The organism is Dyella jiangningensis, from assembly GCF_003264855.1.
GTDB classification, from domain to species: Bacteria; Pseudomonadota; Gammaproteobacteria; order Xanthomonadales; family Rhodanobacteraceae; genus Dyella; species Dyella jiangningensis_C.
In genome coordinates this window covers 342,264-1,265,009 of record NZ_NFZS01000001.1, presented here as the reverse complement: position 1 = coordinate 1,265,009, position 922,746 = coordinate 342,264, and the positions used below count along the sequence as shown (strand labels likewise).

At 65.6% G+C, this 922,746-nt stretch carries 800 protein-coding genes, 7 tRNA genes, 3 rRNA genes, 1 other RNA gene, 7 pseudogenes and 4 riboswitches (1 of these 822 cut by a window edge); of the genes and pseudogenes, 373 read left to right on the top strand and 445 right to left on the bottom strand.

All coding sequences use genetic code 11. From position 1 onward, the window contains the following. Both CA260_RS05545 and CA260_RS05540 read right to left on the bottom strand, forming a co-directional pair. Positions 1 to 88 carry the beginning of an acyl-CoA thioesterase gene (locus tag CA260_RS05545; protein WP_111981392.1) on the bottom strand. Its footprint begins 401 nt before the window's first position, so only the first 88 of its 489 coding nucleotides appear in the window; the start codon lies at positions 86 to 88; the stop codon falls past the left edge of the window. 77 nt (positions 89 to 165) lie between these two features. Next, entirely contained in the window at positions 166 to 744 is a 579-nt protein-coding gene (locus CA260_RS05540; RefSeq protein ID WP_238149615.1) for a GNAT family N-acetyltransferase, read from the bottom strand. Between the two features lie 71 nt (positions 745 to 815). Here CA260_RS05540 and CA260_RS05535 point away from each other — a divergent pair, with 71 nt between their 5' ends. Both CA260_RS05535 and CA260_RS05530 read left to right on the top strand, forming a co-directional pair. Continuing rightward, complete coding sequence (locus tag CA260_RS05535) at positions 816 to 3,134, top strand: SpoIIE family protein phosphatase (protein ID WP_111981390.1); 2,319 nt, start codon at positions 816 to 818, stop codon at positions 3,132 to 3,134. Then, positions 3,131 to 3,520 (top strand): STAS domain-containing protein, encoded by a 390-nt coding sequence (locus CA260_RS05530; protein ID WP_111981389.1) that lies wholly within the window; start codon positions 3,131 to 3,133, stop codon positions 3,518 to 3,520. Before CA260_RS05535 ends, CA260_RS05530 begins: the two co-directional genes overlap by 4 nt. A 61-nt stretch (positions 3,521 to 3,581) precedes the next feature. Here the strand turns inward: CA260_RS05530 and ychF are convergent, their stop codons facing one another. The 8 genes from ychF to CA260_RS05490 all read right to left on the bottom strand — a co-directional run bounded on the left by ychF (position 3,582) and on the right by CA260_RS05490 (position 11,069). Then, positions 3,582 to 4,673 (bottom strand): redox-regulated ATPase YchF, encoded by a 1,092-nt coding sequence (ychF, locus tag CA260_RS05525; protein WP_111981388.1) that lies wholly within the window; start codon positions 4,671 to 4,673, stop codon positions 3,582 to 3,584. A gap of 52 nt (positions 4,674 to 4,725) precedes the next feature. Then, positions 4,726 to 5,319, bottom strand: a complete 594-nt coding sequence (gene pth / locus CA260_RS05520; RefSeq protein ID WP_111981387.1) for an aminoacyl-tRNA hydrolase — start codon at positions 5,317 to 5,319, stop codon at positions 4,726 to 4,728. A 45-nt stretch (positions 5,320 to 5,364) separates the two neighbouring features. Beyond that, complete coding sequence (locus tag CA260_RS05515) at positions 5,365 to 6,012, bottom strand: 50S ribosomal protein L25/general stress protein Ctc (protein ID WP_111981386.1); 648 nt, start codon at positions 6,010 to 6,012, stop codon at positions 5,365 to 5,367. A 105-nt stretch (positions 6,013 to 6,117) separates the two neighbouring features. After that, positions 6,118 to 7,056, bottom strand: coding sequence for a ribose-phosphate diphosphokinase (locus CA260_RS05510; protein WP_111981385.1), 939 nt, complete (start codon positions 7,054 to 7,056; stop codon positions 6,118 to 6,120). Between the two features lie 55 nt (positions 7,057 to 7,111). Next, positions 7,112 to 7,188: transfer RNA gene (locus CA260_RS05505), tRNA-Gln, on the bottom strand. 17 nt (positions 7,189 to 7,205) lie between these two features. Beyond that, positions 7,206 to 8,600: a 4-(cytidine 5'-diphospho)-2-C-methyl-D-erythritol kinase gene (gene ispE, locus CA260_RS05500; RefSeq protein WP_111981384.1), complete on the bottom strand. Its 1,395-nt coding sequence runs from the start codon at positions 8,598 to 8,600 to the stop codon at positions 7,206 to 7,208. A 160-nt stretch (positions 8,601 to 8,760) separates the two neighbouring features. Beyond that, a complete protein-coding gene (lolB, locus tag CA260_RS05495) occupies positions 8,761 to 9,387 on the bottom strand; it encodes a lipoprotein insertase outer membrane protein LolB (RefSeq protein ID WP_111981383.1) in 627 nt (208 codons plus the stop codon). Then, a complete protein-coding gene (locus tag CA260_RS05490; protein WP_111983022.1) occupies positions 9,384 to 11,069 on the bottom strand; it encodes a tetratricopeptide repeat protein in 1,686 nt (561 codons plus the stop codon). Before CA260_RS05490 ends, lolB begins: the two co-directional genes overlap by 4 nt. 163 nt (positions 11,070 to 11,232) lie before the next feature. On the opposite strand from CA260_RS05490, the gene hemA reads away from it, so the two are divergent. The 5 genes from hemA (at position 11,233) to CA260_RS05465 (ending at position 19,696) form a co-directional block, all read left to right on the top strand. Further along, a complete protein-coding gene (hemA, locus tag CA260_RS05485) occupies positions 11,233 to 12,507 on the top strand; it encodes a glutamyl-tRNA reductase (protein ID WP_111981382.1) in 1,275 nt (424 codons plus the stop codon). 75 nt (positions 12,508 to 12,582) lie between these two features. Beyond that, positions 12,583 to 13,662, top strand: coding sequence for a peptide chain release factor 1 (prfA, locus tag CA260_RS05480; RefSeq protein ID WP_111981381.1), 1,080 nt, complete (start codon positions 12,583 to 12,585; stop codon positions 13,660 to 13,662). A gap of 60 nt (positions 13,663 to 13,722) precedes the next feature. Next, entirely contained in the window at positions 13,723 to 15,831 is a 2,109-nt protein-coding gene (locus CA260_RS05475) for a tetratricopeptide repeat protein (RefSeq protein WP_111981380.1), read from the top strand. 110 nt (positions 15,832 to 15,941) lie between these two features. After that, positions 15,942 to 16,718, top strand: coding sequence for a polyphosphate kinase 2 (gene ppk2, locus CA260_RS05470; protein ID WP_111981379.1), 777 nt, complete (start codon positions 15,942 to 15,944; stop codon positions 16,716 to 16,718). A 170-nt stretch (positions 16,719 to 16,888) separates the two neighbouring features. Beyond that, complete coding sequence (locus tag CA260_RS05465; RefSeq protein ID WP_111981378.1) at positions 16,889 to 19,696, top strand: EAL domain-containing protein; 2,808 nt, start codon at positions 16,889 to 16,891, stop codon at positions 19,694 to 19,696. Positions 19,697 to 19,703: 7 nt separating this feature from the next. Here CA260_RS05465 and CA260_RS05460 read toward each other — a convergent pair whose 3' ends face one another. From CA260_RS05460 to CA260_RS05450, 3 genes are read right to left on the bottom strand one after another with little or no spacing between them, the layout of a single operon-like run. Beyond that, entirely contained in the window at positions 19,704 to 19,970 is a 267-nt protein-coding gene (locus CA260_RS05460; RefSeq protein WP_111981377.1) for an acylphosphatase, read from the bottom strand. A 2-nt stretch (positions 19,971 to 19,972) separates the two neighbouring features. Next, positions 19,973 to 20,452, bottom strand: coding sequence for a TlpA family protein disulfide reductase (locus tag CA260_RS05455; RefSeq protein WP_111981376.1), 480 nt, complete (start codon positions 20,450 to 20,452; stop codon positions 19,973 to 19,975). Continuing rightward, a complete protein-coding gene (locus tag CA260_RS05450) occupies positions 20,449 to 21,726 on the bottom strand; it encodes a YihY family inner membrane protein (RefSeq protein ID WP_111981375.1) in 1,278 nt (425 codons plus the stop codon). The genes CA260_RS05455 and CA260_RS05450 overlap by 4 nt, the downstream gene beginning before the upstream one ends. 133 nt (positions 21,727 to 21,859) lie before the next feature. On the opposite strand from CA260_RS05450, the gene wrbA reads away from it, so the two are divergent. Together wrbA and CA260_RS05440 are read left to right on the top strand one after the other, a co-directional pair. Continuing rightward, positions 21,860 to 22,462: an NAD(P)H:quinone oxidoreductase gene (wrbA, locus tag CA260_RS05445; RefSeq protein ID WP_111981374.1), complete on the top strand. Its 603-nt coding sequence runs from the start codon at positions 21,860 to 21,862 to the stop codon at positions 22,460 to 22,462. After that, the gene (locus CA260_RS05440; protein WP_111981373.1) at positions 22,459 to 22,806 is read left to right on the top strand and encodes a DUF2069 domain-containing protein; all 348 of its coding nucleotides are present in this window, start codon (positions 22,459 to 22,461) and stop codon (positions 22,804 to 22,806) included. Before wrbA ends, CA260_RS05440 begins: the two co-directional genes overlap by 4 nt. Before the next feature lie 95 nt (positions 22,807 to 22,901). Here the strand turns inward: CA260_RS05440 and CA260_RS05435 are convergent, their stop codons facing one another. After that, on the bottom strand, positions 22,902 to 24,386 hold the full coding sequence (locus CA260_RS05435; RefSeq protein WP_111981372.1) for a PLP-dependent aminotransferase family protein: 1,485 nt from the start codon (positions 24,384 to 24,386) through the stop codon (positions 22,902 to 22,904). Between the two features lie 169 nt (positions 24,387 to 24,555). Between CA260_RS05435 and CA260_RS05430 the strand changes: the two genes are divergently transcribed. From CA260_RS05430 to CA260_RS05410, 5 genes are all read left to right on the top strand, one after another. Further along, positions 24,556 to 25,554 (top strand): transporter, encoded by a 999-nt coding sequence (locus CA260_RS05430; protein WP_238149614.1) that lies wholly within the window; start codon positions 24,556 to 24,558, stop codon positions 25,552 to 25,554. A 12-nt stretch (positions 25,555 to 25,566) separates the two neighbouring features. Next, positions 25,567 to 26,325, top strand: a complete 759-nt coding sequence (locus tag CA260_RS05425) for a class I SAM-dependent methyltransferase (protein ID WP_111981371.1) — start codon at positions 25,567 to 25,569, stop codon at positions 26,323 to 26,325. Positions 26,326 to 26,370: 45 nt separating this feature from the next. Further along, the gene (locus CA260_RS05420) at positions 26,371 to 26,838 is read left to right on the top strand and encodes a cupin domain-containing protein (protein ID WP_111981370.1); all 468 of its coding nucleotides are present in this window, start codon (positions 26,371 to 26,373) and stop codon (positions 26,836 to 26,838) included. Between the two features lie 62 nt (positions 26,839 to 26,900). Beyond that, the gene (locus CA260_RS05415) at positions 26,901 to 28,547 is read left to right on the top strand and encodes an acyl-CoA dehydrogenase family protein (protein WP_111981369.1); all 1,647 of its coding nucleotides are present in this window, start codon (positions 26,901 to 26,903) and stop codon (positions 28,545 to 28,547) included. A gap of 57 nt (positions 28,548 to 28,604) precedes the next feature. Then, positions 28,605 to 29,096, top strand: coding sequence for an asparaginase domain-containing protein (locus tag CA260_RS05410; RefSeq protein WP_038620531.1), 492 nt, complete (start codon positions 28,605 to 28,607; stop codon positions 29,094 to 29,096). A gap of 77 nt (positions 29,097 to 29,173) precedes the next feature. Here the strand turns inward: CA260_RS05410 and CA260_RS05405 are convergent, their stop codons facing one another. The 4 genes from CA260_RS05405 to sufT all read right to left on the bottom strand — a co-directional run bounded on the left by CA260_RS05405 (position 29,174) and on the right by sufT (position 34,787). Further along, complete coding sequence (locus tag CA260_RS05405) at positions 29,174 to 31,828, bottom strand: protease pro-enzyme activation domain-containing protein (RefSeq protein ID WP_172461730.1); 2,655 nt, start codon at positions 31,826 to 31,828, stop codon at positions 29,174 to 29,176. 760 nt (positions 31,829 to 32,588) lie between these two features. Continuing rightward, positions 32,589 to 33,710 carry a polyphosphate kinase 2 gene (gene ppk2, locus CA260_RS05400; RefSeq protein WP_111981368.1) on the bottom strand — a complete coding sequence of 374 codons (1,122 nt, stop codon included), beginning with the start codon at positions 33,708 to 33,710 and terminating at the stop codon, positions 32,589 to 32,591. Positions 33,711 to 33,794: 84 nt separating this feature from the next. Continuing rightward, entirely contained in the window at positions 33,795 to 34,013 is a 219-nt protein-coding gene (locus tag CA260_RS05395; protein WP_111981367.1) for a YdcH family protein, read from the bottom strand. A 216-nt stretch (positions 34,014 to 34,229) separates the two neighbouring features. Further along, a complete protein-coding gene (sufT, locus tag CA260_RS05390) occupies positions 34,230 to 34,787 on the bottom strand; it encodes a putative Fe-S cluster assembly protein SufT (protein WP_111981366.1) in 558 nt (185 codons plus the stop codon). 205 nt (positions 34,788 to 34,992) lie between these two features. Between sufT and CA260_RS05385 the strand changes: the two genes are divergently transcribed. Continuing rightward, entirely contained in the window at positions 34,993 to 35,430 is a 438-nt protein-coding gene (locus tag CA260_RS05385; RefSeq protein ID WP_111981365.1) for a hypothetical protein, read from the top strand. Between the two features lie 7 nt (positions 35,431 to 35,437). Here the strand turns inward: CA260_RS05385 and CA260_RS05380 are convergent, their stop codons facing one another. Together CA260_RS05380 and CA260_RS05375 are read right to left on the bottom strand one after the other, a co-directional pair. Next, entirely contained in the window at positions 35,438 to 36,868 is a 1,431-nt protein-coding gene (locus CA260_RS05380) for an NAD(P)(+) transhydrogenase (Re/Si-specific) subunit beta (RefSeq protein ID WP_111981364.1), read from the bottom strand. After that, the gene (locus CA260_RS05375; protein ID WP_111981363.1) at positions 36,868 to 37,173 is read right to left on the bottom strand and encodes an NAD(P) transhydrogenase subunit alpha; all 306 of its coding nucleotides are present in this window, start codon (positions 37,171 to 37,173) and stop codon (positions 36,868 to 36,870) included. Before CA260_RS05375 ends, CA260_RS05380 begins: the two co-directional genes overlap by 1 nt. A 138-nt stretch (positions 37,174 to 37,311) precedes the next feature. On the opposite strand from CA260_RS05375, the gene CA260_RS05370 reads away from it, so the two are divergent. Genes CA260_RS05370 through CA260_RS05360 form a run of 3 tightly spaced genes read left to right on the top strand, consistent with a single transcriptional unit; the run spans position 37,312 to position 38,827 of the window. Beyond that, complete coding sequence (locus CA260_RS05370) at positions 37,312 to 37,896, top strand: RNA polymerase sigma factor (RefSeq protein WP_111983019.1); 585 nt, start codon at positions 37,312 to 37,314, stop codon at positions 37,894 to 37,896. Then, positions 37,893 to 38,273, top strand: coding sequence for a hypothetical protein (locus tag CA260_RS05365; RefSeq protein ID WP_111981362.1), 381 nt, complete (start codon positions 37,893 to 37,895; stop codon positions 38,271 to 38,273). Before CA260_RS05370 ends, CA260_RS05365 begins: the two co-directional genes overlap by 4 nt. 2 nt (positions 38,274 to 38,275) lie before the next feature. Further along, positions 38,276 to 38,827, top strand: coding sequence for a DUF3106 domain-containing protein (locus tag CA260_RS05360; RefSeq protein WP_111981361.1), 552 nt, complete (start codon positions 38,276 to 38,278; stop codon positions 38,825 to 38,827). A 51-nt stretch (positions 38,828 to 38,878) separates the two neighbouring features. Here CA260_RS05360 and CA260_RS05355 read toward each other — a convergent pair whose 3' ends face one another. Continuing rightward, positions 38,879 to 39,979, bottom strand: a complete 1,101-nt coding sequence (locus tag CA260_RS05355) for an NAD(P) transhydrogenase subunit alpha (protein WP_111981360.1) — start codon at positions 39,977 to 39,979, stop codon at positions 38,879 to 38,881. A gap of 163 nt (positions 39,980 to 40,142) precedes the next feature. On the opposite strand from CA260_RS05355, the gene CA260_RS05350 reads away from it, so the two are divergent. The 10 genes from CA260_RS05350 to CA260_RS05305 all read left to right on the top strand — a co-directional run bounded on the left by CA260_RS05350 (position 40,143) and on the right by CA260_RS05305 (position 49,065). Next, a complete protein-coding gene (locus tag CA260_RS05350; protein ID WP_111981359.1) occupies positions 40,143 to 40,556 on the top strand; it encodes a cytidine deaminase in 414 nt (137 codons plus the stop codon). A gap of 71 nt (positions 40,557 to 40,627) precedes the next feature. Continuing rightward, entirely contained in the window at positions 40,628 to 41,197 is a 570-nt protein-coding gene (locus CA260_RS05345) for a nitroreductase family protein (RefSeq protein WP_111981358.1), read from the top strand. Continuing rightward, positions 41,185 to 42,087 (top strand): 5'-3' exonuclease, encoded by a 903-nt coding sequence (locus tag CA260_RS05340; RefSeq protein ID WP_111981357.1) that lies wholly within the window; start codon positions 41,185 to 41,187, stop codon positions 42,085 to 42,087. Before CA260_RS05345 ends, CA260_RS05340 begins: the two co-directional genes overlap by 13 nt. A 141-nt stretch (positions 42,088 to 42,228) precedes the next feature. After that, entirely contained in the window at positions 42,229 to 43,053 is an 825-nt protein-coding gene (locus CA260_RS05335; protein ID WP_111981356.1) for an AraC family transcriptional regulator, read from the top strand. Between the two features lie 160 nt (positions 43,054 to 43,213). Continuing rightward, the gene (locus CA260_RS05330; RefSeq protein ID WP_111981355.1) at positions 43,214 to 44,179 is read left to right on the top strand and encodes a DMT family transporter; all 966 of its coding nucleotides are present in this window, start codon (positions 43,214 to 43,216) and stop codon (positions 44,177 to 44,179) included. Between the two features lie 76 nt (positions 44,180 to 44,255). Next, complete coding sequence (locus CA260_RS05325; RefSeq protein WP_111983018.1) at positions 44,256 to 44,834, top strand: NUDIX hydrolase; 579 nt, start codon at positions 44,256 to 44,258, stop codon at positions 44,832 to 44,834. Positions 44,835 to 44,931: 97 nt separating this feature from the next. Next, positions 44,932 to 45,294 (top strand): hypothetical protein, encoded by a 363-nt coding sequence (locus CA260_RS05320; protein ID WP_111981354.1) that lies wholly within the window; start codon positions 44,932 to 44,934, stop codon positions 45,292 to 45,294. Positions 45,295 to 45,507: 213 nt separating this feature from the next. Beyond that, positions 45,508 to 46,704 carry a GGDEF domain-containing protein gene (locus tag CA260_RS05315; RefSeq protein WP_172461729.1) on the top strand — a complete coding sequence of 399 codons (1,197 nt, stop codon included), beginning with the start codon at positions 45,508 to 45,510 and terminating at the stop codon, positions 46,702 to 46,704. Positions 46,705 to 46,816: 112 nt separating this feature from the next. Further along, complete coding sequence (locus tag CA260_RS05310; protein ID WP_172461728.1) at positions 46,817 to 47,998, top strand: YjgN family protein; 1,182 nt, start codon at positions 46,817 to 46,819, stop codon at positions 47,996 to 47,998. 5 nt (positions 47,999 to 48,003) lie between these two features. Then, on the top strand, positions 48,004 to 49,065 hold the full coding sequence (locus tag CA260_RS05305; RefSeq protein ID WP_238149698.1) for a M48 family metallopeptidase: 1,062 nt from the start codon (positions 48,004 to 48,006) through the stop codon (positions 49,063 to 49,065). 65 nt (positions 49,066 to 49,130) lie between these two features. Here the strand turns inward: CA260_RS05305 and CA260_RS21090 are convergent, their stop codons facing one another. The 12 genes from CA260_RS21090 to CA260_RS05245 all read right to left on the bottom strand — a co-directional run bounded on the left by CA260_RS21090 (position 49,131) and on the right by CA260_RS05245 (position 61,781). Then, positions 49,131 to 49,508 carry a cupin domain-containing protein gene (locus CA260_RS21090; RefSeq protein WP_172461727.1) on the bottom strand — a complete coding sequence of 126 codons (378 nt, stop codon included), beginning with the start codon at positions 49,506 to 49,508 and terminating at the stop codon, positions 49,131 to 49,133. Between the two features lie 416 nt (positions 49,509 to 49,924). Continuing rightward, positions 49,925 to 50,227, bottom strand: coding sequence for an STAS domain-containing protein (locus CA260_RS05295; RefSeq protein WP_172461726.1), 303 nt, complete (start codon positions 50,225 to 50,227; stop codon positions 49,925 to 49,927). Positions 50,228 to 50,374: 147 nt separating this feature from the next. After that, positions 50,375 to 51,562 (bottom strand): methyl-accepting chemotaxis protein, encoded by a 1,188-nt coding sequence (locus CA260_RS05290; protein WP_111981349.1) that lies wholly within the window; start codon positions 51,560 to 51,562, stop codon positions 50,375 to 50,377. 15 nt (positions 51,563 to 51,577) lie between these two features. Then, positions 51,578 to 52,672: a protein-glutamate methylesterase/protein-glutamine glutaminase gene (locus tag CA260_RS05285; RefSeq protein WP_111981348.1), complete on the bottom strand. Its 1,095-nt coding sequence runs from the start codon at positions 52,670 to 52,672 to the stop codon at positions 51,578 to 51,580. A gap of 341 nt (positions 52,673 to 53,013) precedes the next feature. Continuing rightward, positions 53,014 to 53,673, bottom strand: coding sequence for a chemoreceptor glutamine deamidase CheD (gene cheD / locus CA260_RS05280; RefSeq protein WP_111981347.1), 660 nt, complete (start codon positions 53,671 to 53,673; stop codon positions 53,014 to 53,016). Further along, the gene (locus tag CA260_RS05275; protein ID WP_425479723.1) at positions 53,670 to 54,548 is read right to left on the bottom strand and encodes a CheR family methyltransferase; all 879 of its coding nucleotides are present in this window, start codon (positions 54,546 to 54,548) and stop codon (positions 53,670 to 53,672) included. Before CA260_RS05275 ends, cheD begins: the two co-directional genes overlap by 4 nt. Positions 54,549 to 54,556: 8 nt before the next feature. Then, positions 54,557 to 56,266 (bottom strand): methyl-accepting chemotaxis protein, encoded by a 1,710-nt coding sequence (locus CA260_RS05270; RefSeq protein ID WP_111981345.1) that lies wholly within the window; start codon positions 56,264 to 56,266, stop codon positions 54,557 to 54,559. A 28-nt stretch (positions 56,267 to 56,294) separates the two neighbouring features. Next, entirely contained in the window at positions 56,295 to 56,801 is a 507-nt protein-coding gene (locus tag CA260_RS05265; RefSeq protein WP_111981344.1) for a chemotaxis protein CheW, read from the bottom strand. A gap of 263 nt (positions 56,802 to 57,064) precedes the next feature. Beyond that, a complete protein-coding gene (locus CA260_RS05260) occupies positions 57,065 to 58,735 on the bottom strand; it encodes a methyl-accepting chemotaxis protein (RefSeq protein ID WP_111981343.1) in 1,671 nt (556 codons plus the stop codon). 177 nt (positions 58,736 to 58,912) lie between these two features. After that, a complete protein-coding gene (locus CA260_RS05255; protein WP_111981342.1) occupies positions 58,913 to 60,898 on the bottom strand; it encodes a chemotaxis protein CheA in 1,986 nt (661 codons plus the stop codon). Between the two features lie 185 nt (positions 60,899 to 61,083). Then, positions 61,084 to 61,446 (bottom strand): response regulator, encoded by a 363-nt coding sequence (locus CA260_RS05250; protein ID WP_111981341.1) that lies wholly within the window; start codon positions 61,444 to 61,446, stop codon positions 61,084 to 61,086. A gap of 14 nt (positions 61,447 to 61,460) precedes the next feature. Next, a complete protein-coding gene (locus CA260_RS05245; RefSeq protein ID WP_172461725.1) occupies positions 61,461 to 61,781 on the bottom strand; it encodes an STAS domain-containing protein in 321 nt (106 codons plus the stop codon). A gap of 193 nt (positions 61,782 to 61,974) precedes the next feature. Here CA260_RS05245 and CA260_RS05240 point away from each other — a divergent pair, with 193 nt between their 5' ends. From CA260_RS05240 to CA260_RS05230, 3 genes are all read left to right on the top strand, one after another. Beyond that, positions 61,975 to 63,117: a flagellar hook-length control protein FliK gene (locus CA260_RS05240; RefSeq protein WP_111981339.1), complete on the top strand. Its 1,143-nt coding sequence runs from the start codon at positions 61,975 to 61,977 to the stop codon at positions 63,115 to 63,117. After that, positions 63,114 to 63,386 carry an EscU/YscU/HrcU family type III secretion system export apparatus switch protein gene (locus CA260_RS05235; protein WP_111981338.1) on the top strand — a complete coding sequence of 91 codons (273 nt, stop codon included), beginning with the start codon at positions 63,114 to 63,116 and terminating at the stop codon, positions 63,384 to 63,386. The genes CA260_RS05240 and CA260_RS05235 overlap by 4 nt, the downstream gene beginning before the upstream one ends. 62 nt (positions 63,387 to 63,448) lie before the next feature. Then, on the top strand, positions 63,449 to 64,678 hold the full coding sequence (locus CA260_RS05230; protein WP_338065718.1) for a DUF2252 family protein: 1,230 nt from the start codon (positions 63,449 to 63,451) through the stop codon (positions 64,676 to 64,678). Positions 64,679 to 64,700: 22 nt separating this feature from the next. Here the strand turns inward: CA260_RS05230 and CA260_RS05225 are convergent, their stop codons facing one another. Beyond that, a complete protein-coding gene (locus CA260_RS05225; RefSeq protein WP_111981336.1) occupies positions 64,701 to 65,648 on the bottom strand; it encodes a SphA family protein in 948 nt (315 codons plus the stop codon). Positions 65,649 to 65,941: 293 nt separating this feature from the next. Between CA260_RS05225 and CA260_RS05220 the strand changes: the two genes are divergently transcribed. Continuing rightward, positions 65,942 to 66,763, top strand: a complete 822-nt coding sequence (locus tag CA260_RS05220; RefSeq protein WP_172461724.1) for a transporter — start codon at positions 65,942 to 65,944, stop codon at positions 66,761 to 66,763. 18 nt (positions 66,764 to 66,781) lie between these two features. Here the strand turns inward: CA260_RS05220 and CA260_RS05215 are convergent, their stop codons facing one another. Next, positions 66,782 to 70,951: a response regulator gene (locus CA260_RS05215; RefSeq protein WP_172461723.1), complete on the bottom strand. Its 4,170-nt coding sequence runs from the start codon at positions 70,949 to 70,951 to the stop codon at positions 66,782 to 66,784. A gap of 28 nt (positions 70,952 to 70,979) precedes the next feature. Beyond that, positions 70,980 to 72,116, bottom strand: coding sequence for an HD-GYP domain-containing protein (locus CA260_RS05210; RefSeq protein ID WP_111981334.1), 1,137 nt, complete (start codon positions 72,114 to 72,116; stop codon positions 70,980 to 70,982). A 272-nt stretch (positions 72,117 to 72,388) separates the two neighbouring features. Between CA260_RS05210 and CA260_RS05205 the strand changes: the two genes are divergently transcribed. Further along, positions 72,389 to 73,201 (top strand): hypothetical protein, encoded by an 813-nt coding sequence (locus CA260_RS05205; protein ID WP_111981333.1) that lies wholly within the window; start codon positions 72,389 to 72,391, stop codon positions 73,199 to 73,201. Positions 73,202 to 73,270: 69 nt separating this feature from the next. On the opposite strand, the gene CA260_RS05200 is transcribed toward CA260_RS05205, so the two are convergent. Next, entirely contained in the window at positions 73,271 to 74,446 is a 1,176-nt protein-coding gene (locus CA260_RS05200; RefSeq protein WP_238149613.1) for an alpha/beta fold hydrolase, read from the bottom strand. 323 nt (positions 74,447 to 74,769) lie between these two features. Here CA260_RS05200 and CA260_RS05195 point away from each other — a divergent pair, with 323 nt between their 5' ends. Beyond that, positions 74,770 to 75,906 (top strand): hypothetical protein, encoded by a 1,137-nt coding sequence (locus CA260_RS05195; RefSeq protein ID WP_111981332.1) that lies wholly within the window; start codon positions 74,770 to 74,772, stop codon positions 75,904 to 75,906. Between the two features lie 45 nt (positions 75,907 to 75,951). Here CA260_RS05195 and CA260_RS05190 read toward each other — a convergent pair whose 3' ends face one another. Continuing rightward, complete coding sequence (locus tag CA260_RS05190) at positions 75,952 to 77,550, bottom strand: S8 family serine peptidase (RefSeq protein ID WP_111981331.1); 1,599 nt, start codon at positions 77,548 to 77,550, stop codon at positions 75,952 to 75,954. Positions 77,551 to 78,051: 501 nt separating this feature from the next. Next, on the bottom strand, positions 78,052 to 79,647 hold the full coding sequence (locus CA260_RS05185; RefSeq protein ID WP_111981330.1) for a hypothetical protein: 1,596 nt from the start codon (positions 79,645 to 79,647) through the stop codon (positions 78,052 to 78,054). A gap of 337 nt (positions 79,648 to 79,984) precedes the next feature. Between CA260_RS05185 and CA260_RS05180 the strand changes: the two genes are divergently transcribed. Together CA260_RS05180 and CA260_RS05175 are read left to right on the top strand one after the other, a co-directional pair. Then, entirely contained in the window at positions 79,985 to 80,194 is a 210-nt protein-coding gene (locus CA260_RS05180) for a dodecin (RefSeq protein WP_111981329.1), read from the top strand. Between the two features lie 341 nt (positions 80,195 to 80,535). Continuing rightward, positions 80,536 to 82,137, top strand: a complete 1,602-nt coding sequence (locus tag CA260_RS05175; protein ID WP_111981328.1) for a S53 family peptidase — start codon at positions 80,536 to 80,538, stop codon at positions 82,135 to 82,137. Between the two features lie 179 nt (positions 82,138 to 82,316). Here CA260_RS05175 and CA260_RS05170 read toward each other — a convergent pair whose 3' ends face one another. Next, positions 82,317 to 82,697 carry an RcnB family protein gene (locus CA260_RS05170; protein ID WP_111981327.1) on the bottom strand — a complete coding sequence of 127 codons (381 nt, stop codon included), beginning with the start codon at positions 82,695 to 82,697 and terminating at the stop codon, positions 82,317 to 82,319. Between the two features lie 431 nt (positions 82,698 to 83,128). On the opposite strand from CA260_RS05170, the gene CA260_RS05165 reads away from it, so the two are divergent. Both CA260_RS05165 and CA260_RS05160 read left to right on the top strand, forming a co-directional pair. Next, positions 83,129 to 83,848, top strand: a complete 720-nt coding sequence (locus CA260_RS05165; protein WP_111981326.1) for a hypothetical protein — start codon at positions 83,129 to 83,131, stop codon at positions 83,846 to 83,848. 82 nt (positions 83,849 to 83,930) lie between these two features. Further along, a complete protein-coding gene (locus CA260_RS05160; protein ID WP_111981325.1) occupies positions 83,931 to 84,764 on the top strand; it encodes a transporter in 834 nt (277 codons plus the stop codon). Between the two features lie 75 nt (positions 84,765 to 84,839). Here the strand turns inward: CA260_RS05160 and CA260_RS05155 are convergent, their stop codons facing one another. Beyond that, positions 84,840 to 85,292, bottom strand: a complete 453-nt coding sequence (locus CA260_RS05155; RefSeq protein WP_111981324.1) for an SRPBCC family protein — start codon at positions 85,290 to 85,292, stop codon at positions 84,840 to 84,842. A 126-nt stretch (positions 85,293 to 85,418) separates the two neighbouring features. Beyond that, a complete protein-coding gene (locus CA260_RS05150; protein ID WP_111981323.1) occupies positions 85,419 to 86,282 on the bottom strand; it encodes an aldo/keto reductase family oxidoreductase in 864 nt (287 codons plus the stop codon). Between the two features lie 94 nt (positions 86,283 to 86,376). Between CA260_RS05150 and CA260_RS05145 the strand changes: the two genes are divergently transcribed. Both CA260_RS05145 and CA260_RS05140 read left to right on the top strand, forming a co-directional pair. Then, on the top strand, positions 86,377 to 87,321 hold the full coding sequence (locus CA260_RS05145; RefSeq protein WP_202864041.1) for a LysR substrate-binding domain-containing protein: 945 nt from the start codon (positions 86,377 to 86,379) through the stop codon (positions 87,319 to 87,321). 75 nt (positions 87,322 to 87,396) lie between these two features. Beyond that, complete coding sequence (locus CA260_RS05140; protein ID WP_111981322.1) at positions 87,397 to 87,693, top strand: hypothetical protein; 297 nt, start codon at positions 87,397 to 87,399, stop codon at positions 87,691 to 87,693. A gap of 61 nt (positions 87,694 to 87,754) precedes the next feature. Here CA260_RS05140 and CA260_RS05135 read toward each other — a convergent pair whose 3' ends face one another. Together CA260_RS05135 and CA260_RS05130 are read right to left on the bottom strand one after the other, a co-directional pair. Continuing rightward, on the bottom strand, positions 87,755 to 87,997 hold the full coding sequence (locus CA260_RS05135; protein WP_111981321.1) for a hypothetical protein: 243 nt from the start codon (positions 87,995 to 87,997) through the stop codon (positions 87,755 to 87,757). Positions 87,998 to 88,177: 180 nt separating this feature from the next. Further along, the gene (locus tag CA260_RS05130; RefSeq protein WP_111983014.1) at positions 88,178 to 89,905 is read right to left on the bottom strand and encodes a SulP family inorganic anion transporter; all 1,728 of its coding nucleotides are present in this window, start codon (positions 89,903 to 89,905) and stop codon (positions 88,178 to 88,180) included. 374 nt (positions 89,906 to 90,279) lie between these two features. On the opposite strand from CA260_RS05130, the gene CA260_RS21085 reads away from it, so the two are divergent. Beyond that, positions 90,280 to 90,651: a response regulator gene (locus tag CA260_RS21085; protein ID WP_172461722.1), complete on the top strand. Its 372-nt coding sequence runs from the start codon at positions 90,280 to 90,282 to the stop codon at positions 90,649 to 90,651. A 239-nt stretch (positions 90,652 to 90,890) separates the two neighbouring features. Continuing rightward, positions 90,891 to 91,622, top strand: coding sequence for a hypothetical protein (locus tag CA260_RS05120; RefSeq protein WP_146745283.1), 732 nt, complete (start codon positions 90,891 to 90,893; stop codon positions 91,620 to 91,622). A 32-nt stretch (positions 91,623 to 91,654) separates the two neighbouring features. Here the strand turns inward: CA260_RS05120 and CA260_RS05115 are convergent, their stop codons facing one another. Then, complete coding sequence (locus tag CA260_RS05115) at positions 91,655 to 93,559, bottom strand: sensor histidine kinase (RefSeq protein WP_202864040.1); 1,905 nt, start codon at positions 93,557 to 93,559, stop codon at positions 91,655 to 91,657. 175 nt (positions 93,560 to 93,734) lie between these two features. After that, the gene (gene zwf / locus CA260_RS05110; protein ID WP_111981318.1) at positions 93,735 to 95,126 is read right to left on the bottom strand and encodes a glucose-6-phosphate dehydrogenase; all 1,392 of its coding nucleotides are present in this window, start codon (positions 95,124 to 95,126) and stop codon (positions 93,735 to 93,737) included. A 173-nt stretch (positions 95,127 to 95,299) separates the two neighbouring features. On the opposite strand from zwf, the gene CA260_RS05105 reads away from it, so the two are divergent. Further along, positions 95,300 to 95,656 carry a hypothetical protein gene (locus tag CA260_RS05105; protein WP_146745282.1) on the top strand — a complete coding sequence of 119 codons (357 nt, stop codon included), beginning with the start codon at positions 95,300 to 95,302 and terminating at the stop codon, positions 95,654 to 95,656. Between the two features lie 5 nt (positions 95,657 to 95,661). Here CA260_RS05105 and CA260_RS05100 read toward each other — a convergent pair whose 3' ends face one another. Next, positions 95,662 to 95,898 carry a hypothetical protein gene (locus CA260_RS05100; RefSeq protein WP_111981316.1) on the bottom strand — a complete coding sequence of 79 codons (237 nt, stop codon included), beginning with the start codon at positions 95,896 to 95,898 and terminating at the stop codon, positions 95,662 to 95,664. 289 nt (positions 95,899 to 96,187) lie between these two features. On the opposite strand from CA260_RS05100, the gene CA260_RS05095 reads away from it, so the two are divergent. Then, entirely contained in the window at positions 96,188 to 96,634 is a 447-nt protein-coding gene (locus tag CA260_RS05095; protein ID WP_111981315.1) for a PA2169 family four-helix-bundle protein, read from the top strand. 63 nt (positions 96,635 to 96,697) lie between these two features. Here the strand turns inward: CA260_RS05095 and CA260_RS05090 are convergent, their stop codons facing one another. Further along, entirely contained in the window at positions 96,698 to 97,351 is a 654-nt protein-coding gene (locus CA260_RS05090) for a peroxiredoxin-like family protein (protein ID WP_111981314.1), read from the bottom strand. 244 nt (positions 97,352 to 97,595) lie between these two features. Here CA260_RS05090 and CA260_RS21080 point away from each other — a divergent pair, with 244 nt between their 5' ends. Next, on the top strand, positions 97,596 to 97,772 hold the full coding sequence (locus CA260_RS21080; protein WP_172461721.1) for a hypothetical protein: 177 nt from the start codon (positions 97,596 to 97,598) through the stop codon (positions 97,770 to 97,772). Positions 97,773 to 97,839: 67 nt separating this feature from the next. Further along, on the top strand, positions 97,840 to 98,037 hold the full coding sequence (locus CA260_RS05080; RefSeq protein ID WP_111981312.1) for a DUF3606 domain-containing protein: 198 nt from the start codon (positions 97,840 to 97,842) through the stop codon (positions 98,035 to 98,037). Between the two features lie 51 nt (positions 98,038 to 98,088). Here CA260_RS05080 and CA260_RS05075 read toward each other — a convergent pair whose 3' ends face one another. After that, positions 98,089 to 101,649, bottom strand: coding sequence for a CheR family methyltransferase (locus tag CA260_RS05075; RefSeq protein ID WP_111981311.1), 3,561 nt, complete (start codon positions 101,647 to 101,649; stop codon positions 98,089 to 98,091). Between the two features lie 79 nt (positions 101,650 to 101,728). Further along, on the bottom strand, positions 101,729 to 102,808 hold the full coding sequence (locus CA260_RS05070) for a chemotaxis protein CheB (RefSeq protein ID WP_238149612.1): 1,080 nt from the start codon (positions 102,806 to 102,808) through the stop codon (positions 101,729 to 101,731). A gap of 147 nt (positions 102,809 to 102,955) precedes the next feature. Between CA260_RS05070 and CA260_RS05065 the strand changes: the two genes are divergently transcribed. Then, positions 102,956 to 103,333, top strand: a complete 378-nt coding sequence (locus tag CA260_RS05065) for a response regulator (protein ID WP_111981310.1) — start codon at positions 102,956 to 102,958, stop codon at positions 103,331 to 103,333. A gap of 354 nt (positions 103,334 to 103,687) precedes the next feature. Continuing rightward, a complete protein-coding gene (locus CA260_RS05060) occupies positions 103,688 to 104,245 on the top strand; it encodes an OmpA/MotB family protein (RefSeq protein WP_111981309.1) in 558 nt (185 codons plus the stop codon). Between the two features lie 84 nt (positions 104,246 to 104,329). Here the strand turns inward: CA260_RS05060 and CA260_RS05055 are convergent, their stop codons facing one another. Together CA260_RS05055 and CA260_RS21075 are read right to left on the bottom strand one after the other, a co-directional pair. Next, positions 104,330 to 108,382, bottom strand: a complete 4,053-nt coding sequence (locus CA260_RS05055) for an autotransporter outer membrane beta-barrel domain-containing protein (protein ID WP_172461720.1) — start codon at positions 108,380 to 108,382, stop codon at positions 104,330 to 104,332. Between the two features lie 506 nt (positions 108,383 to 108,888). After that, the gene (locus CA260_RS21075; protein WP_172461719.1) at positions 108,889 to 109,329 is read right to left on the bottom strand and encodes a hypothetical protein; all 441 of its coding nucleotides are present in this window, start codon (positions 109,327 to 109,329) and stop codon (positions 108,889 to 108,891) included. Positions 109,330 to 109,786: 457 nt separating this feature from the next. On the opposite strand from CA260_RS21075, the gene CA260_RS05045 reads away from it, so the two are divergent. Next, positions 109,787 to 110,155, top strand: coding sequence for a hypothetical protein (locus tag CA260_RS05045; protein WP_111981306.1), 369 nt, complete (start codon positions 109,787 to 109,789; stop codon positions 110,153 to 110,155). A 165-nt stretch (positions 110,156 to 110,320) separates the two neighbouring features. Continuing rightward, on the top strand, positions 110,321 to 110,626 hold the full coding sequence (locus CA260_RS05040) for an antibiotic biosynthesis monooxygenase family protein (RefSeq protein ID WP_172461718.1): 306 nt from the start codon (positions 110,321 to 110,323) through the stop codon (positions 110,624 to 110,626). 35 nt (positions 110,627 to 110,661) lie between these two features. Here the strand turns inward: CA260_RS05040 and CA260_RS05035 are convergent, their stop codons facing one another. The 44 genes from CA260_RS05035 to CA260_RS04820 form a co-directional block, all read right to left on the bottom strand. Next, complete coding sequence (locus CA260_RS05035) at positions 110,662 to 112,566, bottom strand: AI-2E family transporter (RefSeq protein WP_111981304.1); 1,905 nt, start codon at positions 112,564 to 112,566, stop codon at positions 110,662 to 110,664. 94 nt (positions 112,567 to 112,660) lie between these two features. Next, positions 112,661 to 113,128, bottom strand: coding sequence for a chemotaxis protein CheW (locus tag CA260_RS05030; RefSeq protein WP_238149611.1), 468 nt, complete (start codon positions 113,126 to 113,128; stop codon positions 112,661 to 112,663). 34 nt (positions 113,129 to 113,162) lie between these two features. Next, a complete protein-coding gene (gene motD, locus CA260_RS05025) occupies positions 113,163 to 114,275 on the bottom strand; it encodes a flagellar motor protein MotD (RefSeq protein WP_111981302.1) in 1,113 nt (370 codons plus the stop codon). Between the two features lie 12 nt (positions 114,276 to 114,287). Beyond that, positions 114,288 to 115,028 carry a flagellar motor protein gene (locus CA260_RS05020; RefSeq protein WP_038620658.1) on the bottom strand — a complete coding sequence of 247 codons (741 nt, stop codon included), beginning with the start codon at positions 115,026 to 115,028 and terminating at the stop codon, positions 114,288 to 114,290. 1 nt (position 115,029) lies between these two features. After that, positions 115,030 to 116,997 (bottom strand): chemotaxis protein CheA, encoded by a 1,968-nt coding sequence (locus CA260_RS05015; RefSeq protein WP_111981301.1) that lies wholly within the window; start codon positions 116,995 to 116,997, stop codon positions 115,030 to 115,032. 24 nt (positions 116,998 to 117,021) lie between these two features. Continuing rightward, positions 117,022 to 117,663 (bottom strand): protein phosphatase CheZ, encoded by a 642-nt coding sequence (locus CA260_RS05010; protein WP_111981300.1) that lies wholly within the window; start codon positions 117,661 to 117,663, stop codon positions 117,022 to 117,024. Then, the gene (gene cheY, locus CA260_RS05005; RefSeq protein ID WP_038620666.1) at positions 117,660 to 118,067 is read right to left on the bottom strand and encodes a chemotaxis response regulator CheY; all 408 of its coding nucleotides are present in this window, start codon (positions 118,065 to 118,067) and stop codon (positions 117,660 to 117,662) included. Before cheY ends, CA260_RS05010 begins: the two co-directional genes overlap by 4 nt. A 123-nt stretch (positions 118,068 to 118,190) precedes the next feature. Further along, a complete protein-coding gene (locus CA260_RS05000; protein WP_111981299.1) occupies positions 118,191 to 118,955 on the bottom strand; it encodes an RNA polymerase sigma factor FliA in 765 nt (254 codons plus the stop codon). A gap of 3 nt (positions 118,956 to 118,958) precedes the next feature. Beyond that, positions 118,959 to 119,882 (bottom strand): MinD/ParA family ATP-binding protein, encoded by a 924-nt coding sequence (locus CA260_RS04995; protein ID WP_111981298.1) that lies wholly within the window; start codon positions 119,880 to 119,882, stop codon positions 118,959 to 118,961. A gap of 11 nt (positions 119,883 to 119,893) precedes the next feature. Then, complete coding sequence (flhF, locus tag CA260_RS04990; RefSeq protein WP_111981297.1) at positions 119,894 to 121,351, bottom strand: flagellar biosynthesis protein FlhF; 1,458 nt, start codon at positions 121,349 to 121,351, stop codon at positions 119,894 to 119,896. Positions 121,352 to 121,483: 132 nt separating this feature from the next. Continuing rightward, a complete protein-coding gene (gene flhA / locus CA260_RS04985; protein ID WP_111981296.1) occupies positions 121,484 to 123,574 on the bottom strand; it encodes a flagellar biosynthesis protein FlhA in 2,091 nt (696 codons plus the stop codon). Between the two features lie 12 nt (positions 123,575 to 123,586). Continuing rightward, positions 123,587 to 124,723, bottom strand: coding sequence for a flagellar biosynthesis protein FlhB (gene flhB / locus CA260_RS04980; RefSeq protein ID WP_111981295.1), 1,137 nt, complete (start codon positions 124,721 to 124,723; stop codon positions 123,587 to 123,589). Positions 124,724 to 124,735: 12 nt separating this feature from the next. After that, positions 124,736 to 125,506 carry a flagellar biosynthetic protein FliR gene (gene fliR, locus CA260_RS04975; RefSeq protein WP_111981294.1) on the bottom strand — a complete coding sequence of 257 codons (771 nt, stop codon included), beginning with the start codon at positions 125,504 to 125,506 and terminating at the stop codon, positions 124,736 to 124,738. After that, positions 125,503 to 125,772 (bottom strand): flagellar biosynthesis protein FliQ, encoded by a 270-nt coding sequence (gene fliQ, locus CA260_RS04970; RefSeq protein WP_111981293.1) that lies wholly within the window; start codon positions 125,770 to 125,772, stop codon positions 125,503 to 125,505. Before fliQ ends, fliR begins: the two co-directional genes overlap by 4 nt. A 226-nt stretch (positions 125,773 to 125,998) precedes the next feature. Continuing rightward, on the bottom strand, positions 125,999 to 126,790 hold the full coding sequence (gene fliP, locus CA260_RS04965) for a flagellar type III secretion system pore protein FliP (protein WP_272946560.1): 792 nt from the start codon (positions 126,788 to 126,790) through the stop codon (positions 125,999 to 126,001). After that, positions 126,787 to 127,155: a flagellar biosynthetic protein FliO gene (gene fliO, locus CA260_RS04960; RefSeq protein ID WP_238149610.1), complete on the bottom strand. Its 369-nt coding sequence runs from the start codon at positions 127,153 to 127,155 to the stop codon at positions 126,787 to 126,789. Before fliO ends, fliP begins: the two co-directional genes overlap by 4 nt. 5 nt (positions 127,156 to 127,160) lie before the next feature. Continuing rightward, positions 127,161 to 127,496, bottom strand: coding sequence for a flagellar motor switch protein FliN (gene fliN / locus CA260_RS04955; protein WP_111981292.1), 336 nt, complete (start codon positions 127,494 to 127,496; stop codon positions 127,161 to 127,163). Further along, positions 127,493 to 128,509, bottom strand: coding sequence for a flagellar motor switch protein FliM (gene fliM / locus CA260_RS04950; protein ID WP_111981291.1), 1,017 nt, complete (start codon positions 128,507 to 128,509; stop codon positions 127,493 to 127,495). The genes fliN and fliM overlap by 4 nt, the downstream gene beginning before the upstream one ends. 13 nt (positions 128,510 to 128,522) lie before the next feature. Beyond that, positions 128,523 to 129,020 (bottom strand): flagellar basal body-associated FliL family protein, encoded by a 498-nt coding sequence (locus CA260_RS04945; protein WP_111981290.1) that lies wholly within the window; start codon positions 129,018 to 129,020, stop codon positions 128,523 to 128,525. Positions 129,021 to 130,200: 1,180 nt separating this feature from the next. Beyond that, on the bottom strand, positions 130,201 to 131,373 hold the full coding sequence (locus CA260_RS04940; protein ID WP_111981289.1) for a flagellar hook-length control protein FliK: 1,173 nt from the start codon (positions 131,371 to 131,373) through the stop codon (positions 130,201 to 130,203). 28 nt (positions 131,374 to 131,401) lie between these two features. After that, the gene (fliJ, locus tag CA260_RS04935; RefSeq protein ID WP_111981288.1) at positions 131,402 to 131,839 is read right to left on the bottom strand and encodes a flagellar export protein FliJ; all 438 of its coding nucleotides are present in this window, start codon (positions 131,837 to 131,839) and stop codon (positions 131,402 to 131,404) included. Further along, positions 131,836 to 133,200 carry a flagellar protein export ATPase FliI gene (gene fliI, locus CA260_RS04930; protein ID WP_111981287.1) on the bottom strand — a complete coding sequence of 455 codons (1,365 nt, stop codon included), beginning with the start codon at positions 133,198 to 133,200 and terminating at the stop codon, positions 131,836 to 131,838. The genes fliJ and fliI overlap by 4 nt, the downstream gene beginning before the upstream one ends. Continuing rightward, positions 133,197 to 133,844, bottom strand: coding sequence for a flagellar assembly protein FliH (locus CA260_RS04925; RefSeq protein ID WP_111981286.1), 648 nt, complete (start codon positions 133,842 to 133,844; stop codon positions 133,197 to 133,199). The genes fliI and CA260_RS04925 overlap by 4 nt, the downstream gene beginning before the upstream one ends. Beyond that, positions 133,841 to 134,833: a flagellar motor switch protein FliG gene (gene fliG / locus CA260_RS04920; RefSeq protein WP_202864063.1), complete on the bottom strand. Its 993-nt coding sequence runs from the start codon at positions 134,831 to 134,833 to the stop codon at positions 133,841 to 133,843. Before fliG ends, CA260_RS04925 begins: the two co-directional genes overlap by 4 nt. Before the next feature lie 144 nt (positions 134,834 to 134,977). Then, positions 134,978 to 136,684, bottom strand: coding sequence for a flagellar basal-body MS-ring/collar protein FliF (fliF, locus tag CA260_RS04915; protein ID WP_111981284.1), 1,707 nt, complete (start codon positions 136,682 to 136,684; stop codon positions 134,978 to 134,980). A gap of 29 nt (positions 136,685 to 136,713) precedes the next feature. Further along, entirely contained in the window at positions 136,714 to 137,037 is a 324-nt protein-coding gene (fliE, locus tag CA260_RS04910; RefSeq protein WP_038620707.1) for a flagellar hook-basal body complex protein FliE, read from the bottom strand. A gap of 187 nt (positions 137,038 to 137,224) precedes the next feature. Then, positions 137,225 to 138,646: a sigma-54 dependent transcriptional regulator gene (locus CA260_RS04905; RefSeq protein ID WP_111983010.1), complete on the bottom strand. Its 1,422-nt coding sequence runs from the start codon at positions 138,644 to 138,646 to the stop codon at positions 137,225 to 137,227. A gap of 364 nt (positions 138,647 to 139,010) precedes the next feature. Beyond that, positions 139,011 to 139,457, bottom strand: coding sequence for a PilZ domain-containing protein (locus CA260_RS04900; RefSeq protein ID WP_172461717.1), 447 nt, complete (start codon positions 139,455 to 139,457; stop codon positions 139,011 to 139,013). A gap of 205 nt (positions 139,458 to 139,662) precedes the next feature. Then, positions 139,663 to 139,947 (bottom strand): flagellar protein FliT, encoded by a 285-nt coding sequence (locus tag CA260_RS04895; RefSeq protein WP_172461716.1) that lies wholly within the window; start codon positions 139,945 to 139,947, stop codon positions 139,663 to 139,665. Positions 139,948 to 139,954: 7 nt separating this feature from the next. After that, entirely contained in the window at positions 139,955 to 140,386 is a 432-nt protein-coding gene (gene fliS, locus CA260_RS04890) for a flagellar export chaperone FliS (protein ID WP_111981281.1), read from the bottom strand. Positions 140,387 to 140,400: 14 nt separating this feature from the next. Then, positions 140,401 to 141,939, bottom strand: a complete 1,539-nt coding sequence (fliD, locus tag CA260_RS04885; protein WP_111981280.1) for a flagellar filament capping protein FliD — start codon at positions 141,937 to 141,939, stop codon at positions 140,401 to 140,403. Between the two features lie 191 nt (positions 141,940 to 142,130). Then, positions 142,131 to 143,582 carry a flagellin gene (locus CA260_RS04880; protein WP_111981279.1) on the bottom strand — a complete coding sequence of 484 codons (1,452 nt, stop codon included), beginning with the start codon at positions 143,580 to 143,582 and terminating at the stop codon, positions 142,131 to 142,133. 253 nt (positions 143,583 to 143,835) lie between these two features. Then, positions 143,836 to 145,062, bottom strand: a complete 1,227-nt coding sequence (flgL, locus tag CA260_RS04875) for a flagellar hook-associated protein FlgL (protein ID WP_111981278.1) — start codon at positions 145,060 to 145,062, stop codon at positions 143,836 to 143,838. A 14-nt stretch (positions 145,063 to 145,076) separates the two neighbouring features. Next, on the bottom strand, positions 145,077 to 146,951 hold the full coding sequence (gene flgK, locus CA260_RS04870) for a flagellar hook-associated protein FlgK (protein WP_111981277.1): 1,875 nt from the start codon (positions 146,949 to 146,951) through the stop codon (positions 145,077 to 145,079). 18 nt (positions 146,952 to 146,969) lie between these two features. Further along, entirely contained in the window at positions 146,970 to 147,911 is a 942-nt protein-coding gene (gene flgJ, locus CA260_RS04865; protein WP_111981276.1) for a flagellar assembly peptidoglycan hydrolase FlgJ, read from the bottom strand. Position 147,912: 1 nt separating this feature from the next. Beyond that, a complete protein-coding gene (locus CA260_RS04860) occupies positions 147,913 to 149,079 on the bottom strand; it encodes a flagellar basal body P-ring protein FlgI (protein ID WP_111981275.1) in 1,167 nt (388 codons plus the stop codon). Then, positions 149,079 to 149,759: a flagellar basal body L-ring protein FlgH gene (gene flgH / locus CA260_RS04855; protein WP_111983009.1), complete on the bottom strand. Its 681-nt coding sequence runs from the start codon at positions 149,757 to 149,759 to the stop codon at positions 149,079 to 149,081. The genes CA260_RS04860 and flgH overlap by 1 nt, the downstream gene beginning before the upstream one ends. 8 nt (positions 149,760 to 149,767) lie before the next feature. Continuing rightward, the gene (gene flgG / locus CA260_RS04850; RefSeq protein ID WP_111981274.1) at positions 149,768 to 150,553 is read right to left on the bottom strand and encodes a flagellar basal-body rod protein FlgG; all 786 of its coding nucleotides are present in this window, start codon (positions 150,551 to 150,553) and stop codon (positions 149,768 to 149,770) included. Positions 150,554 to 150,773: 220 nt separating this feature from the next. After that, positions 150,774 to 151,514, bottom strand: a complete 741-nt coding sequence (flgF, locus tag CA260_RS04845; RefSeq protein ID WP_111981273.1) for a flagellar basal-body rod protein FlgF — start codon at positions 151,512 to 151,514, stop codon at positions 150,774 to 150,776. A gap of 12 nt (positions 151,515 to 151,526) precedes the next feature. Next, entirely contained in the window at positions 151,527 to 152,744 is a 1,218-nt protein-coding gene (flgE, locus tag CA260_RS04840) for a flagellar hook protein FlgE (protein ID WP_111981272.1), read from the bottom strand. 35 nt (positions 152,745 to 152,779) lie between these two features. After that, entirely contained in the window at positions 152,780 to 153,448 is a 669-nt protein-coding gene (locus CA260_RS04835) for a flagellar hook assembly protein FlgD (RefSeq protein ID WP_111981271.1), read from the bottom strand. A gap of 17 nt (positions 153,449 to 153,465) precedes the next feature. Continuing rightward, entirely contained in the window at positions 153,466 to 153,894 is a 429-nt protein-coding gene (gene flgC / locus CA260_RS04830; RefSeq protein ID WP_111981270.1) for a flagellar basal body rod protein FlgC, read from the bottom strand. After that, positions 153,894 to 154,292 (bottom strand): flagellar basal body rod protein FlgB, encoded by a 399-nt coding sequence (flgB, locus tag CA260_RS04825; protein WP_111981269.1) that lies wholly within the window; start codon positions 154,290 to 154,292, stop codon positions 153,894 to 153,896. Before flgB ends, flgC begins: the two co-directional genes overlap by 1 nt. A 1,017-nt stretch (positions 154,293 to 155,309) precedes the next feature. After that, entirely contained in the window at positions 155,310 to 156,239 is a 930-nt protein-coding gene (locus tag CA260_RS04820) for a chemotaxis protein (RefSeq protein ID WP_111981268.1), read from the bottom strand. A 167-nt stretch (positions 156,240 to 156,406) separates the two neighbouring features. Between CA260_RS04820 and CA260_RS04815 the strand changes: the two genes are divergently transcribed. From CA260_RS04815 to CA260_RS04795, 5 genes are all read left to right on the top strand, one after another. Continuing rightward, positions 156,407 to 157,714, top strand: coding sequence for a methyl-accepting chemotaxis protein (locus CA260_RS04815; RefSeq protein ID WP_111981267.1), 1,308 nt, complete (start codon positions 156,407 to 156,409; stop codon positions 157,712 to 157,714). Then, complete coding sequence (gene flgA / locus CA260_RS04810) at positions 157,711 to 158,400, top strand: flagellar basal body P-ring formation chaperone FlgA (RefSeq protein ID WP_111981266.1); 690 nt, start codon at positions 157,711 to 157,713, stop codon at positions 158,398 to 158,400. Before CA260_RS04815 ends, flgA begins: the two co-directional genes overlap by 4 nt. Positions 158,401 to 158,487: 87 nt before the next feature. Continuing rightward, positions 158,488 to 158,802 (top strand): flagellar biosynthesis anti-sigma factor FlgM, encoded by a 315-nt coding sequence (gene flgM, locus CA260_RS04805; protein WP_111981265.1) that lies wholly within the window; start codon positions 158,488 to 158,490, stop codon positions 158,800 to 158,802. Next, a complete protein-coding gene (locus tag CA260_RS04800) occupies positions 158,799 to 159,245 on the top strand; it encodes a flagella synthesis protein FlgN (protein WP_111981264.1) in 447 nt (148 codons plus the stop codon). Before flgM ends, CA260_RS04800 begins: the two co-directional genes overlap by 4 nt. A 91-nt stretch (positions 159,246 to 159,336) precedes the next feature. Further along, entirely contained in the window at positions 159,337 to 160,593 is a 1,257-nt protein-coding gene (locus CA260_RS04795) for an EAL and HDOD domain-containing protein (protein ID WP_111981263.1), read from the top strand. A 636-nt stretch (positions 160,594 to 161,229) separates the two neighbouring features. Here CA260_RS04795 and CA260_RS04790 read toward each other — a convergent pair. The 7 genes from CA260_RS04790 to rsmD all read right to left on the bottom strand — a co-directional run bounded on the left by CA260_RS04790 (position 161,230) and on the right by rsmD (position 167,459). Then, entirely contained in the window at positions 161,230 to 162,243 is a 1,014-nt protein-coding gene (locus CA260_RS04790) for a TMEM43 family protein (RefSeq protein WP_111981262.1), read from the bottom strand. Between the two features lie 32 nt (positions 162,244 to 162,275). After that, positions 162,276 to 163,121, bottom strand: a complete 846-nt coding sequence (locus CA260_RS04785) for an MBL fold metallo-hydrolase (RefSeq protein ID WP_111983008.1) — start codon at positions 163,119 to 163,121, stop codon at positions 162,276 to 162,278. A 159-nt stretch (positions 163,122 to 163,280) separates the two neighbouring features. Further along, positions 163,281 to 165,008, bottom strand: coding sequence for a gamma-glutamyltransferase (gene ggt / locus CA260_RS04780; RefSeq protein WP_111981261.1), 1,728 nt, complete (start codon positions 165,006 to 165,008; stop codon positions 163,281 to 163,283). Beyond that, positions 165,005 to 165,262: a YfhL family 4Fe-4S dicluster ferredoxin gene (locus CA260_RS04775; RefSeq protein WP_111981260.1), complete on the bottom strand. Its 258-nt coding sequence runs from the start codon at positions 165,260 to 165,262 to the stop codon at positions 165,005 to 165,007. The genes ggt and CA260_RS04775 overlap by 4 nt, the downstream gene beginning before the upstream one ends. A gap of 208 nt (positions 165,263 to 165,470) precedes the next feature. After that, a complete protein-coding gene (locus CA260_RS04770) occupies positions 165,471 to 165,962 on the bottom strand; it encodes a hypothetical protein (RefSeq protein WP_111983007.1) in 492 nt (163 codons plus the stop codon). A 329-nt stretch (positions 165,963 to 166,291) separates the two neighbouring features. Next, on the bottom strand, positions 166,292 to 166,795 hold the full coding sequence (gene coaD, locus CA260_RS04765; RefSeq protein ID WP_111983006.1) for a pantetheine-phosphate adenylyltransferase: 504 nt from the start codon (positions 166,793 to 166,795) through the stop codon (positions 166,292 to 166,294). Positions 166,796 to 166,889: 94 nt separating this feature from the next. Next, a complete protein-coding gene (rsmD, locus tag CA260_RS04760) occupies positions 166,890 to 167,459 on the bottom strand; it encodes a 16S rRNA (guanine(966)-N(2))-methyltransferase RsmD (RefSeq protein WP_111981259.1) in 570 nt (189 codons plus the stop codon). Between the two features lie 74 nt (positions 167,460 to 167,533). On the opposite strand from rsmD, the gene ftsY reads away from it, so the two are divergent. The 6 genes from ftsY to CA260_RS04730 all read left to right on the top strand — a co-directional run bounded on the left by ftsY (position 167,534) and on the right by CA260_RS04730 (position 171,893). Next, on the top strand, positions 167,534 to 168,682 hold the full coding sequence (ftsY, locus tag CA260_RS04755; protein ID WP_111981258.1) for a signal recognition particle-docking protein FtsY: 1,149 nt from the start codon (positions 167,534 to 167,536) through the stop codon (positions 168,680 to 168,682). 13 nt (positions 168,683 to 168,695) lie between these two features. Continuing rightward, entirely contained in the window at positions 168,696 to 169,790 is a 1,095-nt protein-coding gene (locus CA260_RS04750; RefSeq protein WP_111981257.1) for an AsmA family protein, read from the top strand. Next, positions 169,787 to 170,818: an A/G-specific adenine glycosylase gene (gene mutY, locus CA260_RS04745; RefSeq protein WP_111981256.1), complete on the top strand. Its 1,032-nt coding sequence runs from the start codon at positions 169,787 to 169,789 to the stop codon at positions 170,816 to 170,818. The genes CA260_RS04750 and mutY overlap by 4 nt, the downstream gene beginning before the upstream one ends. 20 nt (positions 170,819 to 170,838) lie before the next feature. Then, a complete protein-coding gene (locus CA260_RS04740) occupies positions 170,839 to 171,117 on the top strand; it encodes an oxidative damage protection protein (protein WP_111981255.1) in 279 nt (92 codons plus the stop codon). Positions 171,118 to 171,183: 66 nt separating this feature from the next. Next, a tRNA-Phe gene (locus CA260_RS04735) sits at positions 171,184 to 171,259 on the top strand. A gap of 304 nt (positions 171,260 to 171,563) precedes the next feature. After that, entirely contained in the window at positions 171,564 to 171,893 is a 330-nt protein-coding gene (locus CA260_RS04730; RefSeq protein WP_111981254.1) for a hypothetical protein, read from the top strand. A 3-nt stretch (positions 171,894 to 171,896) separates the two neighbouring features. On the opposite strand, the gene CA260_RS04725 is transcribed toward CA260_RS04730, so the two are convergent. The 3 genes from CA260_RS04725 to CA260_RS04715 all read right to left on the bottom strand — a co-directional run bounded on the left by CA260_RS04725 (position 171,897) and on the right by CA260_RS04715 (position 174,083). Beyond that, a complete protein-coding gene (locus CA260_RS04725; RefSeq protein WP_111981253.1) occupies positions 171,897 to 172,355 on the bottom strand; it encodes a host attachment protein in 459 nt (152 codons plus the stop codon). A 166-nt stretch (positions 172,356 to 172,521) separates the two neighbouring features. After that, positions 172,522 to 173,190 carry a DUF1045 domain-containing protein gene (locus CA260_RS04720; protein WP_111981252.1) on the bottom strand — a complete coding sequence of 223 codons (669 nt, stop codon included), beginning with the start codon at positions 173,188 to 173,190 and terminating at the stop codon, positions 172,522 to 172,524. Positions 173,191 to 173,618: 428 nt separating this feature from the next. After that, positions 173,619 to 174,083: a phasin family protein gene (locus CA260_RS04715; RefSeq protein WP_111981251.1), complete on the bottom strand. Its 465-nt coding sequence runs from the start codon at positions 174,081 to 174,083 to the stop codon at positions 173,619 to 173,621. 434 nt (positions 174,084 to 174,517) lie between these two features. On the opposite strand from CA260_RS04715, the gene CA260_RS04710 reads away from it, so the two are divergent. After that, positions 174,518 to 174,940, top strand: coding sequence for a PepSY domain-containing protein (locus tag CA260_RS04710; protein ID WP_111981250.1), 423 nt, complete (start codon positions 174,518 to 174,520; stop codon positions 174,938 to 174,940). A gap of 110 nt (positions 174,941 to 175,050) precedes the next feature. On the opposite strand, the gene CA260_RS04705 is transcribed toward CA260_RS04710, so the two are convergent. Next, a complete protein-coding gene (locus CA260_RS04705) occupies positions 175,051 to 175,446 on the bottom strand; it encodes an HU family DNA-binding protein (RefSeq protein ID WP_038620791.1) in 396 nt (131 codons plus the stop codon). A 289-nt stretch (positions 175,447 to 175,735) separates the two neighbouring features. Here CA260_RS04705 and CA260_RS04700 point away from each other — a divergent pair, with 289 nt between their 5' ends. Beyond that, on the top strand, positions 175,736 to 177,388 hold the full coding sequence (locus CA260_RS04700) for a M28 family metallopeptidase (protein ID WP_111981249.1): 1,653 nt from the start codon (positions 175,736 to 175,738) through the stop codon (positions 177,386 to 177,388). A gap of 179 nt (positions 177,389 to 177,567) precedes the next feature. Further along, the gene (locus tag CA260_RS04695; protein ID WP_238149609.1) at positions 177,568 to 177,876 is read left to right on the top strand and encodes a hypothetical protein; all 309 of its coding nucleotides are present in this window, start codon (positions 177,568 to 177,570) and stop codon (positions 177,874 to 177,876) included. Between the two features lie 120 nt (positions 177,877 to 177,996). On the opposite strand, the gene recQ is transcribed toward CA260_RS04695, so the two are convergent. Next, complete coding sequence (gene recQ, locus CA260_RS04690; protein WP_111981247.1) at positions 177,997 to 179,811, bottom strand: DNA helicase RecQ; 1,815 nt, start codon at positions 179,809 to 179,811, stop codon at positions 177,997 to 177,999. Positions 179,812 to 179,982: 171 nt separating this feature from the next. Then, entirely contained in the window at positions 179,983 to 180,333 is a 351-nt protein-coding gene (locus CA260_RS04685) for an MGMT family protein (protein WP_111981246.1), read from the bottom strand. A 76-nt stretch (positions 180,334 to 180,409) separates the two neighbouring features. Between CA260_RS04685 and CA260_RS04680 the strand changes: the two genes are divergently transcribed. Then, positions 180,410 to 180,814 carry a hypothetical protein gene (locus CA260_RS04680; RefSeq protein ID WP_111981245.1) on the top strand — a complete coding sequence of 135 codons (405 nt, stop codon included), beginning with the start codon at positions 180,410 to 180,412 and terminating at the stop codon, positions 180,812 to 180,814. A gap of 135 nt (positions 180,815 to 180,949) precedes the next feature. Here the strand turns inward: CA260_RS04680 and CA260_RS04675 are convergent, their stop codons facing one another. Both CA260_RS04675 and CA260_RS04670 read right to left on the bottom strand, forming a co-directional pair. Continuing rightward, entirely contained in the window at positions 180,950 to 182,071 is a 1,122-nt protein-coding gene (locus CA260_RS04675) for an inorganic phosphate transporter (RefSeq protein ID WP_172461715.1), read from the bottom strand. Between the two features lie 78 nt (positions 182,072 to 182,149). Further along, entirely contained in the window at positions 182,150 to 182,779 is a 630-nt protein-coding gene (locus tag CA260_RS04670) for a DUF47 domain-containing protein (RefSeq protein WP_111981244.1), read from the bottom strand. A gap of 167 nt (positions 182,780 to 182,946) precedes the next feature. On the opposite strand from CA260_RS04670, the gene CA260_RS04665 reads away from it, so the two are divergent. Then, positions 182,947 to 184,269 carry a hemolysin family protein gene (locus CA260_RS04665; protein ID WP_111981243.1) on the top strand — a complete coding sequence of 441 codons (1,323 nt, stop codon included), beginning with the start codon at positions 182,947 to 182,949 and terminating at the stop codon, positions 184,267 to 184,269. Positions 184,270 to 184,395: 126 nt separating this feature from the next. Here the strand turns inward: CA260_RS04665 and CA260_RS04660 are convergent, their stop codons facing one another. Continuing rightward, positions 184,396 to 185,163 carry an RNA methyltransferase gene (locus tag CA260_RS04660; protein WP_111981242.1) on the bottom strand — a complete coding sequence of 256 codons (768 nt, stop codon included), beginning with the start codon at positions 185,161 to 185,163 and terminating at the stop codon, positions 184,396 to 184,398. Between the two features lie 143 nt (positions 185,164 to 185,306). On the opposite strand from CA260_RS04660, the gene CA260_RS04655 reads away from it, so the two are divergent. Next, a complete protein-coding gene (locus CA260_RS04655; RefSeq protein ID WP_111981241.1) occupies positions 185,307 to 186,110 on the top strand; it encodes an inositol monophosphatase family protein in 804 nt (267 codons plus the stop codon). A 140-nt stretch (positions 186,111 to 186,250) separates the two neighbouring features. On the opposite strand, the gene hda is transcribed toward CA260_RS04655, so the two are convergent. The 3 genes from hda to CA260_RS04640 all read right to left on the bottom strand — a co-directional run bounded on the left by hda (position 186,251) and on the right by CA260_RS04640 (position 189,219). Continuing rightward, entirely contained in the window at positions 186,251 to 186,955 is a 705-nt protein-coding gene (hda, locus tag CA260_RS04650; protein WP_111981240.1) for a DnaA regulatory inactivator Hda, read from the bottom strand. After that, positions 186,952 to 188,133 carry an AI-2E family transporter gene (locus tag CA260_RS04645; RefSeq protein ID WP_111981239.1) on the bottom strand — a complete coding sequence of 394 codons (1,182 nt, stop codon included), beginning with the start codon at positions 188,131 to 188,133 and terminating at the stop codon, positions 186,952 to 186,954. Before CA260_RS04645 ends, hda begins: the two co-directional genes overlap by 4 nt. Before the next feature lie 105 nt (positions 188,134 to 188,238). Next, on the bottom strand, positions 188,239 to 189,219 hold the full coding sequence (locus tag CA260_RS04640) for a DUF2066 domain-containing protein (protein ID WP_111981238.1): 981 nt from the start codon (positions 189,217 to 189,219) through the stop codon (positions 188,239 to 188,241). A gap of 162 nt (positions 189,220 to 189,381) precedes the next feature. Here CA260_RS04640 and purM point away from each other — a divergent pair, with 162 nt between their 5' ends. Genes purM through CA260_RS04625 form a run of 3 tightly spaced genes read left to right on the top strand, consistent with a single transcriptional unit; the run spans position 189,382 to position 191,856 of the window. Further along, positions 189,382 to 190,410: a phosphoribosylformylglycinamidine cyclo-ligase gene (gene purM / locus CA260_RS04635; protein WP_111981237.1), complete on the top strand. Its 1,029-nt coding sequence runs from the start codon at positions 189,382 to 189,384 to the stop codon at positions 190,408 to 190,410. A gap of 4 nt (positions 190,411 to 190,414) precedes the next feature. Continuing rightward, positions 190,415 to 191,083: a phosphoribosylglycinamide formyltransferase gene (purN, locus tag CA260_RS04630; RefSeq protein WP_111981236.1), complete on the top strand. Its 669-nt coding sequence runs from the start codon at positions 190,415 to 190,417 to the stop codon at positions 191,081 to 191,083. Positions 191,084 to 191,139: 56 nt separating this feature from the next. Next, positions 191,140 to 191,856 carry a DUF3108 domain-containing protein gene (locus CA260_RS04625; protein WP_111981235.1) on the top strand — a complete coding sequence of 239 codons (717 nt, stop codon included), beginning with the start codon at positions 191,140 to 191,142 and terminating at the stop codon, positions 191,854 to 191,856. A gap of 166 nt (positions 191,857 to 192,022) precedes the next feature. Here the strand turns inward: CA260_RS04625 and murA are convergent, their stop codons facing one another. Together murA and CA260_RS04615 are read right to left on the bottom strand one after the other, a co-directional pair. Continuing rightward, positions 192,023 to 193,282 (bottom strand): UDP-N-acetylglucosamine 1-carboxyvinyltransferase, encoded by a 1,260-nt coding sequence (gene murA / locus CA260_RS04620; protein WP_038620841.1) that lies wholly within the window; start codon positions 193,280 to 193,282, stop codon positions 192,023 to 192,025. Between the two features lie 44 nt (positions 193,283 to 193,326). Continuing rightward, entirely contained in the window at positions 193,327 to 193,566 is a 240-nt protein-coding gene (locus tag CA260_RS04615; protein ID WP_111981234.1) for a BolA family protein, read from the bottom strand. A 253-nt stretch (positions 193,567 to 193,819) separates the two neighbouring features. Here CA260_RS04615 and CA260_RS04610 point away from each other — a divergent pair, with 253 nt between their 5' ends. The 12 genes from CA260_RS04610 (at position 193,820) to ptsP (ending at position 204,089) form a co-directional block, all read left to right on the top strand. Then, positions 193,820 to 194,827 (top strand): KpsF/GutQ family sugar-phosphate isomerase, encoded by a 1,008-nt coding sequence (locus CA260_RS04610; RefSeq protein ID WP_111981233.1) that lies wholly within the window; start codon positions 193,820 to 193,822, stop codon positions 194,825 to 194,827. Between the two features lie 95 nt (positions 194,828 to 194,922). Next, positions 194,923 to 195,462: a KdsC family phosphatase gene (locus tag CA260_RS04605; RefSeq protein ID WP_111981232.1), complete on the top strand. Its 540-nt coding sequence runs from the start codon at positions 194,923 to 194,925 to the stop codon at positions 195,460 to 195,462. After that, on the top strand, positions 195,459 to 196,064 hold the full coding sequence (gene lptC / locus CA260_RS04600; RefSeq protein ID WP_111981231.1) for an LPS export ABC transporter periplasmic protein LptC: 606 nt from the start codon (positions 195,459 to 195,461) through the stop codon (positions 196,062 to 196,064). Before CA260_RS04605 ends, lptC begins: the two co-directional genes overlap by 4 nt. Further along, a complete protein-coding gene (lptA, locus tag CA260_RS04595; RefSeq protein WP_111981230.1) occupies positions 196,018 to 196,587 on the top strand; it encodes a lipopolysaccharide transport periplasmic protein LptA in 570 nt (189 codons plus the stop codon). The genes lptC and lptA overlap by 47 nt, the downstream gene beginning before the upstream one ends. A 3-nt stretch (positions 196,588 to 196,590) precedes the next feature. After that, a complete protein-coding gene (gene lptB, locus CA260_RS04590; RefSeq protein ID WP_038620857.1) occupies positions 196,591 to 197,310 on the top strand; it encodes an LPS export ABC transporter ATP-binding protein in 720 nt (239 codons plus the stop codon). A gap of 125 nt (positions 197,311 to 197,435) precedes the next feature. Next, positions 197,436 to 198,896, top strand: a complete 1,461-nt coding sequence (locus CA260_RS04585; protein WP_111981229.1) for an RNA polymerase factor sigma-54 — start codon at positions 197,436 to 197,438, stop codon at positions 198,894 to 198,896. Between the two features lie 291 nt (positions 198,897 to 199,187). Next, positions 199,188 to 199,511 carry a ribosome hibernation-promoting factor, HPF/YfiA family gene (hpf, locus tag CA260_RS04580; protein WP_038624545.1) on the top strand — a complete coding sequence of 108 codons (324 nt, stop codon included), beginning with the start codon at positions 199,188 to 199,190 and terminating at the stop codon, positions 199,509 to 199,511. Between the two features lie 143 nt (positions 199,512 to 199,654). Further along, positions 199,655 to 200,605, top strand: coding sequence for an HPr(Ser) kinase/phosphatase (gene hprK / locus CA260_RS04575; RefSeq protein ID WP_111981228.1), 951 nt, complete (start codon positions 199,655 to 199,657; stop codon positions 200,603 to 200,605). Positions 200,606 to 200,608: 3 nt separating this feature from the next. Continuing rightward, positions 200,609 to 201,505: an RNase adapter RapZ gene (rapZ, locus tag CA260_RS04570; RefSeq protein ID WP_111981227.1), complete on the top strand. Its 897-nt coding sequence runs from the start codon at positions 200,609 to 200,611 to the stop codon at positions 201,503 to 201,505. Positions 201,506 to 201,548: 43 nt separating this feature from the next. Further along, positions 201,549 to 201,941, top strand: a complete 393-nt coding sequence (locus CA260_RS04565) for a PTS sugar transporter subunit IIA (protein WP_111981226.1) — start codon at positions 201,549 to 201,551, stop codon at positions 201,939 to 201,941. Continuing rightward, a complete protein-coding gene (locus tag CA260_RS04560) occupies positions 201,934 to 202,203 on the top strand; it encodes an HPr family phosphocarrier protein (protein ID WP_038620881.1) in 270 nt (89 codons plus the stop codon). Before CA260_RS04565 ends, CA260_RS04560 begins: the two co-directional genes overlap by 8 nt. 155 nt (positions 202,204 to 202,358) lie before the next feature. Further along, positions 202,359 to 204,089, top strand: coding sequence for a phosphoenolpyruvate--protein phosphotransferase (ptsP, locus tag CA260_RS04555; protein WP_111981225.1), 1,731 nt, complete (start codon positions 202,359 to 202,361; stop codon positions 204,087 to 204,089). A 115-nt stretch (positions 204,090 to 204,204) separates the two neighbouring features. Here ptsP and CA260_RS04550 read toward each other — a convergent pair whose 3' ends face one another. After that, entirely contained in the window at positions 204,205 to 205,083 is an 879-nt protein-coding gene (locus CA260_RS04550; RefSeq protein WP_111981224.1) for a LysR family transcriptional regulator, read from the bottom strand. Positions 205,084 to 205,169: 86 nt separating this feature from the next. On the opposite strand from CA260_RS04550, the gene CA260_RS04545 reads away from it, so the two are divergent. The 3 genes from CA260_RS04545 to CA260_RS04535 all read left to right on the top strand — a co-directional run bounded on the left by CA260_RS04545 (position 205,170) and on the right by CA260_RS04535 (position 207,545). Further along, positions 205,170 to 206,192, top strand: coding sequence for a YeiH family protein (locus CA260_RS04545; RefSeq protein ID WP_111981223.1), 1,023 nt, complete (start codon positions 205,170 to 205,172; stop codon positions 206,190 to 206,192). A 74-nt stretch (positions 206,193 to 206,266) separates the two neighbouring features. Further along, positions 206,267 to 207,103 (top strand): hypothetical protein, encoded by an 837-nt coding sequence (locus CA260_RS04540; RefSeq protein WP_111981222.1) that lies wholly within the window; start codon positions 206,267 to 206,269, stop codon positions 207,101 to 207,103. Between the two features lie 22 nt (positions 207,104 to 207,125). After that, positions 207,126 to 207,545 carry a GFA family protein gene (locus tag CA260_RS04535; RefSeq protein ID WP_111981221.1) on the top strand — a complete coding sequence of 140 codons (420 nt, stop codon included), beginning with the start codon at positions 207,126 to 207,128 and terminating at the stop codon, positions 207,543 to 207,545. 43 nt (positions 207,546 to 207,588) lie between these two features. Here the strand turns inward: CA260_RS04535 and CA260_RS04530 are convergent, their stop codons facing one another. Together CA260_RS04530 and CA260_RS04525 are read right to left on the bottom strand one after the other, a co-directional pair. Further along, the gene (locus tag CA260_RS04530; protein ID WP_111981220.1) at positions 207,589 to 208,005 is read right to left on the bottom strand and encodes a DUF302 domain-containing protein; all 417 of its coding nucleotides are present in this window, start codon (positions 208,003 to 208,005) and stop codon (positions 207,589 to 207,591) included. 112 nt (positions 208,006 to 208,117) lie between these two features. After that, a complete protein-coding gene (locus tag CA260_RS04525; protein ID WP_111981219.1) occupies positions 208,118 to 208,864 on the bottom strand; it encodes a glucose 1-dehydrogenase in 747 nt (248 codons plus the stop codon). A 109-nt stretch (positions 208,865 to 208,973) separates the two neighbouring features. Here CA260_RS04525 and CA260_RS04520 point away from each other — a divergent pair, with 109 nt between their 5' ends. Next, the gene (locus CA260_RS04520) at positions 208,974 to 209,357 is read left to right on the top strand and encodes an ArsR/SmtB family transcription factor (protein ID WP_111981218.1); all 384 of its coding nucleotides are present in this window, start codon (positions 208,974 to 208,976) and stop codon (positions 209,355 to 209,357) included. A gap of 5 nt (positions 209,358 to 209,362) precedes the next feature. Here CA260_RS04520 and CA260_RS04515 read toward each other — a convergent pair whose 3' ends face one another. Next, positions 209,363 to 210,352: a dipeptidase gene (locus tag CA260_RS04515; RefSeq protein WP_238149608.1), complete on the bottom strand. Its 990-nt coding sequence runs from the start codon at positions 210,350 to 210,352 to the stop codon at positions 209,363 to 209,365. Between the two features lie 315 nt (positions 210,353 to 210,667). Further along, a complete protein-coding gene (gene tsaB / locus CA260_RS04510) occupies positions 210,668 to 211,357 on the bottom strand; it encodes a tRNA (adenosine(37)-N6)-threonylcarbamoyltransferase complex dimerization subunit type 1 TsaB (protein ID WP_111981217.1) in 690 nt (229 codons plus the stop codon). 209 nt (positions 211,358 to 211,566) lie between these two features. On the opposite strand from tsaB, the gene CA260_RS04505 reads away from it, so the two are divergent. Together CA260_RS04505 and CA260_RS04500 are read left to right on the top strand one after the other, a co-directional pair. Next, positions 211,567 to 211,938 carry a nuclear transport factor 2 family protein gene (locus tag CA260_RS04505; protein WP_111981216.1) on the top strand — a complete coding sequence of 124 codons (372 nt, stop codon included), beginning with the start codon at positions 211,567 to 211,569 and terminating at the stop codon, positions 211,936 to 211,938. A gap of 98 nt (positions 211,939 to 212,036) precedes the next feature. Continuing rightward, positions 212,037 to 212,843 carry a helix-turn-helix domain-containing protein gene (locus tag CA260_RS04500; protein ID WP_111981215.1) on the top strand — a complete coding sequence of 269 codons (807 nt, stop codon included), beginning with the start codon at positions 212,037 to 212,039 and terminating at the stop codon, positions 212,841 to 212,843. Between the two features lie 3 nt (positions 212,844 to 212,846). Here CA260_RS04500 and CA260_RS04495 read toward each other — a convergent pair whose 3' ends face one another. Both CA260_RS04495 and CA260_RS04490 read right to left on the bottom strand, forming a co-directional pair. Continuing rightward, positions 212,847 to 213,215 (bottom strand): VOC family protein, encoded by a 369-nt coding sequence (locus CA260_RS04495; protein ID WP_111981214.1) that lies wholly within the window; start codon positions 213,213 to 213,215, stop codon positions 212,847 to 212,849. A gap of 79 nt (positions 213,216 to 213,294) precedes the next feature. Continuing rightward, the gene (locus tag CA260_RS04490; protein ID WP_111981213.1) at positions 213,295 to 215,229 is read right to left on the bottom strand and encodes an ATP-dependent DNA helicase; all 1,935 of its coding nucleotides are present in this window, start codon (positions 215,227 to 215,229) and stop codon (positions 213,295 to 213,297) included. A 74-nt stretch (positions 215,230 to 215,303) separates the two neighbouring features. Here CA260_RS04490 and CA260_RS04485 point away from each other — a divergent pair, with 74 nt between their 5' ends. Next, positions 215,304 to 215,681: a VOC family protein gene (locus CA260_RS04485; RefSeq protein ID WP_111981212.1), complete on the top strand. Its 378-nt coding sequence runs from the start codon at positions 215,304 to 215,306 to the stop codon at positions 215,679 to 215,681. A gap of 163 nt (positions 215,682 to 215,844) precedes the next feature. Here CA260_RS04485 and CA260_RS04480 read toward each other — a convergent pair whose 3' ends face one another. From CA260_RS04480 to CA260_RS04460, 5 genes are all read right to left on the bottom strand, one after another. Further along, complete coding sequence (locus CA260_RS04480) at positions 215,845 to 216,375, bottom strand: tetratricopeptide repeat protein (RefSeq protein WP_111981211.1); 531 nt, start codon at positions 216,373 to 216,375, stop codon at positions 215,845 to 215,847. A 2-nt stretch (positions 216,376 to 216,377) separates the two neighbouring features. After that, on the bottom strand, positions 216,378 to 218,708 hold the full coding sequence (mrcB, locus tag CA260_RS04475; protein ID WP_111981210.1) for a penicillin-binding protein 1B: 2,331 nt from the start codon (positions 218,706 to 218,708) through the stop codon (positions 216,378 to 216,380). A 240-nt stretch (positions 218,709 to 218,948) separates the two neighbouring features. Continuing rightward, a complete protein-coding gene (locus tag CA260_RS04470) occupies positions 218,949 to 219,788 on the bottom strand; it encodes an SDR family oxidoreductase (protein WP_111981209.1) in 840 nt (279 codons plus the stop codon). Positions 219,789 to 219,798: 10 nt separating this feature from the next. Then, on the bottom strand, positions 219,799 to 221,613 hold the full coding sequence (locus CA260_RS04465) for a hypothetical protein (RefSeq protein ID WP_111981208.1): 1,815 nt from the start codon (positions 221,611 to 221,613) through the stop codon (positions 219,799 to 219,801). Between the two features lie 77 nt (positions 221,614 to 221,690). Then, positions 221,691 to 223,826 carry a bifunctional (p)ppGpp synthetase/guanosine-3',5'-bis(diphosphate) 3'-pyrophosphohydrolase gene (locus tag CA260_RS04460; protein ID WP_111981207.1) on the bottom strand — a complete coding sequence of 712 codons (2,136 nt, stop codon included), beginning with the start codon at positions 223,824 to 223,826 and terminating at the stop codon, positions 221,691 to 221,693. 112 nt (positions 223,827 to 223,938) lie between these two features. Here CA260_RS04460 and CA260_RS04455 point away from each other — a divergent pair, with 112 nt between their 5' ends. Then, positions 223,939 to 224,415 (top strand): hypothetical protein, encoded by a 477-nt coding sequence (locus CA260_RS04455; RefSeq protein WP_172461714.1) that lies wholly within the window; start codon positions 223,939 to 223,941, stop codon positions 224,413 to 224,415. Between the two features lie 10 nt (positions 224,416 to 224,425). Here CA260_RS04455 and hrpA read toward each other — a convergent pair whose 3' ends face one another. Beyond that, entirely contained in the window at positions 224,426 to 228,481 is a 4,056-nt protein-coding gene (gene hrpA, locus CA260_RS04450; RefSeq protein WP_111983003.1) for an ATP-dependent RNA helicase HrpA, read from the bottom strand. 119 nt (positions 228,482 to 228,600) lie between these two features. Between hrpA and CA260_RS04445 the strand changes: the two genes are divergently transcribed. Continuing rightward, a complete protein-coding gene (locus CA260_RS04445; RefSeq protein WP_111981206.1) occupies positions 228,601 to 229,068 on the top strand; it encodes a Dps family protein in 468 nt (155 codons plus the stop codon). Positions 229,069 to 229,287: 219 nt separating this feature from the next. Here the strand turns inward: CA260_RS04445 and CA260_RS04440 are convergent, their stop codons facing one another. Further along, positions 229,288 to 230,340, bottom strand: a complete 1,053-nt coding sequence (locus CA260_RS04440; protein ID WP_111981205.1) for a class I SAM-dependent methyltransferase — start codon at positions 230,338 to 230,340, stop codon at positions 229,288 to 229,290. 173 nt (positions 230,341 to 230,513) lie between these two features. On the opposite strand from CA260_RS04440, the gene CA260_RS04435 reads away from it, so the two are divergent. The 5 genes from CA260_RS04435 (at position 230,514) to CA260_RS04415 (ending at position 242,052) form a co-directional block, all read left to right on the top strand. Continuing rightward, entirely contained in the window at positions 230,514 to 231,119 is a 606-nt protein-coding gene (locus CA260_RS04435; RefSeq protein WP_146745280.1) for a helix-turn-helix transcriptional regulator, read from the top strand. 129 nt (positions 231,120 to 231,248) lie between these two features. Next, positions 231,249 to 233,846, top strand: coding sequence for a glycosyltransferase family 2 protein (locus CA260_RS04430; RefSeq protein ID WP_111981203.1), 2,598 nt, complete (start codon positions 231,249 to 231,251; stop codon positions 233,844 to 233,846). Between the two features lie 381 nt (positions 233,847 to 234,227). Beyond that, entirely contained in the window at positions 234,228 to 235,988 is a 1,761-nt protein-coding gene (locus CA260_RS04425; RefSeq protein WP_111981202.1) for an autotransporter assembly complex protein TamA, read from the top strand. Between the two features lie 10 nt (positions 235,989 to 235,998). Continuing rightward, positions 235,999 to 239,784, top strand: coding sequence for a translocation/assembly module TamB domain-containing protein (locus CA260_RS04420; protein ID WP_111981201.1), 3,786 nt, complete (start codon positions 235,999 to 236,001; stop codon positions 239,782 to 239,784). A gap of 189 nt (positions 239,785 to 239,973) precedes the next feature. Then, positions 239,974 to 242,052: a M13 family metallopeptidase gene (locus CA260_RS04415; protein WP_111981200.1), complete on the top strand. Its 2,079-nt coding sequence runs from the start codon at positions 239,974 to 239,976 to the stop codon at positions 242,050 to 242,052. A gap of 145 nt (positions 242,053 to 242,197) precedes the next feature. On the opposite strand, the gene CA260_RS04410 is transcribed toward CA260_RS04415, so the two are convergent. Further along, positions 242,198 to 242,575 carry a DUF6632 domain-containing protein gene (locus CA260_RS04410; protein ID WP_111981199.1) on the bottom strand — a complete coding sequence of 126 codons (378 nt, stop codon included), beginning with the start codon at positions 242,573 to 242,575 and terminating at the stop codon, positions 242,198 to 242,200. Between the two features lie 62 nt (positions 242,576 to 242,637). Beyond that, positions 242,638 to 243,105 carry a GNAT family N-acetyltransferase gene (locus CA260_RS04405; protein WP_111981198.1) on the bottom strand — a complete coding sequence of 156 codons (468 nt, stop codon included), beginning with the start codon at positions 243,103 to 243,105 and terminating at the stop codon, positions 242,638 to 242,640. Between the two features lie 109 nt (positions 243,106 to 243,214). Between CA260_RS04405 and CA260_RS04400 the strand changes: the two genes are divergently transcribed. Beyond that, positions 243,215 to 243,931 (top strand): ThuA domain-containing protein, encoded by a 717-nt coding sequence (locus CA260_RS04400; RefSeq protein ID WP_111981197.1) that lies wholly within the window; start codon positions 243,215 to 243,217, stop codon positions 243,929 to 243,931. A 19-nt stretch (positions 243,932 to 243,950) separates the two neighbouring features. Here the strand turns inward: CA260_RS04400 and murD are convergent, their stop codons facing one another. The 5 genes from murD to CA260_RS04375 all read right to left on the bottom strand — a co-directional run bounded on the left by murD (position 243,951) and on the right by CA260_RS04375 (position 251,579). Continuing rightward, positions 243,951 to 245,303, bottom strand: coding sequence for a UDP-N-acetylmuramoyl-L-alanine--D-glutamate ligase (gene murD / locus CA260_RS04395; protein ID WP_111983002.1), 1,353 nt, complete (start codon positions 245,301 to 245,303; stop codon positions 243,951 to 243,953). A gap of 8 nt (positions 245,304 to 245,311) precedes the next feature. Next, on the bottom strand, positions 245,312 to 246,685 hold the full coding sequence (gene murL / locus CA260_RS04390) for a UDP-N-acetyl-alpha-D-muramoyl-L-alanyl-L-glutamate epimerase (protein ID WP_111981196.1): 1,374 nt from the start codon (positions 246,683 to 246,685) through the stop codon (positions 245,312 to 245,314). A 3-nt stretch (positions 246,686 to 246,688) separates the two neighbouring features. Then, complete coding sequence (locus CA260_RS04385) at positions 246,689 to 247,084, bottom strand: endonuclease domain-containing protein (RefSeq protein ID WP_111981195.1); 396 nt, start codon at positions 247,082 to 247,084, stop codon at positions 246,689 to 246,691. A gap of 88 nt (positions 247,085 to 247,172) precedes the next feature. After that, entirely contained in the window at positions 247,173 to 249,791 is a 2,619-nt protein-coding gene (locus tag CA260_RS04380; RefSeq protein WP_272946559.1) for a bifunctional aspartate kinase/diaminopimelate decarboxylase, read from the bottom strand. Positions 249,792 to 250,064: 273 nt separating this feature from the next. Continuing rightward, positions 250,065 to 251,579 (bottom strand): fumarate hydratase, encoded by a 1,515-nt coding sequence (locus tag CA260_RS04375; RefSeq protein ID WP_111981194.1) that lies wholly within the window; start codon positions 251,577 to 251,579, stop codon positions 250,065 to 250,067. A gap of 423 nt (positions 251,580 to 252,002) precedes the next feature. Here CA260_RS04375 and CA260_RS04370 point away from each other — a divergent pair, with 423 nt between their 5' ends. The 6 genes from CA260_RS04370 (at position 252,003) to CA260_RS04345 (ending at position 261,409) form a co-directional block, all read left to right on the top strand. Beyond that, the gene (locus CA260_RS04370) at positions 252,003 to 253,916 is read left to right on the top strand and encodes a S53 family peptidase (RefSeq protein WP_111981193.1); all 1,914 of its coding nucleotides are present in this window, start codon (positions 252,003 to 252,005) and stop codon (positions 253,914 to 253,916) included. 144 nt (positions 253,917 to 254,060) lie between these two features. Beyond that, positions 254,061 to 255,386, top strand: a complete 1,326-nt coding sequence (locus CA260_RS04365; protein WP_111981192.1) for an APC family permease — start codon at positions 254,061 to 254,063, stop codon at positions 255,384 to 255,386. A 51-nt stretch (positions 255,387 to 255,437) separates the two neighbouring features. Continuing rightward, positions 255,438 to 255,971 (top strand): (2Fe-2S)-binding protein, encoded by a 534-nt coding sequence (locus CA260_RS04360; RefSeq protein WP_111981191.1) that lies wholly within the window; start codon positions 255,438 to 255,440, stop codon positions 255,969 to 255,971. Then, positions 255,968 to 258,232: a xanthine dehydrogenase family protein molybdopterin-binding subunit gene (locus tag CA260_RS04355; protein ID WP_111981190.1), complete on the top strand. Its 2,265-nt coding sequence runs from the start codon at positions 255,968 to 255,970 to the stop codon at positions 258,230 to 258,232. Before CA260_RS04360 ends, CA260_RS04355 begins: the two co-directional genes overlap by 4 nt. A 179-nt stretch (positions 258,233 to 258,411) precedes the next feature. Next, positions 258,412 to 260,691: a patatin-like phospholipase family protein gene (locus CA260_RS04350; protein WP_172461713.1), complete on the top strand. Its 2,280-nt coding sequence runs from the start codon at positions 258,412 to 258,414 to the stop codon at positions 260,689 to 260,691. 136 nt (positions 260,692 to 260,827) lie between these two features. Further along, a complete protein-coding gene (locus CA260_RS04345) occupies positions 260,828 to 261,409 on the top strand; it encodes a DUF4136 domain-containing protein (protein WP_111981188.1) in 582 nt (193 codons plus the stop codon). Between the two features lie 171 nt (positions 261,410 to 261,580). Here CA260_RS04345 and CA260_RS04340 read toward each other — a convergent pair whose 3' ends face one another. The 3 genes from CA260_RS04340 to CA260_RS04320 all read right to left on the bottom strand — a co-directional run bounded on the left by CA260_RS04340 (position 261,581) and on the right by CA260_RS04320 (position 267,469). Beyond that, entirely contained in the window at positions 261,581 to 264,154 is a 2,574-nt protein-coding gene (locus tag CA260_RS04340; RefSeq protein ID WP_111981187.1) for a hypothetical protein, read from the bottom strand. Positions 264,155 to 264,548: 394 nt separating this feature from the next. Then, positions 264,549 to 266,453 carry a hypothetical protein gene (locus CA260_RS04335; protein ID WP_146745279.1) on the bottom strand — a complete coding sequence of 635 codons (1,905 nt, stop codon included), beginning with the start codon at positions 266,451 to 266,453 and terminating at the stop codon, positions 264,549 to 264,551. A gap of 98 nt (positions 266,454 to 266,551) precedes the next feature. Continuing rightward, complete coding sequence (locus tag CA260_RS04320) at positions 266,552 to 267,469, bottom strand: hypothetical protein (RefSeq protein ID WP_238149607.1); 918 nt, start codon at positions 267,467 to 267,469, stop codon at positions 266,552 to 266,554. Positions 267,470 to 268,092: 623 nt separating this feature from the next. Between CA260_RS04320 and fusA the strand changes: the two genes are divergently transcribed. Together fusA and CA260_RS04310 are read left to right on the top strand one after the other, a co-directional pair. After that, positions 268,093 to 270,144: an elongation factor G gene (fusA, locus tag CA260_RS04315; RefSeq protein ID WP_111981183.1), complete on the top strand. Its 2,052-nt coding sequence runs from the start codon at positions 268,093 to 268,095 to the stop codon at positions 270,142 to 270,144. 135 nt (positions 270,145 to 270,279) lie between these two features. Then, positions 270,280 to 270,792: a GreA/GreB family elongation factor gene (locus tag CA260_RS04310; RefSeq protein ID WP_111981182.1), complete on the top strand. Its 513-nt coding sequence runs from the start codon at positions 270,280 to 270,282 to the stop codon at positions 270,790 to 270,792. A 995-nt stretch (positions 270,793 to 271,787) separates the two neighbouring features. Here the strand turns inward: CA260_RS04310 and CA260_RS04305 are convergent. Continuing rightward, positions 271,788 to 272,255: an SET domain-containing protein gene (locus CA260_RS04305; RefSeq protein ID WP_111981181.1), complete on the bottom strand. Its 468-nt coding sequence runs from the start codon at positions 272,253 to 272,255 to the stop codon at positions 271,788 to 271,790. A 186-nt stretch (positions 272,256 to 272,441) separates the two neighbouring features. Here CA260_RS04305 and CA260_RS04300 point away from each other — a divergent pair, with 186 nt between their 5' ends. From CA260_RS04300 to CA260_RS04285, 4 genes are all read left to right on the top strand, one after another. Next, positions 272,442 to 272,924 carry a hypothetical protein gene (locus CA260_RS04300; RefSeq protein WP_111981180.1) on the top strand — a complete coding sequence of 161 codons (483 nt, stop codon included), beginning with the start codon at positions 272,442 to 272,444 and terminating at the stop codon, positions 272,922 to 272,924. Between the two features lie 36 nt (positions 272,925 to 272,960). Then, positions 272,961 to 274,736, top strand: coding sequence for an acyl-CoA dehydrogenase C-terminal domain-containing protein (locus CA260_RS04295; protein ID WP_111981179.1), 1,776 nt, complete (start codon positions 272,961 to 272,963; stop codon positions 274,734 to 274,736). A gap of 274 nt (positions 274,737 to 275,010) precedes the next feature. Then, positions 275,011 to 275,484, top strand: coding sequence for a GNAT family N-acetyltransferase (locus tag CA260_RS04290; protein ID WP_111981178.1), 474 nt, complete (start codon positions 275,011 to 275,013; stop codon positions 275,482 to 275,484). A 66-nt stretch (positions 275,485 to 275,550) separates the two neighbouring features. After that, entirely contained in the window at positions 275,551 to 276,276 is a 726-nt protein-coding gene (locus CA260_RS04285; RefSeq protein ID WP_111981177.1) for a DUF899 family protein, read from the top strand. On the opposite strand, the gene CA260_RS04280 is transcribed toward CA260_RS04285, so the two are convergent. Both CA260_RS04280 and CA260_RS04275 read right to left on the bottom strand, forming a co-directional pair. Continuing rightward, a complete protein-coding gene (locus CA260_RS04280) occupies positions 276,273 to 276,674 on the bottom strand; it encodes an ester cyclase (protein ID WP_111981176.1) in 402 nt (133 codons plus the stop codon). The two genes, CA260_RS04285 and CA260_RS04280, sit on opposite strands and share 4 nt — an antisense overlap. A 200-nt stretch (positions 276,675 to 276,874) precedes the next feature. Continuing rightward, positions 276,875 to 277,639 carry a SapC family protein gene (locus CA260_RS04275; RefSeq protein WP_111981175.1) on the bottom strand — a complete coding sequence of 255 codons (765 nt, stop codon included), beginning with the start codon at positions 277,637 to 277,639 and terminating at the stop codon, positions 276,875 to 276,877. Between the two features lie 286 nt (positions 277,640 to 277,925). Here CA260_RS04275 and CA260_RS04270 point away from each other — a divergent pair, with 286 nt between their 5' ends. Further along, positions 277,926 to 278,528, top strand: a complete 603-nt coding sequence (locus tag CA260_RS04270) for an HNH endonuclease (protein ID WP_111981174.1) — start codon at positions 277,926 to 277,928, stop codon at positions 278,526 to 278,528. Between the two features lie 13 nt (positions 278,529 to 278,541). Here the strand turns inward: CA260_RS04270 and CA260_RS04265 are convergent, their stop codons facing one another. Continuing rightward, complete coding sequence (locus CA260_RS04265) at positions 278,542 to 278,961, bottom strand: low affinity iron permease family protein (RefSeq protein WP_111981173.1); 420 nt, start codon at positions 278,959 to 278,961, stop codon at positions 278,542 to 278,544. 131 nt (positions 278,962 to 279,092) lie between these two features. Between CA260_RS04265 and dxs the strand changes: the two genes are divergently transcribed. Beyond that, entirely contained in the window at positions 279,093 to 280,985 is a 1,893-nt protein-coding gene (gene dxs, locus CA260_RS04260; protein ID WP_111982999.1) for a 1-deoxy-D-xylulose-5-phosphate synthase, read from the top strand. A 146-nt stretch (positions 280,986 to 281,131) separates the two neighbouring features. On the opposite strand, the gene prmC is transcribed toward dxs, so the two are convergent. From prmC to CA260_RS04245, 3 genes are all read right to left on the bottom strand, one after another. After that, positions 281,132 to 281,956: a peptide chain release factor N(5)-glutamine methyltransferase gene (prmC, locus tag CA260_RS04255; RefSeq protein WP_111981172.1), complete on the bottom strand. Its 825-nt coding sequence runs from the start codon at positions 281,954 to 281,956 to the stop codon at positions 281,132 to 281,134. 100 nt (positions 281,957 to 282,056) lie between these two features. Further along, positions 282,057 to 283,730: an FAD-dependent oxidoreductase gene (locus CA260_RS04250; RefSeq protein ID WP_111982998.1), complete on the bottom strand. Its 1,674-nt coding sequence runs from the start codon at positions 283,728 to 283,730 to the stop codon at positions 282,057 to 282,059. 128 nt (positions 283,731 to 283,858) lie between these two features. Next, positions 283,859 to 284,770 carry a LysR family transcriptional regulator gene (locus CA260_RS04245; protein ID WP_111981171.1) on the bottom strand — a complete coding sequence of 304 codons (912 nt, stop codon included), beginning with the start codon at positions 284,768 to 284,770 and terminating at the stop codon, positions 283,859 to 283,861. Between the two features lie 102 nt (positions 284,771 to 284,872). Here CA260_RS04245 and CA260_RS04240 point away from each other — a divergent pair, with 102 nt between their 5' ends. Genes CA260_RS04240 through CA260_RS04215 form a run of 6 tightly spaced genes read left to right on the top strand, consistent with a single transcriptional unit; the run spans position 284,873 to position 290,515 of the window. Next, positions 284,873 to 286,102, top strand: coding sequence for an acyl-CoA dehydrogenase family protein (locus tag CA260_RS04240; RefSeq protein WP_111981170.1), 1,230 nt, complete (start codon positions 284,873 to 284,875; stop codon positions 286,100 to 286,102). Continuing rightward, the gene (locus CA260_RS04235) at positions 286,099 to 287,166 is read left to right on the top strand and encodes a phosphotransferase family protein (RefSeq protein ID WP_111981169.1); all 1,068 of its coding nucleotides are present in this window, start codon (positions 286,099 to 286,101) and stop codon (positions 287,164 to 287,166) included. The genes CA260_RS04240 and CA260_RS04235 overlap by 4 nt, the downstream gene beginning before the upstream one ends. Before the next feature lie 3 nt (positions 287,167 to 287,169). Next, on the top strand, positions 287,170 to 287,859 hold the full coding sequence (locus CA260_RS04230; RefSeq protein WP_111981168.1) for a histidine phosphatase family protein: 690 nt from the start codon (positions 287,170 to 287,172) through the stop codon (positions 287,857 to 287,859). Between the two features lie 46 nt (positions 287,860 to 287,905). Then, positions 287,906 to 288,676: an SDR family oxidoreductase gene (locus tag CA260_RS04225; protein ID WP_111981167.1), complete on the top strand. Its 771-nt coding sequence runs from the start codon at positions 287,906 to 287,908 to the stop codon at positions 288,674 to 288,676. A 16-nt stretch (positions 288,677 to 288,692) separates the two neighbouring features. Further along, complete coding sequence (locus CA260_RS04220) at positions 288,693 to 289,481, top strand: SDR family oxidoreductase (RefSeq protein ID WP_111981166.1); 789 nt, start codon at positions 288,693 to 288,695, stop codon at positions 289,479 to 289,481. Positions 289,482 to 289,498: 17 nt separating this feature from the next. Then, positions 289,499 to 290,515, top strand: a complete 1,017-nt coding sequence (locus tag CA260_RS04215) for an NADP-dependent oxidoreductase (protein WP_111981165.1) — start codon at positions 289,499 to 289,501, stop codon at positions 290,513 to 290,515. Positions 290,516 to 291,020: 505 nt separating this feature from the next. Here the strand turns inward: CA260_RS04215 and CA260_RS04210 are convergent. From CA260_RS04210 to CA260_RS04200, 3 genes are all read right to left on the bottom strand, one after another. Further along, on the bottom strand, positions 291,021 to 295,130 hold the full coding sequence (locus CA260_RS04210) for a hypothetical protein (protein ID WP_111981164.1): 4,110 nt from the start codon (positions 295,128 to 295,130) through the stop codon (positions 291,021 to 291,023). 251 nt (positions 295,131 to 295,381) lie between these two features. Then, a complete protein-coding gene (locus tag CA260_RS04205; RefSeq protein WP_238149606.1) occupies positions 295,382 to 295,894 on the bottom strand; it encodes a lipocalin family protein in 513 nt (170 codons plus the stop codon). A gap of 151 nt (positions 295,895 to 296,045) precedes the next feature. Next, entirely contained in the window at positions 296,046 to 298,730 is a 2,685-nt protein-coding gene (locus CA260_RS04200) for a M1 family metallopeptidase (protein ID WP_111981162.1), read from the bottom strand. 194 nt (positions 298,731 to 298,924) lie between these two features. Here CA260_RS04200 and CA260_RS04195 point away from each other — a divergent pair, with 194 nt between their 5' ends. After that, positions 298,925 to 299,683, top strand: a complete 759-nt coding sequence (locus tag CA260_RS04195; protein ID WP_111981161.1) for a response regulator transcription factor — start codon at positions 298,925 to 298,927, stop codon at positions 299,681 to 299,683. A gap of 33 nt (positions 299,684 to 299,716) precedes the next feature. Here the strand turns inward: CA260_RS04195 and CA260_RS04190 are convergent, their stop codons facing one another. Beyond that, positions 299,717 to 301,027 carry a sensor histidine kinase gene (locus CA260_RS04190; RefSeq protein ID WP_111981160.1) on the bottom strand — a complete coding sequence of 437 codons (1,311 nt, stop codon included), beginning with the start codon at positions 301,025 to 301,027 and terminating at the stop codon, positions 299,717 to 299,719. Positions 301,028 to 301,419: 392 nt separating this feature from the next. On the opposite strand from CA260_RS04190, the pseudogene CA260_RS21070 reads away from it, so the two are divergent. The 4 genes and pseudogenes from CA260_RS21070 to CA260_RS04170 form a co-directional block, all read left to right on the top strand. Then, a pseudogene (locus tag CA260_RS21070) lies at positions 301,420 to 305,160 on the top strand (ESPR-type extended signal peptide-containing protein); the annotation flags it as partial. 77 nt (positions 305,161 to 305,237) lie between these two features. Beyond that, positions 305,238 to 307,160 (top strand): S8 family serine peptidase, encoded by a 1,923-nt coding sequence (locus CA260_RS04180; protein WP_111981158.1) that lies wholly within the window; start codon positions 305,238 to 305,240, stop codon positions 307,158 to 307,160. Between the two features lie 134 nt (positions 307,161 to 307,294). Next, positions 307,295 to 308,236 carry a DNA-binding transcriptional regulator OxyR gene (gene oxyR, locus CA260_RS04175; RefSeq protein ID WP_111982997.1) on the top strand — a complete coding sequence of 314 codons (942 nt, stop codon included), beginning with the start codon at positions 307,295 to 307,297 and terminating at the stop codon, positions 308,234 to 308,236. Between the two features lie 7 nt (positions 308,237 to 308,243). Then, positions 308,244 to 308,843 carry a hypothetical protein gene (locus CA260_RS04170; protein ID WP_111981157.1) on the top strand — a complete coding sequence of 200 codons (600 nt, stop codon included), beginning with the start codon at positions 308,244 to 308,246 and terminating at the stop codon, positions 308,841 to 308,843. A gap of 408 nt (positions 308,844 to 309,251) precedes the next feature. Here the strand turns inward: CA260_RS04170 and CA260_RS04165 are convergent, their stop codons facing one another. The 22 genes from CA260_RS04165 to CA260_RS04060 form a co-directional block, all read right to left on the bottom strand. Next, a complete protein-coding gene (locus tag CA260_RS04165; protein WP_425479685.1) occupies positions 309,252 to 309,785 on the bottom strand; it encodes an adenine phosphoribosyltransferase in 534 nt (177 codons plus the stop codon). 70 nt (positions 309,786 to 309,855) lie between these two features. Continuing rightward, on the bottom strand, positions 309,856 to 310,134 hold the full coding sequence (locus CA260_RS04160) for a DUF2007 domain-containing protein (RefSeq protein ID WP_111981156.1): 279 nt from the start codon (positions 310,132 to 310,134) through the stop codon (positions 309,856 to 309,858). Positions 310,135 to 310,318: 184 nt separating this feature from the next. Further along, complete coding sequence (locus tag CA260_RS04155) at positions 310,319 to 310,765, bottom strand: NfeD family protein (protein ID WP_111982995.1); 447 nt, start codon at positions 310,763 to 310,765, stop codon at positions 310,319 to 310,321. 13 nt (positions 310,766 to 310,778) lie between these two features. Then, the gene (locus CA260_RS04150; protein ID WP_111981155.1) at positions 310,779 to 311,726 is read right to left on the bottom strand and encodes an SPFH domain-containing protein; all 948 of its coding nucleotides are present in this window, start codon (positions 311,724 to 311,726) and stop codon (positions 310,779 to 310,781) included. 67 nt (positions 311,727 to 311,793) lie between these two features. Continuing rightward, positions 311,794 to 313,173 carry a sensor histidine kinase gene (locus CA260_RS04145; RefSeq protein ID WP_111981154.1) on the bottom strand — a complete coding sequence of 460 codons (1,380 nt, stop codon included), beginning with the start codon at positions 313,171 to 313,173 and terminating at the stop codon, positions 311,794 to 311,796. Positions 313,174 to 313,201: 28 nt separating this feature from the next. After that, positions 313,202 to 313,498 (bottom strand): hypothetical protein, encoded by a 297-nt coding sequence (locus CA260_RS04140; protein ID WP_146745278.1) that lies wholly within the window; start codon positions 313,496 to 313,498, stop codon positions 313,202 to 313,204. A gap of 231 nt (positions 313,499 to 313,729) precedes the next feature. Further along, positions 313,730 to 315,070: a sigma-54-dependent transcriptional regulator gene (locus CA260_RS04135; RefSeq protein WP_111981152.1), complete on the bottom strand. Its 1,341-nt coding sequence runs from the start codon at positions 315,068 to 315,070 to the stop codon at positions 313,730 to 313,732. A 246-nt stretch (positions 315,071 to 315,316) separates the two neighbouring features. Then, on the bottom strand, positions 315,317 to 317,119 hold the full coding sequence (locus tag CA260_RS04130) for a DUF885 domain-containing protein (RefSeq protein ID WP_111981151.1): 1,803 nt from the start codon (positions 317,117 to 317,119) through the stop codon (positions 315,317 to 315,319). An 86-nt stretch (positions 317,120 to 317,205) separates the two neighbouring features. Next, positions 317,206 to 318,417, bottom strand: coding sequence for an ABC transporter permease (locus CA260_RS04125; RefSeq protein WP_111981150.1), 1,212 nt, complete (start codon positions 318,415 to 318,417; stop codon positions 317,206 to 317,208). A gap of 10 nt (positions 318,418 to 318,427) precedes the next feature. Then, positions 318,428 to 319,750, bottom strand: a complete 1,323-nt coding sequence (locus tag CA260_RS04120) for an ABC transporter permease (protein ID WP_111981149.1) — start codon at positions 319,748 to 319,750, stop codon at positions 318,428 to 318,430. Positions 319,751 to 319,792: 42 nt separating this feature from the next. Continuing rightward, positions 319,793 to 321,016 (bottom strand): ABC transporter permease, encoded by a 1,224-nt coding sequence (locus CA260_RS04115; RefSeq protein WP_111981148.1) that lies wholly within the window; start codon positions 321,014 to 321,016, stop codon positions 319,793 to 319,795. 16 nt (positions 321,017 to 321,032) lie between these two features. Continuing rightward, the gene (locus CA260_RS04110) at positions 321,033 to 322,337 is read right to left on the bottom strand and encodes an ABC transporter permease (RefSeq protein ID WP_111981147.1); all 1,305 of its coding nucleotides are present in this window, start codon (positions 322,335 to 322,337) and stop codon (positions 321,033 to 321,035) included. 33 nt (positions 322,338 to 322,370) lie between these two features. After that, a complete protein-coding gene (locus CA260_RS04105; RefSeq protein WP_111981146.1) occupies positions 322,371 to 323,606 on the bottom strand; it encodes an ABC transporter permease in 1,236 nt (411 codons plus the stop codon). A gap of 9 nt (positions 323,607 to 323,615) precedes the next feature. Further along, entirely contained in the window at positions 323,616 to 324,929 is a 1,314-nt protein-coding gene (locus CA260_RS04100; RefSeq protein WP_111982994.1) for an ABC transporter permease, read from the bottom strand. Positions 324,930 to 325,004: 75 nt separating this feature from the next. Next, entirely contained in the window at positions 325,005 to 326,237 is a 1,233-nt protein-coding gene (locus CA260_RS04095) for an ABC transporter permease (protein ID WP_111982993.1), read from the bottom strand. A gap of 10 nt (positions 326,238 to 326,247) precedes the next feature. After that, positions 326,248 to 327,561, bottom strand: coding sequence for an ABC transporter permease (locus tag CA260_RS04090; RefSeq protein ID WP_111981145.1), 1,314 nt, complete (start codon positions 327,559 to 327,561; stop codon positions 326,248 to 326,250). A 55-nt stretch (positions 327,562 to 327,616) separates the two neighbouring features. Further along, positions 327,617 to 328,339 carry an ABC transporter ATP-binding protein gene (locus CA260_RS04085; protein ID WP_038615423.1) on the bottom strand — a complete coding sequence of 241 codons (723 nt, stop codon included), beginning with the start codon at positions 328,337 to 328,339 and terminating at the stop codon, positions 327,617 to 327,619. Between the two features lie 148 nt (positions 328,340 to 328,487). Next, positions 328,488 to 329,759: an efflux RND transporter periplasmic adaptor subunit gene (locus CA260_RS04080; protein ID WP_111981144.1), complete on the bottom strand. Its 1,272-nt coding sequence runs from the start codon at positions 329,757 to 329,759 to the stop codon at positions 328,488 to 328,490. A 188-nt stretch (positions 329,760 to 329,947) separates the two neighbouring features. Then, positions 329,948 to 330,532 (bottom strand): hypothetical protein, encoded by a 585-nt coding sequence (locus CA260_RS04075; protein WP_111981143.1) that lies wholly within the window; start codon positions 330,530 to 330,532, stop codon positions 329,948 to 329,950. Positions 330,533 to 330,669: 137 nt separating this feature from the next. Next, complete coding sequence (gene hemP, locus CA260_RS04070) at positions 330,670 to 330,894, bottom strand: hemin uptake protein HemP (protein WP_111981142.1); 225 nt, start codon at positions 330,892 to 330,894, stop codon at positions 330,670 to 330,672. 91 nt (positions 330,895 to 330,985) lie between these two features. Beyond that, on the bottom strand, positions 330,986 to 331,879 hold the full coding sequence (gene bla, locus CA260_RS04065) for a subclass B3 metallo-beta-lactamase (protein ID WP_111981141.1): 894 nt from the start codon (positions 331,877 to 331,879) through the stop codon (positions 330,986 to 330,988). A gap of 194 nt (positions 331,880 to 332,073) precedes the next feature. Further along, a complete protein-coding gene (locus tag CA260_RS04060; RefSeq protein ID WP_111981140.1) occupies positions 332,074 to 333,042 on the bottom strand; it encodes a potassium channel beta subunit family protein in 969 nt (322 codons plus the stop codon). A 143-nt stretch (positions 333,043 to 333,185) separates the two neighbouring features. Between CA260_RS04060 and ahr the strand changes: the two genes are divergently transcribed. Beyond that, the gene (gene ahr / locus CA260_RS04055; protein ID WP_111981139.1) at positions 333,186 to 334,205 is read left to right on the top strand and encodes an NADPH-dependent aldehyde reductase Ahr; all 1,020 of its coding nucleotides are present in this window, start codon (positions 333,186 to 333,188) and stop codon (positions 334,203 to 334,205) included. A gap of 32 nt (positions 334,206 to 334,237) precedes the next feature. Beyond that, entirely contained in the window at positions 334,238 to 334,480 is a 243-nt protein-coding gene (locus CA260_RS04050) for a DUF6868 family protein (protein ID WP_111981138.1), read from the top strand. Between the two features lie 49 nt (positions 334,481 to 334,529). Here the strand turns inward: CA260_RS04050 and CA260_RS04045 are convergent, their stop codons facing one another. From CA260_RS04045 to glyA, 15 genes are all read right to left on the bottom strand, one after another. After that, positions 334,530 to 335,099, bottom strand: a complete 570-nt coding sequence (locus tag CA260_RS04045; RefSeq protein ID WP_111981137.1) for a hypothetical protein — start codon at positions 335,097 to 335,099, stop codon at positions 334,530 to 334,532. A 65-nt stretch (positions 335,100 to 335,164) separates the two neighbouring features. After that, on the bottom strand, positions 335,165 to 336,313 hold the full coding sequence (locus CA260_RS04040) for an acyltransferase family protein (RefSeq protein WP_111981136.1): 1,149 nt from the start codon (positions 336,311 to 336,313) through the stop codon (positions 335,165 to 335,167). A 112-nt stretch (positions 336,314 to 336,425) separates the two neighbouring features. Then, positions 336,426 to 336,959: a phosphatidylglycerophosphatase A family protein gene (locus CA260_RS04035; RefSeq protein ID WP_111981135.1), complete on the bottom strand. Its 534-nt coding sequence runs from the start codon at positions 336,957 to 336,959 to the stop codon at positions 336,426 to 336,428. Beyond that, complete coding sequence (gene thiL / locus CA260_RS04030) at positions 336,956 to 337,933, bottom strand: thiamine-phosphate kinase (protein ID WP_111981134.1); 978 nt, start codon at positions 337,931 to 337,933, stop codon at positions 336,956 to 336,958. Before thiL ends, CA260_RS04035 begins: the two co-directional genes overlap by 4 nt. A gap of 37 nt (positions 337,934 to 337,970) precedes the next feature. Continuing rightward, on the bottom strand, positions 337,971 to 338,507 hold the full coding sequence (locus CA260_RS04025; protein WP_111981133.1) for a GNAT family N-acetyltransferase: 537 nt from the start codon (positions 338,505 to 338,507) through the stop codon (positions 337,971 to 337,973). Then, entirely contained in the window at positions 338,507 to 338,953 is a 447-nt protein-coding gene (nusB, locus tag CA260_RS04020) for a transcription antitermination factor NusB (protein WP_111981132.1), read from the bottom strand. Before nusB ends, CA260_RS04025 begins: the two co-directional genes overlap by 1 nt. Beyond that, complete coding sequence (gene ribH / locus CA260_RS04015) at positions 338,953 to 339,414, bottom strand: 6,7-dimethyl-8-ribityllumazine synthase (protein ID WP_111981131.1); 462 nt, start codon at positions 339,412 to 339,414, stop codon at positions 338,953 to 338,955. Before ribH ends, nusB begins: the two co-directional genes overlap by 1 nt. A gap of 47 nt (positions 339,415 to 339,461) precedes the next feature. Next, complete coding sequence (ldcA, locus tag CA260_RS04010) at positions 339,462 to 340,427, bottom strand: muramoyltetrapeptide carboxypeptidase (protein WP_111981130.1); 966 nt, start codon at positions 340,425 to 340,427, stop codon at positions 339,462 to 339,464. Positions 340,428 to 340,614: 187 nt separating this feature from the next. Beyond that, positions 340,615 to 341,706 (bottom strand): bifunctional 3,4-dihydroxy-2-butanone-4-phosphate synthase/GTP cyclohydrolase II, encoded by a 1,092-nt coding sequence (gene ribBA / locus CA260_RS04005; RefSeq protein ID WP_111981129.1) that lies wholly within the window; start codon positions 341,704 to 341,706, stop codon positions 340,615 to 340,617. A 143-nt stretch (positions 341,707 to 341,849) separates the two neighbouring features. After that, on the bottom strand, positions 341,850 to 342,491 hold the full coding sequence (locus CA260_RS04000) for a riboflavin synthase (protein ID WP_111981128.1): 642 nt from the start codon (positions 342,489 to 342,491) through the stop codon (positions 341,850 to 341,852). A 131-nt stretch (positions 342,492 to 342,622) separates the two neighbouring features. Beyond that, positions 342,623 to 342,790, bottom strand: a riboswitch (FMN riboswitch). Between the two features lie 176 nt (positions 342,791 to 342,966). Next, entirely contained in the window at positions 342,967 to 343,983 is a 1,017-nt protein-coding gene (locus CA260_RS03995; protein ID WP_111981127.1) for a Gfo/Idh/MocA family protein, read from the bottom strand. Next, positions 343,980 to 344,846 carry a phytanoyl-CoA dioxygenase family protein gene (locus CA260_RS03990; RefSeq protein WP_172461712.1) on the bottom strand — a complete coding sequence of 289 codons (867 nt, stop codon included), beginning with the start codon at positions 344,844 to 344,846 and terminating at the stop codon, positions 343,980 to 343,982. The genes CA260_RS03995 and CA260_RS03990 overlap by 4 nt, the downstream gene beginning before the upstream one ends. Before the next feature lie 16 nt (positions 344,847 to 344,862). Then, entirely contained in the window at positions 344,863 to 345,963 is a 1,101-nt protein-coding gene (ribD, locus tag CA260_RS03985) for a bifunctional diaminohydroxyphosphoribosylaminopyrimidine deaminase/5-amino-6-(5-phosphoribosylamino)uracil reductase RibD (RefSeq protein WP_238149605.1), read from the bottom strand. Between the two features lie 171 nt (positions 345,964 to 346,134). Next, positions 346,135 to 346,656: a transcriptional regulator NrdR gene (gene nrdR, locus CA260_RS03980; RefSeq protein WP_111981125.1), complete on the bottom strand. Its 522-nt coding sequence runs from the start codon at positions 346,654 to 346,656 to the stop codon at positions 346,135 to 346,137. Between the two features lie 108 nt (positions 346,657 to 346,764). Next, positions 346,765 to 348,018: a serine hydroxymethyltransferase gene (gene glyA, locus CA260_RS03975; RefSeq protein WP_111981124.1), complete on the bottom strand. Its 1,254-nt coding sequence runs from the start codon at positions 348,016 to 348,018 to the stop codon at positions 346,765 to 346,767. A gap of 143 nt (positions 348,019 to 348,161) precedes the next feature. Between glyA and CA260_RS03970 the strand changes: the two genes are divergently transcribed. The 3 genes from CA260_RS03970 to CA260_RS03960 all read left to right on the top strand — a co-directional run bounded on the left by CA260_RS03970 (position 348,162) and on the right by CA260_RS03960 (position 351,089). Continuing rightward, positions 348,162 to 349,241, top strand: coding sequence for an alpha/beta hydrolase family protein (locus CA260_RS03970; RefSeq protein WP_111981123.1), 1,080 nt, complete (start codon positions 348,162 to 348,164; stop codon positions 349,239 to 349,241). A 1-nt stretch (position 349,242) separates the two neighbouring features. Next, positions 349,243 to 349,842 carry a TetR/AcrR family transcriptional regulator gene (locus CA260_RS03965; protein ID WP_191983767.1) on the top strand — a complete coding sequence of 200 codons (600 nt, stop codon included), beginning with the start codon at positions 349,243 to 349,245 and terminating at the stop codon, positions 349,840 to 349,842. A 251-nt stretch (positions 349,843 to 350,093) separates the two neighbouring features. Beyond that, the gene (locus tag CA260_RS03960) at positions 350,094 to 351,089 is read left to right on the top strand and encodes an aldo/keto reductase (protein ID WP_111981121.1); all 996 of its coding nucleotides are present in this window, start codon (positions 350,094 to 350,096) and stop codon (positions 351,087 to 351,089) included. A 93-nt stretch (positions 351,090 to 351,182) separates the two neighbouring features. Here the strand turns inward: CA260_RS03960 and CA260_RS03955 are convergent, their stop codons facing one another. After that, complete coding sequence (locus CA260_RS03955; RefSeq protein ID WP_111981120.1) at positions 351,183 to 352,052, bottom strand: DUF817 domain-containing protein; 870 nt, start codon at positions 352,050 to 352,052, stop codon at positions 351,183 to 351,185. A gap of 209 nt (positions 352,053 to 352,261) precedes the next feature. Between CA260_RS03955 and ettA the strand changes: the two genes are divergently transcribed. From ettA to CA260_RS03940, 3 genes are all read left to right on the top strand, one after another. Next, positions 352,262 to 353,929: an energy-dependent translational throttle protein EttA gene (gene ettA, locus CA260_RS03950; protein WP_111981119.1), complete on the top strand. Its 1,668-nt coding sequence runs from the start codon at positions 352,262 to 352,264 to the stop codon at positions 353,927 to 353,929. 188 nt (positions 353,930 to 354,117) lie between these two features. Further along, positions 354,118 to 354,930 (top strand): orotidine-5'-phosphate decarboxylase, encoded by an 813-nt coding sequence (gene pyrF / locus CA260_RS03945; protein WP_111981118.1) that lies wholly within the window; start codon positions 354,118 to 354,120, stop codon positions 354,928 to 354,930. A gap of 282 nt (positions 354,931 to 355,212) precedes the next feature. Beyond that, a complete protein-coding gene (locus tag CA260_RS03940) occupies positions 355,213 to 356,172 on the top strand; it encodes an MBL fold metallo-hydrolase (protein WP_111982991.1) in 960 nt (319 codons plus the stop codon). A 4-nt stretch (positions 356,173 to 356,176) separates the two neighbouring features. On the opposite strand, the gene CA260_RS03935 is transcribed toward CA260_RS03940, so the two are convergent. The 5 genes from CA260_RS03935 to def all read right to left on the bottom strand — a co-directional run bounded on the left by CA260_RS03935 (position 356,177) and on the right by def (position 364,388). Continuing rightward, positions 356,177 to 357,334, bottom strand: coding sequence for an acyltransferase family protein (locus CA260_RS03935; protein WP_111981117.1), 1,158 nt, complete (start codon positions 357,332 to 357,334; stop codon positions 356,177 to 356,179). 258 nt (positions 357,335 to 357,592) lie between these two features. Continuing rightward, on the bottom strand, positions 357,593 to 358,369 hold the full coding sequence (locus tag CA260_RS03930) for a virulence factor family protein (RefSeq protein ID WP_111981116.1): 777 nt from the start codon (positions 358,367 to 358,369) through the stop codon (positions 357,593 to 357,595). Beyond that, positions 358,366 to 360,972 carry a bifunctional lysylphosphatidylglycerol flippase/synthetase MprF gene (mprF, locus tag CA260_RS03925; protein WP_238149604.1) on the bottom strand — a complete coding sequence of 869 codons (2,607 nt, stop codon included), beginning with the start codon at positions 360,970 to 360,972 and terminating at the stop codon, positions 358,366 to 358,368. The genes CA260_RS03930 and mprF overlap by 4 nt, the downstream gene beginning before the upstream one ends. A gap of 143 nt (positions 360,973 to 361,115) precedes the next feature. Next, positions 361,116 to 363,110: an OPT family oligopeptide transporter gene (locus CA260_RS03920; RefSeq protein ID WP_111981114.1), complete on the bottom strand. Its 1,995-nt coding sequence runs from the start codon at positions 363,108 to 363,110 to the stop codon at positions 361,116 to 361,118. Positions 363,111 to 363,848: 738 nt separating this feature from the next. After that, positions 363,849 to 364,388, bottom strand: coding sequence for a peptide deformylase (gene def / locus CA260_RS03915; protein ID WP_111981113.1), 540 nt, complete (start codon positions 364,386 to 364,388; stop codon positions 363,849 to 363,851). A 204-nt stretch (positions 364,389 to 364,592) separates the two neighbouring features. On the opposite strand from def, the gene CA260_RS03910 reads away from it, so the two are divergent. The 7 genes from CA260_RS03910 (at position 364,593) to CA260_RS03880 (ending at position 374,578) form a co-directional block, all read left to right on the top strand. Then, entirely contained in the window at positions 364,593 to 366,668 is a 2,076-nt protein-coding gene (locus tag CA260_RS03910; protein WP_111981112.1) for a carbon starvation CstA family protein, read from the top strand. A gap of 10 nt (positions 366,669 to 366,678) precedes the next feature. Beyond that, complete coding sequence (locus CA260_RS03905) at positions 366,679 to 366,876, top strand: YbdD/YjiX family protein (RefSeq protein WP_111981111.1); 198 nt, start codon at positions 366,679 to 366,681, stop codon at positions 366,874 to 366,876. Positions 366,877 to 367,021: 145 nt separating this feature from the next. After that, positions 367,022 to 367,525 (top strand): DUF2127 domain-containing protein, encoded by a 504-nt coding sequence (locus tag CA260_RS03900; RefSeq protein ID WP_111981110.1) that lies wholly within the window; start codon positions 367,022 to 367,024, stop codon positions 367,523 to 367,525. A gap of 522 nt (positions 367,526 to 368,047) precedes the next feature. Further along, the gene (gene purL, locus CA260_RS03895) at positions 368,048 to 371,908 is read left to right on the top strand and encodes a phosphoribosylformylglycinamidine synthase (protein WP_111981109.1); all 3,861 of its coding nucleotides are present in this window, start codon (positions 368,048 to 368,050) and stop codon (positions 371,906 to 371,908) included. Positions 371,909 to 371,947: 39 nt separating this feature from the next. Then, complete coding sequence (locus CA260_RS03890) at positions 371,948 to 372,700, top strand: hypothetical protein (RefSeq protein WP_111981108.1); 753 nt, start codon at positions 371,948 to 371,950, stop codon at positions 372,698 to 372,700. Positions 372,701 to 372,770: 70 nt separating this feature from the next. Continuing rightward, positions 372,771 to 373,679, top strand: coding sequence for a glycosyltransferase family 2 protein (locus tag CA260_RS03885; protein WP_238149603.1), 909 nt, complete (start codon positions 372,771 to 372,773; stop codon positions 373,677 to 373,679). Continuing rightward, positions 373,676 to 374,578: a DMT family transporter gene (locus CA260_RS03880; protein WP_111981107.1), complete on the top strand. Its 903-nt coding sequence runs from the start codon at positions 373,676 to 373,678 to the stop codon at positions 374,576 to 374,578. Before CA260_RS03885 ends, CA260_RS03880 begins: the two co-directional genes overlap by 4 nt. A 649-nt stretch (positions 374,579 to 375,227) precedes the next feature. Here the strand turns inward: CA260_RS03880 and CA260_RS03875 are convergent. Next, positions 375,228 to 375,971: a DsbC family protein gene (locus tag CA260_RS03875; RefSeq protein ID WP_111981106.1), complete on the bottom strand. Its 744-nt coding sequence runs from the start codon at positions 375,969 to 375,971 to the stop codon at positions 375,228 to 375,230. 110 nt (positions 375,972 to 376,081) lie between these two features. Continuing rightward, on the bottom strand, positions 376,082 to 376,993 hold the full coding sequence (gene xerD / locus CA260_RS03870; protein ID WP_111981105.1) for a site-specific tyrosine recombinase XerD: 912 nt from the start codon (positions 376,991 to 376,993) through the stop codon (positions 376,082 to 376,084). 64 nt (positions 376,994 to 377,057) lie between these two features. Here xerD and CA260_RS03865 point away from each other — a divergent pair, with 64 nt between their 5' ends. The 3 genes from CA260_RS03865 to CA260_RS03855 all read left to right on the top strand — a co-directional run bounded on the left by CA260_RS03865 (position 377,058) and on the right by CA260_RS03855 (position 379,698). Further along, the gene (locus CA260_RS03865) at positions 377,058 to 377,567 is read left to right on the top strand and encodes an RDD family protein (RefSeq protein ID WP_111982989.1); all 510 of its coding nucleotides are present in this window, start codon (positions 377,058 to 377,060) and stop codon (positions 377,565 to 377,567) included. A 10-nt stretch (positions 377,568 to 377,577) separates the two neighbouring features. Next, positions 377,578 to 378,339, top strand: coding sequence for a class I SAM-dependent methyltransferase (locus tag CA260_RS03860; protein WP_238149602.1), 762 nt, complete (start codon positions 377,578 to 377,580; stop codon positions 378,337 to 378,339). A 96-nt stretch (positions 378,340 to 378,435) separates the two neighbouring features. Then, entirely contained in the window at positions 378,436 to 379,698 is a 1,263-nt protein-coding gene (locus tag CA260_RS03855) for a polyhydroxyalkanoate depolymerase (protein ID WP_111981104.1), read from the top strand. Positions 379,699 to 379,810: 112 nt separating this feature from the next. On the opposite strand, the gene CA260_RS21030 is transcribed toward CA260_RS03855, so the two are convergent. Continuing rightward, a complete protein-coding gene (locus tag CA260_RS21030) occupies positions 379,811 to 380,395 on the bottom strand; it encodes a threonine aldolase family protein (protein ID WP_148667367.1) in 585 nt (194 codons plus the stop codon). Positions 380,396 to 380,468: 73 nt separating this feature from the next. Between CA260_RS21030 and CA260_RS21025 the strand changes: the two genes are divergently transcribed. The 3 genes from CA260_RS21025 to CA260_RS03840 all read left to right on the top strand — a co-directional run bounded on the left by CA260_RS21025 (position 380,469) and on the right by CA260_RS03840 (position 383,125). Beyond that, positions 380,469 to 380,552: transfer RNA gene (locus tag CA260_RS21025), tRNA-OTHER, on the top strand. A 20-nt stretch (positions 380,553 to 380,572) separates the two neighbouring features. Further along, positions 380,573 to 381,235 (top strand): hypothetical protein, encoded by a 663-nt coding sequence (locus tag CA260_RS21065; protein WP_172461711.1) that lies wholly within the window; start codon positions 380,573 to 380,575, stop codon positions 381,233 to 381,235. 141 nt (positions 381,236 to 381,376) lie between these two features. Next, a complete protein-coding gene (locus CA260_RS03840; protein WP_111981101.1) occupies positions 381,377 to 383,125 on the top strand; it encodes a glucan ABC transporter ATP-binding protein/ permease in 1,749 nt (582 codons plus the stop codon). Between the two features lie 326 nt (positions 383,126 to 383,451). Here the strand turns inward: CA260_RS03840 and lptG are convergent, their stop codons facing one another. Beyond that, a complete protein-coding gene (lptG, locus tag CA260_RS03835; RefSeq protein WP_111981100.1) occupies positions 383,452 to 384,552 on the bottom strand; it encodes an LPS export ABC transporter permease LptG in 1,101 nt (366 codons plus the stop codon). Next, positions 384,552 to 385,658 carry an LPS export ABC transporter permease LptF gene (gene lptF / locus CA260_RS03830; RefSeq protein WP_111981099.1) on the bottom strand — a complete coding sequence of 369 codons (1,107 nt, stop codon included), beginning with the start codon at positions 385,656 to 385,658 and terminating at the stop codon, positions 384,552 to 384,554. The genes lptG and lptF overlap by 1 nt, the downstream gene beginning before the upstream one ends. Positions 385,659 to 385,865: 207 nt before the next feature. Between lptF and CA260_RS03825 the strand changes: the two genes are divergently transcribed. Together CA260_RS03825 and CA260_RS03820 are read left to right on the top strand one after the other, a co-directional pair. Then, on the top strand, positions 385,866 to 387,353 hold the full coding sequence (locus CA260_RS03825; protein WP_111981098.1) for a leucyl aminopeptidase: 1,488 nt from the start codon (positions 385,866 to 385,868) through the stop codon (positions 387,351 to 387,353). Positions 387,354 to 387,510: 157 nt separating this feature from the next. Beyond that, a complete protein-coding gene (locus CA260_RS03820; RefSeq protein WP_111981097.1) occupies positions 387,511 to 387,933 on the top strand; it encodes a DNA polymerase III subunit chi in 423 nt (140 codons plus the stop codon). A 992-nt stretch (positions 387,934 to 388,925) separates the two neighbouring features. On the opposite strand, the gene CA260_RS03815 is transcribed toward CA260_RS03820, so the two are convergent. Beyond that, complete coding sequence (locus CA260_RS03815; protein ID WP_111981096.1) at positions 388,926 to 392,486, bottom strand: hybrid sensor histidine kinase/response regulator; 3,561 nt, start codon at positions 392,484 to 392,486, stop codon at positions 388,926 to 388,928. Positions 392,487 to 392,691: 205 nt separating this feature from the next. Between CA260_RS03815 and CA260_RS03810 the strand changes: the two genes are divergently transcribed. The 3 genes from CA260_RS03810 to CA260_RS03800 are packed head-to-tail and all read left to right on the top strand — an operon-like array spanning position 392,692 to position 394,414. Further along, complete coding sequence (locus CA260_RS03810; protein ID WP_338065714.1) at positions 392,692 to 393,282, top strand: YceI family protein; 591 nt, start codon at positions 392,692 to 392,694, stop codon at positions 393,280 to 393,282. Beyond that, positions 393,279 to 393,857, top strand: a complete 579-nt coding sequence (locus CA260_RS03805; RefSeq protein ID WP_111981094.1) for a cytochrome b — start codon at positions 393,279 to 393,281, stop codon at positions 393,855 to 393,857. Before CA260_RS03810 ends, CA260_RS03805 begins: the two co-directional genes overlap by 4 nt. Then, positions 393,857 to 394,414: a YceI family protein gene (locus CA260_RS03800; protein WP_111981093.1), complete on the top strand. Its 558-nt coding sequence runs from the start codon at positions 393,857 to 393,859 to the stop codon at positions 394,412 to 394,414. The genes CA260_RS03805 and CA260_RS03800 overlap by 1 nt, the downstream gene beginning before the upstream one ends. 130 nt (positions 394,415 to 394,544) lie before the next feature. On the opposite strand, the gene CA260_RS03795 is transcribed toward CA260_RS03800, so the two are convergent. Beyond that, positions 394,545 to 394,787, bottom strand: coding sequence for a glutaredoxin family protein (locus CA260_RS03795; protein ID WP_172461710.1), 243 nt, complete (start codon positions 394,785 to 394,787; stop codon positions 394,545 to 394,547). A 201-nt stretch (positions 394,788 to 394,988) separates the two neighbouring features. On the opposite strand from CA260_RS03795, the gene CA260_RS03790 reads away from it, so the two are divergent. Then, complete coding sequence (locus CA260_RS03790; protein WP_111981091.1) at positions 394,989 to 397,154, top strand: TonB-dependent siderophore receptor; 2,166 nt, start codon at positions 394,989 to 394,991, stop codon at positions 397,152 to 397,154. A gap of 48 nt (positions 397,155 to 397,202) precedes the next feature. On the opposite strand, the gene CA260_RS03785 is transcribed toward CA260_RS03790, so the two are convergent. The 5 genes from CA260_RS03785 to CA260_RS03765 are packed head-to-tail and all read right to left on the bottom strand — an operon-like array spanning position 397,203 to position 404,863. Then, positions 397,203 to 398,114 carry a MurR/RpiR family transcriptional regulator gene (locus CA260_RS03785; protein WP_111981090.1) on the bottom strand — a complete coding sequence of 304 codons (912 nt, stop codon included), beginning with the start codon at positions 398,112 to 398,114 and terminating at the stop codon, positions 397,203 to 397,205. Between the two features lie 10 nt (positions 398,115 to 398,124). After that, a complete protein-coding gene (locus CA260_RS03780; protein WP_111982987.1) occupies positions 398,125 to 399,447 on the bottom strand; it encodes a peptide MFS transporter in 1,323 nt (440 codons plus the stop codon). Between the two features lie 24 nt (positions 399,448 to 399,471). Then, positions 399,472 to 400,494, bottom strand: coding sequence for a dipeptide epimerase (locus CA260_RS03775; protein WP_111981089.1), 1,023 nt, complete (start codon positions 400,492 to 400,494; stop codon positions 399,472 to 399,474). 15 nt (positions 400,495 to 400,509) lie between these two features. Beyond that, positions 400,510 to 402,504, bottom strand: a complete 1,995-nt coding sequence (locus CA260_RS03770) for a serine hydrolase domain-containing protein (RefSeq protein WP_111981088.1) — start codon at positions 402,502 to 402,504, stop codon at positions 400,510 to 400,512. 31 nt (positions 402,505 to 402,535) lie between these two features. Further along, positions 402,536 to 404,863: a TonB-dependent receptor gene (locus tag CA260_RS03765; protein WP_111981087.1), complete on the bottom strand. Its 2,328-nt coding sequence runs from the start codon at positions 404,861 to 404,863 to the stop codon at positions 402,536 to 402,538. Positions 404,864 to 405,193: 330 nt separating this feature from the next. Between CA260_RS03765 and CA260_RS03760 the strand changes: the two are divergent. Continuing rightward, positions 405,194 to 406,575: pseudogene (locus CA260_RS03760) on the top strand (L-serine ammonia-lyase). Between the two features lie 111 nt (positions 406,576 to 406,686). Here CA260_RS03760 and CA260_RS03755 read toward each other — a convergent pair. Beyond that, a complete protein-coding gene (locus CA260_RS03755; protein WP_111981086.1) occupies positions 406,687 to 407,694 on the bottom strand; it encodes a tetratricopeptide repeat protein in 1,008 nt (335 codons plus the stop codon). 249 nt (positions 407,695 to 407,943) lie between these two features. On the opposite strand from CA260_RS03755, the gene CA260_RS03750 reads away from it, so the two are divergent. Continuing rightward, positions 407,944 to 409,551 (top strand): APC family permease, encoded by a 1,608-nt coding sequence (locus CA260_RS03750; RefSeq protein WP_111981085.1) that lies wholly within the window; start codon positions 407,944 to 407,946, stop codon positions 409,549 to 409,551. A gap of 154 nt (positions 409,552 to 409,705) precedes the next feature. On the opposite strand, the gene CA260_RS03745 is transcribed toward CA260_RS03750, so the two are convergent. The 4 genes from CA260_RS03745 to CA260_RS03730 form a co-directional block, all read right to left on the bottom strand. Then, entirely contained in the window at positions 409,706 to 410,791 is a 1,086-nt protein-coding gene (locus CA260_RS03745) for a homoserine dehydrogenase (RefSeq protein ID WP_111981084.1), read from the bottom strand. Next, positions 410,788 to 411,978: a cystathionine gamma-synthase gene (gene metB / locus CA260_RS03740; RefSeq protein ID WP_111981083.1), complete on the bottom strand. Its 1,191-nt coding sequence runs from the start codon at positions 411,976 to 411,978 to the stop codon at positions 410,788 to 410,790. The genes CA260_RS03745 and metB overlap by 4 nt, the downstream gene beginning before the upstream one ends. A gap of 37 nt (positions 411,979 to 412,015) precedes the next feature. Beyond that, complete coding sequence (gene metX, locus CA260_RS03735) at positions 412,016 to 413,044, bottom strand: homoserine O-succinyltransferase MetX (RefSeq protein WP_111981082.1); 1,029 nt, start codon at positions 413,042 to 413,044, stop codon at positions 412,016 to 412,018. Between the two features lie 88 nt (positions 413,045 to 413,132). After that, positions 413,133 to 413,247, bottom strand: a riboswitch (SAM riboswitch). Positions 413,248 to 413,397: 150 nt separating this feature from the next. Continuing rightward, positions 413,398 to 414,189 (bottom strand): hypothetical protein, encoded by a 792-nt coding sequence (locus tag CA260_RS03730; RefSeq protein WP_111981081.1) that lies wholly within the window; start codon positions 414,187 to 414,189, stop codon positions 413,398 to 413,400. A gap of 212 nt (positions 414,190 to 414,401) precedes the next feature. Here CA260_RS03730 and CA260_RS03725 point away from each other — a divergent pair, with 212 nt between their 5' ends. The 8 genes from CA260_RS03725 (at position 414,402) to CA260_RS03690 (ending at position 424,481) form a co-directional block, all read left to right on the top strand. After that, positions 414,402 to 414,758 (top strand): DUF1304 domain-containing protein, encoded by a 357-nt coding sequence (locus tag CA260_RS03725; protein ID WP_111981080.1) that lies wholly within the window; start codon positions 414,402 to 414,404, stop codon positions 414,756 to 414,758. A 37-nt stretch (positions 414,759 to 414,795) separates the two neighbouring features. Continuing rightward, positions 414,796 to 415,458: a M24 family metallopeptidase gene (locus tag CA260_RS03720; RefSeq protein ID WP_111981079.1), complete on the top strand. Its 663-nt coding sequence runs from the start codon at positions 414,796 to 414,798 to the stop codon at positions 415,456 to 415,458. 207 nt (positions 415,459 to 415,665) lie between these two features. Next, entirely contained in the window at positions 415,666 to 417,267 is a 1,602-nt protein-coding gene (locus CA260_RS03715) for a peptide chain release factor 3 (RefSeq protein ID WP_111981078.1), read from the top strand. Between the two features lie 126 nt (positions 417,268 to 417,393). Next, complete coding sequence (locus tag CA260_RS03710) at positions 417,394 to 418,311, top strand: CPBP family intramembrane glutamic endopeptidase (protein ID WP_111981077.1); 918 nt, start codon at positions 417,394 to 417,396, stop codon at positions 418,309 to 418,311. A gap of 72 nt (positions 418,312 to 418,383) precedes the next feature. Then, positions 418,384 to 422,052: a response regulator gene (locus CA260_RS03705; RefSeq protein WP_111981076.1), complete on the top strand. Its 3,669-nt coding sequence runs from the start codon at positions 418,384 to 418,386 to the stop codon at positions 422,050 to 422,052. After that, positions 422,049 to 422,918 carry a CheR family methyltransferase gene (locus tag CA260_RS03700; RefSeq protein WP_111981075.1) on the top strand — a complete coding sequence of 290 codons (870 nt, stop codon included), beginning with the start codon at positions 422,049 to 422,051 and terminating at the stop codon, positions 422,916 to 422,918. The genes CA260_RS03705 and CA260_RS03700 overlap by 4 nt, the downstream gene beginning before the upstream one ends. 1 nt (position 422,919) lies before the next feature. Beyond that, the gene (locus tag CA260_RS03695; protein WP_111981074.1) at positions 422,920 to 423,489 is read left to right on the top strand and encodes a chemotaxis protein CheB; all 570 of its coding nucleotides are present in this window, start codon (positions 422,920 to 422,922) and stop codon (positions 423,487 to 423,489) included. Next, entirely contained in the window at positions 423,486 to 424,481 is a 996-nt protein-coding gene (locus CA260_RS03690; protein WP_111982986.1) for a diguanylate cyclase domain-containing protein, read from the top strand. Before CA260_RS03695 ends, CA260_RS03690 begins: the two co-directional genes overlap by 4 nt. A 3-nt stretch (positions 424,482 to 424,484) precedes the next feature. On the opposite strand, the gene CA260_RS03685 is transcribed toward CA260_RS03690, so the two are convergent. The 3 genes from CA260_RS03685 to CA260_RS03675 are packed head-to-tail and all read right to left on the bottom strand — an operon-like array spanning position 424,485 to position 428,419. Continuing rightward, positions 424,485 to 424,955: a hotdog fold domain-containing protein gene (locus tag CA260_RS03685; RefSeq protein ID WP_111981073.1), complete on the bottom strand. Its 471-nt coding sequence runs from the start codon at positions 424,953 to 424,955 to the stop codon at positions 424,485 to 424,487. 58 nt (positions 424,956 to 425,013) lie between these two features. Next, the gene (locus CA260_RS03680) at positions 425,014 to 427,485 is read right to left on the bottom strand and encodes an acyl-CoA dehydrogenase (protein ID WP_111981072.1); all 2,472 of its coding nucleotides are present in this window, start codon (positions 427,483 to 427,485) and stop codon (positions 425,014 to 425,016) included. Between the two features lie 43 nt (positions 427,486 to 427,528). Next, positions 427,529 to 428,419, bottom strand: coding sequence for an alpha/beta fold hydrolase (locus CA260_RS03675; RefSeq protein ID WP_111981071.1), 891 nt, complete (start codon positions 428,417 to 428,419; stop codon positions 427,529 to 427,531). A gap of 122 nt (positions 428,420 to 428,541) precedes the next feature. Here CA260_RS03675 and CA260_RS03670 point away from each other — a divergent pair, with 122 nt between their 5' ends. The 5 genes from CA260_RS03670 to CA260_RS03650 all read left to right on the top strand — a co-directional run bounded on the left by CA260_RS03670 (position 428,542) and on the right by CA260_RS03650 (position 433,240). Beyond that, a complete protein-coding gene (locus CA260_RS03670) occupies positions 428,542 to 429,120 on the top strand; it encodes a TetR/AcrR family transcriptional regulator (RefSeq protein WP_038615280.1) in 579 nt (192 codons plus the stop codon). A 235-nt stretch (positions 429,121 to 429,355) separates the two neighbouring features. Then, positions 429,356 to 431,116 (top strand): phosphoenolpyruvate carboxykinase (GTP), encoded by a 1,761-nt coding sequence (locus tag CA260_RS03665; RefSeq protein WP_111981070.1) that lies wholly within the window; start codon positions 429,356 to 429,358, stop codon positions 431,114 to 431,116. A 210-nt stretch (positions 431,117 to 431,326) separates the two neighbouring features. Continuing rightward, on the top strand, positions 431,327 to 431,875 hold the full coding sequence (locus CA260_RS03660) for an RNA polymerase sigma factor (protein ID WP_111981069.1): 549 nt from the start codon (positions 431,327 to 431,329) through the stop codon (positions 431,873 to 431,875). Next, entirely contained in the window at positions 431,872 to 432,318 is a 447-nt protein-coding gene (locus CA260_RS03655; RefSeq protein ID WP_111981068.1) for a hypothetical protein, read from the top strand. Before CA260_RS03660 ends, CA260_RS03655 begins: the two co-directional genes overlap by 4 nt. 19 nt (positions 432,319 to 432,337) lie before the next feature. Continuing rightward, a complete protein-coding gene (locus tag CA260_RS03650; protein ID WP_111981067.1) occupies positions 432,338 to 433,240 on the top strand; it encodes a DUF4097 family beta strand repeat-containing protein in 903 nt (300 codons plus the stop codon). A gap of 72 nt (positions 433,241 to 433,312) precedes the next feature. Here CA260_RS03650 and CA260_RS03645 read toward each other — a convergent pair whose 3' ends face one another. Further along, positions 433,313 to 434,215, bottom strand: coding sequence for a hypothetical protein (locus tag CA260_RS03645; RefSeq protein WP_111981066.1), 903 nt, complete (start codon positions 434,213 to 434,215; stop codon positions 433,313 to 433,315). A 264-nt stretch (positions 434,216 to 434,479) separates the two neighbouring features. Between CA260_RS03645 and CA260_RS03640 the strand changes: the two genes are divergently transcribed. Then, positions 434,480 to 437,380: a bifunctional diguanylate cyclase/phosphodiesterase gene (locus tag CA260_RS03640; protein WP_111981065.1), complete on the top strand. Its 2,901-nt coding sequence runs from the start codon at positions 434,480 to 434,482 to the stop codon at positions 437,378 to 437,380. 105 nt (positions 437,381 to 437,485) lie between these two features. Here the strand turns inward: CA260_RS03640 and CA260_RS03635 are convergent, their stop codons facing one another. Next, the gene (locus tag CA260_RS03635; protein ID WP_111981064.1) at positions 437,486 to 438,385 is read right to left on the bottom strand and encodes an Hsp33 family molecular chaperone HslO; all 900 of its coding nucleotides are present in this window, start codon (positions 438,383 to 438,385) and stop codon (positions 437,486 to 437,488) included. 121 nt (positions 438,386 to 438,506) lie between these two features. On the opposite strand from CA260_RS03635, the gene mtgA reads away from it, so the two are divergent. The 3 genes from mtgA to CA260_RS03620 all read left to right on the top strand — a co-directional run bounded on the left by mtgA (position 438,507) and on the right by CA260_RS03620 (position 440,780). Continuing rightward, the gene (mtgA, locus tag CA260_RS03630; RefSeq protein WP_111981063.1) at positions 438,507 to 439,247 is read left to right on the top strand and encodes a monofunctional biosynthetic peptidoglycan transglycosylase; all 741 of its coding nucleotides are present in this window, start codon (positions 438,507 to 438,509) and stop codon (positions 439,245 to 439,247) included. A 62-nt stretch (positions 439,248 to 439,309) separates the two neighbouring features. Further along, a complete protein-coding gene (locus CA260_RS03625; protein ID WP_111981062.1) occupies positions 439,310 to 440,260 on the top strand; it encodes a glycosyltransferase family 2 protein in 951 nt (316 codons plus the stop codon). 91 nt (positions 440,261 to 440,351) lie between these two features. Next, positions 440,352 to 440,780, top strand: coding sequence for a CBS domain-containing protein (locus CA260_RS03620; protein ID WP_111981061.1), 429 nt, complete (start codon positions 440,352 to 440,354; stop codon positions 440,778 to 440,780). A gap of 6 nt (positions 440,781 to 440,786) precedes the next feature. Here CA260_RS03620 and CA260_RS03615 read toward each other — a convergent pair whose 3' ends face one another. After that, the gene (locus CA260_RS03615; RefSeq protein ID WP_111982985.1) at positions 440,787 to 442,058 is read right to left on the bottom strand and encodes an NTP/NDP exchange transporter; all 1,272 of its coding nucleotides are present in this window, start codon (positions 442,056 to 442,058) and stop codon (positions 440,787 to 440,789) included. Between the two features lie 112 nt (positions 442,059 to 442,170). On the opposite strand from CA260_RS03615, the gene CA260_RS03610 reads away from it, so the two are divergent. Further along, a complete protein-coding gene (locus tag CA260_RS03610; RefSeq protein WP_111981060.1) occupies positions 442,171 to 443,748 on the top strand; it encodes a GMC family oxidoreductase in 1,578 nt (525 codons plus the stop codon). Positions 443,749 to 443,934: 186 nt separating this feature from the next. Beyond that, positions 443,935 to 445,269, top strand: a complete 1,335-nt coding sequence (locus CA260_RS03605) for a serine hydrolase domain-containing protein (protein ID WP_111981059.1) — start codon at positions 443,935 to 443,937, stop codon at positions 445,267 to 445,269. 90 nt (positions 445,270 to 445,359) lie between these two features. On the opposite strand, the gene CA260_RS03600 is transcribed toward CA260_RS03605, so the two are convergent. From CA260_RS03600 to cysD, 6 genes are all read right to left on the bottom strand, one after another. Beyond that, on the bottom strand, positions 445,360 to 446,400 hold the full coding sequence (locus CA260_RS03600) for an energy transducer TonB (RefSeq protein ID WP_111981058.1): 1,041 nt from the start codon (positions 446,398 to 446,400) through the stop codon (positions 445,360 to 445,362). Between the two features lie 339 nt (positions 446,401 to 446,739). Next, positions 446,740 to 447,297, bottom strand: coding sequence for a met regulon transcriptional regulator MetJ (gene metJ / locus CA260_RS21480; RefSeq protein ID WP_111981057.1), 558 nt, complete (start codon positions 447,295 to 447,297; stop codon positions 446,740 to 446,742). Between the two features lie 621 nt (positions 447,298 to 447,918). Next, positions 447,919 to 448,314, bottom strand: a complete 396-nt coding sequence (gcvH, locus tag CA260_RS03590; RefSeq protein WP_111981056.1) for a glycine cleavage system protein GcvH — start codon at positions 448,312 to 448,314, stop codon at positions 447,919 to 447,921. Positions 448,315 to 448,417: 103 nt separating this feature from the next. After that, positions 448,418 to 449,518 (bottom strand): glycine cleavage system aminomethyltransferase GcvT, encoded by a 1,101-nt coding sequence (gene gcvT / locus CA260_RS03585; RefSeq protein ID WP_111981055.1) that lies wholly within the window; start codon positions 449,516 to 449,518, stop codon positions 448,418 to 448,420. A 188-nt stretch (positions 449,519 to 449,706) separates the two neighbouring features. Then, positions 449,707 to 451,596, bottom strand: a complete 1,890-nt coding sequence (gene cysN, locus CA260_RS03580) for a sulfate adenylyltransferase subunit CysN (protein ID WP_111981054.1) — start codon at positions 451,594 to 451,596, stop codon at positions 449,707 to 449,709. After that, positions 451,596 to 452,498, bottom strand: a complete 903-nt coding sequence (gene cysD / locus CA260_RS03575; protein ID WP_111981053.1) for a sulfate adenylyltransferase subunit CysD — start codon at positions 452,496 to 452,498, stop codon at positions 451,596 to 451,598. The genes cysN and cysD overlap by 1 nt, the downstream gene beginning before the upstream one ends. A 200-nt stretch (positions 452,499 to 452,698) precedes the next feature. On the opposite strand from cysD, the gene CA260_RS03570 reads away from it, so the two are divergent. The 4 genes from CA260_RS03570 to CA260_RS03555 are packed head-to-tail and all read left to right on the top strand — an operon-like array spanning position 452,699 to position 456,204. Then, on the top strand, positions 452,699 to 453,832 hold the full coding sequence (locus tag CA260_RS03570; protein ID WP_202864039.1) for an ABC transporter permease: 1,134 nt from the start codon (positions 452,699 to 452,701) through the stop codon (positions 453,830 to 453,832). A gap of 5 nt (positions 453,833 to 453,837) precedes the next feature. Continuing rightward, positions 453,838 to 454,644 carry an ABC transporter ATP-binding protein gene (locus CA260_RS03565; protein WP_111982984.1) on the top strand — a complete coding sequence of 269 codons (807 nt, stop codon included), beginning with the start codon at positions 453,838 to 453,840 and terminating at the stop codon, positions 454,642 to 454,644. A gap of 1 nt (position 454,645) precedes the next feature. Continuing rightward, on the top strand, positions 454,646 to 455,584 hold the full coding sequence (locus CA260_RS03560; RefSeq protein ID WP_111981051.1) for an MlaD family protein: 939 nt from the start codon (positions 454,646 to 454,648) through the stop codon (positions 455,582 to 455,584). Next, a complete protein-coding gene (locus CA260_RS03555) occupies positions 455,581 to 456,204 on the top strand; it encodes an ABC-type transport auxiliary lipoprotein family protein (RefSeq protein ID WP_111981050.1) in 624 nt (207 codons plus the stop codon). Before CA260_RS03560 ends, CA260_RS03555 begins: the two co-directional genes overlap by 4 nt. Positions 456,205 to 456,213: 9 nt before the next feature. On the opposite strand, the gene CA260_RS03550 is transcribed toward CA260_RS03555, so the two are convergent. After that, positions 456,214 to 456,843, bottom strand: coding sequence for an alpha-ketoglutarate-dependent dioxygenase AlkB family protein (locus tag CA260_RS03550; RefSeq protein ID WP_111981049.1), 630 nt, complete (start codon positions 456,841 to 456,843; stop codon positions 456,214 to 456,216). A 13-nt stretch (positions 456,844 to 456,856) separates the two neighbouring features. Continuing rightward, entirely contained in the window at positions 456,857 to 458,254 is a 1,398-nt protein-coding gene (locus CA260_RS03545; protein ID WP_111981048.1) for an amidase, read from the bottom strand. A 168-nt stretch (positions 458,255 to 458,422) separates the two neighbouring features. Between CA260_RS03545 and CA260_RS03540 the strand changes: the two genes are divergently transcribed. From CA260_RS03540 to CA260_RS03470, 15 genes are all read left to right on the top strand, one after another. Further along, positions 458,423 to 460,024, top strand: a complete 1,602-nt coding sequence (locus CA260_RS03540) for an electron transfer flavoprotein-ubiquinone oxidoreductase (protein ID WP_111981047.1) — start codon at positions 458,423 to 458,425, stop codon at positions 460,022 to 460,024. Positions 460,025 to 460,067: 43 nt separating this feature from the next. After that, entirely contained in the window at positions 460,068 to 462,116 is a 2,049-nt protein-coding gene (locus CA260_RS03535; protein ID WP_238149601.1) for a glycosyltransferase, read from the top strand. Between the two features lie 109 nt (positions 462,117 to 462,225). Further along, positions 462,226 to 462,972, top strand: a complete 747-nt coding sequence (locus CA260_RS03530; protein WP_111981046.1) for an electron transfer flavoprotein subunit beta/FixA family protein — start codon at positions 462,226 to 462,228, stop codon at positions 462,970 to 462,972. 21 nt (positions 462,973 to 462,993) lie between these two features. Then, on the top strand, positions 462,994 to 463,935 hold the full coding sequence (locus tag CA260_RS03525; RefSeq protein ID WP_111981045.1) for an electron transfer flavoprotein subunit alpha/FixB family protein: 942 nt from the start codon (positions 462,994 to 462,996) through the stop codon (positions 463,933 to 463,935). 15 nt (positions 463,936 to 463,950) lie between these two features. Next, positions 463,951 to 465,297 (top strand): phosphomannomutase, encoded by a 1,347-nt coding sequence (locus CA260_RS03520; RefSeq protein ID WP_111982982.1) that lies wholly within the window; start codon positions 463,951 to 463,953, stop codon positions 465,295 to 465,297. Between the two features lie 348 nt (positions 465,298 to 465,645). Next, a complete protein-coding gene (locus tag CA260_RS03515; RefSeq protein ID WP_172461707.1) occupies positions 465,646 to 466,596 on the top strand; it encodes a UDP-glucuronic acid decarboxylase family protein in 951 nt (316 codons plus the stop codon). A 6-nt stretch (positions 466,597 to 466,602) separates the two neighbouring features. Next, entirely contained in the window at positions 466,603 to 467,559 is a 957-nt protein-coding gene (locus CA260_RS03510) for a glycosyltransferase (protein ID WP_111981044.1), read from the top strand. Continuing rightward, positions 467,540 to 467,941 carry a GtrA family protein gene (locus CA260_RS03505; protein WP_111981043.1) on the top strand — a complete coding sequence of 134 codons (402 nt, stop codon included), beginning with the start codon at positions 467,540 to 467,542 and terminating at the stop codon, positions 467,939 to 467,941. The genes CA260_RS03510 and CA260_RS03505 overlap by 20 nt, the downstream gene beginning before the upstream one ends. Then, complete coding sequence (locus tag CA260_RS03500) at positions 467,923 to 468,534, top strand: hypothetical protein (RefSeq protein WP_238149600.1); 612 nt, start codon at positions 467,923 to 467,925, stop codon at positions 468,532 to 468,534. Before CA260_RS03505 ends, CA260_RS03500 begins: the two co-directional genes overlap by 19 nt. A 191-nt stretch (positions 468,535 to 468,725) precedes the next feature. Next, positions 468,726 to 470,045 (top strand): UDP-glucose dehydrogenase family protein, encoded by a 1,320-nt coding sequence (locus tag CA260_RS03495; protein ID WP_111981042.1) that lies wholly within the window; start codon positions 468,726 to 468,728, stop codon positions 470,043 to 470,045. Positions 470,046 to 470,106: 61 nt separating this feature from the next. Beyond that, the gene (locus CA260_RS03490; RefSeq protein WP_111981041.1) at positions 470,107 to 472,209 is read left to right on the top strand and encodes a hypothetical protein; all 2,103 of its coding nucleotides are present in this window, start codon (positions 470,107 to 470,109) and stop codon (positions 472,207 to 472,209) included. Positions 472,210 to 472,589: 380 nt separating this feature from the next. Beyond that, positions 472,590 to 473,000 carry a DDE-type integrase/transposase/recombinase gene (locus CA260_RS03485; protein ID WP_425479722.1) on the top strand — a complete coding sequence of 137 codons (411 nt, stop codon included), beginning with the start codon at positions 472,590 to 472,592 and terminating at the stop codon, positions 472,998 to 473,000. Positions 473,001 to 473,416: 416 nt separating this feature from the next. Beyond that, the gene (locus tag CA260_RS03480; protein WP_172461706.1) at positions 473,417 to 475,729 is read left to right on the top strand and encodes a glycoside hydrolase family 99-like domain-containing protein; all 2,313 of its coding nucleotides are present in this window, start codon (positions 473,417 to 473,419) and stop codon (positions 475,727 to 475,729) included. A 9-nt stretch (positions 475,730 to 475,738) separates the two neighbouring features. Next, positions 475,739 to 476,875, top strand: a complete 1,137-nt coding sequence (locus CA260_RS03475; RefSeq protein WP_111981038.1) for a glycosyltransferase family 4 protein — start codon at positions 475,739 to 475,741, stop codon at positions 476,873 to 476,875. 120 nt (positions 476,876 to 476,995) lie between these two features. After that, a complete protein-coding gene (locus CA260_RS03470; protein ID WP_111981037.1) occupies positions 476,996 to 477,937 on the top strand; it encodes an NAD-dependent epimerase/dehydratase family protein in 942 nt (313 codons plus the stop codon). 21 nt (positions 477,938 to 477,958) lie between these two features. Here the strand turns inward: CA260_RS03470 and CA260_RS03465 are convergent, their stop codons facing one another. Beyond that, positions 477,959 to 479,194, bottom strand: a complete 1,236-nt coding sequence (locus CA260_RS03465; protein ID WP_111981036.1) for an acyltransferase family protein — start codon at positions 479,192 to 479,194, stop codon at positions 477,959 to 477,961. A gap of 439 nt (positions 479,195 to 479,633) precedes the next feature. On the opposite strand from CA260_RS03465, the gene CA260_RS03460 reads away from it, so the two are divergent. Next, complete coding sequence (locus tag CA260_RS03460; RefSeq protein ID WP_146745276.1) at positions 479,634 to 480,467, top strand: class I SAM-dependent methyltransferase; 834 nt, start codon at positions 479,634 to 479,636, stop codon at positions 480,465 to 480,467. Positions 480,468 to 480,575: 108 nt separating this feature from the next. Here CA260_RS03460 and CA260_RS03455 read toward each other — a convergent pair whose 3' ends face one another. From CA260_RS03455 to CA260_RS03430, 6 genes are all read right to left on the bottom strand, one after another. Next, positions 480,576 to 482,117 carry a hypothetical protein gene (locus CA260_RS03455; protein ID WP_146745275.1) on the bottom strand — a complete coding sequence of 514 codons (1,542 nt, stop codon included), beginning with the start codon at positions 482,115 to 482,117 and terminating at the stop codon, positions 480,576 to 480,578. Positions 482,118 to 482,213: 96 nt separating this feature from the next. Then, on the bottom strand, positions 482,214 to 482,921 hold the full coding sequence (locus CA260_RS03450) for a glycosyltransferase family A protein (RefSeq protein ID WP_111981033.1): 708 nt from the start codon (positions 482,919 to 482,921) through the stop codon (positions 482,214 to 482,216). Continuing rightward, the gene (locus tag CA260_RS03445; RefSeq protein ID WP_172461705.1) at positions 482,921 to 485,353 is read right to left on the bottom strand and encodes a glycosyltransferase family 4 protein; all 2,433 of its coding nucleotides are present in this window, start codon (positions 485,351 to 485,353) and stop codon (positions 482,921 to 482,923) included. The genes CA260_RS03450 and CA260_RS03445 overlap by 1 nt, the downstream gene beginning before the upstream one ends. A gap of 328 nt (positions 485,354 to 485,681) precedes the next feature. Then, the gene (locus CA260_RS03440) at positions 485,682 to 487,049 is read right to left on the bottom strand and encodes an ABC transporter ATP-binding protein (protein WP_111981031.1); all 1,368 of its coding nucleotides are present in this window, start codon (positions 487,047 to 487,049) and stop codon (positions 485,682 to 485,684) included. After that, positions 487,039 to 487,869 (bottom strand): ABC transporter permease, encoded by an 831-nt coding sequence (locus CA260_RS03435; RefSeq protein WP_111981030.1) that lies wholly within the window; start codon positions 487,867 to 487,869, stop codon positions 487,039 to 487,041. Before CA260_RS03435 ends, CA260_RS03440 begins: the two co-directional genes overlap by 11 nt. Positions 487,870 to 487,918: 49 nt before the next feature. Beyond that, positions 487,919 to 489,085 carry a trans-sulfuration enzyme family protein gene (locus CA260_RS03430; RefSeq protein WP_111981029.1) on the bottom strand — a complete coding sequence of 389 codons (1,167 nt, stop codon included), beginning with the start codon at positions 489,083 to 489,085 and terminating at the stop codon, positions 487,919 to 487,921. Between the two features lie 219 nt (positions 489,086 to 489,304). On the opposite strand from CA260_RS03430, the gene rfbB reads away from it, so the two are divergent. The 5 genes from rfbB to CA260_RS03405 are packed head-to-tail and all read left to right on the top strand — an operon-like array spanning position 489,305 to position 494,140. Next, positions 489,305 to 490,354, top strand: a complete 1,050-nt coding sequence (gene rfbB / locus CA260_RS03425) for a dTDP-glucose 4,6-dehydratase (RefSeq protein ID WP_111981028.1) — start codon at positions 489,305 to 489,307, stop codon at positions 490,352 to 490,354. Continuing rightward, on the top strand, positions 490,351 to 491,238 hold the full coding sequence (gene rfbA, locus CA260_RS03420) for a glucose-1-phosphate thymidylyltransferase RfbA (RefSeq protein WP_111981027.1): 888 nt from the start codon (positions 490,351 to 490,353) through the stop codon (positions 491,236 to 491,238). Before rfbB ends, rfbA begins: the two co-directional genes overlap by 4 nt. Further along, entirely contained in the window at positions 491,235 to 491,792 is a 558-nt protein-coding gene (rfbC, locus tag CA260_RS03415) for a dTDP-4-dehydrorhamnose 3,5-epimerase (RefSeq protein WP_111981026.1), read from the top strand. The genes rfbA and rfbC overlap by 4 nt, the downstream gene beginning before the upstream one ends. Further along, positions 491,789 to 492,724 carry a dTDP-4-dehydrorhamnose reductase gene (gene rfbD / locus CA260_RS03410; protein ID WP_111981025.1) on the top strand — a complete coding sequence of 312 codons (936 nt, stop codon included), beginning with the start codon at positions 491,789 to 491,791 and terminating at the stop codon, positions 492,722 to 492,724. The genes rfbC and rfbD overlap by 4 nt, the downstream gene beginning before the upstream one ends. A gap of 3 nt (positions 492,725 to 492,727) precedes the next feature. Further along, positions 492,728 to 494,140, top strand: coding sequence for a mannose-1-phosphate guanylyltransferase/mannose-6-phosphate isomerase (locus CA260_RS03405; protein WP_111981024.1), 1,413 nt, complete (start codon positions 492,728 to 492,730; stop codon positions 494,138 to 494,140). Between the two features lie 61 nt (positions 494,141 to 494,201). Here the strand turns inward: CA260_RS03405 and glmS are convergent, their stop codons facing one another. From glmS to CA260_RS03380, 5 genes are all read right to left on the bottom strand, one after another. Beyond that, positions 494,202 to 496,031, bottom strand: coding sequence for a glutamine--fructose-6-phosphate transaminase (isomerizing) (glmS, locus tag CA260_RS03400; RefSeq protein ID WP_111981023.1), 1,830 nt, complete (start codon positions 496,029 to 496,031; stop codon positions 494,202 to 494,204). Between the two features lie 135 nt (positions 496,032 to 496,166). After that, the gene (locus tag CA260_RS03395) at positions 496,167 to 497,537 is read right to left on the bottom strand and encodes a pyridoxal-phosphate dependent enzyme (protein WP_111981022.1); all 1,371 of its coding nucleotides are present in this window, start codon (positions 497,535 to 497,537) and stop codon (positions 496,167 to 496,169) included. A gap of 165 nt (positions 497,538 to 497,702) precedes the next feature. Further along, on the bottom strand, positions 497,703 to 497,930 hold the full coding sequence (locus CA260_RS03390) for a YdcH family protein (RefSeq protein WP_038623482.1): 228 nt from the start codon (positions 497,928 to 497,930) through the stop codon (positions 497,703 to 497,705). A 415-nt stretch (positions 497,931 to 498,345) separates the two neighbouring features. Continuing rightward, complete coding sequence (locus tag CA260_RS03385; RefSeq protein ID WP_111981021.1) at positions 498,346 to 498,966, bottom strand: DUF4398 domain-containing protein; 621 nt, start codon at positions 498,964 to 498,966, stop codon at positions 498,346 to 498,348. After that, on the bottom strand, positions 498,963 to 499,427 hold the full coding sequence (locus CA260_RS03380) for a DUF4398 domain-containing protein (RefSeq protein ID WP_238149599.1): 465 nt from the start codon (positions 499,425 to 499,427) through the stop codon (positions 498,963 to 498,965). The genes CA260_RS03385 and CA260_RS03380 overlap by 4 nt, the downstream gene beginning before the upstream one ends. Positions 499,428 to 499,636: 209 nt before the next feature. Here CA260_RS03380 and CA260_RS03375 point away from each other — a divergent pair, with 209 nt between their 5' ends. Beyond that, positions 499,637 to 500,752 (top strand): PilT/PilU family type 4a pilus ATPase, encoded by a 1,116-nt coding sequence (locus CA260_RS03375; RefSeq protein WP_038615136.1) that lies wholly within the window; start codon positions 499,637 to 499,639, stop codon positions 500,750 to 500,752. Positions 500,753 to 500,758: 6 nt separating this feature from the next. Here the strand turns inward: CA260_RS03375 and CA260_RS03370 are convergent, their stop codons facing one another. After that, positions 500,759 to 501,142 (bottom strand): 2OG-Fe(II) oxygenase, encoded by a 384-nt coding sequence (locus CA260_RS03370; RefSeq protein ID WP_111981018.1) that lies wholly within the window; start codon positions 501,140 to 501,142, stop codon positions 500,759 to 500,761. A gap of 6 nt (positions 501,143 to 501,148) precedes the next feature. Continuing rightward, on the bottom strand, positions 501,149 to 501,811 hold the full coding sequence (gene maiA / locus CA260_RS03365; RefSeq protein WP_111981017.1) for a maleylacetoacetate isomerase: 663 nt from the start codon (positions 501,809 to 501,811) through the stop codon (positions 501,149 to 501,151). Between the two features lie 135 nt (positions 501,812 to 501,946). Here maiA and CA260_RS03360 point away from each other — a divergent pair, with 135 nt between their 5' ends. Both CA260_RS03360 and CA260_RS03355 read left to right on the top strand, forming a co-directional pair. Next, entirely contained in the window at positions 501,947 to 503,125 is a 1,179-nt protein-coding gene (locus CA260_RS03360) for a phosphoglycerate kinase (RefSeq protein WP_111981016.1), read from the top strand. After that, positions 503,125 to 503,757 carry an HAD hydrolase-like protein gene (locus CA260_RS03355; RefSeq protein ID WP_111981015.1) on the top strand — a complete coding sequence of 211 codons (633 nt, stop codon included), beginning with the start codon at positions 503,125 to 503,127 and terminating at the stop codon, positions 503,755 to 503,757. Before CA260_RS03360 ends, CA260_RS03355 begins: the two co-directional genes overlap by 1 nt. Before the next feature lie 207 nt (positions 503,758 to 503,964). Here the strand turns inward: CA260_RS03355 and tkt are convergent. Continuing rightward, positions 503,965 to 505,969: pseudogene (gene tkt / locus CA260_RS03350) on the bottom strand (transketolase). A 245-nt stretch (positions 505,970 to 506,214) separates the two neighbouring features. On the opposite strand from tkt, the gene CA260_RS03345 reads away from it, so the two are divergent. Together CA260_RS03345 and CA260_RS03340 are read left to right on the top strand one after the other, a co-directional pair. Further along, complete coding sequence (locus CA260_RS03345) at positions 506,215 to 506,853, top strand: outer membrane beta-barrel protein (RefSeq protein WP_111981014.1); 639 nt, start codon at positions 506,215 to 506,217, stop codon at positions 506,851 to 506,853. Between the two features lie 239 nt (positions 506,854 to 507,092). Then, positions 507,093 to 507,695 (top strand): outer membrane protein, encoded by a 603-nt coding sequence (locus CA260_RS03340; RefSeq protein WP_038615122.1) that lies wholly within the window; start codon positions 507,093 to 507,095, stop codon positions 507,693 to 507,695. A 178-nt stretch (positions 507,696 to 507,873) separates the two neighbouring features. Here the strand turns inward: CA260_RS03340 and CA260_RS03335 are convergent, their stop codons facing one another. The 5 genes from CA260_RS03335 to CA260_RS03315 all read right to left on the bottom strand — a co-directional run bounded on the left by CA260_RS03335 (position 507,874) and on the right by CA260_RS03315 (position 512,781). Beyond that, positions 507,874 to 508,881: a class I fructose-bisphosphate aldolase gene (locus CA260_RS03335; protein ID WP_111981013.1), complete on the bottom strand. Its 1,008-nt coding sequence runs from the start codon at positions 508,879 to 508,881 to the stop codon at positions 507,874 to 507,876. Between the two features lie 143 nt (positions 508,882 to 509,024). After that, entirely contained in the window at positions 509,025 to 509,474 is a 450-nt protein-coding gene (locus CA260_RS03330) for an energy transducer TonB (protein ID WP_111981012.1), read from the bottom strand. A gap of 81 nt (positions 509,475 to 509,555) precedes the next feature. Continuing rightward, entirely contained in the window at positions 509,556 to 511,028 is a 1,473-nt protein-coding gene (gene pyk, locus CA260_RS03325; protein WP_111981011.1) for a pyruvate kinase, read from the bottom strand. Positions 511,029 to 511,428: 400 nt separating this feature from the next. Then, the gene (locus CA260_RS03320) at positions 511,429 to 512,238 is read right to left on the bottom strand and encodes a S1/P1 nuclease (protein WP_111981010.1); all 810 of its coding nucleotides are present in this window, start codon (positions 512,236 to 512,238) and stop codon (positions 511,429 to 511,431) included. Between the two features lie 72 nt (positions 512,239 to 512,310). Beyond that, positions 512,311 to 512,781, bottom strand: a complete 471-nt coding sequence (locus CA260_RS03315; protein ID WP_111981009.1) for an OsmC family protein — start codon at positions 512,779 to 512,781, stop codon at positions 512,311 to 512,313. A gap of 189 nt (positions 512,782 to 512,970) precedes the next feature. On the opposite strand from CA260_RS03315, the gene gap reads away from it, so the two are divergent. Together gap and azu are read left to right on the top strand one after the other, a co-directional pair. After that, entirely contained in the window at positions 512,971 to 513,984 is a 1,014-nt protein-coding gene (gene gap, locus CA260_RS03310; protein WP_111981008.1) for a type I glyceraldehyde-3-phosphate dehydrogenase, read from the top strand. A 188-nt stretch (positions 513,985 to 514,172) separates the two neighbouring features. Continuing rightward, positions 514,173 to 514,622 carry an azurin gene (azu, locus tag CA260_RS03305; RefSeq protein WP_172461704.1) on the top strand — a complete coding sequence of 150 codons (450 nt, stop codon included), beginning with the start codon at positions 514,173 to 514,175 and terminating at the stop codon, positions 514,620 to 514,622. 125 nt (positions 514,623 to 514,747) lie between these two features. Here the strand turns inward: azu and tpx are convergent, their stop codons facing one another. Then, positions 514,748 to 515,248, bottom strand: a complete 501-nt coding sequence (gene tpx / locus CA260_RS03300; protein ID WP_111981007.1) for a thiol peroxidase — start codon at positions 515,246 to 515,248, stop codon at positions 514,748 to 514,750. Positions 515,249 to 515,271: 23 nt separating this feature from the next. Continuing rightward, entirely contained in the window at positions 515,272 to 515,697 is a 426-nt protein-coding gene (locus CA260_RS03295; protein ID WP_111981006.1) for a hypothetical protein, read from the bottom strand. Here CA260_RS03295 and CA260_RS03290 point away from each other — a divergent pair. Further along, positions 515,675 to 516,160 carry a hypothetical protein gene (locus tag CA260_RS03290; RefSeq protein WP_425479680.1) on the top strand — a complete coding sequence of 162 codons (486 nt, stop codon included), beginning with the start codon at positions 515,675 to 515,677 and terminating at the stop codon, positions 516,158 to 516,160. The two genes, CA260_RS03295 and CA260_RS03290, sit on opposite strands and share 23 nt — an antisense overlap. A gap of 9 nt (positions 516,161 to 516,169) precedes the next feature. Here CA260_RS03290 and CA260_RS03285 read toward each other — a convergent pair whose 3' ends face one another. Beyond that, positions 516,170 to 516,478, bottom strand: coding sequence for a hypothetical protein (locus tag CA260_RS03285; protein ID WP_111981005.1), 309 nt, complete (start codon positions 516,476 to 516,478; stop codon positions 516,170 to 516,172). Positions 516,479 to 516,701: 223 nt separating this feature from the next. Between CA260_RS03285 and CA260_RS03280 the strand changes: the two genes are divergently transcribed. Together CA260_RS03280 and CA260_RS03275 are read left to right on the top strand one after the other, a co-directional pair. Further along, positions 516,702 to 517,025, top strand: coding sequence for a DUF2946 family protein (locus CA260_RS03280; protein WP_111981004.1), 324 nt, complete (start codon positions 516,702 to 516,704; stop codon positions 517,023 to 517,025). A 70-nt stretch (positions 517,026 to 517,095) separates the two neighbouring features. Beyond that, positions 517,096 to 519,204, top strand: coding sequence for a TonB-dependent copper receptor (locus tag CA260_RS03275; RefSeq protein ID WP_111981003.1), 2,109 nt, complete (start codon positions 517,096 to 517,098; stop codon positions 519,202 to 519,204). A gap of 41 nt (positions 519,205 to 519,245) precedes the next feature. Here CA260_RS03275 and CA260_RS03270 read toward each other — a convergent pair whose 3' ends face one another. Further along, positions 519,246 to 519,734, bottom strand: coding sequence for a DnrO protein (locus tag CA260_RS03270; RefSeq protein WP_111981002.1), 489 nt, complete (start codon positions 519,732 to 519,734; stop codon positions 519,246 to 519,248). Between the two features lie 228 nt (positions 519,735 to 519,962). Here CA260_RS03270 and ubiU point away from each other — a divergent pair, with 228 nt between their 5' ends. Together ubiU and CA260_RS03260 are read left to right on the top strand one after the other, a co-directional pair. Next, entirely contained in the window at positions 519,963 to 520,865 is a 903-nt protein-coding gene (gene ubiU, locus CA260_RS03265) for a ubiquinone anaerobic biosynthesis protein UbiU (protein ID WP_343125781.1), read from the top strand. Positions 520,866 to 520,878: 13 nt separating this feature from the next. Next, a complete protein-coding gene (locus tag CA260_RS03260) occupies positions 520,879 to 521,757 on the top strand; it encodes a U32 family peptidase (RefSeq protein ID WP_111982978.1) in 879 nt (292 codons plus the stop codon). Positions 521,758 to 521,888: 131 nt separating this feature from the next. On the opposite strand, the gene CA260_RS03255 is transcribed toward CA260_RS03260, so the two are convergent. From CA260_RS03255 to hppD, 16 genes and pseudogenes are all read right to left on the bottom strand, one after another. Next, positions 521,889 to 523,097: a beta-ketoacyl synthase N-terminal-like domain-containing protein gene (locus CA260_RS03255; protein WP_111981001.1), complete on the bottom strand. Its 1,209-nt coding sequence runs from the start codon at positions 523,095 to 523,097 to the stop codon at positions 521,889 to 521,891. After that, positions 523,097 to 523,612, bottom strand: coding sequence for a 3-hydroxyacyl-[acyl-carrier-protein] dehydratase FabA (fabA, locus tag CA260_RS03250; protein WP_111981000.1), 516 nt, complete (start codon positions 523,610 to 523,612; stop codon positions 523,097 to 523,099). Before fabA ends, CA260_RS03255 begins: the two co-directional genes overlap by 1 nt. A gap of 97 nt (positions 523,613 to 523,709) precedes the next feature. Continuing rightward, complete coding sequence (gene ubiT, locus CA260_RS03245; RefSeq protein WP_111980999.1) at positions 523,710 to 524,591, bottom strand: ubiquinone anaerobic biosynthesis accessory factor UbiT; 882 nt, start codon at positions 524,589 to 524,591, stop codon at positions 523,710 to 523,712. Further along, positions 524,572 to 524,922: pseudogene (locus tag CA260_RS03240) on the bottom strand (putative zinc-binding protein); the annotation flags it as partial. The pseudogene CA260_RS03240 and the gene ubiT, both read right to left, overlap by 20 nt. A gap of 53 nt (positions 524,923 to 524,975) precedes the next feature. After that, positions 524,976 to 526,169: a hypothetical protein gene (locus CA260_RS03235; RefSeq protein ID WP_238149597.1), complete on the bottom strand. Its 1,194-nt coding sequence runs from the start codon at positions 526,167 to 526,169 to the stop codon at positions 524,976 to 524,978. 43 nt (positions 526,170 to 526,212) lie between these two features. After that, positions 526,213 to 526,518, bottom strand: coding sequence for a DUF2249 domain-containing protein (locus CA260_RS03230; protein ID WP_111980997.1), 306 nt, complete (start codon positions 526,516 to 526,518; stop codon positions 526,213 to 526,215). A 92-nt stretch (positions 526,519 to 526,610) separates the two neighbouring features. After that, positions 526,611 to 527,795: an alginate export family protein gene (locus tag CA260_RS03225; RefSeq protein WP_238149596.1), complete on the bottom strand. Its 1,185-nt coding sequence runs from the start codon at positions 527,793 to 527,795 to the stop codon at positions 526,611 to 526,613. Between the two features lie 392 nt (positions 527,796 to 528,187). Beyond that, positions 528,188 to 528,751 carry an SCO family protein gene (locus CA260_RS03220; protein WP_111980995.1) on the bottom strand — a complete coding sequence of 188 codons (564 nt, stop codon included), beginning with the start codon at positions 528,749 to 528,751 and terminating at the stop codon, positions 528,188 to 528,190. Positions 528,752 to 528,761: 10 nt separating this feature from the next. Further along, entirely contained in the window at positions 528,762 to 529,523 is a 762-nt protein-coding gene (locus CA260_RS03215; RefSeq protein WP_111980994.1) for a formylglycine-generating enzyme family protein, read from the bottom strand. Between the two features lies 1 nt (position 529,524). After that, the gene (gene nirK / locus CA260_RS03210) at positions 529,525 to 531,042 is read right to left on the bottom strand and encodes a copper-containing nitrite reductase (RefSeq protein ID WP_111980993.1); all 1,518 of its coding nucleotides are present in this window, start codon (positions 531,040 to 531,042) and stop codon (positions 529,525 to 529,527) included. Positions 531,043 to 531,158: 116 nt separating this feature from the next. Beyond that, on the bottom strand, positions 531,159 to 531,920 hold the full coding sequence (locus tag CA260_RS03205) for a helix-turn-helix domain-containing protein (protein WP_111980992.1): 762 nt from the start codon (positions 531,918 to 531,920) through the stop codon (positions 531,159 to 531,161). A gap of 27 nt (positions 531,921 to 531,947) precedes the next feature. Further along, the gene (hemN, locus tag CA260_RS03200) at positions 531,948 to 533,348 is read right to left on the bottom strand and encodes an oxygen-independent coproporphyrinogen III oxidase (protein WP_111980991.1); all 1,401 of its coding nucleotides are present in this window, start codon (positions 533,346 to 533,348) and stop codon (positions 531,948 to 531,950) included. 123 nt (positions 533,349 to 533,471) lie between these two features. Next, positions 533,472 to 534,458: a fumarylacetoacetate hydrolase family protein gene (locus tag CA260_RS03195; protein WP_111980990.1), complete on the bottom strand. Its 987-nt coding sequence runs from the start codon at positions 534,456 to 534,458 to the stop codon at positions 533,472 to 533,474. 63 nt (positions 534,459 to 534,521) lie between these two features. Further along, positions 534,522 to 535,823, bottom strand: a complete 1,302-nt coding sequence (hmgA, locus tag CA260_RS03190; protein ID WP_172461794.1) for a homogentisate 1,2-dioxygenase — start codon at positions 535,821 to 535,823, stop codon at positions 534,522 to 534,524. A 138-nt stretch (positions 535,824 to 535,961) separates the two neighbouring features. Beyond that, a pseudogene (locus CA260_RS21260) lies at positions 535,962 to 536,243 on the bottom strand (endonuclease domain-containing protein); the annotation flags it as partial. A gap of 58 nt (positions 536,244 to 536,301) precedes the next feature. Further along, on the bottom strand, positions 536,302 to 537,399 hold the full coding sequence (hppD, locus tag CA260_RS03185) for a 4-hydroxyphenylpyruvate dioxygenase (protein ID WP_111980988.1): 1,098 nt from the start codon (positions 537,397 to 537,399) through the stop codon (positions 536,302 to 536,304). Positions 537,400 to 537,481: 82 nt separating this feature from the next. On the opposite strand from hppD, the gene CA260_RS03180 reads away from it, so the two are divergent. Next, a complete protein-coding gene (locus CA260_RS03180) occupies positions 537,482 to 537,970 on the top strand; it encodes a MarR family winged helix-turn-helix transcriptional regulator (RefSeq protein ID WP_111980987.1) in 489 nt (162 codons plus the stop codon). A gap of 34 nt (positions 537,971 to 538,004) precedes the next feature. On the opposite strand, the gene CA260_RS03175 is transcribed toward CA260_RS03180, so the two are convergent. From CA260_RS03175 to CA260_RS03165, 3 genes are all read right to left on the bottom strand, one after another. Beyond that, on the bottom strand, positions 538,005 to 539,513 hold the full coding sequence (locus CA260_RS03175) for a peptide MFS transporter (RefSeq protein WP_111980986.1): 1,509 nt from the start codon (positions 539,511 to 539,513) through the stop codon (positions 538,005 to 538,007). Positions 539,514 to 539,669: 156 nt separating this feature from the next. Further along, positions 539,670 to 541,178 carry a peptide MFS transporter gene (locus CA260_RS03170; RefSeq protein WP_111980985.1) on the bottom strand — a complete coding sequence of 503 codons (1,509 nt, stop codon included), beginning with the start codon at positions 541,176 to 541,178 and terminating at the stop codon, positions 539,670 to 539,672. Between the two features lie 93 nt (positions 541,179 to 541,271). Beyond that, on the bottom strand, positions 541,272 to 542,120 hold the full coding sequence (locus CA260_RS03165; RefSeq protein WP_111980984.1) for a tryptophan 2,3-dioxygenase: 849 nt from the start codon (positions 542,118 to 542,120) through the stop codon (positions 541,272 to 541,274). Positions 542,121 to 542,381: 261 nt separating this feature from the next. Here CA260_RS03165 and pdhA point away from each other — a divergent pair, with 261 nt between their 5' ends. The 3 genes from pdhA (at position 542,382) to CA260_RS03150 (ending at position 546,011) form a co-directional block, all read left to right on the top strand. After that, positions 542,382 to 543,467, top strand: a complete 1,086-nt coding sequence (gene pdhA / locus CA260_RS03160; protein WP_111980983.1) for a pyruvate dehydrogenase (acetyl-transferring) E1 component subunit alpha — start codon at positions 542,382 to 542,384, stop codon at positions 543,465 to 543,467. A gap of 3 nt (positions 543,468 to 543,470) precedes the next feature. Next, positions 543,471 to 544,451 (top strand): alpha-ketoacid dehydrogenase subunit beta, encoded by a 981-nt coding sequence (locus tag CA260_RS03155; RefSeq protein ID WP_038615039.1) that lies wholly within the window; start codon positions 543,471 to 543,473, stop codon positions 544,449 to 544,451. 171 nt (positions 544,452 to 544,622) lie between these two features. Next, positions 544,623 to 546,011, top strand: coding sequence for a dihydrolipoamide acetyltransferase family protein (locus tag CA260_RS03150; protein ID WP_111980982.1), 1,389 nt, complete (start codon positions 544,623 to 544,625; stop codon positions 546,009 to 546,011). A gap of 209 nt (positions 546,012 to 546,220) precedes the next feature. Here CA260_RS03150 and CA260_RS03145 read toward each other — a convergent pair whose 3' ends face one another. Next, positions 546,221 to 546,628 carry a hypothetical protein gene (locus CA260_RS03145; protein WP_146745274.1) on the bottom strand — a complete coding sequence of 136 codons (408 nt, stop codon included), beginning with the start codon at positions 546,626 to 546,628 and terminating at the stop codon, positions 546,221 to 546,223. A gap of 89 nt (positions 546,629 to 546,717) precedes the next feature. On the opposite strand from CA260_RS03145, the gene CA260_RS03140 reads away from it, so the two are divergent. Next, positions 546,718 to 547,296, top strand: coding sequence for a TetR/AcrR family transcriptional regulator (locus CA260_RS03140; protein ID WP_111982977.1), 579 nt, complete (start codon positions 546,718 to 546,720; stop codon positions 547,294 to 547,296). Positions 547,297 to 547,402: 106 nt separating this feature from the next. Here the strand turns inward: CA260_RS03140 and CA260_RS03135 are convergent, their stop codons facing one another. Beyond that, the gene (locus tag CA260_RS03135; protein WP_111980980.1) at positions 547,403 to 547,807 is read right to left on the bottom strand and encodes a globin; all 405 of its coding nucleotides are present in this window, start codon (positions 547,805 to 547,807) and stop codon (positions 547,403 to 547,405) included. A gap of 160 nt (positions 547,808 to 547,967) precedes the next feature. On the opposite strand from CA260_RS03135, the gene CA260_RS03130 reads away from it, so the two are divergent. Next, positions 547,968 to 548,351, top strand: a complete 384-nt coding sequence (locus tag CA260_RS03130; RefSeq protein WP_111980979.1) for a VOC family protein — start codon at positions 547,968 to 547,970, stop codon at positions 548,349 to 548,351. A gap of 138 nt (positions 548,352 to 548,489) precedes the next feature. Here the strand turns inward: CA260_RS03130 and rhtC are convergent, their stop codons facing one another. Further along, a complete protein-coding gene (rhtC, locus tag CA260_RS03125) occupies positions 548,490 to 549,119 on the bottom strand; it encodes a threonine export protein RhtC (RefSeq protein WP_111980978.1) in 630 nt (209 codons plus the stop codon). A 221-nt stretch (positions 549,120 to 549,340) separates the two neighbouring features. On the opposite strand from rhtC, the gene CA260_RS03120 reads away from it, so the two are divergent. The 4 genes from CA260_RS03120 (at position 549,341) to CA260_RS03105 (ending at position 553,643) form a co-directional block, all read left to right on the top strand. After that, a complete protein-coding gene (locus CA260_RS03120; protein ID WP_111980977.1) occupies positions 549,341 to 550,609 on the top strand; it encodes a nucleoside permease in 1,269 nt (422 codons plus the stop codon). A 155-nt stretch (positions 550,610 to 550,764) separates the two neighbouring features. Then, on the top strand, positions 550,765 to 551,751 hold the full coding sequence (gene dusB / locus CA260_RS03115; RefSeq protein WP_111980976.1) for a tRNA dihydrouridine synthase DusB: 987 nt from the start codon (positions 550,765 to 550,767) through the stop codon (positions 551,749 to 551,751). A gap of 90 nt (positions 551,752 to 551,841) precedes the next feature. Further along, positions 551,842 to 552,738, top strand: coding sequence for an alpha/beta hydrolase (locus tag CA260_RS03110; protein WP_238149594.1), 897 nt, complete (start codon positions 551,842 to 551,844; stop codon positions 552,736 to 552,738). A gap of 83 nt (positions 552,739 to 552,821) precedes the next feature. Continuing rightward, positions 552,822 to 553,643: a class I SAM-dependent methyltransferase gene (locus CA260_RS03105; protein ID WP_111982976.1), complete on the top strand. Its 822-nt coding sequence runs from the start codon at positions 552,822 to 552,824 to the stop codon at positions 553,641 to 553,643. On the opposite strand, the gene CA260_RS03100 is transcribed toward CA260_RS03105, so the two are convergent. Next, positions 553,637 to 554,338 carry an SGNH/GDSL hydrolase family protein gene (locus CA260_RS03100; RefSeq protein WP_111980974.1) on the bottom strand — a complete coding sequence of 234 codons (702 nt, stop codon included), beginning with the start codon at positions 554,336 to 554,338 and terminating at the stop codon, positions 553,637 to 553,639. The two genes, CA260_RS03105 and CA260_RS03100, sit on opposite strands and share 7 nt — an antisense overlap. A 234-nt stretch (positions 554,339 to 554,572) precedes the next feature. On the opposite strand from CA260_RS03100, the gene CA260_RS03095 reads away from it, so the two are divergent. Both CA260_RS03095 and metK read left to right on the top strand, forming a co-directional pair. Next, complete coding sequence (locus CA260_RS03095) at positions 554,573 to 556,387, top strand: FAD-binding oxidoreductase (RefSeq protein WP_111980973.1); 1,815 nt, start codon at positions 554,573 to 554,575, stop codon at positions 556,385 to 556,387. Positions 556,388 to 556,641: 254 nt separating this feature from the next. Next, complete coding sequence (gene metK, locus CA260_RS03090) at positions 556,642 to 557,841, top strand: methionine adenosyltransferase (protein ID WP_111980972.1); 1,200 nt, start codon at positions 556,642 to 556,644, stop codon at positions 557,839 to 557,841. A gap of 310 nt (positions 557,842 to 558,151) precedes the next feature. Here metK and CA260_RS03085 read toward each other — a convergent pair whose 3' ends face one another. Continuing rightward, the gene (locus tag CA260_RS03085; protein ID WP_238149593.1) at positions 558,152 to 559,141 is read right to left on the bottom strand and encodes a D-alanyl-D-alanine carboxypeptidase family protein; all 990 of its coding nucleotides are present in this window, start codon (positions 559,139 to 559,141) and stop codon (positions 558,152 to 558,154) included. A 403-nt stretch (positions 559,142 to 559,544) separates the two neighbouring features. Between CA260_RS03085 and CA260_RS03080 the strand changes: the two genes are divergently transcribed. Next, the gene (locus CA260_RS03080) at positions 559,545 to 561,419 is read left to right on the top strand and encodes an ATP-binding cassette domain-containing protein (RefSeq protein ID WP_111980970.1); all 1,875 of its coding nucleotides are present in this window, start codon (positions 559,545 to 559,547) and stop codon (positions 561,417 to 561,419) included. Between the two features lie 238 nt (positions 561,420 to 561,657). Here CA260_RS03080 and ppc read toward each other — a convergent pair whose 3' ends face one another. Together ppc and CA260_RS03070 are read right to left on the bottom strand one after the other, a co-directional pair. Further along, positions 561,658 to 564,363 carry a phosphoenolpyruvate carboxylase gene (ppc, locus tag CA260_RS03075; RefSeq protein WP_111980969.1) on the bottom strand — a complete coding sequence of 902 codons (2,706 nt, stop codon included), beginning with the start codon at positions 564,361 to 564,363 and terminating at the stop codon, positions 561,658 to 561,660. Between the two features lie 137 nt (positions 564,364 to 564,500). Then, positions 564,501 to 566,999 carry a S9 family peptidase gene (locus CA260_RS03070; protein ID WP_111980968.1) on the bottom strand — a complete coding sequence of 833 codons (2,499 nt, stop codon included), beginning with the start codon at positions 566,997 to 566,999 and terminating at the stop codon, positions 564,501 to 564,503. Positions 567,000 to 567,134: 135 nt separating this feature from the next. Further along, a riboswitch (S-adenosyl-L-homocysteine riboswitch) is annotated at positions 567,135 to 567,243 on the top strand. Positions 567,244 to 567,280: 37 nt separating this feature from the next. On the opposite strand from CA260_RS03070, the gene ahcY reads away from it, so the two are divergent. Then, positions 567,281 to 568,714, top strand: coding sequence for an adenosylhomocysteinase (ahcY, locus tag CA260_RS03065; RefSeq protein WP_111980967.1), 1,434 nt, complete (start codon positions 567,281 to 567,283; stop codon positions 568,712 to 568,714). 118 nt (positions 568,715 to 568,832) lie between these two features. Here ahcY and CA260_RS03060 read toward each other — a convergent pair whose 3' ends face one another. The 10 genes from CA260_RS03060 to ccoN are packed head-to-tail and all read right to left on the bottom strand — an operon-like array spanning position 568,833 to position 577,638. After that, positions 568,833 to 569,555, bottom strand: a complete 723-nt coding sequence (locus tag CA260_RS03060; RefSeq protein WP_111980966.1) for a sulfite exporter TauE/SafE family protein — start codon at positions 569,553 to 569,555, stop codon at positions 568,833 to 568,835. After that, complete coding sequence (gene ccoS, locus CA260_RS03055) at positions 569,548 to 569,733, bottom strand: cbb3-type cytochrome oxidase assembly protein CcoS (protein WP_111980965.1); 186 nt, start codon at positions 569,731 to 569,733, stop codon at positions 569,548 to 569,550. The genes CA260_RS03060 and ccoS overlap by 8 nt, the downstream gene beginning before the upstream one ends. After that, on the bottom strand, positions 569,730 to 572,198 hold the full coding sequence (locus CA260_RS03050) for a heavy metal translocating P-type ATPase (protein WP_238149592.1): 2,469 nt from the start codon (positions 572,196 to 572,198) through the stop codon (positions 569,730 to 569,732). Before CA260_RS03050 ends, ccoS begins: the two co-directional genes overlap by 4 nt. Continuing rightward, positions 572,141 to 572,620, bottom strand: a complete 480-nt coding sequence (locus tag CA260_RS03045; RefSeq protein WP_146745273.1) for a hypothetical protein — start codon at positions 572,618 to 572,620, stop codon at positions 572,141 to 572,143. Before CA260_RS03045 ends, CA260_RS03050 begins: the two co-directional genes overlap by 58 nt. Next, complete coding sequence (locus CA260_RS03040; RefSeq protein WP_111980963.1) at positions 572,617 to 574,170, bottom strand: 4Fe-4S dicluster domain-containing protein; 1,554 nt, start codon at positions 574,168 to 574,170, stop codon at positions 572,617 to 572,619. The genes CA260_RS03045 and CA260_RS03040 overlap by 4 nt, the downstream gene beginning before the upstream one ends. Continuing rightward, positions 574,167 to 574,472 carry a hypothetical protein gene (locus CA260_RS03035; protein ID WP_111980962.1) on the bottom strand — a complete coding sequence of 102 codons (306 nt, stop codon included), beginning with the start codon at positions 574,470 to 574,472 and terminating at the stop codon, positions 574,167 to 574,169. The genes CA260_RS03040 and CA260_RS03035 overlap by 4 nt, the downstream gene beginning before the upstream one ends. Then, the gene (gene ccoP, locus CA260_RS03030; protein WP_111980961.1) at positions 574,472 to 575,404 is read right to left on the bottom strand and encodes a cytochrome-c oxidase, cbb3-type subunit III; all 933 of its coding nucleotides are present in this window, start codon (positions 575,402 to 575,404) and stop codon (positions 574,472 to 574,474) included. The genes CA260_RS03035 and ccoP overlap by 1 nt, the downstream gene beginning before the upstream one ends. Next, positions 575,401 to 575,541 carry a cbb3-type cytochrome oxidase subunit 3 gene (locus CA260_RS03025; protein WP_111980960.1) on the bottom strand — a complete coding sequence of 47 codons (141 nt, stop codon included), beginning with the start codon at positions 575,539 to 575,541 and terminating at the stop codon, positions 575,401 to 575,403. The genes ccoP and CA260_RS03025 overlap by 4 nt, the downstream gene beginning before the upstream one ends. Beyond that, positions 575,541 to 576,182, bottom strand: coding sequence for a cytochrome-c oxidase, cbb3-type subunit II (gene ccoO, locus CA260_RS03020; RefSeq protein ID WP_111980959.1), 642 nt, complete (start codon positions 576,180 to 576,182; stop codon positions 575,541 to 575,543). The genes CA260_RS03025 and ccoO overlap by 1 nt, the downstream gene beginning before the upstream one ends. Before the next feature lie 10 nt (positions 576,183 to 576,192). Beyond that, positions 576,193 to 577,638 carry a cytochrome-c oxidase, cbb3-type subunit I gene (gene ccoN / locus CA260_RS03015; RefSeq protein WP_111980958.1) on the bottom strand — a complete coding sequence of 482 codons (1,446 nt, stop codon included), beginning with the start codon at positions 577,636 to 577,638 and terminating at the stop codon, positions 576,193 to 576,195. A 192-nt stretch (positions 577,639 to 577,830) separates the two neighbouring features. On the opposite strand from ccoN, the gene metF reads away from it, so the two are divergent. From metF to CA260_RS03000, 3 genes are read left to right on the top strand one after another with little or no spacing between them, the layout of a single operon-like run. Further along, the gene (gene metF, locus CA260_RS03010) at positions 577,831 to 578,658 is read left to right on the top strand and encodes a methylenetetrahydrofolate reductase [NAD(P)H] (RefSeq protein WP_111980957.1); all 828 of its coding nucleotides are present in this window, start codon (positions 577,831 to 577,833) and stop codon (positions 578,656 to 578,658) included. Between the two features lie 28 nt (positions 578,659 to 578,686). After that, the gene (locus CA260_RS03005) at positions 578,687 to 579,265 is read left to right on the top strand and encodes a DUF4124 domain-containing protein (RefSeq protein ID WP_111980956.1); all 579 of its coding nucleotides are present in this window, start codon (positions 578,687 to 578,689) and stop codon (positions 579,263 to 579,265) included. A gap of 58 nt (positions 579,266 to 579,323) precedes the next feature. Continuing rightward, on the top strand, positions 579,324 to 580,241 hold the full coding sequence (locus CA260_RS03000) for a branched-chain amino acid transaminase (RefSeq protein ID WP_111980955.1): 918 nt from the start codon (positions 579,324 to 579,326) through the stop codon (positions 580,239 to 580,241). Between the two features lie 83 nt (positions 580,242 to 580,324). Here CA260_RS03000 and CA260_RS02995 read toward each other — a convergent pair whose 3' ends face one another. From CA260_RS02995 to CA260_RS02960, 8 genes are all read right to left on the bottom strand, one after another. Further along, positions 580,325 to 581,608, bottom strand: a complete 1,284-nt coding sequence (locus tag CA260_RS02995; protein ID WP_111980954.1) for a sensor histidine kinase — start codon at positions 581,606 to 581,608, stop codon at positions 580,325 to 580,327. Further along, entirely contained in the window at positions 581,592 to 582,278 is a 687-nt protein-coding gene (locus tag CA260_RS02990) for a response regulator transcription factor (RefSeq protein ID WP_019466282.1), read from the bottom strand. The genes CA260_RS02995 and CA260_RS02990 overlap by 17 nt, the downstream gene beginning before the upstream one ends. 350 nt (positions 582,279 to 582,628) lie before the next feature. Next, positions 582,629 to 584,323 carry a M56 family metallopeptidase gene (locus CA260_RS02985; RefSeq protein ID WP_111980953.1) on the bottom strand — a complete coding sequence of 565 codons (1,695 nt, stop codon included), beginning with the start codon at positions 584,321 to 584,323 and terminating at the stop codon, positions 582,629 to 582,631. After that, on the bottom strand, positions 584,320 to 584,709 hold the full coding sequence (locus tag CA260_RS02980; protein ID WP_111980952.1) for a BlaI/MecI/CopY family transcriptional regulator: 390 nt from the start codon (positions 584,707 to 584,709) through the stop codon (positions 584,320 to 584,322). Before CA260_RS02980 ends, CA260_RS02985 begins: the two co-directional genes overlap by 4 nt. Positions 584,710 to 584,772: 63 nt before the next feature. Continuing rightward, a complete protein-coding gene (locus CA260_RS02975) occupies positions 584,773 to 585,252 on the bottom strand; it encodes a hypothetical protein (protein WP_111980951.1) in 480 nt (159 codons plus the stop codon). Positions 585,253 to 585,388: 136 nt separating this feature from the next. Beyond that, positions 585,389 to 586,273 carry a 30S ribosomal protein S6--L-glutamate ligase gene (gene rimK / locus CA260_RS02970; RefSeq protein WP_111980950.1) on the bottom strand — a complete coding sequence of 295 codons (885 nt, stop codon included), beginning with the start codon at positions 586,271 to 586,273 and terminating at the stop codon, positions 585,389 to 585,391. Continuing rightward, positions 586,270 to 586,725 (bottom strand): ATP-dependent zinc protease family protein, encoded by a 456-nt coding sequence (locus CA260_RS02965; RefSeq protein WP_111980949.1) that lies wholly within the window; start codon positions 586,723 to 586,725, stop codon positions 586,270 to 586,272. Before CA260_RS02965 ends, rimK begins: the two co-directional genes overlap by 4 nt. Before the next feature lie 51 nt (positions 586,726 to 586,776). Continuing rightward, positions 586,777 to 586,849 (bottom strand) — tRNA-Gly (locus CA260_RS02960). 241 nt (positions 586,850 to 587,090) lie between these two features. Between CA260_RS02960 and CA260_RS02955 the strand changes: the two genes are divergently transcribed. From CA260_RS02955 to trmB, 4 genes are all read left to right on the top strand, one after another. Beyond that, complete coding sequence (locus CA260_RS02955; RefSeq protein ID WP_111980948.1) at positions 587,091 to 589,490, top strand: DUF6600 domain-containing protein; 2,400 nt, start codon at positions 587,091 to 587,093, stop codon at positions 589,488 to 589,490. Positions 589,491 to 589,587: 97 nt separating this feature from the next. Next, positions 589,588 to 589,788: a sulfur carrier protein ThiS gene (thiS, locus tag CA260_RS02950; protein WP_111980947.1), complete on the top strand. Its 201-nt coding sequence runs from the start codon at positions 589,588 to 589,590 to the stop codon at positions 589,786 to 589,788. A 59-nt stretch (positions 589,789 to 589,847) separates the two neighbouring features. Continuing rightward, positions 589,848 to 590,648, top strand: a complete 801-nt coding sequence (locus tag CA260_RS02945; RefSeq protein ID WP_111980946.1) for a thiazole synthase — start codon at positions 589,848 to 589,850, stop codon at positions 590,646 to 590,648. Between the two features lie 104 nt (positions 590,649 to 590,752). Beyond that, positions 590,753 to 591,457: a tRNA (guanosine(46)-N7)-methyltransferase TrmB gene (gene trmB / locus CA260_RS02940; RefSeq protein WP_111980945.1), complete on the top strand. Its 705-nt coding sequence runs from the start codon at positions 590,753 to 590,755 to the stop codon at positions 591,455 to 591,457. A gap of 94 nt (positions 591,458 to 591,551) precedes the next feature. Here the strand turns inward: trmB and CA260_RS02935 are convergent, their stop codons facing one another. The 4 genes from CA260_RS02935 to CA260_RS02920 form a co-directional block, all read right to left on the bottom strand. Continuing rightward, complete coding sequence (locus CA260_RS02935; protein WP_111980944.1) at positions 591,552 to 592,697, bottom strand: fimbrial protein; 1,146 nt, start codon at positions 592,695 to 592,697, stop codon at positions 591,552 to 591,554. Between the two features lie 45 nt (positions 592,698 to 592,742). Next, a complete protein-coding gene (locus CA260_RS02930) occupies positions 592,743 to 595,535 on the bottom strand; it encodes a fimbria/pilus outer membrane usher protein (RefSeq protein WP_238149591.1) in 2,793 nt (930 codons plus the stop codon). Between the two features lie 226 nt (positions 595,536 to 595,761). After that, positions 595,762 to 596,499 carry a fimbrial biogenesis chaperone gene (locus tag CA260_RS02925; protein WP_238149590.1) on the bottom strand — a complete coding sequence of 246 codons (738 nt, stop codon included), beginning with the start codon at positions 596,497 to 596,499 and terminating at the stop codon, positions 595,762 to 595,764. Positions 596,500 to 596,593: 94 nt separating this feature from the next. After that, positions 596,594 to 597,193 carry a fimbrial protein gene (locus CA260_RS02920; RefSeq protein WP_111980941.1) on the bottom strand — a complete coding sequence of 200 codons (600 nt, stop codon included), beginning with the start codon at positions 597,191 to 597,193 and terminating at the stop codon, positions 596,594 to 596,596. Positions 597,194 to 597,675: 482 nt separating this feature from the next. Here CA260_RS02920 and CA260_RS02915 point away from each other — a divergent pair, with 482 nt between their 5' ends. Beyond that, positions 597,676 to 599,493 carry an SLC13 family permease gene (locus tag CA260_RS02915; protein WP_111980940.1) on the top strand — a complete coding sequence of 606 codons (1,818 nt, stop codon included), beginning with the start codon at positions 597,676 to 597,678 and terminating at the stop codon, positions 599,491 to 599,493. Between the two features lie 208 nt (positions 599,494 to 599,701). On the opposite strand, the gene CA260_RS02910 is transcribed toward CA260_RS02915, so the two are convergent. After that, positions 599,702 to 600,046 carry a Rieske (2Fe-2S) protein gene (locus CA260_RS02910; protein WP_111980939.1) on the bottom strand — a complete coding sequence of 115 codons (345 nt, stop codon included), beginning with the start codon at positions 600,044 to 600,046 and terminating at the stop codon, positions 599,702 to 599,704. 78 nt (positions 600,047 to 600,124) lie between these two features. On the opposite strand from CA260_RS02910, the gene CA260_RS02905 reads away from it, so the two are divergent. From CA260_RS02905 to CA260_RS02890, 4 genes are all read left to right on the top strand, one after another. After that, on the top strand, positions 600,125 to 600,397 hold the full coding sequence (locus tag CA260_RS02905) for a hypothetical protein (protein ID WP_111980938.1): 273 nt from the start codon (positions 600,125 to 600,127) through the stop codon (positions 600,395 to 600,397). 203 nt (positions 600,398 to 600,600) lie between these two features. Then, entirely contained in the window at positions 600,601 to 601,479 is an 879-nt protein-coding gene (locus tag CA260_RS02900) for a methylated-DNA--[protein]-cysteine S-methyltransferase (protein WP_111980937.1), read from the top strand. 161 nt (positions 601,480 to 601,640) lie between these two features. Continuing rightward, the gene (yedA, locus tag CA260_RS02895; RefSeq protein WP_111980936.1) at positions 601,641 to 602,564 is read left to right on the top strand and encodes a drug/metabolite exporter YedA; all 924 of its coding nucleotides are present in this window, start codon (positions 601,641 to 601,643) and stop codon (positions 602,562 to 602,564) included. A 93-nt stretch (positions 602,565 to 602,657) separates the two neighbouring features. Continuing rightward, entirely contained in the window at positions 602,658 to 604,070 is a 1,413-nt protein-coding gene (locus CA260_RS02890) for a short-chain fatty acid transporter (protein WP_111980935.1), read from the top strand. Positions 604,071 to 604,184: 114 nt separating this feature from the next. Here the strand turns inward: CA260_RS02890 and CA260_RS02885 are convergent, their stop codons facing one another. From CA260_RS02885 to CA260_RS02870, 4 genes are all read right to left on the bottom strand, one after another. Further along, a complete protein-coding gene (locus CA260_RS02885) occupies positions 604,185 to 605,504 on the bottom strand; it encodes an ABC transporter permease (protein WP_111982974.1) in 1,320 nt (439 codons plus the stop codon). A gap of 7 nt (positions 605,505 to 605,511) precedes the next feature. Further along, a complete protein-coding gene (locus tag CA260_RS02880; RefSeq protein WP_111980934.1) occupies positions 605,512 to 606,678 on the bottom strand; it encodes an ABC transporter permease in 1,167 nt (388 codons plus the stop codon). Positions 606,679 to 606,688: 10 nt separating this feature from the next. Next, positions 606,689 to 607,375, bottom strand: a complete 687-nt coding sequence (locus CA260_RS02875) for an ABC transporter ATP-binding protein (RefSeq protein ID WP_111980933.1) — start codon at positions 607,373 to 607,375, stop codon at positions 606,689 to 606,691. 70 nt (positions 607,376 to 607,445) lie between these two features. Then, positions 607,446 to 608,690 (bottom strand): efflux RND transporter periplasmic adaptor subunit, encoded by a 1,245-nt coding sequence (locus CA260_RS02870; protein WP_111980932.1) that lies wholly within the window; start codon positions 608,688 to 608,690, stop codon positions 607,446 to 607,448. A 216-nt stretch (positions 608,691 to 608,906) separates the two neighbouring features. On the opposite strand from CA260_RS02870, the gene CA260_RS02865 reads away from it, so the two are divergent. From CA260_RS02865 to CA260_RS02855, 3 genes are all read left to right on the top strand, one after another. Beyond that, a complete protein-coding gene (locus tag CA260_RS02865) occupies positions 608,907 to 609,593 on the top strand; it encodes a fumarylacetoacetate hydrolase family protein (RefSeq protein ID WP_111980931.1) in 687 nt (228 codons plus the stop codon). Positions 609,594 to 609,739: 146 nt separating this feature from the next. Continuing rightward, entirely contained in the window at positions 609,740 to 610,156 is a 417-nt protein-coding gene (gene mscL, locus CA260_RS02860) for a large-conductance mechanosensitive channel protein MscL (protein ID WP_111980930.1), read from the top strand. Positions 610,157 to 610,307: 151 nt separating this feature from the next. Then, a complete protein-coding gene (locus CA260_RS02855) occupies positions 610,308 to 611,747 on the top strand; it encodes a M20/M25/M40 family metallo-hydrolase (protein ID WP_111980929.1) in 1,440 nt (479 codons plus the stop codon). A gap of 191 nt (positions 611,748 to 611,938) precedes the next feature. On the opposite strand, the gene CA260_RS02850 is transcribed toward CA260_RS02855, so the two are convergent. The 3 genes from CA260_RS02850 to CA260_RS02840 form a co-directional block, all read right to left on the bottom strand. Beyond that, positions 611,939 to 615,037, bottom strand: coding sequence for an efflux RND transporter permease subunit (locus tag CA260_RS02850; RefSeq protein WP_111980928.1), 3,099 nt, complete (start codon positions 615,035 to 615,037; stop codon positions 611,939 to 611,941). A gap of 13 nt (positions 615,038 to 615,050) precedes the next feature. Continuing rightward, on the bottom strand, positions 615,051 to 616,181 hold the full coding sequence (locus CA260_RS02845) for an efflux RND transporter periplasmic adaptor subunit (protein WP_338065712.1): 1,131 nt from the start codon (positions 616,179 to 616,181) through the stop codon (positions 615,051 to 615,053). Positions 616,182 to 616,494: 313 nt separating this feature from the next. Beyond that, a complete protein-coding gene (locus CA260_RS02840) occupies positions 616,495 to 616,959 on the bottom strand; it encodes a MarR family winged helix-turn-helix transcriptional regulator (RefSeq protein ID WP_111980927.1) in 465 nt (154 codons plus the stop codon). Positions 616,960 to 617,026: 67 nt separating this feature from the next. Here CA260_RS02840 and CA260_RS02835 point away from each other — a divergent pair, with 67 nt between their 5' ends. After that, positions 617,027 to 617,551, top strand: a complete 525-nt coding sequence (locus CA260_RS02835; RefSeq protein ID WP_111980926.1) for an O-acetyl-ADP-ribose deacetylase — start codon at positions 617,027 to 617,029, stop codon at positions 617,549 to 617,551. Here the strand turns inward: CA260_RS02835 and CA260_RS02830 are convergent. The 11 genes from CA260_RS02830 to CA260_RS02780 form a co-directional block, all read right to left on the bottom strand. Further along, a complete protein-coding gene (locus tag CA260_RS02830) occupies positions 617,535 to 619,229 on the bottom strand; it encodes a BatD family protein (RefSeq protein ID WP_338065711.1) in 1,695 nt (564 codons plus the stop codon). The genes CA260_RS02835 and CA260_RS02830 overlap by 17 nt on opposite strands. Continuing rightward, positions 619,226 to 621,127 (bottom strand): tetratricopeptide repeat protein, encoded by a 1,902-nt coding sequence (locus tag CA260_RS02825; RefSeq protein ID WP_111980925.1) that lies wholly within the window; start codon positions 621,125 to 621,127, stop codon positions 619,226 to 619,228. The genes CA260_RS02830 and CA260_RS02825 overlap by 4 nt, the downstream gene beginning before the upstream one ends. After that, a complete protein-coding gene (locus tag CA260_RS02820; RefSeq protein WP_111980924.1) occupies positions 621,124 to 622,104 on the bottom strand; it encodes a VWA domain-containing protein in 981 nt (326 codons plus the stop codon). Before CA260_RS02820 ends, CA260_RS02825 begins: the two co-directional genes overlap by 4 nt. Beyond that, positions 622,097 to 622,636, bottom strand: a complete 540-nt coding sequence (locus CA260_RS02815) for a DUF4381 domain-containing protein (RefSeq protein ID WP_111980923.1) — start codon at positions 622,634 to 622,636, stop codon at positions 622,097 to 622,099. The genes CA260_RS02820 and CA260_RS02815 overlap by 8 nt, the downstream gene beginning before the upstream one ends. Continuing rightward, positions 622,633 to 623,562 carry a DUF58 domain-containing protein gene (locus tag CA260_RS02810; protein WP_111980922.1) on the bottom strand — a complete coding sequence of 310 codons (930 nt, stop codon included), beginning with the start codon at positions 623,560 to 623,562 and terminating at the stop codon, positions 622,633 to 622,635. The genes CA260_RS02815 and CA260_RS02810 overlap by 4 nt, the downstream gene beginning before the upstream one ends. Beyond that, entirely contained in the window at positions 623,559 to 624,554 is a 996-nt protein-coding gene (locus CA260_RS02805) for an AAA family ATPase (protein ID WP_111980921.1), read from the bottom strand. Before CA260_RS02805 ends, CA260_RS02810 begins: the two co-directional genes overlap by 4 nt. Before the next feature lie 164 nt (positions 624,555 to 624,718). Continuing rightward, positions 624,719 to 626,845, bottom strand: coding sequence for a type IV pilus secretin PilQ (gene pilQ / locus CA260_RS02800; protein WP_111980920.1), 2,127 nt, complete (start codon positions 626,843 to 626,845; stop codon positions 624,719 to 624,721). Between the two features lie 54 nt (positions 626,846 to 626,899). Continuing rightward, positions 626,900 to 627,442, bottom strand: coding sequence for a pilus assembly protein PilP (locus CA260_RS02795; RefSeq protein ID WP_111980919.1), 543 nt, complete (start codon positions 627,440 to 627,442; stop codon positions 626,900 to 626,902). Then, positions 627,439 to 628,122 carry a type 4a pilus biogenesis protein PilO gene (locus CA260_RS02790; RefSeq protein ID WP_425479678.1) on the bottom strand — a complete coding sequence of 228 codons (684 nt, stop codon included), beginning with the start codon at positions 628,120 to 628,122 and terminating at the stop codon, positions 627,439 to 627,441. The genes CA260_RS02795 and CA260_RS02790 overlap by 4 nt, the downstream gene beginning before the upstream one ends. After that, a complete protein-coding gene (locus CA260_RS02785) occupies positions 628,119 to 628,847 on the bottom strand; it encodes a PilN domain-containing protein (protein WP_111980917.1) in 729 nt (242 codons plus the stop codon). Before CA260_RS02785 ends, CA260_RS02790 begins: the two co-directional genes overlap by 4 nt. Next, positions 628,847 to 629,905, bottom strand: a complete 1,059-nt coding sequence (locus CA260_RS02780; RefSeq protein ID WP_038614860.1) for a pilus assembly protein PilM — start codon at positions 629,903 to 629,905, stop codon at positions 628,847 to 628,849. The genes CA260_RS02785 and CA260_RS02780 overlap by 1 nt, the downstream gene beginning before the upstream one ends. 248 nt (positions 629,906 to 630,153) lie before the next feature. On the opposite strand from CA260_RS02780, the gene CA260_RS02775 reads away from it, so the two are divergent. Both CA260_RS02775 and CA260_RS02770 read left to right on the top strand, forming a co-directional pair. After that, positions 630,154 to 632,649 (top strand): penicillin-binding protein 1A, encoded by a 2,496-nt coding sequence (locus CA260_RS02775; protein WP_111980916.1) that lies wholly within the window; start codon positions 630,154 to 630,156, stop codon positions 632,647 to 632,649. Positions 632,650 to 632,713: 64 nt separating this feature from the next. After that, positions 632,714 to 633,388: a hypothetical protein gene (locus CA260_RS02770; RefSeq protein WP_111980915.1), complete on the top strand. Its 675-nt coding sequence runs from the start codon at positions 632,714 to 632,716 to the stop codon at positions 633,386 to 633,388. A gap of 234 nt (positions 633,389 to 633,622) precedes the next feature. On the opposite strand, the gene CA260_RS02765 is transcribed toward CA260_RS02770, so the two are convergent. From CA260_RS02765 to rpoZ, 7 genes are all read right to left on the bottom strand, one after another. Continuing rightward, entirely contained in the window at positions 633,623 to 634,918 is a 1,296-nt protein-coding gene (locus CA260_RS02765; protein ID WP_111980914.1) for a citrate synthase, read from the bottom strand. A 245-nt stretch (positions 634,919 to 635,163) separates the two neighbouring features. After that, on the bottom strand, positions 635,164 to 635,409 hold the full coding sequence (locus tag CA260_RS02760; RefSeq protein ID WP_038614848.1) for a type B 50S ribosomal protein L31: 246 nt from the start codon (positions 635,407 to 635,409) through the stop codon (positions 635,164 to 635,166). Positions 635,410 to 635,517: 108 nt separating this feature from the next. Then, the gene (locus CA260_RS02755) at positions 635,518 to 636,444 is read right to left on the bottom strand and encodes a nucleoside hydrolase (protein WP_111980913.1); all 927 of its coding nucleotides are present in this window, start codon (positions 636,442 to 636,444) and stop codon (positions 635,518 to 635,520) included. Between the two features lie 240 nt (positions 636,445 to 636,684). After that, a complete protein-coding gene (gene recG / locus CA260_RS02750) occupies positions 636,685 to 638,805 on the bottom strand; it encodes an ATP-dependent DNA helicase RecG (protein ID WP_111980912.1) in 2,121 nt (706 codons plus the stop codon). An 80-nt stretch (positions 638,806 to 638,885) separates the two neighbouring features. Further along, positions 638,886 to 639,269: a RidA family protein gene (locus tag CA260_RS02745; protein WP_038614840.1), complete on the bottom strand. Its 384-nt coding sequence runs from the start codon at positions 639,267 to 639,269 to the stop codon at positions 638,886 to 638,888. A gap of 82 nt (positions 639,270 to 639,351) precedes the next feature. Beyond that, positions 639,352 to 641,517, bottom strand: coding sequence for a RelA/SpoT family protein (locus CA260_RS02740; RefSeq protein ID WP_111980911.1), 2,166 nt, complete (start codon positions 641,515 to 641,517; stop codon positions 639,352 to 639,354). 130 nt (positions 641,518 to 641,647) lie between these two features. After that, on the bottom strand, positions 641,648 to 641,938 hold the full coding sequence (rpoZ, locus tag CA260_RS02735) for a DNA-directed RNA polymerase subunit omega (protein ID WP_038614834.1): 291 nt from the start codon (positions 641,936 to 641,938) through the stop codon (positions 641,648 to 641,650). A 194-nt stretch (positions 641,939 to 642,132) separates the two neighbouring features. Between rpoZ and CA260_RS02730 the strand changes: the two genes are divergently transcribed. Then, entirely contained in the window at positions 642,133 to 642,969 is an 837-nt protein-coding gene (locus CA260_RS02730) for an MlaA family lipoprotein (RefSeq protein WP_111980910.1), read from the top strand. 74 nt (positions 642,970 to 643,043) lie between these two features. Here the strand turns inward: CA260_RS02730 and CA260_RS02725 are convergent, their stop codons facing one another. From CA260_RS02725 to CA260_RS02695, 7 genes are all read right to left on the bottom strand, one after another. Then, the gene (locus tag CA260_RS02725) at positions 643,044 to 643,349 is read right to left on the bottom strand and encodes an STAS domain-containing protein (protein WP_111980909.1); all 306 of its coding nucleotides are present in this window, start codon (positions 643,347 to 643,349) and stop codon (positions 643,044 to 643,046) included. Then, positions 643,346 to 644,017: an MlaC/ttg2D family ABC transporter substrate-binding protein gene (locus tag CA260_RS02720; protein ID WP_111980908.1), complete on the bottom strand. Its 672-nt coding sequence runs from the start codon at positions 644,015 to 644,017 to the stop codon at positions 643,346 to 643,348. Before CA260_RS02720 ends, CA260_RS02725 begins: the two co-directional genes overlap by 4 nt. A gap of 52 nt (positions 644,018 to 644,069) precedes the next feature. Continuing rightward, complete coding sequence (mlaD, locus tag CA260_RS02715) at positions 644,070 to 644,921, bottom strand: outer membrane lipid asymmetry maintenance protein MlaD (protein WP_111980907.1); 852 nt, start codon at positions 644,919 to 644,921, stop codon at positions 644,070 to 644,072. Positions 644,922 to 644,970: 49 nt separating this feature from the next. Then, on the bottom strand, positions 644,971 to 645,744 hold the full coding sequence (gene mlaE / locus CA260_RS02710; protein WP_111980906.1) for a lipid asymmetry maintenance ABC transporter permease subunit MlaE: 774 nt from the start codon (positions 645,742 to 645,744) through the stop codon (positions 644,971 to 644,973). After that, positions 645,741 to 646,577 (bottom strand): ABC transporter ATP-binding protein, encoded by an 837-nt coding sequence (locus tag CA260_RS02705; RefSeq protein ID WP_111980905.1) that lies wholly within the window; start codon positions 646,575 to 646,577, stop codon positions 645,741 to 645,743. The genes mlaE and CA260_RS02705 overlap by 4 nt, the downstream gene beginning before the upstream one ends. Before the next feature lie 266 nt (positions 646,578 to 646,843). Further along, entirely contained in the window at positions 646,844 to 647,476 is a 633-nt protein-coding gene (gene gmk, locus CA260_RS02700) for a guanylate kinase (protein ID WP_111980904.1), read from the bottom strand. Beyond that, positions 647,473 to 648,333: a YicC/YloC family endoribonuclease gene (locus CA260_RS02695; protein ID WP_111980903.1), complete on the bottom strand. Its 861-nt coding sequence runs from the start codon at positions 648,331 to 648,333 to the stop codon at positions 647,473 to 647,475. The genes gmk and CA260_RS02695 overlap by 4 nt, the downstream gene beginning before the upstream one ends. A gap of 84 nt (positions 648,334 to 648,417) precedes the next feature. On the opposite strand from CA260_RS02695, the gene rph reads away from it, so the two are divergent. The 10 genes from rph to cydX all read left to right on the top strand — a co-directional run bounded on the left by rph (position 648,418) and on the right by cydX (position 659,595). Further along, positions 648,418 to 649,149 carry a ribonuclease PH gene (gene rph, locus CA260_RS02690; protein WP_111980902.1) on the top strand — a complete coding sequence of 244 codons (732 nt, stop codon included), beginning with the start codon at positions 648,418 to 648,420 and terminating at the stop codon, positions 649,147 to 649,149. Positions 649,150 to 649,153: 4 nt separating this feature from the next. After that, positions 649,154 to 649,753: an RdgB/HAM1 family non-canonical purine NTP pyrophosphatase gene (gene rdgB / locus CA260_RS02685; RefSeq protein WP_111980901.1), complete on the top strand. Its 600-nt coding sequence runs from the start codon at positions 649,154 to 649,156 to the stop codon at positions 649,751 to 649,753. A 5-nt stretch (positions 649,754 to 649,758) separates the two neighbouring features. Continuing rightward, positions 649,759 to 650,925 carry a radical SAM family heme chaperone HemW gene (gene hemW, locus CA260_RS02680; protein WP_111980900.1) on the top strand — a complete coding sequence of 389 codons (1,167 nt, stop codon included), beginning with the start codon at positions 649,759 to 649,761 and terminating at the stop codon, positions 650,923 to 650,925. Positions 650,926 to 651,351: 426 nt separating this feature from the next. Then, positions 651,352 to 653,676: a DUF1631 family protein gene (locus CA260_RS02675; protein ID WP_111980899.1), complete on the top strand. Its 2,325-nt coding sequence runs from the start codon at positions 651,352 to 651,354 to the stop codon at positions 653,674 to 653,676. Positions 653,677 to 653,681: 5 nt separating this feature from the next. Then, positions 653,682 to 654,041, top strand: coding sequence for a PilZ domain-containing protein (locus CA260_RS02670; RefSeq protein ID WP_172461702.1), 360 nt, complete (start codon positions 653,682 to 653,684; stop codon positions 654,039 to 654,041). 976 nt (positions 654,042 to 655,017) lie between these two features. Then, entirely contained in the window at positions 655,018 to 656,340 is a 1,323-nt protein-coding gene (pepQ, locus tag CA260_RS02660; protein ID WP_111980898.1) for a Xaa-Pro dipeptidase, read from the top strand. A 156-nt stretch (positions 656,341 to 656,496) separates the two neighbouring features. Next, complete coding sequence (gene cydP, locus CA260_RS02655) at positions 656,497 to 656,724, top strand: cytochrome oxidase putative small subunit CydP (protein ID WP_111982970.1); 228 nt, start codon at positions 656,497 to 656,499, stop codon at positions 656,722 to 656,724. Further along, entirely contained in the window at positions 656,724 to 658,307 is a 1,584-nt protein-coding gene (locus CA260_RS02650; protein ID WP_238149693.1) for a cytochrome ubiquinol oxidase subunit I, read from the top strand. The genes cydP and CA260_RS02650 overlap by 1 nt, the downstream gene beginning before the upstream one ends. Before the next feature lie 10 nt (positions 658,308 to 658,317). Continuing rightward, positions 658,318 to 659,448, top strand: a complete 1,131-nt coding sequence (gene cydB, locus CA260_RS02645; RefSeq protein WP_111980896.1) for a cytochrome d ubiquinol oxidase subunit II — start codon at positions 658,318 to 658,320, stop codon at positions 659,446 to 659,448. A gap of 15 nt (positions 659,449 to 659,463) precedes the next feature. Further along, entirely contained in the window at positions 659,464 to 659,595 is a 132-nt protein-coding gene (gene cydX / locus CA260_RS02640; RefSeq protein ID WP_111980895.1) for a cytochrome bd-I oxidase subunit CydX, read from the top strand. A 73-nt stretch (positions 659,596 to 659,668) separates the two neighbouring features. Here the strand turns inward: cydX and CA260_RS02635 are convergent, their stop codons facing one another. Next, the gene (locus CA260_RS02635) at positions 659,669 to 661,018 is read right to left on the bottom strand and encodes an aminopeptidase P N-terminal domain-containing protein (RefSeq protein ID WP_111980894.1); all 1,350 of its coding nucleotides are present in this window, start codon (positions 661,016 to 661,018) and stop codon (positions 659,669 to 659,671) included. Next, positions 660,976 to 661,536: a UPF0149 family protein gene (locus CA260_RS02630; protein ID WP_111980893.1), complete on the bottom strand. Its 561-nt coding sequence runs from the start codon at positions 661,534 to 661,536 to the stop codon at positions 660,976 to 660,978. The genes CA260_RS02635 and CA260_RS02630 overlap by 43 nt, the downstream gene beginning before the upstream one ends. A 102-nt stretch (positions 661,537 to 661,638) precedes the next feature. Here CA260_RS02630 and CA260_RS02625 point away from each other — a divergent pair, with 102 nt between their 5' ends. From CA260_RS02625 to rpiA, 6 genes are all read left to right on the top strand, one after another. Beyond that, positions 661,639 to 661,878 (top strand): TIGR02449 family protein, encoded by a 240-nt coding sequence (locus CA260_RS02625; RefSeq protein ID WP_111980892.1) that lies wholly within the window; start codon positions 661,639 to 661,641, stop codon positions 661,876 to 661,878. Positions 661,879 to 661,885: 7 nt separating this feature from the next. Beyond that, positions 661,886 to 662,194, top strand: a complete 309-nt coding sequence (locus CA260_RS02620) for a cell division protein ZapA (protein WP_425479676.1) — start codon at positions 661,886 to 661,888, stop codon at positions 662,192 to 662,194. A gap of 6 nt (positions 662,195 to 662,200) precedes the next feature. Further along, positions 662,201 to 662,387: non-coding RNA, 6S RNA (ssrS, locus tag CA260_RS02615), on the top strand. 83 nt (positions 662,388 to 662,470) lie between these two features. Next, positions 662,471 to 663,085, top strand: coding sequence for a 5-formyltetrahydrofolate cyclo-ligase (locus CA260_RS02610; protein ID WP_111980890.1), 615 nt, complete (start codon positions 662,471 to 662,473; stop codon positions 663,083 to 663,085). Then, the gene (locus CA260_RS02605; RefSeq protein ID WP_202864037.1) at positions 663,082 to 663,549 is read left to right on the top strand and encodes an EVE domain-containing protein; all 468 of its coding nucleotides are present in this window, start codon (positions 663,082 to 663,084) and stop codon (positions 663,547 to 663,549) included. The genes CA260_RS02610 and CA260_RS02605 overlap by 4 nt, the downstream gene beginning before the upstream one ends. Before the next feature lie 27 nt (positions 663,550 to 663,576). Beyond that, complete coding sequence (rpiA, locus tag CA260_RS02600; RefSeq protein ID WP_111980888.1) at positions 663,577 to 664,215, top strand: ribose-5-phosphate isomerase RpiA; 639 nt, start codon at positions 663,577 to 663,579, stop codon at positions 664,213 to 664,215. A 19-nt stretch (positions 664,216 to 664,234) separates the two neighbouring features. Here rpiA and CA260_RS02595 read toward each other — a convergent pair whose 3' ends face one another. Then, positions 664,235 to 665,920 (bottom strand): MFS transporter, encoded by a 1,686-nt coding sequence (locus tag CA260_RS02595; protein ID WP_202864036.1) that lies wholly within the window; start codon positions 665,918 to 665,920, stop codon positions 664,235 to 664,237. Positions 665,921 to 666,029: 109 nt separating this feature from the next. Between CA260_RS02595 and CA260_RS02590 the strand changes: the two genes are divergently transcribed. Then, positions 666,030 to 667,004 carry a GYF domain-containing protein gene (locus CA260_RS02590; protein ID WP_111980886.1) on the top strand — a complete coding sequence of 325 codons (975 nt, stop codon included), beginning with the start codon at positions 666,030 to 666,032 and terminating at the stop codon, positions 667,002 to 667,004. Between the two features lie 89 nt (positions 667,005 to 667,093). Here the strand turns inward: CA260_RS02590 and CA260_RS02585 are convergent, their stop codons facing one another. The 5 genes from CA260_RS02585 to rplM all read right to left on the bottom strand — a co-directional run bounded on the left by CA260_RS02585 (position 667,094) and on the right by rplM (position 670,133). Next, complete coding sequence (locus CA260_RS02585; protein WP_111980885.1) at positions 667,094 to 667,525, bottom strand: DUF6326 family protein; 432 nt, start codon at positions 667,523 to 667,525, stop codon at positions 667,094 to 667,096. Positions 667,526 to 667,544: 19 nt separating this feature from the next. After that, complete coding sequence (locus tag CA260_RS02580; RefSeq protein ID WP_111980884.1) at positions 667,545 to 668,255, bottom strand: DUF4386 domain-containing protein; 711 nt, start codon at positions 668,253 to 668,255, stop codon at positions 667,545 to 667,547. A 906-nt stretch (positions 668,256 to 669,161) separates the two neighbouring features. Further along, a tRNA-Gln gene (locus CA260_RS02575) sits at positions 669,162 to 669,235 on the bottom strand. A gap of 67 nt (positions 669,236 to 669,302) precedes the next feature. Then, positions 669,303 to 669,695 (bottom strand): 30S ribosomal protein S9, encoded by a 393-nt coding sequence (gene rpsI, locus CA260_RS02570; protein ID WP_111980883.1) that lies wholly within the window; start codon positions 669,693 to 669,695, stop codon positions 669,303 to 669,305. A gap of 9 nt (positions 669,696 to 669,704) precedes the next feature. Further along, positions 669,705 to 670,133 (bottom strand): 50S ribosomal protein L13, encoded by a 429-nt coding sequence (gene rplM / locus CA260_RS02565; RefSeq protein ID WP_019463923.1) that lies wholly within the window; start codon positions 670,131 to 670,133, stop codon positions 669,705 to 669,707. A gap of 140 nt (positions 670,134 to 670,273) precedes the next feature. Between rplM and CA260_RS02560 the strand changes: the two genes are divergently transcribed. Continuing rightward, the gene (locus CA260_RS02560) at positions 670,274 to 671,482 is read left to right on the top strand and encodes a (Fe-S)-binding protein (RefSeq protein WP_238149589.1); all 1,209 of its coding nucleotides are present in this window, start codon (positions 670,274 to 670,276) and stop codon (positions 671,480 to 671,482) included. Continuing rightward, positions 671,479 to 672,120, top strand: coding sequence for a 2-polyprenyl-3-methyl-6-methoxy-1,4-benzoquinone monooxygenase (coq7, locus tag CA260_RS02555; protein ID WP_111980881.1), 642 nt, complete (start codon positions 671,479 to 671,481; stop codon positions 672,118 to 672,120). Before CA260_RS02560 ends, coq7 begins: the two co-directional genes overlap by 4 nt. 354 nt (positions 672,121 to 672,474) lie before the next feature. Here the strand turns inward: coq7 and speD are convergent, their stop codons facing one another. Then, positions 672,475 to 673,260 (bottom strand): adenosylmethionine decarboxylase, encoded by a 786-nt coding sequence (gene speD, locus CA260_RS02550; protein ID WP_019465856.1) that lies wholly within the window; start codon positions 673,258 to 673,260, stop codon positions 672,475 to 672,477. Positions 673,261 to 673,539: 279 nt separating this feature from the next. Here speD and crp point away from each other — a divergent pair, with 279 nt between their 5' ends. Then, entirely contained in the window at positions 673,540 to 674,235 is a 696-nt protein-coding gene (crp, locus tag CA260_RS02545; RefSeq protein WP_111980880.1) for a cAMP-activated global transcriptional regulator CRP, read from the top strand. Positions 674,236 to 674,317: 82 nt separating this feature from the next. Here crp and CA260_RS02540 read toward each other — a convergent pair whose 3' ends face one another. From CA260_RS02540 to CA260_RS02520, 5 genes are all read right to left on the bottom strand, one after another. Further along, the gene (locus CA260_RS02540) at positions 674,318 to 675,304 is read right to left on the bottom strand and encodes a bifunctional helix-turn-helix transcriptional regulator/GNAT family N-acetyltransferase (protein ID WP_111980879.1); all 987 of its coding nucleotides are present in this window, start codon (positions 675,302 to 675,304) and stop codon (positions 674,318 to 674,320) included. Between the two features lie 164 nt (positions 675,305 to 675,468). Continuing rightward, positions 675,469 to 676,170 carry a haloacid dehalogenase-like hydrolase gene (locus tag CA260_RS02535; RefSeq protein ID WP_111980878.1) on the bottom strand — a complete coding sequence of 234 codons (702 nt, stop codon included), beginning with the start codon at positions 676,168 to 676,170 and terminating at the stop codon, positions 675,469 to 675,471. An 8-nt stretch (positions 676,171 to 676,178) separates the two neighbouring features. Continuing rightward, the gene (gene trpC / locus CA260_RS02530; RefSeq protein WP_111980877.1) at positions 676,179 to 676,973 is read right to left on the bottom strand and encodes an indole-3-glycerol phosphate synthase TrpC; all 795 of its coding nucleotides are present in this window, start codon (positions 676,971 to 676,973) and stop codon (positions 676,179 to 676,181) included. 42 nt (positions 676,974 to 677,015) lie between these two features. Then, a complete protein-coding gene (gene trpD, locus CA260_RS02525) occupies positions 677,016 to 678,083 on the bottom strand; it encodes an anthranilate phosphoribosyltransferase (RefSeq protein ID WP_111980876.1) in 1,068 nt (355 codons plus the stop codon). Beyond that, a complete protein-coding gene (locus CA260_RS02520; protein ID WP_111980875.1) occupies positions 678,080 to 678,676 on the bottom strand; it encodes an anthranilate synthase component II in 597 nt (198 codons plus the stop codon). Before CA260_RS02520 ends, trpD begins: the two co-directional genes overlap by 4 nt. 174 nt (positions 678,677 to 678,850) lie before the next feature. On the opposite strand from CA260_RS02520, the gene CA260_RS02515 reads away from it, so the two are divergent. Both CA260_RS02515 and CA260_RS02510 read left to right on the top strand, forming a co-directional pair. Further along, positions 678,851 to 679,438, top strand: coding sequence for a hypothetical protein (locus CA260_RS02515; protein WP_146745272.1), 588 nt, complete (start codon positions 678,851 to 678,853; stop codon positions 679,436 to 679,438). A 76-nt stretch (positions 679,439 to 679,514) separates the two neighbouring features. Next, positions 679,515 to 679,796: a hypothetical protein gene (locus CA260_RS02510; protein WP_111980873.1), complete on the top strand. Its 282-nt coding sequence runs from the start codon at positions 679,515 to 679,517 to the stop codon at positions 679,794 to 679,796. Positions 679,797 to 679,820: 24 nt separating this feature from the next. On the opposite strand, the gene CA260_RS02505 is transcribed toward CA260_RS02510, so the two are convergent. From CA260_RS02505 to CA260_RS02475, 7 genes are read right to left on the bottom strand one after another with little or no spacing between them, the layout of a single operon-like run. Continuing rightward, positions 679,821 to 680,957: an NAD(P)/FAD-dependent oxidoreductase gene (locus CA260_RS02505; protein ID WP_111980872.1), complete on the bottom strand. Its 1,137-nt coding sequence runs from the start codon at positions 680,955 to 680,957 to the stop codon at positions 679,821 to 679,823. Continuing rightward, positions 680,954 to 682,195: a dicarboxylate/amino acid:cation symporter gene (locus tag CA260_RS02500; protein WP_111982969.1), complete on the bottom strand. Its 1,242-nt coding sequence runs from the start codon at positions 682,193 to 682,195 to the stop codon at positions 680,954 to 680,956. The genes CA260_RS02505 and CA260_RS02500 overlap by 4 nt, the downstream gene beginning before the upstream one ends. Continuing rightward, positions 682,192 to 682,983 (bottom strand): L,D-transpeptidase family protein, encoded by a 792-nt coding sequence (locus CA260_RS02495; RefSeq protein WP_425479675.1) that lies wholly within the window; start codon positions 682,981 to 682,983, stop codon positions 682,192 to 682,194. Before CA260_RS02495 ends, CA260_RS02500 begins: the two co-directional genes overlap by 4 nt. Positions 682,984 to 683,008: 25 nt before the next feature. Continuing rightward, a complete protein-coding gene (locus CA260_RS02490; RefSeq protein ID WP_111980870.1) occupies positions 683,009 to 683,866 on the bottom strand; it encodes a MurR/RpiR family transcriptional regulator in 858 nt (285 codons plus the stop codon). A 1-nt stretch (position 683,867) separates the two neighbouring features. Beyond that, positions 683,868 to 684,965 (bottom strand): dipeptide epimerase, encoded by a 1,098-nt coding sequence (locus CA260_RS02485; protein ID WP_111980869.1) that lies wholly within the window; start codon positions 684,963 to 684,965, stop codon positions 683,868 to 683,870. A gap of 53 nt (positions 684,966 to 685,018) precedes the next feature. Then, positions 685,019 to 686,422 carry an SH3 domain-containing protein gene (locus CA260_RS02480; RefSeq protein ID WP_172461701.1) on the bottom strand — a complete coding sequence of 468 codons (1,404 nt, stop codon included), beginning with the start codon at positions 686,420 to 686,422 and terminating at the stop codon, positions 685,019 to 685,021. 9 nt (positions 686,423 to 686,431) lie between these two features. Then, on the bottom strand, positions 686,432 to 687,583 hold the full coding sequence (locus CA260_RS02475) for a DUF819 domain-containing protein (RefSeq protein WP_111980868.1): 1,152 nt from the start codon (positions 687,581 to 687,583) through the stop codon (positions 686,432 to 686,434). Positions 687,584 to 687,744: 161 nt separating this feature from the next. On the opposite strand from CA260_RS02475, the gene CA260_RS02470 reads away from it, so the two are divergent. The 7 genes from CA260_RS02470 (at position 687,745) to CA260_RS02440 (ending at position 698,188) form a co-directional block, all read left to right on the top strand. After that, the gene (locus CA260_RS02470; protein WP_111980867.1) at positions 687,745 to 689,238 is read left to right on the top strand and encodes a transglutaminase-like domain-containing protein; all 1,494 of its coding nucleotides are present in this window, start codon (positions 687,745 to 687,747) and stop codon (positions 689,236 to 689,238) included. Positions 689,239 to 689,319: 81 nt separating this feature from the next. Then, positions 689,320 to 692,283 carry a TonB-dependent receptor gene (locus tag CA260_RS02465; RefSeq protein ID WP_425479674.1) on the top strand — a complete coding sequence of 988 codons (2,964 nt, stop codon included), beginning with the start codon at positions 689,320 to 689,322 and terminating at the stop codon, positions 692,281 to 692,283. Between the two features lie 62 nt (positions 692,284 to 692,345). Beyond that, a complete protein-coding gene (gene lysA, locus CA260_RS02460; protein WP_111980865.1) occupies positions 692,346 to 693,623 on the top strand; it encodes a diaminopimelate decarboxylase in 1,278 nt (425 codons plus the stop codon). After that, a complete protein-coding gene (locus CA260_RS02455; RefSeq protein ID WP_111980864.1) occupies positions 693,620 to 694,840 on the top strand; it encodes a dipeptidase in 1,221 nt (406 codons plus the stop codon). Before lysA ends, CA260_RS02455 begins: the two co-directional genes overlap by 4 nt. After that, complete coding sequence (locus tag CA260_RS02450) at positions 694,827 to 696,395, top strand: serine hydrolase (RefSeq protein WP_111980863.1); 1,569 nt, start codon at positions 694,827 to 694,829, stop codon at positions 696,393 to 696,395. Before CA260_RS02455 ends, CA260_RS02450 begins: the two co-directional genes overlap by 14 nt. Continuing rightward, positions 696,388 to 697,107 carry a M15 family metallopeptidase gene (locus CA260_RS02445; RefSeq protein ID WP_111980862.1) on the top strand — a complete coding sequence of 240 codons (720 nt, stop codon included), beginning with the start codon at positions 696,388 to 696,390 and terminating at the stop codon, positions 697,105 to 697,107. The genes CA260_RS02450 and CA260_RS02445 overlap by 8 nt, the downstream gene beginning before the upstream one ends. Before the next feature lie 31 nt (positions 697,108 to 697,138). Further along, the gene (locus tag CA260_RS02440) at positions 697,139 to 698,188 is read left to right on the top strand and encodes a serine hydrolase domain-containing protein (RefSeq protein WP_111980861.1); all 1,050 of its coding nucleotides are present in this window, start codon (positions 697,139 to 697,141) and stop codon (positions 698,186 to 698,188) included. Positions 698,189 to 698,279: 91 nt separating this feature from the next. On the opposite strand, the gene CA260_RS02435 is transcribed toward CA260_RS02440, so the two are convergent. From CA260_RS02435 to trpE, 3 genes are all read right to left on the bottom strand, one after another. Then, the gene (locus tag CA260_RS02435) at positions 698,280 to 698,963 is read right to left on the bottom strand and encodes a hypothetical protein (protein WP_111980860.1); all 684 of its coding nucleotides are present in this window, start codon (positions 698,961 to 698,963) and stop codon (positions 698,280 to 698,282) included. A 223-nt stretch (positions 698,964 to 699,186) separates the two neighbouring features. Beyond that, the gene (locus tag CA260_RS02430) at positions 699,187 to 699,888 is read right to left on the bottom strand and encodes a hypothetical protein (RefSeq protein WP_111980859.1); all 702 of its coding nucleotides are present in this window, start codon (positions 699,886 to 699,888) and stop codon (positions 699,187 to 699,189) included. A 2-nt stretch (positions 699,889 to 699,890) separates the two neighbouring features. Beyond that, positions 699,891 to 701,366: an anthranilate synthase component I gene (gene trpE / locus CA260_RS02425; protein WP_111980858.1), complete on the bottom strand. Its 1,476-nt coding sequence runs from the start codon at positions 701,364 to 701,366 to the stop codon at positions 699,891 to 699,893. A 150-nt stretch (positions 701,367 to 701,516) separates the two neighbouring features. Here trpE and CA260_RS02420 point away from each other — a divergent pair, with 150 nt between their 5' ends. Next, complete coding sequence (locus CA260_RS02420) at positions 701,517 to 702,725, top strand: hypothetical protein (RefSeq protein ID WP_111980857.1); 1,209 nt, start codon at positions 701,517 to 701,519, stop codon at positions 702,723 to 702,725. A 114-nt stretch (positions 702,726 to 702,839) separates the two neighbouring features. Here the strand turns inward: CA260_RS02420 and CA260_RS02415 are convergent, their stop codons facing one another. From CA260_RS02415 to pdsR, 3 genes are read right to left on the bottom strand one after another with little or no spacing between them, the layout of a single operon-like run. Continuing rightward, the gene (locus CA260_RS02415) at positions 702,840 to 704,852 is read right to left on the bottom strand and encodes an ATP-binding protein (RefSeq protein WP_111980856.1); all 2,013 of its coding nucleotides are present in this window, start codon (positions 704,850 to 704,852) and stop codon (positions 702,840 to 702,842) included. Positions 704,853 to 704,876: 24 nt separating this feature from the next. Further along, a complete protein-coding gene (locus CA260_RS02410) occupies positions 704,877 to 705,470 on the bottom strand; it encodes a hypothetical protein (RefSeq protein WP_111980855.1) in 594 nt (197 codons plus the stop codon). After that, positions 705,470 to 706,159 (bottom strand): proteobacterial dedicated sortase system response regulator, encoded by a 690-nt coding sequence (gene pdsR, locus CA260_RS02405; RefSeq protein WP_111982967.1) that lies wholly within the window; start codon positions 706,157 to 706,159, stop codon positions 705,470 to 705,472. The genes CA260_RS02410 and pdsR overlap by 1 nt, the downstream gene beginning before the upstream one ends. 414 nt (positions 706,160 to 706,573) lie before the next feature. Between pdsR and CA260_RS21055 the strand changes: the two genes are divergently transcribed. Further along, positions 706,574 to 706,711 (top strand): hypothetical protein, encoded by a 138-nt coding sequence (locus tag CA260_RS21055; protein ID WP_172461700.1) that lies wholly within the window; start codon positions 706,574 to 706,576, stop codon positions 706,709 to 706,711. Positions 706,712 to 706,969: 258 nt separating this feature from the next. Here the strand turns inward: CA260_RS21055 and rpe are convergent, their stop codons facing one another. The 3 genes from rpe to CA260_RS02390 all read right to left on the bottom strand — a co-directional run bounded on the left by rpe (position 706,970) and on the right by CA260_RS02390 (position 708,836). Next, complete coding sequence (gene rpe / locus CA260_RS02400) at positions 706,970 to 707,650, bottom strand: ribulose-phosphate 3-epimerase (protein WP_111980854.1); 681 nt, start codon at positions 707,648 to 707,650, stop codon at positions 706,970 to 706,972. A gap of 98 nt (positions 707,651 to 707,748) precedes the next feature. Further along, a complete protein-coding gene (gene djlA, locus CA260_RS02395) occupies positions 707,749 to 708,558 on the bottom strand; it encodes a co-chaperone DjlA (RefSeq protein ID WP_111980853.1) in 810 nt (269 codons plus the stop codon). After that, positions 708,555 to 708,836, bottom strand: coding sequence for a c-type cytochrome (locus CA260_RS02390; protein WP_172461699.1), 282 nt, complete (start codon positions 708,834 to 708,836; stop codon positions 708,555 to 708,557). Before CA260_RS02390 ends, djlA begins: the two co-directional genes overlap by 4 nt. Before the next feature lie 277 nt (positions 708,837 to 709,113). Here CA260_RS02390 and CA260_RS02385 point away from each other — a divergent pair, with 277 nt between their 5' ends. From CA260_RS02385 to CA260_RS02370, 4 genes are all read left to right on the top strand, one after another. Next, positions 709,114 to 710,010 carry a phosphoribosylaminoimidazolesuccinocarboxamide synthase gene (locus tag CA260_RS02385; protein WP_111980851.1) on the top strand — a complete coding sequence of 299 codons (897 nt, stop codon included), beginning with the start codon at positions 709,114 to 709,116 and terminating at the stop codon, positions 710,008 to 710,010. Positions 710,011 to 710,281: 271 nt separating this feature from the next. Then, positions 710,282 to 710,758, top strand: coding sequence for a DUF962 domain-containing protein (locus CA260_RS02380; RefSeq protein WP_111980850.1), 477 nt, complete (start codon positions 710,282 to 710,284; stop codon positions 710,756 to 710,758). Positions 710,759 to 710,825: 67 nt separating this feature from the next. Further along, a complete protein-coding gene (locus CA260_RS02375; RefSeq protein WP_111980849.1) occupies positions 710,826 to 711,236 on the top strand; it encodes a hypothetical protein in 411 nt (136 codons plus the stop codon). 72 nt (positions 711,237 to 711,308) lie between these two features. Beyond that, positions 711,309 to 712,682: a Y-family DNA polymerase gene (locus tag CA260_RS02370; RefSeq protein ID WP_111980848.1), complete on the top strand. Its 1,374-nt coding sequence runs from the start codon at positions 711,309 to 711,311 to the stop codon at positions 712,680 to 712,682. 80 nt (positions 712,683 to 712,762) lie between these two features. Here CA260_RS02370 and CA260_RS02365 read toward each other — a convergent pair whose 3' ends face one another. The 12 genes from CA260_RS02365 to CA260_RS02310 form a co-directional block, all read right to left on the bottom strand. Beyond that, positions 712,763 to 715,006 (bottom strand): carboxy terminal-processing peptidase, encoded by a 2,244-nt coding sequence (locus CA260_RS02365; protein ID WP_111980847.1) that lies wholly within the window; start codon positions 715,004 to 715,006, stop codon positions 712,763 to 712,765. 31 nt (positions 715,007 to 715,037) lie between these two features. Continuing rightward, the gene (gene lipA, locus CA260_RS02360; protein WP_111980846.1) at positions 715,038 to 716,036 is read right to left on the bottom strand and encodes a lipoyl synthase; all 999 of its coding nucleotides are present in this window, start codon (positions 716,034 to 716,036) and stop codon (positions 715,038 to 715,040) included. A 10-nt stretch (positions 716,037 to 716,046) separates the two neighbouring features. Further along, on the bottom strand, positions 716,047 to 716,715 hold the full coding sequence (lipB, locus tag CA260_RS02355; RefSeq protein WP_081804534.1) for a lipoyl(octanoyl) transferase LipB: 669 nt from the start codon (positions 716,713 to 716,715) through the stop codon (positions 716,047 to 716,049). Positions 716,716 to 716,862: 147 nt separating this feature from the next. Continuing rightward, positions 716,863 to 717,153, bottom strand: coding sequence for a YbeD family protein (locus tag CA260_RS02350; RefSeq protein WP_111980845.1), 291 nt, complete (start codon positions 717,151 to 717,153; stop codon positions 716,863 to 716,865). A gap of 13 nt (positions 717,154 to 717,166) precedes the next feature. Beyond that, positions 717,167 to 718,396, bottom strand: coding sequence for a D-alanyl-D-alanine carboxypeptidase family protein (locus CA260_RS02345; RefSeq protein ID WP_111980844.1), 1,230 nt, complete (start codon positions 718,394 to 718,396; stop codon positions 717,167 to 717,169). A 59-nt stretch (positions 718,397 to 718,455) separates the two neighbouring features. After that, on the bottom strand, positions 718,456 to 719,388 hold the full coding sequence (locus CA260_RS02340) for a septal ring lytic transglycosylase RlpA family protein (protein WP_111980843.1): 933 nt from the start codon (positions 719,386 to 719,388) through the stop codon (positions 718,456 to 718,458). After that, positions 719,385 to 720,398: a lytic murein transglycosylase B gene (gene mltB / locus CA260_RS02335; protein WP_111980842.1), complete on the bottom strand. Its 1,014-nt coding sequence runs from the start codon at positions 720,396 to 720,398 to the stop codon at positions 719,385 to 719,387. Before mltB ends, CA260_RS02340 begins: the two co-directional genes overlap by 4 nt. A gap of 152 nt (positions 720,399 to 720,550) precedes the next feature. Then, positions 720,551 to 721,669: a rod shape-determining protein RodA gene (rodA, locus tag CA260_RS02330; RefSeq protein ID WP_111980841.1), complete on the bottom strand. Its 1,119-nt coding sequence runs from the start codon at positions 721,667 to 721,669 to the stop codon at positions 720,551 to 720,553. Further along, on the bottom strand, positions 721,666 to 723,669 hold the full coding sequence (gene mrdA / locus CA260_RS02325; protein WP_111980840.1) for a penicillin-binding protein 2: 2,004 nt from the start codon (positions 723,667 to 723,669) through the stop codon (positions 721,666 to 721,668). The genes rodA and mrdA overlap by 4 nt, the downstream gene beginning before the upstream one ends. Before the next feature lie 4 nt (positions 723,670 to 723,673). Next, the gene (mreD, locus tag CA260_RS02320) at positions 723,674 to 724,162 is read right to left on the bottom strand and encodes a rod shape-determining protein MreD (RefSeq protein WP_111980839.1); all 489 of its coding nucleotides are present in this window, start codon (positions 724,160 to 724,162) and stop codon (positions 723,674 to 723,676) included. Beyond that, complete coding sequence (gene mreC, locus CA260_RS02315; protein ID WP_111980838.1) at positions 724,159 to 725,145, bottom strand: rod shape-determining protein MreC; 987 nt, start codon at positions 725,143 to 725,145, stop codon at positions 724,159 to 724,161. The genes mreD and mreC overlap by 4 nt, the downstream gene beginning before the upstream one ends. 26 nt (positions 725,146 to 725,171) lie before the next feature. After that, positions 725,172 to 726,218, bottom strand: a complete 1,047-nt coding sequence (locus CA260_RS02310; protein WP_111980837.1) for a rod shape-determining protein — start codon at positions 726,216 to 726,218, stop codon at positions 725,172 to 725,174. Positions 726,219 to 726,480: 262 nt separating this feature from the next. On the opposite strand from CA260_RS02310, the gene CA260_RS02300 reads away from it, so the two are divergent. After that, positions 726,481 to 727,416 (top strand): carbohydrate kinase family protein, encoded by a 936-nt coding sequence (locus tag CA260_RS02300; RefSeq protein WP_111980835.1) that lies wholly within the window; start codon positions 726,481 to 726,483, stop codon positions 727,414 to 727,416. Between the two features lie 52 nt (positions 727,417 to 727,468). On the opposite strand, the gene glpK is transcribed toward CA260_RS02300, so the two are convergent. From glpK to CA260_RS02255, 9 genes are all read right to left on the bottom strand, one after another. After that, a complete protein-coding gene (gene glpK, locus CA260_RS02295) occupies positions 727,469 to 728,968 on the bottom strand; it encodes a glycerol kinase GlpK (RefSeq protein WP_111980834.1) in 1,500 nt (499 codons plus the stop codon). Between the two features lie 83 nt (positions 728,969 to 729,051). Then, positions 729,052 to 729,612, bottom strand: a complete 561-nt coding sequence (locus tag CA260_RS02290) for a TIGR00645 family protein (protein ID WP_111980833.1) — start codon at positions 729,610 to 729,612, stop codon at positions 729,052 to 729,054. Positions 729,613 to 730,423: 811 nt separating this feature from the next. Next, positions 730,424 to 730,536, bottom strand: a 5S ribosomal RNA gene (rrf, locus tag CA260_RS02285). A gap of 178 nt (positions 730,537 to 730,714) precedes the next feature. Further along, a 23S ribosomal RNA gene (locus tag CA260_RS02280) occupies positions 730,715 to 733,593 on the bottom strand. Between the two features lie 201 nt (positions 733,594 to 733,794). Next, positions 733,795 to 733,870: transfer RNA gene (locus CA260_RS02275), tRNA-Ala, on the bottom strand. Positions 733,871 to 733,934: 64 nt separating this feature from the next. Continuing rightward, positions 733,935 to 734,011: transfer RNA gene (locus CA260_RS02270), tRNA-Ile, on the bottom strand. A gap of 147 nt (positions 734,012 to 734,158) precedes the next feature. Beyond that, positions 734,159 to 735,703 (bottom strand): 16S ribosomal RNA (locus CA260_RS02265). The 16S, 23S and 5S rRNA genes sit together here with 2 tRNA genes alongside, the layout of an rRNA operon. A gap of 733 nt (positions 735,704 to 736,436) precedes the next feature. After that, complete coding sequence (locus CA260_RS02260; RefSeq protein ID WP_111980832.1) at positions 736,437 to 736,646, bottom strand: hypothetical protein; 210 nt, start codon at positions 736,644 to 736,646, stop codon at positions 736,437 to 736,439. A 119-nt stretch (positions 736,647 to 736,765) separates the two neighbouring features. Continuing rightward, positions 736,766 to 736,963, bottom strand: coding sequence for a rubredoxin (locus CA260_RS02255; protein WP_111980831.1), 198 nt, complete (start codon positions 736,961 to 736,963; stop codon positions 736,766 to 736,768). Positions 736,964 to 737,058: 95 nt separating this feature from the next. Between CA260_RS02255 and thiE the strand changes: the two genes are divergently transcribed. The 4 genes from thiE (at position 737,059) to CA260_RS02235 (ending at position 740,538) form a co-directional block, all read left to right on the top strand. Then, positions 737,059 to 737,682 (top strand): thiamine phosphate synthase, encoded by a 624-nt coding sequence (gene thiE, locus CA260_RS02250; RefSeq protein WP_111980830.1) that lies wholly within the window; start codon positions 737,059 to 737,061, stop codon positions 737,680 to 737,682. A gap of 8 nt (positions 737,683 to 737,690) precedes the next feature. Continuing rightward, positions 737,691 to 738,977, top strand: coding sequence for a glutamate-1-semialdehyde 2,1-aminomutase (gene hemL, locus CA260_RS02245; protein ID WP_111980829.1), 1,287 nt, complete (start codon positions 737,691 to 737,693; stop codon positions 738,975 to 738,977). A gap of 4 nt (positions 738,978 to 738,981) precedes the next feature. Further along, positions 738,982 to 739,587, top strand: a complete 606-nt coding sequence (locus CA260_RS02240; RefSeq protein ID WP_111980828.1) for an HAD family hydrolase — start codon at positions 738,982 to 738,984, stop codon at positions 739,585 to 739,587. A gap of 75 nt (positions 739,588 to 739,662) precedes the next feature. Continuing rightward, positions 739,663 to 740,538 carry an ion transporter gene (locus tag CA260_RS02235; RefSeq protein WP_111980827.1) on the top strand — a complete coding sequence of 292 codons (876 nt, stop codon included), beginning with the start codon at positions 739,663 to 739,665 and terminating at the stop codon, positions 740,536 to 740,538. Positions 740,539 to 740,731: 193 nt separating this feature from the next. Here the strand turns inward: CA260_RS02235 and CA260_RS02230 are convergent, their stop codons facing one another. The 8 genes from CA260_RS02230 to CA260_RS02195 form a co-directional block, all read right to left on the bottom strand. Further along, positions 740,732 to 741,967, bottom strand: coding sequence for an acetylornithine transaminase (locus tag CA260_RS02230; RefSeq protein WP_111980826.1), 1,236 nt, complete (start codon positions 741,965 to 741,967; stop codon positions 740,732 to 740,734). A gap of 782 nt (positions 741,968 to 742,749) precedes the next feature. Next, positions 742,750 to 744,090 (bottom strand): sigma-54 dependent transcriptional regulator, encoded by a 1,341-nt coding sequence (locus CA260_RS02225; RefSeq protein WP_111980825.1) that lies wholly within the window; start codon positions 744,088 to 744,090, stop codon positions 742,750 to 742,752. Positions 744,091 to 744,356: 266 nt separating this feature from the next. After that, on the bottom strand, positions 744,357 to 744,776 hold the full coding sequence (locus CA260_RS02220; protein WP_111980824.1) for a VOC family protein: 420 nt from the start codon (positions 744,774 to 744,776) through the stop codon (positions 744,357 to 744,359). A 29-nt stretch (positions 744,777 to 744,805) separates the two neighbouring features. Further along, entirely contained in the window at positions 744,806 to 745,231 is a 426-nt protein-coding gene (locus CA260_RS02215) for an HIT family protein (RefSeq protein WP_238149588.1), read from the bottom strand. A 2-nt stretch (positions 745,232 to 745,233) separates the two neighbouring features. Further along, positions 745,234 to 746,052 (bottom strand): SDR family oxidoreductase, encoded by an 819-nt coding sequence (locus CA260_RS02210; RefSeq protein WP_111982965.1) that lies wholly within the window; start codon positions 746,050 to 746,052, stop codon positions 745,234 to 745,236. Between the two features lie 173 nt (positions 746,053 to 746,225). Then, positions 746,226 to 746,828, bottom strand: coding sequence for an LON peptidase substrate-binding domain-containing protein (locus CA260_RS02205; RefSeq protein WP_111980823.1), 603 nt, complete (start codon positions 746,826 to 746,828; stop codon positions 746,226 to 746,228). A gap of 139 nt (positions 746,829 to 746,967) precedes the next feature. Beyond that, complete coding sequence (gene mpl / locus CA260_RS02200) at positions 746,968 to 748,323, bottom strand: UDP-N-acetylmuramate:L-alanyl-gamma-D-glutamyl-meso-diaminopimelate ligase (RefSeq protein ID WP_111980822.1); 1,356 nt, start codon at positions 748,321 to 748,323, stop codon at positions 746,968 to 746,970. 85 nt (positions 748,324 to 748,408) lie between these two features. After that, on the bottom strand, positions 748,409 to 748,993 hold the full coding sequence (locus CA260_RS02195) for an adenylate kinase (protein ID WP_111980821.1): 585 nt from the start codon (positions 748,991 to 748,993) through the stop codon (positions 748,409 to 748,411). A 226-nt stretch (positions 748,994 to 749,219) separates the two neighbouring features. On the opposite strand from CA260_RS02195, the gene CA260_RS02190 reads away from it, so the two are divergent. Both CA260_RS02190 and CA260_RS02185 read left to right on the top strand, forming a co-directional pair. Next, entirely contained in the window at positions 749,220 to 749,657 is a 438-nt protein-coding gene (locus tag CA260_RS02190) for a VOC family protein (RefSeq protein WP_111980820.1), read from the top strand. Further along, a complete protein-coding gene (locus CA260_RS02185; RefSeq protein ID WP_111980819.1) occupies positions 749,654 to 750,922 on the top strand; it encodes a 6-phosphofructokinase in 1,269 nt (422 codons plus the stop codon). The genes CA260_RS02190 and CA260_RS02185 overlap by 4 nt, the downstream gene beginning before the upstream one ends. Before the next feature lie 3 nt (positions 750,923 to 750,925). Here CA260_RS02185 and CA260_RS02180 read toward each other — a convergent pair whose 3' ends face one another. Beyond that, on the bottom strand, positions 750,926 to 751,693 hold the full coding sequence (locus CA260_RS02180) for an alpha/beta hydrolase (RefSeq protein ID WP_172461698.1): 768 nt from the start codon (positions 751,691 to 751,693) through the stop codon (positions 750,926 to 750,928). Between the two features lie 167 nt (positions 751,694 to 751,860). Here CA260_RS02180 and CA260_RS02175 point away from each other — a divergent pair, with 167 nt between their 5' ends. The 5 genes from CA260_RS02175 to ppa all read left to right on the top strand — a co-directional run bounded on the left by CA260_RS02175 (position 751,861) and on the right by ppa (position 758,422). Then, the gene (locus tag CA260_RS02175) at positions 751,861 to 752,250 is read left to right on the top strand and encodes an RcnB family protein (RefSeq protein WP_111980817.1); all 390 of its coding nucleotides are present in this window, start codon (positions 751,861 to 751,863) and stop codon (positions 752,248 to 752,250) included. Between the two features lie 204 nt (positions 752,251 to 752,454). Then, positions 752,455 to 754,503, top strand: coding sequence for a sodium-translocating pyrophosphatase (locus CA260_RS02170; protein WP_111980816.1), 2,049 nt, complete (start codon positions 752,455 to 752,457; stop codon positions 754,501 to 754,503). A 261-nt stretch (positions 754,504 to 754,764) separates the two neighbouring features. Further along, positions 754,765 to 756,873: a prolyl oligopeptidase family serine peptidase gene (locus CA260_RS02165; protein WP_111980815.1), complete on the top strand. Its 2,109-nt coding sequence runs from the start codon at positions 754,765 to 754,767 to the stop codon at positions 756,871 to 756,873. Between the two features lie 57 nt (positions 756,874 to 756,930). Further along, positions 756,931 to 757,767, top strand: a complete 837-nt coding sequence (locus CA260_RS02160; protein WP_111980814.1) for a 2OG-Fe(II) oxygenase — start codon at positions 756,931 to 756,933, stop codon at positions 757,765 to 757,767. 115 nt (positions 757,768 to 757,882) lie between these two features. Then, positions 757,883 to 758,422: an inorganic diphosphatase gene (gene ppa / locus CA260_RS02155; protein ID WP_038623236.1), complete on the top strand. Its 540-nt coding sequence runs from the start codon at positions 757,883 to 757,885 to the stop codon at positions 758,420 to 758,422. Between the two features lie 48 nt (positions 758,423 to 758,470). Here ppa and CA260_RS02150 read toward each other — a convergent pair whose 3' ends face one another. The 4 genes from CA260_RS02150 to CA260_RS02135 all read right to left on the bottom strand — a co-directional run bounded on the left by CA260_RS02150 (position 758,471) and on the right by CA260_RS02135 (position 762,382). After that, positions 758,471 to 758,668 (bottom strand): hypothetical protein, encoded by a 198-nt coding sequence (locus CA260_RS02150; RefSeq protein ID WP_111980813.1) that lies wholly within the window; start codon positions 758,666 to 758,668, stop codon positions 758,471 to 758,473. Positions 758,669 to 758,725: 57 nt separating this feature from the next. Further along, positions 758,726 to 759,310, bottom strand: a complete 585-nt coding sequence (locus CA260_RS02145; protein ID WP_111980812.1) for a ferritin-like domain-containing protein — start codon at positions 759,308 to 759,310, stop codon at positions 758,726 to 758,728. A gap of 228 nt (positions 759,311 to 759,538) precedes the next feature. Next, positions 759,539 to 761,416, bottom strand: a complete 1,878-nt coding sequence (gene thiC, locus CA260_RS02140) for a phosphomethylpyrimidine synthase ThiC (protein ID WP_111980811.1) — start codon at positions 761,414 to 761,416, stop codon at positions 759,539 to 759,541. 138 nt (positions 761,417 to 761,554) lie between these two features. Next, a riboswitch (TPP riboswitch) is annotated at positions 761,555 to 761,649 on the bottom strand. A gap of 82 nt (positions 761,650 to 761,731) precedes the next feature. Further along, positions 761,732 to 762,382, bottom strand: a complete 651-nt coding sequence (locus CA260_RS02135; protein WP_111980810.1) for a TetR/AcrR family transcriptional regulator — start codon at positions 762,380 to 762,382, stop codon at positions 761,732 to 761,734. Between the two features lie 98 nt (positions 762,383 to 762,480). Between CA260_RS02135 and CA260_RS02130 the strand changes: the two genes are divergently transcribed. The 3 genes from CA260_RS02130 to CA260_RS02120 all read left to right on the top strand — a co-directional run bounded on the left by CA260_RS02130 (position 762,481) and on the right by CA260_RS02120 (position 764,996). After that, the gene (locus tag CA260_RS02130) at positions 762,481 to 762,816 is read left to right on the top strand and encodes a hypothetical protein (RefSeq protein WP_146745271.1); all 336 of its coding nucleotides are present in this window, start codon (positions 762,481 to 762,483) and stop codon (positions 762,814 to 762,816) included. Between the two features lie 165 nt (positions 762,817 to 762,981). Then, a complete protein-coding gene (locus tag CA260_RS02125; protein WP_111980808.1) occupies positions 762,982 to 763,641 on the top strand; it encodes a protein-L-isoaspartate O-methyltransferase family protein in 660 nt (219 codons plus the stop codon). Positions 763,642 to 763,667: 26 nt separating this feature from the next. Then, positions 763,668 to 764,996: a TolC family outer membrane protein gene (locus CA260_RS02120; RefSeq protein WP_111980807.1), complete on the top strand. Its 1,329-nt coding sequence runs from the start codon at positions 763,668 to 763,670 to the stop codon at positions 764,994 to 764,996. A 67-nt stretch (positions 764,997 to 765,063) separates the two neighbouring features. On the opposite strand, the gene waaA is transcribed toward CA260_RS02120, so the two are convergent. Then, positions 765,064 to 766,329, bottom strand: a complete 1,266-nt coding sequence (gene waaA, locus CA260_RS02115) for a lipid IV(A) 3-deoxy-D-manno-octulosonic acid transferase (RefSeq protein WP_111980806.1) — start codon at positions 766,327 to 766,329, stop codon at positions 765,064 to 765,066. Positions 766,330 to 766,456: 127 nt separating this feature from the next. Here waaA and lpxL point away from each other — a divergent pair, with 127 nt between their 5' ends. Further along, the gene (gene lpxL, locus CA260_RS02110) at positions 766,457 to 767,383 is read left to right on the top strand and encodes an LpxL/LpxP family Kdo(2)-lipid IV(A) lauroyl/palmitoleoyl acyltransferase (RefSeq protein ID WP_425479671.1); all 927 of its coding nucleotides are present in this window, start codon (positions 766,457 to 766,459) and stop codon (positions 767,381 to 767,383) included. Positions 767,384 to 767,458: 75 nt separating this feature from the next. On the opposite strand, the gene CA260_RS02105 is transcribed toward lpxL, so the two are convergent. The 6 genes from CA260_RS02105 to CA260_RS02080 all read right to left on the bottom strand — a co-directional run bounded on the left by CA260_RS02105 (position 767,459) and on the right by CA260_RS02080 (position 772,530). Continuing rightward, complete coding sequence (locus tag CA260_RS02105) at positions 767,459 to 768,247, bottom strand: glycosyltransferase family 2 protein (protein ID WP_111980805.1); 789 nt, start codon at positions 768,245 to 768,247, stop codon at positions 767,459 to 767,461. Then, on the bottom strand, positions 768,244 to 769,515 hold the full coding sequence (locus tag CA260_RS02100) for an O-antigen ligase family protein (RefSeq protein ID WP_111980804.1): 1,272 nt from the start codon (positions 769,513 to 769,515) through the stop codon (positions 768,244 to 768,246). Before CA260_RS02100 ends, CA260_RS02105 begins: the two co-directional genes overlap by 4 nt. 60 nt (positions 769,516 to 769,575) lie before the next feature. Beyond that, on the bottom strand, positions 769,576 to 770,703 hold the full coding sequence (locus tag CA260_RS02095) for a glycosyltransferase (protein WP_111982963.1): 1,128 nt from the start codon (positions 770,701 to 770,703) through the stop codon (positions 769,576 to 769,578). 97 nt (positions 770,704 to 770,800) lie between these two features. Then, positions 770,801 to 771,007 (bottom strand): zinc-finger domain-containing protein, encoded by a 207-nt coding sequence (locus CA260_RS02090; RefSeq protein WP_038623211.1) that lies wholly within the window; start codon positions 771,005 to 771,007, stop codon positions 770,801 to 770,803. A 279-nt stretch (positions 771,008 to 771,286) separates the two neighbouring features. Next, on the bottom strand, positions 771,287 to 771,880 hold the full coding sequence (locus tag CA260_RS02085) for a YceI family protein (RefSeq protein ID WP_111980803.1): 594 nt from the start codon (positions 771,878 to 771,880) through the stop codon (positions 771,287 to 771,289). A gap of 56 nt (positions 771,881 to 771,936) precedes the next feature. Continuing rightward, positions 771,937 to 772,530 carry a malonic semialdehyde reductase gene (locus CA260_RS02080; RefSeq protein WP_111980802.1) on the bottom strand — a complete coding sequence of 198 codons (594 nt, stop codon included), beginning with the start codon at positions 772,528 to 772,530 and terminating at the stop codon, positions 771,937 to 771,939. 135 nt (positions 772,531 to 772,665) lie between these two features. Here CA260_RS02080 and CA260_RS02075 point away from each other — a divergent pair, with 135 nt between their 5' ends. Beyond that, the gene (locus CA260_RS02075; RefSeq protein ID WP_111980801.1) at positions 772,666 to 773,643 is read left to right on the top strand and encodes a mitochondrial fission ELM1 family protein; all 978 of its coding nucleotides are present in this window, start codon (positions 772,666 to 772,668) and stop codon (positions 773,641 to 773,643) included. A 16-nt stretch (positions 773,644 to 773,659) separates the two neighbouring features. On the opposite strand, the gene glnE is transcribed toward CA260_RS02075, so the two are convergent. Then, positions 773,660 to 776,509, bottom strand: a complete 2,850-nt coding sequence (gene glnE / locus CA260_RS02070) for a bifunctional [glutamate--ammonia ligase]-adenylyl-L-tyrosine phosphorylase/[glutamate--ammonia-ligase] adenylyltransferase (protein WP_111980800.1) — start codon at positions 776,507 to 776,509, stop codon at positions 773,660 to 773,662. Positions 776,510 to 776,732: 223 nt separating this feature from the next. Between glnE and CA260_RS02065 the strand changes: the two genes are divergently transcribed. Both CA260_RS02065 and CA260_RS02060 read left to right on the top strand, forming a co-directional pair. Further along, positions 776,733 to 778,631 (top strand): LTA synthase family protein, encoded by a 1,899-nt coding sequence (locus tag CA260_RS02065; RefSeq protein ID WP_338065709.1) that lies wholly within the window; start codon positions 776,733 to 776,735, stop codon positions 778,629 to 778,631. Between the two features lie 223 nt (positions 778,632 to 778,854). Then, positions 778,855 to 779,205 carry a hypothetical protein gene (locus CA260_RS02060; RefSeq protein WP_111980799.1) on the top strand — a complete coding sequence of 117 codons (351 nt, stop codon included), beginning with the start codon at positions 778,855 to 778,857 and terminating at the stop codon, positions 779,203 to 779,205. Between the two features lie 88 nt (positions 779,206 to 779,293). Here CA260_RS02060 and CA260_RS02055 read toward each other — a convergent pair whose 3' ends face one another. From CA260_RS02055 to CA260_RS02040, 4 genes are all read right to left on the bottom strand, one after another. Then, entirely contained in the window at positions 779,294 to 781,693 is a 2,400-nt protein-coding gene (locus tag CA260_RS02055) for a TonB-dependent siderophore receptor (protein ID WP_238149587.1), read from the bottom strand. A 117-nt stretch (positions 781,694 to 781,810) separates the two neighbouring features. Then, complete coding sequence (locus CA260_RS02050) at positions 781,811 to 782,800, bottom strand: FecR family protein (RefSeq protein WP_111980798.1); 990 nt, start codon at positions 782,798 to 782,800, stop codon at positions 781,811 to 781,813. Then, a complete protein-coding gene (locus CA260_RS02045) occupies positions 782,797 to 783,291 on the bottom strand; it encodes an RNA polymerase sigma factor (RefSeq protein ID WP_238149586.1) in 495 nt (164 codons plus the stop codon). Before CA260_RS02045 ends, CA260_RS02050 begins: the two co-directional genes overlap by 4 nt. Positions 783,292 to 783,344: 53 nt before the next feature. Continuing rightward, positions 783,345 to 784,478, bottom strand: a complete 1,134-nt coding sequence (locus tag CA260_RS02040; protein ID WP_172461697.1) for a VirK/YbjX family protein — start codon at positions 784,476 to 784,478, stop codon at positions 783,345 to 783,347. Positions 784,479 to 784,668: 190 nt separating this feature from the next. Between CA260_RS02040 and CA260_RS02035 the strand changes: the two genes are divergently transcribed. Beyond that, positions 784,669 to 785,712 carry a sensor domain-containing diguanylate cyclase gene (locus CA260_RS02035; protein ID WP_238149585.1) on the top strand — a complete coding sequence of 348 codons (1,044 nt, stop codon included), beginning with the start codon at positions 784,669 to 784,671 and terminating at the stop codon, positions 785,710 to 785,712. A 97-nt stretch (positions 785,713 to 785,809) separates the two neighbouring features. Here the strand turns inward: CA260_RS02035 and groL are convergent, their stop codons facing one another. Both groL and groES read right to left on the bottom strand, forming a co-directional pair. Next, positions 785,810 to 787,453, bottom strand: coding sequence for a chaperonin GroEL (gene groL, locus CA260_RS02030; protein WP_111980795.1), 1,644 nt, complete (start codon positions 787,451 to 787,453; stop codon positions 785,810 to 785,812). 55 nt (positions 787,454 to 787,508) lie between these two features. Further along, complete coding sequence (gene groES / locus CA260_RS02025) at positions 787,509 to 787,802, bottom strand: co-chaperone GroES (protein WP_038623202.1); 294 nt, start codon at positions 787,800 to 787,802, stop codon at positions 787,509 to 787,511. A 370-nt stretch (positions 787,803 to 788,172) separates the two neighbouring features. Between groES and cutA the strand changes: the two genes are divergently transcribed. Further along, a complete protein-coding gene (gene cutA, locus CA260_RS02020) occupies positions 788,173 to 788,490 on the top strand; it encodes a divalent-cation tolerance protein CutA (protein WP_111980794.1) in 318 nt (105 codons plus the stop codon). Positions 788,491 to 788,602: 112 nt separating this feature from the next. On the opposite strand, the gene CA260_RS02015 is transcribed toward cutA, so the two are convergent. Together CA260_RS02015 and CA260_RS02010 are read right to left on the bottom strand one after the other, a co-directional pair. After that, the gene (locus CA260_RS02015) at positions 788,603 to 789,592 is read right to left on the bottom strand and encodes a TlpA family protein disulfide reductase (protein ID WP_111980793.1); all 990 of its coding nucleotides are present in this window, start codon (positions 789,590 to 789,592) and stop codon (positions 788,603 to 788,605) included. Between the two features lie 91 nt (positions 789,593 to 789,683). Beyond that, positions 789,684 to 791,126 carry a PLP-dependent aminotransferase family protein gene (locus CA260_RS02010; RefSeq protein ID WP_111980792.1) on the bottom strand — a complete coding sequence of 481 codons (1,443 nt, stop codon included), beginning with the start codon at positions 791,124 to 791,126 and terminating at the stop codon, positions 789,684 to 789,686. A gap of 109 nt (positions 791,127 to 791,235) precedes the next feature. On the opposite strand from CA260_RS02010, the gene CA260_RS02005 reads away from it, so the two are divergent. The 12 genes and pseudogenes from CA260_RS02005 (at position 791,236) to purH (ending at position 803,275) form a co-directional block, all read left to right on the top strand. Further along, positions 791,236 to 791,925, top strand: coding sequence for a glutathione S-transferase N-terminal domain-containing protein (locus CA260_RS02005; protein ID WP_111980791.1), 690 nt, complete (start codon positions 791,236 to 791,238; stop codon positions 791,923 to 791,925). A 150-nt stretch (positions 791,926 to 792,075) separates the two neighbouring features. Beyond that, positions 792,076 to 792,993 carry a DMT family transporter gene (locus CA260_RS02000; protein WP_111980790.1) on the top strand — a complete coding sequence of 306 codons (918 nt, stop codon included), beginning with the start codon at positions 792,076 to 792,078 and terminating at the stop codon, positions 792,991 to 792,993. A gap of 100 nt (positions 792,994 to 793,093) precedes the next feature. After that, complete coding sequence (locus CA260_RS01995) at positions 793,094 to 795,295, top strand: protein-disulfide reductase DsbD family protein (protein WP_111980789.1); 2,202 nt, start codon at positions 793,094 to 793,096, stop codon at positions 795,293 to 795,295. Further along, positions 795,292 to 795,837, top strand: a complete 546-nt coding sequence (locus tag CA260_RS01990; RefSeq protein WP_338065708.1) for a TlpA disulfide reductase family protein — start codon at positions 795,292 to 795,294, stop codon at positions 795,835 to 795,837. The genes CA260_RS01995 and CA260_RS01990 overlap by 4 nt, the downstream gene beginning before the upstream one ends. Before the next feature lie 150 nt (positions 795,838 to 795,987). Next, on the top strand, positions 795,988 to 796,443 hold the full coding sequence (aroQ, locus tag CA260_RS01985) for a type II 3-dehydroquinate dehydratase (protein WP_111980788.1): 456 nt from the start codon (positions 795,988 to 795,990) through the stop codon (positions 796,441 to 796,443). 69 nt (positions 796,444 to 796,512) lie between these two features. Next, positions 796,513 to 796,968 (top strand): acetyl-CoA carboxylase biotin carboxyl carrier protein, encoded by a 456-nt coding sequence (gene accB / locus CA260_RS01980; RefSeq protein ID WP_111980787.1) that lies wholly within the window; start codon positions 796,513 to 796,515, stop codon positions 796,966 to 796,968. A 22-nt stretch (positions 796,969 to 796,990) separates the two neighbouring features. Then, on the top strand, positions 796,991 to 798,358 hold the full coding sequence (accC, locus tag CA260_RS01975; RefSeq protein ID WP_111982958.1) for an acetyl-CoA carboxylase biotin carboxylase subunit: 1,368 nt from the start codon (positions 796,991 to 796,993) through the stop codon (positions 798,356 to 798,358). A 46-nt stretch (positions 798,359 to 798,404) separates the two neighbouring features. Further along, the gene (locus tag CA260_RS01970) at positions 798,405 to 798,758 is read left to right on the top strand and encodes a DUF7716 domain-containing protein (protein ID WP_111980786.1); all 354 of its coding nucleotides are present in this window, start codon (positions 798,405 to 798,407) and stop codon (positions 798,756 to 798,758) included. A 357-nt stretch (positions 798,759 to 799,115) separates the two neighbouring features. Continuing rightward, positions 799,116 to 800,048 (top strand): 50S ribosomal protein L11 methyltransferase, encoded by a 933-nt coding sequence (gene prmA / locus CA260_RS01965; protein WP_111980785.1) that lies wholly within the window; start codon positions 799,116 to 799,118, stop codon positions 800,046 to 800,048. Between the two features lie 112 nt (positions 800,049 to 800,160). Next, a complete protein-coding gene (locus CA260_RS01960) occupies positions 800,161 to 800,949 on the top strand; it encodes a zinc-ribbon and DUF3426 domain-containing protein (RefSeq protein WP_111980784.1) in 789 nt (262 codons plus the stop codon). A gap of 276 nt (positions 800,950 to 801,225) precedes the next feature. Next, positions 801,226 to 801,513 (top strand): helix-turn-helix domain-containing protein, encoded by a 288-nt coding sequence (locus CA260_RS01955; protein ID WP_051595647.1) that lies wholly within the window; start codon positions 801,226 to 801,228, stop codon positions 801,511 to 801,513. Between the two features lie 150 nt (positions 801,514 to 801,663). Beyond that, a pseudogene (gene purH / locus CA260_RS01950) lies at positions 801,664 to 803,275 on the top strand (bifunctional phosphoribosylaminoimidazolecarboxamide formyltransferase/IMP cyclohydrolase). Positions 803,276 to 803,466: 191 nt separating this feature from the next. Here purH and CA260_RS01945 read toward each other — a convergent pair. Further along, positions 803,467 to 804,465: a bile acid:sodium symporter family protein gene (locus tag CA260_RS01945; protein WP_111980783.1), complete on the bottom strand. Its 999-nt coding sequence runs from the start codon at positions 804,463 to 804,465 to the stop codon at positions 803,467 to 803,469. Positions 804,466 to 804,560: 95 nt separating this feature from the next. On the opposite strand from CA260_RS01945, the gene CA260_RS01940 reads away from it, so the two are divergent. Together CA260_RS01940 and CA260_RS01935 are read left to right on the top strand one after the other, a co-directional pair. Further along, a complete protein-coding gene (locus tag CA260_RS01940) occupies positions 804,561 to 805,442 on the top strand; it encodes a LysR family transcriptional regulator (protein ID WP_111980782.1) in 882 nt (293 codons plus the stop codon). Positions 805,443 to 805,699: 257 nt separating this feature from the next. Continuing rightward, positions 805,700 to 806,410 (top strand): glutathione S-transferase, encoded by a 711-nt coding sequence (locus tag CA260_RS01935; protein ID WP_111980781.1) that lies wholly within the window; start codon positions 805,700 to 805,702, stop codon positions 806,408 to 806,410. An 11-nt stretch (positions 806,411 to 806,421) separates the two neighbouring features. On the opposite strand, the gene CA260_RS01930 is transcribed toward CA260_RS01935, so the two are convergent. Both CA260_RS01930 and CA260_RS01925 read right to left on the bottom strand, forming a co-directional pair. Beyond that, a complete protein-coding gene (locus tag CA260_RS01930; RefSeq protein ID WP_111980780.1) occupies positions 806,422 to 806,853 on the bottom strand; it encodes an EamA family transporter in 432 nt (143 codons plus the stop codon). Between the two features lie 37 nt (positions 806,854 to 806,890). Further along, positions 806,891 to 807,385: a DUF2782 domain-containing protein gene (locus CA260_RS01925; protein WP_111980779.1), complete on the bottom strand. Its 495-nt coding sequence runs from the start codon at positions 807,383 to 807,385 to the stop codon at positions 806,891 to 806,893. 185 nt (positions 807,386 to 807,570) lie between these two features. Between CA260_RS01925 and polA the strand changes: the two genes are divergently transcribed. Both polA and CA260_RS01915 read left to right on the top strand, forming a co-directional pair. Then, the gene (gene polA / locus CA260_RS01920; RefSeq protein ID WP_111980778.1) at positions 807,571 to 810,324 is read left to right on the top strand and encodes a DNA polymerase I; all 2,754 of its coding nucleotides are present in this window, start codon (positions 807,571 to 807,573) and stop codon (positions 810,322 to 810,324) included. Positions 810,325 to 811,791: 1,467 nt separating this feature from the next. Then, entirely contained in the window at positions 811,792 to 812,820 is a 1,029-nt protein-coding gene (locus CA260_RS01915) for a LacI family DNA-binding transcriptional regulator (RefSeq protein ID WP_111982957.1), read from the top strand. Between the two features lie 167 nt (positions 812,821 to 812,987). Here CA260_RS01915 and CA260_RS01910 read toward each other — a convergent pair whose 3' ends face one another. The 5 genes from CA260_RS01910 to CA260_RS01890 form a co-directional block, all read right to left on the bottom strand. After that, the gene (locus CA260_RS01910; protein WP_111980777.1) at positions 812,988 to 814,478 is read right to left on the bottom strand and encodes an MFS transporter; all 1,491 of its coding nucleotides are present in this window, start codon (positions 814,476 to 814,478) and stop codon (positions 812,988 to 812,990) included. Then, a complete protein-coding gene (locus tag CA260_RS01905) occupies positions 814,475 to 816,697 on the bottom strand; it encodes a Six-hairpin glycosidase-like protein (RefSeq protein ID WP_111980776.1) in 2,223 nt (740 codons plus the stop codon). Before CA260_RS01905 ends, CA260_RS01910 begins: the two co-directional genes overlap by 4 nt. Then, positions 816,694 to 819,027, bottom strand: a complete 2,334-nt coding sequence (locus CA260_RS01900; protein ID WP_111980775.1) for a TIM-barrel domain-containing protein — start codon at positions 819,025 to 819,027, stop codon at positions 816,694 to 816,696. Before CA260_RS01900 ends, CA260_RS01905 begins: the two co-directional genes overlap by 4 nt. Beyond that, positions 819,027 to 820,598 carry an alpha-amylase family glycosyl hydrolase gene (locus tag CA260_RS01895; RefSeq protein WP_111980774.1) on the bottom strand — a complete coding sequence of 524 codons (1,572 nt, stop codon included), beginning with the start codon at positions 820,596 to 820,598 and terminating at the stop codon, positions 819,027 to 819,029. The genes CA260_RS01900 and CA260_RS01895 overlap by 1 nt, the downstream gene beginning before the upstream one ends. A 178-nt stretch (positions 820,599 to 820,776) precedes the next feature. Then, a complete protein-coding gene (locus CA260_RS01890; RefSeq protein ID WP_146745270.1) occupies positions 820,777 to 823,647 on the bottom strand; it encodes a TonB-dependent receptor in 2,871 nt (956 codons plus the stop codon). A 500-nt stretch (positions 823,648 to 824,147) separates the two neighbouring features. Between CA260_RS01890 and CA260_RS01885 the strand changes: the two genes are divergently transcribed. The 6 genes from CA260_RS01885 to CA260_RS01860 all read left to right on the top strand — a co-directional run bounded on the left by CA260_RS01885 (position 824,148) and on the right by CA260_RS01860 (position 832,211). Continuing rightward, positions 824,148 to 825,764: an alpha-glucosidase family protein gene (locus CA260_RS01885; RefSeq protein ID WP_111980772.1), complete on the top strand. Its 1,617-nt coding sequence runs from the start codon at positions 824,148 to 824,150 to the stop codon at positions 825,762 to 825,764. Between the two features lie 112 nt (positions 825,765 to 825,876). Next, complete coding sequence (locus tag CA260_RS01880; protein ID WP_111980771.1) at positions 825,877 to 826,095, top strand: hypothetical protein; 219 nt, start codon at positions 825,877 to 825,879, stop codon at positions 826,093 to 826,095. A gap of 82 nt (positions 826,096 to 826,177) precedes the next feature. Then, positions 826,178 to 827,353, top strand: coding sequence for an FAD-dependent oxidoreductase (locus CA260_RS01875; protein ID WP_111980770.1), 1,176 nt, complete (start codon positions 826,178 to 826,180; stop codon positions 827,351 to 827,353). A 100-nt stretch (positions 827,354 to 827,453) separates the two neighbouring features. Next, positions 827,454 to 829,397 carry a serine hydrolase domain-containing protein gene (locus CA260_RS01870; RefSeq protein ID WP_172461696.1) on the top strand — a complete coding sequence of 648 codons (1,944 nt, stop codon included), beginning with the start codon at positions 827,454 to 827,456 and terminating at the stop codon, positions 829,395 to 829,397. A gap of 138 nt (positions 829,398 to 829,535) precedes the next feature. Next, on the top strand, positions 829,536 to 831,731 hold the full coding sequence (gene uvrD / locus CA260_RS01865; protein WP_111980768.1) for a DNA helicase II: 2,196 nt from the start codon (positions 829,536 to 829,538) through the stop codon (positions 831,729 to 831,731). Positions 831,732 to 831,854: 123 nt separating this feature from the next. After that, positions 831,855 to 832,211, top strand: coding sequence for a hypothetical protein (locus CA260_RS01860; protein ID WP_111980767.1), 357 nt, complete (start codon positions 831,855 to 831,857; stop codon positions 832,209 to 832,211). A gap of 120 nt (positions 832,212 to 832,331) precedes the next feature. On the opposite strand, the gene CA260_RS01855 is transcribed toward CA260_RS01860, so the two are convergent. The 3 genes from CA260_RS01855 to CA260_RS01845 form a co-directional block, all read right to left on the bottom strand. Continuing rightward, positions 832,332 to 833,588 carry a heme biosynthesis HemY N-terminal domain-containing protein gene (locus CA260_RS01855; protein ID WP_111980766.1) on the bottom strand — a complete coding sequence of 419 codons (1,257 nt, stop codon included), beginning with the start codon at positions 833,586 to 833,588 and terminating at the stop codon, positions 832,332 to 832,334. Then, entirely contained in the window at positions 833,585 to 834,679 is a 1,095-nt protein-coding gene (locus tag CA260_RS01850; protein ID WP_111980765.1) for a uroporphyrinogen-III C-methyltransferase, read from the bottom strand. The genes CA260_RS01855 and CA260_RS01850 overlap by 4 nt, the downstream gene beginning before the upstream one ends. A gap of 103 nt (positions 834,680 to 834,782) precedes the next feature. Next, the gene (locus CA260_RS01845; RefSeq protein WP_111980764.1) at positions 834,783 to 835,553 is read right to left on the bottom strand and encodes a uroporphyrinogen-III synthase; all 771 of its coding nucleotides are present in this window, start codon (positions 835,551 to 835,553) and stop codon (positions 834,783 to 834,785) included. A gap of 89 nt (positions 835,554 to 835,642) precedes the next feature. Between CA260_RS01845 and CA260_RS01840 the strand changes: the two genes are divergently transcribed. The 3 genes from CA260_RS01840 (at position 835,643) to CA260_RS01830 (ending at position 837,250) form a co-directional block, all read left to right on the top strand. Next, a complete protein-coding gene (locus CA260_RS01840) occupies positions 835,643 to 836,125 on the top strand; it encodes a YiiD C-terminal domain-containing protein (protein ID WP_111980763.1) in 483 nt (160 codons plus the stop codon). 50 nt (positions 836,126 to 836,175) lie between these two features. Beyond that, the gene (locus CA260_RS01835) at positions 836,176 to 836,589 is read left to right on the top strand and encodes a hypothetical protein (protein WP_111980762.1); all 414 of its coding nucleotides are present in this window, start codon (positions 836,176 to 836,178) and stop codon (positions 836,587 to 836,589) included. A gap of 217 nt (positions 836,590 to 836,806) precedes the next feature. Then, positions 836,807 to 837,250, top strand: a complete 444-nt coding sequence (locus CA260_RS01830) for a rhodanese-like domain-containing protein (protein WP_111980761.1) — start codon at positions 836,807 to 836,809, stop codon at positions 837,248 to 837,250. A gap of 114 nt (positions 837,251 to 837,364) precedes the next feature. Here the strand turns inward: CA260_RS01830 and CA260_RS01825 are convergent, their stop codons facing one another. Then, positions 837,365 to 838,435 (bottom strand): 2Fe-2S iron-sulfur cluster-binding protein, encoded by a 1,071-nt coding sequence (locus tag CA260_RS01825; RefSeq protein ID WP_111980760.1) that lies wholly within the window; start codon positions 838,433 to 838,435, stop codon positions 837,365 to 837,367. Between the two features lie 77 nt (positions 838,436 to 838,512). On the opposite strand from CA260_RS01825, the gene CA260_RS01820 reads away from it, so the two are divergent. The 8 genes from CA260_RS01820 to CA260_RS01785 all read left to right on the top strand — a co-directional run bounded on the left by CA260_RS01820 (position 838,513) and on the right by CA260_RS01785 (position 846,653). After that, positions 838,513 to 838,953, top strand: coding sequence for a hotdog fold thioesterase (locus tag CA260_RS01820; RefSeq protein WP_111980759.1), 441 nt, complete (start codon positions 838,513 to 838,515; stop codon positions 838,951 to 838,953). Then, a complete protein-coding gene (locus CA260_RS01815) occupies positions 838,950 to 839,894 on the top strand; it encodes a serine/threonine protein kinase (protein ID WP_238149688.1) in 945 nt (314 codons plus the stop codon). Before CA260_RS01820 ends, CA260_RS01815 begins: the two co-directional genes overlap by 4 nt. Before the next feature lie 307 nt (positions 839,895 to 840,201). After that, positions 840,202 to 840,636 carry a hypothetical protein gene (locus CA260_RS01810; protein ID WP_111980757.1) on the top strand — a complete coding sequence of 145 codons (435 nt, stop codon included), beginning with the start codon at positions 840,202 to 840,204 and terminating at the stop codon, positions 840,634 to 840,636. A gap of 212 nt (positions 840,637 to 840,848) precedes the next feature. Then, positions 840,849 to 842,021: a class I SAM-dependent rRNA methyltransferase gene (locus tag CA260_RS01805; protein WP_111980756.1), complete on the top strand. Its 1,173-nt coding sequence runs from the start codon at positions 840,849 to 840,851 to the stop codon at positions 842,019 to 842,021. A gap of 24 nt (positions 842,022 to 842,045) precedes the next feature. Then, positions 842,046 to 843,263 (top strand): DUF2252 domain-containing protein, encoded by a 1,218-nt coding sequence (locus CA260_RS01800; protein WP_111980755.1) that lies wholly within the window; start codon positions 842,046 to 842,048, stop codon positions 843,261 to 843,263. 68 nt (positions 843,264 to 843,331) lie between these two features. Then, a complete protein-coding gene (gene rmuC, locus CA260_RS01795) occupies positions 843,332 to 844,777 on the top strand; it encodes a DNA recombination protein RmuC (protein WP_111980754.1) in 1,446 nt (481 codons plus the stop codon). Between the two features lie 184 nt (positions 844,778 to 844,961). Beyond that, positions 844,962 to 845,741, top strand: a complete 780-nt coding sequence (locus CA260_RS01790) for a hypothetical protein (protein ID WP_111980753.1) — start codon at positions 844,962 to 844,964, stop codon at positions 845,739 to 845,741. 54 nt (positions 845,742 to 845,795) lie between these two features. Beyond that, positions 845,796 to 846,653: a hypothetical protein gene (locus CA260_RS01785; protein ID WP_111980752.1), complete on the top strand. Its 858-nt coding sequence runs from the start codon at positions 845,796 to 845,798 to the stop codon at positions 846,651 to 846,653. Positions 846,654 to 846,662: 9 nt separating this feature from the next. Here the strand turns inward: CA260_RS01785 and CA260_RS01780 are convergent, their stop codons facing one another. After that, positions 846,663 to 847,511 carry an energy transducer TonB gene (locus CA260_RS01780; protein ID WP_146745269.1) on the bottom strand — a complete coding sequence of 283 codons (849 nt, stop codon included), beginning with the start codon at positions 847,509 to 847,511 and terminating at the stop codon, positions 846,663 to 846,665. Between the two features lie 166 nt (positions 847,512 to 847,677). Between CA260_RS01780 and folE the strand changes: the two genes are divergently transcribed. The 17 genes and pseudogenes from folE (at position 847,678) to CA260_RS01695 (ending at position 866,245) form a co-directional block, all read left to right on the top strand. Next, a complete protein-coding gene (gene folE / locus CA260_RS01775) occupies positions 847,678 to 848,280 on the top strand; it encodes a GTP cyclohydrolase I FolE (protein WP_111980750.1) in 603 nt (200 codons plus the stop codon). A 13-nt stretch (positions 848,281 to 848,293) separates the two neighbouring features. Continuing rightward, positions 848,294 to 849,589 carry a hypothetical protein gene (locus CA260_RS01770; RefSeq protein WP_111980749.1) on the top strand — a complete coding sequence of 432 codons (1,296 nt, stop codon included), beginning with the start codon at positions 848,294 to 848,296 and terminating at the stop codon, positions 849,587 to 849,589. Beyond that, positions 849,582 to 850,298 carry a hypothetical protein gene (locus CA260_RS01765; RefSeq protein ID WP_111980748.1) on the top strand — a complete coding sequence of 239 codons (717 nt, stop codon included), beginning with the start codon at positions 849,582 to 849,584 and terminating at the stop codon, positions 850,296 to 850,298. Before CA260_RS01770 ends, CA260_RS01765 begins: the two co-directional genes overlap by 8 nt. Beyond that, positions 850,291 to 853,083 carry an AAA family ATPase gene (locus CA260_RS01760; protein WP_111980747.1) on the top strand — a complete coding sequence of 931 codons (2,793 nt, stop codon included), beginning with the start codon at positions 850,291 to 850,293 and terminating at the stop codon, positions 853,081 to 853,083. Before CA260_RS01765 ends, CA260_RS01760 begins: the two co-directional genes overlap by 8 nt. Before the next feature lie 2 nt (positions 853,084 to 853,085). Continuing rightward, positions 853,086 to 853,409: an EF-hand domain-containing protein gene (locus tag CA260_RS01755; RefSeq protein ID WP_111980746.1), complete on the top strand. Its 324-nt coding sequence runs from the start codon at positions 853,086 to 853,088 to the stop codon at positions 853,407 to 853,409. A 223-nt stretch (positions 853,410 to 853,632) separates the two neighbouring features. Beyond that, complete coding sequence (locus CA260_RS01750) at positions 853,633 to 854,982, top strand: TCR/Tet family MFS transporter (RefSeq protein ID WP_111980745.1); 1,350 nt, start codon at positions 853,633 to 853,635, stop codon at positions 854,980 to 854,982. Continuing rightward, positions 854,979 to 855,485, top strand: a complete 507-nt coding sequence (locus tag CA260_RS01745; RefSeq protein WP_111980744.1) for a DUF1993 domain-containing protein — start codon at positions 854,979 to 854,981, stop codon at positions 855,483 to 855,485. The genes CA260_RS01750 and CA260_RS01745 overlap by 4 nt, the downstream gene beginning before the upstream one ends. Positions 855,486 to 855,586: 101 nt before the next feature. Then, positions 855,587 to 856,240, top strand: coding sequence for a DsbA family oxidoreductase (locus CA260_RS01740; protein WP_111980743.1), 654 nt, complete (start codon positions 855,587 to 855,589; stop codon positions 856,238 to 856,240). Between the two features lie 124 nt (positions 856,241 to 856,364). Further along, positions 856,365 to 857,999, top strand: a complete 1,635-nt coding sequence (locus CA260_RS01735) for an NAD(P)/FAD-dependent oxidoreductase (protein WP_111980742.1) — start codon at positions 856,365 to 856,367, stop codon at positions 857,997 to 857,999. A 243-nt stretch (positions 858,000 to 858,242) separates the two neighbouring features. Then, positions 858,243 to 858,700: pseudogene (locus CA260_RS01730) on the top strand (TonB-dependent receptor plug domain-containing protein); the annotation flags it as partial. Continuing rightward, positions 858,701 to 861,190: a TonB-dependent receptor domain-containing protein gene (locus CA260_RS01725; protein WP_111980740.1), complete on the top strand. Its 2,490-nt coding sequence runs from the start codon at positions 858,701 to 858,703 to the stop codon at positions 861,188 to 861,190. A 164-nt stretch (positions 861,191 to 861,354) separates the two neighbouring features. Continuing rightward, entirely contained in the window at positions 861,355 to 863,457 is a 2,103-nt protein-coding gene (gene dinG / locus CA260_RS01720) for an ATP-dependent DNA helicase DinG (protein WP_111980739.1), read from the top strand. Continuing rightward, on the top strand, positions 863,454 to 864,008 hold the full coding sequence (locus tag CA260_RS01715; RefSeq protein ID WP_111980738.1) for a HutD/Ves family protein: 555 nt from the start codon (positions 863,454 to 863,456) through the stop codon (positions 864,006 to 864,008). The genes dinG and CA260_RS01715 overlap by 4 nt, the downstream gene beginning before the upstream one ends. A gap of 280 nt (positions 864,009 to 864,288) precedes the next feature. Beyond that, positions 864,289 to 864,867 carry an NnrU family protein gene (locus CA260_RS01710; RefSeq protein ID WP_111980737.1) on the top strand — a complete coding sequence of 193 codons (579 nt, stop codon included), beginning with the start codon at positions 864,289 to 864,291 and terminating at the stop codon, positions 864,865 to 864,867. Between the two features lie 69 nt (positions 864,868 to 864,936). Next, complete coding sequence (locus tag CA260_RS01705) at positions 864,937 to 865,134, top strand: hypothetical protein (RefSeq protein WP_111980736.1); 198 nt, start codon at positions 864,937 to 864,939, stop codon at positions 865,132 to 865,134. Next, the gene (locus CA260_RS01700) at positions 865,135 to 865,728 is read left to right on the top strand and encodes a DUF938 domain-containing protein (protein ID WP_111980735.1); all 594 of its coding nucleotides are present in this window, start codon (positions 865,135 to 865,137) and stop codon (positions 865,726 to 865,728) included. A 97-nt stretch (positions 865,729 to 865,825) separates the two neighbouring features. Then, on the top strand, positions 865,826 to 866,245 hold the full coding sequence (locus CA260_RS01695; RefSeq protein WP_202864035.1) for a YchJ family protein: 420 nt from the start codon (positions 865,826 to 865,828) through the stop codon (positions 866,243 to 866,245). A 29-nt stretch (positions 866,246 to 866,274) separates the two neighbouring features. Here CA260_RS01695 and CA260_RS01690 read toward each other — a convergent pair whose 3' ends face one another. The 5 genes from CA260_RS01690 to gltB all read right to left on the bottom strand — a co-directional run bounded on the left by CA260_RS01690 (position 866,275) and on the right by gltB (position 877,292). Continuing rightward, positions 866,275 to 867,036: an NRDE family protein gene (locus CA260_RS01690; RefSeq protein ID WP_111980734.1), complete on the bottom strand. Its 762-nt coding sequence runs from the start codon at positions 867,034 to 867,036 to the stop codon at positions 866,275 to 866,277. A 92-nt stretch (positions 867,037 to 867,128) separates the two neighbouring features. Beyond that, entirely contained in the window at positions 867,129 to 869,942 is a 2,814-nt protein-coding gene (locus CA260_RS01685) for a TonB-dependent receptor plug domain-containing protein (protein ID WP_172461695.1), read from the bottom strand. A gap of 425 nt (positions 869,943 to 870,367) precedes the next feature. Further along, positions 870,368 to 871,240, bottom strand: coding sequence for a methylglyoxal synthase (locus CA260_RS01680; RefSeq protein WP_111980732.1), 873 nt, complete (start codon positions 871,238 to 871,240; stop codon positions 870,368 to 870,370). Between the two features lie 170 nt (positions 871,241 to 871,410). Further along, the gene (locus CA260_RS01675; RefSeq protein WP_111980731.1) at positions 871,411 to 872,850 is read right to left on the bottom strand and encodes an FAD-dependent oxidoreductase; all 1,440 of its coding nucleotides are present in this window, start codon (positions 872,848 to 872,850) and stop codon (positions 871,411 to 871,413) included. Then, a complete protein-coding gene (gene gltB / locus CA260_RS01670; protein WP_111980730.1) occupies positions 872,847 to 877,292 on the bottom strand; it encodes a glutamate synthase large subunit in 4,446 nt (1,481 codons plus the stop codon). Before gltB ends, CA260_RS01675 begins: the two co-directional genes overlap by 4 nt. A 386-nt stretch (positions 877,293 to 877,678) precedes the next feature. Here gltB and CA260_RS01665 point away from each other — a divergent pair, with 386 nt between their 5' ends. Continuing rightward, positions 877,679 to 878,878, top strand: coding sequence for a murein hydrolase activator EnvC family protein (locus CA260_RS01665; RefSeq protein ID WP_111980729.1), 1,200 nt, complete (start codon positions 877,679 to 877,681; stop codon positions 878,876 to 878,878). 160 nt (positions 878,879 to 879,038) lie between these two features. After that, the gene (locus CA260_RS01660) at positions 879,039 to 880,406 is read left to right on the top strand and encodes a S41 family peptidase (protein ID WP_111980728.1); all 1,368 of its coding nucleotides are present in this window, start codon (positions 879,039 to 879,041) and stop codon (positions 880,404 to 880,406) included. Positions 880,407 to 880,815: 409 nt separating this feature from the next. Here the strand turns inward: CA260_RS01660 and CA260_RS01655 are convergent, their stop codons facing one another. The 5 genes from CA260_RS01655 to CA260_RS01635 all read right to left on the bottom strand — a co-directional run bounded on the left by CA260_RS01655 (position 880,816) and on the right by CA260_RS01635 (position 883,455). Then, complete coding sequence (locus tag CA260_RS01655; protein WP_111980727.1) at positions 880,816 to 881,295, bottom strand: cupin domain-containing protein; 480 nt, start codon at positions 881,293 to 881,295, stop codon at positions 880,816 to 880,818. Next, entirely contained in the window at positions 881,292 to 882,056 is a 765-nt protein-coding gene (gene tatC, locus CA260_RS01650) for a twin-arginine translocase subunit TatC (protein WP_111980726.1), read from the bottom strand. Before tatC ends, CA260_RS01655 begins: the two co-directional genes overlap by 4 nt. After that, the gene (gene tatB, locus CA260_RS01645) at positions 882,043 to 882,429 is read right to left on the bottom strand and encodes a Sec-independent protein translocase protein TatB (protein ID WP_111980725.1); all 387 of its coding nucleotides are present in this window, start codon (positions 882,427 to 882,429) and stop codon (positions 882,043 to 882,045) included. Before tatB ends, tatC begins: the two co-directional genes overlap by 14 nt. Positions 882,430 to 882,453: 24 nt before the next feature. After that, entirely contained in the window at positions 882,454 to 882,699 is a 246-nt protein-coding gene (gene tatA, locus CA260_RS01640) for a Sec-independent protein translocase subunit TatA (protein ID WP_111980724.1), read from the bottom strand. A 66-nt stretch (positions 882,700 to 882,765) separates the two neighbouring features. Continuing rightward, positions 882,766 to 883,455 carry a lipid-binding SYLF domain-containing protein gene (locus tag CA260_RS01635; protein WP_111980723.1) on the bottom strand — a complete coding sequence of 230 codons (690 nt, stop codon included), beginning with the start codon at positions 883,453 to 883,455 and terminating at the stop codon, positions 882,766 to 882,768. Between the two features lie 103 nt (positions 883,456 to 883,558). On the opposite strand from CA260_RS01635, the gene hemH reads away from it, so the two are divergent. Together hemH and CA260_RS01625 are read left to right on the top strand one after the other, a co-directional pair. Continuing rightward, the gene (gene hemH / locus CA260_RS01630; protein WP_111980722.1) at positions 883,559 to 884,617 is read left to right on the top strand and encodes a ferrochelatase; all 1,059 of its coding nucleotides are present in this window, start codon (positions 883,559 to 883,561) and stop codon (positions 884,615 to 884,617) included. Further along, the gene (locus CA260_RS01625; RefSeq protein WP_111980721.1) at positions 884,614 to 885,474 is read left to right on the top strand and encodes an alpha/beta fold hydrolase; all 861 of its coding nucleotides are present in this window, start codon (positions 884,614 to 884,616) and stop codon (positions 885,472 to 885,474) included. The genes hemH and CA260_RS01625 overlap by 4 nt, the downstream gene beginning before the upstream one ends. A gap of 11 nt (positions 885,475 to 885,485) precedes the next feature. Here the strand turns inward: CA260_RS01625 and CA260_RS01620 are convergent, their stop codons facing one another. Beyond that, positions 885,486 to 885,995 (bottom strand): hypothetical protein, encoded by a 510-nt coding sequence (locus tag CA260_RS01620; protein WP_111980720.1) that lies wholly within the window; start codon positions 885,993 to 885,995, stop codon positions 885,486 to 885,488. A 181-nt stretch (positions 885,996 to 886,176) separates the two neighbouring features. On the opposite strand from CA260_RS01620, the gene CA260_RS01615 reads away from it, so the two are divergent. Continuing rightward, entirely contained in the window at positions 886,177 to 886,971 is a 795-nt protein-coding gene (locus CA260_RS01615; RefSeq protein WP_111980719.1) for a helix-turn-helix domain-containing protein, read from the top strand. A gap of 73 nt (positions 886,972 to 887,044) precedes the next feature. Further along, positions 887,045 to 888,913 carry an aspartyl protease family protein gene (locus CA260_RS01610; RefSeq protein WP_111980718.1) on the top strand — a complete coding sequence of 623 codons (1,869 nt, stop codon included), beginning with the start codon at positions 887,045 to 887,047 and terminating at the stop codon, positions 888,911 to 888,913. An 88-nt stretch (positions 888,914 to 889,001) separates the two neighbouring features. On the opposite strand, the gene CA260_RS01605 is transcribed toward CA260_RS01610, so the two are convergent. From CA260_RS01605 to CA260_RS01575, 7 genes are all read right to left on the bottom strand, one after another. After that, positions 889,002 to 889,454, bottom strand: a complete 453-nt coding sequence (locus CA260_RS01605) for an REP-associated tyrosine transposase (protein WP_111980717.1) — start codon at positions 889,452 to 889,454, stop codon at positions 889,002 to 889,004. Positions 889,455 to 889,602: 148 nt separating this feature from the next. Continuing rightward, positions 889,603 to 891,303 carry a dipeptidyl-peptidase 3 family protein gene (locus CA260_RS01600; protein ID WP_111980716.1) on the bottom strand — a complete coding sequence of 567 codons (1,701 nt, stop codon included), beginning with the start codon at positions 891,301 to 891,303 and terminating at the stop codon, positions 889,603 to 889,605. A 187-nt stretch (positions 891,304 to 891,490) separates the two neighbouring features. Beyond that, positions 891,491 to 892,699, bottom strand: coding sequence for an ABC transporter permease (locus CA260_RS01595; protein WP_172461694.1), 1,209 nt, complete (start codon positions 892,697 to 892,699; stop codon positions 891,491 to 891,493). Further along, entirely contained in the window at positions 892,696 to 893,430 is a 735-nt protein-coding gene (locus tag CA260_RS01590) for an ATP-binding cassette domain-containing protein (RefSeq protein WP_111980714.1), read from the bottom strand. The genes CA260_RS01595 and CA260_RS01590 overlap by 4 nt, the downstream gene beginning before the upstream one ends. After that, the gene (locus CA260_RS01585; RefSeq protein ID WP_111980713.1) at positions 893,427 to 895,004 is read right to left on the bottom strand and encodes an alpha/beta hydrolase; all 1,578 of its coding nucleotides are present in this window, start codon (positions 895,002 to 895,004) and stop codon (positions 893,427 to 893,429) included. Before CA260_RS01585 ends, CA260_RS01590 begins: the two co-directional genes overlap by 4 nt. A 53-nt stretch (positions 895,005 to 895,057) precedes the next feature. Next, on the bottom strand, positions 895,058 to 895,252 hold the full coding sequence (locus CA260_RS01580; RefSeq protein WP_172461693.1) for a helix-turn-helix transcriptional regulator: 195 nt from the start codon (positions 895,250 to 895,252) through the stop codon (positions 895,058 to 895,060). Then, positions 895,249 to 895,857, bottom strand: a complete 609-nt coding sequence (locus tag CA260_RS01575; protein ID WP_146745268.1) for a hypothetical protein — start codon at positions 895,855 to 895,857, stop codon at positions 895,249 to 895,251. The genes CA260_RS01580 and CA260_RS01575 overlap by 4 nt, the downstream gene beginning before the upstream one ends. Positions 895,858 to 896,321: 464 nt before the next feature. Here CA260_RS01575 and CA260_RS01570 point away from each other — a divergent pair, with 464 nt between their 5' ends. The 4 genes from CA260_RS01570 to CA260_RS01555 all read left to right on the top strand — a co-directional run bounded on the left by CA260_RS01570 (position 896,322) and on the right by CA260_RS01555 (position 901,495). Beyond that, complete coding sequence (locus CA260_RS01570; RefSeq protein WP_111980711.1) at positions 896,322 to 896,855, top strand: fimbrial protein; 534 nt, start codon at positions 896,322 to 896,324, stop codon at positions 896,853 to 896,855. 67 nt (positions 896,856 to 896,922) lie between these two features. Then, on the top strand, positions 896,923 to 897,672 hold the full coding sequence (locus CA260_RS01565) for a fimbrial biogenesis chaperone (protein WP_111980710.1): 750 nt from the start codon (positions 896,923 to 896,925) through the stop codon (positions 897,670 to 897,672). A gap of 38 nt (positions 897,673 to 897,710) precedes the next feature. Further along, a complete protein-coding gene (locus CA260_RS01560; protein ID WP_111982954.1) occupies positions 897,711 to 900,443 on the top strand; it encodes a fimbria/pilus outer membrane usher protein in 2,733 nt (910 codons plus the stop codon). Continuing rightward, complete coding sequence (locus tag CA260_RS01555; RefSeq protein WP_146745267.1) at positions 900,440 to 901,495, top strand: fimbrial protein; 1,056 nt, start codon at positions 900,440 to 900,442, stop codon at positions 901,493 to 901,495. The genes CA260_RS01560 and CA260_RS01555 overlap by 4 nt, the downstream gene beginning before the upstream one ends. A gap of 22 nt (positions 901,496 to 901,517) precedes the next feature. On the opposite strand, the gene CA260_RS01550 is transcribed toward CA260_RS01555, so the two are convergent. Together CA260_RS01550 and CA260_RS01545 are read right to left on the bottom strand one after the other, a co-directional pair. After that, complete coding sequence (locus CA260_RS01550; protein ID WP_111980708.1) at positions 901,518 to 901,850, bottom strand: hypothetical protein; 333 nt, start codon at positions 901,848 to 901,850, stop codon at positions 901,518 to 901,520. Positions 901,851 to 902,115: 265 nt separating this feature from the next. Continuing rightward, positions 902,116 to 902,859 (bottom strand): FAD-binding oxidoreductase, encoded by a 744-nt coding sequence (locus tag CA260_RS01545; protein ID WP_111980707.1) that lies wholly within the window; start codon positions 902,857 to 902,859, stop codon positions 902,116 to 902,118. A gap of 94 nt (positions 902,860 to 902,953) precedes the next feature. Between CA260_RS01545 and CA260_RS01540 the strand changes: the two genes are divergently transcribed. The 9 genes from CA260_RS01540 to CA260_RS01500 all read left to right on the top strand — a co-directional run bounded on the left by CA260_RS01540 (position 902,954) and on the right by CA260_RS01500 (position 914,957). Beyond that, on the top strand, positions 902,954 to 903,913 hold the full coding sequence (locus CA260_RS01540; RefSeq protein WP_111982953.1) for an ABC transporter ATP-binding protein: 960 nt from the start codon (positions 902,954 to 902,956) through the stop codon (positions 903,911 to 903,913). Then, positions 903,910 to 904,683 carry an ABC transporter permease gene (locus CA260_RS01535; protein WP_111980706.1) on the top strand — a complete coding sequence of 258 codons (774 nt, stop codon included), beginning with the start codon at positions 903,910 to 903,912 and terminating at the stop codon, positions 904,681 to 904,683. The genes CA260_RS01540 and CA260_RS01535 overlap by 4 nt, the downstream gene beginning before the upstream one ends. Before the next feature lie 113 nt (positions 904,684 to 904,796). Then, positions 904,797 to 905,516 (top strand): 23S rRNA pseudouridine(2604) synthase RluF, encoded by a 720-nt coding sequence (gene rluF / locus CA260_RS01530; RefSeq protein WP_111980705.1) that lies wholly within the window; start codon positions 904,797 to 904,799, stop codon positions 905,514 to 905,516. A gap of 1,563 nt (positions 905,517 to 907,079) precedes the next feature. Next, positions 907,080 to 908,519, top strand: coding sequence for a sugar porter family MFS transporter (locus tag CA260_RS01525; RefSeq protein ID WP_111980704.1), 1,440 nt, complete (start codon positions 907,080 to 907,082; stop codon positions 908,517 to 908,519). Positions 908,520 to 908,560: 41 nt separating this feature from the next. After that, the gene (gene dbpA / locus CA260_RS01520) at positions 908,561 to 909,937 is read left to right on the top strand and encodes an ATP-dependent RNA helicase DbpA (protein WP_111982952.1); all 1,377 of its coding nucleotides are present in this window, start codon (positions 908,561 to 908,563) and stop codon (positions 909,935 to 909,937) included. A gap of 41 nt (positions 909,938 to 909,978) precedes the next feature. Further along, a complete protein-coding gene (locus tag CA260_RS01515; protein ID WP_111980703.1) occupies positions 909,979 to 910,752 on the top strand; it encodes a glutaminyl-peptide cyclotransferase in 774 nt (257 codons plus the stop codon). Between the two features lie 80 nt (positions 910,753 to 910,832). Continuing rightward, positions 910,833 to 912,215 (top strand): M20/M25/M40 family metallo-hydrolase, encoded by a 1,383-nt coding sequence (locus CA260_RS01510; protein ID WP_111980702.1) that lies wholly within the window; start codon positions 910,833 to 910,835, stop codon positions 912,213 to 912,215. A 127-nt stretch (positions 912,216 to 912,342) separates the two neighbouring features. After that, a complete protein-coding gene (locus CA260_RS01505; RefSeq protein ID WP_111980701.1) occupies positions 912,343 to 913,242 on the top strand; it encodes a DUF2167 domain-containing protein in 900 nt (299 codons plus the stop codon). 83 nt (positions 913,243 to 913,325) lie between these two features. Beyond that, positions 913,326 to 914,957: an ATP-dependent Clp protease proteolytic subunit gene (locus CA260_RS01500; protein ID WP_111980700.1), complete on the top strand. Its 1,632-nt coding sequence runs from the start codon at positions 913,326 to 913,328 to the stop codon at positions 914,955 to 914,957. Positions 914,958 to 914,962: 5 nt separating this feature from the next. Here CA260_RS01500 and CA260_RS01495 read toward each other — a convergent pair whose 3' ends face one another. Then, entirely contained in the window at positions 914,963 to 915,664 is a 702-nt protein-coding gene (locus CA260_RS01495; protein ID WP_111980699.1) for an ArsR/SmtB family transcription factor, read from the bottom strand. Between the two features lie 38 nt (positions 915,665 to 915,702). On the opposite strand from CA260_RS01495, the gene CA260_RS01490 reads away from it, so the two are divergent. The 8 genes from CA260_RS01490 (at position 915,703) to CA260_RS01455 (ending at position 922,648) form a co-directional block, all read left to right on the top strand. Beyond that, positions 915,703 to 916,386, top strand: a complete 684-nt coding sequence (locus tag CA260_RS01490) for a flavin reductase family protein (protein ID WP_338065707.1) — start codon at positions 915,703 to 915,705, stop codon at positions 916,384 to 916,386. Between the two features lie 67 nt (positions 916,387 to 916,453). Then, positions 916,454 to 917,437: an NAD-dependent epimerase/dehydratase family protein gene (locus CA260_RS01485; protein ID WP_111980698.1), complete on the top strand. Its 984-nt coding sequence runs from the start codon at positions 916,454 to 916,456 to the stop codon at positions 917,435 to 917,437. A 27-nt stretch (positions 917,438 to 917,464) separates the two neighbouring features. Beyond that, positions 917,465 to 917,797, top strand: a complete 333-nt coding sequence (locus CA260_RS01480; RefSeq protein ID WP_111980697.1) for a DHCW motif cupin fold protein — start codon at positions 917,465 to 917,467, stop codon at positions 917,795 to 917,797. Positions 917,798 to 917,935: 138 nt separating this feature from the next. Continuing rightward, positions 917,936 to 918,577: a YceI family protein gene (locus tag CA260_RS01475; protein ID WP_111980696.1), complete on the top strand. Its 642-nt coding sequence runs from the start codon at positions 917,936 to 917,938 to the stop codon at positions 918,575 to 918,577. 21 nt (positions 918,578 to 918,598) lie between these two features. Then, positions 918,599 to 919,261 carry a glutathione S-transferase family protein gene (locus CA260_RS01470; RefSeq protein ID WP_111980695.1) on the top strand — a complete coding sequence of 221 codons (663 nt, stop codon included), beginning with the start codon at positions 918,599 to 918,601 and terminating at the stop codon, positions 919,259 to 919,261. A 35-nt stretch (positions 919,262 to 919,296) separates the two neighbouring features. After that, a complete protein-coding gene (locus CA260_RS01465) occupies positions 919,297 to 919,833 on the top strand; it encodes an SRPBCC family protein (RefSeq protein WP_172461692.1) in 537 nt (178 codons plus the stop codon). Positions 919,834 to 920,081: 248 nt separating this feature from the next. Next, positions 920,082 to 920,441: a hypothetical protein gene (locus CA260_RS01460; RefSeq protein ID WP_111980694.1), complete on the top strand. Its 360-nt coding sequence runs from the start codon at positions 920,082 to 920,084 to the stop codon at positions 920,439 to 920,441. Positions 920,442 to 920,575: 134 nt separating this feature from the next. Next, complete coding sequence (locus CA260_RS01455) at positions 920,576 to 922,648, top strand: M13 family metallopeptidase (protein ID WP_111980693.1); 2,073 nt, start codon at positions 920,576 to 920,578, stop codon at positions 922,646 to 922,648. Positions 922,649 to 922,746 lie beyond the last annotated feature (98 nt).

The window sequence follows — 922,746 nt, the reverse complement described above, 5'->3', positions numbered from 1 at the left end:
CCATGCCGCCGTGCACCTTGCCACCGAAGTTGACGTCGGAAGGCTGGGCGAGAAAACGGAAGTTCACTTCGTGCTGCTTGCCAGGCATGGACCGGGTTCTCCAGGGGCGTGCGGGATGAGTGCGCGAATTATGCGCCCGGCTGCGACGGAAAAGGCCATGACGGCCTACCGCAAGGGGCCATGGCGATGCCTTGGCGCGCGTACCCGATAGATCATGGGCACGGTGACGAGCTTGCTGCGCGGCACTTTCGCCGAAGCATTGGGCTCGAAACCCAGACGCAGGTAGACCGGTACGGCACCGATGGCGGCATTGAGCGTGAAGTACCGCGTGCCGGCGCGGCGGACGCTGTCCGTCAGCACCCGCCGCCAGAGTTTCCTGGCGATGCCCCGCCCTTGATATCGCGTTCCGACGAACAGCTGGAACACATGACTGTCTTCACGTATGGCGACGACGCCGGCGAGCACATCGCCGACGAACGCGAGGTGGAAGCGTTGGCCATCGGCCATCTTCCGTCGAATCGCCCTGGCGCTCATGCCGGCCAGCAAAGGACCGGCCGCCTCGGCCGGTTGCTCTGGCAGGATCCATCGCCGGACCACGCGCCGCGCCAGCACGCCGATGGCTGGCGCATCCCCGGGGCCCGCCAGCCGCATGTGGAGGTTTTGCCTCATGCGCCCGATCTCATCATGCCGGGCCATGAAGCAACAAGACAAACGCAGCACCGCATGAACCGCGACGCGGCGCACAAACGGCCGTCCAAATGGCTTGCCGAAGCATGGCCGCGCGTGGCTATATGGGCGTGTCTGAGGGGGACCCCATGCTCTTGCGCAGCATCGCTTCGAGGCTGTCTCTGTGGGTGCTGGCCGGCTCCGTCTCGGTGCTGGCGGTGGCCGGCGGCGTGCTGTTCTATCGGGTCAGCCACCAGATCCTCGAACAAGCCCACGGCGAAGCCACGGCCATGGCTAGCGAAGCGGGCAACCGCATCGAGCAGCGGCTCGCCCGCGTGGCGGATACCGCGCAGACGCTCGCCGCCGTGATCGGTCCACGGCCGGACGACGCGGCGGTAATGCTTCGCGATGCACTTGCGCGCAACGCCGACCTGTCCGGCCTCGCGGCGGCTTTCGTGCCCATGGCAGACAATCCGCCGATCTCGCCATTCATCAGTCGCCAGGAGAATGGCTCGCTGGATGCACGCGATCTTCGCAAGGACGACAACCCCTACTGGGAAAAAAACTGGTTTTTGGCCGGCCTGAGCTGTTCGCAAGGCTGCTGGCAGCGACACTTCTATTCGCAGTCGCGCAAACGCGAGCTGATCAATTATTCCGTGGCGATCAGCCGTGCCGGCCACCCGGTCGGCCTGATCAATGCCGACGTTTCGCTGGACTGGTTGAGCCGCATCCTGCTGGACCTGAGCAAGCCCGCGGGCGCCTATGCCTTCGTGCTGGACGACAACGGCACCTACCTGGTCCACGACAACCCCGCCCTGATCGGCCAGCGCGGGCATGCCGAACTGCTGCAGGCGGCGGCGCAACACCAGGCTTCCCGCGTGCGCCTGGCCGTTGCCCAGAACCCGCAGGCCCGGGGCAAACCGGTGTGGATCTATTTCAGTCCCATCGAAGGCACCCGCTGGCGCTTTGGCCTGGTCATACCGGAGGCCACGATCTACGCCGGCGCACGGCAGGCGTTCACCCGCGTGCTGGCACTGGGCCTGCTGGCGCTGCTGGCGCTCGCGGTGGTCACCCTCGCGGTGACGCGGCGCATCCTTGCCCCGCTCGGCACCCTCGCCTCCCGCGCCGAGGAAGTGGCGCGCGGCGCGCTCTCCTTCGAACTGCCGCCTGCGCGTTTTCCCGATGAAGTCGGTCGCTTGACGCACGCTTTCGACCGCATGCGCACGGAACTGGCGCTGCATATCGCCGAGCTCACCCGCAATGCGCGCGAACAGCAGCGCCTCGCCAGCGAACTCGATATCGCGCACCAGATCCAGACCGCCCTGTTGCCGGGCGAGCACTACCTCGATGCGCATTGCGAGAATTTCGAGCTGCACGCCTTGTTGCGCCCCGCGCGGGCCGTCGGCGGCGATCTCTACAGCTACTTCATGCTCAACGAGCGGCGCTTCTGCGTGATGGTGGGCGATGTGTCGGACAAAGGCATTCCCGCCGCCTTGTTCATGGCCCGCACGATCACGCTCGCCAAGGCCCTGGCTCCCAGGGCGCGCACGCCACAGCATCTCCTGTCGATGCTCAACGTGGAGCTATGCCGCAACAATGACAGCTGCATGTTCGTGAGCCTGCTGTGCGGCATGCTCGATACGTTCACGGGCGAACTGGTCATGGCCAGCGCAGGGCACGAGCCGCCGGTGCTGTGCGATGGCGATGGCGCCCGCCTGATCGATCTGGATACCGGCGCCGCGCTTGGCCTCGACGACGAAGCCAGCTACCCGTCCCGCGCGTTGCGCCTGCAGCCCGAGCAGACCTTGCTGCTCTACACGGACGGCATTACCGAGGCGTCGGACACCCAGCAGGCGATGTTCGGCACCGAACGCATGCTTGCCTGCCTTGAGCGTTCGTCATCGCGCAGCGCGGCCGATCTGGCCGGCGGCCTGCTGGCGGAGGTGGATCGCTTTGCCGAGGGTGCGGGACAGGCGGACGACATCACCGTTCTCGCGCTGAGCTGGCATCATGCCCTCGACGACAGGAACTCGCCCATGCTGGACCTGACCATCAATGCGTCGATGGATGATGTGTTCGAGACGCTGGATCGTTGCGACGCGTCCCTGCAGGCCCAGGGAGTGACGCCGGACGTGCGCGATGACATCCGCCTGGTGCTGGAAGAATTGATGGTGAACATGGTGGAGCACGGCCGCATCCGCGAGACGGGCGAGACCATCGACCTGCACATGCGGCTGGGCGACGGCGCCGTATTCGTCGAGCTTCACCACGATGGACAACCTTTCGATCCGTTGCAGGCGCCCTTGCCCGCGCTGACCGGCGATATCGCCGACCAGGAAGAAGTAGGCGGCCTGGGCATTCATCTGGTCCGCGCCATGGCGAGCGAGCTCAGCTACAGCCATGACGAGCAAGGCAATCATCTGCAATTGCGTTTCCTCCATCCTGCACGTACGGAGCCACAACCATGACGCTCAGCCTGAGCACTGAAAGCGAGTCGCCCGACCGCACCACGCTGCACCTGCATGGCCGGCTCGACGCACAGACCTTTGGCGAGTTCGACCTCGCCGCCCTGGACCTGCTGCCGCGGGTGGCGGATGGCGGCACGGTGGTGCTCGATCTCTCCGCACTCGACTACATCAGCAGCGCCGGCCTGCGCAGCATCGCGAAGATCAGGAAAAGCATGCGTGCCCGCGGCGGCCATACCTTGCTGCTGAACCCGCAGCCGCAGGTGCAGAAAGTATTCGAGATCGTGAAGGCGGTACCGGTGAACGAGGTGTTCGCCAGCGCCAGGGAACTGGACGCCTACCTCGACCACATGCAACGCCAGATCACGGGCGACAGCATCGAAGACTGAAACGATAAAAAAAACGGGCCGCGATGCGGCCCGTCTGTCTGCTTGCCAGTGTGCGTCGCGCTCAGACGTTGAACAGGAAGTGCAACACGTCGCCATCCTTCACGACGTAATCCTTGCCTTCCTTGCGCAGGCGACCCGCCGCGGCGGCACCCGCCTCGCCCTTGTACTGGATGAAGTCGTCGTAGCTCATCGTCTCGGCGCGAATGAAGCCGCGCTCGAAATCGGTGTGGATCACGCCCGCCGCCTGCGGCGCGGTGAAGCCACGCTTGATGGTCCAGGCGCGCACTTCCTTCACGCCGGCGGTGAAGTAGGTCTGCAGGTTGAGCAGCTTGTAACCGGCGCGGATCACGCGGTTCAGGCCCGGCTCCTCCAGGCCCAGGTCCGTCAGGAATTCGTCGCGGTCGGCGTCGTCCAGCTGCGAGAGCTCTTCTTCGATGGCCGCACACACCGGCACCACTTCGGCGCCCTCGGTCACGGCGCGTGCGCGCACGGCGTCCAGGTGCGGGTTGTTCTCGAAGCCGTCCTCACGCACGTTGGCGATGTACATCAGCGGCTTGAGCGTAAGCAGGAACAGGTCGCGTACCAGCGCCTTTTCCTCGTCGTCCAGGCCCAGGCTACGCGCGGACTTGCCCTCGTTGAGACCGGCGGCGAGCTTCTGCAGCACCGGCTTCTTGGCGATCGCTTCCTTGTCGTTGGCCTTGGCGGAACGCTCGGCGCGGTTCAGCGCCTTTTCGACCGAATCGAGGTCGGCCAGCGCCAGCTCGGTATCGATGGTTTCGATATCGGCGATCGGGTCGACCTTGCCGGCCACGTGGATGATGTCGGTGTGCTCGAAGCAGCGCACCACGTGCGTGATGGCGTCCACTTCGCGGATGTGCGCGAGGAACTTGTTGCCCAGGCCTTCGCCCTTGGAGGCGCCAGCCACCAGGCCGGCGATGTCCACGAACTCGACGGCGGTCGGGATCACCTTCTGCGGATTGACGATATCCGACAGCGCCTTCAGGCGCGGGTCGGGCACCGGCACCACGCCCACGTTCGGCTCGATGGTGCAGAACGGGTAGTTCGCGGCGGCGATGCCGGCCTTGGTCAGTGCATTGAAGAGGGTGGACTTGCCGACGTTAGGCAGGCCGACGATGCCGCATTTGATGCCCATGGAAACTCCGCAAAGCTGTGTCAGGCAACGGACGATGGCTTAGGCGTGCGCCTTAGGCCTTCGTGCCCGCCGCCGGTGTGTGTAGTTGTTGCATGGCCTTGTCGAACTGGCCATCGACCGCCAGCGGCAGCACGTCGAGCGCGCGCGCGATGCCGTCGACGATGGCGTCCTCATCCTTGGCCGAGGGGCGACCGAGCACCCACGGCGTGACCTTGTCCTTGTGGCCGGGATGGCCAATGCCCACGCGCATGCGATGGAACTTGGCGTGCCCGAGGTGCGCGATGATGTCGCGCAGGCCGTTCTGGCCGCCGTGGCCACCGTCGAACTTCATCCGCACGGTGCCGGGATCCAGATCCAGCTCGTCGTGCGCGACGAGGCATTCGTCCGGCTCGATCTTGTAGTAGCGCAACGCCGACGCAACGGCGATGCCGCTCTTGTTCATGAAGGTGGAAGGCTTGAGCAGCCACACCGACTGGCCGCCGATGCGGACCTTGCAGGTCTCGCCATGCAGCTTGCCGTCGAAACCGAAGCGCTCGCCCTGCCCTGATGCCAGGGCGTCAACAAACCAGAACCCGGCGTTGTGCCGGGTTCGGAGATATTCGGCACCGGGATTGCCCAGTCCGACAATGAGTCGCAGACCCGCCATAGGATCGTGGCGGCCCGCGTTCGAAGGAACGCGGGCCGCTGCGACTTACTTCTTGGCTTCCGGCGCCGGAGCGGCGGCAGCGTCGCCCTCGGCCGGGGCTTCTTCGACTTCTTCCTTCACCGCGTTGGCGGTGACGACCGCGATGTCGTGGTCCGCACCCAGGTGCAGCGCGACGATTTCCACGCCCTTCGGCAGCTTCAGCTGCGACAGGTGGACGATGTCGCCCGGCTTCAGGTCGGTCAGGTCGAGTTCGATGAACTCCGGCAGGTCCTTCGGCAGGCAGGAGACTTCCACTTCCGTCAGGTTGTGCGAGATCACCACACCCGAGGTCTTGGCGGCGGCGGACTTTTCCTGGTTCAGGAAGTGCACCGGCACGTTGATGTGGATGGCCTTGTTCTGGTCGACGCGCTGGAAGTCCATGTGCAGCATCTGCAGCTTGTACGGATGCTTCTGCCAGTCACGCACCAGCACCTTCTCGACCTTGCCGTCGACGTTCAGGTCGAGCACCGAGGAGAAGAACCACTCGTGCTTGGCGGAAAGAAGGATGGTGTTGTGTTCGATCTGGATGCTCTGCGGGGCCTGGCCGGCACCGTAGACAACGGCAGGCACGAAGCCGGCATGACGCAGGCGGCGGCTCGCACCTTTCCCCTCGTCATTACGGGCCGTAGCCTTGATTTCGTGAGTCGTAGCCATGTTGGTATTGCCTATCAGTAGTGAACCGCCTCGCGGCGGTCGTGCGACTCCCCCGCGACCAGAGGAGCCGTGAAGCAGCGGCCGGCTGATGCCCGCCGCGGAAACTCAGTCGATGTACAACGAGCTCACCGACTCGCCGAAGGCGATGCGGCGGATCGTTTCCGCCAGCAGCTCGGCGACCGAGAGCTGACGGATCTTGCTGCACGAGGCGATGTCCGGCCGCAGCGGCAAGGTGTTGGTGACCACCAGCTGGTCGAGCTGGGAGCCTTCGATGTTCTTCAGCGCCGCGCCCGACAGCACCGGGTGCACGCAGTACGCCACCACCTTGCGGGCGCCGCGCTCCTTGAGCGCCGCGGCAGCCGCACACAGAGTGCCGGCGGTGTCGACGATGTCGTCGACCAGCACGCAGGTCTGGCCTTCGACTTCACCGATGATGTTCATCACTTCGGCGACGTTCGCCTTCGGACGGCGCTTGTCGATGATCGCCAGGTCCGCGTCGTCGAGGCGCTTGGCCATCGCACGGGCGCGCACCACGCCGCCGACGTCCGGGCTGACCACGATCAGGTCGTCCATGCTGTGGTTGCGCCAGATGTCCGCCAGCAGCACCGGCGAGGCATAGACGTTGTCCACCGGGATGTCGAAGAAGCCCTGGATCTGGTCCGCGTGCAGGTCGACCGTGAGCACGCGATCCACACCCACGGTGCCGATCATCTTGGCCACCATCTTCGCCGTGATCGGCACGCGCGCCGAGCGCGGGCGACGATCCTGGCGGGCATAGCCGAAGTACGGCATTACCGCGGTGACGCTGGCTGCCGAGGCGCGCTTGAGCGCGTCCACCAGGGTCAGCATCTCGAACAGGTTTTCCGCGCTCGGCGCGCCCGTGGGCTGCAGCACGAACACTTCCTGCCGGCGGACGTTCTCTTCGATCTCCACCTGGGTCTCGCCGTCGCTGAAGCGACCGACGAGCGCCTTGCCCAGGGGCACGCCAAGACGCTGGGCGACATCCTCGGCAAGCGCGCGATGGGCGTTGCCGGTGAAGAGCATCGGACCTGACGTATCGACAGTCATGTTTTAGGAACCTGATGAGCCACGTGTGAAATGGCTGGGGCGGAAGGATTCGAACCTTCGCATGCAGGAATCAAAATCCTGTGCCTTAACCAGCTTGGCGACGCCCCAGTAGAAACTGGATTTTCCTACCCTGCCGCTCCGTCGACGCCGCGATGGCGCGCCAGGGCGACAAGCAGCGGAGAGACGTCCTCGCCCTTGGCCACATGGGCCGTAAACCGGGCGGGACAGCGCTCCGCGATGGCCTCGGCACGTTCCGGGGAGTCCGTCTCCAGGAACACACACGCACCGCTGCCGGAAAGCCTTGCCCGGCCGAAGCCGTCGAGCCAGTCCAACGCCGCGGCTACGCGCGGGTGTCGCGCGCGAACCACGGGCGCGAACGCGTTCTCGACCGTTTCGCCCGAAGCAAAGGATGAAATTGTGGCGGGCGGAGCATTTCGTGTCAATTCAGACGCTTGAAAAAGCGCTCCGGTCGGCACGTGTTCGTGGGGGTCCAGTACCACGTACCAGCGCTCCGGCAGGGCCATGGGCGTGAGCTTTTCGCCAATGCCCTCCGCCCAGGCTGAACGGCCACGCACGAACACCGGAACGTCGGCTCCCAGCTGGCGACCCAGCTCGGCCAGGTCGTCCTCGTCCAGATCGGCGTCCCACAGGCGATTGAGGGCCACCAGCACCGTGGCCGCATCCGAACTGCCGCCGCCCAGGCCGCCGCCCATGGGGATGCGCTTCTCCACTTCGATGTCCACGCCGGAACCGGCCGGCGCATGGGGTTGCAGCAGGCGCGCGACGCGCACCACCAGGTCGGTCTCGGCCGGTACGCCGGGGACGTCGGTCAGGCGATGGATTTCACCGTCGCGCCGGGGGCGCAAACGGATCTCGTCGCCCCAGTCGAGCAGGCGGAACACGGTCTGCAGGTCGTGGTAGCCGTCAGGCCGACGACCGGTGATGCGCAGGAACAGGTTCACCTTGGCGGGCGCCGGCCAGACGGTCCAGTCGGCCGGATCGGGCGGCGGCAACGGCCGGCTCATGAAGACGCGCAAGTCGTCCGGAAAACCGTTCTCGCGGTCGCGTTCGCGGTAGAAGGCGAACTCGGGGAGGGTTTTGTCCATCACGGCGAAGCCGTGTTTCGCATAGAACGGCGCGTTCCAGGGCACGTCGGACAGCGTCCCGAGGTCGACCCGGTGATAGCCCGCCATGCGGGCCCAGCCGCAGGCGTATTCCAACAGGGCCGCGCCGATGCCGCGCTGGCCGTGCGAGGGGAGCACATCCATTTCGGCGACGCCGATGGCATGGCCGCCCTGCTCCGCGTCCAGCCAGATGAAGCCGACGGGTTCGCCCGAGCCGATCACGGCGACCCATACCAGGCCGCGCGCGATCGCTTCGCGCAGCACCTCGGGCGGCACCGAGACGTCGCGGTAAGAGCGCCAGGCGCGATGGCCGCGGAACAGCTCAACGGCGGCGCGTTCGATGGCGCAGAGGGCATCGACCTGATCGGGTTGGGCACGTTCGATGTGGAAGGTCATGCTATTTGCTCTTCCTCCTCTCCCCGCTGGGGAGAGGATCGAGGTGAGGGGTGGGTGCTCGCGGCAAGGGCGGCTACAAAGCGCTCGTCACTGGCGGGTTATCGCAAGATTGGCCCCTCACCCTGCCCTCTCCCCCGAGGGGAGAGGGAAAAAGATCGGATTACTGGAAGTTCCAGGATTCCACCGACAGCTTCACCTTGTTCGGCGGGTTTTCGGCGAACACCTTGCTCGGCACGGCCTGCGGGTGCGTGGTGTCCCAAGCGGGATAGCTCACGATCCAGCCATCCTGGGACAGCTGCGAAGGCAGGCCATCGGGGCCGAACTTCAGCTCGGCCGGTCCGCTGTCGGCACGCAGGCCCAGCGCCCAGGCGCGCAGGTCACGCAGCGGCACATGCCAGCCCAGTGCCTTTTCCACCAGCGATTCGGCGTCCGGGCTGCGTACCGGGCCGCCCTCCAGGCCATCAAGCACGGCGCCGTCAGGCGTCACGCTCAAGCGAAAGCTCTTGGCGCCCACCGGGCCCCGCACGACGAAGTCGTAGTTGTCGCCGTTCTGGGTCCAGGTCAGCGTGCCGCTACCGCCGTCGCTCTTGCCGTTGACCTGGCCGGACACGCCGATCTTGCCCTGCAGTACCCAGTGGTCGACCTTGGCCAGCTGATGTTCGCGGGCGCGTTGTTGATCGAGCAGCACGGCGTAGTCGGCCTGGACCGGACGCACGGCTTCCTTGTGGACGCACGCGGCCAGCAGCAGCGGCAACGCTGCCGCGAGTAGACGAACGGGGAGCTTCATGGATTGAGGCGCTTGAGAGTGTTGTGGAGGGTGGCGCTTTGCGGGTCGATCTTACGCACTTCGTCGAATACGCGCCGCGCATCTTCCTGGCGTCCCTGCTTCCACAGCACTTCACCCAGATGCACGCCGACATCGGCATCCTTGCGAGCGGTCCATGCCCCGCGCAGCGACTTTTCCGCCTGGTCCAGATGTCCGAGGCGGTATTGCAGCCAGCCCCAGGAATCCTCGATCGCCGGGTCGTTCGGACGTGCCGCGCGCGCCGATTCGATCAGGCGCTGCGCCTCCGGCAGGTCGCGATTGGCGTCGGCGAGCGTGAAGCCCAGCGCATTGCTGGCGTCGGTGTCGTCGGGCTTGAGTTGCAGCAGATGCCTGAAATCGCTCACGGCGTGATCGATGTCACCGGATTCGGCAAAGGCGAGGCCGCGACCGTAGAGCAGCGCAGGATCGTCCGGCGTCACCTGCAACGCGCGACTGAACGAGCGCTCGGCCTGGGCGTACTGCTGCTCGTTCATGTACAGCTCGGCGTCCACCTCGTAGGCGCGACGCAGCAGGGCCGGCTGGTCGAGATAGTCGGTCTGCATCTGCGCCAGCTGTTCGTGGGCTTCGGCGCTGCGGCCGAGGTCCTGCAGCAGCACGGCGCTGCGCACGTCCGCGTCGAAGGCATGGTCGTCGTCATCCGCGACCTGGTCGTACCACTTCAGCGCTTCTTCCTTCTTGTCGAGCATCTCGGCGAGCTGGCCGAGCAGGAAGGCATTGCTCTGGCGCACGTCCTCGGAGGAGCGCTGGATCTGGCCGTAGAGGCGCGTGATCGTCTTGGTGTCGTTGGCGCGCGCGGCCAGGGCGGCGCGCATGGCGTAGATGTCGGCATCCTGCGGGCCGTTGTCCAGCAGCTTCGCGGCCGCGGCGTAGTCGCCACCCTGCCCCAGCAGCGTGGCGTAGGCCAGGCGCAGGTGAGTGTTCTTCGGATCCTTGGCCATCGCCTTGTCGAACAACGCCTTGGCGCCAAGCTTGTCGCCATCGTGGTACTTCATCTGGCCCAGCCAGGCGTAGGTCTCGCCCGTGCCGAAACGCTTCACGGCGCCCTCAGCGATCTGCAGGGCATAGGCGTGGCGGCCGAGCTTGTCGCCCAGCTCGCTCATCGCCAGCCAGGCCTGCGGGTCGGCCGGCAATCGCTGGGGCGTCGCGACGGCTTCGAGCAGTTGCGCCGCCTGGGCCGGATCGCGGCTGCCGACCAGGACCCGCCCGAACTGGCGCCAGGCGTCCGGATCACCGGTGCCGACCAGCAGCTCGAGCTGACGGCGGGCTTCGTCGGTGTTGCCCTGGCTCAGCGCGAGCTGGGCGCGCGCCTGGGCCAAGCCGGCGGGCTTGGCTCCGAGCGCCTGCCAGCGGTTGATGGCCGCTTCGGCCGCCGGGGCGTCGCGTATGGCGACCGCCAGCGCGGCGGCCTGCTCGGCCACCTTGGGGTCGTTGGAGAGCATCATGGCCCGGCCGTAGGTCGCCGAGGCCGTCTTGAGATCGGTGCGGGTGAGCGCCATCTCGCCGGCAAGGAGCTGGGCGAGCAGGTCATGGTCTTCATCGGGGGTGACGACCACCAGCTTGTCCAGGGGCTGGCTGGACGCATTGGCCTGGTGCCTCGCTCCGCCCGGCACCGAAGCGCATCCGGCCAGCACCAGAGCCACCATGCCGCCGATCGCAAAATGCCGCACTTGCTTGAACTTGGACCACCTGCTCAGCACACTATTCTCCGCTCATCCGTCTGTGTTGGCCGCCACCACTGTAGAACGGCCGGTGCCAAAACCTAGTTTACGCTGCCGGATGCCCCCCCGCCTCGAATTGCCCTGAACCATGACGCTGATCGCCTTAGGGCTCAACCACCTCACTGCGCCGGTCAACCTGCGCGAGCAAGTGGCATTCGATGCGGATTCCACCGGGGCCGCCCTGGAGGCGCTTTCGCGCGAACCCGGGGTGGAGGAAGCCCTGATCCTCTCCACCTGCAACCGTACGGAGCTCTACGTGAGCGTCGCGGCCGGGGCGGAGGGCGTTCCACAGGCGTGGCTCAGCCGTCACCATCAACTGACTGCGGGCAGGCTGGACGAGTTCCTGTATCGCCACGATGAAGACGCCGCCGTGCGTCACATGTTCCGCGTGGCGACCGGGCTGGACTCCATGGTGCTGGGCGAGCCGCAGATCCTCGGGCAGGTGAAGGACGCCTACCAGCAGGCACGCGATGCCCGCGTGCTGCGCGCGCCGATGGAGCGCCTGCTGCAGCACACCTTCGCCGTCGCCAAGCGCGTGCGCACGGACACCCGCATCGGCGCGCACACCGTTTCCGTGGCGTTTACTGCCGTACGCCTGGCCGAGCAGGCCTTTACCGACCTGCGCCAGGCCTGCGTGCTGCTGATCGGCGCAGGCGACACCATCGAACTGGCCGCACGACACCTCGCCGACAAACAGGTGCGGCGCCTGATCGTCGCCAACCGCACGCTGGAAAATGCCCAGGAACTCGCCAGCCGCCATGGCGGCTATGCGGTCTCGCTGGCCGACCTGCCCCAGCATCTCGCCGAGGCGGACATCGTCATCAGCTCCACCGCGGCGCGGCAACCGGTCGTCACGCACGCGATGGTCGAGAAGGCCATCGCCACGCGTCGGCGCAAGCCGATGTTCATGGTGGACATCGCGGTGCCGCGCGACATCGAAGCCTCCGTGGGCGAGCTCGACGACGTGTTCCTCTACGGCATCGACGACCTGCGCCAGGTGATCGATGACAACCGTCGCCTGCGCGAAGCCGCGGCGCGTGAGGCCGACGCCATCATCGACCTGCAGGTCGAGCGTTACATGGCATGGCGCCGTGCGCTCACCGTGCGCAATCCGGCGGTGGACCTGCGCCTGCACGCCGAGGTCTATCGCGACGAAGTGCTGGAAAAGGCGCGCGCCATGATCGCCCGCGGCAAGTCGCCGGACGAGGCGCTGGCCTTCCTCGCCAACACGCTGACCAACAAGCTGCTGCATCACCCGAGCGCCCGCCTGCGCGAGGCGGCGCTGAGCGGCGACATGGACCTGCTGCATGCCGCCGGTCGTCTCTATGGCATCGTGGAAAAGCCGGAAGTGAGCGAAGAGTAGCGACGGCAGCGATAAGCCGGGCACGTCCACGACGCGCCGTTCTCTCGCTTCCCGTTTCCTCTGCACACTTTCGCCATGACGCCATCCATCCGCCGCAAGCTCGAAACCCTCGCCGAACGCCACGAAGAAATCGGCCTGCTGCTCGGCCAGCCCGACGTGCTCGCCGACAACAACCGCTTCCGCGAACTGTCGCGCGAATACGCGCAGTTGGAACCGGTCACCGCATCGCTGCGCGAGCGCGACCAGGCCGAGCGCGAGCTGGTCGAAACCCGCGCCATGCTGGACGACCCCGAACTGCGCGACATGGCGCAGGACGACGTGGTCCGGCTTGAACAACGCTTGATCGAGCTCGACGACGAGCTGCAGATCCTGCTGCTGCCCAAGGATCCGCGCGACGAGGCCAACCTGTTCCTCGAAGTGCGCGCCGGCACCGGCGGCGACGAGGCGGCGATCTTCGCCGGCGACCTGTTCCGCATGTACACGCGCTACGCCGAACGCCGCCGCTGGCACGTCGAAGTGCTCAGCGAGAACCCTGGCGAGCATGGCGGCTACAAGGAAATCGTGGCGCGCGTCGAGGGCAAGGGCGCGTATTCGCGGCTGAAGTTCGAGTCGGGCACGCATCGCGTGCAGCGCGTGCCGGAAACCGAATCGCAGGGCCGCATCCATACCTCGGCGGCCACCGTGGCGATCCTGCCCGAGATGGACGAGATCGACGACATCGAGATCAATCCGGCGGACCTCAAGACCGACACGTTCCGCGCCTCCGGCGCCGGCGGCCAGCACGTCAACAAGACCGACTCGGCCATCCGTATTACCCACCTGCCCACCGGCATCGTGGTGGAGTGCCAGGACGAGCGCAGCCAGCACAAGAACCGTGCCCGCGCATTGAGCCTGTTGAAGGCGCGCCTGCTCGACGAGCAGCGCAGCAAGCAGGCCGCCGCGCAAGCCGAATCGCGCCGCCTGCAGGTGGGCTCGGGCGACCGCAGTCAGCGCATCCGCACCTACAACTTCCCGCAGGGCCGCATCACCGACCACCGCGTCAACCTCACCCTGTATCGCCTGCCCGAAGTGCTGCAGGGCGACCTGGACGAACTGGTCGATACGCTGACGCGCGAGCACCAGGCCGACGAGCTCAAGGCTCTCACCGCCGGCTGAGCCAGCGCTGCGGGACACGGGCGGATTGGCAGCCACCACGCCCTGCGCTAGTTTGGGCGGATGACTGATCTCTTTACCCCTCCCGCGACCGTCTTTGCCCAGCAGATCGTCGCGCAGATCGAACGCGGCGACTTCGCCGGTGCCGAACAGGCCGCCATCGACGCCCGCGCCCACTATCCCGACCATGCCGAGCTGGCGCGCCTGCACGGTGTCGCCCTGTTGCAGCTGCATCGCCCGGCCGACGCCGTCGCGATGCTCGAAGAAGCCGCGCAGATGGACCCGCAGAGCGTCGAGGTGCAATGCAACCTCGGCAGCGCCCAGGTGGCCAATGGCGATGCCGACAACGCCATCGAGCGACTGCGTGCCGCGCTGCGCATGGCGCCCGGTCACCCGGCGGTGCTGCTGACGCTGGGCAACGCGCTGATGGCCGCCGCGCGCTTCCAGAATGCGCGCGACTCGTATGCCATGGCGACCCATGGTGCCCCGGCCCATCCGGGCATCCGCCTCAACCTGGCCGGCGCCGAACTCGAACTGGGCAACGTCGACCAGGCGAGACTGCATGCGGACGAAGCGCTGCAGCTGCATCCGCGCTTCGATGCCGCCCACGCGATGCGCGGACGCATCCTATTGAGCCAGGGCCAGGCCGACGAAGCCGGCGAATCGTGGCTGCTGGCCGAGCGTCTGTCGCCCCGCAATCACGAATATCCCTTCGCCGCCGGCCAGGCGATGGAAGACGCCGGCAAGCTGGAGGCGGCCACCAAGGCCTATGAGCGCGCGCTTGCGCTGCATCCGGACAATGGCCCGGTGCTCGGGCAACTGCTGTTCCTGCGCCGGCGGCTGTGCGACTGGCACGACCTGGACGACCTGAGCGCCCGGCTGCAGCAGGCCATCGCAGAAGGTGCTTCGCCGGTGAGTCCGTTCGTCATGCTGTCGGAGGATGTCGACGCCGAACTGCAACTGCGCTGCGCGAAGACTTATGCCGACGGCGTGGAGCAGCAGGCCGCGCCGTTGCGCAAGCAGCAGGCCTTCACGCACGCCAAGCCCGCACCGGATGCCGCGGCGCGTGTCGGCTTCGTCGCCGACGGCTTCAACGATCACGCGACCGGTCTGCTCGTGGTGGCGATGCTCGAAGCGCTGGCCGACGACGAGGACCTGGAACTGCACCTGTTCGCGACCACCGCGGATGACGGCGGCGCCATCCGCCGCCGCCTCGCGACGGCCACCACGCTGCACGACGTGTCCGCGCTCAATCACGCGCAGGTCGCGCAGCGCATCCACGACACCGGCGTCGAGATCCTGTTCGATCTCAATGGCTATTCCGGACGCGACAACGCCGAACTGTTCGCGCTGCGTCCCGCGCCGATCCAGGTGAACTGGCTGGCCTATCCCGGCAGCACCGGCGCGCCATGGATGGACTATCTGCTCGCCGACAAGACCGTGCTGCCCGACAGCCTGCGCGCCACGGTGAGCGAAAAACTGATCCGCCTGCCCCGTTGCTACCAGCCCAACGACAACACCCGCGTGGTGGCGCAGCCGCCTTCGCGCGCCGAGTGCGGGCTGCCCGACCAGGGCACCGTGTTCGCATGCTTCAACAGCAGCTACAAGCTGAACCCGGCGGCCTTCGCCCGCCTGATGCTGGTGCTGGAGCAAGTTCCCGACAGCGTGTTGTGGCTGCTCAGCGGCCCCGAAGGCGCCGACGACCGGCTGCGCGCCGCGGCGGGTGCCGCGGGCATCGCACCCGAGCGCCTGGTGTTCCTGCCGCGCCTGCCGCATGCGGAATATCTCTCGCGCTATGTGCATGCCGATCTTTTCCTCGACACGCTGCCATACAACGCCCACACCACCGCGTCCGACGCGCTATGGGCCGGCTGTCCGGTGCTGACCTGCACCGGCCGCACCTTCGCCGGCCGCGTCGCGACCAGCCTGTTGCTGCAGCTGGGCCTGCCGGAACTGGCATGCGAGGACGAGGAATCCTTCATCGCCATGGCCACGCAGCTGGGCAACGATCGCGAGGCGCTCGTCACACTGCGCCAGCACCTGTCGCAGCAGCGCACGCAAAGCCCGTTGTTCGACATGCAGGGCTATGCCAGCGACTTCAAGCGTGCGGTGCAGGCCATGAGTGCGCGGTACCGGATCGGCCGCAAGCCGGTGGATCTGGACCTGCCGTAAGCCGGAGGGCGCGCGCCGTTCGCCGGCGGGACAGGCGCGTGCGGCCTTCACCTGCCGCACGCGCGCTTCGCCCACAATGCAGGTTCCTTCCCTTCAAGGAGATTCCCGCCATGGCCAAGAAGGACAAGAGCTATCGCCGTGCGATGGAAGAACTGCAGCTGGAACTGGCGAGCCTCAACCGCTGGCTTCGGCACGGCGGGCAGCGCCTGGTGGTGGTGTTCGAAGGACGCGATGCGGCCGGCAAGGGCGGCACCATCAAGGCCATCACCGAATCGATGGACACGCGCGGCTATCGCATCGCGTCGCTGCCCAAGCCTAGCGAAACCGAAACCACGCAGTGGTATTTCCAGCGCTACGTGGAGCATCTGCCCAGCGCGGGCGAACTCGTGCTGTTCGATCGCAGCTGGTACAACCGCGCCGTGGTGGAACCGGCGATGGGCTTCTGCACCAAGGCGCAGTACAAGGCCTTCATGGCGGCGGTGCCGGCGTTCGAGAAGCTGCTCACCGACGATGGCATCATCCTGCTGAAGTACTGGCTGGCGGTGGACCAGGAGCAGCAGGAAGAACGTTTCTCCGAACGCGCCAAGGATCCGCTCAAGCGCTGGAAGCTGTCGCGCAACGACCTCGCCTCGCGCGAGAAGTACGAGGAAATCGGCCATCTGCGCGACGTGATGATCGAGCGCACGCATCGTCCGAACGCGCCGTGGTTCGTGGTCGACTACAACGACCAGAAACGCGGGCGCGTGAACCTGATCCGCCATCTGCTGGAACAGATACCGCGCCACGACGTCAACATTCCCGAACCCAAGCTGCCCAAGCTCAAGGGCAAGCCCAAGACCGAGCACGTCACCAGCAAGGCGCTGTGGGTGCCCGATACCGCCGGTTGAACCCGCCAGGTGGCGACCCGATGCAGTGCGCCGCGGCCGAGCTTCTTCATCTCGTGAAGGCGGCGGTCACCCGCGCGACCTTCGCCACGCCCGCCAGCCTCTAACTAAAGCCGACACGCCGGGCGCCGATAAGCCATGAGGGCCCGCATGGAGACCCGGGGGGAGGACGTATGCCGGCAAGGGGCCTGAGGGCCACGCTGGCCGGGCGGGAACGCGACGCGATCGTCGGTCCGTTCGTGCTGGTGATCGTGGTGATGATCCTGCTGTGCGTGGCCAGCCTGGACGTGATGTCCGCGGCGCGTGCCTTCGTGGGCGGCGAAAGCCACTGGTCGAAGGCCCAGAAGGTCGCCGTGTCGGAGCTTCAGCATTACCTCACCACGTTCTCCGAGCACGATTACCAGGCGTTCCTCAACGCCATCGCCATACCGCAGGGCGATCGTCGCGCGCGCCTCGAACTGAACCAGCCCTCGCCCGACATGTCGGTGGTCAGCCGCGAGTTCGTGCGTGGCGGCATCGACGAGGCCGATGTGCCGGGCATGACACGGCTGTATCGCCACGCGGGCGGCATGCGCGATGTCCACAAGGCGGTGGATGCATGGGTCGAGGGCGACGAAGTCATCGGCGAACTGGTACGGGCCGCCGACGACATCCATCGCCATGCATTGGCGGGCGAGCGCGACCGCCTGTGGATCGAGCAGTCTCGCGATCGCATCCGCGTGCTCGACGCGCGGCTGACGCCGCTGGAGTTCGCCTTTTCCGATGCGCTGGGCAAAGCGTCGCGCGAAACCGCCACGCTGCTGCGCATCTCGCTGTGCGCCATCGGCGCGCTGCTGGTGCTGGTGGCGACGCGTCGTGCCCGCCGACTGCTGGACGAGCGCGCACGCATGGTCGAGGAGCTGCGCGCGAGCGACGATCGATACCAGCTCGCCGTCGCCGGCAGCAACGACGGCCTGTGGGACTGGGACCGACGCAGCCGGCAGGTCTATCTGTCGCCGCGCCTGCGCCAGATGCTCGGCATGCCCGAGGAGCAGGGCCCGGCGCACGCCATCGACGTATTCAGCCGGCTGCATCCTGACGATCGGCTGGTCGCCAGGCGCGCGGTGGTGGCGCACGTGCGCCGCGGCCATCCGCTGGACCTGCAGTTCCGCGTCCCGCGTATCGATGGACGCATCCGCTGGTATCACGCACGCGGCGCGTCCACCCGCGCCGTCGACGGCATGGCCGTGCGCACGGCGGGCTCGGTCACCGACATCACCGAGCGCCGCGAAGCCGACGCCATGCTGTTCGCCGCGAAGGAACGGGCGGAGGTGACGCTGCAGTCGATCGGCGATGCCGTGATCACCACCGATGCGCGCGGCTTCATCGACTACCTCAACCCCAGCGCCGAACGCCTGACACGCTGGTCGATGGAACTGGCGCATGGGTTGCCCGTGGCCTCCGTCTGCCGCTTCGTGAGCGAAGCCAATCGGCAGCCGATGTCCGACCCGGTGGGCCAGGTACTGCAGCGACAGGCGGCATGGGGTTCGCCCGACAAGCTGCTGCTGATGCATGCCGATGGATGGTCGGTGGCGGTCGACCTCACCGTCACGCCGATCCGCGATCGCCTGGGTGCCACCAGCGGCGTGGTGCTGGTGATGCGCGACGTGAGCAGCGAGCGCGAGCACGCCGCGCAACTCAGCTATCAGGCCAGCCACGATCCGCTCACCGGTCTGATCAACCGCCGCGAATTCGAACGACGCCTGGCCCAGGCCATGCACGGCACACAGAGCGCAGGTTCCTCGTTCGCCGTGCTGTACGTGGATCTCGACCAGTTCAAGGTGATCAACGACACCTGCAGCCACGCCGCCGGCGACGAGCTGCTGCGCCAATTGGCGGCCCTGTTCGGCACGGTGGTCCGCTCGTCCGATGCCGTGGCGCGCCTGGGCGGCGACGAGTTCGTGTTCCTGCTGGAAAACTGCGAAGAAGAAGCCGCCTTGGCCGTCGCCGAAAGCCTTCGCACGGCGATTGGCGACCATCACTTCGCCTACCGCCAGCACAGCTTCGTGATCTCCGCCAGCATCGGCATGGTGAGCATCGATGCGACTCGCTCGATCACCGACGACATCCTTGGTGCCGCCGACGCCGCCTGCCATCTGGCCAAGGAGAAGGGCCGCAACCGCGTGCAGACCTATCACCTGGACAACGACGAAGTCGCCGTACGGCAGTCCGAGATGTGCTGGGTGGGCCGCCTGCAGCGCGCGCTGTCGACAGGCCAGCTGGTGCTGTACGCGCAGGACATCCTCGACCTGCGGCAGACGCGGAACCGGCGGCATTTCGAACTGCTGCTGCGCATGCGCGACGAGGATGGTTCGCTGATCCCGCCCCGCGCCTTCATCCCTGCCGCGGAACGCTACGGCCTGATGCCTTCGATCGACCGCTGGGTGGTGCACGCGGCCTTTACCGGCTTGCGCACCCTGGCCACGCGCGAGCCCACGAACACGCCGCCGCTTTGCTCCATCAACCTGTCCGGCACGTCGCTGTGCGACGTGGACTTCACGGCCTACCTGCGCGAGCAGTTCGCGCTGTTCGGCATCGCGCCTTCGACGATCTGTTTCGAGATCACCGAAACCGCCGCCATTTCCAGCCTCTCGCGCGCCATTGCCTTCATCGAGGACATGCGTGCACTGGGTTGCCGTTTCTCCCTCGACGACTTCGGCGCGGGCATGTCGTCTTTCACCTATCTCAAGCACCTGCCGGTGGACTTCGTGAAGATCGAAGGCAGCTTCGTGAAGGACATGCTGCACGACCCCATCGACTACGCGATGGTCGAGGCGATCAACAAGCTCGGGCACGCCACCGGCAAGCGCACCATCGCCGAATGCGTGAGCTCAGGCCCCTTGCTGGACGAAGTGCGGCGACTCGGCATCGATTTCGCACAGGGCTTTATCGTGGACGCTCCGCGCCCGTTCATGCCGATGGATCGCTCCACCACCGCGTAGGGCGGCTTCAGCGCGTGTGGAATGCATCGTCGACCGGCGCGTCGCAATGCTCGCGTCGCACGTCATCCACGCGTGCGCCCGACGGGCCACGCCACAACCACTGTTCCAGCGCATCGAGCGCGGCATCCGTGCCGCTCGCGATCACTTCGACGCGGCCGTCGGAGAGATTCTTCGCATGGCCGCGCAAGCCCAACGCCAACGCCTGTTCGCGGGTGCTGGCGCGGTAGAACACGCCCTGCACCCTACCACTGACGAGGAAGCGCGCGACCGGCATGACTATTTGCCGACACCGATGGCCTGGCCGAGCGAGGCTTCCGTCACCGGCCCGACGAAGCGCTTGGCCACCTTGCCGTCCGGACCGATCAGCCAGGTGGTGGGAAGACCACGCGGCTCGTCGAAATCCGTGAGCGGCTTGTCCAGCGTGACCTGCGCCACCGGATAGCTCACCGGATGCTTCGCCAGGAAGGCCTGGATATCGGCCTTCTCGCTGTCCTCGTAGGCAAGGCCGATCGCACTCACCTTGTCCTTGTGCGCGGCGGCGAAACGGGAAATGTCGGGCATCTCCTTGATGCACGGCACGCACCACGTGGCCCAGAAATTGACGATCACCCACTTGCCGCGCTGGCTGGCCAGGTCGTAGGGCTTGCCGTCGAGCGTGGTGACCTTGAGCGCGGGCTGCTCGGGCATCGCAGCCTGCACGCTGCCGGCGAACGCCAGCAGCAGCCCCAGCGTGGCAAGCGGTTTCAGCAATGTCATGGATGGAGATCCTCAGATGCATTCGTTGCCGGCGATGCCGGCGGATAAGCCGCGTCGAGCCGCGTGCGCAGGCTGTCGTGGAGCGACCGGGCGGCGCTGTCGAGCAGCGACACCAGCTCTACCGGCAGTTCCAGTCCGTATTCCTGCGTATCCTCGGAGGGACGCAGTGGCACGCGGTAATCGCAGTGAGCATACACGCGCAGCAAATCGGTGTTGTCGAGGCTGCGACACAGCACCCAGCCGCCGCCCTCCACGCGCCGGATCACGTCGGCGCGCTCCAGGTCGGCGAAATAATTCGCGATGACGCCGACACGCAGTTGCGGTACGCGGTCGCGCACGCGATCCGGGTCGAGCTGCGCACCCTCGCGATGCGCATCGATGAAATGCCCCAGCACCAGCAGCAGGCCGAGCAAGGCCGCGTCTTCGGGCAGGCAGGTCCTGGGCGGTTCGTAGTCGAACGCGGAAACCGACGCCGCCACCGAAGCGCACAGGATCACGATCACCCACGAGAGATAGATCCACAGCAGGAAGATCGGAATCGCCGCCAGCGCCGCACCGTAAACCTGCTGGTAGGTGTGCGCGTGATGGATGAAGCGCGCGAAACCCCAGCGTGCGATCTCGAACAGCACTGCGCCGAGCAGCGCGCCGGTCGCCGCGTTCTTCCAGCGCACCCGGCGGTTGGGCACCACCAGGTAGATCAGCATCAGGGTGAGGAAGGTGACGATGAACGGCAGCGTCGCCAACAGTCGCTGGCCCAACCCCAACGTGCCCGCCGCCTCGTTGAGGATCGGCAGCGCAGTCGCGTACGACGCCACCGCCAACCCGCCCACGACCAGCACCGGGCCGAGCGTGAGCGCCGCCCAGTACAGCAGCACGCGCGACACCCAGCTGCGCTGGCGCTGCACGCGCCAGATGCGGTTCATGCGGTCCTCGATGCTCACCATCATCGACAGCGCGCTGAAAAACATCACCAGCACGCTGAGGCCGGTGAGCTTGCTGGCGTTCTCCGCAAAGCCGTTGAGGTACTCCTGCACGCGCTCGCCGGCGGCGGGCACGAAATTGCTGAAGACGAACTCGATCAGCGTGCTCCGCGCGTCGGCGAACGCCGGGAATGCGGCGAAGATCGCCAGCGAAGCGACGATCAACGGTACCAGCGACACCAGCGTGGTGTAGGACAGCGCGCCGGCGGTCTCGAAGCACTTGTCGTCGATGAACCGCTGCCACAGGAAGTGGCTGAAACTGCGAGTGCGATCGCGATCGAAACGCAAGGCCATGGGGGTTCCTTCTAAGGCGCCAAGCAACGGTGCCCGCTCTGGCATCCCGCCGGGGTGGGCCGTGCGTGAACAGACGGGCTACACGAGCATCGTCGGCCGGTACACTAACTGATCACAAGCCATCGCCCAAACCATGAGCCACGACATCCTGGTCCTCTACTACAGCCGCACCGGCCATACCGCGCAGCTCGCGCGCCTCATCGCACGCGGCGTGGAAGAGGTCCCCGGCATGCGTGCGCGGCTGCGCCAGGTGCCGCCGGTGGCTCCCGTGACCGAGATCGCCCAGCCGCCCGAACCCGAAGAAGGCGCGCCCTACGTGACGCGCCAGGACCTGGCCGAGTGCGTCGGCCTGGCCATGGGCAGCCCCACGCGTTTCGGCAACATGGCGGCGCCGCTGAAGTACTTCATCGATTCCACCGGCGCGGAATGGGCCAGCGGCGTGCTGTCCGGCAAGCCGGCCGCCTTGTTCACCGCGACCAGCACCATGCATGGCGGCCAGGAATCGACCCTGCTGACCATGGCGCTGCCGCTGCTGCACCACGGCATGCTGATCGTCGGCCTGCCGTATACCGAGCCTGCGCTCACGGCGACGCTGAGCGGCGGCACCCCGTATGGCGCCAGCCACGTCGCGGGCCCCACGGGCGACAACACGATCACTGAGCATGAGCGCGAACTCGCCCGCGCGCTGGGCCGTCGCCTTGCCGACGTCGCGCGCCGCCTGGTCGCCAGCGCATGAGTACACCCATCACCCCGACCTATCGTCTGGGCCTCGTCGCGTGGGCCGCGCTGGTGGTATTGCAGCTCGCCTGGCACGGATGGCTGTTTCCCGCGCAGCACATGCCCATGGCGCTGGTTCTCGCCATCACCGTGGTCCCGCTGTTGCTGCCGCTGTTCGCGTTGCGCGACGTGCGCCGTGCCCTGCTGTGGGCCGGCATCCTCAGCCTGTTCTATTTCAGCCACGGCATCAGCGAAGCGTGGAGCGCGCCCGGCGAACGCTGGCTGGGCTGGATCGAAATCGTGCTCACCGTGACCTTGATTGGTGCGCTCGGTGCCGGTGTGAAGCGCAAGCGTACCGCCTGAAGCGCTCTTCGATCTTTTGTAGGAGCGCACCCAGTGCGCGAAAAGCCTACGAAGCGGTAACACCGCGACGCTGCGGTCGCGCACTGGGTGCGCTCCTACACTGAAAATGCGCGGCATTGGCTGAGTCGGCGCACACCCTCGTCGATCTGCGTCGGCGACACGCCGCCATAGCCGAGGATCAATCCGGCGCGTCCCGGCGACTCCAGATAGCACTGCGACAACGGACGCACCGAGACGCCATGCGTGGCTGCTTCGCGCGACAACGCGACATCATCCGTGCCTTCGGGCAACAGACCCACCAGTTGCATGCCGGCATCGGCGCCGATGATGCGCAACCTGTCGCCCGGCCATCGCTCGATGGCCTGGATCAAGGCCACCCGCCGCTCGCGGTAAAGGCCGCGCATCGCGCGGATGTGCCGCGCGAAATGCCCGTCGCGGATGAAATCGGTCATGGCGAGCTGGAACAGCGTGGAGGAGAACGTGTCGATGGCGTCGCGGCCCGCGTGGAAGGCAGGCACGAGATCCTTCGGCACCACCATGTAGCCGAGGCGCAAGGCCGGATACATCACCTTGCTGAAGGTGCCGAGGTAGATCACGCGACGCGCGGTATCCAGGCCCTGCAGCGACGCCACCGGCTTGCCGCCGTAGCGAAATTCGCTGTCGTAGTCGTCCTCGATGATCCACGCGTCGTCGCGCTCCGCCCACGCCAGCAGCTGCATGCGTCGCGCGGCGCTCATGGTGGTGCCCAGCGGAAACTGGTGCGAAGGCGAGATGTACGCGGCGCGCGCACCGCGTGCACGGCGCATGCCCGCTTCGACGTCGATGCCATCGCCGTCCACCGGCACGGGCACCATCTGCACGCCCGCCGTGCGGAACGCCTGGTGCGCGCCGGGATATCCCGGGTCTTCCATCCACACGCGATCGCCGGCATCCAGCAGCACGTGCGCGCAGATCTGCAGTGCCTGCTGCGAACCGGTGGTGATCAGCACCTGCGAGGCATCGCAGCGCACCGACCGCGACATGCCGAGGTAGTTCGCCACGGCCTCGCGGAGCGGCCAATGTCCTACGGGGTCGCCGTAGCACATGGTTTCCACGCTCGATGCCCGAGCGTGGCGGCTGACCAGGCGCGCCCACACCGAGGTGGGAAAACGATCCAGCGCGGGCAGGCCCACGCGAAACGCGCCGAGGCTGTCGAGCCAGGTCTGCTCGGGTGCTTCCAGCTGCACGCTGCGGTGGGAGATGCGTCGCGACGCGGGCGATGGCTTGCCTTCGTCGGCCGCCCGCTGGCGATGCACCACCGGCGTCATGCTGGGAATCGCCCTAGCCACCCGCGTGCCCGAACCGGCGAAGGTTTCGAGGTAGCCCTCCGCCAGCAACTGGTCGTACGCACTGAGCACCGGAATGCGCGAGATGCACAGTTCGCCGGCGAGATGGCGGGTGGACGGCACGGCCTGGCCCGGACGCAGATGCCCATCGAGGATGGCCCGGCGAAACCAGTCCGACAGCTGCTGGTACATCGGCGTGGCGGACGCCGGATCCACGGCGACCGGTGGCAGAAAGCTCGTGCTCGCGCGGGTCATCGCAATCTCCGGATAGCACCAGGGAGGCCCGGCCGTGTCTTCTACGGCCCCGCCTCCGAACGACATCGCCATGGACCTCAAGTGGTCATATCGAATCTTAGCAAAGTGGATATTTCAGGCGACCGCCCGGAGACATAGCGTGGCGCCCGTCCCGCCCATGGAAGCGCTTGTGAAGGTTCATCGCCCGGTCGTCCCCACCCTGTCCCGCCTGGCCGTCTTCGCGCTGGCCATGCTGCTGGAACTGCTTTCGTCGCCCGCGCGCTCCCTCCCCGCGGCGGAAGATGTCTACTGGCAGTCGCGCGAAGACGCGTGGTGGACAGGCCCCATGATGGCGAACTCACCGGAGACGGGGGCGCCCGGTCACTTCCTGGCCGAGCCCTACCTCTACGACGTGCGTACCTCGCACGCCAACAGCTACGGTTCGCGCACGTACCTGGTGTATGGCCTCGCCAACAACTTCAGCATCGGCGTCATCCCGGTGTTCGGCTATAACCGCGTCGATGGCGGACCCAACAGCAGCGGCGTCGGGCTGGGTGATTTCGTGCTGCAGGCGCAGTATCAGTTCACCCATTTCCATGACGACAGCTGGGTGCCGAGCACCGCCATCATGCTGCAGGAGACGCTGCCCACCGGTAAATACGACCGGCTGGGCAACCGCCCTGCCGATGGCATGGGTAGCGGCGTATACACCACGACGCTGGGCTTCAACGCGCAGACCTATCTGTGGATGCCGAACGGACGCATCCTGCGCCTGCGCCTGAACCTCACGGCGTCGTACTCCGGCGGCACCGACGTACACGGCACCAGTGTGTATGGCACCAGCAACAGCTTTCACGGCCACGCCCGGCCCGGCAACAGCTATGGCATCGACGTGGCGGCCGAATACAGCCTCACGCAGCGCTGGGTGCTCGCGCTGGATGGCCTCTACAACCACAACGGCAACACGCGCGTCACCGGCCAGGACCTCATCGATCCCTTCGGCGGCCCGCCGCTGCCACGCGATCTGCACATGAATTCCGGTACGAGTGACTATTGGGGCGTCGCGCCCGCCATCGAGTACAACTGGACGCCCAACATCGGCGTGCTGCTCGGCACCCGTGTGATCTTCGGCGGTCATCACACGCCGTCTTCGATCACGCCGGCGATCGCGCTCAACTATGTCCACTAAAGGAGTGTTGCCATGACTCGTCCATCGCGCGTGGTCCTGCTTGCTTCCTGTGCCTTCCTCGCCGCCACCGCGGCAATGGCGGTGGAACTGCCATCGCGCATCGGCCTGGCGATCGCCGACCCTGGGCGTCCCGCCGACGACCGCGCGCTCGACGACAGTCGCCACGTGGCGGAAGTGCTCGCCTTCGCCGATATCCGCCCGGGCGACAAGGTGGTGGACCTGATGCCGGGCAAGGGCTACTACACGCGCCTCTTCAGCAAGCTGGCCGGGCCCGACGGCAAGGTCTATGCGCTGCAACCAGCCGAGATGGACAAGGCAGCGCCCAAGGGCCTGCAGAGCCTGCGCAGCTTCGCGGGTACGCCCGCCTATGCGAACGTCGTAGTGCTGGTGCAGCCGGTATCCGCGATGAGCGTGCCTGAGAAGGTCGACGTGATCTGGACCTCGCAGAACTATCACGACCTGCACGATCCGTTCATGGGCTCGCCGGACATCGCCAAGGTCGACGCTGCGCTGTTCAACGCCCTCAAGCCCCACGGCACGCTGATCGTGCTGGACCATGCGGCCGCAGCCGGCAGTGGCGTCAGCCATACCGACGACCTGCACCGCATCGACCCCGCGACGGTCAAGGCGGAACTTACTGCCGCCGGCTTCCACTACGAGGGCGAAAGCGACGCGCTGCGCAATCCTGCCGACACGCACACGCTGGGCATCCGCGATCCGTCCATTCGCAGCCATACCGATCGCTTCATCCTCAAGTTCACCAAGCCCTGACATCGCCGCGATACGCTGGGGCTTCCCCAGCCCAGGACCGACGCGATGAGTGCACCCCGCGAGTTGCTCAAGGCCGACGACATTGAGGCCATGCCGGCCACGCGCAGCGTCCATCCACTCAACCCCAACGGCGTGCGGCACCGCAAGTCGCTGGACGATGCCACCGGACTCACGCAGATCGGCGTGCATCGCATCGAGCTGCAGCCGGGCCACGATTCCAGCGAGTACCACCGGCACCTGTACGAGGAAGAATGCGTGTACGTGCTGTCCGGCCGAGGCACGGCGGTCATCGACGACACGCCACACGCCATCGGCGCCGGCGATTTCCTGGGCTTCGCACGCAACGGGCCCGCGCACGTGGTGACCAACAGCGGCGACGAACCGCTGGTGCTGCTGGTGATGGGCCAGCGGCTGGCGCAGGACGTGTGCGATTACCCGCGCCGACAGCTGCGCCTGTACGTCAATGGCAAGCAGGAAGACCTGGTGGACTTCGGCGCGATCCGCCCGGGCTGAGCCCACGCCTCGCCAACACCTACGTGCCTATACTCGTGCGACCGATCCGCCGAGGGCCGACCATGGGATTCGTGCAAGATCCGCCGCAGCTCGCGAACCCGTACCGCGAAGACCGCCTGCTGCACGCCATGCTGGAGCGCGCCCTGCCACCCGTGCGGCGGGCGGCGCTGGAACCCGACCTGCAGGCACTCGGCGACTACGCGCAGATGGCCTGGCAGCGCGCCTGCCGCACCACGCGACGCAAGCCGGTGCTCACGCAGTGGGACGCCTGGGGCAACCGCGTCGATCGCATCGAACTCACCGAGGCGTGGCAGGAAGGTCCGCACATCACCACGCGGCACGCGGTACTTGCCGCCGGCCATGAAGCGAGCGAGCACGCGCGGCTGGAGGAATTCGCGCGCGTCTATCTCTATCACCTGGCCAGCGAGTTCTATACCTGCCCGCTGGCGATGACGGATGGCGCGGCCACCGCGTTGAAGGCGTCGGGCAACAAGGCACTGATGGATCGCGCGCTGCCGCATCTGTTGAGCCGCGATGCTTCCACCTTCTGGCTCAGCGGCCAGTGGATGACCGAAAACCATGGCGGCTCCGACGTCGGCAACACCGAAACGGTGGCGCGCCAGGATGCCTCCGGCCAGTGGCGCCTGTATGGACGCAAGTGGTTCAGTTCGGCCGTGGTGGGCGAAGTCGCGCTCGGCCTGGCGCGTCCGGAAGGGGCGGACCGCGGCGCGGGTGCGCTCGCGCTGTTCTACGTGGAAACGATGGACGGCGCGCGACGCAAGCCCGAGCTGATCATCGATCGCCTCAAGGACAAGCTCGGCACGCACGAGCTGCCCACCGCGGAGATCCATCTCGACGGTCTGCCGGCATGGCCTCTGGGCGAACTCGCCCATGGCGTGCGGCAGGTGGCGCCGATGCTCAACATCACACGCACCTGGAATGCGGTATGCGCGACGGCGAGCATGGCACGCGCACTGACCCTCGCACGCGACTACGCCACCCGTCGCGAGGCTTTCGGCAAGCCGCTGATCGCCCAACCGCTGCATGCCCAGACCCTGGCGGACATGCAGGCCGAATTCGAGGCCGCGTTCGCGCTGACCTTCGAAGTGGCCCACCTGCTCGGTCGCGTGGAACACGGCGCGGCGCAACCGCATGAAGCCGCCCTGCTGCGCCTGCTCACGCCGCTGGCCAAGCTGTGGACCGGCAAGATGGCGGTGAAGCTGTGTTCCGAAGCGCTGGAGTGTTTCGGTGGCGCAGGCTACATCGAGGACACCGGCCTGCCCCAGCTGTTGCGCGATGCACAGGTCTACGCGATCTGGGAAGGCACCACCAATGTGCTGTCGCTGGACAGCCTGCGTGCGCTCGCCGGCGATAACCTCGGCGCGCTGCGCACCGCGATCGAGGGCTGGCTGGCCGACAGCATCAACGCCCATGCGCGACAGGTCATCCACGCCGCGCTGGATGCCGCCACTGCCCACGTGAACCAACACGCCAACCAGCGCGATACGCTGGAAGCGAGCGCACGCGGCCTCGCCTTCACCCTGGCGCGCTGCGCCGCGGCGGCCTTGCTGGCCCGGCACGACACCTGGGCGGCGCCTCACGGCGGCGCACGCAACGGCGCGGCCCTGCGGCGCTTCGTGGCGCATGGGCTGCTACGCCTGGGCGCCACCGACGCCACCGATACCGCCCTGCTGCTCGGACCCCACTGAGCACGAAGGGCCGCCACCCGCTAAAATGCCCGCTTCCCCACCTTGCGGTTCCCGACCATGCAGCATCTGACCATCGTCACCACCGGCGGCACCATCGACAAGATCTACTTCGACGACAAGTCGGACTACAAGATCGGCGCGCCGCAGATCGGCGAGATCCTCGGTCAGCTCGGCGTGGCCTTCCAGTTCGACGTGATCCCGATCCTGCGCAAGGACAGCCTGCACATCACCGAAGAGGACCGCGCGCTGGTGCGTTCCACCATCGAGGCGCAGCCGCATCGCCATGTGCTGGTCACGCACGGCACCGACACCATGGTCGAGACTGCGCGCGAACTTTCCCAGATCAAGGGCAAGGTGATCGTGCTCACGGGCGCGCTGAATCCCGCGCGTTTCCAGGGCTCGGACGCGGTGTTCAACATCGGCTGCGCCGTCGCCGCCGTGCAGACGCTGCCCGACGGCGTCTACATCACCATGAACGGCCGCGTGTGGGATCCGCTCAAGGTGCGCAAGAACCGCGAAGCGAACCGCTTCGAGGAATCGGCCGGCTAAACTTCGTCGCCCCGTTTGCACGAGAAAGGCCCGGTCATCGCTGACCGGGCCTTTTTGTTGCCTCGAACGCTTGCGGCTTACTGCGCGATCAGGCTCGCGTCATCCAGCACGAACGAGGTCTGCAGCGACGAATCTTCCGTGCCGGTGAACTTGATCGTCACCGTCTGGCCGATATAGGCGCTGAGGTCGAACGTGCGCTGCGTATAGCCCGACGCCGCGTTGAGGTTCGAGTAGGTGGCCAGCGTCTTCAGCACCGTACCGCTGCTGTTGAGCACCTGAACCGTCAGCTTGTCGTACGCGGTGGTCGTGGTGGTTTCAGCCGTATCGACGTGCAGATAGAACGACAACGTCGCCGTGCTCTTGCCGCTCGGGATAGCGACCTGCTGCGACACCGTATCGGTATGCGACTGGCCGTAACCATCCAGCCACGCGAACCACGTACCGCCATGCGCCGTCTCGCCGCTGCACGTGCTGTTGCTGCACAGCACGCTCGCGCTCATCGACCATGGGCTCGCCGTGCCGCTTTCGAAGCCGGGATTGCCGAGCAACTGCGATGGCGAGCTGCCGGTCACCGTCACCGACGATGTCTTGCTCGACGTCTTGCCGCTCGCGCTGTCCGTCACTGTCTCGGTCACGTTGTAGGTGCCTGCCGCGGCGTAGGTGTGGCTGGGGCTGGTGGCCGTGGACGTGCCGCCATCGCCAAAGGTCCACGCGTGTGAGGAGATCGTCCCGCCGCTGTCGGTGGAGCTGTCGGTGAAGGTCGCGGTCAGGCCGTTGGTGACGACGCTGAAATTCGCCGTCGGCGTGCCGCCGGTCGAGCCGCCACCGCCCCAATACTGGGTCACGTAGCTCTTGAACTTGGCGATATCCAGGCTGCCCCAGCCGGTGGCGTTGTCGAAGCCGGCCTTGGCCGTGTAGCCGTAGCCGTTGTAGCCGTTGTTGCCCGAGGTGACGTCATGCAGCGGCGTCGCGTCGGAGGGGAAATGCGCATACATGTTCTGCGTCGGCAGGCCCAGCGTGTTGCCGTTGGCCGAGAGAATGCGCGCCCAGATGCCCACGAAGATCGGCGAAGCGAGGCTGGTGCCGCCGATCTGGTAGGTCTGGCCCTGGATGATGATGTTGGCGCCGGTGGACTGCGCGGCATCGAACGCGAGGTCGGGCACCTGGCGCTTGGTCACCGAGGAACCCAGCGCCGTGGTCTGCCACGCCGGCGCGGTCTCGAACAGGCTGACGCCACCCCCGGTGGCCCACAGGCGCTTGTTGTTGTCGCCGCCGGCCGCATCGATGGTCGCGAGGCCTTCGTTCCACACCGTCTCGCCGGTCCAGGTGGTGCCGCTGGTGCTGAGCGTGGTGCCGCCCACGGCGACGACGTTCGGCGAGGTCGCCGGCTCGCTCACCGAGTAATGGCTGAGCGAGATCTCCACGGTGCCCGCCGAGTTGGTGACATAGCCCGGCGCACCCTCGGTGGGATCGCTCGACCACTGATAGACGCCCGCGTCACCGGACGCGATCGAGAAGGTCTGGCCCTGCGCCACGGCCTGGGCAAAGATCTTGTCGTCGGCGGCCTGCGTGCCGGAGCTGTTGGCGGCGGACTCGTCCTCGCCCAGCGACACGTTGATCACCTTGGCCACGTTGTCGGTGACGGCGCGGTTGTAGGAAGCCGTGATGGCCGCGTCGGTAAGGCAGCTGTCGTTCGAGCAGTTCGGCGCGGAGTAGAAGATCAGCTTGCCCACGCCGCCGGACGTGCCGACGATGGTCTGGCTGTCCAGGTTCCACTCGCCATCGCCATTGGGATCGTCGGCATAGGTGTTGCTGCCCGTCTTCACCACCTGGGTGTTCACCGTGCCCATGCCGGCGTTGCTGGTGAACGTGCCGAGGTCGGTGATGGTCTGGGTCATGTCGCCCCAGGTGATGATGCCCACCGTAGTACCGGACGCTGTTGGCGTGCTGCCTGCGTCATAGATCGCCGGGAAATCGGTCGGACTGTGCGATACCTGGCTGCCGGTCGCCTGCACGCCCACGTGATTGGCGCCGGCATGCGGCTGCACCGGACCGAGGATGCGGTGCATGGTGTGCGGCACATTGACGTTCTGCAGGCCGAGCACCGAATCGACGATGCCACCGAGTGCCTGCGGCACCTGCACCGTGGAATCGTTGGCGATGCGCTGCTTGCCGCCAAACGCGAACGTGCGCATGGTGGTGCGGAACGCGGCATTCACCGTATTGGCATTGCCGTCGGCCGACACCAGCAGGTTGTTGGATGCCACCTGCACGTTGGTAAAGCCGGACTGACGCAGGTGCGCAGCAACCTTGGCCGCATCCGCATCCGTCGGCGCATAGCGCGCCTTGAACTGCGCGGGCGTCAGGAAATGGTGGTACTGCGGGCTCGCCGGGTCGTTGACGGCATGCAGGAACGCTTCCAGCTCATCCACGTTGCGCAGGTTCAAGCTCACTTCCACGTGCATGGGCTTGCTGGCTTCCAGCGGCGCCACCGTGGCGGCATCCACGGTAGGTGCACCGTGCAGGCTCAGCGTCCACGTCGGATGAGTGGTCGCCGTCGTCGCAGCCGTGGCAGGCGCCACGGTGCGTGTCATCGCAGCCTGCGTGCGCGTACCCACCCATGCATCGGTACCCGCCGCGTGCGCCACGCCTCCGACCATCGCGAACGACAGGGCCAGCGGCAGCAGCGCTTTTCGTACAGCCTTTCCCCGCAAATCGATACGAACAGTCATTCTTGTCTCCTTGACATTTTTTGAGGACAAAACCGTCCCGTGCAGCGCGTTTTTGCGCCACATGGACTCGGGTTGCCGCGATGGGCGCGGCCTCAGCTTTGGTGACTGTCTTGCGATCCGATAGGCGCCAGTACTCGCCTTCCCCCTGCCGTCCCTGGAACGTTGTGCGCTGGCGCAGACTCGCTAAACGACGCTCACGTGATCGAATGCCCGTGTTGGCATCGCTAATGGACCATCCGTCAACCCTCCCGTCGTCGGATCAATGGACGCTAATTAAGAAAATGCGGAGCGTCAATGTTGGCGAAAGGCTTTCGCAAAAAGCGAAAAAACAGGCAAATTGATGCGGTTTTTGCAGTTTGAAACGCCGGATTTTGCGTTTCTTGCGCGTAGCTTTCGATGCGCATCGAGGCACGCAAACGCTTCGATTCAAGGACTTACGCAAATAGGCAGAACAAGCCCATTCGTATCATCAAAAGCAGAGAATGTTGGCCTGCTTCATTTCCATCGATCTGAATTTTTTCGATCGTCGCGGCGCCGTGACGACGCATGCACGCCAATGAGCGCGAAAGAAATTGCGTGCATTTAGCGACTTCGATCACATCGTCATTTGACATAGATAAATCGAAATTAAATTCCGCCGTCATCGACTCGCAGGTTTCATCGTTCGCGAAGTGAGCGCTTCGGCGCTTCGGACATTCCATGCATGAAAAAAGGCGCGATGGTTTTCATCGCGCCTTTCTCGGTCAAGAAGGAAAACCGATCAGCCGAATAACGCCCGCCCCACGATCAGGGGATCGGCAAGGCCCACGACCTGGCCATCGCGATTGGCATACGACAGCCGATTGAGGACGTAGCGCATGGCATTGAGGCGCGCCCGCTTCTTGCAGTCGGAGCGGATCACGATCCACGGCGAATCCGCCGTGTCGGTATGCGCGAACATCGCTTCCTTGGCCCGCGTATAGGCGTCCCACTTGTCGAGCGAGGCAAGATCCACGGGGCTGAGCTTCCACTGTTTCAACGGATGCAGCCTTCGCTCGCCGAAGCGACGCCGTTGCTCTTCCCGGCTCACCGAGAACCAGAACTTGAACAGGTGAATGCCGCTGTTCACCAGATGCCGCTCGAACTCCGGTACCTGGCGCATGAAATCCTCGTACTCCTTCTTCGTGCAAAAACCCATCACGTGTTCGACGCCTGCCCGGTTGTACCAGCTGCGGTCGAACAGCACGATTTCACCGGACGTCGGCAGGTGTTGGATATAACGCTGGAAATACCATTGGCCGCGCTCGGCTTCAGTGGGCTTCTCCAACGCGACCACGCGCGCACCACGCGGATTGAGGTGCTCCATGAAACGCTTGATGGCGCCGCCCTTGCCTGCCGCATCGCGACCCTCGAACAGGATCACCACGCGCTGGCCCGTCTCGCGCACCCATGCCTGCAGCTTCAGCAGCTCCACCTGCAATCGGTATTTCTGCTTCTCGTAATTGCGGCGCGACATCTTCTGCCGATAGGGGTAGTCGCCCTTGCGCCAGCCCGGCGAGAGCTCCTCGTCCGGATGACGACTGCCGCCGTGCCGCAGGTTCGGGTCGCCTTCCAGCACCAGGGTGCGGAAACGCGAGGCATCGTCGGGCGACAGGCCATCGAGGATGGTCCTCACGCTGTCGAGCAAGGTATCCGCGTCGTGCGCGGCCGCCTGCATCAGCACGTCTTGCATGCTGTCGGCCATCTCGGCCTGCGCCGAGGCGATGGCGTCGTTGATGCTGCGGCGTTCGACGGCCTGGGCATTCCCTGCCGGCCACGTGGGGATACCGGTGGCCGCCGCATCGTTCGCTACGGCGTCGGCATCAATAATGGTGTGGTCTGTTTCGGACTCGTGCGGAAGCATGGTTGACGACATCTCGTCACCCCGAATGGTGGGTTGAAGGGAGGCACCGCGTGTGCGGCGCCATGCGCGCGACGGGAGTGCCGTTCAGGCGGCCGACGCGCGGCGGAGGATGACGTACAGCTGATCCTTGAGCAGCAGCTTTTCCTTCTTCAGCTGCTCGATGGCCAGCGCGCCGGCGGGCGAGATGCCCATTTCCATGTTCTTGATTTCCTGGTCCAGATCGTTGTGGCGATGGAACAGGCGAGAGAAGTGAGGATCACGGCCTTTAAGCTCGGTGATCAGATCGCGGAACTCAGGAAACATGTGCTCTCCATGACTTGGGTCAGACTGCGCTGCAGTCTGGCGTCGATGGGAGCGGGGGATGTTGATTTGTGGCAGGGATGTGCGGCGCTGTTTCCGTGCTCACGCACTCGTGCACCACTGTAGGAGCGCAGCCAGTGCACGATCGCGGCGCAACGAATTCAGCGCTCCATAGGCTTATCGCGCACTGGGTGCGCTCCTACAAAAGCAAGAGCTGACTTACAGCATCCCCGTTTCGAGCTTGGCGATATCCGACATCATGGAGTGGTTCCACGGCGGATCGAACACGAGGTCGACATCCGCCTCGGCGACCGTGGGAATGAGTTCCAGCTTCGTGCGCACGTCATCGACCAGGATGTCGCCCATGCCGCAGCCCGGCGCGGTCAGCGTCATCTTCACGTAGATCTTGCGCTTCTCCGGCTCGATCTGCTCGATGCTCACGTCGTAGACGAGGCCCAGCTCGACCACGTTGATGGGGATTTCCGGGTCGAACACCGTGCGCAGCTGTTGCCAGACGAGCTCTTCGACATCGGCGTCGCTGGCATCGCTGGCCAGCTCGATCGGCGGCGGCGGTTCCTTGCCCAGCGCGTCGGCGTCGTTGCCGGCGATGCGGAACAGGTTGCCCTCCACGTACACCGTGAAGCTGCCGCCCAGCGCCTGGGTGATGTAGCCGACCTGCCCGGCGGGCAGGCTTACGGTCTCGCCCTGCGGGACCATGACCGCCTGGCAGTCGCGCTCCAGGGTGAAGGGTTCGCTGCTAAGACTGAAACCGCTCATGCCAAATCTCATCGATGGGCGCGGTGAAAGGGGGGCGCGCCAAACCACATAGTATGCCGCCTCGCGGCCGCACATTCCCCACATCAGGCCAGATCGGCCCGAACTCAAGAGCCGCCGCGGCGCCGCGCTGCGGCGCCGCGCTATCATGGGGGTTTTACGCCAGAGAAGAACCCGTGCCTGCTGCCCTGCTTTTCCCTCGTATTTCATGAACGCTCGGGTCGCGTTCTCCTGGCTGTTCGCCGCTGTTAGCGCCGTCATGCTCGGCCTGGCTGCCGGCGCCGTGTGGATGGTGCCCACGCTTTACCTGCAGCGCCCGCTGCCCTGGCTGGCCATGGTGGCCGGCTGGCTACTGGGCAAGGCCGTCCGCCAGTGGGTACGCCCGCCGGGTGCTGGCGCAGCGCTGCTGGCGGCGATGGCGGCGCTGACCGCCGCGCTCTACGTGAACTTGTTAACCGCGGCCGCACGCATCGCCGGCCTGATGGGCCTGGGCCTCGTCGACACACTGCGCACGGCCGGTTTCGGCCTGCTGCTGCAACTGGCGGAACTCGGCAGCGCGCCCGCTGACGACATCTGGTACGCGATCGGCATGGGCCTGGCAGCCCTTGCCGCCGGGCGGGCGACAAGGGCCAAAGCGAGCGACTGATCGCCGGTCAGCTTTCCAGCGCCTTGAGCTCCGATACCAGCTGGCCCGCCGCGGCTTGGCCGTCGCCATAGAGCATGCGTGCGTTGTCCGCGTAGAACAGCGCATTCTCGATGCCCGCGAAGCCGGTGCCCTTGCCGCGTTTCACCACGATCACCTGCCTGGCGTCGGCCACGTCGAGGATGGGCATGCCGTAGATCGGCGATGAGGGATCGGTCTTGGCCAGCGGATTGACCACGTCGTTCGCGCCAATCACCAGCGCGACGTCGGTAGTGGGAAATTCCGGGTTGATGTCGTCCATGTCGGCGATGAGGTCATACGGCACGCCCGCCTCCGCCAGCAGCACGTTCATATGGCCGGGCATGCGTCCCGCCACCGGATGGATGGCGAATTTCACCTTCACCCCGCGCTCGATCAGCAGCTTGGCGAACTCCCACACCTTGTGCTGCGCCTGCGCCACGGCCATGCCGTAGCCGGGCACGATCACCACGCGTTCGGCGTACGCCATCATCACCGCCGCGTCGCTCGCCTCGATCGGCTTCTGCGCGCCGCCGATGGCCTGCGCCTCGCCGGTGGCCGCGCCGAAGCTGCCGAACAGCACGTTGCCGATCGAGCGGTTCATCGCCTTCGCCATCAGCTGGGTCAGCAACGTACCCGCCGCGCCCACCACGGTGCCCGCGATGATCATCGCCTCGTTCTGCAGCACGAAGCCCTCGAAGGCCACGGCCAGGCCGGTGAATGCGTTGTACAGCGAGATCACCACCGGCATGTCGGCGCCGCCGATGGGCAGCGTCATCATCAGGCCGAACATCAGCGCCAGCACGAAGAACGCCACGATCAGCGGCATCGACAGCTGGCCGCTTGCGATCATCGCGCCGAGCACCACCGCGCCCGCCAGCACCAGCATGTTCACCGCACGCTGGCCGGGGAACACGAAACGCTTGTCCAGCCAGCCCTGCAGCTTGGCGAAGGCGATCAGCGAGCCGGAGAAGCTCACCGAGCCGATCAGCGCGCCGAGCACGGCCAGCGTGAGCTGTGCGGTACCTGGCGTCGCGGCGCCGTTGGCGGTGAACTCGCCACCATCCAGCAGGGTGACCGCGGTACCGGCGTAACTGAACAGCTCGGCGGCGCCGATGGCCGCGGCCGCGCCGCCGCCCATGCCGTTGTAGAGCGCCACCATCTGGGGCATGGCCGTCATCGCCACGCGGCGGCCCGACCACCAGGCGGCCGCCACGCCGATCAACACGGCGGCCAGGATCAGCCCCCGGTTATGCATGTCCGGCAGGGCAAAGGTGGCGACGACCGCCACCAGCATGCCCGCGCCGGCCCACACGATGCCGCCCCGCGCCGTGCGGGGTGAGCTCATGCGTTTGAGTCCGAGGATGAAGAGAAGGGCAGCGAGGAAGTAACAGGCCTTGATCACGATCGGCAGCCAGGCCATTACTTCGCCTCCTTGCCGGGGGCGGGCTTGCTGGACTTGAACATTTCCAGCATGCGTTCGGTAACCACGTAACCGCCGGCCGCGTTGCCGGCACCCAGAAGTACCCCCAGGAAGCCGATGGCGATCTCGATCGGGGTCTGCGCATGCCCTAGCGCGATCATGGCGCCGACCAGCACAATGCCGTGAATGAAGTTGGAACCCGACATCAGCGGCGTGTGGAGAATCACCGGTACCCGGGCGATGATCTCGTACCCCGTGAAAGCGGCCAGCATGAAGATGTAAAGCGCCAGGAACCCGTCGATCATGACCCCTCCCCGCCAGGACACCGTTGTCCCCGCATCATACGGGCGCGGGTCAACCCGCGCGAGCCTCGGGCGTTGATGCACAGAGACGTACCAATGGAGTCCCAGCATGCCCGATCCGGCGAAGCGGACGATGACGCCATGACCAGCGCCGTATCCACTTTGGACGCCGAACTGCTGGCCGAAGACGTTCGCGCGGTGCCTGTTTCGATGGATGCGTTCCTGGCGCAGGTGGAGCGCCGCGCCTTCCGCATGGCCGAGTTGAATCTCGGTCATCGGGAAGACGCGCTCGATGCCGTGCAGGACGCCATGCTGCGCCTGGTCAAGCATTACAGCGACAAGCCGCCGCAGGAATGGACACCGCTGTTCTGGGGCATCCTGCGACGCCGCATCGTGGATCTGCAGCGCCGGCGCAAGGTGCGCTCGATCGTGGTGGGCTGGCTGGGCGGACGGGACGAAGACGGCGAGGACCTGCCGGCTTGGGAGCCGGCCGACACCGGGCCGGGTCCCCTGGAACGGCTGCACGACTCGCAGTCGTACGCGGACATGGCAGCGGCCGTGAAACGGCTGCCCCAGCGCCAGCGCGAGGCTTTCATGCTGCGCGTGCTGGAAGGCCTGGACGTGGCGGAAACCGCGCAGGCCATGGGCTGTTCGGAAGGGAGCGTGAAAACACATCTGTCGCGCGCGCTGCAACGTCTGCGCGACCAACTGGAGGACTGGCGATGAATGCGCCCGACAACCATCTCGAACGCCGCGCCCGCGAGCTTTATCGCGAGGCGGCGCGTCAGCTCGATCCGGCGACGGCCGCAGGGCTGCGCGCGGCACGGCGTGCCGCGCTGTCAGGCGCCGATGGCTCGTCGCTGGCCCAGCGACTGCTGCAGCTGCTGCTGCCGGCGGGCGCCTTCGCCGCCATCGCGTTTGCGGCGCTGATGCTGTCCTCGCCCGTGCAAGGCCCGACGGGCAGTGCGGCAGGCCCTTCACCGGTGAGCGAGGCCGATGGCGAGTTGCCGCCGGATGCGGCCGCGGCCGATCCGGCGCTCTACCAGAACCTTGATTTCTACGGATGGCTGGCCAAGAACGGCGACAGCCAGGCGAGCCGGTGACCATGCGTCGAAGTCGTTTGTTCCTGACGCTGTTGTTGGTCATCGGTCTGGGCGGTTTCGCTTCGTCCGGCCTCGCGCAGAGCGCTCCTCCCCCGCCTCCGCCGCCGGGGATGGTGCCGCCCCCGCCGCCAGGTCCGCCGCCGGGGCCTCATCCGTGGAAAAGCCTGACGCCGGACCAGCGCGACATCCTGTCGCCACTGGCCGACAAGTGGGATTCGTTTCCGCCCCAGCGCCAGGCGCGCATGCTGGAGCGCGCCCAGCAATGGCGGTCGCTGCCCCCGGACCAGCGCCGCGAGATCCGCGAGCGCATCGACCGCTGGCAGAAGATGACACCCCAGCAGCAGGAAGAAGCGCGCGAAAACAGCCGCCGCTTCCAGCAGCTGCCGCCTGAGGAACGCGAGCAGTTGCACGCGGCGTTCCAGCATTTCCAGGAACTGCCGCCGGACCAGCGCGACCAGTTGCTGCGTCGCTGGCACAAGGAAATGCGTGGCGGCCCGATGGGCGGTCCCGGACCGCACATGCCGCCACCGCCGCCGGGTGGTCCCAGGCACTGACGAAAAACCCCGCCTTGAGCGGGGTTTTTCCTGGGTGGCGCGGGTAGTGGCTTATTGCTGGAAATGCAGCTCGCCGTTGCGCGTCACGCAGCTCTTGGCCACCAGTTCGTCGTTGAAGTCGGGCGCGAGCGCATCACCCTGCACCAGCAGCTCCAGGAAGTTGTACACGTTGCGCGCGTACATCTCCGACGCGTGCAGCGGCGCGCCCGCGGGCAGGTTCAACGGACCGAGGATGGTCACGCCCTGGTGCTCGACGCGCTGGCCCGGCTGCGTGAGCTCGCAGTTGCCGCCGCCTTCCGCGGCGAGGTCGACGATCAGCGCGCCGGGCTTCATGCCGTCGACCATCGCGGCCGTGATGATCTTGGGCGATGGGCGTCCCGGCACCGCCGCGGTGGTGACGATCACGTCGACCGATTTCAGATGCTCGGCCAAGGCCTGTTGCTGCGCCGCGCGTTCCTCCGCCGTCAGCTCGCGCGCGTAGCCGCCGCTGCCCGCGGCGCTCACGCCCAGCTCCACGAACTTCGCGCCCAGCGACTCGACCTGTTCGCGCGTTTCCGGGCGCACGTCGTAGCCTTCGGTCTGCGCGCCGAGGCGACGCGCGGTGGCGATGGCCTGCAAACCCGCCACGCCGGCGCCGACCACCAGCACGCGCGAGGGCCGGATGGTGCCCGCCGCCGTGGTCAGCATGGGAAAGAACTTCGGCGCCGCTTCGGCGGCGATCAGCATGGCGCGATAACCGGCCACGGCGGCCTGCGAACTGAGCACGTCCATCGCCTGTGCTCGCGTCGTGCGCGGCAGCAGTTCGAGTGCGAACGCGGTAAGGCGGTGCTTACCCATCGACGTGATGCGCACGGGGGCACCGTAGGGACGCAGCTGCCCGATCACGATGCTGCCTTCGCGCAGACGCTCCCAGGCGGAGTCATCCGGTGGCAGCACGCAGGTAAGCACGTCGGCTTGCGCGAGCACGCTCTCGGCGCCTGCGAATTCGGTGTCCGCGTAGCTGCTGTCGGGGAAACCCGCTGCGGCACCCGCCCCCTGCTCAAGCAGCACGCGTATGCCCTTGCCGCGCAGCTTCTTGGCCACTTCCGGCGTGATGGCAACCCGGCGTTCGCCGGTGGCGGTCTCGCGCAATGCAGCCACGGTGATCGGCATCGTGCATCCCCTGCGGAAAGGTCCCCGCATCCTAGCCGATGCATCCGGGCATGAACCACCGGCCACTTGCAGCCGGCGCCGGCTCGGGGTTAACTGGCGCGCCACCGGTAACGAGGCCGCACCAATCGGCCGTGGCGATGGGGGTCCCGCCATGGAGATCCCGATGACCGAAGTCGTTGTTTCCGACGTCCTGCTGAACCTGGCGCGCCAGGCACGCGAAAACGCCTATGCGCCCTACTCCCGCTTTCTCGTCGGCGCCGCGCTGCTGACCCGCGATGGCCGCCATTTCACCGGCTGCAACGTGGAGAACGCCTCCTACGGCCTGTGCAACTGCGCCGAGCGCACCGCGCTGTTCAGCGCCGTGGCGGCCGGCTGCAAGCCGGGCGACTTCGTCGCGCTGGCAGTCACCGGGGATACGCCAGACCCGATCAGTCCCTGTGGCGCCTGTCGCCAGGTGATGGCCGAGCTGTGCGAGCAAGGCATGCCGGTGTGGCTTGGCAATCTCGAAGGCAAGGTACAGCAGACCTCGGTGGAAGCGCTGCTGCCCGGCTCGTTCAAGATGGTGGTTGCGGGCTGACACGGGCAAAACAGTCGCCTCCCACATCCGGGGGGTTTAGCATGACGGCTTTGCCTCACCCGACATCCGCCATGCCCCATCCCCTTTCCCTGCTGCTGCAACGCCATTCGACACCCTCGCGCCAGCTTGGCGAACCCGGCCCTTCCGGCGATGAGCTCGAAGCCCTGCTGCAGGCCGCCATCCGCGTGCCCGATCACGGCAAGCTGGTGCCGTTCCGTCTGGTGCTGTTGCGTGGCGACGCCAAGCGCAGCTTCGGCGAGCGACTGGCCCAGCTTTCGCTGCGCGTGAACCCCGACATGCCCGAGTCCAAGCGCGAGAAGGACCGTACGCGCTACGACTTCGCACCGCTGGTGGTGGCGGTGGTGGCGCACGTCGACGCATCGAGCAAGGTCCCGGTGATCGAGCAGGAGCTCAGCGCCGGCTGCGTGGCCTACAACCTGCTGCTCGGTGCGCAAGCACTGGGCTACGGCGCACAGTGGCTCACCGGCTGGGCGGCTTACAACCGCGAAGCGGCCGGCATTCTCGGCCTGGCGGACAACGAGCATGTGATCGGCTTCGTGCATATCGGCACGCCGCAGATCGAAGTGCCCGATCGCGAGCGTCCCGATCTCGACGACGTGCTGCGCGTATGGACACCATGAGCCGTCCAGCCGTCCATCTGATCGACGGAAGCCTGTACGTGTTCCGTGCCTGGCATTCGATGCCGGACGAATTCCATGACGCGGATGGCCATGCGGTCAATGCGGTGCATGGCTTCACACGGTTCCTGTGCGAGCTGCTGGAGCGCGTGAAACCCGAGCATCTCGCCGTGGCGTTCGATGCGTCGCTCACAACGTCGTTCCGCAACGCGATCTATCCGGCGTACAAGGCCAACCGCGAGTTGCCGCCGCCGGATCTCGAGCGCCAGTTCGTGCTTTGCCGCGAAGTGGCGGAGGCGCTGGGCATACCGGTGCTGATCGACCACACCTACGAGGCCGACGACCTCATCGGCAGCGCGCTGTGGAGCCTGCGCGGCCATGGTTTCCGCAGCGTGATCGTGTCCGCCGACAAGGACTTCGGCCAGTTGCTGGGCGAGTTCGACGAGCAATGGGACTATGCGCGCAACCTGCGCTGGGGCCCGGCCGGCGTGCTGGAAAAACTCGGCGTGCACCCGCACCAGGTCGCCGACTATCTCGCTCTGTGCGGCGACGCGGTGGACAACATTCCCGGCGTGCCCGGCATCGGCGCGAAGACCGCAGCTGCCCTGCTTTCGCATTTCGGCAGCCTGGATGCACTGCTGGAACGCGTGGACGAGGTGCCCTTCCTGCGCATTCGCGGCGCGGCCAGTTGCGCGGCGAAACTGCGCGAGCACGCCGACAGCGCACGCCTGTACCGGCAGCTCACCCGCATCGCGCTGGATGCACCCGTGGCGGAACAGGTCGAAGCCATGCAGCGCCAGCGTCGAGACGCGGCGATGATGGACGAGCTGAGCGAGCGGCTGCGTTTCGGGCCGCTGACGCGGACCCGGCTGAAGGCGCTGCTGACGTACTGATCGCGACACAACGCTGTTTTGTAGGAGCGCACCCAGTGCGCGAAAAGACTACGGAGCGGTGACGCGGTGACGCCGTGACTCTGCGGTCGCGCACTGGGTGGTGCACTCCTACAGGGGCTCGCGGCGCGGTAGCATGGGTGCATGCAAGGCGTGCCTTCCAAGCTCACTTCCCGACGCGACGCCGCCGAGTTCCGGCTGGCTTCGCATCGGGAGGGCGTGGAGCTCTATCGCGCGCATATCGTGCGGCATGCGTTCGAGCCGCACACGCACGACGGTTTCGGTCTGGGTGCGATCGAGTCGGGTGTGGAGCGCTTTCGCTATCGCGGCGCCGAGCATCTCGCGCCACCGGATTCGGTGGTGATGATGAATCCCGATGAGCTGCATACCGGCCACGCCGAAACCGAAGGTGGCTGGCGTTACCGGATGGTCTACATCGAGCCGCAGGCCGTCGCCGACGTCACCGGCGAACCGGGCTGGTGGTTCAACGATGTCGTGCGGGACGACCAGCCCAGTGCACGGCGCGTCACCCTGCTGCTGGATGCCTTGTGGCAGGCACGCGAACCATTGGCTTTCGACGGCCTGTTGCTGGAACTGCTGACGCTGTTTCGGCGGCACGCGCGCGTGCCGCGCAAGGCGGCGGATGGCGGCAGCGTCCGCTTCGCGCCGGTGGTGGATTACCTGCATGCGCATCTCTCGCAGCGATTGACGCTGGATGAGCTGGCCGATGTCGCCGGGCTGAGCCCGTTCCATTTCCTGCGGCAGTTCCAGGCCCATCATCACGCCACGCCGCAGCAGATGCTGATGGCGTTCCGGCTGGCCGAAGCGAAGCGGCAGCTGGCGCGTGGCGGAAAGCCTGCGGATATTGCCGCGGCCGTGGGCCTTGCTGACCAGGCGCATCTCACACGTGCATTTGCGCGGCGGTATGGCGTTACGCCGGCGAGGTACCAGCGGGAATTGCGGCGCTAAGACGGCCGTTCTTTTGTAGGAGCGCACCCAGTGCGCGATAAGCCTACGGAGCGGTGAATTCGCTGCGATGCGATCGCGCACTGGGTGCGCTCCTACAGAAAGCCCCAGAGGCGCAATCTGGTACAAGACGGCGCGCCCGTTTCGCGCCACGCTGCGTGCCATGTGGACAGGCATTCTCTACGCACTCGCCGCCGGCCTGATGTGGGGCCTGGTATTCGTCAGCCCGCTGTTGCTGCCGGACTATCCGGCGGCGCTGCAGTCGGTGGGGCGTTATCTCGCCTTTGGACTGATCGCATTGCCGCTGGCGTGGATGGATCGCCATGCGTTACGCCAACTCGGCCGTGCCGACTGGATCGAAGCGCTCAAACTGGCCGCGATCGGCAACCTGCTGTATTACCTGTGCCTCGCCAGCGCGATCCAGCGGGCGGGTGCGCCGCTGCCGACCATGATCATCGGCACGTTGCCGGTGGTGATCGCCATCTGCGCGAATCTTCGCAATGCGCGCCGCGATGGCCGGCTGCCATGGGCATGGCTCGCGCCATCGCTGTTGTTGATCGTGGCCGGCATCGCCTGCGTGAACCGCGCCGAGCTCATGGCGATGGAACGGCAGGCCACGGTCGATGTCGCGCGCTATGTGCAGGGCGCCTTGCTGGCCTGCGGCGCCGTGGCGTGCTGGACCTGGTATCCCTTGCGCAACGCCGACTGGTTGCGTCATCACACCGACCGCCGCCCGCGTACCTGGGCGACCGCGCAAGGTCTCGCCACGCTGCCGCTCGCGCTGGCGGGCTATGCGTTGCTGTGGATCGTCATGGGCACGCGCAACCAGCCGTTCGCCATGCCGTTCGGTCCGCATCCGCTGCGTTTCATCGGACTGATGGCGGCGATTGGCCTGTTCGCCTCCTGGCTCGGCACACTTTGCTGGAACGCCGCGAGCCAGCGCCTGCCCACCGCGCTGGCCGGCCAGCTGATCGTATTCGAGACATTGGCCGCGCTCGGCTATGCATTCGCGCTACGCGGCCAGGCGCCAGGACCGCTGACGCTGGCCGGCATCGCGCTGCTGGTGACCGGCGTGATGTGGGCTGTGCGCATACGGCCCCGCCCGGTCGAGGTGCTGGCCGAAGGTTGAACTGCGGGACGACGAGGTTGTGGCTGCCACATGCGCACGGCACCATGCGGGTTTCCCGATGACCGCGGCCATGCCCATGAATTCACCCGAGCGCAGCCCCCTTCCCGTCGACGCCAGCGCGCCGGTGGAGACCCTCTATGTCGGCAAATGGCTGAGCCTGCGCAAGCGCGGGCGCTGGGAGTTCGCCGAGCGCAACAACCCGGGCGGCGCGGTGATCATCCTGGCGGTCACGCCCGAGGACAAGGTGCTGTTCGTGGAGCAGTACCGCGTCTCCATCCTCAAGAACACCATCGAGATGCCGGCCGGCCTGGTCGGCGACCTGCACGCCCATGGCGACGAGGATGCCCTGCTTGCCGCACGTCGCGAACTGGAAGAGGAAACCGGCTACCGCTGCGGACGCCTCGACTTCGTGCATGAGGGCCCGTCCTCTTCCGGCATGAGCACGGAAATGATCGCCTTCGTGCGCGCCTGGGATCTGGAAAAGGTCGGCCCGGGCGGTGGCGACGAGACCGAGAACATCATCGTGCACGAGGTACCGCGCCAGGAGGCCGGGCACTGGCTGTTCGCGCGCGCCGCCGAGGGCTACTCGATCGACCCGAAGCTGTTCGCGGGCCTGTGGTTCATCGAACACACCGAGCTGCACCCGCGAAACTGAACGGCCCGGCCCGGCAGCCCTAAAGAATCCGGCGGGACCGCCGATGTTTGTCATGTCGTTCCTCTTTTCGACCTGACCCCATCGACGGATTCCGCCCATGAAGACCCTGATTGCCTCCGCGCTGCTCCTGTTCGCTCCGCTGGCCGCTCACGCCGCCTGCGCTCCTACTGACTTCGCTGTTGAAGGCTTCAAGATGAAGCTCGTCGGCAGCGGCATGGGCGCCCGCCTCAGCCTCGCCGGCCAACTGGTCAACCATTGCGCCGAACCGGCCGCCGCCCAGGTGGCCATCGACGCCAAGGACGGTTCCGGCAAGGTCCTGCAGTCCAAGAAGGGCTGGCCGGCCGGTACCACCAACATCGCCCCGGGCCAGTCGGTCGAGTTCGACCTGGGCCGCCTGTTCCGCTTCGACCCGGACATGCAGTCCTACACTGTCGGCATCGCTGACGTGCGCACCTGGTAAACCATCGACCACGTTTTCATACCTTGCCTTGCTTGAGGCCCCGGTCGGGGCCTCTTTTTTTGTCCGCGCTCCAATGGCAACCTCATGGGTTTGTGACGCAGTTCAAGTTTTAAGCGCCACAGTCGATAAACAGGCTTGACCGGTGGACATTGGCTCGATCCACCGGCCTCCACGCAGCCCAGCGTCCATCGAGGGATGGCACCAGGGAGACCCATGCATCTAGACATACCGACCCTGACCCTAGTCAGCCTGCTGATGGGCATAGGCGCCTCGATCGGTTTCACGTCGCTGATGACTGTCCTGCACACCCAGGTCGTGCTGCGCATCTGGGTGGCCGGCATCTGGATCAGTACCCTGGGCGTCATCCTGATCGGCCTGCGCAACCACATCCCCGACCTGCTTTCGATCGTGGTGGGCAACGGCCTGCTGGTGAGCTCCAACATGCTGACGCTCAAGGGCATTTCCGTGCACCTGGGCCTTCCTTTGCGGCTGCGCTGGCCGGCGGCGCTGGTGGTCGCCTATTGCTTCTGCATGGCCTGGTTCGCCTATGTGACACCAAACCTCGGTGCACGCCTGCTGGCCGGCAGCCTGCAGGCCATGGCGTTCAACTTCGCCTACGCCTACCTGCTGCTGCGCTTTTCCGAGCCGGCGATACGCATCAGCTGCCGCATCGCCGCGGCGGTGATGATCTGCAACGGCACGTTCTACATGCTGCGCGCCTTCGTGCCGCTCGACCCCAATTCGAGCCAGGACATCATGCTGGCCGGCACACCCGTGGCCGCCACCTACGTGATCGGCATCCTCACCGGGCTGGCTTCGTACTTCGCCCTGCTGCAGCTGATCACCGAGCGCCTGATGGTCGACCTGCGCCAGGCCGCGCATACCGACGGCCTGACCGGCCTGCTCAACCGCAGCGCCATCGTGGCCGAGGGGCGCGCCAGCCTCGAGCGCTGCCTGCAGCGGGAACAGCCCTTCGCGCTGCTGATCTTCGACCTGGACCACTTCAAGCAGATCAACGACCGCTGGGGCCATGACGCCGGCGATGCGGTGCTGCGGCACGTCACGACCATCCTGCGCGAGGTCACCGACTGGCCGGGGTCGCTTGCCGCCCGCTATGGCGGCGAGGAGTTCGTGCTGGCGCTCCCGGGTGCCGACCATGGCCAGGGGCTGGCCGTGGCCGAGCGTCTCCGCCAGGCCCTGGCGTATTCGCATGCGCGCATCGGCAGCCAGGACATCCCCGTGACCGCCAGCATCGGCGTGGCGATGGCGCGCCCGGGCGTACGCTTCGAGCAGCTGGTGCGGCAGGCGGACGAGGCGATGTACCGCACCAAGTTCGACGGCCGCAACGGCGTCAGCTCCGCCGAAATGGACGACCTGCGCCTGGCCGAGGCCGGCGACTCACGTTGCTGACAGCGACCTCAGGGTTCCCTTACAGGACCGCAAGTACCTGCCCCCTTTCCAAGTCGGCTTCTCGGCTATGCTGCCCTCGCTTCCGGGGGGAAGCCTAAAGGGGATCCAGAGCATGCATGACGAGACCATGGCCTCGGGCGTGTACCTGCCCGAATTGGACGTTATTCCTGCACGTGACACGAGGGAGGTGCATCGCCTGCGCTTCCACGGCCATGCAGGCGACTATTTCCGCATCTGGATCGTCAACGTGGCGCTGAGCCTGGTGACGCTGGGCATCTATTCGGCCTGGGCCACGGTGCGCACGCGGCGTTACATGTATTCGAACACGACGCTCGGCGGCTCGCCGTTCGATTACCTCGCGCGACCGGTGCCCATCCTCAAGGGGCGTCTGCTGACCGTCCTCATCTTTGCCATCTATGCATTCGCCGGACGCATCGCGCCCGCGCTGCAGGCCGTGGCGGTGCTGCTCGTGGCCGGCTTCATGCCGTGGCTGATCGTCAAGAGCATGATGTTCCGCGCACGCTATTCCTCGTGGCGCGGCCTGCGCTTCTATTTCAGCGACGACTACGCAGGGGCCTACAAGTGGTACCTGGGCGTGTACTTCCTGATGGGCATCCCGTTCCTGCTGATCCTGCTCGTCGCCATGATGGGACACCCCGGCTTCGGCATGCTGCTGGGATTCGCCGCGTTCACCGGCATCTATCCGTGGATCAAGGGACACCAGCAGGCATGGGTGGTGGACAACCACCACTTCGGCGGGAAATCGTTCTCCTTCGACGACGCGATCGGCAACTACTACGGCGTATACGTCAAGGCAGCCGGCGTCGCGCTGGTGTGGTTCCTGCCCTGCATCGCGTTGTTCTCGACGGCGGCCGTGCTGATCAACAAGGGCAATCCGCAGGCGTTCAACCCGAAGATGCCCTCGCCGTACTTCATCCTCGGCGTGTATGCGGTGATGGCGCCGGCCTACCTCGGCGTGTGGACCTTCGTGCACACGCGCATGACCAACCTGCTCTACAACCAGGCGCAGCTGGGCCAGTACCGCTTCCGCTCCACGCTGGCGTACTGGCCGATGCTCGGGCTGTACCTCACCAACGCGCTGGCGGTGCTCTTCACCATCGGCCTTGCGTTGCCGTGGGCACGCATCCGCACGGCGCGCTATCGCGCGGAGCATCTGGAAGTGATCGGCGAAGGCGATCTCAGCGATTTCGTCCGCGACGCCTTTGCGCATGGCGAGATCGGCGCCACCGCCACCGAAATGGACAGCCTGCTCGGTATCGACATTGGCCTGTGACGGCGATGGTCCCGGCGATCTATTTCGACGGCCGGTCGACGCACGCCACGCGGGTCGATGCATGGCGCGATGGCGACACGCTGCGCTGGCGCGGTGCGGACGGCACGCAGGAATGGAGCGCGCCATGGATCACGATCGAGCCGAGTGCACGCGTGACCGGCGTACCGTTCACGCTGCATGTGCGTGACGGCGGCCACTTGCAGATCGATCACGACGCGCTGCCTGCAGACTGGTTTCCACGCCATCACCTGATCGAGCGCGTGGTGGATCGACTGGAGCGTCGTTGGACGGTGGCGCTGGCTGGCATCGCGGTGGTGGTGGCATCGCTGTTCGTGCTATTCGAATTCGGCTTGCCATGGGCCGCCGACCGCGTGTCTGCGCATCTGCCGCGGGCCGTGGAACAGGCGATGGGCAAGCAATCGCTGGACGCGCTGGAAGGAAGGCTGCTGATGCCCACGGCGCTGCCTGCCGAGCGCCAATCGCACCTGCAGGCGGTGTTCCGTCATTTCGTCGGCGGCATGCCAGGCGTACCCGGCGTGCGCCTGGCCTTCTATGGATCGAAAGCCCTCGGCGCCAACGCCTTCGCCCTGCCCGGCGGCACCATCGTTTTCACCGACGCATTGGCTGAGGCGGTGCCCGACGACGACGCCTTCATCGCCGTGATGGCCCACGAACTCGGGCACCAGGCCAACCACCACATGCTGCGCCAGGTGCTGCGCAGCTCCGGTGTGCTGATCGTGGCGAGCATGCTGATGGGCGACGTGACCTCGATGGGCGGCGTGGCCGCGGGCATCCCGATGTTTCTCGTCGACAGCCATTACAGCCGTGGCTTCGAGGAAGACGCCGACCGTTTCGCGTTCCGCGCACTTGCCAGCCAAGGCATCGATCCGGAGGCCTTCGTGCACGCGATGCAGGCGCTGGAGCGCGCGCACCCGGAACTGAAAGGGCAGGAACTGCGCTACGCCTCCAGCCATCCGCTGACGGACGAACGCATCGCGCGGGCCCATGAGGCGTCGCTGCAGTTTCGCGCGGCGAAGGCGACGGCCGACGCACGCGCCGGTCGCTGAGCCGAAGCAAGCGCCGGCCGGCCCGTGCATGGGCCGACCGGTTTCTCGCCCTGCGGATAGCCGCCCTACTTCGCTGACTTCATCTCGACCACCAGCGCCTTGGTGGCCGCATTGCCGATGTTCTCGTTGCTGTGCGTGATCGGCTCGCTCCACACGGCTTCACCCGCCTTGTGCTCGGTCTCGGTCACCTTGCCATCGGCCGTGGTGGTCTTGGTCTTGCCGCCGGTGACGAAGTAGACGACGTTCCCCGGATGCGAATGCATGGGCAGCTTGTCGCCAGGCTTGAGCGATACCTCGATGACGCGCACCTGGTCGTTGTCCACCAGCACCTTGGTGTTCTTCGGCGCCACCTTGACCATGTCCTGCGCACACACCGCGCCGGCAAGGGCGACGGCGGCCAGGACCAGCATGCACTTCAGACTGCTTTGAACGATCTTTGCCATGACACGTCCCTCCAGCTGTTCGATGAGGTCGTCGATGGCCACCGATGGGAGTTGAAAGGTCGGAGGCCGGTCATGGGCTTCTCCCTTGCCCTGCGGACCCAACGGCGCCCGCGCCATGCCCCCGCATGGATCGACATCGCCGCCTGACGTCGGCAGACGATGGACTACGCACATGTCGCCATGTGTGCACGCACGCCGCAGGGCGGGGCGGCTTGGCATGCATAAACAAACGCGCCAGGCGACGAGGCGCCGGCGCGCGGGAAACTACGCCCGGGGTTGAACAGCGTCAATTGGGCAAACGGCCGAGGTTGGCGTGCCGGGGACGGCGGTTACCCCGCGGCGCGACAACCTTACGTTAGGGTGACGCTCGGCGCCGCGGTCGCGCACTGGGTGCGTTCCTGCAAGGAGCGCTTTGCTCAGTGCAGGACGAACAGCTTGTCGAAGCCGGCGACGCGCAGCGTGCCGCGCAGGCCGGTGTCGGCGTTGACGATGCGGATTTCGGCCCGGTCGGCGCCGGCGTGCTCGCGCAGAAGCAGTAGCATGCCTAGCGCGGAGCTGTCCATGTTGGACACTTCACCCAGGTCGATCACGTAGCTCCGCGCGGCGGAGCCGCTGAGGCAGGCGTCGTGGAAGGCGCGGTGCACGCTGAAGTCGAAGCGCTCGCCCAGTTGCAGCGTGACGCAATCGAGGTCGGGGTCGTGGTGGACGGTCAGGCTCATCGGGGGCGTTTCCTATGGCAATGCGATCCATGGATGGATCGCTCGCAAACCAAACACATCATGTTTGGTTTGGCGGAGCCAAGTCCGGGCATGTACCGGACTTGAGCGAGCCGGGAAAGTGCAGGAGCACTTTCCCGGGCTTCAAGATCAGAACAGTTCGATCTCGCCGGCATCCATCGAGTTCTGCAGCGCCGGGCCGCGCGAGCGCAGGCGGGCCTTCTCGCGCTGGATCGCCAGGCGGCTGCGCACGCGTTCGGCGCGCTGCTGCAGCGACTCGGCATCGATGGGGTTGCAGGCCAGCTCTTCGATGTCGCGCGTGCATTCGGTGGTGATGTCCTGCAGCTCCACCAGGCGAACACGCGTCTGGTTGATGAGCTGGCTGAGGATGTCCTCGAACTGCAGCGAGCGGATGGTGGTGGACACGTCGCTGCCGAGGCCGCGATTGATCTCCACCACCTGGTCGGCGACGGCGCTGGTGCGCGCATCGCTCTCGGTGACGTGGGCCATCATCGCATCGATGCCGCCCTTGGCCGACAGCGCGACGTTCAGATCCTGCGAGGCCATCGTGCCGACCAGTCCACGCAGCTGTTCCATCGCGGCACGGGCACGCTCGACGTGGCTGCCGATCTGTTCGTTGAACTGGTTGGAGTGGCTGGCGAGGTTGCGGATCTCACCCGCCACTACGGCGAAGCCGCGGCCGGATTCACCCGCGCGCGCCGCTTCGATCGCGGCGTTCAGTGCCAGCAGGTTGGTTTCCTCGGCGATGGTGTTGACGTTCTTCAAGAGGCCGAACACGGCATCCATTTCCTTGGACATGCCGTCGATGCGGTAGACGATGCGCAGGCTCTCGCGCGACATCTGCACCACCATGTGCACGAAGTGCTCCAGCAGGTCGCCGGTGCGCGCGGCGAAGTCCTGCACGGATACGCCTTCCTTCTGCGCATCGATGATCTGGCGCAGCAAGGACTGCTGCATGCCGGTCTTGCGCGAGAGGCCATCGAAGCCGCCGCCGAGTTCGGACACGGCGTCGCGCAGCAGCTCCAGCGCCTGGTGCAGTTCGCGCGTGGCGTGGCCGAGTTCGTCGACCAGCGAGCTGCGCACTTCTTCCAGCGCTTCGCGCACGGGAGCGTGATGCGTCAGCGATGCTTCCAGCACTGGCTCGACCTCGGCAGGTACGGCGCGGCGCATCTCGACGATCCACACCGCGGCGAGCACCACGATCAGCACCGGCGGCAGCCAGGCGGACGGCCACACGAGGGTAAGCAGCAAGGCCACGGCGCTGGCCACCAGGCCGATCACGGGGCGCACGCGCAGGAACGAGAGGAAGGCATCCATGGGTCTGTCCGTAAATCAGGCCGGCGTAGCGGCGCGGGGAATGGGTTGATGGGCCATCGCGAGCAGGCGCGCGGCGATATGGTCCAGAGGAAGCTTTTCGGTGGCGGCGCCGAGCTTCCACGCAGCGCCGGGCATGCCCCACACCACCGAAGACTCTTCGTCCTGCACCAGCGTGCGCGCGCCCGCCTGCTGCAGTTCGAGCAGGCCGCGCGCACCGTCGTCGCCCATGCCGGTGAGCAGCGCGGCAACCGTCGCCTTGCCGACACTGGCGGCCATCGAGCGGAACAGCACGTCGACGCTGGGCTTGTGGCGATTCACCGGCGGGCCGTTGTGCAGGCGGCACACGTACTTCGCGCCGTCCCACATCACCAGCAGGTGCTGGCTGCCGGGCGCGATGTACGCATGGCCCGACTGGATCGGCTGGCCGTCACGCGCTTCGCACACGCGCATCGCCGAACAATGATCCATGCGCGCCGCGAACGGGCCGCTGAAGGCGGCGGGAATGTGTTGCGTGATGACGATCGGCGGCGCGTCGGGCGGCATTGCCTCCAGCACCACGCGGATGGCTTCGGTGCCACCGGTGGACGCGCCGATGGCGATGATCGGACTGCCGCCGCGCGTGCCGGCGGTCTGCGCACGCGGCAGCACGGCATCGGCGGTGAGGCGCGGCGGCACGTCGAGCTTGCGCACCGCGGTGCGCTGGCGCGGCTTGGCCAACGCGGCGAGCTTCACCTTCGCGCAGATTTCCTGCGCGCCTTCGGCGAAGGTGCTGGCGAGATCGTTGCCGGGCTTGGTGAAGAAATCCACCGCGCCGAGTTCCAGCGCGCGCAGCGTCACTTCCGCGCCTTCCTGCGTCAGCGAGGACACCATCACCACTGGCATCGGACGCAGGCGCATCAGGTTCTCAAGGAAAGTGATGCCATCCATGCGCGGCATTTCCACGTCGAGCGTGAGCACGTCGGGGTTGAGCTGCTTGATCTTCTCGCGGGCGATCAGCGGGTCGGCGGCCGTGCCGACGACCTCGATGCCCGGATCGCACGAAAGCATGGTCGACAGCAGTTTCCGCACGAGTGCGGAATCGTCGACCACCAGGACACGTACTCTTTCCATCGCTTTGAAGTCTCTGCCCGTCGTGCTGGCCCAAAGAGCCTGTTCAATACCTTCTGATGGCCCGCGTTGCCTGCCTGAGCGCGTCAGGGAGTGGAGCGTGGCGCGGCGCCTGACTGGCTGTCAGGTCAAGCCGCGCACCGCTTCCTGGCGCGCTCAGGCAGGCAACCCGTCGGGCCGGGTCTGTTTGCCCACCAACCTGCGTCATCATTCGGTCATGTATTGACATACATTTCCTCATTCTTCCTTGCCTGGCGGGCAAACAGCTCCCGGCGCGGGTCATCAGAAGGTATTGAACAGGCTCTTGCCGATTACTGCTTTGGGGGAGCTGCGGCGCCTTCGCGTCAGAACAGCTCCACCTCTCCCTTTATCGGATCGTTTGCCAAACGCTTGAGATACTGCTTCTCGCCGTCCACCAGCACCGTGTCGGTGCGGCCACGCAGCTGCTTCACGCGCGCCTTGCCGGTGTTGGGGAAGAACTGCACATGGCGCGGATGCACGTCGCCCAGGTCTTCGGCGCGCACGGCCAGCCGCTCCGCGCCCAGGTAACGCCTGACGAATTCGATGTTGCGCTTGCCGATGTCGGTCATGGTCGCCAGCACGCGACCGCCGCCGAACACCTTCACTTCCAGGTTCGCGCGCTGTCCACCGGCCTTCAGGATGGCGTTGATCAGCTGTTCCATCGCATCGTTGCCGTAGCGCGCCGCGCGACCCACGGTATCGGCCCAGCTGCCGCGCTCGCCGCCCATGGGTTCGGGCAGCATGAAATGGTTCATGCCGCCGATGCCGCGCACCGGGTCGTAGATGCACGCGGATACGCACGATCCCAGCACCGTCGAGATCATTTCTTCCTGCGCGCTCACGTAATACTCGCCGGGCAGCACCTTCACGGTGACGCAGGCCTGCACGGGATCCCAGAAGCGGCGGAGATGTTCGAAGCCGGGCAACACCCGGGCCGGGTCATAGCTGGCGCCAGTGGGCAAATTGACGGCGGGGACGCTCATGCACTGCGTTTCCGGTAGACCGTGCGTCCTATCAGGTCGAAGTTGTCGTTGAGCCCATACATGGACTCGGAGTGGCCAAGGAACAGATACCCGCCTTCCGGCAGCAGTCCGGCGTAACGCTGGAACAGGCGCTGCTTGGTGGGCTTGTCGAAATAGATGACGACGTTGCGGCAGAAGATCGCGTCGAACGGGCCCTGCATGGGCCAGTCGTGCAGCAGGTTCAGCGGCAGGATGCTGACCAGTTCGCGCAGGCGCGGATGCACGCAGGCGTACTGGTCGTAGTCGCCTTCGCCACGCAGGAACCAGCGGCGCCGGCGCTCCACGCTCACTCCTTCGAGGCGATCGATCGGATAGACGCCCTTGCGTGCCGTTTCCAGCGCCTGCGGCGACAGGTCGGTGGCGAGGATCTTCGCGTCGACGTGGCTGCCATGCTTTTCCAGCGCTTCGGCCAGCACCATGGCGAGCGTGTAGGGCTCCTCCCCGGTGGCGCAGCCGGCGGACCAGATGCGCAGGCGGCCGCCGTTCTTCTTCTCGGCGATCCAGCGCGGCAGCAGTTCGTTGGTCAGCAGGTCGAAGTGATGCGATTCGCGGAAGAACGCGGTGACGTTGGTGCTGATCGCGCTGGCCAGTTCGCCCAGCTCGGCCTGCGGGTCGCGCCGCAACACTTCGCAGTAGGCACCGAAGTCGCGCAGTTTCAATGCGCGCAGCCGGCGTACCAGCCTGCCCTGCACCAGTTGGCGCTTGTGCTCGCCGAGCGAGATGCCGCAGTGTTCGTAGACGAACGTGCGCAGGAAGTTGAAGTCCGCATCGCTCAGCGACGGACCGTTCATGCCCGCCACGGCGGCGTTGCCATCGGTCATGGCGGTGGCGGGCATGCTCATGCTCAGAACTCCTTCCAGGCGCCGGCGTCAGCCGCTTCCGAACGCACCGGGCGCGCGGCGGCGGGCGTGTTGCGCACGGCGGCGAACACGGCCTCGGCTTCGGCCATCACGGTCTGCGTACGTGCCTTTTCGGTCGGCACTTCGGCAGCGTCCTGGCCCAGCTGGAAGAACGATACCTGGCGGGCCAGTTCGCCGGCCTGTTCGTGCATGGCACGAGCCGCGGCCGCTGCTTCTTCCACCAGCGCGGCGTTCTGCTGGGTCATCTCGTCCATCTGCAGCACGGCGTGGTTCACCTGGTCGATGCCGGCCGACTGTTCCTGGCTGGCCGCGGCGATCTCCGCCACGATGTCGGTGACCTTCTTCACGCTGTCCACGATCTCGGCCAGCGCCTTGCCCGACTGGTCCACCAGCGACGAACCCACACGCACCTTCTCGGCGCTGTCGTTGATGAGGCCCTTGATCTCCTTCGCCGCACCCGCGCTGCGCTGGGCGAGGTTGCGCACTTCGGTGGCGACCACGGCGAAGCCGCGGCCCTGTTCGCCGGCGCGCGCCGCTTCCACCGCCGCGTTGAGCGCCAGCAGGTTCGTCTGAAAGGCGATCTCGTCGATCAGGCTGACGATTTCGGAGATCTTGCGGCTGGAATCGTTGATCTCGCGCATCGCCGCACTGGCCTGCGAGGCCACTTCGCCGCCGTGCTCGGCCTGGCGGCGCGTGGCCGTGGCGAGCTGGTTGGCGTGGCTGGCGTTCTCGGCGTTCTGCTTCACGGTGGAGGTCATCTCCTCCATCGACGAGGCGGTTTCCTCCAGGCTCGATGCCTGCTCCTGCGTACGCTGGCTGAGATCGTCGTTGCCGCGGGCGATCTGCTGCGCGGCGGAACTCACCGAGCCGGCACCATGGCGCACTTCGCCGACGATGTTGCTGAGTCGATCGTCCATCGTGCGCAGTGCGGTGAGCAGGTCGCCCAGCTCGTCCTTGCTGCGTACCTGGATGTCATGGCCGAGGCGGCCGCCGGCGATCTCGTTGGCGACCTTCACCGCCACGCCCAGCGCATTCATGATCGAACGCATCATCAGCAGCGCCATGACGGCGGCGATGGCCAGGCCTGCGATCAGCGCGATGATGCTGACGAAGCGGATGAGGTGGTAACGCGATACCTGCGCGTCGTAGATGGCCTTGGCGTCGGCGCGCTGCGCATCCACCAGCTTCGCCAGCGAATCCTGGCGCTCCATCATCAGCGGGCGGACCTGCATTTCCAGCAGCTCGGACGCACCGGTGTCACCCTGCTTCAGCGCGTCCACCAGCGAATCCTTGGCGTCCTTGTAGTCGGCATCGCTGGAGCGCCACGCGGTGAAGTGCTTCTTCACCGCATCGCTCATCGGGATGGCTTCGAACTGCTTCTTCAGCGCATCCATCTCCGCCTGCATCTTTTCGTAGTCGGCCAGCTTGGCCTTCACCTGGTCGGACTTGCCGACCAGCGAGCTGGATTCGCCCAGCAGGATGAAGGACATCAGCGAGCGCTGCGAAATCTGCGAGATGAGCTGTGCGGGCACGATCTCCTCATCGTAGATCTTGCCCATGCCGTCGTTCTGCAGCTGCATGCCGCCGAGGCCGACGATGGCGCCGCCGATCAGCATCACGCCCAGCAGGCCAAGCACAGCGCGCATGCGGTTGCGGACGGACAGCGCGGGGACTTTCAGTGTGAACTTCTTCATGATGATTCCACTTTCCTGCGATAAACGATCAGGCCACGGCTTTCACATCGGAGGCGGCGGGGAGCACCGCTTCCAGCATCTGGGCATCCTGCGGCTGCAGCAGCTTGTCCACGTCCAGCAGCAGCACCATGCGCTCGCCGGCGGAGGTCAGGCCCTTGAGGTATTCGGTATCCACGGTGGTGCCCATGTCGGGCACGGGGCGGATGGCGTCGGCCGTCACGTCGAGCACGTCGGACACCGCGTCCACCACCACGCCGAAATTGCGGCCGGCCACGGTGATGATCACGGTGACCGTGGTTGCGCCGTAGTCCTCGCGCGGCAGGCCGAAGCGCAGGCGCATGTCGATCACCGGCACGATCGCGCCGCGCAGGTTGAGCACGCCCAGCACGTAGTGCGGCGCCTGGGGAATGCGCGTTACCGGCGTCCAGCCGCGGATTTCGCGCACGGCCAGGATGTCGATGCCGTATTCCTCGTGGCCGAGGTTCACGGTGAGGTATTGCGACTGGAGCGCCTCGCTCCGGATGGGGTCGGACATGGGTAGCCTCTTCGTCGGGGCCGGTTGCGGTGGCCCCCTCTCTGGGTCTGGATCGGCGGCGGGAGGGGAAACTTGAGCGGGATCAAGAGCGGATTCGGCGCCTGCCCCGCCTCTTATGTAGGAGCGCACCCAGTGCGCGAACGCGGCACCCGGGCCGCCTCGCCGTCCGGTGGTCGCGAGACCGATCGCAGCGCATCGGCGAGACCCGATCGCGCACTGGGTGCGCTCCTGCAGGGCGCGTCCTTGGCGCTTTAGAACTCCGCTCAGCCGCCGGCCGTGACCAGCTGATGCGCCGGCTTGGCCGTGGCAACCGGTGCCGCCGGACGTGGCGGGACCGGACGAACCGAGGCGGCCTTCGCGGTGCCCTCCTCCACGCGGAAGTACCGCACCTGTCGCTCCAGTTCGTCCGCCTGCTCCTGCATGGCGCGCGCCGCAGCGGCGGCCTCTTCCACGAGGGCGGCGTTCTGCTGGGTCACCTCGTCCATCTGCATCACGGCGCGGTTGACCTGGTCGATGCCGGCCGACTGCTCCTGGCTGGCCGCGGCGATCTCGGCGACAATGTCGGTCACCTGCTTCACGCTCTGCACGATATCGGCCAATACCTGGCCGGATTCCTCCACCAGCGTCGAACCGGCCTGCACCTTCTCCACGGTGTCGCCGATCAGCGCCTTGATCTCCTTGGCCGCGCCCGCGCTGCGCTGCGCAAGGTTGCGCACTTCGCTGGCGACCACGGCGAAGCCGCGGCCCTGCTCGCCGGCGCGCGCCGCTTCCACGGCGGCATTCAGCGCCAGCAAGTTGGTCTGGAAAGCGATTTCGTCGATCAGGCTGACGATGTCGGTGATCTGCCGGCTGGCCGCCTCGATCTCGCGCATCGCGCCGCTGGTGCGCGTAGCGACTTCGCTGCCACGTTCGGCCTGCGTGCGGGCGCTGCGGGCCAGCTGGTCGGCATGGCCGGCGTTGTCGGCACTCTGGCGCACGATGGAGGTCATTTCCTCCATCGACGCGGCGGTTTCTTCCAGGCTCGATGCCTGCTCCTGCGTGCGGTGCGAGAGGTCATCGTTGCCGCGCGAGATCTCCTGCGCCGCGGTCGATACGATCTGCGAGCCCTGCTGCACCTCGCTCACGATTTCCACCAGTTTGGTACGCATGCGCTCCAGTGCATCGAGCATGCTGCCGGCGGTGAAGCGCGCTTCGCCATGCGCGGCCAGGTCGCCATCGGCGATACGCGCAGCCATTGCGAGCGCGAAGGTCGGCTCGCCACCGATGCTTTGGCGGATGCTGCGCATCGAGCGCCACACCACGCCGATCACCAGCAGGCCGACGAGGCCCGCTTCCAGCAGGCTCACCAGCAACGCATGGTGGAACTGCGCGTTGATGTCGACGAAGTACGCGCCCGACGCCACGTGCAAGTCCCAGGGCTTGTACCAGGTGGTGTAGGTGATCTTGTGTTCGTCCTGCTTGCCGCCCGGCATCGGCCACATGTATTCGGTGGCGCCGAAGCCGTCGTGCTGGTCGGCCTCCATCATGTGGCGATACATGAAGGTGCCTTGCGAATCCGCTTCGTCGCGAATGCTCATGCCCACGCGCTTGGGCATGATGGGGTGCATCTGCATGACGAAGTTCGAATCAAACGCGAACACATAGCCTGCGCCCTTGTTCCAGCGCAGCTTGGCCACGACGGCGAGGCCGCGCTTCTTCGCTTCCTCGTCGCTCATCTCGCCGGCGAGCGCGCGTGCGTGATAGCTGTCCAGCAGCGAGATGGCGGTATTCACCTCGTCGCTCAGCGCGCTGATGCGCGCGTCCATTTGCAGGCGACGACTGTCGAGTGCGGACACCAGCGTCAGCGTCGCCAGGCCCGCCACCACGAAAGCGATGACCAGCCATACCTTGGCGGCGAGGCTGAGTTGGTCGAGGTAACGAAGCGGCGATGTCATGAGTTACGACCTTCAGAAATGAAATGGGCGGTTCTGCGATGGCCCGGATTCATTCCCTGCACTGCCATTCGCTGGCCGCACGCCAGCGGCCGCGGCTTCCTGTCGCGACTTGTTCGAGGTTGTCTGGACAGCGATGCCGATCGAGACCGGCATCGCCAGGAAAGACCAGGCCTGGGATCAGGCCGCCTTGCGTCGACTCTGCAGGCGCACGAGGCCTGCGATGTCCACGATCAGCGCCACTGAACCATCGGCGAGGATGGTGGCGCCGGAAATGCCCTGCACGCGGCGATAGTTCGCTTCCAGCGACTTCACCACCGCCTGCTGCTGGCCGATCAGGCCATCGACGAACAGGCCTACGCGGGTGCCCTCGCCTTCGACTACGACCATCAAACCTTCGTCGATGGCATGGATGGCGTCGCCGCAACCGAACACGTCGTGCAGGCGGATCACCGGCAGGTATTCGCCACGGAAGCGGAACAGCTCGCCGCCACCGGCCACGCTGCGCACCGCGTCGGCCTTCAGCTGCACCGACTCGACGATGGACACCAGCGGCACGATGTAACGCTCTTCACCCACGGCTGCGGTGAGGCCATCGATGATCGCCAGCGTCAGCGGCAAGGTGATGGTGAACACGCTGCCCTTGCCCTGCGTGCTGCGGATGACCACGGTGCCACCGAGATCGGCCACGTTGCGGCGGACCACGTCCATGCCCACGCCACGGCCGGAAAGATCGGTGGTGACGGCGGCCGTGGAGAAGCCCGGCTGGAAAATGAGTTCGGCCACGGCGTCGTCGCTCATGCCTTCGCCACTGGCGATCAGGCCGCGCTGTACGGCCTTGGCCACGATGGCGTCGCGGTTGAGGCCCGCGCCGTCATCGGACACTTCCACCACGATGCTGCCGCCGCGATGCGAGGCCGAGAGCGTCAGCGTGCCGGTATCGCCCTTGCCGGCGGCTCGGCGCTTGTCCGGCGTCTCCAGGCCGTGGTCGATCGCGTTGCGCACCAAGTGCACCATCGGATCGCCGATCTTCTCCAGCACCGTCTTGTCGAGTTCGGTCTGTTCGCCGATCAGCTCCAGCTTCACCTGCTTGCCGAGCTTCTGGCTGATGTCGCGCACCATGCGCGGGAAGCGGTTGAACACGGAGGCGATGGGCAACATGCGAATGCCCATGACGCTTTCCTGCAGCTCGCGCGTGTGGCGCGCCAGCTGGGCCAGGCCGTGTTCGAGCACGGCCATGCGCGCGGCGTCGAATTCGCCTTCGCGGAAGGTGTCGAGCATGGACTGGGTGATCACCAGCTCGCCCACCAGGTTGATCAGTCCGTCGATCTTGTCGATCGACACGCGCACCGAGCTGGATTCGGCGCTGGCTTCGCGTTGTGCACGCGCGGCGCCGGCATCGGCGACATTGGCAGCCGGCGCGGCAGCCACGGCAACCGGCGGCGGTGCGACCTCGGCCACGACGTGCTTCGCGTCGATGGACAGGTCGCATTCGTCTTCCACCCAGTCGAACACGCCTGCGATATCCGCGCGCTTGACCGGCCCCTTCAGCTCGATGGTCCAGCCGAGATGGCACTCGGTGGGTTCGAGCTTGGCGAACTCGGGGACGCGATCCAGCTCCGGCGTCACGGTGAGTTCGCCGAGGCCGGCGAGTTCGCGGATCAGGCGCAGCGGCTCGTTACCGCCCGCGAGCATGCCTGCGTGCGGACGGAAGCGGATGGTCCAGGCATCGGCCTGGTCCACGTTGCGACGCGCCTGCACGCCAGCGGCCGGCGCACCGCGCCCCATCATGGCGGCGAGTTCGTTGCGCAGGCTTTCGGCGACGGCGTCATTCAACGGCTCGCCGGCCTGGGCACGGGCGAACATGCTGCGCAGGCAATCGACCGTGCGCAGCAGCAGTTCGATGATGGCACCGTCGATGGTGCGCTTGCCGCTGCGCACCTCGTCCAGCAGCGACTCTGCCTCGTGCGTGAACGACGACATCTCCGGAAAACCGAAGGTCGCCGCACCGCCCTTGATCGAATGCGCCGCGCGGAAAATGGTGTGTACCAGTTCCCCGTCGCCACCGTTGTCGAGCGCGAGCAGCGACGACTCCATCGTGTCGAGTCCTTCCAGACTCTCCTCGATGAACACCTGTTGGAACTGCGCCAGACCGGCCTTGCTCATGGGGATGCTTCTCTAGTGGAACGGTGACTTGCAGATGTAGACCCTTCTCCCCTGGGAGAAGGTGCCGGCAGGCGGATGAGGGTGCGGGCGAAGCGCTTCGTTGAGGGATTCCTCAACTCTCAACACTGCGCAGGCGCCGTACCCTCACCCCAACCCCTCTCCCGGAGGGAGAGGGGCTAAAAGCATCAGCCCAGCACGCGCTTGACAGTCGCCAGCAGCTGCTCTGGATCGAACGGCTTCACCAGCCAGCCGGTGGCGCCGGCGGCCTTGCCTTCCATCTTCTTGTCGGTATGCGACTCCGTGGTCAGCATCAGGATCGGCACGCCCTTGTATTCGGGCATCGTGCGCAGCTCGCGCACCATGCTGAGGCCGTCCATCACCGGCATGTTCACGTCCGCCAGCACCAGGTCGTAGCGACCGCCACGGGCAGCGTCCAGGGCGAGCTGGCCGTTCTCGGCTTCGCTCACGTCATGACCGGCGCCGCGAAGGGTGAAGGCCACCATGCCGCGCATCGAAGCCGAATCGTCCACTGCAAGAATCTTTGCCATCTTCCACCTCAGTTTCAGGCCGGCATGGTTGCCGGCAATTCCAGTGCCTGCGTCAGGCCAAGCATGCCTGCCGCATCCCGCATCGTTTCGCTCACGCCCAGCCACGAGGCCGGCAGCCCCTGCGCGGAAGCCGCGCGGCGGAACGCCAGCAGCAGCTGCAGCGCGGCCGTGTCCACGCGCTCCACGCCGGCGCCGTCGATCTGCACGGACGGTGCTTCCAGTGCCTGCAACAGGCCGGCTTTCACGTCGGCGAGTTCGGTCAGGCGGAAATCCGTCGGCAGCGCGATCACGCGCGCCTCGCCTGCCTTGCGTTGGGGGTTCGACTTGCTTCCCATGGCCTGTCCTCGCTGCGCCCCACGGGCGTCTACGGGGTGCTTATCGGCCATATCAGCGACGGCTTTAGCGATTTTGGCGCCCGGAAAAGCTGTGACGGACCCGACAAAAGTCGCCCCTCAAGTTCCTGCTGGCACGGCCGATCCAGAGTGCACGGAAGGGGCGCGCGCGAATCCCGTCCGCAAGGAGTCTTGATTGGTCATCCAACCCACCAGCTTTGCCGCCCTCACCTGGGCCGGCGCCGCTTCCGGCAGTGCAGCCGAGAGTTGGCGCATCGGCACGGTGCTGGCTGCGCGGCCGCTGGGGCTCAATCCGGATGGCCTGATGGTGCTGCAGATCGGCGCGCTTGCGGTGGAAGCGGAAGCGCCGCGCAGCCAGCTGCCGTCGCAGTTCCAGGTGCGCGTGCTGACGCTGGGCGCGCAGCCGCAGCTGGAAGTGATCATGCCGCACACGCCCGAGCCGGCCATCCAGGTGGCGATGCGCGAGCGGCTGCCGCAGCAGAACGGCTACGCGCCCTTGCTCGCCACGCTGGATGCGCTCGCGCAGCGACCGGCGCTGCGCCAGCTCCCCCCCTACCTGCGCCCCGCGCTGGCACTGCTTGAACACGTGGTGCGCACGCCTGCGGAAGTCACGCGCGGCGAAGGCCTGCGCGAAGCGATCACGCGCAGCGGACTGTTCCTCGAATCCCAGCTGGCCCAGTCGCACCTTGATATGGCCGCGCTGAGCCAGGAGGACTGGAAGGGCGCCCTGCTGCGCCTGGCCAGCCTGCTGGACGACTACCTGCCCGCGCGACGTGCCAGCAGTTCAAGCGGCAGCGAAACGCCGCCGCCACTGCAGCAGCGCGGTCTGCTGCCGCAACCGCGCGTGGCGCTGCCGCCGGAGCTGCTCAACGATGACGTCGATGCACTGCTGAGTCGCCTGCATGGCGAGGTACACGCGGCGCTCGCGCGCGTGGAAGTGGCGCAGCTGGAAGCCACCACGGTGCCGGCGTGGATGATCGAGATTCCATTGCAGGGCGAAAACGGCCGGGACATCCTGCAGATCCAGCTTCAGCACAACGTCGAAGCCGACGAGGCATCCGCATGGACACTGGGCTTCACCCTGGACCTGCCGGCGCTGGGTCCCGTGCAAGGTGAACTGCAATTGCGCGACCTTCGCCTCGGTGTCCGCTTGTGGGCCGAACGCGCCAGTACCGTGCACAAGCTGGAGCATCTGTTCGGTCCGCTGCGCCAGCAACTGGCCGCCACCGGGCTGATCCTTGACCAGTTGAGCTGCCAGCAAGGCCTGCCGCACGCGAGCAGCCCGCACAGCGCCATCCTGCTGAAGACCATGGCATGACCACGCCGCTGCCTCCCGCCCGCCGACGCGTCACCCTGCGCCTTTCCGGTGGACCGGCTGAGTCTGCATCGAACGCCAACCTGCCGCCCGAGTCGCTGGAGACGTTGCTGGCGCGCGCACGCGCGCTGGGCATTCCGCTGCACCACGATCCGCAGATGGCCGGACTGCTCGCCTCGTTGCGGCTGCGCCAGGAAGTGCCGGCCACGTTGTATGCCGCGGCCGCCGCGGTGCTCTCGTGCATCTACGACGCCGCCGAAGAGCAGCACTGACTCGTCGACGCCGGCGACAAGCCGCCGGCATGTGACGCTTTCTTCATGCGGGGTCCGCGACAGTGCCGCGCTACCGTCCGAGAGCGCCCATGTCCTCGCATGCCACCGTTGCACCCGCGCGCCGACAGCGCGCGCTGATCGAACGCCGCAACACCAAGATGGCACGCTCCGCCCACGCATACGTGCGGGGCAATACCGCACGGTTTTACGAATGGCTGGATTCACGCGCGGCGCCTTCGCTTCCCGCCGGCCCGGCGATATGGATCTGCGGGGACTGCCATATAGGCAACATCGGCCCGGTGGCCGATGACGAAGGACGCGTGCACATACAGATCCGCGACTTCGACCAGAGCGTCATCGGGCATCCGGCGCACGACCTGATCCGGCTGGCCCTGTCGCTGGCGATGTCCGCGCGCGGTTCCGATCTGCCCGGCATCGCCACCGCCCACATGATGGAAGCGATGCTTGACGGCTATGAGGCGGCTTTTCCCGACAACGATCAGCCCGAACCGGACATGCCGCCCAGCATCAAGCTGGTGATGAAGCGCGCGCTGCGACGAAGCTGGAAGTCGCTGGCTCGCGAACGCCTGCCCGGGAACGAACTGGCGTTTCCGTTGGGCAAAGAGTTCTGGCCGCTGAAAGCGAACGAACGACGCGCGATCCGCGAGCTCGTGCGCGACCCCGGCATCGATGCGCTGCTCACCCAGCTTCGCCATCGCCAAGCGCAGGGCAAGGTGGAGCTGCTTGACGCGGCCTACTGGCGCAAGGGTTGCAGTTCACTGGGCAAACTGCGCTACGCCGTACTGGTGGATGTGGACGGCAACGTCGTCGATGGCGACGACCTGTGCCTTGTCGACATCAAGGAAGCAGGACCACCGATAGCCCCGCGTGCGCCTGGCGTACGCATGCCACGCGACCCCGCCGAACGCGTGGTGACGGCGGCTCGGCACCTGTCGCCCGCCCTGGGAGAACGCATGCGGCCGGCGCGCCTGCTCGACAGGCCCGTATTCGTTCGCGAATTGCTGCCGCAGGACCTCAAGATCGACATCGCGCGCCTCAAGCGCAAACGGGCACGCCAGGTCGCCGCCTATCTCGCCCACGTCGTCGGCCAGGCGCATTCGCGGCAGATGGATGCAGACACCCGCAAGGCCTGGTGCACCGAGCTCAGGCGCCGCCACTCGCGCACGCTGGAAGCGCCCTCGTGGCTGTGGTCAGCCGTGACAGGCCTGCTGCCAGTGCACGAGAAGGATTACCTCGATCATTGCCGCCGCTACGTCGGCAGCACCGGCTGACTGCGCATGCTCGCGTCCGCCATCACAAGGAGATCGTCGCCGACAGCATGAACGGATTGCCCTTGAGTCGGTTCTTCACGTCGAACTCGTGCAACCAACGTCCTGAAAACTCCACCTGGCCGCCCTGCCACTTCTTCAGGTAGTTCACCATCGGTCCCAGCGCCAGCGCACGGCCCTTGAAACCGTTGAGGCGATCGGCGGTCGGGCCACTGTCCTTCTCGATCTGCTCGATCCATCCACCCACGGCGCCCACGCCCCAACCCGACGGGAAGCGCTTGACCAGCAACGAGTCGATGCGGAACACCGCGCCGTTCTGGTAATCGGTGTCGTCGTTCTTCGTGTAGAAATCCACCGCCGAGGTAAGGCTCCACTCCAGCGTGCCCTGCTGGAACAGCTGCGTGTAACCCACGGTGGGCGAGAACGTCCAGTTGTTCAGGCTGACGTTCGCCAGCTGTCCCTTGTTGTAGCTGCCGGTGGGCGCATAGATATAGAGCGCGAGCGACAGGTGCTGCGTCTGGCTGAAGTGGTGGCTGGCGATCACCGGCACGAAGGTCATGTCGAACAGGCCGCTGTCGTGATCGCTCAGGCCACGCGAGAAATTGCCGAACGAGGTGTTCACGTTCGCATCCACATAGGCGAACGGCACGACGATCTCGCTGGCGAAATTCCATGCCGACGGCTTGGTGTCCCAGATGTAGACGCCGGCCAGGTTGAGCAGCTGGAATTCGGCCTTCAGGCCGAGCGAAACGCCGCCGCCGGTGATGGGCACCTGTTTTGATGCGCTGATCGAGCCACTGTAGTACGCATAGGCCACGCCCCAGTTCCAGCCGGGCGTGGGCGGAACGAGGCCGGAGTAGGACGTGGCCTGCACGCCCGTGATTGCACGTCCGAGCGCGCCTTCCGTGGCGTGGACAGGAACGGCCACAGCGGCCGCCAGCAGAAGCAGAACAAGCGCAAGTCGTTTTTTCATGGCATCTCGACGGATGGGGTGGGCCGGCCAGGCTTGCCGTGGGGCGGTAGGTGCCTGACGCCATGGATATGGGCATCAGGGTGGTTGCGCGCGCGATGGGGAACAAGCGCAATTCCACCTAGCCGGTCTACGTAAAACTACGGAGTGCGCTACCGAGGATTTGCGCTTATCGCGCCCTCGCGTGGCCGGCAGGCTTGGGCCAGGCGAACCCGTGCCGCGATGCCTGCGCTTGCCGACTGCGCACGCAGCGATCGCGACCACACGCCTTCTTCCCCCCGCCCAGGAAGACCCGCATGCCTATTGCCCGATCCGTGATCGTCGCCGGCACTGCCGTCATGTCCATCGCTGCACATGCGCAGGCGAACGAGGACAACGCGGAGCTCGCCAAGAAACTGTCCAATCCGGTCGCCGCGATGATCAGCATGCCGTTCCAGTTCAACTATGACCAGAACATCGGTCCGCTGGACGATGGTCATCGCACCTACCTGAACATCCAGCCGGTGATCCCCGTGCCCGTCGGCAACGGCTGGAACATGATTTCGCGCACCATCCTCCCGGTGGTCGACCAGTCGGACATGGCGCCAGGCGCGGGCCACCAGTTCGGACTGGGCGACATCACGCAGAGCCTGTTCTTCTCGCCAACCAAGTCCTCCGGCAGCGGCATCATCTGGGGCGCAGGCCCCGCCTTTCTCATCCCTACGGCCACCGACGATCTGCTCGGCAGCAAGCGATGGGGACTGGGACCGACGGCGATCGTGCTCAAGCAGGATCACGCATGGACGTATGGCTTCCTGTTCAACCACATCTGGTCCATCGCCAAGGTCGGCAACGACAGGACGCACCCGGACATCAGCAGTACCTTCCTGCAGCCCTTCCTCAGCTACAACACGCCCACGGCATGGACGTACGGGCTCAACGCCGAGTCCTCCTACGACTGGAAGGCGCACCGATGGGCGGTGCCCGTCAATGCCACGATCGGCAAGCTGGTGCGCATCGGTGGTCACCCGGTGAGCTTCACCGGCGGCGTGCGCTATTGGGCGCAGCACACGGACGCGGGGCAGAAGGGCTGGGGTTTCCGCTTCGTGGTCACCTTGCTGGTGCCCGAAAAACGTTGAGAAACACGCAAGGCAGCGTCAGCCAGAGAACTCGGTATCCCATGCGGACAGACCATCCATCACGGGGCGCAACGCCTGCAACACCGCGGCGAGCGAACGCTCGATGTCTTCTCCTGACGCTGGGTTGCGGCATGCTTGCTCAAGTTCGCCTGCCGCCGTCGCCACATCGCGCGCAGCGATATTGCCCGCGGAACCCCGCAGCGAATGCGCAAGCCGGCAGGCGGCGCCGGGGTCATCATCGTGCTCCGCTTCGCGGAACAGGCGATCGAACTCGGCGTAATTGCTACGAAACATCCGCAGCATGCGGCGATACAACGAAGGGATATCGCCGCACATGCGAAGGCCGGCCTGCGTATCGATGCCGGGAAGCGCCGGAAATCCCTCAGGTGACCCGCGGTCGGCCACGACCGGCCCGTCGTCGGTGACAAGCCGCGGCTTGATCCAGCGCGCCATGGTGGCGAACATCCCGTCCACGTCGAGTGGCTTGGGAATATGGTCGTTCATGCCGGACGCCAGCGCCTTTTCGCGGTCACCCGCCATGGCGTCGGCCGTCATCGCAATGATGGGCAGGCGCTTCATGCCGAGTCGTTCGCGGATGTCATGCGCAGCGGTATAGCCGTCCATTACGGGCATCTGGCAATCCATCAGCACACCATGGAACCTGGGTTCGGCCGCCAGCGTCTCCACCGCTTCCCTGCCGTTGCAGGCCACCACCACGTCGATGCCGGCGGACTGCAGCAGCTCCAGCGCCAGCTCGCGATTCAACGCGTTGTCTTCCACCAGCAGGATGCGGCAGCCCGCAAGTCTTGCCTTGGCATCATCATGGCGGTGGCGCTGGCGGTCCGTATGCCGCACCACCTGGATGCTCCTGCCAAGCGCCTGGGCGAACGCATCCATCAGTGATGAAGCGGTCACTGGCTTGGTCAGTACCTGGCCCAACTTCACCTGCCGCAGCTGCGCCTCGCTCAGGGCTTCGTCACGACTATACGCAGTCACCATCACCACCGCGGTCACCGGTCCGCCTTCGCCACGGGCGTGCAGGCGCGACACGGTCTCGATGCCATCCATGCCGGGCATCTTCCAGTCCATCAGCACCAGCTGGTAGGGACGCCGATGACGCTGCGCCCAGTCGAACAGCCTGAGCGCTTCCTCGCCGTCGCAGGCGATATCCGCTTCCAGCCCCATGCCGCGCACCATGCCCGAGAGCACCTCGCGCGCCACCTCGTTATCGTCGACCACCAGCACGCGAACACCCTGGAAAGTGTCGGCCAGCAGCACCGCCTGCGATGGTGCACCCGGCTGCACGCCGAGACGCGCCTTGAAGTGGAAGGTCGAACCCTTGCCGGGCTCGCTCTCCACCCAGATATCGCCGTGCATCCGCTTGACCAGCGTGCGGGAGATCGCCAGGCCCAGGCCGGTGCCGCCGTATCGGCGCGTAATGGAGGAATCGCCCTGCACGAAAGACTGGAAGATGCGGCTGCGCTGCTCCTCGGTCATGCCGATGCCGCTGTCCCTGACCCAGAAATGCAGTTCCACCTCGTCGCCGTCACTCGCCACCGGTTCGGCGCCGATCACGATCGCGCCGTGCTCGGTGAACTTGGCCGCGTTGTTGCCCAGGTTGAGCAGTACCTGGCCCAGTCGCAGCGGGTCGCCGATCAGCGCCGTGGGCAGGTCGGGCGCCGTCTGGAACAGCAGTTCCAGACCCTTCTCCTCCGCCTTGAGGCCCACGATGCTGGCGACGTGATCCATGACGTCGTCGAGCCGGAACGGTACCTGCTCCATATGCAGCTGCCCGGCCTCGATCTTCGAGAAGTCGAGAATGTCGTTGATGATGCCGAGCAGGCTTTCCGCCGAGCGATGTACCTTCTCGACGTAGTTGCGCTGTTTCGCATTGAGATCCGTCTGCAGGGCCAGGTGGCTCATGCCGATGATGGCGTTCATCGGCGTGCGTATTTCGTGGCTCATGTTCGCCAGGAAATCGCTCTTGGCCCGCGTGGCTTCCTCCGCCACCTCCTTGGCTCGCACGACGGCATCCTGCGCGGCCTTGCGTTCGGTGATGTCGATGAACCAGCCGAGCATGCCGCTTTCGCCGTCCCAGGTGATCGGCAGGTAGCTCGCCACGATGTCCCGCGGACGACGATCGCGGTCGTACATCTGTATCTCGATGCCGGAGATCGGCTCACCCGCGGCAAGGCGCTCGCCCAGTCGCTCGCGTTCGGCGGGATCGACGTAGAGCCGCATCACGTCGCCGCCCGTTTCCATGCCGAAGGTCTCGACGTATTTCGGGTTGGTGAAACGGATGCGTCCTCCAGTGGAAACGCCAATGCTGATGGGGCTCCGGTCGAGGATGTACTGCAGCCGTTCTTCGCTGCGCAGCAAGGCGGTTTCCATCATGCGCCGCTCGCTTACATCGCGCACCGAGGCGCACACGCACGTGCCCTGCCCGTCGAGCTCCGGCAGAAACGACAGACCGATCTCGACCGACAGTTCGCTGCCGTCCTTGCGCACCCCATGCAGGTCGACGTTGCCCGCGCCCATCTTGCGGCTGATGCCCTCGCCAAGGAACTGATGGCGCAGGCCGGCGTGTTGCGCCACCGACGCAGCGGGCACCAGTTGTTCGACACCTGCGCCGATCAATTCGCCGGTGCCGTAACCGAAGATCGCCTCCAGCTTCGGATTGGCGAGCACGATGCGCCCTTCGTCATCGACGATCATCATCCCGTCGGGCGCCGACTCGATGATGCCGAGATACCACGCGCGCGCTGCCTCGATCGTGCGTTGCTTGGTTTCCAGCTCCACGGTCTGCGCCTTGAGGCTGACGGCCTGGCGCGCCGTCACCTCGGCCTGGCGACGGCTCTCCTCGAGCAGCTTGTGCGTGCTGGCCGTGCGCTCGAGGATTTCCATGTTGGCCGCGAGTATCGGCATCAGCTCGTTCATCAGCTCGCGCCGGCTCGCATCGAATGGCGACAGGCTGGCCAGCTCGATCACGCCGAACAGGCGTTCGTTGCGCTGCACGGGCAACACGAGGATGTCCGACGGCGCCTTCTCTCCGAGCGATGAACTCACCTGTAGGTAACCGGCCGGCGGCTGCGCCAGCGTGATCGCAAGCCGATCCACCGCGCACTGGCCGGCCAAGCCCTCGCCCAACCGAAGCGTCGGCGGTGCCTGTTCCGCCGCGTAGTGCCCCGCCAGTCGCAACAGCCGCGCCTCTTCGTCATAGACGTACAGCGTGCCGTGGCCGATGCGAAGCAGCGGCGCAATGGTGGACAGAAACTGCCTGGCCAGCTCGTCGGCGCCGGTGGTGGCGCGCATTTCACGGCTGATGGAAGCCACGTGGGTCTTGACCCAACGCTGGCCGGCAACCTGGCGCGCCTCGTCCCGCAGGGTGACGATCGCCCGCGCCAGGTCGCCCGCTTCGTTGGGATAATCGGTGTAGGGAACGTCGACATCCAGATCGCCCGCACTCAAGGCGTCCAGCGCCCGCCGCAGGCCGTCCGCAGGCCGCCGGATGGAGCGGCTGATCATGCTGCCAAATACGATGCCGATGCCCACGCTGATCGCCAGCAGCCACAGCGTGATCTGGACCATGTGCAGGAATCGCGTCGAGACTTCATGCACCTCGTCGGTCGCGCCCTTCTGCTTGGCTTCCGCCAGGCTGGCCAACGTGGTCTTCACGGCGGTATCGCTGCGGCGAAACTCCGACGAAGTCAGCAACGCTGCCGCCCTGGCGTTGGGATCGGCGCGGCCCGGCTCCGCCGGTTCGCGCAGCGTCGCGACGATCTGTTGCACCTGGCTTCGGTAGTCGGTGAACGCCACGTCGAAAAGTGCGAGGTTGCGCAGGCTCTCGTCCCGGAAGACGTGCGGCCGCGCCAGCTCGATCTCCTGGCGCGTCTGTGTCGCCGCATCGGCGATCTGCTGCAGCGCCTCCTGCTGCGCCTCGCCCGGGCCCACCAGCACGGCCTGCCGCAAGTTCTGCCCCACATCGGCCTGGGCTGTCCGCGCCGCCGCGATATGCGCCAGCCCCAGCATGTCCTTTTCATAGAGGCGGCTGATCTGGTCCCGCTGCTCCTTCAGCACGCTTATGCCGAGGCTGCCGATCAGCACCGCAAGCAGCAGGATCCCACCAAAGCCCAACTGCAGGCGCAGCCGCAAGGGAAGTCGTTCCAGGCGTTCGAGCACGGCGTTCATGTGCGTCCCCTCCGCACCGGGCGAGATATCAGACAGCGCGACCTTCGTGCAGCGAATGCCCCGCCACGTCGTCGTGGAAGCGACGGGCAATGGCTTCGAATTCGCCCTGCAGCTGCAGGAAGGCATCGACGATGTCGGGGTCGAAATCGACGCCGCGCCGCTGTGCGATGAACGCCGTCGCTTCGTTGTGGGGCATGCCCCGCTTGTAGACCCGCGGGCTGATCAGCGCGTCATAGACATCGGCCACCGCCATCAGGCGGGCGGACAGCGGAATGTCCTCGCCGCTGCGACCTTCGGGATAGCCCGAGCCGTTCCATCGCTCCTGGTGGCCGTGGGCCATTTCCTTGGCCAGCCGCAGGAACGGCAGGTTCATGCCCAGCTGGTCCTCGGCCCGTTGCAGCGCATCGCGACCGATGGTCGTGTGGGTCTTCATGACCTCGTATTCCTCCGGCGTCAGCCGGCCCGGCTTGAGCAGGATGTAATCGGGAATACCGATCTTGCCGATGTCGTGCAGCGGCGCGGACTGGAACAGCAGCTTGCGCGTCGCGTCGTCGAGTTCCGCGGCGAAACGCGGGTGATCCTTCAGGTGGTCCGCCAGCGCTTTCACATAATGCTGGGTACGGCGGATGTGGTTGCCCGTTTCATTGTCCCGTGCCTCGGCCAGCGACGTCAGCGCGAGGATGGTCACCTCCTGGGCCGTCCTGGTCTGGACCGTGCGGCGCACGACTTCCTGTTCGAGGTAGGCGTTCTTGTCACGCAGGAACTCCGCCGCCGCCTTCAGGCGCAGGTGGGTAGCCACGCGCACCAGGACCACCGGCGGACTGATCGGCTTGGTGATGTAGTCGACCGCGCCCAGCACCAGTCCACGTGTCTCGTCCTCGGCGGCGTCCAGTGTGGTGAGGAAGATCACCGGGATATCGCGCGTGTCCTGTTTCGCCTTGAGCTGGCGACAGACATCGAAGCCGGAGACGCCGGGCATCATCACGTCGAGCAGGATGATGTCGGGTTTGTCCTCGCCGTTGGCGATGGCGAGCGCTTCCGCACCGTCGGCAGCCAGCTGGACGCGATACAACGGCTTCAACAGTTCGGACAACAGGAGCCGGTTGTCCGGCGTGTCGTCGACGATCAGCACACTCGGCACGGAGCCGCCTTCGGTCGCGCTCATCTCGACACTCCTTCGCATGACTCAGCGTGTGTCGCCGCCATAGGACGGCCCAGGCCAGGGCCGCGGTAAAGAGCATCGTTCCCCGTCAACTCGGCAGAGCACGCAGGCCCGCCCCGCCGCATCCTAGGAGACTGAGTCTCAACGACGCGCGAAGACGCGCGGACAATCGCAAGCGCCGTTGACGGGCTCGATGCCAAGGCACCGTTTGCGCGATCTTCACGGGCCAGCGCCAGGATAGTGCCGCCAGTGAGGCGGCGCTCCAGGGGCACGACATGTTGTTTCCGGCCACGTCCACCCTAGGTATTTTTACGGCATTGGTCGCCGCGGCACTGATTGGCCTGGGCGTCCGACGTGTCCTGCCCGAAGAGCACAAGGCGCAGGAAACCGTCCAGCTGGTGCAGCTGGTCAACGGCATGCTGGTAACGTTTGCCGCACTCATGCTGAGCCTGCTGACCACGTCCGCCAAGTCCAGCTTTGACATCGTCGCCGACGACTTCCATGTCTTCGCATCGGACCTGATCCAATTGGACTCCACCCTGCGCGCCTACGGCGATGAGGGCGACCAGGCGCGAGCGTTGCTGCGCTCCTATACCGCGGGCACGATCGCCAGCATATGGCCCCACGAAAGACGGCCTCCCGGCGACTATTACCCCAAAGACATTTCACCCAAGGACGTTACGGAGAACATCGACGACGCTCGTCTCGACCAGATGCTGAATGATGTAGGCAAGCAGGTGCGGCGGCTCCCTGTAACGGACCCCTACCACCAATCCCTGCGCAGCGAAGGCCTCGAACAGTTCGCTCGTGCGATGAGCGCGCACTGGAAGCTGATCGAGGAAGCCCACAGTTCCATTTCATTGCCGTTCTTCCTGACCCTGGCCTTCTGGTTGTTCGTGATCTTCCTCAGCTTCGGTCTGATCGCGCCGCACAACGCGCTGGCCCTGGTGACCATCGGCCTGGGATCGATCCTGCTCGCCTCGGTGGTCTACGTCATCGTCGATTTCGACACGCTGTTCCGGGGCTTCATCATCGTGCCGAGCCAACCGATGCGCGACGCACTGGCGCATATGTCGCTGACGAACTGATGCCACTGATCCGCGGCGGCCATCCGCAGGGGACGGTCCGCCGCGTTGCTGCCGCACGATGCGGGCTGCTCAGCGATCGCGCTCCACTTCGGCCGGCGCCCCATCACCCGCCTTCTGCGCCAGCGGCAGCACATCCGTCACCAGGTGCATCAGGAAGCGACCCGGCTGCTCCTGCATCATCATGTGTGCGGAATCGGCGAAGGACACCAGCTTCTTCGACGGCGCGTGGATGTTCGCGTACCACGCTTCGGTCACTTCGTGCGGCGTGGTGTAGTCGTGCGCGCCGACGTACACGATCACCGGGCAACCGAAGTTCGTCACATGGTCGAAGTCGGTGGCAAGCAACGCGGGCAGCAGGTGGTTGAGCGAGAACAGACTGCCCTTGTCGATCGCATCCAGGTCTTCGCGGCTGTAGTCGGGCGACAGTTCCTCGGCATCCACATCGAACTGGTAGTCCTTGCGGCCCCAGGCGAGGCCGCCGTAATACATCTCCCACTTGCTGCGCATGCCGATGCGATCGAGCGTCAGCGGACCATTGCCCGGATAAGGCGCCATCGCCTCCAGCTCGCGGATGGCCGTCTGGTTGCCTTCTTCCTTCGCCTTGCGCAGGGCGTAGTTGAAGCCCACCTCTTCGTTGCGGCGGCCGTTCACCACCTGCCCGGTCGAGATGTAGGCGTAGAACCATTCCGGATGACGCTGCGCCAGCGTGACGCCGAGGATGGAACCCCACGAATGGCCCAGCAGGAAGATCTTCTGCTTGCCGAAGCGCTCGCGCAGATAGGTCACCACCTGCTCGGCGTCGTCCGTCATGCCTTTCACCGACATGCCGGGCGCCATCGCTTCCTCGGTGTTGGCGCGATACGTCTTGCCCGCGCCGCGCTGGTCCCACTGCACCACGGTGAAGTAATCCTCCCACGGCGTCTGGAAGGTGTAGGCCTCGGGCATGGCCGGCGCGGCCGGGCCGCCGTGCAGGAACAGCAGGACCGGGTTGCGGCGATCCTTGCCGCGGATCGATATCCACTGGTCGATGCCGTTGATGTGCAGCTTGACCTTCTCATCCACGCCCTGCCCCGGCAGGATCATGCGATTGCTGTCGAGGATGCGCGTGACCTGGTCGCGCGACATCATCGATCTGTCCTTGGCCGGCGCGCTGGCCTCATCCGCCATGGCGGCGGGAGCGAATGCATGGCTGAGGACAACGCCGGCGGAAAACAGCAACGAAACGAGATACGACTTGCGGGACATGCGTAAGACTCCTGTCTGTTGTTCTTCGAGCCCGTCCGGTGATTCGTGCACCGACAGGCAGTGATCGAGGCATGTCGCTGGGACACGCTGTTGCTGACACCCATGGCAAGCGCCGTGCCAAGCCTCGCGCCACGCAAAAATCGTTTGGACACCGGCACTTGCACGGCGCGCGCTGAAAACGCCATGCGTCCGCGGACAAACGCACGGACGTCCGGCCTTCGGACGCCCGTCGCATTTAAGGCGACACTGACTAAGTATCGCCTTAACTCCGCGGACAGGTCCGGCAAGGCAGACTGTGCGGTCTCCATGCCAGAGTCAGTCACGTGCAGGCCACTGATACAGAAGCGAAACAGCTCAAACGCACACGCGTCCGCCGCCTGAGACTCGCACTGCTGGCTTGCGCTGGCCTGGCATCCGCCGCCATCGCGCATGGCGCCACGCCTGACAAGCGTGCGGACACGCCCGGCCAGATGGCCATCCAGGTCAATGCCGACAAGCTCACGCTGGCCGTGGCCAAGGTTCCACAGATCTATCTCTACGGGACCATCGACGCAGGCGCGGCGGACCGCTTCGAAGCACTGGTGCGTTCGGGCAAGGTGCCTGTGGGTTCGGACGTCTATTTGAATTCCCCCGGCGGCGACATGCGTGCCGGCATCGCCTTGGGCCGGCTGTTCCGCGCGCAGTCGATCGCCACGCACCTGGGCGTACCGCGCAAGCCCTCGCGCTCGACGACGCCGACCTCCAAGGTGGCGGTATGCATGGATGCCTGCACGCTCGCCTACATGGGCGGCCTGTTCCGCTGGTCACCCACCGGCAATGACCGGTTCGGCGCGCTGCCCCTGCGCACGCAGCCAGGCAACGCGGCGCAGGCACCCGACGATGTCGACGCCTATCTGAAGGAGCTCAACCTCACCGCCGAGGCGCAGTACGGCCGCAAGATCCAGGCCGATCCCGCCGTGCTGACGGGCGATGAGATGATCAACTCGGGGCTCGCCAACAACGGTCGCCTTGCGCCAACCGTCAGCTATCACATGATGGGCAATGCGCCCCTGCTGACGCTCGGGCAGAGCGCGCGCGACGGACAGTACCGCATCACCCTGCTGTGCAAACCCGACGGCCTCACGGTCACCGCCTATTACATGGTCGGCGTGGAACGTGCGCGCAAGCTGGTGTCGCGCGCCACTCGCTCCTACTTCGAGATCGACAACCAGCAGACCTTGCCGGGTGACCGCGACGCCTTCAGCGCCACCAGCGAATCGGTGATGATCAGCCGGCCCGTTCCCTTTGCGCAGCTCCCGCAGTTTCTCGCCGCACGTTCGGTCGGTGCATGGCTCGCCGATCGCGGCGGCGCGGTGCGCTATGGCTTCACCATCTACCTCGAATCGGTGCGCAACCGCCTGCAGAGCTACGGCGATGCCTGCGCGCAGATGGCGAAAGGCTCCGGCGCCACCAAGCGCTGAGCCGGGAAGAAGGGCCGATGCGTTCCACGCATCGGCCCTGTGCCGTTACGGCTGTGCGCCGGCGGCCTGCACCGCGGCGTAGGCGTTGACGATGCCCGCACCGATCGTCTTGCTTCCGCTGGGCTTCACGTGAGGCGCGGTCGCCGACGACTTCAGCAGCGAGGTCACCTGCGCAGGCGTCAGCAGCGACTTGCCGAGCGCGAGCCGGTAGCTCTGCATCAGCGCCACCACGCCGGCCACATGCGGCGTCGCCTGCGAGGTGCCGGCCATGCCGCCATAGGTTGCCGTGGTCGGCGTGGTCGTGCCTGCGTTGATGGTCGACCAGATGAAGCCGGTGGTGGCCTGCGTGCCGGTGGACGCATCGTTCTTGTAGACGCCGCCGCCCGGCGCGGCGATCGCGACGAGCGAACCGTAGTTGGAGTAGTAGGCACGCGTGCTGGTGATGCCCGTGGCCGCCACGGTCACTGCACCCGCGCAACTGGCCGGGGAATAGTTCGACGCATTGGCATTGCTGTTGCCGGCCGCGACCACCACGGTCGCGCCGCGCCCGATGGCGCCGGTGATGGCCTGGCCCAGCACGCTACCGGACGTGCACTTGCCGGAACCACCGAGGCTCATGCTGATCACCTGCGCAGGATGCGCATTGGCGGGCACGCCCGACACGCTGCCGCCCGACGCCCAGGTGATCGCATCGGCGATATCCGCGTTGGAACCGCCGCAATGGCCAAGCACGCGCACCGGCAACACCTGCGCACCGAACGCCGTGCCGACCATGCCGGTGCTGTTGTTGGTGTATTCGCCACCCGCCGTACCGAACACGTGCGTGCCGTGCCAGCTGCTGTCTTCGGCCGGCTGGCCGGTGCCGCACTGCCCGGCCGTCACCCAGTCGCCCGTATCCCAGCCGCCGGCCACACGGCCGTTGGTGGAACGGCCGGACACCGAGGCCGTGCTGATGAAATCGTAGCCCGCGTTGGCGAGCGACAGGTTGAGGTCGGGATGGTTCGTCACGCCGGTATCGAGGCTGGCAATGACGATGCCCGTGCCGTCAGCGAGGCTCCATGCCTGCTGGATGTTCGCGCCGCCCCAGTTGGCGACGTTCGCATTGAGCGTGTTGTCGAAGAAGTTTGCACCCGTCGCCGCCAGGTAGTCCCACTGGTACGACGCGTAGTACTGGTCGTTCGGCACGGTGAAGGTCGCCGCGCCAGCCGGCTTGATGCCGTCGACTTTCTTCAACAGGTACTCCGGCTCTACGAATTCCACGGCGGGGTCGGCGGCGATCTGCTGGATCAGCGCCGCCGCTTCGGTCGACGACAGCGCACGTTCGGTGCGCAGCAGGTCGGCGCCCGTCGCCAGCTTGCGGCCATAATGCACGTTGAGTCCGCGCGCGAAGGCTGTCGCACCACCGCCGAGCTTCGCGCGTCCCGCCGCGACGCCGACGTTCTGCACGGCGGCGTTGGCATTGCCACGCTCGCTGCTGCCGTTCCTGTAGGTGACGATGAAGCCGGTATACGTCTGGTCGCTCTGCAGCGGGCTCACGTCGAATTTCGAAGAAGGCGGCGGCGACGTACCGAAATCCGCAGCCATCGCCGAGGTGCCGAAAGCCAGCCAAAGCGAAGCAACCAACCATTTCCTGTGCATGCTCATGCAGATCCCCAAGTGTGGGTCGAAGTGGTCCCGTGACTTCCTGTCCGGACCCGACCGGCCATGGATGGCCGGCCGCTCGAGGCGTCGAGCCTGCGACGATGGTTTTTCCCCAACGGCGTGCCTCTCCCGGGCACGACGCAAGAACAGACGGCGTCCGGCCGCCGCGCAGCGTGGTATCGCCATGGCATTGCATGCGCGCAGCCGCCCGTAGCGGCATGGATGACCCACACCGGCATCGCTCCTTCCAAGATGACCAGCGGGACAACCCGCCTCCCCAGCGCGACCGAACGCAAGAAGTCACGGCCGTTCCATCATTCATTTGCGATGTGAAGGAGGCGCCAAGAAATCTCGACGACAGGCTGGCGTAAACCGATCCAAATCCGCGAGCCCATCAAACTGTGACGTGGCGCGTGAAATGCCCACGCATCCCACGGCCATCACCGATGTTCCGCGCAAAAAAAACGCCCCTGCCAAAGCGGGGGCGTCTGGACGGCCGAGGGCTTACTGGCAGCCGGGGAACTTGAACGATGCGATGCGCGTGCTCCAGTTGAACGCGCCGTTCGTCTTGAGGTACTCGTTGGTGTACCAGAACGTGCAGTCGTCCACCGGATCGACGGTCATCGCGCTGTAGTCGCCCCACCGCGCAAGGTTGCTGCCGGTCTGCGAGCCGAGGCCTTCCAGGATGCTGTTTTCGGCCTGCATGGTGCTGAGCGCGTCGGTGGCGAGGCGGCCGGTGTAGCGGATGGCCGGATGCAACGTGCTGCTCGACGTGCTGTAGCCCAAGGCCATGTTGCCCTGCTTGTCCATCGCCACCGAACCCATCCAGCGGTAGCTGGTATCGGGCGAGAACGTGGACTGCTGGTACACCGTGGGCGTCGTGCCCGGGCTGCGGATCTCGTACCAGCGCACGCCCGTGTACGGATTCTGCCGGCTGGTGCCGACCTTCACCGAGTGCGTGACCACCAGCGATTCGTGATCGGTGAAGTTGCGATAGGCCAGGCGGAACATCAGCCGATCACCCAGCGAATCCAGCTTCTGCTTCACGCCACCCTGCGGCACGCAGGTGCCACCGCTGCACGCAGCCGAGAACGAGGCCACCGGGATCGACGTCGGTCCGGTCAGCGTGGTGTTGGCGTTATTGCTCCAGTCCACGTGGAACTTCCACAGGTTGAGCGAGTTCGCGCCGAAGTTGAGCAGGTAGTTCGGCGAGCCGGCCGGCGGTGCGGTGCTGCCGTCCAGGTCCGACGGCAGCACGCCGCCATAGCTGGTCGACAACTGGAAGCACTGCTGCGTGGCGGCAGCGCCGCTCAGCATCGCGTTGCGGTCATAGGCGCACAGCTTCGCACCGGCGAAGGTGTTGCCGTTGAACATGTTGAAGGTTTCGTAATACGCATCGGGCCATACGCCCATCTTCGGATAGTCGGGGAACACGCTGCCGTAGGGGAACGCGTAGCGGTAATACGCGCCGGTCGCATCGCTCGTGGCGGATACGGCCACGCACTGGTAGTACGGCGCCGCCGTCACCGCGAACTGCGAGATCACCCAGCGATTGGCGGCCTTGTCGTACACCACCGTCGCATCGCCATCGTTGTCGGTTTCGCACGGGCCGCCAAAGCCCGACCACAACGTGTTGGATTGCACCGGGCCATACACCACCGCCTTGGTGGCCTTGTCGAACACGGCGAAACCGGTGTTGACGATCTGTACGTACTGCGTGGCGCCCACTGCGCCGTTGGTATCCGGCGGCGCGCTGTTCACGGTGAACGTCCCTTGCGGTCCACTGAAGCCGTTGCCGACGCCGTCCACGCCCGAACCCAGTGTCGGTGCGAACGTACCGCCGGGGTTGCCTTGCAGCGCGCCATCGGGCGGATTGCCCGGACCGTCGAGCCACGGCAGCGGATGCAACGGATGATTGCGTGGTCCCTTGGAAAAATCGTCGGGCCTGGGCATCGTGCCGCGCAACGAATGCAGCACATCGTGCTGCACGGCGGATGTCACCTCTGCATTGCCATTGCCGTCCGCGTGCACGTTGCCCGCGGCCAAGGCAATGACCGACCCCAGCGCCACGCTGAGCCCTGTGATGCGATGTAGTGCCATGTTCCCCTCCAGAAGATGCGAGTGATCTAACCGGTGACCTGGCTGCGCGCCACGTGCACGCAAAACCTAGAGCCGTGACTGACACAGCCGGGGATGCCTCGCCTTCCGCAGCCCATCGCTGCGCCCCAGAAGCAAGGTCCGGGAAACGTAATCGCAGGCGCTTTCGCGCGGCTTAGCCGGGCCGTGAAGGTTTCGCGAAACCGCCAATGGAAACGTGACGGCGGGCGCATGACAGCGATGTCGTGCGCTCTTCACATCCCATAGCCGCGACCGGGTGTGCAGTGCCGCGGGCAACAATGTGCGCGATCACGCGCATCACCACGAGGAGAGTCGCGTCATGTCCGAACACGTCTACAAGTCCGTCGAGCTGACCGGCTCTTCCAGCAAGAGCAGCGACGACGCCATCCGCGTCGCCATCGAACGCGCATCCAAGACCATACGCGACATACGCTGGTTCCACGTGACGGACGTTCGCGGCCATGTCGAAGGCGGCAAGATCGCGCACTGGCAAGTCACGCTGAAGATCGGCTTCACGCTCGAGGTCTGATCCTTCATCGCGTGCACAGCCATGCGCGCGCGATGCAAACTTTCGCGTCGCTTGCGCCGGTTCGAAAGACACGCGTCAGCCTTCCTCCACGAAACGTTTCAAACCCCACGTCCGCATGAAATTGCGAGCGCGCACGAGTGCGCACTTCGGAATTTTGCCTATGCGGTGATGCATGCGCGCCATGCTAGCGTCGAGTGGGGAGCGGACCTTCTTTCCAAAATAAGGAGCGTGCTGGGGAGCACGCCACGGAACGGCGGCCAAGGTGAGCAGCCTCTCGCCCGCGTTGGGCGATCACAACATTCCAGAGCTGGACATCAGCTCGACAAGAGGGAGAACAACTCATGCAGATGAAGAAATCCTCGCTGTGCGTTGCACTGGTTGCCGCGCTTGGTGTGATGACTTGTGCGCAGGCAACGGCGGGGACGCCATGGAAGACCACGGCGACCCATGCCCATGAACTCGCCGCCACCGCCACCGCCGCCGATCTCGCCGATGCGAGCACGCCGGTGCATATCGAAGTGGTGATGAAACTGCAGAACCGTTCCACGCTCGACGATTTCATCGCGGCCTCGCACAATCCGAACAGCGCCGCGTATCACACGAAGCTCAGTGCGTCGGACACCGTCGCGATGTTCTCGCCGAGCGCCGCACAGGTGCAGGCCGTGGTCGATCACCTGAGCAAGGCCGGCTTCAGCCACATCACGGTGGCGCCGAACCGTATGCTGATCTCCGCCGACGGCAATGCCGGCGCCGCGCAGACCGCGTTCGCCACGCGCCTGATCAAGGCGCACGATGCGGAAGGTCGCGATGCCTACGCCAACATCGATGATGCCAAGGTGCCTGCCGAACTCGCCGACAGCGTGCTGTCCGTGGTCGGTCTGCAGACCGTGTCGCACGCACACACCATGCTCAAGCCAGCCGATCGCGTCGGCACCAACGCCACCACCGGCGTCACCGGCCACAACCCGACGACGTTCCCGACGATCTACAACGCCGGCAGCACGCCGACGGCGTCGACCATCACGGTGGGCATCATCAGCGACGGCGACATGACGCAGCCGCTGAAGGACCTCACCTCCTTCACCACTGCCAACGGCCTGCCGGCCGTCAACACGCAGGTGGTCGTGGTCGGCACGCCCGGCACCGACACCAGCGGCACGCCGGAATGGGATCTGGACAGCCAGGACATCGTGGGCATGTCCGGCGGCGTCGCCAAGCTGATGTTCTATGCGGCCAATTCGCTGAGCAACAGCGCGCTGACCGCCGCCTACAACCAGGCGGTGAGCGACAACCAGGCGCGCGTGATCAACGTGTCGCTCGGCGAGTGCGAAACCAGCGCGCACAGCGACGGCTCGATGGCAGCCGACGACCAGATCTTCGCGTTGGGCGTGTCGCAGGGCCAGACGTTCTCCGTCTCCACCGGCGACTCCGGCTCCAACGAATGCAGCAAGGCACCCCGCGGCACCACGCCGAGCTATCCCGCGAGTTCGCCGTATGTGGTCGCAGTGAGCGGCACCACGCTCACCACCGGTACCGGCAACAGCTGGGCCGGCGAGACGCTGTGGTCCAAGGCCGGCGGCAGCCCGAGCACCGTCGAGCCGAAGCCGAGCTGGCAGACGCAGGGCGGCGGCACCACGCGCGACGTGGCCGACGTCGCGATGGATGCCGATCCGAATTCCGGCTCGATCATCATCGTCAACGGCAGCAACGCGCAGTACGGCGGCACCAGCCTCGCCGCGCCGCTGTTCGCGGCGACCTGGGCGCGCATGCTCGCCGGCCACTCCACGCTGGGTTTCGCCGCACCGCATCTGTACCAGGTCGCCACCAACAGCTACCACGACATCACGTCGGGCAGTAACGGCGGCGAGACGGCGACCACGGGTTGGGACTACGCCAGCGGCTTCGGCAGCACCATCGTGACCAACCTCAACAGCAACCTCTGATCGCGCTGCACGTGTAGCCATGCGCGGGGCCTTCGCATCGAAGGCCCCGTTTTTGGAAAGACGAATCGCCGACACGATCGCAGCACGCGATGCGCACGCGTCACATCGTCCGGGTTGATCCATAAGAAAAGCCACCGCCGTTGCGGGCGATGGCTCTGGTGTCGAGCTGATGGAGTCGCTCAGAAACCCGCGGCAATATCGATCACCACACCGCTGGAGATCAGCGTCAGGTACAACTGCCCGCCGTCGGCACGCACCCAGCGGTAGCCCGGATCGGGACGGCGCAGGTGGTAATGCTCGTAATCGGTCACGTAGTACTCGCGCGTGTAGTACTGATCAGGCAGGCGATCGCCCTTCTTGTACCAGCCCTTGTGCTTGCCGTTGTCGTGGCGGCCTTCGTCCTTGGGGTTATGGCCGTGGCCATGATCACCATCGTCCCAGCGGGCATCGTCGTCGTTGCCATGGCCATTCCCATGGCCGTGACCTTGCGGCGAGGCGAGGACCACTGCGCTACCTGCGAGCAAGGTCGCCGCAACGACGAGTGAAAATAGGCGCTTCATGTTGACTCCGTACTAGGGCGTGGAAGTGTTCTATGGACGTCGCCGGGTTTGACTCCGTTCGACGCGGCGACAACATCGCACAAAAATTCGATCGGCGCGCCATGCCTGCTAAGGAAGCGCTAAGCAAAGTCGCTATGTCCTCGCCCGACCAACGCTTCGTCGCGCACAGTTTCGTGCAAGAAAAACCCTTGTTTTCTGCGACTTCGCGCACGAAAGGAAGCGCTCTTTGACTCGCGGCTGAAGGGTTTTCTTCTGCTTGCTGAACTTGCGCGCGCACGCTCTTTTCTTGCGTGGTCGAGTCCGCCAGTATCCGCCGCCGAGGCCGTCGGAGTGAGCAGGGGTTGCTGCACAACCGCATGGCAGGTGCGGAGTTCATCTGATGCCCAAGGGCGCCTCGAAGGGAACGAATCATCACCTTCAAGGGGCAATCGATGAAGAAGCACCTACATGTACTCACCACGCTGAGCGTGGCCATCGGCCTGTGCATGGGCAGCTCGCTGGTGCTGGCCGACACCGCACCCACCACGCAGACGGCATCGACGAGCGGCCAGGAAAGCAGCAGGCTCGCCGCCTCGTACACCACGTTCGCCGGCTCTGCCACCAACGCGCAGTCGCTGGTCACGGGCCTGCGCAGCGGCACCGCCATCGTGCTGGTGACGCCGGCGACGGCGACCACGCCTGCCGTGCAGACGACGTTTACGCCAAGCACGCACCCGCTCGGCTACGGCAACGTGAATATCTCCCTCGCGTTGGCACAGGCCGAGCTGAAGGCCGCAGGCATCACCCAGCCGACCGCCGCACAGCTCGAAGCCGCATTGAACGGTGGCACGGTCACCGGCCCGAAGGGTCCGGTGCAGCTGACCGGTGTGCTCGCGCTGCGCGCCGAAGGCCAGGGCTGGGGCGCCATCGCCAAGACGCTGAACCTCAAGCTGGGCGACGTGATGAGCGCTGCCAAGGCGCACGGCCCCGTGCCCGACAGCGCGGATATCGCGCACGGCGACAACAGCGACAAAGCCAGCCATGCCGACAAGGCAGACAAGATCGCCAAGGTGGATCACCCCGACAAGGCCGATCGCCCCGACAAGCCGGATCATCCGGACAAGCCCGAAAAACCCGAGCGCCCCGACAAGCCCGAACGCGGCGGACGCTGATTACAACAACATCACCCACGACTTGCGTGGAGGTCTCTCTGAGGCCTCCCGCTCTTTGTTTGCTACGCCCTAGGAAGAACCCATGAATCTGAAGAACACCAGCACCCTTTGCGCCCTCGGCGTACTGGGCCTGATGGCGCAGGCTGCGCACGCCGACGACAGCTCCACCGTGAAGGTCGGCGCGGGCATCGACTACACCAGCGGCAAGTACGGCACCTCGACCACCACCGACATCACGCAAGTCCCGGTGACTCTCGGCTACGAGATCGACAGTTGGTCGTTCAAGCTGGATGTGCCGTATATCCATGTGTCCGGTGCCGACAACGTCATTCCCGGCATCGGTCCGGTGAAGAACAACAACCCGAAGGGTCGCGGCCACGGCAAGGGCAACGCGCAGGGTGGCACCACGCCGCCCACCGAGACGACCGGCTCGGCATCGGGCCTGGGCGACATCACCGCTGCGGCAACGTACGAGGCGTACACCAACAGCGCCGCGCAGTTCGGCGTCGATCTGACCGGCAAGATCAAGTTCGGTACCGCCGACGAGAACAAGGGCCTGGGTACCGGCAAGAACGACTACACCGTCAGCGTCGACAGCTACAAGGGCTTCGGCGCCTGGACCGTGTTCGGCGGCGTGAGCTACACCTGGCTCGGCAGCTCGCAGTACATCCAGCTCAACGACGTGTTCGGCGCCAACGTGGGCGCGGGCTACAAGCTCGACAGCCACAGCAGCTTCGGCGCGTACTACGACTATCGCGAGAAGGCGTCGGACACCAGCTTCGCGCGCAACGAACTCACCGGCTACTACGCCTACAAGTTCGCCAGCGGCTGGAAGGCCCAGGCCTATGTCACCAAGGGCTTCACCGACGGCAGCCCGGATTGGGGCGTCGGCGCCACGGTGGTCTACTCGTTCTGATCGATGCCACGCGACGGCGCCGTGTCGGCGCCGGTTGCGGGCTTCGCGGCGGCGCCTTCGGGCGCCGTTCGCGTTTCAGGCGTTCGACTCGACATATCGCTTGAACACCTCGAGTGTTCCCGCCCAATAGAACCTCAGATGTCGATAGATCGACTCCGTGGGAAAACCGCAGGCCGAGAGCGACAGCAGCGTGCCATGGCCGTCCGCCTCCATCACGAAGTCGAGCGTCGTATAGCTCGACGGTTCCTCCGGCAAGCCGGACAACGAACTGAGATGACTGTACGCCAGCCGCTTCATCGGCTCGAAGGCCAGCAGTACGCCGGAATTCTCGAAGGGCACATGGTGAACGCCGCGCACGACAAAGTGGGTTCCCACCTGCCACGTGGTTTCCACCCTCACGTCCATCGATGGATCGCCCATCCATGCACCCATGTGCTCGCTGGATGCGAGAGCGCCCCACACCGCCGCGACCGGCGCGGCGATGTGTACGGCTTCCGTGAAACACTCGGGAACAAGGCTCTCTGTCATTCGCTCGATCGACGCATGCAACGCGTTTTTCTGGAAGCGTCTTATAGCGCAATGACGTAGCCACTCGCTTGTGCCGAGGCAACGCGCTCGCGAGGGCGCGGCGCGAACCAACTCGACCGCCTGCCGTCATTCGCCGGCGATGGCATTCAATTCGGCCAGCACATCATCACTCAAAGCCCATGCAGGAGCCTGCATGTTCTCGCGCAGGTGCGCCATCGACGATGTGCCAGGGATCAGCAGCAGGTTCGGCGAACGGTGCAGCAGCCACGCCAGGGCAAGTTGCATGGGCGTCGCCTGCACACGCGCGGCCAGCGCGGACAATCCGGAGGACTGGATTGGCGAAAAGCCGCCGAGCGGGAAGAACGGCACGAAGGCAATGCTCTTGCCCGCCAGTTCGTCGACCAGCGCATCGTCCGCGCGCTGCACGAGGTTGTACTGGTTCTGCACGCATACGATCGGCGTGATGCGCTGCGCTTCGGCGACCTGTGCGGAGGTGACATTGCTCAGGCCCACGTGGCGCACGAGGCCTTCCTGCTGCAGGCGTGCAAGCGTCTCGACCTGTCGCGCGATGGAGCCTTCGGCGGGCTCATGGATGTTGCCCATCACGCGCAGGTTGACCACTTCCAGCGCGTCCAGACCGAGGTTGCGCAGGTTGTCGTGTACGGCACGGCGAAGATCGTCGGGTTCCTGCGCGGCAAGCCACGCGCCGTCGTCGCCGCGCACGGCGCCGACCTTGGTGACGATGAGCAGATCGTCCGGATAGGGATGCAGGGCCTCGCGAATGATCTGATTGGTGACGTGCGGGCCATAGAAATCGCTGGTGTCGATGTGGTCGACACCCAGCGCGACCGCTTCACGCAGCACAGCCAGTGCGGCGTCGCGATCTTTCGGCGGACCGAACACGCCCGGCCCGGCGAGCTGCATGGCGCCGTAGCCCATGCGGTTCACGGTGCGGCCGGCGAATGGATAGGTGAGTGTGGGTGCAGACATGGGGATCTCCTTGCGGTGGCACACCCAATATGAGAGAGATGGTCCTGTCCGATAATCCCATTGCATCCGCACGGGCTGTGCAAAAAGGCAAACAATGAGCGTGGAAATGAATGACCTCGCCGCCTTCGTGTCGGTGGCGCGGGCCGGCGGCTTCCGCGACGCGGCGCGTACCAGCGGCGTTTCCGCTTCGGCGCTCAGCACGGCGGTACGCCGGCTGGAGACACGCCTTGGCGTGCGGCTGCTCCATCGCACCACCCGCAGCGTCGCGCCCACCGAAGCCGGCGAGCGACTGCTGGAACGACTGATGCCCGCGCTTGCCGACATGGAAGCGGCACTGGATGTGCTCAATCATTTTCGCGATCGCCCCGCAGGTACCTTGCGCCTGAACGTGCCGGCCGGCGTTGCACGCACCGTATTGCCGCCGATCCTGTTTCGCTTTCTCAAGCAGTACCCCGACATCCGCGTGGAGATCACCGTCGAAGACAGCTTCGTGGATCTTCCATCGGCCGGTTGCGATGCGGGCATCCGCTACGACGAGCGCCTGGAGCCGAACATGATCGCCACGCCGATCGGCCCGCGCGTGCAGCGCTTCGCCACGGCCGCCTCGCCTGCCTATCTGGACGTCCATGGTCGCCCGCAGCATCCGCGCGACCTGCTCGAGCATGCCTGCCTGCGCGGTCGCTTTGCCGGCGGCGCCCTGCCCACCTGGGATTTCGAACGCAAGGGCGAGCTGCTGCGGCTCGATCCCTCAGGCCCGCTGGTGATGCGCCCCGGCGCCGCGATCGATATCGCGATCGGCGCGGCAGTGGCCGGTCTGGGCGTGATCCATCTCTACGAAGACATGCTGCGCCCGCATCTGGACAGCGGCGCGCTCGAGGCCATCCTCGAACCCTGGTGGCAGGATTTCACCGGGCCGTTTCTCTACTACGCCGGGCGACAACATCTGCCTGCGCCGCTGCGCGCCTTCGTCGATTTCGTCAAGGCAGACCTGGCTGCCCCGCTGCCATCCGGGCCCAAGACCAGGCTGCGCGATCGCTGAAGCACGTCACCATCACGTTCCCATGGCGCCCCTGCGCTACCCTTGGCGAACGGGAACTATCGGGAGTCTGCCGACATGCGTGCCCCCACCGGTTCAGTGGTCGGACTCTGTGCGGCCTCGGCCACCATGAGCGCGCTTGGCATGGCGTTTCTCGGCTATTGGGGCGTACACGAAGCATCACCCTGGCACTGGACCGACGTGGTCGCCGTCACCCTCGCTTTCCTCGGCTTTGCCGCACTGGCCTCGACGCCATGGATCGTCACCACGCCCGTCGAGCACGAAAGCGAGGAACGCATCGTGGCGGCGCGCCGCGCCTTCGCCATCGGCACGGCGATGATCTGGCTCGCCGCACTGATGACCGTGATCGGCTAGGCGCGGTATTTGGACGGCCATCCGGCGAAGATCCTCGCCGCCGCTTACATCACCGGCATCGTCATTCGAGGAAGATGTCGTCCTCGATCAGCACGGCGAGATGGCTGTAGCAGATGGGGCCATGCTTCAGGCGAAGCTCCACCGCTTCGGCCACGGCCTGGCAGTTGGCCGGCGTGACCTCGCATTGGTGGCATCGCAGGAAATCGATGACAAAACCCTGGATGCTCCAGGGAAGCCGGTCGAAAGGTGTCGCGCCTTCCCGAAGTGTCGTCCGCCTGAGCCGCTTCCTGATCGTCGCTCCCACGCCCGGCCTCCATCCCTTGGTCAGGATAGGCAAGCAAGATGCGCTCCAGCGCCGCTCTTCAATCACCTGCCCTGTCGCAAGAGTGTCCGCGGACACTGCGTGGACATGGACGGCCAAACGTCGGACACGTGCAGCGGACGGCTTGCACCGCACACCCGGCCACGCGTCCAGCCCTCTCGCTCAAGCCATGTGCAGATAGTCGTCCACCGCGCTGCCCACGGTGGGGTGGAAGCTGTGCTCGCCGATGACGTCGCCCAGTTCGAAGCGCCGGAGCTTGTCGCGCACCGGATCCTTCATCTCGGCGAAATGCAGCACGATGCCGCGCTCGCCCAGGATGCGGCAGAGTTCCCGCAGCATGTCGGCGGACGTGACGTCGACGCTGGTGACGGGTTCGGCCGCCACCACGACGCGCTTCACTGGTGAAGGCGACTCATCGACCGCCTGCAGCAGGCATTCCTGGAACAGCTCGGCGTTGGCGAAGAACAGCGGCGCATCCCAGCGGAACAGCACGAGTCCGGGAACACGCACCGCTTGCGGATAGCGCTTGGTGTCGTGATAGCCGCGCAGGTTGTCCACCCGCCCCAGCACCGCGTAATGCGGCCGCCAGCCGTCCCACAGGAACTCCAGCACGGCGATCACCACGGCGATGCAGATGCCCGGAATGGCGCCGAACACGGCTACGCCCACGAAGCACGCGATGGAGAGCCAGAACTCCCATAGCTGGATGCGATAGATCCGCCGCAGGTCCGCGAACTCGAACAGGCCTAGCGCGGCCGCAATGACCACGGCCGCCAGCGCGCTGTTCGGCAGGTGGCGCATCAGGTTGGGCGCCGCCACCAGCACCACGGCGACGGCGAACGCACCCACCACACCGGTCAGCTGCGTGCGGGCGCCCGCGGCTTCGGCCACCGGCGTGCGCGACGAACTGCTGCTGATCGGAAAGCCCTGGAAAAAACCCGCCGCCAGGTTGGCCGCGCCCAGCCCCACCATTTCCTGGTTCGGATCGACACGGACATGGAAGCGCGCCGCATACGTGCGCGACAGCACGCTGGTATCCGCGAACGAGATCAGCGCCACGGCGCAACCACCGAGCACAATCTTCATCACGTCGACACCGCTTGCCCACGGAACCACGAAGGCAGGCAAACCCTGCGGGACCTTGCCGAGTACCTTGACGCCCATCGCGTCCAGCTTGAACACGCTCACGCAAAGCGTGGCGAGCACGACCGCGATGAGAATGCCGGGCACCCGCTCGAAACGCTTGAGGACGAGGATGAGCACGAGGCTTCCCGCACCGACGGCGAGGCTGTATCCGTTGGCCTGGCCATCGGCGATCGCCCTTCCCAGGCTGATGATCTCGCGCAGTGGACCCTGGTCCTCGACGGAAATCGCGAACAGCTTGGGCAACTGGCTGATCAGTACTGTCAACGCGATGCCGTTCATGTAGCCGTAGCGGATCGGCTTGGACAGCAGCTCGGTGACAAAGCCCAGCCGCAGCACGCCTAGCACGATGCAGAACAGGCCCGAGACCACCGCCATCATGCTGGCGACGGCAACGGCGCGCGAGGGATCGCTGCCGGCGATCACCACCACGACCGCAAGGATCGGCGCGGCGAGCGAGGAATCGGGGCCGAGCACCAGGATGCGGCTCGGGCCGAATACGGCATAGGCAAGCAAGGGAACGATGGTGGCGTAAAGACCGTACGCACCGGGCACGCCGGAGGCCTCCGCGTAAGCGATGCCCACGGGCACGAGCATGGTCGTCAGCACCAGTCCGGCCGCGATGTCCTTGGGCAGCCACGCCGCCTGATAGCGCCGCAGCATCGACACGCCGGGCAGCCAACGCAACCAGACTTGCGTCGTGCGCGGCACCGGATCGTGGTGGGCGATGGAACTCTCGGAAGGCATGGGACCGTCCCGCATCGAGGCATCGAACGCCATCATAGGCCCGCCATCGGCTGGCGACCACAGCCATGAAGCGAGCGCTTGTGTTCGTCCGCAGGGGGCGCGTATCGGCCGTAGTTCTACCTATCCGGCGACCCGTAATTGTTCGGACGCCGCACGCGTCGCGTCGTGTTGTGATGCACCCGGGGCTCGGCAAGTACGCAGTTTTGCGCGCACCGCGGCGTTGCGCCGGCCGATCAGGAAAGACGTCGCGAGCCGCGCTACGGACGGCCAAACGAAAACCGGTGGCGCTTTCGCATTCCGCATCCCAAGGCGACGACGCTTTCTTGCTTCCCTTCACACAACCCAACACAACGCGGATGCTACAACGCATTCCCATGGCCGACGCACACACAAACCACGGAACGGTCCTCATCGTCGAGGACGACTATCTCATCGCCAGCACCATGAGCGCGGCGCTAGAACTCGCGGACTGGCACGTGCTCGGCCCCTTCCCCAGCGTCGCTACCGCGCGACATGCGCTGGATAACGGACAGGTCGCGTCCGTTGCCGTCCTCGACGTCAACCTCGGCGGCGAACGCGCATTTCCACTCATCGACCGGCTGGTCGAGAACGGCATCCCGGTCGTGCTCACCACCGGCTACGACGAAGACGCCATCCCGCCGGCCTACGCCGATCTCAAGCGGTTGCAGAAGCCGGTTCGCTTGCATGTGCTGATCGACTGCCTGAACTCCATGCTGAAGCACTAGGACGCGGCGGCCCAGCGGTATCGGGCCGTTTTCCCATTGAAATCGACGACAAGCGCCGGTTTGCGATGACCAGCGTGAAGTGATGCCGAACCACGCGGTGCAGTTGATGCCAGGAAGGCATGGGCTGCACGGACGATTGACATGGCAGCCCCGACCATCGGGGCCGATCGTTCATGCAAAGGCGCATGCCGCGCTTTCGCCCGCATGGCGATCGTCCTCCATGCCAGGGGTCGCAAGCCATGAGCCACCTTCGGACCGAGCTGAGGATACGCGCGCTGCGGGCACAACTGGGCGCGCAGTTTCGCCGCCATGGGCCGGTGATCGATACCCTGCGGCTGTCGGTCATGGAACTGGAACAGCAGACCGACGACCGTGACGTCGACTACCTGCATGAACGCCTGGCCGGCGTGCTGCACAAGTGGCGCATCAACCTGCTGATCCAGGCAAACCCGTGGCTGATCCTGCAACGCGCCTTCTACAGCCGGCCCTCGCAACTGGTGGGCCCCGACCTGCTGGGAAACATCATCGTCACCGACGACGGACGCGCCGCGCGCATCGCCGAAGTGGTGACCAGCGAAGCAGCGCCGACCGACAGCGCCTCCCTGCTGCCAACGGATGCGGTCGGGCAGCTGGTCGTATCCGCGGAAAGCCATGAACCCAAGGTGTGCGTGCTGTGCGGCCATCCGCCCGACACCTCGGCGGTCGCGCTCGCCAGCATCGAACCCCTGGAAGGGCTCGCCCTCATGGCGGCGCAGGCGCCTTCGACGGAAGCGGAGGCGTTCAATGGCGCATCCATCGTGCGCGCGCTGGGGCTGGAAGACCGCTCGCGCGCCATTGATGTCACGCATCGGCGCAGCGCCGTGCAGATCGCTTCCATCCTGCAGCCCGTGCCGCTGGCGATCGGACGGCCAAAGCGCAACCGGCGCAACGGCCATCCACGCGAATGGCGCTGGAGCATTGCCTCCCCCTAGGCCCGCTGAAGCAGCGGAAGCGCACGGCGCGTCTAGCTCATGCTCCGGGAAACCGGCAACGAAATGGTGCAGGTCAGGCCATCGGGACCAAGCACGTACGACGTGCTCGCATTGAGCTGGTACGGCAATGCCTGCTCGATCAGTTCCCTGCCCTGGCCGCGGCGCTTGAGCTGGGCATCGCCGCTGATCGGCATCTTCACGCCGGTCTCGCGCCACTCGACGTGCAGCCAGGGCTCACCCTCCGGACCCAGCGGCTGCATCGACCAGGTCACCGCAAGCCCGGCCCGCGTCTGGCTGAGCGCGCCATATTTCATCGCGTTGGTGGCCAGTTCGTGCAGGGCGAGCGCGAGCGTCTGCACGCTGGAAGACCGCAGGCGAATACCAGGGGGGCCGGCCAGTACCACCCGGTGGGAACTTCCATCCATCGCCGCGAACTCGGTGCGTATCACATCGTCGAAAGTCACCCGGTCGTGATCATCGAGCCGCGAAAGCAGGCTCTGCACGCGCGACAACGCAACGAGCCTATCGTTGAACCGCTCGTAGAAATCAGCGAGGTCGACGCTGGTGCTGGCGATCTTGTCGGCCATAGAATGGATCACGCCCATCAGGTTGCGGGTGCGATGGTGCAGCTCGGCGATCAACACCTGCTGCCGCTCTTCCACGCGCACGCGCTCTTCGTTTTCCTGGTGACGCGAGATGATGATCGCCGCCGCCTGCGTCATGGCCGCCGCCAGTTCGTAGTCGCTCGCCTCGGGCGCCTTCGGCTCCTCGAAGTAGAAGGCGAACGATCCGACCAGGCGACCGGTCGAGGTCTCCACCGGAAACGACCAGCAGCCACGATAGCCAAACTCGCCCGCAAGCCATGTCCATGGCGACCACCGCGAGTCCTGGAGCACATCGGGCGTCACCACGGGTTCGCCGGTCGCCACCGCCAGTCCGCACGCCAGGGATTCGGGCGAAATGACGAAGCCATCCACGGCGGCCGCGTACGATTCCGGCATGCCGACGACATGGGTGAGATGGCTGCCTGACACGTCGGCGATATAGAACGCGCATCGGCGTCCATCCGTCGCACTGCCGGTGGCCGCGGCGATAAGCACGCCCAGGGACGCCTTGAGCGATGCACCGTTCATCGCCGCCTTGAAGGCCTGTCTTTGCGCCGCGAACCAGAGGTCCTGCTTGCGCAGGCTCCTGCTGTCGATCAAGGCTTCTTCGGCACGGTCGAGTTCGTCGATCGCCTTGCGGAGCAGCGCGCCCGGCGACATGCGCAACGCACCACCTTCGTCGAACAACAGCGCCGCAAGTTCCGGGTGCAGTTGCATGTAGTCGACCATGTCCGGCTCGACCTCGAGCTCGGGATGCATCTCGGTCCAGTAGTGCGCGGTGTGCACGAAGGCGAGGAAGGCCGCCAGCCATTCGTAGTTGTGCACGCCGACGTAGCGACGCACCGCTTTGCGCGCACGCGTCGCACGCGTCGGCGCGAGGAACATCACGGTCAACGCATCGAAGAGTTGCCCTTCGGCTTCCGTGTCGGCCGCAGGCAACTCCACGATGTCGGCGCTCGTTTCCATGTGCAGCAGGATCCGGTCGAGCGCCGCGGCGTCGGGCACCGGCTTGCGCAGCAACCGCATCACCTGGGCCAGTTCGAGCGGGTGCACGGTGCCATCGCCGGCGGGTCGGCCCTGGCCGACCAGAAAGCCGACATGCCGCACGATGCAGTAATGCACCTCGCTGAAACGGGACAGGTGGACGAACAGGCGCTCCTTGAAGAGCGATGGCAGCGGATTGTCGAGGTAGCTCGATTGGGCGAGCGACCAGAGCGATTCGATCAGGCCGGGAGCCATCGGAACGCGGAAGAAATTCGGCCACATGCCGAGTCGGGCCGTCACTTCGTCGGCGAAGCTTTCGCGGGTCCACGAGTGTTCGCACGCGGTCATCCGGCCACCTCGACCTACGACTCTACGCTGATCAGCGTACAGGCGTGGTTTTCAGGCGACCATCGGACATTTGGAGGATCGCCGCCTCCCGGCGGTGGAGGCCGGCCATGTCAACGCGGCGTCACGATGACCATTACCGGCCGTGCCCTCCCTTACGCGAAGCATGCGACGCCGGTCAGCAGGGACGCACCTTCTCCTTATTCGGATCATGCCAGCCGCCGCGTTTCGCCATGATGGCCTGCGCCTCTTCCGGTCCCCAGCTGCCGGGCTCGTACTCGTGCACGGGCTCCGCGTTGTCCAGGACGGGGTCGAGCACCGCCCACGCCGCCTCGACGCAGGCATCGCTGGTGAAACGCGAGGGATCGCCGCGTAGCGCCTCGCCGAGCAGACGCTGGTAAGGCGACTCTTCGCCCACCGACTGGTGCCGCGCCACCAGCTCCACCGATTCGCCGCGCATCCGCTCGCCGGCGCGCTTCACCCGCGCGCCGACGGCGAGTGTCACGTCGGGGCCGAGACGGAAACGGAAGTAATTCGTCTGGGCCGCCGACGCGGCGTCGAACACCGCCAGCGGCGGCTCCTTCAAGGTGACCATGACCTCGCAGCTGGTCAGCGGCAGGCATTTTCCGGTGCGGATGAAGAACGGCACGCCCGCCCAGCGCCAGGTGTCGATATGCACGCGCAGGGCCGCGAAGGTTTCCACGCGGGAATCGGATGCCACGCCCTGCTCCCGGCGGTAGCCGCGGAACTGGCCGCGCACGACCTGGCCGGGTTTCAGCGGTCGCATGGCCTGGAACAGGCGAAGCTTCTCGGCACGCATCGCCGCCGGATCCTGTCCCAGCGGCGCCTCCATGGCGAGCAAGGCCGTGACCTGCAGCAGGTGGTTCTGCACCACGTCGCGCAGCGCGCCCACGTCGTCGTAGAAGCTGCCGCGGCCCTGGATGCCGAAGTCCTCGGCCATGGTGATCTGCACGTTGTCGACATAGGTGCGCGACCATACCGGTTCGAGAAAGGTATTGGCGAAGCGGAAGTACAGCAGGTTCTGCACCGCCTCCTTGCCCAGGTAGTGATCGATGCGGAAGATCGCCGACTCGGGAAAGACCCCGTGCAAGGTGCGGTTCAACTGCCGCGCGGATGCCAGGTCGCGGCCAAAGGGCTTTTCGACCACGATGCGTGCGCCCTTCGCGCAACCCGAGGTGGAGAGGCCTTCCACCACGGTGCCGAACATGTCCGGCGGGATGGCCATGTAATGCAGCGGATGGCGTGCCTTGCCCAGGGCCTGCTTCAACCGCGCATAGGTTTCCGCGTCGCCGTAGTCGCCCTGGATGTACTGCATCTGCGCGGCAAGGCGATCGTACGCCACCGCATCCACGCCACCATGCTCGCGCAGGCTGTTGCGCGCCCGCTCGCGCAGCTGCTCCAGGGTTATCCCGCTGTGCGCGACGCCGATCACCGGCATGCGCAGGTCGCCCGCGCGTATCAGCGCCTGCAGCGCGGGAAAGATCATCTTGTAGGCAAGATCGCCTGTCGCTCCAAAGAAGACGAATGCATCCGATGTGGGGACACTCATGTCGCAGCCTGGCTCCTTGTCGCCGATGTCCCCAACGAGGACGGGAACGTTCCATTCACCGTGGCCCGGGCGGCGTTAAAGACGGGCATCGCCGGCATCGCCGCAGCGTGATGCCTGGTGCGACAGTTCACGTATCTCAATGACGGAGACCGCGCTCGCCTAGCATGGCGGGCATGGTGGAAGTGAAGTGGGTACGCGCGAAGTCACGCGGCGATTCAGCGCCGGAACGCTGGCGTGCACACCTGGTGAAGCCATGGATGTCGTGCGAATTCGCCTGGCTCGTGCGGCGCGGCGATGGCTGGCACCTGGAGTTGATGACGCGCGACCTGCGCATCAGGGATGTGGCGGTCTACCGCGCGCCGGAGCACGCGATGCGCCACGTCGACCGCTGGATCGCCTCACGCTGGATGCATACCGTGCCCGCCAGCGACGAGGACGATCCAAGAGCGCGGTCGGAACGCCGGCAATCGAAGGCCCTGAAGCATTGGCTGGCCGTACTCGTGCACGAGACGGCCGGCGCATCGAGCTAGGCAGCTCAAGGCACGCTGGCCCGGAACGTGGCGTATCCGTGATCGGCGACCTGTCTCAGCACCGTTTGCGCCTCCAGCCCATGGAAATAGTCGCTCGTGGTCAGGTCGACGCCCTGGAGATGCAGCGCGAGGCCCGCATAATCGGGCCCCTTCGGAATGGTCGCGCTCGCCAACAGGCGTCCTGCGGGAATGGCAAGGAAGCAGGTCTGGTTGACTCCGCTTCGATAGACGTCGAGGAGCATGCCACCCTCCTGGGCAATCACTGATGCGCAGCGATATACACGATGCGCGTGGTGCGCCGTGTGATGAACGACTGCATTGTGAACGCCACGCACCAGTGAACGGGCTCCTGCATTCTCGTTTCATCCCTGCTGGACGGAAACCTGCCTAGATTGGCAACGCGTTCCGGCCGCCTGGGTGCTGGGGATCGCCCCTCCCAGCCATCTGCAGCCCGCGGCGAACGCATCGGGGCAGCGCGACCCTCGGTCCGCTGCCCCGACTTCTGTCCGACGAGTAGTGCACAAGCCATCCATGACGAACCACGCACACGACATCAGCATTCTCAATGGCCTGATCGAGGCCATGCTCGACAGTTGCGATGGTTACCGCGAGGCCGCGGAACAATCCAAGAACGTGATGATGGCCGAACTGTTCCGGCATTGGGCGACGCAACGGCGCCAGGCGACCACGGACTTGCGCGAAACGGTCCGCGCGCTCGGTGGCGAACCGCAGGAAGACGGCACGGTGCTCGCGTCCGCCCACCGCGTCTTCCTCGACCTGCGCGCGCACATGAGCAGGACGAACAAGGCGGTGGTGCAGGAGGTCGAGCGCGGCGAAGACCACATCAAGCACAAGTTCGAGCGCGCGCTGATGGATCGGAAGATCGGCGTCGTGGCGCGCCTCGCGGTGCAATCCGCATACGTGTCCGTCAAGTCCGGCCACGACGACATGCGGAACCTGAAGCGAAGCTACGATTAGATCGCGATATACAGACGGATCCAGCCCATGCAGAGTATCAGCAGGGCGGCAGGAAACGACCGCTCATGTTCTGCCATGGGACGACTCCGCGGCGCCGGCATACTGATCCACGGCCCCGCTCATTTCGACGAGCGTCTGCTCCATCGATTTCACGCCATAGGGATAGAACTTCGACTTGTCGCCGGCATCCCACTGCCGTTTCAGCCCGGCGTCGGAAAGCTCCCAGTCCGGTCGGATGGCATGCGTAAGCTCCCGCAGTTCCTGGTGCAGTTCGCCGACGGAAGGACGGCCCCAGTAGTAGTAGCCGTTCCAGACGCGCCGCACTTCGAGTTTCGGCGCCAGCAGGAACGTGTGCGGAATCATCGGGTCGTGTTCGGGGTCGGTGTATTCCCTGATGTCGAGATCGTCGCGCACCTGCTTCTTCTCGTCGTAGAGAAAGGGGTAATGCGCGCCCAGCTGCTGCCTGAGGTTGTTGGTGGTATGCCAGTCGTCGGTGGTGATCACCACGAGCTGGCAGCTTCCCACGACCAGCTGCGCGTGGAAGCGCGTGAGCTCCTTCAGCTGTTCGCGATCCTTGGGACAGAAGAATCCGCGTATCAGCACGACCAGCATCGGGTCCTGCTCGGTCTGCAGATCGGAGAGCCGCCTCGGCGTCTTCGTGTGATCGGGCAAGACGTAGTCAGGAAAAGGCTTGCCCGGGGCGATCTTCGGATTCATGGCCCGGCAAGCTAGGGCACGCGGCGTGGGCGAATGATCAACAGCACTGCAAGAAACCGTTCACGCCTCGCATGCATCCACGCGATGAGTGCGCGGCATGAACGTTCGCTGTGCGCAGCGCGAGCATTCGTGCGCAGCCGCACGCGCGTGTTCAACATCGCGCCGCGTCCGTAACGGCCGGTTCGCACCTGCATCACGCGCAGGGACCGACCATCGATACCCATGTCGAGACGCGGGGTGCACCATGTCGAGCAGAGATCGAAAAGACCTTGGCCATACCGACCCGCACAGGACGGAGACGCCGCAGGAGCGGGAGCGCCGCAAGAAGAAGGAATCGGAAAACCAGGAGGAAGCGCTGCAGGAGACATTTCCCGCCAGCGATCCGGTGTCGCCCTTCATTCCCGCCAAGGCGCCGGAGTGATGCGGGCGCTTCGCCGTAACGCATTGCCGGCGCGAAGCCCACCAACGCTCACACGGGAGGACACCTCATGGCCGAACAGATCAGGTCCGACGGCAAGCGCGAACAAGCCGTGGCGCATCGCATGCGCATCGACATCACCGAGGAAAACGAAAGCCGGGACTGGGCCGAGCGTTTCGGCGTGTCGGAGCAACGCCTAAGGGATGTCGTCGCGAAGGTCGGCCCGATGGCTGACGATATCGAACGCGAGCTTGCACGCGAACCGTGAAACGCGGACAGGCGATCGCACAGGGAGCGGGCTCCGGCCCGCTCCGCGCCGTCAGTCGAGGCCGTGTTCGTCTTTCGCCTTGATCGGCAGGCGGATCGTGCAATACAGGCTGTCGCTGCCGAGTTCGTAGGTCGTGTCGGCGCTCAGCGTATAGGGCAACGCCTGCTCGATGAGCCGACGCCCGTAGCCGCCCTTCAGGCCATCACCGTCCCCTTCGATCGTACGCGGCGGGAACCCTCGCTCGAACCATTTGAACAGCAGCTGCGGGCCGTTGCGTGCCTCTTCGTCGAGCTCCCAGCTCACCGACAACTCACCCAAGTCCGTCGCGAGCGCGCCGTACTTGCGCGAATTCGTGACCAGCTCATGCAGCGCCAGCGAGAGCGTCTGCACTGCCGACTTCCGCAGGGAGATATCCCGGCCGTTCACGAGCACGCGATCCTTCAGCCGGCCCAGCGATTCCAGTTCCAGGTCGAGCAGCGCGCCGATGGTGACCGGACCGCTGTCGGACTGGGACAGCAGAACCTGCACGCGCGCGAGCGCGGCGAGCCGATCGTCGAACAGCGCCTGGAACGCGTCCATCGACTGGGCTTCCTTGAGCGCCTGGGTGCCGATGGACTGCACCACGGCGATGAGGTTGCGCGTGCGGTGCTGCAGCTCGGCGACCATGACGCGCTGTCGTTCCTGCAGGCGACGAAGATCGTCGACGTTGGTCGACGTGCCCAGCCACTCGATGATCTGGCGCTGGTCGTCGCGCACCGGCATGCTGAGCGTATGGAACCAGCGATAGGTCTTTTCGGCGATGCTGTAGATGCGATGATCGACTTCGAAGCTGCCGTTGGCCATCGCGCTTTGCCACGCTTCGACGGTGGCCTTGCGATCGTCCGGATGGATGGCATTGAGCCAACCCGTGTCCCGGCTCTCGGCTTCGGTCTGCCCCGTGAACGCCGACCACTGCGGGCTGCACCAGGTCCAATGGCCACCGTCGAGCGAGCGCCACACGAGCTGCGCGATGCCTTCCATGAGCGTGCGCAGGCGACGCTCGCTGTCGCGCAGGGCCTGCTCGGCCCGCGTCAGCGGCGTCACGTCCATGAAGGTGACGACGGCGCCGCCGATGAAATTGTCGACGCTGCGATACGGCAACACGCGCACGATGTAGCGCGCCTTGGTCTGCGGGTTCTCCACTTCGCGATCGATCGTGCCCAGGGTCCGGATCACCCGCCGCACGTCGTCCTGCAGCTCGTCATAGACCACGTGCGACTTGATGTTGCTGATAGGGCGCCGGATGTCCGATTCCACCAGCGGGAACACGTCCACCACCGCCGGCGTGAAATTGGTGACGCGCAGCTCGTTGTCGAGGAACACCGTGGCGATCTGCGTGCTTTCCAGCAGGTTCTTCAGGTCGCTGTTGGCGTGGGCGAGCTCCTGCACGCGGTGCGCCAGCTCGCCGTTGACGGTGGTGACCTCCTCGTTGACCGACTGCAGTTCTTCCTTGGACGTTTCCAGCTCTTCGTTGGCGCTTTGCAGCTCCTCGTTGAGCGACTGGTATTCCTCGTTGGACGACTTGAGTTCCTCGTTGGTGCTTTCCAGCTCCTCGATCATCGCCTGCAGGCGTTCGCGGGTGACGCGAAGCTCGGTATCCAGCGACTGCACGTGCTCATCGTGCGACGGGTTGTTGCCGAGGATGACCGTGTCCAGGCCCGACGGCGGCGGCACGTCCTGGAAGAGCACGACGAAACCCCTCTGCACCTCGTCGCCATCGCCGGCGGGCTCGATGATGAGGTTGACGTAGGCCAGTCCGCGTTCGTCGTTCATCTGCAGGCCTTCGACCTGGACGGTCTGGTGCTCGGCCGATGCACGGTTCAGCGCGCTGCGCAGGTCGAGACGCAGGTCGCGATGCACGAGATTGAGAAGATTGAGCGTCGGCGCGCCACCGGCCGGGTGGATGTAGCGCCCGGCGCGCGCGGAGAAGTGCAGCACTTCGAAATGCTCGTCGACGATCGCATAGGCCGGCGCGAAGCGTTCGGCCACGCGTTCGCCGAAACGGGCGATGCCCTGGCTCGGCAGACGCGGCCGTGGCACCCCGCTGAGGTTGGGCGGCAGCGGCGATGCCGGTGACAACGGAAAGTCGGACAACAACCGCGTGCCGGCCTCGATGCGCTGGAAGATGCGCACGTTGCGCTCCACCGGCGAAAACAGCTTGGCGTGCCGCGAGACATTCTCCGAGCTGCCCAGGAAAAGATAGCCGCCCGGCCTCAGCGCGAAGTGGAACACGGGTATCACCCGGTTCTGCAGTTCGGCGCCGAGGTAGATCAACAGGTTGCGGCAGGAGACGAGATCCAGCCGCGAGAACGGCGGATCCTTCACGATGCTGTGCTGGGAAAACACGCACATCTCCCGCAGCTCCTTGGAGACGCAGTACGTGTTGCCTTCCTTGATGAACCACCGCGCGAGCCGCTCGGGCGTGACATCCTGCGTGACGGTGTCGGTGTAGCGCCCGAGGCGGGCCACCGCCAGCGCACGCGTGTCGATATCGCTGGCGAAGATCTGGATTTGCGGCGCCACTTCGAGCGTTGAAGCGTGTTCGCGCAGGAGGATGGCCAGCGAATAGGCCTCCTCGCCCGTGGAACACCCCAGCACCCATACGCGCAGCTGGTCGCCGCGGCCCTTGCCGCTGAACAGCTTGGGCACCACATGCGCCTCGAGGAAATCAAACTCGCGCTTGTCGCGGAAGAACTGCGTGACGCCGATCAGCAGGTCGTTGAACAACTGCTGCGCTTCGTCGGGCTGAGAGCGCAACACGTCGATATAGGCCATCGCGCTGTCGGCCTGCACCACTTGCATGCGGCGCTGCACGCGTCGCATGAAGGTGGCGCGCTTGTAGCCATGGAAATCGTGACCGGTGTGGTTGCGCAGGATGGCAGCGACCTGGTTGAGCTTTTCCGCTTCCGTGGCGCTGCGGGCGTCGTTCGCCGCCGCCTCGTTCAGGCGGTGGTAGTGCCGGATATACAGCGCCACCCGCTCCGTCAGTTCCGGCGCGGTAAGGATGTAATCCGCCATGGCCAGCGAACTCATCGAATGGATGTGCTCCAGCTCGCCATGGATCGGGTGGTCCACCGCCAGGGTGAGGCCACCAGCCTCCTTGATGGCCGTGAGGCCCAGCATGCCGTCGCCCTCGATGTGACCGACCACCATGCCGATGGTGTTGCTGTCCTGGTCCTGCGCCAGCGAAACGAACAGGCTGTCGATGGCGCCACGCGTCTCCTGCGCCTCGTCGAATCGCCTCAGGCGGATGCTGCCGCGATCGACGGTGAGCAACATGTCTTTCGGAGCGATATAGATATGGTCTTCCCGTACCGCGTCGCCATCCTCGGGAATGGTCAATCGCGCCGCATGGCTGCCCAGCGCGGCGCGAAGCTGCGACTCGTCGAAAACCTCTCGGTCACGCAGGGCCAGCACCACGATAAACCTGGCCGCATATGGAAGCGAAAGCAGGACGCGGGACAACTCCCCGGTCTCGGCCCCGGACGCGCCGATGGCCAGCATGACCGGCCGTTTCGGCGTCGCCTGGTCGTCGAGATCCTTGTCTTCGGATTGCTGGGCTTCTTCAGACATGTAGCGGCTCTAAGGCTTTCTGGCGACCCTCGGTAGTATGCACTCGCCCAACCATGAGCGGTATCCGATGGTTGCCCGATTAGTCCTCGGTGGAGCTGGCGATGGCATGGCGTAGAACCTCGATGTGCTTGCCGTATTCCTCGGCGCGACCGTCGTAGCTCTCTGCGGCCACCAGCCGATCGTTGGCACGATGATCCGCCGCCATGCGCTTCACCAGCGCCACGCGCTCTTCGATGGTCCGCAGGGCGACCGCCAGCGCCCGGTGCAACGCCTTGCGCTGCTGCGACTCCAGCACGTCGGCGGTCATGCCATGGCCGATCTGGCAGCGGTAGCGAAGCGGGCCTTCGTCATTCACCGTCGAGAGCACGCCGCCACACGATGGGCAGGTCAGCGGCGAAGGGCTGCTGACGCGAGCGGTGAGATCGACGTCGGTGTGAGCTCCGGCGGCGATGGCGACTTCGGTGAGTATCTCGCCTGGAACCGGTGCCGCTGCACCGGCGGGCTGGGCGATGAGCTCGCATAACGCCCCGCCGAGCAGCGCCGCTGGGGCGATCCGGTCGACGGCGATCGTCTGCAGCGCGCTCCTGGGCATGCTGCTCGCCGTGGCATCGATGGGATCCTGCACCATCGCCAGGCCGCCGCACCGCTTGATGGCATCCAGCCCCGCCACGCCATCGCTGAGCAAGCCGGACAGCAGCACGCCGATGACCCTGGGCCCGGCGGCGGCGGCGGCCGATCGGAACAGGGCGTCGATGGCCGGCCTGGACATGTTTTCCCGCGGCCCCGTGCCCAGCCGTATCAAGCCCTTGGCGGTCAGCAGCAGATGGTGGTCGGGCACGGCAAGGTACACATGGCCGTGCTGGAATGCCATGCCGTCCTCAGCCACGTGGACCGGGAGATGGCTGATCGCCGAGGTCACCGTGCGCAGGATGCCGCTGCTGCGGGCCGCCATGTGCAGGATCACGAAGAACGCCGCGGGGACCTCCGTGGGCATGTCGGCCAGGATGGTGCGCAGGGGCTCGGCAGCTCCCATCGAGCCGCCGATCACGACGACATCGTGTCCTGCGTGTGGATGGGTTTGCATGGCCATGTCCAGCTCGATCTCCGCTGCGGCGAAACCGCGCTCCGAGACGGGAATACGCTCGACCAGCGAGCTCAAGCAGCGCCAGCGTTTCCTCGCCCCTAGAACATACTTACGCCTGTGCACGGGGCGTCTGCCGCCTGCACACGCGCTCGTCACCGCCGTCGCGCGCCAGGCAATAAGACGTTAATGTTTGCGGCACGATCGCCAGCAAGGGACGACGGCATGGCTCCCGGCAAGTTAGAAGGTAAGGCGATCGTCCTCGTGGAGGATGAATACCTCATCGCCGATGTTCTGCGCTCGGCACTCGAGCTCGAAGGCGCCCGCGTGCTGGGGCCGTATCCCAGCGTCGACACGGCGCTCAAGTCGAGCGAGCGCCTCACTGAAGCCGACGTGGCGGTGCTGGATGTCAACCTGAAGGGCGGGCACGTGTATCCGCTGGTCGACCATCTGATGACGCAGGGCATTCCCGTCGTGCTGACGACGGGCTACGACGCCGACAGCATTCCTTCCGCCTATGCGCACTTGCCGCGCTTGCTGAAACCCATCCTTTCGCGCGAACTCGTCGAGTGCATCCGCAACGTGATCGCTGACGCCGACTGAGCGCCGTGTGCAGGCCGGCATCGGCGATCACGCGGGCGTGACCCTTTTCCTTATCGCACATCGATCCGGGGGATGATGCCCGGCTTCGGTCGAGCGCGAGGCCGGCCGCTCCGCACGCAACGGCGGAACGCACCACGCCACATGCCCTCGCCGGTCGCTTCGTCGCTTCGAAGCGATGCGCCCCGCCGCCCGCACCCTGCAAAACGCCCTGCGGATGCCCGCGCCACGGCACCCGCATCGTAGTTTTACGGATGCCCGGCCATCCCTCGCGGTGCGAAGATCCGAGGGCGGGTGGCTATTTCTTCAGGACCAGGGGTCGCTTCCAGGCAACTTCACGGCAAGAGGGGAAATCCAATGATCAAGTCTCCGATACTTTGCGTATTGGGCGCGGCGCTGTTGATGGTGGGCTGCGTATCGCAACAGAAGTACGACGAATCGCAGCAGCGTAACGCCGAACTCGAAGCGCAATACAAGCAACTCAACGACACCATGGGCGCGGAGGTCGCATCGCGCGACATGAGCATCCAGCGCATGCAGGACGCCATCAAGGTATCGCTCAACGACCAGCTGCTGTTTCCCTCGGGCGGATGGGAAATTTCGGCCCAGGCCAAGCAGAGCATCGCCAAGATCGCGGCCATCCTTGCCCCGCATCAGAAGAACAAGATCAACGTCAACGGCTATACCGACAGCACGCCGATCGGCCCTCAACTGGCGGCGCAGGGCGTCACCACCAACCAGATCCTGTCGCAGAAGCGCGCCGACAACGTGATGCAGTACATGCTCTCCCAGGGCGTGAAGCCGGGCCTCGTCGCGGCCCACGGCTATGGCGAACAGAACCCCGTCGCATCCAACGACACGGCCGAAGGCAAGGCGCAGAACCGCCGCGTGGAACTCACCATCGCGAGCAAGTAACGCTCGAGAAGGGGCAGCGCACCGAGTGGTGCCCTGCCCCTTTCCGCTACTGCCGAATCGACAGCCTGCGGTTGCAGTCCTTCGCTACCACGCCCAACGCAAACCGAGTTCGCCGTTGTAAGCATCGTAGCGGCCACTGAGTCCCGCCTCGTAGCCCGCCTTGGCGTAGAACGTGGCATGGCGGCTGATCTGCCAGGTCAGGCCAAGATTGAGTTCGCCCCAGGTGCCGGAGACATCGGCACGGAACACCACCGGCCCCTCCTGCGAAGAGAAGGTCGTCGTCGGCGTACCCTTGAATTCGTGCCACAGGTTGAGCCGCGCCCAGTAGGTCAGCAGTTGAGGACTGCCGTCTTCGCGGTTGGCGAGCTGTCTGGTCTGCGCAAAGCGGACACCGAGTCGCCCGGCCAGCGAGTCGATGTCGCCGAACGTCACCCGCGCCGCCCGGTCGGAGGACCGGGAATGGTCGACGGTCTGATACATCAGCTGAGCCTGTGGCTCGATGACCCAGTTGTCCTCATGAAAGGGGTAGCCGCCCTCCAGCGAAGCACCCCAGCCGAAACCGCTGCGGGGCTTGAGGCTTATGCCGCGCGTGGAATCGGCGTAGGCCTTGGCCCAGGTACCCTGCACGATGGTGTCCAGATAGGCACCGCGCTCGTTGAACCAGGTCCAATAGCCGCCCAACGAGGTGCCTTCGATGCGATCCGTACCCGCATCCACACCGGTGTAGTGGGTCACATCACCACGAATCCGTCCCTGCGCCAGGTATACGCCGGCGTGGTCGCGCGTACCGTCGTCGCCTTCGGCACGATAGACGTCCATACCTGCCTGCAGCGCGGCAATGTTGAAATCGGACTTGGGGCTGCCGCCGTAGATGCCCTTGGCATTGCCATCGAAGTTGCCATCGAGCCCAACCACCCGCGCCCATGCACCATTGAACCAATGTCCAGACTGGAGATCGGTGCGACCGCGCAACTGTTCTTCCTCGCCGACGCGATCATGGAGGTTGTCCATCAACGTGCGACCGTAGAGCAAGGCCATGGCTGGTACTGCGTCGTACAGCGATACCTCCTGGCGGTAATCCGGACGGGGCGGCTCCGGCGGTACCGGTGGCGCGGGTGGGCCCGGAGGATACGGGGGCGGTGTCGGCGGATCGGGTGGCACCGGCGGATACGGCGGAGGCGGCGGCGCGGGCTGCTGCTCCGAGCGCAGATACCAGTTGGCCGGGCCGCTGGTGTCCTTGCTGCCGTAGAACAGGTGGTACTCGTACGGGCCAGCTACCACCGGCGCACCCAGCGCGAACGCGCCGTAACTGGAGCGATTGGTATCGAGCTGCTCGACAATCAGGATGCCGTTGCCGCGGGTGAACGCGCCTTCGCCGCCCACGTCGTTGATGTCCACCTTGGTGGGGCCGCCGGCAATCGTGCCCATGGCATCCGCCACCAGCACGTCGGAAACGGATTGCGCACTGCCCTCGTTGAGCACGGTATCCAGCTTCAGCACACCGCCATTGGAAACGTAGACACCATTGCCGGCCACGCCCGCCACGGTGGAGCCGGAGATCAGCAACACATCGCCAGCCACACCATTGGCCTGCAGATCGATGGTGCCGGAGTTGATGAACTCGGCCACCCCAAGCAGCTGGCCCTGTACGGGCCCCTTCAACGCCATGGCGTTGGCTTGCTGCGCCTGGGGGAGGTACTCGCCCGTGGCATCGAGCACGACGGCATCGGGACTGCCAGGCAGGCGAAGCGTTCCCGAGTTGCCGACACGGTTGGCGACGCCATTGCCGAAGTGCGCCACTGCGACGGCCAGGGTGTCGCGTGCGCCATCGCCGTTCGTGTCGGCAAAGTGCCGAAGGTTCCAGGTGCCGGAGTTCACCAGCGTGTTGGTGCCACCGGCCAACGTGAGATAGCCATCCAGGGTCTGGTTGGCCGTATTGCCTATCGCAAGCGAACTGGCGGCATCACCTGTGCTGTAGATGGCCTGGTCGTTCATGGCGCCAAGCGTGCCGGCATTGTCCAGTGTGTTGCGTTGCGCGCTGCCATTCTGCAAAAACGCCACACCCGCCGATTGCGGAAGCGACCAACCACCGGTGACGACGGCGCCGCTCGCGATGCTTACCCGATTGGAACCGCCCATGTCGGCAAGGACGCCCGCTTCGCCTTGTGTGGCGTTGATCGTCGCGCCGGCCTGCACCGCCACCGTGCCCTGCCCGTCGACGCTGCCTCCCACGTGAATGCCGTTCGATGCACCGCCCACGGCCAGCGTCCCGCTGCCATAACTCACGGTTGCAGCGCCGCCTGAGCCAAGTGACAGGGCGGCAATGCCGTCGTTGCCGGTGCCGGCCGCCACGCTGATGGAACCAGTGGCGTTGACATTCGCCATGCCTGACGTGCCCGACGACGAAGCAAGGCTTTGGCCCACAATGCCATGTACCTGCGCACCACCGCCTTGAATCTGGATGACGCCGCTGGAAGTGACGTCGACGGTACCGCCATTGCTCGTGGCGACGACGCCTGAAGCGTTGGCGCCCGATGTGCCGATGGCCGCCTGGCTGGTGACATGAATCGAACTCTGCCCCGCAGAGACCGCCGTTATGCCGTTGGCGGTCGCGCCCGCTGTCTGCAAGGCGCCGTTTGCATTGACGCTGATGGGCGCGTCCCCCGATACCGACAAGGCCAGAATGGCGTGGGCGCCACTCCCTTGCGTTGTGATGTTGGACTGCGATGCGATGTCTATGGAGCCGGTAGCACTCGTACCCGCCACGGTTTGTGCCTGCAGGCCATAAGCATTCGCGCCCGACGTGCGTATCGCCGTGCCGGCATCAGTGGTGATGCTCGCTGCGCCCGACTGTGTCGAGGCATAGATGCCGACGCCGCCGTTGGTGGGATCACCACCGGCCTTGGTGGTTACCGTGCCCGAGTGATACGCCGCACTGGCACCACCCGTTCCTGCCGCTGCCACCACTACGCCACGGGTCACGACGTTGTCGGGCGAAAGATTGACCGTGGAGTTGGCGGTGACATCGCCGGTGACATCGGCAATGGCGTTACCCGCGCCGCCGCTCAGCGCAACGATGACCGGCGAGCCGGCGCCGTTGGTGACGATGCCGCCCGGCGTGGCGGAGACATCCAGCGTGAGGGCCGCAGCACCACCGATGGAGCGCGCCATCACACCGGGACTGCCATCACCCGACGTCACCAGTGAACGGGTGCCGTTTCCGCTGGCCTGAAGCGTGGCCGTTCCGGCACCCTGCGCGGAGGAGAGCAACGCCATGCTTCCGGCTGATTGCGTGGAGACCGTGCCACTGGTGAACGTCAAGGTGGCATTGCCCGAGCCCTGCGCGAGTGACTCCAGAGCATGATTGATGCCTGTGCCGCTCAATGTGGTGAACGTACCCGACGCATCGAGCGTGGCGCTGCCCGTTCCACTGGCCGTCGCTTCTGCGCCGATACCTCCCGCGCCGTGCGTGGTGATCGTGGTATCCGTCAGTGTGACTTGCGCGTCGCCGCCAGCCGTCGCCAGCGCATTGACGCCCCACGCTCCCGCACCCCAGGTTTCCACTCGTGACCCTTGCGCCGCGGTGGCGGTGGCTTTTCCGGAAGCCGACTTCGCCAGCACGCCATAACTGTTGGCTGCCATGGTCAGGGCAGATCCGCCAGCCAACAGGTTGGCGTTTGCCATGCCCGATCCCGAACCCGTGCTTCCGGAAAACGCTTCGATGGCATGGGCTATGCCCGACGTGCCGAGTGTCTGCACCTTGCCTGCAACGTCCACTTGCGCATTTCCGGCACCGGCACTGATGGCTTCCACGCCAATGGCACCATTGCCGCTGCCGTTGTCGCCCGTCGTGACGTTGCCACTGGCAGTGACTTGCGAGCTTCCACCGTTCCTTGCATTGGCCAATATGCCAAGGGCAGCCGCACCCTGCGTGCTTACCGTGCTAGCTGTCGCTTGAGTAACGTTGGCCGCGCCGGTATTCGCATCGGCAAGCAGACCCACTGCGCCTGCCGCCAAGGTGGATACCCCGCCGCCCTTCATGTTCACGGTGGCCGAACCGCTCCCCTGGGCAAACGCTTCGACGCCATGCGCCGTGCCGGTACTGCCGAGCGTCTGCACGGTTCCACTGGTGGTCACCAACGCATTGCCGGCACCCGACGCCTGCGCCTCGACACCAATGGCACCCTTCCCAGAAGCTCCGCCTCCGGTCGTCACATTGCCACTCGACGTTGCTTGTGCGCTGCCACCGCTGGTTGCAAATGCATAGATACCTACCGAACCTGTGCCTTGCGTTGTGACGCTGGCGCCGGCATTCGACGTTGCAGAGGCATTGCCCGTCGTACTTCTGGCGAGAACACCGACGGCACCGTCGCCCGCAGTGGATACCGATCCGCCGGTTTGCGTGATCGTAGCGGCCCCGCTTCCGTTGGCCAGAGCCTCCGCACCGTGCGCGCTGCCTGTACCGAGAGTCTGCACCGTGCCCGAAAACAACACGGTGGCGTTGCCCGCCCCTGCGGTTGACGCCTCTACGCCAATCGATGCACCCGTGCCTGTCGTGGTGACATCGGCGCTACTGGTGACGTTTGCATCACCCGCGCCCGTGGCGTTGGCCCAAACGGCCTGCGTCGAGTTGCCGACGGTGTTCACCGCGCCGCCGGATACCGACAAAGTGCCCGGGACGCCCCGGACGTCTGCACGAACATGCCGTACGCGCTGTTTCCCGTCGTCGTCACGTTGCTGCCGGTGGCTGTCAACGTGCCCGCTTGGGTCGATAAGACCGAAACGCCACGACGGCCCGAGGTGGTCGGAATCACCACGACACCCGGCGTCAGCGTCAAGTTGGCATCCGTCGTAATGGGCGCGGCCGTCGAACCAAGCGCGATGCCTGCCGTGTAGTTGTTGCCCGATGAAGTACAAGTGGCTGTAAGCGGGTTGCCGGATGCGCCGCATGTGGTTTGCGCGTGGGTCACCACAGGCAATGCGAGCGCCAGGGATACCGCCAGGCATAGGGAACTCCGTCGTGGAAACCTTCCCCTTGCGTGGGCGGCAGTCGCGTAGGGCTTGATGGATGTCTCGTTGCGCATGGAGGCCTCCCTGCGAAGCGCAGTCGCTCGCATTGATTTCCAGCACAGGGAAAGAGTCGCCCTTACCAAAGGCCGGCTACGAACCAGCTATTGCCCAATCTTCCGAACACGATGGGCGGGCAGAGCGTGACGCAAGAGTGACCACCCCTGGGCACTAGATTTCTTGCGGCGCCATAGTGACCGAGGCAGCGGCATGCACCAACCGAAAATCCACGGAAACGGACGTGCGTAGAACTACGGACTTCCCGCCTTTTTTGGCCTTTGCACACGAGTCGCTTGCAGCATTTCCTGCGTCGCAACCGTTACAGGCAAAGTCGCCTTGAACGTTTCCGATCTATAAACCTAGACAGGTTCCTTTTTGTGTCGGTGCTAACGCATCCTTCACTTGTGTGAAAGGTGGAAAGTCGTCGCGATCACGTTCTAAGATGCCGCACGTCTTCAAGACGAGGGAACCCGCATGGAACAGCGAGCTCACCCGGTCTCTTACGCACTGACGGTTACGCGCGCGATCAAGGAACTGGCGAGCGATGCCGTCAGCGAAGGAGTGCTGCCCGAGAGCATGGCGGTCACCATCTCAAAAGCGGCCACGGATGCGGCGCTGTCCCTCGGACTTTTCATCGTTTCCAAAGGCACGCGCCTCACTCACCAGACCGCGCGGGCGATCGAAAGCGCGCGCGTCGACATGGAAGCGCTGGCCGAACTGGCCGGCCTGGTCCGTACCTACAAGCTCACGCCGAAAAATGCCGTGCATCTCGCACTCGCCCTGAGCTACACGGTCGAGCAAGCGGAGAACCGCCTGCGACTGGCGGAAGACCTGCTGTCCTGAAGCACACCGCTGCCGCAGACCGCAGCACGGTAATCAAGGTCACCTTGGCAACAGCGCACCGGCAATGAGCAGCACTCGCCATGGAACACTCCGGTGCGGAACATGCCCCTGGCCTTCCGGAAAACGACGTCGAACAGTGCACGCGACGGCGTGCAGGAGCGCTGCATGAGCTACGACATCGTGTGGGAATTCCGGCTGCCGGCCACGCGGGCATCAGAGTTTGAACACGCCTATGGGCCACGGGGACCGTGGGTGCAACTCTTCCGTCGCGCACCCGGTTACATCGAAACGCAGCTGCTGCGCGACGCGGAAGACGCCGCTCGCTACCTGACGGTGGACCGCTGGGAATCGCGTGAATCCTTCGAGGCCTTCAGGCATCGCCACCGCGCGGATTACGACGCGCTGGACCAGCAGCTCGAAGGTCTGGCGACATCGGAGACGCGCCTCGGCGCGTTCGAGGCGATCCCGTAGCCTTGTGCGTACGACGGGCGACGTAGCGCACCACGTCACGCAGCGGCGGCACCTTCCGGGATCCGGTTGATGGCCTGCAAGGCCGCACTCTCGAAGGAATCCAGCACTTCGTCGACATCGGCTTCGGTCGTTGCCGGGCCCTCGACCTGGGCCAGCGGCTCGGGTAGCAGCAGCGCGGCAAGGTGCACGCCCGGCATGCGTTCGCGCATCTGCGCGGCCGCTTCGACCATGCCCTGTTTCTCATCGGAAAGCTGGGCGCTGACCAGATACAGCATCGCCACCGCATTCGGCGTCGCCTCGGGATGCGGCTCGGCCTCGAACGCGGCGAAGTCCTCGACGGAAATATGGCGTGCGTCCAGGTGCAGGTCGCGCAGGATGCGCGTCAACAGCTCCGTCGCCAGATCGTCGACCACCGTGCCCAGACCGACGCAAAGCACGATCGAACCCGGCGCCACGGTGAGCGGCCCCTGCCAGCGGCCGCTGATGTCTTCGCGCTGCTGGCGCAGGCGGCGGCCGATGCTCACGTCGTCAAGCACCGAGGTGCGGCGACGCCAGCGCATGTGCCGCTGTCCCTGGTTTCCCAGGGCGCCGATGACGGTCACGATGGTTTCGCGCACCGTGCCCTGCTGCTCGGCGCCGATGACGCCGCGCCGCAGGTCGATGCCGGCCAGTTGCAGCGCCGGCAGCAGCACGTTGTCGCAATAGGCGGCGAACGAACGGCGCTTCAGGAACGAACGCGCCTCGGTGATGATTTCTCCCGCATCGCCCGACAACGCGCGCTGGTAGAGGCGCTGCGGCATGGTCAACGCGGGCGCATCGCCGAGCAGCACGTTGAGCAGGCCCAGCGCCTTCACGTGACGACCGGCCACGACGAGACACAGCGTCAGCGGCGTGGACATCACCAGGCCCACCGGGCCCCACAGCCAGCTCCAGAAGATGGCCGCCACCACCACCGCCAGCGGCGAGAGGCCGGTGGTATGTCCGTAAAGGAAGGGCTCGATCAGCTGCGACACGAGCAGCTCGATCACGATGTACAGCGCGAGGGTGAGCAGCACCAGCGTCCAGCCCGGTACCACCGCCGCGGCAAACAAGGCTGCCAGCGCCGCCACCAGCCACACGCCCACGTACGGCACGAAGCGCAGCACCGCGGTGAGCGCGCCCCACAGCGGCGCATTGGGAACGCCGAGCACCGAGAGGCCCGCCCAGATGGCCAGCCCCACGCCGAAATTCACCGAGAACGTCGAGAGGAAGAAGCGCGACAGCCGCTCGCCCGCGTCGTTGATGGCGGCGGTGGTCGCGCGCAGGTCGTTGCCGCCGGCGAGGCGGATGAAGCGATCGCGCAGCGATTCGTGTTCGAGCAGCACGAAGACCAGCACGACCAGCACGATGCCTGCCGTTTCCACCGGCACCCATGCGGTGGAAAGCACGCGGCCGAGCACCGCCAGCGGCGTGGATGTCGCGCCTGCCGGCGCATGCGCGGCGCCTTCGTCCAGCCGCCTGGCGCTTTCGCCTGCCGCGGATGCACCCTGCTCCGTCGTGCCCTCGGACGAGGCGATGACCTTGCCGAACTCGCCCTGCATCGCCTGCAACTCGGCCAGCGTGAAGGTGCGAAGCGTCTGCACCTTGGCGTGGATGGTGGCCTCGTACTGCGGCAGGCTGCGTGCCATCGACACCATCTGCGAGCCGATCACCGTGGCCAGGCCACCGCCGATCACCACCAGCGCGAGCACGGCGACGAGCACCGAGGAGCCGTGGCCCATGCCCAGCCGCCGATAGATGCGCACCCACGGCGCCATCAGCAGGCTGAGGAACAGCGCGAGCACGATGGGCACCAGCACTTCGCGGCCGACATACAGCAATGCCAGCACGCAGGTCGCGGCGATGATCACCATCGCACGCTGGCCGGGCGACGCGGCAGCCGTGCTGGCATCGTCAGACATGGGCACTCTCCTCACCGTTCCATGCTGCAGGTGGATCGGAGCGACGTGGCCGCTTCCGGTTTCCCAGAGCATAGCCCGCCGGCCCTGCGTTGCCCTAGGCCGCCTCGCTTTCCAGCGGCAGACGGCACAGGCGACGCACGTCGAGCAAGGCGACAAAACCGCCTTGCCACGGCAGCACGCCGTGCACGGGATCGTCATGCCTTGCGGCGCCGCCGGGCGGAGGCGGCGCGATCTCGGCGCCTTGTGCATGCACGAGATCGCCGATGGCGTCCACGCGCAGGCCCACCAGGTGCGGACCATGCGACAGCATCACCAGGCGCACTTCATGCGCGTCGCCGCCATGGGTTTCCGGCAGGCCCAGCCGCCGGCGTCCATCGAGCACGGGCACGATGCGTCCGCGTAGGTGGCGGATGCCGAGCAGGTCAGCGGCGGCGCCAGGCACCGGCGTGAGTTCGCCGTCGCGGATCACTTCGCTCACCTGGTCGAGCGGCGCGGCATAAAGCTGCCCGCCCAGCCGGAACGACAGCCAGCGATCGGTGGTGTGGTTGGGGATGTCGCTCACATCGACTCCGCTGCATGCGTGGCGAAAACAGGATTCACGGCCCGTGCTCCGGCCTGGCGAGATGCGGCGCGGTGACGGTGATGGCGCCCGCTGCCGCCGGCGCGACGATCGGCGGCGTTCTCGCGACATCCGCAGGTGCGTCCGCTGCGGCCGGGCCGGCAAGGATCACCTTGTTCGGCGGCACCACGCCATCGTGCGCGGCTTCGGCCGGCCTCGACGACAGCGTCGGCACGGCAGGCAGCACGGCAGGCACTTCGGGTGCAGGCGAAGGTTCATCGCCGGCATCCGCGTACTGGTTCTTGCCGTCGCTGTCGTTGAACAGGCGCTTGGGCGCGCCGTCGTTGCTGAGGATGACGATCAACACTCGGCGGTTGTGGTTGCGGCCGTCCTCGGTGGTGTTGTCGGCCGCCGGGCGATATTCGCTCCAGCCGACGATACCCAGCCGCGAAGGCTCAACGCCCTGTTCGGAAAACAGGCGCGCCACGGCAGCGGCACGCGCCGCGGAAAGTTCCCAGTTGGATGGATACAGCGACGTGTTGATCGGGCGATCGTCGGTGTAGCCCTCGATGCGCACCGGATTGGGAAACGGCTTGAGGATGCCGGCCATTTCGTCGAGTACGCCGTTGGCCTGGTCGGACAGCTTCGCCACGCCACTGGGAAACAGGATATCCGTGCGCAGTTCGATTTCCAGCCACGTGGTGGTCTTGCGCACGATCACCATCTGCTTGTCGATCAGTGGCTGCATCGCGCGCTGGATCTGGTCGCGGATCAGCTCCAGGTTCTTCTGTTCGGTGCGGTCCTGCAGCGCCTGGCGCACGTCCATCACGCGCACCTTCTGCGGACGCGCGGGGATCGGCACGTTCACCGGCGTGGTCGCGGCGCCAGGCTGCCCCGCCGGCGTGGCCATGGCCGGATCCACGTTGTGCGGGGACGCGCGCGTCTGCGGCATCGGCGCAATCACGTGGCTGGAACCGTTGAAGGCCTCGATGATGGATTCGGACATCACGCGGTACTTGCCTTCGTTCACCACGGACACCGCATACATCACCACGAAGAAGGCGAGCAGCAGCGTCATCAGGTCGGCATAGGGAATCGCCCATGCCTCGTGATTGACGTGATCCTCGTGTTTTTTCTTCTTCCTGGCCACGGCAGCATCCGGTTAGGGCATATAGCCCTGCAGCTTGGCTTCGATCTGCCGCGGGTTCGAACCTTCGGCGATCGCGACCAGACCTTCGATGAGGATCTCGCGCATCTGCGTCTGCTTGTGAATCAGGCTCTTCAGGCGCGCCGACATCGGCAGCATCAGCAGGTTCGCCAGCGCGACACCGTAGATGGTGGCGACGAAGGCCGCGGCGATGCCGTGGCCCAGCTTGCTGGGGTCGGCCAGGTTCTGCATCACCGCCATCAGGCCCATCACGGCGCCGATGATGCCCATGGTCGGCGAGAAGATGCCGGCGTTTTCGAATACCTTGGCGCCGGCGAGGTCATGGTGCTCGCGCGCGTCCACTTCCACTTCGAGCACGCCGCGGATCGCTTCCGGCTCGCTGCCGTCCACCAGCAGTTGCAGGCCCTTGCGCACGAAGGTGTCGCTTTCCGAATCGATCTGCGGCTCGAGGCCGAGCAGGCCCTGGCGGCGGGAGATCTCGCTCCAGCCGACGATGCGGCTGATGAGGTCGCTGGGCTGGTGCTGCGGCGGCTTGTACACCATGGGAAACAGCTTCATCGCATGCTTGAGCACCTTGCCGGAGTTCTGCACGAGCAGCGCGGCGATGGTGCCGAGGAACACGATTACGAACGCAGCGGGGTTCCACAGCGCTTCGACGCTGGAGCCCTTGAGGATGGTGCCGACGATGATGACGATGAACGCCAGGATCGTGCCGATGAGACTTACCAGGTCCATGTCAGGCGCTCATTCGCAGTGAAGGGAGTAGTTGGCCATCGGCATCCGCGAGGCCGGCAAGGTCCATCACCAGCGCCAGGCGGCCGTCGCCAGTGACCGTCGCGCCCGCCACGGCGGGCACGCCTTCGAACAAAGGGCCGAGCGGTTTCACCATCACGTCTTCACGGCCCAGCACTTCGTGCACCAGGCAACCCAGGCGCAGGTGGCCGATGTGCAGCACCACCACGTGGCCGCCAGGCAGATCGTTCACGCCGACCCAGCCGGCGAGATCGGCCAGCGCCAGCGCGCGGCCGCGATGCGAAGCGACCACGCGGCCATCGAGCTGTTGCTGCTGGCCCGGCGCCATTTCGAACACTTCCTCGACGTTGCTGAGCGGCAGTGCGAGCAGGCGTGCACCCACGCGCACCATCAGCACGCGCTGGATCGCCAGCGTGAGCGGCACGGCGAGTTCCAGCGTGCTGCCGCGACCGAGCTGCGAGCGCACCTGCAAGGTGCCGCCGAGTTCGGCCACGCGTGTCTTCACCACGTCCATGCCCACGCCGCGACCGGAGATGTCGGAGACGGTGGCGGCCGTGCTGAAGCCGGGGCGGAAGATCAGTTCATAGCATTCGTTTTCGGTGAGGCGCGCGGCCTGCGCCTCGTCGATGACGCCCTTTTCCACCGCCTTGCGGCGCAGGACGTCGGGATTCATGCCGCGACCGTCGTCGGCCACGGAGATGACGATGCGCTCGCCGCGCTGGCTGGCCGACAGCGTGACCTTGCCCTTGCGCGGCTTGCCGGCGCGCTCGCGGTCGGCCGGCATTTCCAGGCCGTGGTCGAGTGCGTTGCGGATCAGGTGCACCATCGGATCGGCCAGCGCTTCGACCAGGCTGCGATCGAGATCGGTGCCCTCGCCTTCCTGCACCAGTTCCACTTCCTTGCCGAGCTGACGCGACAGGTCGCGCACGATGCGCGGGAAGCGCTGGAACAGGCGGCCCACCGGCTGCATGCGCATGCCGAGCACGGCGTTCTGCAGCGCGTCGGCTACGCGATCGAGTTCGCTCGCGGCCAGCGCGAGGGTTTCGTCGCCCTGCTTCGCGGCGAGGCTCAGCAGGCGATTGCGCACCAGCACCAGTTCACCGGCGCGATGCACGAGGGAATCGAGGCGCGCGGTATCCACGCGCACGGTGTTTTCCGGCGGCGGCGCGGCGTTGCGCGCGGCAGGTGCCGGTGCAGCCGCGGGAGCCGGTGCCGGCACGGGTGCTGCCGCCTGCATCGCACCGGGCGCCGAGCCCTTGCCATGCAGGTTGTCGAGCAACGCTTCGAATTCATCGTCGCTGATGCTGTCCGACGGGGCGGCGGCCGACGGTGCGTCGTACGCACCGGGCGTGCCGCCCTTGCCGTGCAGGTTGTCCAGCAGTGCCTCGAATTCGTCGTCGGAAATCGTGCCGGACTCGCTGGACGATGCCGCCGGCGCGCCCGGCGCACCGCCGTTGCCGTACAGGCTGTCCAGCAAGGCTTCGAATTCGGAATCGTCGATGCTGCCGTCGGCAGGCGGCGGCGCCATCGGTGCAGCGACCGGTTTGGGCGCAGGCGCGGGAGCCGCACGCTTGCCCGGCGACAGGCGGTCGAGCAAGGCCGGCGGTGGCATGGCCATCGCCTGGCCGCCGGCCAGCGCCGCGAGCATGTCGTTGAGCAGGTCCAGCGCTTCGAGCAGCGCGTCCATACGTTCGGCATCGATCAGCAGCTGGCCATTGCGCGCCACGTTGAGCAGGTCTTCGGCGTGATGGCACAGCTGCACCATCGGCTCGACCGCGAGAAAGCCCGCGCCACCCTTCACGGTGTGGAACGCGCGAAACACCGCGTTCAGCAGTTCGCTGTCGCGCGGTGAGCCTTCCAGCCCGATCAGCTGGTCGCCCAGGCGCTGCACGAGGTCCCCGGCTTCCACCAGGAAGGCATCGCGCAGCTCGCTGTCGAACGTGGGATCCATGCCAGTCCTTATTCTTTTTTTCTTTTAGAAGCCGAATTCGCTGAGAAGACGATCGGCTTCGTCCTGGCTGGTGACCTTGACCGGCGCCGCCGCAGCTTCGCCGGTGGCGAGCGCACCGGTGAGGCTCACCAGTTCCAGCAGCGAGTTCTCCACGCTGCCGATGAAGTTGACGACCTTCTTGATGCGCTGGCCGGCGAGGTCCTGCCACGACTGCGCCACCACGAAATCGGCCAGGCCTTCGCGGCACTCGTTGGCGAACGACTGCGCCTGCTTCGCCAGCACGTGGGCCACGTCGCCCTCGGGCGTGCCGTCGATCACGGCGTTGGCGTTCTCGGCCACGGCTTCGGCCTGCGGGCGCATGCGCTCGGCGAAATCCAGCGTGCGGTGCGCGGCCTGCGAACTCATCTCCAGCACGTCCTGCAGATGCTGGCGCGCGTCGGCCACGCTGCCCGGCACGCCTTCCTGCGCCAGGTCGCCACCGAGGCGGCGCACGGCGTCGTGCAGATCGCGGGCCAAGAGGCCCAGCGCGCGGAACATGCGCTGCTCGCGCTGGCGCACCAGCACGTCGAGCGCCTGCTCGAAGGCGGCGCCGTCAGAGCTGTTGAGGAGGTCGTGCAGTTCCTGCGGCAGCGAGCCGCCATCCATCAGGGATACTTGTGCGTTCATGCGGCGGCTCCGCTGGCGGCAAGCCGCTCGAAGATCTTGGTGAGTTTTTCCTGCAGCGTGACGGCGGTGAACGGCTTGACGATGTAGCCGTTCACGCCGGCCTGCGCGGCGGCGATGATCTGGTCGCGGTTGTTCTCGGCGGTAACCATCAGCACCGGCATGCCCTTCAGCGAGGGCTCGGCACGGATCGCGCGCAAGAGGTCGATGCCCGTCATGTTGGGCATGTTCCAGTCGGTGACGACCAGGTCGAAGGCGTTGGCCTTCAGCATGGTGAGCGCGTTTTCGCCGTCATCGGCTTCCTGGATGAGCGGGTTGCTGAAACCCAGCTCCACCAGCAGGTTGCGGACGATGCGCCGCATGGTGGAAAAGTCGTCCACCACGAGGATTTTCATGTTCTTGTCCAAACGCTTTCTCCGCTGAGCGTGTGTGGATGGTTTAAACAGGGACGAGGCGAGTGGCGAGAGCGCACCGACCGCGGTGGACGCGCGTCGGCTTCACCGGCATGCCCGGGCTTGCGCCTTCGCCGCTCACCCCTTCTTCTTTTGCTTCCGGCTCTGCTCGACCGCGTCGTGCCAGCCGCTCATGCGCGCCCGCAAGCGCACCACTGCCTGGCCGTGGATCTGGCAGGCGCGCGACTCGGTCACCCCGAGCACCGCGCCGATTTCCTTGAGGTTCAACTCCTCCTCGTAATACAGCGACATCACCAGCTGCTCGCGTTCGGGCAGGCTGCCGATGGCCTCGACCAGCGCACTGCGCATGCCGTCGTTCTCGACGCTCTCCTGCGGATTCAGGCTTTCGCCGTCAGCCACATCGAAGGCGGCGCCGCCCTCGGCGTCGTCCGGTGCCGAGAGGCTCAGCAAGCGGGCGCTCGCGGCATCGGCCAGCACCTGGTGGTATTCCTCCGCGCCCATGCCCAGTCGCCGCATCACTTCGGCGTCGTCGGCATCGGCGCCGGTCTCGATCTCGATCTGGCGCACCACCTCGGCCATCTCGCGCACCTTTCGGTGCACCGAGCGCGGCGTCCAGTCGGTGCGGCGCAGTTCGTCGAGCATCGCGCCACGAATGCGGATGCCCGCAAACGTCTCGAAGCTCGCATTGCGTCCCGTCGCGAAATTACGCGCCGCTTCCAGCAGCCCGATCATGCCGGCCTGGATCAGGTCGCTCACGTCCACGCTCGGCGGCAGGCGGCCCATCAGGTGATAGGCGATCCTTCGCACCAGCGGGGCGTGCTGGCGGACCAGCTCGTCGGCACTTTGGCGTTGCAGTTGCAGGTATTCGGAAGCCACGCTCATTTCTCACCACCCGTTGGCCACAGCGGCCTGCCTGCTGAAGAAGGCAATGCGGTCCAGGCCGAGTCTTTCGGGTTCACCCCATGTATCGACCGCACCTGCCAATTGCTTGAATGCCTGGCCCGACCGGCTGGACGGCCACAGGTCGACCACCGCGCTCTGGCGCTTGATGGCCTGCCGCAGGCGTTCGTCGTTCGGCACCATGCCCATGAAATCCAGGGCCACGTCCAGGAAGCGGTCGCTGACGCGCGCCAGCTTCTGGTGCAGCTGTTTCGCCTCACCCAGGTTGCGCACCATGTTCGCCACCATGCGGAAGCGGCGGACGCCGAAGTCGCGGCTCAGCACCTTGAGCATCGCGTAGGCGTCGGTGAGCGAGGCCGGCTCGTCGCAGACCACCAGCACCACGTCGTCGGCCGCCGCGGCGAACATCGCCACGTTGTCCGAGACGCCCGCGGCGGTATCCACCAGCAGGTAGTCCGGCGGCGACACCAGGTCGTCGAAGGCGCGGATGACCGCGGCGTGCTCGGTGTTGCTGAGCTGGGCCAGGCGGCGCGTGCCGGAACCGGCCGGCACCACCTTGAGGCCGTGCCGCGCAGGCAGCAGCAGATCCTCGATGCCACACGCGCCGTCGAGCAGATGACCGATATGGCGCGTGGGCGTGAGGCCCAGCAGCACGTCGATGTTGGCCAGGCCCATGTCGGCGTCGAGCAGGATCACGTCGTGACCGCCCATCGCCAGCGCCATGCCGAGGTTCACCGACACCGTGGTCTTGCCCACGCCGCCCTTGCCGCCGGCCACCGCGATGGCGCGACAGCGCTTGCGCGGCGGAGGGCTGGCCAGGCCGAAGGCCTGGTCCTGGCCGGGGTTCTGCCTGCCGTGCCGTTCCGCCAGGGCACGCAGCATGCTCTCCAGACCGATCGCCTGATTCATTGCGAAAGCGCTCATGCGTTTGCCACCGCCAGTCCGAACCGTTCCGCCATCACATCGTCGTCCGCCGTCGCGGCGGCGTTGCCCTTGAGCACCTGGGCGGCGCGGCACACCAGCACGCGCGCATCGGCGGCGGCGATGTCCTCGGGCACGCGCTGGCCGTCGGTGATGTAGTCGAGCGCCAGTCGGTGGCGGATGAGAACCGACAGCGCACCGCCGAGGCTGGGAGCCTCGTCGAGCTTGGTGAGGATGCAGGCGTGCGGCCGCAGCGGCAGGTAGGCACGCACCGCTTCGTCGAGCGACGGGGCCTGCGCGTTGGCCGCCAGCACCAGGCATGCGCGCAGGTCGCCACCGTTGGAAAGCACATCCAGCTGCTGCGCCAGGCGCGGATCGCCACCAGCCACGCCGGCGGTATCGACCAGCACGGTGTGGCAACCGCGCAGCAGGCCCAGCACCTGGCGCAGGCTGTCCGCGTCATAGGCCGGGTACACGCGCACGCCGAGCAGGCGGCCGTAATGCTCCAGCTGCGCGGCGGCGCCGATGCGGTAATGGTCGGTGCTGACCAGCGCCACGTTGTTGGCGCCATGGCGCATCACCGCGCGGGCGGCGAGCTTGGCAATCGTGGTGGTCTTGCCGACGCCGGTCGGGCCGACCAGGGCGGTGACGCCAGGGCGCTCGGACTGGTCGCGGCGGCTGATGGAAAGGCTGCGGCTCAGCATGCCCAGCGGCAGGTAGCGCGCCTGCTCGGCGCTGAGGTTGCTCGGCAGGTCGTCCACCAGCTGGCGGGCGACATCGGATTCGATGCCCAGGCGCGTCATCTCGCGCAGCACGCGAGCGCGCAGCGGCTGGCGGCGCTCCATGTCGTTCCAGATCAGGCTGGAGAGCTGCGTCTCCAGCAGGTCGCGCAGGCTGCCCAGTTCGGCGCGCACGCGGGCGGTGTCCTGCATGGCGCGCTCGAGCAGCGGATGGATCGGTGCGGACGGATCGAACGACGCGGCTGGCGCCACTGCCTCGACCGGCGCCGCAGGCACCGCCGGTGCGACGGATGCCTGTACAGGGGCGGCGGCCTGCATCGGCGGTTCGGCGGCACGCGGCGCGCCTGCGCGAGGCGGCACCGGTTCGGCCGCCGGCGGCATCGCGGGCGCACGACGCGACAGCGACACCGTCACGCCATCGTCGTGATGACGGCTCGCCGTCGGCAGCGGCGGCGGAGCGACGTCGCCGCGACGGATCGCCGCCGGCTTCGCCTCGACCGGAGCGGACTCGACCGGCCTGTGCGATTCCACGTGCAGCGGCGCGCCATGCCGGGCAGCCTCGCGCACCAGCGCCTCGTCGAAATCGACGGCGGCGATGATCTCGATGCCTTCGTCCATGCGGCGCGTGGAAAGGATCACCGCATCGGGGCCCTGCTCCTCGCGCACTTCACGCATGGCCTGGCGCATGTCGGCGGCCACGAAACGTTTGATCTTCATGCGTTGAAACTCCAGGAGCGCGCAGCGAAGACGGCGTGGAACGTGGCGTCTGCACGACGGCGGAATCCGCTCGTCGATGCGCTTGCGCTACCCATCTGCCAGCCCTGCTTCGTCATCGCTCTGTCCCTTGTCCTATCGGCCCAGCGCCTGCACCAGCCGCACACGGCGGTTGTCAGGCACCTCGTTGTAGGCCAGTACGTGCAGGTTCTGTGCCACGTGGCGCGTGAAGCGCGCGAGCCACGGACGAAGCTGCGGCGCGACCAGCAACACGGCCGGTTCGCCGCTCATTTCCTGCTTGCGCGCAGCGTCGGCGACGCCCTGCTGCAGGCGGTCGGCCAGGCCCGGTTCCACCGCGGCGCCCGCCACACCGCCGTTTGCGAGCGATCCCAGCAGGATCTGCTCCAGTTCCGGCGCCAGCGTGATGACCGGGATCTCGGTACCCAGGCCGGTGATCTCCTGCACGATCTGGCGGCCCAGCGCCACGCGCACGGCGGCGGTGAGCGCGCCGGGATCCTGACTCTGGCCCGCGTGCTCCGCCAAGGATTCGACGATGGAACGCATGTTGCGGATCGGCACCCGCTCGGCCAGCAGGTTCTGCATAACCTTGACCACCACACCCAGCGACAGGCGCTTGGGCACCAGGTCTTCCACCAGTTTCGGCGCGGTCTGCGCGAGGCGGTCCAGCAGCTGCTGCACGTCCTGGTGGCCGAGCAGTTCGTGCGCGTGGCCCTGCAGGATGTGCGAAAGATGCGTGGCGATCACCGTGGCCGGATCGACCACGGTGTAGCCCAGGCTCTGCGCCAGTTCGCGCTGGCCGGGTTCGATCCACATCGCCTCCAGGCCGAAGGCCGGATCGCGCGTGGGAATGCCGTGCAGGCCGTCCTGCACGCGGCCCGGGTTGATCGCCAGCAGGCGATCGTTGTGCACTTCGGCCTCGCCCATCGGCACGCCCATCAGGGTGATGCGATAGGTGTTGGGGCCAAGATCGAGGTTGTCGCGGATATGCACCGGCGGCACCAGGAAACCCAGCTCCTGCGAGAGCTTGCGGCGCACCGACTTGATGCGGCCCATCAGCTCGCCGCCCTGGTGCTGGTCCACCAGCGGAATCAGGCGATAGCCCACTTCCAGGCCGAGCGGATCGACGCTGGCGACGTCTTCCCAGCCCAGCTCGATGCGCTCCACCGGCGCGGCGGGAGGCGGCACTTCGGCGGCGATCTTCGCCACGCGTTCCTTCGCTTCGCGATCGCGCTTGACCATCAAATACGACGCGCCACCACACGCGCCGCCCAGCAACAGGAACGCGATGTTCGGCATGCCGGGGATCAGGCCCATCACGCCCAGCACCGCACCGGCCACGGCCAGCGCGCGCGGCTGGCCGAACACCTGGCCGATCACCTGCTTGCCCATGTCCTGCGACTTGGACACGCGCGTGACGATCACCGCCGTGGCGATGGACAGCATCAGCGACGGCACCTGCGCCACCAGACCGTCACCGATGGTGAGCAGCGTGTAGGTCTTGGCGGCTTCGCCGGCCGAGAGGCCGTGCTGCATCACGCCGACGAAGAAGCCGCCGACGATGTTGATGATGAGGATCAGGATGCCGGCGGTGGCGTCGCCACGCACGAACTTCGAGGCACCGTCCATCGAGCCGTAGAAATCCGCTTCCTCGCGCACTTCCTGGCGACGGTCGCGGGCCTGTTCCTGGTTGAGCAGACCGGCGTTGAGGTCGGCGTCGATGGCCATCTGCTTGCCGGGCATCGCGTCGAGGGTGAAGCGCGCCGTCACCTCGGATACGCGCGTCGCACCCTTGGTCACCACCACGAAGTTGATGATGGTGAGGATGGCGAACACCACCAGGCCGACCGCGAAGTTGCCGCCGATGACAAACTCGCCGAACGCCTCGATCACCTTGCCCGCGGCGCCGGGGCCGTCGTGGCCGTGCAGCAGCACCACGCGGGTGGAGGCGATGTTGAGCGCGAGGCGCAACAAGGTCGCCATCAGCACCACGGTGGGAAACGCGGCGAATTCCAGCGGCCGCATCACGTAGATCACCGCCAGCAGGATCACCAGCGACAACGCGATGTTGAAGCTGAAGAGCATGTCGAGGATGAAGGGCGGGAGCGGCAGCATCATCATCGCCAGCATGGCGAGCATGATGACCGGCGCACCTACGCCGCGGCGTCCGAGCGTCTTGAGGCTATCGATGGCGGTGGCTGTGGCCATGCGTTATTTCCGTCAGAACTTGTAGGGACCCATCAGGTCCGGATCGACATCGGGCGTGGGCGCCTTCGGCGCCTGCTCGCCACGGGCGACGGCCTGCTTGAGCTGGAACACGTAAGCGAGCACCTGCGCCACGGCGACGTACAGCGACGATGGGATTTCGCGATCGAGCTGGGTGGTGGCATACAAGGCGCGTGCCAACGGCGGCGCTTCCACCGTGGGGATGCGATGACTGTTCGCGACGAGGCGGATCTGCATGGCCATTTCGTCCAGGCCCTTGGCGATCACGCGCGGAGCGCCCATGCGGCCTTCGTCGTAGCGCAGCGCCACCGCGAAGTGCGTGGGGTTGGTGATCACCACGTCGGCCTTCGGCAGCTCCTGCATCATGCGCTTGCGCGCCATCTGGAATTGCATCTGGCGGATGCGTCCCTTGAGCTCGGGGTTGCCGTCGCTTTCCTTCGATTCGTCCTTCAGCTCCTGGCGAGTCATGCGCAGGCGCTTGGCGTGGTCGAACTTCTGGTACAGCGCATCGGCGCCGCCGATCAACGCCAGCACCGTACCGAACAGCAGCGCACCGTGCCCGAGCAGCCCCATGGCCTTGAGCATGCCGGCGCCGACATCGCCGTGGCCGGTCGACATCAGGTCGCTCTGCCAGTTCTTCAGCACCATCACCAGCACGGCGCCGATCAGCAGCAGCTTGAGCAGCGACTTGCCCAGCTCGACGAGGCCACGCATCGCGAAGATGCGGCCCAGGCCTTCCACCGGATTGAGCCGCTCGAACTTCGGCTGCAGCGCCTGGGCACTGAAATTGAGGCCACCCAGCAGCACCGGCGCCGCCAGCGCGGCGAGCACGGTCGCCAGCGCGACCGGTGCGAACAGCGACATCGCCTCGTGCAGCGCCAGGCCCAGCACGCGTGCGGGCAGCGCATCGCTGAACAACGCATCGCGGCCGTAGGTAAGGCCGAAACCGTAGATGCGACGCACATGCTCCATGGCACGGTCGCCGCCGCTGATGAGCGCCGACACGCCCGCCAGCACCACTACCGCGCCCGAAAGATCGCGCGATCGCGGAACATCGCCTTTCTCGCGCGCTTCGCGAAGGCGTTTTTCTGAAGGTTGTTCGGTGCGGTCTTCGGCGTCATGCTCGGCCATGGTGCGGACTCCTCAGCCACCCACCAGCTCGTGCATCAGCGTCCACGCGCTGTTTTGCAACGATTCGAACGCACCCGGCACGCTGCGCAGCGAGAGCCACAGCGCGACGAAACCCAGGGTCACCGTGATCGGGAAACCCACCGCGAAAAGATTCATCGACGGCGCCGCGCGACTGATCGCGGCGAAGCCGATGTTAACCATCAACAGCGACGTCATCGCCGGCAGCGCGACGCGCACCGCGCCGCCGAACAGGTGCACGGCGAACAGCAGGATCGCGTGCAGCCCGTTGGCGTCGATCACCGCCTGGCCCGGCGGCAAGCTATGGAAGCTGTCGGCCAGCAGGGCGATCAGGCGCAGATGGCCGTCCATCGCCAGGAACAGCAGGGTCACGATCAACAGGTAGAACTGGCTGAGCACGGGCGAGCTGCCGCCGCCACGCGGATCCACCGTTTCGGCGAAACCCAGGCTCATGCTCTGCCCCACCAGCTGGCCGCCGAACGACACGGCCTCGAATACCAGCTTCAGCACGAAACCCACGGCAGCCCCGATCAACACCTGGCTCGCCATGGTGGCCACGCCATCGGCGGACATCAGGTCGATGCTGGTCGGCGCGAGCGGCGCCAGCACGAAGGCAAGAATCAACATCACGCCCAGGCGGATGCGCTGCGGCACCACCTTGTCGCCGAATATCGGCGCCACCAGGCACAAGCCGCCGACACGCCCCATCGCCCACAGCAGCGAGCCCAGCAGGTGCTGGATCTGGGCGTAATCGACGCTGCTCACTTCACCGCCCCGGGCAGGCTCTCGATCAGCTGACGCGTGAACTGCACCAGCGTGCGCAGCATCCACGGACCGGCGATCAGCGCGACCGCGGCCATCGCGATCACCTTGGGGATGAAGCTCAGGGTCATTTCGTTGATCTGCGTGGCGGCCTGCACCACGCCGATGATGAGACCCACCAGCAGCGCGGTGAGCAGCAGCGGCGCGGCGACCATCATCGCCACGTACAGCGCGTGCTGGCCGAATTCGATGACGGACTCAGGCGTCATGGCGTACCCCTGCTTGTCTCCCTCTCCCCTCCGGGGGAGAGAGTTGGGGTGAGGGGTCGGGGCTTGCGAGAGAATGTGGTGTTTTCGCTCCGGCCCTGAAAATGAAACGCCACCGCGAGCACCCGCCCCTCACCCCGGCCCTCTCCTCGCTCCTCAAAGCCGCGGCCGTCCATGGCCGCTCCCCGCGTGCCCCAGCGGGGAGAGGGAGAAAATCGCGTCACGTCGCTCACGAGTAAAAGCTCCCCGCCAGCGTCCCCAGCAGCAGCGTCCATCCATCCACCAGCACGAACAGCATGATCTTGAACGGCAGCGAGATGATCGCGGGGGACACCATCATCATGCCCATCGACATCAGCACGCTGGCCACCACCAGGTCGATGATCAGGAACGGGATGAACAGCAGGAAACCCATCTGGAATGCGGTCTTCAGCTCGCTGGTGACGAAGGCCGGCATCGCCACGCGGAACGGCACGTCGTCCTTGCTGGCATAGGGCTTTTCGTTCGCCAGGTGCGTGAACAGCTGCAGGTCGGCGTCGCGCGTCTGATCCAGCATGAAGCGCTTGAACGGTGCGGCCGCAGCTGGCACAGCCAGCTCGGCGGACATCTGGCCGTCCATATACGGTTTCACGCCATCGGCGTACGCATGCGACAACACCGGCTGCATCACGAACAGCGTGAGGAACAGCGAGAGACCGAGCAGGATCTGGTTGGACGGCGTGGACTGCGTTCCGAGTGCCTGCCGCAAGAAGCCGAGCACGATGATGATGCGCGTGAACGAGGTCATCATCAGCAGCACGGCCGGCAGCAGCGTCAGCACCGTCATCAGTGCGAGCACTTGCAGCGACAGCGTCCAGTTCTGCGCGCCGCCCGGTGCGTTCTGCACGGTCAGCACGGGAATGCCGGCCGGCGAGGCAGGCATGGCCGGCATGGACGGCATGGACGGCATGGCAGGCGCGGCCCAGGCGAATACCGGCAGCAGCAGGGCCAGCAGGAGAATCCAGCGGCGGTACTTCTTCATGGCGTGCGCTTCCAGCGGGCGAGCACGTCGCCAAAGCCCGGCATCGGCGGCGCCGGCGTGTCTTCGGGCGCAGCACCGTCGTACACGTGCAGCGTACGCATGCCGCCCTGGCCCACGCCCACCAGCAGTCGCTTGCCGTCGGCATCGATCAGCAACAGGCGATCGCGCGCACCCACGGCCATGGTTTCCACGCAACGCAGGCGGCGGCCGCCCGGCGAGGTGCGCGCCTGCAGGCGGCGGCTCAGCCAGCCCGCGGCGAAGATCAGTGCGACGATGCCGGCAAGGCTCACCAGCACGCGGAGCAGTTCGCCGCCGGCATTGATTTCCGGCGCGGCGGCGGCCGGCAGCACCAAGGCAAGCATCATCGAACTCACCGCAGCTTGCGCACGCGCTCGGCCGGACTGATCACGTCGGTGAGACGGATGCCGAAGCGCTCGTTGATCACCACGACTTCGCCATGCGCCACCAGCGTGCCGTTGACGAAGACGTCCAGCGGTTCACCGGCGGAACGGTCCAGTTCCACCACCGAGCCCTGGTTGAGCTGCAGCAGGTTGCGGATGCTGATGCGCGTACGGCCGACCTCCATCGCCAGCGTCACGGGCACATCGAGGATCATGTCCAGGTTGACGTCGGCGCCTTCCACCACGGGGGCGGTCAGCGGGTCGAACTCGACGCGTTGGGTTGCGGCGTCATTGGGCGGGGTCATGCGAGGCTCTTCTCCGTGACAAGTTCGGTCGACAGGCGCATTTCGCGGCGGCCTGTCTGGGCATGGAATCGAATGGCGTTGTGGCCGCTGGCCTGGCCGTAGCGGCCGCGGAACACGGGCACGTCTTCGGCGAAGACGGTGCACAGTTCCGGCAGCTGGATGGGGATGACATCGCCGGGACGCATCTGCAGGAATTCGCCGATGCTCAGGCGCATTTCCAGCAGCAGCGCGCTGAGTTCGACTTCGGCATCCAGCACTTCGTCCTGCAGCGTCTCGGCCCAGCGGTCGTCGCGATCGACGCGATCGCTCTGCACGCCGGCATCGAGCAGCGTGCGGATCGGCTCGACCATCGCGTAGGGCAAGGTGAGATGCACTTCGCCGCCACCGCCGTCGAGTTCGACGTGGAACTTGGACACCACCACCGTTTCGGTGGGGCTCACGATGTTGGCGAACTGCGGATTGATCTCCGAGTTGAGGTACTCGAAATTGAGCGGCAGCACCGGCGCCCAGGCCTCGGTCATCGCGGCGAACAGCTCGGTGAGCATGATCTGGATGACGCGGTTTTCGGTGGCGGTGAAATCGCGGCCCTCGATGCGCGCATGGAAGCGCCCGTCGCCGCCGAAGAAGTTGTCGATCACGGTGAAGACCAGGCGCGGCTCCATCACCACCAGCGCGGTGCCGCGCAGCGGCTTGATGCGCACCAGGTTGAGGTTGCTGGGGACGGCCAGCGCGTGCACGTACTCGGCGAACTTGATCATCTTCACGCCGAGCACCGACACCTCGCAGGTCTTGCGCAGCACGCCGAAGATGGCGGTGCGGAAGAAACGCGCGAAGCGGTCGTTGACCATCTCCAGCGTCGGCAGGCGGCCGCGCACGATGCGGTCCTGCTGGGTGAAGTCGTACGAGATCACCGCATCGGGCGGCAACGGCTCGTCGTTGCCCGTCTCGACGGCGCCGCTGCCCACGCCGTCGAGCAGGGCGTCGATTTCTTCCTGTGAAAGCAGGTCGCTCATGGGCGTGGCTCCGTTACTGCATCACGAAGCTGGTGAAGTACAGCGCCTCGATGCCGGGACGGCCCAGGCGCTGCTCGACGATCTTGCGCACCGACGCCAGCGCCTCCGCCTGCAGCTTCTGCTTGCCGGCGGCGTCGCTGAGGATGGTGTAGTCCTGGCTGCTGAACAGCATGACCATCGCGTTGCGGATCACCGGCTCGGCCTCCTTGGCGGAAGCGAGCGCGGCGGCATCGTGGGACATCAGGCTCACGCCGACCTGCAGGAAGCGCATGGACTGGTCGTCCTTGAAGTTCACGACGAACGGCGGATCCATCGGGAGGTACTGCTCCTGCTTGGAGAGCACCACCTTCGGCTGTTCCGCGGCGTTGCCTTGCGCAGCCTTGCCCAACAGCAGGTAGGCGACCGCGCCTCCCAGCGCCAGCAGCGCCACGCCCATGATGATCACCACCTTCGAACCACCCTTCTTCTGGGGGGCGCCCGTGGTTTCCGTCGTCTGCTCGTTCTGAGCCATGCCAGTACCTGTCCGTTTTCCGAATGTCTTGGCGCGACCGATGCGGGCGCCACTGACAGTCGATAGCAAACGCCATGCCATCGATGAAGAACGTTGTGCGGACTGGGTTTGCGAGCCGGCGCGACAGCCAGGCGGCGCTTTCTTGACGCGCGACGGAGTTCACTCGCGTCGCGATGATGGCGGCCGTCGGAAGGCCGTCGCCCTCACCCGTTACCACTCATGTAGGAGCGCACCCAGTGCGCGACAGCCTTTCGCGGTGGGCTGCAGGTTTTCGGTTTTTTGCTTGTGCGCTTATTGCCTTCGGTTGCCATGCTGTCGCTAGGTTGCCGCTTACGCAGCGGGCGTTTCGATCGTCTGCCGACGCTCGAGTCACTTTTCTTTTGCTGGCCCACGCACGCGCTCTTTGCGTGCGAACGGCGAAGCCGGCCCGAAGGGCGGAGGGCGCTAGCCCGGAGTCAAAGAAAAGTAACCCAAAGAAAATGGCCTGAAGAGCTCGTAGCGATATGAGGGATAGAGCCTGAGGACGGAGGCCAGCCGGATAAGTTGCTTGCTACCTCGCGCGGCGCCGCTACACCGCAACGCGCCGTCGCGGAGAGGACTTAAAGCCACTTCGTTCTTCGCCCGGTCGATCACTTCTCCCTCTCCCCTCTGGGGAGAGAGCTGGGGTGAGGGGCGGGTGCTCGCGGTGGCACTACTTATCGCCACTGTAGGAGCGCACCCAGTGCGCGACCGCAGAGGCGGTGACCCACGCCGATCGCGCACTGGGTGCGCTCCTACAGGGTAGGGCCCGCTCTTGATCTCCCCTCCCCTATGCCGCGGCGGGCGGGTGGAGGAATAGCCCGAAGGGTGGCCGGCATGGATGCCGGCCAGTTTGTCGTCAGGGCAGGACGCCCTGTCGACAAACCCCGGAGCCCGCCCGCGTACCTTCCGGGCAAAAGCCCGGAAGGCGCGGCATCGGGGTGGCCTTTCTCTTGGTTACTTCTCTTTGGCCACGCAAAGAGAAGTAACCCGGGCCGCGGCAGCGGTCCGGAAGCCCGCCGCAGGCGAGCCCGGTCGCCGTATCGCTAAAATCAAACTCACCGCTCTGGGTCCCGGCCTGCGCCGGGACGACGACCATGAAGAACTGAGGCGAAAGGACTCGCGCACAGGGTGCGCTCCTACAGTCGGGGCTGGGCTCCGCTCAGGCGAAGGTATCCAGCAAGCCGATCGCCTTGATCACGGGAGCGGCGACGGCGCTGATGCCGCCGCTTTCCTGTGAATCGTCGGTGTTCGCATGAGCTACGCCCGCCGACGACGCACCCTGCCCGCTCTCGTTGCCGCGCCCACCCTGGCCGACCTCGGCGTGGCCCAGCGAAAGGCCATGGTGCGCCAGCAGGGTGTCGAGCTGGCCGAGCGTCTGCTGCACGGCGTGCACCGCCTGCGGGTGCTGGGCAATGAAGCTCACGTCGACGTGGTCCTGCTTGACGCTGACCTTCACATCGAGCTGGCCGAGGTCTTCGGGGTGCAGGCGGATGCGTGCCTGCTTGATGTCCTGACCACCGAGCCATGCAACCTGCTGGCCGAGCTCCTGCGCGAAGGCCGGCGTGCCGGCGCTGGACTGCATGGTCAATGCGTGGGCCGCCGGCGCGGCCGAAGCCGTCGGCTGTGCCGATGGCAGGGGTGCCGTCATCAACGAGTTCAGTGCATCCAGTGGATGGTCGTGGCTATTTGAGGCCGGCTGGGAGGCCTGGCTGGTGTCCTTCGCCATCGCCGACAACGCGTCGGCGAAGGTGGCCGGCGTCTCCTCGCTTTCGTCCGCCACGGCGGTCGTCGTGTCCGCGGCATCGTCCTTGAGCGCGCCGATGCCTTTCGAATCGAGCATGTCGTCGCCATCCGCCTGCAGACCTGGCGCTGGCGCGGCCTGTCCCTGCAGGTTCGGCATGGCCTGCAGGCCCGCGGGCAAGGTGGCGGCAAGCGGCGACGCCGTCGCCTCATCCTTCCCGGCGGTCTCGGCGGCAGGCGCGGCCGCGGCCTGCGCGGGGATGCTCTGGCCCAGCAGCGCCAGCATGGCCGTGGCGGGATCGGGCGCGACGGCCGATGGCGTCGCATCGTCCTTGCCGGACTTGTCCTGCGCGTCGGAAGACGCTTGCGCATCCGTGCCCGGTGCCTTGGCGGCCGGCTTGGCGTCATGGCCCACAGGTGCCTGCGAGGCCGGCGCCTGCTGCTGTTGTTGCTGCTGGCGTGCCTGCAATAGCGGCTTGCGGAAATCGCTGCGCGCGGCATGGCCCGGCGCATCGCGCGCCGACGATGTTTGGCTCGCGGCTGCATTCGCGGTCACGGCCGCATTCACGGACAGCACGGCGGCGGACGTCATGATGGAATCTCCAGAGTAAGGCGATGGCTCATCGACGGGGTTCTCCCATCGGGCGCCGGTGTTGCATGCGTTCGTCGATCTCGGCCTGCTCGCGCCGCTCCTCGACCTTGCGTTCCTGCTCGCGATAGCGATCGATCACGCTGCCCAGCGCCTGCTCGCGCGCGTGCGCGTCGCGCCACTGGCCGCGGACCTGTTCAAGCTGGCGCTGCTGGCGCGCCACTTCATTGATCTGCTGCGCGATGACGCTGTCGATGCGCTCGACGAACTGGCGGCGATTGAGCAAGGCGCTCACGGTGACGCCGCTGGTCGTTTCCGCGTATTCCTCGCGATAGCGACGCAGCTCGGCCAGCTGTGCCTCGGCCTTGGCCAGGCGTTGCTGCTGCTCGGCCAGCTTCTGCATGGCCGCCTCCTGGCGGTCATGCGCAAGGTCCGCCGCCGGCTGCAGGCGATTGGCGCGCGACTTCACGGCGTACCTCCGGCGGTCAGCTGTTCAAGCATGGCGATGGCGTCAGTAAGTGTGGTCGGCGCATCCACTTCCTGCTGCAGGAAGTCGCGCAGCTTGGGCCACATCGCGATGGCATGGTCCACCTGCGGGTCCGAGCCCTTCTGGTAGGCGCCGACCGCGATCAGGTCACGCTGCTGCCGATAGGCCGAATACACCTGGCGGAAACGCTGCGCCGCGCGCATGTGCTCGCGTCTGACGACAGCGGGCATCACGCGGCTGATCGAGGCTTCGATATCGATGGCGGGGTAATGGCCCGCTTCGGCGAGGTCGCGCGAAAGCACGATATGGCCGTCCAGGATGGCGCGCGCCGCATCCGCGATCGGGTCATGGCGATAGTCGTCGCCCTCGGCCAGCACGGTGTAGAACGCGGTGATCGAACCGCGGCCTTCGGCATCGTTGCCGGCGCGCTCCACCAGCGCCGGCAGCATGGCGAACACCGACGGCGGATAACCCTTGGTTGCAGGCGGCTCCCCAATGGCGAGCGCGATCTCGCGCTGCGCCTGGGCGTAGCGGGTGATCGAATCCATCAGCAGCAGCACGCGCTGGCCGCGATCGCGGAACCATTCGGCAATCGCCGTGGCGTACTGCGCGCCACGCAGGCGCTTGAGCGGCGGCGCATCAGCCGGCGCAGCAACGATCACCGAGCGCGCACGACCTTCGGGGCCCAGCGTGTGCTCGACGAATTCCTTCACTTCGCGGCCGCGTTCGCCGATCAGGCCCACCACCACCACGTCGGCGTCGGTATAGCGGGTCATCATGCCGAGCAACGTCGACTTGCCGACGCCGGAGCCGGCGAACAGGCCGATGCGCTGGCCGCGACCCACGCTGAGCAGCGCATTGATCGCACGTACGCCGGTATCCAGCGGCGTGTCGATCGGCTTGCGCGACATCGGGTTGATCGGCTCGCGCTTGAGGCCCGCGTGCTCGTCCACGTCGAGCGGGCCCATGCCATCCAGCGGCAGGCCATCGGCGCCCACCACGCGGCCCAGCAAGGCCATGCCCACCGGCAGCCCGCTGGTATGTGCACATGGACGCACGCGCGCGTTGGGCAGCACGCCATGCATCTCGGTCACGGGCATCAGCAGCAGGCGTTCATCGGCGAAACCCACCACTTCGGTATCGAGTTCACTGCCATCGGCGGTGGTGACCATGCAGCGCGCACCCAAGGGCGCTTCGCAGCCTTCGGCCTCCAGGGTGAGGCCGACCACGCGACGCAGGCGGCCTTCCACCGTAAGCGTGCGCGTGCCCTGGGCGCGCATGCGGCGGCGCGCCAGCCGTTCCTGCCAAAGCGCGGTGCGCGTCTGGCCGGATGCGGCCTTCATCCGCGCACCTCGTCGGCATCGGCATCGAGGTCTTCGGCTTCGGCGCCGAGCACGGCATCGACCACGGCAGCGAGCCTTGTTTCCAGACGTGCATCGAGTCGCGAGCGTTCGGTTTCCAGCATGCAGTCGCCGCGCTGCATCGCAGGATCGGCCACCAGCTGCCAGCTTTCCTCGGCCACGCCGAGCGTGCGCAACAGCGCGAGATCGTCCGCATGCAGGCGCACGCGCAGGTTGCCGGACGCGGCCGGCAGCGCGAGCGCCGCCTGGCGCACCGCCTCCACGACCAGATCGGGCGAGGTACGCAGTTCGTGCGACAGCACCTGGCGCGCAACCGTCATGGCCAGGCGCGCCAGTTCCAGTTCCACCCCTTCGTCCATGGCGTGCAGGGGACGCGCCGCGGACTCCAGCAACGCGTCGAGCTTCGCCATGCGTGAATTCATCAGGTCGCGCGCCGCGGCCATGCCTTCGGCGTGACCGGCGGCGTAACCTTCCTCGCGCGCCTGCTGCTCCAACGCTTCCAGATCGCGCACGGTCGGCTGCATCACCGGCTCGGCCGGCGCGGGCTCGGCCGCGGGCTCGCCCATTTCCGGCGGAAGCCAGCGCTCGAACTGCACGAGATTGTCGCGATTCATCACAGCGCTCATGCGACCAGTTCGTCACCTGTACCGGAAAGATTGATCTGGCCCGTATCGGCCAGCTTGCGCGCGATGCCCAGCACTTCCTTCTGCGCCGCGTCGACTTCGCTCAGGCGAACCGGGCCGGACACTTCGAGGTCGTCGCGCAGCATGTCGGCCGCGCGCTTGGACATGTTGGCGAAGATCTTTTCGCGTACGCCCGGCTCGGCACCCTTGAGCGCCGTGGTCAGGCGCGCCGTGGGCACTTCGCGCAGCAACGTCTGCATGCTGCGGTCGTCCAGGTCGGCCAGGTCCTCGAACACGAACATCAGCTCCTCGATGCGTCCGCTGAGGCCGGCGTCGTGGGTGCGGATGGCAGCCATCAACTCGTTTTCGCGCGCGGTCTCCATCGCATTGAGGATGTTGGCTGCCGCCTTCAATCCGCCCACGTTGGCGGACTTGAGCTTCTTGGTGTTGCCGGAGAACTGGCGCTCCATGATCTCGTCGAGTTCATTGAGCGCGTGCGGCTGCACGCCGTCGAGCGTGGCGATGCGCATCACCGCGTCGCTGCGCGTGCGCGGCGGCAGGTAGCCGATCACCTCGGCCGCCTGGTCGGGTTCGAGATGCGCCAGCACCAGCGCGATGATCTGCGGGTGCTCCTGGTTGATCATTTCGGCGATGGCGCGGCTTTCCATCCACTTCAGCGATTCCAGGCCCTTGCTGGAACGGCCGAGCAGGATGCGGTCGATCAGGCCACCGGCCTTGCTCTCGCCCAGCGCGTTGACCAGGATCTTGCGGATGTATTCCTCGGTGCCCACACCCAACGAGGTATGGCGGCCCATGTCGTCGTTGAGACGGGCAAGCACCAGCTCGACCTGCTCGCGCGACACGTTGGTGAGGCTGGCCATGGCCGTGCCCACCGCCTGCACATCGCGCGCGCTGAGGTGCTTGAGCACCTCGGCGGCGTCCTGCTCGCCCAACGTGAGCAACAGAATGGCGGCGCGCTGCGCGCCGGAAATGGGTGTCTCTGCCTTCATGATTCCATCCGCCCGAGTGGCTGCACGCGCGTGGCGGATACGCCAACCGCGCGTGCCTGTCCCAGCGATATCGGCTGCGCACGGTGTTTCCGAAGCGCCGGACGATGCGATGACGAGGCCATACGCTTAGCCACCATCTTCGCCCACCCAGCTCTTGACCACCTGCGCGACCTGTTTGGGGTTTTCGCTCACCATGCGGCGCGCCAGGCCGATGCGCTGCTCGTACGCCATCGCCGGCGCAATGCCGTTGTTGAGGCGTGCCAGTTCGTCGATGTCTTCCTTGTCGTCGATGCGCACCGAAATGGTGGGCGGCACCTGTTCCTGCGCCACCGCCAGCGCCTTGCCCGGCGACGGGCTGCGCGTCAGTCCGCGCAACAGCGGGCGCAGCAGGCCGAAGGCCACCAGCAGCGCCACCAGGATGCCGGCGCCCTGCTTGATCAGATCGAGCATGCCGGGACGTTCCCAGAACGCCACCGGCGGTTGCGTGGCATCGCCGGTCGTGTCCTGGTGGAACGGCTGGTTGATGACGCTGACGCTGTCGCCGCGCGTTTCGTTGTAGCCCACGGCATTGCGGGTCAGCGTGGTGAGGTGCTCCAGTTCCTGCGGCGTGAACGGCACGCTCTTGTTGCCCTTGTCGCCGGCGACCGTCTTGTTGTCGACCACCACGGCCACGGTGAGGCGCGCCAGGCGACCCGCCGGATCGCTCACATGGCTGATGGTGCGATCGAGCTCGTAGTTGCGCGTAGCGCTGCTGGTGTTCTCGGAGGGCCCCGTCGCCTGCGCCGTGCTCGTGGCAGCGCCCTTGCCCGCTGCACCCTTGCCCGCATTCGGCTGCGCGGCGGTGGGCTGCGCGACGGTGTTGGGCGGCTGGTTGCTGAGCGCGCCGGGAATACCGCCATCGGCAGCGTTGCCGGTGCGCGACTGGCTGTTGGTCTGTTCGCTGCGCAGCGCCGGATGATCGTGGCCGTAGGTTTCGGTGGCCTTCTCGGTCTCGCTGAAGTCGAGGTCCGCATACACCTGCGCGCGCACCTTGCCCGGGCCGACCAGCGGCGTCAGCAGTTCTTCGATGCGCTGCGCATAGGTGTTCTCGATGCGCGTGGCCAGGCGCAGCCGCGTATCGCCGATGGCGCTCGCGCTGCCCGGATCGGTCGTGGTGAGCAACTGTCCCTGCTGGTCGACCACCGAGACCTGCTTGGGATCGAGGTTGGGTACGCTCGAAGCGACCAGGTGCACGATCGCCGCGACCTGGCTCGCATCGAGCTGTCGGCCGGGATAGAGCGTCACCAGCACCGAGGCGCTGGCTTCATGGTTGTCGCGGATGAACGCCGATGGCTTGGGCAGGGCAAGGTGCACGCGCGCGGCGCGCACCGACTGCAGGCCCGCGATGGTGTTGCCCAGGTCGGTTTCCAGCATCTGCTGGTAACGCGTGCGCTCGGCGAGATCGCTCATGCCGAACGGCGAATCGGCGCCGGGCACGGCAGTCGTGTTGGCGCTGCCCTGCGGCAGGCCCTGCGAAGCGAGCTTGAGGCGGATGGCGGCGAGGTCGGAGGCCGGCACCATGATCGAGCCGCCGTCCGCGCTCAGCGTGAACGGCGTATTGGAAGCCTGCAGCGCCTGCGTGACGGCGGCGGCGTCCTTCTGTTCCAGGCCTGCGTACAACAGGCTGTAGTTGGGGCCGCGCGACCACAGCACCACCGCGACGCCCAGCGCCACGGCGGCCGCCACGCCGAACAGCAGCAACAGCTGCCGCGTCGCCGGCGTACGTGCGAGCTGCTTGAGGTCCAGGCGAGAACCGGCCTTGTCGTCGGTGGTCGCTAGGGCGTTATCGGCCATGGAAGGGGCTCGTGCGCGTCAAGAGCCGGTCAGACCGGCATGTTCATGATGTTGTTGTAGGCATCGACCAGCTTGTTGCGCACCTGCGTGAGCGTGTTCAACGAGAGATCGGCCTTCTGGACGGCCACCATCGTGCGACCGAGGTCGGCGCCGGCATCGCCGCGCTCGAAGCCAAGCGCGAGTTGACCCGCGTTGGTCTGCGCATCGGCCACCGAAGCGATGGACTGCTTGAGCAGGCTGGAGAAATCCGCCTGCCCGGGCTTCGCCGCGGTGAACGCCTGTTCGGCGGGTTTCACCTGCGAAGACATCTGGCGCATTTGCGACAACAGGTTGTTGACGTCGATCTGGCTCATGTCGGAATTCCAACGCGTGACGATGTTCTGGTGTGTAGAAGCACGATGCGTGCCACGCCATTTTTCCTGCGAAATCCCCTGTAGGAGCGCACCCAGTGCGCGACCGCGGACTTACGGCGTCACCGCTTCGTCGGCTTTTCGCGCACTGGGTGCGCTCCTACAAAAACGCTGTAAATCAGGGGAAATCTCAGGCCTGCAAGCTCGGCTGCAATCCGTACTTGCGCAGCTTCTCCACCAGGGTGGTGCGCTGCATGCGCAGCAGTTTCGCCGCGTGCGCCACCACGCCGCCGGTAACGTCAAGCGCTTGACGGATGAGACCCACCTCGATGTCGGCCAGGTGGTCCTTAAGATCCAGGCCGCCTTCGGGCAGCATCACCAGCGAATCGGTCGGTACCACGGCCATCGGCTCGGGCATCACGCTGGACTGGCCGGTCATCAGCGACAGCAGCGCGGTGCCACGCACTTCCTCGATCACCTGCTGGCCGCGATATTTTTCCGGCAGGTCGCTCACGCGCACTTCGGCGTGCGGGTAGAGAATGGACAGGCGCTCCACCAGGTTGCACAGCTCGCGCACGTTGCCGGGCCAGCCGTAGCCGTGCAGCGCGTGCATGGCGCCGGCGCTGAAGCGCACGTTGGCCAGGCCGCGGCGCGACAGGCGCTGGTTGAATTCGGCGACCAGCTCCGGCAGGTCTTCCAGGTGCTCGCGCAGCGCGGGCATCTCCAGCGGGAACACGCTGAGGCGGTAATAGAGATCTTCGCGGAAGTGGCCGTTGGCGATGGCGGCTTCGAGGTTGCGGTGCGTGGCGGCGATGATGCGCACGTCGCAGCGCTGCGTGCGGTTGCTGCCCACGCGCTCGAACACGCGTTCCTGCAGCACGCGCAGCAGCTTCACCTGCATCGGCAGCGGCATGTCGCCGATCTCGTCGAGAAACAGCGTGCCGCCCTCGGCCAGCTCGAAACGGCCCTTGCGGGTGGCGATGGCGCCGGTAAAGGCGCCCTTCTCGTGGCCGAAGAGCTCGCTCTCCAGCAGTTCCGCCGGAATGGCGCCGCAGTTGATCGCCACGAACGGCTTGTCGCGACGCGAGGAGCAGTCATGGATGGCGCGCGCCACCATTTCCTTGCCGGTGCCGGATTCGCCCAGCACCAGCACGCTGGAATCGAACGGCGCCACCTGGCGCACCAGCGCGTTGACCCGGCTCATCGGAGCCGAGCTGCCGACCAGGCGAAGCTCCGGACGACGGCTCGGTGCGGGTGCCTGGCCACGCAGCACTTCGGACAGCTGTTCGTAGCGCAGGGGGAATTCCACCATGCCGATGCGCGCACTGAAGGGCGAGGCATCGGTGCCCAGGCGGGCGATCCATTCCGAGTCGGTGGCCAGCAGCACCATCGCATGGGCGGCGGCGCCACCGAGCTGGGCGAACTGCTGTTCCGCTTCGGCATCGTCACGCACCGTGCCTACATACACAGCGCGCCACGCATGCGTCGACTCGTCCACCGTGGCGCACTCGTCGCCGCGTTGCGGCCGATAACCGAGAAACTCCAGTGCCGATATGACTGACTCCGCCCTGCGGTGATCGGACTCGATCACCAGTACGTCGAATTTCCCCAAGACCGACTCTCGTGCGTGCTGCTTCATCGTGGACCCCTGACCCGGACTGCGCTGCTCATGTGTCGACGGTCCGTCGCCGACTGTTGAACGGGAGGGAGCAAGAAGAAGGCCAGTGCGTAACAAATTTTCGACACTGGCTGTCAGGCACGTCTGCCGACCTGCGTCACCTCCGCGGACATGCGCTTACGCATGGCTTAGCTGTGCGCGCCATGTGGCTGAATCCTTTGGATTAAATCGTGCAAAACCGGGGCGGAGGAAAGTGACCTTGTACGGCAGTCGACTGAGATCGGCGTCAAAGAATTTTCGTGTCGACTTTTCGTAACGTGATGTCCATCACATAGCGAATCTCGGTGTCGGCACAGTCCTAAGAAGTTGTCAGGCGACGACCTGCCACTTTACGTCGGTGATGTCGGAACACGAGACGCTCAAGTGCGTCACATGTCGCTTCATCGATCGATTCAAACGCAACAAAAACGTGATCCATATCACGCTCTTGCACGAAGCGGGCCGGCAGCTCGAGCGGCAGCGCGAGGCAGCCGTCGAAGTGCAGCCGAAGCAGGCCATCACGCTGCCCCGCCGGCCAAAGCGAACGCGGCAGCAACGCCCCCATGGCGTTGAACGACACCGACTGCCGCGGCGGCAGCTCGGTTTCCTTGCGCAACAGCTGGTCCAGCATGGCCATCAGCACGTTGAGCTTGCTGTCCAGCCGCAGCAGGTCCTGCGATACCGGACCTTCTTCATCCAGCGCATCGACCCGTCGCTCGGTGAAAACGGCGAGCGTGTTCAACACGCTGAGGTTGCGTTCGCGCATGGCCGCCAGCTGGAGATCGCCCAGTGGCTGCGGCAGTGCCGTGCAGCTCGCGTGCAGGCCGTCCTCGTAGGTGACGCGTTCGGAAAAGGCGAGCCAGGATGGGTCTTGCATGGGTCCCCCGGTATGTCAGGACGGGGCGCGTTTCGGCCACCGGATTGCGTAGGGATTATGCGCTCAGTGCTCTCGGTGTCAGCTGGCGAAAGCGTCAGTCCGTAGCCGTCTGCAGATAGGCGTTCAGCGCGCGATGTCGCTGCTGGTGCTCGCCGAGGGCATCACCGAGGCGCTCGCGCTGTTGCTTCGCCAGGGCCCGCACTTCTTCCGTGTGGACCAGCAGGGCCTTGAACGTCGCCAGCGCCGCCGGGTCGCTCAACGACAGCGCGGCGATCAGCGGACTGCGCTCCCCCTCCAACCGGACGACGGCATCCCAGTCGCCGCCGCGCGCCGCATCGACCATGCGCGCACTGATACCGAGGAGCTCGTCGATCATCATGGGGTTCTCACGCCGCCGCGGTCGAGGCGCCGCCCTGCGAAGCCAGGAAGGTGTCACGAATCTGGCGCCAGGCATCGCGCACCGGCGTCAGCAGGTCGATCGCTTCGTCGATGGCGCGCTCGTCGTCGTTGAGCTGTGCGTGCAGCAGTCGGCGGGTCACGTAGTCGTACAGCGCATCCAGCCGGCCGGCCAGTTCGGCACCGCCCTTGTGGTCGAGGCTGCCGCGCAGTTCGTTGATGATCGCCAGCGCCTTCCCGAAGTACAGGCCCTTGGCCGGCACGTCGCCGCGGCGCATGGCGCCGCGCGCCTGGTTGATGCGATCGATCGCGCCGTCGAACAGCATGCTGGTCAGCTGGTGGCGATCGGCGCCCTCGACGCTGCCGCGTGCGCTGTTGTCCTGGTAGATCGCGCTGGCGTTGCGCGCGTAGCCGTAAGTCATGGTCACTTTCCCGTTCAGTTCTTCGAGCTGTTGGAGTTGTTGAGCTGCTCGAGTGCCGTGGTCAGGTAACTGCTGGTGTTGTTGAGCGAGGACATCAGGGTGTCCAGCGCGGTGTACTGGCTCTGCAGCTGCTTCTGGTACGTCGCCATGCGGGCGTTCAGCGCCGTCTGCTGCTGGCTCAGCTGGGTCAGCGTGTTGTTGAGGCTGTCCATCCGGGACGGAATGATGCCGCCCGTTGCCGTGTAGGCGCCGATGGTGCTGTTGAGCTTGGTGCCGTAGCCGTTGGTGCCGGTGAAGAGATCCTTCACCGCCGCGGCATTCGACTGGAAAGCGGACGCGAGCTTGGTCGTATCGAGGGCCAGCGTGCCGTCCGCATTGCGGGTAATGCCGAGGTTGGCCAGCGTACCGATGCTGTTGCCCTTCACGGCACCGCTGAGCACGGAGGCGATGCCGCGCTGCACCGAGGTCAGCGTCGAGTCGCCCAGCAGCACGCCGGCAGCGCCAGTGCTCTTGTCGTAGCTCGACAGCGAGGACACCGTGGTCACGTAACTGTTGTACGCATCGACCAGGCCCTGGATCGCGTTGGTCGCCGTCGTGTTGTCCTGCGCGACGGTCAGCGTGTTGGTGCCGGTACCAGTCAGGTTGAGGGTGACGCCGTCCATCTTGCCCGACACCGCGTTCGATGCGCTGGTGACGTCGATGCCGTCGATGGTGAGCTTGGCGTCCTGTGCCTCGTTGCTGCCGGCCGTATCCAGCTTGGTGGCCAGCGCCTGCAGGCCGCTGCTGCTCGTCGCGTTGGCGCTCACGCTGAAGCCGTTGGCCACGCCGGTCTTGCTGGAGCTGAGCACCAGCTGCTGGCCGTTGACGCCATTGACGATGGTGGCGGTCACGCCCGGGTTGGACGAGGAGCTGTTGATCGACGTGGCGATGTCGGCCAGCGTGTTGGTGGCGGACACCGCCACGTTCATCGTGTTGCTGCCGATCGTGATGCTCAGCGTGCCCTGCCCCACGGCCGTGCCGGTGGCGACGGGGTCGCTGGTGCGCTTCTGCGCCGTGGCGAGCTGGCTCACGGCGATGGTGTAGGTGCCCGGATGCGCGCTGGACAGCGTGGTCGCCGTGCCGATGCTGGAGCTGCCGCCGCTGGTCGTCAGCGTGGCGTTGTAGCTGTTGAACGTGTTGACCGAGTTCAGCGTCGCCAGTGCGGTCTGGATGCCGCCCAGCGCGGAGTTCAGCGACGACAGGCCGGTGAGCAGGTTGTTGGTCTGCGTGGTGCGCGTGTCGATCTGGTTCTGCGACGCCGCCTTGCGCGCATTGACCAGCGCCGTGACGATCGAGCTCACGTCCAGGCCCGAACCGATGCCGCTGGCGCTGAGGATGCCGCTGCCGGCGGAGCCGCTGCTGGACGAACCGCCCGAACTGCTCGAACCGGTGCTGCCGGTCGACGAACCCGTGCTGGACGAGCCGCTCGTCGACGAGCTGCCGGTGCTGTTCGCGGTGAGCGTATTGAGCAGGGAGCTCAGACTGTTGCTGCTGGTGGCACTGGTCGTGGTCATCGCACTACCTTGTTGGTTCCCGAATGAATCCGCCTCGCGGCGGCGTTTTCGAGCCCCCGGCAAAACCCTCGCACGCAAGGGCTTTGCCGGCGGCTCCCGTGACATCGGGCGGATCGGTACCGATCCGCCCGATGGTGTTTCCGGCCGAGGTGGTCACGACCCGGGAGAGTCGCGACCTGGCCTCAAGTCCGTTACTGCAACAGCTTCAGCACCTGCTGCGGGTTCGAGTTGGCCTGGGCCAGCACCGAGATACCGGCCTGCTGCAGCACCTGGGCCTTGCTCAGGTTGGCCGTCTCGGCCGCGAAGTCCGCGTCCTGGATGGTCGACTGCGAGGCCTGCAGGTTGGTCGTCTGCGCCGCCACCGTGGAGATGGTGGACTGGAAGCGGTTCTGCACCGCACCCAGCTGGGCAGCGAAGTCGCTGACCGTCTTCAGCGCCACGTCGACGCGGGAGATCAGGTCATTGGCCTTGTCCACCGTGGACACGCTACCCGTCGACAGCGAGCCGCCGACCGAGGCATCGGTGCCAGCGGTGTAGGTCGCGCCAGCGTTCACGTCCTTGGCGTTGGTGCCGATCACGCCACCCTTGGTGTCCGCGATCTTCAGGCCAGCGCTGGAGTAGAAGTTGATGCCCTTGCCGTCACCGCTGACCGCCGCGCTGACGCCCGAAACGCCAGCGGCGTTGATGGCGTCCGACAGATCCTGCAGGGACTTCACGCCGCTGGTGTCGATGGCGGTGCCGTTGATCGACAGGCCTTCGGTCGCGATCGTGCCGTTGGTACCAGCCGCCGGGGTCGGCGTGGCGCCGAACAGCGCACCTGCGTCGTTGGTGATCGCCGGCGCGGCCGAAGCCGGCACGCTGGCGCCCGTCTGCGCCGTTTCGGCAATGGTCAGGCCGTTGGTGGCGTCCCAGCTCACGGCGTAGCCCGAACCCAGCTGGGTCTGCACGTCGGAAGCGAGGGTGCTCTGGTCGGTGCTGTAGTCCTTGCTCAGCGTGACGGTCTTGCCGTCGACGTCGAACTTGCCATTGGTGGTGCTGAAGTCAGACGTGAACTTCGCAGCCGCACCGGTCACCGAAGCGCCGGTGGCGAACGCGCTGCTGATGTCGCCGGTGGACACTTCAGCCACCTGGCCCATCGCGCTCGACTTCACGCTGGTGCCCAGGCTCACGCTGATGGTCTGGCCGACGTCGGCGCCGATCTGGAAGCTCTTGGTCTGCATCGAACCGTCGAGCACCTTCGAACCGTTGAAGGTAGTCTGGTTGGCGATACGGGTGATTTCCGCCAGGCGCTGCTGCACTTCCTGGTCGATCGAGGAACGGTCGGCGTCGGTGTAGGTGCCGTTGGCGGACTGCACGGCCAGGTCACGGATGGCCTGCAGGTTGGAGGTCACCTGGTCCAGCGCGGAGCCGGCGGTCTGCGCCAGGTTGATGGCGTCCGAAGCGTTCGAGCTGGCCTGGCTGAGGCCACCGATCTGCGTGGTGTAGCGCTGCGAGATCGCGAAGCCGGCGGCGTTGTCGGCGGCGCTGTTGATCTTCAGACCCGAGGAAAGACGCGCCGTCGCCTGCGACAGGGCGTTCTTCGACTTGGTCAGGTTGTTCTGCGCGTTCAGCGACGAGACGTTGGTGTTGATAACGAGAGACATGGATTTCTCCTGCGTAAACCGGTGGCCGGTTTGATTGGCTTTGTTCCTGCCGGCGGCAACGGCCCGTCATGTGGTGTGCCATCCGCCTCAGTGAGTTTTTCGGCGCCTGCCTCGATTACTTGAGCCGATTCCCCGATTTCGTGACGGGGCTCACTTTGTCATGCCGTTCAAACCGTGTCGTACCGCTACGCTTCGCCTCCGTTGCCCGTTCTGGCTAGCGATGGCCGCATCCGGGCCATCATCCGCATGGTGCTTACTTGAGATAGTTGAACAGGCTCATCTGCTTCACCTGCGCAAATACCTGCTGCGATGCCTGCAATGCCGCCGACTGCAACGACAGGTTGCTGATCGCCGTATACGGATCGGCACCCGCCACGTCGGTGAGCGCCGATTGATAGGTGACGTTGAGATCCTGGTATGCACCCTGCTGCTGCGTGAGCGTATTCAGGCGCCCGCCGATGGCGACCTGGGTCGCGCTGATCGTGGACTGCGTCTGGTCGATCGATTCGATCTGACGGCTCATCTGGTTCGCCAGCTGCGTATCGGTGGTGCCGCTCTGCAGCGAGGAGATCATGTTGCTCAGCGTGGTGAAGATGTCCTGCTGGCCGCCGTTCGTCACCGACACGGTATCGCCGGCTGCGGGCGTGCCGCTCATGGCGATGCTCATGCCGTTGAAGCTGATCGAGCCACCATCCTGATAGGTGCCACCCACCGGATTGCCGCTGCTGTCGAGCACCGGGTTGCCGTTGGCGTCGGCTGCCGTCCAGCTGCCGCCGGTACCGAAGGTGATGGTGTAGCCGCCGCCGCTCGCGGCCTTGGTGCTGTTCCATGCGGCAAGATCGGTGACGCTGTTGGCGCCCACCACCAGCGTGCCCGTGTTGGCACTGCCAACACCGGTCGCGAAGGAGCCGTTGCCCGCGGGAACGTTCATGAAGAGGCCGGAGCCCGCATCGCCCGTCACCACCTGCAGGCCGGAACCCACCGATGCGTGCTGCGAATCGTCGTTGCCCACATAGCTCACCACGCCATTGGTACCGACCTGGAACGGTGCGCGCGTGGTGCTGGTACCGGCGAACAGCGCATTGCCGTTGCTGTCGGTGGTATTGGCCAGCTGCACGAGCTGGTCGCGGATCTGGCCGAGCTGGCTGGCGATGCTCTTGCGATCGCTGTCGCTCAACGTGCCGTTGATGGCCTGCAAGGCCAGCGTGCGCGCGCTGTCCAGCACGCTGTTCACCGACGTGAGCGTGCTCGCTTCGGTGTTGAGGCGCGTGTTCGCGCTGTCGATGTTGTTCGAATACTGCGTATTCGCCGCGATGACGTGGCTGAGGCTCACCACCTGCCCCGCACCGGCCGGATCGTCGGACGCCACGTTGATGCGCACGCCGGTGGTGACCTGGTTCTGCGTGGCCGCCAGCGCACTCTGCTGGTTGAGCATCGTGGTGAGCGACTGCTGGTACATCCAGCTGGTCGAAAGACGCATGGCGGTTTATCCCTTTATCCGTTGATGGCGCTGATCAGGCTGCTGAAGATGGTCTGCGAGGTGGAGATCACCTGCGCCGAGGCCTGATAGGCCTGCTGGAATCGCACGAGGCTCGCGGCCTCCTCGTCGAGGTTCACGCCTGACACGCTCTGCTGCGCCGACATCGCCTGGTTGTGCAGGCTGGTCTGCGTGGTGAGGTTGGTCTGTGCCTGGCTGCCCACGGTGCCGATGTTGGTGGTGAGCGTGCCGTAGCTGTCGATCACCGACTGCTTGCCGCCATTGAGCACGCCCTTGTCGGCGAGCGACGCCAGCGCCAGCGCATTGCTGGTGTCGTTGAGGCCATTCGAGTTGATGCCGATGGTGAAGCTGTCGTTCGCCGCCGGCGTGCCGGAAGGCGTCACGCTCCAGCCGTTCGCGCTGATGGTCTGCCCTGGCGCGTAGCTGCCGCTGCCGAGCACGTTGCCGCTGCTGTCGGTCACCTGGTAGGTGCCGGCCGTGGGGAAGCTCAGCGTGGCGTTGCTGAGCAGCGCCGCATTGGTCGGATCGTCCACCGTCACCGCACCGATGCTGCCGGTGCCGGTGTTGGCCGTGGCCGCCTTCGACGTGAGCGCCGCGGCCGCGGCGATGCCGTTCGGATCGGTCATCGTCAGCGTGAGTCCACTGGCTGCCGCGCGCGTCGGCTGGATCTGGAAGCTGTCGCCCTTCTGCGCCGTGCCGGACAGGTTGAAGGTCAAGCCATTGGCCGAATACGAACCGTCCGGATTGGTGGTCATCGGCACGCTCTGGCCGCTGGTCGTGGCCAGGTTCCAGTTGCTGCCGTCGTAGCTGAGCACGTAGTCGGAGGTGGTGAGCTGGGAGACATCGGTGATGCTCGCCGAGACGCTCGCCGTGCCCTTGTTGTTGGTATTGCCCATCACGGCCGGGGCGGGCACGCTGAACATCGGCCCGCCCTGGTTGCCGTTGAGGTCCAGGCCCTTGGACTGCTGCGTGTTGACGCTGGTGGCCAGGGCCACGGCCGCCTGGCCGAGCTGGTTCTGCACGCTGTCCAGCACGTTGCTGCGATAGTCGAGCAAGGCGCCCAGCGTGCCGCCGCTGATCTTGGTGGTGATGTCGGTGCCGGTGGTGTCGAGCACCGACGTGCGCGACGCATCGTACGCATCCTTGCCGGTCGACAGCGCGAAGGATTTGTCGCCGCTCACCAGCGCCTGCCCGCTGGAGGCATACACGCTGATGGTGCCGTCGGTCTGCTGGTAGGTGGATACACCCACGTAGCCCGACAGCGTCTGGATCATGGTGTCGCGCTGGTCCAGCAAATCGTTCGGCACGTTGTTGCCGGCCTGGCGGATCTTCGCGTTGAGATCCGCGATGCTCTTGGACACGCTGTTGATGCCGTCGACCGTGGTGCTGATCTGGCTGTTCACCTGGCCCTGCTGCGCGGTGAACTGCTGCGCCAGCGTGTTGAATGTGGTGACCATGGAACCGGCGCTACCCAGCAGCGACTGGCGGCTGGAGGCGACGCCCGGCGTGTTGGCCACGGTGTCGAAGGCGCCGTAGAAGCTGTCCAGCGAACTCTGCAGGTTGCCGCTCGCGCTCAGCATGCTGTTGAGCGTGGTGGTGAGGTTGTTGTACGTGGTCGCGCGCTGCAGGCTGGAATTGCTGCTCCACACCGCACTGGTGAGGAAGTCGCTGTAGGCGCGCTGTATCGAATCCACGTCCACACCGCTGCCGATGGTGTAGCGCCCGCCGTTGGGCGAGATGCTCTCATTCTGCACCACGCTCTGCCGGCTGTAGCCGGGCGTGTTGACGTTGCTGATGTTGTTGCCGACCGTGGTCAGCGCCACCTGGGCGGCGTTCAGCCCCGAGGCACCGATGCTGAGAAGGTTGGACATGGATCTTTCCCTGACGGCTTATTCGGAGGAGTTCGGCTGGTCGGCGACATTCTTGAGCGCGGCCAGCGCTTCTTTCATGGCGGGACTGTTGGCGATGGCCACGATTTTTTGCGCATAGGAGGGGTCGGTGGCATAGCCGCCGCTCACCAGGCCGCGCGCGAAACCCACCACGTCTTCGCCATGGTTCAGCGCCTTGGCGTAGCGCGGGTTGTCTGAAATGAGCTGGGCGTAGTCGTTGAACGATTCGCCCGGGTTGTTGTACGAGCGGAACTGCGCCCGACGGTGCACCGCCACGCCATCCTCGAATTCCAGCGTAGGCACGCTCACTTTCTGGCCATCCCAGCTGCTGCCGGCCTTCATGCCGAACAGGTTGTTGCTGGTGTCGCCGTTGGAATGGGACGGCATGTGCTTGCCCCACTGCGTTTCCAGCGCGGCCTGGGCCAGCACGGCGCGCACCGACACGCCGAGTTTCTCCGCGGCCTTCTGGGCGTAGGGCGCCAGTTCCTTCACGAATTCCTGGGCATCCTGCGGCAGCCATTTCACCACTTCGGCGCCGACGGACTTGGCGGCATTGGCGACGGAGCTCAGGCGCTGCTGCCAGTCGTCGCTCTTCGCGCCGTCGGCCGCGCCGGAGGGAGAGGAGGATGAGGAAGCGCCGCCCAACTGGCGCATCAACATCTGCGCGATGCCCAGGCCATTGCCCTGCGACAGGTTCACCGACAGCTGCTGGTCGAACATGTCGCGCCAGGCATTGCCCGCTTCGCTGTCGCCCAGCCCATCGCCCGGACTGGCCTCGCGCATCGACTTGAGCATCATCTGGGTGAAGATGGATTCGAACTGCTTGGCGACGGCCGGCAAGGCGGACTTCGCGTCCGACTGCGCCGTCTGGCGCAACGCTCCGAACCCGGACAGATCCGTCCAGGTGTTGAGGCTCTTGGTGGCATCACCCGAAATGGCCATGTCAGATCACCACCAGCTCCGCATGGAGCGCACCGGCCTGCTTCAAGGCCTGCAGGATGGAGATGAGATCGCTCGGCGAGGCACCGACCTGGTTCACCGCACGCACGATGGTGTCGAGGTTGGTGCCGGGGCCGAACTTGAACATGTGGCCGCCGTCCTCGCTCACCTGCACGCTGCTGTTGGGCACCACCACCGTCTGCCCCTTGCTGAAGGCTTCGGGCTGGCTGACGCTCGGCTGCTCGGTGATGGTTACCTGGATCGCGCCGTGCGCCACGGCCGCCGGGGTGACGCGCACTTCCGAACCGATCACCACGGTGCCGGTGCGTGAATTGACCACCACGCGCGCCGGTGCATCGCCCGGGTTCACATCCAGCGCCTGGATCGCTCCCAGCCACGCCACGCGCTGGGCCGGGTCGGCCGGGCCGCGCACGGCCACCGAACCACCGTCGACAGCATTCGCCGTGCCCGCACCGTAGGTGCGGTTCACCGCTTCGGCGATCCGCGTGGCCGTGGTGAAGTCAGGCGTGTTGAGGTTGAGCATCAAGTCGCCATTGCTGTTGGCGAACGACGACGCGACGCTGCGCTCCACCGTCGCGCCATTGGGCACGCGACCGCTGGCGGAAATGTTCACCTGCACGCTGGAACCACTCTTGCCCTGTGCGCTGATGCCGCCGACCACCACGCTGCCCTGCGCCATCGCATAGACGTTGCCGTCCGCGCCGCGCAGCGGCGTCATCAGCAGTTCGCCACCGCGGATGCTCTTGGCGTTGCCGATCGAAGCCACGGTGACGTCGATGGTCTGGCCGGGTTTGGCGAACGGCGGCAGCTGCGCGGTGATCGTCACCGCCGCCGCGTTCTTCAGCTGCGGACGCACATTGGCCGGCACCGTGATGCCGAACTGCACCAGCATGTTCTCCAGGCTCTGCGTGGTGAACGGCGCCTGCGTGGTCTGGTCGCCACTGCCATCGAGGCCAACGACCAGGCCATAGCCGATCAGCTGGTTGGTACGCACGCCACCGACCTGCGCGAGATCGCGGATCTTGTCGGCATGCACCGGCTGGTTCACCGAGAAGCTGGCGCACAGCACGATGGCCACGCCGCGCAGCACCGACCATGCGCGTTGGCGTGCGCGCGCCAGCGTGTAGCGATCGAAGCGCAGACCGTTCATCAGTAGGGCATCCACTTGGAATTGAAGAAGCGCGACAGCCAGCCCTGCGTATTCGCATCGGCCAGCGAACCCTTGCCGGTATAGGCGATCTGCGCGTCCGCCACGCGCGTGGATGGCACGCTGTTGTCCTGCAGGATGTCCTGCGGACGCACGATGCCCGAGATGCGGATCAGCTCCTGGCCCTGGTTGATGGTGAGCATCTTCTCGCCGCGCACCAGCAGATTGCCGTTGGAAAGACGCTGCGCCACGGTGACCGTGATCGAACCGGTGAGCTGGTTGCTCTGGCTGCTGTCGCCACTGCCGTCGAAGCTGCGGTTGCCTGCGGTGGAAATATCCGCCGCCTTGCCACCCACCTTCAGCGCATGGCCGAGGATGGTCGGCGCGGTGATGTCGGTGTTGTCCTTCTTGCTGGTGCTGGTGCTGGCCTTCTTCGACGCCTGCGTGCTCTCCACCAGCGAGATGGTGAGGATGTCGCCCACGCGATGCGCACGCGCATCGTTGAACAGCTCCATGCCCTGTTCGGCGTGATAGATCGCGCCGTCGGTCGGCGGCGCCGCCGTCTGCTCGGCAGGCATCGTGGCCGCCCACTGGTGATCGTCGCGCGGCGGCTGCATGGCGCAGCCCGCGAGAAGCGCGAACGCCAGTGCGGTGGAAAGACGGGACAGGGTACGGAAGGACATGGCGGTGCTCACATCTTGTCGGTCAGGTCCTGCAGCATCTGGTCGGCGCTGCTGATGGCCTTGGAATTCATTTCGTAGGTGCGCTGCGTTTCGATCATGTTGACCATCTCGGCCACCACGTTGACGTTGGAGGACTCCAGCGAGCCCTGCAGCAGCGAACCCATGCCGTTGAGCGCGGGCTGCCCGGTCTGGGGCGCGCCGCTCGAGGCGGTTTCGAGATACATGTTCTGCCCCATCGGCTGCAGGCCGGCAGGGTTGATGAAGTCGGCGAGCTGCAGCGTGCCCAGCGTCTGCGGCGTGGCAGATGCGGTGGTGGTGGCCGACACGGTGCCGTCGCTGCCGATGGTCAGCGATTGCACGTTCGGCGGCACGGTGATCGCCGGCTCGATCGGATAGCCGTCCGACGTGACGAGCTGGCCGTTGGCGTCGGTGTGCAGCGAACCATCGCGCGTATAGGCCACGGTGCCGTCGGGCATGCTCACCTGCAGGAAGCCGCGACCCTGGATCGCCACGTCCATCGAGTTGCCGGTCTGCGTGATGTTGCCTTCGGTAAACAGCTTCTCATTGCCCACCACGCGCACGCCGGTGCCCAGCATCAGGCCCGAGGGCGACAGCGTCTGCTCGGTGGTCTGGCCACCGGGCTGGCCCTTGTTCTGGTACATCAAATCCTGGAACGCCGCACGCGAACTCTTGAACGCGGTGGTGTTGGCGTTGGCCAGGTTGTTGGAGATGACGTCCATGCGCGTCTGCTGCGCATCGAGGCCGGTCTTGGAAATCCAGAGAGAAGAGAACATTGGCTACTCCGTAAAAGGTCTCAGGTCCGCAAAAAACTCAGCAAACTCTCAATGCCGTCATTCCGGCGCAGGCCGGAATCCAGTGGCGACACCGCCTGGCCTTTGCGAAGAGCTGATCGACGTCGTTGCGACAACCTGGCAGGTCGGCAACTGGATTCCGGCCTGCGCCGGAATGACGATCAAAAGCCGTAGAGGCAGCGGGTCGTTTCGTCAGCGCCACTTAGCTGGCCTGCAGCAGCTTGTTGGCGGAATCGGCGTTGTCCTCGGAGGCCTTGATGGACTTCACCTGCATGTCGTACTGGCGCGAGAGCGCGATCATCTTCACCAGCTCCGCGGACGGATTGACGTTGCTGCCTTCGAGCACGCCCGAGGCCACCGTCACCGTGGGGTCCGCATCGGCCGTACCGCCACCGGCCACGTGCATCAGGCCATCGCTGCCCTGCACCAGCTGCGCCGCATCGGGATTCACCAGCTTGATCCGATCGAGCGTGGTGACCGAGTTAGGACCCTGCCCCAAGGGCACCGAAGAAATCGTGCCGTCGCTGCCGATGCTCACTTCCGCGGCCGGCGGAATGGTGATGGGACCGGAGCCGCCCATCACCGGATTGCCGCGCGCATCGACCAGCCCGCCGTCGGCGGTGAGCTGCAGGTCGCCCGCACGCGTATACGCTTCCGAACCGTCCGGCGCCTGCACCGCGATCCAGCCCGCGCCGTGCACCGATACATCGAGCGGACGGCCGGTGTTGATCTGCGAGCCCTGCGTGAAGCTCTGGCCCACGCCCTGCGCCACGGCATTGATGCGCGAAGGCGAACCCTGGCCCAGCACCGGCACGCTCTGGAAGGCGGTGAGCTCGCTCTTGAAGCCGACCGTGGAAGCGTTGGCCAGGTTGTGGCTCACCGCTTCCTGCGCACGCATGATCTGCGTGGCGCCGGTCATCGAGACGTAGACGGAACGGTCCATGGCGTCGTTCTATTAACGGGAAACGGCGTTGAACAGCGCCGATGCCAGCGTGTTGTCGGTGGACAGCACCTGCGCGTTGGCCTGGTAGTCGCGCTGCGCCTGGATCATGTTCACCAGCTGCGCCGTGGTATCGGCCGTGTTGGAACTTTCCAACGCGCCCGACTGGATGGTGCCGAACTGGCCCACGCTCGCCGTGCCCATGATGGCCGGGCCGGAATCGGTGCTGGCCGCCCAGGTGGTGTCGCCCAACTGGCGCAGGCCCTGCACGTTGGCGAAGTTGGCGATCGCCACCTGGCCGATCTGCGTGGTCTGGTTGTTCGAGTAATAGGCGGTGATCACGCCCTTGGAATCGATGTCGATGTTCGACAGCGTGCCCGCCTCGAAACCGTTCTGCTGGATGGTGCCCGCCGAATAATCGGTGCCGTACTGCGTGGTATTGGTCACGTCGAGCGACATGGTCATCGGCGAGGCGCCGTTGCCTAGCGTCACCGTGTTGAATGCCAGCGAGCCGTTGGTCGGCGTGGCCAGCTTGCCGGTGGTGTCGAAGGTGAGCGGTTGCGTGCCGGCGCTCTGGCCATCCACGTAGAGGTTGGCATCCCAGGTGTTGGTGCCGGTCTTCACGTAGTAGATCGTCGCCTGGTGCGAACCGCCCTGCGAGTCGTACACGGTCACCGGCGCGGCGGCGTTGTAGCTGGTGGAATCGGTCGTGCTGAAGGCGTTGGTCGGCACGGTGGCGCTGGCCGGCAGGTTCGACGTCATGGTGATCTTCGAGGTCGCCGTGGCATTGCTCTGCGCCGTCACCCAGTTGAAGTCGGTGAGCGTGCTGGTGTCGAAGCCACCGGCGCCATTGGGCGGATACATCTGCAGGTGCGAGCCGTCCGGCGTGGTGATGTAGCCGTTCGGGTTCTTCTGGAAATCGCCCGCGCGGGTATACGTCGCGCCGTTGCCGCTGTTGACCACGAAGAAGCCGTTGCCGCTGATGGCGAGATCCAGGCTGTTATTGGTGGTGGCGATGTCGCCCTGGCTGAACTGCTGCGCCACTTCCTGCAGGCGCACGCCGCTGCCGGTGGCCGTGGAATTCAGGTTCAAGCCGGTCACCGCGAAGATGTCGGCGAATTCGGCGCGCGAGCCCTTGAAGCCCGTGGTGTTCGCGTTGGCGATGTTGTTCGCGATGACGTTGAGATCGGACTGTGCCGCGTTGATGCCGCTGAGCGCCGTGTTCAGTGCCATGTTCTATTCCTCGTGATGAGTGGACGCGCGAGGCGTCAGAGAATCTGTGCGACCTGGCTGAGCGACACACCGCCCACGCCCGCTACCTGCAGGTACGTACCCAGCGAGCTGCCGCCATAGCCGACACCGGTGACCGTGCCGGCCACATAGGTATCGAGCGATGCCGTGCCCGCGGTGGCCTTGAGCGTGTAACTGCCCTGGGCCACGGTGTTGCCGTTGTCGTCCTTGCCGTCCCAGGTGAACTGCGAAAGACCCGCGCTCTGCGCGCCCAGCGGCATGGTGCGAACCACGTTGCCGTTGCCGTCCAGCACCTGCACGGTCACGTCGCTGGCGGTGGTGACGTTTACCGCGCCCTTCATGCTCGAACCTTCGAAGCTCATCGTGCTGGACGGCACCATCACCTGGCGGTTCACCAGGTTGGACGAACTCAGCACCTGCGAGGTCTGCAACGCCGAATTGATGTTGCTGCTCAAGGTCTGCAAATCCGTATCGAGCTGCTGCGTGGTCGACAGCTGGCTGAACTGCGCCATCTGCGAAACGAACTGCGAGTTGTCGACCGGATTGGTCGGGTCCTGCGCCTGCAGCTGGGCCGTCATCAGCTTGAGGAAGTCGGCCTGCGTCATGGTCTTGGACAGTGCCGAGTTCACGTTGGACGTGTTCGTTGTGGAACTGTTGGTGCTGCTGTTGCCTGGAATCGTGGACACGGTGTTTTCCTCCCGGCTTACTTGCCGAGGTCGAGGGTCTTGAGCATCAGCTGCTTGGTGGTATTCATCACTTCGACGTTGTTCTGGTACGAACGCGAAGCGGAAATCATGTTCACCAGCTCGTCGATGGGATTGACGTTGCTGCCGTAGACGTAGCCGTTGCCATCGGCCATCGGATTGCCGGGCTCGTAACGCGCCTGCACGTCGGCCTGGCTTTCGGTGACGCCCTTCACCTGCACGCCCACGCTGCTATCGCCTTCGGCGTTGTTCGCGCCGCCCAGCGCACGCTGCACGGCGGAGAACAACGGCTCCTTCGCGCGATACGCGCCTTCGGGCGTACCCGACACGCTGTCGGCATTGGCGAGGTTGCTGGCCACGGTGTTGAGGCGCAGCGACTGCGCCGCCATGCCGGACCCTGCCACATCGAAGATCTTGAACATCGACATCACTGGCCTCCGGTGATGGCGGTGCGCAGCATGTGGATCTGCGCGGTGATGAAGCAGAGGCTGGCCTGGTAATGCACGCCATTGGCGGCGAAGTTGGCCTGTTCGGTCTGCGCATCGACGGTGTTGCCGTCCATCGTGGGCTGGGTCGGCACGCGATAAGCGAGCTGCGTCGCCGCCTGTGCCTGCGGGTTGATCTGCCCCGGCTGCGTGATGGTCATCGCCAACCCATCACTCTGCCCACTGGCACTCGCCAGCGCCTGCTTGAAGTTCACGTCGCGCGCGAGATAACCGGGCGTGTCCGCATTCGCCAGATTACTGGCCAGCACTTCGCTGCGACGCTGCCAGAGGTCCAGCGCCTGCGTGTGCAAACCGAACAGGTTGTCGTTGCTCGAACTCATCGCTCACTCCTGCGGCGGGGGCCGCGGGAAGGTTTGAGCAAGTTGCGTGCCACGGGTTTGGGTAGCGCGGGAGACCGCGCCGTTGTTGGGTTTGCGGGGAATTCGTCGTTGCCCCGAGAGCGGACTGACGGAAATCCGACGCGGTCGACAACGGCTTCCCGTCGCCCCGATTTCCCGACCTCGACCTCCCTCCTCTGTAGGAGCGCACCCAGTGCGCGACAGTCTTTCGCGCCGGCCTGCATGTTCTCGCTCTTTGTGGGCGGCTGTTCCTTCGGTAGCTCCGCAGCCGCGAGGTTGCCGCTTACGACGCAACGCTAGTCCCTGAGGGACGCCGCGGGCGTTTCGATCGTCCGCCGACGACGCGAAGCTAGTCCCTGTGGGACGCTCGAGTCACTTTTCTTTTGCTGGCCCACGCACGCGCTCTTGGCGTGCGAACGGCGAAGCCGGCTCGCACGCGGGGAGGCGCCATGGATGGCGCCGGCTTTGAGGAGCGAGGAAGGGCGTAGGGCGGAACGCCCGGAGTCAAAGCCCCACGGGATCAGCTTCGCGTCAAAAGTAACCCAAAGTAGTGGCCTCAGAGCCAAGGCTCGTAGCAGTACGTGGGATAGAAGCGTCGGAAGACCGAGGCCAGGCGGGATACGCTCGTTACTACCTCACACGGGGCCGCTACACCGCAACGCGCCGATGCCAAGAGGACTTAAAGCAGCTTCGTTGGAGGTGAGGGATGCATGAGCGCCGCGCGCCTTCTCCCTCTCCCCTCCGGGGCACGCGGAGAGCGGCCATGGACGGCCGCGGCTTTGAGGAGCGAGGAGAGGGTTGGGGTGAGGGGCGGGTGCTCGCGAAGACACCACCTACCTCTGTAGGAGCGCACCCAGTGCGCGACCGCAGCGTGACGGCGTGCCTCATCTCGACAACCGCAGACCGAGGCAAACATGCCAGTCCGCGGTCGCGCACAGGGTGCGCTCCTACAGAGAGACGGCGCACTCACGCTTGATGCCACATTTCACCCCGAGCCCCTCAAAACTTCTCAAAATTCTCCGGCAACAACTCCAGCACCGTCTGCGCCAGCAGATCCGGCTGGAACTTCGCCACGAAGCGGTCCGCGTTCACCTCGCGCACCATCGCCTCATTGAAGATGCCGCTGATCGAGCTGTGCAGCACCACCTTCAGCGGCCGCAGCTCCGGCGTCTCGCGGATGGCCCGCGTGAGTGCATAGCCGTCGATGCGCGGCATCTCGATGTCAGACACCACCAGGGTCACGCCCTCGCCTTCAGGCGCCTGCGCCAGCTCCTTCAGACGCTCCAAGGCCTCACGGCCGTCCTGCGCGACAACGCACTCCACATCCATCTGGCGGAACAACCCCACCAGCTGGTTGCGGGCGACCAGCGAATCGTCCACCACCATCACGCGCCGCGGCTGCAGGTCGTGGAAGCGGGCGATGCGTTGCATCGGTTCGGACAGCGTGGTGGTCGTCGCGTTGAGGCTGGCCAGTACCTGCTCCACATCGACCACCGCCACCAGGGCGCCGTCCACGCGCGTCACCGCGTTGACGCGCGTGCCGAAGCCCAGCGCAGGGGCCGGTGCTTCGAGGTTGTCGCCGTCGCACTGCACCAGACGCTGGGGTTCGGCCACCAGGAAACCCTGCACCGTCCGGCTGAACTCCGTCACCATCAGGTGCGCCGACGGATCGTCGCGCAGCGGGGCGTAGCCCAGCGCCACGGCCAGGTCGATCACGGGGATGGTCATGCCGCGGTAGTCGCAGCTGCCGGCAATGAGTGGGTTGGCGCCGGGCATGCGCTCCATCGGTGGGCGGCGCATCACTTCGCGAACCTTGAAGACATTGATGCCGTAGAGCTGCTCGTCGCCCATGCGAAACAGCAGCATGGCCACGCGGTTGTGACCCGCCAGCCGGGTCTGCTGCTCCACCTTGTCCATCCATGCGCTCATGCGCACTCCTCGCCAGGCGGCCGGATGCCGCATCACACCGGACATATCGGCACGCAAGGCACCTGCTTGAGCGTCGCCAGCAAGCGGTGGCACGTCGCTTGCTTCTCAAGTTCCGACGTTTCCCGCCGATGCCGGGGGCGAACCTTATAGGAAGGAACGATCCACCCATGAGTCTTATCTGGAGCCAGCCTCTCGCCGAGCTTGCACGCGCCGCCGCAGCGGGCGACCAGGCACGGGTGGCGCAATTGTCTGCCCGCCATCCTCGTGCTGCGCAGGCCCTGGCGCCGTTGCTGGCAGCCGTTTCCGCCACGCCTCCGCCCGCGGCCGTGGCCCTGCAGACGCTCGAACAGCAGGGGCTGGTGCTCAGCTCTGCCCAGCAGCTGTCCCGCGAGCAGGCGGCGATGCACCAGTCCGCGCAGGACAGCCGCGACGACGTCGGCCGATTGACGGACGGCAGCGCCGGAATCTCGACGGCGCTGCAGCAGATCGGCACTGGCCTCGACTACGCCCGACAGACCGGCCAGGCCAGCGAGCGCAGCGTCAGCGAACTCGATGGCCAGCTGCGCCTGCTGCGCACAGCCCTCTCCGCCATGAGCCGCAATCAGAGCAAGCTGGCCGAGGAAGTGGCCCAGATCCGCAAGCTCACCGGCGTTGTGCAGGAGATCGCGCACCAGACCAACCTGGTCGCGCTCAATGCGGCGATCGAAGCCGCACGTGCCGGCGAGGCGGGCCGCGGCTTCGCCGTGGTTGCCGACGAGGTGAAGCAGCTCGCCGAGAAGACCAGCCAGGCCACCGCGGAGATCGAGCAGGTCACCGGCTCCATCGGCGAATTCTCGCTGCAGCTCGACGGCGACGTGCAGCAGGGCCTGCAGCGCCTCGAGCGCGCGCAGTCCGGCGTCAGCCAGACCGAGAGTTCACTGCAGGACAGCGGCGAAGCCCTGCGCCAGGTCGGCGAGCGCATCGCCACCATGCACAAGAACCAGGACGCCCAGCATGCCCGCGCGGTCGCCGCGCAGGCCGCGCTCGGCGCGTGGCATCGCCGCGCCGCCGAAGCCAGCCGCCAGGCCGAGGCGCTGAGCCGTGGCGCGCTGTTGGCGCATCGCCTTGCGCTCGACTGGCTGGAAAGCGAAAGCGGCGACGATCCGGCCAGCCTCAGCCTCACCGTGCGCGAAGCAGCGCAGAGCCTGCGCCAGGCGATGGACCTCGCCCTGCAGGAACCGGCCGCGCTCGACCGCCGCTGGTTCGACACGCAGCCGCTCAGTCGCACGCTGCAGCGCCTTACGTCGCGCCGCGACGGGCATCCGGCCGCGTCTGCACTCAACGTCGCCGGCAACCGCCTGCGCGAGCACGGCAACACCTTCGCCACCCTGCTGTGCGACGGCCATATCGACCAGGCCAGCCAGCTCGTCGCGCAGCTGGAGAGCGAGCGCGAAACGCTGCTGACCCAACTCAACGCGCTGCTGGCCGACCTATGACCCATCGCCCGCTGGTCGCCCTGCTGCTGTGCGTGTTCGCGCTGCCCGCCTTCGCCGCGGAGCCGGCGCAGGCGGCGCGCGCCACCGCCGAGCAATGGCTGCGCGACCAGTACGCCACCCATGGCGCCCGCGTGGTGGCCCAGGCGGGCACGCTCGATCCGCGGTTGCAGCTCGCCCCCTGTCCGACCGCGCTGAGCGCGGGCCTGCAGGAGGGCACGCGGCTGATGCCGCGCATGAACGTCACGGTGCGCTGCCCCGTCGCCGACGGCTGGACCCTGCGCGTGCCGGTGCAATTGCAGGTATTCCACCAGGTGCTGGTGATCGCGCGCCCGCTTCAGCGTGGCGACGGCGTCAGGCCCGATGATGTGCGCAGCGAAGAACGCGACGTCACGCGCCTGGGCTACGGCTATGTCAGCGACCTCGGCGAAGCGGAGGGCCGTACGCTTTCCCGCGCCATGGCCGTCGGCAGCGTGCTGACCCCGGCGGCGCTGGGCGGACGCACCGCCGTGAAGGCCGGCGACCAGGTGCAACTGGTGTCGCGCCTGGACGGCATCGAAGTACGGGCGAGCGGCGTGGCGCTGGGTAGCGGCGACAGCGGCTCCCGCCTGCGGGTGCGCAACGGCAGTTCGGGCAAGGTGATCGATGCCATGGTCACCGCGCCGGGCGAAGTGCTCGCCCTGCCCTGAGAGCCAGATCCAAGGAATTACCCTAAAGTTTGGCGCCGCCCTGCCGATCCTGACGGTAACAGGGCCAAAACCACGAGACACGGACCCATGAACACCACCATCTCCAACAATGGCTTGCCCAAGCTTCCCCAGGCCCCCAGCGGCCAGGGCAGCTCGACGCAGAACGCCACCGGCACCACCGGCAGCGAGGCCGCCAGCGGCACCGCCGGCGCCGACGATCGCGTCCAGCTGACGGATTCGGCCAAGGCCATGCAGGAAGCCGCCCGCGCCCACAACGGCGCCGAGGTCGACACCAAGAAGGTGGAACAGCTGCGCCAGTCGCTGGCCAACGGCACCTACAAGGTCGATCCGAGCCGCATCGCCGATCGCATGCTCTCGCTGGAAAGCCAGCTCAAGCCATGAACACCTCCCTGCAAGCCGAACTGGACCATGCCCTGACGGCCGCGGTCGAGGAGATGCGGCTCGCAGTGGAGCAATTGGCCGACGCGCTCCACGAAGAGCGCACCGCCCTTGAAACGGCCAACGTCGACGCGCTGAACCACGCAGGCGCCGCCAAGCACTCGCTGATGCTCAAGCTGGAACAGCTCGACGGCGAGCGCGTGCAGCTGAGCCAGGGCGCCCCCGAAGCCGCCCGCGAGCTGGCCCCGGTGTGGCAGCAGATCCTGCAGTCGCTGCGCGCCTGCCAGATGCTCAACCAGCGCAACGGACAGCTGGTGGGTTTGCGCCTGCAGCAGGTGCGCAAGGCGCTGGCCGTGCTGACCGGCAACGACGCGGAAGCCAGCGTGTACGGCCGCGCCGGCGAACTGCACACGAGCCTGCGCTCGCAGACATTGGCCGAGGCATGACCGTCATGGCGCGCATCACGTTCACTTCGATGCGCATCCTTCTACCGGCGACCGTTGCCGGTTTCCCCCACTGCCAATACATCGACCGACCATGAGCGAAGCCGCGGCCATCCCCTCCGCCCACGAAGGCGCCAATGCAAGCGAACAGCCGCTGCCGGTCATCCGTCTGCCGATGCTGGACACCAAGCGCGAACTGTTCGCCTACGAAATCGTGTTCCAGAGCGAAGCCGAGGACGAAGCCACGCTGATGCGTCGCGCGCTCGCCACCATCACTGACGGCGCACTCGCGCGCCTCGTGCGTGGCAACCGCACCTTCCTGCGCCTGACCCGCGAGCTGTTGCTGGAAGAAACCGACGTACTGCAGCACCAGCCGCGCTTCGGCGTGCTGCTGCAGCCGGAGGTCGCCACCGACGCGGCCCTGCTCGACCGTCTTTCGCGCATGGCCCAGCGCGGCTGCCCGCTGATGCTCGACGCGGGCGATACGCCACTGGAATACAACGTTGCGGTGGAACCGCTGCTCAAGATCGTGCAGTACGTGCGCCTGGACGCCAGCAAGCTGGACCCGGCCGCGCTGCGCACGCGCAGCGAGTACCTGCACGCGCGCGGCATCCACGTGATCGCCGGCCACGTCGACGACCACGACACTTACCACCGTTGCGAAGCGCTGCCGGTACAGGCCATCCAGGGCCAGTTCCTGCTGAAGCCCGAGCCCGTCGCTGTTCCCGTGCTCACCGCCAACCGCCTCAGCCTGCTGCGCCTGATGAAGGCGCTGGAAGAAGGCAACCCCGGCCCGGTCGAGATCGGCCAGATCGTGCGCGACGACGCCATCCTCAGCTACAAGCTGCTGGGCTGCGTGAACTCCGCCTACTTCGCCCTGCCGCGACAGCTGAAGTCGGTGCAGCAGGCGGCGATCTTTTTCGGCGCCAACCGCCTGCGCAACTGGATCTACACCATGGCGCTCGGTGGCGTCGGCGATCGCCCGCCCGAACTGCTGCGCGCTGCGTTGATCCGCGCGCACATGTGCGAAAAGCTCGCCCAGCACATGCCAAGCGAACAGCGCGAAATGGCCTTCACCGCCGGCCTGTTCTCGCTGCTCGACACGCTGATGGAAGCCCCGATGGACTTCGTGCTGTGGCACCTGCCCCTCGCACGCGACATCAGCAGCGCCCTGCTGGAAAACAAGGGCCCGTTCGCTCCGTTGCTCGAACAGATCCGCGCCTGGGAAGCCGGCGACCTCCGCGGCGGCGAAACCCAGCCCCAAATCATCCGCCGCATGGCCGCCATCTACCTCGAAGCCACGCAGTGGGCCGACCACGTGTTCGCGTTCGCGGATCAAAGGCCGAATTGAGCGAGGGGGCCCTCATCTCAAAGTAATGAGGAATTGAAGCGTTCAAGGCATTCGCTAGAGCCGCCGGAATGCCTATCTCTGGTCGAAGCGGGACCGCAAGATTTGCCCCCGTGTTATCCCCTCGGAGGGGAGAGGGAGAAAGTGCGGCGTCCATGGATTCTCCCACGAAGCAACGAAGCTGCTTTAAGTCCTCTTCGCATCGGCGCGTTGCGGTGTAGCCGCTCCGTTCGAGGTAGTAACGAGCGCATCCTGGCTAGCCTCGGTCATTCGACGGTTCTATCTCTCATATCGCTACGAGCCTTGGCTCTCAAGGCCATTTTCTTTGGGTTACTTTTCTTTTGGGCCAGCAAAAGAAAAGTGACTCGAGCTCCGGCAGGAGATCGAAACGCCCGCTGCGTAAGCGGCAAGCTGGCGGCCGCGTGGCTATGAACGGAAGAATCATCCCTACAAAAGCCCAAATCATGCAGCCCGGCGCAAAAAGCCGTTGCGCACAGGGTGCGCTCCCACAATAAAGGGCGGCTCGAATGTGGAACTTGGGCAAGGGGTATCGCGCACTGGGTGCGCTCCTACAACGAGCGAGGAGCGAGGGAGCAGAAAAGCGGAAAGCGGAAAACAGGGAAAGCTAGCGAGCAACCCTCACTCCGCCGTGGCGCGAATCCTCCACACCGCCACCGCCAACCCCAGCAACGCCACCCCAAACCAGGCCCCACCCACCGCCATATCCGTCCCCAGCCACATCACGCAAGCCAACGCCCCCATCAACAGCGCACTCGCGCCCAGCGCCAGCAGAAAATCGTGGTGCGTACGCGGACGCTCCGGCAGCAACAGCAGGGCGCCCAACAATCCAAGCAGCACCGCCGCGACACGACGAGCCCACACGAACGACGGCGACTCCGGCACATCGGGCACGACGTCGACCAGCGCTCGATCACCCACCTGCACGTCATAACCCTTGCCGTCGGCTGCATGCACGGCGGGAACGAGGTGATCGCCATCGACCTGCGCAAACACCGTCACTTCCTGTGCAGGCACGGTTTCCCAGCTCACGCGCAGGTCGCCCAGGCGCGGCTGCTCGGGCTTGGCGCTCGTCGTCAGGTATCGATCGTTGAGCGAGAAGCTCGCGGCCAGATTCGGCGGCACCGCCTTCATGTCCGGCGTGAGCACGTCGCTGCCGGGCAAGGCATGAAGCAACGCCGGCGACAACACGTAACCGCCCACGCGCACCTGCCCGGCGTCGAACTGCTTGCCGAGTACCGGGAAATGCTCGGGATTGCCGTGACCCGACGGTTGCGCGAAACGGCTGGAGTCCACCGGACGATCGACCCAGTCGAGCTCGTAGTGCACGTCGCCGCCAACGCGCACTTCGCGCCACTGGAACATCTCCACGTGTCGGATCAGCACCGGCACCGCCGCATGCTGCCCGAACTCCGGATCAAAAGGGGCTTCCACCACCTTCACCGGGCCGGCCACGCGCACCAGGTAGCCGTGGCCGGCCTGCGCATCGCCGGTGGCGCCGAGATCGATAATCTGGCCGCCATGCTTTTCCGACGCGTGGTGATGGTCGAGCAAGCCCTGCTCGGTCATCGCCACCAGTCCAGCGCCGCCCAGCAGAAGCAAGGCACCCAGCACGCGTCGCGTCCATTGCCGCATATCGGTTTCTCTCCCCTGCCCCCTGGCCATCGCTAAGCGCCCCGCAGCTCGCGGACTTCGTCCGCCGTACCGTAGCGGCCTCGTTCGTCGCGCACCACGCGCGCGGCGGCGCAATCGTGGTCGTGCGTGAAAAACAACCGCACGCCACGCGCGAGCTTGTCCTCGAGGAACGCCCGCTTTTCGTCGATCAGCTTTTCCGGATAACGGTCATAGCCCATGGTGATGGGCAGGTGCACCCAGAAGCGGCCGGGAATCAGGTCGGCGCAGAACACCACGCCGGCCACTTCCGCCAGCATCAGTCCCGGCGTATGGCCGTCCGAATAGCTGAAGCGCACCGAATCGCCCAAGGTCTTCGAATGCTCGCCTTCGACCAGCTCCAGCCGGCCGCTCTGTTCCAGCAACGGCTGCAGCTCCGGCACGAACGAGGCGCGATCGCGCGGATGCGGCTTCTGCGCGCGGCGCCAATGTTCGGCTCCCACCAGGTACGTCGCGTTGGGAAACAGCAGGCGCGGCGACTGACCCTCTTCCCACGCCGCAAGCAGGCCACCGGCATGGTCGAAGTGCAGGTGCGAGAGCACCACCGCATCGATGTCTTCATGCGTGATTCCCGCCTGCGCCAGCGAATCGAGCAGCACGTGGCGATCTTCCACTACGCCGTAGCGCTCGCGCAGCGCCGGCTCGAAGAACGCGCCGATGCCGGTCTCGAACAAGACGTTGCGGCCGTCCATATCCTTCACCAGCAGGCAGCGACAGGCCAGCGGAATGCGGTTCTCCGCATCGGGCTGGATCCAGCGCGACCACAGCGCCTTCGGCGCGTTGCCAAACATGGCGCCGCCATCGAGCTGTTGCGAGTTGCCCGTGAGCGACCAGAGCTCCATATCAAATACCTCGCGTTGCCACGGATTCGCCGGGAGCGAATCCGGACGCCGCAGGCGGCCCCGCGCGACGCGCGGGGTGAGGCCCATGGACGGGCCGAACAAACATGGCACCGCCATCGAGTCGTTGCGAGTTGCCGGTGAGCGACCACAGTTCCATCGTCACTGCACCTTGCCGAGGCCCGACTCGCGGCGCGGATCGCTCGCGGCGTCGAGCTTGTTGTTCTTCAGGTCCCACGTCACCACGTTCATGAAGCCCCACGAGCTGCGTTCTTTCAGCGTGTGGCCCATGCGGGTCAGACCTTCGGTCGTGGCGGCATCGAACGTGCCCGACTCCACGTCCACGCGATCCGGCATGTACTGGTGGTGGAAGCGCTTCTGCCCGGCGATGCCGGCCGCGTCCTTGCCATCGATGAAGGCAAGAATGCCTTCCAGCACCTGCGTGATGATGGTGGAGCCACCCGGCGAGCCGATCACGCCCACGCGATCGGCGCCGAACACGATGCTCGGCGTCATCGACGACAGCATGCGCTTGCCCGGCGCCGGCGCATTCGCGTCGCTGCCGAGCAGGCCGTAGACGTTGGGCTTGTTGGGCACCAGGGCAAAGTCATCCATCTCGTCGTTGAGCAGCACGCCCGTGCCCGCTGCAACGAACGTCGAACCCATCGTGTAGTTCACCGTCTGGGTGATGGAGGCGATGTTGCCGTCCTTGTCGATGATCGAGAAATGCGTGGTGTGCATGCCTGGATCGGTGCCGGCGCTCACCGGCAGCATCGACGACGGCGTGGCCTTGTCCATCAGGATGGTCTGGCGCAGGCCCGCCGCGTAGTACGGCGACAGCAGCATGTCCATCGGCATCTTCACGAAGTCCGGATCGCCGAGGTAGTCGTTGTGATCGCGGAATGCGCGACGCATGGCTTCGATGACCAGATGCGTGCGATGCACCGTATCGAGCTTGGTGAGGTCGTAGCCCGACAGGATGTTGAGGATCTCGGCCACCGCCACGCCACCCGACGACGCCGGCGGCGCGGTCACCACGCGATAGCCGCGGTAGTTCACCACGATCGGCGTGCGCTCCTTCACCTGGTAGCTTTCCAGATCCTTCGCGGTCCAGTTGCCGCCGGCGGCGCGCACCGCATCCACCAGTTTCTTGCCGACTTCGCCGCGATAGAAACCATCGAAGCCGTGCTCGCCCAAAAGCTCAAGCGTGCGCGCCTGGTCCGGATCGCGCCATACCTCACCCACCACCGGCGGCTTGCCGTCCGGGAGGTACTTGGCAGCGGATGCCGGCCAGCGACGGATGTCTTCCGCGCGCTCGCTGATGGCGTTGACCAGACGGCCATCCGGTTTGAAGCCGTCGCGCGCGATACGCACGGCCGGCGCCAGCGACTCCTTCAGCGGCAGCTTGCCGTAATGCGTCGAGAGCCAGGCCAGGCCGGCAGCCTCACCCGGAATACCCGCCGAAAGCGGCCCGTTGAGCGCGGTGTCGCGGTTGGGAGTGCCGTCCTTGTTGAGATAGTCCTTGGCATTCACCGCCGCCGGCGCCGTCTCGCGCGCGTCGATGAACACCTCGCGGCCATCGGAGGCGCGATGCAGCACGGCCATGAAACCGCCGCCGATGCCTGAACTTTCCGGCTCGACCACGGAGAGCGTCGCGGCCACGGCAATCGCCGCGTCGAACGCATTGCCGCCCTTGGCGAGCACTTCGTGCCCCGCTTCGGTGGCGTGGAAATTGGCGCTGGCGATACCGGCATGGCCGGGTCGCTCGGTGATGACATGCGCGGAAGGCGCGGCAGGAGAGGAAGTCGGGCGGCTGTCGGCGGCGTATGCGGCGCTGGTGGTAAGCAGCAGGCCCAGCAGCGCTACGCGCCAGTTCAACGGGAACGTCATGCGTCGTCCTTTGCCATCAGATGTTGGTACTTCAGCGTCAGCTGCTCGTTCGTCTCGGTGTGCTCGGGATCGATGATGATGCATTCGACCGGACACACTTCCACGCACTGCGGCTGGTCATAGTGGCCGATGCACTCGGTGCACAACGAGGGGTCGATCACGTAGTACTCCTCGCCCAGCGAGATAGCCTTATTGGGACAGACCGGTTCGCAGACGTCGCAATTGACGCAGGTATCGAGGATTTTCAGGGACATTTGCGCAGTTTACATGCTGGGGATGCCTGATGCGCCGCAAGATTCCACTGCAGGAGCGCACCCAGCGCGCGACCGCAGAGACACGTCGTTACCGCTCCGTAGGCGTTTCGCGCACTGGGTGCGCTCCTGCAGGAACCACACGACCCCAAAAAGAAAGGCCCGCGGCAAACATGCCGCGGGCCCTCGCGTTCGCTCCGGAAACCGGAACTTAGAAGTTCACGTAGCGGATGGTGGCACCGGTCGGCTGCAGCGCGGTGGTCACCTTGTCCTTGTCACCGGCGTCGCCGATCACCAGCACGATCACGTCCTTGAACGAGCCCGGCTTGGCGTCCTTGAACGCCTCGGTCACGAAATCGGCGGTCTTGGCCGAGTCAGGGCCGGCGAACACCAGCATGTTGCCCGGCAGCACGCCGCGGGCCACGGTGTCCTGCACCTGCTCGAGCTGACGCTGGCGCACCGCGTTGGCGTCGTCGCTGTCGCCGGCCGGCACGAGGTACGGGAACGGACGGTCAGCCGTCATGCCCTGCATGTTCTTCTGGACGATCTGGCCCAGATAGGCGTTCCACGCCTTGGAGTCGTTCGGATCGGTCGGCTTGGAGACGGCGGCGACCTGTTCGGTCGGCTGCTGGGCTTCTTCCTGCTGGCTGCAGGCGGTGATGCCGGTAAGCGCGATGGCGGCGAGGAGGGCGTACTTGTACATGGTGGTCACCTTGGATGGTGGAATTCTTGGAATGACGAATCCATTGGATGACTGGACCATCCGGCCGTCGTACGACGGAGCCGGTAACCGGGAGCCCGGGCGGCAACATGCGACCCCTCGTTCCCCTGGTCCGCGGCGACGACTGTCCTGTCCGCAGGATGCCCGCGAGGATACACGACGACGACGCCCGCCGACACCGTAAGGCGTGCTGCAGTGCGACGAGCCCGACAGTGGCTTTTTGTAGGAGCGCACCCAGTGCGCGAAAAGCCTACGAAGCGGTGACGCCGAGATCGCGCACTGGGTGCGCTCCTACAAAAAAGCCGTGGATCTCAGCGCCAGCGCTGCCGCATCGCCTGCTGCACGGCCGGATGCACGAAGCCGGTGATATCGCCGCCCAGACGGCCAATCTCGCGCACCAGCGTGGAGGAGATGAAGCTGTACTGCTCGGCCGGCGTAAGGAACAGCGTTTCCGCCTGCGGGATCAGGTGGCGATTCATGCTCGCCAGCTGGAATTCGTATTCGAAGTCGGACACGGCGCGCAGGCCACGGATGATCACGCCGGCGCCCACTTCCTCGACGAAATGCGCCAGCAGGCCATCGAAGCCACGCACTTCCACGTTCTTCAGGTCGGCCAGGGCCAGACGCGCCAGCGCGATGCGCTCGTTGAGGCTGAAACCGGGGCCCTTGCCCTTGTTGGGGCTTTCGGCCACGGCCACGATCACGCGTTCGAACAGCGGCGCGGCGCGTGTGACCAGATCCGAATGGCCGTTGGTGATGGGGTCGAACGTACCCGGATAGACGGCAAGACGCTGGTTGACCGGAGGCTTGTTCACGAGACGGATCACCGGGGGTGCAGGGGCGGCTAGCTTAGGCTCGTTCGCGCCCATCGCCTAGCCTGCGCACGATATGGAAATCCATACGCCGCCGTCAGGTTGCCGCTGCCCGCCGATACAGCGCATAACCCACTTCGCCAGCCGTGCCTTCGCGATGAAGCATCCATGTGGAAGGCAGGGCCAGTCCGGCCTGCCGGGGCGACTCCACGTAGACACACGCCGCAGGCGTCAGCCATCCGCCCTGTTCCAACCGCTGGGACAGCGGCTGCCACAGGTTCTGCGCAAACGGCGGGTCGAGGAAAACCAGCCCGAACGGCTGCGGCGCACCTTGCAGATAAGCCATGGCATCGGCGGTGGTCACCTGCCCGCCCTGCGCCTTCAGGCGCGCGAGGTTGTCGCGCAGCGCCTGGGCAGCCCGCGCGTCGCGCTCCACGAACTGCACGCCGGCCGCCCCACGCGATAGCGCCTCGATGCCCAATGCACCGGTGCCGGCACACAGATCCAGGCAGCGCGCACCGGAAATCACCGGCGCCAGCCAGTTGAACAAGGTTTCGCGCACCCTCTCTGCCGTGGGCCGCAGGCCAGGCAGGTCGGGCACGTCGAGGCGAGAGTTGCGCAGCTGCCCGCCGATGATGCGGATGCGCCCCGGAGCGCGGCCCGTCATGGACGACACTGCTCAGCGGTGAGTACGGGTGGGGGTGGTAGCATGCCGCCCATTGTCTTTGAATCCCTGCCGCAATGCTCAAGTTCTGGAAGAAGAAACCCGCTGAGACGCCACCGGGCCAGCCTGCCGCACCTGTGGCGGACGAAGCACCGGCCGAGGGTTTCGCGCACGACACGGATGCCGCCTCGCTGGATTACGCCACGCCCGCGCTGGATGAGGCGCTCTCCGAAACGCCGCCACCTCCCGAGGCGCCGGCCGAGGACGAAGCCTTCGAGCGCGCCGCGATCGCCGAATCCGCCGCGCCGGCCAAGCGCAGCTGGCGCGAGCGCCTGTCCGGCAGCGCCTTCGCCCGCGGGCTTTCCTCGCTGTTCGTCCGTCATCCCAAGCTCGACGATGACCTGCTGGACGAGCTGGAAACCACGCTGATCACCGCCGACGTCGGCATCGAAGCCAGCACGGCGCTGGTCGAGGACCTGCGCAAGCGCATGCACAAGCGCGAGTTCGCCGACGCATCCGCACTGCTGGCCGCACTGCGCCAGGCACTGATGTCCCTGCTGAAGCCGGTGGAACAGCCGCTCGACGTTGCCGGTCGCAAGCCGTTCGTGGTGCTCACGGTGGGCATCAACGGCGTGGGCAAGACCACCACCATCGGCAAGCTGGCGCGCCGCTACCGCGACGAGGGCCGCCAGGTGATGCTCGCCGCAGGCGATACCTTCCGCGCCGCCGCGGTGGAGCAGCTCAAGGCCTGGGGCGCGCGCAACAACGTGCCGGTGATCTCGCAGGGCCAGGATGCCGATGCCGCCAGCGTGATCTTCGACGCGCTGCAGGCCGCGCGCTCGCGCAGCGCGGACGTGCTCATCGCCGATACCGCCGGCCGCCTGCATACGCAGGGCGGCCTGATGGACGAGCTGGGCAAGATCGCCCGCGTGATGAAAAAGCTCGACGCCGACACGCCGCACGAAGTGCTCATGGTGATCGACGGCACCACCGGCCAGAACGCCGTGAACCAGGTGCGCCAGTTCCGCCAGATCGTCGGCGTCACCGGCCTGGTGGTGACCAAGCTCGACGGCACCGCCAAGGGTGGCGTGGTGTTCGCGCTCGCCCGCGAGTTCGGCCTGCCGATCCGTTACGTGGGCCTGGGCGAAACCGCCACCGATCTGCGGGTATTCGACGCCGAGGCCTATGTCGACGGCCTCCTTCCCGCCAGCCTGGGTCAAGGCTGAGGGGGCCGGGCCGGTGCCGCGCTGGCTCCGAATCACCCTGTTGATCGCCAGCAGCGCCACCCTGGTGCTGGTGGCGGTGGCGCTCATCGCCGTGCACTTCCTGCTGCAACCCGAGCGCATCACCACCGTACTGCAAGCGCAGGCCCGCCAAGCCGGGCTGGAACTCAACCTCGCCAGTCCCGCGACGCCCGCGCTGTTTCCCCGTCCCGCGCTGGAACTGCAGGGCATCACGCTCAGTGCCCAGGGCGCCAACATGCCGATCCTGCTGGCGGCGCGCGGCACGCTCGCCCTGCCTTGGCGGACGCTGTTCCGCGGCGAGACGATCATTTCCCAGATGCAGATCGATTCCCCCCGCGTCGACCTCGATGCGCTGCAATCGTGGGCTTCCGGCCTGCCGTCCGGTCCGTCTGCGCCGCCGGCGGAAATCCCGCGCATCGACGCCGGCGTGCACATCACGCGCGGCAGCCTCGTGCGCGGCAACCAGATGTTGCTCGGGGACATGGAACTGGACGCCGGCAAGCTCGCCCCGCACCAGCCGTTCCTGCTCAACATCGTGGCCAAGGACGCGCAAGGCATCCCGACACAGCTGCGCGTGTCGCTGACGCCCAGCATCAACCGCGGCGCGCTGCAGCTCGACAACATCGCACTGCACTTCGCCCATAGCAGCGAGCTGACCCTGCAGCTGAAGGGCAGCGCGCGATGGCGCGGCGCCGCCGATGCCTCGGCGCATCTGGACGGCAAGCTCGATCACGCCAACTCTGGCGAGTACGCCACGTCGATCGAACTCACGCCGGCCAACGAGAACAATCCGCTGATGCTGAGGCTCAAGCTCGACGGCCCCGACAATCACGCCGACCTGCAGGTGCCGCCGCTCGCGCTCGCGGACTGGTGGTCGCAGCTCGATCACGACGAAGGCCCGCGTCTTGCCGTGCCGCCCGGCAACGGCCACGCCGAGATCGCCAGGATAGACACCGGCGATGTAAGCATCGAAGGCCTCACCATCCAGGCCGGCACCGACGTGCCTGCGCCCGCGAGCAGCAGCGCGCCTCCCGCCCAGCCAAGCGCAAGCAAACCGGCAAAACCCGCGACGAAGCGCAAATCGCCATGAACCCATTCGCTTCCGCACTGCTGGCCTGGTTCGACGACCACGGCCGCAAGGACCTGCCGTGGCAGCACCCGCGCGACGCGTATCGCGTGTGGTTGTCCGAGGTGATGCTGCAGCAGACGCAGGTGGTCACGGTCATTCCGTACTTCCAGCGCTTCGTGGCATCGCTGCCCACGCTGCGCGATCTCGCCGCCGCCGATGAGGACACCGTGCTCGCGCTGTGGTCAGGCCTTGGCTACTACCGCCGCGCGCGCTTCCTGCAGCGCGCCGCGCAGATCTGCGTCGAACGGCACGACGGCGAACTGCCGCGCGATTTCGACGCGCTGGCCGCCCTGCCCGGCATTGGCCGTTCCACCGCCGGCGCCATCCTCGCGCAGGCACACGGGTTGCGCTTCCCCATACTCGACGGCAACGTGAAGCGCGTGCTTACGCGTCATCTCGGCATCCATGGCCACCCCGGCCAAAGCGCCGTGGAAAAAGTGCTATGGCAGCACGCCGACGCGCTGACACCCTCGGAACGCGCGGCCGACTACACCCAGGCCATCATGGACCTGGGTGCCACGCTCTGCGCGCGTTCGCGTCCACAATGCGATGCCTGCCCGCTTGCGACCGATTGCGTGGCCAAGCGCGACAACCTCACCGCACAACTGCCCAGCGCGAAGCCGAGCAAAACGGTGCCGACGCGCGACACGGTGATGCTGATCCTGCGTGACACGCACGGCCGCGTGCTGCTGGAACGCCGCGGCCCGCAGGGCGTGTGGTCGGGACTCTGGAGCCTGCCGGAGGCCAGCGATCACGACGGCGCCTGGCGCGCCGCGCAGTCGTTCGCGCGCATCGACGACGCGCAGGCGCTGCCCTCGTTCGTGCACGTGTTCAGCCACTATCGCCTGCAGGTCGAGCCTTTGCTGTTCGACGAGGCGACAGCGCACCCGCGCATCGCGGATAATCCTTCCCTTCGCTGGTGCGGCGTCGACGAACGCGCTGCTCTCGGCCTGCCCGCTCCCGTCCGCAGCCTGCTGCAGGATCTTTGAACCCACATGAGCCGCATCGCATGAGTCGTATCGTTCACTGCGCCAAGCTCGGCCGCGACGCCGAAGGCCTGGATTTCGCTCCCTGGCCCGGCCCGCTCGGCCAGCGCATCTACGCCGAAATCTCCAAGGAGGCGTGGCAGCAATGGCTCGCCCACCAGACCATGCTGCTCAACGAATACCGCCTCAATCCGCTTGACCCCAAGTCACGCCAGTTCCTCACCGCCGAAATGGAGAAATTCCTGTTCGGCGGCGGCGCCGACACGCCCCTGGGCTACGTCGCCCCCGACGCGGAGTCTTGACGAAGCGCCCCGCTTCCGATTTAATGCACGGCTCCACGCAGCATCCTCGATGCGCGCAGCCATTCTGGCCGGGTAGCTCAGTTGGTAGAGCAGGGGATTGAAAATCCCCGTGTCGGCGGTTCGATTCCGTCCCCGGCCACCATCACTTCAGTGATTTACGAGAGCCGCACGTGTTGCGGCTTTTGTTTGCCTGCGGAAAAGAGCCAACTGCCAGGCCGGCGCAGACTCCATGTGTTGCCTTCGGGCTGTGGCCCGCCGGCCTTCGAATGGACGGCGACTCCGGTAGCGATTTTCAGAGCTGTCCGATCACGCCCCCGAGTGCGCGCATCTACGCTTGAGCAGATTTCCGTCGCGAGGCGCCCTGCGTGAAGCCACATCCTCATCTGCCGTCGAGAAACACGCCGAAACCCTTGTCCATCGCATTCGCGTCATGGTGGAGCGGCGTGATGATCCCCGGTCTGTTCCTGCTGAATGTTTCCCTGTGCTTCTTCCAGCATCCATCCGCGCTCGGCATGCTGCTCTCGTCAAGCGCCATGCTTGCGTATGTCCATGGCGGCAGGCGTTGCCGCCTGTCGCTACGTGATCCATACGACGTTTATCTTCCCGAGCTGTATCTGGGTCGGAATCGATTTATGCGAAACGGCAACGCGTGGATGCCACCAGGCCCGACGTGGATGCATTCCAGCAGTGACATCGTGGCAGTCGGCGAAAGCAGCATCAGCGGTCCGTACCTAGTCATAAAGCCAATCCAGCGCGACATCCGCAAGCAAACGTAGCCGCTACCCGCCAACCGCGGAATACAGCTTGACGGGCAAATGTCCGCGAATCTCCCCTGCCTTCCGCTGCACGAGGTTCTTGTCCACCTCCAGCGTGATGCGCTCTCTCGTCGGCTCGTCAAGACGCTCACGCAGTGCACCGAGGAATGCCGGCGCGGCCACCAGCACCAGCGCATCGAACTTTCGCTCGCAGCGTGCCTTGTGCAGGAAGCGGCTCAGCTGGACGGCGAAATTGGTCGCTTCCTGTTCGGTCGCCGCGGTGTCGGGATCTTCCGCGTGGCGACCGGCGCCGTAGCTGTCGAATGCGCGGCCAGGCCGGTCGGAGACCAGATCGTGTTCCTGCAGGCGGCCTTCGGGATGGATGAAGGCGTCGAGTTCTTCAAGGGGCCCCGTGGGCTGGGTGACCTGGAACAGCCGCGCCGCAGCGCGATTGGCAACCACGATCCAGACGATCTTTTTCATCACGCGCTCCCAGGATGATGTCACCAGGATGCCGTGGAGCTTTTGCGGCCTTCACAGGCAGGTATGCATCCACGCTGCGCAGGTTCCGCGCGTAGCCGTCAAGCCAGCGTGAGTGAATGCATACGCGGCCGATGGGAAAACGGTGTGTGCGTACTCCACCGGCGTGTCAGGCAGCGGACGCCTTGCGCAGGGGAATCCGCTCGAGCACTTCGAAGGCCGCGCCAGGCGACCGTTCCACGCAAATGGAAAGCGCATCGACGCGCGCGACCGGTATCGCGGCGGCACGCAGCGCCAGCCAGCGCTGCAAGGCATGCTCCTCCTCCACGGTGGCCGGTGCGGACAAGGTCATATGGAAACGATAGCGTTCAAACACGTAGGGATATCCGTAGCGTTGAAGGTAATGGGTTTCGATGGCGTCGAGCCCGCGGACACGACGCTGGAATTCCGGCTCGACCAACGGGGCTCGCAATGTCTCGACCGTTTCGGTGCAGGCGGCGGCCATCGCGCTGATCGCGACGCAATCGCCCACCGGACGCAGGGCCAGGAAACCGCCGAGGCGGCTCAATCGCAAGGTGACGGTGGTTGGTGCGACCGATTGCGCCACGGCGCTGACGGCACGGCGCAAGTCGTCGTACTCGGCGTCCGGCGAGAGCGTGAACGGCGAACGCACCGTCGCGTGCCAGCCATAACGCCTCACGTCGGCCAGCAGTTCGTTCCATCGCGACAGTGGAATGCCGGGAATGCCATCCGGTGCTGCTTCGCCGCCAAGCCAGTCGCGTCCAAGCGCCCCCAGCGCACTGGCCGGAGCCGGGCAGAAATAGATGGCGTACCGCATCAGCTGTCCATCCTCAACACGAACCGCCAGGCCAGACGGCCGGCAGGCCCCCTGTCGATCCGGCAATGCAAAACCGCATCATGCTCCCTTTCCCCCTGCGGACCCGGTTCACCGCTCCGGGCCACCATGGCGGCGTTCCGCGACACCGAAGCCGCCTAGATAACTAGACAAATGTGACAACACGTCGAACCGTGCATCGCCATGCACGGCCTGTCGTTGATGCAGCCCGATGCAGGACGTCGGGGCGGCCAGGCGTTCGCTGCATCGCGTTGCGCGCCAACCTTCAGTGCAGGCCCAAGGCCGGCGGCGTTCCACAGTTCAACATGGATACGTCACCGGAGACGCGATGCAGTGGGCAGATTGGGCAGCCAGCCAACCTGCCCGATGGCATGGTGCCAGCCACCGGCTTGGCGAGTTGCAGGCCTCGCTTACTTGGCGCCGCTGGAAGCACCCTGCTCGGCGGCCCACGGCCACATGCGCCCCCATTGCGCCATGGCGTCGGTCCACGGTGCGTTCGCGGCGCTGCCGAGGTCGGACATGCCGCCCAGCGCCCGCGCGGTATCCTTCTGCCAGGTCTGGACGGCCTCCTGCAGCCCCTGCGCGAAGTGCGCCTGGACGCTGGCGGCGATATGGTTGGTGACGTTGGCGTCGCCGAGTCGCTGCTGCAGCATGCGTCCGAATGTTTCTGCCGGCATCGACGCCAGCGCGGCCCAGTCCTGCGCCTTGAGCAATTGCTCCACGCGCGCCTGCGATTCAGCGATGCCATCGTCCATCGCACGGGTGGACAGCTCCAGCCACTTCTTCCAGTTCTCCATCACCAGTTTGCTGATGCGCAGTTGAAGTTCGCTATTGGCCTTGTACAAGGCCAGCGGTAGATCGTTCGTGTGGTTCATCGTGACGCCCTCGCTGGAAAGATCTCTGTCCCGGCCGCCTTGCTGCCCAGGGTCCATGGTCTTGCAGAATGCTCTGGCGGCCGTGTTTTTAATGACCACATCCGCTCCGGGCGGAGCATGGACTGTCACAGCTCAATAAAACGTGTGGCTGCCGACCGCTGCCGTCTTTCTGCACCGGGCACTGCGACTGCGTGATGGCGCCTGGGCGACATTGCCCTCCGGTCCGCTTCATCCCGCACCGCGACGCAGCCGCGATGAGGCATCCCCGCCGGCATGCTGCTTTCGGACCTCCAGCGGGAGGTGGTGGTGCATTGGCGGTCGTGACGACCTCTCCGCGCCGGCCCATCATTCAGCTCCCGGTCCGTTTGCATTCACCGCATGTTGTTTGCGCGCATGCCAAAACTCGAACTCCACGCCAACAAGAGGCATGTCCAATGAAGAAAATCGCTTCGTTGACCATCGCAGCGGCCCTGGTCTTTGCCGGCATGGCCATGGCGCAGGACGCGCTGACCGAACACGAGGTGCAGTCTTCGCTGGAGCGCCAGGGCTACAGCAAGGTGCGCGACCTCGATTTCCGCAACGGCGTTTGGACGGCCAAAGCGCGCAGTGCGAACGGCAAGAGCGTATCGGTCCGCATCGACCCCAGGACGGGCCAGGCGTTTCCGGACAAGCCGGTGTCGCGCCTGAGCGAAGCCGACGTGCGCGCCTCGCTTTCCACCCAGGGCTATACCCACGTGCATGACGTGGATTTCGATGACGGCGTATGGACGGCCAAGGCCGACAACGAAGCCGGCAAGAAGGTGCGCCTGCAACTCGACCCGGAAACCGGACGCGTGATCGGCTCGGATCGCCACTGATCCAGGCGGGGCGCGTGCTTTCCGCCCCATAAAAAAAGGCCGCCCGAGGGCGGCCTTTTCGACCCTGGCCAGCGCCCCGGAAGGAGCTAGCGGCCAGTGGACGGCAACGCTTACTGCGCGGCGTCCTTGAGCTTCTTCAGCGCGCGGACCTTCAGCTTCACCGTGGCCGGCTTGGCAGCGAACCACTGCTCTTCCTTGGTGAAGGGATTGATGCCCTTGCGCTTCGGCTTGGCCGGCACATTGACGGCGGTGATCTTCAGCAGGCCCGGCAGCGTGAAGTGGCCAGCGCCCTTCTTGTGCACCGAGGAGGTGACAGCGCCTTCGAGCGTGGCGAGCACGGCACGCACGTCCTTGGCTGCCACACCGCTGGTTTCAGCGATATGGGCAACGAGGCCCGACTTGCTCAGTGCTTCCTTGATCGGCTTCTGCACGACTGCCTTGGCGGCCGTCTTCGCTGCCTTCGGAGCGGCCTTCTTCTTTGCTGCTGCTTTCTGCGCCTTCGCCATACATTTCCCCGTGGTCATCGAGATGATGTGTTGAATGCCTTTCGGCATGCGGAATGTATGGCATGGCGAGCGCTACGCCAAGCTGCAGAACGGAAAAAATGCGGTTTTTTTGCCGCTTTGGCCTGACAGGGGTGAAGAAAGTCACGATCGGACCCTCAGAAAGGCTGTTTTTCAGGGCTTTTTCGCATCCCCCGTCGCCGTCTTTCCCACCCGGCCCGCACGAGGCTATGGACCGGCGCCAGCACCGCTATCTACTATCGGGCCTCGTTTAACCGCTAGGTGCCGCCTCATGAAGCGATTGGCCTTATCCCTGCTCGCCCTTTCCGTGTCGTCGGCGCTGTTTGCCGCGACCGCCCCGACCATCGATCCGCATCGCCTGTCGGACGACGTCAAGACGCTTTCCTCCGATGCCTTCGAAGGCCGTGGCCCTGCCACCGCCGGCGAGAAGAAGACCATCGACTACGTGATCTCGCAGTTCAAGGCAGCCGGCGTGCAGCCCGGTGGTGACCTCAAGAACGGCAAGCGCGAATGGACCCAGGCCGTACCGCTGCTGCAGTCGGATATCGCAGGCACGCCGTCGCTGTCCTTCACCGTCAACGGCAAGACGGAAAACCTCACCCAGGGCCAGCAGATCGCCGTGCGCGCGCCGCTGGATGGTTCCAAGGCCGTGTCGCTGAAGAACGCGCCGCTGGTGTTCGTGGGCTATGGCGTGAAGGCGCCGGAGCGCAACTGGGACGACTTCAAGGGCGTGGACCTCAAGGGCAAGATCGCCGTCGTGCTGATCAACGACCCCGACTTCGAAACGGGCGTTGGCGACTTCGGCGGCAAGGCCATGACCTACTACGGCCGCTGGACCTACAAGTATGAGGAAGCCGCCCGCCAGGGCGCGGCCGGCATGCTGATCGTCCACGAGACCGCGCCGGCCTCCTACGGCTGGGCCACCGTGGCCAACTCCAACACCAACACCCAGTTCGACGTGGTGCGCGACCATCCTTCGAGCGCACATACGCCGGTGGAAGCCTGGATCCAGCGCGATGTCGCGGTGGACCTGTTCAAGGCCGCCGGCCTGGATTTCGAGGCACTGAAGAAACAGGCCCAGACGCGCGACTTCAAGCCGGTGGCACTGAAGGGCGAAGGCTTCACGGCCGACTTCAAGGTCAACTCCAAGGTGATCACCTCGTACAACATCGTCGGCCGCATCGAGGGCACCAAGCGCCCGGACGAGACAGTGATCTACAGCGCGCACTGGGATCACCTTGGTATCGGCGCGCCCGACGCCAAGGGCGACAAGATCTACAACGGCGCCGTGGACAACGCGACCGGCACGGCCGCGCTGATCGAACTGGCCCGCGCCTTCGCCAGCCAGCCGAAGCCGGAACGTTCGGTGGTGTTCCTCAACGTCACCGCCGAGGAAAAGGGCCTGCTGGGTTCGGAGTACTACGCCTCCAAGCCGCTCTACCCGCTCGCCACTACCGTGGCCGACATCAACATGGATGCGCTCGATCCGCATGGCCCGGCGCGCAACTTCACCATCTCCGGCAGCGCCAAGCTGGACCTGCTCGACGAACTGACCGACACGGCCAAGAAGTGGAGCCTGGTCTACTCGGCGGATCCGAAGCCCGAAGCCGGCCACTTCTTCCGCTCCGATCACTTCCCGTTCGCCAAGCGCGGCGTGCCGGCGATCTCGTTCGGCTCGGGCAATGACTGGGTGGATGGTGGCCTCGCCGCCGGCAAGGCCGCCGAGGACGAGTACGTGGCCAAGCACTATCACCAGCCGTCGGACGAGTGGCAGGCGAGCTGGCCGTTCACCGGCATGGCGCGCGACCTGCAGATCCTCTACACGCTGGGCAGTGACCTGGCCAATTCGGACACCTGGCCGAACTGGAGCAAGGATTCGGAATTCCGCGCCGCCCGCGACGCCACGGCTTCGCAGCGCAAGTAAGCCGAGCACGGCAAGTGGAACAGAAACGGCCCGCGGCGATGCGGGCCGTTTTTTATGTGGTGAACGGCATTTTCACTTCTTGCTGAATCTCGTGACACCGCAACACAAACGCAGCCTGACCCTCATCTCCGATCCGGGCCGATGCCACGCAATCGTCGCGCGGGAATAACGGGAAAGTCATGCGCGATAGGCAGTCTATGCAGACCCGCAGTAAAAGAACGTCTCATACCATGCTGGCGCAATACGTTTACCCTTCGAAAATCGGCCTTTTCCGCATCATTCGCCACGGCCGCCAATGGCGCGTGCTCTGCGAAGGGCAGGAAGTGGGTCGTCACGACACCGCCGAGGCCGCACTGATCGCCACCCGCATTGCCTGTCCTCAGGCTCGCCTGCCGGGCGAACTGGACCAATGGCGTTATGTGCCCGAACTGGCGCTCGCCCATTCGCGCGTATCGGCCGAGGGCACGCATTGGCAATTGGCGGGCTGAGCTCTTGCCGCTCTCTCCCCTGCAGATCGAGCATGAAGTGCGGCCGTGTTCGCCGGGTTGGCGACACCACCTTGCGAATACCTGTAGAAAATGCGCACCGGCTCTGTCCGCGCCCAGGTTTCACTCGTGCGCGTTGATCACTGCCAGGAAGTCCCTGCCGTAACGCTTGAGCTTGGCTTCGCCCACGCCGCTGATCGCACCCATTTCCTCTTCGTTCGACGGTAGGGCGCGGAGCATCGCCAACAGCGTGGCATCGTGGAAGATCACGTAAGGCGGCACGCCATGCTGCTTGGCGAGCTGGGTGCGCAGCTTGCGCAGTTCGTCCCACAGCGGCTGCTCGTAGGCTTCCACGCCCAGGCTTCCGCCGGTCACCAGCTGGCTGTCGCGGCGTTTGCGCGACGCGCGTACCGGCCGCGCATCTTCACGCAGGCGCACGGAGCGTTCGCCCACCAGCACCTCGCGACTGGCCTTGGTGAGCCGCAGCGTGCCGTAGCCTTCGGCGTCGGCTTCGAGCAGCCCCATGGCCAGCAGCTGGCGGAACACGGAACGCCATTGCTTGTCGTCCATGTCTGCGCCGATGCCGAACGTGGAAAGGCGATCATGGCCCAGCTCGCTCATGCGCGAACTGTCTTCACCGCGCAGGATGCTGATCACATGGCCCGAACCGAAACGCTGACCGCTGCGATACACCGCGGACAACGCCTTTTGCGCGGGCACGGTGGCGTCCCAGGTCTTCGGCGGCTCGATGCAGTTGTCACAACGCCCACAGGGGCCATGGAAGCTTTCGCCGAAGGCTGCCAGCAGGAGTTCGCGCCGGCATTCCGTCGCCTCGGCGTAGGCCAACAGCGATTCCAGCTTCTGCCGCTCGACGCGCTTGCGATCGTCGGCCGATTCGGACTGCGCGATCATCTGGCTCATCGTCACCACGTCCGACAGGCCATAGATCATCCAGGCGTCGGCCGGCAGGCTGTCACGACCGGCGCGGCCGGTCTCCTGGTAATAACCTTCCATGCTGCGCGGCAGGTCCAGGTGCGCGACGAAGCGCACGTCGGGCTTGTCGATGCCCATGCCGAAGGCGACGGTGGCCACCATCACCAGGCCATCCTCGCGCAGGAAACGACGCTGGTGCGCGTGACGTGTCGCCGAATCAAGGCCCGCGTGATACGGCAGCGCGTCGATGCCCGCTTCCGCCAGCCACGCCGCCGTTTCATCCACCTTGCGGCGACTGAGCGCGTAGACGATGCCGGTTTCGCCGCGCCGGCGCTCGAGGAAGTCCATCAGCTGCCGGCGTGCGTTGTGACGCAGGCCGACCTGGTACCGGATGTTCGGGCGATCGAAACTGGAGACGAACTGGCGTGCCTGCTGCAACGCCAGGCGTTCCACGATCTCGTCGCGCGTGCGCTCGTCCGCGGTCGCGGTAAGCGCGATGCGCGGCACGTCGGGAAAGCGCTGGTGCAACACCACCAGCTCGCGGTATTCCGGCCGGAAATCGTGGCCCCATTGCGACACGCAATGCGCTTCATCAATGGCGAACAGCGCCACTTCGGTGCGTTCGAGCAGACTGAGGAACCGCGGCGTCAGCAGTCGTTCGGGTGCCACGTAAAGCAGGTTCAACTCGCCCGCCAGCAGGCGTCGCTCCACTTCGCGCTGGTCTTCCGCATCCAGGCTGGAATTGAGATAGGCCGCGGCGACGCCGGCCTCGCGCAACGCATCGACCTGGTCCTGCATCAACGCGATAAGCGGCGACACCACGATGCCGATACCCTGCCGGACCAGGGCGGGAATCTGGTAGCACAGCGATTTGCCGCCGCCGGTAGGCATCAGCACCAACGCATCGCCGCCTTCGATCAGGTGCTCGACGATGGACTGCTGCTGGCCGCGGAACTGGGTGTAACCGAAAACGCTGTGAAGAATGTCGAGGGGCGAGGAAGGCATCGGGAAATGCTAGCAAATGGAGCCCTGCTACCGGACCTCACAACGCCACACCCATCTGTAGGAGCGCACCCAGTGCGCGAAAAGCCTATGGAGCGAAGACGCGACAGACGATGGCCAAGGAGAGCATGCAGCCCGGCGGTCGCGCGCGAGTCGCGCTCCTGCCGGAACACTTCAGCCGGGCATGCCCCAGAGCGCGCGATCCAAGTTGGCATCGAGCCCGAAACTGGCCAGCGGCACCTTGCCGTTGCGTACGTCGACGCCCTCCGCCTTCAGGCGCTTGCTCTGCTCGCGAAAACCCCGGCTGCCCGCCGGAAAGGCGATCTGCCCGCTGGACCGCAGCACACGGTGCCACGGCAGCTCCATGCCGTCGGGCACCAGGCCCAGGGCTCTTCCCACCAGCCGCGCGCGCCCGGGCAGGCCGGCTCTCGTTGCGATCGCCCCATAGCTCGCCACACGCCCGCGGGGTATCGCCGCAATGGCGGCCCAGATGCGTTCATAAGGATCGTCGAGGCTGCGTTCCATGATCTTCAACAGGCCCTTTACGGCAGGTCGTGGCACAGTAGCGGTGCTCTCACCGCGTGCCAAGGAGACCGCACCCATGCGCCATTTCGAAGCCGTGCGTTCCCACATCGGCAGCCTGCACGAGCTGCGCCACAACGACCCTTACCTGATCAGTTTCGACCTGTCGCTGCCGCACGATCGGCACCAGGGCATCTATCTCGCGGAACTGGAAGACGAGGCGGGCCGGCGCTACCTGCGTATCTCCACCCCCGTCGGCCCGCTCGCCGGCGCAGACCCGCGGCGCTGCCTTCGTTTCAACTGGGAGCAGCGCAAGGGTTTCCTGGCCGTGGCCGACCTGGATGGCTCGCCTTACCTGCACCTGTGCGAGAACCGGCCGTACGAGCTGCTGGACGCGGCCGAGTTGAAGCGGCTGATCGATGAGCTGGGTGAGCTGGGCGATCAGCTGGAAAGGATCGTCGCCGTCGGCGGCGACGATCTGTAACGGCAGCTCTTAACTGCAGGAGCGCACCCTGTGCGCGACAAACCTACGGAGCACTGACTCGACGACCGTCCCCTGACGTGCTGACGATCCCTGCGGTCGCGCACAGGGTGCGCTCCCACAGGTCCGACATCCTGATCAGAACAGCTGGGCCAATCGCACGAAGCCGTAGGCCAGCAGCGCGGTGATCGGCAGCGTGAGGATCCACGCCCACACCATGCGCTCCACCACCGACCAGCGGATGGCGTTCCAGCGCTTGGCCGCACCGACGCCCATGATCGAGGCGGAGACGTTGTGCGTGGTCGACACCGGAATGCCGAACGCCGATGCGGTGAGGATCACCGCCGCCGAGCTGCCTTCCGCCGCGAAGCCGTTGATGGGATGCAGCTTCACCATCTTGTGGCCGAGCGTCTTGATGATGCGCCAGCCACCGCCGGCCGTGCCGCCCGCCATGGTCAGCGCGCACACGACGGCGACCCACGCGGGCACGTCGAAACCGCCGGTGGAGGAGCCGTGGATGCGCAGGAAGCCCAGCCAGGACGGCAGGTGGTCGAACTGCCCCGCCGTCGTGGCGCCGGCCAGCGCCAGCGCGATGATGCCCATGCTCTTCTGCGCATCGTTCATGCCGTGGGCCAGGCCCATGGCGCTGGCCGACACGATCTGCGCCTTGCCGAAGAACGCATTGACGAATGGCGTGCGGCCAAGTCGCCGCAGGAAGCCGGTGCGGCTGGAGAACCAGCTGAGCAGCGCATACAGCCCACCCATCAGCAGGAAACCGATGACGAAGCCCATCAGCGGCGAAGCCACCATGGGCACGATCACCTTCGGCACCACGCCCTTGCCGTCCCACCAGTGTGCGCCGCCCTGCGACCAGATCACCGCGGCGAAGTTGTTGCCGGCCGTGGCGATGGCCGCGCCTACCAGGGCGCCTACCAGCGCGTGGCTGGAGCTGGACGGCAGGCCCCACCACCAGGTGATGAGGTTCCATGCGGTGGCCGCCAGCAGCGCGCATATCAGCAACTGCGGGCCCGCATCGATCACGTGCGTATCGATGATGCCGGCCGCGATGGTCTTGGCCACCGCGGTGCCCCACAGCGCGCCGATCAGGTTGGTGATGGCCGCCAGCATGACCGCCTGGCCCGGGGTGAGCACCTTGGTCGCCACCACCGTGGCGATGGAATTCGCGGTGTCGTGGAAGCCGTTGATGTAGGTGAAGGCAAGCGCGATGAGCACCACCGCGATGGCGAGACCGATGCTCATGCATGCACTCCGTGCACCACGACGACAGCCCGGGCCAAGGCCGGGCGGCAACGAGAAGAGAGCGTCATCGTGCCGGCCTCAGGAGTTCTTCAGCACGATCGAATAGACGATGTTGCCGACGTCGCGGCACTTGTCGATCGCCTTCTCGAGCAGCTCGAAAAGATCCTTGGCCAGCATGGCGCGCATGGCGTCGTTGCCTTCCACGTAAAGGGTGCGGTACGGCGAAAGCAGCATGCGGTCGCCTTCCGATTCCAGCGTCTGCAGGCGATCCTGCAGCTTCTTCACCGGGTCGATGCGCAGGCCGCGACGCAACTCGCCGATCATTTCCGACACCACGGCGGTGGCGCGTTCCAGCACGACCGCACGCGCGGCGAAATCCACGTCGGAAACGCGCTCGGCGATGATCTCGTAGCGCTCGGCGAACTTCTCGATGGTCTTGGGGATCTTGTAGAGCGCCGAGTTCAGCGCCTCGATGTCCTCGCGATCGAGCGCGGTGACGAAGGTGTTCACCAGTTCCTCGCTGATCTGCCCGGCCAGTGCCTTTTCCCGCGCACGCGCGGCGGCAAAGGCGGCCATCACCGGAGCGTGATCCTTGCCCGTGACCAGTTCATGCAGGGCCTTGGCGCTCTCGCGCGCCGCCTCGGCGCTTTGCTCGAGCAGACCGTAGAACTTGTCGCCTTTGCCGAAAATCGTTTGCAATGAAAACATGCAGTTATTGCCTAGGGTGCGAGGGCTGAAATGACGGATATGTTACAGGACCGCCCTGCCGCACCGCATCACGGGCTTCGCGACAGGCTGCCGCGCTTCCGGCAGCCCTCTGGCCTTACACTCCGTCTCATGTCCCCACGCGACCTCTCCGGCTCCGCCCGGCCGCCATGCTGACCGAAATCGCGACCGTCATCGTCCTCTCGCTGTTCAACGGCTTCTTCGCCCTGTCGGAGATGGCCCTGGTGGCCTCGCGCAAGACGCGGCTGAAGCAGATGTCCCGCACCAGCCGCCGGGCACGGGTGGCGCTGCGCAATGCCGAGGCGCCCGAGCGTTTTCTCTCCACCGTCCAGGTCGGCATGACCCTGGTGATCCTGATTACCGGTGCGCTGGCCGGTGACGCTCTGGGCGATCACATCGCCCAGGCCATCCACGGGGGCCGAGCTGCCTGGCTGGAGCCTTACGCCAAGGTCGTGGGCCTGGTGCTCGGCTTCGTGCTGATTTCCTTCATCCAGATCGTCATCGGCGAACTGGTGCCCAAGCGCCTGGCGTTGTCGGCACCGGAGAAGATTTCCGGCTACGTCTCGATGCCGATGATGGTGCTTTCGCGCCTTACTGCGCCGTTCGTGTGGATGCTCAATCTCTGCAGCGGCCTCATCCTGCGCATGCTCAACGTGAAACAGCGCGGCAGCGACGTGGCGACGGAAGAGGAAATCCGCCTGCTGGTCGCGGAAAGCGCCGAACACGGCATCCTCGACCGCGACGAGCACAACATGGTCAACCGCGTGCTGCGGCTGGGCGATCGCACGGTGGAAAGCGTGATGACCCCGCGCACCCGCATCGTCTGGCTGGACCAGAACGCGGGCTACGAGGAGAACGCGGCGATCCTGCGCGACACGCCCTACTCGCGTTATCCGGTGTACCGCGGCGACGAAAGCGACATCGCCGGCGTGGTCGAGGTGAAGCGGCTGCTGCGTGGCTACGAGCTGGGCAAGCCCGATCTGTTCGGCCAACTGGTCAAACCGCTCTACGTGCCGGCGAAGGCGCGCGCGCTGGACCTGCTGGAAGAGTTCCGCGACGCCGAAACGCAGCTCGCCCTGGTGGTGGACGAGTACGGTGACATCGTCGGCCTGGTCACGCTCAACGACCTGCTGGCCGCCATCGTCGGCGCCACGCAGCTGGGTGGCAGCGGCCCGGAGGAGACTCCGCTCATCACGCAGCGCAGCGACGGCAGCTGGCTGATCGACGGCTCGCTCTCCATCGACGACCTGCGCGAACTGCTGCAGGTCGACGCACTGCCTGGCGAGGAAGAGCACGAATACCGCACCGCCGCCGGCATGGTCATGGCCGCCCTCGGCCACATCCCGCAGACCGGCGAGGTCTTCGAATGGCACGGTTTCCGGGTGGAGGTGATTGACCTCGACGGCGCCCGCATCGACAAACTGCTGGTCATGCGCAAGCCGCAGATCGATGTGGAGGAAGACGGGTTTTAGCCGTGGCGCCCCACCAGCTCTTCTGTAGGAGCGCACCCAGTGCGCGACCGCAGAGATACGTCGTTACCGCTCCGTAGGCTTTTCGCGCACTGGGTGCGCTCCTACAAAAAAGCCGGTGGCGAGGGATCAATCCTTCTTGAGCTTGCCGCTCGCGATCGCCGCCATGCGCTGCGCGTCCGCGAAAATGCCGTGCATCACGCGCAATTCGCGCTCATCCGGCTGGGCGCGCTGGAACAGCTTGCGTAGCCGCAACATGATCGTGGTCGGCGCACGACCCTTGTGGAAGTCGATGTCATCCAGCATCTGGGACAGGTGCTCGAAGAAGCGCTCCATCTGCGCCGCGTCCGCGGGCGGTTCGGCATCGGCGCGCACGGGCGCGGCGACTTCGCCCAGCGAAGCCACGCGTAGCTCATAGGCCATCACCTGCACGGCCTGCGAAAGATTCAGCGAGCTGAAATCGTCCACGCTCGGAATGCGCACCATGGCATGGCAGCGCGCCAGCTCCTCGTTCTCCAGGCCGGTGCGCTCGTTGCCGAACACCAGAGCCACCTGCTCGCCACGGGCGGCGGCGGCCAGTGCGCGGACAGCGGCTTCACGCGGCGTGATCTCCTCCAGGTCCACGCCACGGCGGCGGGCCGACAGGCCCAGCGCCAGGCTGGTGCCGGCCAGGGCGTCGACCAGGCCCTCGCTGATCGTGGCCTGCTCCAGCACCTCGTCCGCGCCGGCAGCCAGGGCCGAGGCTTCCTGGTCGGGGAAACGGTGCGGAGCGACCAGCGCCATGCGGTCGAAACCCATGGTGCGAATGGCGCGGGCAGCGCTGCCGATATTGCCGGGGTGCGAGGTGCGCACCAGCACGTAACGGATGCGGGCGGCGAGGTCGGAGGAGGTGGTCATGCCGGGGAAGGCTCGTACAAATGGTCGCAAAGCTTGGAAATTGTGGGCCGCCGTGTCAAACCGTTCATCTTCCCCACCTGAACCGGAGCGGCTCCTCTGCTAGACTTTGCCGCCGAAACCCCGCTCTTTTGAAAGCCGAAGCCATGCCAAGACCCGCCGTCAACGTCGCGGTGCGCGCCGCGCGCTCCGCAGGAAACATCATCCTGCGCTACATGAATCGCATCGACGGACTCAACGTCGTCGAGAAGCAACGCATGGACTTCGCCTCGGAAGTCGACCGCCTGGCCGAAGCCGAGATCGTCAAGGAACTCAAGCGCGCCTACCCGACCCATGCCTTCCTCGCCGAGGAAAGCGGGGCCACGGGCAAGGGTCCGCTGGTATGGGTGATCGATCCGCTCGACGGCACCCACAATTACCTGCGCGGCATCCCGCACTTCAGCGTGTCCATCGCCCTGCTCGACAAGGGGGAGCCGGTGTACGCCGTGGTGTTCGATCCGCTGCGCGACGAGCTGTTCACCGCCAGCAAGGGCGATGGCGCCTACCTCAACGACCGCCGCATCCGCGTCAGCAAGCGCGACAACCTGGGCGGCGCGATGATCGCCACCGGTTTCCCCTACCGCCAGCGCTCGCACCTGGATGCGCAGCTGGACATGACCCGCGCCATCCTCGGCCAGGCCGAGGACATCCGCCGCTCGGGCTCCGCCGCGCTGGACCTGGCCTACACCGCCGCCGGCCGCTACGACGGCTATTTCGAGATCGGCCTCAAGCCGTGGGACATGGCGGCCGGCGTGCTGCTGGTGCGCGAGGCGGGCGGTCGCTACTGCGACTTCGCCGGCCGCGATGGCATCCCGGAGAGCGGCAACATCATCGCCGGCAACCTGAATGTGGTGCAGGCGATGGTGGATGCGGTCGGGGCGAATGCGACGCCCAGGCTGCTGATGGCCTGATGGATACGGAAAAGGCGCCGCGAGGCGCCTTTTTTTCTTTCCCGCCGCTCTTTTGTAGGAGCGCCCCCAGAGCGCGAAAAGCCCACGAAGCGGTGATGCCGTGATCGCGCACTGGGTGCGCTCCTACAGAATCGGCGGCATCACTGCCCCGGCTCCGCCTCACGCAGAAACCCTCGCAGGAACGGCACCGTGATCTTCCGTCGCGCCGCCAGCGACGCCTGATCGAGTCGATCGAGCAGATCGAGCAAGGCGCCCAGGTCGCGTGCGTAGCGGTTGAACAGCCAGTCGAGCACGGTGTCGTCCAGCTCGATGCCACGCGAAGCGGCCTGCCGGCGCAGCACGTCGCGGCGCTCGGCGTCGTCCAGCGGCTTGATCAGCGCCTGCTGGCAGGCGCCCAGGCGCGAACGCAGGTCCGGCAAACCAAGGCCGAGCTGCGACGGCAACGCCTCGGCGGCGAACAGCAGGGTCGCGCCTTCCGCCTTGGCACGGTTGTAGACGTCGAACATGGCGTGTTCCGCCTCGCGATCACCCGCGATCGCGCCAAGGTCATCCAGGGCGAGGAACTCGCTGCCAGCCACACCACGAATGGCGACAGCCTTGGCGACCAGGCTGGCCAGCGGCAGGTATTGCACGGTGCGTCCTCCGGCGAAGGCCGCCTGGCAGGCCGCCATCAACAGATGGCTCTTGCCGCTGCCGACCGGGCCCGCGAGATACAGCCATGACGCGCCCGGCGCCTGTGCCAGCTGTTCCACCGCGGCGAGCGTGGCCGCGTTGGCACCCGGGTGGAAATGTTCGAAGCGCTGGCGACGAGGCCAGCGCAGGGCGAGCGGCAACTGCGGGATCATGCGGGAGGTGTTGCGTCCTTCGTTTTGTCGCGTGGTGTCACGACCGTATCGGTTTCCACCGTGCCCTGCGGCGTCTCGACCACGACGTCCACTTCGGAGAGCACCGGATCGCCGCGGCCCTCTTCCGTGTACAGATCGCTCTGGCGGTAGCGCTCGCTAAGGTACCGCAAGACGACCAGGATCACCGAGGCGGCAGGCAATGCCAGCAGCACGCCGAGGAAGCCGAACAGGTAGCCACCGGCCAGCACGGCGAAGATCACCGCCACCGGGTGCAGCCCGATCTTCTCGCCGACCAGGCGCGGCACCAGCACGTAGCCTTCGAGCAGCTGGCCGACGGTGAAGATCGCCACCACGATCAGCACGTGACCCCAGTCGCCATACTGCACCAGCGCCGCGACCAGCGCCGAACCGAAACCGACGATGAAACCCAGGTACGGCACGAAACTGAGCAGGCCGGCCACCATGCCGATCAGCGGGCCGACCGAAAGGCCCATGATGGTGAGCGCCGCACCATAGAAGATGCCCAACGCCAGCATCACCGCCAGTTGGCCCCTCACGAAGGCGCCCAGCACGCTGTCCGCCTCGCGCGCCAGGTGCGCCACGGTCGGCTCGATCGAGCGCGGCAGCATGCGGTCGATCCACGCCACCAGCCGGTCCCAGTCGCGCAGCAGGTAGAACGCCACCACGGGGATCAGCACGAGATTGGTCAGCCAGGCGATCACGCCGAGGCTGGAGCGCGAAATCTGGCCCAGCACGGTCGAGGCGGCGTCGCCGATCGAACCGATATGCGCCTTCAGTTGCTCCACCAGGCGATCCGTGTCGAACGCGCTGGGGTCGAGATGCAGCTTGGCCTGCACCCAGGGCAAGGCTACGTTGCGGGCCCAGTCCACATAGCGCGGCAGGTTCTGCACCAGGTTGTCGACCTGCCGGGACACCAGCGGGATGAGCAGCAACAGCGCACCCACCGCCAGCAACAGCAGCACGATGAACACGATGCTCACCGCCAGCGTGCGCCCCAGGCCCAGGCGTTCGAGACGGTCGGCCAGCGGGTCGCCGAGATACGCCAGCATCCCGGCGAAGGCGAACGGCATCAGCACCGGCGCCAGCAGCCAGAGCAGATAGAGGATGACGGCGGCGATGGCGAGCATCTGCCAGCGCCGGGAGGTGTCATGAGTCATGGCATGGCTCATCGGGCGGAACGGGTCAGTGTGACCCATGCATCCGGGCATCGCCAGCGCAGTGGCGACGCCCGGGCTCAAGCCGGGAGATTTTCCCGGCGCTGTTCAGTGCACCCAGCGCAGGCTGATATCTGCGTCGCTGTGCGACTCACCGCGCAGCAGTCGCCCGCTGGCGGCAAGGTTGGCCGCCAACACGTCCATCGGCAGGCTGGCCTTCACCGCGAACAGCATGCCGTCGCCCTGCGCACCGACCGTGGTGACCTGGCGCACCGACGGGTCGGCGCGCAGCGTGGACAGCAGGTTGGCGTAGTCCATCGCGGAATTGACCTGGGACACCCACAGCTTGCCGTCCACCGTGGCCGAGCCGATCACGTTCAGCTGCTTGCCGAGGCGGTCGGCCAACCCGTTGCCGGCGTCGGTCAGTACGGCGCCGGTGTTGGCGCCATTGTTGTTCCAGCGCTGCTGCGGGCCGCCTGACACCAGCATCCAGTCGGCGCTGTTGCCATGCAGCTGGCCCAGCAGGATCAGTCCGGTCTTGTACTGGCGGGCCAAAGCGGCCACCTGGTCAGGATCGGCCGTGGTCAGGTTCGGCGTATCGCCGGTCTTGCCCGGATCGGCCAGCACAGTGGCATAGCCACGGGCCGCCACGGCCTGGGCCAGCGGCGCCAGCGCATCGCGGGTCAGCACGCTGCCATCCTCGTCGCGCACCACCAGCAGCACCGGCGGCTTTGGTCCACTACCCGCCACGCCAAGCTGCGCGATCGTGCGCTGGACGGCCGCCTCGTCGAAGGTCACCTGCAGGCTCATGCCGGTCGCGGCGCGCTGGTACTGGTACTGCTTGACGATGCCACTGGCACCCTTGAGCACGTCGGAATAGCCCGGCTTGCTGCTCAGGTCCTGCCCGCCCGCGGTTCGGGCCAGCACCTGGGCCAGCGCGTCGCTGAAGGCGTTGTTGCGAGCCACGTCGCTGGTGTCGGCCACGGACACCACGACCGTGTAGGGCGACACTTGCCCCTGGGCGTGCACGGACAGCAGCGGGGCCAGGCCCAGCACGAGACAGACGAGCAGCAGGCGGGACAGGCGCATGGGGAAGCGATATCCGGTGGGGAAACGTCGGAAGTCTGCCCAATCCGGCCCGCAGCGTCCATCGAAGCGGTCCCGATTCCGCTCATGCTTTTCGGCCCATGCTCAGGCAGGGCGATGCCTTCACTGCTACACTTTGGCGTTTCTCCACGCCGGGTTTCCCTCATGTCCGACGCCCTCACCTATCGCGCCGCTGGCGTCGACATCGACGCGGGCAATGCCGTGGTCGAACGCATCAAGCCGCTGGTCAAGCGCACCTCCCGTCCTGAAGTGATGGGCGGCCTGGGCGGCTTCGGCGGCCTGTTCGACCTCTCGGGCAAGTACAAGGAGCCGGTGCTGGTATCGGGCACCGACGGCGTGGGCACCAAGCTCAAGCTGGCCCAGCAGCTGGGTCGCCACGACACCATCGGCATCGACCTGGTCGGCATGTGCGTGAACGACGTGCTGGTGCAGGGCGCCGAGCCGCTGTTCTTCCTCGACTACTTCGCCTGCGGCAAGCTGGACGTGGAGACCACCGTGGCCGTGGTCGGCGGTATCGCCAAGGGCTGCGAATTGGCCGGTTGCGCGCTGATCGGCGGCGAAACGGCCGAAATGCCGGGCATGTATCCGGAGGGCGAATACGATCTGGGCGGCTTCACCGTGGGCGCGGTGGAGAAGTCGCAATTGCTCAGCGGCGCCGCCATCGTGGCCGGCGACGTGATCCTGGGCGTGGCCTCCTCCGGCCCGCACTCCAATGGCTACTCGCTGATCCGCAAGATCCTCGAGCGCGCCGGCAACCCGCTGGACCTCGACGTCGGCGGCGTGAAGCTGGCCGATGCGCTGATGGCGCCGACCACCATCTACGTGAAGCCGATGCTCGATCTTTTGAAGTCGGGCACGGTGCACGGCATGGCCCACATCACCGGCGGCGGCCTGAAGGAAAACATCATCCGCGTGGTGCCCGACGCGCTGGGCATCCAGCTCGACGCCGCGGCCATCGTGCTGCCGCCCGTGTTCGAGTGGCTGATGCGTGAAGGCAACGTGGCGCGCGAGGAAATGTGGCGCACTTTCAACTGCGGCGTGGGTTTCACCGTGATCCTGCCGCGCGACGCCGTCGAAGCTGCCTCCACCCTGCTCGCCAAGCACGGCCTAGCCAGCTCGGTGATCGGCGAGATCGTGCCCGCCCAGGGCGACGAGCGCGTCCACATCGGCTAAGCCCGTGGCAACCCAGCGTCTTCGCGTCGCCGTGCTCGCCTCCGGGCGCGGCAGCAACCTGCAGGCCCTGATCGTCGCTCGCGACGCGGGGCAGCTGCCGGTGGACTTCGCGCTGGTCGGCAGCGACAAGGCGAACGCCGGCGCGCTGCAACTGGCGAAGGACGCGGGCATTCCCACGTTCACGCTCAACCCGAAAGATTTCGCCAACCGGCGCGACTTCGACCTCGAACTGTTCCGCCAGCTCGATGCCAGCGGCGCCGACGTGCTCGTGCTGGCCGGCTTCATGCGCGTCATCGACGGCGAAGCGCTGAAGCCGTGGGTGGGTCGCATGATCAACATCCACCCTTCCCTGTTGCCCAAGTACCGCGGCCTGCATACGCACCGGCGCGCACTGGAAGCCGGAGACGTGGAACACGGCGCCAGCGTGCATTACGTGACCGCCGAACTGGACGGCGGTCCGGTGATCGCCCAGGCCACCATCGACATCCGCCCCGGCGACGACGAGTTGCAGCTCGCCCAGCGGCTGCTCAGCTTCGAACACCAATTGTTGCCCGCGGTGCTGCGACTGATCGCCGAGGGCCGTCTGTCGCTGCTGCCACCCGATCGCGTCGCGCTGGACGGTGAGCCCCAGGATGCGCCACTGCAACTGCGCAACGGCCGTTTGGTTGACTGAGCGCTCCGCGGCTTCTCTACAAGTCGTTCAGGCGGGACACGTAGACTGCGGTTCCCATGACCCAGTCCAACACCCTTCGCACGTTCGCCGCCGGCCTGGCGCTGGCGTTCTCCGCTCCGGCCGCGTTCGCCGCAACCACGCCGGCAGCGTTCACGGCGACCTACCAGGTATCGCAGGGCGGCCAGGCCATCGGCGAGGCCGTGGTGACGCTCAAGCCTGCCGGTGACGGCCAGTGGGAATACAGCAACCAGACCAAGGGCACCTCGGGCCTGGCCGCTGCACTGGGCGCCAACTCCAACGAGACCACGCGCTTTCGCTGGAACAACAACGCGCCGGAAACGGTGAGCTACGACTACCGCATGGATGCGGCGATCAAGAGCAAGCAGCGTCATACCAACGTGAACTGGACCACCAACCAGGTCACCGTCGACGAAGGCAAGGGACCGATGAATTACGCCAGCGTACCCGGCCTGGTGGATCGCAACACCGCGCCCTACGCCATCGGCCTCGCGCTGCGTGCCGGCAAGCAGAGCGTTTCGCTACCGGTCGCGGTGAAGCGCAACGTCGAGACGCAGACCTTCAAGGTGGCCGGCAAGGACACGGTGAAGGTACCGGCCGGCAGCTTCCAGGCGGAGCGCGTGGAACGCAGCGACGATACCAAGGCCTTCAGCGCGTGGTATGCGCCGCAGAAGTATCCGGTGCCGGTGAAGCTGGCGCAGAGCGATGGCGGCAACCTGACGCTGGAGCTGGTGAGTTACAAGAACGGTAACTGAGCGCAACCGCCGCACCTGTAGGAGCGCACCCAGTGCGCGATCGCGGAGGCACGTCGTTAACCGCGTCGTAGGCTTTTCGCGCACTGGGTGCGCTCCCGCAAAAGACTCGCGCAAAGAAAAAGGCCGCTGACGCGGCCTTTTCTTTCTTACGGCGAAATCGCCGGGATCAGGACGGCAGCCGACGGATCTTCGCGCCCAGCGTGCCCAGCTTTTCCTCGATGTTCTCGTAGCCACGATCGATGTGATACACGCGGTCCACCGTGGTGTCGCCTTGTGCCACCAGGCCGGCCAGCACCAGGCAGGCGGAAGCGCGCAGGTCGGTCGCCATGATCGGTGCGCCGCTCATCTTCTCCACGCCCTTGATGATCGCGGTGTTGCCTTCGAGGCGGATGTCCGCGCCCAGGCGCTGCAGTTCCAGCGCGTGCATGAAGCGGTTCTCGAACACCGTCTCGGTGATCACGCCCACGCCCTCGGCCACGCAGTTGAGCGCGGTGAACTGCGCCTGCATGTCGGTCGGAAACGCCGGGTACGGCGCGGTGGTGATGTTCACCGCCTTCGGGCGACGGCCACGCATGTCCAGCTCGATCCAGTCGGCGCCCGTGGAGATGTGCGCACCGGCTTCTTCCAGCTTGGCCAGCACGGCGTCCAGCGTGTCGGCGCGTGCGTTGCGGGCGCGCACCTTGCCGCCGGTCATCGCTGCACCGACCAGGAAGGTGCCGGTCTCGATGCGATCAGGCAGCACTTCGTACTCGGCGCCATGCAGGCGCTCGACGCCGTGGATGGTGAGCGTGGAGGTGCCGGCGCCTTCGATCTGCGCGCCCATGGCGATCAGGCAGTGCGCCAGGTCGACCACTTCGGGTTCCTGCGCCGCGTTCTCGATGATGGTGGTGCCCTGCGCCAGCGCCGCGGCCATCATGATGTTCTCGGTACCGGTGACGGTGACCATGTCCATCGAGATGCGCGCGCCCTTCAGGCGCTTGGCCTTGGCCTTGATGTAGCCGTTCTCCACGACCACGTCGGCACCCAGCGCCTGCAGGCCGCGGATGTGCTGGTCGACCGGACGCGAACCGATCGCGCAACCGCCCGGCAGCGACACTTCCGCCTCGCCGAAGCGCGCCACCAGCGGGCCCAGCACCAGGATCGACGCGCGCATGGTGCGCACCAGGTCGTAGGGGGCGAAGTAGCGTTCGGTGGAGCGCGGGTCGATATGCATCTTCATGCGGTCGTCCAGCACCAGCTGCGTGCCCATCTGGCCCAGCAGCTCGATGAAGGTGGTGACGTCGTGCAGGTGCGGAACGTTGCTGATCGCCACCGGCTCATCGGCCAGCAAGCAGGAAGCGAGGATCGGCAATACGGCGTTCTTGGCGCCGGAAATACCCACTTCGCCGTGTAGCGGCTCGCCGCCGCTGATCAGGATCTTGGCCATCGTAGTCCTTGCGAATGCAGTGCTTGGGAGTGGCGGCGCTGCGCTCAACGGCGCGCCGCGATCTCCTGCGGGGTAAGGGTTTTCAGTGCCAGCGCGTGGATCGCACCGCCCATGAGATCGCCCAGCGTGGCGTAGACCAGGCGGTGGCGCGCCAGCGGAAGCTTGCCGGCGAACTGCTCCGCCACCACTTCAGCCTCGAAATGCACGCCGTCGTCGCCGCTTACGGCGACCTGCGCACCCGGCAGGCCCTGTTCGATCATTGCCTGGATGGTGGCAGCGTCCATGGGTTTTCCACTTGCAGGAGTTGGGTCGGCGCCGGGTTCGGAGACGATCCAAGCCCATTGGCACCGACTATGACGTTAAAATGCGAATATGCCATGTTAATGGAAAACCTCTGTCGCAGAAACGACACGTGTTGCCGGCGCCACCCTCACCATGGCCCGCGCAACTGCCCAACCCCATGATTCAACGGAATATCCACCCTGACCGGATCGTTCAGGGTCATGACGACATTCCGGCACGGACCCCCGAGGACGCATGAACGCCCACGTCGCCACCACCCCTCACGCGATCAACGATGAAGCCCTCGTGCGCAGCGCGCGCACCGTGATCGCCACCGAGGCGGCCGCCATCCGGGCGCTCGAGCCGCGCGTCGGCCCCGAGTTCGTCGAGGCCTGCCGGCTGATCATGGCCTGCGCGGGTCGCGTGGTAGTCACCGGCATGGGCAAATCCGGCCACGTGGCGCGCAAGATCGCCGCGACGCTGGCGTCCACCGGCACGCCGGCCTTCTTCGTCCACCCGGGCGAGGCCAGCCACGGCGACCTCGGCATGATCCTGCCGCAGGACGTGGTGCTGGCGCTGTCCAACTCCGGCGAAACCGACGAGGTGCTGTTCATCCTCCCGGTGATCAAGCGCCAGGGCATTCCGCTGATCGCCATCACCGGCAACGCGCACTCCTCGCTGGCCGACCAGGCCGATGTGCACCTGGACGCCAGCATCGCCGCCGAAGCCTGCCCGCTCGGCCTGGCGCCCACCGCCAGCACCACCGCGGCGCTGGTGATGGGCGATGCGTTGGCCATTGCCCTGCTGGAGGCCCGCGGCTTCACCTCCGAAGACTTCGCACGCTCGCACCCCGCCGGCAGCCTCGGCCGTCGCCTGCTGCTGCACATCAGCGACATCATGCACACCGGCGAAGGCATCCCGGCGGTGCCGCCGAATGCCTCGCTGACCCAGGCACTGATGGAAATGACCCGCAAGCATCTGGGCATGACCGCCGTGATCGATTCCAACCGCCGCCTGCTCGGCGTGTTCACCGACGGCGACCTGCGCCGCGCGCTGGACGACGACGGCGTGGACCTGCGCGGCGCCACCGTGGCCGAACTGATGACCCGTGGACCCAAGACCATCGGTACGGACAAGCTCGCCATCGAGGCTGCCCAGCTGATGGAGAAGCACCAGATCCATGCCCTGCTGGTGGTCAACGACGACCAGCAGGTGGTCGGCGCCCTGAACATTCACGATCTGCTGCGCGCACGCGTGGTCTGATCGAAAGGTTCGCGGGACACCATTCCCCTCACGTCCACCGTCGCGCCCGACCGGCGTTTGACGGTATCGCCCTCCTGCCCTTGCCGAACGTGCCCATGACCCTGGCTGACATCCCTGCTGACGTACTCGCCCGCGCCGCCAAGGTCCGCCTCGCCGTGTTCGACGTGGACGGCACGCTCACCGACGGCCGCCTGTGGTACGCCGAGGACGGGCACGAAACCAAGGTCTTCCACGTGCATGACGGCCTGGGCCTCAAGCGCCTGATGGCCAACGGCGTGCAGGTGGCGATCATCTCCGCACGCATCAGCCATCCAGTGGCCCTGCGTGCCGAAGAGCTGGATATCGCCCATGTCTACCAGGGCCAGGGCGACAAGCGCGCCTGCCTCAACCAGTTGCTCGAAGCGCTGGCGCTGGCCCCGGATGAAGTGGCCTTCGTAGGCGATGACCTGCCCGACCTGCCACCGATGCGGAGCGCAGGCCTCGCCATCGCCGTTGCCAACGCCCACCCCTGGGTGGCCGAGCAGGCCCACTGGCGCACGAGCCTGGCCGGCGGCATGGGCGCGGCTCGCGAGGTCGCCGACATGATCCTGGTCGCCCAAGGCAAGGACGCGGCCGAGCGGGAGCACTGGAAGTGAACTTGCGTACCTACCTGCGCGACCGCGGTCTCCTGGTCGCGATCGCCCTGGTCGCCGCCGCGACGGGCGCCACCCAGGCGCTGTACTGGTGGCTCGCCCCGGCACCGAGGGTGAGCGACTTTGTGGGTCCGCCGCGCTCGGGCTATACGCTCACCAACTTCCGGCTGTGGTCCTACGACGTCGATGGCCAGCCGAGCTTCAACATGGTTGCGCCGCACCTGGAGCGCCGCGAGAACGACGAATCGCTGTACATCAACACGCCTAAGTTCGAACTGCCGTCGAACCAGGAAGGCGTGCCGCCCTGGCTGGGTGACTCGCTGTATGCGTGGGTGGACAAGAGCGGCACCCTGTTGAAGCTGCAGGGGCCCGTGTACATGCACCGTACCGCCTTCCAGGACACGCCCGCCGCCGAGATCCACACGTCCGACGTCACCGCGTGGCCCAAGGAAAACCGCATGGAGACGGCCGCCGCGGCACACATGGTGCAGGGCGACAGTACAATGAGCGGGGTTGGCATGCGCGCCAACCTCAACACCAATCATCTGGAGCTGCTCGATGAAAGCCACGGCTCGTTCCCGCCGCGCAAAAAGAAGTCGTCTTAAGCTTTCCCTCGGGCTGCTCTGCCTCGGTGTCTTCGCCCTGCAACCGGCGCTTGCCAAGCAGGACGATCGCAACCAGCCGATGAATTTCCAGGCGAAGACCACCGACGCGTACAACGCGCCGAACACCATCAGCACCCTCAAGGGCAACGTGATCCTCACCCAGGGCACGCTCAAGGTGACGGGCGCCGTGGCCAAGGTGCATCTGGATGCCGATACGCAGATCGCACGCGTCGTCGTCACCGGTACTCCGGCGCACATCCAGCAGCTGGATGACAACAACAACCTGATGCAGGGTGATGCGGCGACGCTCGACTACGACAACATCAATGGCATTGCCGTGCTCATCGGCAACGCCTCGGTGACGCAGCAGGGTCGCGGCGAGTTCCACGGCGACAAGCTCACGTACAACACGAACACCAGCCTGATCACCGGCGAAGCCGGCGGTGAAGGCGTGGTGCATGGCACGTTCCTGCCCAAGCAGAAACCTGCCACACCGGCGCCCAAGCCGGCCGAGGGCCACTGATCGATGCTGTCCGCCGAAGGTCTGCAGAAAAGTTTCAAATCGCGCCAGGTGGTGCGTGACTTCGCCTTCTCCATCCGGGAGGGCGAAGTGGTCGGTCTGCTTGGCCCCAACGGCGCCGGCAAGACCACCTGCTTCTACATGGTGGTGGGCCTGATCGAAGCGGACGCGGGCGTCATCAAGCTCGACAAGCAGGACATCACCGGCCTGCCCATGCACCAGCGCGCGAAGCTCGGCATCGGCTACCTGCCGCAGGAGGCGTCGGTGTTCCGCCGCCTCAGCGTGGCCGACAACATCATGGCCGTGCTGGAACTGCGCGAAGGCTGGGACGAAAAGCGCCGTGCCAACGAGCTGGAAAGCCTGCTGGACGAACTGAAGATCGCGCATATCGCCGACCAGAAGGGCATCAGCCTGTCCGGTGGCGAACGTCGTCGCGTGGAAATTGCGCGCGCGCTGGCCGCGCATCCGCGCTACATGCTGCTGGACGAACCGTTCGCCGGCGTCGACCCCATCTCGGTGGGCGAGATCCAGCGCATCGTGCGGCATCTCAAGGAACGCGGCATCGGCGTGCTGATCACCGACCACAACGTGCGAGAGACGCTGGGCATCTGCGATCGCGCCTACATCCTCAACGACGGCGAGGTGCTGTCCCGCGGCACGCCTGCCCACATCCTGGCCGACGAGAAGGTCCGGGAAGTGTATCTGGGTCGCGAATTCCGCCTTTGATTCTTGCGCTGTAACAGCTCGGCTACAACGCTAAACCGGAGGTAGTACGCGATTCGGCCTTTGACCTATGGCCGACCCTCCGACCACGCGTTACGATGCCTTTGAGTTCATTCCGACCGCCAGGCATGAAACCCGGACTGCAGTTTCGCCTCAATCAACAGCTCACGCTGACCCCTCAGCTGCAGCAGGCCATCCGCCTCCTGCAGCTGTCTCAGCTGGAGCTGGAAGCGGAGTTGCGTCAGATCGCCGAAAGCAATCCGTTGCTCGAGTTTTCCGACGACAATCCGGAGAACGCGGATGGCGACGAGCACGAAGTGGTTGAGCCCCTTCCGGCCAGCTCGACCAGCACCAGCAGCGACACGGTCGACGACGCCGAGGCGCCGGATTGGAGCGACGGCGATGGTGGGAGCGAAGATCCCATCGATTTCTCCAGCGGCGGCACCTCGTCGCGCAACAGCTCCTCCAACGACGAAGACGGGTTCGAACCGCAAAGCGCCGCGCCCGAGACGCTGCAGGAACATCTCCTGTGGCAACTCAACCTCACGCACATGAGCCCGCGCGATCACGCGATCGCGGAAGTGCTGATCGATGCGCTCAATCCGGACGGCTATCTCACCGAAAGCATGGAATCGCTGATCGCAGCGCTGCCGGCCGACATCAAGGCCAGCGCGGCCGAGTTGGAGCACGTGCGCCGCCTGCTGCAACGCTTCGATCCCACCGGCGTCGCCAGCCTGGACCTGCGAGATTGCCTGCGCGTGCAACTGGAACAGTTCGATCCGGACACGCCGCATCGCGACCTGGCCCTGCGCATCGTCGACAGCGAACTGGAACTGCTCGCGCGCAACGACATCGCGCGCCTCGCGCGCAAGCTGCGGGCGAACGAAGACGACACCGCCGCGGCCGCCGTGCTGATCCGCAGCCTCGATCCGCGACCCGGCGCCGCGCTGGACGTGACGCCGGTGGAATACGTGGCGCCGGACGTCTACGCCCGCAAGGACAGTGGCCGCTGGCGCGTCAGTCTCAATCCCGATTGTCAACCGCGGCTCGGTCTCAACCAGCATTATTGCGGCCTTATTGCCCAGGCGCGAGGTACCGACGCCAGCTGGATGCGTGGCCAACTGCAGGAGGCGCGCTGGCTGATCAAGAGCCTGGAATCCCGTGCGGAAACCCTGCTCAAGGTGGCCGAGGCCATCGTGCGGCGCCAGAGCGCCTTCCTCGACTATGGCCCCGAGGCCATGCACCCGCTGGTGCTGCGCGAAGTGGCGGAGGAAGTGGGCATGCACGAGTCGACCATTTCACGTGTAACCACGCGCAAGTACATCCATACGCCGCGCGGCACGTTCGAGCTCAAGCACTTCTTCTCCAGCGGCGTGTCCACCGAAGACGGTGGCAGCGCGTCGGCCACCGCCATCCAGGCCATGCTGCGCAAGCTGGTCGATGCCGAAGACCCGCGCAAGCCGCTGTCCGACCAGGCGATCGCGGAGGAATTGCACCGCAAGGGCATTCAGGTTGCCCGACGCACCGTGGCCAAGTATCGCGAAGCCATGCGCATTCCCAGCTCCAGCGAGCGCCAACGCGCTGGCTGAACGAGCCAACCCCATCTGTGGCAAGACGCCCCAGGAACTTGGGGCCAAAAAAGCCGTCTCCATATTTCACAGTGACTCGGTGCGAGTGGAAACCTGTCACGTCCGCACCCTGAAGGTCTTTCTAACGCGGACATGACGGCAAAGGCGCATAGTGACCATCCCGACTTGGTGAGGAGGCCGGAAAAAACGCATCGAACATCCCCAGGTTCTTGAAGGTGTGTCGGTCACGCGGCAAGCGCCCGGCGCATCGATTCCAGTCGCTTCGGCGACATGTACCAAAGGAGGCGCAACATGCAAGTTCAGCTCAGCGGTCAGCAGATTGAAGTCACCCCGGCACTGCGGGATCACGTGAACAGCCGGCTCGACCGCCTCACCCGCCTCGACGAACGAATTCTCAGCCTCAGCATCGTCCTTTCCGTGAACAAGCTGCAGCAGCGTGCCGAAGGCACGATGACCGTCAGCGGTTCCACCCTGCACGCCGAGGCCAACGAGAATGACATGTACGTCTCCATCGATGTCCTGTTCGACAAGCTGGTGACCCAGCTGCGTAAACACCGCGAGAAGGTCTGCGACAAGCACCAACGCGCCTCGCGTGAAGAGCGCCTTTACGGCTGACGCTCCCTGGCCCGCCCGCATCCGGGCGGGCCTTGCCGCTTCCATGTCCCCGATCCAAGGCAGCTGCCTGTGCGAACTGGCACAATGCCCATGTAGCCGCCCGTAGCCATGAAGGCTCGCCATGGCGGCCCAAAGGAATTGGCTTGGATCGGCTGACCGCCCGACAACTCTACGATGGTGTCCACGAGCGCATGGCGCTGCGCTGGGTTTCCGGCATGCGCGGCGAATCGCGCGTGCTCGAACAGGCGGCCACCACGACCCGGCGCCCGTCGCTGATCGGGTATCTCAACGTCATTTATCCCAACAAGATCCAGATCATCGGCACCGAGGAACTCAACTTCCTCGACGGGCTGGATTCGCGCCAGCGCTGGGAGGCCATCAACAAGATCGCGGCCTACCAGCCGGTGGCGATCATCGTCACCAAGGACCAGGCGATCCCCACCGACCTGCGCGAAGTCGCGGAGGAAACCAACACGCCGCTGTGGATCAGCTCCAAGCGTGGGCACGAACTGCTGACGTGGATGCAGTACCACCTCGCGCGCATACTCGCGCCGAAGATCACCTTGCACGGCGTATTCCTCGAGGTGTTCTCGATCGGCGTGCTGATCACCGGCGAATCGGGCTCGGGCAAAAGCGAGCTGGCGCTGGAACTGATCAGCCGCGGCCATCGCCTCGTAGCCGACGATGCCACCGAGTTCACCCTGATCGCCCCCGACGTGATCGACGGCACCTGCCCCGAACTGCTGCAGGACCTGCTGGAAGTGCGTGGCCTTGGCGTGCTCAACGTGCGCGAGATGTTCGGCCATACGGCCGTGAAGCCGTCCAAATACCTTCGCCTGGTAGTGCATCTCAAGCCGTTGCGCGAAGGCGAGGATACCGATGGCCTCACCCGCCTGACCGGTGACATCGGCCATCGCGAGATTTTCGAGGTGAAGGTGCCGATGATCACCATACCGGTGGCGCCTGGCCGAAACCTCGCCGTGCTGGTCGAGGCCGCGGTGCGCAATCACGTACTCAAGAGCAAGGGCATCGACCCGGCCCAGACCTTCATCGATCGCCAGGCGCACCAGATGCGCCGACTGCCTCCCTGGTGAACCATGAGCGAGAAGACTCCCCTCCTTCCCTCCTCACCCGACGCGACGCATCTCATCGTGCTCACCGGCATGTCCGGTGGCGGCAAGACCGTGGCACTGCGTGCGCTGGAAGACCTCGAGTTCTACTGCGTCGACAACCTGCCGACCGTCCTGCTGCCGCAACTGGTCGCCTCGGTGCGCCGCGACGCCGGTGAGAAACGCCGCCACGTTGCCGTGGGTGTGGACGTGCGCAATCCCAGCGAAGACCTGCGCCGCATGCCGGCGATGTTGTCCGAGCTGGCGGCGGCGGGCGTGCATGCACACCTGATCTTCCTGGACAGCCGCGACGAAGTGCTGATCAAGCGCTATTCGGAAACGCGTCGCCGCCATCCGCTTTCCTGGCAGGGCCTGTCGCTGGCCGATGCGATTGCCGAGGAACGTCGCCTGCTGCGCCCGCTTGCCGCCATCGCCGACAAGGTGATCGATTCCAGCGACCTCAACGTGCACCAGTTGCGCCGCCTGTTCGCCACCGGCTATGCCGATGCGACCGAGGGGCTGACGCTCATGTTCCAGTCGTTCGCCTTCCGGCGAGGCCTGCCGCTGGACGCGGACTTCGTGTTCGACGCGCGCTGCCTGCCCAACCCGCACTGGGATCCGACCTTGCGTCCGCTCTCCGGCAAGGATGCAGCCGTGCGCGACTACCTGGATGGCCAGCCCCTGGTCGGCGAGTACCTGGCCGACACCATGCGCTGGCTCGACACCTGGCTTCCACGTTTCGAAGTGGATGATCGCAGCTATGTGACCATCTCCATCGGATGCACCGGCGGGCGGCACCGGTCGGTCTACCTGGTGGAAAAGCTGGCCTCCCACTATCGCGAGCTACGCAACGGCGTGCTCACCTTCCATCGTGAACTCGAGTGATCGCCATGCTGTCCTTAGCCATGAAACGGACCGGCACGCCGTCATGAGCGTCGGTGTATTGCTGATGACGCACGAGGCGGTCGGCCAGGCGCTGATCTCCGCCGCCCACCACGTGCTGCCCAAACTGCCGCTGCAGGTGGAGGCTGTCGAAGTGCCTCCTCAGGCCGACCCCGACGTGATGCGCACGCTCACCGCCAAGCATGCGCGTGCCCTCGACCAGGGCGACGGCGTGCTGGTGCTGGCTGATCTGTACGGTGCGACGCCGTGCAACATCGGTCTGTCATTGGGTGCGCTGGGCGTGCGACTGCGCTGCGTATCGGGCCTCAACCTGCCGATGCTGCTGCGTGTACTCAACTATGCTGAAAGACCGCTGGATGAGCTGGCGGAAATAGCGGCCAGTGGCGGTCGCGGGGGAATCTTCATCGACCATGCTTGAACGAGACATTGTGGTATCCAACAAGCTCGGCCTGCACGCGCGCGCGTCGGCCAAGCTGGTGCAGCTGGTGCAGGGTTTCAAATCGACGGTGTGGCTGGTCAGCAAGGGGCGCGAAGTCAACGCACAAAGCATCATGGGCGTCATGATGCTGGCGGCGGGCATCGGCACACCGCTCACCGTCCGCGCGGATGGTCCGGATGAGGAATCCGCCATCAACGCCGTGGTGGAACTGTTCGATCGCAAGTTTGACGAAGGGGCCTGAGTGGGAGGATGGATCGCTCGAACGTCGCATCCTGAGGCTGTATTCACGGCCCGGTTTGCTGCGTCATGCGATCTTTCCCGATCGGGATTCGCGATGCTGGCCGGATGCCGGCATCGATCTTGGCCTGACCGGCCATCCCACCACGGAGGGTTTGCATGAGACAGATACTGGCAGGTACCACGGCCGCGAAAGGCATGGCGCTCGGCCGTGCCCGCCTGGTGCAACCCAGCCGCTATCTGGTCGACACGCGTCCGCTCAACGAGGACGAGGTCGACGTCGAACTCGCGCACCTTCATCGCGCACTGGAAACCGCCCGACAGGAGCTGCGCGAATTGCGCGGCAAGCTGCACGGCGCGCTCGCGCGCGAGGTCAACGAGTTCATCGATGCGCACAGCCTGCTGCTGGACGACCCGGAACTGCTGCGCGGACTGGACGATCTGGTGCGCATTGGCCACTACCGTCCCGGCGCTGCGCTGAAGAAGCAGCGTGATCGCCTCGCCGCCGTGTTCGAAGCAATGGATGACCCCTACCTGCGTTCGCGCAAGGAGGACGTCGACCAGGTGATCAGCCGCGTCATCTCGGCCCTGCAGCGCCAGACCAGTCGTGAGGAACGCAAGCTGGCCGCACGTGTGGGCGAGATCCTGATCGCCGACACCATTGCGCCAGCGGACATGGCGCACCTGGCCGGCGCCGGCTTGCTTGGCGTGGTTGCCAGTTCCGGCAGTCCGTATTCGCACAGCGCCATCCTGGCGCGCAGCCTCGACCTGCCGATGCTGGTGGGTGCGCGCGACGCACTGTCGACCATCCACGACGACGACCTGATCCTGCTGGATGCGGAACGTGGCGAAGCGGTGGTGCATCCCACTGCGCAGGATCTCGCCCGCTACCGCGCCTGGCAGCGCGAGGCGGCGCAGGAAGGACGCCGCCTCGCGACCCTGGCCAACGCGCCTACGCGCACGCGTGATGGCGTCGACATCCGGCTGTTCGCCAACGCGGAAATGCCCGCCGACATCGCCATGGCCCGCTCGCGCGGCGCCGACGGCGTCGGCCTGTACCGCACCGAATTCCTGTTTCTTCGCCAGAAGGGACTGCCGACCGAAGACGAACAGTTCAACGCCTACCGCGATCTCGTGCTGGGCATGGGCGGCCTGCCGGTGACCATCCGCACGCTGGACCTGGGTGCCGACAAGGCCGACGCCGCGGGCCTGGTGTTGCGTGGCGAAGACAATCCGGCGCTGGGCGTGCGTGGCGTGCGGCTTTCGCTGCGCTACCCGGCGGTGTTCACCACGCAGATCCGCGCGATTCTCCGCGCCGCCTGCTACGGCCCTGTGCGCGTGCTGGTGCCGATGGTCACGCAACCCGACGAACTGATCGCGGTGCGCACGCTGTTCAAGCTGGCTCGCCAGGAGTTGAAGCGCGAGAACATCGACCTGCCGGAAAAACTGGCGCTGGGCGCCATGGTCGAAGTGCCCGCCGCAGCGATCAATGTTCGCGCGCTGCTTGAGCATGCGGACTTCCTCGCCATCGGCACCAACGATCTCGCGCAATACGTGCTTGCCGCTGATCGTGGCAACGATGCGCTGGACAACATCTACAACCCCTTGCAGCCGGCGCTGCTGCGCCTGCTGGCCTATGTGATCACCGAAGGCCGCCGCGCGAAGAAGCCGGTGAGCCTGTGCGGCGAGATCGGCGGCGACACCAGCTTCACGGCGTTGCTGCTCGCGCTGGGATTGTGCGAATTCAGCATGCACCCCAGCCAGCTGCTGCACGTGCGCGATCGGCTCAACGCGCTCGATCACGGCGCACTGCGTGCACAGGCACCGCGCATCCTTCGCGCGCGCACGCACGAGGAAGCCGAGGCGCTGCTGGCTGCGATCACCTGTTGAACTGCCGGTTCGTCTTTTGTAGGAGCGCACCCAGTGCGCGATCCATTCGCGTCACGACAACAACCATGCGCCGCGGTCGCGCACTGGGTGCGCTCCTACAGGGGCTCGCCCGAGCTCAATGCGCGCTGTCGAGGAATGCCTCGATCAACGCCCCGCGGTAGCGCTGCCGGTGCAGCAGCAACGACAACTTGCGTCGCAAGTCGAGGAACGGCGTGCGCAGCACTTTCAACCGCCCCGCGGCCACCGCATCGATCACCGCCACTTCGGGCACGCAGGCGATGCCAAGGCCCGCGATCACGGCCTGCTTGATCGCCTCGGCCTGATCCAGTTCCAGCACGGTTTCGCCTGGCGGGAGACTGGCTATCGCGCGCTCGCTCAAGCTGCGCGTCGCCGAACCCGGTTCGCGCAATACCCAGCGTGCGCCGGCGAAATCGTCGGGCTGCAGGCGGCGTTTGCGCGTGAGCGGATGATCGGGCGGCGCGCAGACCACCAGCGCGTCGTCGCGCCACGGACGTACTTCCAGCGATGGATGCGCCACCGGGCCTTCCACGCAACCCAGTTCCAACGCGTGATCGAGCATCGCGGCGACGATCTCCGCGGTGTTGGACACGCGAAGCCGTACCGAGACGTGGGGATGGGTGCGCACGAAGTCGCCCAGCAATTCGCCCACGCGATAATTGCCCACGGTGTTGCTCGCGCCCACGCGCAGTTCGCCGCCAAGCTCGTCCACGCCACCGCTGCCGAGCCGACCGAATTCCGCGTAGCGCTCCAATAGTTCCTGCGCCAGCGGCAACAGCTCGCGACCGCGCGTGTTGAGGCGCAAGCGCCCCCGTTCGCGGGCGAACACCGGGGCATCCAGCTGCCGCTCCATCTCCGCCAGCGCCATGCTCGCGGCGGGCTGGGTCAGGTGCAGCACCTCGGCGGCCGCGCGGACGCTGCCCAGGCGGGCGATCTGCACGAATACCTCGAGCTGGCGCGGGCTGACGTTGATCATCAGGCTATCTTATAGCATGAATCAATAATTCCAAATTTTCCTGATGGACTATGCAGCGGACAATGGCGCCATTGCAGGAGCACGCCATGAATGCCACGACCACCGCCACCGCCACGCCCTCGTTTTCCCAACGCCTGCCCGGCTTGCTGCTTTCGGTGGCCATCGCGCTGGTGGCATGGGGCCTGGGTCGCGGGCTGCCGCTGATCGGTGGTCCTGTCTTCGGCATCGTGCTCGGCATCCTGGTGCGCAACCTCACTTCGCCGAGCGGCACGTACACGCCCGGCATCCAGTTCGCCGGCAAGCAGGTGCTGCAGTGGTCGATCATCGCGCTGGGCTTTGGCCTCAGCCTCAACCAGGTGGCGAAGACCGGGCTGGAGTCGCTGTCGGTCACACTGGTGACGATGACGGTCGCCTTCCTTTCCGCCTGGGCGCTGGGCCGCGCGCTCGGCGTGCATGACAAGCTCAAGATCCTGATCGGCGTGGGTACCGCGATCTGCGGCGGCTCGGCCATCGCGGCCGTCACGCCCATCATCAAGCCGGATGAACACGACACCGCGTTCGCCATTTCCACCATCTTCCTGTTCAACCTGGTGGCTGTGCTGCTGTTCCCACTGCTGGGCCACCTGCTGCATCTCTCCGACCTCGGCTTCGGCCTGTGGGCGGGCACGGCCATCAATGACACGTCGTCGGTGGTGGCCGCGGGCTACAGCTTCAGCAAGCAGGCTGGCGATTACGCCACCATCGTCAAGCTCACCCGCGCCACGCTGATCATTCCGATCTGCCTGGTGCTCGCCTTCGCCACCGCGTGGAAGCAGAAGAAGCAGGGCGCCACCGATTTCAGCCTGCGCCGCATCTTCCCCTGGTTCATCCTATGGTTCCTGGTGGCGTCCGCGCTGCGCACGGCGGGCCTGGTGCCGGTGGTGATCCAGCCGGCGCTGCACGTGGCCGCCGAGTTCCTGATCATCGTGGCGCTCACTGCCATCGGTCTCTCCGCCAACCTGCGCAAGATGACGTCGACCGGCGCGCGCCCGATCCTGCTTGGCCTTGGCGTATGGGCCGCGGTGTCGGTGAGCAGTCTGCTGGTGCAGCTGATGATCGGGCAGCTCTGAGGATTGCTCCGCACCGCGACGACGCGGCAGACTGGACCTTCCGCCGTTCGATGGCGACTGCACAGGGATGTGGCATGCGAACCCTATGGCGCAACGCATGCGTCGCCCTGCTCACCCTGCTGTTGACCTCGACGTCCATGGCCTCCGCCCGAGGCGATACGGAACAACGCGTACTGTTCGTCGGCAACAGCCTGACCTACGTGAACAGCTTGCCGGTGATCTTCGAACTCACCGCGCAGGCCCAGAGCGGGTCGCCTCGTTACCGTGCCGACATGTACGTGCGTGGTGGCGCCAGGCTATCGGAGCTGGCGCAGGAACCCAAGCTCAACGCGCTGCTCGATTCGGGCGTCTACCAGATCGTGGTTCTGCAGGAGCGCGGCGGTGACGTGCTGTGCCTGCGCGAAGCCAGCGGAACGGAGGAAGACGCGCGCGAACGATGCAATCACATGACCGCGGCGCATCTGACGTTGGCCCGGCAGGCACGCGAACACGGCGCGCGGGTGCTCTATATGGGCACCTACCAGTCTGTCTCCAGGTTCTCGCAGATGCTGGTGAGTGCGGAGGCGGAACTCGGCCACAAGATGGGCGCACCTGCGCTGGAGATCAGCGAGACGCTGCGAAGTCTCCAGCAGCAGCACGCGGATTTTCCCTGGCTGTATGTCGACAACAGTCATCCCGGCATCGCCACCACCGCGCTGATGGCGCTACGCGCGTACCAGGCGCTCCATCCAGACGAACCGCTCAAGCCTTACGCGTTGTGCACCGGCATCGAGCTGTATACGAATCACCTGGGTGACCGCACCTTTGTCACCCACGACGACCTCAAAGCCAAGGCCGGCCCAAGACGTTGCCTGTTGAGCGAAGCGCAGACCGGCGCGATCATCGACGCGCTGTCTACGCCCGCCGACTGATTTCATACTTGGAATTGCGCGCATGCTGATCGAAGGTCGATGCCACTGCGGCAACATCAGTTTCTCGCTGCGCTGGGAACCCGATCCCGAGGAGATCCCCGCGCGCGCCTGTGACTGCTCGTTCTGCGCCCGACATGGCGGCGTGTGGACGTCGTGTCCGGACGGCTATTTGCGTGTGTCAGTGCAGGACGCCGCACTCGTATCGCGCTATGCCTTCGGCACACGTACCGCGGAGTTCCATGTCTGCGCGCGCTGCGGCGTGGTCCCGTTGGTGACCAGCACGATCGACGGGCATGGCTATGCCGTGGTCAACGTCAATGTGTTCGAAGGCGTCGAGCCGGCGCGGTTGAAGCACAGCGCGGCGAGCTTCGGCGAGGAAGAAGCGGACGTGCGATTGGCGCGGCGGCAGCGTTACTGGATCAGGCACGTGGAATTCGTCTGAACACGGCGCGACGCATACACCATGCAGCGCACGAAACCGCTCTTTACTTCCGCGCGAACTGTTGCAGGAGGGCCATCGCCGGTGCGAGCTGACTGGCGGTTTCCGGTCCGAGTTCGTGCCGGCCGACGATGTATTCCGGCGTGTTGCATGCGATCCACGCGTCGCCGTGTTCGTCTTCCCACACCAGGGCCTTCAGCGGCAGATCGAGTCCGATGGCGGGTTCCATCTTCATCAATGGCGTGCCCGATTTCGGGTTGCCGAAGATCAACATCTTCTCGGGACGCATGCTCAGCCCAGCCCGCTCCGCGTCGCCGCTGAAATCGATGCGCGCGAATATGGTGAGGCCACGCGAGGTGATGGCCTCTTCCAGCCCTTCGAAGGTCTTTACGAAGTCGAACGATGAGCGGAAGCGAATGACGCCGAAGTGCGGAGCACCGAGACTGGAGACGTCCTGAGGCATGGCCCACCTGGTTCGATGAGGAATCGAACGAGATGCTCCGACCTGTTCCGTCAAGACGATGCATGCGGCGGTGCGCCCCGTGAACGGAAGCGCACCGCCGCCAGGGCTCGCCTCAGCGCACGCCGCCGCCGGCGAACAGGCGCTCGCCGGTCAGCCAGTACGAGTCGTCCGAGGCCAGGAAGGTGACGATGGAGGCGATGTCGTTCGGCTGGCCGATGCGGCCAAGCGGAGTCTGCGCCACGGCGTGGGCGTGGAAATCCGAGCCGATGAAACCGGCTGAATGGGTGCCCTCGGTCTCCACCATGCCCGGATTCACCGCGTTGACGCGGATCTTGCGGGGGCCCAGCTCGCGCGACAGCACGCCGGTGATCGCGTCCACCGCGCCCTTGGTACCGGTATAGACCGCGCTGGTCTCCGGCACGATGCGGGTCACGAGCGAGCCGATGTTGATGATGCTGCCGCCTTCGCCGAGGTGCTTGACGGCCGCCTGGGTGGTCAGCAGCAGGCCGAGCACGTTGACGTTGAACTGCTTGTGGAAGTGTTCCTCGGTGATCTGCTCGATGGCGCCGAACTCATAGACGCCGGAGTTGTTGACGAGGACGTCCAGGCGACCGAAATGCTTGACTGCGGCATCCACGATGCCCTGGGCGTCGGCTGCCTTGGAAACGTCGCCGCCGACGGCCACGGCCTTGCCGCCGGCCTTTTCGATCTCGCTGACCACGACGTCGGCGCCAGCCTTGCTGGAGGCGTAGTTCACGACGACGGAGGCACCTTCGGCGGCCAGCGATTTCGCGATGGCGGCGCCGATACCCTTGGATGCGCCGGTAACGACGGCGACTTTGCCTTTGAGCTTGCTCATGACGGGTCCTGACGGGAGTTGGGGAGAGGACAACTGGGAGTTCTCAACTCCCATAGTTCGCAACATACGAACTTATGAACTAGTTTTCAAGAGCTGGTAAAATGACGGCATGCGTCCGTTGACCCACCCCTCGATCGACGACATCACCGTGGAGGGCATCCTCCATGCGCTGTCCGATCCCGTACGCGTCCGTATCTACGCGCAGCTGGCCTGCGCGGAGGGCGCCAACAGCAGTTGCTCGGCCTTCCTGCAGGTCGAAGACCGCTGCATCCCCAAGTCCACCCTTTCCCAGCACTTCCGGGCGCTGCGCGAGGCGGGGCTGATCCGCAGCGAGCGGCGCGGCGTGGAGATGCTCAATACGACCCGCTGCGACGAGATCCAGCAGCGCTTTCCCGGCCTGCTACCGGCGATCATGAACGCGCACGCGATCCAGTCAGGCAAGCCGCTGCCGCCCGCTCCGGGGGATCCGCCCGGGGACAAGTCTCCCGGCTGACGGCCTCAGGCCATCCAGATGTCGCGGTAGACGCGACTGAAATTGAGGCCCAGCACCTTCTCGATGGTGCGCGAGCCATAGCCCTGCTTCTGCATGGCATCCGCCACCCGCTCAAGCCGGCGCGGCGTATTGAGGTCCGGAATGTAGAGCGGCCGATTTTCACCGGGGGCGGCAATACCCTTCTTCCGGCGCTCCTCCAGATACTTCATCACGTAGGCGATGTCCTCGTCGGTGAGCGCGGCCACCGACAGGTCGGTGCCGATGCCGACGTGATCCTCGCCGCACACGTCCAGCGCGTGCGTCAGGTGCCGCATGAAATCCGCGAGCATCGGCTGGCGTGTGTCCTCGGTGAGAAAGGGCAGCATGTAGATGCCCATCACGCCGCCCTTGTCCGCCATCGCCTTCATTTCGCGGTCGTTCTTGTTGCGGGGATGATCGAACACGGCGCGGCAGCCCGCGTGGGTGATCACCACCGGCTTGGTCGATGCGGCGATGCCGTCCATCGTGGTCGCGACGTTGGCATGGCTCAGGTCCAGCGCCACGCCGAGTGCATTCATCCGCGCGATCGCCTCCCGTCCCAGCGAGGTGACGCCGTCGGCATCGCCGTCGAGGCAGCCACAGCCAAACGGCGACCTGCGGTTGTAGGACAGCTGCATCACCAGCACATCGAGGTTGCGGAAGGTCTCGATGCGATCGGGCTTGTCGCCCAGCATGCTGGCCGCCTCGAACGAAAGGATGAGCGCCAGCTTCTGCTCGCGCTTGGCGCGATCGAGATCGTCATGGCGAGCGACCCGGAGAAAACGATCGGGGAAGTGCCCGACCAGCTTCTGCACGGCGGCGATCTCGGCCACCGTCTCTTCGAAGCTGCCCTCGAAGCCACCCATGGTGGTCTTCATGGCGGTGACGCCACTCTCGCGGACGATCTTCAGCGCTTCGGCGGTGTCTTCGCTGCAGCAGATGCCGCCGATGCCGGGCGTGCTGTTGCCGTCAAGCACGAACGCGTTGTCGTAGAGGTTGCCGGCGACTTGCCTGCGGTGGAAGCGGCGCCATGGCTGCCGGCAGCGGCGAACGTCGCGGTGGGTGCCAGCATGCCGGCGACCAACGCGCGGCTCGACATCGAAAGGAATGCCCTGCGATCCCCCGGACGACTCATGCGGCGTCTCCCCTCAGGTCGCGGCGCGAAGTGAATCGTGGCCATCCGTGGCCGGCGGTCCCGTCCGTGTTTCCCCTGGGACCCGGCAACCATAGCGGGACAGACGCCGGAACGGCATCTCATACAAGTCGTAGGAAAATTCCTACAAAACGCGGCGTCAGGCTTTGCCTTGCTCCACCAGCGTGAGCGCCACCTTGTCGCGCAGGTATACCGGTAATGCATGTTCGGGCGCCGTTGCACCGCCCGCCGCGAATTCGCGCGCGGCCAATTCCGCGACATGTCGCGCCTGCGGGTAGCGCGCACCTTCAGCAGACAGCAGCTCACCGGTGAGACGAGGACGCAACTCGCCGGCATAGGTGGCCCAGCCGGTGCCGACCACATGCCACCGCACCTGCTCGGGCAACGACAGCGCTTGCGGCAGGCACACGCGTTCATCGTCGAGCGCGATCAGGCCACCGTTGTCGTCGCGACGAAAACTGGCGGCGTAGATCTCGCCCATGCGCGCATCGATCACGGCGAGGATCGCCGATTCGTCTTCTGGCGCTTCCAGTGCGAGTGCAGCGAGCGACGACACGGTGACCACCGGTACGTCCAACGCCAGCGCCATGCCCTGCGCCAGCGAGATGCCGAGACGTACGCCGGTGAATGCGCCAGGGCCGCGGCCCACGGCGATCGCGTCAAGCGCGTGGCGCCCCAAGCCGGCTTCGGCCAGCAGGTTGTCCGCCATTGGTAACACCAGCTCGGCGTGGCGACGAGGCGCGATTTCGCTGCGCGCGATGATTTCGTCGCCATGGATCAGGGCGACGGAACAGGCTTCGGTGGAGGTTTCAATGGCGAGCAGATTCATGAGGACTCCATGGTAATGGCAAGCATCGCCCCGGACACGTCTGGCAGGTTCACCGGCCCTGCCGCCATCGAGAGGGCCCGACGGCGGCAAGGCCGGGCACGACGGAGGCAAAAGCAGGACAACGATCCATTACCTGCCAGGTAATCGCTTGTGCGCTCGGGTGGCCGCAAGCTGGACTCACCCCAACGAACACGAAGAGGAGAACGAAGATGCCCACCGATGCCTATGCCCTCGCTGAACGCTATATCGCCAGCTGGAACGAGACCGACACCCTGCGTCGCCGCAACCTCATCGAGGATGTCTACAACGAGCATGCGCGCTACACCGACCCGATGGTGGATGCCAAGGGTTGGGAAGCCATCGATGCCACCGTCGCCGCGGTGCAGAACATGTTCCCGGGTCACCGGTTCACTTTGGCCGGCGATGTCGACGCCCATCACGACACGCTGCGTTTCCAGTGGCATCTGGCCGCGCCGGGTGCCGAGGAACCGCTGGTGATCGGCTTCGACGTGGCGTCGCTGCAGGACGGCCGCATCCGCCAGGTGTTCGGCTTCCTGGACAAGGTTCCGCAGATGGCCTGAGCGCCATCGGGACGGCGGTGCGATGCGCCGTCGTCCCCGCCTCCGGTTGCGCTCGCATGGGAAGATGACGCGATCACCCGCCTGGACCGTCCACGCCGATGAGCCATACTGCCGCCCTGCCCGCCGCTTCCCCACGCCCGATCGGCGACCTGCTGCGCGAGTGGCGGCGGCATCGGCGCTTGAGCCAGCTGGACCTCGCCAGCGGTGCGGAGATCTCCACGCGCCACCTCAGCTTCATGGAGTCGGGTCGCGCGCAACCGAGTCGCGACATGATCGTGCGCCTTGCCGAGTACCTGGAGATTCCCTTGCGCGAGCGCAACCAACTGCTGATCGCCGCGGGCTTCGCACCCGCCTATCGCGAGCGCGCGCTAGCCGATCCCGCGCTGGCTTCCGTGCGCGACACCATGCGCCTGCTGCTGCAGGGCATGGAGCCCTATCCAGCCCTGGTGGTCGATCGCCACTGGCATCTGGTCGACTGCAATCAGGCCACGCAACGCCTGCTCGCAGGGCTCCCGCCGCAGTGGCTGCAGCCGCCCATCCACGTGCTCAAGCTGAGCCTGCATCCGACAGGACTCGCGCCGCGCATCCGCAACCTGCCGGTGTGGCGTGCGCACCTGCTCGAACGCCTGCGACGGCAGATCGATGCCACGCAGGATCCGGGGCTGATGACGCTGCTCGCCGAACTGCGCAGCTATCCGGGTGAGGAGTCGGCGTCTTCGCATACCAACGATGCGATCGCGGTGCCGATGGAACTCGAACTCGGTGATGCCGTGCTGTCGATGCTGAGCACCACGACGGTGTTCGGCACGCCGATGGACATCACGCTCGCCGAGCTGGCGCTGGAAGCCTTCGTGCCTGCCGATGCGGCGACAGCGGCATGTCTCCGGCAACTCGCCGCCGCTTAGCGCCTAGGCCGGCGGCTGCCACAGTTCGATGCGCGTGCCTTCCGGATCCATGATCCAGCCGAAACGCCCGAACTCGCTTTCCTCGACACGGTCATCCACCGTCACGCCGCCTTCGCGAAGCCTGGCGAGCATGCCGTCGAGATCATCCACGCGGAAATTGATCATGTACGGTTGCGCGCTGGGCGCGAAGTAATCGGTGTCCGCGGCGAACGGGCACCAGACGGTGTAGCCGCTGCGCGCGGCATCGTCGTCGAAACGCACGCCGCCCCATCCTTCGATCGACAAGCCCAGGTGCTGGGCATACCACTCGCCCAATGCCTTGGGATCGCGCGACTTGAAGAAGAAGCCGCCCATGCCGGTGACCTTGGCCATGCCGTCGCCCTCCACGCGGTGGAATGTCGGGACATCGTCCAGCGACCGGGCGCAGAAAACCAGTGCCGGCCTGACGGGATCACCCGACCGACGATGCACCGCCGGCGAAGAACGCCTGCACATCGCCCAACACCCGCGTGCGCGGCATGGGCGGCAGGCTGCCCAGGAACAGACGTCCGTATCCCTTGGTGGTGAGGCGCGGATCGCACAGCACCAGTACGCCACGGTCGTGCACGTCACGGATCAGGCGTCCCGCGCCCTGCTTGAGCGCGATCACCGCGCTGGGCACCTGCCAGCCCATGAAGGGATTGATGCCCGAATGCTCCAGTGCTTCCAGGCGCGCCTGCAGCACCGGATCGTCCGGCGCCGCGAAGGGCAGCTTGTCGATCACCACGACGCTCAGCGCCTCGCCCGCCACGTCCACGCCCTCCCAGAAACTCGCGGCGCCCAGCAGCACGCCATGGCCGCTCGCACGGAACTCTTCCAGCAGGCGATGGCGCGGCGCGGTGCCCTGCACGAACAGCGGCCATGGCACGCGCTCGCGCAGAAGCTCGGCGGCGCGACGCAAGGCCCGATGCGAGGTGAACAGCAGGAAGGCGCGCCCATTCGATGCATGCAGGACAGGCAGCACGGCCTCGACCACGCGATCGGTGTAGTCGCGAACGGAGGGATCGGGCAGGTTTTCGGGCAGGTAGCACAGCGCCTGCTTCGCATAGTCGAACGGGCTCTCGACATGCAGCGTCTGCGGATCTTCCAACCCGAGCTGCCGAGCGAAATGATCGAAGCTGCCCGCCACCGAGAGCGTGGCAGACGTATGTATCCAGGCCGCCTGCGTCTGCTCTCGCATCGCGCGCAACGGCGCGGCGAGATCGAGCGGTGTGGCATGCAATGCAAAGCCGCGCGGAAACAGTTCGAACCAGCGCACGTCCCGTTCGCTCTCGCGCTCGGCGATGCGATCGAGACGTTCGCTCAGGTGTGCGGCGCGCTCGTGCGCATTCGCAAACCCGCGCGAACGTTCCGCCTGTGACGCCAGCACGTCGGTCAGCGCCGCCAGCACGTCGCGCGTGTCGTGCAACGCCGCGTTGATGGCGTCGCTGGCCTCCAGCAAATGGAATGGGCCGCGCTCGGGCAGCACATCCATCGCCAGGCGCAGCTTGCGCACCGTTTCCTGCAAGGCTTCCACGGGTTCGAGCAGCAGGCCGATGGCGCCGGTCACGCCATTGCACTCATTGAGGCTGTCCTGCGCCAGCTCGGTGAGCTGTCGCGCGCTGATGCTCTGCGAGAAGAACTGCCCTGCCAGCTCGGGAATCTGATGTGCCTCGTCGAGAACGAAGGCCTGCGCACCCGGCAGGATCTCGCCGAAGCCTCCCTGCTTCAGCGCGAGGTCGGCAAACAACAGGTGATGGTTGACCACCACGAGATCGGCTTCCTGCGCTTCGCGCCGCGCCTTCACCACGTGGCAGTCGTCATAGAACGGGCATTCCACGCCCAGGCAATTTTCCGGCGTGGACGTGACGCGCGGCCACAACGGCGATTCTTCGGGCACCTCCGCCAGTTCCATGCGATCGCCACGCCGCGTGCGCGCCGACCACGCGCGAACCGCAGCAAGCTGCGACGCCTGCGTGCGATCGAACGTGGCACCTTCGCGTACGGTCTGGTCCAGGCGATACAGGCACAGGTAGTTGGAACGTCCCTTCAGCAGCGCCGTCTTCAGGCGCGCATCCAGCACGGAGCGCACGCGCGGGAGATCGCGGAAATACAACTGGTCCTGCAGCGCCTTGGTGCCGGTCGAAACGATCACGCGCTCGCCAGACAACAGCGCAGGCACCAGGTACGCGAAGGTCTTGCCGGTGCCGGTACCAGCTTCGGCGACCAAGGTCTCGCGCTCGGCGATGGCGTGCTGCACCGCGCGCGCCATCGCCTGCTGGGCGGCGCGCGGGGCGAAATTGGGTAGCTCGCGGGCGAAGGGGCCTTCCGTGCCCAGCAGCGCGGCAACGTCCTCGTTATCGATCATCCGGCAAGTATGGCCGACCTTCCGCCGGGCTGCGAATGCCCTAGACTGCGAGTGGCCTCCCGCGGAGCATCGCCATGTCCACGCCCATTAATGGCATCGGCCAGATTGCGATCACCGTCAGCGACGTCGATGCGGCGCTGTCCTTCTATCGCGACATCCTCGGGCTGCCCTTCCTGTTTCGCCCGGCGCCCAACCTCGCCTTTCTCGACAGCGGCGGCGTGCGCCTGATGTTGTCGACCCCGCAAGGCGCGGGCGCCGTGGGCGGCAATTCCATCCTGTATTTCAAGGTTGGCGACATCGAACACGCCTTCGCTTCGCTGCTCGATCGCGGCGCGGTGGGTGAACGCGAACCACAGGCCACCGCGGAGCTGTCCGACCACACGCTGTGGCTGGCGTTCCTCCGTGACCCGGATGGAAATCTGGTGGGGCTGATGGAGGAGCGTCGGCGCTAGGGCACCGTCTTTGCTGTAGGAGCGCACCCAGTGCGCGATAGCCTACGGAGCGGTGAAGCGACGCCACTTCCATACCGCTGGCGAAAAGCAGTCACTACCGTGAGACGTTACTCTGCGGTCGCGCACTGGGTGCGCTCCTACAGGGTATGCGTGACTCCCGCGCTCAGTAGCGCTGCAACCCTTCCACATGGCACTGCGACACCCACTTGCTGGCGCTCGCGGCGCCGGCCTGGTCATCGGCGCGCTGGCGCAGTTCGACGATGGTCTGCCAGTTGCGGGCGCACAGCGGACCGAGGCGCGGGCCCAATTCCCACGAGCGGTGCGCGAGCTTCTCGGCGTTGCCGTAGTCCTTCAGGCGAATGGCCAGCTCGGCGCGGTCCTGCAGCAGGTCCGGTGAATCCGGGCTGATCTTCAGCGCCTGGTCGAGCTTGGTCGCCGCATCCTGGTATTTGCCGGTACGCAGGTCGCCTTCGGCGGCGTCCTGCAGCGCGGCCACGCCCGGATCGCGCAGCGGGTTCACGTCGATGGCCGACTTCTCCTTGTCGCCCGCCGCCCGGATCGACGCCAGCATCTGCTCATCCGAAATGGTCGGACGCGTGGCCTGCGCCGGAACGCTGGGCTGGCTGCACGCGGCGAGCAGCAGGACCGCCAACGTGGCTGGGGCGGCGGAGAGGCGAAGAAGACGGCTCGACATGGTCAATCTCGTGCGGGTTCGGTGGGCGTGGCTGGCGCGGGAGGCGTATCGGCGCTGCCGAAAAGATTGCCGACGTGCTGCCAGAAGCAGCCTTCGGCGTCCTGCCCAAGTGTACCGGCCACCACCGGCAATTGGCGCGCGCCTTCACATCCTTCTTCCGAACGGTGGCCGTTGGACGTATTGATCCATGCCATCTCCAGGCCATCGCCAGGCGCCGCCGACAATGGGCGCGTGGGCAGCTTGCGGAACAACTCCTGCCAGGCGCGCAGGCTGCCCGTGGCGCCGTACAGGCCGCTGGGCTTGTTGTCGTCGCGGCCCATCCAGAACAGCGCGAGGTGATCGCCGGTGAAGCCCGCGAACCAGCTGTCGCGCATGTCATTGCTGGTGCCGGTCTTGCCCGCGGCATTGAGGTAGGCGAGACCCGAACTGCCGATCGAAGCCGCCGTGCCCGAACGCGCCACCTGCTGCATGGCCCACGTCACCAGGCGCACGGCGGGCTGGTATTCGCCGGGGCCGGTCTTCACCTCATAGCGCTTGATGGTCTGGCCCTTGTTGTCGACCACGCCACGCACGGCCAGCAGCGGCAACGCGTGGCCGTCGGCGGCGATGTACTGGTAGAGCTGCGCGGCCTGCAACGGCGACATGTCTTCGGCGCCGATCAGCAGCGACGGACTCGGGTTGACGTCGGTGAGCCCGAACGACTCGAGGAACGCCTTGATGCGCGCGACGCCCACGCTCATGCCGAGGTTGATCGTCGCCAGGTTCCAGGAATGCACCAGGCCGTCAACCATCGGCACCGAGCCGTGCACGTCGCCTTCGTCGTTCTTCGGCGTCCAGTAGCTGCCGTCGGGCTGGCGCATGCTGATGGGCGAATCCTCCACGGGGCTGCCGAGATTCCAGCGCTCGGGGTTGGCCAGTGCGACGAGGTACACGAGCGGTTTCATCAGCGAACCGATCGGACGACGCGCGTCCATCGCGCGATTGAAGCCCTGCTCGCCCGGCGTCTTGCTGCCGACCATGGCGAGCACGGCACCGGTCTTCGCCTCGGTCACCACGGCCGCGGCCTGCGCGGCTTCGCCACGCTTGCCGAGGTTGGCCGCCGTCGAGGTGATCGCCTGCTCCGCATACAGCTGCGCCGCCGGATCGAGCGTGGTGAAGATGCTCAGGTTGCCGTTGGAAAGCGTGTCGTCGTCGAAGTCACTGGTGATCTGCGCACGCACCAGCTGCATGAAGGCCGGGAAGCGGTTGTGTGGCAACTGACCGTTGCTGACGATGCCCAGCGGCGTGCTCTTGAAGGCTGCGGCCTGGTCGGGCGCGATCAGGCCCGTCTCGGCAAACTGGTCGAGCACGAGGTTGCGGCGCACCAGTGCACGATCCGGATAACGACGCGGATCGTAGTAGCTCGGCCCCTTCACCAGGCCGATCAGCAACGCCATCTCCTGCGGCCTGAGGTCTTCCATGCGACGACCGAAGTAGAACTCCGACGCGGCGGCAAAACCATGCACGGCCTGGTTGCCCTGCTGGCCCAGGAACACCTCGTTGACGTAGGCCTCGAGGATGCGGCTCTTGTCGTAGTGCGTTTCGATGAGGATCGACATCAGCGCTTCGTTGAACTTGCGCGTGAGGTTCTGCGAGCGATCCAGGAACAGGTTGCGCACCAGCTGCTGCGTGAGCGTGGAGCCGCCCTGCACGGTATGGCCCGCACGCAGGTTGGCGAACGAGGCGCGCAAGATCGCGGTGAAGTCGATGCCGATGTGATGCTTGAAGTCTCGGTCTTCCACCGCCTGCAGGCCGCTGATCAGCAGCGGCGGCACGTCGGCCAGGCGAACGATGCGGCGCTCTTCCTGTTGCGAGCCGTACACGGTGGCGATGCGTGCCGGATCGAGATGGGTGAGGTCCAGCGGCCGGCCGTTGGCCGTGTCCTTCACGCTGGCGACCTGGCCCTTGCCCAGCACGACGCGGATGCGCTTGGGCAATTCACCGCCGTCCGGCCCTGCATAGCCACGCGAGGCGATGTTGTAGGTGCTGCCCTCCTTCGCCCAGGTTCCGGCCACCTGGCCGCGACCGTCGTTGCCGTAGCCGGCAAAGGTCAGCTCCAGTTCCAGGGTCGCCGGATTCATCGGCGTGCCGGCGGACAGCGGCAGCGGCCGCGCATAGATGCGCGTGGGCACCGCGAACACGAGGTCGTTGAAGCGATCCTGCACCCGCTTGTTGAGCACCAGGGTATAAGGCAACACGAAGCCGAACAGCAGACCCATGCAGATCCAGAACGGAATGCGCACCCAGGGCCAGACAGCGCTGGCGAACGAACGGAGGCGGGTCAAGAAGGCCAAAGAGGGGAGATCCTGAACGGAAGAGGCCACGGGATCATAGGGCCCGCTTCCCCGCGGGTATCTGAACGCCAGCGGCGGTTTGTGGCGCGGATGAGGCCGAAGCGAGGCACCGGCGGGTTTGTCGCGGCCGGCCAACCACTGTAGGGGCGCACCCGGTGCGCGACCCCAGGGCCGGGTCGTATCCCAATGCACGCGTTCGCCGCGGAATCCCGCCAGGCCAATCGCGCACTGGGTGCGCTCCTACAGCTGAGGCTCCCAGCAGGCGGCATCCGGCTGGAAGGGCCGCGGTGAGACGCCCAGCAGCCGCTGCAGCTCGCTATTGTCGGCGACGAGATTGGCTTCCAGCCGCGTCAGCGGACCGCGCAGCCTGGGCACGGCGTGGCGGCCCAGGCGCAACAGCGGCGCCGGAACGGGAACGGGCAACGTGCCGATCGGCAGGCTCCGGCGGACCCGGGCGAACATCTCCCCGGCCGTGAGCCGCTCGCCCCCGCCCAGGGGCAGGATCCGGCCGGCCGCTTCGGGATGGTCCAGCGCCGCCACGACCGCCGCAGCGATGTCGTCTGCATGGACCGGCTGGCGCAGGCCTCGGCCTGCCGGCAACGGAAACACCCTGAGCCGCATCGCGCGACGGGCGATCGGCGTAAGGCTCTTGTCCAGTCCTGCGCCGTAGATCAGTGTGGGACGGAAGATTGTCCACAGTGCTCCCTGCTTCTCGCAGGCGGCGGCCAGGGCGATTTCGCCATCGCGCAGCGACTGCGAAATCGCACGCTCGGCGGGCACGTCGGAATCCTGCTTGGATTCGGCGCTCATCGAACTGGTCGCAATCACGCGCGTGCCCGGCGCCAGCACCAAGGACGACAGCCACTGCGCGAACGGCAGCAGCGGACCGAAGCTGATGATCACCAGCGGGCGCCCCACATCCGGCACGCGGTCGGGCAACTTGCCGTGCACCCACGTGAGGCCCGGTTCGCTGGCGCGCTCCGAGCGGCTCAGCGCCTTTACGGTTTCTCCGCGCGCGAGCAGGCGCGGCAGCAGGAAGCGGCCGATCTGACTGCTGGCCCCGAACACCATCACCGTCATGGGCGATTCCTCAGGAACCGGACTGCAGGCGTGCCATCAAGGTGGCCAGGCGTGGATTGCCCGGCATGAGTTTGCGTGCGCTGTCCAGCGACTGGGCAGCACCGGCGCGATCGCCACTTTGCAACTGTTGTTCGGCCTGGTCCATCCACGCACTGGCCAGGCGTTGGCGCAGTACGCCCTGGTTGGTGTTGCCCGGCGACAGGTCACCCAGATCGGCGAGGCGGCTGTTGGCGACGGACAGATTGCCGTTCATCAACGCCTGGTTGAACTGGCCGATGGCGATGTTGGGCAGGTTTTCGAGGCCGTTGCGGGCGGTCACGTTGTTGCCGTCGATGGCGAGCGCCTGCCGATAGAGGTCATACGCGCTTTCGCCCGGCGGCAACATGAGGTTGCCCTGCCGTGCCGCGTTGTCCGCACGCAACAACGTGCGCGAGAGCTCGGCGCTTTGCTGCGGCGTAAGCGGCGGATGCTCCAGCGGCGCTTCGCCAGTGTCCTCGTCTTCGCTGGGCGTCTGCGATGCGGCGGCTTTGCGTCGGTCGCTCCTGGTGTTCGCCGGCGTTTGCTCAGGAGCCTTGTGCTTTTCGTTCGCGCTCGCGGCCTGCGCGGCCGCGACGGACTTCTGTTCATCGGTAAGGCGCGCGCGCGCCGACGCCAGGTCCGCGGAATGCGGCGCCAGCGCCTCGGCCTGGTCCAGCAGGCCGCTGGCATGCGCCGTGTCGCCGCTGTCGAGCGCGGCGTTGGCCTGCACGATCAGGGCCTGTGCTACTTGGCCGAGACCCGTTTTTGCGTCGTCATTGTTGGCATCGATCGCCAACGCGGCCTTGAAGTGCGCGAGCGCGGTATCGTCGCCTTCGCCGGTGATGCGACCGGCGCGCAGCGCATCCTGGCCCTGCTTGATCGCGTCGGTGACCTGGCTGTTGTTCTGCTGGTCGGCTTGCACCAGGGCGGCACGCAGCGCCGGCAATTCGCCGTAATTGGGCAGCATCGCGGCGATGCGGTCGACCAGCGCGGCCGCTCCCGCGCGATCGCCGGCATCGAGCGCCTTGTGCGCCTGCGCGGCGAGCGCATCGGCAACCTTGTCCAGCCCATGCAGGGCCACGGCATTGCCGGGATCGGCGGCCAGCACGCGCCGATACAGCGCAGCCGCGCCGTCGTCGCCGTCGAGCTTGCCCGCCTCGAGTGCCTGCTGGGCCTGTTCGACGAGGCGGTCGGTCTTCACCGTGCCGTTGCGCGCGCTGGCAATCGCCTGGCTCAGGCGATCCACGTCGGTGCCGCCGCCCAGCAGTTCGCGCGCCGTCGCCAGCGCCTGGTCTGCTTCGTCCAGTTTGTGGGCCTGCAGCGCGGCATCGGCCCGGGCGATCTCGGCCTGGCCGACCTTGCGCAGGCCATCGCGGGCGCGGTCGTTGTCCGGCTGCAGGGCGCGCGCCGCTTCGAACAATTCACGTGCGCTGGAACCGTCGGTACCGTCCAGGCGTCCTTCCTGCAGTGCGATTTCGGCACGACCCAACACGCCATCGAGCTCGGTGCTGGGCACCAGTCCGCGCAGTTTGTCCTGTCCCATCCACACGCTGGTGCCGATGCCGATGACCACCAGCAACGCCAATGGCACCAGCCAGCCTCGCTTGCGGGGCGGCGGCATCGGTGCACGCGGCGGTGCCGGACGACGCATGTCCGGGGCGAGGTTGAACTTGGGCAGGCCGTCGTCGTCCCGCGGCACCTCTCTCGATGGGCCTGAGCCGGGCGCGTCCAGATTGTCGAGGCTACCCAGGGTCGGCTCGGTTCGGCCTGGCGACCCTGGGTCGTACTGGTCTTTGCGTCCGTTCATGGGCATGGGGAAGTGGAGTTTCTCAGCCGCAGCTTAGCATCGCGGCGGGCCTGGGCCGGGTTGTTAAGGCCAGCCGTTCAGCCAACGCTGACGCGGCGCGCGTCGACCACGTTGGGCAGCGCTACCAGGCGATCCAGCAGAGTGGACAGCTGTTCGAAGTCCCGAACGCGCAGGGTGAAGCGCATTTCCACCTCGCCCGTGCGCGTGAATACGCGACTGGACGACGCGATGATGTGCACGCTGGCATTGCTGATGACGCTGGTGACGTCCTTCTGCAGGCCCTTGCGGTCGTAGCCTCGCAGTTCGATGTCCACTTCGTACGCGCGCGCAGCGGCCTTGCCCCACTCCACTTCGATCACGCGGTCCGGATCGCGACGCGCCAGGCGCGCCAGACTGGGGCAATCCGCGCGATGAACGGATACGCCGCGCCCCTTGGTGACGAAACCCCGCACCGGATCACCCGGCAAGGGCTGGCAGCAGCGCGCCAGCGTGGTCAGCAGATTGCCTACGCCCTCGATGCTGAGCGCGCTGTGACCGTGCGTCGCCTGCCTGGGCGGCGCGGCGGTTGCCGATTGCGTCACGGGTGGCGGCGGCGCAGCGGCCTCCTGCAGCACGCGTGCGATCTGGCCGGGCGCGACTTCGCCCAGCGCCAGCGCGACGAGCAGCTCATCGTGCGACTTCAGGTGGAAATGCGCCGGCAGCTTGCTGATGTCGGCCGAAGGCAGGGCCAGGCGCTTGATCTCCTTTTCGAAGATCGCGCGGCCCGCGGCGACGTTGGCGTCGTGCGCGATGCGGCGGAACCACGCGCGTACCTTGTCCTTCGCACGCGACGTATGCAGGTAGCCATGATGCGGCGACAGCCAGTCACGGCTGGGCTCGGCAATTTTGGCGGTGAGCACTTCCACGCGATCGCCGCTGGAGGGCTGGAAGGTGAGCGGCACGATGCGGCCGTTGACCTTGGCACCGCGGCAGCGATGACCCACTTCCGTATGCACGTGGTAGGCGAAGTCGAGCACGGTGGCACCGTGCGGCAGGTCCACCACTTCGCCCTTGGGCGTGAGCACGTAGACGCGGTCTTCCAGCAGCTCGGTGTGCAGGTCGGCGGCAAGATCGCCTTCGCTGTCCTGGCGCGGCTCAAGCAGCTGGCGCATCCAAGCGATCTTTGCCTCGAACTCGCTGTCGCCCGCGCCGCCTTCCTTGTAGCGCCAGTGCGCGGCCACGCCCAGCTCGTTGATGCGATGCATCTCGTGCGTGCGGATCTGCACTTCCAGCGTCTTGCCGCGCGGGCCGACCACGGCCGTATGCAGCGAGCGGTAATCGTTGCCCTTGGGCCGGGCGATGTAGTCGTCGAACTCGCCCGGCAGGTGCGGCCACAGCGTATGCACGACGCCGAGCGCGCCATAGCAGTCGGCCACGCTGTCGACCAGCACGCGCACGGCGCGGATGTCATAGAGATCGGAGAACTCCAGCGACTTGCGCTGCATCTTCTTCCAGATCGAATAGATGTGCTTCGGCCGACCCGCCAGCTCCGCGCGAATGCCCGCCGCGTCAAGCGCGCGATGCAGCACGTCGAGCGATTCGCGGATGAACTCCTCGCGATCGACGCGGCGCTCGTCCAGCAATTTGGCGATGCGCTTGTAGGTCTCCGGCTGCAGGTAGCGGAAGCTCAGGTCTTCCAGCTCCCACTTCAGCTGCCAGATACCGAGACGATTGGCGAGGGGCGCATGGATGTCGCGGGTGAGCCGCGCCAGCGACTGGCGCTCGGCCTCCGGCCAGCTGCTGGCGACGCGCATGCGGGCCAGCTGCCGCGCCAGCAGGATGAACACCACGCGCACGTCGCGGATGATCGCCAGCAGCAGGCGGCGCAGGCCTTCCGCACCGTGATCGGCGCCATGCTGTGCATGCAGCGCCCATACCCGTTCGGCGGCCAGCTGGCCGGCGACCAGGCGCTGCAGTTCGGCCGGCAATAGCGGCTCGCGTTGCGCCCACAATGCCGGATCGGTGCGGGACACCTCGAACCACACGGCCGCTGCCTGGGTCTGCGCGTCGGAACCCAGCATGGCGAGCAGCTCCAGCGCGTCGGCCAACTCGGCCTGGTGAACCGCCAGGGACGCGCCGGCATCCAACGCGTCGCCCAGCACGGGCGGCACGTAGCCGACGCGTTCGCGCCACTGGGCGAGACCCGGGCTTGCGTTGAGGGCGGCTTGGACCATGCCGCCATTCTAGTGCAGGCCGCTCCCGCGACCCGCCTTCCGCATGAACCGGCGGTTCATGCCGTGTATGCTGCGGCGGCGACGTCACTCCCTTGCCCCTGAGGACATTTCCATGCGTCTGGCCCGACTGCTGCCGTTGTTCGTGAGTGCCGCCCTGATCGTCCCTGCTCTTGCCTTGGCCGCCGACCAGTACGTGCCGCTGCAGCAGCGCATGTCGCCGGCGGAGTTCAAGGCCGCGGGCCTCGACAAGTTGTCGGCCGACGAACTGAAGAACCTCGACGACTGGCTGAGCGGGCACGGCAAGGTGATCACCAAGGTGGTCGATTCGTCCGGCAAGCCGGTGTTCTACCCCGAAAGCGGCAAGCGCACGGCGGTGACCGCGCGCCTGAAAGGCTCCTTCAACGGCTTCGCGGAGAACATGCAGTTCCCGCTGGACAACGGCCAGGTGTGGAAACAGGCCGGATCAGGCAGCTACGTCTGCCCGCATGCCGAAAACCCGAACGTCACCATCAAGCCGATGATGATGGGCAACTGGCTGATGTACGTGGAAGGCTGCGGCGAAAGCATCAGCGTGAAGCGCGTCCGCTGATGCGAATGGCTCACGCGAGCGCCTCCAGCGCCCGCGTGAGCCGCTTGGCCGACACCGGTTCGGCCGTCTTCAGTTCCTGCGCGAACAGCGACACGCGCCATTCCTCGATCAGCCAGCGCAATTCGTCCAACGCATCGGTGCCTGCCGCGCGATGCTTGAGGTAATCGCGCCAGAACGGCAGCACCTGCAGCATGCGCTGCTGGTCCTTGGCCGGGTCCTGGCGCAGGCGCTCCGCGCGCAGACGCATCGCTTTCAAATAGCGCGGATAGTGCGCCAGCCGCGAGGTGGGCAGCTCCCGCAGGAAACCTGCCGTCAGCAAGGATTCGAGCTGTTCGCGCAGGTCGTCGTAGCTGGCGCGGGCAAAACCCATCAACGGCGGTTGCAGCCACGGCTTGAGGTCGGCCTGCGCCTCGATGATCGGCTCGGCCAGCTTGAGGCGTTCGACCGCTGCACCAAACAGCTCGCGCGCCATCAGGGTATGCAGCGACTGGAACGCACCGGCCGTTCTCGCGTTGAGATCGTGAGGCTCCAGGAGGTCGGTAAAACCGCCTTCCACCAGGTCTTCGCGCAAGCCATCGACACCGCCCAGCGGGGCATATTTCAAGGCGAGCGGATTGGCGATGGGCAACCGGCGGCGTGCCTGCTTCATGTCGCTGGCGAGCGCGTTGCGTAGCAGGCGAACCACGCCAAGCACGTGTGCCTCACGTGCTTCGTCGCTGCGCTCGAACACGCGCAACGCCACCGCGTCGCCCAGATCGACCAGGGCGGGGAACGCGAGCAGGCCGCCCGCCGAACGCACCTGTGCCGGGATCTCTTCGAAATCCCAGCTGGCGATGTCTTCGCGCGTGAGTTCGATGTCGGTCTTGCGCGAAAACGCTTCGCGCGCCCGCCCCTCCCATTGGCCTCGCATCGCCGCGAGATCGCGCCCCGTGGCGAGCGTCTTGCCGTTCTCGTCGTGCAGGCGATAACGCATGCGGAAATGCGCGGGCAGTTCCACGGCGTCGAAATCCGTCGCCGCGATGTCCACGCCTGTCGCACGCTTGAGGAACGCGGCGAGCGCCTTGTGCAAAGACTCGTCGCGCGGTGCCTCGGCCTCGACGAAGGCACGCGCAAAGTCCGGCGCCGGCACGAAGTTGCGGCGCAACGCCTTGGGCAAACCACGGATCAGCTCCGCCACTTTCTCCGCCAGCAACCCAGGCACCAGCCATTCGCAACGCGCGGCAGGCAAGGCATTCAACATCGCCAGCGGCAGGTGCAAGGTCACGCCGTCGGCATCGTCGCCCGGCACGAAGCGGTATTCGAGGCGGTATTTCTGCGGCCCAACATCCAACGACGACGGGAACGCCTTGGGATCGAGCCCGGCGCCACCGCTCATCACATCGTCCAGCGACCAACGCAGCGCCGCCTGCTCCGCGGGACGCGCCTTGCGGTACCACGCGTCCAGTGCACGGCTGTCCGCGATGTCGCCAGGCAGCTTGCCTTCGAAGAAGCCGACCAGTTCATCCTCGGAACGCAGCAGGCCTTCGCGACGCTGCTTGGCTTCGATGCCGCGCGCATCCTCCAGCACACGCTGGTTGGCGCGGATGAAGTCGGCGCGGGCGTCGATATCGCCGCGGGTCAGCGCTTCTCGCAGGAAGATCTCGTGCGCGAGCACCGGATCCTGCTTCTGGAACGTGCCTGGGCGCCGCTCCACCAGCGTCAATCCGAACAGGCTTACCTGCTCGTATGCCACCACATGGCCACGCTTGCGCGACCAGTGCGGATCACGCCACGCCGAACGCAGCAAATGCGCTGCCTGCTGCTCGATCCACAGCGGTTCGACGCGCGCGCACATCATGCCCCACACGCGGCCACCGACATCGAGGATCTGCGCGGCGAAGATCCAGTTCGGTGGCACTTTCGACAGCGATGAGCCCGGAAACACCTGGAAGCGACGCTCGCGCGTGCTGCGGTAGATGCCCTTTTCGTCCTTGTGTCCCACCTGCGTGGGCAGGCCGGCGAGGAGGCTGCGGTGGATGGATTCGTATTGGCGGGTGGCTTCGTCTTCACCCCCTCTCCCCTCGGGGGCGAGGGCCGGGGTGAGGGGTGGGTGCTCGCGGGTGTCTTGCCTATTCCGCTTGTTGGAAACAGCAACACCTCGCCCTTTTCCCGCCTGAGGCGAGATTGCCCCCTCACCCCGGCCCTCTCCCCGCAGGGGAGAGGGAGTCGAAGCGTCCAGCTTCCAGCCCAGCTCCTGCACTACCAGCAAGAGCTGTCGATGCAGCTCGCGCCATTCGCGCATGCGCATGAAGCTGAGGAAGTGGCGCGAGCACCAGTCGCGCAGCTTCGATTGCGTGAGGTCTTCGTGTGCCTTGCCGTAGTCACGCCACAGGTTCAGCACGCCGACGACATCGGACTTGGGATCGGCGAACGCCGCATGCGCCGCATCGGCCTGCTGGCGCGCATCGGCGGGGCGCTCGCGCGGGTCCTGGATGCTGAGGAAGGACACGACCACCAGCAGCTCGCGCAGGCTGTGCAGCTTCTCCGCTTCCACCAGCATGCGCGCCAGTTGCACGTCGATCGGCAACTTCGCCATCACGCGGCCCATCGGGGTGAGGCGACGGGCGTCGTCGATGGCCGAGATTTCGGCCAGGCGCCGATAGCCATCGGCCACCACGCGCGGATCGGGCGCTTCGAGGAAAGGGAATTCGTCCACTTCACCCAGCTGCAGCGACAGCATGCGCAGGATCACGTTGGCCAACGACGAGCGCAGCAGCTCCGGATCGGTGTAGGCCGCACGGCTCTCGTAGTCAGCCTCGTCGTAGAGGCGATAGCAGGTGCCTGGACCCACACGGCCGCAGCGGCCTTTGCGCTGGTCGGCAGCAGCCTTGGAGATCGGCTCGACATGCAGGCGCTCAAGCTGGCTGCGTTGGCTGTAGCGCTTGACGCGCGCCTGGCCCGAATCGATCACGTAACGGATGCGCGGCACGGTGAGCGAGGTTTCGGCCACGTTGGTGGCGAGCACCACGCGGCGCTTCGGCCCCGGCTTGAACACGCGGTCCTGGTCGCCGGCGGAAAGGCGCGCATACAGCGGCAGCACTTCCGTCTCGCGGTACTGGCGGCGCGACAGCAGCAGATGAGCGTCGCGGATCTCGCGTTCGCCCGGCAGGAAGATCAGCACGTCGCCACGCGGGTCGTCGTGGGTGATTTCGTCCAGCACGGCGGCCACATGATCGGCGCCCCCCTGCTGCAGGTCGCCCGCACGCTGGCCGCGGCGCGCCGCCACCTCGTCCACCGAACGCCAGCGCACTTCGACCGGATAGGTACGCCCTTCCACCGACACGATGGGCGCGTTGCCGAAATGCTCGGCGAAACGCTCGGTATCGATGGTGGCCGAGGTGACGATGATCTTCAGCGTCGGACGCTTCACCGCCAGCCGCTTGAGATAGCCCAGCAGGAAGTCGATGTTGAGGCTGCGCTCGTGCGCCTCGTCGATGATGATGGTGTCGTACGCGCTCAGCCACGGATCGCCCTGCGTTTCCGCGAGCAGGATGCCGTCGGTCATGAACTTGACCAGGGTGCGGTCGGACACCTGATCGGTGAAACGCACCTGGAAACCCACCTGGTCGCCCAGGCCGGTGCCCAGCTCTTCGGCCACGCGGCGCGCCACCGAACGAGCGGCCAGGCGGCGCGGCTGGGTGCAGCCGATCATGCCCGCTTCGCCTCGTCCTGCGGCCAGGCAAAGCTTGGGCAGTTGGGTGGTCTTGCCCGAACCGGTCTCGCCGGCGATCACCACGATCTGGTGCTTGCGGATCAGCTCGACGATCTCGTCGGCGCGTGCCGTGATGGGCAGCGACTCGTCCAGCGTGATCGCCGGCTTGGCCTCGGCGCGGGCGCGGCGCTTGGTCGCGGACGCCTCGATATCGCTGGCGAGCGCCGCCAGCTTCTTTTCGTCGAAGCGGCGCGACAGTTCGCGCCAGCGGCCCTGCAGGCGGCCGACATCGCGGCTGGATACCGTGTCCAGCGCCTTGCGCAGGTCGCGCAGCCGCGGATCGGCACTCTGGGAAGGTGTGGTTGCCTGTGTCATCGGACCGCACATGATAGCTGGTGACTATCACCGGCATCGGCACGATTCATTTCACCGCCAAGGGACGGCTCGCTAAGCTGGTCCCAAGTTTCATCCCCACCCTCGCAAAGGAGTACTCCATGGCCATTTCCATCGGCATCGCCAAGAAGGACCGGGAACAGATCGGCGGGCAGCTGTCCAAGCTGCTTGCGGACACCTATTCGCTCTACCTCAAGACCCACAGCTTCCACTGGAACATCACCGGCCCGCACTTCAACAGCCTGCACACGATGTTCGAGACCCAGTACAACGAGCTGTGGCTGGCCGCCGACGAGATCGCCGAGCGCATCCGCACCCTGGACGTGTTCGCCCCCGGCTCCTACAGCCAGTTCGGCAAGCTCACCTCCATCAAGGAGGAAGCCGGCGTACCGGACTGGAAGGACATGGTCGGCCAGCTGGTCGAAGGCCACGAGATCGCCGCCCACACGGCCCGCGAAGCCATCAAGGTGGCCGATGCCGCCGGCGATGAAGGTACGGTCGACATGGTCACCGGGCGCCTGAAGGATCACGAAAAGACCGCGTGGATGCTGCGCTCGCTGCTGAAGTAAGCGCGTACGCCCCGCTCCGGCGGTGAACGGGGCGGCAGGACGGCTGATCCCGACCATGCCTCCTCCTCACCGTCATTCCGGTGCAGGCCGGCATCCAGAGCCTCAGGCCTCGGCCGTGTCGCAAAAATCACGGCCCGCAGCTGCTGGACCCGGGCCTGCGCCGGAATGACGGGCATGCAGGTGCCTGGATCGCCTGAAGTGGCGGACATGCAGCCTTAATCAGGGCCTTGCCTCCAGCACGATGTTGAACGGCGTCTCCGCCGCGCGCCGGAAGCGCTGGAAGCCTCCGCCGTCCACCACCACTTGGCGCAGCCTCGCCTCACCGGCCTGCGCGCCCAGCGCGGGCCCGTGGCGAGCCAGCGAGACCGGCACGCAGATCTGCGCCGAGGCGCCGAAGTAGACCCGTCCGACCGGGTTCAGGTTGTCCTGCACGCGGTCGCCCGCGAAAGGCTCGACGATCATGCAGTTGCCGTCGGCCTTCAGGGCCTGCCGCGCGTGCCTGGCGACGCCAACCGGATCGCCCATGTCGTGCAGGCAATCGAAGAAGGCGATCAGGTCGAAGTCTTTGCCTTCGTAGCCCGTGGCATCGGCCACTTCGAACGATGCATTGGTGACGCCCGCCGCCTCGGCGCGCTGGCGAGCCACCTCGATGGAAGGCCCGTGATAGTCGTAGCCGACGAATTGGGCGTTGGGGAACGACTGGGCCATCAGGATCGTGCTGGCCCCGTGGCCGCAACCCACGTCGGCCGCCCGCCCTCCGCCACGCAGCTTGTCGACCACGCCTTCCAGCGCCGGCAGCCACGCGCCGATCAGGTTTGCGTTGTAGCCCGCGCGGAAGAACCGCTCCGTGCCATGGAACAGGCAGGGATGATGCTCTCCCCACTCCATGCCCTGACCATTGCGGAAGTGCTCCAGCGTCCGTTCCTTGGCATGGAACATCGCTTCGACGATCGAATACGCGCCCGCGAGGTCCACCGGGCCATGCGGGTCGGCCAGGCACAGCGCCTGTTCCTCGTTCAGGCCATAGCGCCCGGTGGCTTCGTCGAAGTCCACGTAGCCGCCCGCCGCCTGGTTGCCCAGCCACTCGCGCGCATAGCGCTCGTGCGTGCCGGTCCGCTCGGCAAGCTCGGCAGACGTCAGCCGTTCGGCGGCAAGCGCCTTGTAGAAACCCAGTTCGTCGCCGATCTGGATCAGGGTGGCGCTGATGGCGGCGCCCAGGTCGCCCACCGCCTTTCCTAGGAATGCATGAAGTCGTTGCTCGTCGATGGCCATGGCAGTGCTCCGAGGCTCGCTCCGCACGACGGCGGAGTAGGATGGATCTACCTGCATACGCCACCGGCCACGCGCTCGCCTGTCCCATACCGGACAGCGCGAAAGCATTAGGCCGGCAGCGGGAGTTCGTCATGTCCCGCCCGTCTCGACGCCCGTCCGCAGGGGGATCCGATGTGCCGACACCTGCCGGCGCGCATGCGGCTCTGTTGCCGCAGTTGCTCGACCAGTTGCTGATCGGGGTGATACTCGCCGACGACCAGGCCCGGCCCTGCTACATCAACCGCGCCGCACGCGAGCTGCTGGCCCGGCACGACGGGCTGGAAGACAGCCCCGCGGGGCTCACGGCCGCAACGGTTGCCCAAACCCGTCGCCTGAGGCACACCGTGGCGCTGCTGGCCGCGCAGGACATCGATGCGCCAGCCAGCGCCGTTCGCTATCTGGGCCTGCGCCGGCGAGCTGCGCACGCTGCGCCCCTGCTCGTGCGATTGACCGCTCTGCCCGGTCCGCCGCGCGGCGTGGCGATCTTCGTCACGGCACCTGAACATTTTCAGCCCGTGCCCCGCGAAGCGCTGACGGTGGCGTTCGGCCTCACGCCGCGCGAAGCCGCCCTGGCCGGCCTGCTTGCCGACGGCCATGAGCTGCGAGATTGCGCCCGCCTGCTCGCCATGGGCGAAGGCACCGCACGCAACCACCTCAAGCATGTCTTTGAAAAGACCGTCAAGCACAGCCAGGCCACGCTGGTCGCCACGCTGTGCCGCATGGCCGGCCCGTGCCAATGATGGCCGGTCACATGCGGGTGGCCTGACCTTGCGCTGACCATCCCGGCTCGCCTTGATTGAGCCCAATGCGCTCCCTCGTTAAGCTCTCAGGGCTTTTTGGCCTCGTGTGAGGCAGCCACGGGGATCGTTTTGAGCGCGACAGCAACCACCCAGGATAGCCGGCATCCGTTCCTAGCAGCCATCCTGCTCGCCCTGATCGTGGCGGCCATGAACATCGGCCTGTGGTGGTGGAGCAACCTGCCCCATGGCCCCGAGGACTGGAAAGGTCCCATCGGCGGCTTTGCGCTGTCCGCCTTCCAGCGCTACCAGAACCCGCTGAAGAACGATTTCCCGTCCGACGAGGAAATCAACAACGACCTGAAGCTGCTCAAGCAGTACACGCCGCGCATCCGCACCTACTCCACGCTGCAGAACCCGCAGGTGTATCGCCTGGCCGACAAGCAGGGCCTGCAGGTGATGGCCGGCGCGTGGATCGATCGCCGCCTCGACAACAACGAGAAGGAGATCGAGACGCTGATCGCGCAGGCGCGTCGCTACCCGAACTCGATCAACCGAGTGATCGTCGGCAACGAAGTGCTGTTCCGCAACGACATCCCGCCCGAGCAGCTGATGGCGTACGTGGACCGCGTGCGTGCCGCGCTGCATCAGCCGGTGTCCATCGCCGAGCCCTGGCACATCTGGGCGAAGTATCCGGAGCTCGCCGAGCACGTCGACTTCATCACCGTGCATCTGTTTCCGTACTGGAACGGCATCGACCGCAAGGACGCCATCCAGGACGCGCTGGGCAGCTATCGCACGCTCAAGCAGATGTTCCCGAACAAGCTCATCGTCATCGGCGAGATCGGCTGGCCGTCCAACGGTGATCGCTACAAGTACGCCGACCCGTCGGTGTCGAACGAGGCGATCTTCCTGCGCCAGTGGTTCAACGTCGCCAAGCAGAACAACATCGACTACTACGTGATGGAGGCGTTCGACCAGCCCTGGAAGGAAAAGCTGTCGGGTCGCACCGAAGCCTACTGGGGCATGTTCAACGCCGATCGCCAGCTGAAGTTCCCGTTCACCGGCCCGGTGACCGAAGACACCGCGTGGCCGTGGAAGGCGCTGGCTGCCAGCTTGCTGGCGCTGCTGCCGATGATCTGGTTCGCACGCCACTACAGCCGCTTCAAGCTGATGGGCCGCTTCTTCTTCTGCGCGCTGATCCAGCTCGCCTGCGGCCTGATCACCTGGTCGGCCACGCTGCCTTTCAACTTCTACCTGAGCTGGATCGACTGGACCATGCTGGTGCTGCTGTTCCCGGCCCAGATCGCGATCCTCGCCATCCTGCTCATCAACGGCTTCGAGTTCACCGAGGTGCTGTGGCGCCGCGGCTGGGTGCGCCATGCGGGCCTGCTCACGCCTGATCCGGTGGAGAAGCAGCCGTTCGTGTCGATCCACCTGGCCTGCTACAACGAGCCGCCGGAGATGGTGATCATCACCCTCGACTCCCTGGCCGCGCTGCAGTACGAGAACTACGAAGTCCTGGTGATCGACAACAACACCAAGGACCCGGCGATCTGGAAGCCGGTGCAGGACTACTGCGAGAAGCTGGGCACGAAGTTCCGCTTCTTCCACCTGGAGCCGTGGCCGGGCTTCAAGGCCGGTGCACTCAACTTCGGCCTGAAGGAAACCGACCCGCGCGCCGACGTGGTGGCGGTGATCGACGCCGACTACGTGGTGCGCGAAGACTGGCTGTCCACGCTCACCGGCTACTTCCACGACCCGAAGGTGGCGGTGGTGCAGTGTCCGCAGGCGCATCGCGACTTCGAGCACAACCGCTTCCGCCGCATGACCGCATGGGAGTACGACGGCTTCTTCCGCATCGGCATGCACCACCGCAACGAGCGCAACGCCATCATCCAGCACGGCACCATGACCATGGTGCGCCGCTCGGCGCTGGAAGGTACCGGCGGCTGGTCCGAATGGACCATCTGCGAAGACGCCGAGCTCGGCCTGCGCCTGATGCACGCCGGCTATGAACTCGTGTACGTCGACGAGCTGATGGGCAAGGGCCTCACCCCGGCCGACTTCAAGGCATACAAGAGCCAGCGCTATCGCTGGGCGTTCGGCGCCATGCAGATCCTCAAGGGTCGCTGGAACTGGATGACCAAGAAGGGCCCGCTCTCCAGCGGCCAGCGCTTCCACTTCCTCACCGGCTGGTTCAGCTGGTTCGCCGATGCATTGCACCTGATCTTCACCATGATGGCGATCTTCTGGACCGCGGGCATGGTGGCGTTCCCGACCATCTTCAGCCTGCCGATGCAGCTGTTCCTGATCCCGGTGATCGGCTTCTTCTTTGCCAAGGCGATCTTCGGCATCGTGCTTTATCGCGCACGCGTCCCATGCAGCTGGTACGACACGCTGATGGCGTCGCTGGCCAGCATGGGCCTGTCGCACGCCATCGCACGCGGCATCCTGCACGGCCTCACGCGCGAGAAGACCTCGTTCGTGGTGACCGCCAAGAGCCGTCGCCTCGGCGGCAGCAACTTCGCTGCGTTCGCGCCGGTGCGCGAGGAGCTGCTGATGGCGATCGCGCTGACGGCCTGCGTGATCGGCATGGCGCTGAGCTTCGGCACGCAGTACGTCGAGGGCCAGTTGTGGATGTTCATCCTCGCGGCGCAGTCGATTCCGTACGTTTCCGCCGTGGTGGGCGCATGGATTGCGCACAAGGCGGGCGACAAGGCCGGTTGATGTCGCATTCGCTGACGCCTCATTCACCAGTGCGCGCGAGGTGATGGGCTAAGCTTGGGCTGCACGTGTCTACCGACGCGTTCATCGCCCCACTTCCAGGATGGAAAAGAGCCTGTTTATGTTCTCGCCGCAGTCCGCGTTGCCGTTGAGTGGTCGTCAGGTGATAGTGCGTGGCGCGGGCCTGACTGGCTGTCAGGCCAAGCCGCGCGCTGTCGCATGGCGGCCACTCAACGGCAACCCTCCGGGCCGGGCCTATTTGCCCGCATGCCGGCGTTATCGCTCGGTTGTGTATCGCCATACACCTCCTCGTTCCTCCTGTGCCTGCGAGCAAATAGATCCCGGCGCGGGCTGCGGGGAGAGCATAAACAGGCTCTAGACTGCATGCGCCGAATCAGCCGCCTGACGCTGCTGCCGCTCCTGCTGGCCCCGTGGCTGGCGCACGCGGGTGTCCAGCTCTCGGTGGATGGCGTGGACGATCCGCTGAAGCTCGCCGTCACCTCGGGCGTGGATATTTCGCAGTACGCCAATCGCGATGTGACCGAGGCGCAGGTGAAGCGCCTGTACAACCAGGCGCTCGATCAGGCGAAAAGCGCACTCGAGCCTTACGGCTACTACGAGGCGACGGTGCAGGGCCAGCTCGAGCCCGTCGGCACCGACTGGCGCGTGACGCTGCACGTGAAGCCGGGACCACCGGTCACCGTCACGGCGGTGAACCTCAAGCTCGACGAGACGGCCGCGTCCATCCCCGCCATTCGCCGCGCCAAGCGAAACGTCGAGAACCTGAAGGGACAGACGCTCAACCACGGTGAGTACGACTCCACGCGCGATGCACTGAGCGGCGCGCTGACCGCCAACGGCTTCCTCGATGCGCGCCTGGTCACGCATCGCGTCGAAGTGAATCGCGCCGAACGCACGGCCGTGATCCAGCTCGCCTGGGAAGCAGGCCCGCGCTATCGCTTCGGCGAGGTGCATTTCGAAGGCTCCCAGTTCAAGCCGGGGTTCCTGCAGCGCTACGTGCCCTTCAAGTCAGGCGATTACTTCGCCCAGGACAAGCTGCTGCAGCTGCAGCAGGCCTTGAATGGCGCGGACTACTTCTCCGTCGTCAACGTGCTGCCCGATGTCGACGACAAGAACAACGGCGTGGTCGCGGTGAAGGTGGAACTGGTGCCCGCCAAGCGCACGATCTACACCGGCGGCCCGTTCATCGGCACGGATACCGGCGTGGGCATACGCGTGGGCAGCGAACGCCGCTGGGTGAATCGCAGCGGCCACAAGTGGAAGAACGAGCTCGTCATCGCGCAGAAGCTCAAGACGCTTTCCACGCTGTATTCCGTGCCGATGCCCGGACCCAACCAGCGCAGCTTCAACTACGGCGCCACCTATCGCGATTCCGATACCGACACGTCGCATTCCAAGACACTGGAGCTCGTCGCCAACGAAACGCGCCAGTGGCATGGCTGGGTACGCACCATCGGCATTCATGCGCTGGACGGCACCTTCACCGTGGGCCAGAAGAATGGCGAGCCCGACAACGCGCCGGGTATCGAACACGGCCGCAGCGACCTGTTCTATCCCGAGGTGTCGCTGTCGCGCAAATCCGGAGACAACCCGATCTTCGTGCGCAGCGGCTGGTCGTTGACGTTGGCGGCACGCAGCACCGTAGGCGGCCTGCTGTCGGATGCGGCCTTCAGCCAGGTCACCGCCGACGCGAAGTGGATCACCTCGTTCTGGGGCCGCAATCGACTGATCCTGCGCGGTTCCGCCGGCATGACCTGGACCAACGATTTCAGCGACCTGCCGCCGCAGCTGCGCTTCTTCGCCGGTGGCGACCGCTCCGTGCGTGGTTACAGCTACCAGAGCATCGGCCCCAAGAATTCCTACGGTCGAGTGATCGGCGGCAAGAACCTGCTGGTGGGCAGCACCGAGGTCGAACACTACTTCACCAAGAATTGGGGCATGGCGGCCTTCGTCGACGCGGGCAACGCCTTCGACAACACCGACTACCGGCCGAAGATAGGCGCCGGCCTGGGCGTACGCTGGTTGTCACCGGTGGGTATGATCCGCGTAGACCTGGGCACACCGGTGAGCAATCCCGATGAGCATGGCGTGGAGCTGCATGTCGTGATCGGCCCGGATCTATGAGAACGCCGCGATGAATGCCGCCACGCCTGCCACTGCGCCCAAGCCCCGCCGCCATTGGCTGCGCTGGACGGTGCTGTTGCTCGCGGCACTACTGCTGTTGCTGCTGCTCGCCGTGGGCTGGCTTGTCGGCACGGCCTCTGGCCTGCGTTTTGCGCTGGCGCGCGCCGAAGGATTCACGCAGGGCGCGCTCACCGTGCAATCCGCGCAAGGGCGCCTGCTCGGCCCGCTGGATCTTGCCGACGTGCGCTACGCCGACGGCAAGGGACTGGACGTGAAGGTGGCGAAGGCGCATCTCGATTTCAGCGTCACGACGCTGTTGCACAAGCGCGCACATGTATTCGACCTCAACGTGGACGGCGTGGATGTCGCCCTGCCCAAGAGCGAAGAGACACCGGACAACCAAAGCAGCTTTTCGCTGCAGCCGCCGCTCGATATCCTGCTCGACCGCGTGCACGTCGGTACGGTGAAAATCACGCAGGCGGGCAAGCCGCTGTTCGCTTCGAACACGCTCGACCTCGCCGGCAGCTGGACCCGTCGCGGTATCGAGCTGCGCCAGCTCGCCTTGCGCGCGCCGGACGGCCATGCCGATCTTACCGGCACCATGGGCATCGGCAGCAAATATCGCGGTGACAGCAAGGCGGCCTTCGCGTGGACGGTCAGCGGCACGCAATACGCAGGCGAAGTTGCCGTGCACGGCGACGGCCAGCAGGCGCGTCTCGACCTGCAGCTCACCCAACCCATGGCGACGCGCCTGCAACTGCAGTGGGCACAGGGCGGCGATTACGCATGGACTGCGCGACTCGATGCGCCGCGTTTCGACCCCAAGCCGCTGATGGGCGAACGCTCGCTGACCGGACTGGCCGTGGCGCTCGACGGCAAGGGTGATCGACGCAGCGGCAACCTGCAGGGCCAGCTGGACCTCAACGACTACCAGCTGCAGCTGCGGCCCCTCACCGCGCGCTTCAGTGAGGACCTCAAGACGCTGACGATCGAGCAGCTCGCGCTCGCCTCGCCACAGTTCAAGGGCGACGTCGGTGCGCATGGCGTGGTGGCTCTGGGCGCGCAGCCGTTGTCGGCCGACCTCACGCTCGACTGGAAAGATGTCGAATTGCCCGAGAACCTGGTTGGCCAGGTACTGCAGAGCCACGGCAGCCTCAGGGCCAAGGGCAGCGCCGACCAGTTCCACGCCAGTGGTGACCTCGCCATCGGTGCACCGGGCAAGCTTGCCGATGTCACGCTCGATCTGGATGGCACGCAGAAGCAGATCGACCTGCACGCGCTTACCGTCAAGCAACCGCAAGGGCAGATGCAGGCCAAGGGCACGCTGGTGCTGCAACCTGCGCTTGGGTGGCAGGTGGAAGCGACGGCGAATCGCTTTGATCCAGGACACGTGCTGGCCAAGTGGAATGGCTCGCTCGATTTCGACATCGCGTCACAGGGCACGCTGCCGCAAGGCCATCCCGACGTCACGCTCGATATCCGCAAGTTCGACGGGCGCCTGCGCGAACGCACCGTGCATGGTGACGGCAAGCTTCACCTGCCGCCGGAAGGCGTGGTCGACGGCAAGCTGCATCTCGTCTCCGGCGGCAGCGACGTGCAGATCGATGCGAAGCCTGGCGCCAGCAACGACGCCACCATCAAGCTCGCCGTGGCCACGTTGGGCGACTGGCTGCCCGATTCCGCCGGCCGTCTGCAGGGCACGATCCGCGTGCAGGGCAAGTACCCGAAGCTGGCCGTGGACACCCACCTGCAGGGCAGCGCGCTGAGTTATGCCGGCCAGCACATCGACAGCCTGCGCCTGCTCGCCAACGTACCCGACATCAGCCGGCCCGGCGGCAAGCTCGACCTGCAGACGAGCGGCGTCAACGCGGGCGGCCTCGCCTTCACCCAGGTAAACGTGCGCGGCGATGGCACGGCGGAGCGACACAGCCTCACGCTCGATGCGCATGGCTCGCCGCTGTCGACCGATCTCGCGCTGAGCGGCAGCCTCAAGGGTTCGGCGTGGAGCGGCACGCTCTCCACGCTCAACATCGATCTCGCCGGCCTGCCTCGCTGGCGGCTGCAGCAATCCACCGCGCTGTCGTACAACGACGGCGCGATGAGCCTGTCCGAGTTGTGCCTGACCGCGGGTGATCCGCTGTTGTGTGCCGCCGCCAAACAGGACAAGGCCGGCAACCTCGACGCCAGCTATCGCCTGCGCAGCCTGCCCATCGCCTTGCTGATGAGCGCGGCCAGCACGGCCAAGGTCCCGATGCGCGTGGAAGGCTCGCTGGAGGGCGATGGCAACATCCGCCGCAACGCGGCCGGCGCGCTCAGCGGCAACGCGTCCATTACCTCGTCGCACGGTTCCATCGCCTATGCCGACCGCCCCGACGAACCGCTGGTCACCTACAACAACCTCGCCGCCAATGCGCAGCTCAGCCCATCGAGCCAGCGCATCGACCTGCATGCGGGGTTGACCAACAACGGACGTCTGGACGGCCAGGTGAGCATCAGCGGTGCACAGCAGGCGCTGGCCGGGCAGGTGTCGCTGCACGTGAGCAACCTTGCCCTGCTCGAGATCTTCACCACCGAAGTGGTGAATCCCAAGGGCGCCATCAACGCCGACTTCGGTCTCGGCGGCACGGTGTCACAGCCGGCGGTGAACGGTCAGGCGACGATCAGCGATTTCGCCGCCGAGATCCCCGCGATGGGCCTCAAGCTGAGCCAGGGTCGCGTGGCGGTGAGCACCACCGACGCACGGCATTTCCGCCTCGATGGCACGGTGCATTCGGGCGACGGCAACCTGGTGCTTGCCGGCAGTGCGGCATTGGGCAGCGATGCACAAAGCCTGCTTTCGGTGAAGGGCAGCAACTTCAAGGCCGTCGATATTCCCGCCGCAAAGGTGGCGATCTCGCCCGACCTCGCCGTGCGGCACGACGCCAAGGGGCTGGACATCACCGGCAGCGTCGCGCTGGACAGCGCCGACGTAAACCTCGACAAGCTGCCAGGCGCGGGTGCCACCAAGGCCTCGCCGGACGTCGTGGTGATCGACGACAAGCAGCAGGAGGAACAGGCCAGCCACATGCCGATCACCGCCAGTGTCACGGTGAAACTCGGCGACAAGGCGCACCTGGTCGGCATGGGGCTGGACGGTCGACTGCATGGCCAACTGGTCGTCAGCGAGCGCCCCGGTCGCGCCACCACGGGCCAGGGCCAGATCGAAGTCGATGGCACCTACAAGGCCTACGGCCAGAACCTGCAGATCGAGCGCGGCCAGCTGCTGTTCGCCACCACACCGATCGACAATCCCGGCCTCAACATCCGCGCCGTCCGCAAGCTCAATCCCAACGCCACCATCGACGATGGACAGAAGGTGGGCCTGTATGTCGCCGGCACCGCACAGCGACCGACGCTCACGGTGTTCTCGCAGCCGGTGATGGAGCAATCCGACGCGCTTTCCTATCTCGTTACCGGCAAGCCGCTGTCGCAGGTAAAGGGCGGCGAAGGCAACATGGTGGGCGCCGCGGCCCAGGCGTTGGGCTCGGCCACGGGCAACCTGCTGGCCAAGAGCATCGGCTCGCGCCTCGGATTCGACGACGTAGGCGTCAGCAGCAGCGATGCGCTGAACGGCAGCTCCGCCTTCACCGTCGGCAAATACCTCTCGCCACGGCTTTACCTGAGCTACGGCGTCGGCCTGTTCGATCCCGGCCAGGTCATCACCCTGCGCTACCACTTCAGCCAGCACTGGAACTTCGAGGCGCAGAACGCCACCGAATTCAACCGGGCGAGCCTGAACTACCGTTACGAGCGGTAGGGTTCGCGAGTTTTCTGTAGGAGCGCACCCAGTGCGCGACCGCAGCGTTCCAGCGTCACCGCTCCGTTGGCTTATCGCGCACTGGGTGCGCTCCTACAGATGGAGTTGCCCCTAGCCCAAAAGTCATGCCCCACCCGACAGGCCAAGGGACTATCGTTGCTGTCTTTTCATGACCCCAGGAGACCGCTCATGCGGCAATTTCGTTGGATTCTCACGGCGGCTGCGCTGACCAGCACCTGCGCGCTGGCCGCTTCGCCGGCCGAACCCGTGGCGGCCCAGGCTCCGGCTCGCAGCGCCAGCGGCATCGATCTGGCCGGCATCGACCACAGCGTCAAGCCGGGCGACGACTTCGACAACTATGCCAATGGCGCCTGGAAGAAAACCGCCGAGATCCCGGCCGACCGTTCCAGCACGGGTGTGTTCCTGCAGGTATTCCTGAAGGCCGAACAGCGCAATGCCGACCTCATCAAGGAAGCGGCCGCCAGCAAGGCGCCGGCCGGCAGCAACGAGCGCAAGATCGCCGACTACTACGCCGCGTTCATGGACGAGGCGACCATCGAGAAACGCGGTCTGGACCCGCTGAAGCCCGAGCTGAAGGCCATCGACGGCATCGCCAGCAAGACCGATCTCGCCCGCGTGCTGGGCGAAGGCCTGCGCGCTGATGTCGATCCGGTGAACGCCACCAACTTCGAGACCGAGCACCTGTTCGGCCTGTTCGTCTCGCATGGCCTGGAAGACGCGTCGCGCAACATCCCCTACCTGCTGCAGGGCGGCCTCGGCATGCCCACGCGCGATTACTACCTGTCGCAGGACAAGGCGATGGTGGATACGCGCTTGAAATACCAGGTCTATGTCGCGGCCCTGCTCAAGCAGGCCGGCATCGCCGATGCGGAAGCCAAGGCCAAGAACATCCTGGACCTGGAAACCAAGATCGCCAAGGCGCAGGTCGACATCGTCGACAGCCAGGATATCCACAAGGCCAACAACCCGTGGGCGCTCGGCGACTTCGCCAAGAATGCACCCGGCCTGGACTGGAACACCTACTTCAAAGCGGCAGGTCTGGACCAGCAGAAGATCGTCGACGTGTGGCAGGTGCCGGGCATCAAGGGCCTGTCCGCGCTGACCGCCAGCGAGCGGCTGCAGACCTGGAAGGACTACCTTGCTTTCCATGCGCTCAATGAAAGCGCCAGCCTGCTGCCCAAGGCGTACGCCGACCTCAGCTTCGGCTTCTACGGCCAGACGCTGTCCGGCACGCCCAAGCAGCGCGACCGCTGGAAGCGCGCCATCGCCAGCACCAACGTGTCGCTGGGCGATGCGGTCGGCCAGATCTACGTGAAGAAGTACTTCCCCGCCTCGTCCAAGGCGCAGGTCGAGCAGATGGTGAAGAACATCCTCGCCGCCTTCGACGAGCGAGTGGATCACCTCGACTGGATGACGCCCGCCACCCGCCAGAAGGCCAAGGCCAAGATCGCCAGCATCCGCGTGAGCGTGGGCTATCCGGAAACCTGGCGCGACTACGGCACGCTCGAGATCAAGGCGGACGACGCGCTGGGCAACCTGCAGCGGGCGAAGAAACACGAGTACGAGCACCAGCTCGCCAAGCTCAGCCAGCCGGTGGATCGCGGCGAATGGTGGATGACGCCGCAGACGGTGAACGCGGTGAACCTGCCGCTGCAGAACGCGCTGAACTTCCCCGCTGCCATCCTCGAAGCACCGTTCTTCGATCCGAAGGCCGACGCGGCTGCCAACTATGGTTCGATCGGCGCGGTGATCGGTCATGAGATCAGCCACAGCTTCGACAACCTCGGCGCCGAATTCGACGCGCAGGGCAACCTGGCGAACTGGTGGACGCCCGAAGACCAGGCGCACTTCAAGGCCGCCGGCCAGAAGCTGGTGGCGCAGTTCAATGCGTATGAAGCCCTGCCCGGCCTGCACGTGAATGGCCTGCAGACGCTGGGCGAGAACATCGCCGACGTGTCGGGCCTCACCATCGCCTACCTCGCCTACCACAAGTCGCTAGGTGGCAAGCCGGCACCGGTGATCGACGGACTCACCGGCGACCAGCGCTTCTTCCTGGCCTTTGGCCAGAGCTGGCGCGAGAAGATCCGCGACGCCGCGCTGCGCGCCCGCGTGGTCGGCAACGAGCACGCGCCCGGCCGCTTCCGAGCGCAGACCGTGCGCAACATCGACGCCTGGTACGACGCGTTCCAGCCCAAGCCGGGCGAGACGCTGTACCTGGCGCCGGCGGATCGCGTGAAGATCTGGTAAGCGTTCGAGTGAGTGCGTAGACCAGAGCCACGTCTCGCATGGGGCGTGGCTCTTTCGTTTCGTGGATCGCGCACTGGGTGCGCTCCTACAGAGGCACCGCTCTTTTGTAGGAGCGCACCCAGTGCGCGATTCAACACTTCGATGCCTACACTTTCGCCGGCCTCGGCATCAACACCGCCAGCACGATGGCCGCGATGAACAATGCCGGCACATCACCCCACAGATGCCCCATGTGCTCCGCATGGCTCAACGCCTGCACCGCCATGATCCCGCCATGCACCACGCTGGACCACACGGTGAACCAGATCAGGCTGAGGTTGGCGAACGGATCGCGTGCAGCGCGTATGAGAAACACACCCAGCGTGGCGTAGATGCCCACGATCATCATCGGATAGTCCGAGTAGCCCTCGTGCCACGCCCATCCGGACGGCCAAACCCGCATCAGCGGATAGAGAGCCAGACATAGAACCCCTAGCACCACGAGGGCGATGCGCAGCCACTTCAAACGCGATGGATCGCTCATGACAATCACCTCGGCAACGGCGGCGAGACGCCCAGTGTATGCCTGCCGGTTGGGTGTCGCCTTCAGAGCTCGCGCGTCATGAACACGCTGTAGGGATCGTCCACATAGTCGGCAAACGGACCGCAGTAGCGGAAGCCGAACCTCGCGTACAGCTCACGCGCGGGCGCGAAGGCTGCGGGCGAACCCGTTTCCAGGCTCAGGCGCTGGTACCCGCGCTGCTTCGCTTCATCCAGGATGTGCTGCAGCATCGTCGCGGCCACGCCCTTGCGACGATGGCGATGCGAGGTGCGCATCGACTTGATCTCGCCTTGTGTGGCATCGAGCCGCTTGAGGGCACCGCAACCGAGCAGTTCGCCGTCCTGCCACAGCGACCAGAAGGTGATCTCCGGACGTCGCAACTTCTCCAGATCGAGCGCGTGGATGCTTTCCGGCGGCGAGTGCAGCTTCATGTCGTCCAGGTGCTCCTGCAGCAGCGCCGCGATTTCGGGGCCACGCAAGTCGTCCAGGCGGATCTCAGAAACCACGGGCATGACGCGGGCGCTCCAGTAAGGTCGACACCGTTCGATGCTAGGCCTTGGCAACGGCCGCGGGCAACGCCCTTCTTGCATGGCGATGCGTGCGTGATGGCAGAATCGCTCCATGCGCCGCCTCCTTCCCATCCTCTCGTGCCTGCTCGCCCTCGTCGCCGCCGCGGCCATGGCGTCTGAGCCACCGCCACGCATGCTGATCTTCAGCAAGACCGCCGGTTTCAGGCATGCGTCGATCCCCGCCGCCGTAGCCACGCTGCAACAGCTGGCCGCCGATGAAGGCCTCGCCGCCGACCACACCGAGGACGCCGCCGACTTCACCCCGGCGAACCTGGCCCGCTATCGGGTCGTGGTGTTCGCCAGCACCACCGGCGACGTGCTCGACGCCGTGCAGCAGAACGCCATGGAAGGCTTCATGCGCCACGGCGGCGGATTCCTCGGCATCCATGCGGCCGCCGACACGGAATACGACTGGCCGTGGTATGGGCAACTGGTCGGCGCCTACTTCCACAGCCATCCGGCCGGCCTTCAATCCACGCGCATCACACCTGAGCCCAAGGGCGCGCCGTGGTCGATCCGCGACGAGCTCTACAACTACCGCAGCAACCCGCGAGGCCACGTGCGCGTCGTCGCCACGCTGGACGAAAGCCTCTACCAGGGCGGCACCATGGGCAAGGACCATCCGATCACGTGGTGCCACCCCTTCGACGGCGGGCGTGCCTGGTATACCGGACTGGGACACGATCCAGCCGTCTATACGGATGCCAACTTCCTGTCGATGCTGCGGCGCGGGCTACGCTATGTCGCGGGGCGCTCGAACGACTGTTGATGCAAGGCGCCAGTGTGCGTCAGTGCACGCCCATGCCGTCGATGCCGGTGATGTCGTGCCCGTCGAAGCCCGCCAGCTCGGCGAAGCGACGGCCACGTTCGGCGTAGTCATGGAACTGGTCGAAGCTCGGCGCCCCCGGCGACAACAGGATCGTGCCGCCTGCAGGAGTAATGACGCGTGCGCGCTGCGCCGCGGCGGCGAGCGTGTCGGCCTCTTCCACGGCAACACCCGCATCGCGCAGCGCCTTCGCGATGCGCGGTCCATTGGCTCCCTGGGCCACGATCGCATGCGGCGCATGCGCCTTCATGGCCGCCACGAAGTCGTGCCAGTCGAGCCCACGGTCATGACCGCCCACGATGACCGTGACCTGCTTGCCGGCTAGGCTGCCCAGCGCGGCCAAGGTGGCCTGCGGCGTGGTGGCGATCGAATCGTTGATCCAGGCAAAGCCATCACGCTCGCCCAGCGGCTGCAGGCGATGCGGCAACGGCCGGAAGCTGGCCAGCGCTTCGGCGGCGGCGAGCGCGTCGAAGCCCATGATGTCGAGCGCCGTCAATGCCGCGCAGGCGTTTAGCGCATTGTGTTCGCCTGGCGCGCGCAGCCGCGAAATATCGAATACCGGTTGTGCGCCGCGACGGACGAAGCCACCCGCCACATGCCAGCCCTCGACCTGCCCGAACAGGCGCCGACGCGGATGCAGCGCGGTACGCTCCAGCAGATACGGCTGCCCCGCATTCACCAGCAACTGCCTCGACGCATCGGCGAGCTTCAGCTTGTCGGCGATGTAGCGCTCGCGCGAACCGTGCCAATCGAGATGTTCTTCGTAGAGGCTGGTGATGACGCCCAATTCGACCGGGCCGGCTTCGCCCGTCTGGAAGCTGGAGAACTCGATCGCCCACAGCTCGGCCGAGGCATCCACCAGCTCCAGCAGTGGCATGCCGATGTTGCCGGCGAGCGCCGTACGTACGCCAAGGCTGCGCGCGAGGTGCGCGAGCAAGGCCGTCGTCGTGCTCTTGCCCTTGGTGCCGGTGATGGCGACGACGCGCGCATCGGGTCGCTCGGCGAACCACAGCGCCGTGCCGGACGTCACGCGCACGCCTGCTTCCTGTGCGGCCACCAGCGCCGGCTTGTAAGCCGAGATGCCAGGCGACTTCACCACCACGTCGAACGAGGACAGTGCGATGGCATCGGGCTCCTGCGCGCGCACCACGAGCAGTGGATCGAACGCTGACGCAGCGGCCGTCTCGGCCTCGCCGCAGAACAACGTCAACGACAGCTGCGGCAGGCGTGAGCGGATCGCCGTGATGGCGGCACGTCCTTCCCGGCCAAAACCCCAGATGGCAACGCGCTTGCCATCGAGATCGGCGATGCGCAGCGGTTGACTCACTCGAAGAACGCCAGCGCCGGCTGCAGGCGTTTCGGGATGCGATGCTCCGGCGAAGGCTGCAACCACGGTTCGATCGCAAGTTCCTTTTCATCGAGCTGCGGCAGTATCTCGCTGCGGAAGCGCGCCACCAGCGCGTCTTCCTGCCATTCCGAGCGCTGGTTCAGCGCATACATCGCCGCGCGCGCTTCCGCGCCCTCACCCACGCATTCGAACGGCTTGTGGTCCTGGTATTCAAGCAGCGCGTCGAAACCGGCAGCGAGGTTTTCGTCGTCGAGCAGGTTGCGCCCGAAGATCGACAACAGTCGCGGCTTGGCGAGGAACGGCGCCAGCGCGAGAAACACGAAGTGGCACTTCGGGCACTGCCCGCACCAGCGATCCGCCGGCTTGGGACCGAGGATCTTGAAGTTGCGGTTGCAGCTGGAGAACGCATCGAAATACGGCGTGAGCTTGGCGAACGTGCGCGTCACCGCCAGCTCCGAATACGGACGCAGCAGCGAGCAGTAGTCGAGATCGGCGGCCACATGCCGATGCAGCCAGTCGCCCAGCAGCGCTTCGAAGGTGTAGCCCTTGCTCCACTGGTGGTTCACCAGCTGGCCTTCGTATTCCAGCGTCGCGGCGGACGCCGAACGCTCGTTGGCGAAAGCGATGCTGTCGAAGCCGTACAGGATGGCGGCCACGGCGAGGATCGCCGAGTTCACCGCCGTCACCGGGATATGGCCGTTCCACGCGCCCAGCCGGTTCAGCTCGAACAGACCCGGTGCCAGTTCTCGCTGGATATTCAGTAGGGGCAGGCCCGTGCGCTCCGCGCAGGCCGCGATCAGCGGAGAGTTGCCGACCCACACGGCGGTCGCTTCGCCGCCGATGGACTTGATGGCTTCCACTGCCACCAGCGAATCCTTGCCGCCCCCGATGGGCACCAGCGTGCGATGCGGCAGGCTCAGCGCCTTCGCTTCGGGCTTCGCGGCACCGCCGCGCGAGCTTGTCGATGTTTCCGCGCCAAGGCGCGGAAAGGCGATGCGGCCACGCAGGTCCAGCCCGTTGCGATAGGCGAACTCGGCCAGGCCATGCAGATACAGCGCGTCGAGCAAGTTGGCCGTGGTGTCGTCCAGCGGACCGCCAGCCACCTCGATGCGCGGCGGCACGCCCGCCTTGTAGTAGCTGACGCCAGCGATCAGGTGCAGCAGCTTCAGCGCCTCGTCGAAGGCCGCCTGGTGGCTGGCAGGGAGAGCCGGCGCATGCGGAAACGTCACGCGCTCGGTCAGCTCCTCGCCATGATCAAAGGCGTACACCAGCTCGGCCACGCCGTCGGCGTAGCTGCAGCGCACGAAGCGGAATACCTGGGTCAGGCGGGGGTTGATGTTGGTCGTCACGCCTCAGTCTCCATTGCATGCTCCCCCTCCCCTCCGGGGAGAGGGTCGGGGTGAGGGGTCGGGGCTGGCCAAAGCCTCCAGAATTGCCTCTAGCACGCTGTCAGTGTTCTTCAGGACATCATTGTTCCAGAAACGCAGCACGCGATAACCCTCTTCCTGGAGCTTTCGCGTGCGCGATTCGTCATATGCCAGCTGCTCGCCATGCTGCCCACCGTCCAGCTCCACCATCAGGCCAGCATCAGGACAGGCGAAATCGGCGATATACGGACCGATTTCGTGTTGGCGGCGGAATTTCCAGCCTTGGAGGTGACGATTGCGCAGATGACGCCACAGCAGCTGTTCGGCATCGGTTTGACCTGCACGCAATCCACGCGCCCGGTCTACGTTCAAACGCTTCATCCTTGAGCGTCCCTGATTGTTGCGTAGTGGCGAGCACCCGCCCCTCACCCCGGCCCTCTCCCCACAGGGGAGAGGGAGAAGTGCGGCTTTACTCGAGGATAATCTCCTCAGCCTCGTCCCTGAGGTTGTACGGCGAGGACATCACCTTGCCGTATGCGCCGGCCTGGGCCACCAGCATCACGTCGCCTTCCTGCGGCTCCGGCAGGCGGCGATCGGTGCCGAGCACGTCGCCGCTTTCGCAGATCGGCCCCACCACCTGGAACAGCGCAGTGGCTTCCTCGTCCAGGCGAGAGAGGTTGACGATCTCGTGCCAGGCCTCATACAGCGCAGGGCGGATCAGGCTGTTCATGCCGGTATCCACGCCGAGGTAGCGGATGGTGCCGTTGCCCTTGCCCTTGGTCTGGGTGACACGGGTGAGCAATACGCCAGCCTCGGCCACCAGGTAACGACCCGGCTCCATCCACAGCTGGTAGTGCGGATAGGCGGCCTTCACCTCGCGCAGCACCTTGTCCAGCGCGGCGATGTCCAGCCGCGCCTCGCCCGGATGCGAGGGCACGCCGAGGCCGCCGCCGATGTCCAGGAAGGTCACGCTGCCGATGCGCTCGGCGATGCTGGCAAGCTGGCCGTATACCTCGCCCCAGTGCCCGTCATCGAGGATGCCCGAACCCAGGTGCGCATGCAGGCCGCGCACGGTCACGCCATGCGTATCGGCCAGGCGCAGGAACGCGTCGAGCTGCTCCACCGGCAAGCCGAACTTGCTGCCGCTGCCGCCGGTGCGCACCTTCTCATGGTGACCTAGGCCGCGGCCGAGATCGAGGCGAAGCACGACCTCGCGGCCGCGGAACACTTCGCCCCAGTGCTCCAGCTGGTAGATGGAATCCAGCGACAGCGTGGCGCGGGTGGTGAGTGCCCATTCGTAATCCTCGCGCGGCGCGAAGTTGGGCGTGAACAACAGCGGCGCCGATTCGGGCACCACGGCCATCACCGCCTTCAGTTCGCCCGGGGATACGCATTCGAATCCGAAGCCCTCTTCCGCCAGTGCCTTGAGGATGGCCGGATGCGTGTTGGCCTTCACCGCGTAATGCAGGCGATCGACCGCCGCCAGCGTTTTCAGCTCGCGCGCCTGCTGGCGCACGGTGGGCAGGTGGTACACGTACCGCGGCGTGTGCTCGGCGCCCAGCTTGAGCAGATCGGCACGGCGCCCATCGCGCCACCACGAAGCCGCCGGCGGCAGGACTTCGCCACTGCCGTACAGCGCCTGCCAGCTCGGGCCGAACAGCGCGCTGTCGTCGGTGCGCAGCGCGCCCGCGGTGATCAGCAGCTCGTGCAGATGCGGCAACAGCTCGTCGACGACGCTTTCATCGACCACGAAGGTCAGGTTCAGATTGTTCGACGACTGCGAAATCATGTGCACGCGCAACTGCCCGAACTCGGCGAGCACGGTCGACAGCGTGTGCAGCATGGAACGCATGCCGCGGCCTACCAGGGTGATGGCGGCGCACGGGGCGATCACCTTCACGCGGCACACCTTGGCCAGGTCGCTGGCCAGCGCGGCCAGCGCGTCGGAATCGAGCAGGTTCTCGGTGGGATCGAGCGAGACCGTCACGTTGGTTTCGGCCGAGCCGATCATGTCCACCGACAGGCCGTGCTGCTTGAAGTTGGCGAACACGTCGGCGAGGAAGCCGACCTGCTGCCACATGCCCACCGATTCCATCGACACCAGGGTGATGCCCTTGCGCGCGCTGATCGCCTTGACGCTGGGCGCGTGCTCGCGCACTTCCGGACCGATGAAGGTGCCTTCCAGCTCCGGCCGGTTGGTGTCCTTGATCAGCAATGGCACGCGCGGTTCGCGCAGCGGCGAGAGGCAGCGCGGGTGCAGCACCTTGGCGCCGGTGGAGGCGATTTCCTGGGCCTCTTCGTAATCCAGGCGCTGCAGCAGGCGCGCGCTGGGCACCTGGCGCGGGTTGGCGGTGAACATGCCTGCCACGTCGGTCCAGATCTCCACGCGCTGCGCCTTCAGCAGGGCGCCGAAGTACGAGGCCGAGGTGTCCGAGCCGCCGCGACCGAGCAGTACCGTGCGGCCCTGCGATTCACGTGCGATGAAGCCCTGCGTGATGAACACCTCGCCCAGCTCGGCGAGCCGTGCGTTCAGTGCCGGGTCCGGCTTGGCCTCGACCATCGCCGAGAGCAGCTTGGTGCGCTCGTTCTGGTTCGGCAATGCAATGGCGGAGAGGCAATCGCGCGCGTCCACCCACTGCGTGGGCAGGCCACTGTGGGTAAGGAACGCCGAACCCAGCGCGCTGGACATCAGCTCGCCATGCGCCTGCACCAGCGCCGACCAGGCGAGTTCGCCCAGCAGCGAGGGGCCGTCCTCGGCGAGCTGTGCAAGCTCGGCGAGGCGGTCAGCCAAGGTACCCGGAACCGCCAGCTGCATGTGATCGAGCAGGTCGTAATGACGCTGTGCGATCGCCTTGGCAGCCTCGATGCGTTTGCCCTTGTCTTCCTGTGCGCACATTTGTTTGAGTGCGTCGGTGATGCCGGAGAGTGCCGAAACGACAACGAGCACGCGTGCGCCTTCGGCACGACGGCTGGCTACCAGCTCCAGAATGTTCTGCCAGCGCGGCAGGGTGGCGACACTGGTGCCGCCAAACTTCATCACGATCCAGGATGCGTCTGCAGGAAGCGACGCGGGGCTCTGCGGGTTCACGAGTACCTTCGTTGGTGGTTGGAGTAAGCAATTCCGTGAGTGTTGCGCCGCAGCAGGCGGAATGCAACTGCTGCGGGCGATGGACGTTTGGATGGCTAAATGCGGTGGGGTGCGGAGCGCCTCGCCTTTGCAGGTAAAGCCCCTCTCCCTGCGGGAGAGGGGTTGGGGTGAGGGTGCGGGGCTTGCGTCAGATTCCAATCCTCGCTCCGGCCGCACCCTCATCCGCCTGCCGGCACCTTCTCCCGAAGGGAGAAGGGTTGCTTCGTTGTGGCCTTACGCAACCACCACAGGGATTTTCCCGATCCGCGCCTGCCACTCCTTCGGCCCCGTCTGGTGCACCGAGGTACCGGCCGAATCAACGGCGACGGTCACTGGCATATCCTTCACCTCAAACTCGTAGATCGCTTCCATGCCGAGGTCGGCGAAGCCCACCACGCGGCTGGCCTTGATCGCCTTGGACACCAGGTAGGCGGCACCGCCCACGGCCATCAGGTACACCGACCGGTGCTTCTTGATCGCCTCGATCGCCGCCGGGCCGCGCTCGGCCTTGCCGACCATGCCCAGCAGGCCGGTCTGCGCCAGCACCTGTTCGGTGAACTTGTCCATGCGGGTGGCCGTGGTCGGGCCGGCCGGACCCACCACCTCGTCACGCACCGGATCGACCGGGCCGACGTAGTAGATCACGCGGTTCTTGAAGTCGACCGGCAGCTTCTCGCCCTTGTTGAGCATGTCGACCATGCGCTTGTGCGCGGCGTCGCGGCCGGTGAGCAGCTTGCCGTTGAGCAGCAGCACTTCGCCCGGCTTCCAGCTGGCGACGTCTTCAGGCGTGACCGTGTCCAGGTCCACGCGACGGCCCTTGCTGGCGTCGTAGGTGAGCTTGGGCCAATGCTCCAGCGACGGCGGATCCAGCGCGACCGGGCCCGAACCGTCCAGCGTGAAATGCGCATGGCGCGTGGCGGCGCAGTTGGGGATCAGCGCCACCGGCAGGTTGGCCGCGTGGGTCGGGTAATCCTTGATCTTCACGTCGAGCACGGTGGTGAGGCCGCCCAGGCCCTGCGCGCCGATGCCCAGCGCGTTGACCTTCTCGTACAGCTCGATGCGCAGCTCTTCGATGCGGTTCTGCGGGCCGCGGGCGATCAGCTCCTGGATGTCGATGTGCTCCATCAGCGATTCCTTCGCCATCAGCATCGCCTTCTCCGCGGTGCCGCCGATGCCGATACCGAGCATGCCCGGCGGGCACCAGCCGGCACCCATGGTCGGCACGGTCTTGAGCACCCAGTCCACGATGGAGTCGGACGGGTTGAGCATGGCGAACTTCGACTTTGCCTCCGAACCGCCGCCCTTGGCGGCGACGATCACCTCGACGGTGTCGCCCGGCACGATCGACATATTGATCACCGCCGGGGTGTTGTCCTTCGTGTTGGTGCGCTTGCCGGCCGGGTCGGCCAGCACGCTGGCGCGCAGCTTGTTGTCCGGGTCGTTGTAGGCGCGGCGCACGCCCTCGTTGATCATGTCTTCCAGCGACAGCGTGGCGTCCCACTGCACGTTCATGCCGACCTTGACGAACACCGTCACGATGCCGGTGTCCTGGCACAGCGGGCGGTGGCCCTCGGCGGCCATGCGCGAGTTGATCAGGATTTGCGCCATCGCATCTTTCGCGGCCGGCGACTCCTCGCGCTCGTAGGCGGCGGCGAGGTTGGTGATGTAGTCGACGGGGTGGTAGTAGCTGATGTACTGCAGGGCGTCGGCGACGGACTGGATCAGATCGTCTTGCTTGATGGTGGTCATGGCGGCTGCTTCGACTCCGGGGTTACGGCGTCGAAACAAGGGATGTCCACGACGCACAACCCTCCTATTGTGCCGCAAAACGTCCCCGCACCCCGGAAACCGCCCCTGGTCCCGCTCGCCTGCCGGCGCGGCACGGCACGGCCACGGCTAGTGTTTCGGCCAAAAGTCGTAGGCGCAATTTCTTCCGCCCGAATGTCAAGCCCCGCGCAAGCTTCGAAATTTCTTGCGTCAAATCAGCCACTTCCCAGAAGGTCGACGGAGCGCTAGTTTCCGTTGGCCAGCGCGATGTTCTTCAGGGGGCGCCTGGGCTGTTGGGGAATGTGTTCACGACCGTTTGGCTCACGGCCTGTCCGTGGGGCGTGGCGTGCATCACTCGCGCAACGCCTGTCGGTACGGCTGTTTCTACCCTTGGAGAAACTGAACATGCATTCGAACTTGCATCGCAAGTCGCTGGCGGCTTCGCTGGCTCTGCTGCTCTGCGGCTTCACCACGGCGACGTTCGCTGCCAATTCGCCTACGGATCTGGGGCCAAGCGACCAGAACCAAAAAGTCAACGTCACGCTCGTGCTTGGCCTGCGCAACCAGGCTGCCCTGGAAAGCTTCATCGCCAGCACGGTGACGCAGGGCAATCCCAACTATCACCGTTTCCTCACCACCGATCAGTTCGCCGACCGCTTCGGTGCCAGCGCCAGCGATATCAGCAAGGCACAGGCTTTCATCAAGCAGGCAGGACTGACCCAGGTGGAACTGCTGCCCAACCACCTCGCCATCAAGGTGAACGGTACGGTGGGGCAGTTCAACAAGGCCTTCCAGACCTCCATTCACGACTTCAAGGCGAACGACGGCTCGACCTTCCGCCGTCCGAACGCCACGCCGACCCTGCCCTCGTCGCTCAGCGGCACGCTGGTGGTGGCCTCGGGCCTTAGCACCGAAGCACGCTACCGCTCGCATCGCATGCGGGCGGTGGATGCCCCGCAGCAGGGCACGACGGCCAATACCTTCGCCAAGACCGCTTCGACAGCAGCCGCTCCTGCGACGACACCCTGCACCGGCAATGCAACGGCTACGTGCACGCCAGGCGAATTCACGGTCGGCGACGTGGCCAACCGCTACAACGTCAACCCGCTCTACAAGGCGGGCGTCAACGGCAAAGGTTCGACCATCGGCATCGCCACGCTGGCCGATTTCCTGCCGGACGACGCCTATGCGTACTGGAGCGCCATCGGCCTGGCGGTCAAGCCCAATCGCATCACGCAGGTGCATGTGGATGGCGGCGGCGTTCTCAGCGGTGCGGCGGGTTCCGGCGAGACTTCGCTGGACGTCGAGCAGTCGGGCGGCCTGGCGCCGTGGGCGGACATCATCGTGTATGACGCGCCCAACACCGACGCCGGTTTCTTCGACGTGTTCAACCAGGCCGTTTCCGACAACAAGGTCGACAGCCTGTCGGTGAGCTGGGGCTCGCCGGAAATCTTCTATTTCCCGCAGCTCAACGGCGGCGTGGATTTCACCGATGAGCTGCGCGCCTTCCACCAGGTATTCCTGGAGGCGGCGGCACAGGGCATCTCGATGTTCGCCACCTCCGGCGATTCCGGCGCATACGACACCGTGCGCAGCCTGGGCGGCCTGCCCAGTGATCCGGTCCCGCCGCCGCTGACCGCGGATGCACCGGGTTCCGATCCGTACATCACCACCGCCGGCGGCACCACGGTGCCGTTCACCTATAGCTTCCGCGGTGGTCCGTCGGTATCGCTCACCAAGGAATCGGTCTGGGGCTGGGATTACATCAACAACTACTTCCAGACCTACCTCGGCATCGACCTCACCAGCGGCGTGTTTTCGGTGGGCGGCGGTGGCGGCGTGAGCGTGTTCTGGCAGGAGCCGGCCTACCAGATGTTCACCTCGGGCATCCGCAAGAGCGAGAAGAAGCAGACCCTCTACCTTCCTCAGTACGGCATCAACTACACGCTGCCGGCCAACTATCGCGGCCGCAACGTGCCTGACGTGTCGCTCAATGCGGATCCGGAGACGGGCTACAGCTTCGTGTCGTCGCTGGACGGCCCGGGCCTGCTGACCTTCGAAGGTGGCACCAGCTTCGTGGCGCCGCAGCTCAACGGCATCAGCGCGCTGCTGAGGCAGTCGACCCACGGCCGCGTGGGCCTGTGGAACCCGCAGATCTACTTCCTGCAGAACGTGTTCGGCTATGGGCCGTATTCGGCCTTCAACGACATCCGTGCGGGAGACAACTGGTTCTACAAGGGCGTGTCCGGTTATGACCCGGGTGCTGGCATCGGCACCTTGAACGTCACCAACCTCGCACTGTTCCTCAGCGTGTTCTGAGCCATCCCCGCAGCGGGATGCAAAGGCCGGCGTCGCAGGGCGCCGGCCTTTTGCTTGGAGCCTGCCGGCGGCGCGGCCATCGGGGGTTGCTGCCGGCGATGGCAACCGCCATGCTCGCCGGAACCATCCGCATTGCAGGGCTCCATGAGCGACACCACGACGTCCGGCGGCTACGTTCGCCGTCTCCGCCCGTTGGACGCGGCCATGATCGTGGTCGGCGGCATCATCGGCGGCGGCATTTTCCTGAACCCTTACGTCGTGGCGATGCGCACATCGTCGGGTTTGTCGCTGCTTCTCATGTGGGTAGGCGCGGGCGTGCTGACCCTGATCGGTGCGCTCTGCTACGCGGAACTGGGTGCTCGCCGCCCTCACGCGGGTGGCAGCTATGTGTACCTGCGCGAGGCGTTCGGCCCGCTCGCCGGCTTCCTGTTCGGCTGGAGCATGCTGCTGGTGATCTATTCGGGATCAACCGCGGCGGTGGCGACCATCTTTGCCAGCTACGCGACGGCGCTGTTCGGCCTGCCGGCCTCGGCCACCACGAGCCTGGCCATTGGCGCGCTGGTCTTCGTGGCTCTCATCAACCTGTTCGGCTTGCGACTGGGCGCGCAGGTCCAGAACCTGTTCACCTTGCTCAAGCTGCTGGCGGTGGCGGTGCTGGTGGTGTGCGGCCTGTTGCTGGCCGGCGTCAACACCAACGGCATTCTGGCCACCGACCCCCAGACGGCCGACGTGGGCTTCATGGGCGCGGCGCTGCCGGTGCTGTTCGCCTATTCCGGGTTCACCTATCTCAACAATCTGGCCGGCGAGGTCAGCGACCCGCAGCGCACTCTGCCGCGCGCCCTGTTGATGGGAATGCTGCTGGTGATCGCCGCCTATGCGCTGGTCAATCTCGCCTATCTTGCCGTGCTCGGCCATGCAGGCCTCGCTGCCAGCCGGGCTCCCGCCGCCGACGTGATGCAGCGTGTATTCGGCACCGCCGGTGCGAAGCTGATTGCCGTGGGCGTGGCGATTTCCGCGCTGGGATTCTGCAACATCACCCTGGTCTCGGGCGCCCGCGTGCTGCAGGTGATGGGCGAGGATGGCCTGTTCTTCCGCAGCGTGGCCAAGCTGCACCCGAAGCACCACACGCCGAACATCGCGCTGCTGCTCCTCTCGGGCTGGGCCATCGTACTGGTATGGTCCGGCAGCTATAGCCAGCTGCTCGACTACGCCACGTTCGGCGACTGGCTTGCCTGCGCCGTGGGCGTGGGCACACTGTTCTGGTATCGCAAGCATGGTGGGACGGAGGTCAATTTCCGCGTGCCGGGGTATCCGCTGCTTCCGCTGCTCTTCATTGCCATGATCGGCCTGGTGATGGTGCAGAGCCTGCGCGCCAGCCCGATGAACACCGGCATCGGCCTGCTGATCATGGCCGCCGGCATCCCTGTCTACATCGTGTGGCGACGCCTGTTCAGCCGCGTGGCGTCGTAAGGCGCAGCCAGCAATGCGACAATGACGGGATCACGAGGGAGAGCTTTACCGATGGCGCACGCGCAAGACCAGATCCTCACGCCCCGTCCTACCGGCAGCACCATCGTGCCGGAGAAGATTCGCGAAGGGATCGATCTGGAGATCAACGGCCGGCCCTACCGTCACACCGGCGACGACCAGATGCCGCTGCTGTGGTACCTGCGTGACGTGCTGCGCCTTACCGGCACCAAGTACAGCGGTGAGCACGGCGAAGGCGGCTACGACCTGGTGCTGGTGGACGGCAAGCTCGCCTCCGCCATCTCGCTCCCGATGCTCCATGTTGCAGGCAAGTCCATCACCACCGTGGAAGGACTGGCCGGCGCGGACGGCAAGCTGCACCCGTTGCAGCAGGCCTTCATCGATGAGAACGCCATCGGCTGCGGCTACTGCACGCCCGGCTGGCTGATGGCCTCGGTGGATCTGCTCAACCGCCACTCGCAGCCCAGCGACAACGAAATCGACCAATTGCCCAACCTCTGCCGCTGCGGCTGCCAGACGCGCGTGCGCCGCGCGATCAAGCGTGTTGCCAATGGAGCACGCGCATGAGCCTGCAGAACGACAACACCATGCAGCTCTCGCGCCGCCGCTTCCTGCAGGTGCTGGCCGGCACCGCCGGCGCGCTCATCGTCGGCATTCGCGTGGCTGAGGCCACGGACCTGCCCGTACCGCCCGCTTTCCTCGGCGACACGCTGTATGGCCTGGGCGCCTATGTGCGCATCGACGCCGATGGCAACGTGATCATCGGCGCACGCGATCCGGATACCGGCACGGGCACCGCCACCGCCGTGCCGCGCATCATCGCCGACGAACTCGATGCCGATTGGAACCGCGTAAGCGTGGTACCGATGGGCCTGGGCGTGGAAGACGACAACAGCAAGCCGCGTTGGATCTACGGTCACCAGACCGGCGGCCTCGGCGATTCGATTCCGGCCGCGTGGGCCGATCTGCGCCAGATCGGCGCTACCGCGCGCTGGCTGCTGCTGCAAGCGGCTGCGCCGCGCCTTGGCGTGCCGTCGGATCGCCTGCGCTGCGAAGCGGGCAACGTGATCGCGCCGGACGGCCGCAAGCTCGGCTACGGCGAGCTGGCCGAAGCCGCCGCGAAGATCGCTCCGCCGACCTCGCCCGTGACACTCAAGACGCCGGATCGCTACACGCTGATCGGCAAGCCCGCCGCCGACGTCGATGCCCGCGCCATCGTGACCGGCCAGGCCGCCTTTGCGCTCGACAACTATGCCGGCGACACGCTCGTCGCCGTGCTCAGCCACTGCCCATGGACCGACGGCAGCGTGGAGAGCCTGGATACCAGCGAAGCCACCACCGTGAAGGGCGTGGTCAAGGTGTTGCAGCTCAAGCCCGAAGCGGGCATCGCGCTGGGACAGACGGTACGCGCGCCCGCCGTGGCGGTGATCGCCGAAAACACCTGGGCCGCCCTGCAAGGTCGCGCCAAGCTCAAGCTGAAGTGGAAGGCCGGCAGCCAGAACGAGAGCAGCGCCTGGTTCGAACAGCAGGCGACCGACCTGGTCAACGACAAGAACGCCGCGCCCACCACGCGCGTACGCAACGACGGCGACGTGGATGCCGCCGGCAGGAAAGCCGCGCGCCGCGTCGAAGCCACCTACGTGCAACCGTGGCTTGCGCACGCCACCGCCGAGCCGATGAACTGCCTCGTGCGCGTGGACAAGGACGGCGCCACGCTGGTGGTGCCCACGCAGGCACCGCAGCAGGCGTGGCAGGTGGTGCAGCGACTCACCGGCCTTTCGCCCTCGCAGATCACCATCAACGTGCCGCGCGTGGGCGGCGGTTATGGCCGCCGTCTCGATCACGACTACGTGGCCGAGGCGGTGATGCTGGCCAAGGAAGTCGACAAACCGGTCAAGCTGATGTGGACGCGTGACGAGGACCTCGCGCAGGACTATTACCGCTCCGCCAGCGTGCACAAGTTCTCCGCCACGCTCGACGGCAAGCGCCAGGTCGTCAGCTGGAACCAGCGCATGGCGAGCGCCTCGGCGCTCGCCCAACGCGGCATCCCGGACAACCGCCTGTGGGTGTCCGAAGTCGACGCGCACCAGTTGCCCGCGGGCCTGGTGCCCAACCTGCGCAACGACTGGTATGGCCTGCCCTCGGTGATGCCGCGCGGCTTCGCTCGTGGCATGCCGCACGTGAGCAATGCGTTCGCCGTCGAGAGCTTCGTCGACGAGATCGCGCACTCGCTGAAGGAAGACCCGCTGGTCACGCGCCTGCGCCTGATCGGCGAGCCACGCCAGATTCCGCTGGGCAACGACCGCGTACTCGACACGGGCCGCCTCGCCAACGTGCTCAAGCTGGTCGCCGACCGCATCGAGTGGAAGAACTGGCTGCGCACGGTGAACGGCCTGGGCATCGCCTGCTGGTACGTGGACGGCGCCTATGTGGCGCACGCCATCGAGACCTCGCTGCAGGGCGATCGCCTCAACATCGAGCGCGTGGTGTGCGCGGTCGACGTGGGTCGCGTGATCAACCCCGCCGGTCTCGAAGGCCAGGTCGCGGGCGCCACGCTGGACGCGCTCTCCTCGGCGCTCAATTTGCAGGTCACCTACAAGGACAGCCAGATCCAGCAGCACAACTGGAAGGACTATCCGCTGGCCAGCATGGCGCAGTTGCCCGACACCACCGATGTCATCGTCGTGCCGGGCGACGGCAATCCCGCCGGCGCGAGTTTCCTCGGCATGCCGTCGGCCGCGCCGGCCCTGGCCAATGCCGTGTTCCGCGTGAGCGCGGTGCGCGTGCGCCGCCTGCCGCTGCTGAAGGAAATGCTGCGCATGCTGTGATGCGATCGCGGCGTGTCATCGCCGCGATCCGCAGACAGTTTTGTGATGGAAATGTGTAGCGTCATGCGTCACGCATGACGCGCGCGTGCATGCACACACGCTGCATTCGATATGTCTTACGATGCCGTGCCTGCAGCGAAGTTGGGGTTCGCTGCCACCACGCGCCCGAAGGACCGTCAATGCGCCTCCGCCTCGCACTGATCGCCTCGCTGTTGCTGTGCACGTCCCTCTCCGTTTCGGCGCAAGCGTCCGGCGCCGCCACGACGGCGCCATGCATCGGCGTCGTGCTCGGCGGCGGCGGCGCGCGTGGCGCGGCCCACATCGGCGTGCTCGAAGTGCTGGAGCGCGAACATATCCCGGTCTGCCGCGTCGCCGGCACCAGCATGGGCTCCATCGTCGGCGGTCTCTACGCTGCCGGTTATACGCCAGCGGAGATGCACAGCATCATCACCTCGCTGGACTGGAACGACCTGTTCTCGGACGACCCCGCACGCATGGAAATGCCCATGCGCCGCAAGGACGCCGATTACCGTTACCTGCTCAACTTCGAGGTCGGCTACAAGAACGGCCACATCATCACCCCCGCCGGCGTGGTGCAGGGCCAGAAGCTGCTGCTGTTGCTGCGTCGCCTGCTGATTTCCACGTGGGACGTGCACGACTTCGACAACCTGTCGATTCCGTTCCGCGCGGTCGCGACGGACATCGTGGCGGGCAAGCCCGTGGTGTTCGGCTCGGGCGATCTTGCCCTGGCCATTCGCTCCAGCATGTCGGTGCCGGGCGCGTTTGCGCCCACCTACGTCGACGACAAGCTGCTGGTCGACGGCGGCCTGATGGACAACGTGCCCATCGACGTGATGCGCGACATGGGCGCGCAGAAGCTCATCGTCGTCGACGTGGGTTCGCCGCTGCTCAAGCGCGAGCAGCTGAGCAACCCCGTCGCGGTGCTCAACCAGATGGTCAGCGCGCTGATGGACGAAAAGACGCAGCGGCAACTCAATACGCTGGGCCCGGACGACATCCTCATCAAGCCTGAGCTGGGCGACATGAGCGCGAGCGAGTTCAATCGCGGCGAAGAGGCCATCAAGATCGGTCGCGCCGCGGCGGAAGCGGCGCTGCCGCGGCTGCGGGAACTGGCGGTCGCCCCGGACCAATGGCAACAGTTCGTCGCCAGTCATCGCCAGCGGCAGTTCGATCCGGCACTGGTGTCCTTCCTGAAGGTCGACGCCGCGCACACCGATACCGCCAAGTACGTGGAGGAACGCCTGGCCAAGGATGTCGGCAAGCCGTTCGATCCCCAGAAGCTGGAAGCGCAGATCGGCAGCATCTACGGCCGCGGCAACTACCAGCAGATCGACTATCACCTGCAGCAGGACGACAACCAGCGCGGCTTGCTCATCATCCCCCGCGACAAGCCGTGGGGCCCTGTCTACGGCAAGGTCGGCTTCCAGCTCGACGATGATTTCCAGGGCCGCAGCGAATACCTGCTCTCGGGCGAACTCACCGCCACCAATGTCAATCGCTACGGTGCCGAATGGCGCAACACATTGTGGGCGGGACGCATCGGTGGTCTCGCCAGCGAGTTCTACCAACCGTTCGGGCAAGGCGCGTCGGCTTATGTGATGCCCTCGCTGCTGTTCCGCAACGAGGACATTCCCTTCTTCGACGACAGCGGCAATCACCAGTTGGCCGAGTACCGCGTGAAACGGCGCAGCGCCGGCCTGGAAGGTGGATGGTCGCCCACCAGCACGTGGCGACTGCTCGCCTCGGTGACGCGTGGCAGCGACAACGGTGACCTGCGTATCGGCATACCTTCCGCGTCCGTCCCATCGGGCGACACCGGCAACAACATCATCTTTCCACCCAGCCAGACCAGCGAATACAGCGTGGTACGCGTGGGCACGGACTGGGATAGCCTCGACAACGCGCAGTTCCCTTCGCGTGGCGCGCACGTCAACCTGTATTACGACATGTATCGCCCGTTCCTTGGCGGTCGCCAGGAAGGCGACGTCGCGCGATTGGTGGCGGACTGGGTGCCCGACCTGTGGCCGCAGAACGGGCGCTATCGCCTGCTGCTGGGCCTGCGTGCGAGCAGCGCGCTGGACAACACCAAGTTCTTCGAGGCGCAGAGCTTTCTCGGTGGATTCCTCAATCTTTCCGGTTATTCGGAGCGTTCGCTCTATGGCAATCAGTCGGCGCTCGCACGCGCCGTGCTGTACCGGCGCACCGGCAGGATGGACGCCATCTTCTCCACGCCCGTCTACATCGGCGCCAGCCTGGAAGCCGGCAATACCTGGCACGACAAGAACGATGTGCAGCTCAATTCGCTGATCTACGCCGGCAGCATGTTCCTCGGCATCCAGACGCCGCTGGGGCCGCTGTTTTTCGGCTACGGCTATGCGCAGGGCGGGCACAACTCCATCTATCTGACGTTCGGATCGCTGTTGCGCCCGCAGCTGTAACCCGCGGCGACGCAGCCGGCACTTACTTAAGTAAGTCAGCCTGCCGGATCGCAATCGCGTGGCCTCCACAAAGCGCACCGCACAATCCGGCCGACGCCCGCCGTTTCGCGCGGGCTTTCTGCCATGGAGCCATGCCATGAAACTCCTGCGTCTGTTCGTCATTGCCGTCAGCGTAGTGCTTTGTGCGTGCTCGACCGTCAGCGTCACCAACCAGTGGCGTGATCCCTCATGGGCCGGCCCGCCGGCATCCAACGTGGTGGTCGTGGGCATTTCACGCAGCGATACCATGCGTCGCGTTTTCGAAGACACCTTCGCGCAGCAGCTGCAGGCTGCCGGTGTGCAGGCTGCCGCCAGCTACACGCAGATTCCGCCCGGCAACGGCGGCAGCGTGCGACTGCGCGACCTGGTGAAGGGCACGGGCGCGCAGGCTGTGCTGGTGACGCGCGTTGAGCGCGTACAGCAAAAGGTCAACGTGACCCCGAGCGGCCCGTATTACGGCGGCTTCTACGGCTGGTACGGCGGTGCCTGGGCATCCACGCCGGACATCCACCAGTATGAAGTGGTCACGTTGGAAACCAGCGTTTGGGATGCGCGCAGCGAAAAGCTGATCTGGACGGTGACCACCGAGAACGTGGCCACCAGCGACATCCCCAAGACGTCGACGCAGCTTGCGCAGACGCTGATTCCGAAGATGAAGGCCGACGGCGTCCTGCGCTGATTGTCACTCGTCATTCCGGCGCAGGCCGGAATCCAGTTGCAAAGCGATCGGTTGTCGCGTGTAGCAAATCCGCGAAGGTTGATCGCGACAACCGAGCCTGACCGCCACTGGATTCCGGCCTGCGCCGGAATGACGGCAATAGAAGGCACTGCAGCCGAGCGACCGCGAGGCTCAACGGCGGAACCCGCCCCCCATTCGTCCGCCACCGAAGCGCCCGCCACCGGCTGATCCGCGGAAACCGCCCATCTGGCCGTGATAGCGACTGTTGTAATTGCTGCGGTCGAACTGCTGGCGTTGTTGCGGGCGTGCCTGCTCGCGCTGCTGGAACGATGCACTGTCCGCACTGCGATCGCGCGCCATGCGATCACGATTCGTGTCGGCGCTGTCCGGCCCGTTCACCCGATTGAAGTCGCCCTTGTTGTCGACCTTCTGCCAGCCCTGGTCCTTGTCGTAGCGATAGACGTTGCCGTCCTTGCCGGCGTACACCTTGTCGTTGATGTCCACCACGCCGCCGCGGCTCACGTCGCCGGTCGCCTTGTCGTAGTGCACATAGCCCGCACCGCGCGCGTCGCCACCCGCGCCCTGTGAATTGAATGCACCCGCGGCGCCTGCGCCTTGATCGGTACGGCCGGCAACACCTGCCTGTTGCGTGACGCGCCCCGTGTTCGTGTTCGCCACGGTGCGTGTGCCACCGGCCACGGCGTTGCCGGTATACGGATTCACCGCCGCCCCGCCCTGGCCGCCGACCACGCGGCCGGTCTGCGGGTTGTAGCGGATGCCGCCTGCGGCCGCCGTGGTGGTGCCGGTATAGATGTTGGTGTTGCGTCCTGCATAGCCCACGCCGCGACCGCCGGTGGCTTCGTTGTAGTAGCCGCCGCGACCCGCGCGGCCGACGTTGCCCGTCCACGGATTGGCCCAGCCTGCGACCTGTCCCGACACCACCGCGTTGCCCCAGCGACCGTACACGTTGGCTGCCGCGATCGCGCCGCCCCAATAACCGGGGTAATAGCCGGGGTAGTAACCCCAATAACCCCAAGGGCCCCACCACGGTCCGTACCACGCGGAAGCCCACGCCCATCCCCATGCGTAGCCGAAGCCCCAGCCGGCCCATGGCGTCCAGCCGAAGGACACGCCGAAACCATACGTGGCCGGGCAGCCGTACCAGATGTCATTGCCCACCCACGGATCGCACGCGTAACCGGTGCCGTACACCACCACGCCACCACTCACCACGGTGCCGTAGTAGCCCGGCGAATAACCGACGTAGACATCGTTGCCTTCGTGCCCGTAGACGAATACGTAGGTGACGTAATGCAGCGGCGAACTGGGCGGAATCGAATAGATCACAGACGGCACTTCCAGCGCCACCGACCACGGCCCGTTGGGATTGCCCGCGGTGAACCACACGCCGTTCTGCACGGCGTAGTACGCGGTGTTGTCCACGCGGATCACCGGCGCCTCGGTATTCCATGCATACGACAGCGTCGTGCCTTCGATGGGACGGAACTGCGGCGCGCCGTCATAGCGCAGATGAAGCACCGCCGTGTGGCTGTTCACCGTGGCTGTCTGCGGGATGCTGTTGGCGATCAAGGCCTCACGCGCCTCCGGCGTACCGGGAATCGACGCGAGCGCGGCACTCTTGGGGCTGTCCGGCGGGATGTTGGCGAAATCGGCCGGCAACGATTCACCCGCCACGTAGCGCCAAGGTCCGTTGGTCGACTCGGCGGTGAACCAGCGGCCGGAAATCAGCACGTACCACGTGAGGCCATGTGCCTGATCCACGAACACGTCGGACGCCGTGTTGCTCACGTAAGCGAGCTGCGTTCCTTCGATCGCCGCGAACTGCGGGTCGCCGTCCACCATGATCAGTTCCGACGGCTGCGAACGCACGTAGATCTCCGGCAACTGCCCGGAGTCGAGCACCTTCTTCAGTGCTTCCGATGGATTCTCCAGCGTGTCGACCTGCTTGGCGTTCGCCGGCGCGTGCGCGGCCTGGGTGACGGCCGGAGGCGGCGCCTTGGTCAGTGTCCATGGGCCATCCAGCGACGACGCCCTCACCCATCGACCCGCGAACGTGAGGTAGTACTGCGAGCCCACCTGCAGTATCAGCGAGCGCGTATTCACGATGCGATTGACGCCGGCCGTACCCGACGGCTTGCTCGCCGGCGCGCCATCGATCAGCACGAGCAGCGCGGGCTTGAACGAGAAGATGATCTGCGGCGGATCGTTGCGCACCGCCTCGTTCTTCACGTCGTTCTCCTGCTGGCTGATCGCCAGCGAAGCTTCCATCGTGTCGAGGTTGGCCACCTGGTGGCTGCGTGCGGCGATCTTGCGCAACACGTCGAGATAGCGCGACTGCTGCGCGGCCTCGGTGGGAAACGACACCTTGTCGACGGTGACCTGGGACAACGTCACCTGGCGCAGCACCTTGTCCGTTTCGGTACGCGCAGTGACCCAGGCGACGCCGTACGCCATCACGTCATGCGACTTGCCATCGCTGCCGACCTGCATGCCGGTCTTCACCGCCACGGCGATGCGTCCCTTGAGCTGGCCATTCACCCAACTGTCGAGCTGCGGATGATGCAGCACCATATGCACGCCATCGATATCGAAGGTATGCGGCCACTCGCGGAAATCCGCATTGCCTGGTGACGGCGCGGCCTTGCCGCCCTGTTGCGAATGAACGGGCATGCCCGCCAGCAGGGCAAGCGCCAGCATCAGGCCTAGCCAACGCATCGCGCGCATGCTGCACCTCACGGCTGATCGTCATGATGATGTGCACGAGCATGAACTGCGGGCATGGCGCCCGGTAGCGCAAAACTTCGCAGCGCGACCGCGTAGTTTTACCTAGGGCAACACTGACTTAAGTATCGCCATCGTCATGATGCCTGGAAGGCTCGCCGGCTGTGTTGCGTGGCGCCGGGAAGACTGGCCGTCTTGCCAAGCCTCGCGGCGCAGCCGGCGAGCCTTCCAGGCATCACCCTATGATTGAAAAATTCGACCGGTTGGGCCCGCCCTGTCTGTTCGCACGCCTTCGGTCCGTTGGCTCGACAGACGGCCAGTCTGCCTTCGCCAACGGCCCTATGGCTTGCGAACAGACAGGGCGGGTGACGACGGCGATATTTAAGTCAGTGTTGCCCTAATGAAACTGGTCGCTCGCCGGCACCCATGACGTGCTGCCGGAACGCGCGGGCCCGGTGGGCACCGTGACCGGGTCGAGGTTGGTGCATCCGGCCGGCAGCGGGCCACCGGCCACGCGCGCCGCGGCGCATTGCGCGCTGTTGTCCAGCTTGACCGTCGCCATGGTGGGCGCACCTGCCGTGGACGGCGCGGGCGGCACCAGCGGGTTGGTGGGAGCCAGCTTCATCCTGTCGTAGACCACGTCGTCGACGGGCTTGGGCGGCGGATTGCCATCGCCGCAACCGAACAACGCGACCGGGAACAGCGGCATCACCACGCATTCGACGCGCACGCCGCGCGGCAGGTTGAAGGTGTGGCGCAGCGTGGTCTTCTCCACCGCATGTCGCAGTGCGGTGTCGATCGAGCTTTCGCCTTCGGGCGTCCAGTCCTTCTCGAAGCGCGTGGCCTGATAGCCGATGTTCGGCGTGCCATGCGACATGATCTCGGTATTGCCGTGCGGCTTGAGCTGCACATACGTGCCAGTCACGCCCTGCTCGCCCTGCCCCGATGGCGAACCCTGCCCGTGGGAACCTTGGCCGCTGCCCTGTCCCGGTGGCAGCGAGAGATTGAGCCCGTTGCCCTGCGTCGTTGCGGTGGACTGGTTGCTACCGTTCGGTTGGCCCGGTGTTCCCGTGTTGCTGCCTTGCGGCGTGGCGTTGGGCGCACTGCTCACGCCCTGCTCGCCGGTCGACTGGCTTGTCTGATTGCCGGTGGCGCTGGCCTGCGCGCTCGACGCGTTCTGCGCCTGCGACGAAGACGGCGACGAGGCTGCACTCGGCTGGTTCGAGGGCGCCTCCGACGGCGTCTCGACCGAAATCTGCGGGCGCGCGATGGAGGGCTTGTTGTCCACCGCGATCGCCGTCGGCGCCACGGCCTGCAGGCGCGGCGCCTGGGGGCGTTCCAGGCTCGGCTGCGGATGGGGCGGAAGCGGTACCGCCTCCAGTTCCGGCTCGGCGACGCGAATCGCCGGCGATTCCACCTGGGGTTGCTCGCGCGGCACCACGGCGGTGACGGTGCTGGGCTGCGGCTGCAGGTTGACTGTCGGCGCTGCCTGCGCGGGCAGCGGCACGGCCTGCATTTCAGGCTCCGGCGGAGCCACCGGCTCTTCGGCACGCGTGACCGGCGCGATGCTGGGGCGGGTGTTGGCCGGCACCGCCTTCTCCATCGCGATGGTGGGCGGCGTCACGGTGGGCGCGGACTGCGGCGGCAGCTCCTCGATCGCCATCGATGCCGGTGGTGGCGGCGGCTGGTTGCCTTCGGCCTGCGGCTTGCGCACGGGCTCCGGCTGGAACTTCGGCGGCGTCGGTTTGGCGGTGGGCGGCGTTTCCAGCGTCACCTGCGGCGGCTCCGGCGCGGCGGGCACCGGCTGCAGGGTTTCCGTGGGCGCCGGCTTGGGCACGCTCACCGGCGGCAGCGGCGCCGCCGTGATGGTGGGCTTGGGTGCGCTCGCCGTCGGCGTCTCCGCGATCACCGGCGTCTGCAACGCCGGCACCGGCACCGGCGAGAGTTCGGTGTTGGTGCGCGTGGACGAACTGCTCTGCCTCGCCGTGCGCGGCGCATTGCTGGCGTTGCCCTTGTGCACCGGGCCGACCTGCTTGGGCGGCGTACCGCGAACGGGCGGCGGTGGAGGGGGTTCCTCCTTGGGCTTTTCGATCAGGCGCACCACGAGCGGCGTGTTCGCTTCCTCGCTTTCTTCCATCTCGTACGCCGAGCCGAGCACCGCGCCAAAGAGAAAGGCCAGGTGCACGAGCAGGGCACCGACGAGGCCGAGGATACGCAGCCAGCGTTCACGCGCGCGCTCCGTGCGGCGCCGGCGATAGACGAACGCACTCTCCGCCGCCGACTTAGGCGATGGCAACGTCACGGTCAGCCGGCTTACGGATTCCCTCTCCATGCGCGCAGTGTAGCGGGCACCGCCGACATTCTGTGTGGGCCGGGCATGTTACGGCGCCCTATCGGCGCTCAATGGCCTGCAGGATGGGCGGGAGGTTGCGAGTGCTCGCGCATCTCGGCATCGACGGCACGCGTGGGCGTGTCGACAGGACAGCCCTGCGGCAGCGGCTTGTCCGCGCGATAGATGGCGATGCATTCCTCCACGCTCGGCCCCTTCGGCGCGGGCATATCGGGCACCAGCGGATTGGCGGGTGCCATGTTGAGGCGCATGTCGGCGCTCTTGCTCGTGGGCTTCGGCGGCGGATCGCCGCCGCAACCACCCGCGAGCGCGGCCAGCGCGACCGCACAGTGGATGCGCACGCCGGGCGCGATGTGGAACGTATGTGTCACCGTGGTCTTGTCCACCGCACGCTTCAGCGCATCGTCGACGGAACTCGCGCCATCGTTCCAATCCTTGTCGAAACGCGTCGCCTGGTAGGTGATCGGGCTGTCGTGCTTCATCACCTGGGTATCGCCCTGCGGCGTGCGCTGCACGTAACCGGGAGCGGGCGTTGCCGGTGCGCTCGTGGCGGAGGCGGGCAGCTTCGGCTCACCGGTGGCGTCGTAGAGCTGCGGCGCTGTCGCCACCGTGGCGGGCGGCGCCGGTGGCGGCCCGGGCAAGGTCACGGTCATCGCCTGTTTCGCCGGCGGCTCGCGCACGACAGGCTTGGGCGGTGGTGGTGGCGGTGGTGGCGCCATCTCCGGCACCGCGGACGGCGCTGCCGGCGCCGCCGCGGGGATCAGGCGCACCTGCAGCGCGTCCCGCCGGCCAGCGTGGGTCTCCTCAAGCGCACGCAGCCGCAGCTCATGCCAGGTCAGCAGCGCGAACAACACATGCAATGCCAGCACGAGGGCGAGCGCCACCCGGCGGCGCCCCCGATCGGGCGGCGCCTGGCGCCAGCGCATCTGGTGCAACAGCGCGCGCGTGGGGCCATCGAGGGGCGCCAATCCGCGAGTCGACGGCCCGGGCGGCATCCAGCGATGATGTTCGACCTGCTCGGTACGTTCGATGGGGGATTCCCTTCTTGGGGCGGAACAACCGCATGGCCAGGTTCCTTCCTGCCATGCGAGGGGAGACTTCAGGTGACAAGCTGCGCGCCGTCGGGTTCCCTCTTCCCCGCACTGCAACTTGACCCTTCGAGGCATTGGGGAAACCCTAGTCAAACGGCCTCTCCGGCCGTATCCGCCATGACCGCCCCCGCGTCCTGCACGCCTGGACGACCATGACGGCCCGCCATCGTCAGCCGCTTGCGCGGCTTCGTGCGGCGCCGCAGGTCATCGTCGGCACGATTCCGCGCCCAGCCATGGGAGGGTCGCATCGTGTTAGTGCCTGTCTGGACATTCATCGCAATCCCCGTTGCCCCGCCAGCGCGGGCAGGTGATCGTGCGGGGCGCAGGCCATGGTGGCGCCATGGTCAAGCCACGCGCGGCCGCATGCCCGCACTGGCGGGGCAACCCTTCGGGCCGGATCTGTTTGCCCGCCATCCTGCGTCATCGCTCGGTCGCGTATCGACATACGCTTCCTCACTCTTCCTTGTCTTGCGGGCAAACAGCTTCCGGCGGGGATCGCGATGAATATCCAGACAGGCACGCACACGGAAAACATCCGCAACATCGCGCTCGCCGGTCACGCCGGCAGCGGCAAGACCACGCTGTTCGAGGCCCTGCTGCACGCCGGCGGCGTCATCCAGACCCAAGGGTCGGTGGAGCGCGGCACCACGCAATCGGATACCGATACCCAGGAAAAGGCGCGCGGCCATTCCATCGACACTGCCATCGCCGCCGTCCCCTTCGGCAACAGCCACGTCAACCTCATCGATACCTCGGGCTATGCGGATTTCCGCGGCCCCACGCTGTCCGCCTTCGCCGCCGTGGAAACCGTGGCCATCGTGGTCAACGCGTCCAACGGCATCGAATACGGCACGCGCCGCATGATGGAGCGCGCCGACGAACGCCGCCTCGCGCGCGTGCTGGTGATCAACCGCATCGACGTCGAAGGTGCGCGCCTCGCCGCGCTGGTCGATGCCTTGCGCGACGAATTCGGCACCCAATGCCTGCCCGTGAACCTGCCTGCCGATGGCGGCAAGGCGGTGCTCGATTGTTTCTTCCACGGCGATGGCGCCACCGATTTCTCCTCGCTGGCCGAAGCGCACCAGCGCATCCTCGATCAGGTGGTGGAGATCAACGAATCGGTCATGGGCCACTATCTCGATGCCGGCGAAGAGGAACTGAGTCCGCAGGAACTGCACGACGCCTTCGAGCAATGCCTGCGCGAAGGCCACCTCGTGCCCATCTGCTTCGTCAGCGCTCGCACCGGCGTAGGCGTGAAGGAATTCCTTGAGCTGGCCGACCGCCTGCTGCCCAATCCCAACGAGGGCAACCCGCCGCCCTTCCGCAACGGCGAGGACGAGCTCATCACCGTCAACGCCGACCCCACGCAGCATGTGATCGCCGACGTCTTCAAGATCGTCAACGATCCGTTCGTCGGCAAGCTCGGCATCTTCCGCGTGTGGCAAGGCACGATCCGTCGCGACACGCAGCTCTACATCGACGACAGCAAGAAGCCGTTCAAGGTGGGCCACCTGTTCCGCCTGCGCGGCAAGAACCACGACGAGATCGAACAGGCGATTCCGGGCGACATCGCCGCCGTCGCCAAGGTCGAGGAAATCCACTTCGACGCCGTGCTGCACGACTCGCACGACGAAGACCGCATCCATCTCGCGCCGATGCGTTTTCCGCAACCGATGTTCGGCCTGGCGCTGGAACCAAGCCACAAGGGCCAGGAGCAGAAACTCTCGCAGGCGTTGGTGCGACTGGCCGAAGAGGATCCGTGCTTTCGCGTGGAGCACCACAAGGAACTCAACGAGACGGTCGTGCGCGGCCTTTCCGACCTGCACCTGAAAGTGATGCTGGAACGCATGCGCGAGCGCTATGGCGTGGAGGTGAATACGCACCCGCCACGCATCGCCTACCGCGAGACCATCGCCAGCCGAGCCGACGGCCATCACCGTCACAAGAAACAGACCGGCGGTGCGGGACAGTTCGGTGAAGTGTTCCTGCGCGTGGAACCGCTGGAGCGCGGGGCCGGTTTCGAATTCGTTGATGAGGTCAAGGGCGGCGTGATTCCGAACCAGTTCCTGCCGGCCATCGAAAAGGGCGTGCGCCAGGCGATGGAGTCGGGCGCGATCGCCGGCTACCCGATCCAGGACCTGCGCGTCACCGTGTACGACGGCAAGTACCATCCGGTGGATTCGAAAGAGGTGGCTTTCATCAGCGCCGGCAAGAAGGCCTTTCTCGATGCGGTGAGCAAGGCGCGCCCGATCGTGCTCGAACCCATCGTCGACGTCGAAGTGGCGATTCCCGAGGCGAACGTGGGCGACGTCACCGGCGGCCTCGCCGGCAAGCGTGCGCGCATCCTCGGCACCGATACGCTGCGTGGCGGCGAACTGGTGATCAAGGCGCAGGCGCCGCTGGCCGAACTCACCGATTATCCCACCGAGCTCAAGGCGATGACCGGCGGCCGCGGTCGCTACAGCCTGGATCTCAGCCATTACGAAGCCGTGCCGCTGCCGGTACAGAAGCAACTTGCCGAGGCCTGGAAGCCTCACGTGGAAGAAGACTGATCCGCACGCGCCAGTCGACGTGTGTGGCAGATGCCATGCACGTCGGGACGGCGCGCACCGCTTGATGCGCGGCCGCGACGCCGCCATGTCCTACCTATGCATGTGCGCCGGCAGTCCCGGCGCGGGAGGCACGATATGAGCCGCTCCTTCGTCAAGGACGCGGACGAGTCCGCTGGCGACAGGCTTCCGGACATCCCGCTGAGCGAACACGCCAACTATGTGACGCCACGCGGACTCGCACAGCTGCGCGAACGGCTGATCGCCGCGCGCGAACGGCGCGACGCGCTGCGCGTCGCCGCGGATACCTTGCCGCAGCAGAGCGAACTGGCCGCTCTCGAGCGCGAACTGCGCTGGCTCAATGCGCGGGTGAGCAGCGCCATCGAGGTGGACCTGTCGCAGCAGCCGCACGACCGCGTGGCTTTCGGCGCACTGGTGATCGTGGACAGCGATGAAGGCCAGGCACGCTACCGCATCGTCGGCGAGGACGAAGCCGACGTGGAGCACGGGCTGGTGAGCTACGTGTCGCCGCTGGCCGCGGCATTGCTGGGCGCACGCGTAGGCGACGAGGTCGTTTGGCAGCGCCCGGCGGGAGACCTCACGGTGGAGATCGTCGCCATCGACTATCCCGCTGACAAGCGCGACGCCTAGGTCCCGCTATCACTAGATCACGCTCTCACTAATCCACCCTCTCAACTGTAGGAGCGCACCTTGTGCGCGACAGCCTTTCGCTCCAGTCTTCACGTTTTTTCAGCTTTACTGAAGCGCTTGCGCCCTTCGGTTGCCGTGCTTTCGCTAGATTGCCGCTTACGACGCGAAGCTAGTCCCTGTGGGACGCTCGAGTCACTTTTCTTTTGCTGGCCCACGCACGCGTTCTTTGCGTGCGAACGGCGAAGCCGGCCCGCACGCGGGGAGGCGCCATGGATGGCGCCGGCTTTGAGGAGCGAGGAAGGGCGGAGGGCGGAACGCCCGGAGTCAAAGTCCGACGGGATTAGCTTCGCGTCAAAAGTAACCCAAAGAAAACGGCCTTCAGAGCCAAGGCTCGTAGCGATATGAGGAATAGAGCCTGACGACCCAGGCTAGCCGGGATGCGCTCGTTACTACCTCAAACGGAGCCGCTGCACCGCAACTCGCCGTAGCGGAGAGGGCTTAAAGCAGCTTCGTTTAACGGCGAGGGAATCTTGATGCCGCCATGCGTTCTCCCTCTCCCCTCCGGGGCACGCGGAGAGCGGCCATGGACGGCCGCGGCTTTGAGGAGCGAGGAGAGGGCCGGGGTGAGGGGCGGGTGCTCGCGACGGAGCCACCTACCTCTGTAGGGGCGCACCCGGGGCGCCGCCCCAGCCCGCGACCGTCGCCGGCCGTGGCTGCGACAACCTCCCAACGAGATAATCCTCACCTCTGCGGTCGCGCACTGGGTGCGCTCCTACAGTGATACGGAAGTACGCCGCTCACGGCAAAACCCCAACCTCTGTAGGAGCGCACCCAGTGCGCGATCGCGGCGTGGGATAACCCATGCATCCCGTCTTCGCCCATGCCAGCGCATCAGCGTATAAAACAAACGCCGCGCGAGAACCGCGCGGCGTAGCAGATTTCAGCCCGGCGGTCGCGCACAGGTGCGCTCCTACAAGGTATGCGGCGGTGATTGCTCAGCGCTTGGACTTCAACAACGTACCCGTACAGTTCTTCGAGCCGCACAGGCACTTCCACAGCTTCTTGAGGCGTGCGGTGTGCGGCACGTCCAGCGTGATGCCGTAGTCGTAGGTCAGCTCTTCGCCGGGCTTGATGTTGCGGATGGCTTCGATCAGCACGCGGTCCTTGCGCGGATCGCCGTTTTCGGCTTCCTCGATCAGCGCCTGGCAGTTGGGATCGCAGCTGTGGTTGATCCAGCGCGCCGTGTTGCCCTTGCGGTTGGCGTCGATCAGGTAATAGTCGTTGAGCGTGAACAGGAAGGTATGGCCCGTCTCGCCACCGTCGCCGTACATCGTGTCGGCTTCGACGTGGGTCATCAGCGTGCCCTTGTATTCGATGATCTCCTCGCCCTTCTTGATCGGGGCGACGGCGAAAACGCCATTGCCATGGATGGGAGAGCGGCGGGCAACGATACGTCGGGTCATGGGCAGGCTGAATTCGGGTGGGAGAGCCCGCGATGATGCCTGTTGCGATGCGCCATGGGAACCTCCCGCACCGCCGTCACACCCGCGTGATCGCATACCGGATGAGATCGCCAGGCGTATGGATGCCCCCGTGACAGAGGGCAAGGTCATCCTGCTAAGATTCAAACAATCGTTTGAGGTGAACCCATGGGACGACTGCTTCGTGGTGTAGCGCTCGGTGCTCTGGTGGCTGGCCTGGTGGCTTGCGGCCCGCCGAAGAAGAGCGTGTTTCCGCCTACCGTGAGCATCCAGGAGATGACCACGCGGCCGGACGGCCAGTGGCGCCTTACCGTGCGCATCCAGAACAACAGCTACGGCAGCATGGATTTCAGCTCGCTCGACGGCGAACTGAAGGTGGCGGAACTGGTGCCGGTACGCCTGCACAGCCGCTTCGACCTGGACATCCCGCCGTTCGCCGCCGACGTCACCCAGATCGACGTGCTCCCCACCCCTGAGATGACGGCCACGCTGAAGACCGCGGCGGCCAAGGGCAGCGCCGGCAGCGTGCCCTACAGCGTCAACGGCAATGCGCACGCCAAGCCGGAACAGGAAGACAAGGCGCGCGATTTCACTTTCCACGGCAACGACTGGCTCTCGCCGGTGCCGGGCATCCCTAACACCTGGCGCTGAACACCGCGCCCGCATCACCAACGAAGGAACTTCGCCATGACGATCTACAAGGCCCCCCTCGACGACCAGCGCTTTGCCCTTTTCGACGTGCTTGGCGCCGAAGCCGTTCTCACCAAGCTGCAGGGTGGTGATGGCCACACGCGCGACCTGCTGGACGCCGTGCTGGAGGAAGCCGGTCGCCTGAGCGAAGCCGTGCTCGCGCCGTTCAATGCCAGCGGCGACCAGGAAGGCTGCGTCTACGACAAGGCCACGCAGACCGTGACCACGCCCAAGGGCTTCAAGGAAGCCTTCAAGGCCTTCGCCGAGGGCGGCTGGACCGGCCTGACCCAGGCCGAGCATTTCGGCGGCCAGGGCCTGCCGAACGTGATGGGCACGGCCACCACCGAAATCTTCCAGTCGGGCAACCTGTCGTGGAGCCTGTACCCGCTGCTGTCCGAAGGCGCCTGCCACGCGATGGAGGTGCACGGCACCGAAGAGCAGCAGCACACCTACCTCAAGCCCATCGTGGAAGGCCGCTGGACCGGCACCATGTGCCTCACCGAGCCGCAGGCCGGTTCGGACCTGGGCTTGCTCAAGACGCGCGCCGAACCGGGTGAGAACGGCAGCTACCAGATCACCGGCACCAAGATCTTCATCAGCGCCGGCGAGCATGACCTGGCCGAGAACATCATCCACCTCGTGCTGGCCCGCCTGCCCGACGCACCGGCCGGCAGCCGTGGCATCTCGATGTTCATCGTGCCGAAGTTCAAGGTGAACGCCGATGGTTCGGTGGGCGAGCGCAACCGCGTCGCCGCCGGCGCCATCGAGCACAAGATGGGCCTGAAGGGCTCGGCCACCTGCGTGATGAACTTCGACGCCGCCGAGGGTTACCTGATCGGCCAACCGCACAAGGGCCTGGCGGCGATGTTCACCATGATGAATGCCGCGCGCCTGGGCGTGGGCGTGCAAGGCCTGGCACTGTCCGAGCGTGCGCTGCAGAACAGCCTCAACTACGCGCGCGAGCGCCTGCAGGGTCGTTCGCTGTCGGGCGTGAAGTTCCCCGAGAAGCCGGCCGACAACCTGCTGGTGCAGCCGGACGTGCGCCGCATGCTGCTGACCCAGCGCGCCCTGGTGGAAGCTTCGCGCACGCTGCTGCTGTACACCTCGCTGCAGACCGACATTGAAGCACGCGGCGCCGACGAAGCCACGCGCAAGGCCGCCAGCGACCTGGTCGCCTTCCTCATCCCGATCGCCAAGGGCGTGGTGACGGAACTGGCGCAGGAATGCACCAAGGAAGCACTGCAGGTATACGGCGGCCACGGCTACATCGGCGAGAACGGCGTGGAGCAGTTCGTGCGCGACGCCCGCATCATCACGCTGTACGAAGGCACCACCGGCATCCAGGCGGCCGACCTGCTGGGTCGAAAGATCCTCCAGCTGCAGGGCGCGGGCTTCAAGATCTTCGCCAAGGAAATCCAGGCGTTCTGCCAGCAGCACCTGCAGGACCCGGCGCTCGCCGGCCTGATCGCTCCGCTGGCCACCTACACCAAGGAATGGGCGGATCTCACGCTTTCGGTGGCCCAGCGCGTGATGGCCAACCCGGAAGAGCTCGGTGCCGCCGCCAGTGACTACCTGTATTACTCCGGCTACATCACGCTCGCCTACATGTGGGCGCGCAACGTGGCCGCGCTCGCCGGCAGCAGCCAGCAGGAGTCGTTCAAGCAGGCCAAGCGCGACACGGCGAAGTTCTACTTCGCGCGCATCCTGCCGCGATGCCTGATGCACAAGGCGGCCATCGAGGCCGGCGTGGACACCCTCCCCGCCATCGCCTGATGACAAAAGGCCCTCTCACCGAGAGGGCCTTTTTTTGCGGCCAAGCCCTGTGGGAGCGCGCCCTGTGCGCGACCGCCGAGGTGGGTGACCGTCAAACCGCTTGCGGCCAAGGCGAAATACCCTGTCCCAAGGCATCTCATCCGTGCGGGACAAATCTCCGCCTCGTCGCGCACAGGGTGCGCTCCCACCGATCCTGCATGGCATCCAGGTACTACCCGCCGACCCGCGGCGGGTGTAAAAACGGCAAACCCTCTCGCTAGTCCGGTCAGCCCGCATGAGCGATGCCACGTACCTGATCCGCCTCGCCGATGACGATGACGACTTCATCCTTGGCCTGGTGCCCCGCTTCGTGGATTTCACCCTGCCGCCGTGGCGAAGGCGCCACGAATGCATCGAGGGTATCCGCAACGACCTGCGCCACCACCTCGACGATCAACCCGCCAACAGCTTCCTGTTCGTGGCCGAGGACGACGACGGTGAACCGGTGGGTTTCATCCATCTGCAGAAGACGCAGGATTACTTCACCGGCCGCAGCAACTGCCACATCTCGGACGTCGCCGTGGCGCAGCAACACGAGGGCCGCGGCGTGGGTCGCGCCTTGCTCGAGCATGCCGAAAGCTGGGCGCGGGAACATCGCTGCCATCTGGTGACGCTGGCGGTATTCCCCGGCAACGAACGGGCGCGGGCGATCTACGAAAGCGCCGGCTACGCCGCCGACCTGCTGCGCCTGGCCAAGCCCGTCCGCTGACACGCAGCGCTACGCACGGGGGCGCATGACCGCGGCGCGCGCGGCCGCTGCACGAGGTGGAGTGCCATGAGCCAGCCGTTGCATACCGTGCGATTTCCCGGGGAAAGCCTCGCCTACCGTGTTGCACGCGATCGCCTGCTGCATGCGGAAATAGAACTGCGTCGCCAGGTGGAAGGCGTCGCCGCACTGCGACGTGCCCTGCCTCTTGGTGGCGAAGTACCGGTCGATTATTTCTTCGACGATGAAGGCGACACACCTGTCGATACCGATGTCGAACGGCGAGTGCGGCTTTCCGACCTGTTCGAAGACGGCAAGAACAGTTTGGCCGTCTATAGTTTCATGTTCGGTCCGGCGATGGCGCAGCCCTGCCCTTCATGCTCGTCCATCCTCGATGCACTCGACGGCGAAATGCCCCATCTGCGCCAGCGTATCAATGTCGCCGTGGTGGCGAAGTCGCCGATCCAGCACATCCGCCATTTCGCGCGCGAACGCGGCTGGCGTCACCTGCGCCTGCTGTCGTCCGCGCACAACACGTACAACACCGACTACCACGGCGAAACCGCCGACGGCCGGCAGATGCCTGCGCTCAACGTGTTCACGCGGCGCGATGGCCGCATCCATCACACGTGGTGCAGCGAGCTGATGTTCGTGCCATCGGAGCCTGGCCAGGATCCGCGGCACGTCGATCCGATCTGGCCGCTGTGGAACCTGCTCGACTGCACGCCGGAAGGGCGCGGCGCGGATTGGCGTCCCAGCCTCCGGTACGAAAGGCAGGCTGATCCGGCGCGCTAGCTCAACGGCAAGCCCAGTTGTCGAAACATCGTCGCGGCATCGCGTGCGCCCCAGCGGCGCTCGATGTGGCCTTCCCTCACGGCGAACCATTCCATCGCGACCATTTCGTAGTCTCGCCCGGTAACCGGCCCACCCTGGAACGAATCCACCGACCGGCCACGTTCGGTATAGCGCACGGCAACCGTATCGCCTTCGGCGACCATGCCGTCGACTTCCAGGCTTACCTGGAAGCAGCGCATCAGCTCACCCCAAAGCGGCCTGGCGATATCGAGGCCGCCCCAGCCGAGGGCGCCGTGGATCAGTGCATCCGCGGCGAACAGCGCGCACACCGCGTCGAGATCGCCGCGATTGAACGCATCCACATAGTCCAGAACGACTCGCTTGTTCTGCTCCGACATGCCGGTGTCCCATGGGGAAACCGCGGAAGCGCTGCTGCGTCCAGTCCAAGGGCGCCGAGGTCCCGCGCGGAATCAGCATATCGCTTGCGCATGCTTGGAAGATGTGAGGACCGCATCGCGGAGGCGAGGCGGCAACGCGGTGCCTTGCGCACCACGGGCACGACGCCGCGGCACCTTTCGATGCCGCGGCGACGGGAACGTCAGTTCTTGATCGCGGCAGTGGCTTCTTCGGCCTGCTCGCGCTGGCTGAGCCGCTGCGACACGCGGTCGATGTTGCTCAGCGAGAGCAGGTGCGCGTAGATCCAGCCGAACACGCCCTCGCGCAGGAATTCCAGCGAGGTCTTTTCGTCGAGCTGGCGCAGCTTCTCTTCGCTGACCACGAACAGGCCATTGAGATTGATGGCCTTGCCGTCCTTTTCCAGGCGGATGTTGCGCGGCTCAAGCAGGTCGTGCTTGCGCAGCTGCTCCATGAACCACTGCGTGCGCGTCACGTGCTGCTGGAATTCGCCGAGGAAACGCACGGCATTGGCCAGCATCTCGGTGTCGCTGCCGTCTTCCTTGAAGAGGCGGTCGCCGTCGGTGGTGCCGAAGCCTTCGTAGGCTTCGTCGAGGAATACGGTGAAGTCATCGCCTTCCGCACCCGCCGGCTTCTCGGCCAGCACGAACGGATAGCGGCGCACGAAGGCCGGGATGTAGATGTTCTGTTCCCACACGCCGTCGGCGTCGACGAACAGGTTCTCGTTCTGGCGCAGGCCCAGCAGGGCCATCGGGCCGGCGTCTTCCGCCGACTGGCCACCGAACAGGATCGGCAGGTCGCGCGCCGCAGCGGGGAATTCCACGCCGGTCAGCGGGACCGAGTGCACGGTCTTGGCGAACTTCAGGTTCGGGATCGGCCTGATGCGCAGATCCTTGTGGTCGTTGCGGTTGAGCGGAACGGGACGCTCGTAGAAAAGAACTTCAGCCACTTTGATACCTCTCCCTGCCGTGCCGGGGTCGCCACCCAGGCTCCCCCTCCCAAACCCGGCCCCGGGTTACAGATGAACGAACACTATATCAGCGCCCGGCGCGCCCCGCGAACCCCCTTCCCGGACCCGGTTCTCCCTGCCGCGACAATCATTTGCGTGTGTTCTGTCATGGATATGGTCTATGCTCAAGCGAATAGAGCCTGTTCCGTGCGCGGAGGCAGGCAGGCTCCAAAGCTTCGTTGCATCGCCCGAACGTTCATTCGCATTGGTTGAAGGACGGTTTTGCATGCTGATGGAAGTACCCAGCCGCGTTGTCGATCTCCATTCGACCCGCGTGCTTTCGCTGGATGCCGCTGGCCGAATTCTCGACTGGATCAGCTGGCAGGAGGCGGTTTGCCTCTACGTTCGCGACGCCGTCGCCTGGACGCTTGGCGACCCCTGCCTCACCGTGCACGGCGGCCATAACCGCGCCAGCGGCACGCAGAGCAAGTTGTCCCTGCACCCGATCATCGCCAGCACCGGGCATTGCCGGGACCACGCGATCGATCCCGCCCCCGCGCTCACCAACACCGCCCTGTTCGCCCGCGACCGATACATCTGCATGTACTGCGGCGACCGTTTCAGCCGCGGCGAGCTGACCCGCGACCACGTGCTGCCGATCTCCAAGCGCGGCAAGGACACCTGGGAAAACGTGGTCAGCGCTTGCCTGGCCTGCAACCTGAAAAAGGCCAACCGCACCCCGCAGCAGGCCAACATGCCGCTGCTGGCCGTGCCCTACCGCCCCAGCTGGGTGGAGCACCTGATCCTGTCCAACCGCAACATCCTGGCCGACCAGATGGAGTTCCTGGTGAGCCACCTGCCACGCGACCGGCGGGAACACATGGCCTGACCGCGTCCCGCGCTCAGGCCCCTTCGTCCTCTATTTTCTTCAGTTCGCGCTCGATATCGTCCACGGCCGTGACCGCGGCGTCGTGGGCCAGCCGGCAATAGTGACGGCGGATGCGGTCCAGGGCGACGTCGTCCAGCTCCTCCAGGTTCAGCAACGCGTTATGCGCCGCCGAGCTTCGAATCAGCTCGTCCAGCTTGATCTGCAGGGCCACCGAGTCGCGGTTCTGGGTGTTCTGGATCAGGAACACCATCAGGAAGGTGACGATGGTGGTACCGGTGTTGATGACCAGCTGCCAGGTGTCGCCGAAGTGGAATATCGGGCCCGTGACCGCCCAGGCCGCGACCACCAGCACCGCCAGCCCGAACGCCGCCGGACGGCCCGACCACCGCGCCACGGCCTCGGCGAAGCCCTGGAACACCTTGGAGGCACTCATGTGAAGATCCTTTGCCGGGAAACCTGGCCCGAGCCTCGCGCCCCCGGCGTCAGCGCCATGTGCATGGATCAACAGCAAGTTTTCACTTGGTCGCCCTTGCTCCGCCCTCCGTCAGGTCCAACAATATGCCGATGAACGACCTGTCCCGCTTCCCCCACCTGGCCCCCATCGAGACGCCCGCCGACCTGCGTCGCGTCCCCGACGAGGAGCTGCCTGCCGTCGCCGACGAGTTGCGCCAGTACCTGATCGAAGCCGTGGCCAGCTCCGGTGGTCATTTCGGTGCCGGCCTGGGCGTGGTGGAGCTGACGGTCGCCCTGCACCACGTGTTCGATACGCCGAACGATCGCCTGGTCTGGGACGTGGGCCACCAGTGCTACCCGCACAAGATCCTGACCGGCCGCCGCGATCGCATCACCACCATCAAGAAGAAGGACGGCCTGGCGCCGTTCCCGCGCCGCGAGGAAAGCGAGTACGACACCTTCGGCGTCGGCCACTCCTCCACCTCGATCTCGGCCGCGCTGGGCATGGCCATCGCCGCGCAGCGCAAGGGCGACCCGCGCAAGTTCGTGGCGGTGATCGGCGACGGCGCGATGACCGCCGGCATGGCGTTCGAAGCGCTGAACCACGGCGGCGACGTGGAGCCCAACATGCTGGTCGTGTTCAACGACAACGGCATGTCGATCAGCGAGAACGTGGGTGCGCTGACCAAGATGGCCGCGCGCGCGATCTCCAGCCGCCGCCTCAACGCGCTGCGCGAGCGCGCCAAGCGCGCGATCCCGAAGCAGTCGATGTTCGGCCGCTTCTTCAAGCGCTGGGAAGAACACGCCAAGGGCATGTTCGTGCCGAGCACGCTGTTCGAAGAGCTGGGCTTCCACTACACCGGCCCGATCGACGGCCACAACATCCCGCAGCTGCTCGCCGCGCTGCGCACGGTGAAGGACCTGCCCGGCCCGCAGCTGCTGCACGTCATCACCACCAAGGGCAAGGGCTATGCGCCCGCCGAGCAGGCGCAGATCGAATACCACGCGGTGGGACCGTTCGATCCCCAGGCCGGCCTGGTGAAGAAGTCCGGCCCGTCCAAGCCGACCTACACCGACGTCTTCAGCGACTGGCTGTGCGACCAGGCCGCGGCCGACGAGCGCCTGCTGGGCATCACGCCCGCCATGCGCGAAGGTTCCGGCCTGGTGCGTTTCTCCAAGGAATACCCGCAGCGCTACTTCGACGTGGCGATTGCCGAGCAGCACGCGGTGACGCTGGCGGCCGGCATGGCCTGCGAAGGCGCGAAGCCGGTCGTGGCGATCTACTCCACCTTCCTGCAGCGTGCGTACGACCAGGCCATCCACGACGTGGCGTTGCAGAACCTGGACGTTACCTTCGCCATCGACCGCGCGGGCGTGGTCGGCCCCGATGGCGCCACGCACTCGGGCAGCTTCGACCTCAGCTTCCTGCGTTGCCTGCCGAACATGGTGATCATGGCGCCGGCGGACGAAAACGAGTGCCGCATGATGTTGAGCACCGGCTTCCAGTTCAACGGACCGGCCGCGGTGCGTTATCCGCGCGGCACCGGCATGGGCGTGCCGCTCGGCAAGGGCCTGGACACGCTGCCGATCGGCAAGGCCGAACTGCGCCGCCGTGGCCGCGGCCTCGCGCTGCTGAGCTTCGGCGCCATGCTGGCCCCGGCCGCCGAGATCGCCGCCGAATTCGACGCGACGCTGGTCAACATGCGTTTCGTGAAGCCGCTGGACGAGGCGATGATCCTCGAGCTGGCGAAGACGCACGACGCCTTCGTCACCCTGGAAGACAATGCCATCGCCGGCGGTGCAGGCAGTGGCGTGGCCGAGTGCCTCGCGGCGCATGGCATCGTCAAGCCGATCCTGCACCTGGGTCTGCCCGACGTGTACCTCGAACACGGCAGCCGCGAGGAAGTGCTGACCATGGCCGGCCTGGACCTGCCCAGCATCCGCCACGCGATCCGCGCGCGATTTCCACAGTTGACGGCAGCGAGCATCGCGAGCGCGGGCTGATCGGAAGCTGGCGCTACTGCAGGTGCACAACCAGTACGCGAAGGGCGACCGCCGGGCGGTCGCCTTTTTTTGGGCGTCTGGATGGCCAAACCTCGGAGGATATCGAAGGCCAATCGCACGCTGGGTGCGCTCCTACAGGGCCGCCGTCAGGCTTGGCGGCCGCCGCTGACGCGATCGCGTTGTTCCAGGTCCTGTGCGGTGAACACTTCCCGGTAGCCGGAAGCCTGCAACAACGCGCGCACCGCCTCGCCCTGATTCCAGCCGTGCTCCATCAACAGCCAGCCGCCGGGTTTCAGGTGCGCGCGGGCGTCGGTCACGATGCGGCGGATATCGTCCAGGCCATCGGCGCCCGAGGCCAGCGCACTCATCGGTTCGAAACGCAGGTCGCCCTGGCCGAGATGGGGATCGCCGGATTCGATGTACGGCGGATTGGAAACGATCACATCGAACACCTGGCCATGCAGTGGCGCCAGCCAGTCACCGTGCGCGAACGCCACATTGCCTATGCGCTGCGCGATCGCATTGCGTTGCGCGACCGCCAAGGCATCGGCGCTGGCATCGGTTGCCACCACGCGTACCGCCGGGCTTTCGCGGGCAATGGCGAGCGCAATCGCGCCGCTGCCCGTGCCCAGGTCGGCCACGCGCGCAGCGCCGGTGGCGGGCAGACGATCCAGCGCCAGCTCCACCAGCAGCTCGGTTTCGGGCCGGGGAATCAGCGTGGCGGGCGTGACTTCCAGGTCCAGTGACCAGAAGCCGCGACGACCGGTGAGATAGGCGACCGGCTCGCCGTCGCTCCGACGCTGCACCAGCGCTTCGAAGGCTGCGGCGTGGGCGGCGTCCAGTTCATCGTTCGCATGCGCGATCAGCCAGCTTCGCGGTTTGCCCAGGACGTGCACGAGCAACAGCTCCGCTTCCAGCCGATCATTGAGCGTCGCCGCCGCATGGGCCAGCGCCTGGCGCACCTCAGCCATGCCGCAAAACCACGCAGCGGGTGATCGAGCAGAACGGCTGGGGCGGCATGACGGCTTCCTGGATCGAAAGGCCGACAGTGTAGTGCGTATGCACCCGCGCTCAGACCGCTTCCGGATGCAGGTAATGGTGCACCGCCTGGATCACCACGGAACCCTCGCCGACGCCGGACGCCACGCGCTTGACCGAACCGGCGCGTACGTCGCCCACCGCGTAGATGCCCGGCCGCGTGGTGGCATAGGGCGATTCGAGCAGGTGTCCTTCCGCGCAGCGGCCGGTGAGCACGAAGCCCTTGTCGTCCAGTGCCAGGCAGTCCTGGAGCCAATCGGTATTGGGTTCCGCGCCGATCATCACGAACATGTTGCCCGCGTCGCAGGCCGTGAGTTCGCCGCTGTCGCGGTTGCGCCAGATGATCTGCTGCAGGCGCGGATCGCCATGCAACCCCACCACTTCGCTGCGCGTGTGCAAGGTGATGGATGGCGATTGCGCGATCCGCTGCACGAGGTAGTCGGACATCGTGGCAGCCAGGCCGTTGGAGCGCACCAGCACGTGCACGTGGCGGGCGATGCGCGACAGGAATACCGCGGCCTGTCCCGCCGAATTGCCGCCGCCGACCACCACGACTTCCTCGTTCGCGCACAGCTGGCCCTCCATCGCCGTGGCGGCGTAGTGGATGCCCTCGCCTTCGAAGTGCGAGTAACCCGGCACGTCCAGCTTGCGATAACGCGCGCCGGTGGCGACCACCACCACGCGCGCCGTGACGATCTGCCCATCGTCCAGACGCAGGCGATACGGTTGCGTGGTGCAGTCGATGTTGGCGGCCTGTCGCGACACGGCCAGCCGCGCACCGAACTTCTGCGCCTGTGCCTGCGCACGGCCCGCAAGCGCCTGCCCCGAAATGCCGGTGGGAAAACCGAGGTAGTTCTCGATCTTGGACGACGTGCCCGCCTGCCCGCCCGGCGCCATGCCTTCGAGGACGATGGTGGAAAGCCCTTCGGACGCGGCATAGACGGCGGCGGCCAACCCTGCCGGCCCCGCGCCCACCACGGCCACATCGTAGACATGGTGTTCATCGATGACTTCGGTGAGCCCGAGTTCGTCGGCGAGTTCGGCGGTACTCGGATTCTGCAGGAAGCATTTTTCCGGACAGATCACGACGGGCAACTGCTCCTGCCGGAGCTGGAAGCACTCGATGAAGCCGCCGGCGTCCGGGTCGACCTCGGTGTCGATCAGGCGATGCGGGTAGCCGTTGCGCACGAGGAAGCGCTCCAGGCGGAGCGTGTCCGCGCTGTGCCCGGGCCCGACCAGGACGACACCGCCGTAACCCATGCGGATCAGGCCCACGCGCCGCAGGATGAAGGCGCGCATGATGATCTCGCTGATGTCCGCCTCGGCCGCCACCATGCGATGGAAATCCGTGGCAGCCACGCGGATCACGCGGCTGTCCATCGCGGCGCGCGCGGAAGCCATCACGGCGCGGCGGTTGAACATGTTCATTTCGCCGCTGAACTGGCGCGCGGCATACATGGTGAAGACGTTGGGATGGCCATGCTTGTCGAGATCGAAAATCTCGACAAGGCCATCCAGCACGAGGAAGAAATCCACGCCCCGGTCGCCGCGCTGGAACAGCACGGTGCCCGCCGCAACGTGTTCCTCATGGCCGTACAAGGCGATGCGCTGGACCATCGATGGATCCAGGCGCGGAAACATCTGCTCCTTGCGATTCATCGGATCCGTCGGGTCGTAGACGACCTCGGGCGCTGACTGCTCGGACATGCGAAACCTCGTCATGGCATCGGCCCGGCGTGCCGCTGCCAGGCGCATTCTGGAATCATCTCAGCGCGTGCAAGGGTCATGTGCAGCGCTCTTCCGCATCGTGCGCCCGCGGGTATGTCGTCCGCAAGTCATGCCGGAGACGGCCGCATGGCCCCGGTAATGGACTTGACGAGCCGTTCACGGAACCAGGCATGCGCCGGATCGTTGTCCTTGGAGTCGTGCCAATACGCGAGGATGGGAATGGCCTTGATGCGTATCGGCAAAGGCTGCACCGCCATGGGCAGCAAGGGCGCCACGTGCTCTGCGTAGGCCCTGGGCACGGTCAGCAGCAGATCGCTGGCGGCTGCGATCTGGCACGCGGCGAAATAGTGCTGCGCCACCATCCGTACTTCACGGAACACGCCCTTCTGGCCCAGCAGGGTATCCAGCGCATTCGTCTCGCCCAGCGGCGAGACGACCACGTGCGCCGAAGCAAGATAGCCGGCACGCGACCACTGCCGGGCACAGGGATGATCGCGCCGCATCGCCACCACCAGCGTCTCATCGAGCAGGTGCTGGGACGAGATGCGCGCGCCGGCGCGCAGTGGACGATCGACGACGAGATCCAACGTGCCCGCGCTCAGCTCGCGCTCCATGTCGTCGGCCGCGACGCGGCGACTGACCAGGCGCACGCCGGGCGCCTCCTCGCTGATTCCGGCGACCAGCCTGGGGAGCGCGATGGATTCCAGGATGTCGCGGAAGCCGATGGCAAATTCCATCTGCAGCTGCGCCGGCGTGAACTCCGCCTGCGCATGCGCACTGGCCAACAGGCCCTTCAGGTGCGACTGCACGGACGGCATCATCGCGCGCACCTTGTCCGTGGGCAGCAGGCGGTTGCCCTGGCGCACGAACAGTGGGTCGCCGAGGTGGTCGCGCAGGCGGCCGAGCGCGTGTGTGACCGCCGGCTGGGTCAGGTGCAGCGCACGTGCCGCGGCGCTCACGCCGCCATGGGTATAGATGGCGTCCAGTACGCGGAACAGGTTGAGATCGATGCGTTCCATGGCGGCTCATCATTAACCAGGCTTATGACCTGTCATAAAGCATATTCATTTCAATCATTGGATGTCACCGGCGTAGGCTGCGTTGGAATCAGGAGAACCCTCATGGACTTCACCCCTTCCGAACGCACCCAGATGCTGGCCGAGCGCCTCGGCCGCTTCATGCGCGAGGAGATCGCACCCGCCGAAGCCGTCTACGCGGCCCAGCTGACGGGCAGCGCCGATCACCGCGATTGGCGCCAGCCGGTGGTGATGGAGCAGCTCAAGGCGAAGGCGCGCGCCGAAGGGCTGTGGAACCTGTTCCTCCCCGATCTCGAAGGCGGCCCGGGCCTGAGCAACCTGGAGTACGCGCCGCTGGCAGAACTGATGGGCCACTCCTTCATCGCGCCCGAGGTGTTCAATTGCAGCGCGCCGGACACCGGCAACATGGAAGTGCTGCATCGCTACGGCTCACCCGCGCAGCGCGAACGCTGGCTGCAGCCGCTGCTCGACGGCGGAATCCGTTCCGGCTTTGCGATGACCGAGCCGGATGTGGCTTCCTCCGATGCCACCAACATGCAGGCCACCGCGCGCATCGAAGGCGACGAGGTGGTGCTCGATGGCCGCAAGTGGTGGACCACGGGGCTCGGTCATCCGCACTGCCGCTTCGTGATCTTCATGGGCCTGAGCGACGCGCATGCCGAGCCGCACCGCCGCCACAGCATGGTGATCTGCCCGCTCGACGCACCAGGCGTACACATCGAACGCATGTTGCCGGTATTCCACGATTACGACGAACCCTCGGGCCATGGCGAACTGAGCTTCTCGCACGTGCGCCTGCCCGTGGAGAACATCATCCTCGGCCCGGGACGCGGCTTCGAAATTGCGCAGGGCCGGCTCGGTCCCGGCCGCGTGCATCACTGCATGCGCGCATTGGGTGCGGCGGAACGCGCCTTGTCCTTGCTATGCCAGCGCGCGCAGTCCCGCACGGCCTTCGGCAAACCGCTGTTCAAGCTCGGCGGCAACGCGGACATCGTGGCGAACCTGCGCATGGCGATCGAGCAGGCGCGACTGCTGACGCTGAAGACGGCGTGGATGCTCGACACGCAAGGACCGAAGGCGGCGCTCAGCCTGATCTCCCAGATCAAGGTGGTGGTGCCGGCCGTGGCGCAGCAGGCCGCCGATGCGGCCATCCAGATCCATGGCGGCGCGGGCCTCACCGACGATGTGCCGCTGGCCCAGCTCTACGCCTACGCGCGCGTGCTGCGACTCGCGGATGGTCCCGACGAAGTGCATCGCGCTGTCGTCGCCAAGCTCGAAGCCAAGGCGCAGCTCGCACGGGAGCAGCACGCATGACCGCGGTTCCCGATCAGGCCCGCGACGTGCGCGACGAAGATGCGTTCGATATCGCCCGTGTCGATGCCTTCCTCAAGCAACACATCGATGGCCTCGAAGGCATGCCGACGGTAAAGCAGTTCCCCGGCGGCGCCTCCAATCTCACCTACCTGCTGGGCTACGCGAATCGCGAACTGGTGCTGCGCCGCCCGCCGCGTGGCGCGAAGGCGAAATCGGCGCACGACATGCTGCGCGAGGCACGCGTGATGCACGCGCTCAAGCCAAGCTATCCGTACGTGCCCGCCATCCTCGCTATCTGTGACGACGCAGCGGTGATCGGCCAGGACTTCTACGTGATGGAACGCCTCAACGGCACCATCCTGCGCCGCGACCTTCCAGCGGAGCTGGGACTGGACCGCGATGGCGTGCGCCGGCTCTGCCTCGCCTTCGTGGATCGATTGATCGACCTGCACCGCGTCGACACGCAGCAACCGGCCTTGCGTGAGCTCGGCAAGGGCGAGGGTTACATCGCGCGCCAGGTGGCAGGTTGGAGCGAGCGCTGGCGACAGGCGGCGACCGAAGGCTCCGATCCATGCGAGGACGTGATGGCGTGGCTGGCCGCGAGCCAACCGCCGCATGACAACGCGAGCTGCGTCATCCACAACGACTACCGCTTCGACAACGTCGTGCTTGCGCCAGAGAATCCACTGGACATCATCGGCGTGCTGGATTGGGAAATGGCCACCATTGGCGATCCCTTGATGGATCTCGGCGGCTCGCTGGCCTATTGGGTTCAGGCCGACGACGACAAGGTGTTCCAGTCGTTCCGCCGCCAGCCCACGCACGAGGCCGGTATGCTCTCGCGCGCGGAAGTCGTGGCGTATTACGGCAAACGAAGCGGGCTGGACGTCTCGCGCTTCGGCTTCTACGAAGTGTTCGGCCTGTTCCGCCTGATGGTGATCATCCAGCAGATCTACCGACGCTATGCGCTGGGCCAGACCAACAACCCGCAGTTCGCCGGCTTCGGTGATGCCGCGCGTTACATGGGCATGCGCTGCCGTCGCCTGATCGCGGCCGAAGGCTGAGCCATGGCGGAGCTGCTGTTGATACGCCACGGCCAAGCCAGCTTCAGCGCCGAAGACTATGACCAGCTGTCGCCGACCGGCGAGCGGCAATCGGTGTTGCTGGGCGAGTGGCTGGCGACGTGCAGCCCGGCGCCGGATCTCGTCGCCATAGGCCCCCGTGTCCGCCATCGCGATACGGCCATGCATTGCCTGCATGCTGCAGGCCTGTCGCTGTCGCCCATGCCGCTGCATGGTTTGGACGAGGTCGATCATCTCGAGTTGCTGGCACGTTTGCGCCCCGATCTGGCCGCACCGGGTGCGCTGCGCGCCGCCATGAAGCAGAGCGACGACCCACATCGCGCCTTCCAGCGGTTGTTCGTGGAAGCGCTGGAGCGTTGGTCGAGCGGCGCGCACGACGCAGAGTACAGCTGCACCTGGGCAACGTTTCGCGCGAATGCACTCGCCGTGCTGAAGACGCTGGGGGATCACCCGTCACGGATGATCTGGGCGTTTACCTCTGGTGGTCCCATCGCCGTGATCGCCGGCTCCTTGCTGGACGTGCCGCCTTCGCAGGCCTTTCGCCTCAGCTGGCCCCTCGTGAACACCGGCGTGACACGCATTCGCCTGGGTTCGCGCGCATCCACGCTGGTCACCTACAACACCTGGCCGCATCTGGAACGTATCGGCGATGCGCAGCTGGTGACCTTGCGATGACATGCACTTCCCATCCCACGCCATCCCACTCCATCGGACATCAGTCATGACCGCATCGAACCCATTCGACCTCACCGGCAAGGTCGCCATCGTCACCGGCGCCAGCCGTGGCATTGGCGAGGAGATCGCCAAGCTGCTGGCCGCACAGGGGGCCCACGTAGTGGTCTCCAGCCGCAAGCAGGCCGACTGCCAGGCGGTGGTCGATGCGATCACCGCCGATGGCGGCTCCGCCGAAGCCGTGGCCTGCCACATCGGCGAGATGGAGCAGATCGCTTCGCTCTACGAACAGGTGGAGAACAAGCACGGGCGCCTGGACATCCTGGTCAACAATGCGGCGACCAATCCGTTCTTCGGTCATATCCTCGATACCGATCCGTCGGTGTTCCAGAAGACGGTCGACGTCAACATCCGCGGCTACTTCTACATGTCCACGCACGGCGCCCGCCTGATGGCGAAGAACGGTGGCGGTTCCATCGTCAACGTCGCCTCCGTGAACGGCGTGGTGCCGGGCTTCCAGCAGGCCATTTACTCCATCACCAAGGCGGCCGTGATTTCGATGACCAAGGCGTTCGCGGTGGAGTGCGCCGAACAGGGCGTGCGCTGCAATGCGCTGTTGCCGGGTCTCACCGATACCAAGTTCGCCTCGGTGCTGGTGAATACGCCGGCCATCCTCAGGCAGGCATTGGCGCACGTGCCGATGCGCCGCGTGGCGCAGCCGTCCGAAATGGCCGGCGCCGCCTTGTATCTCGCATCCAACGCCGCTTCGTACACCACCGGTGCGGTGTTGAATGTCGATGGCGGCTATCTCAGCGTTTGATTCCCAGGGGACAGGCATGACTTCACCGCAACCTCTGCGCGTCGCCGGCAAACGCGCCTTCATCACCGGTGCCGCCGGCGGCCTGGGTTCGGCCATGGCACGGTTGCTGGCGCGTCACGGCGCCAAGGTATTTCTCACCGATCTCGACGGCGATGCAGCCGCGGCAGTGGCCGACGAGATCAACCGTGAGGCAGGCCACCAAGTCGCCTGGTCGGCGCCGCAGGACGTACGCGACGAAGGCCTTTGGGAGCGCCTGCTCGCCGAAGCAGCGCTGGCGATGAGCGGCATTTCCGTCCTGGTGAACAACGCCGGCATCGGCTCGCTCGGCGGCATCGGTGCGATCGAGCTGAAGGAGTGGCGGCGCGTCATGGGTGTCAACGTGGAAAGCGTGATGCTCGGCTGCAAGCACGCGATGGCTTATCTGCGTGATGCCCAGCCGGCCTCCATCATCAACATCTCGTCGCTCGCGGCGTTCAAGGTCGACCCGGACTACACGGCGTACAACACGTCCAAGGCGGCGGTGGCGATGCTCACCAAGTCCGTGGCGGTGGATTGCGCGCGACAGAAGATCGACGTGCGCTGCAATTCGATCCACCCCGCGTTTGTCCGCACCGGCATCGTCGCGCCCTTCTTCGACGCGCTCGGCGAAGAAGAGGCCACGCGCAAGCTGGTGCGCGGCATTCCCATGCACCGTCTCGGCGAGCCCGATGATGTCGCCTACGCGGTGCTCTATCTCGCTTCCGACGAAAGCCGCTACGTCACGGCCGCCGAGCTGGTGCTCGATGGCGGCGCCTGCGCTATCTGATCCACGGAGTCCACACCATGAGTTTCACGAACCGACAACTGCTGTTGAAGACGCGTCCGGAAGGCCTGGTCAGCCGGGACAACTTCGAACTGCGCGAACAGGCCACGCCCGAACTCCAGGACGGCCAGGCGCTGGTGCGCGTGCTGTACCTGTCGATGGATCCGACCAATCGCGTGTGGATGAGCGATGTACCCCAGTACATGCCGCCCGTCGCGATCGGCGAAGTGATGCGCGGCATCGGCATCGGCCGCGTGGTGGCCTCCAAGGCCAGGCACTATGCCGTGGGCGATCTGGTGCAAGGCCTAGTTGGCTGGCAGGACTATGCGCTGCTGGACGAAGGCAAGACCGGCTACTGGGCGAAGCTGCCGCCCAAGCCGCCGGTCGCACTGCCTACCCTGCTCGGCGCCTGCGGGTTCAGCGGCATCACGGCGCACTACGGCCTCACGGAGATCGCCCCCGTGCAGCCCGGCGAAACGCTGGTGGTGTCCGCGGCGGCGGGCTCGGTGGGCTCGATTGCAGGGCAGATCGGCAAGCTGCGCGGCGCACGTGTCGTGGGCATCGCGGGCGGCGCGGAGAAGTGCCGCCATCTCGTCGATGATCTTGGTTTCGATGCGGCCGTCGACTACAAGGCTGACGACTTCAAGCAGCAACTGGCCGCAGCCACGCCCGACGGCGTGCACGTCAACTTCGAGAACGTCGGCGGTGCGGTGATGCGTGCGGTGCTCTCGCGCATGGTCAATGGGGGCCGTGTCGCGCTGTGCGGGCTCATCGCCAACTACGCCAGCGGTGGCAAACCCTCGGACGATTACAGCGTCATCATCGTCAAGCGCCTTACCGTGCGCGGCTTCCTCGCCTTCGACTACAAGGACCAGCAGGGCGCCGTGCAGGACCTGGTGGGCTGGGTGGTAAGCGGCAAGATCAAGGCTGGCGAAACCGTGGCCGATGGGTTGGAGAATGCGCCCGTGGTGCTCAACCGGCTGTTTGATGGCAGCCATACGGGGAAGTTGGTGTTGCGTGTTTCGGGTGAGGAATGAGGTGCGTTGAGGAACTGCGGTCGCGCACTGGGTGCGCTCCTACAACGTCTTGGCAACCTGTATTGCCCGTGCTCCTTGGGTGACGCCCGGAGGCGTTGGTATTGCGCGTTGTGGATGGAGATTGAGGTACGTTGAGAAGGTGCGGTCGCGCACTGGGTGCGCTCCTACAACGTCTTGGCAACCTGTATTGCCCGTGCTCCTTGGGTGACGCCCGGAGGCGTTGGTATTGCGCGTTGTGGATGGAGATTGAGGTACGTTGAGAAGGTGCGGTCGCGCACTGGGTGCGCTCCTACAACGTCTTGGCAACCTGTATTGCCCGTGCTCCTTGGGTGACACCCGGAGACGTTAGTATTGCGCGGTGTGGGTGGAGATTGAGGTGCGTTGAGAAGGTGCGGTCGCGCACTGGGTGCGCTCCTACATGATTACAAAGCTGTTTGTAGGAGCGCACCCAGTGCGCGACCGCAGACTCCACGAAAACGCCACGGCTTCTACCGTGGCGTTTCCTTTACTCCGCGGCCTGCGGCACCGGCGGCGGCTCCACTGCCTTGGGCTTGCGCGGGCGCCAATAGCCACCGCGACTCCACGCCTCGAAGCCCCAGCGCAACCATCCGATGAGCGCGTTCGCCAGCCACAGCGCCCACAGCAGCATGGCGATCTTGTAGACCCATATCGATACGCTGAGCACGCCGGCGTGCGGCAAGGCATCGTCGGTGTGGTCGGCGAACCAGTCCAGCTGCCAGGCGGTGGAGTGGTTGCCGACCACATGCATGTCGGGAAGGCCGAGCAGCCCCTTCGGCACCGCCGACACGAGCACGGCAAGCGCTGCAAGTGTCACCACCGCCAATGCGCCTTGGCCCAAATTGAAGCGCATGCGGAAGTGATCGGGCATCACGTAGCGCGCGCGCAGACCCAGCAGGATCAGCCACGCCACCACGAACGCATAGGCACCCCAGGCGAAGGCGGAGAATCCCAGCCCCAGCAATAGCCATTGATGAAAGCGCAGCGGCGTGGGCGCATAGCGCGCGAGCAGCCAGGCGGCGATCAGCAGCACGATCAGCTGGGACCAGTACAGCACCGCCGGCCCGGAGGTCGGTCCCCAGGTCCACAGCACCCACCGGTTCTCCGGCAGCGTATGCAGCTGCGTGATATTGGCTGCCGGCGCGCCGAGCGAGAGCGATGGCGTACGCGTGCTGAAGCTCACGCCTTGCGGCTCGCGCAGGCGCAGCGAGTACTGATGCGTTCCCGGCAACAGTGGCAGGCTGAGCTTGCCGTCGCGAATGGCAAGGTTGAGCGGCGCTCCGTCGCGACGCGCGTCGAGCAACTCCGCTCCCGCAGGAAGCCCGATCGCATGCTCACCGCCTCGCGTGCTGCGCGCCACGAGCGTCAGCTCCGACTCCGTCACGCGGTCGCCGGCATGGCTCGCGACATTCACCAGGTCGAACGCCAGGCTATCGCCGGGTACTGCCTTGGGCTGGGTGATCACGACCTGCAGGCTTTCGCCCGGCAGGGGCTGGAAACTCCATCCATTGTCGCTGACGGAGCCGGGCACGCCCTTCGCGTCCACATGCCACATCGGTGCCGACTGCAGCACCCATTGCTCCGCGCGCTCGCCCAGGGCCGGTGCACTCAGGGCCAGCGTGTCCGTGCGATCCAGGCGGCTCGTCCAGCTCACTTCGCGCTGACCGGCCGTGAAGGTGATACCGACGCGGCCATCATGCACGCGCGCGTCGTCCCCAAGCGGATGCTCGCCAGGAAGCAAGGGTAGATCGAGGCTGAAGCCGCCCTCCTCCGGTGCAATGCGCTCCACGGTGTTGCGCACCGTCCACTGCGTGCCCAGTTCCAGCGTGCGCGTCAGCTTGACGTACGGGGGAAAGGTCTGCGCGACTACGTCGACGCCCTTGCCATCGCTGCTGGCACGCACGCGATTGAGTGCGAGGCTGTCGCCGAGCAGGCGATCATCGTCCATGCCATCGGCTTTCCAGCCGTCGCCGTTGAAGACGACACGTTGCGGGCGCAACGGAAAGCGCAACGTCGCGGTGTCCGCCGAGGTGACGCCAAAACGCAAGGCGACGCGATGCACGCCACGGTCGAGCTTGACCAGCAGGTTGTCGTCCATGCGCAGCAGCTCCGCGTCGCGGCCATCCACCGCCACCGACTGCAGCGACACGGCACCGCCACCTTGCGGCATCGGCACGGCGATCGCGGCGCCCGCATGTATATCGAGATCCAGCGCGAGGTGATCGCCATTCGCTTGCACCGAAGCCTGTGCGACGGATACACAATCCGGCGCGCACGGCGGTGCCTCGATCAGTCGATCGTGATACTGCCTGAGCAGCTCGCTGCCTGGTGTCGACTGCGCGTGGGCTGCATGCGGCAGCAGCATCAGCGCCAGCAAGGCCACCGCTCCACCGGTCCTCAAGCCAAGCCATGGCGCCTGTCGTGTCCGGATCAGAATCAAGGCCAGCTTGCCCAGCAGGGCCGCCAGCATCGCTAGCATGGCGATGCGAAGCAGGCGAACCAGCCACGCCGGCGCGATCACCAGGCGCGTGGTCTGGCCGCTGGTGATGGGTCCGGACCAACCCAGCACGTAGTCGTTGCGATTGTCCCACTGCGGCACACCGCGCCCCGCCTGGACGATGCTGTGCGCATCCATCTCCTGCCCAATGGTGTTGGCGGCCGTGATCCGCGAGCCGGTCACGGTGACGGAGCTCAGCGGCGCGGCGCGCAAGGCGGAGGGCGCCTTGGCCTTCTGCATGACCACTGGTGCCATCCCTGCCGCGACGATGTCCTGCGGCGGTGCGGGAGCAGCGGGCGGTGGCGGCAGCGCGTTGGTCGATGCCTCTTCCACGGCAGGTGCCTCCGCAGACACGATGCGCTCTTCATCCAGGCCAGCTGCCGGCGCGTATTGCAGCGTGCCGCGCTGTTCCAGTTGCGGATGCAGTGCGTAACTCATCTGCGTGCTGGCAAAAGGCAACGCCCACAACACCGCCAGCGCAAGCAATGCACCCGCACCGATGCGCGCAAACCCCCGCAGGCGCCCCTCGGGCAAGGCGCGCATCAGCAAGGCCAACGCCAGTGCGGCAGCAAGTGTCCACCGCGGCGCACCACCTTCGTGTTGCGACAAGGCGAGGAAGCCAAGCGCGACCAGCGCCCACGGCCAACCCACCAGGCGACCCGCAAGCAAGGCGATCAGCGCCACCACGAACAGGTCGAGCAGGCTCCATTGGGCGATCCACGAATCCGGCGAGCGATCCACGCCCGACGCGCCGATCAGTCGGTAGCCATGCGGCAGGTGCAGCGTTGCGTTGATGGCTTCCAGCGGCGCCTGCCAGCCACCACTGGGCATGACACCCCGTTGCGGAAAGCGCAGGCCGGCCGAGAGATCCACCGCCGTTTCGCGCAGCTCCACGCCGGAAGGCGACTTGTCCCTCGACGTCACCAGCAACGGCATCCCGCTCTGCGATGCGTTGAGCAGTTGCCACGGCGCCGCCACGTCGAGACGCAGGCTGCGGCGTAGCGTGCCGGCGAGATGATCCGCCACGGTGAAACCGCCGCCGTCGAAATCCAGCCAGAGCTGGCGGTTCAAGGTGAGCTGGTCGCCCTGCCCGCCTTCGCCGCCGCGTGTCCCCTGCTCGATCGTCAGGCCATCGCCGTCGTCGAGCACATACGCAGGCAGCGCGCTCCAACCGCCGGGCACGTCGGCTTGCGCCGCATCGGTGGCCTGGCCTTGCACGCGCGTGCTGCGCAGGCCCGGATCATCGGCATAGCTCCAGATTTCCTGCCGTGGCCACGGCTCGGCCGGAAGATGCAGTGCGATGCGCGAAAGCACATCGGTGCCACGCGCGTCCACGTTCAGCTCCCACTGACCGGGCCGCAGCTGGATGCGCAGGCGTCCGTCGTTCTCCAGTCGTGCCGGCACGTCGCCATCCAGCGACGTGGCGACAAAGCCAGCGGGCAGCGCCGGGCCCAACAACAGCTCGCGCGCACTGCCGGTGACGTTGAGCTCCAAATGTGTTTCCAGCTTCGGCGGCATGCCATCGGCAAGCCGGCGGAACACGCGCACCGACAAGGTATCGGCCGCGCGCTGCGTGGCCGCCGCTTCGCCCAGGGTGAGCTGGTCGCCGTTGCGCTCGATGCGGCTTACTGCGTTGCCATCCAGGGTCAATGCCACAAGGCCGATCGACTCGGGTACGCGCAGGCGCGCGGGCCGACTGCTCCACGGCAAGCTGCCGCGCAGCGCATAATCACCGGGTTCGAGCTGCAAGGCCGGGGCATTGTCGTGTTCCAGCACGGCCACCGGTTTGTTGTCGGCGCTTACCTGTTGCGGCCAGTGCTTCGCATCGCCCGGCAACGCAACCCAGCTGCGCGCATCCACATGCACCTGGAAGCTGAAGCGCGCGCCATCCTTGTTCGCGTCCAGCGCGAGGCGACCGGGCCATGCACAAGGCCGCTCATCGGAACCGCCTATACCCGCAGCCAGGATCGGACACGCGTGCGTGGGCACATCGTGCAGAACCCACTCCTTCCAGTCGCGCAGCGCGGGCGGGGCTTCCTGAGCCAACACCGGCGTCGCCAACAACACGAGCGCACCTAACCATTCCCACGGACGACGCATGTCTTTCTCCCTGACTACCCGGGTGGGTCGGCCCCAATGTAGGGGGCGAACGAAGCGCGCGACAAGCGCCTTCGAACGTCTAACGGGAAAGATGCGTCGCCGGGGTTAAAGCGTCATCGGATGAATCCTGTGCGCCGGCCAGCTTCCGTGATGCCCACCATGCTCCTCATGGGGCTCCCCAGTTTCCACGCGCTGAAACCCGGATACGCATGCCTGCACGCCGGGAAAACAGCGCACTTATCATGGCGCCCTCAGCCCACCGGGCCGGTCATGATCAGCTTGTCGACCGTGTAGCCGCGCAGCACGGCGCGATCGCACAATTCGTCGAACAGCGACTTGTCCATGCGCGGCGTGCGCGAAAGAATCCACAGGTATTTCCGGCTCGGGCTGCCGACCACCGCCCAGCCGTAATCCGGATCGAGATCGATCACCCAATAGTCGGCCCACACGAACGGCACCCAGGCGAGCCATGCAGGAGCAAAGCGTACTTCCAGCGCGCCCGCGCCGCCTTTCCCAGGACGGGCCAGGCCTTCGACGACATCGGCGACGTCATGGCGCGTGCGGCATACGTTGCGCACGTCGAGCTTGCCGTCGGGACGCAAGGTGTAATCGGCCGTCACGTGGTCGACGCACTGCCGCTGGAAAACCATCGGCAAGTGCGCGATCTCGTGCCAGTGTCCCGCGTAACGCGCCAGGTCGATCCGAGGGATGGGCTTGTTGACGAGGCCATCGGCCAGCGAAGGTACGGTCGTTGCGGCGGACATGCGTCTCTTCCGAAGCGTCGGCAGCATTCGATATAAGAGGCGCCTGGTCGGCACGGCGTGACGGACGGGCGAAAGCGCGGCGAACGCCTGGGCCGCACATAAAAAAACGCCGGACGGTTCACACCGCCCGGCGTTTTCATTCACCAGGACCTCAGCGAAGAATCGCGGCAGCGTCCTGCTTCTGCGCCAGCGAGTGACACAGCACGGTGGACTCGGTGGCCTGCGCGAGGCCACGCTCGGCACCGCTCACCTGCTTGGCGCGATCCTTGAAGAAGGACTGCAGGCGATCGGCTTCGTCCTGCGAGCAACCGCCGCCACCGATGAGTTCCGGCAGGCGACCGCCAGAGAAGCTGCCGGTGCGGTCCACGATCTTGTCGTAGTGGGTGGTGGCCCACTGCCACGATTCGTCGCGTGCCTTGCGGGTGTCGCGACCACCGCGCAGCAGCATGCTCATCTCGCCCACCTTCACCTTCTTGTCGAGGGCAAAGTCGCGCACCTGGTTGGCCAGCGCGGGATCGTTCACTTCGCTCAGGCCGGCGAGCATGGCGTTGCGGAAGGCCGGATCGCTGGTCTGCGGCACTTCGGCGATCAACGCATCCACCGCGGGCTTGCCACGTTCCTGCACGGCCACGCCAAGCGCGGCGCCAAGCAGGTCGGAGTCGGCCGCCGTGAGGTCGAGGTGACCATCGGCCTTGCGCTTGAGTGCGGCGTCGCCCTGCTTGAGCAGTTCGGCGCGCACTTCCGGCAGCTTCACCGTCAGCGCGAGTTCGTCGGCCAGCGTATTGCGCAGCAACGAATCGGTGTCGGCCTCGTTCGCCTTGCGGTGGTAGCCCAGCTGCTGCATGCGCGGCAGGTAGGCGGCCTTGGCCCACGCGGCGAGCTTGGCCCGCTGCGCATCGGTCTGCGCCAGGTTGCGGTAGATCCAGTTGAAGCTGGTCAGCGGTGCGGTGGCCACTTCGCGCGTCCTGGACGAGGTCAGCGGCTTGAGCGCAGCGAGCACATCGGCGGCATCGAGGTCGCCGTGCTTGAAGCTGGCGTATACCGCATCGGCGTAGGCGAGCTGCTCGGCATCATCGAGCTTGTTGATCTGCTTGCCGAGGTTGGCCAGGTCGTTCCTGGCCATCGCGAAACGGTAGTAGCCGCTGCCATTGGCATTTGGCAGCACCCAGGTGCCCTTGCTCGCGCCTTCGAGCACCATGCTGCCTTCGGCCTTGTCGAACAGTTCGCAGCTCACCTTGGTGCCGCTAGCGGTCGCGAAGCGCACGCACATCGGCACGCCCCACACCTGGTTCGCTTCACCCTTGCTGCCCACCGGCAGGTAACGACTCTGCGTCAGGTGCAGCACGGTCTTGCCGTTCTCTTCCGTCAGCCTGGTCTGCACGTACGGCACGCCCGGCTGGTTGAGGAAGCTCTTGAAGGCCTGCTTGAAGTCGTTGCCCTTGTCGGCGGCCTTGGCGATGGAATCGATCAGGTCATCGGCGGTGGCGTTGCCGAACTTGTGCTCCTGGATATACGCGCGCATGCCCTTCTGGAACACCGGCTCGCTCACATAGCCTTCGAACATGCCCAGCACCGCGGCACCCTTCTGGTAGGTGATGCCGTCGAATGCGGTCTCGATGTCACCGTTGCCAGTGATCGGCTGGCGGATCTTGCGCGTGGTGACCAGGCTGTCGCCGTTCATCGCGCCCTGCGCGCCGCGCACGCGGTCGAGGTCGGCGCGGTATTCCGGATGCACCTTCTGCGTCACCTTCTGCTGCATCCACGTGGCGAAGGCTTCGTTGAGCCACAGATCGTCCCACCACGCGAGCGTCACGGTGTCGCCGGTCCACTGGTGCGCGAGCTCATGCGCGGTGACGTTGAACGAACCGCGCACGTAGTTGGCCGGGGAATCCGGATCGAGCAGCAGCAGCCAGTCGCGGAAGGTCACCAGGCCCGGGTTTTCCATCGCGCCCGCGGAGAAGTCCGGCGCGGCGAGCAGGTCGAGCTTGTCCCACGGATAGCCGAAGCCGTAGTAGTCCTCCAGCGTGTGGATGATGCTCGGCGTTTCGCCCAGCACGTGCTGCATGCGATGACCTTCGCCCTGTGCGGCGATGCCGCGCAGTTCCAGGTTGCCCTCGCGCTGCGCGGTGGCCGAGATGTCCGGGCCCTTCACCACGTCCCACGGGCCCACGCCGAACGCGACGAGGTAGGTCGGCAGCGGCTTGGTGGTGGAGAAGGTCAGCGTCTTCCAGCCGTCGCCGGCCTTCTCTTCCTTCACCTGCTTGGTGTTGGCCACGCCCACTTCATCGCTGGGAATGGTCAGGCGAATGTCGAACGGCGTCTTGAAGCCGGGTTCGTCGAAACCGGGGAATGCGAAGCGCGCGCTGATGGGCTCCATCTGCGTCATCGCATACGGCTGGCCCTTGTGGCTCACCTTGTACAGGCCCTGCAGCTGCTGGTTGAGCGGTGCGGTGTACTCGAATGCCACGGTCAGTTCCTGCGGCTTCAGCGTGGTGCCGAAGTCGATGCGCACCACGCCTTCCTGCGGCGCCACTTCCACGTACTTGCCGGCGTGCTTCTTGCCGGCGGCATCGGTCACCGTCACCTTGCTCACCTTCAGCTCGCGACCGTGCAGCCAAAGGTGATCGGACGCCTGGTCCAGCTTCACCTTGATGCTGGTGGTGCCGGAGAAATCCTGCTGGCGCGGATCGACCTTGAAGGCGAGCTGATACGACTCCGGCACCGCCCAGCGCGGCAGCTTGCCGTGCGGTTGGTCATCGGCGGCCGGCGCGGCCAGCGCGGCGGCGCAGCAGGTCGCGAGAGCGGTGAGAACAAAAGGACGAACGAGACGATGCATGGTTGGGTACTCCCCTGGAACAGACACAAACGCTGACGCTAGGCTGACCCGTGACGAACGACACAGTGCCAGAAGGCATGGATGATCCTGGCGCTGCGCCCAAGGCGGGACGCATATCACCGGGCCAAGATCTTGCGGAAGCCGCGCGATGGCTTGCTATAGTCTGACGACAGCCCGCACGACGAGCGCGATTCATGAAGAATCCCGACCACACCACGCACCGCAGAAGCGCCACACCGGCGCGCGTGGCCGTGCTCGAGGATGATCACGACCTGCGCGAAGGCATCCTCGTCCCGGGCCTGCGCGACTTCGGTTTCGACATCACGTCCGCCGGCACCGCCGCCGAGCTGTATCGGCACATGCTCAAGCAGTCGTTCGACATGGTGGTGCTGGATATCGGCCTGCCGGACGAAGACGGACTGAGCGTGGTGCGTCATCTGCGCGAACTGTCGGACCTGGGCATCGTGATGCTCACCGGCAACCACGGTCGTCTCGATCGCATCCAGGCGTTGCGCGACGGCGCCGATGCGTATCTCTCCAAGCCGGCGGATGTCGAGGTGCTGGCTGCCACGCTGCACAGTCTTTCCCGTCGCCTGCGCGGCGGCACCGTGGAGACACCCTCGACGGTGGCCGCCATGGGCGACAGTGCGCGCGGACGCTGGCATCTGGATACCGATGGCTGGTGCCTGGTGTCGCCGCGCAACAGCGTCATCGCACTGACCGTGCCCGAGCGCAGCCTGCTCAATGTGTTGATCGCCTCGGCCGGCGCGCCGGTCGGTCGCGAAACATTGATTGCCGCGCTCACCGAAGACGTCTACGACTTCGATCCGCATCGGCTGGACATGCTGATCCATCGCCTGCGACGGAAGATCGACGACCAGACCGGCGAAGCCTCGCCGCTGCTTACGGCGCGCGGCACCGGCTACGTGTTCGTGGCGGAGATGCAGCACTGAGATGGCGATCGCCGCGAGCGCGGCGATGCTTCCTCACGCGTGAAGTTCGGTTTCCCCGGAGCGGTTGCGCACACACGGCAGCCCGATGCGGAAACGCGTGCCCTGCCCCGGAGCGCTATGCACCTCGATGCGTCCGCCCGCCGCCGACACCAGGTCATTGACCACGGCGAGGCCAAGCCCCGTGCCGCTACCCGCGGGCTTGGTGGTGAAGAACGCTTCAAAGATACGCGCCTTCACCTCTTCCGACATGCCGATGCCGCTGTCGGCCAGCACCAGCTCGACCGTGTTCGACGCTTCGTCACGCTGCGCGCCCATGCGGAACACGCCGCCATTGGGCATCGCATCGCGCGCGTTGGCCGCGATGTTGAGCACCAGCAGTTCGAACTGCGTGCGATCGAAACGGATCGACAGCGGCTCGTCGCATTCATCCAGTTCCACGCGCACGTTCGCCGCGAACAACTGGCCCACCATCGGCCACAGTTCGCGCAAGGCTTCCTCGACGGAAAGCACTTCCAGCCGGGTCGGCTCTTGTCGACTGAAGGTCAGGAGACGTCCTGTCAACGACATGCCACGGCGGGCGGCTTTTTCCACGCCCTGCATGGCATCCACCAGCGCGTTCGTGCCGCTGTCCGCCAGCCGCTCGCGCCGCTGCGCGTAACCCAGGATCACGCCGAGCACGTTGGAGAAGTCGTGCGCCACGCCGCCGGCGACGCGTCCCACGGTTTCCAGCTTCTGCGCATGGATCAGCAGTTGCTGCGCACGTGCGCGGTCTTCCATCTCACGATGCAGGCGCGCGTTGACCACCTGCAGCATCTGTCCGCGAGCATTCGATTCGGTCAGGCTCTGGCGCAGCGCGGAAATGGTCCGGTCCAGCATCAACCCGACGATCAGGTAGCTGACCGCCATCGGCGCCTTGTTGTTGAGCTCCCACTGGAGCGGGCCACGCGCGATGTGCTGGGCAAGATCCGAGGCAATGCCGAGCCCGAAGATGGCCATCAGCACGGCAAGCACCAGCCACAGCGCGCGACGCCCCAGCGCGAGGCCGCCGAGGCCGAGCAGCAACAACGGGAAGGGATCGTTGGTCAGGCGCTCCAGCCCGATCTGCGAATACGCCAGTGCCGCCGCGGACAACATCACCACCAGGTACAACCGCACGCCCGGCCGGAAGCGGCCCGTGCGGACGAGGTAGAAGCATCCCCACGCGGCAGCCGTCATCACGGCGTCGGTGACGATGTCCATGATGAAAGCCTGGGCCGACATGCTGTGGCGGTAGCCGGTGAATTGCAGCTGGATCAGCTTGTTCAGCGGCACCACGCAGCCCATCACGATCAGCAGCACATGCACGAAGGGTGAGTTGCGGCGATCGACCGGATCAGACAGTGGAACCCCTGAGAGCCATGCTCCGATGGCTCGCCATGCCTGTTTGACCACACTAGCCCCCGACCTGACTGCTCCCCCGACAGTTGTCGCATGTGTCGGCGCCGTGAGCAATGGTGAGTTTGCGTGATCTTGCAAAACTCACTGCAAGCTCGCGTGGAGAAACGTGCGTGACTCCACACCCTCGCCTACCGAATCTTCGCTCCGACGATTTCCTGACGTTCGACGTCTAGACGTCCATGCATCGCCAACGGGCAATGGGGATTGCCCGCGATGCTGAAACGCCGCGAATGCAGCCGCCTGAGCAGACGGCAGCTGCTTCAACCATCACCGGGGAGTGAAGCGTGAACAAGATCCACAGCAAGATCTGGAGCAAGTCGCTCCAGCAGCTCGTCGTTGCCTCTGAATGGGCCAAGGCCAATGGCAAGGGGCGCGTGAATCGTCGCCTGCGTGCCGCGCTGGCTTGCGGCCTGAGCATTGCCGCCCCCATGGCGGCCCAGGCAGCGGGAGCCGGTGCCACCGCCTTCGGCACCGTGCCGTGGATCGCCGCACTGTCCACCTCGGTTGCGCCGGCCTCCGGCAATGTCCCGGTGGGCTCCGGCTATTTCGTGGGCACCGGCCTGAACGATGGCAGCGACGACGTCGCGGCGGTGGGCAACACCGCCACCGCCGCGGGCGCCTCAGCCATGGCGGCGGGCGATGACAGCGTGGCGATGGGCGCACGCAGCCTCGCCTTGGGCACGGCCTCTACCGCCGTGGGCGCGGACAGCCTGGCCCTCGCCGACCAGAGCGTCGCGCTCGGCAACAGCAGCAACGCCACCGGCGTGCAGTCCACCGCCGTGGGCAACCAGAGCTACGCGCAGGCCGACTACAGCACGGCCGTGGGTGGCGGCAGCTTCGCGCTGGCCACCGGCGCGACCGCGCTCGGCAACGGCGCCAACGCGATCGGCGAGTTCAGCACCGCCACGGGTTATGGCGCGGTCGCCACCGGCGACCATTCCAGCGTCTTTGGCGAGAACGCGCAGTCCGCGGGCGTCTCCAGCGTCGCCATCGGCAGCAACAGTCTTGTCCAGAACGACAGCGGCACCGCCATCGGCGCGAACAGCCAGTCGTACAACGGCGGCATCGCCATCGGTTACAACGCCATCAACAACGCCGCCCTGGGCACCGCCATCGGCAACGGCGCGCAGGCCAATGGCGCCTTCAGCGTAGCCGTGGGTGCGGGTGCGGAAACCAATGGACCCGGCGGTTCGGCCTTCGGCACGTTTGCGGCCGCCGACGGTTGGCAGAGCACCGCGATCGGCAGCGGCGCGTGGGCGCAGAGCTTCAACTCGCTGGCCGTCGGTGCCGGCGCCACCGCGGATGCGGGTTCGGCGGCGATGGGCACCGGCGCCAATGCGGCCGGCGGCTCGACCGCAATCGGCAACGGCGCCTTGGCGGGCGCCAATATCTATGACACCAATGGCAACCTGATCGGCACCAACTCCGCCACGGCCGTGGGCCAGGGCGCGTATGCCTCGGGTGCGGACAGCACGGCGATCGGTGGAGTTTCCAGCGCGTCGTGGAGTGCTGCCGTCGCGACCGGCAACAGCGGCACCGCGCTGGGCGCGGGCTCGATGGCCGGCGCCGATGCCAACAGCCTCACCCACGGCGACTACACCACCGCACTGGGCACCGAAGCGTGGGCCACCGAAGACGGCGCCACCGTCGTGGGCTACAACAGCTACGCGCAGGCGGTGAATTCCGCGGTGCTCGGCAGCAATGCGTGGACGACCAAGGACGCCACCAACAGCGTGGCGCTCGGCGCCGGCTCACTGGCCGATCGCGCGAACAGTGTGTCGGTCGGTGCAGCGGCTGACTGGCAGGATGCCGCCGGCGTGATCCATCCGGCGATCAGCCGCCAGATCACCAACGTCGCCGCCGGCACGGCAGACACCGACGCCGTCAATGTCGCGCAGCTCAACCAGGTTGCGGGCACGGCCAGCCATTACCTGCAGGTGTCGGGCACGGGCGATGGCAGTGATGACGCGATTGCCAGCGGTGACCTGTCGCTGGCTGCAGGTTCGGGCGCGGCGACCTACGCCACTGGCGGCACTGCCGTCGGCACCGGTGCGGTGAGTCTGGGCGAGTTCGGCACTGCGACGGGTTATGGCGCGCTGGCACTGGGCGACCATTCCGCAGCTTTCGGTGAGAACGCGCAGGCCAATGGCGTGCAATCGACGGCGATCGGCAGTAACAGCGTGGCCGATACGGACCAGGCAACGGCGATCGGCAGCAACGCGCAGGACTATGGTGCCGGTGTCGCCGTGGGCGCGAACGCCGTCAACAACGGCGCGGCCGGCGTGGCCGTGGGCAATGGCAGCATCACCAATGGCGCCTACGCGGTTTCCATCGGCTTCCACGCGGAAACGGATGGGCCGTTCTCCACGGCGGTGGGTGGTTTCTCGTTGGCGGGTGCATGGCAAGCGAGCGCGTTCGGCGTGGGCGCCTATGCCGCCGCGTGGGAAAGCACCGCACTCGGTTCCAACGCCTACGCCAATGGCGGCTATGCCACGGCGGTGGGTGCGGAGTCGTCGGCCACCGGCCAGTCGAGTACCGCCGTGGGCAGCATCTCCGGCTTCTTCGGCGGCGGCGCGAATGCGTCGGGCGCTTACGGCACCGCCGTGGGCGCAGGCACCAACGCCAGTGGCGCCAACAGCACGTCGGTCGGCGTGAACGCGCTCGCCGGCATCGACGGCAACTCGACCAGCAACGCCGACTACACCACCGCGCTCGGCTCCGAAGCGTGGGCCACGGAAGACGGCGCCACCGTCGCCGGCTACAACAGCTACGCGCAGGCGGTGAACGCCACCGTGCTCGGCAGCAACGCGTGGACCACCAAGGACGCCACCAACAGCGTCGCGCTCGGCGCTGGCTCGCTGGCGGATCGTGCGAACACCGTGTCGGTCGGTGCATCGGCCGACTGGCAGGACGCGGCTGGCGTCACCCACTCGGCGATCAATCGCCAGATCACCAACGTCGCCGCCGGCAGCGAAGACACCGACGCCGTCAACGTCGCGCAGCTCAACCAGGCGCTGTCCGGCATGAACGGCAACCTGGGCGGCACGATGGACAGCCTCGGCGGCGGCATCGCGCAGATGCTCGGCGGTGGCGCGTCGTACGGCACGAATGGCTTCACGGCGCCGGCGTACCTGATCCAGGGTTCCACCTATGCCAACGTCGGCGATGCACTAGGTGCGCTCGACAGCGCGATGAGCGGCGCCATCAGCAACATCACCAACCTGACCAACCAGGTGAACGGCATGGCCGGCAACGGCCAGCTGGAAGCAGGCACCGGCAACGGCCTGGCGGTGGGCCACGGCAGCGTGGCGACCGACGGCCGCGATACCGCCATCGGCAACGGCGCGGTGATCGGTGCGGATGGCAGCACGGCGGTGGGCAACAACGCCACCATCGCAGCCAGCGCAACCAACGCGGTAGCCGTCGGCGCCGATTCGAATGTGAGCGCTGCTTCCGGCACGGCCGTCGGCCAGGGGGCATCCGTCACCGCGAATGCGACCAACAGCGTCGCGCTGGGCGCCAACTCCGTGGCTGATCGCGCCAATACCGTGTCGGTCGGCAGTGCGGGTGCGGAACGCCAGATCACCAATGTGGCCAGGGGCACGGCGGCGACCGACGCGGCGAACGTAGGCCAGGTGGACGAAGCGCTGCAGACGGCCAAGACCTATGCCGATGCCGGCGACCAGGCCACGCTCAGCAGCGCCAAGGCGTACACCGACAGCAAGCTCGCCAGCGGCGTGAGCACCAGCGACTTCAACGCCTTCAAGGACCAGGTGAACGACCAGTTCCACACGGTCAACACGCGCCTGGATCGCGTCGGCGCGATGGGCTCGGCCATGGCCGGCATGGCCGGCGCGATTGCCGCCGCGCCAGGCACCGACAACCGCGTCAGCGCAGCCGTGGGCGGATACCACGGCCAGGGCGCGCTCGCCGTGGGTTACGCGCACAGCCTGCCGGGCAATGGCGCCGTGATCGTGGGCGGCACCGTCGCAGGAGGCGGCGAATCCAGCGGCACGGTCGGCGTCAGCTTCGGCTGGTGACGACCACTGGCGGCCTTTCGCGGGGAGTCGAAGGGCCGCCCTCTTCGTTTCAACCTTCATCATCCGGGGAACAACGCATGTCCTATGTCTGCCTTATCCGGCGCTCCGCGCTGGTCGCCGCGCTGTCGATGTCCATATCCGTGGCGTTTGCCGCGAACACGACGGCACCCGTGGCGAAGACCACGATCAACGTGACGTCCGTCAACGCAACACATGACCGCTTCATCGTCACCTATCGCTCCGGCACCACCGAGCGCGCCAACCACGCCGCCGTCGTGCAGAACGTGGCCGCCGCACTCACGCGCGCCGGCGTCAAGCTCGCCGCCACGCGCACGCAGTCCACGCCGGTCACCTATCAGCGCAAGCTCGGCACCGGCGCGGAACTGGTGCGCACCAGCCGCAAGCTGAGCCAGCAGGAAGCCAATGCGCTGATGCAGCAGCTCGCCGCCGATCCGGCCGTGCTCAGCGTCCAGCCAGACGTGATGATGCACAAGACCGCCGTCACGCCGGTGGTGCCGAACGACCCGAAGTACGCGACCTACCAGTGGCACATGCGCGCCGGCGACGGCACGATGGAAACCATCGGCCGCGACACCACGTCGTTCGCCAACCGCGGCGGCGCGAATGTCGCCAACGCATGGAATCTCGCCGACGGCACGGGCATCACCGTGGCCGTGCTCGATACCGGCATCACGCAGCACTCGGATCTGGACATGTCGCTGGCCGCATCGGGCTACGACTTCATCAGCGATGCGTTCGTGTCCGGTCGCGCCGACAACTCGCGCGTGCCGGGCGGCTGGGATCTGGGCGACTGGACGACCGATCCGGTCTACACCGATCCCACGACGGGTTGCGTGGACGCCTCGCAGGCGGAAGACAGCAGCTGGCACGGCACCCACGTGGCCGGCACCATCGCCGAACTGACCAACAACAACCTCGGCTTCGCCGGCGTCGCCAACAAGGCGCGCGTGCTGCCGGTGCGCGTGCTCGGCCATTGCGGCGGCTATACCTCCGACATTGCCGACGCGATCACCTGGGCCTCGGGCGGTCACGTGGATGGCGTGCCTGACAACACCACGCCCGTGCAGGTCGTCAGCATGAGCCTGGGCGGCGAAGGCAGCTGCACGGCGGACGACGCAACGGGCTCGGCGATCGCGGGCGCAATCAGCCGCGGCGTGACCGTGGTGGTCGCCGCCGGCAACAGCAACAGCGATTCCGCCTACTTCTCGCCCGCGAGCTGCCCCGGCGTCATCACCGTGGCTTCCAACGGCATCACCGGCAAGCGCGCGTTCTATTCCAACTACGGCACCGGCATCACGGTGTCGGCACCGGGTGGCGGCGGTTACGCGAACGACGCCAGCAGCGGCACCATCGTCGATGCCGGCTTCGTGTGGTCGACCATCAACACCGGCACGCATGCACCGGTGGCCGAAGGCTACGGCGGCATGGCGGGCACCTCGCAGGCCACGCCGCACGTGTCGGGCGTGGTTGCGCTGATGGCCAGCGCACGCAAGACGCTGGGCCTGGCACCGCTGACGCCTGCGCAGGTGCGCAGCGTGCTGATCGGTACGGCACGCGCGTTCCCGAGCAAGCCCGACCAGACCATCGGCGCCGGCATCGTGGATGCCTACGCCGCAGTGGTGAAGGCCTCCAACCCGGCCACGACCGATCCGACCGCCGTGCAGCTGATCAATGGCACGCCGGTGACTGGCCTTACGGGCAGCGCCAGCGACACCCTGTTGTACGCACTCGACGTTCCGGCCGGCGCACGCAGCCTCAACCTGCGCACGCTCGGCGGCACCGGCGATGTCTCGCTGTTCGTGAAGGTGGGCACCGCGCCCGCGTTGGACGGCTCCGACGCCACCTACAAGTCGGTGAAGCCGGGCAACAGCGAGTCGGTGGTGATCAGCACGCCGACCGCCGGCACGTACTACATCCGCGTGGTGGGCGTGGCCGACTTCAACAAGGTCACCCTGCTGGGCAGCTTCATCGCCCCGTAAGCGCTCTCCCTTGTTGTCCCCCGAGGCCCTGGCGTTCGCGCCGGGGCTTTTTTTTCGGGCGGAGCCGACTATTGTTATCACCGATGGAAGCCACCACAATCATAGATATAGCCTATGAAATGGGTGGATGCCTGATGAACCTGCGCGACCTGCACTATCTCGTCGCCCTTGCCGAGCATCGGCACTTCGGCCGTGCCGCCGAGGCCAGCTTCGTGAGCCAGCCGACGCTGTCCACGCAGATCAAGAAGCTGGAAGACGAGCTGGGTGTCGCGCTGGTGGAACGCACGCCTCGCAAGGTGCTGCTCACCGAAACCGGCCGCGAGATCGCCCGTCGCGCGCGGGGCGTGCTGTCGGAGATCGACGAGATCAAGGCCATCGCGCAACGCACCCGCGATCCGGAGTCGGGAACGCTGCGGCTGGGCATTTTCCCTACGCTTGGCCCTTACCTGCTGCCGCATCTGGTGCCGCTGGTGCGCAAGCAGTTTCCGCGGCTGGAGCTGCTGCTGGTGGAGGAGAAGACCGAGCAGGTGATCCGCATGCTGCGCGAGGGCTCGCTGGACGTGGGCATCCTCGCCCTGCCCTTGCACGAAGACAGCCTGCACACGGAGTTCCTGTTCGAGGAACCGTTCGTGCTCGCCGTGCCGGAGGAGCATCCGCTCGCGCACAAGCAGAAGCGCCTGAAGCTGGACGATCTCGAAGACGAAAGCCTGCTGCTGCTGGAAGACGGCCACTGCATGCGCGACCAGGCGTTGGAAGTCTGCCAGCTGGCAGGCGCCGGCGAACGCTCGGGTTTCCGCGCCACCAGCCTGGAAACGCTGCGCCAGATGGTGGCGGCGAACGTCGGTATCACGCTGCTGCCGACACTGGCGATCAAGCCACCGGTAGCGCGCACCGACAACGTGCATCTGCTGGAATTCGCCGGCCATCCGCCGAGCCGGCGCATCGCCCTGGTGTGGCGCAAGAGTTCGTCGATGGCGCCGTTCCTCAGCCGCTTTGCGGAAGTGATCCGCAGCCTGCCGCCCGACCTGCTGCAGCCGGACGTGGCGGAAGCCAAGCCGGCCAAGCGCGGACGCTGACCGCCGCATGCAACGCTTCCTGCTGATCGCCGTGGCGCTGATCGTGGCGCTGGGCGCTGCCCACTGGTGGCGCCATCGCCCGCTCGCGCCCTCACCCGGCATGCTGGCTGCCGGCGTGCCCGAGCAGATCGATCTCGACGATGGCGCGTCCTTGCAGCGTGGCGACGTCATGCTGCGCACACGCGCGCATTTCGCGCTGACGGCACGGGTGTTGTCGCGTGAGGACTATCACCTGGACGCCGGTGCCAGCCTGGCGCCGGTCGACCTTGCGCTGGGCTGGGGCCGCATGTCCGACAGCGACGTGCTGAAGGACATCACCATCAGCCAGGAGAACCGTTTCTATCACTGGCACGTCGATCACTTTCCGATCCCGCGCCGCGAAATCGAAACCTCCAGCGCCAACATGCACATGATTCCCGCCGACGACACCGTGCGCCGCGAACTCGAACGCGTGCGCACCGGCGAGGTCATCCATCTCGAAGGCTTCCTGGTCGACGCAAGCCGCCCCGATGGCTGGCACTGGCATACATCGATGACGCGCGACGACACCGGCAATGGCGCGTGCGAGCTGGTGTATGTGGAGAGCATTGCGCCGGCGACGCCATAGCCACCCCCTGTAGGAGCGCACCCAGTGCGCGAAAGCCTACGGAGCCCGGACCGCAAGAACCCGGCAATCACTCACCCTGTGCGCGACAAGCCTACGCAGCCACACCACCGATGCGCCGCGGTCGCGCACTTGGTGCGCTCCTACAACAGAGCGCGTAGCAGCTTGCCGAAGCGTGAAATCGCTTTTCCTGTGGGAGCGCACCCTGTGCGCGACAAGCCTACGAAGCCATGCCACCGATGCGCCACGGTCGCGCACTGGGTGCGCTCCTACAACAGAGGGCGTAGCAGCTTGCCGAAGCGCGAAATCGCTTTTCCTGTAGGAGCGCACCCAGTGCGCGAAAGCCTACGGAGCCATACCACCGATGCGCTGCGGTCGCGCACTGGGTGCGCTCCTACAACGAACGGGGACTCAATAACGCAGCAACGCCTGCAACATCGCACCGTCATCCCGCCAACGCGCGCGGCCCTGCAGCGCCGCCAGCTCGATCACCACGCTCGCGCCTACCAGCTTCGCACCAAGCCTCTCCACCAGCGCACGTGCCGCGGCCATGGTGCCGCCGGTAGCCAGCACGTCATCGACGATCAGCACGCGCTCGTTCGCGTGCAAGGCATCGTTGCGCGCCTCCAGCCTGTCGACGCCGTATTCGAGCTCGTAGTCGATGTGTACCACCGGAGGCGGCAGCTTGCCGGGCTTGCGCAACGGCACGAAACCGGCGTGCAGCTTCTGCGCCAGCGCGGCACCGAAAATGAAACCACGCGATTCGATGCCACACACCGCCTGCACGCCGCTGCCCTGCCAGGGCTCGGCCAACGCATCAATGCAGCGGGCGAAACCGCCGGCATCGGCGAGCAGCGGGGTGATGTCGCGGAACACCACGCCCGGCTTCGGAAAATCCGGCACGGCGCGGATCAGCGATTCGATCTGTTGCAGGGAAATAGCCAAGGACGACTCCGATGTCCGCGCGCGGCGGCGCTGTTCACCGCTCAGGATAACGTCCGCACCGACGAAAAACTCAGCCGAACGCCGGCTGTGGTGCGTCCGGATCCTCGTCGGGATCGTTTAGCGCCAGCCGTGCCTCGGACAGGTCGCGCTCCACTTCGCGCACCACCCGTTCCGCCGCGGCGAGACTCGCTTCGGGCACCAACACCGCGACGTAGTCCAGTGCCGGCAGCTGGCCCACGCCGCCGGTGAGGTATTCGCCGGAAACGAAGGCGGGAATCTCCGCGCGCTCCAACGCGTCCTTCATCAGGTGGGCGTCGATGAGGCTTTCGGCTCGGTAGGCGATACGCATGGGGCCACGCTAGCGCTGAAGGGGTACGAGGAGCAAATTCAGGCGTGGCACGTGTCGGCCAGGTGAAGAGACGAAAACCGCCTCCTGTAGGAGCGCACCCAGTGCGCGACCGCAGCGGGTCGGCTTCACCTCTCCGTTGGCTTATCGCGCACTGGGTGCGCTCCTACACGTGATCTGAGGTGACTCAGTCGATGGCCCGCACCAGCAAGGTGGTGCCGTCGACGCCCACGACCTCCACCATGCTGCCCACCGGCAGGTCCGGGCCACGTACCAACCAGAGGCTGTCGCCAACCTTCGCCTTGCCGCGCCCGTTGACGATCGGCTCGGCCAATACGTAGCGCTGGCCGATCTTCTGTTCGCCACGGCGATTGAGCTGCGCACTGCCCGGCTCGTCGTGCATCAGCCGCGGACGCAGCCAGTACCAATAGGCGGCACAGGAGAGAAAGGCCAGCACGGCGAACGACACCGCCTGGGCCAGTGCGGACAAGCCTGGCAACACCAGCACGACCAGCCCGGTGACACCGGCCGCGATGCCTATCCACAGCATGAAGTAGCCCGGCAGGATCACCTCGACGGCGATCAGCACCAGGGCGAGGATCCACCACCAGTAGTGCAACGCGACCTGTTCCATCATGCGGCTCCGCTCAACGCACCGGTGGCGGCACGCGGCGCGTGTCGCCCTGTTGCTGGCCCAGCGACTCCTTCGCCAGCTCGGCGATTCCCGCCAGCGAACCAAGGATGCCGGTGGCTTCCATCGGCAAGAGCAGCATCTTCTGGTTGGGCGAGTTGGCCATTTCCTTCAGCGCCTCGACGTACTTGTTGGCGACAAAGTAGTTCAGCGCATTGATGTTGCCGTTGGCGATCGCGTCCGACACCAGCTTGGTCGCCTGCGCCTCGGCCTCGGCCAGGCGGATGCGCGCCTCGGCTTCGCGGAACGCGGCTTCCTTCTTGCCTTCGGCTGCCAGGATCGCCGACTGCTTTTCGCCATCGGCCTTGAGCACCGCGGCCTGGCGGAAGCCTTCGGCCTCCAGGATGTTGGCGCGCTTCTCGCGCTCGGCCTTCATCTGGCGTGCCATCGAATCGACCAGGTCGCGCGGCGGCGCAATGTCCTTGATCTCGATGCGATTGACCTTGACGCCCCACGGATGCGTGGCCTCGTCCACCACGGTGAGCAGCTTGGCGTTGATGGCGTCGCGCTGGCTCAGCGATTCGTCCAGGTCCATCGAGCCGAGCACGGTACGGATGTTGGTCATCACCAGCGCCAGCGCGGCCTGCTCGAGGTTGGCCACTTCGTACGCGGCCTTGGCGGCGTCCAGCACCTGGTAGAACACCACGCCGTCCACGCGCACCACGGCGTTGTCCTTGGTGATGACGTCCTGCGACGGCACGTCCAGCACCTGTTCCATCATGTTCATCTTGCGGCCGATGCCGTAGATGAAGGGCATCAGGAAATGCAGGCCCGGCGACAGCGTGCGCGTGTAGCGACCAAAGCGCTCCACGGTCCATTCGTAACCCTGCGGCACGATGCGCACCAGTTTGGCGAGCACGATCACCGCGACAACGACGACTACCAACGCAAAAAGCTGACCCACGGCCCTGTCTCCCGATCCATGAAAACTCTTCGGAGTATAGGCGAGCTGCGTCGCCGGGAATAACGGCTCAGCGCCCCAAGGGAAGCATCAGGCTGACCCGCAGGCCGCCCTCTTCGCGGTTCGCCAGCGCGATACGTCCGCCATGCGCCTCGACGATCTCGCGCGCCAGCGCCAGGCCCAGGCCAGTGCCCGAGCGCTTGGTGGAATAGAACGGCAGCAGCGCCTGCGCCAGCACCGTTTCGCTCATGCCCGGGCCGCGATCGGCCACTTCGATGCGCATGTCGCGACCGATGGCGGCCAGCGACAGCGAGACCCCATCGTCCGCGCTGCCCGACTCGTGCGCGTTCTTGATCAGGTTGATCAGCACCTGCTCGATCTGCCCCGCATCGAACCAGCCCGGCTGTTCCGGAATGGACCCGCGCAGCTGGAATTTGCAATGCAGCGACAGGCCATCGAGGAACGGCTGCCACGCGATGGCCACCGGCTGCGGTGCGGGCAGCTTGGCGAAGCTGGCATAGCCGGCGATGAAGCCGTGCAGATGCCGTGCACGCTCGCCGATGGTGGCAAACACGCCAGGCAGTCGCGTGGTGTCGCCACGTCGCGCCAGCTCGGCACCCGAATGCGCCAGCGAGGAAATCGGCGCCAGCGAATTGTTGAGCTCGTGGCTGATCACGCGGATCACGCGCTTCCACGTCGCCACTTCCTGGCGCGACAGCTCGCGCGTCATGCGCCGGAACAGCTGCAGGCGATGCGGGCGCCCCTGCAGGCGGAAGCTGCGCTGGGAGAGATGGAAGGTCTCTTCGCCGCCATCCATCTCCACGGTGAGCAGGGCATCCTCGCCCCCCTCGACGGCGCGCCGCAGTGCCTCGGGGCTGTCGCTCAGCAACTCGATGAAGCTGAGCCCGTGCAGCGTGCGGCCTTCGTTGAACAGATGGCGCGCCGCGATATTGGCATAGGTCACGCGTCCGCTCGCATCGGTGAGCACCAGCGCGACCGGCGTGTTCTGCACCACCGTATCGAGCAGCAGTTCGCGCTGCGCGAGGTTCTGTCGCTGCTCGCGCAAGGTCTGGCCCAGCGCGTTGTGCATGCGGATCAACTCGCCGAGTTCGTCACGTCGCGTCGCGGCAATGGAGAAGCTGAAATCGCCGTCGCGATAGCTGGCCACGGCGCCTTCGAGTGCGCGCAGCAGCTTGGTGACCGGCGCCATCACGTAGTGACCGAGCCATAGCGACACCGGCAACAGGAAGGCCACCGAGATGACCAGCGCGCTATAGAAGCCGAAATGCGCCGGCGCACCCAGGTTGATGCCCAGGTCGTGCTTCAGCCAGACCAGCAGTTGGGGCAAGGGCCATTGCGTGACGCCGGCAAAAACCAGCGCCCCGGACAGCCCGGCAAAACCGAGCAACAGCACCATGCGCGATTCGAGCGATCGCAGGCCACGCAGCATCAACGGATTTCCTTGAAATGAAACGGCATCAATGGCACGTACCGGCTCCCATCGGCACGCAATTGACGTGGGGTCCGTGACCGTTGTTGATGATCACGCGGATCGGCGACTGGTCCGGCGGTGCCTTGTCCCTGGCGGGCTGATGGCTGAAGTTGAAATGCTGGGCCTGCTCGGCCGCCGTGCTGAGTGCATCGTGGTAGCCGCTGTTCGCGGTGCTTGCCGCGGCGGGCGGCGTGCTCCAGCGATCGCTCGGCGGTGCAACGTCCTGCGCTGCCGCGCTGGCGCACAGCAGACTGGTCACGAGCAGCAGATGTCGATAGCGCATGGTGCGGACTCCATCGGCACAGGGCACATCATCCTCGGCCTGCCGTGCGACGGCAATCATGACGGATGGGAGGCGCCATTCCCCAACTGTGGGAGCGCACCCTGTGCGCGACAGCCGACGGAGCGGAGCAGTTATCGCGACAGCCGGACATGGTGGATACACCGCAGCGCCGCGGTCGCGCACAGGGTGCGCTCCTACAACGATATGTCCCCACAATGGAGGGCGGGACGGTTATGACGCCTGCGCGAGGCCGTAGCGTTCCATGCGGCGGTACAGCGCCTGGCGCGAGAGGCCCAGGGCCTGCGCGGCGCGGCTTACGACGCCACCGGCATGCTCCAGCGCAGCCTCCACCGACTCGCGGCTCGGTTCGTCGAGGTTGCGGTTGGCGGCGGGCGCCATCTGCGGCAGGTTGAGCTGCTCGGGCGTGATGCGGCCGTCGCCGGCCAGCAGTGCGGCGCGCTCGATGGCGTTCTTCAGCTCGCGCACGTTGCCCGGCCAGGGATAGGCCAGCAGCGATTCGCGCGCGGCTTCGGTGAGTTCGGCGCGGCCGCCCAGGAAGTGATCGGCCAGCGGCAGGATGTCGTCCACGCGCTCGGCCAGCGGCGGCAGGTTCACTTCGATGACGTTGAGTCGGTAATACAGGTCTTCGCGGAAGGTGCCCGCGCGGATCATCGCCTTGAGGTCGGCGTTGGTCGCGCTCAGCACGCGCACCTTCACATGACGCGTGCGGCCCGAGCCCAGGCGTTCGAATTGTCCCGTTTCCAGCACGCGTAGCAGCTTCACCTGGCCCGACAGCGGCAGGTTGCCGATTTCGTCCAGGAACAGCGTGCCGCCATCGGCCATCTCGAAACGACCTTCACGCGCCTTGTTGGCGCCGGTGTACGCGCCGGCTTCGGCGCCGAACAGCTCGGCTTCGATCAGCTCGCCCGGCAACGCGCCGCAGTTGACCGCGATGAACGCACCGCGCTTCACCGCCGAGTTGGCGTGGACGATGGCCGCAATGCGCTCCTTGCCGGCGCCATTGGGACCGGTGATGAGCACGGGTACATCCGAACGTGCCACCTGGCAGGCGAGGTCCAGCGTGCGGGCCATCGCTTCGGAGGCAAACACGAGGCTGTCGAGGTCGTAGCGACGCTGCAGGTCTTCACGACGCTTGCGACGCTCGTTGCGGGCGCGCGTCACTTCGCGCGTGGATTCGGACAGCTCCAGCAGGTTTTCCACCGTGGCCAGCAGCTTGGCGTCGTCCCACGGCTTGGCGAGATAGTCGGCAGCACCGGCCTTCACCAGTTCCACCGCGGTTTCCAGGTGCGTCCAGGCGGTGAGCAGGATCACCGGCAGGTCCGCATGGCGCTGGCGGATCGCACGAAACAGCGCGATGCCCTCCTCGCCCGAGGTGGTGTCGGCGGTGAAGTTCATATCCTGGATCACCACGTCGACACGGTCGCGCTCCAGCATCTCCAGGCCTTGCTCGGGCGTCAGCGCGATCAGCGGGCGGATTTCATGCAGGGACAGCGCCAGCGAGAGCGCCTCGCCCACGGCCGGGTTGTCGTCGATGATCAGTACGGTTCGCATTCGTCGCTTGCACATGTAGGCGTGGATGCAGCTCCACGCCAAAAGGTTGCCATCTTTCGATGAATTCGTCTCGAAAGCCTGAATTGGCTCCCTCTCCCCACTGGGGTGAGGGGCCAATCTTGCGGGATGGTGGGATCGAGGCGGGCTCCGTCTCGACCCTATCGCGAGCACCCGCCCCTCACCTCAATCCTCTCTCCCACGGGACTACCTTCGGGTCGCCCGGAGGGGAGAGGAAGCAGAGCGGGTTCAGCCCTTGGCCGGATGTGCCGGTGCCTTGCCCGACTTCAGGTCGGCGATCCAGGCGTCGGTACGCGCTTCCAGCACGTCCAGCGGCAGTGCGCCGCCGCCCAGGATCTCATCGTGGAAGGAGCGGATGTCGAACTTGTCGCCCAGCTCCTTCTTGGCACGCTCACGCAGCTCCAGGATCTTCAGCTGGCCCATCTTGTAGGCCAGCGCCTGGCCCGGCCAGGTGATGTAGCGGTCGGTTTCGGCCTGCACGTCCGGCTCATCCTCGCTGGAGTGCTGGTGGAAGAAGTCCACCATCTGCTGGCGCGACCAGTGCTTGTAGTGCACGCCGGTGTCGAGCACGAGGCGGTCGGCACGCAACAGTTCGTCGGAGAGGCGGCCGTAGTCGGACAGAGGGTCCTTGTAGAAGCCGATGTCCTTGCCCAGGCGCTCGGCATACAGCGCCCAGCCTTCGATGTAGGCGTTGTAGCCCGCCTGCTGGCGGAACGGCGGCAGGCCCGGCAGCGTCTGCGCGATCGAGATCTGCATGTGATGGCCCGGCACGCCTTCGTGGTAGGCGGTGGACTCGATGGTCAGCACGCTGCGGTTGGCGAAGTCACCCGTGTTGACGAATACCTTGCCCGGACGCGAACCGTCCGGCGTGCCCTGCTGGTACTCGGCGGCGGCGGCTTCCTTCTCGCGGAAGGCTTCCACCGGCACCACCTGCACCTGGGTCTTGGGCAGCAGGCCGAACAGCTTGGGCAGCTCCGGCTGCATGCCGGCGATGTAGGTGCGATAGCGGTTGAGGATGTCCTCGCGCGAGGTCGCGTGGGTCTTGGGGTTGGTCTTCAGCGATTCGCGGAAGCTGGCCAGGTCCTTGAAGCCCTGCGACTTGGCGATGGCGGTCATCTCGCCTTCGATGCGCTTCACCTCGGACAGGCCGATCTCGTGGATGCGCTCCGGCGTTTCCTTGGTGGTGGTCATCTGCTCGGCCTGGAAGCGATAGATCGCATCGCCGTTGGGCAGCTGCCACACGCCCGGCTCGGTGCGGCCGTGCGGCGCGTAATCCTTGGCCACGAACTGGCCGAGCTTCTGGTAGGCCGGACGCACCTGCTGGTCGATCGCGGCGAGGATGGCGTCATGCAGGCGCTTCTGGTCGGCCGCGGACACCGACTTGGGGAAGTGCTTCAGCGGCTCGGCGAACACGCTGTCCATGCCGGCGGGCTTGGCGATGCTGTCGATCTGCACCACCACCTTATCCAGCAGGTACTTGGGCGGCATCATGCCGTCCTTCATGCCCTGGCGTGCGACCTCGGTCACCTGGTCGAGCAGCTTCGGCACCGCCTTCAGGCGCGCCAGGTAATCGTCGTACTCCTTGGTGGTGTTGAACGGAATCGAGCTGACGAAGCCGGCCAGGCGCAGGTGCACGCCGCTCATCTGCTCCAGCGGCATCTCGTCGATCTTCAGGTCGTGCGCTTTCAGCGAATCCTGCAGCTGGCGGACCATCAGCTGCTGGTTGAGCTTGTCTTCTTCCGAAAAGCCGGTGGTGTCGATGGCCTGGAAGCGGCTGAGGAAATCCTTGGTCTTGTTGTATTCGGCCTGCTGGTTGGCCAGCGAGGCGTCGCTCCAGCGGTCGTTGTAGCGCAGGTCGCCAAGGATCGTGGCGAACTCCGGCGAGTTTTCCAGCGTGTGCTGCCACTGCTCGGCGAGCAGACCGTTAAGGGCCTTCACGCGGGTGGGCACATCCGCCGTGGCGGCTTGCACCGAGGCGGCGCAGGCCACCGACAGCACGCCCATCACGAGCATTCGCGGTCCGATCTTCATGGGTTGATCCCTTGGGTGGAGAGGTGCCTATTCTGCACGGGACGCAACGCCGTGCCCGTGCCGAAGCGCATGTCTGGTCGTTCAGGCTACACCGAGCGCGTGGCTACCACCGGCGGCACCGCCGCCGCGCGCAAGGCCGGGCCCAGCACGGCGAGCTGGCCCAGCAGCCACAGCACCACCGCGCTGATGGGCAGGTAGGCCACCGGCAACCGGGGCAATTCATAGAACTTCATCAGCACGGCATTGAGCACGACGGCCATGGCCAGGCCGACGGCGATGCCGCCGGTGACGATGAGGAAGTTCTCGGTCTGGAAGTAGCGCAGGATGTCCTGCCGCGTCGCACCAATGGCGCGGCGGATGCCGATCTGCTTGCGCCGCTGCTGCACCCAGAAACTCGCGAGGCCGACGATGCCCAGCGCCGTCACCAGCAGCAGCGCCACGATCACGCCCACCAGCATGCCAGCCATGCTGCGACTGGGTCGAAAGAAATCGCTGCGAAGGTCGGACACCGTGCGGCTTTGCGTCAGGTCGAGCACCGCTTCGGGCGCCGCCTTCTGTGCTGCCTCGCGTGCCTCGCGCAATACGCGTGGAAGGTCGGCGGGCGCGGCGCGAATCGCGTAGCTGCCATTCAACACCTTGCCCGGCGCCATCGGTGCGAACACCGACCATTCCGCGGCACCGCTGCCACGCGTTCCGCCGGGGTCGGGCCGCACCAGGTGTGCCAGCACGCCGACCACGCGGAAATGGAACTTGTCGGTGACCCAAAATTCCTTGCCCAAAGCGGATTGCCCTGGCCACAACTTCTCGGCCAGCGTGCGGCTGATCCACACCGGCGTATCGGCCGGCACCCAGACATCGCCCGTGCGGAAATCTTCCGGTTGGAAGGGCTGGCCTTCCGCGAGATGCAAACCGAGCGTCTCGGCTGCGCCAGGTCCACCGAGATAGAAATGAGGCACAGCAACGTAATGCTCACGATCGATGGTGACGCCGTTGTCGCCGGCGCGCTCGCCGAACGGCAGCGTGTTGACCGCGGCCACTGACTGCACGCCAGGCACGGCGCGCAGTGCCGCCATCACCCGCGCATTGAGATCGCTGCTGTTGCAGTCGTCGCAATCGAGCTTGACCAGGGCGAGCGAGGATTCGTCCACGCCACTTTCGATCTGCATCAGGCCGATGCGCGACGCAATGAGGAAACATGCATTGCACAGCACGGCGCAAGCCAACGCGATTTCCAGCGCGATGACCAGGGTCGCCGTGCGATGACGGCGCAACGCGGCGAGGATCGGGGCAAAATCCATTATCGGCTCCTCACAGGGTCTTCAACTGCCACGCCGGCGCCACGCGGCAGGCGCGCAACGCAGGAAGCACGCCGGCCAGCACGCTGGTGCCCACGGCAAGCGCGAAGGTGAGCAGGAACATCGGCACGTCCAGCCGTGCGAGGTCCGCATAGGCCACCGGTTGCTGGCGCACCAGCCACAAGCCCAGCAGCGTCAGCAGCAAGCCAAACAGGCCGCCGATCAACCCGATCACCGCCGACTCCACCATGCATTGCGCGAACACCGCGGCACGGCTCGCACCGAGCGCGCGTCGCACGCCGATCTCGCCACTGCGGCGCAGGAACTTCGCCAGCAGCAGGCCGACCGTGTTGAACAGGCAGATGGTGAGGAACGCAAACGACAGCCAGGTCTGCAGGCGCACATCCGATGGCACCACGCCGTTGAAATCCAGCCACTCCATCAGGCTGCGCATGCGCGCATTGCCCGCATGCGTGAAGCGGCCCAGCGATTTCTGCTGTGCCGCATAGTCGGCGACGAAGCGACGGTAGCCGGCGACCTTGGCCGCGTTGTCGAGCTGTACCCACAGGCCCAGCCACACACAGGGCGCATCCTGCAGATGGCCCGTGCGGGCGGGCAGGCTCCAGCAGGTGAACTGCCAGAAGCTGCCGTCGTTGATGTCCAGGCCGGTGAAGAACGGCGTGATGACGTCTTCGGTCTTGCTGTAGTAATCGGCGGTGTCGCCGTTGGCGAAGCGGCCGCCCGCGACCATGTAGAACTGCGGCGACGGCCGCCATGGCTTGAGTACGCCGACGATGCGCACGTCGCTGTTGCGCAGGCGCAGCGTGCGGCCGACGCTGTTGGCGCCGGCGAACAGTTTCTGGTTGAGATCGGCGCTGATCACGGCGACGCGTGCGCGCGACGCATCGTCCTGCGCACTCCATCCCGCACCGTATTGGAAGGGCACGTCGAACATCGGAAAGAAGTCCGCCGTGGTGGACAGCATCATCGCCATGATCGGCGGCGCGCCGCTGGCGGGATCGCTGAGTTTCAGCCGGCTGTCGACGACGATGGCCTGACGGTCCGCGCGATGCGCGCTCCACAGGTCCACCGCCGACTGATAGTCGAGCTTGTCGTAGGGCTCCTTGTCATCCGTGCGCTTCGGATCGGGATCCACCTGCGGATAGAAGATGTGTTGGCTGCGGCCCGGCAAAGGATCGCCGGACAACAGATGCGTCACCGTCAGCGTTGTCATGCTCGCGCCGATGCCCACGGCGATGGCCAGCACCATCAGGGCCGTGAGCATCGTGTTGCGACGCAGGCTGCGAAACGCCAGGTCAAGGTAATAAACGAACATCCACTGCGCTCCTTGTCTTTCCTACTCCGTGCGGCCGGTGGATCACACCGACCGCGTCGCCACCACCGGCGGTACCGCTGCCGCGCGCATGGCCGGGCCGAGCACGGCCAGCTGTCCGATCACCCACAGCAGGAGCGCCCCCACCGGGAAGTAGATCGCCGGCAGCCGCGGCAGCTCGTAATGCACCATCAGCAGCAGGTTGATGCCGTAGGCCAGCACCATGCCTAGCGCGATGCCGATGGTGGCAAGCAGGAAGTTCTCGGTCTGGAAGTAACGCAGGATGTTGCTGCGCGTGGCGCCCAGCGCGCGGCGCACGCCGATCTGCCGCCGGCGCTGCGCCACCCAGAAGCTGCCCAGGCCGACGATGCCCAATGCGGTCACCACCAGCAGCGCCACGCACACGCCCACCAGCAGGCCGGCCATGGCGCGGTCGTTCTGGAAGAAGTCGTGGCGCATGTCGTCGAAGGTGTGCTTCTTCAGCACCACGCGATGCGGATTGATTTCCTTGAGCTTGGTCAGCGCCGCCGCCAGCACGCGATCGCGGTCCTGCGGCGTCTTGGTGCGGATCATGTACTCGCCCTGGGCTTCACGCATAGGCAGGATCATGCTGTAGCTCTTGGCCGAGTCGTCCCAGATGGACGGCCGCACCAGCTCCTTCACGACGCCCACCACCGTCAGCGGGATATCGGACAGATAGATCTGCTTGCCGAGCGCCTGCTGCCCCGGCCACAAACGCTGCGCCATGTTCTCGGTGATCATGATCACATGGGGAATCGACTTGGTGTCGCGCTCGTGCACCGCACGCATCACGACGTCGGAGTCCATGTAATCGTCGGGCTGCAGCTCGCGGCCCGCGACCAGCTGCAGCCCCAGTCCGCGCACCAGGTTCTCGCCGGAATACATGGTGGCATTGAGCGTGGACAGGTTCTGCTTGGGGTCGAGCTTGATGCCCCCGTTGGACGAGGAATTGCCGAACGGCACCTGGTTCAGCGAGGCCACCTCGGCCACGCCGGGGATCTGCCGCAAGGCGGCGATGTCCTCGGCGGTGCGCGCCTTCTGGTCCTTGGTCACGCCGATGTCCGCCAGCCCGATGTGCACGAGCCGGTGCTCGTCCACGCCGCTCGGCATGTTCATGCGGTCCAGCCGCTGATTGATGATGAACACCGCATTGCACACGATGGCGCAGGTGAGCGCGATCTCGATGATCACCAGGAACGCGGTGATCTTGTGGCGGCGCAACGTGGAAAGGATGGGCAGGATTTCCATGGTTAGGGCCTCTTCCTCACTGGCTCTTGAGTTGCAGCGCGGGGGTGATCTGGCACGCTCGCCATGCCGGCAGCAGGCCCGCCAGCAAGGTGGAACCGATGGCCAGCACGAAGGTGATCAACAGCATCTTCAGGTCGAGATGGGCCAGCGATGCGTAGCTGGACGGCTGCAGCCGCACCAGCCACAGGCCGAGGAAGGCCAGCAGCAACCCGCCGATGGCGCCTGCCAGGCCGATCACGCCCGACTCCACCAGCAACTGCGCAAATACTTCGCGCTTCGATGCGCCCAGCGCGCGACGCACGCCGAGTTCACCGGCGCGGCGCAGGAATTTCGCCAGCATCAGTCCCACCGTATTGACCAGGCACACCAGCAGGAAACCAAAGGCCAGCCAGGTCTGCAGGCGAACATCACCCGGCACGACCTTGTTGATGTCCAGCCATGCCATCAGGTCGGGCAGACGCACGTTCGGCGGACGTTCGAAGCGGCCGAGGCTCTTCTGGTCCTGCGAGTAATGCACCAGGAATTCCTTGTAGGCAGCGACCTTGGCGGCGCTGTCCAGCTGCACCCAGAATTGCAGCCACACGCAGGGCGAGGTCTCGGCATGCTCCTGGTCGCCACCGCCGGTGCCCCAGCAATCGGTGGAACCGTTGTGGTCGAAGTGCGCATCGCGCGAGGTCGACAGCGGCACGAACACGTCTTCCGCGGCCGCATAGTTGCCCATGTACACATCGTAGAAGTGCGGATTCGGACGCCACGTATCGAGCACGCCGATCACCTGGAAGGCGAGGTCCTTCATGCGCAGGGTCTGACCGGTGCTGTCTTTGCCGCCGAACAGCTTGTCGTTGAGCGTACGCGTGATCACCACCACGCGCGCCTTGCTTTCGTCGTCCGATGCACTCCAGCCATGGCCGTAGAGGAACGGCACCTTGAACATCGGGAAGAAGTCGCTGGTGGTGTAGCGCGCGTCGCTGTAGAACGGTTCGACGCTCGACTGCGCAGGCTGCACGGGCACGGCGCCACCGGTCATCAATGCCTGTCGATCGCCGCGCTTGGCGCGCATCAGGTTCTGCCCGTCCGTCCAGGTCACCTGGCGCGGCGGCTCCTTGTCCGGCTCATAGCCGTCCATATCGCGTGGATCGATCTGCGGATAGAACAGCGTGCCGCTGGAGCCGGGCAGCGGATCACCCGACAACACGTGCAGCACGGTCAGCGTGGTCATGCTGGCGCCGATGCCCAGCGCGATGGCCAGCACCATCAGCGCGGTCAGGACCCGATTGCGACGCAGGCTGCGCAGCGCGAGATCCAGGTAATAACTGAACATAGGCTTCCCCTCTTTCCCTCGTATGCCGCGCGGTCACACCGACCGCGTGGCTTCCACCGGCGGCACGCGCGAGGCGCGCATCGCCGGCGCCAACACCGCGCCCTGCCCAAGCAACAACAGGATCACCACGCCGACCAGCACGTACACCAGCGACAAGCGATGCATCTCGAAACGTGTGACCAGCCACAGGTTGATCGCCACCGCGAGCAAGGTGCCCACCACCACGCCGCCGCAGCTGATCAGGAAGTTCTCGGTCATGAAGTACTGCAGGATGTCCTGCCGCGTCGCGCCCAGCGCACGGCGCACACCGATCTGCTTGCGGCGCTGGCCCACCCAGAAGCTGGTGAGGCCCACGATGCCCGCCGCGGTGATGGCCAGCAGCACCACGCAGATCACGCCCATCAGGATGGCCATGCCGCGATCACGCTCGTAGGCGCGCGAACGCACTTCGCTGAAGCTCAGCACGCCATCGTCGTCGTTGATCACGCGACGCGGGTTGTGCTCGAACAGTGCCTTGGGCGCCGCGCGCATGACCGCATCCAGCTGGCCTGGTCGCGCACGCACGATGTACCAGCCACCCAGCGAGATCGCCAGGCGCTTGGGCACGATCACCGAGCGATAGGCGAACGCAGCCGCCCAGCGGTCCACGCTTTGCGATTGCAGCAGCTGGACCACGCCGACGATGGTGGTCGGCCCGCCCACCAGGTAGATCGTCTTGCCGACCGCATCGCCGCCGGGAAACAGCTTGTCGGCCAGCGCCTTGGTGACGATCACCACGGGCGGGCTCAGGCGATCGCGCACGTTCATCGACGTGATCTCCTCGGCGCGGAAGTTGCGGCCGGCGATCAGCTTGATGCCCAGCGTCTCGATGAAATGGTCATCGCCAAAGTAGATCGCCGCACCGGAGGTGTCCTGCAGCTGGTCGGGCGTGAGCTTGATGCCGTCGTCCCAGCCGCCGCCACGCAGCGGATAGGAATTGCTCGTCGTGGCGTCCTGCACGCCGGGCAAGGCGCGCAGCACGCTGACGTCTTCGCGCATCTTCGCGTCGACCTGCTCGGCGTTGGCCTGGCCCACCCATTCGTTCTGCACCACGAAGATGTCGGGCTCGTCCAGGCCCGTGGGTTCGGACAGGTGCGCCAGGCGCTGCTGGATGATGAACAGCGCGTTGCACACGATCGCCAGCGTCAACGCGATCTGCATCGCGATCAGGAACGTACCCGCCTTGTGGCGGCGCAACGCGGAGAGAATCGGCTTGATCTGCACGGTCATCTCCTTGCCTCAGTTGGATTTCAGCTGCCACGCAGGCTGTACCTGCGCTGCACGCCATGTGGGATAGAAGGCCGCCAGCACGGTCGCCGTGATCGCCAGCAACAGCGTCAGCAACACCAGCGAGATGTCCAGATGCGCCAGCCGCGCGATCTGCGGCTCGAACACCAGGCCGACGCCGAACATGCCGGCGCCGGTCAGCACGAGGCCGAGCACGCCGCCGGCGAAGCCGACCATCGCCGCCTCCGCGAGAAACTGATGGTAGATGTCCGCGCGTGACGCACCCAGGGCGCGACGCACGCCGATTTCAGGAGCCCTCCGCATGAATTTCGCCAGCAGCAGGCCGATCGTGTTGACCAGGCAGATCACCAGGAAGCCGAGCGCCAGCGACAGCGAGATGCGGCTTTCCGGCGGCACCGCATGCTCGTGCTCGAGCCACGCATGCACGTCGCGCAGGCGGTTGTTCGGCGCCCAGTTGAAGCGGCCGGCCTTGCGCTGCTCTTCGGCATAACCATCGAGGAACTGGCGGTACGCCTGCACCTGATCGGCGGTGTTGAGTTCCACCCATGGGCTGATCCACACGCATTCGCCGCGCAGCCAGCTGTCGAAGTCGTCGCCGCGCTTGCCATCGCTGCCGCAGTTGTTGTTGCCGTAGGTATCGATGCGCTGGTCGATCGCGTAGGTGAACGGGATATACACCTGCGGCGGATCGGCGTACGCGTTGCCGCTGAACATGTCGAAGAAGCGTGGCTTGGGATCCCAGTTCTCGGTCACGCCGACGATACGGTACTGGCGATCCTCCAACGTGATGCGACGCCCCACGCTGTTCTCGCCGCCGAACAGCTTCTGGTTGAGCGCGCGGCTGATCACCACCACCGGCTCGCGTCCGTTGTCCTGCTCCGCGCCCCAGCCGTTGCCGTACTGGAATGGCACGTCGAACATCGGGAAGAAATCGCCGTAGGTCGCATAACCCAAGGCCTTGAATGGCATGCGGTGCGAGTCTTCGGGCGTCACCGACAGACCGACCTGGAACAACAGGGTCTGCCGCGGCGCCTTGTGCGCGCGCATCAGCGCCATGGCGTCGGTGTAGTTAAGGGCATCGGGCGGCTCGCCCTCGCGGTTGTACTGCGGGCCGCGGTTGTCGATCTGCGGCGCGAACAGCTGGGAAGACTTCTGCGGTATCGGGTCACCCGATACCGCGCGGAACACGGCGTACGTCACCATCGACGCTGCCACGCCAAACCCGATCGACATGATCATCAGCGCCGTCAGCAGCGGATTGCGCCGCAGGCTGTGGGTGCCAAGCCGAAGGTTGTGGACAAACATGCCGCTCATGGATACCTCATTGCGCTTGCGGACTCCGCCGATGACATTCTTCCGTGACATGCGGACGACGCCTCGTTACACCGAGCGCGTCGCCTCCACCGGTGACACGCGCGAGGCGCGCATGGCCGGTGCCAGCGTGGCGCCCTGCCCGAGCAACAGCAGGGCAGCGACGCCGACCAACACGTAGGGCACGGAGAGACGCGCCATCTCGTACTGCGTCACCAGCCACAGGTTCATGGCGATGGCCAGCAGCGCGCCGATCACCACGCCGGCCACACCGATCAGCAGGTTCTCGGTGAGGAAGTAGCTGAGGATGTCGTGCTTGGTGGCGCCCAACGCGCGGCGCACGCCGATCTGCTTGCGGCGCTGTCCAACCCAGAAGCTGGTGAGGCCCACGATGCCCGCTGCGGTGATGCCCAGCAGCACCAGGCACACCACGCCCATCAGGATCGCCATGCCGCGGTCGCCCTTGTAGGCGTGCTCGCGTACTTCGGCAAAGGTACGCACACCGCGATCGCTCGGAATCACACGCATGCGGTTCACCTTCACCAGCGCCGCCGGCGCCGCCTTCAGCACGTCGCCCAGCTGGCCGGGCTTGGCGCGGATCAGGTAGTTGGTGAACGCGCTGGTCAGCTGCACCGGCTGGATCAGCGAGTTTTCGTAGAACGAATCGGACCAGGTGCCATTCCAAGGCACTTGCAGGCGCTCCACGATGCCGACGATGGTGCTCGGCTTCTTGGAGTCGCCGATGTAGAGCGTCTTGCCCAGCGCGTGGCCGTCGGGATACATCTTGTCGGCCAGTGCCTTGCTCACGATGATCGCCGCGGGATCGGGAATGGCCTGCGGATCGGCTTCCACGATTTCGTCCGAGCGGAAGTTGCGCCCTTCGACAAGGCGGACCCCCATGGACGCCAGGGTATGTTCGTCTCCGAAGTACTGCGTGGTATGCGCCTTGGAGTCCTTCGCGTCCACGTCGGTGCGCACGCCGGTCGACCAGCCGCCGCCACGCAACGGATAGGAGTTGATGGCCACCACGTCCTGCACGCCAGGGAGCTGGCGCAGCGCGACGAGGTCTGCCTTGATCAGCGGCGCGGCGTTGTTTTCCTCGGTGCCGACGAAGCGGTTCTGGATCGCCATCAGATCGCTCTCCACCAGGCCGGTGGGCCGGTGGACGCGGTCCAGGCGTTGACTGATGATGAACAGCGCATTGCAAACGATCGCGAGTGTCAGCGCGATCTGCAGGGCGATCAGGACGGTGCCGGCCTTGTGGCGCTTGAGGGCGGCGAGAATGGGCTTGATCTGCAACATGGTCATCGCCTCAGTTCGATTTCAGCTGCCACGCCGGCTGCACCTGTGCGGCGCGCCACGTGGGATAGAAGGCCGCCAGCACCGTCGCCAGGATGGCGACCAGAACGGTCAGCAGCACCAGCGATACGTCCAAGGTGGCGAGCTTGGCGATGTCCGGTTCGAACACCAGCGACACGCCCATCACGCCCAGGCCCGTGAGCAGCAGGCCCACCACGCCGCCGGCCAAACCGATGGCCGCCGCTTCGATCAGGAACTGGATGTAGATCTCCTTGCGCGTCGCACCCAGTGCGCGGCGCACGCCGATCTCCGAGGAGCGACGCATGAACTTGGCCAGCAGCAGGCCCACCGTGTTCACCAGGCAGATCAGCAGGAAGCCCAGCGACACCATCAGCGAAACCTTCGCTTCCTGCGGCACGACCTTCTGGTAGTCCAGCCATTCCACGACGTTGCGCAGGCGCGTGTTGGGCGCCCAGCGGAAGCGGCCGGCGCGCTGCTGTTCGGCGGAATAGCCATTGAGGTACTGGCGATACGCATCGGCCTCGGCCTTGGTCGGCAGTTCGGCCCAGAAGCCCAGCCACACGCATTCGGAACGGATCCACTCGTCCCAGCCCTTGCCCGGATCGTGGTTGCAGTTGTTGTTGCCGCTGGTCGGCGTTTTCAATTCCACGGCGCGCGTGAACGGGATGAACACCTGGATCGGATCATCGAAACCGTTGGTATTGGTGACGTCGTAGAACACCGGCTCGGGATTCCACTTGTCGGCCACGCCGACGATGCGGTAGTCGCGGCCATTGAGGTTGATGTTCTTGCCGACACTGTTGCCGCCATTGAACAGCTTCTCGTTGAGCGCCTTGCCGATGACGGCCACCGAGGCGTGGGATTCGTCCTCGCCGGCTGTCCAGCCCTGGCCGTACTGGAAGGGAACATCGAACATGCCGAAGGCATCGGCGTACCAGCCGTAGCTGGTTTCGCGGAACGGCAGCATCGACGCATCGGCCGGCACGATGGATATGGCGGTCGGATACAAGGCCGTCTGGCGTTTCGCACGCTTGTCGCGCATCAGGTTGATGGCGTCGGTGTACGTCATCGCATTGGGCGGCTCGCCCTTGTTGTCCTTGGAGGAGTCCGGCCCCCAGTTGTCGATCTGCGGCACGTAGAGCTGCGACGACTTCTGCGGGATCGGGTTGTTGGACGTCGCGCGGAACACCGAATAGGTGGTCATCGATGCGGCCACGCCGCAACCGATCGCCAACACCATGAGCAGAGTCAACAGCGGGTTTTTCCGGAGGCTGCGCAGGCCAAGCTGGAGGTAGTAGGCGAACATGGGCGTCCTTCAGGGGGCTAACGCCTCCCGCTCGCGCGGGAGGCTGGCGTTGGGATCAGGCCGGCGAGTTGGCGCGCGCCGAATGCACCGCGTGGTGGAAGCGCGGGTCTTCCGCCAGATCGACCACCTGGCCATCGATGATGTGCACGTTGCGCTGGGCGCGTGCGGCGAGTTCCGGATCGTGCGTCACCATCACGATGGTGGCGCCTTCGCGATGGATCTCCTCCAGCAGCTCCATCACGCCGCGGGCCATCTGCGTGTCCAGGTTGCCGGTCGGTTCGTCCGCCAGCAGCAGGCGCGGCGAGCCGGCCAGCGCGCGCGCGATCGCCACGCGCTGCTGCTGGCCGCCCGACAGCTCGGCCGGGTAGTGCTTGGCGCGCGACGCCAGGCCGACGCGCTCCAGCGCGTTCATGATGCGGTCCTTGCGCTCCGGGCCCTTCATGCCGCGATAGCGCAGCGGCACTTCGACGTTGTCGTAGACGTTGAGGTCGGGGATCAGGTTGAACGCCTGGAAGATGAAGCCGATCTTCTCGTTGCGGATCTTCGAGCGCTCGTTGTCGTTGAGGTTGCTCACCTCCACGCCATCGAGGTGGTACTGGCCGCCAGTGAAGGTTTCGAGCAGGCCGGCAATGGTGAGGAAGGTGGTCTTGCCCGAGCCGGACGGTCCGGTCACGGCCACGAACTCGCCTTCGTTCACGTTGATGTTGAAATCGCGCAACGCATAGGTCTCCACCACTTCGGTGCGGTAGACCTTGGACAGGTGGGTCATCTTGAGCATGGGTTCTTCCTCAGTGGTGGCATCTCTTAAGCCCCTCTCCCATCGGGAGAGGGGTTGGGGTGAGGGTTCGGGTCCGCCGCTATTCGCAAGCCCCGTACCCTCATCCGCCCTTCGGGCACCTTCTCCCGGCGGGAGAAGGAAAAACACGTCAGTTGCTGATGGCGACGCGCTGGGCGCCCTTGAAGCTGTCGGTACCGGAGATCACGATGTTGTCGCCTTCCTTCAGGCCATCGAGGATCTCCACCTTGTCGATGCTGCTGGTGCCGACGCGGATCGGATGCTTTTCGGCGACGCCGTCGCGCACGATGTAGGCGTAGCTGCCGCCGGACTCGTCGACGAACGAACCGCGCTGCACGGTGAGCACGTTGTCGCGCTTGTCGAGCAGGATGCGCACGGACAGGCGCTGGTTCTGGCGCAGCTGCTTGGGCGTGGTGCCCTCAAAGCGCAGGCGGGCGGCGACTTCACCGTTCACCACTTCGGGCGAGATGGCGCTGACCAGGCCCTTCCACACGCTGCCGTTGCCGCTGATCTCGCCGGCCATGCCGATGCCCAGGTCACGCGCGAAGCTTTCCGGCACCTTCATTTCCACTTCCAGCGCGCTCAGGTCAATGACGCTGAGCAGCTGTGCGTCCTTGGCAACCGTGGCGCGCTCGGCGATGAAGAGCTGGCCGACCTGGCCATCCACCGGCGACTTCACATTGAGGTCGTCCACTTGGCGCTGCAGGTCCTTCACCAGCAGCAGCTGGCGATCGTGCGCGAGCTTCTTGGACTGGATGTCGAAGTTGAGGCTGTCGGTATTGGTGGCGAGGTCGGCCTTGGCGTGGGCCAGCGTGATGCGCGACTTCTCCAGCTCGTCCTTGGCCTTGTCCACGTTCATGCTCGGCACGGCGCCCTGGGCGAAAGCCTTCTGGTAGCGCGTGAGGTCGCGCTGCGCGCCCTGCTCGTCGATCTGCGCGCTGTCGTAGGCCTTCTGCAGTTCACCGCGGGTCTTGCGGGCATCGATCTGCGCGCGCAGGTAGTCCACCTGCATCGCATCGGCGGCGCTCTGTTCCTGCGCGAGCTTGTTGGTGAGCTCCGGGCTGTCGATCACGGCGAGCACCTGGCCCTTCTTCACCGCGTCGCCGGCATGCACCTTCAGCGTGACCGCGCCGCCGTAGGTGGCATACATCGTCGGGCTCACCGCGGCGACCACCTTGCCCTCGGCGGCGATGTCGCGCACGAACGGGCCGCGCGTCACGGTGGCGAAGGCAAGGCGCGAGGCGCTGACGGATGCGTCCGCTGAAAACAGGCGGCCGATGCGCGGGCCGAAGATCGCCAGCAGCGCCAGTACGGCGACGCCGGCGCCGATCAGCACCACGCGGCGCTTGCGATTGGGTTTGACTTCGACCAGCCGGTCTTGCGCGGAGGTGTCACGAATCATCGATGTGTCCCTGGCCGCGGACAATGCGGCCCCTGGTTCCCTGTCAGCAAGCGGCGTGCCAACCGGGAATCGATGATTTAATCGCTTACTTTCAGCGACTTAGCAGAGTCGCCTCGGCGCGGACAGTTGTCCGCGGACACCGGCACGGACAGACGGACAAGCGTCCGCGGACGATCCGGCAGTCGTTCTCAACCGCGCGCGGGCTCCAGCTCCACCGCCGCCGTGCGCGCGGCCTCATGGGCGATGTGCCGGCCCAGCGCCGACAGATGGCCGAGCCGCAGGGTTTCCAGCAGGTCGAGTTGGCCGAGGCGGCGCGTGCGGAAACACACCAGCTCGGCGCTTGCTGCACGGCACGCCATCTGGTCCGGACACAGCGGCGTGGCGGGCAAGGGCTGGCTTCCCGCAAGCAGGGCGTCCCAGGCGAGGTAGTCGGTGTCGGGCAGCAGGTGCACGCGCGCGCAGAAGCGGCCTTGCCCGTCCACGCAATCGATCCATTCGCGCGGGCCGTCCGCGCCGATCATGCTCGACACGATCAGCGCGTCGCTGCGCAGCACCGGCGCGAGTTCGCAGCGCGCGGCCAGCCAGCCCGCGGGCACGGGCCAGGGTTCCTGCACCACGCAACGGGCCGGCAGGTAGAGCACGCTGCCGAGCATCGGCAGGCGTTGCGCCAGTTCGGTGCCCGCGATCGGCACCCTGCAACGGCTGATGGACCAACTCGCCGCGTCGCATGAAGGGCGCAGCGAGGCAAAGGCATGCGCGAGCCAACCGAACATCGTCAATCTCCTGGTGGGAGCGACCCGGCTGGCGTTCCGCGGGAACGGCGTGGCGATAGGCCTGGTGGTATCCGGCGCAGTGCCGGAACGGGAAGAAGGGGCATCCATGCCCTTGCGGCTGTCCTGGGGAGATCCGCTTACTTGGTGAGGATCAGCTTGTCGTTGCGCGTGAGGCGCAGGTGGTATTCGCTGCCCTGATGCTGGATCACCAGCTCGCGCTCGCCGTTGAGCAGCGCCTGGCTGGACACGCGACGCGTCAGGGCAGTGTCCGCCGCGGGCGCTGGCGCCTTGAGGCTGAGCAGGCGGAACGAGCGCGCCGGGGCATCGTCGCCGTGCGGCAGGGACAGGACGCTGGTCGTCATGGTGAGGCTCCGCGGTCAGTGGGGTGACGGTCAGATGATAATAATTCTCATTTGACTGTCAACCCGCTGATGCAGCGATGCGACGTCCTGTTCAGCGGCCGCCCTTGCCGCCCGCGGCGGTGGCCTTTTCCTTGGCCAGCCGCGCCTCCAGCTTCGCCCGGCCCTCCTCCGCGTAGGCACGGCAGGCATGGCCGTCGACCACCGGATCGGGTTTGGTACCGGCATCCCGCTTGGCCACGCGTTCGAGCAGATCGCTCTGGTCCGGGTGGGGTGACAGCAGGATGTCGCAAGGCAGCGACGCGATCGTTTCGATGCTGCGTCGATAGTTTTCCAGGCGCTCGGGATGCGCCGGATCACTGAACCGATAGCCATCCGCCGCGTACGCGCCGAGGCTGTCGGCAAACACCATGTTCATGCAGCGACCGGCCTCGCATGATCGCCAGGTCCAGGTTGTCGCGCCCGGCGTGTGACCGGGCGTGTAGTGCGCCGTTATCGCCACGTCGCCCACCTGCACCACGCCGAGATCGGGCACGGTGGCGACGTGGGGAACCGGCGCGTACGGCGACGCCTCGCCGTACTGCGGGTCAGCCGGATCCTTGCCGCCGAGCATCAACGCCTTCGCCCCTGCGCTGCTCGCTTCGACACGCGCGCCGGTGTCGCGCGCGAGTTCGGCGATGCCGCCAGCATGGTCGAAATGCGCGTGCGTGTTGAGGATCACCTTCACGTCGGTGAGGCGGAAACCCAGCGCCTGGATGTTCGCTTCGATCTGCTTCACGTTCTGCGGCAGCGTGCCGTCGATCAGCACCAACCCCTGCGGTGATGTGATGAGGATCGAGGTGAGCCCGCGGGTTCCCACGTAATAGGTGTTGCCGTAGATGCGGAACGGCTTCTGCGGCTGGGACCATTCCGGCGGCTGACCGGCCCAAGCGGAGAGGGTCGCGAGCGTGAGCGCGGCGAGGAGCGCGCTGCGGAGCGAGGGCTTCATGCGTGGTGAGTTCCTTGATGGGTTCCGACATCTTGGCCACACGGAGCGGCACGCGCCGGGCGATATATGGCAATGCGAGGGCGTGACACAGGCAATGTAGGAGCGCACCCAGTGCGCGATAAGCCGACGGAGCGGTGATGCCGAAGGCCGCGGTCGCGCACTGGGTGCGCTCCTACAGAGAGGGAGAGGATTCGTCAGGCCAACGCCTGCTCGATCCGTTTCAACACATCAGCATCCAGTCGAGGCAGCACGTCGAGTGCGGCGAGGTTGTGTTCGAGCTGCTCCAGCTTGCTCGCACCCAGCATCACCGTGGAGACATGCGGATTCACCAGGCACCACGCGACGGCGAGCTGCGCCATCGATACGCCGAGGTCGGACGCGATCGGCGCCAGGCGGCGCACCTTCTCGATGCGATCGCCGCCCTGCTCCAGGATCGCCTCGCGCAGCCATTCGTAGCCCGGTTGCGACAAGCGGGTATCGGACGGCACGCCATCGTTGTATTTGCCGGTGAGCAGGCCCGAGGCCAGCGGCGACCAGATCGTGGTGCCCATGCCGTATGCGTCGTACAGCGGTGCGTATTCCTGTTCGACGCGCTCGCGATGCAACAGGTTGTACTGCGGCTGTTCCATCGTCGGCGCGAACAGGTGGTTCTCGCGCGCGATGCGGTGCGCCTCGACGATGGCATCCGCCGGCCATTCGCTGGTGCCCCAGTACAGCACCTTGCCCTGGCGCACCAGCATGTCCATCGCGCCGACGGTTTCCTCGATCGGCGTATCCGGATCGGGACGGTGGCAGAAGTACAGGTCCAGGTGTTCCACGCGCAGGCGCTGCAAGGCCTGGTGGCAGGCTTCGATCACGTGCTTGCGCGACAGGCCGCGCTGCGTCGGCAGCGGGTTTTCCGCGGAGCCGAAATACACCTTGCTCGACACGCAATAGCTGTCGCGTGGGAAACGAAGGTCGGCCAACACGTCGCCCATCAGCGTTTCGGCCACGCCGTGGTTGTAGGTTTCGGCGTTATCGAAGAAATTCACGCCATGGTCATGCGCCATCGCCAGCAGATCGCGCGCCAGCGAGCGCCCCACCTGCCTGCCGAACGTGACCCACGCGCCGAACGACAACGCGGACAGTTGCAGGCCGGATTTTCCGAGACGTCGATAGTGCATGGGGTCGCTCCGGTGGAAAGGGGATAGGGCAGCATGCCAAGAGCACGCCCGCTGCGTCCATCACTGCCGCCTATACGTGGCGCCGACGGCACAGGGTCTAGCCTTGAGTGTTATCGTCCATTTCTTTCGATCGGAGCGAAGCCATGTCGCAGATGCACGGTTGGTCGGCGCGCGAGGCAGGCAAGCCGCTGGTCCTCGAACAGTTCGACCTGGGGCCGCTCGGTGCGGAAGAAGTGGAAGTCGCGGTCGACTACTGCGGCATCTGCCACTCCGATCTTTCGATGATCAACAACGAATGGGGCATGGCGCGCTTTCCGTTCGTTCCGGGGCATGAAGTCATCGGCCGCGTGACGGCCTTGGGTGAATACGCCAAGGGACTGTCGGTGGGGCAGCGGGTCGGCATCGGCTGGACCGCCAGCAGTTGCATGCACTGCCATCCATGCCTGTCGGGCCATCAGAACCTGTGTCCCAGCTCGGTCGCCACCATCGGCGGCGGTCATCAGGGCGGCTTCGCCGACAAGGTGCGTTCGCATTGGGCATGGGCGATCCCGTTGCCGGAGGGCATCCACCTGGCCAGCGCCGGACCGCTGCTGTGCGGCGGCATCACCGTCCTCAAGCCGTTCCTGGCCTACCGCATCACGCCCAACGCACGCGTGGGCGTGGTCGGCATCGGCGGGTTGGGCCACATGGCCGTGAAGTTCGCACGGGCCTGGGGTTGCGAGGTCACGGCGTTCACTTCCAACCCGTCCAAGGCGGATGAGGCACGCTCCTTCGGTGCCCACCACGTGGTGTCCAGTCGGGATGCCGATGCCATCAAGGCGATCGCCGGTTCGCTGGACCTGCTGCTGGTGACCGTCAACGTGCCGCTGGACTGGAACGCCCTGCTCTCCACGCTGGCGCCGCTTGGCCGCATGCATGTGGTCGGCGCCGTGCTCGAGCCGATCCCCATTCCCGTGTTCACGCTGATGATGGGCGAGCGCGAAGTATCGAGCTCGCCTACGGGTTCGCCGGTCGACATCGCCACGCTGCTGGATTTCGCCACACGCCACGACATCCGCCCGCAGGTGGAAATGTTCCCGATGGACCAGGTGAACGAGGCACTCAAGCATCTTGCCGACGGCAAGGCGCGCTACCGCATCGTGCTGGAGGCGAAGGCGAGCTAAGCTCGCGCGCATCCTACCGCGAAGGCAGAACCATGAGCCTCGAATTGCTGCGCGCCGCGCTTGGCTGGTCGGCGATCCTGAACCTGCTGTTCGTCAGCGTGTGGTTCGCGCTGTTCCGAAGCATGCACGACCGCATGTACGCCATGCACAGCCGATGGTTCCATCTGTCCGAAGAAACCTTCGACGGCATCCACTATGCGGGCATGGCCGGCTACAAGGTCGCGACCTGGCTGCTGTTCATCCTGCCGTACGTCGCGCTGCGCCTCGCCGCCTGATGCGCGGCGAGGCCGACGAGGTGAATGCCTCGCCGGCTCCGCGTTTTCTTCAAGGCAGCAAATGGACGTCCATACGCTTGTCGATGCCCTCGTCCGCCTCGGGCCGCGTGACGCTCTGGCGCAACCGGTCGCTGGTGGCCCAGGCCTTCAGCGCGGCGACCACGGTGTCGTCCTGGCTGTCCTTGCGCATGTAGATGTCCACGTGCCGATAGTCTTCGCAGCCGGTCTCGCAGTGAAAGCTCGAGAATCCCAGCCCTTCGATCTGGCCGTACTGGTTGACCACGATCGCCGCGGCGCTGCCGCCGCATTCGCGCGACGGACACGCCGCGAACAGATAGCGGTTGTCGGCCAGGGGCACGACGTGGTCCGCCGCACCGCCAAAGGCCGACAGCGCCTGTGCGCTCACCGTGCGGTCGGTACTGAAATAGCTGGCCTTCACGCCGCCCGTGAAGTGGCTCAACGCCTGCGTGAAGCCATTGGCGCGCGCGAGTTCCTTCGCGTCCGCGCAGGTCGATGGATCAATCAACCTGCAGGGCCCCGTCGCGGTCGCGGCCGCCACCGTGAACGACGCGCTCCAAGCGAGCGCGACCAGACATGCCAACGTGAATAGCTTGCGCATGACACACCCCCTGATTGTCGAACCCCATCATGCCGGCCATCGCCGGCCTTCCCCTGCCGCCCTGCTCAGGCGGCGTCTGCCTGCGCAGGTACGGTGCCGGTGAAGGAACGGCGGGACCGCAGCCCCACCACATGTCCCCGCAGCTTCAGGAACGGTCGCTCCACCGCATAGTGCAACACTGCGCCCGTAGCCAGCACCGCCAACGCATATCCCGCAAACGTCGCCAGGCCATGGCCATCCAACCAGCGTCCGGCAGCGGCCTCCACCCCATGAAACACCAGCTTGTGTGACAGGTACAAGCTGTAGGACGCCATCGCGAGCCATCCTGCACCCGGTACCCTGGCATGCGCCAGGACACTGTTTTCGTGGGCGCCGGCCCAGACCAGCAGGCCCATGCCCAGCGACAACAACGGGTAGCCCAGCAGCGTCGCCGCGAAGCCGGTGCGGTCCTGGAACAGCCAGATCGCCAGGCCCACCACGACCATCCCCGCCAGCAGCACCCCGTTCGCTCGCCGCCCCCACCGCGACCACCAGGCCGGCCGATAGGTGCGCAGCACGGCTAGCACCACACCGGTCAGCAAGCCGTCCAGGCGCGACCACGTGGGGTAGTAGATGCCTTCGAGAAACGCCTTTCCATAGGAATTTTGGTCAACGTCCTTCACCGGCTCCATGAAATGCAGCCAGATGTAACCACGCAAGAACATGCCGCCGACCACCACCGCCACACATACGGCGATGAATCTGGGCGCCGACGGCCTACGCGCCAGCCACCACGCCAGCAGCGGAAACAGCAGGTAAAAGTGCTCTTCAACGCACAGCGACCACACGTGTGAAAACGCGAGGTTGTGCTCCACGTCGATCAGCAGGTTCACCGTGAAGGTGAGGAACTGCCACAGCGGCTGGATGCCCGGATACTCGCGCATGGACGGCCAAATGAAATAGACGGCCACCACCAGCAGGTACACCGGCAGGATGCGGAAGGCGCGGCGCAGGTAGAAATCGGCGAAGGAAAACGCGTGGCCCTCCGCGAGCGGCTTGAGCACCTGCGAACCGATCAGGAAGCCGCTGAGCACGAAGAACAGGTCCACCCCCATCCAGCCGATCTTCTCGATGCCGCCGTAGTGGCCCCAGCCACCGATGATGTATGAATGGAAGATCATCACCCACGCGATCGCGATCGCGCGCAGCAGATCCAGGCCCGGCAAACGGTTCATCGACTCTCCCCTTCCTTGTCATCCGTGATGGCGCAGCCGAACGCGTCACCGCGCGGCACGAGGCGAGACTACCGACCGCTTATGGCGAAAAAGAGGCTGCTCGGCGAAGCGCCTAGAAGCGCAGCAGGAAGGCCAGCACGATGGCGGCGAACACGCCGGCGACGACGTCATCCATCATCACGCCGACGCCGCCCTTGAGGCGCTGGTCCAGCAGGCGGATCGGCCAGGGCTTCCAGACATCGAACAGGCGGAACAGCAGGAAACCGATCACCACGCTCGACCACGATGCCCAGAACACCGGCATGACCGCGGGAATGAGTGCGATCCACATGCCGACGAACTCGTCCCACACGATGCTGCGGTGGTCTTCCACGCCAAGGATGCGTCCGGCGATGCCGCAAGCCCATACGCCCGCCACGAACGCGACGACGATGGCGAATACGTAGAGCTGTAGCGGCAACGTGCGCAACAGCAGCCACGGGATGATCGCCGCCAGCGAGCCGGCCGTGCCCTGCGCAAACGGCGCGAGGCCGGAGCCGAATCCGCAGGCCAGCCAGCCGGCCGGCGTGGCCAGCAGCAGCCGGCGTTGCTCTGCGCTCAGCGTCTTCTTGTCGGTATCGACGTTGTCGTTTTCGTTGGCGCTCATGCGAAGTGATCCCAGCCGCGATGCGTGGTTTCCAGCCATTGGCCCTGCTCGTCGCGCACACGCACGCCGGTGCCCTCGACCATGCGCCCGATGCGGGTGGCCCCGCAACCCAAGCGCGCCAGGTCGCCCTGCACTTCGGCAACCAACGAGGGCGGTACGGTGAAGCAAAGCTCGTAGTCGTCTCCGCCGGAGAGTGCTAAGTCGCGCGTCATGGTTTCGTCGAAGGCGCCCAGCAGCATGGACGAGCGAGGCAGCAACGAGGCGTCGATTTCCGCACCCAGTGCGCTGGCCTCGCAGACATGGCCGAGGTCGGCGAGCAGCCCGTCGGACACGTCGATGCACGCGGTGGCGCGGCCACGCAGGGCAAGGCCCGCCTTCACCCGCGGCGTGGGGCGATGCAGACGCTCGATCAGGTAGGCCGCGCGGCCATCGCCCTCTGCCACCCGCGCCCCCGCCTGCAACAGCCGCAGGCCGGCCGCCGCGTCGCCCAGGGTGCCGGTCACCAGCACCACGTCGCCTGCACGTGCACCGGCGCGCGTGAGGGCCTGGCCGGGCGGCACGAAACCATGCACCGCCACGCTCACCGTCAGCATGCCGCGCGTGGTGTCGCCGCCGATCAAGGCCAGCCGATAGGACTGCGCAAGCTGCGCAAAGCCCTCGGCATAGCCGTCGATGAACGATTGCACCTGTTCCACCGGCTGCCGTGGCAGCGTGAGCGCGAGCAGGGCCCAGGACGGCGTGGCACCCATCGCGGCGAGGTCGGACAGGTTGACCGCCAGCGACTTCCAACCAATATCGGCGGGGGCTATGCCCTGCGGGAAATGCACGCCCTCGACCATGGTGTCGATGGCGATGGCGACCTCCTGCCCGGCGGGCGGCGCCACCAGCGCGGCGTCGTCGCCTATGCCCAGGCGCACGTCTTCGCGGCCTTGCGCGGTGCGCTCGCGGATGCGGTCGATCAGGCGAAATTCCATGGTTGCGGCCCGCGCGAGTGAAGGGTCGCCGTCGATGCTACCGGCTGAACACGATGGTGGGACCGCCGTGGTAGGTCGTCTCCTGCCAGCGTTTGAAGCCGGCCTTCTCGGCCACGCGGATCGACGGCAGGTTGGCAGGATCGATGATGCAGACCGCGCGCAAGCTGGGCCGATACTGCTCGGCCCAGCCGATGGCGGCGGCCACCGCCTCGCTCGCATAGCCCTTGCCATGGGCGTGGGCTGCCAGCACCCAGCCGAATTCCAGCATGCCTTCCAGCGAGGGCTGCAGGTCGCGCTTGAAGTCAGCGAAACCGATGTCGCCGATGTAGCGGCCGGTGGACTTCTCTTCGACGGCCCAATAGCCGTAGCCAAGCACGTCCCATAGGCCCATGTACTGCAGGAAGCGGCGCCAGACCTCTTCACCGGTCAACGGCCGTCCGCCGATGAATCGGGTTACCTCGGGATCGGACCAGATCGCGACCCGCTCGGCGTGCTCCTCGGCGCGATGCGCCCGCAGGCGCAGCCGCGCGGTATCGAGGACGGGAACGGAAGACAACCGCTCCGCGCCGCCCATCAGCCGCGCTTTTCCGTGGAGCGCAGCGAGCTGGCGAGCTTGTCCAGCACGCCGTTGACGTAGCTGTGGCCATGGTCGGCGCCGAAGCGCTTGGTGACTTCGATGGCCTCGTTGATGATCACGCGGTACGGCACGTCTGGACGGTACTTCAGCTCGTACGCGGCCAGGCGCAGCGCGGCGCGTTCGATCGGGTCGATCTGGCCGACTTCGCGATCCACGTACGGCTTCAGGCTGTCGTCGATGGCTTCGACATGGCGCTCCACGCCGTGCAGCAGGTCCTCGAAGTACTCGAGGTCGGCCACTTCCATGTCCTGTTCATGGCGGAACTGGTCGATCACGGCATCCATGCGGCTGCCGCCGATCTGCCACGCGTACACGGCCTGCAGCGCGCGGCGACGCGCACGCGAGCGGGCGGCCAGGTCGATGCCTTCGGGACGTTGATTCATTACAGCTTTCCGTACAGGTTGACCATTTCGAGCGCGGCCAGCGCGGCGTCCGCGCCCTTGTTGCCGGCCTTGGTGCCGGAGCGCTCGATGGCCTGCTCGATGGTGTCGGTGGTCAGCACGCCGAACGCCACCGGCACGCCGGAGCTGTAGGCGGCCTGGGCCAGGCCCTTGGCGCATTCGCCGGCGACGTAGTCGAAGTGCGGCGTGGAACCACGGATCACGGCGCCCAGCGCGATCACCGCGGCGTACTTGCCGGAGTTGGCCACCTTGTTGGCGGCCAGCGCGATTTCCCAGGCGCCCGGCACGCGGATCAGCTCGATCGCGTCGTCCTTTACGCCATGGCGCACCAGCACGTCACGCGCGCCGGCCACCAGGGGCTCGACGACGAAGCCGTTGAAACGGCCGGCGACGATGGCAAAACGGCCTTTGGGCGTGGCGAAATCGCCTTCGATGGTCTTCATGAATCGGGGGTTCCTGTGGGCTCGGTGGCCCATGTGGGCCAGCTATTTTACGGATTTTGGGGGCGCTTGGCCGGATCGGGCCTCGGAACGTCCCCGGACAGGTGCGGATGGCCGCGGAAGGTCAGGCTGGCCTGCCCGTCGGCCACGCGCAGCCGCGAGGGCACGCCGAACGGCAGGGTGAACTTATTGGTCTCGTGCCCGAACGGCAGGTCGCGCACCACCGGGATATGCGCCACGCGGCCGATATGGTCGAGCGCGGCGGCGGTGTCGTAGCCGTTGTCGTAGCCGTGCGGCTTGCAGTTGGTGAAGTGGCCGAACACCAGCGCCCGCTGCCGGTCCAGCACGCCGGACAGGTGCAGCTGGTACAGCAGGCGCTCGATGCGGAACGGCGGCTCGCCGACGTCCTCCACGAACAGGATGCCGCCGTCGATGCGCGGGAAATACGGCGTGCCGATCAGGCTGCACAGCATGGCGAGGTTGCCGCCCCACAGCGGGCCTTCAACGTCGAGCATCGCCTGGCTCGTCGTGGCCCAGCGCGCCGTGGCTTCCGGCTCGGTGACCGTGCGCCAGAAGTGTTCCCACATCAGCTCGTTGAGCTCCGGCGCGCCGAAATCCGGGCCCAGCATGGGGCCGCCGAACGTGGCAAGGCCGCTCTTCACGTAGAGGGCCATCTGCAGCGCGGTGAAATCGCTGTGACCCACCAGCAAGGTCGACGAACCCGCAAGGCGCTCGCGCAGCGCGCCGTAGTGGATGTGTTCGAGCAGCCGTGTGACGCCATAGCCACCGCGTACCGCGAGCACAATGTCCGGCAGGGACGGATGGATGGCCAGATGGTTGATGTCGGCCGCGCGTTCCGCATCGCTGCCCGCAAAGCGGTGCTCCGTCCGATCCAGCACGTCGAGCCCGTCGATCGTGCAGCCCGCCGCGCGCAGACGCGCCACGCCGCGCGCCATGGCGTCGTAATCGTGCGGATAGCCGGACGGGGCGATCAGGCGGATGGTGGTGGCGGTCATGGCTGGCCGATGGTGGGAGGAAAGCCCGAGTATGCCGGGGATGGCATGGCGTGGAAGTGGCGAAGCACGGCAAAGCCGCTGCCTGCCTGTGTAGGAGCGCACCCAGTGCGCGAAAAGCCTACGGAGCGATCACCCCGAAATTCCGCAGTCGCGCACTGGGTGCGCTCCTACAAGGGAGTGGCCACCTTTAAACGTACTCGACCACTTCCAGCCCAAACCCGCCCAGCCCCACCATCTTGCGCGGCGTACCCAGCACGCGCAGCTGATGGATGCCCAGGTCGGCCAGGATCTGCGCGCCCAGGCCCAGTTGGCGCCACTCCTGCTGCTGCGCCTCTTCTGGCGCCTGCGCCAGCGGCTGGCGGTTGAGGCGGCGCAGCAGCGCGTCAGCGGTGTCCTCGCCCGACAGCACCAGCAGGGCGCCACGGTCCTCGTCGGCAATGCGTCGCAGCGCCGAAGTGACTGTCAGGCCCAGGTCGTCGCGTTGCAGATGCAGCACGTCCGACAGCGTGTTTCGTACATGCACGCGCGTGAGCACCGGCGCGCCGTCGTCCACCTTGCCGCGCAGCAGCGCGAAATGCAGGCCATGGCGGATCGCATCGCGGTAGGCCACCAGGCGAAACGGCCCGAACTCGGTCTGCACATCTTCCTCCACCACGCGCTGCACCGTCTTCTCGGTTTCCAGGCGGTAGCGGATCAGGTCGGCGATGCTGCCGATCTTCAGGCCATGCTTCTTCGCGAAGACTTCCAGCTCGGGGCGGCGCGCCATCGAGCCGTCCTCGTGCAGGATCTCGATCAGCACCGCCGACGGTTCCAGCCCCGCCAGCGCGGCGAGATCGCAGCCCGCTTCGGTGTGGCCGGCGCGCGTGAGCACGCCGCCCGGCTGCGCGGTGAGCGGGAAGATGTGGCCCGGCTGCGAGAGGTCCTGCGGCTTCGCGTCCGACTTCACCGCCACCTGGATGGTTCGCGCGCGGTCGTGCGCCGAGATGCCGGTGGTGACGCCTTCGGCTGCCTCGATCGAAACGGTGAAGTTGGTGTGGTACGGCGAGGTGTTGTCCACGACCATGGGACGCAGGCCCAGCTGGCGCGTGCGCTGTTCGGTCAGCGTCAGGCAGACCAGGCCGCGGGCCTCGCGCACCATGAAGTTGATGTCCTCCGGCCGCACCATCTGCGCAGCCATGATGAGATCGCCTTCGTTCTCGCGATCCTCGTCGTCGAGGATCACGACCATGCGGCCGGCGCGGATGTCGTCGAGGATTTCGGGGATAGTGTTGAAACTCATGGATCGGATTCCGTGTTGTTTTTCCTTCTCCCCCTGGGAGAAGGTGCCCGAAGGGCGGATGAGGGTGCGGGCGGAGCGGCACATGACAAGTCACGCAAGCCCCGCACCCTCACCCCTGCCCCTCTCCCGACGGGAGAGGGGTTCTAGGCGAAGCCGTGCTGCCGGAGGAACGCCTCATCGAGCTTCGGCGCGTCGCCACTGGCGATCAGCCGCTCGATGTAGCGCGCCACCACGTCCACTTCGATGTTCACCGCATCACCTGCCCTGCGTGCATGGAATGCCGTGTGTTCCACCGTGTGGGGGATAAGGTTCACTCCGAAGCGATGGCCGTTCACCTCGTTCACGGTGAGGCTGGTGCCGTCGATGCAGATCGAGCCCTTCGCGGCGATATAGCGCGACAGGTTGGCCGGCACTTCAAAGGTCCAGCGCTGTGAGCGGCCGTCCGGGGTCACCGATACGACCTTGCCCACGCCATCCACATGCCCGGAGACCAGATGGCCGCCCAGGCGGTCGGCCAGGCGCAGCGCCTTCTCCAGGTTCACCGGATCGCCGGCCTTCAGCTTGCCCAGCGTGGTAAGCGACAGGGTCTCGTTGGAGACATCCGCGCTGAAACCACGTGCCTCCAATGTGACCGCCGTGAGGCACACCCCCGACACGGCGATGCTGTCGCCCAACTGCACGTCGGCGAGATCGAGGTCGGCGGTATCGACATGCAGGCGCACGTCACCGCCGCGGGGTTCCAGCCGCACGATGCAGCCCACGCTCTGGATGATGCCGGTGAACATCAGCGCACCTCCCGGACGGAGGCGGCGAAAGAACAAGAACGATGCTTGGTCATGAAACGTTTCCCGCGTGAATAGCTGCGAAAAACGCCCCAAGGCGTCAGGCAGGCGCACGCCCCCGAGGGCCTGCGCCGTACCGTCTTCTCTCATCCGGACTTTCTGGAAGCCATCGCTGGCTGCCAACCGTCGGCTCCGGCATTGGACCGGATCTGCTGACCTTCCGATGACACCGGAAGCGCTCGCGGGCTCACCCCGAAGGGTCTACCGCCGGTGGGGAATGTCACCCCGCCCTGAAGACGTCGTTTGTGGTTTTGCCGGCGAACCGGCCGGGGGAGTTTACCACCATCTCGGGGTATGACTCCCGGGAGCATCGTGCAGCCAGTGGAACGATGTGTCGTGGCGATCGCGCACTGGGTGCGCTCCTACAGGGGACTACGGTGCTTCTGTAGGAGCGCACCCAGTACGCGATCACCGCCCCTCAGCCCCCGACAGCCTGCCCGGTCTCGCGCCGGTAATCCCGCAGCACCTGGTCCATCACCCAGCTGGTCCGCGCGCCGGATTCGGCGGTGGAAGGGCTGGCGCCTTTCTGCCCGGTAAGTTCGGCCACGATGGTCTCGATCAACGGCTGCTGGATGTGCAGCGGGTTTTCCACATGATGCTCGTGCGAGTCCCGGGCATTCTCCACCGTGATGGGACCGTTGCCGAACGTGGCGAACGCAATGCGCCCTTCGTCACCCACCACCTCGATCTGGTCGTGGTGCTTGTAGCTGTCGAAATTCCACAGGCCCGTGCCCAGCATGCCGTTGCCGAAAGCGAATGACATCGCCACCGTATCCTCCGGCGGATACGCGCCCAGCTGGTTGCTTGCATGGCCGCTCACCGAAACGATCGGACCGAACAGCCAGTCGATGATGTCCAGCGTGTGGCAACCGATGTCCATGAACACGCCGCCACCTGAAATACCCGGCTGCACGTGCCAGGGCAGGTTCTTCGGATCGTGGTAGCGCGGATGGTGTGGCTCGTGCAGCACGGTGTTGACGATGCGCGGCGTGCCGATCGCGCGCTGGCCGAAAATGAGCTCGCGCACCTTGTGGAAGCGCGGCAGCGCGCGACGGTAGTAAGCCACGAACACCGGCACGTTCGCCTGGCGCCCTGCGTTGATGATCGCCTCGCACTCGGCGTGGTCCATCGCCATGGGCTTTTCCACGTACACCGGCTTGCCCGCGGCGATCGACATCAACGCGTACTGCTTGTGCGTGGAAGGCGGCGTGGCGACGTAGACCGCATTCACCTCCGGATCGGCGATCAGCTTCGCAGCGTCGTCGTACCAGCGCGGCACGCCATGGCGCTCGGCATAGTCGCGCGCCTTGTCGCCGTCGCGGCGCATCACCGCCACCAGCGCGGAGTTCGGCGTCTTGCTGAAGCCCGGGCCACTCTTCACTTCGGTGACGTTGCCGCAACCGATGATGCCCCAGCGTATCGCTGCCGTCGTCATGTGGTCTTGAACTCCTTTTTCAGGAACTGCTGGTGATAGGCGTGGAAGACGTTCACTTCCGGATAGCGCGCGCGCTCGACCAGATGCGCGCGCAAGGCTTCGCGCACGCACGGTTCCAGTGACGCGAGATAGTCCAGCGTGTATTCGGTGTGGTCCAGCACGCCGAAATGCAACGTCGGGGCGTGCTCGGCGGAATGGAAACCCAGATGGATGGTGATGCGCCGGTCCTTCAGCACAGCGCCGTAACCGCGGTGCACGGCGTAGTTGTTGTAGAACACCGCCTCGCCCGGCTGCAGCACGAGCTGCCTGCCTTCGCTGAGTTCCGCGCCATCGACGGGCGCCATCTTCTCGGTGTTGCCGAAAAGCGCACGCTCTTCGGCATTCAGCTGGCGCCGATGGCTGCCGGGCACGATCCACAGACAGCCGTCCACGGTGAGCGACAGGTTCATCTGCACGTAGTTGTAGTGGTAGTCCTCGCTGAACCAGTTCGGATCCACCTGGTCGTCCGGCACCTGCAGGACATCGCGGTGCCAACCCTGGCGGTAATCCACGCCCGCCTCGCCATAGAACAGCGATGCCCCGTCGACGATGATGCGCTCGCCCAGCAGGTCGCGGCAGACCCCGAGGATGGCTTCGTTGCAGATGACATCCTGGATGCCGGGAATCGCCTTGCCGGGCTGGAGGAACTGCAGGTTGCTCATCCGCTGGGTGTCGCCGCGCTCGCGGCGCGATGCATCGACGGCATCGACGTAGCGCGCCACGGCGGCGTCATCGAGGATGCGGCGAACGAGATAACCCTGTTCGCGGAAATGGCGTCGCTCGGCTTCGTTCAAGGCGACAGCGATGGAAGATGGCGATGTCATGGCTAGGTCACAGGTATCAGGTCGTCGGGCGCAGTTGCAGCCGCAGGTCATCGCCCAGCACGCGGCGATCGAGTGTGCGCAGCTTCCAGCGCTCCGCCATATCGTTCAGTGACGGCAAGCCCAGCAGCGGGCGTGCGCTGTCGCCAAGCAGCACCGGCGCGATGTAGAGCAGCAGCTCGTCGACCAGGCCCGCGGCGAACAGCGAGCCGCACAGGCTCGGACCGGCCTCGACGTGCAACTCGCTCACGTGACGCCGCGCGAGTTCGGCCATCGCGGCATGCAGATCCATCGCACCGCCCTGCTCCGCCACCACGGCCAGCTCGACCGCCTGGAAGCGCGGATCGACCGGCGCGTACTGTTCGTTGTGCAGCACCAGCGTCGGCACCGAGCCGTCGAGTACGTGGCTACCCGATGGCGTACGCAGCCGATTGTCGAGCAGCACGCGCCACGGCGGCGTAAACGCCTCGCCTTCGGGCAGGCGTACGGTCAACCGGGGGTTGTCCGCGATCACCGTGCCCGAGCCGGTGAAGATCGCCGAGCTGCGCGCACGCCAGCGTTGCACATCGGCGCGCGCAGCCTCGCCGGAGATCCACTTCGACTCGCCGTTGGCCAGCGCGGTGCGGCCGTCCAGGCTCATCGCAAGCTTGACGCGCACCCAGGGCCGGCCACGCTCGATGCGGCTGAAGAATCCGATGTTGAGCTCGCGCGCCGCATCCCGCATCAAACCGGCTTCCACCGTGATACCCGCGTCGCGCAGCTTGCCGATCCCGCGGCCCGCGACCTGCGGGAATGGATCTTCCGCGGCGATGACCACGCGCGAGACACCGGCGGCGATCAAGGCATCGGCGCAGGGCGGCGTGCGGCCGTGATGCGCGCAGGGCTCCAGCGTGACGTAGGCGGTGGCGCCTTGAGCCTTCTCGCCGGCCTCGCGCAGTGCGAACACCTCGGCGTGCGGTTCACCAGCGCGCCGGTGGAAGCCGGTGCCCACCACCTGTTCGCCATGCGCGATGACGCAACCGACGCGCGGATTGGGGTGCGTGGTGTAGAGCCCGCGCTCGGCCAGGCGCAGGGCATGCGCCATGTGGGCGTGGTCGATGGCGGTGAAGGTGGAAGGCATAGGGAGGCTCTTGCTTCCTCTCCCCTCCGGGCGACCCGAAGGTAGTTCCGTGGGAGAGGGGACTGAGGTGAGGGTGGCTGCTCGCGAGACACTATCAAAAGCACCGGCTCAGATGAGCGCTACCGCAAGATTGGCCCCTCACCCAGCCCTCTCCCCGGCGGGAGAGGGTAGTCAGGAGGACTTCTTGCGCCGCGCCACGCTCTCGCCCAGCAGCGACAGCTGCAACGCTTCCAGCTCCGGCAGGTCGCGCTCCAGCTTCTCGATTTCCTCGCGGAAGGCCTGCACGTCCTCGAACTTGCGGTAGACCGAGGCAAAGCGCACGTACGCCACCTGGTCCAGCTTCTTCAGCTCGCGCATCACCAGTTCGCCGACCTGCCGCGAAGGCACCTCGCGCTCACCGCAGCGACGCAGGTCGTTGATGATCTCGCGCACCGCGGTGTCCACCGAATGGGTGGGCACCGGGCGCTTCTGCAGCGCGCGCTCGAAGCTCACCCGCAGCTTGTGCTCGTCGAAAGGCTCGCGCCGTTCGCCACTCTTCACGATGGAAGGCAGCTTGAGCTCGGCAGTCTCGAAGGTATTGAAGCGCTCGCCACACTTCGGACACTCGCGACGGCGGCGCACGGTGGCGCCATCCTCGGCAAGGCGCGAATCGATCACGCGGGTGTCTTCGTGCTGGCAGAAGGGGCAATGCATCAGAGGGCGGGGAATAGGGAAAGGGGAATAGGGAATAGGAAAAGCGCGGCGCGCTCCGGGAATCGGGCTCTTGCGATTCCCGATTCCCGATTCCCTATTGCCGGCTTCTCAGCCATACACCGGGAACTTGTGGCACTGCGCGGTGACCTTCTCGCGCACCTTGGCGATGACGGCGTCATCGTTCGGCGCGTCGAGCACGTCGCAGATCCAGTTCGTCAGCTCCACCACGTCCGCTTCCTGGTAGCCGCGGGTGGTGACCGCCGGCGTGCCCACGCGCAGGCCCGAGGTGACGAAGGGCTTGCGGGGATCGTTCGGCACGGCGTTCTTGTTGACCGTGATGTGGGCCTTGCCCAGCGCCTCTTCCGCATCCTTGCCGGTGACGTCGCGACCGATCAGGTCCACCAGCATCAGGTGGTTCTCGGTGCCGCCGGAAACGATCTTGTAGCCGCGCTCGATGAAAGTCCTGGCCATCGCCTTGGCGTTCTTCACCACCTGCGCCTGGTAGGTCTTGAAGTCCGGCTCCAGCGCTTCCTTGAACGCCACCGCCTTGGCGGCGATCACGTGCATCAGCGGGCCGCCCTGGATGCCCGGGAACACGATCGAGTTGATCTTCTTCTCGATCTCTTCGCCGGCGTCCTTGGCCACGATGATGCCGCCGCGCGGACCGCGCAGCGTCTTGTGCGTGGTCGACGTCACCACGTGCGCGTGCGGCAGCGGGCTGGGGTACACGCCGGCGGCGATCAGTCCGGCGACGTGGGCCATGTCCACGAACAGGTAGGCACCGACCTTGTCGGCGATGGCGCGGAAACGCGCCCAGTCCATCACCTGCGAGTAGGCGCTGAAGCCGGCCACGATCATCTTCGGCTTGTGCTCGACGGCGAGGCGCTCGACCTCGTCGTAATCGACCAGGCCCTGCTCGTTCACACCGTACTGGATGGCGTTGAACAGCTTGCCCGACACGTTGACCTTGGCGCCGTGGGTGAGGTGGCCGCCATGGGCCAGGCTCATGCCGAGGATGGTGTCGCCCGGATTCAGCAGCGCGAGGTATACAGCCTGGTTGGCCTGCGAACCGGAATGCGGCTGCACGTTGGCGTAGGTCGCGCCGAACAGCTGCTTCAGGCGGTCGATGGCGAGCTTCTCGGCGATGTCGACGAATTCGCAGCCGCCGTAGTAGCGCTTGCCGGGATAGCCCTCGGCGTACTTGTTGGTGAGCACGCTGCCCTGCGCTTCCATCACGCGCGGGCTGGCGTAGTTCTCCGAAGCAATCAGTTCGACGTGGTCTTCCTGACGACGGGCCTCGTCGGCCATGGCCTGGGCCAGTTCATTGTCGTAACCGGCGATCGTCTCGTGCTTCGGGAACATCCTGACCTCGTTGGGGTTGGTTGCAGGGATTAGAACGCGAAATTGTAGCCCTCATGTGCTAAGGCGGCCACCGCGGGCACTTGCAGGATCATAACGTACAACGTACCGTACGACGCACGCTACCGCTCACCTGGAGTCTGGCCATGCCCCACGCCGTCGTCCGCGCACCTGTGCGCCTGTTCCACCGGCTCGTGCTGTTGCTGTTCCTGCTGGCGCCCTGCGCCGTCCTGGCTGATGCCAGCACGGGCGTGGGCATCGCGCGCATCAGCATTTCCGACCCGGTCAGCGGCAAACCGACCGAGGGTTACGTGTTCTATCCCTCCTCCCAGCCGGCTCACGGCACCACGGCGCTGGGCCCCTACGACGTTGCCGCCACCATGGATGCCCCGGCGATGCCCGGCGCAAAGCCGCTGGTGGTGATCTCGCATGGCAACGGCGGCAGCAACCTGGGACATCACGACCTGGCGACGTATCTCGCCAGCCATGGTTTCGTGGTCGCCACGCTCAATCACCTTGGCGACTACTTCCGCGACACCAGTGGCGTGGGCCGCATCGAGGTGCTGGCCGGGCGTCCGATCCAGGTCAAGGCGACCATCAGCATGCTGCTGGCCGACGCACGCTGGAAAACGCTGATCGACCCCGACCGCATCGGCATCGCCGGTTTCTCCGCCGGCGGCTACACCTCGCTGATGATTGCGGGCGCCAAGCCGCGCTTCGTCCGCTTCATCGCCTTCTGCGACCGCTACCCCGACGACAAGGACGTGTGCGGGCATCGCGCTGACTTCGAAGCGTCGGCCAGGAAGCAGGGCAAGACGATGGAACAGGTGCTGGACGAGATGCAGGGTCAGCTCGGCCGCTATGGCGATACGGCCGATCCGCGCGTGAAGGCGGCCTTCGCCATGGCACCGCTCAGCCTGATCTTCGACGAGCACAGCTTCGACGATGTGCACATCCCCGTGTACCTGTATTACGGCCAGAACGACCATGTGCTGCCACCGGAGGCCAACGCCAGGCATATCCAGCCGCTGATCCCCACGCTGGCCGGCGTGAAGGAAATCCCGAAAGCCGATCACTGGGTCTTCCTGCCGCCCTGCTCGGACGAACTGAAGAAGGAGATCCCGGCGATGTGTCGCGACCCGCAGGGCGTCGACCGCGCCAAGGCGCACGCGCAGATCAACGCCGATGCCCTCGCCTTCTTCCGCAAGACACTGGACGTGCGCTGACGTGCCGCGTGCATTGAGCGAGCAGGAAACCGAAGCCTTCCGCGAACGCATCTGCCAGGTCGCGGCGCGCCTCTATGTCGATGAAGGCCCCGCCGCCGTCACCATGCGCCGCATCGCCGCCGAACTCGGCAGCGGCACGATGACGACGTACCGCTACTTCGCCAACAAGGACGAGATCCTCACGGCAGTAAGGACGCGCGGCATGCATCGCTTCTCCGAAGCGTTGGAGCGCGCGCTTGATTCGCCCGGGGACGGCAGGCGGCGTTCTCGCGCCGTGCGCGATGCCTATATCGCGTTTGCGAGGGAAAACACCGCCACCTACCGGTTGATGTTCGAGTACCCCGAATCCAATCGCGACGATGCCGACTATCGCCAAGCGCACGAACGTATGTGGCGCACCGTGGCGGCGCATGTGGAGGTACTGATTGCCGAAGGCGCCATCGATGCCGACCCGGCCATTCTCGGTCACCAGATATGGGCGGCCTTGCATGGCGCAGTGATGCTGGAAATAGCGGGCTTGTTGCCGGAAGGATATGACGCCGCGTCGCTGCATACGCGCACCGTGGCGGCGTTGTTTGAGGTGGCCAGGGTGAAGAGGTAGAAGGAGCAACCAGAAACCGAGGCTCTGGGTTCCGGCCTGCGCCGGAACGACGAAAATGAAGCCCGAGGCGAAAGGCGGTCGCGCACTGGGTGCGCTCCTGCAGAAGGGCGACCAACGGAGGCGAAAGGCGTCGCGCACGGGGTGTGCGCCCACAAGTCACCGCGAAACCACGCCACCCAAATCCCTCCGGCACATGGCCTACACGCCACCCCGATGCACCATTAGGGGCCCCCAATCTCCGCGGAGTCCCAATGAAATACCGCCCCCTGGGCCAGAACGGCCCCAAAGTTTCCGCCCTCGGCCTCGGCTGCATGGGCATGTCCGGCATGTACGGCGCGACCGATCGCGACGAGAGCATCGCCACCATCCATGCCGCGCTCGATGCCGGCATCACCCTGCTCGATACCGGCGATTTCTACGGCATGGGCCACAACGAGATGTTGATCGGCGAGGCGCTGGTCGGCCGCTCTCGCGACAGCTATCAGCTCAGCGTGAAGTTCGGCGCGCAGCGCGGCCCGGCGGGGGACTGGCTGGGTTACGACGCGCGTCCCGCGGCGGTGAAGACCGCGCTGGCCTATACGCTGCAGCGCCTGCGCACCGACTACGTCGACATCTATCGCCCTGCCCGCCTCGATCCCAACGTGCCGATCGAGGAGACCGTCGGCGCCATCGCGGATCTGGTGAAGGCAGGCTACGTGCGCAGTCTCGGCCTGTCCGAGGTGGGCGTCGACACCATCCGCCGCGCGAACGCGGTGATGCCGGTGTCGGACCTGCAGATCGAGTATTCGCTGGTCTCCCGCGGCATCGAGAAGGAGATCCTGCCGGTGTGCCGCGAACTTGGCATCGGCATCACCGCGTACGGCGTGCTTTCACGCGGGCTCATCAGCGGTCATTGGTCGAAGAACAGGCAGACCGACACGCGCGACTTCCGCACGCACAGCCCGCGCTTCCAGGGCGCCAACCTCGAGCACAACCTCAAGCTGGTCGATGCGCTGCAAAAGCTTGCATCGGTGAAGGGCTGCAGCATCGCGCAGGTGGCGATCGCCTGGGCGCTGGCGCAAGGCGAAGACATCGTGCCGCTGGTCGGCTCGCGCACCCGCGAACGACTCGACGAGGCGCTTGGCGCGCTGGACATCGTGCTCACCGCGGCTGACCTCGCCACGCTGGAGCAGGCCTTTCCGCCTGGCGTCGCCGCCGGCGACCGGTACAACACGCAGGGCATGGCGTCGCTGGACAGCGAGCGCTGAGGCACGCCGCCCCCCTGTAGGAGCGCACCCAGTGCGCGAAAAGCCAACGGAGCGGTGAAGCCGTTGCGCCGCGGTCGCGCACTGGGTGCGCTCCTACAGAGAGCGTGCGCAGCACCTTCGCGCCACCGCGGAAACCATCACATAACTGATCACCATCAACAGCAGCCACGCACCGAGCTTGCCGAGCGGCACCATCGCCCAACCGTGCCGTTGCGTCGGATAACGCCACGCGGCCGCAAACGTGCCCACGTTCTCCGCCAGCCAGATGAACAGCGCCACCAGCACGAAACCCAGCAACAGCGGCATGCGACGGTGGACGTCGCGGATGCGGAACAGGATCCAGGTGCGGCCGAACAGCCATGCCAGCGCGCCGAACAACAGCCAGCGCAGGTCGGGCAAGAAGTGATGCGCGAAGAAGTTCACGTAGATCGCCAGCGCCAGCCACACCGTCGCGGCAAACGGCGGATGCCGCACGAAGCGGAAATCGAACAGCCGCCAGGCCCGCGCGATGTAGCTGCCCACGGCGGCGTACATGAATCCGGTGAACAACGGCACGCCGCCGAGACGCAGCACGGAGGGCTCGGGATAGAGCCATGAACCCATCGCCGTCTTGAACACCTCCATGGCCGTGCCGACCACGTGGAAGCCGAAGATCACCAGGGCCTCCTCCCGGGTTTCCAGGCGGCTGGCGATCAGCACCGCCTGCAGGGCCAGCGCCGTCAACACGAGGAAGTCGTAGCGCGCCAGCCACGCATCCGCCGGGTACCACGCCCAGGTACCCAGCAGCAGCGCCAGCATGCAGCCGCCGAACAGGCATGCTCGGGCCTGCTTGATTCCGAAGCACACGAACTCATGTACGAAGACAGCGAGTCGCCCGCGCTGCATCGCCCATTGGGCCGCCCGGTCACCCAGCGACGCCCAGCGTAGTGCCACGTTTGCCGCCAGCACGCCTATCCCTGCCATATCCTTCTCCCACCCGAAAAGGACAGGGTGGACGCGGGATCGGGCCCTTACGGGGCGGCGGGAGGCGGGGTTGGGGCGAAAGGGTCGCCAACGAAGGACGCGCCGGTCACCGGGACGCCGCTCCGACCCGCTATAATGCAAGGTTTGATACCCACTCTGACGCACCGCCAGCCCTGCCGGCAGGTGTCGTGCACGCCGCCGGAGGCTCAATGAGTTCGCAATTCATCTACACCATGAACGGGGTCAGCAAGATCGTTCCCCCGAAGCGCCAGATCATCAAGGACATCTCGCTCTCCTTCTTCCCCGGCGCCAAGATCGGCCTGCTGGGCCTGAACGGCGCGGGCAAGTCCACGGTGCTGCGCATCATGGCCGGCGTCGACAAGGACTTCCAGGGCGAAGCCCGCCCGCAGCCTGGCATCAAGATCGGCTACCTCGCGCAGGAGCCGGAGCTCGATCCCGAGAAGACCGTGCGTGAAGCGGTCGAGGAAGGCGTCTCCGTCGTCCTCGACGCGCAGAAGCGCCTGGAAGAGGTCTACGCCGCCTACGCCGAGGAAGGCGCCGACTTCGACAAGCTGGCCAAGGAACAGGAACAGCTGGAGAACATCCTGGCCGTGAACGACGCCCACGCGCTGGAGCGCCAGCTGGAAGTGGCCGCCGACGCGCTGCGCCTGCCGCCGTGGGACGCGAAGATCGGCACGCTGTCGGGCGGCGAAAAGCGCCGCGTGGCGCTGTGCAAGCTGCTGCTCGAAAAGCCCGACATGCTGCTGCTCGACGAACCGACCAACCACCTCGACGCCGAATCGGTCGACTGGCTCGAGCAGTTCCTGCAGAGCTACCCGGGCACCGTGGTGGCCGTCACCCACGATCGCTACTTCCTCGACAACGCCGCCGAGTGGATTCTCGAACTCGACCGCGGCCACGGCATTCCGTGGAAGGGCAACTACAGCAGCTGGCTCGACCAGAAGGAGGAGCGCCTGAAGCAGGAAGACCAGCCGGAAACGTCGCGCCAGAAGGCGATCAAGAAGGAACTGGAGTGGGTGCGCTCGGAACCCAAGGGCCGTCAGTCCAAGGGCAAGGCGCGTCTCAACCGCTTCGAGGAGCTGAACTCGGTCGAGTACCAGCGCCGCAACGAAACCAACGAAATCTTCATTCCGCCGGGCGAGCGCCTGGGCCAGGAAGTGATCGAGTTCAAGAACGTCACCAAGGCGTTCGGCGACCGCGTGCTGATCGAAGACCTGTCGTTCAAGATCCCGCCGGGCGCCATCGTCGGCGTGATCGGCCCGAACGGCGCCGGTAAATCGACCTTCATGAAGATGATCATGGGCAAGGAGCAGCCCGATGCCGGCGAGGTGAAGCTGGGCCACACGGTCAAGCTCGCCTACGTCGACCAGTCGCGCGACGCGCTCGACCCGAAGAACAACGTGTGGCAGGAAGTGTCCGGCGGTTCGGACATCCTCACCATCGGCACCTTCGAGATCCAGTCGCGCGCCTACATCGGTCGCTTCAACTTCAAGGGCGCCGACCAGCAGAAGATCGTCGGCAAGCTGTCCGGTGGTGAGCGCGGTCGCCTGCACCTGGCCAAGACGCTGTTGCAGGGCGGCAACGTACTGCTGCTCGACGAACCGTCGAACGACCTGGACGTGGAAACCCTGCGCGCACTGGAAGACGCGCTGCTGGAGTTCCCGGGCTGCGCCGTGGTCATCTCGCATGACCGCTGGTTCCTCGACCGCATCGCCACGCACATCATCGCGTTCGAAGGCGATTCGCACGTGGAGTTCTTCCCGGGCAACTACAACGAATACGAAGCGGACAAGAAGCGTCGTCTCGGCGATGAAGCGGCCAAGCCGCATCGCGTGAAGTACAAGAAGCTGGCGTAATGCTGTAGCCCCTCTCCCACTGGGAGAGGGGTTGGGGAGAGGGTGCGGGGCTTGCGCGAGATTTCAACGAAGCGCTCCGCCCGCACCCTCACCCGCCTGCCGGCACCCTCTCCCAAAGGGAGAGGGGATGCACTAAGCAAGACTTCGCAGTCATTCCACTGCGACGCTGTACCGACGAGGAGATCCCGATGCACTTCATGCAATCCCTGCAACAGGCATGGGCCCGCCACCACTCCCTCGTCTGCGTCGGCCTCGATCCCGAACCAGCCAAATTCCCCGCGCACCTCAAGGGCCGCGCCGATGCGGTGTTCGAGTTTTGCCGCGACATCGTCGACGCCACCGCCGACGTGGTGTCCAGCTACAAGCCGCAGATCGCGCACTTCGCCGCCCTGCGCGCGGAAGATGCACTCGAGCGACTGATCGCGCACATCCACGCCAAACATCCCGGCGTGCCGGTGATACTCGACGCCAAGCGCGGGGACATCGGCAGCACCGCCCAGCATTACGTCACCGAAGCGTTCGAGCGTTACGGCGCCGATGCAGTCACGCTCAATCCATATCTCGGCCGCGATTCCATCCAGCCCTTCCTCGATCGCGCCGACAAGGGCGTGATCCTGCTGTGCCGCACTTCCAACCCGGGTGGCGCGGATTTCCAGGCGCTGGATTGCGGCGGCCAGCCGTTGTATTTGCGCGTCGCCGAAACCATCGCGCGCGACTGGAACGCCAATGGCAACTGCGCATTGGTGACCGGCGCCACGTGGCCGGAAGAACTCGGCAAGGTACGCGCCATCGTCGGCGACATGCCGCTGCTGGTGCCGGGCATCGGCGCGCAGGGCGGCGACGTGGAGGCGGTGCTCAAGCATGGGCGCAGTGCGAATGGCACCGGCCTGATGATCTCTTCTTCGCGTGCCATCCTTTATGCGGGGAATGGCGAGGATTTCGCGCAGGCGGCGCGTGCCGCGGCCATCGAGTTGCGCGACACCATCAATCGCTATCGCTGACTCGGCGCAATACCGCCGTGGCGTAAGCGAGGCAATAGCGCATCTCCACGCCACCCCTCCCTATAGGAGCGCACCCAGTGCGCGACAGCCTTCGCCCCATACGTCACACCCGCGCCACTGTTCATTGAGTACACCCTGTGCGCGACAGCCTTTCCGCGCCGAGCTGCATGGTCGGCGATCTTGCAGGAGCGGGCCTGGCCTTCGACAACCATGCGGCCGCCAGGGTGCCGCTGCCCTCCTCCACGCTTGCCATACCGCCATCCCGGCCGGACCATCATGGCCATGGCCTCCTCCATCGATTTCCGCCCATCACGCCGCCGCCTGCTGCAGGCGGCCGGACTAGCGCTGGCCGCGGGCGCACTATCGCCATGGCGCCTGCGCGCTGACCCGACGCATCGCTCCCGCCTGATCCTGCTCGGCACCGCCGGCGGTCCTACGCCGAAATCCGATCGCGCCGCACCGGCGAGCGCCATCGTGGTCGATGGCGTGATCTATGTGATCGACTGCGGCAACGGCGTGGCGCGGCAGATGGTCAAAGCCGGCCTGGACCTGGGCGCGCTGCGCCACGTCTTCATCACCCACCAGCACTCCGACCACAACGCCGATGTCGGCAACCTGCCATGGCTGGCCTGGTCGGGGCCGTTGCATACCCGCGTGGATCTGTGGGGGCCGCCGCCACTCACTGACATGACGCGGCAGTTCCTCGCATTGAATGCCGTCGATATCCACATCCGCGAGAAGGACGAAGGCCGTCCACCGCTGGCGCCGGTGCTCGTGCCACATGATCTGACCGAACCTGGCGTGGTCATGCACGACGAACGCGTCAAGGTCACTGCAGCGCTGGTGCAGCATCCGCCAGTGACGCCTGCATTCGCCTATCGCTTCGATTGCCCCGACCGCAGCATCGTGTTCTCCGGTGACACGAGACCTTCGGACAATCTCATCAAGCTCGCGCATGGCGCTGACGTGCTGGTGCACGAAGTGATGTATCTGCCTGCGCTGGAGAAGCTGATCGGCAGCGAGCCGAACGCGGCGCGACTGCGCGAGCATCTCCTCGCCAGTCACACGACTACCGAGCAGGTCGGCCGCGTCGCGACCGAAGCGGGCGTGAAGACCTTGGTGCTCAACCATTTCGTGCCCGGAGGAGGCAATCCACCGGTGCCGGACGACGTGTGGCGCGATGCGGTGGCACCGCACTTCAAAGGCCGACTGATGGTCGGCCACGACCTGATGGAGCTTTGAAACGCTAAGCAGTGGCGGCAACCGGCACGGCCCGCCTGGCCAGCATTCGCTCGCGCAGCCAGCGCTCGGCCGGCGTCGACACGTAACGTTCCACCCACCTGCCCAGCAGCCAGCACAACGGCAACGCCGGCAGGTACCACAGGAAACCAAAGGCAGGATCGACTTCGACCGCCCTGTGCAGGCGCACCACGGCGAACACCACGAACATGTGCGTGAGGTAGATCTCGTAGCTGAGCCGCCCCCAGGAGCGCAGCCAACCAACACCGCGCCATGGGCGATGTCCTTCCGACGTGGCCGCACCATGGCTCGCCAACACCAGGCAAAGCGATGCTCCTGTCAGCACCAGCATGTAGCCGTTGTGGACGAGGTGCCAAAGCCACGCGCCTTCGACCATCACCAGATAGAGCCCCATCACGCCAACGGCGCCGAGCAGCCACACCATGCCACCTGACATGCGATTCCATCGCCGTGCCAGCAGCGCGCCCAGCACGCCGGTGGCGATGGCGGACATGCCAGGCAGATAGGCCTTCTCCTGCCATATCTCGTTGCCCGCGAGCGCCGCGCGCGTCCAAGGCAACGAGAGCGCGAGCACGATCAGCATCGGCACGAGGATCCACGTACGGCGCGTGAGAAGGCAGACGAGCGGAAACCCGAGGTAGAACACTTCCTCGATCGACAACGACCACAGCACGTCCCAATTGCCGGGCAAGTAGCCGGTCACGCCTTCATACCAGTTCAGGTGAAAGCCCAGCGCCGCCACGATGGCGCGTGGCAACGACTGCCCTTCCCGCTTGATCACGTAGTCGTCGGCGCCCAGCCCATGCAGCACGCTGAGCACGGCCACCAACAGCAGCAGGCACGGCACGATGCGCGAGAAGCGACGTACGTAGAAACCGCGCAGATCGATCCGTGCCAGCGCACCGTCGCGCCGAAGCGCGTGCCGAGTGATCAGGAATCCGGAAATCACGAAGAAGATGAAGACCGCTTCGTAGCCGTTGAAATTCAGCGCACGCAGCAAGCTTCCGGGCAACACATCGGCCAGCAGGGTCTTCTTCAGCGGAATGCGCAGCCCGATATGGTGCAGCACCACCAAAAGGATCGAGAACCCGCGCAGCAGGTCGATTCCGCTGTTGCGTCCCGCATCATCAGACGTCTGTTCCATCAGCCAGGCTCCCCGCCGCAAGATCGACGAAAGTGCGCAGCGCCAAGGCCGCGCCTTACGTCAGAACGGCAGCCAATGTAGCGCACGGTTCGTTGCTTGTGATGGTTCGCGCAGCACGACCCTCTCTCTAGGAGCGCACCCCGTGCGCGATGGGCATGGCGCGGAAACACCGTTGAGGTCGAGCGACAAGCGATGACCGGAACGACCGGACATGCTGCGGTCGCGCACGGGGTGCGCTCCTGCAACAACGGGCGGTGATCAGTGCGCCGGCAGGTCCTGGATCATCTGCTGCGCCAGGCCTTCGTAGTTGTAGTCGAAGTGATGGTCACCCTTCTTCGCATAGACCTTGATCCATGCGGGGAGGTCCGGCTCGGCGCAGATGGTCTCGTCCTTGTCGTCGAGACCGTAGTAGCAGACCACCGGGGGATGGCCGTCCAAGGCCAGCAGCGGCGCGCGGGCGTCGTAGTGCTTCACCGGATTGAGCCACTGGAAGAAATCCTGCGTGTGGGTCTTCCACCAGCCCTCGCGCATATAGCCTTCCATTTCGATCTCGAAGTTGACGTCCTTGCTGGGCGACAACATCACGATCTGCGCAATCCGGGCGCGCCCCTCGGGGCTGAGCTTGTCGACGATGGAAGGCAGCACGTCGGCGCCGAACGAGAAGCCGATCAGCCAGATCCGCTTCTTCTCGCCCGACGCCACCAGGCGCGTGATCAACCCATCGAGGTCGGCGGCCGACTCGTCCGCGCTCTTCTCGCGCCAGTAGTACTGCAGCAGGCTGATGCCTTCGACCGGGATGCCGTGCGAGGCGATGATCTTGCCCAGCGACTGGTCAAGATCGCGCCAGCCGCCATCGCCGGAATAGAACACCGCCACCACGTCCTCGCGCCCCGCCAGCGGCGTGACGCCCGGCTTGGCCGGCACCGTGACGATCGATTCATCCAGCGACGCGTGATGCCACGGCTGCCAGGCCCACAGGCCGATGCCGGCGGCGATCAGGATGACCAGCGCAATCCACTTCCAGAGTCGTTTCAACGGCGCACCATGCCAGACAGTCCACCCGAGATAAGGCTCGCCACGTTGGCGAACACCAGCGGCAGGGCGATGCCGTTAGGCACCGCGAGGTAGCGAGGTTCCCACACGGGATCGAATTTGTCCTTGTATTTGTGCAGCCCGCGGAAGTTGTAGAAGCGCTCGCCACGGCCGAACAGCAGGGCGCCCAGGCGGCTCCACAGCGGCGCGCTGCGGCGGTTCTGCAGGCCGGAGAACGGTGCCATGCCGAGATTGAACCAGCGGTAACCTTCGCGCTTCGCCCACTGCATCAGCTCGATGAAAAGGAAGTCCATCACGCCAGCCGTGCCTTCGGGCAGGTGACGCATCAGGTCGAGCGAGGCTTCTTCCTTGCTGTCGGTGAGGAAAAGGTTGGCGAACGCCACGAGTTGATCGTTCTGCCAGACCAGGGCCATCGGCGTGCGCTGCAGATATTGCGGATCGAAGGTGCCCAGCGAGAAGCCCTTTTCGCGCACGCCCTTGTCGCGCATCCATGCATCGGAGATCGCCTTGAGCTTCGGCAGCAGCGGCGCCACCGCCTCGGCGGGGATGATCTCCAGGCGCATGCCTTCGCGCGTGAGTTTGTTGACCGTGTTGCGCAGGACCTTTTTCGACTTGCCGTCGAGATTGAACTCGGCCAGCGGCACGCGCGCTTCCTCGCCGATCTTGATCAGGTTCATGCCCACTTCGAGATACAGGTCGAGGTCTTCCGGCCGCACCTGATAGAACAGCGGCCAGCCTCCCGCGCGCTCGCACAGATCGCGGAAGCTCCATACCAGCTCGCGGCGCGCCTCTTCGTCTTCGCCCACCGGATCGCCCATGGCGACCCAGCTGCGGCCTTCCACGTCGTACATGATGAAGGCCTTGGCTTCGGCGTCGAACAGCAGCGTCTTGTCGGCCATCAACGCCAGATGCGCCTGCGCCGAGCTGTATTGCTTGATCAGCGGCAGCGCTTTCTGCAGATCGGGCTCGCTGGGCAATTGCAGGTGCGGGCGCGCAGGCCGGATCAGGTTGGCCAGCGCAAACAGCAGGCCCGCCGCCGCCGCGCCCACCAGCGCGCGCAATGCGCGTGGCGCACCGCCGTGATAGAAGCTGAACTCCCACCACAGGTTGGTGCTGTATTCCACGTGCTTGTAGCTGAAGCCGACCAGCCAGCCGGCGCACACCAGCACGGCGACGATCGCGATGATCCATCCCCACGAGAAGCTTGCGCTGAACATCGAGGCGCGTCGATAGAACAGCTTGTGCGCCGGCGCGAGCGCGAGAGCGAGCAGCGAAAGCAAGGTCGCTTCTTCGTAGTCGATGCCCTTGAGCAGCGACAGCACGGCGCCGAGCACCAGCAGGATGAGCGTGAGCACATAGGCCGCATCGAGGCGACGCTGCAGGCCACGCGCGAGGATCAGCAGCATCATGCCGACCACGCTGGAGAGGAAGTGCGAGACTTCCAGCACCGCCAGCGGCAACACATCACGCAGGATCGCCATGCGCGCCGGCAACGCCGACGTCGCGCCGGAGAACAGCAGCACCGCGCCCGACACCATGGTGAGGCCGGCAAAGAACGGCGGCAGCAGGCCGGTGAACCACGGCGCCAGCAGCGCCTTCTGGCGGAGCCCGCGCGCCTCGCGCCACAGCACCACCAGGGTGGCGGCGAACAGCGGCAGGAAGTAGTAGATCAGGCGATACGCGGCAAGCGCGCCGAGGATCGGCGCTTCCAGCCCTTGGTTGCCCGCTGCGCCGAAGCCCGCGAGCATCACCGCCTCGAACACGCCCAGGCCGCCGGGAACATGGCTCACCAGGCCGGCGATCTGTGCCAACACGAAAATGGCGAGGAAATGCCCGAAGCCGGTGTCGACGTCGTTGGGCATCAGCAGGTACAGCACGTACGCCGCCAAACCCCAGTCGATCGCGCCCACCAGAATCTGGCGCGCCGCGACCCGGGGCGACGGCAGGTGCACGCGCCAGCGCCACAGGCGCAACGGACGGCCCAGCAGTTTTCCGCCCACCAGCCAAAGCAGCGGCACCAAGGTGAGTACGACGGCCACCGGCAATCGCAGGCTCGCCAACGGCAGTGAAGATGGCACCGGCACCAGCAGCAGCGTCACGCCCGTGAGCGCACACAGGCCCAGCCAGAAACTGAGCGTCGTATAGACCACCACCTTCGCCACTTCGGCGGTGGTGAGCCCGGCCTGGATATAGAAGCGGTAGCGGATGGAGCCGGAGATCAGCAGCGCCATGCCCAGCGCATTGCTGAAGGCGTAGCTGATGAAGGAGATGAGGCTGACCTGCGGCCCGGGCAGGCGCTTGCCGATCGTGGCGAGGCCGAACCAGTCGTACAGGATCATCATGCCGTAGCTGCCCGCGGTGAGCAGCACGGCCAGGGCGATGCGATGGTTCTCGAGGCCATGGACGTAGCGGGCCACCTCGCGGTAACTCACTTCGCTGGCCAGGCGGTGCAATGCCCACAGCGCCAGGCAGAGCATGGCGACGGAAAGCAGAGGACCGGCAAGACGACGCAACCGGGCCGCCAGGCCAGGGCGAGTCGTCACCTCACCGGGAATCGAGGCGTTCGCCCCAGTCTGCTCCACCACGCGTTCAACGCCTCCACAAACCCACCGCGCAGTACGTTACCTGCGACCGCTTAGGATAGCCTGTCGCGGCTATCTCCTGTTCGATCGTGGCATGAGGAGATGACATTCGGTTGCGGCCGTCTGGCGCGGCCGCAACCCCGGCATTACGCCTTGTTCAGGCCCTTGGCCATCCGGGCTATCCAGCGGTACATGACGAACACGACCGCCGCGAAGGCAATGCCGCCGATCCACTGGGCGGCGCCCGCGAAGCCCTCGCCAACCAGCGCCAGCGGCGCGGCCTTGCCCGAGAAGCCGACGATGAAGGCAATCACCACGCCGATCACGCTTTCGCCCACGATCAGGCCGGAGGCGAGCAGCACGCCGAGCTGCTTGGTGGTCTCCGGCTTGGCCGAGCGATCTGCCCGACGGTCGAAGTACCAGCCCACGATCGAACCGACCACCACCATCAGCGTACTCACCGTGGGCAGATAGATGCCCAGGCCGACGGCGAGCGGCGGCATGCTCATGTGCTTGGTGGTGCGGCGAAGGATTTCGTCGATCAGGATGATCGCCACGCCGATCCAGATGCCCGTGATGATCAGGCTCCAGTCGATGTTGTTGGTGATCACGCCCTGCGCAAGCGCCGAGATCAGGCCGGCCTGCGGTGCCGGCAGCGCGTGCGCACCCGCACCGGGCACGCCCACGAAACCGTAGGCCTTGTTGAGCAGGTCCAGCACCGGCGGAATCACTGCCGCGCCAGCCACCACGCCCACCACCAGCGCCACCTGCTGGCGCCACGGCGTGGCATCGACCAGCTGGCCGGTCTTCAGGTCCTGCAGGTTGTTGTTGGCGATGGCCGCCACGGTGAACACCACCGAGGTGATGAACAGCGCGAAGGCCACCAGCGCCTTGCCCTCTTCCGGACCGACGTGCGGCTTCACGAACGCTACCAGCAGCAGCGCCGCGGCGATCACCACCAGAATGCCCACGCCCGACAATGGGCTGTTGGACGAACCGATCAGGCCGGCCATGTAGCCGCACACGGTGGAGACAAAGAAGCCCATCAGCACCACGAAGGCCACGCCGCCGATGGCGAGCACGCCAACGTGATCACCCAGGCCGCTGGTGGTGCCGAAGTAGCCGAGCAGCCAGCCGATCGGCACGAAGCAGGCGACGGTGATCAGGCCCACGATGCCGATCGGAATGTCACGCTCGGTGCGCGGCAACGTGTCGGCCTTGCCGGCCTTGCGTACACGCGATGCGGCCATGGCGCTCGCCAGGCCGCTGATCACCGGTTTCACCAGCTTCGCCAACGTCCAGATCGCCGAAACGCCGATGGCGCCGGCGCCCACGAAGCGCACCTTGTGACTCCACGTGCCCTGGGCGAGATCCGCCACCGAGGCGGTGAGGTCACCCATCAACGAGTAATGCGGCACGCCCCAGCCCCAGCCGATCAGCGCGCCGATCAACATCGCGATGCCGACCGAGAGGCCGACGAGGTGGCCGATCGCAAACAGGGCGAACGACAGGTTGAAGTCGAAGCCGCTGACCGATCCCTTGTTGCCCACGCGGAAGTACTGCACCACGTCGCTGGCGAACACCTGGGTGGCCACGATCACGGCGAACACCGCCGAGACGATCGAACCCCACAACACGGCCAGCAGACCGGCGCGACCTTCTTCCACGCTGTCGGCATCCGCCTCGTCGCCGCTGCCGACCTTCAGCACTTCGGCGCAGGCCAGGCCTTCCGGATACGGCAGGTCGGTGTCGGTCACCAGCGCGCGGCGCAGCGGGATCGAGTACATCACGCCAAGCGTGCCGCCCAGCGCGCACACCGCGAACGAGGTCCAGAACGGGAAGTCCGCCCACCAGCCGATCATGATCATGCCCGGCAGCACGAAGATGATCGACGACAGCGTGCCCGCCGCCGAGGCGATGGTCTGGACGACGTTGTTTTCCTGGATCGTCGAATCCTTGAAGCCACGCAGCAGGGCCATCGAGATGACCGCCGCCGGGATCGAGGTAGCAAAGGTAAGACCGGCCTTGAGGCCGAAGAAGACGTTGGCCGCGGTGAACACCACCGTGATCACCACGCCGAGGATGAGACCGCGGACGGTCAGCTCTTTGCGCGAATCCGCGCTGGGATGGTTGCCGCTCACGAGTTCATGCCCGTCATATTGGTGCTCCCCTGGTGATCCATGGATACGTCACCCCGACCGGTCGGGTCAGGGCCAGCGCGTAGGGTTGCCGCATTCGGCCGGAGAAGCAACGGGGTTGGGTCTGTTGGGCGGGACTGGAAGCCAAGCCGCAAGACACGTGTTGCGTTGCAAAAAGAACGTGTTTGCCACCCACTCGCGAGCACCCGCCCCTCGCCCCAGCCCTCTCCCCGGAGGGGAGAGGGAGAGAGGGTATGGCATCCGATCCCTCACCGCGGAACAAAGCTGCTTCAAGTCCTCTCCGCTATGGCGCGTTGCGGTGTAGCCGCGCCGTTCGAGGTAGTAACGAGCGCACCAAGGCTGGCCTCAGTCGCCCGACGCTTCTATCCCACGTACTGCTAAAAGCCTTGGCTCTTAAGGCCATTTTCTTTGGGTTACTTTTCTTTTGGGCCAGCAAAAGAAAAGTGACTCGAGCTCCGGCAGGAGATCGAAACGCCCGCTGCGTAAGCGGCAGGCTCGCGGCAGCATGGCAACCGAAGGCCAAAACCCGCTCTCGCAAAATCCGAAAACATGAAGACCGGCGCGAAAGGCTGTCGCGCACAGGGTGCGCTCCCACAATGTGAAAGAGCGGCGTTAGCGTGGCGACCGAGGCAAAAGGCGATCGCGCACTGGGTGCGCTCCTACAGGTGAGGCTGACCGCCAATGCATCGCGACAGCGGCAGCGGCAGCGGCAAACTATCGCTACTCGTCCGCCCCCGCATCCATCCCCGGGAACAACACCTCCGTATACCCAAACTTGCTGAAATCCGTGATCCGCGACGGATAAAGCCGCCCGATCAAGTGATCGCACTCATGCTGCACCACCCGCGCGTGAAAACCTTCCGCCGTGCGGTCGATCTGCGCTCCCTTCGGGTCGAATCCCTGGTAACGGATCAGCGTGTAACGGTTCACCGCACCACGCAGCCCTGGCACGGAAAGGCAACCCTCCCAGCCTTCTTCCATGTCCTGCGAGAGCGGCGTGATCACCGGATTGAGCAGGATCGTGCGCGGCACCGCCGGCGCGTCGGGATAGCGGTCGGAGCTGTCGAAGCCGAAGATCACTAGTTGCAGGTCCACGCCGATCTGCGGTGCGGCCAGCCCGACGCCACCGGCGTCATGCATGGTGTCGAACATGTCGACGATGAGCGCATCGAGCTCCGCACTGCCAAACATGGCGTCGGGCACCGCGGGAGCCACCCGCAGCAGCCTCGGATCGCCCATCTTCAGGATCTCGCGGATCATGAAAAACCTCGCTTGTTCATCGGTTTGGCATCGGCCTTGAGGCCGCTGCCGGGTGAATCAGTGTACGCGCCGGGCATGTCCGCGAGGTGTACCCAAGCTCGGCCCGCATTCGACCAATGGCTAATATTTGCCGGCGCATAATGCCATTGACCCCCGGAGTCGCCGGGACGACCCTGTCAGGGGACTGTCCAGGAGCCAATCCGCATGTCAAGCGCCGTCGTCAAACCTAGCCCGGCAGGCAAGATCCTGTGGGCCGCCATCGCCATCGTGGGCGCCTGGTGCCTGGGCGTCGTCGCCCTGCGCCGCGGCGAACCCATCAACGCCATCTGGCTGGTCGCCGCCGCGATTGCCGTGTTCGTCATCGGCTATCGCTTCTACGGCAAGTTCATCAACGACAAAGTGTTGCGCATGGACCCCTCGCGCGCCACGCCGGCCGTGCTGCGCAATGACGGCCTGGACTATGTGCCGACCGACAAATGGGTGGTGTTCGGACATCACTTCGCCGCCATCGCCGGCGCAGGTCCGCTGGTGGGACCGGTGCTTGCCGCGCAGATGGGCTACCTGCCCGGCACGCTGTGGATCCTGTTCGGCGTGGTGTTCGCCGGCGCGGTGCAGGACTTCATGATCCTGGGCCTGTCGGTGCGCCGCGACGGCCGCTCGCTGGGCAACATGCTGCGCGACGAGCTGGGGCCGGTCGCCGGTATCGTCGCCATGTTCGGCGTGCTGGTGCTGATGATGATCGTGCTGGCGGTGCTGGCGCTGGTCGTGGTCAAGGCCCTGACGCACAGCCCGTGGGGCACCTACACGGTGGCCTGCACGATTCCGATTGCGCTGCTGATGGGCGCTTACCTGCGCTGGTTCCGCCCGGGCAAGATCCTCGAAGTCTCGATCATCGGCCTGATCCTGCTGCTGCTGTCGATCTGGAGCGGCGCCTACGTGGCCGCCTCGCCGACGCTGGCGCCGATGTTCGACTTCGACGCCAAGGCGCTGGCCTGGCTGCTGATCGCCTACGGCTTCTGCGCGTCGGTGTTGCCGGTGTGGCTGCTGCTGGCGCCGCGCGACTACCTCTCCACCTTCCTCAAGATCGGCACCATCCTGCTGCTGGCGCTGGCCATCTTCCTGGCCGCGCCGACGCTGCAGATGCCCGCGTTGACCAAGTTCGTGGACGGTACCGGCCCGGTGTTCCAGGGCAACCTGTTCCCGTTCCTGTTCATCACCATCGCCTGCGGCGCGGTGTCGGGCTGGCACTCGATCATTTCCTCCGGCACCACGCCCAAGCTGATCGCCAATGAAGGCGAGGCGCGCATGATCGGCTACGGCGGCATGCTGATGGAGGCCTTCGTGGCCATCATGGCCCTGGTCGCCGCCGCGTCGCTGCACCCGGGCGTGTACTTCGCGATGAACTCGCCCGCCGCGCTCATCGGCACCACCGCGCAGGATGCGGCCACGGCCATCAGCCAATGGGGCTTCGTGGTGACGCCTGACGAACTGCTGACGACCGCGCAGAACATTGGTGAGAAGACCATTCTGAGCCGTGCCGGCGGTGCGCCGACGCTGGCGGTGGGCATGGCCCAGCTGCTGCACGGCATCATCCCGGGCGAAGGGATGATGGCGTTCTGGTACCACTACGCCATCCTGTTCGAAGCGCTGTTCATCCTCACCACGGTGGATGCCGGCACGCGCGTGGGCCGCTTCATGATCCAGGAGATCGCCGGCCTGGTGCACAAGCCGCTGCAGCATACCGAGTCGTGGACGGGCAACCTGCTCGCCACCGCCATCTGCGTGGGCCTGTGGGGTTACTTCCTGTACCAGGGCGCGGTCGATCCGCTGGGCGGCATCAACACGTTGTGGCCGCTGTTCGGCATCGCGAACCAGATGCTGGCCGCCGTCGCTTTGATGCTGGCCACGGTAGTCACGGTGAAGCTGAAACGTGAGCGTTACGTGTGGGTGCCGGGCATCCCGGCGGTCTGGCTGGTGGTGTGCACGCTCACCGCTGGCTGGCAGAAGCTCAGCGGCCCGATCAGCTTCACTGCCGCCGCGAACAAGTACGCGCAGGCAGCGGCCGACGGCAAGCTGCTCGCGCCCGCCAAGACGGCCGAGGAGATGCAGCGCATCGTCACCAACAACTACGTCGACGCCGCGCTCACCGGCATCTTCATGCTGCTGGTGCTGACGATGGCGGGTTTCGCCATCAATGCGATCATGAAGGCCTGGCGCATCAACCACCCGACCGCGCACGAAGAACCATACGTGGCGCTGGGTAGCGCGCCCACCCATTGAGGGCTTCGATATGAACGTCCCTAACCTGCAAGCGATACGGAAGTGGGCGGTGCAAACCGCCCGCCTCTGCTGCGGCATTCCGGACTATGACGTCTATGTGAACCATCTGCGCACGCATCACCCGGAACGGCCGGTACCCAGTTACAAGGAATTTTTCCGGGAACGGCAGATCGCCCGCTACAAGGGTACCGGCGGACGCTGCTGCTGACTGGCTTCAAAGCGAACCCGAGGCCATGCTCCTTGCCGGGGCATGGCCTTTGTTCGTTATATCCATGACCTTCGCCGCTGTGCTTTTCGTAGCGCTGCATTCATCATTCCGCGGCGACCATGTAAGGCCAGCCCATCGTTGAGCCATGACCGAGCACCACCTTACCCAGCCCTCATCCGACGTGGAGGCACAGCACAGCCTGGGCCTGCGCATCATCGCCATCTACAAGGCGATCAAGACCGTGGGTCTGTTGTTCGCCGCCGCCGCGGCCTTCCATCTGGAGCGCGAGCAGAACTTCGATCGCTTCGTGCACTGGCTTGAGCATCTCTCGCTCACCGACACCAACGGCCTGCGCTGGCAGCTGGTGAGCCTGCTGCAGCAATGGGGACACAGCCGCTTCATCGCCGTGGGGCTGGTCGCGATCGGTTATGCCGCGATCTTCGCCACCGAAGGCACCGGCCTGTGGCTGCGCAAGCACTGGGCGGAATGGTTTACGGTGATCGCCACGGGGTCGCTGGTGCCGCTGGAGTTCTATGAGGTGTTCCACCACTTCACATGGCTGAAGCTGCTGGCGCTGCTGGGGAATATCGCGATCGTGGTTTACCTGGTGAGGATTGCGATGCAGCCGCGGCCGAAGAAGGGGCATTGAGGTCTGCTTTTGTGCCCGCTTTGGCGGGTGCTTCGCTGACTGTTGCCTGCCTGCTTTTTTGGTCACCTCCTTATGTGATCACCGCCCTTTTGGGTTGCGTCCTTTTTGTAGGAGCGCACCCTGTGCGCGATAGCCTTTCGCGGCGGTCTTCATCTTGCTCGTCATCCCGGCGTAGGCCGGAGACGCTTCACAACAGCCGCAGGCTGGTGATCCAGCAGCGTCGGTTTTGGGTTGTCGCGATACGGCGACTGGGCACTGGAACCTCGAAACGATAGACATGTGGGCCGGCGCAAAAGGCGGTCGCGCACAGGGTGCGCTCCTACAGGGGGGAGAGCCCTGCGACCCCAGGGCTCCGCCGAATCGCACAGCCAAACCGCGGAAATACTGATCCTTCAAAGCCTTAGCGCCACACCTGCCCGAGCGCGCGGCCGCGCGCTCCCAGATCACCCCATTGCTGCGCCGCAGAAACCCTCACCCGCCTTGGGGTACAATAGGCGTTTTCGCATAGCCCCCGTTCCCCGCATGATCGCACTCGACGGGCAGAGCGCCCTCTCGCTTTTTCGCCTTGAACGCCTGAACGCGCGCCTGGAAGCCATCCATCACGGCACGCGCGTCCAATCGTCCTGGTTCATCTATTTCATCGACGCCGACCGCATGCCCGAGGGCGAGCAGCGGCGTCGCTTGCTGGAAGTGCTTGAGGCGAAGGACGCAGCGCCGGAGACGGCCTCGGTATGGGTCGTGCCGCGACTGGGCACCATCTCGCCGTGGTCGAGCAAGGCCACCGACATCCTGCATGGCGCCGGCTTCGACGTGCGCCGCGTGGAGCGCGGCGTGGCCTGGCAGGTGGCCGGACTGCCGGCCGCCGACATGCCGCAGTACGACGCGGTGATGAACGTGCTGCACGATGCGATGACGCAGTCGGTGCTCACGAACCTCGACGAGGCGCAGCACCTGTTCCTCGGCGGCAAGCCCGGTCCGCTGGTGTACATCGAGCTGGGTGGCGACGCCAAGGCGGCGCTGGACAAGGCGAACAAGGAGCTGGGCCTGGCGCTGGCCGATGACGAGATCGAATACCTCGTCGATCGCTACGCCGAGCTGGGTCGCAACCCGACCGACGCCGAACTCTTCATGTTCGCGCAGGCCAACTCGGAGCACTGCCGCCACAAGGTGTTCAACGCCAGTTGGACGCTGGACGGCGAGGCACAGGACAAGAGCCTGTTCGCCATGATCAAGAACACCCACCAGCACTCGCCCGCCCACACGCTGTCCGCCTACAAGGACAACGCTGCGGTGATCGAAGGCTATGAGGGCAACCGCTTCTATCCCGACCAGGACGGCGTGTGGCATCCGCACCATGAGCGTGTCGAATACGCGATCAAGGTGGAGACGCACAATCACCCGACCGCCATTGCACCGTGGCCGGGCGCAGCCACCGGCGCCGGCGGCGAGATCCGCGACGAGGGTGCGACCGGTCGGGGTGCCAAGCCGAAGGCGGGCCTCACCGGTTTCTCGGTATCGGACCTGCGCATCCCGGGCAAGCCGCGTCCGTGGGAAGTGGAACGCCCATTGCCGCCGCACATGGCCACGGCGTTCGAAATCATGCGCGATGGTCCGCTGGGTGCCGCCGCGTTCAACAACGAATTCGGCCGCCCTGCCCTGGGTGGCTATTTCCGTACCTACGAGCACGAAACCGGCGAAGCCGGCGTGCGCCGCGGCTACGACAAGCCGATCATGATTGCCGGCGGCCTCGCCAACATCTGCGCGAACCACGTACAGAAGCGCGACGTGCAGCCGGGCAACAAGGTGATCGTGCTGGGCGGCCCGGCCATGCTGATCGGCCTGGGCGGCGGCGCTGCCTCGTCGGTGTCGTCGGGCACCTCGAGCAAGGAGCTGGACTTCGCCTCCGTGCAGCGCGACAACGCCGAGATGGAGCGTCGCGCGCAGCAGGTGATCGACAGCTGCTGGGCCCGCCGCGACCAGAACCCGATCGTCAGCGTGCATGACGTGGGTGCGGGCGGCCTGTCCAACGCGATTCCGGAACTGCTCAACGACGCCGGCGTCGGTGGCCGCATCGACCTTTCCAAGGTGCCGTGCGACGACCCCTCGCTGTCGCCGATGCAGCTGTGGAGCAACGAGTCGCAGGAGCGCTACGTGCTCGCCATCGGCGCGGCCGATCTCGAGGAATTCGAGGGCTACTGCCAGCGCGAGCGTTGCCCGTATGCCGTGGTCGGCGAAGCCACCTCCGAGCGTCGCCTGGTGGTACATGACCCGCGCACCGATACCACGGTGATCGACCTGCCGATGGACGTGCTGTTCGGCAAGCCGCCGCGCATGCATCGCGATGCGCATCACGTGAAGCCGCGCGTGGACCTGGTGCCCGACCTTGCCGGCATCAGCATGGACGAGGCCCTGCTGCGCGTGCTGCGCCTGCCCACGGTGGGCAGCAAGAGCTTCCTCATCACCATCGGCGACCGCACCGTCGGTGGCCTCAACCACCGCGACCCGATGGTCGGCCCGTGGCAGGTGCCGGTGGCCGATGCCGCCGTCACCATCACCGATTTCGACGGCTACACCGGCGAAGCGATGGCGATGGCCGAGCGCGCCCCGGTGGCGCTGCTCAATAGCGCCGACGCCGCTCGCCTTGCGGTGGGCGAAGCCATCACCAACCTCGCCGCCGCGCCGATCGCCTCGCTAGGCGAAGTGCGCCTCTCGGCGAACTGGATGGCCGCGGTGAACTACGGCAGCGAAGATGCCGCCCTGTTCGACGCCGTGAAGGCCGTCGGCATGGAACTGTGCCCGGAGCTGGACATCTCCATTCCGGTCGGCAAGGACTCGTTGTCCATGCAGACCGTGTGGAAGGATGGCGACACCACGCAGCGCACCGTGTCGCCGGTATCGCTGGTGATCACCGGCTTTGCCCGTGTCACCGACGTGCGCCGCACGCTCACGCCGCAACTGCGCCTGGATCGCGGCGACTCCGAACTGTGGCTGCTCGACCTCGGCGCCTGCCGCGACCGCCTCGGCGGCTCCGCGCTCACGCAGGTGTTCAACCGAGGCGGTGGCGTGCCGCCGGACCTGGACGACGCCAAGCGCCTGAAGTCGCTGTTCAACCTCGTGCAGGAAGCGAACGCCAACGGTCTGCTGCTGGCCTATCACGATCGTTCCGATGGCGGCGTCATCGTCACGCTGCTGGAAATGGCCTTCGCCGGCCATTGCGGCCTGGAAATCCATCTCGACGGCTGGGCCGAAGCCGCCTTGCGCGCGCTGTTCAATGAAGAACTCGGCGCGGTGGTGCAGGTGGGCACGGCCAATCGCGAAGCATTCGAAGCGCTGCTGGTGAAACACGAACTCACCAGCATGGCCTATCGCATCGGCCGGCCGAAGGAAAAGCTGGGCATCAAGCTGTTCCACAACGGCGAGACGCAGTTCAAGTGGAACTGGCGCACGCTGTTCGAAGCGTGGAACGAAACCAGCTACGCGATGCAGCGCCTGCGCGACAACCCGATCAGCGCCGACGCCGAGAACGAATGGCGCCTGGACGATGCCGATCCGGGCATCAGTCCCAAGCTCACCTTCGACCCGTCCGACGATATCGCCGCGCCCTACATCAACAAGGGCGCGCGTCCGCGCGTGGCCGTGCTGCGCGAACAAGGCGTCAATGGCCAGGTGGAAATGGCGGCGGCGTTCACGCGCGCCGGCTTCGACGCCGTGGACGTCCATATGTCCGACCTCGCCAGCGGCCGCATCAAGCTCGCTGATTTCCGCGGTCTTGCGGCATGCGGTGGCTTCTCCTATGGCGACGTGCTGGGCGCAGGTCGCGGCTGGGCCACGTCCATCCTGTACAACGAATACCTGCGCGCCGAGTTCAGCACGTTCTTCGCCGACGCCCAGCGTTTCGCGCTGGGCGTGTGCAACGGCTGCCAGATGATGAGCCAGCTGAAGGACATCATCCCTGGCGCCCAGCATTGGCCGAAGTTCCTGCGCAATGCGTCTGAACAGTACGAAGCGCGCGTGGCCACGCTGGAAGTGCTCGATTCGCCGAGCATCTTCTTCAAGGGCATGGCCGGCTCGCGCATTCCGGTCGCGGTGGCGCACGGCGAAGGCCGCGTGAGCTTTCCGCACAGCTGCAGCCCGTCGAAGTCCGGTGGCGCGCTGCGCTACGTCGACAACCGCGGCCGGCCCACCGAAGACTACCCGCTCAATCCGAACGGCTCGCCCGGCGGCCTCACCGGCTTCACCGCCGCGGATGGTCGCATCACCATCATGATGCCGCATCCGGAACGCGTGTTCCGCACCGTGCAGATGAGCTGGCATCCGGAGAAGTGGGGCGAGGATTCGCCGTGGATGCGCATGTTCCGCAACGCCCGGGTGTGGTGCGGCTGATGACGCGCCGCCACGCCAGGCCGCTGCTGCCGACCTGACGTGGCCACCCACGCGAGCCGCCGGTGGGTGACCCTGCTGCCGGCGGCGGCGTGGACGATCGCGATGGCGCTGCTGCCCTGGTGGATGGGGCTGCCGCTATGGCTGCTGCTGGTACTGGGCGCGGTGATGTTCCGTCACCGCATCGAGCACTATGCCGAGCTCAGTCGGCGCGGCCTGTATTGGGGACTTCCCGGCGTGCTGTTCGCGGCGCAACGTGCCTGGGGTGGCGGCCCGCTCACCTGGGCTGCGGCCTTGCTCGGCGCGCTGGTCGCTTATTCCCTGCTTGCGCTGATGGAATCACTGCTTGACCGCCGCGTCAGGCGCGCGCCAGCGGCAGCGGCCACGCCGGAATGGAGCGAGCTTGCGTTGGCGCCGATCGGTCCGCCCGCGCACATCATCGAGCTCACCCGCGTTGCCTGGAGCGAGGCACGGGAGGCATTCACCGATCCCGACGGCGAATCCGTACGGTACGAAGCACGCGGCCCCGGGCGCGGACGCTACGTGTTCGCGCAAGGCCGCGTGATCGAACGCGCCAGCCCCCGCTGCTGCTTCGGCCCGGGCGGTCGATGGTTCGCCGCCCGATTGCCGGGGGACCGGGGCGAAATCCTGTGGGACAGACGCAGCGACCATCTTTATCGGCTGGCCGGATGGGTGCTCAGCGGCTGGGAAGGCGAGCAGCCCTGGCTGGCCCGCGGCGAGGAGGGCGTACCGGCACCACTCCACGAAGTGCTCGGGCGCGGTCGCTCGCACTGAAGCCGACTTCGGGCAAGATCGACGGTCTTTCACATCCAGAACACGCATCACCTCACGCATACTTGTCGCAGTGAATACCGATACCACCCAAGCCGTCTCTTCCCTGCTGCCGCTCAGCGTGATCGTGGTCGCCGCCGACAGCGGGCCCACCCTGCGCGACTGCGTGCGTCGCGTGCTGGCGTGCGAACTGCCGTTGGAAATGATCCTGGTCGACAACGCGTCGGCCGACGGCATTCCGCAGGCCATCGCGCGTGCGCATGAAAATGACGCCCGGCTGCAGGTGGTCTACAACCATGCAAACCTCGGCTTCGGCCCGGCCGTGAACCGCGGCGTATCGCACGCGCACGGCAAGACGGTGCTGGTGCTCAACCCCGACTGCCTGATCGACAACGCGACGCTGGTCCGCCTGCTCGACGTCCTCGCCACGCAGCAACGCGTCGGTCTTGTCGGCGCCGTGGTCTGCGACGAGAACGGCGAACCCGATCCGGCCTCCTACCGCCGCGACCCGCTGCTCAAGCGTTCCTTGAACACCATGTTCAACCGGCCCGGCGAAGGCGTGAACATCGAAGGCCCGATTCCGCACGAGCTGGTGGAGGCGGAAGCCGTGTCCGGCGCGCTGATGGTGCTGCCGCGACGCCTCTTCGATTACCTGGCGGGCTTTGACGAAGCCTATTTCCTGCATTGCGAAGACCTCGACCTGTGCCGTCGCGTTCGCGACGCGGGCTACAAGGTGATGCTCGCCGGCGACGTGCGCGTGCTGCACGGCAAGGGCAGTTCGAGCCGGCATCGCCCGGTCTTCGTCAGTCGCCACAAGCATCGCGGCATGTGGCGCTGGTTCCGCAAGTTCGACCCTGAAGCACGCAAGCCGTGGGTGTCCGCCCTGGTGTGGCTTGGCATCTGGTCGCATTTCCTGCTGCAGATTCCCGGTCAGTGGCTGCGTCTGCTGCGACGCCGGCTGGCCCATGGGAACAACGCATGAGCGCGACGGACAAGCGCACCGCGGCGCTCGCCACGTTCGGACTGATCAGCGTCACCGCCATCTGGGGCTCCACCTTCTTCCTCATCAAGGATCTGGTGGCGCGCATGGCGGTGGCGGATTTCCTTGCCGTGCGTTTCGTGATCGCCGCCCTGGTGATGATCGCGCTGTTCCATCGCCACCTGCTGCGCCTGGGCCGTCGCGAATGGCTGCAAGGCATCGCGCTGGGCGCCATGTATGGCATCGCGCAATTGCTGCAGACCTCGGGTCTGGAACACACCTCGGCGAGCATCAGCGGTTTCGTCACGGGCATGTATGTGGTTTTCACGCCACTGCTCGGCACCGTCCTGTTGCGCCAGCGCCTGCCCTCCATCACGTGGATCGCGGTACTGCTTTCCGTGGGCGGTCTCGGACTGCTCGCGCTGCACGGCTTCAGCATCGGCTACGGCGTGTGGCTCACGCTGATCTCGGCGTTGCTGTATGGCCTGCACATCGTCGGCCTCGGCGCCTGGTCACGGCCGGGCAACGCGTTCGCACTGTCCGCCGTGCAGATGCTGGTGATCGCGCTGATCTGCCTTCTCGCCACGCTGCCATCGGGTCCAAGCCTGCCGCCAGACGGCGGCGCGTGGCTGGCGGTGATCTACATGGCGCTGGCTGCCGGCGCGGGCGCCATGCTCGTGCAGACCTGGGCGCAGGCACACCTCTCGCCGACGCGGGCGGCCATCGTTATGACGATGGAGCCGGTATTCGCCGCAGGCTTCGCGGTGACCTTCGGCAACGATGCGCTCACCTGGCGCATGGTGGTCGGCGGCACGCTGGTGTTGGCGGCAATGTACCTGGTGGAGCTGGTGCCGCGTGGCGGTGCTGCGGTGCAGGCAGAGGGATTGCATCACGAGGTGTAACAGTCGCGGTGTCACGCGACGGTTTCCGCACGCGCCGCTGCTCGTGCCTCCCCCCTGTAGGAGCGCACCCAGTGCGCGACCGCAGCGTATCTATTACCTCTGCGGTCGCGCACTGGGTGCGCTCCTACAGGGAAGAGAGCCCCGCTCTTGGCTCTGGTCTTTGACCTTCCCTCCCCTATGCCGCGAGCAGACGGGAGGTGGATCAGCCCGCAGGGTGGCCGGCAGGACGCCGGCCAGTGGATCGTCAGGGCAGGACGCCCTGTCGATCCACCCGCCTCCCGTCTGCGACCCCGCAGGGGCGCGGCATCGGGGTGGCCTTTCTCTTGGTTACTTCTCTTTGGCCTTGCAAAGAGAAGTGACCCGGCCTCCGGCAGGAGGACGGAAGCCCGCCGCAGGAGAGCAACCTGCCGGTATCGCGACAACCGAAAAATGATGCTACTGGTGATTGCTTCGCTCGCCCCTTCGAGCCGCAATTCAGGCGTTCTGCGCGCGCCGCGCTCCGTCCCGCCTACGCCGGGACGACTGCAGATGAAAACCGGCGCGAAAGGCGGTCGCGCACTGGGTGCGCTCCTACATGGAGGGGCAAGAGCTGCGGCGCGGGACAAAGGCGCGCTGGAGAACCGCGCCAACACGAACGACCCCGAACGCCTCAACTACCCTTGCTGAGCCGCTGCAGCATTTGCGACGGCGTCATGTAGCCGCCCAGCATCGTGCCGTCTTCACCGATCACGGAGGGCGTTCCATTCACGCCCAGCTTCACGCCCAGCTCGAACTCGTCCTTCACCGGGTTGGGGCAGTTGGTTGCCTTGGGCGCCTTGCCCTGCTTGGCGGCGGTGAACGCGGCCTTGCGGTCGGCCGAGCACCATACCGACACCATCTCGTTGTAGGTCTGCGTGGTGCGGCCGGCTGCATCGGTCACGCCTTCGCGCGGCCATGCCACGTACTCGATCGCGATGCCGGCCTTGTTGTAGTCGGCGATGTGCTCGTGCAACTGCCGGCAGTACGCGCAGTTGACGTCGGTGAACACGGTGACGCGATAGCGCGGCTTGGCCGGCGAGAACACGATGCGATCGGTTTCGGGCACCTTGGCCAGTTCGGCCTTGCGGAAGTCGGCCCAGCCGTCGATGTTGTGCTGGTTGGCGAGGTCGATCACGTCGCCGTTCAACATGTACTTGCCGTCGTTGCTCACGTAGACCAGCTGTCCCGACGCGATCACCTGGGTGAAGCCCGGGAACGGCGCGGGCTTCACCGAATCGATGGTCACCTTGGGTGCGAACGACAGCACGGCCTTGCGCACGGTGCTTTCCGGACCGGCCGCGGTACTGTCGGGAGCCGCACAGGCGCTGAGCGCGAAACCGCTGACGCACAACGCCAGCAACCATTGCTTGAACATCGTCTACCTCATGGATCGGCGTTTCCGCCTGGCGGAAACACGGGGAAATGCCATTCTCGCACAGCCGGATGAACCGGACTGCCGGCGGATTTGCACACCCGGGAAACGCCTCAGCCGCGCGGGTGGTGCTGCGCGTGCAGGCGCTTGAGCCCTTCCTTCGCCACCAGCGTATAGATCTGCGTGGTGCTGAGTGCGCTATGGCCCAGCAGCATCTGCAGGGCGCGCAGGTCGGCGCCGTGGTTGAGCAGGTGGGTGGCGAAGGAATGGCGCAGCACGTGGGGCGAGATGCGCTTGGGCACGATGCCGACCGTCGATGCGTGGCGCTTCACCAGGGTCCAGAACATCTGGCGCGTCATGCCCTCGCCGCGATTGCTGAGGAACAGGGCCCGCGGTTGCCGGCCCTTCGCCAGCGCAGGCCGCGCGGTCGCCAGGTAGGCCTCGATACGCTCGGCAGCGACCTCGCCGATCGGCACCAGCCGATCCTTGCCGCCCTTGCCGGTGACGCGGACCACGCCCTGACGCAGATTCAGCGCGCTGAGGGGCAGTTCCACCAGCTCCGAAACGCGCAGGCCCGAGGCATACATCAGCTCCAGCATGGCGCGGTCGCGCAGGCCCAGGGTGGTGGTGACGTCCGGCGCATCCAGCAGGCCTTCGATCTCCCGCTCGGCCAGTGCCTTGGGCAGGCTGCGCGGCGTCTTCGGGCGTTCGATCAGCAGGGTCGGATCATCGAACCCCGGCTCGGTACGCGCGAGGTGGGCGTAATAGCGGCGGAAGGCCGACTGGCGCCGCGCCAGCGAGCGCACCGCCACCGGCTGGCTGCCGTGGTAGGCGGACAGATGCTGGCGCTGCGCGCTACGCAAACCGAGGCCCTGCGTGGCGAGCCAGCGCGCCAGCGCCTCCAGATCCTGGCGATAGGCCTGGAGCGTGCGCTCGGCCAGGCCATCCTCCGACCACACGCGCTCGATGAAGGCATCGATGCTGAGACGGTCCGCTTCGGCGATACTTGGGAATTCCTGTTGCATGGACGCGATGCTCGCCGCCGGCCCCGTCGCGTGCAAGCGATCCTTCCTACCGGCTGCCTGTTCGATGACTTCCATCACCGCTACCGTTCCTGAGTACTGCCCGTTGTGGCGCCGCCTGATGGCGCTGCTCTATGACCTGCTCGCCGTGGTCGCGATCGTGATGGTGGTCGGCTATGTCTGCCAGCGCGTGACCGGCGGCATGCTGATCACCAGCAACGGGCACGCGCATATCGCGTGGTGGTATCAGCCGCTGCAGGCCCTGGTCGTGTCCGCCTACTTCGTCGCGTCGTGGATGCGTGGCGGACAGACGCTGGGCATGCGGCCCTGGCGCATCCGGGTCACCGGCGCCGATAGCGGTCCGCTGACGTTTGGCCAGGCGCTGGTCCGCCTGCTCGCCGCTGCACTGCCGCTGCTGCTGCTCGGGCTGGCGCCCTGGATGGGCACGCGTGGCGCGCTGTGGGCGGTGGCCATCGCATGGGCCGTGTGGTTTGGCATGGCGGCGCTCGATCCACGTCGTCGAACCGTCCACGATGTGATGGCGCGCACTGAATTGCATACGCGCACTTCACGTTGACGTCAGCCTCATGCGCCACACTGCGCGCATGCCCAGCCTCGCCCTTCCCCAACGGACCGCTGCGGACCTCCGTCGCATCAATGCAGATTTCTACGAGTCGCTCTGGGCGGGCTCGCGTCTGGTCGACCCCCGTCGTTTCAATACGTGGCCGATGGTGCGGGACCTCGCCATGGCGCTGCCGCGTCGCCTGGAGGTTGCTCCCGGACTTCGTCCGCGACTGCCATTGGACGGCACGTATTTCGTCGACCTGAGCCCTTCAGCCACCAAAGGCCTGCGCGCCCATGGCGCGAGCGCGATGCGCGGCTCGCTGAGTGCCCTGCCCTGCCCGACCGCCGGGTTCGATTTGATCTGCGCGCTGGACATCCTGGAGCACCTGCCCGACGACGAACGCGCCTTGCAGGAGCTCTCGCGCGTGGCTGCGCCAGATGCGCGCATGCTGCTTTCCGTTCCGCTTCATCCGGAGGCGTGGACCGACTTCGACGATTTTGTCGGGCACGCCCGCCGCTACGAGCCGGTGATGCTGGTGCGCCGCCTCGCGGCCCACGGCTGGACCATCGAGCAGAGCGCGGTCTATGGCATGCAGGCCAATTCGTCGCGACTGCTCGCCATCGGCCAGTGGTACCTCACGCACCATCGGGAGCGGGCGCTGTGGTGGTACAACCACGTGCTGATGCCGCTCGGCCTACGCCTGCAGAAGCCGTTGCAATGGCGGGCCGGCATGGGTTCGACCCAGGGCGTGGATGAAGTGGTATTACTCTGCCGCCGGACGTAAGCGGCTGATTCATCAAGATTGAGACGATGCGGCGGCGCAGCACGGCTTGCGCAAACCGGGTAACATGCGGCATTCCGACGCTTCCGGTTCCACCGCATGCTCTATCAGATTCATGAGTGGCAGCGCGCCATCCTTGGCCCACTGAGCCACTACGCCGAAGCCAGCGCCAAGATGTTCAGCGACGTGACGAGCCCGTTCTCGCATGTGCCGGGCGCGGATCGGCTGGCGGCCGGCTATGAGCTGCTGCACCGGTTGGGAAAGGAGTACGAAAAGCCCGCCTTCAATCTTCCGCAGGTGACCGCGCACGGCCAGGAAATCGCCGTGATCGAGCGCGTGGTGCTGGACAAGCCGTTCTGCCAGCTCAAGCGCTTCAAGCGCTTCAGCGACGACCCGGACACCATCGAGAAGATGAAGAGCGACCCGGCCGTGCTGGTGGTCGCGCCGTTGTCGGGCCATCACGCCACCCTGCTGCGCGACACCGTGCGCACGCTGCTGCAGGACCACAAGGTCTACATCACCGACTGGATCGACGCGCGCATGGTGCCGGTCAGCGAGGGCCCGTTCCATCTCGACGACTACGTGGCCTATATCGAGGAATTCATCCGTCACATCGGCGCCAAGAGCGTGCATGTGATTTCCGTGTGCCAGCCCACCGTGCCCGTATTGGCTGCAGTGGCGCTGATGGCCGCACGCGGCGAAGACACGCCGCTCAGCATGACGATGATGGGCGGCCCGATCGAGCCGCGCAGCAACCCCACCGGCGTCAACAACCTCGCCACCACGCGCCCGCTGAGCTGGTTCAAGGGCAACGTGATCCATACGGTGCCGGCGAACTATCCGGGCGAAGGCCGCCAGGTGTATCCCGGCTTCCTGCAGCATGCGGGCTTCATCGCGATGAACCCGGGCCGCCACCTCAATTCGCACTGGGACTTCTACGAGAGCCTGCTGCGCGGCGACCAGGACGATGCCGAAGCGCACCGCCGGTTCTACGACGAATACAACGCCGTGCTCGACATGCCGGCCGAGTACTACCTCGATACCATCGCCACCGTGTTCCAGCAGTTCCTGCTGCCGCGCGGCCTGTGGGACGTGGCAGGTGAACGCGTGCGCCCCGAGGCCATCAAGGACACCGCGCTGTTCACCGTGGAAGGCGAACTGGACGACATCGCCGGCCTGGGCCAGACCGAGGCTGCCCACGACCTGTGCAGCGGTATTCCGGCGGGACGGCGCGCGCATCGCGTGGTGGAAGGCGCGGGCCATTACGGCATCTTCAGCGGACGCCGCTGGCGCCAGACGGTCTATCCGCAGGTGCGCGAGTTCATCCGCAAGTTCAACACGCCGGTAAAGCAGGGCGCCTGAACTCGCGTTCTGCCCTGTAGGAGCGCACCCAGTGCGCGAAAAGCCGACGGAGCGGTGATGCCGTAGTCTGCGTTCGCGCACTGGGTGCGCTCCTACAAAAAAGAAAGTGGCTTCAGCGCGTGAAGAAGCTGCGGAACGCAGCCACCGTGCGCGCAACGCCCTCGTCATCGACATCCAGGTGCGTCACCAGGCGAAGCGTCGGCAGATAACCGATGCTGATGCGCACGCCGGCACCGCGCAAATGGACGTCCAGTTCGCGCAACCGGTCAGCCGGCACGTCGATGAAGACCATGTTGGTGAACTGGCCGAGCAGCTTCACCCCGGGAATCTCGCCAAGGCCCGCCGCGAGCGCCGCCGCGCGTGCATGGTCCTCGGCCAACCGATCGACGTGGTGATCCAACGCATACTGGGCAGCGGCGGCCAACAAGCCAGCCTGGCGCCAGCCGCCGCCCGCCACCTTGCGCCAGCGCCGCGCCTTGTCGATCAACGCCGTCGAGCCCACCAGCACCGAGCCGACCGGCGCACCCAGGCCTTTTGAAAAGCACACCGACACGCTGTCGAAATACCGCGCGATCTCGCCCGCCTTCACGCCGCTGGCTATCGCGGCATTGAACAGGCGGGCGCCGTCGAGATGCAGGCCCAGGCCGCGCTCGCGCGCAAAATCATGCGCGGCGCGCAGGTAGTCCGCCGGCAGCACGCGGCCATGCCAGGTGTTCTCCAGCGCCAGCAGTCGCGTGCGGGCGAAGTGCGGATCGACCGGCTTGATGGCAGCCGCCAGCTTGTCGAGCGGCAGGCTGCCGTCGACGTCGTGCGGAATCGGCTGCGGCTGGATCGAACCCAGCACGGCGGCACCACCACCCTCGAACTTGTAGGTGTGCGCGTCCGCGCCCACCAGGTACTCGTCGCCGCGCTCGCAATGGGACATCAGCGCCAGCAGGTTCGACTGCGTACCGGTAGGCACGAACAGACCAGCCTCGAAGCCCAGCTCCTCGGCGACGCGCTGCTGGAAGGCATTGACGGTGGGGTCCTCGCCGTACACGTCGTCGCCAACCTCAGCGTCCAGCATGGCGGCGCGCATGGCGGGCGTGGGACGGGTAACGGTGTCGCTGCGCAGGTCGATCGTGTCCACGGTGGTCGCTCATCGGAAAACAGACGGCCAGCTTGCGCACTTGCGGTCCCCGAGGCAAGCCGGCGTCAGATCAGGGCCGGCGCGAATCGCCCAGCCCATGCTTCCAGCCCCCAACGAAAGGAGATAGCCATGAGAAGGGCCGAAGTGACGGCGCAAGTCGCGGAGCGGACCCGGCTGGCCCCGCTGGCCTGCGAGAATGTGCTGAACACCTTTGCGGCCATCCGTGGCGACGCATGGGGCCGTGCGTCCAAGGGCGCACGGCGCAACCACGCCTATGTCATCGCTGAAATAGCCAGGCGCACGGGCGAGAGCGAACGGACATGCGGCGACATCATGACGGCCTTCGAGCAGGTCGTTGAAGACGCCTTCCGCGGCAAGCTCGATGTAGGCCGCAAGAAGGAGCGCTAACGGCTGGCCCGCCATCGCGGCACAGAGGGTGCGCCCGTCATCACGTCGGCATGCCGCCGAGGCAGACCGTTCGCGATTGGGCTAGCCTCTCCATCGGCACCATCCGCCAGGATGGACCGAGGACGGAAAGGAGCCGCGTTCATGTCGTTTCTGCGTCTGTACCTGCGCGTGATCGGGCTGCTGGCGCCCGAGCGGCGTTTGGCGATCACGCTGGCACTGGCGAACCTCGCGCTGGCCGGCGTGTTCTTCCTGGAACCCGTGCTGTTCGGTCGCGTCGTCGATGCGCTGACGGCGGACAACGGGCGCGCGGCACGGCTGATCGGACTATGGGCGGGCGTCGGCTTCGCGGGCGTACTCGCCAACGTCTGGGTATCGTTGCATGCCGATCGCCTCGCGCACCGACGCCGGCTCGCGGCCATCGCCCTGTTCTTCGAACATGCCGCCTCAATGCCGCTGTCCTTCCATGGCGAATACCACACGGGCCGCCTGTCACGCATCATGAATGTCGGCGTCAGCAACCTGTTCAACCTGTGGCTGAGCTTCTTCCGCGAGCACCTGGCAACACTGCTGTCGATCATCGTGATGATCCCTGTTGCGCTGTGGCTCAACTGGAAACTGGCGTTGCTGATGATCGCGCTGCTGCTGTGCTTTTCCATTTTCAACGCCGTCGCGGTGCAGCGCACGCACAAGGCACAGGGTGAAGTGGAGGAACTCCACCACGAGATCGCCACGCGCGCTGGCGATGTGTTCGGCAACGTCACCGTGGTGCAGAGTTTCACGCGCCTCGCCGCCGAGTCACGCGCCCTGCACGAACTGATGACGCGCACGCTCAACGCGCAATATCCCGTGCTGCGCGGCTGGGCGATTCTTTCGGTACTCAACCGCGCGGCCAGTACGCTGACCATCGTGGCGATCTTCGCCGTCGGCGCGGCACTGCATGCGCGCGGAGAGATCAGCGTCGGCGGGATCGTCAGTTTCGTCGGCTTCTCGATGCTGCTGATCGGGCGGCTGGAACAGTTCGCCACGTTCCTTTCCAATCTGTTCTTCCAGTCGCAGTCGCTGCGTGATTTCTTCGTCGTGCTCGACCGGAAGTCAGAAATTGAAGACCGACCCGGCGCCATTGCCCTGCCCCGCGTGCAAGGCGACGTCGTCTTCGATCGCGTGAGCTTCGGTTACGACCCGGTGCAGCCCGCGCTGCATGGCCTCAGCTTCCATGCGCCACCCGGCAGCACCATCGCGCTCGTCGGCCCGACGGGCGCCGGCAAGAGCACCGCCCTCAGCCTGCTCTATCGCGCCTACGATCCTTCCGAGGGGCGCGTCACGATCGATGGCCATGACGTGCGCGACGTGACGCTGGAATCGTTGCGCCGAAACATCGGCGTGGTGTTCCAGGATGCAGGCATGTTCTATCGCTCGATCCTCGACAACCTGCGCGTGGGCGACCCGGAAGCGGATGCGGCGGCCATCGAGAAAGCCGTGGCGGCGGCGGAAGCGGCCACCTTCATCTCGCGCAAGCCCGAGGGATTGGACACGCTCGTCGCCGAACGCGGCCGCTCGCTCTCCGGCGGCGAACGTCAGCGCCTGGCGATTGCGCGCGCCATGCTCAAGGACGCGCCGATCCTGATCCTCGACGAAGCGACGAGCGCGCTCGACAACGCCACCGAAGCACGCATCCAGCGAGCGCTCGACCGGCTCACGCAGGGGCGTACGACGTTCGTGATCGCGCATCGCTTGTCGACGGTGAGGAATGCCGATTTGATCCTGGTGTTGGATCAGGGACGGCTGGTGGAACAGGGCAAGTTCGACGAGCTGGTTCGTCAGGGCGGGGGGTTTGCGCGTCTCGCTGAAGAGGGGAAATTTGCGCCCGATGCAGAGGTGGCGCAGGAGTAGCCCTCTCTACTCTTTCGACACATCCCATGATGCTTTTCGTGGGAGCGCACCCTGTGCGCGACAGCCTTTCGCCTCAGTCTCCCCTTGTCATCTTCCCGGTTTGAACCGGAGACGCGTTTGAATGGCTGGAGGCTGGTCACCAGCCGGTGTCTTCCGTTGCAGTCCTCGCGCCAGTCTTGCCTACCTCTGTAGGAGCGCACCCAGTGCGCGACCGCAACGCATCAACGACCTCTGCGGTCGCGCACTGGGTGCGCTCCTACAAGGGAGAAAATCCGCTCTTCGCTCTGGCCTTTGCGTCACCGTCCCTTTTCACACGAATTCCGCCGCTACCCGTGCTTCCTGAAATACAGCCAGGCAATCACCGCCAATATCACCGCCGGCAACAGGTTCGCCATCAACGGTGGCACGCCGTACACGGTGCCGAAGCTCACCATGGCCTTCTGCAGGAAGTACCAGCCGATCGCCAGCAGCATGCCGATGAACATGCGCTTGCCCAGGCCGCCTGAACGCAGCGTGCCGAAGGAGAACGGCATAGCGCACAGCACCAGCACCAGCACGTTGAGCGGATACAGCGCGCGCCCCCAGAACGCATTGGCGTAGGCGCCGGGGTTCTGCCCGTTCTGTTCCAGGTATTTGATGTTGCGTCGCAGGTCGCGCATCGGCTGGTACTGCGGCTGGATCACCGACAGCTCCAGCACCTGCGGATTGAGCCGCGAATCCCAGCGCTCGCTGTCGACGGTGGTGCTATGCGTGCCCTTGTCGTCGAGCGTGGTGCTGCGCACCTTGTCCATCACCCACTGGTGACCGTCGTGCTCGGCGGTCTGCGCCCAATCGAAGCGAGAGACCTGGCCGTCCGGCGTCAGCGTGAACACGCGCACGTCGTGCAACTGCACGACGTTATGCGTTTCGGTGCGCTTGACCGTCACGCCCTTGGCATTGATGACGCGCGCGCCATCGCGCGCCCACAGACCCGACGCACCGCCCATGCCCACGCTGCTGGAACGCATGCGCAGCTGCATGGCCTGCGCCTTCTGATCACCCCACGGCGCCGCCGTCTCGCCCAGGATCACCACGCCGAGAATCAGGATGGCCACCACGCCCACCGCCGATACGGCGATGCGCAGCTTGGAAAGTCCACACGCACGCAATGCCGTGAGCTCGTTCGTGGCCGCGAGGCCACCCAGGCCCAGCAGGCCGCCGATCAGGGCCGCGTTGCCGAACATCTCGTACAGGCGACGCGGGAACGTCACCAGCACGTACACCACGGCGCTGGTCACCGTGTAGCCGTTCTTGCCCACGTTGCCGAGCTGGCGCATGAGCTGGACCACGGCATCGAGGCCGGTGATCACCAGCCACACCATCAGGATCGATGCCAATACCGCCGTGCCGACCAGCCAATCGACACGCTTGACGCGCAGCGTAGCCATCAGGCACCCGCCCTTCGCGGCCTGCGCTCGACGTACTGGCTACGGAACATCCAGGCGGCAACGCCGAACACGATCAGCGACAGGAACCACATCGGCGCCGAATGGTGCCAGTGGCCCTTGATGATCTGGCCGCGGCACAGCGCCATCAGCAGGTAATACAGGTAGAACGCGAGCACCGCGAGCAGCAGGCGGCCGAAGCGCGGTTCGCGCGGGCTCTGGCGCGACAGCGGCAACGCCAGCGCGAGCAGCACTAGCGTCATGGCCGGTGCAATGGTGCGCCAGGCGAATTCCGCGCGCGCATCGGGATTGTCGACGCGCAGCAGCGCCAGCGTGGTGAGCGAGTGCGCGGGATCTTCCTCGTCGTTGTCCGACTGCACGTTGGACAGCGAGGCATCGTTGCGCTCGTACTGCATCTTGCGCCAGTTGTCCGCACCCAGCGGGATGTCGTACTGGAAGCCATTCCACAGCGCGAGGAAACGGCCGCTGCCGTCGGTCTCCTGGTAGAGCTGGCCGCGCTTGCCCGTCACCAGCTTGATATGCGGAACGTTGTCCTTGCCGGCACGTTCGGTGGCGATGAAGGTGCTTCCCAGCGTGCTGCCGTCGCGGCTGAGCTGGTCGACGAAGATGATGCCGCCCTTGCCCGGCAGTTCGGTGAAGCGACCGGCGTCGAGGCCTGCGGCGATCACCGATCGGTTCGCCGCCGCCACCAGCTGGTCGGAGGTGCGCGCGGCCCACGGGCCGAGCCACATCGAAACGAGGCCGACCAGCAGAGCCACGCTCGCAGCGAGCATGCCCATGGGGCGCAGCAGGCCCGAGGCTCCCATGCCCGAGGAAGCCAGCACGTGCATCTCGCTCTCGCGCCACATGCGACCCAGGGCCAGCAGCACGCCGAGGAAGGCCGACAGCGGCAGCAGTGTGGTGAGGCCGTCGAGCATGTTCAGGCCCAGCACCTGGAACATCACGCTGGCCGGAAAGCTGCCGTTCGCCACCTGCTGCAACACGTGCGCGAACGAGATGCCGGACATGATGGCCAGCAGCACGATGGCGGTGGCGGCTACGGTCTGAGCCAGCTCACGCAAAAAATAACGATCGAGGATGCTTAGCACCGGCCCTCACGCACGCAATGGCCCGCGCGGCAAGGTCGCGCGCGAGCCGACAAATAACGGTGAAGTGTAAGCGCTCTCGCCCCGCTCATGGGGACAGGTCCTCGACATGGGATAAGATGAAGGGCTTGACGTAGCCCTTCCGGGGGCCCGTCAAACCCCAAGTCTAGCCTGTCCAGACCTTTCTGGACCTTTCTTGCAGGACACGATATGACTCTCCAGTTCAGCCTCGGCTCCGCCGCTCCCGAAACCGTCGAAACCCCCTGCGTGGTGGTCGGCGTGTATGAGAACGGCATGCTTACCAGCGCCGCTGCCCGCGTGGACACCGCCGCGCATGGCGCGATCAAGCGCCAGGTCGAGAGCGGCGACATCACCGGCAAGGCCGGCTCCACGGCCGTGCTGTATGCGCCCGAAGGCGTGGCTGCCAAGCGCGTGCTGGTGGTGGGACTGGGAACGCAGAAGACCTTCGACGGTGCACGCTTCCAGAAGATCGCCATCGAGGCCGTGCGCGCGCTGGGTCGCCTGCCGGTCGACAGCGCCGTGTCCTACCTGGCCGAAGTCGACGTGCCAGGCCATGACGCCGCCTGGCGCGTGCGCACCGCCGCGCTGGCCGCCGACTATGCTGCCTATCGCTACACCGCTACGTTCAAGCCGCGCGAGAAGAGTGCACAGCCGGAACTGACCGCCATCACCTTCGTCGCGGGCGACGACGCACAGGGCGGCCTGCAGCAGGCTGCCGGCATCGCCGAAGGCGTGCGCTTCGCACGCGAGCTGGCCAACCTGCCGCCGAACATCTGCAACCCCGCCTACATCGCCGCGCAGGCCGAGCAGTTCGCCGCCGCGCACGACAAGGTGAGCTGCACCGTGCTGGACGACGAGAAGATGGGCGAGCTCGGCTTCGGCTCGCTGCTCGCCGTGGGTCGCGGCTCGGCCAACAAGCCCAAGCTGGTGGTCCTCGAATACACCGGTGGCGTGGAAGGCGACAGGCCGTACGCCTTTGTCGGCAAGGGCATCACCTTCGACACCGGCGGCATCAGCCTCAAGCCCGGCCCGGGCATGGAAGAGATGAAGTACGACATGGGTGGCGCTGCCGGCATGCTCGGCAGCTTCGTCGCCGCAGTGAAGCTGGGCCTGCCGGTGAACCTCGTGTGCGTGGTACCGGCGGTGGAAAACATGCCCGACGGCGACGCCTATCGCCCGAGCGACGTGCTCACCAGCCTCTCCGGCCTCACCATCGAAGTGCTCAACACCGATGCCGAAGGCCGCCTGATCCTCTGCGACGCCCTCACCTACACGGCGCAGACGTACCAGCCGAAGGTGCTGATCGACGCGGCCACGCTGACCGGCGCCTGCGTGATCGCGCTGGGCAAGCACGCCAGCGGCCTGATGAGCAAGCACGACGACCTCGCCGCCGAGCTGCTTGCCGCCGGTGAGCACACGCTGGATCGCGCATGGCGCCTGCCGCTGTGGGACGACTACCAGGTGCAGCTGGAATCGGGCTTCGCCGACGTGGCCAACATCGGCGGCAAGAACGCCGGTGCGATCACCGCGGGCTGCTTCCTGTCGCGCTTCACCGAAGGCCAGCGCTGGGCGCACCTGGACATCGCCGGCACCGCATGGGACGAAGGCCGCAAGGGTTTGGCCACCGGCCGCCCTGTGTCGCTGCTGGTGCAATGGCTGATCGATCGCGCCGCATGATTTCCCATCCCGTCACCCCAGCGCGGGCCGGGATCCAGCGGAGATACAAGACGGCTTTCGCGAAAGAACGACACTGCTTTACGTCATCGCGTCACCGTATTCTCCCATCACTGGATTCCGGCCTGCGCCGGAATGACGATCACCGAAGGCTTCCACCATGCCTCGCGCCGACTTCTACCTGATCGACAAGCCGCGCTTCCGCGAACAGCCGTTGCTGCTGGTATGCGAACTGGCCAAGCGCGCCTTCGCCGCACAGCAGCCCACGCTGGTGCTCGCACGCGACTTCGCGCAGGCCGAGGCCATCGATGAGCTGCTGTGGGAATTCGACCCGGACGGCTTCATCACGCATCAGCTCGCTGGTGACGATGACGACGAGTTCACCGCGGTGCTGATCGTGCCGCCTGGCGTGGAAACCGCGGACCGTCCGCTGCAGATCAACCTGCGCGAAGAATGCGCACCCGGCCGCTACGACCGCGTGCTGGAAGTCGTCGCCGCCGATCCCGCCGAACGCGATGGTTCACGCACACGCTGGACCGAATACAAACGCCGCGGTTTCGAGGTCAACAAGTTCGACATGTAGACGGGCGCTTCGGCGCCCTTCTTCTTGCCTGTTGTCCGCCGAGCGTTTTTTGTAGGAGCGCACCCAGTGCGCGAAAAGCCTACGGAGCTGTCACGTCGGCACTCGGCGGTCGCGCACTGGTGCGCTCCTACAACGGCGGGAGTGGCGACATCGTCGCTAATGGCAGTTCCACGGTGACGAGCTCGACCTGCACGTGGATCATTGGATGTCCCATTCCCTGTAGGAGCGCATCCAGTGCGCGAAAAGCCTACGGAGCGGTGACACCGTAGCTCTGCGGGCGCGCACTGGGTGCGCTCCCACAACGGCGGGAATGGCGACATCGTCGCCAATGGCAGTTCGCTGTGCCGAGCTCGACCTGCACGTGGATCATTGGATGTCCTATTCCCTGTAGGAGCGCACCCAGTGCGCGAAAAGCCTACGGAGCGGTGACACCGTAGCTCTGCGGTCGCGCACAGGGTGCGCTCCCACAACGGCGGGAATGGCGACATCGTCGCCAATGGCAGTTCGCTGTGCCGAGCTCGACCTGCACGTGGATCATTGGATGTCCTATTCCCTGTAGGAGCGCACCCAGTGCGCGAAAAGCCTACGGAGCGGTGACACCGTAGCTCTGCGGTCGCGCACAGGGTGCGCTCCCACAACGGCGGGAATGGCGACATCGTCGCCAACGGCAGTTCGCTGTGCCGAGCTCGACCTGCACGTGGATCATTGGATGTCCTGTAGGAGCGCACCCAGTGCGCGAAAAGCCTACGGAGCTGTCACGCCGATACGCAGCGGTCGCGCACTGGGTGCGCTCCTACAAGTGGAGCAAAGTGCGCCTCGAGGGGCCGCTAAAAGACCGTCTTTTCGATATCAGCTTGCGTCAATGTCGCGTCCGTTTTTTGTGGGAGCGCACCTTGTGCGCGACAGGCCTACGGAGCGGTGATGCCGTCATTCCGCGGTCGCGCACAGGGTGCGCTCCTACAAGTGGTGCGAAGGTGCGCGTCGAGAGGCTCCTACGAAGTCGCCTCGTCCGCGCGTGCGGCCAGTTGTTCGTTGATCGCATCCAGCAGTTGCTCGCCGGTCAGCGGCTTGCGCAGGAAACCGTCCATGCCTGCGGCTTGCGCGCGGCTCTCTTCGTCGCCGCCGGAGCGGGCGGTGATCGCCACGATGGGGACGTGCTGTCCTGCTTCTTCACGCTGTCGGATCAGGCGCGCGATCTGGAAGCCGTCGATGCCCGGCAGGTCCAGGTCGAGCAGGATCACGTCGCAGGGTGCGGAGGCGAGTTCGGCCAGTGCGGCCAGGCCGTTGCCGACGTAGTGCACGACGTGGCCGGCGCGTTCGAGCAGGCCGCGGATCACTGCGGCGACGATGGCGTCGTCTTCCACCAGCAGCACCTGCAGGCCGCGTCCCCGCGGAGCATCGCCCTGGATGGCCGCGGCAGGCACCGGCTCATGCGCTACCGACAGCGGCAGGCGAACATGGAAAGTACTGCCGAAGGCAACCTTGGATTCCAACTCGATGCTGCCGCCCATCATCGCCACCAGTTCGCGGCAGATCGCCAGGCCCAGCCCGCTGCCCGCGCGACGTTGCGGGCCGGTCACCTGCTCGAAGCGCTGGAACAGACGCGTCTGGCTCGCCTCGGGAATGCCCGGGCCGGTATCGATGATGCTGAAGCGCAGGCCCTCGTCGGTACGGCGCACGCGCAGCGTGACGCCGCCGCGCTCGGTGAACTTCAGCGCGTTGTTGGCGAGATTGAGCAGCACCTGCTTGATCCGCAAGGCGTCGCCGATCATGCGATGCGGCAGATCCGGCGGCATGTCGATGTCGAACCTCAGGCCCTTCGCGCGCGCCTGCCCCAATTCCAGCTGGGCGACGTCCTCGACCAGCGTGCGCGGATCGAACGGCGCGCTTTCCAGTTCCAGCTTGCCCGCTTCGATGCGCGCGAGATCCAGCGCATCATTGAGCAGCTTCAGCAGCATGCCGCCGGATCGCTGCATGGCTTCGGCGTACTCGCGCTGCGTGGCGCTCAGCGGCGTGCTCAGCAAGAGTTCGGCCATGCCCATCACGCCCGTCATCGGCGTGCGTATTTCATGGCTGAGCGTGGCGAGGAATTGCGTCTTCGCCGCGCTCGCCTGCTCGGCCAGGCGGCTGCGCTGTTCGGCCAGCTGGATCTGGTGGCGCTGCGCGAGTCGTCGACGCCAGGCCTTCAACGCAAGCCAGACGAGCAAGGCGATCAGCAACGCATAGCCGCACCACGCCCACCAGCGCAGCCACGGTGGCGCCTGCACATGGATCTTCAGCGGCGATGACAGATGCGACCACAGGCCATCCGCACCGGCCGCCATCACGTCGAGTGTGTAGTCGCCATGGCCGAGTCCCGCGAAATCGCGTTCGCCCCGGCCACCCATGTCGACCCATGCCGCGTCGAGGCCCGAGAGGCGGAACCGGTAGCGATTCGCCGCGGGGTCCACGTACGAGAACATGCGCGCCTCGATCACCAGCCCGGTGTCCCGCCAACCCAGCGACAGTTCGCCGGAGGACGGCATCGGCATGTCCTGCACGATGCCGTGGCGCCGCACGCTGATGCGGCTGATCGCTACCGGCGATGGCGACACGTGCTCATCGATGCGGTTGGGATTGAACGCCATCACGCCACCCAGCGTCGGCGCGTAGATGGTGCCGTCGCTCATGCGGCTGAAGCCGCGCAGGAATTCGCCGTTGCTCAAGCCGTCCTGCAGACCCAGTTCGTGGAAGCTGCCATTGGAGGGATCGAAACGCCACAGGCCATCGCGCCCGAAGATCCACACGCGGCGATGCTGGTCCACCGCCAGATCCACCACGTTGATGGATGGCCAGCCATGCGCGGCATCGACCTTGCGATCCAGCACGAGCGCATCGCCCGCGTAGTGATAGAGCTCCAGCCCGTCGGGACGCGCCAGCCACATGCCGTCGTCGGTGAAATCGAAGGCATCCACCGCGCGATGGTTGTCCACGCCGGGCACGGGTTCGAAGTGGTCGTGGCTGCGATCCAGGCGCATCAGGCCGCCGTCGCTCGCATACCAGAACGCGCCGCGTTTCAAGGTGATCTGGCTGCCCCAGCGCGCTTTTTCCTGCGCGGGGAGCACGGGCACCGGCGTGATGTCGAGGGTGTCCTGGTCGATGCGGAACAGGCCTTCGCCGAACGTGCGCGCATACAGCTTGTCGTCCGGCCCCGGCTCGACCTCGAGCGGATGCTTCAGGCCGTGGGCGCCGAGCGGCACCTGGTCCAGCTTGCCGTCGACATAACGGAACAGCGCGCCCTGCACCGTCACCCACAGGCGACCCGGCCGGTCTTCGGTCATGCCCAGCACATCGCCGCGCAGGCCCGACAACACGTGTTCGACCTTGCCGGTGGAAGGCATCAGCCGGTCCACCCGGCCGCTGCGTTCGCCGACCCATACCGAGCCGTCGCTGCCCCGGGCGACCGAGTAGGCCACCGAGTCGCGCAGGCTGCTGTCGTCGTCGGGAATGTGCGTGAAGCGGCTGACGCTGTTCCAGCCTGGCGCGAGGTAACCGACGCCGCCGTCGAACAGCGCGATCCACAGGCCGCCTTCGTTGTCCGGTCGGATCTGCCACACCCAGGTGCCGGGCAGGTTGCCGTGCAGTACCGGCTGGTTGGTGACGGCCCGGATCGGCCCGTCCCTGTGTTCCTGCAGGTAGAGGCCGCGCTGCGTGCCGATCCACAGCCGCCCGGCGCGATCGCGCGTGCTGCTCAGGATGTTGGTCACGGGCAGTTCGCCGCGGCCGACCTGTCGCGCGATGTCGTCGGCGCCCACCACGAACAAGCCATATGACGAGGCGATGCGCACTTCATCGCCCTCGCCCTCGATGCGCCACGCATCCAGCGGCTGGCCCGGTTCCGCCGCACGGATCAGGTGGAACTCGCCGGTGTCATCGCGGCGGAAGATGCCGTTGTCGCTGCCCACCCACAGCTGGCCGCGCGCATCCACGAACAATGCGCCCACGACGCCGAGATCCTCCGGATGCGAACCGGTGACGACGATGTGGTCGAAGCCGCGGCCGTCCTGGCGCATGCGATCCAGTCCCTGGGCCGTGCCGATCCACAGCGCGCCGTCGCCGGTCTGCGCAAGGCTCCAGGCCTTGTCGCTGGCGAGACTGGCCGGGTCGTTGGCGTCGTGGCCCCAGTGGCGGAAGGTGTTCGACCGCTCGTCGTAACGGTTGAGGCCAGCCTCCAGGCCCGCGGCCCACAGACGCCCGCCGTGATCGAACAGCAGCGAGGAAATACCGTTGTTGAACAGCGATTGCGAATCGCCGACCACATGGCGGAAAACCTTGAAGTTGACGCCGTCGTAGCGCGCGATGCCGCTCTTGGTGCCGAACCACATCACGCCGTCGGGTGCCTGCACCGCCGTGTACACGCTGCTGCTGGGCAGGCCCTCGGCCGTGCCGTAGCGGCGGAACTGCGGCGTCGGCAACGCGGCGCTGGCCGCCACGGGCGTGGCCGGCGAAGCGGCGGGCGCGGCAACGGGCAGGCCTGCAGACAGGAACGCACTGAACAGCAAGGACGGCAGCATGATCTCCCCCGAGAGGGTTCGATCATGCCAGAGCAACGATGTCAGAACGAGGGAAAACACGCTCCGAAAGCGCTGACGCAACGACATAAACAGGCTGTTAAGGGCCGCCTGCGGAAACAATCCGTTCCAGGATGGCCGCTGGCGCCTCCTGCACGGATCATCCAGACTTCCGCCCATGCGCCTCTTCCGCCCCATAAGACGGTTCGTGTTCGTCATCGCATGTGCCTGCCTGCCGCTCGCAACCTTGCAGGCAGCGCCGGCCACTTACCGCTATGACACCACGCATAGCCAGATCGTCTTCAGCGTCGACCACAACGGCTTTTCGCGCCCGTTCGGCCGCCTGCACATCGCACGCGGCTGGCTGCGTTTCGATCCAGACGACTGGAGCCAGTCGGCGACCGAGCTGGACATCGACCTGGACAGCCTGGACATGGGCGATGCCGCCTGGAACGACGCCGTGAAGAAGCCCGCCTTCCTCGACGTCGCAAAAGGCCGTTACGCGCATTTCGTCAGCACCTCGGTGGAACGCAAGGACGACACGCACGGCGTGCTGCGTGGCAACCTCACCCTGCGCGGCGTGACGAAACCGGTGGAGCTGGCGTTCACCGCCAACCGTCGAGGCACCACGATCTATGGCATGCACACCACGGCGGGGTTCTCCGCCACGGCGACGCTCAACCGCGATGATTTCGGCATGACATCCAATGCCAACTCGGTCGGCCACGGCGTGAGCGTGTGGCTGGAACTGGAAGCCGTCCAGGACGACAAGGCACAACCCAACAAGGAGTCTCCATGAGCCTGCGCAGCAACGACCGCCAATGGGGTTCGGTCGCGAAATTCCTTCACTGGGCCACCGCCCTGCTGATCATCGGCAACGGCATCTTCGGCCTGATGATGGACCTGGCCAGTTCGCCGATGCAGAAGATCAACTGGCTGGCGCTGCACAAGTCGATCGGCCTCACCGTGCTCGCGCTGCTCATGCTGCGGCTCGTGTGGCGCCTCGGCGATCGCCGCCCGGCGGAAGATCCGGCGCCGCGCTGGCAACAGCTCGCCGCGCATGGCGTGCACCTGCTGCTGTACGTGCTGATCGCCGCCATTCCGTTGAGCGGCTGGTGGTTCAACTCCGTTACCGGCAAGCCGCTGCAGTTCTTCAAGATGTTCAACCTGCCTGCGCTCGGCGGCGCCAATCCCGACCTGCGCCATCTCTCCCACAGCATCCACGAGAACCTGTTCTGGATCCTGGTGGCGTTGCTGGTGCTGCACGTCGGCGGCGCGCTGAAGCATCACCTGCTCGATCGCGACAACACCTTGTTGCGCATGCTCCCCTTCCGCCGCCTGCGCAACAACGCCCCTTCCCAAGGAGAACGCTGATGACCTCCCTCAAGCTTGCCGTCCCGCTCCTGCTCGCCTTCGCCCTGCCGGGTTTTGCCAGCGCCACCGACTACACCGTGCAACCGGCCAGCAGCAAGCTCGGTTTCAGCGGCACGTTCCAGGGCCAGGCCTTCAACGGCACGTTCGGCAAATGGACGGCCAATATCAGCTATGACCCGGCCAAGGTCGCCACCTCGAAGTTCGACGTGGAGGTGGACCTGGCCAGCGTGAAGACCGGCGACAGCGACCGCGACGGCGCACTGCCCGGCGCCGATTTCTTCAACGTGGCGAAATTCCCCAAGGCGCACTTCGTGACCACCGGTTTCCGCCAGAACGGCGCGGAGGTGATCGCGGACGGCAATCTCACGCTGCGCGGCGTGACCAAGCCGGTGAGCCTCAACGTGACGTTCAAGTCGCAGGGCGCTGGCGCCACGCTCGACGTGAGCGGCACGGTCAAGCGTCTGGATTTCGGCGTGGGCGGTGGCGAATACGCCGACACCTCGGTGATCGGCGCGGAGGTCAAGGTCAACGCGCATCTGGTGCTTGCCGCCAAGTAAGCGCTTCGCCTTCGATGATTGATATCCGGCGGGCCCGCGTGGCTCGCCTTTTTGTAGGAGCGCACCCAGTGCGCGAAAAGTCTACGGAGCGATGACGCCGCAACGTCGCGGTCGCCCACTGGGTGCGCTCCTACAAGGGCGGCGTCGTTCCTGCCAGGAATTGCCGCACGGCCGTCGCATCGAACGGCCAATCGAGTTCGCGACCGTCCTGCTGGTCGCGCAGCACCGGCACCCTCGTGCCGTAGCGCACCTCCAGCGCTTCGTCGTCATCGACCCATACGCTGTCGAAATCCGGCGCACGCGCCTCGGCCATGACGGCCAGCGCCTGATCGCACAGGTGGCAGTAGTCCCGCTGGTAGAGCACGTATCGCATCGACATAAGCGGCGGACGATACCCCAGCGCCGTCGTGGATCGCGAGCCCGGCGCCGGCCGGTCAGCCCCCGTGGCATCTCGTCATCCCGGAGACTGGTCAACTCAAATGATAATAACTATCATTTACTAAATGGGGCCCAGCCATCGCCATGCCCTCGGCGCATCAGCGCCGAACTCCGATACCAACAAAGGGCTACCTCGATGTCTTTCCCCGCCTCGCTCACGCGACGCCATCCCCTGCGCTGCCGTGCCGTCGCACTCGCTTTCGCGCTCGCCGCTCCCTTGTCCCAGGCCGGGGATGCCCCCGACGCGCCCGATGCCGCCAAGGTGAAGAATCTCGAAGGCGTGCAGGCCACCGCCACCGTCACGGGCGATGGCGACTCCTACACCACCAAGGCCACGGACAGCGCCACACGCCTCTCGCTGTCGATGCGCGAGACGCCGCAATCGATGAGCGTGGTGACACGCCAGCAGATGGACGACTTTGGCCTCAACAACATCAACGCCGTGCTGGACAACACCACCGGCGTCAACGTCGAGCGCGTGGAAACCGATCGCACCTACTACAGCGCGCGCGGCTTCGACGTCACCAACTTCCTCATGGATGGCGTGGGCCTGCCGTTCGCCGATGGCAACCAGCAAGGCGATATCGATACCGCCGTCTACGAACGCGTGGAAGTGCTGCGCGGCGCGAACGGCCTGCTCTCCTTCACCGGCAATCCGTCGGCGACCATCAACTTCGTGCGCAAGCGTCCCACGGCGGATTTCCAGGGCGACGTCGGCGTGACCGTGGGCAGCTGGGACAACCGGCGCCTCGACGTCGACCTCTCCGGACCGTTGAACGAGTCACACAGCGTGCGTGGCCGTCTCGTGGCCGCCGACCAGGACACCGACAGCTACCTGGACCGCTACAACCTGCGCAAGCAGGTGATCTCCGGCATCGTCGATGCGGACCTCACCAGCAGCACGCTGCTCACGGCGGGCGTCACCTACCAGAAGAACAAGACCCACGGCGGCATGTGGGGCGCGCTGCCGCTGTACAACACGGACGGCACCGCCACCGACTACGACCGCTCTACCAGCACTTCCGCCGACTGGTCGCACTGGAACATCGCCGATACGCGCAGCTTCGTCGAACTCACGCAGGAGCTGGGCAGCGAGTGGCGCCTGAAGGCCGCGCTCAACTATCGCCGCGTCACCGAGGACAGCAACCTGTTCTACGTCTACGGCACACCGGATGCGCAGACGGGGCTCGGGCTGTTCTCCTATCCGTCCGCCTACGACAGCACCGAGAAGCAATACGTGGCGGACCTCTACGCCACCGGCCCGTTCGATCTCGCGGGGCGTCGCCATGAACTGGTGGTCGGCGCGAACTGGGCGAAGGATGACGTGCACCAGCTCTCCGGCTACGGCGTAGGCATCGGCACGCCGCTGCCGCCGTTGGGCGAGTGGACCGGCAACTATCCGATGCCTCCGTTCGATGCCTACTACGGCAACGGTGATTTCCACATCAAGCGCAAGAGTCTCTACGCCACCGCGCGCTGGAGCCTTGCCGATCCGCTGACGCTAATCACCGGCGCCAGCCTCGTCCACGTCGAGGAAACCGGCGTGAACTACGGCACGCCAAGCAACTATCGCAAGACGGAAACCACGCCGTTCGTTGGCGCCGTGTACGACCTGTCGAAGAACTACTCGCTGTACGTGAGCTACGCCAAGCTGTTCAACCCGCAGACGCAGACCGACGTCAACAACAAGGTGCTCGATCCGGTGACGGGCGCCAACCTGGAAGCGGGCATCAAGGGCGAGTGGTACGAAGGGCGCCTCAACGCCACGTTTGCGCTGTTCCGCACGCGTCAGGATGGCCTCGCCGAGTATGCGGGCCACAATCTTGCGACCAACCAGGACTACTACACCGGCATCGACGCCACCGCGAAGGGCTTCGAATTCGACGTGAGCGGACAGCTCACCGACCACTGGCAGTTGAGCGGCGGCTACACGCAGCTCGGACTGCGCGATCCGGATGGCGCCAATGTGCGCACCTACGTACCGCGGCGGACCTTCCGCCTGTCCACGGTCTATCGCGTGCCGGCACTCGAAGGCCTTCGCGTGGGCGCAACGCTGCGCTGGCAGGACCGCATCTACCGCGACCAGCAGGACGTCGCGCTCGATGGCAGCGAGATCTACACGACCCAGGGCTCCTACGCGGTGATTGGCCTCATGGCCGGCTACGACTTCAACCCGCACTGGAGCGCGACGTTCAACATCGACAACGTCACCGACCGGAAGGTCATCACAAGCCTCTACTGGTCGCAGGGCTTCTACTCGGCACCGCGCAATTACATGTTGAACGTGCGCTACCGCTTCTGAGCGTGCCGTACGCAAGGCGGGAGGCGGGGCTTCCCGCCTGGCGCGGCCCTACTTGGTGGACTTCGATGAAGGCCGCGTGCCCTTGCGCCGACCGTTCGCCGTCGCGCCCTTCTTGTCGACATCGGTGTTGTCGCGTTCCAGGTAGCCGGCGAAGTGTTGGCGAAGACGGTTGATCTCGGTGATGCGATCCATCACGTCACCCTGCTCCTGCACCATCGCCGTGGTCAGCAGGCTGAACAGGCTCGTGTACGCGCTGAAGCTGTGCCACGCGCGATCGGCCTGGATCATCAGTACGTTCGGGGTCAGCTCGCGGGCCCAGTAGCACTCGGTGTCGGTGATGAGCACCAGCGGGATGCCGCGCTCCACCACTTCCTCCGCCAGCGTGCGGAATTGACGGAAGTAACGGCGCATGTCGATCAGCACCACGCAGCTGTTGCGCGTGGAATCGAGCAGCATGTCGGCATACGCGCCATCGATGCCCGAGTTGAACGAGACGTGCGGACGCACCTGCTGCAGCATCGCGGCAAAGCCCAGGCCTAGGAAGGTACCGTGATGGAAGCTCGACACCGTCACGCGGTCGGCGGAGGTCAGCAGCTTCACCACCGACTTCCATTCCTTCGTGCCCGCGAGCGCATGCGTGCTGGTCAGCGCACGGATCTCGGCATGGAGATGCCCGGCCAGCGGATCGGCATCGCGCGATTTCTCCACGTCCTTGTAGAGGTGGCGCCATGACGTGTCGGTGCGCAGCTCTTCCTTGAGATCGTTGACGCCTTCGTAGCCGAGGCTGCGGAAGAAGCGCCCCACCGTCATCTGGCTGACGCCGACGCGCTTGCTCAACGAGGCGGCCGTTTCGAACGGTACGTCGCGCATGTTCTGCAGCAGGTAGCTGGCGATCTTCTGTTCGGACGCCGTGAACGTTTCCCAGCGGTCCTTGAGCTTTTGTTGGAGATCCTTGGTCATTGCCGCCTGCTTATCGGGAAAGCACCATGGCTGCGCTCGCGTCCTCGCGTGTTTCAACGTGGCCCAGGCGCAGGCCTAGGATATACAAAAGCGCCGCCGCCAGCCCTGCCACCAGGCCGATCAGCACGAAGAACCAGCCATGCGTCAGGCTGCTCCAGAGCGTGCCCAGCGCACCGGCCAGGAGGTTGCCGAAGAAGCCGGCGAAGAACCAGGTGGCGATGCTGGTCGCGCGAAACCCTTCCGGCGCCATGCGGCCGAACAGGCCCAGGCCGATCGGCAGGATGTACAGCTCGCCCAGCGTCATCATGATGAACCAGCCCAGCAGCCATACCCAGCTGGCGCGCGTGCCGTGCACCTCCGACCAGGCGGCGACGGCAGCGAGAATCAGGTAGGACGCGCCCACCACCGCCGCGCCAAACGCCATCTTCTTCAGCCATGGCGTTTCGATACCGCGCTTGGCCAGGCGCGCCCAGCGGATCACCAGCAGCGGCGTCGCGGTGAACACTACCAGCGAATCCAGCGACTGGAACCACGTCATTGGAATGCTCCAGCCCGCCGTCACCTGGCGATCGACGCCTTCGCTTGCCCACAGCGCGATGGTATTGCCCACCTGTTCGTAGGCGCCGCGAAACACCACGACGATCGCCGCCACGGTGATGAGGAAACCAAAGCGCTGCATCACCGCGCGATCCACCGGATGCCGCGTACGAATGGCCGCCTCGCTTCGCACAGGCTCCGGCGGCAGGTAGCGACTGCCGCCCAGATAGATCACCAGCGACAGCAGCATGCCGAGGCCGGCCGCGGTAAAGCCCCAATGCCAGCCGAACGCTTCGCCCAGCGTGCCGCACACCAGCGGTGCCAGGAACGCGCCGAGATTGATGCCGATGTAATAGATGTTGTAGGCGTTGCCGGCACGCGGATCGTCGTGCCGGTAGAGGCCCTCGATCTGGCTGGCGAGGCTGGGCAGGAACAATCCGTTGCCGAGCGCGATCGTCGCCAGCGCCGGATAGAACAACGGCTCGGACGCCATCATGAAATGGCCCAGCGCCATGGTGGCGCCGCCGATGACGACCGAGTTGCGCTTGCCCAGCCAGCGGTCCGCGACGATGCCGCCAAAGACCGGCGTGAAGTACACGAAGGCAGCGTACACGCCATAGATCAGCGACGCATGCTCCTGGCCGATCCTCAGGTGCATGGTCATGTAGTAGACCAGCAACGCGCGCATGCCGAAGAAGGAAAACATCTCCCACATCTCGGTGAGAAACAGGATGCTGAGGCCGGCCGGATGGCCGAACCAGTTGCTTTCCCGTGCCGGAACTTCCGCTTCGGACATGCGCGACATCACTCCCCTGCCGGCTTACGCATCGACGGCGATGGCGCCGCCCCAGACTTCTTCCGGGCACCAGATGCGCCCGTCTTCGTAACGCACCGCAGGCTCGCGGTCCGACACCAGGAACAGTGGCCCATCGAGGTCGACCACCATGCACAAGGCGCCGACCACGAAGCCCGGCCCCATCGACCACGACGTGCCACCCATGTTGCCCACCATCAATTTGAAGCCCAGCTCCTGCGCGCGCCTTGCGAGGATCAGCGCCTCGGTGAGACCGCCGCACTTGTCGAGCTTGATGTTGATGACGTTGACACGGCCGACCAGTTTTTCGAGATCGCGATGGTCCTGCACGCTTTCGTCGGCCGCGAGCGGAATGGGGCTGTCGACGTCGTCCAGCCATGCTTCCTTGCCCACCGGAAACGGCTGCTCGACCACGGCCACGCGGCTTTCCACCAGCGCAGGCAACAGCGACGCGAGGGTTTCCGGCGTGAAGCCCTGGTTCGCGTCCACCATCAGCCACGCGTCCGGACGGACCGCGCGCACCGCACGCACGCGATCCGCATTGCGATCGTCGTCCGTCAGCTTGAGCTTGAGCGCGCGTGCCTGCGTGTAGCTGCTCGCGCGCTCGGCCATCGCCTCGGGCTCGTCGGCGCCCACGGTGAACGTGGTCAGCAGCGGCTCGGGCGGGTTCAGCCCGGCCAGCTGCCACACCGGCTTGCCTTGCTGCTTGGCTTCGAGATCCCACAATGCGCAGTCAAGCGCATTGCGCGCGCCACCAGGCGGCAGCAGCGTCAACAGCTGCTGCCGCGTGATGCCGCCCTCGATGATGTCGCGCAATGCCTCGACCTGCCGCAGCATCGAAGGCGGCGTGTCCTGGTGGTAGTACACGCCGAGCGCCTCGCCGTGCCCCACGTGGCCTTCGCTTTCCAGCCGCACCACCAGCATTTCGTTGTGGGTGAAGACGTAACCGGTGATGCGGAACGGCGCGGTCATTTCGACCCGCTCGATCGACGCCGTCAGCTTCACCCGCTTGATACCGTGCGTTGTCATCGACGACCTCCCGCCTTAGAAACGCACGTTGAAGCTGACCATCCCGAACGCCAGGATGAACCACGCCAGGTACAAGGCCGCGAGGCCAAGCAAGGTTTCGCCCACACGCACCCACAGGCTGCGCCTCGCCAACTGCCAGTTGCGCACGGTGTGGAACAGCACGGCCAGCGCACCCACCAGGGATACCGCACCCAGCACGTACAACAGATAGAACCAAGGCGTCGCCGAACCACGCAGAAGCAGGTTTTCGTCGGCCGAGATCGCGACGATCATCAGCACCCAACCCAGCACGTCGGCGAACAGCAGCAATGCACCGACGCGCGACCACAGGCGGCTGCGGCGAAGCTCGTGGGTGATCTCGAACGAGCGGTGGTAATGACGGCGCATCCACGCACCCAGCCACCAGAACAGCAGCGCGCCCAGCACCACGACCAGCGAGAGACTGGCCCACAGGCTCACCGAACCCATGCTCTTCGCCGCCGGCACGCGGTTGAACACGAATACCGGCGAGATATGGTCCGTCGCCCAGTACTTGATGTTGCCGTTGGCGTCGGCGATGAAGTCCAGCTTGCGCTGGCCGTTCTCTTCGACGTAGTGCAGCGGGCTCACTTCCCGCCAATGCAGCGGCTTGCCGGCGTAGTCGCTCAGCGCGGCGATGGTCAGCGTGCCGTCCGGCATCGCGTTGACCTGCATCTGGCCGAGCAGGTTGAACGGACGCAGCGCACTCAGGTTGACGCGGCTCGACTCGTACCAGCCCGCCACGCGCGCGGCATCGGCCTTGGCGGATGCGATGGCCGGCTGATCCTGCAACGGATGCGGGAAGTAGCGGTCCAGGAACGCGTAGAAGATCGCGCCACGAATCGTGTGTGCGCCGCCCACTTCACTGCCGAGGCTGTTGAACGACATGAAGATGCCAACATCCTTGTCCAGCAGCAGATGCAGGTCGCTGTGGAACACTTCGGTGTCGCCGCCATGGCCGATGATGCGCAGGCCATTGCGGTCTTCCTGGTAGAAGCCCAGGTCGAATCCCACCATGCCCTTCGACGCGGTGTATTGCTGCGAGTGCATCAGCTTGGCGGTGTCTTCCTTGAGGATGCGCGTGTCGCCGTAACGGCCGTTCTGAAGCTGGGCGATCATGAACTGCGCCATGTCGGTGCCCGACGAGCTGAGCGCGCCGGCCGGTGCCGGATCCACCCATTCGAACGGCTGCGCCACGCCATCGGACGCGGTCTTGTAGCCCTTCGACATCAGCGGCGCGAGCGCCGAAGGCAGCGGCTGGTCGAACGACGAGTGCGTCATGTTGAGCGGCTGCAGGATGTGCTTCTGCACGTAATCCTCGAAGCGTTCGCCGGATACGCGCTGCACGATGTAGCCGGCCAGGCCGCAACCGTAATTGGAATACGCCACCGTTTCGCCCGGCGGAAAGATGCGCGCCGGCAGGTGGCTCTTGAGGTAGCGCTCGATGTTCACTTCGTCCGACGTGGCCGGCAGCAGGTCGCGCGCCACTTCCTCGAAGCCCGCGGTGTGCGTCATGAGGTTGCGCAGGGTGATCGGCTTGCCTTCGTACGGCGGGATCTTGAAGTCGATGTAGTCGTTGACGTCGTGATCCAGGTCGACCTTGCCCTGCTCGACCATCTGCATCACCGCCGTCCACGTGAACAGCTTGGACGTGGAGCCCGGGCGGAACAGCGTGGTTTCCGGCGAGACCGGCTGACGCGTCTTGAGGTCGGCGTAGCCGTAGCCGCGCGAGAACAGCACGTTGCCGTCCTTCACCACGGTGATCACGCCGCCGGCGATATCACCGCGCTGGATGGCGAATGGCACGAGGCCATCGAAGAACGTGGAGAGATCTTCGTTGGTCAGCGCGTGCGCGGATGTGTCCTGGCTGGCCGGCGCGGCCGGCATTGCCTGTGCCGGCTGCGCCGGTGGCACGGTCGGCACCTGAGCGAAGCTCAGTGTCGCCGTTGCGCAGGCAGCCAGCGCAACCAACCGTTTGACTAGGTGCTTCATGGAACGCTCCAAGTTGGATGCGGGGAATGGCTCAAAGCTCGACGCTCGCCGACACGCCGATGGTGCGCGGCGTCTGGTAGGTGGCCTGGAAGGGGCTCGCGATGGGGTCCAGCGTCTCGCTGCTCATGGCGGTGATGCCGTGCTTGTTGCCGAGGTTCTTGGCGTAGAGCGAGAAGGTCCACTTGTCGACGTTGGCGCCAAGGTGCACATCCACGCTGGTGAAGCTGGGCAACGTGAACTGCGGTGCCGGCACGGTGTTGAAGTCCGACTTGCGCGAACCGACGTAGCTGACGTTGCCGCCCACGAAGCCCGACCAGCCCGAGCCCAACGGGAAGTTGTAGTCGGCGCCGAGGTTCGCGTTCCACTTCGGCACGTACGGCAGGCGATCGCCGTTGTAGCCGTACAGGCCGCCGGGCGGCGTGTCGGCGGAGAGTTCCGCCTTGGTGTAGGTGGCGTTCGCCCATACCGTGAAGCCCGCCACCGGCGTGAAGCGCCAGTTGGCTTCCAGGCCCTTGCTGCTCGCCTTGCCGCCGTTGCCGAGGAAGCTGAAGCCGCCCGCGGTTTCGGCCAGCTGGATCTTGCTCCAATCGATGTAGAACACGTCGACGTCGATGCTCATGCGCTTGTCGAGCATCAGCGACTTCAGGCCCAGCTCGTAGCTCACCAGCTTGTCCGCATCGAAGGTCTGCGGCGCGCCGAGTCCCGGCGGCACGCCCACGTTCGGGCCACCCGGACGGAAGCCCGAAGCAACGCGCAGGTACGCCATCAGGTCGTCGCTGAACTTGTAGCTCGGGTTGAACAGATAGGTGACCGGATGGTCGGTGCCGTTCGTGGAAAAATTGCTGTCGCCGGTGAGGATGCCCGTACCGGTTTGCTTGTAGGTCGTCTTGTCGAAGCTGTAACGCGCACCGACCAGCACGCTGAGGTTGGACGTGGCGTGCCAGGTGACGTCGCCATAGCCGGCCCATTCGGTAAACACCGCCGGACCGATCGCCAGGTCGGCCAACGTCGGCAGCGCGATCGGCGCGCCCGTGTTGGCATCGAAGCTCAGCACGCTCTGGCTGTCGGTACTGCGCTCGTGCGTGTAGAACAGGCCGACGCGCCACTCGAGCAGTTGTTGCTCGGGTGATTGCAGGCGCAGTTCCTGCGTGACCTTGTTCATCGACACCGGCTGGTGGATGGAATAACCGCCGGTATCCAGCCCGAACGCCGGATTGAGGATCGGACCGTAGGCGTTGGTGACGTCGGTGTTTTCGTTGAGCCGCACCGTGCCGTAACTCGTGGTGGATACCAGCTTGGCCCAGTCGAAATCCGCGTTCACCGTCAGGTCGTAAAGGCGGTACTTGAGCTTGAGTTCGCCCGTGCTCGCCGCCCTCGCCTGCTTGTTGTCGCCATAGATCGGCTTGAGCGTGTCCGGATCGATATCCACGCCACCGTTGGCGAGGCCATCACTGCTCAGGTTCTGCGCCAGCGCCGCGAACCGCACCGAAACCTTGTCGCTCGGCGTCCACAGCACCTGCGCACGCGCGCCGGATACCTTGGCCTCGTTGACCTCGGTTTTCCCGGTGGTGACGTTGTCGATGTAGCCCGGATCCGTGCGGTCATACGCGTTGACGCGCAGCGCGAGCGTATTGGCCAGCGGGATGTTCACCGTCGCGTGCGCACCGAAACCCGTGCCGCCGTTGTCGACGCCGCTGGTATCCACGCCGATGCGGCCACTGGCCTGCGTGGTATCCGGTGGCGTGGTGACGAACTTCACCAGGCCGCCAAGCGTGTTCGAACCGTACAGCGTGCCCTGCGGCCCACGCAGCACTTCGATGCGCTGCAGGTCGTACGGATCGATGTCCGGCGTAAGCAGGCTGCCGAGCGCGTAAACGGTGCTCGATCCATACGGCGCATCATCGACATACGTGCCGACGGCTGCATTGGGCTGCCCGCTGCCGGACGTGATGCCACGAAGCACCAGCTGCGTCTGGCCCTGGCCGGTGGAGATGGTATTGAGGCCGGGAATCTGCGTGGCGTAATCGGCGAAGCTGGTCGCGTTCTGGCGCTCCAGCTGCGGCCCTGCCATCACCGAAACGCCCATCGGCACGTCCTGCAGGCGCTCGCTGCGCTTGTTGGCGGTGACGATGACGGTGCCCAGTTGTCGGGCCGATGCCTCGGCGGCCGATGTCGATGAAGCTTGCGCCGCATCCGATCCGGCCTGCGCGGCGGCATCGCCGCCTGCCGCGTCGGTACTTGCGGCTGCCACGGGCATGCCGGCATCGGGCAGCGCCATGGCACAGAGCGGGCCCATCAACACGGCGGCGATGGCCGAACAGATACAGCGACGGCTGAACTGCGTACGACGAAGTTCCATCACGTTCTCCCCCCGGAGAGTCAGGTACTCGCCCCTACAGTGTTATCAGTATACCATTTTTGTGTCAATGGTATTTGTATACCTTAACGCTGCGTGGCGCCGGCGACGCGCAGCACGCGATATGGACGTCCGAAACGACTTGGGTCGCGCACTGCCGTTGCGTCATGCAGGCGAATGCGAGGCACCGATGGAACGCGCACGCGCCGTTCAGCAACGCAAGCACGCCGAACCATACGCATGCGCACCGATGACATCGCTGCGGCGCGGCAAACATCCGTTGGCAGGCCGCGTAGAATGTGCGGTTCTCCCCGCCCACTCCGCGTGTTTTCCATGGCTGTCAGCGTATTTGACCTGTTCAAGATCGGCATTGGCCCCTCCTCCTCGCACACCGTCGGCCCCATGCGCGCCGCGGCGCGCTTTGCCGAGCGCTGGCTGGAAGAAAAAGGCGTGCTCGATCGCGTGACGCGCGTGCGCGCCGAACTGTACGGCTCGCTGGCCATGACCGGTCGCGGCCACGGCACCGACAAGGCCGTGCTGTTGGGTTTTGAAGGCGCGCATCCGGACACGGTCGATCCCGACCAGATTCCGGAGACGCTCTCGCGCATCCGCACCACGCATCGCCTGCGCGTGCTGGGCAAGCACGAGATCGACTTCGAGGAAAAGCGCGACCTGGTCTTCAACAAGCGCCAGAAGCTGCCGTTCCACACCAACGGCATGCGCTTCTCCGCCTATGACGCCGAGGGCCACGAGCTGGCCACGCGCGATTACTACTCGGTCGGCGGCGGCTTCGTGGTCAACCACGACGAGGCGGCCGAAGACCGCATCGTGGCCGACACCACCGAGCTGCCCTATCCGTTTTCCACCGGCGACCAGATGCTGGAGCTGTGCCACAGGCACAACCTCTCCATCGCGCAGCTGATGATGGAGAACGAGAAGGTATGGCGCAGCGAAGCGGAAGTTCGCAGCGGCCTGCTCACCATCTGGAAAGCCATGCAGGATTGCGTGAACCGCGGCCTGCGTTCGCCGGGCGTGCTGCCGGGCGGCCTCAAGGTGGCGCGCCGCGCGCCGGCCATGGCCGCGGATTTGCGTGACCAGCCGGAGGCCTCGCTGAAGGACCCGCTGACCATCCTCGACTGGGTCAACCTCTACGCGATCGCCGTGAACGAGGAAAACGCGGCGGGCGGCCGCGTCGTCACCGCGCCGACCAACGGCGCGGCCGGCATCATGCCGGCGGTGCTGCACTACTACCACCGCTTCTGCCCCAAGTCGGACGAGAACGGCATCATCGACTTCCTGCTCACGGCGGGCGCGATCGGCATCCTCTACAAGGAAAACGCCTCGATCTCCGGCGCCGAAGTGGGCTGCCAGGGCGAAGTGGGCGTGGCCTGTTCGATGGCCGCCGGCGGCCTCGCCGCCGTGCTCGGCGGCACGCGCTGCAGGTGGAGAACGCCGCCGAGATCGGCATGGAACACAACCTCGGCCTCACCTGCGATCCGGTCGGCGGCCTGGTGCAGATTCCCTGCATCGAGCGCAACGCGATGGGCTCGGTGAAGGCCATCAACGCCAGCCGCATGGCGCTCAAGAGCGACGGCAAGCACCGCGTCTCTCTCGACAAGGTGATCGCCACCATGCGCGACACCGGCCGCGACATGAAGGATAAGTACAAGGAAACGTCGCGCGGCGGTCTGGCGGTGAACGTCATCGAGTGCTGATGCGCTGGCGGATTACCCGCCAGCCCGGGCTCTTTCCCGCCGTTTGTTCCCGACGTCATCCCGGCCATGGCCGGAATGCGATATCGGCGATCTCTTCTGCACAGGGTCCATTTACGGACCCGGCGGTGCCGCGGGCAGCTTCGCAGCGTCGGCATCCACCCGCGCCTTCAATTGCGCCAGCTGCGCCGGGGTGAGCTTGGCCGCCGCCTTGGCGAGATAACCGCCCGCGCTGGCCAGCCCCTGCTGGCTGTCCATGCGCTGTGCGATCGAAATCTGGTACCAGCCTTCCGCCAGGTTCTCCGCCACGCCGACACCTGTTACGTACGCCACGCCCATCGCGTAATGTCCTTCCATGGCGTTGCCCGCCATGGCCTTGCGCGCCAGCGCCACGCCGCGTGCCGCGTCCACTGGCACACCCTCCTTGCCGGTGATGAACAAGTAGCCGAGGAAGCCAGCGGCCTCAGCACTGCCCGCATCGGCGGCAGCCTGCAGCCAATGGACACCGGACGTGGAGTCCTCTCGTCCGAACGCATCGGAGAAGTACAGCTTGCCGAGGGCGACCTGGGTATTGACGTCACCCTTCTGCGCCGCCGTCGTGAATAGCTTCTCGGCCAGCGCAGGGTCCTTGGGCAGACCCCACTTTCCCGAGAGCCTCGCCATGCCCAGCACCTCGAAGCCCTTGGGCGAGCCCTTGTCCGCTGCCATCTGCGCCCATTGCATGGCTTCCTTCTGATCACCACCGGTCGTGGCCAGCAACATGGCCAGCGCGGCCATGTGGTCGGCGTCCTGGCTGATGTTCACGCTCTGCCGCAGCCATTCGAGGCCAGCAGGAACATCGCGTGCGGTGCCGGTGCCCGCCATGAGGGCGAAGCCGAGGCGCCAAGCGCCATCCGCACTCCCGGCCATCGCCGCCTTCCGGTACCACGCCGTGCTGGCCGCCTTGTCCGCAGGCGCGCCGTCCTCTTCCAGCGCACGGCCCAGCTCGATCTGAGCCTTCGCGTCGCCGGCCTCGGCGCGTTTCTGCAACGCCTCGCCCGCCGCATCGCCGGAAACCGCCGTCGCGGGCATCGAGAGTGCGGCCACCGCCACCATCGCCACCAGCCACGTCACGCGGATCATGGAGCGCCCTCCTTCATGGAGAACCCTGATACTAGCGGGCCTGCCGATCGCGGCCAATTTGCGTGTCGCCGGAAGGGCTCGACCGTGCGCCGCCGTACCGTTTCATTCGTCGATTCAATGACCTGCCTGCTGCGCTGCGCCACGACTCATGACTCCTGACGGGCTGACAGGCGCCGGACCGGTCTGTCATCATCCCGGCCTTGTGTCGCCCAGGTGGCGGCTCGTTGATCCACTGACCTGGGGACCTGCATGTCTCATTCCTCGATCCGGCGCGATGTCGGTCCGTTCGCCCTCATGCTTACCGGCCTGGGGTCGATCATCGGCTCAGGCTGGCTGTTCGGCGCCTGGCGCGCCGCCGGTCTGGCCGGCCCCGGCGCCGTCTGGGCGTGGGTGCTCGGCGCGGCGATCATCATGACCATCGCGCTGACCTACGCCGAACTCGGTGCCATGTTCCCCGAGTCGGGCGGCATGGTGCGCTACGCGCGCTACTCGCACGGCTCGCTGGTGGGCTTCATCAGCGCATGGGCGAACTGGATCGCCATCGTCTCGGTGATCCCGATGGAAGCGGAAGCCTCGGTGCAGTACATGGCCTCGTGGCCGTGGCAGTGGGCGCAGAACCTCTACGTGCACATGGCCGACGGTCACGGCGAGCTCACCGAGCCCGGCCTGATGATCGCGGCCGTGCTGGTGCTGATCTATTTCCTGCTGAACTTCTGGAGCGTGAAGCTGTTCGCCCGCTCCAACACCGCCATCACCGTGTTCAAGCTGGTGGTGCCGGCCGCCACCGGCCTCGCCTTGATCGCCAGCGGCTTCCACACCGAGAACTTCTCGGTCGGCGTGCACGGCGATGCGCACGCGATCGATTTCGCCGCCGTACTCACCGCCGTGGCCACCGCGGGCATCGTATTCAGCTTCAACGGCTTCCAGAGTCCGGTGAACCTCGCCGGCGAGGCGCATAACCCGGGCAAGAGCATTCCGTTCGCGGTGATCGGCTCGATCCTGCTCGCCACCGTCGTCTACGTGATCCTGCAGGTGGCCTACCTCGGCGCGGTGCCGCCGGAGATGCTGGCCAAGGCCGGCTGGCACGGCATCGACTTCCGCTCGCCGTTCGCCGAACTCGCCATCATCGTCAACCTGCACTGGCTGGCGATGCTGCTGTACGTCGATGCCTTCATCAGCCCCAGCGGCACCGGCATGACCTACACGGCCACCACCGCCCGCATGATCTACGGCATGGAGCGCAACGGCACGATGCCGAAGATCCTCGGCCGCATCCACCCGAAGTGGGGCGTGCCGCGTCCGGCGATGTGGTTCAACCTAGCCGTTTCCTACCTGTTCCTGTTCAAGTTCCGCGGTTGGGGAACGCTGGCTGCGGTGATCTCGGTAGCCACGATCATCTCCTATCTCACCGGTCCGGTAAGTGCGATGACGCTGCGCCGCACCGCGCCGAACCTGCATCGTCCGCTGCGCATCCCGGGCCTGCCGATCCTCGCGGGCGTCGCCTTCATCATGGCGACGGAGCTGCTGTACTGGGCGCGCTGGCCGCTGACCGGCGAGATCATCCTGCTGATGGTGGTCGCGCTGCCGGTGTACCTGTTCTACCAGCTCAGGGCGAACTGGCACGACTTCGGTCGCCAGCTCAAGGGCGCCTGGTGGTTGATCTTCTACCTTCCCGCCTTGGCCCTGGTGTCGTGGCTGGGCAGCGCCGAATTCGGTGGCCAGGGCTACCTGAGCTACGGCGTGGACCTCGCCGTGGTCGCCATCATCGGCCTGGTGTTCTACGTGTGGGGCGTGAAGTCCGGCTGGCGCACGCCGTCGGTGGAAGAGGCGGAAGCGAATCCGCACGTGCACGACTGATCGCACGGCCCTTCGGGAAAGAAAAAGACGCGCGGTGTGAGCCGCGCGTTTTTTATTGGGCGATGAGGTAGTCGCGCATAAGGTGCGCTCCCACAACAACGACGCAGATCTTCTGTAGGAGCGCACCCAGTGCGCGATTCAAGCCGCGCTACGCTCACGCCAGCGCGAGCACATCCCCCAGCAACGCCTGTGCTGTTACCTCCGGCCCCGCACCGGGCCCCTGGATCACCAGCGGCTGCGTGTTGTAGCGCGTGGTGCTGAGGGCGAACTGGTTGTCGGTGCCGTAGAGGCGCGTGGCCGGATGGTTGGCCGGTACCTCCACCAGGCCCACGCGGGCACGGCCGCGCTGGTTGAGGCGCGCGAGGAAGCGCAATGCGCCGCCGCGCGCTTTTGCTTCGGCATGACGGGCCGCCAGCGGCTCGTCCAATTCTTCCAGGCGCGCGAGGAAGGTTTCCACATCCACGCCACGCAGGCTTTCCGGCACCAGGCTTTCCACTTCCACTTCGTCGGGACGCAGTGCGAAACCCGCGCAGCGCGCGAGTATCAGCAGCTTGCGCGCGACGTCCTCGCCCGAGAGATCGGAACGCGGATCGGGCTCGGTATATCCCAGTTCGCGTGCACGACGCAGCAACGCCGAAAACGGCTGGCTTCCGTCGTACTGGTTGAACAGGTACGAGAGCGAGCCGGAGAACACGCCTTCCAGCGTGAGCAGCGCGTCGCCGCAATGACGCAGGCGGCGCAGCGTGGAGATCACCGGCAGGCCGGCACCCACCGTCGCCGAATCGCCGTAGCGGCCGCCCTGCGCCAGCGCTGCCTGCAGCGCACGCCAACCCGGGAGATCGCCCCCGGCAAGGGACTTGTTTGCGGTCACCACGTGGTAGCCACGCGCCAGCCATTCCGAGTGCCGCGAAGCGAGCGTGCCGCAGGCGGTCGCGTCGATGATGACTTTCACTGCCGCATCGTTCGCGTCCAGCGCGGACAACAACGCCGCATCGTCACGCACGTCGCCATGGCTCTTCAGCTTCTCGCGCAATGCGCGGTCGGCCAGCAGTTCGGCCTGCGTCTGCTGACGGCGCGAATTGGCCGCGCCCACCAGGCGGATCGACGATGCCGCCGGTGTATTGAGCAACTTGAGAAAGGCGCCGCCGACCACGCCGGTGCCGAGCAGCACCGCGGCGATGGACGAGGACGCCTGCGGTTTCGGTGCGATTGCAGCCTCCGCCGCCAGCACCGCGCTCATGCGCTCACCCGGCGTTTGCCTTCACCCACGGCCAGCGCGCGCGACAGCGCTGCATCGAGATCACGCAGCAGGTCGTCGCCATCCTCGATGCCCACCGACAGGCGCAGCAGGCTGTCGGCAATGCCAGCCGCGCGACGGGCCTCCGGCGCCATCGACGCATGGGTCATGGTGGCCGGATGCGCCACCAGGCTTTCCACGCCACCCAGCGATTCGGCCAGCGAGAAGTAGCGCAGGCCATCGACGAAGGCTTCGATATGCGGCACGTCGCCTTCGATCTCGAAGCTCAGCATCGCGCCGAAGCCCAGCTGCTGGCGCGCGGCGAGCGCGTGGCCGGCGTGGCTTTCCAGGCCCGGATAGTAGACCTTGCGTACGGCCGCATGGCCGTCCAGACGTTCGGCGATGCGCACCGCGTTCTCCTGGTGCTGGCGCAGGCGCACGCTCAGCGTGCGAAGGCCGCGCAGGGTGAGGAAGCTGTCGAACGGCGCACCGGTGAGGCCATTGCAGTTGCCCCACCACTTCAGCTGGTCGGCCACGGCCGGGTCACGCGCCACCACGGCGCCGCCCACCACGTCGCTGTGGCCGTTGATGTACTTGGTGGTCGAATGCACCACCACGTCGGCGCCCAGCGTGAGCGGCTGCTGCAGCGCCGGCGAGAGGAAAGTGTTGTCCACCACCAGCAGTGCACCGGCGGCGTGCGCGGCCTGCGCCACGTGGCGGATATCGGTGATGCGCAGCAGCGGGTTGGACGGCGTTTCCACCCACACCAGCGACGGCTTCAACGCGAGGCCATCGGCCAGCGCATGGCTGTTGGTGAGATCGACGAAACGCACCTGGAAGCGGCCCTTCTTCGCCCATGCGTCGAGCAGGCGCCAGGTGCCGCCGTAGCAGTCATGCGCGGCCAGCACCAGCGAACCGGCCGGCACCAGCTCCAGCGCCAGCGCCACCGCGGCCATGCCGCTGGCCGTCACGACCGCGCCGGCGCCCTGCTCCAGCTCGGCGAGCGCTTCCCCCAGCAGATCGCGCGTGGGGTTGCCGCTGCGCGAGTAGTCATACGCACGCTTGTTGCCGAAGCCGTCGAACGCGTAGTTGGTGGACAGGTGCAGCGGCGGCACCACGGCGCCGTGCTGGGTGTCCGATTCGATGCCGGCGCGCACGGCGCGGGTACAGGGGGCGGGGGTGTCGCTCATGGTGAATCTCCGTGCGTGATGCGTATGCGGTATGGGGTCAACAGCCGGCCAGTGCTTCGCGCAGCAGCGGCGCGAGGCGGTCGGTTTCCTTGAGGAAGGCGTCGTGGCCGTAGGGCGACTCGACCACTTCGAGCGTGGCCGGACCATGCAGGCGGCGCTGCAGCTCGCACAGGTCGGCCAGCGGCACCAGGCGATCGGACGGGAAGCCGATCAGCGTGGACGGCGCGGCGATCTGCTCGGGCTGCACGTCATGCAGGTCGATGGATTCGGACAGCGCGAGGAAGCGCTCCACGTCGAAGCGCTCGACGAAGCGGCGACCGGCGTGTTCCAGGTAGTCCTCAACCGGGAAATGGAAGCGGCCTTCGCGGAATTCCGGCGCGGCGGCAAAGCGCTTGGCGAACTCCTCGCTGCCGCGGTAGGTGGTCATCGCCAGCTGGCGAGCGAGCGCCAGCGCCTGCTCGGGCTGGCCGCAATCCTGGCCCAGGCGCACGATGCCGCGCTGCACGGAGCGCTGCGCCGTGGCCAACGGGTGCGGGCGATGGGCGCCCGCCAGCAGCACCAGGCGACCCAGCGCATACGGATGGCGCGCGGCAAACGCCAACGCGGCCATGGCGCCGTAGGAAGACCCGATGAAGGCATGCACGCGGCCGATGCCCAGCGCGTCGACCAGCGCGGCCAGCGCGTCGGCCTGGTCCTCGCTGGATACGGCCTGCACGTCGCCGAAGTCGGCCGGGGTGATCCAGTCGATCGACAGCACGCGGCAGCGATCGAGGTCGACGGGGCGGCCTGCGCCCACCTGGTCCTGCCACCAGCCCGCCGCGCTCTCGCTGTCCAGCGCCACCACGTCACGGGTGGCCGAGATGCCGCCCTGCACGATGACGGTGGGCGCATCCGGCGCGCCGCACCACAGGTAGCGCACGTCCACTTCGCGCGGCGTGCTGCCGTACTTGGGGGTGAGCGTGACGCGGCGGGCGCTGCGCTGGGTGGTGAGGTCCGGCCGCATGGCGCCGGCGGCCGCGACAGAGTCGGACACAGCGGGCGAGACGGGTTGCGGCTGGCTGGACATCTCGATCTTCTCCGGTCGTGGCATCGACCTGCGGACCGGAGAGGAGAGCCGACGCACGGCCGGCGGATGCGCGGGCGGTGCGGTTCTGCCCTCATCTCGCGGCTGGCGCCGTAGCGCCGCCGCAGGAATTGGCACCGTTGCGGAAGGTTCCGCAGGTTGCCCCGGCTTCAAAGGGCCTGTCCCTCAGCCGGTCTCGATGAGTGAAGGAGAATCTACCGGCAGGCGTTGCCGCGTGTCAATAGACGTCTAAACGTCTATGCACCTAGCCATCGACACTTATGTGATGCAAATCGTCGGTTTCGCGTGAAACCTTGCGGCGCCAAGGCCCTGGATGGCCCTGGCGCGGCATCGCGTCACTGCTTGACGGCCTCGAAGCTCATCGTGCGATCGCGCAGCTTGTCGTCGAACAGCACATGCATGGTCTTGCCATCGGCGGACACGGTGGAGGTGAGCACCGCGACCACCTTGCCGTCGCGCTTGTCGGTCTCGACCATGGAATGCTTGCCGGTCTTCTTCACCGTGACGGCGTTGATGCCGGGGTCGCCCTTGTACGGCGCCTCGGTGCCATCCATCTTCGCCTCGTACGACTGCCCCGTCGGCGCACTCATGCTCAACATGCCGGCCTCTTCCTTGTAGGTAATCGCGGTGGCGTTGTCGGACATGTCACCCATGCTTGCCGTGATCCACGAGCCCGACAGCGCATGCGAACCCGCCGGGCCCGCCGCCACCCGCTTCAGTTCCGCGCTGCCGGTGACCGGCGCGCCGTTCGAATTGCTGCTGTCGCTGAATTCGACGTGCGCATGCTTGCCGTCGGGCGCCACGGTGGTGGTCGAGGTGGCGACCACCTTGCCGCCCTTCTTGTCGGTCTCCTTCACGGTGTGGGCATCCACCACCTGCACGGCCATGACGTCGAAGTACGGGTGGCCGGCCACCGGATGGTCCTGCCCGTCGGCCTTGATGCTGACCGGCGGCACGCAGGTCTTGCACTCGTACATGCCGTCCTTGAGCACCAGCACGTCGGGCTTCCTGGGCATCTGCACCTTGCTCATGTCGACCTTCCAGGTACCGTCGAACGGCCCTTCGGCCATCGCCCCGACCGGATACAGCAACAGCAGGCACAGGCCCGCGCACAGTGGCTTGTTCATGGTGATGACTCCCCGGAGTTGGATTGGCCGGGTAATGCCCTTGCCGCAGGCGCGACGTCACTGTCCTTGGGCGCGACTCCCTCCGGACCCAGCTTGACGAACCTACGCCGCACCCGCGGGCCGAGCCATTGGCCGGAAGTGTTAGCGCCGGGGTTTGCCGGGCCCGCCGGGGACTGCAACACTTCGCGCCTCGTTCAGCCACTTTCGAACCCATGTCCCTGCTCGCCTTGCTCGTCGTCGCCTTCATCGCCCTGCTGCACCTGTGGTTCCTGGTGCTGGAGATGTTCCTGTGGACCCGACCGTCGGGCCGGCGCGCGTTCGGTCTCAGCGAGGAATTCGCGCAGCAGTCGAAAGTGCTCGCGGCCAACCAGGGCCTCTACAACGGCTTCCTGGCTGCCGGCCTGCTGTGGGGCCTGTGGCTGGGCGCCAGCGGACGCCCGGTGATCCTGTTCTTCCTGGGCTGCATCCTGGTTGCCGGCGTGTTCGGCGGGCTGACCGCCACGCGCAAGGTGTTGTGGATCCAGGCGCTTCCGGCCTTCATCGGCATCGTGCTGATGCTGCTGGCCTGACCGGCGCCTTCGCGTGCCTCCGACGGACCCCGCAAACATGAGCCATCCTCGCCAGGAAGCGGTCGGCGACCGCTTCGATCCGCAACTGATGCAGCACGCCCGTGAACGCACCTGGGCCGCGCTGCAGGGCATCCGCGCGCGCATGCAGCCAGGCATCAGCGAGGACGAGGCCAAGGCCATGGCGCTGGAGGTGTTCCAGAAGCTCGGCATGGAGCGCCTGTGGCACCCGGTGATCATCCGCATCGGGCCAAACACGACCAAGACCTACCGCGAGCGCTCCGAGCCCGGCGTGCGACTCGGCGAGAACGACATCTACTTCATCGACCTCGGCCTGGTGTTCTCGGGGCACGAGGGCGACGCGGGCGACACCTTCGTGACCGGCCACGCTCCGCAGCAGCAGGCCTGCGCCGAGGCGGCGCGCCAGCTGTTCCATCTCGTCGCCGACGCCTGGCGCTCCCGCGGCCTCAGCGGCGAGGCGCTGTACGCCTTTGCCGAGCGGCAGGCCGAGGCGATCGGCTGGCGGCTCAACCATGAGATCAAGGGCCACCGCGTCAGCGATTTCCCGCATGCGGTGCACAAGGCGGGCGACCTGGGCGAGCTCGGGGAACGGCCTTCCAGCGGGCTGTGGATCCTGGAGATACAGATCGCCCATCCGACCGAGCCGTATGGGGCGTTTTATGAGGACTTGCTGACGGCCTGAGCCGACGAAGCCCACCCGCTGTAGGAGCGCACCCAGTGCGCGACCGCGAACCACGCTCACTCTCAGTGGCAGGTCTTCGCCAAACCCTCGCGCGCTACCGCCCGGTAAGGCCATCGCGCACTGGGTGCGCTCCTACAAGGGCTCAGGCTGCCCGCACCCCTCCTCCGCCCTTGGTACAATGGCCGGTTCGCGAGCCCAGAAACCGCCATGTCTACCCATCTCACCGAAACCCGCCGCCGCCGTACCTTCGCCATCGTCAGCCACCCTGACGCGGGCAAGACCACGCTGACCGAAAAGCTGCTGCTGTTCGGCGGCGCGATCCAGATGGCCGGCTCGGTGAAGGGCCGCAAGGCCGCCCGCCACGCCACTTCAGACTGGATGGCGCTGGAAAAGGAGCGCGGCATCTCGGTGACCTCCTCGGTGATGCAGTTCCCCTACGAGGGTCGCATCGTCAACCTGCTGGACACCCCGGGCCACGCGGACTTCTCCGAGGACACCTACCGCGTGCTCACCGCGGTGGACTCGGCGCTGATGGTGATCGACTGCGCCAAGGGCGTGGAGGAACGCACCATCAAGCTGATGGAGGTGTGCCGCCTGCGCGACACGCCGATCATGACCTTCATCAACAAGCTCGACCGCGAGGGCCGCTCGCCGATCGAGCTGCTGGACGAAGTGGAATCGGTGCTGGGCATCGCCTGCGCGCCGCTGACCTGGCCGATCGGCATGGGCAAGCGCCTGAAGGGCGTGTACCACCTGCTGCTCGACGAGGTGCATGTATTCGAGCAGGGCAAGAATTTCACGCGCCAGGATTCGACCATCTTCAAGGGCCTCGATGCCCCGGGCCTGGAAGCGGCGATTGGCGCCGAGGCGCTGGCCGAGCTGCGCGACGAGCTGGAGCTGGTGCAGGGCGCCTCGCATCCGTTCGATGTCGAACAGTACCTGGCCGGCAAGCTCACCCCGGTGTTCTTCGGCTCGGCGGTGAACAACTTCGGCGTGCAGCTGCTGCTGGACTTCTTCGTCGAACACGCGCCCTCGCCGCGTTCGCGCGCCACGCTCTCGCGCGAAGTGAAGCCGGACGAAGGCGACCTCACGGGCTTCGTGTTCAAGATCCAGGCCAACATGGACCCGGCGCACCGCGACCGCATCGCCTTCATGCGCGTCTGCTCGGGCACCTACAGCGCCGGCATGAAGATGATGCAGACGCGCACCGGCAAGGAGGTGCGCATCGCCAACGCGCTCACCTTCATGGCCAGCGACCGCGAAATCGTGGAGAACGCCTATCCCGGCGACGTGATCGGCCTGCACAACCACGGCACCATCGGCATCGGCGACACCTTCACCGAAGGCGAGATGGTCAGCTTCACCGGCATCCCCAACTTCGCGCCGGAACTGTTCCGCCGCGCGCGCCTGCGCGATCCGCTGAAGATGAAGGCGCTGCAGAAGGGCCTGGCCCAGCTGTCCGAGGAAGGCGCCACGCAGTTCTTCCGCCCGCTGATGAGCAATGACCTCATCCTGGGCGCGGTGGGCGTGCTGCAGTTCGACGTGGTGGCCTATCGCCTCAAGGACGAATACGGCGTGGATGCCACCTTCGAGCCGGTCACCGTGGCGACCGCGCGCTGGATCCACTGCGACGACGCCAAGAAGCTCGAGGAATTCCGCGAGAAGAACGCCAACAACCTCGCCATCGATGCGGCGGGCGAACTGGTCTATCTCGCCCCCTCGCGCGTGAACCTGCAACTGGCTCAAGAGCGCTCGCCGGCCGTGCGTTTTTCGGCCACCCGCGAGCACGCGACGTCGGTCGACCTGTAAGCGTACTGGCCGCATGCATCGTCACCCGGCTTGCACCGGGATGACGATGCATCGTTCTTGCGGGCACCCGCCCAGATCCGGCAACTCGAACTGGTAACCTCCCGCTGTCACAGGGAGCCCAACCGCATGTCAGCCAGCCAGATCGCCTTCACCACGCCGGTTACCGCCACGCCATGGCAACGCTGGATGGTGTTCTCGCCCATCGCGCGTATCGTCTTTTTCATTGCGCTGTTTCTCATCCTGTTCAAGCTGAGCTCGACCGCAGCAGCCGCATTGGGCTTCTTCGGCCCCGGCACCTCCCGCCTGACACACGCGTGGGGCAACCTCTTCGTGCAACTGCTCTCCACCGTGGTCAGTTACGTCATCCTGGTGAAGGCCGTAGAGCGACGGCCCCTGCGGGAATTCGCCCTCCGCGACCTGGCCATGCTGGGACCGGCAGGCCTGTTGCTGGGCGCCGCGCTGTTCAGCACGGTGGTGCTGATGCTGTGGCTGGCGGGCAGTTACCACGTGACCGGCATGAACCCCGGCGTGGATTGGCTGCCAGCCGTGCTGACCGTCGGGTTGTCGGCCGGCATCGGCGAGGAAATCATCACGCGCGGCGTGCTGTTCCGCATCGTCGAGGAAGGCCTGGGCACGTGGTGGGCACTGGCCATTTCCGCGCTGTTCTTCGGCGCGGCGCATATCTTCAATCCGGGCGCCACGCTGTGGAGCTCCCTGGCCATCGCCATTGAAGCCGGCGTGCTGCTTGCCCTGCTTTATCACGTCACCCGTTCACTGTGGCCGTGTATCGGTTTGCACGCGGCGTGGAACATCATGCAGGGCACCGTGTTCGGCATTCCGGTATCCGGCACCAGCGCCCAGGGTTGGCTCAGCTCCAGCCGCAGCGGCCCCGACTGGCTGACCGGCGGGGAGTTCGGCGCGGAGGCCTCCGTGGTGGCGTTGCTCATCTGCTCATGCTGCTCGGCGTTGCTGTTGGTCATCGCGCTACGCCGCGGCACGATCGTGCCGCCCGCGTGGCGTCGACGCGGCCCCGTCACGCCCTGACGGCTATGCTCGCCTTCACAAACGTGTGACTACCCTCAGCGCCACCGCCCGGCCAGCACGACACAGGTCACGATGAACCAGACACGTACTGCCAACACCCGCAGCAGGTACTCCTGGCTTGCGCACCAGCCGATGCAATACAAGATCCTCATGGCGATCGGCACCTTGCTGCTGCTGTTCGTCATCTCCGGCATGGTCACCCTGCAGTCGGTCGGTCGCCAGACCACGAGCTGGCATTGGGTCAGGCATACCTATGACGTCCAGTTGAAGCTGGATGACCTCACGGAATCGCTGCTGCGCAGCCAGCTTTCGGTTCGCACCTATGTGCTGACCCGCGATCCGAAGCAGCTGGATGCGTTCCATCGGTACAACAACGAAAGCGCGACGAATATCGCGGAGCTGCGGCGCGTCACCGCCGACAACGCCTTGCAGCAATCGCGCATCGACCAGTTGCAGGCGCTCAACCTCAAGTGGCAGCAGGAGATCACCGCGAAGGGCGTGGACGCGATCCACAGCGTCAGCAATGCCGATCCGCTGGCTGCCGCCATGCAGCGCGAGCGCATCCAGAGCACGTACCTCGGCGAGCTGTCGGTGCCGATGGACGAGGTGCTCGACGTGATCAAGCAGATGGACGCGACGGAGCAGTCGCTGCTCGACGAGCGCGAAGAAGCGCAACGGCAGGACCTGCGCTTCGTGCAACTCGTCACCGGCCTCACGACCCTGCTCTGCCTGCTGCTGGGCGCGTCCGTCATCCGTATGACGTTGCGGCTCATCACCCGCCCCATCCGGCGCATAACCGACCTGATGACGCGCCTGGCCAATCACGACCACACCATCGAGATCCGTTCGGTCGAGCGTCGCGACGAGATCGGCGAGATCGCCCGCGCCCTGCAGGTCTTCAAGCAGATGGCGATCGAAACCAGCGAGCAGACCTGGGTGAAGACGCACGTCTCGCAGATTGCCGGCGACCTGCAGACGGTGAGCGATCCACGCGCATTCGGCGATCGCCTCACCGGGACGCTGGTGCCCCTGCTGCAGGCCGGCGTGGGCGTGTTCTACCTTTTCGACGAGGAACACGACCATCTGCGCCTGTCGGGCAGCTACGGCTACCAGGAGCACGACCATCTCAGTGCCGGGTACGCGCTCGGCGAAGGCCTGGTAGGCCAGTGCGCGATCGGGCACAAGCCGATCACCTTGCAGGAGGTGCCCGAGGATTACGTGCGCATCCGCTCGGGCACGGGCGAATCGTCACCGCGCTCGATCACCGTGATGCCGCTGGTGCTGCGGGACAAGCTGCTGGGCGTGCTGGAGATCGGCAGCTTCCGGCACTTCACCGAGACCCAGCTGCGCCTGCTCGAGGAACTGCTGCCGATCGCCGCGCTGTCGCTGGAAAACCTCGGGCGCTCCCTGCGCACGCAGGACCTGCTCAAGCGCACCAGCGAACAGGCGGACGAGCTGCGTGCCTCGGAGGAAGCCCTGCGCCGCCAGCAGGAGGATCTGCAGGCCACCAACGAGGAGCTCAGCGCGAAGACCCACGAGCTGCAGGAGCAATCGCAACGCCTGCTTGCCTCGGAAGAGGAGCTGCGCGTACAGACCGAAGAACTCCAGGCGTCCAACGAAGAGCTTCGCCAGAAGACCGACACGCTCAACAGCCAGAAGCAGATGCTCGAAGCGCTGCAGCGCGAAACGCAGGAGAAGGCCGAGGAGCTGGCGCGCGCCAGCCAGTACAAGTCCGAGTTCCTCGCCAACATGTCGCACGAGCTGCGCACGCCGCTCAACAGCCTGCTGATCCTTTCGCGCAGCCTCGCCGACAACCGCGAGGGCAATCTCGACACCGACCAGGTGGAATCGGCACGCATCATCCACGACTCCGGCAGCAACCTGCTGCGGCTCATCAACGACATCCTGGATCTTTCCAAGGTGGAAGCCGGCAAGATGGAGGTCGTGCTCGACGACTTCCCGCTCGCCGATCTCGAACGCGCGCTGCGCCGCACCTTCAACCACGTGGCGCAGGACAAGCAGCTGGGCTTCCACATCGATATCGATCCCTCGCTGCCGTCGGTGATCTGCACCGATGCGCCCAAGCTCGAACAGGTGGCGAACAATCTCATCGGCAACGCGTTCAAGTTCACGCACCAGGGCGCGGTCAACGTACGCATCGGACGTCCAACGGCCGCGATGGCGTTACCGGAAGCACTGCTCGGCAAGGACCTGGTCGCCATCGCGGTGAGCGACAGTGGCATCGGCATTCCGCAGGACAAGGTGCAGAAGATCTTCCATGCCTTTGAACAGGTGGACGCCAGCACCAGCCGCCAGTACGGCGGCACCGGCCTGGGCCTGACCATCTCCAAGCGCATCGCCGAGCTGCTGGGCGGCGATATCGTGCTGGAAAGCGACATCGGCCACGGCAGCACCTTCACCATCCTGCTGCCGTTGCAGGGACCGTCCTCGACGGCCGTCGCGCCGGCTTCGGTACCTGCACCGGCGCCCGCCGTGCCGCGTCCGGCCAAGACCTCGGCGCTGCTGCCGGAAGCCGTGGAAGACGATCGCGACAGCATCGTCGCGGGCGACACCGTCATCCTCATCGTCGAAGACGATCCGGTCTTCGCGCGCATCCTCGCGGACATGGTGCGCCGCAAGGGATATCGCGTGCTGGTGGCGATGGATGGCGAATCGGGCCTGCAACTGGCCGTGCAGCACGCGCCCACCGGCATCCTGCTCGACGTCATGCTGCCGGGCATGGACGGCTGGACCGTAATCGAGCGCCTCAAGGAGAACCCGGCGACGCGCCACGTGCCGGTGCATTTCATCTCGGCGGTGGACGAAGCCAGCCGCGGCCGCGATCTCGGCGCGGTGGGCTTCCTCACCAAGCCGGTGAGTCGCGAGGCCATCGGCAGCGCGTTCGACCGGTTGCTGCACTTCGCCGAAGGCCATACGCGCCACCTGCTGATCGTCGACGACGATGCCGACTCACGCACCGCGCTGCGCACCCTGCTGCGCCAGGACGACATCGTCATCGACGAAGCCGGCAGCGCGGAGGACGCGCTCAAGCAGCTCGGCGATAACGCCTACGACTGCATCGTGCTGGATCTCGGCCTGCCCGGCATGTCAGGCATCGAGTTCCTGGAGCAGCTGTCGGCCAGCGGCCGGATTCCGCCGGTGGTCATCTATTCCGGCCGCGAACTCAGTCGCGAGGAAAGCCTCAAACTGCGCCAGTACACCGACAGCATCGTGATCAAGGGCGCGCGTTCGCCGGAACGGCTGATGGATGAAGTGAGCCTGTTCCTGCACAGCATCCAGGGCGGGCAGCAACGCCGTACGACATCGGCGCCGGCCAACGCGGCCGCCATGCCGGACGCCAGCCAGCTGCGCGATCGCAAGGTGCTGCTGGTGGACGATGACATGCGCAACCTGTTCGCCCTGTCCAAGGTGCTGCGTGGCTGGGGCATGCAGGTGAGCATGGCGCAGGACGGGCAGAAGGCGCTGAAGGTGCTGACCGACCACGGCGACGTCGAGCTGGTGCTGATGGACGTGATGATGCCGGTGATGGACGGCTACGACACCATCCGGGAAATCCGTGCGCAACCGAAGTTCACGCGCCTGCCGATCATCGCACTGACCGCCAAGGCCATGCGCGGCGATCGCGAGAAGTGCCTCGAGGCTGGCGCCAACGACTACCTGTCCAAGCCGATCGACATCGACAAGCTGTCGTCGATGATGCACGTGTGGCTGTATCGATGAACGGGCCGGCCCACCAGGCGCCGCTCGCGGATGCCGACCTCCTGGATATCGAGGTCGAGCTGTTCGTGCGCGCGCTCAAGCTGCGGCATGGTTACGACTTCAGCCAGTACGCGCCCGCGTCGCTCAAGCGGCGCATCCTGCAGCTGGTGCAATCACAGCAGACGGGCACCGTGAGCGAACTCACGGCGCGCCTGCTGCACGAACCGGCGTTTCTCGCCATCGCATTGGAAGGCCTGTCGGTGCCGGTATCGGAGATGTTCCGCGATCCCGACGTGTTCCGCGCCCTGCGCGAACAGGTGTTTCCCGTGCTCGCCTCCTATCCGCAGATCAACATCTGGCAGGCCGGCTGCGCGCACGGGCAGGAGGTGTATTCGCTGGCCATCCTGCTGGAAGAGGCCGGCCTGTACGAGCGCGCCCAGATCTACGCGACCGATTTCAACGAGAACGCGCTGCACCATGCGCAGGAAGGCATCTATCCGGCGAAGGAGGCGCAGCTGTGGTCGCGCCATTACCTGGCCGCCGGCGGCAGCCAGTCGCTGGCCGACTACTACAGCGCGCGCTACGAACTGATCAAGCTCGACCAGCGGCTGCGTCGCCACGTGATCTTCGCCAACCACAACCTGGTCACCGATGAAGTGTTCTGCGAAGCCCACCTGGTGCTGTGCAGGAACGTGCTGATCTATTTCTCCGATCCGCTGCAGGATCGCACCCTCGCGCTGTTCCGCGACAGCCTCGTGCGCGGCGGCTTCCTGTGCCTGGGCACGCGCGAGAGCCTGGACTTCGCGCCCTCCGCGACCGATTTCTCCGCCGTCAATGCGGCCCTGCGCATTTATCGCCTCGGCTCGCGCAACCCGGGTACGGGCTGACATGGCCGCACCGCAGGCCATCGTCATCGGCTGTTCGGCGGGTGGCCTGACCGCGCTGGAGACGCTTTTTTCCGCCCTGCTGCCCAATCTGGAACAGGCCATCGTCGTATGCTGCCACACCGGTTCGTCGACAGTGGAGCTGATGTGTGAACTCCTTGCGCAGCACGCCACGTTGCCCGTGGTCGAGGCAAGCGAACGCGCACCGCTGGAGGGCGGCGTCATCCATGTCGCGCCCAGCGGCTACCACCTGCTGGTGGAAGCCACCCGGCGCTTCGCGCTGTCGGTCGATGAACGCGTGAGCTACGCCCGCCCCTCGATCGACGTGCTGTTCGATTCGGCGGCCGAGGCCTACCGCGACGCCCTGATCGGCGTGGTGCTTACCGGCGCCAACAGCGACGGCGCCCACGGACTCGCATGCGTGCGCAGCAACGGTGGCCTCGCCATCGTGCAGGACCCTGCCGACGCCGAGGCGGCGGCCATGCCCATGGCGGCGCTGGAAATCGCCGGCGCCGACTACTGTGCTCCCCTGGCGGCCATCGCACCGCTGCTCAACCGTTTATGCCTGCCATGAACATGCATGCTCCCAAGATCCTCGTCGTCGACGACACACCGGCCAACCTGGTCGCCATGCGCCACCTGTTGGCCGACAGCGGTGCGCAGCTGTTCGAGGCCGGCAGCGGCAATGAAGCGCTGGCGTTGTGCCTGGACCACGAGTTCGCGCTGATCCTGCTCGACGTGAACATGCCCGAGATGGACGGCTTCGAGGTGGCATTCCTGATCGGCGAAGACGAGCGGCTGCGAGACACGCCGATCATCTTCGTCACGGCGGCCTATGCCGATGACATCAATCGCGTGCGCGGCTACCACTTCGGCGCGGTGGATTACATCGCCAAGCCCATCAACGACATGATCCTGCAGTCCAAGGTGCGCGTCTTCCTCGAACTGTACCGCGCGCGCGCGGCACTGAAGGCGACGCTGGAAGAGCTGGAAGAGCGCAACGACCAGCTCAATTGGGAAATCGGCGAGCGCATGCGCATCGAGGAGCACATCCTGCACCAGGCCACGCACGACACGCTTACCGGCCTGCCCAACCGTACGCTGTTCCACGACCGCCTGACCACGGCCATGCAACGCGCACCGCACCACCTGACGCAGTTCGGCCTGGCCCTGCTCGACATCGATGGCTTCAAGGGCGTGAACGACAACCACGGCCACCCTGCCGGCGATGCCCTGCTGCAGGCCATCGCCCATCGACTCAGCGGCGAAGTACGTGCCAACGATACGGTGGCGCGGCTGGGCGGCGACGAATTCGCGGTGATCCTGGAGGACATCGATGGTGCGTCCTCGCTGGTCAGGCGCTGCGAAGAGCTGTGCGCGCTGCTCGCCCGACCTTATCCGCTGGAAGGACGCCACGGCCCGTTCGTGGCCAACGTGAGCGCCAGCATCGGCGTGGCGCTGTGGCAAGGAAGCACGCAAGGCGACGAAGAACTGATCCAGTGCGCCGACCGCGCGCTCTACCAGGCCAAGGACGCGGGCAAGAACCGCTGCGTGCTGGCCTCCTGACGATCAGGCGTCCTTGCGCGGCGACACCCACATGTCGATGCGTGCACGGAACACTTCTTCGCTAGCCGCGTTGCGCACGCTGACGTTGACGGGCCACGCATAGCCGCTGGTCGCTTCGGCGGCGGCGGATACCGGCGTCGCTTCCGCACGCAGCGTGCCCTTCGCCTTGGCCAGGTATTCCACCGCCATGCTCCTGGGAATCCAACGCATGCGCGACGGAATGGTGACATCGGTCATCATGCCGGCGGTGAGTTCCGCGGCGTTGCACAGCGCAATCGCGTGCACCGTGCCGATGTGGTTGTGCACGCGGCGGCGATCGCGGATGTCCACCGCGCAGCGCCCTGGCTCCAGCGCCACGAAACGCGGCGCGATGGTGGCGAAGTACGGTGCCTTGAAGCAGATCAGGCGGCCGTACAACCAGCGTCCGCCCGGCAACGTCACCAGCCGACGATACAGCGACAACGCCTGACTCATGGCAAACCTCCCGCGCGGGCGGAGCCCTTGCTCCGCCCTGGTCGTACGACGATGGGAATCAGGCCGCGTCGGCCAGCTTCTTGTTGCGATCGGCGCGCGTCACGGCCGAGCGCAATTCCGCCGGATCGAAATCGTCCACCGCGATGAACTCAGCCACGCCATCGCGCACGCGCTTCAACAGGTCGTGTTCGGGCGCGGTGATCACGCCGGCCTGCAGCGCCTCGGCGAGTTGGCCGTTGTAATCGTGCGACTTGAACTGGCCCGCCTTCTGCGCCTTGCCGAACTTGCGCTCGACCGGCTCGGCCGCGATCACGTCGGGCAGCAATGCGTTCATGCGGCCAATGGTGTTGTTCGCGGTCGGCGCGAGATACACCCATTCGGTGAGGCGATCGCGCGCCTCGCCCGGTGCCGTGATGATCGCGGCCACGCGACGGCCCAGGCGATCCGACGGTGGCACTTCGCGGCGACCGAACGGGAACACCAGCGCACGCAGCAGCCACGCCACCGGCTTCACCGGGAAGTTGCGGATCGCCCCATCCAGTGCCATCTGCGTGCGCCACATGCACTCGTGGAACGCCCAGGCCAGCAGCGGACGATCCGCTTCTGGACGGCCGGTGTCCTCGTAGCGCTTGAGCATCGCACTGGCGATGTACAGGTAGCTCAGCACGTCGCCCAGACGCGCGGAGAGCTTTTCCTTGAACTTCAGCTTGCCGCCCAGCACGCCCATGAAGGTGTCGGCGCACAGCGCCAGCGCCGCCGAGTAGCGGTTGAGCTTGCGGTAGTAGCGGCGCGTGTACGCATCGCCCGCGGTGTCTCCGATGCGCGAACCGGTGATGCCCAGCGTGAAGCTGCGCACCGCGTTGGAAATGCCGAAGCCGATATGGCCGAACAGCGCGCGGTCGAACGTGCGCAGGCGGTCGCCGTAATCGGCGATCGACAGTGCCTGCATTTCCTTCAGCACGTAGGGATGGCAACGGATGGCGCCCTGCCCGAAGATCATCAGGCTGCGCGTCATGATGTTCGCGCCTTCCACCGTGATGGCGATCGGCACGCCCTGCCATGCGCGGCCCGCGTAGTTCTTCGGGCCGAGCTGCACGCCCTTGCCACCATGCACGTCCAACGCATCACCGGCGATCACGCGACCCCATTCGGTCGCGTGGTATTTGGCGATCGCCGACGGCACCGCCGGCTTCTCGCCGCGATCTACCGCCGCCGCCGTGGCGCGCGACAGCGCAGCCGTGGCGTAGGTCAGGCCGCCGATGCGCGCCAGCGCTTCTTCAACGCCTTCGAAACGGGCGATGGAAAGACCGAACTGCTTGCGCATCCGCGCATACGCACCCGTGGCCGCCACGGCAGCGCGCACGCCGCCCGTCGCATTGGACGGCAGCGAGATCGCGCGACCCACCGAGAGGCATTCCACCAGCATGCGCCAGCCATGGCCGGCCATGTGCGGGCCGCCGATCAGCGTCGACAGCGGCACGAACACGTCCTTGCCGTGCAGCGGACCGTTCTGGAACGGGATATTGAGCGGGAAGTGGCGGCGCCCGATTTCCAGGCCTGGCGTGCTGCGCGGCAACAGCGCCAGCGTTATCCCCAAGTCTTCCTTGTCGCCCAGCAGCTTCTCCGGGTCATACAGGCGGAAGGCAAGGCCCACCACCGTGGCGATCGGCGCCAGCGTGATGTAGCGCTTGTCGAAGGTGAGCTTCATGCCCAGCGTCTCGACGCCATCCACTACCTGCTTGCAGACGATGCCGAAGTCGGTGATCGACGTAGCGTCGGAGCCGGCGTACGGACCGGTGAGCGCGAAGCAGGGGATTTCCTCGCCCACCGCCAGGCGCGGCAGGTAATGGTTCTTCTGCTCGTCGCTGCCGTAGTGCAGCAGCAGTTCCGCCGGACCCAGCGAGTTCGGCACCGCGACGGTGGAGGCCACCGTCGCCGACATGGTCGCCAGCTTCTGCAGCACCGCCGAATGCGCCAGCGCCGAGAAGCCCAGGCCGCCGTACTGCTTCGGGATGATCATGCCGAAGAACTTGTGCTTCTTGATGAAGGCCCAGACTTCCGGCGGAAGATCGGCCAGCTCGTGCGTGATCTGCCAGTCGTCGATCATGCCGCACAGCTCTTCGACCGGACCATCCATGAACGCCTGCTCCTCCACGCTCAGCTCGGGCTTGGGCTGCTTGAGCAGCTCGTGCCAGTCGGGCTTGCCGGAGAACAGTTCGCCTTCGAAGCCGACGGTGCCCGCTTCCAGCGCGGTCTGCTCGGTTTCCGACAGCTTCGGCGTCACCTTGGCGAACATCTTCAGCAGCGGCGCGGTGATCTGCTTGCGGCGGAAGGTCTTCATCAGCAGCGGCACGGCGATGCCGAGCTCGATCACCAGCAGGACGAAGGTAGTCCACGGCGCGCCGGTGAGCGCACCGACCACGACGGTGGCCACCACCGTCACGATCGCCCACGTACGCAGGCTGCTGCGGTGGTAGGCACAGGCGCCGGTGGCAATCAGCGCCGCCAGCAGGGTCAGGATCACGGACATCACAACACCTCGTTACGGATGACGACTTGGTTGTTCGGGGGAATCACGCAGTCAACGCATCGCTGCGGTCGGTACGGGAAAGCTCGCCCACGAAACGTGCGATTTCGCGGGTGAAGGCATCGTTGGCGTCGCCGGCCACCATATGTGTCGCGCGTGGCAGTTCCACGTGCTCGGCATGCGGCACCAGCTTCAGGAATTCATCGACGGTATCGCGCGACACCACGTCGCTGCGTCCGCCCGAGAGCAGCAGCAGCGGCACGCGCACCTTCGCCGCCGCGGCCATCAGGCGCGGCTGGTAGCGTTCGCTTTCGTGGATCAGCTGGCCGCCCAGCAACGCAGGATCCCAATGCCACCGCAACCGGCCATCGCTGCCTTCGCGCAGCAAGGGACGAAGCTGGTCTTCGGATTTGCGGCCGGCGCGATGCGGCAGGTAGCGGGCGATTTCCTCGGCCGCCTCGGCATAGCTGGCGAACCCATCGGGATGGGCCTGCATGAAGGCTAGGATGCGTTCGACGCCGGCGGTTTCCCAGCGTGGCGTGATATCCACCAGGACCAGCGCCCGGAACGCCTGCGGGTCGATCTCGCCGGCCAGCATCAGCCCCAGCAGGCCGCCCATGGACGCACCGACCAGGATCGGCTTGCGCAACTCGGCATGCGCCAGCAGGCGCAGGTCGCCGACGAACTGTTCCATGTGGTACTCGCCGCCCGGCAGCCAGCTGCTCTCGCCGTGGCCGCGCGCGTCGAAGCTGACGCAGCGATATCCCTGCTCCGCCAGGGCGGCCGAGGCGCCACGCCAGGCGCCACGGGTCTGGCCGAAGCCGTGGGCGAACAGCAGCGTGGGGGTTCCCGAGGGATGGCGGACCTCGACCGACAGCTCCAGGCCGTCAATCGAGGCCATCCGCGTCACGGTCTCTTCGATGGGTGTCGTTACCATACGCATGAGTATGGATTGCGGCAAACCGCCACGTCAATATGCGCCGCCGCAGCCGTCTCCCGGTTCAACGATGTCACCCGCCGGGCGCCGTGCAAGGTCCCCGACTGCGTTAACATACGGGCATGAATGCAAGCGCCAAACCTGAACGTACCCGTCTTTCCGCCGAAGATTGGGAAGATGCGGCCCTCAAGCTGATCGCCGACCAGGGCGTCAATGCCCTCGCCGTGGAAGCCCTGGCCCGCCAGCTCGGCGTGACCAAGGGCAGCTTCTACTGGCACTTCCGCACCCGCGAAGCCCTGCTTCAGGCCGCATTGGAACGCTGGGAGCAGTACGGCGAGCGGGAAGTCATCTCGCAGATCGAGGCCATGCCCGATCCGCGCGCGCGCCTGCCGGAACTGTTCCGCCGCGTGGCGCACGAGCTGGCGCCCCACCGCGTGTATGCCGCCCTGCTGAAGGCGTTGGACCATCCGCAGGTGGTGCCGGTGATGGCCCGCGTCTCGCAGCGCCGCATGGAGTTCCTCACCAACATCTACAAGGAAGCCGGGCTCGAGCCGGTCGAGGCGCTCAACCGCGCCCGCCTGACCTATGCCGCCTACGTGGGCTTCCTGCAGCTCAACTTCACGCTGGGCCTGCCGCGGATCAGCCACGAGGAGTTCGACGCCTACGTTGAGCACATGATCCGGACGCTCACGCCGAACTGAGCTGGGTCGGTGTCCGCTGACATGAAACGCCGCCCTTGGGCGGCGTTTTTTTATGGCGTCCGCCCACTGGTAGCAAAGGCCGCAAAGTGGTCTGCAACGAGGCTTCTAACTGCTCGCCCGGGCAGCGATTTATGGTGCGCCCAGTTGCCTTTTGCTGCGTTACAGCTTGCGATGCCAGTGTTCGTAAGTTAGCGTTTCTGCTCTTTTTTGGCTTAAGACCAGAGTGAGGAACGTGATGTCGAGCAAGCTGGAATCGCTGCAACGCTGGGTTGACGAAGTGGCGGCCCTGACCCGCCCCGCGAAGATCCACTGGTGCGACGGCTCGGACGCTGAATACCGCCAGCTCGTGCAGCAGATGCTGCAGACCGGCGACTTGATCGAGCTCAATCAGGAAACCCACCCGGGCTGCTACCTGCACCGCTCAAGCCCCTCCGACGTGGCCCGCGTCGAACACCTCACCTTCGTCTGCACCAAGGACGAACAGGACGCCGGCCCGAACAACCACTGGATGGCCCCGGCCGACGCGCACGCCAAGATGGACGCGCTGTTCGAAGGCAGCATGGAAGGCCGCACGATGTACGTGATCCCTTATTGCATGGGCCCGATCGATTCCCCGCTGGCCCGTTGCGGCGTGGAAATCACCGACAGCCCGTACGTGGTGGCCAACATGCGCACCATGACCCGCATGGGCGCCGCCGCGCAGGCGCGCATCGAGCGCGAAGGCACGTTCGTGAAGGGCCTGCATTCCACCGGTGAGCTCGATCCGGAGCGCCGTTTCATCATGCACTTCCCGGAAGAACTGACCATCAAGTCGTACGGCTCCGGCTACGGCGGCAACGCGCTGCTGGGCAAGAAGTGCCACGCGCTGCGCATCGCCAGCTTCCAGGCCAAGTCCGAAGGCTGGCTGGCCGAGCACATGCTGATCGTCGGCATCGAGAATCCCAAGGGCGAAACGCACTACATCGCCGCCGCGTTTCCCTCGGCCTGCGGCAAGACCAACCTCGCCATGCTCATTCCGCCGGAGGGCTACCGCAAGGACGGCTGGAAGGTGTGGACCGTGGGCGACGACATCTGCTGGATGCGCCCCGGCGCGGATGGACGTCTATACGCGATCAATCCGGAAGCGGGCTATTTCGGCGTTGCCCCGGGCACCAGCGACGCGACCAATCCGAACGCGCTGACGACCATCGCGCGCGACACCATCTTCACCAACGTCGCCGTCACCGCCGACAACCAGCCCTGGTGGGAAGGCCTGCCGGGCAAGCCGGTCACCGACTGGCAGGGTCGTCCGTACGATCCGGCCAACGGCCCCGCCGCGCATCCCAACTCGCGCTTTACCGTGAGTGCCAGGCAGTGCCCGACGTGGTCGCCGCGCGCGGAAGATTCGCAGGGCGTGCCGATCAGCGCGATCGTCTTCGGCGGCCGCCGCCCCTCGCTGGTGCCGCTGGTATTCGAGGCGCGTGACTGGGCGCACGGCGTGCTGGTCGGCGCGGCCATGGGTTCGGAAACCACCGCCGCCGCCACCGGTGCGGTGGGCGTGCTGCGTCGCGATTCGATGGCGATGAAGCCGTTCGCCGGCTACCACTACGGCGACTACTTCCGTCACTGGCTGTCGTTCGACAAGCCGGGCGCGAAGCTGCCGAAGATCTTCCACGTGAACTGGTTCCGCAAGGGTGAGGATGGCCGCTTCCTGTGGCCCGGCTACGGCGACAACCTGCGCGTGCTCGAATGGATGATCGACCGCGTCGAAGGCCGCGCCAAGGGCCGCCAGACGCCGATCGGCACCGTGCCCTCGGACGGCGAACTGAAGCTGGACGGCCTCGCCCTGGATCGCCGCACCGTCGACGCCCTGCTCGACGTCGACCACGTCGGCTGGAGCGACGAACTCGCAGCCATCGGCGAATACCTGCACAGCTTCGGCGATCGCCTGCCGGACCAACTGCGCGCCGAACAGCAACGCATCGCCAAGGCCCTGAAGACCGCCGAGGCCGCGTAAGCGCACGCCGGCCCGGGCGGCCGGCGCATTCCCTTCGGGGAGCATGCTCTTCTGTGGGAGCGCACCCTGTGCGCGACGGGCACACCGCAACGTGGCCGTCGTACACAGGGTGCGCTCCCACCGTCGTCTCCGCCGGCTCTAAACCCTTCCGCGCCTGCCCGCATCCAAGCTGGCAAGATGACCGCAGCCTGCCCAGCCACCGATACCTTGATGACGCCAGCGCCCGCCGCGGAGCCTACAGACACGGACGACGTCCGCGCGGCTGCCGCCGGCGACAGGCAGGCCTTCCATCGGCTGTACCGGCTGCACGTCGATCGCGTGTACGGCGCGGTCTATCGCCTCGCCGGCTTCGACCATGCCCGTGCGGAAGACCTCACGCAGGATGCGTTCGTGCGCGCCTGGCAGAAGCTTTCCGGGTTTCGCCATGAAAGCTCGTTCGGCACCTGGCTCTACCGGCTGGCAGTCAACGTCGCGCTGATGGACATCAGGGCGCGCGGCGCCGATCCGGTGAGCATGATGGCCGAGGACGACCTGCCGGATCGCGGCGAAACGCCGTTCTGCGCAGCCGAACGCGAAGAACTGGAGCGTGCCATCGGCAAACTGCCGCCACGGGCACGAGCAGTACTGGTATTGCACGACATCGAAGGCTGGCGCCACGAGGACATCGGCGTCGAGCTGGGGATGGCGGTGGGCTCGTCGAAAGCGCAGTTGCATCGCGCGCGTGGCCTGCTGCGAAAAGTATTGGGAGAAAGCGCATGAACGAATTCGAATGGCTCCGCCAGACCCGCGCATTGCGCGAACCGGTATCGCCACGCCACGACCTGTGGCCGGCGATCGATGCCGCGCTGGATGACGCCACCTCGAAGGCGCCCGAAGCGCCTCGCCGCAGCACCGCGCAACGTGCGCAAGGCTGGCTGCTGGCTGCCAGCTTCGCAGGTCTGTCGGTGTTCGCCGGTAGCCTCGCGGTGCATCTGCGCGATCGTCCGCTCGCCACGGCGGCAGCTTCGGTCGCGCCGGATCTCGAGCGGTGGCGTCCGTCCGATCCACGCCTCGCAGGCGCCGCCGTGGAGTTCGACGCCGCCAGCATGGAACTGCGCCAGGCCATGGAACAGGCACCCCATTCACCCGCACTGCAGCGCCTGCTATATCGCATGCAAAAACAACAGTCGCAGCTGCGACAGTTGGAACACCAGGCTGGTTGAGTCCAGCGGAGCCTTCACCATGAAAACCGCACGCATCCTTCCACTCCTGCTCAGCCTGTCGATCGGCCAAGCCCTGGCCGATACGCCCATCAACCTCAGCCACGACGCAACGCCCAACGCGCGCATCAGCGTCAGCAACGTGAAGGGCGCGGTCACCATCACCGCCTGGGATCGAAACCAGGTGCAGGTGGGCGGCCGACTCGGCGAGGGCGCGAAGCCGCTCGCCATCGAAGGCAGCGACAGCAGCATGACGATCCGTGTCGAATCGCAGGGCAAGTCCGGCTGGTTCAACTGGAACAACGAGAACTCGATGGGCTCCACCACCCTCGACATCCGCGTGCCCAAGGGCGCCTCGCTCGACGTGGACGTGGTGAGCGCGCCGCTCAGCATCGACGGCATCGAGGGCGGCAAGATCAAGGCCAACACGGTCAGCGGCAAGGCACGCGTGAACGCACGCTCGCCCAGCATAGACGTGGACAGCGTGAGCGGCAGCATCGAGCTCGCCGGCAATGCCGATCGCGTGGCGCTGCAGACCGTGAGCGGCGACATCCTTGCGCCCAACGTGGGCAGCGACGCGGAACTGCAGACGGTCTCCGGCCGCATCCGCGTCAGCGGCGGGCCATGGCGCAAGCTCAACCTCAGTACCGTCTCGGGCGATGTGCAGCTCGCGGGCGGCCTCGCCCCCAACGGCACCTTCGACGTGGACAGCATGAGCGGCGACGTGCAGGTCCAGGTGCCATCCAATCTCTCGGCGGTGATCCACGCCAACACCTTCAGCGGCGACCTGCGCAGCGACTTCGGCACCGTGCAGAAGGTGGAACACGGCCCTGGCAGCGAACTGCAGGCGACCGCGGGTTCGGGCAGCGCCAAGATGAAGATCGAAACCTTCAGCGGCGACCTGCGTATCCGTCGACAGGACTGAGCAGACGCGTAACGGAAAACGCCGGGCAATGCCCGGCGTTTTTTTGTCGATTCGCCGAATGGCTGGCGCCGATCAGAGATCCTGGTGGTACTGCACGTACGGCGTGCGCGACTGATCCGGTTCCGGTCCGGCCGGCGTATTCACGCTGTTGCCGGACGACCACAGGTTCTGGGCGCCGATGCTCAATTGACCCTGCCACGGCAACCGCCAGGTGACGCCGAGATCGATGCTGCTCCAGCGGCGATCCGGGTTGTAACCCGCGCCCGGCACACCGGCCTGCGGCTGCATGGTGCGGCCAACGATGCTGCCGCTCAGCGGACCGCTGTCCACGCCGAAGCTCAACGCCTTCTGGTCGAGTGCATTGATGCCAAGCAGGTTGCCCGGAAGCAACCGCACGCGGCCCACGCTGGCGCCCACGTCGATGCCGCTCTTGGCGTCCAGCGCCAGGCGGCCGTGCGCGTTGAGCTGGGTGCTGCTGTCGAAACCGGCCAGGCCGTTCACGCCGGGCGTGGCGCCGGGAAGCAGGCGAGGCAGGTTCGCATTGCCCGGCACGGTGTCCGTGCCGACGCTCAGGCCCAGGCTGTAACGGCCCTGGCTGTACGTGGCGCCCACTTCGCTTCCGACCACGCGCGGTGCCTGGTTGTTGGCCCAGTCATGCTCGCTGACGCCAAAGTGCGCCTGCAGGTTGGGCGCCAGGCCGTACTGCACGTCCGAGGACTGCACCGTCCCGGCATCGAGCGCGCGGAACTGCAGCGGCGCACCGGCCTGCTGCGCGGCCGCCAGCGTCTCGCTGCGGCTCTGTACCGCCAGCCACTGCCCGTTGGCGCCGCGCCACAGTGGTACGGAACCCATGTTGGACGAATCCTGTGCGATCAAGCGGTTGGCCGTACTGTCGCGCCAGTCACCGGCCGCAGTCTGCCCTGCCGCAACAAACGGCACGAACAGCAATGGCAATGACAAGATCAAACGACGCATGTACGCGATAACTCCCGCGGCACCTGGATAACGGGCTGGAAGTCGCCCCCTCCCAGAGACGATCACGCCGTAACGATACCACGTTTTACTTTTTACTAACACCCAAATGTTGGCTTTGTGAAGCACGTCCGGTTGGGGGCGGATCACGTTTTTTTGACATTTTGGAGCGCAATTGGTTCCACACGCAGCGCAGCCAGCGACAAAGCTGAACAGAGGCGCTATATAGTCGTTTCTGTCGACTACGCGCGGACTCGCCTGCGACTGATGACTTCGGCCCCGACCAGTAAAACGCCCGTGCCATGGCCGGCAGAAAGAGGTGTCGCCGCCATGCATGCCGCCGTGGAACGCCTGTTCCGCGCGGCGGATGCTGCCAGCGTGCTGGAAATCTGCGAGGCCATGCTCGGGGAACTGGGCGTGGAGGGACGCCTGCATTGGCGCCTGCTGGGCGATCCCGTCCACCTCGACAAGGAGGTGATCCAGCTGGACCTGGCGGAAGATCCCCAGGCCCTGCGCTCGCTGGTGCTTGAGCTGCCGGCCACCGCCGCCTACGACGCCCAGCGTGACCACATGGCCTGGATCGGCCGTCTGGCGGCGACGCGCCTGCGCCAGCTCGCCGAAACGTCCCGCCTGTACGAAGCCATCTCGCGCCTTGCGCTGGCCGAGCGCCTGCAGCGCGCGCTGTACGCCATCGCCGACCAGGCCGGCGCCGAGCACAACATGACCGAGATGATGCATTCGCTGCACGCCATCCTCGGCAGCCTGATGTACGCGGAAAATTTCTACATCGCGTTGTACGACCCGGCCACCGACGCGGTGCGCTTTCCGTACTACGTGGACACCATGGACAAGGAGCCGCCCTCGCCCGACGAGACGGTGCCGCTCCAGGAAATGCGCCACAGCCTGACCTGGAACCTGCTCCAGTGCGGCCAGGCGGTGATGGGCTCGTTCGCCGAACTGGCCGAGCAGTTCAAGGGTCGCTTCATCCAGGTCGGCCCCGTCTGCGAACACTGGCTAGGCGTGCCATTGCTGCGCGACGGTCGCGTGGTGGGCGGCATCGTGATGCAGAGCTATCGCGAGGACACGCATTACACCCAGCACGATCGCGAACTGCTGAGCTACGTGGCCAAGCACGTGCAGACCGCGCTGGAACGGCGCGAGGCGCACGAAGAACTGGAGCGGCGCGTCTCCAGTCGCACCGCGGCCCTGCGTGAAGCCAACCGCGTGCTGCGCCAGCAGGTGCTGCAGCGCCAGCGAGGCGAGCGCCTGCAGGCCGCGCTGTTCCGCATCGCCGAGCTGGCGAATGCCTCGGAGAGCCTGGACAACTTCTACGCAGCGGTACACCGCGTGATCGGTGGCCTGCTGTACGCGCGCAATTTCTACATCGCGCTGCTGGACGAAGAGCAGAAGACGCTCACCTTTCCCTACTCCGTCGACGAGTTCGACACGGTGCGCGTGCCCCGCGCCCACGGACGGGGTGTCACCGAATATGTCTTGCGCCATGGCAAGCCGCTGCTGGCCAATCCCGAGGAATTCGACCGGCTCGAACGCGAAGGCGAAGTCAGCCATCGTGGTTCGCGCTCGGTCTGCTGGCTTGGCGTCCCGCTGATCTGGGGCGACCGCGCGATGGGCGTGCTGGCGGTGCAGAGCTACTCGCCCGAACATACCTACGACGTGCGCGACCAGGAACTGCTCACCTTCGTGGGCTACCACGTCGCGAACGCGCTGCAGCGCAAGCACACCACCGAATCGCTGAAGCAGGCCTATGCGAGCCTGGAGCGCCGCGTCACCGAACGCACGCGCGCGCTTGCATTGGCCAACCGCGACCTGCGCGAACAGATCGCCGAGCGCGAACGCGTCGAGCGTCGCCTCAAGTACGAAACCCTGCACGACTCGCTGACCGGCCTGCCCAACCGCACGCTGCTGCTGCAGCGCCTGGAGCAAGCCCTGCAGCGCTATCACGGCGACACGCAGGAATTGTTCGCCGTGCTGTTCATCGACCTCGACCGCTTCAAGGTCATCAACGATTCGGTCGGACATCTGGTCGGCGACGACCTGCTGTTCCAGGTAGGCGGCCGCATCCGCGCGTGCCTGAAGACGCGCGACGTGGTGGCGCGCCTGGGCGGCGACGAGTTCGCCGTGCTTGCCGAAGGCATTACCGATCCGAAGATGGCCCTGCTGATCGCCGAACGCATCATCGACGAGCTGCAGGCGCCGTTCCGCCTCGGCGCGAAGGAGATCTTCACTTCCGCGTCGATCGGCATCGCCCTGCCCAGCCCGCATTACCAGCGCCCGGAAGAACTGCTGCGCGACGCGGACGCCGCGATGTATCGCGCCAAGGACGAAGGACGCCACCGCGCCGCCGTGTTCGACGATCGCCTGCGCCGCGAGGCGCTGTCGTTGCTGGAGATGGAAGGCGACCTGCGCCGCGCGCTGAGCCGCAACGAATTCGTGCCGTTCTACCAACCCATCGTCGCGCTGCAGACCGGCCGCACGGTGGGCTACGAAGCGCTGCTGCGCTGGCGCCATCCCGATCGCGGCCTGCTGACGCCGGCGGATTTCCTCGCCGTGGCGGAAGAAAGCGGCTGCGCGGAAAGCATCGACTGGCAGATCTTCGAGCAGGTCTGCGCCCAGGCCGAAGCGCTGGCGGGGCCCGACGGCTTCGTCAGCATCAACGTTTCCGGCCGGCATTTCCGCTCGGCCGATCTGGATCGCCAGCTGCTGGACCTGATCCAGGCGCATCGCCTGCCGCCGCGCTGCCTGCGCATCGAAGTGACCGAGCGCGCGCTGCTCGAGAACGCCATGCAGGTGAAGCGCATCCTCGACAACCTGCGCTCGCACGGCGTCAGCATTGCGCTGGATGACTTCGGCACGGGTTATTCGTCGCTGAGCTATCTGCACCAGTATCCGATCGAGACGCTGAAGATCGATCGCTCCTTCATCGTCGAACTGCCGCGCGAAGGCGGACACGGTACGGCGGTGGTGCGCGCGATCCAGGCGCTGGCCAACTCGCTGCAGATGCAGGTGATCGCCGAGGGCATCGAGGATGAGGACCAGCGCCAGGCCCTGCTGCGCATCGGCTGCCGTTTCGGGCAGGGCTTCCTGTTCGCCACGCCGAAGATGGCCGAGGTGTGGCTGCAGCGCGAGCATCACTTCGCCTTGCCCTGAGCAAAGATCGGCCTCAGCCTTCTTCGTCATTCCGGCACAGGCCGGCATGACAGGCAAAAAAACGGGCCCTTGATGGGCCCGTTTTTCGAGACAGCGATCCCTGGATTACTGCGCCGTGCTCGGCGCGCTGGCCTGCGGGCTCGGGCTGAGCAGGTGTTCGGCATCGATGCGGTCGAACGTATAGCGCTGGGCGCAGAACTCGCAGATCACTTCGATCTCCCCTTCACGCGCTTCCAGCGCCGCTTCCACTTCGTCACGACCGAGCGAGCGCAACACCGCTTCCACGCGCTCGCGCGTGCAACTGCAGCCGAAGGCCAGCGGGCGCGGTTCGAACAGGCGCACCGATTCCTCGTGATAGAGGCGATACAACAATTGTTCCGGCGCGGTGGTCAGCAGCTCCTCCTGCCCCAGCGTCGCCGTGAGGTGCTGAATGCGCGTCCACGCGTCCTCGTCCTGCACGGCGTCGATGCCGCCTTCCTCCGGCAGCTTCTGCAGCATCAGGCCGACCGCGTGCTCGCCATCGGCCGCCAACACAATGCGGGCCGGCAACTGCTCGGACTGGCTGAAGTAATTTTCCAGGGCCGACGCCAGATCCGGATGCTGCAGGTCCACCAGGCCCTGGTAGCGCTGGCCGCGCTCGGCATGGCCGATGGTGATGGCCATGATGGCGTTGGGCAGCGCGGCCAGGTCAAGCGTCTCCGGCAGCGGATCGCTCCAGCGCGCCAGGCCGCGCAGGCGCCCCTGGTCCGTGCATTCGGCGAACAGCAGGCGCAACGGACCGGTGCTCTTCAGTTCGACCGAGAGCGCACCTTCCAGCTTGATGTTGCCGGTCAGCAGCGCGCTGGCGGCGAGCGTCTGCCCCAGTACCGAGCGCAAGGCGGCCGGATACGCCGAGCGGCCGGCGACCTCGCGCCAGGCCGCGCCCAGGCGGACCAGCACGCCGCGCACGCCGGCGCGTTCGAGCATGAATCGATGCAACACATCTTCGACAAGCACGGTTTCCACAGCGCGGGACCTCTCAAGGGCAATGCCGTTATATGGGGGACGTTTGGCCAGGCTCAACTCGCAGGCGCGGCAGGGGAAGGATGGCCCTTTATACTGCCGCGACCTTCGTCCATGCACCGCCATGACCTCACGACGCCCGCTGCTAGTCCGCCTGCTCCGCCCGCTTGCCCTGCTCGTGCTGTCCTGGCTGGCCTTGAGCTTGCTGATGGTGCTGGTGCTGCGCTTCGTGCCGCCATGGACGTCGGCGGTCATGATGGAACGCCAGCTTGGCGCCTTGCTGCATGGCGAGAAGGATTTCCACGTGCGCCATCGCTGGGTGCCGTGGAATCAGGTCTCGCCATACGTGCCACTGGCGATGGTGGCGGGCGAGGATCAGAAGTTTCCGTTCCACCATGGTTTCGATTTCGATTCGATCCAGGATGCGATGGACGCCGCCGACGAAGGGCGGCGCCTGCGCGGCGCCAGCACGATCAGCCAGCAGACCGCCAAGAACCTGTTCCTCTGGAATGGGCGCAGCTTTGTCCGCAAGGGCCTGGAGGCGTATTTCACCGTGCTGATCGAACTGACCTGGCCCAAGCAGCGCATCCTCGAGGTGTACATGAACATCGCCGAGCTGGGCGATGGCATCTACGGCGTGGGCGCGGCCAGCGATGCGTACTTCCGCACACCGCCGTCGCGGCTGAGTCCTGCGCAGGCGGCCCGGCTCGCGGCCGTGCTGCCCAGCCCACGCCGCTTTCATGCCGATCGCCCCAGCGCCTATGTGCAGGGGCGCGCGAACTGGATCCAGCAACAGATGGGCCAGCTGGGCGGTCCGGGATACCTGGAAGGCCGCCAGGCCATCCGCGAAACCCGCCGGCGCTGACCCTCGCGCCCGTGCGGGCCCTGCACTAGCATGCGGCGACCTTCCGGGATCATTGCAGCGACATGCCACGCCTCACCATCGTCGTGCCCGCCTACAACGAAGCCGCGGTGCTGGAAGCGTTCCACGCCCGGCTCAATCGCGTGCTCGACGACCTGCCGATGGACTGCAGCGTGCTGTATGTCGATGACGGCAGCAGCGACGACACCTGGTCGTTGATCGAAGGAGTGGTCCACCGCGACGCGCGCACCGGCGCCATCAAGCTGTCGCGCAACTTCGGCAAGGAAGCGGCGCTGACCGCCGGCCTCGACCATGTCGACGCCGATGCCGCCGTGGTGATCGACGCCGACCTGCAGGATCCGCCCGAGTTGATTCCCTCGCTGGTGGAACGCTGGCGCGAGGGCTACGACGTGGTCTATGCGACGCGCACGGCCCGCGAAGGCGAAACGGCCCTCAAGCGTCTCACGGCGTCGCTGTTCTACCGCAGCATGGAGCGACTCTCCGACACCAGCGTGCCGCGCGATACCGGTGATTTCCGCCTGCTTTCGCGCCGGGCCCTCGAAGCGCTGCGCCAGCTGCGCGAGCGGCAGCGTTTCATGAAGGGCCTGTTCACCTGGATAGGCTACCGCCAGACCGCGGTCTACTACCTGCGCGAACCGCGCCAGGCCGGGCGGACCAAATGGAACTACTGGCGATTGATGCAGTTGGCCATCGAAGGCATCACGTCGTTCTCCACGGCGCCGCTGCGGCTGGCGACCTGGGTCGGCCTGCTGTCGTCGGTGCTGGCCTTCCTGTATGGCACCTGGGTGTTCGGCAAGGCCGCGCTTTATGGCGATCCCGTGAAGGGTTATCCCTCGCTGATGGTGGCGATCCTGTTCCTGGGCGGCGTGCAGTTGCTGGCCCTGGGCGTGATCGGCGAATACCTGGGCCGCAACTATGCGGAAGCCAAGCAGCGCCCGCTGTACTTCATCGAAGAACGGCGCCGGCCTCGCGCGGAGATCCGCAGCCCGCTCTAGCTGCGCTTCACATCCCCCCAACACCACGCCGACGATGCGGCGCTAGACTCCTCCCATGCGGCCTGTCCGCGGCCGCCTGGGAGGTTCAAGCATGCGCCAGGTCAAGCATTTGCTGGAAGGCAAGGGCACCGACATCTACAGCATCGCACCGGACGCGCCCGTACTCGAAGCGATCAAGCACATGGCCGAGCGCCGCGTCGGCGCCCTGCTGGTGATGCGCGGCGAACGGCTGGTAGGCATCGTTTCCGAGCGCGACTACGCGCGCAAGGTCATCCTGCAGGGCCGCTCTTCCGCACAGACCGCCGTCTCGGAAATCATGAGCAGTCCCGCGCTTACCGTGGGGCCGGACACCGACGTGTTCGACTGCATGCGCCTTTGTACCGACAGTCGTATTCGCCATCTGCCGGTGGTGGCCGGCGACGCGGTGGTCGGCGTCATTTCGATCGGCGACCTGGTGAAGGAAGTCATCGACGCGCAGGCCGAACAGATCGAACAACTGCAGCGCTACATCACCAGCTGAGTGGGGTCATGCCCCGGCCGTCCGCACGGCCTGAGGCGCTGCCGTCCCGTCCTGTTGTTCCGGCAGCAGGTCGGGCGAGCGGCCGGCGCGTGCCGCCACCCACGTGGCCAGCGCGGAAATGCCTGCGCCGATACCGGCCATGCCGGCCACCGCCACACCCAGCGATCCCAGCAAATTGACGCCGGTGGTGACCGCGAGGTCACCGAAACGCCAGATGGTGGTCTCCACGAAGTTCTTGCCCTTGTAACGCGTCTCGCGCGGTACGCGCGTATACAGCGCGTCGGAAGCCGGCTTGGTCATGCCATAGGCGAAGCCGCGGGTACCGGCCATCATGATCGCGAGCATGGGCACGGCGAATCCGAACACGCTGATATTGCCGATGCCCAGCACCATCACGAGCAGCAGCAGCGCGAGATTGACCAGTGCCGGCACCACCAGGCCCCAGCCTGCCCCCTTGCGCACCAGCAGCCAGCGCGTGACCGTGAGCTGCAGCACCGCGCCCAGGATGTTGGTGGCCCAGTCCAGGTTGTAATAGAAATTGGTACGGGCGACGCGATCGGGATAATGCGAGTACGTGTAATCGGCCATCAGCGCATAAGCCAGCGTGCCGATGCCATCGCCCAGCACCATCAGCACGGCCATGTAACGCAGGAATGGCCGCGTCCACGACTCCTTGATGCCCGCCCACAGCGAGCCGCCCACCGCCTCGTCGTGCGCACCGGGCGAGCAATGGTCGTAGCGCGTGGACAAGGTGAGCAGCAGGCCCAGCGCAAGGAGCAAGGCAATGGCCGACACCACGAGTAAAGCCGGCACGCCGATCAACCCGACCAGCAGCTTGCCGAATCCCGGGCCGGTGACGGCACCGGCCATGCCGCCAAGCGCGATGGTGGGAAAGACCCGCCTTGCCTGCTCGCTCTGGAAGATGTCCGCCATGAGGCTCCAGAACAGCGAGACGACGAACAGGTTGAACACGCTCACCCAGACGAAGAACACCGAGCCGAGCTCGCGCGCCCCGATGCGATCCTGCAGCACGAAGGCCGGCACGAACGCGACGAGGCAGAGCACGAAGAAGCTGTAGCTCCAGCCAAGCAGCCGCTTGCGCGGGAAACGCGCCACCATGGCACCGAACACGGGTGTCAGCAGCAGCATCACGACGAACGTGATGCCGTAGAACAAGGGCAGTTCTTTTGATCCGACGGCGCCGCTGAGTTGTTCGCGCACGGGCCGGATGATGTAGTAGGCCATCATCACGAAGAAGAAGGCCACGGTGGAAAGCACCGATGCAAGGCCTTCGTTCGCTGTGGCAGGTCGGGTGGTATTCACCGGCATTTCCAGCAAAGGTCCGCATCAGACTAGCATGCGGTCGTGACAGTCATGGGCAGGGGACGAAGTGACGTACGACTACATCATCGTGGGTGCCGGTTCGGCCGGCTGCGTGCTGGCCAACCGCTTGAGCGCCCATCGCGGCAAGCGCGTACTGCTGCTCGAGGCGGGACCGAGCGACTGGCATCCGCTGATCCACATGCCTGCCGGCATCGCCCGCCTGGCCAACAACCGCCATTTCAACTGGAACTACCACACCGAGCCCGAGCCGCAACTGCATGACCGACGGCTGTGGTGGCCACGCGGCAAGACGCTGGGGGGTTCCAGCGCCATCAACGCGATGATCTACGCGCGCGGCGTGCCCGGCGACTACGACCGCTGGGCGCAGGCCACCGGCGATGCGCGCTGGTCGTGGGAACAGGTGCTTCCCTGGTTCATCCATAGCGAAGACAACACCCGCGGCGCCAGCGCACTGCACGGCGCAGGCGGGCCACTTGGCGTGAGCGACCTGCGCCATCACAACGAACTGTCGGCGGCGTTCATCGACGCAGGTGTCAGTGCCGGCCATCCGCGCAACGACGACTTCAACGGCGCGCGGCAGGAAGGCTTCGGCCTGTACCAGGTCACGCAGCGCGATGGCCGGCGCTGCTCGACCGCGGTGGCCTACCTGCAGCCGGCACGACAACGGCCGAATCTCGAAGTGCGCACCAAGGCGGCGGTCGCCCGCGTGGTGATCCGCGATGGACGCGCCGTGGGCGTGCAGTTGCAGGGTCATGCGGCGATCCTCGAAGCGGGCGAAGTCATCCTCGCCGGCGGCGCCATCAATACGCCGCAGTTGCTGATGCTCTCCGGCATCGGGCCGGCGGATCACCTGCGCGAGCATGGCGTTGTGGTGCAGGCCGATGTGCCGGACGTCGGCGCGCACCTGCAGGATCACCTGGACATCTGCACGCTCGACGGCAGCACGCGGAAGGTTTCCTACGATCATCTCAACGAGCTCGCGGCGGGCTGGCGATTCCTGCGTCATCGCGATGGTCCCGGCAGTTCCAACGTGGCGGAAGCCGGCGGCTTCGTGCGCAGCCGGCTGGCCACGGACGAGCGCTGTGACATCCAGTTCCATTTCGTGCCTGCGCAGCTGGACGACCACGGTCGTCATCGTCTGCCCGGCTACGGCTATACGGTGCACGCGTGCTATTTGCACCCACGCAGCCGTGGCCAACTGCGTCTGCGTTCGGCGGATCCTGCGCAGCCGATCGCCATCCATGCGAACTACCTCGGCGATGCAGAGGGACACGACCTGCAGCGCATGGTCGAGGCCGCCCGCCTGTCGCGCGAAATCCTTTCGCAGCCGGCCTTCGCGTCCTATCGCGGCGCGCCCGTCTTTCCCGAACGAGCGCTGCAGACCGATGCGGAGTACATCGACTTCATCCGGCGCAAGGCCGAGACGATTTATCACCCCGCGGGCACCTGCCGCATGGGCGACGACGCAGCCGCCCCGCTCGACAGCGAACTTCGCGTGCGCGGCATCGAGGGACTGCGTGTGGTCGATGCCTCGGCGATGCCGAGCCTGCCGAGCGGCAACACCAATGCACCGGTGATCATGATGGCCGAACGGGCGAGCGAGCTGATCCTGGGCGCAACATGACGTTCCTCACGCGGTCTTAATGGAAGCCTTCCCCGACCGCCGCGACAGGGACTTTTCAGCCATTCCTGCGGTACTCTCGCGCGGCGTCATGGAAGGATTCCGGCTCGCAATCCGACTGGCCCGGCAGCGTCCGGTGCCGATTCCATTCCATCGGTGTCCCTCGGGCGCCGCCAACGTTCAGGCAACATGACGTTTCGCACGATTTCATTGGTCGTCGTCGCGGCACTGGGATTGTCCTTCGTCCCGTTGCATGTGCGCGCCGCCACGCCCCCCGCCGACTCTGCCGCGGCAACCCCACAGACGCTGCCGCCCGAACGCCTCAAGGAAGCGCTGAGCGCCTACCAGCAGTGGCTGGATCGCCTGGACCAGCGCAATGAAGTGGCCGGCCTCGCCACCGCGGTGGTGGTCGACGACAAGGTCGTCTTCGAGGACACCATCGGCTACGCCAACGCCAGCACGCGCGAGCCGATCACACCGGAAACGGTATTTCGCCTTGCCTCGCTCTCCAAGGCGTTCGCCACCGCCCTGACCGGCGTGCTGGTAGGCGACGGCAAGCTGAGCTGGGACACCAAGCTCGCTGCAGTGCTGCCGTTCTTCCATCTCAAGAGCGACAGCGCCGCCGAACAGGCCACCGTGCGCGACATCCTCGGCCAGCGGCTGGGTCTGCCGAAGAACACCTACGACAACATGCTCGAGGAAAACATCCCGTACGAGGAGCTCGCGCGCAAGCTCGACGAGGTCACGCTCACCTGCGACGTGGGCCAGTGCTACGGCTACCAGAACATCGCCTTCAGCCTGATCGGCGACATCGTCTATGCGCAGACCGGCGACTTCTTCAGCCGCCAGGTCGACAAGCGCATCTTCTTTCCTCTCGGCATGAAGACGGCCAGCTACGGCCGCGAAGGCCTGGAGGAGAGCAAGAGCTGGGCGCGTCCGCATCGACAGACCAGCAACGGATGGATTCCCTTCGAACCCAAGCAGGCCTATTACCGCGTGGCGCCCGCCGCCGGCGTCAACGCCAGCCTGCGCGACATGGAGCAGTGGCTGATCGCGCAGATGGGTGGCCGGCCGGACGTGCTGCCGGCCAAGCTGCTGGACACCCTGCACACACCGGAAGTCGCCACGCCCGTGGAACTGCACTCCTCACCCTGGCGTCGCGCGCGATTGTCGGATGCGTCCTATGCGCTCGGCTGGCGCGTGTTCGACTACGAAGGCGAGACGATGGTGTTCCACGCCGGCGCCGTCGAGGGCTACCGCACCATGATCGGCTTCCTGCCGAAGTACCGCATCGGCGTGGTGACGATGTGGAACTCGTCGGGTCCGACACCCGCCGGCCTGATGCCGATGGTGTTCGACGAACTGCTCGGCCTTCCGCACGTGGATTGGGCCGGCATCGAAGGCAGCGCGCCGAAGACCTCGGCCATCGCCAAGGGCAAGACACGCAGCAAGGGCAGAACCGCCGCCAGCGGCCGCGGCCACAAGCACGATCTCCCGGCGGACCACGATCTCTCGGGGAATTGACGCGACACTTGAGCAAGAAGAAGGCGCCGCGTGCTTCCACGCGGCGCCCCTGGTCCTGCAGGTGGCCACGCCGTAGCGTGGCGCCTTCCGTCAGTTGAGCTTGAACACGATGCGGCGCTTGTCCTGCGACGCGATCGGCGTGCCGTTCTGCGTGGCCGGCTGGTACTTCCAGCGACTCACCGCTTCCACGGCAGCGCGGTCGAACACGTGGCGCGGCTCGGCATCCACCACCTTGACGTCATCCACGTTGCCTTCCGGCGTGATGGTGAAGGTCACCTCCACCCAGCCTTCCTGGTTGGCGCGCACCGCCGTCGTGGGATAGCGCGGATTGACGTTGCGCACCAGCACCGGCCCGTGCGTGCCGCCGGCAGCACCGCTGTCGCTCGCTGCCGCCGTGGTGGCCGCCGCCTGCTGCTGGCGCGCCTCGCTCTGCTGTTGCTGCTGCGCCAGGCGCGCCTGCGCCGCGCGCTGCTGCTGCTCGGCCAAGGTGCGCTGCTGCGCTTCGGCCGCCTGGCGATCCGCCTCGGCCTTGTCCGATGCCGCCTTCTGCGCCGCCAGCTGTGCCGCCTTCTCCTTGTCCGACGCCTGCTGCTGCTCGCGATCCTGCAACTTGCGCTGGGCATCGAGCTTGGAGCGAAGGATGGTCAGCGTGTAGTTGGCCGGGTCGGCCTTCGCCAGCAGGTCGATCTGGCGCTGCGCGTCATTGAAGTCGCGCTGGTTGATGGACTGTTCGGCCACGCTGGCACCGACCGGGAAGGTCTCGCGCAACGCATCGGACGCCACCTGGTTGCCTGGCTGCTTCTCCAGCACCTTGAGGTAGAACTCGAAGGCATTGTTGCCGGCAGGCGCGAGCAGTCGCTGCTCATTCACCGCCTTGCGTGCCTCGGCGAGCAGCTGGTTGATGCTCATCGCACCCACGTTGGCCGGCGGTGGCGGCGCCACCGTGCCGGCCTGCACCGGTGTCGACGGATGGCCACCGGCTTCGGTGTCCATCAGTTCCTGGTGCGGCTTGATAATGAGGAACCACGACGCTGCCGCAAGCACGGCGACGACAGCAACAATGGCGATGGCAGCGGGCCGAATGGCCCCACGCGCACGACGGCGCGCATGACGTGTGTATCGGGTATCCATGATCTCTCACCGAGTGGCATCAGATACCCGCGCTTTTTCCCCCTGTGAATCCAGGAGCGGGAACCTCCCCAGGTTCCCGCGGCGCGGATGTGCGAAAGGTAACCGCAATGCAGCACTACGGCAAATCGCACGTAGCTTCGCGGCGCACACGCACACTTCGGAGAGTCGTCACACGCCACCTGCATCGCGGTGGCGCCGGCAGGCGACACGTTAGGAATTTTTCGTACCCCGGAAACGAAGCGTCCCGGCACGGGCCGGGACGAATCGCTCTTTCGAAGGACTCCCCCCGCGCTGGGCACCGCGGGGAGAAAAGTCGGTGTTGCCTGTTATTGGTGAAGCTTACTTCTTGGCAGCCTTGGCCGCCTTGGGGGCCTTGGCAGCCTTGGTGGCCTTGACCACCTTGGCAGCAGCGGCCTTCTTCACGGTGCGCTTCTTGGCAGTGGCCTTCTTCGCCACCTTCTTGGTAGCAACCTTCTTCACGGCAGCCTTCTTGGCGGCAGCCGGGCGCTTCTTAGCAACGGCCTTCTTGGCGACCTTCTTGGCAGCCTTCTTGGCGGCCGGCTTACGGGCAACCGGCTTCTTCGCGGCGGCCTTCTTCACAGCGGTCTTCTTGCTCGCCTTCTTGGCGGCGGGTTTCTTTGCGGCTTTCTTGGCAGTGGCCATAGTTCGTCTCAGCTCCTCATCAGTTGGCAGTGGTTGCCCAGTAAAAGCATGCAGGAACGCCTCCACAAGCAGATCGCTATTGGTGGCGTGCCGAAGATTGTTTACCTGACGCCGGGTGCGTTCGTCAGATAGGGGCCTCAACACGTGCAATGGAATCGACACCGTGATCTTGCGTACTGCGCCGGCTTTCTCTCCATGCTCGATATAAGGTTTGATGAATTTCGATGTTGCCATGGCACCCGTTCTCCGTGTTCCGATGCGAAAGCTATTCCTGAAGATTTCAGCTGTCAATTGATTTTAAACATGAAATCGATCCGTTTCACCCACCCCCAGGAGGGTCCAAACCCCCGCCCGGCAAGGCCTGGAGGGGGTCTTGGTGCATTTTTGATCAGACGTCCATACCGCTAAACGAAAACGTTCGCCGATTATCTTGGAATGCATAAAACCACTTAAAAAAAGGCATATAAGTCAAATACGGCCAATCGGACGCGTTCGACTGTCTCATTCATCCTGGAGCGACTGTCTCACGCGATGCGCGCCTCTGCGCACCCCCATTTTGGATGAACAAAACACGACTGAATTTTTCTTCGGCCGGAGGGGACAGAATGCCGCCCGACCCTGCCCCGACCGACACCCGGGGTCGCCGGACGGGTGGCGCGAAGGTTCGCCCGGCCCCGATCGCCTACTTTCGCCTTGGCCATCTATCGGCATGGACGGCGAGATGCAAAACGCCGATTTTCGAACTCATCCGGCATCGATCACGCGGCGCATCGAACGTGATGCACGGCACGTCGGTACCTAAAAAGACGCCGGCCGCTTGAGGCGGCCGGCGTCGGGCGAAGCGTCGAGCAGCGATCAGTGGTCTTCGTTTTCGACCAGCTCCGCGTAGGCGTCGGCGTCGAGCAGCTCGTTCAATTCGGCACGATCGCTGGCGCGGACCAGAAAGATCCAGCCGTCGCCGAAGGCGTCTTCATTGATGGTTTCCGGCTTGTCGTTGAGGGCTTCGTTGACCGCAACGATCTCGCCCGACACCGGGGAGTAGATGTCCGAGGCGGCCTTGACCGACTCAACCACCGCCACGCCATGGCCGGCCTGCACGGCGGCACCGATTTCCGGCAACTCGACGTAGACGAGGTCGCCCAGCTGGCCTTGGGCATGGTCGGAAATACCCACGCGAACCAGGCCGTCGTCTTCGACGCGAGCCCATTCGTGGGACTTGAGGAATTTCAGATCGCCGGGAATCTCGCTCATGATCGGATCCAGTCGTTGATGTCGGGTGATGGTGGAGCGGCAATTCTAGCCGCTTCACCCGTTGGGCAACATGGGATGCATGTCGCCATGGAATAAGGCGAGGTCAGATGCCTTCGCAGGGCTTGCCGTCGCGCACGAACGGGTACTTCACCACGCGCACCGGCACTTCCTTGCCGCGGATGTCCACCCGCACGTCGCCCGGCTCGCCCGCTGGAATGCGCGCGAACGCGACGGCCTTGTTGAGCGTGGGCGCGAAGCTGCCGGAGAGGATCTCGCCGTTGCCGTTGGCGGTGAGCACGGCCTGCCCATGGCGCAGCACGCCCTTCTCGTCCAGCACCAGCCCCACCATCACGCGCTTGACGCCCGCGGCCTTCTGCGCTTCCAGCGCCTTGCGGCCGATGAAGTCGCGACCTTCGTCGAGCGAGATCGTCCAGCCAAGGTTGGCCTCCCACGGGGACACGTCGTCATCCATGTCCTGGCCGTAGAGGTTCATGCCCGCTTCCAGTCGCAGCGTGTCGCGCGCGCCGAGGCCGGCCGGCGCGACGCCGGCGGCAGCGAGCGCATTCCACAGGGCGACGGCGTGCTCCTGCGGCACGATGATTTCGAAGCCGTCCTCGCCGGTGTAGCCGGTGCGCGCCACGAACAGCGGCATGCCGTGCGGACCCTGCGCGGCTGCCGCGGCGAACTTGCCGAGCTTGCCGATGCGCTCGTGGTCCACCTCCGCCAGCAGGCCGATCACCTTGGCGCGGGCGTTGGGACCCTGCACGGCGATCATGGCGAAGTCGGGGCGCTCCTTGACCTGCACGTCGAACGCCCTGGCATGCTGTTCGATCCACGCCAGGTCCTTCGTGCGGGTGGCTGCGTTCACGACCAGGCGGAAGAACTCCTCGCCCAGGAAGTAGACGATCAGGTCGTCCACCACGCCGCCCTGCTCGTTGAGCATGCACGTATAGAGCGCCTTGCCCTGCACCTTCAGCTTGTCGACATTGTTGGCGACGAGGTGGCGCAGGAACTCGCGCGTGCGCGGGCCATGCAGGTCGACCACGGTCATGTGGGAGACGTCGAACATGCCGGCGTCGCGACGCACGACGTGATGCTCCTCGATCTGCGAGCCGTAATTGATCGGCATGTCCCAACCGCCGAAATCGACCATGCGCGCGCCGAGCGCACGATGGGTGTCGTTGAGTACGGTCTTCTCGGTCATCGCAGTCGAGCTCTGGGGAAAGCGACATTATCGCCGGGGGCGTGGATACATTCCAAGCCGAGTGCGGTGCGACGCGCCGTGCGCGGGCGTATCGCGAACTCGTGCAGCGCAGCATGCGCGTCGTTGCGGCAAGGAACCCACCCGGCCGTCGTTCCGGTCTGCGCCGGAGCGACAGCGTGCGGTATTGCTTATGCGTGCGGGCGGTCTTCGCCCATGCCATGGAGCAACTGCTCCACCACCTGCTCCGCCAGCTGCTCCGGTCGCAATCCGCTGGTACGCAGGTGCAGCTCGGCCTGTTCCGGCGCCTCGTAGGGAGAGTCGATGCCGGTGAAGTTGAGGATCTCGCCGGCGCGCGCCTTGCGATAGAGCCCCTTGGGGTCACGCCGCTCGCATTCCTCCAGCGTGGTGTCGACGAACACCTCGATGAACTCGCCTTCGTCGAACCGGCCGCGCGCGAAACGCCGCTCGCTCTGGAAAGGCGAGATCACGCAGACGAGCACGACCAGGCCGGCATCGACCATCAGGTGCGCCACCTCGGCCACGCGACGCACGTTCTCGACACGTGCCTCGGGGGTGAAACCCAGGTCCTTGTTCAGGCCATGGCGCAGGTTGTCACCGTCCAGCATGTAGGTGTGATAGCCCAGCGCGTGCAGCCTGCGCTCGACCAGGTTGGCGATGGTGGACTTGCCCGCGCCCGACAGGCCGGTGAACCACAGGCAGCGTGCCTGCTGGCCCTTGCTCAGGCTGCGGGCCTGCTTGTCCAGGTCGGTGTGCTGCCAGTGCACGTTGGCGGCGCGGCGCAGGGCAAAGTCCAGCATGCCGCAGCCGACGGTGGCGTTGGTCTGGCGGTCGATCAGCACGAAGCCGCCGAGCGTGCGGTTGTCCGCGTAGGACTCGAAGGCGATGGCATGGTCGAGGTCGATATTGCAGTAGCCGACCTCGTTGAGCTCCAGCCGGCGAGCGGCCAGTTCGGCCTGCGTGTTGACGTCGACCTTGTGCTTGATGGTGGTGACGCGCGCATTGACCGTGCGCGTGCCGATCTTCAGCCAGTAGGCGCGGTTGGGCAGCAAGGGCTCATCGCCCATCCACAGCACGTGCGCGGCGAACTGGTCGGCGACGGGTGCCGGGCGCGCGGCGTCGGCGATGACATCGCCGCGACTCACGTCGATTTCACGGTCCAGCGTCAGCGTCACCGCTTGACCCTCGGACGCATGCGGGAGATCACCATCGGCGGTCACGATCCGCTCGATGCGCGCGCGGCGCATGGCCGGCTGTACCACGACCTCATCGCCGACTGCGACGCGGCCGCCACAGACAGTGCCGGCGTAGCCGCGGAAGGAAGCATCGGGGCGGTTCACCCACTGCACCGGCATGCGGAACTCGGTGCCTTGCGCGGGAGCGGTATCGGCCGACTCCAGCAGTTCGAGCAGGCAGGGGCCCTCGTACCATCCCATGCGATCGGAGCGGCGCCCGACGTTGTCGCCACTGGGCGCCACCGCGGGCAGGCAATGGACCTGGGCGATGCCCAACTGGGCGGCAAGCTCGCGGTACTCGTGGGCGATGGCGGCGTAGATGTCCTCGCGCCAATCCACCAGATCCATCTTGTTCACCGCGACCACGACCTGGCGGATGCCCATCAGCGCGCAGATATAGGTATGCCGGCGTGTCTGCGGCAGCACGCCCTTGCGCGCATCGATGAGCACCACGGCAAGCCCGGCGTTGGAGGCGCCGGTGGCCATGTTGCGGGTGTACTGCTCGTGCCCAGGGCAGTCGGCCACGATGAAGCTGCGCCGCGCACTATGGAAATAGCGGTAGGCCACGTCGATGGTGATGCCCTGCTGGCGCTCGGCGTCGAGGCCGTCGGTGAGCAGGGAGAAATCCAGCGCATCGGGCGTGTCCGCATGCAGCTTGCGGCTGTCGCGCGCCAGCGCGGCGAGCTGGTCGTCCGGCACCATGCCGGTGTCGTACAGCAGGCGCCCCAGCAGGGTGCTCTTGCCGTCATCGACGCTGCCGCAGGTAATGAAACGCAGCAGCTGGGTGGAAGCTTGCGAGGTGGGTGTGATGTCCAGGGTCGCCATCAGAAGTAGCCCTCCTGTTTCTTGCGCTCCATGGAGGCGCTGCCGTCATGGTCGATCATGCGGCCCTGGCGCTCGGAGCTGCGCGATGCCGCCATCTCGTCGATGATCTTGTCCAGGGTATCGGCCGAGGACTCCACCGCGCCGGTCAACGGATAGCAGCCCAGCGTGCGGAAGCGCACCTCGCGCATCTGCACCGCCTCGCCCTCGCGCAGGGTGAAGCGATCGTCGTCGACCATGATCAGCGCACCGTCCCGCTCCACCACCGGACGCGGCTTGGCGAAGTACAGCGGCACCACCGGGATGGCCTCGCGCCGGATGTACTGCCACACGTCCATCTCGGTCCAGTTGGACAGCGGGAACACGCGCACGCTCTCGCCCTGGTGGATCTGCGTGTTGTAGGTGTGCCACAGCTCCGGGCGCTGGTGCTTGGGGTCCCAGCGATGCTGCGCGTTGCGGAAGGAGAACACGCGCTCCTTGGCGCGCGACTTTTCCTCGTCACGACGGGCGCCGCCGATGGCCGCATCGAAGCCGTACTTGTCCAGCGCCTGCTTAAGGCCCGCCGTCTTCATCACGTCGGTATGCACGGCCGAGCCGTGGGTCAGCGGCGAGATGCCTTGGCGCAAGCCTTCCTCATTGATATGCACCAGGACCTCGACGTCTCCTTCGGCCGCCACCTGGTCGCGGAAGGCGATCATCTCGCGGAACTTCCAGGTCGTATCCACGTGCAGCAGCGGCATCGGCGGGCGCGCCGGATAAAAGGCCTTGCGCAGCAGGTGCAGCAGGACCGAGGAATCCTTGCCGATGGAATAGAGCATCACCGGGCGCCCGAACGCGGCCGCCGTCTCGCGGAAGATATGGATGCTCTCGGCTTCGAGTGCGTCCAGGTGGGACAGGAAGGACATGTGTGTTCTTCTATCAATGACCGCAAAGCACCCAGGATGGGTGCCGATTCCATTAAATCTAGCTGAAAACGGCCAGCGGGACAGGAAGCCGCGTCGCTACCTGTGAGGAAACGCTTCAGGGTCCTCGGCGTTAACCATCCCGTCGTTTCGTCACCTGACCTGCGCAAGACTCCACTACCATCGGCCCCATGAACCCATCGATGGCGACAGGAAGCGCACAACTCGATGCCAGCACCTCGCCGCCTTCCCTGCGCGTGGCAGGTGACTGGACGCTGGTACATTACGCGACGCTGGAGCGCAACACCGCCGCGCTGAAAAGCCGGTTGGACACGGCCACGCCCATCGACCTGAGCGGCCTGGGCTCGCTGGATACCGCCGGCGCTTCGCTGCTCGCCGGCCTGCTGGGTGCGGCACGTCTCGGCGACCTGGCCCATGCCGATCCCACGTTGCCGGCCGCCCAGCGTGCCCTGCTGCAGACGGTCGGCAAGGCCATGGCCGACTATGTCGAGCCGAAGCCGCGCACGCGCGGAAACACCTTCATCGAATTGCTGGCGCGCATCGGCGCGGCGATGGAAACGGTCTATCGCCAGCAGGTTCGCCTGCTGGGCTTCGTCGGCCTCACCCTCGAAACCTTCGCGCGCACCGCGTGGCGCCCGCGCCGCTGGCGGGTGACCTCGCTGGTGGCGCACGTGGAGGAGATCGGGCTGGATGCCGTGCCCATCGTCGCCCTGCTCACCTTCATGGTGGGCGCGGTCGTGGCCTTCCTCGGCTCCACGGTGCTGAAGGATTTCGGCGCCACCATCTATACGGTGGACCTGGTCGCCTACTCGTTCCTGCGCGAGTTCGGCGTATTGCTGACGGCCATCCTGATGGCCGGCCGCACGGCCAGTGCCTTCACCGCGCAGATCGGCTCGATGAAGGCGAATGAGGAAATCGACGCGATCCGCGCACTGGGCCTGGACCCGATGGAACTGCTGGTGCTGCCCCGCGTACTCGCCATGCTGGCCTCGCTGCCCATGCTCACCTTCCTGGCGATGATCGCCGGCCTTGTCGGTGGCGGGCTGGTGTGCGCGCTGGTGCTGGATATCCCGCCGGTGATGTTCCTCAACCTGGTGAAGTCGGACATCGGCGTGCAGCACTTCCTGGTCGGCATGGCGAAGGCGCCGGTGTTCGCCTTCCTGATTGCGGTGATCGGCTGCCTGGAAGGTTTCAAGGTCAGCGGCAGCGCCGAGTCGGTGGGTGAACACACCACCTCCTCGGTGGTGCAGTCGATCTTCGTGGTGATCCTGCTCGATGCGCTGGCGGCCTTGTTCTATATGGAGATGGGCTGGTGAACGCCATGACCAAACCGCAGCCGCAGGACGACGTGATCCAGGTACGCGACCTGGTCAACCGCTTCGGTACGCAGACGGTGCACGAACACCTGGACCTCGACGTGCGCCGCGGCGAAATCCTCGGCGTCGTTGGCGGCTCGGGCACTGGCAAGTCGGTGCTGTTGCGCAGCATCGTGGGCTTGCGTCGCCCCACCTCGGGAAGCGTGCACGTGTTCGGCCAGGATCTTCTCCGGCTTTCGCCCGACCAGCGCTCACAGGTGGAGCGTCGCTTCGGTGTGCTGTTCCAGAACGGCGCCCTGTTCTCCTCGCTCAACATCGTGGAAAACGTGGCGATGCCGCTGATCGAACACGCCGGTCTCACGCGAATGGAGGCGCATGCGCTCGCCGGCGTGAAGCTCGCCCTGGCCGGCCTGCCTGCGGGCACGGAGACGAAGTACCCCTCCGAACTGTCGGGCGGCATGGTGAAGCGTGCGGCGCTGGCGCGTGCGCTCGCGCTTGATCCGGAGATCCTCTTTCTGGACGAGCCCACCGCGGGACTCGACCCGATCGGCGCCGCGGCGTTCGACCAGCTGATCCTTACCCTGCGCAACGCGCTGGGGCTCACCGTGTTCCTCGTCACCCACGACCTGGACACGCTCTACACCATCTGCGACCGCGTGGCCGTGCTGTCGCAGAAGAAAGTGCTGGTGGTTGGCCCGCTCGACGACGTCGCCAAGACCGACGACGCCTGGGTGCAATCGTATTTCCACGGCCCGCGCGGCCGCGCTGCGGAAGAAGCGCATGAGCGCGAACCATCGCCCGAGGTGAAGTGATATGGAAACCCGCGCGCATCATGTGCTGATCGGCCTGTTCACCATGATCGTGGTGGTGGCCGCCTTGCTGTTCGGCCTGTGGCTGGCGAAATCGAGTTCGGACCGCCAGTTTTCGTATTACCAGGTGGTGTTCAACGAAGCCGTCACCGGGCTCTCGCAAGGCAGCGCCGTGCAATACAACGGCATCAAGGTCGGCGACGTCACCCAGCTCAAGCTCGACAAGCAGGACCCGCGCAAGGTGCTGGCGTGGATCCGCCTTGGCGGCGACACGCCCGTGCGTCAGGACACCCACGCCAAGCTCGCGCTGACGGGCGTGACGGGCCTGGCGGTGATCCAGCTCAGTGGCGGATCGCCCGGCAGCCCGCCACTGGAAAGCAAGAACGGTGAACTGCCGGTGATCGTGGCCGATCCTTCGCCGCTCAGTCGCATCCTCGCCAACGGCGAGGACCTGGTGATGAACATCAACGATGTGGTGGCGCGCGCCAGCACCCTGCTGTCGCCCGAGAACATGGACCGCATCGGCCGCACGCTCGATCACCTGGACAAGGCCACTGGCGCCATCGCCGACCAGCGCGACGACATCCGCACGCTGCTCAAGCAACTCGCCGAGGCCAGCAGGCAGGCCAACGACACCCTGGCGCAAACGCAGAAGCTCGTGCAGTCCGCGAACGGCCTGGTCGACAACCAGGGCAAGGCCACGCTCGACAGCGCCAGGAATGCGCTCGCCTCGGTGGAGCGCGTCACCGCCAACATCGACCGCCTGGTCAACGACAATCGCGCCTCGATCAATGGCGGCATGCAGGGCTTCAGCGAACTGGCGCCCGCCATCCGCGAATTGCGCGACGCCGCCGGTTCGTTGCGCGGCGTCGCGCGCCGGCTCGACGACAACCCCACCGGCTTCCTGTTGGGCCGCGATCGCAGCAAGGAGTTCGTGCCATGAGGTTGTATGCCCGCCTTTCCAGTTGCATGGCGCTCATTGCGCTGGGCGCCTGTTCGGTGCTGCCCAAGGCGGAAACGCCTGAGATCTATCGCCTGCCCGCGACACCGCTGCCACACGCGCAGGCAGCTTCGGCGAACTGGTCGCTGCGCATCAACACGCCGCAGGCCGAGCGCATGATCGACAGCTCGCGCATCGCCGTGATGCCGCAAGGCGACCTGGTCAGCGTGTACAAGGGCGCACGCTGGAGCGACACCGCCACGACGCTGCTGCGCAACCGCCTGATCGATGCCTTCCGTGACGATGGCCGCGCGGCATCGGTGAGCAGCGATGACAATGGACTGCCCGCGAGCTACACGCTGGCCGGCGACCTGCGTGCCTTCCAATCGGAATACCAGGGCAATGCGCCGGTGGTGGTGATCCGATACGACGCGCGGCTCGTGCAGAACAGCGGCTTGCGCGTGGTGGCGACGCGACGCTTCGACATCACGCAGCCCGTGGGTGGAACGTCCGTACCGCAGGTGGTCGCCGCTTTCGGTCAGGCCAGCGATGCGCTGGCGTCGCAGGTGGTGGCGTGGACGATGCAGCAATCGCTGGCATCGCCGGCAGCACCCGCCGAGTGACATCGACGTTCAACGCGGCGAGGGATCGATCCAGCGGAACGTCAGGTTGATGCGTGGCCCGATGGCGGCGTTCGTCTTCGGCAAGTCGTGCACATAGTGCCGCTGCGTGTCGCCGGCCATCCGGAGCAGGCTGCCGTGACCGAGCGTGATGACGCGCATGTCCCCACGCGTCCCGCCTTGCCTCGGCTTGAGCCGGAACCGCCGCTCGGCGCCGAGGCTCAGCGAGGCGATCACCGGACGTTTGCCCAGCTCGGGCTCGTTGTCGCTGTGCCACCCCATCGAGTCCTGTCCGTCGCGATACAGGTTGGCGAGCACGCTATTGAAGCGGGTACCGCACGCCTGCTCCAGGCGGCTTCGCAGATTCGCCAGCGACGGCAGCCACGGGCGCGGCACGAAGCGCGTGCGCGAATACACGTAGGTCGCGTCAGGATCGCCGATCCAGCAACTCAAGCGCGGCGAATCCACCTCCCGGCCATGGATGCGGATGCGATGGACTTCCCACGGCACCGTGGCCTGCAGGTCGGCAAGCAGCGTGGCGGCTTCTTCCATCGCCAGCCAGTGCGGCCATAACGCGAGATCGGCGCCTGGCAACGGCAAAGGCTGCCAGCCAGTGGGCGATGCATGATCGAACAAGCTCACACCATCACCGGCATCAACGGATGGCTGGGTACGCCGGCTCGACGTCCAGGGTGGCGGCCAACACGGAGGCAAGCTCGAGCAGGCGCAGGTCCGAACCACGCGCGCCCACCAGCTGCAGGCCCACAGGCATGCCATCGGGCAGGTAACCCATCGGAATATTCACCGCGGGGCAACCGGCCAGACTGGCGAAGCTGGTCAGGTCCGCCTGCGAATCGGGCACGGGACCATCAAGCGGGAACGCACCCTGCGGCGTGGTGGGCAACACCAGCACGTCGATCTGCGCAAACAGGCGGCGCATCTTGAGCGTGGCCGCGTCGAGCACGCGGTCGGCGCAGGCATAGTCGGCCGCGCTCTTGCCCGCCGCGTAGCCAAGCAACCGGCGGAAGTGCTCGGACACGCGCGCCTCGGTATCGGCCAGATCCGCGGCGAACGTACCCAGCATCTCCGCCTCCATCAGCAGGAAGCCGGCGCGACGCGTGCGTGCAAAATCCCAATCGGAAAAATCCACCGTGCGACGTTCGCCCAGCTCACGCGGCCAATTGGCCAAGGCCGCCTCGAACACGGTAATGACGTCCTGATGCACGCCCAGCGCGGCGAGGTCGGGCAGGAAACCGGCGCGCAAACGGCCCGGCTCCCAGTCCGGCGGCGACAAGGCCACGCGACGGCGGCGCGAGCGCGGATCGTCGGCGTCGTAGCCGGCCAAGACCTGCAGCAACACGGTGAGGTCATCGGCGCTGCGCGCGATGAGGCCGACCGTGTCGAGTCGCCGCGCCGCAGGCACCATGCCGCGCGCCGAGATTTCACCATGCGTGGGCTTGAGCGCATACACGCCGCAATAGCTCGCGGGGATGCGGATGGAGCCCAGGCTATCCGAACCCACCGCGGCCACCGCAAGGCCAGCCGCCACGGCGGCAGCGGCGCCGCCCGACGAACCGCCCGCGGTATAGCCATGGCGATGCGGATTGTGGGTGGCACCGTAATGCGGATTGTCGGTGGTCGCGCCCAGCGCGCCCTCGTCCATATTGGTCTTGCCGATGATCACGGCGCCCGAGGCGCGCAGCCGCGACACCACATGGGCGTCATCGGCGACCGCCTGCCGACGACCGGCCAGGCCGGCCCGGGTCGGCCAACCGGCCACGTCGAAGTTGTCCTTCAGCGCGATCGGAATGCCGTCGAGCCGCCCGATCACGCCGTCGCGGCGGCGATGCTGGGCCGCCAGCGCCTGCTCCTGCAGCATGGCCGAGCTCAGGCTGACATAGGCGTTGAGCTCGGGGTTGAGGCGCTCGATGGCCTCCAGGTAGGTCTCGGCCAACGACTGCGGCTGCACCCGATCGACCGCCAGCCAATGCAACAGCTGACACATCGTCGCCCGGCGCTGGTCGAGATCATTGATCGGGGGTTGCAGGTTCATGTTCTTCTTCCCTGGGTCTCACGGTCGATTATCACCACCGGAGATGAAGGGTTTGCAAGATTCAGCCCCACGTTGCCCGGCAAGCCCCGAACCCGGACAATGCCGGTTTGCCCGTTTCCATACGTGGGGGAACGGAATCGTGCCGCACCAGCCAGTTGGAGTTACGCCATGAGCGACCGCGAATTGATGGAATACGACGTCGTCGTCGTCGGCGCAGGCCCCGCAGGCCTCTCCTTCGCCATTCGCCTCAAGCAGCTCAAGCCGGACGTGAGCGTGTGCGTGATCGAGAAGGCATCGACCATCGGCGCCCAGATCCTTTCCGGCGCGGTGATCGAACCGCAGCCGCTGGACGCACTGCTGCCCGGCTGGCGCGACAACCCACCGCCGATCTGCGTGCCGGCCACCGAAGACGAGTTCTGGCTGCTCACCAAGACCGGCGAACGCAAGCTGCCGGTGCCGCCAGGCATGAACAACCACGGCAACTTCATCGTCTCCCTCGGCGCCATGTGCGCCTGGATGGCGCCGCAGGCCGAAGCGCTGGGTGTGGACGTGTTCCCGGGCTTCGCCGCCGCCGACAATGTCTACAACGACGACGGTTCCGTCGCCGGCGTGCGCATCGGCGACATGGGCGTGGCGAAGGATGGTTCGCACAAGGCGGGCTACACCCAGGGCATCGACATCAAGGCCAAGGTCACCGTGCTGGCCGAAGGCGCGCGCGGCAGCCTCACCAAGCAGCTGATCAAGCGCTTCGCGCTCGACAAGGACAGCGACCCGCAGGGCTATTCCATCGGCATCAAGGAACTGTGGCAGGTGCCGGCCGGCCGCGTGCAGCCGGGCAAGATCGTGCACAGCTTCGGCTGGCCGGCCGACAGCCACACCTACGGCGGCAGCTTCCTGTACCACCTGGACAAGGACCGCATCGCGCTGGGCTACGTCAGTGGCCTGGACTACACCGACCCCAACTACCAGCCGTGGGAAGCCTTCCAGCAGTGGAAGAACCACCCGACGGTGAAGTCGTTGCTGGAGGGCGGCACGATCCTTTCGGCCGGCGCACGCGCCATCGTCACCGGCGGCTACCAGTCGCTGCCCAAACTGGACATGCCGGGCGCGCTGCTGATCGGCGACACCGCCGGCCTGCTCAACGTGCCCAAGATCAAGGGCACGCACCAGGCCATCAAGAGCGGCATGCTCGCCGCCGAACACCTGGCTGCCACCGAGCTCAACCCGGCCGGCTTCGACGCCAAGCTGCGCGCCTCCGACGTGATGGCCGAGCTGAAGAAGGTGCGCAACATCAAGCCCGCCTTCAAGAAGGGCCTGTGGTTCGGCATGCTCAACGCCGCCTGGGAAACCGTCGTGGGCGGCGCCTCGCCGTGGACGCTGAAGAACAAGGCCGACTGGTCCTCCCTGCACAAACTCGGCCAGCAGGAAGAACCCAAGCGCGATTACGTGCAGCGCGAACTGCCGCCGCGCGACCGCCTGGCCGGCGTCTACTTCGCCGCCACCGAACACGACGAAGACCAGCCCATCCACCTGCAGGTCGCCGACACCAACGTCTGCATCACCCAATGCAGCGTCGAATACGGCAACCCCTGCACCCGCTTCTGCCCCGCCGGCGTCTACGAGATCGTCGACGACGAAGCAGGCAAACGCCTGCAGATCAACGCCGCCAACTGCGTGCACTGCAAGACCTGCGACATCAAGGACCCCTACCAGATCATCAACTGGGTAACGCCAGAGGGTGGGTCGGGGCCGAATTATCAGAATCTCTGAGGGCGCGCCGCTGTCCGCTAGATTGACTTGGCGCCTCCGGCGCTTGCATTACACGCTGCAACGATTTCGTAGCAGCGTGGCATTGCGTGGCTGGCGAGGCACCTTTGCTCGTGTCAGACAGGAATTCAAGCAACGCCCCGCCGTTGATGATTCGCTGCAAGTCGATGCGTTGGACGTGCCCTTCTCGCCGTTCGAATTCCCGAGCGCTGCCGAACCGCTGGTCTCAATGATCATTCCGGTCCACGGAAAGATTGCGTATACGCTGGCTTGCCTCCGCTCCCTCCTGCGAAACACATCCGCCCCGGCTTTTGAAGTGATAGTCGTGGACGACATGTCCCCAGACGACACCGCAGAAGTTCTCTCGCAAATTGGTGGACTACGCCTTATCCGCAATGCGGCGAACCTCGGTTTTGTCGGCAGTTGCAATGCTGGCGCAGGGGCTGCTCGCGGCGAGTTCCTGCTGTTCCTGAACAATGACACGCAGGTCATGCCCGAGTGGCTGACTGGATTGCTTGCGTGCTTCGCGGACAGGCCAGACTGTGGCATCGCGGGTAGCAGGCTCGTGTATCCGGACGGGCGATTGCAGGAGGCCGGCGGATTGGTTTTTGCGGACGGCTCAGGCTGGACCGCAGGTCGCTTCGAACCCAGGGATGCACCTGCTTGGAGATGCCGCCGCGAGGTCGATTACGTGAGCGGAGCATCCCTGATGATCCGCAGGGAGATATTCAATCGGGTAGGCGGATTTGATCTACGTTACGCGCCCGGGTACTACGAAGATACTGACCTAGCATTCGCGGTCAGACAATTGGGCCTGAAGGTTTACTACGAACCATCCAGCACGGTCGTCCACTACGAAGGCATCAGTGCAGGCACCGACCTGCATTCGGGCATGAAGCGCCACCAGCTTCAGAACCAAGCGAAGTTCGCGGCCAAGTGGAGCTCGTTATTGACCCAGCAGCCACCCAAAGGCACATCACTGATACGGGCCTTGAACTGGCGGCGACGTGGAAGCGTTCTGGTGGTAGACACCATGACTCCGGATCCAACACGCGATTCGGGCTCTTTGCGTCTGTGCGCCATTCTCAAGATCCTCGATGACCTGGGCTGGCACACGCTCTTCCTCCCCGACGACGGCCACGCAAGCGAGGAAGAAATTGCAACGCTAGGCTGTCTTGGCACAGAAGTACTGGACCGCCCATGGGTTCCCGATCTGCTTTCATGGTTACGAGAAAATGGTGACCAGCTACATGCCGTAATGCTTTGCCGGCATACCGTTGCAGGGCAGTACATTTCGCTTGTACGCAAGTATGCGACCAAGGCACGCGTGCTCTTTGACACCGTGGACCTGCACTTCCTACGCGAGCAACGAGCAGCCGAAGTCAGCGGTAGTCCGGCCATGGCTCGCCAGGCACTCGTTTCGCGCAAGAGTGAGCTGGCCCTGATTCGAGAGGCGGACATTACCTTCGTGGTCAGTCCTCATGAGCAGGACCTGCTGGCCACGGAGGTGCCCCAGGCACGAGTGGAGCTGCTCTCCAACATCCACCATGTGCACGGCTGCAGCCGATCCCAGGGCAAGCGCGGCGATCTCGTTTTCATTGGTGGGTTCGGCCACCCGCCCAATGCCGACGCCATCCGATGGATGTCCACTGACATTCTGCCGGTCTTGCGCGCCCACATCCCCGGTATTTGCATCCATGTGCTGGGCGACGTCCCGGCGTCGGCACGCGACGAACTCGCCATGCCTGGGCTAGAGCTGCACGGGCGCGTTCCCGACCTAACGCCCTGGCTGGAGGGGGCGCTCGCTTCCATCGCACCACTACGTTTCGGCGCGGGCGTGAAAGGCAAGATCAACATGGCCATGAGCCATGGGCTGCCGGTGCTGGCCACCTCATTGGCGGTCGAGGGCATGAAGCTGAGGGATGGTATCGACGTCCTTGTCGCAAACGATGCCGCTGGCTTCGCCGAGATGACCCAGCGCCTTGCCAACGACCCGGAACTCTGGGCCACCCTGTCGGTAAACGGGATGGACAACGTCGCAACCCATTTCTCGCCTGCTGCAGCCGGCCGGACACTGCAAAAGGCGCTGGACTAACCCCGGGTCAGCGAGGCTCAACCGCCATTCGTGTGCGGATGGTCCATCGGCTAGAATGGCCATTCGCACAACCCAAGGCGCCCATCAGGCGCCCGACAGAGGAACCGCAATGAAGATTCTGGTCGGCTACAAGCGCGTCGTGGACTACAACGTCCGCATCCAGGTGAAACCCGATGGCACCGGCGTCGTGACTGATGGCGTGAAGCTTTCCGCCAACCCGTTCGACGACATCGCCCTGGAAGAAGCCCTGCGCCTGCGCGAAATGGGCGTGGCCGAAGAGGTCGTGGTGGTCGGCATCGGCCCGGCGGACCTTACCGCGCATTTGCGCAACGGCCTCGCCATGGGCGCCAACCGCGCCATCCACGTGGTGACCACCGACGCCGTGCAGCCGCTCACTGCTGCCCGCATCTTCCAGAAGCTGATCGAAAAAGAACAGCCGGGCCTGGTCATCCTCGGCAAGCAGGCCATCGATGACGACGCCAACCAGACCGGCCAGATGCTGGCCGCGCTGTGGGACCGTCCGCAGGCGACGTTCGCCAGCAAGGTCGAGATCGCCGACGGTAAGGCCATGGTGACCCGTGAAGTCGACGCGGGTCTCGAAGTAATCGAAGCCGAACTGCCGGCCGTGATCACCACCGACCTGCGCCTCAACGAACCGCGCTTCATCAAGCTGCCGGACATCATGAAGGCCAAGTCCAAGCCGATCGACACCATCGAGTTCGCGTCGCTGGGCGTGGAAGCCAATGACCATCTCAAGACCACGCACTACGCCGCACCTGCCAAGCGCAGCAAGGGCGTGATGGTGAAGGATGCGGCCGAGCTGGTCGCGGCGTTGAAGCAGAAGGGTCTGCTCTAAGCAGCCTCAAGGAGACATGACATGAGCAAGATTCTCGTCATCGCCGAACACCTGGACGGCAAGCTGAATTCCTCCACCGCACGCGCCGTGAGCGCAGCCGCGGCGATCAAGCCCGAAGCCATCGACGTACTGGTGCTGGCTGACAACGTCGACGCCGTCGCCGCAGAAGCCGCCAAGATCGAAGGCGTGAGCCGCGTGCTGACCATCGCTCGCGCCGAGAACGTGCATCCGCTGGCTGCCGTGCTGGCCCCGCAGATCGCCAAGGCCGCCGCGGGTTACAGCCACGCGTTCGCCCCGTCGACCACGTTCGGCAAGGACGTGCTGCCGCGCGTCGCCGCCCTGCTCGGCGTAGCCCAGGTCAGCGACGTGATGAGCGTGGAAGGCGCCCACACGTTCAAGCGCCCGATCTACGCCGGCAACGCGATCATCACGGTCGAAGCCGACGCCAACACCACCGTGGTCGCCACCATCCGTACGGCCTCCTGGGCCGCCGCGGCGACGGGCGCCAACAACGCCCCGGTCGAAGCCCTGTCGGTGGACGTTGCCCTGCCCTCACACACTCGTTTCGTCGAGTTGCAGTCCGGCAAGAGCGATCGCCCGGACCTGCAGAGCGCGTGCAAGGTCGTCTCCGGTGGTCGCGGCGTGGGCTCGAAGGAAAACTTCGAGATCATCTTCAAGTTCGCCGACAAGATCGGTGCGGCCGTGGGCGCTTCGCGTGCCGCTGTCGACGCCGGTTACGTGCCGAGCGACCTGCAGGTGGGCCAGACCGGCAAGATCATCGCCCCCGAGCTGTACATTGCGATTGGCATCTCCGGCGCCATCCAGCACCTCACCGGCATCAAGGACGCCGGCACCATCGTGGCCATCAACAAGGACGGCGAGGCACCGATTTTCGAGATTGCCGACATCGGCCTGGTCGGTGATCTGTTCAAGATCATTCCGGAACTCGAACAAGCGCTCTGATGCCCGATGAGTGAAATCAACCTCAAGAGCTTCAAAGCCTACGATATTCGCGGTCGTGTACCGGACGAACTGAACGAAGACCTCGCCCAGTGCATCGGCAATGCCACGGCCCAGTTGCTGGGTCCAGGGCCCATCGTGCTCGGCCGCGACGTGCGGCTGAGCAGTCCTGCCCTGCAGGACGCGTTGGCTGACGGCATCACGGCCAGTGGACGCGATGTCATCGATATCGGGCTTTGCGGCACCGAAGAGGTTTATTTCCAGACGGCCCATCTGGGTGCGGCTGGCGGCATCATGGTGACCGCCAGCCACAACCCGATGGACTACAACGGGCTCAAGCTCGTGCGCGAAGGCGCCCGGCCCGTCAGCGGTGATTCGGGCCTGTTCACCATCCGCGACCACGTTGCCGATGGTCGGTATGTCGAGTCTGCCGCTCCCGGGACCGTGCGGATTGCCGCCGACAAGAGCGCGTATGTCGCGCACCTGTTGACCTATGTCGACGCGGCGTCGCTCAAGCCGCTGAAGATCGTCACCAACCCCGGCAATGGCGGTGCCGGTCTGGTGATCGACGAGCTGGCATCGCATCTGCCCTTCGAGTTTGTGCGTATCCAGCACGAGCCGGATGGCCATTTCCCCCATGGGATACCCAACCCACTGCTTCCGGAAAACCGGCAGGCCACCGCCGACGCCGTCCGCGCTCACGGTGCGGACTTCGGCATCGCCTGGGACGGCGACTTCGACCGCTGCTTCTTCTTCGACGCCTCGGGCCGATTCATTGAGGGCTACTACCTGGTCGGCCTGCTGGCAACAGCGCTGCTGGCCAAGCACCCAGGCGAAAAGATCATCCACGACCCGCGATTGACGTGGAACACGATCGAAATGGTGAGCGCGGCGGGCGGCATCCCAGTCCAGAGCAAAACCGGCCACGCCTTCATCAAGGAGCGCATGCGCGCGGAGAACGCCGTCTACGGCGGCGAAATGAGCGCGCATCACTACTTCCGTGATTTCGCCTATTGCGATTCCGGCATGATCCCGTGGCTGCTCATCGCGGGTCTCGTATCGTCCACTGGCCAGTCACTTGCCGGCATGGTCGAAGATCGCATGAGCGCCTTCCCCTGCAGCGGCGAGATCAATTTCGTTGTCTTCGACGCAAAGGCTTCCATCGAACGTGTCATGGAGTACTTCGCCGGTCAGAATCCTGTGCTCGATGACACGGACGGTATCAGCGCGGATTTCGGCGACTGGCGATTCAACCTGCGCAGCTCAAACACTGAACCGCTACTTCGCCTGAACGTCGAGGCGCGCGCTGATCACGCCTTGATGATGCGGCAGACTGATGAGATTCGCGCGCAGCTTCAGGCTTGAGCCCCGGCCTGAAAGTTAGCGTGATCGCCGCTGCCGCCAGCTTTCGCTCAGACTTGCCCCGCCTGGCCAGGCCACCCTGTTGCCGCCGGGGCCCGGGAAAATCCCGCCTCTGGTCACGGGCCGACTGCTGAACCCGGCCTTTCGGCACACTGGTGGTTTCCCCCGGGGCCGGTTCACCGCCCTGCCCCTGCTCAAGTAGCATATTGCGGATTTTGCGGGGAAGCTCAGCTATAACATCGTCGACGATCCGGATCTTTCGACCGAAACCCTCCCTTTTGGTGAAGGAAAGCGACTGATCTTGTCCCGCTTTCAGACAGGAAGCGGCCGGGAAATAACCAACGATTTTTCATGGAGAAGATTTTGAGCCAGATTCTGGTTACCGGCGGCGCGGGATTTCTTGGCTCCCACCTGTGCGACCGCCTGATTGAAGCGGGACACGACGTTCTCTGCGTGGATAACTTCTTCACGGGCTCGAAGGACAACATCCGGCATCTTATCGGCCACCCTTCCTTCGAGCTGCTGCGCCACGACGTAACCTTTCCCCTCTATGTAGAAGTGGGGCAGATCTACAACCTGGCTTGCCCGGCGTCGCCCGTCCACTACCAGCACGATCCCGTCCAGACCACCAAAACAAGCGTTCACGGTGCCATCAACATGCTTGGCCTCGCAAAGCGCACAAGAGCGCGCATTCTCCAGGCGTCAACGTCTGAGGTATATGGTGATCCGGAAGTCCATCCTCAGCCCGAGTCTTACTGGGGTCGCACCAACCCGGTGGGCATCCGCAGCTGTTATGACGAAGGCAAGCGGTGTGCGGAAACGCTCTTTTTCGACTACTGGCGCCAACACCAGCTCGAAATCAAGGTCATGCGTATCTTCAACACGTACGGCCCACGTATGCACCCCAACGATGGTCGCGTCGTAAGCAACTTCATCGTCCAGGCGCTCAAAGGGGAGCCGATCACCATCTATGGCGATGGCACTCAGACGCGCAGCTTTTGCTACGTTGATGACCTCATCGAGGGTATGCGCCGCCTGATGAACAGTGCAATTGACATCACAGGCCCGATCAACATCGGCAATCCTGGCGAGTTCACCATGCTTGAACTAGCCGAGAAGGTCGTATCACTGGTGGGCGGCAAATCCAAGATCACCTACCAGCCACTGCCAAGCGACGATCCGAAGCAGCGCCAGCCCGACATCACGCAAGCCAGGACAAAGCTCGACTGGAGCCCCAAGGTCTCGCTCGACGATGGCCTGAAGGAAACTGTTGATTATTTCCGCAAGCGCCTCGGAGTCTGAGTCGCGATGCGCCACCCCAAGCTCATTGTCGTCACACCGGTGTTCGAGGACACTGAAGCTTCCACCATTCTTTTCTCCGAACTGGCAAAAGCCTGCGGTACGGAGATCCATGTCGTGGCTGTGGATGATGGCTCGGTGCGGCAACCATTGACGCTGCAAGGCATGCTCGACGCCAACGTGGATGGCACGGTGATTCGCCTCAAACGCAACGTCGGGCATCAGCGCGCCATTGCGGTGGGCTTGGCCTATGTCGCTGACAAATTTAGCGACATCGATCGTGTAGTCGTCATGGACTCCGATGGCGAAGACCTTCCTGAAACTATCGGCAGCTTGCTCGATGAGCTGGACGCGTCCGAGGTCGATGTGGTCGTCGCTCAGCGGAAGAGCCGCGTCGAGACGTTGCGCTTCAAGACGTTCTACGTGGTTTACAAGTGGCTTTTCAGCTTGCTCACGGGACGCAGGATCAGCTTCGGCAATTTCATGGCGCTGAACGGTACGGCCACACGCCGCCTGGCTTCCATGGGTGAACTGGCCACCCACGTAGCCGGCACGGTTCTCGTGTCGCGCCTGAGGTGGCGCACGTGCGCCCTTGACCGCGGGCCGCGCTATGCGGGCAAAAGCAAGATGAACTTCGTGGGCCTGGCGCTGCACGGTTTCAAGGGCCTGATGATCTTTGCCGAAGATGTCCTTGTCCGGGTTGGCATCGCCTGCACCAGCGTCGCGGTTCTTTCACTGCTGGGCGTTAGCGTCGCCATCGTGCTCAAGACCCTTGGCTATGCCACGCCGGGCTGGTTCTCGGTCGCGCTTGGGCTGTTGCTGCTGGTCTTCCTTCAGACAGGCGCCATCACGCTGATGACGCTCATGCTTACCGGTATAGCCCGCGGTAGCACGGTGCTCCCGCTGGACTATCGCCTGCTGGTCGACCAGATATTCGCGACGCGTCATGACCAGCGCGACCTCTAGCCTCCTCAGGCACCAACCGGTCCGCTACGTCATCAACGGGATGGCGGCCACTTGCATTAGCTACGCCGTCCTGGGCGCGTGCATCCATGTTGCGCATGTGCCGTCGGCAGGTGTCGCCAACTTCATCGCCGCTGTCATCGGCATCACGGCGTCGTTCCTCGGAAGCCGCCACTTCGTGTTTCCGGGCACCAAAGAATCGGTCTGGCACCAACTGGGGCGCTTCTGGCTGCTGTATGCAGCCCTTGCTTTGTTGCAGGCCGCGGTGCTGTTCGCCTGGACGGACATGGCCAAGCTCGACTATCGCACGGGCTTCCTGATCGGCACGTTCCTGCAGATGGTTTGCAGTTATTTCGGAGGAAAGCTTTGGGTATTCAAGCAATAAAGATCGGCCGCCTCGTCGCAATCACGGCGGTCTTCGTGGTCGTGCTGCTGGCAACCTATGTCATCCACTCGCTGTATCTGCGGGTGAACGTAGTGTTCTACAGCGCCATTCTCGATGGGATCATCGCTACCACCCTATGCAGCGCACTGTTGTGGGGAGGCCACTGGTTCAAGGTGCTTGGGCCGGTGGAGAAACTCCAGCTGATCGTCATATGGTTGCTCCTTGGTTACGGCTTCGCCATTTCGGTACCCACGGTGCTTGATCGCTCACTCTCCTTCTATATCCTCGAGAAAATGGAGCAACGCGGTGGCGGCATCCGCGAAAATGCTTTCGAACAAGTTTTCACCAAGGAATACGTCAAGGAAGACCGTCTGGTGGACGTGCGCCTCACCGAGCAGTTGCAATCAGGCACCATCGTAATCCGGGATGGCTGCGTGCTGTTGACGGACAAGGGCCGGCGGCTGGCTTCCATCAGCCGCTTCTTCCGCAACAACCTTCTACCAAAGCATCGCCTGCTGATGGGGACCTATACGGACACCCTGACCGATCCGTTTCGCGACAGCACATCCGACGTCGATTACCGCTGCCAGTAGCGGCAATCGACGCTGTGCGGCGAAAGGAACTTTCGTCATCCCATGCCATGGGCAGGTTTCGCAAGCTCCACGCGACCTATTCAACATCCGGCGTTGCTTCTCCCGTGACCAAGCCCCAGAGGTAATGGGCCGCACGACTTACCCTATTCATCTCAACGAGGTCTTCTACAAGGCCCGCAGGTAGTCGAACGATGAAAATCACCGTTGTTGGAACTGGATACGTGGGCCTGGTGACCGGCGCCTGCCTTGCCGAAATGGGTAACGACGTCCTGTGCCTGGATGTGAACCCCGAGAAGATTCGCGTCCTGCAGGAAGGCGGCGTCCCCATCCATGAGCCCGGCCTGGACAAGATCATTGCCTCCAACGTGGCGGCAGGCCGGCTTCACTTCACCACGGACATCGACCAGGCTGTCGCCTTCGGCACCGCGCAGTTCATCGCAGTCGGCACGCCACCTGACGAAGACGGCTCTGCTGACTTGCAATATGTACTTGAGGCGGCGAAGAACATCGGCCGGCGGATGAACGAGTACAAGGTAGTCATCGACAAAAGCACGGTGCCGGTTGGTACGGCAGACAAGGTCCGCGCAGCAATCGCGGAGGAGCTGTCCGCCCGCTGCGCGGTCATCGACTATTCCGTCGTGTCCAACCCTGAGTTCCTCAAAGAAGGATCCGCGGTGGACGACTTCATGAAGCCGGATCGAATCGTCGTGGGCGCCGACGACGAGCGCGGCATCACTCTCATGAAGGCGCTTTACGCGCCGTTCCAGCGCAATCACGACAAGCTGGTGCTGATGGACGTGCGCTCAGCGGAACTTACCAAGTACGCAGCAAACGCCATGTTGGCTACGCGCATTTCGTTCATGAACGAACTTGCCCTGCTCGCGGAAAAGCTCGGTGCGGACATCGAGCTAGTACGCCGCGGCATCGGCTCGGATCCGCGCATCGGCTATCACTTCCTGTATGCCGGCTGCGGTTACGGCGGCTCCTGCTTCCCCAAGGATGTGAAGGCACTGATTCGCTCAGGCGAAGAGGCAGGACAAACGCTACGCGTGCTGCAGTCGGTGGAGGAGGCCAACGATGCGCAAAAACGTGTTCTGACCGAAAAGATCTGCAAGCGCTTTGGCGAGGATCTGAAGGGCAGGCATTTTGCCGTCTGGGGGCTGGCGTTCAAGCCGAATACCGACGATATGCGTGAAGCAACGAGTCGCGTCCTCATTGGCGACTTGCTGGCCAGAGGCGCCACGGTCGCCGCCTATGATCCGGTGGCGCACGAGGAGGCACATCGTGTCTTCGGCGACGCACAGGGCCTCGAGCTAATCAGGTCGCAGACGGACGTGCTGCGCAAGGCGGACGCGCTGATCGTGGTGACCGAATGGAAGGAGTTCCGGTGCCCCGATTTCGTCGAACTGAAGCAACTCCTCCGCACGCCTGTCGTCTTCGATGGCCGCAACCTCTACGAGCCAAGTGAACTCCGCGCACTCGGTTTCGAACACTATCCCATCGGCCGCTGAGGTAGTACGGCTCAGTCACTCCGAGCCTACGCTCATTCGTCATGTTACGACGGAAGACATCATGATTTTGGACAACCCCAACTCGATCGTGGCCACCTCCTCGGTCAAGCGCAGCTTGCTGTGGCCTGTTGGCCTGCTGGCTATCGGATTCGGGCTGGTCATCCTGCGCCAATCCGACTACTTCCGATCCATGCCAGGTGACTTGCTCGACGGTCGGTTCAACAACCTGATCCTTGAGCATCTATATCGCTGGGTGGTGGGGTTGGATCCGAAGTTGTGGAGCCCGGGCTTCTTCTATCCCTACGAAGGAACGCTGGCGTTCAGCGACAATCACTTCGGCACAGGGTTGGTCTATATCGCGATGCGCATGCTGGGTCTGACACCTGAGCAGGCCTTCATCGGCTGGTTCACTGTCGCCCCAGCACTGAACTTTACGGCGTGCTATTACACCTTGCGTCGAATGGGAGGCACCGTGAGAGGCAGCGCCATCGGCGCGTTCATCTTCACCTTCTCTTTCGTTGTAAGCGCGCAGGTTGGTCACGCCCAACTGTCCTACCGATTTGCCGTCCCACTGGCAATGCTGGCATGGCAACGTTTCATCGAGCAGGGCCATGGCCGGCACTTTGCCCTGGCCACGCTCTGGCTCACCGTGGAGTTCTACTGCTCGATCTACCTCGGCTACTTCCTGCTCTTGCTGATCATCGGCTATTTCCTCGCGCAGGCGTTGTTGCGCAAGGACCAGGGCCCATGGCGTCCCCTCGCATCCCTGCTCGGAGATGTGCGCAAGCTGATTTTGGGACAGACCGTCGGTAGCGTTTTGACAATCGTTGCCTGCGCCGTCGCACTGCTCGCGCTGTTCTATCCCTATCTCCATTATTCGCACCTGTTTGGGTTCCACCGCGACTACAGCGAAGTCAGCACGATGTTGCCCAGGGTGGCCAGTTATGCGCTAAGTGATCAATCGCTACTGTGGTCCAGATTCACCACCCGCATACACAGCGTGCCGATGCGATGGGAGCACCAGATGTTTTTTGGTGGCTCGGCGATCGTGCTCACCATCATCGGCATGGCTCGTCAGCCCGGCCGTCGTAACCTCGCCATGTTTGGAGCCATCGCCTTCCTGGTGGCTCTCACGCTGTCCGTCCACAACCACAGCCTCTATACGTTCGTCTACCACCTGCCTCTGGCGAATGCTGTGCGGGCCGTAACTCGGATTGGCATGGTTATGTTGTTCCCTTTGGCCGTCCTAGCCATGAGCGGCTATGACTGGCTGGCCTTATCACCGGACAGACAGGCCATCAAGGCAACGGCAGCCGCGCTACTGACAATCCTGATGATTGTGGAGTACGCGGCTTACAACACGCCCAAGGTACCGCTTGTCGAGGCGAACCAACGAATCGAATCGCTATTAGCTCGCACACCACCTTCGCTCGCCCCGGACGCCATTCTGTTCGTGCCAATCCGCACCGACGAACGCCCCTTCCTCACCGAAGACGATGGCATGCGCCTGGCCCAGCTCATGAATCGGGTAACTCTGAACGGGTACTCTGGCAACTGGCCAGTAGGCTACGTGGAACGCGACACCGACCCCTGCACCGTGGTCAATAACCGGCTGATGGGTTATGCCGCCTTCGCCGGACTGGACTATCAGGCTTATGTGGCATTGGTGAAGCGAACCGTAGTGGTCGGTAGTGACGTGCGCTGCTCACCACTGCCCACCCTCCTTGGCCGCACGCGCTTTGTGGGCAAATTGCCAGAAGACCTCATCAAGGGACTGGTACCGTCAATTGACCGGATCACGCCGGAGAAGGGCAAGCTGCATGTTCGCCTGACCCTGCGGAACAACTCCAGGGAGTTGCTCCCATCCGTTTCGGACGACGACCACCCCGTGCGCTTCTCCTGGCGATTCTCGCCGACCCGTGCCCCTCTCCCGTCGGGTGCAGGCTGGGATACGCGCAAGGACGTTTCTGGCGACGTCAAGCCCGGCCAAAGCCAAGAATTCGACTTGCTCATTGAGCCACCGGCGGCTCCCGGCGAATACCAGCTGGAGGTGAACCTGGTGCAGGAGACCGTTGCCTGGTTCCATCCGCTAGGCATGCCGATCGCCACCGGAAGCCAGATCATCACGACTCAGGCAGATGGGGCTGTGCGAGTAGAACCTTGAATGGATCTGGTCTGGGCGGGAGCAGCCTAACCGGACCATGAAGAAAGCCTCTTTTACGAAGAAGTCCCCAAGCTCAAGATGAGGCGCGACATGCTGCAAAAGGCCGCGGCCTATTTCGCCAGGGAGTCGACGCGAAGTTCTGCTTTGTGGTGAAGCGCCGAGGAGCCTGATCTGTGAGGCACTCGGTGTCCCGCGCAGCGGGTTCTACGCATGGCTCGTTCGGCCGCGGAGTCGGCGCCCATGTGATGTGACGAGGTACCGTCGCAACAAGCTCGCCAGAGCCTTCTCGAGAGCGTTCAGACTTAAGGTTCACGCCATTTCTGGCTCGGTGTACTCGAAGCGGGGCTTCGGTGTGACCCACTGCCGACGGACCGAAGCGACTGAGCCGAATCTGCTCGATCGACAACCCCAAGGCGAACGCGCCGAACCAGAAGTGGGTCGCCGACTTCATGTGCTCGTGGACGAGCGAAGTCCAGCGGTATGTCGCTATGGTGCTGGGTCAGTGTCCGCTTCGCGTCGTCTGGTCGATGCAGTCGTGGATGACGGCGCAACTGGTGCCCGACGCGCTGGTGAAGGCTGTATGGCGTCGACCCGAGCCGGCGCTGCATCATTCGGATCGTGGCAGCCAATACACCAGCACTCGCATTGAGCACCTGCTCGGCGAGCTTGACATTATCCTCAGCAAGAGCCGCTCGGGTAAATGCCGGGACAACTCGGCGATGGAAAGCTTCTTCAAATCGCTCAAGACCGAACGCACTGACGCCCACGCGTATCGAGCCGGCTCAAGGTAAAGGCCGATGTGTTCGACCACATCGAACGGCGCTACAACAGCAAACGACGCCACTCGACCATCGGCCACATCAGTTCAATACAGCTCGTGCAAGAGCCAGCGCTAGTTTTAGGCCGCGTCAACTAAATGAGCAGCAGTCCGCATCATCTCCGATAACTGCTGGTAGACAGCCTGGCAGAGGCCTCACCTGCAAATGTTATCTCCAAGGGGTCAGACTACTTCCGGCTGCCCAGTGGCCGCTTCCAGGGCAGCCCTACCTTTTTATCTCCCTGTTCGATGCCCATCCCCGGCGCCCCTCAGGCAGCCGTCATACTCGATTTCCAAGGCCCGAGCGGGTTTTATTCAGCCAAAACAGGGCTTCAGCCTATTTGGCTCCGCCATGATCCATGGGATCATGGGGAGCTAGGAGACCTGATCATGACCACGCGTTCACCAGCCAATGCCAGCGATTTTCTCAGCCGGTTAACACGGGGGATGCGTCTTCGCACCGTAAACATCGTCGACAGGATCTATCGTTGGACGCCGCTGGCCCCGGCAAAGAAGCTGGCGGTCAAGCGCGTGATCTTCACATACACCGGAAAGGTGTTCGAGCGCACAGGCGCCTACCAGCGCTGGGCGGCTTATGAGCGCACACATGCGCCATGCCCAACGACAACGTCTGCGGAAAAGGGTATCTACTCCACCGCATCGCACGCGCACAATATCCTGTGGCGTGCTGACGGCACTCAGGAGTGGCTCGATTACCGGGACGTCCGCGAGCGCATCGACGCTACCTTCACGGAGCAACGCCTGTCGAAGAGCCCCAAGAAAGTTGCTGTCCTTGACTTCAGCCAGCAATCCCCGGATGCCTCAGCCAACGGCATCCGCCTGCCAGTTCCCTCCGAGTGCCCGGATGTCACCATCTTGGTGCCCGTGTACAACCATCTCACGACGACGCTGGAATGCCTGGCCTCCATTGCAGAAACCGCGAGAGATGCGGGGCCGTCGTTTGAAGTCCTGATTGCCGATGATGCTTCTACGGATGAGAGTGCTCGGGTACTGGGCGCGATTCCTCACGTTCGCATTGTCTCCCAACCCGAAAATCTGGGCTTTCTTCGTAACTGCAACGCCGCATCGAAATTTGCCAAGGGGCGCCTGCTCGTCCTTCTGAACAACGACGTGCAGGTAACAAAGGGCTGGTTGTCAGCGCTTGTCGCGTGCATCGATGGCTCCGCAGATATCGGGGCTGTTGGTCCACGCATTGCCTATCCAAATGGCTGGTTGCAGGAGGCTGGCACGACTTTGCACGCCGACGGCACTTCCGAAATGGTCGGTCTCAACGACCTTCCGGACTTGCCTCGATACTCGTACGAGCGGGACGTGGACTATTGCAGTGGTGCTTGCCTGCTCGTGCGTAGGGAGGATTTCGAACGACTGGGCGGTTTCGACGAGACCTTTGCTCCCGCGTACTGTGAGGACTCTGACCTTTCCATGCGGTTACGCGCCGAAGGCAAGCGCATCGTCTACTGCCCAAATGCAACCGTTCTCCATCACTTGAGCCGTACGTCAGACGGTTTGGAGAGCGACTACAAACTTCGCTGCATCTCAACCAATTTGGCCAAGTTCACCTCCCGCTGGAGAGCCGAACTTGATCGTATGGACGATGTCCGCACCATCGCCTTCTATCTCCCGCAATTCCATCCGTTTCCAGAGAACGACCTGTGGTGGGGCCCCGGTTTCACTGAATGGACGAATGTCACCAAGGCACAGCCAAATTACGTCGGTCATTATCAGCCTCGCCTGCCGGCGGACCTTGGCTTCTACGACCTGCGCGTTGCCGAAGCGATGGAAATGCAGGCCGCCCTTGCCCGACGGTACGGCCTGGGTGGCTTCTGCTATTACTACTACTGGTTTGCCGGGCATCGGCTACTAGAGCGGCCTCTGGAAAACATGCTGAAAACCGGTCGCCCGGATTTCCCATTCTGCCTGTGTTGGGCCAATGAAAACTGGACGCGTCGTTGGGATGGCCAAGAGCATGATGTGCTCATGGCTCAGAGTCATTCCGATGAAGACGATGAAGCTGTCATTCGCGACCTCATTCGCTACTTCCGCAGTCCCAATTACATACGGATCAACGGCAAGCCCCTCATACTGGTCTATCGCATAACGCTGTTCCCCGATTTCGCTCGCACCGCCGCCATCTGGCGCAAAACCTGCCGTGAAGAAGGCATTGGCGAAATCTACATCGCCCAGGTGGAGTCGTTTGAGCTGGTCTCAGCAGGCACCCATCCAAGCGAGCTTGGTTGCGATGCGGCCGTGGAGTTTCCCCCGCAGGGCATGGCCGAGCCACGACCCGTCTCCACGCCGCTGTTGAATGCTGACTTTCAGGGCGCAGTGGCTGACTATCGCGACATCGCCGTGCGCTATGCAACGCGTGAACTGCCCCCCTACAAACGCTTTCTAGGTGCGATGCCGGGCTGGGACAATACTCCCAGAAGGCAAAACAACAGTTACGCCTTTGACAACGCTACGCCTGGGGCATTTCAAGCGTGGCTGGAAACGACGATTGCCCGCACTAAGCAGCAATACACAGGTGATGAGCGGCTCGTCTTCATCAATGCGTGGAACGAATGGGCGGAGGGCGCCTACCTGGAGCCCGATCGTCGCTTCGGACATACCTTCCTGGAAGCACTTCGCAATGCCCGGGATTACGACCGCCTCATTCGAAAGACTCGTTATTCACTCGGGTAAGCGCACACCATGACAGATATTTCCACGTGTCTTGTGGGACACCCGTTTGCCCCCATCGGCAGGGGCGAGGACGTGCGATGCACCTTTCGTGCACTGCGCTCCGTGGCCGTTCGGCCAGGCGTCCTTGATCTGTATCGAATCAATCGTCCCGACTCGGATGTGCTGGAGGAACTTCAACCTTTCCTCACCACCAGTCCCGGCAAGCTCAATATTTTTCATCTGAACGGTGATGAAATTGAGCAAGCACTGGAGACGCTGGGCGACAGGCTGCCTAACGATTCATACAACATCATCTATCCCGCATGGGAGCTGAGCCAGTATCCCAGTGCCTGGGCCGAGCAGCTTAATCGCGTCGATGAGATCTGGGCTCCGACCCAGTTCATCTTCGATGCGCTCCGTCCGGTTATCAACAAACCACTTATACGCATGCCCCTGGCCTGTGAGGTGGTACTTTCATCGTTTCGATCGCGACGCTACTTCGGCATTCCCGAGTCAAGCTACGCATTTCTGTTTTTCTTCGATTTCCGTTCTTACGCTGCTCGCAAGAACCCTGGCGCGGTTATCAAAGCCTTCGAATTGCTCCGCAGGCAGAGGCCAACCGCTGACGTGTGCCTTGTCATCAAGACGCACGGTAGCCACGCTGCGCCGCAGGCACTGGCGGCACTGATTGAGGCAATTACCCCGCTTCGGGATCGTGTGGTCCTGGTCGACCAAGCCATGACAGACAACGACACGAAGAATCTGGTCCACTGCTGCGATGCCTTTGTGTCCCTGCATCGTTCCGAGGGTTTCGGTCGCGGCCTAGCGGAAGCCATGTACCTCGGCAAACCAGTCATAGCGACCGCCTACTCCGGGAATCTCGATTTCATGGACAGCGACTGCGCTTATCTCGTCGACTACAACCTGGTACCCGTGAAGCCGGGTGAATATCCCCATGCGGAAAATCAGGTATGGGCCGACGCCAATGTCGAACAGGCCGCTGGGCATATGGTGACGCTTGCAGATTCACCTGATCAAGGGCGCCAACTAGGTAGGCGCGCCAGCCAAAAGGTCCGCGATAGCGTTGGCCACCGCGCCACCGGCATCCGGTACCGAGATAGGCTTGATGAACTACATTCAATTATCGCCTCCTGGCAACCTGTGTGAGAACTCATGTTTTAATGTCTCACCGCCACCATTAGTGGTGCTGACTGTCCAGCAAGCGGGACCAAGGGGAACGCCGCCCGGTCCATGGCTGGTCCCATTTTCGTGAAGAGGTAGAACCTGATGAAGGCAGTGATTTTCGGTGGCGGCGGTTTTATCGGCTCGTCCATTGTGGACCGCCTGCTTGCTGATGGCCATGAGCTGCGTATCTTTGAGCGTCCGCGGGTCGAGCCCTATCGCTCCTTTCTTCCATCCGAAAAGGTCGAGTGGCTGACGGGTGATTTGCTCAGCCAGCATGAGGTGGCCGAGGCCGTTGATGGCATGGACGCTGTCGTCCATCTCGTATCATCGACTCTTCCGAAAAGCTCGAACGACGACCCCATCTACGACGTCCAGAGCAACTTGGTAGCAACGCTTCAGATGCTGAACGCGATGGTTCAAAAGGATGTGCGGCGGATTGTCTTCATCTCTTCAGGCGGCACTGTGTATGGGAGTCCCGTCTACCTGCCCATTGACGAGAACCATCCAACTGAGCCACATGTTTCATATGGCATTACTAAGCTAGCCATTGAAAAGTATCTGCTCATGTATCAGAGGATGTACGGAGTCAAGGCCACTATCCTCCGCGTCACCAATCCTTTCGGCGAACGGCAGCGCGTAGAAACAGCACAAGGAGCAGTGGGTGTATTCCTGCACCGGGCGCTAAATAATCAACCCATCGAAATCTGGGGCGATGGAAGCGTCACGCGCGATTATATCTATGTGCGCGACGTTGCTGAGGCCTTCGCCAGAGCGATCCGCTACGAAGGTCCTCACAGCGTATTCAACGTCAGCTCAGGACGAGGTACAGATCTCAACGAGCTCATCAGCTTGATTGAGCAAGTGATCGGGCACGACGTTGAGCGTCGTTATCTACCTTCTCGGCCTTTTGATGTGCCGACCAGCGTCCTTTCGCCTGAACTAGCACTTCAGGAACTGGGCTGGGCACCTCGGACCTCGCTGAAGGAGGGCCTTGCATCGACGGCTCAATGGATCTCTCAGAAGATTGAGCATGTCCCTCACTGAGCGTATGACGCGGCACGGCCATCAGGAATGATCCGGCTCAGCGACGAGTAGCCCCAACTCCGGCACAGGCTGCCCTGCTGGATCCGGTGACCCTACGGCGATAGCGACGTTGCCGCTACGCACGTCCGAATGCCCCATGCGTACATCGCGCAGCTTGATGTACGGTTGTTCCACAAGCAGATAGGTCAGATTTGCGAAGGCGTAGTAGAAAATGGCCAGTGCGATGTACAGCAACGCGGTTCGGTGTAGCGAATCTGCCACCCAGCCAAACTGGTCCATGATTCCTAGCACCAGAGTCAGCATGCTGATATGGCCCAAGTAGAGGGAGTACGACACCTTGCTGGTGTGCGAAATAAAGACATCGAGCACCGAAAGCCCGGTCGAACGCAGCTTACTAGCTGCCGGCACCATGCACGCGATGCTGAACGACAGCAACGGGAGATAGGCCGCCTGGGCCCATGCGCTGGCCGGATTGAAGTAGTGAATGACCGACAGGATCATGTAGAGCAGCGCAAACAAGCCAAAGCCCACCCACCAGAATTTTACGCTTCGCTCAAAGAAACCCGGGTAATGAATGCGCATATAGGCGCAAAGCACGCCCATAAAAATAGAGTCGAGTCGACAGACCACTGTCTGGCGAATATAGCCATCGTAACCAGGCCAATCGGTGAGGTGGTGCCCGATCACCAATCGACTCGCCAGCGGAACGAGCAGGAAAACCAGGGCCGTCGCAAAAATCGCCTTTCCGTCAGACTTGAGCAACCAATGAAATGTCAAGAAGACGACCGGTAGTAGGAGATAGAACCACTCTTCAACCGCCAAGCTCCACGAGTGGGTGAAGAATGGCGGGATCTGCCACGCAAAATTCTGCAGGAACGCGAAGAACGACCAGACCTGGCGAAGATCACCCGGGCCGTGATAATCAAATCGCAAGTACACCAACAGGAAGAACATATAAAGCGGAAGCGTTCTCGCCCAGCGTCGCTTCCAGAAATCTAGGATGTCCGTGGGGTTATGCAACTTGCCCGAAGCGACGGAGCGCAAAAGGATATGCCCGATCAGGAAGCCGCTTAGTACGTAGAAGATTTCCACGCCGTAAACAGCCAGGGGAGCAATGTAACGAACCATCCAGACCGGCGCCTTGCCATGATCCAAGCTATGGCCGGCAAGCACCGATAGCACGGCGATTGCGCGCAGCAAGTCCAGACCAAATACACGGGCACTCCCCCCACGGGCCGGGGTCGTCGACACCATCATATTGCATTCCCAGATTCGAGATAAAAAAGCGCTCGCCCTACGGAGCAAACGCTGCAAAGCGCACGTAATGGAGCGTCCTCAGAGCACTGAATGGCCAAGCCTGTCGCCGGACAATAGCCTCCCCACCAACACCGTAAAGGGCCGTGTCGGCTCCGAATTGTAGCCGGTTAACCGGCCTGTATTGACGCTTGGTCGCAAGATTGCATCTTGGCGAATGACTGGCATTGCAAGGACCCCGTCAACTTGGCAAGGTAGTCGGGCAGTACTGAGACGCTCAACCAAACATGACGTCTATCGTGCCCTGGCACCTTCTCGCTGACCAGGGCGCGACTGTCAAGGCCGTGGGCGAGACCAGGGATGCTATCCCAATATGGCTGCCCAGCGGGTTCCGAAACGATCAGTCGAGGACTAGTCAGTGGCGGATATAACTTGGGAAGACATGATTTCCATCAATTCACGCGCGGAGACACGCGGCGAGAACGTGGGAATCGCACGTGACCACCTGGGGCAAGACACCGGTGAAGTTCCTTGGGATCGCTCTCGCATTCCCCTCGAAGCAGCCCTCGAGGCCGACACCTATCCCATCCCATCGACAGAGCAACGGGAGGGCTACTACGGCCCCAATCACTTTAATTATTGGGCATCCGGCCTGCGTGACTACTGCCAGTTGATGGAATGGCTAGAACGCAAGGGCGCACGGCATGGGAGCCTTCTGGACATAGGTTGCGCCACCGGGCGATTGATCCGCCATGCGAACAAGGACTTCCCGGAAGTCATCGGCTGCGACATCAACCGCGCACATGTCGACTGGGTCGGAAGGAATTTGCGCCGTGATATCAAGGTCTTTCAAAACACCAGCGTGCCAACCCTGCCACTGCCGGACAATAGCATCGACGTCGTCACTGCATTCTCCGTCTTCACGCATATCGAGTGCTTCGATACAACCTGGCTCATGGAATTACGCCGGATACTTCGTCCCGGCGGCATCGCCTGGCTGACCATCCACGAAGAGCGCACATGGCGCGAAATGACCCCCGCGTGGCCCATCTACGGAGCGCTCATCGACCACCCGGACTACGTGGCCGCCAAAGACAGCCCCACGTTGCCCAACGACAGGACGGTCTTTCGTTGGCATACCGAGCGCTCGTACAGCTCGAACGTGTTCTATACGCAGAACTACATCAAGGACATCTGGGGCCGCATCTTGTCGGTCAAGGACATTTTTCCAGCCATTCCTTTTTTCCAGGAAGTCGTCGTTCTGCAGAAGGAATGATGCGATAGTCTGAATCAGGCACAGTCGCATCACGATCAATCCGCAGGACCATTTCCTAAATGCCGTGCCGTCCAGGCACGGCGAGAAAGCGGGCAATGGCAATGTCCTTCAAACGCCCTGCGTCGACTCGGACGAGTGACCTTCGAACTCCAACAAGCGTGCCGCAAACGCCTTGGCCTGCAATTCCCAGGCCTGCCGTTGTGATTCCAGCCAGGCGTTGCCCTCTTCGTACTTCTTCAGTGCCACAGATAGCTCGGCTATGCGCTGGTCCCGGCTTGCTGCCAGTTTCTCCCACGCATCGCGCTGAGACTCCAGCCACGTGTTTCCATTGAGCAGCGCGTCATAGGCCACCTCCAGTTCCGTCAGGCGACCGCGCACCTCCGGCAGGGCCGGGTGCTGCGCCCGATCGAACTCTTTGACCAATGCGGAAAGTTCGGCGATACGCTGCTCCCGGATTGCGGCCAACTTCTCCCATGCGTCGCGCTGGGACTCGAGCCATGCCTGTCCTTCCGAGAGCGCTTGATAGGCCGACTCGAGTTCGGCCACGCGACTGGTCAATTCCGCCGAAGACGTGTACCGAAGCTGCTCGCTTACCTTTATCGACTCAGTAAGCTCAGCCACATGTTGCTCTCGGCTCTCGGCCAGCTTTTCCCATTCATCGCGCTGGGATTCGAGCCAGGCTTGTCCTTCCGCGAGCTTCTGGTAGGCCGACTCCAGCTCAGCGATCCGGGCCACCGCTTCTGTCGGAATAGTGTGCAGCAACTCCTCGTTGCGCTCCTCCAATCGATCGATGTAAGCAAGGCTGCTCTCCATGCCGGAGAGATATCTGTCGACCTCAAGGAAGAGTTCGTAGATCGTCGAGTCGCCGTCAGAAATCGCGTCACTGGCCATGCCTCGCAGCGCCGCATAGACATGCCGGAGTTGGACAGGCACGTCGTCGCCGGCAACATCGAGCTCGTCGACGGTGTGGTGCTCATGCTGCAATTCCGGGCTGAGAAAGTTTCGGGTGTAATCGAGAAACGCGCTCGACTCTTCGTTCAGGGGCATATCCAGGCCAGCAGCGATCCGGCGCAGCTGCACCTCCGGATCAGCCATCATCCGTTCATAGCTGACTACGACCCGGGGCAACCCGCAGGTATCCAAGAAACTGGGCACGACGTGCCTTAGCCAAAGCAAATGGCTGCGAAACTCGGCGAAACCATTTCGACGCTTCAGCGATGCCGCAACGCTGAGTGGATTGCGCACCACCAGCACATAGTGCACATCAACGCCAAGCTCCCGAAAAATCGGCTGCCAGAACGGCAGGAGCCTAGTCAGACGCGGATCCTTGAGGCCAAACGCGGGCACGTCCTTGAGTTTACCGATCAGGAGCTCCATGGCCTGCAATCGGAACTCCTGCATCTTGTCCGCATCGATCCTGGACCATCGATACGGGCTCAACGGGCACCAGCTGACATCCAGTGCCGACATGATGTCTTGGTTGATCGACAGCGTATCTGCGTCTTCCCAGAATCCCTTGTCGTTGTCACCGGCCACGGCAGGAACGAGTGCATCCCCCAGATCCACCCCCAAGGTCTGGAGCGAACGAGTGACTGCACTCGTACCGCTACGGTGCATACCCAGGACAACAATCAATTTCTTGTTCTGCATCTCTTGCATACGTAGTTTTGCCGCTTGCGAAAAGTGGTACCAGGCGGGGTGGCGACTGATGTACAACCCATGCGCAATCTAGCTCACGACGGCAGATCAGACCGTGAACAGCACCATGTCTGTTGGCCACGGCACTACGTCACTGCTGTTCGCTCTGGCGCTTTGGGAACCAAGGCGCCGACGCTTCATGTGAACCGTATCCTGCACTGGCTTATGCGGGTAGCCCTTGGACAAGGTCAAACAGTTCCAGTGCCAATCCTCATGCCCATATCCGGTCGAGAGCTCATTCTTATGAAACGGAATATCCTGGAAGATGTGCCGTGGCGCAAAAGAAAGTGCGTCCCAGTAATTACCTATTTGCAAGTAGCCAGGATCAAAGTCAGGGTGCTCGGAATCCACATGCAGCCAGTATGCGCGCTCACGCCCAAAGATCATGTTGAGTTGAGAATGCGCAATGACGTCCCGGTTTTCACGCACGCAAAGCGCGTGAGCTGCCGCAAGCCAGTTGAAGCTCCATAAGTCATCTGCGTCGAGGAAAGTGACAAAGTCTCCCGTTGCTTGCACCACGCCATGATTCCGCGCCAAACCAGGATCACCAAATTCAGTAGTGAATAAGGTTCCGCCCCAAGACTTGGCGTCCACGAACATCTCTCGAGTCAACGCACTGGGACGATCTAGGATGACAATGGGCTCAACAGAAATGCCCTGGCCACGGGCGAAGTCAATCGCTTCGCGAAAACTCGCTATGGACGGGCCGCTAAGCAGACCTTCCGAGTGGCCCGTCAAAATGGCTGAAATCTGCATCAAACCGCACCCTCGTTGTTCAAAACTTCAGAGATCTGCTTTACATACGACGCCATGCTATGGCGTGCACGGGCACGCTCCCGAAGCTTCACGGCCCGCGCCACGCGCTGTGCGGGCGAAGCCAGCGATTCTCGAATGGCCGACACATAGGCATCAATACTGCGCACTTGGTTCACCGGCCAGCCCGTTTCCTCATCAATGAGTTCGGGCACCCCGCCAACTGCGCTTGCGACGATGCTTACGCCTCTGTGAGCCAATTCGACAAGAAGGGTTGGCATGCCCTCCCATTCGGAGGTGAACAGCCATAAATCCGCATCATCCAACGGCAGCTCATCGTATGATGAGAACCCCTCATGAAGCTTCAGGTTGACAGGGGTTTTTTCATGATTCGGCGGCGCATCCAGAAGCGCCGAACCCCAACAAAGGAAATCGACGTCTGGCATGGCCTTCGCGATCTCTTGGACAAGGTCGAACCGCTTTTGACGATCAAGCCTTCCGGCCCACAAAACTTTCCAGCGACGTCGATGTTTAGCCCGCCCCACGCTTACTTCCACCATGGCTGGCCCGATGACGTCAGTCTTCGCGGGAGAAAAGAGTGGAATGATCCGATCACGGATGGAGGCAGGAGGCCGGTAAATGCCGTCCAACTCGTTCTTCAAATACACCGTGTCCGTGAAGATCGCGCTGAGATTGTGCGCGGTCTCGGGGAAAAATTCGCTGGGATAACCTGCACGAAAGCCGCGCGGTGTGTGGTCCCAACAAAACAGGTAGGAATACAAATGAATGCTATTTGATAGCCGCGAACCAAATCGAGCCAGCGTGTCCCAACACAGGCGACTGTTGACATTGACCACCCGCGTCGGCGCGAGCCCCATCAGCATGCCGTATAGCAACAGTTGCGCGTCAATGGGCGGCAGACATTTGAAGATGTCCGACGCATCAATGACGCTCACACCGTGTGGCACCCATTCCGGGCGATCGAAATGAGGCTGATCCGTACGCACGATGAGTACGGACTCGTCCGGGCGGGCGTCGCGGATGGCTTGGCTGATCTGGCAGGCAACGAGGTCCGCACCTCCCGTTCGAATCCACGGCACGCAAACGACGGTATCGTAGTGAGCCTGCAGCAACCGTTCGCGCAGAGCGCGCCGCGCCATGTCACGTGCATCATGAAAGGGCGGGACAAGTACATCGCTAATATCCTCCGGGTCACCGATAGCGGGCTCGATGCGAACGGCCCGCCTCATGGTCTCCCCGAATGCGGAGGAGCGGAAGATGTCGTCGACTACTTTTGCGTAATGGGATACGCGCTGATAGACGCCATCCAATTCCAAAGACTCGCCGCAGGATGAAAGGAAGTACTTCCAGTTGTTGATACGCGCTTCACGATCATTTCCCTGCATCATGAGTTGCGCAATTACCGGGCGAGGAGCGCGAGTCGAACGACGGCCTTCGAACACGCCATTCTTGATGAAGTGTTCGAACCCCCAACAGAACGATGGGTCTATATCGGGATTCTGCTGATAGTAAGCAGCATCGTCGAAATTGGCGGTGGGTACGAGGCGCAGATCAAACCCGGCGCGAAGGTAGTGCTGCAGCAATGTTTCGCCCGGCTGCCGCACGATTCCCCGATTCCACAGGACGCGCTCGTAATAGCTTTCCTGGAAAAGTGGGCCCGGGGGTGCATTCTCGGTCCATGCGAGCTCAAGGAAACCTATGAACTTCTCTATCGCATCACTCCCCGCGTTGGACAGCAACGAACTGTCTTCATAGGGACTGTACAAGGCCGCGAGTATGGCCACTTTTGCTCGGCCAAATCGTTCCCACCACGGCCGCATCGCAGCAACCAGTCGCTTGTACTGGCCGTACGCATCGGCGGGCACGTCTTTTCTTGCCCAATAAAGTGGTTGCAGCTCGGGCAAAGGGGAGTGACCAGATGCCAATCCACGCTTAAGGTAAATCGCGTAGGAGGTCAGATCCTTTTCGTCAAACTCACGCTCGATCGTACCTATGTACCACTCATCGTCGAAGAATGGGTTAGGCATTCTCCCTTCTGCAAAACCATTGGACAGATAGTGATTGAGCGGTTCGACCGATGCCTCCATCACGTCCTTGTAGTGATAAAGGTACCATCGGGCGTCGAAGAACGCGCTTGGCGACCGACCCTCTCGCCAACCGTTGTTGAGATAGTGATCCAGTGGATCAACCCCATGACGCGCAACATCCTCATACATCGACAGATACCAGCCCCGGTCGAATAGTCCGGAATCCGCTAGCGATATGCAGGCCAGCCCCTCACCGCCCCCTGCGCGGCTCTCATCTGTTCTCACAACCATTCCCTCTACATCAGCCCCAGACGCATTTGCCCGCAGTTTGCCTTTAACGCTGCGCACCAGCCGCTCTAGCATTCTGCCAAGTGTTGAAAATTGCATACCATACCTTGCTTCAAAAGCGTACCGAGGCGTTACCGGTCGAACTTGAGCGATGAAAATCGCTCGTTTAGGCGCCCACGCGGCTCCATACCGTGCCGGGCACTGCAAATTCATCTCAGGGAAAGCCGGCGTCTAGCCATGCCATGTCCGCGCACCAAATGCGGTTATGACGGCCATCCGCCGCTAGCGAGCGTGCCTAAAAACAAGTCTAGCCCAGGCTTACGTGTGCGGCTTTACTGAAATAATTGAACGAATAAGCTGAACGCGTACAGGTAAAGGGCGGGGAGTCTACTCCTCCCGTTGCTGCCAACGCTGCGGGACAAGCCTGTCAGAATTCAACCGAAGGGCTAATCTCGAAGTCCACCATTGCAGTGGCCAGACGCTGGGGATCAGGCATCACCCGGAACATCGCCACGTCGATCTGCCGGTTGAGGTAGACCTCGCCATCCCCCACCCTGCCGAGCACTCCGGCATTGAGGAAGTACGCACCAGGAGCCATCAAGCAACGGAACTGGAAACGCACGGTCAGGACACTCCCCCCTTCAACCAACGGCAAGGTGTCCTCGAGTGTGGCGGACTGCCCGCCTCCCAACTCGAGTCCGGTCACACTCTTTATCAACATGCCGAAACGCACGGCCTCGGCCGCCACATGAAAGCGCACGTTGTAGACGTATGTATATCGGTTACCAGACTTCAGGACATTGACTCGACGCCCACCGAGGGTCTCGATGTGAGCATCCTCGATGACTGCGCCCAGGTCCTCATAAGAAAGCGTGCTTTTGGGCACGAGTCCCTCGTCTAGGTAAGCCTCACTATCGTCGTCCGCAACCGTCGCACCACCGGGGACAGCTTCGATCCTCGCGTCGCCGTCAGACGAATGCGCCGCGCTCAGGGAGTATGGGCTTTCGTCTTCGTGGTTGCGAATCGACTCGCGGATCGCGGCAACGCGTTCCGCTGGCGCATATAGCATCTTGTGATATCGCGACACCACGAACTTTGGCGCGCCTTGAAGCAAGAGCTCACCGTGATCCAGCAGCAGTGCTCGATCACACAGCTCGGTTACCGCGCCAGCTGAGTGAGATACAAAAAGCACAGTGGCCCCAGCATCCCTGATCTTGTTAATGCGCGCGAAGCATTTGCGCTGAAAAGCTTCATCGCCAACTGAAAGTGCCTCGTCGACAATCAGGATTTCCGGATCGACGTTGATAGCAACCGCAAATGCCAAGCGCACATACATGCCGCTCGAATAGCTCTTTACAGGCTGCTCGATAAACTCGCCAATCTCCGCAAATTCAGCGATTTCGTCAAAGCGTTCGCGGATTTCTTCTTGAGTTAGTCCCAGCACTGCACCGTTGAGGTACACATTCTCGCGACCGGTAAAGTCGGGGTTGAAGCCCGACCCGAGTTCCAATAGTGCAGCGATGCGCCCTTGCACCTCCACCGTTCCGCTTGTGGGAGTGAGAGTGCCGCAGATCAACTGCAACAGCGTCGATTTGCCCGAGCCATTTCGCCCGACGATGCCAAGCGTTTCGCCACGAGCGACGGAAAGGTCGACGCCCTTAAGGGCCTGAAACTCCCGGAACCAGCGCTGTTTCGGGCCAGGCGCCACCATTTGAAGTAGGCGATGATACGGCTTGTCATAGATCGGGAACGACTTGCTCAGGTTGTTGACGCGAATGGCGCATTCAGAGGACATCGCCAAAACCCTTACGCGTTGCTTTGAACCAGGCGTAGCCAACGTATGACACGAAAAGTCCCCCAAGGGCGTAGAGGAACAACCCCAGCCAGTTCGGGGAATGCCCCCAGAGCCCAACCTCACGCGCCTGATCGATGATAAACGTCAGGGGATTGAGCTCGAAATAGAAGCGATATCGCTCGGGCACGGCCGACAAAGGATACATCGCCGATGACAGAAACAAGAGAGCCGTCGCGAGCACTGGGGTTATCTGCCCGATATCTCGCAAATAAACACCAAGCGCGGCCAGTAGCCAGGATATACCTAGCGTCAGCAGGATCAACGGCAGCATCACCAGCGGCAGATAGACCACTGTCCAAGCGATCGTGCCCTCCATGGCAAGCCTTAGGAGTATGAATGCAAGCACATTCATGAGCGAGTGAAACAATGCCGAGAGCAACATGGACCAGGGCAAGATTTCCAAGGGGAAGATCACCCGTTTCACGAAGTTAGGCTGCGACGTGATGAGCGAAGGCGAACGATTGAGGCACTCGGAAAAAAAACCATGGACGATGAGCGCAACGAACAAGATCACCGAGAAGTGCGTGTCTGTGCCGTTAGTCTGAGGCCAGCGACTCTTCATGATGAAGCCGAAACCAAAGGTATAAACCCCCAGCATCAAAAACGGACTTATGAGCGACCACAGCAAGCCGAAACTCGCGCCGCGATAACGCCCAAGAATGTCGCGCTTGGCCAGCTCGATGGTTAATGATCGATGTTCAATCAGTGCGGAAAATGGGCCTCGCAGTCGCTTGCCCGCCGCTTCAATCAATGAACTCATGTAGCCAGAGTTTCCCTGCTGTACTTATCGAAATGACTTAATGACGAAATCAGGACAGAGCAACGGAGAGTTCCGCCCTGAGATCTTCAACATCCTCCACACCGACGGACAGGCGAATGAGACCATCGCTGATGCCCAACCGCTTTCGATTGGCTGCAGGAACCGAGGCGTGAGTCATGACGCCGGGGTGCTCAATGAGGCTTTCGACGCCACCCAGCGATTCGGCCAGTGCGAACAGATGGCAGCGCTCAAGCATACGACGCGCCTTGCGCAGACCACCATACACCTCAATGCTGATGATGCCTCCAAAACCGTCCATTTGCCGGCGGGCCAGTGCATGCTGTGGGTGGCTCTTCAGGCCAGGGTAAATCACACGATTGACGGCCGGGTGCTTTTCCAGCCATCGCGCGAGCTCCAGCGCGTGCTCGCAGTGAGCTTGCATGCGCAAGTGCAGCGTCTTCAGTCCGCGCATGGCCAGGAACGAATCGAACGGACTCGCCACCGCACCCACCGAGTTCTGCAGGAAGCCCATGCGTTCCTCGAGGACAGGGTCATCGCCCACCACCACAATGCCGCCGACCATGTCGGAATGGCCATTGAGGTATTTCGTCGCTGAATGAAGAACCAGATGCGCGCCGAACTCAAGTGGGCGCTGCAGCATGGGAGAGCAGAACGTGTTGTCAACGACCAAGATCAGCCCATGCTTTTTCGCGAATGCGCCAAGTTTGGCAAGGTCAACCAACTTGAGCATCGGATTGGTCGGCGTCTCCGCCCAGATCATGCGTGTATTCGGACGAAGAGCCGCCTTTAGCGCACCCAGATCATTGAGGTCTAGGAAACTGAAATCCAAGCCGGCGGAATGGCGACGGACTCGCTCGAAGAGGCGGTAGGTGCCACCGTACAGATCGTCCATCGCAATGACATGACTACCGCTCTCGAGTAGGTCGAGTACGGTGCTCGCCGCCGCAAGGCCAGAAGCGAATGCATAACCGGCCCGCCCTCCTTCCAGGTCAGCCACGCAGCGTTCATAGGCCATTCGGGTGGGATTTTGGGTGCGTGAGTACTCGTAGCCCTTGTGAACGCCCGGGCTGCTTTGCACGTAGGTCGACGTCGCGTAAATGGGCGTCATGATGGCGCCGGTGGCCGGGTCCGCATGCTGCCCAGCGTGGATGGCCCGAGTACCCAGGCCGAACGGGGTGGTGGTCTTTTTCGCCATGAATTCCGCCAGTTATGAGTCGACAACACGTTTTTGGGACATGGCCGACAATGATCCCCTACCAAAGCTGTCGGGACCGGCCCGGGCCGTGGCAAACCTGCCACTTCCTTACCGCGAAAACCGTTCAGCATAGGCTTGTGGGCCGTCAAATAGTAAGCTTTTCCTTCAGTTGAGTCATGACACAACCGCGGTGCACCACCATGCCGCCATCAGGGATCTATGAAGACATTGCTAGTAACCGGCGGAGCCGGGTTCATCGGGGCCAATTTCGTGCTTCAGGCCGTGCGCCAGGGGAACCGGGTGATCAATCTGGACAAGCTCACCTATGCTGGCAACCTGAGTACCCTGTCCTCGATCGGGGCTGACACCAGGCACGTTTTCGTGCAAGGGGATATCGGCGATCGCACGCTATGCCGGCGGCTGCTGGCCGAACACCGCCCCGATGCCGTGGTGAATTTCGCCGCCGAATCGCATGTTGATCGCTCCATTGATGGACCCGCCGCCTTCGTCGAAACCAACGTAGTAGGCACGCTCGGGCTGCTTGAATGTACCCGCGACTACTGGCGCGAACTCGAAGGCCAGGCACGCGAATCGTTCCGTTTCCTGCACGTATCCACCGACGAGGTCTACGGTTCGCTCGGCGCCGAAGGCAAGTTCAAAGAAACTACCGCCTACGCCCCGAACTCGCCCTACTCTGCTTCTAAGGCAGCGTCCGATCATCTGGTGAGGGCGTTCCACCATACATATGGCCTGCCAACCGTCACGACCAATTGCTCCAACAATTACGGGCCATATCAGTTCCCCGAAAAGCTCATCCCACTGATCATTCAGAAGGCGTTGGCCGGCGAGCCGCTGCCTGTATACGGCGACGGCCTGAATATCCGCGACTGGCTGTACGTAGGCGACCATTGCTCTGCAATCCAGCGGGTGCTGGAAGCTGGACGCATTGGCGAGACCTACAACGTCGGCGGCAACGCAGAGCGCGAGAACATCACGGTCGTGAAGACCATTTGCGCACTCATTGATACCCGACGGCCACTTGCCAGTGGCCATGAGCGCGAATCCCTGATCACGTTCGTCAAGGATCGCCCGGGCCACGACCGCCGCTATGCGATCGATTCGAGCAAATTGCAGGATGAACTCGGCTGGCGCCCGTCGCAAACCTTTGAAAGCGGCATTGAACTCACTGTCGACTGGTACCTGTCGAATCATAGTTGGACGGACCGCGTGCTCGATGGCAGTTACCGTATGGAGCGCCTCGGCGTATGACCACCACCAAGGGCATCATCCTTGCCGGTGGATCCGGCACCCGGCTTTATCCAATCACCCAGGCCGTCAGCAAACAGCTGTTGCCTGTCTATGACAAGCCCATGGTGTATTACCCCTTAGCGACTCTGATGCTGGCTGGCATCAGGGAGATCCTAGTGATCAACACGCCACACGAGCAGGCACTGTTCCAACGACTGCTCGGCGACGGCTCGCAGTGGGGTATCAAGATCAAATATGCCGTGCAGCCATCGCCCGACGGCCTGGCGCAGGCCTTCGTGATCGGTCGCGATTTCGTGGGCACCGACCCAAGCTGCCTGGTGCTCGGCGACAATATCTTCTACGGCGTTGGCCTCACCGAACGGCTGCGTCGCGCAGCGTCCCGCGAGCACGGTGCGACCGTGTTCGGTTACTGGGTGCGTGACCCCGAGCGCTACGGCGTAGCCGAGTTCGATGCAAGTGGCAAAGTCATCGGCCTGGAGGAAAAGCCAGCCAAGCCCAAATCCAGCTATGCGGTAACTGGACTGTATTTCTACGATGGCCGTGCCTGCGAGTATGCCAGCCAACTGAGACCGTCGCCCCGAGGAGAGCTCGAGATCACCGACCTCAATCGTTGCTATCTGTCCGACGATTCGCTTCACCTGGAGCAACTCGGTCGAGGCTACGCTTGGCTGGATACCGGCACGCACGAATCACTAATGGAAGCCGGCAATTTCATTCAGACCATCGAACACCGTCAGGGCCTGAAGGTGTGCTGTCCCGAGGAGATTGCCTTCCTCAGCGGCTGGATCAACGCCGAGCAGTTGTTGCAGCTGGCAGAACCTCTTTCCAAGACTGGCTATGGTCAATATCTGCGCAACCTCACCCAGCAGGGCTACGTGGCATGAAGGTGATCGAGACTACCCTTCCTAGTGCCATGGTCATCGAGCCACAGGTATTCGGTGACTCGCGCGGTTTCTTCTACGAGAGTTACAACCAGGCGAAGTTCCACGAGGCCGGCATTACAGGCGCGCTCGTGCAATCCAACGTTTCGCGGTCGGCCAAGGGCGTGTTGCGCGGGTTGCACTATCAATGGCCAAACCCGCAGGGCAAGCTGGTAAGCGTGCTCGAAGGCGAGGTTTTTGACGTCGCCGTCGACATCCGACGCGGCTCACCCACCTTCGGTCGATGGGAAGGAGTCGTGCTGACGGCGGAAAATCATCGGCACTTCTGGATACCGGAGGGTTTCGCCCACGGCTTCTGCGTGCTGTCGGAGTTCGCCACCTTCGCTTACCAATGCACAGCGCTGTACGACCCTATCGCCGATGCCGGCGTGCGCTGGAATGACCCCGACATTGCTGTGGACTGGCCCATCAGCCATCCATTGCTGTCCGGCAAAGACGAAAAGGCCTTGCTACTCAAAGAGGTTCCTCAGGACAGGCTGCCGGAGTACCAGCGTTGAGGATCGCCCTGCTAGGCGCCAATGGCCAGCTAGGCCGCAGCTTCCTTCGTGACGGTGGGCTGGCGGCTCTTGGCACGCTGTTTCCGGTTTGCCGCAACGGCCAGCTCATCGACGGTGGCGAAGGCGAGGCAGGGGACCTGACCTCTCCCTGCCACCTGTGCGAACTGCTGGATCGTCTTCGTCCAGACGTAATCGTCAATGCCGCGGCATATACCGCTGTGGACAAGGCGGAACTAGAAGAAGGCCTCGCGACTCAGGTCAACGGCACCGCCGTCGGCGCGATCGGTGAGTGGGCCGCGCGTCACCATGCACTGGTCGTGCACTATTCCACCGACTATGTGTTCGACGGTTCATCCCAACGCCCGTATGCAACGAACGCTGTCACTTCGCCACTGGGAGCCTATGGTCGCAGCAAGCTCGCCGGCGAGCAGGCGCTGCGCGATAGCGGGGCGCACCACCTCATCTTCCGCACGGCTTGGGTCTATGCCCCGTACGGGAACAACTTCCTGCGCACGATGCTGAGGCTTGGCGCCGAGCGAGACCACCTAAAGGTGGTTGCCGACCAGCATGGCGCACCGACCTCCACGGCCTTGATCGTGGACGGCACCCTGATCGCACTGCAGCGTTGGCTTGCCGCCAACGGTGTCGAGCGCGAGGCGCTTGAGGGCATCCATCATCTAGTTGCCAGTGGTGCGACCACCTGGCACGGCTTTGCCTCAGCCATCTTCGAACAGGCCGCCGATGCGGGTCTGCTCTCGTGCAAGCCCGATGTGCAGGCCATAGGCACCACCGACTTCCCGACGCCTGCCAGGCGCCCGGCCTACTCAGTGCTGGACAACTCGGGCTTTCAGCGGCAGTTCGCGGTTACGCTGCCCGACTGGGATGAAGGGCTGGCCCAAGTCATTCGCGAACTTGCATCCAAAGGATTGTGAACCATGTTGATTCCACTGATTCTCAGCGGCGGCAGCGGCACTCGGCTGTGGCCTGTGTCGCGCAAGAACCTGCCTAAGCAGTTCCTGTCGTTGACCGGACAGGGAACGCTGTTCCAGCAAACCGTCGCACGCACTCAGCAGTTACCCGACGCTGCCTCGCCGGTCGTGGTAGCTAGCGAGGATCATCGCTTTCTTGCCGCCGAGCAGCTGCTCGAATCCGGGATCGAAGGCGCCACCATCGTGCTCGAACCGGTCGCGCGCAATACCGCCCCGGCAATTGCCCTGGGTGCTCTACAGGCAATCGAACGCGATCCGGAGGCAATCCTGCTGGTGTTGCCGGCAGATCACCTGATTGGTGACGCCAAGAGCTTCACTGACGGGGTGGCAGCCGCCTTGCCCGCAGCCAACGAGGGCTGGCTGGTTACCTTCGGCATTCGCCCGGACCGCCCTGAAACCGGTTTCGGGTACATTCGCCGCGCCGAGGCAATCACTGATGGCGCTTTCCGCGTAGCCCAATTCGTCGAGAAGCCCGTCCTCGCCACGGCGCAGTCGTATTTGGACGATGGCAGCTACGACTGGAACTCCGGCATGTTCATGTTCAAAGCCTCCGTATACCTGGAGGAACTCGGACAGCATGCGCCGGATATGCTCGCGGCAGTAAGTGCCGCCCATGCCTCGGCCAAATCGGACCTCGATTTCGTTCGCATTAGCACCGATGCTTTTTCCAAGGTGCCGGACAACTCCATCGACTACGCCGTGATGGAGAAAACCCAGCGCGCCGTGGTTATCCCAGTGAAATGCGACTGGAGCGACATTGGCTCATGGTCCGCGCTGTGGCTCGCGGGTGCGCGTGATGCACAAGGCAACCTCCGCGAAGGCGACACCATCGCCGTCGATACTTGCAACTCCCTGCTTCGCTCGCATGACCATCATCTGCTGGCAACTGTCGGCGTTCATGACCTGATCGTGGTCAGCACGCCGGACGCCACCCTGGTGGCCCACCGCGATGCGGCTCAGGACGTCAAGCGCGTGGTAGACGAGTTGAAAGCCGCTGGGCGCCCAGAGCATTCCCTCCATCGTGTGGTTCGCCGTCCCTGGGGCAGCTATGACTCGCTCGAGTCGGCAGATCGATTCCAGGTCAAGCGCATCGTAGTCAAGCCAGGCGCAGCACTTAGTCTGCAGAAGCATCACCACCGCGCCGAGCATTGGATCGTCGTTTCCGGCACCGCCGAAGTAACTTGTGACGACCGGGCCTTTCTCCTCGGCGAAAACCAGAGCACCTATATTCCACTGGGTAGCGTTCATCGCCTGCGCAATCCTGGCAAAGTGCCACTCGAGATTATCGAGGTGCAATCAGGCAGCTATCTCGGCGAAGACGATATCGTCAGGCTGGAGGACGCTTACGGGCGATCTTGAACCGCTTGAGCCATAGGACATCAAAACAATGCCGCGCAATCGCGCCGCATTGTTTTGAGCATTACTCCACCGTCACCGACTTCGCCAGGTTACGCGGCTGGTCCACGTCGGTGCCGCGCAGCACGGCCACGTGGTAGGCCAGCAACTGCAACGGAATGGTGAATACCGCGGGCGCGATGAAGTCGCCGCCGCCGTTGATGCGCAGGGTGACGCCGCGGGTGCCGTTGCCTTCGAGGCTGGCTTCGCCGTCGGCGAAGACGAGTAGCTCGCCGCCACGGGCGCGCACTTCCTGCAGGTTGGACTTCAGCTTGTCCAGCAGCGGGCCGTTGGGCGCCACGGCAATGACCGGCATGTTTTCGTCCACCAGCGCCAGCGGGCCATGCTTGAGCTCGCCGGCCGGGTAGGCTTCGGCGTGGATGTAGGAAATTTCCTTGAGCTTGAGCGAACCTTCCAGTGCCACCGGGTACTGCACGCCGCGGCCAAGAAACAGCGCGTGCTGGCGGTGGATGAGGTGCTCGGCCAGTTCGATGACCTGGGGCTCGAGCTTGAGCGCGTTCTCGATGGCGCGCGGCATATGCTGCAGCTGGGTGCACAGGTCGATGTAGCGTGCGCGGTCCAGGCCGCGCTGCTGGGCCAGATGCAGCGTCATGAGCGCCAGCGCGGCGAGCTGGGTGGTGAATGCCTTGGTGGAAGCCACGCCGATTTCCGGGCCGGCGCGCGTCATCAGCTTGAGGTCCGCTTCGCGAACCACCGAGGACTCAGGCACGTTGCAGATGGCCAGCGTGCCGAGATAACCGCGACGGCGCGATTCGCGCATGGCCGCCAGCGTGTCTGCCGTTTCGCCGGATTGCGAGATGGCGACGAACAACGTGCCATCGGGCACCACGGCTTCGCGATAGCGATACTCGCTGGCCACTTCCACCGCCACCGGCAGGCGCGCGTGTTCTTCGAGCCAGTACTTGGCCACGAGGCCGGCGTGATAGCTGGTGCCACAGGCGATGATGTGCACGCCGCGCACCTTGGACAGCATCTCGTCGCCATCGACGCCGAAGATGGCCGGCAGCACGCCATGCGGCCCGATGCGCGCTTCGAGCGTGGCGGCCACGGCGTTGGGCTGCTCGAAGATTTCCTTCTGCATGTAGTGGCGGAATTCACCTCGCTCCACCGCATCCGCGGAGAGCTCGCTCTCGTTCACGGGGCGCTCGACGCGGTCGCCGTCGAGCGTGTAGATGGTCACGCTGTCGCGGGTGATATCCGCGACATCGTCCTCATCGAGATAGATGATCTTGTTGGTGACCTGGATGAGCGCCTGCGCGTCCGAGCCCAGGAAGTGTTCGCCGATGCCCACGCCCACCAGCAGCGGCGCGCCATGGCGCGCGCCCACCACGCGCCCGGGTTCCTTGCTGCTCACTACGGCGATGGCGTACGCGCCTTCCAGCTCGCGCACGGTCGCCAGCACGGCTTCGCGCAGGCCCAGGCCGGCTTCCATGTGTTCGTTGATCAACGCGGCCATCACCTCGGTATCGGTTTCCGAGGTGAAGACATGGCCGCGCGCCTGCAGGTCCGCCCGCAGCGTCGCGTAGTTCTCGATGATGCCGTTGTGTACCAGCGCCACGCTGCCGGCCATGTGCGGATGCGCGTTCGCTTCGTTCGGCACGCCGTGCGTGGCCCAGCGCGTGTGGGCGATGCCGGTGCTGCCTGGGAACGGATCGGCCAGGTACAGCGATTCCATCTCGCGCACCTTGCCCTTGGCTCGCACGCGGTGGATCTCGCCGCGGTCGAGCACGGCCAGGCCGGCGGAGTCATAGCCACGGTATTCCAGCGCCTTGAGTCCGACGATAAGCAGCGGTGCCACGTCACGTTGGGCGGCGGCAGCAACGATTCCACACATACCTCTTACTCCTTCGAAAGGGCGCGAATATCCCATCGCGGGCAGCGACTTTGGACGCGCGCGATTTCAACAAACTTATCATGGCGAAGGATCGACGATGCGATGCGCCATCGTGGACGCATCGGTCGCCGCCGATCAATGCACCTTGCGTCGTAGGTAGTTCAGCAGATCGATCCGCGTGATCAGGCCAAGGAACTGGTCGCCATCCACCACGATGGCCACGTGGCCGCGATCGAACACCGGCAGCAGCGACTCGATCGGCGAGCGCACGTCCAGCATCTGCAGGTTGGTGATCATGGCGGTGGACACGGCATCGCGGAACTTGCTTTCGTCCGCATGCACATGCATCAGCACGTCCGACTCGTCGAGGATGCCGACCAGTCGGTTGCCGTCCATCACCGGCAGCTGCGACACGTCGTAAAGCTTCATGCGCGTATAGGCCGTCATCAGCAGCTCGTTCGGGCCAACTACCACCGTGTCGCGCTGCGCGAAGGGGCGCAGCAGCAGGTCACGCAGGTCACCATGTTGCTCGCGTTCGAGGAAGCCGTTGTCGAGCATCCAATAGTCGTTGTACATCTTCGACAGGTACTTGTTGCCCGTGTCGCACACCAGCGTCACCACCCGCTTGGGTGTGGTCTGCTCGCGGCAATAGCGCAGTGCGGCGGCCAGCAGCGTGCCGGTGGACGAACCACCGAGGATGCCCTCTTTCGCCAACAACTCTCGCGCCACCAGGAAGCTCTCCTTGTCGGGAATCGCATAGGCCTTCTTCACGCGGGTGAAGTCGCTGATGGAGGGAAGGAAATCTTCGCCGATGCCTTCCACCATCCAACTGGCCGACTTGGTCGAGAGTGTCCCGTCGTTGATGTACTGAGCAAGAATGGAACCGACCGGATCGGCCAGCACGAACTCCGTGTTTGGCGACCGCTCAGCAAAGAACTTGGACAGGCCGCTCAACGTGCCCGACGAGCCGCAGCCGACGACAACGGCGTCGACCCTTCCGTCGAGCTGCTCGAGGATTTCCGGGCCCGTGGTCGCGATGTGCGCCGCCGGGTTGTCCGGGTTGCCGAACTGGTTGATGAAGTACGCGCCCGGTGTTTCGCGCGCGATACGCTCGGCCATGTCCTGGTAGTACTCGGGGTGGCCCTTCGCCACGTCCGAACGGGTGAGCACGACTTCGGCACCCATCGCCTTGAGGTTGAAGATCTTCTCGCGGCTCATCTTGTCGGGCACCACCAGGATGAGGCGGTAACCCTTCTGCTGCGCGACGAGCGCAAGGCCGAGTCCGGTGTTGCCGGCGGTGCCCTCCACCAGCGTGTCGCCGGGGCGGATCTTTCCCGCCTTCTCGGCGCCTTCGATCATCGACAGGCCGATGCGGTCCTTGACCGAACCGCCGGGGTTGGCGCTTTCCAGCTTGAGGAAGAGTTCACACGGTCCGACGTCCAGGCGCTGCGCGCGTACCATCGGGGTACGTCCGATCAGTTCGAGGACACTCTGGTGGACCGTCATGGGAACTCCTTGGGTTGTGCGCCGGCGCTACCGGAGCGGCCGACAAGGGGCACGATCATAACCGAGGCATCGTGACCCTCGACTTTCCCCGGAAATACTGCGGCCCCGGAAACCGTTCCCTTGCGGGAGGCTTCCGGGGCCGCGTTCATGCGAAACCTCGCAGATTCAGTTGATGCGGTGCGCTCGGGTGTCCCACATGCGCTGGAGTCGCTCCTTGGCGTGGAGCTTCTCCTTCTTCATGCCCGATAACGTCATGTCATCGATGGGAAGTACGCCGATCTCGGCGTCGTGCACCTTGCTGTCGAGCTCCCGATGGTGCTGGTACAGCCGACGGAACTCCGCGTCGGCCTTCATCAAAGCTTCGACATCATCACGCTGCTGGTTTTCAAACATGATGCAACCTCCTCTGGAGAGAACGGCGAGCACTTGTGAGCGGCGCCCGCTGACGAGGAATGCACGCACACACCCGCGATCCATGCCGTTTGACCGGTCCATGGAGAACGTTTGGAGGGGAAGGATGAGTGCATGATTCAGGTCGGTGACCCAGGGTGCGAAGGTGCCCCCTGGGAACTTGACCCTACTCCCGGCCATGGAGCCATGCAAGCGTCATATTCGGGATGGGATGACGCAGTCGATCGGCAGAAAAAAGCTGCCAGAACAGTCTTTTGCGGAACCCGAACAAGCGCTTGCCGATCCTTGAACAATGCGCTCGCCAAGCCGCTTCGCACAGGCCCGGAGCCCCAAAAACGAAGGCCGGCGGGGCCAAGCCCGGCCGGCCTTCGATGGCAACGGACACGGCCCGCGGGGCTTACTTGCCCTGGTCCTTGTCCGAGGAACCGTTGTCGCCCTGCTGCATCTGCGAACGCATCAGCTTGGCGGCCTGGGCGGCCAGCTCGGCCTGCTTCTTGGCGGCGTTGGCTACGCGGGCCTGGGCTGCCGCGACCTTCTTGGCCTGCTCGGCCTGGGCCTGGGCCTGGGCAGTCGCCTCGGCACCGGCAGCCAGCTGGCGGGCGGATTCCTCCTGCTCCATCTGGTATTGCAGGCGCTGGCGCTCCAGCTCGCGGCGGGCCATTTCAGCCTCGCGGCGGCTGCCGTCGAGCTGGATCTGGTCGTGCTCGCGGTCGAGCCGGTTGATCTGCTGCTGGGCGTCCTGCAGCTGCGCCGTGGCGCGCGCCAGGTCGACGCGACGCTCGGCCAGGTACAGGGCGTGTGCGCGGTCACGCGAGCGGGCCTGGGCCAGCTGGTTCACGGCATCGCGGGCGCGGGCCTGCTCGGCCTGGGCGTAGGCGCCCAGGCTGGGATCGCCGGACAGCTGGTCAAGGCTGTTGGTCAGGCGAGCCACGTCCATGTCTTCCTTGGCGGCCTGTGCCACGCCGGTGGCGGCCAGCGCCAGGAGCACGGCGGAGAGTCGTAGGGTCAGGGATTTCATAGGTGGCCTCCCTGGTCGTCACGGTTCACCTGGGGTACGGGCTGGGGATTGTTCTGCGGCAGCGTCTGGAAACCCTGGCCCTCCGGCATGGGTTCGAGCGAAGAGCTCGGCGGCGCCGGCATGTCCTGGGTCTGCTGCTGCGCCGGCAGGCCCGAGTTCTGCGACTGGTCCTGCTGTTGCTGCTCGGAAAGCGATTGCTCGATCTGCTCGCGCAGCTGGCGATTGGCGTTGGTCTTGCTCTGGATCTGCGACCGGGCGGCGGCCAGGCGCGCCTTGGCGCGGGCCAGTTCGGCGTCCGCGCGAGCCTCGTCCGCCAGGGTGGCCGCGTCGTCGTACTTGCGGCTGGCCATGGCGTTCTGGGCCTGCTGGAACTTGTTCTGGGCAAAGCCCAGGTCGACCGGCGCGTAATCGGCGGCATCGGCATCGCGTGCCGCCTGCAGCTGGACCTGCGCCTGATTCATGGCCCCGTCCGGTGGCGGCACGCTCGCGCAGCCGAAAAGCGCCAGCGTCGTGGCCAGCGCCAGGGTCGAAACCGCCGAACGGACGCCTTTCGGGCGGCCAGACAGCGGGGAAAAGATGTGCACCATCACTCAGTCCTCTCGGAGTGTCGCAGCGTATTGTGGGCGGGCATAATCGACTTTAGCAATGCGCACGAAATTAGGGGATTCGAGTGGACATCGGTTACTTCCTCAAGCTAATGGTTGACAAGGGCGCGTCGGATATGTTCCTGACGACGGGCGCCCCTGTGAACATCAAGGTCGAGGGCAAGCTTTACCCGCTAGGCAATACCGGCCTGCCGAGCGGCATGGTGAAGAAGATCGCCTACTCGCTGATGGACGAAGGCCAGGTGCCCCAGTTCGAGCGCGACCTGGAATTGAACATGGCGCTGGCGGTGAAGGAAGCCGGCCGCTTCCGCATCAACGTGTTCAAGCAGCGCGGCGAAGTGGGCATGGTGATTCGCGCGATCAAGAGCGAAATCCCCAGCATCGACCAGCTGCAGCTACCGACCATCTTCCGCGAGCTGATCATGGAGCCGCGCGGCCTGATCCTGGTGGTCGGCGCGACCGGCTCGGGCAAATCGACCACGCTGGCCGCGATGATCGACCACCGCAACCAGAACTCCTCGGGCCACATCCTCACCATCGAGGATCCGATCGAATACCTGCACCGCCACAAGAAGTCGATCGTGAACCAGCGCGAAGTCGGCCTGGACACGCACAGCTACCACGAGGCCCTGCGCAACGCGATGCGCGAGGCGCCGGACGTGATCATGATCGGCGAGATCCGCGACACCGACACCATGGAAGCGGCCATCGCGTTCTCCGAAACCGGCCATCTCTGCCTGGCGACGCTGCACTCGAACAACGCCGACCAGACGCTGGAGCGCATCCTCAACTTCTTCCCGGAATCGGCGCACAAGAACGTGCTGATGAACCTCGCGCTCAACCTGCGCGCGGTGATCAGCCAGCGCCTGGTGATCGGCAAGGACGGCCGTCGCCTGCCGGCGGTGGAAGTGCTGCTCAATACGCCGCTGATCCGCGACATGATTCGCCGCGGCCAGGTGCACGACGTGAAGGAAGCGATGGACCGCAGCCTGCAGGAAGGCATGCAGACCTTCGACCAGTCGCTGTATCGCCTGTACAAGGAAGGCCGCATCGAACTCGACGAGGCGCTCAACAAGGCCGACTCGCGCGATGGTCTCGCCCTCAAGATCCGCCTGTCCGAAAGCGGCAACTCGGAATCGGCCGAACTGGTCGGCAACGATCCGTACGGTCTGGGCTTCTGATCGACCTTAAGCCGCGGGGCGGGTATCGCCGCCCCGCGCGCCACGTACCCAGCCGATGCTGAGCACCCAGCGGGTGCCTTCGTCGATCGTCGTGACGCTGTGCTCTTCCACGTCCGGTCGAAACAGCTTGATGCGGCGACTGGCATGGATGGGCCGCGCGCACACGAACTCGCCACCGCGGCGCGGCGCATGCAGGATGATGTTCAGCCGGTAGTGCCTGCCCTGCGCCACGCGGTCGGTATGCGGCGGCACCGAGGCACCGGTCGGAAAGCGCAGCAGATAGCAATCGCATGGCAGCGGCCACAGCGTGCCGGCGAGCAGCAGCTTGTCGTAACCGCTGCCCTGCCTTCCGCGCTGCCAGCACCACAGGTTCCCCCAGAAACCGGCCACGACGGCTTACGTCGCCGGGGCGTCGGGTTGTGCCTCCGGCGCCGCGCGCTGGAACGCCTCCAGCGCCTGGCAGGCGTCGTAGATGCGCTGGATGGTCGGGTAGTCGTCGAGCGACAGTTTCCAGCGAATGGCGTTGTAGAGCTGCGGAACCAGGCAGATGTCGGCCAGCGTCGGCGTATCGCCGTGGCAGAAGCGCCCCGTCGCCACATGGCCGGACAGCGTCGCCTCCAGCGCGCGCAAGCCTTCACCGATCCAGTGCCGCGACCACACGCCCTTGGCGGACTCATCCAGGCCCATGCCGTTCACCAGGTACTGCAGCACGCGCAGATTGCCCAGCGGGTGCACGTCGCAGCCAACCACCTGCGCCAACGCCCGCACACGAGCGCGTCCGGCAGGGTCCGCAGGCAGCAAAGGCGGCGTCGGATGCGTTTCATCGAGGTATTCGACGATGGCCATGGACTGGGTGAGCACCTGTCCGCCATCGACGAGGCAAGGCACGAGCTCCTGCGGATTGAGCGCCCTGTAGTCGGGTGCGTGCTGCTCCCCGCCGTTGTTCACCAGATGCACCGCGCGCGACTCGTAAGCGAGCCCCTTGAGGTTCAGCGCGATGCGCACCCGATAGGCCGCGCTGGAGCGCCAATAGCCGTACAACACCCGATCCTGGCCCATATCCATGTCCTCGAAGGGAAATACCCGCCGCCTAGGATACCTGCCGCGTGGTTTGCATAGCCGGGGAGCGGGCGGGACAATACGCGATTCGCGCCTGCCGGCGCCCATACGAATCCAAGCCAAGGGAGTTCCGCCGTGTCCGTTACCCGCATGAGCGATCTTGATCTGCGCGGCAAGCGCGTGCTGATCCGCGAAGACCTGAACGTGCCGATCGAGAACGGCCACATCACCTCCACCCAGCGCCTGGATGCCGCCCTGCCCACCGTCAAGGCCGCCCGCGATGCCGGCGCCAAGGTGATGGTGCTGTCGCACCTGGGTCGTCCGAAGGAAGGCCAGTTCGACGCCGAATCCTCGCTGGCGCCGGTCGCCAAGTGGCTGGGCGACAAGCTGGGCCAGCCGGTGCGCCTGGTCGCCGATTACCTCGACGGCGTCGAGGTGGCCGACGGCGAAGTGGTGGTGCTCGAAAACTGCCGCATGAATGTCGGCGAAGGCAAGGATGACGAAGCCCTGTCGAAGAAGTACGCGGCGTTGTGCGACATCTTCGTGATGGATGCCTTCGGTACCGCGCACCGCGCCCAGGCTTCCACGCATGGCGTGATCAAGTTCGCCCCGATCGCCGCCGCCGGCCCGCTGCTGTCGGCCGAGTTGGACGCGCTGGGCAAGGCCCTGGAACAACCGGCGCATCCGCTGCTGGCGATCGTGGCCGGCTCCAAGGTTTCCACCAAGCTGACCTTGCTGGAAAACCTCATCGGCAAGGTGGACCAGCTGATTGTGGGCGGCGGCATCGCCAACACCTTCATCGCGGCCATGGGTTATTCGGTCGGCAATTCACTCTATGAACCGGATCTCATCCCGGCCGCCAAAAAGGTCATCGCCGATGCCAAGCGCCGCAACGCCGACGTGCCGATTCCGGTCGACGTGGTGGTGGCGCCGGAGTTCTCCGCGCACGCGCCGGCCACGGTGAAGCCGGTCGACCAGGTGAAGGACGGCGAGATGATCCTGGACATTGGCCCCGAGACCGCGCGCCGCTACGCCGAGATGATCGCCAAGGCCGGCACCGTGGTGTGGAACGGCCCGGTCGGCGTGTTCGAGTTCGACCAGTTCGGCCATGGCACCGAGACGCTGGCCCGCGCTGTGGCGGCGTCGCCGGCCTTCTCCATCGCCGGCGGCGGCGACACGCTGGCGGCCGTGGACAAGTACGGCATCGCCGATGAGGTGTCCTACATCTCCACCGGCGGCGGCGCCTTCCTCGAATTCCTCGAAGGCAAGGAACTCCCGGCCGTGGCGGCCCTCAAGGCGCGTGCAGGCAAGTAATGCTCTGTCTGTTCGACCTCGACGGCACGCTGATCGATTCGGAAATCGGCATCCTGGGCAGCGTCCGCCATGCGCTGACGCAGCTGGGCGTGGAACATCCGCAGGAAATGCGCCACTGGATCGGCCCGCCGCTGCGGCACAGCTTTGCGCCGCTGCTGGACCATGATCACGATCGCATTGAACTCGCTGTGGATTACTACCACGAACGCTTCCATGCCATCGGCTGGCAGGAGCACACGGTATATCCCGGCATCGACACGATGATCGAGCGCCTGCAGGCCGCTGGCCACACACTCGCCGTAGTGACCAGCAAGCCGGAGCGGCATGCCCGGCCGATCATCGAGCACCTGCCGTTCGGCGGTGCGTTCAGCCGTCTATACGGCCCGGATCCGTCCAGCGCGCATAGCGAGAAGGCGACGATGATCAAGGCTGCCCTCGAGGATTTCGGCGCGAGGCCGGAAGAGACGGCGATGATCGGCGACCGTCATTTCGACATCGACGGTGCGGTGGCCAATCGCGTGCGTGGACTGGGTGTGTTGTGGGGTTTTGGTAGCCGCGAGGAGCTGGAGAAGGCCGGAGCGCATGCGCTGGCGCGGGATCCGGAGCATTTGGCGGCGTTGTTGGCGGCGTAACAACGCCACTTCTGTAGGAGCGCACCCAGTGCGCGACCGCAGTGTTACGGCGTGCCGCTTCGTAGGCTTTTCGCGCACTGGGTGCGTTCCTACAGTTGAAACTGAGGCACAAAAAACGCCGTGATGATCACGGCGTTTTTTGTGGGCTTGAGGCGAGACCCGCCCCTCACCCTGCCCTCTCCCCAGAGGGGAGAGGGAAATGCACACTCAGCCGATCACGCGCTTCACCGCATCGACCACATGCGCCACGGTGAATCCGAAGTGCTCGAACAGCTGCGGCGCCGGCGCCGAGGCGCCGAAGGTGGTCATGCCGATCACGTCGCCGTCGAGGCCGACGTACTTGCGCCAGAAGTCGGACGTGGCCGCTTCCACCGCCACGCGCGCGCGGCACCAGCCCGGCAGGATCGCTTCGCGGTATTCCAGCGGCTGGGCGTCGAACACTTCCGTGCAAGGCATCGACACCACGCGCACCGGCACGTTCTGCTGGGCCAGCGTGCGGGCCGCTTCCATCGCCAGTTCCACTTCCGAACCGGTGGCGATCAGGATGGCCTTGAACTTGGTGTCCTGCGGATCGGACAGCACGTAGGCGCCACGCGCGATGTCGGCCACCTGCTGCGCGCTGCGCTGCTGCGGCTTGAGGTTCTGGCGCGAGAACACCAGGCACGCCGGATTGCCCTTGCGCTCGATGGCGAGCTTCCAGGACATGGCCGATTCGACCGCGTCGCACGGACGCCACACCTGGTTGTTCGGGATGTAGCGCAGCGAGGCCAGGTGCTCCACCGGCTGGTGGGTCGGGCCATCTTCGCCCAGACCGATCGAGTCGTGCGTGTAGACGTGGATGGCATGTGCCGGGATCAGCGCGCTCATGCGCACCGCGTTGCGGGCGTAGTCGGAGAACACCAGGAAGGTGGCGTCGTACGGGATGAAACCGCCATGCAGCGCTAGGCCGTTGGCGATGGCGCTCATGCCGAACTCGCGCACGCCGTAGTAGACGTAGTTGCCCTTGGCGTCGTGGCCATTGCCGGCGTCGACGCTGCCCTTCCACTTGGTGAGGTTGGAACCGGCCAGGTCGGCCGAACCGCCGATCAGCTCCGGCAACAGCGGCGCGAACGCCTCGATGCTCATCTGCGAGGCCTTGCGCGAAGCGACGTCCACGCCGTCCGCCTGCAGTTTGTCGACGAAAGCCTGCGACTTCTCGGCCCAGTCGGCCGGCAGCTCACCGGCGACGCGGCGATTGAACTCGGCAGCCAGCTCCGGGAACGCCGCGGAGTACTTGGCCACCGCGTCGTGCCAGGCCTGCTCGCGCGCGGCGCCCGTCTTCTTGTGGTCCCAGCCGGCGTAGATCTCGGCCGGGATCTCGAACGGGCCGTAGCGCCAGTCCAGCGCGTCGCGCGTCTTGGCGACTTCGTCCTTGCCCAGCGCGGCGCCGTGGCTCTCTTCCTTGCCCTGCTTGTTCGGCGAACCGAAGCCGATGATGGTGCGGGCGCAGATCAGGGTCGGCTTCTCGCTTTGCGAGGTGGCCGCGGCGATGGCCTGCTTGATGGCGTCGGGGTTGTGGCCGTCGACACCGCGGATCACGTTCCAGCCATAGGCCTCGAAACGCTCCGGGGTGTTGTCGGTGAACCAGCCGTGCACGTCGCCGTCGATCGAGATGCCGTTGTCGTCGTACAGCGCGATCAGCTTGTTCAGCTTCCAGGTGCCGGCCAGCGAAGCAGGCCTCGTGCGAGATGCCTTCCATCAGGCAGCCGTCGCCGAGGAACACATAGGTGTGGTGGTTGACGATCTCATGGCCCGGCCGGTTGAAGTGGTCGGCCAGCACCTTTTCCGCCAGCGCGAAGCCCACCGCATTGGCGAGGCCCTGGCCCAGCGGGCCGGTGGTGGTTTCCACGCCGGGGGTTTCGCTGGCTTCCGGATGGCCGGCGGTCTTGGAATGCAGCTGGCGGAAGCGCTTGAGCTCTTCCATCGGCAGGTCGTAGCCGGTCAGGTGCAGCAGCGAGTACAGCAGCATCGAGCCGTGACCGTTGGACAGCACGAAACGGTCGCGGTTGAACCACTTGGGGTTGGTCGGGTTGTGCTGGAGGAAGTCGTTCCAGAGCACCTCGGCGATGTCCGCCATGCCCATCGGCATGCCTGGGTGGCCGGAGTTGGCCTGTTGCACGGCGTCCATGGCGAGGGCGCGCACGGCATTGGCGAGTTCGCGGCGGGTGGTCATTGAGAGGGTTCTCCGGGGGCGATGGCGGCTAAAAACGCTCATTGTCGCCGATTGCCGGGCCCCTGTCCCACGCCCAAGACCTTAATTTGTCCTTAATTTTTGGATAAGGGGTACGGAAACCCTTCAGGCTCCCATGGTTCTAATCCCCTGGCACCCATGGAACGGGTGTGACTGCGATCAGCCTTTCCCCCGGCCCGCAGATCTTTCAGGGATCGATCCCAAAAAAGATCATATGGAGTACTCCCATGAAGAAGACGCTACTTGCCATTGCCATGGCCACGACCGGCTTCATCGCCGCTCCCGCCTTTGCCCAGGACACCAGCTCGTCCACCAGCACCGCCGCCAACGGCAACTACCAACCCTACCAGCCGGTGGGCAGCGGCAACTGGTTCATCAACGGCAGCGTGGGCGAGGGTCATGTGGCAAACGGCCCCTACAACGACCATCCGACCACCTATGGCATCAACGGCGGCTACCGCTGGAAAGTGGGCCAGGACATGGGTCTGGGCGTTGAGGTCGGCTACAACGACCAGGGCAATTACAAGCTGAAGAACATCTTCAACAGCCAGCCCGTCAACCAGACCAGCGAGAAGAACGACCTTCGCGGCTGGACCGCCGGCGTGAACGGCAAGATCAACGTGTGGGACGGCCTGTACGTCAGCGGCCGTGCCGGCATCTATGGCTGGAAGGGCCATGGCTACGACAACAACTCGATCAACCGCCATCACCTCGATGACGTCAGCTGGTACGGCGGCGCCGGTGTGGGTTACGACTTCAACCAGCACTTCAGCCTTGGCGTGAGCTACGACTATTTCGACGCCAAGAAGAAGGGCGTGGACCTGTCCACCGATACGGCCTCGGTTACGGCCGAATACCGTTTCTAATCAACTTGTTGTGAGAAGCATGTGGGCGCCCTCGGGGGCGCCCGTTCTTTTTGGTGCGCCGGCTGGAAGCGGCCTGAACCTTAATGCCTTCTTAATTGTGTACTAATCGGTATTGAAACTCCTCAGGGCCGCCCTATCTAAGGGTCAGCACCGTCGGCACGAGGTGCCCAGCCGCGAACGACCGAACCCCCGGCGCTGCGGACTGGCCCAAATAAGACGAAGAATCGAGGAGTACCCCCATGAAGAACACCATGCTTGCCCTTGCTTTCGCCGCCGCCGGTTTGGTGGCTGTTCCGGCCGCCTTTGCGCAGGACGCCGGCCAGAACGCCCAGCAGGGCTGGTATGTCGGCGCCAACGCCGGCTACGGCCAGATCAAGAAGGGCCCTTATGACAACGGCGATTTCGCCGGTGGCGTGAAGGGTGGTTACCGTTTCGCGCTCAACCCTGAGTTGTCGCTCGGCGTCGAAGCGGGTTACGTCTACCTGGGCCGAGCCGATGCGCGTGGCCTGTATACCCAGAACTACGGCGGCGACGCCAAGTCGAAGCTGCAGGGCGCTACCGCCGGCCTCGACCTGCGCTACAGCTTCAGCCCGAAGTGGTACGGCGAAGTGCGTGGCGGTGCCTTCTTCGCCAAGGGTGAAGGCCTGACCAACGACAAGTTCAACCCGCAGTCGGTGCGCTTCAACAGCACCAACTACTACGCCGGTGCAGGCGTGGGCTACAACATCACCCCGCAGTGGAGCGTGGGCCTGAACTACGACTACTACCAGGCCAGCGACAGCGACAAGAACATCCACCTGCCGACCAACCTGTACACGGTCAGTGCGGAATACCGCTTCTGATCGGTTTTCAGGAACACAGAAACAAAAGACGGGCGCCGCGAGGCGCCCGTTTTCTTTGGTCCATCAATGCCCCGCTCTTTCTGTAGGAGCGCACCCAGTGCGCGAAAAGCCTACGGAGCGGTTTCACCCACTCTGCGGTCGCGCACTGGGTGCGCTCCTACAGAAGAATGGCTGCTTCTTACTTGCCGCTCCACTGACCCAGCGCGGCGAGACCGTTGTCCTTCGCACGGGCGTGGACGGTCTTCTGCGCGTCGGCGTAGTTGGCCTTCATGTCCTTGGACCACAGCTTCAGCGCGGCCTGCTGCATGGCGCGGCCGTAGGAGAACGACAGCGGCCACGGGTGCGGGCCCATGCGGTTCATGGCGTTGAGGTGGGCGGTCGACTGCTCGTCCGACTGGCCGCCCGAGAGGAACACGATGCCCGGCAGCGTGGCCGGCACGGTGGTCTTGAGCACGCGCACGGTGGCTTCGGCGACTTCCTCGACTTCAGCCTGCTCGTCCGCATCCTTGCCCGGGATGACCATGCTGACCTTCAGGATGGTGCCTTCCAGCATCACGTTCTGCTCGTACAGCGCATTGAACAGGCTGCGCAGCACGGCTTCGTGCACTTCGTAGCTGACTTCGATGCTGTGGTCGCCGTCCATGATCACTTCCGGCTCGACCATCGGCACTAGGCCGGCTTCCTGGCACAGCGCGGCGTAGCGGGCCAGCGCATGGCAGTTGGCTTCGATGGCGGTGGAGGACGGGTTGTCCTCGGAGATGTTGATCACGGCGCGCCACTTGGCGAACTGGGCGCCGAGCTTCACGTATTCCTGCAGGCGCTCGCGCAGGCCGTCGAGGCCTTCGGTCACCACGTCGCCCGGGAAGCCGGCCAGCGGCACGGGGCCCTTGTCGACCTTGATGCCCGGGATGATGCCGTTCTTCTTCATCAGCGTCGTGAACGGCACGCCGTCCTTGGTCGACTGGCGGATGGTTTCGTCGTACAGGATCGCGCCGGAGATGTGCTCGTTGAGGCCCGGCGTGGTGAGCAGCAGCTCACGGTAAGCGCGGCGGTTCTCTTCGGTGTTGTCGATGCCGACGGCCTCGAAACGCTTCTTGATGGTGTTGGTCGACTCGTCGATGGCGATGATGCCCTTGCCGGGCGCAACCATAGCGAGGGCAACGCTTTCGAGATCTTCGATGCTCATGACAACTCCGGTACTTAGGCGGTGTGGGCCGCACAAGGTGGAAGCCGCCCTGGAAGGGGGCGGCTAGGCTTAAAGGCCCGCAAGTATATGGCATCTGGCCACGAGGGGCCCTGAGCGCCCCTGAATGGCCATGGCGTCGAGACTCAGGCCTGGTTGTAGCCCGGCAGCTTGCACGCGTCGATGATGGATTGCCGCTGCGCAGCATCCGCCGGCAGGTTGAACGGCACGATGAAGTACGTATTGACCGGCTCGTGCGTCTTGTTGGTGAGCGAAGGCCCGTAGCGGAAGTTGCCCGCCACGCTCTTGGCCACGGCGCCGAGGTCGCTCTGCGGCACCACCTTGGCCACGTTGACGTTCTGCGGCACGCCATCGGAACCGATCATGTAGGTCACCGCCACGCAACCGGGCTTGTCCATGTTGGAGCCGCTGTTGGGGACGTCGGCATCCACCTTGGTGTTTAGCATGATCCAGTACGACTGGATGCGGTCCGGGCCGACCATGCGCGCCTGCGATTGCGCCAGCAGCGGTGCGGCCACGCCCATGGCAAGGGCCAGGGAAATCGCCTGGATGTGGCGACGCGACTTCATGTTCATGGAAAACCTCCTGCGCATGGGTTGGGGGACGTCGACCCGGATTCTAGCCTTACGGGCTGCAGGCCGACGTCGCTACCCTGCTTACAGGTCGCGCAAGCACTCCACCACGCCCTCGGCACCCACCGACAGCAGCTTGAGCGTATTGGTGCCGCCGCCCTGGCCGATGTGGTCGCCGTGCGTGAGCACCACGCGATCGCCTTCGGTCAGCTTGCCTTCGGCGAACAGCTGGCGCACGGCGTCGCGTGCAGAGCCGGCCGGCGTCTGGGAGACGTGGGTGAACTTCACGGCCTGCACGTCACGCAGGATCGACATGCGGCGGCGTGCATCGTCGAACGGCGACAGCGCGTAGATCGGCACCGCGCTGCGATAGCGCGACAGCCACTGCGCGGTGGCGCCCGACTCGGTCAACGCGACGATGGCGCGCACGCCGAGCTGGCTGGCCAGCACCATGGCGGCGAGCGCGATGGCCTGGTCGGTGCGATCCAGGTGATGCCCCTGCGTCGCCGGATCTTCCTTCGGTTCGAACTGGCGTTCGGCGCCGAGGCAGATGCGGCGCAGTGCCGCCACGGCCTTGTCCGGGTGTGCGCCGGCCGCCGATTCCTCGGACAGCATCACGGCGTCGGTGCCGTCGATCACGGCGTTCGCCACGTCCATCACTTCGGCGCGGGTCGGGATGGGCGAGCGCACCATCGACTGCAGCATCTGCGTGGCGGTGATCACGGCGCGATTGCGCTGCACCGACTCGCGGATGATCTTCTTCTGCAGGCCCGGCAGCTCGGCATCGCCGATCTCCACGCCCAGGTCGCCGCGCGCCACCATCACGACGTCGGATGCATCGATGATCTCGCCGAGCACCGGAATGGCATCGGCGCGCTCGATCTTCGCCACCAGCGAGGCCTTGCCACCGGCTTCCTCCAGCAGGCGGCGCGCTTCGTTCATGTCGGCGGCCGAACGCACGAAGGAGACGGCGAGGAAGTCACAGCCGATCTCGGCGGCGAGCTTGATGTCAGCCTTGTCCTTGTCCGACAGCGCGGACACGGAGAGGCCACCGCCCTGGCGGTTGAGGCCCTTGCGATCGGACAGCTTGCCGCCGATCAGCACGCGGCAGCGGATTTCCGCGCCCACGACGGATTCGACGGTCAGCGCGACCAGGCCATCATCCAGCAACAGCACGTCGCCGGCGGACACGTCCTTCGGCAGGTCGTAGTAGCTCACGCCAACGCGCGTGGCGTCGCCCAGCGGCGCCCCCGGGCTGCAGTCCAGCACGAAGCTATCGCCCACACGAAGCTCCACCGGACCATGGGCAAACCGCTCGACCCGGATCTTCGGGCCCTGAAGGTCCGCAAGGACGCCGACTTCGCGACCGAGCTTGGTCGCGGCATCGCGCACGGCGACGGCGCGCGCGCGGTGATCGTCCGGCTGGCCGTGCGAGAGGTTCAGGCGAACCACGTCGACGCCTTCGGCGATGATTTTTTCCAGCATGCCAGGAGCGTCGGTCGCGGGACCGAGGGTGGCAACGATCTTTGTGCGGCGCAGCGTAGATTCAGTAGTCATCGTTCCACGCTAGCAGAATTGGATCGATCTGCCAGAGGGTTTGCGCAGGCATTTTTCTTGCCAACCACGGTATGCAAGTGGACTGCTTGTGGCATGCGGACCAGCCGCTACCAGTGGTATTACGCAAAGACAACCAAGAATGCGCCGAGCTCAAGCCACTGGTCTGCTTCACTGGCGTTCGGACGGCCAAATACTGGTGTCATGGCATGCAAAATGCGAGGCCACTCTGAAGCCAGGGCATCGGCGCGCCGGTAGGGGCACCTGGGCTCGCCTGCACGTCCGTGAAGCATGCGCGTGCATGATTTTGCATCGCAGCAATTCTTTCTGGCCCTGCTGAAGTTTTGATCAGAAAAAGGCCCGCGCAGTGGCGGGCCCGTGGGAATCGCGAAGCGAACAAGCGTCACCGCGCCAGCGCGAGGTTCAACACTTCCGCCAGGCGACGCCCCGCTTCGCGCAGGCGCAGTTCCGCCACCGGCAATGCCTTCTGTACGTAGGCCTGATCGAGCTTATGACCCTCGGGATAGATGTCGCGGGAGATCTGGCACGACTCTTCCGCCCACTGCGCATAGGCGTTGTCGAAGGGGGCGATGGGCTTGGGCAAGGTCACCGTGCCGCGGGATTCCAGCTCGTCGGCGTACGCCTTGTCATCCAGGCCACGGGTCTTGAGCAGGCCCGAATCCCACACGCTGTGCAGGTTGGTGCCCTTGTCCTGGAACTGGACCTGATAGGCGTTGCCGCCCTTGTCGTCGCGCGAACCGCCATGCAGCGGCTGGTGCTCGTCGCCGATGAAGTGCACCACGAACTTCAAGGCTTCCAGGCGCGTGGCGTCGGGCTGCGATTTGTCGGCGAGGATCTGCGCATAGTGGTCGATGCCAGCGACCACGCATTGCCCATCCTTGCAGTCGCGCGGCGGCGTGTAGTTGCAGTCGCCGTGGGTGAAGTCGACATAGTGCAGCGCACGCGTCTGCTTCCACAGTGCGTCTTTGCCGGGATCGTTGCGGATCTCGTCCGGCCAGCTGGCGATATCCGCCAGCGACTTGGTGTTTTCCGGCGCCAGCAATCGCTCCACCTCGGCCTCCGCCGCGGGGCTGAGGTGGCGCTGGGCGAGGTCGGCCACGATGCTGTGGCCAAGCTGGCCCCAGGCGTGCGCGGCGGGCGTCAGGACGAAACAGGCGAGAGCAAGTGCGGCAGAGAAGCGCGGAAAGGACATGGATAGGTTCGAATGTGTCAGCGAAAACGGAAAGTCTGCCACAGCTCCATGACAGCTCCGCGCCGGCAGGCCTCAGCTTTCGCCCGGCACCGACAATCGCTTGCCTTCCCCGTCCAGGACGCTGACATCCACCTTGATGCCCTGGCGGACGCTCTGGGTCACGATGCAGAAGTCCTCGAACTGCGCCAGCACGCGATCGAGGTAGTCGAGCACCTCGGCCTTCTCCGCGAGTTGCAGGTCCACGCCGATATGCGCGATGCGCAGACGGCCATGCTCATTGCGCTCCAGGGTCAGCCGGGCCTTCGCGCCCATCCTGCCCGGCGTGTTCTTGTACTTGCGCAGGGCAAACAACAGGCTCGCGGCGAGGCAGTTGGCCACGGCGACAGCAAGGAGGCGCGAGGGATTGGGCCCGGCATCGCCGCCCAGGGGCGCACCTTCATCCACGATCAGGTCCGGAACCACCGTGTCGTCGAAGCGCACCCGGAACTCGAAGTTCTCGACCTGCTCCAGGGTGATGCCGAAAGTCTGTCCCGTCTCGCTCATGCCAATCTCCTGCTGGGCGCATGCGCCCGAAAGAAAAGTTGATTCAAGCGCTTCCGGCCTCCGCTGAACAGCCCCAGCCATGCCGCAAGGCGGTGGATGGGCCGGAGAGCCCGTTCAAGCTAAAATGACGCTTTTACGGCGGTCCCACAGCCGCCAATTCCGTCACCTCACTCCGGAGGACGCTGTCACATGGCCATCAAGGTCGCCATCAACGGTTACGGTCGCATCGGCCGCAACATTCTGCGCGCACTGTACGAAGCCGGTCGCACCAACGAGATCCAGATCGTTGCGATCAACGACCTCGGCAACGCCGAGACCAACGCGCACCTGACCCAGTACGACACCGCGCACGGCAAGTTCCCGGGCACCGTGTCGGTGGACGGCGGCGATCTGATCGTCAACGGCGACCGCATCAAGGTATGCGCGGAGCGCGACCCGTCGAAGCTGCCCTGGGGCGCCCTCGGCGTGGACGTGGTGCTCGAGTGCACCGGCCTGTTCACCTCCAAGGCCAAGGCCAGCGCGCACATCGCCGCCGGCGCCAAGAAGGTCATCATTTCCGCGCCGGGCGACAAGGACGTGGACGGCACCTTCGTCATCGGCGTCAACACCGACAAGCTCACCTCCAAGCTGGAAGTGATCTCCAACGCGTCGTGCACCACCAACTGCCTCGCTCCGCTGGCCAAGGTGCTGCACGAGAAGATCGGCATCCAGCGCGGCCTGATGACGACGATCCACGCCTACACCAACGACCAGGTGCTGACGGACGTCTACCACTCCGACCTCCGCCGCGCCCGTTCGGCCACGCATTCGCAGATCCCGACCAAGACCGGCGCCGCCGCCGCAGTGGGCCTGGTGCTGCCGGAACTCAACGGCAAGCTGGACGGCTTCGCCATGCGCGTGCCGACCATCAACGTGTCGGTCGTCGACCTCACCTTCGACGCCTCGCGTCCGACCACCAAGGAAGAGATCGACCAGGTCATCAGCGAAGCCGCCAATGGCCCGCTGAAGGGCATCCTGGCCGTCAACACGCAGCCGCTGGTGTCGATCGACTTCAACCACAACCCGGCCTCCTCCACCTACGACGCGACCCAGACCCGCGTCATGGAAGGCACGCTGGTGAAGGTGCTGTCGTGGTACGACAACGAGTGGGGCTTCTCCAACCGTATGCTCGACATGACCGTCGCGCTGATGGCGGCCAAGTAAGTCCGGTACGACGCACCAGGAAAAAGGGCCGGTTGATCCGGCCCTTTTTTTGTTTCTGCAAACGCATGCGGTGCAATGTCGCTATGCGGGCGGTACACGCATCGATCTGATCCAGATCAACGCCGGGGCGATCAATCGCGAATCATTATCGTCGCGCCTTTTCTGACTTTAATGACGGAGATGTCCCCATGATCCGCAAGACCTTTGCCCTCGCCTTGCTCGGCCTGTTCGCTGCACCGCTGTGGGCGGCCGACTGCAGCACGACCATCGAGGGCAACGATGCGATGCAGTTCAACCAGAAGAGCATCGAAGTACCCAAGACCTGCAAGCAGTTCACCGTCACGCTCAAGCACACGGGCAAGCTGCCCAAGGCATCGATGGGCCACAACTGGGTGCTGGGCCACTCCGCGGACGAGGCCGGCATCATCGCCGATGGCATGAAGGCCGGCGCCGACCAGAATTACGTGAAGGCTGACGATACCCGGGTCATCGCCCACACCAAGCTGGTGGGTGGCGGCGAGTCGGACACCGTGACCGTGCCGGTGGCCAAGCTCAAGGCCGGCGAAACCTACGCCTACTTCTGCACCTTCCCGGGCCATGCCGCGCTGATGAAGGGCACGCTGGCGCTGGGCAAGTAACAAGCGTGAGCCCCGGTGGGCCGGGGAAGCAGCCAGCTTCGGCTGGCTGCTTTTTTATGCCGGACGACCTAACAGAAAAGGGCCGGATCATGGCCGGCCCCTTTCCTGTCTGCGAGCTACAAGCCTTAGCCCAGCGAGGCTAGCGCCGAATCGTAGTTGGGTTCATGCGCGATCTCGCCGACCAGCTCGCTGTGCACGACCTGATCATTGGCGTCGAGCACCACGACCGCACGCGCGGCCAGGCCAGCCAACGGGCCGGAGGCAAGGGCGACACCGTACTGCTTGAGGAAATCGTGGCCGCGCAGGGTGGACAGGGTGACCACGTTGCTCAGCCCTTCCGCACCGCAGAAACGGGCCTGTGCGAACGGCAGATCGGCGGAAATGCAGAGCACCACGGCGTTGTCGAGCTGGCTGGCTTTCTCGTTGAAGCGACGCACCGACGTGGCGCAGGTTGGCGTGTCGATGCTGGGGAAGATGTTGAGCACCTTGCGCTTGCCGGCAAAGCTGGCGAGTGTCACATCGGCCAGATCCTTGCCAACCAGCGAGAACGCCGGCGCGTGCTCACCCTTGGCGGGAAAATGACCGTCGACCTGGACCGGTTGGCCCTTGAGCGTTACCTGGGACATGGGGACACCTCGTTGGACAGGGCCTACAAGTAGAACATGGCCTTGGCCAGAAAAACGATGCCCACCATGAGCACCAGCACGATGCGGTGGGTATGCCGGAAGCCGCACGGGTCGACTCGCCGGTCACCGGCCCGCACGGCCCGGATGAAGATCACCAGCACCGCCAGCGCCAGGGTCACCTTGGCCAGCAGCAGCCAGCCGAAATGGGTCGGCAGGCAGCGTAGCCCGCCACAGCGGACGGTGAACATGGCGATACCGCTCGCGTAGAGCGTGCCCACGACCCACGGCATCACCCGGCGAGCACGCTGCATCACCGCCTGTTCGATGCGCCCCATCGTGGCCCGGTCGAACCTGCGGTGCAATGCGTCCAGGATCACGACCTCGAACACCACCGCCCCCACGAACGCGATGGCGCAGGAAAGCGAGATGGAACACCGCCGCGTGCTCACCGCGTTCTTCTGGTGGACCAGTTGGGCAGCGGCCGCGGAACACCCGGGCCATGCCATCAGCTACACGCAGAACTGGCCGTACGATCCGCTGGTCGGCAATACACCCACGCCGACGGCGTGGTCGTACCTTCGACAGTTCACCTACACCAAGTTCGTGATTGTCACGGACGAGGACATCGACGTGCGCGACTGGTCGCAGGTGCTGTGGGCCATCGCCACGCGCGTCGATCCCGCACGCGACGCGATGCTGGTGGAGAACACGCCGATCGACTATCTCGACTTCGCCAGCCCTGTGGCGGGTATCGGTTCGAAGCTTGGCCTGGATGCCACCAACAAGTGGCCGGCGGAAAGCACGCGCGCCTGGAGCCGACCCATCGTGCCCGACGATGCCGTGGAACGTCGCGTCGATGCGCTGTGGTCGGCCTTGCGCACCACGACGTCGGCGCGGGACGTCGTCACCTAGCTCGGCGCATCAGTGGGTGGCGGGCTGTGCTTCGTCCGGCACTTCAAGCACGACGAGTGCTTCGCGCAGCTCTTCCTGAAGCGCGACCCACGAACGCCCCCACTGTCCTTCATGAGGCTTGGCCAAGCCGAATCGCTGGAGCATCGCGTGCGCCTTCGCCAGTTGGGCACGCAACGCGTCGATCTCGCCCTGCGCGCGCTCGTGATCATCCTTGCCCACCATGAGGACCTTGCGGTCCCGGCATACGCCGATGCAGGGCTGGGGCGCCTCGATCTTGCCGCAACCGATGCATTGCCAGGCCTGAATGTAGTCGATCATTGCGAGGGCTCCTTATTGCCGATGCGCCATCCTGTGCCACGCGGCGCCTCCGCTCACTGACATTCATCAGACACCTGCTATGGAACCTATCGCGCCGCGACGGCATGCCACATCTGCGGCGATCGTTCGCATGGGATGATGCAATCGCTACGCAAGGTTGCGACACCCTACAGGGATTTGAGTGATACGCCCGCGAACACCACGCTGGATAGCCTGGCTGGCCATGACGGCCATCTGGCTTGCCGTGGTGGCGCCGATGATTTCGCAGACCCTGGCCGTCGCCGATACACCAGCGATGACGATGGGCATGGACTGCGATGGTCCCCACGACCATGCGCCTCCTCTCGCGCCGCATCCATCGTCGATGGAGAAGTGCGGTTACTGCGGCCTGCTCAGCCATCAGCCGGTGCTGCTGGCCGCCTCCTTGCCGGCGGCCCTCAACCAGCCTCCGGCAGGCTTGCCTGTTGCCTACCGCGCGCCGCTCAGCGCGGAACCTTCCGTACTGGCCGCCGCACCACGCGGCCCTCCCGTTTTCCCGCAGCGTTGAAACCCATCACCTCGCTCTCGCGGCTCATGGCCGCAAGGCGTCCTGCGGCCTGCGAAAACGGAAAACGTCCATGTCTGAACACCCCTCTTGGGAACACGCGCCCGTCAAGGCGCGGCCGCTCCCCTGCCTGATTGCGCTTGCGCTCTACGCCGCAGCGTCGCCAACGCTGGCGACCGACGCGGTGCTGACCTTCCCTGCCATCGTGATCACGGCCCCGATGCAGGAAAGCCCGCTGACCGTCGTCACCGATCCCAAGGCGCCACGCCAACCTGTACCCGCCAGCGATGGCGCGGATTTTCTCAAGAGCATCCCCGGCTTCTCGACCATCCGCAAAGGTGGCAGCAACGGCGATCCCATGCTGCGCGGCATGGCTGGCTCGCGCCTCAACCTGCTGGTCGACGGTGGGCAGATCGGCGGCGGCTGCCCCTCGCGCATGGATCCGCCCACGGCCTATATCTCGCCGCAGCTGTACGACCGCGTGACGGTGATCAAGGGTCCGCAGACCGTCCTGTATGGACCGGGCAATTCCGCCGGCACCGTCTTGTTCGAACGCGATTTCAAGCGCTACACCAAGGCGGATGCCTCGCTGGAGGGCAGCCTGCTCGGCGGCTCGGCCGGCCGCAACGATCAGATGATCGATGTGCGCGCCGGTACGTCGGACGTCTATATGAATGTCAGTGCGAACCATACGCACGCCCAGGATTACGAAGACGGTGATGGCAACCGCGTGCACTCCTCCTGGGACCGATGGAATGCCGATGCCGCCGTGGGCTGGACGCCGGACGACAATACGCGTGTGGAGCTTTCCGCGGGCAAGGGCAATGGCCAGGCGGCCTACGCGTTCAGCGGCATGGACGGCGCACAGTTCCTGCGCGAAAGCGCGGGCCTGAAGATCGAGCATGATCGGCCCGACGCCGTGTTCAGTCATCTCGAGGCGCAGCTCTACTACAACTACGCTGATCACGTGATGGACAACTACACGCTGCGCCATCCCGATCCGTCGAGCATGATGCCCATGGCCATGGCCAGCGACGTGGATCGCAAGACCGTTGGCGGTCGTGTCGTCGGCACCTTCGACTGGACTGAGGCGTGGAAACTGCAGGCCGGCATCGACGGCTCTTCCAGCGTACACACCAGCCGCATGGGTGGTCCGCCAGGCGGCATGCTGCCGGACTACCGCACCCAGCCACGCGTGCGTGATGCGCGCATGGACATGCTGGGTGCGTTCGGCGAGCTCAACTGGAACGTCGCCGAACGCGAGCGATGGATCGCCGGCGCACGCATCGATCGTGCGCAGACGCGCGGCTACGACCTGCCTGACAACACCTCGATGTCAGGCATGGGCGGCATGATGAACATGGGGGGCATGGGGCCCGCCCGCCACAACGTCGACGCCAGCCGGTCGCAGACGCTTCCCTCGGGATTCCTCCGCTACGAACGCGACCTGGCGGCGATGCCCGCCACCTTCTACGCCGGCATTGGCCACGTGGAACGCTTTCCCGATTACTGGGAGCTGTTCGGCGGGCACGCCGACAAGACGCTCACCAGCTTCGAGCAGCTCAAGCCGGAAAAGACCACCCAGCTCGATATCGGCCTGCAGTACCACGACAGCCAGCTCAAGGCCTGGGTCTCCGGTTACGCCGGCGTGGTCAACGATTTCATCCTGATGGACTACGGTTCCGGCATGAGCGCCGGCAAGGCCAGCAATGTCGATGCACGCATCGCCGGCGCCGAAGCCGGCCTGGTCTACAGCCTTGCCGAACGATGGAAGGCCGATGCGACCCTGGCCTGGACATGGGGCGAGAACCGCTCGGAGCGTCGCCCCTTGCCGCAGATGCCTCCGCTGGAAGCGCGCTTCGGCCTGACCTACGACACCGGCGTGTGGTCGGTCGGCGGTCTCTGGCGCCTGGCAGCTGCGCAAAACCGTGTCGCCGTGGGCGAAGGCAATATCGTCGGGCAGGACCTGGGGCCCAGCGCCGGCTTTGGTGTGTTCTCGCTCAATGGCGGCTATCGCATCGACCGCGCAACGACCGTGACCGCCGGCATCGACAACCTGTTCGACAAGACCTACGCCGAACACGTCAATGCCGCGAGTGCGGGCCTGGTGGGTTACGTCAATACGGTGCGGGTGAATGAACCGGGCCGCACGTTCTGGCTGAAGCTGGACGTGAAGTACTGAGCCAAAACGGAGGACGGTGCACGCCGTCCTCCGTGACCTTGCTACTCGTGGTGCGCGTGTTCCGCGGCAGCGTCCGCTGCCCAGGCCGGATCATCGAAGTAACGCGGATAGTCCGCCGCCGCCTTGCGCATGGCGGCCACTTCGGCCACGTCCTGCGGCTGGTCCTTGAGCTTCTGCGCCGCCGACAGCAGCGGCACCAGCATGCTGTGCAATACCGCGTCCTGCTGCGGCTGGAGCTTGCAGTGGGCGAAGATGTAGGCACCTGCATCCAGGATAAGGCCGGCGCGATCCTGCGCCATCGCATCGCTCATATGACCCATCTCGTGGTGACGGAGCTCATCGAGCGCCTGATGGATGCGTCCCATGCCGTCGCGCAGCGGTTCATCGGCCGCCCAGCGCGGCGACGGTACCGGCACCTGCGTGCCGTCGAAGGCAGCGTGAGCGGCATGGTCATGCTGGGGAGCGGCGCACACCGGGCCGGCTAGCGCGAGGGCACCGCACAGCAACAGCGCCATTCTTGATTTGAACATGCGGGTGACTCCTGCATCGTAGTGAAGTCGAGCATAGGTCCGGGTATCGGCCTCTCCCCTGACGCATGTCAGCGACGCCCTGGCCCGCGACAATCAGGATGCAGCCCGACGTTCTGGGTATCGAGGTCTGCATGCAACTGGTCTGTCCCGCCGGCAACCTGCCGGCCTTGAAAGCGGCGGTGGATGCCGGCGCAGATGCGGTCTACGTCGGCCTGCGCGACCAGACCAATGCACGGGCCTTTCCCCGGCCTCAACTTCAACGACGAGGAGCTGCGGCAAGGCATCGCCTATGCGCAAACGCGCCAGCGCAAGGTCTACCTCGCACTCAACACCTATCCGGACAGTGCGCGTCTGCCGCACTGGTACGCTGCAGTGGACAAGGCGGCATCGCTCGGTTGTGACGCCATCATCGCCGCCGAGATGGCCGTGCTCGACTATGCCGCGCGCCATCACGCCAAGCTCGCCCGGCATCTGTCGGTACAGGGCTCGGCCACCACCGCGCCCGCGCTTCGCTACATGTACGAGCGCTTCGGCATCAGCCGCGCCGTGCTGCCCCGCGTGCTGTCGGTGCAGCAGGTGGAACGGTTGTGCGAGCAGGCGCCCGTGCCGCTGGAAGTGTTCGCCTTCGGCAGCCTCTGCATCATGGTCGAAGGACGCTGCCAGCTGTCCAGCTATGTCACCGGCGCCTCGCCGAATCGCCATGGCGTCTGTTCACCGGCGAGCTTCGTGCGGTGGGAGGAACACGACGACGGCGGCCGCAGTGTGCGCCTCAACCGTGTGCTGATCGACCGCTTCGATCCTTCCGAGCCCGCCGGCTACCCCACCGTATGCAAGGGTCGCTACGCCGTAGGCAGCGAGACTTTCCATGCGCTGGAAGAGCCGACCAGCCTCAACACCCTCGAATTGCTGCCGCGCCTGGCGAGCGCCGGCGTGGCCGCGCTGAAGATCGAAGGACGCCAGCGTGGCGTGGCCTACGTGGCCTCGGTGACGCACACCTGGCGTGAAGCGCTGGATCGCTACCACGCCGCACCCGAGCGCTGGCAGGCGCGCCCAGAATGGCAATCCGCGCTTTCCAGGCACGCGGAAGGCCATCAAACCACGCTTGGCCCCTATCACCGCCATTGGCACTGACACGATGCATGCCATGAAACTGAGTCTCGGCCCGCTGCAGTACTTCTGGCCGCGCGAACGCACGTTTGCGTTCTATCGCCAGGCTGTCCAATGGCCGGTCGACATCATCTACCTGGGCGAGACGGTATGCAGCAAGCGCCGTGAATTGCGCACGCTGGACTGGATCATGCTGGCCCACGAACTCGCGGAAAGCGGCAAGCAGATCGTGCTGTCGTCGCTTGCGCTGATCGAAGCCGAGTCCGAACTGGGCGCGCTGCAACGCCTGATCGAGCAGGGCCAGGGATGGATCGAGGCGAACGACCTCTCCGCGGTCCAGCTCTGCCGCGCACGCGGCGTGCCGTTCGTGGCCAGTCCCACGCTCAACGTGTACAACCATCGCGCACTGGCCATGCTCATGGAAGACGGGTTGCTCCGCTGGGTGCCAGGTGTCGAGCAAGGGGCCGCGCTGATCGACGAGCTGCGCAGCGCATTACTCGAAGACGGCGGCGACATGCCTGAAGTCGAAGTCATCGGATTCGGCCGCCTGCCGCTTTCCTACTCTGCGCGCTGCTTCACCGCGCGTGCGTTGGATGTGGCCAAGGATCAATGTGGCTTCCGCTGCATCGACTATCCCGATGGCCTCCCGCTGGCCACGCGCGAAGGCCGTCCCTTCCTGCGCATCAACGGCATCCAGATCCAGGGCGAGGAAATCACGGACCTGGGCCCCGAACTGCCTGCCTTGCGCGCGCTCGGCGTGGACGTGCTGCGTCTGTATCCGCAAGCGGAGGGCATGGATGAGATCGTGGCGCACTTCGACCTGGCGCGCCGCTCGGTCACCCCGCCTCCGCGCATCGGCGCACGCAATGGCTATTGGCACGGTACGGCGGGCATGCGATCCGTCGATCTGCCTTGAATGGCGACGGCCGACCAGCGAGTGACGCATCGATGCCGGCGTAGATCCTTTCCGCCAGCGACGCACGCTGGATGGGGGATGTCGCCAAAGGAGAAGAGGCCCTGCGGGGCCTCTTCTTCAACTCGCCTGGTTCAAACCTTCGCGAACACCAGACTCGCGTTGGTGCCACCAAAACCGAAGCTGTTGGACATCACGGTGCGCAAGGCCGCATCACGCGTCTCGCGCAATATGGGGAAGCCTTCCGCTCGTTCGTCAAGCTGCTCGATATGGGCCGATCCGGCCATGAAGCCGCCCTTGAGCATCAGCAGGCTGAAGATCGCTTCGTGCACACTGGCTGCACCCAACGCGTGTCCGGTGAGCGCCTTGGTGGACGACAGTGGCGGCACGTTCTGGCCGAAGGCTTCGCGCACTGCGGTGAGCTCGATGATGTCGCCCAGCGGCGTGGCGGTACCATGCGTGTTGAGGTAGTCGATCGGCGCCTCGCGGCCGGCCAGCGCCATGCGCATGCAGCGCACGGCACCTTCGCCGGAAGGCGCCACCATATCGGCGCCGTCGGACGTCACGCCGTAGCCGACCAGTTCGGCATGGATGGTTGCCCCACGCTTCCGCGCGTGTTCGTAGTCTTCCAGCACCAGCATGCCGCCACCGCCGCCGATGACGAAACCGTCGCGCGAGGCGTCATACGGCTTCGAGGCGGATTCCGGCGTGGCGTTGTACTGGGAGGACAACGCGCCCATCGCATCGAACTGCGCGGTCATGCCCCAATGCACTTCTTCGCCGCCGCCGGCAAAAACGATGTCCTGTGCGCCGTGACGGATCAAGTCGGCCGCCGCACCGATGCAATGTGCCGACGTGGCGCAGGCGGCGGCAATCGAGTAACTCAAACCCAGGATGCCAAACGCCGTCGCCAAGGTCGCCGACACCGTGGAACACATGGTCTTCGGCACCATGCATGGACCCACACGGCGCACGCCCTTTTCGCGCAACAGGTCGGCCGTCTCGATCTGCCACTGCGCGGAACCGCCGCCCGAGCCGGCGATCACACCGATGCGTGGATGTCGAATCTGCTCGAATGCGAGCCCCGCGTCCTCGATCGCCGAACGCATGGCAAGGTACGCATAGGCGGCGGCGTCACCCATGAAGCGGCGCAGACGGCGATCGACCAGGGCATCCAGATCGATCTTCGGCATGCCGGCGACGTGACTTCGCAGACCCTTGGCCGCGTACTCGGGCATCGCGCAGATGCCGCTCTTGAGGTCCTGCAATGCCCGCTGCACCACGCCGGAAGCATGGCCAAGGCAGGACACGATGCCCATGCCGGTAACGACGACGCGGCGCATCAGAAGCCCTCCGTCGACTGGAACAGGCCCACGCGCATGTCGGTGGCCACGTAGATCTGGCGTCCGTCGACGTGGACGGTGCCGTTGGCGACCACCACATTCATGCGGCCCTTGATCACGCGACTGATGTCCACCTGATAGCTCAGCAGCTGGGCACTGGGCAGCACCTGCCCGGTGAACTTCACTTGCCCGACGCCAAGCGCACGCCCGCGTCCTTGCAGCCCCAGCCATGGCAGGAAGAACCCGCTGAGCTGCCACAAGGCGTCCAGGCCCAGGCAGCCGGGCATTACCGGGTCGCCATCGAAGTGGCACGCGAAGAACCAAAGGTTCGAGCTGATATCCAGCTCGGCGCGAAGCGATCCTTTGCCGAAGGCGCCGTCATGCTCGTCCACGTGCGTGATGCGGTCGAACATCAGCATGGGCGGCGATGGCAGGCGCGCATTGCCGGGACCGAATAGTTCGCCGCGGGCGCAGGCGAGGAGCTGCTCGCGATCAAACGAGGAGGCGCGTGTCATGTCATGTCCGCAGAAGAAGGGAATGACGAGTCTGGGCAAGCTCTTCCCACCCGGCCCTGACGCGGATCAAGAGGGCGCGACGCAACGCGGGGTTGCGTCAATACGATCCGTCGAATCGCTCGCGATGCGCTTCTCGCGCCATGCGAGCAAAGCCGGCACCTCGATGAAGCGCGATGCGCAGCCCTAGCGGGACGTCTTCCCAGGGCAGGCGCTCAAGCAGATTGCGCGCCGTCAGCCCAAGTTCGGTATCACCGGTGAGGACGAGCGCGCGCTGGAAGAACAGCGTGTCGGCATCTTCCCGTCGCCCCGCCAGCAGGAGCAGATCCGTAGCGCTACCGCGCACGCTGGCTTCGGGTTCATCGGTGATCACGCGCAGGGCTCCGTCCGCCCAGGTCAGCACCCAACGAAGACCGAGATCGCTGACTTCGATACCGAGGCGACGCCCCTTCATGAAATCGAGCGAACCATCGCGGAGGGGCAAGGCCAGTACGCGGCTGATCGCCTTCTCCAGCAGGGCATGCTGCCAGCGGCCCGGGATGGCACGAACCAGCGGTGCCACGCGACGCGGCGGCGGCATCCAGCGCAGCAGGTGCGGCGCCAGCGTGGAGGGAGCAAGGGAGATCGGCATGGGCGGGATCATCGACCGGCTCATTCCCACCCTGCCCTGACCAACATCAAGGCCGTGAACGTCGCCAGCGATGCCTTGCTGCATGCAGGCATCGTCAATGGCGAGGTTCACCAATGTGCGCACCGTGGCATCCGGCACACCCACGCGAGAAGCAAGCGTCTGCGCACGCGCATGCATGTATTTCTCGCGATGGGGATCGCGCCCCGTCATGCCGGTGCGCGCCTTCAACCACGCCACGATGTGCACGAGGCGTCGCCGTGCCGCCAACAGCAGGATCAAGCCGTCGTCGACACCATCGATGGCACCGCGCGCACGATCCAGCAACCAGCGCTCACGCGGAAGCGACAACATGGTTTCTCTCCTCATCGACAGCGGCCAGGGCGTGCGCGGCGGGCAGCACGGCGTCGACGTACACACGCCTCGCCTCATCCGGTTCGAAGTCGACATGCTGGCGTTTCTTCACGCCATGCTCGGACAGCACAAGATGCGCGTCGGCGACCACGCCCGCCCTTGCCAAGCAGGCGACGGCGCAACGCATCTCGCATCCATCGAGCGCGAGTATCCGGCGTCCGCTTTGCGCCGTGCGCACCAGTCCAGGCACGCCACCGCCCACGCCGGCGATGCAAGACATCTTCGCCACGCGCTCGCGATCGAGGCGCAGCGCGAAGTGATTGGCCATCTGGGCCGCGCTCGATCATCCCGAGCAGGCGTAGACGAGCATTCCCTTGGGCATGTTCATCGCTCCGATTTCCATTGATCACGCAGGAACCGCTGCACGCGCCGACGTGTGCCGTGGAAGACGGCTGCAACGCCTCCCCATGCCATGCACTGAAGCAGCCCGGCAGCTCGGGCGAGCCAGGCATCCGGATGTACGGTTGCCAGCACGACGGCCGCGCCAGCGCTCCCCAGAGCCATGACTGCCGCACCACGTTCGCGTGCAGGCATCAACCGCTGCACGCCAGGCAACTGCACGCCCCGACCAACACGCCGGTGCAGCTCGATCCAACCGAGGAAGGCCACGATTTCCAACGCCATGCCGACCACCAGCAGGGGCAACGCCACACCCAGGGCGAGCGCAGCGGCAAGCAACGGCTCGCGGATCTGCCAGGGCAGTGCCACTGCCGAGGCAACCAGCACGAGCGCACCTGCTCGCCAGCTCCACCACAACGGACCGCGACGCGCCGCCGCCGTGCGCTTCTGCAGCCATACCACCGTGAGTGCGAACGACACGCCGAAGCATGCCAGTGTCGCCTGCAAACCGGCCTCGCCATCGCCCACCAAGCGCCACGCAGAAGCAAGCGTCAACAGCACGACGAGGCTGGCGAACCAAACCCCATGCCACTTCACCGAGCTCATGCCGGTTCCCTGGAACATGGGCATCACCACGCGTCCCACGCTGGCCAGTAGCAATATCACCCAGCCAAGCACACCGAGCGAGGCGTGGACATCCACCCAGGGCGGCATCACCAGCGCCAACCGGCCACCGCTACACAGCGCCAAAGCGCCGCCAAGCACAGCCGTGATCAGCCCGAACACGAGGGAGCCGCCGATACCCGCACGCAGCAACCGCTGGCCCGCGGCTCGGCATACGGCGGGCAAGGTCATGCCCACCAAGGCCAGAAAAGCCAACGGCAACAGCAGCCCTGCAAGCGACAGCAACACGGCCGACCCGAAATGGAAGCCAGCCACCAGCAGCAGCACACCCGTGTTCAATGCGATGTGCATCCAGGCGCCCAGCCGGCCGACGCGAAGCGGAACACCGGCGGCGGCGGGCAGGAATTGCAGCAGGCTGCCGAACATCGCATTGCCAAGCACACCCAGGGTGAAGGTATGCACGAGGGCCAACGTACCGGGATGCCAACGAGACCGCACCAGGCTATCGCCGTCGATCACCAGCAGCAGCCCCGCCAGCACGCCCCAGATCGGCATGGAGCACAGAAACCGGCGCGGAAGCGAGACGACTGGTGCCTGATCAAGCGCCAGTCGGGCCATGACTGGTCGACGCCCACTGCGGAATGCAACGAATGGCCACTCTCGCGCCGCCTTCGGGAAGCATGGTCGCTTGTGCCTGGAACCCGCGCTCGGCCAGGGCGGACAACAGGGGCATCGGCATCAGCGGGGTCAGAACCTCCAGCACTTCACCTGGCGCCAATCGATCGGCCGCCGCCAATGCCTGCCGCATCGGCTCCGGCGGTTGCAGGGAGCGAAGATCGAGCAAGGCCGTGGCCGCCGGCCTGACCGCATCACGGCAGTGGCAGGTATGGGTAGACGTGTTCATGCCGCCATTTCACCGAATGCGGCACCGCGATGCGCTGACTTGAGTCAGCGCATCGATGAAGCCATCACTGGACGCACGTAACGGCCGCGTCATCACAACCGCTGCTTGCCCTGCCATTCCAGTTGCAGCCAGACCTTGGTGTCATCGTGCGCATAATGATCGGCACGGTAGCTGGCGACCTTCACCAGTCCGGTCAAGCCCGGCACCAGCGGGAACGACAGCGACGCATTCCACTCATCACCGTAGCGCGTGCTGCCCTTGTCGGCGTGGTAATCGTGATAGGCCACGACCCAACCGAGCTTGCTCGCCCAGCCCTGCTTGCCGAGCTGGCCGTTGAGGGACAAATAGTAATCCTCGAGGCCGTTCACCGGCGTCACGGTGAACTGGTCATCCCAGCCGTTGAAGGCATGCAGCGTGGCCAGCGGCGTCTGCATCGCGGTATGCCCATCGCCGCCCAGATGCTCCCAGGCCAGCTTGCCCGTGACGCCCCACCGCGTCCATGCCGGCTCCAGCAGCCAATAGCTGTGGCTGACGTTCTGCGGGTTGTTGGCATAGTCGTACTGACGCGCGCCTTCCAACGCCCAGCCGAATCCGCCTTCGGGCGAGGGCTTGCCAACCCAACGCGCACCATAGGTCGCGGTGGAGGCGGCAGCGACATCCTTGTCCTTATGCAGATACGCATAGCCCGACACTTGCTGATTGCCATGTACCCACGCGGCATTGAACAGGTGTGTATTGAGCAGCCGCTTGCGAGCCAGGGGATTGAGCGCATCGGGTCCGGCCACGCGATTCACGCGGTCGAGCCAGTCGTAACGCAGGGTCCAGTCAGCGGCCGGCTTCCATTGCAGGGCGACGGCGTCGAAGGTCTGCTCGAACTGGCGCCAGGCCACATTGCCGACCCAGCGCTGGTTGTCCAGCACGATTTCCTGTCGACCGACCTTGGCGCCGAAATCGCTGCCCTGCCACGCCAACCAGGCCTGGTTGAGTTCCGTGCCATGCGGATCGGTAATGCCCGGGTACTGCGCCTGGCCATTCGCACCGCTGTTGTAATGATCGTTGGCGCTCGCTACACCCGCGCCTTCGATGAAACCACTCCATCCGCTACCGAAATTGGCCCGCAGTCCCAGTCGAAGGCGCAAGGTGTCCGCCTGCGCGTCGCGGTGGAAAGCATCATCATCAACTTGCTCGTGACGAAGGCGTGCGTTCCATTCCACTTGCAGCGGCGGTGATGCATCCGTGCCTGACTGGGCATTCGCTGCGAAGGAAAATCCAAGCATGGCCAAACCACATGCTGCCAATGAACGACGATGGCATGCCCTTTTCATCCAACCACTCCTGTCGACCTACTCCCCATTGAGTGAAGTCAGTCTCGACAGGTGGGCATCGGTCCGGCCTGACCGTTGTCAAGCCATTGGCACATGAAGACTTACTGTGACAACGCGCCACGTCGATGGCAGGTGCTTGCGAAAGGAATCTTTGCCGGGATGATGCAGGCGATTTCCGCGTACACGTTGCGCATGACATCCACGCATGCAACGCGGATGCGCCGGGATCCGCGCCCATACATCACACGTCCCACGCGAAGATCAGGGCACACGCGCAGGGCGATCAAGCTCGTCCACCACACATCCACCCATGATGGCGATCCGCCTATGTCACGACGACAAGGCTACGGCGTGCGAAGCGCCTTCTCCACAGCCTGCACGAACTCGGGATCGAGGCGTCCGATGATGGCCGTGCGAGCCACGATACGACCTTCTTCATCCAGAAGGAGCAGTTCGCTGGAGTGGTTGAAATCGCCATCCGGCAGGGGCCGGTATTGGACGCCGAGCAGTGCCGCCAGCTGTCGGGTGGAGGCCGGCTCGGAGCGAGCCAACGTCCATCGTGGTGCGTCCAGCTTGCGCCGCTCGGCGTATTGACGAAGCACCGACACGCTGTCGCGCGCGGGATCGAAACTGATCAGCAGAAGATCGAGTCGGCCACGATCGGACTCGTCTACCGCCTTCTGGGTCAGCTTCAGCGTATCCACGATCATCGGGCACACCATCGTGCACGAGGAATAGAACATCGACACCAACTGTACATGACCGCGACGTGATGCCAGGGGCCATGTCTTGCCACCCTGGTCGGTCAGCTTTACATCCAGCTGGTAGATCGAATCCCTGGGCAACGGTGTCTCTGCATGTGCCGCGGCGAAGAAGAGAAGGCATAGCAACACGAGCAGCCGCTTCATCGATCATTCCTCAGTCGGACTTTGCACAGCGGAAACCAAGATTCGTGGTGGTGTTGGATGCCTTGAGCGAGGACAACATGGCGACGCGCATCAGCGTGGCGTAGTTCTCCTTCTCCTGCATATTGAGCGCGCCGGCGCCGCAGAACTTGAATTTGTCTGCGCCATCCTGGTCGCGGCTATCGCTGCCCACCAGCAGCGCATTGAAGTCATCGACCCATTCCCATACGACGCCATTGAGGTCGCGCACGCCGTGGACGTCGGCAGCTCCACCGATCTCCGGCAGCGGCGCATTCGATGGACGGCTGTACCAGATCAGCACACGCTCTCGCCATGCAGGATCGTTTCGCGCATCGGCACGCTGGTTGTCGGCGGCGGCCGCATACTCCCACTCATACCAGGTGGGAAGGCGCGCCTGTTCGCTCTCGCAATAAGCTTCCGCTGCAAACCAACTGACGCGGGTGACCGGCTGTGAAGGCGATATCGCCGCGCCCAGCGAGCCGTCGCCGGCCCAGTGGGAAAGGTATCCGGCGTCGGCAAACAGAGCTGGCACGCGATCACGGCGCCATGCCGGGTGTTTCTGCGTGAACGCCAGGAACTCGGCGTTGGTGACCGGCTCGGTACGCAGATGGAAGGGCGCTATACGCGCAGGCGCCACTTTGCCATCCGCCGGAAGGACGCTGGAAAAGCTGCCTCCCGGCAAGGCGACATAATCTGCCGCCGCTGCCGGGAGGGCTAGCAGCAGGCCGGAAAGGATCACGGCCAGCCGTTTCATCTCAGTGTCCCGTGGCTGCCGGCGCCGGCGTGGCGCGTACCTTGGACACTTCTTCCTTGCTTACCTGTCCACCCGGGTTGCCCCAGCTGTTCAGCACGTAGGTGAGGATGTTGGCCACTTCGTCATCCGTCAGCTGGCTCATCGGTGGCATCACCGAGTCGTATTCCTTGCCGTTGACGGTGACCTTTCCGGTCAGGCCATGCAGCGGAATGCCGATCAGGTGATCCTTGTCCTGCTTCGCCAGGTAGTCCGACTTGGCCAGCGGCGGGAACACACCCGACAGGCCTTCGCCATTCGCCTGGTGGCAGACGGAACAGGTGCCGGTGAACAGCTGCTTGCCGGCGGCGATCTGGTCGTCCTTGCTCAGCGTGCCGGTAGCGTTGGCCTTGGCAGCCACGGCCACGGCATGCAGGTTGGGGTTGGCGCGATCACCCAGATATACCGAGTCCACTTCCTTGCCCGAGTAGATCGCCTTGTTCTCCGGACCATCCACCTTGAGGATGCCCAGCGCGCCCTTGTTGAAGGCACGGAAGATGGAGTGGTCGACCAGCACGTAGCTGCCTGGCACGTCGACGTGGAACTCCGCCATCATCGCGCCACCGGCAGGGATCAGCGTGGTCTGCACGTTCTCTTGCGCGTGCGTGCCGCCTTCGTAGTAGACCTTGTCGAAGATCTCGCCGATCACGTGGAAGCTCGACACCAGGTTCGGGCCACCGTTACCGACGAACAGGCGTACCGACTCGCCCACCTTCGCCGTCAGCGCATGGTCACCGGTAAGCGAACCCTCGTGACCGTTGAACAGCACATAGGTCGGACGCTCCTCGATGGCCTTGTCCATATCGAACGGCTGATGGCCCTTCTCGCGATACTTGCCCGTGGTGTAGAAGTCGCCCTGCATCACGTAGTACTCGTGATCCACCTTCGGCAAGCCTTCCGGCGGCTCGACCAGGATCAGGCCGTACATGCCGTTCGCGACATGCATGCCCACCGGCGCGGTGGCGCAGTGATAGACGTACAGGCCGGCATTGAGCGCCTTGAAGGTGAACTGGCTTTCATGACCCGGCGCGGTGAAGCTCGACGCCGCGCCGCCACCCGGACCGGTGACGCCGTGCAGGTCGATGTTGTGCGGCATCTTGTTGTCGGGCGAGTTCTTGAGATGGAACTCGACCGTGTCGCCCTGGCGCACGCGGATGAAACTGCCGGGCACGGTGCCGCCGAAGGTCCAATAGGTGTAGGTAACGCCTTCGGAGATCTGCATCTCCTTTTCGATCACTTCGAGATCGACAATCACCTTTGCGGGATTCTTGCGATGGATCGGCGGCGGCACATTCGGCGGGATGCCGAGCACCGCGTGGATGGGCTCGCCCTGCGGCGGGCCGAAATCGACCGGCGCGGCGAGCGGTGCCGGACTGGCCGTTGCAACGATGGCCAGTGGTGCCGTACCTGTCGCCTTGCCGGCGAGTACGGCGCCGGGCAGCAAGCCAGCGGCGATGAGTACAGTGGCTAACAGACGTGACATGGGGTTCTCCCTTGATTCCCGACTCAAGCCTAGGCAGCGTCGTGGATCTCCGCTTGACTGATGTCAGAGACGGATAAACCCATGACCAAATGCGTCAACCTGCCACGGCGTTTCCTTCAATTCGCGCATTCGTCGCGCGACAGATCGCGAAGCGCTTTTCGATCGAGCAACGTGACTGAGCGCCCGTTGATGTCGATGAGTTTCTGGCTGCGAAAACGGCCCAGTACACGACTCACCGTTTCGGCGGCGAGGCGTAGATAGTTGGCGATATCGCCGCGCGCCATGCTCAGTCGAAATTGCGTGCCCGAGAAACCGCGCGCCTGATAGCGATCGCCCAGGTCCAGCAGGAACGCGGCCATGCGCTCGTCCGCCGTGTGATCAGCCGCGAGCAGCGTCGCCGTGCCAAGCTCCTTGCTCAACAGGCGGAAAAGATGCTGTTGCAGGGCCGGCATGCGTGACGCCAATGCACTCATGGCGGGAAACGAGAAGCGACAGAACTGTGCCGCTTCCAATGCCACTGCATCGCAGGGAAACTGGTCCGGATAGATCGCATTGAGCCCGATCACTTCGCCCGGCAGGTAAAAGCCCAAGACTTGCTCGCGGCCGTCCTTGTCGACCACACACGTCTTCACCGTGCCGGCGCGCACCGCATAGATTGCGCGGAACGGATCGCCCGTGCGGAACACGTGCGCTCCCGTGCGATAGGGCCCCACGTGTTCGACCAGGCAATGGAGCGCGGACAGTTCAGGCTTGCCGTAACCCACCGACAGGCAGGCATCGGAGAAGGCGCAGGTGCTGCAGAAGTGGACCTCGTCACCATCAACCGCGATGGGATTGCACGGTTGGAGCGTGCAGTCGATGGACTTCCCGGAAAGCATGTTCAGCCCCCTAGCTGGGTGCATCCGTCAGATCGTGCGCGAGTAGCGGGACGTTTCTGCCGGGTTGTTGAGATAGGCGTCAAAGTTCATGGCGATATTGCGCAGGAGCAACCGGCCGCGTGCGGTGATGCGAATGGTGGCGTCGTCCACCACGACCAGACCATCAGCGGCCTGCTCACGAAGCCGATCCAGTTCCATCGCGAAGCGATCGCCGAAATCCAGCTGGTGAAGATCCCCGAAACCGTGCATATCCAGCTCGCCATGGCACATCAGCTCGCTGATCACGGCGCGGCGGACAATGTCGTCGCCGCTCAGCGAGATGCCGCGAGCCACGGGAAGTCGCCCCGCCTTGATCGCCGCTTCGTAGCCGATGAGGTCGCGTGCGCTCTGGCTGTAGCTGTCGCCGATGCGACTGATGGCGCTGACACCGAGACCGATGATGTCGCAATCGCCGTGCGTCGAGTAACCCTGGAAATTGCGCTGCAACGTGCGGCTGCGCTGCGCGCGTACCAGCTCGTCGTTCGCGCGGGCGAAGTGGTCCATGCCCACATAGACGTAGCCCGCATCGCACAAGCGCTTGAACGCGCGACCGAACAGCGCCAGTCGCGTGGCCGGGTCGGGCAGCTCGTTGGCGTCGATCTGCCTTTGCGCCTTGAACAGCTTGGGAAGATGGGCGTAGCCGTAGACGGCGATGCGATCGGGAGCGAGGCCAAGCACCTCGTCCAGGGTGCGGTCGAAGCCATCGAGGGTCTGCCGGGGTAGTCCATAGATGAGATCGACGCTGACCGAGCCGTAGCCCGAAGCACGTGCCGCGTCCAGCACTTCGCGCGTCTGTTCAACGTTCTGGACGCGGTTGACGGCTTGCTGCACGGCCGGGTCGAAGTCCTGGATGCCCACCGAGATGCGGTTGAAGCCCAGCGTGGCCAGTTCCTTGATGTAGCGGCCGTCGGCGAAGCGCGGATCGATCTCGATGCCGTACTCGCGCTCGCCCCGGCGGCGGTAATCGAAGTGGCGCTCCAGCGTCTCGATCACCGACGTCATGCGCGGCAGGTCGAGGTAGTTCGGCGTACCACCACCGAAGTGGAGCTGCTTCAACGGGCGGTCTCGATCGAACATCGGACCCACCATGGCGATCTCGCGGAACAGCAGCTCCAGGTAGTGGTCCGCCTTGGCGATGTCGCGCGTGATGACGCGCATGCATCCGCAGTAGAAGCATGGGCTGAAGCAGAACGGCACATGCACATAGACCGAGAGCGGCCGCGGCACGAGGTCTTCATTGGAAGCTTGCGCCGCCGCTCGGAGGGCGCCTTCATCGAACCCGGTGTGGAACTGCGGTGCCGTCGGATAGCTGGTATAGCGTGGGCCAGCGACGTCGTACCGGGCGATGAGATGGGCGTCGAATTCGGGGACGATGGTATCGGTGCGCATGGGCGGCAGTATCTAGCCGCCCATGCGAGACCCATCTGACGCCAGTCAGGCGCCTGCGACATTTAGTGTAGGTTTTCGGCGCAAATCCCTGTGGTAAAGCGCCGCAGGTTTTCCTGTCGCCGCTCAGCGCTTCTGCGGCGCAATCACCTGTTCGATGGAACCGAAGATCGAGGCGCCGGACGCATCGGTCACGTCGATGCGCAGGCTGTCGCCGAACTTCAGGAACGGCGTGCTCGGCTTGCCGTCACGCAGGGTTTCCACCGTGCGCTGTTCGGCCAGGCAGGACGCTCCCTTGCTGGTGTCCTCATTGGCGATGGTGCCTGAACCCACGATGGTGCCGGCCGTCAGCGGGCGCGTCTTGGCGGCGTGCGCCACCAGCTGGGCGAAGTTGAACTGCATGTCCACCCCGCACTCGGCTTCGCCGAACCATTGGCCGTTCAGCCAGGTGCGCATGGGCAGATGCAGTTTCTCGTCCTGCCATGCGTCGCCCAGTTCGTCCGGCGTGACGAATACCGGCGACAGCGCCGAGCGCGGCTTGGACTGCAGGAAGCCGAAACCCTTGGCGAGTTCGGCCGGAATCAGGCCACGCAACGACACGTCGTTGACCAGGCCGACCAGCTGGATATGACCCGCGGCCTGCGCCGGCGTCACCGCCATCGGCACGTCGTCGGTAATCACCACCACCTCGGCTTCCAGGTCGATGCCGTAGTCCTCGCTGGGCACCACCACCGGGTCGCGGGGACCGAGGAAGCCGGCACTGGTGGCCTGGTACATCAGCGGATCGACGTAGAAGGATTCCGGCACCTCGGCGCCGCGCGCACGACGCACGCGTTCCACGTGCGGCAGGTAGGCGCTGCCATCGACGAATTCATAGGCCCGCGGCAACGGCGACGCCATTGCTGCGATGTCGAGCGCAAAGGCATCGGCCGCTTTGCCGGCGTTGAGGTCGGCGGACAGCGCGTTGAGGCGGGGCGCCACGTTCGACCAGTCATCCAAGGCGGCCTGCAGGGTGGCGGCGATGCCGGTGGCCTTCACGGCCTTGGTCAGGTCGCGGCTGACGACGATGAGCGTACCGTCGCGGCCGCCTTCCTTCAGGGAACCCAGTTTCATGTTTTGCTCCGAAGACAGCGCAGGGCGGTCTTTTCGTTCTTGGTTGATTCGGTGGCGTGCTGCTTACTTGCCGCTGAAATGCTTGCGGATGCCCTGCCAGCATTCGTAGTAGTTGCCCTGCAGTTGCTTCGATTCCAGCGCCTGCCTGGTCGGATGGATCACCCGGCGCGTCTCGAACATGAAGGCCATCGTGCCGGTGATCACGTCCGGCTGGGACAGGTCGCGGGTCGACGCCTTCTCGTACGTCGCCGCATCCGGCCCGTGGCCGCTCATGCAATTGTGCAACGAGGCGCCGCCCGGCACGAAACCCTCAGCCTTGGCGTCGTAGGCGCCGGTGATCAGGCCCATGAACTCGCTGGCGATGTTGCGGTGGAACCACGGCGGGCGGAACGTGTTCTGCGCCGCCAGCCAGCGCGGCGGGAAGATCACGAAGTCGATGTTGTCGACGCCCGCGGTGTCGCTGGGCGAATGCAGCACGAGGAAGATGCACGGGTCCGGATGGTCGTAGCTGATCGAGCCGATTGTGTTGAAGCGCCGCAGGTCGTACTTGTACGGCGCGTAGTTGCCGTGCCAGCCGACCACGTCGAGCGGTGAGTGATCGATCTGCGCGCGCCACAGGTTGCCCTGGAACTTGGCGACCAGTTCGAAGTTGCCTTCCACGTCTTCGTAGGCCGCCACCGGCGTGAGGAAATCACGCGGATTGGCCAAGCCGTTGCTGCCGATCGGGCCGAGGTCCGGCAGGCGCAGCAGCGCACCGAAGTTCTCGGCGATATAGCCACGTGCGGTATCGTCCAGCAGCTCCACGCGGAAGCGCACGCCCCGCGGAATCACGGCCACTTCCAACGGCTCCAGCTCGATCACGCCCAGCTCCGTGGCCAGACGCAGGCGCCCCTGCTGCGGCACGATGAGCAACTCGCCGTCGGCGTTATAGAAGAAACGCCCCTGCATCGAGCGATTCGCAGCATACAGGTGGATGCCAACGCCCGACTGCTCGGACGAAGCACCGTTGCCGGCAATGGTGACGATGCCATCGACGAAATCGGTGGGCTCGACGGGCAAGGGCAGCGGATCCCAGCGCAACTGGTTGGGACTGGCTGGCACTTCGTTGAAGCGATTGTGGAAGCGGCCGTCCCGCATCGCCTCGAACGGGTGATGCATCGCCGCCGGACGGATGCGGTACAGCCAGCTGCGGCGGTTGCTGTGGCGCGGCGACGTAAAGGCGGTGCCAGACAGCTGCTCGGCATACAGGCCATGCGCGACCTGCTGCGGCGAGTTCTGTCCTTCGGGCAGCACACCGGGCATGGCCTCGGTGGCGAATTCGTTGGCGAAACCCGATTGGTAACCCTTGCTGACCTTTTCAGACATGCATCCGCCTTGTGCTTTCTGCTTGAGCCCCTCTCCCTCCGGGAGAGGGGTTGGGGAGAGGGTGCGGTCTTGCGCGGCGCCAAGGATAGCCTCGAGCACCGCAGCCGTTTGTTGCAGAACCTCATTGTCCCAATAACGCAGGACCTTGAGGCCAAGCGATTCAAGAAAACGAGTGCGGGTTTCGTCCACGCCCTCGTTGTGCTGCGAACCGTCGAGCTCGATCACCAGCCTCACCGACTCGCAGTAAAAATCCGCTACGTAGGGAGGGAGGGGATGCTGCCTGCGGAATTTCAGGCCGTTCAAGCGTCCAGCCCGAAGGTGTAGCCAGAGGCGCTGTTCGGCTTCCGTACTTGAATGCCGAAGTTCGCGCGCATGACCGCGCGTTCTGGTTGGCAACGGTGGCTTCCTGCCTCCTCGCATCTCCGCACCCTCTCCCCAACCCCTCTCCCAAGGGGAGAGGGGCTTTAGAGCAAAAGCGTTACAGCACGCCGCGCTTCATCTGGTCGCGTTCGATCGACTCGAACAGCGCCTGGAAGTTGCCTTCGCCGAAGCCCTCGTTGCCCTTGCGCTGGATGATCTCGAAGAAGATCGGGCCGATGTTGTTCTGCGTGAAGATCTGCAGCAGCTTGCGCTGCTTGGTCTCCGGGTCGGCGTCGATCAGGATCTTGTTCTTCGCCAGGCGCGGCACGTCCTCGCCATGGTTCGGGATGCGCATGTCGATCACGTCGAAGTAGGTGTCCGGCGTGTCGAGGAATTCCACGCCCTGCGCGCGCATCGCTTCCACCGTGTCGTAGATGTTGTCGGTGAACAGCGCGATGTGCTGGATGCCTTCGCCGTGATAGGCGTCGAGGTATTCGTTGATCTGCGACTTCGGATCGCTCGATTCGTTGAGCGGGATGCGCACGATGCCGTCCGGCGCGGTCATCGCCTTGGACACCAGGCCGGTCTTGGCACCCTTGATGTCGAAGTAGCGGATCTCGCGGAAGTTGAACAGGCGCTCGTAGTAGTCCGACCACTTCTGCATATTGCCGAAGTAGAGGTTATGCGTGAGGTGGTCGATGAAGGTCAGGCCGAAACCCTTCGGGTTCTGGTCGGCCCCCGGGATCGGCGCGTAGTCGTCGCCATAGATGTTGCCGCCATCGCCGTAGCGGTCCACCAGGTAAAGCATGCAGTCGCCGATGCCCTTCACCACCGGTGCGTTGATCGCCTTGGTGGCCTCGGCCTTTTCGCTCATCGCCTCGCCGCCATTGCCGAGCACGGTGGCGCGCACCTCGTCGGCAGGCTTGCGGAAGCGGATGGCAAAGCCGGCTGCGCACGGCCCATGCGCCTTGGCGAATTCGGCGGCGAAGGAATCGGGATCTTCGTTGACCAGCAGGTTCACGTCGCCCTGGCGGTAGACCGTGATCGGGCGGCTCTTGTGCTTGAGCACGGCACTGAACCCCATGCTCTTGAACAGGTCATGCAGCTCCTGCCCACAACCCGCCGGGGCGGCAAACTCGACGAACTCAAAGCCGTTGATGCCCATGGGGTTTTCGAAGGTGGTGACCTGCATGCCAAGATTGGGCTGCGCGCTCATGGGAATCTCCTGATCGACTAATGCTCAATGGCCCTACGCCAAGCGTGCGACCATCCTCATAATCCTGACGTTATAGTTACATATGAAACCAGTTGCAAGGAGCATCGCATCAGTGTCCGAAGAACGCCACCCCGACCATGCCCCGCTGGAGCTGGAGCACTTCCTTCCCTACAGGCTCTCCATCCTTTCCAACGCGGTCAGCCAGGCCATCGCCGACGATTACCAGCGGCGCTTCGACCTGAGCATGACGGAGTGGCGCGTGATGGCCGTGCTGGCCCGCTTTGACGGCCTGTCGGCCCGTGAAGTGGCCGAACGCACCCTGATGGACAAGGTGGCGGTGAGCCGGGCCCTGGCCAAACTGGTCGAGGCCGGTTGGGTCACCCGTGCCACCCACGACGGCGACAAGCGCCGCTCGGTGCTGGGCCTGAGCGAGGCCGGTTGGGCGATCCATGAGGTGGTGGCGCCGATGGCGCGGGCGCACGAGCGCAACCTGCTGGAGAAGCTCGACGACGAGGAGCGCACCTGGCTGGTGCGCATCCTGGACAAGTTGCAGGCGATCGAGCCGAAGTAATCGGGAAGCGGCTGGGAGCGCGCTTCCCGGCTCGTTACTTCACGCCGTGCATCAGCCGGTTGATCAGCGGTGCGATCAGGAACAGCAGCGCGCCGGCGCCTGCCAGCAGCCAGAAACTGAAGGTGAAGCCGCTGAGCGCGGAGGCGACGGTCATGCCGGTTTCGCCGCTGACGTGGCCGGCGAAGATGCCCGAAAGGTTGTTGCCGATGCCGGTGGAGAGGAACCAGCCGCCCATGGCGAAGCCGACCAGGCGCACCGGCGCCAGCTTGGTCACCATGGAGAGGCCGATCGGCGACAGGCACAGCTCGCCCAGCGTCTGCAGCACGTAGACCACCACCAGCGGCCAGAACGGGATCAGGTGGCGGCTGTCGACCAGGCTGGACAGCGCATACATCAGCACCACGAAGGCCAGCGCGTTGCCGAGCAGCCCCAGGCCGAACTTGCGCGGGATGGACGGCTCCATGTTGCGCTTGTCCAGCCAGCCCCAGGCGATCGACACGAACGGCGCCAGCAGCACCAGCGACAGCGGCGCGACCGACTGGAACCAGCCCACCGGGAACTCCCAGCCGCCGAACATCTGGCGGTCCACGATGTTCTGCGCGAGGAAGTTGAACGAGCTGCCGGCCTGTTCGTAGAACATCCAGAACAGCACGTTGAACACGAAGATGATCAGCATCGCGATCACGCGGTTGCGCTGCACCTTGCCCTCGCGGATGCCTTCGACCAGCAGCAGCAGCGAGAGGCCGACGAACAGCACGCTCAGCATCCACTGCAGCACCACCGCGCCCGCCTTGGCCATCACCAGGTACACCAGCGGAATGGCGAGCACGCAGCCGATGAACACGTAGACCACGCGCATCCGGTTGGCCTGCTCCGGCGTCGGACGGCCCACGCCCTTGAGCTGGCGGCGGCCAATCCAGAACCACAGCAGGCTGATCAGCATGCCGATGCCCGATGCCAGGAACACCAGCTTATAGTTCTGCTGCATCGGGGTGTCGGTGAAGTAGCTCGCCATCCAGCCGGTGACCAGCGGCGACACCAGCGCGCCGGCGTTGATGCCCATGTAGAACAGGGTGAAGCCGCGGTCGCGGCGCGCATCGCCCACGCCGTAGAGCTGGCCCACCATCGAGGAAATGTTCGGCTTGAACAGGCCGTTGCCCACGATCACCGTGGACAGGCCAAGGAGAAATACCTGCTCGTTCGGCACCATGATCATGAACAGGCCGGCCGACATCACGATGGCGCCGACCAGGATCGATCGCTGGTAGCCGATGATGCGATCGGCGACATAGCCGCCGAACACCGCCGCCGCATAGACCAGCGCGAGATACGCGCCGTAGGTGCGGCTGGCGAAACCCTGTCCCGACGGATCGTTGTTGAAGAACTCCGCCACGATGTACAGCGTGAGCGCCCAGCGCATGCCATAGAAGGCGAAGCGCTCCCAGAACTCGGTCATGAACAGCATCCACAACGGACGCGGATGGCCCATGGTCTGCGGGTAATCGGGCGCCGACGTCGTGCCGGTCGAGGTGGGATAGGTCATGCGTTCCCCTGTTGGGTGCGGGTCGGCACGTCGCGTGCGGACCGGTTGAAGCCAACGGGAGATGTAACCGGCCTGAGCCGAGCCCGTCAAATGCACCGCAACATTTTACGAATTCGTAAAAAGCGCCACGGAAAGGGAGGCCGTGGCGCTCTTCGCTTAGCGCACGCCGTGCATCAGGCGGTTGATCAGCGGCGAAATCAGCAGCAGCAGCACGCCGGCACCGGCCAGCAACCAGAAACTGAAGGTGAAGCCGGCCAGCGCCGAGGCAGCCGTCATGCCGCTGTCGCCGCTGATCTGGCCCGCCAGCAGGCCCGACAGGTTGCCGCCCACCGCCATCGACAGGAACCAGCCGCCCATGGCGACGCCCACCACGCGCGGCGGCGCAAGCTTGGTCACCATCGAGAGGCCGATCGGCGACAGGCATAGTTCACCGATGGTCTGCAGCACGTAGCAGGCCGTCAGCGGCCAGAACGGGATCAGCCCATGGCTGTCGACCGAATAGGTCAGCGCGTACATCAACGCCGTGAAGCCGAGGCCGTTGAACACCAGGCCCAGGCCGAACTTGCGCGGGATCGACGGCTCCTTGTGGCGGCGCGCCAGCAGCGCCCATACCTGCGTCACCAGCGGTGCCAGCACGATGATCGCGACCGGACTCACCGACTGGAACCAGCCCACCGGGAACATCCAGCCGCCGAACATCTCGCGGTCGACCATGTTCGCCGCAAGGAAGTTGAACGAGGTGCCGAGCTGGAAGTACATCATCCAGAACAGGATGTTGAACGCGAAGATGATCAGCATCGCGATCACGCGGTCGAGCTGCACGCGATCATGTCGCGCAGCCTCCACCACCAGCATCGCGGCCACACCGACGAACAGCAGGCTCAGCAGCCACTGCAGGCCATTCGCGCCGATGAACGCCAGCAACAGGTACACCAGCGGCACCGCGACCGCCACGGCCACCAGCACCCACACCACGCGCATGCGGTTCGCCTGATCGGGCGCGGGCCGGCCGACGCTCTTCAACCCGCGTCGGCCGAACCAGAACCAGAACAGGCTGAGCGCCATGCCCACGCCGGCGGCGCCGAACACGATGCGATAGTTCTCCTGCGTCGGCGTATCGGTGAAATAGCTGGCCAGCCAGCCGGTGAGCAGCGGCGCCAGCAACGCACCGCCGTTGATGCCCATGTAGAACAGGGTGAAACCGCGGTCGCGGCGCTCGTCCTTCGGGCCGTAGAGCTGGCCGACCATCGAGGAGATGTTCGGCTTGAACAGGCCGTTGCCGACCACGACCATCGCCAGGCCAAACAGGAAGATGTCCTTGCTCGGCAGCATCACCACGAACAGGCCAAGGGCCATCACCGCCGCGCCGATCAGGATCGAACGCTGGTAGCCGATGACCTTGTCGGCCACGTAGCCGCCGAAGATGCTGGTGGCGTAGATCAGCGCGGTATACGCGCCGTAGATCTTGCTGGCCCAGGCCTCGCCGGCCGGGTCGCCGTTGAAGAAGTGCGCCACGATGTACAGCGCCAGCGCCCAGCTCACGCTGTAGAACGCGAAGCGCTCCCAGAACTCCGTCATGAACAGCATCCACAGCGGGCGCGGATGCCCCATCGTCTGCGGGAAATCGGGCACCGTCGCGGGTGCGGTTTCAGCGGTGTTGCTCATGCAGGCCCCTTCAGAGCAGACCGGCGCAACCCGCCGATCGGGTGATGATTCGCAAGTGTTGGCGTCGATGCGCCGCGAAACGAAAGGAATGGCTCAGCTGCCCAGCTCCGTGCGCACGTCGAGCAGTTCCGGGAAAAACTCCAGTTCCAGCGCTTTCTTGAGGAAAGCCACGCCGGAGGAACCACCCGTACCGCGACGGTGTCCGATGATCCGTTCTACGGTTTTCATATGGCGGAAACGCCAGAGCTGGAAACTGCCTTCCATATCCACCAGTTGCTCGCACATGTGGTACTCGGGCCAATACGTCGAACGGTTCTCGTAGATGCGCTTGAGCACCGGAAGCAGATCCGCATGCCGCTTGTACGGCTGCGACCAGTCGCGGTCGGTCAATTCGGCGGGCACCGCATGACCGCGGCGCGCGAGATACATGAGGAATTCGTCGTACAGGCTGGGCGCTTCCAGCACGGCTCTCAGATCGGCCTGCGCCGCCTCGTCGTACGCAAACACCTGCAGCATCTGCGCGTTCTTGTTGCCGAGCAGGAACTCGATGGTGCGGTACTGCAGCGACTGGAAGCCCGACGAGGAGCCAAGCACGCCGCGAAACTCCAGGTATTCCGATGGGGTCAGCGTTTCCAGCACGCCCCACTGCTCGAACAGCTGTCGCTGAACTTGCTTCACGCGCGCCAGGATCTTCAGGCACGGGTCGAGGTCGTCGCGGCGCAGGCTGGCGATGGCGGCCTTCAGTTCGTGGATGATCAGCTTCATCCACAGCTCCGCCACCTGGTGCTGCACGATGAACAGCATCTCGTCGTGGTGCGGCGGGTCGCTCAGGGGGTGCTGCGCGGTAAGCAGCTGGTCCAGCCGCAGGTAGCCGCCGTAGGTCAGTCGCCCGTTCAGGTCGAGTTCGATACCGGCCTCAAGGTCGCGCTGGTTCTCGGTCATGTCGATCCGGGTGCGGAAAAGTCGCATGGTAACCCGTGTGAAGGCCGGCCCCGTACGAGGGCGCATGCTGCACCGTGCCTTGCGGCGCAACATGGCCCCCTGTAACAATTTTGGTCTTGCTCAGGGCTTTAGAGCCTGTTCAAGGCCTCGGCGCGGCCCGCGCCGAAAGCTTGAACAAGCGCTTGTCCGCTGCTGGCCCCACTGGATGGGCCGCCGCTTCCAGCATCCCAGATCTCCATTAACTCTCTCCGGGAGCGAGTTGTGTCCATCGCCGCCAAGTTCGAAATCGAATACCTGCAGTATCTCGATGCGGAAGGCAAGCAGGTCCGTGACGACCTGCCTGCCTTCGCCAATGACCTCGACCACATGGTCGAGCTGTACAAGCTGATGATGTCGACCCGCGTGTTCGACGCCAAGTCGGTCGCCCTTCAGCGCACCGGCAAGCTGGGCACCTATGCCAGCTGCCTGGGCCACGAGGCCGCCCACGTGGGCATCGGCAGCGCCATGAAGCCCGAAGACGTGTTCGCGCCGAGCTATCGCGAATACGGTGCGCAGCTCTACCGCGGCGTGCAACCGCGCGAGGTGTACATGTACTGGGGCGGCGACGAGCGCGGCAATGACTACCAGAAGGAACCGGCGCGCCACGACTTCGCCTGGTCGGTGCCGATCGCCACGCAATGCCTGCATGCCGCCGGCTCCGCGCTGGCGTTCAAGATCCGCAACGAAAAGCGCGTGGCCGTGTGCACCATCGGTGACGGTGGTTCATCCAAGGGCGACTTCTACGGCGCCATCAACATCGCCGGCGCGCAGAACCTGCCGCTGGTCGCCGTGATCGTAAACAACCAGTGGGCCATCTCGGTGCCGCGCAAGATCCAGTCGGGCGCCCCGACGCTCGCGCAGAAGGGCATCGCGGCCGGCCTGTACTGCATCCAGGTGGACGGCAACGACATCATCGCCGTGCGCAAGGCCATGGGTGATGCCCTGGACCGCGCACGCAACGGCGAGGGCGGCAGCGTGCTGGAACTGGTGACCTATCGCTTGAGCGACCACACCACCGCCGACGACGCCCGCCGCTACCGCGGCGAGCAGGAAGTGAAGGACGCCTGGGCGAAGGAGCCAATGAAGCGCCTGCGCGCCTGGCTCGTGGCCAAGGGCGTGTGGGACGACGCCAAGGAAGAGGCCTGGAAGAACGAGTGCGACGAGTGGATGGACAACGAGGTGAACGCCTACCTCGAGACCAAGACGCAGCCGGTCACAGCGATGTTCGACTACACCTTCGCCGACGTCCCCGCCGACCTCGCCAAGCAGCGCGACCTCGCACTCCAGCTCGACAAGAAGGCCCACTAAGCCATGGCACAGATCACTCTCATCGAAGCCGTCACCCAGGCGCTTGCCTATGAAATGGCGCACGACGACAGCGTCGTGGTGCTGGGCGAAGACGTCGGCGTCAACGGCGGCGTGTTCCGCGCCACCCAGGGCCTGCAGGAAAAATTCGGCGAGCTGCGCGTGCTCGACACGCCGCTGGACGAAACCACCATTGCCGGCGTCACCGTGGGCCTCGCCGCACAGGGCATGAAGCCGGTGGCCGAGGCGCAGTTCGAAGGCTTCATCTACCCGATGATGGAGCAGATCGCCTGCCACGCCGCGCGCCTGCGCAACCGCACGCGCGGCCGCATCACCGTGCCGGCCGTGTGGCGCGCCCCGTGGGGCGGCGGCATCCGCGCGCCGGAGCATCATTCGGAAGCGAACGAGCACCTGTTCACCAATATCCCCGGCCTGCGCGTGGTGATGCCGTCGTCGCCGGCGCGTGCCTACGGCCTGCTGCTCGCCGCGATCCGCGATCCGGACCCGGTGATGTTCTTCGAGCCCAAGCGCATCTACCGCCAGTACAAGGAAGAAGTGCCCGATGACGGCGAGGCACTGCCGCTGGACGTGTGCTTCGTGCTGCGCGACGGCACCGACGTCACCATCGTTACCTGGGGCGCCCAGGTGAAGGAAGCACTGGAAGCCGCCGACGAGCTCGCCGCCGACGGCATCAGCGCCGAAGTGATCGACGTGGCCACGCTGACCCCGCTGGACTTCGACACCATCGCCGAGTCGGTGCAGAAGACCGGCCGCTGCGTGATCGTGCACGAAGCCCCGAAGACCGCCGGCTTCGGCGCGGAAATCGCCGCGCGCATCGCCGAGGAATGCCTGTACGACCTGCTGGCCCCGGTCGAGCGCGTCACCGGTTTCGACACGCACATCCCGTTGTTCCGCCTGGAAATGAAGTACTTGCCGAGCACCGAGCGCGTGGTGGAGGCCGCCAAGCGCACGCTGGCGGCGTCGTAACCTTTTCTACGGAGCGTCATTCCGGCGTAGGCCGGAATCCAGTCAAATACGTCGTGCGAAGCACGCATAACCTTCCGCCACGACTGTGCATCACTGCTACTGGATCCCGGCCTGCGCCGGGATGACGTTCAAAAACCGAAACACTCAAGCCTGATTACCGGAACCAACCCCATGGCCGACATCAAGACTTTCTACCTGCCCGACCTCGGCGAAGGCCTTCCCGACGCAACCATCGTCGAGTGGCACGTGAAGGAAGGCGACACCATCAAGCTCGACGCCCCGCTGGTGTCGATGGAAACCGCCAAGGCCGTCGTCGACGTGCCCTCGCCGTATACCGGCAAGGTCACCAAGCTGCATGGCGCCGCCGGCGACATCATCGAAACCGGTTCCGCGCTGGCCGAGTTCGAGCCCGACCCGAACGCCAAGCAGCGTGCCGAAGCCGAATCCACCGGCCATCACCACGGCCCGAAGAAGGGTGCCGGCAGCCCGGCTCCGGACCAGGGCAAGAAGGTGGTCGCTTCCGACGAAGGCGGCGAGATCGACAGCAACGGCGCGGCCGATCGTGAAGACGAAGGCACCGTGGTCGGCGCGATGATCTCAGGCAGCCACGTGCACGTGGAGCAGGCTTCCAGCGTCGGTGGCGTGAAGGCCGTGCCGGCGGTGCGCGCACTCGCCAAGAAGCTGAAGGTCGACCTCACCCGCGTGAAGCCGACCGGCGCCGATGGCGTGGTCACCCTGGCCGACGTGAAGAACGCCGCCGCCAACGGTTCCGCCGCGCTGGGCGCTGCCCCGGCCCGTGCTGCCGTGCCGGCGTCCGCCGGTCGCCATCTTGCTCCGCAGCTGCCGGAACCCGAACCGGCTCGCACGGCCACCTCGCTCGCCGGCAAGCCGGTGCGCACGGCTCCGCCGAGCGTGCAGGCCAGCGGCCAGCCGGAACAGCTCAAGGGCGTCCGCCGCAACATGGCGCGCGTGATGGCCGAGGCCCACGCCAACGTGGTGCCGACCACGCTGGTCGATGACGCCGACCTGCACGCCTGGATCGGCAAGCAGGACATCACCGCCCGCCTGATCCGCGCCATCGTCGCCGCCTGCAAGGCCGTGCCGGCGCTCAACGCCTGGTTCGACGGCAAGAACCTCACCCGCACGCTGCATCCGCACGTGGACATCGGCATCGCCGTCGATACGGAAGAAGGCCTGTTCGTGCCCGCGCTGCGCAACGCCGACGTGCTCGACGGCGCTGGGATCCGCGCCGCGATCAAGCGCCTGCGTACCTCGGTGGAAGATCGTTCGATCCCGGCGTCGGAGCTCTCGGGCTACACCATCAGCCTGTCCAACTTCGGCATGTTCGCCGGCCGCTACGCCACGCCTGTCGTCGTGCCGCCGTGCGTCGCCATCATCGGCGCGGGCAAGCTGAGCCACGACGTGGTGGCGGTGATGGGCGGCATCGAAGTGCATCGCCGCATGCCGATCTCGCTCACCTTCGACCATCGCGCCGCCACCGGTGGCGAAGCCGCGCGCTTCCTCAAGGCGCTGCTCGACGATCTGTCGCTGCCGAACTGAGGTTCGACGCTCCACGAAAAGCCCCGGCACGCCCGGGGCTTTTTTTCGCCTCCGGGTTTTGGCGACGCTGCCGCACTAGCTACAACGACATGGGGCGGCAGGCGACAGATGCGGGCTCCGCGGCCAGTAAGGATGCGCTGTGGCCGAGTGCGAGCACCCAAGGCAGATCGGCAGGACCGATCTATCGCCGGTGTTGGCGTCGAACCGGCTTACTCGGATTCGCCGAGTGCCGATTCCAGCGCAAGGGCCGCCGCGATCACCACGCCCGCCGTATAGCGAACCGAAGGCGCATAGTGGGCTGCATTGCTTGGCGTGATGCCTTTCTTGACGATCAATTCGGCCAACTGAGTGAGTGCATCGAGATCAACGAGGCAGCCCTCCATGAGTCGACGGGCGCTCGGTGACAATCGCGGGTTCGCATGAGCAAGCGCCGTTCGCAGGGACGCCGCCGTTTCGCTTGCTTCCTTCGCAATGCCTGAAGCCATCCCCTGCGGAAGCTTCCCGTACGTGATGGCCTCGTCAGCCAGTTCGACGAAAGCCCGCCCGACGGCCAGGGCGCGCGCTGCTACCACCATCGAGACCATATCTTCCCGGAATCCTCTCAGCAGCCAATACATGATGGCGGGACCCTGCGCGTCCCTGGTCGGAACCCCGACCCGCCTTACAATCGTGCAGGAATTCCGTTTCTTTGTATACGGGTGTATACGTGCCGAGCCTGACCACGTCGGAGAAGATCCTCAAGGCCACCCGGACCCTCATCGAAAACGAGGGTGCGCCGGCGGTGTCCATTCGACGCATTGCAGCCGAGGTCGGCATCACGCCGATGGCCATCTACCGTCATTTCGAGGATCTGGCGGCGATCATGCGCGCCGTGAACAACCAGCTGGCGCACGAGGTGGCCACGGCCTGGGCCACCTCGGGCCTGTCCGAGGGCATAAAGCGGGAATATGCGCCGCTCGGGTACTACCTGGACTACGCGCTCGCCCACCCCCATTTGTTCGACTACGTATTCGGTGCCAGGCAGCCGCACGCGCGACGCTATCCCGAGGACTTCCGCGATAGGCAGTCGCCGGCCTTCAACGTGATGGTCGACTCGCTGGCCGCGGGTATACGCGATGGACTGTTAGCGAAGGGCGACCCATACGACTACGCCATGTCCCTGTGGGCTCATGCGCACGGCCTCGTATCGCTGTACCGCGCAGGTCGCTTCAGCTACGAAGAAGCGGAATTTCGAGCCTTCTTCATGGCCTCGATGGAAATCATGTTTCGTGGCATGAGAGCCTAGCTCGCGCTTCACGCCTGGCGTTCGGGTCCGACTCGGCTCGTGTTCCGCTGCTTATGGCGAAGCCGCATGGAATGTCGCTCCTGTCCGATGGCGGACACCCGAAGTCTCAGTAGTGCTGGATGAAGTACGACGTGGTGTGATCCAACGCCTTGCGCCAGCGCTGCTCAAGCGTGAAGTCGTACTCCGGATCGTGCTCGGCAATGGCCCGCAGCAGGCTGTCGGACCAATACGGGTAAAGATGCGGGGGCACCGGCGCCCTGCCCTTGCGGCCGTGCACCTGCGCCATCTCGGTCATCGTACGTCGCGTGAGCGTGCTGCCACCTGCATGCGCGATGGCGGCGCTGATGCCGCGACGCAGGGCCAGGTGCTGCACGCTGAAATCGGTATGGCTGAACATGCCGGGGATATCCCGGTGGCTCGCCATGAAGATCTCGTAGAAGCGGGCGATGAATCCGCCATGGCGCAGGCAGCGTCCATAGCTGGTCTGCAGATCGTCGAACGTATCGGTCATCCCTGCTTCCTGCACCTTCCGAGACCGAGGAAGCTAACACGCGTTTTTGCGCGTACCGTAGAGGCGCATGGTCGCAACGCCAGCGTCTTTCCATGTTGACGGCACCTCGACCGGTGCACGGCTATACGGACGCCATTGCCGTACGACAGGAGTCGCCACCATGCACCATAGCCGCCTGTGCACCGTCGTCATCGATTGCAAGGTCGATGACCTCAAGGACGCTGCCACCTTCTGGAGCCGCGCACTCAACAAGCGCATCGCCACGGTCGACCAAGATGGTGATGGTCGCTATGCGGAACTGGTCACCGAAGCGGACGAGCCGATCATCCTGCTGCAGCGCGTGGAACATGAGAGCCGCGTCCATCTGGACATCGAAACCGACAATCTCGATGCGGAAGTGGAACGGCTGGAACAGCTGGGAGCGACGCGCATCGCCTTCGTGCGCGATCGCTGGTGGGTGATGCAGGCGCCGAGTGGCCATCGATTCTGCGTGGTCCGTCCGCAACGGGAAAAATTCGGCCCGCATCTGAATCGCTGGGAGTGAGGCGGAACAGTCCTCCCCTGTAGGAGCGCACCCAGTGCGCGATAAACCTATCGCGCGCAGGTGACGCCGGGTTGCGGTAACCCTGCAACGCCGCGGTCGCGCACTGGGTGCGCTCCTACGAGAGAAGGCAGGCCTTGCTCAGACCGCGCGCTTCGAAAAGATCAGGTGGAGGCCGAACGCCACGAACACGGCGCCGGCTAGGCCATCGATCCAGCGCGAAAGGCGCAGGTAGCCACGGCGCATGGCAGGCAGGGCAAACACGCCGGCCACCACGGTGAACCACAGCAAGGTTTCCACCACCACCATGCTCCACAGGCCCCAGCGCGCGCCCGCGCTCACGCCATCGCCCAGAAAGGCGGAAAACACGCTGCCGAAGTAGATCACCACCTTCGGGTTGGACAGGTTGGTGAGCAAGCCCGCGCGCAGTGTGGCCCAGTCACTCTGCTGCAGCACCTGCTGCGGTTCGCCGGCCGTCGTGGCGGGTGCGCGCAGTGCGCCGCGCAGCATCTTCACGCCCATCCAGGCGAGGTAGAGGCCGCCGGCGACGCTGATCAGCCGCTCCAGCCAGGCCAGCCGCTGCAGCACCAGTTGCAGGCCCGCCAGCGCCAGCGCCGACCACACCACCACGCCCAGGGTGATGCCGATGACGCCGAACATGGCCTGGCGGCGCGTGCGGCTCACGGCGGTCTGCGACACGAAGAAGAAGTCCGGGCCGGGGCTCAGCAGGGCCACCAGGTGCACGACGGCGATGGTCAGGAACAGGTTCACGGGCGCTCTCCACGATGGCGGAACCGTACTTTCTCGCGGCGCCGCAGCTTGTCGCCACAGCGGTGGTTCCTCTAGGCTGCTATTTTTACACGTCCTCGGGACACCCTTGGCCGTGCAGGGGATCTCCGCCTCTACTAGACAGGCCCGGCTTCGGCCCGGCCTGCCGCTAGACGCGTGCCTCCCGGACCGACTCCACCGCTTTTGAACCAACGACGACGCTGATGAGCCTGCGACTCCGCCTGATTGCCATGAACTTCCTGCAATTCTTTGTATGGGGGTCGTGGCTGCTCACCATCGGTGCCTACTGGTTCCAGGACAAGCATTGGTCGGGCGCGCAGTTCGGCGCGATCTTCTCGACCATGGGCATCGCCTCGCTGTTCATGCCGTCCATCGCGGGCGTGATCGCGGACAAGTACATCAATGCGGAGAAGCTCTACGGCATCTTCCACCTGTGCGGCGCCGCCGTGCTGTTCTGCGTGCCGATGGTGCAGTCGCCCAGCCTGATGTTCTGGGTGATGCTGCTCAACATGATGTTCTACATGCCGACCATCTCACTCTCCATCGCAGTGGCCTACAACGCCCTCAAGAGCGACGGCAAGGACATCGTCAAGGACTACCCGCCGATCCGCGTGTGGGGCACGGTCGGCTTCATCGCCGCACTGTGGACGGTGAGCCTGCTTCGCCTGGAAACTTCCTCGGGCCAGTTCTACGTGGCGTCCGGCGCGGCACTGTTGCTGGGGCTGTACGCCTTTACGCTGCCGGCCTGCCCGCCGCGCTTCCAGCGCCGCGCGAACCAGTCGTGGCTCGATACGTTCGGCCTCACCTCGTTCAAGCTGTTCCGCGAAGCACGCATGGCGATCTTCTTCATCTTCGCCATGCTGCTGGGTGCGGCGCTGCAGCTCACCAATGCCTATGGCGACACCTTCCTGCACGACTTCGCGCAGATGGGCGAGTACAAGGAGCTGGTGGCGGTGCGTTATCCGGCCATCATCATGTCGATCTCGCAGATCTCGGAAACGCTGTTCATCCTGGCCATTCCGTTCTTCCTGCGCCGCTTCGGCATCAAGACGGTGATGCTGATCAGCATGCTGGCGTGGACGCTGCGCTTCGGCCTGTTCGCCTACGGCAACCCGGGCTCGGGCCTGTGGATGATCGTGCTGTCGTGCATCGTGTATGGCATGGCGTTCGACTTCTTCAACATCTCCGGCTCCTTGTTCGTGGAAGGCCAGAGCGACCCGTCGATCCGTGCCAGCGCGCAGGGCCTGTTCATGCTGATGACCAACGGCATCGGCGCGGTGTTGGGCAGCTCGATCAGCGGCGTGATCATCGAGGCGTTCTTCACCCATCCGGACCAGAGCAAGGACTGGCACGGCATCTGGATCACCTTCGCGACCTATTCGCTGGTGGTGGCGGTGCTGTTCATGCTGCTGTTCAAGCACAAGCATGAGCCGATGCAGGCGCAGCAGCTGGCAGCCAGAGCCAGTCACTGACCAGCCCCGTTTTTCTGTAGGAGCGCACCCAGTGCGCGATAAGCCTACGGAGAGGAAACGCTCAAGCGCCGCGGTCGCGCACTGGGTGCGCTCCTACAAGGGTAGCCTGCCAGCCGCATTCACCGGGCCAAACCGGGGCCCGCTACAATACCCGGATGCAGATCGGCCCCTACCGTATCGACCCGCCCGTGGTGCTCGCGCCCATGGCCGGTGTCACCGACAAGCCTTTCCGCCTGCTGTGCAAACGGCTGGGCGCGGGCTTGGCCGTGTCCGAGATGACCAATGCCGATCCCCGCCTGTGGCAGACACGCAAGTCGCGGCAACGCATGGACCACGCGGGCGAGCCCGAACCGGTCAGCGTGCAGATCGCCGGTTACGACCCGACGATGCTGGCCGAGGCCGCGCGCTACAACGCCGACAACGGTGCGCAGATCGTCGACATCAACATGGGCTGCCCGGCCAAGAAGGTGTGCAACGTGTGGTCCGGTTCCGCCCTGCTGCAGGATGAGCCGCTGGTCGCGCGCATCGTGAAGGCCGTGGTCGATGCCGTGGACGTGCCAGTGACGCTGAAGATCCGCACCGGCTGGGATCGCCAGAACAAGAACGCGCTCACCATCGCGAAGATCGCCGAGGACGCCGGCATCGCCGCGCTCGCCGTGCACGGCCGCACGCGCGCCGACAAGTACGAAGGCGAGGCCGAATACGAAACGATCGCCGCCGTGAAGGCAGCCGTCCGCATTCCCGTGCTCGCCAACGGCGACGTGCTCACGCCGAAGCAGGCGAAGCACGTGCTCGATGTCACCGGCGCCGATGCGGTGATGGTGGGTCGTGGCGCGCAAGGGCGCCCATGGATCTTCCGCGAGATCGCGCATTACCTCGCCACGGGTGAAACGTTGCCCGAGCCGGCACCCGCCGACGTGCGTGACATCCTCGTGCATCACCTGGAACAGCTGTACGCGTTCTATGGCGAGCTGCAGGGCGTACGCATCGCGCGCAAGCACCTGGGCTGGTATGCGAAGGATCGCCCGGAAAACGCCGCGTTCCGCGAGGTGGTGAATCGCGCCGAGACTGCCGCCGACCAGCTTCGGCTCACCCGCGATTACTTCGACGCGCTGCAGGAAGGCATCCGCCTCGCGGCGTGACCGGGCCGGCCTCGAAGGGCATCGCAACCCCTTGCGATAACGCTCAGGGCATCATGACGCTTGGTTTCCATTGGCAGGTCCATGCCCTTCATGCAGTCGATCCAAGTGAAGTGCCGGAAGGCGCGACTGGTGCCGCTGCTGGCCTGTAGCTGCCTGCTGCTCTCGGGCTGCGAAGCCACGCTGTTCGCGGGACTCAATGCCACCGACCAGCACCACGGCATCACCGAGCAACACGGCGTGGTGTTCGACACAGAACATGCGCTGGCTCTCGACGTGTACGCACCCGCGCAGGCGAATCACGCACCGGTCGTGGTGTTCTTCTACGGCGGTGATTGGGCGCGTGGCGAACGCGCCTGGTATCGCTTCGTGGGATCGGCCCTGGCCGCTGAAGGCGTGGTGGTGGTGATACCGGATTACCGCAAGGTGCCGAAGGTGGCGCTGGATGGCTTCATGAGCGATGCCGCCAGCGCCGTTGCCTGGGCGCATGCCCATGCCGACGAATTCGGCGGCGCCGCGAACGACATCTTCGTGATGGGCCATTCCGCAGGCGGCCAGATTGCCGCCCTGCTCGCCACCGATCCGGAATGGCTGGCCGCCTCCGGCATGCGTCCGCGTGACCTGGCTGGTTTCATCGGCCTCGCCGGCTGCTACGATTTCGTGCCCGTGCCGGACGACGACGAGGACATGATCGCTGCGTTTGGTGACACGCCCGAGGCACAGCGCCGCGGGCAGCCGGTGTCCTACGTGCAGGGCAACGAGCCGCCCATGCTGTTGCTGCAAGGCGTGGATGACCGCGAGGTCGTGCCCTCCAACGCCATCTCGCTGACGCGGGCGATGGATGCGCGGCACGAGGATGTCACCTTGAAGCTGTATCCCGACGTGGGACACGAAGCCGTGCTGCTCGCGCTGTCACGGCCGATGCGCGGCGATGCACCGACACTGCCGGACCTGCTGACGTTCATCCACGCGCATCCGGCGGCGCGCTGATCGCGACCTTCCATCCACACGCCGGCGCGTAGGTTGAGGCATCCGATCCACGCGCCCGGGGTGGGGCTGCCTCCGTGAACAGCATCGTGACCGGCGAGTTTCCCTATATCCACGGCTTCTCGGCCGAGGAGCAGTCGCGGCTGATCCGGCAGGCCCGCATGTTCGAGACCATCCTGTTCAGCCGCATCGACTACAGCGAAGCGACGCGGCTGCTGGAGATTGGGTCAGGCGTGGGCGCGCAGACGGAAATCCTGCTGCGGCGTTTTCCGAACCTGGAGGTGACGGGCGTGGATCTCTCCGAAGCGCAGCTCGCCGCCGCTGAACAGAACCTCGCGCAGACAGCCTGGTGCAGCTCGCGCTACACGCTGCAGCAAGCCGACGCCACCGACCTCCCCTTCCCCGACCGCAGTTTCGATGCGGCCTATCTGTGCTGGGTGCTGGAGCACATGCCCAGCCCGGCACGCGTACTGAGCGAACTGCGTCGCGTGCTGAGCCCCGGCGCGGTGGTCTACGTGACCGAGGTGCTGAATTCGTCGTTCTTCCTCGACCCATATTCACCGAACCTGCTGCGCTACTGGATGGCGTTCAACGACCTGCAGTACGACAGCGGCGGCGACCCGTTCATCGGCGCCAAGCTCGGCAACCTGCTGCTGGCCGGCGGCTATCGCGACGTGCAGACCGAGGTGAAGAGCTTCCATCTCGACAACCGCCAGCCCGGCAAGCGCAAGCAGATGATCGAGTTCTGGGAGGAGTTGCTGCTGTCGGCGGCGGAGCAATTGGTAGCCACCGGCAAGGTGGACACCGCGACGGTCGAGGGCATGCGGCAGGAATTGCAGGCCGTGCGCAACGATCCGAACGCGGTGTTCTTCTTCGCCTTCGTGCAGGCGCGTGCGCTGGTTTACTGAACGGGCTTGGTAACGAAGCCGTACTGGGCGAGCACGGGCTTGAGCGCGGCGATCCACAGCGCATAGCCGGCCGGCACCATGTGCAGGCCATCGGGGCGAAACAGTTCCGGACGCGGCTTGCCGTTCGCGTCGACCATCACCGGCGCGATGTCGACGAAGCGCACGTCCTTCTGCGTGGCAGCCCAGTCGCGGATCTTGTCGTTGGCCGCCTTCATGGTCGGCCATAACTTCAGGCGCGCGATGCTCGGCTTGATCGAGATGTAGACGATGGGCACGCCCGGGACGCCTTCGCGCGCACGCGCCACGAACGTCTGGAACGAAGCCAGCACCTGGTCCGCCGTGGCGCCGTCGTTGACGTCGTTGTCGCCGGCATACATCACGATCAGGCTCGGCTTGTATGGCCACACGATGCGGTCGGCGTAGTACGTGGAGTCGGGCAGCGCCGAGCCACCGAAGCCACGGTTGATCACCGGAATGCCGGGGAAATCCTGCGCCAGCGACTTCCAGTACTGGATGGACGAGCTGCCGATGAACAGCACGCCGTGTGGTGCCGGCGGATGCTCGCGGTCGGCGGCGACGAAGGCGTTGATGTCGGGCGCCCAGTGCGAGGGCGGCGCGCTGTCCGCCATGGCGCCCGACGACAGCGGGCCGAGCAGGAGCAAGGTGGCCAGTACGCGCCAGATCAGTGACTTCATTCTCGTCATCCTCTTTGCGGCTTTCGGGAGGCTGTCGATTATGGAGGCCGCGGCAGGTATCGCCAAACGCGCGACGGCAAGGCTGACCGAGGCCTTCGGCGCTTTGGCATTCGCTCCGCTCCGTCCCTGCTCACCCGCATTTCGTCCCTGCGCCGCCTCACCTCGTCACCTGGCGCTTGTTCCTCGCCGCGGCCGGCGGAAAGTGGCGGCATCCCGACTGATCCGGAGTCCACCATGCGCCGTCGCGACCTGCTCAAGGCTGCACTCACGCTGCCCCTGATTCCCTGGGCGGCATCCCCCTCGCTCGCGTTCGCCCGGGAGGCGATGGCAGCCGTCGGCACCTGGCGCGCGCGCGTCCGCCCCGGCCAGCCGGGCTGGCCAAGCGAAGCGCAATGGGAACAGCTGCGCCACGCAGTCGGCGGACGCCTCGAACGCGTGCAGTCGCCCTTCGATGCGGCAGCCAGCGCGGCCGCCCGTGAGGAAGCGCTCGCCCAAATCAAGAATCCCTACTACCTCGGCGACACGGCCGCGCTCACCCAGACCAGCGGCTGGGTCGATGCCTGGACCTCGCGACCCAGTGCCTACGCGGTGGCTGCGACGACGACAGCCGACGTGGTCGCCGCCGTGAACTTCGCGCGCGAGCACCATCTGCGCCTGGTGGTAAAGGGTGGCGGCCACAGCTACCAGGGCACGTCGGATGCGCCTGATTCGCTGCTGATCTGGACGCGCCACATGAATGCGGTGAGCCTGCATGACCGATTCGTCCCGCAGGGCTGCGAAGGGCTGCAGGCGCCGCTGCCGGCGGTCACGGTGCAGGCGGGCGCCATGTGGGTGGATGCGTACGGCGCCGTCACCACCGAAGCCGGCCGCTATGTGCAGGGTGGCGGCTGCATGACGGTGGGCGTGGCCGGCCTGGTGCAGAGCGGCGGATTCGGCAGTTTTTCCAAGCGGTTCGGTACGGCGTCAGGCAGCCTGCTGGAGGCGGAAGTGGTGACGGCGGATGGCAAGGTGCGCGTGGCCAACGCACGCCAGGAGCCGGAACTGTTCTGGGCCATCAAGGGCGGCGGTGGCGGCAGCTTCGGCGTGGTCACCCGGCTCACGCTGCGCACGCACGAGCTGCCGGAGATGTTCGGTGCCGTGTTCGGCGTGATCCAGGCGGATTCCGATGACGCCTATCGCGCACTCATCGCCGAGGCGATTCGCTTCTACCGCGAGGCGCTGTTCAATCCGCACTGGGGCGAGCAGATGGTCTTCCGCAGCGACAACGCGCTGCGCCTGTCGATGGTGTTCCAGGGGCTGGACCAGAAAACGGCGGAGCAGACCTGGGCGCCATTCTTCGCGTGGGTGCGTGCGCGCAAGGACTGCCGCTTCAAGGAAGAGCCCCACGTGATCGCCTTGCCTGCGCGGCATTTCTGGGACGCGGAATTTTTCCGCCAGCACGCGCCGCAGCTGATCGTTCCCGACCGCCGTCCCGACGCGCCGCGTGACCACGTGCTGTGGGCGGGCGACGAAGGACAGGTCGGCCAGTTCATCCATGGCTATCGCTCCGCCTGGCTGCCGCAATCGCTGCTCGATCCACAGCGGCAGGCCGCGCTGGCCGACGCGGTATTTGCCGCCACGCGCCACTGGGGATTTTCTCTGCACTTCAACAAGGGGCTCGCCGGCGCGCCGGCCGATGCGTTGGAACGATCGCGCGACACCGCCACGAACCCGCAGGTGCTGGACGCCTTCGCGCTGGCCATCACCGGCGGCGAAAGCGGCCCCGCCTTCCCCGGGATGCCCGGCGCGAGCCCCGACCTCGCCGATGCACGTTCGGAAGCCAGGCGCATCGACGCCTCGATGGACGCCTTGCTGAAGGTCGCACCAGGTGCCGGGTCGTACGTGTCCGAAAGCAACTACTTCGAGCGCGACTGGCAGGCGTCGTTCTGGGGCAGCCACTATCCGCGCCTGGCCGCGGCCAAGCGTCATTACGACCCCGACGGCCTGTTCTTCGTGCGCCACGGCGTGGGCAGCGAGGCCTGGAGTGACGATGGCTTCACCCGGCGCTGAGAACGCGCCACGCCCCTGACGCTCCGGGCCGCTGCGACCCGGCTGGGCTATGCTGAGACGGCGCTGGTGGCCCGCGGGCCGCCGGCGCGCCCGTTTTCTGGCGGTGGCAAAAGGCCGCAAAGCCGTCCAAACGGCTGAATCGGCATGAAATCGTCATGTCCCGACCCCATGCTGAGGCTGCAAAGCGGGGGTGGGCCGTGTATCATGCGCCACCCCTTTTATCTCTTTATCCGTAAGGAAGGATATAACCCGCGATGAGCAACTTCCTCTTCACCTCCGAATCGGTCTCCGAAGGCCATCCGGACAAAGTCGCCGACCAGATCTCCGATGCCGTCCTCGATGCGATCATCGCGCAGGATCCGCGTGCGCGCGTGGCCTGCGAAACGATGGTGAAGACGGGCGTGGCGATCGTCGCCGGCGAAATCACCACCAGCGCCTGGATCGACCTGGAAGCGCTGACCCGCAAGGTCATCACCGACATCGGCTACGACTCCTCGGACGTCGGCTTCGACGGCGAGACCTGCGGCGTGCTGAACCTGATCGGCAAGCAGAGCCCGGACATCAACCAGGGCGTGGACCGCAAGAAGCCCGAAGAACAGGGCGCCGGCGACCAGGGCCTGATGTTCGGCTACGCGACCAACGAGACCAAGGACTACATGCCGGCGGCGATCTACTACTCGCACCGTCTGGTCGAGCAGCAGGCCAAGGTCCGCAAGAAGAAGAACTCGCCACTGCCGTGGCTGCGTCCGGACGCCAAGAGCCAGGTCACCCTGCGCTATGAAGACGGCGTGGCGACCGCCATCGACGCGGTGGTGCTGTCGACCCAGCACGACCCGAACGTGAAGCAGAAGGACCTGATCGAGGCCGTGCGCGAGCACATCCTCAAGCCGGTGCTGCCGGCCAAGCTGCTGCACAAGGGCACCAAGTTCCACATCAACCCGACCGGCAAGTTCGTGATCGGCGGCCCGGTGGGCGACTGCGGCCTGACCGGCCGCAAGATCATCGTCGACACCTACGGCGGCTGGGCCCGTCACGGCGGCGGCGCGTTCTCGGGCAAGGATCCGTCGAAGGTGGACCGTTCGGCCGCCTACGCCGCCCGTTACGTGGCCAAGAACATTGTGGCCGCCGGCATCGCCGACCGCTGCGAAGTGCAGGTGAGCTACGCCATCGGCGTGGCCGAGCCGACCTCCATCTCGGTCACCACCTTCGGCACCGGCAAGATCGCCGACGAGAAGATCGAGAAGCTGATCCGCAAGCACTTCGACCTGCGCCCGTACGGCATCATCAAGATGCTCGACCTGGTGCACCCGATGTACCAGCAGACCGCCAGCTACGGCCACTTCGGCCGCACCCCGTACGAAGTGAAGGGTCCGGACGGCAAGACCTACACCGCGTTCTCGTGGGAAAAGACCGACAAGGCCGAGGCGCTGCGCGCCGATGCCAAGCTGAAGTAAGCCATTTGCTTTGCTTCACATGGGAACGGGCCGCGAAAGCGGCCCGTTTTTTTTGCGCCACCTCCACACCCCTCCTGTAGGAGCGCACCCAGTGCGCGACCGCAGCGTTCCGGCATCACCGCTCCGTAGGCTTCTCGCGCACTGGGTGCGCTCCTACAAAGAGCTCGCATCCGGGATGACGAACATTGGAGACCGCGGCGAAAGGCCGTCGCGCACAGGGTGCGCTCCTACAAAGAGCCGCTTCGCCCTGCTTCAACGAAAACGGGCCGCTTGCGCGACCCGTCTGCTGCATCCTCGTTGTCCCATCGCCTCACTTGTCCGGCGACGAACCCACCGAGGCCACCTTGCGCGCCGTCGCCTTCGGCGCCGGGCAGGTCACGGCCTTCTTCTTCGAACAGGTCGCCGTACTGCGAGCCGCCACCGCATCGGCCTTGCTGCGGCGATGGTGGCGTCGCGAGGACGGCGTGGCGTCGGCCACGGCGGTGGCCTTCGCAGCCGAACGGCGGCCCTTGGCGACGACCGGGGCGGCGCCCACCTGCGCGACCAGCTCGGCCGGCGTCTCCTGGTTCTCGAAGCCGTCGTCCAGCAGACGCGCCATCAGGCGATCACGGGTCGAGGCAGTACGGCCGCCCAGCACGACGCTGAACAAGCGACGGCCATCCTTCACGGCGGTCGAGGCCAGGTTGAAGCCTGCGGCATTGGTGTAGCCGGTCTTCAGGCCGTCCATGCCCGGGTACTTGTCCATCAGGTTGTTGTGGCCGCGCACCAGGCGACCGCGGAACATGAATTCCTTGGTCGAGAAGTAGTGCGAGTACTGCGGGAAGTCGTGGTACAGCGCCATCGCCAGCTTGCTCATGTCGCGGGCGGTGGTGGTGTCTTCCGGATCGGGCAGGCCCGAGGCGTTGGCGAAGCGGGTGCTGCTCATGCCCAGCAGCTGGGCCTGGGCATTCATCATCTCGACGAAATGGCTTTCCGTGCCGCCCATGCCTTCAGCCACCACGGTGGCCGCGTCGTTGGCGGACTTGGTGATCATGCCGAGCACGCAGTCTTCGACGGAGATGGTCTGGCCATTGCGCAGGTCGAGCTTGGTCGGCGCCTTGGAGGCAGCCCACGAGGACACCGGCAGTTCCTGGTCCATCTTCAGCGTGCCGTTCTGCACCGCCTGGAAGGTGAGGTACAGCGTCATCATCTTGGCCAGCGAGGCCGGATGAGCAGCTTCGTCGGGGTTGACGGCGGTGATCACCTGGCCGTCGGTGTCGTCCACCACGATGGCGGAGGACCCTGCATGTGCGATACCCATGACACTGCCGGCGACAGACACCAACAATGCGATCAGGCCTCGACGCCAGGTACCCCCCCTGGCCGGCGTTTCGGACTTGATAGCCACCCCGTTACCCTCGCTTCCAGCTCGCCGACAACAGGGCGATGCGAAAGCTTCTTCGCAGCGCCAGCCATGGGCAGAGACAATACTTGAATTAGCACGCATAAGTCCATGTTTCCATGGACGATAAATCATGACGGCGCCATTGGCGCCGCCTTTACGCAGATTTCACCGTGAAAACGGCGTCTACGTTGCCAGTCGAGTGTGCCCGCAAAAGGCCATAGGCGAAAGGCTTTTTTCCCTATCGGCGGCTTCTTTTTTCCCTTGAGGGGCATGGCCTCGGAGCTCGGCGGGCACACCGGCAGACCGCTAGAATGGCGGGATGTCACTGATCCAACTCCAGCGCGTCGATTTCAGCATCGGCGGTCCGCTCCTGCTCGAACATGTCGACCTCGCCATTGGCGCCAACGAACGCGTATGCATCGTGGGCCGCAACGGCGAGGGCAAATCCACCCTGATGAAGCTGATCGCCGGGGAACTCAAAGCCGACGACGGCGAAGTGCGCGTGCAGACCGGCGTCGTCGTCGCGCGCATGGCGCAGGACGTGCCTCAGGACACGTCGGGCAGCGTATTCGACGTGGTGTCCGAAGGGCTCGGCGACCTTGGCCATCTGCTTGCGCGTTATCACCACCTGCTCGCCGAAGGCGACATGGATGCGCTGGGCGATGTGCAGTCACAGATCGAAGCCCGCCATGGCTGGGACCTGGATCGCCGCGTCACCGACGTGCTGACCCGCCTTGAATTGCCATCCGACATCGACTTCGCGGCGCTGTCCGGCGGCATGAAGCGCCGCGTGCTGCTGGCGCAGGCGCTGGTGCGCAAGCCCGATGTGCTGTTGCTGGACGAGCCCACCAACCATCTCGACATCGAGGCGATCGGCTGGCTCGAAGGCTTCCTGCGCCAGTTCGACGGCAGCATCGTGTTCGTTACGCATGACCGTAGTTTCCTTCGCGCGCTCGCCACGCGCATTGTCGAAATCGACCGCGGCCAGCTCACCGATTGGCCGGGCGACTATGACAACTACCTGCGTCGCCGCGAGGAGCGCCTGCACGCCGAAGCGCAGGCCAATGCGCTGTTCGACAAGAAGCTCGCGCAGGAAGAAGTGTGGATCCGCCAGGGCATCAAGGCACGCCGCACGCGCAACGAAGGTCGCGTGCGTGCACTGAAGGCGCTGCGCGTGGAGCGCTCGCAGCGTCGCGAGTTGTCCGGCAACGTGAAGATGACGCTGGCCAACGCGCAGGCCTCGGGCAAGAAGGTCATCGAGCTCGAACACGTGCACCAGAGCTACGGCGGCCGCGTGCTGATCGACAACCTCAGCACCACCATCATGCGTGGCGATCGCGTCGGCATCATCGGCCCCAACGGCGCCGGCAAGAGCACGCTGCTCAAGATCATGCTGGGCGACCTCAAGCCCGAGCGCGGCCACGCCACGCTCGGCACCGGTATCCAGATCGCCTACTTCGACCAGCACCGCGTGCAGCTCAACGACGAACTCAACGCACTGGACAACGTCGCCGAAGGACGCGAGTACATCGAGCTCAACGGCTCGCGCAAGCACATCATCGGTTACCTGCAGGACTTCCTGTTCTCACCGGAACGCGCGCGCGCGCCGATCACGCGGTTGTCCGGTGGTGAGCGCAACCGCCTGCTGCTCGCCAAGCTGTTCGCGCAACCGTCCAACCTGCTGGTGATGGACGAACCCACCAACGACCTCGACGTGGAAACGCTGGAGCTGCTCGAAGAGCTCCTTACCGAATACCAGGGCACGCTGCTGCTGGTTTCGCATGACCGGGAGTTTCTCGACAACGTGGTGTCGAGCACGCTGGTGCTGGAGGGCGACGGCAAGGTCGGCGAATACGTCGGCGGCTACAGCGACTGGCTGCGCCAGCGCCCTGCCCCGTCGGCTACTCCCGTATCAAGCAGCAAGCCCGCGGACACGAGGACAGCGACACCGGCGACAGCACCCGCTTCCGAGCCGAAGAAGAAGCTGAGCTACAAGGATGCGCGCGAGCTGGAGCAGCTGCCGGCGCGCATCGAAGCACTGGAGGCGGACATCTCCGCGCGCACCGAGGCCATGAATGATCCGGACTTCTTCCGTCAGGACAACGCCGCGGTGATGAAGGCCAACGAGACGCTGGCGGCGCTGCAGCGCGACCTCGATGCCGCGTATGCACGCTGGTCGGAGCTGGACGGCTAAACGCACCTGACCCATGTGGGAGCGCACCTTGTGCGCGACTGCGGAGCGGCGTGCTCGCCGCTTCGTCGGCTTGTCGCGCACAAGGTGCGCTCCCACAGTAGAGCTACGCCACACACTAGCGCGACCTTGCAGGAGCGCACCCAGTGCGCGACCGCAGAGCCAATGCGTCACCGCTGTGTAGGCTTTTCGCGCACTGGGTGCGCTTCTACAGAAAAAGACCTGCAGAGGCCGGTGACGCTCAACCCGTATTCTGCAAACCCTGCGATACCCCATTGACGCAGGCCACCAGCGCCGTGAGCAGCGCATCGTCGCTCTCGCCACCCTCACGCCAGCGCTTCAGCAGATCCACCTGCAACAGGCTCATCGGATCGACATAGGGGTTGCGCAGGCCGATCGACACGGCCAATCGCGGCTCATGCTGCAGCAGGCTGTCGCTGCGCCTGAGGCGCAGCAGCCAGCGATGCGTGCGCTCGAATTCGTCGCGGATCAACCCGAAGAACGGTTCGTGCAGCGGGCCGGCCAACTGCGAGAATGCCTCCGCGATGCCGAGGTCGCTCTTGGCCAATACCATCGCCACGTCATCGAGCATGTTGGCGAAGAACGGCCAATCACTCGCCATCTCGACCATCGCGGCTTCGCCGTATGCCGCCGCGCCAAATTCGAGCGCCGAACCAAGGCCATACCACCCCGGCAGGATCGACCGGCACTGGGTCCATGCGAACACCCAGGGAATCGCGCGAAGGTCCTGCACGCCGCGCATGCTGCGTCGACGTGCCGGACGGGAGCCGAGCGTCATGCGCTCGATCACGTCGATCGGTGTGGCGGTGCGGAAGTAGTCCACAAAGCCTTCGCGATCCACGAAGGCGCGATAGTGCTGACGGCTGTGTGCAGCGAGCTTGCCCATGCGTTCGCGCCATGCCTCTTCGCGCGCCTCGCTCGTGCGCGGACGCAACGAGGCACGCAGCACGGCGCCCACGGTCTGCTCGAGATTGCGCAAGGCGAGCGCGCGGATGCCGTATTTGCGATGGATGACTTCACCCTGTTCGGTGACGCGCAACACGCCGGCCACCGATCCACGCGGTGACGACATCAGCGCCGGCGCGATCCGCGCACCGCCGCGGCTGGCTGAGCCACCGCGGCCATGGAAGAACGACAGGCGGATGTCGAACTCCGCAGCCACCTCCAGCAGTTCCACCTGGGCGCGCTGCAGTCCCCAGCGCGACGCCAGCGTGCCGCCATCCTTGCCGCTGTCCGAATACCCGAGCATCACCCACTGGCGTCCACCGCGCGAGGCCAGATGTTCGCGGTACACCGGATCCTCAAGCAGCGCACGCAGCGTGGCCGGCGCGTTGGTGAGATCGTCTACCGTCTCGAACAGCGGCGCGATATCCAGCGGCACCTTGTCGTGCTCGACGAGCCCGCCGTAGCGCGCCAGCGCCAGCACGGCAAGCACGTCTGCCGCCGAACGCGCCATGCTGATGATGTAGAGACCCAGCGCGTCGGCGCCGTACCGGCCACGGGATTCGCGCAAGGTGGCGAAGACGTCGTGCAAGGCCACCACCGACGCGTCTTCGTTCTCCGCGAGCGCCTGCTCGCCGCCCGCAAACGGTCGCAGCTGCTTTGCCTTGTCGGCTGCGTCACGCGTGGACCAGTCGGCATGGCCGAGCAGCAACGCCAGCGCGTCGTCGTGCGCGCGCGAATCTTGGCGCACATCCAGGCGTGCGAGATGGAAGCCGAAGGTGCGCACGCGCCAGATCAAGCGACGCACGGCATAGGCACCCGCATGCAGGCCGCGATGATCGATCAGGCTTGCCGCGATGAGATGCAGGTCATCCAGGAGATCCCGCACCGACGTATAGGCTTCCGGATGCTCGTCGTCATGCGTCGCATCCAGGCGCGCCCTGATGATGGTCAGCAGGCTGCGATACGGCATGTCGGCATGACGCGGACGAACCCGCGCCGCCGCTTCCGGATAGCGCACGCGATAGTCGAACAGCCGCTGCGCCAGCGCGCTTCCGACATCCACGCGGTCCTCTGTCTGGCTGAGCAGGCGCGCAAGGCCGGACAAGTCTTCGATGTAATGCTCCAGCACGTGCGCGCGTTGCGTCGCGAGGCTGTTGGCGATGGTGGCCGCGCCGACGTTGGGATTGCCGTCCATGTCACCACCGACCCAGGTGGCGAAGCTGAGCAGTCGCGGGATCGGCACGGCCACGCCGTACACCGTCTGCAAGGCGTCGGCGAGCGATTCGTACAGCGCCGGCACGATGCGGTAGATCGGGTTGGCGAGATAGAAGCCGACGTGATGGTGCTCGTCCTGCACGGTGGGACTGATGGTCGATGCCTCGGCCGTCTGCCAACCGGCGCTCAGCGCCATGTAGATGCGGTCGTCGTCTTCCTTGCGCTCCTGCGGCGTGCGCGTGGGATCGAAGTTGTCGACCAGCGCCCGCACGATGGATTGTTCCTTCTCCAGCAGCGAGCGACGCACGGCTTCGGTGGGATGCGCCGTGAACACGGGCTCGATCTGCAGGCGTTCGAGCCACTCGAGCAGCTCGCCCGCTTCCACGCCTTGCGCCTTCAGACGCGTCAGCGCATCCAGCAGCGATTCCGGCTGTGGCGCGCCACCTTCGCGCTGGTAGTCACGACGGCGGCGGATGCGATGGATGCGCTCGGCGATGTTCACCGCCTGGAAATAGGTGGCGAACGCGCGGGCCAGCGATTCCGCATGCCCGGTGTCGACGCCGGTCAACAAACCGGAAAGCGCATCGAGTGGCAGGTTCTCCTGCCTGCGTTCGATCGCGGCCATGCGGATGCGCTCGATCTCGTCGAGAAAGTCGGGAGAAATCTGTTCGGCCAGCATGTTGCCGACCAGGGCGCCAAGGCGGCGGACGTCTTCGCGCAGGGGCGCGTCGTGTGGAGCGAACTCAGGACTGCGGTGCTGGTTCATCGATGCCACGGTGCAGATGTCTGGACGTCCAAGACTACTCGAAGCGAACAGGTTTTGTGCACCGCCACAAAAGACGTTCCGCCGGCAGTAACGAAAACGGGGCGCCCGGCGCCCCGTTTCACTTGCAACCATTCCGCTCAGTGCGAGCCGGCGCCACTGCCTTCCGCGGGCTTGGCCTGCTTCACGTAGCGCTCCAGCCACGCGTTGCTCTCGGCCAACATCTGCATGATGGATTCGCGCGCGCGATACGCATGGGCTTCATTGGGCAGCATCACCAGTCGCGCCGTGCCGCCCAGGCCCTTGATGGCCGCATACAGTCGTTCACTCTGTACCGGGAACGTGCCGGAGTTGTTGTCCTGTTCGCCGTGGATCAACAGCAACGCATCCTTGATGTTCTCGGCGTAGTTGAACGGCGACATCGCCTGGTACACGTCCTGCGCCTGCCAGTAGTTGCGTTCCTCCGACTGGAAGCCGAACGGCGTGAGCGTGCGGTTGTACGCACCGCTGCGCGCGATGCCCGCCTTGAACAACCGCGTGTGCGCCAACAGGTTCGCGGTCATGAACGCGCCGTACGAATGCCCGCCCACGGCGATGCGGTTGCGGTCGGCCACGCCACGGCGCACCACTTCGTCCACCGCCGCTTCGGCGCTCGCCACCAGCTGGGGGACATACGTGTCGTTGGGCTCCTTGTTGCCTTCGCCCACGATCGGCACGGAGAAGTGATCCAGCACGGTATAACCCATGGCCAGGAACGCCTGTGGCCCCCAGAAGCCGATGCTGTTGAAGCGATAGGGCGAATCGGTGACCTGGCCCGCCGCGTCGGCCGACTTGAACTCGGTGGGATAGGCCCACATCAGCATCGGCCGCGGACCGTCCTTCTTCGGATCGTAGTTCGGCGGCAGATACAGCGTGGCCGAGAGTTCCACGCCGTCCTTGCGCTTGTAGCGGATCTGCTCCTTCTGCACGCCCTTCAGCTGCGGCAGCGGATGGGGGAAATGCGTAAGCGCACGCGGCGGGCCGTTCGACGCCAGATCGCGCACGTAGTAGTTGGTCGGCTCGCTGGGCGATTCGCGCGACACCAGCGCCCGCTTGCCTTCGGCGTCCAGCAGCACCAGGGCCGCTTCGTAGTACGGCGCCTGCGAGCGGAACAGGCGCGTGCTCTGACCCGTGGCGAGATTCACCTTGTCCAGGAAGGGGCGATCGCCTTCGGGCGAGGCGCCATCGCCGAGGCGGTAGATGCTTTCGCCATCGGCCGCTGTCAGCAGCCGCGATTCGCCGCGCTCATCGATCATCGTCGCCGGCTTGCCGGGGTTGCGATAACGATCCTCCGACGATCCTTCGTGCACCAGCGAAGGGGCCTGCGACGGCTGGTCCGGCGCCACGCGCCACTCTTTCACCTTGCGCGTCTTCCACCAGAACTCGTCGATCAGCGCGAGCTTGCCGTTGCCCCAATAGGCGCCGGCGTAACGACTGCCGAGTTTGGCGAGCGTCACCGGCGCCTGGTCGAACGGCGCAGCCTGCATCAGCACCAGGTCGCGAATCTCGACCGCGCGCGCCGGGTCCCCGCCATCCTGCGCTTCGGCCCACACCAGCGTGGCCGGCGCATCCGCGCGCCAGTCGATATCGCGCACACCCGTGGGCACGGCGTCATTGCCGGTCGGCAGGCCTTCCACCAGCGGCAGATGCGCGATCTCTTTCACCAGCTTGCCGTCGCGATCGAGCACTTCGATGCGGCGCGGGAAACTCTCCACCGGCACCAGATACGAGAACGGCCGCTCCACGCGTTCGCGCAGCAGGTAGCGACCATCGGGCGAAGGACTGATCGCCAGCGTGAGCGCCGGCTCGCCCAGCGGCGTGACCTTGCCATCGAGGTCCACCAGCGCGGACTGCGAACGCAGGTAATACTCCAGCTGTCGCGCATCATCTTCGTTGCGCAACATGTCCTGATAGGTGCGGATCGCCTTCACGCCGCTGCCTGCCTGCGTCTGCTGCGTGTTCGGGCCGGTCGGAATCGTGCTGGCCACCGGCGGCGCGCCCTGCCCTTCGGGCTGCAGCTGCACCAGCAGTTGCTTGCTGTCGGGCATCCAGCGATAACCGCGGCCGGCCACCGTGTTGAGCGGCAACGCGGTCAGGCGGCGTGCCGTATGCGTGGCGACATCGACCACCCACAATTCGTTGCGTCCCTGCGCGGCATCCACCTGATTGAACGCCAGGAAACGCTGGTCCGGCGACCAACTGGACGTGGCGATCGACAACGGCCTGGGCAAACCCTGCAGGCGGATGTCCTTGCCACTGGCGATGTCGAGCAGCCACAGGTCGGTGCCGAACAGGAATCGGCTCTGTGCATGGACGCGCGGATTGATGCGCAAGCCCGCCAGCTTCAGTTCGGGCTGCGCCACGACGTCGATGCCTGGCAACGCCGGCGCCTGGGTCAAGGCAAGCAGGTCGCGGTGGGGACTGATCGATACCGCCGGCGGGCGTGGCGCATCGACCAGCGCCTGCAACGGCGCGGGCGGCGTGAGGTAGCCGCTGGCTTGTGCCGTAACAGCAGCCGGTGGCGTATCGGCCATGGTCGCCAGCGGCAGCGCGGCGAGCAGGAAACCCACGAGGGCAAGGCATCGGAGCGAACGTTCCATGGCGTGGCAAGGCCTCCAATCGTATGAACTTGCGACATTAACGGTCTCGGTGCCCGTGAGCCAAGCCTGTCTATCGGCAGGGCGCATGCCCCTCATCGCCCAAAACCGCGGGTGCCTGACGCTATACTCCAAGGTCCCGTCGAGGGGCGCTGCGACCGGACACGGGCGAGACCGCACATGCCTGTGCTGTTCCCGCCCACCGGCCAGGCTCGATGGATTTCCTTTGCAACGGCGCCCGGACAACGATGCGGCCTTCTGGTCGCAACACCCGGAGCTACGCCATGAACGCAGTTACCAAAGATCCGTCCTTCCAGGACTACAAAGTCCGCGACATGTCCCAGGCCGAGCTCGGCCGCCGCCGCATCCGCATGGCGGAAGAGGAAATGCCGGGCCTGATGCAGATCCGCGCCCGCTACGCCAAGGACAAGCCGCTGAAGGGCGTGCGCCTGTCCGGCTCCCTGCATTGCACCAAGGAAACCGCTGTGCTCGCCGAAACGCTGCGCGAGCTGGGCGCTTCGGTGCGCTGGGCTTCGTGCAACATCTTCTCCACCCAGGACGACGTCGCCGCCGCCCTGGCCGCCGGCGGCCTGCCGGTGTTCGCCTGGAAGGGCGAGACGCTGGAGGAGTACTGGCAGTGCACGCTCGACATGCTCACCCATCCGGGCGAGCTGGGCCCGCAACTGATCGTGGACGACGGTGGCGACGCCACCCTCTTCATCCACAAGGGCGTGGAGCTGGAAGACGGCAGCGACTGGGTCAACACGCCCAGCGGCAACCACGAGGAACAGGTCATCAAGGACCTGGTGAAGCGCACGGAAGCGGAGCGTCCGGGCTGGTTCAAGAAGATCGCCGCCGAGTGGAAGGGCGTCTCCGAGGAAACCACCACCGGCGTGCATCGCCTCTACCAGCTCGCCGAAGCCGGCAAGCTGCTGGTGCCGGCCATCAACGTCAACGACTCGGTCACCAAGTCGAAGTTCGACAACCTGTACGGCTGCCGCGAGTCGCTGGCCGACGGCATCAAGCGCGCCACCGACCTGATGGTCGCCGGCAAGGTCGCCGTGGTGTGCGGCTACGGTGACGTGGGCAAGGGCTGTGCGCATTCGCTCAAGGGCTTCGGCGCCCGCGTGATCGTGACCGAAATCGACCCGATCAACGCCCTGCAGGCCGCGATGGAGGGCTTCCAGGTCACCACCATCGAAGACACGCTCGGCATCGGCGACATCTACGTCACCACCACCGGCAACAAGGACATCATCACGCTGGAACACATGGCGGCGATGAAGAACAACGCCCTGGTGTGCAACATCGGCCACTTCGACAACGAGATCCAGATGGACCGCCTCAACGCCGCCAAGGGCGTGTCGCGCGAAACCATCAAGCCGCAGGTGGATCGCTACACCTTCGAAAAGACCGGCCACAGCATCTACATGCTGGCCGAAGGCCGGCTGGTGAACCTGGGCTGCGCCCACGGCCACCCGAGCTTCGTGATGTCCAACAGCTTCTCCAACCAGACGCTGGCCCAGCTCGACCTGTGGGCGAACAAGGACTTCTACGACAAGACGGTCTACCGCCTGCCGAAGAAGCTGGACGAGGAAGTGGCCCGCCTGCACCTTGAGCAGATCGGCGTGAAGCTCACCAAGCTGACCGCGGATCAGGCCGCCTACATCGGCGTGCCGATCGACGGCCCGTACAAGCCGGACCACTACCGCTACTGAGCGGCACCGGTCTTTGCTTCAAGTGAAAGGGCCGCCCATGGGCGGCCCTTTTTCATGCATGGACGAATCGCGCGCAGGACACGCCCCCATCGAGCGTGCCCTGCGCGCAATCGCTCCCCTAACCGCTCGCCGGGCCGCAGCCCAGCATGCCCAACACGCCGTGCAGCGCCCGCACGTGCATCAGCCACGGCGCCGACAATGTCAGCACGCCTGCACACATCACCAATGCGGCGGCACCTCGGCGCAAACCCGGCCGCTGCAGCCAACGCCCCACCCGCGCGCCGGACCACGTCAAAGGCAACATCACGGGCAAGGTACCCAGCCCGAAGGCCGCCATGATCAGCGCACCATCGCGCGCACTCGCCGACAACCAGGCCGCCGCCAGCACCGTGGTGCTCAGACCGCATGGCAGCCATCCCCACAACATCCCCGCCGCCAGGCGGCGTACCGGCGTATTCGCCGGAACCAGTCGCCGCTGCAGGGGCTGCAGCCATGTCCAGATACGCGCGCCAGGCCGCGCAAGAAAACCCAGGCGCCCGCTCCGATCCAGCAGGCGCAACGCCATCACCACCAGCACCAACCCGACGGCGGTGCGCATGGCGAGCGCCAGTGCATCCAGCTCGAACACGCGCAGTACGCCATCGCCAATGCCGCCTACAACCGCACCGGCCAGCACGTAGCCCATCACCCGGCCCAGGTTGAGCTGCAGTGCATTGCCCCAACCCATGCGCGGCGACCACATCGAGAAACCCGTGGCGATGCCGCCGCACATCGCGGCGCAATGCGCGGCACCAAGCAGGCCGGTCAACAGCACGGCCGATAGCGCTGCAGCGTTAACCATGGCCGCGCCCCTCCGTATGTTCGGCATCCGGCGGGAAAGGCCGATCCTCACGCAGGATGTCGATGGCCGGCGTTTCCATGTCGTCGAACTGCCCCTTGCGCACGGCCCATACGAACGAACCGATGGCGACCGCCAGCAACATCAGGCTCAGCGGGATAAGCATCAGCAGAATGATCATGGCGACGACTCCGGCACGGACACGCGCATCAGGCGCAGCGCATTGGCGGTAACCATCAGCGACGACAGCGCCATGCCAAGCGCAGCCAGCGACGGAGTCACCTGCCCCATCACCGCCAGCGGCAGCGCCAACACGTTGTAGCCGACAGCCCAGGCGAAGTTCTGCCGGATGATGCGTTGCGTGCGCCTCGCCAGCTGCACCGCCGCTGGAATGCGCAGCAGCGACGGCGCCGTCAGCACCATGTCGGCCGCGCGCTGCGCCAGCGACGCGCCCTCGCCCATCGCAAGCGATACGTCCGCACCCGCGAGCACGGGTGCGTCATTGAGCCCATCGCCCACCATGGCGACCACACGCCCCTCCGCCTGCAGCTTGCGCACCAGCGCCAGCTTGTCCTCGGAGCTCTGCCTCGCATGGGCATCGTCGATATCGAGCTGGCGCGTCAGGCGTTCCACGGCGCCGTAAGCATCGCCGCTGGCGAGATGGAGGCGCAGGCCCAGTTCGCGCAGCGCGTTCACCGCGACGCGCGCTTCGGCGCGCATGCGTTCCTCCAACGTGAAACGCGCAACAGCAGTCGTGCCATCACCGAGCCACAGCCGGCCATCGTCATCCTGGTTCGCCGCGAAAGGGCCGCGTCCCAGTCGCCATTCCGCACCGTTTACCCGGCCGCTCAAGCCTTGCCCTGCATGCACCCTCAGGCCACTCGCCGTGCGTAGTGTCAGCACGGACGCAAAAGCCGCCGCGATGGGATGGCCGCTGTCGCGTTCGAGCCCAGCGGCGATGGCCAAGGCTTCATCCGCGGACATGCCGCCGAACGTCTGTACCTCGCCGATCGATGGATCGATGCGCGTGAGCGTGCCCGTCTTGTCGAACACGATATCAGTCGCACGCGCAAGGCTGTCGAGCCCTTCCGCGCGCAACGAAAGCACGCCCAGCCGCGCGAGCGCACCATGGCTCGCAGCCAATGCTGCGGGCACGGCGAGCGACAATGCGCACGGGCAGCTGATGACCAGCAGCGACAGCGTCACTTCAAAAGCGCGTGACGGATCGTGGATGCGCCAGCCGATGAAAACCGCCACGGACGCGATCAACAACGCCACCACGAACCCGCTGCCGACGCGATCCGCCACGCGTGCAAGCGGCGGCCTATGAGCCTGCGCCTGTTCGACCAGGCGCGTAAGCTGCGACAGCCGAGTGGCGCTTCCCACGCGAGTGATCTCGATGCGCGCGGGCGTTTCATGGCAAACCGTGCCCGCGAATACCGGGGCACCCTGCGCTTTGGCGACGGGGTGCGACTCACCCGTCAACAGCGCTTCTTCGAACATCGCCTGCTCGTCCAGCAGCACGCCGTCGGCCGGCACCGCTTCACCTGCGGCCATGCAGGCAACGTCGCCGACCTGAAGCGCCGTCAGCGGAACGGATTCGCGCGTGCCATCGGGTCGTTCGCGCACTGCCAACGCCGGGCGTGCCCGCGCCAACGCATCCACCTGCGAGCTCGCGATGCGCCGCGCACGTTGTTCCAGCATGCGCGCGCACAACAGCAGGAACACGAACATCGCCGCCGCGTCGTACCAGACATGCTCACCGCCGCGTACCGTCTCCACGGCACTCGCCAGATAGGCCAGCAAGGTCGAGCCCGCCACCAGCGTATCCATGCCCGGATGGCGCTCGCGCCATTCGCGCCACGCACCAAGCAGGAAGGGCCAGCCGGCATAGAACACCACCGGCGTACAGACGAGAAACGTCACCCAGCGAAAGAAATCCCTGGTGTACAGCGCCATGTGATGATTGACGTCGAGGTAGAGCGCCTCCGACAGCATCATGGTCTGCATGGCGCCAAGCCCCGCGATGCCCAGCCTCAGCAACCAGCGTCGGCGGTCGGCCAGCTTCTCGCGTTCCTGTACGGCACCGCTGGCCAGATAGGGCCGATAACCGAGAAAGGTGAGTCGTTCCAGCACCGACGACAGCGGCACGCGCGCCGGATCCCAGGCGAGGCGGATGCGCCCCGTCACCGCGTTGGCACCAACGTCCAGCACACCATCCACACGTTGCAGGGCGCGATCGATCAGCCAGGCACATGCGGCGCACCGCATGCCATCCGTCAGCAGTGTGATCTCCAGCCCCCCGGTCACGGGAGATGCGTGATCTGCCAATACATCGTCACGGTCCCACACGGCCAGGTCGGATAGTTCCACATCTACCCGTGCACCGGCGGCGCTACGCAACCGGTAGTAGTCACCGAGATCGGACGACCGAATCCACTGCGCTGCGGCGAGGCAACCTTCGCAGCAGAAACCCTTGACGCTGCCATCGACGTCCAGCAATACAGGCGACGCCGGCAAAGCCTCACCGCAGTGGTAACAGGTCTCGAAGCCGACCTGGTTGATGGCATCGACCGCGCAATCCACGTTCAGGGCATCAATCGGATGGACCGAGCCTGCGGTGCCCAACGTCCATGCATCAGCCAAGCGCCGCTATCGGACGCGAGCCGTACCGTCCAGTCGCGATCGCGATCCAGCGACCCGACTCCACGCCAACCCAGCTCACTCGGCGAAAGATGCACGATGCGCTGTTCGCCCGACGAATCGGACAGGGTCAAGGTCAGCCTGCCGCCGCGAGGGAAATCCCCGTCCAACGGCAAGACCTCGACCATGTCGCCCTTGGTACGCAGCACCACGCCTTCGGTGGACACCTCGGCCGGTGATTGCGCGGCCTCGGCGGATACCAGCAGCTTGCCCACCTTGGTGACCCGGCCGACCGTTTCCATGTCCTCGCGCCCCGGATGGACGGCGGCAAACAGCAGGGCGAAACCGATGGCGACCGACGCCAGCGGCAGGCCCACCAGCATCCACACCATGGGTTCGCGCCATGCGCTTCGTATCGTGTTCATAGCGAAGGTCCGAAGAAACTGCTCTTGATGGCGGTGTCGGCGTCCACGTCGGCGCCCCGCACCACGAATTGCACGTCGTGCCGCCCAGTCACCTCGGACGAGGCGCTGACCGTGAGCGGAATAGACAACACTTCGCCACTCTCGGCTGCCACCGTCCGTGCGCCACCGCGAAGTGCGATACCGGGCATGTCCGTGGATGCCACGTCAATGACGAAATGGTGCGTCTGCTGCTCCTTGTTCACCAGCTTGAGCGTGTAGCTGTTTTCGATGCGGCCGTCGCTCGCCTGGCTGTACATCGCATTGCGATCGCGCAGGACCTCGGCAAGCAGCACACTGCGATGGGTCACGCCATACATCCAGCCGCCCAGCAAGGCGAGCAGCAGACAGGCATAGACGATGATGCGCGGCCGCAGTACGTGGGTAGACTTGCTGTCGATCTGGTTCTGCGTGGTGTAGCGGATCAGGCCCTTGGGGTAGCCCAGCTTGCCCATCACGTCGTCGCAGGCATCGATGCAGGCACCGCAAGCGATGCACTCGTATTGCAAACCGTTGCGGATATCGATGCCAACCGGGCACACCTGCACGCAGATCGTGCAATCGACACAGTCGCCCAGCAGTTCCGGAGCGAATTTCGGTAGCGGCTCGGCGACCATGCCGGCACTGGCCAACGCGATGGTGCCGCCGGCCTGCGCACGATTGTCCGCCGCCGAGGGATGCTGACTCGCGCGGAATACGTAATCGTAGGCCGTGACCTTGTCGAGCAGGCCACGCGCCCGTTCCAGCACACTGGACAGGCCACGCTTGCGCGGACCGCGCGGCTCGCCTCGCATGGGATCGTAGGCAATGATCAGCGTGTTGCGATCGAACATCGCGCTCTGGAAGCGCGCGTACGGACACATGTACTTGCACACCTGCTGGCGCAGGAAGCCTGCATTTCCCCAAGTGGCAAACCCGTAGAACAGGATCCAGAACGTTTCCCAGCCGCCCAGGCCAAACGGCGTGCGATGCGCCAAGCCCACGATCGGGCTGAAGTAGCCGACGAAGGTGAAGCCGGTCCACAACGAGAACAGCGCCCACAGGCCGTGCCTGGCCGTCTTGCGGAGAATCTTCTCGCGCGTCCAAGGGCCTGCATCGAGCTTCATGCGCTTGTTGCGGTCGCCTTCGCACCAGCGCTCGATCCACAGCGAGACTTCGGTCCATACCGTCTGCGGACAGGCGTAACCGCAGAACAGGCGACCCGCCAGCGCCGTAAAGAAGAACAGCGCCAGCGCGGCGATGATCAGCAACGTGGAGAGGAACAGGAAATCCTGCGGCAGGAACATCCAGCCGAACACGTGGAACTTGCGCGCAGGAAGGTCCAGCAGCACGGCCTGCTTGCCGTTCCAGTGCAGCCAGGGAAACAGGTAGTACATGCCGAGCAGCCAGATCACCGCCGCCACGCGCAGCCGGTTGAAGGTGCCCGACACCTCGCGTGGATAGACCTTGCGCTCGCTGACGTAATAGGAACTGCTTTCGTCGTCGACGACATGCAGCGGTATGCGACGACTCATGGTGCGTTCCCGGGGTGGAATCCGCGCTTCACCTGCCAGGATGGCCGCAGCAAGATCCAGGTGAACAGGCTGGACGAGGCGGTAGCCAGCCAGAAGAGGAAGAAGCCCAGGGAATAGCCCAGTTCGCGACTGAGGCGCAGCGACGGGAAGGTGATCTCCCTGAGCCGCTCGGGATCGACGATGGTGAAGAACGCCGCCGTGATGACCCCGGCGACGAAGAAGATCGGCCAAAGGATGGCGCCGACGCGCTGAGAAGCAGGCGTCGGCTCCTGTTCCGGAGGTTTGGCGGAACGCGCGATCATCATTCGGCAACCACGGCGCCAGCAGGCGGTGGGTCCTTGTGCGGCGACAGCGTCCACACATAGGCACCCACCAGTCGCGTGCGGGTGTCGCCCAACTGATCCTTCCAGGCCGGCATCACACCCTGACGACCTTCGGCCAGCGTCTTGTGCAACGACGCCGCGCTGCTGCCGTACAACCAGTAGCTGTCCGTGAGATCCGGCGCGCCCATGACCTGGTTGCCCTTGCCCTGTGGACCATGGCATGCGGTGCAAATGCCAGCGAACAACTTCTCGCCTCGCGCAGCCGCATCCTTCGGCTGGTCCGAACGCGACAGCGAGAGGACGTAGGCAATGGTGTCATCCACCGCCGTGGCGCCACCTTGTGCGGTGAGCGTATCGGCCCAGGCCGGCATCACGGCGTGGCGGCCGTTCTGGATGGTGTCCAGGATGCGCGCAGGCGTTCCGCCCCAGTGCCAGATGTCGTCGGTGAGATCCGGATAACCGGCCGCACCGTGACCGCTGGAACCATGGCAGGCGGCGCAACGATTGATGAAGATCGCGCGGCCGATCGACACGGCGCCGGCATCCTTGGCCAGCTCATCGACGGGCTTGCCCGCGTAGAGCTTCAGCGTGTCATCGAGGCGCGCGTTCTCCGCCGCCGTCTCCTTCGCCCATTCCGACCGCGAGCTCCAATGACCCCACCCCTTCAGCGTGCCCAGCCCATACCAGATGAGGTAGCCGACGGAGAACACCAGCGTGATGTAGAAGAGGTTGATCCACCACCGCGGCAGCGGCTTGTTGTATTCGGTGAGGTCGCCATCCCACACGTGTCCGGTTTCATCCGGTCTGGGGTCGGTTGGGCGACGCTTGATGTTGGCCCTGAGCAGCCAGACGCAGCCCAGCAGGTTCAACACGGTGATGGCCACCACGTACCACGTCCATGCGGAAGTCATGCCCTCTCCTCCTTGTCGTCATCCAGAGGCATACGGGCAGCGGCATCCAGCACGGGCTTCACACCCGGCCTCCAGAGCAGGATGCAGCCCACGATAAACAGCACCAGCAGGAAGGCTGTGATCAGACCGGGAATCATCACTCGGCTCCTTCTGCGACCTGCATGTCTGCCTGCGATACATGCGTACCGAGGCTTTGCAGGTAGGCCACGACGGCGTCCAGTTCGGTCTTGCCTTCGACAGCGGTCGGTGCGGCGGCGATCTCTGCATCGCTGTATGGATCACCGATGCGCTTCAACGCGCGCATGTGCTGGGCGACTTCCGCGCCATCGAGCTTCGCCTTGGCCAGCCACGGATAGGCTGGCATGTTCGACTCGGGCACCACATCGCGCGGATTGTTGAGATGCGCGCGATGCCAGTCGTCGGAATAGCCACGCAAACCCACGCGTGCCAAGTCCGGACCCGTGCGCTTGCTGCCCCACTGGAATGGATGGTCGTACACCGATTCGCCCGCGAGCGAGTAGTGACCGTAACGCTCGGTCTCGAAGCGCAGCGTACGTACCATCTGCGAGTGGCAGTTGTAGCAACCCTCGCGGATGTAGACGTCGCGCCCGGCCAGCTCCAGCGCGGGATACGGCTTGATGCCCGGCAGCGGCTTGATGGTTTCGGCCTGGAACATCAGCGGGACGATTTCGGCGAGACCGCCGAACGACACCGCCACGGCCACCAGGATGGCCATCAGGCCGATGTTCTTTTCGATCTTTGCGTGCATATGGCTCATGTCTGTTCCCTCAGGCACGCGCATCGGCAGCGTCAGGCGGCAGCACCGGCTGCGGCGCCGTGCTCGCAGCGGACAGCCGGAAGGTCCGCAGCACGTTCCAACCCATCACCAACATGCCGCTCAGCACGATCAGTCCGCCGCCGAGGCGGAACAGGAAGTACGGCTTGGTGGCGTTGAGCGCTTCGACGAACGAGTAGACCAAGGTGCCGTTCTCGGGATCGGTGGCGCGCCACATGAGTCCCTGTGTGACGCCGGCGATCCACATCGAGGCGATGTAGACGACGAGGCCGATCGTGTGCAGCCAGAAATGCAGGTCGATCAGCTTGGTCGAGTACATCTTCGGCAGGTTGAGCAGGCGCGGCAGCATCGCGTAGATGGAGCCGATCGAGATCATCGCGACCCAGCCGATGGCGCCCGAATGCACGTGGCCGATGGTCCAGTCGGTGTAATGACTGAGCGAATTGACCGTCTTGATCGACATCATCGGTCCCTCGAACGTGCTCATCATGTAGAACGAGAGCGAGACGATGAGGAACTTCAGGATCGGGTCGGTACGCAGCTTGTGCCACACGCCCGAGAGCGTGAGGATGCCGTTGATCGCGCCGCCCCACGACGGCGCCAGCAGCACCAGCGAGAACACCATGCCGAGCGACTGCGCCCAGTCCGGCAGCGCCGTGTACTGCAGGTGGTGCGGACCGGCCCACATGTACACCGCGATCAGCGCCCAGAAGTGCACGATCGACAGACGGTAGGAATAGATGGGACGGCCGGCCTGCTTGGGCACGAAGTAATACATCATGCCGAGGAATGCGGTGGTCAGGAAGAAACCGACCGCGTTGTGGCCGTACCACCACTGCACCATCGCATCCACCGCACCCGAGTACACCGAGTACGACTTGAACCAGCCGGCCGGAATGGCGAGGTTGTTGACGATGTGCAACAGGGCGATGGTGATGATGTACGCGCCGTAGAACCAGTTGGCGACGTAGATGTGCTTCACCTTGCGCTGGGCGATGGTGCCGAAGAACAGCACGCCGTAGGCCACCCACACGACGGTGATGAGCAGGTCGATCGGCCATTCCAGCTCGGCGTACTCCTTGCCCTGGGTGAGGCCCAGCGGCAGGGTCACCGCCGCCGCCACGATCACCAGTTGCCATCCCCAGAACACGAACGAAGCCAGCTTGTCCGAGATCAAGCGGACATGGCAGGTGCGCTGCACCGTGTAGAGGCTGGTGGCGAACAGCGCCGATCCGCCGAAAGCAAAGATCACCGCATTGGTGTGCAGCGGGCGCAGACGTCCGTAGCTGAGCCACGGCAGATCAAAATCAAGGCCTGGCCAGTACAGCTGGGCGGCGATGATGACGCCGACCAGCATCCCGACCACGCCCCATACCACGGTCATCACGGCGAATTGCCGGACGACCTTATCGTTGTAACTCCCCTCGACGCCCACCATGAGGCCCACTCCTAGGCTTAACTGAACGGCGGGAAGTCTGTGGGCCGGGCCTCACCTCACAGTTGATCTAGATCAACTGGAGCCCAGGGAAAGGCTGTCGCGGTTTGTCGCAGGTCAAATTTGAGGGACGTCATATCTCTTCATCGCGAAAAAGAGATATATACTTGGAACGACCCCGCCAGGACCCTCGCGATGCCCTCCATCAGCTTTGAGTTCTTTCCGCCCAAAACCGACGAGCAGCGCGCCCAGCTGGACCAGGCCGCCACCCTGCTCAAGTCGCTTTCGCCCGAGTACGTCTCGGTCACCTTCGGCGCCGGCGGCTCGACGCTGAGCTATACCGGCGAAACCGTGGCGAGGCTGCATGGCAATCACGGTCTGAACGTGGCGCCGCACCTGTCCTGCGTGGGCGGCACGCGGGCCGAACTGGCCGAACTGCTGGATGCGTACCGGGCCGCCGGCTACCGCCGCCTCGTGGCGCTGCGCGGCGATCTGCCTTCGGGCATGGCCAGCCCGGGCGATTTCCGCTATGCCTCGGAACTGGTGCGTTTCATCCGCGAATACACAGGCGATCACTTCCACATCGAAGTAGCGGCCTATCCGGAAACCCATCCACAGGCCGACGACGCCCTGGCCGATCTTCGGCACTTCAAGGCCAAGGTGGATGCCGGCGCGAATGGCGCGATCACGCAGTACTTCTTCAACGCGGATGCCTATTTCCGCTTCGTTGACGACGTACGCCGGCTTGGTGTCGAGGTGCCGATCGTCCCGGGCATCATGCCGATTTCCAACTTCTCGCAGCTCAAGCGCTTCTCCGATCAGTGTGGCGCGGAGATTCCTCGCTGGATCGTCAAGCGCATGCAGGCCCATGGTGACGATGCCGCATCGGTCCGCGAGCTCGGCGCCGACGTGGTGGCCGAGATGTGCCGCCGCCTGCTGGACGGCGGTGCACCGGGACTGCACTTCTACACGTTGAATCGGGCCCGGGCCACGCAAGCAGTACTGAACCGACTGCACAGTTGAGTGATGCCGCCGGGCGTAAGCTCGGCGGATGCTTCGTTATGGCCTCTTGCTGTTGCTTGTCTGTCTGTCGCTGGGCGCCCGGGCGCAGGACGGTATCCACCGCTGCGTAGGCCCCGAGGGCACGCCGCTGTTCACGGATCAACCGTGCGCGGCGCTACAGGCCACACCGGTCACGCCGCCGCGGGACGAGCCTCCTGCCACGCTTACCGCTCCCACCACAGCTGCCACGCCACCACCCGTGCTCTGCGCCGCCACGGTGTCGGAACTGCGCCAGAGCGTGCTTGATGCTTTCTCCGCTCGCGATCCGAATCGACTCGCCGGCCTGATGCTATGGGGCGGTTATGGGCGTGAGAGCGTCGTGGCGGACATACGTTCGCTGGGCGGCCTGATGCAACGGCCACTGCTGGGCATTGGGGACGATTCCACCGGTGACGACGAAAGCCCCGCCACGACCGCATCATCGGCGGCAGTGCCTCCGACGTCGGCCGGTGAAGAGCGCCAGCTGGTGGTGCGGACGGCCGCCGGCGACGGCAGCGGCCAAGCCCATGAAACGCGCTTCGATGTCGTGCGGCGTTCGGGGTGCCTGTGGCTGCGGGGACGCGGCTGAAAGGTGATCACAACGCTGCCGGGGTTATCATGGTGCGATTTTTCCCCGGAGCATCGACATGGCGCAGCAGTACCCCGAATGGATCTGGCAGAACGGCGTGATCAAGCCCTGGCAGGAGGCCACCACGCATGTCATGGCCCATGCGTTGCACTACGGCTCGTCCGTGTTCGAAGGCATCCGCAGCTACGCGACACCCGATGGCGCGGCGATCTTCCGCCTGACCGACCATCTCAAGCGCCTGTACCAGTCGGCCAAGATCTACGACATGACCCTGCCCTACACGCAGGACGAACTCGCCGCCGCCTGCCGCGAAGTGGTGCGCAAGAACGGCCTCAGTGCCGCTTACCTGCGTCCGGTGGCGTATCGCGGCCTGGGCGGCTTTGGCCTCTCGGCGGAAACGCCGATCGACGTGGCTGTCGCGGCATGGCCGATGGGCCCTTACCTCGGTCCCGAGGCGCTGGAAAACGGCATCGACGCCTGCGTGTCGAGCTGGCAGCGCTTCGCGCCAAACACCATTCCCGCAGGCGCGAAGGCCGGCGGCAATTACCTCTCCGGCCAGTTGATCGCGCGCGAGGCGCGTCGTCTGGGTTTCGGCGAGGGCATCGCCATGGCATCCACCGGCCTGCTCAGTGAAGGCGCGGGCGAGAACCTGTTCCTGGTGTTCGACGGTGTGCTGCACACCACGCCCGCCAGCGCCTCGATCCTCACCGGCATCACGCGCGATACGCTCAAGACGCTGGCGCGCGAAGACGGCATCGAAGTGATCGAGCGCGATATCCCGCGCGAATACCTGTACCTGTGCGATGAGTTGCTGATGTGCGGCACGGCGGCCGAGATCACGCCCATCCGCTCGGTCGATGGCAAGAAGATCGGCAACGGCAAGGCTGGCCGCGTCACGCGACGACTGCAGGAACTGTTCTTTGGCCTGTTCAACGGCAAGACCAACGACCAGTGGGGCTGGCTGGAACCGCTGTAAGCAGCAAGACCCTGCATGCGCGATCGGCCTGCTCGGCGCCGATCGCGCACTGGGTGCGCTCCTACAGGAGACCTGAGAACCGATCAGGCGAAGACGATGCTGGCGATCGCACCATTGGCGCCGGTGCGCGGACGCATCGACACTTCCCAACCGTAGAGGTCGCACAGGCGACGCACGATGGCCAGGCCCAGGCCTGCACCGCTGCCGCCGGCACCTTCGCCGCGCACGCCACGCTGGAACAGGCGCTCGGCGTCTTCCGGTTTGATACCAGGGCCCGTATCGATGATCTCGATGCGATCGCCCGTTATTTCCACCGTCACCGTGCCTTCCAGCGTGTACTTGATCGCGTTGCCGATCAGGTTGGTCAAGGCCACCGACAATACCGACGCCGGCGCGTTGACGCTCAACGGCTGCCTCGTCACCAGCTCGATGCTGATCGGCTTGTCGCGCATCTGCGGACGCTGGCTCTCGATCACGTCGGATGCCACCTTCGCCACCTCGGTGGTCTCGCCGCGCGTAGGGCCGCGGCGCTCCGCACGCGACAGCAGCAGCAGGGCTTCAATGAGCTCGGTCGCCTGGCGTGACGAGCGCTCGATGCGCTTGAGGCGCTCGCGCAGCTTGTCGGTGAGGTCGGGCGATCCCTGCAACAGTTCGGTGGTGCTGGCGATCACTGCCAGCGGCGTACGCAGTTCGTGGCTTACGTCGGAGTTGAATTCGCGATCGCGCTCGACCATGGCGGTGAGGCGGTGCGAGTACTCATCGAGCGCCAATGCAAGCTCACCGACTTCGTCGTCGGCGAAATGCGGCGCGAGCGGTTCGGCCTTGCCGGTCTTGCGGAAGTCGCGCAGGCGACGCGCGAGCTCGCTGACGGGCTTGAGCACCTTGCGCGAAAGCCACAGACCGAGCACGAGCGAAAGCAGACCGAACAGGAAAACCGCACCGATCACGCTGAACAACAATTGTTGCTTCCCGAGCTCCTCGCGCGACACGTCATAGCGCAGAAAACTGATGATACCGTTCTCGCGATAGACGGCCAGCTTGTAATGGTGGCGCTGACCATCGGGTTCGTTTTCGTAGATGTCGTGCACCCCCGTATCCAGGTTCTGCCACGCCAGTGGAGCGCGGTAGAGGGTGCGATCGCTGTACATGCTGCCGGTCAGCAGGCGTGAGCCCTGCGGTGCGCCGGGATGTTGCTGAGCCTGCTGGTTGGCCCATCGGGCGTCATCCAGCAGACTGGAATTGACCAGCTGATCTTCGACGCGGCTACGAATGTTGAGTGCCGCAAACGCAAACAACGCGCTGAGGCCAAAGCCGAACAGCGCGAACGAGACAACCAGGCGAAACCTGAGCTTACGCCTGGACTGCATCCGGTTCGACCATTCGGTATCCGATACCGTGCCGCGTGTGGATCAGCGGCTTCTCGAAGGGTTTGTCGATCGCCGCACGCAGGCCGTGGATATGCACACGCAACGAATCGCTGTCGGGCAGTTCCTCGCCCCACACGCGCTGCTCCAGGTCCTGGCGCGTCACCACCGACGGGCTGGCTTCCATCAGGGCCTGCAGCAGCTTGAGGCCGATCGGGTTGAGCTGGATCGACTTGCCTTCCCGAGTAACGGTGAGCGTGTCGAGGTTGTAGGTGAGATCACCCACCTTGAGCACGCGGCTCTGCGGACCCTTGCCTCGGCGCGCCAGCACTTCCAGACGCGCGGCCAGTTCCTGCAGCGCGAAGGGCTTGGTCATGTAGTCGTCGGCGCCGGACTCAAAACCCGTGAGCTTCTGCTCCAGCGCGTCGCGCGCGGTCAGCATGAGGATCGGCGTCTGCTTGTGCGCCTCGTGGCGCAACTTGCGTGCGACGTCGAGGCCGTCCATGCCCGGGAGGGTCAGGTCGAGCACGATGACGTCGAAATCGTGCACCACGGCCAAGTGCAGGCCGGTCACGCCATCGCCGGCAAAGTCGACCACATGCCCGCGGTCTTCCAGATAATCGCCGATGTTGGTTGCGATATCGCTGTTGTCTTCGATTACCAGTACGCGCATGCGTCCTCCATACGCAGCCGGCATAGGGGCCGGCCGAGGGCCCAAGCTTAACAACTTGGATGACGGGAGAGGGGCTTCCGACGTGCGCCAAGCTGAATAAACCTGTCGACCGGCAAGAAAAAAGCCCAGGCTCGCTGACATGACGTCGCTCGCCTGGGCTCAAGCTACTGCCCCGATACCGTAATCTGCTGTCACCAGACCTTTCGGTTGAAGTGCCGAGCAAATTGCAGTGGGGACTTTATAGGGGTCGCAGAGTTACGGTGCGGTTAATCGGTCCTCACCCACTCGTTAACCTTCAGACGGCAGTTATGCAATGCGTCGTCACGCGACGCTCACGCACTGCTGCTCGCTCAGTTAGACGAACCTTCGATCGCCCCCTGGCGTCCGGTTTCTTCCGGCCAACGGCAGATGTGCGTACCGGTGACCACCTGGCAACCGACGCGCGCCTGGATTTCCCGGCTGTTGGCGCTACTTGCACCACCATCCAGGCTGAAGGCCATCACTTGGCGATAGCGTTCGGAGAGCAGATGGCCGGGCGGCACCGAATACACCCATCCGCGCATGGCCACCAGCGCCGCCTGCTCGAAGACGCCCGCAGGATCGGCGTTGACCACTCGCATGTCCTGCACGGAGCCGTCACTCGCGAGACTGAACTCGATGACGACCTTGCCTTCGATACCCTTCTCCAGCGCGCCTGCAGGATAGATCGGCTTGCGCATCCGTAGCGGCGTGAGGGCCGGTGAACTGACTTCCGTCGCCTGGATATGTACGGGTATCACTGCTGCCCGATGCGGCGCGAGGTTGGCAACCGCCAGCGACAAGGCACCAGGAGCTGCCATCTCCGGCGCTGCGCCAGGGAAGCCGACGGGCGCCAGCGATTCGTCCGGAGATTCCGCATCCATCGCCACCGGGCGCTGCAACAGCGCGCTGGTCGGCCTGAGATTGGCGGGGTGCCAGGCCTGCTGCAGCGACTGCGCCAGCGGCAGCACGATGAGCGACGCCGCACGCGGCACCGGCCCGAGCAGGTCGGGCACGCCTTCACGCTTGAGCGCCAAGCCAAGCACCAGCGTGGCGACCATGCCCACCGCCAGCAACGCTCCCGAATAGGGCCGCGAGGGTGGCGCCGCCATGGCGCCATGGTCGGAAGCCATCTGGTGGACGCGGTCCAGCAACACGCCGCCGCTGGCCGCAAGCATCATGGGCGCCGCCTCCCGCATGCTGCCAAGCGCCGAGAGCGCCCTCGCCAGATCACGCCAGTTGCCGCCATGAACGGAGAGCGCCATCTGATCGCAGCAGATTTCGCGCTCGTTGCGCACGTCGGTGGAGATCCAATGCACGACGGGATGGAAGAAGAACAGCGTTTCCAGCACGACCTGGAAGAAATTCACCAGTGGATCCAGGCGTTTCAGGTGCGCGAGTTCATGGGCGAGGACCAGCTCCAGCTGAGCGCGCGGAAAACCGGTCGCCATGGCCAGCGGCAGCACGATGACAGGCCGGAACCAGCCCACCAGCAGCGGTGTATCGACCACGCTGCTCCACACGAGCGAGATGCGACGGCGCATGCCGAAGCGCTCGGTAAGCCGCAACAGCATCCGCACCATCGGGCCTTCGTCTTCGAGCCCCGAAGCCACCAGTCCCTTGAGCCCACGCCATTGGCGCCACACGCGCACCGACAGGACGAGCACACCGGCCAGCCAGAGCACGGCAAGCCAAGGCGTGATGCCGAATCGCCCGGTGACGTGATCGAGGATGGATGCCGGCGATTCGCCCAGGCTGCCCGCCGCGATCACGACCGGATCGAGCATCACATGCTGCGAAGGCAGCGCTTCGGGCTGCCGCAGCAGCCACGCCATGGTCAGCGCGGGACATGCAGCGAGCACGGCCATGGTTGCCACGCCCAGCCGGTAGCGTGCCGCGCCCCTGGGCAGCGCCGCGCGCAGGGCGGCATACGCCACGCCAACCAGCAGGCCCTGCCACAGGAAATGCAGAAGCGTCACACCCAGCAGCTGCAGGGTTTCCAGGAAAATATGCGAGGAGGCCATCATGGCGTCTCCTGATCGAGTTTGTTCAGGAGATCGCGGATCGCGCGCAATTCCTCGCGCGTGGCGCGCTGCGTGCCCAGGGCATGCAACACCAGCTGGGACGACGACCCGTCGAAAACGCGATTGACGATGTCGTACAGGAAGCGCTTCTGCGTCCTTTCCTTGCTGACCGCAGGACGATAGACATGGGCGCGCGCCGCATCGTCGCGTTCCACCAGTCCCTTGCCATGCATGACCTGAAGCAACTTCAAGGCCGTCGTATAACCACCGCCCTCGCCCAAGGCTTCGTGCACTTCGCGCACCGTGCACGGCCCCAGCCGCCACAGCACGCGCAGTATCTCAAGCTCAGCCACCGTGGGCTTGGGCGCGTCTGGCTTGGATGCTTTCATGTGCCTCCCCCAGCGCCTAGTCAAGGCATCAGGCCCCGGCGCATACCGGGGCCTTATTCAACATCAACCGCCGTTGCGGTTCTGCACGGCGTGCGTCGCGGTGTCCTGCATGAACTTCTGGCTGTCGCGGCGGCTGCGCTCGATCTCACCATAGGTACGGCAGGTCGACTTGGGCAGCAACGAGCCGGTCGGTGCGGCGCGTTCGCAGATCACCTTGTTGCCGTCGCGCTTGGTCAGGATGGCATTGATGGCCTCCTGATCATTCACCAACTTGAGCTTGGTGTTCTGATCCATCTTGTCCGTGGTGTCGTACTTGTCGAACGCCGCCTGCATGTCGCTGAAGTGCGAATCGATGGCAGTACGCTCTTCCGTGGTCACGAATTCGTAGCGACCACCCGGCTCCATCAGTTTGTGCACCGCAGCCGTCTGCGCGGTGAAGTCTTCCTTGTCCTGCGCCTTGACGACCACTTCGTCCTTGCTGGCAAACGCAGAACCGGCCGCCAGGCACATTCCCAGGCCGAGCATCCAGATCTTGAACTTCATACTTCTCCCCTCCGCGACCATGCCGTATCCCGACATGGGATAACACGCAGTATCGTCCGCAACCATCCTAATCAGGCTGTCAGGCGGCTGTCAACGAAGATGTTCGTACTACGGATGTCGTAGTCCGCAAGCCTGTTCAGCGAGCACGACCGACGTTCTGTTCCAGCAATTTGACGATCTCAGCGGACACATCCACGCCCGTGACCGTCTCGATGCCTTCCAGGCCTGGCGAAGCATTCACCTCAAGCAACAGCGGGCCACGGTTGGAACGGAGAATATCCACGCCCGCGACCCCCAGGCCAAGTGCCGAAGCTGCCTGAACGGCGATGCGACGCTCCTCCGCGCTCAGCACTGCCACGCTGGCCGAGCCGCCCCGATGCAGATTCGCCCGGAATTCGCCCGGGCTGGCCTCGCGCTGCATCGCGGCGACGACCTTCTTGCCGACCACGAAGCAGCGCAGGTCGCTCCCCTTGGCTTCGGCAATGAATTCCTGCACGAGGAAATTGGCATAGAGGCCGCGGAAGGCTTCGATCACGCTTTGCGAGGCGCTGCGTTTTTCCGCCAGCACGACGCCGGTGCCCTGGCTGCCCTCGTTGAGTTTGATCACATGGGGCGGCTCACCGAGCGTCGCAAGCACGTCGGCGGTGTCATCCGGATTGTCGCCAAACACCGTGGCAGGCATATCCAGGCCCTTGGCAGCGAGAATCTGCAGGCAACGCAGTTTGTCGCGTGCACGCAGCACGGCATCCGATGAATTGGGTGTGTAGACGCCCATCATTTCCAGCTGGCGCAACACGGCCGTGCCATAGAACGTGCTGGTCACGCCGATGCGCGGGATGACGGCATCGATACCGCGCAGGGCCTTGCCCTTGTAGCGAATCGACATGTTGCCGGGCGCGATGCGCACGTAGCAGCGCAGCGGATCGAGCACGCGCACCACATGCCCGCGCTCGCGCGCGACGTCGACCAGGCGCTGGGTGGAATACAGGCGGGCGTTCCGCGACAGGATGGCGATCTTCATGAAACACCCATGGGGTCGACCAGCACCGGTCGCGGCTGTGTATAGGAAAGAGCGGGGTCGACCGCAAAGCGCCCTTCCAGCGCAGTGCGTCCCAGCAGCATGGGAAACAGCATATGGCGGCGATCAGTCAAATTGATGTCGACCGCGAAACGCCTGCCCGCCAGCAGCACATCGGTACGGATGAACCAGCGCAGGGTCCGCCGCCCTCCCGTGTCCGTCACGGCGCGGCGGTCGAGTGCCGGGGTTTCGCAGGCGATGGCGACGCGGTGGCGGCCGCCCACGTTCACCGCAAACCGCAGCCAGGTGTCGCCGTCGCGATCGAAACTCTCCAATGCATCCACATGCAGCGAACTGCTGCGCGCCCCGGTGTCGAGCTTGGCTTTGAGCAGACCGATGCCGAGTGTCGGCAACGCCAAACGCTCCCGCCAGCCGAGGGTGATCACATCCGCCATTATCAGCGCACGCCGCAGGGTTACGTGTAAGGGAGCTCGGTGGGGTCGAGTTGGAGCGGGTGAAGGGAATCGAACCCTCGTCGTAGCTTGGGAAGCTACAGCTCTACCATTGAGCTACACCCGCATCGTCGGGCGATGGTAACCCGGCACTGCGGAATTTTGGAACTGTCCATGCAGTTCAACACCGCATGAACCGGACATGGCGGCCCGCTGAATCGTCGATGGCCCGGACTCCCGCCAGTCCTTGCTAGCGCCGGACCGGCGGTCCGCATAATGCGTACGTCGACGCCCGGCCATGCTCATGCGTTTTACGGACTACGACACCTGCCGGCGCGCAGGCAGCGCGCCATGTTCCGGAGAATTCCATGCGTGCGTTTTCCACCTTGCTCGCACCGACGCGAAACTGGCGATGGATCGCCGTGGCCCTGCTGGCCTGCGTCAGCTGTCTGGCCCAGGCGCAGACCCAGGCGCCGCCCGACGATGGCGGCGCCGGCGATCCGCCGTCCCGCGTCGCCCGCCTGTCCTATCGAACCGGTGACGTGAGCCTGCTCCCAGCCGGCGAGAAGGATTGGGGCGACGCCAGCGTCAACCGCCCGCTGACCACGGGCGATCGCCTGTCCACCGGCCAGGCCGGTCGCGCCGAGCTCGAGCTGGGCGGCGGTACGTTGCGTATCGCCGACGACACCGACTTCGGCTTCCTCACCCTCAACGACCAGCTGAGCCAGGTGGAACTCACCCAGGGCACGCTGAACCTTTCCGTACGCGGACTGGCCGAAGGACAGAGTTACGAGATCGACACGCCCACGGTAGCGCTGGTGGTGGACCAGCCGGGCACCTATCGGGTGGATATCAGCGACGACGGCAAATCCACGCGCATCACCGACGTCGATGGTCGCGCGGTGGTCTACGGCGAAGGCGGCGCCCAGCGCACCCTGGTGGGCGGACGCACCTACGAGTTCGGCGATTCCGCGCTAAACAACGTGACGATCAGCGATAGCGACGGCGGCGACGACTTTGACGCGTGGTGCAACAGCCGCGATCGCCGCTATGCCGCTGCCTCCGACACGGTGCGCTACGTTTCCAACGAAGTCGTGGGTTACCAGGACCTCGATCAATACGGCAACTGGCAGTCCGATCCGGACTACGGCCAGGTCTGGTATCCGAGCAACGTCGCTGCCGACTGGGCACCGTACCGCGACGGCCACTGGGCTTACGTCGGCCCCTGGGGCTGGACCTGGGTGGACGATTCTCCGTGGGGTTTCGCGCCGTACCACTACGGTCGCTGGGCCTACGTGCGCAGCCGGTGGTGCTGGGTGCCGGGCCCGGTATCGGTGCGGCCGGTCTATGCGCCCGCCCTCGTCGCTTTCGTGGGTGGCGCCGGCTTCGGTGTGTCGGTAGGTATCGGCGCCGCGCCGGTGGGTTGGTTCCCGTTGGGTCCGGGCGAAATCTACAACCCGTGGTACCGCGCCAGTCGCGGTTACTACACCAACGTCAACATCACCAACATCTACGTGCGCAACAACCGCCAGGTGGTGATCAACAACATCAACAACCATTACAACTACTTCCGCGAAGGCCGGCCGGCGCCTAACGAGCGGTACTTCAACCGCGGAGCACCACGCGCCTTCACGGCGATGTCCCGCCAGGATTTCGCCTCGGCACGCAACGCCGAACGCCACATGATGTCGGTGGACCCACGCCACGTCGCCAATGCACCGGTGATGGCGCGAGGTGTCGACGTGCAGCCGGGTCGCGCGAGCTTCGTGCCGCCGCGCAATGGCAACGGCCGGAACCTGCCGACCGGCGGCTTCAACCGCGAGGTGGTCGCCCGCAACGCGCCCGCCATGCCGTTCGCGGGGCGTGGCCCCGGTCCGTCCAATGCGGCCGCAAGCCGCAATGTGCCGACTCCCACCAACGTGCGCATGCTCAATGGGCCTTCCAACGCCAATCGCCCGGGCGCACCAGGCCGCAACTCGAACTCGCCCGAAGAGCGCGCCTTCTCGGCCAATCGCAACAACGCCGCCCCGGCCCCCGGTATGAACCGACCGGGCACGCCGAACAATGAGCCGCCCGCCGCCCGCTTCAATCGTCCGCAACCCGAGGACACCCGCGCAGCCACCGCACCCGACGTGCGTCGTCAAGCTGCGCCCAACGAATCCCCCGCCATGCGGCCGGGCGAGCTGCCGTCGGCGCGGTTTGCCCGTCCGCAGGGGGGCGAGGGTCGCGTTCCGCCAAACGAACGTGCCTCTCCGAATAACCAGCCTCGTCCGGGCGTGAGCTACATCCCCAACGCGGACGCCGATCGTGCGGCGCGTGCCCAGCCGCAACCCGGCACGCTGCCCAATACGCCACGTTTCGAGCGCGTGCAGCCGACGCCCCAGGACAACGCCCGCCCGGCGCCAAACCAGGACAACGCCCAGCGCTTCCAGCGCGAGAACGCAGCGCCCCGGCCCGAGCCCCAGCAGCCACGTTTCGTCCAGCAGCCACGCGAAGTGCAGGCGCCACGCGAGGTGCCGCAGCCGCGTGAAATGCAGGCGCCTCGGGAAATGTCGCCGCCGCGGGAAATGCAGGCGCCCCGGGAGATGCCGCAGCCGCGTGAGGCGCCACAGCAGCGAAGCTATCAACCGCCTCGCGGATACGAGCCACCACGCCCCAACCCGCCACCGCAGCAGGCGCGACCGGCCCAGAACAGCCAGCCGCAGCAGCACCCCTCGGGCGGCCATGAGGACCGCCGCCCGCCGAAGAAGGACGACCAACACAACTGACGCGCCGACTCGCTGTCGTTAGCACGAAAGAGCCCGGTTATGCCGGGCTTTTTCGTGCGATTCGGGCATCCCCGGTCGCAGGCGCTACAATGCACGGATGTACATCACGCTCAATGGCAGTCCGCGTGACTGCGCCCCCGCCACGACCGTCGCCCAGTTGCTGCAGGAAGCCGGTTACGGCAGCCGTCGCGTCGCCGTGGAAGTGAACCACCAGATCGTCCCGCGCAGCCAGCACACCAGCTACGTGCTCGCGGAAGGCGACCAGGTCGAGATCGTCCACGCCATCGGCGGCGGTTGATCGCCGCAATCCGCCACTTGCGGCGCCCGTGGGCGCCGCGCGCAGCCTGAAGACACACGATGAACATCAAGACGTTCGATTCCGCCGATCCGCTCATCATTGCCGGCAAGAGCTATGGCTCGCGCCTGCTCACCGGTACCGGCAAGTACAAAGACTTCGACGAAACCCGTCGTGCCTCCCAGGCTGCCGGCGCCGAGATCGTCACGGTGGCGATCCGCCGCGTCAATGTCGGCCAGGACGCCGGCCAGCCGAATCTGCTCGATGCGCTTCCGCCCGAGGAATTCACCCTCCTCCCCAATACCGCCGGCTGCTACAACGCGGTCGACGCGGTGCGCACCTGCAAGCTGGCCCGCGAACTGCTGGATGGTCACAAGCTGGTAAAGCTGGAAGTGCTGGGCGACCAGCGCACCCTGTTCCCCGACGTGGTGGAAACCCTCAAGGCTGCCGAGACGCTGGTCGCCGACGGTTTCGACGTCATGGTCTATACCAGCGACGATCCGATCCTCGCCAAGCGCCTGGAAGAGATCGGCTGCGTCGCCGTGATGCCGCTGGCCGCGCCGATCGGCTCGGGCCTGGGCATCCAGAACCGCTACAACCTGCTCGAGATCATCGAGAACGCCAAGGTGCCGATCATCGTCGACGCCGGCGTAGGCACGGCCTCCGATGCCGCCATCGCGATGGAACTGGGCTGCGACGGCGTGCTGATGAATACGGCGATTGCCGGCGCCCAGGACCCGGTGCTGATGGCGCACGCCATGAAGCTGGCGATCCAGGCCGGACGCGCGGCCTTCAAGGCCGGCCGCATCCCGCGCAAGCGCTTTGCTTCCGCCTCGAGCCCGATCGACGGCACCATCGGCTGAGCAAGTTCTTCGCGGTGCGCCCGCCTGGGTGCACCGCGAAGCCACAACGCAAAGGCCCGCCACCCCGCCTGCGGGGTGGCATTCGTTTGTTTCCGGACTCCCCCATGACCCACGACCACGACGACGCCAGCAAGCCCGAATACATGCGCCGCATCCGCAGCTTCGTACTGCGAGAGGGCCGCATGACGCCGGCGCAGCAGCGCGCTTTCGATGACCATTGGGCACGCTTCGGTATCGACTATTCGGCAGCCCCGCAGGACTTCGCTGCGCGATTCGGCCGCACGGCGCCACTGGTGCTGGAGATCGGCTTCGGCAATGGCGAAGCGCTGGCGTGGGCGAGCGAGCACGATCTCGATCGCAACTTCATCGGCGTGGAAGTGCACGGTCCCGGCGTGGGTCGCCTGATGAACGCGCTGGCGGCCCGCGATGCGAAGAACGTTCGCCTCTACAAGCACGACGCCGTGGAAGTACTCGAACACGAGATTCCCGAAGGCACGCTGGCCGAAGCGCGCATCTGGTTCCCCGATCCCTGGCACAAGAAGCGCCATAACAAGCGACGCATCATCCAGCCGGAGTTCGTTGCCCAGCTCGCCTCGCGCATGGCGCCCCATGGCCTGCTGCACCTGGCCACCGATTGGCAGCCCTACGCCGAACACATGCTCGAAGTGATGGAAGCGGCGCCGGCATGGCGCAACGCCATTGCTCCCGGCCAGTACGCAGAGAAACCCGACTGGCGCATCGAAACCCATTTCGAACGCCGCGGACTCAAGCTCGGCCACGGCGTGTGGGATCTGCTCTACCGCACGTGATACGCAGTACCGCGTTTTGCGGACTTGTCGGCGATGCGCTTTCGATCATCGATGAAAGCGCTCGCCAGACAGACGGAAACCGACCGCACCTAGGTCACTGATAGTCCATCGTAAAGGTCATCGCGCTGCTCACGCTGCCAGCGTTGAGCGCCCCGACCGTGCGGATGTAGCGGACGTAGTAGGAATGATCGAACGTGACATTGGCGCTGATGGAGCCAAAGTCGTTGCGTACCTTCATCGCCAGCGGACGCTGATTCTGGTCGAGCACCTGCACACCGATGCCGGTCGCGCCGCCCGTGCCAGCCTGCAGGTCCAAGATTCCATTGCTGGCATCGATCATGTTGATTCCCGGTGCGGCATCCACGGTAATGCCGACCACGGTATTGCTATCGCAATTCAAGCCGATCTGGAAAAGGGTGGAGCCCGCCCCGCCACCGGCCAGACTGCGCGTGGAAACGCTTGGCAGCCGCACGACCGACGGTGCCGTCACATTGCATGCGATGTTCTTGAGCGTGATGTTCCCTATCGGGTAAATCGAACTGCTGCCCGAATAGATATTGCCGTTGTCGGCGTTGAGCACGACGTTGGTGTTGTACACGCCGAATGCCCACGCGCCCGCGCCAGTTGGCCCACCCGAAAGACTTGCGCCGTTGGGGATTGTCCCGGCAATGCGCACCAGCTCGTATGTTCCGGAAAAACTAAACGAGCCGCCTGCGCCTATCTGCGCTATCACCGAGTAGCAGTTCTGGCCACTTCCATGCTGCACGGGGTTGCCCGCACCGTCGCGCAAGCGCATGCCGACACCACTCACCGTAGTCGTGTAGATGCCTGGCGATATCTCTGTTGAGCCCGAATCGAGCGTGCACGCCACGATATTGCTTCCGACCTGGATCGTGCTGGGCGTGCCTTTCCCCAGCGTGCACATGCCCGCGATGGTGAACGGCCGGGACGTGCCGGGGATGGTGTCGCCCGGCTGCAACGAACTCGACACCGCCACGGTAGGGGTGAAAGCGAACGGACCGGGCAAGCCTGTCGTCGCCGCGCACAACTGCGTCGCATGCGATGTGCCATGGAATCCCAGCCCAAGCAGCAGCACGGCCACCAGCCGTACGCAGAATAGTTTCAGGGAGGGTTTCGCCCGGCTCTCCCGCGGAACGTTACCGCCGCGCCGCGCACCTGCGATCGCGGCCCAACAATCTTGGAAGGACCGGCGAGGCCTGTTGAATAGATGAAGGTTCATTTGATTCTCCTCTCGCGCACCTGAGCTGATGCGCTCGATTGGTTGCTAGCGGCAGACCGCATCCGTCGTGGCCATGGCTTCGCTGCCGTTGGTGCGTGCAGGCAGCACGTATTGGATGTGGCATTGCTCGTCGGCGCCGCTACCCCAGCGCACTGCCAGCACGCCACCATCTTCCGCACCGCGAACGAACAGCTGACCGCCCTGCCCCATCGTGCCGACGCTTTGGCCGTCGGCGTCGAGCACCTCGGCGCCGAACGGGATGACTTTGCCGTCTGCCTGTGTCGCGTGGATCAGCACGGCTCGTCCGCTGACCGTGTCGAACTTGAGCGGGATCACCGCGCCCGCGCGTGGTGCGGTCTGCAAGCGCGTGGTCTGCAGTTCGACGTCGCTGGACGTGCCAGACGGGTCCAGCGTGACGTCATTCATGCGGTACGGCATCAGGTTGCTGGCCACGGCGTAGCCGCGGCCGTCTACGGTCGCCTGACCACTGCTGGAAACCCGCGCTCCCTTGGCGTCGGGTGCTTCCACGATGCCGATCGCGCTGTTGGGATCCAGCTGCGGCGCCAGGGTGATGCCACCGCGATGGACCACGAGGCCACCTGCCGCGCTTACCGACGCCTGCTGGTAGTGGTCGGAGTACGAGTAGCTGCCGTTGAGGTTGGCGTATGGTGCCTGCCAGCCCAGGTTGCCGCTGGCGGTGGTCTGCGCACGGCTGTTGCTGTAGTCGTTGTAGGAGGCGTACGCACCATAGTTGAACTGGCTTTCCTTGCCGAACGTGCCGTTGATTCCAGCGCGGTCGCTGTCGCCCATGACGTCATCGTGCATGGCCGAGAACTGAAGCATCGGCGTATTGCGCGAAGAGGGCCCGCCCAGCGGGATGGACACATTGAGACCGAACTGGTTGTCATAATGGGCGCCGTTGTACATCGGCCCGGCCGTATAGCTGCGACTGGCAGTAATGCCGAAATTCACGCGGCGGTAGGTGTTGCTGTAACCGAGCTGGTACGTCGTGGCGCTCGGCATGCCTTGCCAGTAGGTATTACGCGATCCGCTGAAATACAGCTGGCCGGCCCTGCCCCCGAAGTTCTGGTTCACCGTCACGTTGAGCCGTTGACGGGAGCGCATCAGATTCACGGTAGTCAGGCTGCTGGTGTGCATCGAGGTCATCAGGTCCTGCGTGACCACCGCGTCGGACAGCGACAGGAAGTTGCCGTTGGAGTAGCGATAAGACGCCAGCGCGAAGGTGGTGCCCGAGGACGGGATCACCTTGGAATAGGACACACGCGTGCTATAGCCGGACAATGAATCGGCGCCCTGGAATGATGTGCGCGAACGGGTGACGTCCAGCGCGAACGCGCCGACGGGCGTGTTGACGGCCGCGCCGCCCAGGTAGGCGTGATACAGATCGCGATACGTGGATTGAACGCCGCCGTAGAGCGTCAACCAATTGTTGATGCCGCGCTGATAGGTGCCTTCGACGAAATAAGGCTTGTCGTTGCGCAATGCCGTGTTGTGCACCTGTCCGTCGGTGATGGACCAGCGGCCAACGCCAGGGCGCAACAACATCGGGACGGCCGAATACGGTACGAGAAAGCTGTGCACGCTGCCGTCGGCCTCGAACACGTTCACCGTCAGGTCACCGCCGTAACCGGTGGCATAAAGATCGTCGATCACGAACGGGCCGGGCGCCACGGTCGTCTGGTAGAGCAGGTTGCCGTTCTGCCGGACTTCCACGCGCGCCTGCGTATTGGCCGTGCCGCGCACCACGGGCGCATAGCCCTGCTGGGAATCGGGCAGCATGCGGTCGTCGCTATACATGGTGATGCCACGGAAGGGCGTGGTGTCGAATACGACGCCCTGCGTGTAGCCGTCGCCGATCGTGAACTGGGCTTTCCAACGCGTGATGTCATGCGTGGCCGTCGTGTTGATATTGGTCCACCGGGTACGGCCGGTGCGCTGGTCCCACTGTGCGGTTTCCTGGCTGCGAATGCGCCAGCCCATGACATTCAAGCCAAGATTGAGGCCGAGGTACGCATTGACGTCGTTGCTGCTGTAGCCGACACGCGGTACTGGCGCGTACGTTCCGCGCTGCACGGGAACGTACTGGCCGTTGTTGCCGAGCATGTAGCTGCCCGTGGCGCTGGGCACGTAGTTGCCGCCAGGGCCCGCCGCGTAATACTGCGCGCCCTGCACGTCGACCTGGGTGCCATCCGTCCCCACGGCCGTACCGCCACCGGACGTACGCGGCCCGCTGTAGCTTTGGTTCAGCGAGTAGGCGTTGACGTTGTAGCCCATCAGGAATGCCGTCTCGCCCTGGTCCCACAAGTCCGGACTCACGTAGCCACGCGCCTGGCGACGCAGCGATTCCTGTGGAATGGAGACGTCCAGGCGCAGCTCGCCCACGTCCATCTGCGCCGTCGCATCGCCACTGACAGCGCCGATGGCGATGCAGCTGTTCTGTGTATTGACGGTCTGAGGATCCAGCCGGTTTGTATCCACGCCCATCTGCACGAGCGTGGCGTAATCGAAACACGGTTGCGCTACCGCGCTGCCGTCGACGGCGCGGAATGTGATGTTCTTGCGAGCGACACGACCGTCGTTGACGAAGATGTCGACGTTGTAACTACCCGGGAGCACCGGGTTGCCCTTTTCGAAACGCGACACGTCCACCGATTGGCTGGAACCCGTGAAAGCGCTGCTGAATTCCACCACGGCCGGGCTGGCGGCCGGTTCGAGCGCAGGGCCGGCGGGTGCGGCGGCAGGCGCCGCGAGTACGGCGGCGGGCGCGATGCCCAGCGCCAGCATGACGTATCGGGTCAACGTGCGAACACGAGTCACCCGAGGCTCCTGAACAAGGGCTCTGGCGGCGTGAACATGCTTGGTGCGGGTCGCTTTCATCGGGATCACTGCTCTTGTTTTGGGCAGACAGCTCCCGTCCGGTCATGCGCGCGGCACGACGGAATCGGAGAGAGTGGTAGCGGAACAGAAGTCTTAGCGGGCTGACTTCAAGGCATCAGGTGGCCATCGATGAATCAGCCTGGTCACTGGCGGGCATATGCTGGCATCAGCGCGACGCGTCGACCTCGTGCGGGTTGAAGCCGCCGTAGTCATTGATCACCGTGACGACCAGCTTGCCGCTGGGATCGGGTGCTCCCGTGACAGGAAAGCTTCCTTTGCCTTTGGCAGGACACATGCCGCCTTTGCTGACGGCCGGCTCCTTCGCGGCGCCCTTGAACGAAAGATCGCTGAAGGACAGGTTGAACGGCGTGTCGTTGGCGCACTCGGCGACATAACCCTTGCCCTGCGATGCGATGCGCCAGGTGACCTGGTCCGCTGCCGCATCGGAAGTTCCCGGCAGGCCCTTGGGTCGGTAGAACAGCTTCATGCGCGAACGCACGGCCAGCTGCATGTAGTTTTCCGCCTCGTCGTTGCCCGCCTTGGGCTTGGGCGGAATTTCGAGCACATTGAGCCAGAAGACCGTTTCGCGGTCCTGCGGCAGATGGTTGGTACCGGTGAACATGATGCGCAGCGTCTGGCCCTTGCCGGGATCGACACGCGCCATCGGCGGCGTAATGAGGAACGGTGCCTTGCTGGATTCAGCGCGCTCGCTGGCGTCGCCGCTGTCCACCCAGGCCTGGATGAGGCGTGCTTCCTTGCCATCATTGACCATGCTCAGCGATACCTCGCGCTGCTCGGCGGGATACACCACGCGCGTACCGTTGATGGTGATACCGGCATAAGCGGAGCTGAGGCTCGCGGCGATGGCGGTCATCGCGCACAAGGCGCGGCTTAAGACTTTCATGGCACTGCTCTCAAAGCATGGGGATGACGACATGAGTCCGATGGACCGGCAAGGCCGGCGTGCCGGCCTTGCCGCTGACGCTCGATGAGAACGATCAGTTGTACTGCATCGAATAGGTCAGGTAGGTGGTGACCGCACCCGCCGTCGATGCGCCACCAACAGCGAGGTACTGTGCGATGTAGTTCAACGTGGCGGTGTTGCCGGAGATGGTGGCGGCCGGCTGGTTGTTGGCCGCCAGCACCGTCTGGCCATTCACGACGTAGTCGTTCACGCCCAGCTTGATCTGCTGGTTGTTGGCCGGATTCAGCATCTGCACCTCCACGTTGCCCGCGCCGCCGGCAGCCTGGTTCCTCAGAGCGTTCGTGGCTGTATCCAGGGCCGGCGTCGCGGTCGTTTCCACCCACAGGGCAGCCGTCTTGCCATCGGTGCAGTTGGCGCCGGACAGGATCAGCGAGAACGGGGTATCACCGGCGGTCACGCCATCTTTGGGCAGCGCAGAGGTGCTGACGGTCGGCAGGGTCACGGTGATGTTGCCGGTGCCGGTGGCCATGCCGCCGCCGGTGACCACGCACGTAGTGTCAGTGACCTGGCCATTGAACGTGATCGTGCCATCGGTGGCGCTGGCGACCATGGGACTGAGCGCTGCGAAACCGAGCACCGCGGCCATGGCGGTCGAGATAAGCGTCTTCTTCATAAACCTGATTAATCCTTGACTAGAAGTTGGAGCAGTGGATTCGCAGACGAGCCAAGCGGGCGTGCCCGACCTTTGCCGGACTTCCCTGTCGTAAACGTTGGGGTCTTCCCTCGCCGCCCGAACGGGCTACGTCGCCATTTCGCGGTCGCTACCACGAAACACGGCCATTTTTCACTGATGACCGGCAAGCTTCTTTAGGACGAATCTGAGATGTGCGTTTGATTTGTAGCCCGGGACGGCTTCGGCCTACGCGCCAGGCAGCCTAGCCTCACGCCCCGCTGACGCCACGAGGGACGGCATCCAGCCGAAGTTCACCCGGAATCGACCGCGACGCTTATACTCGGTGCATCTCAATAAGAACCGTGCCGCCGCGTGAGTGACCCGTCACGCCTCCCCATGCCTTGCCTCGCCTCCGAGGCGGCCTTGACGCCAGGCGCAAGCGAAGGAGACGCCCGCTAGTGGGACTCGCACTCACCCCCGAAATGGTCCTGGTGCTCGGGCTGGTCGGCTTCACCATGCTCATGCTGGTGCTGGAGTGGATCCGTGCCGACATGGTGGCCCTGCTGGTGGTCGTGGTCATCGGGCTTACCGGGCTGATCCCTTCGGAGCGCGTGTTCAACGGCTTTGCCGGTAACGCCGTCATCGCGATCATCGCGATCATGATCATGGGCGCGGGACTGGACCGGGCCGGCGTACTCACACTCACCGCCAGTTTCGTGATGCGCATGGCGCGCGGCATGGAATCGCGCCTGGGCGTGGTGATCAACCTGGTCACCAGCCTGTTCAGCGCAGTGATTCCCAGCCAGGCCCTGGCCGCGTTGATGATTCCGGTGACCAGCCGCCTGGCGGCGCGCACCGGCGTGCCGATTTCCCGGCTGCTGCTGCCCATGGCGTTCTGCATCCTGACCGCCACCAACACCACGCTGATCGCCAATTCACCGCTGATCGTGCTGAACGACCTGGTGGCCAGCGCGAATGCCAACCTGCCCGCCGGCGCGCACACCATTCCGAAATTCGGCCTGTTCAGCGTCACCCCGGTAGGTTTGGTGCTGGCCTTCGCCGGCGTCGGCTTCTTCTATTTCTTCGGCAAGAAGCTGTTGCCGGAGCGGGAAGACGAGCGCCTGAAGGTGACCCCGGGCCGTACCGAAAGCTACTTTGCGGACACCTACGGCATCGTCGGCGAAACCGCCGAGCTCACGGTGACCGCCGAAAGCCCACTGGTTGGCATGAGCATCGGCGAGGTGGAGCAGCTCTACGGCGCCCCGCTGATCCTGGCCATCAAGAGCGGCAATGACGCCCGCATGGCCCCGCCCGCCGACCATGTCATCTGGGTCGGTTCGGTGCTCGGCGTATTGGGCCCGCGAGAACAGCTCAACCAGTTCGCCAACAACCAGCTGTGCAAATTGTCGCCACGCATGCGTCAGTTGGGCGAACTGTTCAATCCTTCGCGCGCCGGTATTTCGGAAGCGGTGATCCCGCCCAGCTCACGCTTCCTCAAGCAGACCGTCGGCGACCTTCGCCTGCGCAAGCGCTACGGCATCTCGGTGCTCGCGGTGAATCGTGGCGATCAGGTCTATCGCGATGATGTGCGCTCGGTGAGCCTCCGTGCTGGCGACACGCTGGTGCTGCATTCGAGCTGGCGCGACCTCGCCCTCGCGAGTGAAGACCGTGATCTCGTGGTCGTCACCGACGTCCCCAAGGAAGAACAGCGCCCCGGCAAGATCTGGCAGGCCGTGGGCTTCTTCGTGCTCGCCAAATGCCTGGCGCTGTTCACCCACCTCGACCTTTCCGTAGCCATGATGACCGGCGCCATCGGCATGCTGCTCACCGGTGTGCTCAACATGGATGAGGCCTACAAGGCCATCAACTGGAAAACCATCTTCGTCACCGCCTGCCTGATTCCCCTCGGCTGGTCGATGGACGCCACCGGCGCCGCCGCGTGGCTGGCGCAGGGCGTGCTGCAGCATCTGGGCCACACCAACCACTGGATCCTGCAGCTGGCGCTGGCCATCCTGACCCTGCTGTTCTCGCAGGTGATGTCGAACGTGGGCGCCACCGTGATGATGGTGCCCATCGCCATCAGCGTCGCCGTTGCCACCGGCAACAACCCGTCGGCCTACGCCTTGATCGTCGCCGTCTCCTCCTCCAACACCTTCCTGCTCAGCTCAGGCCACCCGGCATTGATGATGGTGGCGGGCCCCGGCGGTTATCGCGGCAAGGACTTTTTGCGCGTCGGCTTGCCGCTGACGGCTATCGTGCTGGTGCTGACGTTGGTGGCGATCAATTTGATGTACCGCTGACTGGCACAAAGCAACTTCATAGCGTCACGGACCTTTTGGTGTCGTAGTCGATTGCCCGTATGCATCACCCGCGACGACGGAGCGCGTCTTGGCCGCTATACCCTGTACTCGCTTACGAGCGACCGCGATCTGGACGGCTTCAACGACAATCTCGACAAGATGATCGGGTAGCGGTCATCGCAGATCGCTCGAACTCATCTGCGTCAGCTCAGTCATCCAACCAGACTTCGCCGTTCGACACGCGGATGCCGACGGCTCGCAGATGTTCGCCGCGACAGGGGCCACCCACGCACAGGCCGTCGTCGTCATTGAACGAGGCGCCGTGTGCGGCGCAGACCAGCAGGCGGTCCTTGATCAGGAACTTGCCCGGCGCCCAGTCGAGGCGGCGGCCGGCATGGGGACATATATTGAGATAGGCGCGTACCGCGTCCTGATGGCGCAGCACGATCACGCTCTCTTCGCCATCGCGAAGCAGCGCATCGACGGCGATCGCGCCGCCATCGGGAATATCGTCCAGCCGGCAAAGCGCCTGGTCGGGGGTGGCTGTATCCATCGGCACTTGCCTCTTGGGCCGTGAGGCCCCATCGTTACGCACGTAAGTCGTTGATTTTACCACACGGATTTTTAACACATGCGCTTTTCGCTGCCCATGCCGCGTCGTTCCCGCCATCCGCTGGTCCGTGCCCTGTCGCTCATTATCGGGCTGGCATTGGTCGGCGTGCTGATGGTGTTTGGCTTGGTGGTGGCCGGCGTGCTGCTGGTCGGCGGTGCCTTGGTGTTCGCCGTACGCCAGTGGTCGCGCACGCGGGCCGCCGTATCGCCGGCGGGGCGTCGTTCGCACAAGCCCGAGGTCATCGAGGGCGAATACGTGGTGCTGCACCAGACGCGCCACGCTGCGCGCTGAGGCGTAAGCCTCCCACTGCCGCCTCTCCTTGCAGGAGCGCATCCGGGTGCGCGATTACGGGCTCGCGCGGATGACTCCGTAGGTTCTTCGCGCACTGGGTGCGCTCCTACAGAGGATCGGATGGTTGCGTCTTGCGCAAGATCCGGATGGTGACGACACCGGGTGAGCTTTAGGCTGACCCCATCGCATCTAGGGATATCGCCATGAATGCCCGTATCGCTACCGAATCCGTCCTGGAACAGGTCCGCCTGCTGGTCGAGCGCGCCGACGAGGCACCTACCCTGCAGGCACTTGCCGACGCCGTGCAGATGAGTCCGAGCCATCTGCAGCGCGCATTCCGTCGCCATTTCGGCATGAGCCCTTCGGAATACCACCGCGCCCGGCGCTTCGGCCAGTTCAAGCAGGCGCTGCGAACCGGCGCGGCCGTGACCGATGCGGTATACGACGCAGGCTTTGGTTCCGGCAGTCGTGTCTACGAACACAGCGATCGCCTGCTCGGCATGACGCCGGCGAGCTATCGCGCGGGCGGCGCCGGCGCGGACATCCGCTATACGACCACGGCCACGCCGTTGGGGCGGCTGCTTGTGGCGACGACGTCGCGCGGCATCTGCTCGGTCACGCTCGGCGATACCGACCGCGAACTCGAGCAGCGTCTCGCCGACGAATTTCCGCATGCGACCCGCCAGCGCGTGGATGCGGGCAGGGAGGAGTGGCTGGACGCCGTGATTGCACGCATCGCCCATGAGCTCGGCTGGAGCGACGCGGACGCACCGGAGCTTCCTCCACTGGACGTCGCGGCCACCGCTTTCCAGTGGCGCGTATGGGACGCACTGACGCGCATTCCCAGCGGCACCACCAAGAGCTACGGCGAACTCGCTGCGGAACTTGGCGTGCCCAAGGCCGCGCGAGCCATCGGCCGTGCATGTGGCAGCAACAAGCTTGCCTTGATCGTGCCGTGCCACCGTATCGTCCGTGAAGACGGTTCGCTGGGCGGCTGGCGCTGGGGTGTGGAGCGCAAGCGCGACTTGCTGGCCAAGGAGCAGCGCGCGGAATCCAAGCGCGCCGAACGCACCGCGGCCTGAACATGCCAGACGCGCCGAAACGGCGAAGAGTCACGTTGAGCGCGCCTCAACGCTGCCTTGCATAAGACTCGCTTCTGCCTGTTGCAGGGCCGGTTTAAGCTGCCTATGTCTGTAGACTATGGCCCGCATCCGCAACGCGATGCTCCCCACGCAGCTTCCCCATGAATGACACCGCATCGACATCCGCCGTGACCACGGCGCCTGCTCCCGTCGCCGACAGCCGCCTGCTGGTGCCGCTGGCGCTGTTTGCGCTGTACATCATCTGGGGCTCGACCTATCTGGGCATTCGGTTCGCGCTGGAAAGCTACCCGCCGTTCCTGCTGGCCAGCGTGCGCTTCATCGGTGCCGGTGTGGCGATGTTCGCCTTCCTGCGCCTGCGCGGCCATGCCCTGCCCACGGCGCGGCAATGGCGCAATGCGGCCATCACCGGCATCCTCCTGCTGGGCTTCGGCAACGGCCTGGTGTGCTTCGCCGAACAGCACGTGAGCTCGGGCATCGCCGCCGTGGTGGTGGCCAGCATGCCGCTGTTTGCCGCGCTGTTTTCCGGCATGTACGGCGAATGGCCTTCGCGGCGCGAGCTGGTCGGTCTGATGATCGGTTTCCTCGGCGTGATCGTGCTCAACCTGGGCAGCAGCCTGTCGGGTTCGCGCATCGGCGCCCTTGCATTGCTGGTCGCCGCCATGAGCTGGGCCTTCGGTTCGGCATGGAGCCGTCGCCAGGACATGCCGGCGGGCCCGATGAATACGGCCGCGCAGATGCTCTGCGCCAGCGTGGCGATGCTGATCGTCGGCCTTGCGACGGGCGAACGACTGCCGGCACACCCGACGGTGCGCGCCACGGCGGCGCTGGTGTATCTCGCGGTGTTCGGCTCGATCGTGGCGTTCAGCGCGTACCTGTACGTACTCAAGCATGCGCGTCCGGCGCTGGCCACCAGCTACGCCTATGTGAATCCGCCGGTCGCCGTACTGTTCGGTGTGTTGCTGGCGGGCGAGACCGTGGGTCCCTTCGACCTGGCCGGCATGGCCATCATCCTGATCGGCGTGGGCGCCATCACGCTGGCCAAGCAACGCCGCACGGCGCGCTGACGCGGGCCACCCCAGCTCGACTCGACCATGGTCGGCTTGCCGGGCCGGCCACCAGGCGCTCACCATGCCTCCGTCCTTGGCCGGGGAACGCCCATGAATACCACGAATGAAGGTCTGTTGGCCCGCGCCGCACTGCGCAGCGCCGCCTGGTCGGAACGCTGGTTTCCCGATGCGTGGGTGTTCGCCGCCCTGGGCGTGGTGATCGTGGCGATCGCTGCGATGTCGTTTGGCGCAACGCCTGCGGTCGCCGTCAACGCGTTCGGTGATGGCTTCTGGAGTTTGATTCCCTTCACCATGCAGATGGCCTTCGTGGTCATCGGCGGCTACGTAGTGGCCACGGCGCCGGTGGTAGCGCGCTTCATCGATGTGCTTGCCCGCGTACCGCGCACGGGGCGTGGTGCGATTTGCTATGTCGGCCTGATCAGCATGCTCGCCTCGCTGCTTTCGTGGGGTTTCTCGCTGGTGTTCGGCGGGTTGCTGGTGCGTGCACTCGCGCGCCGCGACGATCTGCGTATGGACTACCGCGCGGCGGGCGCCGCGGCTTATCTGGGGCTGGGCGCGGTATGGGCCATGGGCCTGTCTTCTTCCGCGGCGCAGCTGCAGGCCAATCCCAAGAGCATGCCGCCGGGCCTGATCAACATCACCGGCGTGTTGCCTTTCAGCGAGACGATCTTCCTGTGGCAGTCGATCGCGCTCACGACCATCCTCATCCTGGTGTCGCTGCTGATCTGCTGGTTCACCGCACCGTCGGACCACAACGCGCGGACCGCGAGTGACTACGGCGTCACCGAGACCGCCACGCCCGCGTTGCCGCCCCGACAGCGCCCGGGCGAATGGCTGGAATACAGCCCGTTGTTGTCGCTGCTGATCGGCCTGCTGGGCCTGGGCTGGCTGGGTTACGAGTTCGCCACCAAACCGGCGGTGACGGCGATCGCCAACCTCAACACGTACAACTTCCTGTTTCTTACCGTGGGCCTGCTGTTGCACTGGCGGCCGCGCAGTTTTCTCAACGCGGTGTCACGCGCGGTACCGAGCACAGCCGGCGTGTTGATCCAGTTCCCGCTGTATGGCGGTATCGCTTCGTTGCTCACGCACGCGCCGGGCTTTGGCGACCAGACGTTGTCGCATCGCCTGTCGGGCCTGTTCGTGCATGTCGCCTCCACCGATACGTTTACGCTGGTGATGGGCGCGTACTCGGCGATCCTCGGCTTCTTCGTGCCTTCGGGTGGCGGCAAGTGGCTGGTGGAAGCGCCTTATGTGATGCAGGCGGCGAACGATCTGCACGTGCACCTGGGATGGGCCGTGCAGGTGTACAACGCGGCGGAAGCGTTGCCCAATTTGATCAACCCGTTCTGGATGCTGCCGCTGTTGGGCGTGCTTGGACTGAAGGCGCGCGACGTGGTGGGATTCACCTTCATGCAACTGCTGGTGCATGTGCCGCTGGTGCTGGGGTTGCTGTGGGCATTGGGGCTGACGTTGACGTATGTGCCGCCGGTGATGCCTTAGGACTGAGGCAGCGCGGATCGCGCACTGGGTGCGCTCCTACAAAGGCACGACGCTCTTCTGTAGGAGCGCACCCAGTGCGCGATCGGGGCGCAGCACAGCCGCGCCCCTTTAAAATCACAACTCGCGCAATGCCGTCGTCACCGGCAACCGCGCCGCACGCATCGCCGGATAGATACCGCCGATGAAGCCGATCGCAAGCGCCCACTTCAAGCCGGTCCACAGCAATGCGGGGGATACCCGAAGCTCGAAGCTCAACTTGCCGACCGTGCCAGCCGCCAAGGTCGATGCGCTGTAGCCGTTGAAGATCAACCAGGCCAGGACGCCACCGATCACACCGCCGACAAGCGCCAGCAGCATCGTCTCCAGCATCACCGCCACCACCACGGGCAGGCCGCGGAAACCGATGGCGCGCAGCGTGGCGATTTCGCGTGCACGTGCCGCCACCGCGGCGAACATGGTGTTGAGTGCGCCGAACATCGCGCCGATGGCCATGATCAGGCCCACGGTGATGCCCATGATGCGGATCACCTTGGTCATGCCTTCGGATTGCTTGTTGAAGTAGTCGATGGTGGTACTGACATCGACCTTCAGCTGCGGATTGCCATCGAGTGACGCCTTGAACGCGTCGTAGGCCTTCGGGTCGGTGAGCTTCACCGTGACCGACGCGCGACTGCTGCCGCGGCGGTAGGTATCCGCCACCACGCTGGCGTCACCCCACACTTCCGAATCCATCGCATCGCCCGAGGAGAACACGCCAACCACCGTCCACTGCTGGTTGCCCAGTCGGATGACATGGCCCGGCTCCAGTCCGGCGAACTGCTTGGTCGCGCCCTTGCCCACGATCAGCTCGCGCATGCCCGGCTGGAAGTTGCGGCCCTCGATGATCTTCACGTTGGGACGCACGGCCCACGCCTGGTCGCTCACGCCGCGCAGTTGCACACTGCCCTCGTCGTCAGCCGTACCGCCCTTGAGCGGAAGATTCGCAGCAACGACCAGTTCCGGTGAGGCGATGGGCTGGCCTTTCGCATCGCGTGCGATGCCGGGCGCCTGCGGGATCAGCGTCACGCTGTCGTGATCGAGCACCGACATCACTTCGGATGCCGATGACCCGCGCATCACGATGGCCGTGTCCGCGCTGCCGGTCTTGCGCAGCGTTTCCGCATATCCCTCACCCATGGCGAGCAAGGCCACCAGCACACCGACCACGCCGGCGATGCCGATCACGATGACGGCCGATGATCCAAGGCGTTGCCCCAATGTGCTGATGCCGACGCTGGCGACGGACAGCGTCTGTCGTCCGCGTCGCGTGATGAACAACCAGGCCGCGAACAGCACGGCAAGCAGGACGGCTCCCTGCCATGGCAGCACGATCCAGGCCACGAGCACAGCAACGATCAGGAGCAGCAACAGGAGATTGATCAGAAATTTCATGATGCGTCCCTCAGCGTCCAGCCAATGCATCGACGATGTTCAGGCGCATGGCACGCAGTGCCGGCAACGCGCCCACCAGCAAGCCGATGGCAATCATCAGCACCAGGCCCAGGATCCAGCTGTTCGCGCCGACGCTCGGCAGATTGAGCATGCCGCCACTGCCTGCGCTCACCGCGGGCACGATCAGCGCGGCGAAACCCAGACCGATCACGCCACCGAGCACCAGCAGCAGTACCGACTCCGCCAGCACAATGCCCAATACGCTGCGATTGGAGAAACCGATGGTCTTGAGCACCGCCAGTTCACTGGTGCGCTCGCGCACCGCCTGCATCATGGTGTTGCCCGACAGCAACAGCAGCGTGAAGAACACCGCGCCCATGATCGAGCCCACGATCAAGCCGATGTCGGCCAGCTGTTTCATCCAGTTGGCGGTGGCGGCCTGCTCGGTTTGCGTGCGCGTTTCGTGGTCGGAGTTGGCCGAAAGCGCGTCGATGGCCTTGGCCACACGATCGGCCTGGTTCACGTCGGTCACGCGCGTGACATACCAACCCACCTGGCCGCGGTTGAACGGCGTGGTTTCATCGAAGTACTTCCAGTGCAGCAAGAGCATCTGATCGAAGAAGCCACCCGCCTTCTTGTCCTTCGAATGCAGGATGCCCACCACGTCGAACGTCCAGTTCTTGCTGCCCTGGCGATTCGGGAAGATGGTGGACTGCAGCGGAATCTTGTCGCCGACTTTCCAGTTGAAACGCTTGGCCAGCTTCTCGCCCACCAGGATGCCGGTACGCGTGTCGTCGAACGCCTTGCGCTCGGCGGCACTCACGTCGATCTCGGGGTAGAGGTCGATGTAGTTGGGTTCCACCGCGAAGCTGAAGACCTGGTTGTGCGGATCCTGGTAGGCGCCACCGAACCAGTTGGCATACGTCACCATCTTCACGCCAGGCACCTGCTGGATCTGCGCTTCCAGTGATTGCGGCAGGGTCTGGATGAAGGAGAGCTTGGAGCCGGTCTGCAGGCGTTGCGCACCGTTGGCGCTCTGCCCAGCCTGGTTGAACGAAGTGCGCACCGCGTCGAGCATGCCGAACAGCAGGAACGCCGCGATGATCGACACCAGCGTGAGTATCGTGCGGGTCTTGCGCCGGAACAGCGCCGCCCAGATGAGATGGAAGTATTTCATCGCCGCATCCTCACGCGATGGCCTGTTCGACCAGGGTGCCCTTGTCCAGATGCAGGGTGTGGTTGGCGTACTCGGCCGCCTTCGGATCGTGGGTGACCATCACGATGGTCTTGCCGTGCTCGCGGTTGAGTACGCGCAGCAAACCGAGCACTTCTTCGGCCGACTGGCGATCCAGGTCGCCCGTGGGCTCGTCGCACACCAGCAGCGTGGGGTCGGACACGATCGCGCGTGCGATCGCCACGCGCTGCTGCTGACCGCCGGACAACTCGCTGGGCTTGTGCGAGGAACGCTCGCCCAGCCCCACCAGTTCCAGCGCGATGGAAGCGTTCTTGCGCCGCTGTGCCGCGGACAACTTGGTGAGCAGCAACGGCAGTTCCACGTTGCGCTGCGCCGAGAGCATCGGCATCAGGTTGTAGAACTGGAACACGAAGCCGACGTGCGAGGCGCGCCACTTCGCCAGCGCGCCACCGTTCAACTGGTCGAGACGCTGGCCGGCCACGGTGATGCTGCCACCGCTGGGCGTGTCGAGCCCGCCGATGAGGTTGAGCAGGGTCGTCTTGCCCGAGCCGGAAGGTCCCATCAGCGCGAGGAAATCGCCCTCGGCAATGTCGAGGTTGATGTGATGCAGCACTTCCACTTTCTGCTTGCCGCGCTCGTACACCTTGGAGAGGTCGCGGGTTTCGATCAACGTGTTCATGCCTGGGCTCCCTTTTCGGTTCGCGTCGCCATGCCGGCGCGCGTGATCATTCGCTGCGATGGAGTACTGCTTATTCCTTCGGCCTGGCGGTGGTCACCCGCGAGCCGTCCTTCAAGGTTTCCGGAGGCGAGACCACCAGGGTGTCGCCCACCTGTACGCCGGCCGGCACGCGACGCACGTCGTCCTTGCCGGTGGTTTCCGGCGTCACGGTGCGCTGCTGTGCCTTGTCGCCCGTGACCAGGAACACCACGGCGTGACCGTCGCGCTGGGCGATCGCGTTGCCGGGAACCAGCACGCCCTGCGGTGCCTGCACACTCTGCTGCGCTTCTTTCGATTCGAGGAACGAGACGCGCACGCCCATGTCCGGCACGATGCGTGCATCCTTGTGTTCGAGCGCGACGCGCACCTTCACCGTGGCCTTGCCGCGATCGGCGGCAGGCACGATGGCGATGACGTGGGCGGGGATCTTCCAATCCGGGTACGCGTCCAGCACCGCCTCGGCGGGCATGTTCGGTTTCACGCGACCGATGTACGCCTCGTTGACGTCCACGTCCACCTCGAGCGAATCCATGTCCACCACCGTGCCGATGCCAGTGCGGGTGAAACCGCCGCCCGCGGAGAACGGCGACACGATTTCGCCGACCTGCGCGTCCTTGGTGGTAATGACGCCGTCGAACGGCGAACGGATCACGCAGTAGTCGAAGTTGACCTGCGCCTCGACGACCTGAGCGTCGGATGAGGCCGCATTGCGCTGCTGCGACAGCAGTTGGGCGCGCGTGCTGTCGACCAGGGTGCGCGCCTGTTCCGCGGTCTGCTTGGCCACCAGGCCTTTCTCGGCGAGCGATTCCATGCGCACGGCGTCGCGCTGGTTCTGCGCCAGCTGGACCTGGAATTGATCCACCAGGGCGTGCGAAGCAGCCGCCTGCTTGCGCGCGGCTTCCAGGGCGGCGCGGTATTGCGAATCGTCGAGGCGGGCCACGATCTGGCCCTGCTTCACGTGATCGCCCTCTTCGATCAGCACGTGCGTGAGCGTGCCGGTGATCTGCGCCGACACCGTGGCCTGGCGGCGCGCGGTGACATAGCCCGTCGCCTGCAGCACCGCGCCTGCGACGGCGTTCGACGCGGGCGATTGCGCCTGCGCGGTCTGCACTTCGATCGCCCGTGGACCCATCAGCCACCAGCCGACCAGCCCCGCCAGCACGACCACCACCACGACGCCACCGACGATCCACGGCCAGCGACCCGGGCCTCCGCCATGGGCTTCGCGCTGGTGTTTCTCGATGCGCAGTTCCTTCAATAGATCCGCATTCGCCACAAGCTCTCCCTGCCGGCCCCCGCCGGTTCCTCGGTGTCGCAAACGATGCTGGAGCGGCTGGACCGCCGCCAGAGGTCCCCATCAGGTGTCGGCGGTGACAGCTGTCACCCCGCGGGACCGGAAAACCGGCCCGTTGTACAGGCAAGGCGTCGGCGAAAAAAGCTAACGTGACAGGCGACTGGCGCGCCGAGGCCAGGGTGTTAACCTTGCGCGACTATGTCCTATGCCATCACGCCTCCCGCCGTTCCCAGCCTGCCGGTGCTCGGCAGCGACCTTCGTTTCCCGGTTCGCCGCATCTTCTGCATCGGCCGCAACTACGCCGAACACGCGCGCGAAATGGGCGCCACGGTGAACAAGGACACGCCGCTGTTCTTCTGCAAGCCGGCGGACGCCGTGGTGACGGATGGCGCCGACGTGCCCTACCCGCAAGCCACCAGCGATCTGCATCACGAAGTGGAAATGGTGGTGGCGCTGGGTGGTGGGGGTCGCGACATTCCGGTGGGACAGGCCGAGAGCCTGGTCTGGGGCTACGGCGTGGGGCTGGACCTCACGCGTCGCGACCTGCAGGCGATCGCCAAGGCCAAGAGCCATCCGTGGGATGTGGCCAAGGCATTCGACCATTCCGCACCGGTGTCGGCGCTGCGTCCGGCGAGCGAGGCGCGCCTGGGTGCTGACACCACGCTGACGCTCAGCATCAATGGCGAACAACGCCAGCTGGGCAAGCTCGGCGACATGGTGCACGGCGTGGCCGAGATCATCGCCATCCTGTCGACGCTGTTCGAGCTGAAGGCCGGCGACCTGATCTTCACGGGCACGCCAGCCGGCGTGTCGGCGCTCAAGCGCGGCGATCGCTTCCATGCCGAGCTGGCAGGCGTGGCCGTGCTGGAAGGTCGCGTGGGCTGATCCGGCCTGGGGCAGCATCTTGCGAAGGCGCGATGGGGGCGCCTGGAAGATGCTGAATCCCGGCGCGCTCGACGGGCCGTCGATGCCTGTCGCGGCCTGCGTCGCTGCGCTAGAGTCTCCCTGCCATACAGCCCAGGGAGAGAAGCATGAGCATGCTCAAAGAGTTCAAAGAATTCGCCATGCGTGGCAACGTCATCGACCTCGCGGTCGGCGTGGTCATCGGTGGCGCGTTCGGCAAGATCGTCACCTCGCTGGTGGACCAGATCATCATGCCGCCGATCGGCATGCTCACCGGCGGCATCGATTTCTCCCAGATGAAATGGGTGCTCAAGCCGGCGGACAACAGCGACCCGGCGCACAAGATCGCGGAAGTCGCGATCGGCTATGGCACCTTCATCAACACGCTGATCCAGTTCATCATCATCGCGTTCGCCATCTTCCTGGTGGTCAAGGCCATCAACAAGCTCTCGCGCCGCCAAGAGGCCGCACCGGCGCCGCCGCCGGCGGACGTGGTGCTGCTCACCGAGATCCGCGACCTGCTCAAGACGCAGAACCAGAAATAAGCAAGTGCACATGCAGGACGAAAGGCGCCTTCGGGCGCCTTTTTCATGGGTGAAATCGTTCGCTCGCCGCGCGCACGGCCCATGACTTCTGGCCTAAGCGGCGCCTGACAGGCACGCGATAATCGTCGTTTCCGCCCAAGGAGCTGTCCCGATGCGCCGTCTGCCCCTTTCCCTGCTTGCCGCCAGCATGATGCTCGCCATCGGCACGGCAAATGCCGCCACCCAGACCACCGTTCCCGCCGCAGCCGTAAAGACGGCCGAACAGCTGCGCGACAAGGCGATGAACGACAACACCGCCTACGACATCGTCACCTCGCTGACCACGGAAGTGGGCGCGCGCCTCGCCGGCAGCCCGGCCGACCAGCGTGGCCGCGACTGGGCCGTGGCCAAGTTCAAGGCGCTGGGCTTCGACAAGGTCTACACCGAGGAAGTGAGCTATCCGCTGTGGGAACGCCGCAGCGAGCATGCCGAGATCGTCGGTCCGTTCCCGCAGACTTTGGACCTGATCGCGCTGGGCTACTCCGCCGGCACGCCGAAGGGCGGCATCACCGCCGAGGTCGTGCGCTTCGACAGCCTTGATGCGTTGAAGAAGGCCGATCCGGCCAGCGTGAAGGGCAAGATCGTCTACGTCGACGTGCGCATGGAACGCCACAAGGATGGCCACGACTACGGCATGGGCTCCGCGGTGCGCGTGGGCGGCCCGGTGATCGCCTCGAAGATGGGCGCCGCCGGCTTCCTGCTGCGCTCGGCCGGCACCGATGCCCACAGCCGCACGCCGCATACCGGCGTCACCGGCTTCCGCGATCCGAAGGAAGCGATCCCGGCGGCTGCGCTGTCCAATCCGGATGCCGATCAGCTGACGCGCATCGTGGCCTATGGCAAGCCCGTCAGCCTCAAGCTCGAACTCGACTGCGGCATCACCGGCACCTACCACGGCGCCAACGTGATCGGCGAAGTCACCGGCAAGAAGCATCCTGACCAGGTCGTGGCGATTGGCGGCCATCTCGATTCGTGGGATCCGGGCACGGGCGCCATCGACGACGGCGCGGGCGTGGCCATCGCCATGGCAGCCGGCAAGTTGATCCACGACATGCCGCAGCGTCCGGACCGCACCATCCGCGTGATTGCGTTCGCGAACGAGGAAATGGGCCTGTGGGGTGGTCGCGCTTATGCCGACAAGCACGGCGCCGAAGTGAAGAAGTTCCAGCTCGGCACGGAGTCGGACTTCGGTGCACGCAAGATATGGCGCATGAGCGCCAGCGTGAAGCCGGAAGCACGCGGCGCGATCGACCAGATCGCCAAGGTGCTGGAGCCGATCGGCGTGGCCTATGACGCAAAGGCACCGGGTGGCGGCGGTTCGGATCTCTCGCAGATGCACGGCAAGGGCATGGCGGCGCTCACCCTGACCCAGGACGGCACCGACTATTTCGACTACCACCACACCGCCAACGACACGCTCGACAAGATCGATCCGAAGGAGCTGGCGCAGAACGTGGCCGTGTATGCGGCGTTCTCGTACATGGCCGCGCAGGCCGACGGCGATTTCGGTTCGGCGCCCGGCGCGTTCAAGAACGACGGCGCGGAAGAGTGATCGTCGCATAGGGAATAAAAAAGGGCGGCCCGACGGCCGCCCTTTTTGTTGGCGCGACATCGGCCCTTGTGTGGGAGCGCACCCAGTGCGCGACTGGCCTCACCAGTCATCGCAAAGACCGTTTACCGCGGCGATATCGCGACATTACAGTCGCGCACAGGGTGCGCTCTCACATTCAGTCGGTTGGCGCTTCAGGTCGCCTCGGCAGGCCGCGATTTCCGCTTGCTCGAGAAGCGCTCGTGCAGCCGATCGAGGTACAGATAGATCACCGGCGTGAGGTACAGCGTGAGTACCTGCGACACCAGCAGACCGCCGACCACGGCCAGGCCCAGTGGGCGACGCGTCTCCGCGCCGGCGCCGAGGCCCAAGGCGATCGGCAGGGTGCCGGCGAACGCGGCCATCGTGGTCATCATGATCGGACGGAAACGCACGTGACAGGCTTCGACGATGGCCTTCGCGGGCTCCAGCCCTTCGCTGCGCTGCCGCTCCAGTGCGAAGTCGATCATCATGATCGCGTTCTTCTTCACGATGCCGATCAACATCACGATGCCGACGAAGGAGAACAGGTCCAGCGGCGCACGGAACACCATCAATGTCAGCAGCGCACCCACGCCCGCGGACGGCAGGCCGGAGAGAATGGTGAGCGGGTGGATGAAGCTCTCGTAGAGAATGCCCAGCACGAGGTAGATCACGAATACCGCGAGCACCAGCAGCAGGCCCATGCCCTGCATGGAATCCTGGAACGCCTGCGCCGTGCCCTGCACGCTGCCGGTGATCGACGCCGGCAGGTTCATCTGCTTCATGGCCCGATCGATGCTCGCCACGGCCTCGCTCAGGCTCACGCCGGGCGCGAGGTTGAACGAGACGGTGACCGCGGGAATCTGTCCCTGGTGGTTCACCGTGAGCGCCTGCGGCTTGCGCTCGAAGCTCGCCACGGCATTGAGCGGCACCAGCGTGCCGTTGCTCGACGTGACATAAAGCTGGGAGAGCACGTCGATGTCGTTCTGCAGCGCGTAGTACACCTGCAGGATCACCCAGTACTGCGATGACGAGCCGTAGATGGTGGAGATCTGGTTCGCGCCGAATGCCGAGCCCAGCGCACTCTGCACCTGGTCCATGGTGAGCCCCAGCGTGGCGAGCTTGTCGCGGTCCACGTTGACGCGCACGGAAGGTCCGTTCAGATCGAGATCGCTGGTGACGTCCTGGAAGCCCGGCAACTTGCCGAAGGCCTGGATCACCTTGCCGGACCAGCTGTAGAGCGCTTCCGTGTCGATCGACTGCAGCGTGTACTGATACTGCGCCTTGGATTGGCGACCACCGATCTGGATGGCCGGCGGATTCTGGATATAGGCGCGGATGCCCGGCACCTTCGCGAACTTCTCGCGCAGCTCCTGGATGATGCCGTTGGGGTCCTGCGGACGCTCGCTGGCCGGCTTGAGTCGCAGCAGCAGCGAGCCGTTGTTGGTGGTGGTTCGCGCGCCGCCCGCGCCCACGGAAGACATGTAGGCCTCGATGTTCGGATCGTCCGCAACGATCTTCGCCAACGCCTGCTGGCGTTCGCCCATCGCGCGCACGGAGATGTCGTCGGGCCCCTCGACGTTGACGTTGAGCTGGCCGGAATCGCCCGCCGGAATGAAGTCCTTGTTCACCATCGCGAACAGCAGCCCCGTCAGCAGCAGGCTGCCGAAGAACGCACCGAGGATGATGCGCGGATGGCTCACCGCCCAACCCAGCGTGTTGACGTAGCCGCGGCGCACACGCTCGAAACCGGCATCGAACCACAGCACCACGCGCGCTTTCTTCTCATGCTCGGCATGACGCAGGAAGCGGCTGCACAGCATCGGCGTGAGCGTGATCGAGACAAAGCCCGAGATCAGGATGGCAATGCTCAGCGTCACCGCGAATTCGTGGAACAGTCGCCCGACGATGCCGCCCATGAACATCACCGGCAGGAACACGGCAACGAGCGAGAGCGTCATCGAGAAGATGGTAAAGCCGATTTCGCGGGCGCCCTTGAGCGAGGCCTCGTACGGATCCATGCCGTCCTCGACGTGGCGCACGATGTTTTCGAGCATCACGATCGCGTCGTCGACCACGAAGCCGACCACCAGAGTCAGCGCCAGCAGCGACAGGTTGTCCAGGCTGTAGCCCAGCGCGAACATCGAACCGAAGGTACCGATGATGGATACCGGCAACGCCAGCGCCGGGATCAAGGTGGCCGATGCATTGCCGAGGAACAGGTAGATCACCAGCACGACCAGCACGCCGGCCAGCAGCAGGGTGAACTGCACGTCGTCCACCGACGCGCGGATCGATTCGGAGCGGTCGTACAACACGGCGAGCTTGATCGACGGCGGCAGCGTGGCCTCGAACGTGGGCAACACGGCGCGAATGCGATCGATCGTCGCCACCGTGTTGGAGCCCGGCTGGCGCTGGATCGCCAGCACGATCGCGCGCTCGCCGTTGTACCAGCTCGCGACCTGGTCGTTCTGCACGCTGTCCTCGGCCTTGCCGAGATCGGACAGCCGCACCGGCGCACCGTTGCGGTAGGCCACGATGATGTTGTTGTAGAGGTTCGCGCGCTGCAGCTGGCCGTCCGAACGGATCGACAGCAGTTGCCGGCTGCCATTGAGGGACCCGGTGGCGAGGTTGACGTTGGCGTTGGCGATCGCGGTCTGCACCGTATCGATGCCGATGCCACTGGCGGCCAGCTTCTGCGGATCGACGCTGACGCGCACGGCGTACTTCTGTGAACCGTAGACATTCACCTGCGCCACGCCATCGATGGTCGACAGGCGCTGCGCGAGCTGCGTCTCGGCGTAATCGTCCACCACCGAAAGCGGCTGGGTGCGCGAGCGCAAGGTGAGATAGATGATGGCCGCATCCGCCGGATTCACCTTGCGGAACGTGGGCGGCGTGGGCATGTTCGTCGGCAGCTGGCGCTGCGCCGAGGAAATGGCCGCCTGGACGTCCTGCGCCGCCCCATCGATGTTGCGGTCCAGCTCGAAAGTGATGGTGATCGAGGTGGAGCCCAGCGCACTGGTCGAGGTCATCGACTGGATGCCGGCGATGGTCGAGAGCTGGTTTTCCAGCGGCGTCGCCACCGCCGTCGCCATGGTCTCGGGCGCCGCGCCCGGAAGACTCGCGTTCACCGTGATGGTGGGGAAGTCGACGTTGGGCAGCTCGTTGACGGGCAGCTTCGGATAGGCCGCGATGCCGAACACCAGCAGCGCCACCATCAGCAGCGTGGTCATCACCGGCCGCTGGATGCAAAGTGCAGGCAGGTTCATAAGCGGCGCCTGCTCAAGGGTTGTCGGTCACGATGCGCACGTGCGCACCATCCACCAGCAGCAGCTGGCCATCGACGACCACGCGCTCGCTGCCGGTCAGGCCCTTTTCGATCACGATCTGGTTGCCGCTGCTCGGGCCTGCCGTCACGATGCGTTGCGTGACCGTGCCGTCTTCGTTCAACACGAACACGAAACTGCCCAGCGGCGAGTTCTGCAAGGCCACCACGGGTACCGTCACCACGCTGGTGAGGCGCGTGGTCGGCAACACCACCTCGACGAACTGGCCAGGCGTGAGCTGATCGCTGTCGTTGCCGTAGCGCGCCTTGAGCAGGATCGTGCTGGTGGTCGGATCCACCGCGTTGTTGATGAAATCCAGATCGGCCTGCATCGCCGGCTGCTTCGTGCCCGGAATGCTGATGGTCACCGGTACGGTACCGCGCGCCATCGACTCCTTGATGCCAGCCAGGCCGGTTTCGGGAATCGAGAACGTCACGTGGATCGGACGGATCTGGTTGAGCACCACGATCGACGTGTTGTTCTCCGTGACCTGCGCGCCCGGATAGATCAGCGGCGCGCCCGCAATGCTCTCGAACGGCGCCTTGATCTCGGTATAGCTCAGCTGCGTACGGGCGAGTTCCACCGCGGCCTTGTCCGCTTTCACCGAAGCGGCGTACACGCCTTCGTTCGCCTTGTAGGTGTCGTAGTCCGATTGCGCCACGTAACCCTTGCCGAGCAGCGGCTGGTAGCGCTTGAGCACGGTCTGCGCGTTCTGCAGCTGCGCCTCGTCCTTGGCGAGGTTGCCCAGCGACTGGTCGAGCTGCGCCTGCAGCAAGCTGAGGTCGATGCGGATGATTGTCTGGCCTTCCTTGACGTGCCCGCCCGGCTGGAACATCAGTTGCTGCAGCTGGCCGCTGACGCGCGCCTGCACGGTGACAGTGGAGTAAGCCTCGGCACGACCGATGACCTTCAGCGTGAGGTCGAGGTCGCCGCGATGTGCGTTCGCCACTTTCACCGGCACGGTCGTCGGTTGTGCCGGCGTTTTCGCCGAGGAACGGCCACCACCGCGAAACCACTGCACAGCCACCACGGCCGCCAACAGCACCGCGATCAGCAGTACCAGTTTTTTCGGGGACATACGCTGCATGATTTCTCCGACCATCGACCGCTGCGTGACGCCGGCCTGCACCGGAACGTCACGCTATCGGCTGCGATATGCGTCACAGGGAGTTGCCGGCACCTGCTCCACCCCGGTGCACCGCACCGGTCATTGTGATGCACATGACGCCGATGACCCGCACGACCGACAGCACTTGGCAAATGGCTCGTCATGCGGCAGGCATCGCAAGCTTCGCGACAACCATGCCCCTGGTAACGCACCAACCCGCCGGAAGTCACCGCACGGTCACATGTCCGCCACCGAAGACGTGCCGCGTGCGGCGGCGCGGCCGTATAGGCGGCTAGGCTTCGCCATCCTCGGGGGATACACCGCCGTCGAGCGCCTGCAGGTTGTCCTTCATGCGGTTGAGTACACCCAGGGCCTGCTGCAGCTCGGGCACCGTGATGCCGCGCGTGGCGTCCTTGCGCAGGCCGACCGCGATCTCTTCCATGTCTGCGATCACGTCGCGCGCCTGATCGGTGACGTAGAGGCGCCAGGCGCGGCGATCCTTGGGATCGGGGCGGCGCTCTACGAAGCCCGCCGCCTGCAGGCGATCGATGACGCGCCCGACGGCGATCGGCTCCATTTCCAGCTGCTCGGCCAGCTCGGTCTGGCGCAGCCCTTCGCGGTAATAGAGCATCTTGGTGGCCCGCCACTGCGCGCGGGTCAACCCGAATTTCACGGCGCGTCTGTCGAAGTGCTTGCGGAACAGCAAAGTCACATCGCCCAGCAGGTAGCCGAAGGAAATGTCTTCCGCGTTAGTCATAGAGATGATGCCGGTGCGCGTCAGTCCAGTGTAACGTCAAGCATACGTCGCAAGTTCTCACGAATCCATGTCCATTCAGATCATCACCGCCGACATTACCGAACTGAACGTGGACGCCGTCGTCAATGCCGCGAACACGACCCTGCTCGGCGGCGGCGGCGTGGATGGCGCCATCCACCGCGCCGCGGGCCCGGAGCTGCTGCAAGCGTGCCGCGCGCTGCCCCAGGTAAAGCCGGGCGTGCGCTGCCCCACGGGCGAAGCGCGCATCACGCCGGGCTTCCGGCTTCCCGCACGCTACGTGATCCATACCGTGGGGCCAGTGTGGCATGGCGGCGCGCACGACGAGCCGTCGCTGCTGGCGAGCTGTTACGAGCAAAGCATGGCACTGGCGTTGGACCACGACGTTGACTCCATTGCCTTTCCGGCGATCAGTTGCGGCATATACGGCTATCCGCCCGAACGGGCGGCTCCCGTCGCGCTGCGCAGCCTCCGCGCGTCGATACCGGCCGACACATCGATACAGGTGCTCATCTGCTGCTTTGGCGACACGATGGCCTCGATCTGGCGCGCCGCGCTCAACGACGCAGGTTGAAGGGATAGAGCGGCGGCAGCGGCGAACCGTCCGAAGCCGCATCGCCGTGCTGCCGCCACTGGAAACCGTCGCGGAATGCGCTGGCCAGACGATCACCGAGTCCGCTTTCCTCCATGCCCGCATAACGCTTGCGCTGCAGCGCGGCAATCGCGTCGCGTTGATGCTCCGACGCGAGCGCCTGCGACAGTTCTCCCAGGTTCTGGATGGTGGATCGCTCCGCACGCGCCCAGTTCAGCAACGTACTCACCTGCGCCGCCACGTCACCGCCTCGCGCAGCGGCGAGGAACGCCGCCCGCAGCTTCGACGACGACGGCGGCGCAGACGGGGATGGCCGGGACGCAGCCACGCCGCGCCAACGTCGTTGCCACCACCACGCCGCCATGCTTGCCAACCACAAGCCCACGCTCGCCAGTGCGATCAACCGCCACGGCGTGGGGCTCGCTGCTGTCTGTGCCGCAGCGGGTGCTGCTTCCGGAACAGACGAAGGTTGGGTAGCAGCCGGCGCCTGATGGGGTGCCGTGCCGACAGCGGGCAGCACCGTGAACGTCTGCGCGGGGATGCGCGCCACCTCGGGCTGGTCGGTCACCACGTTCCACCACGTCAGCGTGGTCTCGGGAATGGTGAGCGTGCCTGGACGATTGGGCACAATCGCGAAGCCTTGCTGGCGACGGCCGACCAGCCATTGGCCATCCACATGCGTGGCGTTGACCGGCTTGTCCGGATATACCGTGGCGCCATCCAATGTCGGCAGGCTCAGCGCCGGCAATGCCTCATACGGCAACCCGGTGGCCTGCACGCTCATCACCAGGTTCAGCGGTTGTCCCACACGCAGGTCGCCGTGCGATGGTCCACCATCGAGGGCGAGGCTCAGATCGTGCGCCGGCAGCCACGTGGTGTGCGACGCCTGGGCAGGAACCGCCTTGGCGTCGATGACCACGCGAGGCGAAGAGGCCGAGACCGGCGTGCCGCTGCCGAAGAAGGCATTCGGGTCCGCCATGCTGACCATGTCGCCCTGGAATGCCACCGGCGGAACCTCCAGGCGTCCTTCGCGCTGCGGCGTCAATGCATAGCGGCGCTCGATGACGTTGTAACGCCGCCCGCCACGCTCCGCCTGGTAGTTGATCTCGTTGCCGAGCCGACGCACGTCGACCCCGGCGAGCTGGGGGTCTTCCAGCGCGCCGTTGGTGAGGTCGGCGGCGAAGAACAGGCGCAGGGTGTAGACCCTCTGCTGGCCCACATAGCCCTCGGCGGGATCGACCACCGCCTCCAGAAAGACGTCTTTACGCCCAGACGCCGCAGCATTGGGATCGGGCTCATCCACCTGCAACTGCAGGGGCGTCGTGGTACCGCCCGCAAACGACAGCGGGGGAACACGCAGCACGCCCGTGTGCAGCGGGCGCAGCGCCACGCCCACGGTGACCTGCGCCGAACGCTGGCCATTGATGATGCTGATGCTGGTGTTGCTGGAGGACCCCAGCACCGCGAAATCGCGCGACAGCGCGCTCAGGTCAGGCGTCTGCACCATGCCGCCGCCCTGCGACCGCAGGTTCAGCGTCACGGTTTCGCCAAGCTCAACGCGCGTCCGGTCGAGCGTGGCCTGCACCTCGGCGGCGGCGGCCGCGAGCGGCCACAACATCGCAAACAGGCACCAAAGGATGGCCAGGTGGCGCAGCTTCACGGGTTATCGTCCTCCGGTGGCGCGGCGTCATGTCGCTGCCGATACTCGAGATCGAACTTGCGGCGCAGCAGCGCCCCCGGATCGTCGGGCACGCGCTGCAAGGCCTGCCGCACGTCGGCCGGCAATTTCGATTGGGCGTCATCCGTCGCCACTTCGCCCAATTCATGGCTGGCGGACTGCGGCGAGCGCTGCGCTTTACCCAATGCCTGATCCATCTGTTTTTGCAGGGCCTGCTGCGCCTGCTGCTGGCGGGCGCGCTGTTTTGCCTGCTCCTCGGCGCTCTGTGGCGGACCGGATGCATCGTCCGGCTGCTGGCCGGGCTGCGTGCGGCGGTTGGCATCCTTGTCGTTGCCGCTGCCTTGCGCGTTACCCTGGGCCTGCTGCGAACGCTTGCCCTCGTCGCCATTCTGTTGCGCCTGGTTTTCGCGCTGGCCCGACTGCCCTTTCGCATCATCGGGAGGCGTGGTCGAGGGTCCCTTGCCGGCTTTGCCCTTGTCGTCCTGCGCGCCCTTCTGCGGCGGCGGTGTCGAGGGCTGCTTGCGCATCCAGTCCTCCACGGCCTTGCGATTGGCCACGGCATCCGCATTCGCGGGATTGGCCTTGAGCGCGCGGTCGTAGGCGTCGAGCGCGGCCTGATAGTCACCCTGTTTGGCGAGCGCATTGCCGAGGTTGTACTGCGCGTCGCTGCCGGGCACATCGTGCAGGGATTTGGCCGCCGCCGCGTAGTCGCCGGCGCGGTAAGCCGCCGCGCCTCGCAGCGCGGGATCGCGCGCCAGTTGCTGCGCTTCCTTCGCCTGCCCGCGATTCAACGCGGCGGACGCCTGCTGGTCGGGCCGCTGCCAAAGATCGGACCAGCGGCTCGCATGCGCCGTGTCGGGTACGCCCGGCAGCAACAGCAGGGCGAAGACGACCAGCCAACCGCGCCGGAACGCCATGGCCGCGAGCGGCAGCAGAGGCAACAGCAGCCACGGGCCGCGGTCCTGCCATTCGTCGCCGCGCTGGTCAGTGGCCAAGGTGACGGCGCCGTCCGACTTCAGTTCGCCGCGCAAGGTGTCGATGTCGGCGTGATCGTCCGTCATCGGCGCATAGAGGCCACCGCCGGCAGTCGCCAACGCGCGCAGCGCCGCATCGTCCCTGCGCGCCATCGACAGGCCGCCTTGCGAGTCGCGCTGGAAGCTCTGGTCGGAAAGCGGCACCGGGCCGCCCTGCAACGTACCCACCCCGAGCACCGACACCCGCACACCCGCTTCGCGCGCCTTCCTGGCAGCGGATTGCGCCGCCGCATCCACGGTATCGGTCACCAGCACCAGCGATCCACCGCCGACCTTGGCATCGCGAATCAGGGCCACGCCACGCTCGATGGCCTGGGCGGCATTGTCGCCATCGACCGGCATGGTGTCGGGTGCCAGCGCATCGAGCAATTCGTTGAGACTGGATGCATCCGTGGTGAGCGGCGCCACCACGAAGGCTTCACCGGCGTAGGCGATGAGGGCATTCAGCCCGTCATGGTTGGCGGACAACAGGTCGCGCACCTTGTAACGCGCTCGATCGAGCCGGCTGGGCGCCACGTCGCGGGCCAGCATGCGTTGCGACAGCGACACCGCGACCACCTGCGCCGCGCGTTGCGCGTAGAGCGGCTGGGCGACGCGGCTCCAGGTGGGGCCCGCCATGGCCAGCGCGGCGAGCGACCATCCCACGGCAAGCAATACCGCAGGCATGCGTCGCCGCTGCTCACGGCCTTGCAGCAGATACGGCAGCAGTTCGGCGTCGACCAGGCGCTCCAGCGCTTCACGCGCCGTGCCCCGCCGTGCCACCCACACCAGCAACAACGGCAAGGCCAGCAGCGCGAGCAACCATGCAGGGCGCAGGAAATGGAACTGTTGCCACGCTTCGCTCATGCGGCGACCTCCAGCCGGCGCGTGCGCGGCAGGATCGTCGCCAGCCATGCCAGGACGGCAAGCGCGAGCGGCCAGCGGAACAGCTCGTGCCGCGGACGCAGCGATGGGCCCTGCTGCCGCATGGGTTCGAGTGCATCGATGGCGCGATACGCGTCCGTCAGCTGGGCGGCATCGGTAGCCCGGAAATAACGGCCGCCGGTCTGGTCGGCGATCGTGCGCAGCATGCCCTCATCCAGATCGGCCGACGGATTGACGGTGTGCGTGCCGAACAGATCGGGAATGCTCATCTCGGTGGCGCCGATGCCGATCGTGTAGACGCGTACGCCTGCCGCTTTCGCCGCGTTCGCGGCATCGAGGGGCGCGATGTTGCCTGCGTTGTTCACGCCGTCGGTAAGCAGTACCACGACGCGCGCCTGAGCCGGCAGGTTGGCCAGTCGCTTCACCGCGACCGCAATGGCATCGCCGATGGCCGTCTCGGTGCCCGCCAGGCCCACGGCGGCGCCCTGCAGCTGCGCGCGCACCGCATCGAGATCGTAGGTCAACGGAGTAACGAGATAGGCGCGGCTTCCGAACAGGATCAGCCCCAGCTCGTCACCGCCGCGGCGGGAAATGAAATCGCCCGCAATCGCCTCCACGGCGCCGAAGCGACTGACGGAGCGACCACCCAGCTGCATGTCATCGGTACGCATGCTGCCCGACAGATCGACGGCGAGCATCAGTGCGCGACCGCTTCGCTGTTGCGCCTGCGGCGGCCCCACCCATTGCGGCCGCGCGGCGGCAACCAACAGGCATAGCCAGGCCAGGACCAGCAGCCACAGGCGCCAGCCGCCGTTGCCTTCCCGCTCGGCCGAGGCGAGATGAAGACCCGGGTGAGGCAAGTGCAAGGCCTGGCCGGGTTCCGCGGCGCGCAGGGCGCGACGCAGCACCCACGGCAAGGGCAGCAGCAAGAACATCCACGTCCATGCGAACTCAGGCACGTCCGCTCTCCAGGAGTTGCGCTGCCGGGCGCGTGACCGGCTTCTTCTGGTGCTGATGGCGCCACGCCACCGAAAGCCAGCGGCGAACCGCGGATGCCGCGGCTTCGACGTCGAAGCTGGCCGTGGGCCGGTACATGGCGGTCTCCAGCGACATCAGCGCATCGAGCGTCGGGGCATCCTGCGTCACCTGCCCCAGCGTCTTTCTCCATGCGTCTCCAGCGTGCCGGGCACTCGCGTCATCGAGACGCAACGCTGCGCGCCTCAGCAGCGCGTGCAGTTCGGCAGCCAATTGCTGCGGCTGCTGTCGATGCCGCGCGAGCAAATCGTCCACGGCGGCAAGCAAGGCATGCTCCGACGCGCGTCGATTGCGCTGCCGCCGCCAGAACCATAGCGCCACGCCGATGCATGACAGCACCAGCACCAGCACGATCCACCAACCCGGTGCCGGTGGCCACCAGGACGGCGAAGGAGGCAGATGGATGTCGCGCAATGCAGGCCCGTTGGCAGGCGACGCGGCGGGAACGACCCTCATCGGCGCACTCCCGGTGACAGGAGCGCCATCACCGCATCGAGCGGGTCGCTGGCCGTGTCGATGGTGCGATGAGGGATGCCGAGCGACTGGGCCAACGCGTTCAGGCGCGTTTGCCCGGCGCCAAGGACCTGCTGGAACTCGCGGCGTTGCCGTTCACCGAACAGCACGACATCGCGCCGCTCGCCCTCGTGTTCGAGCGGATACCGCCCTGCGGGAGGCAGCGCGAGCTCCAAGGCATCCGCGACCACCAGCACGCGCACGCCGGCCTTGCTGCCCAGGTCGAGCAGGCGCCCCCGCGCGGCTTCATCGCAGCTGAGCCCGTCGCTGATGATGAGGATGCGATTGGCACCTCGTGCGAGACGCTGCGCGCGGAGCACCGCGTCCGACAATGATTCCGGCATCGGTTCGGTGGTCGCGCTGTCCAAGTCGGCCAGCGCTCCGCAGACAGCGAGCGCACCGCGCGTACCTGCCAAGGGCCGCAACAGCCGCTGTCCACCACCCAATTCCATGACGCCGACGCGCTCACCGGCGCGCACCACATACCACGCGGCGAGCGCGGCTGCCCGCGCCGCCTGCACCGACTTGAAACGCGCCCGCGTGCCGAAGCGCATGCTCGCGTGCGTGTCCAGCAGGATCAGCAGGCGGCCCTCGCGTTCCTCCTGGAACAACTTGGTGTGCAGACGCCCGCTGCGCGCGGTCAGGCGCCAATCCATGCGCCGCACATCATCGCCGGGTTGGTAGACGCGCGATTCGGCGTAGTCCATGCCACGGCCGTAAAGACGGCTATGTTGCTGGCCCGCCCGCATGGCGTGGCTTTCAAGCCGCGGCAGGGCAGCCTTCGCGACACGACCACGCAACGCCACCAACTCGGCGAGCCGGACCCGCGTGCGACCATCGCCGTCGGATGTATCCAGTAGAGCGCTCACGGCAGCGGCACGAGATCCAGCACGCGCTTGATCACCTGGTCGGGACGCACGCCCTCGGCCTCCGCCTCGTAGCTGAGCAACACGCGGTGACGAAGTACTTCGTGGGCGATCGCGTGCACGTCTTCGGGCAGCGTGTACTCACGCCCGGCAAGCCACGCATGCGCGCGCGCGCACCGATCCAACGCGATCGTGCCACGCGGGCTCGCACCCCACGCGATCCATCGCTTGAGCTCGGGCCCGTAGGTTCCTGCATGACGCGTGGCAAGGACGATCTGGGTGAGGTATTCCTCCAGCGCCGGCGCCATGTGCACCGCGAGTACCGCATCGCGTGCGCTGAACACGTCCGCCTGACTGAGGCTGGGGCGCTGCGAGGGCACCGGATGCAGGCTGCGCCGCGCCTGCTCACGCGCAAGCTGGAGAATCGCCAGTTCCGAGGCGGGATCGGGGTAATCGATCGTCACATGCATGACGAAACGGTCGAGCTGGGCTTCGGGCAGGGCGAACGTACCTTCCTGCTCGATCGGGTTCTGCGTCGCCATCACCATGAAGAGCTCGGGCAACGCCCAGGTGCTGCGACCGACCGTGATCTGCCGCTCCGCCATCGCTTCGAGAAGGGCCGACTGCACTTTGGCGGGCGCGCGGTTGATCTCGTCCGCGAGCACGATGTTGTGGAACAACGGGCCGCGCTCGAACTCGAAATTGCCCGACTGCGGCCTGAACACGTCCGTGCCCGTCAGATCAGCAGGCAACAAGTCAGGGGTGAACTGAACGCGGTGGAAGTCGGCCTCGATGCAGCCGGCCAGTGCTTTCACCACGGTGGTCTTGGCCAACCCCGGCGCGCCTTCGACCAGCAGATGGCCGTCCGCCAGCAACGCAATCAGCAGGCAATCGATCAGGTGCGGCTGGCCGATCACGCTGCGCTGCAGGTCGTCACGCACGCGCAGGAACGCCTGTTGCAGGCTGGAAGAAGGCGTGGCCTCGGGCATATCCATCGATGTTTCCGTCATGGGGAGCGCTATGACAGACCTTAACGCGCCCAGGAAGTTTAATGCCCATGACTTTTGGCGGCGCGAGAGCCGCTTCCGGCGAAGGAGACACCCCTGACAAAGAAAAAGGGCGGCACGAGGCCGCCCTTTCCATCGCTTAGCGGGTCGCCTTATTGCAGGCTTTCGCTGAGGATCCGCGGCGTCACGAAGATCAGCAGCTCAGCCTTGTCGCTTTGGCGCTTCGTGGTGCGGAACAGGATGCCGACCCCCGGAATATCACCCAAGCCCGGCACCTTGGTGGCGCTGTTCTGCTTGGTGATCTCGTAGATGCCGCCCAGCACCACGGTCTGACCGTTGTCGACCAGCACCGAGGTGTTGATCTCACGCGTGTCGATCTGCGGCACCTGGCCGCTGCCCGGCACGGTGATGAACTGGGCCAGCGCGTCCTTCTTCACGTTGATCATCAGGTAGACGCGGTTGTCGGCCGTGATGGTCGGCGTCACCTTGAGCTCCAGCACGGCGTCCTTGAACTGCACCGTGGCGGTACCGCTGCCAGCCGCACCCGTCGAACTGTTCTGGTAGGTCACGTAGCCGATTTCCTGACCCTGGCGGATCACCGCTTCCTGCTGGTTGGCGGTGATCACACGCGGGCTGGAGATCACTTCGCCGCGGCCTTCGGTCTGCGCAGCGGACAATTCGAGGTCCAGTGCGTAGTTCTTGCCGAGGATGCCGAGGGCGAAGCTGCCACCATTGGTGGTGGAAGGCAGGTTGACGTTGATGCCGCCAGCCGTGCCATCGCCATTGCTCTTGCCACCTGTCGAAAGCACCTGGCCGCTGGGATTGGTACGGCTTCCCTGCACGCCAAACTTGGCACCCAGCTCGCGGGTGAAGTTATCCGTGGCGATCACGATGCGCGACTCGATCAGCACCTGCTGCACCGGCTTGTCGAGCACGGCGATCAGCTCTCGCAATTCGCGGATCTTCTGCGGGTTGTCGTTGATCAGCAGCGTATTGGTGCGGTCGTCGAACGACACGCTGCCACGCGACGACAGGAAACCGCGCTGCGTGTTTCCGCTGCCACCGCCACCGCCCGTGCTCGCCATGCTGCCCTGGGTCAGCAGCTTGGCGATGTCCTTCGCCTTGCCATAGCTGATCGGCACGTAGTCGGTCACCAGCTCCGCGTTGTCCTCGGCCTTCATACGGGCATCGGCGATGCTCTGCTCGTACTTGGCCAGCTCTTCCTGCGGGGCAATCCAGATCACGTTGCCGTTGCGGCGCTTGTCCAGGCTCTTGGCGCGCAGTACCACGTCCAGCGCCTGATCCCACGGAACGTTCACGAGACGCAAGGTGACACTGCCACCCACCGTGTCGGAAGCCACCAGGTTCAGTCCCGAGATGTCAGCCAGCAGCTGCAGCGCCGAGCGCACCGGGATGTCCTGGAAATTGAAGGTCACGCGGTTGCCCGAGTAGACCGGCTCCTGGCCCTTGGCGGCCTTGGCATCCGCCTTGGCGTCCTTCTTCTTGGGCGCTACCTCGACCACGTACTGGTTGCCGCTCTGGTACGCCGAGGTCTCGACGCTGCCCTTGGTGGCGATTTCCATGTGGGCACCGCCTCGCACGCCGGCCTTGGTCACGATGGACTGCACCGGCGTGGCGAAATCGAGCACATCCAGGCGCTGAGCGAGGTTGGAAGGCAGGTTGGCATGGTCGATATCGACCACGACCTTGTCGCCCTGGTGCTTCATGTCGGCATTGGCGCCGGCACCGCTGAAATCGATCAGGATGCGGCCCTCGCCATTCGGGCCACGGCGGAAGTCGATATTGGACACCGATGGGCCGTTCGCCATCGAAGGCAGCGCCTTGGACGGATCGATCGTGGCCGCCGTGGTCGTGGTCGCCGCCTCGGTGCCGTTGTTCACGGTCAGCACCAGGCTGTTGCCCTCCACGCGGGAGCGGTAGGTGGAATCGCGCACCAGCTCGACGACCACGCGCGTACGTCCACCCGCCGAAACGGCGGAGACACCGGTGGCGGCGCCCTTGCCGATATCGAGATGGCGCGGTGCGGCGTTGTCGGTATCGGCGAAATCGACCGCGATGCGCGGCGGATTGCCGGTGGTGAAGATCTTCGGTTCCGGCACCGGGCCCTGCGCGAAGTTCAGATGCAGCTCGATGCGGCCCCCCGGCAGCGCGTCGTAGCTGATGTCCTTCAGGGTGCTGGTGGCAGCGGCGGCTGCACTCGACCAGGCGGCGCCGAGTACCAGCAGACCTGCGATCACGGTACTGCGAGTCTGGCGCATGACACGGCCTCGAACAGTGTTGGTTTGGTTGGTCATTGCATCAGCCCCTGTTTCTTATTTCTCGCCAAGCGCGATGCTGGCGGGACGTTCCATCCAGCCACCATTTCCGTTGGATACCAGTTCCACCAGGTCGATATGGTCCTCGCCGATCGCGGTGACCCGACCATAGTTCTGGCCCATGTATTCATTGCGATGGACCCGATGGATCACTCCCCCCGGATCCTTCACCAGGACTTCCATGCCGGCGCCCGTCCCCACGGTGCCGACCATCTTCAGGCTGTCCAGCGCGAACATCTCCAGCGGCTCCTTGGCGCGGTTTTCGTCCGGGCGCGGGCCTGCATTGCCGTTGTCCTGCTGAAGCTCCGCCGTGCTCGGACTGAACGGATCACGCTTGTCCTGATCGGCGTACTGGAAGGTCTCGAACGTCTTGATGACGGGCAGCGCGGGAATCGGCGCGCCCTTCTTGTGCTTTTCCTGATCGACCCAGTCGCGCAGGTCGGACATGCCGCGGGTGCAACCGCTGAGCACCAGCGCGACACCGAGCATCAACGCGATGCGAGTCACCTGGGCAGGCCTGATGGCAGCCAACTTGCTCATTTCTGGCCCCCTTTCTTCGCTGGCGCCTTGCTCGTGGCCGACTTGGCATTGGCTGCCTTGGCCTCGGCGCTCTCGTCGTCTTCCAGATAGCGGTAGGTCTTGACCGTGCCCTGAAGCACCAGCACGCCGCCACCGCCCTTGGCATCCTGGTTCTTCGGCGTCAGCGAGACGTCGTGCAAGGTCAGGATCACCACGCGCGGCAACGAGGCCACACCGCTGATGAAGGTACCGAACTGATGGTAGGTACCCACCATGCGAAGCTGGATCGGCTTCTCGGCGTAGAAGTCCTTCGGTGCCTCCGGACCCGGCTGGAACAGCTCGGTCTCCAGGCCCGCCGACAAGGCGGTCTGGGAAATGTCCACCAGCAGCTCGGGCATTTCGGTCTTGCTGGGCAACTGGCGCAGCAGCTGGCGCAGCATGTCCTGCATCTCGTCGAGCTGCTGCTGCAGCGCTTCGAGATTCACCGACTTGGCCTGCTTCTGCGAGAACTCCTGCTTGAGCTGTTCTTCCTTGCTGGCCGCCTGCTCCAGCGTGCTCTGCTGATCGCTGACGTAGAGGTACCAGCCGAGGAACATCACGATGGCGAACAGCAACACCGTGAAGAAGATCTTGACCGACTTCGGCCAGCCGCCGATGTTGTTGCGATCGAGGTTTTGCAGGTCGTTGAGGAACTTCATCACTTGGCTCCTCCGTTAGTGCCTGCAGGAGCCTCCGGCTTCGGTGCGGCCGGGGCCGTACCTGCCGACGCCGGCTTGGGCGCCGCGCCGGTCGTCGGAGTGGTCGCGCTGGCGGGCGCCTGCGACGCGGCCGGCAGCAATGGGGTGTGCGCCTCGTCCGATCCTTCGCCGTTTTCTTCCTGCTTGGGCCGGCTCAACGCCACATCCAGACCGAACGCATAAGGCATGCGGGAGTCGCCCTTGTGCGTATTCTCGGTCTTGCGCAGGTCGGCATGCCCCATCCACGGCGAGGCCTCGATATTGCGCATGTATTCGGCGACGCTGGCGTTGGACTGCGCGACGCCTTCCAGCGTCATGGATTCACCGACCTGCTTGAGGCCGCCCAGGCGCGCACTGGCGGGAATGGTCTTCACCAGCTCGTCGAACAGATGGACCATCTGCGAACGGTTGGCCTGCAGCTGCTCGATGATCTGCTTGCGCGCCAACAGGCGCTCGCGGACCTTTTCCAGATCCTTGATCTTGGCGATGCGTTCGTCGAGCTGCTTGATCTCGCCCTGCAGGTAGCTGTTGCGCTCGTTCTGGTTGTTGATGCGCATGTCCATCCAGGACACCCACAAGAGCAAGGCCAGCACCGCCGCCACGAAGGCCGCGGCCAACTGCATGAAGAACTCGCGCTCGCGCTGCTTGCGGCGTTCGGTACGCCACGGAAGTAGGTTGATGTGTGCCATCAGTCGAAGCTCCTGAGCGCGAGGCCGACCGCGATCATCAGCGCCGGCGCGTCCTGTGCCAGCGACTGCGCCTGCACGCGCGGCGACAGCGACATGCGCGCGAGCGGATTGGCCACCACGCACGGCACGCCCAGCTGATCCTCGAGCATCGGACCGATGCCTTCGATGGATGCGCAACCGCCGGCCAGCACGACCTGGTCCACCTTGCTGTATTCGCTGCCCGCGAAGAAGAACTGCAGCAGGCGGCTGATCTGCTGGATCAGCGATTCCTTGAACGGCTCCAGCGCCTCGCTCTCATACGACTCGGGCAGACCACCCTTGCGCTTGGCACGGCCGGCTTCCTCGTAGGAAAGACCGTAGCGGCGCATGATTTCGTCGGTGAGCTGCTTGCCACCGAACACCTGCTCGCGCGAGTAGATGGTGCGCTGGTTGCGCAGCACCGACAGCGTGGTCATGGTGGCGCCGATGTCGACGACCGCGACCAGGGCGTCACGGCCCACGTTCAACTGGTCGGCCACCATCGCGAAGGCGTTTTCCATCGCGAAGGCTTCGACATCGATCACCTTGGCGGAGAGACCACCGAGGTCCAGCGCGGCGACGCGCATGTCCACGTTCTCGGTGCGCGAGGCAGCGAGCAGGATGTTGTTCATTTCCGGGTTGTCGCGCACCGGTCCCAGCACCTCGAAATCGAGACTCACTTCCTCGATCGGATACGGGATGTACTGGTTCGCCTCGACCTGGATCTGCCCTTCGAGATCGTCGTCGGAGAGTTCACTCGGCATCGGGATGATGCGGGTGATTACGGCCGAGCCGGCCACTGCGGCTGCCGCGTGCTTGAGCTTGGAGCCCGAGCGCGCCAGCGCACGACGAATGGCCTCGCCCACCGCCTCGACCTCGACGATGTTCTTTTCGACCACTGCATTAGGGGGCAGTGGCTCGACCGCGTAGTGCTCTACGCGATAGCGACCGCCGGCTTGGCTGAGCTGCAGCAACTTGACGGCGGTCGAACTGATGTCGACACCAACAAGCGGCGGCTTCTTGGGTGTAAAGAGCCCCACGATTTTCCCCCTTGCCCCTGAACGCCCCCACCTGTATCGGAGGGATACGCGACGGCATTAAAACCAAAAATTAATGTAATGGCAACGGCCTACGAGCTTTTTCTCGACTCATTCGCGTGACGGCATCCACACTTGGCCGAAGTCGTCCATGGCCTGCTTTTTGCTGTGACGCGCTCGGTTCATGCCCGAGATACTGCTACATCTATACTCTGAGTTGTTTTGACTCACGTCTCGCAAACACCCAAATCATGCAAATTCTTAAGCGGTTGCTGCGCTGGATCCTGATCCTGGCTTTTACGGGTTTGCTGCTGGGTGTCGCGGCGATCGGTGTGGCCTACTGGCTGATTTCCCCCCGCCTCCCCTCGGTGGCCGTCCTTAAGGACTACCACATGCAGGTGCCCCTGCGTGTGTTGTCGGCCGACGGCAAGTTGATCGCCAGCTTTGGCGAAACCCGCCGTATCCCGGTCGGCATCGGCGAGGTGCCCGAGCGCCTCAAGCACGCCGTGCTCGCTGCCGAGGACGCCAGCTTCTACCAGCACCCGGGCGTGGATTGGCATGGCATCGCCCGCGCAGGCTGGCACGTGGTCGTTTCCGGCGGCGACAAGGGTCCGGGCGGCTCCACCATTACGCAGCAGGTGGCCCGCAACTTCTTCCTGAGCCCGGAAAAGCTCTATTCCCGCAAGCTGACCGAAATCTTCATCGCCCTGCGCATGGAGAGTGAGCTCACCAAGGATCAGATCTTGGAGCTCTACCTCAACAAGATGTTCCTGGGACATCGCTCCTATGGCGTGGCGGCTGCCGCTTCCTACTACTACGGCAAGACCCTGGATCAATTGAGCGTGGCCGAGTGCGCCACCCTGGCCTCCACCTTCCAGCTGCCTTCGGTAGTCAACCCGCTCAACAGCCCCAAGCGCATGATCGCCCGCCGCAACTGGGTGCTCGGCCAGATGCTGGAGAACCGCTACATCAGCAAGGCTGAATATGACCAGGCCATTGCCGAGGCCAACAATGCCTCGCCGCATGAGCCGCCGATCGAGGTCGACGCCCCCTACCTGGCCGAAATGGTCCGCCTGCAGGCTCTGGATCGACTGGGCAATGACGCCCTGACCGAAGGCTACGTGGTGAAGACCACCGTGCTGAGCAGCCGCCAGCAGGCCGCCGTGGATGCGGTCCGCTCGGGCCTGGTCGAATACGACCACCGCCACGGCTGGCGCGGCCCGGAAGCTCACCAGGAGCTGGGCGCCGATGCCAGCAACGAAGACCTGGAACGTGCCCTGGCCGGCTTCACGGATATCTCGGGGATGGAGCCGGGCATCGTCACCGGCGTCGCCGGCGGCGAAACCAGCATCTACCTGGCCAGCCGGGAGACGGTGAAGCTGGGCGCCGAGCAGATGGCCTGGGCTCGTCCCAAGAGCGGCACCAGCCTGCTCAAGCGCGGCGACATCGTGCGCGTGGCGCGCGACGAGAAGGGCAACTGGCAGCTGACCCAGATTCCGGCCGCCCAGGCCGCACTGGTCTCCGTCAATCCCGAGGACGGCTCGCTGCAGGCGCTGGTCGGCGGCTTCAACTTCCTGCGCAGCAAGTTCAACCGTGCGGTGATGGCCGCCCGCCAGCCGGGCTCCAGCTTCAAGCCGTTCATCTACTCGGCGGCCTTCGAGCGCGGCTTCACGCCCGCCTCGATCGTCAACGACGCGCCCCTGGCCCTGCCCGACCCGTCTCGCCCGGGCGGCCTGTGGACGCCGTCCAACGATGACGACAAGTTCGACGGCCCCATCCGCCTGCGCGAGGCGCTGGTGCAGTCCAAGAACCTGGTTTCGGTGCGCCTGCTGGATGCGATCGGCGTGCGCTATGCGCGCGACTACGTGACCCGCTTCGGCTTCAGCCTCGATTCCCTGCCCAGCAATCTCTCGATGGCGCTTGGCACGGCGTCGGTCTCACCGATGAGCATGGCCCGCGGTTATGCGGTGTTTGCCAACGGGGGCTACCTGGTGACGCCATATTTCATCAGCGAGATTGACGACCGCGACGGCAAACCCGTCTATGTCGCCAATCCGGCCCGTGCCTGCCGCAACTGCGCCGAGCGCCTGCTGGACACCCGTCCGCCGGGTCCGCCGCCGCCGGCCGGAAGCGTGGCGGGCCCGGCCAACGCCGTGGCCGTTGCGGGCAGCACCGCGGCCCCGGCGGCGGCGGGCAGCATTGGCGGCGCGATCCTGCCGGCCGACGCCCACGGCGAAGGCGCCCACCCGCCGGCCCTGGCACCTCAGGTGATCGACGTACGCAACGACTACCTAGTCACTTCCCTGATGCAGGACGTGGTGAAGCGCGGCACCGGTGCGGCTGCCATGGCGCTGGGTCGCGACGACCTCGCCGGCAAGACGGGCTCGACCAATGACCACCGCGACGCCTGGTTCTCCGGCTTCAACGGCGGCCTGGTCGCCACCGTGTGGGTGGGTTTCGACGACTTCAGCTCGCTTGGCAAGGGCGAATTCGGCGCCAAGGCGGCGCTGCCGATCTGGATGTCCTACATGGGCTCGGCCCTGAAGGACCAGCCGTCCACGGTCTTGCCGATGCCGCCCGGCATCAGTACGGTGCAAATCGACCGCTACAGCGGCCTGCCCGCCGGCGCGGGCGATCCGAACGCCATGTCCGAGATCTTCAAGGTCGAGGACGTCGACCGACTGCGCAACCAGGCCAACCAGCAGCAGGAGGACCAGGACCAGCAACACGCCTACGACATCTTCTGACCCCCGGGACATCCGTCCCGCCCGCGTTCGCCTGAGCGAACGCCAGCTACCGGGAGGAACAGGTATGGCACGCGGCCAGCACCACCGTATCCACGCGCAGGATCGTCTTCAGCGCAACAGGCTGCGCGTCGCCCAGGAGGCGGCGCGACTGATGAGCGAACACGGCATCCGCGACTTCCATCACGCCAAGATCAAGGCGGCCGAACGCCTTGGCATCCTCGACGCGCAGGCCTTGCCTCGCAACAACGAAATCGAAGACGCCCTGCGCGAGCACCAGCGCATCTTCCACGCCGACAGCCAGCCCCAGCTGCTGCTGGAACGCCGTGAGGCCGCCGCCGAGGCGATGCGCTTCCTCGACCGCTTCGAGCCTCGATTGGTCGGCGCCGTGCTCGATGGCACCGCCGACGCCCACTCCGCCGTCTGCCTGCATCTTTTCAGCGACACGCCCGAATCCGTCGTGCTGTTCCTGCAGGAACGCGGCGTACCTTTGACCCAGCAGACGCGCCGCTTGCGTACCACCCGCGACGAGCAGCGCGAATACCCGGTCCTGTTGTTTGCTGCCGATGGCCTGCCCTTCGACCTCACCGTGCTCCCGCTCGATGCACTGAAACAGCCACCGCTGGACCGCATCGATGAGAAGCCGATGAAGCGGGCTTCGCTGGCGGCCGTGGAGGAGCTGCTGTCATCGGCGGAAAACGACGACGAGTTCGAGCGGATGCTGTCGTCGGTGTTGAGATAAGAAGGCGGCTGGGAGGAATTGCACAGATGTGCACCTCCTCCCGCAACCAACACCAAGCCTCACTGTAGGAGCGCATCCAGTACGCGACCGCAGCGCCAAGGCGACACCTCACGCACAGGCCATCCATCGCCAACGCGTCGCGAGAATGTATCGCGCACTGGGTGCGCTCCTACAAAGGCGGCACAAAAAAACCCCGGCATGGCCGGGGCTTTTTTCGTGTGGTGCAGGAAAAGCTCAGCGCTTGTCCGCCGCCACGTAGTCGCGCACGTCGGCGCCGGTGTAGATCTGGCGCGGACGGCCGATGCGGGCACCTGGGGTTTCGTGCTGCTCGATCCAATGGGCGATCCAGCCGGCGGTACGGGCGATGGCGAACATCACCGTGAACATCTCGGTCGGGATGCCCAGCGCCTTATAGATGATGCCGGAGTAGAAGTCGACGTTCGGGTACAGCTTGCGCTCGACGAAGTAATCATCCTTCAGCGCCGCCTCTTCCAGCTTCATCGCCACTTCCAGCAGCGGATCGTTGATGCCCAGCTCGCCGAGCACCTTGTGGGTCATCTCGCGGATGATCTTCGCGCGCGGGTCGAAGTTCTTGTACACGCGGTGGCCAAAGCCCATCAGGCGGAAGTTGTCGTTCTTGTCCTTCGCGCGCTTGACGGCCGTCTCGACCTTGTCGGCCGTGCCGATCTCCTGAAGCATCTCCAGCACGGCTTCGTTCGCGCCACCGTGAGCCGGACCCCACAGCGCGGTGATGCCCGCGGCGATGGAGGCATACGGATTGGCGCCGGTCGAGCCGACCAGGCGCACGGTGGAGGTCGAGGCATTCTGCTCGTGGTCGGCGTGCAGGATAAACAGCAGGTCCAGCGCCTTGGCAGCGACCGGGCTGAGCTCGAGCGGCTCGCTCGGCACTTCGAACATCATGTGCAGGAAGCGGTCGACGTACTCGAGGTTGTTGCGCGGATAGCGGAACGGCCAACCGATCGAATAGCGGTAGCAGGCGGCGGCGATGGTCGGCATCTTGGCGATCAGGCGGATCGCGGCCAGCTTGCGGTCGTCCGCGTTATCGACGTCGATGTCGTCGTGATAGAAGGCCGACAGCGAAGCGACCGAGGCGGCCAGCATGGCCATCGGATGCGCGTCGTGGTGGAAGCCCTTGAAGAAGTCCTTGAGCGACTCGTGCATCATCGTGTGATGCGTGATGTCGTGCTCGAAGGTCGAGAACTGGTCCTTGGTGGGCAGCTCGCCGTTCAACAGCAGATACGACGTCTCCAGGAAGTTGGACTTCTCGGCCAGCTGCTCGATCGGGTAGCCGCGGTACAGCAGGACGCCCTTGTCACCGTCGATGTAGGTGATGGCGCTCTTGGTGCTGGCCGTGCTGCCGTAACCCGGGTCGTAGGTGAAGTGGCCCGTGTCCTTGTACAGCGTGCCGATGTCGATGCATGCGGGACCGAGCGTGCCGCTGAGCAGGGGAAGCTCGCTGCTGCGGTTGGTCGACTCATCCACCAACTTGACGATCTTGGATTCGGACACGGAAAACCTCCTTCACAAATGGCGTCGCCTGCATGCCGCTCTAGGCGACCGCTGGCGATTAGGGTTGATGTCGCCTTGGGGACAGCGACACCTCGCCGCCCATTATCGCATATCGATCCGACAACATGCCCTAGCGGATGGTCGGATGGTGGACGCAAAAAAACACGGGGCGAGCCTGGGCTCGCCCCGTGTCCACATGCTTGGCTCACACCCGAAACAGCGGTGCGGCGCCAGCTGCCTCGCGCTTACTTCTGCGCGTAGCGACGACGGAACTTGTCGACGCGGCCGCCGGTGTCCAGCGTCTTCTGCTTGCCGGTGTAGAACGGATGGGAATGGCTGGAGATATCCACCTTGATCAGCGGGTACTCGTTGCCGTCTTCCCACTTGACGGTTTCCTTGGTGGCGATCGTCGAACGCGTCAGGAACGCGAAGTCGGACGACAGGTCCTGGAACACCACCGGGCGATAATTCGGATGGGTATCGGGCTTCATGACTGACTCAAAGCGGTGGGTGAAAAGAGCGGCATTTTAACTACAGACCGAAGCCTTTGGCAAGTCGGTCAGTTACTTGGGCCTCACGGGCCGTTTCCGGGCCCTCCCTCAGGCGCCCAAGGCCCGGCGCACCATGGCGCCAAAACGGGCCTGATCCACCTCCATCACGATGCGCGCATTGGGCGCCCGGCCGAGGCGATGGGACCAATCCACCACGGTGGCACCACGCGTCAGGCGCCCATCCATTTCGACCGCCACGTGGCGTTCTTCCATGCGCGTGACGATCGCAGGATCGATCGCCACCGCCATCGCCAACGCGTCGGCCGCAATCACGCCGCGACGCCCGCGCTTGAGGTTGAACGCGCGCGCCGTGCGGAATACCTGTTCGAAGAACGTTGCGCGTTGATCGCCCGTAGCCACCCAGCCATCGAATTCGAGCTGGTCGAAGGCATGACGCAACACCACTTCCCAATCAACCAGATCAAAAGACGGGAACGCCTCGAACACCACATGGGCAGCTTCGGGATCGAAACCGATGTTGAATTCGGCAGGGATGTTGCCGGTGTTGCCCAGGCCGGTCACCGCGCCGCCCATGATCACCAAGCGCTTCACGCGCTGCGGCAGCGAGGGATCGAGGCGCACGGCCAATGCAAGATTGGTGAGAGGCCCCAACGCGACCAGGGTCAGATCGGGACGCTCACGCGTCAGTCGCAGGATCGCCTGCACGGCATGCTCATCGCTGGTCATCGCCTTGGGCTCGGGGAAACCCACGTCGCCGAGGCCATCGGTACCGTGCACGTGCACGGCATCTTCTTCCGGCAGGCGTACCAGCGGGGTCGGACAACCGGCGAACACCGGCGTCGGCATGCCCACCAGGTCCACCAGCGTGCGGGCGTTGCGCACGGTATGACCGAGCCCCACGTTGCCGGCCGCAATCGTCAATCCATGCACATCGGCGTGCGCGTGCGCCATCAGGATGGCGAGGGCATCGTCCACGCCGGGGTCGGTGTCGATCAGCAGTTGCGGCTTGCTCATGAGGTGTCGTCGTCTTGTTTGAACCGTGTAGCTTAGGAGGTTGATCGGTATTGGCAAACCCCGGGTGGGCGCTTACGGGTTTGTGGTGGCGGAGCCGCGTCCGGGGCAGTCTGGGCGCGTTGTACGTGCTTCGCCCTCGTCCGGCCTGCCGACGAGGGGACGAAGATTGGGGACCGGGGCGAACGGCGGTCGCGCGCTGGGTGCGCTCCTACATACGCAAGGGCGCGAAGAGCGCCGCCCTCACGCGTGAGCGTAACGCGCCGCGCCGCCAATCCATCGCGCGATCAATCGTTCCGCCGCCTGCGGGTGCCGCTCGAGCATATCCGCTCCCACCTCCTGCACCGCGGGCAGAAGATGCGCGTCGCGGGCCAGGTCGGCGATGCGGAAACTCAGCTGGCCCGTCTGGCGGGTACCGAGCACCTCGCCGGGCCCGCGCAGCTCGAGATCCTTTTCGGCAATGCGGAACCCGTCGTTGGTCTCGCGCATCACCTGTAACCGCTCGCGTGCGAGCTGCCCCAGCGGCGGCTGGTAAAGCAGCACGCAATTGGAAGCGATGGCGCCGCGCCCTACGCGGCCACGCAGCTGATGCAACTGCGCGAGTCCAAGTCGCTCGCTGTTCTCGATCACCATCAGGCTCGCATTGGGCACGTCCACGCCGACTTCGATCACCGTGGTGGCGACCAGCACGGACAGCTCACCGGCCTTGAAGGCATCCATCACCGACTGCTTTTCCTTGGGCTTCATGCGCCCATGGATCAGGCCGATCCGGCAATCGTCCAGCGCAGCCGACAACTCGGCATGCGCCACTTCGGCCGCTTGTGCGCGCAGTTGCTCCGATTCCTCGATCAGCGTGCACACCCAGTACGCCTGGCGCCCTTCCTGGCACGCGGCATGGATGCGCTCGATGACATCGAAGCGACGCGCGTTGGAAATGGCGATGGTCTGCACCGGCGTGCGTCCCGGCGGCAGTTCGTCGATGGCGGAAACGTCGAGATCGGCATAGGCGCTCATTGCCAAGGTGCGCGGAATGGGCGTGGCGGTGAGCACCAGTTGGTGCGGAACCAGGCCGCTGTCGTGATCCGCGCCCTTGTCGCGCAGCGCCAACCGCTGCTGCACACCGAAGCGGTGCTGTTCGTCGACGATGACCAGGCCCAACTGCGCAAACGACACGCCTTCCTGCATCAGCGCGTGTGTGCCGATCACCACGTGCGCTCCTGACGCAACGCGCGCCAGCGCCTGCTGTCGCGCCTTGCCCGCCACCTTGCCGGCCAGCCACGCCACCTCGATACCCAGGGGCGTAAGCCAATGGCGGAAGTGATGCAGATGCTGCTCGGCAAGCAGCTCGGTCGGCGCCATCAGCGCGACCTGATAGCCCGACTCCACGGCCGCCACCGCCGCGAGCGCGGCGACGATGGTCTTGCCGCTGCCCACGTCACCCTGCACCAGCCGCAGCATGGGTTCCGATTGTGCAATGTCGCCAGCGATCTCGGCCGAGACGCGCTGTTGCGCACCGGTAAGTCCGAACGGCAGTCCCGCCAGCAATCGCTCGCGCAGCGCGCCGGTGCCACGCAGCGACGGTGCATGCCGGCGACGCACGGCTTCGCGCATGCGCTTGAGGCTCAGGTGCTGGGTCAGCAGTTCTTCGAACGCCAGGCGTTGCTGCGCGGGGTGTCGCCCTGTGGTGAGCTGACCGAGATGCGCGTCCGGCGGCGGTCGATGCACGTACAGCAGGGCTTCGCGCAGCGACGTGAGGCCATGCGCCTGGCACAAGGACGGCGGAATCAGTTCGAGCTGCGCATCGGGCGGCAGCAGCGCCAGGGCCTTGGCGATCACGCCGGCGAGCCGCTTCTGGCCCAGCCCCTCGGTGGTGGGATAGATGGGTGTGAGCCGTTCATCGACTTCCGCAGGCTCGTCACCACTGAGCCGCTGGTACTGCGGATGCACCATCTCCAGCCCCTGCGCACCCTGCCGGACCTCGCCGTAACAGAGCAATCGCGTGCCCGGCTGCAGCTGATCGGACTGGCTGCGGCGGAAATGGAAAAAGCGGAGCATCAGCGTCTGGTGCGAGTCATCACCAATCGCAACCTTGAGCTGCGGCCGATAACGAAAACCCCGCTCGACCGCCTCCACCACACCCTCGACCTGTGCCCGCTCGCCGGGGCGCAGATCCGCGATCGCGGTGACCTGCGTCTTGTCTTCGTAGCGCAGCGGCAGATGGAACCAGAGGTCCTGCACACGCTCCAGTCCCAGCCGCGCCAACGCTTCGGCGAGTGCAGGCCCGACGCCCGGCAGCGATGCCACCGGCGTCGCACCGGGGTCGGCAGGCATGACCAGGTTGGAAGAAGCGTGACGCGCAGGCATCGGCAAAGCCTACCCGAGCCGACGCCCGCCGCGCAGCCGGCAACGACTCGCCGGCTGTCGGTGCACGCGAATACGAAGGATCAGTCGAGCACCATGATCGCATCGACTTCCACATCGGCGAGCTTCGGCAATGCCGACACCTCGATGGTGGAGCGTGCCGGATACGGCGCCTGGAAATACTCGCCCATCACTTCGTTGACGGACGCGAAGTGGCCGAGGTTGGTCACGTAGATGCCCACGCGCACGATCTTGTCCATCGAGCCGCCGGCAGCGGCAACCACCGCCTTGAGGTTGTCGAACACACGGCGGGTCTGCAGCGTGATGTCGCCTTCGACCATCTGGCCGGTGGCCGGGTCGAGCGGGATCTGACCGGAGAAGTACACGGTGTTGCCGGCGCGCACGGCCTGCGAATACGGGCCAATGGCGGCCGGTGCCTTGTCGGTGGCGATGATCTGGCGGGACATGAAGTGGCCTCGTGGTTGCACAGGCCGACCAGTCTAGAGCGAGAAGCGCACGATGAGGAGGGACGAAACGCCCCGCCGCCGCTTACAGCGGATAGCGATAGGCACCGCTCACCACGCCGGTACGGCGCACGCGGCGGATCACTTCGGCCAGATGCTTGCGGTTCTTCACTTCCAGCGCGAACAGCAGCGTGGCCGCCGCGGCGTCGCGCTCGACGTATTCCACGTTCTCGATGTTCGAGTTGGCCGCGGCGATGGCCGCCGCCACGGTGGCCAGCACGCCAGGACGGTTGATGACCTCGATGCGCAGCTCGGCGCGGTAATCGCCCTGCACGTCGCGATCCCACTCGATCGCCACGCAGCGTTCCGGCGACTTGCGCAGCTCCACCACGTTCGGGCATTCCACGCGATGCACCACGATGCCCTTGCCCGACGAGAGATAACCGATGATCTCGTCGCCCGGCAGCGGGTGGCAGCAGTTGCCGAAGCTGAGCACGCCGCGTTCGGCGCCGGTGATGCGGATCTTCTCCATCGCGTGCGGCGCCGACTGCACGTCGGACGATTTCTTGCCGCGCGCGGCAACCAGCTGGCCGGCAACAAGGTGCGGCACGCGGTTGCCCAGGGCGATCTCGGAAAGCAGTTCTTCCAGGCGCTTGAGCTTGGCGGTCTCAAGGAAACGATCGAGCACCGCGGGCGGAATCGCATCCAGGCTGGTACCCAGGGCGTCCAGCGCGCGGTCGAGCATGCGATGGCCGAAGTCCACCGCATCTTCGTGCTGCAAATGCTTGAGATACTGGCGGATCGCGGTGCGCGCCTTGCCGGTGACCACCGATTCCAGCCATGCCGGGTTCGGTACCGCCGACGGCGCGGTGATGATTTCCACCAGCTGCCCCGATTCCAGGCGCGTGCGCAGCGGCACCAGCTTCTTGTCCACGCGCGCGGCCACGGCGTGGTCGCCCACGTCGGTGTGCACGGCATAGGCGAAATCCAGCGCAGTCGCATTGCGTGGCAAGGCCAGGATGTCGCCGCGCGGCGTGAACAGGTAGACCTCGTCCGGGAACAGGTCGATCTTGACGTTCTCGATGAACTCCGACGACGAGGCCGTGTGCGCCTGGCTGTCGGCCAGCGAGGACAGCCACTCGCGGGCGCGTGCCTGCGCGCTGTTCGCCGGGCCGGAATCGGTCTTGTACGCCCAATGCGCAGCCACGCCGCGCTCGGCCACCGAGTCCATTTCCGCCGTGCGGATCTGCACTTCGATCGGCGCGCCGAACGGCCCGAGCAGCACGGTATGCAGCGACTGGTAGCCGTTCGCCTTGGGAATGGCGATGAAGTCCTTGAAGCGGCGATCGACCGGCTTGTACAGGCTGTGCACCGAACCCAGCGCCATGTAGCAGCTCATCGCCGAATCGACCACGACGCGGAAGCCATAGACGTCCATCAGCTGCGCGAACGTCTTATGCTCGCTGCGCATCTTGGAATAGATGCTCCACGGCGACTTGATGCGGCCCACCACGCGCGCCGTGATGTGCTCGGCCGTGAGGCGCGTGGACAGCGCCGTCTCGATCTTGCCCATCGCCTCGCGACGGTTGCCGAGGGCGGCGCGGATGCGCTCGCTGATGACGCGGTAACGGTCCGGGTACAGCGCGCGGAAGCCCAGGTCCTGCAGCTCCGCCTTGAACTTGTTCATGCCCAGGCGCTGCGCGATGGGCGCATAGATCTCCAGCGTTTCGCGCGCGATGCGGCGACGCGACGGAGCATCTTTCGCCCCCAGCGTGCGCATGTTGTGCAGGCGGTCGGCGAGCTTGATCAGGATGACGCGCAGGTCGCGCGCCATGGCCAGCAGCATCTTGCGGAAGCTTTCGGCGTCCGCCTCCTGGCGGCTGGAAAAGCGCATCTTGTCCAGCTTGGTGACGCCGTCGACCAGCTCGGCCACGGTCTCTCCGAACTCGCCGGAGAGTTCCGTACGGCTCAGCGCCGTGTCTTCCAGGGTGTCGTGCAGGATCGCCGCGATGATGGTCTCGGCGTCCAGGCCCAGCTCGGCGAGGATGCCGGCCACGGCTACGGGATGCGTGATGTAGGGCTCGCCGCTCTTGCGGGCCTGGCCCTCGTGGGCCACGGCGCCCACTTGGTAGGCGCGGACCACGCGTTCGACCTGCGGCTCCGGCAGGTAGGCCACGCGCTCTTTCAGGGCCAAAACGTACGGCGGTAGCGTCGACGTATCCGGGGTAGAGGAATCCGTGACGGCCGGCATGGATGGTCGGTCCCCGCTCAGGCGACCGCCTCCATGCGTTTGGAAATCAGGCCGACGGCTACTTCAGCACAGCGCAAAGCACCGGACATGCCGGCACTCGGGAGGCGCTGTCTACAGCCACCGCCATCCATCAGTCGTCTCCGCCCTTGGAGAGGTCGTCGTCCACTTCGGCGGCTGCCCATTCCAGGGCTTCGCGCTCGGCGCGTTCGCGCTCGGCCTTGTCGATCTCGTCGATGGTGGCCTGGTCGATGCGGCGGTCGGCGATTTCGCGCAGGGCGAGCACGGTCGGCTTGTCGTGATCGGGATTGACTGCCGGCTCGGCACCCTTGGAGAGCTGGCGGGCGCGCTTGGTCGCCATCAACACCAGTTCGAAGCGGTTGTCGACCACCTGCAGGCAGTCTTCGACGGTAATGCGGGCCATCTGAAATCCTTAGAGAATAAAGCGACTTATCGCGTGTCAGTGTAGCCAGAGGCTGCTTTGCTGGCAATGCAGCAAACCGTAGAATGCGCGGTTCAGCCGGCCTGCAGCCGCTCCCCGAAACACTGCAGGGGGCTGTACACAATAAAAAACCAGCCAGTACAATATTCTACTTACCCCTAGGACCGTTGCCAGCGATGCCGTCCGCCCTCCTCCCAATCCTCAAGCGCAGCCTTCCCTTGGTTGCGATCACCCTGCTGGCGGGCTGCACCATCGCCAAGCCGCGTACCGACGATCCCTACGAGAAATTCAACCGGGACATGTACGCGTTCAACGACTCGATGGACAAGGCGATCATCCGGCCGGTCGCGGTGGGTTACCGCAAGGTGACCAATCCGCCGGTGCGCCGTGCCGTGAGCGACTTCTTCACCAATATCCGCATGCCGATCACGGTCGCCAACGACCTGCTGCAGGCGCGCCCGATGCAGGCGGCGCAGAGCACGGGCCGCTTCCTGGTCAACCTGACCCTGGGCATCGGCGGCTTCTTCGACCCGGCCAGCCAGCTGGGCATCCCGCTGCAGGATACGGATTTCGGCATCACCCTGGCGCGCTGGGGCGTGCCGGAAGGCGGCTACCTGGTGCTGCCGTTCGTCGGCCCGACCACGGCCCGCGACGTGTGGCGCCTGCCGGTGGACAGCTACTTCTTCGACCCGCTGAGCTATTACTCGCGCAACCACGACTTCGAGTACGGCCAGGAGTACCTGCCTGAGCTGTTCTACCTGGTGACGCTGCGCTCGCGCGGCATCGATGCGGAGAGCTTCCTGCAGTCGGCCTACGACCCGTACGTGTTCATGCGCGACGCCTACCGCCAGCAGCGCCTGTATGAGCTGTACGACGGCAACCCGCCGGCCGAGATCATCGAGCAGATGCAGGGCCTGAAGGACAAGAACTTCGATCCCGACGAACTGCTGGAAGAGCAGCATTCCTGGGAGAACAAGCAGCCGGAACAGGGAAAACAGCCGATCAAGAACTGATCGCCGCTTCTCCCAAACGCAGCAAAGAAAAGGGGCCCGAAGGCCCCTTTCTCTTGTCCGCGGATGGCCTGGCGTCAGGCCATCAGGCCTTCCACTTCACACACGCTGGCGAGCAGGTGCATGCCTTCGGGCATGTTGCGCACGGTCAGCGGACGGCCCCGCTCGGCGGCTTCCGACAGCACCGCCAGCACGCAGGCCAAGCCGGCGCTGTCGCTGCGGGTGACGCCCGACAGATCGAGCACCCGGCGACCCTCGCGCGCCACGGCGGCTGCCATCACGTCCAGTGCCTTCGCGGCGTTGGCGAAGATGAGCACGCCCGACACGCGTACGGTGTCGGGTGTGATGTCGTCGACCTGCATGGGCGCGGCGGCGTCGCTCATGACTTGCCCTTGGTGTCCTTTTCCATGGTTTCCAGCGCCTTGGAGCCCTGGGTTTCCAGGTTGGTGGTCAGCTGGTCGATGCCGACCTTGCGGATTTCCGCGTCCACCTGGTTGCGGTAGTTGGTGACGTAGGAAATGCCTTCGATGATCACGTCGTAGGCCTTCCAGCTGCCGTCACGCGACTTGCGGAAGGCGTAGTCCACGCCGACGGTCTTGCCGTCGTCCAGCACCACCTGCGTGCGCACCACGGTGCGCTTGTCGTTGAGGTCGCCGGAGAACGGCAGCACCTTCACGCGGCCGCGGGTGTAGTTGAGCAGGCCTTCCGCGTAGCGATGGGTGATGGAGTTGTAGAACGCCTTGGCGAAGCGCGCGCGCTGCTCGGGCGTGGCCTCGCGGGCGTGCTGGCCCAGCACCAGAATCGACGCGTAGTCGATGTCGAAGTGCGGCAGGAACACATCGTCGATCACGGCGATCAGCTTTTCCTGATCGTTCTTCAGCTGCTGCTGGTGCCCTTCGATGGCACTGGCGAGCTGGTCGGCGATGACCTGCACCACCTGCTCGGGCTGCTGCTGGGCGCCGGCCGTGGCAGGGGCGTTCTGGGCGAACGCCGGGGCGGCGATCGCGCCGCCGAAAGCGATGGCGGTGGCAAGGGCCAGGCTACGCAACATGGGGTGACTCCTGATGATGATCCGGGGGAATATCGGGACGTGACGCGCTGACTCAATGCTTGCTGTCGCCGTCGGCAGGCTTCTTGTCGCTGGGCGAACCGCTGACCAGGAACTTGCCGATGAGATCTTCGATCTGCAGCGCCGACTGGGTGAGCACGAGCTCGTCACCGTCCTTCAACATGTCCGGCGAACCGCCGGGCTGGATCGCAACGTACTGTGTGCCGATCAAACCACTGGTGAACACCGCGGCGGCCGAATCGTCGGGGATCTGGCTGTACTTCTTGTCGATGGACAGGCTCACCTCGGCATCCAGCTTGACCGGGTCGGCCTGCACCGCCTTGACGCTGCCGATGGCCACGCCGGCCATCTTCACCGGCGCGCCGACCGACAGCGCGCCGATATTGGTGAAGCGCGCCTTGACCGTATAGCTGCCGGACAGGTTGTCCGCGGCGCCACCGGCGCCGAAGAACTTGCCCAGCATCTCTTCCAGCTGCTGCGCCGGGCGGGTCAGCGACAGGGTGCCGCCGTCGGCCAGGGCCTTCTTCGAGTTGCCATATTGCAGTCCCACGTACTGGTCGCCGAGCAAACCACTGGTGAAGATGGTGGCGACGGTGTCTTCGGGGATCTTGTCGTAGCGCTGGTCGATGGCCAGTTTCACGTCGGCCGTTTCCTTGCCCGGATCCAGATTGATCGACTGCACCTGGCCCACACGCACGCCCGCGACCTTCACCGGCGCACGCGCCTTGAGCTGGCCGATGTTGGCGAAGTGCGCCTCGACGGTGTACGTCGGCCCGCGGCTGGTATTGACCACCGAGGTGGTCTGGGTCGCGAGATAACCGAGCGTAGCGAAGCCAAGCACGATGAACAGGCCGGTGCCGACGGCGTAGGAGGGTCTCTGGCTCACGGCACGATCCTCAATGAAAGGTTGATGGTGAATTCGGTCATGGCGGCGCTCACATCAGGAAAGCGGTGAGCACGAAGTCGAGCGCCAGGATGGCGATCGACGAGGCGACCACGGTACGGGTGGTGGCATAGGCCACGCCCTCGCTGGTGGGCGGCGTGGTGTAGCCCTGGAACACGGCGATCAGCGAGACCACGATGCCGAACACCAGGCTCTTCCACAGCACGCCATTGATCACGTCCTTGCCCACCTCGACGGTGGCGGTCATGTTCGACCAGAAGGTGCCGTTGTCGATGCCCAGCCAGGTGACGCCCACCAGATGGCCGCCGAAGATGCCCATCGCGCAGAACACGCAGGTCAGCAGCGGCATGGCGATCATGCCGGCGAGGAAACGCGGCACCACGACGTAGGCGATGGGGTCGACCGCCATCATCTCCATCGCGGCGATCTGGTCGGTGGCGCGCATCAGGCCGATCTCGGCGGTCACCGAGGTGCCCGCGCGGCCGGCGAACAACAGCGCCGTAACCACTGGCCCCAGCTCGCGGTAGATCGCAATGGCGACCACCGTGCCGGTGGCCGAGGTGCCGCCGAAGATCGACAGCACGTCATACAGCTGCAAGCCCAGCACCATGCCCACGAACAGGCCGCAGACCATGATGATGATCAGGCTCATCGCGCCGACGAACCACAGCTGGCGGATCGTCTCGCGGTAGTGGCGCAGGCTCTGCGGAATGGCCGCCACTAGGCGCAGCAGGAACAGGCCGCAGTTGCCGATCTGCTCCAGCGAGCGCACCACGATGTTTTCGCGGTTCAGGGTCAGGCTCATGCGCCCCTCCGTGGGAAACCGAGCGAGCTCGCGTAGTCGTCGGCGGGATACTGGAACGGCACCGGGCCGTCGGCCTCGCCGCCGAAGAACTGCCGTGTCCACGGTGAGCCGTCATGGGCGATGGTCTTCGGATCGCCCTGGGCCACGACCTTGCCGTTGGCGATGAGATAGATGTGGTCGGCCACCTGCTTGATCGCCTCCAGCTCGTGCGCCACCAGCACGCTGGTGATGCCCAGCGTCTCGTTGAGCGTGCGGATCAGCTTCAGCACCTGGTTCAGGGCGATGGGATCGAGGCCGACGAAAGGCTCGTCGTAGAGGATCAGCATCGGGTCGAACACGATGGCGCGGGCCAGCGCGACGCGGCGCGCCATGCCGCCCGAGAGCTCCGACGGCATCAGGCCGGCCGCGCCACGCAGGCCCACGGCCTGCAGCTTGGTCAGCACGATATTGCGGATCAGCACTTCCGGCAGTCCGGTGTGCTGGCGCAGCGGGAACGCCACGTTCTCGAACACGTCGAAATCGGTGAGCAGCGCGGAATTCTGGAACAGGTAGCCGATGCGCTCACGCAGCTCGAACAGCTTCTCGCGTGAGAGCTTCGACACGCTGTGGCCATCCACCCATACCTCGCCCGCATCGCCGTGCATCTGGCCGGTGATGTGCTTGAGCAGGGTGGTCTTGCCGGTACCGCTGGGCCCCATGATCGCGGTGATCTTCCCGCGCGGGATATCCAGGTCCAGCGCGTCGAACACCTTCTTGCCATTGAGCACCGTGGTCAGGCCACGGACGCGCACCAGGGCGCTGTCGTCGGGCTTGGCACTAACGGAGTCGGTCATGGGCAGGCTGCGGGCGGGAGAAAGGCGCCACGTTAGCTGAATACCCGTATGAAGGCCATGCGCCGCCCGCCCCGTCGCTCAGGAATCGCTAACGGAACAAGACCTTGCGGAGGCGAAGCTTGCTGTAGGAGCGCACCCGGTGCGCGAAAAGCCGACGGAGCGGTGATGCGGTGATGCGAAGTGCTGCCGCGAGAACTACGAACTGAGACATGCCGTCACGCCGCGGTCGCGCACTGGGTGCGCTCCTACAGAAGAACGGCCACCTTTCAGGCCAGCAGCTCGGCAATCAACGCTTCATGCCGCCGCCACTGCAGCTCGCTGCGCTGGCGCACGGCATGCACGATGGCCTGCAGGTCGCTCAGCGCCACGTCGAAGTTGTCGTTGACGATGATGTAGTCGAACTCGTGCGCATGCGCGATTTCCTCGCGCGAATTGTGCAGGCGACGGGCAATGACCTCGGGACTGTCCGAGCCGCGGCCACGCAGGCGGCGCTCCAGCTCCGTGCGCGACGGCGGCAGGATGAACACGCTCACGCAATCGGGCTTGGTCTTGCGGATCTGCCGGGCGCCCTGCCAGTCGATTTCCAGCAGCACGTCGCGCCCCTGCGCCAGCAGCGTGTCCACCGTGGTGCGCGAGGTGCCGTACAGGTTGCCGTGCACTTCGGCATGCTCGAGGAAGATGCCTTCGGCGATCTCGCGCTCGAATTCTTCGCGCTCCACGAAGAAATAGTGACGGCCGTACTGCTCGCCAGGACGTGGCGGACGCGTGGTGTGCGAGATCGACAGCGAGATGGCCGGTTCGCGCTCCAGCAGCGCATTGACCAGGGTGGACTTGCCCGCGCCCGAGGGCGCGGCCACCACGAACAAGGTGCACTCGGCGCTTGGCGTGGCGGTATTCATTCGATGTTCTGCACCTGTTCGCGCATCTGCTCGATCAGCACCTTCAGCTCCACGGCCGCATTGGTACTGCGCACGTCCACGGCCTTGGAGCCCAGCGTGTTGGCTTCGCGATTGAATTCCTGCATGAGGAAATCCAGGCGACGGCCCACGGCTTCCTTGGTGCCGAGCACGCGGCGGGTTTCGGCGATATGCGCGGTGAGCCGGTCGAGCTCCTCATCCACGTCGCTGCGCGTGATCTGCAGTACCAGCTCCTGCTCCAGGCGGCCCGGATCGGCGGGCTGCTTGATATCGGCCAGGCGCGATTCCAGGCGCGTGCGCAGGCCCTCGCGAATCTGCGGCATGAAACTGCGTACGTCGGCCACGATGCGTTCGATCGCGTCGAGACGGTCCTTAAGCAAGTCGGCCAGCTTGGCGCCCTCGCGCTCGCGGGTGGCGGTAAGCGCATCGAGCGCGCGCTCCAGCACATCGAGCAAGGCGGCCTGCAGTACGTCCTGGTCCACCTCGGACTGCTGCAGCACGCCGGGGAAGCGCAGCAGTTCGGTGAACTCGATGTTCATGCGCGGGAAGCGGGCTTCCAGATCCATCGCCAGCTCGGACAGCCGCGCCAGCGTCCCTGCGTTGACCTGCAGCGATTCGCTGCGCGCTTCGCCCCGCAGGCGCACGGTGATGTCCACCTTGCCGCGCGAAAGCCGCGCCGCGATGCGTTCGCGCAGGGCCGGCTCGAACATGCGCAGGTCATCCGGCAGGCGCGGGCTGAGCTCGAGGTAACGGTGGTTGACCGTGCGCAGCTCGCAGCTGAGGTTGCCGGCGGGGCCGGTCGCCTCGGCGGAGGCATAAGCCGTCATGCTGCGGATCATGGGGAGCGCCTGCGGAACGAAGGAAAGGGCGCAATGGTAAACTTTCCCGCCCTGGCTTGCCCAATCCTTAAGGCCAACGCGTCCATGAGCTCCCCCAGCCGCCCCAGTGGCCGCGCCAGCGACCAGCTGCGCACCGTCACCATCGAACGTCATTACACCCGCCACGCCGAAGGCTCGGTGCTGGTCTGCTTCGGCGATACCAAGGTGCTGTGCACGGCCAGCATCGAAGACCGCGTGCCGCCGTGGCTGCGTGGCAAGGGCGAAGGCTGGATCACCGCCGAGTACGGCATGCTGCCGCGCGCCACCAATACCCGCATGCAGCGCGAAGCCGCGCGCGGCGGCCAGGGCGGGCGCACCATGGAAATCCAGCGCCTCATCGGCCGCAGCCTGCGCGCCTGCGTGGACCGCCAGGCCCTGGGCGAACGCGTCATCACGCTCGATTGCGACGTGATCCAGGCCGATGGCGGCACCCGCACCGCCGCCATCACCGGCGCCTACGTGGCGCTGGTGGATGCGGTGAACGTGCTGATGAAGCGCGAGAACCTTCGCCGCAACCCGGTGGTCGGCGCCGTGGCGGCCATTTCGGTGGGCATCTACCAGGGCGTGCCGGTGCTCGACCTGGACTACGCCGAAGACGCCAACTGCGACACCGACATGAACGTGGTGATGAACGACGGTGGCGGCTTCATCGAGGTCCAGGGCACGGCCGAAGGCCATGCGTTCCGCCGCGAGGAAATGGACGCCATGCTCGCCCTCGCCGAAAAGGGCATCGGCGAACTCGTCATCGCGCAGCGCACCGCGCTGGAAATGGCCTGACCGCATGTCTCCCATCGTTCTCGCCAGCAGCAACCCCGGCAAGCTCGCCGAATTCAACGACCTGCTCGCCGACAGTGGGCTCCATGTCATGCCGCAGTCGGCTTATGGCGTGAGCGACGCCGAGGAGACGGGCCTTACCTTCGTGGAGAACGCGCTGCTCAAGGCGCGCCACGCGGCACGCATCAGTGGGCAGCCGGCGCTCGCCGATGACTCCGGCCTGTGCGTGGAACACCTGCGCGGTGCGCCGGGACTCTATTCGGCCCGCTACAGCGGCACGCATGGCGACAACAAGGCGAACAACGCCAAGCTGCTGCATGAGATGAAGGACGTGCCCACCGGGCAACGCGGCGCCTTCTTCATCTGCGTGCTGGTGCTGCTGCGGCACGCCGACGACCCGGCGCCGCTGATCGCCGAAGGCCGCTGGCATGGTCGCGTATTGACCGAGGAGCGCGGCGCGCACGGCTTCGGCTATGACCCGCTGTTCCTGCCCGATGGCGAGGCGGTGAGTGCGGCCGAACTGCCGCCCGGCATGAAGAACCGCATCAGCCACCGTGGCCGCGCCTTGGCCGAGCTTCGCCAGCGCCTGGCTGCACCACACGTCTGAACACCATGCCGCTGATCGCACCACCGCTGTCGCTGTACGTCCACATGCCGTGGTGCGTGAAGAAATGCCCCTACTGCGACTTCAACTCGCACGGCGTGAAAGGCGAGCCGCCGCCGTATGCCGAATACGTCGACGTGCTGCTTGCCGACCTCGATGCCGATCTCCGCGATTTCGGCAGCGCCGCGCTCGGCCGCCCGGTGCACAGCATCTTCTTCGGGGGCGGTACGCCCAGCCTGTTCGCGCCGGAGCTGATCGACCGCTTTCTCGATGGCGTGCGGGAGCGCCTGCCGCTGGTCGACGCCGCCGAGATCACGCTGGAGACCAACCCGGGTACGGTCGAACACGGCCGTTTCGACGGCTATCTGGCAGCAGGCGTGAATCGCCTGTCGTTCGGCATCCAGAGTTTCGACGACGACAAGCTGCGTCGCCTGGGCCGTATCCATTCGGCCAGCGAGGCCGAGGCGGCGGTGAAGTCGGCGCAGGACGCGGGCTACGCCAACATCAACCTCGACCTGATGTACGCGCTGCCACAACAGACGCTCGATGGCGCACAGGCAGACGTGACGCGTGCCATCGCGCTGCAACCGACGCACGTCTCGCACTACCAGCTCACGCTGGAACCCAACACGGCATTCGCGGCGAACCCGCCGCCGCTGCCCGATGACGATCATTCGTGGGCGATGCAGGAGGCCTGCGAAGCGCAGCTCGCTGCCGCCGGCTACGGGCAGTACGAAATCTCCGCCTATGCCCAGGCGGATCGTCGTTGCGTGCACAACCTCAACTACTGGCGCTTCGGGGATTACCTCGGCATTGGCGCCGGCGCCCACGGCAAGCTGACCCGCACGGAAAACGGCACGGTCCACCGCCGCTGGAAGACGCGGCATCCCAAGGCGTACCTGGCCGCTGGCGGCCATGCCGGACGTATCGGTGGCGATGGCCCGGTGGCGGTCGACGAGTTGCCGTTCGAATACATGCTCAATGCGCTGCGGCTGATCGACGGCGTACCGCTCGCCGATTTTGCCGAGCGCACCGGTGTGCCGATGGAGCGCATCGCGCCCGCACTCGCATCGGCACGCGAGCGCGGCTGGCTGGTCGAAGGCACCGCGCGGCTGCAGACCACGGCGCTCGGCCAGCGCTTCCTCAACGACGTGATTTCGACCTTCCTTGACTGAGGGGCCGCCCGGCTCGGTCCAAGCCCAGCCTCGGGGATGCACAGCGCTTCAAGTCACGCCGGCGCTACGCCCAAGCACCACCTAACAGTGCCGAGGAGGCCGGCTCCAACGGGACCGACCAACCGGCCGCTGTAGATGTCTCGCGCGTGGACAGCACGATGGACACCCGGTGCGGGATCGAGCCTTCGAGCGGCGACGCGTTGCGTCCGCGTTGTCCGTGGCTCCATCGAGGACCTTTTTCCGACGGCCTGTAGGCACCCGCGGGCCGCCGGGTCGTCGTCAGCGCGGCCGATGTTTACCGCACTGCGTCACGTTTTGCCCATCTGGCCGATTCCCCCGCCTGGCCTCCCCCATCCAGCCGATGGCAGCGCCCAGCTCGGGGACCCTACACTCGGGTCACTCCGGGGGGAACTTACAGGGTCTGTCATGGATGTCGAACAGCAGGGTCGACGTCAGCCGTTTGCATTCGATCGGGACGCGCGTCCCGACAATGCCGAGTGGTCGCCGCGCGCGCGCCGCTTGATCGAAGAAACCCATGCCTTGTGCGTCAGCTGGCTCGAAGCGCCGCTGCGGGCGTGCCTGTTCGATGTCGAGCAACGCCTGTACTCGCGGGCCGAGCGCTCGCGCAACAACCTCGAGCAACAGCGCTGCCTGTTCAGCCGGCAGCTGCTGCAGCAGCAGCGTCCGTCGCTGGAACGCCGCTTTCTCGAGGGGGTGCGCGCGCATTTCAGCCGGCTGGGCGCCGTGGCCGCCTCCGCCCAGGAGCAAGCGCTGGTCCATCGTCCGCTGGAACTGCTTGACCAGGCGGAGCATGACCAGAACGTCGCCGTGCAGACCCTGGTCGCTCGTGGCGAAGCGCGACATGGACCGCCGCTGTTCGAACTCGGCTATCGCTTCGCGGTGCTGGTGAGCCAGCCGCCGCTGGAGGGCGAGCATCTGCCGCTGGGTCCACAGGCGCTGGCCTCCGCGTTTCGCGAGGGCGGAAAGGCGCTGCAGGATTTTCCCGTCGACCACCATGTGCTGATGCTGCAGAGCTTCGACACCGCGGTGGTGGGTGCACTGGGATCGCTGTACGACACGGTCAACGAACACCTGCGCGCCGACGGCATCCTGCCCCAGCTGCGCGCCTTTCCTGCAGCGCCACGCATGCAGGCCGAGCGGCCGCCGCGCGGCGGCGTAGCCGAGAACACCCCCAACAACGTGGTGCGCCAGGCGCCCCCGCCGGCGGCGAGCGCATCGCCTCATCCGGCACCGGGTCGCAGCGACAGCATCGCGGTGCTGGACAATCTGCGCGAAATGCTGGCGCAGCATCGCGCCGGCCAGGGCGCATTGAGCTACCAGCCTAGCGGTCGACCGGCCACGCCGGAGGAGCTGCAGCTCGCGCTCGATGCGCTGCAGCTGCATGTTTCCGACGTGGCCGACCACGCGCGTCGCGAGCTGCGCAGCGCGCACGCCTTGCGCGAAGAACTGCTCACCCAGCTCAATACGGGCAAGCCCGTCGGCGCGCACCAGACCCACCTGTCCGACGAGCAGGGCGACACGGTGGAGCTGGTCGCCATGCTGTTCGAGCAGTTGGGCCATCAACTGCAACACGACGGCAGCGCGCATTCCCTGCTTGGCGACCTGCAGCTGCCGTTATTGCGCATGGCGGTTGCCGACAAGGGTTTCTTCAACCAGCACGAGCATCCCGCGCGAAAATTGCTGGGCATGGTCACCGAGGCGGCCAACGATTGGCTCGACGTGCCCGACGGCGATGTCGATCGCTCGCTCGCCGCCAAGCTCAACCAGCTGGTGGAACGCGCACGCCGCGAGCCGCCGAGCACCGGCCTCTACACCAGCCTGCTGGCAGACATCGAACATCACCTGGGCCTGCTCAACCGCAAGGCGCAGATCGCCGAGCGACGCCAGGTGGAAGCCATGCAGGGCCGCGAGCGACTGGAGCAGGCGCGCCGCCGTGCGGCCGACCTGATGACCGAGCGCTTCGAGCGCTGCAACCCTCGCGGCCTGCTGCGCACGCTATTGGAGCGCGCGTGGTCCGACGTGCTGGCGTTGACGCTGCTGCGACACGGCGAAAACAGCGAAGCGTTCGCGCTGCGTCTGCGCATCACCGATCAGCTGCTCGGCCAGCAGCCGGTGGCCGACCAGGGCCTGCTGCAGTCGGAGGTGGAATCGGGCCTGCAGCAGATCGGCATGCATGCCGAAGAAGCCGTGCAGGTCGCGCAGCGCCTGTTGGGCATTTCCTCCTCGGCGCCGTCCGCCAGTGCGAGCGCGAAGCCGAACGGGAATGCGACTGCCAACGACAACATCGCCACGGCGACGGAACTCGCGCTCAAGCTCAAGCAGCATCAGCGACTGGGCGAACACGCCGCGCAGGAAGCGCCCGCGGCTGCCCCGGCGCATCCGCCGGTGCCTGCCTCGCCCGAATCTCCCGAGCGCCGCATCTACCAGCGCCTGCGCCAGCTGCCGTTCGGAACATGGTTCGAATTCATCGATCCCAACAGCGGCCGCGTCACGCAACGCAAGCTCGCGTGGTATTCGCCGGTATCCGGCAATGGCCTATTCGTGACGCGCCGGGGCCTGCGCGACGAGGAAGTCTCCCTGCAGCACCTTGCCCATGAGATGGCGTGCGGACGCGTGCGCGAAATGGCCCAGATGCGCGAGAACCTGCTCGATCGCGCCTGGCAGGCATTGACCAGCCATCTCCGCCAAGTCACCCGTCCGGTGACGACCTCGCCGCGGCAGGGAGGATGATCGGCATGAGCGAAAACATCGCCTCCATCGACCAGCGCCGCGCGCAACGCAAGCGAGCCAACTTCACGGCCGTCGTCACCGATGTCATCAGCGGCCAGCCCATCGGTCATCTCGGCAACCTCTCCGCCAACGGCATGCTGCTGATCAGCGCCCGCCCGCCGCGCAGCGAGGCGATCTATCAGGTCAGCCTGTCGCTGCCCGGCCTGGGTAGCGCGCCACAATCCATCGAAGTCGGGATCCAGGAGCAATGGCACGAAGCCGCCGCCAGCCCCGGGCAGGTCTGGGCTGGTTATCGCATCGTCGCCATTGATGAATCCGATGCGGCCCTGCTGGATGCGTGGCTGGAGCAGCCGGATAGGTCGTGAGGGGTTGATCGCTTTTGTGTGATGGGCGGGGCGTGGTGATCTTCGTAGCGCCATGGAAAGGCGTATCGTTCGATGCTTCCGCGAGCACCCGCCACTCTCCCGGCCCTCTCCTCGCTCCTCGAAGCCGCGGCCATCCATGGCCGCTCCCCGCGTGCCCCGGAGGGAGAAGGGCGAAGTGATGGATCGCCGCGCAAAACAAAGCGGCTTTAAGTCCTCTTCGCACCGGCGCGTTGCGGTGTAGCCGCTTCGTTCGGGGTAGTAACGAACCTGTCCTGGCCGGCCTCGGTCATCCGACGCTTCTATCCCAGGTACTGCTATGAGCCCTGGCTCTAGAAGGCCACTACTTTGGGTTACTTTTGACGCGAAGCTAATCCCGTGGGACTTTGACTCCGGGCGTTCCGCCCTCCGCCCTTCCTCGCTCCTCAAAGCCGGCGCCATCCATGGCGCCTCTCCGCGTGCGGGCCGGCTTCGCCGTTCGCGCGCCAAGAACGCGTGCGTGGGCCAGCAAAAGAAAGGTGACTCGAGCTTCCCACAGGGACTAGCTTCGCGTCGCTCCATAGGGACCAGCTTCGCGTCGCCGGCAGGAGATCGAAACGCCCGCTGCGTCCCTCGGGGACTCCCTTCAGTCGTAAGCGGCAGGCTCGCCGCAGCACGGCTGCCGAAGGCCATCGTTCGCTCTCATAAGAGCGACAAACGTGAAGACCGGCGCGAAAGGCTGTCGCGCACTGGGTGCGCTCCTACAGACAGAGCGGCGATCGCGTCGAGCTGAGGCGGGGTCAATCGCGCACAGGGTGCGCTCCTACAGGGAGCGAGGGCCGCCAGGCGAAGGACCCACGGGGAAAAGCACGCGCCCCTCAAAGGCCCAGCGACACGAGCCAAAGACCCCACGACTGGCACCCACACCCCCCAAGCGCCATCATGTAACACCCCTTACCTGCGCAGCCGCGCCACTCCGCGGCAGCCACCCGGAGCTCCCATGCAAGATCGCCTCGCCTCGCTCTACACCCAGCACCTCGCCACACTGCGCGACCGCGCCGACAAGGCGCTTGCGCTCGGCGGGTTCGATCACCTGGTGATTGCCGCCAGCCTGCCGCTGCGCAAATTCCTGGATGACCAGGATTATCCCTTCGTCGCCAATCCGCATTTCCTTCACTGGCTGCCGCTCACCGACACGCCGGGGAGCTGGATCGTCCATACGCCCGGCAAGAAACCCAGGCTGATCTTCCTGCAGCCCAAGGACTACTGGCACGTGGTGCCGGCGGCGCCGAGCGGCTACTGGGTCGAACATTTCGATATCGAGATCGTGCGCAACGCCACGGATGCGGTGGCGTTGCTGCCCGGCGCGGACCAGCGTCGCGCCATCCTGGGGCCCGAGTGCCCGGCGGCGCCGGGTGCCGAGGCCAACAATCCGCAGGCGGTGATCGACTACCTGCACTGGCATCGGTCGTACAAGACGCCGTACGAATTGGAGCTGATGCGCGAAGCCAGCCGCATCGGTACGCGCGCACACCGCGCTGCCGAACGTGCGTTCCGAGCCGGCGAGAGCGAGTTCGGCATCCAGATGGCCTATCTCGCCGCGGCCCGGCAGATGGAAGCCGAGCTGCCCTACGCCAATATCGTCGGTCTCAACGAGCACGGCGCCGTGCTGCATTACACGCATTTCGACCGCAAGGCGCCGGCGCAGAGCCGCTCCTTCCTGATCGATGCCGGCGCGAGCGCAGCGGGCTATGCGAGCGACATCACGCGCACGTATGCCGCCCATGGACACAGCGAATTCCAGGCGCTGATCGACAGCGTCGATGCCGCGCAACAGGGATTCGCCGCCAAGGTACGTGCCGGGCAGAGCTATCCGGAACTGCACATCCATGCGCACCACGTGCTGGCCGGTGTGCTTCGCGAGCACGGCATCGTGCGCATGAGCGCGGAAAGCGCGGTGGCGTCGGGTGTCACCTCGGCGTTCTTCCCGCACGGCCTGGGCCATCCCATCGGCCTGCAGGTGCATGACGTGTCCGGTTTCCAGCTAAACGAGCGCGGCGGCACCATCGCGCGGCCGCAAGGCCATCCGTACCTGCGCATGACGCGTTTGCTTGAACCCGGCATGGTGGTCACCATCGAGCCCGGCCTTTACTTCATCGACATGCTGCTGGACGAACTGCGCGCCAAGCCGGTGGCCAGCGAGATCGACTGGGCGAAGGTCGACGTTTTCCGGCCCTATGGCGGCATCCGCATCGAGGATGATGTGGTGTGCACCGACGCCGCACCGGAGAACCTTACGCGGGATGCCTTCGCGTTGACCTGAGCCACCGGCACGGCCGCGCCGAGTCTCCTGCATGAATGCGCAGCCTCACGGCTGCGCTTTTTTTGCCTGCGTCCTTCCGCCGCTGCGTCAACCCTCCGCACGACAGCTTCACATCGGTTGCGTATGCTCGCTCCGACACAGCAAGAGGCTGTTGGCATGTCCATGCGGTACATCAACCCCAGCCGCGTCGAGTTGCCACGTCGACCATTGCGCCGACTGGGGCGCGAGCTGGTCCTGCTCATTCTCGCCAAGATAGCGCTGCTCACCCTCATCTGGTGGGTAGCGATGGCCTCGTACGAACGCCCCGACACCCGACCCGCCGCGATCGAGCGCCTGCTCGCGCCGGCGTCTGCACCATCCACTTCGACAACGGACCACCCATGATCATCGATCCCGAGGTCGTTACGCTTTCGCGCATGCAGTTCGCGCTCACGGCGCTCTACCACTTCCTGTTCGTGCCGCTCACGCTGGGGTTGGTGTGGATTCTCGCCATCATGGAGAGCGTCTACGTGATGACCGGGCGCGAAGTCTGGAAACGCATGGTGCAGTTCTGGGGCGTGCTGTTCGGCATCAACTTCGCGATGGGCGTCGCCACCGGCGTCACCATGGAGTTCCAGTTCGGCATGAACTGGGCGTACTACGCGCACTACGTGGGCGATGTGTTTGGCACGCCGCTGGCGATCGAAGGCCTGATGGCGTTCTTCCTCGAAGGCACCCTGGTCGGCCTGTTCTTCATGGGCTGGAGCCGTATCTCGCGCGTGGCGCACCTGCTGGTGACCTGGTTCCTGGCGCTGGCGACCAGCCTCTCGGCATTGTGGATACTTATCGCGAACGGCTGGATGCAGAACCCGGTCGGCTCCGCGTTCAACGCCGACACCATGCGCATGGAGGTCACGTCGTTCGCCGAAGTGATGTTCAACCCGGTCGCGCAGGCCAAATTCGTACACACGGTGAGCGCCGGCTACGTGCTCGGCTCGATGTTCGTGCTTTCGATCAGTGCCTGGTACCTGCTGCGCGGCCGAAACGTGGATTTCGCCAAGCGTTCGATGACGGTGGCCGCGAGTTTCGGCCTGGCCGCTGCGCTCTCCGTGGTGGTGCTGGGCGATGAATCCGGCTACGCGGTGTCGGAGAACCAGAAGATGAAGATGGCCGCCATCGAGGCCATGTGGGAAACCGAGCCCGCGCCGGCGTCGTTCACCCTGTTCGGCATTCCCGATGTGGAGAACCGCACGACGCATTACGCCCTGCGCATTCCCTGGGTGATGGGCCTGATCGGCACACGCTCGATCGACAAGCCTATCCCCGGCATCGCGAACCTGGTGGAAGACACCAAGGGACGCATCCACGACGGCATCCTCGCCTACGACGCCATGCTGGTGCTGCGTGAGGACAAGAACAACGCACAAGCCAAGGCCATCCTCGCCACGCACGACAAGGACATGGGCTACGCGCTGCTGCTCAAGCGCTTCATGGATGATCCACGCCATGCCACGCCGGCGGACATCCAGAAGGCCGCCGACAGCACGATTCCGAATGTGCCGGTGCTGTTCTGGTCGTTCCGCGTCATGGTCGCATGCGGCTTCTATTTCATCGCGCTGTTCGCCGTCATGTTCTGGCAGGCGAGCAAGCGCCAGCTCGACAAGCGCCGCTGGCTGTTGAAGCTCGCGTTCTGGAGCCTGCCGCTGCCTTGGCTCGCGGCGGAGCTCGGCTGGATCGTGGCCGAATACGGGCGCCAGCCCTGGGCCATCGAAGGCGTGCTTCCCACGGCGCTGGGTGTTTCCAGCGTGACGACCGGCCAGGTATGGACCTCGCTGGGCGGCTTCGTGTTGTTCTACAGCGCGCTGGCGATCGTCGATGCGGCGCTGATGCTGAAGTACGCGAGGAAAGGACCGGAGGGCCTGGGCCTTTGGCCACCCGTCGAGCCCGAACCGCCCGTCGCCACCGTCGCCGCGCACGCGGGCGTCTGAGGAGTACGCCATGTTCGATTACGAAACCTTGCGGGTGATCTGGTGGGCGCTGCTCGGCACGCTGCTGATCGGCTTCGCCGTCATGGACGGCTTCGACTTCGGCATAGCCGCGTTGCTGCGCGTGCTGTCGCGCACCGACGACGAACGCCTGGTGCTGCTGGAAACCATCGAGCCCACCTGGGAAGGCAACCAGGTGTGGTTCGTGCTCGGCGGCGGCGCGGCGTTCGCGGCATGGCCGCAACTCTACGCCGTGTCGTTCTCGGGCATGTACCTGGCGATCTTCGTGGTGCTGCTCGCCTTCATCATGCGGCCGGTGGGCTTCAACTTCCGCGGCAAGATCCACGATGCGCGCTGGCGCAATCTATGGGACTGGGTGCTCACCGCATCAGGCGTCGTCGTGATGCTGGTGTCCGGCGTCGCGTTCGGCAACCTGTTCCTCGGCGTGCCGTTCCAGTTCGACGACAACCTGCGCATGACCTGGCAAGGCGGTTTCTTCGACCTGCTGCATCCATTCGCGCTGATCGCCGGCCTCGTCTCGCTCACCATGCTGCTCACGCACGGCGCCTGCTGGGCCGCGTACAAGGCGGATCACGTGGTTGCCGATCGCGCCGTGCGTGTCGCCCGCTGGACCACGCTTGCCTATGTGGTGTTCTACGTGGCGGCCGGCATCTGGCTGGCCTATGGTGTGGCAGGCTATGCCATCGTCGGCCCCGTGGTGACCGATGGCGTGTCCAATCCGCTGCACAAGGAAGTGGCCCACGGCAGCAGCTGGTTCGCCAGCTACATGCGCTATCCGTGGTTCTGGATCGCTCCCGTGCTCGGCGTGCTGGGCGCCCTCGGCGTGCAGATGAGCGTCGGCAAGAAAAACCTCGGCTGCTTCATCGCAAGCACCGCGATGGTCGCCGGCACCATCCTGTCCGCCGGCTTCGCCCTGTTTCCGTTCCTGCTGCCTTCCAGTCTCGACCCGCGTTCCAGCCTCACCGTGTGGGATGCCTCATCGAGCCGCGGCACGCTCGGCCTGATGCTCGCGATGACGCTGATCTTCCTGCCGCTGATCATCATCTACACCAGCTGGGTGTATCGCGTGCTGCGCGGCCGCGTCACGCTGGAACACGTACGCCAGTCCGGCCACACCTACTGAGAGAGGAACGACGCCATGTGGTATTTCTCCTGGATCCTCGGCCTCGGCCTGGCCTGCGCGTTCGGCATCCTCAATGCGATGTGGTACGAGGTGCACGCCACCGACGAGGCGCATCGGCGCAAGGAGCCGCGTCCGCCGGCGAAATGATCCAGTTTCTTTGTAGGAGCGCACTCTGTGCGCGACTGCGCGTGCGCTCCCACGATGACGACGAACGGTTGGCTCAGCGCGCGGCCAGCAAAGCCTCGATCTCTTCGGCGTCCTTGGGTACGCCCGACGTCAGCACGTCGTTGCCGTCGCGCGTCACCGCCACATCGTCCTCGATGCGGATGCCGATGCCGCGCCAGCGCTCGGCCACACTGACATCGCCGGGGGGCACATAGATGCCCGGCTCCACCGTCACCACCATGCCGGGTTCGAGCATGCGCGGCTCGCCGTCCACGCGGTAGTCGCCCACGTCGTGCACGTCCAGGCCCAGCCAGTGGCCGGTCTTGGCGGGAAAAAAGCGTTTGTAGCTGCCTTCGGCAATCGCATCGTCGGCGCTGCCCTGGATCAGTCCGAGCGCGCACAGGCCTTCGGCAATCACTCGCACCGCGGCTTCGTGCGCGGCGCTGAACGCGCGACCGGGCATCACTTCGTCGATGGCCGCCAGCTGCGCGGCGTGCACCACTTCATACAGCGCGCGCTGCTCGCGGGTGTAGCGGCCGCTGACGGGGAAGGTGCGCGTGATATCGGACGCATAGCAGTCCATTTCCGCACCCGCGTCGACCAGCAGCAGGTCGCCGTCGCGTAGCACGGCGCGATTGGCGGTGTAGTGCATCACGCAGGCGTTGTGTCCGCTGGCCACGATCGGTGGGAACGCCGGCACCGCGCCTTGGCTGCGCATCACGCGCAGGATCTCCGCCTCCACTTCGTATTCATGACGCCCGGCCACGGCGGCATGCATGGCCGCAAGATGCGCTTCGGCCGCGATCGACGCGGAGGTTTTCATCAACTTCAGTTCGCCGCGCGACTTGTACAGGCGCAGGTCGTGCAGCAGATGCCCCAATGCAACGAATTCCTTCGGCACCACGCCACCGCCGCGCAACTGGCGCAGGCGGCGCATCCAGCCGAGTAGACGCGCATCGAACTCGGGTTCGCTGCCGAAATGGCAGTAGACGCGCGCCCTGCCCTCGATCATGCCGGGCAGGATGTCGTCGATGTCGTCGATCGGGAACGCGTCGTCCATGCCGTGTTCGCTCACGGCGCGATCGGTGCCGATGGTCTCACCGTGCCAGCGCTCATGTTCTTCGTCGCGTTCGCGACAGAACAGCACGGCCTCCCCGTGCTTGCGTCCCGGCAGCAGGGCCAGCACCGCCTCCGGCTCGGGAAAACCCGAGAGATAGTGCAGATCCGAATCCTGGCGATACGGCCAGTTCGCGTCCGCATTGCGCACGCGCTCGGGCGCGGCCGCGATCAGCAGCACGGCGTCCTCGCCGGCCATGCGCATCAGCTGGCGGCGGCGGCGCGTGTATTCCTCGGGCGAAATGCTCAATGCAGCGTGTCGTTCTGGATGGCCGGACGCTTCGCACATTCGGCGAACAACAGCATGGCGGCCATGCGCACGAATTCATGCACTTCGATCAGCGCGTCCTCGTCCTCGCCCTCGTCGCCGAAGTCGAACGAGGAAGAGGCGATGGTGGCCAGGTCGCGCAGGATCTCCTGCGCCTCCTCGGACAACTTGCCATGGACGTCGGCACCCGCCAGGCCGAAGCCACCAAGGAAGCCGCGGCACCAATCCACCAGCGCCTCGGCCCGCTCGGACAGCGGACGATCGTCGGCCGGCAGCAGGGGCTCGAAGCCGAGCTCGGGATCGGCCAGCTCCGCCTCGCTCTGGGCCACCAAGCGCTCGAGCAGGGCCTGATCGCGGCCTGCGGGCGTCACCTCGGCGTCCATGTGCAGCGCCTCGATCAGCGACTGCTTGCCGACGCGGGCGCCGCCCGACAGGAAGCCGCACAGCGAGCCATGCAGCTCGCTGGCGGGGACGGCCAGCTTCAGATGGACCACCGTGTCGTCCAGTTCGTCGTAGCCAATCAGCTCATCGGCGGCCATGGCCATACTCCATTCAGGGCAAGCAGGCAGTTTAATGCACCGCCTCCGGGAACGTGGCGGAGCCTGCTGTTTTGCCCGGACGGCCTGCTATAGTTCCGGCCCATGAGCGCGCCTGAATCCGTCAAGCCAGACCCCGTCAAACGAGAGCTGACTGCCCTCGGCGAACAGGTCGATCGCCTGCTCGACACCGTGCGCCGTCTCACCGAGGAAAACCGCAGCCTGCGACACAGCCAGGAACAACTGGCGAGTGAACGCGCGGGCCTGATGGCGCGCAACGAACAGGCGCGCAGCCGCGTCGAAGCGATGATCCAGCGACTGAAGGCGCTCGAAAACAATGGCTGAAAGCAGCGTGAGCAACACCGCCAGCGAACCGGTCGCCCTGCGCCTGGTCGATCGCGAATTCCTCATCGCCTGCGCGCCGGAAGAACGCGAGGGCCTGCTGGAATCGGCCGCCTACCTCGATCGCAAGATGCGCGAATTGCGTGCCAACGCCAAGGCGCCGGGCTTCGACCGCCTGGCTGTACTGGCCGCCATCAGCGTCACGCACGAATTCCTCGCCCTGCGCAAGCAGCACGGCGGATCTGACCAGGGCGTGGCTGACGGGCTGGCCGCTTTGCGACAGAAGCTTGAAGCGGCACTGGACGCCCACATAAAATAGGCACGGCGTTTTCTGCGGTGTGCGCCAGCACACTCTTACATTTGCCTTGTTCCTAAATACGGCCCCGGGTCGGCTTTTCATCGGTCGTTGTGCATGTCCGCCGCGTGCGGAAAGCCTTGAGACCATGTCGCCCTCCCACCTGATCCATCGTGGATCAAGGTCGTTCGGTGGGCAGCGGCATCGCGGTTAACGCCACCTCATTCCCCTCGTACGGCGCCATTGGCGCCGCGCGTTCAGGGCGCCGTCCGCGGGCCCGCACTGGCAGGAGACGCGAACGTGGACGCCCAGCGACGCGAACTACGCCGGCAACTGGCCGAACAGCGCCGCGCCCTGACGCCGCCGCAGCGCATCGCCGCCGCACAGGGCCTGCGCCGTAGCCTCGAACAGCTGCCCGAGTACCTTACCGACGCTCGCGTGGCCGGCTATTGGGCCTGCGACGGCGAGTTGCCGCTGAACCTGGTCATCCCACCCCTGGCCACGCGCGGCCAGCAGTTCCTGCTGCCGGTGATCGGTCCCAACCGCCAGCTGCGCTTCGCTCCCTGGCAATCGGGCGAGGACGTACAGCCCAACCGCCACGGCATTCCTGAACCGGCATCGCCCCGCGAATTGCTGGAGCCGTTCCAGCTCGATCTGGTGCTGGTACCGCTGCTGGCCTTCGACCGCCGCGGCAACCGCCTGGGCACGGGCGGCGGTTACTACGATCGCGCCTTCGCCTTTCTCAACGAGCAGGTCCGCCCGACCGAGCCCTTGCTGGTGGGTGTTGCCTATGGCTTCCAGGAGCTGCCGGAAATCGCCGAGGAGCCTTGGGACGTGCCGCTGGATTTCATCGCCACCGACCGCGAACTGATCGACTGCCACGCCACCGGCGAGGATGGAGAAGCCCACGCATGACTAAGCGCCCTGTGCATCATTGGCTGATGAAGTCCGAGCCGGACGCGTTCTCCATCGATGATCTCAAGCGCAAGGGCCAGGAAGCCTGGGACGGCGTGCGCAATTACCAGGCGCGCAACTTCATGCGCGACGGCATGCGCATCGGCGACAAGGTGTTCTTCTACCATTCCAACTGCGACGAGCCCGGCATCGTGGGCGTCGCTGAAGTCGCCACGGACGCCTATCCCGATCCCTCCCAGTTCGATCCCAAGAGCAAGTACTTCGACCCCTCCGCATCGCGTGACAATCCGCGCTGGATGCTGGTGGAAGTGAAGTTCGTGAAGAAGCTCAAGCGCACCATCACGCTGAAGGAATTGCAGGCGGATCCGGCGCTGGTCGAGATGCCGCTGGTGCGCAAGGGCAACCGCCTGTCGGTGATGCCGGTGGGCGCGCCCGAGTGGAAGCACATCCTGGCGATGGAATAACGCTTTCTCCCCTATCGGAATCGACGCATGAGCACCAACGAAAAACGCCAGGCCGGCGAAGCCGCCATCCGCTACGTGGAGGACGGCGCCATCGTCGGCGTCGGCACCGGTTCCACCGTCGCCTACTTCATCGACGCGCTGGCCGATCTCAAGGATCGCATCCAGGGCGCCGTGTCGAGTTCGGAACAGTCCACCGCCCACCTCAAGCGCGTGGGCATTCCCGTGCTCGACCTCAACGCCACGGGCAAGCTCACGCTTTACGTGGATGGCGCCGACGAGTGCGACCCGCACAAGCACCTGATCAAGGGCGGCGGCGCGGCGCTCACGCGCGAGAAGGTCATCGCCGAGGCCAGCGACCAGTTCGTCTGCATCATCGATTCCAGCAAGCTGGTGAACCTGCTCGGGAAGTTCCCGTTGCCGATCGAAGTGATCCCCATGGCGCGCAGCCTGGTGGGGCGCGAGATCGTCAAGCGCGGCGGCAACCCGGTGTGGCGCGATGGCGTGGTGACCGACAACGGCAACTGGGTCATCGACGTGCACGGCTGGCAGATCGCCGATCCGGTGGGCCTCGAAAACGACCTCAACCAGATTCCCGGCATCGTGACGGTGGGCCTGTTCGCACGCCGTCCCGCCAATGTAGTGCTGGTCGGCGACAAGGTGCTTTAAGCGCCCTGCGGCAGCGCCGTCACTGCACGTCGCTGCCGTACTCGATCGACTCGTAACTCACGCCCAGCGTGATCCGTGGCGGCGCCTCGCCCTTGTGCAGCGCCTTCACGTGATCGATCAACGCCTTGTCGGACAGCGTCATGCGATCGAGCATGCGCAGGTGCTGCAACCAGCTCTCGATCAGCAGCACCTCGCGCCATATCTCCTCGTTGCGCACGTCGCGGAACATGCCCCAGTAGCGCCCGCCGTTGCGCAGCCGCAGGCGCCGCAGCGCATCGGCAGTCGCCACGAACTCGCCAGCGTGCTCAACGGGAATGATGTACTCGATGGACATCACCACGTCGCCGCGTTCGTGATCGAAGGTCAGTTGCGGCGGTGTCGTCTTCCCTCGCGTGACCAGGCGCAGGCCGCCGGCATCGGGCTGCGGAAACTGCGAGTGGTAGAGCAGGAAGGTGGACATGGCCATCACGATCGCCGCCGTGAGGATCGCGCCCGACACGCTCATGGTTTCGGCGAGGTGTCCCCACAGGAAGGAACCGATCGCCAGGCCGGCATAGAGCGCCGTCTGATACAGCGCGAGCGCGCGGCCTTTCACCCAATCCGGCACCAGGATCTGCACGTTGGCGTTGTATTCAGTGAGCGCGGCGATCCAGCACGCGCCCGCCACGCACAGGGCCGGCATCAGCACGAGCAGGGATTGCGCGTAAGCCAGCGGCACCAGCATCACCGCCAGCGTGCCGGCCGCCGCGCTGATCAAGCGACTGGTACCCAGCCAGCGCCGAAGTGCAGGCACCGACACGCTGCCGAGGATCGCACCGATGCCCAGCACGCCGAGCATGTACCCGTACAACGCGGCGCTGCCGTCGGGAAAGTCGCGAGCCACCAGCGGCAGCAATGCCCAGATCACGCTGGCGGTAAAGCCGAACATGAAGGAACGCAGCATCGCCAGTCGCGTCACCGTCGAATTCCAGGTGAAGCGCAGCGCGGCCACCATGCCTTCGCGGATGCCTTCCGGCGGCAGGCTGCGCACGGGCGTCTCGCGGCGCCAGTACCACAGCGCGGCAAGCAGGCCCACGTAGCTCAGCGTATTCACCAGGAACACCCAGCTCGGCGCGAGCACGCTGAGCATCAGACCACCCAGCGCAGGCCCTAGCGCTCGCGCGACGTTGTAGTTGACGCCGTTGAGCAGCACGGCCGAAGTCACCATCGGCCGCGGCACCTGTTCGCCCACAGCCGATTGCCACGCCGGCACGGTGATCGCGCTACCCAGCGAAATCCACAGCACGGCCAGAATCAACGCCAATGGATCGAGATAGCCCAGGAAGGCCAATGCAGTGAGGAAGATGGCGCCGGCCATTTCCACCACCTGTCCCACCAGCATGATGGTGCGCTTGTCGTAGTTGTCCGCCAGCACGCCAGTGGCGATCGAGAGCACGACCAGCGGCGCCGCCGACGCCACCTGCACCATCGCCACCATGATGGGGCCGGCATGCGCGGCGGTGATCACCCACGCGACGGCCACCGACTGCGCCCACGTGCCCAGGTTGCCGAGCAGGTTGGCCGTCCATATCCGCCTGAACGCCGCGACGCCCAGTGGCGCCAGGATGCCGGTTTCGCGCGGCGCGGGCTCCGCGTGCGGCTGGGCATCCACTTGCGGCGTGGTCGACTGCAGCATGCTGACGAGTGGCTGACCCGGGTTCGCCAAGGTTCCGCGCTCACTCGTCCTCGGTGCGTGAATGTGCTGTTGCCGGTCCCCCGCCCATCTTGTGACGTAGCGCACACCGGTTTAGGCTGGCCGCGGGGAATCGGGAAACATGCCTTGGATCGCAAGCCGCGCGCGGTACACGCCGTCGGCGCCGATCGATCGCACCTCGCCCCACGACATTGCATCCGCCCGTGCCTGCAGGGGCGAATTGATCAACCGCAACGAGGAAAGGGATATGTCCGACGGCGAGAAGGTATGGGTGGCGCAAAACGGCGAGCGCAGCGGTCCGTTTCCCGAGAGCGACGTGCGTCAATGGCTGACCGAGGGCCGCTACGACGCGCAGACGCTGGCCTGGCGCAAGGGCATGGCGGAATGGGCACCATTGTTCTCGCTGTTCCCCGAGCGGCCCGCCGCGGCCACACCGCCTGCTCCACCACCGGCCGCCGTGTTCGAGGCCGCCGATCGCCCCGCGTTCACCCACGTACTGGACGAACCGACCTCGGCTTATCGGCCACCCGCCGAAGCACCGGACACCGACCTGCCACCGGCGCCCTCCATGCATTGGGGCGTCGTGCTGCTGCTCGGCATCGTCACGCTGGGCATCTTCACGTTGGTATGGCCATTCATCCAGGCCAACTGGGTGCGCAAGATCGACAGCGACAGCAAGGCGACACTGTGGCTGGGCATCGGCGTGGGCTGCCTGGTGGTGGGTGAAGGCATGTCGATCGGCAACCCGGGCTCCGCCTTCGGCGGCCTGCTCACCCTGGCGTACGTCGTGCTGTTCATCACGGCCTATTTCGCCATGGCCGGTTCGATCCGTCGCGCGCTGGGCGCGTATGGCCTGCCCGTGGAAATCGGCGGCGTCACGCTGTTCTTCTTCAACACGCTCTATCTGCAGGGCCAGCTCCGCTGGATCTCGCGCTGGCAGCAGACCGGCACCAGCCAGCCCAAGGCGCCCAAGGGCGTGTTCTGGCTGCTGTGGTTGCCGGTGGTCCTGCTGGCGATACTGGCGGCGATCGCCGTTCCCGCCTACCAGGACTACGTGCATCGCGCGCAGGCCATGCAACAGCAGCAGAGCGAATAAGCCACCGGCCATGAGCCAAAAAAGCCCGCCATATGGCGGGCTTTTTCTTGCCCTCGCACAGGCGATGGCCCGCGCAGCCAGTCTTGCTTCTACACGCCGGATGGCTGACCGACGCGTGGCCATCGCCATGCCTGCCACGCGATGAGCAACGACAACACCGCCTCGATCACACCGAGGAACTGATAGAACGCCCACGCGCCCGGCATCGAGACCAGGATGATGACGGCGTAGGCCACACCCAGCACGAGGTTGAACCACCGGCTCAACATCACCGGCAGCGCGAGCGAAAGAAAGACCATCAGGCTGGGAATCGCCATGAGTGCCGCCGTGCCCAGCAGGACGCCCTGCGTGGTCGGGCCCAGCGGGCCCATCTGCCCGTTCAGCATGTCCCGCAGGTTGCCAGGCTGGTAGAGCCCGAAATAGTCGCCGTAGATGTAGCAGAACATCAGGCTGGCCCACAGCGCGGAGAGCTTCAGCCGGACGGGCACCTTGATGTCTTCAAGCGAAGGCGATTTGGCCATGACGATTCCATGCGTCGGGTCAGAGGGGATGGGAAGGCGGAAGCGGCAGCGTACTCGTGCGACGAACGCCCACGACCAGCAGCCATAGGCAGCTGCCGATTTCACCGATCGCCGCGGGCAACGTCATGTAGTTGGACATGGCCATGTCGCCATAACCGGGAAGCACGATGCTGCACAACACGTCGACGACATACCCCGCACAGCCGATCATCAGGAATACGCCGAGGACTCGCGGCAAGAGGCGGGAGCGCATGATCAGGAAGCCAAAGGGGAACAGCCACAATCCCCAGAACACGCTCGTGACCAGCAGCCCGTGGCTGTACGCATCGAATGACGATCGCGCGAGCGCCAGCAGTTGATCGGAAGCATGCGTGACATCACTGCGATCGAGCAGCGAAAGCAGGTTCAACCGCTCCACCACACTCATCAAGGCGAGCGGCACGCTGGCAACGACCAGCATCACCATGATCGCAGCCGCGATCTGGTCGACTGCGCGCAACAGACGATAGAGCGCGAAGGCCAGGAACAGAAACGCCACCTGCTCGACCAGGAAGCTCGCCACGCCATATCGCAGCAGCGTCTCCGACACCACCATGCGTTCGAGCGTCGCCTGCGGATCGCCGTGCACCACCAGCTTGGACGGCACGTAGGCCAGACTGAACAGGCCCGTGAGCACCACAACCAGATAGAGCAAGCCGGCCACACGGGCCAACCGTGATTCCGCATTCATCGCACGCTTCCTTGTAACCCGGTCAGCCAACGGCCGGCGCGCGGAAACTCACCCGCCGCCGGGGTGGAGGTGCAGCTTGCAGGGACACGTTATGACGGGACTGATTTGGCAAGCTTGTGCCATTTGGCATGGCGATGCGGTGGAAGGCACGGGCGGAAGTCAATGCGCGACCTGGCGCAGCGCCGCGCTGCAGGTTCGGAGCGCCGGCATCGATCTGAACTGTCTGAGCACACTGGTGGCCAGGCGTTACGGTTGATCCATTCCGCGTAGAAGCAAAGCACGCTGCGCGCGGCAAGGATGATTCGGATATCGCTGGGACGCTTCTCCGCGCCGCACTCCGATGCCGGCGCTATGCATTGGCCAACGAGTTCCGGACCGTTTGTCCAACGTGCTTCTATGCGATCCCACATCGCTTGGCCACAGCATCACGCATCGTTCGGCCGTTCGAGGCAAGACCATTGCGGGGCCGCGCAGATGGTCGGTGGGCGAACGCTTGATAAGGTCCGCCGTTGTGATGCGAGCCCTCACTTGAAGAAGAATCCGCTAATCGCATCCTGTTGACGACTGGCCGAAGGACGGCCTTGTGTCGATCCCGCGCACGCGCCTTCGTCGCATAGCCGCCCGTCGTTCCAGACGAATTTGTCGAACGAGGATCGTCTCTCTCGCGTCCCTTCCAGTCAGGAACAAAAAAAGCCCGCCATGAGGCGGGCTTCCATGCAGAAAAGCTCAGTACTGTGAGGCCCGGGATGGTTTGCCCATCCATAGGGCTCACCCCTGCGCGCTACGCGCTCCGGGGCCAGCGCTGGGCGCTGTCCTGTCGTTCCAGACGAATTTGTCGAACGTGCTTTGCCTCCTTTGCCCCAGACCAAAAACAAAAGGCCCGCCATGAGGCGGGCCTTTTGTTTTTGGCTGGGAGACTAGGATTCGAACCTAGATAAACGGAGTCAGAGTCCGTTGTCCTACCGTTAGACGATCTCCCAAAACCCTGCGGAGCGGTGCGCTCTGACCTTGATGCACCGGACCGTCGAAGCAACTCTCCGAGGAGAATTAGCGCTTCGAGAACTGGGTAGCGCGGCGGGCCTTGTGCAGACCGACCTTCTTGCGCTCGACCTCGCGGGCGTCGCGGGTCACGAAGCCAGCCTTGCGGAGCTGGGTCTTCAGGGTTTCGTCGTACTCGATCAGCGCGCGAGCGATGCCGAGACGGATCGCACCGGCCTGGCCGGTGATGCCGCCGCCAGCGACGGTCACGTTGACGTCAAACTTGTCGGTGGCTTCGATCAGTTCGAGCGGCTGGCGCACGATCATGCGCGAGGTCTCGCGACCGAAGAACTGGTCGAGGGTCTTGCCGTTGACCGTGATCGCGCCGGTGCCCTTGCGCAGGAACACGCGAGCGGCGGAGGTCTTGCGGCGGCCGGTGCCGTAATTCTGCTGGATCGCCATGATGATTCCTTAGATTTCCAGCGCCTGCGGCTGCTGAGCGGTATGCGGATGTTCGGCGCCGCCGTACACCTTGAGCTTGCGGTACATCGCGCGACCGAGCGGGTTCTTCGGCAGCATGCCCTTGACGGCGATTTCGATGACGCGCTCCGGGTGGGTCGCCAGCATGTCCTTTAGACTCGTGGTCTTGAGGTTGCCGACGTAGCCGGTGAAGCGGTGGTACATCTTGTCGTCCAGCTTGGCACCCGTGACGGCCACCTTCTCGGCGTTGACCACGACGATGTAATCGCCGGTGTCGACGTGCGGGGTGAATTCCGGCTTGTGCTTGCCACGCAGACGGCGGGCGATCTCGGTCGACAGACGACCGAGCGTCTTGTCCGTGGCGTCAATCACGAACCAATCGCGCTTGACGCTTTCCGGCTTGGCGCTGAACGTTTTCATTTCAGAATACCTGGTCTGCCGCCACTAGGGCGGTACACGTAATCGGTGGAACAAAGGCGCGAGATGATAACGGAGTTTTCATCAATCGCGCAAGCCCACCGACCGGTGGGATGCGAGCTGGCAATGATAGCATGACCCGCATGGCGCTTGAAAAGCCCCCCCATACTCGAAAACAGAAGATCGCCGCCCTTGCCGACCAGTGCGTGCAATGCGGCCTGTGCCTGCCCACCTGTCCGACCTACGGGCTGGACGGCAATGAAGCGGAGTCTCCGCGCGGGCGCATCGCGATCGCCGCGGCCCTGGCCCGGGGCGACGCCGAGCCCACCGATGCCTTGCGGATCCATCTCGACCATTGCCTCGGCTGCCTCCATTGCGAGCGCGTCTGCCCCGCCAACGTGAAATACGGCGAATTGCTGGTGGAAACACGGGCGATGATCGGCCCCGTGAAGCATCGCCCACGGGGGCTGCTGACCTTGCTGAAGCAGCCCACGCTGCTGCGCCTGGCGGCCCGGCTCGGCGGCGCGACGGGCATGGCGCACTGGAAACGTCGCCTCGCGGCCCGGCTTCCCGCGCAATCCGCCTGGCGGGCAGCGCTGGAGACATGGCCTGACACTTCGGGCTCGCCGAAACCCGAGCCATCGGCCATCGCCTCTTCCGATGCGATCACGGTCGCGCTGTTCCCCGGTTGCGTGGCCAGCATCGAGGATGCCGATGCAGAGGCGTCGGCCATGATGTTGCTTCGCGTCGCGGGCTATCGCGTCATGCGACTGCCGGCCTTCTGCTGCGGCGCCATCGACCTGCATGGCGGAGAGATGCCGGCCGCCGACGCGCTGGCCGAGCGTACGCGGGAAACCTGGCACGCATCAGGCGCTGCGCATCTGGTCACGGTCACGCCGGGCTGCCTCGGCACGTTGCGGCGCGCACTGCCTGGCGTGGCGGTGGACGATCCGGTCAACCTGCTCGTTGCGCGCATGGATCGGCTGCGGTTTGCCCCCCTCGCCCGACGCATCGCGCTGCATCTGCCTTGCACCCAGGTGAATGTCGCGCGCAATGAAGGCTCGCTGCAAAAGCTTTTGCGGGCGATCCCCGAGCTCGACCTGCAGGTGGTGCCGCGCGCGCCCTACTGCTGCGGCGCCGCGGGTACGCACATGCTCGAATTCCCCGAGCGCGCGGATCGCCTGCGCGATGCCACGCTGGGACAGATCGCCACCGTAGCGCCGCAGCAGCTGTTGTCGTCCAATATCGGATGTCGCCTGCATCTTGCCGCAGGCATGGATGCCGAGGGCCGGCGTTGGCCCCACCTGCATCCGTTGACCCTGCTCGCGCAGCAACTGGAGGATTCGCCATGAACGCACGCACGCTTTCCCCGCTCGACCGCCTGCTTGCCGGCGTCGAGCGCGCACTGGAAACCGTGGCCGGCGCACCAGAAGCCGCTCGCCCCTCGCCGGCCGATACGTTCGACGAAGCCGACATGGACGACGCCGAGCGCCGCCATGCCGCCGGCCTCATGCGCATCAACCATACCGGCGAAGTGTGCGCACAGGCGCTCTACGACGGTCAGGCCGCGCTGGCGCGTACCGAAGACAACCGCGCCCATCTGCAGCACGCCGCCGCCGAGGAAACCGACCACCTGGCCTGGTGCGCCGATCGCCTGAAGGAACTCGACAGCCGCCCCAGCCTGCTCAACCCACTGTGGTACGCCGGCAGCTACGCCATCGGCGCGTTGGCCGCACTGGCTGGTGACCCGGTGAGCCTCGGCTTCGTGGTGGAAACCGAGCGCCAGGTGGAAGCGCACCTGGAAGAACACCTCGACAAGCTGCCCGCGCAGGACGAGCGTTCCCGCGCGGTGCTGATGCAGATGCAAGCCGATGAGATCCGCCACGCCCACGCTGCCCGCGAACGCGGCGGCGTGGACCTGCCCTTCCCGATTCCCGGGCTGATGCATTTGTCGTCGATGGTGATGAAGGCGGTGGCGTACCGGGTTTAGTGCGGCGGTGTAGCGGTCTTCTGTAGGAGCGCACCCAGTGCGCGACCGCCGCGTGGCGGTGTGCCTCGCCCATCTAGCCGCGACAATCGCCGACTGAGGCGAGCATGCCGGTTCGCGGTCGCGCACTGGGTGCGCTCCTACAGAGGAAAAATAGGTAGTTTCCTCGCGAGCACCCGGCCCTCTCCCCGGAGGGGAGAGGGAGATGGCGCTGTGGCATCTCCAGACTCCCTCACCAGAAAAGTGACTCGGCGGCCCCACGGGACTCTGTCGCGCACTGGGTGCGCTCCTACAGTTCAGGGCGAGGCGTCCCGGCGTGCCATAAAAAAACCCGCCTTTCGGCGGGTTTTTCGTGGATCACATCAGGTTGCGGCCGTGGAACAGCTCCTCGATCTCCCGGCGCAGCAGCGACTCGATGCGCTGGCGCTCCTTGAACGAGAGGTCGTCGGCATGCGCCTCGAAGAGGTAGGTATCAAGGTCGAAATCCTTGATGTGCATCTTCGTGTGGAACATGTTCTCCTGATACACGTTCACGTCGAACATCTCGTACTTCTGGCGGATGTGCTTGGCCAGGTAGTCCTGCACCGAGTTGATCTTGTGGTCGATGAAGTGCTTCTTGCCCTTCACGTCGCGGGTGAAGCCGCGCACACGGTAGTCGGCGATGACGATGTCCGACTCGAAGCTGTCGATCAGGTAGTTCAGGGCCTTCAGCGGCGAGATCACGCCGCAGGTGGCCACGTCGATGTCCGCACGGAAGGTCGCGATGCCGTTGTGCGGATGCGTCTCCGGGTAGGTGTGGACGGTGATGTGGCTCTTGTCCAGGTGCGCGACCACCGCATCGGAGATCGTGTCGCGGCCAAGCTTCTCCACCACCGGCTCCTCGGAAATGAGGATGGTCACGGAGGCACCTTGCGGATCGTAATCCTGGCGTGCGATGTTGAGGATGTTGGCGCCGATGATCTCGGCCACATCGGTCAGGATCTGGGTCAGGCGATCGGCGTCGTACTGCTCATCGATGTACTCGATGTAGCGCTGGCGCTGTTCTTCGGACACTGCGTAGCAGATGTCGTAGATGTTGAAGCTCAGTGCCTTGGTCAAATTGTTGAAGCCCTGCAGACGCAGGCGCGGAAGCGGTTTCACCACAGCGACTCTCCAGGCCGGGATCATGGCCAGCAGCAGAGGGCGGGTTAGCTACAAGGGTCCCCGCTAGATAATTGAACGTGGAAGCAGGAAGCTTCCACGACCCTTGTGACCGGAGCGCGACAGGACTGTCGCGTCCGAAAGACCGTGAAGTATGCGGCAAAAAAAGGGAAAACTGAACCTTCGGCTGCAGAAGTTAGTTTGCCATAATGCCCGGAGGGGAAAGGATTGGACTGCCGGGGGACGCTTGCGGCCCCCCGGATCGACTCGACGGGACTCAACGTGGCGCAACTCAAATACCAGCTACAGCAAGCTTTCGAACGTTCCCAGGCACCGGCCAGCTTTGCGCCGGATCCGGCCTCGATGGAGCGCTTCCTGGCGCTTTGCCACCGGCGCCGCTACCCGGGCAAGACGGCCATCATCCGGCCCGGCGACCCGGCGAACACCCTGTACTACATCGTCGATGGCTCGCTGGCCGTTTGCACGGAAGATGAACAGGGACGCGAGCTGATCCTGGCCTACCTGAGCCGCGGCCAGTTCATCGGCGAGATGGGCCTGTTCGTCGAGCAGGCGCAGCGCGAGTCGATGGTGCGCACCCGCACTGCCTGCGAAATGGCCGAAATCAGCTACGAGCGCCTGTTCCAGCTGATGGAAGGCCCGCTGCGCGAGGAATGCCCGAAGATCCTGTTCGCGATCGGCTCCCAGCTCACGCACCGCCTGCTGCGCACCTCGCGCCAGGTGAGCCGCATGGCCTTCATGGACGTGACCAACCGCATCTCCAAGACCCTGCTGGACCTGTGCCAGGAGCCGGATGCGATGACCCATCCCGACGGCACCCAGATCCGCATTTCGCGCCAGGAAGTGAGCCGCATCGTGGGCTGTTCCCGCGAAATGGTTGGCCGCGTGCTCAAGCAGCTGGAAGAACAGCGCATGATCGACGTGGCCGGCAAGACCATCGTGGTGCGCGGCACGCGCTGAGCACCATGTCGTCTGTCCCGGCGCTGCCGGGGCAAGCGAGCCCAAGCACGCCGCCCGGTCCTGGCCGGGCGGCGTCTTCGTTTCAGGCCCTGGTGGCCGCCGACCGGGCCTGTCCCTTCGCCGGCTGGTAGACCATATAGACATCCGCCCGCTCGTAGTGCGAGCCGGACCGGACCGCCGGCTGCATCACGAAGCCGGCCTGCTCGTACATGCGCAGGGCGGTCTTCAGGCGGCTGTTGGATTCCAGGAACAGCTCCCTGCCCTCGCGGCGATGGAACTCGGCAATGGCCGCCGCCAGCAGGCTGCGCCCGGCACCCATGCCGCGAAAGGTCTCGTCGACGCCCATCTTGGAAAGCTCGTAGACACCCGGCGATTCCTGCAGCAACGCGCAAGTGCCAATGACCTCGCCGGCCAGGCGGGCGAAGAAGATCGCTCCGCCGGGCGCCAGCACGTAGCGCTCAGGGTCACCCAGCAGCACCCGGTCGATGTCCTCGATGCGGAAGTGGCGTTCCAGCCATTGCGCATTGAGGCGGTAGAAATGTTCTTTCAGTGCCGGCTCGTACGGCACGACCTCCAGCGTGGCGCTGGTCAGCGCGGCGTGCTCGGCGAGCATCGCCTCGACCACGGGACGCTCCTGCAACGCCTGCTCGGTCGCGGAAAGCGCCGCCAGCAGGGTTTTCAGCCCGTCTTCGCCCAGCGACTGCATGATGCCGCGCCGCACCGCCACCCAGATCGGACCGAGCGCCGACAGCGCCTGGCGCCCCTTGGCGGTCAGTGCCAGCAGGCTGCGGCGACCATCCTGGGCATCCTTGCGCCGCTCGACGAGGCCGGCATCCACCAACTTGTCGGCCAGCTGGCTGACCGCCGAGTGGGTCTGGCCGATCGCCGTGGCCACGTCGCTGACGGTGGTTTCGCCGTGTTCCCACAGGAAACGCAGCACCGGAAACCAACGCGATTCCACGCCGGCGCCACAGGTGCGGTAGACCTCGTCGACGGCGCCGTAGAAATGGTCGCTAAGCGACTTGAGCCGGCTGCCGAGCGCAAGTTGGGCGAGCGACGGAAGGTACATGGCAAGTCCCTGTGATGCTTATGTAAGCCCTAACGTAGTTCCGCGGCCGTGATGGAAGCAAGCATTCGCCATGCTGTGGGAGCGCACCCTGTGCGCGACCGGACGTGCCCAGTCGCGCACAGGGTACGCTCCCGCAAAAGCGGCTTTTGGAGAGGAAGACCTGGTCAGAACCAGTCGACGCGGGTGATGGTGCGGCCCAGCGCCTTCTCCAGCTTCTTGCACAGCTTGGGCGTGCCATTGACGAGCACGGCCTCTGCGGCAGGCTTGAGCATGGGGGCGTCGACCACCGAATCGCTATAGGCCACATGCCACTCGCCAACGCCGAAGGCTGCCAGTTGCAGTGGCTTGCGACGGCCCACGTTGTGGAGTTTCACGCGCATGCCCAGCAGGCCGGGACGCAGTTGCGAGGCCAATACTTCCACCTCGGACAATCCCAGCTGCTGGAGGATATGGCTCACCAGCATATGTTCGCAGCCGGTGACCACGATGACGCGATCGCCGGCTGCCTGGTGCCGCCGCAGTGCATTCAGGCCATCGCGGCAGAACTGCTTGGGGCGGCGTACGAGGCTGTTGGCGAAAGCCTCTGCAGCGGCGCGGTAGCGCTGCTCGCTCATGCCGAGCAAGGCCACGTGCACCAGCGTGTGCGTGGCGCGCCGACGGGAGAACGGCATTACCAGCAACAGCCACGGCAAGGTCAGCAGCGCACCGATCTTGCGCAGCACCGAACGCTGGTAGCGGTCGCGCACGAACAGGTCGAAGGCGTCGCCATGGATCAATACGCCGTCGAAATCGAACAGCACGGTGCGCGGCGAGACCACGATGGCATCCGCCGCGGCCGGCTCGACATTGGTTTCCCCTGTAGACATCGGAATGCTTACGTCGTGGCGAACAGTCGCTTGAGTTCGGCGCCCGGGTCATCGGCGCGCATGAAGGCCTCGCCGACGAGGAACGCATTGATGCCGGCATCGCGCAGCGTGGCGACGTCGTCGGTCGTATGGATACCCGACTCGCTCACCAGGATGCGGTCGTACTCCATGAGTTGCTGCAGTTCGATCGAGGTATCGATCGAGGTATGGAAGGTGCGCAGGTTGCGGTTGTTCACGCCGATCAGCGGCACCGGCAGCGCCAGCGCGCGTTCGAGTTCTTCCGCATCATGCACCTCGCACAGCACGTCGAGATCGAGTTCGGCGGCCAGCAGCGAGAGCTCCAGCAAGGCCGCGTCGCCGAGCGCCGCCACGATCAGCAGGATGCAGTCGGCGCCGATCACGCGCGCCTCGTACACCTGGTACGGGTCGATCACGAAGTCCTTGCGCAGCACCGGCAGCGAACACGCTGCACGCGCCTGCTGCAGGAAATCCTCGCTGCCGTGGAAGAAATCGCGATCGGTGAGCACCGACAGGCAGGCCGCGCCACCCTGCTCGTAGCTGCGCGCGATCGCGGCCGGATCGAAGTCCTGGCGGATCACGCCCTTGCTCGGGCTGGCGCGCTTCACTTCCGCGATCACCGCCGGCAGGCCGGCGTCGATCTTGGCTTCGATGGCGTCGGCGAATCCGCGCGTATCCGGCAGGTCGCCCACGCGAGCGGACAGTTCGACCAGCGGCAGCTTGGCGCTGCGCTCGGCGACCTCTTCGGTCTTGCGGGTGAGGATGCGTTGGAGGATGTCGGTCATGGCAAAAGCTTGCGGGGATGGGGCATGAAGAAGGCGTGAGCGTCAGCAGGCTTGCGCCAGACGCCGCGTCGTCGCCACGAAGTCGTCCATTTTCGCACGGGCCGCGCCCGCTGCGATGGTGTTTCGGGCCAGCTCGATGCCGGCGGCGATGGAATCCACCACGTTGGCCGCATACAACGCTGCGCCCGCATTGAGGCAGACGATGTCGTGCGGCACGCCGCGGCGTCCTTCGAGTGCTTCCAGCAGCATGGCGCGCGATTCCTCGGCGTTTTCCACGCGCAGGTTGCGGCTGGACGCCATGGCTAGGCCGAAATCCTCCGGCTCCACCTCGTACTCGCGCACGTTGCCGTCGCGCAGCTCGCCGACCAGCGTCGCTGCACCCAGCGAGATTTCATCCATGCCGTCGCGGCCCCACACCACCAGCGCGTGCTTCGTGCCCAGCTGCTGCAGCACGCGCACCTGGATGCCGACGAGGTCGGGGTGGAACACGCCCATCAGCATGTTCGGCGCGCCGGCCGGATTGGTGAGCGGCCCGAGGATGTTGAACAGCGTGCGCACGCCCATTTCCTTGCGCACCGGCGCCACCACCTTCATCGCCGGATGATGATTGGGCGCGAACATGAAGCCGATGCCGGTTTCCTCCATGCATTGCGCGACCTTGGCGGGCGAGAGGTCGATCACCGCGCCCAGTGCTTCGAGCACGTCTGCGCTGCCCGACTTGGACGACACGCTGCGCCCGCCGTGCTTGGCGATGCGTGCGCCTGCCGCGGCGGCGACGAACATGGAAGCGGTGGAAATGTTGAAGCTCGACGCGCCATCGCCGCCGGTGCCGACGATGTCGACGAAATGCTCGTGCGCCGGCAGCTCCACCTTGGCCGACAGCTCGCGCATCACGCGCGCCGCGCCGGTGATCTCGCCGACGGTTTCCTTCTTCACGCGCAGGCCGGTGATGATCGCCGCGGTCATCAGCGGGCTGACTTCGCCGCGCATGATCTGACGCATCAGCTCGATCATCTCGTCATGGAAGATCTCGCGATGCTCGATCGTGCGTTGCAGGGCTTCCTGCGGCGTGATGGTGACGCGGCGGCCGACGGTCGATGCACCGTTCATGCCGCGAGCTTCAGCGGCAGGCCCAGGAAATTGCGCAAGAGGTCGTGGCCGTACTGCGTGAGGATCGATTCGGGATGGAACTGCACGCCCTCGACCTTCAGCGTCTTGTGGCGCAGCCCCATGATCTCGTCGATCGAGCCGTCGGGATTCTCCGTCCACGCGGTGACTTCCAGGCAATCGGGCAGCGAATCCTGTTCGACCACCAGCGAGTGGTAGCGCGTGGCCTCGAACGGATCCGGCAGGCCAGCGAACACGCCCTGCCCGCGATGGCGCACCGGCGAGGTCTTGCCGTGCATGATCTGCTTGGCGCGGATCACCTTGCCACCGAACACCTGGCCGATCGCCTGGTGGCCCAGGCATACGCCGAACACCGGGATCTCCCCGGCGAGCTCACTCAGCACGTCCAGCGACACGCCGGCGTCGTCCGGCGTGCCCGGCCCCGGCGAGATCATGATGTGCGTGGGCTTGAGCGCGCGGATACCCGCCACATCGAGCGCATCGTTGCGCACTACTTTCACCGACTGCCCTAGCTCGCCCAGGTACTGCACGAGGTTGAAGGTGAAGCTGTCGTAGTTGTCGATCATCAGGAGCATGGGGACGCCAACATGGGGGTTGAGTGCCAGGAACCGGGCCGAAGGCGGCGCCGGAACCTGCATTGTGCTCAAACCCGCGCCGCACTGCAGCAACCTCGACGTTTCCTCGCCCTGGACCGTGCTATATCGAGGCCGGATTTCCAGACCATGCGCCACAGCATGGGGAGCGAGGCCATGAAGGTCGCCATCGGGTTCAAGGCGCACTCCGGCTGGGCTGCCGCGGTGGCGGTGGCGCTCCAGGACGAGCATCCGCGCCTGATCGACCGTCGACGCCTCGAGCTCGTGGCCACGCACGATGCCGCCTGGGCCAGGCAGCCCTATCACGCCGCCGAGGGCATGACGCCGAGCCAGGCCGATGCGCTGGTCCAACGCGGCATGGCCGCCGCGCGGGAAGCCTCCGCCAGCTCCGTGGATCGCTGGGTGTGCCAGCTGCGTGAGGCGGGGCACGACATTGCCGGCGGCAGCGTGCTGACGGCGCCGCCCATGCCGGCCTGGACCACCGCGCAGATTCTTGCCGTGCACATCCGCATGCATCAGGCCGAAGGAAAGTTGTTTCCCGATGCGCTGGCCGCCGCCGTGGCCGCTTGCGGCCTGCCCCTCGGGCTGATCCCGGAGCGCGCGCTGGACCAGCTGGAACCCGCTGCCTGCCCATGGGCCGAAGACATTGCGTCCCTGGGTCGCTGGGCCGGTCCGCCATGGGGTGCCGACCAGAAGCATGCCGCCATGGCCGCGCTGGTGGTGTTCGGCGCCCGACTGCACTGAAAGTGCCTACCGCCTTCACAACTCGGTCATCGAACGCGCGCATACTGCCCTTCCGCAAGAACAGGGAGGGGGCACGATGCATGTCATCGCCGAACTGGAGCAGCGCCTGCGTGATTCACGCCGCTTGATGGCGCTGGAAGAAGAGCACCTGCGTCGCGTGCGCGACGCCGGCCTGGACAGCACCGATGCGGAATGGCTGCTCGAGCTGCGCCGGCGCTACATCGAGCGCCTGGAAAGCCGCCACGACCATATCGTGGCGCGACGCATGACGGCTCACGCGAACGCCAATGTGCCGTTGTCGACCGTCAGCAACGAGGAAGTCCCGCAACCGCAGGGCATTTCCAGCCACACCGTATAGCAATGGGCTGGCGATGGCGCCGTGCTATCGCGAGAGACGCCGCGGCGCAAGCACGTCGGCGGTGACGCCGGCGGCCTGCAGATGCTCCGGCAGCGCGCGTCCCAGGACGAGGTTCGCGCAGGCTTCGCCCATCGCGGCGGAGGTCTGGATGCCGTAGCCGCCCTGCGCCGCCACCCAGAAGAAATCGTTGCGGTCCGGCGCGAAGCCTCCCACCAGGTCGCCATCGGCGACGAACGAACGCAATCCCGCCCACGTACGGGTGGGCCGACGGATGGTCATCGTGGTGGCTTCCTCGATGCGGTGGATGCCCATGGCGATGTCGAGTTCTTCCGGCTGCACGTCATGCGGCGACACCGGGTCGGCGTTCGCGGGACAACCCATCAGCAGGCCGGCATCGGGCTTGAAGTAGAAGGTCTCTTCCACGTCCATCACGAAGGGCCAGTGCGCGGTATCCACGTCCAACGGTGGCTGGAACAGGAAAGCCGAACGGCGCCGGGGCTGGATGCCGATCGGGGCGACGCCGGCAAGGGCGGCGACTTCATCCACCCACGCGCCGGCGGCGTTCACCAGCAGCGGTGCGCGGAACGCTTCGTCGCCAGCATCCACGAACCAATGGCCCGGTCCGCGTTCGATCGAACGGATGGCGACGTTGACGCGCAGCTTGCCATCCCGCGCACGCAGCGCGCGCAGGAAGCCCTGGTGCAGCTCGTTGACGTCGATGTCCGCGGAGCCCGGTTCGAACAAGCCGATCTCCGCCGCTTCCGGGCGCAGCACGGGCACCCTGCTCCGCAACCAGTCGCCGTCGACCATGCGCACGCCATCGCCGAGCGGCGCCATCTCCTCGTACATCGCCTGCACGGCGCCCGCCTGCTCGCTGCTGCCGATGATCACCGTGCCACGCGGCGACAGGATCGGATGCTGGGCGAAGCCTTCGGGCGGACGCTCCAGGAATGGCCGCGTGGCCCGCGACAGCGCGCGCACCTGTGCCGAGCCATAGGTCTCGGAGAACAAGGCGGCGGAGCGGCCGGTGGAATGCACGCCGGCGTGCTGCTCGCGCTCGAGCACCACCACGCGTGCGTGGGGCGCCAGGAAGTAGGCGACCGAAGCGCCGGCCATGCCGGCACCGATGACGATGACATCAGCTTCCGTGATCGTGCTCATGCAGTTTCCGCAGCAGATTGGCGCGCCACCACGCTGGTGGCGGTAAGGTCGGCCGTGACGTTGCCCAGGGTGGCCAACGCATCAGGCAGTGCATCGACGGCGAGCATCAGGCCGAGCGGGCCGACCGGCACTCCCATGGCCTGCGCCACCGGCAGGTTGGTCGCCATGAAGCTCACGGCGCCCGGCAATCCCACCGAGCCCAGGCTGATCACCACGGCCAGCAAGGCCGCCGCGGCGAGCTGGGCCGCGCTCACCTCGATACCGTAGGCCCAGGCGATGAAGCAGGCAGACACCACGTACTGCACCGGGCTGGTCAGTCGGAACAGGCTCACCGCCATGGGCAACACCAGCGCATTGACCTGCGCGGGATAGCCGAGCCGGCGCTCCGCACTTTCCAGCATCGCGGGCAACGAGGCGAGCGAGGACTGCGTGCTGGCCGCGACGATCTGTGCCGGCACCAGTGCCGGCACGAAGCGGCGCAATGTCTCGCCACCCCAGACCATCGCCACCGGCAGCATCAGCAGCGTCACCGCCACGTACAACAGGCATTCCACCAGTACATAGATGCCCAGCGCGCTGAGCATGTGCAGGCCGGCGCGCGCGCACACGGACAGGATCAGCGCGAACACGCCCAGCGGCGCCACCCACAGCACCCAGCGCACGACGACGATCATGGTGTCGGCGATGGCCTGGAAGAAATGGATCACCAGCTGCCGTCGCTCCGCGTCGATGCGGGTGAGCCCGAAGCCGAAGAACAACGCGAACACCACCAGCGGCAGCATCGCGCTCTGCGCCGCGGCCATGATGGCGTTGGAAGGCACGATGCCGTTGAACCATTCCGCCCAGCCCACGCCCGTGGCCGTCGTCGGCGCGTGCGTAGCGACTGCGCTTTCCAGTGCGCGGGTCAGTCCGGCGTTGTGCGAAAACAGCGAGAACAGGCGAGGAGCCGCGGCTGCGGCGAACAAGGCGCCGCCGGTCAGGATCAGGATGAAGGCCACGATCGCGCGTCGCGCAATGCGTCCCGATGCTGCCGCGTCGCTGGCCGTGTTCACGCCGACCACCACCAGCGCGAACACCAGCGGCACCACCGTCATCTGCAACGCGTTGAGCCACAGGCGTCCAAACGGCTGTACCGCATTGGCTACCTGCACCGCATGGTCGGGTTGCCACGCCGCCAGCGCCAGGCCGCCCAGGGCGCCCAGCGCAAGGCCGATCAACACCCGCGTCGTCGCGCTCAAGGCTGCTTGCCCCATACGGGCAGATGCCAGGTCGCGGCGAGACGCCGATAGGCGTCCTGCGGCAACAACACGAATACGGGCTGGTCTTCCGGTTTCAACCAGGCCAGCAGTCCGCGCATGGCCGATTCCGGCATCGCCGTACAGCCGGCGGTGGCGTCGGTGGGTGATTTCCAAAGATGCGCGAAGATGCAGCTGCCGTTGCCGGCCTTGCCTTGTGCGTTCTGCTCGATCACGAAGCCGAGCTTGTAGCGCTGGTCGCCATCCAGATGAAGATCGCGACGCATCGGCTCGCTGGAACCGGCGACGGCCTTCTCGCCCACCTTGTTCGCATCGACGATCTGGTTGTAGTACGGCGAACCGTCGACATCGACGCACCAGTCGCTCATCTGCATCGCCTGGTAAGGCATGCGGGTATCCGCATGGTCGGCATAACCGAACACCGGACCGATGCGGAACACGCCCGCAGCGGCACGGCCATCGCCTTCGTGCTTCTGCGGCCCCTCGGTCTGCGGGCCGTTGAGACCCAGCCCCCAGGCCGCGCCCGACCGTCCGACGGTGACATCCTGCGCGGTGCCGACGGCCTGCCACGTATTGTCCTTGCGCTCGTAGGTGCGCAGCACGCCGTGATCGGCGTTCCAGTCCGGGGTGACCACCAGCACCATCTGCTTCGACTGATGCCAGTTGGCGTCGGCCTGCGCGGCGGACGCCTGTCCGGCGACGTAGGCCGCGGCGCCCACGCCCAGCACGAACATGGCGTGGAGAAGGGAATGGCGATGCACAGGCTTCATGGGACCCCGGTTTCGCTACGGATGACTACGGTTCGAGTGCTTGCTGGACGCGTTCCAGGTTCGCCAGCAACTGAACGTGGCGCTGCTCGTCGCCTTCGCACAATTGCACGAAGACGCGATCGAGCAGGTGCTGCAGCGCGGACTGGTACAACACCGGCTGGATGTACGGGCGATCGTCGTGTGCCGAGACCAGCAGCGCGAGATCGGCAAGTGCGCGCAGCGGGTTGGAGGTATGGCGAGTTACGGAGATCAGCAGTCCACGCCGCTCACGGAAGAAGCGGCCGATCTTGCACAGCGCCTGGTGGCTGCCGTGCTCGGAGAACACCAGCAGCACGTCGCCCGCGCCCGCGGCCGACACGCTCGCGGCCATGCGCGGCGCATCGAAGTTGTGCACGCTCGGAATGCCGAGCAGCGACAGGCGCAAGGCGAAGCTGCGTGCATAGATGTCGTCGTCGCCCAGGCCGATCATGAAGACCTTGCCCTTGCAGCCTGCCGCCGCAATGGCATCGGCCACGGCCTGCAGCGTCTTGGGCGCATTGATCAGGCGGGTTTCCTCTTCGGCCTCGGACTTGCGCCGCCAGAGCTCGTTGGCGCGCAGCTCGGTTTCGCCGCCGCGCAGGTCGGTGGCGATCTCGCCCGCGTCGCCATTGTCCGCGCGGGCAATCGCCTCGCCCACCGAGTATTTCAGGTCGGGATAGCCCTTGAAGCCCAGCTTCTGCGTGAACTTCACCACGCTGGACTGGCTGATGCCCAGCGCGTTCGCCAGTTGCTGCGAGGAGTAGTCGCGCAGCAACTGGGCGTTTTCCAGGATGAAATCGGCGATGCGCCGCTCGACCGCCGACATCTGGTCGCGCTCGGAGCGGATTTTCACCAGGGATGACATGTCAGTCGCTCAGTTTTTCCAGGCCACGGATCTCCCGGATTCCCAATCCGGGCGCGTCGGTGACCGAGATCTCCGACTCGTTGAAGATCACGCCCCCGTCGATGGGGTTGTACTGGCACAGCGAGGGGCCGTCCAGATCCACCTTGGTGATCACCGCCGACTTGGCCACCGCGACATGCACCGCGGCCGCCACGCTGATGCTCGTCTCCAGCATGCAGCCGATCATGCATTCCACGCCGTACATCGCGGCGATGTCGGCGATGCGGATGGCGTTGGAGATGCCGCCGGTCTTCATCAGCTTGATGTTGATGATGTCGGCCGCGCGCATCTGGATCAGGTCGATCACTTCCATCGGGCCAAACACGCTTTCGTCGGCCATGATCGGCGTGTGCACGCGCTCGGTGACATAGCGCATGCCTTCCAGGTCGCGCGCCTTCACCGGCTGTTCCACCAGCTCCAGCCGCACGCCGGCGTCTTCCAGCGTCTGCAGTGCATAGACGGCCTGTTTGGCCGTCCAGCCCTGGTTGGCGTCCAGGCGCAGCAGCGCGCGGTTCTCCACCGCAGCATAGATGGCCTTGACGCGCTCGATGTCAACGCCGATGTCCTTGCCCACCTTGATCTTCAGCGACTCGAAGCCGCGCTCCACCGCACTGATGGAATCGGCGACCATCTTGTCGATGTAGTCCACGCTGATGGTGATGTCGGTGGTGATCACCGGGTCGCCACCGCCGAGCAGCTTGTACAGCGGCGCGTTGTAGAGCTGGCCCCACAGGTCGTAGATGGCGATTTCCACCGCGGCCTTGGCGCTGGTGTTCTTCTCCATCGAACTCTGGATCAGCTGGGTGAGCCGGTTGAGGTCGGCGATGTCCTGGCCGATCAGACGCGGCGCGATGTAATGGCGGATCGCGTCGACGATCGATCCATGCGTGTCGCCGGTGATGACGGCCGTGGCCGGCGCTTCGCCGTAGCCGACGTGGCCGGTATCGGTGTGCACCATCACCACGATGTCTTCGACCGTGCCCACGGTGCGCAACGCCGTCTTGAAGGGTGTCTTCAAGGGCACCCGCAGCATGCCGAACTGGATGTCGGTGATCTTCATGAGACTCGGAGGCTTCCTGTCTTCGAAAGGGAGAATGGAGGTGGCCGCAGCCATTACGGGTGGACGTGCACGATGCTGGTCATGCGGTCGACGTAGCTGTGCTTGCTGTCCCACATCAGCGGCAACAACGGCGTCACCGACACTTCGTTGAGCTTCACGCGGCGCATCGCGCCGCTGCCATCGAGGTAGCTGATGCCACCCGTGTCGTGGATGACATAGGGCGCGCCGTTGAGCTTGCCGATCACCATCATCACGTGGCCGGGGATATAGACCAGGTCGCCCACGTTCAGCGCCAGCGCGGCCTTCATGCGCGCGTCGTGGCTGTCCTTGTCGGTGAATGCCTGATGGGTCAGCCCGGGGCTGATCGCCTGCTTGCTGGTGTTGCGCGGCATCTGCACACCCATGCTTCGATAGACGTCCGACACGAATCCGCTGCAGTCGCGTCCGTCGTAGGCATGGCCCCAGCCATAGCGTTCGCCGAGGAATTTGAAGCCCTGGCGGATGATGTTGGCTTCCGTCAACGGCAGGTAGGCGTCGCCGGTGTCGGCCAGGCGCTGCACCAATGCGGGCGAGAACGCGAGCTTGCCCTCGGCGCCCTGCAGTGGCAGCTCCACCACGTAGGAGGCATACGGCGATTGCCCGTTCACCGGCTGGTCGGCCGGATGATCCGACAACACCGGCACCGCGACGCCCATGTCCAGCTGCAGCTGCGACACGCCAGGCTGCTCGGGGGTGAACACCGTGGCGACGTTGTCGCCGGTGACGATGCGCAGCGGCGTCTTGCCCGCATAACCGAACACTTCGGCGGAAGAACCTTCGGCAACATTTTCGTGGCGCGTCCACGCGGCATAGCGCGGGCTCACCACGAACAACCATTGGCCGTCGCGGCTTTCATGCGCGATCACCACCGGCGTTCCAGGAAACTCCGCCGTCTCCTGGAAACGATCGATGTCGTGATCGTCAACGGAAGTGAACACCCGCAGGTCGGTGGGGAAGGTGCGCAGCGCAGCGCGCTGCACCACCAGGCCGTAACGCGTGGGTTGCTGCGCGGGCACGCGATCGAGCGCGAGCTGGTCGGTGACTTCCTGTTTGAGCGTCGCAGGCACCGGCTTGCCGTTCACGTCATATAGCGGCTTGGAGGGGTACTGCGACAGGTCCTTGATCCAGCCCTCCACCTTCGCGCGATCGAGCGCCGCCGGCAGCGCCTTCAGGTCGTGCATGGAAGGGTCGACCTGCAGCAACCTGGCGTTTTGCGCCTGGATCGCCGCGGGATCCAGCAGCACGCGATCGGGCTGCGCCAGCTGCTTGATCCAGAAATCCGGAGTGAGCATCGCGTTGTTGCTGATGCCGACGACGCCCGAAGGCGGCACGGGGACCGTGTCGGGCCCCTTGTCGGCCATGGCCGGTGCGGCGACGAGACTGGCGACGGCAAGTGCAACGCTGGGCATGAATCGCATGATGGTTTCCTATGCAATGGCCAGCGACGACATCACCGACGCCACCAGCAGACCGAACGCGGTACCGAGGATATAGCCGAGCAGCGCCAGCAGGATGCCCACCGGCACCAGCGAGCGCGAATAGCTGGCCGCAAGAATGGGCGTCGCCGCCACGCCGCCGATGCAGGCGAGCGAGGAGATGCCGCACAGGTAGAGATCGAAATGGAACACGCGTGCGGCGAGTGCCAGCAGCACCGCATGGATCGCGATGATGCTGATGCCACACATCAGGTAGAGCGGCGCCGAACCGATGCCCTCGAAGTTGCTCTGCGAGGCCAGCACGGCCACCACGCTGATCAGCATGGCGCTGGAGATCGTGTTGGCGCCGGCGAAACGCGACAGCGGCGTCTGCGCCGCGACCAGCCCGAAGCCGGTGGCGAGCATGATGGTCCAGGTGGTGGGCGAGACCATGTCGGTGGTGGGCAGGCGATCGGCGAGCCACGCCGAGAAGGCGCCCACCAGCAGGGCCATGCCCAGCCACAGCAAGACGTTCTCCGGCGTGGTCGGACCATGGCTGCGAGCCTCTTCGACCACCATGTCCGCGCTGGACTTGGCGCGCGTCCAGCGGTTGAAGCTCGTCGCCAGGCGGCCCAGGCCGAACAGCACCACCACCCACATGGAGTAGCACAGCGCGTCGGTGAGCAATGACATGGCCAGCAGCCGATCCGGCATACCGATGGCCTGCTTCACCGCCACCATGTTGGCCGTTCCGCCGACCCAACTGCCGGAAAGCGCCGCCAGGGGTTGCCAGGCATTGCCCGACAGCCAGTAGCGGAACACCAGGAAGGTCGCGATGAAGGCCACGAACAGGCAGATCATCGTGACGAAGAACACCGCAAGAACACGCGGCCCCAGCCGAAGGATCGCGAGCAGGTCGCAATTGATCATCAGCAGGAACAGCAGGGCCGGCACCATGTGCCCGATCAACAGGGTCTGCGTGGCGCGGATCTCCTCGTTCACCTGCCACAGCCCGGTGACCGCCAGCGCGGTTACCAGCAGATAGGTGAGAACGATGGGCGGCAGCACTTCGAAAAACCGCCACTTGAAACGCCGCTCCAAGGCGGGAAACAGGCCCGCCGCCAGCAACATGACAGCGAGATAAGGCCAGGCCGTGTGGATCATGCGTCCCCTCTGGTTCCCCTGATCGCCTGTCATGGAATATCTAATTCAGACAGGTTTCGGTCGAAGCATAAATTATTGACCACCGATTGCAAGCATGCTACACAGCGGCGGTGTCGCCATTTCTTGCGAGGGGAGTTGCAGTGAAGATGGCTCGATCATCCATGTCCTTGCAGGCTCGTCGCGCCTTGCCGGCCGCGCTTGCCTTTGCCTGTCTGCTGGCTGTCGGCGCATCCCGTGCCGATACCGACCCAGTGCCCCCTCCCTCACCCGTGCAGCATGCCATCGCGCTCATTGATGCGGGGCAGTTCAAGTCGGCTGACGCTGACATTACGAAGGCGCTGGCCGAGCCCGGGCTTCCGGCAGGCACACGCGATGAACTGTTGTTCCAGCGCGAGCGCATGCGTCGCATCCTGATCGACTTCACGCTGGATGCCGAAGCCGCCAAGGCACGCATCCGCAAGCAGGTGCCCGACCTCAGCGATGCCGAATTCACCCGCTGGGATCGGCAGGGCCTGCTCGAACACATGGTGATCGACGGACGCACGCTCTATTTCAAGCGCGCGCCGAATAACCTGTTCCTGCTCAGCAAGGAAGCCGCATCACGTCGCAGCAAGCCATCGCCGTCGAACGACGACCCGATGGAAACGCTCAACGAACACCATCGCGCCGCGCGCGCCGAAGCGCTCGCCACGCATCGCACCAGCGTCACGCCCAACCACGTGCGCGTGACCGAAACGGTGACGGTCAACGCGGATGCGGTGCCGGCCGGCGAAACCATCCGCGCCTGGCTGCCCTTCCCGCGGGAACTGCCTGGCCAGCAGGAGCAGGTGCGGCTGGTCGACAGCCAGCCGTCCGGTGCGAACGTGGCGCCGGCGTCGACCATGCAGCGCACGGCGTACCTGGAAAAGAAGGCCGAGGCCGGCAAGCCGACCACTTTTGCCGTCACCTACGAACTCACCATCTACGCGCAGTACCACGAGATCGACGCCAACAAGGTGGTGGCGCCGAAGCTCACGACCGAGCTGAAGCCGTTCGTGGAAGAACGCGCGCCGCACATCGTGTTCACCGACGACCTGCGCGCGTTCTCGCGCAAGATCGTCGGCAACGAGAAGAACCCTTATCGCATCGCACAGAAGCTGTTCGCCGCGGTGGACCAGATTCCCTGGGCCGGCGCGCGCGAGTACTCGACCATCAGCAACCTCAGCGACTACACGCTGCATGCGGGGCACGGCGATTGCGGCCAGCAGACCATGCTGCTGATCACGCTGCTGCGCCTCAACGGCATCCCGGCCCGCTGGCAATCGGGCTGGATCTTCTCCGACGGCAAGTACAACAACATCCACGATTGGGGCCAGCTCTACCTCGCGCCCTACGGCTGGGTGCCGATGGACGTGACCTTCGGGCAGCTGCATCCGGGCACGGGTGACGACCCGGCCCTGCAATGGTTCTACCTGGGCGGACTCGACGCCTACCGCATCGCCTTCAACAGCGATTTCAGCCAACCCTTCGTGCCGCCCAAGCAGCACTTCCGCTCCGAGACGGTGGACTCGCAACGCGGCGAACTCGAATGGCGTGGCGGCAATTTGTACTTCGACCAGTGGGACTACGACTTCACTTGGCAGCTGCTGCCCGTGCCAGAGCGCACCGGCGGATAAGCCGCTTTTACATCAACGACGGCAAGAACCGGGGGAGACGGGGAGATGGGCAGTCGATATTTTCGAAGGACCGTGCTGTGCATGGCGCTTGGACTTGGGCTGGCCTCGATGGCCGCGCCCCAGGCGCACGCAGGTAATAACGACGGCACGGTGGTGGGACACACCGAAGCCGGCGCCGTGGTCACCATCAACAATGCGCAGACCGGTTTCTCGCGCACGGTGACCGCCGATGCCAAGGGCAACTATCGCATTCCGTTCCTGCCGGTGGGCGACTACGTGCTTTCGGTCGCCAAGGACGGCAAGGAACTCGTCGCGCCGGCCAACGTGACGGTCACGCTGGGCAACGCCACCACCGTGAACCTCGGCGGCAACGCGCAGAACCTCGATGCGGTGAACGTGACCGGCACGGCCATCATCACCGCGGTGGACGTCACCTCGACCGAGTCGGCCGTCAACATCTCGCGCGAAGAACTGCGCCGCTTGCCGGTGGACCAGACGCTCGCCTCCGTCGCGCAGCTCGCGCCGGGCGTGGTGAAGGGCGCCTCGTCGTTCGGCGGCCTGTCGTTCGGCGGTTCGTCGGTGGCGGAGAACGCCATCTATGTGAACGGCCTCAACGTCACCGACTTCTACAACCGCAACGGCTATTCCGAAGCGCCGTTCAACTTCTACCAGGAATTCCAGGTCAAGACCGGCGGCTACTCGGTGGAGTTCGGCCGCACCACCGGTGGCGTGATCAACGCGGTGGCGCGCTCGGGCACCAATGAATTCCACAGCGGTGTGGAACTGACCATGGAACCGGGCGCATGGCATTCGGAGGCGAAGGACCGCTACGACAGCAACGGCGACCGCTATCTCACCGCCAGCAAGGATCGCGATTCGTTGATGAAGACGAACGTGTGGGCGTCGGGCCCCATCGTGAAGGACAAGCTGTTCTTCTTCGCCATGTACGAAGCACGCGGCGAGTCGCCCCGCAACACCAATGACGAAGGCACGGCGCTCACCAGCAACCGCGCCAACCCGGGCTTCTGGGGCACCACGATCGACTGGCGCATCAACGACAGCAACCTGCTCTCGCTGATGGCCTTCTCGGACAAGGACAAGAACACCGGCACGGTCTACAACTACGACTACGACACCGACACCATCGGCGCCAAGACCAACGAGATCTACACCGATACCGGCGGCAAGAACTGGTCGCTGACCTACACCAACTACTTCACCGACAACCTGTCGATGAAGGTGCTGTACGGCGAGAACCGCCGCGAGTCGTTCACCCGTTCCCTGGCCGACATCGAGTGCAACCACGTCGCCGCCGAGAACGCCGTCGCCAAGCCGGGCGTGCCGTTGGGCTGCACCACCAGCACCTCCGTTTCCAAGCGCAACGACCTGCGCAAGGAAGGCCGCGCCGACTTCGAGTGGAAGCTGGGCGACCACCTGCTGCGCTTCGGTTACGACCACGAGGACGATGATTCCGATTACGCGCGTCGCTACCCGGGTCCGGGCGCGATCTACTACAACGTGTATGCCGCCACGCCGGGCTCTTCGATTCCCAACCCCAACGGCGGCGGCGTCATCCCCGCGGGATACAACGGCTACGTGCGCGCACGTCGCTACGAGATCTCCGGCAACTTCGACACCACCAACGATGCCTTCTACCTCGAAGACAACTGGCAGGTCACGCCCAACCTGCTGTTGAACGCCGGCATCCGCCGCGATGGCTTCGACAACATGGATTCGGCCGGCCACAGTTACATCAAGATGGACAACATGTGGGCGCCGCGCTTCGGCTTCTCGTGGGACATGAAGGGTGACGGCACCACCAAGATCTACGGCAACCTCGGCCGCTACTACCTGCCCGTCGCCAACGTCATCAACATCAAGCAGGCCGGCGGCCTGCTGGACGAGCGCACCTACTACGCGTTCGGCGGCTGGCAGACGCTGACCGACGCCAACGGCAACCAGTACGCCATGCCCGTCCTCGGACCGCAGCTCGGTGGCGTGGACACGTCGCAGGGCAACGGCACCGTGGGCGACCTGCGTTCGGAAGTGAACAAGAACATGGACCAGGTGTACCAGGACGAGCTGATCCTGGGCTTCCAGCAGATGATCAACGACAAGTGGTCGTGGGGCGTCAACGGCACCTACCGCAAGCTGCACAACGCGATCGACGACATGGAGATCAGCGCCACCGGCAAATGCGGCCCGGACGGCTATATCGGCTGGGTGATGGGCAACCCGGGCAAGAAGAACACCGTCTGGGGCGACACCAACTGCGACGGCACGCCGGACGGCTGGGTCACCGTGGATACCTCGAAGGAAGGCTGGGCGATGTATGACGCCGACGGCAACTATCTCGGCCAGCGCGGCTGGGTGAAGCCCAAGCGCACGTACACCGCGCTGGAGTTCCAGATCGACCGCGCATGGGACGACAAGTGGGCCTTCAATGCCTCGTACGTGCTCTCGTGGAACCGCGGCAACGCGGAAGGTCCGGTCAACTCGGATACCGACTTCGACGATACCGGCCGCACCGAGAATTTCGACAATCCATGGGTGAACTTCGGTGGCGACGGCTACCTGCCCAACGATCGTCGTCATCAGATCAAGATGCGCGGCACCTACGCCATCACGCCGAACTGGCAGGTGGGCGGCGACCTCAACATCGCTTCCGGCGGCCCGATCACCGGCTTCGGCGTGGGCAATCCGTACGACGACACCAACTACCACAGCTATTACATCTGCGTGGCGAACTGCGATTCGCCGCGGTCCGAGGACCGGGTCTACCAGTCCTCGCCGCGCGGCAAGTACGGCCGCATGCCGTGGACCTACAACCTCGGCGCCAGCCTCACCTACCTGCGCCCGCTGGGCGACAAAGGCCAGCTGCGGGTGAAGTTTGCCGTGTACAACCTGTTCAACGAACAACAGACCATCGCCGTGGACCAGGACCTGCAGACCACCATTTCCAACAGCACCAGTTCCACCTTCAAGCAACCACTCCGTTTCCAGCAACCACGTTTTGCTCAACTCACCGTATCGGTCGATTTCTGATTTGACCGTCCCCGCCGGCAGCCCACTTCGTGTGGGCTGCCGTTTTTTGATTGAGGCCAAACATGAATATCGACGCCATTGCGCAAGACATCCGTACCGCGTCGCGCTTCGACGGCGTCGACCTTCAGGCGTTGGCAGGCCATCTGCCCACGCCGTTCCACGCATACTCCGCCAGCGCCATCCGCGACCGGATCAGCTCGCTCCAGCGCGCTCTGCACGGCACGGATGCGCTGATCTGTTATGCGGTGAAGGCCAATTCCAGCCTCGCCATCCTCAACCTGATGCACGAGCATGGCGTGGGCGCCGATATCGTTTCCTCGGGCGAGCTGTGGCGCGCGTTGCGCGCAGGCATTCCGCCCGAGCGCATCGTGTTTTCCGGGGTCGGCAAGAGCGAACAGGAAATAGCCGAAGCGCTGGCCGCCCGGATCCTGCGTTTCAACGTGGAATCGCATGACGAACTGCTGACCCTGCAACGCCTCGCGGCTTCCATTGGCATCACCGCGCATGCCGCGGTGCGCATCAACCCCGACGTGGATGCCCTCACCCACGCGAAGATTTCCACCGGCAAGGCCGAGAACAAGTTCGGCGTCAGCATCGAGGAAGCCCGACGCTGGTTCGCCGAAAAAGCGTCGCTGAGCCATGTGCAACTGGATGGCCTGCACGTGCACATCGGCTCGCAGATCCTCAGCCTCGAACCCTACCGCGAGGCCTTCCGGCGCGTGGCGCAGTTCTGGCGCGAGCTGGAGGCGGCGGGCCATGCCATCGCCAGCATCGACGTCGGCGGCGGCGTGGGCGTGCGCTATCGCGAAGGACACGACCATCCGGTGGACGCGGCCGCCTATGTGAGTGTGGTGCGCACGGCACTCGAAGGCTTCAAGGGTCGCCTGCTGTTCGAGCCTGGCCGTTACCTGGTCGCCGAGGCCGGCGTGCTGCTCACGCGGGTCATTCGCGTCAAGCACGGCGAGCATCGCAAGTTTTTGGTGCTCGATGCCGCCATGAACGACTTGCTGCGTCCGAGCCTGTACGATGCCTGGCATGACATCGTGCCCGTACATGGGGAGACGCGAACGATGACCGAATACGACATCGTGGGTCCTGTCTGCGAGACCGGCGATACCTTCGCCCGCGGTCGCGCCATGCCCGAGTGCGTTGCGGGCGACCTGTTGATGATCCGCACCACCGGCGCCTACGGCGCGTCCATGTCGTCCACGTACAACTCGCGCCCTCTTGCCGCCGAAGTGCTGCTCGACCGGGGCCGCTACGCCGTGGTGCGCCAACGCCAAAGCTTCGAAGACATGATCGCCGGCGAGCAGCCGGCCCGACATTGGGAGACGGCATGAAGCGTTTTAACATTCTTGTTAGTGCGATCGTCCTTGCACTGGCCTTCGGCGGCACCGCATCCGCCGCACAGCAGGATCCGCCGATCACGCTCGACACCCATGTGGACATCCCGTTCGGCCTGATGCATGACCCGCGCTTCGACGTGGGCAAGCAAACGCCGCTGCAGGTCGACCTGGACAAGATGAAGCGCGGCGGCCTCGACGCCGTGTTCTTCATCGTCTACGTCGAGCAAGGCCCGCTGACGCCGGAAGGCTACAAGCATGCGATGGAACAGGCGAAACAGAAGTACGACGCCATCGACCTGATGGTGCACACCTATCCCGACCGCATCGCGATGGCCACGTCGCCGGCGCAGGTGCGCGCGAACAAGGCCGCGGGCAAGCTGTCGGCAATGATCGGTGTCGAGAACGGCTATTCGCTGGGACACGACATCAAGAACCTCGACGAGGCGTACAAACGCGGCGCTCGCTACGTAGGCCTGGCGCACATGGGCAACAACGACCTGTGCACCAGCTCGACGCCGGAAGCGAGCCTGGGCGATACGCCGCTGCCCGAATACGGCCTCACCGATTTCGGCCGCGACGTGGTCAAGCGCGACAACGAGCTGGGCATCATGGTGGACGTCTCGCATTCCTCCGACCGATGCGTACGCGACGTGCTGGCCCTGTCCACCGCGCCCATCATCGCCTCGCATTCGGCGGCGCGTGCGCTCGACAATCACCCGCGCAACCTGTCCGATGAATTGTTGCGCGCCATCGCCGCCAAGGGCGGCGTGATCCAGGTCGTCGGCGTGCAGGATTTCATCCGGCTCGATCCGGCGCGCCAGCTGGCGCAGAAGGCGCTGCAAGCGCAGATTGCCAAGCAGGCCGGCGACAAGGAATTCGACAGCGAGAAGCACGAGTACCTGCCCGCCTACATCGAAGGCATGAAGCGCATCGATGCAGCGCTCCCGCCACCGACCGTCGATGACTACGTCAAGCACGTCAAGCACATCGTCGACGTCGCCGGCATCGATCACGTGGGCATCGCCTCGGATTTCGACGGCGGTGGCGGCCTGGCCGGCTGGAACGACGCGACGCAGACGCGCAATCTCACCGCCGCACTGCGACGCGCCGGCTTCAGCGACCAGGACATCGCCAAGATCTGGGGCGGCAACCTGCTGCGCGTGTGGGGCGAGGTGGAACAGCACGCCACGGCAAACCATGGGAAGCGCTGACCGTAGCGCCGCGCGTCGTACGGGCGCGCGGCGCGTGGTCGCCGCGCTGCTGGGCGCCACGCTTGCCACGTCGGCGTTCGCCACCCAGCCGGACCCCAAGCTCGATGCCATCGTCGATACGGTGGCCGCGCGTTATCACCTCGCCGGCGTCGCCGTGGGCGTGATCGACCACGGCAAGGTCGTCTACATGCGCACGAAAGGTGAGCGCCGCGCGGGTACCGGCGAAGCCATCGACGAAAACACGCTGTTCAAGATCGCCTCCAACAGCAAGGCGATGACCAGCACCCTGCTCGCGCGCCTCGTGCAGGAGGGCAAGCTGCACTGGGACGACCCGGTGCGCAAATACCTGCCCAGCTTCCGCATGAACGACCCCTGGGTCACCGAACACATGCAGGTGGGCGACCTGCTGACACATCGCAGCGGCCTGCGCGAAGGCGCGGGCGACCTGATGCTGTGGCCCGAGCCCAACGCGTTCACTCGGCAGGACATCCTCCACGGTCTCGCCTATCTCAAGCCGGCCTACAGCTTTCGTGCGGGCTATGCGTACGACAACCTGCTCTATGTGATCGCGGGCGAAGTGGCCGCGGCAGCGGGGCACGACAGTTACGACAAGCTGCTGCGCCGCGAGTTGTTCGAGCCGCTCGGCCTTTCGCGCTGCCAGATCGGCCCATGGAACCGCGATGCCGTGGGCAATGTCGCGCAACCGCACGCCTACGAGGACGGCCACAACGTGGTCCTCAACGCGGACGATGCGATCGTGCCTGACATTACCTCCGCTGCGGCGGGCGGTGTGCGCTGCAGCCTCGACGACATGCTGACGTGGGCGCGCAACTGGCTGGTGCCCACACCCGCGCAACTCGCCTGGTTGACGCCGGCGCAACGGCAGACCGTGTGGACGCCGTACACGCCCATGCCGATCTCGAAGCACCGTCGCGAATGGGATGGCACGCGGTTTTATGCCTACGGTTACGGCTGGCGTCTCGCCGATGTCGATGGCCAGTTCACCGTGTCGCACACGGGCACGCTATCAGGCATGTATTCGGCGATGGTGCTGCTGCCGAACCGTCAATCCGGCTTCGTGGTGTTGATCAACAGCGAAGCGGAGGATGCACGCACCGTGCTCATCGAGACGCTCACCAAGCACTTCACCGCACCCGCCGATCCGCACGATGCCAACTGGTACGCCGACAAGCTCGATGCCGACACGGCGGCACCCGAGCACAAGGCGCCTGAGCCGGTCACGCAACCGGCAACCGTGAAGGAGCTCGCAACACAGCTGGGCCAGTGGCGCGACCCATGGTTCGGCACGATCACGCTGTGTCCGCGAGATGGCGCCGTGCGCTTCACGTCGGCCAAATCGCCGCGCCTGGTGGGTACGGTGATGCGTGCAGGCCAACGCTACCTGGTGCACTGGGACAAGGGCGAAGTCGATGCCTGGATGGATTTCCCGGCGCGTGCGGGCGAGGCGATGCACATGAGCAAGGTCGATCCGAAAGCCGATTTCAGCAACGATTTCGAGGACCTGGCATTCCACCGGGAGCACGGCTGTGAATAGCGCCCTTCGTTCCATCCTCGTGCTGTCCGCGCTGCTGCTCGGCACGCAAGCGAAGGCAGACGGCACGCCGGCCCTGTCATCCGCAAAGACCGCCGATCAGGCCGGACTGGTGGATATCCGCTCGCTCGCACCCGACATCGCCGAAGACATCAAGTACGCCGGCAGCGACAACTTCGTCGGCAGGCCGGTGGACGGCTATCTCGCACCCAAGTGTTTCCTGCTGAAGCCGGCCGCCGAGGCGTTGGCGCGCGTGGAGCGCGATCTGCACGCGCAGCACCGCGGCCTGCTGATTTTCGACTGCTACCGGCCGGCGCGTGCCGTGGCGCATTTCGTGCGCTGGGCGGGTGACCTCGCCGACCAACGCACCAAGCCCAAGCATTATCCCACCCTGGACAAGAGCGCACTGCTCGGCGACTACATCGCCCCGGTGTCCGGCCACAGCCGCGGCGCCACCATCGATCTCACGATGACGCAGTGCGACGCGCATGACGCGCATTGCAAGCCGCTCGACATGGGCACGTCGTTCGACTACTTCGGCACGCTGGCCAACACCGAGTCGCCGCAGGCCACGCCGACGCAACACGCCCATCGCGAACTGCTGCGCGCCGCGATGGAACGCGAGGGCTTCCGCAACTACGCCATGGAATGGTGGCATTACACCCTGACGCCCGAACCCACGCCCGACACGATCTACGACGTGCCGGTGCAGTGATCGCCCACTTCCGATGACAAGGGTCGTACCGATGCGCACGTTTGCCTTGCTGCTCTCCCTTCTGTTGTGTGCGACCAGCCGTGCCGCGTCGCCGGACACCGCCGATATCGACGCGATGATGAAGGCCTACCAGGGTGACGTGCCGAGCGCGTCGCTGCTGGTGATCAAGGACGGCAAGGCCGTGCTGCGCAAGAGCTACGGCCTGGCCGTGCTCGAATCGCACGAAGTCGCCACGCCGAAGACGAACTATCGGCTTGCTTCGGTGAGCAAGCAGTTCACCGCCGCGGGCATCCTGTTGTTGTCGGAACGCGGCAAGCTCTCGCTCGACGATCGCGTGCGCCGCTGGCTGCCCGAACTCAACGCCGCGCACGACGCGATCACCATCCGCCAGCTGCTGGATCACAGCGGCGGCCTGATCGACTACGAAGACCTGATGCCGGCCGATGCCACCGACCAGATCAGCGACGCCGGCGTGCTGAAACTGCTCGCCGCCGAACCGCGCAGCTACTTTCCACCGGGCACGTCGTATCGCTATAGCAACGGCGGCTACGTACTGCTGGGCCTGATCATCGAACGCGCCTCCGGGCAGACGCTGCCGGACTTCCTGCGCCGGAACATTTTCCAGCCGCTGGGCATGACGCATACGCTGCTCTACGAGCGCGGCGGCCCTGAGGTGCCCCACCGCGCCTACGGCTACAGCGAAGAGAACGGCCGCTGGACACGCACCGACCAGAGCCCCACCAGCGCCACGCGCGGCGACGGCGGCATCTACTCCTCCATCGACGACATGGCCAAGTGGGACGCGGCGCTGTATGACCGCCGCCTGCTGTCCGATGCCTCACGCACCGCGGCTTTCAGCGCACAGAACAAGGTGACTGGCGAAGAAGACGTCGACAGCTACGGCTTCGGCTGGCGCATCCACGGCGACGTGCGCTGGCATTCGGGCGAAACTCAGGGCTTCCGCAACGTGATCATCCGCTGGCCGAAACAGCATCTCACCGTGATGATGCTGACCAATCGCAATGACCCGGAGCCGTATCACACGGCGCTGGCGATTGGGGAAAAGTTCCTGCAGCGCTGAGCTGAACCCGCACCTTCGTCGGCTGTCGAACGAATAGGGAGCCAGCATGAGCTGGCTCCCCAGTTGCATCTCAAAAACGCCCTTCAGCCGATCAATTGGCCGCGATGCCCGCGGGTTGCATGGCCACGCAAGCATCCCCGGCACATTCGATCTGCACGTCGTTCGATGCCGGACATTGCGAGCGGAACATCGCGCGCTGTCCGTCGACCATCACTACATGGATAGCGCGGTCGCATTGGCGACTGGCGGCGACGTTCTGCGCGGCATTGAACATAGACTTGCTCACGCGATTATCGAGGCTCGCCAGATCACTGAGCGGCGGCGCCGACGGATGCGCGTTCGACTGGGCCCCGGTGTTCGGATAGGTCGCGGCTGCGGTGTATTGGGAGGGCACCAAGATGCTTACCTTGTCCGGGTAGTGGTGTGCGGCGCCATCGGAGAAATCGACTACCACACCGATCAGGCCGCCGAAGACGATATTTCCCCAGACCATGCCACGGATCGTTGCGTCATATGACTGCTGGGCGATCTGCTTGCCATCCTGCTGGCAGCTCACGCTGAGATCCTGTGACGAGCGATGGATCACTGCTGTGCCCGGCGTCGTGACACGCACCTGTCCCTGGCCGTTGCTCAGCGTGCAATCGGCGCGAATGCTCTGATCCGCCGCGCGTGCCTCGACCTGCACCTTTTGATAGCGGCCACCGACGATAGACGCGCACGCAGACACGCTCAGGGCGCACGCGATCACGACGCCCTTCTTCCATACGTTCTTCATGTCATTCCCCTGACGTGATGTCCCGCGCGGTCGACGCATACCCCCCCTTGGGTATCCGCTGCGCGGGTTATGGCGAGGAGGGATCGATGGTGCGCATCGGGTCCGTGGCGCCTCTCGGCGTCCTCAAGGGACATCTCGATACATGGCAGTCAGCCCCCCAACCGACTGCGATGGGGCATTCTTATGGAAGGCGCCGACAAAGACGAGAGGCCGCGCCTATAACTTACGGCCGAGTGACCACCACGGGAGCAAAGGCAAGGACCTCCGAGGTGTAAGTCTCAACCACCAGGCTGAAGGGTCGATTGTCCTGATCGAACAACACCGCACGGTGTTGCAGCACGTGGTGAGGAATCTCCAGCGCGCTGTCCTTGGAGGCCGGCACCGGTGCGCCGTTCTCCCACCCCTGCGGCAGCGGCGACCACAGCAGCTCGGCCGATAGCGTCTGGCGACGGAAATGCAGCGGCTGCACCACCTTGCCGAACGGCGTATCGGTGGTGTCCAGCTCGTGGTTCATCGCATCGGTAAGGCGCGAGGGCACGTACCAGTTGTCCGCCTCGGACAGTACGTGCTCGCCGCAGGCGAGCTGCACGCGGCGATAGCGCACCGGTTCGTCCGGTCCGATGGCGAGCTGCTTGCGCGCCTCCTCGGGCAGCGGCTTGTCTTCACCACGCACGCGCTCGGCGACCACCTTCGCTTCGGGGGCGAGGTGATGCGCGCCGCACCAGCGCTCCAGCGTCAGCGTCGCGCTGGGGTGGCTCAACAGGTCGGCATTGAGCGTCTGCAGCAGCGCCAGCACTTCGACCCGCGAAGTGGCGTCGTCGCGCCACGCTGCGTCAGGCGTGCGGGCGGGCGCGGGCGATACCAGCAGGCTGCCGCCCAGTCCGATCGCACAGGCGGCGGCCGCGCCTCGACGGATCGCGCGCATGCTCACAAGCCCTTCGCAGCCTGCGCCACGGCGCGGAACAGCGCGCGGCCCTTGTTCATCGTCTCCTCCCACTCGGAGGAGGGATCGGAGTCGTACACGATGCCCGCGCCCGCCTGGACGTGCAGACGTCCATCCTGGATGACCGCGGTGCGGATCGCGATGGCGGTGTCCGCGTCGCCCCACCAGCCGATCCAGCCGATCGCGCCGGCGTAGATGTTGCGCTTGTAGGGTTCGAGTTCCTGGATGATTTCCAGCGCGCGGATCTTCGGCGCGCCGCTGAGCGTGCCCGCCGGGAAGGTGGCCTTGAGCACGTCCATGTAGCCGACATCGGGGCGCACGTCGCCCTGCACCTGCGAGACGATGTGCATCACGTGCGAATAGCGCTCGACCACGAAGGATTCGCTCACCTCGACGCTGCCGGTCTCGCTGATGCGGCCGATGTCGTTGCGGCCCAGGTCGATCAGCATCACGTGCTCGGCGCGCTCCTTCGGATCGGCCAGCAGTTCGGCTTCCAGCGCCTGGTCTTCTTCGTCGGTGGCGCCACGCTTGCGCGTGCCGGCGAGCGGACGCACCACCACCTTGCCGTCCTTGAGACGCGCCAGGATTTCCGGCGAGGAACCCACGATCTGCGTCTGCCCGAGATCGACGAAGTACATGTACGGCGACGGGTTCAGCGCGCGCAGCGCACGATACACATCCACCGGCCGTGCGTTGAAGCCCACGCTCAGGCGCTGCGAAGGCACAACCTGAAAGATGTCGCCCGCGCGGATGTATTCCTTCGCGCGCTCCACCATCGCCTCGAACTCCTCCTTGGTGAAGGAAGACTTGAAGTCGCCTTCATCCAGCGCCGTGCTCTGGTTGAGCTGCGGGTACGAAACGCCGCTCTGGCGCAGACGATAGACCAGCGCGTCGAGCCGGCGCTGCGCCTCGGCATAGGCGTGCGGCTGCGAGGGGTCGGCATGCACGATGAGGTAAAGGCGCCCCTTGAGGTTGTCGAACACGGCGACTTCCTCGGCCAGCATCAGCAGCACGTCGGGCGTGCCGAGCTCGTCCGCGCGATCCCACTGCGCCAGGCGCGGCTCGATGTAGCCGATGGTCTCGAAACCGAAGTAACCGACCAGGCCACCGCTGAAGGCGGGCAGCTGCGGCAGGCGCGGCACGTCGTACTGCTTGCGCAGCACTTCGATCTCGCCCAGCGGATCGGCGACGTGGCGGCGCTCGGTCACCTCGCCGGCGTCCTCCACTTCCAGCTCGTGCCCGCGCAGGCGGTACACGCGCTTGGCCGGCAGGCCGATGATCGAATAGCGTCCCCAGGTGGCGCCGCCCTCGACCGATTCGAACAGGAAGGTGTACGGGCCGTCGGCCAGTTTCAGGTACACCGAGAGTGGCGTGTCGAGGTCGGAGAACACCTCGCGCACCAGCGGGATGCGGGTATGGCCCTGCGCAGCCAGTGCGTCGAATTCGTCGCGGGAAATCACGTGGGGGTATCCAGTGGGCGAGCTTGAACGGCCATTGTAGGGGCGCCATGCGGCGAACCGAAATCCATGTACGGCTTGTTCGCGCCCGATGGCGGGCCTAACCTTGCCCCATCAACGCGCGAAGCGGCATTCGCTGGGGAATCAACGGGTATGGACCACTGCTGTCTGATCCTTTCTGGCCGCCTGCTCGACGGGCAGGACGCGGCCACGGTCCATACCCGACTGGCGGCCGCCTTCGGCATGGAGATGGGTGGGTTCCGCGAGCGCGTGTTCGAGCGGGCGCCACTGATCATCCGCCGCGGTCTCGACACCGCCACCGCCCAAGCCCAGGCCGCGCAACTGCGCGCGATGGGCGTGGAAGCGGACGTGCTGCCCGACAGCGACCGCCTCGCCTGGCTGCGCCGGGACGGGCAGATCCGTGGCCCGCTGCCCGAGGATGCCTTGCCGCGCTATGCGCATGCCGGCGACCAGTGGTGCCACGACGGCGGGCAGACGTGGTTCGACTGGGCGCACGCGCCGTCGGCAATGCCGCCGCTCCCGGAACCGGCTCCCGAGGACCTGGCGGCCGAAGAGGCGGCCGAGCGCGAGCCGCCGCCGATCCCCGTCACACTGGAACCGCCTCCGCTGCCCCCGATGGCGAGCACGCCGCCAACGGCGCCATCGGCACCGGCTGCAGCCCCGAGTAGAGCGCCGCTCTCCACCGCCGCCGTGGTGGCTGCACTGTTCGGCCTGCTGGCGCTGCTGTATCGCCCGCTGTCGCCGGTCGCCGTGCTGCTGGCGCTGGGCGTGCTGATCCATCTGTATCGCCGGCCGCTGCTGCGCGGCCGTGCCTTCGCCATCATCGCGCTGGTGCTGGGTGGCGCAGCGTTCCTCCTGTGGATGCATCATCCCGCCGCCGCGCCGGTCGTCGAAGCCTACGTGCCGCGACCATTGAAGCCCCTTCCATCCCACCGCGCGTCCAGCGCGGACGCGCCAGCACAATGCACGGCGAAGGCGCCGGCGCCAAAGAACGACGAAGACCGTTTCCTGCTGACGGGCGAGCGCGTGCTCACCGGGCGTGCGCAGCGCAAGGGCGACACCTATGTCGCCGAGGCCGCCGTGTCGGTCAATGACGAATGCCAGCCCAGCGCCCTGCAGCTCTACGTGTTCCACCACGGCGTGTTCCTCGGCCCCGCGCTGGACAAGGCCGCCAACCTCGCCAACACCAGGCTCGCGGACTTCGACCTGGTCGATGACCAGCACTTGAGCGTGACACTGGCGCAATGCACGGAAAAGCCCGGTGATTGCGCAGCCACCACGGTGAAACAGTTTGCGGTGATGCCGGGCGGCGGCGGCTGGACGCTGGGCGAGATCAAGTAACCCGCCGGAGCACCTGTAGGAGCGCACCCAGTGCGCGCTCGGCCTGTCACCCAGCCTCTGTGTTCACGACAGGCCGATCGCGCACTGGGTGCGCTCCTACACAGGCCGTTGTCGCTACAGCCGCTGCCGCGGCATCCCATGCAACTGCAGCGTGAACGCCACGCCGCTGCCGTCGTCCAGATTGCGCGCCATCGCCACGCCGCCGTGGCGCTCGGCCACCAGGCGCACCACATAGAGGCCCAGGCCAAGATGCGGCGCGTCGCCGGGCGTCGCCTTGTCACGCAGGCTCACCAGTGAATCGAACAGACGCCCCTGCATCGCAGCGGGCAACGGTGGGCCCTGGTTGGCCAGTTCGATTTCCGCGCCGTGGTCGGTCGCACGCAGGGTCAGCCGCAGCCAACCGCCGTCCGGCGTGAACGACAAGGCGTTGTCGAACAGCTTGTCGAGCGCCTGCGCGATCAGCTCGGGCGCGCAGTGCATCACCATCGGCTCGCCGGGCAGCACGGTATCGAGCCGCCGCGTGCCGGCGAGCGGTCGATACGCTTCACTGCAACCGCGCACCACGGCCACCAGATCCACGTCTTCCGGCTCGGCGGCGGCGATGGCGCGCTCCATGCGGCTCGCTTCGCTCATGGCTCGCACCAGTGCACCGAGCCGCGCCACGCCGTCGCGCGCGCGCAGCATGTAGGGCTGGGCATCGGGCGGCATCGCATGCTCGGCCTGCAGCGCGTGCTCCAAGTTGTCCAGCGAGGACTTCACGATCGCCAGCGGCGTGTTCAGTTCGTGCGAAAGCTTGGACGCGAGCGTGCGCAGGTAGTCGGTATAGCCACCCACCACCTCGAACAGCCGCTCGAAGCTGCGCGCGAGATCGCCGATCTCGTCCTCGGCGCCCGTCATCGGGAAAGGGCCGTCCAGACGTCCATCGTTCAACTGCGCCCGCTCGGCCGCATCGCGCAGGCGGCCCAGGCGGATGCTCAGGCGCGTGGCGAAGATCAGCAGGATCGCGCCCGCCACCAGCAGCACCCCAAAACTCGTGAGTAACAGGCCCAGCAGCGCGCGATTGGCCAGCAGCGGCACGGCGCGGCTGGCCTGCTCCAACAGCAGCACGCCGCGCACCTGTCCATCGCGCTCGATCGGCACGGCCGCCGCGAGCACCACGCTGCCGCGCGCCTCGCCCTGCCGCCACAGCGTCGCCGGCTGGCCCTTGCTGGCGTCGCGCACCTGGGCCACGTCCAGGCGCGGCACGTCCTGCGTCCACAGCTCCGCGTCCTCCACCTGGTTCGCCAGCAGCGAACGATAGATCAGCGCGGCGAACCAGCCGGGCTGATCGCCAGGCGCGGCCGCAGGCGTCGCCAGATGCCCGGTCTGCGCGAGCACCCAGCCCGCCGGCGCCAGCACGCGCGCCTGCACGCCATCGAGTGCGAGCTGGCCCAGCTCGTAGGACAACGTGGGCGAGTACGCGACCAGCGGCCGGCTTTCCACGGCCTGCGGATCGCCGCCCGCGTTCGCGTCGTAGATCGACAGGCCCAGCGAATCCACGCCCAGGCTGCGCGGTACGCGCAATTCCACGCGATACCCGCTGCCGTCTTCCTGCCACTGCGCGGTGAGCTGCGCCGGCAAGCCGTCGACCGCCGGGTCGAGCGCCCGCGCGGTGACCATGCCCGGCGCCGCACTGGCCAGCAGATAGCGACGCGACTCGCCGGCCCTGCCCAGGCTCAGCACCAGATGATCGGCACGCAATGCGCCGGGATCTTCCGCATCGGCGCGCGTGCGCAGTGTGCTGCGCACGTCGGCGTAGAGATAGAGCCAGTCCGCATCTTCGGCGAGCAGCAGCTTGCCGCGACGATCCAGCGGCTGGCTCCACGGCGTGAGCGGCGCCCAGTCGTCGCCGTAGCCATCGATCGTGATCGGGTTGACCGTCTGCTGCACGTACCAGTCCGGCCCGGCCGGCGGCAGCGGCGCACCGGTCACCACCAGGCTGCGCGCCATCGCCCGCGCCGACGCCGTGAGCGCCTGCGCCTGGCCTTCGCGCAGCAAGGTTTCCATCTGCCGCACGTACAACCAGCCGGCCACCGGCAGAGCCAGCGTGCACAGGGCGACGAGCAGCAGTTTGCGGCGAAGGGTCATGCCGGAACGATACCGAAAAGCCGCCTAGTGCGCGGCCTTGGCGGCATCGACACGCGTGGCGGAGCTCACGGCGTAGCGTGATTGTTCGGCTACCTGGCGAAACAGGGTGAGCAGTTCGTCCTTGCCCTGCTCGTCGTGTGCGAACGCCATCGACCAGCTGAAGCGGATGCCACTCGCCAGGCCGGGATCACAGAACACCACGACGTCATCCTTGTGGTCCGTGCCTTCGTACAGCACGCCGCGACACGCCATCGCCTTGTTGCCGAGCTCGAACACGCCCGCCTTGCCGCGGGGATCGCGGTCCAGATAGTGATGGCGATCGTCCTGCACCTCGGCTTCCAGCGAGGAAAGTTTGGACGGCCAAACGTTGAGCACCATCACGCGGTCCGGCTCGCCCGTCCACTCGCCCTTGTAGAGCACTTCGTTGACGCCGATGCCCTGCGCATACAGGCAGCAATCCTGCGTCCAGCCGGCGGGGAGCACGGTGCGGATGGTCCAGGCGGGAACGTCGCGGTCCGCCTTGCCGTAGACCATCACCGGCACCGCATCGGCGGCCCTGACTCCATGCGCGCCGATCCATAGCATCAACAACGACAGCAAGCACACCCAACGCTTCATCAAGGCTTCCACCGATAACCCACGCCATGCACCGTCTCGATGGCGTCGAACTCCGGCGCCACCGCGATGAATTTCTTGCGGATGCGCTTGATGTGCGAAGTAATGGTGGCGTCGTCCACCACCAGCTCGGCTTCGCGCATGAGCTGGTCGCGGTTCTTCACGTGGCCGGGGAAGCGCACCAGCGTGTGCACCATCCAGAACTCGGTGACGGTCAGCGGGATCTCGTCATTGTTCCAGGTGATGCGCATGCGCTCGGATTCGAGCTTGAGCGGGCCGTGCTCGATCACCGTCTCGCTGGACGCCGGCACCTTCAACGATTCGATGCGACGAAACAGCGCCGCGATGCGCGCCGCCAGCTGGTGCAGGCTGGTGTCCTTGCTGAGATAGTCGTCGGCGCCCAGGCGCAGCCCCGAGATCACGTCGAAGTCGGAATCGCGCGCGGTGAGGAAGATGATCGGCAGCGTGGCCGACTTGGCGCGCAGCTCGCGGCACAGGTCGAAGCCGCCTTCCGGCTCGTCGCCCAGGCCAATATCGATGATGACCAGTTCCGGCAGGCGCATGGCGAAGGCGGTGGAGGCCTCCTGCCGCGAGCCATAACCGCGCGTCTCGTAACCGAAGCGGGTCAGCGCCTCGACATAGTTGGCGCGGATCAGCGGCTCGTCTTCGACGATCGCAATGCTGCGGCCCATGGCTTGCTCCCAAATGGCGATGGCGCGCAGCGTGCAGCCTGCGCCGCGGCCGCGCAAGCCACCAACGCATGCTGCCCGCATTTCGCCATTCGCCGTCGCCGCAACGCCACGGCTCCGCGAGCCTGGCCCAAGAGGCTTCGACACAGGCCGGCGTGATCCACGGCACGGAAGGCATGGCCTGCCACATCCACGGCCGATCTTGCCCGCGTTTTGCCACATCCGGGTCCCGGCGCATGCCCGGGGCGGGAGCGCAATGAAGCCGCCTTCGCAGGAGTTCCGGAACATGCGCCCCAATGGTCAACCGCCCGTCGATCCCAACGCCGAACTGCACGGTTTCGAGCCGTTGCGCGTGGTGCTGGCACTGGGCGCACTCCTGCTCGGCCTGGTCATGAGCCTGCATTGAGGGGGCCCGTCATGAGCACCGACTTCGAACTGATGAACGATCCCTTCCTGTCACCTGCCGTGGAAAGCATGGAGGCGGCCTGCGCGCATGGACGTGCGCCGGCCGCCGGGGCTGATGAGCCCGACCCTGAGTACTGGCAGCCCCTCTGAGCCCTGGTTCCCGCTCTTCGGCTTTCGTTCCTCCCCGCTCCGGCGGGGATTTTTTCATCTGAACAAAGACTTAGGAACGCGCCCGGACACACCCGCACGGGGAACCAAATCGCAGGATCTCGGTCCCAGGTGTTGGCGGTCGTGGATTCTTGCCGTGGATCCCCGGCCGCCGTGTGGTCTCCTCACACGTCGTTCCGACGAAACTTGTCCCGGCGCGGATGCGCCGGGATCTTCTTATGGGGACTCCCCCTACCGCATTCAGGCCGAGACGGCGGCCAGCTGCTCGTGCATCGCGGCGATGACGCTCTTGTAGTCCGGCGCGTTGAAGATGGCCGAGCCAGCCACGAAGGTGTCCGCGCCCGCCTTGCCGATTTCGCCGATATTGTTCGCCGTCACGCCGCCATCGATCTCCAGGCGGATCGCACGGCCGCTTTCATCGATGCGGCGACGCACCTGGCGCAGCTTGTCCAGCGCGGTGGGGATGAACTTCTGCCCGCCGAAGCCCGGGTTCACCGACATCAGCAGGATCAGGTCCAGCTTGTCCATCACGTAGTCGAGGTAGCTGAGCGGCGTGGCCGGGTTGAACACCAGGCCGGCCTGGCAGCCCGAATCCTTGATCAGCCCGATGGTGCGGTCGATGTGCTCGCTGGCTTCGGGGTGGAAGCTGATCACGGTCGCGCCCGCCTTGGCGAAATCCGGCACGATGCGGTCCACCGGCTTGACCATCAGGTGCACGTCGATCGGCGCGGTGATGCCGTAATCGCGCAGCGCCTTGAGCACCATCGGGCCCATGGTAAGGTTGGGCACGTAGTGGTTGTCCATCACGTCGAAGTGCACCCAGTCCGCGCCGGCGGCCAGCGCCTTGGCGGTGTCCTCGCCGAGCCGCGCGAAGTCCGCGGAGAGAATGGACGGGGCGATGACGTTGGATTGCTTGCTCATGTCGGACTTTCCTTTGGGAGCGCACCGTGTGCGCGACCTGGGGTTAGGTGGCGGCTGCAGTCGCGCACAGGGTGCGCTCCCACATGTCGTCGCCGGGTTTACTTGAAGCCGCGTTCCGCCTTGATGCGCTCGTAGGCCGCGTTGATCTCGCTGGCACGCGATTCGGCCTGCTTGCGCATCGCCTCGGGCAGATCGCCCAGGCGGTCCGGATGATGCTCGGAAATGAGCTTGCGATAGGCGCGCTTCACCGCGCGGTCGTCCACGCTGCGCGCGATGCCGAGCACGGTGTACGGGTCAGGCCCCTGCGTATTGCGCTGGGGCGGCACGTAACCGCCATTGCCGCCGTAGTGGCCCTGCCCGCGCGAATAACCGGTCGCGTTCCAGGCGTAGCCCTTCATCGCCATCAGCGCCATCAGTTCCATGTCGCTCACGCGCAGTGCAAACGCGAGCTGGCGCAGGATGGCCATCTTTTCCGGCGGCGGGTTGCCTTCGGCCAGCACCGTCTCGATCACCACGTCGAGCACGGGAAACGCGTGGTCACGGCGCAGACCGACCCAGCGGCGCAGCTCCTCGATCGCCAGGGTCACGTTGAACTCGGGCTGCTTGCCCTGGTTGAACGCGATGATCGCCTGCTTGCGCTGCTCGTGCTCCAGGCCCATGCGCTGCATCACGCGTTCGGCCACGGCGATCTCGGCCTCGGACACGCGGCCGTCGGACTTGGCCACGGCGCCCAGCACGTTGAACAGCGGGCTGATGTAGCCGCCGGCCTCGGGCGTGACGCGGCTGCGCTGGCCCTTGCGCAGGCTGTCGATGATGAAGCCGGTGATGCCGCCGACCACGGCGCCTGGCAGGCCGTGGCCGAAGATCAGCCCGAACAGTGCGAGCCAGAGGGTCCAGGTAAAGGTCATGGATGGCCTTGAGGGTGAGGCGTCTGCGCGCTGTACCAGCGCGCCAGTTCGTCGAGGTCGGCGTCACTCATCGGGCCGATCGCCGCGCGCATCAAGGGCACGTTGCGCCGGCCATCGCGGTATTGCTTGAGCGCCTCGCGCAGGTAGTCGAGCTTCTGGCCGGCTAGGTTCGGCGCGCCGGGTATCTGCGCCATGCCGGTTTCGCCATGGCAGGCCGCACACAGGCCCAGGCGCGCGGGCTTGGCCGGTACGCCCGCATGCGAGGGCAGCGCGGCCATGAGTCCGGCCGCCAGCCATGGCCATGCCCACGCGTGGCGTTTGCCCGTGTGAGATACAGCATCGATGCGGGGCGGCGGGACCATCAGGAAGAGCCTGGCTCAAAAAGCGCCGATTCTAGCAGCCGCCGCAAGCGCCGCCGGCCGGGACGAAGCGCCGCGATGCGTCCCGCCGGTGCCTCAGCCGCTACAATGGACGGCTTCGCGGGCCCTGCCGCAGGGCTCCAGTCATCGTTTTCCCGTCCTGGTACGCCAGGCGGCCAGCCAGGAGCGAACGAACGTGCCCACCACCCTGCTGCAATCGAACCTGCCGGGCCTGGAACTGATCCATCGCGGCAAGGTGCGCGACGTTTACGCATTGCCCGAGAACCGCCTTCTGATCGTCGCCAGCGACCGCCTGTCCGCCTTCGACGTGGTGCTGCCCGATCCGATCCCCGGCAAGGGCGAGATGCTCACCCAGATCTCCAACTTCTGGTTCGGCAAGACCGCGCACCTCGTACCCAACCACCTGCTCGACGTGCCGCTGGCCGACGTGCTGCCCGCCGGCACCGACCTCAAGCTCTATGAGAAGCGCGCCGTGGTCACGCGTCGCCTGAAGCCCGTGCCGGTGGAAGCGATCGCACGCGGCTACCTCATCGGCTCGGGCTGGAAGGACTACCAGGCCACGGGTTCGCTGTGCGGCATCAAGCTGCCGGCAGGCCTCAAGCAGGCGCAGCAGTTGCCGGAACCGATCTTCACGCCGTCGACCAAGGCCGCCGTGGGTGATCACGACGAGAACGTGAGCTTCGATGCCGTGGTGGCTGCCGTGGGCGCCGACCTCGCCGAGCAGGTGCGCGAGGCCACGCTATCCATCTACCAGTGGGCCGCCGCCTACGCTGCCGAGCGCGGCATCATCATCGCCGACACCAAGTTCGAATTCGGCACCGACGAGACCGGCAAGCTCTACGTGATGGACGAGATGCTGACGCCCGATTCCTCGCGTTTCTGGCCCGCGGATTCATACCAGGTCGGCATCAGCCCGCCGAGCTACGACAAGCAGTTCGTGCGCGATTACCTGGAAACGCTGGACTGGAACAAGAAGGCGCCCGGCCCGAACGTGCCCGCCAACGTGATCGCCGCCACCTCGGCGAAGTACGCCGAAGCACTGCAGCGCCTGGCCGACATCAAGCTGGATTGACGAGCTGGTGCCGTTGGCCAGAGCCGGCGGCTCCGCGTTCTCGCCAAGCCGCCCAAACTGGAGTTTTCGCCGCGGGACTGCGCCATCGCCGGCCGGCTGCATGGCCGCATCCCATCGGCATGGCCTATGCGGTATGGTCGCCAGCACGCGCCGATCGCCTTGTTCGGCGCGGTGATAAGCAGACACTCGACGCCGCAGCGATTCGGGCCATCGGCTTGATCGCGGCCTGAGCGTCGGCTCTCAACCTTTATCTCCGGAGCAGCGCGCACCGATGCAAACGCCCGAAACCACGCAAGGCATCACGCATTGGCTCGACAGTTACAGCGCCGACCATCAGCACCCCACCAACCGCGTGCTGCACTGGATCTGCGTGCCGCTCATCCTGTGGTGCGCCATCGCGATGATGTGGACGATTCCCGTGCCGCCGATGATCGGCCGCCCCGGCTTCTGGGCCGTCGCCGCACTGGTGCTGGCCTTTGCCTGGTACTGGAAGCAATCGCATCGCCTGGGCGCCGCGCTGCTTGTCGCGCTGGTGTTGCTGTGCGTGCTGACGGAGTTCGCCTATCGCCAGCTCGGCCCGCACAACCTGCTGCTGACCGCCATCGGCGTGTTCGTCGTGGCTTGGATCGGCCAGTTCATCGGCCACGCCATCGAAGGCCGCCGGCCGAGCTTTTTCACCGATCTCGCTTACCTCTTGGTGGGTCCGGCCTGGCTCATGGATAAGTTCCTGCGCCGCATCGGCGTTTGAACCTCGCCCACCGCCGTCATTCCGGCCACGCCGGAATGACGGTCACGAATCTGCTTCTGGATATGGCATGACCACCCTTCTCACCCTCATCAGCGCCCTGCTCTGGTGGGTGCTCTACAGCAGTATCGGCGCACTGTTCTTCGCCATCATCACGTGGTCCGTCATGCGCTGGAGCGAACGCTGCCCGGTGGTGTTCAACCGCGCCTATCTCGCCTGCCTCGTGTGGAGCCTGATCAGTCTGCTGATCATCGGCGGCGTGGCGATGCATGAGGGCCATACGAAACCGCCGTATGCGCCGTTGCTCGTGTCACCGCTGCTGCGTGGTGGCTTGCTGGTCGACATGGTGATCGGCGTGATCGTGATGTGGCGACTGATCCCGCGTATCGATGCGCACCGCATCCGCCCGGCCAGTGCATGCCTGGCGGTGGCGGTGATCATGGCCGTGGGCTTTGGCCTAGCGACCAGCCTCGCCGGTTGAGCCCTCGCATCACGGTCTCCGCACGTGGGACGGGCGCAAGCTATCACTGTCGGCTAGCCGCCGAGATACCGCATGACCCTGCGTAGCCTGTTCATCGACTTCAACAGCTATTTCGCCTCGGTGGAGCAGCACGAAGATCCATCGCTGCGTGGCCGCCCCGTCGGCGTGGTGCCGGTGGACGCAGACACGACCTGCCTGATCGCCGCCAGCTACGAAGCCAAGGCGTTCGGCGTGGGTACCGGCACGCTGGTGCGTGAGGCGCGACGGCTGTGTCCGGACATCGAGATCCGGCTGGCGCGTCCGGAGCGCTACGTGTGGTGGCACAACACGCTGATCGAGGCGATCGACCACGCTGTTCCCATTGCGCGCATCGGCTCGATCGACGAGATGGCCTGCGAACTGGTGGGACGGCAGCGTGACCGTGCCGTTGCCGAACAGGTGGCCGTGCAGGTGAAGCGGGAGATCGCACGGGTCGCTCCCGGCGGCGCCATCCGCTGTTCGATCGGCATCGCACCGAACGACTTTCTCGCCAAGACCGCCTCGGACATGCGCAAGCCCGACGGGCTCACCGTCATTGAGCAGGCCGATCTGCCGCATGTGCTGCACGATCTCGCACTGCGCGACCTGTGCGGCATCGGTCCGTCGATGGAGCAGCGCCTCATCGCGCACGGCATCACCACGGTCCGCCAACTCACCAACGCACCACGCCATCTGCTGCGCCATGCATGGGGCAGCATCGAAGGCGAACGCATGTGGGACCTGCTGCGCGGCAAGTGGCTGCCGGTGGCGGAGACCGCGCGCAGTTCGCTCGGTCACTCGCATGTGCTCGGTCCGGAACTGCGCCACCCGACCGGTGCGCGCGCCGTGCTGACCAAGCTGCTGGTGAAGGCGGCGATGCGCTTGCGCAAGCTGGACATGCTGAGCGGCGCGATGGCCGTGCGCATCCGCTACGTGGGTCACGACGATCGCTGGGAAGGCGATCTCAGCTTCGAGCCGACCGACGACAGCCGCGAGCTGCTGCGCATGCTCACCCGCATGATCGACGGACCCGGCCGCAAGTCGCGCACACTGCCCGGGCCGGCCAACGCCGTGCCGTTGTCGGTGAGCGTGACGCTGCAGCGCCTGGCCGAGCGCACCCAAAGCACCGGCTCGCTGTTCGAGTCGCCCGCGACCACGCGCAAGGTCGATGCCGTGATCGACCGGATCAACGCAAAGTTCGGCTACAACAAGGTGTACTTCGGCAGCATGCAGGCCGCGATCGATCACGACGCGGCGCCCATGCGCATCCCGTTCAACCGCATTCCCGACAGCGCCAGCGAGAACGAGGCGCGCAAGGACGACGCGCAGCATCACGCACTGTGGCTGCAGTCGCTCAATCGGGCGAAAGTGCTTGCCGAGCATGCACATCGGCAGGAGCGGGAAGAGAAGCCGAACAAGCGCGGATGACCGACGCGTTGCGTCGATGCGTCATCCGTTGAGGCTTGTGCTGGAGGGTGCCTCTCACGCTCGGGAGAGGCACCGGCCCATCAGTGAGCGTCCGCCGCGTGCGGCTTTTCAGGCGCAGCGGCTGCGGTCGCGCTGGAGAAGCGGCCGCCATACGGCAGGACTTCCGCGGCCAGTTTGGTGTCGCCCTTGATCAGGCCCACCGCGTCGAACAGGATGTGCGCCGTCTCTTCGAGTTGCGGATCGGCCGCCTTCTTGGCGTCCTTCTCCTGCTTCAGCTCCGACTTCAGGCTGCGCTCGTTGGCGTTGAGGCCGTCATCCAGTACCGGATCATCCGAGCCATCCACATCGCCATCGATGGTCTTGTGGCGTGCACGGAACTCGGCCTGCAAGGCATCCTGTTCCTTGCGCTCGTTCTGGCGCTGCGCGAAGTTGAGCGAGATCGTGGTCTTGTCGCGCATCTTCTTGTACTGCGCCAGCTCATCGAGCATCAGCTTCCACGACGGCGATGCCGCCGTGCGCGCATCGTGCTTGCTCTGCAGCTGGCCGAGGTAGGCCTTGAGATCCGCCACCGGCTTGTAGTCGGCCGGCGGGATCTGCGTCCACGGCAGCGCGTTGTCGTAGGTCGACTCGCCGAAATCCTTCTCGTCGCCATTCTTCGGATACTGGATGTCCGGCGTCACGCCCTTGAGCTGCGTGGAGCCGCCATTGATGCGGAAGAATTCCTGGATGGTCATCTTCAGCTCGCCGTACTGCGGCTTTTCGCTGGTGTTACGGGTGAAGCGATCGAGATCGACCAGGTTCTGCACCGTGCCCTTGCCGAAGGTCGGCTGGCCGATGATCAGGCCACGGCCGTAATCCTGGATGGCGGCAGCAAAGATCTCGGACGCCGAGGCGGAACCGCGATTCACCAGCACCGCCATCGGGCCGCTCCACGACATGCCCGGCTCGTCGTCGCCCTGCACCTGCACTTCGCCGCGCGCGTCGCGCACCTGCACCACCGGGCCCTGGTCGATGAACAGGCCGGTGAGTTCGTTGGCCTCGGCCAGCGAGCCGCCGCCGTTGTTGCGCAAGTCGATCACCACGCCTTCGACGTTCTCGGCCTTCAGCTCGCCGAGCAGCTTGGCAACGTCGCGCGTCGCGCTCTTGAAGTTCTTGTCGCCCTCGCGGCGCGCGCCGAAATCGGAATAGAAGCTCGGCAGGTCGATCACACCGATCTTGCGGGTGACGCCGGCATCCTTGATCTCGATGACCTTCTTCTTGGCGGCCTGTTCCTCGATGCTCACCTTTTGGCGCACCAGGGTGACGAGCTCATGCTTGCCGTCCACGCCCGCGTCGGCCGGGAGGATCTCCAGGCGCACCGTCGTGTTCTTCTTGCCACGGATGTGCTTGACCACGTCGTCGAGGCGCCAGCCGATCACGTCGACCATCGGGCCGTTCTGGCCTTCGCCGATCGCCACGATGCGGTCGCCCACGTGCACCTTGCCAGACTTCGCCGCCGGGCCGGCCGGCACGATCTCGCGGATGGCGGTGTATTCGTCGCGCGCCTGCAGCACGGCGCCGATGCCTTCCAGCGACAGCTTCATGGAGATGTCGAAGTTTTCCGCCGCGCGAGGACCGAGGTAATCGGTGTGCGGGTCGGTGGACTCGGCATAGGCGTTCATGAAGGACTGGAACGCATCCTCGCCGTCCAGCTGCTTCACGCGGTCGATGTAGCCGGCATAGCGCTTGTCCAGCGTCTTGCGGATCTCGTCATCGCTCTTGCCGGCAAGCTTGAGACGCAGCCAGTCGTTCATGGTGCGCTCGCGCCACAGCGTGTCGAGCTCGGCCTGGTCCTTAGGCCACTCGGCCTTCTTGCGATCGAAGTTGTAGCTTTCGTTCGTGTTGAAGTCGAAGCCCTGCTTCAGCAGGCCACGCGCGAAGTTCATGCGGTCGATGGCGCGCGTGATGTACAGGTTGAACATCGAGAACGGACCGGAGAGATCCTGGTTCCAGATGGCATCGTCCAACTGCGTCTTCAGCGGCGCGAACTTGGCCATGTCGGCCTGCGTGAAGAAGACCTTCTCGCTGTCGAGGCTGTCGACATAAGCCTTGAAGATCTTCTGCGACATCGCATCGTCGAGCGGCTTCGCATCGTAGTGGAAGCGGGTCAGGAAGCGCGCGGAAAGCTGCGCCGCCTGCGCCTGGCTGACGGTGGCCGTCAGCGGCAGCGTGGAGTACTTGCGCGGTGCGTTGTCGCCGGTGAGGTCGGCGGCGGACTGCGCGTGGACACCGACGCCGGTGACGGCAAGGGCAAGCAACAGGGCTAGCGAGGGGCGCAGTTTCATAGGTTCTCTGTGAGCTCTCTGGGCGTGCTCTTCAAGCGTGCTCGGTGACACCCGCGGCGTGCGCCTGCAGGTCGGCGTGATACGAGGATCGCACCAGCGGACCGGAGGCGACGTGATGGAAGCCCATCTCCTCGCCGGCCACGCGCAGCGCCTCGAATTCGTCCGGCGTCCAGTAACGGACCACGGGGTGGTGATGCGGCGTCGGCTGGAGGTACTGGCCGATGGTGATCATTTCCACATCGTGCGCGCGCAGGTCGCGCATGGTTTCCAGCACCTGCTCCATCGTCTCGCCCAGGCCCAGCATGATGCCGGACTTGGTCGGCACGTCCGGATGCTGCGCCTTGAAGCGCTTGAGCAGGTCCAGCGACCACTGGTAGTCGGCGCCCGGACGCACTTCGCGGTACAGGTGCGGCACGGTCTCGAGATTGTGATTGAACACGTCCGGCGGGAATTCCTTGAGCACTTCCAGCGCGCGCTCCATGCGGCCCTTGCCGCGGAAGTCCGGCGTGAGGATCTCGATCTTGATGTTCGGGCTGGCATGGCGCGTCGCGCGGATGCACGCGGCGAAATGCTCGGCGCCGCCATCACGCAGGTCGTCGCGATCCACCGAGGTGATCACCACGTACTTCAGGCGCATGTCACGGATGGTCTCGGCCAGGCGCGCCGGCTCCAGCGGATCGGGCGCGGCCGGACGGCCATGGGCCACGTCGCAGAACGAGCAGCGACGCGTGCAGACCTCGCCGAGGATCATGAAGGTGGCGGTGCCCTTGCTGAAACACTCGTGGATGTTCGGGCAGGAGGCTTCCTCGCACACCGTCACCAGCGAGTTCTCGCGCAGGCGCGCCTTCAACTGCTGCACGGCGTTGCCCTGCGGCAGCCGCACGCGGATCCAGCTGGGCTTGCGCAGCGTCGGCACACTCGTGTCGAAACCGGCACGGTTCAACCCGATCTTGTCATTGCCCAGCTGCTTCTCGGGAGCGCCGGCGACAACGCTGATCGGGATGACCTTGGAGGTAGACATATCGCTCATGTAGGCAGACTCAGACCGCTACGCGAGCGGGTAGTTCAGGGAGGATGGGGGCGGCCGGTTCAGCGTCGAACCCGAACTGGCGGCAGAACTCCTCCACCAGGGCGTCCTCGACGTCCGACAGGCGCGACGGACCGCCCAAGTCTAGCACCTGCGTGACCGCCAAACCCTTGTAGCCACAAGGATTGATGCGGTGATACGGCTCCAGGTCCATGTTCACGTTGAAGGCCAGGCCGTGGAAACTGCAGCCCCGGCGCACGCGCAGGCCCAGGGCGGCCACCTTGGCGCCGGCCACGTAGACGCCGGGCGCGCCCTCGAGGCGCTCGCCGCCGATATTCCAGTGCGCCAGCGTATCGATGATGGACTGCTCGATCTTGTTGACCAGGTCGCGTACGCCCACGCCGGCGCGGCGCAGGTCGATCAGCGGATAACCCACGATCTGGCCCGGGCCGTGGTAGGTCACCTGGCCGCCGCGGTCCACCTGGACCACCGGAATGTCACCGGGCGCAAGCACATGCTCGGCCTTGCCCGCCTGGCCCTGCGTAAACACCGGGTCGTGCTCCAGCAGCCAAAGCTCGTCGGGCGTATCGGGCCCGCGGTTGTTGGTGAACTGGCTCATCGCCTCCCAGGTCGCCGCGTAGGGCTGGCGACCAAGACGACGGACTTTGAGCGGGAGGGACATGGCGATGCCTGGGACGGGGTACGTCTGGGGAAGGTGCGGGCACGAGGCGGGGAAGCCAAGTGGGAAGACGGGGCGGATGGGCTCCTTGCCGTCCTCCGGACAGCGGAGCGCGTTCGTCGCACGCTCCGCTGTCGTTTGGCGCTTGCCTTACAGCGTGTAGCGGATATCCGGATCGGCCCGCAGCGCCGAATGCGCCAGGTCGTATTGCTCCCGCGTATCGCAGCGGAAGCTCACCGTCACCGAGAGGAAATTGCCCTCGCGCGAATGGCGATGCTTCACCGTTTCATGCAGCACGTGGAGGCCGATGCCCTCGAGGATCTGCGGCACGCGGGCCTTCAGGTCCGCGCTGGCATTGCCCATCGCGGTGATTTCGAACTCGCCCGGAAACTGGAATCCCTGACCTTCCTGCTGGGCCTGGATGGTGTCGATATCGCGCATCACGCTTCCTCCATCACTTCTCGTCGGGCTTCTTGTCGCTGTGGAACCACAGCATGATGCTGTCCCACAGGCGGCCGAAGAAGCCGGCCTGCGGCGCATCGGCCAGGGCGATCAGCGGCACGTTCTGCACCGGCTGGCCGTCCAGCGTGACTCGCAGCGTACCGACCTGCTGGCCCTTGGTGAACGGAGCGATCAGCGTGGCCGGGATGTCCATGGTCGCCTTGAGCTTGTCGTAGTCGCCACGCTTGACGGTCACCAGCACGTTGTCGGCCACGCCCAGCGGCAGCTGGTTGGCCTGGCCCTTCCACAGCTTCGGCGTCGCCAGCGGCTTGTTGCCGTCATACAGCTTGTGCGTTTCATAGAAGCGGAAACCGTAGTTCATCAGCGCCAGCGCGGCGTCCGCACGGGCCTTCTCGTTGGAGGCGCCCATCACGATGGCGATCATGCGCGAATCGCCCTGCTTGGCCGACGCGGCCAGGCAGAAACCGGCCGCGGCAGTGTGGCCCGTCTTGATGCCGTCCACGCTGTTGTCGCGCCACAGCAGCAGGTTGCGGTTGTGCTGCTTGATGCCGTTCCATTCGAAGTCCTTGACCGCCGAGATCGCGTAGTCCTCGGGGAAATCATGGATCAGCGCACGCGAAAGAATCGCGATGTCGCGCGCCGTCGAATAGTGGTTCGCGATCGGATAGCCCGACGCGTTCTGGAAATTGGTGTTGGTCATGCCCAGCTGCTTGGCGTAGGCATTCATCAGGTTGGCGAACGCGGCCTCGGAACCAGCGGTGTGTTCGGCCAGAGCGATGGCGGCATCGTTGCCCGACTGGATGATCATGCCGTACAGCAGGTCCTTCAGCGGCACCTGGCTGTTGAGCTTGAGGAAGCTGGTGGAGCCGTCGGTGCCGGCGCCGCCACTGCGCCAGGCATTTTCGCTGATGGTGACCGGATCGGTCATGTGGATCTTGCCGTTGGCGATCTCGGCGGAGACGACGTAGTCGGTCATCACCTTGGTGATCGAGGCCGGCTCGACGCGCGTGTCCGGTTCCTTCGATGCCAGTACCTGGCCGGTGGCGTAATCCATCAGCACCCAGCTCTTGCCATCCACGTCCGGCGGCGGCGGCACCGGCGCCTCGGGCACCGCCGGACGCGGCACCGGCACGGGCTTGGGCGGGGTCTGCTGGGCGACGGCGGTGCCGACGACCAGGGCGGCGACGGCAAGCGAGGACAGGGTACGGCGGATCAGGTTCATCGTTCGGTTCAATCCAATGCTGAGTGGCGGCGCGCAAGGCACCGCGAGAAAACAATGCGTCAGTCTACCGCGACCTGCGGCCTGGGCAGCCCCATGTGTTCGATGCGCGAGGTGACATCGTCGGCCTGGTCCACGCTGGCGAGCGGCCCCACACGCACGCGCCGGATGTTGCGGCCGTTGATTTGGGCATCCACCACCTGTACCGGCGCAAAATTGGCCGTGCGCAACTGCTGCGCCACGCGCTCCGCATTACTCGCGTCGGAGAATGCGCCCACCTGGAGGAAAATTCCGGGCCCGGAGCTGGCAGGTTGGGGCGGCGGCGGTGGCGGCGGCAAGGTCTGGGCGGTGAGCGGCTGAGAGGGGTCGATCGCACGCACCTCCACCAGCCCCGTGCCCTTGGGCCACACGCCGATCTTCACGGCGGCGGCATAGGACAGGTCGATCAGGCGGTTCTCGTGGAACGGGCCGCGATCGTTGATGCGCACGATCACGCTCTTGCCGTTCTCCAGGTTGGTCACCCGCGCATAGCTCGGCAGCGGCAGCGTCTTGTGTGCGGCGGTGAACTGGTACATGTCGTAGTCCTCGAGACTCGAGGTCTTGTACCCGTGGAACTTGTTGCCGTAGAACGAGGCGATGCCGCGCTCGACATAGCCGCTGGGGCTGGTGAGCACGTTGTAGGTCTGGCCCAGCACGGTGTAGGGCGATTTGTTGCCGTACAACGCGCGCGGCTCCACCTTCGGCACCGGCTCGGGGATCTTGGCGATGGCTTCCGGCGAGAGCGCTTCGGGCACGCTGTCGGCGTTGTCGCGATAGCGGCTGCTCTGCGGGCGGCTGGTGTCGTCGTAGAAGCCGCCTCGCGACGAGCCGGACGTGGCGCTGCTGCCGCTGCGTGAGGAAGATGCGCCATGTCCCGCAGAGGGACGGGTCTTGCCGCCACTGCATCCGGCCAGCAGCGCGATCAGGAGAAGCGGCAGCGCCCGCTGCCATTTCATCGCATGGCTTCCGTCACACCGGCCCCCTCGGCAATCGCCTGCGCCAGCTGGTGCACCGCCAGGGCGTACAGGGGACTGCGGTTGTACGTGGTGATCACGTAGAAATTCTGGAAGGTGAACCAGTATTCCTTGCCGTTCTCGCCATCCAGCGATTGCAGGCTGGTCGGCTCGCCCGGATTCAGCGCCTGCAACGGCGCATAGCCCCAGGCTTCCAACTGCTCCAGCGGCCATTGCGGCTTGGAATCCTTCACCGAGACCGGCCTGGCCGCGCCATCGGGCTGCGCCCGCGCCGCCACCATTCCACCCTGCTGCCAGCCATGCTTCGCAAAATAATTCGCGACGCTGGCGAAGATGTCGGGCAGCGAATTCTTCAGGTCGATGCGGCCATCACCATCGGCGTCCACACCGAAATCGCGGATGCTGGACGGCATGAACTGGCCCCAGCCTTGCGCGCCGGCATACGAACCGGTGAGCGTATCGACCGGGCCGGCAAGATGATTCTCGGGCAGCTCCAGCAAGGTCTTGAGCTGCTCGCGGAAGAACGTGGCGCGCGGCGGGTAGTACAGGCCCAGCGTCACCAGCGCATCGAGCACCTTGTACTTGCCGGTGATGCGACCGTAGGACGTCTCCACGCCGACGATCGCCACGATGTATTCCGGCGCCACGCCATACTGCTTGCCAATGCTTTCGAGCAGCGCGCGATGCTCGCGATAGAACGCGATGCCATCGCTGATGCGTTGCGGCGTGAGGAAGATCGGCCGGTAGTCCTTCCACGGCTTGGCTTCGGCGGGACGGCTGATCGCATCAAGGATGCCCTGCTGCTTCTTCGCACCATCGAGCAGCGCATTGAGCGCCTGCGGATCCTTGCCGGTGTCTTTCGCCACTTCACCGACCAGTTGATCCTGCCCGGGATGGGTTTCTGCGAGGACCGGCATGCATGCCGAGGCGATGAAGAGGCCCAGCGTGGCGACAAGGCGACGTGTCGGTAGCGACGCGGCAATCAAAGGCATGAATGACTTCACTGTCGGAACGGCTTCGATGCGAAGCCTAGCACGCAAATCAGGGAAAAACCGGCGTTTTTCGATGTGCCAGGCGGCATGGCCGCACCGCCCATCCTCGGTACGAGCGCACCCAGTGCGCGACCGCAGAACACCACGTGCCCTCAGTCATGCACCTTGCGATTCGCATAGATCGACATCAGCACGCCAAAGCCCGTCAACAGCGACACCGCCGACGTGCCGCCGTAGCTCACCAGTGGCATCGGCACGCCCACCACCGGCAGCATGCCGGCGACCATGCCGCCGTTGACGAACACGTACACGAAGAAGCTCATGCCGATCGCGCCCGCCAACAGGCGCGAGTAGGTATCGCGCGCTTCCATCGCGATCCACAGGCATCGCCCGATGATGAAGGCGTACAGCAGCATCAGGCCGATCACGCCGACCAGGCCGAACTCCTCGGAAAACACCGCGAAGATGAAGTCGGTGGTGTGCTCGGGCAGGAAATCCAGGCGCGACTGCGTACCGTGCTGCCAACCCTTGCCGAACATGCCGCCCGAACCTACGGCGATCTGGGACTGGATGATGTGCCAACCGTTGCCCAGCGGATCGGATTCGGGGTCGAGCAGCGTGCGCACGCGGTTGCGCTGGTATTCGTGCAGGAAGTGCCAGGCCACCGGCACCATCGCGCCGACCACGGCCAGCAGGCTGCCGATCTTCCACCAGCGCATGCCCGACAGGAACAGCGCGAACGCGCCGGCCGCGCTTACCAGCAGCGCCGTGCCGAGGTCCGGCTGTTCGGCGATCAGGCCCGCGGGAATCGCGATCAGGATGCCCACCGCCATGATGTCCTTCCAGCTCGGCGGCAACTGGCGCGGGTGCAGGTACCACGCCACCATCATCGGCATGGTGAGCTTGAGCAGTTCGGACGGCTGGAACGACAGCACGCCCAGGTCCAGCCAACGCTTGGAACCGCTGCGCACCTCGCCCAGCGCCGCCACCACCAGCAGCAGCGAGACGCTGCCCGCGTAGAGCCACGGCGTCCAGCTGCGCAGCACGGACGGCGGAATACGCGAGATCAGCAGCAACAGAAAGCCGCCCATCACGAAGCGCGCCGCCTGGCCGGTGATCATCGCCATGTTGCCGCCGCTGGCGCTATACAGCGTCATCAGGCCCACACAGGCGAGCACGAACAAGCCGAACGCCAACGGAAGGTCGATGCGGGGCCGCGTGATTATCCGGCGCAGCAAACGCTGCAGGCGAATCTGGAGGGCGTCGATCACGGAGTGCCTCCATCGTCGGGGGCGCCGGTGCTGGAGCTTTCCGCGGGGAGCGCGGGCAAGTCGGCCGGCGTGGCGACCGGGGTGTCTTCAGGTACTTCCGGCACGCTGGGCGCAGGGACTGCACCGCCTTCCGGCGTATTTTTCGGCGGCACTGCACCGCCCTGCGTCACCAACCATGCCTCCATGATCTTGCGCACGATCGGGCCGGCGTCCTGCGCGCCCCAGGCGCCCGCCTCGAGCATGGCGGCTACCGCAATACGCGGCGCCTCGGTGGGCGTGTAGGCGATGAACCATGCGCGATGGCGCGTCGCCAGATAGGCCAGGTTCTTGTTGGTGTCGTAGTCGTTGCTGCGACGGGAAAAACGCTCGGCCGTACCGCTCTTGCCGGCCACCACATAGGGAAAGCCGGTGAACTGCCCTTTCGCCGTACCGCCCGTCACCACGGCCTCCATGCCCTGATTGACCACATTCCAATCGCCCGGCTTGCGGATGAGCGACGGCCCCGTGGGGGGATTGGGCAGCGGCACGGGATGTTCCTTGACGGCAGCCGTGGCCATTACCAGTTTGGGCGCATAGGGCACGCCGTGCCCGGCGAAAGTCGCCGTGGCGTGCGCCAGCTGCAGTGCAGTGACGTTCCAGTAGCCCTGTCCGATACCCGCGATGATCGTCTCACCCGGAAACCAGCCGTACTTGCTGCGCGTAGCCTTCCACTCGCGTGACGGCAGGATGCCTTCCGCCTCGCCGATCAGGTCGATGCCGGTCTTCTTGCCGAAGCCCAGGCTGCCCATCCAGTTGGCGAGGCGGTCGATGCCCATGTCGAGCGCCAGCTTGTAGAAGTAGGTGTTGGTCGACTTCTCGATCGCCCGCACCATGTTCACCGTGCCGTCGCCGCCACGCGTGTCGTCGCGGTAGCAGCGCTGCTGTCCCGGGATGCAGAACTCGCCGGTGGAAAGCACCGTGTCCTCCGGTCGACGCACGCCCAGCTCCAGGCCACCCAGCGCCAGGAACGGCTTGACCGTGGAGCCTGGCGGGTACGCGCTCTTCAAGGCGCGGTTGAGCAGCGGCTTGTCGGTATCCGTCGTGTAGGTCGTGTAGTCGGCCCGGCTGATGCCGTTGACGAACAGGTTGGGATCGAAGCTCGGTACGCTGACCATGGCCAGCACCTGGCCATTGCGCGGATCGATGGCTACGGTCGAACCCGGTCGCCCGTCGAAGGCATCGGACGCCGCCTTCTGCACACGCACGTCGATGCTAAGGTAGAGATTCTTGCCCGGCGTCGGCGCATGCGTCTCCAGCACGCGCTGCACGCGGCCGTCCGCATTCACCTCGACCAGTTCGTAGCCCGGCTCGCCGTGCAGGATATCCTCGTACGAACGCTCCAGGCCGCTGCGGCCGACATGGCTGGTGCCCTTGTAACGGTCCGGGTCGAGGCGGTTCATGTCGTCCGCATCGATGCGTCCCACATAGCCGACCACGTGTGCGAACAACGGCCCGTACGGGTAGCGCCGCGTGAGGTACGGCACCACGTCCACGCCGGGGAAACGCCAGCGGTTGATGGCGAAGCGCGCGATCTCGTCCTCGGTGAGGTGCAGCTTCAGCGGCACGCTGTCAAAGCGGCGGTTCTGCTTGAGCTGCTTCCTGAACGTCTCGATGTCTTCGTCGCCAAGCGGCACCACATCGCGGATGTCCGACAGCATCGCCTTCATGTCGGGCACCTGCTCGGGCACCACTTCAAGACGGAACGCGGGCACGTTGTCGGCCAGCAGTACCCCGCTGCGGTCGTAGATCAGGCCGCGTGCCGGCGGGATCGCCCGCGGCTTCACGCGATTGTTTTCCGAACGCAGCGCGAACTCGTCGTGGCGCTGCACCTGCAGGTACTGATAGCGCCCGACCAGCACGCCCAGCCCGAGCAGGATGAGCGCGAAACCCACCATCGCGCGCACGCGGAACAGCGTGCTTTCGCCGCGGGAATCCTTGATCGAGCGCCGCCGGAGAGCCATGGCGCTACTGGATGCGCAGGCGCATGCGCAGGTCGTCCATGAGCAGGAACAGGAACGGCCACAGCGCCGCGCCGACGAACGGCGAAATCCACCAGCTCGCGGTCGGCAAGGCCTCGCCTGCAAACGTGCGCACGATCAGCAGCAGCACGCGGTCGTTGAGCAGCAACGCAAGCACGGCCAGCGTCTGCTGCCACATCGGGAAGAAGCGCAGGCGCGAGCGGAAACGCAGCGCGATGAATACCAGCGCGCACAGTCGCATGGCCTGCTCGCCCAGCAGCACGCCATCGAGCAGGTCCGCGCACAGGCCGATGCAGAAGGCCAGGCCCAGGTTGACGCGCTGGTCGCCCGATTCCAGCGCCCAGTACAGCAGGAACAGCGCCGGCCAGTACGGCTTGAACGGCTGCAGCGGCGCCGGCAGCGGCACCAGCATCGACATCAGCGCGAACAGCAGCGAGCCGGCGAACCACAGCCATTGGATGCGTTGCTTGTTCATGGCTGCGCCGCTCCCGTGCTGGCAGCCGGTGCGACCGCAGCACGCGGCGTCGACGGCGGCGGCGCCGTGCTGGCGGAGGGCGCGGGCGCAAGATCCGCCGGCGGCCCGGCCGGCGTTACCGGTTCCGGCGGACCCACGGGTTCGGCCAAGTCATGCAGCAACAGCACGTCCTCGCTGCGATCCAGGTCGGCCGTAGGGCGCGCCTTTCCTTCGAGGAACATGCCCGAAGCCGCGGGTTCCACGCTGCGGATCTCGCCCACCGGAAAGCCCGGCGGAAACCGGCCACCAAGGCCCGAAGTAAGCAGCTTGTCGCCGGGATGCACATCGGCGGCCATGGAAATATTCGGCAGGCTCAGCAGGGCGCCATCGCGCGAGCCATAGGCCACCGTGCGCAAGCCGGTACGCTCGATCACCACCGGAATCGCATGATCGGGATCGGTCACCAGCATCACCAGCGAACTGCGCGGCATCACTTCCACCACCTGCCCGATCACACCGTGCGCATCAATCACGACCTGGCCCTTCTTCACGCCGTCATGCGAGCCCACGTTCACCAGCATGCGCTGGCGCGACGCACCCAGGTCCACGTCGATCACGCGGGCCAGCTGCACGTTGAGTTCCAGGCTGTGCTGGGTATCCAGCAGTTCCTTCAGGCGCTGGTTCTGCTCGGCCACCGCGGCCATGCGATTGAGCTTGGCGTTGGCCAGCAGCAGGTCTTCACGCAGGCGCTGGTTCTGCTCGGTGAGCAGCTTGCGATCGGAGAAGGCGACGCTGGCAGCGCGCATGCCGGCAGCGGGCAGGCTGGCCAGCCGGTACACCGGTTCGACCAGCACCGAGGTGGTGTAGCGCAGGCGCCAGATCCAGCCATTGCGATGGTCGAGCACCATCAGCACCATGGCCAGCGCGAGATAGAAGATGAGCCTGAGCGTTCCGGCAACGGTGCCGGCAAACAGGGGCGAGGATTCCTCGCGCGCAAGCGCCATGGTCTACCCGGCCCCTGTCGTAACGGTTATTCGGGAGCGAAGAAGTCGCTGCCATGCTGGTCGATCAGCTCCAGCGCCTTGCCGCCACCACGGGCGACGCAGGTCAGCGGCTCATCGGCCACCTGCACGTGCAGGCCGGTTTCCTCGGAAATGAGACGGTCCAGGTCGCGCAGCAGCGCGCCGCCACCGGTGAGCACGATGCCGCGCTCGGCCACGTCGGAGCACAGCTCCGGCGGGGTCTGCTCCAGCGCCGACTTCACCGCCGCCACGATGCCCGACAGCGGCTCGTGCAGGGCTTCCAGCACTTCGTTGGAGTTGATGGTGAACATGCGCGGCACGCCCTCGGCCAGGTTACGGCCCGAGATCTCGATTTCCTTCACGTTCGCCTGCGGAAACGCGCAGCCGATTTCCAGCTTGATGCGCTCGGCGGTGGATTCACCGATCAGCGTGCCGTGGTTGCGGCGCACGTAATTGATGATGGCCTCGTCGAAGCGGTCGCCGCCCACGCGCACGGACTGCGAGTAGACGATGCCGTTGAGCGAGATCACCGCCACTTCGGAGGTGCCGCCGCCGATGTCCAGCACCATCGAACCGCGCGCCTCGTGCACCGGGATGCCGGCGCCGATCGCGGCGGCCATCGGCTCTTCGATCAGGAACACGTCGCGGGCACCGGCGCCTTCGGCCGATTCCTTGATGGCGCGGCGCTCCACCTGGGTGGAACCGCAGGGCACGCAGACCAGTACGCGCGGGCTGGGGCGCAGCATGCGCGACTTGTGCACCTGCTTGATGAAGTGCTGCAGCATCGCCTCGGTCATGGAGAAGTTGGCGATCACGCCGTCCTTCATCGGACGCACCGTGGCGATGTTGCCCGGGGTGCGGCCCAGCATCTTCTTGGCATCACTGCCCACCGCGGCCACGGCGCGCGGGCCACCCGGGCCACGGTCCTGACGGATCGCCACCACCGACGGTTCATTCAAGACGATGCCCTGGCCACGCACGTAGATCAGCGTATTGGCGGTGCCGAGATCGATGGAGATGTCGTTGGAGAAAAAGCCGCGAAACTTCTTGAACATGGGTCCGCCGTGGGCCGGCTGTGGCTAAAAAGTAAGCGCGCCAGTCTAGTCAGCAAACCCCCTGATCGCAAGGACAATCTCGTTAAGAAAGCCTTTGGAGACGCGATGATATGCGCGTTTTCGGAGGTTGCCCCGCTGGTCCTGTGGCAGGATGAAAGTCGCGATCCGGTCCTTATGCCGGTACAATCTGGAACTTTGAGCCAGGCCGGCGCGTGAGCCGCCCGGCATCTTCGTTCCATCTGCCAGGAAATCGTCTCGCGCCATGTCTGCCGTCATCTGCGGATCGCTCGCCTACGACACCATCATGGTGTTCCAGGACCAGTTCAAGAACCACATCCTTCCGGACCAGGTCCACATCCTGAACGTGTCGTTCCTGGTGCCGCGGATGCGCCGCGAATTCGGCGGCTGCGCCGGCAACATCGCGTACAACCTCAAGCTGCTGGGCGCCGACCCGCTGCCGGTCGCCACGGTGGGCCAGGACTTCGGCCCGTACCGCGCGCACATGGAAAAGTGCGGCATCCGCCTGGACTACGTACGTGAGTTCGAAGACCAGTTCACGCCGCAGTGCTTCATCACCACCGACCTGGACAACAACCAGATCACCGCCTTCCACCCGGGTGCGATGCTCAGCGCGCACACGAACCACGTGCGCGACATCCCGACGATCAGCTTCGCCATCGTGGCGCCAGACAGCCGCGACGCCATGCTGCAGCATGTCGATGAATTCGCCGCGCGCGGCGTGCCTTTCATCTTCGATCCGGGCCAGGCCATGCCGCTGTTCGACGGCGCGGAGTTCCGCGCGATGATCGAAAAGTCGACCTACGTGATCGTCAACGACTACGAGTCGCAGCTGCTGCAGCAGCGCACCGGCTGGAGCGCGCAGGACATCGCCTCGCGTGTGAAGGCCTACATCGTGACGCAGGGCCCGCGCGGCTCGCACATCCACACCGACGGCACCACGCATGAGATCCCGGCCGCCCGCGAACGCCAGGTGGTCGACCCCACCGGTTGCGGCGACGCTTATCGCGCCGGCCTGATCTTCGGCATCATGAAGGGCAAGGACTGGCCGACCATCGGCCGCATGGCCTCGCTGATGGGCGCGCTGAAGGTAGAGCATCCGGGCACGCAGAACCAGCGCTTCGATTACGCGCAGTTCGCCGCGGAGTTCAAGGAACAGTTCGGCTATTCGATCGACTGATCGACGCCGTTGTGCGCATCGAAAGGCCTCCCCACCGGGAGGCCTTTTGTTTTCAGTCGACGCGAAAACCCATGGTGGCGTTCACGGCATCCTGCCAGCCGCGATAGAGCCTGTCCCGCTCGTTCGCCGGCATGACCGGCGCAAAGCGGCGATCCACCTGCCACAGCGCGGCGATCTCGTCGCAGTCGCGCCAGAAACCTACCGCGAGTCCCGCGAGATACGCGGCGCCGAGCGCGGTGGTTTCCTGCACGCGAGGGCGCAGCACCGGCACGCCCAGCATGTCGCTCTGGAACTGCGCCATGAAGTCATTCGCGATGGCGCCGCCGTCCGCACGCAACTCGGTGAGCGCGATGCCTGCATCCGCTTCCATCGCCGTAAGCACGTCGCGCGATTGATAAGCCATCGATTCCAGCGCGGCACGCACGAAATGCTCCTTGCTGGTGCCACGACTGAGGCCAAACACGGCACCGCGCACGTCGCTGCGCCAATAGGGCGCGCCGAGGCCGACAAATGCCGGCACCATATAGACGCCGTCGCTCGATGCCACGCGTTCCGCGTAGGCCTGCGAATCGCTGGCCTTGCCCAGCATGCGCAGGCCATCGCGCAACCATTGGATCACCGAGCCCGCCACGAAGATGCTTCCCTCCAGCGCGTAGTCGACGCGATCACCGATCTGCCAGGCAATGGTGGATAGCAGGCCATGCTTCGATGGCACCGCCTGTCCGCCCGTATGCATCAGCATGAAGCAGCCCGTGCCGTAGGTGTTCTTGGCCATGCCGGGTTCGAAGCACGCCTGGCCGAAGAGCGCGGCCTGCTGGTCGCCCGCGACGCCGGCGATGGGCACGCTGGCGCCGAAGAACTGCGACGGTGCGGTCGTCGCATAGACCTCGCTGCTCGATCGAACCTCGGGAAGCATGGCGCGCGGGATGTTCAATGCATGCAGCAGATCGTCGTCCCAGCAACACCGATGGATGTCGTAGAGCAGCGTGCGTGCGGCGTTGGTCACATCGGTCACGTGCGCCGCGCCGCCGCTGAGATTCCAGATCAGCCAGCTGTCGATCGTGCCGAACAACAATTCCCCACGCTCGGCCCGCTCCTGAGCGCCATCCACGTGATCGAGAATCCAGCGCAATTTGGTCGCTGAAAAGTAGGCGTCGACCAGCAGACCGGTACGTTCCCGCACCAGGGGCTCGACACCTTCACGCTTCAACCGTTCGCAGATCTCCATGCTCTGGCGCGATTGCCAGACGATCGCGTTGTATACGGGCTGTCCTGTCGCACGATCCCACACCACCGTCGTCTCGCGCTGGTTGGTGATGCCGATCGCGGCGACATCAGCAAGCTCGACCTGCGCGTTGGCCAGCAGTTCGGTCACGGTGACCAGCACGCTGGTGAGAATTTCGCGCGGGTTGTGTTCCACCCAGCCGGGTTGCGGAAAGATCTGCGCAAACTCACGTTGCGCGCTGCCCGCCACGGCACCCGTTCGATCGAACAGGATCGCGCGGGAACTGGTCGTGCCCTGGTCGAGGGCCAGGATGAAACGCTTGTCCACGCGACCGGCTCCTTCGTCGACAGAGGGCCCAAGCGTAGCAACAAGCGACGATCCGGATCGATGTCCGTTCGTCGCTTGGCGTATCAGTGCGCCTCGCCCTTTGCGCCGGGCTGCATGATCCGGTCGATATAGGCCAGGGCCAGCGCGGAAACCACGAATGCCAGGTGCAGCAGCACCTGCCACATGATCGTCTGCGGGTTGAGCGTGTTGGCCTTGATGAAGGTCGCGAGCAGATGGATCGACGAGATACCGATGATCGCCATGGCCAACTTTACCTTCAGCACCGTGGCGTTCACGTGCGACAACCATTCCGGCTGGTCGGGGTGCCCCTCGAGCTTCAGTCGCGACACGAAGGTTTCGTAGCCACCGACGATCACCATCACCAGCAGATTCGAAATCATCACCACATCGATCAGGCCCAGCACCGTGAGCATGATCGTGGTCTCGGCACTTTCCGCCGTCACGCCATCACCAAGATGGCCGAACAGCGTGGCATCGACCAGGTGCCACAACTCGCGCACGAACTGCACGACATAGATGGCCTGGGCCACGATCAGCCCCAGGTACAGCGGCAACTGCAGCCAGCGCGAAGAGAAGATGAGATAGGGCAGCGGACCGAGGCGGCTCTTCGAAGGAGTCGTCATATGCATCACAACAGCAGAAAATGATCGCCGATCATCGCAAATTCTTGCGCGCGAATCGATGACCACGCATGCGGTAATTCAGGCCAGAGCAAGCGCCGACTGGCGTTCCGCGAGCTTGCATCAAGCCCAGTGCGCAACGCTCCCCCAGTGTGATGCGGCCTACGCCCAGGCCTAGTCGACATTCGCCACGTCCCCGGAGGTCGAACGCACAACGGCAACCTCGACGTGATCGAGCGCTACCCAGCACATGTCGTTTTTTGCGCGCGCTGCTCTACCCAAGCCGCATAGCGCTCACTGTAGGAGCGCACCCAGTGCACGGTACATCTCGCCGAGAGCGTTGAGGGTGCACGCTCCACGGATCTTCTCCTCCGCCGCGTCGTAGATGACGCATTGCTGGATTGTGAGAACAGATCCCGGACACGAGCGGCGGTTGCCGCGCGGAGTGCAGACGGACGTGCTTGCTGCGACCGCGCTCGGTGATCACACCCTCACGCCTTCGCAGCGGATCGTAGCGTTTGGCGGCGCATCGCCCTGGCCCATCGCGCGTTTCTGCCGAGCGTTGACCACGCCACAGGTGCACTCCGGCAACCACCGCATGGCATCTGCAGGATGCGCACCCTGTGCGCGATAAACCTCGCGGCCAGGCTGACACGTGATGGTTCACCGCGGCTGTGCGTCGACGTGCGATGTCTGTGCCGTGCACGTGCCTGGCGATCGGTTTCCGCACGACCGTGGCGCCGATGGTCGCTGCTTTTCCTTTCGCGCAAAGACAAACGCCTTCCCGGGTGGGAAGGCGTTTGAGGGATAAAGCCCCTGGCGGTGACCTACTCTTGCATGAGGATTCACACTACCATCGGCGCAGCTGCGTTTCACTTCCGAGTTCGGGATGGGATCGGGTGGGACCACAGCGCTATAGCCGCCAGGGAAAGGGTGGGAACAGCGCAGTGATGCGCCAGTTCCGCAAAGGGGTAAACGAGTGACAAGCGTCTGGTGAAATTCTTTCGAGATGGTTCGTTGAAGCGTGCTTTTCCTGAGGAGTGCAGCCAGGGATGGCTGCTTTCTGCGCAGGGAAAGCGCGTTAAACAAAGCGTCTTGGGGTTATATGGTCAAGCCGCACGGCTCATTAGTACGCGTAAGCTCAATGCATTGCTGCACTTCCACACCGCGCCTATCAACCACCTAGTCTTGATGGTGCCTTAAGGAGACTCGAAGTCTCGGGAGATCTCATCTTGAGGCGCGCTTCCCGCTTAGATGCTTTCAGCGGTTATCGCTTCCGTTCGTAGCTACCGGGCAATGCCATGGGCATGACAACCCGAACACCAGCGGAACGTCCACTCCGGTCCTCTCGTACTAGGAGCAGCCCCTCTCAAATCTCCAACGCCCACGACAGATAGGGACCGAACTGTCTCACGACGTTCTGAACCCAGCTCGCGTACCACTTTAAATGGCGAACAGCCATACCCTTGGGACCGGCTACAGCCCCAGGATGTGATGAGCCGACATCGAGGTGCCAAACACCGCCGTCGATATGAACTCTTGGGCGGTATCAGCCTGTTATCCCCGGAGTACCTTTTATCCGTTGAGCGATGGCCCTTCCATACAGAACCACCGGATCACTAAGACCTACTTTCGTACCTGCTTGATCCGTCGATCTCGCAGTCAAGCACGCTTATGCCTTTGCACACAGTGCGCGATGTCCGACCGCGCTGAGCGTACCTTCGTGCTCCTCCGTTACTCTTTGGGAGGAGACCGCCCCAGTCAAACTACCCACCACACACGGTCCCTGATCCGGATTACGGACCTAGGTTAGAACGTCAAGCACTTCAGGGTGGTATTTCAAGGATGGCTCCACCGAAACTAGCGTCTCGGTTTCATAGCCTCCCACCTATCCTACACAGAAGAACTCAACGTTCAGTGTGAAGCTGTAGTAAAGGTTCACGGGGTCTTTCCGTCTTGCCGCGGGAACGCTGCATCTTCACAGCGATTTCAATTTCACTGAGTCTCGGGTGGAGACAGCGCCGCTGTCGTTACGCCATTCGTGCAGGTCGGAACTTACCCGACAAGGAATTTCGCTACCTTAGGACCGTTATAGTTACGGCCGCCGTTTACTGGGGCTTCGATCAAGAGCTTCGCCTTGCGGCTGACCCCATCAATTAACCTTCCAGCACCGGGCAGGCGTCACACCCTATACGTCCACTTTCGTGTTTGCAGAGTGCTGTGTTTTTGATAAACAGTCGCAGCGGCCAGGTTACTGCGACCCTCTAACGCTCAGTCACGCACGTGACCACGTCGGAGGGCGCACCTTCTCCCGAAGTTACGGTGCCATTTTGCCTAGTTCCTTCACCCGAGTTCTCTCAAGCGCCTTGGGATTCTCACCCTGCCTACCAGTGTCGGTTTACGGTACGGTTTCTCTGTAGCTGAAGCTTAGTGGCTTTTCCTGGAAGCGTAGTCTCAGTCACTTCGCCCAATAGGGCTCGTCTCGGTGCTCGGCATAAAGAGGGCCGGATTTGCCTAACCCTCATGCCTACCGCCTTTCCCCGGGACAACCAACGCCCGGTAGACCTAACTTTCTCCGTCCCCACATCGCACTACAGACAAGTGCTGGAATATTAACCAGCTTCCCATCGACTACGCATTTCTGCCTCGCCTTAGGGGCCGACTCACCCTGCGCCGATGAACGTTGCGCGAGGAAACCTTGGGCTTTCGGCGTGCGGGCTTTTCACCCGCATTATCGTTACTCATGTCAGCATTCGCACTTCCGATACCTCCAGCAGACTTCTCAATCCACCTTCACAGGCTTACGGAACGCTCCTCTACCGCGCACACATAGTGTGCACCCCGAGCTTCGGTGTAGTGCTTAGCCCCGTTAAATCTTCCGCGCAGACCGACTCGACCAGTGAGCTATTACGCTTTCTTTAAAGGGTGGCTGCTTCTAAGCCAACCTCCTGGCTGTCTATGCCTTTCCACATCGTTTTCCACTTAGCACTAACTTTGGGACCTTAGCTGCGGGTCTGGGTTGTTTCCCTTTTCACGACGGACGTTAGCACCCGCCGTGTGTCTCCCGTACATTCTGTCCTGGTATTCGGAGTTTGCCATGGTTTACTAAGCCGCGATGGCCCGCTAGCCATAACAGTGCTCTACCCCCAGGAAGATTCATACGAGGCGCTACCTAAATAGCTTTCGAGGAGAACCAGCTATCTCCGAGTTTGTTTAGCCTTTCACTCCTATCCACAGCTCATCCCCATCTATTGCAACAGATGTGGGTTCGGTCCTCCAGTGCGTGTTACCGCACCTTCAACCTGGCCATGGATAGATCACTCGGTTTCGGGTCTACTGCCAGAGACTATGCGCCCTATTCAGACTCGGTTTCCCTTCGCCTCCCCTATACGGTTAAGCTTGCCACTGACAGTAAGTCGCTGACCCATTATACAAAAGGTACGCAGTCACCCTTGCGGGCTTCCACTGCTTGTACGTATACGGTTTCAGGGTCTATTTCACTCCCCTCTCCGGGGTTCTTTTCGCCTTTCCCTCACGGTACTTGTTCGCTATCGGTCGGTCAGGAGTATTTAGCCTTGGAGGATGGTCCCCCCATGTTCAGACAGGGTTTCTCGTGCCCCGCCTTACTCAATTTCATTCCTAATGCCCTTTCGCCTACGGGGCTATCACCCGCTATGGCCGGCCTTTCCAAACCGTTCGGCTAAAACACTAGAAACTTTTGGGCTAGTCCGCGTTCGCTCGTCGCTACTGACGGAATCTCGGTTGATTTCTTTTCCTCCGGGTACTTAGATATTTCAGTTCCCCGGGTTCGCTTCGTTGAGCTATGTATTCACTCAACGATACTGCTTACGCAGTGGGTTTCCCCATTCGGACATTGCCGGATCAAAGCTTGTTGCCAGCTCCCCGACACTTTTCGCAGGCTGCCACGTCCTTCATCGCCTCTGACCGCCAAGGCATCCACCGTATACGCTTGGTCGCTTGACCATATAACCCCAAGTCGCCTCGGGATGATATTTCCAAACAACGCGTTCGCTTAATTGCCTCAACGACACATCTCGGTTCGGTTTCGAACCAAAACGCTTGTCACTCGTTTACATTTTCAAAGAACACAAGAACGGCCACAGTGCCGCCTCGTTTCTAAATCTTTATGTGTGCGCTGCCTTCATTTCACGTCGTGTCACCAAATGGTGGAGCCAGTCAGGATCGAACTGACGACCCCCTGCTTGCAAAGCAGGTGCTCTCCCAGCTGAGCTATGGCCCCAGGGCTTGGTGAAAAGTCCGACCAGGGATGGTCGGGCTCTTGCCGATGGATCGGCGTCCGGTGATGGTGGGTCTGGGAGGACTCGAACCACCGGCCTCACCCTTATCAGGGGTGCGCTCTAACCACCTGAGCTACAGACCCGGGAGCATATGTCCAGGCCGCCGTCCTGGCGGCCCGCTTCGTTGAAGCGTGACCGAATCCCAGACCGTGGCGGCGCGGATGTCGCGTGAAAATTGAAGTGCAGGTGTCTTGTGTGGACGTCTTGCGGGGAGAAAGATGTCGATCTCGAAAGGAGGTGATCCAGCCGCACCTTCCGATACGGCTACCTTGTTACGACTTCACCCCAGTCATGAACCACTCCGTGGTCGTCGTCCCCCTTGCGGTTAGACTAACGGCTTCTGGAGCAACTCACTCCCATGGTGTGACGGGCGGTGTGTACAAGGCCCGGGAACGTATTCACCGCAGCATAGCTGATCTGCGATTACTAGCGATTCCGACTTCACGAAGTCGAGTTGCAGACTTCGATCCGGACTGGGATCGGCTTTCTGGGATTGGCTCCACCTCGCGGTATTGCAACCCTCTGTACCGACCATTGTAGTACGTGTGTAGCCCTGGCCGTAAGGGCCATGATGACTTGACGTCATCCCCACCTTCCTCCGGTTTGTCACCGGCAGTCTCCTTAGAGTTCCCACCATTACGTGCTGGCAACTAAGGACAAGGGTTGCGCTCGTTGCGGGACTTAACCCAACATCTCACGACACGAGCTGACGACAGCCATGCAGCACCTGTGTTCTGATTCCCGAAGGCACTCCCGCATCTCTGCAGGATTCCAGACATGTCAAGGCCAGGTAAGGTTCTTCGCGTTGCATCGAATTAAACCACATACTCCACCGCTTGTGCGGGCCCCCGTCAATTCCTTTGAGTTTCAGTCTTGCGACCGTACTCCCCAGGCGGCGAACTTAACGCGTTAGCTTCGACACTGATCTCCGAGTTGAGACCAACATCCAGTTCGCATCGTTTAGGGCGTGGACTACCAGGGTATCTAATCCTGTTTGCTCCCCACGCTTTCGTGCCTCAGCGTCAGTGTTGATCCAGATGGCCGCCTTCGCCACTGATGTTCCTCCCGATCTCTACGCATTTCACCGCTACACCGGGAATTCCACCATCCTCTATCACACTCTAGCGACCCAGTATCCATTGCCATTCCCAGGTTGAGCCCGGGGATTTCACAACAGACTTAAGTCACCGCCTACGCACGCTTTACGCCCAGTAATTCCGATTAACGCTTGCACCCTTCGTATTACCGCGGCTGCTGGCACGAAGTTAGCCGGTGCTTATTCCTCAGGTACCGTCAGCTCCACCGGGTATTAACCAATGGCATTTCGCTCCTGATAAAAGTGCTTTACAACCCGAAGGCCTTCTTCACACACGCGGCATTGCTGGATCAGGCTTGCGCCCATTGTCCAATATTCCCCACTGCTGCCTCCCGTAGGAGTCTGGACCGTGTCTCAGTTCCAGTGTGGCTGATCATCCTCTCAGACCAGCTAGCGATCGTCGCCTTGGTAGGCCATTACCCTACCAACTAGCTAATCGCACATCGGTTCGTCCAACCGCGCGAGGTCTTGCGATCCCCCGCTTTCTCCCATAGGACGTATGCGGTATTAGCGTAAGTTTCCCTACGTTATCCCCCACGTTTGGGTAGATCCCGATGCATTACTCACCCGTCCGCCACTCGCCACCCATAGAGCAAGCTCTACTGTGCTGCCGTTCGACTTGCATGTGTTAGGCATGCCGCCAGCGTTCAATCTGAGCCAGGATCAAACTCTTCACTTAAGTTTTCGATCAACCGAAGCTGATCTATCTTTCTGAAGCGTATGTCCTAACCATAAACGTCAAGCTTTTGAATTGACTCTTAGGTTAGACGCTTGCATATGTTTGACATTCAGTCATCCACCGCAAGGCGCCCACACAAGTCACCTGCGCACACTGTCAAAGATCTCAATCACTTGCGGGCCGTTGCCGTTACCGCGTTGGAACATTTCGTTCCGAGTGAGCCGCTCATCTTACATCGTTTTTCCTGTCCGTCAACACCGCTAGCGAAAAAATTTTGCTATTGGGTTTTGGGAGGAACCCCGCATCGGAGAGCGTCTCGACGGGGGAGGAAAATAATAGCGCCCCTGTGAAACTCTGTGAAGGGGTGCGAGCGAACTTTTTTTCACTGCGATGACATTGCGAGTCGTCATTACGCTCGCCGGGGCCTGTCTGTAGGCGTTTGTGGAGAAGCGGCAGCCTGCGTTCTTGTTGCCGCTTCTTAGTTGCGGCGGCCACGTGCGATTCGTGCGCGGTGCGGCTACACGGTCACCGCCTCTCCACGGCGTTCACCATGAACGACGCCAGCCCGGTGTGCGGTCGCTGCGACGCGCACCGGGCCAGCTTGCCGCTTCCGTATTTCCTGATGGCTACCGCGACCGGGTTGCGGATAGAGCGCGCCTATCCGAGGCGCGAGCCGCGGGAAGGAAGCGGACTCGACACCTTCGCCCGGCTATCCCAGCCCACAGGCAACGCCCTACGTATGGGAACTTACTGCGGGTGCCGTTGCGAACAACGTGGTCGCGGTGGGTGATGCGCTCGCCATCGTGGCGGCGGGGGCGTCGCAGTGATTCGCGGCGGCCAGGTCGTGCCGGCAGGGGACGCCGACGTGGTAGGGAACGAGCATGTCGGGACGGAGATTTTCCAGGGCGTCCCAATCGTCTTCGAACGGAATGAACTGCTGCACGGTGCTGCTCCTGCGTGGTTGCGCGCCATCGTTTCCGGCTTGCAGGAGCTATCTAAGCAAACGGCCCGGTCCGTACGATGACGGAATCGGGCCGTTTGCGGGCAACGTGGTGAGCGAAATCAGTCGATTTCGATCATCTCGAAATCGTCCTTGGTCGCGCCGCAATCGGGGCACGTCCAGGTGTCGGGCACGTCCGCCCAGCGCGTGCCGGGCTCGATGCCTTCCTCGGGCAGGCCCAGCGCCTCGTCATAGATGAAGCCGCAGACGACACACATCCATTTGCGAAAGGTCCCGGTTTCGTTGGTGCTCTGATTCATCGCTGGACTGCTTGATATGGAGAATAAGAGGCGCATTCTCGCAACTCCCCCGCCGATGCGAAAGCGTATGGCCCCGTTTTTTCAGGACGTAACCGATGCACTCCCAACTTAAGGGCCGCGGCCTGTATGTGATCACCGACGGTCCGCGCCCGGACCTGTTCGAAGTGGTGGCGCTGGCCCTGGCCGGTGGCGCCCGCCTGCTGCAGTACCGCGACAAGACCACCGACCAGGCCCGCCGCCTCACCGAGGCGCGGGCGATCCGGGCGCTCTGCGCCGCCCGCAAGGTGCCGCTGATCGTCAACGACGACGTGCCGCTGGCCTTGGCCGCAGGCGCTGCGGGCGTGCACCTGGGCGAGGACGACGGCGATATCGCCGCGGCCCGCGCGGTGCTGGGGCCGGAAGCGATCATTGGCGTGTCCTGTTACGACTCCGCCGACCGCGCGCATCAACTGGCTGCGGCCGGGGCCGACTACCTCGCGTTCGGCGCCTTTTTTCCGTCGCCCACGAAGCCGCATGCCCGGCGGGCGTCATTCGATCTACTGCGACAGACCGCCGCGCTGGGATTGCCTCGGGTGGCGATCGGCGGCATCACGCCGGACAATGGCGGATCCCTGATCGATGCCGGCGCGGACTACCTGGCCGTGGTTTCGGCCGTATTCGGCGATCCGGACGTCCGCGGCGCCGCCGCGCGTTTCACCCAACTTTTCACGACGCATTGAGTGCCACGATGACCACCAACCATGAACTCTTCCAACGCGCGCAGCAGCTGATGCCCGGCGGCGTGAATTCGCCGGTGCGCGCCTTCAAGTCGGTGGGCGGCGAACCGTTCTTCACGGCACGTGCCGATGGCGCCTGTCTGTGGGACGTGGAAGGCAAGCGCTACATCGATTATGTGGGTTCGTGGGGCCCGATGATCGTGGGCCACAACCATCCGCAGGTGCGCGAGGCGGTAGAACGCGCGGTGAAGAACGGCCTCTCCTACGGCACGCCCTGCCCGGCCGAAGTGACCATGGCCGAGACGATCACGCGACTGATCCCGTCGATCGACATGGTGCGCATGGTCAATTCCGGCACCGAAGCGACCATGTCGGCGATTCGCCTGGCGCGCGGCGCGACGAATCGCAGCCTGATCGTGAAGTTCGAAGGGTGCTATCACGGCCATGGCGACAGCTTCCTGGTGAAGGCGGGCTCCGGTGCGCTCACGTTTGGCGTGCCGACGTCGCCGGGCGTGCCCAAGGCGAATGCCGATCTCACGCTGACCCTCGCCTACAACGACATCGATGCCGCCGTGCGCCTGTTCGACGAGCACGGCCACGACATCGCCGGCCTGATCATCGAGCCGGTGGCCGGCAACATGAACTGCATTCCGCCGAAGGACGGTTATCTGCAGGCTTTGCGCGAGCTGTGCACCAAGCATGGCGCGCTGCTGATCTTCGACGAGGTGATGACGGGTTTCCGTGTCGCCCTGGGCGGCGCGCAGGCGTACTACGGCGTGACGCCGGATCTCACCACCTTCGGCAAGATCATCGGCGGCGGCATGCCGGTGGGTGCTTATGGCGGTCGCCGCGACCTGATGCAGCAGATCGCGCCGGCCGGCCCGATCTACCAGGCGGGTACGCTCTCGGGCAATCCGGTGGCGATGGCTGCGGGCCTGGCCATGCTGGAACTGATCCAGGCGCCGGGCTTCTATGACCAGCTCGCCGCGCGCACGCGCCTGCTCACCGATGGCCTGCAGGCGATCGCGGACGGTGAAGGCATTCCCTTCAGCACGAATCGCGTGGGCGGCATGTTCGGGCTGTTCTTCACGGCCGGGAAAGTCGAGAGCTATGCGCAGGCGACCGCGGCGGATACGGCGATGTTCAACCGCTTCTTCCACGGCATGCTGGAGCGCGGCGTCTACCTCGCACCGTCGGCGTTCGAGGCCGGTTTCGTCTCGAGCGCGCACAGCGAGCAGGACGTTGCCGACACGCTGGAGGCGGCACGCGGCGCGATGAAGGCGGCGCGCGCGGGATAAGCCCGTGCTCCGCTGCGTGCTGTTCGACCTGGACGACGTGCTGGTCGACTACGATCGCTCGATCCGCGTCGGCCATCTCGCCCAGGCCATCGGCAGCACATCGGAAGCAGTTTGCGCGGCGATCTACGCATCAGGCATCGAGGACGCTGCGGACCGTGGCGCGCTCACGCCGCAGGCCTACCTCGATGCCCTGGGCGCGCAGCTGCAGCAACCGATCAGCGAGGAAAACTGGACCGCGGCGCGACGCGCGGCCACGCAGGTCCGCCCGGACGTGTTGGCGCTGGCGCATCGCGTTGCCCGGCGCGTCCCGATCGCCTTGCTCACCAACAATGGCGTGCTGATGGCGCGGCAACTGCCGGTGATCGCGCCGGCGCTGTTTCCCCTCTTTGCGGGACGTGCCTTTGCATCCGCCGAGTTCGGCGCCAGCAAGCCGGATCCTCAGGTCTATATCGCGTGCATCGAGCGGCTTGGCGTGTCGCCGGAAGCGACGCTGTTCATCGACGACAACGAAGCCAACGTAAAGGGCGCCCTGGATGCCGGCCTGCATGCACACCACTACCGTGACCTGACCGGCCTGCTCCGGGCGCTGGACTGGTTTGGCCTGCCCTGACTACAGGGTCGCCGCGACGACGCAGGTCACCGCAGCGGCGCTATGCTGGCGCCATCGCGTGTGAGGCCCGTACACATGAACGTGCAGCCGCGGTTTCCGTTCGACAGCGCCATCGCAGCTGCGGCCCAGCACGGCTGGCGAGCGCGATGGTTCCGCATCATCTTCGGTCACGACGACACCGCCTCGCGCCTGTTCGACCTGGTGCTCATGGTGGCGATCCTCGCGAGCATTCTGGTGGCGGTGCTGGACACGGTCGACGACCTGCATGCCAGGCTCGGCCGCGCGTTTACGCTGCTCGAATGGCTGTTCACCCTCGCCTTTACCGCGGAATACCTGGCGAGGCTGCTGGTGGTCTCGCAACCGCGCCGTTACGCCTTCAGCTTTTTCGGCATCGTCGACCTGGTGGCGGTGTTGCCGACCTATCTGACGCTGCTGGCCGCCGGCGGCCAGCACCTGATGGTGGTGCGTGCGCTGCGCATCCTGCGCATTTTCCGGGTGCTGAAGATGACCCGCTACGTGAGCGAGGCGGACATGCTCTGGTCCACCTTCCTGCGGGCACGACCGAAGATCCTGGTGTTCTTCAGCACCATTCTCACCCTGGTGCTGATCTTCGGCGCGCTGATGTATCTGATCGAAGGGCCGGAAAACGGCTATACCAGCATTCCGCGCGCGATGTACTGGGCGGTGGTGACGATGACCACGGTGGGCTTCGGCGATATCACGCCGCATACCACGCTCGGACAGCTGGTGACTTCACTGATCATGCTGCTGGGCTACTGCATCATCGCCGTGCCCACCGGCATCTTCGCTGCGGAGCTGGCGAGCGGGATGCGGCAGGCACGGCAGCAGCGCCGGGCCTGCGTGGGATGTGGGCTTGAAGGGCACCCGCCTGATGCGCGCTATTGCCGTGGCTGCGGAATGCCGCTCCGGGAAGGTGGAAGCGACACGTAATCCGCCGGGCGCCAGCGTGGTCGATGAATCGCCGCGGAAGAGCCTGGCGCCGTGATGATCATGCGGCGCCGTGGTTCGGGCAAACGCCGCTTTCGGGACGCGTGCTGCGCGCGAAGAAGCAACGCAGCGGTAACGTAACCATGCGGCGGCGCCGCGGTCGCGCACAGGGTGCGCTCCCGCAGAAAGCGCGGTTTCAGCCGGCGAGATAGGCGCGCAGCGCGGCTTCGAGGCGCGAGAGACCTTCGGCGAGATCGTCGTCGCCGAGGTTGAGCGGCGGCACGAAGCGCAGCACGTCCGGACCTGCCTGCAGCACGAGCAGGCCATGGGCGGCAGCGAAATCGAGCATGCTGCCGGCCTTGCCCTTGTGCGCGTCCTTGAGCACCGCGCCCAGCATCAGGCCGCGACCGCGCACTTCGTCGAACAGGTCGAGCGATGCATTGATGTGCAGCAGGCCTTCGCGCAGCGCCTGCGATTGACGCGTCACGTTCGACAGCAACTCGGGCGAGGACAGCTTGCGCAGCGCCACGCGCGCCACCGAAGCAGCCAGTGGATTGCCGCCGAAGGTGGTGCCGTGCGCGCCGAACTGCATGGTCTGGGCCACCTTGGGGCCGGCCAGCATGGCACCGATGGGGAAGCCGCAACCCAGCGCCTTGGCGAGCGTGACAATGTCCGGCTGCACGTCGTCCTGCACATGGGCGAACAGGGTGCCGGTGCGACCCATGCCGCACTGGATTTCATCCAGCACCAGCAAGGCGTCGTGCTGGTCGCACAGCTCGCGCACGCGCTTGAGGAAACCGGGCGCCGCCGGCAACACGCCGCCTTCGCCCTGCACCGGCTCCAGCATTACGGCGGCGACATCGCCCTGCGCGAAGGCGGCCTCCAGCTGCGCGGCGTCATTGAAGTCGAGGTAGCGGAACCCGCCCGGCAGCGGTTCGTAGCCTTCCTGGTACTTCGGCTGCGCGGTGGCGGTAACGGCCGCCAGCGTGCGGCCGTGGAACGAACCACGGAACGTGACGATGACCCGCTTGGCCGCCTCGCGCCCCTGTGCGGTAGCCCACTTGCGCACGAGCTTGATCGCAGCCTCGTTGGCCTCGGTGCCCGAATTGCACAGGAATACGCGTTCGGCAAAACCGGAGGCCTGTACCAGTTCCTCGGCGAGGCGCAGCGGCGGCTCGGTGTAGAACACGTTGCTGGAATGCCACAACTTGCCCGCCTGCGTGGTCAACGCTTCGAGCAGATCCGGGTCCTGGTGGCCCAGAGCATTCACGGCGATGCCGGCGCCCAGATCGATGTACTCGCGTCCTTCCGTGTCCCACACGCGCGATCCCTTGCCGTGGTCCAGCACCACATCACGCGGTCGATACACCGGCAGCCAGTAGCGCTTGCCGAGATCGATCAGGGATTGGGCGGACGGGTCGTGCGCGTGCATGTCGTACTCCAGGCATCGTCCAGGACGCTGCCATGCTGGGTGAAGGGGAACCGGATCAGGGAACGCCGCAGCGTGGTGCGGCGCGTCACGCATCGTAAGGCTTGCGCTCCCGCTTTGCACGGAAGCCCGCCAGCGATCACGGCCGGCGAGGTGTCAACTTTCCCCTGTTCGCTATAACCGATGTGTTACACATGCCTGAAAACCGCACAACGGCGCGGGCTGCCGGCCATCACGGCCATGTGGCCGCCCTTGCCCATGTAACGCGCGCAAGACGCCCCCGAACGCGCACGGATGCCGGAAATGGCCAACAAAGCCGCTTTATCGCGCCATTCGCGCGGTTGGCACACCGCTTGCTGCGTATGTGCTGTACAGGTGGGAAGCCAGCTGCGACGACGCACCGGGCACCGTGGCAGGGAAACCACGGCGGCGGACAGGCGACGCTCCTGGATGGCCCGGGGCACCACCGGCGCAGCCATCGCAGCTGGCAAGTGAATCTCTTCTTCCACCAGGGTTCGGACGGCAGGTGGTTCGACGATCTTCCGCCGCAAGGCGGCAACGAGGGCGGTAACCCGGCAACCCCTGTGGCCGGGGCACCAACGGAAGCCCCCGGCCCGACCCCTGCGGGCCGGGGGCCTTCCTTTCCGCCGTGATGCTTCGACGCGCGGAGTGAGCGGCGGGTGCTTGCGGGTCAGGTGGCCGGGCGGGCGCCCCACCGGCCACGCTAAGCGAGCATCCGCCGGTCATCCCGCACGGATGCGGTGATCAACCATCCCGGCATGGGTTCAGCGCAGCTCGTCGAGTGCCAACTGGTGCTTCTTGCACAGCCGGTAGATGGTCACGCGCGACACCTTTAGCCGCCGCGCGCATTCGCTGACGTTGAACCGGCTCTCGCGCAGGCACGCGATCACCGCGTCGCGCTCGGCCGCCACCCGCGTGCTGCCCAGGCTGGAACGGGCTGCCTGCTTGGTCAGCACGTCGGCGAGATCCAGATCACTCACGCTGATCAACGGATCCTCCGCCACCACCGCGGCACGCTGCACGCGGTTGAGCAGTTCGCGGACGTTGCCGGGCCAGGCGAAATCCAGCATCGCCCGTCGTGCGCTCGCACTGAAGGCGCGCGCGCGGCTCGGATGCAGTTCGCGGAACGCATCGAGGAAGCGCTGCGCCAGCAGCACCACGTCGTCCTCGCGCTCACGCAGCGCCGGCATGCGCAGGCGCAACACATTGAGGCGGTAATACAGGTCTTCGCGGAAACGTCCGAGCTCCACCGCTTTTTCCAGGTCGACATGCGTGGCGGCGAGCACGCGCACATCGAGCTTGATCAATTGGCTGCTGCCGACACGTTCGAGCGTACCCTCCTGCAGGAAGCGCAACAGGCTGGTCTGCGCATCGGGCGGCAGGTCGCCGACTTCGTCGAGAAACACGGTGCCACCGGCCGCCGATTCGAAATGGCCGATGCGGCGTGCGTTGGCGCCGGTGAATGCGCCACGCTCGTGGCCGAACAGCTCCGACTGCACCAGGTTCGGCGGCAGTGCGCCGCAGTTGATCGCCGCGAACGGGCGATCCGCGCGCGCCGACAAGCCGTGCAGTGCCCGCGCCGCCACTTCCTTGCCGGTGCCGGTTTCGCCGGTGATCAACACCGGCAGCTCGACCGGCGCGTATTTCCGGATGCTGGCCACGACGGCGCCGATGGCGGCGCTGCGCCCGGTCACGCCGATGTCGCTGGGTTCGGCCGCCCGCGGCCGGTCGCCGCCGATACGGTCCAGGGCCTCGACCAGGCGGTCGACGTCCACCGGCGTGGCGAAATACTCGATGCTGGCTTCGAGGATGCGATCGGTCAGCGGCTCATGGCCGGGCATCTCGGGCGGAATCAACGCTACCCAGGGCAGCCAGGGGTGGTCGGCCATCAGCTGGGCCATGGCCTGGAACGAGGCCGGGGCCGCCTGCCTGAGATCGGCCAGCGCCACCACCGTGTCGTTGTTGCGCATACCCACACCGCCCTGCGTACTGGCGTCGGCAACGCGAATGATCCAGCCCGCTTCGGCCAGGCCAGCACGTTCCTCGCTGGCAGGCTGCCCGAACCAGACGACGCATCGTCTGGCTTCCTCCCTCAACACAGCCATGGCTTCTTCCCCTTCCCCTGGCAAGGGTTACAGGTTCCGGCCGGTCGCAGCCCTGTCAGCTGGCCACCCCCCGGTTACCACGCCGTCGCGCCACGCTAATCCGCGACTGCTACAGAAATGTGATATGGATCACACAATATACAACTGCGGCGGCGGGAGTCACCCCACAAAGGATGCAGGGACATTCGAACAGAAGCGGGAGCCCCGGCCGCCGGCTAGCACCTATGGCCTAGGGGATGCCTGGGGAGAGGGGTGCCGTCCGATGCTTACCAGACACCGGTGTTGGGCATCGACGCCCACGGTTCCTGCGGCGGCAGGTGGCCGTCCTGCAGCAGCTCGACCGACACCAGGTCCGGCGAACGCACGAACGCCATGTGACCGTCGCGCGGCGGACGGTTGATCGTGTAGCCCATCGACTGAAGGTGGGCGCAGGTCGCATAGATGTCCTCGACCTGGAACGCCAGGTGGCCGAAGTTGCGGGCGCTGCCGTAATCCTCGGTGGAGTCCCAGTTGTAGGTCAGCTCCACCTCGGCCTCCGGCGAACCCGGCGCGGCCAGGAAGATCAGCGTGAACTTGCCCGCCGCGTTTTCCATCCGGCGCATTTCCTTCAGCCCCAGGCCGTCGCAGAAGAAGCGCAGGCTGGCGTCGACGTCGCGGACGCGGATCATGGTGTGGAGGTATTTCATGGTGTGCTCCTCGCGCCGGGGATGCGCCATCAAGGGGAAAGAAAGGGGCGGATGCGCGCGGCCAGAGCGTCGAGCACGTCGCGCGATGCCGGGGCCGGCGGGCGGTCGGCGTAGACACGCAACAGGCCGTCGCCCACGCGCCGCGGCTGCACGTGCAGGTGGAAGTGCGGCACTTCCTGCCCGCCCGCCGCGCCATTGGATTGCCACAGGTTGAGTCCGGACGGCCGCAACGCGGTGCGCAGTGCCTGCGCCACACGCACACCCAGTTGCATGACCTCGCCGGCCAGTTCGGGATCGATCTCGAAAAGGGTCTCCACGTGCTGGCGTGGTATCACCAGCACATGACCCTCGGTCGCCTGGCGCAGATCGAGGAAGGCCATGACGCGATCGGTCTGCGCCACCACGCTGGCGTGCAGACGGCCCGCAGCGATCTCGCAGAAGGGACAGGCCGCCACGATCAATCCAGGAACAGGTCCGGCAGCGGCGACTTCGCCGGGTCCATCGCATAGGGCGACAGGTCGATGATGCCGGCCTCGCGCAGCACGTCTTCGTCGATCAGGAACTGGCCCGCAAAACCCTTGGCCGGCCGCGTGAGTACGGCGTGGGCGGCGTCCGCGACGATGTCCGGTTTGCGACAGCGCTCGATCGGCACGCCGGGAATCATGTTGAGCGCATCGGTGGCGATGATGGTGCGCGGCCACAACGCATTCACCGCCACGCCCTGCGGCCCGAACTCACCGGCGAGGCCGAGCGTGACGAAGCTCATGCCCATCTTCGCCAGCGTGTAGCCCGTGTGCGGCGCCCACCACTTCGGATCAAGCGACGGCGGCGGCGCCAGCGTCAGGATATGCGGGTTGGCGGATTTCAGCAGATGCGGCATGCACGCTTGCGCGCACAGGAAACTGCCGCGCGAGTTCACCTGCTGCATCAGGTCGAAGCGCTTCATCGGCGTGTCGAGCGCCCCCGCCAGCCAGATCGCACTGGCGTTGTTTACCAGGATGTCGATGCCGCCAAAGGCGTCCACGGTGGCGGCCACGGCGGCATGCACTTCGTCCTCTTCGCGGATATCGCACTTGATCGGCAGCGCCTTGCCGCCGGCCGCTTCGACTTCCGCTGCCGCACTGTGGATGGTGCCCGGCAACCGCGGGTTGGGCACGTTGCTCTTGGCGGCGATGGCGATATTGGCCCCGTCCCGTGCCGCGCGCAGCGCGATGGCCAGGCCGATGCCGCGCGAAGCGCCGGTGATGAAGAGGGTCTTGCCGGCCAGGCTGGTCATGAGGAGTGCGCCTTGTTCGAGGAACATCCAGTGTAGGAGCGCACCCAGTGCGCGAAAAGCCTGCCGCGTCGTGGCGCTGATGCGGGTTCGTATCGCGAAGAACCTGGTCCGAGATACACCCCGTCTCCGCGATCGCGCACTGGGTGCGCTCCTACAGGTATGCCGGTGAGGGATCAGCCGCGTTGGAAGCGCGGCAGGATATCGCGCAGTTCGGCCAGCCGCCGCAGCGGATCGGTGATCTCCAGCATGCGCTGGCGCTCGTCATCATGCAGCGGCAGCAGTTCGGCCAGACGGAAGCCGACCCAGCCCGCATCGTCGTAGAGCTGGCGCGGCGCGTTGCGCCATTGCGGCGCCATGGAATCGACCAGCCGCTCGAGAATGGAGGGAAGCAACGCAAGCTCCACCGGGACCTCATGGGTGGGTTCGGTGGGCCACAGCTCCACGTCGCCACGCACCAGTCCGTCGGAGCGCACGCGCGTGCGCGCGACGCGAAAACGCTCGGTCCCTTCGATGAGGATGCCGAGCAAGCCGTCTTCGCGATTATGGAAATCGATGATGCGCGCGAGCGTTCCGACCGCCGCCGGTGTCGCCGGCGCACCGGCCTCTTCCCCTTCGAGGATCAGGCACACGCCGAACGACGATCCGGTGCGCGCGCATTCGCGCACCATGTCGAGATAGCGTCGTTCGAAGACGCGCAGCGGCAACTGTCCGCCGGGATAGAGCACCATGCCCAGCGGAAACAGCGGCAGGTCGAGGTAGGGAATCTGGGCTGCCATGCGGCAAGTCTAACGGGTTCGATCGGATGCGATGCCCTTGTAGGAGCGCGCCCAGTGCGCGAAAGCCCTACAGGGCGTTGATACCGTGACTCTGCGGTCGCGCACTGGGTGCGCTCCTACAGATGAGGTGAGAGCAACCTCAGGATTTCAGCGCTTCGGCGAAACGGCGCGGTGCGCCCTCGAAACCGCCGTTCGACATGAAGACCACGTGATCACCGGCGCGGACGTCGCTGCGCAACGCGGTGATCAGCGCATCGACGGTGGGCACGGTGCTGCCGCGTCCGTTCAATGCGCCCGTCACGCGGCTGGCATCCCACGGCAATTCGGGGCGATGCAGGAACACCACCGCATCGGCGTCGGCCAGTGACGGCGCCAGCGCCTCGGCATGCGCGCCCAGGCGCATGGAGTTGGAACGCGGCTCCAGCGCGACCACGATGCGCGACGCACCGACCTTGGCGCGCAGGCCCGCGAGCGTGGTGGCGATCGCGGTGGGATGGTGCGCGAAATCGTCGTACACGCGCACGCCGCCCACCTCGCCCACCACTTCCATGCGGCGCTTGACGCTCTGGAACTCGGCGAAGGCCGGCAGCAACGCGCGCGGGTCGGCACCTGCCGCCGCAGCCGCCGCGAGGGCCGCCAGCGCATTCATCACGCTGTGGTTGCCCAGCAACGGCCAGTGGATCTCGCCGAGCAGCTCGCCCTTGCGATGCACGCGGAACGCGGAGCCATCGGCCGCCAGCAGCTCCGCCTGCCAGTCGCCCTGACCGATGCCGAAGGTTTCCACCGGCGTCCAGCAACCCATGGCCAGCACTTCGGCAAGGTGATGATCGTGCGCGTTGACGATCAGCCTACCGTTGCCCGGCACGGTGCGCACCAGGTGATGGAACTGGCGCTGGATCGCGGCGACATCGGGAAAGATGTCGGCATGGTCGTACTCGAGATTGTTGAGGATGGCGATGCGTGGCCGGTAGTGCACGAACTTCGAGCGCTTGTCGAAGAAGGCGCTGTCGTACTCGTCGGCCTCGATCACGAAGGGCTTGCCGTTGCCCTTGCGCGCAGAGACGTCGAAGTTGCCCGGCACGCCACCGATCAGGAAGCCGGGCGACAGGCCCGCGCTTTCCAGCAGATGAGCCAGCAGGCTGGTGGTGGTGGTCTTGCCGTGCGTGCCGGCCACCGCCAACACCTCGCGACCCGGCAGCAGCGTCGCGCCGAGCCATTGCGGGCCGGAGATGTAGCGCAGCTGCTGATCCAGCATGTATTCCACGGCGGGATTGCCGCGCGTCATGGCATTGCCTACCACCACGAGATCGGGCGCGGGCTGGAGATGCTCGGCCGTATAGCCGTCCATCAGGCGGATGCCCAGCGATTCCAGCTGGGTGCTCATCGGCGGATAGACGTTGGCGTCGGAGCCCTCGACGGTGAGCCCGAGCTCGCGCGCCAGCGCGGCGACGCCGCCCATGAAGGTGCCGCAGATGCCGAGGATATGCAGACGCATGCTAGACCTGTTCGCTTGAAACAACGGGTGCGGCGAAGCCGGCCCCGAAAACCATCGGGCCGCCTTGCGGCGGCCCGGAAGCACATCAACCGTTCGCGGCGGCCGATTCGTCGGCCAGCGCGCGCTTGACGCGACCGGTGACCTCGTCGAGCTCACCCACGCCATCGACCACCTGCAGCTTGCCGCGGCGCTCGAAGAAATCGGCGACCGGCGCGGTCTGCTCGGCATACACCTTGAGCCGGTCGCGCACCACCACCGGGTCGTCGTCCTTGCGATGCTCCGCGGCGAAACGGATTTCGCAGCGGGCGATGATCGTTTCGTTCGGCACGTCGAGCTTCACCACCGCATCCAGCGGCTGGCCGATCTTGGCCAGCAGATGGTCCAGCGCGTCGGCCTGGGCCAGGTTGCGCGGATAGCCGTCGAGGATGAAACCGTTCTTCACGTCGTCCTGCGAGAGGCGCTCTTCGAGCATCGCCAGCAGGATGTCGTCGGAGACCAGCTTGCCGGCGTCCATCACCGCTTTCGCCTTCAGGCCCGTGGGCGTGCCGGCCGCCACGGCCGCGCGCAGCATGTCGCCGGTCGAGATGTGCGGGACGCCGAGTTCCACCTTCAGACGCGCAGCCTGGGTGCCTTTGCCCGAACCGGGCGGACCAAGTAGGACGAGTCGCATAGTGCTCCAGAGGTATCCGCGGGCCACCGGTACACGGAAGCCCCGCGAAAAGCGGAAAAGTAGCGTGCAAATTAGCTTCTGCGGCCGGTTCCGTCAAACGAGACCAGCGCCCGGATCGCGCCAAGTTACTGTTATGAAACGAGTTGGCACTGACACGCGGATGTCACGACATGTCTTGCGACGCCGGGATTAAGCTTCCGGGATTCACCACAGGAGCAAGACACCCATGACGGCACCCCGGATCCACATTGTCACGCTCGGCGTGAGCGACCTGTCCACTTCCAGCCGCTTCTACGAGACGCTGGGCTGGAAGGCGTCCTCCGCCAGCAACGAGAATATTGTCTTCCTGAAGGGTGGCGCGGGCGTGCTCGCCCTGTATGGCCGCACGGCACTGGCGGAGGACGCCCACGTCGACGACCAGCCGGCTGGGTTTGCCGGCGTCACGCTGGCACGCAACGCCGGCTCCAAGGCCGAGGTCGATGCGTGGTTCGCCGAAGCCGTGGCGGCGGGCGCACGTGCGGTGAAGCGGCCGCAGGAAGCATTCTGGGGCGGTTACTCCAGTTACATAGCGGACCCCGACGGGCACCTGTGGGAGTTCGCGTTCAACCCGTACTTCGTGTTTGATGAGCACGGCAACCTCGCCCTGCCGGATGAAACCCCATGACATCAGCATCCAAACCCCAAGGTCGTCTGCTCTATGCCCAATCCGGCGGCGTGACCGCCGTGATCAATGCCACCGCGGCCGGCGTGATCGAAGCGGCGCGCGCGAAGGGCGTGCAGGTCTACGCGGCGCGCAACGGCATTCTCGGTGCGCTGCGCGAGGAACTGATCGACACCGGCAAGGAAACCAAGGCCGCGATCGCGGCGCTGCGCCATACGCCGGGCGGTGCGTTCGGATCGTGCCGCTACAAGCTGAAATCACTGGAGGCGAACCGTCCGGAATACGAGCGCCTGATCGAGGTGTTCCGTGCGCATGACATCCGCTGGTTCCTCTACAACGGCGGCAATGATTCGGCCGACACGGCGCTGAAGATCTCGCAGCTCGGCAAGGCGATGAACTACGACATCCGCTGCATCGGCGTGCCGAAGACGGTGGACAACGATCTCGCCGTCACCGATTGCTGCCCGGGTTTCGGCTCGGTGGCGAAGTACACCGCGGTATCCACGCTGGAAGCCAGCCTCGACGTTGCCTCCATGGCCGATACCTCGACCAAGGTATTCATTCTCGAAGTAATGGGCCGCCATGCGGGCTGGATCGCCGCTGCCGCGGGTCTCGCCGGCGAAGGCGCGGATGCGCCACCGCACATCATCCTGTTTCCCGAGCGCACCTTCGACGAAGCCGCCTTCCTCGCCAAGGTGAAGGCGACGGTGGAGCGCGTGGGCTGGTGCACCGTGGTGGCCTCCGAAGGCCTGCTCAACGCCGAAGGCCAGTTCCTCGCCGAGGCGGGTACGCGCGATGCATTCGGCCATTCGCAGCTGGGCGGCGTGGCGCCGGTGCTGGCCTCGCTGGTGAAGGAAAAGCTCGGCTACAAGTACCACTGGGCGCTGCCCGACTACCTGCAGCGCTCGGCACGCCACCTCGCCTCGAAGACCGATGCCGACCAGGCGTATGCCGTAGGCAAGGCCGCCGTGGAGTACGCACTGGCCGGCATGAATGCCGTGATGCCGGTGATCGTCCGTACCAACGACGCGCCCTATCGCTGGAAGATCGAACCGGCGCCGCTTTCCAAGATCGCCAACCGTGAAAAGAAGATGCCGGCGAGCTTCCTCACCCGCGACGGCTTCGGCATCACGGCCGCGGCGCGACGCTATCTCGCACCGCTGATCCAGGGCGAGGCGCCGCTGCCCTACGGCAAGAACGGCCTGCCGCAGTACATCGCGCTGAAAAACACGGCGGTGGCGCGCAAGCTCGAGCCGTTCGCGCGCTGAGCATCAGCGAAGGAAGCGATCCAGGCTCACGCGGTAGTCGGCGTAGTCCTGGATCGTGTTGTGCCCCGCATCGGCCACCACCTGCAGCGCGGGTGGCTGGCCGAAGGCGCCGACCAGCGCCCTGGTTCGCACCGCCGGAATCACTTCATCCTCTTCGGCCTGGATGACCAGCACCGGGCAGCGGATGGCGCCGGCATAGCGCCACGATTCGAAGCGCTCGCGCATCAAGGCGTTTACCGGCACCCACGGGAAATAGCCTGCAGCCACGCGCACCAGGCTGTCGAATGGCGTCACCAGCACCAGTCGTTCCACCGGTCGCTTCGCGGCCAGTTGCACGGCGACGCCACTGCCGAGGCTGCGCCCGAGCACCGCGACGGCTGAATACTGCGGCGCCACCTCATCGAACAACGCAACGGCGTCGCCCACCAGGGCCGTTTCGCCGGGCGTTCCTTCGCTGGCGCCGTAGCCCCGGTAAGCCACGAGGTAGATCGTTCGATCGGGCAACCAGCGTGCGAGATCGGCCCGTGAGTCCTCCACGCGTTCACCGTTCCCGCCGAAATACAACAGCGCCTTGCCACGCCCCGGATTCATGACCCAGCCGCGCAGCTTCACGCCATCGTGCAGCAGTTCGACATCCGGCGACTGCCGCACCTGCCATGACGCTTCCGGGTGATAGACCTGCTGCCGCTGGCCCAGATACATCGACAGGCACAGGCCGCCGTAAAGCAGGACGAGCAACGCCGCGAGCACCAGCACGACCCGCACGAACATGAGCGTCTCCATTCGCCAGCTGACTGGCCGATTCATCTGGATGAGCGATGGCTGAAAGCCCGCAGGGCGTGAAGGTGGAATCACGCCCTGCGTTCAGACGCATCTTCCTACGATGCGCTCGCCTGACCAAAGCCCCTGCGCGACGGCGGCACTTCGAGGAGGACGTGATGAAAACCCTTACCAGCGTGCTCGTAGCCCTGGCCCTGCTTGCCGGCAGCGGCGCCGCCCTGGCCGACCCGGGGCATGACCACGATCGCCGGGGACATGACCGCGACGACCACCACGATCGCGACCGCTGGCATGGCCGCGACGAGGGTCGACGCGACCGCGATCGCCACGAGTACTGGGAGCGTCGCTACTACAGCGATCGTCACTACTACGGCCATCCTCGCTGGGCGCGCGGCTATCGTTACGACGGCCCGATGTATATCGTGAACGACTACAGCTACTACCGCCTGGCACCACCACCGTACGGCTATCGCTGGGTGCGTGACGACGGCAACTACCTGCTCGTCTCGATCGGCGACAACATGATCCTGGACATGGTGATCCGCTGATCCACATCCACTGAGCCAAACCGGGGCGGCGCCGCAAGGCGCCGCCTTTTTTGTGCGCCAATGCCGCAGTGCGTTGCGTCGCACAACACGACTGTCGTGATCCTCTGCCTATACTCGCCCATGACCGCCCGCAAGGGCGGCCGCCGTGTCGGGGTGCCGGTGGCGGGTCCCGACGATGTGGTTTCCACCCATGGGGAGGCTCCGATGCTGCAGCAGTATGGCTTGTGGATCGTGCTGGCATGTGCGGTCCTGGCGGTTCTTTACGGCGCGCTGTCCGTGCGCTGGATCTTGGCGAAATCGCCGGGCAACGCACGCATGCAAGAGATCGCTTCCGCGATCCAGGAAGGCGCGAAGGCATATCTCAATCGCCAGTACGCCACCATCGGCGGCGTCGGTGTGGTGTTGTTCCTGATCATTGGCTTTGCACTGGACTGGGGCACCGCGATCGGTTTCGCGATCGGCGCAATCCTCTCTGGCGCCACCGGTTACATCGGCATGAACGTCTCGGTACGGGCCAACGTGCGTACTGCCGAAGCGGCACGTGGCGGACTCGCAGCGGCGCTCAACGTGGCGTTCCGCGGCGGCGCCATCACCGGCATGCTGGTGGTCGGCCTCGCCCTGCTCGGCGTCACCGCGTACTACGCCGTGCTCATGCATTTCGGCTACGAGACCATGCATGCGCTGCACGCACTGGTCGGCCTGGCCTTCGGCTCATCGCTGATCTCGATCTTCGCGCGCCTGGGCGGCGGCATCTTCACCAAGGGCGCGGACGTGGGCGCCGACCTCGTCGGCAAGGTGGAAGCGGGCATTCCCGAGGACGACCCGCGCAATCCGGCGGTGATCGCCGACAACGTGGGCGACAACGTGGGCGACTGCGCCGGCATGGCCGCCGACCTGTTCGAGACCTACGCGGTGACGCTGATCGCCACCATGCTGCTGGGCGGCGTCATGGCCGAGCAGACCGGCAGCAACGGCGTGCTGTTCCCGCTGGTGCTGGGCGGCGTATCCATCGTGGCCTCGGTGATCGGCACCTTCTTCGTGAAGGCGCGCGGACCGAAGATCATGAATGCGCTGTACGCCGGCGTGGCGGTATCGGCGGTGCTCGCCGCGATCGCGTTCTGGCCGATCACCAGCCAGCTGATGGCCGATTCGTCCTATGGCGTGGGCCATCTCTACGGCTGTGCGCTGATCGGCCTGGTGCTTACCGGTGCCATGGTGGTGATCACCGAGTACTACACCGCGACCGAGTACAAGCCGGTGCAGCATGTGGCGCAGGCGTCCACCACGGGCCACGCGACCAACATCATCGCGGGCATCGGCGTGTCGATGAAGTCCACCGCGCTGCCGGTGCTGGCCGTGTGCGCCGCGATCTGGGGCGCCTACCAGCTGGCCGGCCTCTACGGCATCGCCATCGCCGCGACGGCGATGCTCAGCATGACCGGCATGATCGTCGCGCTGGATGCCTACGGCCCGATCACCGACAACGCCGGTGGCATCGCCGAAATGGCCGAGCTGCCGCCGGAAGTGCGCGGCGTGACCGATCCGCTGGATGCCGTGGGCAACACCACCAAGGCGGTGACCAAGGGTTATGCGATCGGCTCGGCCGGCCTTGCCGCGCTGGTGCTGTTCGCCGACTACACGCACAACCTCAACCAGCACTTGAACCTCACCGACTTCCGCTTCGATCTCTCCAACCCGTACGTGATCATCGGCCTGCTGATCGGCGGCCTGATCCCGTACCTGTTTGGCGCGATGGCGATGGAAGCGGTGGGCCGGTCGGCGGGTGCGGTCGTCGAGGAAGTGCGCCGCCAGTTCCGCGAGATCAAGGGCATCATGGAAGGCACCACCAAGCCCGACTACTCGCGCGCCGTGGACATGCTGACCAAGTCGGCGATCAAGGAAATGCTGGTGCCCTCGCTGCTGCCAGTGTTGGTGCCGGTCGTGGTGGTGTTCGGCTTCAAGTGGCTGGGCGGCGCGGAAGCTGGCGCACAGGCGCTGGGCGGCGTGCTGATCGGCACCATCGTCACCGGCCTGTTCGTCGCCATCTCGATGACCACCGGCGGCGGCGCCTGGGACAACGCCAAGAAATACATCGAGGATGATCACTTCGGCGGCAAGGGTTCCGATGCGCACAAGGCGGCGGTGACCGGCGATACCGTGGGCGATCCGTACAAGGACACGGCGGGTCCGGCGGTGAATCCGCTGATCAAGATCATCAACATCGTGGCCCTTTTGCTGATTCCTCTGCTGTAACCATGGCGCGCCCGGTCACTGACATGGTGATCGGGCGAACCCGCCCGGCACGTTTGCCCCCTCTCCCGTTTGGGCGACCCGAAGGTAGTCCCCGTGGGAGAGAGGGTTGGGGTGAGGGGCCACGCTGGCCTCGGTCCTGCTTTGAAGCTGTTAAAAGCTCGCCCAAAGCGGTCATCCCGCAAGCACCCGCCCCTCACCCCGACCCTCTCCCCAGAGGGGAGAGGGAGATGGTCGCGGTGACCTCACCAAGAAGGAACTTCCATGGCACCCAAGCCCTCCCTGTGGCTCACCCTCGCCCTTGGCGTCACACTCGTCGGCATGACGCACGCTACCGACCACATCGCAACGCCCGCCAAGGATCCCAACCTGTGGCTCGAAACCATCCACGGCCCCAAGCAGCTCGACTGGGTCAAGCAACAGAACGCGCAGACGGTGAAGCAGTACGCCGACAGCGCCGAGTTCAAGCAGCTCGATGCACGCATCCTGGAAGTGCTCGACTCGCATGACCGCATTCCGATGGTCAGCAAGATCGGCGACCTCTACTACAACTTCTGGCGCGACCAGGACCATCCGCGCGGCCTGTGGCGACGCACGACGCTGGAGGAATACCGCAAGGATCAGCCGACTTGGGAGACCGTGATCGACCTGGACGCGCTCGGCAAGGCCGAGAATGAAAACTGGGTGTGGCACGGCGCCTATTGCCTGAAGCCCGACAACCAGCGCTGCCTGGTCGCGCTCTCGCGCGGCGGCGCCGACGCCAGCGTGATCCGCGAGTTCGACCTGCCCACCAGGCAGTTCGTGAAGGATGGCTTCGTACTGCCCGAGGCGAAGACCGATATCGCCTGGAAGGACAAGGACCACATCTACGTCGCCACCGATTTCGGCCCCGGCTCGATGACCACCTCGAGCTACCCGCGCATCGTGAAGGAGTGGAAGCGCGGCACGCCGCTCGCCAGCGCCGTCACGGTGTATGAAGTGAAGACGGACGACATGAGCGTGTCGGCCTTCCGCGACCAGACGCCCGGTTTCGAGCGCGACTTCGTCACGCGTCAGATCGCCTTCTATGACAGCGAAACCTTCCTGCGCGGCAAGGACGGCAAGCTCACGCGCATCGACGTGCCCACCGATGCGAACACCGGCGTGCACCGCGAGTGGCTGCTGATCGAACCGCGCAGCGACTGGAACGTCGGCGGCAAGACCTACAAGTCCGGCTCGCTGCTGGCGACCAAGTTCGACGACTACATGGCAGGCAAGCGCGATCTCACCGTGTTGTTCGAATCCACCGACGCCACGGCATTGGACGGCTATTCGTGGACGCGTCACCAGCTGATCCTCAACGTGATGGACAACGTGGTGAACACGCTGGAAGTGCTGACGCCGCAGCCCGGCGCGTGGAAACGCGAGAGCCTGGGCGGCGCGCCGAAGCTCTCGACCATCGCGGCCGCCGCCGTGGACGAAGACCACAACGACGATTACTTCCTCACTGTCAGCGGCTTCCTGCAGCCCACCACGCTGTACCTGGGCACGCTGGGCCAGGGCGAGGCGCAGGCGATCAAGCACAGCCCGAGCTTCTTTGACGCCTCGAAATACGACGTGAGCCAGCACTTCGCCACGTCGAAGGATGGCACCCGCGTGCCCTACTTCGAGATCGCGCCGAAGAACCTGCAGACGAATGGCAAGAATCCCACCCTGCAGTACGGCTATGGCGGCTTTGAAGTCTCGCTGCAGCCGGCCTACAGCGGCAGCGTGGGACGCGCATGGCTTGAGAAGGGCGGCGTCTACGTGGTCGCCAACATCCGTGGTGGCGGCGAATACGGCCCACGCTGGCACCAGGCGGCGTTGAAGGCGAATCGCCTGCGTGCTTACGAGGACTTCGCGGCCGTGTCGCAGGATCTCTTCGATCGCAAGATCACCTCGCCCGCGCACCTGGGCGCGATGGGCGGCAGCAACGGTGGCCTGCTGATGGGCAACATGCTCACGCTGTATCCGCAGTTGTACGGCGCCATCGTGAGCCAGGTGGCCCTGCTCGACATGCAGCGGTATACGCATCTGTCGGCGGGCGCTTCGTGGATCGCCGAATACGGCGACCCCGACAAGCCGCAGGAATGGGCATGGATCAAGACCTTCTCGCCCTACGCCAACGCCACGGCCGGCAAGAAGTATCCGCCGGTGCTGTTCACCACCTCCACGCGCGATGATCGCGTGGGGCCGGTGCACGCGCGCAAGATGGCCGCGAAACTCGAAACGCTGGGCTATGACACCAGCTTCTACGAGAACATCGAAGGCGGCCACGGCGCGGCGGCGGACAACAAGCAGGCGGCCTTCATGAGTGCGCTCGGCTATACCTACCTGTGGGATCACGTGAAGTAATCGCGCTCCCTGCGTAACATGGTGCGCCAGCCTGAGCTGGCGCACTCTCTCGTACCGATGAGCAACCACACGATTCGTCCCGAGCTTCGCGAGTGGATCCTCGCCACGGCCCGTTCCGGCCATAGCCTCAGCGATCTCATGAAGCTGATGAAAGATGCCGGCTACGGTGGCGAGCAGAGCCGCCAGATGGTGGCACGCGTGCTCAACCTGCCGCTGGCCACGGTGATGGCCGCGAGCAAGCCAGGCTCCAGCGGACGGCGCACGCGCCATCCCGAGCCGCCGCAACAGACCGTCGACGGGCATACGCTGCGTGTCACGATCAGCACCGACAAACCCGTCGTACGTGTTCTGGAAAACATGCTTACCGCGGAAGAATGCGAAGGCCTGATCGCCGAAGCGAAGCCGCGCCTGCAACGATCGCAGACCGTGGATGTGGAAGGCCGCCACCAGACCGACGAACGGCGCACCAGCCAAGGCATGTTCTTCCGCATCGGCGAAACACCGCTGGTGCAACGCATCGAGCAGCGCATCGCCGATCTGCTCGCCATGCCGGTCAGCCATGGCGAAGGGCTGCAGATCCTGCACTACCAGCCGGGCCAGGAATACGAGCCGCATTTCGACTGGTTCGATCCCACGCAGCCCGGCTTCAGCGCGGTCACGGCGCGTGGTGGCCAGCGCATCGCCAGCGTGGTGATGTACCTCAACACGCCCGCGGAAGGCGGCGGCACCGGCTTTCCGAGCATCGGACTGACGGTGACGGCGATGCGCGGTTCGGCCGTCTATTTCGCCTATGAGACCGGCGACCAGGCCTCATTGCATGCCGGCCTGCCCGTGATCAAGGGCGAAAAATGGATTGCCACCAAGTGGTTGCGCGAGCGGCCTTACCAGGCCTGATGGCCCCGCCAGCCCCGGCCAGAGACTGAATTGCCGCTCGTCGCTGCTGCGACGCACCAGCATTTTGCCGTATCCTTGCAAGTCTTTGCTTTTGACTACGCCAAGGATCAAGCCCATGGGTCTGCACCTCGTCTCCGCCGGCCGCAAGGTTCCGGACGAAATCAACGTCATCATCGAAATCCCCAAGGATGCCGAGCCCGTCAAGTACGAGGTGGAGAAGGAAAGCGGCGCGATCTTCGTCGACCGCATCCTGTCCACGCCGATGCGCTATCCGTGCAACTACGGCTATGTGCCGGGCACGCTGGGCGGCGACGGCGATCCTCTCGACGCGCTGGTGATCCTGCCGCTGCCGCTGGTGCCGGGTTCGGTGATCCGTTGCCATCCGGTCGGCATGCTGAAGATGACCGACGAAGCGGGCAGCGACGAGAAGCTGGTGGTGGTGCCGGTGGAGAAGATCTTCGCGGGCTACGCGCACATCAAGGACATCAAGCAGGTGTCCGGCCACTGGCTGGAGCGCATTGGACACTTCTTCGAGCACTACAAGGACCTGGAGAAGGGCAAGTGGGTGAAGGTGGAAGGCTGGGTCGGCGCCGACGAGGCGAAGGCCGAGATCAATAGCGGCATGGCCCGCTACGAAGCCGACAAGAAGGCCTGATCGCTCTTGTGAAACGCGCCACCTTCGGGTGGCGCGTTTTTTTGTGTCTTATTCCGATCCACTCGCCTGCGCGGCCGCGACGGCCGCGCCTTGCGTATCCGCGGACGACGCAACAGGCTGCGGCGTGTCGAACATCGTCATCCACCACATCAACACGCACGCCAGCAGCACCGCGATGGACAGCACCGTCAGCACGGCACGCAGGATCACATGGCCCGGGCGGGCCGCAGGGCTCGACATCGGCATGATGCCTCTCCGGTTGGACAGCTCGCACCGATAACGCGGCTGCGCGCGATCCGCTGACTAATGCTTCGTGCTCTTCTCCGGCCGCGCCTTTGCAGGCTCGCCCTTCTTGCCCAGCTCATCCAGCAACGTCGCAAGATCCTCCGCGTGCTCTTCCTCCATCGCGAGGATGTCTTCCATCATGCGCCGCGTCGTGGGGTCGGCGGTGCCGATGTAATTGATGATCTCGCGATAGCTGTCGATCGCGATGCGCTCGGCCACCAGGTCTTCCTTGATCATGTCGACGAGATCGTCGCCTTCCACGTAGTCGGCGTGGCTGCGCGAGAGCAGTCCGTCCGGCGAAAAATTCGGCGCGCCATCCAACTGCGTGATGCGCTGCGCGATCTGATCGGCATGCGCCTGCTCTTCGTTGGCATGCTCGAGAAACTCGGCCGCCACGCTCTTGGCGTGAATGCCCTTGGCCATGTAGTAGTGATATTTGTAACGCAGCACGCACACGATTTCGGTGGCCAGCGCTTCATTGAGCAGCTTGATCACGGTCTCGCGATCGGCGGTATAGCCGGCGGTGATCGCACCCTGGTCGATATGCTCGCGCGCGCGTTTGCGAATGGTTTCGATGTCGCTGAGAAATGGCTTGGCTGCCATGACGTGGCTCCCTATGGACTGGCTGGGCAATAGCCGGACCGTAGGCGGCGACGCGCGAAACGCAGGTGAAAGCGGGAGACAACGGTTCAGGCCGCTGTTCCCGACGCCGCACGCGTGGCGCGGTGTTTTTTCCTGTAGGAGCGCACCCAGTGCGCGACAACCTGACGGAGCGGCAAGCCACTACGCTGCGGTCGCGCACTGGTGCGCTCCTACAGGAAGACAAGGCCTTTACGCCTTGTGGTAGACCTCGGAACCTTCGGCGCGGAACTGCGCAGCCTTCTCGGCCATGCCTTCTTCCAGCGCCTCGGCTTCACCCGTGCCATGCTCGGCCGCATAGTCGCGCACGTCCTGCGTGATCTTCATCGAGCAGAAGTGCGGACCGCACATCGAGCAGAAGTGCGCGACCTTGGCCGAGTCCTTCGGCAGCGTTTCGTCGTGGAATTCCGTCGCCTTGTCCGGATCGAGACCGAGGTTGAACTGGTCTTCCCAGCGGAACTCGAAGCGCGCCTTCGAGAGCGCGTTGTCGCGCACCTGCGCGCCCGGATGACCCTTCGCGAGATCGGCGGCATGCGCGGCGAGCTTGTACGTGATGATGCCTTCCTTCACGTCGTCCTTGTTCGGCAGGCCGAGGTGTTCCTTCGGCGTCACGTAGCAGAGCATCGCGGTGCCGAACCAGCCGATCATCGCCGCGCCGATGCCCGACGTGATGTGGTCGTAGCCCGGCGCGATGTCGGTGGTCAGCGGCCCGAGCGTGTAGAACGGCGCTTCCTTGCACCAGTCGAGCTGGAGATCCATGTTCTCCTTGATGAGCTGCATCGGCACGTGGCCCGGACCTTCGATCATCACCTGCACGTCGTGCTTCCACGCGATCTGGGTCAGTTCGCCCAGCGTGTCCAGTTCGCCGAACTGCGCCGCGTCATTGGCGTCAGCCACGCAACCCGGACGCAGGCCATCGCCGAGGCTGAAGGACACGTCGTACGCCTTCATGATCTCGCAGATCTCTTCGAAGTGCTCGTAGAGGAAGCTTTCCTTGTGATGCGCGAGGCACCACTTGGCCATGATCGAACCACCGCGCGAGACGATGCCGGTGACGCGCTTGGCGGTCAGCGGCACGTAGCGCAGCCGCACGCCGGCGTGGATCGTGAAGTAGTCGACGCCTTGCTCGGCCTGCTCGATCAGCGTGTCGCGGAAGATTTCCCAGGTCAGGTCCTCGGCCTTGCCGTTGACCTTCTCGAGCGCCTGGTAGATCGGCACCGTGCCGATCGGCACCGGCGAGTTGCGGATGATCCACTCGCGCGTTTCATGGATGTGCTTGCCGGTCGACAGATCCATCACCGTATCGCCGCCCCAGCGGATCGCCCACGTCATCTTGTCGACTTCCTCGCCGATCGACGACGTGACCGCCGAGTTGCCGATGTTCGCGTTGATCTTCACGAGGAAGTTGCGGCCGATGATCATCGGCTCCGCTTCCGGGTGGTTGATGTTGGCCGGGATGATCGCGCGGCCGCGCGCGACTTCGTCCCGCACGAATTCCGGCGTGATCAGCTTGGGCAGCGCCGCGCCGAAGGACTGGCCGGGATGCTGGTTGAGCAGCGCGCTGCCCTGCAGTGCCTCGATGCGCTGGTTCTCGCGGATGGCGATGTATTCCATCTCCGGCGTGATGATGCCCTGGCGCGCATAGTGCATCTGCGTGACGTTGGCGCCGGCCTTGGCACGGCGCGGCGCGCGCGTGGCGGTGAAGCGGAACGCATCGAGCTTGTGGTCGGCGGCGCGCTCGCGGCCGAAGGCGGAACTCAGGCCGCCCAGCTGCTCGGTGTCCCCGCGCTCGGCGATCCAGGTGGCGCGCAGCGCCGGCAGGCCGGTGACCAGGTCCACCTTGTAGTCGGGGTCGGTGTACGGGCCGGAGGTGTCGTAGACGGTGATCGGCGGATTCGCCTCGCCGCCGAACAGGGTCGGCGTCTGCGCCTGGCAGATCTCGCGCAGCGGTACCTTCAGGTCGGGGCGGCTGCCCTGCACATGGATCTTGCGCGAGCCCGGGATCGGGCGCGTCACGGCTTCGGAGAGTTCCTGCGCGGCGCGCGCGAGGTCGGTGGGCAGGGCATTCATCGGCAAGTCGTCCGGGGTCGAAGCGATGTCCCCGAGGGGACGTGCTTTTGTTGGGGATTCCGCACAGGAACGCGCGGGGTGTTGCGAACGGATTCGCATACCAGCAACAGAAGCGACGGCGCCGGACGCACGGGTTCCATGCCGTGCGGCGAAGCTCCCTACAGCGGTACTAGCCGCATCAGGTTCGAAGGGACTCTCTCAGCCGGCTGTCACCGGCACCCCCGCTTCAAGGGGCCTATTTGAGCACGAAGCGGGGTTGGTCGCGAGTGCGACGAGGACAAGCGGCCGGAGACGGACGCGGCCGTGAGCAGTTTTTCAGCGCGGCAGGTAGGCGCGCAGGAACATGTCCACGCCGTCACGGGCGGTCTGTTCCAGCTCGACGGCGTAGGACTGGGCGCACTCTTCGCAGCCGAACATGCGGCGCAGAAGCATTTCACCCTTGATCAGGGAGGTGAACTGGCCGGCGGCGCGCGAGACGTTGGCGATATCCAGCTTGCCGTCGTCAACCGCCTGTTGCAGCAGGCGTTTCATCAACGCATGGCCACGCTCCGGACCCTCCTCCCACAGCAGCCGGCCATAGCGCGGGTTGCCTTGGCGGCAGTCGCTGAGGATGGCGCGGAAGGTGCCGACGTTCTGCACGTCGCAGTCCAGGCGCACGTGATGCAGGGCAATGCGTTCCAGCGTCACGCGGATGTCTTCGCTGGCGACGTATTGGTAGGTGTCTTCGGGGAGGATGTCCTGGATGCGCGCGCGGATGACCTCGCGGAACAGGTTGTCCTTGTCGCCGAAGTGGCTGTAGACGGTGAGCTTGGAAACGCCTGCCTCGGCGGCCACGGCATCCATGCTGGTGCCCGCGAAGGCATTGCGGATGAACAGGGCCTTCGCGGCCTCCAGGATCGCCGCGCGCTTTTCCATGTCCTTGGGACGGCCAGGTCCCTGGGGCTTGGTCTGCGGGATCGTGCTCATGGCTATACCTTCGAAAATGGCTTCACAAATGAATAACTGCCGTTTAGTATACGGGACGGTTTAGTTATTTTCCACGGCCACGATACACGGCTTTCCTCATGTCCTCCACTATCGCAGAACTTTCCCTCAGTCCGGCATACCGTCTCGCCCAGCGTGCGATGGCGTGCTGGCTTGAGCGCGGGCAGATCGGCGCCCGCCAGGCGGCCTTTGCGGCCCGCTCGGCGCTGGCTGGCCTGGATGCCACCGAGCGCGGCCGGCTGGCGCGCTGGCTGGCCTGGCTTGCCGTCGCCGCGCAGAGTCGCAGCGAGGAATCGCCGCTGGGTCGGGTGCGCCGCCTTGACGCGAACTTGCACCAGACGGTGGAAGATGCCCTCGCCCGCCTGCCGGCGGACATACTCGGGGCACCTTTCCAAGTTCATCGCCGCAGCGCGTAAGTGTCCGCGGACACCGCGCCACGCATGACTTCCGTCAACCGAGCGCGATGACTTCCGGCACTTCGTAGCATCAGGGGCAGGCCGCAGGCTTTGCACATTGTCGGAAAGTGGCTAAGCGCTTATGCTTTTTAGCCTTTTTTTCGATCCGATCAGGACGTAAGCAAGATGGCAATGAACTTCGATCAGGCGCGGGTCAACATGGTGGAAAACCAGGTGCGCCCCTGGGAGGTGCTGGATGCACGCGTGCTCGACGTGCTCGGCAGCGTGCGCCGCGAGGATTTCGTTGCCGCCGAGCATCGCCAGCTTGCCTTCGCCGACCTCGCCCTTCCGCTGGGCCACGGCGAAGTGATGATGAAGCCGGTGGTCGAGGGTCGCGTGCTGCAGGCGCTGGAACTGCTGCCGACCGACCAGGTGCTGGAAATCGGCACGGGTTCGGGTTTCCTCACGGCCTGCCTCGCCAAGCTGTCGGCGGGCGTCACCAGCGTGGACATCCATGCCGACTTCATCGCCGCCGCGGGTGAGCGCCTTGCGCACGCCGGCATCGCCAACGTGAAGCTCGAAGTGGGTGAAGCCGTGTCGGCATGGCAGCCGAACGGCGTGTTCGATGCGGTGGTGGTGACCGGTGCGGTTTCCCAGATTCCGCAGCGTTTCCTGTCCTGGCTCAAGCCCGGTGGCCGCCTGTTGGTGGTCCGTGGCGAGTCGCCGGTGCAGCAGGTGCTGCTGCTTACCCATGAAGGCAACGGCCGCTACCGCGAAGAGTCGCTGTTCGAAACCGACCTGCCGTACCTGAAGCACGCCGAACCGCCGCGTCGCTTCGTTTTCTGACCCATTCCCCAAACATGAGGCAACCCATGCGCTTGAAGCTTCTGACCCTTGCCCTGGCCCTGTCGGCGCTCCCGCTGGCCGGCCACAGCGAGGACTTGCTGGATGCATACCGAGAAGCCCGCGCCAATGATCCGGTGCTGTCGCAGGCGGAAGCTACCCGCCTGGCCACCGGTGAAGGCGTCAACCAGGCGCGTGCGGTCATGCTGCCTCAGCTCAACGGCACCTTCAGCCTGACCCAGCAGTCCACCGGCAGCAACCTGGCCAACGGCACCATCCAGGGCCAGGGCCACTCGCGCACCCGCGCGCTGTCCGCCACGCTGGACCAGTCGATCGTCGACCTGAGCCAGTGGGCCAACCTGTCGGCGGCCCACTCGCAGGCGTCGGCGCAGGACTCGACCTACGAAGCGTCGCTGCAGAACCTCTACGTGCGCGTCACCACGGCCTACTTCAGCGTGCTGACCAGCCAGGACGCGCTGGTGTTCGCCAAGGCCAACGAAGATGCCTACAAGGAGGCCTATGACCAGGCCGACCAGCGCTTCAAGGTGGGCCTGTCCGCGGTGACCGACGTGTACCAGGCCAAGTCGTATTACGAGCTGGCCAAGGCGCAGACCATCGCTGCCCAGAATACGCTCAACGACGCCAAGGAAGCGCTCACCCAGATCACCGGCAAGCCGGTGACCGACCTCAAGAAGCTGCGCGAAGACCTTCCGCTGACGCCGCCGAACCCGTCCGATCCGGACGCCTGGGTGCAGTCCGCGCTGAAGACCAACGCCACGATCCAGGCCGGCCAGTACAACGTGCAGGCCGCCGAGCACACCATCGACGCGGCGCGCGCAGGCCACCTGCCGACGCTGAGCGCCTCGGTGTCGCGCGGCAAGGACACTACCTGGCTTGAGAACGGCAGCTCCAACGTGCGCGGCAACGGTGACTACGGCACCACGGTCGGCCTGCAGGTGAACATCCCGATCTTCTCGGGTGGCGCCACGCAGTCCAAGGTGCGCCAGTCGATCTACCAGCGCGACGAGGCCCAGGATTCACTGGAGTCGACCCGTCGCCAGGTCGTGCGCGACACGCTGAACTTCTACCGCTCGGTGCTCGCCGGCATCAGCCAGGTGGAAGCCAACAAGGCATCGGTGGATTCGGGCCAGAAGGCACTGGAAGCCACCCGCGCCGGCTTCGACGTGGGCACCCAGACCATGCTGAACGTGCTCAATGCGATTCAGACCCTGACCCAAGCCGAGAGCAGCTACTCGCAGTCGCGCCACCAGCTGGTGCTCGACCAGCTGCAGCTCAAGCAGTCGGCCGGCTCGATCGACCTGAAGGACATGGAGATGGTCAACGCGATGCTGCAGTAACAGCATCGGCGTATCCCACGAAAAGGCCGGGCCATGCCCGGCCTTTTTCATGCGGACGGATGGACGTCTATTCCTGCAGCAGACGGTCGATCATCCCCATCACGCGCTTCACCGCGCCACGCTCGCTGTCGAACACGATGCGAGCCACCATGCCCATGCGGTCGCGGCGCGGTTCGTCGCGCAGCAGCTGCAGCACATGCGCACCAAGTTCCTCGGCGCTGCTCACCCGGGTGGCGCCGCCTTCCTGGATCAGCGTGAGAGTGATTTCCTCGAAATTGAACGTGTGCGGCCCGACCAGCACCGGCGTGGACAGCGCCGCCGGCTCCAGCACATTGTGGCCGCCGATCGGAACCAGGCTGCCGCCGACAAAGGCCAGGTCCGAGGCCGCATAGAACGGCATCAGCTCACCCATCGCGTCGATCACGAACACCTGGTGCGACGCCGAAGGCACGCGGTCAGCACTGCGCGTGCCCACGGTGAAGCCGAGGCTGCGCGCCGAGTTTTCGACCAGCTTGAAGCGCTCGGGGTGACGCGGCGCGATCAACAGCAAGGCATCGGGCCAGCGCGTGAGCACCTCCAGATGCGCCTCCAGCACAGGCAGTTCCTCGCCTTCGTGCGTGCTGCCGGCGATCCATGCGGGACGCAGGCGGCCCCACTGGTGACGCAGCTCGTCGCCCTTGAGCTCGGCGTCGTAGGGCACCGGCATGTCGAACTTGAGGTTGCCGGTCACCACGATCTTCTCGGGATCGGCGCCGAGCTCGCGATAGCGTGCGGCGTCGGTGCGCGACTGCGCGGCGATCTGGCTGACGCAACCGAGCGCGCGCGCCACCAGGCTGCCCATCGGCTTGTAGCCGCGCAGCGAACGCTCCGACAGGCGCGCGTTCACGATCATCAACGGGATGCCGCGATTGCGGCAGGCGAAGTAGAGATTCGGCCAGATCTCCGTCTCCACGATGATCGCCAGGCGCGGACGCACGCGGCGCATGAAGCGCGTCACCGCGAACGGCAGGTCGTAGGGAAGATAGACGTGGAACACGCTGTCGCCGAACAGCTGGCGCACGCGCTCGGAGCCGGTCGGCGTCACCGTGGTGACCACCAGCGGCGCGTTCGGATAATCGTTGCGCAGCGCCTTGATCAGCGGCTCGGCGGCATTGACCTCGCCGACCGATACCGCGTGTACCCACAGGCTGCCGGCAAAACCCGGCGCCTCGAAGAAGCCGAAGCGCTCGCGCCAGCGCTTGTGGTAATCGCGGTAACGCACGCCACGCGCCAGCAGCCGCAGCACGATGATCGGCGTCACCAGGTACATCGCGAGGGTATAGAGGTAGAGCAACGGCTTGCCCTTGGACGCGGTGCGCCAGTATATCGGCTAGTCGTGGCGCACCGGCCCTGCGTCTTTTCGGCTCCCGCCTTGATCTGCGCGGCTCGCCTCGATTTGGCTTGTTCCCTACAATCGCGCGATGCCTGGCATGTCCCGCCCCTCTTTCACGCGTTCCCTGCTCGCGCCTCAGCACTGGCCAGGCTGGCTCGGCGTCGGCGTGGTGTGGCTCATTGCCCGCCTGCCCCGGCCCTGGCTGATGGGCCTCGGCCGATTCCTCGGCCAGCTGGTGCAACGCGTGCCATCGCCGCGCCGGCATATCGCCGAGGTGAACATCGCGCTGTGCTTTCCGGAATTGTCGAAAGCCGAGCAGGCCGGGCTGGTGAACGCGCATCTGCGCGACATCGGTCTGATGATGGTGGAGTTCGCGCTCGGCTGGATGGGCAGCGAACGCGCCATCGCCGACGTGCCCGTCACCGTCGAGGGCCTGGAGCATCTGGAAGCGGCGCGCTCGCAGGGCAAGGGCGTGCTGCTGGTGGGCGGGCACTTCTCGCACCTGGAACTATGTGCGCGGCTCGTGTCGCAGCGCATCCGCATTTCCGGCATGTATCGCAAGATGGATTCGGCGGCGTTCGAATGGGCCGTGCTGCGCGCGCGACTGGATTACGCCGAAGCGATGTTCGACAAGGACGACATCCGCGGTACGGTGAAGTACCTGCGCGGCGGCGGCACGCTCTGGTATGCGCCCGACCAGGACATGCGCAGCAAGGACAACGTGTTCGTGCCGTTCTTCGGCATACCGGCGGCGACCATCACCGCCACGCATCACCTGGCCCGGCTTTCCGGCGCGCTGGTGATGCCGTTCTTCCATCGTCGTCTTCCGGGCAACGCCGGCTATGTGCTGCGGCTCGGTGCGCCGCTGGAAAATTTCCCCAGTCGCGATCCGCTCGAAGACACCGCACGCGTCAACGTCGCGATCGAGGACATGGTGCGCGCGGCGCCCGAGCAGTATCTGTGGGTCCACAAGCGCTTCAAGACGCGGCCGGAAGGAAGTGTTTCGGTCTACTGACCTGGCGGCAGGCGATGGAGTCGACTGCATGATCCTTGCGTCGAAGTCATCGGCGCACGGTGACGCCGCCTCGCGTCACGACTTGTTGCCGGTATCCTCTTTCGAACGACGCGCCGCGTGCTCACGCGCCTCGTGCAGCTTCGCGTACTTGAGAAAGGCGTAGAACGCGCCGGTGACGCTGGCGATGAAGCCGGCCCAGCCATTGAGGAAGTAGCGCTTGCCGATGTACTGGCGCAGGAAGAACACCGGCGGATAGAACACCATGCGCAGGCCGGTGAAGCGCTGCCGCTTGCGCAGCTTGTACGCCACCATGCCGGTGGTATAGCGGTTGATCTTCTCCACCCGGGTCGCGATGTCGCCGTCGCCGTCGTTGACGAAGTCCGCGCGCCACAAGGTCCTTACCGGGCCGCGCACTTCCACGGCGGAGTGCACTTCCACGTCGTTCATGCCGCCGCGCCGCCGATCGAACAGGCGCAGGTGGCCATTGCGCCAGCTCCAGCGGTGCTGCACGGTCCAGAACATGCGTTCGCGCCGCGGCAGGCGGAAGCCGGCATGGCGTGGTGCGGTCAATGCGTGCTCGATCTGCTCGCGCGTGCCCGGCGAGAGCATCTCGTCGGCGTCGAGGTTGAGGATCCAGTCGTGGCTCGCCATGTCGTAGGCGCGCTGCTTCTGCGGCCCGTAATCATCGAACGGATGGACGGCCGTACGAGCGCCGTGCCTGCGGGCGATGGCCAGCGTGTCGTCGGTGGAGCCCGAATCGAGCACGACGATCTCGTCCGCCCAGTCCACCCGGCTGAGGCAGGCGTCGAGCGTATCGGCGTTGTTGTAGGTGATCACCACTACGGACAGCGGTTCGCGCTTCATGCCTTCGCCTCGTCGCAGCGCGGAACGACGTACAGGGCCGCGCACCACAGGCCCAGCAGCCAGGCGAACAGCAAACCCCACCAGGCCGAATAGAAGGCCAGGTGCGTATTGAGCGGAAACAGCATCACGGCCAGCGCGAGCGTCGCCGGGAAGGCACGCTCCCGCGCGGCGGCGCCGACATGCCGCCAGGCCCTTGTCGCCAGCATGATCGCCGCGAGCCAGCACAGCAGGCCCAGCACGCCGGTTTCGGTCAGCACTTCCAGCACCCATTGGTGCGCATGGCAGGCACCCTCGCCCACCCCGCAGGCTTCTTCGCTCACGACGAAGTGATCATTGGGCGGCGCGTACCGCGGGTACGCGTTGCGGTAAGCGCGCACGCCGACGCCGTTGATCGGATGGCCTTCGAACATCGCGATGCTGGTGCGCCAGATGTCCAGGCGGCCACTGGTGGCCCAATCGAACGACTCGCCGGTGCCATGCACCGCCTGCAGCGTGCGATCCATGCGCTCGTGGAAACGCCCGGAGGTTTTCCACGCCACGCCGCCGGCGGCCAGCAACACGGCGAGGCCGGCGCAAGCCACCACAAGGAAGCGTCCTGGCGACCGGACGACATGCCAGGCATAGCCCACGCCTACCAGCAGATAGCACAGCCAGGAGGCGCGCGAGCCCGACATCAGCACCGGCCCCAGCAGCAACAGGAACGCGATCAGCAGCCCCTTGATGCCCCACCGCTGACGCGCGGCCCACAGCGCGAACGGCGATAACACCGACAAGGTCGGACCGAGCTTGAGGTTGGCGGCGCCGAAGATGCCGGAGATGCGCTCGGGCTCCGCACGCCCCGCCAGACTCCAGCCGGTCAATGCCTGCATCCAGGCATCCAACGCCCAGAACGCCACGACGGCAGCGACGGCGACATACAACGCATCGAGCTTTTCCACGCGACGGATCGCGAAGCATGCGTAGAGACCCAGTGGCACGTAGCGCAGCAAGGCCGCGACAGTCGTCCAGCTCTTGCCGGGCGCCAGCGAATCCACCGCCGACAACAGCGCCGCACCGACATAGGCGGCGAGCAGCCACAGCAGCAGTCGTGCGCCCGCATGCTCGTGCAATGCGGAAGGATGCCGGGCGAACAACAGCACCGTGCCGATCAGGCAGAGGAAGGTGCCCAGTTCCGAGCTGCGCCCGAACGGCAACAGGGCGATCACCAGCCAGAACGGCAGCAGGGGTGAACGCAGGGCAGCCTTCAGGGAAGCGGTGAATGAACTCATGCAGGCGTCGGTCGATTACGGCAGACGCATTGTAGGTGAGCCGTACGCCGATCCGGCCGGTCAGGCCGCGGTGAGTTCGTCGTAGAGGGCCAGGGTGGCCTGCTGCATGTCGCTGAGGCGATAGCTCTGCAGCATGGGAATGGGCGGCGCCACGCGCAGCAGCTCGGCGGCGCGCTCCACCAGTCGCTCCTGGTCCGATGGCGGCACGCGGCCGGCGGGGTACAGCTCCGCCAGCAGCTCACCCACGCCGCCGTGCGCGTAGCCCAGCACCGGCCGGCACAGCGACAGCGCCTCGATGACCGTACGGCCGAACGACTCGGGCTTGTTCGACAGCTGCAGCACCAGCGAGGAAATGGCGTAGATGTCGCGCACGTCCGCACGCGGCGGCGTGAGCACGACCTGCGAATCCAGCCCGCGGCTGTGGATCATCTCACGCAGTTCCGCCACGTAAGCCTCGCGACCCGGCTCGATCACGCCGAGCAGCAGGAGGCGCACGTCGATGCCGCGGCGCTTGAGCTCCGCCACCAGCTCGATGGCGTCGTGGTGACCCTTCAACCGCGTGCCGCGACCGGGCAGGGTCAGCAGCGGCGCGCCCACCAGGGCGGGAAATTCGGCAAAGAAGGCCTTGTGCCAGCCGTCATCGGGACGGTGACCGTACGGGAAGGCGTCCGGGTCGATGCCGCGCGGGATGACGCGTACGCGCGACGGCTCCAGCCAGGTGTAGTGGCTCAGCATGTAATCGCGCAGGGTCTGCGAGACCGCGATCACTCGTTCGCCGCGCAGCAGGATGGAGCTGTAGCGTCCGGGCGTATTGAGCCCGTGCACCGTGGTCACGAAATGCGGCGAAGGCTTCAGGCCCTTGATCGCCCACCAGCCCACCCAGGCCGGCAGGCGCGAGCGGGCGTGCACGATATCGGGCTTGAGCTCGCGCAGCACCCGGCGCAGCGCGCCCACTTTCATGAACGTGCCCAGCGACTTGCGGCCGATGTCCAGCGTGATGTGGCGGCTGCCTTCGGCCTCCAGCTGCGACACCAGGCGGCCGCCGGCGGAAATCACCACGGACTGATGACCGGCCGCCACCAGCGCACGCGCGATTTCCAGCGCGGAACGCTCAGCGCCGCCCGATTGCAGGGCGGGTATCAGCTGAACGACGGTCAGGGACCTCGCTGGCGTGGCGACTGCTGACATGATGGGTTCGTAAGGTGCCTTCATCCCTAGAGGCAAGCAGCAATCGTGCCTAAACGTACCCGAGTGACAGTTTCAAACGAAACCATCCGGGGAAAAGTCAGTCCCGCAGCACGTAATGCGCGCCGCAATAAGGACAAGTCGACTCGCCGCCGTCTTCAACGACCGGCAGGTAGACCTTCGGATGGGAGTTCCACAGCGCCATGCCGGGCATCGGACAGGACAGCGGAAGGTCCGCGCGCGTCACTTCGTAACGATTTTCGGCATTCGCGGGGATCAGCGGGGCAGCCGCAGGGGAAGGCGACATGGGGGTCAAACTCCATCAGGACACCGGGCCGAACATGTTAACAGGCGGACTGCGCGCCGCGGTGGCCAAGGCGCCTGCCCATGGTCGCAGGCGCGATCCGTGCCGCCGGGCCATCGGCCCCGCCAGCACGGGGATCCGGGCGCAAACGACGCCCGGAAAGGCGGTCGGAACGCCGGGCGACCCGCCCTGCCGCACAGGCCGTCAGGCAGCCCTCTGCGACACGCATGAAAAAGCCCGCGCCATCGCGGCGCGGGCTTTCCATCGGCATGCAGGGCAAACTTACTTGGCGGCGTCGGCCTTCGGCACCGAGGCTTCGGTGGTGATGCGCACCTTGAGTTCATCGCTCACGTTGGGCACGTACGCGCCCACGCCGAAGTCGGAACGCTTCAGCGTGGTCACGGCGTCGAAGCCCACGGTCGGCACCTTCAGCATCGGATGCTCGCCGCTCTTGTTGAGCGTGGCATCGAGCACCACCGGCTTGGTCACGCCGTGCACGGTGAGGTCGCCGGTCACCTTGTACTTGTTGCCGCCCACGGCCTGCACCTTGGTGCTCTTGAAGGTGATGGTCGGGTACTTGTCGGCGTCGAGGAAGTCAGGCTTCTTCAGGTGCTCGTCCAGCTTGGACACGTGCGTGTCCAGGTCGGCCAGCGGCAGCGTCACGTCCACCGACGACTTGGCCGGATCCTTCTCGTCGAACACCAGGGTGCCTTCGCCCAGGCCGAGGTTCGCGGTCGGGTTGGAGAAACCGAAATGGTTCCAGCTGAAGAGCACGAAGGTGTGGCCCGGGTCGAGCTTGTAGGTGACCGGGGCCGCCTGGGCGGTGACGGCAGCGCCGAGCAGGCCGGCGAGAACGAGGTAACGAAGTGCACGCATGTAGAACTCTCCTAGGGTTTTGTGGGGACTGCGCGGAACGGTCGAGCCGATGAGGCTCAGGCGATGCGGCAGGCCTCGTCGAAGCTGAGACGCGGGCTGCGCGGGAACAGGTCACGGCTGGCGTCGCCGTAGCCGATGTTGATCAGGAAGTTGGACTTGATGGTGGTGCCGGCAAAGAAGGCCGCATCCACGCCGGCATTGTCGAAACCCGACATCGGGCCGCAATCCAGGCCGATCGAACGCGCCGCCATGATCAGGTACGCACCCTGCAGCGAGCCGTTGCGGAACGCGGTGGTGTCGATCAGCGGCTGGTTGCCGGCGAACCAGCTGCGCGCATCGGCATGCGGAAACAGCTGCGGCAGCTTTTCGTAGAACTCGTGGTCGGTCGCCACGATGGCGGTGACCGGCGCGGCCATGGTCTTGGCGCGATTGCCCTCGGAGAGGAATGGCGACAGCGTTGCCTTGGCCTCCTTCGACTTCACGAATACCACGCGCATCGGCGAGGAGTTGGCGCTGGTCGGGCCGAACTTGGCCAGCTCGTAGAGCTCGTGCAGCTGCTGGTCGCTCACCTCTTTCGGCAACCACGCGTTGAAGGTGCGTGCGCTGCGGAACAACTGGTCGAGGGCGGCCTCGGAAAGCATCTCGCTCATGGGTATCCTTCAGTTAAGGACGCGCCACCGGTGGCGCAACATCCTCAAGTGTAAGCGCGGTTGCGGCCAAACAGGACCCAGGCGAATGAAACGAACTGTGCTGCCCAGGGAAACAATGCCGCCGGTCACACGACCATGCTGAAGTTGCATGGCGACTGCTGGGTGATCACCGATGCGGCGGCAGGCAACCAGCGCCAGGCCCTCGCGCTGGCGCAGCGGCTGGAGATGCCGGTACGCCACCTGCAACTGGAGCCGGGCGCGCCCTGGTCGTGGCTGTCGCCGCGGCTCACCATCGGTGCGCTGTCCGCGCTTTCATCCGCGCAGCGGCAACAATTTGCGGCGCCATGGCCGACGGTCGCCATCGGTTGCGGCCGCATGTCGGCGCTGTATACGCGTCTGCTGCGCAGGCTGGGCGGCGGGCGTTGCTACACGGTGCAGATACTCGACCCACGCATCGACCCGACGCATTGGGACACCGTCATCGCTCCGCGCCACGATCGGCTTTCCGGTCCCAACGTGCTGCAGCCGCTGGGCTCGTTGAATCCGGTCGATGACGATTGGCTGCAGGATGGCCGCGACGCGGACCCGGGTTTTGCGGAGCTGCCGCGGCCACGCGTCGGCGTGCTGCTCGGCGGTCCCCGCCAGGGCGTGGTGTTCGACGACAACGCCATCACGCGGCTCGCCGACCGATTGCTCGCCCGCCAGCGACAGGAAGGTGGCAGCCTGCTGGTGCTCGCCTCGCGACGCACGCCGCGATCATTGATGACATTGATGCGGCAGCGCCTCGCGGGCATGCAGGGCCTGGTCTGGTCGGGCCAGGACGATGGCAGCAACCCGTATCCAGGTGTGCTGGGCTGGGCCGATCGCCTGGTGGTCACGCCCGATTCGGTGAACATGCTGTCGGAAGCCTGCGCCGTCGGCTGTCCCGTGCAGACCGACGTGGTCGGCGCCCTGCCCGCGAAGCTGGAGCGGTTTCATCGTGCGCTGCGCGATGCAGGCCGGCTGCACGATCTCGATACGGCAGTGTTTCCGCAGGTCGAACCTTTGCGCGAAACCGTCGCCATCGCCGCGCTGTTGCGCGAGCGCATCGCGGCGCGTCAGCAGCAAGGCTGACCGGCGATCGTGTTCGTCAGAAGTCGAAGCCCAGTTCCCTCGACACATCCTGCACCTGCACCGACAACCGCTCCAGCTCGGCGTCACGCGGAGCGATCCGCGAGCGGAGATCCAGCGTGCAGGCGAGCGCGCGGTGCAACAGCACGGCGTGCGCCTCGGCGAGCAGGCCGGCCTGGCGGCCATCGAGCAGGCCCACGTTGCGGCACGCTTCGATCAAGGCCGCGTTGGCGGTGGCGTTGAGCAACGCAGGATGGTCGGAGGCGTGCGCGAGCACCAGCCCCTGCAGCGCAAACTCGATATCGAGCAGGCCGCCCAGGCCCTGCTTGATGTCGAACTGGATGTCGTCCGAACGGTCACGCTCCGCGCGCCAGCGCTGGCGCATGCTGCTGACTTCCCGCAGCACCGATGCACGATCGCGCGGCACCGCCAATACCTCGCGCCGTACCGCGGCGAGTTCGGCATGCAGCGCAGCGTCACCAGCGATCGGGCGCGCGCGCAGCAAGGCCTGGTGTTCCCACGTCCACGCGCGGCTCTTCTGGTAGCCGGTGAACGACTCGAGGCTGCTCACCAGGAGTCCCTTGGAACCGTCCGGACGCAACCGCGTATCCACTTCGTACAGACGTCCCGCGCGGGTAAGCACGGTCAGCCAGTTCATCACGCGCTGCGCGAGGCGCTGGTACCAGCGCGAGCCTTCCAGCGAACGGGCACCATCGCTCATCGCATGCGAACGCCTGGTGTCGTAGACGAATACCAGGTCGAGGTCGGAAGCGAAGCCCAACTCCTCGCCGCCGACGCTGCCGTAGCCGAGTACGGCAAAACCCGAGCCTTCGCCAGGCAGGCGTCCATGCTGCGCGGCAAGTTCACGCTCCGCCAGCGCAGTCACGGCGATCACGATGGATTCGGCGAGCACCGCGAGGCGGCGCGCCGTGGCCACTGCGTCGGCACGACCGTCGATGAAGGCAAGACCCAGGCGAAACGCCACGCTGGCCTTGAATTCATTGATCCGCTCGAGCTCCGCCTCGGCTTCGCGCTCATCCAGCGTGGTCAGCACACGGGCGATCTCGGCGCTGATGTCCGCGCGCTTGAGCGGCAGCTGATCGATGCGAGGATCAAGCACGTCATCCAGCAGCAAGGGTTGTGCGATCACGCGCTCGGCGAGAAAGCCGCTCTCGCCGAACAGACGCGCCAGGCGCAACCGCGCCGCCGGCTGCTCTTCCAGCAGGGTGAGGTAGGAGGAACGCCGCGCCACCGCCTGCACCAAGCGGCACAGGCGAAGCAGGCATGGCACCGGCGCCACGCTGCCGCGCGCCACGGTCAGCAGCTGCGGCATCAATCGATCAAGCTGCTCGCGCGAACGCTGGGACATTGCACGCACCGATGCGGCCTGCGAGAGCTTCTGCAGCGCTTCGGCCACTTCGCCGCCAGGCACGAAGCCGGAGGCCTCCATCGCAGCGGCGTCCAGCGTTTCCACGCAGGCACGCTGCCAGAGCGCGACGCCTTCCACCGGCGCGCTCGCGGTCCGTCCACCTTCGGGCATCAGCACTTCGGCGAACTCCTCGCTGACGTGCGCGCGATGCATGGCGAGCTGCGCTTCCAGTTCCTCCCACGAGGCATGGCCCAAGCCGAGCGCAATGCGTTCGCGACTGAGCGCGTCCTCGGGAATGTCGTGGGTCTGCGCATCGCGCAGCATCTGCACGCGGTTTTCCACGCGGCGCAGGAATACATACGCCTCGCGCAGCGCGCGTGCACGCGCCGCGCTGATGTGGCCGCGCGCCTCGCAGGCCGTCAGTGCCGGCAGCAGGCCGCGCACGCGCAGCGAGGGCTCGCGGCCGCCGCGGATCATCTGCATCAGCTGCACCACGAATTCGATCTCGCGGATGCCGCCTGGTCCCAGCTTGAGGTTGTCGGCCAGATCCTTGCGCGCGACTTCGGCATCGATCAGCGATTTCATCTCGCGCAGGCCGGCGAAGGCCGTGTAGTCGAGGTATTTGCGGTAGATGAAAGGCCGCAGCAGATCCTGCAGTTCCTTGCCGGCGTTGCGATCGCCCGCCACCGGACGCGCCTTGATCCACGCGTAGCGTTCCCAGTCGCGTCCTTCGCTCTGGTAGTACTGCTCCATCGCCGAGAATGGCAGCGCGAGCCGGCCGGCATTGCCGAACGGGCGCAGGCGCAGGTCCACGCGTGCGCAGATGCCGTCGACGGTAGGCTCGTTGAGCAGGCGTACCAGCTGGCGCGCGAGGCGCACGAAGTACTCGCTGTTGTCGAGCGAACGCGTTCCATCGCTCTGGCCGCCATGCGGATACGCCAACACGAGGTCGATGTCGGAGGAGAAGTTCAGCTCGCTGCCGCCGAGCTTGCCGAAGCCCATCACCACCATGCGCTGCAGTTCGCCTTCGTGGCTGCGGCTGTGTCCGTAGCGCACCGCCAGCGCACGTTCGGACCAGCCGAGCGCCGCGCCCAGCAGCATTTCGTACAGCACGCTGGTGGCTGACAGCGTTTCGGGCAGTTCGTCCAGCCCGTTGATGTCGCGGAACACCAGGCGCAGCGCCTCGGCGTGACGGAACTGTCGCAGTTCGGTGAAGCACGCGGCTTCGTCCTCGGACAGCTTCAGCGAATCGATGCGCGCGCTCGCATCGCCGCCCGAACGCAACCGTTCCAGCCCTTGCGGCGCCAGCAGGTGCGGCTGCCGGAACCATACGTCGAACGCGAAGTCGCTGGCGAGCAGGGTGCAACGGATGCGCTCGGCGACGCCGGCATCGTCATGCAGCGGCACGCCGAGCGCACGGCAACGCGCGGCCAGTTCGCTGTAGCGGTCGTCGATCAGCGCACGCAGCGCCGGGGATTCCTGGGGCCTGGGAACGGTCATCCAGCGATTGTGCCGTACTGGCGGGCGGGCTGCCGACTGCCCGGCCCGCCCAACATGACGCCACGATGACCGCGGGCGTCGCCGGCCGTGCACCGCCGCAGGGCGCGGCACGTTGGCTTGGGCACGCTCGCGCGGGCAACCGCCTGCCGCCGCACAACAATTGGTTCATGCCCGGACCATTACAGTCCCATGTCCGAGCCATGACAGCCATCAGCAGGATGCCATGACGATGTCTGCAACTCCCTCTACACCGTCGGCGCGCTCCCTCGCCTTTCGCCTGGCGTACATTGCGTGCCTGGCGGTCGTCTTCACCCTCGCGACTGGGCTAGTCGATAGCGGCGCCGGCGTGGGTTCCGCGCAGGCATTCGCCCAGCCGATCTTCCCGATCGCCAACGCCCTGCCCGGCCTGCTGCTGGCCACGCTGCTGCTGGTGCTGTCGCGGCGCCCCCTGCTCTCCTTCGGCATCGCCTTCGTGATGGAAGCGCTGATCTATGCGGTCAACGCGCTCAAGGTGAGCAATCTCAACACGCCCCTGATGCCCGCGGACTTCCGCATGCTGGGGCAGCTGCGCCGCGGCGGCCTCAAGCTGCTGGGCAGCTATCTGCCGGCCAGTCCGTGGCCGTATCTGGCGCTGCTGGTGGCGGTGGGCATCATCGTGCTCGCCTGGCGCAAGGAAGATCCGCTGTTCGCGCGTCGCACGCGCGGCCGGCGCCTCGCCTGCGGCACGGCGCTGGTGCTGCTGCTGGGCACGCTGCTGGCCGGCATGCCGGGCTGGACCAAGATCTACGGCAACCGTCACCTGTGGCTGGAACCGTGGTCCGCCCAGGCCACGGCCGAACATTCCGGACTGGTCAGCTCGCTGGTGATGTTCCATCTGCACCAGGGGCATGCCCGCAAGAAGCCCGATGCGGCGGCCGCGCAGCAGCTGATCGAGCGCGCGGATCCGGACCTGCGCCAACGCCTGCAGGCCGCCACCACGAACCAGGGCGAGCGTCCGGACATCGTCGTGGTGCAGAGCGAGTCGTTCTTCGATCCGTCGATCATGAAGGGTTACGAGAACACCGACCTCACGCCAAACCTGCACCGCCTTGCGACGCAGGGCGAGAGCGGCGCCCTGCACGTGCCCACCTACGGCGGCGGTACCATCCGCACCGAGTTCGAAGTGCTTACCGGCCTTTCGCTGCGCTACTTCGACGACTTGCAGTTCCCGTATCTGCAGATGAACCACAAGGTGGTGCCGAGCCTCGTGCGCACGCTGCGTTCGCACGGCTACGAGACGATCGCCTTGCACGGCAACGACCCGGGCTTCTGGAATCGCAACACGGCCTTCCGCGCGATCGGCTTCGATCGATTCGTCTCGCGCTCGTCCTTCCCCACGAACGCGGCGATGGATGGCCAGTACATGGCCGACAGCGCCATGACCGACGAAATCATGGCGCAGCTGAAGAACGCGGGGCCGCCGCAGCTGCTGTTCGCGATCAGCATCGAGGCGCATGGTCCGTATGACGTGCCGCCCGCCGATGCCGCGAAACGCGATGCGATACCGGTGCCCGAAGGCATCACCGGCAAGAACAAGCTGGAGCTGCAGAACTATCTCTATCACATGCAGCACGCCGACCAGGAACTGGGCCGCCTCGCCGAGCTGCTGGCCCATCGCGAGCGTCCCACCCTGCTGCTGTTCTACGGCGACCACCTGCCTGCGCTCACCGATACCTACAACATCACCGGCTTCGTGGACGGCAAGGACATGCTGAGCCAGGCCGGCGTGTGGTTGCTGGTGGACCCGCGCAATCCGACGGAACCGAAGCGGGAATCGCTCGCGTCGTGGATGCTGCCTGGCCGGCTGCTGGAGCAGGCCGGCGTACGCGACGATGCGTATTTCGCGCTGACCCAGGTGATCGCGCCGCAGCTGGCGGTACTCACCCGCGCGCCGGGCGCACCGCCGGCCAGCGAGGATCACGACGAGCAGACCGCCGACCAGGACATGGCCAACGTCGCCCTGCTGCGCATGAAGGGCAAGCTCGATGCATTGCTGCCGCATGCGGAAGTACAGACTGCCCAGATGACGGGCGTGCAACCCGACAGCTTCGAGCAAGCCGAACCCGCCGGCGTGCGGCAATAGGCATATGGACGTCCAAACGGATCGAGACGGGCGGCCGTTTTCCACGGAAAACAAGTAGGCCGGCACGCCGGAAATCCGCGTCGCGTAGCGCGGATTCAGCGATCTGTCTGGCGGCTAAAGGGAGCCGGTTTCGTTCAGGTTCGGTAGAGCGGAAGCCGTCTAGCGTGGATTCCAGCCGCGAAGCAACGTCTTCGTCGGCATTCCCACACTGGAGGTTTTCCTCATGCGTAAGACCATGCTTGCCGCTCTCATCGTCACCGCTGCTTCCGTCCTGACCGTGCCCGCGTTCGCCCAGAGCGCCGCCGCCTCGGCGAAGGTCGAAGCCGGCGCGAACACCGCGGCAGCGCAGGACGCCGCCGGCAAGACCGTCGACCAGACGGCCGCCATGACCAGCAAGGTCGCGGACAAGACCACCGCCACCACCGAGAAGACGGCCGACAAGGCTGCCGCCACGGCGGACAAGGCGGCCAGCAGCACCGAGCATGCAGCGCACAAGGCCGGCAAGCACGCCTCGCACAAGGCGAAGGCGGCTACCGATGCCAAGGTCGAAGCGGGCGCGCAGACGGGCGGCTGATCTCCACCGGCGACACGCACTGACGACCCCGGGAGCTCGCTCCCGGGATTTTTTTATCCATCGGCACCGTCGACGCGCGGACGCGGGCTCAGAAGTCGTAGCTGCCCGACAACAGGTAGCTGCGCCGCGTACGCAGCGGCACGAACGTTTCGTTGAAGTCGTCGGCAATCAGGCGGCGTGCGAAAAGATTCTTCACACCGAACGTCACGCTCCATCGGGCCGCGCGATAGGAAACATTGGCGTCCACTTCGGCCTGGCCCGGCGTGGTGTAGTAGGTGGCGTAGTCCAGGCTCTGCCCGAGCGAACGCCCGCGCGCCATCACACCGCCGGCCACGCCCCAGCCGCGCAACGCGCCGCCCTGGAACCCGTAGCTCGCCCACAGGTTGAAGCGCTGGCGCGGCGCACCGGTGGGCAACGAGCCATCGTGATTGCTGATCAGCGCGTTCGTGTAGCTGCTGCTGAGGTCCAGGCCAGGCGCCACTTCGCCCGCGAACTCCACTTCCACGCCCTTGTTGGTCTGGCCGGGCCCGAAGGTGGCGAAATTGGGTGGCTGCTCGTCGACCAGCAGGTAGCTGTGGTCGAGCGTGATGCGATACAGCGACACGGTGAGTCGCGCGCGCTCATGGAACAGGTTGAACTTGGCACCCGCTTCCAGCTGCCTCGAAAGCGCCGGCACCAGGGGGCGGCCGTTTTCGCCGAGGTAGGACACCGGCTGGAAACCGTTCGAGGTGCCGCTGTACAAGGCGATGTCCGGCGTGAGCTTGTAGACCAGGCCGATGTTCGGCACCCACTTGGTGCGGCGCGGCGTCCACGGGTTGCCTTCGACGTCCTCGGTCGACACCTCGTACGCGGCACGGCGCAGCGCCAGCAGCATCTCCCAGTGTTCGCCCCAGCTGAGCTGGTCCTGCAGGAACAGGCCGCTGTCCACCGACCATGGCGTGCCGCCGAGCGGCGCGTTGTCCTGCGGCTGGATCACCGACGCGACGATCGGCAGCTGGCGGCTGCTGAACAGGTTGTACGTGCCGTCGTCGTAGGGGTGGACGTAGTCGTCGGAATGGCCGATGCGCGAGCGCGCATAGTCGGCGCCCAGCGTCACCGTGTGCTGCAGCGACCCCGTGTCGAAGGTGCGGATCAGGTCGTTCTGCAGCGAGTAGTAGGTATCGTCGTAGCGATACGCCTCGGCGACCGCCGTGGCGTCGCCATTGGTCATCGGGTTGTATAGCGTCCAACTGTGCTGGTTGTTTCGCTGGCGCACGTACTGGCCGCGACTGCGCCATGTCCAGTTGCTGCCGAGCTGCTGGTCGAGCAGGTAGTAGAGGCGGTCGGTCTGATAGTTGGCGAAGTCGCGCGGATTGCCCGGCAAGATGCCGTCGGGCGACGCCGTGGACAGGGTATCGCCCAGCAGCACGACGTGATCGGGAATCGGCAGGCGATTGAGGATGCGCTGCATGCCGACCACGAGATCCGTGGTGTCGCCGCGCCACCCGAAGGCGGGCGCGATATAGGCACTGCGCCGGTTGAGATAACCCTGCGGCGAGCGATAGCCATAGTCGCCCGACAGCACGAGGCGATAGGTCAGCCCCGGCGTGTGGCCCAGTGGACCGGCCATGTCCAGGCCCGCCTGCAACTGGCCTTGTTCGCCGACCATGGCGCTCAACTGCTGCACCGGTTCGCTCTGCGGCTGCTTGATGGTGACGTTCACCAGGCCGCCGAAATTGCTGCCGGTGGTGTCGCCCAGCACGGACTGCGGACCCTTGAGCACTTCGACGCGCTGCACGCCGATCAGCGGCGGAAAGTCGCCCGAACCCGCGATGCTGTTGGGCATGCCGTCGGTGAGTCCGTTGCCGGTATAGAAGCCGCGGATCTGGAACAACGGCAGGCCGTCGGAGCCTTCGACGTATTGCACGCCCGCCACGTTGCGCACCGCATCGGCCACGGTGAGCAGCTGCTGCGAGTCCATCAGTCCGCGCGTCACCACGCTGACCGACTGCGGCACGTCGATCAGGTCGGCGTCGTTGCGCGCCGCCATGCTGTTGGACGAGCCCATGAAACCCACGTCGCGCCCCACCAGCGCAAAGGCCTCCACCGGCATCAGGTCGGTGGCGGTCGACAGGGCCTTGGACGTATCGGCGGTGGTGCGTGCGTCGGGCTTCTCGCGCGGCTTCACCACCACCGTGCCCGCCTGCGTGAAGCTGTACTCGAGGCCGGTGCCCTGCAGCAGGCGCTCGAGCGCGGCCTGTGGCGTCATCGCACCGCTGACGCCCGGCGAGCGAAAGCGTGCGATCGCGCAGCCCGAGGTCAGCACCTGCACGTTGGCCTGCTTGCCGAAAGCGATCAGCGCGGTGGCGAGAGGCTGTGCCGGTATGGCGAAGACAGCGTGCGCATCGTCATCCACCATGCGTGCGGCGGCGAAGGCAGCGCCTGGCATGGCCAGGTTCGCCGACATCACCAGGCTGCCCGACAGCAGCAGCTTTACGCACGCCTTCATGGCATTCGCTTCCTGCGAGCGAAAACCACGAGTGTGACATGGCCTCAAGCGTTTTTGTCGCCAGGACCGCGGACTGAACGCAATCTGACGCGAGCCTTGCCCGAACGCTTGCGCACGTCAGCCGGCGCCGTGCCTGCCCCGCGTATCCGAGAGCACCGTTTGGCCACCTATTTCACTGACGGTCAGCGGAAGCACCTGTGGCAACGCCTGCAGCCAGTCGTCGATGGCGTTGGTCTTCACCGTACCGGTGAAGGTCATCGACTGCAGGCCCGCATCGGCGATGCGCACCGGGTGCGTGCGATAGCGGTTGATGTTGGCCACCACCACCGACAACGGCTCGTTGTCGAACTCCAGTCGCGCATGACGCCATGCGGCCGCCTGCGCGGGATCGGTGGTGGCCATGCTGAGCGCGGAACGCGATGGATCGTACGAAACGGCCTGGCCCGCCACGGCTTCGAGGCTGCGTCCCTGGCCCGAAGCACTGTCCTCGATGCGCACGCGCCCTTCGGCCATGCTGATGGTGACGTGGTCGCCGGTGCGGCGGACGTCGAATGCCGTACCGATGTCTTCGATGCGCAGCTTGCCGGCGTGAACCACGAAGGGACGGCTGGCGTTGTGCACGACCTCGAAATACGCCTCGCCCTCGGCGAGGTCCACTTCGCGATGGCTGCGGCTGAAGCGCGTAGTGAGCCGGGTGGCGCCGCCCAGCGCCACGCGCGAGCCGTCTTCCAGCGTGACATCGGTTTGCGCGCCGATCTCGCTGGTATACAGCTGCGGCTCGGAAGACTGCCCCAGCATTGACCAGCCGAGCATGCCGCCCGCGACCAGCAGCACGGCCGCGGCGGCGGCACCCAGAGGCCACCACCGCCGCGACACGACGGCCGGTGCGAATTCGGCCATCAGGGTCGCGTGCGAAACGTCATCCAGCGCACCCAGCCGAGCCGCCAGATCGGTGACACGCTCGAACGCGTCCAGGTGCGCGGCGTCCTCGTCGATCCATGCCAGCCACTGTTGCGTCGTCTGCTCGCCCGCCTTGGCGTCGCGCAACCGCACCCACCAATCGGCGGCGACGCGGAGATTCTGTTGATTCGAAGTGTTGGCCATCATGGCGTCTCCGGTTCATCCACCCGCGCCCGGCAATGCGCCAGAGCGTTGGCCACGTGATAGCGCACCATGCGCTCGCTGATCTTCATCGCCCGCGCGATAACGCCGATCTCGCAGCCATCGATGACATGCATGACGAAGGCTCGGCCCGTCTTTGCCGGCAGTTCGCGCAGCGCGCTCTGCAGGGCGTGCAGTTGGCCGGTCGCCGCCGCGTGACGCTCGGGGATCGGCGCAAGGTGCAGGTCCTCGTCGGGCGGCCGGATCGGGTTGTCGTCGCGCACCTTGCGCATGCGCAGGCGGTCGACTGCGAGATTGGACGCGACGCGATAGAGGTACGCGCGCAGCGAATCGACCTGCTCGGGACGCTCCAGGGCAACCAGGCGCATATAAGCCTCCTGCGCGACTTCCTGCGCGTCGGAGAGTGAATGAAGGCGGCACTGCAGGAAGGCCACCAGCGCGCGATTGTGCTCGCGGAACAGCGTCGCGATGCGCAAGGCGTGGGCTGGATCGGGGCCTGCCATGCCGGATGGGTTGGCTGGTTTGTCCACTAGGCTTCCTCGGGCACGTCCGGAAGCGGAGACGTCGATTCTACCGCCGCATCCGCCACGGGCGTGTCGCGCCACCACGGCACCGGCCGCAGCGCGCCGGTCAAAAGACGCACCGCCTGCCAACGCAGTTCCGCACGACGCCGGAACGCGGCGCGGTGCTTGCTTTCGACCTCGGCTTCGCTGCGGTGATGCAACGCCGGCGGCAGCACGAACCAGCCGTCGCCGCTGGAACAGCCACCCTGCTCGCACCAGAACGCGTCGTAATCGGCCATGAAGCGCGCGCGACCGTGCAGCGGATGCGCGTCGTTGCTGATGCCCAGGATATGGCGGATGCCGCACTGTCCAGCCAGCGCATAGGCCAGCTCAAGCAGCAGCTGCTTGGGTCGCATCCCGTGCATCTGCCGCGTGAGTACACGCACGTGCTCGCGCGCCTGTTCGCCATCCGGTCCCTGGATGCAGCCGATGGCCATGGTGTTCTCGTCGATCACGGTCAGCACCAGGCGATACAGCGCACGGCCGTCCGTATCGCCCAGCTCGATCGACAGCTCGCCCTCGCACCCCATGTGGATCGGCGGGCGCAGGTGGAGCTTCAGCACGCTGTCGTCCTTGAGCTTCAGCTCGCCCAACGTGGCGCGACCATGGACGTAGACCGACTCGAACAACGACTCGGGCCAGCGCTGCAGCAGTAGGCGGTAATGGTTCTGCACGCCGCGCAGGCGCATCGCGCGGTGCCAGCCCCGGTGGATGAAGCGATGCAGGTGACGCTCCAGCAGCCGCGGATCGCCGGCCACGCAGGCGCGCAGCAGCGGATGCGAAGCGAGGAACGCGAGGTAGCGTTGATGCCGCACCGGCAGGCTGGCGGCGCGCACCAGGTATTTCGCGGCCATCACGGCGCGCTGGCCCGCGTGCCCCACCCAATCGCTGCGGCCGCGCAAGGAGCGCCACCACAGCGAGGCATGGGCGCCATCCCTGGCGGCGGTCTCCCGTTGTCCAGCCACCTGCGGGCGCTCGGGCCTCGCCAGGTACAGTTCGCGCTCCAGGGAACGTTGCGCCGCGTAGGCGCAACCGCTAGCCGCGAACACCAGGTCGGCGTCCAGGGGGTCCTCCCCCGGCAGAAGATTCCGTTCGTTCAAGGCGCGCGCGTCCCGCGTGGTGGCTGTGACAAGAGCCAAGACGTGCGAGATCGCGAAAACGGAAATGCCCGCGGAAAAATAATTTCCGCTTTGGTACGTCCATGGCATGGCGACGCTCGCCGGGCATGGTACTAATGGCCCGCGCCATCGCGGCGCCCCGCTGTCCACCTGCCATCCAAGGCGCAACGTCATGGCCGTGATGCCGCCCACCCCGTCGCTCCCCGTCAATTTCGTCGGCCGGCTTGCCGAGTCGGTCACCCAGGCACGCTCGCTGGAAGAACTGGTGCGGCCGCTGCTCGAACTACTGCAGGCGGTCACGGGCCTGGAATCGACCTACCTGACCACCATCGACCTGGTCGCCGGCGCGCAATACATCCTGTATTCGCGCAACACGCAGCGCCTGCAGATACCCGAGGGCCTGCTGGTGCCGTGGGAAGGCACGCTGTGCAAGCGCGCACTGGAGGAAGGCCGCAGCTATACCGATGACGTCGCCCAATGCTGGGCCGACTCGGCGCCGGCGCGCGCCCTGGGTATCGCCACCTACGCCAGCACACCGGTACGCATGGAGGACGGATCGCTCTACGGCACGCTGTGCGCCGCCAGCGACGAGCGCAAGCCGCTGGCGGAAGGCGCCGAGCAGGTGCTGCAGATGTTCGCGCGGTTGATCGGCCAGCAGATCGAGCGAGAGCAACTGGTGAGTTCCTTACGGCAGGCCAACGATTCACTGGCGGTCAGCGCCCTCATGGACGCCACCACGCACTTGCCCAACCGGCGCGCGTTGATGGCCGAACTCGGACGTCGGCGATCCGCGCTCGCCCAGGACGGCCGCGCCCTGGTGGTGGCCTTCGTCGACCTCGACAAGTTCAAGGACATCAACGACCGCTACGGCCACGATGCGGGCGACCAGTTCCTTCGCGCCATCGGCGGGCGACTGCAGGGCGCCATGCGCATCGACGACTTCGTGGCGCGCATCGGTGGCGATGAATTCGTCGCCCTGTCGAGCCCGCCGCGCGCCGACGCGGAGGTCGTGAGCAGAATCATCGAAGAGCGCCTGCAGGCGGCGACCACGGGAAATTTTCATCTTGCCGGCACGGTGATCGAGTACGCCGGACCGAGCATCGGCGTGGCGGTCGCGCTGTCGGATGCCCTCGATGCCGAAGGCATGCTGGCCCAGGCCGACGCGGCGATGTACGCCGTGAAGCGGGAACGGCGGGGAAGCGAAGCGCGGCGCTGAGGTTCTCATGCGCCAATGAAGCCCTGATCGTTTGGACGTCCAAAAGAAAACCCCGCGCAAGGCGGGGTTTTCCGTGTAGCTGCCTGGAGGCGGGGACTTAGAAGTCCATGCCACCCATGCCGCCCATGCCGCCCGGCGCACCGTGCGAATGGCCTTCTTCCTTCTTCGGCACTTCGGTCACGGCCGCTTCGGTCGTGATGATCGAGCCAGCCACGGAAGCGGCGAACTGCAGGGCCGAACGGGTCACCTTGGTCGGGTCCAGGATGCCGAAGGCAATCATGTCGCCGAACTCGCCGGTGGCGGCGTTGTAGCCGAAGTTGCCGTTGCCTTCCTTCACCTTGTTCAGGACGACGGACGGCTCGTCACCGGCGTTGGCGACGATGGCGCGCAGCGGGGCTTCCAGGGCGCGACGGGTGATGGCGATGCCCAGGTCCTGGTCGGCGTTGGCACCCTTCAGGCCTTCGATGGCCTTCAGCGAACGGATCAGGGCGACGCCGCCGCCCGGGACGATGCCTTCTTCAACGGCCGCGCGGGTCGCGTGCAGCGCGTCTTCGACGCGGGCCTTCTTTTCCTTCATCTCGACTTCGGTGGCGGCACCGACCTTGATCACGGCCACGCCGCCGGCGAGCTTCGCCACGCGCTCCTGCAGCTTCTCGCGGTCGTAGTCCGACGTCGCTTCTTCGATCTGCGCCCGGATCTGGCCGATGCGCGACTGGATGCGCTCGGCTTCGCCGGCGCCGTCGATGATGGTGGTGTTTTCCTTGGTGATCACCACGCGCTTGGCGCGGCCCAGATCGTTGATCGTGGCCTTCTCAAGCTGCAGGCCGACTTCCTCGGAGATGACCTGGCCACTGGTGAGGATCGCGATGTCTTCCAGCATCGCCTTGCGGCGATCGCCGAAGCCCGGCGCCTTCACCGCGGCGACCTTCAGGATGCCGCGGATGGTGTTGACGACGAGCGTGGCCAGCGCTTCGCCTTCGACTTCCTCGGCGACGATCAGCAGCGGCTTGCCGGCCTTCGCGACGGCTTCGAGCACCGGCAGCAGATCGCGGATGTTCGAGACCTTCTTGTCGTGCAGCAGGATGAACGGGTCGTCGAGTTCAGCCTGCTGCGTCTGCGGGTTGTTGATGAAGTACGGCGACAGGTAGCCGCGGTCGAACTGCATGCCTTCGACGACGTCGAGCTCGTTCTCGAGCGACTTGCCGTCCTCGACGGTGATCACGCCTTCCTTGCCGACCTTCTCCATCGCGTCGGCGATGATTTCGCCGATGGCGGAGTCGGAGTTGGCGGAGATCGTGCCGACCTGGGCAATGGCCTTGTCGTCAGCGGTCGGGTTGGAGAGCTTCTTCAGCTCGGCGACCGCGGCGTTGACGGCCTGGTCGATACCGCGCTTCAGGTCCATCGGGTTCATGCCGGCGGCAACGGCCTTGAGGCCTTCCTGGATGAACGCCTGGGCCAGCACGGTGGCAGTGGTGGTGCCGTCGCCGGCTACGTCGGAGGTCTTGGAAGCGGCTTCCTTGACGATCTGCGCGCCGATGTTCTCGTACTTGTCGGCCAGTTCGATTTCCTTGGCCACGGACACGCCGTCCTTGGTCACGGTCGGGGCGCCGAAGCTCTTCTCGAGCACGACATTGCGGCCCTTCGGACCCAGGGTGACCTTCACGGCGTTGGCCAGGGTGTTCACACCCTTGAGCATGCGGGCGCGGACGTCTTCGCCGAAGCGGACTTCTTTAGCTGCCATTTCGTAATTCCTTCAAATGCGTTGAATGAGGTGGGAAGAGGTGCGGGAGAGGCGCTTAGCCTTCGATCACCGCGACGATGTCGTCTTCCTTGAGGAAGACCAGCTCTTCGCCGTCGATCTTGATTTCCTGGCCGGCGTACTTGCCGAACAGCACGGTGTCGCCTTCCTTGACCGACATCGGACGGACCTTGCCGTCTTCCAGGATGCGGCCCGCGCCGGCAGCGATGACCTTGCCGCGGGTCGGCTTCTCGGTGGCGCTGTCGGGGATGACGATGCCGCCAGCGGAGACGCGCTCTTCTTCGAGACGCTTGACGATGACGCGATCGTGCAGCGGACGCAGTTTGCTCATGGGATGGGCTCCAGCTTGATTGATGGTTGGAACAAACAAAGGGGTTACCCCGGAGCGGCGCCTGTTGACTGGCGCTGTTAGCACTCCCGGCAGGTGAGTGCCAATAATAACGACGCAAAGCCCCCCTGCAAGAGGTGCCGGTCCGGTGGCTGGGGACTGCAATGGGGGAATCGTTCAGGCCTTTCAAGGGCGCCGCGGCGGTTTTTTGCCTTTTTGTAGGAGCGCACCCGGTGCGCGAACAGCCTGCGAGGCAGCGACGCAACCATCTGACGCCCGGGCGGCACGGCCTGGCGCCGATCGCGCACTGGGTGCTCCTACAAAGGAGGATCGGGAGGGTGCCGCGGCCAACGGGCCGCGCTAGGCTGGCGCCATGTCCGACCCCGTCCTGCTCTGCTACTGCACCTGCCCCGACCCGGCCAGCGCCCAGGCCCTGGCCGATGCCCTGGTGGGCGAAGGCCTGGCGGCCTGCGTCAATCGCATCCCCGGCATCCGCTCCACCTACCGCTGGAAGGGCGAGGTCGTCACCGACAGCGAGGAACTGCTGATGATCAAGACCACCGGGCAGCGCTTTGCGGCACTGAAGGAGCGCCTGCTGGCGCTGCACCCCTACGAACTGCCGGAACTGGTCGCCGTGCCGGTAGCGCAGGGCCATGAGGCGTATCTGGACTGGGTGCGCGATCCGGGTTGACCGCCCGCTCTTCTATAGGAGCGCACCCAGTGCGCGAAGAGCCTACGAAGCGATGACGCGGCCGCTACCCATCGAGGCAGTCCATTGCCCCGATCGCGCACTGGGTGCGCTCCTACAAGGGGAGCGCTGCTTCATTCACCTCTTCCGTCCGCCGCACCACCTTCCCCTTCCCGTCCAGCACGATGACGGTGGGCACGTGCATCACGCGAAAGCGGCGGAACAGCGCGCCGCTGTCGTCCAGGGCCAGCGGCATGGCGATGTGGTGTTCGCGCTGGTAGGCCGCCAGTTCGTCGCGGTTGGCCCACAGACCCGAGGCGACGCCGAGCCAACGGACGCCGGACTGACGCGCCAGCACTTCGGCCCGTTCGCGCGCGGCGCGACAGCTTTCTGCCAGCGCGGGCCGGCTCTTGACAAGGTAGGACTCGCACCACGGCGAGAGGAACAGCAACGCCGTCGGCTGCCCCGGCGTGGCGCCGAAGGCGGGCACCGATTTGCCGTCGAGCGTATGCACCTGGAACGCGGGCACGCGATCGCCAACGTCGTAATGCGGCTCGTCCTTGGGCGCAGCCGCGATGGCCACGTTGGCGGATGAGCTCGTGCGCGCCTGCGCCAGCGCGGCTTCCAGCTTGTCGTTGGCTTCGTGGCCGACGTAGAGGATGCGCCCGTCGCGTCCGATCACCACGTGCTGCGGCGTCACGCGCAGATGGAAGGCCTCGCCCAGCGTGCCGTCGTCGAACACGATCGGCATGCCAAGGCCCACGGCCTGCCGGTACTTGCGCACTTCGTCCACGCTGTCGTCGAAGCCCACGTCGATGGCGATCACCGCCATGTCGGGGCCGGCCTGCTCGAAGGTGCGCTCGAAATGCGGCATCTGTTCGCGGCAGGGCACGCACCAGGTGGCCCAGAACTTCAGGTAGACCGCCTTCTTGCCGTACAGCGCGCCCAGGTCGATGGTCTGCCCGTCGATGGTCTTCACCACCATGCGCGGCGCGGGCTGGCCGATCAGGCTGCGGCCGGCGGTTTCGGCGCGCGACTGACCCGTGTCGGAAGCATGCACGAGGGCGCAGGACAGCAGCAGGCATAGCAAGACGATGTAACGCACGGCGGGCTTCCTTGAGGGGGAGGCTCCATGCTCCGCCGAGCATCGGCTGCCGGACAGGACCAGTTGCCGGAGAATCGAGCGGACCAGCCGCTCAGCGTGCGGCTGCCAGCAACCGACCCAGCGCCTGCGTGGCTTCCTCCATCCGCGCCACCGGCAGCATGCCCAGGCCAAACACCAGCCCGTTGGGCGATGTGGCGCCGATGGCGTAACCGCCGAGCGCTTCGATGCGCATGTCCTGCTCCGCCGCACGGCGCACCAGCGCGTCGGCCGGCAGGTCGGTCGGCAGCAGCGCCGCCACATGCAGCCCCGCGTCGGATGCCTGCAGCGCCAGCAGGTTGCCGGCGTGACGCGCCAGACCGTCGATGAGTGCTTCCCTGCGTTCGGCATAGATGCGCCGCATCTTGCGCACGTGGCGGGCCAGGTGGCCTTCGGCGATGAACAACGCCAGCGTGTCCTGCGCCAGCACGTCGCAATGCCAGTCGCTGATCTGGCGCACCTGCGCCAGCGCGGCCATCGCCCACGGCGGCGCGACCACGTAGCCCAACCGAAGCGCAGGGAACAGGCTCTTGGAGAAGGTGCCGACGTAGAACACCAGGCCCTCGCGGTCGAGCGTCTGCAACGCATCCAGCGGGCGACCGCCGTAGCGGAATTCGCCGTCGTAATCGTCCTCGATGACCACCGCGCCATGGCGGCGCGCGAAATCGAGCAGGGCCATGCGCCGCGCGGGCGACATCACCATGCCGAGCGGGAACTGGTGCGAAGGCGTCACGTAGATCACCCGCGCCGAGGGCGGAATCTGCTCGACCACCAGGCCTTCGGCGTCGACCGGCACCGGCGCCACGCTCGCGCCTGCCGCCTCGAACGCCGCGCGCAACGGCGGGTAGCCCGGGTCTTCCACTGCAACGACGGAGCGCCCCGGCGTGACCAGGCAGCGCGCCAGCAGGTCAAACGCCTGTTGCGCCCCGCTGGTGACCACGATGTCGTCGGCGCCGCAGGTCACGGCGCGGGCGAAGGACACGTGGCCGGCGATGGCCTCGCGCAAGGCCAACCGCCCGGCCGGTGCGTCGTAGACCGCCGGCGTGCGCGACAGGCTGCGCAAGGCGCGCGCCGACAGGCGGCGCCACGCGTCGAACGGAAAGCGCGAGGCGTCCGGCAAGCCCACGCAGAAGTCGTGGCGCACGGGCGCCTTGCCGCCGCTGCGCACCGGCCTGGTCAGGTGGCGCCAGCGTGCCGCCAGCCGACGATCGCCCTCCTCGTCGCCCGGTGACGCCGCCTTCTTCTTCGCCAGACCCTGGGCAACCGCATAGCCCGAGCCATGGCGTGCGGATACGTAGCCCTCGCTGAGCAGGCGGTCATACGCGGCGACCACCGTGTTGCGCGAGATGCCGAGCGAGCCCGCCAGCGCGCGGGTGGAGGGCAGGCCCTGCCCTCCCGCGAGGCGTCCGTCGAGAATGGCCGCACGCAACTGGCCGTGCAGCGCCTCCAGCCGGCCGCGGGCAGGGATGTCGAGGGGAAAGGCGAGCGGCTGATCCATGGGCTCACGTCCGGGGAATGACTGGTCCGAAAGATTTCACCTGATCTGGACCTTTTTCAAGACCAGTGGAACACCGACACTAGGCCTACCGTCCCCGGAGCGCCCCACCATGATCGAGCTCTACTTCGCCGCCACGCCCAACGGCCTCAAGATCAAGCTGTTCCTCGAGGAAACCGGACTGCCCTACTTCATCACCCCGGTGAGCCTGAGCAAGGGCGAGCAGTTCCAGCCAGCCTTCCTGGCCATTTCGCCGAACAACAAGATCCCCGCCATCGTCGACCACGCCCCTGCGGGCGGCGGCGCGCCGATCACCGTGTTCGAATCGGGCGCGATCCTGCAGTACCTGGCGGAAAAGTCCGGCCGGCTGATGCCGACCGACGGCCGCGACCGGCTCGAGGTGCTGGAGTGGTTGTATTGGCAGGTCGGCGGACTGGGGCCGATGGGCGGGCAGGCGGGTCATTTCCGCGTCTATGCGCCGGAACCCGTTCCCTACGCGGTCGACCGCTATACGCGCGAAGTCAGCCGCCTGTACGGCGTGCTCGACCGTCGCCTGGCGAACCGCGAGTTCATCGCCGGCGCGTTCTCCATCGCCGATATCGCCTGCTATCCGTGGATCGTGCCGCACGAGGCGCACGGCCAGACGCTGTCGGATTTCCCGAACCTGGAGCGCTGGTTCATGGCGATCTCGGCGCGTCCGGCGACGCAGCGGACCTATGAGGGCGTGGAGAGCAGCTATGCGCCGAAGCAGCCCTTGTCGGAGGAAGAGCGCCGCGTGCTGTTCGGCCAGGGCAAGCGCTGAAGTCTGCTGACAGGTTCTGACACTATGGACGGCTAGCCTTCTTTATGAAAACCGATCTTGCAAGACCGACGACGTAAAGAAGCCGACACCTCCCAAGCCCCTCATTCCGGCCTGCGCCGGAATGACGGCAAGAAAGCACTGGACCCCGCCATGAAAACCTCCGACACCATCGCCTTGCTGTTGCTGGGAGCCATCTGGGGCGCCTCGTTCCTGTTCATGCGCATGGGTGCGGACGAATTCGGCGGCATGGCGCTGGCGGGCATGCGTGCCATCGGCGCGGCGATCTGTTCGGCGCCGCTGCTGCTGTCGCGCCAGCGGCTCAGGGAGATGGCGACGAACTGGCGCCCGATCCTGATCGTGGGCCTGGCCAACTCGGCGCTGCCGTTCGTGCTGTTCTCCTTTGCGGCGAAGAGCCTGCCGGCCGGCGTATCCGCCATTTCCGACGCCATCGCACCGCTGCTGGTGGCGCTGTCGGGCTGGATGCTGTTCTCCGAAAAGCTCAACGCCACGCAGGCCAGTGGCCTGGTGATCGGCTTCACCGGGGTGGTGTGGCTGGTGGCGGGCACGGTGGGCTTCAACGGCCATGGCGTCGGCGGGTCCGGCTGGGCGATGGCCGCCTGCGTGGGCGCGAATGTCTGCTACACCGTCGGCGCCCATGTCAGTCACCGCACCTTGCGTGGCGTGACGCCGCTCAGCGTGGCCACGGGCAGCCAGTTGGTGGCCGCGGCCGTGCTGCTGCCCTTCACCCTCTGGATGTGGCCGGCCCGCATGCCGGGCGTATCGGCGTGGCTGGCGATGTTCGGCCTGGCCGCGATCTGCACCTCGCTGGCCTACGTGCTGTTCTACCGGCTGATGGCCCGCGTGGGCGCCTCGCGCAGCATGGTGGTGCTGTTCCTGATCCCGGTGTTCGGCGTGGTGTGGGGCCTGCTGTTCCTGCACGAGCCGATCACCCTCGCCATGGCCGGTGGCTGCGTGGTGATCCTGCTGGGCGTAGCCCTGACCACGGGAATGCTGCGCCTCCGTAACCGCGGGACAGGCTTGAGCGAAGTCATGACTGAACGTGCCTGAATCCGGATGGTCCATCCCTGGTCCAGCCCCCTTCCCCGAGCTGGTCCATAATTCCCCTTCGCCCGCGCCACGGCACGGGTCTCTCCACGCTGGAGCTGCAATGCGCCTGATCCGTCCCGGCCGCCTGGCCGCCTGCCTCACTGCCCTGCTCTGCCTGCTGTCCCTCGCGCTGCCGGCCCTGGCCCAGGACGACCTCGACGGCCTGTTGCCGGTGACCGAGGCGTACAAGCTCAGCACCGACACCTCCATGCCCGGCGTGCTCAAGCTGCACTGGACTATCGCGCCCGACTACTACCTTTATCGCGGCCGCATGAAGTTCAAGGCCGGCGACGGGGTGACGCTGGGCGAGGCGCAGTTTCCCGACGGCGAGAAGCACCACGACGAATACCTGGGCGACGTCGAGATCTATCACCACTCGATCGACGCCACGCTGCCATACACCGTGGCGGGCGCCTCGCGGCTCAAGCTGAGCGTGCAGTACCAGGGCTGCCACGAGGTCGATCCGAAGATCTGCTATCCGCCGCATACCGAGCAGCTGGACCTGCCGTTGCCGGCGGGCGCCACGCAGGCAGGTGGCGACGGCTCGCTCGGCGCCGCGCTCGGCAAGCTCGGCTCCAACCGTGCCAGCGACGGCGGCGCGCTGCCCGCGGAACAGGCGTTCCACCTGGAAGCGCTGGCCAAGGACCACCAGCACCTGCTGCTGCGCTGGACCCTGCCCAAGGGCTACTACCTCTACCGCGACCAGACCGCGCTGAAACTCAAGGATGCCGACGGCCTGAGCCTGGGCAAGCCCGAGTGGCCGGCCGGCGTCGAGCACGAGGACGCGCATTTCGGCAAGACCACGGTGTACTTCGACCAGGTCGAATTGCCGGTGACCATCCAGGGCGACGCCTCGGGCCGCTCGACGGTGAACTTGGAAGCCAGCTTCCAGGGCTGCCAGGACGGCGGGCTCTGCTATCCGCTGATGACCCGCACGCTTGCCATCGACCTCGGCGGCGCGGCGCCCACCTCGGGCACCGCCAGCGAACCCGCGCCGGAAATGCCGCCCGCCGAACTCGCCGGCGGCGCGCTGCAAGGCAGCCTGATCTCCGCGCTGCTGCTCGCCCTGGTCGGCGGCCTGGTGCTGAACCTGATGCCCTGCGTGCTGCCGGTGCTGTCGATCAAGGCCGTCGGCCTGCTCGAGAGCGGCGAGAGCCATGCGAAGGCGCGCTCGCACGCGCTCTTCTATACCGCCGGCGTGCTGTCGACCTTCGCGCTGATCGGCATCGCCATCGTGGCGCTGCGCTCGGCCGGCCATGCGCTGGGCTGGGGCGCGCAGCTGCAGCAGCCGCTGGTGGTGGGCGGGTTGGCCTGCGTGATGATGGCCGTGGGCTTGTCGATGTCGGGCGTGGTGCAGTTCGGCACCTCGCTGGGCAACGTGGGGTCGTCGCTGGCCTCGCGCTCGGGCCATGCGGGCGATTTCTTCACCGGCGTGCTCGCCGTGGCCGTGGCCAGTCCCTGCACCGCGCCGTTCATGGGCAGCGCGCTGGCCTATGCGTTCGCCGCGCCGATGCTGCATGCGCTGCTGGTGTTCCTGACGCTGGGCGTAGGCCTGGCGCTGCCCTTCCTCGCCGTAGGTTTCGTGCCGGCGCTCGCGCGCCTGCTGCCGCGTCCGGGCGCCTGGATGGAAACGCTCAAGCAGGTGCTGGCCTTCCCGATGTACCTCACGGCCGCGTGGCTGGTGTGGGTGCTGGCGCACCAGCGCGGCGCCGATGCAGTGGGCCTGGTGCTGGTGGCCGCGGTGCTGCTGGCGGCCACGTTGTGGTGGTTCGAGCGCAGCCGTTCGCGCGGCGGCTTGAGCAAGGTCTTCGTGGCGCTGCTGGCCGCGCTTACGCTGGTGCCGCTGTATTACCTGGCCCACGTGCCGCCGCCGGCGCAGGCCGCGACCGTCGCCGAGGGCGTGGTGGCGTATACGCCGGAGAAGCTCGCCGAACTGCGCAAGGCCGGCACGCCGGTGTTCGTGGACATGACCGCCGACTGGTGCGTCACCTGCAAGGCCAATGAACACGCCGTGCTCGACACCGAGGCCTTCCGCGAGCTGCTGAAGAAGACCGGCGCCGTCTACATGAAGGGCGACTGGACCGACGTGAACCCGACCATCGCCGCCTTCCTGGCGCAGTACCACTCGCCGGGCGTGCCGCTGTACGTGGTGTTCCCGAAAGACGGCCGCGACGGCCGCAAGCTGCCGACGGTGCTCACCACGTCGCTGGTCGAGGAGGCGCTGACCAAGGCCGCCGGCACACCGGTCGCCAGCAACCCATGATGTTGAGCCGCAGCAACGGGATCATCCTGGGCCTCGCCGTCGCGGTCGCCGCCGCAGGTGGCTGGCTGCAGCACGCCAGCCGGCAGGCGCATGCCCCTGCGGGTGAGCCGGCGGTCGACGTGGGATCCACCGCACCGGATCTTTCGCTGCCCGCACTCGACGGCAAACAGCACCGGCTGTCCGACTACCGCGGCCGGCGTGTCCTGCTCAACTTCTGGGCCACCTGGTGCGCGCCCTGCCTGAAGGAAATGCCCGCGCTGGCACGGACCCAGGCGAACGTCGGGGAAAAGGGGGCCATCGTCATCGGCATTGCGATGGACGACCCCGCGCGGGTGAAGGCCTTCCTGGCCAGCCATCCCGTGAACTATCCGATCCTGATTGGCAGCCTGGAAAGCCCCAGCACCTCGCTCCAACTGGGCAACGTCGGCGAACTGCTGCCCTACAGCGTGCTTCTGGACGAGAACGGCCGCGTGCTCGCCACGCGTCGGGGCGTACTGGACGACGACCAGCTGCAGCGGTGGCTGGCGCCAACCGCGCCGTGACGCGGTTTCGGTCGCCATACGTCTCCGCACGGTGAAACGTTAACTTCTCCTTCAAACATCGCCGAACTGCGCCGAACTGGACAAGAACGGCCGGCGCGCGCACACTCCGCGCCGGACGCCGCTCATCCGGCTCGAATCCAAGGTAACGGCGTGGCGAAGATCCTGGTCCTGCATGGACCCAATCTCAATCTGCTGGGCGTGCGCGAGCCGGAGGTTTACGGCCGGGACACGCTGGGCGATATCGACGCCTTTCTGGTGCAGCGCGCACAAGCGGCGGGCCAGGAGCTGGAAACCTTCCAGTCCAACGCCGAGCACGCGCTGATCGACCGCATCCATCAGACACGCCTGGATGGCACGGCGATCATCCTGATCAACCCCGGCGCCTTTACCCATACCAGCATCGCCCTGCGAGACGCGCTAGCCGGCGTGGCGATTCCCTTCATCGAGCTGCACCTGTCGAACGTGCACGCCCGCGAGGCATTCCGCCGCCACTCGTATCTCTCGGACATCGCCGCCGGCGTGATCTGCGGCTTCGGCCCGGACAGCTACCGGCTGGCGCTGGATGCCGCCCTGCTGCGCCTGGACCGCAGCGGCGCGGCCTCCTGACGGCTCCGGCCGATCATCCATTCCCATCCGGCCGCCCCGGCGGCCTCAACGAACGAAAAGGTTTGAACCATGGACCTGCGCAAGATCAAGAAGCTCATTGACCTGCTCGAGGAATCCAACCTCGCGGAACTTGAGATCAAGGAAGGCGAAGAAGTCGTCCGCCTGTCCCGCGTGCCCAAGGGCGGCGTGACCGTGGCCGCCGCCCCGGTCATCCAGGCGGCCCCGGTCGCTGCGGCGCCGGTTGCCGCGCCGGCCGCGGAAGCCGCCCCCGCCACGCCGGCCCTGCCGGCAGGCCACGTGGTGAAGGCGCCGATGGTGGGCACCTTCTACGCCTCGGCCAGCCCCGGCGCCCCGGCCTTCGTGAAGATCGGCCAGCAGGTCAAGGCCGGCGAGACGCTGGGCATCATCGAAGCGATGAAGATGTTCAACCAGATCGAGGCCGACGTGGCCGGCACCGTGCAGGCCATCCTGCTCGAGAACGGCCAGCCGGTGGAATTCGACCAGCCGATGTTCGTGATCGCCTAAGCGCGGGCTGACCTCTATGCCCATGCTCGAAAAAGTCGTCATCGCCAACCGCGGCGAAATCGCCCTGCGCGTGCTGCGCGCCTGCCACAGTCTTGGCATCAAGACCGTGGCGGTGCACTCCACCGCAGACCGCAACCTCAAGCACGTCGGCCTGGCCGACGAGTCGATCTGCATCGGTCCTGCGCCGTCGGTCGACAGCTACCTCAACATCCCGCGCATCATCGCCGCGGCTGAAATCACCGACGCCCAGGCCATCCATCCGGGTTACGGCTTCCTCTCCGAACGCGCCGACTTCGCCGAACAGGTGGAACAGTCGGGCTTCATCTTCATCGGCCCGACCGCGGACGTGATCCGCCTGATGGGCGACAAGGTCGAAGCCATCCGTGCCATGAAAGCGGCCGGCGTGCCGTGCGTGCCCGGCTCGGGCGGCCCGCTCGGCGACAACGTCGACGAAAACATCCGCATCGCGCGCGACATCGGCTACCCGGTGATCATCAAGGCCGCCGGTGGCGGTGGTGGCCGCGGCATGCGCGTGGTGCGCACCGAAGCCCACCTGGGCAACGCCATCACCATGACCAAGCAGGAAGCGAAGGCCGCTTTCGGCAACGATCAGGTGTACATGGAGAAGTTCCTGGAGAATCCGCGGCACATCGAGATCCAGGTGCTGTCCGACGGCCAAGGCAACGCGATCTGGCTCGGCGAGCGCGACTGCTCGATGCAGCGCCGCCACCAGAAGGTGGTCGAAGAAGCGCCCGCGCCGGGCATCACGCCGGAACTTCGCGAACAGATCGGCAAGGTCTGCGTGGATGCATGCATCCGCATCGGCTATCGCGGCGCCGGCACCTTCGAATTCCTGTTCGAAGACGGCCGCTTCTACTTCATCGAAATGAACACGCGCATCCAGGTCGAGCACCCGGTGACGGAGCTGATCACCGGCATCGACCTGGTGCGCGAGCAGCTATTGATCGCCGGCGGCGAGAAGCTTTCGATCCGCCAGGAAGACATCAAGATCCAGGGCCATGCGATCGAGTGCCGCATCAACGCCGAGGATCCGGACAGCTTCCTGCCTTCGCCGGGCACGGTGAAGCGCTTCGAGGCACCGGGCGGCCCGGGAGTGCGCGTGGACACGCACCTGTACGACGGCTACCGCATCCCGCCGAACTACGATTCGATGATCGGCAAGCTGATCGTGCACGGCCCGGATCGCGAAACCGCCATCGCGCGCATGCGCCTGGCACTGGCCGAGACGGTGATCGAAGGGGTGAAGTGCAACATCCCGCTGCAGCAGCGCATCATGGCCGACGTCGGTTTCCAGCAGGGTGGACAGAACATCCACTACCTGGAAAAGCGCATGGCCGAGCAGAAGGAAAAGGCCGCGACCGGCGGCTGAGCTTTGCCGGCGAGTCGCACGCGCGGCTCGCCGGTGTCGTTCCCACATGTCCGAACTACTGACTCTTCCCGACGCGATCGACGCGATCACGGCCGCCTTCGATGAAGGCGATGGCTGGGATCGCTATGCGTGGGTCTACATCCGCGGCGAGATCACCTCGCCCGACTGCCGCCTGTATCTCTCGCACGTCGCCGATGAGGACGACGCGCTGATCGACGACAACGGCGAAGCGCTGCCGGCGTTCGCCGCGCAACACCATCTGCGCCATTTCCTGGAAGCGGCTGATTTCGTCGAAGTGCTGTTCGTGCAGCGCCGGCACAAAGCGGAATCCAGCATCGCCGACTTCGTCCGCGCCCTCGACCACTACCACCGCCACGATGCGTTCCTCTCCTCCGTGTAGGAGCGCACCCAGTGCGCGATCGGCGCCGCAGGATCGCCTCGCCAGACAGCTGTCGCCACACTCGGATCCGTGCGAAAACCTGAGACAGGCGCACACCGTCGCCCTGCGGTCGCGCACAGGGTGCGCTCCTACAGGGAAGACCTGCCAGTCAGTGTGGGAGCGCACCCTGTGCGCGACAGCGACACCGCATGCTGACCTCGACGGCGGGCTTTTCCTCGTCCCCCGCGCTCACCTACCTAACAACCACTGAGTTACACCGCTGCTCCGCGGTCGCGCACAGGGTGAGCTCCTACAGCGCAGGCGAGCGGAGGCCTCCCACATCGGCGACAATACCCGCTTCACCCGCAGGAACCCGCCATGCCCTGGCTAGAACTCTCGCTCACCGTCCGCTCCGAACAGCAGCCCCGCGTGGAGGAGGCACTCGATGAGCTCGGCGCGCTGTCCATCACCATGCAGGACGCCGATGCGGAAACGCCGGACGAGCAGGCCATCTTCGAGCCGGGCGTGGGCGAGCTGCCGTTGTGGCCGACCATCACGCTCAACGCGCTGTTCGAGGCCGATACCGATCGCCGCGGCCTGAGCGAAGCGCTGGGCGACCTGCTGCCCTGGCTGGAACCGGACCACATGCAGTTCCGCGACGTGGCCGACGAGGACTGGGAACGCGCCTGGATGGACCAGTTCAAGCCGATGGCCTTCGGCCGGCGGCTGTGGATCTATCCGTGGAACATCGAGCCACCTGCCGATGAGGACATCGTGGTGGTTCGGCTCGACCCCGGCCTCGCCTTCGGCAGCGGCACGCATCCAACCACGGCGCTGTGCCTGGCCTGGCTCGACAGCCTGGATCTCAAGGGCAAGACCGTTACCGATTTCGGCTGCGGCTCGGGCATTCTTGCCATCGCCGCACTGAAACTCGGCGCCGCCAGCGCGGTGGGCGTGGACAACGACCCGCAGGCGCTCACCGCTTCGGCCGATAACGCCGAGCGCAACGAGGTGGCCGATCGCCTCGCCCTGTTCCTGCCCGAAGATTCCATGCTGGAAGCCGCTCCTGCGCATCCAAGCGCGTCGCCCGCGGACGTCTTCATCGCCAACATCCTCGCCGGCCCGCTGGGCGAGTTGGCGCCGACCTTTGCCGCCGCCGCGAAGCCCGGCGCGCCGTTTGCGATCTCCGGCATCCTGCAAGGCCAGGAAGACGAACTGCTGCAACGCTACGCGGAATGGTTCGACGACCTGCGCGTGGACACGCTGGAAGACTGGGTGCGCATCAGCGGTCGGCGCGCATCGGGCCGCTGACCGCGCGACGACGCACTGCAGCTGAGCGCCCGTTCACGATCCACGCATGCATGCGCGTGATTTGTCGGCACGCCTGCACTAGGCTTGCCTCAGTTCGATTTCCGCGGATCGCATGTACGCCCAATGCCCCGATTGCCTGACCGTGTTCTCGCTGAACACGGAAACGCTTGCGCAAGCGCGCGGCGAGGTCGTGTGTGGTCATTGCGATGCGCCGTTCGACGCGCTGGCCAGCCTGAGCGATCAGCTTCCGCCCGAACCGTTCCATCATCTGCCGGCGCGCAACGAATCCGCACCGCCGCGCCTGGACCTCGCCGTCTATCGGCCCCCCGTCGAGATGCCCGCCGTGGCGGAGCACACGCCGCCACAAGGGTCCGCGGAGGATTTCAGCCAGTTGGTGGTGGCGCCGCGCTTCGCGCGGCAGAAGGAAAAGCGCGGCCGCCGTTGGCCCTGGATAACGGCCTGCGCCCTGTTGCTGCTGGCCCTCGGCGCCCAGGTGGCCTGGGCCAAGCGCGATTTCCTGATCAGCGACGCGACCATGGGCCCCGTGCTGCGGGATGCCTGCTCCACCCTCGGCTGTCGCCTGCCGCTCGTGCAGGACACATCCAAGCTGAGCCTGCTTGCGCGAGACGTACAGGCACATCCATCGGTGCAGGGCGCCCTCATGATCACGGCCAGCCTGCGCAACGATGCCGATTTCGCGCAGCCCTATCCGGTGGTGTCGGTCACCTTGTCCGACGCGAACGGCAAGCGCCTCGCCATGCGACGGTTGCGTCCCGGCGAATACCTGGGCGATGCCAACGTGATGCAACGCGGTCTCGCACCCGGCGCCACGGCCGCGCTGATGCTCGAAGTGGAAGATCCCGACGGCAAGGCCGTGGCGTTCGAGTTCGGTTTCGAATAGCCGTCTATTTGGCTGCGCGGCCCGCCGATCGGCGGTGGACCGCCCAGGCACAGCCCGTGCCATCGACCGTGAATTTTGTCCATAGGACATTTCCCTGATGGTCATAGGGAAACATCTATCCGACAAATAGGGACTTAAAATTGTCGGCCCGCGAGGGTAAACTCGGTCCTTCGTCCTTACTGCTGCACCCGGCGTTCCATGCGAGCCGCCGCCCGCGGTATTGCCATAACCAATTGCAACGGCCTATGTAGCCGGCGCGTTAGAGCGTGAGGGGAAATGTCAGTGAATGCCGTAAGACTGCCTGCCAACGAATCTCCCAAAGAGCATTCGTCGCAGAGCGCGTTGAGCGAATGTGTCACCCGCACCGTACGTCGCTATCTCGCCGACATCGGCGATACCGAGTGCGACGAGGGCCTGCACGCACTCGTCATTCGCGAAGTCGAAGGCCCACTGCTGCGCGAAGTACTGGCCTGGCATGACGGCAACCAGAGCCGCGCCGCCGCGGTGCTCGGCATCAACCGCGCCACGCTGCGCAAGAAGCTGGCCGCGCACGGCCTGCTGTAAGCACGCCACACCTCACCCAAGCCAGCGCGTCTTCATTCCAGGTTCTCGCGCGTCCGCGGCGTTTGGCCGTCCATCCGCTGATGGCCGGGCTTGCCGACGCCTGCGCTCCAGACGGCTATAATGTGCGGCTTCCCCGTTATGGAAGCTGCCATGTCTGCCCCTGCTGTGACTCCCATTCGCCGCGCGCTGATCAGCGTGTCGGACAAGACCGGACTGCTCGAACTGGGCCAGCGACTCAGCAAGGTCGGCGTCGAACTGCTTTCCACCGGTGGCAGCGCCAAGGCGCTGCGTGACGCCGGCATCGCCGTGAAGGACGTGAGCGAGCTCACCGGCTTTCCCGAGATCATGGATGGCCGCGTGAAGACGCTGCACCCGAAGGTGCATGGCGGCCTGCTCGGCCGCCGCGGCACCGACGACGCGGTCATGGCGGACCTCGGCATCCAGCCGATCGATCTTCTCGTGCTCAATCTCTATCCGTTCGAGCAGACCGTGGCCAAGCCCGACTGCACGCTCGAACAGGCCATCGAGAACATCGACATCGGCGGCCCGGCCATGCTGCGCTCGGCGGCCAAGAACTGGAACGACGTGGGCGTGCTCACCTCGCCCGACCAGTACGAGGAAGCGCTTGCCGAGATCGAACAGCAGGGCGGACTCTGCCGCGCCACGCGCTTCAAGCTCGCCGTCGCCGCGTTCAATCGTGTGTCCAACTACGACGGCGCAATCAGCGATTACCTCTCGGCGCTCAAGCTCAACGACAGTCTCGACGGCATCGCTGGCCACGAGGCCTTCCCCGAGCAGGCCAACGGCCGCTTCGTGAAACTGATGGATCTGCGCTACGGCGAGAACCCGCACCAGCAGCGCAGCGTTCTACCGTGACCTGTATCCGGCACCGGGCACGCTGGCCACATTCCGCCAGCTGCAGGGCAAGGAGCTTTCGTTCAACAACATCGCCGACTCCGATGCCGCGTGGGAATGCGTACGTAGTTTTACCAAGCCGGCGTGCGTCATCGTCAAGCATGCCAACCCGTGCGGCGTGGCGGTGAGCCTCGACGGCATCGGTCGCGCGTACGACCTTGCGTACCAGACCGATCCGACTTCGGCCTTCGGCGGCATCATCGCCTTCAATCGCGTGGTCGATGCGGCCACGGCCAAGGCCATCGTGGATCGCCAGTTCGTGGAAGTGGTGCTTGCGCCCGGTTACGAGGGCGACGCACTCAAGGCGTTCGCCAAGAAGACCAACGTGCGCGTGCTGGAAATTCCCGCGCCGGCCGATGGCGACCTGAGCAAGGCGCATCCGGGCAACGACGTGCGCCGCGTGGGCTCGGGCCTGCTGATCCAGACGGCCGACCGCGCGATGGTGAAGGCCGAAGACCTGAAGATCGTCACCCAGCGCGCGCCGACGCCTGCCGAGATCGACGACCTCATCTTCGCCTGGAAGGTGGCCAAGTACGTCAAGAGCAACGCCATCGTCTACGCCAAGAATCGCCAGACTATCGGCGTGGGCGCCGGCCAGATGAGCCGCGTCTACAGCGCCAAGATCGCCGGCATCAAGGCCGCCGACGAAAAGCTGGAAGTGCGTGGCTCGGTGATGGCCTCCGACGCGTTCTTCCCGTTCCGCGACGGCATCGATGCGGCGGCAGCGGCCGGCATCAGCGCAGTGATCCAGCCGGGCGGCTCGATGCGCGACGCGGAAGTGATCGCCGCAGCCGACGAGCACGGCATGGCGATGGTCTTCACCGGCATCCGCCATTTCCGCCATTGAGGCGATGAGACAAGACGGGGCCTCAGGGCCCCGTTTTTTTCTCGCTGTTCCCTGTAGGAGCGCACCCAGTGCGCGACCGCACCGTGCCAACCTGCCGATGCATTCGGCTTTCGCGAAGCACAGGACCTGCCTTGTCGCCGCTTCGTCGGCTTATCTCGCACTGGGTGCGCTCCTACAGACGAGCGTCGAGCTCAGTTGGACGTCTCGGCAAGCTTGCGGCTCACCTCCACCGGCCGCGCCGCATACTTCCGCGCCAGCACGGCGCACGTCATCAGCTGGATCTGATGGAACAGCATGATCGGCAACACGATCGCACCGAGCGGATGGCCTGCGAACAGCACCTTCGCCATCGGCACGCCGCTGGCGAGACTCTTCTTCGATCCGCAGAACACGATGGTGATTTCGTCCGCACGCTTGAAACCAAGCAGGCGCGCACCGTAGCGCGTCATCAACAAGGCGATCGCCAGCAGCACGGCGTTGACCACCAGCAGGCCGCCCAGCACCGGCAACGGCATCTGCTTCCACAGGCCCTGCAACACTGCCGCGCTGAAAGCGGTGTAGACCACCAGCAGGATCGAGCCCTGGTCCACGTACGACAGCATGGCGCGACGCCGCCCCACCCAGCGACCGATCCAGCGCTGCGCGACCTGGCCGGCCACGAACGGCACCAGCAGCTGCAACACGATGGCGCCGACCGCATCCCAGCTCATGCCGGCCTGCCCATGCGACTCCAGCAACACGCCGACCAGCAATGGCGTGACGAAGATGCCAAGCAGGCTGGACGCCGAAGCGGCACAGATGGCGGCGGGAATATTCCCTCGGGCCATCGATGTGAAGGCAATCGACGACTGCACCGTCGACGGCAGCGTGCACAGGAACAGCACACCCAGGTACAGATCGGGCGTAACCAGCGGCGACAGCAGTGGGCGCAGCAGCACGCCCAGCACAGGAAACATCACGAAGGTGCTGGCCAGCACGGTGAGGTGCAGGCGCCAGTGCGTCATGCCCGCGACCACCGCTTCACGCGACAGCTTCGCGCCGTGCAGGAAGAACAACAGCGCGATGGCCAGGTCGGTCAGCACGCTGAACGCGCTTGCCGTCGCGCCGCGGCACGGCAGCACGCTGGCAAGCGCCACCGTGAGGATCAGGGCGCAGGTGAAGCGATCAGGAAAAAAGCGGCGCAGGAACATGACGGGTTGGCGAACGGACGAGACAGGCGGCTATTGGACCTTCGCCGCATTGATTATTCAAATCGTATTATCTGATCTATTGATATGATCTTGTTATGAATATCAGCCTGCGCCAGCTTCGCGCCTTTCTCGCCGTGGCCCGGCTGCAGCATTTCCGGCGCGCGGCCGAAAGCCTGCACCTGAGCCAGCCCGCGGTCAGCCGGCATGTCGCCGAACTGGAAAGCGAGCTGGGCCTCAAGCTGTTCGACCGCAATACGCGCGAGGTCGTACCGACCGAAGCCGGCCGCTACCTGGAGAGCGCGATCGGCCGCGTGCTGGATGAGCTCGAAGGCGTGCTTGCCCATGTGCACTCGGAAAGCGAGCGTCGCCGCGGCAAGGTGCACGTCGCTTCGGTGCCCACGCTATCGGCAGGCCTGATGCCGCCATGCATTGCGGAGTGCGCGCGTCGGTTTCCCGAGCTCGTCATCCAGCTGCACGATCAGGCACAGACCATGGTGCTCGACAGCGTGCGCGGTGGCGAGGTGGATTTTGGCCTGGCCATCGAACCACCCGACACCGGCGAGTTCGACAGCGAGCTCATCCTGCGCGACCCGTTCGTGCTGGTGTGCCGTCCCGACCATCCGCTGGCCACGCTGGATCGCGTGCCCTGGCGCAAATTGCAGGGCCAGCCGCTGATACTGCTCGACTACTCCTCGGGAAGCCGGCGGTTGATCGACCAGGTGTTCGCGCGCCGCGGGATCGAACCGACCGTGGTGCAGCAGACGGGTCACACGCATACGGCGTTCCGCATGGTTGAAGCGGGTTTGGGCATCAGCGTGAGTCCGGCCCTGTCGCCACCGCCCGCCACATTGGTGACGCGTCCGCTGACGCCACAGGAGCATCGCGACGTGGTGCTGCTCAAGCGCAGGCAGCGTTCGTTGTCGCCGCTGGCGACGGTGGTGTGGGAGGCGCTGAAGGGGCTTGCGGCGAGGCGATAAGCGTCGGCTGCGGAGACGTGTGATGCTGCGGTCGCGCACTGGGTGCGCTCCTACAGTGGTGATGCGGTGACGGCGAAGATCTTCTGTGGGAGCGCACCCTGTCCGCGACATCCCGACCATGTCATTACGCTGCAAGGTTGCAGTCGCGCGCACGGCGCACCCCACGGTCACCCTCGCTACGGCTTCGACGTTCGGCCTTCTATACGCGCCGTTGAACGCGCGCCATTTAGCCTGCGGTTTTTGCCGAGGAATCACCCATGCGCTATGAGCTCTATTACTGGACGGGCATCCAGGGCCGCGGGGAATTCGTACGACTCGCACTGGAAGACGCGGGTGCGGAATACATCGACGTCGCGCGCGAAAAAGGCGACGAGGCGATCATGCCCTTCCTGCGGGGCCAGCAGCCGGGCGCGCAGCCTTTTGCGCCACCGTTCCTGCGCGCGGGCCGGCAGGTGATCGCACAGACGGCCAATATCCTCGGCTTCCTCGCGCCTCGCCATGGCTTGGTTCCCGCCTCGGCCGCCAGCCAGACCTACGCGCTGCAGTTGCAGCTCACCATCACCGACATCGTCGCCGAGGCGCACGACACGCATCACCCGGTGGCGGTCGAGAAGTACTACGAGGACCAGCGGCCGGAAGCGCGCAAGCGCTCGGCATCCTTCCGCGAGGAACGCATCCCCAAGTTCCTCGGCTATTTCGAGCAGATCCTCGAGAACAACGACGGACGACACGCGCTGGGCCGGCGCAACTCCTATGTGGATCTTTCGCTGTTCCAGCTGATGGCCGGCCTGGAGTACGCCTTCCCGCGCACCATGAAGAGGCTGCAACGCCGCACGACGCGCCTGCGTGCGCTCCGCGAGCGTGTCGCCGAGCGACCGCGCATTGCCGCTTACCTCGCCTCGCCGCGGCGGCTGGCGTTCAACGAAGACGGCATTTTCCGCCACTACCCGGAATTGGACGAGGCATGATGCCTGTCGATTCAGAACACCGCGATCACGATTGCGCCGGCCACGATGAGGCCGCCACCGATCACCAGCGGCCAGCTCAGCGACTCGCCCAGCAGCAGCACGCCGAGCACGATGGCGATGGCCACGCTCAGCTTGTCGATCGGCGCGACCTTGCTCACCGGCCCCAGCTGCAGCGCGCGGTAGTAGCACAGCCACGACAAGCCGGTGGCGATGCCCGAAAGCACGAGGAAGACCCAGCTGCTCGTGGGGAGCCCGGTGGGCTTCACCCATTCGTTGCGCAGGCTGAGGATGCCGGCCGTCACCAGCAGGATGACGATGGTGCGGATGAAGGTAGCGAGGTTGGAATTGATGCCCGCCACGCCCAGCTTGCCGAACAGCGCGGTGAGCGCCGCGAAAAAAGCCGAACCCAGTGCGAACAGCAGCCAGCTCTCGCGTGGGTTCATGCAGGCATTCCGGCAAGCGGGCTCAATGGCGTGGGCCTTACTTGCCGCCGTTGTCCTGGTCTTCGGCGGACTTGCTCTTGCCCCACTCCATGACCTTGTACATCACCGGCTTCACCGGTTCGCCGGCCTGGTTGGTCCATGCACCCTTCTGGTCGACCATGTAGGTCTGCGTGATGCCGGCGCGCGACGTCACCACGACCATGTAGAGCTGGCCGCTGCGGCGGTATTCCTGGATGGTCTGGTCGCCTTCGGTGTGCACGCTGACCTGCGGCGGCGCCTCGCCACGTGCGTCACGCGGCTGCGATGACGGCGAGGACGACGCCGGCTGGCTCAGCGTCGCCGAGGTGTCAGCCGAGGTCGCGGGCGAGGACTGCTTGGTTGCCGGTGCCGGCGGGGGCGGCGCGACGGCCTTGACGCCCGGATCATTGATGCCCGGCGGCGGCGGCGCGGGCGGGAACTGGCTGGCCGACTGGGCCAGCACACTCGATGCGACCGCCATGCCAAGCACAACAAGCCACGTGACAGATTTCATATGACGGCCTCCTTGTAGGGTGTGGAGCATAGCAGCGGGCACCGGTGTGGCTCGTGAACCGACATCCTGCGACAGCACCGCGTCTAGCGGCCAACCGACAGCAACAGACCGCGTTGCGGGTCCAAGGTTGCACCGCTTGCAGGCCAACGAAACGCCGTCCGCCACCCCATGCGACAATCCCCCTTATGCCCAAGCTCATACTCATCGACGGTTCGTCCTATCTCTACCGCGCCTTCCACGCGTTGCCGCCGCTCAGCAATTCGCAGGGCGAGCCGACCGGCGCCCTGTTCGGCATCGTCAACATGCTGCGCGCCACGCTCAAGGCGAAGCCGGACTACGTGGCCTTCGTAAGCGACGCGCCCGGGCCCACTTTCCGCAACGCGCTGTATGAGCTGTACAAGGCCAACCGCCCGCCGATGCCGGATGACCTGCGTGCGCAGGTCGAGCCGATGCTGGCCATCGTGAGCGCGCTGGGCTTTCCGATCCTGCGCGTGGATGGCGTGGAAGCGGACGACGTGATCGGCACGCTGACCGAAGAGGCCTGCGTGCAAGGCATCGAGGTGGAGATCTCCACGTCGGACAAGGATCTCGCGCAACTCGTGCGTCCCGGCGTGCAGCTGGTCAACACGATGACCAACACCACGACCGACACCGCCGGCGTGGTGGAGAAGTTCGGCGTGCAGCCGTCGCAGATCATCGATTTCCTCACCCTCACCGGCGATACCGTCGACAACGTGCCCGGCGTGCCCAAGTGCGGCCCGAAGACGGCGGCGAAGTGGCTGGCCGAGTACGGCAACCTCGACAACCTGATGGCCAACGCCGACAAGGTCGGCGGCAAGATCGGCGAGAGCCTGCGCGCGGCGCTGCCGCAGCTGCCGCTGTCGCGCCAGCTGGTGACGATCAAGACCGACGTCTCGCTCGATCTGCCCGTCACCGGGCTCACGCCGCGCGACAAGCACGTGGACGAACTGCGCGAGCTGTTCCGGCGCTACGAGTTCAAGGCGGCGCTCAAGGACCTGGAAGCCGAGGCCGCGGCATCCTCCGGCGAAGGTGCCGCCGCCGAGGCGCCGGCCAGCCCGCCGGCCCCGGCCATCGTGGAGTTGGAAGCCGATATTCCCGCGCTGAACATGCAGGGACAGTACGAGCTCGTCACCACGCAGGCGCAGCTCGATCACTGGCTGGCGAAGATTGCGAACGCGCCGCTGATCGCGTTCGACACCGAGACCACCTCGATCGATTCGATGCAGGCCGACATCGTCGGCCTCAGCCTCTCGGTGGAACCGGGCCATGCCTGCTACGTGCCGCTGACCCACGATTACCCTGGCGCGCCCGCCCAATTGCCGCGCGACCAGGTGCTCGCCGCACTGAAGCCGATCTTCGAAGATCCCAACCGCCCCAAGCTCGGCCAGCACGCCAAGTACGACATCAACATCCTGTCGCACTACGGCATCGTCGTGCAGGGGCTCAAGCACGACTCCATGCTGGAGTCCTACGTGTGGAACGCGACCGCCACGCGCCACGACATGGATTCGCTGGCCAGGAAATACCTCGGCTACGAAACCATCAAGTACGAGGAAGTCGCCGGCAAGGGCGCCAAGCAGATTGCGTTCTCGCAGGTGGACTGCGATACGGCCTGCCGTTATGCCGCCGAAGATGCCGACATCACGCTGCGCCTGCATCACGCGCTGTGGCCCAAGCTGGAAAGCGCGCCTTCGCTGCGTTCGGTGTACGAAAATATCGAGATTCCCCTGGTGCCCGTGCTCGCCTCGATGGAGCAACGCGGCGTGCTGATCGACGTGAACAACCTGCGCACGCAGAGCCAGCAACTCGGCAAGCGCATGCTCGAGCTGCAGCAGGAGGCATGGAAGGGACTCGGCCGCGAGTTCAGCCTCGACTCGCCCAAGCAGCTGCAGGCCATCCTGTTCGACGAACTGGGCCTGCCCGCCAAACTGAAGACGCCCACCGGCCAGCCATCCACCAACGAGGAAGCGCTGGAAGCGATTGCCGACGATCATCCGCTGCCGCGCCTGATCCTCGACTACCGCGGCCTCGCCAAGCTGCGCTCCACCTACACCGACAAGCTGGCGGAGATCGTCAATCCGCGCACTGGACGCGTGCACACCAGCTATCACCAGGGCGCGGTGGCGACGGGACGCGTGTCCTCGTCCGATCCCAACCTGCAGAACATTCCCGTGCGCACCGAGGAAGGCCGGCGTATCCGCCAGGCCTTCGTGGCGCCGGACGGCTGGGTAGTGCTGGCCGCGGACTATTCGCAGATCGAGCTGCGCATCATGGCGCACCTGTCCGGCGACGAAGGCCTGCTCAAGGCGTTCCACGAAGGTGGCGACGTGCATCGCGCCACGGCCGCCGAAGTGTTCGGCCTCGCGCCCGAGCAAGTAAGTGCGAACCAGCGCCGCGCCGCCAAGGCGATCAACTTCGGCCTGATGTACGGCATGAGCGCCTTCGGCCTGGCCCGCCAGCTCGGCGTGGACCGCGGCGAAGCCAGCGACTACATGGCCCGCTACTTCGCCCGCTACCCCGGCGTGCACGCCTTCATGGACGCCACCCGCCAGCAGGCCCACCGCGACGGCTACGTGGAAACCCTGTTCGGCCGCCGCCTGTACCTGGAAAACCTCACCTCCCGCAACCAGGCCCTGCGCGCGGGCGCCGAACGCGCGGCGGTGAACGCCCCGATGCAGGGCACCGCCGCCGACATCATCAAGCGCGCGATGATCGCGGTGCATGGCTGGTTGGGCCAGCGTAACGACGACGCCCACATGCTGATGCAGGTGCACGACGAACTGGTGTTCGAGGTGCGCAAGGATGCCGTCGATGAAGTTCGCGCCGGCGTGATCGAGCGCATGTCGGGAGCGGCACAGTTGTCGGTGCCGCTGCTGGTGGAGGCTGGAGTGGGGACTAATTGGGATGAGGCGCACTGAGCGCCATTCCCGGAGGGTCTGATTGATGGAGGCGCGGTTTCCACGCGGCATCACCCTCCCTCTCCCCAACCTCTGTAGAAGCGCACCCTGTGCGCGACAGCCTTTCGCGCCAGTCTTCATTTCTAGTTAGTGCGGCGCGGAGCCAGGCGGAGCGCTAGAACGTCCGAAGGGGCGAGCGAAGCGAGACAGCCAAAAGCCTCGGTTTCCAGTTGTAGCGATATCGCGACCGGGCTCGCCTGCGACCGAAGAGAGTCCCCGTGGGACGGCGGGCTTCCGAGCCGCTGCCGCGGCCCGGGTTACTTTCTCTTGCTTGCCCAAGTCCCACAGGGATTAGCTTCGCGTCAGAAAGTAACCAAAGAGAACGGCACCCCGCATGGCGCTGTCTGGGCTTTGCCCAGCCAGTCCGTGAGGGGCGGCCGGGCTTTTCGACCGGGCTCCTGCCCGGACGAAAAGTGCCCGACGTCCTGTCGGGCACCCCTGCGGGGCCTCATCGTCCACCCCTCACCGCCACACAGGGGAATGGTGAAAGGCTCGTGCCGCTGCGCGGCACATCGCAGTGAGAGATCGTTGCCGTAATTCCGTTGTAGGAGCGCACCCTGTGCGCGACCGCAGAGGCGATAGACACGCCGCGGTCGCGCACTGGGTGCGCTCCTGCAGGGAAGAGAGCCCCGCTCTTGGCTCCGGCTTTGACCTCCACTCCCCTATGACGCGAGCAGGCGGGAGGCGGAATAGCCCGCAGGGTGGCCGGCATGGATGCCGGCCAGTGGATCGTCAGTGCAGGATGCCCTGTCGATCCACCCCGCCTCCCGCCTGCGACCCCGCAGGGGCGCGGCATCGGGGTGGCCTTTCTCTTGGTTACTTCTCTTTGGCCACGCAAAGAGAAGTGACCCGGGCCGCGGCAGCGGTCCGGAAGCCCGCGGCAGGCGAGCCAGATCGCGACATCGCATCAATCGAAGACGGATGAAACTGGACCCAGGCCCGCGTCGCGACAACGAGGAATGAAGACCGGCGCGAAAGGCTGTCGCGCACTGGGTGCGCTCCTACAGTTGGAGGTGGACGAGATTAAGGGCCCGCGACGCCTCGATCCGGCCTCATCAAGTAACCGAATCCTCGAAGCACACCCATTCGTTTGAATTTCGTCAAATGAATCCCACCCAAACAAAATCGCGCTGCCGAGTGCAACTTTTGCCGCGTGGCGCGTTCTTAATCCACGGATGCGCGCAACGGCATCCAACCGGCTCACCCACCTCCCTGGATGAGCCACCCGGCAAGCGAACCTCTCCCCTGGGTTTCGCTTCCACCCGGCCCCGAGGATTCCCCCCTAATCCTCGGGGCATTTTTTTGCCCGGTTCCCGCGCTGGTCCGGCGAAAGGACAGCGAGCACTCAAGCCGCTAGGATTTGCCATCCAACCGTCTGGCCACAGGGATTCGGCCGGTATTGCCTCCAGGGGTCATGGCCGCGTGCAGATCAAGGGAAAAGTCACCTCATTCGATATCGCCCACCTGGCCGGCGTCTCCCAGTCGACGGTCTCACGCGCGCTGCGCGGCAGCCCGCTGGTGAACGAGGAGACGCGCCGGCGCATCCAGGCGGCGGTGGACGAGCTGAACTACAAGGTCGACAAGAATGCTTCCAGCCTGCGTGCGCGCCATACCGGCACGCTGGCGCTGCTGCTGTTCGAAGACCCGACGGCCGATGACTCGCACATCAACCCGTTCTTCCTGTCCATGCTGGGTTCGATCACCCGCGCCAGCGCGCAACGCGGCCATGACCTGCTGATCTCGTTCCAGCAGTTCTCGCACGACTGGCATGCCGATTACGCGGACAGCAAGAAGGCGGACGGCATCATCCTGCTCGGCTACGGCGACTACCTCGCCATCTGCGACAAGCTGAAGAAGCTGGTCGACCAGGGCACGCATTGCGTGCGCTGGGGCGCGGTGCTGCCGGACCAGCCGGACATCTCCGTGGGCTGCGACAACATCAGCGGCGGCCTCGCCGTCACGACGCACCTGGTTGAACAGGGTTGCCGTCGCATCGCCTTCCTCGGTGACGCTTCCAGCCATTACCCCGAGTTCTTCGACCGCTATCGCGGCTACACGCAGGCACTGGCCGATGCCGGCCTGGACGTGGAATCCGTGCTGCAGGTGAATGCCGAGAGCACCGAACGCTCCGGCTATGACGCGCTGGAAACACTGCTCGCGCGTGGCGTCGCTTTCGATGCCGTGTTCGCCGCGAGCGACCTGATCGCCATCGGCGCCATGCGCGCGCTTGCGGACCACGGATTGAAGGTGCCCGACGACGTGGCATTGGCTGGCTTCGACGATATCCCGATGGCGAGCTTCGTCAATCCGCCGCTGACCACGGTGCTGCAGGACACCAAGCAGGCCGGCGAGATCCTGGTCGACAACCTGCTGCGGCTGATCCGCGGCGAACCGGCGGAAAGCGCGATGATGCCGGCGAAACTGGTGGTGCGTAAGTCGAGTGTGAGGCCGCGCTGAGCGGCGAGCCAACCCACTGTAGGAGCGCACCCAGTGCGCGATAAGCCTACGAAGCGCCGACGCTGAACCTTCGCCTCACGATGGAAACCCGATGCATCGGCGAACCTTATGCGCGGCGGTCGCGCACTGGGTGCGCTCCTACAAAAAACAGGGAGTGCACGTGGGAATCAGCGCGCCGGTGCGGATGACAGCTGTCCCGCCGGCTCCGCCACGCGCAACGTGCACAGCCCCGCGATGACCAGGCTCGCGCCACCCATCGCCAGCGCCCAGATCGCCTGGCCGTGGAAGAACAGCCGCAGCAGCAGCCCCAGCACGCTCGCGGCCAGCAGCTGCGGGATCACGATGAAGAAATTGAAGATGCCCATGTACACGCCCATCTTCGCCGCCGGCAGGTTGTCCGACAGCAGCGCATAGGGCAGCGACAGGATCGACGCCCACGCAAAGCCCACGCCCACCATCGACAGCAGCAGCCAGTGCGGGTCGCGGATCAGCAGGAACGACAGCAGCCCCGCGCCGCCCAGCCACAGGTTGACCAGGTGGCTCATGCGCAGGCCCAGCTTGCGCACCATCCACGGGATTGCCACGGCCGCCACGGCGGCGAAACCGTTGTAGGCGGCGAACAACACGCCCACCCAGTTGGCGCCTTCGTTGTAGAGCGCCGAATGCGTGTCGCTGGTGCCGTAGTGCACGGCTGTCACGGCGGCCGTGGTGTAGATCCACAGCGCGAACAGCGCGAACCACGAGAACAGCTGCACCCATGCGAGCTGACGCATGGAGGTGGGCATGCCGTAGAGGTCGCCCATCACCTGGCGCAACATGCCGCCGCTGCGCGTGATCGACAGCCACGCAAACAAGCCGCCGAACAGGATCAGGCCGCCCGCGAGCAGGTAGAGCTCCTTCTCCAGCGTGTAATAGCGGATAGCCGCCAACAGCAACGCACCCATCACGCCCAGCACCAGGCCCACGCGCCAGCCACGCGATACATCGCTGGTGGCATGCGCATCAGCGGGACTGTCGGCGAAAGCACTCAATTCCTCGGGCGGGTATTCGCGCGTGGACAACACCGTCCACAACACCGAACCCAGCAGCACGGCGCCGCCGAGGTAGAACGCATATTTCACCGTGTCGGGAATGCCGCCCTCGGCCGCCGTGTTGCTCACGCCCAGCTTGGCCAGCAGCCACGGCAGCAGCGACGCGACCACCGAGCCCACGCCGATGAAGAAGCTCTGCATGGCGTAGCCGTTCGGACGCTGGCGCGGCGGCAGCTGGTCGCCCACGAACGCGCGGAACGGTTCCATCGAAATGTTGATGGAGGCATCCATGATCCACAGCAATCCTGCCGCGATCCACAACGTTGGCGAATTGGGCATCCACAGCAGCGCCAGCGTCGACAGCACGGCGCCGATCAGGAAATACGGGCGACGACGCCCCAGCCGCGTCCAGGTGCGATCGGAGAGATAGCCGATGATCGGCTGCACGATCAGCCCGGAGAACGGCGCGGCCACCCACAGGATCGGGATGTCGCCCACGTCCGCGCCCAAGGTCTGGAAGATGCGGCTGACATTGGCATTCTGCAGCGCAAAGCCGAACTGGATGCCGAGGAACCCGAAGCACATGTTCCAGATCTGCCAGAACGACAGTTCGGGCTTGCGACTCATGGCGCGGACTTCCCATCGGACAGCGGCGCCACCAGCAAGGCCTCGACGCTCGCCTCGTTCAACGGACCGCCGGCACCGCCCTGCCCGCCGGTGTAGTGCGCGTTGTGGCGTAGATAGCTCATGTTGAAGCCCTGTTCGAGACTGACGTGGCACGTGCTGCCGGCACGGGCTTCGAAGGTGGCCGAGGTGGCGCGCTGCGTACCCTCGCTGTGCGGCATGACCACCGGCAGCCGCTGGGCCGCCATGCCATCGCACTGCACGTCGAGGAACTTCACCGCTGCCGTGACACCCGTATTGATCGGCCCATGGTCGTTGGCGTACGCGAGCGTGACATTGAAACGCCCATCGCGTGGCGCACGCCATTCCCACGGACCCGTGCCCGAAAGCCTGGCTTCGTCACCCTTGCACGTCGCCGCACTGGGCAGCGACTCCAGCCCGCCCTCGCCCAGCCGCGTGAGCTGGAAACACTGGCGCGCATCGGCCTTGGGCACGACGAGGCTGCCATCGATGTTGCCGACGCGTCGCCCCTCCACGTACAGCACGCCCTTGCCGGCAAAGCTCACCTGCCAGCCCTTGGCGGTGTCCTTCACCTCGGGTGCATCGGGAATCGCCGGCGCGTAGAGCGTGGCATCGGTGCGCACGGGTTTCGCGCCGGACTGGATGGCCTTGAGCTCGACCACGGTTTCATTGCCCTGGCGCTGCTGCTTGGCGGCGACCAGCAGATCGCCGTCCGCCTTGGCGGGACGCACGAGCGTGATGCGTCGGCCTCCCATGTCCAGCGTGATGCGCGGCTTGTCGCCGAACAACGTCTTCATCCACGACACGGGCAACTTGGGTTCGATGCGACCTTCGTCGCCAAGGCCGAACACGCCGCCGATCACCATGTCGAGATAGCCGCCCACCGACCACAGCTGCGCCGGCGAATCGACCACGGGGCCGCTGAGCGGGCCTTCGTCGACATGCACGGCCTGTGAGGCGAGCTCGAAGTTCTCCATGTTCGATGCCGACAGCGCGGCGCCACGCAGCATGGAATCGAGCTCATGCGCAATGCGCGGCGCGTCGTTCACCTCGCGCGCGGCGCGCAGCGAGTACGCGCTCACGAACGGCCAGATCGCGCGGTTGTGGTAGATCGGCTGGTTCTTGCGCTCCGGCCAGATCACCGGGCTGCCGGCGGGCCACGCGGGATAGTTGGCAAGCGTCTGCTTCGCGCGCGCCTCGTCGGCCACGCCGCTGGTCACCGCCAGCGCGATGCCGAGCAGGTCGTAGGTGTCCATCGGCATCGCACCGGGGCCGATGTAGCTCATGTACATGCCACGGTCGTCGCGCCAGAAGTGCGTGTTGATCGCGCGCTTCAGTGCCTCGGCCTGTGTGCGGAAGTCGGTGGCGGAAGCGTCGTATCGCTGTTCCGCCATCGATGCAGCCTGCTGCAGCGCCTGGTAATGCAGCACGTTGGTGGACAGCGCGAAGGACTCGCCGATGTAGCGCACGTCCTTGGCCGTCCAGTCCGGATAGGTCTGCTCGCGCCAGTCGAGGAACGAGGTCTCGCCGCGATAGAGTCCGAGCGTGCCATCGAATACATACAGGCGATCCTGCGAGAGGGTGTCCTTCAGCGCGCGGAACACGTCGTCGGCGAAGGCCTTGTCGTCCAGCAGGTGGCGCGCGCCGAGGAACCATACGATGCGGTCGGTGCTGATCGGCCAGCTGCCGCCCGAGCCGGTGTCCTGCATCACGTACAGGCCCTGCGGCGCGGACGGCTCGCGCACCTCGGACAGCTTGAAGCGTAGCGACTGGCGCGCACGCGCCGGATCGAAGCGCCACAGCGCGAGGTCGACCGAATACGACAGGTCGCGCGTCCACACGTAGGGCCAGCGGTCACCGGTCTTGAAGCACTCGCAGGGAATCGGCTTGCCGTGATCGAACGCCGGATCCTGGATCGCGCTCACCGAGTCGTGCTTTAGGTCGTCCTGCGCCATCGCGAACAGCCCATCGAACAGCGGGCTCGCGGTGTGTGTTGCAAACCGCTGCGCCGCGATGCGCCTTTCGCCTGCCGGCGCATGCAGCACGAAGCTGCCGTCGCCATTGGTATGCATGCTCGCCGTCTTGCCGTGCCAGCTCAGCTGGTCGGCACCGATCGCGTCCGCCTGTGCGACACCGGCGGAGAACAACGCCGAACAAGCCAGGGCCAGCGGCAGCACGCGACGACCGGCGCGCAATCTCATTGCTGCACCGCCACAGTATCAAGCTGGATATCGTGCACCTTGCCTGCTTCGAGCTTCACGTAGGTCACCTCGCCAAAACGATCCTTGCCGCGCGCCCAGCCTTCCGTCGTGGCGTTGCGCAACGCATCAACGCTATCGAACACCGGCAACGGCTGGTCGCCATGGTGCACCGAGTTTGCCACGGGACCATGCACGGCGAGCACGTAGTCATGCAATGCCGGCTTGAAGCTGCCTTTGGGCGCTTCCGTGCGGACGCTCACGCGAGCGCCCTCGCGTTGCACGAGCAGCGGCTGCACGAAGTACGCACCCTTCTCGTAGGCGTAGCTTTCGCCATCATCGTCGTAAATGTCGAAACGGGTTTGGCTGTCGGCCGGAAACACCTGCACGTCCAGGGAAGTCACCGGATGCTGCCCCACATAGTCCATCACCGGCTGCTGAGGAATGATGGCGCCTTCGCGGATGAACAGCGGGATGTCACCCCAGCCCTTGGCATCCAGGGCGAGCGTGACCTCGCGTCCGCCTTCGTAGGCCTTGCCGTCGAACCAGTCGATCCAGCGACCCTTCGGCAGCTTCAGCCGTTTGGACGTCTGTCCCTGCTCCACCACCGGCGACACCAGCAGGTATTCGCCGAACATCCACGCATCGATGCGGTCGCACTGCGCCGGATCGTCGGGATAGGCGAACGGCAGCGGCCGCACCAGGCCCACGCCGGTTACGTGGTTCTGGTACTCGTAGCCGTAGATATAGGGAATGAGCGAATAGCGCAGCCGGATGGCATCCGTCGCGGCCTTCTCCGCGATGGGGCCGTAGACCCAGGGCTGGCGTTTCTGCCCGAAGTCCCCATGCACGCGGAACACCGGCGTGAACGCGCTGAACTCTATCCAGCGCGCATAGTTCTCGTCGCTGGGACGCGGCGCCTTGAAGCCGCCACCGTCCATGCCCCAGTGCATCGCACCGACATTGAACGCGGTGAGCATGCGCTGGCGCTGGTTGGCCATGCTGGCGAAGCCGCTCTGGATGTCGCCCGACCACACGCCATAGGCGTAGCGCTGCGAACCCAGGTAGAAGTTGCGGTTGATCGACCACACGCGCTGATCGCTGTGCGCGCGCTGGCCGTCGTACATGGCGCGCTGCATGTTGAGAAACTGCGTGTCGACGCCGCTGTCGTCCGCTTCGTCGTTCCACCAGCCCACGATGCCGGTGTCGAAGGACTGCTTGAGCGCGCCGTTGAAGAACCAGGCGCGCACTTCGGGCTTGTCGAAGTCCACGTCGCGCACCGGCTTGTGCGAAAAGTAATCGGGCGCGACCTTCGACTGCGCCAGCCAGTAACCATGCTGCGTGGCCTCGCGGCCTTCGACCGTGTCCACATGCAGGCGAGGCTTCATGATGCCGGTCATGTGCATGCCGCGCGCGTCCATCCACTGCTTGAGCTTGCCGTCAGGACCCTCCGGGAACGTGTCGGTGTTCCAGCGGAACTCGCCCATGTCCTCGCCCCACGCCTTCCAGTCGAAGTCGAAGGTGAAGTTGTCGATGGGGATGTGCTTGGCGCGGTAGGTCTCCACCAGCGCCTGCGCTTCCTTCTGGTCGATGCCCCACTGGCTGTTGGTGAAGCCCATGGCCCACTTCGGGAACATCGGTGCGGCGCCGCTGACCAGGCGCAGCTGCGCGAACAACGCGCTTGGCTGCCCGGCGAACAGGTAGATCGTGCGCACCGGTTGCTGTTTGGCGTGTACGGTGATGTCGGTCGCCGTCAGGTCGAATTGGGCGAGCTCGGCGTCGGCCAGCACGCCATAACCGGCCGTGCTCCAGACGAAGGGCGCGCCGGTGTGGCCCTGGCTGCCGGCCGTGGCCAGCTGCTTGCCCTGGCGCAGCAGATCTCCGGCCTTCGGGTCGAACGCATTGAGCCCACCGATGCCGTACTGCGGATCGCCCTTGGCGTGGCGTATGGACCAGCCACCATCGAACGCGTGCGCGACATTGGCGCTTATCAACAGGCGGCCATCCGGTGACTCCACGCGCAACTCGGCGCGCTGCGGGTTCCAGCGCAGGGTCATCTGCTGCGAGCGCATCACCTGCTCGCTGCCTTGTTGCTCGCGCTTCACGTCGACCGGATCGAAGCTGGCTTCCGGATCGATCACCGGCGTAGCCGGTTCACGCGTGCCATCGATGCGCAGCTGCACGATGCCGGGGGCCAGCAGGCGCAGTTCCAGCTTGCCCTTGGGCACCGCCAGCTCCATGCGGTCGGCGCTGGCATCGACGTGTGCGGCCAACGCCGCAGGAATGGCACTGGTCGCGCACAGCAGCGCCAGTGCCAGCAGGCGCGCCCGCATCAGCGGAGCACCACGGTGCTGTAGGCAGGCATGTTCAGATGGCCGTCCTTGAGGGACGCTTGCGTCTGGGTGGTGAGCAGCACGGTGGCCTCCTTGGGCAGCAGATCGCCCTTAGGCTTCCACATCACGCTCTTGCCGGAAAGGTTGTGCACCACCAGCAGGCGCTGCTTGCCATCGTTGCGCCAGTAGGCGAACAGGTGCGGGTTGCCGGTGACCACCGCTTCCAGCTTGCCGTCGCGCAGGGCGCTGTTGTGTGCGCGCCAGCCGATCAGGGTGCGGTAGGTATGCAGCAGCGAATTCGGATCGTCCTCTTCGGCCTGCACGGAGACGACTTGGCCCTGGTTCACGCTGGACGGTTTCCAGCGCGACTCACCGGGGCCCGCTTCGCGCGTCCAGCGCATCGGCTCGCGCAGGTTCGGATCGGGCTTCTTGCCCTCCATGCCCAGCTCTTCGCCGTAGTAGATGTACGGACGGCCGGGCAGCGTCAGCAGCATCGCCGCCGCCACGCGCATGTGCTCGACGTTGCCGTCGAGGCGGCTCATCACGCGTTCCTGGTCGTGGTTGGACAGGAACGTGGAATCGATGAACGGCGCGTCCCCAGCGAGCTTGTACGCGTCGTAGGTGGCCTTGAGCAGCGATTCAAGCTTCGTAGCGTTCTCGCTCTTGGCGCTGAGAATCAGCTGTTCGGCCAGTGGGAAGTCGAAGATCGAACCCAGCGGCTTGAGATACGGCGCCAGCTCCTTGGGCGACTTCGCGCTGACTTCGCCAACCAGGGTCACCTTGGGGTTCACCTTGGCGAGCGCGTCGTGGTACTCCGTCCACCACGCGGCGTTCTTCTGTACGGCCTCAAGGCTGTGCTCGTCCGACTTGAAATCAACGTAGATGTGCTTGGCCGCGTCGAGGCGGAAGCCATCGACACCCTTGCCCAGCCAGTACTGGCCGACCTTGATCATCTCGGCGCGCACGGCCGGGTTGTCGTAGTTGAAGTCGGGCATGTGGCCGCCGAACACGCCGATGTACCAACCGTCGTCGCCCGCATGCCAGATTGGCGTATCGGTCGCGCTCAGCGCATCGAGATTGGGCCGCTTGGTGGCCCAGGTGTACCAGTTGCGATGCAAATCGTTGGCCTTCTGCGCAGCCACGAACCAGGGGTGCTCGTTGCTGCTGTGATTGATCACCATGTCCATGGTCACCGCGATGCCGCGCTTGTGCGCTTCGTCCACCAGGTGCTGGAGATCGGCCACCGAGCCGTACTGCGGATTGATGCCGTAGTAATCGGTGATGTCGTAGCCGTGGTAGCTGGGCGAGTTGTTGATCGGCATCAGCCAGATGCCGCTGATGCCCAGCGATTTCAGGTAATCGAGCTTGGCGGTGACGCCGTTGAGATCGCCGATGCCGTCGCCGTTGGTGTCGTACCAGGCACGCACGAAGATTTCGTAATACACGCCGGACGATAGCGTGTCGGTGGCCGGCGGGACGGTCGTCGCCGCGTGCACACCCGGAAGGAAGCCCGCGCCGAGCGCTAGGGCGGTGGACAGAGCGAGGGACTTCAACAGGCGGTTCCGCGACATGCCGTTCTCCATGCAAAGGCCGCTGGCCTTCGACGGGCAACAGTACACCGGAACGCAGACTTCGCTTCGGACCGGTGACCGCTACGCCGGGCCTCGCGGTGTGTGGGAGCCACGCGGACGCGTGGCTCCGGAAAGCATCGCGCCGGCACTCCTTGCGGAGTGCCGGCGCGATCGTGACTTACAGCTTGAACTCGACGCCGAGGTAGGTCGTGCGGCCGAAGTACTGGATGGTACCGGTCTGCGACGGGTCGGAGCCGAAGTAGGTACGGGTCGGCTGGTTGGTGAGGTTCAGCACCTGCATCACCGCGCGCCACTGCTTGGAGATCTCGTACGACGCCTGGAAGTCGTACACCGTTTCCGCAGCGAAGGTGACCATCTGGTTGTTCACCGACATCTGCGTATCGGAGGCGAACTTCGAACGGTAGTTGCCGGACACGCGGGCCGAGAACGGACCATAGTCGTAGAACACCGCGGCACTCGCGACGCGCTTGGACAGGCCCGGCAGGCTGAGGTTCGCTTCCGCGCCGCCCAGGTTGTTCGGGTTGCGCACGTTGCTGGTGGTCAGCGCGAAGTTCGCCTGCACGCCCAGACCTTCCCAGATGCCCGGGAAGATGTGGTTCTTCGACAGCGACATCTCCAGGCCCTTCACGCTGCCGCCGGTGGCGTTGTACGAGGTCTGGTACTGGCCGTTGAGGTAGGGCTGGCCCGTGCTCGGGTTGGTCGGCACGGGAATACCGGCGGCCGCGAAGTCATAGTTATTGTAGGTGACGTCCTGCACGAACGAGTCGATGTGCTTGTAGAACACACCGCCGCTGATCACGCCCGACGAATCGTCGAAGTAGTGCTCGTAGCCGAGATCCCACTGGAACGCACGCAGCGGATCAAGCAGCGGGCTGGTGCCGCCCCACACGTTGTACTGAGCGAGCGCTCCGGTTCCGGACACCCACGAACCCGAGCCCGCCAGCATCTTGTTGATCGGCGGACGCGACAGCACCTTGGCGGCCGAGAAGCGCATCTGGTCGTCTTCGGTGAGGTGGTAGACCAGGTTCACCGACGGCAGCCAGTCGCCATAGGTCTTGCCGACGTTGAGCGGCGCGTAGTCGGTGCTGGTGTTGCCGTTGCCGTCGGTGATCGGGACACCGGCGCCATTACCCACCTGCTGCAGGCCATTGCTGTACTGCTTCTGGTGCGAGTAGCGGATGCCGATGTTGCCCGTCAGTTCGTGGCCGAACACGTCCTGCGCATCGATGTCGCCCTGGAAGTACAGGTCACGGGTCTGCTCATCCACCGATCCGCTCTGGATCATCGACCAGCTCTGGTCGGTGATGTTCTTCACCGGGTTGGCGACGATACCGTGCGCGGCGAGAATGGCAGGGCCATCCAGCTGCAGGAAGCACGGCATGCCGGAGAACTTGCCCTTCCAGCAACGCACGCTGGCGGCGCTACTCGGAATGGTCAGCGCCGGACCCTGCCACTCGTTGCCGTAGACAAACACTTCGCGATCGGCATTGTACGTGTGGTTGTTCAGGTACACGCCGGCTTCGACCGCCGAGAACCACGCGTTGTTCGGCAAGTCGTACTTCACGTCGGTGCGGAACGCCTTCATCTTGTCGTGGTAGATGTAGGGGTACACGCCGTAACGGGACAGGCCCATGTCGTTGAGGTTGGTGTAGATGCCCGGATTGGCGAACGACACCGTACCCACCTCGCGCCCCTTGAGCTGGTAGGTGGTCGACTGCGCCATCAGCGTCGCATTGGGCGTGCCCAGGTTGTTGTACGGATCAGCCGTGGTGTCCACGTTGATCTCGTTGCTGGTGGCGCGCGACAGCGACAGGTCGGTGTCGACATGCCACGGGCCGTGGTTCCACTTCATGTTGAGGCCACCGGAGAACACGCTGGTGTTCGTCGTGTAGTTGTCGGCGGTGGTCTCGTTGGAGAAGTTGTTGGCGCCCGGGCTGGTGATCGTGCCGCCCGTCATGGTGCCGTACGGACCGAGCACGGCGTTGGAAACCAGGTTCTGGTTGCCGTACATGTTCTGCGAACGGAAACCGTAGCCGAACGAGGTGTCCTTGAACTTCGAGTAGAACGCGTCGGCGCCGAACTGCAGTTCGTCGGTGGCCTTCCACACCACGGTGGCCATCTCGCCGGTGCGACGCTCGTTGCCGCCGTTCTGCTGCACCTGCAGGCCCTGGGTCAGGTAAGCCTGCTGGCCGCTCGGCAGCGTGACGAGATTGCCGTCGGAGGCTTCGCCCACGAACTGCTCGGCGACGTGCGGCTGGTACATCTGCGCCACGCCCAGGCCCACGCCCAGGGTGTTGTCGAGGAACTTGCCCTGCCACGCGGCGCTCAGGCGATAGCCGGTGGAGTTGGCGCCCGCCACATCGTTCGCCTGGCTGTTGTAGCTGCCGCGCGCGTCGATGTTGAGGTTCTGCTCCTTCGGCGCATTGAGCGGGTTGGCCGTCTCCATCGCGATGGTGCCGCCGACGCCGCCGGTGATCAGCGACGACTGCGAGGACTTGTACACCGTCGCCATGTTGATCAGCTCGGACGGGTACTGGTCGAACTGGATGTAGTTGCTGCCGCTGGTGGAGGGCTGCTCGCGACCGTTGAGCGTGGTCTGGATGAAGTTGCCCGAGAGGCCGCGGATGTTGATCTGCGATGCCTGGCCGGCGATGCGCTCGGCGGACACGCCCGGCAGGCGGGTCAATGCGTCGGCGATCGACTGGTCGGGAAGACCACCGATGTCGGCCGCGGTGATGACGTTGGTGATGGTGTCGGAGTAGCGCTGGTAGTCGATCGCCTTCTCCATGCCCTGGTTGTAGCCAGTCACGGTGATGGTCGACAGGCTCTTGGCCAGCTGCTCTTCCTGCTTGGTCTTGTCGCCGGGCTGCGCGGTGGCAGTCTGCGTCGACTGGTCAGCCGGCGCGGCATTGCCGTTGGCGGTGCCATCGGTCTTTGCGTCCGTATCGATCGGTGCCGCATGAATGCCGGCAGTGAAACAGAGGCCGGAAGCCAGCGCCAAGGCCAGCACATTACGTTTCAGAATCACCGTCTTCCCCTCCCACGGGTATGCACGTCATTTGGTTTTGTAGTTGCCGCGACAGTCCCCACAGACCGCCGCGGGCTACGCGCCAGTGCATGCCGACTACTCGGAGGGCCCCGTCGCGTGGCGGCCATGGTAGGGCTGCGAAAAAAGGGAAACAGGCCTATGCATACGTATTCATGGCCCGGTTTTTTTGTGCACCTTTGACAAAATTCTAATGGTCGGCTGTCGCGCGGCATGTGCGACCGGAACGCTCGCGCGGCTTGCCTCCATCGGCATTTTCGCCTTGCATGTAGCGGCTTCCGGCAGATCGGGACGCCTCGCGCCGCGCGACTCTTTTGGGTGATCCACATCACTTGTTGCGTCGCAATATCGCGTTTTTTTGAATACGTATGCAGTCACGGCGTTGCATCGCGACTCTGCCTTTAAGCTGCCCCCCGCGCTTCGCTCAGGCCACGTGTCTTTCGCGACATGCGCAATGCATTGGGCGGGAACGGGACATGCGAATGAGTGAAGCACCGTGGTGGCGCGGAGCCGTCACCTACCAGATCTATCCACGCAGCTTCATGGATACCAATGGCGACGGCGTCGGCGACCTGCCGGGCATCATTGCCAAGCTCGACTACATCGCGAGCCTGGGTGTGGACGCGATCTGGATCGCCCCGTTCTTCCGCTCGCCGATGGCCGATTTCGGCTACGACATCGCCGACTACCGCGAAGTCGATCCGCTGTTCGGCAACAACGATGACTTCGATCGCCTGCTCGCCAAGGCGCATGCGCTCGGCATCAAGGTGATGATCGACCAGGTGCTCAGCCATACCTCGACCGAGCATGCCTGGTTCAAGGAAAGCCGCCAGAGCCGCACGAACGCCAAGGCGGACTGGTACGTGTGGGCCGATGCGCGCGAAGACGGCACGCCACCCAACAACTGGCTGTCGCTGTTCGGCGGCTGCGCGTGGCAGTGGGAGCCGCGCCGCGGGCAGTACTACCTGCACAACTTCCTGACCTCGCAGCCGGACCTCAACTTCCATAACCCCGACGTGCGCCGCGCGGTGCTCGACGCGGTGAAGTTCTGGCTGGACAAGGGCGTGGACGGCCTGCGCCTGGACGCGATCAACTTCTGCTTCCACGACCAGCAGCTGCGCGACAACCCGCCCAAGCCGGAAGACAAACGCGTGGGCCGCGGTTTCAGCCCGGACAACCCGTACGCGTTCCAGTACCACTACTACAACAACACGCGGCCCGAGAACATCGCGTTTCTGGAGGACCTGCGCGCGTTGATGGACCAGTACCGCGACGTGGCGGCGATCGGCGAAATCTCCTCGGAGGATTCGCTCGCCACCACCGCCGAATACACCAGCGGCCGTCGCCTGCACATGGGTTACAGCTTCGAGCTGCTCACCGACGATTTCAGCGCAGCCTATATCCGCGGCACGGTGCAGAACCTCGAAGCGCAGATGCTGGAAGGCTGGCCCTGCTGGGCCATTTCCAACCACGACGTCTCGCGCGTGCTCACGCGCTGGGGCAACGGTGACGCCTCGCCGCGCCTGGCCAACCTGCTGAGCGCCATGGTCTGCTCGCTGCGCGGCTCGGTGTGCGTGTATCAGGGAGAAGAACTCGGCCTCACCGAAGCGGACGTACCGTTCGAAGCGCTGCAGGATCCCTACGGCATTACCTTCTGGCCGACCTTCAAGGGCCGCGACGGATGCCGCACGCCGATGCCGTGGAATGGCGGCATCAACGCCGGTTTCAGCGTGGGCGAACCGTGGCTGCCGGTACCGGCGGAACACCGCGCGCTCGCCGTGAGCCTGCAGGAAACCGCCGACGACTCCGCGCTCAACGGCTTCCGCACCTTCATGGCCTGGCGCAAGGCGCAGCCGGCGTTGCGCTGGGGCAACATCCGCTTCATCGACACGCCCGAGCCGGTGCTGGCCTTCACGCGCCAGCATGGCGGCGACACCGTGCTGGTCGCATTCAACCTGTCCACGCAGGACGTCAGCCTGCCGCTGCCTGGGATAGGCGCCACCACCGCGATCGAAGGCCACGGCCTGGCCCAGGGCACGCTGGCCAATGATGTACTTAGCTTGCCCGGCCACGGCGCGCTGTTCGCACGCGTCGGCTGAACGAAATCCTTTCTCCCCGACGGCGGACGTGCCTCGCCACACCGCCGTCGACTTTTTTCACACGTCCGCGCCACCTATGATCGGGCCTCCGTCCGATCCTTAGGAGCGTTTCATGCGTGCAGTGTTGATCATCATCGGCATCATCCTGCTGGGCGCCGGCGCCTGGGTCGTGTTCGGCCACGGCAGCTACCAGACCACCGATACGCTGGTGCAGATCGGCTCGGCCAAGGTCACCGCCACGCACGACAAGGCCGTGCCGGAATGGATAGGCGTGGCGGGCATCATCATCGGTGCGGTCATCGCGATCGGCGGTTTCCTCAAGAAAGGCTGACGTCCGCCCTGCCCTTGCCCGCCGACAGCACGCATGCTGGCGACCGGATGGCAAGGGCCGACCGCCCACGGGAGAGAGAACGATGGAACGCCGCCAATTCCTGCGCCAGGCCGGCGCGACGCTCGCCGTGGCCTCGACCGCCGGGCTCGCGGGCTGTGCACAGCAACCGATGAAGGCGGCAGGCGCGCACCTGCCGCCCGATGCCGCCGGACTCGCTCCCATCCGCGCCAGCGTCGACCGCATCACCGGCGTATACGTGTGCACGCGCCCCTTTCGCGCGGCGGGCCCGCGCATCGAGATGCAGAAGCTCGGCAGCAAGACCATCGTGCACAACTACGGCCACGGCGGCAGCGGCTGGTCGCTATCGTGGGGCTCGGGCACGCTGGCGCTGCAGATGGTGCAAAGCACCGGCGCGCGCGAACTCGGCGTGATCGGCTGCGGCGCGATCGGCCTGACCACGGCGCTGCTGGCTCAACAGTCCGGCCTGGCCGTGCGCATCTATGCCAAGGCGCTGCCGCCGGATGTGTTTTCCATGCGTGCCTCGGGCCTGTGGACGCCCGACTCGCGCATCTGCGACGCCGCGCACGCGCCCGGTCTGGCGGATCGCTGGGAAATGATGGCGCGCATCTCCTACGCGCGTTACCAGAGCCTGCTGGGGCTGCCCGGCAGGCCGATAGAATGGATCGACGGCTATTCGCTCGCCGACGCGCCCTTCGGTTCGTTCCACGGCGAAGTGGACGATGAACCCGAGTACGGCGAGTTTGCCGACCGCGTACGCGATCTCACGCCACGTTCCGTCGAACTGCCACCCGGCACGCATCCCTTTCCCGAACCGTACGTGCGCCGCTACACCACGTTGATGTTCAACATCAGCAGCTATGCCAACCTGCTGATGTCCGAATACCTCGCCGCCGGCGGCAAGATCGAGATCCGCGAGTTCACCCATCCCGACGAATTGCAGAAGCTGCCCGAGCGCACGATCGTCAATGCCACCGGTTATGGCGCGCGTGCATTGTTCAGCGACGAATCGGTGATTCCCGTGCGCGGACAGACGGCGCGACTGGTGCCGCAGCCGGAAGTGACCTATGGCCTGCGCATGAAGGACATCAGCGTGGTGCCGCGCAGCGACGGCATCATGGTGCAGGTGATCGGCGATGCCGGCAATTTCAACAATGCAGACGTCACGCCGCGCCGCGCGGACTCCGAAGCCGCCGTGCGCGAGTTGGCGGATTTGATGACCAGGATGCGCCGCAGCTGAAAAACCGCTGACGGGTTGGCGGCGCGCCAACGCGAAAGCGACATCCCACGCGGCATACTCGGCGCTCGCCCGATCGAACGGAATGCCGAGGGAGTCCCACGTGAAAGCCATCGCGCCTGCCATCGCCCGCAGCGCTCGACTTGTGCTGGCGGCCGCACTGGCAATGTCCGCATCGCACTCCTACGCGCAGATACAGATCACCCCGCTGCCTGAACCCAAGGCCGCCACCATCACGCAGATCGGTGCGCACGAGCTCACCGGCGGCGACGTCGGGCCATGGCTCGACGAACAGATGGCCCGGGCCATGTCGAACGGCGGCATCGCGGGCGCCGTCGCCGTGGTGGTGAAGGACGGCAACGTCGTCGCATCGAAGGGCTACGGTTACGCGAACGTGGCGGCCAGGAAACCGGTGGATCCGGCGAGCACGATGTTCCGGGCAGCATCGGTGTCGGAGCTGTTCACCTGGACGGCGGTGATGCAGCTTGCGGAGCAGCACAAGCTCGAACTCGATGCGGACATCAACCGCTACCTCGACTTCCAGATCCCTCCGCGCGACGGCAAGGCCGTGACCCTGCGCGATCTGATGACGCACACGGCGGGGTTCGAGGACGTGCTCCGCGATCGCTACGCCGCCGATGCGGCCACGCTGATGAGCAACGAGGCGTGGCTGAAGCGATGGATACCGGCGCGAATCTATCCCGCAGGCGACGTGCCCGCGCACTCCGCTTACGGCGCCGCACTGGCGGGCTACATCGTGCAGCGCGTCTCCGGCATGCCGTTCGACACGTATGTCGAGCGGCACATCTTCATGCCGCTCGGCATGCAGCACGCCAGCTTCCGGCAACCGCTGCCCGCCGATGTGCAAGCCGATGCCCCGCCTGGCTATCGAAGCGCCGAAGCGTCACCGCAGTCGTTCGCTCGGCGAACCGCGGCCCCAGCGGAGGGGCTGTCCATCAGCGGCGATGACATGGCGCGCTTCATGATCGCGCACCTGCAGTTCGGCCGCGCCGGGGAGGCGCAGCTCCTGGAACAGGCCAGCGTGAAGGCGATGCACGACTACCTGCGGGCCGCCATCCCGGGTTTGCCAGGCATGGCGCTGGGGTTCGCGCGCATGGATCGCGACGGCCAGGTCATCCTTGGTCATGCCGGCGGCATCGCGGACTTCCATAGTCTCGTCGCGCTGTTTCCAGAACAGCACGCGGGCATCTTCATCGCCATGGACGGCCACCCGGATGGCGGGTGGCCACGAGCATTGGCCGATGCTTTCGATGCGCGCTATTTCCCGCCGCTGCCGCAGCTGAAATCGCCGACCTTGCCGACCGCGAAACAGCATGCCGGCCAGATCGCAGGTCGATATGCCTCAAGCATCACGTCGCAAAGCAATGTGCTCGCCCTGCGCGACCTGTTCCAGCCGCTATGGGTCGGCGTGGCAGCCGACGGCACGCTGCGCGTTCCGCAGCTCGGCGCGGAATCCTGGCGTGAAGTGAAGCCGTATGTCTGGGTGGACGATGCCAGCGGGCACCAGCTGGCCGCACTCGTGCGCGACGGCAAGGTGCGCATGTGGTCGATCGATACGCTGTCGCCGGCGCAGGTGTTCCTGCCTGCGAGCGGGTGGGCTCCAGGCCGCGTGGCTGGCGTGCTGATGACCTTGCTTGCGATCTTCGCGCTTGTCGCCTTGTCGTGGCCGGTGGTGGCGCTGCTGCGTCGGCGGAACATCGGGATCGCGCTGCCGGAAGGCGACGAACGCTGGTATCGCCTCAGCCGCATCGTACCCATCTTCCATCTGGCGTTTGCCGGTGGCTGGGCGCTGATGCTGCCGCGGCTGGGCGCGCCGCATCTGGACATGCGCCTGCTGCTGTTGCAGATCGTCGGCGTGCTCGCCGTGCTGGGCACGATTCCGGTCGCTATCGAGACCTGGCGTGCCTGGCGCACACCGGGCGCGTGGTGGCGGCGGCTCAGTGACGTCGTGTTGCTGATGGCCTGCCTGGGGGCGATCGCGTTCATCGTGAATTTCCATCTGCTGGGTCCGGGCTACAACTACTAGCGACCGCATCTCCCCTGCAGGAGCGCACCCAGTGCGCGACCGCAGAGCACCGGCGTCACCGCTCCGTTGGCTTTTCGCGCAAGGTGCGCTCCTACAGGAGAAAAGGCTCCCTGGCGCCGGGCCCGGTACAATGGGCGGATGGATGTCTCCCACCTGATCGACAAGCTCAACGATGCGCAGCGCGAAGCGGTCTGCGCTCCACCTGGCAACTACCTCGTGCTCGCCGGCGCCGGCTCCGGCAAGACGCGCGTGCTCACGCATCGCATCGGCTGGCTCACGCAGGTGGAACACATCTCGCCGTGGGCGATTCTTGCGGTGACCTTCACCAACAAGGCCGCCGGCGAGATGCGCGCGCGTCTGGACCAGTTGATTCCGGGCGGAACGCAAGGCCTTACCGTGGGCACTTTCCACGGCATCGCCCATCGCCTGCTGCGCCGCCATTGGCGCGAGGCCGGGCTGCCGGAAGGTTTCCAGATCCTCGATGCGGACGACCAGCAGCGCATCGTCAAGCGCGTAGTCACCGGGCTGGGCCTGGACGAAGCGCGCTTTCCGCCGCGCCAGGCTACCTGGCAGATCAACCAGTGGAAGGACGAAGGCAAGCGCGCAGACACCATCGAGCATCGCGATCACCCGATGACGCGCACGCTGGTGCAGATCTACCAGGCCTATGAAGAAGCCTGCCGTCGCGCGGGCCTGGTGGATTTCGCCGAGCTGCTCCTGCGCGCGCACGAGCTGTGGTTGAACAATCCGCAGATCCTCGATCATTACCGTGATCGCTGGCGCTACCTGCTGATCGATGAGTTCCAGGACACCAACACGCTGCAATACGCGTGGATCCGCGTGCTCGCCGGCAGCACCGGCCAGGTGTTCGTGGTGGGCGACGACGACCAGGCCATCTACGGCTGGCGCGGCGCGAAGGTGGAGAACGTGCAGCAGTTCCTGCGCGATTTCCCCGGCGCCAAGACCATCAAGCTGGAGCAGAACTACCGCTCCACGGCTACCATCCTCAAGGCCGCCAACAGCGTGATCGCGCGCAACGGCGGCCGCCTCGGCAAGCAGCTGTGGACCGATGGCGGCGATGGTGAACGCATCGCGCTGTACGCCTCGTACAACGAACAGGACGAAGCGCGTTTCGTGGTGGAGCGCATCCGCGAGTACGTCGCCGAACACGGCGAGGCGCGCGACATCGCCATCCTCTATCGCTCCAACGCGCAGTCGCGCAACTTCGAAGAACAGCTGATGCAGCGGGACATCCGCTTCCGCGTGTACGGCGGCCAGCGCTTCTTCGACCGCGCCGAAATCAAGGATGCGCTCGCCTATCTTCGCCTGGCGTCCAACCGTCACGACGACGCCGCGTTCGAGCGCGCGGTGAACACGCCGCCACGCGGCATCGGCGACCGCACGCTGGACGTGCTGCGCCGTCGTGCGCGTGTCGAAGGCAGTTCCATGTGGGAGTCCGCGCTCAGCGAGTTGAGCGGCGGCAAGGAACTGGCCGGCCGCGCGAAGAATGCGGTGAAGGCCTTCCTGTCGATGATCGAGGACATGGCGCGCGCATTCGCCGGCACGGAGACGGGCAACGCACTCGCGCTGGCCGAACAGATCGACCACGCCATCACGCACAGCGGCCTGCGCGACTTCTACGAGAAGGACAGCCGTGGCAACGCCGAATCGCGGGTGGAGAACCTGGACGAGCTGGTCAATGTCGCCAGCCGTTTCGAGCTCACGCCCGACGACGTCGAGGCCGGCCTGAGCGAACTCGCGGCGTTCCTTTCGCATGCCGCGCTCGAAGCGGGCGAAGGCCAGGGCGAGTCGTGGGACGACTGCGTGCAGTTGATGACACTGCACTCGGCCAAGGGCCTGGAATTCCCGGTGGTGTTCCTGGTGGGTATGGAAGAAGGCCTGTTCCCCAGCCAGCGCTCGGTGGAAGACGAGGGCCGCCTCGAAGAGGAACGCCGCCTCGCCTATGTCGGCATCACCCGTGCGCGCGAGCGACTGTTCATCACGTATGCGGAATCGCGCCGCATGCACGGCGTGGAAATGCTGGCGCGGCCTTCGCGTTTCCTGTCGGAGATTCCGCCGGAGCTGATCGACGAGGTGCGGCCGCGCGTGCAGGTGAGCCGTCCGTTGTACGGTGCGCGCCCGAGCGGCGGCTCGATCTCGCTGGACGAACCCATGCCGCTCAAGCTGGGCCAGCGCGTCAGCCATCCGAGTTTCGGCGAGGGCGTGGTGGTGAGTGCCGAGGGCAGCGGTGCGCACATGCGTATCCAGGTGAACTTCGCCTCGGCCGGCAGCAAGTGGCTGGTCTATGCGTACGCCAATCTGACGCCGGTGTGATGCCGGGGCCGCGGAAGACGCCGCGCCCGGGAGTATGATCAGCCCGCGCCATAGGGTGACGACCGGAACGTCCGCGGGAAGCGCGGCGGTTCCGCCTCTGCAGCTCCAGCGATCGGGCCGGCCATGACAACCAACCTCGACGAGGAAGCCCCCGCCACGCGTCGCCGTCGCCTGGACGACGACATCTGCGTCCACATCTTCACCGCCTCGGCCACCATGGTCGGCGTCTGCCTCACCGTCATCGGCATCCTGCGCGTGGTGATTTCGCTCCGCCGCGAAGACACCCTCGCCGACGACATGCTCGCCGTGAATTCGCTGCTCTACCTGGCCTCGTGCCTGCTGTCGTACTGGGCGCTACGCACGCGCAACATCAGCCGCAACTACCGGCTGGAACGCATCGCGGATGTGATCTTTCTGCTCGCCATGGTGTTCACGGCGATCAACGCGGGTTTCATTACCTGGGCGATTTCGGTCGGTTGAAGCAACATGGTTTTTTGTAGGAGCGCACCCAGTGCGCGATAAACCAACGGAGCCGTGATTCCGTAATCGCGCACTGGGTGCGCTCCTACAACGAGAACTGAGGCCCCGCCACCACGCGCCTTACTCCGGCAACCGCGGCACGCCGTGCTCGCTGCGCTCTTCCATCGCGATGGGCCGCGTATCCAGCCGCGTGCCGCGGGCGCCTTGCGGCAACGAGGTGGTCGGTTCGCCGCGGGCAAGCGCGAGTGCGTTGCGATAGCAGCGCTGCGCCATGACCGCATCGCTCTGGCCCGCATAGACATCGCCCAGCGCTTCCCATGCACCGCTGCTGGGCGACAGCGCCAGCGAGCGCTCCAGGTATTGCGCGGCCTTGCCCCAGAGACTCAACCGCACGCACATGCGGCCGAGGGTGAGCAGCAAGGCGGCATCGTTGGGATGCGCATCCAGCCAGGATTCGGCGCGGCGCAGGCGCGCCTCGATGTCTTCGGCACCGAGCGCGCCATAGGTTTCGATCAGCAGCGGCGACCATTCGCGGCGCAGCGCCGACTCCACTTCGTCCATCGCCGGCAGCACCATGCCGAACGAGGCCGCCTGGCGCGCGTAGGCGTCCACCGCAGCCGGCACGCGGCGCTGTGCCTTGGGCAGCTGCGTCCACAGTGCGTTGAGCGCGGCGGCATCCGGCGCGCCACGCAACGAGGCGGTCAATACCTGCGCTTCCAGTGCGGCGTAACCGCGTGCGCCAAGGGCACCGCCCTTCTGCAGGGGATCCAGCGCCATGCGTGCCCGGCGGGTATCGCCCGCGGCCAGCGCGGCGAGTGCGAGTTCGCGCCAACCGCCCGGCGTCAGGCTGCCGCTGTCGGCATCGGCCGCAAGCAGGTTCACCGCCTCGGTGGGCTTGCCTTCGCGACGCAGCACGCGCGCACGCAATACGCGCGCGGCGCGCGGCGCCACCTGGCCGGCTTCGTCCAGCGTGGTGAGCGCGCGGGTGTTCTCGCCGCGCCGCGATGCCGCTTCGGCCGCGGCGAGCAGCGCCGGGCCGCGCAAGGTATCCAGGCGCGAGGCACGATGCAGGTCGCGCTCCGCATCGCCGTGGCGGCCCTCCATCAATGCCACCAATCCTTCGCCCATCTTCTGCCGGCTGAGCCGGCGATGGCGGCGCGTGAGCGCGCCGAACGGCCAGCGCACGGCAAACCACACGGCTCCAAGCACGGCCCACGCGAGAAGCAGGATGACCACCGCGGCGACCACCGTGGTCTCTGCCTGCCAGCCGCGCAACTGCACCAGCACGTAACCGGGATCTTCGGCGACCCAATGCCAGCCGAATGCGGCCAGCGCCGCCACGATCACCAGCAGCAGGATCCAGCGCCAAAGCTTCATGGCTTGGTCCCGTTGGCGCTGGCAGTGGCCGGCTTGAGCGCATGCACCGCGCGCAGGTTGCGCAGTTCGCTGAGCGCGGCGCCCAGCTGTACCGGCGCGGTTGGCTGCTGCGCCTGCAGCGTGGCCAGCTGGGTGCGTGCCTGCTGCACGGCGGGGGCAGTCGTGTCGAACTGCGCGGCGATGCCCGTGTCCGCACGCTTGAGGGCGGCGGCATAGGCGTCGCGATCGGCCGCCAGCAGCGCGGCCTGCGCCTGCGCTAGATCGATGGCGGTGAGCTCGCGCGCAAACCGTGCATCGGCCATGGAGAGCGGCGCGCCGTTGGTGCGCTGCACCTTCACCACGTTGCCGATGGCCGCGGTGATGCGCGACCAATGGCTGGTCGACGTGTCGGTACCGGCGGTATCCAGCGGCTTGAGCGGAAGTTCCAGCACCGCGGTGCGCAGCGCGGAAAGTGCCGTCAGCGAGGCGTCGAGGGACGCGGGCTGGCTCTTGGCCAGCGCTTCGCGTTCCGCGCCGATGCTCTGGCGCAGGCCGGAGAACGCGCCATCGTTCACCGCCGCCAACGCCTGGTCGGCGAGCGCGTACGCGGCCGCGGCGCCCTGCGCGTCATGGAACAGGTCGTAGCGTTCCTTCGCCATGCGCAACAGCGATTCGGTTTCGTCGAGCAGCATGGCGTCGTGGCCGGACAGCGTCTTCTCAGACAGCTTGGCCACGGCGTCTTCGAGGTTGCGCGTGCGCTCGGCCTGGCTGAGCAGTTCCTCGCGCAGCGAACGATTCACCTGGTCCGCATCGCCCAGGCGCTGGCGCAGCAGGTTGCGCTCGCTGTCGCCGGCCTTAGCCACGTTTTCGAGGCTGTCCACCCGCTGCTGCAGTCCCTGCAGTACCGCGTTGCCCGCGGCATTGCCTTGCTCCTGCTGCCACTGGCGCCAGCCCACGTAACCTGCGCCACCGATGGCGACCAGCGACAGCAGCAGCGCCACCGCCAAGGTGCCGCTGCCGCGGCGTGCAGACGCGCCACCACGTACGCGGGAGGAACCGGAGGGTGCGCCTTCCGGCGCCTCGGATCGGGAGAAGGAGTCGTCTTGGCTCATGGGTGACATGCTAACAGCCTGCAGCAGGGGGCTCGCATCAAGCGGGCGTGAAATGACCTGCCGGCGAAACGGGTACGTCGTCCGGCGCGCTGTCGCCGATCGATCAGCCTGCGGCAGCGGCGAGCAGATCGGCGGACAACGCAGAAGCCGCCAGCCGCACACGGGAAAATCCCGCGCGGCGAGCGGCTTCGGCCAACCGCTCGCTGCTGGCCACCGCCATGGCGCCTCGAAGCTGCGCCCATGCCGCGGCGGGCAGGCCCTGTTGCAGGTTGCCCAAGGCCTCGGCGCTGGAAAGCAGCACGCACGTATCGATCGGCAAGTGCTTCAGCGCCTCGATGTGCCGCGCCTGCCAGCGCGGCATACCGCGCTGGTACACATGCACTTCGCGCAGACATGCGCCGCGCTCCGCCAAGGTCGCGCGCAACACGCCGCGACCGCCCGGCGCGCCGATGAGGGCCACGCGTCGGCCATGCAGTTCGGCCAGCAGGGGATGATCCAGCAGGCCTTCGCTGTCCTGGCGAAGCGACGGCGCCAGCGGCGCTTTCACGCCATGCCGCCGCAGCGCGCGTGCCGTGCCCTGCCCCACGGCGAACACCGTGGCCTGTGTCCGCAACGGTGCAAGGCGCGCGGCAAAACGCACGGCGGCCGGGCTGGTGAAAACAAGCAGGTCGTCGCCGAGCGCCGCCTTCAGGGCATCCGCGCAAGAGGCGACGTCGTCCATGGCGTGCAGCGACAGAGCCGGCAGCAGCACAGGCATGCCGCCACGCTCGCGCACTTCCCGGGCCAGCGCCGAACCGGTCCCCGACGGCCGCGTGATGACCACGGTACGGCCGTGCAGCGCGGGCTTGGCGGCGTTCGGGTGCGACGCGGTCATGTACCTCTCCATGGAAACCCGTGCAGTGTACCGGCGCATCCCCCACGTGGCGCGTAAACTACGCATTCCCCGATTCGACACGACCCCCGATGAGCACGACCGAACGACAGACCCTCGCGCGCAAGCTGGTGACCTTCATGCGCGATGAAATTCCCCTTGCGCAGAACATGGACCTGAGCCTGCACGACTGCGACGAACAGCAGCTGTCGATCGCCGCGCCGCTGCCACCCAACGTCAACGACAAGGGCTGCGCGTTCGGCGGCAGCCTGGTGAGCGCCATGACGCTGACCGGCTGGGGCCTGGTCGAGCTGGAACTGCGCGTGCGCGGCCTCGATTGCGACGTGTTCGTGGGCGAATCCACCGTGCGCTACCTGGAGCCGGTATGGACCGACTTCGTCAGCGAGGCGTGCCTGGCCGACGGCGGGGACTGGACAGACTTTTTCGATACGCTGGCCGCGCGCGGCCGCGCCCGTATCGAGGTGGCCTGTCGCGTGCCAGGCACCGGCGACAAGCCTGCGGCGACGCTGGCGGCCCGTTTCGTGGCCAAGCGGCGTTCCCCCGACGCCGTATGAAAACGCTCGCGAGGTTGGGCAGAATGAGGGCCTGCCCAGGGGGAACCGTCATGCGCCGCATCCTGACCACGCTCGCCATTCTCGCCACGCTGTCGCTTGCCGGCTGCGCCACCGACCAGCGCAACGATGCGCTCACCACCACGCTAAACGCGTACGCGAGCACGGTGCGCTGGGGCGACTTCGCGACGGCGCAGCAGTTCGTCGACCCGAAGGTACGCGAGGCGCACCCGGTGTCCACGCTGGAGATGGCGCGTTACCAGCAGTACAAGGTGAGCGGCTACGACGAGGGCAAGGGCCCCACGCCGCACGGCGAATTCGAAGTGACCCAGGTGGTGCAGATCAACCTGGTGAACGTGAACACGCAGTCCGAACGCACCGTCACCGACCACCAGACCTGGCATTACGATGCCGAAGGCAAGCATTGGTGGCTGGTGAGCGGATTGCCGGACATCAGCCGGCAGTGACGTTGGACCCGGGGGCGCAGCGCAGGTAACGGCGCCCGCAACACCGCCGGGAACGACCGCTCGAACACAAGCACCGCGCGAGCCGCCCCGGGGAACGGCGCCCGTCTCCGCGGCCGGCTTTCCCTCCGCGCCGCCTATCCCGGCCGCCCGCCTGCCCTATAATCCCCGGTTCCATTGACCCCGCGCGGCTGTCGGCCGCGCCTGCGGAAGCTCTTTCATGAACGATGTCCTGCACAAGCTGCCCGAGTTCATCGGCAACCATCTCGCGCTCGTGGCGCTGTTTTTCGTCCTGTTGCTGGCCATCGTGGTGATGGAAATCCTTGCACTGTTCCGCAAGTACAAGGAGCTGACGCCCGCCGGCCTCACCCTGCTGATCAACCGCGAAAGCCCGCTGATGGTGGACCTGTCCGCCTATGCCGATTTCGAGAAGGCGCACGTGCCGGGTTCACGCCATGTGTCGATGAGCCAGTTCGATCCCGAGCAGAAGGACCTGGCCAAGGCCAAGGATCTCCCCGTGGTGCTGATCGACAAGGACGGCCGCAACACCGGCAAGGCTGCGCAGCGGCTGGTGAAGGCAGGCTTCTCCAAGGTGTTCACGCTCGGCGGCGGCGTGCTGGCGTGGCAGCAGGCGCAGTTGCCGGTGGCGAAGGGCAAGAACTGATTTATTGCCTTTCCCTGTAGGAGCGCACCCAGTGCGCGACCGCGGCGCGTCGGCATCACCGCTACGTAGGTTTTTCGCGCACTGGGTGCGCTCCTACAGCAAGGCGGCGGTTACTCACGTCTCGATGGCGATGCCCGCGCGGCTTCCCAGTATCTGCGCCAGCACATCCGGCGCGTAGTCGAACGAGTCGTAGTACAGCCGGTCTTCCGGCAGGTTCGCGTTGACGAACAGCTTGCGGCCGGCATCGATCATCGCCGGCGGGCCGCTCATGTACACGTCGTATGCAGCGAGATCGGGCTGGTCTTCCAGCACCGCCTCGTGCACCAGGCCCACGCGCGCACCATGGCTCGCGGCCTGTTCCGGATCGGAAATCACTGCCTGGAACGCGAGGTCGTGCGCCTTCCCCGTCCAGCTTTCGGCCATCCCGCGCAGATACAGGTCCGCCGCGCTGCGTGCGCCCCAGTACACGCGCATCGGCCGACGCGTGCCCAGCGAGAGGAAGTGCTCGACGATGGCCTTCACCGGCGCGAAGCCGGTGCCGCCGGCCATGAACACCATCGGCCGCTCGGAATCTTCGCGCGGCACGAAGGTGCCCAGCGGACCTTCGATGCGTAGCCTGTCGCCCACCTTCAGCGTGTCGGCCACCCACGAGGTGAAGCCGCCGCCCGCCACGTGGCGCACATGCAATTCGATGGTGCCGTCCGCCTGCGGATGATTGGCGATGGAGAACGGTCGACGCCGCCCTTCGTCCAGCAGCACGTCGAGGTACTGGCCGGGCAGCCAGTTGAGGCGTACGTCTTGCGAGACGGGCTTGAGGTGCAGGCCGATCACGTCGGGCGCCAGCATCCATTTGCGCGATACCGCCACGTCGAGCTGGCGGCGCGCGATGTCTTCCACCGAGGTCACTTCGCGCGCCTCGATCACCAGGTCGCTGCCCGGCACCGCCTGGCACAGCAGGACCGCGTGCTGCGACGGCGCCGTGCCGCTCAGGGCCAGCGGCGGGTTGCGTGGATACTCGCAATGCCCCTCGACCAGCGTGGCCTTGCAGCTCCCGCAGACGCCGGCACGGCACGAGTACGGCAGCGCGATGCCGGCCCGCTGAGCGGCTTCCAGCACGGTTTCGCCCGGCGCGGCGGTGAAGTGGCGACCGGTGGATTGGATGGTGACGGTAAACACGTGGTGCATTGTCGCGGCGACAGCAGTCAGTCGACAATGAGGGTCCCCACGTCCGTTCACAAGCTTTTCCCGCGGAGAATCAGCTCATGGCCATCTGGAAACAGGACATTTCGCTCGAGCGCATCAATGGCTGGAGCGCCAACACCATGATGGAGACGCTGGGCATCCGCATCACCGAGGTGGGCGACGATTGGCTGCGCGGCACCATGCCGGTGGACCACCGGACCCATCAGCCCTACGGCCTGCTGCACGGCGGCGCCTCGGTCGTGCTTGCCGAGACGCTGGGCAGCACGGCGGCCATGCTGGCGCTGGACCCGGCGCACGAAGTGGCGGTGGGCCTGGACATCAATGCCAACCACGTGCGCGGTGTGCGCAGCGGCACGGTGACCGGCACCGCGCGCGTCATCCACATCGGCCGCACCACGCAGGTATGGGAAATCCGTATCGAAGGCGAAGCCGGCGAGCTGGTGTGCATCTCGCGCCTCACCATGGCGGTGATTCCCTCGCGCGTGGTGGCGCCGCGTTGAGCCTGGAAGCGCCCTACCACACGCTCGATCCCGACTGCGTGCTGGAGGCCGTCACCGCCTGCGGCCTGTGGCCGGACGGGCGCCTGCTGGCGCTCAACAGCTACGAAAACCGCGTGTGGCAGGTGGGCATCGAGGATGCCGCGCCGGTCATCGCCAAGTTCTACCGCCCGCACCGCTGGAGCGATGCGGCGATTCTCGAAGAGCATGCGTTCGCCCAGGAACTCGCCGCCGACGACATTCCGATGGTGGCTCCGCTGGTGTTCGGTGGACGCACCCTGCTGCACCACGCAGGCTTTCGCTATGCGCTCACGCCCCGTCGCGGTGGACGCGCGCCATCGCTGGAATCGGCCGAGCAACTGGAATGGCTTGGACGTCTGATCGCGCGCATCCACGCCGTGGGTACGAGGCAGCCCTTCCAGCATCGTGGACGCATCGATCGCGCCACGCTGATCGAACAACCGATGCACGCCGTGCTCGCCTCTTCGCTGCTGCCGGCGTCGCTGCATGCGGCCTACCGCGCCGCGGCCGAGCGAGTGGACCAGGCCGTCGCGACGCGTCTGGAAGCCGTGGGCCCGGTGCGCTCGCTGCGGCTGCATGGCGACTGCCATCCGGGCAACGTGCTGTGGACCGATCATGGACCGCATTTCGTCGACCTCGACGATGCCCGCATGGGTCCGGCGGTGCAGGACCTGTGGATGCTGGCCAACGACGACCACGGCATGCAGGCGCTGCTGGAGGGCTACCAGCAGATGCGCGAATTCGACTTCGCCGAACTCGCCCTGGTGCCCGCGCTGCGCGCCATGCGCCAGCTGCATTACGTGGGCTGGATCGCCGCCCGCTGGCACGACCCCGCCTTCCCCATCGCGTTCCCCTTCGCAGCCGAGCCGCGCTGGTGGGAGCAGCACATCACCGACCTGCATGAACTTGACGAGGCCTTGTAGGAGGGCACCTTGTGCGCGACAAACGGGCGGAATGGCAAGCAGTGAAGCGCTGCGGTCGCGCACTGGGTGCGCTCCTACAGGGTGAATTCGACCGTTTACCGCACGTGCGGGCTTTTTCCTGTGGGAGCGGACCCTGTGCGCGACAAGCCTGCGAAGCGGCAAGAGTGAAGTGCTGCGGTCGCGCACGGGGTGCGCTCCTACAGGGCTTGCGGCTTCCTGTATGCCTCCCAACAAAACGCCAACCCGTCCGGCCTACAAGACCGGAGCAATCCGCTAAGCTCGCCGCTTTCGAACCCGGGGCGGGCACGTGCGCAATTTCCTTTTCCGACTGATCGGCATCCTCGAAGTCGCCGGTGGCTTCTTCGGCATGGTGAACATGCTGCGCCGGCTGTTGCCGTTCGGTTCGAACGATTCGCTGGTCGCGGTGATCGGCCTGATCCTCTACGCGTTCGTGCTGGTGGCGGGCGTACTGCTGCTGGAGAACAGCGAACGCGGCGTGACCTTCTCCAGCTGGGCGCAGCTGCTGCAGCTGCCGCTGATCGCCACGCCGATCTTCAGTTACGCACTGCATTGCGGCGGTTACGTCAACGTGTTCGCCACGCTGCACCTGCCGGTGCGCCTCGGCCTGGATTGGCATTTCGGCAGCGAAGGCTTCCTGCTCGCGGTGGCCGGACCCGGACTTTCGCGCATCGGCATCAACCTGCTCGCCCTGCTGTCCTGGCTGGCGCTGCGCCTGCGTTAAGGCTGTGCTCTACTCCCTCTCCCCTTTGGGGAGAGGGTTGGGGTGAGGGGCGGCTCTTGCCTCGCGCTCATTGGAAACTGCGCTCCAGCTCTTCCTTTCCCAGATAGAAAAAGCAACGCCCCGCAAGAGTGCCCCCTCACCCCAGCCCTCTCCCCGGAGGGGAGAGGGAGCTAAAAAAGCGGCTACTTCCACGCACCAGCTATCATGTGCGGATGAATACCCCCGCTTCCCTCCCCGTCATCCGCCTCAAGACCGACCGCACGCCCGGCCACCCGTGGGTGTGGTCCGCGCAGGTGCACAAGCCCGAGGGCCGCCTGCCGCCCGGCAGCGTGGTGGACGTGGAGGACGCCAAGGGGCGCTTCGTGGGCCGCGGCTTCTGGAACGGCCATGCGCGCATCGCGCTGCGCCTGCTCACCACCGAGCCGACCGAAACCATCGATGCCGACTGGATCACCGCGCGCATCGACCGCGCCATCGCGCTGCGCCAGGAGCTGCTGCAGCTCGACCGCGTGAGCGATGCCTGGCGCGTGGTGCACAGCGAAGGCGACGGACTTTCCGGCCTGGTGGTGGATCGCTACGCCGACATCCTGGTGATCGAATACTTCGCCGCCGGCATGTGGCGCTTCCGCGAAGCGATCCACGCGGCGCTGCTGCGCCACTTCCCCGGAGCGCGCCTGTACTGGTTCGCCGAGAATCATGTGCAGAAGCAGGAGTCCTTCGACTGTCGCTCGCCGGAAGCGCCGGCGCCGGTGGAGGTGCACGAGCACGGCCTGCGTTTCCACGCCGCTCCAGGCTATGGCCACAAGACCGGCTTCTTCGCTGACCAGCGCGAGAACCGCCACCACTTCGCGCGCCTCGCCAAGGGCCGCCGCGTTCTGGACCTGTGCTGCAATTCCGGCGGCTTCGCGGTACACGCGCTCGCTGCCGGCGCGCAGTCCGCCGTCGGCGTGGACATGGACCCGGGCATCCTGGAAATCGCCCGCGCCAACGCGGCGGCCAATGACGTGCCCGCCGTGTTCGAGGCCGCCGACATGTTCGACTGGCTGCGCAACGCAGTGGAGCGCGGCGAGCAATACGACGCGGTGATCCTCGACCCGGCCAAGCTCACGCGCGACCGCAACAAGGTGTTCGACGCGCTGAAGAAGTACTTCGCGATGAACCGCCTCGCACTCGACGTGATTCCGCCCGGCGGCCTGCTGCTGACCTGTTCGTGCACGGGCTTGGTCAGCGAGGGGGATTTCCTCGAGATGCTGCGCCGCGTGGCGCTCAACGCAGGACGCGAGATCCAGGTGCTGCACGTCGCCGGTGCCGGCGCCGACCATCCGTTCCGTAGCGACGTGCCCGAAGGGCGCTACCTGAAGGCCGTGTTCTGTCGCGTGATGTAACTGCAAGACCGTGGAGGGCGTGACATGACCGATGTCGTCGAATCCATCCGCAACTACAACGCCAAGCGCGACCCCGAGCGCCTGCAGCGCAAGTACGTGGCCATGCGCCACGACCCGTTCACCTTCCTGCGCGGCACCTGTCACCTCTTCTACCAGCGCCTGCCCGAGCCGAAGTGGCTGGGCAAGGCGCCGCCGGTATGGGTCTGCGGTGACCTGCACCTGGAGAACATGGGCAGCTACAAGGGCGACAACCGCCTCGTCTATTTCGACCTGAACGATTTCGACGAAGCCGCGCTGGCGCCCGCGTCATGGGAACTGGTGCGCCTGCTGACCAGCGTGCACATCGCCGCCGGCAGCCTGCACCTGAGCGGCGCGCAGGCCGATCACCTGTGTGGCGATTTCCTGGATACGTACGCCGCCGAGCTGCGCGCCGGCAAGGCGCGCTGGGTCGAGCGCGACATGGCCAGCGGCATGGTGGGCGACCTGCTGGGCAACCTGCGCGGTCGCCTGCGGCCGCCTTTCCTGGACAGCCGCACCGTGCGCAAGGGCAAGCACCGCACCCTGCGCATCGACGGACGGCGCGCGCTGCCGGTTACCGACAAGCAGCGCGAACGAGTCACCGCATTGATCGACAGTGTCGCCGCCAGGGAAGACAAGCCCCGCTTCTATCGCGTGCTGGACGTGGCGCGCCGCATCGCCGGCACCGGCAGCCTGGGCGTTGATCGCTACGCCATCCTCGTCGAGGGCAAGGGATCGCCCGACGGCAACTACCTGCTCGACCTCAAACTGGCGCAGCCATCCTCGCTCGTGCCGCATCTGGACATCCGCCAGCCCGAATGGCGCACCGAGGCCGAGCGCGTGGTGGCGGTGCAGGCGCGCATGCAGGCGATCAGCCCGGCTTTCTTCCGCGCCGTGACCATGGGGCGCAAGTCCTACGTGTTGCGCGGCCTGCAGCCCACCGAAGACCGGCTGGCGCTGGCCGACTGGCACGGCAAGCTGGAGCGCCTGGAAGGCGTGCTCCAGACCATGGGCAGGCTGGTGGCGTGGGCGCAATTGCGCAGCAGCGGACGGGATGGCTCCGCCAGCGCCGATCAGCTCATCGCGTTCGGCGGGAAGAACCGCTGGCAGGCGCAGTTGCTGCGGCTGGCCAAGGAATGCACGAAGCAGGTGCAACGCGACTGGAAGACCTATGGCAAGGCGTTCGACCAGGGCGCGTTCCGGCTCCCGCCGCCGCAGGCATGATGTGCCGGAATCCCGGCTACTGAGACGACAACGCGTACACTTGGCACCTTGTACTGCCGGGTGCCGCCATGTCCGTGACTGAAATCCTGTTGATCGTCCTCGTCGTCGCCGTGGTGGTGATGATCGTGCTGCAGGTGATGAACCTGCAGCGTCATCGCGACGATGGCAGCCTCACGGCGCGACTGGATGCCCTGAAGGACGACAACCGCCACCTGCGCGAAGCGCTCGCGCAGGAGCAGCGCGCCGGTCGCGGCGAGATGGCCCAGACGCTCGGGCAGTTCCGCTCGCTGGTGCAGGAGCAACTGGGCGGCATGAGCGCCCAGCAGCACGAGCGCATCGGCCAGTTCGGCCAGCGCCTGGACGTGCTCACCGAGCGCACCGACGCCGGCCTGCAGGTGCTGGCCCAGCGCCTTACCGAAGACGCGCGCCGCAGCCGCGAGGAACTCACGCTCGCCCTCAACCGCTTCGGCGAACAGCAGCAGCAGCGCCTCGCCGCACTCACCGCCGACAACGAAAAGCGCCTCAATGAGGTGCGCGCCACGCTGGAAACCAAGCTCAAGGCCATCCAGGACGACAACGCCGCAAAGCTGGAACAGATGCGCGCGACCGTGGACGAAAAACTGCAGACCACGCTGGAAACGCGCCTGGGCCAGTCGTTCGCGCTGGTGTCCGAGCGCCTGGAACAGGTGCAGCGCGGCCTCGGTGAAATGCAGAACCTCGCCACCGGCGTGGGCGACCTGAAGCGCGTGCTCACCAACGTGAAGACGCGCGGCATCCTCGGCGAAGTGCAGCTCGGCGCGCTGCTGGAACAGCTGCTCACCATCGAGCAATACGATTCCAACGTCATCACCATCCCCGGCAGCAACGACCGCGTGGAGTTCGCCGTGCGCATGCCCGGCGCAAGCGATGGGGCACAGCTTTACCTGCCCATCGACGCGAAATTCCCGGTGGAGGATTACCAGCGCCTGCTCGACGCGCAGGAGCTGGCCGACGTGGAAGCCGCCGCGCTCGCCGGCCGCGCGCTGGAACTGCGCGTGCGCGAGGAAGCCAAGCGCATCCGCAGCAAATACGTGGCGCCGCCGCACACCACCGACTTCGCCGTGCTGTTCCTGCCCACCGAAGGCCTGTACGCCGAAGTGATCCGCCGGCCTGGCCTGTTCGAAACCCTGCAGCGCGACCACCACGTCACCGTGGCCGGCCCCACCACGCTCACCGCGCTGCTCAACAGCCTGCAGATGGGCTTCCGTACCCTCGCCATCGCCAAGCGCAGCAGCGAAGTGTGGACGCTGCTCGGCGCGGTGAAGACCGAGTTCGGCAAGTTCGGCACGGTGCTGGAAAAGACGCGCAAGAAGCTCAACGAAGCGAGCAACGTCATCGACCAGGCCAGCGTGCGCACGCGCGCCATCGAACGCAAGCTGCGCGGCGTGGAAACGCTGCCGGGCGGCGAGGCGCAGCAGCTGCTGGGCGAAGGCCCTGCGCTGGAAGAGAGCAACGAGGATGATGTTGAGGTGTGAGCGATGCGTAGAAGAGGTCCCCTGATGAGCTCTCACATGTGGCCCTGAGTTGCCTTAAGTCCTCTTCGCTGCGGAATAGCGAAGGGATAAACGCCCGATCCCTTTCCACACCCATCAACCCCTTTCTCTCTGCCCCGGCGTTCCAACTCATGCATCGAATGGCGATGCTCGCCGGAGCCACCCCATGAAACGCTTCCACACTGTCCTCGCGCTGCTGGCCGCATTCGCCGCCAGCACGCAGGCCCAGGCCGTCGGGCGCCTGGTGGACATGAAAGTCTACGACCGCACAGCGCAGCAGGAGCTGCCCGTCTACCGTCACAACGGCCGCTATTTCGTCGCCGGACAACCCGGCCACCGCTACCAGATCCAGCTTCACAGCCGCGAAGGCGGACGCGTGCTCGGCGTGCTCTCCGTCGATGGCGTGAACGTGCTCTCCGGCGACACCGCCGACTGGTCGCAGACCGGCTACGTGCTCGATCCCTTTGTCACCACGGCGATCCCCGGCTGGCGCAAGAGTCTTTCCGAGGTGGCCGATTTCGTGTTCGCCGATGCCTCGCGCAGCTACGCGGCGCAGACGGGAAGACCGGACAACGTCGGCGTGATCGGCATGGCTGTGTTCCGCGCACGGCCGCTGCCGGTGCCCATGCCGGTGCGACCCATGGTGGAGGAATCGTCCGGCGCGGCCGCCGACCAGATGCGGCAGGCGCCCGCCTCGCCGGCACCGGCCGCCAAGGCGCTCTCCACGATCGGTGGCCCCCTTGGCACCGGCCACGGTCCGCGCGAAACCTCGGTGGTCAGCTATACCGATTTCGAACGCGCCTCGGCGACACCCGATGACGTGGTCACGCTGTACTACGACACGCGCGAACGGTTGATCGCACAAGGCATCATGCCTTCCGCCGAGCGTCAGCCACCCTCGAGACCCGATCCATTCCCCGGCCATTTCGTGCCCGATCCACGCTGAGTGCTACACCTCATTCACCCGCCCCGCACCGTCGCATGGCAGCATGCGCACGCCATGACCCATGACGCGCCGCTGCCGCCAGACACCTACGCATTGATCGATGCGCTCGAACAGAATCGTTCGCTCGAATGGCCCGAGCGGCTACGCGAGCGCATCCGTGCGATGGAGCGGCTGGAGGAATGGATCGATGACACGGTGGAAAACCACCCGCTTCACACGCGGGCCATGACTCTGCATGCACGCCTGGTGACGATCCAACGACAGCTGACCGAGTCCATTCGCGCCGATATCCGGCAAGGCACCGGCGCGCATTCCCTGCGCCGATGGTCGCCGGGAAACGACATCGACGCCGCGGAGACATACGACCATCTCGACGCATTGTTCGGTGACGTCCTCGCGTTCGATGAACCCTCCGGCGAGATCGCCCCGCTGGAAGCGGACATGGTCTTCTACCAGCCCACGCCCGTACGGCACGTCTTTGATCTGGTCGAGCGCGCGGGCATCACGGACGACGATGTCTTCGTCGACCTCGGCTCCGGACTCGGACACGTCCCCATGCTGGTGTCGATGCTTACGGGGGCGCGTTGCATCGGTATCGAGCGCGAACAGGTCTATGTCGATGGCGCACGGCGAAGCGCCGAAGCGCTGTGCCTGGGCGATGTGTCATTCGTTGCGCAGGACGTGCGTGAGGCCGACCTTTCCACAGGCACGGTTTTCTATCTGTATACGCCGTTCACCGGCGCCATCCTGGACGGCGTGCTCGAAAGGCTGCGTCGCGAGGCGCAACAGCGTCCGATTCGTCTCGTCACGTTCGGCCCCTGCACGAACGCCATTGCAGCGGAGCACTGGCTGCAGCCACTCGGCGAAAGCAACGCCAACCGGATTGCGGTATTTCATCCGGTCGGCGGCTAGATATCGAACTCAGCTGCCGCCCAGCGGCGTGGCGAGGCGCAGCAACGAGTTGCCGGTGTGCAGACCGTCTCCGGCCATGGCGTCCGGTGCTTCGCTGAGCAAGGTCTGGCTGATCCACGACGGCGTCTGACGGGGCCCGGGGATATAGCCATGCCAATGACCGTAGTCATCCTTAGGACGTTCGCCGAACGGCAACAGGTTGAACTGCACCGGCACACGCACCTGCCAGTACGGGTCGTCAACGCCTTTGCCGCGCGTGGGCGGGTTGTATGTCCACTTCTTACCGGCCTCCAGTGCCGCATCGGCAAGCAGCTTGCGATACAGGCGCATCTCGTTGGCAGTGCCGTACTGATCCAAATTGACCTGTTCGGCCACGCCCTCCTGTACGGCACCATCGCGACCGATGCGCAACAGCAGGAACACCGTGCCGCTGACGCGCGCATCGATGGCGGCCCTCGGATAGGCCGGCATGGGATCATGCGACTTGTAGCTCACCGTTTCCCCGTTGTGGCCGTCGTTGTCGCCGAAAGATGCACCGGAGACGGTAACGGCGAATTTGCCCTCGCCTGCAGGCTTCGCCAGCAACAGCAGGCTCATCTTCGTATGGACCACCTCGGTGATTGGCGCGGAGAGGTTGAACGTCCAGTGCGTGATGTTCCTGTCGACGATGGCGGCGACTTCGGGCGGCACCTGCTCTCGCCGATCGATGGTGTAGCCATGCAGGCTGCCGTCCGGATTCACGTCCACCGTGCCGGTCAGCACCATGCTGGCCTCCGCGTCCTTGCGGACGCTCCCGGCGTATACGCTGCCGGCCAGGATTGCCAGCAGCCCCCATCCCATGATGCGTCCCAGCTTCATGTCCATCCCTCCGGTTGATGTCCGGGCGAGTCTAACCGGCCCAGCTGACCGCGGTAAGCACCGCCCCAAGTCCTTGATCCCGCGGCGCAAGCGTCCTTTTGGCGGCCGAAAGCTTGACGGTCGCGTTACACTGGCGCGTCCGAAAGAGGTACCCGAAGGAACCCGCATGACCGAGCGCACCGAGCCGACCGAAGTCACCCGCGAGCAGGCCGAGGAGGCCGTGCGCGTCCTGCTGCGCTGGTCGGGCGAAGATCCCAGCCGCGAAGGCCTGCTCGATACGCCCAAGCGCGTGGTCAAGGCCTACAAGGATTGGTTCTCGGGATATGACATCGACCCGGGTGAATACCTGCGCCGCACCTTCGAGGAAGTGGCCGGCTACGACGAGATGGTCGTGCTGCGCGACATCGAGTTCGAAAGCCATTGCGAACATCACATGGCGCCGATCATCGGCCGCGCGCACGTGGGCTACCTGCCGACCAACCGCGTGGTAGGCATCAGCAAGCTGGCGCGCGTGGTCGACGCGTTTGCGCGCCGTTTCCAGGTGCAGGAAAAGCTCACCGCGCAAATCGCCCAGTGCATCCAGGAAAACCTGCATCCCGCCGGCGTGGCCGTGGTGGTCGATGCCAGCCATGAATGCATGACCACGCGTGGCGTGCACAAGCGCGGCGTGTCGATGGTCACCAGCCAGATGCTGGGCGCCTTCCGCGACGATGCACGCACCCGCGCGGAGTTCCTGCAGTTCATCGGCATCCACGGCGCTGGCCGCTGAGCCCTCGCGCTTGATGTTGCCGATCGATAGCGCCGACGCCGACGAGCGTTTGCAGGACGTACTGCGCGACGGCGTCACCGCCGAAGACCTGCCTGCCGTCTTCCCGCTGCTGCGCGGCCGCGCGCTGCTGCGCGCCTTCAGTGCCTTGTTCCATGGCGGCGAAGCACAGGTGCTGCTGCGCCTGTTGGTGCTCCGCACGCTGGGTGCACGCGCCCATGCGCCGGAGTGGGCGCCGGCGGAAATCCGCGACCAGCTCGCCTTCGTCGAGCCGGTGAAGCTGGAAACCGTGGTGCAGCGCCTGAAGGAACATGAGCTGCTGGCCTGGGACAGCGAGACGCTGCGCTATCGCGTGAGTCCGCTGGGCCGCAAGGCGCTCGCTGCCGTATCGACCTTGCTGGAATTCGAGCGCGACGACGAGGACGGCCTCGGCTACATCACCGCGCAGCTCGCCGCCGGCCAGGCGGTGGGCCGCATCTCGGCCGACGAGCTGGGGCATCTGCTCTCGCGCCTGTCCGAGCTGAAGGAAGACTTCGACCGCGCGGTGCTGTCGGGCTCCGAATACCGCATTCGTCGCGCCGCGCAGCGACTGGAGTCCGTATGGACGTGGGTGGAGAAAGGCACCGAGGTGGTGCGCGCCATCGCCGACAACGAAGACCTCGACCCGGCCGCGCACCGGCTCGCCCAAGCCGTGGGCCGCGCCCAGAGCGCGCTGTTGCGTCAGGCCGGCGTGTTTCAGCGCGAACTCAACAAGATCGACCAGCATCGCGTGCATCTTGGGCGCACCGGTCTTTCATCGTCCGACCTCGTGGCGTGGCTGCGTTCACTCACGTCTGACGCGCTGTCCCAGCACGCGGACGAAGCGCACCTGCTGCCGCTGCATCCGCCGTTCCTGCAGGACCAGATCGCGCTCGACGTCGCCGAATTCGAGTTGCTGGAACGTGAGCGCGCTGCTGCCGAAAGCACCGAACTCCCGGGCGCGGAAGCCACGCCCACCACGCACGACCTGCCCATCGACGAGGAAGACCTTTCGCCGCTGCTCGACTGGCATGGCGAACTGGCGTTGGTGATCAGCCCGCTGGAACTCACCGACGCGCTGCGTGGCGACGATTACGCGTTGAGCGCGTATCGCCTGTCGCTGCTGGGCCTGCTCGGCGATCCCGAATCCTCCGCCCTGCAGGGCCCCACCGCCGATCTCGCGCGGTTGCCGCTGCAGCTGGAAATCGAACCCCGCCTGGTGGATCCGGGCCTGGCGACGATCGCGCTGGTGAGCGCGGGTCGCCTGCATCCCAAGGACAAGAAACATGCATGACGAGATCGCCGCGCTGATCGCGCGCCTGCTCTCGCAGCGCTGGCTGCCGCGCGACGACGCGCAGGCGCGCAAGGCGCTGCTGGACGAAACCTTCCGCGAAGAGCTGGACCGCCGCCTCGCCGCGGTGGGCCTGGAGCTGCGCGAACATCCCTATTCCGCCTATATCGGCGTGGCCGTCGCACGCAGCGCCGAGCGCCATGTGTTCGGCGGCAGCGACAGCTGGATATCCAACACCTTGCAGCTCGACCGCGATGCGGTCGCGCTGCTGGTGGTGCTGTGGGCGCTGATCGTGCTGCCCAAGCGCCAGCGCCAGCTGGAACGCCAGCAGGCCGAAGCCGATGCATCGCAGACGCTGATGTTCGCCGAAGCCAAGCCGATTTCGCGCGACCCTTCGCTGTCGCCCGTGCTGGCCGAACGCACGCTGCTCGCCGACTTCGGTGACCGCCTCGGTGGCAAGACGCGCGTGAACTTCAACCTCGGCGTGCTGAGCCGCCACGGTTTCATCGTCCGCCGCAAAGGCGAACTGGCCGAAGGCCCGCTGCTCGACCTGGTGTTCGACTACGAGCGCACCGCGCGACGCATTCTCGACGGCGCGCTGGGCGACCTGCTTGCCGGCCTCACGCCGCGTGACGACGCCGAGAGCATCGATGAGCCGCTGTACGACGAGACCGACGACGCCGAGGACGGCGAGGTGATCCACGATGTTTGATTTCCGCAGCCTCGAAGTCATCCATTGGGATTACTGGCAGCGCTTCAGCCTGCCGCTGGATACCAACATCGTCACCGTGGTCGGTCCGAACGGTTCGGGCAAGACCACCCTGCTCGATGCGTTGCGCACCCTGCTCACCATCGACTGCGCCGGCAACCGCGACTACAAGAGCTATCTGCGCCACAACGGCAAGCCGTTCGCATGGCTGCGCGCACGCGTCGGCAACCTGCCCGGGCCGCGCGGCGAGCGCCCGTTCTTCCCGATCATGAATGGCGAAGTCACGCTGGCCGTGCGCATCCAGAAGAAAGGCGGCGAATGGCAGCGCCAGTACGCCGTGCTGGGCGGCGACGTCAGCATCGACGAGATCGAAGCACGCAACGATTGGCTGGGCCTGCGCGAATATCGCGTGCGCCTGGAAGGCGCCGGCCTGTCGCAGGCGATCCGTCGCGTGCTCACCCTGGAACAGGGCGCCACCGACAAGCTTTGCCAGCTCGCGCCCAAGGCGTTGCTCGATCTCGTGTTCGACGTGTTCGGCGACAAGAGCGTGCTGGAGGACTACCAGCGCGCACGCAACGAACATATCGAAGCGGACCGCGAACTGCATGGCCTGGAGCACCAGCTCTCGCTGATCGGCGTGAGCCTGCAGGAAGCCGAAGGCCGCGTGCGCTCGTGGCAGGAATGGGATGCGCTCAAGCACGAGCACACCGATCTCGTCGCCGAAACGTTGCCACGCACGGAACTGGCGGAACTGCACGCCGCCATCCGCGGCGCCCGTCCGCAGCTGCTCGGCCTCAAGCGAAAGTGCCGCGACCTGTCCGCGCGCGACGTCGAACTTCAGCTGCGCCTGCAGTCGCTGGATGCCAGCGAGGAATCGCTGCGCGGCGAACAGCACACCGCCGACCAGGCGCGCCAGCAGGCCAAGCAGCAACTGGACGACGCGCGTCGCGCCGAAACCGAAAACGCCACCCTGCTGAAGCAGGAACAACACCTGCGCAGGCTGGTCGCCGAGCAGGACGGCGCCGATCACGAAAAGCAGGGCAAGGCGCTGGTCGAAGCCCGCAGCCAGCTCGGTCGCCTGCAGAACGACGAAGCTCGCCTGCGCGACCAGCTGAGCACGCTCACCGCCCAGCTAGGCGCCTGGCGTCGCGGCCAGCGTTATACGCCGGAGTTCGAGCAGTCGTTCCGCCGTGCACTGGATGACGCCGGCATCGGCCACAGCATGCTCAGCGAGATCGTCGAGATCGTCGAGCCGCGCTGGCAGGCCGCCGTGGAAGCGGTGCTGGCCGGCTATCGCCATGTCGTGCTGCTCGACCATCCGCGCGATCGCGAAGCGGCCTGGCGCCTGGGCGAGCAGCATCGCTACAAGCACTTCGTGGTCGCCGAGCGCGCACCCGTTACACCGCCGACGCGCGGCTCACTGCTGGAAGTGGTGGATTTCACCGCCGCCGCGCCCGAATGGCTGCTGCGCCAGCTCGATCGCATCCGCCGGGTCGAAGATGTGGCCGAGGGCGCCAAGCTCGCCAAGGACCAGGACTGGATCACGCCGCAGGGCTATTTCCGCGAACGCCGCGGCGGCCGTCATCTCGGCGTCGACGACGTGTACTTCGGCAGCGCGGCGCGCGAGCGCCAGCTGCGCGAGGGCGAGGCGCGCCTGCAGTCGATCGAACAGCAGCTGCGCGCCATCACCGGACAGCGCAAGCAATGGCAGCAACAGGCCGCCGACGCCGAAAGCCTGCTGCTTGGCGCCAATGCCAGCGGCCAGCTCGCCGATCGCGCCGACGAATTTGCCGAAGCGCACGAAGCCCAGGCCGCCTTGCAGGACGACGTGCAGCGTTGCGCCGACAGCTACGCCGCCGCCGAAGCGCACTACGAAGGCGTGCGCGAGAAGCGCCTGCAGAACTCGCGCCTGCGCGACAACGAAGCGCGCGAGCACAAGCAGGTGCAGCAGCAGCTGGCCGACAGCGCACGTCAGTTCAACCAGTTCCGCAACGAGCAGGTCGATCGCCTCAAGGCGTTCCGCCACAAGCGCAGCCATGTGCGCCCCGCGCACCGCGGCCGTCGCGCCATGGCGGAACTGCGCGAACGCTACGAGTCGCCCGCCGCCGTGCGCCGTGAGATCGAGCGCATCGAGCGACGCCTCAACGAAGGCCACTGGGAAACCGACGAAGGCTGCCTGCCGTTGCGCGACAAGTACGCCAACGACCACGACGGCCTGAAGCAGGACCTGCAGCGCCGCCGCGTGCATCTGGAGCGCGCCGCGCGCATCACGCACGAGGCACGCGCCGCCTACCTCAATGTGCTGCGCAACACCGTGAAGCGCTATGCGCGCAACCTCAAGTCGCTCGCGGACCTGGCCGGCATCGGCGTCGAGGTCGATCTGCCTGAACTGTCCAACGAAGACCTGGCGCTGGCGCAGGCCGGCCTCACCGTGCGCTTCGAGTTCGACAAGAAGGGCTGGATCGGCATGGACGACGGCGAGGCATCGGGCGGCCAGCAGGTGATGAAATCGCTGTTGCTGCTGGTAGCGCTGATGCGCGACGAGGATCGCCCCGGCGGCTTCGTGTTCATCGACGAGCCGTTCGCGCACCTGGACATCTTCAACATCGACAAGGTGGGCGCGTTCCTCAAGTCCACGCGCGCGCAGTACATCCTCACCACGCCGGCCACGCACAACATCAACGTGTTCCAGCCCAGCGACCTCACCCTGGTGACCAGCAAGCGCCGCCCGGGCGCCACCTGGGCGCAGCCACTGGCCGTGCTGCGCCGTCGCACCGAGGCGGCATGACGATGCGCCGACTCGGCCTGCTGTTGCTCTTGCCCATGCTCGCGCATGCGCAGAGCACGCCGGCCGAGTACCTGCGCCTGTTCGATGTCGATGGCGACGGGCGCGTAAGCGAAGCGGAGTACATCGCGCATCTCAGCGAAGGCTTCCGGCGCCTCGACAGCAACGGCGACGGCGTGCTGGAACCCGATGAGCTGCCGGGCGGGCATGGCAAACCCATCACGCTCAGGCAGTATCAGGACAACCTGCGCCGGCAGTTCCACAAACTGGATCGCAACCACGACGGCTATCTCGACGCGCGCGAACTGACCCAGCCGCCGCAAGGCTGACGTAATTTTTCGCGTCGAAACTCCACTGTAGGAGCGCACCCAGTGCGCGATCGCGGACTGCCGGCATCTCCGCTCCGTAGGCTTTTCGCGCACTGGGTGCGCTCCTACAGGAAGAGCCATTGCCTCGCCTCTTCCCGAGGAAAGCGGCAACCCATACTGCACTGCACATCCCCCGTCACGCACAATCGGCTATCGTGCGAGCTTCGCCGCGACCCCATGCCCCATGGACCAGCCGACCATCAACGAACTTCATCCGCGCCGCCGCGCTGCGATCGCGTTCATCTTCGTCACCGTCGTGCTGGACATGCTTGCGTTCGGCATCGTGATTCCGGTGTTGCCGCATCTGATCGAGCAGCTTGCCGGCGGCGGCATCGCGAAGGCCGCGTGGTGGGTGGGCGTGTTCAGCACGGTGTTTGCCCTCGTGCAGTTCGCGTTCTCGCCGGTGCAAGGTGCGTTGTCGGACCGCTTTGGCCGACGCCCGGTGATCCTGATCTCCAACGCCGGCCTCGCCATCGATTTCTTCGTGCTCGCCATGGCACCGACCCTGTGGCTGCTGTTTGTCGCTCGCGTGGTGCTGGGCATGACGGCGGCGAGCTTCACCACGGCCAATGCGTACATCGCCGACATCACGCCCAAGGAAAAACGCGCCGCGGCCTACGGCATCCTGGGCAGCGCCTTCGGCCTGGGCTTCATCATCGGCCCGGGCCTGGGCGGCTTTCTGGGCGACATCCACCTGCGCCTGCCGTTCTGGGTGGCGGGTGGCTTGGCCGCATGCAATTTCCTTTACGGCCTGTTCGTGCTGCCCGAGTCGCTGCCGAGGGAGAAACGGACGCCGCGTTTTGAAATGCACAGCGCGCATCCGCTGGGTTCGCTGAAACTGTTGCGCCGCTATCCGTTGGTGATGGGCCTGGCAGTCGTGATGTTCCTGGTCTACCTCGCGCATTACGTGCTGCAGACCACCTTCGTGCTCTATGCGGATTACCGCTACAGCTGGGGCCCGCAAGCGGTGGGCTACGTCTTGATGCTGGTCGGCGCCTGCGACGGCTTCGTGCAGGCCGTGCTCACCCGCAAGCTCGCGCCGAAGTTCGGCGAGCGTCGACTGATGCTGGGCGGCATGCTGTGCGGCATCGGCTCGTTCCTGGTGATGGGCATGGCCCACACCGGCACGGTGTTCCTGCTCGGCATCCCGCTGATGGCGCTGTGGGGGCTTTCGCAACCGCCGATCCAGTCGTTGATGACGCATCAGGTCGATCCGACGGAGCAAGGCCGCCTGCAGGGCGCGATCAGCAGCCTGGCGAGCTTCGCCGGCATTTTCGGCCCGTTCCTGTTCGCCCAGGTGTTCTCGTTCTCCATTTCGCCGGCCTCGCGCATCCATGTGCCGGGCCTGGCTTTCCTGCTGTCGGCCGTGCTGTTGGCGGTCGGCACCGTGATCGCGTTGCGCGTTACCAGGCATGCCGGCGACCTGGCGAAGGCTGACGCCCCAGCGGATGCCGGCGTGGCTGGCGAGCTTTCCTCGGTAGTGACGCTTCAAGGCACTGTTACCACCCCCGAACCACCGGAGCATTCCCCATGACTTTGTCGATGTACCAGGCTTCCGTTCCCGTCTTCCTGCGCGCACTGAGCAACCTGCAGCACGTGTTGCGCAAAGGCGAAGCGCATGCCGAGGCCCGCAAGTACGATCCCGCGCTGCTGCTGCAGGCGCGCCTCACCGCCGACATGCTGCCGCTCACGCGCCAGGTGCAGATCGCCACCGACATGGCGAAGAACGGCACCGCGCGCCTGGCCGGCGTGGATCCGCTGAAGTTCGAGGACAACGAAACCAGCTTCGCCGAACTGCACGCACGCATCGAGCGCGCGCTCGACTACATCAAGAGTTTCAAGGCCGACCAGATCGACGGCAGCGAAACCCGCGCTGTCACCATCAAGACGCGCAACGGCGAGCAGCATTTCGAAGGCGAGGGCTACCTGTTGCACTTCGTGCTGCCGAACCTGTTCTTCCACTGCACCACCGCCTACGCCATCCTGCGCGAGGCCGGCGCCGACCTGGGCAAAACGGACTTCATCGGCAAGCCCTGAGCCCGACGCACGACGGGGAGCGGCGCCAGCGCGCCCTCCTCGCCCTTGATTGTGGGGCGGCCCGCACCCACTGAAGACGGACCTGTTCAGAGGATTCGTCCATGTCCACCCCCGCCAATCTCAAGATCGATTTCGTCTCCGACGTGGTGTGCCCCTGGTGCGCCGTCGGCCTGAAGTCGCTGGAGAAGGCGCTCGCCAGCATGGGCAGCGACGTCACGGTCGACATGCATTTCCAGCCGTTCGAGCTCAACCCGCAGATGGCGCCGGAAGGCGAAGACGTGGTGGAACACCTGGCGCGCAAGTACGGCAGCACGCCCGAGCAGATGGCGCAGAACCAGGAGGCGATCCGCCAGCGCGGCGCCGATGTGGGCTTCACCTTCAACATGGACAAGCGCAAGCGCATCGTGAATACCTTCGACGCGCACCGCCTGCTGCACTGGGCCGCTTTGCAGGGACGCCAGCCCGAGCTGAAGCAAGCGTTGCTCGCGGCCTATTTCACCGACGGCCGCGACGTGAGCTCGCGCGATGTACTGGTGGATGTGGCGGCGCAGGTGGGCCTCGACCCGGTCGAGGCGCGCCATGTGCTGGCCGAAGGCCGCTATGCGCAGGACGTGCGCGCGCAGGAACAGTTCTACCAGTCGCAGGGCGTCCGCGCGGTGCCGTCGGTAATCATCAACGACCGCTACCTGATCCAGGGCGGCCAGCCGCCCGAAGTGTTCGAGCAGACGCTGCGCAAGATCGCGGCCGAGGGGTAATCACTCCCAGGGCCGCGTTGCCCCCTCCAGGAGCGCACCCAGTGCGCGACCGCGGCCCTTATCTCCGCCCCACCGCCCGGCCATGCGAAAATGCCGGACTATCCACGTCCGACGCCCTCCCCGCATGATCCGACTCACCGACATCAAGCTACCGCTCGAGCACCCCGAAGGGGCGATCGAAGCTGCCGTGCGCGCGAAGCTCGGCCTTGGCAAGGATGCGGTGCGCCAGGTCACCGTGTTCCGCCGCGGCTACGACGCGCGCAAGCGCGGCGCCATCCAGCTGATCTACACGCTCGACGTGGAGGTGGCCGACGAGGCGGGCGTGCTCAAGCGTCACGCCGACGACAAGCACGTCCAGCCCACGCCAGACACCGGCTACCACTTCGTGGCGAAAGCGCCGGAAAACCTGGCCCAGCGCCCCATCGTGATCGGCATGGGACCATGCGGCCTGTTCGCCGGCCTGTTGCTCGCGCAGATGGGCTACCGGCCCATCATCCTCGACCGCGGCAAGGCGGTGCGCGAACGCACCGTGGATACCTGGGGCCTGTGGCGCAAGCGCAAGCTGGAGCCCGAATCCAACGTGCAGTTCGGCGAGGGCGGCGCGGGCACGTTCTCCGACGGCAAGCTGCACAGCCAGATTTCCGATCCGCACCACCATGGCCGCAAGGTGCTCAACGAGTTCGTGCTGGCCGGCGCGCCGGAGGAAATCCTCTACGTCAGCAAGCCGCACATCGGCACTTTCCGCCTCGTCACGATGGTGGAGAACATGCGCGCGACCATCGATTCGCTGGGCGGCGAGATCCGCTTCTCGCAACGCGTGGATGATTTCCTCGTCGACACCGAGACCGACGGTAAGCGCCAGATCCGCGGCGTGGTACTCGCCAGCGGCGAGCAGCTGCTGAGCGATCACGTGGTGCTCGCGGTGGGCCACAGCGCGCGCGACACCTTCTTCCAGCTGCACGAACGCGGCGTGTACATGGAAGCCAAGCCGTTCTCGATCGGCTTCCGCGTGGAACACCCGCAGTCCATCATCGACCAGGCGCGCTTCGGCCCTCAGGCCGGGCATCCGATCCTCGGCGCCGCCGATTACAAGCTGGTGCACCACTGCAAGAACGGACGCTCGGTATACAGCTTCTGCATGTGCCCCGGCGGCACGGTGGTGGCAGCGGCATCGGAACCCGAGCGCGTCGTCACCAACGGCATGAGCCAATATTCGCGCAACGAGCGCAATGCCAACGCGGCCATCGTGGTCGGCATCGATCCCAAGGATTTCGCCGCCTTCGATGACAGCGGCAGCCCGCTTGCCGGCATCGCCCTGCAGCGTGCGCTGGAGTCTCGCGCCTACGAGCTCGGCGGACGCGACTACAGCGCACCAGGTCAGCTGGTCGGCGATTTCCTGTCGGGCAAACCCTCGTCGGAATTCGGCAGCGTGCAACCCTCCTACAAGCCCGGCGTGCGCCTCACCGACCTCGCACCCGCCCTGCCCGACTACGCCATCGAAGCGATCCGCGAAGCACTGCCGGCCTTCGATCGCCAGATCAAGGGCTTCGCCATGCGCGATGCCGTGCTCACCGGCGTGGAAACCCGCACCTCCTCGCCGGTACGCATCCGCCGCGGCGAGGACTACCAGAGCCTCAACACGCAAGGCCTCTACCCTGCCGGCGAAGGCGCGGGTTATGCGGGCGGCATCCTGTCGGCCGCCGTCGACGGCATCCGCGTGGCGGAAGCAGTAGCGCGGCAGATCAACGCAACGCACTGAACCGTATTCCCTCGCCAATCCCTTCGATCACCGTCGTGCGCCGATGACAGCACGCGACGCAGTTTGCTTCCGAAAAAGACAGCGTTGTCGTCAGCCATGCGACAGCCATTTGTGATCGAATCGTAAAAACCTGCTGTTACCCCGCAACAGGTTGCGAATCCCCAATGCCGACCGCGCCCACCTCGCCGAGGTGGCGACGTGTTTTGTCGGCCTCAAAAAACCCAAACCGTAGGGAGGCGGTCCATGAAACACTCTTTCACCCATACCCGTAATCTGCTCGCGCTGGCCTGTATGGCGGCCCTCGCAGGCCCCGTCATGGCGCAGGACGCAGCCAACGCCGACGCCGGTGCGGATGCCAAGAAGGCAGCCAATCTGGAGACGGTCACCGTCACCGGCACGCGTATTTCCAATCCCAACGTGATCTCGCCCACCCCGATCAGCGTGCTGACCGCGGCTGAGATCAAGGCCACCGGCGCCGTCAACATTGGCGACCTGATGACCACCATGCCGCAGCTGTCCACCACCTTCACCATGGGCAACTCGGGCCGCTTCATCGGCACGGCTGGCGTGGCTCAGCAGGACCTGCGCAACCTGGGCACCAGCCGCACTCTGGTCCTGGTGAACGGTCGCCGCTTCGTGGGCTCCAGCGCGGGCGACACCGCGGTCGACTTAAACTCATCCCCGCCGACTGGGTCGAACGCGTGGAAATCATCACCGGTGGCGCCTCGGCCGTTTACGGTGCGGATGCCGTGACCGGCGTGGTCAACTTCATCCTCAAGAAGAATTACCAGGGCGCCAACCTGCATGCGCAGCTCGGCACGTCGGAACACGGCAACTTCAACAAGGGCCTGTTCTCACTCACCGGCGGCATGAACTTCGCTGACAACCGCGGCAACATCGCGGCATCGGTGGAGCATAGCGACCAGGACAACCTGATGTTTCGCGACCGCTTCGGCCATAAGGCCTACGCGACGATCAAGACGCCGAATGGCCCGACCGATACCGCACTGTTCAACAACGCGGGCGGCTACAACCGCATCGACGCCGGCACCTTCTCGCTCGGCGGCACCACCGACATCACCAAGCGCTACGTGTTCAACCCGGATGGCACCATCCGCAAGCAGCGTTTCGACGGCATCTACGACAACGCCGCCCAGTGCCAGGACTGCGATCGTTCGGACAACAACCAGTACGTGCAACTGCAGCCGAAGTACGGCCGCACCACGCTGAGCGCCCTCGCCAGCTACGACATCACGCCGGACCATCGCCTGTACGCCGAAGGCACCTACAGCCACGTCGACGTCAAGACGTATTCGTCGCCGGCCTTCGACAGCACGCGCGCCGGTGGCCGCGGTTACGTCATCACACGCGATAACGCCTACATCACACCGGATCTTGCCGCGCTGATGGACGCTAACAAGCTGAAGTCGATCCGCGTCTCCCGCATCGACGGCGATGCCGGCGTGCGCGGCGAAGATACCAAGCGCGACACCTCGCGTGCCGTGTTTGGCGCCAACGGCGTGATCGCCAGCGACTGGCAGTACGACGCCTCGCTGAACTACGGCGTGACGGACGAGACGCGCCACAATCTCAACAATCGCATCCACGACCGCTTCTTTGCATCCATCGATGCAGTGCGCGATCCAAAGACCGGCAACATCGTCTGCCGCTCCACCATCAACCCGAACTACGTCAACCCGAACCACATCAACGTGGCGCAGAACACCCGTGGCGGCGTACTCGATCCGATCGCCCTGGGTGGCGGCTGCGTGCCCACCAGCATCTTCGGCGCTGGCGTGATCAATCCAGCGGCGGCGCAGTGGTTCAACACCACCACGACCACTTCTTCGCGTCTGACGCAGTTCGTGGGTGGCGGCTCGGTCACCAATAACAACCTGTTCCAGATGCCGTTCGAGGCGGGCGCCGCCAGCGTGGCCGCAGGCATCGAATACCGTCGCGAGACCAGCAGCCAGACCACCGATCCGCTCGACCAGCAGGGCCTGACCTTCCTCAACGCCATCCCGAGTTCGAGCGGCGACTACAACGTGAAGGAAGGCTATATCGAAACGGCGCTGCCGCTGATCTCCGGCCGTCCGTTCGCACAGAACCTGACCTTCGACGCGGCGGCACGCTTCTCCGACTACAGCACCATCGGCCACACCAAGGCATGGCGCTGGGGCCTCGACTGGTCGATCGTCGACGATCTGCGTCTGCGCGGCACCATGTCCAGCGCCGTGCGCGCGCCGAACATCGGTGAGCTGTTCGGTGGCCTGTCACAGAACTTCTTCACGGTGACCGACCCCTGCTCGGCCAACGAGTTGAAGAACGGCAAGGACCCGTCGGTGCGTGCCGCAAACTGTGGAGCGCTGGGTATTCCGGCAGGCTGGCAGTCCACCCGTACCTCGTCCATCCAAGGCCTGTCGGGAAGCAATCCGGATCTGAAGCCGGAACAGGGTCGTACCTGGACCGCGGGCATGGTGATCACGCCCCGCTTCCTCGACGGCTTCGGGCTGACGCTGGACTACTGGAACATCAAGCTGACCAACGCGATCACCGCGCCGGGCGGCTCGGACATCGCCGACCGCTGCGTCGATGCGCCGAGCGGCATCAGCAACATCTACTGCCTGAATGCATCGCGCGATCCGGCGTCGCATGAGCTGGTGTCGATCCGTTCGCTCAACCAGAACATCTCGGCCCTCAGCACCTCGGGCGTGGACATTGGCGCCTACTATTCGACCCAGGTGGGCAGCGGCACGCTGAAATTCAACCTCGACGCCACCAAGGTGATCGCGTTCACCGAGCATCCGTTCCAGGATGATCCGGACTCGACCATCCAGGACAACGGCACGCTGGGTTATCCGAAATGGAAGGCGGTGCTCTTCACCACGTACTCGTGGAACCACTGGGTGTTCAATTGGAACATGCGCTATTTCTCTTCGATGCTGCGTGTGAGCAACGAGAGCTACCAGTCGAACCCGACGCAGACCACGCCGATCAAGGCCGGCGCAGGCTTCTTCAACGATGCCCGTGTCAGCTATGCGTTCCCGAACAGTGGCTGGCAGGTCTATGGCGGCGTCACCAACGTGTTCGACCGTGATCCGCCGACCAACCTGTTCGGCACGGGCTTCGGCTCGGGCCTGTACGACGCGATCGGCCGCGCCTACTACGCGGGTTTCAACTACAACTTCTGACCTGGGTGGCAGCCCGGGAGCTTGGGGTGGAAGGGCCGGCCTAGCCGGCCCTTCCTTTTTTGCGCAAGACGGTGCCGGGGCTGGGTTTTCCGCACGATCCGGCAGACCCGGTCCGGGCATGAGAGAATGCACGACCGACGCGACACCACGCGCCCATTCGCCGCATGCTCACCGACACCACCAAAGACGCGATCCGCGCCGCCTATACGCGCCTGAAAGAAGGCCTGCCGGGCTTTCGTGCGCGCGCGTCGCAGGGAAAGATGATCGCCGAGGTGGCCAAGGCCCTGGCGCAGGAAGGTGGCGCGGCGGTGATCGAGGCGCCGACCGGCACCGGCAAGTCAATGGCCTATCTGATCGCCGGCGCGGAAGTGGCGCGGGCGCAGAAGAAGAAGCTGCTGATTGCCACGGCTACCGTGGCGCTGCAGGAGCAGCTGGTCCAGCGCGATATCCCGCTCTATCTCAAGCTCAATGGCACCGAGGCGAAGGTCGCGCTGGCCAAGGGCCGCGGCCGCTACCTGTGCCCGCGCAATCTCGCCATGGCCAGCAACAGTCTCAACGAGACGGCCCAGATGGGCCTGGGCTTCGATGCGGATCTCGCGCTGTGGAGCAAGCCGCCGCAGGAGCGCGACAAGAAGGCCTTGTCCAAGCTGGCCGACCTGTTCGATCGCCACGAATGGGATGGCGACATCGATGCGGCGCCCGAACCGATCAGCGACGTGCTGCGCCCCATGATCACCACCAGCGCGGGCGGCTGCACGGGTCGCAAGTGCGGGATGTTCATGAATTGTCCGTTCTTCGCCGCACGCCGCGCCGTGGGCGACGCCGACATCATCGTGGCCAACCAGGACCTGGTGCTGGCCGACCTCACCATGCCGCGCGAAGAGGACGGTTTCGGCGGCGTGATCCTGCCCAAACCCGACGAGACGCTGTACATCTTTGACGAAGGCCACCACGTGCCAGGCAAGGCGATCGATCGCGGCGCCGCCGAGGTCTACATGAATGCCGCCGTGCGCCAGCTGAGCCGCCTGGGCCGGCAGATCCACGCCGCGTATTCGCTCACCGACAAGGAAGTGATCGGCAAGCTCGCGCTGGATGCCGGCGACCAGAAGCTGCAGGAACTCAGCGACGCGCTGGAAGAACTGGAAAAGGAAATCCGCCTCGGCTGGCTGCCCTCGCCCGACGACGACGAGCCGATGTATCGCGGCTCGCTCGGCCAGTTGCCGGAGGCCTGGGTGGAGCACGCGCGTGCGCTCTATGTGTTTACCGGCGAGATCGAACGCTGGGTGGGCGCCGTGCGCCGCGCGGTGCTGGAGATGACCGAGAGCGGCCCCACGCACGAAGCGCTGTCGCGCGAGCTGGGCATGGCGCTGGAGCGCATCGATCGCCAGCTGCGCACGTGGCGTGCATGGTCGGCATCGGATGGCGAAAATGCGCCGCCGCTGGCGCGCTGGGTGACCATGAGTGCCGACCAGCAACTGATCTGCCACGCGTCGTCCGTGTCGGCCGGCGGACTGCTGCGCAGCGTGCTGTGGGGCAATGCGAGCGCAGTGGTGATGACCTCCGCGACACTGAGCGCGGGCGGCAATTTCCGCGGTTTTGCCGATGCGGTGGGACTGCCGGACGAAGCCGTGACACTGAGCCTGCCCTCGCCGTTCGACCTCGCTGCGCAGGCTCGACTGGAAGTGCCTGCCCTGCGCGCCCTGCCCGATGCGCGCGAAGAGCACGTGCAGGAAATCTGCGACTGGCTCGCCGCGAATCTCGATTGGTCGGCCGGCAACCTCGTGCTGTTCACCTCGCGCATGAAGCTCGATCGCGTGCTGCAGAAGCTGCCGATCGAATACGTGCGCAAGGTGCGCGCGCAGGGCTCGCTCGGCAAGGCGCAGCTGGTGGCCGAACACATCGCCGATATCGAAGCCGGCAAGGGCAGCACGCTGTTCGGCCTCGCGTCGTTCGGCGAAGGTCTCGACCTGCCGGGCAAGCTCTGCGAAACCGTGGTGATCACGCAGCTGCCGTTCGCCGTCCCCACCGATCCCGTCGGCGCGACCTATGCGGAATGGCTGGAATCGCGCGGGCGCAATCCCTTCATCGAAGTCACCGTGCCCGAAGCGACGCGCCTGCTTACGCAGTACTGCGGCCGCCTGATCCGCACGGAAACCGACCGCGGCCGCATCGTGCTGCTGGATCGGCGCGTGGTGCTCAAACGCTACGGCGAGCGCATGCTCAGGGCGCTGCCGCCCTTCACCCGCGTCATCGAGAAAGTGGCATGAGCTTCCACGTCATCCGCAGGTCCGATACGCAACCGCAGCCGTGGAAGAACGGCATGGGCACCACGCGCGAGATCGCGCGCTTTCCCACCGACGCGGGCAATGACGATTTCCTCTGGCGCGTGAGCGTGGCCGAGGTGAACAGTGCGGCGCCGTTCTCGACGTTTCCCGGCATCGATCGTCAGATCGTGCTGCTGGAAGGCGATGGTTTCACCATGACACTCGACGGTGCACGCGAGCACGCGCTGGTCGTTCCCTTTGAGCCGTTCGCGTTTTCGGGCGAAGCACGCGTGGAAGTGACCATGGCCGGCGGCGCGACGCAGGATTTCAACCTGATGATCCGCCGCGCATGGGGACGTGGCGAGGTGCGCGCACTCACGCAGGCCGGGAGTCATGAGCCGGATCCGTCGTGCGTGCTGCTGTATGTCGCGCGCGGCACCGTGACGACCATCGATGGCGATCTTCAGGCAGGCGATGCGTGGCTGCCGGATCGCAGCCCGTTCGAACTGGCCGAAGGTTCCATCGTGTTGCTGGCGCTGGCGCAGCCGAACTGAAGGTTTCGATTCACTCCCCTTTTTGCAGGAGCGCATCCACTGCGCGACCCACCTGGCGGAGACCCACGCCCGACGCGGGATGCGATGTCGCGGTCGCGCACTGGGTGCGCTCCTACAGGCAAGCCCGCATCATCCAGCCGGATGCCCCACGACTGTCCCGAGATGCGATGTCGCGGTCGCGCACTGGGTGCGGTCCTACAGGCAAGCCTGCGCCATTGTCATCTCTGGACACCGCTTGCCCGTATGATCAGGCTGTTCCGCCAACCCTACAGGTGAGCCCATGGCAGTGCTGATCCTCGGTCTGGTCTTGTTCCTCGGCGTGCATTCCATCCGCATTTTCGCCAACGACTGGCGCAACCGGCAGATCGCACGGCTGGGCGAGAAGGGCTGGAAAGGCCTGTACACGCTGGTCTCCATCGCGGGATTCGCCCTGATCATCTGGGGCTTCGGCATGGCGCGGCAGCAACCGGTGCTGCTGTACATGCCGCCGATGTGGCTGCGTCATCTCAACGCGCTGTTCACCCTGGTCGCCTTCATCCTGGTGGTTGCCGCCTACGCGCCCGGCAATCACTTCAAGGCAAGGCTCGGCCACCCCATGCTGGCCGGCGTGAAGACCTGGGCCTTCGGCCATCTGCTCGCCACCGGCATGCTGCACGACGTCGTGCTGTTCGGCGCCTTCCTGCTGTGGGCCGTGGTCGATTTCATCAGCGCCCGTCGCCGCGATCGCGCCGCGGGCGTCACCTACCCGGCCGGCACGATGAAGGGCGATGTCATCGTGGTGGTGGCCGGTGTGGTGGTCTGGGCGGTATTCGCGTTCTGGCTGCATGGTTGGCTGATCGGCGTGAAACCGATGGGGTGAAAGTAGTCATCTACGCGCGACGGCGCCGCTGGGCTACAGTGGCGCCGTTTCCGGGATGAGGATCGGGCCATGGCTGCCTTCCTGCTCTGGTTGTTGCTGCTGGTGTTCTGCTGGCCGCTCGCGTTGTTGGCGATCGTGCTGTATCCCATCGTGTGGCTGCTGACGCTGCCGTTGCGTCTGGTAGGCATCACCGTCGGCGCGGCATTCGCCTTCCTTGGCGCACTGTTGATGCTGCCGGCACGCGTCCTGCGCGGACGGCCCGTGTAAGTGGAAAAGCCCAGCGCGCCCTCATGCGAGCGCAACCGCGAGCCGATCCTCGATGTGCTGCGTGGCGCGTTCGCGGATCGTCGCGACGTGCTGGAGATCGGCAGTGGCACGGGCCAGCACGCGGTGTATTTCGCCCGGGCCATGCCGGGCCTGCGCTGGCAATGCTCCGATCGCGAGGAAAACCTGCCAGGCATCCGGCTGTGGCTGGACGAGGCGAGCCTGCCGAATACGCCGCCACCGATCGAACTGGATGTGGGCGGCGCATGGCCCTCGCACCGCTACGATGCGGTGTTCAGCGCCAACACGCTGCACATCATGGGGTGGGACGAGGTCGAGCTGCTGTTCGATCATCTCGGCGAGGTGACCACCGACGATGCCATCGTCACCGTCTACGGCCCCTTCAATTACGCCGGTCGCTACACCAGCGACAGCAACGCCGAATTCGACCAGTGGCTGCAGGCCCGCGGCTCGCACATGCGCATCCGTGACGCCGAAGCCGTGGATGCCTTGGCCGAAGTGGCTGGCTTCGATCTGATCGACGACATCGCGATGCCGGCCAACAACCGCATGCGCATCTGGCAACGTCGGCGCTGACCGCTCCGCCCGCACCCACCCGCCTGGTTGGCATTCGGGAGCAAAAGGCGTCACGATGCGCGGCAGAGGCGCGCGCCGTGCCGCGTCACAGCCAGCCATGCGACCCTACGTGCAAGCCATCGATACCTTGACGCCCTGCCCGTGTGGCAATGACGCCGGCTATGCCCGTTGCTGCGGCCTGCTGCACGAAGGCGGCGTGGCAACCACGGCGGAACAACTGATGCGTTCGCGTTACAGCGCCTACGTGCTCAAGCGCGAGGATTACCTGCTGGCGACCTGGCACGACAGCACGCGGCCCGCGCACCTCAAGCTCGCCGCGCAGCAGCCCGCGCCGACCTGGCTGGGGCTGACCGTGAAGCGCCACGAGACGTCGGGTGACCAAGCCGTGGTGGAATTCGTGGCGCGGCTGCGCTACGGCGGCGGCAAGGCGCAACGCATGCACGAGATCAGCCGCTTCGTGCGCGAAGGGGGCCGCTGGTTCTACGTGGACGGCGAATTTCCCGGCAAGGTCGACTGACGGCTGCCTTTCCCTTGGGGGAGCGCACCCTAACGCCCCAGGGGAATGGCCGTCTCGCCTTCTTCGCGTCCGAACGGACCAAAGCGACGCTCCACCACCACGCCGCGCCCGTCGTAACCGATGGCCACCACGGTGCTCGCCCGCGTGCCATAGCGCTCACCGCTGATGAAGGCCGAGGACAGCCAGCGCTCCCGCTCCAACCCGATACCCGTGTCCGGCAGCTGCTCGTCCGGGTAGCCATGGGGATCGGCGAGCGCGGCGAACAGCGGCGCGAAATCGTCGGCGTCGCCGTCGGCGATCCATGCCGCCATCCGCTGCATCAGGGCGCGCGTCTTCGGCCAGGGCGTGTTGAAGTCGGCATTGGAGAGGCCGTGCACGCCAGGCGTGATCGCCTGCGCGCGCGGCTCCGGACGATTGCCGAGATAGAACGCGGCGTTCGCATCGAACGTGAGCAGGTTGAAGGGACGGTAATCCGCCGCGGTTGCCAGCAGCGCCGTGGCGTGTGCGGTGGCGTCGATGCTGCCGCCCAGGTAATCCAGCGCCAGTAGGCCGCGCGATCGTCCAAGCTGCGGATCGCGCGGATCGCGGACGTTGGTGACCACGCTGCAGCGGCCATCGTCGGTGACGCCCAGCCAGGTGCCGCCGGCTTCGAGGTCCTTGCCCGCCACGATGGCCGGACTGGGCCAACGGGCCAGCGGCGCGCTGGGGCGCGCATGGAATTCGTCGCGATTGCCCGCCAGCAGCAGGCGCCAACGAGGATGGTGGTTCCAGGCAAAGGCAATCAGGCACATGCCGGCATTGTCGGCAACACCCGCCGGCAATGCCAGTGGACAGGGCAGCGTACTCGATGTCCGTCCGCCGCCCTGTCGTTTCCCGTGGCCGGCTACATCTTCACCTTCACGCCAAGGTTGAAGAAGCGCCCCACGATGCCCGAGTAACCATACGTCGGGTTGTAGTTGTTGGCAGCGTAGTTGATCGGGTCGAGCGGCGGCTTGCGATCGAACGCATTCATGATCGAGCCGAACACGGACACATGCTCGTTGAAGTCGTAGCTGCCGGTGAGGTCGAACGTGGTGATCGAGGACATATGGCAGTCCGCGGGGAAGTTCGCGCCCGTGATGGTGTTGGTGGAGAAGCATCCCGAGGAAACATCAGGCACGACGAACGATTCGCCGCTGGTGTAGTAGAAGGTGCCGGTCACCGTCAGCGCCTTCCACATCACGGTATTCGCCCAGGATGCGCGCGTGCGCGGCGTGCCGGCGCCCGAGGACAGCTGGTACGGGCCATGCGTGCCGACGAAACGCTGCTCCGAGCCGTCCTGCAGATAGAGATTCCATTCGAAGATCTGCGTGGCATTGAGCTCGCTGATCCAGCGCCAGTCGTCATTGAACTTGAAATCGCCACGCAGGTCGGCGTCCAGGCCATTCGTCTCTAGCCGGTTCTCGTTCACGTACAACGCCTCGACCACGATCGGCCGTGGCAGCGCCGCCGGGTTCTGTGGATCCGGATTGTCCGCGACCACCGCCGTATTCGGCGGCAACGGCAGGCCCGCGTAATACGCATCCAGTACCGCACTTGAATCAGCCGCGGTGATCACGCCCGACTTCTTGATGTCGTAGTAGTCCAGCGAAAGGCTGATCGGCTGCCAAGGCTGGATCACGATGCCGAACGTATAGCTCTCCGATTTCTCGGGCTTGATGTTCGGATTGGCCGCGGTGAGGAAGCCCAGCGGGTAAGGCTGCACATAGCCGTTGTTGCCATGGGCGGCCTGGAAGTCGGACGGTGGCGTATAGGTGGTGAAGCCTTCGGACGCGCTCGAACCGTTTTCCGCAAAGCTCGGGGCGCGGAAACCCTGCGAGTAGGTGCCGCGAATCGCCAGCATGTCGATCGGCTTCCACTTGAAGCCCGCCTTCGGTGACACGTTGCTGCCGAAGTCCGAGTAGTGGTCGTAGCGCCCTGACAGATCCAGTTCCAGCGACTGCAGCAGCGGCATCACCACTTCGCCGTAGACGCCATAGACGTTGCGCTTGCCGATGGTATGCGCGATGCCCAAGCCCTGCGCGGCGAGATCGGGATTGAGGTCCGGATCGTGCTGTGCCTCGTGGCGAAAATCAGCGCCGACGCCCAGGCCCATCGGGCCGCCATCCATCTCCCACAACTCGCGCGATGCACGGAAGTCAATCGAATCCATGTCCGTGGTGGAGGTCTTGTTCAAGGTGGGCGACAACGCCGCCATCGTCGCGCCGGAATTGGCCGACGGGTTGATGAAGTTGTAGGTGCCGTTGGTGATATCGCTGATCAGCTGGTTGTAGTTGAGATAGCCGTAGTTGTTGATGTCCAGCCAGGTGTGATTGATGACCAGGGCGCTGTCGTAGTCCCAACCCCAGGCATGTCCCTTGACGCCGGCGGCCACGCGCAGGTTGTGGTTGGTGTCGTCGATCGCGCCGAACTGCAAGCCGGGGAAGGCATAGTTGATCAGTGCGTACTGGCCCTGTGCCGCAAACGGATTGTTCGGGTTGAGCGATCCGTCAGCCAGCGTCGGCGGCAAGGTGATCGCATTGGTGTTCTTCGGCGTGCTGGTCTGGATCTGCGGCGGCACCGCCGTGGACTGCACTTCGTTCTGGAAGTAACTGGCGGACAGATAGGCCGTCGCGTCATCGCCCAGCTTGACGGTAAAGCGGCCATACAAGCCCAGGCGCTGCTGCTCCGGTGCGATCTGGGTGTCTTGCCCCGTCTGGTTCTGCGCGCAGTAACTGCCGGGGTTGTTCGGGTCGTTGGTGACCTGGGTGGAATCGGAACCGCAGGGGCGCAATATCTGCGCGACGGCGCCAGGCAACGGCACGCCGGACGTGAGGTCGCCCGGTCGGGTCAACATCGCAGGCGTCACCGTGCCATAGGTCGAGCCGAGATTGAGGCTGGGCTGGCCCTGGATCAGGTTGTTGCCGCCGATCGAGGACAGATCCGTCGTGTTGTATGGAAAGCCCCGGTCCTTGAGCTTGATCTGATCGTCCTTCTGGTATTCCACGCTGATATAGGCGTTGTGGCCATCCTTGTCCAGGTCACCGCCACCGATCAGGCCCTCAAAGCGCGTCGTGGTACCGCCGCCGTGCTGTGAGGTACCGATTTCTGCCGTGGCCTCGCCGCCCTTGTAGCTGGGCTTGAGGATGATGTTCACCACGCCGGCGATCGCATCGGCGCCATACAGCGACGAGGCACCGTCCTTCAGTACGTCGATGCGCTCCACTGCATTGACGGGAATGGTGTTGAGATCGACGAAGGTGCGCTGACCATCATCGGCCAGCGCATAGTTCGCGCTGCGCCTGCCGTCGATCAGCACCAGCGTGGAGTTCACGGTCAGGCCGCGCAACGCCACGCCCGACGAACCGGCCGCGAAGCCCGCGGTAAATGCCGTGGGAATGCTGCCGCTGTTGTCGGCCGATATCGCACGCACGACGTCGCTGACGGTTTTCAGGCCGCTACGCTCGATCTGCGCGGCGGTGATGACGGTGACGGGTGATGGTGTTTCGACGTCGACGCGGGGCAGCGCCGAACCGGTTACGGTGATGGTCTGAAGTTGTTTGGCCTGCTGGTCCGACGGCGCCGCCGGCGGCGGGTTGTTGTCCTGGGCTGAAACAGTGGCGGATGTCGAGGCGACAAAGAGTGCAGCCAACGACAAGGCAAGCTTGTTGCGCTTCATGGCGATCTCCTCTTGTGGGGTCTGGGGAAGGACCCGTGTGCGCCCGTCCCGGCATTGCATCGGGACAGCCGAAAGAGAAAAGCAGCCAATAACCGGTCAGGCGCGGATGGACTATTTCACTCGCGCCAGCGCATCACAAGTACGTAACAACGGCCCCACATTGTCATAGCCATGCGGAATTTCTTGCGCGGAAACCGCCGAACAGCGAGTCTCGCCGAACAATGTCATCGGTACGGTGATGATCGCGGTCGATCACCGCTCTTCATGGCATTGCGGATGGATGTCTGGACATCCAAACCGGTGCTGCTTCGCAGCACTTGCATATTGCGCGCCATGTCGATTTCATCGAAAACCGCGACAAAACCTCGACGTTCCATCAAGGATTCGCGCTGCCGCGACCGCCAGCAAAACCCTGGAAAGCGGCCTCAGCGGCGGGCCTTTCGCAACCGCGCACCTTCCGCCCAGCGCGCGGCCACGCGCGGAGAGGTGATGCAGGCCGCCTCGTCGGTACGCGTGGTGACGGCGCGTTCCAGCAGCTGGATGTCGGCCTCGTGCTGGCGCGCCACGTGCGGGTCCTCGAAGAAGATCGCACGCTGACAACGGCGTTCGAGCACCAGGTCGGCGATCTGCGCATCGCCGCCCATCGGTCCGCTCTGGTAACGCTCCACCCAGGCCGAGTCGCTGGGCCAGCCGCGGCTCCACGCCAGCTCGTTGAGCCGCTGGCCAGTGGTGCCCGTGCCGACGCGTCGCGCAAAGCGGGACAACACGTCGAAGTGCTCCGACGCGTAGGCCAGCATCTGCGGCTTCATCGCGTCATGGGCGATCAGCGCCATGGTCTGGGTCTCCAGCGCATGCAGGCTGTCCGCACCGGGATCGGGCGCAAGACCGGCATGCACGCGTTCCATCTCGATCCAGTCGCGCGCGGTGGCGACGGTCGAGATGAAAGGCTTGCCGTGGATCACGCACTGGCGCTTGAGCGCGATGGCTTCCGGAAAAATGGATGACGGGTCGACCGGATCGATCAGATAGATGGCGCCATCGAGGACGCGCCCTTCGCCGAGCCCGACCACTTCGGCGACAAGTTTCATCAGGCCGCCTTCGCGCCCATACGGGTAGCGGCGCAACGGCGCGTAGTTTTCCAGATGCCCCGCGCGCTGGATGGCGTCATACGTGCGCCCTACCGCATGCAACCCCAGGTCCAGTTCGCGGACGCCCGCTTCACAGGCACGCAGCCAGCGGAACAGCGCGGCATCGGCCTGCGCGTGATGGAGTTGGTTGGCGGCGAGGCCAAGGCGCATGGGTTTCGCTCCGGGAAATCAAAATTCGGCCGCACTGCGGCGGTCGACACGGATAATAGCTTCCCCTGTAGGAGCGCACCCAGTGCGCGATAAGCCTACGGAGCGGCATCGCCAACGCTCTGCGGTCGCGCACTGGGTGCGCTCCTACAAGCGCATCGCAAACCACGCCCTCAGGCGTGCGCCAACGCCGGCGCACCCACCTGCTGCAACATCCGCACGATCGAGTTCGCCGCTTCGCGACCGTCGTACACCGCCCGCACCACCAGGTCGGCGCCGCGAACGTTGTCGCCGCCGGCGAAGATCTGCCCGTGGCTGGTCTGGTGAGGCAATGAGCCACCGGCGCCGGTGATGACGCGTCCGGTGTTGTCCAGCGCCACGCCATGCGAACGCAGCCAATCCGGCGGGCTGGGCAGGAAGCCGAACGCCTGGATCACCACGTCCGCATCGATCACATACTCCGAGCCCGCCACGTTCTGCGGACGCAGGCGCCCCGAGCCGTCGGCGACCAGTGCCGTCTCCACCACGCGCACGCCGCGCACGTTGCCGCGTGCACCGCCGAGGATTTCCAGCGGCTGGCGCTGGAACAGGAAGTTCACGCCTTCCTCGCGACTGTAGTTCACCTCGCGTGCCGAACCCGGCATGTTCGCCTCGTCGCGACGATAGACGCAGGTGACGCTTGCAGCACCGAGACGGATGGCCGTGCGGTTGCAGTCCATGCCGGTATCGCCGCCGCCCAGCACCACCACGTGCTTGCCGCGGAAATCGAACGACGGCGTGGGCGCTTCATCGCGCAGCAGGCGCTCGGTGTTGGCGATGAGGAATGGCAACGCGTCGTGCACGCCATGCAGGTCGCGGCCGGGCAGCTGCGCATCCACATAGGTGTAGGCGCCCGTGCCCACGAAGACCGCGTCGTATTCGTCCAGCAGCTGGCCGAACTCGATATCGCGCCCCACTTCCCGGTTGAGCAGGAAGCGTACGCCCATGCCTTCGAGCACGTCGCGGCGCGTACGCACGACGCCCTTGTCGAGCTTGAACGGCGGAATGCCGAAGGTCAGCAGGCCGCCGATCTCGCTTTGACGATCGTAGACATCCGCCGCGATGCCCGCGCGACGCAGCCGATCGGCGCAGGCAAGACCCGCCGGGCCCGCACCGATGATGGCGACGCGCCGACCGGTTTCCTGCACGGCGGAAAGATCCGGGCGCCAGCCGAGCCGGAAGGCTTCATCGGTCACCCAGCGCTCGATGCTGCCGATGGTCACCGCGCCGAGCGAGGTCTGCTCCAGCGTGCACGCGCCTTCGCACAGGCGATCCTGCGGACACACGCGACCGCAGATCTCGGGTAGCGGATTGGTCTCGTGCATCAGCGTGGCCGCCTCGATCAGGCGGCCTTCCTGCACCAGCTTCAGCCAGTTGGGAATGTAGTTGTGCACCGGGCAGGCGTGCTCGCAATACGGGTTGCCGCAATCGATGCAGCGTTCCGCCTGCGTACCGGCGTTGGCGCCGCCAAAGTCGCCGGCGATCTCGCCGTAGCCGAGCACGCGAATGGATACCGGCACGGTGCGCGGTGTCTGGCGTGCGATGTTGAGAAACTGGAAGTCCTTCTCGCTCATGCGGCGCTCCTGAGCTCTTCCGCCAGCGCGGCCAGGCTCGCAGCCTTGGGTTTCACCAGCCAGAACTTGTATTGCAGGCCGCGGAAGTCGGCGAGGATGCGGCGGCCCCAGTCACTGCCGGTGAGCTCGACGTGTCGCGCCACCAGGCCGCGCAGATGCTGCATGTAGTGCTCCATGCCTTCGGGCGAGATGCGCAGGATGTCCACCAGCTCGTGGTTGTAGCAGTCGACGAAGGTGCGCTCGATGTCGAGCACGTAGGCGAAACCACCGGTCATGCCCGCACCGAAGTTGAGGCCCACCTTGCCGAGCACGGCGACCACGCCGCCGGTCATGTATTCGCAGCAGTGGTCGCCCGCGCCTTCCACCACGGCGAGCGCGCCGGAGTTGCGCACGGCGAAGCGTTCACCCGCGCGCCCGGCAGCGTACAACTCGCCATCGGTGGCGCCGTAGAGACAGGTGTTGCCGATGATCGCGGCATCCTGCGTCGCGAACGGCGAGTCTTCGGGAGGGCGCACCACGATGCGGCCACCGGCCATGCCCTTGCCGACGCCATCGTTGGCTTCGCCCACGAGATCGATATGCACACCGCCCGCATTCCATGCGCCCAGGCTCTGGCCGGCCGCACCGCGCAGCTTCAGCGTCACCGGATGCTGGTCCATGCCGTGGTCGCCCCACAGGCGCGCGACCGCGCCGGACAAGCGCGCGCCCACGGCACGGTCGGTGTTGACGATATCGAAGGCGAACTCGCCACCCTTGCGATGGGCTACGGCCTCGCGCGTCGCCTCATCGATGCGCGTGGCGAGCGCGGCCTCGTCGCGCATGGGGTTGCGCGGCAACGTGCAGGCGAAGTCCACATCCGCCGCCAGCGCGGCATCGCCGAGCAACGGCTGCAGATCCAGCTTGTGCTGCACGGGCGTGGTGCCATCGACCTGTTCGAGCAAGTCGGCGCGGCCGATGATTTCATCGAGGCTGCGTGCGCCCAATCGTGCCAGGTGCGCACGCACGTCCTCGGCGATGAAGCGGAAATAGTTCATGACCATGTCCGGCAGGCCGGTGAAATGGTCCTTGCGCAGCACGGGATGCTGTGTAGCCACGCCGGTGGCGCAGTTGTTGAGATGGCAGATGCGCAGGTACTTGCAGCCCAGCGCCACCATCGGACCCGTGCCGAAGCCAAAGCTTTCCGCACCCAACAAGGCGGCCTTCACCACATCGAGGCCGGTCTTCAGGCCACCGTCGGTCTGCAGGCGCACGCGGCCGCGCAGGTCGTTGCGGCGCAGCGTCTGCTGCGTCTCGGCGAGGCCCAATTCCCACGGCGTGCCGGCGTACTTGATGGAGGTGAGCGGGCTCGCGCCCGTACCGCCGTCGTGGCCACTCACCGTGATGAGGTCGGCGCCCGCCTTCACCACGCCCGCGGCGACCGTGCCGACACCGGCATGGCTCACCAGCTTCACCGAGATCAGCGCGCCGGGATTCACTTCCTTGAGGTCGTGGATCAACTCGGCGAGGTCTTCGATCGAATAGATGTCGTGATGCGGCGGCGGCGAGATCAGGCCGATGCCCGGCTTCGCATAACGCAGCCGCGCGATGGTGCTGTCCACCTTGTGGCCCGGCAGCTGGCCGCCTTCGCCGGGCTTGGCGCCCTGCGCGATCTTGATCTGCAGCACCTCGGCGTTCACCAGGTACTGCGGCGTGACGCCGAAACGGCCTGAGGCGACCTGCTTGATCTTGGAGGTTTTCTCGGTGCCGTAGCGCGCCGGATCCTCGCCGCCTTCGCCGGAGTTGCTGCGCGCGCCGAGCCGGTTCATCGCGATGGCGAGTGCTTCGTGCGCTTCGGGCGACAATGCGCCCAGCGACATGCCGGCCGAATCGAAGCGGCGCAGGATGTTTTCGGTCGACTCCACTTCGTCGAGCGGGATCGACTCGCGCAGCGGACGCGGCGACAGCAGGTCGCGCAACGCGGAGGGCGGGCGACGATCGACGAAATCGGCATACGCGCGATAGTCGCCCGCATCGCCCGAACGCACCGCGCGCTGCAGGCTGGCGATCACGTCCGGGTTGTACATGTGGTATTCGCCACCGTACACGAACTTGTAGATGCCGCCGGCGCGCAACGGCAACGCGTCGCTCCACGCCTCGGCCGCGAGCAGGCGCTGGTCGCTCTCCAGGTCTTCGAAGGTGGCGCCGCCGATGCGCGAAGGCGTACCAGGGAAGCACAGCTCCACCACCTCGGGCGCCAATCCGACGATCTCGAACAACTGCGCGCCGCGATAACCGGCCACGGTGGAGATGCCCATCTTCGACAGGATCTTCATCAGGCCCTTGCGGATGCCACGACGATAGCTGCGACCAATCTCGAAACGATCGCTGGCGATATGACCTTCGCGACCCAGCTCGAACAGGCTCTGGTAGGCCAGCCACGGATAGATCGCGGTGGCCCCGAAACCGAGCAGGCAGGCGAACTGGTGCGGATCGCGCGGCGTCGCCGTCTCCACCAGGATGTTGCACTGGCAGCGCAGCGCCTTGTCGATGAGATGCGCATGCACCGCACCGACGGCGAGCTGCGAATGGATCGGCAGCAGGTCCTTGTGCGGATAGCGGTCGCTGAGGAACACCAGCTGGCAACCCTCGCGCACGGCCTTTTCCACCTCGCGGCAGAGCCGGCGCAGCGCGGCTTCCAAGCCTTCCTCGGGCGCATACATCAGGTCGAAACGCGGCGTACCGACAAACTGCGGCAAGGCCAGCAGCTGGCGCAGCTTGCGCTGCGAGAGCACCGGCGAGTTGATCAGGATCTGCTTCGCGTTTTCCGCCGTCAGGTCGAACACGTTGGCCTCGGGGCCAATCTGCGTCACCAGCGACATCACCAGCTTTTCGCGCAGCGGATCGATCGGCGGGTTGGTCACCTGCGCGAAGGCCTGACGGAAGCGGTCGAACAGCGGGCGCACCTGGCGCGACATCGCGGCGATCGGCGTGTCGTCGCCCATCGAGCCGGTCGCCTCCTGCTCCAGCTCCACGATGGACTTGAGCACGGTCTCGCGTTCTTCGCGCGACAGGCCGTAGAGCTTCTGGTAGCGACGCAGCTCGTCCTGGGGCAGCGGCTCGGCCGCCAGCGAGGGGTCGATCAGGTCCGATTCGAGATAGCTCACGCCGGCGCGCAGCCAGTCGCGAAACGGCGCACGCTGGCGGTTGATGTCGTCGATGTCGGCGTCGCGCAGCAGGCGATGGGCCTTGAGGTCCACCGCGATCATCTCGCCCGGCGCGAGGCGTCCCTTCGCGATCACCTGTGACGAAGGCACATCCCACAGGCCCGCTTCGGAAGCGACGATGAGGTGGTTGTCCGCCGACAAGGCCCAGCGCGCGGGGCGCAGGCCGTTGCGATCCAGCGTGCAGGCCGCGTAATGGCCGTCGCACATCACCAGGCCCGCGGGGCCATCCCACGGCTCGCTATGCAACGCGTAGTACTCGTAGAACGCAGCGAGATCCTCGTCGATGCCTTCGCGCGCAGCGAAGGCCGGCGGCACCAGTACGCGCATCGCGGTGATCAGGTCGAGGCCACCGGCGATCAACACTTCCAGCGCATTGTCCAGGCTCTCCGAATCGGAGCCGGTCTGGCGCACCAACGGTCCGATATCGGACAGATCCACCAACGGTGAATTCAGGATGGATTCGCGCGACTGCATCCACCGCCGGTTGGCGCGGATGGTGTTGATTTCGCCGTTGTGCGCGAGCAGCCGGAACGGCTGCGCCAGTCGCCACTGCGGCAGCGTGTTGGTGGAGTAGCGCTGATGGAACACCACCGCGTCCGCGCTCAACGTCGGATGCGTGAGGTCGGCGAACACATCGCGCAGGCGTCCCGGCGCGGCCATGGCCTTGTAGCCCACTACCTGCGACGACAACGTCACCACATAGAAGTGGGGATCGTTCGCCAGCGCGGTTTCCGCGCGGCGACGCGCACGGAACAGCGCGCGCTCGAACTGACCCTCGTCCATTGCCGATGAAGGCTCGACGAACACCTGCCGCACGCGCGGCTGCGCGGCAGCGGCAAGTGGTCCACACGCTTCGGCATTGACCTGGACATCGCGCCAACCTGCGACACGCAGGCCCTCTTCGCGCAGATAGCCTTCGAAACCCGCGGCCGATGCGTCGCCACCGGCGGGGTCGAGAAACACCACGCCCGCGGCGAACTGCCCGCCCAGCGTGATGTCCGCCTCGCTTGCCAAGGTTTTCAGCCATACCAGCGGACGATGGAAGAGCACGCCGCAGCCGTCACCGCTTACACCGTCGGCATTCACGCCGCCGCGATGGGAAAGTTTGGCCAGCGCAGTGAACGCGGTATCCACGACCCATGCACTGGCATGTCCATCGATGTTTGCGACCAGACCAAAACCACAGCTGTCGTGCTCAAACGCAGCGTCGTAGAGCGTCGCCGGTAGTGCTTGCGCCATCTTGCCTCCCCGGCCGATGGATGGAGACACGTCGTCCCAACGGGGCCGAAGGCTCCGCTGCCACGTGTCCAAGTGTGGCCTCGACTAAAACACAATTGGTGCGTCGCGTCAAAGACATCTTTACGGCTAAATGAAAGTTTCAGTTGGAAGCATTTCCTGTCCGCAGGACATCGACGCGCATCGCGTGCATCGTGGCGAAGCAACGCTCGCGCGATCGATCACGCGAGTGCGGTTACATCCGTCTGGCGACATGATGGCCAGCATCTCGATGACCATCAGGCATACCAGTGCGGTGGATCAGCACGCACCCATGCGGAGGCGGCCGCCCCGATGTCACCCACCGCACCGGCTCGCGCGCTGTCATCGCGCTCTGTGATAATCCGCCGATGCCCATACCACTCCGTCGTGCCCGCCCCCTCGCCCGCGCCGTGACCGGCGCCATCCTCCTCTCCCTGCTGGCCCTGCCCGCCTGGTCGGCGCAGGACAGCAAGACGCGCACCGAGCAGGCCGAGGCGCAGAAGAAGCTGTCGGATATCCGCAGCAAGATGGAGGCACTCGCCAAAGAGCAGGCAGAGACGGCCGCCAAGCGCGACAGTGCGACGGCCGAGCTGGCCAAGCAGGCCAATGCCGTGGCCGCCGCCGCCAAGGCCGTGCGGGAAACCGATGCCCAGTTGGCCGCCAAGCAGAAGGACCTGGACGGACTCGAAGCCCAGCGGGGCGAGCTGCAGAAAAGTCTCGAAGGCCAGCGGGCCGCCATCGCCGAGCTGCTGCGCGCCACCTATGCGCTGGGTCGCGGCTCGGACCTTCGCCTTCTGATGGGTGACGACGACGTTGCGCGCATCGCCCAGGCTCTGGCCTATTCGAAGTATTTCCAGGAAGACCGCGTGGCCCGCGTGCAGAAGCTGATGGGCGACCTGGCGCGCCTGCAGGACCTGGAGACGCAGATCAACGCCGAGAAGCAGGCCCTGCAGGCCAGTCGCGCCGAACGCGAGACCCAGGCCAAGACGCTGGAGCAGCAGCGGGCCAGCCAGGCCAAGCTGGTGGCCGACACCGACGCCCAGTACAAGGACCAGGGCGCCAGGCTCGCGGCGCTGAAGCAGAACGAGGCCTCGCTCAACCAGTTGGTCGACAAGCTGCAGAAGGCCATCGAGGAGGCCGCCCGGGAAGCCGAGCGTGCCGCGGCGAAGGCCAATGCCGGCTCCGTCGCGCCACCGCCAGGCAAGGGCCTGGTGAACATCCGCGGCAACCTGCCCTGGCCGGCCAGCGGCGCCGTCAACAGCTACGGCAACGGCGTGCTGATCAAGGCACCGGGCGGCAGCGAGGTGCGGGCGGTATCCAGCGGCAAGGTGGTCTACGCCGCCTTCCTGCGCGGCTACGGCATGCTGGTCATCCTCAGCCACGGCAACGGCTGGCTGAGCATGTACGGCAACAACGAGACCCTGCTGCACGGGGTGGGCGACCAAGTGGCGGCCGGCGAGGCGGTGGGCACCGCCAGCGCCCCGACCGGGGTCAATACCGGCGTCTACTTCGAGCTGCGCCAGAACAACAAACCCGTCGATCCGCGCACGTGGTTAAGGCAACACTGAATATGTATCGCCTTAAGCCCGCGACGTTGACGCCAGCTACGCGGCGTCGCAGGCTAATCTCCGCGACATGACATTGAATTCCAACGCGATCCGGCGGTCCAAGCAGCAGTGCCCCACCCGCCGGTGGCGCTCCCCTCGGTTCCCCGGAGTCTTCCCCACCATGCGGTTTTCCACCTTGAGCCTGGCCGCCCTGCTGTTGGCGGCGCCACTGGCACAGGCCCAGACCGCGCCCAACGGCGCCAAGCACCCTGCGACCCCCACCGCCACCGCGCCGGCCCCGGCCAGCTCGGCGCCGGATCGCCTGGACCTCGACGACGTGCGCAACTTCAGCCGCGTCTACGAAATCGTGCGGCAGGCGTACGTCGAACCGGTGGACAACAAGACCCTGATGAAGGCCGCCATCAGCGGCATGCTCAGTGGGCTGGATCCACACAGCGAATACCTGGACAAGGACGGCCTGGCCGAACTCAACGAAGACACCACCGGCCAGTACGGCGGCCTCGGCATCGAAGTGCTGCAAGTGGACGGCACGCTGCGCATCGTCGCCCCCATCGACGACACGCCCGCGGCGCGCGCCGGCATCAAGCCGGGGGACACCATCGTCAAGATCAACGGCAAGCCGGTGGACGCCGAGAACATCGACGAGATGTTCAAGGAACTGCGCGGCGACCCCGGCAGCAAGATCACGCTCACCATCCTGCACGAAAAGAGCGACAAGCCGATCGACATGCCGCTGGTGCGCGAGCGCATCTCCGTCACCAGCGTGAAGACGCGTGAGATCGAGCCAGGCTACGCCTATATCCGCATCAGCCAATTCCAGGACGACACGGCGGCCGACCTGGAGAAGAAGCTGGGCGAGCTGATCCGCAAGAACGGTGCGCAGAAGGGCGCCATCCTCGACCTGCGTTCGAATCCGGGTGGCCTGCTGACCGCCGCCGTCGGCGTCAGCGACGACTTCCTCGACTCGGGCACCATCGTCACCACGCGCGGCCGCCTGCAGGATTCCAACCTCAGCTTCGAAGCGCACGCGGGCGACCTGCTCCACGGCGCACCGATGGTGGTGCTGGTGGACAACGGCACCGCTTCCGCCGCCGAGATCGTGTCCGGCGCACTGAAGGACAATCGCCGCGCACTCATCATCGGCCGCCGCACCTTCGGCAAGGGCGTGGTGCAGACCGTGCTGCCGCTGGACGCGGACCATGCGGTGAAGATCACCACCGCCCGCTACTACACGCCCAAGGGCACCTCGATCCAGGCCGAAGGCATCAAGCCCGACATCGCGCTGGCCGATCTCTCGGTAAACAAGGCCGACAGCCCGCCGACCCTGATCAGCTCCGAAGCCGACCTTCCGAACCACCTCGCCAATGAAGACGGCGCGGCGGGCCACGATATCGACAACGATGGCAGCGCGGAGAATGCCAAGCTGGCGACGCAGGATTACGCGTTGTCGCAGGCACTGAATGTGTTGAAGGGGTTGGCGCTGAATCGTACGGGGCCGGCGGCCGTGGCCGCGCCGAGCAAGCACTGAGGCCGTTCTTCGTTGCCGTTAGCTTGGCGCGACGCTGCGTTGGCTGCGTTGGCTGCGCCGGGCTCTCACTGTAGGAGCGCACCCAGCGCGCGACAGCCTATCGCGCCGGTCTTGATCCCTGCGCCAGCTTCCCGCTGGGCGTTGGTGGGGCATTGACGCGTGTTCGGCCGGCTTTCGTTAGCGAGCGCTTCGGCTCCGCTGACGCTGCCTACGCATCGCGCGATGTTGTGGGAGCGCACCCTGTGCGCGACGGCCTTTCGCGTCACGCTGCAAGTAATGGCTTTTTTGCCAAGGCAAGTCGCCTTGGATCGCCGTGCTTCTGCGGACATGGCTATCGAAGGCAATGGGTGAAGACCGGCGCGAATGGCTGTCGCGCACAGGGTGCGCTCCTACAAAGGGGATGCAGGCGTCAGAAGCCGATTTCCGGCGCCAATCCCGCCAGATGCCCGGCCAACGGATCGCTCTCCGCCAGCAACTCAAATCCTTCGTATTTGAAACCCGGCGCGACCAGGCAGGTCATCAGCGCGTACTGCCCCAGCGGCCGTGCGGCCTGCCAGGCGCCGGCCGGCACCACGGCCACGGGGCGGTGGTCGCCGGTCAACGGGCCGAGGCAGTGGCGTTCGAGGCGATTGCACACGGGGTTGTAGATCAGCAGCTCCAGCGGTTCGCCTTCGACGAAATGCCAGGCTTCTTCCGCATCCACCCGATGCCAGCTGCTGAACTGGCCCTGCTCCAGCAGGTAATGGATGGCGCTCATGGCGTGGCGCACGCCGGTGTCGCCGTCCGCGCCCTTGGGCGGATGGAAGCGTCGGTAATAGCCGCCTTCCACGTGCGGCTGCAGTTGCAGCGAGTCCCTCAGTTCAGCGACGCGGGCAGCCGCGTCGCTCACGCGGCCTCCGCGGCGGCCGGCTTCAGCAGCCAGCGCACGGCAAGTACGCCGAGCTCGTAGAGCAGGCACATCGGCACGGCCAGCATGATCATCGAGGTGATGTCCGGCGGCGTGATGAAGGCCGCGATGGCGAAGGCGCCGACGATGGCGTAACGCCGGCCGCTGCGCAGCTGCTCAAGGCTCACCACACCGATGGCGGCGAGGATCACCACCGCGACCGGCACCTCGAAGCACAGGCCGAAGGCGAAGAACATCAGCATCACGAAGTCGAGGTAATGCGTGATGTCGGTCATCATTTCCACGCCCTGCGGCGTCACCGCCGTGAGGAAGCGGAATGCAGCCGGAAGCACCAGGAAATAGGCGAAGGCGCAGCCCAGGTAGAACAGGAACAACGCAGCCACCAGCAGCGGTCGCGCCAGGCGTTTCTCGTTGCGGTAGAGGCCGGGCCGCACGAACGCCCACAGCTGGTAGACCACCACCGGCATGGCGATGAACAAGGCCGCATAGAAGGCCAGCTTCAATGGCGTCACGAAGGGGCTGGCCACTTCGGTGGCGATAAGGTGCGCGCCCTGCGGCAGGCGCGACACCAGTGGGGCCGCCAGCTCGGTGTACAGCCGGTTGGCGAACGGAATCAGTGCCGCCAGCACGACCAGCACGGCGACGATGGCGCGCATCAGTCGCGAACGCAACTCGATCAGGTGCGAGAACAGCCCCTCTTCAATGCCGCCGTCATCCGGGTTTTCCAGCTCAGGCGCCGCCATGCGAGGACTCCTTGGTCGGCGTAGCGCCGGACGCGTCCGCCGCAGTGGCGGTCACGCCTGTCTCATCGACCGGCGCGGCTGCCGGTGCGGGGGCAGGCGCTGCCGCATCGCCGTTCGGGCGCATCTTGCGCAGCGTCTCGTCGAGTTCCGCCTGCGCCGCGTGGGCGCGATCCGCGGCCTCCTTGGCCTGACGGCGGATTTCCTCCACCTGCAGCTCGCGCTCCACCTCCGCACGCACGCTGTCCCAGCCGGTACGCACGCGACGCAGCAGGGCGCCGGCCGTGCGGGCGGCGTGTGGCAATTTTTCCGGGCCGAGTACGATCAGCGCGATGAGCGCGAGCAGTACCAGCTTGCCGAAGCTGATCTCGATCATTGGAACAAGCTCTCGCCGACCGGCTTACTTCTGCTCGGTGGTGTCGTGCTGGTTCTGGTTCTGCGTGGTGCCGGCCGGCGGGGGGTCGGCGCGCAGGCGCTCGTTGGGATCGCTCGAGTTGTTCGGCTTGGCGGCGCCTTCTTCGCCATCCAGGCCCTTCTTGAAGTCGCGCACGGCGCCGCCGAGGTCGGAGCCGATGTTGCGCAGCTTCTTGGTGCCGAAGATCAGCACGACCACGACGAGCAGGATGAGTAGATGGGTAATGCTCATGAATAGGCCTCAGGGACGTTAAAGCGGCGGAACGAAGCTGTCACGCCATCGCGCCGCCGCTCCACATCATCGCTGAGTGTACTCCTCAAGGCGATCCCTGAAATCGACCACCTGACTGGGCACATTGCTGACCCCGCCTTCGAAGATGCGGCGCGGGGTCACACCTTTGCCGTAGATCGACTCGTTGGCGTCGTAATCGATGCGCAGGGCGGAGCCGTCCAGGGCGACCCCGGCGAACAGGCCGCGCGAGCGCGAATAGGAGTAGATCTCCGCCTTGAAGTCGCTGTCGGTGGAAGCCTGGGCGGTACGGCCGACCGGGCCGGCCGCCGCGGCGGCGTCCGCTCCCAGGGTGAATTTGCCGTTGACGATGGAATCCACGCCGCGCTGCGTGCGGAACACCAGGATCACGTCGGTGGACGACGCACCGGCCTGGAAGCCCACGCTGCCGCCCGTCATGGTGATGAAGCTGGGGTTGGACCAGGTCCCGTCGGGGCTCTTGACCGAAATCAGGCCCTCGCCGCGGCGGCCACCGAACACGAAGCCCACCTTGAGCAGGTCCGGAATCACCGCGATGGCCTTGGCTTCCTTGAGCAGGTCGGTCGGGATCGACTTGTCGGGCGCCTGCATGATCTCGTTGAGCACACGCACGGAGTTCTGCGCGCGGACCAGCGGCGGATCCTCGGCGTGCGCCGCCATGGCCGGCAGCAGCAGAACCGACAGGGCAAGCAACACACGATGCAACGATGCCTTGAACATGATGACTCCTGAAGGATTTCGAAGGCTGCTGCGGCAACCGTGTCCACGGCAGCCTGGGCAGCTTGTGGCAGACTCTGCGGCGGTTTCTTCCGCCGACGCCACGATGCCACGCAGCGATGACTATACCGGCCCCGCCGGTGAATCCCATGACCCATCCGTTCAGGCTGCGGTGCTATTGGTGAACCTCGGCACACCGGAGGCGCCGACCGCGCAGGCCGTGCGCCCGTATCTCGCCGAGTTCCTCGGCGATCCGCGCGTGATCGACTACCCGCGCTGGCTGTGGTGGCTGATCCTGCATGGGGTGATCCTGCGCGTGCGACCCGCGCGTTCGGCCCACGCGTATCAGCGCATATGGACGGCGCAGGGTTCACCGCTGCGTTTCGGCAGCGAAGCCCTGGCCACGCGCCTGCAGGAGCAGCTGTCCCGCGATGGCGGTGCGCCGGTGCGCGTGGCGCTGGCGATGCGCTATGGCCAGCCGTCGGTGAAACACCAGATCGAGCAGTTGCAGCGCGAAGGCGTACGCCAGCTGCTGGTGCTGCCGCTGTATCCCCAGTACTCGGCCACCTCCACCGGTTCGGTGATCGATGCCGTGGCCGATGCGATGAAGGCGCTGCGCTGGCCGCCCGAGCTGCGGATCGTCAACGACTATCACGCCGATGTCGGCCACATCGAGGCGCTGGCCGCCAGCATCGAGCAGTGGTGGGCGACGCACGGACGCGGTGACCGCCTGTTGCTGTCGTTCCACGGCATCCCCGAGCGCTATGTGCGCGAAGGCGATCCCTACCTCGAACAGTGCCAGGCGACCGCGCATGCCCTGCGCCAACGACTGCGGCTGGATGACTCGCAGTTGCTGGTGAGCTTCCAGTCGCGCGTCGGCCGCGAGCCGTGGCTTCAGCCGTACACCGACGCCACCGTGCGCGAACTGGCGAACTCGGGCGTGAAGACGCTCGATGTCGCCTGCCCGGGTTTCGCCGTCGACTGCCTCGAAACACTGGAAGAGATCGCCATGCAGAACCGCGACTTCTTCAAGGAAGCCAGCGGCGACGAACTGCGTTACATCCCCGCGCTCAATGACTCACCCGGCCAGGTGGACAGCCTCGCGCGCCTGGTGCGACGCCATATGGCCGGCTGGCCGACATCCGTCGACGCGCCATCCGCATGACCGTGCCGCGCGAACGCGACATCGTCCTGCCGCACATGCGCCTGCGCGCGCTGGTATGGGGCGATGACGATGCGCCGCCGCTGCTGGCCCTCCATGGCTGGCTCGACAATGCCGGCAGCTATGCCTTTCTCGCGCCGCTGCTCGCCGATCGCTGGCAGGTGATCGCACTGGAACTGCCGGGACATGGCCACTCGGACCATTTGCCCGCGGGCATGCACTATCACTTCATCGACTACGTGCGTGCGGTGCTGGCCGCGGCGGACGTGCTCGAGCTGTCGAGGTATCGCCTGCTCGGGCATTCGCTGGGTGCAGGCATCGCGGCCTTGGTCGCGGCCGCCACGCCCGAGCGGGTGGAGCGCCTGCTGCTGATCGAAGGCCTCGGCCCGATAGCCGACGACGGGCATCACACGCTGCGCCGCTTTCGTGATGCGTTGACTTCGCTGGCCACCGGACGCTCGCTGCGCGCCTTCCCTTCCGTCGATCACGCGATCAGTGCGCGGACCATCGCGAGCGGCTTGCCCGCCGCGCAAGCGCGTCCCATCGTCGAACGCGGACTGCGCGAAACACCGGAAGGCTGGCGCTGGCGCAGCGATCCGCGACTCAACCGGCCATCGCCGCTGCGCTTGCTGGAGGAACAAGTCCGTTCACTATTGCGCGGCATCGCATCGCCGGCGGGGCTGCTGCTGGCGGAACCGGCCACGTCCTATCTGCCGCGCGCACAGATGGGGGAACGCGCGGCCTGTGTCAGCCGCATCGACATGAGCACGATGCAAGGCGGCCACCACCTCCATCTCGAACATTCCCACGCAGTGGCGGCATGGGCACGCCAGCATCTCGACGGTGGCGCACCGGCCTGAGTCGCAGCCGGCTACTTGACGCCATTGTTGGAGTTGGAGGTGACGTTGCTCATGTGATTGATGCTGGTGTCAGGCGGCGGCGGACCCAGCAACGGCAAGGTGCTGAAGATGTCGGCACCGTTCTGGCGCGATGCCAGGATGCGCGAAAGCTTTTCGCGATTGACCGGCTGGATGCTCTTGAAGTGGCACGCATCGGCGCGCCCCTGGGCATCCTGCGTCACCACGCTGCCGTCGTCGGTAATGAAGGGCTGCTCGCAGCCGTCCTTGGTGGTGACGAGCCAGAGCTTCTGGCTGGCCTGGTCCACGAACACCAGCTTGTTGGGCCCGAGGACGAATCCGCCCAGCCGGCCATCGACGCTCATGCTGGAGCTCTTGCCGCCCGCGGCCGACTCGAACGCCGAGAGATAAGGCGAAACCTTGTCGGCTGAATCCGCCTGCGCCACGCCGGCGGCCATGCACGCGGCGAGTGCCGCGACGCCGATGAAGACCCACGACTTCCCTGCTGTTTTGCGAACGCGCACGGCACTCTCCCCTTTGCGTTGAACGTTTCCAGGAAACAGCCATCGACCCGCGGAAGTGGCGCCTGCCGCGCCCCTCGCGGTCACAATCTGCACCTGGCGGCGAGCGGGGTGCAATTCGCTTTGCAGCATGGGCCTGACCGACGGCACATGCCCTGTGCGGGTGGCGGCCTAGACTGGCGCCATGGAGCATCTCAAACGCGCCAACTATGGGCAGCCCGACCAGGTCCGCCGGCTCGGCAGCCTGCAGGTCTCGGCCACGCCGTACATGGCCGGCGATGCCCTGCCCTGGCATGAACACGACGAGGGCTATCTCTGCCTGGTGGCTGCCGGCGCCTACACGCAGCAGTCGAGCAGCGGCGAGCTGGACTGCGCGCCCGGCCTGCTGCTCACCCATCCGCAGGGTCACCGCCACGCCAATCGCTTCGGTCCGCACGGCGCGCGCTGCATCAGCATCTTCTTCACCGATGAAGCGGGGAGCACCACGCGCCTGCTGCGCGACCATCGCCAGCTGCGCCTGCCGGAGGCGAGCCGCCTGCTCGCCCGCATCGAACGCGAACTGCGCGCCACGGACGACGCTGCGGCACTGGCGCTGCAGTCGGCCGTGCTCGAACTGGTGGCGCTCGCCTGCCGCATGGAAGGCGAGCGCCGGCCCGCCTGGCTCCAGCGCGTGCTGCAACGCCTGCACGACGATCCGTTGGCGACGCCTACGCTGCAGGAGCTCGCGCGGCTGGCGGGCGTGCATCCTTCGCATCTCGCCCGCACCTTCCAGCGCGCCCAGGGTTCGACCGTGGGCGACTACCAGCGCGGCCTGCGTATCGAGCTGGCACGGCAGGCGCTGGCCGCCAACGATCTTTCGGTGGCGGAGGTGGCTGCGCAGGCGGGCTTCAGCGACCAGAGCCACTTTGCCCGCGTGTTCAAGCGCGTCACCGGCGATACCCCGCGTGACTATCGGCACAAAGTGCAAAAGGCGTCCTGATACGTCACTCACGTCCTAGCTATCGGCAGCGTCCACGGGGACGATGGCGCCATCCACGCAAGGAGCCATTGCCATGTCGCGTCATCACCGCCTGTTGCTGGGCCTGTTGCTTGCCGGCGTCCCCGCGCTGACGTTTGCCGCCACCGACCCCGACGCCTTGCTGCGCGACATGCGCCAAGCCTACGGCGGCGCCCACTGGAACGCGGCCGCGGCGCTGCAAGCCAGCGGCAAGGAAACCGCCGACGAACTCACCGGCCCATGGCAGATGACGGTGGATCTGCGCAGCGGCCAGTTCGCCTCCCGCATGCACAACGACGTGTTCTCCTCGGCGGAAGGTACGGACGGCCATGGCCGCTGGCGCGAGGACATCACCGGCCTCGTGCATCCGCTCGATTCGGAGGAGGCGCGCACGGTGGGCGTGACCGAAGACTGGCTGCGCCGCTTCGGCTTCCTCGATGCCCGCGCTTCGGCCACCTATCGTGTCTTGCCCGACGCGCAGGACAAGGGCCAGCGCTGGCAGCGCGTCGAAGCCACGCCAGCCGGTGGCCGCACGGTGACGCTATGGATCGACCCGGGCACGCATCGCCTCGATCGCGCCACGTGGGCCAGCTCATTCCTGGTTGTCACGCAGCGCTACGGCGACTACCGCGAAGTGAGTGGGCTGCAACTGCCCTTTCGCATCGAGACCTCGAGCACCAACCTCGCCGGCAACGCCGATGGCAGCAGCGTGGACATCGTGGATCGATACGATGTCCTCCCGGCCGCGCCCATGGCCGCGCTGCAGCGACCCGGCGGCAAGGTGCGCGATGTCGCCATGGCGAACGGTGCGCGCACCGCCACCACGCGGCTGCGCATGGAAGGCGGCATCGTGCTGGTGGACGTGAGCATCGATGGCCGTCCGCCGATGCCTTTCATCCTCGACACCGGCGGCCACGCCATCCTCACCAGCGACGCGGCGAAGCTGCTGGGCTTCGAGACGAAGGGCAACGGCGTCTCCGGAGGATCGGGTTCGGGGACCATGAGCACGTCGTACACGAAGGTGCATGACACCGCACTCGGCGACGCGCATGTCCGCGACCTGACCTATACGGTGCTGCCCTACCCTTACGAGTTCTACGAACGCGGCAACGATGCGCCGATTGCCGGCATCCTCGGGCTGGAGATGTTCGAGCGCTTCGCCATCACCTTCGATTACGACCATGGCGAATTGCGCCTCGCACCGTATGACCAGGGCGAAGCACCCGCCGCCATGAAGGGCGATGCCATTGCATTGCGCTTTACCGATGACATGCCGCTGGTGAGCGCCCGACAGGATGGCCACGTCGGCATGTTCGGCATCGACACCGGCAATTCGGGCTACGTGCTGACGTTTCCGCAGTGGGCCAACCGCAATGGTCTCGCGGCGCACTACGCCGCCGGCCTGCCGATTCCCACCGGCGGCGTGGGCGGCCTGTTCATTGCCCATGTCGCCCACGCGAAGGAGCTGATGCTGGGCCAGCAACGCCTCGACAACCTCGTCGCGATGCTTACCCGCGACGATGCCGGCGCGACCGGCAACCCCAGCGAAGCCGGCAACATCGGACAGGACGTGCTATCGCGCTTCAACGTGCACTTCGACTATCGGCGCCAGCAGATGGTGCTGATGCCTCGCGCCACCCGTCCCGACTGGCACTACGGCATGGCCGGCTTCCGCGCGAACAAGAAGCAGGATCACCCCGACCGCTTCGACGTCATCAACGTGATGCCCGGCAGCCCCGCCCAGCAGGCGGGACTCAAGCAGGGCGACGCCATCGTGGCGGCCAACGGCAAGCCGGCGTCGTTGCTGAGCTTCGGCACGCTGCGCGACATGAGCACCCATCTGCCGGAAGGCACGCCCTTGTCGCTGAAGCTGGCGGATGGGCGGGTGTTGGAGATGAAGGCGAGGGATTTGGCGCCGAGGTGACGAGGTGCCCCCTGTGGGAGCGCACCCTGTGCGCGATGGAGGTTGCGGCGTCACCGCTCCGTTGGCTTTTCGCGCACTGGGTGCGCTCCTACAGCCAGATGCAGTTCCAGTAGGGGTAGTCGAGGATGTTGCTGACCAGCCCGGCCCGAAGCGGATTGCCAACGATGTAGCGGGCCACTGCGCGAATGTCATCTTCCTTGCGCAAGGCGCGATCGTGGAAACCACGATCCCACACGATGCCCGCCTGCGTGCAGGACATCCGCCTGGCCGTGAATGCCTTGAAGCGATTCATCACCAGGGAAAGGCCATCGCGCCCACCCAATTGCACCAAGCCATGCCAGCGGTCGGGCATCAGCACCCAGCAAAGGAGACGCGCATCACCCCAACAGGACGGATCAATGGAACTTCGTGCAACGGCCCGGGCGGGCTCGACTTCCTTGAAGACCGATCGTCGACGTGCCGTCGTCGTTGTCAGCAGATAGACGTGGCCGGGCAGTGAGGCGCGTCCTTTGCGCAACAGTTGATGTCCATAACGAGTCATGCATCGAACGTCGCATCGACAGAGCGATCACGACATCAGCGATGCCCGAAGCTTTCTGTAGGAGCGCACCCAGTGCGCGATGGGCCTTGCCGCGTCACCGCTCCGTTGGCTTTTCGCGCACTGGGTGCGCTCCTACAGGAAAACCACCTCAGGGCTTGGCCAACCCCAGCACCTCAAGCCCCTGCTCAAACGTCACATCCACCGGAATCTTCGCCTGGTCCAGGCGCTTGAGATCACCGGCCAGCGTGGCGTCGACGTTGCCCATGGTGTCGGTGAGCTTCTTGGCGGCGTCGTAGTCGCCGTCGCCCTGGATGGTGAGCAGCTTGGCCGACAGCGCATTCATGGCCGCAGTCATCTTGTCGAAATCGACGCGGTAGCGGCCGGTGGTGGCGTCGCGGGTGAAGGCGCCCTGCTGCTGGAAGAAGTTGAAGCGCACCATGTTGGCCTTGGCGTGCGCGTCGCTGGCGCCGAAGCGCACCGAGCGCAGGATGCCGGCGAGGAAGGTAACGTAGTTATCCATCAGCCTGGCCTTGTCCAGTTCGCCCTTGTCGGCGAGCTTGGTGACCATGTACAGGCCGAGGATGTCGGCCTTGCCTTCCTCGAAGCTGGACGCCTGGTCCTTCAACGCGGTGCGGACCAGCCCCTTGTCGCTGAGCGTTTGCTTGATGCCCAGGCCGTGCGCCACTTCGTGGAACATGGTGTTCTCGAAGAACGCATCGAAGGTCAGGTGCGACTGCTGGTCGTCGGCGATCAGTGCCTTGGCGATGGGCAGCATGATCCTGTCGAACTTCGCCTGCATCACGTTTTCCAGCTGCAGGCGGCGCGTGCCTTTCTTCAGCTGCACTTCCTCGTCGTTGGGCAGGTTAATCGCGATGGTCTTGGCGCCGACGTTGGCATCGCCCGCGTAGTACACGGCGAAGTACGCGTTGAGGTCGGCATCGGAGCCGGGCTTCTCGGCCTTGTACTTGTCATCCACCGGCAGTTCGCGCTGCAGTTCGGGCAGGTACTTGGCGAAGCGCGCGAGCTTGGCGCTCCACGCCTGGTCCTTCACCAGCACGTAGCTTTCGTAGCTGGCCTTGTAGCCGTAGAGCTGGTCTTCATAGGTTTCGATCGGACCGATCACGATGTCGACCGGGTTGTTCTTCATCGACATCCAGGCGAAGTCGCTGGGGCGATAGTCGTCGCTCTGCAGCGCATCGGCGCGCTTCTTCAAGTAACCGGCGAAGTCCTTGTCGGCCGAAAGATCGGCGGCCTGTCGCAACAGGCCGGCGGCGCGATCGAGATCGGCCTTGTACGCCTCGTGATACGGCACGGTGACCAGCTTGCCCTGCGCATCGCGGCGCAGCAGCGTGTAGAGCCCGGTCTTGTCCTTGAGATCGGCCTTGTCGAATTCGTCCTTGGTCATGTCGGCGGGATAGAACTGCGCACCGGGAGGACGGGCGCCCACGCCGGCGACGAACGGTTCGTCGTTGTCGAGGCGATCCCATGGACCGTAGTTGATCTCGGCGAAACGACGGGTGACGTCGTCGGGAATGCGTGCCATCAGCGCGGCCTTGTCGCCCCACGACTGCTTCCAGTAGATGGCGTTGGTGACGTCGGCCGCCTGCACCAGCAGCGCGATCATCTGCTTCTGCTTGTCGTCGAAGCTGGAGAGATCGGCGGTGAGCCTGACCGTGGCGTAGTTGGCCATGCGCTGCGCGGCATTGTCGGCGTCGGTGGACGGCGGCGGCACCGCCGGCACGGTGGCTGCGGGGGCTGGTGCGGGGGCCTGCGCCATGTTGGCGTTGTCGTGCGAACTGCAACCGGCGAGGGTGGCGACGAGGCTCAGGGCGAGCAGGTGGCGGCGCATGGCGATGTCCCGGAGGGAGAAAAAGCCATGTTACCGCGAGAGAGCTCCCTCTCCCCTTGGGGGAGAGGGTTGGGGTGAGGGGGCGATCTTGCGGTGGCGCAGGTCTGAGCGGGCTTCGATGAAACCCTGCCGCGAGCACCCGCCCCTCACCTCAGTCCTCTCCCCAGAGGGGAGAGGAAGACAAGCGTCAGCCAGAAATCGCCAGGCGCTCCGACTGATACAGCCGCGCCGTCACCAGCACGCCCAGCACGGCGGCCGCCAGACTGCCCAGCAGGCACAGCCCCAGTTGTTGCGCATCGACGCCATCGCCGCGCAGCAGCTGCATGATGCCCAGGTGCTGGCCGAGCAGCGGCACGGCGTACATCCAGGCCTGCGCCTTGATCGGCATGGTGGAGAGCAGGATGCTTGGGATCACCGGCACGAACATCAGCAGCGACACATAGGTCTGCGCCTCGCGATAGCTCTTGGCGAAGGCGGCGACCAAGGACTGCAGCGCGGCCAGCAGCACGATCAGCGGCAGCATCAGCAGCAGCACGCGGCTGGCGAAGTTCAGGCCGAGGTCCAGCTCCATGCCCAGCTTCTCGGTGGGCAGGAAACGCCCCACCACGGCGAAAGCCGCCAGCGAGATGAGCAGGCTCGCCGCCGAAAACACGCAGATCGCCGCCAGCTTGCCGGCAAGGATCTTCCAGCGTGGCACGGGATTGGCGAACAGCGGTTCGAGCGACTGACGCTCACGCTCGCCGGCGGTGAGGTCGATCGCCAGATACATGCCGCCCATGAACACGGTGAGCACGAAGAAGTACGGCAGGATGGAGAACATCAGCGCCGCGCGCGCCTGAGCCGTGGCCTGGTCGCGCTTGGCGGCGATCACCGGCCAGGCCGTGCCGGGCGACAGGCCGCGCGCTACAAGCCGCATCGCACCCTGCTGGCGCGCATAGGTTTCCACCAACTGGCTCACGCGCGCGACCGCCGTGTTCGCATCGCGCTGCGAGGAGTCGTAGATCAACTCCACCTGCACCGGCTCGCCCTTGCGCCATGCGTTGCCGTAGTCCGGCGAGATGCGCAGCACCACGTCGGCATCTTGCTTGCGCACGGCCAGCTCCGGGTTGGCGATGGGCGGCTTTGGCACGATGCCGTCCACCTTCAGCGCGGCGATGAGGTTGGGCGCATAGTCCGCGCCGATGACCGGCACCGACAGTGGTTTTTCCGCCTTGTCGAACTCGCGGTTGAGCGTGATGTTGAGCAGCATCACCAGGATGATGGGGCCGAGCAGCGGTCCGGTGAGAAACGCACTGGTGAGCGTGCGGCGGTCGCGCAGGTTTTCCCTCACTTCCTTGAGGAAGACGGTGAGGAAGGCGCGCGTGCGACCGATCGACAGCGTGGTAGGCATGTTCATGCGGCGAGTCCCTCTTCGCTGCCGATGATCTTCACGAAGGCGTCTTCCAGGTTCGCCTCGCCGGTCTGCGCACGCAACGCCTCGGGCGATTCGTCCGCCACGACGCGGCCATTGGCGATCACGACGATGCGATCACACAACGCGGCCACCTCCTGCATGATGTGGCTGGAGAACAGCACACAGCGGCCCTCCGCCTTCAGCCGTTGCATGAACTGGCGCAGCGCGCGCGTGGCCATCACGTCGAGACCGTTGGTGGGTTCGTCGAGGATGACGTTGCGCGGATCGTGGATCAGTGCGCGCGCGATCGCCGTCTTCACGCGCTGGCCTTGCGAGAAGCCTTCCGTGCGGCGATCACCGATGTCTTCCATCTCCAGCGCCTGCACCAATGCCTCGCGGCGCGTGATCAGCAGATCCTCCGGCAAGCCGTGCAGTCGCGCGAAGTAGTCGATGTTCTCGCGTGCGGTGAGTCGCTTGTAGAGGCCGCGCGCATCGGGCAGCACGCCGAGCTGGCGACGAACCGCCAGCGCATCCTGCGCGGCGTCGATACCGTCGACCAGCACCTGGCCGCGGTCCGGCTTCATCAGCGTGTAGAGCATGCGCAGCGTGGTGGTCTTGCCGGCGCCGTTGGGGCCGAGCAGGCCGGTGATCTCGCCGTCGCGCGCCTTGAAGCTCACGCCGTCCACCGCCTTCACCGTGCCGAACGCCTTGTGCAAATCCTTCACTTCGATCATGGCGTGGCTCCGTTGAAGTCGATGAACATCGGCGTGGCGCGCAGGCGCTCCAGGCACTTCACATCCAGCGCCGCGGGCTTCTGCTCTTCGATGAAGTGCTTGATGACCTGCGGTGCGCAGCCTGCGTTCATCACGTTGTGCCCCTGGCCGTTGAGCACGAGATGGCGTGAGTTCGTCAGGTTCTTGGCCACCTGCTCGCCATAGCGCGGCGGCGTCACCGGGTCGAACTCACCCGAGAGCAGCAGCACCGGCTTGTCGGTCTTCAGCGGCTGGTGGAAATCATCCGGGCGCGTGCCCTTGGGCCACACCGAGCAGACGTTCTGCAGCGTGTCGATCATGCGCGTGCCGAGGATGGTGTGCGCATCCTGCGGGCGCGGCGTGAGCAGTTCGGCGTCTTCGCTGCAGATCACCGAGAGCTGCATGCCGCCGTTCATGGTGTCGGACAGGTCACCCGACAGCAGCTTGGCCTGGCCGAGCAGCGGACCGACATCGCCGTGCGCGGCCGCATCGATGGACAGCGGCAACAGCGCCGCCGTGAGCGGCGTATAGGCGAACATGCGCACCACACTGGCAAGCGACGCCTCGCTCAGCACGCGCTGCACACTCTGGTAGTTCTGCGGATCGCGAAAGCTCACCACGTGCGGATTGGCACGCAAGGCATCGCGCAGCTGGTACAGCGTCTGGTACGGATCGTTGAAGCGCTTGCGGCAGGCCTCGTCCGTTTCGCAGCGCGCGAACTGCGCCTTCAGCGCGGCGTCGAGGTTCTGCGCGAAGTCTTCGCCCAGCACCAGCTCGTTTGGCACCACACCATCGAGCACCAGGCTGCGCACGGCCTGGGGATAACGCATGGTGTACTGCTGCGCCATGCGCGTGCCGTAGGACACGCCCACGAGATCGAAGGTCGGCGCACCGAGCGCCCTGCGCACGTCTTCGAGATCCTGCGCGGCGACGGTGGTGGTGTAGTAGCGCGGATCGGCCTTGTCCGCGAGCAGCTTGAGGCAGCGCTGGGTTTCTTCGCGTTCCTTCTCGGGTCGCTCATCGAGCGCGTCGGCACCACCTTCGGGGCCCGCGCTTTCGTCCTTGCAGGTAAGGGGATGGGAACCGCCGGTGCCACGCTGGTCGAGCAACACCACATGGCGATGCGCGGTGAGCGGCTGCAACGCGGTAGACACGCCCGGCCACGATTCCGTCGCCGCCTGGCCGGGGCCGCCGGCAAGCATCACGAGCATGTCCTTGCTGGCCACCTGTGCGCTGCTGCGGATCACCGCGAGCTTGAGCTTGATCTTGCGGCTCTGCGGATCGTCGCGGTTCTCTGGCACCTCGAACGGTGCGCACCACGCGGCGGTGGAAAGCCCGCTGTTGGGTTGACCCAGCTCGCACGGCGTGAGCGTGACCGAGCCCAGTCGCCAGGTCTGCGGTTTGGCGGGCTGGGCCGCCGATGCCGGTGCGGTGACGGCGGTTTCATCCGCATCCGTCGTTTTCGCCATGCGCGCGCGGAAGTGGTTCCATCCCAACGCGGCAAGGCCAACGGCCACGATGCCTATGCGCAGGGCAGTTCGCCCTTGGATTGCCATGTCTGCTTACCCCTCGGTCCATTCGGGTTGCACGGTAACGGGCCCTTCGCCGCTCATGGCGCGGGCTCGAAGATCGATTCGATGGAAAGCCCGAACAGCCGGGCGATCTTGAACGCCAGTGGCAGGCTCGGGTCGTACTTGCCGGTCTCGATCGCGTTCACGGTCTGCCGCGACACGTCCAGCCGTTCGGCCAGGTCGGCCTGCGACCAGCCATGTTCGCTGCGAAGCTCGCGCACGCGATTGTTCATTCCGCGCGGCCGCGCCAGACCAGCACGCAATGCGTCATGCCATACGTGATGCTCAGCGCGGGGTAGATCAGCAGCAGCGCCAGCGATGCATCGACGACGATGAGCTTCGCCGCCGCCAGGAAACCCAGCACCATGCTGGCCACGCTGACGATCGCAACGCCGATGGCAAGCGCTTCCAAATGCTGGCGCCGCTCCAGTTCGTCATGGCCCAGCACATAGCGGATGGAGGCGACGATCAGCCAGGCGATCGGCACCACGGGCAGCAGCGCCGCCGCCACCTTCAGCAGGCCGGGTTCCATGGTCTTCTGCATCGGCCACACATAGAGCATGACCACCATGTAGACGAGCATGGCGGGCATGAATTGACGGGCGTAACGATGCTCGACGGTGCGGCTGCGCTCCCGGCGCGCGGCTCGCCCCACGTGGACCGAGAGGGGAATACCCGCGGCGAGCAGGGCCAGGCCCAGTACCCGCGCGGCGCCGCTTAGCGTGATGAGCCAGAAACCAGCGGCCAGCAACGCACCGGTGGTCGCCATGGCCAGCCAGCGTCCCCATGCCGGCCAGGCATGCATTGGCGGCAGCCATCGCGTGTCCGTTGTTCCCATGCCGTCTCCCCCGGTTGGCCTAGGCCGGCCGCCATGACTGTCAAGTTGCCTTGACAGCGAGGCTACGGTCGCCCGATGCCAATGTCAAGCAAGCTTGACACGTGGCGTGGTGTATCGGCACGTCAACGGAAAAACTTGAGGCCTTTTGACATCAGACGGCTCCGAAAATGTGACCCAATTTGCACATTGGGCCCCTTTTGGCACGCCGGAAGTGACCTATTACGGCTCACTTAAATGTCACTTCTCCTTAACAATCAGGTCTCACTTTCGGCCAGGTGGCCGTTTCTGTGACCGGGATCACATTGGCACGGCGGTTGCTTTAGGGCGGTTAGCGGCCCGGTCATTACCCGCAGAGGTAGGAACCTGCGGTCGCAAAGCGCAATCGGGGGGCGATGTCCCAAGTTGTCCGGAAGCGCCTGACTCGTTTTTGTTTCAACTACTTACGCTCAACCAAAGGACATCGTATGAAGAAGATTCTGGTTTCCGCCGCTCTGGCCGCGATCCTCGGCACGGCCGCGTTCTCGGCCGCTGCGGTCGACGGCACCATCACGTTCAACGGCAAGGTCAACAGCAACACCTGCACCATCAACGCCGGCACGGGCGCCTCGTTCGCCGTCACCCTGCCGACCGTTGGCGCCAGCGCCCTTGGCACCACCGCCGGCACGGTCGCCGGCACCACCCCGTTCAACATCGCGCTGAGCGCCTGCTCGGCTACCGGCGTGGTGAAGGCCTACTTCGAACCGGGCTCGACCATCAACGCCAACGGCCGCCTGAGCAACACCGCGACCACCGGCGCCGCCACGGGCGTGGACCTGCAGGTGCTGAACAACTTGCAGACCGCGATCAACCTCAACACCCAGGCCAATACCACGACGGCCACGATCGCCTCGAACGCCGCCACGCTGAACTACTACGTGCAGTACTACAACACCGCCGCCGCTTCCGTCGGTGCCGGTACCGTGACCAGCACGGTGAACTACACCATCCAGTACCAGTAAGTCGTACTGCCATCCCGTGGCCGGCCAACGGCCACGGGATCTTCACCCCTCAGTTCGGATCCCAACGATGAACCGCTTCTTCCGCGCCGTAGGTACGGGGCTGCTGGCTTATTGCCTCGCTCTGACCAGCGCCCACGCCAACGTGATCATTGCAGGCACCCGAGTGGTCTTTCCGGCCAGCGAGGGCGAAGTCACGTTGCGTCTGTCGAACGAGAACACCTCGCCCGCGCTGATCGAAGCATGGATCGACGCCGGCGACGAGCACTCCACGCCTGACAAGGTGAACACGCCGTTCCTGATCACGCCGCCGCTGTTCCGCATGGAGGCGCACAAGGATCAGAGCCTGCGCATCATTTTCTCCGCCGGCAAGCAGCCGCTGCCGACGGATCGCGAGTCGTTGTTCTGGCTCAACGTCCTGGAAATTCCGCCCAAGCCCAATGGCCAGGAATTCGCGGGCAAGAACTATCTGCAACTGGCCATCCGCTCGCGCCTCAAGCTGTTCTACCGCCCCGCCGGCCTCGCTGGCGACGCGAACAAGGCCGGCGCCGAACTCAGCTTCAAGGCGACGGCCGCGGACAAGGGCTATGCGCTCGTCGTGCATAACCCGACGCCGTACTACGTCACCATCAGCGAGCTCACGCTGGACAGCAACGGGCAGTCGCTCAAGGTCGATGGCGACATGGTGGCGCCGATGTCCGACCTGCGCCTCACCGTGCCCGGCCTGACGCATGCGCCGGCCGCGGGCAGCACCGTGCAGTTCGATTGCATCAACGATTACGGTGCGCCGTCGCCGTTCAAGAGCACGCTCACGCCGTGACGGTGGCGCGCGCCACCGCGAATGGATTCGCGCAGCCGATGACGAACCGGCGCGCGCTTCTGTGCGTGGTGATCGCCGCGGCGCTGGCGCATTGGGCCCCGGTCGCCGGCGCGGCGGCCGCCAGCGGCGCGGCCCCATCCGTCGGCGCCGATGCATCGGCCAGCAGCAGCTACGCCGACTTTGACCGCAACCTGCTTTCGGGCGCGGGACAGAACACCACCAACGACCTGTCGCGCTTCGAGCACGGCAACCCGGTCATGCCGGGCAATTACAACGCCGACGTATTCCTCAACGGCACCTGGACCGCGCGCACCGACCTGCGTTTCGTCGCGCCCTCGCCCGACGCCAATGCCGTGCCCTGCATTACGCCGGAGCTGTTTCGGCAGATGGGCCTGCGCGCGCCCGCGCAGTCGGCCGAAGCCTCGGAGAAGCTGAAGAACCCGTCCGCCTGCGTGGGCATTGGCGAGCTGATTCCAGGCGCCACCGCCAGCTTCGACATGACCGAGCTGCGCCTGGACATCAGCGTGCCGCAGGCTTATCTGGGACGCGCGCCGCGCGGCTACGTGAGCCCGGAATACTGGGACGAAGGCGTGGCGGCGGGCATTCTCAACTACAACTTCAACAGCTATCACAGCAGCGCCCTGGGCCTGAGCCAGTCTTCGTCGTACCTGGGCCTCAACGCGGGCGTGAATGTCGGCGCCTGGCACTTCCGCCACGACTCCACGTTGAGCTGGCAGTCGGGCACGTCGAAGACCCCGGCGCGCCGTCGCTGGCAGAACATCGACACCTACGTGCAGCGCGACGTGCCCTCGCTGCGCGCGCAGCTGACGATCGGCGACAGCTTCACCGACGGCTCCGTGTACGACAGCTACGGCCTGCGCGGCGTGCGGCTGGGCACGGACGATCGCATGCTGCCGGATTCGGTGCGCGGCTACGCCCCGGTGATCCGCGGCACGGCGGATACCAATGCACTGGTGACCATCCGACAGAACGGCCTGCAGATCTACCAGACCACGGTGGCGCCGGGCCCGTTCACCATCAACGATCTCTACCCGACCGGCTACGGCGGCAACCTCGATGTCACCGTGACCGAGGCCGACGGTCGCGTGCGCAGCTTCAGCGTGCCCTATGCCTCGGTGCCGCAGTTGCTGCGTCCGGGCACGCTGCGCTTCGACGTCGCCGCGGGCCAGATGCGCAACCTCGCGCTCGAGCACCATCCGAACGTGCTGCAAGGCACCCTGCAGTACGGTTTCAGCAACCTGGTCACCGGCTATGCCGGCATGCAGGGCGCGCAGGATTACGCCTCCGTGCTGCTCGGCGCCGCGATCAATACCCGCTATGGCGCCTTCGCCGCCGACGTCACGCATGCGCGCACCGAGATTCCCGGCTACGACTCGCAGTCGGGCCAGAGCGTGCGGTTGAGCTACAGCAAGATCCTGCCGCAGTCGGGCACGTCGCTGTCGGTGGCGGCGTATCGCTATTCGACCAGCGGCTTCCTCAGCCTGAGCGACGCCGCCATCGTGCGCGACTATGCGCTGCGCGGGCTGGACGCGTTCAAGGACTACACCCCGTCTGACGCGACGCTGATCAATGGCGTCGCGCTGCAGACGCTGCTCACGCCGGCACAGCAGGCCGCGCTGGCCGGCACCACCTACAACCCGTTGCTGCATGTCACCGGCCTCGATCGCCAGCGCAACCGCTTCAGCCTGACCCTGAACCAGCAGCTGGGCGAGCGCGGCGGGCAGCTGTACGCCAACGGTTCCATCAGCGACTACTGGAACCGCAACGGCTCGGACACGCAGTTCCAGGTGGGTTACAGCAACACGATCAAGAGCGTGGGCTTCAGCCTCTCGGCCACGCGCACGCGCGATCCGTTCGGTCGCTACGACAACGAATACAACCTCACGCTCGATATCCCACTGGGTTCGGGCAGGCATTCGCCGTCGTTGAACCTGATGTTCAACCACACGGCGACCGGCGGTAACCAGGAGCAGGCGATGCTCAACGGTTCGGCCGGCAGCAACAACGAGTTCAACTACAGCGCCACGGCATCGCACGGCGAAACCGGCGGCACCGCGGGCAGCGTGAGCGGGAGCTATCGCAGCCCGTTCGCCGTGTTCAACGCCAGCGCCGGTGGCGGCAGCGGTTATTCGCAGCAATCGGCAGGCGTGAGCGGCGGCATCGTCGTTCACTCGGGCGGCGTGACCTTCGGACAGCCGCTGGGCGATACCGTCGGCCTGGTGTACGCGCCGGGCGCGGCTGGCGCGCACGTCGTCAACGCGGTGGGCGCACGCGTCGACGCCTCCGGTTACGCGATCGTGCCGTACCTCACGCCATACCAGCTCAACTCGGTCGCGATCGACCCGAAGGGTCTGCCGCTCGACGTGCAAATGGACGCCACCAGCACGCAGGTGGCTCCGCATGCGGGCTCGGTGGTGCTGCTGAAGTTCAAGACGCAGAGCGGTCGCACGGTGGTGCTTCACCTCCATCAGGCCAATGGCGATGCGCTGCCATTCGGTGCGGAACTGGTCGACGACAAGGGCACAGCGCTCGGCCTGGTTGGCCAGGGCGGCCAGGCGCTGGTTCGCGGCATGGCGGATGCCGGTGAACTGACCGCGCGCTGGCAGGACGATGGCGGCGCGAGCCAGACCTGTTCCTTCACCTACCAGCTGGGCGCGAAGACCAAGGGCAAGATCACGAAGTACGAAACCATCGATGCGGTGTGCGCCGTGCCGATCACGATGGCGCAGATCGCGAGGAATCATCCGTGAAACACCGTTTCGGAATGACAGGCGTCGCGCGGCGATTGGCGTTGCTCGCGCTGGTGTTGTTGTGCGCCACGTGGGCGCCCGGTGCATGGGCTGCCGTGAAATGCACATCGACGAATGCCGTGCTTGATCTGCCTGACGCAACGATTTCCGCGAACACCGCGGTAGGTGCACCGCTGGGCCCCCCGGTGCAGGCGACGATCACCGTCACCTGCACCGGCCTACCCTATGACAGCAGCACCTTCGGGCAGACGGTTACCGTCCAGGCCGGCAATCTTGCCGCGCGCGACACGGCAAACGATCCGCCCGCCGGCGGCGGCATCATGTTCAAGACCAGCAGGGCCGGCGTGTCGCTGAAGGTGACCGCCAGCCCGATCCAGGCATCCGACAACTCGTGCCTGCGCTGCGGCCCCGGCCAGACGCCGGGCTGGGAGCCTGCGACCATCACGTATCCCGCGAACAGCACGTCGTTCACCATCACGGGCCAGTTGATCAAGACCGGCAACATCAGCGCGGGCACGGTGAATGCCATCTCCACGTTGATGCAGTTCTACTACTACATCTACGGCATCACCGCGAGTTCATCGGCGATCTCGACGCTCTCGACCAACTCGGCCGTACTTTCGAATGCGAGCTGCGCGCTCAACGGCGGCGACGACAACACCTTTGCGGTGACGTTGCCGACGATTTCGGCGACCGCCCTGGGCGGTGTAGGCCAGGTGGCAGGACTGACGCCCTTCAACATCAGCTATCAATGTTCGTCGGGCGCGAAGCTCACCATGACGATGGCTTCCACCACGGCATGGAGTACGAGCCAGGGCGTGATTTCATCCAGCGCTTCATGCAGCGGAACCACGCCTGCCGGCAATGTCGGTGTGCAGGTGCTGCAATCATCGATGTCGCCGATGCCGCTGACCAGCACCGGCCAATCGCTGGGCAACTCGCCCAACGGTACGCTGACCATTCCCTACTACGCGCAGTACTACCAGACCGGTTCCACCGTGACGCCCGGGCCGGTATGTGCCACCGCGACGTTCACCATGACCTACAAGTGACGGAGGCGGAGTTGCCGCACGGTCACTCGTAGGTACGCGTCACCAGATGGGCCTCGCCCGCGTCGGCATAGGTCGCGAAATACATCAGCAGGCGATCGTGCGCCTGCGTGGCGTCCTCAAGTGACACCGTGGACTGCCGATAAACCGAAGAGCGCGATGCAACGCTCGCCAGTGGCGCGCCGCATCCGCCTCGCAAAGCATTGGGCGCTGCTTCCGATACCGCCATCGCACCGCACGTGGGTGCCGCGATCGCACCGACAAAGGTGATCGTGCCGCCCTGCGCATGCGCCACCGGCACGCCCAGCGCCAAGGCGACTACGCATCCGATCCAGGTCCAGCGAATCCAGCCCTTCATAAATGCCCCTTCCCGTACTGCCTTCGGAAAGAGGCGGTACTGATGGGATCTATCGGCGTGGGTTTCCGGGGCTTGATATCGGAAACCCGGGCAGGTGTTCACAGCGTGAACTGCGTCACGCTTTTGGCGGGTGTCGGGAAAACGACCCGGGGAAGGCTGGTTGGGGAAGCGGCGAGGGGCATCGCCGCGGCTGACTCGTTAGCGGCCGGCCTCAGTCGAACTTGAGCACTTTGTTCAACAAGGGTTTAGGAAGCGCTCCTGCCAATCAACGTGAGGAGATGTACTTCTCACGGCGAATCTGCGCCACCGGCAGGCCGGATTCCTTCAGGGCGGCAAAAGCCGCGTCGACCATGTTGGGGTTGCCGCACAGGTAGGCGATGTCACGCTCGGCCGTAGGGGCGAGCTCGGCCAGCACCGTCTGCACGTGGCCCGGGCGATCATTCGGCCGCGGCACGTCGCGCGGCTGGCGGCTCAGGCAGCCGTAGAACGAAAAGCCGGGATTGGCCTTCGCGAAGGCCTCGAATTCCTCGCCGTAGAGCAGCTCGGTCTCGTTGCGGGCGCCATACAACAACACGACCTCGCGGCCCCGCTTCACCAGCTCGGCGATCTGCGGGAGCATCGCGCGGTAGGGCGTGACGCCCGTGCCGGTGGCCAGCAGCAGGTAGCGGCCATTGGTGTCGCCGGCCTGCAGGCAGAAGCGCCCGTAGGGGCCGCTGGCGTCGATCACGCCGCCGATCGGCAACTCGCCCAGCAGCCTGGTGGCGGCACCGCCTTCCACGTAGCTCACCGCGATCTCGATGCGCTGCACCGGCGACGAGCCATCGCCCACCGTGCCTACCGAGTAGCTGCGCTTGGTGGCCACGCCGTCTTCATAGTGAAAGTGGATCTGCAGGAATTGCCCGGGCACAAACGCCAACGGCTGCCCGTCTGCGCGCTCGAAAGCCATATGGCGCACGGTGGGCGCCAGCATGGTGCTGTCGACGAGACGGAGCTGGAAATGGTCTGCCATGAATATCCCGGGGGAAACAAAGTGATCGCGACGCCGCGCCGGACGGCCCGGGCAAGCCCCGTATAATAAAAGGCTAGCCCCTTCGGTGCAGCTCATGTCCTCTCCTGCCACACCCGCGCTGGTCGTCGATAACCTGCGCAAGACCTACAGCAACGGCGTCGAAGCCCTCAAAGGCATCAGTCTCACGGTCCAGCCCGGCGATTTCTTCGCCCTGCTCGGCCCCAACGGCGCCGGCAAATCCACCCTGATCGGCATCCTGTCCTCGCTGGTGAACGCCAGCGGCGGCGACGCCGAAGTGTTCGGCGTATCGGTGAACAAGCAGCGCGGCAAGGCCATGCAGCTGATCGGCCTGGTGCCCCAGGAAATCAACTTCAACCAGTTCGAAAAGCCCTTCGACATCTGCGTGAACGAGGCCGGCTTCTATGGCATTCCCCGCAAGATCGCCATCGAGCGCGCCGAGAAGTACCTCAAGGAGCTGCGCCTGTGGGACAAGGCGCATCACCAGGCACGCATGCTCTCCGGCGGCATGAAGCGTCGCCTCATGATCGCCCGCGCGATGATGAACGAGCCCAAGCTGCTCATCCTCGACGAACCCACCGCGGGCGTGGACATCGAGATCCGCCGCTCGATGTGGCAGTTCGTCAGCGGCATCAACGCCGCCGGCACCACGGTGATCCTCACCACGCATTACCTCGAGGAGGCCGAGCAACTCTGCCGCAACATCGCCATCATTGACCACGGCACCATCGTGGAGAACACCTCGATGAAGCGCCTGCTGGCCTCACTGGACGTGGAAACCTTCGTGCTGGACATCAACCATGTGCCGGCCGAACTGCCCGCCATTCCCGGCATCACGCTGCGCCGCCTCGACGAGCACACGCTGGAAGCGGAAATGTCCCGCTCGCATGATCTCAACTCGCTGTTCGCCGCGTTGTCCAGCCAGGGCATGACGGTGACCTCGATGCGCAACAAGACCAACCGTCTGGAAGAACTGTTCGTGCGACTGGTCGAGAACGGCCGAACCACGAAGGACACCGTGGAGAAAATCGCATGAACGGCGCCGCCAATCTTGTCGCGCTCAACACCATCGTCCGCCGCGAGATCTCGCGCATCATGCGCATCTGGACGCAGACGCTGATCCCGCCCGCGATCACCATGACGCTGTACTTCGTGATCTTCGGCAAGCTGATCGGCAGCCGCATCGGCCAGATGCACGGCTTCACCTACATGCAGTACATCGTGCCGGGCCTGGTGATGATGAGCATCATCACCAACAGCTACGGCAACATCTCCAGCTCGTTCTTCGGTGCCAAGTTCAGCCGCGCCGTGGAAGAGATGCTGGTGTCGCCCATGCCCAACTGGGTGATCCTGCTCGGCTACGTCACCGGTGCCGTCGCGCGTGGCCTGGTGGTGGGTGCATTGGTGCTGCTGATCGCGCTGTTCTTCACCGATCTGCACGTCGCGCATCCGATCATCACCTTCCTGTCGGTGCTGCTGGGCGCGACGGTGTTTTCGCTGGCGGGCTTCGTCAACGCGGTGTTCGCCAAGAAGTTCGACGACATCGCCCTCGTGCCCACCTTCGTGCTCACCCCCCTCACCTACCTCGGCGGCGTGTTCTATTCGGTGGACCTGCTGGGCGAACCGTGGCGCAGCATCTCCATGGTCAACCCCATCCTGTACATGGTGAACGCATTCCGCTTCGGCGTGCTGGGCGTCAGCGACGTGCAGATCGGCGTGGCGTTCGCGGTGATGCTGGTGTTCGTCATCGGCTTGAGCGCCGTGGCGCTGCATCTACTCAAGCGCGGCGTGGGGCTGCGTTCGTAAAGGCATGACCTCGTAGGAGCGCACCCAGTGCGCGACCGCAGAGTTGCCATGCACCGCTTTGCCTGGCTTTCGCGCACTGGGTGCGCTCCTACAGTAAGAACAAAGATCCATCCATGCGCGTCAACAAATACATCAGCGAAGCCGGCCTCTGCTCCCGTCGCGAAGCGGACGAACTGCTGCTCGCCGGCCGCGTCACCATCAACGGCGAAGTCGTCACCACCGGCGCCAAGGCGTTGGAGGGCGATGAGGTGCGCGTGGACGGCGAGATCGTCAAGGCGCGCATCCTCGCCGCGACGCCGTCGGCCAAGCGCGGCGTCTACATCGCGCTGAACAAGCCGGTGGGTGTGACCTGCACCACCGACCAGACGGTGAAGGACAACATCGTCGACTTCGTCGATCACAAGGAACGTATTTTTCCGATCGGCCGGTTGGACAAGGATTCGGAAGGCCTGATCCTGCTGACCAGCAACGGCGACATCGTCAACGAGATCCTTCGCACCGAGAACAATCACGAGAAGGAATACCTGGTGGCGGTGAACAAGCCCGTCACCGATGAATTCCTCAAGGGCATGGCGCGTGGCGTGCGCATTCATGGCCAGATGACCAAGCCCTGCAAGGTGCGCAAGGTCGCCAAGTTCGGCTTTGCGATCATCCTCACGCAAGGCCTGAATCGCCAGATCCGCCTGATGTCGGCCGAGTTCGGCTATCGCGTGACGCAGCTGCGGCGCGTGCGCATCATCAATGTGAAGCTGGGACATTTGAAGCCGGGGCAGTGGCGGAATCTGACCGAGGCGGAGTTGAAGGGGTTGTTGCCGAATCGGACGCAATGGTGATGATGGATGTGGTGATTGGCTGCGCCGCCGCTTGATGCCGTTGCTGGTTACCGGCTCCCTCTTTTCATAGCTGACGCCTCTTCTTTTGTAGGAGCGCACCCAGTGCGCGACAGCCTTTCGCGGCGGACTGCATGTTCGTCAATTTGATGAATGCAGAGCGTTCGCTATCAGCCGATATCGCGACTTGGCTCGCCTGCGACCGAAGGGAGTCCCTGTGGGGTGGCGGTCCTCCTGCCGAAGGCCGGGTCACTCTCTCTTGCTTGCCCAAGAGAAAGTAACCACCGTAAAGGTGGCAATGCCAAAGAGAACGGCACCCCTTATGGCACTGTGTGAGCTACCCCCAAGCCAGCCGTGAGGGGCGGCCGGGCTTTTCGACCGAGCTCCTGCCCGGACGAAAAGTGCCTGCCATCCCTGTCGGGCACCCCTACGGGGCCTGATCGTCCGCCCCTCACCGCCACACAGGGGATTCAGCGAAGGCTCGTGCCGCTTCGCGGCACATCGCTTCGCGAAGCCTGCGGCCCCGTTGTAGGAGCGCACCCAGTGCGCGACCGCGCACTGGCATGGTTGCCTCTATTCGCGATTGTCGCGATGGTGCAAGACGAGGTACGTCGTAACACTGCGGTCGCGCACTGGGTGCGCTCCTACAGAGGTAAGCAAGGTGTTCGCGAGCACCTGCCCCTCACCCCAGCTTTCTCCCCGGAGGGGAGAGGGGATTGGGTGCGACAACTCCTAGATTCCCGCGCCGGCCAGCGAAGCTGCTTTAAGCCCTCTTCGCTACGGCGCGTTGCGGTGTAGCCGCTTCGTTCGAGGTAGTAACGAGCGGACCAAGGCTGTCCCCGGCCCTCCGACGCTTCTATCCCACGTACTAAGAGCCTTGGCTCTAAAAGGCCATTTTCTTTGGGTTACTTTTGACGCGAAGCTAATCCCGTGGGACTTTGACTCCGGGCGTTCCGCCCTACGCCCTTCCTCGCTCCTCAAAGCCGGCGCCATCCATGGCGCCTCCCCGCGTGCGAGCCGGCTTCGCCGTTCGCACGCCAAGAGCGCGTGCGTGGGCCAGCAAAAGAAAAGTGACTCGAGCGTCCCACGAGAATAGCTTCCCGGCATCCCACTGGGACTAGCTTCGCGTCGCCGGCAGGAGATCGAAACGCCCGCTGCGTCCCACAGGGACTCCCTTCGGTCGTAAGCGGCAACCTAGCGGCAGCACAGCAACCGAAGGCCATAGCGACTAAGCAAAACCGAAAACATGTAGACCGGCGCGAAAGGCTGTCGCGCACAAGGTGCGCTCCTACAAAAGAGCTGCGGAAGCCGATCGACTGAAGTACGAGCGATCGCAACCCGAAAAAACACCACCAGCAATATTGCATCGCAACAATCCACGCACATCCACCGCCCCAAAACCACCCACAGCTCACGTCACACAACAACCCCAACCATTGCGCGCCTGCATCATCCTCCCGTCATTCAACAAAACCTCGACATCCCTCCCCCTCTAGTGCATACGTATTCACTTCGAAGCTAGGCGACTGCCAGCGCAGAATCGCCGGACTTTCATGGGGAGAGGCGATGAATCTCAATACGACTGACAAGCCGGGCAATGCGGTCGAGGATCTCGGCCAGCACGCCACGGCGCGCGTGGTCCTGATCGCTGCCGCTGCAGCGCTTGGTGGTTTCCTGTTCGGTTTCGATACCGCAGTGATCAACGGCGCGGTCGACGCGGTGCGCGGCAATTTCGGGCTGGGTGCGGGACAGATCGGCTTTGCCGTGTCGTGCGCACTGCTCGGTTCGGCGGTGGGCGCGTGGTACGCGGGTCCGCTGGCGGACCGCTTCGGTCGCGTGCGCAGCATGCAGGTCGCGGCATTGTTCCTCGCACTCAGCGCGCTCGGCTCGGGCCTGGTGTCCGGCGTGGCGAGCCTGGTGTTCTGGCGTCTCGTTGGCGGCATCGGCGTCGGCATGGCTTCGGTGATCGCGCCGACCTATATCGCGGAAGTCTCGCCCGCCGCCGTGCGCGGGCGCCTGGGTTCGCTGCAGCAGCTCGCCATCGTGCTCGGCATCTTCGCGGCGCTGCTCAGCGATGCATGGCTGGCCGGTTCCGCCGGCGGCGCGGCGCATCCCTTGTGGCTGGGCTTGGCTGCATGGCGCTGGATGTTCCTGGTCGCCGTGGTGCCGGCGCTGATCTACGGATCGCTGGTGCTCGGCGTGCCGGAATCGCCGCGCCATCTCGTGGCGAAGGGTCGCCTCGCCGAAGCGCATGACGTGCTGCGGCGCGTACTGGACATGCGCAACGAGGCCGCGCTCAACGCCAAGGTGAAGGACATCCAGGACAGCCTGCAATCGGAGTACCGTCCTCGCCTGCGCGACCTGCGGGGTCCGCGCTTCGGCCTGTTGCCGGTGGTGTGGATCGGCATCCTGCTGTCGGTGTTCCAGCAGTTCGTCGGCATCAACGTCATCTTCTACTACTCGTCCACCTTATGGCATTCGGTGGGCTTCAGCGAAGCCGATTCGTTCTCGATCACCGTGGCGACCTCGGTGGTGAACGTGCTGGTGACGCTGGTGGCGATCGCGCTGGTGGACCGCATCGGCCGCAAGCCATTGCTCATCATCGGCTCGGCCGGCATGACCGTCACGCTCGCCGCCATGGCCTGGTGCTTCTCGCAGGCCACTGGCAGCGGCGCCACGCTGAGCCTGCCCTCGCCATGGAACATGGTGGCGCTGGTTTCGGCCAACGCCTATGTCGTGTTCTTCGGCCTGAGCTGGGGCCCGATGGTGTGGGTGCTGCTGGGCGAGATGTTCCCCAACCGCATCCGTGCGATCGCACTGGCCGTGGCCGCCGCCGCGCAGTGGATCGCCAACTTCATCATCACCAGCAGCTTCCCGGCGCTGGCCGAAGTGGGCCTGAGCTTCGCCTACGGCCTGTATGCGGCGTTCGCGCTGATTTCGCTGATCTTCGTGGCCAAGGCCGTGCGCGAGACCAAGGGCATGGAGCTGGAACAGATGCAGGGCTGAGGTTTTCATGCGCCATGAACGCGTAGATGCGATCATGGCGCATGACTGATTTCCGCACGCTCCCGCTCAAGCCCGCGCTGCTCGCCAGCGTGGAGACCCTCGGTTACACCGAGATGACCCCGGTGCAGGCCCAGAGCCTGCCGCCCATGCTGGAGGGCCGCGACGTGATCGCGCAGGCCCGCACCGGCAGCGGCAAGACCGCCGCTTTTGGCCTGAGCCTGCTGCAAAGCCTGGACGTATCCACCATCCGGCTGCAGGCGCTGGTGCTGTGCCCTACGCGCGAACTGGCCGACCAGGTCAGCAAGTCGATCCGCAAGCTGGCGGCCAATATCCCCAACGTGAAGCTGCTCACCTTGTGCGGCGGCATGCCCCTGGGGCCGCAGCTCGCGTCGCTCACGCACGATCCGCACATCGTGGTCGGCACGCCGGGACGCGTGCAGGAGCATCTCAAGCGCGGCAGCCTGCACGGCGGCGGCATCAAGGTGCTGGTGCTCGACGAGGCGGATCGCATGCTCGACATGGGGTTCAGCGAGGCGATCGACGATATCGTCGGGCGCATTGCCAAGCATCATCAGACACTGCTGTTCTCGGCGACGTATGCCGAAGAGATCCGCCAGGTAAGCAAGCGCCTGCAGCGTGAGCCGGTGGAGGTGACGGTGGAAGCACCGCACGAGGAGTCCACCATCGAGCAGCGCTTCCACGAGGTGGAACCGGCACAGAAGATCGACGCGTTGGCGCAGCTGCTGGGCAAGGAGCACGCGCAGCACGCACTGGTGTTCTGCAACATGCGCAAGGACGTGGATGCCGTGGCGGACGAGTTGGACAAGCGCGGCTTCTCCGCGTTGGCGCTGCACGGCGACATGGAGCAGCGCGATCGTGATGAGGTGCTGGTGCAGTTCGCCAACCGCAGCTGCTCGATCCTGGTCGCCACCGATGTCGCCGCGCGCGGCCTGGATATCGCCGGCCTGCCGCTGGTGGTGAGCTACGACATCGCCCACGATCCGGACACGCACACGCATCGTGTGGGTCGCACCGGTCGCGCGGGCGAAGCCGGCCTCGCGATCACGCTGGTGACACCACGCGAGCGCCCCAAGGCGCTCAATATCGAAGACCAGCTCGGCCAGCCGCTGCCTTGGCACTCGCTGAAGGTGGCGCCGCCGCGCGGCAAGCAGCTCAATCTTGCGCCGATGCGCACGCTGGTGATCGACGCCGGTCGCCAGGACAAGCTGCGCCCCGGCGACATCCTCGGCGCGCTCACCGGCGATGCGGGCCTCGACGCCAAGGACATCGGCAAGATCGACGTATTCGCCACCCGTGCGTATGTCGCGATCCGGCGGGATCTTGCGAACAAGGCGCTGGAGCGCCTGCGTGCCGGCAAGATCAAGGGACGCAATTTCCGCGTGCGCACGCTGCATTGAGCGGCGTGTACCATCCGCGTTCCACCCTGAGGAGTCCCCGGATGATCCGCTGGCTTGCCTGCGCCGCCACACTCGGTGCACTCGTGGTTGCCCTGCCCGTGCAGGCAGCGACGCCGGTGTACGGCTATCGCGTGGTGCATACCTATCCGCACGACGTCTCGGCCTACACCGAAGGCCTCTTCTACAAGGACGGCTATCTCTACGAGAGCACGGGCGAAGCCGGCGAATCGACGGTGCGCAAGGTCGAGCTGGAAAGCGGCAAGGTGGTGCAGCGCCACGACCTGCCGGCGCAGTATTTCGGCGAAGGCATCGTGGACTGGGGCCCGCACATCGTGCAGCTGACCTGGAAGGATCAGCTGGGCTTCGTCTATGACACGCGGACGTTCGCGCAGAAGCGTACCTTCTACTACAGCGGCGAAGGCTGGGCGCTCACGCGCAATGACAAGCAGATCTACATGAGCAACGGCTCATCGAAACTGCAGATCCTCGATCCCGAGACCTTGGCGGTGGTGGACACCATCAACGTCACCGACAACGGTCAGCCCGTGCTCAACCTCAACGAGCTGGAATGGGTGAAGGGCGAGATTTACGCCAACGTGTGGATGACCGATCGCATTGCCCGCATCGACCCGGCCACCGGCCATGTCAAGGGCTGGATCGACCTCACCGGCCTGTTCGATATCGGCAAGCTGCCCGACCCGACCAACGACGTGCTCAACGGCATCGCCTACGACGCCCAGCACGACCGTCTGTTCGTGACTGGCAAGCGGTGGCCCAAGCTGTTCGAGATCACCTTGGTGCCGCCCGGCCACTAGGCTGCCCACCCCTGCCATTCGGCATGGGGCGTGCCTGGCGGGCGGCGCTAAAGTCGGCTGTCGACTTACCGGAGAATCCGATGCGCCTCGCTCCCTTGCTGCTCCCGCTGGCACTCAGCCTCGCCGTGTCCACCGCCTTTGCCGACGAGGCACCGGTACAGCCGCGATTTCAACCGTCGCTGCTGGCGCTGTCCACGCAGCCCAGCGAAACGGAGCTGCACGCGACCATCGAGGAGCTGGTCGGCTTTGGTACGCGCCATACGCTGTCGGACACCAAGTCGGACAAGCGCGGGATCGGCGCCGCACGGCGCTGGGTGAAGTCGCGCTTCGAGCAGATCGCCAAGGAATGCGGCGGCTGCATCGAGGTCGTCACGCCCTCGCAGGCGTTCACCGGCAAGCGTATTCCGCAGCCGACCGAAGTGATGGACGTGGTGGCGATCAAGCGCGGCAAGACCGATCCCAAGCGCGTGATCGTGATGACCGGCCACCTCGATTCGCGCGTCACCGACGTGATGAATTCCACCAGCGATGCGCCGGGCGCCAACGACGACGCCTCGGGCGTCGCCGCGCTGATGGAAGCGGCGCGCATCCTTTCCAGGCAGGACAACGACGCCACCTTGGTGTTCGCCGCGCTGTCGGGTGAGGAGCAAGGCCTGTACGGCGGCAAGGTGCTGGCCGATTACGCCGTCGCGCAGGGCTGGCAGGTGCAGGCCGATCTCAACAACGACATCGTGGGCAACAGCCAGGGCCAGAACGGCGTACGCGACAACCTCACGGTGCGCGTGTTCTCCGAAGGCACCAAGAGCAACGAGACGCCCGAACAGGCGAAGTTCCGCGCCTATCACGGCGGCGAGGTGGACTCGCCCTCGCGCAACGTCGCCCGCTACATGGAACGCATCGCCTCGGACTACCTGCCCGACTTCCGCGTGCACATGGTCTATCGCACCGACCGCTACAGCCGCGGCGGCGACCAGGTGCCGTTCCTCGAAGCCGGTTATCCGGCCGTGCGCGTGAGCGAGGGCCACGAGGATTACACGCGCCAGCACCAGGATCTGCGCACCGAGAAGGGCATCAAATACGGCGACACCATCGACGGCGTCGACTTCCGCTATCTCGCCCGCGTCACCGCACTCAACACCGTCACCATGGCCGCGATGAGCCGCGCGCCTGCGCCGCCCAGCGGCGTGATCACCGAAGGCGCGCTCGCCACCGACTCCACCGTGCACTGGAAGAAGGTGCCGGGCGCCGCCGGTTACGTGGTGCACTGGCGCGACACCACCGCACCGCAGTGGCAGTACAGCCGCGTGGTGGGCGATGTGGACCAGGCCGTGATCAAGGACGTGGTGATCGACGACTGGTTCTTCGGCGTCTCCGCCGTCTCGGCCGAGGGTTACGAAAGCCCGGTGGTGTTCCCGGGCGACGCCGGCAGTTTCGAGCGCTCGCCTGCGCCCAAGTCACCCTGAGCGCACTAGACTCGGTTATCGCCGCAGCGCGCCGCGCGTCGTAAGATCGTGCGGCCGCTGCGCCATGGGGGGAGCCGCGGCCGCATCGGTCGATGCGTATCCATGGACGATACCGGGGGAATGCTCGATGCTTCGCAAGACGCTCGTGCCAGCGCTGCTGCTGGCTGCCTTGATGTGCGCCTCGCCCGCCAGGGCCGAGGAATCCGGCCAGATGACGGCCGAGCAGTTCGTCGCCACACTGCACCCACTCACCGGCAAGGTGAACCTTCCGGGCGCGCAAGCCACGCTCGACATCGCCGACGGCTACAGCTTCCTGCCCGCGGCCGATGCGCAGCGCGTGCTCAGCGAGCTGTGGAACAACCCGCCCGACCACGACGTGCTGGGCATGATCCTGCCCAGCACGGACGCGCATGCCGTGCTTGAAGACAAGAACTGGGCGGTGGTGGTGACCTTCGTCGACGAGGGCTACGTCACCGACGAGGATGCCGCCAAGATCGACTACAGCGACATGTTGAAAGACATGCAGAAGGCCACGAAGGACGACAACGAAGACCGGGTCAAGGAAGGCTATCCGGCGATCGAACTGATGGGTTGGGCCGAGCCGCCGCATTACGACACGGCCAGCCACAAGCTCTACTGGGCGCAGGACCTCGTGTTCAAGAAGTCCGACGGCTCGCATGAAAGCCGCACGCTCAACTATGCTATCCGCGTGCTGGGCCGCAAGGGCTATCTCTCGCTCAATGCGGTAGCGCCCATTGAAGAGCTGGCCCAGGTACGCGCAGACATGCCACAAGTGGTGGAGATGGCCGAGTTCGACGCCGGCCAGCGCTACACCGACTACAACCCGACCACCGACAAGGCCGCCGCCTATGGCATCGCCGCCTTGGTCGCGGGCGGCATCGCGGCGAAGGCCGGCTTGTTCGCCAAGCTCGGTGTGCTGTTGCTGGCATTCAAGAAGTTCATCGTGCTGGGCGTCGCCGCCGTCGGTGGCGTGTTCGCCAAGCTGTTCAAGCGCAAGCAGGCCTGACGCACCGAACGTGGCAGCGCCATGCCGGCGCTGCCACGTCCCACGCAGGCAGTCGTTCCGGTCACCGCTTCGAGGGCAGTCCGATGGCTCTTCCCGATTCGCCGTATCGCCGCACCGACCGCATTCCGCCCACCTGGGACGGCACGCTGCCCCTGGACCTGCCGGGCCAGCACCCGCCGCCGCTGCCCAAGCAGCCACGCACGAACTACCTGCTCGCGCACTGGCACGGCGAACTTTCGCTGGCGCAGTCGTACTGGTGCAACAGCGTGCTGGTGGGTCTGGGCATGAACCTGGTGCAGTCCGCGCTGCTGGCCTGGCTCAACCAGGCGCACCTCTCACTTACGCACCTGCTCATCGTGGTGGCCAGCTTTGCCGTGGCCCGACTGGCCGTGTCGGTCTGGCAGGTGGTCGGCACGCTGCGTGCGGCCGCTTTGAGCGGCAGCCGCTGGGCCATCGTGGTGAATATCCTGATGGTGCTGGGCATCCTCGCCACCATCGGCAGCCTGCCCACCGAGTGGGCGGCGCTGCAGAAGATTGCCGCCGGTGCCTCGGAGCAGCGGCGCTTCAGCCGGTACACGATCGCACCTGACGCGGACGGCCAGGCGATCCTGGCCAAGGGCACCATCGGCGTCGACTATGCCGATGCGGTCGCCGATGCTTTCAAGAGCCATCCATCGATCCATCGCCTGGTGCTCGACAGCGTGGGTGGCGACGTGGACAACGGCATGCAGTTGCACGACTTCCTCGCATCACGTCCCGACATCACGGTGGAGGTGGACCATCTTTGCGCCAGCGCCTGCACGCTCGCCTTCATCGGCGGCAGCCAGCGCATCGCATCGACGCATTCGTCGTTCGGTTTCCACCAGATGCGCTCGATGATCGACAGCCACGCCTCGCAGGCTTACGTCGGCGAACTGCAGGAGAAGTACAAGACGCTGCTGACCCAACGGGGCGCCTCGCAGGATTTCATCCGCCTGGCCTTCGCCAAGCAGGGGGACGAGGTGTATTCGCCCCGCGCCGACGAGCTGTTCGCCAATCACATCATCACCGGCCTGCGCATGGACGGTCACGTGCTGACGGCCGAACAGTGGCGGCAGGAACAGTTCCTGTATGGCCTGCACATGCACGCGCATAGCCGCCGCATCGGTGATGCCATGGCGCTGATCCGCCAGCAATGGCCGCCCATCTACGACGCCTGGGTCCGACGCAACCTGCGCCTGCTGGATACGCCCGAGAACGCCGAGACCGATCGCGCCTACGGCACCTCGATGTGGACCGCGCTGCACGAGGCAAGACGCGCCGCGATGCGCACGGTCACCGCGGACCACGTGCGTGCCTATGCCACCGCGCGACGCGACCTGCTGCAGTTGATCAGCCAACGCCTGTCGCCGGATGCCTGCGGGCGCTACCTCGATGGCATCGGCTTCGATGCGGGCAAGCAGGCGGACGCGATCTTCATGGCCAATGGCGAAAGCTACGCGAACCTTCTGGCCTACAACGATCCGAAGCGCAGCATCATGGTGGACTGGTCGCTCGGGGCACGCGAGCTGTCGCAGGCACGCAGCGCCGCCGCCAGATCGGTACCGTTGCGCCCGGGCGCGGACTTCCATGCGCAATCGTGCCGGCAGCAGGTTGCCTTGCTCGACGGCCTGCTGGCCTTGCCGCCGCTGGGCAGCGACATGGCCTTGCGCAGCCTGTTCTCGCAGCTCCAGTGATGGAGTCAGCCGGCGTCGATGCGCACGCCAAGCGCCATCAGCCGCCGCAATCCATCATCGCTGGGTTGCAGTGCACGGCTGCCGCGGCGACGGCGCAGCCAACCCGCCTCCAGCATGGCATCGGTAAGCGACACGCCGAGCGGCCCGCCCACGTGCATGCGCCGCTCGGTCCAGTCGAGGCAACTGCGACCCTGCAGCGGCAACAAGGCCTGCGCCGACGATGGCTGCAAGCCGGTGGAGACCAGGGCCGCTGCGCCGGATTCGCGCAGTCGCAGGCCTTCACCGGTCATGTGCAGGTAGTCGTTCGACAGCATCGCATCGCATAGTCCAACGCCCAGTCGCCCGGCGAGATGCCGATAGCACGTGCGCGCCAGTCGCAGTGCGCGATCGCCGCCCGCCGGCGCGGGCAGCGCCGGACGCGTGCGTGGCAACGCCAGCGCTTCGAGCAAGGCGGACACATCCTCGCCGGCCAGCCGGTAATAGCGATGGCGGCCCTGCACATGCACGGCCAGCAGGCCGCCTTCGAGCAAACGCTTGAGATGCGCGCTCGCCGTGGCGGCGCCTACGCCGGCGGCCTGCGCCAGCTCGCCCGCGGGACGCGCGGTGCCATCGATCAGTGCCAGCAGCATGGCCGCGCGGGCAGGCTCGGCGAGCAAGGCGCCGATCTCCGCAAGCTGGTAGCGACTGGGTGCCGTGGTATCGCCCATGCCTGGCAGTCTAACGCCGCCCGTCCACGGATATTTCGTTGCGCAGCGAAACCTCGACGAGTGCCGCGCTGCACACTGCCGGCATGGACAGCTACCGCACACCCGACACGCGCATCATCCATCCGTCGATCCTCTACTTCGGCACGCCGGTCGTACTCATCACCACGCGCAATCCGGACGGCTCGACCAACATCACACCGATGTCATCCGCCTGGGCGCTTGCCGATCGCGTGGTGATCGGTCTCACCGGTGGCGGACAGGGCCTGGCCAACCTGCAACGCGAGCGCGAGTGCGTGCTGAATCTCGCGGCCGAAGATCAACAGGAGGCGGTGGAACGATTGGCGCCGACCACCGGCTGCGATCCGGTGCCTGCATGGAAACGCGCCGTGGGCTATCGCCACGAAGCGGACAAGTTCGCCGTGGCGGGCCTGCACACGGCGCCGTCGTCGACGGTGAACGCGCCACGCATCGCCGAATGCCCGCTGCAACTGGAAGCGCGCCTGCTGCTCGCCGTGCAGCGACCGCTGGACGCGTGGCGCGATGGTGCCGGCGGCTATGTCATGGCCGAGCTGGAAGTGCTGCACGTGCACGCACATGACGACGTGGTGGTGCCTGGCACGCAGCACATCGATCCGCGGCGCTACCAGCCCCTGTTTTACCTTTTCCGGCACTACGTGGGCCGCGGCCACGCGCTGGGCAAGACGTTCAAGGCGGAGGTCTGACGCGCGAATGTCGCGTGCGGCGGGCGGGTGCTAGCATCGTCGTCTTCCTGCTCGGCGGACCACACGCATGCGTATCCTGGTCACAGGTAGTTCCGGCCACCTCGGTGAAGCACTGGCGCGCACGCTGCGCGACCTGGGCCATGAGGTGATCGGCCTGGATATCGTCGAGGGACCACTCACCACCCGGCTCGGCTCCGTCGCCCATCGCGCGACGGTGAAGCGTTGCATGGCAGGCGTGCGCCACGTGTTCCATCCGGCCACGCTGCACAAGCCGCACGTGGCCACGCACAGCCGGCAGGATTTCATCGACGTGAACCTCACCGGCACGCTCAACCTGCTGGAAGAGTCGGTGAGCGCCGGCGTCGAGTCCTTCGTCTACACCAGCACCACCAGCGTGTTCGGCGATGCGCTGGTGCCGCCGGCAGGCGAGCCGGCCGCGTGGATCACCGAAGACGTCGCACCGATACCGAAGAACATCTATGGCGTGACCAAGGCGGCGGCGGAAGACCTGTGCCAGTTGTTCCAGCGCAACCAGGGCCTGGCGTGCATGGTGTTGCGCACCTCGCGCTTCTTTCCCGAAGAGGACGACGATCGCAACGCGCGCGCGAGCTACGCCGACGACAACCTCAAGGTGAACGAATACCTGCATCGGCGCGTGGATATCGAAGACGTGGTGAGCGCGCACCTGCTGGCGGCGCGGCACGCCACCACGCTGGGCTTCCGCCGCTACATCATCAGCGCCACCTCGCCGCTGCAACCGGAGGACATGGTCGCGCTGCGCGCCAGTGCGCCGCTGGTCGTGCAGCGGCGCGTACCCGCGTATGCAGCGCTCTATGCGCGGCTGGGCTGGAAGATGGCGCCGGGCATCGATCGCGTCTACGTGAACGCCCGGGCGCGCGAGGAACTCGGCTGGCAGCCGCGTTACGACTTCAGCAGCCTGATCGAACGCCTGCAGAACGGCGAAGACTTCCGCAGCCCGATGGCGCGGCTCGTCGGCGCCAAGGGTTATCACGCCGAAGTCTTCGCCGAAGGCCCCTACCCCGTCGAGTAACCGCTTCACCGCATCAAGGACGCTTCGATGAAGATTCCCGCGCTGCCGTTCACCGTGACGAACTGGGACCAGCTGTCGCCCACGCAACACCCGGGCGAAACCGGCGAAGCGCTCTGGCGCAGCTTCACCGTCGGCGACCTGCGCGTGCGCCTGGTGGAATACAGCCCCGGCTACCTGGCCGATCACTGGTGCGATCGCGGCCACGTACTCTACGTGCTGGAAGGCGAGCTGCATTCGGAACTGAAGGACGGCCGACGCTTCGTGCTCACCCCGGGCATGAGCTACCAGGTGTCCGACTTCGGCGATGCCGCGCATCGCTCCTACACGCCCACCGGTGCCCGGCTCTTCATCGTCGACTGACGTCCGCGGCCTGCTGAAGGGCCATGCCGCACCCGGCACGCCACCGGATACATCGATGTCGAAATCGCCCCGGCCCGTTCGTCATTCAGATGAGCGCGGCCGGAACGGCCCGCGAAACCCACTGTTCAGGAGCCGACGATGACCGCTTTGCCCCCTTTCACCCGGCACGCCGCACTCGCCACGCTGGCCATGGCCTCCGCCCTTGGACCGGTGCATGCCGGCCCGGCCACCTACACCATCGACCCGATGCACACCTATCCCAGCTTCGAGGCTGACCACTTCGGTGGCCTGTCGACGTGGCGCGGCAAGTTCGACAAGACCCAGGGCAGGATCACGCTGGACAAGACCGCCGGCACCGGCAGCGTGGATATCACCGTGGATACGTCCAGCGCGGACTTCGGGCTGGACAAGATGAACGAAGCCGCGCGCGGACCGGAGCTGTTCGACGTCGCGAAATATCCCAAGGCCACGTACAAGGGCAAGCTCACCGGTTTCGTCAACGGCGCACCCACCAAGGTGTCCGGCGAACTGACCCTGCATGGCGTCACGCGTCCGCTCGAACTCACCATCAACTCGTTCAAGTGCATGCCGCACCCGATGTTCAAGCGCGAGTTCTGCGGCGCCGACGCCTACGCCACGTTCAAGCGCGACGACTTCGGCATGGACAGCGGCAAGGCCTATGGCTTCAAGATGGACGTGGTGCTGCGCATCCAGGTCGAGGCATTGATCGACGACGCGACGGCGAAGGACAAGGTCGCGCTGGTGCAACCGCAACGCTGATCCGCAGGCACGAGGTCCATCATGTCACTCACGCTCTACATGCATCCGCTCGCCTCGTTCTGCCACAAGGCGCTGATCGCGCTGTACGAGAACGACACGCCGTTCACCGCGCACCTGGTCGATCTCGCTGACCCGGAGGCGCGCGACGCGTTCTACGCGCTGTGGCCGATGGGTCGCTTTCCGCTGCTTCGCGACGACGCCCGCGATTGCCTGGTGCCCGAATCCACCATCATCATCGAGTACCTCGCGCAGCACTATCCCGGCAAGGTATCGCTGGTTCCGGAAGACGCCGATCTCGCACGCGAAGTCCGCCTGCGCGATCGCTTCTTCGACCTGTATGTCAACGAGATGATGCAGAAGGTGGTCACCGATCGCCTGCGTCCTGCCGGTGCGCACGACCACTACGGCGTAAGCGCCGCGCGCGACAAGCTTCTTGCGGCGTATGACGTGCTGGAGAAGGACATGGCCCACCGCACCTGGGCCGTTGGCGACAGCTACACCATGGCCGATTGCGCGGCGTCGCCGGCGCTGTTCTACGCCAATCTGGTGATCCCGCTGGAAGACGCCCATCCGCATACGGCCGCCTATCTGCTGCGACTGATGCAACGGCCGTCGTTCGCCCGCGTGCTGCGCGAAGCCCAACCCTACATGCACATGGTGCCCAAGGAACAAGCCGACGCATGACGCGTTCGGCTTCCCCACTGTCAAGGAGTCTGATCATGCTTACCGTACTCGTCATCGTCCTGCTCGCCATCGCCGCCCTGGTCGGTGTGGCCGCCACGCGTCCGGACCAGTTCCGCGTCGAACGTTCCGCCACCATCCAGGCATCACCGGAACGCATCTTTCCCCTGATCAATGATTTCCATCGCTGGCAGGCATGGTCGCCCTATGAGCGCAAGGACCCCGCCATGGAGCGCAGTTACGAAGGGCCCAAGGCCGGCGAAGGCGCGATCTACGGCTGGAACGGCAACAAGGACATCGGCAGCGGGCGCATGCAGATCACCGAGTCCGTGCCGTCCTCGCGCATCGAAATCAGGCTGGAATTCTTCGCGCCGTTCAAGGCCACCAACACCGCGGAGTTCGTGCTCGAGCCGCGCGGCGAAGGCACGCAGGTGACCTGGGCCATGCATGGCTGCTCCAGCTTCATCCACAAGCTGATGGGTCTGGTGTTCAACATGGACAAGCTGGTCGGCAAGGATTTCGAGCAAGGCCTGGGTCATCTGCGCAGCCTTTCCGAAGACCGCGCCACCGCGTGAACGCCGTTCTTCACCGCGCGGCTTTCGCCTGACTGACGATAGGCCGTGCGGCTTGGCGATCCGGTCTGCCCGCAGCTGAATGGAGTCGCGCGGGCATTCGTCAATGCCGTCAACGGCGGTCGTGATCCCTCGTTCTCCGCACCGAGCCCGCTGTGGCTCGCAGGGGCAACACCGAAGAGAAGCCGTAGCGACGATGCATGAGCGTTGCGCCGCAGCCGATCACCCACCGACCCAAGGGATCACCCGCCATGAAGAAGACGACGTCGCGTTTCAGCCTGATCGCCATCACCCTGGTCGCTGCGTGCGCGAGCGCCGGCGCCATGGCGCAATCCACCTCGCCGGAGAATATCCCCGGCCACCCGCGCGTGAACGAAGTGAACCAGCGCCTGGAAAACCAGCAGGACCGCGTGCAGGCCGGCGTCGCCGACGGCCAGCTCAACGCCAGGCAGGCCACTCGCGACGAGAAGCAGGACGCCAACATCGCCGCCCGCGAGAGCCGCGATGAAGCCGAGCATGGCGGCCACCTCACCAGGCAGGAACAGAAGAACCTCAACAAGTCGCTGAACAAGGACAGCAAGCGCATCCACAAGCAGCGCGACGCCGGCTGAGCCTCGAACCCGACGACCGCAACGGCCCGGTACATCCGGGCCGTTGTGCCTGGGCCGGAAATACAACTTCCAGCACTGGCAACGACCCGCCACCGTGCGAGCATCCCCCTCACCTCAAACACGGTGGAGGGCTTATGGTCAGCAGGATCCTGGCGGTCGCTTGCGTGAGTGCGTTGGTGTTCGGCGCGGCCCATGCCGCCGACACGGCGACAGCCAAGCCGCAGTACGGCACGTGGGGTTTCGATCGGGCCGGTACCGACACCGCGACGAAACCGGGCGATGACTTCTTCCGTTACGCCAACGGCACCTGGCTGGACCACACGCCCATCCCGCCCGACAAGCCTGCCGTCAGCCTGCGACTGGCAATGACCGACCTCACCGAGCAGCGCCTGCACGGGCTGATGGAAGCCGCGGCGCAAAGCCACGCGTCGTCGGGCACGCTCGAAGGCAAGGTCGGCGCCTTCTACCAGTCGTTCATGGATGAAGCGCATATCGATGCGCTCGGCGCCAAGCCCATCGCGCCGCAGCTCGACGCCGTGCGCAAGGCCACCACGCGCGAGGCGCAGGCCGCGTTGATGGGGCGCACCAACACCGATTTCGACGGTGCGCTGTTCAACCTCGTGTTCGATGTGGACCTGAAGGACAACTCGCGCTACGCGGTTTATGTCACGCAGGCGGGCCTGGGCCTGCCCGACCGCGACTACTACCTCAAGCCTGAATTCGCCAAGGAAAAAGCGGCCTACCAGGCCTACGTCGCCAAGCTGCTGACGCTGGCGGGATGGCCGCAACCCGATGCCGCCGCCAAGGGCGTGGTGGCCTTCGAAACCGCCATTGCCGAGGCCAGCTGGGACAAGGTCGCGCAGCGCGATCCTGTCGCCATGTACAACCCGATGAGCGTGGAGGACCTGCAGAAACTGGCACCCGGTTTTGCGTGGCACGACTACCTCGCGTCGGCACAGCTCGGCGATCTCAAGCACATCGTGGTGGCGGAGAAGACCGCATTCCCGAAGCTCACCGCGGTCTATGCGAAGACACCGGTCGCCACCATCCAGGCCTGGCAGGCCGCGCGCATCGCGGACAACGCTGCCTATTACCTCTCCAAGCCGTTCCAGGACGCGTACTTCGAGATGCATGACAAAACGCTGTCGGGACAACAGCAACAGGAAGTGCGCTGGAAGCGCGCGGTGCATGCCGTGTCCGGCGGCGATTGCGGCGTGGGCGACCGCCTCTCGTGCTTCGGCAATCTCGGCTGGGGCGTGGGCGAGCTCTACACGGCCAAGTATTTCCCGGCGTCGTCCAAGGCGAAGATCGAAGAACTAGTGACCAACCTCAAGGCGGCTTACCGCGTCCGCATCGAGAAACTCGACTGGATGGGGCCCAAGACGCGCGAGGAAGCACTGCGCAAGCTCGACACCTACACCATCAAGGTCGGTTACCCGGACCATCCGCGTGACTATGCGAACGTGAGCACGAGCAGCGACGACCTGGTGGGCAACGTGCTGCACGCCGCCAAGGCGGACTGGACGTTCTACGTGAACCGATTCAACGGCGCGGTGGATCGCAGCGACTGGTCGATGACGCCGCAAACCAACGACGCCTACAACGGTTCGCTGCGCGACATCGTGTTTCCCGCGGCCATCCTGCAGCCGCCGATCTTCGACCCGAACGCTGATCCGGCCATCAACTACGGCGCCATCGGCGGCGTGATCGGTCATGAGCTCACGCACGGCTTCGACGACCAGGGCCGCAAGATCGATGCCGACGGCAACCTGCGCGACTGGTGGACCGCCGACGATGCCAAGGCCTTCGACGAGCGTGCGAAGAAGCTCGGCGCGCAATACGACGCCTTCCAGCCACTGACGGGCGTGCACATCAACGGCAACCTCACCATGGGCGAAAACATCGCCGATCTCGGCGGCCTCACGTTGGCCCTCGATGCCTATCACGCCTCGCTGCACGGCAAGCCAGCACCGGTGATCGACGGCCTCACCGGCGACCAGCGCGTCTTCCTCGGCTGGGCACAGGCATGGCGTGGCAAGCTCACCGACGACGCCATCCGCCGCCAGGTCACCAGCGATCCCCACTCGCCACGCAAGTTCCGCGTGAACGGACCGGTGCGCAATATGGATGCGTGGTATCAGGCGTTTGGGGTGGAACAGGGCCAGAAACTCTATCTGTCTCCGCAAGAACGCGTACGCATCTGGTGACACCATGGGCACGCCGGTCGCGGGCCGGCGTGCCCATCGCTACACTCTGCCGACATCTCAGGGAGGACGTCATGAAACAGGGAATACGCGCGTTCGTC

Bases quoted from the DNA above. Each gene is read 5' to 3' on its own strand.
- CA260_RS05535 (WP_111981390.1), top strand. From the start codon at position 816: ATGCTCTTGCGCAGCATCGCTTCGAGGCTGTCTCTGTGGGTGCTGGCC.
- CA260_RS05530 (WP_111981389.1), top strand. From the start codon at position 3,131: ATGACGCTCAGCCTGAGCACTGAAAGCGAGTCGCCCGACCGCACCACG.
- ychF (WP_111981388.1), bottom strand. From the start codon at position 4,673: ATGGGCATCAAATGCGGCATCGTCGGCCTGCCTAACGTCGGCAAGTCC.
- pth (WP_111981387.1), bottom strand. From the start codon at position 5,319: ATGGCGGGTCTGCGACTCATTGTCGGACTGGGCAATCCCGGTGCCGAA.
- CA260_RS05515 (WP_111981386.1), bottom strand. From the start codon at position 6,012: ATGGCTACGACTCACGAAATCAAGGCTACGGCCCGTAATGACGAGGGG.
- CA260_RS05510 (WP_111981385.1), bottom strand. From the start codon at position 7,056: ATGCTCTTCACCGGCAACGCCCATCGCGCGCTTGCCGAGGATGTCGCC.
- ispE (WP_111981384.1), bottom strand. From the start codon at position 8,600: ATGACCTTCCACATCGAACGTGCCCAACCCGATCAGGTCGATGCCCTC.
- lolB (WP_111981383.1), bottom strand. From the start codon at position 9,387: ATGAAGCTCCCCGTTCGTCTACTCGCGGCAGCGTTGCCGCTGCTGCTG.
- CA260_RS05490 (WP_111983022.1), bottom strand. From the start codon at position 11,069: ATGGTGGCTCTGGTGCTGGCCGGATGCGCTTCGGTGCCGGGCGGAGCG.
- hemA (WP_111981382.1), top strand. From the start codon at position 11,233: ATGACGCTGATCGCCTTAGGGCTCAACCACCTCACTGCGCCGGTCAAC.
- prfA (WP_111981381.1), top strand. From the start codon at position 12,583: ATGACGCCATCCATCCGCCGCAAGCTCGAAACCCTCGCCGAACGCCAC.
- CA260_RS05475 (WP_111981380.1), top strand. From the start codon at position 13,723: ATGACTGATCTCTTTACCCCTCCCGCGACCGTCTTTGCCCAGCAGATC.
- ppk2 (WP_111981379.1), top strand. From the start codon at position 15,942: ATGGCCAAGAAGGACAAGAGCTATCGCCGTGCGATGGAAGAACTGCAG.
- CA260_RS05465 (WP_111981378.1), top strand. From the start codon at position 16,889: ATGCCGGCAAGGGGCCTGAGGGCCACGCTGGCCGGGCGGGAACGCGAC.
- CA260_RS05460 (WP_111981377.1), bottom strand. From the start codon at position 19,970: ATGCCGGTCGCGCGCTTCCTCGTCAGTGGTAGGGTGCAGGGCGTGTTC.
- CA260_RS05455 (WP_111981376.1), bottom strand. From the start codon at position 20,452: ATGACATTGCTGAAACCGCTTGCCACGCTGGGGCTGCTGCTGGCGTTC.
- CA260_RS05450 (WP_111981375.1), bottom strand. From the start codon at position 21,726: ATGGCCTTGCGTTTCGATCGCGATCGCACTCGCAGTTTCAGCCACTTC.
- wrbA (WP_111981374.1), top strand. From the start codon at position 21,860: ATGAGCCACGACATCCTGGTCCTCTACTACAGCCGCACCGGCCATACC.
- CA260_RS05440 (WP_111981373.1), top strand. From the start codon at position 22,459: ATGAGTACACCCATCACCCCGACCTATCGTCTGGGCCTCGTCGCGTGG.
- CA260_RS05435 (WP_111981372.1), bottom strand. From the start codon at position 24,386: ATGACCCGCGCGAGCACGAGCTTTCTGCCACCGGTCGCCGTGGATCCG.
- CA260_RS05425 (WP_111981371.1), top strand. From the start codon at position 25,567: ATGACTCGTCCATCGCGCGTGGTCCTGCTTGCTTCCTGTGCCTTCCTC.
- CA260_RS05420 (WP_111981370.1), top strand. From the start codon at position 26,371: ATGAGTGCACCCCGCGAGTTGCTCAAGGCCGACGACATTGAGGCCATG.
- CA260_RS05415 (WP_111981369.1), top strand. From the start codon at position 26,901: ATGGGATTCGTGCAAGATCCGCCGCAGCTCGCGAACCCGTACCGCGAA.
- CA260_RS05410 (WP_038620531.1), top strand. From the start codon at position 28,605: ATGCAGCATCTGACCATCGTCACCACCGGCGGCACCATCGACAAGATC.
- CA260_RS05405 (WP_172461730.1), bottom strand. From the start codon at position 31,828: ATGACTGTTCGTATCGATTTGCGGGGAAAGGCTGTACGAAAAGCGCTG.
- ppk2 (WP_111981368.1), bottom strand. From the start codon at position 33,710: ATGCTTCCGCACGAGTCCGAAACAGACCACACCATTATTGATGCCGAC.
- CA260_RS05395 (WP_111981367.1), bottom strand. From the start codon at position 34,013: ATGTTTCCTGAGTTCCGCGATCTGATCACCGAGCTTAAAGGCCGTGAT.
- sufT (WP_111981366.1), bottom strand. From the start codon at position 34,787: ATGAGCGGTTTCAGTCTTAGCAGCGAACCCTTCACCCTGGAGCGCGAC.
- CA260_RS05385 (WP_111981365.1), top strand. From the start codon at position 34,993: ATGAACGCTCGGGTCGCGTTCTCCTGGCTGTTCGCCGCTGTTAGCGCC.
- CA260_RS05380 (WP_111981364.1), bottom strand. From the start codon at position 36,868: ATGGCCTGGCTGCCGATCGTGATCAAGGCCTGTTACTTCCTCGCTGCC.
- CA260_RS05375 (WP_111981363.1), bottom strand. From the start codon at position 37,173: ATGATCGACGGGTTCCTGGCGCTTTACATCTTCATGCTGGCCGCTTTC.
- CA260_RS05370 (WP_111983019.1), top strand. From the start codon at position 37,312: ATGACCAGCGCCGTATCCACTTTGGACGCCGAACTGCTGGCCGAAGAC.
- CA260_RS05365 (WP_111981362.1), top strand. From the start codon at position 37,893: ATGAATGCGCCCGACAACCATCTCGAACGCCGCGCCCGCGAGCTTTAT.
- CA260_RS05360 (WP_111981361.1), top strand. From the start codon at position 38,276: ATGCGTCGAAGTCGTTTGTTCCTGACGCTGTTGTTGGTCATCGGTCTG.
- CA260_RS05355 (WP_111981360.1), bottom strand. From the start codon at position 39,979: ATGCCGATCACCGTGGCTGCATTGCGCGAGACCGCCACCGGCGAACGC.
- CA260_RS05350 (WP_111981359.1), top strand. From the start codon at position 40,143: ATGACCGAAGTCGTTGTTTCCGACGTCCTGCTGAACCTGGCGCGCCAG.
- CA260_RS05345 (WP_111981358.1), top strand. From the start codon at position 40,628: ATGCCCCATCCCCTTTCCCTGCTGCTGCAACGCCATTCGACACCCTCG.
- CA260_RS05340 (WP_111981357.1), top strand. From the start codon at position 41,185: ATGGACACCATGAGCCGTCCAGCCGTCCATCTGATCGACGGAAGCCTG.
- CA260_RS05335 (WP_111981356.1), top strand. From the start codon at position 42,229: ATGCAAGGCGTGCCTTCCAAGCTCACTTCCCGACGCGACGCCGCCGAG.
- CA260_RS05330 (WP_111981355.1), top strand. From the start codon at position 43,214: ATGTGGACAGGCATTCTCTACGCACTCGCCGCCGGCCTGATGTGGGGC.
- CA260_RS05325 (WP_111983018.1), top strand. From the start codon at position 44,256: ATGAATTCACCCGAGCGCAGCCCCCTTCCCGTCGACGCCAGCGCGCCG.
- CA260_RS05320 (WP_111981354.1), top strand. From the start codon at position 44,932: ATGAAGACCCTGATTGCCTCCGCGCTGCTCCTGTTCGCTCCGCTGGCC.
- CA260_RS05315 (WP_172461729.1), top strand. From the start codon at position 45,508: ATGCATCTAGACATACCGACCCTGACCCTAGTCAGCCTGCTGATGGGC.
- CA260_RS05310 (WP_172461728.1), top strand. From the start codon at position 46,817: ATGCATGACGAGACCATGGCCTCGGGCGTGTACCTGCCCGAATTGGAC.
- CA260_RS05305 (WP_238149698.1), top strand. From the start codon at position 48,004: ATGGTCCCGGCGATCTATTTCGACGGCCGGTCGACGCACGCCACGCGG.
- CA260_RS21090 (WP_172461727.1), bottom strand. From the start codon at position 49,508: ATGGCAAAGATCGTTCAAAGCAGTCTGAAGTGCATGCTGGTCCTGGCC.
- CA260_RS05295 (WP_172461726.1), bottom strand. From the start codon at position 50,227: ATGAGCCTGACCGTCCACCACGACCCCGACCTCGATTGCGTCACGCTG.
- CA260_RS05290 (WP_111981349.1), bottom strand. From the start codon at position 51,562: ATGGATGCCTTCCTCTCGTTCCTGCGCGTGCGCCCCGTGATCGGCCTG.
- CA260_RS05285 (WP_111981348.1), bottom strand. From the start codon at position 52,672: ATGGAAAGAGTACGTGTCCTGGTGGTCGACGATTCCGCACTCGTGCGG.
- cheD (WP_111981347.1), bottom strand. From the start codon at position 53,673: ATGAGCGTCCCCGCCGTCAATTTGCCCACTGGCGCCAGCTATGACCCG.
- CA260_RS05275 (WP_425479723.1), bottom strand. From the start codon at position 54,548: ATGCCCGCCACCGCCATGACCGATGGCAACGCCGCCGTGGCGGGCATG.
- CA260_RS05270 (WP_111981345.1), bottom strand. From the start codon at position 56,266: ATGAAGAAGTTCACACTGAAAGTCCCCGCGCTGTCCGTCCGCAACCGC.
- CA260_RS05265 (WP_111981344.1), bottom strand. From the start codon at position 56,801: ATGTCCGACCCCATCCGGAGCGAGGCGCTCCAGTCGCAATACCTCACC.
- CA260_RS05260 (WP_111981343.1), bottom strand. From the start codon at position 58,735: ATGACATCGCCGCTTCGTTACCTCGACCAACTCAGCCTCGCCGCCAAG.
- CA260_RS05255 (WP_111981342.1), bottom strand. From the start codon at position 60,898: ATGAGCAAGGCCGGTCTGGCGCAGTTCCAACAGGTGTTCATCGAGGAG.
- CA260_RS05250 (WP_111981341.1), bottom strand. From the start codon at position 61,446: ATGGCAAAGATTCTTGCAGTGGACGATTCGGCTTCGATGCGCGGCATG.
- CA260_RS05245 (WP_172461725.1), bottom strand. From the start codon at position 61,781: ATGGGAAGCAAGTCGAACCCCCAACGCAAGGCAGGCGAGGCGCGCGTG.
- CA260_RS05235 (WP_111981338.1), top strand. From the start codon at position 63,114: ATGACCACGCCGCTGCCTCCCGCCCGCCGACGCGTCACCCTGCGCCTT.
- CA260_RS05225 (WP_111981336.1), bottom strand. From the start codon at position 65,648: ATGAAAAAACGACTTGCGCTTGTTCTGCTTCTGCTGGCGGCCGCTGTG.
- CA260_RS05220 (WP_172461724.1), top strand. From the start codon at position 65,942: ATGCCTATTGCCCGATCCGTGATCGTCGCCGGCACTGCCGTCATGTCC.
- CA260_RS05215 (WP_172461723.1), bottom strand. From the start codon at position 70,951: ATGAACGCCGTGCTCGAACGCCTGGAACGACTTCCCTTGCGGCTGCGC.
- CA260_RS05210 (WP_111981334.1), bottom strand. From the start codon at position 72,116: ATGAGCGCGACCGAAGGCGGCTCCGTGCCGAGTGTGCTGATCGTCGAC.
- CA260_RS05205 (WP_111981333.1), top strand. From the start codon at position 72,389: ATGTTGTTTCCGGCCACGTCCACCCTAGGTATTTTTACGGCATTGGTC.
- CA260_RS05200 (WP_238149613.1), bottom strand. From the start codon at position 74,446: ATGTCCCGCAAGTCGTATCTCGTTTCGTTGCTGTTTTCCGCCGGCGTT.
- CA260_RS05190 (WP_111981331.1), bottom strand. From the start codon at position 77,550: ATGAGCATGCACAGGAAATGGTTGGTTGCTTCGCTTTGGCTGGCTTTC.
- CA260_RS05185 (WP_111981330.1), bottom strand. From the start codon at position 79,647: ATGGCACTACATCGCATCACAGGGCTCAGCGTGGCGCTGGGGTCGGTC.
- CA260_RS05180 (WP_111981329.1), top strand. From the start codon at position 79,985: ATGTCCGAACACGTCTACAAGTCCGTCGAGCTGACCGGCTCTTCCAGC.
- CA260_RS05175 (WP_111981328.1), top strand. From the start codon at position 80,536: ATGCAGATGAAGAAATCCTCGCTGTGCGTTGCACTGGTTGCCGCGCTT.
- CA260_RS05170 (WP_111981327.1), bottom strand. From the start codon at position 82,697: ATGAAGCGCCTATTTTCACTCGTCGTTGCGGCGACCTTGCTCGCAGGT.
- CA260_RS05165 (WP_111981326.1), top strand. From the start codon at position 83,129: ATGAAGAAGCACCTACATGTACTCACCACGCTGAGCGTGGCCATCGGC.
- CA260_RS05160 (WP_111981325.1), top strand. From the start codon at position 83,931: ATGAATCTGAAGAACACCAGCACCCTTTGCGCCCTCGGCGTACTGGGC.
- CA260_RS05155 (WP_111981324.1), bottom strand. From the start codon at position 85,292: ATGACAGAGAGCCTTGTTCCCGAGTGTTTCACGGAAGCCGTACACATC.
- CA260_RS05150 (WP_111981323.1), bottom strand. From the start codon at position 86,282: ATGTCTGCACCCACACTCACCTATCCATTCGCCGGCCGCACCGTGAAC.
- CA260_RS05145 (WP_202864041.1), top strand. From the start codon at position 86,377: ATGAGCGTGGAAATGAATGACCTCGCCGCCTTCGTGTCGGTGGCGCGG.
- CA260_RS05140 (WP_111981322.1), top strand. From the start codon at position 87,397: ATGCGTGCCCCCACCGGTTCAGTGGTCGGACTCTGTGCGGCCTCGGCC.
- CA260_RS05130 (WP_111983014.1), bottom strand. From the start codon at position 89,905: ATGCCTTCCGAGAGTTCCATCGCCCACCACGATCCGGTGCCGCGCACG.
- CA260_RS21085 (WP_172461722.1), top strand. From the start codon at position 90,280: ATGGCCGACGCACACACAAACCACGGAACGGTCCTCATCGTCGAGGAC.
- CA260_RS05120 (WP_146745283.1), top strand. From the start codon at position 90,891: ATGAGCCACCTTCGGACCGAGCTGAGGATACGCGCGCTGCGGGCACAA.
- CA260_RS05115 (WP_202864040.1), bottom strand. From the start codon at position 93,559: ATGACCGCGTGCGAACACTCGTGGACCCGCGAAAGCTTCGCCGACGAA.
- zwf (WP_111981318.1), bottom strand. From the start codon at position 95,126: ATGAGTGTCCCCACATCGGATGCATTCGTCTTCTTTGGAGCGACAGGC.
- CA260_RS05105 (WP_146745282.1), top strand. From the start codon at position 95,300: ATGGTGGAAGTGAAGTGGGTACGCGCGAAGTCACGCGGCGATTCAGCG.
- CA260_RS05100 (WP_111981316.1), bottom strand. From the start codon at position 95,898: ATGCTCCTCGACGTCTATCGAAGCGGAGTCAACCAGACCTGCTTCCTT.
- CA260_RS05095 (WP_111981315.1), top strand. From the start codon at position 96,188: ATGACGAACCACGCACACGACATCAGCATTCTCAATGGCCTGATCGAG.
- CA260_RS05090 (WP_111981314.1), bottom strand. From the start codon at position 97,351: ATGAATCCGAAGATCGCCCCGGGCAAGCCTTTTCCTGACTACGTCTTG.
- CA260_RS21080 (WP_172461721.1), top strand. From the start codon at position 97,596: ATGTCGAGCAGAGATCGAAAAGACCTTGGCCATACCGACCCGCACAGG.
- CA260_RS05080 (WP_111981312.1), top strand. From the start codon at position 97,840: ATGGCCGAACAGATCAGGTCCGACGGCAAGCGCGAACAAGCCGTGGCG.
- CA260_RS05075 (WP_111981311.1), bottom strand. From the start codon at position 101,649: ATGTCTGAAGAAGCCCAGCAATCCGAAGACAAGGATCTCGACGACCAG.
- CA260_RS05065 (WP_111981310.1), top strand. From the start codon at position 102,956: ATGGCTCCCGGCAAGTTAGAAGGTAAGGCGATCGTCCTCGTGGAGGAT.
- CA260_RS05060 (WP_111981309.1), top strand. From the start codon at position 103,688: ATGATCAAGTCTCCGATACTTTGCGTATTGGGCGCGGCGCTGTTGATG.
- CA260_RS21075 (WP_172461719.1), bottom strand. From the start codon at position 109,329: ATGCGCAACGAGACATCCATCAAGCCCTACGCGACTGCCGCCCACGCA.
- CA260_RS05045 (WP_111981306.1), top strand. From the start codon at position 109,787: ATGGAACAGCGAGCTCACCCGGTCTCTTACGCACTGACGGTTACGCGC.
- CA260_RS05040 (WP_172461718.1), top strand. From the start codon at position 110,321: ATGAGCTACGACATCGTGTGGGAATTCCGGCTGCCGGCCACGCGGGCA.
- CA260_RS05035 (WP_111981304.1), bottom strand. From the start codon at position 112,566: ATGTCTGACGATGCCAGCACGGCTGCCGCGTCGCCCGGCCAGCGTGCG.
- CA260_RS05020 (WP_038620658.1), bottom strand. From the start codon at position 115,028: ATGGACCTGGTAAGTCTCATCGGCACGATCCTGGCGTTCATCGTCATC.
- CA260_RS05015 (WP_111981301.1), bottom strand. From the start codon at position 116,997: ATGGATCCCACGTTCGACAGCGAGCTGCGCGATGCCTTCCTGGTGGAA.
- CA260_RS05010 (WP_111981300.1), bottom strand. From the start codon at position 117,663: ATGAACGCACAAGTATCCCTGATGGATGGCGGCTCGCTGCCGCAGGAA.
- CA260_RS05000 (WP_111981299.1), bottom strand. From the start codon at position 118,955: ATGAGCGTGGCTTCCGAATACCTGCAACTGCAACGCCAAAGTGCCGAC.
- CA260_RS04995 (WP_111981298.1), bottom strand. From the start codon at position 119,882: ATGAATCAGGCGATCGGTCTGGAGAGCATGCTGCGTGCCCTGGCGGAA.
- flhF (WP_111981297.1), bottom strand. From the start codon at position 121,351: ATGAAGATCAAACGTTTCGTGGCCGCCGACATGCGCCAGGCCATGCGT.
- flhA (WP_111981296.1), bottom strand. From the start codon at position 123,574: ATGGCCACAGCCACCGCCATCGATAGCCTCAAGACGCTCGGACGCCGC.
- flhB (WP_111981295.1), bottom strand. From the start codon at position 124,723: ATGGCCGAGCATGACGCCGAAGACCGCACCGAACAACCTTCAGAAAAA.
- fliQ (WP_111981293.1), bottom strand. From the start codon at position 125,772: ATGACGCCTGAGTCCGTCATCGAATTCGGCCAGCACGCGCTGTACGTG.
- fliP (WP_272946560.1), bottom strand. From the start codon at position 126,790: ATGAAGAAGTACCGCCGCTGGATTCTCCTGCTGGCCCTGCTGCTGCCG.
- fliO (WP_238149610.1), bottom strand. From the start codon at position 127,155: ATGATGCTTGCCTTGGTGCTGCCGGCCGCCGCCGCGCCGGAAATCAAT.
- fliN (WP_111981292.1), bottom strand. From the start codon at position 127,496: ATGACCCCGCCCAATGACGCCGCAACCCAACGCGTCGAGTTCGACCCG.
- fliM (WP_111981291.1), bottom strand. From the start codon at position 128,509: ATGAGCGACCTGCTTTCACAGGAAGAAATCGACGCCCTGCTCGACGGC.
- CA260_RS04945 (WP_111981290.1), bottom strand. From the start codon at position 129,020: ATGGCTCAGAACGAGCAGACGACGGAAACCACGGGCGCCCCCCAGAAG.
- CA260_RS04940 (WP_111981289.1), bottom strand. From the start codon at position 131,373: ATGACGTCCGCCGCCGTGCTGTCCGTGAATGCGGCCGTGACCGCGAAT.
- fliI (WP_111981287.1), bottom strand. From the start codon at position 133,200: ATGAAGGCCGCATCCGGCCAGACGCGCACCGCGCTTTGGCAGGAACGG.
- CA260_RS04925 (WP_111981286.1), bottom strand. From the start codon at position 133,844: ATGAGCGCTGTGATGAATCGCGACAATCTCGTGCAGTTCGAGCGCTGG.
- fliF (WP_111981284.1), bottom strand. From the start codon at position 136,684: ATGGCCGATAACGCCCTAGCGACCACCGACGACAAGGCCGGTTCTCGC.
- fliE (WP_038620707.1), bottom strand. From the start codon at position 137,037: ATGAGCCAGATCGACGTCAACAACCTGTTGTCGCAAATGCGCCAGATG.
- CA260_RS04900 (WP_172461717.1), bottom strand. From the start codon at position 139,457: ATGCGCGAACGCAACCTCAGCGTGTTGAACACGCTCGCCGTTTTCACC.
- CA260_RS04895 (WP_172461716.1), bottom strand. From the start codon at position 139,947: ATGATGATCGACGAGCTCCTCGGTATCAGTGCGCGCATGGTCGATGCG.
- fliS (WP_111981281.1), bottom strand. From the start codon at position 140,386: ATGACTTACGGCTACGCGCGCAACGCCAGCGCGATCTACCAGGACAAC.
- fliD (WP_111981280.1), bottom strand. From the start codon at position 141,939: ATGACCACGACCAGTGCCACCAGCAGCAACAGTCTGAGCTCCCTGCTC.
- CA260_RS04880 (WP_111981279.1), bottom strand. From the start codon at position 143,582: ATGTCTCTCGTTATCAACACCAACGTCTCGTCGCTGAACGCGCAGAAC.
- flgL (WP_111981278.1), bottom strand. From the start codon at position 145,062: ATGCGTCTTTCGACCAGCTGGATGTACCAGCAGTCGCTCACCACGATG.
- flgK (WP_111981277.1), bottom strand. From the start codon at position 146,951: ATGTCCAACCTTCTCAGCATCGGTGCCTCGGGGCTGAACGCCGCCCAG.
- flgJ (WP_111981276.1), bottom strand. From the start codon at position 147,911: ATGGCCATTTCGGGTGATGCCACCAAGAGCCTCAACACCTGGACGGAT.
- CA260_RS04860 (WP_111981275.1), bottom strand. From the start codon at position 149,079: ATGAACGGTCTGCGCTTCGATCGCTACACGCTGGCGCGCGCACGCCAA.
- flgH (WP_111983009.1), bottom strand. From the start codon at position 149,759: ATGTCCTTCCGTACCCTGTCCCGTCTTTCCACCGCACTGGCGTTCGCG.
- flgG (WP_111981274.1), bottom strand. From the start codon at position 150,553: ATGTTCTCTTCTCTCTGGATTTCCAAGACCGGCCTCGATGCGCAGCAG.
- flgF (WP_111981273.1), bottom strand. From the start codon at position 151,514: ATGGACCGTTCCGTCTACGTCTCGATGACCGGCGCCACGCAGATCATG.
- flgE (WP_111981272.1), bottom strand. From the start codon at position 152,744: ATGGCACTGAACACGGCGCTCAGCGGCATCAACGCGGCACAGTCCGAT.
- flgC (WP_111981270.1), bottom strand. From the start codon at position 153,894: ATGTCGATGTTCAAGATCTTCGATGTGGCAGGGTCCGGCATGGCGGCG.
- flgB (WP_111981269.1), bottom strand. From the start codon at position 154,292: ATGAGTTCGAGCAACGACAACCTGTTCGGTTTGCACACGCAGGCGCTG.
- CA260_RS04820 (WP_111981268.1), bottom strand. From the start codon at position 156,239: ATGAGCGCATGGATGGACAAGGTGGAGCAGCAGACCCGGCTGGCGGGT.
- CA260_RS04815 (WP_111981267.1), top strand. From the start codon at position 156,407: ATGAGTCTTATCTGGAGCCAGCCTCTCGCCGAGCTTGCACGCGCCGCC.
- flgA (WP_111981266.1), top strand. From the start codon at position 157,711: ATGACCCATCGCCCGCTGGTCGCCCTGCTGCTGTGCGTGTTCGCGCTG.
- flgM (WP_111981265.1), top strand. From the start codon at position 158,488: ATGAACACCACCATCTCCAACAATGGCTTGCCCAAGCTTCCCCAGGCC.
- CA260_RS04800 (WP_111981264.1), top strand. From the start codon at position 158,799: ATGAACACCTCCCTGCAAGCCGAACTGGACCATGCCCTGACGGCCGCG.
- CA260_RS04795 (WP_111981263.1), top strand. From the start codon at position 159,337: ATGAGCGAAGCCGCGGCCATCCCCTCCGCCCACGAAGGCGCCAATGCA.
- CA260_RS04790 (WP_111981262.1), bottom strand. From the start codon at position 162,243: ATGCGGCAATGGACGCGACGCGTGCTGGGTGCCTTGCTTCTGCTGGGC.
- CA260_RS04785 (WP_111983008.1), bottom strand. From the start codon at position 163,121: ATGGAGCTCTGGTCGCTCACGGGCAACTCGCAACAGCTCGATGGCGGC.
- ggt (WP_111981261.1), bottom strand. From the start codon at position 165,008: ATGACGTTCCCGTTGAACTGGCGCGTAGCGCTGCTGGGCCTGCTGCTT.
- CA260_RS04775 (WP_111981260.1), bottom strand. From the start codon at position 165,262: ATGTCCCTGAAAATCCTCGATACCTGCGTCAATTGCGACGTCTGCGAA.
- CA260_RS04770 (WP_111983007.1), bottom strand. From the start codon at position 165,962: ATGTACAAGTACGCCCTCCTCGCCGCCATCGCGCTTACCGGCATCACC.
- rsmD (WP_111981259.1), bottom strand. From the start codon at position 167,459: ATGACGGGCCGCGCTCCGGGGCGCATCCGCATCATCGGCGGGCAGCTG.
- ftsY (WP_111981258.1), top strand. From the start codon at position 167,534: ATGCTCAAGTTCTGGAAGAAGAAACCCGCTGAGACGCCACCGGGCCAG.
- mutY (WP_111981256.1), top strand. From the start codon at position 169,787: ATGAACCCATTCGCTTCCGCACTGCTGGCCTGGTTCGACGACCACGGC.
- CA260_RS04740 (WP_111981255.1), top strand. From the start codon at position 170,839: ATGAGTCGTATCGTTCACTGCGCCAAGCTCGGCCGCGACGCCGAAGGC.
- CA260_RS04730 (WP_111981254.1), top strand. From the start codon at position 171,564: ATGATCCCCGGTCTGTTCCTGCTGAATGTTTCCCTGTGCTTCTTCCAG.
- CA260_RS04725 (WP_111981253.1), bottom strand. From the start codon at position 172,355: ATGAAAAAGATCGTCTGGATCGTGGTTGCCAATCGCGCTGCGGCGCGG.
- CA260_RS04720 (WP_111981252.1), bottom strand. From the start codon at position 173,190: ATGCGGTACGCCATCTATTTCTGCCCGGCTCCGGCCAGTGCGCTGGGG.
- CA260_RS04715 (WP_111981251.1), bottom strand. From the start codon at position 174,083: ATGAACCACACGAACGATCTACCGCTGGCCTTGTACAAGGCCAATAGC.
- CA260_RS04710 (WP_111981250.1), top strand. From the start codon at position 174,518: ATGAAGAAAATCGCTTCGTTGACCATCGCAGCGGCCCTGGTCTTTGCC.
- CA260_RS04705 (WP_038620791.1), bottom strand. From the start codon at position 175,446: ATGGCGAAGGCGCAGAAAGCAGCAGCAAAGAAGAAGGCCGCTCCGAAG.
- CA260_RS04700 (WP_111981249.1), top strand. From the start codon at position 175,736: ATGAAGCGATTGGCCTTATCCCTGCTCGCCCTTTCCGTGTCGTCGGCG.
- CA260_RS04695 (WP_238149609.1), top strand. From the start codon at position 177,568: ATGCGCGATAGGCAGTCTATGCAGACCCGCAGTAAAAGAACGTCTCAT.
- recQ (WP_111981247.1), bottom strand. From the start codon at position 179,811: ATGCCTTCCTCGCCCCTCGACATTCTTCACAGCGTTTTCGGTTACACC.
- CA260_RS04685 (WP_111981246.1), bottom strand. From the start codon at position 180,333: ATGGAACGCAGCCTCGACGATCCTTATGAACGCATCTGGGCCGCCATT.
- CA260_RS04680 (WP_111981245.1), top strand. From the start codon at position 180,410: ATGCGCCATTTCGAAGCCGTGCGTTCCCACATCGGCAGCCTGCACGAG.
- CA260_RS04675 (WP_172461715.1), bottom strand. From the start codon at position 182,071: ATGAGCATCGGTCTCGCCATCGCGGTGGTGCTCATCGCGCTTGCCTTC.
- CA260_RS04670 (WP_111981244.1), bottom strand. From the start codon at position 182,779: ATGTTTTCATTGCAAACGATTTTCGGCAAAGGCGACAAGTTCTACGGT.
- CA260_RS04665 (WP_111981243.1), top strand. From the start codon at position 182,947: ATGCTGACCGAAATCGCGACCGTCATCGTCCTCTCGCTGTTCAACGGC.
- CA260_RS04660 (WP_111981242.1), bottom strand. From the start codon at position 185,163: ATGACCACCTCCTCCGACCTCGCCGCCCGCATCCGTTACGTGCTGGTG.
- CA260_RS04655 (WP_111981241.1), top strand. From the start codon at position 185,307: ATGCCAAGACCCGCCGTCAACGTCGCGGTGCGCGCCGCGCGCTCCGCA.
- hda (WP_111981240.1), bottom strand. From the start codon at position 186,955: ATGATCCCGCAGTTGCCGCTCGCCCTGCGCTGGCCTCGTCGCCAGCGC.
- CA260_RS04645 (WP_111981239.1), bottom strand. From the start codon at position 188,133: ATGACTCATGACACCTCCCGGCGCTGGCAGATGCTCGCCATCGCCGCC.
- CA260_RS04640 (WP_111981238.1), bottom strand. From the start codon at position 189,219: ATGCGCCTGTCCCGCCTGCTGCTCGTCTGTCTCGTGCTGGGCCTGGCC.
- purM (WP_111981237.1), top strand. From the start codon at position 189,382: ATGTCCGACGCCCTCACCTATCGCGCCGCTGGCGTCGACATCGACGCG.
- CA260_RS04625 (WP_111981235.1), top strand. From the start codon at position 191,140: ATGACCCAGTCCAACACCCTTCGCACGTTCGCCGCCGGCCTGGCGCTG.
- murA (WP_038620841.1), bottom strand. From the start codon at position 193,282: ATGGCCAAGATCCTGATCAGCGGCGGCGAGCCGCTACACGGCGAAGTG.
- CA260_RS04615 (WP_111981234.1), bottom strand. From the start codon at position 193,566: ATGGACGCTGCCACCATCCAGGCAATGATCGAACAGGGCCTGCCGGGT.
- CA260_RS04610 (WP_111981233.1), top strand. From the start codon at position 193,820: ATGAACGCCCACGTCGCCACCACCCCTCACGCGATCAACGATGAAGCC.
- CA260_RS04605 (WP_111981232.1), top strand. From the start codon at position 194,923: ATGACCCTGGCTGACATCCCTGCTGACGTACTCGCCCGCGCCGCCAAG.
- lptA (WP_111981230.1), top strand. From the start codon at position 196,018: ATGAAAGCCACGGCTCGTTCCCGCCGCGCAAAAAGAAGTCGTCTTAAG.
- lptB (WP_038620857.1), top strand. From the start codon at position 196,591: ATGCTGTCCGCCGAAGGTCTGCAGAAAAGTTTCAAATCGCGCCAGGTG.
- CA260_RS04585 (WP_111981229.1), top strand. From the start codon at position 197,436: ATGAAACCCGGACTGCAGTTTCGCCTCAATCAACAGCTCACGCTGACC.
- hpf (WP_038624545.1), top strand. From the start codon at position 199,188: ATGCAAGTTCAGCTCAGCGGTCAGCAGATTGAAGTCACCCCGGCACTG.
- rapZ (WP_111981227.1), top strand. From the start codon at position 200,609: ATGAGCGAGAAGACTCCCCTCCTTCCCTCCTCACCCGACGCGACGCAT.
- CA260_RS04565 (WP_111981226.1), top strand. From the start codon at position 201,549: ATGAGCGTCGGTGTATTGCTGATGACGCACGAGGCGGTCGGCCAGGCG.
- CA260_RS04560 (WP_038620881.1), top strand. From the start codon at position 201,934: ATGCTTGAACGAGACATTGTGGTATCCAACAAGCTCGGCCTGCACGCG.
- ptsP (WP_111981225.1), top strand. From the start codon at position 202,359: ATGAGACAGATACTGGCAGGTACCACGGCCGCGAAAGGCATGGCGCTC.
- CA260_RS04550 (WP_111981224.1), bottom strand. From the start codon at position 205,083: ATGATCAACGTCAGCCCGCGCCAGCTCGAGGTATTCGTGCAGATCGCC.
- CA260_RS04545 (WP_111981223.1), top strand. From the start codon at position 205,170: ATGAATGCCACGACCACCGCCACCGCCACGCCCTCGTTTTCCCAACGC.
- CA260_RS04540 (WP_111981222.1), top strand. From the start codon at position 206,267: ATGCGAACCCTATGGCGCAACGCATGCGTCGCCCTGCTCACCCTGCTG.
- CA260_RS04535 (WP_111981221.1), top strand. From the start codon at position 207,126: ATGCTGATCGAAGGTCGATGCCACTGCGGCAACATCAGTTTCTCGCTG.
- CA260_RS04530 (WP_111981220.1), bottom strand. From the start codon at position 208,005: ATGCCTCAGGACGTCTCCAGTCTCGGTGCTCCGCACTTCGGCGTCATT.
- CA260_RS04525 (WP_111981219.1), bottom strand. From the start codon at position 208,864: ATGAGCAAGCTCAAAGGCAAAGTCGCCGTCGTTACCGGCGCATCCAAG.
- CA260_RS04520 (WP_111981218.1), top strand. From the start codon at position 208,974: ATGCGTCCGTTGACCCACCCCTCGATCGACGACATCACCGTGGAGGGC.
- tsaB (WP_111981217.1), bottom strand. From the start codon at position 211,357: ATGAATCTGCTCGCCATTGAAACCTCCACCGAAGCCTGTTCCGTCGCC.
- CA260_RS04505 (WP_111981216.1), top strand. From the start codon at position 211,567: ATGCCCACCGATGCCTATGCCCTCGCTGAACGCTATATCGCCAGCTGG.
- CA260_RS04500 (WP_111981215.1), top strand. From the start codon at position 212,037: ATGAGCCATACTGCCGCCCTGCCCGCCGCTTCCCCACGCCCGATCGGC.
- CA260_RS04495 (WP_111981214.1), bottom strand. From the start codon at position 213,215: ATGGCCAAGGTCACCGGCATGGGCGGCTTCTTCTTCAAGTCGCGCGAT.
- CA260_RS04490 (WP_111981213.1), bottom strand. From the start codon at position 215,229: ATGATCGATAACGAGGACGTTGCCGCGCTGCTGGGCACGGAAGGCCCC.
- CA260_RS04485 (WP_111981212.1), top strand. From the start codon at position 215,304: ATGTCCACGCCCATTAATGGCATCGGCCAGATTGCGATCACCGTCAGC.
- CA260_RS04480 (WP_111981211.1), bottom strand. From the start codon at position 216,375: ATGTCGAGCCGTCTTCTTCGCCTCTCCGCCGCCCCAGCCACGTTGGCG.
- CA260_RS04470 (WP_111981209.1), bottom strand. From the start codon at position 219,788: ATGACGGTGATGGTGTTCGGGGCCAGCAGTCAGATCGGCCGCTTCCTG.
- CA260_RS04465 (WP_111981208.1), bottom strand. From the start codon at position 221,613: ATGAACGGACGCAAAGACCAGTACGACCCAGGGTCGCCAGGCCGAACC.
- CA260_RS04460 (WP_111981207.1), bottom strand. From the start codon at position 223,826: ATGGTCCAAGCCGCCCTCAACGCAAGCCCGGGTCTCGCCCAGTGGCGC.
- CA260_RS04455 (WP_172461714.1), top strand. From the start codon at position 223,939: ATGCGTCTGGCCCGACTGCTGCCGTTGTTCGTGAGTGCCGCCCTGATC.
- hrpA (WP_111983003.1), bottom strand. From the start codon at position 228,481: ATGACACAGGCAACCACACCTTCCCAGAGTGCCGATCCGCGGCTGCGC.
- CA260_RS04445 (WP_111981206.1), top strand. From the start codon at position 228,601: ATGGCCATTTCCATCGGCATCGCCAAGAAGGACCGGGAACAGATCGGC.
- CA260_RS04440 (WP_111981205.1), bottom strand. From the start codon at position 230,340: ATGGCCATCGACGAGCAACGACTTCATGCATTCCTAGGAAAGGCGGTG.
- CA260_RS04425 (WP_111981202.1), top strand. From the start codon at position 234,228: ATGCGCCGAATCAGCCGCCTGACGCTGCTGCCGCTCCTGCTGGCCCCG.
- CA260_RS04420 (WP_111981201.1), top strand. From the start codon at position 235,999: ATGAATGCCGCCACGCCTGCCACTGCGCCCAAGCCCCGCCGCCATTGG.
- CA260_RS04415 (WP_111981200.1), top strand. From the start codon at position 239,974: ATGCGGCAATTTCGTTGGATTCTCACGGCGGCTGCGCTGACCAGCACC.
- CA260_RS04410 (WP_111981199.1), bottom strand. From the start codon at position 242,575: ATGAGCGATCCATCGCGTTTGAAGTGGCTGCGCATCGCCCTCGTGGTG.
- CA260_RS04405 (WP_111981198.1), bottom strand. From the start codon at position 243,105: ATGCCCGTGGTTTCTGAGATCCGCCTGGACGACTTGCGTGGCCCCGAA.
- CA260_RS04400 (WP_111981197.1), top strand. From the start codon at position 243,215: ATGCGCCGCCTCCTTCCCATCCTCTCGTGCCTGCTCGCCCTCGTCGCC.
- CA260_RS04385 (WP_111981195.1), bottom strand. From the start codon at position 247,084: ATGAAGCGTTTGAACGTAGACCGGGCGCGTGGATTGCGTGCAGGTCAA.
- CA260_RS04375 (WP_111981194.1), bottom strand. From the start codon at position 251,579: ATGACCACCATCAAGCAAGACGATCTGATCCAGTCCGTCGCCGACGCC.
- CA260_RS04370 (WP_111981193.1), top strand. From the start codon at position 252,003: ATGCATTCGAACTTGCATCGCAAGTCGCTGGCGGCTTCGCTGGCTCTG.
- CA260_RS04365 (WP_111981192.1), top strand. From the start codon at position 254,061: ATGAGCGACACCACGACGTCCGGCGGCTACGTTCGCCGTCTCCGCCCG.
- CA260_RS04360 (WP_111981191.1), top strand. From the start codon at position 255,438: ATGGCGCACGCGCAAGACCAGATCCTCACGCCCCGTCCTACCGGCAGC.
- CA260_RS04355 (WP_111981190.1), top strand. From the start codon at position 255,968: ATGAGCCTGCAGAACGACAACACCATGCAGCTCTCGCGCCGCCGCTTC.
- CA260_RS04350 (WP_172461713.1), top strand. From the start codon at position 258,412: ATGCGCCTCCGCCTCGCACTGATCGCCTCGCTGTTGCTGTGCACGTCC.
- CA260_RS04345 (WP_111981188.1), top strand. From the start codon at position 260,828: ATGAAACTCCTGCGTCTGTTCGTCATTGCCGTCAGCGTAGTGCTTTGT.
- CA260_RS04340 (WP_111981187.1), bottom strand. From the start codon at position 264,154: ATGCGCGCGATGCGTTGGCTAGGCCTGATGCTGGCGCTTGCCCTGCTG.
- fusA (WP_111981183.1), top strand. From the start codon at position 268,093: ATGAATATCCAGACAGGCACGCACACGGAAAACATCCGCAACATCGCG.
- CA260_RS04310 (WP_111981182.1), top strand. From the start codon at position 270,280: ATGAGCCGCTCCTTCGTCAAGGACGCGGACGAGTCCGCTGGCGACAGG.
- CA260_RS04305 (WP_111981181.1), bottom strand. From the start codon at position 272,255: ATGACCCGACGTATCGTTGCCCGCCGCTCTCCCATCCATGGCAATGGC.
- CA260_RS04300 (WP_111981180.1), top strand. From the start codon at position 272,442: ATGGGACGACTGCTTCGTGGTGTAGCGCTCGGTGCTCTGGTGGCTGGC.
- CA260_RS04295 (WP_111981179.1), top strand. From the start codon at position 272,961: ATGACGATCTACAAGGCCCCCCTCGACGACCAGCGCTTTGCCCTTTTC.
- CA260_RS04290 (WP_111981178.1), top strand. From the start codon at position 275,011: ATGAGCGATGCCACGTACCTGATCCGCCTCGCCGATGACGATGACGAC.
- CA260_RS04285 (WP_111981177.1), top strand. From the start codon at position 275,551: ATGAGCCAGCCGTTGCATACCGTGCGATTTCCCGGGGAAAGCCTCGCC.
- CA260_RS04280 (WP_111981176.1), bottom strand. From the start codon at position 276,674: ATGTCGGAGCAGAACAAGCGAGTCGTTCTGGACTATGTGGATGCGTTC.
- CA260_RS04270 (WP_111981174.1), top strand. From the start codon at position 277,926: ATGCTGATGGAAGTACCCAGCCGCGTTGTCGATCTCCATTCGACCCGC.
- CA260_RS04265 (WP_111981173.1), bottom strand. From the start codon at position 278,961: ATGAGTGCCTCCAAGGTGTTCCAGGGCTTCGCCGAGGCCGTGGCGCGG.
- dxs (WP_111982999.1), top strand. From the start codon at position 279,093: ATGAACGACCTGTCCCGCTTCCCCCACCTGGCCCCCATCGAGACGCCC.
- prmC (WP_111981172.1), bottom strand. From the start codon at position 281,956: ATGGCTGAGGTGCGCCAGGCGCTGGCCCATGCGGCGGCGACGCTCAAT.
- CA260_RS04250 (WP_111982998.1), bottom strand. From the start codon at position 283,730: ATGTCCGAGCAGTCAGCGCCCGAGGTCGTCTACGACCCGACGGATCCG.
- CA260_RS04245 (WP_111981171.1), bottom strand. From the start codon at position 284,770: ATGGAACGCATCGATCTCAACCTGTTCCGCGTACTGGACGCCATCTAT.
- CA260_RS04240 (WP_111981170.1), top strand. From the start codon at position 284,873: ATGGACTTCACCCCTTCCGAACGCACCCAGATGCTGGCCGAGCGCCTC.
- CA260_RS04235 (WP_111981169.1), top strand. From the start codon at position 286,099: ATGACCGCGGTTCCCGATCAGGCCCGCGACGTGCGCGACGAAGATGCG.
- CA260_RS04230 (WP_111981168.1), top strand. From the start codon at position 287,170: ATGGCGGAGCTGCTGTTGATACGCCACGGCCAAGCCAGCTTCAGCGCC.
- CA260_RS04225 (WP_111981167.1), top strand. From the start codon at position 287,906: ATGACCGCATCGAACCCATTCGACCTCACCGGCAAGGTCGCCATCGTC.
- CA260_RS04220 (WP_111981166.1), top strand. From the start codon at position 288,693: ATGACTTCACCGCAACCTCTGCGCGTCGCCGGCAAACGCGCCTTCATC.
- CA260_RS04215 (WP_111981165.1), top strand. From the start codon at position 289,499: ATGAGTTTCACGAACCGACAACTGCTGTTGAAGACGCGTCCGGAAGGC.
- CA260_RS04210 (WP_111981164.1), bottom strand. From the start codon at position 295,130: ATGCGTCGTCCGTGGGAATGGTTAGGTGCGCTCGTGTTGTTGGCGACG.
- CA260_RS04205 (WP_238149606.1), bottom strand. From the start codon at position 295,894: ATGTCCGCCGCAACGACCGTACCTTCGCTGGCCGATGGCCTCGTCAAC.
- CA260_RS04200 (WP_111981162.1), bottom strand. From the start codon at position 298,730: ATGCATCGTCTCGTTCGTCCTTTTGTTCTCACCGCTCTCGCGACCTGC.
- CA260_RS04195 (WP_111981161.1), top strand. From the start codon at position 298,925: ATGAAGAATCCCGACCACACCACGCACCGCAGAAGCGCCACACCGGCG.
- CA260_RS04180 (WP_111981158.1), top strand. From the start codon at position 305,238: ATGTCCTATGTCTGCCTTATCCGGCGCTCCGCGCTGGTCGCCGCGCTG.
- oxyR (WP_111982997.1), top strand. From the start codon at position 307,295: ATGAACCTGCGCGACCTGCACTATCTCGTCGCCCTTGCCGAGCATCGG.
- CA260_RS04170 (WP_111981157.1), top strand. From the start codon at position 308,244: ATGCAACGCTTCCTGCTGATCGCCGTGGCGCTGATCGTGGCGCTGGGC.
- CA260_RS04160 (WP_111981156.1), bottom strand. From the start codon at position 310,134: ATGCGTATCGCCTACCGAGCCGAAAGCCTCATCGACGCCCACCTGATG.
- CA260_RS04155 (WP_111982995.1), bottom strand. From the start codon at position 310,765: ATGGAACAGGTCGCGTTGCACTACTGGTGGTGGATCCTCGCCCTGGTG.
- CA260_RS04145 (WP_111981154.1), bottom strand. From the start codon at position 313,173: ATGCTGCGTGGCCTGCGATCGCTCGAATCGCGCATGGTGCTGTTGCTC.
- CA260_RS04140 (WP_146745278.1), bottom strand. From the start codon at position 313,498: ATGCGCTATCGACATCTGCTGCTCGTGACCAGTCTGCTGTGCGCCAGC.
- CA260_RS04135 (WP_111981152.1), bottom strand. From the start codon at position 315,070: ATGCGAACCGTACTGATCATCGACGACAACCCGGCCGTGGGCGAGGCG.
- CA260_RS04130 (WP_111981151.1), bottom strand. From the start codon at position 317,119: ATGAAGATCGGACCGCGAATGCTCGTGATGGGCGTGCTGTCGGTGGCC.
- CA260_RS04125 (WP_111981150.1), bottom strand. From the start codon at position 318,417: ATGGATTTTGCCCCGATCCTCGCCGCGTTGCGCCGTCATCGCACGGCG.
- CA260_RS04120 (WP_111981149.1), bottom strand. From the start codon at position 319,750: ATGTTCGTTTATTACCTTGACCTGGCGTTTCGCAGCCTGCGTCGCAAC.
- CA260_RS04115 (WP_111981148.1), bottom strand. From the start codon at position 321,016: ATGGAAATCCTGCCCATCCTTTCCACGTTGCGCCGCCACAAGATCACC.
- CA260_RS04110 (WP_111981147.1), bottom strand. From the start codon at position 322,337: ATGTTCAGTTATTACCTGGATCTCGCGCTGCGCAGCCTGCGTCGCAAT.
- CA260_RS04105 (WP_111981146.1), bottom strand. From the start codon at position 323,606: ATGACCGTGCAGATCAAGCCGATTCTCTCCGCGTTGCGCCGCCACAAG.
- CA260_RS04100 (WP_111982994.1), bottom strand. From the start codon at position 324,929: ATGTTTGTCCACAACCTTCGGCTTGGCACCCACAGCCTGCGGCGCAAT.
- CA260_RS04095 (WP_111982993.1), bottom strand. From the start codon at position 326,237: ATGTTGCAGATCAAGCCCATTCTCGCCGCCCTCAAGCGCCACAAGGCC.
- CA260_RS04090 (WP_111981145.1), bottom strand. From the start codon at position 327,561: ATGTTCGCCTACTACCTCCAGCTTGGCCTGCGCAGCCTCCGGAAAAAC.
- CA260_RS04085 (WP_038615423.1), bottom strand. From the start codon at position 328,339: ATGCTCAAGATGACCCACCTGTCCAAGGTCTACCGCACCGAAGTGGTG.
- CA260_RS04080 (WP_111981144.1), bottom strand. From the start codon at position 329,759: ATGATTCGTGACACCTCCGCGCAAGACCGGCTGGTCGAAGTCAAACCC.
- CA260_RS04075 (WP_111981143.1), bottom strand. From the start codon at position 330,532: ATGTTCGGTTGGCTCGCGCATGCCTTTGCCTCGCTGCGCCCTTCATGC.
- hemP (WP_111981142.1), bottom strand. From the start codon at position 330,894: ATGACGACCAGCGTCCTGTCCCTGCCGCACGGCGACGATGCCCCGGCG.
- bla (WP_111981141.1), bottom strand. From the start codon at position 331,879: ATGAAGCCCTCGCTCCGCAGCGCGCTCCTCGCCGCGCTCACGCTCGCG.
- CA260_RS04060 (WP_111981140.1), bottom strand. From the start codon at position 333,042: ATGCACTATCGACGTCTCGGAAAATCCGGCCTGCAACTGTCCGCGTTG.
- ahr (WP_111981139.1), top strand. From the start codon at position 333,186: ATGTCGCAGATGCACGGTTGGTCGGCGCGCGAGGCAGGCAAGCCGCTG.
- CA260_RS04050 (WP_111981138.1), top strand. From the start codon at position 334,238: ATGAGCCTCGAATTGCTGCGCGCCGCGCTTGGCTGGTCGGCGATCCTG.
- CA260_RS04045 (WP_111981137.1), bottom strand. From the start codon at position 335,099: ATGCGCAAGCTATTCACGTTGGCATGTCTGGTCGCGCTCGCTTGGAGC.
- CA260_RS04040 (WP_111981136.1), bottom strand. From the start codon at position 336,313: ATGAACCGTTTGCCGGGCCTGGATCTGCTGCGCGCGATCGCGATCGCG.
- CA260_RS04035 (WP_111981135.1), bottom strand. From the start codon at position 336,959: ATGAGCGCCAACGAAAACGACAACGTCGATACCGACAAGAAGACGCTG.
- thiL (WP_111981134.1), bottom strand. From the start codon at position 337,933: ATGGAATTTCGCCTGATCGACCGCATCCGCGAGCGCACCGCGCAAGGC.
- CA260_RS04025 (WP_111981133.1), bottom strand. From the start codon at position 338,507: ATGGGCGGCGCGGAGCGGTTGTCTTCCGTTCCCGTCCTCGATACCGCG.
- nusB (WP_111981132.1), bottom strand. From the start codon at position 338,953: ATGAATCAACGTCCCGAAGGCATCGACCTGGCCGCCCGCTCGCGTGCG.
- ribH (WP_111981131.1), bottom strand. From the start codon at position 339,414: ATGAAGACCATCGAAGGCGATTTCGCCACGCCCAAAGGCCGTTTTGCC.
- ldcA (WP_111981130.1), bottom strand. From the start codon at position 340,427: ATGACCGCCACCACCATCCGCCTGATCGCCCCGTCCGGCTATCCGCAC.
- ribBA (WP_111981129.1), bottom strand. From the start codon at position 341,706: ATGAGTTTCAACACTATCCCCGAAATCCTCGACGACATCCGCGCCGGC.
- CA260_RS04000 (WP_111981128.1), bottom strand. From the start codon at position 342,491: ATGTTCACCGGCATCATCCAGAGCGTGGGCTGCATCGTGCGGCTGGAA.
- CA260_RS03995 (WP_111981127.1), bottom strand. From the start codon at position 343,983: ATGACGACGGCAGCGATACGCTGGGGCATCATCGGTTGCGGCAACGTC.
- CA260_RS03990 (WP_172461712.1), bottom strand. From the start codon at position 344,846: ATGACATCGCCATCTTCCATCGCTGTCGCCTTGAACGAAGCCGAGCGA.
- ribD (WP_238149605.1), bottom strand. From the start codon at position 345,963: ATGCCTTCCACCTTCACCGCCATCGACCACGCCCACATGGCGCATGCC.
- nrdR (WP_111981125.1), bottom strand. From the start codon at position 346,656: ATGCATTGCCCCTTCTGCCAGCACGAAGACACCCGCGTGATCGATTCG.
- glyA (WP_111981124.1), bottom strand. From the start codon at position 348,018: ATGTTCCCGAAGCACGAGACGATCGCCGGTTACGACAATGAACTGGCC.
- CA260_RS03970 (WP_111981123.1), top strand. From the start codon at position 348,162: ATGCCCCACGCCGTCGTCCGCGCACCTGTGCGCCTGTTCCACCGGCTC.
- CA260_RS03960 (WP_111981121.1), top strand. From the start codon at position 350,094: ATGAAATACCGCCCCCTGGGCCAGAACGGCCCCAAAGTTTCCGCCCTC.
- CA260_RS03955 (WP_111981120.1), bottom strand. From the start codon at position 352,052: ATGGCAGGGATAGGCGTGCTGGCGGCAAACGTGGCACTACGCTGGGCG.
- ettA (WP_111981119.1), top strand. From the start codon at position 352,262: ATGAGTTCGCAATTCATCTACACCATGAACGGGGTCAGCAAGATCGTT.
- pyrF (WP_111981118.1), top strand. From the start codon at position 354,118: ATGCACTTCATGCAATCCCTGCAACAGGCATGGGCCCGCCACCACTCC.
- CA260_RS03940 (WP_111982991.1), top strand. From the start codon at position 355,213: ATGGCCTCCTCCATCGATTTCCGCCCATCACGCCGCCGCCTGCTGCAG.
- CA260_RS03935 (WP_111981117.1), bottom strand. From the start codon at position 357,334: ATGGAACAGACGTCTGATGATGCGGGACGCAACAGCGGAATCGACCTG.
- def (WP_111981113.1), bottom strand. From the start codon at position 364,388: ATGATCCGCGAGATCCTGAAGATGGGCGATCCGAGGCTGCTGCGGGTG.
- CA260_RS03910 (WP_111981112.1), top strand. From the start codon at position 364,593: ATGTCAAGCGCCGTCGTCAAACCTAGCCCGGCAGGCAAGATCCTGTGG.
- CA260_RS03905 (WP_111981111.1), top strand. From the start codon at position 366,679: ATGAACGTCCCTAACCTGCAAGCGATACGGAAGTGGGCGGTGCAAACC.
- CA260_RS03900 (WP_111981110.1), top strand. From the start codon at position 367,022: ATGACCGAGCACCACCTTACCCAGCCCTCATCCGACGTGGAGGCACAG.
- purL (WP_111981109.1), top strand. From the start codon at position 368,048: ATGATCGCACTCGACGGGCAGAGCGCCCTCTCGCTTTTTCGCCTTGAA.
- CA260_RS03880 (WP_111981107.1), top strand. From the start codon at position 373,676: ATGAGCGCGACGGACAAGCGCACCGCGGCGCTCGCCACGTTCGGACTG.
- CA260_RS03875 (WP_111981106.1), bottom strand. From the start codon at position 375,971: ATGTTCAAGCAATGGTTGCTGGCGTTGTGCGTCAGCGGTTTCGCGCTC.
- xerD (WP_111981105.1), bottom strand. From the start codon at position 376,993: ATGCAACAGGAATTCCCAAGTATCGCCGAAGCGGACCGTCTCAGCATC.
- CA260_RS03865 (WP_111982989.1), top strand. From the start codon at position 377,058: ATGACTTCCATCACCGCTACCGTTCCTGAGTACTGCCCGTTGTGGCGC.
- CA260_RS03860 (WP_238149602.1), top strand. From the start codon at position 377,578: ATGCGCCACACTGCGCGCATGCCCAGCCTCGCCCTTCCCCAACGGACC.
- CA260_RS03855 (WP_111981104.1), top strand. From the start codon at position 378,436: ATGCTCTATCAGATTCATGAGTGGCAGCGCGCCATCCTTGGCCCACTG.
- CA260_RS03840 (WP_111981101.1), top strand. From the start codon at position 381,377: ATGTCGTTTCTGCGTCTGTACCTGCGCGTGATCGGGCTGCTGGCGCCC.
- lptG (WP_111981100.1), bottom strand. From the start codon at position 384,552: ATGGCTACGCTGCGCGTCAAGCGTGTCGATTGGCTGGTCGGCACGGCG.
- CA260_RS03825 (WP_111981098.1), top strand. From the start codon at position 385,866: ATGACTCTCCAGTTCAGCCTCGGCTCCGCCGCTCCCGAAACCGTCGAA.
- CA260_RS03820 (WP_111981097.1), top strand. From the start codon at position 387,511: ATGCCTCGCGCCGACTTCTACCTGATCGACAAGCCGCGCTTCCGCGAA.
- CA260_RS03815 (WP_111981096.1), bottom strand. From the start codon at position 392,486: ATGCTGCCGTCCTTGCTGTTCAGTGCGTTCCTGTCTGCAGGCCTGCCC.
- CA260_RS03805 (WP_111981094.1), top strand. From the start codon at position 393,279: ATGAGCCTGCGCAGCAACGACCGCCAATGGGGTTCGGTCGCGAAATTC.
- CA260_RS03800 (WP_111981093.1), top strand. From the start codon at position 393,857: ATGACCTCCCTCAAGCTTGCCGTCCCGCTCCTGCTCGCCTTCGCCCTG.
- CA260_RS03795 (WP_172461710.1), bottom strand. From the start codon at position 394,787: ATGCGATACGTGCTCTACCAGCGGGACTACTGCCACCTGTGCGATCAG.
- CA260_RS03790 (WP_111981091.1), top strand. From the start codon at position 394,989: ATGTCTTTCCCCGCCTCGCTCACGCGACGCCATCCCCTGCGCTGCCGT.
- CA260_RS03785 (WP_111981090.1), bottom strand. From the start codon at position 398,114: ATGACCAAGGATCTCCAACAAAAGCTCAAGGACCGCTGGGAAACGTTC.
- CA260_RS03780 (WP_111982987.1), bottom strand. From the start codon at position 399,447: ATGTCCGAAGCGGAAGTTCCGGCACGGGAAAGCAACTGGTTCGGCCAT.
- CA260_RS03775 (WP_111981089.1), bottom strand. From the start codon at position 400,494: ATGACAACGCACGGTATCAAGCGGGTGAAGCTGACGGCGTCGATCGAG.
- CA260_RS03770 (WP_111981088.1), bottom strand. From the start codon at position 402,504: ATGAAGCACCTAGTCAAACGGTTGGTTGCGCTGGCTGCCTGCGCAACG.
- CA260_RS03765 (WP_111981087.1), bottom strand. From the start codon at position 404,863: ATGGAACTTCGTCGTACGCAGTTCAGCCGTCGCTGTATCTGTTCGGCC.
- CA260_RS03755 (WP_111981086.1), bottom strand. From the start codon at position 407,694: ATGATCCGCGTGACGTGGCTGGTGGCGATGGTGGCGGTGGCCGCACTC.
- CA260_RS03750 (WP_111981085.1), top strand. From the start codon at position 407,944: ATGTCTCATTCCTCGATCCGGCGCGATGTCGGTCCGTTCGCCCTCATG.
- CA260_RS03745 (WP_111981084.1), bottom strand. From the start codon at position 410,791: ATGAGCGCGGTGCTGGCGGCGGAGGCTGCAATCGCACCGAAACCGCAG.
- metB (WP_111981083.1), bottom strand. From the start codon at position 411,978: ATGAGCGACACCCCCGCCCCCTGTACCCGCGCCGTGCGCGCCGGCATC.
- metX (WP_111981082.1), bottom strand. From the start codon at position 413,044: ATGTCCAGCCAGCCGCAACCCGTCTCGCCCGCTGTGTCCGACTCTGTC.
- CA260_RS03730 (WP_111981081.1), bottom strand. From the start codon at position 414,189: ATGAACAAGCCACTGTGCGCGGGCCTGTGCCTGCTGTTGCTGTATCCG.
- CA260_RS03725 (WP_111981080.1), top strand. From the start codon at position 414,402: ATGTCCCTGCTCGCCTTGCTCGTCGTCGCCTTCATCGCCCTGCTGCAC.
- CA260_RS03720 (WP_111981079.1), top strand. From the start codon at position 414,796: ATGAGCCATCCTCGCCAGGAAGCGGTCGGCGACCGCTTCGATCCGCAA.
- CA260_RS03715 (WP_111981078.1), top strand. From the start codon at position 415,666: ATGTCTACCCATCTCACCGAAACCCGCCGCCGCCGTACCTTCGCCATC.
- CA260_RS03710 (WP_111981077.1), top strand. From the start codon at position 417,394: ATGTCAGCCAGCCAGATCGCCTTCACCACGCCGGTTACCGCCACGCCA.
- CA260_RS03705 (WP_111981076.1), top strand. From the start codon at position 418,384: ATGAACCAGACACGTACTGCCAACACCCGCAGCAGGTACTCCTGGCTT.
- CA260_RS03700 (WP_111981075.1), top strand. From the start codon at position 422,049: ATGAACGGGCCGGCCCACCAGGCGCCGCTCGCGGATGCCGACCTCCTG.
- CA260_RS03695 (WP_111981074.1), top strand. From the start codon at position 422,920: ATGGCCGCACCGCAGGCCATCGTCATCGGCTGTTCGGCGGGTGGCCTG.
- CA260_RS03690 (WP_111982986.1), top strand. From the start codon at position 423,486: ATGAACATGCATGCTCCCAAGATCCTCGTCGTCGACGACACACCGGCC.
- CA260_RS03685 (WP_111981073.1), bottom strand. From the start codon at position 424,955: ATGAGTCAGGCGTTGTCGCTGTATCGTCGGCTGGTGACGTTGCCGGGC.
- CA260_RS03680 (WP_111981072.1), bottom strand. From the start codon at position 427,485: ATGTCCGTGATCCTGACCCTGCTGGCGGCGCTGATTGCCACCGGCGCC.
- CA260_RS03675 (WP_111981071.1), bottom strand. From the start codon at position 428,419: ATGGTAACGACACCCATCGAAGAGACCGTGACGCGGATGGCCTCGATT.
- CA260_RS03670 (WP_038615280.1), top strand. From the start codon at position 428,542: ATGAATGCAAGCGCCAAACCTGAACGTACCCGTCTTTCCGCCGAAGAT.
- CA260_RS03665 (WP_111981070.1), top strand. From the start codon at position 429,356: ATGTCGAGCAAGCTGGAATCGCTGCAACGCTGGGTTGACGAAGTGGCG.
- CA260_RS03660 (WP_111981069.1), top strand. From the start codon at position 431,327: ATGACGCCAGCGCCCGCCGCGGAGCCTACAGACACGGACGACGTCCGC.
- CA260_RS03655 (WP_111981068.1), top strand. From the start codon at position 431,872: ATGAACGAATTCGAATGGCTCCGCCAGACCCGCGCATTGCGCGAACCG.
- CA260_RS03650 (WP_111981067.1), top strand. From the start codon at position 432,338: ATGAAAACCGCACGCATCCTTCCACTCCTGCTCAGCCTGTCGATCGGC.
- CA260_RS03645 (WP_111981066.1), bottom strand. From the start codon at position 434,215: ATGCGTCGTTTGATCTTGTCATTGCCATTGCTGTTCGTGCCGTTTGTT.
- CA260_RS03640 (WP_111981065.1), top strand. From the start codon at position 434,480: ATGACTTCGGCCCCGACCAGTAAAACGCCCGTGCCATGGCCGGCAGAA.
- mtgA (WP_111981063.1), top strand. From the start codon at position 438,507: ATGACCTCACGACGCCCGCTGCTAGTCCGCCTGCTCCGCCCGCTTGCC.
- CA260_RS03625 (WP_111981062.1), top strand. From the start codon at position 439,310: ATGCCACGCCTCACCATCGTCGTGCCCGCCTACAACGAAGCCGCGGTG.
- CA260_RS03620 (WP_111981061.1), top strand. From the start codon at position 440,352: ATGCGCCAGGTCAAGCATTTGCTGGAAGGCAAGGGCACCGACATCTAC.
- CA260_RS03605 (WP_111981059.1), top strand. From the start codon at position 443,935: ATGACGTTTCGCACGATTTCATTGGTCGTCGTCGCGGCACTGGGATTG.
- CA260_RS03600 (WP_111981058.1), bottom strand. From the start codon at position 446,400: ATGGATACCCGATACACACGTCATGCGCGCCGTCGTGCGCGTGGGGCC.
- metJ (WP_111981057.1), bottom strand. From the start codon at position 447,297: ATGGCAACATCGAAATTCATCAAACCTTATATCGAGCATGGAGAGAAA.
- gcvH (WP_111981056.1), bottom strand. From the start codon at position 448,314: ATGAGCGAGATTCCCGGCGATCTGAAATTCCTCAAGTCCCACGAATGG.
- gcvT (WP_111981055.1), bottom strand. From the start codon at position 449,518: ATGACCGAGAAGACCGTACTCAACGACACCCATCGTGCGCTCGGCGCG.
- cysN (WP_111981054.1), bottom strand. From the start codon at position 451,596: ATGGCGACCCTGGACATCACACCCACCTCGCAAGCTTCCACCCAGCTG.
- cysD (WP_111981053.1), bottom strand. From the start codon at position 452,498: ATGTCCTTCCTGTCCCACCTGGACGCACTCGAAGCCGAGAGCATCCAT.
- CA260_RS03570 (WP_202864039.1), top strand. From the start codon at position 452,699: ATGGCGACAGGAAGCGCACAACTCGATGCCAGCACCTCGCCGCCTTCC.
- CA260_RS03565 (WP_111982984.1), top strand. From the start codon at position 453,838: ATGACCAAACCGCAGCCGCAGGACGACGTGATCCAGGTACGCGACCTG.
- CA260_RS03560 (WP_111981051.1), top strand. From the start codon at position 454,646: ATGGAAACCCGCGCGCATCATGTGCTGATCGGCCTGTTCACCATGATC.
- CA260_RS03555 (WP_111981050.1), top strand. From the start codon at position 455,581: ATGAGGTTGTATGCCCGCCTTTCCAGTTGCATGGCGCTCATTGCGCTG.
- CA260_RS03545 (WP_111981048.1), bottom strand. From the start codon at position 458,254: ATGAACCTGCAACCCCCGATCAATGATCTCGACCAGCGCCGGGCGACG.
- CA260_RS03540 (WP_111981047.1), top strand. From the start codon at position 458,423: ATGAGCGACCGCGAATTGATGGAATACGACGTCGTCGTCGTCGGCGCA.
- CA260_RS03530 (WP_111981046.1), top strand. From the start codon at position 462,226: ATGAAGATTCTGGTCGGCTACAAGCGCGTCGTGGACTACAACGTCCGC.
- CA260_RS03525 (WP_111981045.1), top strand. From the start codon at position 462,994: ATGAGCAAGATTCTCGTCATCGCCGAACACCTGGACGGCAAGCTGAAT.
- CA260_RS03515 (WP_172461707.1), top strand. From the start codon at position 465,646: ATGGAGAAGATTTTGAGCCAGATTCTGGTTACCGGCGGCGCGGGATTT.
- CA260_RS03510 (WP_111981044.1), top strand. From the start codon at position 466,603: ATGCGCCACCCCAAGCTCATTGTCGTCACACCGGTGTTCGAGGACACT.
- CA260_RS03505 (WP_111981043.1), top strand. From the start codon at position 467,540: ATGACCAGCGCGACCTCTAGCCTCCTCAGGCACCAACCGGTCCGCTAC.
- CA260_RS03495 (WP_111981042.1), top strand. From the start codon at position 468,726: ATGAAAATCACCGTTGTTGGAACTGGATACGTGGGCCTGGTGACCGGC.
- CA260_RS03490 (WP_111981041.1), top strand. From the start codon at position 470,107: ATGATTTTGGACAACCCCAACTCGATCGTGGCCACCTCCTCGGTCAAG.
- CA260_RS03480 (WP_172461706.1), top strand. From the start codon at position 473,417: ATGACCACGCGTTCACCAGCCAATGCCAGCGATTTTCTCAGCCGGTTA.
- CA260_RS03475 (WP_111981038.1), top strand. From the start codon at position 475,739: ATGACAGATATTTCCACGTGTCTTGTGGGACACCCGTTTGCCCCCATC.
- CA260_RS03470 (WP_111981037.1), top strand. From the start codon at position 476,996: ATGAAGGCAGTGATTTTCGGTGGCGGCGGTTTTATCGGCTCGTCCATT.
- CA260_RS03465 (WP_111981036.1), bottom strand. From the start codon at position 479,194: ATGATGGTGTCGACGACCCCGGCCCGTGGGGGGAGTGCCCGTGTATTT.
- CA260_RS03460 (WP_146745276.1), top strand. From the start codon at position 479,634: ATGATTTCCATCAATTCACGCGCGGAGACACGCGGCGAGAACGTGGGA.
- CA260_RS03455 (WP_146745275.1), bottom strand. From the start codon at position 482,117: ATGCAGAACAAGAAATTGATTGTTGTCCTGGGTATGCACCGTAGCGGT.
- CA260_RS03450 (WP_111981033.1), bottom strand. From the start codon at position 482,921: ATGCAGATTTCAGCCATTTTGACGGGCCACTCGGAAGGTCTGCTTAGC.
- CA260_RS03445 (WP_172461705.1), bottom strand. From the start codon at position 485,353: ATGCAATTTTCAACACTTGGCAGAATGCTAGAGCGGCTGGTGCGCAGC.
- CA260_RS03440 (WP_111981031.1), bottom strand. From the start codon at position 487,049: ATGTCCTCTGAATGCGCCATTCGCGTCAACAACCTGAGCAAGTCGTTC.
- CA260_RS03435 (WP_111981030.1), bottom strand. From the start codon at position 487,869: ATGAGTTCATTGATTGAAGCGGCGGGCAAGCGACTGCGAGGCCCATTT.
- CA260_RS03430 (WP_111981029.1), bottom strand. From the start codon at position 489,085: ATGGCGAAAAAGACCACCACCCCGTTCGGCCTGGGTACTCGGGCCATC.
- rfbB (WP_111981028.1), top strand. From the start codon at position 489,305: ATGAAGACATTGCTAGTAACCGGCGGAGCCGGGTTCATCGGGGCCAAT.
- rfbA (WP_111981027.1), top strand. From the start codon at position 490,351: ATGACCACCACCAAGGGCATCATCCTTGCCGGTGGATCCGGCACCCGG.
- rfbC (WP_111981026.1), top strand. From the start codon at position 491,235: ATGAAGGTGATCGAGACTACCCTTCCTAGTGCCATGGTCATCGAGCCA.
- CA260_RS03405 (WP_111981024.1), top strand. From the start codon at position 492,728: ATGTTGATTCCACTGATTCTCAGCGGCGGCAGCGGCACTCGGCTGTGG.
- glmS (WP_111981023.1), bottom strand. From the start codon at position 496,031: ATGTGTGGAATCGTTGCTGCCGCCGCCCAACGTGACGTGGCACCGCTG.
- CA260_RS03395 (WP_111981022.1), bottom strand. From the start codon at position 497,537: ATGACGGTCCACCAGAGTGTCCTCGAACTGATCGGACGTACCCCGATG.
- CA260_RS03390 (WP_038623482.1), bottom strand. From the start codon at position 497,930: ATGTTTGAAAACCAGCAGCGTGATGATGTCGAAGCTTTGATGAAGGCC.
- CA260_RS03385 (WP_111981021.1), bottom strand. From the start codon at position 498,966: ATGAAATCCCTGACCCTACGACTCTCCGCCGTGCTCCTGGCGCTGGCC.
- CA260_RS03380 (WP_238149599.1), bottom strand. From the start codon at position 499,427: ATGAATCAGGCGCAGGTCCAGCTGCAGGCGGCACGCGATGCCGATGCC.
- maiA (WP_111981017.1), bottom strand. From the start codon at position 501,811: ATGGGCCAGGATCGGGTGTTGTACGGCTATTGGCGCTCCAGCGCGGCC.
- CA260_RS03355 (WP_111981015.1), top strand. From the start codon at position 503,125: ATGCTCTGTCTGTTCGACCTCGACGGCACGCTGATCGATTCGGAAATC.
- CA260_RS03345 (WP_111981014.1), top strand. From the start codon at position 506,215: ATGAAGAAGACGCTACTTGCCATTGCCATGGCCACGACCGGCTTCATC.
- CA260_RS03340 (WP_038615122.1), top strand. From the start codon at position 507,093: ATGAAGAACACCATGCTTGCCCTTGCTTTCGCCGCCGCCGGTTTGGTG.
- CA260_RS03335 (WP_111981013.1), bottom strand. From the start codon at position 508,881: ATGAGCATCGAAGATCTCGAAAGCGTTGCCCTCGCTATGGTTGCGCCC.
- CA260_RS03330 (WP_111981012.1), bottom strand. From the start codon at position 509,474: ATGAACATGAAGTCGCGTCGCCACATCCAGGCGATTTCCCTGGCCCTT.
- pyk (WP_111981011.1), bottom strand. From the start codon at position 511,028: ATGACTACTGAATCTACGCTGCGCCGCACAAAGATCGTTGCCACCCTC.
- CA260_RS03320 (WP_111981010.1), bottom strand. From the start codon at position 512,238: ATGTCCTTTCCGCGCTTCTCTGCCGCACTTGCTCTCGCCTGTTTCGTC.
- CA260_RS03315 (WP_111981009.1), bottom strand. From the start codon at position 512,781: ATGAGCGAGACGGGACAGACTTTCGGCATCACCCTGGAGCAGGTCGAG.
- gap (WP_111981008.1), top strand. From the start codon at position 512,971: ATGGCCATCAAGGTCGCCATCAACGGTTACGGTCGCATCGGCCGCAAC.
- azu (WP_172461704.1), top strand. From the start codon at position 514,173: ATGATCCGCAAGACCTTTGCCCTCGCCTTGCTCGGCCTGTTCGCTGCA.
- tpx (WP_111981007.1), bottom strand. From the start codon at position 515,248: ATGTCCCAGGTAACGCTCAAGGGCCAACCGGTCCAGGTCGACGGTCAT.
- CA260_RS03290 (WP_425479680.1), top strand. From the start codon at position 515,675: ATGGAACACCGCCGCGTGCTCACCGCGTTCTTCTGGTGGACCAGTTGG.
- CA260_RS03285 (WP_111981005.1), bottom strand. From the start codon at position 516,478: ATGATCGACTACATTCAGGCCTGGCAATGCATCGGTTGCGGCAAGATC.
- CA260_RS03280 (WP_111981004.1), top strand. From the start codon at position 516,702: ATGACGGCCATCTGGCTTGCCGTGGTGGCGCCGATGATTTCGCAGACC.
- CA260_RS03275 (WP_111981003.1), top strand. From the start codon at position 517,096: ATGTCTGAACACCCCTCTTGGGAACACGCGCCCGTCAAGGCGCGGCCG.
- CA260_RS03270 (WP_111981002.1), bottom strand. From the start codon at position 519,734: ATGTTCAAATCAAGAATGGCGCTGTTGCTGTGCGGTGCCCTCGCGCTA.
- ubiU (WP_343125781.1), top strand. From the start codon at position 519,963: ATGCACGGGCCTTTCCCCGGCCTCAACTTCAACGACGAGGAGCTGCGG.
- CA260_RS03260 (WP_111982978.1), top strand. From the start codon at position 520,879: ATGAAACTGAGTCTCGGCCCGCTGCAGTACTTCTGGCCGCGCGAACGC.
- CA260_RS03255 (WP_111981001.1), bottom strand. From the start codon at position 523,097: ATGCGCCGCGTCGTCGTTACCGGCATGGGCATCGTGTCCTGCCTTGGC.
- fabA (WP_111981000.1), bottom strand. From the start codon at position 523,612: ATGACACGCGCCTCCTCGTTTGATCGCGAGCAGCTCCTCGCCTGCGCC.
- ubiT (WP_111980999.1), bottom strand. From the start codon at position 524,591: ATGTTGTCGCTTCCGCGTGAGCGCTGGTTGCTGGATCGTGCGCGCGGT.
- CA260_RS03235 (WP_238149597.1), bottom strand. From the start codon at position 526,169: ATGCCGATCTGGGGCGTGCTGGCGGGGCTGCTGCTGGTGATCGACGGC.
- CA260_RS03230 (WP_111980997.1), bottom strand. From the start codon at position 526,518: ATGAACACGTCTACCCATACCTGCCACTGCCGTGATGCGGTCAGGCCG.
- CA260_RS03225 (WP_238149596.1), bottom strand. From the start codon at position 527,795: ATGCTTGGATTTTCCTTCGCAGCGAATGCCCAGTCAGGCACGGATGCA.
- CA260_RS03220 (WP_111980995.1), bottom strand. From the start codon at position 528,751: ATGAAGCGGCTGCTCGTGTTGCTATGCCTTCTCTTCTTCGCCGCGGCA.
- CA260_RS03215 (WP_111980994.1), bottom strand. From the start codon at position 529,523: ATGAAACGGCTGGCCGTGATCCTTTCCGGCCTGCTGCTAGCCCTCCCG.
- nirK (WP_111980993.1), bottom strand. From the start codon at position 531,042: ATGTCACGTCTGTTAGCCACTGTACTCATCGCCGCTGGCTTGCTGCCC.
- CA260_RS03205 (WP_111980992.1), bottom strand. From the start codon at position 531,920: ATGCTTTCCGGGAAGTCCATCGACTGCACGCTCCAACCGTGCAATCCC.
- hemN (WP_111980991.1), bottom strand. From the start codon at position 533,348: ATGCGCACCGATACCATCGTCCCCGAATTCGACGCCCATCTCATCGCC.
- CA260_RS03195 (WP_111980990.1), bottom strand. From the start codon at position 534,458: ATGAAACTGGGTTCCCTGAAGGAAGGCGGCCGCGACGGTACGCTCATC.
- hmgA (WP_172461794.1), bottom strand. From the start codon at position 535,823: ATGTCTGAAAAGGTCAGCAAGGGTTACCAATCGGGTTTCGCCAACGAA.
- hppD (WP_111980988.1), bottom strand. From the start codon at position 537,399: ATGAGCGCGCAGCCCAATCTTGGCATGCAGGTCACCACCTTCGAAAAC.
- CA260_RS03180 (WP_111980987.1), top strand. From the start codon at position 537,482: ATGAAACCAGTTGCAAGGAGCATCGCATCAGTGTCCGAAGAACGCCAC.
- CA260_RS03175 (WP_111980986.1), bottom strand. From the start codon at position 539,513: ATGACCTATCCCACCTCGACCGGCACGACGTCGGCGCCCGATTACCCG.
- CA260_RS03170 (WP_111980985.1), bottom strand. From the start codon at position 541,178: ATGAGCAACACCGCTGAAACCGCACCCGCGACGGTGCCCGATTTCCCG.
- CA260_RS03165 (WP_111980984.1), bottom strand. From the start codon at position 542,120: ATGACCGAGAACCAGCGCGACCTTGAGGCCGGTATCGAACTCGACCTG.
- CA260_RS03155 (WP_038615039.1), top strand. From the start codon at position 543,471: ATGGCACAGATCACTCTCATCGAAGCCGTCACCCAGGCGCTTGCCTAT.
- CA260_RS03150 (WP_111980982.1), top strand. From the start codon at position 544,623: ATGGCCGACATCAAGACTTTCTACCTGCCCGACCTCGGCGAAGGCCTT.
- CA260_RS03145 (WP_146745274.1), bottom strand. From the start codon at position 546,628: ATGTATTGGCTGCTGAGAGGATTCCGGGAAGATATGGTCTCGATGGTG.
- CA260_RS03135 (WP_111980980.1), bottom strand. From the start codon at position 547,807: ATGACCGATACGTTCGACGATCTGCAGACCAGCTATGGACGCTGCCTG.
- CA260_RS03130 (WP_111980979.1), top strand. From the start codon at position 547,968: ATGCACCATAGCCGCCTGTGCACCGTCGTCATCGATTGCAAGGTCGAT.
- CA260_RS03120 (WP_111980977.1), top strand. From the start codon at position 549,341: ATGAGCCTGCGACTCCGCCTGATTGCCATGAACTTCCTGCAATTCTTT.
- dusB (WP_111980976.1), top strand. From the start codon at position 550,765: ATGCAGATCGGCCCCTACCGTATCGACCCGCCCGTGGTGCTCGCGCCC.
- CA260_RS03110 (WP_238149594.1), top strand. From the start codon at position 551,842: ATGCAGTCGATCCAAGTGAAGTGCCGGAAGGCGCGACTGGTGCCGCTG.
- CA260_RS03100 (WP_111980974.1), bottom strand. From the start codon at position 554,338: ATGAAGTCACTGATCTGGCGCGTACTGGCCACCTTGCTCCTGCTCGGC.
- CA260_RS03095 (WP_111980973.1), top strand. From the start codon at position 554,573: ATGCGCCGTCGCGACCTGCTCAAGGCTGCACTCACGCTGCCCCTGATT.
- metK (WP_111980972.1), top strand. From the start codon at position 556,642: ATGAGCAACTTCCTCTTCACCTCCGAATCGGTCTCCGAAGGCCATCCG.
- CA260_RS03085 (WP_238149593.1), bottom strand. From the start codon at position 559,141: ATGGGTATCGCACATGCAGGGTCCTCCGCCATCGTGGTGGACGACACC.
- CA260_RS03080 (WP_111980970.1), top strand. From the start codon at position 559,545: ATGTCACTGATCCAACTCCAGCGCGTCGATTTCAGCATCGGCGGTCCG.
- ppc (WP_111980969.1), bottom strand. From the start codon at position 564,363: ATGAACCAGCACCGCAGTCCTGAGTTCGCTCCACACGACGCGCCCCTG.
- CA260_RS03070 (WP_111980968.1), bottom strand. From the start codon at position 566,999: ATGGAACGTTCGCTCCGATGCCTTGCCCTCGTGGGTTTCCTGCTCGCC.
- ahcY (WP_111980967.1), top strand. From the start codon at position 567,281: ATGAACGCAGTTACCAAAGATCCGTCCTTCCAGGACTACAAAGTCCGC.
- CA260_RS03060 (WP_111980966.1), bottom strand. From the start codon at position 569,555: ATGGTTAACGCTGCAGCGCTATCGGCCGTGCTGTTGACCGGCCTGCTT.
- ccoS (WP_111980965.1), bottom strand. From the start codon at position 569,733: ATGATCATTCTGCTGATGCTTATCCCGCTGAGCCTGATGTTGCTGGCG.
- CA260_RS03045 (WP_146745273.1), bottom strand. From the start codon at position 572,620: ATGAACACGATACGAAGCGCATGGCGCGAACCCATGGTGTGGATGCTG.
- CA260_RS03040 (WP_111980963.1), bottom strand. From the start codon at position 574,170: ATGAGTCGTCGCATACCGCTGCATGTCGTCGACGACGAAAGCAGTTCC.
- CA260_RS03035 (WP_111980962.1), bottom strand. From the start codon at position 574,472: ATGATCGCGCGTTCCGCCAAACCTCCGGAACAGGAGCCGACGCCTGCT.
- ccoP (WP_111980961.1), bottom strand. From the start codon at position 575,404: ATGACTTCCGCATGGACGTGGTACGTGGTGGCCATCACCGTGTTGAAC.
- CA260_RS03025 (WP_111980960.1), bottom strand. From the start codon at position 575,541: ATGATTCCCGGTCTGATCACAGCCTTCCTGCTGGTGCTGTTTATCGTG.
- ccoO (WP_111980959.1), bottom strand. From the start codon at position 576,182: ATGAGCCATATGCACGCAAAGATCGAAAAGAACATCGGCCTGATGGCC.
- ccoN (WP_111980958.1), bottom strand. From the start codon at position 577,638: ATGGTGGGCGTCGAGGGGAGTTACAACGATAAGGTCGTCCGGCAATTC.
- metF (WP_111980957.1), top strand. From the start codon at position 577,831: ATGCCCTCCATCAGCTTTGAGTTCTTTCCGCCCAAAACCGACGAGCAG.
- CA260_RS03005 (WP_111980956.1), top strand. From the start codon at position 578,687: ATGCTTCGTTATGGCCTCTTGCTGTTGCTTGTCTGTCTGTCGCTGGGC.
- CA260_RS03000 (WP_111980955.1), top strand. From the start codon at position 579,324: ATGGCGCAGCAGTACCCCGAATGGATCTGGCAGAACGGCGTGATCAAG.
- CA260_RS02995 (WP_111980954.1), bottom strand. From the start codon at position 581,608: ATGCAGTCCAGGCGTAAGCTCAGGTTTCGCCTGGTTGTCTCGTTCGCG.
- CA260_RS02990 (WP_019466282.1), bottom strand. From the start codon at position 582,278: ATGCGCGTACTGGTAATCGAAGACAACAGCGATATCGCAACCAACATC.
- CA260_RS02985 (WP_111980953.1), bottom strand. From the start codon at position 584,323: ATGATGGCCTCCTCGCATATTTTCCTGGAAACCCTGCAGCTGCTGGGT.
- CA260_RS02980 (WP_111980952.1), bottom strand. From the start codon at position 584,709: ATGAAAGCATCCAAGCCAGACGCGCCCAAGCCCACGGTGGCTGAGCTT.
- CA260_RS02975 (WP_111980951.1), bottom strand. From the start codon at position 585,252: ATGAAGTTCAAGATCTGGATGCTCGGCCTGGGAATGTGCCTGGCGGCC.
- rimK (WP_111980950.1), bottom strand. From the start codon at position 586,273: ATGAAGATCGCCATCCTGTCGCGGAACGCCCGCCTGTATTCCACCCAG.
- CA260_RS02965 (WP_111980949.1), bottom strand. From the start codon at position 586,725: ATGGCGGATGTGATCACCCTCGGCTGGCGGGAGCGTTTGGCGTTGCCG.
- CA260_RS02955 (WP_111980948.1), top strand. From the start codon at position 587,091: ATGCGTGCGTTTTCCACCTTGCTCGCACCGACGCGAAACTGGCGATGG.
- thiS (WP_111980947.1), top strand. From the start codon at position 589,588: ATGTACATCACGCTCAATGGCAGTCCGCGTGACTGCGCCCCCGCCACG.
- CA260_RS02945 (WP_111980946.1), top strand. From the start codon at position 589,848: ATGAACATCAAGACGTTCGATTCCGCCGATCCGCTCATCATTGCCGGC.
- trmB (WP_111980945.1), top strand. From the start codon at position 590,753: ATGACCCACGACCACGACGACGCCAGCAAGCCCGAATACATGCGCCGC.
- CA260_RS02935 (WP_111980944.1), bottom strand. From the start codon at position 592,697: ATGAACCTTCATCTATTCAACAGGCCTCGCCGGTCCTTCCAAGATTGT.
- CA260_RS02925 (WP_238149590.1), bottom strand. From the start codon at position 596,499: ATGAAAGTCTTAAGCCGCGCCTTGTGCGCGATGACCGCCATCGCCGCG.
- CA260_RS02920 (WP_111980941.1), bottom strand. From the start codon at position 597,193: ATGAAGAAGACGCTTATCTCGACCGCCATGGCCGCGGTGCTCGGTTTC.
- CA260_RS02915 (WP_111980940.1), top strand. From the start codon at position 597,676: ATGGTCCTGGTGCTCGGGCTGGTCGGCTTCACCATGCTCATGCTGGTG.
- CA260_RS02910 (WP_111980939.1), bottom strand. From the start codon at position 600,046: ATGGATACAGCCACCCCCGACCAGGCGCTTTGCCGGCTGGACGATATT.
- CA260_RS02905 (WP_111980938.1), top strand. From the start codon at position 600,125: ATGCGCTTTTCGCTGCCCATGCCGCGTCGTTCCCGCCATCCGCTGGTC.
- CA260_RS02900 (WP_111980937.1), top strand. From the start codon at position 600,601: ATGAATGCCCGTATCGCTACCGAATCCGTCCTGGAACAGGTCCGCCTG.
- yedA (WP_111980936.1), top strand. From the start codon at position 601,641: ATGAATGACACCGCATCGACATCCGCCGTGACCACGGCGCCTGCTCCC.
- CA260_RS02890 (WP_111980935.1), top strand. From the start codon at position 602,658: ATGAATACCACGAATGAAGGTCTGTTGGCCCGCGCCGCACTGCGCAGC.
- CA260_RS02880 (WP_111980934.1), bottom strand. From the start codon at position 606,678: ATGAAATACTTCCATCTCATCTGGGCGGCGCTGTTCCGGCGCAAGACC.
- CA260_RS02875 (WP_111980933.1), bottom strand. From the start codon at position 607,375: ATGAACACGTTGATCGAAACCCGCGACCTCTCCAAGGTGTACGAGCGC.
- CA260_RS02865 (WP_111980931.1), top strand. From the start codon at position 608,907: ATGTCCTATGCCATCACGCCTCCCGCCGTTCCCAGCCTGCCGGTGCTC.
- mscL (WP_111980930.1), top strand. From the start codon at position 609,740: ATGAGCATGCTCAAAGAGTTCAAAGAATTCGCCATGCGTGGCAACGTC.
- CA260_RS02855 (WP_111980929.1), top strand. From the start codon at position 610,308: ATGCGCCGTCTGCCCCTTTCCCTGCTTGCCGCCAGCATGATGCTCGCC.
- CA260_RS02850 (WP_111980928.1), bottom strand. From the start codon at position 615,037: ATGAACCTGCCTGCACTTTGCATCCAGCGGCCGGTGATGACCACGCTG.
- CA260_RS02845 (WP_338065712.1), bottom strand. From the start codon at position 616,181: ATGCAGCGTATGTCCCCGAAAAAACTGGTACTGCTGATCGCGGTGCTG.
- CA260_RS02840 (WP_111980927.1), bottom strand. From the start codon at position 616,959: ATGACTAACGCGGAAGACATTTCCTTCGGCTACCTGCTGGGCGATGTG.
- CA260_RS02835 (WP_111980926.1), top strand. From the start codon at position 617,027: ATGTCCATTCAGATCATCACCGCCGACATTACCGAACTGAACGTGGAC.
- CA260_RS02825 (WP_111980925.1), bottom strand. From the start codon at position 621,127: ATGAGCGAAGCGTGGCAACAGTTCCATTTCCTGCGCCCTGCATGGTTG.
- CA260_RS02815 (WP_111980923.1), bottom strand. From the start codon at position 622,636: ATGAGGGTCGTTCCCGCCGCGTCGCCTGCCAACGGGCCTGCATTGCGC.
- CA260_RS02805 (WP_111980921.1), bottom strand. From the start codon at position 624,554: ATGGATATGCCCGAGGCCACGCCTTCTTCCAGCCTGCAACAGGCGTTC.
- pilQ (WP_111980920.1), bottom strand. From the start codon at position 626,845: ATGCGCCAGACTCGCAGTACCGTGATCGCAGGTCTGCTGGTACTCGGC.
- CA260_RS02795 (WP_111980919.1), bottom strand. From the start codon at position 627,442: ATGAGCAAGTTGGCTGCCATCAGGCCTGCCCAGGTGACTCGCATCGCG.
- CA260_RS02785 (WP_111980917.1), bottom strand. From the start codon at position 628,847: ATGGCACACATCAACCTACTTCCGTGGCGTACCGAACGCCGCAAGCAG.
- CA260_RS02775 (WP_111980916.1), top strand. From the start codon at position 630,154: ATGCAAATTCTTAAGCGGTTGCTGCGCTGGATCCTGATCCTGGCTTTT.
- CA260_RS02770 (WP_111980915.1), top strand. From the start codon at position 632,714: ATGGCACGCGGCCAGCACCACCGTATCCACGCGCAGGATCGTCTTCAG.
- CA260_RS02760 (WP_038614848.1), bottom strand. From the start codon at position 635,409: ATGAAGCCCGATACCCATCCGAATTATCGCCCGGTGGTGTTCCAGGAC.
- CA260_RS02755 (WP_111980913.1), bottom strand. From the start codon at position 636,444: ATGAGCAAGCCGCAACTGCTGATCGACACCGACCCCGGCGTGGACGAT.
- recG (WP_111980912.1), bottom strand. From the start codon at position 638,805: ATGCCTGCGCGTCACGCTTCTTCCAACCTGGTCATGCCTGCCGACCCC.
- CA260_RS02745 (WP_038614840.1), bottom strand. From the start codon at position 639,269: ATGTCCCGCCAGATCATCGCCACCGACAAGGCACCGGCCGCCATTGGC.
- CA260_RS02740 (WP_111980911.1), bottom strand. From the start codon at position 641,517: ATGCCGGCCGTCACGGATTCCTCTACCCCGGATACGTCGACGCTACCG.
- rpoZ (WP_038614834.1), bottom strand. From the start codon at position 641,938: ATGGCCCGCATTACCGTCGAAGACTGCCTGCAGGTGGTCGACAACCGC.
- CA260_RS02730 (WP_111980910.1), top strand. From the start codon at position 642,133: ATGCCGTCCGCCCTCCTCCCAATCCTCAAGCGCAGCCTTCCCTTGGTT.
- CA260_RS02725 (WP_111980909.1), bottom strand. From the start codon at position 643,349: ATGAGCGACGCCGCCGCGCCCATGCAGGTCGACGACATCACACCCGAC.
- CA260_RS02720 (WP_111980908.1), bottom strand. From the start codon at position 644,017: ATGTTGCGTAGCCTGGCCCTTGCCACCGCCATCGCTTTCGGCGGCGCG.
- mlaE (WP_111980906.1), bottom strand. From the start codon at position 645,744: ATGAGCCTGACCCTGAACCGCGAAAACATCGTGGTGCGCTCGCTGGAG.
- CA260_RS02705 (WP_111980905.1), bottom strand. From the start codon at position 646,577: ATGACCGACTCCGTTAGTGCCAAGCCCGACGACAGCGCCCTGGTGCGC.
- gmk (WP_111980904.1), bottom strand. From the start codon at position 647,476: ATGAATACCGCCACGCCAAGCGCCGAGTGCACCTTGTTCGTGGTGGCC.
- CA260_RS02695 (WP_111980903.1), bottom strand. From the start codon at position 648,333: ATGATCCGCAGCATGACGGCTTATGCCTCCGCCGAGGCGACCGGCCCC.
- rph (WP_111980902.1), top strand. From the start codon at position 648,418: ATGAGCTCCCCCAGCCGCCCCAGTGGCCGCGCCAGCGACCAGCTGCGC.
- rdgB (WP_111980901.1), top strand. From the start codon at position 649,154: ATGTCTCCCATCGTTCTCGCCAGCAGCAACCCCGGCAAGCTCGCCGAA.
- hemW (WP_111980900.1), top strand. From the start codon at position 649,759: ATGCCGCTGATCGCACCACCGCTGTCGCTGTACGTCCACATGCCGTGG.
- CA260_RS02675 (WP_111980899.1), top strand. From the start codon at position 651,352: ATGGATGTCGAACAGCAGGGTCGACGTCAGCCGTTTGCATTCGATCGG.
- CA260_RS02670 (WP_172461702.1), top strand. From the start codon at position 653,682: ATGAGCGAAAACATCGCCTCCATCGACCAGCGCCGCGCGCAACGCAAG.
- pepQ (WP_111980898.1), top strand. From the start codon at position 655,018: ATGCAAGATCGCCTCGCCTCGCTCTACACCCAGCACCTCGCCACACTG.
- cydP (WP_111982970.1), top strand. From the start codon at position 656,497: ATGTCCATGCGGTACATCAACCCCAGCCGCGTCGAGTTGCCACGTCGA.
- cydB (WP_111980896.1), top strand. From the start codon at position 658,318: ATGTTCGATTACGAAACCTTGCGGGTGATCTGGTGGGCGCTGCTCGGC.
- cydX (WP_111980895.1), top strand. From the start codon at position 659,464: ATGTGGTATTTCTCCTGGATCCTCGGCCTCGGCCTGGCCTGCGCGTTC.
- CA260_RS02635 (WP_111980894.1), bottom strand. From the start codon at position 661,018: ATGTGCGAAGCGTCCGGCCATCCAGAACGACACGCTGCATTGAGCATT.
- CA260_RS02630 (WP_111980893.1), bottom strand. From the start codon at position 661,536: ATGGCCGCCGATGAGCTGATTGGCTACGACGAACTGGACGACACGGTG.
- CA260_RS02625 (WP_111980892.1), top strand. From the start codon at position 661,639: ATGAGCGCGCCTGAATCCGTCAAGCCAGACCCCGTCAAACGAGAGCTG.
- CA260_RS02605 (WP_202864037.1), top strand. From the start codon at position 663,082: ATGACTAAGCGCCCTGTGCATCATTGGCTGATGAAGTCCGAGCCGGAC.
- rpiA (WP_111980888.1), top strand. From the start codon at position 663,577: ATGAGCACCAACGAAAAACGCCAGGCCGGCGAAGCCGCCATCCGCTAC.
- CA260_RS02590 (WP_111980886.1), top strand. From the start codon at position 666,030: ATGCCTTGGATCGCAAGCCGCGCGCGGTACACGCCGTCGGCGCCGATC.
- CA260_RS02585 (WP_111980885.1), bottom strand. From the start codon at position 667,525: ATGGCCAAATCGCCTTCGCTTGAAGACATCAAGGTGCCCGTCCGGCTG.
- CA260_RS02580 (WP_111980884.1), bottom strand. From the start codon at position 668,255: ATGAATGCGGAATCACGGTTGGCCCGTGTGGCCGGCTTGCTCTATCTG.
- rpsI (WP_111980883.1), bottom strand. From the start codon at position 669,695: ATGGCGATCCAGCAGAATTACGGCACCGGCCGCCGCAAGACCTCCGCC.
- rplM (WP_019463923.1), bottom strand. From the start codon at position 670,133: ATGAAAACGTTCAGCGCCAAGCCGGAAAGCGTCAAGCGCGATTGGTTC.
- CA260_RS02560 (WP_238149589.1), top strand. From the start codon at position 670,274: ATGGCGCTTGAAAAGCCCCCCCATACTCGAAAACAGAAGATCGCCGCC.
- coq7 (WP_111980881.1), top strand. From the start codon at position 671,479: ATGAACGCACGCACGCTTTCCCCGCTCGACCGCCTGCTTGCCGGCGTC.
- CA260_RS02540 (WP_111980879.1), bottom strand. From the start codon at position 675,304: ATGTACCTTCCGTCGCTCGCCCAACTTGCGCTCGGCAGCCGGCTCAAG.
- CA260_RS02535 (WP_111980878.1), bottom strand. From the start codon at position 676,170: ATGTCTACAGGGGAAACCAATGTCGAGCCGGCCGCGGCGGATGCCATC.
- trpC (WP_111980877.1), bottom strand. From the start codon at position 676,973: ATGACCGACATCCTCCAACGCATCCTCACCCGCAAGACCGAAGAGGTC.
- trpD (WP_111980876.1), bottom strand. From the start codon at position 678,083: ATGAACGGTGCATCGACCGTCGGCCGCCGCGTCACCATCACGCCGCAG.
- CA260_RS02520 (WP_111980875.1), bottom strand. From the start codon at position 678,676: ATGCTCCTGATGATCGACAACTACGACAGCTTCACCTTCAACCTCGTG.
- CA260_RS02515 (WP_146745272.1), top strand. From the start codon at position 678,851: ATGAAGGTCGCCATCGGGTTCAAGGCGCACTCCGGCTGGGCTGCCGCG.
- CA260_RS02510 (WP_111980873.1), top strand. From the start codon at position 679,515: ATGCATGTCATCGCCGAACTGGAGCAGCGCCTGCGTGATTCACGCCGC.
- CA260_RS02505 (WP_111980872.1), bottom strand. From the start codon at position 680,957: ATGAGCACGATCACGGAAGCTGATGTCATCGTCATCGGTGCCGGCATG.
- CA260_RS02495 (WP_425479675.1), bottom strand. From the start codon at position 682,983: ATGAAGCCTGTGCATCGCCATTCCCTTCTCCACGCCATGTTCGTGCTG.
- CA260_RS02490 (WP_111980870.1), bottom strand. From the start codon at position 683,866: ATGTCATCCCTGGTGAAAATCCGCTCCGAGCGCGACCAGATGTCGGCG.
- CA260_RS02485 (WP_111980869.1), bottom strand. From the start codon at position 684,965: ATGAAGATCACCGACATCCAGTTCGGCATGCTGCGGGTGCCCTTGAAG.
- CA260_RS02480 (WP_172461701.1), bottom strand. From the start codon at position 686,422: ATGCGATTCATGCCCAGCGTTGCACTTGCCGTCGCCAGTCTCGTCGCC.
- CA260_RS02475 (WP_111980868.1), bottom strand. From the start codon at position 687,583: ATGATCCACACGGCCTGGCCTTATCTCGCTGTCATGTTGCTGGCGGCG.
- CA260_RS02470 (WP_111980867.1), top strand. From the start codon at position 687,745: ATGTCCTTGCAGGCTCGTCGCGCCTTGCCGGCCGCGCTTGCCTTTGCC.
- CA260_RS02465 (WP_425479674.1), top strand. From the start codon at position 689,320: ATGGCGCTTGGACTTGGGCTGGCCTCGATGGCCGCGCCCCAGGCGCAC.
- lysA (WP_111980865.1), top strand. From the start codon at position 692,346: ATGAATATCGACGCCATTGCGCAAGACATCCGTACCGCGTCGCGCTTC.
- CA260_RS02455 (WP_111980864.1), top strand. From the start codon at position 693,620: ATGAAGCGTTTTAACATTCTTGTTAGTGCGATCGTCCTTGCACTGGCC.
- CA260_RS02450 (WP_111980863.1), top strand. From the start codon at position 694,827: ATGGGAAGCGCTGACCGTAGCGCCGCGCGTCGTACGGGCGCGCGGCGC.
- CA260_RS02440 (WP_111980861.1), top strand. From the start codon at position 697,139: ATGCGCACGTTTGCCTTGCTGCTCTCCCTTCTGTTGTGTGCGACCAGC.
- CA260_RS02435 (WP_111980860.1), bottom strand. From the start codon at position 698,963: ATGAAGAACGTATGGAAGAAGGGCGTCGTGATCGCGTGCGCCCTGAGC.
- CA260_RS02430 (WP_111980859.1), bottom strand. From the start codon at position 699,888: ATGCGCGCGATCCGTCGAGGCGCGGCCGCCGCCTGTGCGATCGGACTG.
- CA260_RS02420 (WP_111980857.1), top strand. From the start codon at position 701,517: ATGGACCACTGCTGTCTGATCCTTTCTGGCCGCCTGCTCGACGGGCAG.
- CA260_RS02415 (WP_111980856.1), bottom strand. From the start codon at position 704,852: ATGACCCTTCGCCGCAAACTGCTGCTCGTCGCCCTGTGCACGCTGGCT.
- CA260_RS02410 (WP_111980855.1), bottom strand. From the start codon at position 705,470: ATGAAGCGTTGGGTGTGCTTGCTGTCGTTGTTGATGCTATGGATCGGC.
- pdsR (WP_111982967.1), bottom strand. From the start codon at position 706,159: ATGGGCCGCAGCATTGCGATCGTCGAAGACGAGCCGCTGATCCGCGCC.
- CA260_RS21055 (WP_172461700.1), top strand. From the start codon at position 706,574: ATGAGCACCGACTTCGAACTGATGAACGATCCCTTCCTGTCACCTGCC.
- rpe (WP_111980854.1), bottom strand. From the start codon at position 707,650: ATGAGCAAGCAATCCAACGTCATCGCCCCGTCCATTCTCTCCGCGGAC.
- djlA (WP_111980853.1), bottom strand. From the start codon at position 708,558: ATGACCTTTACCTGGACCCTCTGGCTCGCACTGTTCGGGCTGATCTTC.
- CA260_RS02390 (WP_172461699.1), bottom strand. From the start codon at position 708,836: ATGGCCGCGCTGCCCTCGCATGCGGGCGTACCGGCCAAGCCCGCGCGC.
- CA260_RS02380 (WP_111980850.1), top strand. From the start codon at position 710,282: ATGCAAACGCCCGAAACCACGCAAGGCATCACGCATTGGCTCGACAGT.
- CA260_RS02375 (WP_111980849.1), top strand. From the start codon at position 710,826: ATGACCACCCTTCTCACCCTCATCAGCGCCCTGCTCTGGTGGGTGCTC.
- CA260_RS02370 (WP_111980848.1), top strand. From the start codon at position 711,309: ATGACCCTGCGTAGCCTGTTCATCGACTTCAACAGCTATTTCGCCTCG.
- CA260_RS02365 (WP_111980847.1), bottom strand. From the start codon at position 715,006: ATGAAACTGCGCCCCTCGCTAGCCCTGTTGCTTGCCCTTGCCGTCACC.
- lipA (WP_111980846.1), bottom strand. From the start codon at position 716,036: ATGAGCGATATGTCTACCTCCAAGGTCATCCCGATCAGCGTTGTCGCC.
- lipB (WP_081804534.1), bottom strand. From the start codon at position 716,715: ATGTCCCTCCCGCTCAAAGTCCGTCGTCTTGGTCGCCAGCCCTACGCG.
- CA260_RS02350 (WP_111980845.1), bottom strand. From the start codon at position 717,153: ATGCGCGATATCGACACCATCCAGGCCCAGCAGGAAGGTCAGGGATTC.
- CA260_RS02345 (WP_111980844.1), bottom strand. From the start codon at position 718,396: ATGAACCTGATCCGCCGTACCCTGTCCTCGCTTGCCGTCGCCGCCCTG.
- CA260_RS02340 (WP_111980843.1), bottom strand. From the start codon at position 719,388: ATGAAATGGCAGCGGGCGCTGCCGCTTCTCCTGATCGCGCTGCTGGCC.
- mltB (WP_111980842.1), bottom strand. From the start codon at position 720,398: ATGCCTTTGATTGCCGCGTCGCTACCGACACGTCGCCTTGTCGCCACG.
- mrdA (WP_111980840.1), bottom strand. From the start codon at position 723,669: ATGGCTCTCCGGCGGCGCTCGATCAAGGATTCCCGCGGCGAAAGCACG.
- mreD (WP_111980839.1), bottom strand. From the start codon at position 724,162: ATGAACAAGCAACGCATCCAATGGCTGTGGTTCGCCGGCTCGCTGCTG.
- mreC (WP_111980838.1), bottom strand. From the start codon at position 725,145: ATGGCGCTTGCGCGCGAGGAATCCTCGCCCCTGTTTGCCGGCACCGTT.
- CA260_RS02310 (WP_111980837.1), bottom strand. From the start codon at position 726,218: ATGTTCAAGAAGTTTCGCGGCTTTTTCTCCAACGACATCTCCATCGAT.
- CA260_RS02300 (WP_111980835.1), top strand. From the start codon at position 726,481: ATGTCTGCCGTCATCTGCGGATCGCTCGCCTACGACACCATCATGGTG.
- CA260_RS02290 (WP_111980833.1), bottom strand. From the start codon at position 729,612: ATGACGACTCCTTCGAAGAGCCGCCTCGGTCCGCTGCCCTATCTCATC.
- CA260_RS02255 (WP_111980831.1), bottom strand. From the start codon at position 736,963: ATGAATCAGAGCACCAACGAAACCGGGACCTTTCGCAAATGGATGTGT.
- thiE (WP_111980830.1), top strand. From the start codon at position 737,059: ATGCACTCCCAACTTAAGGGCCGCGGCCTGTATGTGATCACCGACGGT.
- hemL (WP_111980829.1), top strand. From the start codon at position 737,691: ATGACCACCAACCATGAACTCTTCCAACGCGCGCAGCAGCTGATGCCC.
- CA260_RS02235 (WP_111980827.1), top strand. From the start codon at position 739,663: ATGAACGTGCAGCCGCGGTTTCCGTTCGACAGCGCCATCGCAGCTGCG.
- CA260_RS02230 (WP_111980826.1), bottom strand. From the start codon at position 741,967: ATGCACGCGCACGACCCGTCCGCCCAATCCCTGATCGATCTCGGCAAG.
- CA260_RS02225 (WP_111980825.1), bottom strand. From the start codon at position 744,090: ATGGCTGTGTTGAGGGAGGAAGCCAGACGATGCGTCGTCTGGTTCGGG.
- CA260_RS02220 (WP_111980824.1), bottom strand. From the start codon at position 744,776: ATGAAATACCTCCACACCATGATCCGCGTCCGCGACGTCGACGCCAGC.
- CA260_RS02210 (WP_111982965.1), bottom strand. From the start codon at position 746,052: ATGACCAGCCTGGCCGGCAAGACCCTCTTCATCACCGGCGCTTCGCGC.
- CA260_RS02205 (WP_111980823.1), bottom strand. From the start codon at position 746,828: ATGGCAGCCCAGATTCCCTACCTCGACCTGCCGCTGTTTCCGCTGGGC.
- mpl (WP_111980822.1), bottom strand. From the start codon at position 748,323: ATGCGTCTGCATATCCTCGGCATCTGCGGCACCTTCATGGGCGGCGTC.
- CA260_RS02195 (WP_111980821.1), bottom strand. From the start codon at position 748,993: ATGCGACTCGTCCTACTTGGTCCGCCCGGTTCGGGCAAAGGCACCCAG.
- CA260_RS02190 (WP_111980820.1), top strand. From the start codon at position 749,220: ATGACGGCACCCCGGATCCACATTGTCACGCTCGGCGTGAGCGACCTG.
- CA260_RS02185 (WP_111980819.1), top strand. From the start codon at position 749,654: ATGACATCAGCATCCAAACCCCAAGGTCGTCTGCTCTATGCCCAATCC.
- CA260_RS02180 (WP_172461698.1), bottom strand. From the start codon at position 751,693: ATGTTCGTGCGGGTCGTGCTGGTGCTCGCGGCGTTGCTCGTCCTGCTT.
- CA260_RS02175 (WP_111980817.1), top strand. From the start codon at position 751,861: ATGAAAACCCTTACCAGCGTGCTCGTAGCCCTGGCCCTGCTTGCCGGC.
- CA260_RS02170 (WP_111980816.1), top strand. From the start codon at position 752,455: ATGCTGCAGCAGTATGGCTTGTGGATCGTGCTGGCATGTGCGGTCCTG.
- CA260_RS02165 (WP_111980815.1), top strand. From the start codon at position 754,765: ATGGCACCCAAGCCCTCCCTGTGGCTCACCCTCGCCCTTGGCGTCACA.
- CA260_RS02160 (WP_111980814.1), top strand. From the start codon at position 756,931: ATGAGCAACCACACGATTCGTCCCGAGCTTCGCGAGTGGATCCTCGCC.
- ppa (WP_038623236.1), top strand. From the start codon at position 757,883: ATGGGTCTGCACCTCGTCTCCGCCGGCCGCAAGGTTCCGGACGAAATC.
- CA260_RS02150 (WP_111980813.1), bottom strand. From the start codon at position 758,668: ATGCCGATGTCGAGCCCTGCGGCCCGCCCGGGCCATGTGATCCTGCGT.
- CA260_RS02145 (WP_111980812.1), bottom strand. From the start codon at position 759,310: ATGGCAGCCAAGCCATTTCTCAGCGACATCGAAACCATTCGCAAACGC.
- thiC (WP_111980811.1), bottom strand. From the start codon at position 761,416: ATGAATGCCCTGCCCACCGACCTCGCGCGCGCCGCGCAGGAACTCTCC.
- CA260_RS02135 (WP_111980810.1), bottom strand. From the start codon at position 762,382: ATGAGCACGATCCCGCAGACCAAGCCCCAGGGACCTGGCCGTCCCAAG.
- CA260_RS02130 (WP_146745271.1), top strand. From the start codon at position 762,481: ATGTCCTCCACTATCGCAGAACTTTCCCTCAGTCCGGCATACCGTCTC.
- CA260_RS02125 (WP_111980808.1), top strand. From the start codon at position 762,982: ATGGCAATGAACTTCGATCAGGCGCGGGTCAACATGGTGGAAAACCAG.
- CA260_RS02120 (WP_111980807.1), top strand. From the start codon at position 763,668: ATGCGCTTGAAGCTTCTGACCCTTGCCCTGGCCCTGTCGGCGCTCCCG.
- lpxL (WP_425479671.1), top strand. From the start codon at position 766,457: ATGCCTGGCATGTCCCGCCCCTCTTTCACGCGTTCCCTGCTCGCGCCT.
- CA260_RS02105 (WP_111980805.1), bottom strand. From the start codon at position 768,247: ATGAAGCGCGAACCGCTGTCCGTAGTGGTGATCACCTACAACAACGCC.
- CA260_RS02100 (WP_111980804.1), bottom strand. From the start codon at position 769,515: ATGAGTTCATTCACCGCTTCCCTGAAGGCTGCCCTGCGTTCACCCCTG.
- CA260_RS02095 (WP_111982963.1), bottom strand. From the start codon at position 770,703: ATGTCAGCAGTCGCCACGCCAGCGAGGTCCCTGACCGTCGTTCAGCTG.
- CA260_RS02090 (WP_038623211.1), bottom strand. From the start codon at position 771,007: ATGTCGCCTTCCCCTGCGGCTGCCCCGCTGATCCCCGCGAATGCCGAA.
- CA260_RS02085 (WP_111980803.1), bottom strand. From the start codon at position 771,880: ATGCGTGCACTTCGTTACCTCGTTCTCGCCGGCCTGCTCGGCGCTGCC.
- CA260_RS02080 (WP_111980802.1), bottom strand. From the start codon at position 772,530: ATGAGCGAGATGCTTTCCGAGGCCGCCCTCGACCAGTTGTTCCGCAGC.
- CA260_RS02075 (WP_111980801.1), top strand. From the start codon at position 772,666: ATGCTGAAGTTGCATGGCGACTGCTGGGTGATCACCGATGCGGCGGCA.
- glnE (WP_111980800.1), bottom strand. From the start codon at position 776,509: ATGACCGTTCCCAGGCCCCAGGAATCCCCGGCGCTGCGTGCGCTGATC.
- CA260_RS02065 (WP_338065709.1), top strand. From the start codon at position 776,733: ATGACGATGTCTGCAACTCCCTCTACACCGTCGGCGCGCTCCCTCGCC.
- CA260_RS02060 (WP_111980799.1), top strand. From the start codon at position 778,855: ATGCGTAAGACCATGCTTGCCGCTCTCATCGTCACCGCTGCTTCCGTC.
- CA260_RS02055 (WP_238149587.1), bottom strand. From the start codon at position 781,693: ATGAAGGCGTGCGTAAAGCTGCTGCTGTCGGGCAGCCTGGTGATGTCG.
- CA260_RS02050 (WP_111980798.1), bottom strand. From the start codon at position 782,800: ATGATGGCCAACACTTCGAATCAACAGAATCTCCGCGTCGCCGCCGAT.
- CA260_RS02035 (WP_238149585.1), top strand. From the start codon at position 784,669: ATGGCCGTGATGCCGCCCACCCCGTCGCTCCCCGTCAATTTCGTCGGC.
- groL (WP_111980795.1), bottom strand. From the start codon at position 787,453: ATGGCAGCTAAAGAAGTCCGCTTCGGCGAAGACGTCCGCGCCCGCATG.
- groES (WP_038623202.1), bottom strand. From the start codon at position 787,802: ATGAGCAAACTGCGTCCGCTGCACGATCGCGTCATCGTCAAGCGTCTC.
- cutA (WP_111980794.1), top strand. From the start codon at position 788,173: ATGTCCGACCCCGTCCTGCTCTGCTACTGCACCTGCCCCGACCCGGCC.
- CA260_RS02010 (WP_111980792.1), bottom strand. From the start codon at position 791,126: ATGGATCAGCCGCTCGCCTTTCCCCTCGACATCCCTGCCCGCGGCCGG.
- CA260_RS02005 (WP_111980791.1), top strand. From the start codon at position 791,236: ATGATCGAGCTCTACTTCGCCGCCACGCCCAACGGCCTCAAGATCAAG.
- CA260_RS02000 (WP_111980790.1), top strand. From the start codon at position 792,076: ATGAAAACCTCCGACACCATCGCCTTGCTGTTGCTGGGAGCCATCTGG.
- CA260_RS01995 (WP_111980789.1), top strand. From the start codon at position 793,094: ATGCGCCTGATCCGTCCCGGCCGCCTGGCCGCCTGCCTCACTGCCCTG.
- CA260_RS01990 (WP_338065708.1), top strand. From the start codon at position 795,292: ATGATGTTGAGCCGCAGCAACGGGATCATCCTGGGCCTCGCCGTCGCG.
- accB (WP_111980787.1), top strand. From the start codon at position 796,513: ATGGACCTGCGCAAGATCAAGAAGCTCATTGACCTGCTCGAGGAATCC.
- accC (WP_111982958.1), top strand. From the start codon at position 796,991: ATGCTCGAAAAAGTCGTCATCGCCAACCGCGGCGAAATCGCCCTGCGC.
- CA260_RS01970 (WP_111980786.1), top strand. From the start codon at position 798,405: ATGTCCGAACTACTGACTCTTCCCGACGCGATCGACGCGATCACGGCC.
- prmA (WP_111980785.1), top strand. From the start codon at position 799,116: ATGCCCTGGCTAGAACTCTCGCTCACCGTCCGCTCCGAACAGCAGCCC.
- CA260_RS01960 (WP_111980784.1), top strand. From the start codon at position 800,161: ATGTACGCCCAATGCCCCGATTGCCTGACCGTGTTCTCGCTGAACACG.
- CA260_RS01955 (WP_051595647.1), top strand. From the start codon at position 801,226: ATGTCAGTGAATGCCGTAAGACTGCCTGCCAACGAATCTCCCAAAGAG.
- CA260_RS01945 (WP_111980783.1), bottom strand. From the start codon at position 804,465: ATGTTCCTGCGCCGCTTTTTTCCTGATCGCTTCACCTGCGCCCTGATC.
- CA260_RS01940 (WP_111980782.1), top strand. From the start codon at position 804,561: ATGAATATCAGCCTGCGCCAGCTTCGCGCCTTTCTCGCCGTGGCCCGG.
- CA260_RS01935 (WP_111980781.1), top strand. From the start codon at position 805,700: ATGCGCTATGAGCTCTATTACTGGACGGGCATCCAGGGCCGCGGGGAA.
- CA260_RS01930 (WP_111980780.1), bottom strand. From the start codon at position 806,853: ATGAACCCACGCGAGAGCTGGCTGCTGTTCGCACTGGGTTCGGCTTTT.
- CA260_RS01925 (WP_111980779.1), bottom strand. From the start codon at position 807,385: ATGAAATCTGTCACGTGGCTTGTTGTGCTTGGCATGGCGGTCGCATCG.
- polA (WP_111980778.1), top strand. From the start codon at position 807,571: ATGCCCAAGCTCATACTCATCGACGGTTCGTCCTATCTCTACCGCGCC.
- CA260_RS01910 (WP_111980777.1), bottom strand. From the start codon at position 814,478: ATGAGTCGCAAGCCCGAACTGTCGTTCTGGCAGATCTGGAACATGTGC.
- CA260_RS01905 (WP_111980776.1), bottom strand. From the start codon at position 816,697: ATGAGATTGCGCGCCGGTCGTCGCGTGCTGCCGCTGGCCCTGGCTTGT.
- CA260_RS01900 (WP_111980775.1), bottom strand. From the start codon at position 819,027: ATGCGGGCGCGCCTGCTGGCACTGGCGCTGCTGTGCGCGACCAGTGCC.
- CA260_RS01895 (WP_111980774.1), bottom strand. From the start codon at position 820,598: ATGTCGCGGAACCGCCTGTTGAAGTCCCTCGCTCTGTCCACCGCCCTA.
- CA260_RS01885 (WP_111980772.1), top strand. From the start codon at position 824,148: ATGAGTGAAGCACCGTGGTGGCGCGGAGCCGTCACCTACCAGATCTAT.
- CA260_RS01880 (WP_111980771.1), top strand. From the start codon at position 825,877: ATGCGTGCAGTGTTGATCATCATCGGCATCATCCTGCTGGGCGCCGGC.
- CA260_RS01875 (WP_111980770.1), top strand. From the start codon at position 826,178: ATGGAACGCCGCCAATTCCTGCGCCAGGCCGGCGCGACGCTCGCCGTG.
- uvrD (WP_111980768.1), top strand. From the start codon at position 829,536: ATGGATGTCTCCCACCTGATCGACAAGCTCAACGATGCGCAGCGCGAA.
- CA260_RS01860 (WP_111980767.1), top strand. From the start codon at position 831,855: ATGACAACCAACCTCGACGAGGAAGCCCCCGCCACGCGTCGCCGTCGC.
- CA260_RS01855 (WP_111980766.1), bottom strand. From the start codon at position 833,588: ATGAAGCTTTGGCGCTGGATCCTGCTGCTGGTGATCGTGGCGGCGCTG.
- CA260_RS01850 (WP_111980765.1), bottom strand. From the start codon at position 834,679: ATGAGCCAAGACGACTCCTTCTCCCGATCCGAGGCGCCGGAAGGCGCA.
- CA260_RS01845 (WP_111980764.1), bottom strand. From the start codon at position 835,553: ATGACCGCGTCGCACCCGAACGCCGCCAAGCCCGCGCTGCACGGCCGT.
- CA260_RS01840 (WP_111980763.1), top strand. From the start codon at position 835,643: ATGAGCACGACCGAACGACAGACCCTCGCGCGCAAGCTGGTGACCTTC.
- CA260_RS01835 (WP_111980762.1), top strand. From the start codon at position 836,176: ATGCGCCGCATCCTGACCACGCTCGCCATTCTCGCCACGCTGTCGCTT.
- CA260_RS01830 (WP_111980761.1), top strand. From the start codon at position 836,807: ATGAACGATGTCCTGCACAAGCTGCCCGAGTTCATCGGCAACCATCTC.
- CA260_RS01825 (WP_111980760.1), bottom strand. From the start codon at position 838,435: ATGCACCACGTGTTTACCGTCACCATCCAATCCACCGGTCGCCACTTC.
- CA260_RS01820 (WP_111980759.1), top strand. From the start codon at position 838,513: ATGGCCATCTGGAAACAGGACATTTCGCTCGAGCGCATCAATGGCTGG.
- CA260_RS01805 (WP_111980756.1), top strand. From the start codon at position 840,849: ATGAATACCCCCGCTTCCCTCCCCGTCATCCGCCTCAAGACCGACCGC.
- CA260_RS01800 (WP_111980755.1), top strand. From the start codon at position 842,046: ATGACCGATGTCGTCGAATCCATCCGCAACTACAACGCCAAGCGCGAC.
- rmuC (WP_111980754.1), top strand. From the start codon at position 843,332: ATGTCCGTGACTGAAATCCTGTTGATCGTCCTCGTCGTCGCCGTGGTG.
- CA260_RS01790 (WP_111980753.1), top strand. From the start codon at position 844,962: ATGAAACGCTTCCACACTGTCCTCGCGCTGCTGGCCGCATTCGCCGCC.
- CA260_RS01785 (WP_111980752.1), top strand. From the start codon at position 845,796: ATGACCCATGACGCGCCGCTGCCGCCAGACACCTACGCATTGATCGAT.
- CA260_RS01780 (WP_146745269.1), bottom strand. From the start codon at position 847,511: ATGAAGCTGGGACGCATCATGGGATGGGGGCTGCTGGCAATCCTGGCC.
- folE (WP_111980750.1), top strand. From the start codon at position 847,678: ATGACCGAGCGCACCGAGCCGACCGAAGTCACCCGCGAGCAGGCCGAG.
- CA260_RS01770 (WP_111980749.1), top strand. From the start codon at position 848,294: ATGTTGCCGATCGATAGCGCCGACGCCGACGAGCGTTTGCAGGACGTA.
- CA260_RS01765 (WP_111980748.1), top strand. From the start codon at position 849,582: ATGCATGACGAGATCGCCGCGCTGATCGCGCGCCTGCTCTCGCAGCGC.
- CA260_RS01760 (WP_111980747.1), top strand. From the start codon at position 850,291: ATGTTTGATTTCCGCAGCCTCGAAGTCATCCATTGGGATTACTGGCAG.
- CA260_RS01755 (WP_111980746.1), top strand. From the start codon at position 853,086: ATGCGCCGACTCGGCCTGCTGTTGCTCTTGCCCATGCTCGCGCATGCG.
- CA260_RS01750 (WP_111980745.1), top strand. From the start codon at position 853,633: ATGGACCAGCCGACCATCAACGAACTTCATCCGCGCCGCCGCGCTGCG.
- CA260_RS01745 (WP_111980744.1), top strand. From the start codon at position 854,979: ATGACTTTGTCGATGTACCAGGCTTCCGTTCCCGTCTTCCTGCGCGCA.
- CA260_RS01740 (WP_111980743.1), top strand. From the start codon at position 855,587: ATGTCCACCCCCGCCAATCTCAAGATCGATTTCGTCTCCGACGTGGTG.
- CA260_RS01735 (WP_111980742.1), top strand. From the start codon at position 856,365: ATGATCCGACTCACCGACATCAAGCTACCGCTCGAGCACCCCGAAGGG.
- dinG (WP_111980739.1), top strand. From the start codon at position 861,355: ATGCTCACCGACACCACCAAAGACGCGATCCGCGCCGCCTATACGCGC.
- CA260_RS01715 (WP_111980738.1), top strand. From the start codon at position 863,454: ATGAGCTTCCACGTCATCCGCAGGTCCGATACGCAACCGCAGCCGTGG.
- CA260_RS01710 (WP_111980737.1), top strand. From the start codon at position 864,289: ATGGCAGTGCTGATCCTCGGTCTGGTCTTGTTCCTCGGCGTGCATTCC.
- CA260_RS01705 (WP_111980736.1), top strand. From the start codon at position 864,937: ATGGCTGCCTTCCTGCTCTGGTTGTTGCTGCTGGTGTTCTGCTGGCCG.
- CA260_RS01695 (WP_202864035.1), top strand. From the start codon at position 865,826: ATGCGACCCTACGTGCAAGCCATCGATACCTTGACGCCCTGCCCGTGT.
- CA260_RS01690 (WP_111980734.1), bottom strand. From the start codon at position 867,036: ATGTGCCTGATTGCCTTTGCCTGGAACCACCATCCTCGTTGGCGCCTG.
- CA260_RS01685 (WP_172461695.1), bottom strand. From the start codon at position 869,942: ATGAAGCGCAACAAGCTTGCCTTGTCGTTGGCTGCACTCTTTGTCGCC.
- CA260_RS01680 (WP_111980732.1), bottom strand. From the start codon at position 871,240: ATGCGCCTTGGCCTCGCCGCCAACCAACTCCATCACGCGCAGGCCGAT.
- CA260_RS01675 (WP_111980731.1), bottom strand. From the start codon at position 872,850: ATGAGCGAGAAGGACTTCCAGTTTCTCAACATCGCACGCCAGACACCG.
- gltB (WP_111980730.1), bottom strand. From the start codon at position 877,292: ATGGCGCAAGCACTACCGGCGACGCTCTACGACGCTGCGTTTGAGCAC.
- CA260_RS01665 (WP_111980729.1), top strand. From the start codon at position 877,679: ATGCCCATACCACTCCGTCGTGCCCGCCCCCTCGCCCGCGCCGTGACC.
- CA260_RS01660 (WP_111980728.1), top strand. From the start codon at position 879,039: ATGCGGTTTTCCACCTTGAGCCTGGCCGCCCTGCTGTTGGCGGCGCCA.
- tatC (WP_111980726.1), bottom strand. From the start codon at position 882,056: ATGGCGGCGCCTGAGCTGGAAAACCCGGATGACGGCGGCATTGAAGAG.
- tatB (WP_111980725.1), bottom strand. From the start codon at position 882,429: ATGATCGAGATCAGCTTCGGCAAGCTGGTACTGCTCGCGCTCATCGCG.
- tatA (WP_111980724.1), bottom strand. From the start codon at position 882,699: ATGAGCATTACCCATCTACTCATCCTGCTCGTCGTGGTCGTGCTGATC.
- CA260_RS01635 (WP_111980723.1), bottom strand. From the start codon at position 883,455: ATGTTCAAGGCATCGTTGCATCGTGTGTTGCTTGCCCTGTCGGTTCTG.
- hemH (WP_111980722.1), top strand. From the start codon at position 883,559: ATGCCACGCAGCGATGACTATACCGGCCCCGCCGGTGAATCCCATGAC.
- CA260_RS01625 (WP_111980721.1), top strand. From the start codon at position 884,614: ATGACCGTGCCGCGCGAACGCGACATCGTCCTGCCGCACATGCGCCTG.
- CA260_RS01615 (WP_111980719.1), top strand. From the start codon at position 886,177: ATGGAGCATCTCAAACGCGCCAACTATGGGCAGCCCGACCAGGTCCGC.
- CA260_RS01610 (WP_111980718.1), top strand. From the start codon at position 887,045: ATGTCGCGTCATCACCGCCTGTTGCTGGGCCTGTTGCTTGCCGGCGTC.
- CA260_RS01605 (WP_111980717.1), bottom strand. From the start codon at position 889,454: ATGACTCGTTATGGACATCAACTGTTGCGCAAAGGACGCGCCTCACTG.
- CA260_RS01600 (WP_111980716.1), bottom strand. From the start codon at position 891,303: ATGCGCCGCCACCTGCTCGCCCTGAGCCTCGTCGCCACCCTCGCCGGT.
- CA260_RS01595 (WP_172461694.1), bottom strand. From the start codon at position 892,699: ATGAACATGCCTACCACGCTGTCGATCGGTCGCACGCGCGCCTTCCTC.
- CA260_RS01590 (WP_111980714.1), bottom strand. From the start codon at position 893,430: ATGATCGAAGTGAAGGATTTGCACAAGGCGTTCGGCACGGTGAAGGCG.
- CA260_RS01585 (WP_111980713.1), bottom strand. From the start codon at position 895,004: ATGGCAATCCAAGGGCGAACTGCCCTGCGCATAGGCATCGTGGCCGTT.
- CA260_RS01580 (WP_172461693.1), bottom strand. From the start codon at position 895,252: ATGAACAATCGCGTGCGCGAGCTTCGCAGCGAACATGGCTGGTCGCAG.
- CA260_RS01575 (WP_146745268.1), bottom strand. From the start codon at position 895,857: ATGGGAACAACGGACACGCGATGGCTGCCGCCAATGCATGCCTGGCCG.
- CA260_RS01570 (WP_111980711.1), top strand. From the start codon at position 896,322: ATGAAGAAGATTCTGGTTTCCGCCGCTCTGGCCGCGATCCTCGGCACG.
- CA260_RS01565 (WP_111980710.1), top strand. From the start codon at position 896,923: ATGAACCGCTTCTTCCGCGCCGTAGGTACGGGGCTGCTGGCTTATTGC.
- CA260_RS01560 (WP_111982954.1), top strand. From the start codon at position 897,711: ATGACGAACCGGCGCGCGCTTCTGTGCGTGGTGATCGCCGCGGCGCTG.
- CA260_RS01550 (WP_111980708.1), bottom strand. From the start codon at position 901,850: ATGAAGGGCTGGATTCGCTGGACCTGGATCGGATGCGTAGTCGCCTTG.
- CA260_RS01545 (WP_111980707.1), bottom strand. From the start codon at position 902,859: ATGGCAGACCATTTCCAGCTCCGTCTCGTCGACAGCACCATGCTGGCG.
- CA260_RS01540 (WP_111982953.1), top strand. From the start codon at position 902,954: ATGTCCTCTCCTGCCACACCCGCGCTGGTCGTCGATAACCTGCGCAAG.
- CA260_RS01535 (WP_111980706.1), top strand. From the start codon at position 903,910: ATGAACGGCGCCGCCAATCTTGTCGCGCTCAACACCATCGTCCGCCGC.
- rluF (WP_111980705.1), top strand. From the start codon at position 904,797: ATGCGCGTCAACAAATACATCAGCGAAGCCGGCCTCTGCTCCCGTCGC.
- CA260_RS01525 (WP_111980704.1), top strand. From the start codon at position 907,080: ATGAATCTCAATACGACTGACAAGCCGGGCAATGCGGTCGAGGATCTC.
- dbpA (WP_111982952.1), top strand. From the start codon at position 908,561: ATGACTGATTTCCGCACGCTCCCGCTCAAGCCCGCGCTGCTCGCCAGC.
- CA260_RS01515 (WP_111980703.1), top strand. From the start codon at position 909,979: ATGATCCGCTGGCTTGCCTGCGCCGCCACACTCGGTGCACTCGTGGTT.
- CA260_RS01510 (WP_111980702.1), top strand. From the start codon at position 910,833: ATGCGCCTCGCTCCCTTGCTGCTCCCGCTGGCACTCAGCCTCGCCGTG.
- CA260_RS01505 (WP_111980701.1), top strand. From the start codon at position 912,343: ATGCTTCGCAAGACGCTCGTGCCAGCGCTGCTGCTGGCTGCCTTGATG.
- CA260_RS01500 (WP_111980700.1), top strand. From the start codon at position 913,326: ATGGCTCTTCCCGATTCGCCGTATCGCCGCACCGACCGCATTCCGCCC.
- CA260_RS01495 (WP_111980699.1), bottom strand. From the start codon at position 915,664: ATGGGCGATACCACGGCACCCAGTCGCTACCAGCTTGCGGAGATCGGC.
- CA260_RS01485 (WP_111980698.1), top strand. From the start codon at position 916,454: ATGCGTATCCTGGTCACAGGTAGTTCCGGCCACCTCGGTGAAGCACTG.
- CA260_RS01480 (WP_111980697.1), top strand. From the start codon at position 917,465: ATGAAGATTCCCGCGCTGCCGTTCACCGTGACGAACTGGGACCAGCTG.
- CA260_RS01475 (WP_111980696.1), top strand. From the start codon at position 917,936: ATGACCGCTTTGCCCCCTTTCACCCGGCACGCCGCACTCGCCACGCTG.
- CA260_RS01470 (WP_111980695.1), top strand. From the start codon at position 918,599: ATGTCACTCACGCTCTACATGCATCCGCTCGCCTCGTTCTGCCACAAG.
- CA260_RS01465 (WP_172461692.1), top strand. From the start codon at position 919,297: ATGCTTACCGTACTCGTCATCGTCCTGCTCGCCATCGCCGCCCTGGTC.
- CA260_RS01460 (WP_111980694.1), top strand. From the start codon at position 920,082: ATGAAGAAGACGACGTCGCGTTTCAGCCTGATCGCCATCACCCTGGTC.
- CA260_RS01455 (WP_111980693.1), top strand. From the start codon at position 920,576: ATGGTCAGCAGGATCCTGGCGGTCGCTTGCGTGAGTGCGTTGGTGTTC.